Origin of the sequence: Streptomyces tanashiensis, assembly GCF_014648895.1 — a bacterium.
Taxonomy (GTDB): domain Bacteria; phylum Actinomycetota; class Actinomycetes; order Streptomycetales; family Streptomycetaceae; genus Streptomyces; species Streptomyces tanashiensis.
On sequence record NZ_BMRZ01000003.1, the window covers coordinates 1 to 915,330 of the forward strand.

The following is a 915,330-nucleotide window of genomic DNA, read 5'->3' on the forward strand; positions in this document are numbered from 1 at the left end:
CGCAGGTGCTTCTTCACCGTCATCGGGTAGTACGTGCCGCCCTTGACCGTCGCGTCGTTCGCGACGATCACGCACTCACGCCCCGACACCCGGCCGATGCCCGCGATCACACCCGCCGCCGGGGCCTGGTCGCCGTACATGCCGTTCGCCGCCAGCGGCGCCAGCTCCAGGAACGGCGAGCCCGGATCCAACAGCGTGTCCACCCGGTCGCGCGGCAGCAGCTTCCCCCGCGCGGTGTGCCGCGCCCGGGACTTCTCACCGCCACCGAGCGCGGCCGCCGCGAGCTTGGCGCGCAACGTCGCCGCCAGCTCGTGATGAGCCGCCTCATTGGCCTGCCAGGCCGGCGACGCGGGATCCGCCGCGCTCGTCAGCACAGGTGCCTGCTGCATCCCTCGAGCTCCCTTGCTCGGTTAATGAGCGTTAACGTATGACGCCCAGGTTAACGACCGCTAACCGGGTTGTCTAGAATCGAATCCATGACCACGACCCCGACGGCCTCGACACGGATGGACGCGCCGACCCGCCGCGAGCAGATCCTCAAAGAGGCCGCACGTCTCTTCGCCGAGCGCGGCTTCCACGGCGTGGGCGTGGACGAGATAGGGGCGGCGGTCGGCATCAGCGGCCCCGGCCTCTACCGCCACTTCCCGGGCAAGGACGCGATGCTCGCGGAGCTGCTCGTCGGCATCAGCGAGCGGCTCCTGTCCGGCGGACGCCTGCGCGTGGCCGAATCCGACGGGGACTCGCGCGTCCTCCTCGGCTCCCTCATCGACGGGCACATCGACTTCGCCCTCGACGACCGGCCGCTGATCACCCTCCACGACCGCGAGCTCGACCGCCTCAAGGACGAGGACCGCAAGCGGGTCCGCCAGCTCCAGCGGCAGTACGTCGAACTGTGGGTCGCGGCGGTGCGGGAGCTGTACCCCGACGCGGGGGAGTCCGAGTCCCGCACGGCCGTCCACGCCGTCTTCGGCCTCCTCAACTCGACCCCGCACCTGGCCGCGCTCGGCCGTCGGCCCATGGAGGACCTGCTGCGGAAGCTGGCGCACGGGGCGTTCGGGGCGCTGGGCGGGTAGTGGCGAGGGGTCCAGGGGCCGGAATGGGGTGCCCATCGCCTCCGGCGCTCGGACAGAATGAGCCCCATGCCGATACTCAGCCGCCCCGCCCTCGTCGAGCACCTCGTCCGCACCCGGATCGCGGGAGACGTCGCCACCCCGCGCGACAACAACCTCTCCCACTACCGCAAGCTCGCCAACGGCGACCGGCACTACTGGCTCGGGCTCGAACTCGGCGACCGCTGGACCGACGAGCAGGACGTGCTCGCCGTCATGGCCGAGCGGTGCGGCGTGATCGACGACCCGGCGCACCGGGCCGGCCAGGACACCATCGACCCCGAACTCACCGTCGACGGCCTCGACCGGATGGCCGCCCGGCTGCGCAAGGCCGCGGCCGGCAAGGAGCGGGTCCTCTTCGCGACCGGCCACCCCGGTGCGCTCATCGACGTCCACAGCCGGGTCGCCGCGGCGCTGCGCGCGCAGGGCTGCGACATCGTCCGGATCCCCGGCGGGCTCGTCGCCGACGAGGGGTACGTCGTGCAGTTCGCGGACGTCGCCGTCTTCGAGCGCGGCGCGAGCCTGTGGCACACCCACTCCCCGGAGCCGATGAACGCGATCCTCGACGCGCTCGGCGAGGACGGGCGGCCCGACCTGGTGATCGCGGACCACGGGTGGGCCGGGCGGGCGGGGCAGCGGGGCATCGACTCCGTGGGCTACGCGGACTGCAACGACCCCGCGCTCTTCATCGGCGAGGCCGAGGGGACGATGCAGGTCACGATCCCCCTGGACGACCACGTCCTGGACCCCCGCTTCTACGAGCCGATGACCGCCTACACCCTGGCGGCGGCGGGCCTGGCCTGATCAGGAGGGGTCCGGCGGCCCGGCCTCGCGCTGGGCCACGCCCGGGGTCGGGTCCAGGTACACCCGGCGGATCGCCGGGAAGCGTTCCCTGAGCTGTGACTCCGCGTCCTCGCACGCCCATTCCACCTGCTCGGCCGACGACACGTCCCGGAAGTCGATCTTCGCCGCGACGAGGATCTCCCCGGGTCCCTGGATCAGGGTGATCAGGTCGAGGACGTCGATGATGTGCGGGACGGAGAGGAGCTCCTCGCGGATGCCGCCCCGCATGCGGCGCGGGGCCGGCCGGCCGATGAGGAGTTCGGCGTTGGAGCGGCCCAGGACCCACGCGACGTACACGAGCAGGAGTCCGATGAGGATGGAGGCGACGCCGTCCCAGACATCGGAGCCGGTGATCTGGACGCCGAGCAGGCCGCCCGCCGCCAGCATGAGGCCGGCGAGGGCGGCGGAGTCCTCCATGACGACCGCCTTGACGGTGGTGTCGGCGGTGAGCCGCAGGTACCGGGCGAAGGGGGCCTTCATCCGTTCCGCCTCGGCCCTGACCTGCTTGATGCCCGTGCGCAGCGAGAAGCCCTCCAGGACGAAGGCGATGCCGAGGACGATGTAGGAGATCGTCGGGTCGCCGACCTCCTCGCCGTGGGTGAGGGTGTGGATGCCGTCGTAGACGGAGAAGACCGCGCCGCCGACGAAGGTGGCGACCGCGGCCAGCAACGCCCAGACGTAGCGTTCGCCCGCGTAGCCGACGGGATGGTCCTCGTCGGCCGGCTTCTCGCTCCGCTTGAGCGCGGTGAGGAGCATGGCCTCGGTGACGGTGTCGGCGACCGAGTGGGCGGCCTCCGAGAGCATCGCGCTGGAGCCGCTGACGATGCCCGCGACGACCTTGGCGGCGGCGATCCCGAGGTTCGCCACCGCCGCCACGATCACTGTGAAGGTGCTTTCGCCGTTTTCCGTCATGAATCGGACGGTATGTTCGGTCGTCAGCGGGGGACGCGAACGACACCCTCCTGGATGACGGAGATCGCCAGCCGCCCGTCCTGGGTGTAGATCCGGGCCTGGCCGAGGCCACGCCCGCCGGACGAGGTCGGCGACTCCTGGTCGTACAGGAGCCACTCGTCGGCCCGGAAGGGGCGGTGGAACCACATGGCGTGGTCCAGGGACGCCCCGACGACGTCGCCCACGGCCCAGCCGCCCCGGCCGTGGGCCAGGAGGATCGAGTCGAGGAGCGTCATGTCGGAGACGTAGGTCGCCAGGGCGATGTGGAGCAGCGGGTCGTCCGCAAGCTTGCCGTTGGTGCGGAACCAGACCTGGGAGCGGGGCTCGCGGGGCTGTCCGACCGAGCCCCAGGGCGGGACGTCGGCGTACCGGAGGTCGACCGCGGCGCGGGCCTCGACGAGCCGGTCCGCGACCTCGCGGGGGAGGTGGCGGGGGAGCATCTCGGCCGGGGTGTCGAGCGACTCCGGGTCCGGGGCGGGCGGCATGTCGACCTGGTGGTCGAGCCCCTCCTCGTACGCCTGGAAGGAGGCGGAGAGGTGGAAGATCGGCTGCCCGTGCTGGACGGCGACGACCCGGCGGGTGGTGAAGGAGCGGCCGTCGCGGATGCGGTCGACCGTGTAGACGATCGGCGCGCCCGGGTCGCCGGCGCGCAGGAAGTACGCGTGCAGGGAGTGCGCGAGCCGGTCCTCCGGTACGGTCCGCCCCGCCGCCACCAGCGCCTGGGCGGCCACCTGGCCGCCGAAGACGCGGGGGACGATCGAGGGGCGGGACTCGCCCCGGAAGATGTCCTGCTCGATCCGCTCCAGGTCGAGCAGATCGAGCAGGTCATCCAGCGCCGTGTGTGCGTCGGGCACTTACAGGCCCATCGACTTGGCGATGATCGACTTCATGATCTCGCTGGTGCCGCCGTAGATGCGGTTGACGCGGTTGTCGGCGTAGAGGCGGGCGATCGGGTACTCGTTCATGTAGCCGTAGCCGCCGTGCAGCTGGAGGCAGCGGTCGATGACGCGGTGGGCGACCTCGGTGCAGAAGAGCTTGGCGCTCGCGGCCTCGGCCGGGGAGAGCTCGCCCGCGTCCAGGGCCTCCAGGGCGCGGTCGGCGACGGCCTCGGCGGCGTCGACCTCGGCCTGGCAGGCGGCCAACTCGAACTTGGTGTTCTGGAAGGAGGCGACCGGCTTGCCGAAGACCGTGCGGTCCGTGACGTACTGCTGGGCGAAGCGGATGGCGGCCTTGGCCTGGGCGTAGGCGCCGAAGGCGATGCCCCAGCGCTCGGAGGCGAGGTTGTGGCCGAGGTAGTAGAAGCCCTTGCCCTCCTCGCCGAGCAGGTCCTCGACCGGCACCTTGACGTCGACGAAGGCCAGCTCGGCCGTGTCGGAGGTGCGCAGGCCGAGCTTGTCCAGCTTGCGGCCGATGGAGTAGCCCTCGGACTTGGTGTCGACGGCGAAGAGGGAGATGCCGAAGCGGCGGTCCTCGGCCGACGGGGCGGAGGTGCGGGCGCAGACGATCACGCGGTCGGCGTGGACGCCGCCGGTGATGAAGGTCTTGGCGCCGTTGAGGACGTAGTGGGTGCCGTCCTCGGAGAGCTTGGCGGTGGTCTTCATGCCCGCGACGTCGGAGCCGGTGCCCGGCTCGGTCATGGCGAGCGCCCACATCTCCTCGCCGGTGACGAACTTCGGCAGGTAGCGCTTCTTCTGCTCGTCGGTGGAGAGCATCTTGATGTACGGGAGGGCGAGCAGCACGTGCACGCCGGAGCCGCCGAACTGGACGCCCGCGCGCGAGGTCTCCTCGTACAGGACGGCCTCGAACTTGTGGGTGTCCAGGCCCGCGCCGCCGAACTCCTCGGGGACGTTGATGCCGAAGATGCCCAGCTCACCGAGCTTGTCGTAGAACTCGCGCGGCGCCTGGCCCGCGGCGAACCACTCGTCGTAGACGGGGACGACCTCGGCCTCGATGAAGGCGCGGATGGTCTCCCGGAACGCCTCGTGGTCCTCGTTGAATACGGTACGGCGCACGAGCCGCCTCCTTGTCGCTGCCGGTTGTCTAAGCGCTTGCTCAGTGTGTTCTGTTCGAAGTTACCCAGCGGTCACCCGCCCTGTCCAGACTCCGCGCCTGTGATCCAGAGCCCCTTCGCCGGGTCGTAGGCGTGGACCGGGCTCCCCTTCGCCCGCCCGCTCGTACGGAAGGCCTTCCCGTCCGGGGCCCCGATCCGCACCGCACCGCTCCGCCCCTCCGCGCTCCACTCCAGCTCCAGGAACCAGCGGCAGTCGCAGCCCGCCGTGCGGGCGGAGACCAGCAGCTCCTCGGGCTCGGCCGCGGTGACGGCGTAGGGGAACGAGACGGCCGGGATCGTCCGCCCCTCCTGACCCGAGGCGTCGTACCCGTCGACCGACCGCGCGAGCGGGCGCGGCGCGTCGAGGTCCACGGTGAACCGGCGCGGGGTGACGGCCCCGCCGCACCCCTCGTCCATCCGGTACGCCGCCCAGGGCAGCGGCTCCGCCCGCCCCACCACGCGCACGTGCAGCCCCTGGAGGACGACGGCGGATGCCCCCTTCCCCTGCACCGAGATCCGTACGAGCGTCTGCCCGCCGTCCACGGCGCCGAGCGCCCCGGCCCACCGGGCGGCGTCGGCGGGCACCGGGGGAGCGCCGACCCGCGCGGGGGGCCGGTCGGCGAGATAGGTGTGCCCGCAGCCGTTCTCCCAGAGGGAGGCGACGGTGTACGTGAACGGGGGCGCCGTCACCGGCTTCGCCTCGGGCGCCGCGCGGTGCCGCGGCTCCCCGCCGCGCCCGGGCAGCAGGACGGCCCCGAGCGCGAGCGCCACGACGGCGAGGACGGCGCCACCCACCAGCCAGGGCTTGCGGCGCGGCCGCGCGGGGGTGACCACGACGGGCTCGGGTCCGGGCGGTGCGGCGCCCTGGGCCAGTGGTTCGTCCGGGCCGGTGTCCTGGACCGGTGGTCCGTCGGGGCCGGTGTCCTGGGCCGGTGGTCCGGTCGGTGCGCCGTCCCGGGCCGGTGGTCTGCGGACGAGGTCCGCGCGCCGCCAGTGCTCCTCCAGCTCCCGCACCTCCTCCGCGTCGGCCCCGCACAGGCGGGCCAGGCGCCCGACGACGGCGAAGGACTCCGGGACGGCCGCGCCGGAGCCGTAGCGGTGCAGCGTGGAGGCGCTGACGCCGAGCCGCCGCCCCAGCGCCTCGTAACTGCGCCCGTCACGCGTCTTCAGCGCGCGCACCCGCGCCGCGAACTCCTCGACCTCGCCCATCGGACCGCCCCACGTCTCGTTCCACCCCTGTTGCGTTCTCCCACGTCAGAGGGGGTGGAATGGTTCCGGGACGGGTGGCGGGCGCGTCGTCGTTGCCCGGGGCGGGCGGGGGCCCGACGCTGGTGGAGCACTGACCGAACGACCCGACGGGGGATCCACCAGCATGAACAGGCTCCGCACCGCACTCGCCGCCACCGCCGCTGCCGCCCTGGGCCTCGCCGCCCTCGCCGCCGCCCCGGCGCAGGCCGCCGCCCAGCCCGCCTTCCTCTCCGCCGCGCAGATGCCCGCGTCGTCGACGCCGTGGACCGCCACCCAGGTCTTCACCGGCGTCCCGGAGAACGGCGGCGCCCTCTGCGCCCCGTACAAGATCCCGGCGCAGAACAGCCGCTACCGTGAGTTCACCACCGAGCTCGACACCAACGGCGTCCAGATCACCACCGTCGCCCGCACCGAGGCCGACGCGGTGAAGCTGGTCGACACCCTCCGCACGGCCCTCGCCGGCTGCGGCCCCCTCCTTGAGCGGCAGAACCCGGGCCTGCACGCCGTCAGCGCCTACCACGGCAAGCTCGCCGTGGAGGAGGGCGCCTGGGTCTACAGCCTGGACACCGCCGACCCGCAGATCGGCAACACCGACATCCACCTGTTCTCCGTCGGCCGCGACGGCCGCACCGTCACCTTCGTCCGCTGGGGCCAGATGGGCGACCTCAAGGACGCCCCGCTGGCCGCCTTCCGCACGACGGCGAAGACGGCGGTGAACAAGCTCTGGTGAGCCCGCCTCACCGCAGCGCGAACCACAGCTCCATCCGGACGTCCGGATCGTCCAGGTCCCGGTCGAGCAGCGCCGCGCAGCGGGCGATCCGCTGACGGACCGTGTTCCGGTGGATCTCCAGGGCCACCGCCGTCCGGTCCCAGCTGCCGTGCAGCGAGAGCCAGGCCCGGAGCGTCTCGACGAGGGGTTCGCCGAGCGGGGCCAGCACCTCCCGGGCGTACGCGGCGGCCTCGTCGCGGTCCACCAGCGCGGCGAAGCCGCTGGCGCGGTGCCGGACCAGAGCCGCCCGGGAGGCCTCCGCCCGGCGCAGCGCCCGCGCCGCCTGCGCCTCCCCGGCGGCGAGCTCCGAGGACGTCACGGGGGCGCTCGCCCCGAGCGTCCACCCCTCCTGCGCGGTGACGGCGGCGGAGGACGGCAGGAGGAGCCGTACGGTGCCTCCGTCGTGGGCCACCAGCGGCGTCCCGAGCTCCGCCGCCAGGCTCGTCGCCGCGAACGGGGTGCCGTCGCCGCCCCGCGCGTGCACCACCGTCCAGGGCTCCGGGCCCAGGGCGCCCGCGACCTCCGCCGGGGTCGCGCCGAGCAGCAGCCGCACCAGGGCCCCGTCCCGTACGGTCACGTCCGCGCCCCGGTGCGGGGCCGTCAGCAGGGAGAGCAGGACCACCGCCACGCCCGCGATCGTGTGGTCGCCCGGGCCGCGCCGCTCCGTCGCCACGCCGAGCGTCAGACCGTCCCCGCCGCCCAGCGCGTAGGCGGCGAGCCGCAGTCCGCCGCCGTCTCCGCTCGCCGAGGCCGGCCCGCCCGGGCGCGGTCCGAGCACCCCCGCGAGGTCCCGCAGCGCCCGCGCCGCCTCCGCCGGGACCTCCCGGCCGGCCGCCGCCGACTCGGTGCCGTCCGCCCCGAACAGCACCGCCCGCCCCCCGAGCCGTGAGGCGAGCGCGCCGAGGACCGCCGGGACGGGCGCCTGGCGGGCCGCGGCCGCCGCCAGGGACTGCTGGGCCTCGGTCACCCGGCGCAGCTCGTGCAGCCGGGCCTCCGCCATGAGCCGCCACAGCGCACGCGCCACCGCCGTGAAGGGGGTCCTCGGCGGCACCTCGACGAGCGGGAGCCCGTGCCGCGCGCACGCCTCGACGAGCGCGGCGGGGACTGTGTCGTACACGGGGGTCACCCCGAAGGCGAGCGCCGCGGCCCCCGCCTCCACGACCCGCTCGACGTAGTGCGCCGGATCGGTGAGCAGGACGCCCGCCGTCATCAGCAGCTCGCCGCCGAGCAGGTACGGATAGGGGTCGGCCATCTCCGAGGTGTGCACCCAGTGGAGCGGGACGTCCTCGGGCCCGGCGAGCAGCCGCAGGCCCAGGTCGGTGCGGGCGAGCAGCGCGGCGAGCGGCACCGGCGGCGCCGGAGGGGTGGAGCCGGCCTCCGGTGAGGGCGACGGGGTCATCGGCATGGGCCCTTCGTACATCCCCCGCCCGGACAGTGGAGGAAACGTACACTTCAACGCCGCTTTCCGGCCACCTACTGTCGTGACATCCCAGGGCCGCGGGTACGGGCGGATGTCCCCGCGATCAGCACCTGGGCACTCCCCCGCACGACACGCCACCGAGGTGAGAAGGAGGGCCCATGGCCGTCGACTACACAGTGATCGTCCTGTACCTGGCCGGCATGCTCGCGATGGGCTGGTGGGGCATGCGCCGCGCCAGGTCCAAGAGCGAGTTCCTGGTGGCCGGCCGCCGCCTCGGGCCCTGGATGTACTCCGGGACGATGGCCGCCATCGTCCTCGGCGGCGCCTCCACCATCGGCGGCGTGGGCCTCGGCTACAAGTACGGCCTCTCCGGCGCCTGGATGGTCTTCGCGATCGGCCTCGGCCTGCTCGCCCTGTCGGTCTTCTTCTCCGCCCGCATCGCCCGGCTGAAGGTCTACACCGTCTCCGAGATGCTCGACCTGCGCTACGGCGGCAGGGCCGGTGTCATCTCGGGCGTCGTGATGTGGGCGTACACGCTGATGCTCGCGGTCACCTCGACCATCGCGTACGCCACGATCTTCGACGTCCTCTTCGACCTGCCCCGGACCCTCGCGATCGTCCTCGGCGGCACCATCGTCGTCGCGTACTCGACGCTCGGCGGCATGTGGTCCATCACCATCACCGACATGGTGCAGTTCGTGGTGAAGACCATCGGCGTGCTGCTCCTGCTGCTGCCGATCGCCGTGATCAAGGCGGGCGGCTTCTCCGGGATGCGGGACGCGCTGCCCACCTCGTACTTCGAGCCGCTCGGCATCGGCGGCGAGACGATCTTCACGTACGTGCTGATCTACACCTTCGGCATGCTCATCGGCCAGGACATCTGGCAGCGGGTCTTCACCGCCCGCACCGACAAGGTCGCCAAGTGGGGCGGCACCGTCGCCGGCACCTACTGTCTGGCGTACGCGCTGGCCGGAGCCGTCATCGGCACCGCGGCCAAGGTCATGTACCCCACGCTGCCCAGCGCCGACGACGCCTTCGCCACCATCGTCAAGGACGAGCTGCCGATGGGCGTCCGGGGCCTCGTCCTCGCCGCCGCGCTCGCCGCCGTCATGTCCACCTCCTCCGGCGCCCTCATCGCCTGCGCCACCGTCGCCAACAACGACATCTGGTCACGACTGCGCGGCGCCGTCGCGAGGAAGGACGAGAACGACCACGACGAGGTCAAGGGCAACCGCCTCTTCATCCTCATCATGGGCGTCGCCGTCATCCTCATCGCCATCGCCCTCAACGACGTCGTCCAGGCCCTCACCGTCGCCTACAACCTGCTGGTCGGCGGGCTCCTCGTGCCCGTCCTCGGCGGCCTGCTCTGGCGCCGCGGCACCGTCCAGGGCGCGCTCGCCGCGGTCACCGTCGGCGGCCTGGCCGTCATTGGCCTGATGTGGACTTACGGAATCTTGGCAAATGAGCCTGTTTACTATGGTTTGTTGGCCTCGCTCGCCGCATATGTGATCGTTTCCCTGGCGACCCGCCCGACGGACGCCACCGTGCTCGCGAACTGGCGCGCCCGCCTCGCGGGCCAGGACCCGGCCGAAGGCCCCGCACCCGAGGGCGCCGAGGCCACCCCGGCGACCCTGACCGGCTGAACCACCGACACCCGGACGGAACCCGTCCGGAGAGAACCCGACCACCCAGGAGGACCCCGACCATGAGCAGCAGCGACCAGAACGCCTTCCGCGGCCCGATCGACTCGTCCCGCATCCCGCGGTACGCAGGTCCCGCGACGTTCGCCCGGCTGCCGCGCCTCGACGAGGTCGGCACCGCCGACGTCGCCGTGGTCGGCGTCCCCTTCGACACCGGTGTCTCCTACCGCCCCGGCGCCCGCTTCGGCGGCAACGCCATCCGCGAGGCCTCCCGCCTGCTCCGCCCCTACAACCCGGCGCAGGACGCCTCCCCGTTCGCCCTCGCCCAGGTCGCGGACGCCGGCGACATCGCCGCCAACCCCTTCAACATCAACGAGGCCGTCGAGACCATCGAGGCCGCCGCCGACGACCTCCTCGGCACCGGCGCCCGCATGATGACCCTCGGCGGCGACCACACGATCGCCCTGCCGCTGCTGCGCTCCGTCGCCAAGAAGCACGGCCCCGTCGCCCTGCTCCACTTCGACGCGCACCTCGACACCTGGGACACCTACTTCGGCGCCGAGTACACCCACGGCACGCCGTTCCGCCGCGCCGTCGAGGAAGGCATCCTCGACACCTCCGCCCTCTCCCACGTCGGCACCCGCGGCCCGCTCTACGGCAAGCAGGACCTCACCGACGACGAGAAGCTCGGCTTCGGCATCGTCACCTCCTCCGACGTCTACCGCCGCGGCGCCGACGAGGTCGCCGACCAGCTGCGCCAGCGCATCGGCGACCGCCCGCTGTACATCTCCATCGACATCGACTGCCTCGACCCGGCCCACGCCCCGGGCACCGGCACCCCCGAGGCCGGCGGCATGACCTCCCGCGAGCTCCTGGAGATCCTCCGCGGCCTCTCCTCCTGCAACCTGGTCTCCGCCGACGTCGTCGAGGTCGCCCCGGCGTACGACCACGCCGAGATCACCGCCGTCGCCGCGTCCCACACGGCGTACGAACTGACGACCATCATGTCCCGCCAGATCGCAGCGGCGCGCGACGCGAAGTAGCCTGCGCGGCGCGGGTCGGGCGGTGCCCGACCCGCGTCCGCCGGGTTGTGGGCATGCGTTCTGCGGGGCGGAACGGGTGGGCACAACCCGACCACCGGCCCGCACCCGACCACCGAGCCACGCCAAGGGACGACCATGACCCACGACCACGACCTGGTCCTGCGCCCCACCGCCGCCCAGACCGAGGCGGCCCTCAACCCGCCCGCCGGGCGCAACGGCGGCGACCTCGTCGTCGAGACCCTCACCGGCCTCGGCGCGACCACCGTCTTCGGCCTGCCCGGCCAGCACGCCCTCGGCATGTTCGACGCCCTGCGCCGCTCGACGCTGCAGTACGTCGGCCTCCGCGTCGAGAACAACGCCGGCTTCGCCGCCGACGCGTACGGCCGGATCACCGGCGAGGCCGCCCCGCTGCTGCTCTCCACCGGCCCCGGCGCCCTCATGTCGCTCGCCGCGCTCCAGGAGGCGGCCGCCGCCTCCGCCCCGGTCCTCGCGATCGGCAGCCAGATCCCGGCGGCCGGGCTCGGCGGCGGCCGGCACGGCTACCTCCACGAGCTCCGCGACCAGCAGGCCTCCTTCCGGGACGTCGTGAAGTCCGTCCACACGGTCCGTACGCAGTCCCAGATCCCCTCCGCGATCGCCGCGGCCTGGGAGTCGGCGCTCACCGCCCCGCACGGGCCCGTCTGGGTGGAGATCCCCCAGGACGTGCTCCTCGCCGAGACCACCCTGCCGGTGGTCACCGCCATGGACGCGACGCCCGAGGACGTCGTCCCGCGCCCCGAGCTCACGGCGGTCGCGGCGCACCTCCTGGCGAACGCCGAGCGGCCCGCGATCATCGCGGGCGGCGGGGTCGTCCGCTCCGACGCCTCCGGCAAGCTCCTCGCGCTCGCCGAGCGGATCGACGCCCCCGTCGTCACCACCTTCGGCGGCAAGGGCGCCTTCCCCTGGGAGCACCCGCTCTCGCTCCAGTCCTGGCTGGAGGACCGGCACACCACGGACTTCCTGGAGGACGCCGACGTCCTCCTCGTCGTCGGCTCGGGCCTCGGCGAGCTGTCCTCGAACTACCACACGTTCGCCCCGCGCGGCCGGGTGATCCAGATCGAGGCCGACGCGGGCAAGCTGGAGTCCAACCACCCGGCGCTCGGCATCCACGCGGACGCCCGCCTCGCGCTCCAGGCCCTCCTGGAGACCGTCGGGGAGCGGACGGACCCGGCCGCCCCCGAGCGGGTCTCGGCCGTCCTGGGCAAGGTGCGGGAGCGGATCGCCGCCCAGGACCTCGGTCTGGAGCAGCGGATCGTCGCGGCGGTGCGGGAGGCGCTCCCGGACCGGGCCCCCAGCTTCTGGGACATGACGATCCTGGCGTACTGGGCGTGGTCGGCCTTCGACGCGCGGCACCCGAACACGATGCACTCCGCCCAGGGCGCCGGCGGCCTCGGGTACGGCTTCCCCGCCGCCCTCGGCGCGGCCGCCGCCGACCCGTCCCAGCCGGTCCTCGCGGTCTCCGGCGACGGCGGCGCGATGTACTCGATCGCGGAGCTGGCGACGGCGAAGCAGTACGGCCTCGACGTGACCTGGCTGATCGTCGACGACGGCGGCTACGGGATCCTGCGGGAGTACATGACGGGCGCGTTCGGCGAGGCCACGGCCACCGAGCTCACCCGCCCGGACTTCGTCGCCCTGTCCGAGTCCTTCGGTGTCCCGGCCACCCTGACGACCCCGGAGACCCTGACGGCGGACCTGTCGAAGGCCCTCGCCACCCCGGGCCCGTCGGTGGTGGTCCTCCCGGCCCTCCTGAGGATGTTCGAGCCGACGCACCTGTGACGGGCGAGAGCCGTCCGCCCGGCCCGTGACCGGCCGCGGGCGACCCGCCCGGCCGTGGGGGCCGGGCGGGGCCGCCCGCTCAGTCGACCAGGCCCTCCCAGGCCTTCCGGTACTCGGCGAGCTGCGCCTCGTACCCCTGCCGGAAGTGCTGCTCCCGCGGGGTGATCTGGTTGCCGTCCATGGGCTGCGGGGGTATCAGCCGCGCCACGTCGGCGAAGGCCACCGCCGCCGCCGCGGCGACGGGCCCGCCTCGCTCCCGGGCGGCCAGGACGTCGAGGCCCGAGCTCTGCAGGAAGCCCCGGAAGACCGTCCGGGGCCTGCTGACCGTGTCCTTCAGCTCCCGGTCCGTCGCCGGAACCACCCGCCCGGCCGACGCCAACCCCCGCACCGCCCGTAACGCCGCGTACAACCGCCCCCACTGATACGGCTTCCCGTCCTCGACCTTCCCCACGGACCTCCCCTTCCCCTCCGTCCACGGCACCGCCCGTCCGGCGGCCCGGGGACTCCCTACCCGCTCCGGCGCGAATTGTTGCGGCGGGATGAAATCGCACGTCGGCCGTGTTGGGGCTTCCGGTAGAGCAGGATGGATGGGAGGCCCTCGTGGCGGTCGGGGAGAAACAGCAGGGCTGGGCGCGCAGGCTGGCCGGGTACGCGTGGCGGTACAGGACGAACACGCTGCTCGCGCTCGGGTCCTCGCTGGCCGGCATGGCCGTGCTCGCCCTCGTGCCGCTCGTCACCAAGGTGATCATCGACGACGTCATCGGCACGAAGACCCGGGACCTCGGTGTCTGGACCGGGCTGCTCATCGGCGCCGCCGTCCTCGTCTACGCCCTCACCTACGTCCGCCGCTACTACGGCGGCCGGCTCGCCCTCGACGTCCAGCACGACCTGCGCACCGACATGTACGACACCGTCACCCGGCTCGACGGGCGGCGGCAGGACGAGCTGTCCACCGGGCAGGTCGTCGGGCGGGCCACCAGCGACCTCCAGCTGATCCAGGGCCTGCTGTTCATGCTCCCGATGACCATCGGGAACGTCCTGCTGTTCCTCATCTCGCTGGCCGTCATGGCCTGGCTGTCGATCCCGCTCACCCTCGTCGCGCTCGCCGTCGCCCCCGCCCTCTGGTGGATCGCCAGGCGCAGCCGCACCCGGCTCCACCCGGCCACCTGGCACGCGCAGCAGCAGGCCGCCGTCGTCGCCGGCGTCGTCGACGGGGCCGTGTCCGGCGTCCGGGTCGTCAAGGGCTTCGGCCAGGAGGACCAGGAGACCGGCAAGATCCGCGAGGCCGGGCGGAAGCTCTTCGCCGGCCGGCTGCGGACGATCCGGCTGAACTCGAAGTACACCCCCGCCCTCCAGGCCGTGCCCACCCTCGGCCAGGTCGCGGTCCTCGCCCTCGGCGGCTGGCTCGCCTACCGGGGCCAGATCACCCTCGGCACCTTCGTCGCCTTCTCCGCCTACCTGGCCTCCCTCGTGGGCCCGGTCCGCATGCTCGCCATGGTCCTCACCGTCGGCCAGCAGGCCCGCGCCGGCGTCGAGCGCGTCTTCGACCTCGTCGACACCGAGCCGGTGATCAAGGACGGCACCAAGGAGCTGCCCGCCGACGCGCCCGCGACCGTCGAGTTCGACGACGTGTCCTTCGCCTACGAGGACGGGCGGCCGGTCCTCGACGGGTTCTCCCTGGAGATCCGGCCCGGCGAGACCGTCGCCGTCGTCGGTGCCTCCGGCTCCGGCAAGTCGACCGTCTCCCTCCTCCTGCCCCGCTTCTACGACGTCACCCACGGCGCCGTCCTCGTCGGCGGCCACGACGTCCGCGAGCTCACCCTCGACTCGCTGCGCGCCGCCGTCGGCCTCGTCCCCGAGGACTCCTTCCTCTTCTCCGACACGGTCGCCGCGAACATCGCGTACGGCGTCCCCGACGCCACCCGCGAGCAGATCGAGACCGCCGCCCGCGCCGCCCAGGCGGACCGTTTCATCGCCGAGCTCCCGGACGGGTACGACACCAAGGTCGGCGAGCACGGACTCACCCTCTCCGGCGGCCAGCGCCAGCGCGTCGCACTCGCCCGCGCGATCCTCACCGACCCCCGGCTGCTCCTCCTCGACGACGCCACCTCCGCCGTCGACGCCAAGGTCGAGCACGAGATCCACGAGGCCCTGAAGTCGGTGATGGCGGGCCGTACGACCCTGCTCATCGCCCACCGCCGCTCCACCCTCGGCCTCGCCGACCGCATCGCCGTCCTCGACGACGGCCGCCTCGCCGACATCGGCACCCACGCGGAGCTGGAGCGGCGCTCCCCGCTGTTCCGCCGCCTCCTCACCGACCCGGAGGAGCTCGGCGCGGTCTCTCCCGGCCACGTCACGCCGCCGGAGCTCCCCGAGGACCGCACGCTGCGGGCCGAGCTGGACGCCGAGTTCGACGCCGAGCGGGGCATCACCCCCACCCTGTGGGTACGGGACGAGACCACCGGCCGCGAGAGCCCCGCGCCCGGAGCCACCCCCGAGCTGCTCGCCGCCGTCGAGGCCCTGCCGCCGGCCACCGACACCCCCGAGATCGACGAGGCCCGGGCCGTGTCGCCCGAGGACGCGTACGGGCTGCGCCGGCTGCTGCGCGGCTTCGGCGCCCCGCTGCTCATCAGCCTCGGCCTGGTCGCCCTCGACGCGGGCGCCGGCCTGCTGCTTCCGGTCCTGATCCGGCACGGCATCGACGAGGGCGTGAACCGGCTCGCGATCGGCGCCGTCTGGGCGGCCTCCGCGCTCGCCCTGGTCACCGTCCTCGTGCAGTGGGTCGCGCAGACCGCCGAGACCCGGATGACCGGCCGCACCGGCGAACGGGTCCTCTACGCGCTGCGCCTGAAGATCTTCTCCCAGCTCCAGCGGCTCGGCCTGGACTACTACGAGCGCGAGCTCACCGGCCGGATCATGACCCGGATGACGACGGACGTGGACGCCCTGTCGACGTTCCTGCAGACGGGTCTGGTCACCGCCTTCGTCTCGGTCGTCACCTTCTTCGGGATCATGGTCGCGCTGCTGGTGCTCGACCTCCAGCTCGCCCTGGTCGTCTTCGCGACGCTGCCGGTCCTCGCCGTCGCCACGTACTACTTCCGCCGCTCCAGCGTGAAGGCGTACGAGCTGGCCCGGGAGCGGATCAGCGTCGTCAACGCCGACCTCCAGGAGTCGGTCGCCGGCCTCCGGATCGTGCAGGCCTTCCGCCGCGAGCGCTCGGGCGCGGCCCGGTTCGCGGAGCGCAGCGACTCGTACCGCGAGGCGCGCGTCCGGGGCCAGTGGCTGATCTCGGTCTACTTCCCCTTCGTGACCCTGCTGTCCTCGGCCGCCGCGGCGGCCGTCATGATCGTCGGCGCGAACCGCATCGAGGCCGGCACCCTCACCACGGGCGCGCTCGTCGCCTACCTCCTCTACATCGACCTCTTCTTCGCCCCCGTGCAGCAGCTCTCGCAGGTCTTCGACGGCTACCAGCAGGCCGCCGTCTCGCTGAAGCGGATGCAGGAGCTCCTCCAGGAGCCGACGTCGACGGCCGCCGCCGACGCGCCCCTGGACGTCCTCTCGCTGCGCGGCGAGATCGCCTTCGAGGACGTGTCCTTCGCGTACGGGGAGGAGGAAGAGGCCCTCACCGGGATCGATCTGCGGATCCCCGCCGGGCAGACCGTCGCCTTCGTCGGCGAGACCGGCGCCGGCAAGTCCACCCTGGTCAAGCTGGTCGCCCGGTTCTACGACCCGACGGGCGGCCGGGTCACCGCCGACGGCACCGACCTGCGGGACCTCGACCTCACCGCGTACCGCCACAGGCTCGGTGTCGTCCCCCAGGAGGCGTACCTCTTCGCCGGGACGGTCCGCGACGCCATCGCGTACGGCCGCCCGGAGGCGACCGACGCCGAGGTCGAGGCGGCGGCCCGCGCGGTCGGCGCGCACGACATGATCGCCACGCTGGACGGCGGCTACCTCCACGAGGTCTCCGAGCGCGGCCGGAACCTCTCCGCCGGGCAGCGCCAGCTGATCGCCCTGGCCCGCGCCGAGCTCGTCGACCCGGACGTGCTGCTGCTCGACGAGGCCACGGCCGCCCTCGACCTGGCCACCGAGGCCCAGGTCAACGCGGCCACCGACCGGCTCGCGGGCCGCCGCACGACGCTGGTCGTCGCCCACCGCCTGACGACGGCCGCCCGCGCGGACCGTGTGGTCGTCATGGACCACGGGCGGGTCGCGGAGGACGGCACCCACGACGAACTGCTCGCCCTGGGCGGCCGGTACGCGTCCCTGTGGAACACCTTCATCGGGGAGGCGGAGCCGGAGCGGGTGTGAGCGAGGTGAGTACGGGGGTCCGCCGGGGTGAGTATCCCGGCGGATCCCCGGACCTCGTCCGGCGGGATTGAATCGGGGCATGAGCCACGATCCCCGCACCCGCCCTGCCTCTCCCGTCCGCCCCGGCGCACCGGCCGCCGAGGCCGGGCTCCTGCGGCGACGATCCGCTGAGGCCATGCTCCTGCGGAGGCGGGGCATGATCTGGGCCGGGGTGTTTCTGCCCGCGGTCCCGCTCGCCGCCGTCGCTGCGCTCACCAGCGAGAACGCCGGCCGCTGCGTGGCCTACGGGAACGGCTGCGGCAGCGTCACGGGCCTGTTCGCCCTCGTGGCCCTCGGGATGGTTCTCGTGGCGCTCGTGACCGTGCAGAGCACCTCGCGCGCCGCCGTCCGCCGCGCCGCGTACCGGGTCCAGCTCGGCGCGGAGTTCGTCTTCCTGACGCTGGTCATGACGGCCTTCGGCTGACAGGGGCATGCGGAGGCAACCATTCCTGGGTGTGGTGCGTCGTACGGCCGTACGACGACTCGCCCGGGAGGGGAACGCATGATCACGGACACCGGCACGGTCCGGACCCTCGCCCGCGTACTCGTCCCCCTCCTCGCCGCCCTCGCGCTGCTCCTCCTCCCCGGGCCCGGCCCCGGCGGCGGGACCGCCGACGCCGCCGCCGTCTGCCACGGCCGGCCCACCCGGACGATCACCTTCGCCACCGGCGAGCTGCGCCTCTACCGGACCCGCCAGTACGTCTGCGCCGTCACCGTCGCCACCCGGCCGGGCCCCCGCCGCCCGATGGCCGTCTCGCTCCAGCCGCGCGGCGCCCGCCCCGTCGTCCGGTCGGGCCGCTTCGACCGGCAGGCGGGCCCCGTGACGGTCCACGCGCTCAACCGCTGCGTCCGGGCGGGCGGTTCGGTCGCGGGCCGGGGAACGACTACGGGCTGGATCCTGTGCTGATGTACAGGAAAGTCCAAGGGTAAGGACCAACTGGGTCTGGCGGTCCCCACGTTGTCCCCGCTAGGTTCGCGACACCGTTGTGAACCAAGGGGAGGGTGAATGCGCAAGTCGCTGAGATGGGCGCTGTCGCTTTCGGTGCTCATAGGCACCGTCGGGTCGACCGGTGTGGCCACCGCCGCGGACACGGAGACCGGCAGCGCGGCCGTCGTCGACTCGCAGAGCACGAGCACCGACATCAAGGACCGCATCCTGGCGATCCCCGGGATGAGCCTGATCGAGGAGAAGCCGTACGCCGGCTACCGCTACTTCGTCCTGGAGTACGTCCAGCCGATCGACCACCACCGCCCGTGGGCGGGTACGTTCAAGCAGCGGATCTCGATCCTCCACAAGGACACGAGCCGCCCCACCGTCTTCCGCACCAGCGGCTACGGGCTGAGCACCACGCCGAGCCGGACCGAGCCGACGCGGATCATCGACGGCAACCAGGTCTCCATGGAGTACCGCTTCTTCACGCCGTCCCGCCCGCAGCCCGCCGACTGGTCGAAGCTGAACATCTGGCAGGCGGCCAGCGACCAGCACCGGATCTACACGGCGCTGAAGGGGATCTACGGCCAGAAGTGGCTCTCCACCGGCGCCAGCAAGGGCGGCATGACCGCCACGTACTACGAGCGCTTCTACCCGCGCGACATGGACGGCGTCGTCGCGTACGTGGCCCCGAACGACGTGGTCAACAAGGAGGACTCGGCCTACGACCGGTTCTTCGAGACCGTCGGCACGAAGGACTGCCGCGACCGCCTGAACAACATGCAGCGCGAGGCCCTCGTCCGCCGCGAGCCGCTGGAGAAGAAGTACAAGGCCTGGGCCGAGTCCGAGGGCGCCACCTTCAACACGGTCGGCTCGCTCGACAAGGCGTACGAGGCCGTCGTCCTCGACTTCGTCTGGGGCTTCTGGCAGTACTACGGCCAGGACGTCTGCGACCAGATCCCGGACGCGGCGACCGCGAGCGACGACGCCGTCTACGAGACGATCGACGCCTACTCCGGCTGGTCCGCCTACACCGACCAGGGCCTGGAGTACTACACGCCGTACTACTACCAGGCGGCCACCGAGCTCGGCTCGCCCACCATCAAGCAGCCGCACCTCAACGGCCTGAGCCGCTACGGCTACCAGCCGGCCAGCAGCTTCGTGCCGCGTGAGATCCCGATGAGGTTCAAGCCGCAGGCGATGCGGGACGTCGACGACTGGGTCCGCAAGAACGCGAACCACATGCTCTTCGTCTACGGCGGCAACGACCCGTGGGGCTCCGAGAAGTTCCGCCTCGGCAAGGGCGCGCGCGACAGCTACGTGTACGTGGCGCCGGGCGCCAACCACGGCGCGAACGTCGCGGGTCTCGTCGACGCGGAGCGCGAGAACGCGACGGCGCGCATCCTGGCCTGGGCGGGTGTCCCCGCACCGGCGGCGCAGGCGGCACAGCCGCTGGCCCGCTTTGACGCGCGGCTCGACACGGTGCCGGACGAGGAAGCGACACGGGAACACGGCCTGAGGCCGTAACGCACCGCTGCGGGGCGCGCCCCAGCCCGTGTGGGCCCGGGGCCCGCCCCGTGGGGGCGGCGCCCACCCCCGTTGTGGGCCGGCGCCCCGCCCGTGTGGGCAATCGTCCCGCTGGGGCGGGACGGGTGGGCACACGGGACGGCGCCTCTAGCGGCGCCTCCGCGTTCCGCGCCTGGACCCGCACCACTCGTGCACTGCACCGGGGGTGCGGGTCGGGGCGCGGGAGCCTCGGGCGCCGGCAAGGGCGCCGTTCCGTTGTGCCCACCCGTTCCGCCCCAGCGGAACGATTGCCCACAACGGCGGGGCGCCGTCCGTGGCGGGTGGGCACCGCCCCGCGGAACGCCTGCCCACAACGGCGGCCACCGTCAGCGCGCGTACGACAAGCCGTACCCCACCGGATACAGGACCTTCGTCGGGTCGTCCGCGTTCTGGACCGGGACCGGGAGCCGGCCCCGCGGCCGGGCGCGGCCCGCCAGGACCCGGACCGCGGCCCGGAGTTCGACGTCGGTCCAGGAGTACGCGGCGAGGGCCGCCCGCTGGCCTCCGAGACGGGCGACGTCGTACGGGTTGCGGATCGCGACCGTCACGACGGGCACCCCGGTCGCGACGAGCCGCGCGACGAGGGTGCGCTGCGGGCTGGTCGCCGACACGTTGTACGTGCCGACGAGGACCACGTCCTTGCCGGCCGCCGCCGCCACCGCCTCCTCGATCTTCGCGGCCGTCGGGGTGATCCCGGTGGAGAGCGCGGTCGCGGTGAAGCCCAACTCCGTCAGGGCGGTCGCGAGCGTCGTGGTCGGCGGTCCCGTCGTGCCGGACGGCGACGCCGGGTCGGCGCCGACGACGAGGACCGAGCGGTGGGAGGCCGGGCTCAGCGGCAGGAAGCCGTCCTCGTTGAGCAGCAGGGTCGTGGTGGCCTCGGCGATCCGGTCCGCGTGGGCGAGGTGGGCGTCGGTGCCGACCACCCGGTCGACGCCCGCCCGGGTCGCGTACGCCTGCCGGAAGAGGCCCAGTTTCGCCTTGAGCCGCAGGATCCGCAGGATCGATTCGTCGAGCCGTGCCTCCGTCAGCTCGCCGTCCCTGACGGCCTTCAGGACCGCGTTCCAGGCCACGTCGAGCCTGGGCGGGTTGAGCAGCTGGTCCACTCCGGCCTTCAGGGCGAGGACCGGGACGCGCTCGTCCCCGTACTTGGTGCGCACGCCCTCCATGCCGAGGGAGTCCGTGACCACCACGCCGTCGTAGCCGAGCTGTTCGCGCAGGATGCCGGTGAGGATGGGGCGGGAGAGCGTCGCCGGGTCCTCGCTGGGGTCGAGCGCCGGGACCACGATGTGCGCGGTCATGATCGAGTCGATGCCGGCCGCGATCGCCGAACGGAACGGCGGCGCGTCGAGCTCCGCCCACTGCTCCCGGGTGTGGGTGATGGTCGGCAGGCCGTAGTGGCTGTCGACGGCGGTGTCGCCGTGGCCCGGGAAGTGCTTGGAGGTGGCGGCGACCCCGGCCCGCTGGTAGCCCTTCACCTGGGCGGCGACGAGCCCGGCGACGGCCTGGGGGTCGGAGCCGAAGGAGCGGACGCCGATGACCGGGTTGGCCGGGTTGACGTTGACGTCGGCGACCGGGGCGTAGTTCTGCCGGATGCCGACGGCGGCGAGCTCCTCGCCCGCGATCTGCGCGGCCTTGCGGGCGTCCGCGTGCGAGCCCCCGGCGCCGAGGGCCATCGCGCCGGGCAGCAGGGTGGCGGGCTTGCCGACCCGGCAGACGATGCCGTGCTCCTGGTCGGTGGAGATGAGCACGGGGACGGGGGTGGGCTGTGCGAGCGCGGCCCGCTGGATGCCGTTGGAGAGCGCGGCGATCTGCTGCGGGTCGCGGGTGTTGTGGGCCCAGGAGAAGTAGATGACCCCGCCGACGTGGTAGCGCTCGACGAGCTCGGCGGCCGTGCGGACGCCGATCTCCGCGAGGTTGGCGTCGATGTCGGCCTGGTCGGGGGCGGTGGCGGAGTGGCCGTAGACCCGCATGACGAAGAGCTGGCCGACCTTCTCCTCCAGCGACATCCGGTCGATGATCCGCTGGAGCTTCCGGTCGTCGTTCGCGTGGGCCACGGGGGCGGTGACGCCGGTGACGGCCGCCGCGGCGGCTGCGGCGGTCACCGTGAGGAGGGTGCGTCGGGAGGGGGCGGGGGCGCGGTGGTGCACTGATGCTCCTTCCGGCCGTGCAAGGTTGAAGGAAACTTCCAAGGAGTCACGGATAGCCCGAAAGTAACTGCCAGGTCAAGGACCCGCGCAGGAATCGCGTCCTCCCCACGGGAATCGCGGACGCGCGCGGGCCGATCACCCGGCGGAGGCGATCGAGGGCCAGGGCTCCTGGAGCGTACGGACCGTCTCCCGGATCGCCGGGCGCCGCGCCGCACCCGTCCGCCACATGGCGTGCAGCCGGCGCGTCGGCATCGGGTCGAGCCGCACCGGCACCACCTCCGGCGGCAGCGCCCCGCGCCCCAGGCGGGGGACCAGGGCGATGCCCAGACCGGCCGCCACCAGGGCCACCTGCGTGTGGTTCTCCTCCGCCTGATGGACGATCAGCGGCCCGTACCCCGTCGCCCGCAGCGTCCGCGTCAGCCAGGGCTGCTCCGCCGCCACCCGGCCTCCTCCGTCGCCCCGTTCTCGCTCCTCGTCCCCGTCTTCGGCATGTCCTCGGCGGCCCTGTTCCTGGGCGAACCGGTGACCCCGCTCCGCTGGTGCGCGGCGGCCCTGCTGGTCGGGGGAGTGGCGCTGACGTCGCTCGCGCCGGGCCGTGTCCCGGGCAGCGGGCCGGGACGGAATCCCGTGGCGCCCGCCGAGCCCGCGGTCGTATCGTTCCCCCGTCCCACCAGCCAGGAAAGGCGCGCATGACCTTCGAGCACATCACCGTCGACGCCCCCGAACCCGCTCCCGGCGCCGTCCTGTTGGCGGGCATCCCCGGCAGCGGCAAGTCCACGGTCGCGGCGGCCCTCGCGGCGCGCTTCACCCGCGCCGCGCACATCGAGGTCGACCACCTCCAGGAGCTCATCGTCCAGGGCTGCCACTGGCCGACCCCGGACGGCGACCCGGAGGCGGACCGCCAGATCCTGCTGCGCGCCAGGAACGGCTGCCTCCTTGCGGACAGCTTCGCCGCGGCGGGCTTCCTGCCGGTCCTCGACGACGTGGTCGTACGCCGCTCCCACCTGGACTTCTACCGCGCCCACGCGAAGGCGGTCCCGCTCCACGTGGTGATCCTCGCCCCGGGCCCGGACAAGGCCTGGGAACGCAACAACGCCCGCCACAAGAAGCTCACGACGAACTGGGCCTTCCTGGACGAGGCCATGCGCGCGGAGCTCTCGGGCGAGGGCGTCTGGATCGACAACGCGGACCAGACGGTCGAGGAGACGGTCGAAGCGGTCCTGACGGCGACGGGCCTGACGCCGGAGAAGTGACGCAGCCCTCGGAGCGCGGGAGGCCGCCGGTCTTTACGGTGATCTCCCGCCCGAGGGCCTCCGTACGCGGCCACCTCACCGCAGCGCCCCGCTACCCCCGCGGCCGCGCCGTCGACCCCCGGATGACCAGCTCCCCCGGGACCGTCTCCCGGCCGCCCGCCGGAGGCTCCTCCGCGCCCGTGGCCAGGCGGCCCGCGCGGGCGCCCGCCTCGTGCAGCGGGAGCCGGACCGTCGTGAGGGCCGGGACCGCGTCCACCGAGAACGGGAGGTCGTCGAAGCCCGCGACCGACACGTCGCCGGGGATGGACAGGCCCCGTTCCCGCAGGGCCGCGCAGACGCCGAGCGCCACCGTGTCGTTGGCCGCGACGACCGCCGTCAGGTGCGGGTCGCGGGCGAGGAGCTCGGCCGTCGCCGCGTGGCCGGAGGCCCGGTCGTAGGGGCCGTGGACCGTCGGCCCCTCGGCCACACCCGCCGCCGCGAGCGCCTCCCGGTGGCCCTCCAGGCGGTGCCGGGTGGTGGTGCGGTCGGCAGGGCCCGCCACGTAACCGATCCGCCGGTGGCCGAGGCCGAGCAGGTGCTCGGCGAGGAGCCGCGCGCCGGTCCGGTTGTCGAAGACGAGGGCCGCCGCGCTCGCGTCGCCCGAGACCGGCGGGCGCCCGCACAGCACGACCCGGGTCCCCGCCTCCGCCAGCTTCGTCAGCTTGCCGGCCGTCGCCGCGAGGTGCTCCGGGTCCTCCAGGGACCCGCCCATGAGGATCACGGCCGCGGCCCGCTGCCGCTGGAGCAGGGTGAGGTAGGTCAGCTCGCGCTCGGGGGAGCCGCCGGTGTTGCAGACGACGGCGAGCTTCTCGCCCCCGCCGCGCCCGGTGGCGCTCTCCCCGATCGCGCTCTGGGCCGCGCTCGCCATGATCCCGAAGAACGGGTCGGCGATGTCGTTGACGAGGACGCCGACCAGGTCGGAGGTGGCGGCGGCGAGGGAGCTCGCGGGGCCGTTGAGGACGTAGTCCAGCTCGTCCACGGCCCGCAGCACCCGTTCCCGGGTCGACTCGGCGACCGGGTAGTTGCCGTTCAGGACGCGGGAGACGGTGGCGGGGGAGACCCGTGCGCGGGCGGCCACGTCCGCCAGGGTGACGGTCATCGCGTGCGTACCTCCAGGGCCTTGTCGGCGGCGATGTCGGCAGGCTAGCGTCCCCCTCGATAGAAAGCGCTTTCTTCAGAGGGGCGCGGAGTACCGCGGAGAGGAACCTTTCGTGACACGCAGGACAGTCCGCATCGCCATGAACGGCGTCACCGGGCGCATGGGACACCGCCAGCACCTCGTCCGCTCGATCCTCGCCCTGCGCGAACAGGGCGGCCTCGACCTCGGCAACGGCGAGACCCTCTGGCCGGAGCCCGTCCTCGTCGGCCGCCGCGAGCACGCCCTGCGCGCCCTCGCCGAGCGCCACGGCCTCACCGAGTGGTCCACCGACCTCGACGCCGTCCTCGCCGACGACTCCGTCGACATCTACTTCGACGCCCAGGTCACCTCCGCCCGCGTCGAGGCGATCACCAAGGCCATAGCGGCGGGCAAGCACGTCTACACCGAGAAGCCCACCGCGGCGGACCTGGCCGGCGCCCTCGAACTCGCCCGCCTCGCCGGCGAGAAGGGCATCAAGCACGGCGTCGTCCAGGACAAGCTGTTCCTGCCGGGCCTGCTCAAGCTCAAGCGCCTCATCGACGGCGGCTTCTTCGGCGAGATCCTGTCCGTGCGCGGCGAGTTCGGCTACTGGGTCTTCGAGGGCGACTGGCAGGACGCCCAGCGCCCCAGCTGGAACTACCGCGCGGAGGACGGCGGCGGCATCGTCGTCGACATGTTCCCGCACTGGGAGTACGTGCTCCACGAGCTCTTCGGCCGGGTCACGAGCGTCTCCGCGCACGTCGCCACGCACGTCCCGCGGCGCTGGGACGAGCAGGGCAAGCCCTACGAGGCCACCGCCGACGACGCCGCGTACGGCATCTTCCAGCTGGAGGGCGGCGCCATCGCCCAGATCAACTCCTCCTGGACGGTCCGCGTCCACCGCGACGAGCTCGTCGAGTTCCAGGTCGACGGCACCCACGGCTCCGCCGTCGCCGGACTGCGCGGCTGCCGCGTCCAGCACCGCTCGGCCACCCCGAAGCCCGTCTGGAACCCCGACATCCCCGCCACCGAGTCCTTCCGCGACCAGTGGCAGGAGGTCCCCGACAACGCCGAGTTCGACAACGGCTTCAAGGCCCAGTGGGAGCTCTTCCTCCGGCACGTCGCGCTCGACGAGCCGTACCACTGGGACCTCCTCGCCGGCGCCCGCGGCGTCCAGCTCGCCGAGCTGGGCCTGCGCTCCGCCGCCGAGGGCCGCCGCCTGGAGGTCCCGGAGGTGACGCTGTGACGATCCGCCTCCCCGAACCGGGCGGCACGACACGGGAGTACCGGCCCCGCGCCGAACCGCTCGCGCTCTCCGCGTCCGGCCCGCTGACCTCCCGTACGGTCTTCTCCGCCGCGCACGTCGTCGCCGACCCGTACGCCGACACCACCCCCGACTCCCCGGCCGCCGTCGACTGGGACGCCACCCTCGCCTTCCGCCGCCACCTCTGGTCCCACGGCCTCGGGGTCGCCGAGGCCATGGACACCGCCCAGCGCGGGATGGGCCTCGACTGGGCCGGGGCGGCGGAGCTCATCCGCCGCAGCGCGGCGGAGGCCCACAGCGTCGGCGGCCGCATCGCCTGCGGCGTGGGCACCGACCAGCTCACCGGCCCGGCCGGCCTGCCGGAGATCCGCGCGGCCTACGAGGAACAGCTCGCGGCCGTCGAGGAGTCCGGCGCGCAGGCCGTCCTCATGGCCTCCCGGGCCCTCGCGGCCGCCGCGTCCGGCCCCGAGGACTACCTCGACCTGTACGGCCACCTGCTCCGTCAGGCGGGCGAGCCGGTGATCCTGCACTGGCTGGGCCCCATGTTCGACCCGGCGCTCCACGGCTACTGGGGCACGGCCGACCTCGACGCGGCCACCGAGACCTTCCTCGACGTGATCGCGGCCCACCCCGACAAGGTCGACGGCATCAAGGTCTCGCTCCTCGACGCCCGGCGCGAGGTCGAGCTGCGCCGCCGCCTCCCGGAGGGCGTCCGCTGCTACACCGGCGACGACTTCCACTACCCGGAGCTGATCGCGGGCGACGAGCAGGGCTTCAGCCACGCCCTGCTCGGCATCTTCGACCCGCTGGGCCCGCTGGCGGCGGAGGCGGTGAGGATCCTGGACACGGGTGATGCGGAGGCCTTCCGCAAGACGCTGGACCCCACCGTCGCCCTCTCCCGGCACCTCTTCGAGCCCCCCACCCGCTTCTACAAGACGGGCGTGGTGTTCCTCGCCTGGCTGGCCGGGCACCAGGACCACTTCACGATGGTCGGCGGCCTGCAGTCGGCCCGCTCCCTCCCGCACCTGGCCCGCGCCTACGAACTCGCCGACGGCCTCGGCCTGTTCCCGGACCCGGCCCGCGCGGAGTCACGCATGCGCGCCCTCCTCACCGTCCAGGGAGTCCCGCAGTGAACGGAGACCGCTTCAGCATCAACCAGATGACGGTGAAGCAGCTGGCCCTGCCCGAACTGGTGGCGGAGTGCGTCCGACTCGGCATCCAGGGCGTGGGCCTGTGGCGCGAACCGGTCAAGGAGTACGGGACGGCGGCCGCCGCCGATCTCGTACGGGACGCGGGCCTCACCGTCACCACCCTCTGCCGGGGCGGCTTCTTCACCTCGGACGGCTGGGAGGAGGAGAACCGGGCGGCGATCGACGAGGCGGTGACGCTCGGCACCGACACCCTCGTCCTGGTCTCCGGCGGCCTCACCCCGGCGTGTCCCGACCTGCCCGCCGCCCGGGCCCGCATCACGGAGGCGATCGGCGCCCTGGCCCCGTACGCGGGCGAACGCGGAATCCGTCTCGCGATCGAGCCCCTCCACCCCATGTACGCCTCCGACCGGTGCGCGGTCTCGACCCTGGACCAGGCCCTGGAGATCGCCGAGCGGTTCCCGGCATCCCAGGTCGGCGTCACGGTCGACACGTACCACCTGTGGTGGGACGACCGGGCCCCGGCGGCGGTGGAACGCGCGGGCGCCGCCGGCCGCGTCCACTCCTTCCAGCTCGCCGACTGGACGACCCCGCTCCCGGCCGGAGTCCTCAACGGCCGCGGCCAGTTGGGCACCGGCGCCATCGACCTCCGCGCCTGGGCCGACCTGGTGGACAAGGCCGGCTACACGGGCCCGGTCGAGGTGGAACTCTTCAACGACGACCTGTGGGCGAGGGACGGCGTGGAGGTCCTGGAGGAGACGCTGGAGGCGTTCCTGGCGGTCTGACGAATCCTGGACGGTGAGCAGTCACCCGTCCAGGCGCCGCACGTCCTGGTCCTGGGTCACCGGGCGTTCTCCACAGCGCGTGCCACGATGTCCGAGCCCTTCGCTACGGTCGGTGCATGTCCAACGAGGGTCGCGGTCCCGCAGTGCTCGAAGGGGTTCTGGAGCGGATCACCTATGCCAACGAGGAGAGCGGGTACACGGTCGCCCGGGTCGACACCGGGCGGGGCGCCGGTGACCTGCTCACGGTGGTCGGGGCGCTGCTCGGCGCGCAGCCGGGGGAGTCGCTGCGGATGGAGGGCCGCTGGGGCTCGCACCCGCAGTACGGCAAGCAGTTCAGTGTGGACAACTACACGACGATCCTGCCCGCCACGATCCAGGGCATCCGGCGCTATCTCGGGTCCGGGCTCGTCAAGGGCATCGGGCCCGTCTTCGCCGACCGCATCACGCAGCACTTCGGGCTCGACACCCTCGACATCCTCGAAGAGGCTCCCGCGCGGCTGATCGAGGTTCCGGGGCTCGGGCCGAAGCGCACGAAGAACATCACGGCGGCCTGGGAGGAGCAGAAGGCGATCAAGGAGGTGATGGTCTTCCTCCAGGGGGTGGGGGTCTCCACCTCCATCGCGGTGCGGATCTACAAGAAGTACGGGGACGCCTCCATCTCCGTCGTGCGGAACCAGCCCTACCGGCTGGCCGCCGACGTGTGGGGCATCGGCTTCCTCACCGCGGACAGGATCGCCCAGGCCGTCGGCATCCCGCACGACAGCCCCGACCGGGTGAAGGCCGGCCTGCAGTACGCGCTGTCGCAGTCCAGCGACCAGGGGCACTGCTTCCTCCCGGAGGAGCGGCTGATCGCGGACGGCGTGAAGCTGCTGCAGGTCGACACCGGGCTCGTCATCGAGTGCCTCGGCGCCCTCGCCGACGATCCCGAGGGCGTCGTACGGGAGGTCGTGCCCGGGCCCGAGGGGACGCCCGTCACCGCCGTGTACCTGATCCCCTTCCACCGGGCCGAGCTGTCCCTGGCCGGCCAGGTCCGGCGGCTCCTGCGGACCGAGGAGGACCGGATGCCGGCCTTCCGGGACGTGGCCTGGGACAAGGCGCTGGCCTGGCTCGCCGACCGGACGGGGGCCTCCCTCGCGCCCGAGCAGGAGGACGCCGTGCGGCTCGCTCTCACCCGCAAGGTCGCCGTGCTCACCGGCGGCCCCGGCTGCGGCAAGTCGTTCACGGTCCGCTCGATCGTGGAGCTGGCCCGCGCCAAGAAGGCCAAGGTCGTGCTCGCCGCGCCCACCGGGCGGGCCGCGAAGCGGCTCGCCGAGCTGACCGGCGCCGAGGCCTCCACCGTGCACCGGCTCCTGGAACTGAAGCCGGGCGGGGACGCGGCCTACGACCGGGACCGGCCGCTCGACGCCGATCTGATCGTCGTCGACGAGGCCTCCATGCTGGACCTGCTCCTGGCGAACAAGCTGGTCAAGGCGGTGGCACCGGGTGCCCATCTGCTGCTCGTGGGGGACGTCGACCAGCTGCCGTCGGTCGGCGCCGGTGAGGTCCTCGGCGACCTGCTGGCCCCCGGCAGCCCCGTACCGGCCGTCCGGCTGACCCGGATCTTCCGGCAGGCCAAGGAGTCCGGGGTGATCGTCAACGCGCACCGGATCAACGCCGGCACCCCGCCGCAGACGCAGGGCCTGCCGGACTTCTTCCTCTTCGCCGAGGAGGAGACGGAGGACGCCGCCCGGGTCGCCGTGGAGGTCGCGGCCCGGCGGATTCCGGCCAAGTTCGGCCTCGACCCGCGCCGGGACGTCCAGGTCCTCGCCCCGATGCACCGGGGTCCGGCGGGCGCGGGCTCGCTCAACGGTCTGCTGCAGCAGGCGATCACCCCGGCCCGCCCGGACCTTCCGGAGAAGCGGTTCGGCGGCCGGGTCTTCCGGGTCGGTGACAAGGTGACCCAGATTCGGAACAACTATGAGAAGGGGGCCAACGGCGTCTTCAACGGTACGGTCGGCGTCGTCACGGCGCTGGACACCGTCGAGCAGCGGCTGACCGTGCGGACGGACGAGGACGAGGAGGTGGCGTACGACTTCGACGAGCTGGACGAACTCGCCCACGCGTACGCGGTCACCATCCACCGCTCGCAGGGCAGCGAGTACCCGGCGGTGGTGATCCCGGTCACCATGAGCGCCTGGATGATGCTGCAGCGGAACCTGCTCTACACGGCCGTGACCCGGGCCAAGAAGCTGGTCGTCCTGGTCGGCTCCCGCCGGGCGATCGCCCAGGCGGTCCGCACGGTCTCGGCCGGCAGGCGCTTTACCGCACTCGCCCATCGCCTCACAGGGGAGGCCCTCGTGTGAAAGATCACGGAGGACTACCGGAACCGGGGCGAAGGGGGCAGGATATGAAGGTTGGCGGCACTGAGTGCCGCCGAATGGCCCAATGAGCGACCCCGAGTGCACTCTCCTGAGCCAAATGGGGGATGGTAGAGACAGTCAGGGCACCTCGAAGAAGAGGCACTACGTCGGTGAGGGATGACGTGAGCGACAACTCTGTAGTACTGCGGTACGCGGACGGTGAATACACCTACCCGGTGGTCGAGAGCACCGTCGGCGACAAGGGCTTCGACATCGGCAAACTCCGAGCCCAGACCGGTCTGGTCACCCTGGACAGCGGATATGGCAACACCGCCGCCTATAAATCCGCCATCACCTACCTCGATGGTGAGCAGGGCATTCTGCGGTACCGCGGCTACCCCATCGAGCAGCTGGCCGAGCGCTCCACCTTCCTTGAGGTGGCGTACCTGCTGATCAACGGTGAGCTGCCCAAGGTCGACGAGCTCTCGACCTTCAAGAACGAGATCACGCAGCACACGCTGGTCCACGAGGACGTCAAGAACTTCTTCCGCGGCTTCCCGCGGGACGCCCACCCGATGGCGATGCTGTCCTCGGTGGTCTCCGCGCTGTCCACCTTCTACCAGGACAGCCACAACCCGTTCGACGAGGAGCAGCGCCACCTCTCCACGATCCGGCTGCTCGCCAAGCTGCCGACGATCGCGGCGTACGCGTACAAGAAGTCGATCGGCCACCCGTTCGTCTACCCGCGCAACGACCTCGGGTACGTCGAGAACTTCCTGCGCATGACCTTCTCGGTCCCGGCGCAGGAGTACGACCTGGACCCGGTCGTCGTCTCCGCGCTCGACAAGCTGCTGATCCTGCACGCGGACCACGAGCAGAACTGCTCGACCTCCACCGTGCGTCTGGTCGGCTCCTCGCAGGCGAACATGTTCGCCTCGATCTCCGCCGGCATCTCGGCCCTGTGGGGCCCCCTGCACGGTGGCGCCAACCAGTCGGTCCTGGAGATGCTGGAGGGCATCCAGGCCAACGGCGGCGATGTCGACTCCTTCATCCGCAAGGTGAAGAACAAGGAGGACGGCGTCCGCCTGATGGGCTTCGGCCACCGGGTGTACAAGTCCTTCGACCCGCGCGCCAAGATCATCAAGGCGGCGGCGCACGATGTCCTCTCGGCCCTCGGCAAGTCCGACGAGCTGCTCGACATCGCGCTCAAGCTGGAGGAGCACGCGCTCTCCGACGAGTACTTCGTCTCGCGCAACCTCTACCCGAACGTGGACTTCTACACGGGTCTGATCTACCGCGCCATGGGCTTCCCGACCGAGATGTTCACGGTCCTCTTCGCCCTCGGCCGCCTCCCGGGCTGGATCGCCCAGTGGCACGAGATGATCAAGGAGCCGGGTTCCCGCATCGGCCGCCCGCGCCAGATCTACACGGGTGAGGTCCTCCGCGACTTCGTCCCGGTCGAGGCCCGCTGACGCCACCGGCCGCACGGTCACAAGCGAAAAGCGCCCCGCCCACCGATCCCCCCACGGGTCGGCGAGCGGGGCGCTTTCCATATCCCGGTGCGGATTCCCCCCACGGGATCCGGGCCGGGCGTCTGGTGCGCGGTCTGCCGGGGGCACGTACGGGAGGGCCGCTCAAAGCTCCCCGGTGCACGTGCCCCGGCCGCGCTTGCCTGGGACGTCCCCCAAGACATCCCATGAACGTCCCCCAAGACGTTCTTGGCATCGCCCACTTAGACTCGCGAACAGCCCAGATGGTTACCCCCCAATATCTGTGATCTAGATCTCTTTGTGAAGGTCCTGTGCGTCACACGTAAGTGAATTCACGTGAAGCGCCGCAGACGAAGGCTGTTGGATACGACGAAGACGGACGAAAAGGCCATGGCCAGGCCCGCGATCATCGGGTTGAGGAGTCCGGCCGCCGCGAGGGGGAGCGCGGCGAGGTTGTAGCCGAAGGCCCAGCCCAGGTTTCCCCGGATCGTCGCCAGGGTCCGCCGGGCCAGCCGGATGGCGTCCGCCGCGACCCGCAGGTCGCCCCGGACCAGGGTCAGGTCGCTCGCCTCGATGGCCGCGTCGGTGCCCGTGCCCATCGCGAGCCCGAGGTCGGCGCCGGCGAGCGCCGCGGCGTCGTTCACCCCGTCGCCCACCATCGCGACCGTGCGGCCCTCGGCCCGGAGCCGCCGGACCACCTCGGCCTTCTCCTCGGGCAGCACCTCCGCGATGACCTCGTCGATGCCCACCTCGGCCGCCACGGCCTCCGCCACGGCCCGGTGGTCCCCGGTGAGCAGCACCGGCCGCAGCCCGAGGGCGCGCAGCCGGGCGACCGCCTCGGCGCTGGTGTCCTTGACGGTGTCGGCGACGGTCAGGGTGCCCCGGGCCACCCCGTCCCAGGCGACGTGCACCGCGCCGGGTTCGGTCGTGGCGGGTGCCTCGACGCCCTCGGCCGCGAGCAGGGCGGCGCGCCCGACGAGGACGAGCCGGCCGTCGACGGAGCCGCGCACGCCGAGTCCGGGCACGTTCTCGAAGGTCTTCGGGGTGGGGAGCTCTCCGCAGCGTTCGGCGGCGCCCGCCGCGATCGCGCGGGCGACCGGGTGCTCGGAGGAGTGCTCCAGGGCGCCCGCGAGCCGCAGCAGCTCGGTCTCGTCGGCGGAGTCGGTGCCGTACCGCCCGCCGTGCACGTGTACGGCGGTCAGCCGCATGCGGCCGGTGGTGACGGTCCCCGTCTTGTCGAGGACGACCGTGTCGACGCGGCGGGTGGACTCCAGGACCTCGGGGCCCTTGATGAGGATGCCGAGCTGGGCGCCGCGGCCGGTGCCGACCATGAGGGCGGTCGGGGTCGCGAGGCCGAGGGCGCAGGGGCAGGCGATGATCAGGACGGCGACGGCGGCGGTGAAGGAGGCGGTGACGTCGTCCGTCACGAGGAGCCAGGTGACGAGGGTGCCGAGGGCGATGAGGAGCACCACGGGTACGAAGACGGCGGAGATCCGGTCGGCGAGCCGCTGGACCTCGGCCTTGCCGCTCTGGGCGTCCTCGACGAGCTTCGCGATCCGGGCGAGCTGGGTGTCGGAGCCGACGCGGGTGGCCTCGACGACGAGCCGGCCGGAGACGTTGACGCAGCCGCCGGTGACGGCGGAGCCGGGGGTGACGTCCAGGGGCAGCGACTCGCCGGTGAGCAGGGAGGCGTCGACGGCGGAGGCGCCCTCGGCGACGGTGCCGTCGGTGGCGATCTTCTCTCCGGGGCGGACGACGAAGAGGTCGCCGGTGCGCAGGTCGCCGACCGGGACGCGTACCTCTCCGCCTCCTCGGAGGACGGCGACGTCCTTGGCGCCGAGCTCCATCAGGGCCCGCAGCGCGGTGCCCGCCTTCCGCTTGGCGCGGGCCTCCAGGTAGCGGCCGAGGAGGATGAAGGTGACGACGCCCGCGGCGACCTCCAGGTAGATCGAGGAGGAGGCGTGGGCGCGGTCGGCGGTGAGGTCGAAGCCGTGGCGCATGCCGGGCATGCCGGCGTCGCCGAGGAAGAGGGCCCAGAGGGACCAGCCGTAGGCGGCGAGGGTGCCGACCGAGACGAGGGTGTCCATGGTGGCGGCGCCGTGCCGGAGGTTGGTCCAGGCGGCCCGGTGGAAGGGCAGCCCGCCCCAGACGACGACGGGGGAGGCGAGGGTGAGCGAGAGCCACTGCCAGTTGTCGAACTGGAGCGAGGGGGCCATGGCGAGCAGGATCACGGGTGCCGAGAGGAGCGCCGAGACCGTCAGCCGCTGCCGGAGGGAGGCGAGCTCGGGGTCCTCCGGTTCCTCCTCGTCCTCCACCACCGGCGGAAGGGGCTCCTCGGCGGTGTAGCCGGTCTTCACGACGGTGGCGATCAGTGCGTCGACGCCGACGTCCGGCGCGTGTTCGACGCGCGCCTTCTTCGTGGCGTAGTTGACGGTGGCGGTGACGCCGTCCATCCGGTTGAGCTTCTTCTCGATGCGGGCCGCGCAGGAGGCGCAGGTCATTCCGCCGATCGTCAGCTCGGTGACGGTGGTGCTGGACATGTGCGGTTCCAAACGGGAGCAGGGCCGTACCAGGTAACGGTACGGCCCTGCGACGTCTGTCCGGGAGGCGGTCAGACCAGCTCGTAGCCGGCCTCGTCCACGGCGGCGGCGACGGCCTCGCGGTCGAGGGGGGCGTCGGAGACGACGGTGACCTCGCCGGTCTTGGCGACGGCCGTGACCGAGGAGACGCCGGGGATCTCGGAGATCTCGCCGGAGACGGCGCCCTCGCAGTGGCCGCAGGTCATGCCCTTGACCTGGTAGACGGTGGTGAGTTCGGTCTTCGTCTCTGCGGACATGGCGCTCTCCTCCTGGGGGATTCAGGGTCCTACGATACCGAGCCTATACCCCTAGGGGGTATAAATTCCACTCGGGTCGGGCTCGCGGCGCGCGAGTGATCTCAGCCATGCCAGACCCGCCAGGGTCACCAGCGCGAGTCCGCCCACCGAGAAGAGGGTGAAGAGGTGCTCCTGCTGGGAGGTCGGCCGCGGCAGGTACCCCTGGGCGAAGAGCGTGCGGTCCAGGCCGGTGGTGGTGAGCCGGACCACCAGCCAGAGCGCGATGCCGTGCATCGAGTCCCACAGCGCGTGGAGCACGGCGACCCCGAGGTAGGTGCCGACGACCGGTCCGGCGAGGCGGAAGCGGCCGTCGGGGCGGCGGAAGGCGAGCAGTGCCGCGCCCGCGATCGCCGTCCACAGGCCGTGCCCGAAGGGGGCGAGCAGTCCGCGCAGGATCTCGGTCTCCAGGAGCGAGCGCAGATCGATGCCGTCCATGGTGACGGCGGCGTTGAAGGCGTACCCGGCGCTCTCGAAGGCGGCGAAGCCGAAGCCGACGGAGCCGCCGAGGACGAGTCCGGCGCGGTAGCCGCGCAGCCACGGGTGGCGGCGCACGACGAACATCAGGGCGGCGAGCTTCACCGCCTCCTCGATGAGGCCGACCCCCAGGAACATCCACAGGGAGGGGTGGAGCAGGTAGTACTCCATGACCGAGGCGCCGAGCACGCCGAGGACACCGCCGGTGACGAAGCAGCCGAGGATCACCGGGACCCCGAGGTCGCGGCCGTGCCGCTCGTACGCCCAGAGGACGAAGACCGCCGGGACGAGGAAGCTGCCCAGCAGGATGAGGGTGGGGAGCAGGGTGGTGTTCTCGGTGGCGTACGTGACGACGGCCGTCAGGGTCCAGAGCGCCAGGCCGCCCCCGAGGCAGCGCTTCCACAGCCCGGGGCGGGGCTGCGGCACGGGCGGGGCCGAGGGGGGTGGGGGCGTCTGCGTGGTGGGCGGGTATTCGTGCACGGCAAGACCTCCAAGTCCCTCCGTCGACAGGCCATCTGACGAAGGCGTAGGGCGGGAGCCTATGGTAAATACCCGATATGTCGCATTCGGGGAGCACGCTCATCCTGATCATGGCGATCGCCGTCCTGGCGCCGCTGCTCGCCTACGCGGTGGGGCGCAGGCTCCCCGTCCCCCTCGTCATCTTCGAGATCCTGCTCGGCATCCTCATCGGCCCCGACGTCCTGGACTGGGCCCGCCCCGACGCGCTGATCGACGGGCTCTCCCAGCTCGGCCTCGCCATGCTGATCTTCCTCGCCGGGTACGAGATCGAGTTCGGCAAGGTCCGCGGCGACACCCTCAGGCGCTCCGTGTGGGCCTGGCTGGCCGCCCTCGGCCTCGGCCTCGCCACCGGCGTCCTGCTCGGCGGCGGCTACACCAAGGGCGTCTTCATCGGCGTCGCCCTGACCAGCACCGCGCTCGGCACCGTCCTGCCGGTGCTGCGGGACGCCGGTGACCTCCACGGGCGGTTCGGCTCGGTCGTCATGGCCTTCGGCGCGGTCGGCGAGTTCGGCCCGATCATCGCGATGGCGCTGCTGCTCAGCGGGCGGGGCGCCGCCGAATCCACCGTCCTCCTCGCCGTGTTCGCCGCGCTCACGGCGGGGGCGGTCCTCTGGGCGATGCGGCCCCGCCCGCCGTGGTTCTCGAACGTCATCGCCAGGACCCTCCACACCAGCGGCCAGTTCGCGGTCCGCTTCGTCTTCCTGCTGCTCGCCCTGATGCTCGGGGCGTCGACGGCGCTCGGGCTCGACGTGCTGCTCGGCGCCTTCGCCGCCGGACTCATCACCCGGCTCGTGCTCACCGGGGCCGCGCCCGAGTCCGGGCCGCAGATCCTGGAGAAGGTCGAGGGGGTCGGCTTCGGCTTCCTCGTCCCGGTCTTCTTCGTCGTCACCGGCATCGAGTTCGACCTGGACTCGCTCCTCGACGGGGGCAGGACCCTGCTTCTGCTGCCGGTCTTCCTGCTGCTCTTCCTGGTCGTGCGCGGCGGGCCGATCTGGCTCCTCGCCCCGCGCGACCTCGGCCGCAGGGACCGGGGCGGCCTCGTCCTCTACGGCTCCACGGCGCTGCCGCTCGTCGTCGCGATCACCACGATCGGCGTGGACGACCGGGAGATGACGGCCGGCGAGGCGGCGGCGCTCGTCGGGGCCGGCATGCTCTCCGTCCTCGTCCTCCCGCTGCTCGCCCTGAAGCTCCGGGCGCGGGCGGGCGAGAAGGTGCTGCCCGCGGAGTCGGCCGGCGGGTCCGAGGCGTGGTGACCGGTCCGCCGGTCAGTGGGGGACGGTGACCAGCGGGGAGAGGTAGCGGAGGAGGACGGTCTTCAGCTCGGCGATCGTCGCCTCCCGCTCGGCGCCCTCGGGAGCGGCCAGGACGAGCCCCAGGCCGCCCTTGAAGATCGCGAAGGTCATGTCGGCGATCCGGGCGCGCTCCTCGGGGGACAGCTCGGGGGCGAAGTGCGCGATCACGTCCCGCACCGAGTTCAGCAGGTTGGCGTGGAGGGCGTCGTGCTCCTCGGCGATCCGGCCGGGCACCTCGGAGCCGTGCATCAGGGCGAGGAAGACGGGGTTCTCGCAGTTGAACGCGATCATCGGGTCGACGACGACGTCCAGCATCTCGGGCAGCGGCAGCGCGAGGTTCGCCGGGGTGAACGCCTGGCCGTGGGCCTCCCGCATCTCGGTCAGGAGGCGCTCGCCGAGCTCGATCGCGATGGCCTCCTTGTTCGGGAAGTACTGGTAGAGCGTGCCGGGCGAGACGCTCGCCTCCCGGGCGATCGCGTTGGTGCTGGTCGCCGTGTACCCGTACGCGCAGAAGACGTTCGCGGCGGCCTGGAGCAGCTGCGCGATGCGGCGCTCGCCGCGTGCCTGACGGCGGCGCGGCTTCGGTTCTTCGGACATGACGTGTCCCCAGCTCTCCTCACACGTTTGACAAACACGAGAGGTCGCTCGCATTCTTAGAAAACGCGAGTGATCACTCGTGTTTGCCAGTCTATGGCAATGGACGGCCCCTGCGACCTGCCGGGAAGCGCGTGCGGGGGCCACGGTGAAGGGGACACCGCGTCATGTCCGAAGTCAAGAAATCAGCTGCCGGCGGCGGGGGCGGCGGCGGATGGACGCGGTTCGTGACCGCCCGGCCGCGCCTCACCCTCCTCGTCGCCCTCGTGCTCACCGCCCTCGCGGTCCTCGCCGGCGGAGGCGTCGCCGACCGCATGGGCAGCGGCGGCTGGGAGGACCCGGCCGCCGAGTCCACGTACGCCACCGAGGCCCTGGAGCGGCAGTTCCCCGGCTCCCAGCCGAACGTGCTGCTCCTCGTCGACGCGGGAGCCGCCGGGGTCGACGCCCCGGCCGTCGCCGCCGAGGCCCGGCGGCTCGCCGAGCGGCTCGACGCCGAACCGGGCGTCGACGGCGTCGGCTCCTACTGGTCCACCGGTTCGCCCGCGCTCCGCTCCGAGGACGGCCGCCAGGCCGTGATCGCCGCCCGGATCGCCGGCGAGGAGAAGGACGCCGCCGCGGTCCTCGACCGGATCGCCCCCACGTACCGGGGCGACCACGGCCCCGTCGAGGTCTCCCTCGGCGGCGGGCTCGCCGTCCGGCACGAGATGCAGACGGTCATCCAGGAGGACCTGCTGCGGGCCGAGCTCATCGCCCTGCCCCTCACCCTCGTCCTGCTCGTCATGGTCTTCGGCAGCGCCGTCGCCGCCCTGCTGCCGCTCGGCGTCGGCATCGTCGCCATCCTCGGGACCAACGCCGTCCTGCGCGGCATCACCGAGTTCACCGACGTCTCCGTCTTCGCGCAGAACCTGACGACCGCCCTCGGGCTCGGACTCGCCATCGACTACGCCCTGTTCGTCGTCCGCCGCTACCGCGAGGAGCTCGCGGCCGGCGCCGACACGTACACCGCCGTCCGCACCACCCTGCGCACGGCAGGCCGGACGGTGCTCTTCTCCGCCCTGACCGTCGCCGTCTCGCTCGCCGCGATGCTGGTCTTCCCGCAGTACTTCCTGCGCTCCTTCGCGTACGCCGGGATCGCCGTCGTCCTGCTCGCCGCCACCGCCGCGCTCACCCTGCTCCCGGCCGCCCTCGTGCTGCTCGGCGACCGGGTCAACGCCCTCGACCTGCGGCGGCTCCTCCGGCGCGGCCGGGCGCCCCGGAAGGACACCTCCGGCGCCGGCTGGGGGCGGGCCGCCGCCCTGGTGATGCGCCGCGCGCCCGTCTTCGCGATCGTCACCACCGCCGGGCTCGTCCTCCTCGGACTGCCCTTCCTGGGAGTGAGGTTCGGCACCGCCGACGACCGCCAGCTCCCCGTCACCGCCTCCTCCCGGGTCGTCCAGGACCAGCTGCGGGACGGCTTCCCCGGCAACCCCGGCGGCGGGATCACCGTCCTCGCCGAAGGGACGGCCACCCCCGCGCAGTACGCCGACTTCCGCGAGCGGATCTCCGCCCTCGACGGAGTCGGCCGGGCCGAGGGGCCCGTCACCGCCGGCGGCGGCTCCGCCTACTTCACCGTGGTGCCCGAGGGCGAGACCGTCGGCGCCGGAGCCCAGCGGGTCGTCGGGGAGCTGCGCGCGGCCGAGGCCCCGTTCGCGACCTCCGTCACCGGACCGGCCGCCGTCCTCGTCGACTCCAAGGACGCCATCGCCGACCGCCTGCCCTGGGCGGCCGGGATCATCGTCCTCGTCACCCTGCTCCTCGTCTTCCTGCTCACCGGCAGCGTCGTCGTCCCGGTCCAGGCCGTCCTCCTCAACGCCCTCAGCCTCACGGCGATGTTCGGCGCCGTCGTCTGGGTCTTCCAGGAGGGACACCTCGCCGGACTCCTCGGCTTCACCTCCACCGGCGACATCGAGACCACCCTGCCCGTCCTCATGTTCTGCGTGGCCTTCGGGCTCTCCATGGACTACGGGGTGTTCCTGCTCTCCCGCATCAAGGAGGAGTACGACGCCACCGGCGACCACGAGCACTCCGTCCGCTTCGGACTGCGCCACACCGGCGGCCTGATCACCGCCGCCGCCGTGATCCTCGCCGTCGTCATGGTCGCCATCGGCACCTCCCGCGTCACCAACACCAAGATGCTCGGACTCGGCGTCGCCCTCGCCGTCCTCATGGACGCGATGGTGGTCCGCAGCCTCCTCGTCCCCTCCGTGATGAAGCTGACCGGGCGCCTCACCTGGTGGGCGCCGGGACCGCTGCGCCGCTTCCACGACCGCTTCGGAATCAGCGAGAACGACGCGTACAACCCTGCGGGTACCCCGGATGTCATAGAGGTGTCCGAGGAGTTGCGGGAGGCCGCCTCCTCACGTCAATGAGCTGAAAACATGGGGGAGTTCGTGGCGCGAATGCGTGCAGGCCTGGTTCTGGCGACGGCGCTTGTCGCCGGCATCGCACCGGTGGCGCTCGGGGGAGCGGCGGCCGCGGCCGCGCCGGCGGTGAACCGGGCGGAGGCGACGGTGGAGCCGGGCGCGGTCGTCCAGGTGGGGGGCCGGACGAAGGTGTGGGCCGGCGAGGAGGGCGCGGGAACCGTCCGTCTCCGCGCCACCCTGCCGGCGGGGGTGACCGGGCCGGTGACGGCGACGCTCGGGTTCGCCAAGCCCTTCTCGACGTGGCCCGGCGCCGGCACCACCCCGGATCGTGTCGCGGCGAGGATGGACACGACCGCGTCGGTGGACGGGGCCGCCCCGGTGCCCCTCTCGTGGTACATGAACGAGGACTACACGAACGAGCCGATGGCCGTCGACCTCCCCGCCGTCGAGGCCGAGGCCACCCTGGACTACGCCGTGACGTTCGACCTCTCCTCCCGGGACAGCTGGTTCGGCTCGTTCGACCTTTCGGTGACGCTGAAGGACGCCCAGGGGAAGGTCGTCTCCAAGGGCACCGCCGGCGTCGACACCGTCCTCGGCACCCCCGAGGCGGGCCTGCGCGGCGCCGTCCACGCCCGCGACAAGGACGGCGTCCTGTGGCGGTACGAGGCGACCGGATCGGCCGACGGCAAGCTGACGCCGCGCAAGCGCGTCGGCGGCGGCTGGGGCCAGTACACCGCGATCGTGCCGCTCGGCCCCGCCACCGCGGCAGGCCGTGGCGACCTGGTCGCCCGCGACAAGGACGGCGTCCTCTGGTACTACCAGGGCTCCGGCGATCCGGCCGCCCCCTTCAAGCCCCGCGTGCGCGTCGGCGGCGGCTGGAACGTCTACACGGCCATCGCCTCCAACGGCTACGGCCGCGGCCTCGTCGCCCGCGACAAGGACGGCGTCCTGTGGAACTACGTCCCCGGCGTCGAGAGCAGGTTCTGGCCGCGCGTGCGCGTCGGCGGCGGCTGGAACACCTACACGACGATCAGCGGATACGCCGACGGCCTGGTCGCCCGTGACAAGGCCGGCGTCCTGTGGAAGTACAACGACCGCCGCGTCGCGCCGTCGGCGAGCAAGCCGTTCGACGCGCGGGCGAAGGTCGGCGGCGGCTGGAACGTCTACAACACGCTCGCCGGCACGGAGGACCTCGGCCGCTGGAACGGCCTCGACCTCCTCGCCCGCACCACCGACGGCGAGGTCTACGCCTACCGGGGCAAGCCGTCCGGCTTCGGGCACGTCCCGACGACCCGCACCAAGGTCGGCTGGAACTGGGACATCTACAACGCCGTGATCTGAGTGACCTGACGAGAATCCGGGGGGATTCATGCACCAGCACACCACCCGAACGCTGCTGATCGCGGCGAGCGCCCTGCTCGCCACCCTGATCCCCCCGGCCGCCGGAGGGGCGACGGCACTCGCCGCCCCCCTCACGGCGCCCGCGTCCACCCCACCGCCGGGGCCGGCGTCCGCGCCGGCCCCGGGAACCGTCGTCCAGCGGGGCGGCACCCTCCGCATCCCCTCGGGCGAAGAGGGCCCCGTCACCGCCTACTTCGGGGCCACGCTGCCCGCGGGAACCACCGGCACCGTCAAGGCCCGGCTGCTGCTGTCCAACGTCGACTGGCCGCCCCCCGGCTCCGACGAGCACATGCCCTACGAGCTGTACGACACGACCTGGTCCTGCTCCGTGAACGGCGGCCCGTTCGTCGAATGCCCCTACGGGGGCGGAGGTTTCGTCCTTCCCGACGCCGAGGCCGCCCCCTTCCTCACCTACGCCGTCCGTGTCGACGCCGGCACCTACGCGGCGAGCAACCTGCGCCTCTTCGGCTCCTTCGACGTCACCGACGCGACGGGCCGCGGCATCGCCACGGGCGATGCCGGATTCCAGTTCGTCCCGGGCACCCCCGCCGCCCAGTACCGCACGGTGCTGCACGCCCGCGACCGCAGCGGCGTGCTCTGGCAGTACGAGGGCACGGGCAATCCGGCGGCGCCGCTCGAACCCCGGCAGCGGGTCGGCGGCGGCTGGGGCGGCTACACCGCGCTCACCCGGCTCGGCCCGCCCACCGCCGAGGGCAAGGGTGACCTCGTGGCCCGCGACCGGGACGGCGTCCTCTGGTACTACCGCGGCTCCGGCGACCTCTCCGCCCCCTTCTGGCCCCGCGTGCGGATCGGCGGCGGCTGGAACGCGTACACCTCCCTCACCGGCACCCCCACCGGACTCCTCGCCCGCGACCGGGACGGCGTCCTCTGGCACTACCCGCGCCCCGCCGACGCCCCCCTCTCCGCGCCCTTCGGCCCGCGCGCCCGGGTGGGCGGCGGCTGGAACACGTACACCTCCCTGACCGCCGTCGACCGGACCGTCCTCGCCAGGGACGCGAGCGGGGTGCTCTGGTCGTACCAGCCGAGCTACCCCTCCGACCCCTCCGTCCCGCTGCGGCCGCGCGTCCGCGTCGGCGGCGGCTGGAACGTCTACACGGCCCTCGCCGGCACCGGCGACCTGGGCCGCCGCACCCACCCGGACCTCCTGGCCCGCGACCGGGACGGCCGGCTCTGGACGTACGAGGCCGGCGTCACCGGCGTGCCCGGGGCGACCCGGACGGAGGCCGGCCGGGGCTGGAACATCTACGACACCCTCCTCTGACGGAAGCCTGGGGTAACGCCATGAGACACCCGCGCAGAGCCCTCGTCACGGCGGGCCTGGCCCTCGCCCTCACCTCCTCCGCCCTCGCCGGCGGGGCGGCCACGGCCGCCGCCGCGCCCGCGCCCGGCACGATCGTGCAGGAGGGCGGCGCACTGAGCGTCCCGGCCGGTGAGGAGGGGCCCGTCACCACTCGCCTCACCGTCACCCTGCCGCCCGGCGTCACCGGGCGGATCGCCGGACAGCGCCTCAGCTTCCGGGCCTGGTCCGCGGACCCGGCGTCCCGGCCCGGCCGGCGGATCACCTCGACGTGCGCGGTCGACGGCGGCGCCTTCGCGCCCTGCGCCTGGGACTCGCCCGACCCGGAGACGACCGACGGCGCCTGGCTGGTGTTCGACCTGCCGGCGGCCGACGTGGCGCCGGGCGCCACCACCGTCACGTACGACATCACCGTCGACGCCGGATCGGACCTCGGCGGTCTCGGCCCGCTCTCCACCGTCGTCGACCTGCGGGACGGGACCGGAGCGATCGTCGCCACGGGCGAACTGGCCTTCTCCTTCGAGCAGGGGACCCCGGAGGCCTGGCTCAGGACCTCGCTGCACGCCCGCGACCGCGACGGCGTCCTCTGGCAGTACGACGCCACCGGTCTCGGCGACGGCGCCCCGCTGAAGCCCCGCAAGCGGGTCGGCGGCGGCTGGAACGCGTACAGCGCCCTCACCAAGCTCGACCGGACGACCGCGGCCGGCGGCGGCGACCTCGTGGCCCGCGACCGGGACGGCGTGCTCTGGTACTACCGGGGCAGCGGACGCGAGAGCGCGCCCTTCGCGCCGCGCCGGCGGGTCGGCGGCGGCTGGAACGCGTACACGAGCCTCGTCGGACTGCCCGGCGGCGACCTGTTCGCCCGCGACCGGGACGGCGTCCTCTGGCGCTACCCCGGGACCGGCCTGGCCACGCAGCCGTTCGGGCGCCGGGTGCGGGTCGGCGGCGGCTGGAACGCGTACAAGAGCATCGTCGCCTTCGGGGACGGCCTGATCGCCCACACGCCGGACGGCCGGCAGTGGCGCTACGAGAAGGCCGACGACTGGGACCCGGCCGTGCCCTTCAAGCCCCGCCGCGCCGTCGGCGGCGGCTGGAACGCCTACACCGCGCTGGCCGGGATGGGCCAGATCGGCCGCACCGCCTACGAGGACAACCCGTCCCTCGCGGCCCGCGCGAAGGACGGCAGGCTCGTGGTCTACGGCGTCGTGCGGTTCGACGGGAAGAGCGAGCCGTACTACCCCCGGCCCGGCGGCTGGAGCTGGAACATCTACGACCTGCTCGTCTGAGCCCGGCACCACGACGGGCGGGACCGGACCCGGGACTCCCGGTCCGGTCCCGCCCGTCCTCGTGGGCGCGTCAGTCGCGGCGCGCCCGGTTGCCGGGGCGGCCGGCGACCCAGACGCGGATCGTGTCCGCGTACCAGTAGGGCTTGCCCGACTCCACGTGGTCGGGCGCCGGAAGAAGCCCGTGCTTCCGGTACGAGCGGACCGTGTCGGGCTGCACCTTGATGTGTGCGGCGATGTCCTTGTACGACCAGAGCCTGCTGTCCGTCATGCCCGGTACCTCCCTGGCGCGCCGCGCAGCGGCGGCGGGGGTGCCGTTCGGGGGCGCTGCGGGCGGGCGGTTGCGATCAAGCGATCAATCAGCCTGTGCCCGCTGCAACGCCGCTCCCGACAGGAGGGGAGCGGCTGTCGAACGCCTGTGACGCAAAGCCCGCGAAACAGAGACGAACGTGACGGCGGAGGGACCCGTGTGACGGAAGCGGCACACGCGCCCACCGGTGTGTCCGCGTGCGTCACCCCTGGTCAGGGCGGTATGTGCCGCTCACACACCGCACGAGCGGAGAAAGCCCCGGGTCCGCAGGGCGATCGGGTACGGGGCGTCCGGGTCGCACGGGTACATGTCCTGCTCGACGATCGCGAACAGGTCCACGTCCAGGGCCGACGCGGCGGCGAGCACCGGTTCGAGCGCGGGCACCCCGGACGGCGGCTCGCACATCACGCCCCGCGCCACGGCGGGACCGAACGGCACCCCCTCGGCCACCACGCCCGCCAGGACCTCCGGGTCGACCTGCTTGAGGTGGAGGTAGCCGATCCGCTCCCCGTACGTCTCGATCAGCTTGACGCTGTCCCCGCCGGCGTACGCGTAGTGCCCGGTGTCCAGGCAGAGCGCGACCGCCTCCGGATCCGTGGCGTCGAGGAAGCGCGTCACGCTCTCCTCGCCGTCGATGTGGGTGTCGGCATGCGGGTGGACCACGATCCGCAGCCCGTACCGCTCGCGCACCTCCCGGCCCAGACGCTCCGTCAGCCGGGTCAGGTCCCGCCACTGCCCCGCGGTGAGCTCGGGCTCCTCCAGCACCTCGCCCGTCCGGTCGTCCCGCCAGAACGACGGGATGACGACCAGATGGCCCGCGCCCACCGCCTGCGCGAGGGCGGCGTTCTCCGCGACGTGCGCCCAGGTCCGGTCCCAGACGCCGGGGCCGTGGTGCAGGCCGGTGAAGACCGTCGCCGCCGAGACCCGCAGGCCGCGCCGCGCGGTCTCCTCCGCGAGGACGGCCGGATCGGTGGGCAGATAGCCGTACGGGCCGAGCTCGATCCACGGGTAGCCGGCGCCCGACACCTCGTCGAGGAAACGCTGCCACGGCACCTGCCGGGGATCGTCGGGGAACCACACCCCCCACGAGTCGGGGGCGGAGCCGATACGGATGCGGGACGGTGGCGACGGCTGCGGCGACGGCTTCGTCATGACTGCCACCTTGGCCGCGGCCCGAGAGCACCGTCAAGCGGTCCGGTCGTCCGAATGTCCGGACATATCGTTGACACGCCTCCGGGCGGACGACTAGACCTGGGTGCGGAGCCGAGGGCGGCCGAGCCGAGAGGTGGCGCGTGGAGACGGAGCCGTACGACCTGATCGCCATGGGGCGCCTCGGCGTGGACCTGTACCCGCTGCAGACCGGTGTCGGACTCGACCGCGTCGAGACCTTCCGCAAGTTCCTCGGCGGCTCCGCGGCCAACGTGGCCGTCGCCGCGGCCCGCCTCGGCCGCCGCACCGCGCTGATCTCCCGCACCGGCGCCGACCCCTTCGGCGGCTACCTGCGCCGCGAGCTCAAGGGCTTCGACGTGGACGACCGCTGGGTGACCGAGGTCGCCGAGCACCCCACCCCCGTCACCTTCTGCGCGCTCTTCCCGCCCGACGACTTCCCGCTGTACTTCTACCGCCGCCCGTGCGCCCCCGACCTGGAGATCCGGTCGCACGAACTGGACCTCGACGCCATCCGCGCCGCCCGGGTCTTCTGGGCGACCGGCACCGGCCTGTGCGCCGAACCCAGCCGCACCGCGACCCTGGAGGCGCTGCGCGCCCGGTCCGGCCGGGGGACGACGGTCCTCGACCTGGACTGGCGGCCGATGTTCTGGGCGGACCCGGCGGCGGCCCGCCCCCACTACGACGAGGCGCTGCGGCACGCGACCGTCGCCGTCGGCAACCTCGACGAGTGCGAGGTCGCCACCGGGGAACGGGAGCCGGAGGCCGCCGCCCGCGCCCTCCTCGCGACCGGCGCGGTCCGCCTCGCCGTCGTCAAACAGGGCCCCGCGGGCGTCCTCGCGCTCGCCGCCGACGGGACCCGCGCCGAGGTGCCGCCGCTGCCGGTCGAGGTCGTCAACGGGCTGGGCGCGGGCGACGCGTTCGGCGGGGCACTCGTCCACGGCCTGCTCGCCGGCCGGGACCTCGGCACCGTCCTGCGCCACGCCAACGCCGCCGGGGCGATCGTCGCGGGCCGCCTCGCCTGCTCCTCCGCCATGCCGGACGGCGCGGAGATCGCCGAAGCCCTCGCAGCGGGCACGGGAACGATCCCGGAGAAGGGGTAGGGATCGGCTCATGAGCCCTGACCGACCCGCCTCCCTCCATCTGCCCGCCGGGACCGCCGCCCGCGGCCCGTACACGGTCGACATCGACCCCGGGCGGGCCGGATGGACGTACTCCGCGCTCCGGGTCCTCACCCTCGGACCGGGGGAGATCCACTCCTTCGAGAGCGGGGATTCCGAATGGGCCGTGCTTCCCCTCTCCGGTGCCTGTAGCGTGCGCGTCGACGGCGAGATCCTCGAACTCCTGGGCCGCACGAGCGTGTTCGAAGGGGTGACCGACTTCGCCTACGTGCCCCGCGACGCCCACGCCCAGATCGCCTCCGGCGCGGGAGGCCGCTTCGCTTTGGCAGGAGCGAAGTGCGAGCGACGACTCCCCGCCCGCTACGGCCCCGCGCCGGAGGTTCCCGTCGAGACCCGCGGCGGCGGCAACCGCACCCGCCTGGTGCGGAACTTCGCCTCGGCCGACGCCTTCGCCTGCGACCGGCTCATCGCCGTCGAGGTCGTCACCCCCGGCGGGAACTGGTCCTCCTACCCGCCGCACAAGCACGACGAGCACCGTCCGGGCACCGAGTCCGTCCTGGAGGAGATCTACTACTACGAGATCGCCGGCCCGGGCGCCCTCGGCTACCAGCGGATCTCGCCCTCCCGGCCCGGCGGTGCCGAGCTCCTCGCCGAGGTCCGCGACGGCGACGCGGTCCTCGTCCCCGACGGCTGGCACGGGCCCTCGATCGCCCAGCCGGGGCACGACCTCTACTACCTCAACGTCATGGCGGGTCCCGGACCCGAAAGGGAGTGGAAGATCTGCTTCCACCCGGACCACACGGAGGGATACGCATGAGGCTCACCGTCGCCCAGGCCCTCGTCCGCTTCCTCGCCGCCCAGTACACCGAGCGCGACGGCGAACGCCACCGGCTGATCGCCGCCACCTGGGGCATCTTCGGGCACGGAAACGTCGCCGGGATCGGCCAGGCGCTGGTCGAGGAGAAGCACATGCCCTTCCACCAGGGCCGCAACGAACAGGCCATGGTGCACGCCGCCGTCGGCTACGCCCGCCAGCGCAACCGGCTCTCCACGCACGCCGTCACCACCTCCATCGGCCCCGGCGCCACCAACCTCGTCACCGGCGCCGCCCTCGCCACCATCAACCACCTCCCGGTCCTGCTCCTGCCCGGCGACACCTTCGCGACCCGCCCCGCCGACCCCGTCCTCCAGCAGCTCCAGGTCCCCTACGCGGGCGACGTGTCCGTCAACGACTGCCTCCGCCCGGTGTCGCGGTACTTCGACCGGGTGACCCGGCCCGAGGCCCTGATCCCCGCCGCCCTCGCCGCCGCCCGCGTCCTCGCCGACCCCGCCGAGACCGGCGCCGTGACCCTTGCCCTGCCCCAGGACGTCCAGGCCGAGGCGTACGACTGGCCGGAGGAGTTCTTCGCCGAGCGGACCTGGCACGTCCGCCGCCCCCGCCCCGACGCCGCCGAACTCGACGCCGCCGTCCGGGCCGTGCGCGCCGCCGAGCGCCCGCTGATCATCGCGGGCGGCGGGGTGCGGCACAGCCGCGCCGAGGACGCGCTGCGCGAGCTGGCCGAACGCACCGGCCTGCCCGTCGCCACCACCCAGGCCGGCAAGGGCGTCCTCCCGTACGACCACCCCTGCGACGTCGGCGGCATCGGCCACACCGGCACCGCCACCGCCGACACCCTCGCCCGCACCAGCGACCTGATCATCGGCGTCGGCACCCGCCACACCGACTTCACCACCGCCTCGGGCACCCTCTACCGCCCCGACACGCCCGTCCTCAACCTCAACATCACCGGCTTCGACGCCCACAAGCAGGCCGCGCTGCCCCTCGTCGCCGACGCCCGCGAGGGCCTCACCGCCCTCACCGAGGCGCTCGGCGACCACCGGCGGACGACGGCCGACTGGTCCCGCTCGAAGGCCGACTGGCAGCGGCGGACCGACGCCGCGTACGCCGTCCCCGACGAGGACGCCCGCCCCACCCAGACCCAGGTCCTCGGCGTACTCGACACTCTGGTCGACACGCGCGACATTCTGATCAACGCCGCCGGCTCGCTCCCCGGCGACCTCCACAAGCTGTGGCGGACCCGCTCCTCCGACCAGTACCACGTCGAGTACGGCTACTCCTGCATGGGCTACGAGATCCCCGCCGCGATCGGCGTCCTCCTCGCCGCGCCCGGCCGGCCCGTCTGGGCGCTCGTCGGCGACGGTACATACCTGATGAATCCCACCGAGATCGTCACCGCCGTACAGGAACGCCTCCCCCTGAAGCTGGTCATCCTGCAGAACCACGGATACGCCTCCATCGGCGGTCTCTCCGAGGCGGTCGGCGCCGAGCGGTACGGCACCGACTACCGCCGGCGGGCCGACGACGGCAGCTTCACCGGACCGCCGCTCCCCGTGGACCTCGGCACCAACGCCGCCTCCCTCGGCATGCGGGTACTGCGCCCCCGCACCGTGCGTGACCTGCGAGAAGCCCTCGCGGACGCCCGGGCGGCCACGGATCCCACATGTGTCTACGTCGAGACCGAAACGGCAGACAGTGTGTCGGGCCCGCCTCCGGCCCAGGCGTGGTGGGATGTGCCCGTGGCCGAGACGTCGACCCGCCCGTCGGCGGTCAAGGCCCGCGAGGAGTACGACCGGCACGTCACCGCCCGACGCCGCCATCTCTGAAGGAGTAACTCGTCATGACGAAGACCGTCCACCACTGGATCGGTGGCAAGACCGTCGAGGGCACGTCGGGGAACTGGGGCCCGGTCACCGACCCGGCCACCGGCGCCGTCACCACGCAGGTCGCGCTCGCCTCCGTCGACGAGGTCGACGCCGCCGTCGCCGCCGCGAAGGACGCCTTCGCGACCTGGGGCACCTCCTCGCTCGCCCAGCGCACCACGATCCTCTTCAAGTTCCGCGCGCTGCTCGACGCCAACCGTGACGCGATCGCCGAGCTGATCGTCGCCGAGCACGGCAAGGTCCACTCGGACGCCCTCGGCGAGGTCGCCCGCGGCCTGGAGATCGTCGACCTGGCCTGCGGCATCACCACCCAGCTCAAGGGCGAGCTCTCCACCCAGGTGTCGAACCGCGTGGACGTGGCGTCGATCCGCCAGCCCGTCGGCGTCGTCGCCGGCATCACGCCCTTCAACTTCCCGGCCATGGTGCCGATGTGGATGTTCCCGATCGCCATCGCGACCGGCAACACCTTCATCCTCAAGCCGAGCGAGAAGGACCCGTCGCCGTCCCTGAAGATCGCCGAGCTGCTCGCCGAGGCGGGCCTCCCGGACGGCGTCTTCAACGTCCTGCACGGCGACAAGGCGGCCGTCGACCGCCTCCTGGAGCACCCGGACGTCTCCGCGATCTCCTTCGTCGGCTCGACCCCGATCGCCCGGTACATCCACACCACCGCCTCCGCCAACGGCAAGCGCGTCCAGGCGCTCGGCGGCGCGAAGAACCACATGCTGGTCCTCCCGGACGCCGACCTCGACGCCGCGGCCGACGCGGCCGTCTCGGCGGCCTACGGCTCCGCCGGCGAGCGCTGCATGGCGATCTCCGCGGTCGTGGCCGTCGGCTCCGTCGGCGACGAGCTCGTCCAGAAGATCCGCGAGCGCGCCGAGAAGATCAAGATCGGCCCCGGCACCGACCCCACCTCCGAGATGGGCCCGCTCATCACGGCCGTCCACCGCGACAAGGTCGCCTCCTACGTCCACGGCGCGGCCGCCGAGGGCTGCGAGGTCGTCCTCGACGGCACCGGCTACACCGTCGAGGGCCACGAGAACGGCCACTGGATCGGCCTGTCCCTCCTGGACCACGTGCCGACCTCGGCCAAGGCCTACCAGGACGAGATCTTCGGCCCGGTGCTCTGCGTGCTGCGCGCCGAGACGTACGAGGAGGGCCTCGCCCTCATCAACGCCTCGCCGTTCGGCAACGGCACCGCGATCTTCACCCGCGACGGCGGCGCCGCCCGCCGCTTCCAGCTGGAGGTCGAGGCCGGCATGGTCGGCGTGAACGTGCCGATCCCGGTGCCGGTGGGCTACCACTCCTTCGGTGGCTGGAAGGACTCGCTCTTCGGCGACCACCACATCTACGGCAACGACGGCGTGCACTTCTACACCCGCGGCAAGGTCGTCACGACCCGCTGGCCGGACCCGTCCGAGGCCCCCGCGGGCGTCGACCTGGGCTTCCCGCGCAACCACTGACCCACCTGATCCACGTCCGATGTCCCCGGGGCGCGCTCCCCGGGGACATCGGGCGTTCAGCCGCGGACCTCGTCGCCGGCGAGCGGCCAGCCGTGCATCGCGAACACGCCCTCGTCGACCGAGCCCGCCGAGCGGTAGGTGGCCAGGGCGGGGGCGTTGTCGGTGTCGACACCGACCCACGCGCCGTAGCAGCCGCGCTCCCGCGCCTCCGCGAGCAGCGCCTCCGTCAGCGCCCGCCCGATCCCGCGCCGCCGGTGGGACTCGTCCACCGACAGCTCGTACAGGCACATCTCCGCCCCCTTGTCGGGGTGCAGCATCTCGATCCCGGAGACGAAACCGGCCGGGACACCGTCCTCCGCGTACGCGATCAGCATGAGGTGGCCGGGGGACGCCAGGAAGCGGGCCGCCCAGTCCTCGCGGGGCGGGCCGTCGTACAGGTGCTCCGCCGCCAGCAGGTCCGCCACCGTCGTCGCCCGCCGGATCTCCACGCCGTCTCCCCGCTCCACCCGGTCTCCGTTCTCCACGCCGCCTCCCTCGTCTCCGCGTACCGCGCCCGCTGTACGCGGACCGTACTGCGTACGACCTGAGGAGGCCGCCGATTTCCGCCCGTGGGCAGCCGTGCCCCGCGGCGCCGCCGCTTAGGCTCGACGCCATGCGACTCCGACTTCCCCGGTGGGCCGCGGTCACCGCCGCGCTCGCCGTCCTCGCGGGTGCCGGCACGTGGACCGCCGTCGCCCAGGACGATCCACCGCCCGTGCACCGCGCGGACCGGATGCTCGACGTCGACGGGGTACGGCTCGACACCTCGTACTTCACCGGCGCCGGAGACGGCCGGCGCCCCGCCGTCCTCCTCGGCCACGGCTTCGGCGGCTCCAAGGACGACGTCCGCGCCCAGGCCGAGGACCTCGCCCGCGAGGGCTACGCCGTGCTCACCTGGTCCGCCCGCGGCTTCGGCGCCTCCACCGGCGAGATCGGCCTCAACGACCCCGACCACGAGGTCGCGGACGTGCGGAAGCTGATCGACTGGCTCGCGGCCCGCCCCGAGGTCCTCCTCGACAAGGCCGGCGACCCGCGCGTCGGCGTCACCGGCGCCTCCTACGGCGGCGCGATCTCCCTGCTCGCCGCCGGACACGACCCGCGGGTCGACGCGATCGCCCCCCAGATCACCTACTGGAACCTCGCCGACGCCCTCTTCCCCAACGGCGTCTTCAAGAAGCTCTGGGCCGGGATCTTCTTCTCCACGGGCGAGTCCTCCCCGGGCGACTCCTCCCCGGGCGGGCGTCCCGGCGGCGCCTCCGCCGGGGACGGCTGCGGCCGGTTCACCGCCGAGCTGTGCTCCCTCTACCAGCGCGTCGCCGTCGCGGGGAAGCCCGACGCGGCCGCCCGCGCCCTCCTCGAAGCCCGCAGCCCCTCCGCCGTCGGCGCCCGCGTCAAGGTGCCCGCGCTCCTCGTCCAGGGCCAGTCCGACTCGCTCTTCACCCTCGCCCAGTCCGACGCGATGGCCCGCACCCTCACGGCCAACGGCGCCCCCGTCGCGGTCGACTGGATCGCCGGCGGCCACGACGGCGGCGACCGCGAGACCGAGCGCGTCGAACGGCGCATCGCCACCTGGTTCGACCGCTGGCTGAAGCGCGACACCTCCGTCGACACCGGCCCCGCCTTCCGCGTCAGCCGCACCGGCGGCGTCGACTCCACCGACGGGCAGGCCACCCTGCGCGCCGCGACCGCCGACCGCTACCCGGGGCTCACCTCCGGCACCACGGACCTCGCCCTCGGCGGGTCCCCGCAGACCTTCACCAACCCGCCGGGCGCCGCACCGCCCGCCGTCTCCGCCGTCCCCGGCCTCGGCGGGGGGCTCTCCGGACTCTCCTCCCTCGGCGTCGGCCTCTCCCTCGACTTCCCCGGCCAGCACGCCCGGTTCGACGCGAAGCCGGGGACCGAGACCCTGCGGATCACCGGCACCCCGACCGTCCGCGTCAAGGTCGCCTCCACCGCCGCCGACGGGTCCGCCGTCCTCTTCGCCAAGGTCTACGACGTCGGGCCCGACGGACGGCAGCAGGTGCTGCCCGCGCAGCTCGTCACCCCCGTCCGCGTCGACGGAGCCAAGGCCGGGAGGAGCGTCACGCTGACCCTGCCCGCGATCGACCACGAGGTGGAGGCCGGGCACCGGCTGCGGCTCGTCGTCGCCGCCACCGACCTCGGCTACGCCTCCCCGGCCGTCCCCGCCCGCTACACCGTCGCCGTCGAGGGCCCGCTCACCGTGCCCACCGCCCCCGGCCTCTCCACCCAGGCCGCCGCCCTGCCCTGGTGGGTGTGGGGCCTGCCGCTCCTCGGCCTCGCCGGTGCCGCCGCGCTGCTGCTCACCGCCCGGCGCAGGACGGCCGCCCCCGCCCCCGACCCGGAACTCGCGGCCGTACCCCTCCAGATCACCGGCCTGTCGAAGAAGTACAAGGGCGGTGAGCGGTACAGCGTCCGGGACGTCTCCTTCCGCGTCGAGCAGGGCCAGGTCCTCGGCCTCCTGGGGCCGAACGGCGCGGGCAAGACCACCACCCTGCGCATGCTGATGGGCCTCATCACGCCCGACGAGGGCGAGATCCGGGTCTTCGGCCAGGCCATCAGGCCGGGCGCCCCGGTGCTCTCCCGGGTCGGCGCCTTCGTCGAGGGCGCCGGATTCCTGCCGCACCTGTCGGGCCGGGAGAACCTGGACCTGTACTGGAAGGCCACCGGCCGTCCCGCCGAGGACGCGCACGTCGACGAGGCCCTGCGGATCGCGAACCTGGGCAGCGCCCTCGAACGGGCCGTCCGCACCTACTCGCAGGGCATGCGGCAGCGCCTCGCCCTCGCCCAGGCCATGCTCGGCCTGCCCGACCTGCTGATCCTGGACGAGCCCACCAACGGACTCGACCCGCCGCAGATCCGCGAGATGCGCGAGGTGATGATCCGGTACGCGGCCGGCGGCCGGACCGTCATCGTCTCCAGCCACCTCCTCGCCGAGGTCGAGCAGTCCTGCACCCATCTGGTCGTCATGGACCGGGGGCAGCTCGTCCAGGCCGGGCCGGTCGCCGAGATCACCGGCTCCGGCGACACCCTGCTGGTGAGCCTGGCCGGGGAGATCGACGACGCACTCGTCGCGAAGATCGACGCCCTGTCCGGGATCGGCGCGGCGACCCGCGCCGACGGGGGGCTCCTGGTCCGCCTCGACGGCATCGACCCGACCGCCCTCATCGGCGAACTCGTCCGCCTGGACGTCCCCCTGACCGGCGTCGGCCCCCACCGGCGTCTGGAGGACGCGTTCCTGACCCTGATCGGAGGCGCCGCGTGACCGCCACGGCCACCCCGCCCACGAGTGCCCCCGGCTACCGTCCCGGACGCACCCTGCCCCTGCGCGTCGAGGCGCTCCGCCAGTGGAAGCGGCGACGCACCCTGGTCATGGGCGGCATCCTCGTCGCCCTGCCGTTCGTCCTGATCGCCGCCTTCGCGATCGGCGGCTCCGGCGACGGCGACCGCAACGGCCGCATCACCCTCATGGACACGGCGACGGCCTCCGGCGCCAACTTCGCGGCGACCTGCCTCTTCGTCTCGGCCGGCTTCCTCCTCGTCATCCCGGTGGCGCTGTTCTGCGGGGACACCGTCGCCTCCGAGGCGAGCTGGTCCTCCCTGCGGTACCTGCTCGCCGCGCCCGTCCCGCGCTCCCGGCTCCTCGCCTCCAAGCTCACGGTCGCCCTCGCCTACAGCGCGGCCGCGATGGTCCTCCTCCCGCTCATCGCCCTGGTCGCGGGCACGGTCGCCTACGGCTGGGGGCCGCTCCGGCTGCCGACGGGCGGCTCGGTGCCCGCCGGGGACGCCCTGCTCAGGATCGGGATCGCCGTCGTCTTCGTCTTCGCCTCCCAACTGGTCACCGCCGGCCTCGCCTTCTGGCTCTCCACCCGCACCGACGCCCCGCTCGGCGCGGTGGGCGGCGCCGTCGGCCTGACCATCGTCGGCAACGTCCTGGACGCCGTCACGGCGCTCGGCGACTGGCGCGACTTCCTGCCCGCGCACTGGCAGTTCGCCTGGATCGACGCGCTCCAGCCCCAGCTGGAGTGGGGCGGCATGGTGAAGGGCACGGCGATCTCCGTGACGTACGCCCTGGTCCTCTTCGCGCTGGCCTTCCGCGGCTTCGCCCGCAAGGACATCGTGTCGTAACGCCGGGCCGCGAGGCCGTCACAACCACCCCCTCCGAGCCGCTTCCGCACCCGCGCGGAAGCGGCTCGTCGTGCCCAGGGCCGCCATCAGCTCGCCCACCCGGCGGCTGTACGTCCGCGCGGACATGCCGAGCCGGGCGGCGGCCGTCTCGTCCGTGACCCCCGACAGGAGGGCGTCGAGCACCGGGCGCAGCTGAGGCGGCAGATCGCGGGGCGGTGGCGGGGGAGGCACCGCGTACGTCAGCTCCTCGGCCGCGGCCCAGCAGGCGTGATGCGTCCGGACCAGGGTCTGCACCACGACCGGGTCGCGGATCAGCAGCAGCCCGTTGTACAGCAGCTCCAGATCGAGCGGGACCGCGGCGACCGTCCGGTCGACGACGATCATCTTGAACGGGATGGCCTCCGCGAGGCGGGCCCGGCCGGGCATCCGGAGCCCCCCTTCGAGCCGGGGCAGCGCGTGCCGCGGGACGATCCGTCTGACCTCCTCGGCCCGTTCGCCCGCGGCCCGCATGCACGCTCCCGCCAGCTCCAGGAACGGCTCGGGGATCGCGCAGCCCGCGGACGCGACCGGGTCGTCGAAGGTCAGCAGCTCGTGCCGGGTGGAGGCGGCCAGCCCGGCGAGTGCCGCACTGATGCGCCGCGCACCCCGGACCGGCCGCCCGGCGGGCCGCTGTCCCTCGGTCGCGGCCCGGTTCATCGCCGAACGGGCGAGCATCACGGAGCCCGCGCTCTCTGCCACCGCTGACCACCCCCGCCCGATCGATGTCCACTCCATGTACGCATGTGACTGCACACGGTGACAACCCCTGTTGAGAAGGATGGCGAATCCATGCCACCCCGGTTCACCCCTGTCGCCGTTGCCGCATCGAGATCCATCCGCAACTCCTTCGACTGCTCCCCGCGGGCCTCTCGTTCGTCACATTCACAAGTGCCCTACGAAGAGGGGGAGATGAGATGGAACGAAACGACAGACCGACCGGGCGGCGGCGCGGGGCCCGGTTCCCGGCCGTGGTCGCGGCTCTGCTCGCGGCCGGCCTGGCCGTCGGCGGCTGCGGCGCGAGCGGCGACGGGAGCAATGCCGACAGGAGCGGCGTCCGGGCGCCCAAGGGGGGCGGCGCGGTCCCCGACGGCGCGCGCACCGGGACCGCCGCGCCCCAGGAGGGCGAGCAGCGCTCCCCGTCGCCGGCGCCCGACTACCTGTCCACCTTCGCCCTGGACGTCGACACCGCCTCGTACGGCTACGCCCGCCGCACCCTGGCCGAGGGGCGGCTGCCCGAACCCTCGACCGTGCGCCCCGAGGAGTTCGTCAACAGCTTCCGTCCCGACTATCCGCGCCCGGCGGACAACGGCTTCAGCGTGACCCTCGACGGGGCCCGCGCCGGGCGGGACGGCTGGTCGCTGGTCCGGGTCGGGCTCGCCACCCGGGGCGCGGACCGCACCGCCGAACGCCCGCCCGCCGCCCTCACCTTCGTCGTCGACGTCTCCGGCTCGATGGACGAGCCGGGCCGGCTCGACCTGGTCAAGGAGTCCCTGGGGCTGCTCGCCGACCAGCTCCGCGACGACGACTCGATCGCGCTCGTCACCTTCAGCGACGAGGCCGAGACCAGGCTGCCGATGACCCGTGTCGGGGACGCCCGCGGGCGGATCCGCGAGGTCGTCGACTCGCTCGCGACGAGCTCGTCCACCAATGTGGAGGCGGGCGTCCGCACCGGTTACGACGTCGCCGTCGAAGGCCACCGGAAGGGCGCCACGAACCGGGTGGTGCTGCTCTCCGACGCGCTCGCCAACACGGGCTCCACGGAGGCGGAGGCGATTCTCGCGCGCATCGACGAGGAGCGCAGGGAGTACGGGATCACGCTCTTCGGTGTCGGTGTCGGCAGCGAGTTCGGCGACGCGTTCATGGAGAAGCTCGCCGACAAGGGCGACGGGCAGACGACGTACGTCTCCAACTCGGCGCAGGCCCGGAAGGTCTTCGTCGACCAGTTGCCCGCCCATGTCGAGCTGCGTGCCCGTGACGCCAAGGCGCAGGTCGCCTTCGACCGGCGGACCGTCGAGAAGTTCCGCCTCATCGGGTACGAGAACCGGGAGGTCGCCGACGAGGACTTCCGGAACGACCGGGTGGACGGCGGCGAGATCGGGGCCGGTCACACCGTCACCGCGCTCTACGCGGTCAGGACCAGGGCCGGGGCGAGCGGACCGGTCGCGACGGCGACGGTCCGCTGGCTCGACCCGGCCACCCGGGCCCCGCACGAGCGCTCCGGCACGGTCGGGACGGCCGCGCTGACCGGCGACATCTGGGGCGACGGCCACGACAGCCTGCAGCTGACGGCGATCACGGCCTACTTCGCGGACGCCCTGCGCGGGGGCGGTCTGCCCGGCGCCCCGGAGCTGCCGTGGCTCGCGGACCGCGCCGGGGCGATCGCCGACCGGTCGGGTTCGGCGGTGGTCCGCGAGCTGGCCGACGCCGTCCGTCAGGCCTCCGGGCTGCTCGGTCCGGGGGAGGGCGGAAACCCCTCGGGCGAGGGCGAGTTGAGGTCGGGTGACCCGTACAGCTGACGGGTGGGGCGGGCGGCGGGCCACAATGGCCGCATGGCCACCCTGCTGCTCGCCCTCGCCGTCGGTTGCACCGGGCTCTACGCCGGTTTCATGCTGATCTTCCAGACCGGGATCATGCCCGCGCTGGCCCGTCTGACGGACCCCGAGTTCGTCACGGCGATGCGCCGGATCAACGAGTACGTGCCGAGGCCCGTGTTCCTCGCGGTCTTCCTCGGCGTGATCGCGTTCCCCGCGGCCGCCTTCTTCGTCCCCCAGGACGGGCGCACGGACACCCAGAAGTGGCTGGTCCTCGCGGGGCTCGTCTGCGCGGTCCTCAACCATGCGGTGACCATCGGCGGGAACATCCCGCTCAACACGGCCCTCGCGGCGCCCGAGACGGCGCCGGCGGGCGACCCGGCGGGCGACCCGTCGGTGGTCCGGTCCGCCTTCGAGAAGCGCTGGAACGGCTTCCATCGCGTGCGCACGGCCCTGATCGTTCTCGCGTTCGGGCTGCTCACCGCCGCCGCCGTGCTCCCGGAGGGGGCCTGAAACCCCCTGAAAGGCCCTGAAAGAACCGTACCCCCCGGCCGGTTTCTGGCGTGATCTCGCGCGTGTCACCCCTCCCCGCATCTGCAAGGACCCTGCGAAAGCGTACCTCCGAGTCCGGAAACCATCTTTCGGCATGCACAAGATCTACGCCAGTGACGAAATCCTGACGGCTAGAAACACGGACAAACGGGGTGAATCACCACGATAACCGAGGGTGTCATTCCGTACCCTCCGGTTTCTTATTGACATGCCTACGGGGGTCTTTTCTAATCATCGAGAGTCATCCCGCGCGCAGACACCGCACAGGCACTGAGGGGGCAAGGTGGACGTCCGGATTCTGGGGGGACTGTCGGTCCGTGAGAACGGGGTGTCGATCACCCCGACGGCGGCCGCACCCCGGCAACTGCTCGCCCTGCTCACGGCCAGCGCCGACCAGGTCGTCCCCGTGACGGTCCTGACCGAGGAGCTCTGGCCGTCCGGCGCACCGCGCGGCGCCCGCGCCGAACTGCAGGCCCACATAGCGGAGCTGCGGAACCTCATCGCGGCCGCCCTGCGGGGCGCCGCCCCGGCGGAGCCGCGGCCCGGCTGGTCGGACCGCCGCAGCGCCGACGCGATCCTCGTCTCCCAGCCCGGCGGCTACCGGCTCGACACCGGCGGCGGCGTCAACGACGTCTGGCAGTTCGAGCGCGCGGCCGGCGCGGGCTACCGCGCCATGGAGGCCGGCGATCTGTCCCGGGCCGCGCTCCGGCTCGGCGAGGCGCTCGCCCTGTGGCGCGGCGAACCCTACGCGGGCGTCGCCGCGGGACCCCGCCTCCGCCGGGAGATCGAGCGCCTCGAAACCTCCCGGCTCAGCGTCCTCGACCAGTGGGTGGAAGCCCAGTTGGGCCTCGGCCGGCACGCCGAACTCGTCTCCGAACTCACCGGACTCGTCGCCCGCTACCGCACCAACGAACCCCTCCACGCCCACCTCATGGTCGCCCTGCTGCGCTGCGGACAGCACGACGAGGCCCTCATCGTGTACGAGCGGCTGCGCGTGGCCCTCAAGAGCGAGAGCGGCATGGAACCCTCGGCGCGGCTCCGCCGGCTCCAGCGCTCGGTCCTCGCCGTCCGGGACTCGGCCGGCCGGCCCGCGTACGCCCCGCGCATCCCCGTGCAGTACAGCCCCGTCCCGTACGTCCCCGCCCAGTACGCCCCGGAGCGGTACGGTCCCGCGCGCCCCCGGCTCGTCCCGGCGGGCTCCGTCGGCTGACCGCCCGCCGGCTGACCGCCCGCCGGATCCGGCGGCCGACGGGCAGCCGTCGGACAGCCGTCGGGCCGTGGTCCGGCGACCACGCGGCGGCCGTCCGGCGGAGTGATCACCGCCACGGGGAATGAAGTGCGGCAACTCACCGTTGACCGACTCCCGAAGCCGAATTATTTTCGGCGAGCAGTACGGGTTTCCTCCCAGGTGCCCGATTTATCGCTCAACTACGGGGGCAGGGGCCATGACGATGGACGGCGCGGACGGAGCCGGTGGTGCCGACGCGCTGCTCACGGTCCTCGAACTACTCGCCCGGCAGGCCCCGCCCGCCCGCTTCGACAGCCTCGTCGACGAGGCCCGGCGCACCGGACTGACCGGCGAGGAACTCGACCGCCTGGAGCGGGCCGTGAGACTCGCCGGCGAGATCCACACCGGACGCGCCCGCGACGCCCGCCGCGAGGCCGGACTCACCACCCTCACCGACACCGCCCGCGACCTCACCCTCTCCTACGACCTCGACAGCCTGCTCCGCGTCATCACCCGCCGCGCCCGGCGGCTCCTCGGCGCCGACCTCGCGTACGTCACCCTGCGCGGCCCGCACGGCGCCTGCTACGTCCACACCACCGAAGGGTCCCGCGCCGCGACCGGCCCCGGCCCGCGCCTCACCCCCGGACTCCGGATCGCCGAGGGCTACGGACTCGGCGGCGCCGTCCAGCTCCACGGCGAACCCGTCTGGACCGCCGACTACCTCGCCGACGAACGCTTCGCCCCCTCAGGCTCCCTCGACGCCGGCGTCCACGCCCCGGCCTTCGACGAGTCCGCCGAGTCCGCCCTGCGCTCCGAGGGACTCCACGCGATCGTCGCCGCGCCGCTGCGCAGCGGGGACACCGTCATCGGCGCCCTCCACGGGGCGGACCGGCGCGTCCGCCACCACACCCCGGAGGAGATCGCGCTCCTCGCGGGGCTCGCCGACCTCGCCGCCCTCGCCGTCGAGAAGGCCGGCCTCCTCGACCGCACCCGGGCCGAGGTCTCCGAACTGGAGCGCGACAGCTCCCGGGTGCGCACCAGCCTCACCCGGATGCGGCACGTCAGCGAGGCCCACGGCCGCATCATGAACCTCGTCCTCGCCGGCGGCGACCTGCCCAACGTGGCCAAGGCGGCCGCCGACGCCCTCGACGCCACCGTGCTGATCCGCGACCCCGGCGGCCGTCCCCTCGCCGCCGCCGGAGACATACCCGGCCTCGACGAGGACGCCGTCGCCAAGGCCTCCCTCGACGCCCACGCCCGCCGCCGCCCGGTCCTCGCCGACGACGACACCTGGGTCGCACCGGTCATCGCCGGTTCCGAGGACCTCGGCGGGCTCGTCATCCGCGCCGCCGGCGGACTCACCGGCGAGGACGAACGCCTCCTCGAACTCGCCGCCCAGTCCGTCGCCTTCCTCCTCCTGATGCGCCGCTCCACGGCCGTCGCCGAAGGACCCGTCCGCGACGAACTCCTCGACGACCTCATCGCCGACCCGCCGCACGCACCGCAGCAGATCGCCCAGCGGGCCCGCCGCCTCGGCGTCGACCTGCGCAAACCCCACGTCCTCGTGCTCGCCCGCCCCGAGGGCGGCGAGCAGGGCCGGGCGGTCGTGTGGGCGTCCTCGTACGCGTACCGCCTCTCCGGCCTCAAGACCGTGCAGGGCGGCTGCATCGTGCTGCTGCTCCCCGGCATCGACGCCTCGGAGGCCGCCAAGGCCGTCGCCGCCGAACTGTCCCCGCTGCTCGGGCACCCCGTCTCCGTCGCCGCCGCCGGACCCGCCCAGAGCCCGGACGGCATCGGACGGATCCACCAGGAGGCCGGCCGCTGCCTGGACGCGATGAGCGCGCTCGGCGGCACCGGATCGGCCGCCTCCGTGCAGGACCTCGGCTTCCTCGGACTGCTGCTCTCCGACGACAACGACGTCGACGGCTTCGTCGAGGCGGCGATCGGACCCGTACTGGACTACGACGCCGAGCGGTTCACCGACCTCACCCACACCCTGGAGGCGTACTTCGCCTCGGGCGGCAGCCCCACGAACGCGGCCGAGGCGCTCCACGTCCACCCCAACACGGTCTCCCGCCGGCTGGAACGGATCGGCGAACTCCTCGGCCCCGAATGGCAGAAGCCCGGCCAGGTCCTGGAGGTCCAGCTGGCGCTGCGCCTCCAGCGCACCCGGGAGGTCCTGGCCCGCGGACGCGCGACGGCGGACCCGGCCCGGCAGCCGGGCCCGCCCGAGCGCAGTACGTGACCGACGGAACCCGCCGGCCGGCCGGGGATCAGCTCGCCGAGCGCCCCGCGCCGTAGCCCGTCCCGTACGCCGCGTCCCAGCCGCCGGCCATGACCGTCGCCGCGTGGGCCGCCGAGGCCAGCGTGATGTGACGGTGCCAGCCACGGAACGAACGGCCCACGAAGTCCCGCAGCCCCGCCCCCTCGCCGACCTCCGCGAAGTCCCGCTCCACCCGGCGGGCGAGCTTCGTGATCCGCACCAGCGAACCCACCGGAGAGCCCGTCAGATCGCTGATCCACACCCGGGCCGGGGCCCGGCGCGGGTCGTCCCACTCACCGAGCAGCACGAGCGGACGCATCCGCTCCCCGCCCGGCGAGGGCAGCGCCACCCGGACGGCCGTCGCCAGCGAGGTCCGCGAGGTCCGCGCCCCCGCCACCGTGTCCACCCAGCTCACCGGCCTGCGCAGTCCCTTGAGCGACTCCAGGATCTGCACGGCGGACAGCGGGCCGGCTCCGAAGCCCGGCAGCGAACGGTCGGCGATCGCCAGCCGGGAGCCCGGGTTGATCCGCGCCACCACCGGCACGCCCGCCCCGGCGAGCCGCGTCAGGGCAGCCCGCCCCGCACCGCCCCGGATGTCGAGCAGCACCGGCTTGCGGGTGACGTCGGACCAGCGGGCGGTGTCGAGCGCCGCCGCGACCGCGCACTCCTCCAGGGTCTCCTCACCGGCCTCCTGGGGGACCTCCGCGCGGTCACGCCGCGTGCGGTCGTTCACCCAGGGATCCGGCAGGAAGAGCCGCCAGTTGACGGGCACGCTCAGCTCGTCGCTCGCGAACCACACCCCGAACGCCTGCTGCCCGTGGAAGACCTGGCCGCGCTCCGGGTCGAAACGCCGGTCCACGCCCACCGAGTGCTCCCCGGCCTTCGGGATCGGCATCGGCCGCACCACCCACGCCTGCGGGCAGCTGTTCCGCTCCAGGTACCGGGCCAGCGCGGCCCGCATGGGCTGCCAGTCCCAGGTGGAGCTGGACACGAAGTGGTGCAGGCTCTGCTCGGCCGCCGGCCCGCCGATCTGGGCGGCGATGTTACGGATCGACTTGCGGCCCTGCGCCGTGAGCAGACCGTGCAGATACTGCTCGGCCTTCAGGCGCTGATCGCGGCGCGGGAAGCCGGAGAACAGCGCGGCACACAGCTCGGCGTAGACGTCCTCGCGCGAATCGGCCGCGCCGCCGGAGGACCTGACGACGCCCAGGGGCACGGCCGGGGACACGGCCCCGGTGGCGGTCCTGCGCTTGGTTGCGACGGATGTACTCACGACACTCCTGCCCGAAGGTTGCGCAGCTCCCTCCCGCTGCTCCACCACCCTCACCCGCCCCCGCCCACCGGGACGAGGTGTACCCGGCACCCGAATCGGCCGCCGGATGGTGGCCCGGCCACCTCCCGCCGTGTCTCCGCAGGTCAGAGCCGTCTCCGCCACCCCGTCACAGACCCCTGTCATGGCATCCCGGAATACCCCGGCCCCGCCCCGCCCATACCCCGAGGGGGGATCTGACAGACTCGCCGGCCGGGCTTTGACCCGTCGCACGGAGTGGCCGGACCATCGCAGAGCGAGGCTGCACGGGCCGGACCGCGGTTAATGCCCCAGGCCGGGGACCGCGCCTGTGCGCCTCGCCTTCACCCCGCCACGGGCGCCGCCCCGCGGTCTCCCGCGTGCCCCGCTCTCGTAACCTGGGCGCATGGGGCTGCGCAAGGAACTGCCGGTCGTCGCGGTGGTCGCCGTCGGCGGCTCCCTCGGCGCGGCCGCGCGCTACGGCGCCGGGCTCGCCTGGCCCACCCCCGACGGAGCCTTCCCCTGGACGGTGTTCACCGTCAACGCGAGCGGCTGCGCGGTGCTCGGCGTCCTCATGGTGCTCCTCACCGAGACCACGACCGCCCCGCACCCGCTGCTGCGGCCCTTCCTCGGCACCGGCTTCTGCGGCGGGTTCACCACCTTCTCCACGTACAGCCTCGACACCCAGCGGCTGTTGAGCGCGGGCGACACGGCGCGGGGCCTCCTCTACCTGGGCGGGACCCTGGTCACCGCCCTCGCCGCCGTGTGGGCGGGGGTCACCGCCGCCCGGCTGCTCGTGAGCGGCCGGGGGAGACACGCGTGAACTGGCTGCTCGTCGTGGCCGGGGCCGCCGTCGGCGCCCCCCTGCGCTATCTCACCGACCGCGCCGTGCAGGCCCGTCACCACCCGGTCTTCCCCTGGGGGACCTTCGTCGTCAACGTCGCGGGATCGTTCGTCCTCGGTCTCCTGACCGGCGTCTCCTCCGCGCAGGCGCACCTGCTGCTCGGCACGGGCCTGTGCGGGGCGCTGACGACGTACTCCACCTTCTCGTACGAGACGTTCCGGCTGTACGAGAACGGCGCGAAGGGCTACGCGGCCCTGAACGCGGCCGGAAGCCTGGCCGCCGGACTCGGAGCCGTCTGGCTGGGAGTGGAGGCGGCGGCCGGGCTCCGCTGACCTGCGGCTCAGGCGGTGATCCAGTCGCTGGTCGCGATCACCGGCTGGACGCCGTCACGGTGGATGGTGCCCTCGATCAGGCCGTACATCCGGTCCGCCGCGAAGTACACCTCGTTGTCGTTCTTCAGCCCGAACGGCTCCAGGTCCACCAGGAAGTGGTGCTTGTTCGGCAGGTTGAGCCGGACCTCGTTGACCGTGGAGACGTGGTCCAGGACCCGGTCCGCCATCGCGTGCAGGGTCTGCTGGAGGGAGTAGCTGTACGTCTCCGCGAACGCCTCCAGCATGTGGCGCCGCACCTTCGCGTACGAGGCGTCCCAGTCGTGCTCCGCGTTCGCCGCGGCCGGGGCCGAGTTCGCCCAGCGGGCGGTCACCTTGGTGGCCAGGATCCGGTCGTACGCCTCCTGGAGCGTCGTGTACCTGTCCTTGATGAAGCCGTGGAACTCGGAGTTGGTCGAGTTCATCACCGTCAGCTCCTTGAGGCCCGAGAGGACCTGGAGCCCGGTGTTCTCCGAGTAGGTGATCTGCGCGGTGCGGACCTCCTGCCCCTTGCGCGCGAAGGAGTGCTGCTCCTTGCGCGAGGGCACCGAGATCCGCTCCCAGGCGTACTCCTCGATCCGGATCTGCGCCTCGTGGATCACCGCCTGGGAGCCGACGAAGTGCTGCGCGAGGAGGATGCCGAAGGCCTCGGGGGAGTCGACGCCGTGCTCCTTGGCGAAGGCGTAGACCGTGTTCTTGGTGGTGTCGGTCGGCAGGCAGTTGCCGTTGTCGCCGGTCAGATGGACGTCGCGGTACTCACCGCGCAGCGCCACCGACACGTTCAGGTCGCGGATCTCGTGCCACGAGCCGTCGTTGCCCTTGCGGGTGACCGTGACGATGCGGTTCTCGGCCTTGCCGTACTGGTTCTGGGCCAGGACGTGCTTGCTCATGTGCTGCTCAGCTCCTGCGGGTACGTGGATACGGATATCCCGTACGCCCGGCGTCCAGCCCCCTCCGTCGTCCTGGAGGTGCGCTCCCCGCCGTCCGGCCCGTGAACGGCGGACCGCCCCGGGACTGACGAGCATCCCGGTCCGTAGGTTCGGCTCGAAGATATGTGCGTTCCCGGTGGCTGGCAATGGGGGAGGGCCGCGGGAGCCCGGACGTACGGGAACCGTCAAGACGGACATGGGCGGCGTTAGGGGCACGTCAACGGAGGCGGCGAGGTGGCCGAAAGGCGATTTCCTCGTCTCGTCCGAGAATCCGTTCTTCCTTCTTCCTGCATCCGGGAGCTCACGATGGCCGACGTGGCCTTCGTCGTCACCACGATCGCGGTCTTCGCGCTGGTGGCCTTCATCGCCAAGGGGGTGGCCAAGCTGTGAACGCCGAGAACATCGTCGGTCTGATCGTGGCCGTCGCCCTGCTGGGCTATCTCGTCCTCGCCCTCGTCAAGCCGGAGAGGTTCTGAGCACGTGAGTCCCGTTCTCGCTGGAGTCCTCCAGCTTCTGGCGCTGATCGTCGCTCTGGGTCTGTCGTACCGGCCGCTGGGTGACCACATGGCGAAGGTGTACTCCTCGGAGAAGCACCTGCGGCCGGAGAAGTGGATCTACCAGGCGATCGGTGCGAACCCGAGCGTGGAGATGCGCTGGCCGGCCTATCTGCGGGGGGTGCTGGCCTTCTCCGCGGTGAGTGTTCTCTTTCTCTACCTGTTGCAGCGCGTGCAGGGCTCGCTTCCCGGCTCGCTCGGGTTCGTGTCGATCGACCCGGACCAGGCCTTCAACACGGCCGCTTCCTTCGTGGCGAACACGAACTGGCAGTCGTACTACGGCGAGCAGGCGATGGGTCATGTCGTGCAGACCGGTGGTCTGGCGGTGCAGAACTTCGTGTCGGCGGCCGTCGGCATCGCGGTCGCGGTGGCTCTCGTCCGGGGCTTCGCCCGGTCGCGTACGGGTGAGCTGGGCAACTTCTGGGCCGACCTGGTCCGGGGCACGGTCCGCATCCTGCTCCCGATCTCGGTGATCGGTGCGCTGGTGCTGGTGGCGTGCGGTGCGATCCAGAACTTCTCCGGGATCCACGAGGTCGGCCAGTTCACCGGTGGCAGCCAGCAGTGGAACGGTGGTGCGGTGGCCTCGCAGGAGGTCATCAAGGAGCTGGGTACGAACGGCGGCGGTTACTTCAACGCCAATTCGTCCCACCCCTTCGAGAACCCCAACGGGCTCTCCAACCTCTTCGAGATCTACCTGATCCTGGTGATCCCGTTCGCGCTGACGCGGACGTTCGGCCGGATGGTCGGCTCGCTCAGGCAGGGTTACGCGATCCTGGGCACGATGGCCGCGATCTGGGTGGGGTTCACGGCGCTGATGATGTGGACCGAGTTCGCGCACAACGGCCCGGCGTTCGACCTGGCCGGCGGCGCGATGGAGGGCAAGGAGACCCGGTTCGGGATCGGCGGCTCCTCGCTCTTCGCCGTGGCCACGACGCTCACGTCGACGGGTGCGGTGAACTCCTTCCACTCCTCGTACACCGGTTTCGGCGGCGGGATCACGATGCTGGGCATGCAGCTCGGCGAGATCGCGCCCGGCGGTGTCGGCTCCGGCCTCTACGGCATGCTGATCATGGCGATCATCGCGGTGTTCATCGCCGGTCTGATGGTCGGCCGCACCCCGGAGTACCTGGGCAAGAAGATCGGCACCCGCGAGATCAAGTTCGCCGCCCTCTACATCCTCATCACCCCCGCGCTGGTGCTGTGCTTCACGGCGGCCTCGTTCGTCCTGGACACCCCGCAGCACTCGATGACCAACTCCGGCGCGCACGGTTTCTCCGAGATCCTCTACGCGTACACGTCGGGGGCGAACAACAACGGTTCGGCGTTCGCGGGTCTGAACGCGGACACGCAGTGGTTCAACACCACGATCGGTATCGCGATGCTGCTGGGCCGGTTCCTGCCGATGGTGTTCGTCCTCGCGCTGGCGGGTTCGCTGGCGGAGCAGACGCCGGTGCCGGAGACGGCGGGCACGCTGCGGACGGAGAAGCCGCTGTTCACGGGCCTGCTGGTCGGCACGATCCTGATCATCACCGGTCTCACCTACTTCCCGGCCCTCGCCCTGGGACCGCTCGCCGAAGGACTCGCAGCATGAGCACCCTCACTCCCACCAGGCCCCCGCAGTCCGGGGCGCCCACCGACCGGCCCGCCGAGACCGGACGCGTCGGCGGCGGGCTGTTCGACCCCAAGCAGCTGGTCAAGTCCTTCCCGGACGCGGTCAGGAAGCTCGACCCGCGCGTGATGATCAAGTCGCCGGTCATGTTCGTGGTGCTCGTCGGTTCGGTCGTCACCACGGTGCTGGCCGTGAAGAACCCGGGGGACTGGTTCGGCTGGGCGATCACCGCCTGGCTGTGGCTGACCACGATCTTCGCCAACCTCGCGGAGGCGGTCGCCGAAGGCCGCGGCAAGGCCCAGGCCGACACCCTTCGCAAGGCGAAGACCGACACGGTCGCCCGCCGGATCATCGGCACGAACGAGGAGCGGGTGCCCGGCACCGAGCTGCGCGTCGGTGACCTGGTGGTCTGCGAGGCCGGCGACATCATCCCGGGCGACGGTGACGTCGTCGAAGGCGTTGCGAGCGTCGACGAGTCCGCGATCACCGGCGAGTCCGCGCCCGTGATCCGGGAGTCCGGCGGCGACCGGTGCGCGGTCACGGGCGGCACGAAGGTGCTCTCGGACCGGGTCGTCATCAAGATCACGACGAAGCCGGGCGAGACGTTCATCGACCGGATGATCAACCTGGTCGAGGGCGCGGCCCGGCAGAAGACCCCGAACGAGATCGCCCTCAACATCCTCCTGGCGTCCCTCACCATCGTCTTCCTGCTCGCCGTGGTCACGCTGAAGCCGTTCGCGATCTACGCGGGCGCCGACAAGCAGACCTCGATGATCGTCCTGACGGCTCTCCTTGTCTGTCTGATCCCGACGACCATCGGTGCGCTGCTCTCCGCGATCGGCATCGCCGGCATGGACCGGCTGGTCCAGCGCAACGTCCTCGCGATGTCGGGCCGTGCGGTCGAGGCCGCCGGTGACGTCTCCACGCTGCTACTCGACAAGACGGGCACGATCACGCTCGGCAACCGCCAGGCCTCCGAGTTCGTCCCGGTCAAGGGCACGACGGCCGCCGAGGTCGCCGACGCGGCCCAGCTGTCCTCGCTCGCCGACGAGACCCCCGAGGGCCGCTCGATCGTGGTCCTCGCCAAGGAGAAGTACGGCCTTCGCGAGCGCCACCAGGGCGAGCTGGCGGGTGCCGAGTGGGTCGCCTTCACCGCCCAGACCCGTATGTCGGGTGTGGACGTGGACGGGCGCAAGGTCCGCAAGGGGGCGACCGGTTCGGTCGTGACCTGGGTGAAGGAGAACGGCGGGCATGTCGCCGAGGACGCGCAGGTACTCACCGACGCCATTTCCCAGGCTGGTGGCACGCCGCTCCTCGTGGCTGTTCAGGACGGCAAGGGTGCGCGTGTCCTGGGTGTCATCCACCTGAAGGACGTGGTGAAGGAGGGCATGCGGGAGCGGTTCGACGAGCTGCGCCGCATGGGCATCAAGACGGTCATGATCACGGGTGACAACCCCCTGACCGCGAAGGCCATCGCGGAGGAGGCCGGTGTCGACGACTTCCTCGCCGAGGCCACGCCCGAGGACAAGATGGCCCTCATCAAGCGCGAGCAGGCCGGCGGAAAGCTGGTCGCGATGACCGGCGACGGCACCAACGACGCCCCCGCGCTGGCGCAGGCCGATGTCGGTGTCGCGATGAACACGGGCACGTCGGCCGCGAAGGAGGCCGGCAACATGGTCGACCTCGACTCCAACCCGACCAAGCTCATCGAGATCGTCGAGATCGGCAAGCAACTCCTCATCACCCGAGGCGCGTTGACGACCTTCTCGATCGCCAACGACGTGGCGAAGTACTTCGCGATCATCCCCGCGATGTTCGCCGTCGCCTACCCCTCGCTGGACAAGCTCAACATCATGGGCCTGGCCTCGCCCGAGTCCGCGATCCTGTCCGCCGTCATCTTCAACGCCCTGATCATCGTCGCCCTCGTGCCGCTCGCCCTCAAGGGCGTGCGCTACCGGCCCTCCAGCGCCGACTCGATGCTGCGACGCAACCTCGGCCTCTACGGACTCGGCGGCCTGGTCGCCCCGTTCGTCGGCATCAAGATCATCGACCTGCTCCTCTCCCTCATCCCCGGAATCGGCTGACATGAACAACTCGGTAGGAAACACCGGCCGTGTGCTCTGGGCGGGCCTGCGCGCCCTCCTCGTCCTCACCGTGATCTGCGGCGTCCTCTACCCCCTCGCCGTCACCGGCATCGCCCAGGTGGCGTTCCCCGGCAAGGCGAACGGCTCCGAGATCAAGGACGGGAGCGGGAAGGTCGTCGGCTCCGAGCTCGTCGGCCAGACCTACCTGGCCGGCGACAAGCCGGACCGGAAGTGGTTCCAGCCCCGCCCCTCCAACGGCCTGGGCGCCAACAGCGTCAACACCCGGTACAAGCTGATCCTCTCCGGCGCCACCAACCGCTCCGGTGACAACGAGGACCTGATCGCCTGGGTCAAGGACGCCAAGGCGGCGGTGGTGAAGGACAACTCCGTGAAGGGCTACACGGTCGAGCCCTCCGACGTCCCCGCCGACGCCGTCACCTCCTCCGGCTCCGGCCTCGACCCGCACATCTCCCCGGAGTACGCGAAGATCCAGATCCACCGCGTCGCCGAGAGGAACCACCTCACCGTCGCCCAGGTCGACAAGCTCGTCGCCGACCACACCGACGACCGCATCCTCGGCTTCATCGGCGAACCCCGCGTCAACGTCCTCCGGCTCAACCTCGCGCTGCGGGCACTGACGGAGCGTCAGTAGGCCAGAACCCGGGACTCGACCGTCGGCAGCCCCTTGACCCACCAGTGGTCGTAGCGGCGGTAGACGTGCGGGTCCCGGGCCGCGAGGAGCCGTCCGAGCGACGCGGCCTCGGCCTCCAGGGCCTCCCAGGCGGCGGCGGGCAGCGGGTGGAAGGCCGAGGCCTCGATCCCGCCGTCGACCGGCCGCCAGACCCCGGCCACGTATCCGTCGACGAGGAGCGTCGGGAGCGTGTCCCCGTTCACGCGGATGACGTGCTTGCGGTACGCGGGAGGGATGATCCGGCTGCGGTCCGCGTAGGCGAGGAGGACGCTGTCCCACATCGCCATCAGCCGGGGCGGCGCCGGGACGTCCTCCTCGGGCCGAGGCGCCCCCGGTACGTCGTACAGCACCGTGCCGTCGTCCCCCTCCAGGCGGTCGAGACCGTCCTCCAGGGTCTTCACCGCCTCCCGGACCAGGCGGCGCGGGGCCGTCGTGAACTGCGCCATGTCCGGTACGGACGCGGGCCCGAAGCCCTCCAGGTAGCGCCGGAGCAGCGCGGCCAGACCGGCGGCGGACGCCTCCGGGTCGCCGAGCACCGGCCGTTCGCTCGCCGTGACGAAGGACTGCGCGGTCCCGAACGACCACGGCAGGCCCGTCGGCGCGTGCCACAGCGGCGCGTACTGCCGCACCATCCGCCAGACGACGGCCTCCACCGGCCCGCCCCGGCCCTTCTCGATGTGCTCGCGCAGCTCGGCCCCGGTCCGCGCGCTCCCGGCGTACGCGAGGAGGCCGGGCAGCAGCGCGTCGGCGTCGGCGGCCGTGAACCCCGCCGCCGTGAACCGCGGATCGTGCAGCCGCGAACCGCGCAGCGTCGGCTCCATGCCCTCCCGGAAGGCCCGGTAGTCCTCGGCGTGCACCAGGTGCAGCGTGAGCCGCATCAGCGTCGACCTGACCAACTCGTACCCGCTCACCGCCCCGTCGAGGTGCTCCGGGTCGAAGCCGGCGACCCGGTTCCACAGCGCCACGTAGGGCGAGCCGGGGTGCTGCGCCTGGAGGCCCACCACCCGTCGCACCGCGTCCGCGACACCGAGCGGCGCCCGCTCCAGGAGCAACTGGCGTTGGAGAGTGGACCGGTTGAGGGCGCGCGCGGTGAGGACCATGCCGCGATTCTGCCTCCCGTCCCGCGCGGACACGCACCGTAGGGTCGTGGCCATGGGGAATGCGCCGCCACACATATCGACCCGCCCGCCCGGCGAGGAGACCGGCCGTGTGCCGAGCCCGCGCCCGTCGGGGGAGCGGGACACGGCGGCGGTCTCCGGGGCGCCGGGCGCGAGGGACCGGCACCGGGGCATCGGCCTCACCGCCCTCTGCTTCCTCGTCTGCGCCGCACTCGGCCTGCAGTCCTGGACGGCCCTGCGGGCCACGGGCTTCGACCTCGGCATCTTCGACCAGGCCGTGCGGGCGTACGCGCACTTCGAACTGCCGAGGTCGCCGATCAAGAACGTCCACCACGAGTTCCCGCCCGGCTTCTCGCTCCTCGGCGACCACTTCACGCCCGCGCTCGCCCTCCTCGCACCGCTGTACTGGCTGTGGGACGACCCGAGGACGCTGATCCTCGCGCAGGCCGCGCTGTTCGCGGCGGGCGTGCCGGTGGTCCGCCGCATCGCCCGGCACGCCTTCGCGGACGCGGCTCCGCTCGTCGCGCGCCGGGCCGCCGACCTCGGCGGACTGGTGTACGCGCTCGGCTGGCCGCTCCTCAACTCCGCCTACAACGGCTTCCACGAGGCCGCGTTCGCGGTGCCGTTCACCCTCCTCATGCTGGAGCGGGGAATGGCCCACCGGTACGGCGCCACCGCCTTCTGGGCGGCCCTGCTGTGCACGGCCAAGGAGGACATGGGCCTCGTCGTCGGCGCGTACGGCCTCGTCCTCGCGGTCCGCGCCCACCGCGCCGGCCACCGGACGGGCCGCGCCACGGGCGCCGTACTCGCCCTCGCCGGGCCGCTGCTGTCCGCCCTCGTGATCACCTGGTTCCTGCCGGCGATGGGCGGACCCGAGGGCTACTACTGGTCGTACGGGAGCCTCGGCGCCGACCCGGCAGACGCCCTGGCCCACGTCCTCACCGCTCCCTGGGTACTGCTCCAGGCCGCCGTGACCCCCTTCGTCAAGGTCGCCATGGTGGCCTGGATCCTCGGCACCCTCGCGCTGCTCCCGCTCGGCTCCCCGACCTTCCTGCTCGCCGTCCCCCTCCTCGCGGAACGCGTCCTCTCCGACAACCCCAACCACTGGCCGGTGATCAACCACTACGACGCCTTCCTGTGGCCGATCCTGCTCACCGCGGCCCTGGAGACGCTGGCGAGGCTGCACGCGCGCCGTGGAATCCGCCCCTGGGCGGTCACCGCGGTCGCCCTCTCCTCCGCGGCGGCCGTCGTCCTCGGCCTCGGACTCCTCGTCCGCCCGGACTTCTGGCGGCCCTCCCCGGACAAGCGCCCCCTCGCCACGGCCGCCGCCCTCATCCCCGACGGCGCCACGGTGGAGGCCGACAACACCGTCGCGCCCCGCCTGACCGCCCGTACGGACGTGGTCATCGCCGACCGCACCCCACGCGGCGCCGACTGGGTCCTCCTCCGGGTGAACGACCGCACCTTCCCCTTCGCCTCCACCGAGGAACAGCGACAGCGCGTCGCACTCCTCCTCGCCCACGGCTACACGAAGGTCTGGCACCGGGACGGCACGGTCCTCCTCCACCGCACCACCCCCACCCCCGTCCCCGGCGCGCACCGCCCGGGCCCGGACAGCACCCCGGTCAGGGAGGCCGTCCCGGACGACGTGGGCGCGAACCTGCTGCTCCGGTGAGGCCCCTCGCCCCCCGTCCCGCGCGGTCCCCGGCGCCCGGCAGGCCTTGTCCGGTTCCCGACGCCGCCGGACCGCGCGTTCACCCAGGGCTCGCCCCGATGTCGCGGACGCGTCGCCCCGTGTTGCGCGAAGGACCGGACCATGAGGCCGCCCTCACCGGCGACTTTCCATGTCCTCCAGGGAGTTCAGATGAATCCGCGCCTCCTGCGCCGGCCCGCCCTCCTCGTCCTGCCGCTGTCCGCCGCGCTCGCGTGCTCGGTCGTCGTGGGCACGGCCGACGCCACCCCGGCGCACCACGGCGGCCCCGCCGCCCGGGTCGTCTCCACCTCGACCCTGCCCGACATCCCGCTGGCCGCCTTCAGCAACGCCCTGCTGCCGGGCAGCGTCGCCGACGACCGGGGCGTCGACCTCGGCGGCATCGGCAGCGACCTCTACCCGGCCGGGCGGCGCGGCGAGTACTGGACCGTCACCGACCGGGGCCCCAACGGCCAGATCGCCGTCGGCAAGGACAAGCGGCGCACCTTCCCCGTGCCCGGCTTCGACCCGGCCATCGTGAAGATCCGCGCCGTCGGCGGCCGGATCCAGGTCCTGAAGTCCCTCCCGCTCACGACCGCCTCCGGCGCCCCCGTGACCGGCCTGCCGAACCAGCCCGGCCGCGACGAGGCCCCTTACACCTACGACGCCTCCACCCCGCTCGCGTACGACCCGAACGGCCTGGACACCGAGGGCCTCGTCCGGGCCGAGGACGGCAGCTTCTGGCTCGTCGACGAGTACGGCCCCTCGCTCGTGCACGTCTCCGCCGAGGGCCGGGTCCTCGCCCGCCACGTGCCCCGGGGCCTCGGCCTGACCGGAACCGGCTACCCGGTCGTCGAGTCGCTGCCGTCGATCTTCCTCCAGCGCAAGACCAACCGCGGCTTCGAGGGCCTCGCGCTGCTGCCCGGCGGCGACCTCGTCCTCGGCCTGCAGAGCCCGCTGCTCAACCCCGACAAGGTCTCCGGGGAGAACTCCCGCACCACCCGGCTGCTGCGCTTCTCGCCCCGCGAGAACCGGGTCACCGCCGAGTACGCCTACCGCTTCGACGCCGTCGACGTCGTCGAGCCCGGCCAGACCAAGACCTCCGAGCTGAAGCTCTCCGCGCTCGTCGCCGTCGGCGGCGACCGCCTCCTCGTGCAGGAGCGCACCGACAAGGCCGCCCGCCTCTACGAGGTCCGCCTCCGCCGCGGCTCCGACATCCTCGGCACCACCTGGGACACCGCCGCCGGACCCACCCTGGAGCAGCTCGACGACGCGGCCGCCGCCGAGGTGCCGGTGCTCGGCAAGCGGCTCGTGATCGACCTCAACACGGTCGAGGGCGTCCCCGGGAAGATCGAGGGCGTCGCCCTCGAAGGCTCCTCGACGCTCGTCCTGCTCAACGACAACGACTTCGGGATGACGGACGGCCCCGAGGCCTTCGACGCGAACGGGCGGCTCGTCGACAGCGACGTGGACACCACCCTCGTCCGGGTCCGGCTCGGCCGCCCCGTCCGCTGAGCCCGCCGCCGCCGTGCGGGGCCGCGTCTCACGGGGTCTCGCACAGCGGATTGGCCATCGGTGCGTAACGGGCGTCGGCCCCGTCCACGTCGAGCCAGCGCAACAGCAGGTTCGTCTTCGCCGGCACGTGCGGCGAGCCGAGCAGCGCGGCGGTCTCCGCCGGGCCGCCGTGCTCCGCCGCGTACCCGGCGAACACCGCCCGCGCCCGGGGCCACAGTGCACCGGCGAGCTCCGGGTGGCGGTCGGTGAGGGCGCCGGCGATCTCGGAGAGGTTGTTCGTCACCAGGCAGTACACGAGCCGCTCCCAGCCGTGCGCCGCGTCGAGCACCGGAGCGGGCCCCCGTGACGCGTGCCGGTCCAGGAGCGCGCCGTGCCGCTCGGCGACGATCCGTACGCCCTCGTGGTCGCGGAAGATCACCCGCACCGGGAGGCCGGTGCCGTCCACGCCCACGAGGACGTTCTGCAGATGGCACTCCAGGACCAGGCCGTGCGCCCGCCAGGCGTGCAGCACCGGCGGCACCAGCAGGTCGAGGTAGCGCTGCCACCAGACGAGCGCACGCTCCGGGCCCAGCCCGTCGATCGGGTTGCCCGGGAAGCCCTCGCCGATGCCCGCCGCGAGCAGCGGCGTCACCCCGGGCGGCAGGTGCGGGCGCAGACCCTCGCGCGCGATCACCGCGAAGCCCTCGTAGGCGTGCTGCCCGCCGAGGTCGGCGGTGCGATAGCCCCGGTCGGCGAGGAAGGACGCCGTCGGCAGGGAGTCGAAGGCGGGCGCGAGCAGGTCGCCGATCGTCCGCAGCCACAGCAGGTCGCGCAGCTCCAGGCGGCGGTTCCCGTTGGTGATCCGCACGTCCAGGCTGAACTTGCAGAAGAGATCGGCCTCCGGCAGGTACACGGTCCGCACGGAGGAGGTCGCCACGGCCCGTCCCGCCCGCGGCGCCCCGGCGCCCAGCCGCAGCAGCCGCCCGTCGCGGAACGCGGGCAGCTCACCCAGCAGATCCAGCTCCCAGGGGTGGATGGGGAGGACCACGTAGCCGTCGGGGGGAGTGACGCCGAGCGGATCGAGCAGGGACAGGTCGCCGTCCTCCGCGACGACGTCGGCCCGGACACCGAGAAGCTCCAGCGGGAACCGGGCGTACGCCTCCGGCGCGTACGGCAGCCAGCTCTCCGGCGCGCCCGCCCCGCGCGCCTTGGGCGCCGGGTGGTACCGGTGCCCGGCGAGCAGCGCCTGCTCCGACCGCAGATACGCGTCCTCCGGCGGGCACGCGGAGGCCCGCGCGTCGTGCAGCGCCGCGACGACGTCCCTGCTGTCGGTCATCTCGCCGACGACCGTCCTGTTGGTGACGCCGGTGCGCCGGGCGAGCTCGTCGGCGGTCAGCGCCACGAGGGCGTCGAAGGTCAGCGGGAGCCAGCCGCCGTCGGTGCGGACGCAGGGTTCGGTGGGCCGCCGGCCCGCCCGTACCCGCAGCAGCCGGCCGGTCGCCGGGAGCCGGAGGACGGCGTGGTCCGCGTCCCAGGGGGCCTCGGGAGCGGCCACCTCCCGGATCAGGCAGTTGAGGAGGGCGGTCGCCGACAGGGCGTCGGCCCGGCCCTTGGCTTCACTCACGACAGCGCCTTCCACCCGTGCCCCGGCGGGTCGTCCACCGGTAGGGACATCCTGCGCAGGGTAGTGAGCCTTCATGCACTCCGCTCCGGATCACGATACGGGCGCACTCCCCGCGCCGCGCGCCCCCGAGACGGCCCCCGGCGCCGAGGCCTCGACCGCCCGCGAACTGGCGGACGCCGCCCCCCGGCTCCTCGCCGCCTACCACCGGGAACTGCCCCCGGCCCGGGCGGCGGTGCTCGGCCGGCTGTGGCGCGCGCTGCTCCACGAGCCGCTGCCGGGGATCGCCGCGCGCGACGCCCGCACCGGGCGGGTGAAACTCACCGACGGCCGGGTCCTGAGCGGGCCGCCCCGGCTCCCGTACGACCTGGTGGTCCCCGGCGAGGACACGACCGTACGCCTCGACGGCCGCGCCCACGACCGGCCCGCCGCCCTCCTCGCCGAACTCGGCCTGCCGGGCGCCGACGCCCTCCTCGCCGAACTCGACCACAGCGTCGCCTCCCTGGCCCTGTCCAGGGCCGGCGCGGCGCGCGCGGCGTCCGCGCCGGGTGCCGGCTCCCGGTCCGGCGGCGTCGACCCGCTCGCACACATCGAGCAGAGCGTCGTCGACGGGCACCCGTACCACCCCTGCTGCCGCAGCCGCCCCGGCCTCGCGGTGGCCGAGCAGCTCGCGTACGCCCCCGAGCACCGCCCCGTCGTCGGCCTCGACCTGGTGGCGGTCCCGGCCGACCGGTGCCGTGTCGCGGGGGAGTGGCCCGACCGGCTGCGGGACGGCGACCGGCTGCTGCTGCCCGTGCACCCCTGGCAGAGCGCGCACGTCCTGCCGGAGCTCGGCCACCGGCCGTACGTCACCGGGGCGATCCCCGCCCGGCCGCTGATGAGCGTACGGACCCTCGCCCCGCTCGCCGGCGGACCGCACCTGAAGACGGCGCTGACCACACGGATGACCAGCGCGATCCGCGACATCTCGGCGAGCGGCGTCGAGAACAGCGCACCGCTGTCGGCACTCCTCGGCCACGTCGTGGCCGACCTGGCCGACGCCCTGCGGATCACCCGCAACCTCGCCGGCGCCTCCGCGCTCGTACGCGGGGAGCCCAGCGCCGACCTCGCCGTCCTGCTCCGCGAGTCACCGGCCGCCGCCGCCCGCCTGCGGCCCGGCGAGACGATCCTGCCGGTGGCGGCGCTCGCCGCCCGCCCCGCCGGCGACGGACCGCCCCTGATCCGGACGCTCCTGGCCGCCGCCGGCGCCCCGGACGCGGGCGCCGAGTGGCTGGCCGCCTTCGCCGACCTCGCGGTCCCGCCGTTCCTCCGCCTCCTGAGCCGGGGCGTCGCGCCCGCCGCCCACGGGCAGAACCTCCTGGTCGTGCTCGACGCGCACGCCAGCCCCCGGCGCCTGGTCTACCGCGACCTCGCCGACGTCCGCCTGAGCCCGAGCCGCCTCGCCCGGCACGGATTCGACGCCGCTCCCGTCGGCGGGCGGGTGATCGACGACGACCCGGAGGTGCTCCGCACGATGCTCTTCGGGCACCTCTTCGGCACCACCTTCGGCACGCTGGTCTCCGCCCTCGCCGACCGCGACCGGACGGCCGGGACGCGCCTCTGGCGGGTCGTCGCCGCCGCTGCCGGCCGGGCCTGCGACGGCCTCCCCGCGAGCCGGGAGAACCGGGCCGACCGCGCGGCCCTCTTCGCCCCGGAGCTCCGGGTCAAGGCCCTCACCCTGATGCGCCTGCGGGGTGTGGACCGCGACGCGTGGATCCCTCTGCCGAACCCCCTGGCGGATCCACCTCAGAGGAAGTGCACGTCGTAGCGGTCCTGCTCGGCGAGGAGGTCGTCGAAGGACTCCAGGCCGTGCCGGATCCGGCCGAGCAGCCGGAAGGCCTGGAGCGCTCGCCGGGCGAGGGAGACGGAAGGGCCTACGGACGCGGGCGCGTGATCAGGACGCCGCCGCCGAGCCGTACCACCCCGTCGCGGGTCGTGGCGCTGATCGTGGCGGGACTGCCGAGTGAGTCCCCCATGTCGACCGCGATGCGGCCGATGCCCCGGCCGGCCAGGTGGGCGGCGAGGCAGGCCGTGCTGTTGGCGTTGGCGATGTCCTCGGGGACGCCGATCGAGGGGGCGAACATCCGGGCCGCGACCCGCCCCGACGGCGACGGCGCGGAGTACACGTAACACCCGAGGAGGCCGAGGCGGTCGCAGGCGGCACGGAGCCGCTCCATGTCCGGGGCGAGCGCGGCGAGATCGGACCGCGAGGCCACGGGGACCAGCAGACGCGGCCGCCCGACGGAGGCGACCCGGACACCTGGCCGGAGCGTGCCCGGGGCCAGTGCATCGGGCCGCCCGGGCGTGTCCGGCTGCCTGGGTGGGTTCGGTCCGGGCGCCTCCTGCCGTCCGAGCGTGTCAGGCTGCCCGAGCGGGTTCGGCCTCAGTGCCTCCGGCCGTCCGAGCGTGTACGGGGCGAGGCCCAGCGCGGGAAGGACGAGCTCGGACTCGCCCGCGGCCGGCTCGCGCAGCTCCACGGGCCCGTACGCGAAGCCGACCTCGGCGTACGACCCCTTCCGCTCGGCCCAGCCGGGGAAGGTGCGGCCCGCGACCCGGAGGAGCACCCGGTACGCGTCGGTGCCCGCCCGCGCGGCGAGGTATCCGAGCGCGGCGACCGTCCCGTGCCCGCAGGAGGGCAACTCCCCCTCGGAGGTGAAGAACCGGAGGGAGAAGACGGGAAGCCCGTCCTGCGCGGGGCACGGCGAGACGAAGACGGCGTGCGAGGCCCCCGCCTCCCCGGGCACCCGCCGCCGCACGTCCTCGCCGAACGGCCCGTCGTCGAGTACGGCCGTGGGACTGCCGCCGCGACCGTCCCGTACGCACGCGTGGACGAGGGTCGCGGACGGATCTCCGAAGAACACCACACGACGTCCGTACCCACTGAAGGCCATGTGCGTACCTGCCGCCGGCCGCCAGGGGTCAGCCGACGAAGGACTCGGGCCCGAAGCGCCCCCAGGCCACGAAACCGGCGAGCACGATGTACACGACGTCCACCGCCATGAACCTCAGTTCGTGTCGCCGGAGCCGGGTGATCACCGCACCGGTCATGACGAGCACCAGACCGAGGGCGGCCATCGGCACCAGGACGGGGGCGACACCGAGCACGGCGGGCAGGACCAGGCCCACCGCGGCCAGCGCCTCCAGGGCCCCGATGGCCTTCACGCTGCCCGCGCCGAAGTCCTCGACCCATGCCGAACTGGGCCCGAAGGAGGCCAGCTTCTCCTTCGACATGGCCAGCTTTCCGGCACCGCCGGCCAGGTAGGCGGCGGCGAGCAGGCCGGCGACGATCCACAGCGCGATGTTCATGAGGGCTCTCCCTTTTCCGGTGTGCCGGGGTGGCGACCGCAACGTTCTCGGCCGTCACCCCTCTGAGACAGAGCGGCCCGGCGGCCTGTGACGGCGGGGCGTGTGACCCGCGTCTCACCAGGGCGGGTGTGGGGGTCTCGGCTACCCTGCGGAGGCCCGACCGGGCGGTCCGGCGGGAGAGTTGGGGGGAGCGGTGCCGTGGGGGGATCGACGGAGGTGGCGCAGGCGGCGGCGTACCGGCCGCTGCTCTTCTCCCTCGCGTACGGGATGACCGGCTCGGTGGGCGACGCCGAGGACATCGTGCAGGACGCGTTCCTCGGCCTGACCCGGGCGTACCGGGCGGGGACGGAGATCGCCGCCCCGAAGGCGTACCTGGCCACGGCGGTGACGCGGCTCGGCATCAACCACCTGGGTTCGGCACGGGTGCGGCGCGAGACGTACGTGGGCGAGTGGCTGCCCGAGCCGGTGGTCGTGACCGCCGAGAGGCCGGGACCGGCCGAGCACGCGGAGCTGGCCGACTCGCTGTCCATGGCGTTCCTGGTGCTCCTGGAGGCCCTCTCGCCGATGGAGCGGGCGGTCTTCGTCCTGCGCGAGGTGTTCGGGTACGGCTACCCGGACGTCGCCGAGACCACCGGCAGGACGGAGGCGAACTGCCGTCAGCTCTTCGCCCGCGCCAGGAAGCGCATCGCCGCCGGAGGCCGGGCCGCCGGCGGTCCTCCGGCCCCGGAGCTGCGGGCGGAGGGCGACGCGCTCGCCCGCAGGTTCTTCGACGCCGCCTCGGGCGGCGACATGGACGCGCTGCTCGGGATGCTCGCGCCCGACGTGGTCTTCCACGGGGACGGCGGCGGCAAGGCCCGGGCCCTCGGGGAGCCGCAGACGGACCCCCGGCGCATCGTCCGGCTCCTCGTCGGCGGGCTCCGCAAGGTCGGGAACCTCGGTGTCTCCCTGCACCCGGCCCGGGTCAACGGCCGCCCCGGCGCCGTCCTGCGCGACGCCGGGGGCCGGGTGGCGAGCGTGCTCGAACTGGACATCGCCGACGGCGTGGTCCGGACGATCCGCTCCGTGTCCAACCCCGACAAGCTCACCCACCTCGGCCCGGTGTCGGACGTCGGACGCCGCTCTCAGAGGCTCCGGGCGGTGATGTCGCCGTAGGAGGTGGTGGCGCTGATGCTGAGTCCGGCGCCGGCACCCTCGGTGTTCCGGAGGGAGTTGCTGACCCGGCCGTAGGCGGTGCCGGCGTCGAGGGAGGCGGAGACGCCGCGGGCGGCTCCGACGTCGATCCGGCCGGCCTCGGTGCTGAGGACGACCGTGCCGCGCCTGGCCTCGTCGATCCGGAGGTCGCCCTTACGCGTCCTGATCTCGGCGTCGCCGCCGAGCCGGCCGACCGTGATGTCACCGGCCTGCAGGCTGACGCGGGCGCTGGCGGTCTCGTCGAGCTTGACGGTGGCCTGCGCGCTCTCGAACGTGACGTCTCCGAGCCGCCCGACACCGCGGAGCTCGGCGGCGGCCGCCTTTACGTCGACCGCGGACCCGGCGGGCAGCTGGACGGTCACCTCGACGGCCCCGGACTGACCGAAGTACTGGTTCCCGGCCGCGGGGGCCTCGATCCGCAGCACACCGTCCCCGAACGAAACCCCGGTCTGCGCGGCCGCCTTCACGTCACGGCTCTTGGAGGCGTCGGCGGGCAGGACCTCGACCGTGGCGTCGTCCCGATCGGCGGCGATGAACCGGATGCGCCCGGCGGGGATGTCGAGGACGGCGGAGACGGGGGCGGCGGTGGCGAACTTCTTCATGGTGCTTCTCCTTGGAGTCGTAGTTTCCGATGAAGGAAAAGCTACGTTGCATTCACAAGACTGGCAACGTCATCGTTGCGTGAGAGTTTAGTAATCGCAGGTCAGAGGCGAGATTTCATTGCAACGACCCTGAAGGTAACGCAATGTCCGGAGAGGTGCCCATTGCAATGAGTGAAGGTGAATGCGACGACCGGACGCGATCCGGCGGCGGAGGCCCTGCCCGGGCAGCAAAAAGACCCTCCCGAGGGAGGGTCTGTGGTCTTGCGCCCCCGGCAGGACTCGAACCTGCGGCCAAGTGCTTAGAAGGGGCTTGGTGGGTGGGGGAGTGGGGTGGCTCTGACCTGCGCGGATGCGGCCGGTAGCCGGGCGCCGCCGAAAACTTCGGGCGTTTTCGGGACGGCTGGACTGTCGGTGGCTCCGGATAGCGTGCGGCGCATGGGAGCGAAGACGGCGCTACTGGCGTACGCGGACAGAGATGTGGCCTCGGTGCTGAAGGCGGCCGGTGAGCCGACAGCCGAGGACACGGCGGTGCTGATCGCCCGAGTCTTCCCGGGCTGTCGTGCGGAGCCGACGGAGGGTGAGGTCCTGGGAGAGGCAACGTACCCGCCGGACGGCCTCACGTACGCGGCGAGCTTCACGGGCGTGGACATGGTCTGCGACCGGCGCTTGATGTTCGACCGCCCGTCGGAGTTGCCGGCGCACCTCCTGGAAGCGGCAGCAGGACGCCGCGTGATCCTGCACGCGATGCACAGCGTCTCGGACTGGCTCGCCTTCGCGGTGTGGGAAGACGGCCGTCTGGTCCGCTCGCTGAGCCTCTCCCCGGACGGCGGCATCGTGGAGAACATCGGCGACCCGTTCGCCTTCGAGACGCCCTACTGGGCGGGTGACCGTCCCGTGGAGTTCAACCCGAACTGGGATGAGGAGCCCTACGCGCTGCCCTTCCATCCCCTGGACCTGGGCAACGAAGCCCTGCGCGCCTTCTTCGGCTTCCTCCTGGAAGGCCGGCCCGCACCCGACGATGTCGACCCTGACGTGGTGCCACTGCTCGGTTTCCGCCTCTTCGCCGACAGCAATGAGCCGAGCAGCTGACACTGCCCAGACGATGCCATCCGCCTGAGATAGGTTGACGATTCACGTCTGCAAGGGGGTGCGACGGTGGCCGGTCTTGCTCCGGACGTCAAGTTCATCGCGGAGGGAATGATCCGCGGGTCCATGGGGCTTCTCGACACGATGCGGGGAGCGCGTGACACGGCTATCGCCGTCGGCCACGAACTGGCGCGGCAACACGGGATGGCAGGGGACGACGAAGCCGGGCGAGCCTTCGCCAAGGTGTACGTCTCGGCAGCCTCCGCGACGCTCGACAAGATGGGCTTCAGCTCGTACGTCCTTGGCGAGACGAGCAAGGGGCTGATGCGCAACGCCCGCGAGTTCATGGCCGAGGAAAGCCGACAAGTCTCTGCCTTCCTGGGCCGGCAGGCCGACCTCACCGCAGGGATGGGCGACCCCGGCGCCGACTGCACCGAGAACTACCTCGGGCTGGGCCAGGAGCTCCCCGAGGTGGTCGGGGAGACCGCCTGGTACGAGCAGTATGCCCCCAGCGGCGGCAGTGACCGCTTCCGTGGCTCGCCGGAGAAGATCCGGGACGTCGCCGGCTCCTGGCGTCATGCCGGGGTGCTCATGCAACGCTTCCTGGAGGACGCGCAGGCGTACGCCCTCACCGCGAGCAAGGCGCACTCCGGCGAGGCCGCCGACGCTTTCCAGACGTACGTCAAGCACAGTGTCGGTCTTACCTGCCCTCCGGCGAAGGCGGAGGAAGGCGAGCCGCTGGTGACGAATCTCGTCGCCGCCTGCACGCAGATAGCCAAGGCGTGCGACCGGTACGCCGAGCATGTGGAGGCCGCCAAGGGGAAGATCGCCGAGCGCAAGCTGAACCTCTTCGCGGTCGACATGCCCTGGGACCAGCCGATGTTCGGGGGCAACGGATACGACGGCGGACTGCTCGACGCCGTGCTCGGGGACTCCTGGATCCGGGACCTCGGATCCGTGGGCCACGCACTAGACTCGTCCGCCGCCCGCATCAAGCTTCCCGCGGCCGATCCGCCGGCGGCGCCCGCCATCCCCGGACTCCCGTTCCTGCCGCCCCTCATCCCCGCGCCGATTCCCGTACCCGTCCCGGTCGTCCTCGCGTCGTACACCGGGCAGGTCCCGGCGCTGGCTCCGATGATCAACCCAGTCGACCCGGGTATCTCCTTCGCCGACCCGATTCCGCCGGTCCCTGGGACGACCCGTCTGCTCACCGCGGCAGAGCAGCAGCAGTTCCGCGCGTGGACGAATACCCTCCGACCCGGCGGCCTGGCCGGCGGCGGTGGCCCGGCGGCCCCGGACAACGCCTACCAGCTCCGCGTGGCCGGCTACCCCGAGCGGGAAGTGCCGTTGCTCGGGAGCAAGCGCGGACTCATGGTGGACGGCATACGCCCCCTCGACGGCCATCTCGTCGAGGCGAAGCACGTACGGGACCCGGACTGCACGAAGAAGAGCTTCCGCACGCTCGACCGGGTCGAGGAGACCTTGGCGAAGCCCGTCAAGATCAACAACCAAGGGAAGATCTCATGGGACCCCGTCGTCGACTCCATGTACGCGGGTGACGAGAAGGAACTCGTCCGCTACAAGCAGGCCATGGCCAACCCCGCCAACAGCGAGATCAGGGGCCTGGAGATCGTGACGAACGGGCGGGACAACGCCGTCTACTGGCAGTCCATGATGGCGATGACGGGCACGCCAGGCTCGACGCGGTACGTCCCCTGAGAACAAGGAAGACCATGGCCACGGAACGAAACATCCGGACGAACTTCGCCTTCTATCCCCCCGAGGGGGACGGCGGAGCCTGGCACGCCACGCTGGACTCCCTGGAGCGGGCGCTGCGAGAGGCATTTCCCGACCCCACCATCGGGCACCGGCGGTCCGGCGTCCACGAGATGACCGTGCTGGACTTCGAGATCGAGCTGTCGCCGGACGTGTGGCTGGACGGCACCGCGGCCATCACCGAGCCCGACTACGCCTACATCACCCTCACCGATGCGACCGCGGACGAAGCCGGCACCTTCGCCGTCTGGCTGCGCGACTCCTTCGCTCCGGCGCCCAACCTCGTGCGCTTCGCCAGCAGCCTCGCCATGGCGAACGGCGAGGACACCCCCTCACCGCTGCCGACCGAAGGGGGCCGCGAAGACATCGGCGACCTGCTGCGCCGGCACCTCGACACATTCGACTACTGACGGGGCAGGACCTCGACTCCGGTGATCATCGAATCGAGGGCCTTGCTCGCCACATCTGCAATGCGACTCGCGAATGCTACGACTCCGAGCCACGGCCCGACTGGCAGAGGACTCCGACATCCCTGCCCTCATCCAGAGCATCGCTAATGGATCGTCCCCGGCATAGTGGCGACTCGACGCATTGATCCGCGGGCAGACGGACGACTGACCGACCCCAGACCTGCGGGCAACGCAGGCCGGGTCGGGCACGCTGGCGACCGGCTCCTGGGGGTGGGTTGTTGGGTACCAGTTCGTCAAGAAGCGCTTGAGGGCCTGACCGGTGTTCGTCTGCACGTCGCCGAGCCAGTCCACCGCGGGGAGCGGAGGCGCCGTGGCCGTTGGCCGGACCCAGTCGAGGACCTCGCGGCTCAGTGGTGGGTTGATCCGCAGGTGGCAGCGGAGGAGCACGTCCTCACTCGCTTCGCACCATGAGACCTGAATGGTGCCGAGGTACAGGCAGCTGCCATCAAGCCGGACGAAGAGGTGCACCGGCGGCTGTGGAGATGTGCCTGCCCCGGTGAAGGGCAAGGGCCCCATGAGCCGTGATGTGACTGTGGCCGGGGTCGGACCGACCAGCCGGAACTCCTGATCGCTCCAAACGCCACTGCTTGCCGTTGTGGCGCTGGGGTCCGCGATGATCACTGTCGACGAGGGGCCGACAAACGACCATTGCGCCGGGAACCGGGACTGCCTGGCTGTCTGGACCGGCAAGACTGAGAGCCGCATCCATATCGACCCGGGAGAAGAGGTCAGGGTTCATCGCCGAAGCGTATGCGTCGGAACGATCAGCCAGAGACGGCGTCGGACAACCGCGGCCTGGGATCCTTGCCTGACGAGGTCCCTCCCGGCGGTGAGCGCCTTGCCGCGTGCCTGATCAGGCTTATCCGGATGTGGGCCGACAGAGGTTCGCCCTGATGCTGTTCATCGAAGGGGGCGTTACTCGAACCTGGCGTCGTACAGTTCGGCGTCGTCGGGGATCCAGGGAAAGGTGATCGAGGGATACGCGGCCGATCTGTCCTGGAGGTCGAAGGCGAGGACGGCGTCGACGAACTCCCGGGGTGGCAGGTAGCTGTGATCGAGTACGTAGTGCCCGATCAGAGAGGGGGCTGCGTAGGCGGTCCCGGGAGCCCCAGGTACCCGTATCTCTCCTGTACCGGTGCTGGCGCGTCGATGCCCCGGCCGGGGTTCGTACCAGGGGTGGGCGTCGTCGAGCGGTTCGGGGCACAGGTCGCACTCGTGCACGCCGAGGGCCTGGTTCACGGCCTGCTCCTCCAGCACCGTCAACAGCTTGGACGCGAACTCCGCGGGCGCCGGCCCCGCGGTCCAGGGCCGTCCCGTCTCCAGCCAGCCGATGTTGAGCCGGCGGTAGGCATCGCGCACGGTGACGAACCGCACGCCGCTGCTGACCTCGGTGAACACGTCGCCGTCCTCGGTGATGGGGTAGGCGTAGGGGCTGAGATCGTCGTAGTGCATGACCGCATCCCACCAGGGGGAAAGACCTCTGGCTTGTCGATTATTCGGGCAGCAGCCGTTCCAGCATGAACTGTGTCTTGGGGTCGGGATCGACGATCAGGGACTGGACGCGATAGCGGCCCGGTGACAGTTCGACGCGGAGCGCCTCCGCCGGCTGCTGTGCATCCTGCAGGGAGTCGAGGATCCTCTCGGCCTCGTAGGCGGCGTCGGCCAGGACGTATCGTCCTCCGAGTTCGAGGGTGAGGACGTCCTTCCAACCGTCGGCGGATCCGGCGGTGTGGACGGCGGACAGCAGTCCCGTGTCGTCGTCGGCGTAGCACCAGCGCGCGAACGTGAGGGGCTCAGCGAGCCAGGTGACGGACAGGGGCTCGGCACCGAGCGTCAGGATGTCGCGGCCGGCCATCCGCAGGGCCGAGACATACTCGTCGATCACCTCCTCCGTCTCGGTCCCTTCCCATGTCGGAAGGATTTCCTCCGGGATGAGCGCGTAGCGGGCGAAGTCGGTGCTGTCGAGCCAGGTAGCCATGCGGCGGATCATCACACCCGCTTCTGACAAGCGTCGAGTGCGGCCGCGAGATCGGATCAGAGGGGCTCGGCCGTGGCCGGGCCCCTCTGCTGTGCCAGCTCGCCGGAGGTAGAGGGAGAAGAAGCTCAAGGCTGGATACGGCCCTGCGGCCAGTCAACGTAGACGACTGCCCAGAACCCCGACCTCGCGGAGGCGCCCTATACGGGCAGCACAACCATGAGCCCTCCCTCTTGGACCCGTTGGACTGGGGCACCCCCCGCCATCTGGCAGGCGACGAGGGCTACTCCACGTCGACGCCGTATCCACGTACGAGGATCTCCAGGCCGTGGTCGTAGCCCTGGCCGACGGCGCGGAAGCGCCACCGCGGGCCCCGGCGGTAGATCTCCGCGAGGAGCAGGGTGCGTTCGCTGGTGGCGGCGTCCAGAGTGGCCTGGGCCGTGGCCGGAGCATCGACGCCCGGGGCGAGGGTCATCTGGACTGCTCCGATGTCCCCGAAGGTGGCGGCGCCGTCGATGGCGGCGGCGATCGCGATCCTGTGGGCGGCGGGCGGCAGCGCCGCGAGGTCGACGGTGATGGTCTGCTCGGTCGGGCCGTCGCAGAGGAGACGGGTAGCTCCGTCGGGGCTTTCCGGTGCGCCGTAGAAGACGAAGTCCCCGTCGCTGGAGACCTGCTCGTCCTCGTCGAGGACGAAGGCGACGACGTCGACCTCGCAGTTCGTCTGCTGTGCCCAGGAGGCACCCACGTGCCACTGGCCGGCGGCGGGGAGCGTGGGGAGATCGATGACTCCGCCGCGCGGCAGAACGCCGGTCATCGCACCGTCCTGGGCGGGGACGTCGGTCGACTCGGAGGCGGGGGCTCCGAGCCATCCGTGCGCGTGGACCGGAAGCCCCAACGCGGTGACGCGGGTCATGCGGCGGTCGAGTTCGCCTCCGGGGAAGAGGACGACGTCTGTGACGCTCGCCGAGAGGTTGATCGCGGCGGCCCCGCCCAGCTCGACGACCCTGGCCCGCGCGGCGGACGCCTCCTCGTGGGTGCCGCCCAGAACCAGGACCCGCCGACGGCCGAACGGCTTGGCGGAATGCGTGGGCTCGGGTCGCCTGGGCGCCGGCACGTCCGCGACAACTGCGGTCGCAGCGGGGGACGGCGTCGGCGTAGTAGGCGGCGTGGCCGGGGCCGCCGCTTCCGGGGTCTTCTTCGGTGCCTGATTCTCGTGCGGTGTTCCGGGACGCACCTCTCCCAGCAGCTTGAGGAACGTGTGCTCGTCGATGACCGTGACGCCCTCGGCGATCGCGCGTCGTGCCTTCGCCGAGCCCGAAGCCGCGTCGTTGGTGACGAGAGCGCTGGTGTGCCGACTGACCGACGACATGATGTTCAGGCCAGCGGCGACAGACCGGGCCACCAGCTCGGCCCGGGAAGTCGCGGTCTCGCCCGTGACGGCGATCTTCATGCCCTGGACGAGCGGACCGCCGGGTGTCAGGCGGCCTGGGTTCCGGTAGGCGCACGGGGTCTTCGGCGGATTCGGCGCGAACTGCGGATCCTGCCGGGGAGGGCAGGGCACCAGCGGCAGCGGGACGTCCAGCCGTGCGGCTTCGGAGAGGGAAGAGCGGAAGATCCCCGCGAGGACGCGCGTGTCGTCCAGCGCGTCATGAGCGCTGGTCTGCGGTACGCCGTAGTGAGCGGCCAGCGACGCCAGGCTGAGGTCGACGGAGGGCGGCTCCACACGCCGGTTCAACGCCAGGGTGCACAGCCGCTGGGTGACCGGGAGATAGAGCCGGGCGCGGGCGAATTCATGGGCCAGAAAGTCGTAGTCGAACTGTGCGTTGTGAGCCACCATGACCCGGTCCTGCAGGAGCGCTCCGATCCGTCCGGCTACCTGCTCGAAGGTCGGGGCGCCGCTCAGCCGTTCCGCGGTCAGGCCGTGGATGTGCACGGGGCCGGGGTCGCAGCCCGGGTTCAGCAGGGTGGAGTACTCGCCGGTCTGGGTCCCGTCCGGCCCGAAAGTCAGCACCGCGATCGAGAGGATCCGGTCACGCCGGGCGATCAGGCCGGATGTCTCGACGTCGACCAGAGCCCAGTCGTACGCGTAGTCGGGCAGGTGTGACACGTCGAGCGCGGCGGCGAGAGACATGACGGTAAGGATGATCCGGGCGTGATCGTCGCTTCAACCCGAATGCCGATTTGTCCCCTCGACCCTGCCGAGAGAGCGTCCCAAGACTTCGGGCCGTTTTCGGGCCGAACGGCCGCCGAAGGTCGCTTCTGGCCGGTTCCAGCCGGACAGAACGAGCCATCCGAGGTCGTCTCCCTGACGCCTCCGCCACCGACTGAAAACCGCCCCTGATCAGCAAAAAGACCCTCCCGAAGGAGGGTCTTGGATCTTGCGCCCCCGGCAGGACTCGAACCTGCGGCCAAGTGCTTAGAAGGCACCTGGTGGGCGGGGGAGCGATAGGGTTTTGACCTGCGCGAATGCGGACCGTGATGGGCTGTCGCCCAAAACTTCCGGTGTTTTCGGGACGATCGTTCCCCCACCACTACGAATGTGCGTCGGTTACTTCAGCCGACGCACATTCGTGCTCAACGCTCGACGGTGGCGGCGTCCACCCACCGCGCGAGAACACTGATGGCCGCCAGCTGTTCCAGCGCCTCGTGCTCGGGCAGTTCCGGCAGGCCGTCCTCATGGCTGTTGGGGTTCCGGATGCCCGCGAAGCACCCCTCAGCGAACGCGGCCGCGCCTCGATGGACGCTCCGGAACGTGTCGCTGCCGTCGTCCGGCATCAGACGAAGCCGGGGCTGGCCGGGCTTGGGAGCGTCCTTGGAGAAGACGTTCAGGAAGAGGGCTGTCTCGCTCGCGTCCCGTCTATCCACCTTGTTCTGCGTCTCAGCGTTCACCTTGCGCGCAGCCGCAGTGACCGCCTGCCGGAAGTGGCCGCTCTGCCACAGGGCTCGGGCCCCGTCCCAGGCCCACGGGTGCATAGTTGCCGCACTGAGCTGCGGCGCGTCGTCCCCGAGCCGCTCGCGAATCTCCGCGTCCCGTTGAAGTGCGACATCGGCTCGCTGTGCGGCTTCCCGATGCTGGGACCAGCGGTTCAGCAGTTCGTTGTTCTCGGACGGGACGCTGGTGCGCCACGTGGGTAGGACCCGGTCCAGGATCTTCTCGACCACCTGCGCACTCGCGACGATCTCGTCGTCGGAACCACGGGTTTCCAGGTGGAAGCTGATCACGTTCGGGTTCGACGGTGCGTGCATCGTCGTCAGCGTCAGGAAGTTGGCGATCTCGGATCGCGCCCATTCGACATCGATGGCCATGGCGCCATCATCCGGCCGACCACTGACAACGGGGAGGCTTCGCTCAGGCAGTGGCGCTGTGGAGAACCCCCGTTGTCTCGGATCAGCCCCTTTCATCGCTCTCGGCTGTTTCGTGTGAGTAAGCTGGGGCAGCCAGGCCCGGACTTCCGGTAGCACCGGGGGAACCAGCCGAGCGCGCCTAGTCTTCGCCGTCCGGAGGCGCGTCAGCAGCGCGCCCACCAGCGGAACTCCACTTGCTTCCACGCACGTCCCTGTGCGCCCACCATTCGGAGTCCTCCGCATGTCTGCTCAGCCGACCCTGGCCGCGCTCCGCGGCTTCCACTGCGAGCACACCCCCAGCAAGAGCCGCATCCTCGCTCTCGTCCATCACCGAGAGGGCCCCGCCTCATTGCAGGCCGTCCTCACCTGCCGGCAGCCCGAGCTCGCGCAGCGGGCGGTGGGCATCCTCCAGCAGGCCATCGGTGCTTCTACCGAAGCTTGGAAGCCCGAGCCACTGGAGAAGCTCTGTGTCCAGCTGCCGGATGCTCCGGCTTCATCCCTCCGCAGTGCCGCACGGCACGCGCTCGCGGGTGTCTGGCCCATGCTTCCCGGCAGCTTCCTGAAGTGGGAGCAGATCGCCGATGGCGTCGACGAAGACGTGGACGAAGGCAGTGACGCCGACGCGGTTACCCGCGCCCTGCGCACCCCGAAGGACGCACGGCTCGTGGACCTGGCGGGCACGGTCGTCCGAGTAGCGACGCTCCGCGAGTTCCACGTACATGACCAGCAGGCCGTGCTGAAGGCAGCCAGGAGCGCGGGCTGGGAGCCCCTGCCGAGCGAGGCCCCTGAGGATGACGACCCACAGGATGTTGTCGGTGCCGTCATGTGGCTTGGGGAGTCCGACCGCGAGATCGAGGGCGCGGACACGGTCAAGGATGCCTCCCAGGGCCTGAAGTTGCGTACCGAGAACGGGCACGAGCTCGCCAACTGGAGCGAGGAACCGGTGGTCGTCGACTTCGGTGTGGGCTGGCGGCACAAGGCTGCTGTCCGCCGAGGTGAGCCGGCGGTGCGGTCTGCCGAGGAGAAGACCCCCGACTTCGCGGCGCTGTTCCCGATGGAGATGCCGCACTGTGACGATCCGGAATGCGAAAACGAGCAGTGCCAATGGCAGCTCACCCCCCGAACCGCCGACGTCCTCTACGCGGAGTTGTGCGTGCTCGCCGATCAGGCGTATGACGACAGCGAGGAACTCGGCGACAGGACCGTGGTGCCTGACGAGCACGACGGCACTTGGGGAGTGTTCGCCTGTCTCCCGAAACTGACCTTCGCGGCCGACCTCCAGTGGCGCCGCCGGTTCGCCCGAGCCGCTGACGACCTCGCCGGTGACCTCGAACGCGGGCAGTGGCCCGAGCCCACCTGCACGGCCGAGGAACTTGTCCTTCATCTCGCCATTCGTGACGCGGCCGACCGCGAGGTTGAAGGCGATGCTGCTGGTGACCACGGGAAGCTGCCCATCCACCGTGACGACTACGATTTCGGCATGTGCTCCGAAGTGTTCTTCCAGGACACCGACGTGCTGATGCTCTACAACGCTCGCTTCGACGGGATCGAGGACCCGGACGGCGAGACGAACCAGCACATGGGCATCGGCGATCTCCGTGCCGCAGCCTGGTTCGAACCGTTCCTGAACGTCCAAGCGCGAGTTCCCCACCGCGGGTTCCGCCGCTGACTTGCAGGCAGTACCGCAGACGAGCCTGACCGAGGTCGCTTAGGCGGTCAGGTTCTCGCGGCGGACCCAGAGGGAGTACGTGGTGCCCTCGGGTCCGCCTCAGTGGCTCCACCCGACGGACGTGCCACATCTGCTCGACGAACGCGCCGAGACTCTCGATCTTGCACCCGCAGTCCAGCACGACCTCGATGCCGATGCACGGGCTGCGAGGATTCCGCTTGTTGTCCGACTCGGTCCACCGGACCGGGTGCACATGCTCGGCCAGTCCTGTCCGCTGCACATCGTGCTTGATGTCGTGAGCCTTGGCGTATTCGTCCAGATCGTCGATCACGAGAAGGTGGCTGGACCACTCCCCGGGCCATACGGCCTACAACGTGGACTCGCCGGCCACCGCCCGCTCGTACGCCGCTCGGTCAGTGCCGTGGTGACGCTGCCGTCCTTCGGGGGAGGCAAGCGAGGCCATGCGCTGCATCGCCCGCACCTACACCGTCACCGACTGGTGGGAGACCGGTCACAAGGTGCTCAGACCGCAGGCCAGTTCATGCCCCGCCCGGATAGCATCCTGGTGGGGCACCTGCATTCGACAAAGGGGGACGGTGGACCTTTCCGGCAGACTCACCAAAGCCAAGGATCTACTGATAGCGGGAGAAGCCGAATCGGAGGTCCCCGATGTCATCGGGTACCAGGACGTTTGGCACCAGTGGGAACGGGGCTACCGTGAGACGCTGGAGCAGGCCATCGAGGACGGCGCGTGCGGCCCGGACAGCACCAGCATCATCGACTTCCCCAAGACGGATCTGACCGTGCGGCCGGTAGCCCGTTTCTCCACCCGAGACCGGCTTATCTACGATGCTCTTGTCTTCACCATCGCCGATCAGATCGACCGCCATCTTCATCCTGGCGTCTCCAGCTACCGATGGGACCGCTTCAAGGGCGAACCCAAGGGGTGGTGGCCCAACTGGCAGTCCTACCGGGCGAAGTCGCTGCGAACTATCCGATCCGACACTTCACTCAGGGTCGCCTACCTCGACATCGCGGCCTTCTACGAGCACATCGACGTGGCTATCCTCGGAGACGACCTAGAAGCGCTCGGTGGCGACGGTCGGGCCGCCGGTCACATCACCGATTTCCTCACCCGGTTTCAGACCATCAACCACGCTTGGGGCCTGCCTCAAGGACCGGACGCCTCTGGCATACTCGCCAATCTCTACCTCGCCCCTGTCGACTCTTACCTGGCCCAGAACAGCGCCCGGTTCCTGCGCTACTCCGACGACATCAAGGTCTTCCACCCCAACTGGAGCGAGCTGCGCGATCTCTTCCTCGGTGTGAATAGTCAACTGCGCTCTAGAAGGCTCGCTATTTCTTCCAGCAAGACCGTCATCCTCGACCCCCAGGACGCCCGGGAACGTGAAACCGACATCCGGCATGACTCCCTGGTTGGTGCCATTAGATACGGGCGTCCCCGCGCTCGGGAAAATATCGTGAACTACTTCGAGGAGATTGCTAAAGAGGGAAAATTCAATGGTAACCAGGTCCGCTTTATCCTTGGCCAGCTCCGCTGGCTTAGAGACGATCGCGCGGTCGGCTGGTGCCTGGACAATCTCACTCGTCTCCCGCACGCCATCACGCACGTGTTCAAGTATCTCAATGCGGCCAAGTCCAGATCCTCTGAGGTCGAAAGCGCCCTGGCCCAGTTTCTGCACTCCAACCACAGCGCCTCCCACCCTCTGATTGAGCAGCGTGTCCTGCGCTACTTCATCGCCATGGGCTTCAAGGACGAACGAGTGAAAGAAGCGGCGTGGGCTGTTCTCGGGGACCGTAACAGGGTCGACTACGCCCGCGAGTTTGCCGCCCGCTATGTCGGACAGCATGCATCTATTGCCGAGGGTCAGTTGCTGCGCCACCGCTTCGAGGGAGAAACCAGCGCTGCTGTCCGGCGTGCCGTACTCGTCGCATTGTACGAGGCTGGCTACCTCTCGGCCCGCTACCGCAACGAGATTATGGCCTCCGTTCCTGGCATGGAATGGATTTGCAACTTCCTTGCTACTGACCCTTACATACGACCGCCCCGGATTGGACCCTATGTCTACTTCTGACATGCAGTTCGAGAGCATCAAGACCGAGCTGAAGCGCATTCAGAGCAACTGCCTCTACACCGCTCAGGGCTACTTCGAGGCGGCCAAGAGTGCCGAGAAGTGGGGGCGGCTGATGGTGTTCATCCCTGCCTGTGTGACCGCCGTCTCCAGCTTCCTGGTCGCGGTCAAGGTCGGCCCCGGAGTGTTCTTCAGTGGGCTCGGCGCCGTTGCCGGAGCCATAGCGGCCACCGCGGCCTTCTTGGGCTCGCCGAAGAAGGCCGCTGATCACCTCGCGTCCGCTCGTGCTTACACCGCACTCAAGCACCGCGCAGACACCGAGATCGGCCTCATGACCGAAGCTTCCGACCTGGCGGTCCTCGAGGCCAGAGCCCGAGAGTTGAGCGCCGACTATGTACGCATCACCTCCACCGACACCCCGATGGCGAATAGGTTCTACGAGAAGGCGCGCCAGCGGATACAGCAGGGCTCGGCCGAGTAACAGCCGCCGAGCACACCGAAGGTCCCCGTTTGGGCGGTTGGCCCCCAACCGGCTCCCATGGGCACGGTGATGGTCCACAAAGCATCAACGGATCTGTCTCGTAATCGATCACAGACCCGGCCACCTTGATGTTCCGGCGATGACGGTAGCGCTTACGGGGCGTCGGTTCGACCGTTAGCCGACGACTGCGCCTTCCCGCTGCTCAGCCCGTCCGAACGGGAAGTGGGCTCGAAGCGTGCGTAACGGTATGTGGGCACCCGCGTCGTTGTGTCCAGGTCACGAGAAGGCGGCAGCGCAGAAGGTGTTCCGTACGCCAGTCAGAGGATCGCGGTCGCGGGTGAGGTAGAGCTTGTTGGTGAGGAGGACTGCCCAGCGCTGCCGTTTCGGGCTGATCCACATGCCGGTGCCGGTGAAGCCGTAGTGGACCCAGACGCCCTCGCGTAGCTCGGTGCCGGTGGCGGGGTGCCAGAAGAGGCCGCGGACGGGAGTGAGTTCGCCGGTGCGGACGCGGAGGGAGTCGGCGATCCAGGTCGGGCCGAGGGCCGCCTGTGTCGGGGTGAGCATGTGTTGGAGGAAGCGGCTGAGGTCGGCGAGGGTGGAGAAGGCGCCGGCGATGCCACATGTGCCGCCGAGGAGGCGGGCGGAGAAGTCGTGGGCGGTGCCCTTGAGGTGGGTGCCGGTTTCCTCGGCGAGTTCGGTGGGGGCGCAGCGGGCGATCATGTCCGCGGGCAGGGGACCGAAGCGGGTCTCGGTCATGCCGAGGGGGTCCCAGATCCGGCTTGCGGCCAGGTGGTCGAGGGGTTGGCCGGCGAGGTACTCGGCCAGGTAGCCGAGGATCAGGGCGGCTCGGTCGGTGTACTCGACGGCCTGGCTGGGTTCGCGGTGGAGGGCTTCGTGGAGGACGCCGTCGCGGATGTCCTGGGGGTCGGTGCCGTAGAGGTTCTTGAGGTTGGCGCGGAGAGGCAGGCCGGCCGTGTGGGTCAGGAGTTCGTGCGTGGTGACCTGGGCGAGCGGGTGGCCGGCGACCTTGGGCCAGAAGCTGCCGAGCGGGGTGTGGAGCTGGAGCTTGCCCTCTTCGACGAGGGCGCCGATGACGGACCACACGGCGACGATCTTGGTGAGGCTGGCGATGTCGAAGACGGTGTCCAGTCGCATGGGCTCGTCGTGGACGGCCGGGTCGAGGAGGCCGACGGCCCCGCTCGCCGTCGTACCGGAGGCGTTGCCGACGGCCCAGACCGCCCCCGGGTAGACCCGGTCGCGGACGCCGTCCTGGAGGAGCTGCTCAATGCGCGGGATGTCGAGCGTCATGGTGCTCCGATCGTAGTGAGACGGCCGGGCCTGGTGGGGGTGCGCCACGGGTGATTAGGCGAGCCGCTGGCCGAACTCGGCGAGGGCCGTGGCGGTGGCGCTCAGAGGGAAGCGGGCCGCGTTGATGGCGCCGGCTGCGCGGAGCGCCGGCAGGAGGCCGGGGCTGGTGCGGAGGCGGTCGAGTTCGCGGGCGACGGCATGCGGGTCGGCGAAGTCGGTGGCGAGACCGGTGCCTCCCAGTGCCTCGGTGAGACCGGGAACGGGTTGGTAGAGGACGGGGAGGCCGCATGCCTGGGCTTCGAGCGCGACGAGGCCCATGGCCTCCAGTGTCGTGGAGGGCATGACGAGGACATCGTGGTCGGCGAAGGTCCTCCAGAGCTGTGTCCGACGTAGCCAGCCGAGGTATCGCACATGTACTCCGCGCTGGTGGAGGCGGGGGCGGATGGCGTGGAACTCGGCTCGTGGTGCTGCGATGGACAGCTCGGCGGACTGGGTGAGAGGGAGGGCCGAGAGGAGGGTGCCGAAGCCTTTTTCGGGGGTGAGTCGTCCCGCGTACAGGATCCGCAGGTGACTGGAGGGCTGGTTCCGGCGCCGTGGGGGAGGGCTGGCGATGAGGTGGTCCGGGATCCCCCAGGGGATCTTCTCGATCTTGCGGCGTCGGGTGTCGGAGGCGAGGAGAAGCAGTCGGTCCGCCATCGCGCCGGTCGGCACCACGATCACGTCGGCGGCCCAGGCTGCCTCGCGCAGGGTGGCCAGCTGTTCGGGGTGCGTTTCGGCGAAGAGGAGATCGGTCCCGTGGACCAGGGCGATCCGAGGGAGCTTCGGGAAGGCTCTGAGTAGGGCCGGTGTGGCGCCGAAGGCCAGGTGCTGCAGATGCAGGACTCCGGCGTCGCCCGGATCCACCGCCTCGGCCAGGACTCGCTGGAGGGTGGCGACGTAGCGGCGGAAGGCGTACCCCGTCAGGCACTTTCCCGGCGCCTGCACCAGCTCCAGACCCGCCGGCATGGGCGGCCGCGGGCCCCTGCGCTCGGGCGCGAGCATGAAAGCGCGGGCGGGCAGGAGGGGAGCGCGGCCGGTGTACAGGTCGAGGAAGAGCTCGACGCTTCCGCCGGGGCTCGGGAACGGCAGGTCGAGGGCTGTGACGACGGTGGCGTTCACGCGGGGCCTCCCGGGTTCTCCTCGTAGAGGCGTGACGTTTCGATGCCCTGGCTGGCCCGGTACTTCAGGCCGTGGTTCTGGTAGCTGGCCGTGGCGCCGAGGGCTTGGAAGAAGACCAACTTGCCGAACGTCATGCGTGGGTAGACCCGGACTGGTCGGCTCGCCCGGATCTCCAGGGTCCAGCGGATGGCGTGGCCCTGGTGCCCGAGGGGAGCGGACACGTGGACCCAGATGCCGAGCGCGCCGATCGTCCGGTCGCCGTTGAGGAACTGCGCGTACGCTTCCGAGCCGGTCCGCTCGTACGTCGTCCCCAGGTAGAGGACCTCCGGCTGCAGCACGTACCCGGACTCGGGGATCGGCACCTCCTGGAAGTCGGTCGGCCGCGCCGCGTCCAGTGAGCCGTCGTGGAAGCGGAGGGTGTCGCCGAGACGCCAGTCGTAGGCGTTGGGGGAGATCCTCCGCGGCTCGTACGGTTCGATGGTGATCTCACCGGCGGCCCTGGCGGCGGCAATGGCGGGGCCGGTGATGATCACGAGGCCACCGCCCCGAGGGCGGCGAGGTCGCGCCAGTACGCGGAGGGCTGGGGGCCGGCGGACGACTGGTACTTGCCCGCGTAGAGCGCCACCGGACCGACCGAAACGAAGAACATGATCTGTCCGATCCGCATGCCCGGGTACACGCGCAGCGGCCGGATCGGGGAGAGCATGAGCGTCCACTGGCCGTGGAAGCCGATGTCGCCGATGGGAGCGGTGATCTCGACGAACAGGCCGAGGCGGCCGACCGAGGAGCGGCCGAAGAGCAGGGGCACGAAGGTGTCCGAGCCGACCTCCTCGATGGTGTGGCCGAGGTAGAGCTGGCCGGGCTGGAGCTCGAAGCCGTCCGGCCCGATCTCGATCGAGTCGGTGGCGTTCGGCTTGTGGGCGTCCAGGGCGTGGGCGGTGTAGGTGAGCAGGGTCCCGCCGAGCCGGACGTTGTAGCTGTTCGGGTTCACCTGCGTCGGCTCGAACGGGGAGATGCGGATGCGGCCGTCGGCCGCGGCCTGGGTGATCTCGGGGCCGGTGAGGATCATCGGGAGTCTCCATCGGTGAGCGTGCGCTGTACGGCCTGGCTGAGACGGATGCCGGCCTGCCGGGTGCGGCCCCCGAGGTACGCGTCGGCGAGATAGCCGGTGGTCAGTACGGTCGGCAGGCGGTCGGGCAGGGGGTGGGGCGTGGACACGACCGGGCCCGCTTGCGCGGTGAGGCGGGCGAAGAGGGCTGCTGGGTCTGTGAGGAAGCGCTCGGGTACGTGGGCGTGCACGAGCTGGTTGTCGAAGGGCTCGATGGCCAGGAGATCGCCCTGCGTAAGTACGGTCCCTAACTGGGGAGACCGAAGCGCTGTCTCGTTCAGCAGCACGGCTTCGGCCCCCAGACCGTTGTGGAGGCGGTCGGCGACGTCGGAGAGCAGGGCGCGACGGTCGAGCGGACCGTTCGCGTACGGGGGCCGGAGCAAACCGAGCGGTGCGCGCAGTTCCTCGTGGATGGCGTCGATGGCCTCCCGTATACGCCCGAGTTCGTGGGGGAGGGCGGCTGCCGGCGGGAAGGAGCCCACCTGGGCGGCCCAGCCCGCGCCCACGGGTTCAGCCAGCGCGTACCCGGTCGCGAGTTCACGCCCCTTGAGGACGAGCGTGTCCCCGACGGACACCGGCTTCGGACGCTCGCTGTGACAGTGCCCGGCGAAGACGACGTCCAGGAACGGACAGGCAGCGGCCAGCTTGAGGTCCTCGTCGAACCCGGAGTGGCTGAGCACCACCCAGGAGTCGGCCCGGTGGTGATGGGCCAGCATCAGCTTGCGCAATGCCTGGACCGGTTCGATGACACGGTGTCCGGCGCGCTGGTCGGCGGGGATGGCATTGAACGCCTGGGGACCGATGACGCCCGTGACGGCGACGCGGCGGGTGCCGACACGCACGAGGCGGGCAGGACGAAAGAGCGGATTGCCGGTCTCGGCGTCGACGGCGTTCGCGCACACCGTGATGGCGTGGAGGTCCGGTCGGAAGTAGTGGCCCCAGCCGTGGTTGCCCGGAGCTACGGTGTCGTAGAGACGGACCAGGACGTCCCGCTCGATCCGGCCCTGACCGAGCCGGTAGTAGCCCGTGCCCTCGAAGAAGTCCCCGCAGTCGACGACGAAGCTGTCGTGCCTCATGGCGTGCAGGTGCGCGAGCATCGGTACGGCGTCGTCGAAGGTCGAGTGGAAGTCGGTGGTGGCGATGATTCGCTGGAAGTGTCTGGCTGCGGTCATGGGGTGACCTCGCAGATGTCGGCGCCGAGCGCGAGGAGCTTGCCGGGCAGGTCGGCGTGCCCGCGGCGGATCTGGTCGACCCCGCCGAGCGTGGTGACGCCACGGGCGGTGAGCCCGGCGACCATCAGCGCCGAACCCGTGCGGATGTCGGTCGCCTCCACTCCGGCACCCGTCAGCCGCTGGGGTCCGGTGAACCGGCACTCGGTGGAGGACAGTTCGGTGATCTCCCCGCCCATGCGGACGAGCTGCGGGACGAGGTTGCTGTGGCGCCCGGGGTTGATCGGATCCGAGAACAGGTGCGTGCCGGGGAAGCCCAGGGCGAGGCCGAGGAGCGGCGGTTCGAAGTCGGCGTCGAGGCCGTTGGGGGCGAGGGTGGCCATGGCACGCAGGGGGCGGCCGGTCGGCTGGGTGTTCCGGCCGTGAACGACGAGTGCCTCGGCTTCATCGGCCGTGGGGATGCCCATCCGGTTCAGGGCGACAACCAATGGTGCGATGTCGGGTCCGTGGATGCCCTCGATCCGTGCCGTGCCACCGGTGGCGGCCACGGCACAGGCCAGGGTCCCGGCCTCGATCTTGTCTCCCGGCACCTTCCAGGCGGGTACGTCCTCCGAGGCGGAAGACGGCGGTACGAGGGTGAGGATGCGCTCGCCGGCACGGTACGCGTACCCCACGGTCGTCAGAGCGTCCAGAACGCAGAGGACCTCCGGGGAGAGGTTCGGCTGCCCGAGTCGAAGCGGTGTACCCGCGACCACGGCGCGCAGCACCGCGGCGATCGTCGCCCCGCGCGAGCGGAACGGCAGGACCAGCGACACCGTGCCACGGACCGCCTTGCCGACTTCGACCACGTACCCACGATCGTCCACGCGGACGCGGTCGCCGAAGGCTTCGTACACCTTGAAGTGCTGCTCCATCCCGCGGTCGCCGATCCGGCATCCGCCCGGCCAAGGAAGCCGGGCACGGCCGCACAGGGCGATCAGAGCGGGGACGAGGTAGTACGAGGCGCGGATGCTGGAAGCGGCCTCGCCCAGGCCGTCGGGCGTCGGGGTCGCCTCGCCGGGGAGGACGAGGACGGCGTGGCTGTCACCCACCGGGTGGGCGGTGTTCCAGCCCACCTGGTGCAGCAGGCCCAGCAGCGTCTGGACATCCGAGCTGGCGGGGACGTTGTCGAGACGTACGGGGCGAAGGAGGGCAGCCGCAGCGGCGACGAGCGGGAGCGCGGCGTTCTTCGAACCGTCGACTGTCACTGCACCGGCGAGGGGCGGGCCGGGCCGGATGGCGATCACCTGGGATGTGACGGCGGGGACGCGGGGGCTCACGTGTAACTCCTCTGTACGGGAAGGGATGTGGCGATCGCGGCCGCGACGGATGAGGGCTCGGCCATGTCGATCTCGGCCCAGCAGGACTTGCCGGAGGCCGTGGGCGTCGTACCGAAGCGGTCGGCGAGCACGCCGACCAGGAAGAGGCCGCGTCCGCCCTCGCTGTCGTCCTCCGGCAGCGTCGGGGCGGGCAACGCGGGGCCGCGGTCGCGGACCTCTACTCGAAGCACCGCGCCGGACAGACGGACATCCACAGGGATCGGGTGGTGCCCGGCGTACCGGATCGCGTTCGTCGCGAGCTCGCTGAACACCACTTCGGCCGTGTGGACGACGTCGGAATCCGGTGGGGTCTCCGCCCAGTTCTGGATGGTGTCCCGAACCCGTCGGCGTGCCGTGGTCACGGCAGCCGGCGTCGGCAGAACGGTGAAGGTGATCTGGTGCGCTTCCACGAGCGGCCTCCAGGGGTGGGGTCGACCACCCCAAGGAACCGTGGAGCGTGATGTGTTCGCGATGGCCTGTGCCCGTGGTGCATCGGCTATGCAGAAGCTGCATGACGGCCCCGTACGGCTCGCATACGCTCGCCCGCACGGGCATGCTCGACACGGACGGAAGGGCATGGATGGGCGACGTGAAGACCGAAGCCGAGAAGATCGGCGAGACGATCAAGCGCGCCCGCCAACTCAGCGGACGATCACAGAAGGACGTCGCTGCCGCCCTGGGCTACCACCAGTCCAAGCTCAGCCGCCTGGAAGGCGGACGGGGCACGGACGACATCCGCGTCTTACGCACCGTCGCCGCCGAACTCCGCATTCCGCCACACCTCCTCGGCCTGAGCTATGCCGACGTGTCCGCCGCACCACATCCCGACGATCCCGAGACAGAAGACATGCGCCGCCGCACCTTCCTGGCCGCGAGCATCGCCTCCCTCACGACCCCGGCCACGCCCGCCACCGCCGCCCATGACGACCTCGTCCGCTCACTCCTCCCCGGCCCCAGAGCCGCCACTGCCTCTTCGTGGAACGGAGAGATCCAGCCCCTGCGGGACAGGCTCACCACCGCCCGCCGCCTCTTCTGCACCTGCGACTACGCGGAGCTGGAGGCGATGCTGCCTGGTCTCATCACCGATCTGCGGCAGGCAGCCGGCGACCATCGCAACGCCGAGGAGACGGCCGGGCTTCTGGCCACCGCGTACCGGACCTCGACGAGTCTGCTGCTCAAGCAAGGCGACCAGGGCAACGCCTGGTTGGCGGTGGGACGCGCCATGGCGGAGGCCGAGCGCTCCGGCGATCCCGTCGTCCTCGCCTCCAGCGTCCGCCTTCACGCTCACGTTCTGACCCGTGAGAAGCACACCGCCCAGGCCGTCACCCTCGTCCGCCACACGGCAGGCCAGCTCGCCGGCTCCTACGATCGACACTCGTCCCGATACCTCGCCGCCGTCGGCCTGCTGCTCCTACGAGGAGCGACTGCGGCCAGCCGCGGCGGCGACCGTGCAGCAACCCGGGAGTTCCTCGACGAGGCACGGGAGGTCGCACGGTACGTCGCGCTCGACCAGCCCGACGCCTGGGCTAACTTCAGCCCGACCAACGTCGCGATCCACGCCGTCAGTGCCTCGGTGTCGTTCGGCGACGCAGGCATCGCTTTGAATGCCGCAGCGCCCCTCATGCGCCGGCACATCCCCGCCCCCGAACGCAGGGCAGCGCTCTGGGTCGAAGCCGCCCGCGCCTACAGCCAGCAGGGCCGCCTCGCCGAGGGCTATCAGGCCCTCCGCATCGCCGAGACCTGTGCCGCCCAGGACGTACGTCGCCCCGCCGTCCGCGACCTGGTCGCCGACATGGCCGCCCGAGACCGACGACGTACGCTGCCCGAGCTCCACCACTTCAGCCGCCGACTGGGAGTCCCCGCGTGACCGCACAGCCGTTCCTGTATGTCGTCGTCTGCGCCGCCGGCATCGCGGGCGACGCCCACAAGCTGATCACCGCGGCGCAGGAGCGGGGCTGGGGCGTCGGAGTCGTCGCGACACCGCAGGGACTCGGCTTCCTCGACACCGAGGCGATCGAGGCCCAGACCGGCTTTCCGATCCGCTCGGCCTGGCGCAGACCGGGCGACTCGCGTCCGCTCCCGCCCGCCGATGCCATCGCTGTCGCGCCGGCCACGTTCAACACCGTCAACAAGTGGGCCGCCGGCATCGCCGACACTCTCGCGCTGGGCATCCTGTGCGAGGCGTACGGGATGGGGATTCCGACGGCCGTGCTGCCGTACGTGAACGCTGCCATGGCTGCGCACCCGGCGTACGGCCGGAGCCTGGACCAGCTGCGGGAGATGGGCGTGCTGGTCGGGTCGTACGAGCCGCACCGGCCGAAGGCGGGCGGGGGAGCGGACCGTTTCCGGTGGGAGGAGGCGTTGGAGCTGCTGGAGGGCAAGGTCGACTGAACGCGATCCCGCCCCCCTTCTCACCAGTGTGGCGGGCGTGTTCCGATTCGGAACAGGTTCGCTGTTCCGAAACGGAACAGCGCGGGTGTTCCGAATCGGAACGCGAGAGCTGTTCCCTCGGGGAACACGGTGGGTGTTCCTTCAGGGAACGCGTTCGGCGTTCCCTGAAGGAACGGGCCCGCCTCCGTGTGCCACTACCGGGGGAGCGTGCTGCGTAACGAGGAGTAGCCGCCTTGTTCAGTGACTGAACAGGACGGCCGTTCAGTTACTGAACGCCACCGCCGTTCAGTAACTGAACAGCGGTCCGCCGGTGCTTCGAGTCGGAACAAGGAGTGCGTTCCGCGCTGGAACGAGGTCGCTGTTCCGACGCGGAACGGCATCCCTGAGAGCGAGCCGCGGCCCTGTTCACCCGGTGAGCATCGCGGATGTTCACTGGCTGTACGCCCCGGCCGTTCACTCAGTGAACGTGCGGATGCGCCGCTCGTGGCGGGGTCTGCGTCAACGGTTCCTTGGAAGGGAGTCTGACGGTGTCGCCCTTGGCGTGGGTGTGGCGGGACCAGGCTGAACTCTGCCTGCTGTCCTGTCGTGCGGAGGCTTCCCGACTGCCAGATCCGGAAGACGCCTCAGGCGCCAGGTGAGGACTTCGGCGAGGTTGGCGGCGGTGTCGAGTTCTCGGTGGCGGGCGGCTTGGGTGAGGAGCGCGGCGGGGTCGTGGCCGACTGCGGTGGCCTCGTTGAGGGTGGCGGCGAGGGCGGGCCAGGCGGGTTCGGCGAGGATCTGCTCGGCCAGGTCGGGCAGCGCTTGGCGCACCACGGCGGCCTGCCGCTCCAGGAGCGGCAGGGCGAGGCGCCGACCCCGGTGGTGGATCGCGGCCAGCGGCTCTGCGGCTGCGGCCTGGTAGGCGACACGGAGGTGCTCGGCTGCTTGTCGGGCGGCTTCGGCCTGCTGGGTGTGGTCGCGGGTGCGGTGCCAGTGCTGGGCGGCGATGACCGCCAGCAGGAGGGCGTCGAGGACGGTCGCGAGGAGGGCTCCGTCCTTGGGCGGGGGCACGCGCAGGACGGCCTTCACCGCCCGCCGTGTGGCCTGGGCCTGCTGATGGTGGGCGCGGATGCGGGAGCGGCCGGCGCGCTCGAACGCTGTGGCCGCCTGTACCAGCTGGGCCTGGAGGCCGACGGGTGCGACCAGGGGGAGCGCGTCGAGGGCTTCGGCGAGGACAGCGATGTGGGCCTGCCCGGCCTGGTCCTCGCCGTGGGCGAGGTGGTCGGGAGTCCGGTCGACGGCGATGGAGAGCCGTCGCCAGGCCGGGGTTTCGGGCTGGTCGGCAGGCAGTCCTTCCGTGGTCGCGAGGCGTTCGGCGATCTTGGGGTAGGAGAGGTCGGCGGCGAGGGTGGAGCCGGAAAACCAGACGGGCTCGCCCTGGGCGCTGGTGTCGCCGTCGAGGGCGACCTTGTAGCCGCGGACGTCCCCGGACGGGAAGTACTGGACGTCGATGAGGGCGCCGGCCCCCTCGACGAGCCGGAAGAACTCCTCGGTGGTCGTGGCCGCCGAGACGGCGGTGCGGACGATGGTGCGCAGGTGCTCGCGGGAGGTCCGGGCCTTTCCCGTGCGGCGGGCCTTCTCCTGCTCGGCGCGGGTGGGGCGTTTCGCGGCGGTGCGGTCTCCGCGTGGGACCTGGCGGAGCCCGTACTCCTTCTCGATGGCGACGAGTTCCTTGTCGGCGCGCAGGAAGTCGTTCCAGTTGCGGGGCGGGCGGAGGTCGCCTCGGACCTTGGTGGCGACGATGTGGATGTGATCGTCGGCGTGGCGGACGGCGACCCAGCGGCAGGCGTCGGGGTCGCCAGCCGGGGCGATGCCGGTGGCGTCGAGGACGCGACGGGCGATGGCAGCCCACTCGTCGTCGGTCAGGTGGCGGTCTTCGGGGGCGGCGCGGATCGAGCAGTGCCAGACGTGGTTCTTCGGTCCCTTGTGGCCGGCCTGCTTGACCCGCAGGTCGAGGACGTCGGCGAGCTGGGCGAGGGTGGCAGCGGGGTTGCGGCCGGGGTCGGGCACGAAGCCGTCCCACGCGGCGACGAGGTGGGGGTCGGTGTGTTCGTTGGCGCGGCCGGGCCCGTAGAGGTAGTTCAGGACGCCCCGGGTCTTGTGGCCGGGCTTGACGATGTTCGCGATCAATCAGGCCGCCCAACGATTTGTGGCGGCCACATGGGCGGCGGCGTCGACCGCCGTGACTGCATCCTGGACCAAGGTCAAGAGCCGTCCGGCCTCGGCAAGCACGGCGGCGTCCACCGGGTGTGCCTCGTCGCCGGAGTTGAGGCGTTTGGCGATCTGGTTCACGTTCCAGCCGATCCTGGAGACCTGCTTGCGCAGCGCTGCGTACTCGTCGATCAAGTCGTCGGCGGCGGTGCGCTGCTCGGGCAGGGCGAGGTCGCCGTTGAGATGGGCCATGACGATGGCGCCGACGAGATGCGCGCCGGCCAGACCGAGGCGACAGGCTTCGGCGAGGATCGCCTGCTTCTCGGCGACGCTGTAGCGGACGTCGACACGCTCCTTGCGCTGCACTTCCTGGCGGGCACGGCGGCGGGCGACTCGGCGCAGCGCGGCCTCGTCCGCCGCACGCACACTCCCTGTCCCCGGTGCGCCCTCGCGCCGGGGGCCTGCCTCCGCCACCCCTGGGGCGGGGGCTTCCGTGTTGGACCGGCCCTTGGACGGTCCAACGTCATACCTTGCTCCGCCCGGGGCTGGGGTGGTCACCTCCTGCTGCATGGAGGGAACTTCATGGTGCGGGTTGTGCATGTCTGGTCTCCGTGTTTTTCGTCGTTGTGCGGATGGTCGGTGAGGGCGTGCACGCGGTGAAGAAGCGCAGCTGAGTCGGAGATCTGCGGGCTCCGCCGTCGGCTGGGCAGGGCGCCGTGCTCGGTCCCCGTTCCTGAGCCCTTGGCCCCTGGTTCCCACCGCGGTCCCCGGTCCCAGGGGGACCGGTCCCCACGAGGCTTCGGTCCCTGGCGGTCGGTTCCGTATCGGGGACCGTCTCGTAGCGGGGACGGTCCCCGCCTTGTTCGGTCCCCGGACCGATGTCCCTGCCTCGGTGGCACCTCGCTCTGTTGGGGACCGAGCGGGGACCGAGCAGGACGGTCCCGGCGTGCGAAATCCCCAGGGCCGGCTCCGCATGCCGCAGGGGACGGACGCGGGGACCGGCCTCGCGGCGCCCTGAGCAGCGGTTTCGAGCCTGTGGTGGCGGACTGCGCCCCCGTTCCCTTGCGCCTCGTCGGTCCCCTGATGCAGGTCCGCACGGTCCCCGGTCCCGCTTCTGCCGCGGCCTCTGGTCGGAGCTCGGTCCCCACACGCGTCGGGGACCGGTCCTCCCGGTGGGGACCGGGCTTCGGTGGGGACCGGGACCGACGGGCCGTCAGGGAGACGGTCCCCGCTTCGACGGGTTCGGTCCCCGCGTACGGCTCCCGCTGGACCTGTCAGGATCCCCGCAGGCCGGGGACCGCGCGGTGTTCCGGTGCCCCGGGTACCGGGGAGGGAGGTCGTGTCATGTGGGGTCTCCCCGGGGCCGGCCGCGCCGTGGGGCGGATCGGGGTGCGGCGGGCGGGCGAGGGTGAGGAGGGTGAGCTGGGCGGCCCGGGAGGTCAGGCTGCGGGGTGGCGTCTGCGGTCGGGGCCGTCGAGGATGACGCGTTCGGTCATCTCGGCGAGGCGGGAGGCGACGCGGTCTCCGAGGGCGGTGCGTAGTTCGGCGGTGGGGAGGTTGGTGGTGATCAGGGTGGGGCGCAGGTGTTCGTACCGGTGGTTGATCAGCCGGTAGGTGAGCTCCTCGGTCCACTCGCTGTTCCTGGCCGCTCCGAGGTCGTCCAGGAGCAGCAGCGGGCACTTGGCCAGGGCCTGCAGCTCGCGTTCGCTGTCGAAGCCGGAGCGTGGGCGCAGGCGGGCGTACAGGTCGGCGGCGGTGACGGCCTCCCAGCGCAGGCGGACCCCGGCGGCGAGGAGAGCGCGGATGGCGCCGTACGCCTGGTGGGTCTTGCCGGTGCCGGTGGGGCCGGCGATCAGCAGGGATGAACCCTCTGAGATTCCTGGTGCGCCTGCCGGTCCGGGGCGGCCGGCGCGGGCGATCTCGTCCACCCAGGCTGTGACGTGGGGGTGGTCGGTCAGGGCGCGCCGGTAGCGGGCGGGGATGCGGGCGTCGGCACGTTCCAGTGCAGTGACGGGCTCCGCCGGCGGCTCGTGCGCGGTGGCGGCGGGGCCGATGCCCCGCTGGGTCAGGATGGCGCCGAGGCGGTCGGCTATCCGGCCGACCTGGTGCGGGTCCCGGGTGAGGGTGGCGGTCACAGGTCACCTCCGTAGGCGGCGGCGACGTCGGCGGGGTTGGTCCACGGCCGGTGGGCGGCGGCGGGCGCGGGGGTGGAGGCGTTCATGGCCTCGTGGACGAGGCTGGGCAGGGTGCTCGGGTGCAGGCCCTTGGCCCGGTGGCGTGCGAGACCCGCCCGTACGTGGGAGGCGTCGATGCCCTCGTCGAGGAGCCTGCGCACCTGCGCGCCGAGCTGGCCGAGCACGTCCCGAGGCGGGCGGTGGACGCACGCGGCGGCGTACTCGCCGATCAGGTCCTTCGCCGAGACCATCTGCGGCGCGGGGGCGCTCACGCCCCCCAACGGGGTAGTTCCTAGATCCCTGTTCCTAGGTCCTAGATCCGGACCGTGAGGGCTCACCGCAGGCTCCGTGAGCCCTCCCTGCGTCTGCGGTGACGGCTCACGGAATCCGCCCTGACCTGCGGAGTCGTCGTTCACGGATATCTCCGTGAGTCCTCCCTGCCGAGTCACGGAGGGCTCCGTGACCGCTCCGGGCACCTGCGGTGAGGGATCACGCGGAACGCCGAGATCGTGGTGCGGGCACGGGGGATTGCGCACTCCGCTGGGCCTGTTGATCTTCTGGTGCTTGGCGAAGGTGGCGATGTGCAGGTACCGCTTGCCGTCGCCTCCCTCGTAGCGGCAGATCAGCCCGGCCCCGTCGAGCTGGGTGAGGTCGTCCTCGACCTCGACCGGCCCGTGCTCGCGGCGCAGCGACCACAACTGCCCGGCGATGACGGCAGCCTGATCGCGGAGGCGGCCCTGGTCGTCGGCCTGGGTGAGCAGGCCGAAGAAGGTCCGCTCGGCGGACAGCGACACGGACGCGAGGGACTCCGACGCAAACGCCTCGGGCTTGATGGTGCGGATACGGGCGATGTCGATCGACCACCATTCGAAATCGGGGAAGGGGGGGCAGGGAATCCGGCGGCGCCGGGGTGCGTGGACAACACAGCCACACCCGGTGCGTGAAAGTCCAGACTTGGTTCTGGAATCGCCCACAAGTCGTCTCGCCCGTGGCCCGGTGACTGTAGATCCGAAATCCCGGTTGATGAAATCTCCGCCGGAAATCGCCGTGTGATCCGCATCGCTCACGGCAGACAGGAATGCCCTTCCGGAAGGGCCGGCGCGCAAGCTACAACACCACCCATGCCGCCACGCCCCCTCGAAATCGGATCCGCCGGACGAGCCGCCGCCCACGCCATCGAACGCACCCGCACCGCCCGCGGCTACTCCCAGCGCCAGCTCGCCGCCCGTGTCACCGCCCTCGGCCGGCCCATGACGTTCACCGCGCTCTCCCGCATCGAACGCACGGTCAGGCGCTGCGACATCGACGACCTCGTCGCCATCGCCACGGCCCTCGGGGTTGCCCCGCAGGCCCTTCTCGCCGGCCATCGCACGCACCCGGAGCCGGTCGGCGCGGGCGCAACATAGCCGACGATCGCCGGTTAGCCTAACCGGGAATTTTGCGGATGATTGTGGGTCCCGGAACGCCCGTCGTGCTGGTCCCGGCCAGAGCCATGTCCATTTCCCGAAAAGAGAAACCTTGCGCCGATCCCCGATATCCGTCACCCGTCGCTCCGAAGAAAAGCTCACCGTCGACGAGCTCTGCGAAGAGCTCCGGATTTCCCGGTCGACCTTCTACGACTGGCGCCAGAAGGGGCGCGCGCCCCGGTGCGTGAAACTCCCGAACGGCAGCCTGCGCGTCCGCCGCAGCGACCTGGAGAACTGGCTCAGCGACTGTGAGGCCGCTGCGTGACCAACCGGTCCTACAAGGTCCGCTTCTACAAGACGGAGGTCTACGAGGGGAAGCGCGGCACCACCTACACCGTTCGCTGGTCGGTCGACGGCCGGCGGCACGGCGAGACGTTCAAGAAGAGCGCGCTCGCCGAATCCTTCCGCGCCACCCTGCTCGTCGCCACCAACAACGGCGAGCCCTTCGACCGGGACACAGGCCGCCCGGCCTCTCACGCTGCCCCGTCCACCGAAATCACCTGGTACGACTTCGCCCTCCAGTACGTCGACATGAAGTGGTCCCGTATCTCGGCGAACAACCGCATCAGCACCGCCAAGGCCCTGACCAAGGCCACGCTCGCACTCCTCCGGGCCGAACCCGTCCAGTACGAGGGCGTCGACGTCCGCAAGGCGCTGCGCGAGTACGCCTTCAACAAGAACCGCCGGGACGAGGCCCCATCCGAGTACCGGGCGATCCTGGCGTGGATCCGCCGCAACTCGCTACCGATGAGCACCTGGGAGGACACCATGCATGTCGACGCCGTCCTCCACGCGCTCGACACCGTCCTCGACGGCACGCCGGCCGCTGCCAGCTCCGCCAAACGCTACCGCCGCATCCTCAACGTGGCCCTGCGCTACGCCGTCCGCCAGAACGTTCTCCGGGCCAACCCCATGCCCAAGGGAAAGGAGGAGAACGCCGCTCCGAAAACCTCCGGCGCCGTCGACAAGCGATCCCTCCTCAACCCCCACCAGGTGGCCGCCTTGCTCATCTGGATCGCCGCCCGCCCTCGCACCGGCCACCGGCTCACCGTGTTCTTCGCGACCCTGTACTACGCCGGCCTGCGCCCAGAGGAAGCGGTCGCCCTGCGAGTCGAGGACGCCATCCTCCCGGCGACCGGCTGGGGCGAGCTCCGCGTCCACACGGCAGAGCCTGAGGTCGGCAGCCACTGGACCGACGATGGCGAAGTCCACGAGACCCGCGACCTCAAGGGCCGGGCATCCGGCGACACCCGCACTGTCCCCGTACACCCCGACCTCGTCGCGAACCTTCGGGGCCTGATCGCCCGCGATCAGCTCAAGCCCGGCGACCTGCTCTTCCCTGGAGAGCAGGGTGGCCTCCTGTCGGGCTCGGTCTACCGGCGGATCTGGGCCAAGGCCCGCAAGGCCGTTCTGCCCGACCACGAGTTCAAGTCGCCTGTCGGGAAGCGCGTGTACGACCTCCGGCACACCTGCCTGACGACCTGGCTCAACAACGGCATCCCGCCCGCCCAGGTCGCCGAATGGGCCGGCAACAGCGTCCCCGTCCTGCTCTCCACCTACGCCCGCTGCATCTCCGGCCAGATCGCCGAGCTTCAGCAACGCATCGAAGGCCCTCAGACGCTGCCCGGCTTGGCACCTCCTGCGGGTCCGGTGCCCATCCGTAGTGCGCCTCCTCCAGCGAGGAGCGGTCGGGTTAGGTGAATCCGGCACGGTTGATGTCCGGGGTCGGTTTCTCGGAGGTCCGGTTCACCCTGAAGAAGGCATGCGGACCGGCATGACGCCGATTACGAGGTTCTCCATGGCCTCCGGCATGCGGCCGAAGCGGGCCGGCCAGTCGGAGACGACGTACAGGTCACCGCTCTCGTCCAGGCCAAGGAACGCGTGGCCGTGGTCGAGTTCGCCGACGGGGAAGAGGCGGTGGCCGATCTCCTCGCTCCACTCGGCGAAGCGGTCGGCCTCGCCCAGAGCGAGGAGCGGGTCCAGATCGAACGGCCCCCGAGCGCGCGTGATCCCGCCGCCGCGGTGCCCCACCGTCAGCTCGCCGAACTCGCGCAGGAAGCCCTCGGCCGCGGCATGAGAGCGGAAACCGTCCTGCTCCAGGCGCTCTTTCCAGGCCCGCGTATCGACAGCGCGTCCGGGGTGCCAGCCTGCATCCCGCAGGACCGTCTCCACCTCGGACGGCCACGCATACGGCTTCTCCACTCGCACGATGCCCTCGGAACCCACCAGGCGGGCCGCGAACGCGGCGGCCTCCGCGGGGTCGGATGTCGTCAGCCGGACGACGTCTCCCTGTTGTGTGCGGCCCACCACCGAGTACCCGTCGGGACGGGCGAACATCGCCGGGAGCGGGGCGTGTCCCCACTCCTCCCAGTCTTCCCCTGCTGACACGCCCAGCTGCTCCATCGACACCCAGGGGTGCATCGCTCCAAGGGTGGCTTCCCGGCGGGCGGCCTCGATCAGGCGCCCCAGGGACGGCGGAACCCGTTGATCGTCCGTGGCGTGAGGGCGGTACGTCTCCAGCAGCCGGGACCAGGCTGTCGTTGCCGCTCGACCGAGCGTCACGCGGGTGGAATCCATGAGCCGACCCTGGCGCCCCGCCGCTGGCTCCGTCAACGGAGAAGCGCCTGGGGCCACCGCCGTCCTCCATGCGACGATCACGACGTGAACGACCCCGAGTACCTCTCCGCCGCCGAGCGCGCATTCATGCTCAACGCCTTCGAGATCGACATCCTCCCGGGCGTGCGCGGCGATCTGGACGAGCCACTCGCTTCAGCTTCGCCGGGAGAGCTGGTTCCCATCCTCCTTCCCCTGATTGACAGGGGGTGGATTGATGTGTGCCGTGTCATCCCCTGGACGCCTCCGAGCGGGGGCGCCGGCTTCCAGCCCGGTCCGCCCCTCGTACGCGACGAACTACTGAACGTCCTGGCTGAGGTGAGCAGCTGGGAGTACCCGGAAAGCGACGACTGGATCGGCTGCGTGACGCTCACCCACACACCCGAGGGCCGTCTGATCTCCTGGTGAGCCGCTTCCCCTGTTCGGTGGTCCGGGAAGCATCCAGTTTGCCGTTGTCACCCTCACAGCGCTGGGGCCGGGATGGTCGGCTTCATGCTGGCCGGGCCGCCCAGCGTCATCGCGCTCGGCTGCGCGGCGATGGTCGGCGTGCACTAGGTGATCGCGTAGATGAGCGGTGGTGCCCACAGTCAGCGGGGTCACCTCGCGACCAGGCTCTTGCCCCGTAGTGCGTACAGGTGCACGGCGGGGCCCAACCCAGCGCGAGGCCGGGCGGCTGCCCGCAAGGTCCATATGCCGCAGACCTGGCCGGGATGCAGGTATGCCCGTGGTCAGATACCCGCCTGAACCACACCACGGACCAAGAGACGCCTGGTACGTGCCTGAACCGCTGAGCCACTGCGAGCGGCAGGTCCCGGTTCCTGTCAAGGAACCGGGACCTGGTAGCTGGTGACATCAGGTAGGGGCCGCGGCGGTCACATCTGGAGCCACAGGTCCAGGGTGTACCGCAGGATCTCCCGTGCGGCGCCGGACGAGGCTCCCTGCACGATCCACTCGCCCAGCTTCTTTGCCGCCAGCGCGATCCAGCGCCCCCGGGCCTGGGTCCGCCGGTCCTGCGCCTGCTTCGTGGTGATCTTCATCTTCTGCTCCCTCGTGTCGTCGTGGGTGACGACGACAAGGAGGCCGGAGCGCCATCGTGTTCAGCGAGGGGTCTGAACCACTGAACAGGACGTCAGGCCAGGCCATCACGGGTGAAGATAGTGTTCAGTGGGTGGACGGACTGAACGGGGAGACCCATGGGGGAGACGTCGGCGCGTGCCCGGCTGGCCGGGGAACTGCAGAAGCTGAAGGACGCCTCGGGTCTCTCGTACACCCAGATCACAACGCAGGGCGAGAGGCAGTCGCCGGTCGTAAAGCTGGGCCGAAGCAAGCTCAATGGCTGGCTCAAGGGCGACTACATTCCCGAGGACGACGGGCCGTTCCGGTACCTGATCCAGCTGCTCGAACCCCGGGCAAAGAAGAACGGCGTCTTGCCGAGGGGGATCAATTGGTGGCGTGACCGGCGCAAGGAGGCGGCCGCCGAACGGGACGCGTCCGCGGTACCGAAGGAGCCGACGGCCAGCCCCGGACAGCCCACCCCTGCTGTGGCGGCGCCGCATGTCGGTGACGTGGACAAGGCCGCGCGGCTGCTGCGCCTCTTTCCGCTCGATGGCTCATGGCTCCGTTGGCTCGAGAATGCCGAGACGATGTTCAAGGTCCCGCTGCCCGTGAGCGACGTGGTGTGCGACGCTCACCGCCCCCTGGAGACCGACCGGCCCGACTACGTCGACCCCGAACTGCGGGAAGCCCAGCGCGAACTCGTCGAAGCCCTCGGCGCCCTGTGCTTCGAGCTCAACGGAATGAACGACATCTCCGACGAAGGTCAGGATGTCCTGGAGATCAGCTATCCCGGTACCAGCGCCGAGCGGAACGAACTCAACCGGCAGGCATGCCGAGCGCGCGACGAGTTCATCCCCGCCTACACCAAGGTGATCAACCTTCTCAATGTCAAGGGACTGCTCCCTCCCGTGCCTGCCGGCGGCCCCTCGACATCGCCGTCGAGTTCCGTGCCACCCGCTGGGGCCCGGGGCGGGACGCCAACCTTGCCCCTCGCTCTCATCGTGGAGGGCCAGCCGCACGGCGCTCCGACCGACGGCGGGAGGAAGATTGCCGTCGCGCCCGTTGACAGTGCAGCTGTCCGCGCAGCGACTGTCGTCGAGGGTCATCGTGCCCAAAACGATGCCCTCGCCCAGCATGCCCCCGGCATGCCCCTCGATCAGCTCGACCCCTTCGGGCTGGAGGTCCACCGCGCGGTCAGTGCCGACAAGATTGTTCCGCCGGACCTTTCCCCGTTGCCGCTGTACGTGCCGCGCGCCCATGATCAGGAGCTGGCGGGCATCGTCCAGAGGGCGACCGACGGGATGAGCTCCTTGGTCACTCTGATCGGCGGGTCCTCCACCGGTAAGACCCGCGCCTGCTGGGAGGCAATCCAGGCACTGCCCGGCCACTGGAAGGTCTGGCATCCGCTCGCACCCAGCCGCCCCGAAGCGGCGCTCAACGGCCTGGAGTCCGTGGGTCCGAACACGGTGATCTGGCTCAACGAAGCCCAGCTCTACCTGCTGGATTGTGCGCCGAAGACCGCCGAGAACATCACCGCGAAACTGCGCGTCCTCCTCGCCGACCCGGCCCGGGGACCTGTCCTGGTGCTGGCGACCCTGTGGCCGGACAAGTGGCGCACCCTCACCCGCCGCCCGCCAGCCGGGAAGGAAGACGTCCAATCCCAGCAGCGTGAACTCCTGACAGGAATCGGCACCAAGCTCACTCTGCCGGATTCGTTCACCAGCGACGAGCTCATTACTCTTCGGCAACTCGCTGCACAGGACCCCCGCCTCGCCCAGGCTCGCGACCAAGCAGCGGGCGGAGCCATCACCCAGTACCTCGCCGGTACGCCCCAGCTGATCGACCGATACGACCACGCGTCAGCTGCCGCCCGGGCGGTCCTGGATGCCGCTGCGGATGCCCGGCGATACGGCCACGGCCCAGACCTTCCGCTGGCCCTGCTGAAGCATGCTGCGATGGACTATCTGACCGACAGAGAGTGGAACCGCCTCTCCAGCACCTGGATTACCGATGCCCTGGACGAGTGCAACGAGCCCTGCCACGGCGCCCTTGCACCACTGGAGGCCATCCGCCCCCGGCGTGCGCCGCGACCGGGCGCTCCGCACTACCAGCTGGCCGACTACATCCAGCAGCACACTGCCCGCACTCGCCGTGGCGCACTTCCACCGGACAGCTTCTGGGATGCCGCCGCCGAGCATGTCACCGCTGTCGACGACCTGATCCCCCTGGCCGAAGCCGCTCTCAACCGAGGATTCCTGCGCCAGGCTGCCACGCTCTACCGCCGGGCCGCGGAGGAAGGGCACAGTGCCGCGCTGTGTGAAGTGGCTGTGCTGCGGCGCCATGCCGGCGATGATGCGGGAGCCGACGAGCTGTACCGCCAAGCCGCCGACGCCGGGAACACCAGCGCCCTGTACCAACTGAGTGTCCTCCGGGAGCAGTCTGGGGACAGGGCTGGCGCCGAAGGGTACGCCCGCCAGGCTGCCACGCTCGGAAGCACGGCTGCCCTGGGCGTCCTAGCCCAGATGCGAGAGGACGCAGGCAGGGAGGAAGAGGCCGAACGCCTGGCCCGCGAGGCCGGCGATGCCCACGTACTCATGCAAGTCGCCGCGCGGCGCGGAAACACGGAGAGTGCTGAGCGCCTGTACTTGCTGGCAGCTGAGGCCGGGAACGCCACCGCGTGGTTGGAGCTGGCCGCGGTGCGCGTGCTGAATGGGAATGGTGAGGGCGTCGAGCTTCTGTACCAGCGGGCCGCTGACGCCGGCGATCCTCGGGGGCTGAGGATACTGGCGGTGGGGTTGGAGCGACGTGGCTACGGCGATATCGCCGAGAGTCTTGCCCGGCAGGCGGCGGTAGCGGGGGACCGCGGGGTGTGGGGGGCTCTGGCACAGGTACGGGAGAGACGTGGCGACGGGGACGGCGCTGAGCGTCTGTACGAGCTTGCTGTCGACGCCCGGGACATCGGGGCGATGCAGGCATTCGTTGGGCGGCGTCTGCGAGCTGGAGACCTTGTCGGCGCGGAAGTCATCGCTCGCAAGGCGCTGGAAGCCGGGGACCCTGGCCCGTGCCTCGAACTGGCGAAGCATTGGGCGATGCACGGGGACCGTGAGGGTAGCGACCGTCTGTATCGGTTGGTCGCTGAAGCCGGGCACGTTGTCGGACTCAGGATCATGTCGGAGCGGTGTGCCCGGGCCGGGGACAGCGAGGGCTCCGAGGGCTTTGCCCGAGAAGCCCTGGAAGCCGGAGATCCCGGCCCGTTCCGGGACCTCGCGAAGCAGCTCTGGTGTGCTGGCGACGGTGAGGGTGCCGAGCGTCTCGCCCGCGAAGCCGCATTCGCCGGGCACTCCATGGTTCTCGTCGAACTGGGGCAATGGCACGAGGAAGCCGGCAACCTGGAGCAGTCCAAGCGCTTCTACCAGGAGGCCGAAGCCGCCGGAGACGCCGACGTAATGCTGGCGCTGCAGCGATCAAGGGAAGCCGAAGGGGACCTGGCAGGCGCAGAGCGCGTCGTCCGGGCATCCATCGCATACGGACACCCCAGCGCGGTACAGGAGCTTGCACGACTGCGAGAACTCAACGGTCATCGTGAAGACGCTGTGGACTTGTTGCGCTTCGGCCTGAATACGGATGGCACTACCGCACAGCCTTGGTAACTGCCCACCGAGTGCCTCTGCGCGACGGAGTCACTGGTGCCTTCTCCCATCGACTTGCGCGACCCGTCCGCCGCCACGCTGCCAGCGATCGGCTCCTGGGGCAGCGCGTCCAGCCAGCGCTTCCACGGCGGCCCGCGACCGCTGGCCGGAGGCGGTGTGCGCGGCCGAGACGAGGCGCTCGTGCGGCCTGCTCATCGCCCCGCGCACTGGCCAGCCGGCGGCGTACACAAACCGCTGCCGCTGGCGACCGTCGACCTGCCATCATCAGGCAAGGCTTCAACCAGGCGAGGAACGATGGCCAACTTCCAATTCGGACCGAACGGCTACAACGTCAACATCCGGGCGCAGCCGTACGTCAACTTCTTCCCAGGTTGGGACGTGCATCGTCTCGCTCTGAGCTTCGAGGTGCACCCCCATGGCGACTACGCCGAGGATGCGCCTTTCCTCGTCTCCGGCACCCTCTGGACGCACGACATGCCCAACCCTGCGAGCTGGATCGGCGTCCTGCACGCAACGTCGGGGCCGATCGGGCTGAAGTCGTTCGGGACGATGCTCACGCTCGAGACGGTTGTGACGGATCAGCAGCTGCGCGGCCTGGAGAAGATGCGGGCGGGCGCCGACCTGACCCTGCGCGCCAATCTCACCCTGACCGCTCTGGCGGAGGTGAAGCGCTGGCCCGTCGCCTCCGACCAGGAGGTCATACGCATCCAGCACGCGACGTGGAGCGATGCGATCACTCAGCTCAACGCTGGGGCCTTCGTCGACGTCCTCATCCCGATCACCGAGGTGGAGGACCGTGCGACCGCGGCCCGACGGATCCGCGAGGCGAAGACCGCGATCCGAGACGGCCGGTACGAGCACGCCGTGACGCTTGCCCGCCAGGCCCTCGATGCCGTACGCGAGGCATGCGACACCGTGAACGTCAACGCACGGGCGACGTCGAAGAAGCCGGCGGACCGGGACCAGGAGGAGCGCTGGGCAGTGCTCACCCAGAGCGCCTACAGCCTCTTCAGCGGCGCCCCGCACGACGACACGGGCACCACCGAGCACTTCACCTGGACCCGCGCTGACGCCGTCGCGGCCGTCGCCACCGTCGCGGGCCTGCTCGCCAGGCTAGAAGACCTGCCGTAACCCCCCCCGAGGGACAGCAGTTTGCCCCGTCGGCTCCGTACCCGGTGTCGTGGTGACGTCGGCAACGGTTCCCGCTCCGAAGGGGGGGCAGGATGTGCAGCCGCAACATGGACTCGTTTCGTTCCCAGGCGCAGTCGGCTAACTCCCGGTCTGGCAACCAGCCGTTGGCATAGTCGGCGAGCTACGTGAACAGCTCCCACCGATCACGCCATTCGGTTACATGCTCGGGCTGTATAACGGTGTTCCTGGAATCGGGGTTTCGTGGGCGGGTGCCTCCTACCCGCTCAAGAAACTCCCGGTGGCGGGTCCGCACCTCAGCGCGCAGCTTGTCGCCGTCAGCGATGTAGAAGTCGCGACCATCGGTGACGTTGACCAAGACCACTCGGTCGCACGTGAGGGCAGTGAACTTGTCGATGTCCGCGATGATCCAAGCACCCTTGGCAGCCACCATCACCTGTGCAACATGTTCACCAACCTCAATGTAAGTCTGAGCTCCCCGTGGCTTCGCTGGGAGTCCGCGCAGCAACGCCTCGGCAACAGCAAGGTGACGTCCTGCCTGGTGCGTCTGCGAGTTGGTGGGCTTCGTTACTGACATGTCGGCATCATGCCGTATCGCTCGCCTCGCACAGAAGGTGCCTGGTGGAGTTCACGCGGCCTTTCCCTCATGGCAAACGACAGAACACGTCACTGACCTGACGTGCTGACATCGTCACTTGACGTCGACCTCGGTGGACGGCGGCGGATCGAGGTAAACGGTGGAGGAGCATGAGCCGCCGACGAAGTCGTGTACCCCTCGACCACTCGCAGGGCTGATCGAACTTACAAGGCAGTAATCAGCGCGACAGCGCAGGGGGATGCCTCGACATCCGCCACGCCCCCATCCACCCCGGCCGGTACGGCCATACAGCACCCCCAGCGTGCTCACCCTCACGACTCAGCCGAAACGGCTGGGTTCGCTGTCAAACGCCGCGATTGGATGACAAGGGCACAGTTCGCCGGGGGGCAGACGAGGAAGAGCGCGAAAGGACTGGTCACGACTCTTCCGCCATGTCAACGTGGACGACCGCCCAAGCCCTCGACTATGTGGAGGCGCCCCTGTACCCGCAACATTCCAGCGATTCCCATCTTCCCAACCCGCCGTACTGGGTCGCTCCTCGCCGCCTGGCGGGCGACGATGATGCCCTGGCTGACCAGGTCGGTGCGGCCCTCACCTCCGCGGGTTGGCGGATGTGGCCGACCGTCTGCGACACCCTTCTCTACGGGAGCCGCAACGAGCTCTGCGGCGCCGAGTGGACACGCGCCGCCTGTCCGTTCGAACTGAGCGACCTCCCGGTGGCCTGGCAGGTCTCCGCTCGGTCGCATCCTGCCAGTGCCCTGCCGGAGTGGAACGCGTACTTCACCGCCGGGGTCCCTAACGAGGCGCTGACTGACTTCCTCCTCGCCCTCGACGCCCGCCAGGACCCCGCCTCCTCCTTCGACGGACCCGAGACCGTCCTTGCGGCGGTCTGCGCCCAAGGCTGGGTTCGTGACATCGACCTCCCCACACCGCAGCCATCGCTCCCGGCTCGTCTGCCGGCATCTCGCTGTAGGCAGGCATGGGCCGAGCCCGGCGTCGGCGACCCGTACCTGTGGTGTGCCAGCTCCAGTGTCAGCGTGCCGCCGGATCTGGTCGCGATCTTCGCTTCCTCGCTTGCCTCGCCCCGTGCCCCGGTCCACGCTGCCCGCCGGAGTGGAGGGGCGGCTCACCGTCATCCGGTCAGGGGTTGATCGACACCGGAGAGCCCGCCGACGGGAGTGAGGCAGGGCATCGGGCGGTCCCAAAACTTCGGGAAGTTTTCGGGAAAACCAGCCGCCAGGGGCCGCCTCTGACCGGTTCCAGCCGGGCAGATCAAGCCATCCAAGCCTCTTGCCATGGCGCCCCCACCTCCGACCGAAAACCGCCCCTGACCAGCAAAAAGACCCCTCCCGGAGGAGGGGTCTCGCTGTGCGCCCCCGGCAGGACTCGAACCTGCGGCCAAGTGCTTAGAAGGCACCTGCTCTATCCACTGAGCTACGGGGGCCGGGTGGTGGCCGTGTGGCCAGGAGCCCCTGGTGGGTGGGGTGTGGCCTTGCCGGGACAAGGATAGGGCTCCGATCGCCTTGGCCCGGTTGCTTCACCTGCGTGGCACGATGTGGAGGTTCGGTGAAGCGAACCGATAATCGCAGGCAGGTGCGATTCGCGCAGCGCTTTTCACGCCGCTCGGGGCGGGTGTTGTGCACTCGTTATGCCCGACCTTCCGGTCACCACCCTTCTCTTCGGCGCGCAGGGTCGCAATAGGCTTCAAAAACACTCATAAATTGGGCATTCTTCGCATGTGGTGACCTTGGACGAACGGCCTCAGCTGATCGACGCACTCTCCGCCCTGCGCGACCGAGTCGCCGCCGTGCGTCTCCCGCTGCCTCTCCCCGACACACCCCGCGCCCGTCAGACCCGGGCCGAGTTGCTCGCCCAGCTCGACGACTACCTGGTGCCCCGTCTGAAGGATCCCGACGCCCCGCTCCTCGCCGTCGTCGGGGGATCCACCGGGGCCGGGAAGTCCACCCTCGTCAACTCCCTTGTCGGGCGCCGCGTCAGCGAGTCCGGAGTGCTCAGGCCCACGACCCGGACGCCCGTGCTGGTCTGCCACCCCGAGGACCACCACTGGTTCGCCGGGATGCGGGTCCTCCCGCAGCTCACCCGCGTCTGGCTGCCCCAGGCCGACGGGGACCACCCCGTCGACGAGCCGGCCCCCGAGGACAACGCGCTGCGCGTCGAGACGGCCGCCTCGCTGCCCCGGGGCCTCGCCCTGCTCGACGCGCCCGACATCGACTCCCTCGTCGTCGAGAACCGGCTCCTGGCCTCCGAGTTGATCTGCGCCGCCGACATCTGGGTGATGGTCACCACCGCCTCGCGGTACGCCGACGCCGTGCCCTGGCACCTGCTCCGTACCGCCAAGGAGTACGACGCCACCCTCGTCACCGTCCTCGACCGCGTCCCCCACCAGGTCATCGGCGAGGTCTCCCGGCAGTACGAGGCGCTGCTCGACAAGGCCGGCCTCGGCGACGTCCCCCGGTTCACCATCCCCGAGCTGCCCGAGTCCGCGGGCGGCGGCAGCGGGCTGCTGCCCGACAGCGCCGTCGCCGCCCTGCGCGACTGGCTCGCCCACAGCGCCCAGGACCCGGCCGCCCGCCAACAGGCCGCCGACCGCACCGCCTCCGGCGTCATCGACTCCCTCGACGCCCGGCTGCCCGAGCTGGCCGGCGCGGTCGCCGCCCAGTACGCCACCGCCGTCCGCCTCGGCGGCGTCGTCGAAGCCGCCTACGGGGAGCAGGGCAAGCGGGTCCGCAAGGAGCTCGGCCGCGGCGCCGTCCTCGCCGGGGACGCCCGCACGCGCTGGCGCGGCTACCCCCGCGACAGCACGGCCGACGAGCTCCTGGACGCCCTCGCCGAATCCCTCGCCGCCCTCCTCCACTGCGCGGTCTCCGCCGCCGAGGAGCGCGTCCGGGACACCTGGCGCCGCGAACCCGCCTCCGAGGCACTCGGCCCGCCGCGGACCGGCGCCGACCGCGAGGTCGCGGAGCGGATCGGCGTGGAGGTGCGCCGCTGGCGCCGCGTACTCGAAGAGCTGGCCGAGGAGGAGGTGCGCGACGTCGAACGCCCCTCCGGCCCGCGCGCGGCCCGCACCGCCGCACCCGAGCCCGACACCGTCGCCGCGCTCCTCGCCGCCTCCCTGCTCGGCGGCCGCCGCGCCCGCGCCGCCGGCGAACGCCTCGCCGAACTCCTGGGAGCCCACACCGCCCTGCGGCTGCGCGACAGGGGCGGCGAACTCGTCCTCTCATGCGTCGACCGGGTCCTGCACGCCGAGCGCGACCGCCGCCTCGCCCCCCTCGACGCGCTCGACGTGACCCCCGAGCCGCAGGCGGAGCTGATCGCCGCGCTCTCCGTACTGCAGAAGGAGAAGTGACGTGGTGGACGACGATCGGGAGCGCGGCCGCGAGCGCTGGGACGACGGGCTGATCGCACGGCGGGCGGGCGAGCGGGCCTCCGTCGCGGAGGAGGGGCCGCGCGAGCCGCAGGAGGAGGACGCCCCGCCGCTCGTCGGCGGCAGCTACGGCCGGCCCCTCCGCAGCCGCCTCGACGCCCTCCACGAGCTCGTCGGGCTCTCCCGCACCCGTGTCGAGAGCGAGGCCCTCGCCGAGGCCGGACGTGTCCTCGACGAGGCCGCCGCCCGCCAGCGGCTCTCCTCCCGGCACACCGTGGTCGCCCTCGCCGGAGCCACCGGCAGCGGGAAGTCCACGCTCTTCAACGCCCTTGCCGGCGTGCCCGTCTCCGAGACCGGCCTGCGCCGTCCCACCACCTCCGCGCCCATCGCGCTCAGCTGGTCCGAGGGCGCCGCCGGACTGCTCGACCGGCTCTCGGTGCCCAGCCGGCTGCGGCGCCGTCCCCTCGCGGGCGGCGCCGCCGACACCGAGCTCCAGGGGCTCGTCCTCGTCGACCTGCCCGACCACGACTCGGCCGTCACCGCCCACCGCGACCAGGTCGACCGGGTCCTCGGCCTCGTCGACGCCGTGATCTGGGTCGTCGACCCCGAGAAGTACGCGGACGCCGCCCTCCACGAGCGCTACCTGCGGCCCCTCGCCGGGCACGCCGAGGTCACCTTCGTCGTCCTCAACCAGATCGACCGGCTCGGCACCGAGGCCGCCGACCTCGTCCTCGACGACCTGCGCCGCCTCCTCGACGAGGACGGCGTGGCGCTCGGCGAGCACGGCGAGCCCGGCGCGACCGTCCTCGCCGTCTCCGCGCTGACCGGAGAGGGCATCCCCGAACTGCGCGAACTCATCGCCCGGTTCGTCCAGGAACGCACCGCTCCCGAACGCCGCCTCGCCGCCGACGTCGACGCCGCCGCGGCCCGGCTGCGCCAGGCGTACGTCGCCGACGGCCGGCCCGGACTCGACGAGCGCGCCCGGGACGCCTTCACGGACCGGCTCGCCGTCGCCGTCGGCGCCCAGGCCGCGGGCGAGGCCGCCGAACGGGTCTGGCGCCGGGGCGCCATCCGCGCCTGCGGCACCCCCTGGCTGCGGCTCTACCGCTGGTACGAGCGGCTGCGCGCGCACGGCTCCACCGACCCGCACCTCGCGACCCCCGTCGAGGACGAGCTGACGGCACGCCAGCGCGTCGAGCAGGCGGTGCGGATCGTCGCCGACGAGGCCTCGCGCGGGCTTCCGGCGCCCTGGGCGCAGGCGGTGCGCGAGGCGGCGGCGCGCGGGGCCGAGGGGCTTCCGGAGGCCCTGGACGAGCTGGCGGTCTCCCTGGGGGACCCGGCGGCCCGGCCGCCCCGGCCCGCCTGGTGGCCCGCGGCCGTCCTCGCCCAGGCGGTGATGACGCTCCTGCAGATCTTCGGCGCGCTCTGGCTGGTCGGCCAGATCGTCGGCGTCGTGCAGCCGGGCCTGCTGCCGCCGGTCCTCGTGATGCTCGGCGGGATCATCGGCGGCCCGCTCGTCGAATGGGCCTGCGAGGGCGCGGTGAAGGGCCCGGCCCGCCGGTACGGGCAGGAGGCCGAACGCAGCCTGCGGGAGGCGGCGGCCGCCTGCGGACGGGCCCGGGTCCTCGACCCTGTGGCGGCGGAGCTGATGCGCTACCGGGAGGTGCGCGAGCAGTACGCGACGGTGGTGGGCACGCGGCCGTCGGCGGCCCGGATCGTCGGCGGCGGACGCGCCGGGACGACGCGGCTGGGTGCGACGCGGACGGGGGTGCGGGGGAGGTAGGGAGCCGTCGGGAGACCCGCTTTCCCCCTTTCGGGTGAGGGAGTTGTCCCCGTCGGTGCGGATGTCCACAGGCCGGGGCGGGTTCCGTCCGACCGCCCCAGGATGGTTCCCACGAGGTGTCCACGCAGCGGGGCACCGGAAGACGCCGGGTGTCCACGCAGCGGGGCACCGGAAGACTGGGGGCGAACCATGAACGACACGACCGTGACGCTCGTCGGCAACGTGGCGACGGCGGTGGAGTACCGGGACACGGTGGCCGGCGGGGTGGCCCGCTTCCGGTTCGCGGTGACCGCGCGTCGCTGGGACCGGGAGCGGGGGCTCTGGTCCGACGGGAACACCAGCTTCTACACGGTCTCGGCCTGGCGCTCGCTCGGGGCCAACCTCGCGGCCTCGGTCTCCGTCGGGGAACCGCTCGTGGTGCACGGCCGGTTGAAGGTCCGTGAGGAGGAGCGCGACGGGCAGCGCAAGACCTTCGTGGACGTCGACGCGGTGGCCGTGGGGCACGATCTGAGCCGGGGGACGGCAGCCTTCCGGCGCGCGGCGCGGGCGGAGCCCCGGACCCAGCCTGACCAGGACCTTTGGGCGGTGGCGGCGGAGGGGGGAACGGCGGTCACCCCCCAACTGGTAACCGCCCCCTGACCATGTGTTGTGGGGATTTGTCGACCAACTGGCCTTGCGTGATAACGATTCCGAGTCGGAATGGTTATCTGACCGTATGGCAGGGCACCGGGGGGTTCCGCATCCCTAGGATTCCCGGGTACTCATGTGGCACGTGAGCCCATCGAGTCTGTGAGTCTGCTGGCGTGCGCTCCCCCCACGCGAATCGACCATGTTCGCGGAGCGACTCGCCCGGAGGGGAATCCAATGTTTTCAGTTCGTGGACGTGGCGTCGCCCGTGCGGCCGCCGCGATCCTGGTCTCCGGCCTGGTCGCCACCGGCGCGATAGCGACGGCCGGAACGGCGCTGGCCGACGACGGTGCCCCGGGCACCGGCGGTGTCACGGCGAAGCTCGGCCACCTCACCGAGGCCGACGGCGTCGTCATCAAGGAGAAGAACGGCGAGACCTGGCCGGTCAACGGCGGTCTCTTCACGATGCAGGTCGAGGGCGGGGGAACTCTCCAGACCTACTGCATCGACCTCCGTACCGGGGCGAAGCGCGACTTCACCTACAAGGAGGTCGGCTGGGACGAGTCCTCCCTGCACAACAACGAGGACGCGGGCAAGATCCTCTGGATCCTGGAGAACGCGTACCCGAAGAACTCCGCCGAGGCCCTCGGCGCGAAGCTCGGTGTCGACCTCTCCAAGAAGGAGGCCGCCGCCGGTACCCAGGCCGCGATCTGGACCCTCTCGGACGACGTGACGGCGACGCCGAAGAGCGCCGACGCCGAGAAGCTCACCGAGTACCTCCTCAAGGAGGCCGTGAAGCTCGAGGAGCCCAAGGCCTCCCTGAGCCTCTCCCCGGCCACCGTGGCGGGCAAGGCCGGTGACAAGCTCGGCCCGATCACCGTCACCACCAACGCCGAGAAGGCCAAGCTCCAGACCGCCGCGGGCGCGCCCGCCGGTGTCAAGATCGTCGACAAGGACGGCAAGCCCGTCACCGACGCCAAGAACGGCGACCAGGTCTTCTTCGACGTTCCGGCCGGCACCGCCGACGGCACCGCCGAGCTGACCGCCGAGGCCACCACCAAGGTCTCGCTCGGCCGCGCCTTCGTCTCCATCGACGGCCCGTCCCAGACCCTGATCCTGGCCGGCTCCAGCGACTCCACGGTCACGGCCGGCGCCTCCGCCTCCTGGGCGAAGAAGGGTGCCGTCCCGTCCGTCTCGGTCGCCAAGGACTGCGCCAAGGGCGGCCTCGAGGTCATCGCGTCCAACGCGGGTGACGAGGACTGGACCTTCGACCTGAAGGGCACCTCGTACACGGTCGCCGCCGGTGAGACGAAGACCATCGCGGTCCCGCTCGCCGAGGACGAGGCGTACAAGTTCACGATCACCGGCCCGAACGGCTTCGAGGAGACCTTCGAGGGCGTCCTGGACTGCAAGACGGCCACCCCCGGCCCGAAGCCGTCGGAGACCCCCTCCACCACCCCCTCGGCCACGCCTTCCACCCCGTCCACCACGGGTGGCGCCACCGGTGACACCACGGGCGGCACCACCGGCGCCACCACGACCGGTGGCGGCGACCTCGCCGAGACCGGCAGCTCCAACGCCACCCCGATGATCGCCGGCATCGCCGCCGCGCTCGTCGTGGTCGGTGGCGGCGCGGTGTTCTTCCTCCGCAAGAAGAAGACCGCCGGCCAGTGAGCCCAGGCCAGGTGCCGGGCCCACGCCCGGCACCGGGCCGAAGCCCGGCATCGTGGAGTGAGCCGCTGACCTCGCGGAGTGATCCGCGTCACGCGCGCCCCACCCCATGACCCCCGCACGACCCCGGACCGCATCCGCGCCCGGGGTCGTCGCACGTCCACGCCCCGAAACAGCCTGATTTCCGCCCCCGACCGCCCCCTCCGCACCCCCGCCCGGCGCCTTACCGGTTTCCGCCTGGGGGTGGCGGTCAGGCAAGATGGGGTGTATCTGCCCACTCACTCTTTGCCGGACGGTTTCTCTTGGCTGAGTACATCTACACGATGCGCAAGGCGCGCAAGGCGCACGGCGACAAGGTCATCCTGGATGACGTGACGCTGAGCTTCCTGCCGGGCGCGAAGATCGGTGTGGTCGGCCCGAACGGTGCCGGTAAGTCCACCGTTCTGAAGATCATGGCGGGCCTGGAGCAGCCGTCCAACGGTGACGCGTTCCTGTCGCCCGGGTTCTCCGTCGGCATCCTCATGCAGGAGCCGAAGCTCGACGAGACGAAGACCGTCCTGGAGAACGTCCAGATGGGCGCCGCCGAGATCATGGGGAAGCTGAAGCGCTTCAACGAGGTCGCGGAGCTCATGGCGACCGACTACTCGGACGCGCTCATGGACGAGATGGGCAAGCTCCAGGAGGACCTGGACCACGCCAACGCCTGGGACCTCGACACCCAGCTGGAGCAGGCCATGGACGCCCTGGGCTGCCCGCCCGGCGACTGGCCGGTCAACAACCTCTCCGGTGGCGAGAAGCGCCGTGTCGCGCTCTGCGCGCTCCTCCTGGAGGCCCCCGACCTGCTGCTCCTCGACGAGCCCACCAACCACCTCGACGCCGAGTCGGTGAACTGGCTGGAGCAGCACCTCGCGCAGTACAAGGGCACCGTCGTGGCCATCACCCACGACCGGTACTTCCTCGACAACGTCGCCGAGTGGATCCTGGAGCTCGACCGCGGTCGCGCCCACCCCTACGAGGGCAACTACTCCACCTACCTGACCAAGAAGTCCGAGCGGCTCAAGGTCGAGGGCCAGAAGGACGCCAAGCGCGCGAAGCGGCTCAAGGAAGAGCTGGAGTGGGTGCGGTCGAACGCCAAGGGGCGTCAGGCCAAGTCCAAGGCCCGTCTCGCCCGCTACGAGGAGATGGCGGCCGAGGCCGACAAGATGCGGAAGCTGGACTTCGAGGAGATCCAGATCCCGCCGGGCCCGCGTCTGGGCTCCATCGTCGTCGAGGTCGAGAACCTGTCGAAGGCCTTCGGCGACAAGGTCCTCATCGACGACCTGTCCTTCACGCTGCCCCGTAACGGCATCGTCGGCGTCATCGGCCCGAACGGCGCCGGCAAGACCACGCTCTTCAAGATGCTCCAGGGTCTGGAGACCCCGGACTCCGGCTCCGTCAAGGTCGGCGAGACCGTCAAGATCTCGTACGTCGACCAGAGCCGCGCCAACATCGACCCGAAGAAGACGCTGTGGGCCGTCGTCTCCGACGAGCTCGACTACATCAACGTCGGCCACGTCGAGATGCCCTCCCGCGCCTACGTCTCCGCGTTCGGCTTCAAGGGCCCGGACCAGCAGAAGCCGGCCGGCGTGCTCTCCGGCGGTGAGCGCAACCGTCTGAACCTCGCGCTCACCCTCAAGCAGGGCGGCAACCTGCTGCTCCTCGACGAGCCGACCAACGACCTCGACGTCGAGACCCTGTCCTCCCTGGAGAACGCGCTCCTGGAGTTCCCGGGCGCGGCCGTGGTCATCTCCCACGACCGCTGGTTCCTGGACCGAGTGGCCACCCACATCCTCGCGTACGAGGGTGAGTCGAAGTGGTTCTGGTTCGAGGGCAACTTCGAGTCGTACGAGAAGAACAAGATCGAGCGCCTCGGCCCGGACGCGGCCCGTCCGCACCGTGCCACGTACAAGAAGCTGACCCGAGGCTGAGGTCAGTGACCAGGCACATCTACAGCTGTCCCCTTCGCTGGTCGGACATGGACGCCTTCGGGCACGTCAACAACGTCGTCTTCCTGCGGTACCTGGAAGAGGCGCGGATCGACTTCATGTTCCGGCTGGCGCCGGGGGACGGTTCCCCCTCGTTCTCGGGCGGGTCCGTCGTGGCCCGGCACGAGATCGACTACAAGCGACCGCTGGTCCACCGGCACGAGCCGGTGACCATCGAGTCGTGGGTCACGAAGATAGGCGCGGCGTCGCTGACGATCGCGTACGAGGTCAAGGACGCCGACGTCGTGTACGTCCGGGCGTCCACGGTCGTCGTGCCCTTCGACCTGGAGGCGCAGCGCCCGCGGCGGATCACCGCCGAGGAGCGCGAGTTCCTCCAGGAGTACGTCGACGACGGGATGTCGTCGGCCGCATGACCGTGCTCGCTCCGCTGCACTTCGCCGACGCCAGGGAGGCGGCGGCCCTCGCCGCCTTCCTCACCCGGCTCGTCCACTACGACCGGGCCGCCGCCGTCCGCCTCCAGGCGGGCGGCGGGGCGCTGGCCGTCTTCGGCCGGCCGCCGTCGTTCGAGGTGCTCGCGATCCGCACGGCCCGCCTCGTCGACGCCGTGGACCTCGACGTCACCGTCTCCGCCGGTGAACTCCTCGACGGCATCGAGGAGTCGGCGGGCAAGGCGGTCGTCCCGGACTCCGTGACCGGCCCGCCGTGGGCCGGTGTGCTCCCGCCGCGCGGCGGCTGGCAGCCGGTCCCCGGCCTCCCCGACGTCGCCGGGATGCGGGGCGCCGTCGCCGCCGCCGTCGGCGAGTTCCGCGCACGGGACGAGGAGCTGCCGGAGGAGCGGCGCACCCGTACCGAGCGCGACGCCATCGGCCGCGAGATCTGGTCCCGGACCCTGGGCACCACCGGGCTGCCGCTGCGCGCCGTGCACGCCGCCCAGTCGCTGGGCTTCCTGCCGCCGGGGGAGGCGCCGGTGGCGCTGTTCGCCTCCGGGCCGTGGCTGCGGCTGCGTACCCCGTACGGCTCGATCGCGCTGCGCACCGTACCGATCGCGCTGGGCGTCGCTCCCCGATGACCGGAGCCGAGCCCGCCCCGAGCCCGACGTCCGAGGTCGACACCGGCGTCGACGTCGGCACCGACCTCGACCTCGACCTCGACCTCGACGTCGAGGTCGACGGGGGCCTCACCGGGGACGAGCTCAACACCCTCTTCCACGCCGCCTGGCCCGGGCACCGGGACACCGACTTCGGGCCGGTCCTCGCCCGGAGCCTGCTGCGGGTCACCGCCCGCCGGACCGGACGGCTCGTCGGATACGTGAACGTCGTCGGGGACGGCGGCGTCCACGCCTTCCTCCTCGACACCACCGTCCACCCCGAGGAGCGCCGCCGGGGCCTCGGCGTCACCCTCGTACGGGCCGCCGCCGAGGCCGCCCGCGAGCGCGGCGCGGACTGGCTGCACGTGGACTACGAGCCGCACCTCACCGCCTTCCACGAGCGGTGCGGTTTCCGCCCCACGGCGGCCGGGCTCATGGCGCTCGGCGACCTGGCGAAGGCCGACCCGGCGAAGGACGACCCGATGCAGGACCGCCCGGTGATGGGCGATCCGGACGGCTCTCGAGACGGCTGACGCGCCGCGCCCCCGCCGTGGCGGCGGACAGCGTGAGCACGGCGAGGAAGGCCGGGAGCCACGGAGAGGCGGACCCCTCCACCGCCGGGTCCACCCGCCGCCGCGGATCGTAGGCCACCCGCAGCGTCCCGCCGTCCGGGGCGAGCCTGCGGTCCTCCGCCAGCGACACCGGATAGCCGCCCGGGCAGCGCAGGGTGTGGTGGTGGAGCGTCGTGTCGAGGCCGCCGTCGACGACCGACTCGTGGTGCTCCGCGACGACCTTCACGACGACGCACTCGGCGACCTCCCCGCGCGCGGCCGCCTGGTCCGTGGCGGCCACCGTCAGCAGCAGCCCGCCGACCAGCGCGAGCGCGCCGAAGAAGCCCAGGTTCCCGGAGACCAGCAGGAAGTACGCGACTCCCGCGGCCAGGACGGCCGCCCCGCCCACCGAGACCGCGACCGTCGTGGACGGCGCGGACGCGCCCCCGAAGCACCAGGCGGACCACCCGGCCAGCGCGAGCGCGCAGGCCGCCGGCAGGAACACGGCCACCCGCGCCCGTCGTGCCTTCCTCGATGGCATGGACATCACCCCCGGAGGAGGGACGCCCGGCCCCCGGGGACGGTTTCCTCAGCCCTCCGCGTCGTCGGGCCAGACCCCGATGTGGTCCTGCTCCAGCTCCAGGGCCACCCGGTGCTCCATGCCGAGGGCCTGGGTGTACTCCGCCGGGAGCTGCAGCCGGCCCGCGCGGTCGAGCATCGCGTACTCCCGCGCCACCAGCGACTCCTGGCCCTGCTCGTCGACCTCCGTGCGGCGCAGCACCTCCGAGGAGGTCCGGCCGTCGCGGATGGCGACCGTGCGGCGGACCTCGGAGGCGACCGCCTGGTCGTGGGTGACGATCACGATCGTCGTGCCCAGTTCCTCGTTGGCGCGGCGGAAGGCCGCGAAGACCTGCTCGCCGGTGGCCGAGTCCAGCTCGCCCGTCGGCTCGTCGGCGAGGAGCACCGCCGGGTTGTTGGCCAGCGCGACCGCGATGGCCACGCGCTGCTGCTGCCCGCCGGAGAGCTGGTGCGGCCGCCGGTCCCGGATCTCCGAGATGCCCAGCATGGCGAGCAGCTCCTCCGCCCGCTGCGCCTTCTGCTTCGAGCGTCCCCGCAACTGCATCGGCAGCGCCACGTTCTGGGCGGCCGTCAGATACGGCAGGAGGTTCCGGGCGGTCTGCTGCCAGACGAAGCCGACGACCTCGCGGCGGTAGCGCAGCCGAGCCTTGCCGTCCATGCCGAGCAGGTCGCAGCCGGCGACCCGGGCCGCGCCGGCCGTCGGCACGTCCAGGCCCGCCAGGATGTTCATGAGCGTCGACTTGCCGGAGCCCGAGGCGCCGACCAGGGCCATCAACTCGCCCTCCTTCACCAGGAGATCGAGCCCCTGGAGCGCCTGCACCTCCACGCCGTCCGTGGTGAAGATGCGGACGAGCCGGTCGCAGGCGATGAGCGCGTCGTGGCCGTACGACGGCCGGTCGCGCCGCGCCGTGGCCCGCCGCTCCAGCTCCTCCAGGGTGGTGTCCGAAGCGGCCGTGGGAAGCGTGGTCCCGGTCTTCGTCATCGTGCGTCTCCTGCCCTGAGTTCCTTGATCGAGCCCCTGCGCCCCGCCCACCACGCCTGTCCGACCGCCGCGAACGCCGTCAGGACGACGACCGCGAGCGCGGGCAGCACCAGCGACCACGGGTCCGCCCGCAGCGGGGCGCTGTCCAGCGGGGCGAACCCCGGCGCCGTCGCGAGCGCCAGCCGGAACAGGTCGACGCCCGGGGCGAGCAGCGGCACCGTCGCCCAGCCGACCAGCATGCCGCCGAGCGCCGCGAGGACCGCCTGCGGCAGCGCCTCCAGGCTCAGCAGCCGCCGCGACTGCCTCCGGGTGAGCCCCATCGTCCGCAGCCGCGCGAGGAACACGGTCCGTTCCGGCGCGCTCTGCAGGAGCGAGAGCAGCACGGCCACCACGGCGAAGGCGGCGCCCGCGCCGATCGCGCCCAGGTAGATCCGCTCGGCACCGGACTGGAGCGGCGAGTCCACGTAGGTGGCCCGCTCCTCGCTCCGCAGTTTCACCGTGTGGGAGTCCGACTTCGCCGTCACGGCGGCGCGCAGCGCGGCCCCTTCCACCGGCCCCGTGACGAGCAGCGAGGTGTCCGCCCGGTGGGTGAGGTCGGCGCCGTTGACGAGGAGGAAGTCGGCGTCGTCCAGGGCCGGGGTGGCCGACCGGACCGCGACCACCTTCACCCGGAAGACACCGGCCGCCGAGACGATCTCCTGCGGGCCGCGGCCGAGCCGTTCGGCGATCGCCGGCGAGGCGATCGCCGGCAGCACCCGCTCGGTGTCCGCCACGGCGTCCTCGCCGCCCCGCCCCGTCGAGGCGAGCAGGCCGGCGGGGAAGGGGCCGAAGCCGGTCCGGTTCGCGAGCCGGGTGTACGAGGTGGGCTCGACCCCCACGATCGGCGCGCTCATCGGCTGGGCGGCGGACCCCTGGACGGACGGCAGGTCGACCCCGTACTCGATCTGCACCGGGGCCACGTCCCGTACGCCCGGCACCCCGCGCACGGACTCGGTGAGCCCGGCGGGCAGCGGGGTCCAGGCGACCTCGCCGCCGATCCGGGCGTCCGCGCCGGTCGCCAGGAGCGCCGCCCGGTCGCGGGCGTCGGCGACACCGGCGAGGACGGAGCCGCCGAAGGCCGCCGTGGTCAGCGCGAGCACGAGGGCGAGCAGCGGGAGGGTGCCCGACGACGAGGCGCGTCCGGCGCGGGCCAGGGCCAGCGGTCCGACGGCCCCGCGCAGCCGGCGGGCCGGGCGGGCCAGCCACCGCAGCGGCAGCGGGTAGATCCGTACGAGGACGGAGGCGGCGATCAGGCCGACGAGCACGGGCGCGGCGCTCACCAGGTGGTCCCCGGAGTCGCCGGTGCCGCGCAGCCGCAGCGAGGCGACCGCGCCCACGGCGAGGACGAGCAGGGTGAGTTCGACGACCGTGCGGCGCCGGGAGGGGCGCGCGGTGAGCAGGTCGTCGCGCCCTCCGTGCAGGCGGGGGCGCCGGTGCACGACGATCGCCCGCACGGGCAGGACGAGCGTCGCGATCAGCGCGACGGCCGCGGCGGCGAGGACGGAGGGGCCGAGGGGGATCCCGCCGGAGCCGCCGTCGGGCGGCCGGACGGTCACCAGGGCGAGGACGAGGGCGAGCGCGGCGGCCGGTACGGCGACGGCCGAGGTCTCGCCGAGCAGCCGCAGGCCGATGCCGGTGAGCGAGGCGCCCCGGGAGCGGATCAGCGCGAGTTCGCTGTCGCGGCGGGCGACGAAGAGGCCGCCGGTCATCGCGAGGACGACGGCCGCGACGGCGCCGATGCCGAAGACGGCGACGGCCACGACCGGGTCGATCGCCTCGCGCATCGAGCGGTACGAGTCGACGATCGCGTCGAGTTCGGTGGTGACGGAGCTGTTCGGCCCCACGGCCTTGCGCAGCGTGACCAGGTCGGGGCCGCCGGTCGCGGAGTCCAGCGCGGCGGCGAGCCGGTCGGTGTCCCGGCCGGTGAGGTGGTCGGCCGTCGGCATGAACCGGAAGAAGACCTCCGGCTCACCGGTGGTGGAGAGGACGGCGGGTCCCGAGGCGGGGGAGAGGAGCAGTGCCCCCTGCCAGTAGTACTTCACCTCGAAGTCGCTGACCGCCGCGGCGAGCGCGGGGGTGCGCAGCAGCGGCTCCACGGCCCAGTACGCGGTCTCCGGGCCGCGCGGCTCCACGATCCCGGTGATCTTCACGGCGACCGGCTCGGGGGTGGACCCGCCCGGCACGTGCACGACGGAGCCGGGCCTCAGGTGCAGGGACTCGGCGGTCTTCGCGGTGACCACGGCCTCCGGGGCGGTGGCGGTGCCCGCGGCGGCCCGGCCCGCGCGGAGGGTGGCGTGCTCGGGGAGACCGGACGGGGCGGAGAGCACGAACTCGGGCGAGACCCCGTCGGGGCGGGGCAGCCAGCGGTCGAGCCCCTCGACGCGCTTGACCGTGCGGACGCCGTGGACGGTCTGCCGGGGGTCGGTCCGGATCGGCTCGGGGAACAGGCCGCGCACCTCGTCGTGCTGTCCCTGGAGGACGCCGGGGGTCAGCTGTGCCTGCCGTTCGGCGAGGGCGAGACTCGCCGGGGGCGGCTGGGCGGTCAGTTCGAGGACGGTGTTGCGCGGCGCGGCGTTCCGGATGTCGTGCCGCAGGCCCTCGGTCTCGTACCGGTCGACGGCACGGGGCAGCGCGGCCGCGAGGTACGCGGTGACCAGGACCAGCAGGGCGAGGGCGGCGGCGGCCCAGGGCGCGGTCCGCAGCCGGGTCCGCACCCAGGGCGCCACCGCGCGGGCGGGCTTGTCGGACCGGGGCATGTCGGGGGCCTTCCTGCGTACGGCGTGCGGGGCGGTGCCGTCGTCGGGGTCGCTGTGCGGGGCGGTCGGCGCCATCAGTTGTCCCCCTGGTGGCGCAGGGTCACGGCCGGGTCGGCGCGGCGCAGGGCGATCCCGGCGACGATGGCGAGCGGCAGGGCGGCGACGCCGGCGAGCAGCAGGGCCACCTGGCCGAGGGGCAGTTCGACGAGGACCGGCGGGACGGGCCGGGCGGCCTGGCCGGTGAGGACCACGAGCGGGACGACGGCCCGGGCCAGGGCGGTGCCGAGCCCGATGCCGACGAGCAGGCCGATGCCGATGAGCAGCCCCTGTTCGGCGGCGACCAGCCGGGCGAGCTTGCGGCGCGGTGCGCCGAGCGCCCGCAGGACGCCGAACTCGGCGGCGCGTTCCCGCATCGCGCCGGCCGAGCCGACCGCGAAGCCGACGGCGGCGAGCGCGGCGGCGGCCGCCGCGACCGCCATCAGGGCGGCGTTGGGGCCCGCGCCGAGCGGGTCGCCGAGGAGTTCGGCGGCGACCTCGTCCCGTACGAGGATCTGCGCCGGGTCGGTGTTGGGGCGGGCGCGCAGGGCCGCGGCGACCTCGTCCGCGTGGCCGGGGGCGGTGGTCAGCCACCACTCGGTGGGCGCCGCGGTCGCGGTCCCGCCGGAGTCGGCCGTCAGGAACTGGTTGACGGAGACCAGGTCGAGGAGGAGCGCACCGCCGTCCTCGGGTGTGGCGGCGGAGCCGGAGAGGGAGGCGACCTGGGCGCCGGGTCCGGTGGTCGGCAGGTCCGCGACCACCCGGGCGACGGTGACGTCGATCTGCCGGCCGCCGATGCCGACCTCGATCAGGTCGCCGGGCTTGGCGCCGGTCGCCGTCATGAAGGTCTCGGTGGCCACGGCCGACAGCCGCTCGGGGGCCTTCGGGGCGGGGGCGCTCATGAGCAGGGTGAACTCGTCGGGCCCCAGGTAGTGCACGGTGTCCGGGCCGGTGAGGGGGTACGAGACGGAGTACGGGGCGGGGCTGCCGCCGGGTCCGGCGGTGCCGGCGCGGCCGAGGGCGGAGCCGCCGCCCGAGGCGACGCCGTCGTCGCTCTGCTCGAAGACGGAGGCCCAGGGGCTGAGGAGCTGCGCGGGGGAGTGCGTCCGCGTGGTGCCGTCGGCTCCGGCGGTGGCGAGACGCTCGATGTGGAGGACCTGCGTGTGGTCCGCGCCGGCGTAGATCGGGCCGGTGAGCTCCAGGCCGGTGAGGGTGAGCAGGCCGCTGGAGCCGCGGGAGGGGTCGCTGCCGGGCAGGGCGGTGAGTTCGCCGAGGTCGAGGCTGAGCCGGTGCGTGCGGCCGTCCGAGGGCAGCGGGCCCAGGGCCTGCCGGTACGGGATGCCGCTCGGGTCCTCCAGGACGGCCGTGGCCCGGGTCTCGGGTGTCGCTTCGGGCGAGGAGGTCCGCAGGTCGACGGCGAGGGTGCGGGTGCCGGCGGGCAGCGGGAGGCCGGGGCGGGAGACGGCCTCGGGGGTCAGCGGGGCGAGCAGGTCCGGGGCCGGGACGCCGGAGAGGTCGGGGCGGATCAGCAGTCCGCCGGCGTTGCGGGTGTCCACCGCCAGGACGGTGGCGTTCTTCCCGGACACGTCCAGGGAGGTGCGGTGCACGGGGGCGACCGCCTTGACGCCCGGCACGGCGGCCAGCCGCTCGGTCTGGGTCGGCTCGCCGGGGCCCGCGCCGAGGACGCGGATGTCCGTGCCGACGCGGAAGTCGGCCTGGTCGCGCTGCGAGCGCTCCCAGGAGCCGCTCTGCCCGATGGCCAGCATGCCCATCGCCACGGCGAGGACGAGGAGGAGGACGGGGCCCGCGCCGCGCAGCGGCCGGCGGCTGAACTGCCAGCCGGCGAGGGCGGCGGAGAGCCCGCGCCCGCGGGCCGCGCGCCGTTCGGCCAGCTTGGCGGCGGGCGGCAGCAGACGGAGCGTCAGGACGGTGCCGGCGAGCAGGGCGAGGGCGGGCGCGGCGACGAGGACCGGGTCGATGGAGCCCCCGCCGGCCTCGTCCGTGCCGAGGGTGCCGCCCGCGGTGGAGGGGCGCTGGAGCTGCCAGTACGCGACGGCCGCGATGGCGAGGAGGCCGAGGTCGGCCCCGGCCCGTACCGGAGCGGGCAGCGCCGCCGAGCGGGCCTTGCGCAGCGAGACGACGGAGCCGTCGCCGGCGGCGAGCGCGGGGGCCACGACGGCCGCCGCGCAGCACAGCGCGACGACGGCGGCGACCAGCCACACCTGGGGCGAGGGCGAGGTGTCGAGGTGCACGCCGAGCTCGGAGAGCGCGGACCGCTCGGCGAAGAGCCGGGTCAGCGGGCCGGACAGGAGCGGGGCGGCGAGCGCGGCGGGCAGCGCGAGCAGCAGGGCCTCGACGGCGGCGAGTCCGGTGATCCGGCGCCGGGAACCGCCGCGGGCCCGCAGCAGGGCCGTCTCGCCGGAGCGCTCGGTGCTGAGCAGGCGGGCGACGAGCAGCAGCGCGTACGCGGCGAGCAGCACCAGCTGCACAGCGACGATCAGGAGGGTGGAGCGGGAGACGAGCAGGGAGCGCTGGGTCTGCTCCAGGACGGTCGGGAGCGCGGTCGACGCGGAGATCGTCGTGCCGAAGGCCCTCGTGGATTCGGCCAGCTTCTTCGGGCCCTCGGTGGCGGTGGCGCGCAGGGCGTCCATCCGGTCCGTGGTGAAACCGGTGAAGTCGGCGGAGCCGAGCCAGGTGGTGTCGCCGGAGCTGAGTGCGCCGGAGGCGAGGACGGCCGGGTCGACGTGCAGCGGGCCGTACGTCGTGAAGGCGACGGTCCGGACGCCGCGGCCGCCCGCCGGGTCCAGCTGCCAGTACAGGTCGGCGGTGTCGACGGGCCGGTAGACGCCGGTGATCCGGGCCTTCACCTTCCGGTTCTCCAGCCGGTCGGTGAGGTCGAGCACGGTGCCGGGGCCGACCTTGAGCCGCCGGGCGGCCTCCTCGGGCAGGGCCGTCTCGACCACGCCGCCGACCCTGGCGGGGGAGGGCCAGGAGCCCTTGACGAGCGACAGCCGCGAGCGGTCGAGCGCGGCGAACTGTGTCAGGTCGGGGTCGCCCTTGCGGGCGGCGGGCGGCTGGAGGGCGCGGGGCAGGGCGTACGGTCCCGAGCGCTCCAGCCGTCGTACGGTCACCGGAAGCCCCTCGAAGGTCTTCCGCGTCCCGTCCTCGACGGCGGCGTCGGCACTGGCCCGCTTCTCGGCCGGCACCTGGCCGCTCACGAGGAGCGAGGCGGCGGCCGCGGACCGGCCGCGCAGTCCGGCCTGGAGCGCCGCGTCCCCGATCGCGCCGGAGAAGGCGGCGAGGGTCGCGAGCACCGAGGTCGTCAGGAGCACGGCCAGCAGTGCCGCGGCGAGCAGCAGCCGGTGTGCCCTGACGCGCAGAAATACGAACCCCGTCACCCATCCCCCTGGACCCGCTGAAGTTTCCTCGGATGCTTTCAGGGGCACGCGCCGCTGGAAACCGCTTCCATACGGACCTTGATGGGATCGTGACCGTTATTCGGCGTTCCGTGTCCGGAACGTTTCAGTCCGTGCGACCGGTCGAGGGATCGCTAGCCGGCGGTGTTCACCATCGACGCCGCCGCGTAGGTCAGGTAGCGCCACAGCTCGGCCTCGTGCTCCGGGGCGAGACCGAGCGAGTCGAGGGCGTCGCGCATATGGCGGAGCCAGGCGTCGTGGGCGGCCTGGTCCACGGTGAACGGGGCGTGGCGCATGCGGAGGCGGGGGTGGCCGCGGTGGTCGCTGTAGGTGCGGGGGCCGCCCCAGTACTGCATCAGGAAGAGGGCGAGGCGCTCCTCGGCCGGGCCGAGGTCCTCCTCGGGGTACATCGGGCGCAGCAGCGGGTCCGCCGCGACGCCCTCGTAGAAGCGGTGGACCAGGCGGCGGAACGTGTCCTCGCCGCCGACCTGCTCGTAGAAGGTCTGCTCCTGCGCTGTTTCCCCGGGAATCTCGTTCACCGTTCCATCGTCTCAGATGCCCGGCGGAGGACCGGAGGCCTAGGACCGCTCGGACGGGCGCTCGCCCGCGGCCCCGGAGGGCGGGAGAGTGGAGGCATGGGTGCGCTGCGGGACGAGTTCGCCGAGGCCGGCGCGCGGGAGCGGCGTGCGCTGGTGCGGGAGGTCGAGGCGGACGGCGTGCTGACCGATCCCGCCTGGCGGGCGGCCTTCGCCGAGGTGCCGCGCCACCTCTTCGTCCCGTACTACTACGTCTCGGCGCCCGGCGGCTACGAGCGGCTCTGGTCCGGCGACCCCGAGCCGGGGCGCCGGGACCGCTGGCTGCGCGGGGCGTACGAGGACACGGCGATCGCCACCCGGGTACGGGACGGGGACCTGGTCTCCTCCGCCAGCCAGCCCTCCCTGATGGCGCTGATGCTCGACGCCCTGGAGGTACGCGACGGGGACGACGTCCTGGAGATCGGCGCCGGGAGCGGTTACCACGCGGCCCTGCTCTGCCACCGTCTCGGCGAGGAGCACGTCACCACCGTCGACCTGGACGAGGAGATCGCCGAGTCCGCCCGCACCCACCTCGCGGCCTGCGGGTACCGGCCCGCGGTGCTCGCCGCCGACGGCGCCCGCGGCTGCCCGCGGCGCGCGCCGTACGACCGGATCGTGGCGACCTGCGCCATGCCCTCCGTCCCGTACGCCTGGCTCGCCCAGTGCCGGCCCGGAGCCCTGATCCTCGCCCCGCTCTCCACCGGGCTGATCCTGCTGAGGGTGCGCGACGCCGCGCACGCGGAGGGCCGGTTCCTCGCGACCTCCGCGTACTTCGTGGCGCTCCGGGGTGCCGCCGCCCAGCCCCCCGAGCAGGGGAATCCGGGGTACGGCCCCGCCGGGGACGAGCGCTTCCTCTTCCTGTGGGGACTCGTCGGAGGGGCCCTCGACCGACGCGAAGCGCTCTCGCTCTGGCTGCGCGAGCGGCGGCCGGAGCGGGAGCGCTTCGGGGTGACGGTCAGCGGCGACCGGCAGTGGGCCTGGCTGGACGACCCCGCAGGGCCCTACGCCTGGCCCCTGCCGGGGACCGCCTGACGGTCAGCCGAGCCGGATCGTGATCGTGGTCCAGGCGCCGACGTGCACCCGGTCGCCGTCCTGGAGCTGGACGGGGACGTAGGGCTGGATCGGCTCCTCGCCGCCGTTGACCGTGGTGCCGTTGGTGGAGTTCTGGTCCACCACCGCCCACGAGCCGTCCGGCTGCTGCACCAGCACGGCGTGCTGGTGCGAGACGCCCGGGTCCTCCGGCGGCACCGACAGGTCGATGTCGGGGGACTCGCCGGTGGAGTGCCGGCGGCGGCCGATGGAGACCTGGTTGCCCTGGAGCGGCAGGTGCTTGTCCGGCGAGTACGCGGGCAGGTTCAGGCCGGTGGCCTCCGGGCCGCTGCGCTGCATCATCGCCATGAAGTACTCGCGGTCGGGACCGATGACCGCGCTCCAGGTCAGGGGCTGCTGCTGCCTCGGCGGCTGGAACTGCTGAGGAGGCTGCTGCCCCTGGTGCTGCGGAGGTCCCTGGTGCGGCGGGGGCCCCTGGTGCGGGGGAGGTCCGTGATGCGGCGGGGGCTGCGGGACCTGGTGCTGCTGAGGCGGCGGCGGTCCCTGGTGCGGCGGTCCCTGCGGGGCCTGGTGCTGCGGCGGGGCCGGCGGCGCCGGCGGCGCCTGGTGCTGCGACGGCGGCGACAGGACCCAGTCGTCGTCCGCGCGCGGCTGCGACGGCGCGGGCGGGGCCGGAGCCTGGGCCGGGGCCTGGAGGTACGCGGGCGGCGCCGGCGGCTGCTGCGCCTGCGGGCGCTGCGGCGGGGCCTGGTGGTGCGTGGGCTCGGCGCCCAGCGGCTCGGCCGGGCGGTTCACCTGCGAGGGCCGCGAGCCCTGGTAGCCGAACGGGTCCGGCTGCTGCGGGGGCTGCTGCTGCGGCGGCGCGGGCGGCGGGGACTGGAAGCCCGGCGGCAGGTTCAGTCCGGGCGGAGGCCCGGGCTGCTGCGGCGGGACGTTGTGCGGGGCCAGCGGCGTGTACGAGGTCGCCGTGTTCGTGAGGAAGTTCCAGCGGCACTCCTCGCAGAACGGCGCCATGTGCTCGCGCGGCGTGCGGCACTGCGGGCACAGCTCCGCCTGGGCCGTCGCGTTCGGGTCGCCACCGGGGCCGAAGCCGCCGGGGGCCGCGGGGGCACCGGGAGCACCGGGGCCGAAGCCGCCCGGAGCACCCTGAGGAGCACCGGGACCGCCCGGGCCGCCGGGCGGCGGGCCCATCGGGGGCTGGCCCGGGCCGCCCGGGCCGGGGTATCCGTACGCGGGGGGCGGCGGCGGGGGAGGCGGCGGTACGGCACCCGTCGGCGCACCCGCCCCGGCCATGCGATGGCCGCAGACCTCGCACCAGTCGTCGGAGACCGACTGGTGTCCGTTCGGGCAGGTCGGCATGTCGGTGCTTCCCCCTCTCGTCGTCCGGCCCGGTGGCCGGGCTACCTCTTGACGCGAACGGTCTTGGTGGAGCGGGTCTCGAGTGTCATCTCGTCCGCTTCCGCGACCTTCGCCTTCAAACGCACAGTACCGGTCGCCGCGTCGACGACGTCGACCACCTTCGAAAGCAGTTTCGCCGTATCCGCGTTGCCGGAGGCCGCCGCGAGCTGCACGGCACGGCCCAGTTTGGCCGTCGCGCCGTCGCGATCGCCCGATTTGCGGGCATCGAGACCCTGCTGGATGACGTCCGCCAGCTCCGCCTGGCCCGTGTAGTGCGCGACCTGCGGGTTGATCGACGTCGACATCGCGAGGTCGTCCGTCCACACCGCCCGTACCAGTCCTTGAGACAGCGGGCGCGGATCGCCGCCCGCCGGGTCCGGGGCGATCAGGGAGACGCGGGCGGCGAGCATCTCCTGGCCGACCGCCGCCTGCGGCACCCGCACGCTCACGTGGTAGTCGCGGGACTCGTCGCCCCACGAGCCCGTCGGGTAGTCCCCGGCACGCGGCCCGGCCTCGGTGCGCCGCCCGGTGAGGTCCTCGACCGCCGGCGCCACCTGCTTCACGAACAGGATCTCGACCCCGACCGGGGTCCACAGGCGAAGGGCGACGTCCGCGACGCCCTTGCCCATCGCGTGCTCCATCATCGCCGTGAAGTCGGCGGCGAGCCCGGCAGGGTCGGCGACGATGTCGGCGGTGCCGAGGAGCGCCGAGGCGATCCCGGTGACCTCCTTGACCTCCCAGTCCGTGCCGACGCCGCGGGCGTCACAGGTGAACCGGCCCGCGCAGGCGTCGAGCGCGGCCCGCAGCTCCTCCGGCGACTCGTGCTCGTTGCGGCCGTCGGTGAGCAGGATGCCGTGCCGGATGGTGAGCTCGGCGGAGGAGAGCAGCCGGTCCGCGAGGCGCAGCCAGGTGCCGATCGCCGTGCCGCCGCCCGCGGAGAGCCGGCGCAGCGCCTCCTTGGCCTCGGCGCGGGTCCGGGCGTCGGCGACGGCGAGGCCGCCGTTCCCCGGGTAGACCTCCTTCGCCACGTGCGTCCCGGCGACGAGCGCGAAGTGGGTGCCGTCGCGCAGGGTGTCGACGGCGGCGGCGGTCGCCTCCCGCGCGCCGCGCATCTTGGTGGCGGGGTAGTCCATCGAGCCGGAGCAGTCGACCATGATCACGACTCCGGCCGCGCCCGCGTGGCCCGCGTGGCCGCCGCTCGTGCCGCCTCCGGTCGAGGTGACCGTGACGATCGCGCTGACGTCCCGGCCGCCCTCCGGCAGGAACTCGTTCTGGTAGACGTCCACCGAGAACCGGGGCGCGGTCGGCTTGGAGAAGTTCGCCATCTGTTTTCGGCTCCTCGTGCAACAACGGTGAAAGGGACGGGGATCGGCGACCGCTCTCAGGCGGATCCTGCCCCTTGCGGTGCGACGGTGAACGGGACGAGCGCGACCGTGATGTTGTCGTGGCCCCCGCCGTCCAGGGCGTGGCCGACGAGGACCTGGGCGCTGTGCAGGGGGCGGTCCGCGGCGTCGGCGGGGACGACCCGGGCCATGTCCTCGGCGCCCTCCGCGTAGTTCCACAGGCCGTCCGTGCAGACCACGACCACGCCGGAACGGTCCGGCTTGAACGCGGCCGTGTGCGGGTCCAGTTCGTACGAGTCGGCGCCGAGCCAGCCGGTGATGGCGTGGGCGCGCTCGTCCGCGTACGCCTCGGCCTCGTTCATCAGGCCCGCCGCGACCATCTGCGCGGCCCACGAGTCGTCCTCGGTGAGCCGGGCGGGCGGGGTGCTGCGGTCGTCCGGCACCCAGTAGGCGCGACTGTCGCCGACCCAGCCCACGACGAGCAGGCCGGCGGCGACGACGGAGCCGACGATCGTGCAGGCCGGGGCGTTGCGGTGGCGGTGCGGGTCGTGCTCCGCGCCGTCCTGACCGGGCTCCTCCGCGAGGGAGTTGACGGCCTCGGCGGCGGCCACGATCGCCTCGTGCATCGCCTGCTGCGGGTGCGTGCCCCGGGGGAGCGCGGCGAGCAGCGAGGCGCCGGCCGCCTCCGCGGCGGCGGCGGAGGCCTCGTCGGGGCGGGTCGCCGAGGAGACGCCGTCGCAGACGATCGCGAGGGTGGCGGGGGAGCCGTCGGGCAGGGTCGTCGACGAGACGGCGAAGGCGTCCTCGTTGCGGTGGTGGCGCAGTCCGCGGTCGCTGACGGCGGCGACGCCGGTGAGCTCCCGCTCCATGTGGTCGCGCTCGCGCGGCTGGGCGTGCCCGCAGTTCTCGCAGTACCCGTCGGTGTCCACCCGCCCGGCCCGGCAGGCCACACACAGCGCGGCGGCGGGAGCGGGGGCCGGGGCGGGGGCCGGAGCGGCAGGGGCCGGGGCGGCGGCCGGGGCCGGATCCGCCCGCACGGCGGCACGGGGGTCGGGCGCGGCCAGCTCGAAGTCCCCTTCAGGCGTGGGAGATCCGGGCGCGGGGGATCCGGGCGCGGGAGTCCCGCCGGGCGCTCCGCTCTCCGCCGGCGCCGGGCCGTCCGTGCGGACCTCCATCGTCGGCAGGTCGCGGCCGCCCGAGTCGGTGCCCGGGAGGTCACCCGGGTGCTGGGTCGCCGTCGAGAGCGAACCGGGGTCGCGCGGCGGGGCGGGCGGCCAGGCCACGGGGGTGCCGATCGCCACGGTCGGGCGGTCGGCACCGGCCTCGGCGGCCGGCACGGCCGACAGGTCGTAGCCGCACGCCCCGCAGTACCGGTCACCCGACTCCAGCGGCTCCGCGCAGCCCGGGCAGGCGGCGAGTCCGTGCGACGGCTTGGGCTTCTGGGACATCCTCACACCCACGTCCGGGGGCGGAAGCGGTTGGCCCGCTCCACCAGTTCGATCCTCTCCTCGCCCCGCTGGGCGAGCCGGGCCAGCACCCGGTACGAGCGTTCGAGGCCGAAGCGCAGTCCGCGCTCGTCCAGTTCACTTCCGAGCAGCAGCGCGCCGCCGCCCGGTGCCGCACCGGGACTCCCGGAGAGTACCCAGTCGAGGGCCGTCCCGAGGACCTCCGTCGACAGACGCTCCCGGCGCACCGCGTCCAGACCGAAGCCCTGGAGCGCGGAGACCTGCGCCGCGGCCGCCGTCAGATCGGCGCCGAGCGGCTCGTGCGCCGGGCGCCGCCGCAGCCGCGCCCGCACGGCGGCGACCCGCGCCGCCGTGTAGTGGATCGACGCCTCCGGTACGGATTCCAGGGCCTCGACGGCCCCGGTGCGGTCGCCCGCCGCGAGCCGCACCCGGGCGAGCCCGAAGGCCGCGCTGACGAAGCTCGGGTCGGTGGCCCACACCAGGCGGTAGTACTCGGCGGCGTTGTCCAGCTGGCCGAGGACCTCGGCGCAGATCCCCAGGGCCAGCTTCGGGGCCGGTTCGCCGGGGAAGGCGTCGTACACGGCGTCGAAGGCCAGCGCCGCGTGCTCGTGGTCGCCGGTCACCAGGGACGCGACGCCCCGGTACCAGACGACCCGCCAGTCGTCCGGGTCCCTCTCCTCCAGACCGGCGAGGGTCCGCGCGGCGGAGGGCAGGTCGCCCAGCTCCAGCTGGGCCCGCAGGGTGCGCAGCCGCAGTTCGGCGGAGGGCGCGGGCGCGCCCTGGAGCGCCCCGAGGAGCTCGCCCGGCGCGGCGGCCGCGAGCCCGGCGAGGAATCCGGCGTTGGGGTCGCCCGTGTCGACGCGCGGCACGGGCAGCGCGAGCGCGGTGGCGGACGCGTCGAGCGGCGCGAGCAGCCCGCCGAGCCCGGGGCCGGGGAGCGCGGTCGCCCCGGCGGGCGGCGCCTGGCCCGGTACCGAACCGGGCGGCAGCCCGCCCGCGGCGGCGGGCCGCCTGCGGCCCCGGCGGGCGCCGAGCAGCGACACGTCCTCCGTCAGTTCGGCGAACAGCGCGGTGTCCGTGACCCGCACCTCCGTGCCGAACAGCGTCGAGAGCGCCGGCCGCGGCCGTCCCGACTGGAGCGCCACCACCTCGCGCAGCACGCCCGTCAGCTGCTCCGCCATCTCCTGCGCGGAGGCGAACCTGCGGGCCGGGTCCGGGTCGGTGGCGCGGACCAGGAAGCGGTAGTACGACTCGTACGTCCGGAAGACCTCGATGTGCTCGGGGTCGGGCAGCGAGTCCACGAAGACGTTCGTGTAGCCCTGGAAGTCGAAGGTCATCACGGCGAGCGTGCGCGCCACCGTGTACAGGTCGCTCGCCACCGACGGGCCGACCTCGGCGACCTCCGGTGCCTGGTAGCCGACCGTGCCGTAGATCGCGGACTCGTCGTCGTCCATCCGCCGGACCGCGCCCATGTCGATGAGCTTCAGCTGGTCCTCGGACTGGATGGCGTTGTCGACCTTGAAGTCGCAGTACAGCAGGTTCCTGCTGTGCAGGTGCCCGAGCGCCTCCAGGGCCTCGATGCCGTACGCGCAGGCCTGCTCCACCGGCAGCGGATCGCGCCGGCCGTCGGGGGTGCGCCGGTCGTTGGCGATCTCCTTGAGCGACTTGCCGCCGACGTACTCCATGACGATGTAGCCGTCCAGGGAGCCGGTGCGCTGGTCGAGGTGCTCGACGAAGTTGTAGATGCGGACGATGTTGGAGTGCTCGATCTCGGCGAGGAAGCGGCGCTCGGAGATCGCCGCGGCCATGGCGTCCTGGTCGCCGGTGTCGAGCAGGCCCTTGAGGACCACCCACCGGTCGGAGACGGCCCGGTCGACGGCGAGGTAGATCCAGCCGAGCCCGCCGTGCGCGAGGCAGCCCGCGACCTCGTACTGGCCGTGGACGATGTCTCCGGCGCGCAGCTTCGGCACGAAGGAGTACGGGTGTCCGCACTTGGTGCAGAACCCCTCCGTGCGGCCCGGCCGGTCACCCCGCGAGCGGCCCACCGGGGCCCCGCAGTCCGAGCGGGAGCAGAAACGCTTCCGCTCGGGAACCTCGGCGTTCTCCATCACCGCGGCCCGCGGGTCGGGGCGCGGCACCTCGGGGATCGTCACCAGACCCGCGCCCAGCCGGTTCCGGGCGGACTGCCCGGTCGACGAGCCCGAGCTGCGCACCGACACCGAGCGGCCCGTGGTGGCGCCCGAGGCCCCGGAGAGCGAGCGCGAGAGCCGGCCGGAGACCGAACGGCGGGAGGTCGAGGAGCGGGACGAGGCACGCGAGGAGGCGCGCGAACTGCTTCGCGAGGAGCTGGAGTCCGGCCCCCCGACACCGCTCGTCCCCCTGCCGGGCACGGCCATCCCGGTCGGCGTCGACCCGATCAGGCCTCCGGGCGCGACCACCGGGGCGAGCCCGCACGTGTCGCAGTACAGCTCGCCGCCTCCCATGTCCTCGTACGAACCCTCGCACGAAGGACGCTGACAGCTCCCCACACCCGTCTCCCCGCTCACCACTGCCGTCCTCCCGCGTCTCTCGGGCCGGACAGGACGTCCGCCGCCGCCTGCTGATAGCGCAGTACGGCCTGTTCCGCGACCCGCAGATCGCAGGGCGCGCTCCACAGCATCCGGCGCGCCGCGTCGTACCGCTCGACGAGCAGCGGGTCCTCCGCCGCGCCGAGCCGCGCCACCTTCGCCTTGTACGCGTCGAGCCGGCCGCGCAGCTCGGCCCGGACCGCCAGCGGCGCGGTGACGGCGGTCAACGACTCACGGGCCCGGAGCAGTTCGTCCTCCGCCTCGCGCTCCAGGGACTCCAGGAGCGGGGAGAGCCGGTGCCACTGGGCGTGCCTGCGGTACTCGGCGGCGGCCGCGAGCCGCTCCTGCAGCACGATCGGCGGGCCGCTGACGGCCGGCACCTCGGAGGCGGCGATCTTCGCGAGGACCTCGCCGCGCGCCGACCGCGCCTCGGCGAGCGTCCGGTCCGCCCGCGAGAGCACGTCCCGCAGCCGCAGCAGCCGGTCCTCGGAGTCCTGCCGGACCGCGAGGACGGCCTCGATCTCGCGCCGGATCTCCTCCAGGGCCAGGGCGGCCCGGTCGTACCGCTCGGTGTCGGGACGGCCCCCGCCGGGCGCCGAACTCCCCGCCGCCGGGCGCCAGAAGGCCAGCGGGTCGGTCACCACCTGGGAGCGCAGCGCGGTCAGCTCGGCCGTGATCGCCTCCAGCTCGTCCCCCGCCGGGTGCTCCCCGGGCCGCACGCCGACCGAGTGCGCCAGCGAACGCGTCCGGCCCAGCTCGGCGGCGAGCAGGTCTATCCGGGCGGGCAGCGCCGACCAGACGGCGTCGGCGGTGACGACCAGGTCGAGCGAGGAGGCGTACAGCTCGTTCATCCGCCGGACCAGCCCCTCCAGGCTGAACCGCTCGGTGAGCAGGGCGCCCTCGGCTGCCCCGCCCGGGACGAGCACGGTGTCGCCGCGCAGTCGGTCGGTCAGCTCCACGAGCTCCTCCCGGCCGGGCCAGCGGCGCCGCGCGCGCAGCTCACGGGCTTCCCGCAGGGCGCCGGTGTAGACGTCGAAGCAGGTCCAGAGCAGGGTGATGGTCCGCTCGGCGGCCGCCCACCGGTCCCGGGTCGTGCCGGTCAGCTCGGCCCCTTCGAGCAGCCTGCGGCCCGCGTGGTCCTGGAGCGCGAGGAGCGAGTCCTCGACCGCCTTGTGCTCGGCGCCGAGCCGCGCCAGCGCACGGTCCACCTCGTCCCGGTCCATCACCGGCCCGGGGGGTCCCGTGACGCCCATCGGTCACCTCTTCCGCTTCGTGTACAGGGTTACTCCTTCGGGGCGCGTACCGGGCTACTTGTAGAGCGGGGCGGGCGGCCCCGCTATCCCCGGCAGGTCCTTCGCCAGCCAGTCCTTGTACGCCTTCTGCCAGGGGCCCTGCCGGTAGCCCACCAGGACCTGGTTGACCCGCCGCACCAGGTCGTCGTTGCCCAGCTTGGCCGCCACGCCGTAGTACTCCTCGGTGAACGGCCGGCCCTTGAGCTCGACCGCCGGGTCCTGCGCGGCCTGGCCGGCCGCGAGGGCGTTGTCGGTGACGACGGCGTCGACCTCGCCCATCTGGAGCCGGGCCAGGCAGTCCAGCTGGTTGGGGACGGTGAGCAGGTCCTTGTCGTCCTTGGTGCCGTCGGCCTCGTCCTTGAAGACGGCGCCGAAGGACTTCTCCTCCAGCGCGTCGTAGGCCGTGGAGCCCTCGGCGGTGCAGATCCGCTTGCCGCGCAGCGAGGAGTCGTAGCCGGTGATGCTCTTGTCGAGCTTGGGCGCCAGGACCTGCTGTCCGGCCTGGAAGTAGGCGGTGGAGAAGGCGACCTGCTCGATCCGCTTGCAGTTGATCGTCATGGTGCGCACGACGAGGTCGACCTTGCCGCTGTTCAGGGCGGCGATCCGCTGGTTGGTCGGTATCGTCCGGAAGATGATCGCCTCCGGGTCGCCGAGGATGTCCTTGGCGATGGCCCGGGCCAGGTCGATGTCGAAGCCCTCCAGGACGCCCTTCTCCGGGTTCCGGTAGCCCCAGCGGTAGCTGGACTGGTCGACGCCGACGATCAGCTTCCCGCGGTCCTTGACCGCCCGGATCGACGGGCCGTCCGCCGAGGAGGGCGTGAGGGAGGCCTCGGGGTGCTCGCAGGTGTCGGCCTTGACCTGGACGCCGGTGCCCACGCCGGGGCCGGCCGTCCGGGGCGCGGCCGCCGCGCCGCCGCCGTCCTGCACGAGGGGCAGCAGGGTGAGCGAGGCGGTGAGCCCGCAGGCCACGGCCATGGCGGCCACCCCGCCCCAGCCCCGCAGCCGCTTCGCCGTCCGCCGCACCAGCGGGTCAGTGCCGTTCGGCATCCCGCCCCCTCTCACCGGTACTCCGACAGTCTGCGGTTGATGCCGAGCACGGCGCCGGCCGCACCCAGGATCCCGAGGGCCGCGGCGCCCAGCGGCAGCGCGGTCAGCGCGTCCCTGGCGTCCCCGGCGGAGCGGGTGAACTCGGTCTGCTCGTGCGCGAGGGCCCGCTCCAGGGCCGCGTCGACCTCGTCGAAGGACCGGCCCGTCGACTCCCCGGCCCCCACGACCCGGCTGAGGGCGCCCTCGTAGTCGCCGGCCTCGTCCTTGGCGCGGGCGTCCTTGTGGCGCTCCCGCCACTCGGCCGCGCCCTCGGCGGAGTCCTCGACCGGGCCGCGCCCGGCGTCGTCGTCGGCGAGCTCGCGCGCCGTGGCGAGCGCCGTCGTCAGGGCGCTCATGCTCGCCGTGTAGTCCGCCTCGTACTTGTCGTTCTTGCCGTCCTCGGTGAGGACGGCGCCCCGGGCGACCAGGGTCAGGTTCTCGTTGGCGCGGGCGGTGAGCGAGCTGATCCGGGCCGTGTTGAGGACCTGGAGGGACTCCTGCCCGTGCGCCCGCGCGCTGTTCAGCTCGGCCCGCGTCACGGTGTGCGCGGCGAGGAGCCAGAGCAGGACGACCACGGTGGCGGCGGTGGCGGCGAGCAGCCCGTGGTTGAAGACCCGGTTGGTCCGGGCGTAGTTGCGGCGTTGGGCCCAGACGAGGACGCCGAGGGCGAGCAGTCCGAGCGCGAGCGACAGGAACGGCCAGGCACGGGCGGAGTCGTCGTCCCGGTGGAGCCGCTCGGTCTCCGCCGCGTACAGCCGCTCGGCGGCCGGCAGCAGCGCGCTGGACATCTGCTGGTTGGCGTACCGCAGATAGGCGCCGCCGAGCGGAAGGCCCTGCCGGTTGGCGGCGCGGGCGCGCTCGATCAGGCCCGTGTAGCGCGGGAGCTGTTCGTTGAGGGTGGCGATCTCGCGGGCCGACTCGGACGAACCGTCCGTGTTCGCCGCGGCCTTGACCAGGAGCCGGGAGGCGGTGGTGATGTCCCGGGTGTAGCGCGCGCGGGACTCCGCGGGCTCCAGGGTGCCCGCCAGGAAGCCGCTGGCGGCGGTGGTGTCGGCGTCGGCCAGCGAGCGGTAGATGGCGGCGGCGTCGGCGCTCAGGGGCTGGCTGCGGCTGACGACGTCGTCGGCTGCGGAGGCACGGCCGGTGACCTCCAGGGCGGTGACGGCCCCGAACGCGACGACGAGCAGCGCCAGTACGGCCCCGAGGATCTGGAGACGGCCGGGCTCGGTGGTCGCGGCCTCCCGCAGCCTCTCCCGTCCCACGGCCCAGGCGCCGCGTCCCGCGGGCGGGCCGGCGGCGGGCGCGGGCGACGGCTGCGCGGGCACGGTGCCCGGGCGCGCGAGCGCCGTCGCCGTGCCCCGCGCCGCCGAGGCGGCGGACGCGTTCGGCGGGTGTGTCACTTGACCTCCCCCTCGGTCGCTGACGTCGGCCGTCCGGCCGGGCCCGGTGAGGAACCGGTTCCGGTGGAGACCACCCGGCCAGCAGTATGGCCTCAGGGGGCCGTCCGCACACCGGGATTGACTGGATCTTGTGCTTATCGTGCCCCATGCCCCCCGTGCGTCAGCAGGCGAACCCCCTCATCTTGAATACGTCGCCCGGCCGGAATCGGTTCCGTATCGGCCATCGCTCGAACAGGTGAACATGCGTGCGGGGCGCCCCGTCATGACGACGAGACGCCCCGCGACGGCACGCTCAGACCACCCCGTAGTGCTCCCGCAGCCGGGTCTTGGCCTCCGGGCCGGCCCCGTCCGCGTCCAGGGCGAGCAGCCCCGCCCCGAGCACCGGCGGCGCGGTCACGAAGCCGACCACGGCCTTCGGCGCCCGCGCCGCGAGGAGTTCGAGGATCCGCTCCTCCAGCTGCGGGTGGCGCGCCGCGAGCACGCTGCCGCCCAGCATCACCGGCGCCTCCTCGTGATGGAGCCCGAGCCGGCGCAGCGCGACGTACGCCATGGCGACGACCTCCTCGGCGAGCCGGTGCACCAGCGACAGCGCCACCGGGTCCTCCCCGGCCGCCACCGCGAACAGCACCGGCGTCAGCTCGTGCCGCCGCTCCAGCGGGATCCGGCCCAGGTGCAGCGCCTCGATCAGCGCGTACATCGACTCCAGGCCGAAGTGCGCGGGCAGCGCGTCGGCGAGGGCCGTGGGCAGACCCCGCCCGTCCTCGGCGCGCGCCGCGCACCACAGGGCCTCGTCGGCGAGTCCGCCGCCCCCGCCCCAGTCCCCGGAGATCTTCCCGATCGCCGGGAAGCGGGCGGTCCGCCCGTCCGGCGTCATCCCGACGCAGTTGATCCCGGCCCCGCACACCACGGCCACGCCCCGCGGCTCGTCGAGCCCGGCCCGCAGTATGGCGAAGGTGTCGTTGTGCACCCGCACGGACCGGCTCAGGTTCCGTGCGTACAGGGCCTGTTCGAGGTCCGTCTCCTCCACGGGGAGGTCGGCGTTGGCGAGACAGGCCGTGACGTGGGCGAACGCCGGGCGGATGCCGGCGCCGCCGGCCTGCTCCCACGCCCGCCCGATGATCTCCGCGAGCCCGTCGACCGCCGTCTCCACCCCCACCACGGGAGGCTGGAACCCGCCGCCGCGCGCCGCCCCGAGGACGGCGCCGCCCCGGGAGAGCACCGCGACGTCGGTCTTGCTGTTCCCCGCGTCGATCGCGAGGAGTGTGCCGTTCAGGTTCACGCCCACGCGAGGTGCTCCCGGTTGTGCGCGAGCAGCCGGTCGGTGAGCCCGTCGGCGTACGCGTACTGCCCGACCAGCGGGTGCGCGAGCAGCGCCTTGAACACCCGGTCGCGGCCCCCGCGCAGCGCCGCCTCCAGGGCCAGGTCCTCATAGGCCGTGACGTTCGCGATCAGACCGGCGTACAGCGGGTCCACCGGCGCGACCGGCAGCGGCGTGGCGCCGTGGGCGCCGACCGCCGCCTGCGCCTCGATGACGGCGTCGTCCGGCAGGAACGGCAGCGTGCCGTTGTTGTACGTGTTCACCACCTGGTACGGCGAACCGCCTCCGCCCAGCAGCGAGGCCGCCAGGTCCACGGCCGCCTCCGAGTAGAAGGCGCCGCCCCGCTTCGCGAGCAGGGCGGGCTTCTCGTCGAGCGCCGGGTCCCCGTACATCTCCAGGAGCTCCCGCTCCATCGCCGCGACCTCGGCGGCCCGCGAGGGCTTCGTGCCGAGCTCCCGCACCACCTCGTCGTGCGCGTAGAAGTACCGCAGGTAGTACGAGGGGACGACGCCGAGCCGGTCGAGGACCGGGCGCGGCAGGCGGAGGTCGTCGGCGATCGCGTCACCGTGCTCGGCGAGCAGCCGGGGCAGTACGTTCTCGCCCTCGGGGCCCCCGATCCGCACCGACCGCTCCCAGGTCAGGTGGTTGAGCCCGACGTGGTCGAGGTGGACCTCGGACGGGGTCACACCGAGCAGCTTCGCGAACTTCCGCTGGAAGCCGATGGCCACGTTGCACAGGCCGACGGCCTTGTGCCCGGCCTGGAGCAGCGCGCGCGTGACGATGCCGACGGGGTTGGTGAAGTCGATGATCCAGGCGTCGGGGTTGGTGCGCCGGACCCGCTCGGCGATGTCCAGGACGACCGGGACCGTGCGCAGCGCCTTGGCGAGGCCGCCGGCGCCGGTGGTCTCCTGGCCGACGCAGCCGCACTCCAGCGGCCAGGTCTCGTCCTGCTCGCGGGCGGCCTGTCCGCCGACCCGCAGCTGGAGCAGGACGGCGTCGGCGCCCTCGACCCCGGCGTCGAGGTCGGTGGTGGTGACGATCTTCCCGTCGTGGTCCTGCTTGGCGAAGATCCGCCGGGCCAGGCCGCCGACGAGCTCCAGGCGCTCGGCGGCGGGGTCGACGAGGACGAGTTCGGTGATGGGCAGGGTGTCGCGCAGGCGCGCGAATCCGTCGATCAGTTCGGGGGTGTAGGTGGATCCGCCCCCCACGACAGTGAGCTTCATGGTGTGAGTCAGCCCTTCACTCCGGTCAGTGTGACTCCCTCGACGAACGCCTTCTGGGCGAAGAAGAAGACGAGGATCACAGGGGCCATGACCAGGACGGTCGCGGCCATGGTCAGATTCCAGTCGGTGTGGTGCGCGCCCTTGAACGACTCCAGGCCGTAGCTGAGCGTCCAGGCGCCCGGGGCCTCGGAGGCGTAGATCTGCGGCCCGAAGTAGTCGTTCCAGCAGTAGAAGAACTGGAAGAGGGCCACGGCGGCGACGCCCGGCTTCGCCATCGGGAGCACGACCCGTATCAGGGTGCGGAATTCGCCGCAGCCGTCGATCCGCGCGGCCTCGACGTACTCGTTCGGGATGGTCAGCAGGAACTGGCGCAGCAGGAAGATGGCGAAGGCGTCGCCGAAGGCCATCGGGATGATCAGCGGCCACAGCGTGCCGGAGAGGTCCATCTGCTGCGCCCAGAACAGGTACATCGGGATGATGACGACCTGCGGCGGCAGCATCATCATCGAGATGACGAGCAGCAGCGACAGATGCCGGCCGCGGAAGCGGAACTTGGCGAGCGCGTACGCCACGGGGATCGAGGACACCACGACGAGGGCCGTGCCGAGACCGGCGTACAGCAGGGAGTTCCTCCACCAGGTGAGGAAGCCCGGCGTCTCGAAGACCTTGACGTAGTTCTCCCAGTGCCAGGAGTTCGGCGTCAGGTCCCGGGTGAGCGCCTGCTGGTCGCTCATCAGGGAGGTGAGGAGGACGAAGACGAACGGGAGCACGAAGAACAGGGCGGCGGCGATGCCGAGCGAGTGCACGGCGATCCAGTGCAGCAGCGACCTGCGGCGGGCCCGCTTCTCGGCGGGGCTCACCGTGGTCGGGACGGGGGCGGTTGCGGTCGTCATGGTTCAGTCACCCGAGCCGATCAGGCCGCCGCGCCGGCGCATGAGCAGGGCGGTGAAGGCCATGGAGAGTGCGAAGAGCACGAGTGCCACCACGCAGGCGGCGCCGTAGTTGAACTGGTTGAACCCGAGGCTGTAGACGAGCTGCGGGAGGGTCAGCGTGGAGTTGTCCGGGTATCCGGGCTGGAACGGGGCGCCGGAGCCGCCCATCACCCCCGAGGCGACCTTCGCGGCCACGATCGGCTGGGTGTAGTACTGCATCGCGCCGATGATCCCGGTGACGACCGCGAAGAGCACGATCGGCGAGATGTTCGGCAGGGTGATGTAGCGGAACCGCTGCCACGGGGACGCGCCGTCCAGCTCGGCGGCCTCGTACTGCTCCTTCGGCACGTCGAGCAGGGCCGCCATGAAGATGACCATGAGGTCGCCGACGCCCCACACGGCGAGGACCGTGAGGGCCGGCTTGGCCCAGTCCGCGTCGTTGAACCAGGAGGGGGCGGGGATGCCGACCGCCTCCAGGAACGAGTTGACCGGTCCGGTGCCGGGGTTGAGCAGGAAGACGAAGGCGAGCGTGGCCGCCACGGGCGGCGCCAGGTACGGCAGGTAGAAGAGGGTGCGGAAGAATCCGGCACCCGTCTTGATCTTGGTGATGAGCATGCCGATCCCGAGGCCGAAGACGACCCGGCAGGTCACCATCACGACCGCCAACCAGAGGGTGTTCTGCATCGCGGGCCAGAACTTCGGCATGTCGGAGAAGACGTACGTCCAGTTCTCCAGCCCCCGCCAGGTCGGCGGGTTGAGGCCGTCGTACCGCATGAACGAGAAGTACAGCGTGGAGATCAGCGGATAGGCGAAGAAGACGCCGAATCCGATCAGCCAGGGCGACATGAACAGCGCGGTGCGCAGCGCGTTGCGCCGGCGCTTCGACCGCAGGGTGTTGCGCGCCTCCGCGGAGGCGGCGGCCGGGGCGGCCGCCTCCTTCGCGGGCAGGGTGTCGGTGCTCATGGGCGGTTCCCGGCCGTCACTTCGCCGCGGCGATGTCGCGGTCGATCTGGGCCGCGGTGTCCGCGAGGCCCTTCTTCAGGTCCGTGACCGTGCCGTTCTCGTACCGGTGGGCGAGGTCGGAGAGGGTCTCCTGGTAGGTGGTCCCGTTCACGGCACCGTCCATCGTGGTGGACGCGGGGTGCCGGGCGATGTCCAGGAAGACCTTGAACCGGTCGTCGAACTTCAGCTTCGGGGACTTCAGCGCCTCGAAGGTGGAGGGCACGTTCCCGATGGCGTTGGCGAACTGCACCACGGCGTCGGTGTCCGTGGTCATGTACTTGACCAGCTCCCAGGCCGCGTTCTGCTTCTTGCTCTGCGGCGCGATGCCCATGATCGTGCCGGAGAGGTAGCCCTTGCCGTACTCGGCCACCTCGTCGTCCGCGACGGGGAGCGGCGCGACGCCGACCTCGAAGCCGACCTTGGCGTCCTTGATGAAGTTCAGCCGCCACTCGCCGTCCAGCTGCATGGCGACCTGGCCGGTCTGGAAGGGGTGCTTGGCGCCCCACTCGTCACCGAAGGTGGTGCGGTACTTGTCGAGCTTCTTGAACCCGCCGAGGGAGTCCACCAGGGACTTCTGGTACGTCATCATCTCGGCGAACGCCGGGTCCTTCGCGACGGTCGACGTGCCGTCCGCGGCGAAGTAACCGCCGTGCTTCCACTGCGACATGTAGTGCTCGACGACGGTCTCGTAGCCGAGGTAGTTCGGCATGAAGCCGAGCTGCTCGTACGAGTCGCCCTTGGCCTTCGTCAGCCTCTTGGCGACCTCGGCGAACTGGGTCCAGGTCTTCGGCGGGGCCTCGGGGTCGAGGCCGGCCTTCCTGAACGCGTCCTTGTTGTAGTAGAGCCCGTACGCGTCGGAGAGCAGCGGAAGGGCGCAGCGCCTGCCCTCGAACTGGGTGTACTGCTGGAGGACCTTCGGGAAGGTCTTGTCGAGGTCCAGCTTCGACTTCTCGATGAACGGCTTGAGGTCGGCCAGCGCGCCCGAGGAGCAGAACTTGCCGACGTTGGAGGTGGTGAACGAGGAGACGACGTCCGGCCCGTTCGACCCTCCCGCGCGCAGCGCCTGCCCCAGCTTGGCGTCGTTGATGTCGCCGACGAGCTTCACCTTGATGTTCGGGTGGGCCTGCTCGAAGCGGGCGACGCTGTCCTCGATCGCCTTCACCTCGGCGGGCGCGGACCAGCCGTGCCAGAAGGTGATGGTGGTCTCGGCCTTGGGGTCGTCGGAGGCCGCGTTGTTCGCGGAGCCGGTACAGGCCGAGGCGAACAGGGCTATCGAGGCGGTGGCGGCGAGCGCGGCGGCGGCTCTGCGCGGACGTACGGGCATGACGGTGTCTCCCTGGAGGGGGGGTTCGGACGACGGCGAGGGGCGGGGACGGTCAGCGCGAGGTGTCGAACACCTCGTCGCGCGTGGTGGCGAGGGCGCTTTCGAGGGCCCCGCGCAGGACGGGGCTCCGGCGCACGGCCGAGAGGACGAGCCGTGGCCGGGACGGGGCGAGGTCGGCGAGTTCGGACTGCACGCGCGCGCGGAGGGGTTCGCCTCCGGTGACGAGGGCGTCTCCGGACAGCACGATCAGTTCGGGGTCGAGGACGGTCACGAGGGAGGCGAGTCCGGTGGCGAGGCGCTCGGCGTACCGGTCGAGCAGTTCCGCGTAGCGGGGGTCCTCGCCGTGCGCCTCCGCGGCGTGCGAGAGGAGCCGGGTCACCACCGGCACGTGCGGGTGGTCGGGGGTCTCGATCCCGGCGGCGCGGGCGATCCTGGGGACGGCCTGGATGCCCGCGAGCTCCTGGAAGCCGCCGGAGTTGGCCTTGGTGACCTGCCGTACGAGCGGGGTGCCGGGGACGGGCAGGAAGCCGAGCTCGCCGGCGCCTCCGGTGAAGCCGCGGTGCAGCCGCCCGCCGAGGACGAGGGCGGCGCCGAGGCCCCCCTCGTTCCACAGCAGGGCGAAGTCGTCGTGGCCCCGGGCGGCGCCCAGGCGCTGCTCGGCGACGGCGACGAGGTTGACGTCGTTCTCGTACTCGAACGGCATGGGCAGGACGGCGGCCAGCTCCTCCAGGAGGGTGGGGGAGTGCCAGCCGGGCAGATGGGAGGCGTACCGCAGGCGCCCGGTGGCGGGGTCGAAGGCGCCGGGGGTGCCGATGACCAGGCGCCGCACCTCCGCGCGGGTGATCCCGGCCGCCCGGACCGCTCCGTCGAGGGCCTCGGTGACCTGGCGGACCACGCCGGAGGCGGAGCGGCCGGGGGTGCGGAGCTCGAACTCGCCGACGATCTCGCCGGTGATGTCGGCGACGGCGGCGTGGATGCGGTGCGGGTCGACGTCGAGTCCCGCGGCGTACGCGGCCCGCGCGTCGACCGCGTACAGCTGGGCGTTGGGGCCGGGCCGGCCCTCGGTGGTGCCGGTGGCGACGACGAGCCCGGCCGCTTCGAGGCGGGCGAGCAGCTGGGAGGCGGTCGGCTTGGACAGGCCGGTGAGCTTGCCGATCCGGGTCCGCGAGAGCGGACCGTGCTCCAGGAGCAGGTCGAGGGCGGCGCGGTCGTTCATGGCCCGCAGGACGCGCGGTGTACCGGGGGTTCCCGGGGTCGTACCGGCCATGGGACTCGCACCTGCCCTCGTACGGTGAAGCACACTGTTAGGAAAGTTTCCTATTGGGTTGGGAGGAAGGTAAGGCGGCCGTCACCGGGGCGTCAATACCCGGGAACGCGACACACCCCCGAAGGCAACCAAAGCGTTACCCGCGGGGGTGCGGAGGGCGGGGAGCGGCTCCCCGGGGACCACCCGGAACTACTTGGAGAGGTCCGGCTTCGGCAGCGGGGTCGCCGCCGCGGACTGCGGCGAGGTCGCCGAGGCGAACACGGACGGGGCCGCCATGCCGGCCGTCGGATCCGCGGCCGACTCCTCGGCCTGCGCCGGAAGCCCGCCCACGATCCGGATCCCGGCCTCGTCGAGACCCCGCTTGATGCGCCAGCGCAGCTCGCGCTCCACGCCCAGCTTCTTGCCCGGCATCGTCTTCACCGAGACCCGGATCGTCATCGAGTCCAGCAGCACCTCGCTCAGACCGAGCACCTCCACCGGACCCCAGAGGCGCTCGTTCCAGGGCTCCTCCTTCGCCATGGCGTCGCCCGCCTCGGCGATCACGGCCCGCACCTTCTCCAGGTCCTCCGTCGGCCGGACGGTGACGTCCACACCGGCCGTCGCCCAGCCCTGGCTGAGGTTCCCTATCCGCTTGATCTCGCCGTTGCGCACGTACCAGATCTCGCCGTCCACCCCGCGCAGCTTGGTCACCCGCAGGCCCACCTCGACGACCTCGCCGGAGGCCACGCCCGCGTCGACCGAGTCGCCGACGCCGTACTGGTCCTCCAGGATCATGAAGACGCCGGACAGGAAGTCCGTCACCAGGTTCCGCGCGCCGAAACCGATCGCCACACCGGCGACACCGGCCGAGGCCAGCAGCGGCGCCAGATCGATCTTGAAGGCGCCGAGGATCATCAGCCCGGCCGTGCCCAGGATCAGGAAGGACGCCACCGAGCGGAGCACCGACCCGATCGCCTCCGAGCGCTGCCGCCGGCGCTCGGTGTTCACCAGGAGACCGCCGAGCGCCGTCCCCTCCACCGCCTGCGCCGAGCGGTTCATCCGCTCGATCAGCTTCGTCAGGGCCCGCCGGACGGCCATGCGGAGCAGCAGCGCGACGAGCAGGATCAGCAGGATGCGCAGCCCGGTGTTGAGCCAGGTGGACCAGTTCTCCTCCACCCAGCTCGCCGCGTTCGTGGCCTTCTCCGCGGCCTCGTCCAGGGTCACCGGCATCGGTTCGGGTTCGGTGGCAGCCGCAAGGGCGGACCAGGACACGGGGAGACCTCCAGGCATCGCGTACGCAGGCCATCCACACTAACGGGGCGTCGGACATGCTCCCGTAGCCCTGTTCGAGGGAGAGACGGACCTCACCTGGGCACATACCGGGGAGAGATGCCGATGTGGTCGAGAACACTCCGGGGCCGTCACCCCGATCCCGGTACGTGGTGGCGCCGCGACCAGGCATGAGGAGAGACTGAGAGCAGTTCGTCCCGGCGCGAGCCACGCGCCGCCGGCGTCATAGGAGGCATCCGTGCCGCATGTCCTGGTCCTCAACGCGTCGTACGAGCCGCTCGGCGTCGTACCGCTCCGCCGCGCACTCGTCCTCGTACTGGAGAACAAGGCTCTCTGCCTCGAGGAGTCCGGCGCCTTCCTGCACAGCGAGACCCAAGTCCTGCCCGCTCCCAGTGTGGTGCGACTGAAGCGCTTCGTGCGGGTCCCCTACCGGGGGCCCGTTCCCTTGACCCGCAGAGCGCTCTTCGCGCGCGACGGCGGGCGCTGCGCGTACTGCGGGGCCGTCGCGACCAGCGTCGACCACGTCATCCCGCGCAGCCGAGGCGGCACGCACGCCTGGGAGAACGTGGTGGCGGCCTGCCGCCGCTGCAACCACGTCAAGGCCGACCGGCACCTGCGCGAGCTGGGCTGGCGGCTGCGGCACCAACCCGCCCCGCCGACCGGCCTGGCCTGGCGGATCATCGGGACCGGACACCGGGACCCCCGCTGGCTGCCGTACCTCGAGCCGTACGGCGCCGAGGACGTCATGGCCCGGATCGACTCCGTCGCAGACACCCCCGTGAGGGCGCTGACGACGGGTTGAGCCGGGCCTTTCGCGTACGCGGGGACTCCGGCACGGAGCGGCTCGCCCCTCAGGGGGCGGGCCGCTCCTCGGGCACGCCCCCGGCCGCGCCCTCCGCCGCGCCCGCGTCCGTGCCCTCCGTGGTGTCCTCCGCCGCGCCCGCGCCCGCGGCCGGTGCCTCCGCGGCACCCCCCGCCGGTGCCTCCGGCTTCTTCGGCGGGTCCTGCGGGGCCACCGCGTAGGTCTCCACCGACCAGAGGGAGTAGCCGAAGCGGGTCGCCCGCGTCTCCCCCTGGACCCGCAGGAAGCGGGTGTCCGCCGCGTCCATCCGGACCGACTCCCGGCCGCCCCTGCCGTCCGCGACGGTCGCCGCCGTCCGCCAGACCCGCCCGTCGGCGGAGACCTGGACCCGGTAGCGGGAGGCGTACGCGTCCTGCCAGTGCAGCACCACCTGCCCTATCCGGGCCGGCTCGGGCAGCTCCAGCTGCCACCAGGCGCCGTCCTCCGCCGGCGAGGACCAGCGGGTCGCCGGGTCGCCGTCCACCGCCGAGGCCGCCGGGAAGTCCGGCGTCTCGTCGCCCGAGGAGGAGGCCGTCGCGGCCCGCGCCAGATCCGGGCCCGCCGTCCGCGGGAAGGCCCGCACCGTCAGGACCCGCTCCTCGCCCGCGAAGGACACCGGCACCCGGTACGACCCGGCCGGCACGCCCGCCGCCACCGACACCTCCAGCGGGACGCTCGTCCGCGCGCCGCGCTCCACCACGGCCTCCTCCGGCAGCCGGACCGCGATCCCCTTCGGGGCCTTCGCCGTCAGCGCCCCGCGCACCCGGCCCGCGCGCCGGCCCGTCAGCTCCACGTCCACCCGCTGCGCCGGGCCGCCGATCTCCGCGTCCGTCTCGGTCCGGGCGAGGGCGAGGCCGGCGCGCGGCCCGTCCGCGAACCACGGCACCAGCGAGCGCACCTCGGGCGCCGGCCCGTCGCCGCTCCACACGACCCGCAGCGCGTCCGCCCTCAGCCCCTTCAGCTCGGTCTGCGTCCACCCGGACGCCGACAGCGGGCCGAGCGTCCGCCAGCCCTCGCCGGGGACGTACGCCTCCACGCGCGCGTCCCCCCGCCCACCGGCCCCGCCCGGCTCCGTCATGACCGTCAGGGCCTCCACGGGCCGCGCCCGGTCGAGCCGCACGGTGTACGAGCCGGGGGCGCGGTCGGCCCGCGCGGCCGGGGTCCGGTCGGCGCCGGTCCAGGCCGCCGACTCCGCCACCGCGCGCGTGAGGAACGGATCGAGGACCCCCGAGCCGACCGTCACCCGGCTCGCCTCCAGAACCTTCCGCTGCCCCTCCAGGTCCAGTTGCGCCCGCCAGGCCGCCGCGCCGTCGCCGCGCGCCTGGGCGAGCAGCATGTCGACCGCCGTCTCGCCCGCCCGGCCGTACCGGGAGAGCTGCTCCAGCCAGGGGCCCGTCTCGTCGTCGAGGGTGCCGCCGGCCGGGGCCGTGAGCCGCTCGGGGGCCCGGCGCATCACGGTGAACGCGTTCCGCAGCTCGCGCGCCGCCGTCTCCCGCGCGGCCGTGCCGGCGCTCGTGCGGGACGCCCAGAACGCCGCGAGGAGCGGCTTCAGATAGGCCGATTCGCCCGCCGGGTCGAGGATCGAGGACGAGCCGTTCCCGGCGAGCGCGCGCAGCGCCTCGCGGGCGGTGGGCTCCGGGCCCGCGAGGTCGTCCACCGCGGCCAGCCAGGACTCGCGGGGCCGGTAGCCCCGCGGGTTCCAGGCGTAGTCGGCGGTGGTGAAGAGCGGGACGCGGGAGGCCGCGGGCTGTTCCATGGCGTGCGCGAGGAAGGCGGCGGAGCCGGCGGCGACGGCCGGCTCCCGGCCGGTCGCGGGGCCGAGGAACAGCCGGTCCTGCGCGTAGTCGTTGACCGGGTAGTTGTCCATGGTGACCAGCGGGTGGCCGCCCAGGGCCGCACGGGCCCCCGCCAGTTCGCCGCCGGTGATCGTGCGCGGGACGACGCCGACGCCCGTCCAGGCCACCCGCACGTCCGTGTCGAGCGCCTCGGCGAGCTTCGTGCGGTACGCGGTCCGGCCGTCCTGGTAGTACTCCGTCGGCATCACCGTCAGCGGCTCGCCGTCCGGGTGCCGCTCGGCGAGGTGCCGGGCGACGGCGTTCGCCACGCGCGCGTGGGCGCCGGCCGCGGCCTCGGGGCCCCGGCCGAAGGTGTCGGCGTCCTTGTCGCAGTGCCACTCGTCGTAGGAGGAGTCCTGGAACTGGAGCTGGAAGGAGCGCACCCCCAGCTCCCACATCGCGTCCAGCTTCCGCGTCAGCGCCGCCACGTCACCGGCCGAGGCCAGGCACATGGACTGGGCGGGCGCCACGGCCCAGCCGAGCGTGACGTGGTTGGCGCGGGCGCGCTCCGCGAGCGCGCGGAACTCGGCCTGCTGCGCGGCCGGGTAGGGCTCGCGCCACTGCGCCTGGCGGTACGGGTCGTCCCCGGGCGCGTACAGATAGCGGTTCTGCTTGGTGCGGCCGAGGAAGTCCAGCTGGGCGAGCCGCTGCTCCAGGGTCCAGGGACGGCCGTAGAAGCCCTCGGTGATGCCGCGCTCGGCCGTGCCGGGCCAGTCGCGGACGACGACGCCGGGGACCTCCCGGCCCGTGCCGAGGAGCTGACGCAGCGTCTGGACGGCGTGGAACAGGCCGTCCTCGCCGACCCCGTCCAGGACGACGGTGTCCCGCCCCCGGAGGCGGCCCGTCGCGAGCCGGTAGCCGCCGCGCGGCAGATCGAGGCGCTCGGGCACGCGCAGGGCCGCCAGCGCCTCCTCGGCACCGGAGACGGCACCGGAGCCGTCGCCGTCGCCGGCGGGCCCGGCGACCCGCAGGACCGGGCCCCGGCCCGGCAGGCCGGTGTGGACGGTCCGTACCCCGGCGGCCCGCAGCAGCTCGCGCAGGGCGGCGAGGGCGTACGGATCGGCGTCGGCGTCCGCGAGCAGCGTCACCTCGTCCCCGAGGCGCACGGAGGGCCCGGCGGCGGCCAGGGACTGCGGGCGGGGCCAGACGGCCGGCACGCGCGCGGTGGTGTCCGCCGGAGGAGCGGCGGGGGCCGTGGGTGCCGTCGGGCTCGCGGGAGCGGCCGGTGCCGTCGGGAGCGCGGGGGCCGTCGGGACGGCCTGCGCCGAGCCCGGCACCGCACCGCCCAGAAGGCCGCCGATGACGGCGGCGGCCACGGCCGTCGCGGTGCGCTTCCTGCGCCCGAGGTGCACGGGGGTCTCCCTTCGGCCGGGCCCGGCGGCTCTGCCGGTTGGTCACGAGTGGGTCACGAGCCCACCACCCGTCGCACTGGGGTGTCAATGTGCGTGGCCGATGTGTCGGCTTTGCCCGGCGAGCCGTCGGCGAGGTGACGTCACTTCGCCGCGTTCCGCCGGTAAAACGAGGTGCGGTGGGTAGGGCTGTCGTTGCCCCAGGTTCCACCAGTCGAGACGAATCGGGAGACCCCCGTGACCACGACCGCCCACCACCTCGGACGGATACGCATCCCCCAGCAGTCGGCGCCGGCCGGCGAACCGCTGACCAGCGAACCGCCCCTGCCCGACGCGTCACCCCTCACCAGCGAGCCGCCCCTGGCCGTGGCGGCCCCCCTGACCAGCGAACCCACCGCCCCCGGCAGCGCGGGCGGCCCGGAGTCCCCCGGAGTGTGAAGTGACCCTGGCCCGTCTCGCCGCCCGTCACGGCGTCGCCACCGCCCACAGCCCGTCCGAAGGCGTCACCGTGCCCGTGCCGGACGCCACCGTGGTGGCCGTCCTCGCCGCCCTGGGCGTCGACGCAGCCTCCCCGGAGGCGGTCGCCGCCGCCCTCGACGCGGCCGAACGGGCCGACCGGGAGCGTCTGCTGCCCCCGACCCTCGTCCTGCACCGGGAGGAGGACGGGGCCGGGGGGACCGTCCGGCCCCCGCTCGACCTGCCGCCCGGCACCCGCCTCCGGGTCACCACCGAGGACGGCGAGATCGTCGACGGCGGCGACTGGTCCGGACTGCCGCTCGGCGTCCACACGGTCGGGGCGGAGGCCCCCGACGGGCGCGCGGCGACCGGCACCCTGATCGTGAGCCCCGCGCGCGTGCCCGGCCCCGGGCGGCGCGCGTACGGGCTGCTCGTCCAGCTGTACTCCCTGCTCTCCACCCGCTCCTGGGGCATGGGCGACCTCGGCGACCTGCGGGAACTCGCCACCTGGGCGGGCCGCACCCACGGCGCCGGGTTCGTCCAGGTCAACCCGCTCCACGCGGGCGTGCCCGGGGCGCCCGGCGACCCCTCCCCGTACCGCCCGTCCTCGCGCCGCTTCCCGGACCCCGTCCATCTGCGGATCGAGGAGATCCCCGAGTACGCCCTGGTGGGCCCCGAGCGCCGCGAGGAGCTCGACCGGATCCTCGCCGAGGCCGCCGAACTGCGCGAGCGGGTCCTCGGCAAGGGCGCCCTGATCGACCGGGACGCGGTGTGGGAGGCCAAGCGGCGGGCCCTGGAGCTGGTGCTGGGCGCCGTGGAGCCCGGACCGGGCCGCCGCGCCGACTTCCACGACTTCCTCGCCGAGCGGGGCAGCGCCCTGGAGGACCACGCCACCTACCAGGCCCTCGCCGAGCGGCACGGCCACCACTGGCGGAGCTGGCCCGAGGAGCTGCGCACCCCGCGCGCGGCGGAGAGCGCCGTGCGCGCCGACCCCGCCCTGGCCGCCCGGGTCGACTTCCACTGCCGGCTCGCCTGGCTGACGGACCGGCAGCTCGCCGACGCCGCCGCGGCCGCCCGCGAGGCCGGCATGGAGGTCGGGATCGTCCACGACCTGGCCGTCGGCGTCCACCCCGAGGGCTCGGACGCCTGGGCCCAGCAGGAGGCCTTCGCGGCCGGCATGTCGGTCGGCGCCCCGCCCGACGCCTTCAACTCCCGGGGCCAGGACTGGGGGCTGCCGCCCTGGCGGCCCGACGCCCTCGCCGCCGCCGGCTACGCCCCGTACCGGGGACTCCTCCGCGAACTCCTCCGCCACGCGGGCGCGCTGCGCATCGACCACGTGATGGGCCTCTTCCGGCTGTGGTGGGTGCCGGAGGGCCGCGAACCCACCGAGGGCACCTACGTCCGGTACGACGCCGAGGCGATGCTCGCGGTCCTCGTCCTGGAGGCCCACCGCGCCGGCGCCCTCGTCATCGGCGAGGACCTGGGCACGGTCGAGCCGGGCGTACGGGAGGAGCTGGCCCGGCGCGGGGTGTTCGGGACCTCCGTCCTCTGGTTCGAGCGGGACTGGGCGGGCACCGGCCGTCCCCTGCCCGCGGGGGAGTGGCGCGCGGAGTGCGTCGCCACCGCCACCACCCACGACCTGCCCTCCACGGCCGCACGGCTCTCCGGCGAGCACGTCGGCCTGCGGCACCGGCTCGGGCTGCTCGCCGGCGACCTGGAGCGCGAGCGGGCGGCGGACGCGGCGGAGACCGCCGAGTGGCTGGGCCTGTTCGAGCGGACGGGGCTGCTCCCCGAGGGACCGGGGGACGAGGAGGCCGAGATCAGGGCCGTCCACCGGTTCCTGCTCGCCACCCCGGCCCGGATGGTGGGCGTGTGGCTGCCGGACGCGGTGGGGGACCGCAGACCGCAGAACCTGCCGGGCACCTGGGACGAGTACCCCAACTGGCGGCTGCCGCTCGCGGGTCCGGACGGCCAGCCGCTCACCCTGGAGCAGCTCGCCGCCTCGCCCCGGGCGCACTCCCTGCTGCGCGAGCTGAGAGCCCGGACGGAGGGCCGGGAACCGTCCGACAGGGCCGGGGACGCCCGTACGGCACCCCCGGGCGCGCGGCCCGTTTAGGTGTTCGCTACGTTTGCACCGTGGACAAGAAGAACGCTCTGCGCGCCGGCTCGATCGCGGCCGGTACGACGCTGATGATGCTGCTCATGTCGTCCCCCGCGCTCGCGCTCACCCGCGACGACGGTGACGACCCGGCCCCCAAGCTGAGTGTCGTCGAGACCCTCGGCCTGTTCGTGGTGACGCCGCTGGTGCTGTTCCTGGTGATCATCGGTCTGGTGATGGTGCTCGACAAGTCCAAGAAGGCGTAACCGCCTCATCTGCCTCTCCGTCGAGGGCGCCGCACGGTACGAGGTACCGCGCGGCGCCCTCGCATGCGTCGAGGACCCGTTCCGCCGCGGCTACACCGTCGTCGCGAGCAGCTTGCGCAGCAGCCCGGCCAGCTGGTGCGCCTCCTCCTCGGTGAGCGCGGACTCCACCGCGGCCCGCTGCTCGCCGAGACCGGCGCCGACGGCCTGGTCGACCAGTTCCTTGCCGCGCTCGCTGAGGGTGACCCGCAGCCCGCGCCGGTCGTTGGGGTCGGGGCTGCGGGTGAGCAGTCCGGCCTTCTCCAGCTTGTCCAGCCGGCCGGTCATGCCGCCGGTGGTGATCATCAGCGTGGCGGTCAGCTCGCGCGGCGAGAGCGTGTAGGGCGCTCCGGACCTGCGCAGCGTCGCCAGCACGTCGAACTCCCCGAGCGCCATGCCGTAGGGCGCGTACGCCTTGTCCACCTTGCCGCGCATGGCGTTGGCCAGCCGGTAGATGCGGCCGAACACGGCCATCGGCACCGTGTCCAGGTCGGGGCGGACGGCCGCCCACTGGTCGGCGATGGCGTCGACGGCGTCATGGGCGGGGCCGGGGTTCTTCGTCTCCATGACTCCAGTCTCCTCTTCCTCGTGACTCGATCGCAAGAAAGCCTCTTGCAAGTAAGTAGCTTAGTGGTAAGTTAATTACTGCCAAGCCGGTCCGGGGTCCGCAACCCCGGGTCGCCGGCCCGCCGAACCAGGGGGGAACCTGCCATGTCCCGCAAGGCCGCCGTCGTCGCACTGACCGCCCTCGCCCCGATCTCCTGGGGCTCCACCTACTTCGTCACCACCGAGTTCCTGCCGCCCGACCGGCCGCTCTTCACCGGACTCATGCGCGCCCTGCCCGCCGGCCTCCTGCTCCTCGCCCTCACCCGGAAGCTCCCGCAGGGCGCCTGGTGGTGGAAGTCCGCGGTCCTCGGAGCCCTCAACATCGGCGCCTTCTTCCCGCTGCTCTTCCTCGCCGCCTACCGGCTGCCCGGCGGAGTCGCCGCGGTCGTCGGCTCCGTCGGCCCGCTCTTCGTCGTCGGCCTCGCCGCCCTCTTCCTCGGCGAGAAGCCCACGACGAAGACCCTGCTCACCGCCGTCGCCGCCGCCTTCGGCGTCAGCCTCGTGGTCCTCAAGGCCGGAGCCGCGTTCGACCTGGTCGGCATCGTCGCCGGACTGCTCTCCTCGCTCTCGATGTCCGCCGGCATCGTCTTCACCAAGCGCTGGGGCCGCCCCGAGGGCGTCGGCGCCCTCGCGCTCACCGGCTGGCAGCTCACCGCGGGCGGACTGGTCATCCTGCCCATCGCCTTCCTGATCGAGGGCGCCCCGCCGGCCCTGACCGGCACCAACCTGGCCGGCTACGCCTACCTCGCCCTCGGCAACACGGCGATCTCGTACTTCCTCTGGTTCCGCGGCATCGAGCGGCTGAGCGCCTCCTCGGCCACCCTCCTCGGCCCGCTCTCGCCGATCACCGCGGCCGTCATCGGCTGGGCGGCGCTCGGCCAGGCCCTCGGCCCGGTGCAGGTGCTCGGCATGCTGATCGCCTTCGGCGCCACCCTGGCCGGCCAGCTGAGCCCCCGTGCCGCCAAGGCCCCCGAGGTGGCCGCCCCCGAGGCCGAATCGTTCAGTGGAACTGAAAAGAGCGGTCAGGAAGTTTCGATGGACCTGGAGGTTTCGGAGGTGCGACGGTAACGGGCATGAAGCTGACCACCGCCCGGAACCCGACCATCGCCACCGCAGCCACCGAGAGGCCGGCACCCGTCAGGGGCGCCGGCCTCGGCGTGCTCCTCGCGCTCCTCGCGACCGTCGTCTGGTCCGGCAGCTTCGTCGTCGCCCGCGCCCTCCACGACACCGTCCCCCCGGTCCAGGCCGCCTTCTGGCGCTGGATCGTCGCCCTCGTCGCCGTCGCCCCGCTCGCCGCCCGCGAGACCTGGAGGCAGCGGCACCTGATCCGCCGCCACCTCCGCTTCCTCACCCTCGCCTCGCTGCTCGGCATCACCGCCTACAACACCCTGGTCAACCAGGCCGGGACCGCCACCTCCGCCGGCAACATGGGCATGATCATGGCCGCCTCCCCGGTCCTCATGGCCCTCTTCGCCCGCCTCGGCGGCAACCGCCTCGACCAGCGCCGCACCACCGGGATGGTCATCGCCTGCACCGGCGTCCTGCTCCTGGTCAGCAAGGGCTCGCTCACCCCGGACCTCGCCGTCGGCGACCTCTGGGTCATGGCCGCCGCCGTCTGCTTCGCCTCCTACAGCGCCCTGCTCAAGCGCCGCCCCACCGAACTCGGCGGCCTCACCTTCCTCTTCACCACCTTCGCCCTCGGCGCCCTCATGCTCCTCCCGGCGTACGGGATCAGCCTCGCCGTCCAGGGCGGCTTCGAGCCCACCACCGGCACCGTCGGCCCCCTCGTGTACGTCGGCGTCCTCTCCTCCGCGCTCGCCTTCTTCGCCTGGAACAAGGCCGTCACCCTGATCGGCGCCGCCCGCGCCGGGATCGTCTACTACCTCCAGCCCGTCTGCGTCGCCCTCCTCTCGTACGCCCTCCTCGGCGAGCGGCTCGGCCTCCTCGGCGCCGCGAGCATGGTCCTCATCCTCGGCGGCGTGGCCCTGAGCTCCGCCAGGTAGCCGCGGCCGGTGCCATGAGGCCCGATAGGTTGCGCCCCATGACCGAGTGGGACATCAAGAAGCTCCAGATCCTCCGCACCCTCCGCGACCGCGGCACCGTCACCGCGACGGCGGAGGCGCTGCTCATGACCCCCTCGGCCGTCTCGCAGCAGCTCACCAACCTCGCCAAGCAGCTCGGTGTGCGGCTCCTGGAGGCCCAGGGGCGCCGGGTCCGCCTCACCGACGCCGCCCATCTGGTGCTCCGTCATGCCGAGGTGGTCTTCGCCCAGCTGGAGCGCGCCGACGCCGAACTCGACGGATACCTGCGCGGCGAGGCGGGCCAGGTGCGGGTGGCGGCCTTCTCGACGTCCGTGCCCGCCCTCCTCGTGCCCGCCGTGCGGCAGCTGCGGACCGCCCACCCCGGGCTGGACGTCCGGATCCGGGAGGCCGAGGCGGCGGAGGCGTACGAGCTGCTCACCGCCGGCGAGGTCGACCTCGCGCTCTCGCTCGCCGCCCACGCGCCCTCCGCGCGCGACCCCAAGTACAGCAGGGTGCCGCTGCTCGCCGACCCCCTCGACGTCGCCCTGCCCGCGGATCATCCGCTCGCCGACGCGCCCGGCCTGCGGCTCGCCGACCTCGCCGCCGAGCCCTGGATCTTCGGCGGCTCGGGACCCTGGTCCGAGATCACCACCGCCGCCTGCGAGGCCGCCGGCTTCGTGCCCGAGCAGGCCCACAGCGCCTCCGGCTGGACCGCGATCCTCGCCATGGTCGAGGCCGGGATGGGGATCGCGCTCGTGCCCCGGATGGCCTCCGCGGACCGCCGGGGCGGCAGCGGGGTCGTCATGCGGGTCCTCTCCGCCGACCAGCCGCGCCGGCACGTCGTCGCGGCGGTACGGAGCGGGGCCGAGGAGGGCCCGGCGGTGGCCCGGGTGCTCGCCGCGCTCCGGCAGGCGGCGGCGGCCCGCGAGACCGTCCAGCAGAACTGACCCGCGACGGCTCGGCGGAGACGGCCCCGCGACCGTTCAGCAGAACTGAAAGGCATCGTCGAAAACATTCGATGGACCGGCCGGGTCTCCGGGGCGCACAGTCGGGACATGACCTTCGAGACGAGCCAGGACCAGGACCCGCACGCCAACGACGCCGCCCCCTACACCGGCGGGGACCCCTACGCCGACTACCGCACCGGTGACTTCCCCTTCACCGAGCTCGTCGACCTCGCCGACCGCCGTCTCGGCGCCGGGGTCGTGGCCGCCAACGACGAGTTCTTCGCCGAGCGGGAGAACCTCCTCGTCCGCGAGCGCGCCGTCTTCGACCCGGAGCACTTCGGCCACAAGGGCAAGATCATGGACGGCTGGGAGACCCGCCGCCGCCGTGGCGCCGACGCCGAGAACGTCTTCCCCGCCCCCGAGGACCACGACTGGGCGATCGTCCGCCTCGGCGCCCCCGGCGTGATCCGCGGCATCATCGTCGACACCGCCCACTTCCGCGGCAACTACCCGCAGAAGGTGAGCATCCAGGCCACCGCCGTCGAGGGTTCGCCCAGCCCCGCCGAGCTTCTCGAGGCGAAGTGGGAGGAGCTCGTCCCGCCGACCCCCGTCCGCGGTCACGCCGCCAACGGCTTCACCATCGACGCCGAGCGCCGCTTCACCCACGTCCGGCTCTGCCAGCACCCCGACGGCGGCGTCGCCCGGCTCCGCGTCCACGGCGAGGTCGTGCCCGACCCCGAGTGGCTGGAGCTCCTCGGCACCCTCGACCTGATCGCCGTGCTCAACGGCGGCTCGTACGAGGACGCCTCGGACAAGTTCTACTCCTCGCCGACCCAGATCATCCTGCCCGGCACCTCCCGCAAGATGGACGACGGCTGGGAGAACCGCCGCCGCCGGGTCCGCGGCACCAACGACTGGGTCCGCTTCCGGCTCGTCGCCCAGGGCGCCGTCCGCGCCGTCGAGATCGACACCGCCTACCTCAAGGGCAACTCGGCCGGCTGGATCGCGCTCCAGGGCCGCAACGGTGACAACGGCGAGTGGTTCGAGATCATCCCGCGCACCCGCCTCCAGCCCGACACCCTGCACCGCTTCAAGCTGCCCGCGCAGGCCGTCGTCACCCACGTCCGGCTCGACGCCTTCCCCGACGGCGGCGTCGCCCGGATGCGGCTCCACGGCACGCTCACGGACCAGGGCGCGGCCGACCTGCGCGCCCGGTACGCCCGCCTGGGCGGCTAGGGCCCGACTTCCGCCCGGCGGCGCGGCCGCGCGCCGACGCCCGCCCGCCGGGCGGACTCCAAGCACGGCGAAGGGGCGCCTCCGTGGGGGAGGGCGCCCCTTCTCCGTCCGACCGGTGCTACTTCGCGGCCGCCGCGTCGGCCGCCTGCGCCTTCAGGGCACGCTCGACGCCCGCGCGGGACTCGGTCACCAGACGCCGCAGCGCCGGGACCGGGTTGTGCTCGGCGATCCACGCGTCCGTCGCGTCCAGCGTCTCCCGCGAGACCTGGTACGTCGGGTAGAGGCCGACCACGATCTGCTGGATCATCTCGTGGCTGCGGGTCTCCGAGACGCCCTTGATCGACGCGAAGTACTTCGCGGTGTACGGGGCGAGCAGCTCGCGCTGGTCGGCCTGGACGAAGCCGCCGATGACGGCCTCCTGCACGGCGTTCGCCAGCTTGTCGTCCTCGATGACCGAGGCCCAGGCCTCCGCCTTCGCCGCCTCCGTCGGACGGGCCGCGCGCGCGGTCGCCGCGTGCCGCTCGCCCGCCGCCGTACGGTCGCGCTCCAGCTCGGCGGCGATCTCCGCCTCCTCGAAGCGGCCGGTGGCCGCGAGACGCTGCACGAACGCCCAGCGCAGCTCGGTGTCGACGGCCAGGCCCTCGATGACCTCGGAGCCGTCGAGCAGGGCGCCGAGCACGTCGAGCTCCGCGTCCTCGCGCGCCGTCGCCGCGAAGGCCCGCGCCCACGCCAGCTGGTGGTCGCTGCCACCGGCCGCCGCACGCAGCTGCTCCTGGGCGAAGGTCCCCCAGCGGGCCAGGCCCGCCGCACGCCACTCCGGCGCCGCGTAGAGGTCGAGGGCCGCCTTCACCTGGCCCTGGAGCGACTGCACCACGCCGATGTCGGACTCCTTGGCGATGCCCGAGAGCACCAGGTCCAGGTAGTCGCGGGTGGCCAGCTCGCCGTCGCGGGTCATGTCCCAGGCCGAGGCCCAGCACAGCGCGCGCGGCAGGGACTCGGCGAAGTCGCCGAGGTGCGCGGTGACGTTCTTCAGGGACACCTCGTCGAGGCGGACCTTGGCGTACGACAGGTCGTCGTCGTTGAGGAGGACGACCGCCGGACGGGTCCTGCCGGCCAGCTGCGGCACGGGGGTCAGCTCGGCCGCCTCGATGTCCAGCTCCAGGCGGTCGGTGCGGACCAGCTTGCCGCTCCCGTCCAGGTCGTAGAAGCCGATCGCGATGCGGTGCGGGCGCAGCACGGCCTCGCCCTTGGCTCCGGCGGGCAGCGCCGGGGCCTCCTGGCGGACGGCGAAGGCGGTGATCGCGCCGTTCTCGTCGGTCTCGATCTCCGGGCGGAGGATGTTGATGCCGGCCGTCTCCAGCCACGCCTTCGACCAGGTCTTCAGGTCACGGCCGGAGGTCTCCTCCAGCGCGCCGAGGAGGTCGGACAGGCGGGTGTTCCCGAAGGCGTGCGCCTGGAAGTAGGCCTGGACGCCCTTGAAGAACTCGTCCTGGCCGACGTACGCCACGAGCTGCTTCAGGACCGAGGCGCCCTTGGCGTACGTGATGCCGTCGAAGTTGACGAGCACGTCCTCCAGGTCGTTGATCTCGGCCATGATCGGGTGCGTCGACGGCAGCTGGTCCTGGCGGTAGGCCCAGGTCTTCTCCGCGTTGGCGAAGGTGGTCCAGGCGTTCGGCCAGCGGGTGCCGGGCACCGAGGCCTGGCAGGCGACCGAGGTGTAGGTGGCGAACGACTCGTTCAGCCACAGGTCGTTCCACCACTCCATGGTGACGAGGTCGCCGAACCACATGTGGGCGAGCTCGTGGAGAATGGTCTCGGCACGCCGCTCGTACGCCGCGTCCGTCACCTTCGAGCGGAAGACGTACTGGTCGCGGATGGTGACCGCGCCCGCGTTCTCCATCGCGCCCGCGTTGAACTCCGGCACGAACAGCTGGTCGTACTTGGCGAAGGGGTAGTCGTACGAGAACTTCTCCTGGAACCAGTCGAAGCCCTGGCGGGTCACGTCGAAGATGTGGTCCGCGTCGAGGAACTCGGCCAGCGAGGGGCGGCAGTAGATGCCGAGCGGGACGACCTGGCCGTCCTTCTCGTACGTCGAGTGCACCGAGTGGTACGGGCCGACGATCAGGGCCGTGATGTACGTGGAGATGCGCGGGGTCGGCTCGAAGACCCACACGTCGTTCTCGGGCTTCGGCGTCGGCGAGTTCGAGATCACCGACCAGCCGCTCGGCGCCTTCACGGTGAACTGGAAGGTCGCCTTCAGGTCGGGCTGCTCGAACGAGGCGAAGACCCGCCGCGCGTCCGGCACCTCGAACTGGGTGTACAGATAGGCCTGGTCGTCGACCGGGTCGACGAAGCGGTGCAGACCCTCACCGGTGTTGGTGTACGCGCAGTCGGCGACGACCTTCAGCTCGTTGCGGCCCTCGGCCAGGTGGGCCAGCGTGATCCGCGAGTCGCGGAAGACGGCGGCGACGTCGAGCGCGTGGCCGTTGAGCACGACCTCGTGGACGGCGGGGGCGACGAGATCGATGAAGGTCTCGGCGCCGGCCTCGGCGGAATCGAAGCGGACGGTGGTGACGGACCGGTAGGTGCCGCCCTCCTGCGCACCGGTGAGGTCGAGGTCGACCTCGTACGCGTCCACGGTCAGCAGCGCCGCCCGCTGCTGAGCCTCTTCACGGGTCAGGTTTGTGCCAGGCACCCGGTCAACTCCTCGGTTTCGTGACGTTTGGGCCATCCTTCCACGGGCCGGCTCAGCGGCGCACCGAACATTTCCACGGCCCGTCACCGCTGATCCGCAGCAGCCCCGGCCCCGGCACCGGGGCGCTCACCCGGACCTCCCCGATCTCGTTGACCAGCAGGTCCTGCTCCTCGTCGTCGTAGAGCGGGTCCAGCGGCGGGGTGTGCTGGTGGACCGTGAAGTTGGACTCCCCGAGGTGCGCGAAGTCGAGCACCCCGGCCGGCCCCTCGTAGATCACCAGATCGTGCGCGAGGCCCTCGGCGTGGCTGTCGAAACGGCGCGCGTGGGACAGCGGCAGCACCCGCAGCGTCCAGGGCGTGTCGGCCTCCACCCGCAGGGTCAGCGGGCGGGCGCGCGGGACGAGGGCGACGGTACGCGCGCGTACGTCGTCCTCGTACGCCGTGAGGAGGTAGTCCTCGGCCCGCCCGTACGCGTCGCAGGACTCGATCGTGGTCGAGAGCGAGTGGTACGACTCGATCTCCAGGAGCACCCAGTGCCCCGCGGGCAGCGCCGGGTCGCAGTGCACGGTCTCCTTGCCGCGCCCCTGGTAGACGGCGGGCCGGAACTCCCCGCCGTACGGGTCGGACACCGGCACGGGCGGCGCGGCGGGCGCCGGGGGCGGGGGCGGCGGGACGTAGCCGGGGCCCGGGATCGGCGGCGGCGGGGACTCCACCACGATGCCGAAGTCCGTCGCGAGCCCGGCGAGCCCCGAGGCGTACCCCTGGCCGACCGCGCGGAAGCGCCAGCCGCCGTCCCGCCGGTAGAACTCCCCGAAGACGAAGGCGGTCTCCGTCGTCGCGTCCCCGATCGCGCAGTACGCCACCGGGTTCCCGGCCGCGTCCGTGACCCGCACGTCCAGCCCCGGCACCTGCCCGAAGGCGCCCCCGTCCGCGGAGGCGGCGATCACCAGTCGCCCCACATCCGGCTCCACGCGCGCGAGGTCCAGCCACAGCCAGTCCGCGGCCGGGCTGCCGGGCGCGCCCGGCGCCGACTTCCCCAGGTGCCGGACGGCCCCCGAAGGGTGCTCGGCGTGGTTGTAGAAGACCAGATCGGCGTCGTCCCGCACCCGCTCCCCGGCCCCGAGGAGCAGCGCGGAGACATCCACGTCGGGCACCCCGTGCCCGGTGCGCCAGCTGACCGCGACATGAAGGGCCTGCGGGGGCACCGGGACGTGGGCCCCCTTGGGTATCTGGGTCATGGGGGAACTCTGGCACGGGCGGGCACGCCGGAGGGGCGGCTCCCCGCAACGGGAAGCCGCCCCTCCGGAGGGTGCTTCGGGTCAGCCCTTGAGCTCGGCAGCGACGAGCTCCGCGATCTGCACGGCGTTCAGCGCCGCGCCCTTGCGCAGGTTGTCGTTGGAGAGGAAGAGCGCGAGGCCGTTCTCGACGGTCTCGTCCACGCGGATGCGGCCCACGTACGAGGCGTCCTTGCCGGCCGCCTGGAGCGGGGTCGGGATCTCGGAGAGCACGACGCCCTCGGCGTCCTTGAGCAGCTCGTAGGCGCGCTCGACGCTGATCGGACGCTCGAAGCGCACGTTCACCTGGAGGGAGTGGCCGGAGAAGACCGGGACGCGGACGCAGGTGCCGGAGACCTTGAGCTCCGGGATCTCCAGGATCTTGCGGGACTCGTTGCGGAGCTTCTGCTCCTCGTCGGTCTCGAAGGAGCCGTCGTCGACGATCGAACCGGCCAGCGGCACCACGTTGAAGGCGATCGGGCGCTTGTAGACGGCGGGCTCGGGGAACTCGACGGCCTCGCCGTCGAAGGCCAGCTGGTCGGCGGTCTCGGCCACGGCACACGCCTGCGTGCGCAGCTCGGCGACACCGGCCACGCCCGAGCCGGACACGGCCTGGTAGGTGGTGGCGATCAGCGCGGTGAGGCCGGCCTCCTGGTGGAGCGGCTTGAGGACCGGCATGGCGGCCATCGTGGTGCAGTTCGGGTTGGCGATGATGCCCTTGGGGCGGTCCTTGATCGCGTGCGGGTTGACCTCGGAGACCACCAGCGGGACCTCGGGGTCGCGGCGCCAGGCGGAGGAGTTGTCGATCACGACGGCGCCCTGCGAGGCGACCTTCTCGGCGAGGGCCTTGGAGGTGGCGCCGCCGGCGGAGAAGAGCACGATGTCGAGGCCGGTGTAGTCGGCGGTGGAGGCGTCCTCGACCGTGACGCCGTCCACGACGGTGCCGGCGGAACGGGCCGAGGCGAAGAGCCGCAGCTCGTCGACCGGGAAGTTCCGCTCGGCCAGGATCTTCCGCATGACTGTGCCGACCTGACCGGTGGCTCCGACGATTCCGACCTTCACGGGGACTCCTCCGTACGTATGTGCAGGGTGCTGCCGGTCCATGATGCGTATGTCCCGGGGCGCCTTGTCCAATCCATTGTCCACAGGTCGGGACGAGTGTCGGGATGCGTGCCGGGACGAGTGCCGGGACGCGAAAGGGGCGGGCGCCGGTTCCGGCACCCGCCCCTTCACGCACAGGGTGCTACGGGGTGACCGCGCCGATCAGGACGCTGCCGGTGCCCGCGACGGTGCCGCGCGCGTTGAGCAGCTGGACCTCGCCGAAGAACTGGCGTCCCTCGGGGGCCGCGCCGGCGACGACGACCTCGGCCGCCACCGGGGCGGAGGCGCCGTTCGCCAGGTCGACCGACTTCGAGGCGTCGACCTTCACGGTGCCGAGCGCGGACGAGTAGTACACGTCCTTGTAGTCGTACGTGGTGCCGCCCGCGGCCTGGACCGAGTAGCCGTCGACGACGACGGTGTACGTGCCGGCGGCCGGGTTCGCGAGGGAGACGGACTCCTCCGAGTCGCCGTCCGCGGACTGACCGACCTGCTTGCCGTTCAGGAGGACGGTGAGGTCGAGGTCGGCGGCCTTGTCGGAGGTGTTGCCGATGGCGATGTCGAGCCGCTCCACGCCCTCACCGATGGTGACGGTCCTGGTGTGCTGCTCGTGGTGCTGGATGGTCGGCGTCTCGCTCTTCTGCGAGCCGAGCGAGCCGCCCTTGAGGGTGCCCGTGATGCCCGCGAACCGGTTGGTGACCTGCCACTGGACGGCGGCCGGGGTGCCGATCTTCGCCTCCGGGACCGTCTGGACGGCCGGGTCGAAGTCGGCGCCGAGGGCGGTGACGTTCAGCCGGTAGGGGTTGTCCAGGTCCGGCGACGTACGGCGGGACTCGACCTCGATCTCCCAGACGCCCGGGGTCGGGTCCTGGTAGGACCGCAGGTCCGGGCGGCAGGTGTTCGCCGGGTTGTAGTGCGGGTAGCACTGCGTCGTGGCGCTGTCCTCGATGCCCACGCCGACCGGGTGGATCGAGATGAACCGGGTCTGGCTCTTCTCCTTCAGACCGCCGAGCGCGACCTCCAGCGTCTTGGCGCCCTCGGGCACGGTGACGAAGTAGGACTTGCTGCTGTTGCGCTGCACCGAGCCGGTGGCGGAGAAGCCGTAGCCCGGGCCGACCAGGTCGCTCGCGACGATCGAGGTGGCGAGGATCTGCTTGTCGACGCCCTCGGTGCGCTCGTCGTCGGCCTCCAGGATGACGCTGTGCGCACCGGCGGTGGCGGCGCGGGCCTGGAGCTTGACGGTGACCGGCTTGTTCAGCGGCAGGTCGATCTCGTCGTCGCCGAGGATGCGGAAGGTGCCGTCGTTGTACTTGAGGTCCAGCTCGTGCTCGATCGGCCGGTTCGGGCCGCTCGTGCGCGTGATGGTGACGTCGTAGACCCGCTTCTGGCCGACCTTGAGGCCGCCCTCGCGGTCGTACACACCGGTGCCGGTGTGCGGGGCCGGGAAGATCACGGTGTCGACCGGGGCCTCGACCTTGTAGTCGTGGGCGGTCGCGCCGTCCTTGATCGACTCCCAGGCCTCCTCGATGTCCATGAGGCCCGAGCCCTGCTCGTGCGCCGCGACACCGGGGATGCGCTTCGCGGTCGAGGTCAGCGCGGTCCGCAGGGTGAGCGGGGAGAGCGCGATGCCCTTCTGCTTCGCGGCCGAGATCAGCAGCGCGCTCGCGCCCGCCGCCTGCGGCGAGGACATCGAGGTGCCGTTGAGCATGCCGTAGCCGGCGGGCAGGGTGTAGCCCGACTCGGGGACGCCGGCGCCCGGCTGCCAGGTCGGGATGGTGTTCACGGCCGAGCCGGGGGCGGTGATGGTCGGGGTGAAGCCGCCGTCCTCACGCGGGCCGCGCGAGGAGAAGGGGAACATGGCGTACTTCTTCTCGACGGCCGAGCCGTAGTTGGCGGCCCAGGTCTCCTTGGAGACGGCCGCGCCGACCGAGATGACCTTGTCGGCCAGGCCGGGGTCGCCGATCGTGTTGATGCCGGGGCCCTCGTTGCCGGCCGAGATGACCAGCTGCACGCCGTACTGGTCGATCAGGCGGGTGTAGAGGCGCGAGCGGACGTTGTCGCCGTCGTTCTGCTGCGGCAGGCCGCCGATCGACATGTTGACGATGTCGACGCCGCGGTTGACGACGAGGTCCGTCATGCCCTCGGTGAGGGCGGTGTTGGTGCAGCCGCCGGACCAGGTGCACGCGCGCGAGGAGACGATCTTCGCGCCGGGCGCGGCGCCGCTCATCTTCCCGCCGAAGAGGCCGTTGGCGGCGGTGATGCCGGCGACGTGGGTGCCGTGCGAGGACTCGACGAGACCGATGTTGACGAAGTCGCGCTTCTGGCCGACCCAGGTCCCGCCCAGCGGGTCCATCGGGACGTCCTTGCGGATCTCCACGACGAACGGGGTGCGCTCGGCGACCTCGGTGGCCGGGTTGTCGGTACCGAAGTAGCCGACCTGGTTCCCGTCCTTGTACGGCTTCATCGGCGCGTTGTCCGTGAAGTCGTTGTTCTGGTCGGTGTCCACGCGGACGGTGCCGGCGGCCGGGTCGTACAGCATGCCGAAGACGTCGGTGGTGTCGCCGTCCCGGTTGATGTCGCCCTTCGGGTCGCCGCCCGCGGTGGCCGCCTCGGAGAAGCGGCTGAACTGGTACGAGCCCGCCGGGGCCGTCCAGCTCTGGGTGGCGGCGGTGAAGACGGGACCGGCGACCGGGGTGACCTGGGCGCGCCAGGTGGCGTCGCCCTCGGTCAGCGGGTCGGTGGCGGTGACCCAGTCGACGATCTTGCGCTCGCCGGTGGTGGTCTTCTGCAGGGCCGGGTGGCCGAGGTCGACACCGGAGTCCAGGATGCCGATGGTCACGCCGCGGCCGTCGGCCTTCGGGTGCTCCTTGACGAAGTCGACCGCGCCCGTCTCGTGCGAGGGGTTGTACGGGTTCTTCGCCGGGGTGTTCCTGCCCGGGGCCGGGTACGTCGTCGTGACGGTGGTGCCGGCGACGGCACCCGTCGCGGCGCCCGCGTCCGGCGTCGGGTCGTCCAGCGCGATCTCCGCCTGGAGGTCGACGGACTGGACGGAGGAGAGCTGGGTGGCGGCCTTGATGGCGGCCGCGGCCTTGGCGGTCGGCAGGGTGGCGCGGACGTAGCCGAGCGCGTCCTGCTGCTTGCCGACGGAGGCGCCGGCGACGGCGTCGAGCTGGGCCGTGACCTGCTCGGTGGCACCGGGGACGGTGGCGACGAGGACGGTGACGTTCTTCTCGCCGCTCGCCTCGGCCTCGGTGAGCCGCTGGGCGTCGATGGCGCCGAGCTTGTCGGCGGGGTTCGAGGACTTGACCGGGGGAGTGGTCGCCGGGGCTTCGGCGGCGAGCACGGGGGCGGCACCGGTCGCGACGAGCGCGGCGACGAGTCCGGCGGCGGCCGCGATGCGCGCCGCACGTCTGGGCCCGTGCGTCGAGCTTCCGGGTATGGAGCTCCGAGTTTCGGGGGTGGTCATCTACATCCCTGTTTGTGAAAGGAGGGTGTCCGGATACTGATGCCGGATGACCGCTCAGCCTTTCGCAAGAGACAGGGGTTTGTGGAGAGTTGCCCGGGGCCGGATTGCCGCCGCGGCGTAAACCCGCCAGCGCCGTGGATCCGCCTGGAGGGACGAATCCGCCTGGACGGGGGCGAGTTGCCCTGTGGTGGGCTCAGCTCTCCTTCGTGCGCGCGTAGTGGCGGGAGGCCTTGGCGCGGTTGCCGCAGATGGCCATCGAGCACCAGCGGCGGGTGCCGTTCCGCGAGGTGTCGAAGAAGTGCAGGATGCAGGCCTCGTGGGCGCAGGCCCGGATCCGGTCGGGCGCCGTGCGCAGCAGGTCGAGGTAGTCGCGGGCGGCGGTCCAGCCGGGACCCCAGGCGGGATCCGCGAACTCGGGCTCCTCGCCGGGCCCCTCGGTGGTGAGCGTGGCCCGGATGCGGCCGTGGCCGAGGACGGCGTCGACGCGCGCGGTGGCGGTGGGGTCGCCGGGCCGGTCGACGAGCGCGGCGAGCGCGTCCCGGGCGGCGAGGGTGTGCCGCAAGGTGGTCGCGTCGGCGGTGAACCGCTCCTCCAGGCCGTTGGCGGCGAGCCAGACGGTGAGCCCCTCGACGCCCGTCAGCAGGTCCTGGCGGACGCCTTCCTCGTTCCAGCGGGTGTTCAGCAGGTCCAGGGAGACGGGCTCGCCGGTGAGCGGCCGGGGGTCGATGGCGGTCATGGCGGACACCCTCCTCGGTGAACTAACCCCTCAAGAGTACGTGAGCGGTTGACTCTCACCTTACCTAACCTCTAAAGTCGAATTAAGAGGTTAGCCCGAGGAGGGCGGCCGCACCCGAGAGGGGAACCCTCATGACCGCGATCGGCACGCTCGCCACCCATCACGTCGGCCTCAACGTCACCGACCTGGCGCGCTCGCTGGCCTTCTACGGCGACGTCCTCGGCTTCGACGTCCTCGGCGAGGGCGAGGAGAAGGGCGGTCGCCACGCCTTCCTCGGCCAGGACGGCCGCGTGGTCCTCACCCTCTGGCAGCAGGCCGAGGGCAGCTACGACTCCGGTCGGCCCGGCCTCCACCACCTCGCCTTCGAGGCCGAGTCCATCGAGCACGTCCGCGCCGCCGAGGCCGCGCTCACCGCGCGCGGCACCTCCTTCGCGTACGAGGGCGTCGTCGCCCACCGCGAGGGCGCGGCCTCCGGCGGCATCTTCTTCCACGACCCGGACGGCACCCGCCTGGAGATCTCGGTCCCGACCGGCGCGGAGGGGGCCGAAGCCCCCAACGAAACGGCCCCGACCTGCGGCTTCTTCTAGTCGCGCGCGCACCCCCGCACCCCGGGTCCCTGACCCCGCACTCCCGGAGGCACCCGTGAACACCGCGTACCACTCCGGCTCCCGCGCCGTGCAGTCACGGCTCGGCGTCCGCGACCTCGCGGACCACGTCGGCCGCTCCATCACCCCCGGCATCCGGCCCATCGCCGCCGCCTTCCTCGAAGCCCAGCCGATGCTGATGCTCGGCGCGGCGGACGCCGAGGGCCGCGTCTGGGCCACCCTGCTCACCGGCGCACCCGGATTCGTCCGGGCCACCGGCCCCCGCACGGTCTCCGTGGCCGCTGCCCTCCCCGAGGGCACGCCCGACGGCGCCCAGGTCGGCACCCTCGCCCTCGACCCCCGCACCCGCCGCCGCATGCGCCTCAACGGCACCGCGACCACCAGCCGGCGCGGCTTCACGATCGAGGCCGAGCAGGTCTTCTCCAACTGCCCCAAGTACCTCCAGAAGCGGGAGTGGTACGGCTCCGAGTCCGGCCGCCACCCCTGGGCCGGAGCCGCGCGGCACGGCGAGGCGCTCACCCCCGACCAGACGCGCCGGATCCGCGCAGCCGACACCTTCTTCGTCGCCACCGCCGCCCCCGACGGCCTCGACACCAGCCACCGCGGCGGCAACCCCGGCTTCGTCCGGGTCGACACGCCCCGGGAGCTGAGCTGGCGCGACTACCCGGGCAACGCGATGTTCCTGACCCTGGGCAACCTGGAGTCGGACGGCCGCGCGGGACTGCTCTTCCTCGACTGGGAGACGGGGCTGACGCTCCAGCTCAGCGGCCTCGCGCACACCGAGTACGGCCCCGAGGGCCGGGTCACGCGGTTCCGCGTCGACCGCACGGTCGAGATCCCGGCCGGCAGCCCCCTGCGCTGGTCGCCGCCCGAGTACTCCCCGTCCAACCCGACCACGCCCTGACCCTGCCTCCACCCCTGAACGCCGACTCCCGAGGACCGCCCGTGACCACCGCCCCGGCCCCCGAAGCCACCGCACCCGCCGCCCCCGAAGCCGCCCGGGAATCAGCGCCCGTCCCCACCCGCCGCCGGCCCCCCGCCCGCCCCCGCCCCCGCACCGTCCTCGTCTCCACCGCCGGCGCCGTCACCGCGCTCCTCCTTCTGGTCGCCGTGGGCACCCTCCTCCACCAGCCGCTGCTCATCCCGCCGCTCGCCGCGAGCATGGCGCTCGTGGCCGGTGCCCCCGACCTGCCGCTCTCCCAGCCCCGTTCGGTCCTCGGCGGCCAGCTGCTCTCCGCGCTCACCGGCTTCGCGGTCCTCGCCGTGGCCGGGCCGGGCCTGTGGGGCGCCGCCGTCGCGGGCGGTCTCGCCCTCGGGGTGATGATGCTCGCCCGTACCCCGCACTCGCCCGCCGCGGCCACGGCCGTGATCGTCGCCCTCCAGGCCCCGCCCTTCTGGTCGTTTCTCGGCCTTCTCGCCCTCGCCTCGCTGATCCTGGTCGCGGTCGGGCTCGGAGCCGCCCGTGTCGCGGGGCGGACGTATCCCGCGTACTGGTTCTAACCTCGTTCCATGCAGCAGGAGTTGAGGGTGGCGGCCTACGCCGTGTGCGTCCGGGGCGGCGAAGTGCTCCTCGCCCGCTGGGTCGCGAAGGACGGCGTCAAGCGGTGGACCCTGCCGGGCGGCGGCATGGACCACGGCGAGGATCCCGTCCGGACCGTCGTCCGCGAGGTCGAGGAGGAGACCGGCTATCTGACCGAGCCCACCGCCCTCCTCGGCATCGACTCCATCCGACGCTCCCGGCTCCGCCGGCTCGGCGGGCCGGGTGACTGGCAGGGGTTGCGGATCATCTACGAGGCGCAGGTCACCGGGGGTGCCCTGCGCAACGAGACCGGCGGATCCACGGACCTCGCCGCCTGGCATCCGCTCGACTCCGTGCCTTCCCTGACCCGCGTCGAGCTCGTCGACATCGGCCTCGACCTGTGGCGCGAACGCCCCCCGGTCGGCCGCTCGCGGCTGACGGACCCGGCGAACGGCTGACCCCGCCCTCCCCGACGGCGCCCTCGTCGCTCAACGGCCGAAAAGGGCTCAACCGGCAAGATCCCTCTCAACCCGCTCCCCGAATCCCGCGGTCCCCTCCCCTGACCGAGCACGTCCGCACCTCAGGGGAGCCCCGCATGTCAGCCGCACGCACCGTCCGTACCGTCCTCGCCGCCACCCTCGTCGCGGGCCTCACGGCCACCGCCCTCGCCACCCCCGCCCTCGCGGCCTCCCCGGCGCCCGCGAAGCCGGACCACGCGGCCACCCAGCAGGCCCTGGAGGCCGCCGTCGCCGACGGCGTGCCCGGCGCCGTCGCCCAGGCCCGCGACGGACGCGACCGCTGGACCGGCACCGCCGGCGAGCGCGGGGGCGACGACCGCTACCGCGTCGGCTCCATCACCAAGACCTTCACCGCCACCGTCCTCCTCCAGCTCCAGGCCGAGGGCCGCATCGACCTCGACGACCCGGTCGAGAAGTGGCTCCCCGGCGTCGTCCGGGGCAACGGCCACGACGGCCGGAAGATCACGGTCCGCCAGCTCCTCAACCACACCAGCGGCATCTACAGCTACACCGAGGACCCCGCCTTCCAGGCCAAGGTCTTCGGCCCCGGCTTCCTGGAGCACCGCTACGACACCTGGACCCCGAAGCAGCTCGTCGCCGTCGCCATGGCCCACGAGCCCGACTTCACGCCCGGCGCCTCCTGGAACTACTCCAACACCAACTTCGTCCTCGCCGGCATGGTGATCGAGAAGGTCACCGGCCGCCCGTACGGCAAGGCCGTCGAGAACCGGATCATCAAGCCGCTCAAGCTCCGCGCCACCACCGTCCCCGGGACCCGCTCGGCCATGCCGGAGCCCAGCAGCCCGGCGTACTCCAAGCTCTCCCGGGACGTGAACGCCCCCGTCCACGACGTCTCCACGCTCAACCCGAGCATCGCGGGCGCGGCGGGCGAGATGATCTCCGACTCCCGCGATCTGCAGACCTTCTACCGGGCCCTGCTCCAGGGCCGGCTCCTCCCGAAGAGCGCCCTGAACGAGATGACCACCACGGTGCAGATCTCCCCCGAGTACCCGAACGTGGGCTACGGACTCGGGCTGATGAAGGACAAGCTGAGCTGCGGAGTGGAGGTCTGGGGCCACGGCGGCGGCATCCACGGCTCGTCCTCCCTCGCCCAGGTGACCCGCGACGGCGGGCACTCCCTCGCCGGCAACTTCAACGCCGACTGGGCGGGCGACAGCCAGAAGGTCATCGAGGCCGAGTTCTGCGGCACCGCCCCGAAGAAGTAGCCCTCACCGAGGCAGGACGACGACGTACGCGGCGGGCTGCCGGTCCGGCGCGGCCATCAGGGCCGTGCGGACCACGGCGGCCTGCTGGTCCATCGCCTCGCGCAGCTTGCGCGGGGTGAGGTGGACGACCGTGATGCCGAGCCGCTCCAGGTGCTCCCGCTTGCGGGTGTACTCGGTCCACAGCTCGTCGTCGTCCTGCCGGGGCGCCCGGGTGTCCAGCTCCACGGCGACCGCCTGGTCCGGCCAGTAGGCGTCCACCCCGCCCAGGTGCGGGCCGCCCGGCAGCCGCAGGTCCACGTTCCACAGCGGGTCCGGCAGCGCGAACTCCCGCACCATCTCGTAGAGCCGCTGCTCGGAGAGCGAGCGCCCCTCGGCGAGCAGCGAGTCCACCGCGTCCACCACATGCGGCCGGGAGAGCAGCCGGGCCCGGCTCAACTCCCGTACGACCACGCCCGGTTCGCAGTGGCCGCCACGCACGGCCTCGGTGAGCAGCCGGCGCACCGTCTCCGCGTCCGTGAGGCCCGACACCGCGTCGGCGACGGCGCGGGCGACCGGGGCGACGGGGATGCCCGTGAGCTCCACCGGTTCCGGTGACTCGGGGGCGCGCACCACCCGCACCCAGCCGGTCGAGCGGAGCCGCCGGGTGCGCGGCACCAGCACGTCGATCCGGTCCTGGGCGGTGAGCGGGGGCGCGGCGGAGAAGCGGTGCAGGGTGAGCGCCGCGAGCCCGGTGATCATCGCGTCCGGGCCCTGCTCGGGGAGCGTCCCGGTCCTGCGGGCGTAGAGGAGCGCGGCCTTCAGCCGGTCCTCGCTGGTGGGCGGTCCGGGCTGGAGCAGGAAGACGCCGGGCAGCAGCTGCTGCCAGCCGCCGGGCCGGCAGTGTGCGGCGACCTCGGCGGCGGGGATGCCCTGTGCCCTCAACTGGTCGGCGGACGCGAGGCGTTGCGTGCGACCCGTGCGGGAGGAGAGGGGGAGGGGGCGGGGGGTGATGGGGGTGTTGTGGTTCATGCCGGGGGTCTTCCGCTTCCGAAGGCTCCCCTAACCCCTGTTACACGCTCGTCGACATACAGGGACAACCTCGCCCTAAAGTACGCACGTTCGACTGCCGATGAGGGCGGCACCCGGAAGGGCGCCGCCCCCGTCGGCGTACCGGCTAGACCGCCGCGCGGCCGTCGCACGCCTGTGCGCGCAGCGCCCGCGCCAGGTCGTCCCGCGCCTCCAGGACGAGGCGGCGCAGCGCCGGCGCGGCCGACTCGTGCGCGGACAGCCAGGCGTCCGTCGAGGCCAGCGTCGCCTCGTCGTCCTGGAGCCCCGGGAACAGGCCCCGGACCACGTCGATGCCGATCTGGATCGACCGCTCGCCCCACAGCCGCTCGATCGCCGCGAAGTACTTCTCCGCGTACGGCGCGATCAGCTCGCGCTGCGAGGGCTGGACGAAGCCCGCGATGGTCGCCTCGACCAGCGCGTTCGACAGGGCGTCCGACTCGACGACCTGCGCCCAGGCCTGCGCCTTGACCGCCGCCGAGGGCCGCGAGGCCAGCAGACGCGTCTGGTGGCGCTTGCCCGTCGCCGTGTCGTCCCGGCCCAGCTCCTCGCCGATCCGGGCCTCGTCCGCACGGCCGTGCACGGCCAGCGGGGAGAGCAGAGCCCAGCGCAGCTCCTGGTCCACGTCGAGACCGTCGATCTTCGCCGAGCCGTCCAGCAGCCCCTCCAGGAGCTGGAAGTCGGCGTCGGAGGAGGCGGTCGCCGCGAAGAAGCGCGCCCAGGTCAGCTGGTGCTCGCTGCCCGGCTCGGCCACCCGCAGCTCGCGCAGCCCGCCCTCGGCGAGCAGACGCCCGCCCTCCTCGCGCCACGCGGGCGCCGCGTAGAGGGTGACGGCCGACTTCGTCCAGCCGTGCACCATCTGGAGGACGCCGATGTCGGTCTCGCGGCCCGCGAAGGCGAGCGCGACGGCGACGAAGTCCCGGGCGGGCATCAGCCCGTCGCGGGTCAGGTTCCACAGCGCCGACCAGCACAGGGCACGGGCCAGCGGGTCCGTGATGTCGCCGAGGTGCGCCCGCAGGGTCGCGAGCGAGCCCTCGTCGAAGCGGATCTTGCAGTAGGTGAGGTCGTCGTCGTTGACCAGCACCAGGTCGGGCTTCTCCGCGCCCGCGAGCTCGGTGACGACGGTCCGGGCGCCGGTGATGTCGGCCTCGGCCCGCGCGTACCGCACGAGCTCCCCGCCCGAGAGCCGGTAGAGGCCCACGGCCGCCCGGTGGGGGCGCAGCTCGTCGCCCTCCTGGAGGACGGCGAGCTCGGTGATCCGGCCCTCGGCGTCGTAGGTGACGGCCGGGGTCAGGCTGTTGACGCCGGAGGTCTGGAGCCAGGACTTGGCCCAGGACTTCATGTCGCGCCCGGAGGTCTCCTCCAGGATCGACAGGAGGTCCGCCAGGCGCGTGTTGCCGTAGGCGTGGCGCTTGAAGTAGCGGCGCGCGCCCTCCAGGAACGCGTCCCGTCCGGCGTACGCGACGAGCTGCTTGAGCACCGAGGCGCCCTTGGCGTACGTGATGCCGTCGAAGTTGAGCTTGGCGTCCTCCAGGTCACGGATGTCGGCCGTGATCGGGTGCGTGGACGGCAGCTGGTCGGCGCGGTACGCCCAGGACTTGCGGTTGTTGGCGAAGGTCACCCAGCTGTTGGTGAAGCGGGTGGCCTCGGCGTTCACGAAGGAGCCCATGAAGTCCGCGAAGGACTCCTTCAGCCACAGGTCGTCCCACCACACCATGGTGACCAGGTCGCCGAACCACATGTGCGCCATCTCGTGCAGGATGACGTTGGCCCGGGCCTCGTACGCGGCCTGGGTGACCTTGCCCCGGTAGATGTACTCCTCGCGGAAGGTCACCATGCCCGGGTTCTCCATCGCGCCGAGGTTGTACTCGGGGACGAAGGCCTGGTCGTACTTCCCGAAGGGGTACGGGTAGTCGAAGTTGTCGTGGAAGAAGTCGAAGCCCTGCTTGGTGATCAGGAAGACGTCGTCCGCGTCGAAGTGCTTCGCGAGCGACTTCCGGCACATCGCGCCGAGCGGGATCTCCAGGTCGCCGCGCGTGTAGCTGTCGGTCACGTAGTGGTACGGGCCGGCCACGACACAGGTGATGTACGTGGAGATCGGCGCCGTCTCCGCGAACCGCCACACGCCCTCGGCGTCCCGCTCGCCCACGCCGTTCGACCAGACCGTCCAGCCCTCCGGCGCGGTCACCGCGAAGCGGTACGGGGCCTTGAGGTCGGGCTGCTCGAAGTTGGCGTACACCCGGCGGGCGTCGGCCGGCTCGTACTGCGTGTAGAGGTAGACCTCGCCGTCCTCCGGGTCGACGAAGCGGTGCATGCCCTCGCCGGTCCGGCTGTAGGCGCACTGCGCGTCCACCACGAGGGTGTTCTCGTCGGCGAGGCCGTCCAGCGCGATCCGCGCGCCGTCGAAGACCACCGCCGGGTCGAGGGAGCGGCCGTTGAGCGTGACCGCGTTCACCGAGGGGGCGATCAGATCGACGAACGTGCCGGTGCCCTCGCCGGTGCGGCGGAACCGGATCGTCGTCTCCGAGCGGAAGGTGCGCACCGCCTCGTCCGAGTCGCCGACCGCCGACCGGAGGTCGAGGACGACCTCGTACCCGTCGACGGACAGCAGCGCGGCCCGCTCGTGGGCCTCGTCGCGGGACAGATTCTCACCGGGCACGGTCACTCCTTCGTGGCGCGTTCGAAACAGCACCGATCCTCCCATGTGCGGCTGTCACCCGGGACACGGGAATGCGTTCGGGCGTCCGCGGGTTCCCTCCTTTCGGCGCACCACCTTCTTTCTTCCGACGGCCGTACCGAGGAGTGACATGTCCGAGAGCAGGACCACCGCCGACTTCTACTTCGACCCGCTGTGCCCCTGGGCCTGGATGACCTCCCGCTGGATGCTGGAGGTGGAGCAGGTCCGCCCGGTCGACGTGCGCTGGAAGGTCATGAGCCTGGCCGTGCTCAACGAGAACCGTCTCGACGAGGTCCCCGCCGAGTACCGCGAGATGCTGGAGACCCAGGCCTGGGGCCCGGTCCGCGTGGTGATCGCCGCCCAGCAGCTGCACGGCGACGAGGTCGTCGGCAAGCTCTACACGGCGCTCGGCACCCGCTTCCACAACAACGGCGAGGGCCCGACCCGCGAGGCGATCGCCGGCGCCCTGAAGGACGTCGGCCTGCCCGAGGACCTGGCGGACTTCGCCGACAAGGACACGTACGACACCGAGCTGCGCGCCTCCCACACGGAGGGCATAGAGAAGGTCGGCCAGGACGTCGGCACCCCGGTCATCGCGGTGCCCGGCCCGACCGGCGAGGAGGTCGCCTTCTTCGGTCCCGTCGTCACCCCCACCCCGCGCGGCGACGCGGCGGCCCGGCTGTGGGACGGCACGCTGCTCGTGGCGTCGACGCCGGGCTTCTACGAGATCAAGCGCACGCGGACGGCGGCGCCCAGCTTCGAGTAGTCCGCACCCCGTCGGAACGGAAGAACCCCCGTGAGTCACGTCCTCACGGGGGTTCTTCTTTCATCCGCCTGCCCGGTGAAGGTTGAGAAGACGATCACGAGCAGGAGTCCGGGTTCAGAAGGAGATGAGCGGCACCGAGGCCTTGGCCGACTGGTAGCGCCTGTTCACGTCCTGCCAGTCGACGACCTGCCACATGGCCTCGATGAAGTCGACCTTCTGGTTCTTGTACTGCAGGTAGAAGGCGTGCTCCCAGGCGTCGAAGACCAGGATCGGGACCGAGCCCTGGCCGACGTTGCCCTGGTGGTCGTAGACCTGCTCGACGATGAGCCGGCCGCTGATCGGCTCGTACGCGAGGACGCCCCAGCCGGAGCCCTGGGTGGTCGCGGAGGCCTTGGTCAGCTGGGCCTTGAACTTGGCGAAGGAGCCGAAGGACTCGGTGATCGCGTCCGCGAGCTCACCGACGCCGTCGGCGGCCAGCGGCTCGCCGCCGCCCCCGTCCTTCGGGCTGTTCATGTTGTTCCAGTAGATGGAGTGGAGGATGTGGCCGGAGAGGTGGAACGCGAGGTTCTTCTCCAGGCCGTTGATCGCGCCCCACTGGTCCTTGTCGCGCGCCTCTTCCAGCTGCTCCAGGGTGTCGTTCGCGCCCTTGACGTATGCGGCGTGGTGCTTGTCGTGGTGCAGCTCGATGATCTGCGGATTGATCACCGGCTCCAGCGCCGCGTAGTCGTACGGCAGCTCCGGAAGTGTGTAGATCGCCATGTGCCCGAGCCCTTCGACGGCTTATTGCAACCTCTATGCAAGTGCAGGCTAACAGTAGGTGCGGGAGAAGTTGATCAGTCCTTCGTCCTAGGTCCCGCGCCCCGGCATGGCGAAACCCCCGGACCGAGCGGCGGTCCGGGGGTTTCGGCGGAAGCGGCGGGAGCTCAGGAAGTGCGGCCCGATGCCGCCTTCTGGCGTACGAAGCCGACGACGGCGAGCAGCAGGGTCAGGCCGCCCGTCCAGTACAGCTGCACGCGGGTGCCCTCCTCGCGCGCCATCAGGAAGAAGATCGCCGCCATGCCGGCCAGCGCGACCCAGGTCAGCACCGGGAAGGCCCACATCCGCACGACCAGCTTCTCCGGCGCCTCGCGCTCGGTGCGGCGGCGCAGCACCAGCTGGGAGGCGGCGATGAAGAACCAGACGACCAGGATGATCGCGCCGATGGTGTTGAGCAGCCAGATGAAGGCCTTGTCCGGCGACCAGTAGCTCAGCAGCACACAGCCGAAGCCGACGACGCAGGAGACGAGCACGGCCGGACGGGGCACCCCGCCGTACAGCTTGCCGAGCGCCTTCGGGCCCTGGCCGCGCGCGACCAGCGAGCCGGCCATGCGGGAGGCGCCGTAGATGTTGGCGTTCATCGCCGAGAGCAGGGCGACCAGGACGACCACGTTCATGATCTGGCCGGCCGCCGGGATGCCCAGGTGGTCGAGGGCGGCGACGTACGGGCCCTTCTCGACGACCGCCTTGTCGTCCCACGGGACGAGGGTGACGATGACGGCCATGGAGCCGATGTAGAAGAGCGCGATCCGCCACATCGCCGTACGGACGGCCTTCGCGACGCCCTGGACCGGGTGCTCGGACTCGGCCGCCGCGATGGTGACCGTCTCCAGGCCGCCGTACGCGAAGACGGAGGCCAGCAGGCCGACGATCAGGCCCTCGGAGCCGTGCGGGAAGAAGCCGCCGTCGCCGCTGAGGTTCGCGGTGCCGGGGGCGTCGGTGCCGGGCAGGACGCCGACGATCGCGAGGACGCCGATGCCGAGGAAGAGGACGATCGCGCCGACCTTGAGCGCGGCGAACCAGAACTCGAACTCGCCGAAGTTCTTCACGGCCGCCAGGTTGGTGACGCAGAAGACCACCATGAAGAGCGCGACCCACGCCCACTCGGGGCTGCCGGGGAACCAGCCGGTCATGATCTTCGCGGCGCCGATGCCCTCCAGGCCGACGGCGACGCAGAGCAGGAACCAGAAGGCCCAGCCCGAGGTGAAGCCCGCCCAGGAGCCGAAGGCCCGCTCGGCGTGGACGGAGAAGGAGCCGGAGGCCGGGTTCGCGGCCGACATCTCGCCGAGCATCCGCATCACGAGCATCACGAGGATGCCGGATATCGCGTAGGCGATCACGATCGAGGGCCCGGCGGCGGCGATGCCGGCGCCGGAGCCGACGAAGAGCCCGGCACCGATGACGCCACCGAGGGCGATCATCGAGAGATGGCGCTGCTTGAGGCCGTGCGAGAGGCCCTCGGCAGGTGCGGTCGCGCCGTCCTTGCGGTCGGCCGGCGCGGGCGCGGTGGTCCGAGACATGGGCGAGCCCTGTTCACTAGCTGAGACGGGGAGGGAGCCCACAGTCTGGGTGGGCGCACCGCTCAGAGGGAACCGGAGTCCGCTATACGGGCACGACCTTCACACAAGGTGAAGGTTCAGTTCCGTTTTGTTGACGGAGTGCGCAGCTCCCGCACCCACGCCACCAGCAGGACGACCCCCGTCGCCCCCGCCGACCACAGCACCTGCGGCCGCGCCCCGTCGTCGATCAGCATCAGGACGAGCACCGCGCCCATCGCGGCGAGCGCCACCCAGGTCAGCCACGGGAAGCCCCACATCCGCAGCGTCAGCGTCTCGGGCGCCTCCCGCTCGATCCGGCGCCGCAGCCGCAGCTGCGAGACCGCGATCAGCGCCCAGACGAAGAGGAGCACCGCACCGACCGCGTTCAGCATGTAGAGGAAGACGGAATCCGGCCATTTCAGATTGAGCAGGACGGAGACGAAGCCGAACGCCACCGAGGCGAGCACCGCCCGGCGCGGCACCCCGCCGCCCGTGATCCTCAGCAGCCCCTTCGGCGCCTCGCCGCGCTCCGCCAGCGAGAACACCATCCGGGACGAGCCGTACAGGTTCGCGTTGAGCGCCGACAGCAGCGCCACGAACACCACCACGTTCATGATCTGGCCCGCCCCCGGCACCCCGATCGCGTCCAGGACCGCCACGTACGGCGACTCGCCCGGCTTCATCGAGGTCCACGGCAGCAGCGTCACGATGACCAGCATCGAGCCCACGTAGAAGAGCAGGATCCGCCAGACCGCGCTGCGCACCGCCCGCGCCACGTTCCGCGCCGGGTCGTCGGACTCGGCCGCCGCGATCGTGACGACCTCAAGACCGCCGAAGGCGAAGACGACGGCGAGGACCCCGGAGATCACTCCCGACCAGCCGTTGGGCAGGAAACCGCCCTGCCCGGTGAGATTCGCGAGCCCCACCGGGTCCGTGTCGGGCAGCCACCCGACGATCGCGAGGACGCCGAGCACCAGGAAGAGGACGATCGCGCCGACCTTGAGCGCCGCGAACCAGAACTCGAACTCGCCGAAGTTCTTCACCGCCGCCAGGTTGGCCAGGGTGAACACGACCATGAAGATCAGCACCCAGCCCCACTGCGGCACCCCCGGCACCCAGCCGTGCGCGATCCGCGCCGCGCCCGTCGCCTCCACGGCGAGGACGACGACGAGCAGGAACCAGTACAGCCAGCCCACCGAGAAGCCGGCCCACCGGCCGAGCGCGCGCTCGGCGTGCACCGAGAAGGCCCCCGACGCGGGCATCGCCGCCGACATCTCGCCGAGCATCCGCATCACCAGCATCGCGAGCGCGCCGGCGATCAGGTACGAGACCACGATGCCGGGCCCGGCGACGGCGATGCCGGCGCCCGAGCCGACGAAGAGCCCGGCGCCGATCACCCCGCCGAGCCCCAGCATCGTCAGATGACGCTGCTTCAGACCGTGGGAGAGGGGCTCCGGTTCGGGGGTGAGGGGGTCGTGCATGTGGGGGCTCGTGCTCTCTGACGTTCATGGAGACGGTTTATGGAGACCCCACAGTCTCTCCAGCGAACGCCCCTTGGCGCAAAAGGGGCCTCTCTGCGGGAGTTCCCAGTGACAAGCGTCACGTGGCGCGAGGTGTGATCGGCGGGGTTTGTTCGATCTCCACGAAGCGCTCGACCGTCGCTTTGTCGGCGGCTGACGGTGATCGGGCGTTCACTCCTGGCATACGGTCGAGCTGTCCCTCCCACCCTCACCCCCGCGGAGTACCGATGAGCACCGCCACCGCCCCCGTCCGCTCCCTCCGGGCGGGCACCGTCCTCGCCGACCTCATCCCCGCGAGCCGCGCCCGCGACATCGCCCTGGTCGTCGGCGGAGCCGCCCTCACCGGCCTCGCCGCGCAGCTCTCGGTCCCGGTCCCCGGCTCCCCGGTCCCGGTCTCCGGCCAGACCTTCGCCGCCCTGCTCGTCGGCACCGCGCTCGGCGCCCGCCGCGGCTTCCTCGCCCTCGCCCTGTACGCGGTCGCGGGCATGGCGGGCGTCCCGTGGTTCGCGCAGGCCACCTCGGGCTACGGCATGCCGTCCTTCGGCTACATCCTCGGCATGCTCCTCGCCTCGACCGTCGTCGGCGCCCTCGCCCGCCGCGGCGCCGACCGCTCCGTGCTCCGCACCGCCGGCGCCATGGTCCTCGGCTCCGCGATCATCTACGCCGTCGGCGTTCCCTACCTGGCCCTCGCCACCGGCATGACCTTCGGCCAGGCCGTCGCCGCCGGCCTCACCCCGTTCCTCATCGGCGACGCCCTCAAGGCCGCGCTCGCCATGGGCGCCCTGCCGGCCGCGTGGAAGCTCGTCGGCCGCAAGGGCTGAGCCCGTACACGCACGAGAGGGCCCGCCGCTCCCCAGGGGAACGGCGGGCCCTCTCGCGTGCGCGGTCGCGTCAGACGCGCTCGGAGACCTCCGCGGGCCGGTCGGCCTTGCCGAAGCGCTGGCGGACCAGCGAGATCGCGATGACGAGCGCGGCCACGAGCAGGGACAGCACGACCTGGTCACGGTTGCTGCCGCCGTCGTAGACCATGTAGCCGAGGACGCCGACGATCATGGCGATGGTCGCCCACGTCAGGTACGGGAAGAGCCACATCCGGACGATCAGCTTCTCCGGGGACTCGCGCAGGATGATGCCGCGCATCCGCAGCTGGGTCACGCAGATGACCAGCCAGACGAAGAGCGCGACCGCGCCGGAGGAGTTCAGCAGGAAGGCGAAGACGGTGTCCGGCCACTTGTAGTTGAAGAAGACCGCGACGAAGCCGAAGACGACCGAGCCGAGGATCGCCGCCACCGGCACGCCCCGCTTGTTGACCTTGGCGAAGGCCTTCGGCGCGTCACCGCGCTGCCCGAGCGAGAAGGCCATGCGGGAGGCCGTGTAGAGACCCGAGTTCAGGCAGGACAGGACGGCCGTGAGGACGATCACGTTCATGATCTGGCCGGCGTGCGCGATGCCGATGGAGTCGAGGGCGGCGACGTACGAGCCCTTCTCGACGATCGACTTGTCGTTCCACGGCAGCAGCGTCAGGACGACGAAGATCGAGCCCAGGTAGAAGACGCCGATCCGCCAGATCACGCTGTTGGTGGCCTTGGTGACCGCCTTCTGCGGGTCCTCGGACTCGCCGGCGGCGAGCGTGACGATCTCGCTGCCCATGAACGAGAAGACGACCATCAGCACACCGGTGAGGACCGCGCCCGCGCCCATCGGGAAGAAGCCCCCGCTGTCGGTGAGGTGCGCGAATCCGGCGCCGGGGTTGTCCGAGCCGGGGAGCACGCCGAAGACGGCGAGCATGCCGATGACGACGAAGGCGCCGATGGCGACGACCTTGATGCCGGCGAACCAGAACTCGAACTCGCCGTACGAGGCGACGGAGCCCAGGTTGGTCGCGGTCAGCACCACCATCACGATGAGCGCCCAGCCCCACTGCGGCACGGCCGGGACCCAGCTCTCCAGGATCTTGGCGCCCGCGGTCGCCTCGACGGCGAGGACGACGACCCAGAAGAACCAGTACAGCCAGCCGATGCTGAAGCCGGCCCAGCGGCCCAGGGCCCGGTCCGCGTAGGCGGAGAAGGAGCCGGAGGACGGTCGGGCGGCGGCCATCTCACCGAGCATCCGCATCACGAAGACGACCATGGCGCCGACGAGTGCGTACGAGAGGAGGATCGCGGGGCCGGCCGCGGCGATGCCGGAGCCGGAGCCGACGAAGAGGCCGGCGCCGATGACGCCGCCGATCGCGATCATCGACAGGTGGCGGTTCTTGAGCCCGGCCTTGAGGCCGTCGGAGGGCTGCGCGGGACCGGTGGTGCCGGTCTCCTGGCCGTCCTTCGTCAGGGTCGGTTGCGTGTTCATCGACGCTTCCTTGTGTGTGGGGGCTGCTCGGGTCGCGAGCCCGAGCATTGAACACTGCGGACAGGGATGATCGGAAGACCTCATTCCGGATCGTTGTACGGGCGACCTCGCGAGAGTCGAAGGTCCGTACCAGGTCGGTGAAGGTCCCGACCCCGCTGCCTGCTACCCGGGCCCTGACGTGCCACACTCGGAATCATGCGCGTCTATATCGGTTCCGACCACGCCGGCTACGAACTAAAGAACCACCTCGTCGAGTGGCTCACGGCACACGGCCACGAGCCCGTCGACTGCGGTCCCCACATCTACGACGCCCTGGACGACTACCCGCCGTTCTGCCTGCGTGCCGCCGAGAAGACGGCCGCGGACCCGGACAGCCTGGGCATCGTCATCGGTGGCTCCGGCAACGGCGAGCAGATCGCCGCGAACAAGGTGAAGGGGGTGCGCGCCGCCCTCGCCTGGAGCGAGCAGACCGCCGCCCTCGGCCGCGAGCACAACAACGCCAACGTGATCTCCGTCGGCGGCCGGATGCACACCCAGGAAGAGGCGACCAAGTTCGTCGAGATCTTCCTGAACACCCCCTACTCGGGTGACGAGCGTCACACGCGCCGCATCGACATGCTGTCGAAGTACGAGACCACCGGCGAGCTCCCCCCGATCCCGGCGCACCACCCGCAGGAGCCGACCGCCTGATGCCCGAGGGGCACACCATCCACCGGCTGGCCGCCGACCACCGCGAGCGGTTCGGCGGCCGGCCCGTGCGCGTCTCCAGCCCCCAGGGCAAGTTCGCCGACTCGGCGGCCCTGCTCGACGGCACCGTCCTGGAGACCGCCGAGGCCCACGGCAAGCACCTCTTCCTCGCCTTCGAGGACAGGGAATGGATCCACATCCACCTGGGTCTCTTCGGCAAGGTGAACTTCGGCGACGCCCCGGCGCCGCCGCCCACGGACACCGTCCGGCTGCGGCTCACGAACCCCGAGGGGTACGTCGACCTGCGCGGCCCCACCACCTGCGCCCTGATCACGGACGCCGAGAAGCGCGCGATACACGACCGGCTCGGCCCGGACCCGCTCCGCGAGGACGACGACCCGGCGAGGGCCTGGCACCGGATCTCCCGGTCCCGTACGACCGTCGCCGCCCTCCTCATGGACCAGAAGGTCATCGCGGGCGTCGGCAACGTCTACCGCGCCGAGGTCCTCTTCCGGCACGGCATCGACCCCTACCGCGTCGGCAAGGACCTCACGGCGGGGGAGTGGACCGCGATCTGGGACGACCTGGCGGCCCTCATGCGCGAGGGCGTCCGCCTCAACCGCATCGACACGGTCCGCCCCGAACACACCCCCGAGGCCATGGGCCGCCCGCCCCGCGTGGACGACCACGGCGGCGAGGTCTACGTCTACCGCCGCGCGAACCAGCCGTGCCACATCTGCGGGGACGAGATCCGCACCGCGGACCTCGCCGCCCGCAACCTCTTCTGGTGCCCCGGCTGCCAGACGCGCTGACCGGCCGCGTCGTCAGAAACCGTGCGGCAGCCACGGCGCGACCGGCGACCCGAAGGCCACCGACGCCTCGACCAGCGCCCCGTCCCGAAGCTCCCGCACCCGCCCCGCCGAGGCCAGCGACACCAGCGAGGTCCCGCCCAGGTAGGCGGCACCCAGCTCCCGCACGGACAGCGCGAGGTCCGCGGGATCCGACGTCCGGACGCAGACCGCGCCCTTCGCGTCCCCCGTCAGCCGCCACCGTCCCTCGTTCCACGGACAGAACGCGTCCGCGACCTCGAACACCACGTCCACCGGCGCCTGGTACGTCCGCGCCTCCAGCGCCGCACCCACCTCCACGAGCCGCACGTGCAGCCCGTCCCGCAGCGTCGGCTCGCACCGCCGCACGTCACTCACCAGGTGCTGCCAGGCGTCGTCCACCGGCCGGCTGCGGAACCGTACCGTCGACGCCAGGTCCACCGAGCAGAGGTACCGCCACAGCGCCGCCTCGGCCAGCGGGTCGAGCCCCATCAACTGGTGCACGTTCACGGACCCTTCGGCCCCCGCGTATCCCCAGTCCGGCTTGATCGCGTAGTGCGCGAAGCCCACGACCTCCCCGTCCCGCTCCGCGAGCACGCACTGCCGCGGCGACGCGCCCTCCCGGTCGGCCGCCGGGTCCATCAGCGGCAGCCGCTCCCACTCCGGCCGCCGCGCGAGCATCCCGGGGCGCGCCGGCACCAGCCGCGCGTACACCGCCTCGCACACCGCCGAGGACTCCGTCAGGTCGGCCAGCCGCAGGGAGACCCCGTCCGTACCCTCCGGCACCGTCAGCCGCACCCGGTTCGTGTCGATCACCGCGTGCGCCGAGTACGCGCCGACGCCGTAGCCGAACCGCCCGTAGATCTCCGGCTCCGAGGCCGTCAGCACCGCCAGCGACTCGCCCGCCGCCCGCAGGTCGTCCAGCTGCCGGCGCATCATCGAGGTCAGGATCCCGCGCCGCCGGTGGGTCCCCGCCACGCTCACCATCGTCACCCCGCCCGCCGGGACCGACGCCCCGCCCGGCACCGTGAGCCGGAAGCTGAACGCCCCCGCCGTACCCACGCACAGATCACCGTCCCAGACACCCAGGGACCGGTCGAACTCGGTCAGATCGCGCCACAGCTGCCGCTCCTCCGGCGCCTCCGCCACCCCGCCGAAGGCGAGCTCCAACACCCCGTACCAGCGGTCCCACTCCGACGGGTCGAGAACCCGCAGTTCAGTCGTCATATGCCATCGATATCAGCGGCGCGCGCCCGAGGCGACCCGATTTCTCGCACATTGTCACCGGGGTACCCCTGCACGATGTCCGACGGGATGGATAGGGTCCAGGCCAATGGGACAGCGCGCCGGAGTGAACACGTACGCGGCCCGGACACGCAGGCGCGTGCGCCGGGCCCGCGTCGTGCTGCGCAGATCGGCCGTCGACTACTTCCGCGGCGACGGCGCCGACTGGCTCGCCTTCGCCGGACTCCTCCTGATGATTCCCGCCATCGCGTGCGGGACCCTCCTCAACCCCGTCTGGTGCTCGCCCGCCGCCCTCGTCCTGCCCATCGTGGCCGGCGGCCTGCTGCTGCGCCCCGCCAGCCTGCTCGCCCTGTACGCGGCCGCCGCCGGCGCCCTCATCGTCGAGTCCGTCGTCCTCGGCCCGTACACCCAGGGCCCCGCCAGGGTCACCCCCGGCACCGTCCTGGTCGTCGCCGCCTGCGGACTCTTCGGGCTCCTCATCGCCCAGTTCCGGGCCAGGGTCGGCGTGCCCTGGCGGCGCGGCGGCACCATGCTCTTCGACCTGCGCGAACGCATCCGCGTCCAGAGCGCCCTGCCCCGGCTCCCCAAGGGCTGGCACCGCGAGATGGCCCTGCGCCCGGCCGGCGGCCAGTCCTTCTCCGGCGACTTCGTCGTCGCCGCCCGCACCCACGGCGGGCGGACCCTGGAGGTCGTCCTCACCGACGTCTCCGGCAAGGGCATGGACGCGGCCTCCCGCTCCCTGCTGCTCTCCGGCGCCTTCGGCGGACTCCTCGGCTCGCTCCCGCCGCACGGCTTCCTGCCCGCGGCCAACGGCTACCTCCTCCGCCAGAACTGGGACGAGGGCTTCGCCACCTCGATCCACCTCGTCCTCGACCTGGAGTCCGGCGACTACGAGCTGTTCTCCGCCGGCCACCTGCCCGCCCTCCAGCTCCACGCCGGCAGCGGCCGCTGGGAGGAGAAGGACGCCGAAGGACCCCTCCTCGGCGTCTACGACGGGGCCGAGTTCCACCCGGTCAAGGGCTCGCTGCGCCCCGGCGACGTCCTCATGCTCTTCACCGACGGCCTGGTCGAGGCCGCCGACCGGGACATCGCCGAGGGCATCGACCGCCTGACCGGCGAGGCCGACCGCTGCGTCGCCGAGGGCTTCGAAGGCGTCGCCTGGCACCTGATCGAAGCCGTCGCCAAGGACGTCAACGACGACCGGGCCCTGCTGCTCCTGTCCCGCCCCGCCTGACCGGCCGCGCCCGCGCGCGACGTGATCTTGTCCACGACGATTCGTCACCCGGCAGCGAGGGCAGGGGGGTTGGTGGCACGATGGAGACAGCGGGGGGTGTTCCGAGACAGGGGCTCCCTGGTGGGCAAGGCGGGACCGACCGAGGGTGTGATCAGTTGTGGCCATTTCACTGTCTGTGGTGTTGCTGTTGGCAATCATCCTGGTGGTGCTGATCCGCGGGGGGAACCTCAAGGGCGGCCCGGCCGTGGTCGCCGTCCTCTTCGGCTTCTTCCTCGCCTCCACCGGCATGGCCGACGACATCCAGCGCTTCCTGGACTCGATAACGCAGACGGTCGCGTCCATCAAGTTCTGAACCGGCCATGGGCCCCCACCGACACCGGTAGAGGCCCATGGCGCTCGTGCGACGTGTCGGGGAGGACGCGTCAGAAGAAGGCGACACCGCTCCAGCCCGAGGCGTACAGGGTCACCGGGGTGCCCAGCGAGCCGTCCTCGGCGGCCGGGTGGAGCAGCAGGGCACCCGAGCGGTCCCTGCTGACGAGATCGCTGTGCCCGTCGCCGTCCAGATCACCGACGACGGCGACGGAGGGACGCAGCCGCGCGGTCCAGCCGGACGCGGCGACGGTCTTCGGTGTCCCCAGCACCCACGGCTCGGCCGTGCCGTACTCGACGGGGAAGTACTCCAGCGTCCCCCGCCGGGCGTCCCGCGCCCAGAAGAAGGGCATCCCGGACTCGGCGGGCCCGTCCGAGAAGTGGACGGACTTCGAGGCCCAGCCGCTCGCGGCGAGGACGGACGGCGCACCGACCACCCTCGGCTGTCCGTACGTGTTCAGATCGAAGAGCAGCAGCCGGTCGCCCTCCTTGGCGAGCAGCAGCTGGCTCTCGCGCCGGTCGAACGCGACGTCCGTGACGCGCGACCAGTCGTACCCGGTGATCTCCACGGGGGCACCGAAACCGCCCTCGCCGTCGCCCGGGTACACGGACAGCTTCCCGTCCCGGAGCGCGACGATGTCGTTGCGGACGTCGTTGCCCGGCCGGGGCCCGTCCCGGTGGGTGAGCCAGCTCGCCCTCCGCACCACCGCGTCCGACCAGTCTCGGCCGTCCGCGACCACGGGAGCGCCGAAACCGCCGCCCTCCTGCCCGGCGCGCAGCGTCAGTTTCCCGTCCGCGCCGACACCGAGGAGATCGACGCGGCCGTCGCTGGTGTAGTCGCCGAACGGCTCCGCGAAGGGGTACGCGACCTTGTAGTACTCGTACGCCGTCGGGGAGATGTTGCCCGCCCGGTCCACCGTCTGCGCGTAGAGCGTCGCCGGTCCGGTGCGCTCGGGCGAGACGAAGGTGGCGGTCGCGGTCCCGTCCGCCTCCACGGGCACCCACTGGCTGTCGCAGCCGTTCTCGGACACCCCGATCTCCCGCTCCGGGTTGAAGCAGAAGCCCTTCGCCTCGGTCCCCTGAGGCAGGCTGAATCGCACGGTGCGGACCACGCCGGAAGGCGCCCCCTGCGGGTACTGGTCGGCGTCCGTGAACGTCACCGTGGGGGTGGCGGGCGGTGTCTGGTCGGTCCGGAAACCACAGGGCGCGGTCCAGGCCGAGGCCCCCGCGGCCCCCTCGATCCGGGCCTGCCACCAGTAGGGCCCCTCTTCCGGGACCTGCTCGTGCAGCACCGAGAGCCGGGCCGTCGACCCGGGGACGGTGGTGACGAGCACGTCGACCGCGGGAGCCGCCTCCTCGCCCTGCTTCCACAGCTGGAAGTGTGTCTCCACGAGCGCCCCGTCGCCCTCGCCCGCCGCCTTCACGGACAGGCTCAGGTCGTTGTTCCCCACCCACGGCAGCTCGCCGGCCGTCGCGCACCCGCCCGGCCAGAGCGTCGGCTCGGCCGGTGTGTACGGGAAGTCCGCCGCCCGCGCGGTACCGCCGCCCAGCAGCCCGGCCGCACAGGCCAGCGCCAGCGCGGCCACCACGGCCGGCCGTCTCGTCTCCCTCATGACGTTCCCCTCCCTGATCCTTTGATCGTCGAGGGGAACGTAGCGATCCGTCCGGCCGCCGCGCGCGGCAATAAGAGGCAGTACGTCAGGCACGGCCGGAAACGCCTCAGGGCCGGGCCGGAGAATTTCTCTCCGGACCGGCCCTGAGGTGTGGAGCGGGTGACGGGAATCGAACCCGCGTAGCTAGTTTGGAAGACTAGTGCTCTACCATTGAGCTACACCCGCACAGCGCCGCGCCGCAGGTCACGAGGACCGCGGCACGAGGAGCATGTTAGCCGGTCGGGGGGCATTCGCGCACACCCCCGAAAACAGGGGGCGCCGGACAGTCTCCGTCCATGTACCCTACGTGTCGCACCGACGGGGTGTGGCGCAGCTTGGTAGCGCGTCCGCTTTGGGAGCGGAAGGCCGTGGGTTCAAATCCCGCCACCCCGACCATGACGATCACGCGCCGACCTCGCGCGTTCTTGATCACGTTGTGGGCGTCATCCCGCTTGCGGTTACTATGCAAGCTGCGTGCCCGTGTGTCTTTCTGACCGGGCCGACCCGCCGGAACCGCTGATCGCGGCGCCGGTGGATTCCAGGAATCAGCCACAAGGAGACCGAACCGTGAAGAGCGCCGTGGAGACCCTGAACCCGACCCGGGTTCGGCTCACTGTCGAGGTGCCCTTCGAGGAGCTCAAGGACAGCCTCGACGCGGCGTACAAGAAGATCAACCAGCAGGTCACGGTCAAGGGCTTCCGTAAGGGCAAGATCCCGGCTCGCGTGATCGACCAGCGGTTCGGCCGCGGCGCCGTGCTGGAGGAGGCCGTCAACGACGCGCTCCCGAAGTTCTACACCGAGGCCGTCAACGAGGCCGAGGTCAACCCGCTGGGCCAGCCCGAGGTCGACATCACCGAGCTGAAGGACGGCGAGCTGCTGGCCTTCACCGCCGAGGTCGACATCCGCCCGACGATCGAGATCCCGGACTACTCCGGCATCGAGGTCACCGTCGACGCGGTCGAGGTCACCGACGAGGACGTCGAGAAGTCCGTGGAGCAGCTCCGCGAGCGCTTCGCCTCGACCTCCCCGGTCGAGCGCGCCGCCCAGGACGGCGACGTCGTCACCATCGACCTCGAGGCCAAGGTCGACGGCGAGGTCCTGCCCGACGGTGTCGCCAGCGACGTCTCGTACACCATCGGTTCCGGCGAGCTGCTCGACGGCATCGACGAGGCCGTCAAGGGCCTGGAGGCCGGTGGCGAGGCCACCTTCACCTCGCAGCTGAAGGGCGGCTCCGCCGAGGGCAAGGACGCGGAGGTCACCGTCAAGGTCACCACCGTCGCCGCCCGTGAGCTCCCCGAGCTCGACGACGAGTTCGCGCAGCTGGCCTCGGAGTTCGACACCCTCGACGAGCTCAAGGCCGACAGCCGCAAGCGCCTCGAGAACATGAAGCAGTTCGACCAGGCCACCCAGGCCCAGGAGCGCGTCCTCGACGAGCTCCTCAAGCTGGTCGAGGTCCCGATGCCCGAGAAGCTTCTCGAGGACGAGATCAACACCCGCAAGCACAACCTGGAGCACCACCAGCTCGGCCAGATGGGCCTCGACCTCGCGAAGTACCTGGAGATCCAGGGCAAGACCGAGGAAGAGTTCCTGGCCGAGACCAAGGAGCAGGCCGAGAAGGGCATCAAGACGCAGTTCATCCTCGATGAGCTCGTCAACAAGGAGAAGCTCGACGTCTCCCGCGAGGAGCTCACCGAGCACCTGTTCCGCCGTGCCGCCTCCTCCGGCATGAGCCCCGACCAGTTCGCCCAGGCCGTGGCCCAGCAGGGCCAGGTGCCGATGCTCGTCGGCGAGGTCGCCCGCGGCAAGGCCCTCGCGGTCGTCGTCGAGGCCGCCAAGGTCGTCGACACCAACGGTGAGGTCGTCGACCTCTCCGACGACGAGGACGAGGTCGAGACCGCCGCCGAGGCCGTCGAGGCCGTCACCGGCGAGGCCGAGGTCTCCGAGGACAAGTAAGGGCCCCCGCCCCTGGCGGACCCTGCTCCACGGGCCCGTACGCACTGCTGTGCGTGCGGGCCCGTGGACGTATCCGGACCCGCTTACACACCCCCAACTACCTTGCGCTCCCAGCGAACAGTTCGGGAACCGGGATGGCGTTGTCCGACCTGCGCGTTAGGGTCCATGAATACGAGGGCACTGCCCTCTGAACAAGACGCTGAGACGGCCCGGGGCCGTCGGAGACGAGCAGGTGGATACGTGACGAATCTGAAGCCTTACGCCGCGGGTGAGCCGTCCATCGGTGGCGGCCTCGGCGACCATGTCTACAACCGGCTGCTCGGCGAGCGCATCATCTTCCTCGGCCAGCAGGTCGACGACGAGATCGCCAACAAGATCACCGCCCAGATGCTCCTCCTGGCCGCCGAGCCGGAGAAGGACATCTTCCTGTACATCAACAGCCCCGGCGGCTCGGTGACGGCCGGCATGGCGGTCTACGACACCATGCAGTTCATCCCGAACGACGTCGTCACCATCGGTATGGGCATGGCGGCCTCCATGGGCCAGTTCCTGCTCACCGCCGGCGCCCCCGGCAAGCGCTTCGCGCTGCCGAACACCGACATCCTGATGCACCAGGGATCCGCCGGCATCGGCGGCACCGCCTCCGACATCAAGATCCAGGCCGAGTACCTCCTGCGCACGAAGAAGCGCATGGCCGAGATCACCGCGCAGCACTCCGGCCAGACCGTCGAGGCGATCATCCGCGACGGCGACCGTGACCGCTGGTTCACCGCGGACGAGGCCAAGGAGTACGGCCTCATCGACGACATCATCACGCACGCCGCGGGTGTTCCGGGCGGCGGCGGCACGGGCGCCTGAGCGCCGGCAGCCCGCCGAAGAGCCCAAGACCTCCGCCGAACGCCACCAGGACGGTGAACACCCAGATGCAGAACAACCTCTCCCCGAGCGGCCTCTACACCGGCGCGCCGATGGACAACCGCTACGTCGTGCCGCGCTTCGTCGAGCGCACCTCGCAGGGCGTGCGCGAGTACGACCCGTACGCGAAGCTCTTCGAGGAGCGCGTGATCTTCCTCGGCGTGCAGATCGACGACGCCTCCGCCAACGACGTCATGGCGCAGCTGCTGTGCCTGGAGTCGATGGACCCGGACCGCGACATCTCGATCTACATCAACAGCCCGGGCGGCTCCTTCACCGCCCTCACGGCCATCTACGACACGATGCAGTTCGTGAAGCCGGACATCCAGACGGTCTGCATGGGCCAGGCGGCCTCCGCCGCGGCCGTGCTGCTCGCCGCCGGCACCCCCGGCAAGCGGATGGCCCTGCCGAACGCCCGCGTGCTGATCCACCAGCCCTCCGGCGGCACCGGCCGCGAGCAGCTCTCCGACCTGGAGATCGCGGCCAACGAGATCCTGCGGATGCGCAGCCAGCTCGAAGAGATGCTGGCCAAGCACTCCTCGACGCCGATCGAGAAGATCCGCGACGACATCGAGCGCGACAAGATCCTGACGGCCGAGGACGCCCTGGCGTACGGCCTGATCGACCAGATCGTCTCGACCCGCAAGAGCACGGCCGCCGCGGCAGCCTGACGCTCGACCTTCCCTCGGCACGGTTCGCGGAGGCCCGGACGGCCTGTGTGGCCGAATCGCGACCATGTGAACCGTGCCAAGGGGGGCCCGAACGGGGGGCCCGGCAAGGTACCGTCGAATATGAGGCACCAGGAGTCGCTGAACCAAGCACTCCCAGGCGAAGGGGAAGCACCTCGTGGCACGCATCGGTGATGGCGGCGACCTGCTCAAGTGCTCGTTCTGCGGAAAGAGCCAGAAGCAGGTGAAGAAGCTCATCGCGGGACCCGGTGTGTACATCTGCGACGAGTGCATCGACCTCTGCAACGAGATCATCGAGGAAGAACTCGCGGAGACGAGCGAGGTGCGGTGGGAGGAACTCCCCAAGCCCCGCGAGATCTACGAGTTCCTCGAGGGGTACGTCGTCGGGCAGGAGCCCGCGAAGAAGGCCCTCTCGGTCGCGGTGTACAACCACTACAAGCGCGTCCAGGCCGGCGAGAACGGCGGCGCGCAGGGCCGTGACGACGCCATCGAACTGGCGAAGTCCAACATTCTGCTGCTCGGCCCCACGGGCTCCGGGAAGACGCTGCTCGCGCAGACCCTGGCCCGCATGCTCAACGTCCCGTTCGCCATCGCCGACGCGACGGCGCTGACGGAGGCCGGCTATGTCGGCGAGGACGTCGAGAACATCCTGCTCAAGCTGATCCAGGCGGCCGACTACGACGTCAAGAAGGCCGAGACCGGGATCATCTACATCGACGAGATCGACAAGGTCGCCCGTAAGAGCGAAAACCCGTCGATCACGCGTGACGTGAGCGGTGAGGGCGTCCAGCAGGCCCTCCTGAAGATCCTGGAAGGCACGACGGCCTCGGTTCCCCCGCAGGGCGGCCGGAAGCACCCGCACCAGGAGTTCATCCAGATCGACACGACGAACGTGCTCTTCATCGTGGGCGGCGCCTTCGCCGGCCTGGAGAAGATCATCGAGTCGCGGGCGGGCGCCAAGGGCATCGGCTTCGGGGCGACCATCCGCTCCAAGCGCGAGATCGAGGCGAGCGACCAGTTCCAGGAGGTCATGCCGGAGGACCTGGTGAAGTTCGGGATGATCCCCGAGTTCATCGGCCGTCTCCCCGTCCTCACCTCCGTCCACAACCTCGACCGCGAGGCGCTCCTCCAGATCCTGGTCGAGCCGCGCAACGCGCTGGTGAAGCAGTACCAGCGCCTCTTCGAACTCGACGGCGTGGAGCTGGACTTCGACCGCCCGGCCCTGGAGGCCATCGCCGATCAGGCGATCCTCCGCGGCACCGGCGCGCGCGGCCTGCGCGCCATCATGGAGGAGGTCCTCCAGTCGGTCATGTACGAGGTCCCGTCCCGCAAGGACGTGGCCCGCGTGGTCATCACGGCCGACGTCGTCCGCAACAACGTCAACCCGACGCTGGTCCCGCGGATCGTGAAGAACGACGGCAGGCACGAGAAGTCCGCCTGAGCCGCCCGGACATGGAAGGGGCGCCCCGCCGACCGGCGGGGCGCCCCTTCTCCGTGCGCGGGCCGCGGATCAGGCCTTGACGCGGATCTCCTTGCGGAGCTTGGCGGTGATGGCGGCGGCGTCCTCGGCGGAGCCGCCCGCACCCGTGAGGGCGGAGGCCATGTCGAGGGGCACGACGAAGCCCACGGTGCTGTGGTCGGCCCAGACGCAGATCGTCATGGCGAACGCCGGCGTCGAAGAGGCGGGGTCGGCCTCGCTCTTGGCCTGCTGGCACTTGAGGACGGCGCCGTCGAGCTCGGCCGGCTCGTACGCCTTCGGCTCGCCGACCAGGGCGGGCTCGCCCTTCTTGCCCTTGTCCTTGTCGGCCTCGGTCTTGATGCTGGTGAAGACGGTGTCGACGACCTTCTCCGGGTCGTCGATCTCGCCGTAGAGACCGCTGAAGGAGAGAACCTTGCCCGCCAGCGGGTTGGCCTTGTTCTCCACCTGGTAGGAGGCGCTGACCTCCTTGGCGTTCTTGACGCCGTTCTTCTCGGCTTCCTTCAGCGTGTCCTTGTCGGACGAGTCGCCCTTGTCGGGGGACTTCTTGTACTCGCCGAGCACCGTCTCCGGCGTGATCAGCTTGTGGGGGCCGTCGTCCGCGACCGAGGCACCGCCGCCGCCGAGCACGAAGTACGCGCCCACGCCGATCGCCGCGACGACCGCGACCGCGCCGATGATCCAGCCGGCCTTGGACTTCTTCGGGGCCGGCGGGTGGGGCATGTACCCGCCGGGGCCCTGGGGGGCGCCGTACTGCGGCTGCTGGCCGTACGGGCCGGGCTGCTGGGGCTGCTGCGGGTAGCCGTAGGGCGGCTGCTGCGGCGGGACGCCCTGCGGGGCCTGCTGGGGGTACCCGTAACCCGGCTGCGGAGCCTGCGGCTGGCCGTACGGGCCCGGCTGCTGCGGCTGCTGGCCGTAAGGGCCCGGCTGGCCGTAAGGACCGGGCTGCTGGCCGCCGTACGGGCCCGGCTGGTTGTAGCTCATCGACAGGTTCCCCTCACAGGATGTTTATGCCTACCGAACATCCTGGCGGAACCGCGGGCCGGGAAGTGCGGCGGGGGCCACACCGTTACCGAACCAAAGCGTTTCAGGACAGCACCGGGACACCCCTAAACTGGCCCCGTGACCGAGAACACTCAGCAGCAGACAGCGCCCACCACCGAACTGCCGACCACGTACGCGCCGGCCGAGGTAGAGGGGCCGCTGTACGAGCGCTGGGTAGAGCGCGGGTACTTCGAGGCGGACGCGAAGAGCGAGAAGCCGGCGTACACCATCGTCATCCCGCCGCCGAACGTCACCGGCTCCCTCCACCTGGGCCACGCCTTCGAGCACACGCTGATCGACGCCCTCACCCGCCGCAAGCGCATGCAGGGCTTCGAGACGCTGTGGCAGCCGGGCATGGACCACGCCGGTATCGCCACCCAGAACGTCGTCGAGCGCGAGCTCGCCAAGGAGGGCAAGTCCCGCCACGACCTGGGCCGTGAGGCCTTCGTCGAGCGCGTCTGGGAGTGGAAGGCCGAGTCCGGCGGTCAGATCGCCGGCCAGATGCGGCGCCTCGGCGAGGGTCTGGCGTGGAGCCGGGACCGCTTCACCATGGACGAGGGCCTGTCCCGTGCCGTCCAGACCATCTTCAAGAAGCTCTACGACGACGAGCTGATCTACCGGGCCGAGCGCATCATCAACTGGTGCCCGCGCTGCCTCACCGCGATCTCCGACATCGAGGTGGACTACCAGGAGGACGACGGCGAGCTCGTCTCCATGACGTACGGAGAGGGCGAGGACACCATCGTCGTCGCCACGACCCGTGCGGAGACGATGCTCGGTGACACCGCCGTCGCCGTCCACCCCGACGACGAGCGCTACGCCCACCTGATCGGCAAGCAGATCAAGCTGCCGCTGACGGACCGTACGATCCCGGTCGTCGCCGACACGCACGTCGACCCGGAGTTCGGCACCGGCGCCGTCAAGGTGACCCCGGCGCACGACCCGAACGACTTCGCGATCGGCCAGCGCCACGACCTCGAGTCCATCGAGGTCCTCGACGAGCGCGGTGTGATCACCGTCCACGGCCCCTTCCAGGGCCTGGACCGCTTCGAGGCCCGCTCCGCGATCGTCGCCGCCCTGCGCGCCGAGGGCCGGATCGTCGCCGAGAAGCGCCCGTACGTCCACTCCGTCGGCCACTGCTCGCGCTGCAAGACGACGCTGGAGCCGCGTCTGTCCATGCAGTGGTGGGTCAAGGTCGAGACCCTCGCCAAGGCCGCCGGCGACGCCGTCCGTGACGGCCGGGTCAACATCCACCCGGCCGACATGTCGCAGCGCTACTTCGACTGGGTCGACAACCTCAACGACTGGTGCATCTCGCGTCAGCTGTGGTGGGGCCACCGCATCCCCGTCTGGCACGGTCCGAACGGCGAGCTGGTCTGCGTCGGCCCGGACGAGGAGCCGCCCACGGGTGAGGGCTGGACCCAGGACACCGACGTCCTCGACACGTGGTTCTCGTCCGGCCTGTGGCCGTTCTCCACGCTCGGCTGGCCGGAGCGGACGCCCGACCTGGAGAAGTTCTACCCGAACTCCGTCCTGGTCACCGGCTACGACCTGATGTTCTTCTGGGTCGCCCGCATGATGATGTTCGGCCTGTACGCGATGGACGGTCAGCCGCCGTTCCACACGATCGCCTTCCACGGCATGGTCCGCGACGAGTTCGGCAAGAAGATGTCGAAGTCGTTCGGGAACACGGTCAACCCGCTGGACTGGATGGACAAGTACGGCTCCGACGCCCTGCGGTTCACCCTGGCCAAGGGCGCCAACCCGGGCGTCGACGTCCCGATCGGCGAGGACTGGGTCCAGGCGTCCCGGAACTTCGCCAACAAGATCTGGAACGCGACCCGCTTCGCGATGATGAACGGCGCCACGATCGAGGGGCCGCTCCCGGACGCCTCCGAGATGTCGGCGACCGACCGCTGGATCCTGTCCCGCCTGAACAAGGTCGTCGGCGAGGTGGACGCCTACTACGACGACTACCAGTTCGCCAAGCTCGCCGATGCCCTCTACCACTTCGCGTGGGACGAGGTCTTCGCCTGGTACGTCGAGCTATCGAAGACCACGTTCTTCGCGGGCGGCGAGGGTGCCAAGGTCTCCGGCCGGGTTCTCGGCGAGGTCCTGGACGTCATGCTGCGGCTGCTGCACCCGATCGTCCCGTTCGTCACCGACACCCTGTGGACGACGCTCACCGGCGGCGAGTCCCTCGTGATCGCCGACTGGCCCAAGGACTCCGGTTTCCGCGACGACGCCGCGGAGAAGGAGATCGAGCTCGTCCAGCAGGTCGTCACCGAGGTCCGCCGCTTCCGCAAGGAGCAGGGGCTCCAGGACGCCCAGAAGGTGCCCGCCCGCCTCACGCTCGACGGCACGGTGCTCGTCGCGCACGAGGCCGCCATCCGCCAGATCCTGCGCCTCCAGCCGGAGGGTGAGGGCTTCGCGGCCACCGCCACCCTGCCGGTCGCCGGTGCCGCGGTCGCGCTGGACCTGTCCGGCACGATCGACGTCGCCGCCGAGCGCAAGCGCCTCGCGAAGGACCTCGCGGCGGCCGAGAAGGAGAAGGCCCAGGCCGAGGCCAAGCTCGGGAACGAGGCCTTCCTGGCCAAGGCCCCCGACAACGTCGTGGACAAGATCAAGGGCCGCCTCGCCAAGGCGGACGCGGACATCGCCCGCATCCAGGCCCAGCTGGCGACCCTGCCGCAGGCCTAGTACGGCACGAGGAGGGGCCCGGAACCGGTACACGGTTCCGGGCCCCTTCCCGTACGCCTCAGGTCTCCGTCGCGACCGGGCCGACGCCCGCCGTCTCGGCGTTCCGCCGGGTCCTCGCCCAGCCCGTCCGGCCGCGCAGCAGCCGGACGAAGCCGCGCGCCGAGACGAATGTCGCCCTGGGCCCAGCGGGTGCGCCGGGTCAGGAAGCGGCTGGTGTACGGCAGGGCCTCCTGGGTGACCCCGGTGTCGGCGACATGGGTGACCCCGTAGCCGGCGAGGCGCATGTGCAGGCCGAGCTCGTAGTCCTCCAGGAGGGCGTCCCGCTGCCACGGGCGGCGCTCGGCCGCCGCGATCCGGTCGAGCGCGGTGAGCCGGGGGAGAGGCCGGGGCCCTCGGGGAGCCGCAGGAGCGTGGTGAGGCGGCGGTCGACCCGGGCGACGCGCAGGTCGCGGTCGAGGAGGAGGGCCGCCTGGGGGAGGGCGTCGAGGACGGCGGCGGCGAAGGACAGCTGCTCCTGGGATGCTCCGTGCACGCCTCCGAGTCAAACAGCAATCGGGACGAAGTGCCCGATGTCACATCAGACGGGACTTCAGGTCTCCGGCGTCGGGACGAAAGACCCTGGATGATGGAGGGCATGCTCCGCCTCCCCACCGTCCCCGCGCTCCGCCGATGCGTGGACCGGTGGGCGGTCTCGCCCCGCGCCCTCGACGTCGTCGCCGCGCTCAGCGCGTTCGGCCTGATGGTCCTGGACGTGCCGGGGCTCGCCCGCGCCGACAACTCCCTCACCGGGGTCACCGCGACCCTGGTCCTGGCGGCCGGCGCGGCCACGCTCGTGCTGCGGCGCCGGCTGCCCTGGCTGCCGTACGCGGTGGCGCTCGGCCTGATGGGCTGGCTCCACGAGCTGACCATGATTCAGTTCGCGCTGTACTCGATCGGCCGCTACCGGGGGCGCCGCGCCGCGATCGCCGCGACCCTGCTGTACGTGGGTGTGGCGTACGGGCTCTTCCTGACGCCCGGTTGGCCCGCCCGGCACGGCGACACGCTCAGCGACTTCCTCAGCCTGGTCGTCCCGATCGGCGTCCTCGCGGCGGGCGTCGGCATCGCCGCGTACCGGCAGGACCTCGTCCGCGCCCTGGAGGCGCAGCGCCGCGAGGCCGCGGCCCGGCAGGCCGTGCAGGAGGAGCGGATCTCCGTCGGCCGGGACGTCCACGACCTGGTCGGCCGCGAGCTGACCGTCCTCGCCGTGCGGGCCGAGGTCCTCGCCGTCCGGGCCAGGGGCGAGGCCCACCAGAAGGACTTCGAGGAGCTCGCGGACACCGCCCGGCGCGCCCATCTCATGCTCAACGAGACGATCGTGCGCCGCGCCGACCGGGACGCCGCCACGCCCGGCCTCGAAGGGCTCACGGAGCTCGCGGGGGAGAGCGAACGGATGGGCAGCCCCGTCGAGCTGACGGTCGCCGAGGAGGCCAAGGCGCTGTCCCCGCTCCGGCAGGCCGCCGTCCACCGGGTCGTCCGGGAGTGCCTGACGAACGCCGCCAAGCACGCGCCCGGCCTTCCGGTGACGGTCGCGATCACGCTGGAGGGCCCCGATCTGCGGATCGAGGTGCGCAATCCGCTGCCGAAGAGCCCGCCGGACCCGGCGCCCGTCTCGACCGGCACCGGCCTGTTCTCGATGGAGGAGCGGGTCACCAGCATGGGCGGCACGCTGAAGGCCCGCCGCGAGGGCGGCACCTACCGGGTGACGGCCCTGCTCCCGACGGGCCTGGGGAACTGACGGGCCTGGGGAGCTGAGGGGCTAGCGGACCGTCTCCGCCTTGCCCAGCACCCGCTGGAGCCCGTCGAAGTCCTCCACGCACCGGCCCGAGCCGAGCGCCACGCAGTCCAGCGGCTCGTCCGCGACGAAGACCGGGATGCCCGTCGCCGAGGCCATCCGCAGGTCCAGGCCGGGCAGCAGCGCCCCGCCGCCGGTCAGGACGATGCCGTGCTCCATCACGTCGCCGGACAGCTCCGGCGGGCACTCCTCCAGCGTCACCCGCACGGCCGCGATGATCGCCTCCACCGGCTCGTCCAGCGCGTCCCGCACCTCCGGCACCGTCAGCTCCACCGTCCTCGGCAGCCCGCTGACCTTCTCCCGCCCCCGCACGGTGAACGTCTCCCGCTCCCGTTCCTCGGCGCCCGGCACCGGCCAGGCCGTGCCGATGGCGACCTTCACGTCCTCCGCCGTCCGCTCGCCGATGAGCAGCGAGTGCCGCTTGCGGACGTAGTCGGTGACGGCCGCGTCGAGACGGTCGCCGCCGACCCGCAGCGACTGGGACGTGACGATCCCGCCGAGCGAGATCACCGCCACCTCGGTCGTACCGCCGCCGATGTCGACGACCATCGAGCCGCGCGGGGAGGAGACGGGGAGCCCGGCGCCGATCGCCGCCGCCATCGGCTCCTCGATCAGGTGGACGGCCCGCGCGCCCGCCGAGAGGGAGGCGTGCACGATGGCCCGCCGCTCGACCTGGGTCACCCCGCTCGGCACGCACACGACCATCCGGGTGCGGGGCCGCCGCCTGCCCGGGACGGCCTTGCGGACGAAGTGCCGGATCATCTCCTCGGCCGCCTCGTAGTCGCTGATCACACCGTCCCTCAGGGGGCGGATCGCGGTGATCGAACCGGGCGTGCGGCCGATGGTCTCCTTCGCCTCCCTGCCGACCGCGAGCGCCTGCCGGGAGCCCTCCTGGACCGCCACCACGGACGGTTCGTTGAGCACGATGCCCTGGCCGCGGGCGTAGAGGAGCGTGTTGGCCGTGCCGAGGTCGATCCCTATGTCCATGATCGCCAAGTTTGCCGGGCCGGTCCGGCGGACGGTGGACCGAAGGTCCCGAAAGGGGTGGGTCCAATGTCCTGTCGGTACCGCTCCGTAGACTGGGCCCGTGAGCGAGCCGAGCGACCCGAGTGACCAGTTCGACGACATCGTCGACGCCGAGACAGACCGAGACCCCGACCTCGCGGTGATCGAGGCCGGCAGCCGTACCCTGCGCACGCAGGGCGGCCCGCCCCAGGGCGACCCCGTGCCCAGCCGCCCCGAGGACCCCGAGCTGGACAAGGCGCTGCGCGAGGTCGAGACCGAGCTGTCCACCCGCTGGGGCGAGACCAAGCTGGAGCCCTCCGTCACCCGGATCGCGGCCCTGATGGACGTCCTCGGCGAGCCGCAGCGCGCCTACCCCTCGATCCACATCACCGGCACCAACGGCAAGACGTCGACGGCCCGCATGATCGAGGCCCTGCTCGGCGCCTTCGAGCTGCGCACCGGGCGCTACACCTCGCCGCACGTGCAGACCATCACCGAGCGGATCAGCCTGGACGGCGCCCCGATCTCCGCCGAGCGGTTCATCGAGACGTACCAGGACGTCAAGCCGTACGTGGAGCTGGTCGACGCCCGCGAGGAGTACCGCCTCTCCTTCTTCGAGGTCCTCACCGGCATGGCGTACGCGGCCTTCGCGGACGCCCCGGTCGACGCGGCCGTCGTCGAGGTCGGCATGGGCGGCACCTGGGACGCGACGAACGTCATCGACGCCTCCGTCGCCGTCGTCACCCCCATCGACCTCGACCACACCGACCGGCTCGGCGGGACGACCGCCGAGATCGCGGCCGAGAAGTCCGGGATCATCAAGCAGGGCGCGACCGTCATCCTGGCCCAGCAGCCGGTGGACGCGGCCCAGGTCCTGCTGAAGAAGGCCGTCGAGGCGGACGCCACCGTCGCCCGCGAGGGCATGGAGTTCGGCATCGTCTCCCGCGAGGTCGCGGTCGGCGGGCAGCTCCTCACCCTGCGCGGCCTCGGCGGCGAGTACGACAACGTCTACCTGCCGCTGCACGGCGCCTACCAGGCGCACAACGCCGCGGTGGCGCTCGCGGCGGTCGAGGCCTTCTTCGGGATCGGCGCCGAGCACGCCAGGACCCTGGACATCGACACCGTCCGCCGGGCCTTCGCCCAGGTGGCCTCGCCGGGCCGCCTGGAGATCGTCCGCTCCTCGCCGACCGTCCTCCTGGACGCTGCGCACAACCCGCACGGCGCGCGGGCGACGGCGGAGGGCATCAGCGAGGCCTTCGGCTTCTCCCGGCTCATCGGTGTGGTCTCCACAAGCGGGGACAAGGACGCCAAGGGTCTCCTGGAGGCCTTCGAGCCGATCTTCGCGGAGGTCGTGATCACGGCGAACTCCAACCCGCGGGCCACCGACGTGGACGCGCTCGCCGCGATCGCCGTCGAGGTCTTCGGCGAGGACCGGGTCGTCGTGGAGCCGCGGCTGCCGGACGCCATCGAGGCGGCCATCACCCTCGCGGAGGAAGAGGCCGAGTACGGCGGCGCGGGTGTCCTCGTGACCGGTTCGATCTTCACGGTCGGCGACGCCCGGCTGCTGCTGCGGAGGGGCTGAATCCGATGCGTACGCTCTGTTCCTCGACGCTCATCGGCGAGTTCTTCGTGATCGGCTTCGCCGGTCTCGTCGCCATGAAGGACGACAGCCTCGCGACGTCCACCGTGTGGTGGGTCTGCGGCGTGGCCATGGTCTTCTCGGTGCTGCTGTGCGGCATGGTCACCCGCCCGGGCGGGGTGCAGCTCGGCTGGGCCCTGCAGGTCGGACTGATCCTCAGCGGCTTCTTCGTCCCCACCATGTTCTTCCTGGGCGCGGTCTTCGCCGCCCTGTGGTGGGCCTCGGTGCACTACGGGCGAAGGATCGACGAGGTGAAGGCCCGCTGGGCCGCGGCGCAGGCCTCGGCAGGGCCTGACGCTGCGTAATCGAGGGGCGTGCGGGCCCTGTAGCCTCGGAGGTCCCGCACACCGCTTTTCCGAAGGAGTTCCCCCGTGAGCCAGCGATCGCTCGTCCTGCTCAAGCCCGACGCCGTCCGCCGTGGTCTGATCGGCGAGATCATCGGCCGCATCGAGCGCAAGGCCGGCTGGGCCATCACGGCCCTGGAGCTGCGCGAGCTGGACCAGGACACGCTGGAGCAGCACTACGGCGAGCACAAGGGCAAGCCCTTCTACGAGCCGCTCATGGGCTTCATGCAGTCCGGCCCGGTCGTCGCCCTCGTCGTCGAGGGCGAGCGGGTCATCGAGGGCCTGCGGACGCTCGCCGGCCCGACCGACCCGATCGCCGCCGCGCCGGGCTCCATCCGTGGCGACTTCGGCACCATCGTCCGGGAGAACCTGATCCACGCCTCGGACTCGGAGGAGTCGGCGGCGCGCGAGCTGAAGATCTTCTTCCCGGGTCTCGTCTGACGCGACGTCAGCCAAACGCATCACCCTGTGGGGCGACCGAAGGAATTTCGGTCGCCCCCAGGCATATGAACGCCAATCCCGGGAACGGATCGCCGCGTCCTGCCGTCACCAGTACTGAGGTGGACCAACGCGCGCCATTCACGCGGGCGGCACTACGATGGAAAACTCCACGCCGCACCACTCTCAGCCATGGGAAATCAAGGGGAACACAATGTCGTTCATCGGCCGTGACATGGCTGTCGACCTCGGGACCGCCAACACGCTGGTGTACGTCAGGGGTCGAGGCATCGTTCTGAACGAGCCGTCAGTCGTCGCCATCAACACCAACACCGGGGGCATCCTCGCGGTCGGCGCCGAGGCGAAGAAGATGATCGGCCGGACCCCCGGCAACATCGTCGCCGTGCGCCCGCTCAAGGACGGTGTGATCGCCGACTTCGAGATCACCGAGCGGATGCTCCGCTACTTCATCCTCAAGATCCACAAGCGCCGCTACCTGGCCCGCCCCCGCGTCGTCGTCTGCGTGCCCTCCGGCATCACCGGAGTGGAGCGCCGCGCCGTGATCGAGGCGTCGACCCAGGCCGGCGCCCGCCAGGTGCACATCATCGAGGAGCCCATGGCGGCGGCCATCGGCTCGGGCCTCCCCGTCCACGAGGCCACCGGAAACATGGTCGTCGACATCGGCGGCGGCACCACCGAGGTCGCCGTCATCTCCCTCGGCGGAATCGTCACGGCACAGTCCATCCGGGTCGCCGGCGACGAGCTGGACAACGCGATCATCCAGCACATCAAGAAGGAGTACTCGCTCCTCCTCGGTGAGCGCACCGCCGAACAGATCAAGATCACCATCGGCTCCGCGTACGACCTCGACAAGGACGAGCACACCGAGATCCGCGGTCGCGACCTCGTCTCCGGTCTGCCCAAGACCGTCGTCATCTCCGCCGCCGAGGTCCGCAAGGCCATCGAGGAGCCGGTCAACGCGATCGTCGACGCCGTGAAGACCACCCTCGACAAGTGCCCGCCGGAGCTCTCCGGTGACGTCATGGACCGCGGCATCGTTCTCACGGGTGGCGGCGCCCTGCTCCGCGGCCTCGACGAGCGCCTCCGGCGCGAGACCGGCATGCCGATCCACATCGCCGAGGACCCGCTGGACTCGGTGGCGCTCGGCTCCGGCAAGTGCGTGGAGGAGTTCGAGGCCCTCCAGCAGGTCCTCGACGCTCAGCCGCGCCGCTAGCGACGACGTTTCAACCGAAAAGCCGAACAACCGAACCACGAGGAAAGGCACGGCCGCCGCACGTGAGGGACACACGAGAGAGCCGGCTGCTCCTGGTGCTGCTGATCGCCATCGCGTTCGCACTGATCACGGTGGACATCCGCGGCGGTCAGGAGTCACCCGTCGACGGTGCCCGACAGGCCGCAGCGGCGGTCTTCGGGCCGGTCGAGAACGGTGTGGCGGCCGCCGTCGATCCCGTCGGCAACGCCATAGGCGCGGTACGGGACTCCGGCGAGCGGCACACCCGGATCGCCGCCCTGGAGAAGGAGAACGCCGAGCTCAAGGCGGAGCTCGGCAGCGACGACCGCAACCGCAACCGGCTGCACGAGCTCGACACCATGCTCAAGACCGCCGGCGCCGGGCAGTACGGCATCAAGGGTGCCCAGGTCATCGCCATAGGAGCGGCCCAGGGCTTCTCCTGGACCGTCACCATCGACGTCGGCGCCCGCGACGGCATCAAGCGGGACATGACCGTGCTCAACGGCTCCGGCCTCGTCGGCCGCGTCACCACCGTCGGCCCCTCCACCTCCACGGTCCTCCTCGCCAACGACCCCGACTTCACCGTCGGCACCCGCATGGAGAAGAGCGACGAACTCGGCTTCGCCACCGGCCAGGGCGACAGCCCCCTCCTCGTCCAGCTCCTCAACGGCAAGGCCAAGGTCAAGCCCGGCGACCGGCTCGTCACCTTCGGCTCCCGCGCCGACAAGCCCTTCGTGCCCGGCGTCCCGGTCGGCGAGGTCGTCCGCGTCGACCCGGCGGGCGGCGGCCTGACCCGCAACATCTACGTCCGCCCGTACGTCGGCTTCACCAAGCTCGACATCGTCGGCGTCGTCGTCCAGGCCCCGCGCTCCGACCCCCGCGACATGGTCCTCCCGCAGAAGCCCAAGCCCGCGCCGACCGTCACCGTCACGGTCACACCACCGCCACCGGACGGACAGCAGGCGAACCAGCAGAACCAGGGCCAGAATCAGGACCAGGCGGCACAGGGCCGTGACCAGAACGACGGCCAGGACCAGCAGGCGCAGCAGGACCAGGGGGGCGTGACACCGTGAAGTTCAACCGCATCCTCCTCTCCGCCACCCTGATCGTGGTGGCCCTGGTCGTCCAGGTCTCCGTCCTCGCCCGCCTCCAGCTCCCCGGCGCCGTCCCCGACCTCGTCCTCCTCACCGTCGTCGGCCTCGCCCTCGTCTACGGACCCGTCGGCGGCTCCCTCATCGGCTTCACCGCCGGCCTGCTCGCCGACCTCGCCCCGCCCGCCGACCACGCCGCCGGCCGCTACGCCCTCGTGCTCTGCGTCATCGGCTACCTCGTCGGCCTCGCGAGGCCGGAGAACGGCCGGCTGACCTCCGCGACCGGCCCCATGGCCGTCGTCGTCGCCGCGGCCGTCGGCTCCACGCTCCTCTACGCGGGCGTCGGCGCCCTCGTCGGCGACACCGCCGCCCGCCATGTCGGCCTCGGCTTCCTGCTGTTCACCGCGGCCGTGTACGACCTGCTCCTCGCGCCCTTCACGGTGCCGCTCATCATGGCCCTGGCCCGCCGCGCGGAGAACGACCCGCTCGCCGACGCCGGCGGCGGCAACGGCGCCGACGTCGCCTCCGGCTGGCTCTCCTCCGGCACCGGCCTCAGGATCGGTGCCCAGCGCGGCGGACTGCGCGTGAAGGCCGCCCGGAGCCGCGCCTCACGCGCCGGACGCATCAAGGGAGTCAAGCGACTGTGACCGAGGGGGCACCGGCAGCATGAGCAACATCCCCGAGACAGGGCGGACCCCCCGGGTCCAGATCCGGCTCGTCGTCATCCAGATCCTCGTCTTCTCGCTGCTCCTCACCCTGGGGGGCCGGCTCTGGTACCTCCAGATCCGGAACGGCAAGGAGTACACGGACGAGGCCAAGAACAACCACGTCCAGCAGGTCGTCCAGCCCGCCGTCCGCGGCTCGCTCCTCGACGCCCGCGGCGTCCCGCTCGCCGACAACGAGACCCGGCTCGTGGTCTCCGCGTCCCGCACCGAGCTGATGAAGATGAAGGACCGGGGCAAGGCCGTCCTGACCCGGCTCGCCGACGTCCTCGACATGAAGCCCGACGACGTCATCAACAAGATCCGGCTCTGCGACTCCAAGACGCCCAAGCCCTGCTGGAACGGTTCGCCCTACCAGCCGATCCCCGTCACCGACGAGGCCACCACCCAGCAGGCCCTCCAGATCCGCGAGCGCGCCGAGGACTTCCCCGGCATCACCGCCGAGCCCACCGCCGTCCGCCGCTACCCGGCCCCCGGCAAGTCCCGCACCTCGCAGGTCCTCGGCTACCTCTCGCCCGTCACCGACGCCGAGATCGAGAAGGCCAAGGACACCGACTCGCCGTTCCTCCGCTCCGACCAGGTCGGCCGCTCCGGCCTGGAGCGCACGTACGACAAGGAACTGCGCGGCAAGGCCGGCGTCACCCGCTACGAGGTCGACAACCTCGGCCGCGTCATCGGCCAGGCCAAGAGCGACCCCGCCGTGCCCGGCTCCAACGTCGTCACCTCCATCGACGCCCGCGTGCAGGCGGTCGCCGAGTGGGAGCTGTACAACGCGATGCTGGAAGCCCGCAAGACGTACGACAAGAACACCAGCGAGAACTACAAGGCCGACGCGGGCGCCGTCGTCGTCATGGAGAACAAGACCGGCCGCATCGTCGCCATGGCCTCCCAGCCCGACTACGACCCCAACGCCTGGGTCGGCGGCATCTCCGCCAAGGACTACGCCGCCCTCACCGGCAAGGACTCCAACTTCCCGCTCCTCAACCGGGCCATCCAGGGCCAGGCCGCCCCCGGCTCCATCTTCAAGGTCATGTCGACCACCGCCGCCGTCAACGCCGGATACGAGTTCAACGGCCGCTACCCGTGCCCGTCCTCGTACTCCATCGGCGGCCAGGTCTTCAAGAACTTCGAGTCCCAGGGCCACGGTTCCATCACCCTCGGCCAGGCCCTCGAGGTCTCCTGCGACACCGTCTACTACGCCCTCGCCCACCAGCAGTGGCTCAACGACGGCGGCATGAAGCCGAAGAAGGACGCCAAGGACTGGTTCTACCGGACGGCCCACCAGTTCGGCCTCGGCGCCGAGACCGGCATCGACCTCCCCAACGAGGTCACCGGCCGCGTCCCCGACCGCAAGTGGAAGCAGGACTTCTGGGCGGCCAACAAGGACTACTGGTGCAAGATCGGCAAGCGCGGCGGCACCTACGTCCAGCAGCTCTCCTACGAGAACTGCCTCGAAGGCAATCTCATGCGCGCCGGTGACTCCGTCAACTACTCCATCGGCCAGGGCGACACCCTCGTCACCCCCATCCAGATGGCCACCATCTACGCGGCCATCGCCAACGGCGGCACCCTCTGGAACCCCACCGTCGGCAAGGCCGTCATCAGCCCCGACGGCAAGAAGGTCACCGAGATCAAGCCCAAGTCCCACGGCAGGCTCCCGATGACGGCGGAGACCCGCGGCTTGATAGAGGAAGCCCTCGCGGGAGTCGCCACCCGCGGCACCGCCGCCTGGCGATTCGGCGGCTGGCCGCAGGACAAGATCCCGATGCACGCCAAGACGGGCACCGCCGAGGTCTACGGCAAGCAGACGACCTCCTGGTTCGCCACGTACACCAACGAATACACGATCGTCATGACGATCTCCCAGGGTGGCACCGGCTCCGGCGCCTCGGGCCCCGCCGTGCGCAACATCTACGACGCGCTCTACGGACTCGACGACGCCGGCAACCAGGACCTCAAGCGGGCCCTGCTGCCGCAGCCGCAGAAGACCCTGCCGAAGATCGAGGCCGACGGCTCCATCGACGCGCCGAAGATCAAGCCGTACGACCCCGAGGCACAGAAGGTCGACCCGGACGCGCCCCCGAAGACGCCGGACGGCACCAAGAAGCCGGACGACGACGACCAGACGCTCGCGGGCCCGCCCGCGCACCGGGACTAGGAGGACCCATGACCGCACCCCACGGCTTCTCCGTCTCCCGGTACGCCCCCGAGCGGGGGACCCTCGCCAGACTGGCCGCCCGTGACTCGGTGCTGCGCCGGCTCGACTGGCCCATCCTGCTCTCGGCGCTCGCCCTCTCCGGCATCGGCTCCCTGCTCGTCTGGTCCGCCACCCGCGGCCGCACCGAGCTCAACAACGGCGACCCGTACTACTTCCTCTTCCGGCACGTGCTCAACACCGGCATCGGGCTCGCCCTGATGATCGGCACGATCTGGCTCGGCCACCGCACCCTGCGCGGCGCGGTGCCGATCCTCTACGGCCTCTCGATCGTGCTGATCCTCGCCGTCCTCACCCCGCTCGGCGCCACCATCAACGGCGCCCACGCGTGGATCGTCGTCGGCGGCGGCTTCTCCCTCCAGCCCAGCGAGTTCGTGAAGATCACGATCATCCTGGTCATGGCGATGCTCCTCGCCGCCAAGGTCGACGCCGGGGACCAGCTCCACCCCGACCACCGCACCGTCGCCAAGGCCCTGGCCCTGGCCGCGCTCCCCATGGGCATCGTCATGCTGATGCCCGACCTCGGCTCGGTCATGGTCATGGCCGTCATCGTGCTCGGCGTGCTGCTCGCCTCCGGCGCCTCCAACCGCTGGGTCCTCGGCCTCATCGGCGCCGGCGTCCTCGGCGCGGTCCTCGTCACCGCCCTCGGCATGCTCGACGAGTACCAGATCAACCGCTTCGCGGCCTTCGCCAACCCCGACCTCGACCCCGCCGGAGTCGGCTACAACACCAACCAGGCCCGCATCGCCATCGGCTCCGGCGGCCTCCTCGGCGCCGGCCTCTTCAAGGGCTCCCAGACGACCGGCCAGTTCGTGCCGGAACAGCAGACCGACTTCGTCTTCACGGTGGCGGGCGAGGAACTCGGCTTCGTCGGCGCCGGACTGATCCTCGTCCTCCTCGGCGTCATCCTCTGGCGCTCCTGCCGGATCGCCCGCGAGACCACCGAGCTCTACGGCACGATCGTCGCGGCCGGGATCATCGCCTGGTTCGCCTTCCAGTCCTTCGAGAACATCGGCATGACGCTCGGCATCATGCCCGTCGCCGGCCTGCCGCTGCCGTTCGTCTCGTACGGCGGGTCCTCGATGTTCGCCGTGTGGGTGGCGATCGGACTGCTCCAGTCGATCCGCGTACAGCGCCCGATGACGGCGTGACGGCGACTAGATTCGACCCATGGGAACGGCGGAGACGAAGCGCGAGATCGAGCGGAAGTACGAAGCCACCGGAGACACTCCCGTACCGGACCTCACCCGGGTCCCCGGAGTCGCGACCGTCGTGGACCAGGGCGTCATGGAACTCGACGCCGTCTACTACGACACGCCCGACCTGCGCCTGGCCGCGGACGGTGTGACCCTCCGCCGCCGCACCGGCGGGAGCGACGCCGGCTGGCACGTCAAGTTCCCCGTCGCCGCCGGCGTCCGCGACGAGATCAGGACCCCGCTCAGCGACACCCTGCCGGGTGAGCTGGCGGGGCTCCTCCGTTCCCGCGTCCGCGACGGAGAGGTCGTCCCCGCCGTCCGCCTCCGCTCCGCCCGCGACGTCCGCCACCTCCTCGACGCCGACGGCACCCTCCTCGCCGAACTCTCCGTCGACGCCGTCCACGCCGAACGGCTGCCCGGAGGGCCGGAGACCTCCTGGACCGAGATCGAGGTCGAACTCGCGGACGACATCGACCCGGACCTCCTCGACGCCGTCGAGAAGCGCCTCCGGAAGGCCGGCATCCGCCCCTCCGCGGCCCCCTCCAAACTGGCCAGGGCCCTCACCGAGACCGGCGTGGAACCCAGGCCCCCGGCCACCCCCGGGAAACCCGGCACCGCCGCGGCCGTCGTCCTCGCCTACGCACGGGAACAGGCCGACGCGATCGTCGCGCTCGACCCCGCCGTACGACGCGACCTGCCGGACGCCGTGCACCAGCTCCGCGTCGCCTGCCGCCGGCTCCGCAGCGCCTTCAGGACCTACCGCCGCGTCCTCGACCGGGACCTCACCGACCCGCTCGGCGACGAACTGAAGTGGCTCGCGGGCGAACTCGGCGTCGCCCGCGACCAGGAGGTCCTCGACGCACGGCTGCGCGCCCGCGTCGCGAACCTGCCCCCCGAGCTCACCCTCGGCCCCGTCACGACCCGGCTGCGGCACCGGGACGCCGCGCTCGCCAGGAACGCCCGCCACCAGGCCCTCGCCGCCCTCGACTCCGACCGGTACCTCGCCCTCCTCGACGCCCTCGAAGCACTCCTCGCCGACCCGCCGCTGCGCAAGGCCGCCCGCCGCGACGCGCGCGCGGTCCTCGCCCGCGCCGTGCGCAAGGACCACCACCGCCTCGGCGGCCGGATCGAACACGCCCTCACCCTCGACGCCGGCCACGAGCGCGACCTCGCCCTCCACGAGGCCCGCAAGGCCGCCAAACGCGCCCGCTACGCCGCCGACGCGGCCGGCCCCGCCCTCGGCAAGCCCGCCGAGCGCCTCGCGAAACGCCTCAAGGCCGTCCAGTCACTCCTCGGAGAACACCAGGACTCCGTCGTCGCCCGCGCCGCCCTCCGCGAATTCGGGATCATGGCCCAGGGGGTCGGCGAATCGGCCTTCACCTGGGGACTTCTGTACGGCCGCGAGGAGGCCGCGGCCGACGCGGCCGCGCGGGAACTGCCCCGGGTCTGGGCCCGGGCCTCGGCCCGAGGGCTTCGCGCGGATCCGACCCGCTGAGCACCGGGTACGCTTGAGAGTCGCCCCCTGCCAGCTCACGAAGGTTCGAGATGTCTGCTGCCGAGTCTGTCTTCCCGCAGCTCGAAGCTCTGCTCCCGCACGTGCAGAAGCCGATTCAGTACGTCGGTGGAGAGCTGAACTCCACGGTCAAGCCGTGGGAGTCCGCCGACGTCCGCTGGGCGCTGATGTACCCGGACGCGTACGAGGTCGGTCTGCCCAACCAGGGCGTCATGATCCTCTACGAGGTGCTGAACGAGCGCGAGGGCGTCCTCGCCGAGCGCACCTACAGCGTGTGGCCGGACCTCGAAGAGCTGATGCGCGAGCACCGCGTGCCGCAGTTCACCGTGGACAGCCACCGTCCCGTCGGCGCGTTCGACGTCTTCGGCCTGAGCTTCTCCACGGAGCTCGGCTACACCAACATGCTCACGGCCCTCGACCTCGCGGGCATCCCGCTGGAGGCCAAGGACCGGACGATCGACCACCCGATCGTGCTCGCCGGCGGCCACGCCGCCTTCAACCCCGAGCCGATCGCGGACTTCATCGACGCGGCGATCATCGGCGACGGCGAGCAGGCCGTCCTCGACATGACCGAGATCATCCGCGCCTGGAAGGCCGAGGGCCGGCCGGGCGGGCGCGAGGAGGTCCTCTTCCGCCTCGCGAAGACCGGCTCGGTCTACATCCCGGCGTTCTACGACGTGGAGTACCTGCCGGACGGCCGCATCGGCCGTGTCGTGCCGAACAAGTCCGGTGTGCCGTGGCGCGTCTCCAAGCACACCGTCATGGACCTCGACGAGTGGCCGTACCCCAAGCAGCCCCTCGTCCCGCTCGCGGAGACCGTCCACGAGCGCATGTCCGTCGAGATCTTCCGCGGCTGCACCCGCGGCTGCCGCTTCTGCCAGGCCGGCATGATCACGCGCCCCGTGCGGGAGCGAAGCATCACCGGCATCGGCGAGATGGTCGAGAAGGGCCTCAAGGCGACGGGCTTCGAGGAGGTCGGCCTCCTCTCCCTCTCCTCCGCCGACCACACCGAGATCGGTGAGATCGCGAAGGGCCTCGCGGACCGCTACACGGACGACAAGGTCGGCCTGTCCCTCCCCTCGACCCGCGTCGACGCGTTCAACGTCGACCTGGCGAACGAGCTCACGAGGAACGGCCGCCGCTCCGGCCTCACCTTCGCCCCCGAGGGCGGCTCCGAGCGCATGCGCAAGGTCATCAACAAGATGGTCTCGGAGGAGGACTTGATCCGGACCGTCTCCACCGCGTACGGCAACGGCTGGCGCCAGGTGAAGCTGTACTTCATGTGCGGCCTGCCGACGGAGACCGACGAGGACGTCCTCCAGATCGCCGACATGGCGATGAACGTGATCGCCGAGGGCCGCAAGGTCTCCGGCCAGAACGACATCCGCTGCACCGTCTCCATCGGTGGTTTCGTCCCCAAGCCGCACACCCCCTTCCAGTGGGCACCGCAGCTGTCGGCCGAGGAGACGGACGAGCGTCTGCGCAAGCTCCGGGACAAGATCCGCGGCGACAAGAAGTACGGCCGCTCGATCGGCTTCCGCTACCACGACGGCAAGCCCGGCATCGTCGAGGGCCTCCTCTCCCGCGGCGACCGCCGCCTCGGCGCGGTCATCCGCGCGGTGTACGAGGACGGCGGCCGCTTCGACGGCTGGCGCGAGCACTTCTCGTACGACCGCTGGATGGCCTGCGCCGAGAAGACGCTCCCCGAGGTCGGCGTGGACGTCGCCTGGTACACCACCCGCGAGCGCACCTACGAGGAGGTCCTGCCCTGGGACCACCTGGACTCCGGTCTCGACAAGGACTGGCTCTGGGAGGACTGGCAGGACGCCCTCGACGAGACCGAGGTCGAGGACTGCCGCTGGACCCCGTGCTTCGACTGCGGCGTCTGCCCGCAGATGGACACGCACATCCAGATCGGCCCCACCGGCAAGAAGCTGCTGCCGCTGACGGTCGTCAACCAGTAACGCTTGAGTGACGGCCCGGCGAAGGGGAAACCCTTTGCCGGGCCGTCGCGTCATTTCCGGCATGAACACGGAGAAGAGCAGGTCGCAGCCCCAGAACGAGCCCGGGGGCTGCCTCACGGGGGTGGCCCGTGCGATCGCCCTCGTGGTGGTCCTGCCCGTCCGGCTCGTGTGGGACGCCCTCGTCTTCTGCCTGCGGCAGCTGTGGCGCTGGGTCCTCGCCCCGATCGGCCGAGTCCTCGGGTGGCTCATCCACCACCTGATCGTGATCCCGCTGCGGTTCCTGTGGGAGTGGGTGCTCGTCCCCGTCGGCCGGGCCCTCTGGTGGGTGATCGACCTGCTGGTCGTCACACCGCTGAAGTGGCTCTGGCGAGCGGTGCTCCTCCCCGTACTCAAGGCGCTGTGGTGGGTCGTCGACCTGCTCGTCGTCACTCCGCTCGGCTGGCTGTGGCGGCATGTGCTCGCGCCCGTCGGGCGGGCGATCGGTGCCGTGCTCGCCTGGGCCTGGGACGTGGCCGGCCGCGTCTCGCGGGTCGTCGGCCGCGCGATCGGCTGGGTGTTGTGGAACGTGATCGGCCGACCCCTCGCCTGGACGTACCGGGTGATCCTCACTCCGGTCGGCCACTGGCTGCGCACCTGGGTGTGGCGACCGGTCGCCGCCGCCGCGCGGGCCGTCCGCACCGCCGCCCGGGAGGTGCGCGCCGCCCTCTTCGGCGGACCCCGCTGACCCGGCCCGGGGAACCGGAGGCGGCCCGGGCGCGTACTCTGGGTAGTACAACGAACGTCCCCGGCGCGGCGCCCGCCCCCGAGATCTCCCCGCGGAAGCGGGGGTGAACCGGGCGGGACCCCCAGGGCAACCCGTACATCTCGTGGACGGCGCGCACCCGCGCCGCCCCGCACCGAGGAGAAGAACCACTGGGCAAGCGACAGCCCGAAGGCCCGCCGCCCGCACCGGCGGTGCAGCGCATCCGACTGCGCTACACCAAGCGCGGCCGCCTCCGGTTCACCAGCCACCGTGACTTCCAGCGCGCCTTCGAGCGTGCGCTGCGCCGTGCCGAGGTGCCCATGGCGTACTCGGCGGGCTTCACCCCGCACCCCAAGGTGTCGTACGCCAACGCCGCCCCGACGGGCACGGGCTCCGAGGCCGAGTACCTGGAGATCGCGCTCACCGAGGCCCGCGACCCGGAGACCCTGCGGGCCCTGCTCGACGAGTCCCTCCCGGCCGGCCTCGACATCACCGACGCCGTCGAGGCCCGGACCTCGGGTCTCGCCGACCGGCTCACCGCCTCCGTGTGGGAGCTGCGCCTGGAGGGCGTCGAGGTCGAGGACGCCGAGAAGGCCGTCGAGGCGTTTCTCGCGGCCGAGACGGTGGAAGTACAGCGCAAGACCAAGAACGGAGTCCGTACCTTCGACGCCCGTTCCGCTGTCACCGAGCTGACGGCCACCCGTCCCCAGGGCGATCCCCAGGGTGATAGGCCGCTGGACAGCGCCTGTGCGATACTGCGGCTGGTTGTTCGGCACGTGACACCTGCCGTGCGACCCGACGACGTCCTGTCCGGTCTCCGAGCTGTGGCCGACCTGGCGCCGCCGGTCCCCGCTGCGGTGACCAGGCTGGCGCAGGGGCTCTTCGACGAGGAGTCCGGCACGGTGACCGACCCGCTCGCGCCCGACCGCGAGGCAGTCACGGCCGCTTCACCCACGGCCGCCGCGACCGCCCCGGCGACGGCGCCGGGTACCGGTACCGCGTAGGGAGCGGTCGTCGTAGCGCCGCCCTGGTACTCGGGAGCCACCTGGGTCGGGCAGCGCACTGACCAGGAGACTTTCGCCAGGCCGTCCGCACAGGGCGTACGGAACCGGCGAGCCAGACATACAGCTCCCGTGCGGCGCCCGCGCCCCGGACGGCGGCACCGCGCCACAGGCGCGACCGTGCCGCCGGACCGGAACCAGGCGCGGCGCCCGGGAGCGTGACGGGAGAACCGCCCGCATGCTCGAGTCCAACGAAGACACCAACGCCCCCGGTGACAAGCTGCCGCCGCGCCGTAGGCGCCGCGCCGCTTCCCGCCCCGCCGGTCCGCCGGTGACGGGCGCCACCGCCGAGACCCCGGCGGCCGCCGAGGCCCCCGCCGAGGCCGCCCCGGCCGAGACCGAGGCCCCCGCGCCGCGCACCCGCCGCCGCGCCACCCGCAAGGCCACCGCTCCCGCCGTGGAGGCCGCGGCCGAGCCGGTCGTCGAGCCGGTCGTGGAGACCGCCGCGGCCGAGGTCGCCGAGGAGGCCCCCGAGGCCGCCCCCGCCCGCCCGCGCCGCCGCGCCACCCGCAAGGCCACCTCGCCGGTGACCTCCCCGGCCGCCGTGGAGGAGACCGCGGAGACCGCGGAGCCCGTCGCCGCCGCCGAGGCCGCGGAGCCCGCCGTCGAGGCCGCTCCGCCGGCCCGTACCCGCCGCCGTGCCACCCGTAAGGCCACCGCTCCGGCCGGTGCGCCGGCCGCCGTCGAGGAGACCGCGGTCGCGGCCCCCGCCGCCGAGCCGGTCGCCGAGGCCGCCGAGCCGGTCGCCGCCGAGGCCGCGGAGCCCGCCGTCGAGGCCGCTCCGCCGGCCCGTACCCGCCGTCGTGCCACCCGCAAGGCCACCGCGCCCGCCGGAGCGCCCGCCGCCGAGGAGGCAGCCGAGCCGGCCGCCACCGGCGAGTCGCTGCCCCGCGCCGCCGTCGAGCAGATCGCCGCCGACGAGGCCGAGGTCGCCGCCGCCGAGACCGCCGCCACCCGTGGCCGCGGCCGCCGCCGCGTGACCTCGCCGCAGTTCACCTCCGAGCCGGCCCCGGCCCGCGAGCCGCGCCGTGCCGCGCGCCCCGCCGTCGCCGTCTTCCAGGCCCCGGTCTTCGCCGAGCCGATGTTCCAGACGCCGGAGACCGCCGCCGCGGCCGCCGCCGCCGTGGTCGAGGAGCCGGAGGAGGACGAGCTCGTCGAGACCGTCGAGACGGTCGAGGCCGAGGTCGTGGAGGCCGCCGAGCCCGAGGCCGCCGAGCGCGCCGAGACCGGCTCCCGCCGTCGCCGTCGCCGCCGCGGCGAGCCCGTCGCCGTCGAGCCCGTCCCGGCCACCGTCGCCGACGAGCCCGAGGTCGAGGCCGTCGCCGACGAGGTCGAGGAGACCGAGGAGGCCGAGGAGACGGACGAGTACGAGGACCGCCCGTCCCGCCGTCGCCGCCGCGGCGGCCGTCGCCGCCGTCGCGGCGAGCTCACCGAGGTCGAGGAGACCGAGGAGGGCGAGGAGCCGCACGCCGAGGACGAGACCGAGGAGTCCGAGGAGGGCGAGGAGGAGTCGGACGACGCCGAGGCCTACGCCGGCGGCTCCAGCAGCTCCCGTCGCCGTCGCCGTCGCCGCCGTCGCAGCGGGGACGCCTCCGCCGACGCCGAGGCGGGCGACGAGGACGGCGTCCGTACGGTCGTCAAGGTCCGCGAGCCCCGCCCGGCCCGCGAGAAGGCCGAGCCGTCCGACGAGGTCCAGTCCATCAAGGGCTCGACCCGTCTGGAGGCCAAGAAGCAGCGCCGCCGCGAGGGCCGCGAGCAGGGCCGCCGCCGCGTCCCGATCATCACCGAGGCCGAGTTCCTGGCCCGCCGCGAGGCCGTCGAGCGCGTCATGGTCGTCCGCCAGAGCGGCGAGCGCACCCAGATCGGCGTCCTGGAAGACAACGTGCTCGTCGAGCACTACGTCAACAAGGAGCAGGCCACCTCGTACGTCGGCAACGTCTACCTGGGCAAGGTCCAGAACGTCCTGCCGTCGATGGAGGCCGCCTTCGTCGACATCGGCAAGGGCCGCAACGCCGTCCTGTACGCCGGTGAGGTCAACTTCGAGGCGCTCGGCATGGGCCACGGCCCCCGCCGCATCGAGTCCGCCCTCAAGTCCGGCCAGTCGGTCCTCGTGCAGGTCACGAAGGACCCGATCGGCCACAAGGGCGCCCGTCTGACCAGCCAGGTCTCCCTGCCGGGCCGCTACCTCGTGTACGTCCCCGAGGGCTCGATGACCGGCATCAGCCGCAAGCTCCCGGACACCGAGCGCGCCCGCCTGAAGACCATCCTCAAGAAGATCGTCCCCGAGGACGCGGGCGTCATCGTGCGCACCGCCGCCGAGGGCGCGAGCGAGGACGAGCTGCGCCGCGACGTCGAGCGACTGCAGGCGCAGTGGGCCGACATCCAGAAGAAGGCCAACCAGATCTCGTCGTCCGCGCCGAGCCTTCTCTACGGCGAGCCGGACATGACCGTCCGGGTCGTCCGCGACATCTTCAACGAGGACTTCTCCAAGGTCATCGTCAGCGGCGACGACGCGTGGGAGACCATCCACGGGTACGTGAACCACGTGGCCCCGGACCTGACCGACCGCCTGTCCAAGTGGACGAGCGAGGTCGACGTCTTCGCGACGTACCGGATCGACGAGCAGCTCATGAAGGCGCTGGACCGCAAGGTCTGGCTGCCGAGCGGCGGCTCGCTGGTGATCGACAAGACCGAGGCGATGATCGTCGTCGACGTCAACACCGGCAAGTTCACCGGCCAGGGCGGCAACCTGGAGGAGACCGTCACCAGGAACAACCTGGAGGCGGCCGAGGAGATCGTGCGCCAGCTGCGGCTGCGCGACCTCGGCGGCATCGTCGTCATCGACTTCATCGACATGGTCCTGGAGTCCAACCGCGACCTGGTGCTGCGCCGCCTCCTGGAGTGCCTGGGCCGGGACCGGACCAAGCACCAGGTGGCCGAGGTCACCTCGCTCGGCCTGGTCCAGATGACCCGCAAGCGGGTCGGCCAGGGCCTCCTGGAGTCCTTCTCCGAGACCTGCGTCCACTGCAACGGCCGCGGCGTCATCGTGCACATGGAGCAGCCGGCCACCGCCGGTGGCGGTGGCGGCGGCAAGCGCTCGAAGAAGCGCGGCCGCGGCGGCGCCGAGCACGCCCACGAGCACGAGCACGCCGAGGCCGTGGAGACCGAGACCGCGGAGGTCGAGACCGAGGCCGAGGTCGCCGCGGAGCTCGCCGCCCCGATCGCCCTGCCGGAGCCGATCGCCCCGGACGAGGAGCTGTACGGCTCCGTCGCCGAGGCCGAGGCCGCCGCCACGCGCGGTCGTGGCCGTCGTCGTGCCACCCGTCGGGTGTCCGCCCCGGTCGTCTCGACGCCGGTCGCCCCGGCGCCGGTCGTGGAGACCGAGGCCGTCGTGTTCGAGCCGGCGCCCGTCGCCGAGCCCGAGCCGGCCGTGGAGCCCGCCGTCGAGCAGGTCGCCGAGCCGGTCGTCGAGGCCGTGGCCGAGACCGTGGTCGAGGAGACCCCCGCCCCGGCCCCGCGCGGCCGTCGTCGTGCCACCCGTCGGGTGACGTCTCCGGTCGTCTCGACCACGGACGCGGTCGCCGAGGTCGTCGCCGAGCCGGTCGTCGAGACCGCTCCGGAGCCCGTCGTGGCGCCGGAGCCGGTGGTCGAGGCCGTCGCCGAGCCGGTCGTCGAGCCCGTCGTCGAGGAGGCCCCCGTGGCCGCCCCGCCGCGTGCCCGTCGCCGCGTGGTCCGCAAGGCCACCGCTCCCGCCGGTTCGCCCTCGGGTGCCGAGGAGGCGGCCGTGGTCGTGGTGACCACGGCTCCCGCCGAGGCCGCCGATGAGGTGGCCGAGGCCCCGGTCGAGACCGAGGCGGAGGCCGCGCCGGCCAAGAAGACGGCCGCGCGCAAGACCGCCAAGAAGACCACGGCGAAGAAGGCCGCCACCAAGAAGACGGCGGCGACCAAGAAGACGGCCGCGAAGAAGACCACCGCCAAGAAGGCCCCGGCCAAGAAGGCGGCGGAGAAGACCGCGGCTCCGGCCCAGGACTGACCTGCCGGTGCGGGCCGCCCCCTCCGGACGGAGGAGGCGGCCCGCACCGCACGGGCGAATTTGACCCTCTGCGGCAGCCGCCCGTAACCTAGACCGTCGGCGTGTCTGTAGATGCGCTGCGCCTCTGAGCACCTCCCTCCCGCTCGCCGGGAGAGGCCGCTCGTCCGATTCCGGAACGCCGCGGGCCCCCGGGCCCGTGTGAGCGGCTGGCTTCAGAGGTTTCGATCCCGAGTGAGAGAGAGATCCGCGTGTACGCCATCGTGCGCAGCGGTGGTCGCCAGCACAAGGTTGCTGTCGGCGACATCGTTGAGGTTGACAAGATTTCCACTGCCAAGGTTGGCGACACGGTCGAGCTCTCGACCCTGCTCGTTGTCGACGGCGACGCCGTGACCAGCGACCCGTGGGTCCTGGCCGGTATCAAGGTCACGGCCGAGGTCGTGGACCACCACAAGGGCGCCAAGATCGACATCCTGCGCTACAAGAACAAGACCGGCTACCGCCGTCGCCAGGGTCACCGTCAGCAGTACACGGCGATCAAGGTCACCGGTATCCCCGCGGCTGCGAAGTAAGAGGGACTGAGACATGGCACACAAGAAGGGCGCATCGTCCACCCGGAACGGGCGCGACTCGAATGCCCAGCGGCTCGGCGTGAAGCGCTTCGGCGGTCAGGCCGTCAACGCGGGTGAGATCCTGGTCCGCCAGCGTGGCACCCACTTCCACCCGGGCTCGGGTGTCGGTCGCGGTGGCGACGACACGCTGTTCGCCCTGCAGGCCGGCGCGGTGCAGTTCGGCACCCACCGTGGCCGCAAGGTCGTGAACATCGTTCCGGTCGCCTGATCGGAACTCTTTGCGGAGGCGGACCTCACTTCCCGTACGGGAAGCGGGTCCGCCTTTCGCGTGTTACTAGATAGACATTCCGCACGTAATTCTCTGGAGGCACACCCATGACCACCTTCGTGGACCGCGTCGAGCTGCACGTCGCCGCGGGTAACGGAGGCCACGGCTGCGCCTCCGTCCATCGCGAGAAGTTCAAGCCGCTCGGCGGCCCCGACGGCGGAAACGGCGGCCGTGGCGGCGATGTGACCCTGGTCGTCGACCAGTCGGTCACCACCCTCCTCGAGTACCACCACTCGCCGCACCGCAAGGCGACCAACGGTCAGCCCGGCGCCGGCGACAACCGCTCCGGCAAGGACGGCCAGGACCTGGTCCTGACCGTGCCCGACGGCACCGTCGTCCTCGACAAGCGCGGCAACGTCCTCGCCGACCTGGTCGGCCAGGGCACCACCTTCGTCGCCGGCCAGGGCGGCCGCGGCGGCCTCGGCAACGCCGCGCTGGCCTCGGCCCGCCGCAAGGCCCCCGGCTTCGCGCTCCTCGGCGAGCCCGGTGAGTCGCGGGACATCGTCCTGGAGCTCAAGACCGTCGCCGACGTGGCCCTCGTGGGCTACCCGAGCGCCGGCAAGTCCTCGCTCATCTCCGTCCTGTCGGCCGCCAAGCCGAAGATCGCGGACTACCCGTTCACCACGCTCGTCCCGAACCTCGGCGTGGTCACGGCCGGCTCGACGGTCTACACGATCGCCGACGTGCCGGGCCTGATCCCGGGCGCGAGCCAGGGCCGCGGCCTCGGCCTGGAGTTCCTCCGCCACGTCGAGCGCTGCTCTGTGCTCGTCCACGTCCTCGACACGGCGACGCTGGAGTCCGAGCGCGACCCGGTCACCGACCTCGACGTGATCGAGGAGGAGCTCAAGCAGTACGGCGGCCTGGAGGACCGGCCGCGGATCGTCGTCCTCAACAAGATCGACATCCCGGACGGCCAGGACCTCGCGGACATGATCCGCCCGGACCTGGAGGAGCGCGGCTACCAGGTGTTCGAGGTCTCCGCCGTGGCCCGTACGGGTCTCAAGGAGCTCTCCTTCGCCCTCGCCGGCATCGTCGCCGAGGCGCGCGCGGCCAAGCCGAAGGAGGAGGCGACCCGTATCGTCATCCGCCCGAAGGCCGTCGACGACGCGGGCTTCACCGTCACGTACGACGAGCAGGAAGAGGTCTACCGGGTGCGCGGCGAGAAGCCGGAGCGCTGGGTCCGCCAGACCGACTTCAACAACGACGAGGCCGTGGGCTACCTGGCCGACCGCCTCAACCGCCTCGGCGTCGAGGACCAGCTGATGAAGGCCGGTGCCCGCGCGGGCGACGGCGTCGCGATCGGCGCCGAGGACAACGCGGTCGTCTTCGACTGGGAGCCCACCATGATGGCCGGCGCCGAGATGCTCGGCCGCCGCGGTGAGGACCACCGTCTGGAGGCCCCGCGCCCGGCGGCGCAGCGCCGCCGCGACCGGGAGGCGGAGCGCGACGACGCGCAGCGCGAGTTCGACGAGTTCGACCCGTTCTAGCGGGCGGAGCCGGGCCGGACGCGGTGCATCCGCCGCTTCGGCCCGGCTCTCCCACGGGACGCCGGCCGGCCCGCCGGCGGCGTCCACCGGCCGGGCACCCCACGGGGTGTCCGGCCGGTTCCGTTCCGGCTCCGGCCGCCCCGCGGCCGTTCGGGGGACACGTAGGATTCACGGGTGAGTGAGACCCCCCGGCCGCAGGCCGCCGCGCGTGTCAGTGTCGTCGTCATCGCGTACAACGACGCGGCACACGTCGGCGACGCCGTCCGTTCCGCGCTCGCCCAGGGCGAGGCGGTCGGTGAGGTCGTCGTCGTCGACGACGCCTCCGGGGACACCACGCCCGAGGTCCTCGCCGGATTCGCCGGCGAACCGCGCGTGCGCCCGCTGATCCGGCGGGAGAACAGCGGCGGCTGCGGCACCCCCCGCAACGACGGCATCGACGCCGCCGTCCACCCCTACGTCCTGTTCCTCGACAGCGACGACCTGCTGATGCCCGGCGCCGTCGACGGGCTGCTCGCCGTCGCCTCCGCGCAGGACGCCGACGTCGTCGCCGGAATCTGTGTGCGGCGCGAGCTCCCCGAGGGCCGCGAGACCGTCTGGGCGCCCTCGCTGTACGACGTGTCCCAGGGCGCCACCCTCCCCGGCACCGTCCTCGACGGCGTCGAGAAGCACCCGGAGTTCGTCCTCGACACCCTCTCCGTCAACAAGCTCTACCGCCGGGACTTCCTCGACCGGCACGCCATCCGCTTCCCCGACGGCGCCTTCCACTACGAGGACTTCGTCTTCAGCGCCCGGGTGCAGGCCGCCGCCCCGCGGCTCGCCGTCACCGACGTCCCCGTGTACGTGTGGCACGTGCGGCGGCAGGCCGCGACCCTGTCGATCTCGCTGCGCCGCGCCTCCCTGGCCAACTGGGAGCACCGGATCGCCGCGCACGCCGCGGTCGTCGACGTGTTCCGTACGGCGGGACGGCCGGCGCTCGCCCGCGCCGCGCAGACGAAGTTCCTCGACTACGACCTCCCCATGTACCTGCGCGAGCTGCCGCAGCGGACCGCCGCCTACCGGGCCGACTGGTGGACGGTCACCCGCGCCCACCTGGCGGACTTCGAGGCCGCCGCGGTCGCCGGGGCCCAGGCCCCGTCCCGCTGGCTGCACGCCGGACTCACCGCTCTCCCCGCCGTGCCCGAAGGACGGGAGCTCACCCGGTTCGTCGAGCTGGCCGCGCCCCGGCCCCGGCTCGTGCCGCCGTACCCGCGCGCCGAGGACGGCGCGCCGGTCCTGTCCGCCGCGCCCGCCGACGTACCCCTGGAGGGTCTCGCGGAGCTCACGCCCGGGGAGCTGCCCGTGGCCGTGGACGGGTCCGTGACCGTCGGCGCGTCCACCCGGCTGACCCTGACCGTCCACGATCTCTACGGGCGTGTCGCCGCACTGCGCCCCACCGCCGTCCGCGTCGCCTTCACGGAGCGGGTCTCGGCGGCCGAGCTGTCGGCCGACGCGCCGCTGCTGCCGACGGAGGAGGGCTGGACGGCCACCGTGTCGCTGCCCACCGCGAAGCTGGTCCGCGCGGGCCGGCTCGCCGCCTGGTCGCTCGGTGCCGAGCTGCGGTACGCGGACGGTTCGACCGGGAACGCCGAGGTCAGGGCCCCGCAGGGGTTCGTGGGCCGGCGCGGGATGGTCCTCGGCCGACTGGGCCGTGTGCTGCTCGTCCAGGTCGTGGCCTCGGCGCGCCGCGGGCTCGTCCTCCGCCTCGCGGGCGGTGCCGTCGGCGCACGTCAGGTGGTCTCGGGCCGCTTCAAGAGGCTGTTTGCGATGCGGTGAACATCACCGAAGGCCCGGGAGAGCAGGTATGGAACAATTCCTCCTGCCGGGTAGTCTTTCCGGTCGCCGGGTGGCGCTCGTCGGAACGAGGGGGGCGGCACCTTTCACCACTGAAGGCAGTAGCGCCATTGACCATGGCGCAGGCAGCGCCGCGCCTGGCTCGGAACGTGTGCCAGTTGCCGCCGCACGCACTTGTGAGAGGACTTGGATGCCGACTAGCGACGTCCCTGATGTGAGCGTCGTCATCATCGTCTACAACGATGAGGAACGGCTCCCGCGAGCGGTCCGGTCCGTGCTCGACCAGACCCTGAACAACCTCGAAGTGATCATCGCCGACGACTGTTCGACCGATGGCACCGAGCGTGTCGCGCGTTCTCTGGAGGCTTCCGACCCGCGCGTGCGCTACGTGCGGCTCGAACAGAACAGCGGCGGCTGCAGCGCGCCCCGGAACCGCGGCATCGCCGTCGCCCGGGCCCCGCACGTCATGTTCCTGGACAGCGACGACGAGCTGCCCCGTCACGCCTGCAAGAGCCTGCTCCTCGTCGCCGAGGAGACCGGCGTCGACTTCGTCACCGGTGAGGTGACCCGGCTCTTCGAGGCGTCGAACACCACCGGCCTCTGGTACCCGCACCTCTTCACCGAGAAGCGGGTCGTGAACGGCATCGCCGAGGCGCCCGAGTACTTCTTCGACCACCTGTCGACGAACAAGCTCTACCGGACCTCCTTCATCCGGGACCACGCCCTCACCTTCCCCGAGGGCATCCACTACGAGGACCAGCTGTTCTCCGCGCAGGCCTTCTCGCTCGCGGAGTCCTTCGCCGTCGTCCCGTGGTCGGTCTACACCTGGCGCCTCGCGCCGGAGAGCGTCTCCATCTCCTCCAGCCGCCACAAGATCCAGAACGTCGCGGACCGCATCGGCGTGGCCCGGCTCATCGACACCTGGTTCGAGGAGAACGGCCGCGGGGAGCTGCGTGCGGAGAAGGACTACAAGTTCCTCCGCCACGACTTCCGCCTGTACCTGGGCGACCTGCCGTTCCGTGACCTCGACTGGACCGCCGAGTTCGCCGACGTGGTGAACCCGTACCTGGACGAGATCTCCGACGAGACCTACGCCCGGCTCTCCCGCGAGGAGCGCGTCTGCATCCACCTGCTGCGCACCGGCCGCCTGGAGGAGCTCCAGGTCGCCGCCCGCCAGCTGGGCCGGCCGCAGCTCGCCCCGCGCTTCGCGACGGAGGAGGGCGAGGCCACCTACTGGGGTGCCGTCGCCCCCGCCGACGACAAGAGCCGCAGCGAGCTGGACATCAGCGAGTGGTACCTGCGCGAGCAGGTGCTCGCCACCGGCCGCATCCGGCACGAGCTGACCTCCGTGACGATGCTGGGCCCGGTCCTGCACCTGGAGATCCGCACGTACGACCCGGCCGGTCTGATCACCGAGGGCACCCGCGCCTCGGTGAAGCTGGCCGCCCACAAGACGCCGCTCACGGTGCCGCTGACCCTGAACCCGCAGGGCGACGGCCAGTACGTCTCCAAGGCCGAGCTGGACTTCCGCAAGGTGCCCGTCGGCAAGGTCGGCGTGGCGACCCGCCGCCACCCGGTGGTCGCCCTGGAGCGCGACGGCGGCCGTCGTACGGACATCCTGCTGGCCAAGCACGACCAGCCGGACTTCCGCGCCACCGTCACGTACCACAAGTTCGGCATCCACCACCTGCGCATCGGCGCGGAGCAGAAGGGCGCCGGCCGCCTCGAGGTGACCTGGAACCGTTCCGGTGTCCTCAAGTCCCTCGAACCGCTCGGCCCCATGGCCCGCAAGGCCAAGGGCAAGGTCGGCAAGGTCAGGAAGATCCTCGTCGGCAACGAGGGCAAGGCCACCGCGTACGACGCCGTGTCCAAGCTCCCGCGCCGCAAGCGCCACCTCGCGGTCTTCGAGGCGCTGGAGGGCCGCGGCTACGCGGACAGCCCGCGCTACATCTACGAGGAGCTCAAGCGCCGCAACCTCCCGATCGACGTGGTCTGGTCGTACTCCGGCGACCGCTCGTCCTTCCCGAAGGACGTCACCCTCGTCAAGCGCGGAAGCTTCGCGTACGGACGCGCGCTGGCCCGTGCCAGCTACTGGGTCGACTCGCACAACCTGCCGTACCTGTACCCGAAGCCGAAGGGCACCCGGTACCTCCAGACCTGGCACGGCCAGACCTTCAAGGCGATGGGCTTCGACGTGCCCTCGCTGCGCGGCGCGTCGGACATCGAGAAGGGGCGCTTCCGCGCCGCCGTCGGCCGCTGGGACGCCCTCGTCTGCCCCAGCGCCGAGTTCGAGCGGACCTTCGTCCCGGCCTTCGAGGTCTCGGCCGACCTGATCCGCTCCGGCTACCCGCGCAACGACGTGCTGGTGCGCTGGGCCGAGCCCGAGCAGCAGGCCAGGGCCGCCGCCGTCCGCGAGGCCCTGAACATCCCGGCCGACAAGAAGGTCCTGCTCTACGCCCCGACGTTCCGTGACGCGGCCCGCCGCACCGGGCAGTCGGTGCGCGTGGACCTGGAGGCCCTGGCCCCGCACCTGTCCGACCAGTGGATCATCGTCGTGCGGACCCACCCGTACGACCGCTTCAAGATCGCTCCGGAGCTGGGTCACTTCCTGCGCGACGGCTCCTCCTACGCCGACATCAACGACGTGATGCTGGCCTCGGACGCCGTCCTCACGGACTACTCGTCCCTGATGTTCGACTACGCCAACACCGGACGTCCGATACTGCTCTACACGGACGACTACGAGGCGTACAAGGGCGGCGACCGCGGCACGTACTACGACCTCGAAGAGATCGCGCCCGGCCCGATGGTGACGACCACCGAGGACCTCGCCGCCGCCGTGCGGGACCTGGAGGGCACCCAGGAGCGCCACGCCCAGCGGTACGCGCGCTTCCAGGAAATGTTCTGCTCGTACGAGACCGGCCACGCCAGCAAGATGGTGGTCGATGCTTTTTTCGAAGGCGGCACCGATGACTGAGGCCTCCCCTGTCCGCAACGTGTTCTTCGTCGGTATCGACGTCGACTCGATGGGTGGATCCCAGCGGGTGCTGCACACCCTCGCCCAGGGCATGGGGGAGCGCGGTCACCGTGTCGAGCTGATCGGCATCCGGCCGAGCCCCGAGCCGTTCCCGTACAACGCCACGCGCGCGTACGAGCACTCGACGCTCTACCCGGCCCCCTCCGAGCCCAAGCCGCCCGTGCGCACGGTCGGCGACCGGATCAGCCTGGCGCGGCGCGCCGACGCCCGTCGCTCCCGGGCCGACCGCGACAACGCGCGGGCGGAGTTCGAGCGGAAGCTGGCCGAGGTCAAGGACGGCTACATCGTCTTCGGCTCGCCGTGGGCCGTGGACTGGGTCATGCCGCTGAAGTGGCGTCACCTCAAGGGCATCGGCCAGTACCACGAGTCCTTCGCGCAGGCGAAGCGCAGCGCCAACCTGGGCCTGATCCGGCGTCACTACCCGGAGCTGGAGCAGACCCTGGTGCTCTCCGAGGGCGACGCGGTCGAGTTCGTCAACCAGCGCGTGCCGAACGTGCGCGTCATGCCGAACCCGCTGCCGTTCTTCCCGGACGAGCTCGCCCCGCTCGACACCCGCAAGATCGGCGCGGTCGGCCGGCTCGACCCGATCAAGCGGTACGACCGCATGATCGAGGCCTTCGCGCAGGCCCACCAGGGCCGCGACGGCTGGGAGCTGCACCTCTTCGGCGAGGGCCCGCTGGAGAGCGAGCTCCGGATGCGCGCCGAGGACCTCGGCGTCGCCGACCAGGTCGTCTTCCGCGGCACGGCGCAGGACATGGCCGCCGCCTACCGCGAGCTGTCCGTCGTCGCGATCAGCAGTGAGCGCGAGGGCCGTCCGATGGCGCTGGCCGAGGCCGCCGCCTGCGGCGTGCCGTGCGTCAGCTTCGACGTCTCCGGCGGAGTCCGGGAGCTCGTCGCGGACGGCGTCTCGGGCACCCTGGTGCCGCCGGCCGACGTGCCGGCGCTCGCCGCCGCGCTCGGTGAGCTGATGGACGACGACGCGATGCGCCGGCGGTACGGCAAGGCCGGCCGCGAGCACGTCGCGCACCTGGCGCTGCCGCACGTCCTCGACCAGTGGGAGGCGGCGTTCGAGGAGATCGAGCGCTAGACCCACGGCACGCCGGAGCCCCGCCCGACCACGTGTCCGGGCGGGGCTCCGGCGTGTCCGGGGCCACTTCCGCGGCCCCCGGGAGGCCCGGAGGCTGTGGCTACACTGTCGGAATGACCTGGCTCATCACCGGCGGCGCCGGTTACATCGGTTCCCACGTCGTCAAAGCAATGACCGAGGGCGGCGAGCACGTCGTCGTGGTCGACGACCTCAGCACCGGCAACCCGGCGCGCCTCCCCGAGGGCATCGTCCTGGAGCAGGGCACGGTCCTCGACCGCGCGTTCCTCGACCGCGTGCTGCGCGAGCACCAGGTGAAGGGCATCGTCCACCTGGCCGGCAAGAAGCAGGTCGGCGAGTCGGTCGAGAAGCCGCTGTTCTACTACCACGAGAACGTGACGGGCCTTCAGATCATCCTGGACGCGGCCGCCGCCGCGGGCGTGAAGAGCTTCCTCTTCTCCTCCTCCGCCTCCGTCTACGGCATGCCCGACGTGGACCTCGTCACCGAGGACACCGAGTGCCTGCCCCTCAGCCCGTACGGCGAGACCAAGCTCGTCGGCGAGTGGATGGCGCGCGCCGTCGGCCGGGCCCACGGCCTCTCCACGGCCTGCCTGCGGTACTTCAACGTGGCGGGCGCGGCCACCCCGGAGCTCGCCGACACCGGTGTCTTCAACCTGGTCCCGATGGTCTTCGAGCGCCTCGACGCCGGGGAGTCCCCGCGCATCTTCGGTGACGACTACCCGACGCCGGACGGCACCTGCATCCGCGACTACATCCACGTCGCCGACATCGCCGACGCGCACCTGGCCGCGGCCCGCGCGCTCGTCGCGGCGGGCGAGGCCGGCGAGACGGCCACGCTGACCCTGAACATCGGGCGCGGCGAGGGCGTGTCGGTGCGCGAGATGGTGGACCTCATCAACGAGGTCACCGGCCACACCGTCGAGCCCCTGGTCACCCCGCGCCGTCCCGGCGACCCGGCCCGCGTGGTCGCCTCGGCCGAGCGCATCGAGTCGGAGCTCGGCTGGAAGGCTCAGCACGACGTCCGCTCCATGATCACCTCCGCCTGGGAGGGCTGGGGCGCGAACCGCGCCGCCCGCGCGGCCGTCTGACCCGACTGTCCGGCGAGAGCGGGGTGCCCCGAGCAGGGGCGCCCCGCTCTCGCGTGTCCGGGTCCAGGGCCGCTTTCGTGTGTCCGGGGCGGGGCCGCCCGGGCTCTCAGGGCCGGTGGATGCGGTTCACGCCGTAGTACGTGGCCGTGCACTGCGCCGCCCAGTCCCGCTTGTACGAGGACGCGTAGAGGGGCTCGGTGAGGCCGCCGATGAGGAGCGGTTCGTACGCGACCTCGCGGGCGCCGGCCGCCACCTCCTGCCGGATCCGGGCGTTCTGCCGGTCCCAGGCGACGGAACGCACCACCGTGCTCGTGGTCAGCGCCTGCACCGGCTGCACCAGGGCCGCCACGCTGCCGACGGCGACCGCGCCGGCCGCCACGAGCACGGCGCCACGAGCGGCGGGGCGCGTCGCTGCCGACAGGCGCCGCCCCAGGAGAAGACCTCCCCACGCCCCGTACGCCCAGAGGGCGATCAGCAGCGGGAGCAGGAAGCTCGTCCAGGTGCGGCCGTAGGTCCAGCCGGTGTCCCCGTACCCGCTGCGCAGCCCGAAGACGACGGCCAGCGCGGCGAGGCCGATCAGCGGCAGGGGCAGGATCACCGCCACGCGGAAGAGCGCGCGCGGGGGGAGACCCGGGGCACCCCGTCGGGCGCCGCCCTCCTGCCGGGGGTCGGTGACGGCGAGCGCGAGGCCGAGCAGCACGCCGACGGCCAGGGTCCCCAGGTACGCCCACTGGCCGCCGACCGTCTGCCAGAGGCGCCACCAGTCGTGGAAGGTCTCCCCGATGCTCGCGGCCGACAGGGGCTCCGGCGGGTGCTGGGCCCGCCGCCAGCGTGCTCCGGGTGAGGTGTAGAGAAGGGTGAGGCCGGTGAGGAGCCCGAGGCAGGCCGCCGCGCACCAGGTGGACACGTACCGGTCCCGGGTCCAGCCGAACCGGGGGAGGCAGAGGACTCCCGCGGTGGCCGAGAACAGACCGGCCACCAGAGTGAACGGTTCGCTCAGCATGCCGAGCGCCACGCCGGCCAGGAGCGCCGACACCACCGCCGCCGCCCTGGCCCACCGCAGGCCGCTGCGGGCGGCGCGGACCGCGCCCAGCACGGTCCAGACGCCGATCACGCTCGGCAGGGTGTGGGAGATCGTCGCCGGCGCCCAGAGCAGCACCTGGTACGAGCGGGTGCCGGCGAAGAACAGCAGCGCGGCGATGAGCGCCGCCGCGGCCACGAGCAGCACCGTGGGCGGATCGGCGGGCGGATCGGTGGGACCGTCGCCCGCGCGCGCGGCCCGGCGCAGGGAGCGCAGGGCGGTGCGGGCGAGGAGGAACAGCCCCGCGCCCAGCGTGAGGATCAGGAACGCCGGCAGCAGCTTCGGCCCCCGCATGCCGTCGGAGTAGAGGAGGCCGGTGACGAAGGCGTTGGTGACGCGCCCGTTCTGGGTGCGGTAGAAGTCCGAGGTGATCCCCAGGACGCCCATGTCGCGGGCCTTCCAGAGGGCGCACCAGTCGTCCGAGGTGGGACGCACGTAGACCCCGAGGAAGGCGCCGACCGAGAGCAGGGCCCCGGCGCCCGCGGCGACGAGGAGCGCGATCCAGGACAGCACCCGCCGGAGTCCGTCCTGACGCCAGGCCGGGTCTCCCGTCCCCTCCGCCTTCTCCTCTTCCGCCCCTTCTCCGGTCCCTTCTCCCGTTCCTTCCCCTGTCGCCTCTCCTGATCCTTCGGCCGTCCCCTCGGCCGTCCCCTCGGCGGTCTCTTCGGCGGTCTCTTCGCCTGTCTCCTCGCCGGTGCCTCCGGCGTCGCCGCCGGCCTCCTCGCCCCGCCCGTCCTGCCCTCCCTTTCGCATGCGCGCATCACCGTGCTCCGAGATGGTCGTCCTGCTCAACGGTCATCGCTCCAGCTGGCCAGGGGCCCGTGGCCTGTCGCCCCAATGGGTGACAAACGAGTGAAAAAGCCACGTATACCAATATCTTGTCCACATGCTTTGCTTCATGGACGACATGCCGACCGGGGGCGGTCACTCGGGCGATGCCGGACGGTCACCGCCCCGCCGTACCGTGGCCGCGCTGCTCGAAGGAGAGTCCGGTGGCGGTCCTTCCAGTCCTTCAGGACGTCTTCTCGCCCATCCCTCTGGAGTGACCGTTCCATGACCAGGCTTTCCGTCGTCGTCCCCTGTTTCAACGAGGAAGACGTCATCGAGCGGTTCGACACGCGGATGCGACAGGTGCTCGACGCACTCCCGGTCGGATACGAGATCTGCTACGTCGACGACGGAAGCTCCGACGGAACGCTCGGCAAGCTGCGCGAGATCGCCGCCCGGCACCCGCAGCACACCCAGTACGCCTCCTTCAGCCGCAACTTCGGCAAGGAGGCCGCCATGCTCGCCGGCCTGCGCAAATCCACCGGCGACGCCGTCGTCATCATGGACGCCGACCTCCAGCACCCGCCCGAGCTGCTCGCGCGCATGCTCGACCTCTACCACCAGGGCCACGACCAGGTGATGGCGCGGCGCACCCGCGAGGGCGACAAGAAGGTCCGTACGGCGCTCAGCCGGGTGTACTACCGGGCCGTCAACCGCTGGGTCGACGTCGAACTCACCGACGGCGTCGGCGACTTCCGCCTGCTCTCCCGGCCCGCCGTCGACGCCCTGCTGTCGCTGCCCGAGTACAACCGCTTCTCCAAGGGCCTGTTCTCCTGGATCGGCTTCGACACCGTCACCTTCGACTACCAGAACGCCGCGCGCGAGGGCGGTGAGACGAAGTGGAAGTTCAGCTCCCTGCTCAACTACGGCATGGACGGGCTGATCTCCTTCAACAACCGCCCGCTGCGCATCGCCCTCTGGCTCGGCATGATGCTCACCGGCCTCGCCGCCCTCTACGCGGTCTGGGTGACCGTCGCCGCGATCACCCAGGGCGTCACCGCTCCCGGCTACGTCACGCTGGTCGCGATCATCGTGGGGCTCGGGGGAGTGCAGATGGTGATGCTGGGACTGATCGGCGAGTACATCGGCCGCATCTACTACGAGACCAAGCGCCGGCCGCACTTCCTCGTGAAGGAGACCCACCGCTCCTTCGGCCGCGCGGCCGCCGAGCGGGCCATCGCCGAACGCATCCGTGTCGCGACCGCCGAGCGGGAGCACTGATGGAGCCGGCGGGCACCGCGGACGACGCAGGCCGTGCGCGGGGCGCGCGGCGCGCGCGACTCGCGGAGATCTTCCGCTTCGCCCTGGTCGGCGGCGTCAACACCGGTACCTTCTTCGGCTGTTATCTGCTGCTGCACCCGTGGATGCCGTACTTCGCCGCGTACTCCCTCGCCTTCCTCCTCAGCATGATCGGCTCCTTCTTCCTCAACACCTACTTCACCTACCGCACCCGGCCGACGTGGAAGAAGTTCGCCCTCTTCCCGCTCACCAACGTCACCAACTACCTGGTGCAGAGCGTCGGTCTCTACGCGCTCGTCACCTGGGCCGGAATGGACGACAGAATCGCGCCACTCGTCGCGGCCGTCGTCGCCATTCCCTTCACCTACCTGATCTCCCAGCGGATCCTGGTGCCCCGCGGCACCGGCCGGCCCTCCGCCGCCTCCGGTCCAGGGAGCGAAACGGACGAGCGGCAGCCCTCCCGGCTCGCGTAGATTGCCTGGCAGCCGCGGCGGGGAGCGCGCGGCGCGTGGGACAGCCGAGTGAGGACGACGCAGGTGGCGACGCAGGTGACGGGACAGACGGACGTGGCAAGGCAGTACGTGACGGAGGCCCGCAGGATCGTCGTCAAGGTCGGATCCTCCTCGCTCACCACCGCCTCCGGAGGCCTCGACGCCGATCGCGTCGACGCCCTCGTCGACGTCCTCGCCAAGGTCCGCAGCGGCGGCGAGAAGGAGATCGTCCTCGTCTCCTCCGGTGCCATCGCCGCGGGACTCGCCCCGCTCGGCCTCACCCGCCGCCCCAAGGACCTCGCCCGCCAGCAGGCCGCCGCCAGCGTCGGCCAGGGCCTCCTCGTGGCCCGCTACACCGCCTCCTTCGCCCGCTACGGCGTCCGCGTCGGCCAGGTCCTCCTCACCACCGACGACACCAGCCGGCGCGCCCACTACCGCAACGCGTACCGGACCCTGGACCAGCTGCTCGCCATGGGCGCGCTGCCCGTCGTCAACGAGAACGACACCGTCGCCACGGACGAGATCCGCTTCGGCGACAACGACCGGCTCGCCGCCCTCGTCGCCCACCTCGTCCGCGCCGACCTGCTCGTGCTGCTCTCCGACGTCGACGGGCTGTACGACGGAGACCCCTCCAAGCCCGGCACGTCGAGGATCGCGCAGGTCACCGGCCCCTCGGACATCGCCCACGTGGAGATCGGCGCCGCCGGCAAGGCGGGAGTCGGCACCGGCGGCATGGTCACCAAGGTCGAGGCGGCCCGGATCGCCGCCGCCGCCGGCATCCCCGTGGTCCTCACCTCCGCGAGCCGGGCCGCCGACGCCCTCTCCGGCCGGGACACCGGCACGTACTTCCACAGCACCGGCCGCCGCTCCGCCGACCGGCTGCTCTGGCTCGCCCACGCCTCCACCCCGCAGGGCTCCCTCAGCCTCGACGACGGAGCCGTACAGGCCGTCGTCGAGGGCAAGAAGTCCCTGCTCGCGGCCGGTGTCGCGGCCGTCGAGGGCGATTTCGTCGCCGGCGACCCCGTCGAGCTCCGCGACGCCTCCGGCCGCGCCGTCGCCCGCGGCCTCGTCAACTTCGACGCCAAGGAGCTGCCCCGGATGCTCGGCCGCTCCACCCACGAGCTCGTCAAGGACCTCGGACCCGAGTACGAGCGCGAGGTCGTCCACCGCGACGACCTGGTCGTCATCCGCTGAGACGGCCGACGCCGAAACGGCTGAAAGTCTGGCCATCCGGAAGGGACGTTTACCAAAACCGCCCCATGTGCCGCCTCGGACTGGTCAACTTTGTCTCGGGGGTAAGACAAGGCGGGGTACAGCACCACACGCATCACACAGGAGGCCGCCGGTGAGACGAGCGCGCCCAGGGGCACCGCCCCGCGGGACTGCCGAACGCGCCCTGACCAGTGTCGAGGCCGGAGCCGACTTCGACGAGGCACGGGACAGGTCCACGGACAGGAAGACCGAGACCACCACCGAGACACGTGAGGAACGGCCGGTGTCCAAGCTCTGGCACATCACTCTCAGTGTGTCGGGCGCGGAGTCACCGCTGAAGGAGGTGCGACGCGGGCTCGAACAGCTGGCCCACGACCGCCCCTTCCTGCTGACCAGCCGCTATGCCAACGACCACGCCGAGATCCGGTACTGGGAGGAGGCCCGCGACCTGCACGACGCGGCGGCCGTCGCCCTCCGCCTGTGGGGCGAGCACCGGCAGACCGCCAAGCTGCCGCCCTGGGAGATCGTGGGACTCGAGGTCATCGACCGGGAGACCTACCACCAGCGGATCGCGGAGGGCTACGGCCCGCCACCCGCCGCCCCCGTCGGCGTCCACCCGTACTGACGGACGGGCCCCGGAACCGGGTACCCCTGGACGGGTCCCGGCGTCGGGTGCCGACGGACGGGCCGCGGCGTCGGGGCGAGTCTCGGATTGCGGGATACGTGAGGGATGTCCGCAGGGGTGCCAGTACCCTGCGGGCATGACCTCGCTCACGCCCCTCGACAACCTCTCCCCGGTCACCCGGGCCGCCTACCGGGCCCGTGGCGCCGCCGCCGAAATCGCGCCACTCCCGCGCGCGGCCAAGGACGACGCGCTCCTCGCGATCGCGGACGCCCTCGAAGTCCGCACCGCCGAGATCGTCGAAGCCAACGCCGTGGACATCGCCAAGGCCCGCGAAGCCGGGACCAGCGAGGCCATCATCGACCGTCTGACCCTCACCCCGGAGCGCGTCCGGGCCATCGCCGCCGACGTCCGTGACGTCGCCGCGCTGCCCGACCCCGTCGGCGAGGTCGTCCGCGGCTCGACCCTCCCCAACGGCATCGACCTGCGCCAGGTCCGCGTCCCCCTCGGGGTCGTCGGCATCATCTACGAGGCCCGCCCCAACGTCACCGTCGACGCCGCCGCCCTCTGCCTCAAGTCCGGCAACGCCGTCCTGCTCCGCGGCTCCTCCTCCGCGTACGCCTCCAACACCGCCCTGGTGACCGTCCTGCGCGATGCCGTCGGCGGCGCCGGACTGCCCGCCGACGCGATCCAGCTCGTCCCCGGCGAGTCCCGCGACTCGGTCCGCGAGCTGATGCGCGCCCGCGGCCTCGTCGACGTCCTCATCCCGCGCGGCGGCGCCTCGCTGATCAAGACGGTCGTCGAGGAGTCCACCGTCCCGGTCATCGAGACCGGCACCGGGAACTGCCACGTCTACGTCGACGCCCAGACCGACCTCGACATGGCCGTCGAGATCCTGATCAACTCCAAGGCCTCCCGGGTCAGCGTCTGCAACTCCGCCGAGACCCTCCTCGTCCACCAGGACGTCGCCGAGGCCTTCCTGCCCAAGGCCCTCGCCGCCCTCGCCGAGGCCGGCGTCACCGTCCACGCCGACGAGCGGGTCCTCGCCCTCGCCGAGGGCTCCAAGGCCACCGTCGTCCCGGCCACGCCCGAGGACTGGGAGACCGAGTACCTCTCGTACGACATCGCCGCCGCGGTCGTCGACTCCCTCGACAAGGCCGTCGAGCACATCCGGATGTGGTCCTCCGGTCACACCGAGGCGATCGTCACCACCTCGCAGGCCGCGGCCCGCCGCTTCACCCAGCTGGTCGACTCCACCACGGTCGCCGTGAACGCCTCCACCCGGTTCACGGACGGCGGCCAGTTCGGCTTCGGCGCCGAGATCGGCATCTCCACCCAGAAGCTGCACGCCCGGGGCCCCATGGGCCTTCCCGAGCTGACCTCGACCAAGTACATCGTCACCGGTGACGGTCACGTGAGGTAACACCTCCTTTTCGGTACGGGCGGGGAGGGTTCGCACTCTCCCTGCCCAAAAGCACCTTCCGGGTCTACTCTGAATCCGTGCCGGACGACGTGGGGGGCAGGCCGTTCCAGGACGGCGGGGACCCCGAGGAATCTGTCGACCGCGGAGGCGCCGACGAGGTCCACGCCGACGTGGTCTTCGACGAGGACTTCGTCAGGGCCGCCACCATCCACGAGCCCACCGCGGTCGAGCGGCTCCTCGCCGCCGCCCAGGCCCGTGCCGAGGCCGAGGCCGCCCGCGCCCGCGCCGGCGGCGGATCCGTCGAGGACGACCCCTACGAGGACGGCCTCGACCCCCTGGGCCTCACCTACGAGCCCGACGACATCGGCGACGACGCCAGCCCCTACGGCCGCCACGGCGGGGCCCTGCGCCCCTACCGGGGCCGGGCCCGCTGGCTCAGGCCCGTCGCCTGGGTCCTCGCCCTCGTCATGGGCGTCGGCATGGTCGCCCTGGCCTTCAGCGCCGTCTACCGGGGCGCCGCCGCCAACCACGAGGACCAGGTCCCGCCGCCGGCCACCACGGGCGTCGACACACCGAACCCGAACCCCGCCCCACCGGCCGCCCATGTCCCCGTCGCCGTCCCCGCGGCCGGGTCGGCGTCACCCCGATAGGCGCTCCGCGCCCGCCGGTACACCCTGACGGCGGAATTCTTCCGAAGTTGTCGTGTACCTGGGCGTTTACCAAAGCCTCCGCGGACCTACCCTGAAGGTATGGCAGGGCGTGGCGACCCGCCTGAGGGGACACCCGAGGGGTTCCCCGGCGGTGAGGACGAATACCGATCCGTCGTCTTCGACGAGGCGTTCATCCGGGCTGCCCACCTCCAGGAGTTCTCGGCCCAGGAGCGGATGGGCGAGTACGCCCAGGCCGTCCGCAGCCGCTCGTCCTGGGAGGGCCGGAGCGGATCCCGCCAGGCGGTCCTGCTCGTGCTGCTGATCCTCCTCGCCTTCGGAACCGCCATCTACCTGGGCGTACGCAACCCGTACCAGCCCCCCGTCGACGAGCGGGCCGAGCCCCTGCGGACCACCGTCGTCCCGCTCGCCCCCCAGGGCCCCGTCCCGGGCGGCACACCCACCCAGCTCTTCGCCCACAGCCCGGTCGCCGAGTACCGCACGGGGGCCGCCGGCATCAATCTGCCCATCGCCGGGCGCACCTCCCACTTCGCCGAGAGCCAGGTCGTCACCGGCCTCAGCATCGCCAAGGACTACCTGGTGGCCTCCTCCCTGGAGCCCGACGTCCTGTCCGGGGCGACCGTCCGGCCCGCGCGCCTGCTGCTCGACCCGGACCAGCTGGAACAGTTCGACCGGAGCGTCGAGTCCCCCTCCGACGACGGCCGGCACGCCCTCGCGGGCTGGCTGGTCCGCTTCGACCCCCGGCAGGTGGCCCTCGCGGAGCCCGCCGCCCGCGTGCAGGGCACCCTCCGCTTCGAGGAGACGAGCCCCGACACGCTGGACGTCACCGCGGACCACACGTACACCTACGCGCTCCGCCCGGCCGCCCAGGGCAGCGGTCCGGTCGCCGCGGCTTCGCTCTTCACGGTCCACCGCGTGGTGCACTTCCGCTTCGACCGGGAGGACCTGCGCATGCACCGCGCGGAGCTCCTGACCAGCACCGTCGAGGCCGGGCCGCAGGCGTGCGGCCCCGACACCACGGGCTCCCTGAAGCCGCTCCTGGCGGGAGCGCGGGCCTCCGACGCGGGCGGCGGCCCGGTGGTCACCGACCCGTACGCCACCGCCCGGCCCGCCGCCCCCGCGCTGTGCGGAGCGCTGGCGCCGAGCGCTCAGCCCTCGCTCTGACCGTCCCCGGTCCCGTCGTCGGTGCGCTTCCCGGCCCCGCCGCCGTCGCCCTTGCCGTCCCCGGCCGTGCCGCCGTCCGTCTTCTGGCCGCCCTGGCCGCCACCGAACCGGTTGCGCAGCCGCCCGCCCAGATCGCCCGCCAGGTCACCGGCGCCGCCGGCTATGTCCCCGACCAGCTTGATCAGCGGATCCTTGCTGGTCCGCACCGTCTCGGCGTAGTGCCCGGCCGACTCCCGGAAGGAGTCCGTGACGGACGTGTCCTTGTCCTCCGAGCGCTTCGGGTAGTGCCCGTCCATGATCCGCTGGAAGTCGCGGTGCTCCGACCACTTCTTCAGCTCCGCCGCCCGGACGGTGGTGAAGGGGTGCGAGCGCGGCAGCACGTTGAGGATCTTCAGGACGGAGTCCCGCAGGTCCCCGGCCTTCTCGTACTCGTCGGCCTGGGCGAGGAACGCGTCCACGTTCATCTCGTGGAGGTGGTTGCCGCCGGCGATCTTCATCAGGCCGCGCATCGAGGCCCGCACGTCCTGGCCGACGAGGAGACCGGCCCGGTCGGCGGAGAGCTCCGACTTGCGGAACCACTCGCGCAGCGCGGTCACGATGGCCGTGATCGCGACCGTCCCCAGCGGGATCCAGGCGATCTTGAGCGCCAGATTGGTGAGGAACAGCAGGACCGTTCGGTAGACGGCGTGCCCGGAGAGCGCGTGCCCGACCTCGTGGCCGACGACCGCCCTCATCTCCTCCTCGTCGAGGAGCTCCACCAGACCGGTGGTGACCACGATGATCGGCTCGTCCAGGCCGATGCACATGGCGTTGGGCTTCGGGTCCTGGGTGACGTACATCGGCGGGACCTTGTCCAGGTCCAGGATGTAACAGGCGTCCCGCAGCATGTGGTTGAGGTGGCTGAACTGCGCGTCGCTCACCCGGACGGAGTCCGAGAGGTAGAGGAGTCGCAGGCTGCGCTCCGGCAGCAGCGCGCTGAGCGCCTTGAAGGCCGTGTCGAAGCCGCTGAGCTTCCGCAGGGCCACGAGGGCCGAACGGTCGGCCGGATGCTCGTAGGCCCGCGAGGAGATGCCGGGGAACCGCTTCCGCTGCCTGCTCGGCACGTTCCCCTGGTCGTTCTCGGTCATGGATGCCCCCTGTTCGTACGAGTCGGTGCTCGTCCCCCTGACTGAACCCAGCGTAGGGGCTGGCGCTACCGTGTGCCGGGGCCTGTGGATAACTGGGGCACCGAGGACTACCGAAGGGCACGACCGACATGCCGGACACCGCCGACGCCGCAGCCGGACTGCTCGCGGCCGCCGCACAGCAGGGCCTGGGCGACACGCTCCGGATCGTGCTGCTCGCCTCGATCGTGGGCGGGGCCCTGCTCGCCTGGCTGCTGCTGCGCGGGTATCGCAGCGACGACACCGGCGGCGACGGCGACGCGGACCGCGACGCCAACGCCTGAGTCGGCGTGAGCGCGCCGCGACCGCCCGCATACGATGTGCGCGAAGTCTCCGCTCCCATCCCCGATCGATAGGTCTGCCGAAGATGAGTCTCCACAGCACCGCCGCCAACCTGGTCACCCTCGCCGAGGGGGCCGAGCACGGCGGCAACCACGACAGCCTCAGCCCCTACCTCACCGGCTTCGGCGCCTTCGGCGTCCTGCTTCTGCTGCTGTGGATCACCACCCGCTTCAACCGCGACCGCTGAACCGGAGACCGCTGATCCGGCGCCCGTCGCCGTGCCAGTAGGCTCTGCACGCATGGGAGAGCAGGAAATGCCTACTGGCGGGCGCGGGAAGCGCCGACTCGGCGTGATGGGTGGAACCTTCGACCCGATCCACCACGGACACCTGGTGGCGGCCAGCGAGGTCGCCGCCCTGTTCCACCTCGACGAGGTGGTGTTCGTGCCGACCGGGGAGCCGTGGCAGAAGAGCCACAGTGTCGTCTCCGCGGCCGAGGACCGTTATCTGATGACGGTCATCGCCACTGCGTCCAACCCGCAGTTCTCCGTGAGCCGCATCGACATCGACCGCGGCGGCGCGACGTACACCATCGACACCCTGCGGGACCTGGCGCGCCTCAACAGCGACTCGGACCTGTTCTTCATCACCGGGGCCGACGCGCTGTCGCAGATCCTCACCTGGCGCGACGCCGAGGAGCTGTTCTCGCTCGCCCACTTCATCGGCGTCACCCGGCCGGGCCACGACCTGACCGACGACGGACTGCCCAAGGGCGGGGTCTCGCTCGTCGAGATCCCCGCGCTCGCCATCTCCTCCACCGACTGCAGGGCGAGGGTCGCGCAGGGCGATCCCGTCTGGTACCTGGTCCCGGACGGCGTGGTGCGCTACATCGACAAGCGCCAGTTGTACCGCGGCGAGTGAGCTTCGGGGAGGGGCACCGGTGAACGATCAGCAGCACCCGTACGACCCGTACTATCCGCAGCCGCAGATCATCGGCTACGACGAGTACGGGCAGCCGGTGTACCAGCAGCCGCAGGCGCAGCAGCAGGCGCCGGCGCAGCACTACGACCCGTACGGCGGGCAGCAGCAGCCGCAGCAGGCGTACGGCTACGACCCGTACGCCCAGCAGCAGCCCGTCCAGGAACCGGTCCAGCCCGCGCCGTACGAGCCGTACGCGCAGCAGGGCTACGCCTACCCGTCCTACGACACCGGACAGCAGCAGTGGGCCGCCCAGGCCGAGCCCGCCCCCGCACCCGTCCAGGCGCCCGTCCAGGCCGCGCCGACGGCCCCCGCGGCGCCCGCCCCGGTCGCGGCGCCGGCCGGAGTCCCCGGCCAGCGCCCCGCGTCCGAGCGGTCCGCCGCGCCGCGGCAGGACGAGGACGACCGCGCGTACCGCACCGAACAGTTCTCGTTCATCGAGGAGCCCGACGAGGACTCCGAGGACGTCATCGACTGGCTCAAGTTCACCGAGAGCCGTTCGGAGCGGCGCGAGGAGGCCAGGCGGCGCGGCCGCAACCGCATCGTCGCGCTGGTCGTCGTCCTCGTGCTCGCCGTCGCCGGCGGCGTCGGCTACCTCTGGTCCGCCGGCCTGCTCCCCGGTTCGTCCGACCCGGAGGGGAAGAGCGGGAACACGGCGACCGGCCCGCAGCAGCGCGACACGATCGTCGTCCACCTCCACGACCTCAAGAACGGCAACACCTCCACCGCCCTGCTCGTGGACAACACGACCACCCGCCAGGGCACCACGGTCCTCCTCCCCAACTCCGTCGTCGTCGCCGACTCCGAAGGCGCCGGGACCACCCTCGGCAAGTCCGTCGAGGACGACGGCTCCAGCGGCACCCGGGAGGCGATCGGCAACCTCCTCGGGACGAAGATCACCGGCACCTGGCGGCTGGACACCCCGTACCTGGAGAACCTCGTCGAGTCCGTCAGCAGCATCGAGGTCGACACCGACACGGACGTCCCCGACACCAAGAAGGGCGCCGAGCCGCTGGTCGAGCAGGGCGAGAAGCAGACGCTGAACGGCCGCGCCGCCGTCGCCTACGCCACCTACCGGGCGCCCGGCGAGGCCGAGGCCAAGCAGCTCCAGCGCTTCGGACAGGTCATGTACGGGGTGCTGCGCAAGTTCTCCAGCGACCCCGAGGCGGCCACGGTCACCATCGAGACGCTCCAGCAGATCCTCGACCCCTCGCTCCCGGAGAAGGACCTCGCCGCCTCCCTGGCCAAGCTCGCCGAGCACGCCAAGATCGGCGACTACAAGACGGCCCTGCTCCCGGTGGGGCAGGACGGCGCGCTGACCGACGGCGCGAGCGACAGCGTGGTGAAGGACATCCTGGGCGGCAAGGTCACCGCCCCCGAGGCGGGCGAGGTGCCCCACGTCTCGGTCCGGGACGGTTCCGGCAAGAAGGCGGCCGAGGCCGCCCGGGTCGCCCTGATCAACGGCGGCTACGCCTTCGTGGGCGGCGCCGAAGCGCCGACCCGGGAGGAGTCGCAGGTCCTCTACGGCGACGACGCCCAGAAGGCGACGGCGGCCGAGGTGGCCAAGACGCTGGGGCTGCCCGCAGGCTCGGTCGAGAAGGGCAAGCCCTCGGGAACGATCGCGGTCACCGTGATCCTGGGCCGGGACTACAAGGTTCCGGGGGCCCGGTAAGGGGCGCCCCGGAAAACGCCGACAGGGCCGTCGGCGGTCCGTGAGACCCTGGAGGGGTACTGGACCGCCGACGAAAGCCTGCTTGTGACCGCTACGGACCGTTCCATCGAGCTCGTCAAGACCGCCGCCCAGGCGGCCGCCGACCGGCTCGCGCACGACATCATCGCGTACGACGTCAGCGACGTGCTGTCGATCACCGACGCCTTCCTGCTCGCCTCCGCGCCCAACGACCGCCAGGTCAAGTCGATCGTCGACGAGATCGAGGAGCGGCTGCAGAAGGAGCTCGGCGCCAAGCCGGTCCGCCGTGAGGGCGACCGCGACGCGCGCTGGATCCTGCTGGACTACGTCGACATCGTCGTCCACGTCCAGCACAGCGAGGAGCGGGTCTTCTACGCCCTGGAGCGGCTGTGGAAGGACTGCCCCGAGCTCGACCTGCCCGAGGACGCCCTGAAGACCCGCGGCAAGGCCGCCGAGCACGCCGCGCTGACCGGCGCCGACATCGAGGCCGGCTCCGGCCTTCCCGAGGGACCGGACGGTGAGCTGAGCTGAGCACCGGCAAGGGCGGCACGGGCCGCCGCATCGTCCTCTGGCGGCACGGCCAGACCTCCTGGAACCTGGAGCGACGCTTCCAGGGCTCGACCGACATCGAGCTGACGGAGACCGGCGTCGCCCAGGCGCGCCGGGCCGCACGGCTGCTCGCCGCGCTCAAGCCGGACGCCATCGTGGCCTCCGACCTCAAGCGGGCGGCGGCCACCGCCGCCGAGCTCGCCGTGCTCACCGGCCACGCCGTCTCCCACGACTCCGCCCTGCGCGAGACGTACGCGGGGGAGTGGCAGGGCCTGACCCACGACGAGATCGTCGCGCGGTACGGCGAGCAGTACGCCGCGTGGAAGCGCGGCGAGCCCGTGCGCCGGGGCGGCGGCGAGCTGGAGACCGAGGTGGCCGACCGAGCCGCCCCGGTGGTCCTGGAGCACGCCGAGAAGCTTCCCGAGGAGGGCACGCTCGTCGTGGTCAGCCACGGCGGCACCATCCGCACCACCATCGGCCGGCTCCTCGGGCTGGAGGCCCAGCACTGGGAGAGCCTGGGCGGGCTCTCCAACTGCTGCTGGTCGGTGCTCGGCGAGGGCGCCCGTGGCTGGCGCCTGATGGAGCACAACGCGGGCACGCTGCCCGAGCCGGTCCTCGGCGACGACGACTGAGCCCCACGACCGGCCTGCCGGACCAGGATTTCACTTTCCGGCAGGTCACAGGCTAAAGTTCTTCTTGTTCGCAGCGCGGAGCGCGAAGAACACGAGGGGCTATAGCTCAGTTGGTAGAGCGCCTGCATGGCATGCAGGAGGTCAGGAGTTCAATTCTCCTTAGCTCCACAGTCACCGGATCCCGTCCTCATCAGAGGGCGGGATTCGTCGTTCCGTCCCCCTTCGCCTCCGCCCGGCGCAGGATCTCGATCCCCTCCCGGCTCTCCTCGTCGGTCGGCGTGTACGTCACGATCCGGCACTCCGGCATCCCGTTGACCGAGAGGGAGACCGAGGTCAGCCTGACCTCGCCCGCCAGCTCGTGCCGGAAGACCTTCACCCGCGTCCCCGGGGGGACCACGTCGCCGCTGCGCCAGAGCCGGGCGAACTCCGGGCTGGCCTCGGCGAGACGCCGTACGAACTCCTCCCACTCGGGCTCGCCCACGTGGCGGCCGTACGCGCCCCGCAGCTGGGCCACCATCAGCGGCAGCTCCCGCTTCCGGTCGACCACCGGGCACTTGGGCCCCGGGACGCTGAAGAGCGCCCAGAGCACGTTGCGTATGCCGAACGGCCCGGTGTCCAGGCCCGTTCCGTCCTGCATCAGGAGCCGCTCGTACAGGACGTTGGTCGCGAGCACGTCGTACCGCGCGTTGTAGAGGACCGCCGGGAGCGGGTCCAGGGCGTCGAGGATCCCCTGGATCTCCGGGCTGACCTCCGGGACGTACGCCCCGGACCGGTCAGGGGCGTACGGCACCTCGGCGAGGTGGTAGAGGTGCTCGCGCTCCGGCCGGTCGAGCCGGAGGGTACGGGCCACCGCGTCGAGGACCTGCGCGGAGGCGTTGATCGGACGGCCCTGCTCCAGCCAGGTGTACCAGGTGACGCCGACACCGGAGAGCTGCGCGACCTCCTCGCGGCGCAGCCCCGGTGTGCGTCTGCGGAGTCCCGGGGGCATGCCGACGTCCTCCGGGGTCACCCTGGCGCGGCGGCTGCGCAGGAACGCGGCCAGTTCCGGTCGGCGCCTTCGCTGTGTCGGTAGTGCTGCCACGATCGTCACGCCCCCATGGTCGAGTCCCCGTGCCGCCGCTGCCAGGTGGTGTCAGTACCAGGATCGGCGGGCTCTCGTTACCCGTATCGGATCGGGGTCACGCTCCTCGCATGACCTCGACCACAACACGTCCCGTACTCAGTAAAGACGGTGCCACCGACAACCGCTCCGGCCTGCTGCTCGGAGTGGTCCTCGCCGCCCAGTTCATGGCACTCCTCGACGTCTTCATCGTCAACGTCGCGGCCCCCACCATCCGGACCGAACTCTCCGCGTCCGGAGGCGCGCTCCAGCTCGTCATCGCCGGATACACCATCGCCTACGCGGTGTTGCTGATCACCGGAGCCCGCCTCGGCGACCTGCTCGGTCACCGCCGGGCGTACCTCGGCGGCCTCGTCCTGTTCACCGCGGCCTCCCTCGCCTGCGGACTCGCCGCGGGAACCGGCCAGTTGATCGCCTTCCGGCTGGTGCAGGGAGCGGGCTCCGCCCTGATGATCCCTCAGGTGCTGAGCCTCATCCAGCGCAACTTCGCGGGGGAGCGCCGGGTCCGGGCCCTCAGCGCCTACTCCGCGGTCCTGGCCACCGGCGCGGCCGCCGGCCAGGTCGTCGGCGGTGTCCTGGTCAGCGCCGACCTCTTCGGCACCGGCTGGCGGCCGGTCTTCCTGGTCAACGTCCCCATCGGGATCGCGCTGCTCGTCCTCGGCGCCCGGGTGCTGCCCCGTGACGCCCACGCCGGACCCACGCGTGCGCGTGCCCTCGACCTGCCCGGTCTGCTCCTGCTCGCCGCCGCCGTGTCCCTGCTGACCGTGCCCCTGGTCCTCGGCCAGGAGCAGGACTGGCCGCTGTGGTCCTGGCTCTCCCTGGGCGGATCGCTGGTGCTCGCCGCCGTCTTCGGCGCGTACGAGTCACGGCTCGCCCGGCGGGGCGGCGCGCCGCTGATCGCCCCGCGCGTGCTGCGCATCCCGGGGATGGGCCGGGCCGTCCTCTGGATCTCGGTGTCGATGGGCGTCAACGCCGGCTTCCTGTTCACCCTCACCCTTCACCTGCAGGGCGGGCTCGGTCACAGCGCCCTGCGCGCCGGACTCACCTTCGGCCCCGCCGCCGTGGTCTTCGGCACCGTCGGCCTCACCTGGCGGCGCTGGCCGGCCCGGCTGCACCGCGCACTGGTCCCGGCCGGATTCCTGCTCGGGGGCGCGGCGCTCCTCGCCGTCGGGGGGCTGCTCGGGGACGGCGGCACCGGCGGGTGGGGGCTCTACCCGGCCCTGGGGGCGGTCGGTGCGGGCATCTCACTGGCCTTCAGCCCGGCCCTGACCGGGGCGCTGGCGACCGTACGGCCCGAGGACGCCGCCGACGCCAGCGGGCTGCTCGCCACCGTCACACAGCTCGGCCAGCTCGTCGGCGTCGCCGCGTTCGGCACCGTCTTCCTCGGCCGGTACGCGGGATCCGGAGCTCAGAACTCCGCCGACGCGCTGTGGGTGACCGTCCTGGCCCTGGCCGCCGCCTCCCTCGTGGGCGCCGTGGCGGGGCTGCCGCGACGATCACGCTGACCCCCTTGCGGGGCCATGGCAGAATCGGACGGCCGGAGGGGGACGAGGATCCGGACGGGAGGGTGACCCAAGTGCTCGGCGACAACGGCAGGGTGTCCTATGGGTGCACGGCCTGCGGCCACAGCTGGAGCTGATTCATGGGTGCACACAGGCGGAAGTGCGACTGGTGCGGCAGCGGCACGCCCATCGTGCGCGACATGGACCCCGTCAACCCGGGGTTCCAGTACTGGTGCGAGGAGTGCGCGCGGGCGCTGATCATAAAAGGCGACCCCATCGAGACCTACCGTGAGCTGGAGGGGGAGCCGATCTACGGCCGGCTCCTCGACGAGCACTGCACCCTCAAGCGGTTCTACTCCTTCGCCACGGCCTGACGTCCTTCGCCGCGGTCCGACGCCCGCAGGGTCAGCGCGTACCCGACGAACAGGGCCGTCGCCGTCAGCGGATAGATCGCCGACAGCAGCATCTGCCCCGCGTTCTGGTCGAGTTCGGGGCGGCCCGGGTCGTGCGGGACCCACCACAGCGCGAACGAGGCGAAGGCCAGCGCCACCGCCCCCGTCACCGGCCACACGCGCGTGGCGCGGTCCGCGAGCAGGATCAGCAGAGGCACGCACCAGACCCAGTGGTGGGACCAGGAGATCGGGCTGATCATCAGCGCCGTGAACGCGCAGACGACCACGGCCACCGCCTTGTCGCCGCGCACCGCCGCCCGTACCGCGAGGATCATCGCCGCGCCGCCGAGGACGGCCGCGGCCACCGCCCACCACATGCCCGGATCGTCCGTGTGCATCAGCCGGGCCAGGACCCCGCGGATCGACTGGTTGGCGGTCTCCTCCGCGAAACCGACCCGGCCTGTCTCGAACAGGGTCTCCGTCCAGAACCGCTTCGAGTCCGCGGGCAGGGCGACCGCCACGGCCAGCGTCGTCCCGAGGAACACCCCGGTCGCGGTCAGCGCCGTGCGCAGCCACTGGTTCATGCCGCGGTCCCGGCGCCACAGCAGCAGACCCGCCGCGAGCAGCAGGACCACGAAGAGCCCCGGTGTGAGTTTCACCGCGGTCGCCAGACCGATGCCCAGGCCGGCCCACCGGCTGCCCTCGCGCCGGGTGAGGTCCCAGAGCACCGCGACCGCTATGAGCAGGTTGATCTGGCCGTACCGCAGGGTCGTCCACACCGGCTCGCACCAGACCACCACGGCGGCGACCCACAGGGTCGTGCGCCACAGGTCCGTACGGGACAGTGAGGGGCGGACCAGCTGGAGCGACAGCTGCACCAGGGCGACGACCAGGAGCAGGTTCCCCGCCGTGGTGAGGGTCCGCATCAGCGGGACGCCCACCAGGGTCAGCGGGACGAACAGCAGGGCCGCGAAGGGCGGGTAGGTCATGCCGAGGTTCGCCGAGGTCGCGCGCATCGCGTACAGGTCGCCGCCCGCCCTGACCGTCTCGCCCTCGGCCCGGTAGACCATCACGTCGAGCATGTTCACGTGGGCGAGGCGTTGCGCCACCCAGAAGGCCGCGAACGAGAGCAGGCAGACCGCCGCGGCGGTGGCCAGGGGCCACGGCCGGGCGCGGGTTTTGGAGAGCACGGAGACGGACACAGTCGGCGACCCTACCCGGGGCTCCGGACGAGCCCGAGAAACCGATTTGGCGATCTGCCGGGCGGGCCGTTACTGTTCTGTCCGTCGCCGCGAGCGAGTAAAGAAGCCGGGACGACGACTCAAGGGGCTATAGCTCAGTTGGTAGAGCGCCTGCATGGCATGCAGGAGGTCAGGAGTTCAATTCTCCTTAGCTCCACAGAACGGAAGTGAGCCATCCGGACCGGATGGCTCGCGCCGCTTCTGCGGAAATCTGAACATTCCCGCGCGCGGGGCTATAGCTCAGTTGGTAGAGCGCCTGCATGGCATGCAGGAGGTCAGGAGTTCAATTCTCCTTAGCTCCACAGATGAGAAGGCGGGTCACCCGGATCGGGTGGCCCGCCTTCTTCGTTCCCCGGTCCTCCGCGCCCCCCTCGCAGCCCCTCCGCTCCGTGGAACGCCGGTGCGGCCCGCTCGGGCCCTGCGGTACCCTGGCGCCATGCGTGCCGTACGCCTCCTGCTTACCGAGCCGCGCTGACCAGTCCCGACGGATGACAGACATCCCGTCGGAGTCGGCGCGGCATCCCCTCCTGTGCGAGGGGATTTTTCATTTCGGGCAGTTCGTGGCAGTGGGCAGAGACGATCGATGGAGCATCAAGGACCATGACCGAGATCACGACGGCCGCCGAGACGGCGGCCCCTCATCGCTACACGGCAGCCATGGCCGCCGACATCGAGGCACGCTGGCAGGACTTCTGGGACGCCGAGGGAACCTACGAGGCGCCGAACCCCACCGGTGACCTGGCGGGCGATCCCGCGGTCGCGGCCCTGCCCAAGAAGTTCATCATGGACATGTTCCCGTACCCCTCGGGTGCGGGCCTGCACGTCGGCCACCCGCTGGGCTACATCGCCACGGACGTCTTCGCCCGCCACGCGCGCATGACCGGCCACAACGTGCTGCACACCCTGGGCTTCGACGCCTTCGGCCTGCCGGCCGAGCAGTACGCCGTGCAGACGGGCACGCACCCGCGCGTGTCCACCGAGGCCAACATGGAGAACATGAAGGTCCAGCTGCGCCGGCTGGGCCTGGGGCACGACAAGCGCCGGTCCTTCGCCACGATCGACCCGGACTACTACAAGTGGACCCAGTGGATCTTCCTGCAGATCTTCAACTCCTGGTACGACGGCGAGGCCGAGAAGGCCCGGCCGATCGCCGAGCTGATCGAGCAGTTCGAGAACGGCACGCGTGAGGTCCCCGGCACGCGCGCGTGGAGCGAGCTGAGCGCCGCCGAGCGCTCCGACGTCCTGGGCGAGTACCGCCTGGCGTACGCCTCCGACGCGCCCGTCAACTGGTGCCCCGGCCTGGGCACCGTCCTGGCCAACGAGGAAGTCACCGCCGACGGCCGCTCCGAGCGCGGAAACTTCCCCGTCTTCAAGGCCAAGCTGCGCCAGTGGAACATGCGGATCACCGCCTACGCGGACCGCCTGCTGGACGACCTGGACGCGCTGGACTGGCCCGAGGCCATCAAGCTGCAGCAGCGGAACTGGATCGGCCGCTCCGAGGGCGCCCGCGTCGACTTCCAGGTCGGCGACACCGGAGCCATCACCGTCTTCACCACCCGCCAGGACACCCTGTTCGGCGCCACCTACATGGTCCTGGCGCCCGAGCACGACCTGGTCGAGAAGATCGTCCCGGCCGCCTGGCCCGAGGGCACCCACGAGGTGTGGACCGGCGGGCACGCCACCCCCTCCGAGGCCGTCGACGCCTACCGCAAGCAGGCCGCCTCCAAGTCCGACGTCGAGCGCCAGGCCGAGGCCAAGGACAAGACCGGCGTCTTCACCGGCGCGTACGCGACCAACCCGGTCAGCGGTCAGCAGGTCCCGGTCTTCATCGCCGACTACGTCCTGATGGGCTACGGCACCGGCGCGATCATGGCCGTCCCGGCGCACGACAGCCGCGACTTCGCCTTCGCGCGCGCCTTCGAGCTGCCGATGCGCTGCGTCGTGGAGCCCAGCGACGACCGCGGCACCGACCCGTCCACCTGGGACGACGCCTTCTCCTCGTACGAGGCGAAGCTGGTGAACTCGGCCGGCGACGAGATCTCCCTGGACGGCCTGGGCGTCGTCGACGCCAAGGCGAAGATCACCGCCTGGCTGGCCGACCGCGGCATCGGCGAGGGCACCGTCAACTTCCGTCTGCGCGACTGGCTGTTCAGCCGCCAGCGGTACTGGGGCGAGCCCTTCCCGATCGTCTACGACGAGGACGGCGTCGCCCACTCGCTGCCCGAGTCGATGCTGCCCCTGGAGCTGCCGGAGGTCGAGGACTACTCGCCGCGCACCTTCGACCCCGACGACGCGGACACCCAGCCCGAGACCCCGCTGTCCCGCAACGAGGACTGGGTCAACGTCACCCTGGACCTGGGCGACGGCTCCGGCCCGCGCCGCTACCGGCGCGAGACCAACACCATGCCCAACTGGGCCGGCTCCTGCTGGTACGAGCTGCGCTACCTGGACCCGCACAACTCCGAGAAGCTGGTCGACCCCGCCGTCGAGCAGTACTGGATGGGCCCCCGCGAGGGCATGCCGACCGGCGGCGTCGACCTGTACGTCGGCGGCGCCGAGCACGCCGTGCTGCACCTGCTGTACGCGCGCTTCTGGTCCAAGATGCTGTTCGACCTGGGGCACATCTCCTCGGCCGAGCCGTTCCACAAGCTGTACAACCAGGGCATGATCCAGGCCTTCGTCTACCGGGACGCGCGCGGCATCGCCGTGCCGGCGGCCGAGGTCGAGGAGCGGGACGGCGGCTTCTGGTACCAGGGCGAGAAGGTCAGCCGCGTCCTGGGCAAGATGGGCAAGTCCCTGAAGAACGCCGTCACGCCGGACGAGATCTGCTCCGAGTACGGCGCCGACACCCTGCGCCTGTACGAGATGGCGATGGGCCCGCTGGACGTGTCCCGCCCCTGGGACACGCGCGCGGTGGTCGGCCAGTACCGGCTGCTGCAGCGGCTGTGGCGCAACATCGTCGACGAGGCGACCGGTGAGGTCACGGTCGTCGACACCGCGCCCGACGAGGACACGCTGCGCGCCCTGCACAAGGCGATCGACGGTGTCTCCCAGGACATGGCGGCGATGCGCTTCAACACCGCCATCGCCAAGATCACCGAGCTGAACAACCACCTGACCAAGTCCGGTGGCGCGATCTCCCGGTCGGTCGCCGAGCAGCTGGTGCTGCTGGTCGCCCCGCTGGCCCCGCACATCTCCGAGGAGCTGTGGCGCAAGCTGGGCCACACCGCGTCGGTCGTCCACCAGGACTTCCCGGTCGCCGACCCGGCCTACGTGGTCGACGAGACCGTGACCTGCGTCGTGCAGATCAAGGGCAAGGTCAAGGCCCGCCTGGAGGTCTCCCCGTCGATCACGGACGCGGAGCTGGAGACGCTGGCGCTGGCCGACCCGCACGTGGTCGCGGCGCTGGGCGACGCACAGATCCGCAAGGTGATCGTGCGCGCGCCGAAGCTGGTCAACATCGTCGCCGGCTGACGAGACGCCTCTCCGGCCGACGGAGCATAGGGGTTTCCCCTACGGGCAGGTTGGGGGTTCCGATGGAACCTCTGGCCTGCCCGTTCCGTTTACCGTGGAAGAACCACAGCCGTGGGGATTCGACGGACGCCGGAGGGGCGCACATGGAAGCCACGATTATCACGATCATGGCGCTGCTCTTCTTGTCCTTCGTGGCGCTCGGGGTGTTCGTCACCGTGAAGGTCGCGAAGGCAGCCAAGCGAGGGGTCGACCGCACCCTCGACCAGGCCCGTCGCACGGTGGAGGACACCACGCTGCGGGCCAAGAGCCTCGGCCAGACCGGGGCCGCCGGCGAGCTGGCCCGGCTGCGTCTCTCGCTGCGCACCTCGATGCGCGCCACGCAGGAGGCGCTGCAGGCGGGCGTCGGCGAGGACGCCTCGCTGAAGGAGTCGCTCGACCTGTTCCACCGGCTCAGCGCCCACGGGCTCGAACTGGACGCGGACCTGAAGCGCCTGGAGCGGGAGCCCGACCGGGCGTGGGTCGCCGGCCAGCTGCCCGACCTCGCCGCGCGGACCGAGCGGATCACGGGCTCGGCCGACGCGCTGCGCCGCGCCGCCCGGGACCGGGCACTGAAGTTCGCCGAGGACGACCTGTCGACGCTCAGCGAGCAGATCGACGTCGAGGCGGGTGCCCTGCGCCACTGGACGGGACCGGAGGCCACGCCGGGGACGGCACGGGCGGCCGGTACCGGAGCGGGGGCCGGGGCGCAGGACGCGGCGACGGCCGACGGATGGGGACAGCCCGCCGGGCCCGCGGGCCAGGCCGGTCCGCGAGCCGCCGGAGAGCAGCCCGCGATCACGGCGCCCGATCCCCGGCGGACCGCCTACCCCTGGGAGAAGTCGGCCCGCCCGGAGACCACCACCTGACGAACGGCCGTCGGCGAAGCCCCGGCGGGGTACGGAGGCGGCCTTCGGCGGCCCCGGCGGGGTATGGAATCGGCGTTCGGTGGAGTCCTGACGGGTGCGGACGCGACCCCGGCGGGTGTCCGGTGGGGGGCCGGGCTGCCGCGCTCCGGCGTCGGCGGGTAACCTCCCGCTCATGTCCCGGCATGTCGCGATCGTCACCGATTCCACGGCCTATCTGCCACGCCAGACGAGGGAGCGGCACGCGATCACCACGGTCCCGCTGACCGTCGTCATCGGCGACCGCGCCCTTGAGGAGGGCAACGAGATCTCGGCGAAGGCCCTTGCCGAGGCCTTGCAGAAGCGCCGTTCCGTCACGACCTCGCGGCCGAGCCCCGAGGTCTTCGCCGAGGCCTACCGCCAGGCCGCCGAGGCGGGAGCGCAAGGCGTCGTCTCGCTCCATCTCTCCGCCGAGGTCTCCGGGACCTACGACGCCGCCGTGCTCGCGGCCAAGGACGCCCCCCTGCCCGTACGGGTCGTGGACACCCGCATGGTCGGCATGGCGCTGGGCTTCTGCGCCCTCGCGGCGGCGGAGGTCGCGGAGGCCGGCGGTTCCCTCGACGAGGCGGTCGCGGCGGCCGAGAAGCGAGCCTCGGAAACCTCCGCCTACTTCTACGTCGACACCCTGGACTATCTGCGCAGGGGCGGGCGCATCGGGGCCGCGCAGGCACTGCTCGGCTCAGCCCTCGCGGTGAAGCCGCTCCTCGAGCTGGACGGCGGGCGGATCGAACTGCGGGAGAAGGTGCGGACGGCCTCCAAGGCCATCGCGCGCCTGGAGGAGATCGCCGTGGAGCGGGCCGGCTCCGGCTCCGTCGACATCGCCGTGCACCACCTCTCCGCACCGGAGCGAGCCGCCGCGCTCGCGGACCGGCTCCGAGAGCGTGTACCGGGGATCGAAGAACTCCAGGTCAGCGAGGTGGGCGCGGTCATCGGCGCGCATACGGGCCCGGGTCTACTCGCGGTCGTCGTCTCGCCGCGCTGAGGCCGGCCCGGCCCTCGGTCCGGGTCTCGGCCGGGGTCTGGGGTTCTCTCGGCTGTCCCTCACAAGGGTGAGGGCGTTTTCCACAGCGGAGCGTCTGTCCACGGAAGGCGGTTGAGCTCCGCACGGGCTGCCCGTGATCTCTACCGTCACGGACATGACTCTTCGTACACGTATCGCATCGACTGCCCCCAGGACCTCGGGCCGGGCGGGTGCTCCGACGAGCGGGCCCGGACGGGCTCGCGGCTCGGACGGGCGCACTCGTCCCGGAGGGCGGGGCTCGCCCGCCGGGCGGGCCCGGGGGCGTGCCCGGGTCGGCCGGGTTCCCCTCGTGCCGGGGGGTGCCGTGCGGCGCCGGGGGGACGCCTTGTTCCCGGCGGCGACGCCGCCGGTGCCGCTCGTCGGAGCACCTGCCGCGCCGGAGGTCCGGGAGGAGCCGGAGGCGCCGGAGCGCGGCTCCCCGCCGGGCGTACGGGAGCGGCTGACCGCGGTCCTCCGTGACCGGACCCCGGTGTGGGTGCAGGCCAGGTGCGGGCTCGAGCCGAGGGCGCTGGCCGCACTGACGGTGGTCCTGCTCGTGGCCGCGGGCCTCGCCGGCGCGTACTTCTGGACCGGGCGGCCGGAGTCGGTGCGCGCTCCCGAACTCGTCCGCGCCGCCGCGCCCATGGCGGCCGTGCCCGCGCAGAGTTCCGGTTCTGGAGCGGCCACGGGGGAGGCCGCGGGGTCGGGAGCAGGGAAGGCGCCGGGGGCCGGGGCTTCCGGAGCGCGGGTCGTCGTCGACATCGGGGGCAAGGTGCGCAGGCCCGGGGTGCTGACCCTGCCGGCCGGCTCGCGTGTGGCGGATGCTCTCCGGGCGGCCGGTGGGGCGGAGCCCGGAGCCGATCTCACCGGGGTCAACCGGGCCCGGGTCCTCTTCGACGGCGAGCAGGTCCTGGTCGGTCTGCCCGGGACGCCGGCGGGCGGTTCCGGCCCGGGCGGTGGTGCCGGGGGCGGTGCACCGGGGGTGCCGCTCAGCCTCAACACGGCGACGGTGGAGCAGCTCGACGGCCTCCCGGGTGTGGGGCCGGTGCTCGCCCAGCACATCGTCGACCACCGTACGGAGCACGGCGGCTTCCGGGCGGTCGGGGAACTGCGGGAGGTCGACGGCATCGGTGAGCGACGGTTCGCCGATCTCGAGCCGCTGGTCCGGCCGTGAAGCACGACGAGGGGCGAGGTGAGCGCCGAGACGAGAGCCGAGGGAAGCGCCGAGCCGAGGGGAGCGTCGAGGGGTACGGCGGTGGTGGGCCGGCGTGGCGGGAGGGGCCGGTCGATCTTCGGCTCGTCCCCCTCGCGGCGGCGGCCTGGGCGGCGGCTGCCTGGGCCGTGGGCGCCACCGGGTGGTGGACGGTGGCCGGTGTCGCTGTCTGCCTGCTGGGGGCCATGGGCCTGCTGCTGCGGGGCCCGGCCCGGCGGCGCGGTGGTTCGCGTGACGGCCCTGGAGTCGCCGTGCAGGGGGCCACGCCCGGGCGGCGGTTACGGGCGACCGCCTGGGCCGGGGTGCTGCTCTGCGCGGCGGCCGGGGCCACGTCGGCGGGGCTGCACGCCGCCGACCTTCGGAGAGGGCCCGTGCCCGAACTGGCGCGGGAGTACGCGCGGGCGTGGCTGGAGGTGGCGGTGACCTCCGATCCACGGCTCACCCGGCCCAAGGTCAGGGGCAACGCGATGGCGCCGGTCTCGATCGTTCTGGACGGCGAGGTGACCCGGGTCGAGCGGTCGGACGGCTCGGTCCACCGGACCCGGGCGCCGGTTCTGCTGATCGTTCCGGCGGGGGAGGGGAAGGCCGAGTGGCTGCGGCTCCTGCCCACCACCCGGCTGCGGGTCGGTGCCCGGCTCGCGCCGCCGCTGCGGCCCGGCGAGCCCTTCGCGGCGGTGCTGAAGGTCGACGGGGCCGGGCCACCGCGGATCGTCGGCCGGCCGAGCGTGCTGCAACGGACGGCGGGGGACCTGCGCGCCGGTCTGCGGACGGCGACCGAGAGGCTCGATCCGGACGCGCGGGCTCTGCTGCCGGGACTGGTCGTCGGGGACACCTCCCGGATCGGTCCCGAGCTGCGGGACGCGTTCGAGGCGACCGACCTCACTCATCTGCTGGCGGTGTCGGGAAGCAACCTCACGATCGTGCTGCTTCTGCTCATCGGGCGGCCCGGACGGGCGCACCAGGTGGAGCGGGGTGGGCTCGCGCCACGGATCGGGATGTCGCTGCGGGTCACGGCGCTGGCCGGGGGAGGGCTGACGCTCGCCTTCGTGATCGTCTGCCGGCCCGATCCGAGCGTGCTGCGGGCTGCGGCCTGTGGGCTGGTCGCCCTGCTCGCGATCGGGACCGGGCGCCGGAGATCGCTGATCCCCGCGCTGGCGGCCGTCGTCCTCGTCCTGGTGCTCTACGACCCCTGGCTCGCGCGGAGTTACGGCTTCCTGCTCTCGGTCCTGGCGACCGGGGCGCTGCTGACGATCGCGCCGCGGTGGAGCGAGGGGCTGCGGCGGCGCCGGGTGCCCGGCCGGTTGGCGGAGGCGCTGGGCGCGGCCCTGGCGGCGCAGGGGGTGTGCGCGCCGGTCGTGGTGGTGTTCGCCGCCCGGGTGAGTCTGGTCGCCGTCCCGGCGAACCTCTTGGCCGAGCTCGCGGTGGCGCCGGCGACGGTGTGCGGGTTCGGCACGCTCGCCCTGGCGGCGGTCTGGATGCCGGCAGCGGAGGGCCTCGCGTGGGTGGCGGGATGGCCGGCCGGGTGGCTCGCGTGGGTGGCCCGTACGGGCGCCGCACTGCCGGGTGCCGAGCTGGCCTGGCCCGGCGGGTGGTGGGGCGGTCTCGCTCTGGCGCTCCTCACGGCCTTGGTGGTCCTCGGGGCGCGCAGACTGCCGTACCGGGGAGTGGTCGGGGCGATCGTCGCCGGGCTGCTGCTGATCGCGGTGGTGCGGCCGGCGCCGCTGGCCCGGTGGGTCACGGGGTGGCCGCCGCCGGGCTGGGTGTTCGCGATGTGCCAGGTGGGGCAGGGGGACGCGACGGTGCTGGCGGCGGGCGGGGACTCCGCCGTCGTGGTGGACGCGGGCCCCGACCCCGTACCGGTGGACCGCTGTCTGCGCGAACTCGGGGTGAGGCGCGTGCCGTTGCTGGTGCTGACCCACTTCCACGCCGATCATGTGGCGGGACTTCCCGGCGTGTTGCGGGGGAGGGCGGTGGGGGCGATCCAGACCACGGGGCTCGAAGAGCCGCCCGCCCAGGCGGCGTTCGTGCGGCGGACGGCGGCGGCCGCGGGGGTGCCGCTGATCCGGGCGGGGCCGGGTGAGCGGCGCCGGATCGGGGCACTGGAGTGGCGGGTGCTCTGGCCGTGGTCCGGTGCCGGGGAGGCTGCGGTCTCCGAGGCGTCCTCCGACGGGCCCAACGACGCCAGTGTCACGTTGCTCGTCCGGACCGCCGGCGGACTGAGCCTGCTGCTCCTCGGGGACCTGGAGCCGCCGGCCCAGCGGGCGCTGGCGAGGGTTCATACGGATCTGGGGCCGGTGGACGTGCTCAAGGTCGCCCATCACGGTTCCGCGCACCAGGACCCGGGCCTGATGCGGGTGGTGCGGCCGAGGCTCGCGCTGGTGTCGGCGGGGCGCGACAACCCGTACGGGCATCCCTCGCCCCGGACGCTGGAGACGCTGCGGGCGGGAGGCGCGAGGGTGCTGCGGACCGATCGGGACGGGGCCGTCGCGGTGGTGGGGGCGGGGCGCGGGCTCCTGGCCGTACCGGGAGGGGGGTGAGGGCTTCAGGGGTGCTTGTAAAGAAACCCTTGTAAAGAAGTCCTTGTAAAGGAGTCTTTCTAAAGATACCTTTTCATCATGCCGGAGATCAGCGAACCGCAGTCCGGGGATCAGCAGCCCCGCAGCATCCGACTCACCGACCCGCGGGCCCTGCGGGCCTATGCCCATCCGCTGCGGATGTCCCTGGTGGGGCTGCTGCGGAGCAGCGGGCCCTTCACCGCCACCCGGGCCGCCGAGCTGACCGGCGAGTCCGTGGCCAGCTGCTCCTACCACCTGCGGATACTCGCCAAGTACGGCCTGGTGGAGGAGGCGCCCGGCGGGCGCGGGCGGGAGAAGCCCTGGCGGGCCACGGCCCGGTACACGGAGTGGCCGGAGTACAGCGAGGACGCGTCGATCGCCGAGGCGGCCGACGCGCTGAGCGCCGCCGTCGCCGAGCGCTACTTCGAGCGGGTCACCAAGGCCATGGAGAACCGGCACCGGCTGCCGAGGGAGTGGCGGGAGGCCGAGCAGTTCGGCGACTCCCTGCTCCACCTCACCCCCGAGGAGCTGGCCGGCCTCGGAGAGCGGATCGACGAGCTGCTCCGCCCCTACGAGGAGCGGGCCTCCGACCCGTCCCTCAGGCCCGAGGGCGCACGGCCCGTCAGCATCCTGCGGATCGCCTACCTGGACCAGGACATCCCCGACAGCGAAGAGGAGTGACCCGGATGGCCCTTCTGGAACGAGTACCGGCTCTGCTGCGCGAGCGGACCTTCCGCCGCTACTGGACCGGGCAGACCATCTCTCTCGCCGGGGACCAGATCTCGCTCATCGCGATCCCGCTCGCGGCCGTTCTGGTGCTCGGCGCCGACGCCACGGCGATGGGCCTGCTCAAGACCGCCGAACTCCTGCCCGCCCTCCTGCTCAACCTGCCGCTCGGTGCCTGGGCCGACCGGCAGGCCAGCCGCAGGCGCGCCATGATCGCGGCCGACATCGGGAGGGCGGCGCTGGTGCTGACCCTTCCCGTCGCCTACGCGCTGGACGCGCTGACGCTCGCCCAGCTGTACGCGGTGGCCTTCGGGATCGGTGCGCTCACGGTGCTCTTCGAGGTCTGCAACGTCACGCTGTTCGTGGCACTGGTCCCCACCGAGCGGTACGTCCAGGCGAACGCGCTGGTCAACGGCAGCCGTTCGATGGCGTGGCTCGCGGGACCCGGTGTCGGGGGTCTGCTGGTGCAGTTCCTCACCGCGCCCTTCGCGCTCGTCGCGGACGCCGTCACCTACCTCGTGTCGGCCGGTTACCTGGCCCGGATCAAGCCGGTGGAACCCGCGCCGGCACCCGTGGTCAAGGGGCACTTCACGGAGGGGCTGCGCTGGGTGGTCCGGGAGCGGTCGATGCGCGCGCTCTTCGCCGCGTCCGGGACGGTCCAGTTCTTCAACCTCATGTTCCACACGCTCTTCGTGCTCTACGCGACCACCGAACTCGGCATCGGCGCGGGCCTGCTCGGTCTCGTGCTGGCGGCCGGAGCCGTGGGCGGTCTCCTCGGGGCGGCGTGGAGCGGGGCGGTCGTCCGGCGGATCGGGATCGGCGGTTCGCTGGTCGCCGGATTCCTCGGCTTCACGCTGCCGCTGATACTCGTACCCCTGGCCGACGGGCCGCTGCCGCTGCTGGTGGGTGTGCTCTTCGTCGCGGAGTTCCTCTCCTGCGTCGGGGTGATGATCGTGGACATCGCCGCGGGATCGTTCCAGATGGCGGCGATACCCGACGCGGTGCGGGCGAGGGTGATGGGCGCGTACCGCACGCTCAACCACGGGTTCCGTCCGCTCGGGGCGCTGGCCGGTGGTCTGCTCGGCACCGCCATCGGGCTGCGCCCCACGCTGTGGATCGCCACCGTCGGAGCCGCCCTCGCCGTGCTCTGGCTGCTGCCCTCGCCGCTGCCGAGGATGCGGGAACTGCCCTTGAAGGAAGGGGAGTCGGTGCCCGTCGGATAGAAAAGTGGGGAGAGATGTGGATCAGTGGGAAGGCAGACTGCCGCCATGACCACACACGAACCTGCCACCATCGACGCCTACCTGCGCCGCATCGGCGCGGAGAGGCCCGGGCGCGCGGACGCCGCCGCGCTGCGCGAGCTGCATCTGCGCCACCTGCGCACGGTGCCCTTCGAGAACCTCTCCATCCATCTCGGTGAGCCCGTCGTCCTGGACGAGAAGGCGCTCCTCGACAAGGTGGTCGGCGCCCGCAGGGGAGGGTTCTGCTACGAGGTCAACACGGCCTTCGCCGTGCTGCTGCGGGAGCTCGGGTACCGGGTCGAGCTGCTCCAGGGGCGGGTCATCGGACCGGACGGCAAGCCGGGCATCCCGTACGACCACATGGCGCTGCTCGTGGAGACGGCGGACGGGGAGCGGTGGCTGGCCGACGTAGGTTTCGGCGACCACAGTCACCACCCGCTGGTCTTCGAGGCGCGCGACGACCAGCAGGACCCGGGCGGGGTCTTCCGGATCGTGGAGACCGCGGACGGCGATCTGGACGTGCTGCGGGACGGGAAGCCGCAGTACCGGCTGGAGCTGAGGCCTCGGGAGCTCGTCGATTTCACGGCGGGTGCCTGGTACCACCAGACCTCGCCCGAATCGCACTTCCCGCGGTCGCTCATCTGCTCCCGGCTCACCGAGGAGGGCCGGATCACGCTCAGTGCCCCGAAGCTGATCACGCGCGTCGGCGGGGAGCGCGAGGAGCGGATTCTCGACGGTGAGGACGAGGTGAGGGACGCGTACCGGGAGCTGTTCGGCATCGAGCTCGACGTGCTGCCGGTCGTGCGAAGCGGAAACCCCAATTCGGACCCTCGGTAACACTTGCCGCGACTCGCCCCGTTTGCCTCGAACGCCCCAACGGTGATCGAATGCGACTTCGTTGCACAATGAACGAGTCGCACGGGGGTGCGTGAAGAATGTTCGATCGTCTCTTCGGGAAGCGAGCGCCGGGAGCCGGGCGCGGCGGTCCGCTCGCCGGGCTCGCCGTCCCGTCCTCGGCGGGCGTGCTCAGTTGCCGGGTGCTCGACCCCGTGCACGAACCCGTCCGGCAGGCCGAGTTCGTCGTCAGCGACGCGGTGGGCCGCAAGGTCCTGGGAGGCGAGACCGATCCGTACGGCACGGTCCTCGCGACCGTGCCGGCGGGGGAGTACCGGGTCGCCGTCACCTCCGAGGGCTACACGCCGTACCACGGCAGCGCCGTCGTCGCCGAGGGCGAGCACCGGGGCCTCGGAGACGTCCTGCTGCAGGTCGCGCCCCAGCCCGAGCTCCCGGAGCCCGGCGACTGGGAGATCGACCCCCTGCACTCGCAGATCGGCTTCACGGCGCGCCACATCGGCCTCGCCCGGATCCACGGGCGGTTCAACAGCTTCGCGGGCGCGGTGCGGATCGCCGAGCGCATGGAGCACTCCGCGATGCACGTCGTCATCGACGCGGCCTCCATCGACACCGGGGTGCAGATGCGCGACGACCATCTGCGCTCCGGCGACTTCCTCGATGTCGGCGCCTACCCGACGCTGGAGTTCTTCAGCGAGCGCTTCGTCCACCGCGGCGGCAGCCGCTGGGCCGTCACCGGGGCGCTCACCCTCCACGGGGTGAGCCGCACCGTGACCCTCGACACCCAGTACCTGGGCCTCGGGAACGGCCTGGAGGGCGAGACCCGGGGCGCCTGCCGGGCCACCACCGAGCTGCACCGGGAGGACTTCACCCTCACCTGGCAGACGCTGCTCGCGCGGGGGATCGCGGCTGTGGGGTCCAGCATCAGCATCGATCTCGACATCCAGATCGTTCCCAAAGCGGGCGGGCGGTCCTGAGGCCGGTTCCCGAGGACCTTCCGTCCTCGGCTGGTTCCCAGCCGCATCCTGAGGCCTAGGGGGCTTCCAGCCAGCCTTCGTACTCGGCGGCCAGCGCGTCCAGTTCCTTCGGGTCGAGGCGGGCGTCGGGGTCCTCGACGACCACCAGCCACTGCGCGTCCTCGGCGTCGTCCTCGCCCGCCAGGGCATCCCGCACCAGCTGCGGTTCCTCGGCCAGGCCGAAACGGTCGGGGAGCTCTCCGGCGACCTCCTCGGCGGCGTCGCGGTCGGGGAGTACCAGTACGTGTCGTTCGCTCACCCCGCCATTCTCGTCCCCTGCCCGGGCGTCGGTGTCAGTGGCCCGTGGGATGCTGGATCGCGATGGCCACCAGAAAGACTTCCCCCGACGACCTCCTCGGTCCCGTGACGCTCGCCGTGGGGCAGGAGGACCTGCTCCTCGACCGAGCCGTCCAGGAGGTGGTGGCGGCCGCCCGGGCCGCCGACGCCGACACGGACGTACGCGACCTGACCCCCGACCAGCTCCAGCCCGGGGCGCTGGCGGAGCTCACCAGCCCCTCGCTCTTCGCCGAGCGCAAGGTGCTGGTCGTGCGGAACGCGCAGGACCTCTCCGCCGACACGATCAAGGACGTCAAGGCGTACCTCGACGACCCGATCGAGGACATCTCGCTCGTCCTGCTCCACGCCGGCGGCGCCAAGGGCAAGGGGCTGCTCGACGCGGCGCGCAAGGCGGGGGCCCGGGAGGTCGCCTGCCCGAAGACGACGAAGCCGGCGGAGCGGCTGACGTTCGTGCGGCAGGAGTTCCGGACGCTGGGGCGGTCGGCCACGCCCGAGGCCTGCCAGGCGCTCGTGGACTCCATCGGCAGCGATCTGCGGGAGCTCGCGTCCGCGGTCTCCCAGCTCACGTCCGACGTGGACGGGACGATCGACGAGGCCGTCGTCGGGCGGTACTACACGGGCCGCGCCGAGGCCTCATCCTTCAACGTCGCCGACCGCGCCGTCGAGGGGCGGGCCGCCGAGGCCCTGGAGGCCCTGCGCTGGTCGCTCTCGACCGGGGTCGCGCCCGTGCTCATCACCAGCGCGCTGGCCCAGGGCGTACGGGCGATCGGCAAGCTGTCCTCGGCTCGGGGCGGCCGGCCGGCCGACCTCGCGCGGGAGCTGGGCATGCCGCCCTGGAAGATCGACCGCGTGCGCCAGCAGATGCGGGGCTGGACCCCGGACGGGGTGTCCCTGGCCCTGCGGGCGATCGCCGAGGCGGACGCGGGGGTGAAGGGCGGGGGCGACGACCCGGAGTACGCCCTGGAGAAGGCGGTGGTCGCGGTGGCGCGGGCGGCGAGGATGCGGCGGGCGTAGTCGGCGGGGCCGGTCGGGCGTGGGCCTGGCCGGAGGGCCTGGTCGGAGGGCCGTGCGGGTTGCCGTGCGGCGCGGGTGGGTCGTGGCTGGTGGTTCGAGCGGTGGATCCCCCACCCCACCCCTTCCCGAAACCCTGCCGGGGGCTGGTGGGGGCTGAGGCGTGCTCCTCCCCGGGGGCGGGCTCCACCCCCGGACCCCCACAGCGACCCGGCGGCTTCGTACCGGGCCGTTTCCTGGCGGAGGCCGGCACCCCCGGGCCCCTGCAGCGGCCCGGCCGTTTCGTGCCGGTCGTTCGGGGTGGGCCGTTTCCTGACGGAGGTCAGCACCCCCGAGCCTCCACAGCGACCCGGCGACTTCGTGCCGGTGGTTCGGGGCGGGCCGTTCCCTGGCAGAGGCGGGCGCTTCCGCGCCCCTGCGGCGGTCCGGCAGCTTCGCGCCGGGGTCGGCACCCCGCAGCATGGCGGCAGCTCCGCGTCGGTCCACCCGGGCGGGCTGTGGGTGGGGGTCGCAATATGCCCCCGCAGCGCGGCGGCAGCCTCCCGCCCGCCCGGGCTGTGCGTGGGGGCGTACTTTGCCCCCGTAGTCGGGCGCTTCCGTCGCCCTCGCTCGGCCGCGGTCGGGGTCGTACTTTGCCCCCGCAGTCGGGCGGCAGCCTCGTGGCGGGGTGTTCGGGGAGGTCTTGGCTTCGTCGCCGTCGGCCCGTGGCAGTTGCGCGACGGTCGGTTCGGGGGGCCGGGGCCTCGGGCTTCGTCGCGTGGATGCGGCGAAGGCCCCGCTGCCCCCTGGGGAAGGGGGTGGCGGGGCCTTCGGCGTTGGAGATGGTGGGCTCACGCCCGCGTGGCGAACGCGTCCGTGCGTGAGTCCGGGTGGCCGGGCGGGAGCGGGAGAGAGGGCCCGCTGGGTCCCGTACGGCCGATCACATCAGAGCTCAGCCCTGGAGGGAGGCAACCTTGGTGGCCAGCGCCGACTTCTTGTTGGCGGCGGCGTTCTTGTGGATGACACCCTTCGAGACAGCCTTGTCGAGCTGACGCGAGGCGGCGCGAGTGGCAACGGTGGCCTTCTCGAGGTCGCCGGCGGCGACAGCCTCACGGGCCTTGCGGATCGCGGTCTTGAGCGAGGACTTGACGGCCTTGTTGCGCAGGCGCGCCTTCTCGTTCGTCTTGTTCCGCTTGATCTGGGACTTGATGTTCGCCACGAAAAGAGCCTTTACAGGTTCGATGTTCCTTCTGGATGCGCCCGCAGCTGAGAGGGCATGCGAGACACAGCTGTCCACAGTATCAGCCACCCTCGGGCCCGCCCAAACCGGGCGCAGGGCGGCGGGCATGGGACCATGGTGTCTACGTATCCGTTCTGAACATCGCCCGAGACGAGATCCCTGCGTGCCCGCGACTCCTACCAACGTGCCCGAGCCGAGCCGTACCGACCCGGCTCTGATCCGCAACTTCTGCATCATCGCGCACATCGACCACGGCAAGTCCACGCTTGCCGACCGGATGCTTCAGCTCACCGGTGTGGTCGACCAGCGGCAGATGCGTGCTCAGTACCTCGACCGGATGGACATCGAGCGGGAGCGCGGCATCACGATCAAGTCCCAGGCGGTCCGGCTGCCGTGGGCGCCGACCGAGGGGCCGGCTCAGGGCAGTACGCACATCCTGAACATGATCGACACTCCGGGGCACGTCGACTTCACCTATGAGGTCTCGCGGTCCCTCGCGGCGTGCGAGGGCACGATCCTGCTCGTCGACGCGGCCCAGGGCATCGAGGCGCAGACCCTCGCGAACCTGTACCTGGCGATGGAGAACGACCTCACGATCGTTCCCGTCCTCAACAAGATCGACCTGCCGGCCGCCCAGCCGGAGAAGTTCTCCGAGGAGCTCGCCAACCTCATCGGCTGCCAGCCGGAGGACGTCCTCAAGGTCTCCGCGAAGACCGGCATGGGTGTCGAGGCGCTGCTCGACCGCGTCGTGCGGGACGTCCCGGCCCCGGTCGGTGTCGCCGACGCCCCGGCCCGCGCGATGATCTTCGACTCCGTGTACGACTCGTACCGGGGCGTCGTGACGTACGTCCGTGTCGTCGACGGGCAGCTCAACAAGCGTGAGCGCATCCGGATGATGTCGACCGGCGCCACCCACGAGCTGCTGGAGATCGGCGTCTCGTCCCCCGAGATGACCTCCTCGGACGGTCTCGGCGTCGGCGAGGTCGGCTACATCATCACCGGTGTGAAGGACGTCCGGCAGTCCAAGGTCGGTGACACGATCACCTCCCTGCACCAGGGCGCCACCGAGCCGCTCGGCGGCTACAAGGACCCGAAGCCGATGGTCTTCTCGGGCCTCTACCCGCTGGACGGCTCGGAGTACCCGGACCTCCGCGAGGCCCTCGACAAGCTGCAGCTCAACGACGCCGCGCTGGTCTACGAGCCGGAGACCTCGGCCGCGCTCGGCTTCGGCTTCCGCGTCGGTTTCCTCGGTCTGCTCCACCTCGACGTGATCCGTGAGCGGCTGGAGCGCGAGTTCGGGCTCGACCTGATCGCCACCGCGCCGAACGTGGTCTACCGCGTGGTCATGGAGGACGGCAGCGAGCACACCGTCACCAACCCGAGCGAGTTCCCCGAGGGCAAGATCAGCGACGTGTACGAGCCCGTCGTGCGCGCCACGATCCTCGCCCCGAGCGAGTTCATCGGCGCGATCATGGAGCTCTGCCAGACCCGTCGCGGCACGCTGATCGGCATGGACTACCTCTCCGAGGACCGGGTCGAGATCCGCTACACCCTGCCCCTGGCCGAGATCGTCTTCGACTTCTTCGACCAGCTGAAGTCCAAGACCCGCGGTTACGCCTCCCTCGACTACGAGCCCACCGGCGAGCAGGCCTCCAGCCTGGTCAAGGTCGACATCCTGCTGCACGGCGACAAGGTGGACGCCTTCTCCGCCGTCACCCACAAGGACGCCGCGTACGCCTACGGTGTCCGGCTCGTCGCCAAGCTGCGCGAGCTCATCCCGCGGCAGGCCTTCGAGGTGCCGATCCAGGCCGCCATCGGCTCCCGGGTCATCGCCCGTGAGACCATCCGCGCCATCCGGAAGGACGTCCTCGCCAAGTGCTACGGCGGTGACATCTCCCGTAAGCGGAAGCTGCTGGAGAAGCAGAAGGAAGGCAAGAAGCGCATGAAGATGGTCGGCTCGGTGGAGGTGCCCCAGGAGGCCTTCATCGCCGTGCTGTCGAGCGACGAGTCCGCCGGCAAGAAGAAGTAGCACGACGGGCGGGAATAGCTGCCCTGTGCAACCAACGGGTCCACGTGCCGGGTGCGCGTGGGCCCGTTCGTTATGAAGCGAGGCCCTGCAAGGCCTTACGCGCCGGTCCTCGGCGCCTTACTCTGATCCCGGCTCGAAGGTTACTCGCCAGTTAGTTACGAACCACCAGAAGGCACCGCCGCCGCCCGGAGGACGTCGTGAGCGACACACAGACCCAGATCGAGAACCGCCCGCCCTCCGTGGCGTCGCTCTTCCTTGAGCGTGTCGGGCGGACCCCGGATGCGGAGGCCTACCGCTACCCGGTACCCGCCGCCTCCGGCACCGGACCGGACGACTGGAAGTCGCTCAGTTGGGGGCAGGCCGCCGAGCGGGTCTACGCGATCGCCGCCGGCCTCGTCGACCTGGGCGTGGCCTCCGAGGAGCGGGTCGCCCTCGCCTCCTCCACCCGGGTCGAGTGGATCCTCGCCGACCTCGGCGTGATGTGCGCCGGCGCCGCGACCACCACGATCTACCCGCAGACCAACGCCGAGGAGTCGGCGTTCATCCTCTCCGACTCCGAGTCGAAGGTCCTCATCGCCGAGGACGCGGCCCAGCTGGCCAAGGCCGTCGAGCGCCGTGCCGATCTGCCCCACCTCCGTCACGTGGTCGTCGTCGACGCCACCGGCGTGGAGAGCGACGGCGAGTTCGTCCTCTCCCTCGCCGAGCTGGAGGCGCGCGGCAAGGCGTACCTGGAGGAGCACCCCGAGGCGGTGAAGGAGCGGGTCGCCGCGATCACCTCCACGCAGCTCGCCACCCTCATCTACACCTCGGGCACCACCGGCCGCCCCAAGGGCGTCCGCCTCCCGCACGACAACTGGTCGTACATGGCCAAGGCCATCGCCGCGACCGGCCTCGTCACCCAGGAGGACGTCCAGTACCTCTGGCTGCCGCTCGCGCACGTCTTCGGCAAGGTCCTCACCTCGGGCCAGATCGAGGTCGGCCACGTCACCGCCGTCGACGGCCGCGTCGACAAGATCATCGAGAACCTGCCGGTGGTCCAGCCCACCTACATGGCGGCCGTGCCCCGCATCTTCGAGAAGGTCTACAACGGGGTCGCCGCCAAGGCCCGCGCCGGCGGCGGCGCCAAGTACAAGATCTTCCAGTGGGCGGCCGGCATCGCCCGCGAGTACGCCAAGGCCACCCAGGACAACTTCCGCCGCACCGGCACGGCCTCCGCGCCCTTCGGCCTCTCGGCGAAGCACAAGGTCGCCGACGCCCTCGTCTACGGCAAGATCCGCGAGGCCTTCGGCGGCAACCTGCGCGCCTGCATCTCCGGCTCGGCCGCCCTCGCCCCCGAGATCGGCTACTTCTTCGCCGGAGCCGGCATCCACATCCTGGAGGGGTACGGCCTCACGGAGTCCTCCGCCGCCTCCTTCGTCAACCCGGGCGAGGCCTACCGCACCGGCACCGTCGGCAAGCCGCTCCCCGGCACCGAGGTCCGGATCGCCGACGACGGCGAGATCCTGCTGCGCGGCCCCGGCATCATGGAGGGCTACCACGGCCTGCCGGAGAAGACCTCCGAGGTCCTGGAGTCCGACGGCTGGTTCCACACCGGCGACATCGGCGAGCTGTCCGCCGACGGCTACCTCCGGATCACCGACCGGAAGAAGGACCTGATCAAGACGTCCGGCGGCAAGTACATCGCGCCGGCCGAGGTCGAGGGCCAGTTCAAGGCCGTCTGCCCGTTCGTCTCGAACATCCTCGTCCACGGCGCCGACCGGAACTTCTGCACCGCGCTCATCGCCCTCGACGAGCCCTCCCTCCTCGGCTGGGCCGCCGAGCACGAGCTGGGCGGCAAGTCGTACGCCGAGGTCGTCGCCGACCCGCGGACCCAGAAGCTGATCCAGGGCTACGTCGACCGCCTCAACGAGGGCCTCCAGCGCTGGCAGACGATCAAGAAGTTCCGCCTGCTGCCGCGCGACCTCGACATCGAGCACGGCGAGCTCACCCCGTCCCTGAAGCTGAAGCGGCCGGTCGTCGAGCGGGAGTACAAGGACCTCATCGAGGAGATGTACGCGGGCTCGCGCGAGTCCTGATCAGGGGCGCGGAACCTTCCCTCGGGCAGTACGGGACCGCAGTACGGGACAATGGGGCTCATGCCTTCCGTACTGCCCGATGGTGAGACCGTTCCCGACGACGGGGCGCTGCCCCCGCGCGCCCTCGAAGGGGCCGGGGAGCGGCCGCTCGGGTTCTACCTGCACGTGCCGTACTGCGCGACGCGCTGCGGCTACTGCGACTTCAACACGTACACCGCGAGTGAGCTGCGCGGTACGGGCGGTGTGCTCGCCTCCCGCGACAACTACGCCGAGCAGGTCGTCGAGGAGATCCGGCTCGCCCGGAAGGTCCTCGGGGACGACCCGCGGCCCGTGCGGACCGTCTTCGTCGGCGGCGGCACGCCGACCCTGCTCGCCGCCGGCGACCTCGTGCGGATGCTGGGGGCGATCCGGGACGAGTTCGGGCTCGCCGACGACGCCGAGGTGACGACGGAGGCCAACCCGGACTCCGTCGGCCCGGCCTACCTCGCCGAGCTGCGGGAGGGCGGCTTCAACCGGATCTCCTTCGGGATGCAGAGCGCCAGGCAGCACGTCCTGAAGATCCTCGACCGGACCCATACCCCCGGGCGCCCCGAGGCGTGCGTCGGCGAGGCGCGGGCCGCCGGGTTCGAGCACGTCAACCTCGACCTCATCTACGGCACGCCCGGCGAGTCCGACGACGACTGGCGGGCCTCGCTGGAGGCGGCGATCGGCGCCGGGCCGGACCATGTGAGCGCCTATGCCCTGATCGTCGAGGAGGGGACGCAGCTGGCGCGGCGCATCCGGCGCGGCGAGGTCCCCATGACCGACGACGACGTGCACGCCGACCGCTACCTGATCGCGGACTCCGTCCTCGCCGAGGCGGGGTTCGACTGGTACGAGGTGTCCAACTGGGCCACCACCGAGGCCGGGCGCTGCCTCCACAACGAGCTGTACTGGCGCGGTGCGGACTGGTGGGGCGCGGGCCCCGGGGCGCACTCGCACGTGGGCGGCGTCCGGTGGTGGAACGTGAAGCATCCCGGCGCGTACGCCGCCGCGCTCGCCGCGGGGAAGTCGCCGGGGGCCGGGCGGGAGATCCTCGCGGAGGAGGACCGCCGGGTCGAGCGGATCCTCCTGGAGCTGCGGCTCCGCGAGGGCGTCGAGCTGTCGATCCTCAAGCCCGCGGGGCTCGCCGCCTCGCGCAGGGCGCTGGGGGACGGGCTGCTGGACCCCTCGTCGTACGAGGCGGGGCGTGCGGTCCTGACCCTGCGGGGCCGGCTGCTCGCGGACGCCGTGGTGCGGGACCTGGTCGACTGAGGCGATCCCCTCCGGACGCCTCGCGACGGCGCGGTACTCCGGTCCTCCGTGTCGCGCGTACAACCCCGGGGCACCCTCGCCGGTCATGAAGGTGTCACCACGGGGCGAGGGGCCGTTCCTCGCGCCGACATGATCTGTTCCGGGGGGAACCACTTGAAGAACGTGCGTACGGCCGTCGTGCTGGCGACGGTGCTGGTCGCCGGCATCGTGCCGGCGGCCCTGGGGGAGACGGCGGCCTTCGCCTCCACCTCCGCTCCGGCCCTCCTGCCGGCCGAGGTGGGAAACGTCGCCTCCAACGGGCCGATCACCGTCACCACCGGATCGGGCCGGCCGACGACGCTGCGCCTGAAGGCGGCCGTGCCCGGCGGTGTGACGGGGCCCCTCACCGCACGCATCAGGCTCGTTCTCCCCGACTGGCCGGACGCGTCCTGGAGCGAGGCGCGGACGGCCGTCCTGATGACGTCCACGTGCGCGGTCGACGGCGGGGAAGCCGCCCCGTGTACCTGGCGCGCGGCGCCCGATCCCGCCGAGCCGAGGGTGCGTTTCGTGGCGCTCGACCTGCCCACGGTCGAGGCCGCCCCGGAGATCGGCTACGCCGTCACGATCGGGCTCCCCGCCGACCTCGGCTGGATGCTGGGGTCCCACGGGGCGCGCGTGCAGCTGCGCGACCCGAGCGACACGACGGTCTCCGAGGGCGAGCTCCAGGTCGTCGTGGACCGCGCCCCGGAGACGCGCCCGCTGGGCGCGGTGCACGCGCGGGACAGGAGCGGGGTTCTGTGGCGCTACGAGGCCACGGGCCGGACGGACATGGTGCTCAAGGCCCGCGAGAGGGTGGGCGGCGGGTGGAACGCGTACTCGTCGGTCGTGCCGCTCGACGGCACCCGGGCGCTGGGCACCGGCGACCTGGTGGCCCGGGACAAGGCGGGCGTCCTCTGGTACTACAAGGGGACGGGCGACCCCGACGCCCCCTTCGCGCCGCGCGTCCGGGTGGGCGGCGGCTGGAACACGTACACCGCGCTCGCCGGTCACGCGGACGGCGACCTGGTCGCCCGTGACAGGGACGGCGTCCTGTGGAACTACACGCGGACGGGTCTCGACTCCCCGCTGTTCAAGCCCAGGGTCAGGGTCGGCGGCGGCTGGAACGCCTACGACAGGCTCACCACGATGGGGAGGGGCGTCCTGGCCCGCGGCAAGGACGGCGTCCTCTGGAAGTACGACTCCGTGACCAGCCCCACCAACCCCACCGGCCCCAACAGCTCTCCGGCCCGCCCCTTCGCCGCGCCCACGAGGGTCGGCGGCGGCTGGAAGGTCTACACGGCCGTGGCGGGCACCGAGGACATCGTCGGACTGTACGACGAACCGGACGTCGTGGCCCGCGACGCGTCCGGACAGCTCTGGGCCTACGAGAACAGGTACAAGAGCGGAACCGTCGTACCGGGCGGGACGCCCGTCCCCGTCGGGTACGGCTGGAACATCTACGACATGATCTTCTGACCCCCGGGGCGCCGAGAATCCCGGGGGACCGCTCGTGACGGCGCTACGGCGCCGTCACGAAGTCGATCAGTTCCTCCACACGGCCCAGCAGCTCCGGCTCGAGGTCCTTGTAGGAGTGCACGCGCCTGAGGATCGCCTGCCAGACCGCGCCGGTGTTGTCCGAGGGCCAGCCGAGGGCGCGGCAGACGCCCGTCTTCCAGTCCTGGCCCCGGGGGACCGTCGGCCAGGCCGCGATGCCCAGGGCGGACGGCTTCACCGCCTCCCAGACGTCGATGTACGGGTGGCCGACGACGAGCACGTCCGGCGAGGTCACCTGGGCGGCGATCCCCGACTCCTTCGAGCCCGGCACCAGGTGGTCCACCAGGACCCCGAGCCGGGCGTCCGGGCCGGGGCCGAACTCCGCGACGATCGACGGCAGGTCGTCGACGCCCTCCAGGTACTCCACGACCACGCCCTCGATGCGCAGGTCGTCGCCCCAGACCCGTTCCACGAGCTCCGCGTCGTGGCGGCCTTCGACGTAGATCCGGCCCGCCCGCGCCACGCGCGCGCGTGCGCCCGGCACGGCGACCGAACCGGAGGCCGTACGGGTGGGGCGCGACGGTCCCGACACCGGGCGGACCAGGGTCACGACCCTGCCCTCCAGGAGGAAGCCGCGCGGTTCCAGCGGGAAGACCCGGTGCTTGCCGAAGCGGTCCTCCAGCGTCACGGTGCCCGCCTCGCAGCGGATCACCGCCCCGCAGAAGCCCGTCGTGACCTCCTCGACCACGAGGTCGGGGTCGGCCGGGACCTCCGGGACGGGCGCCGACTTCTTCCAAGGGGGCGTCAGATCGGGGTTGTAGCTGCGCATTCGGGCGACGCTACGACACCTCGAAGCGGCGTGCCAGTTCACCGCGCTGTGCCCGCACGAACGTGGCGTCCACCACGGCGCCGTGCCCCGGAACGTACGCCGCCTCCTCGCCGCCCAGGGCGAGCAGCCGGTCCAGGGCGTCCGGCCAGCGGGACGGGATCGCGTCCGGGCCCGCCTGGGGCTCGCCCGACTCCTCCACCAGGTCGCCGCAGAAGACGACCTCGCGCGCGCCCGGGACACAGAGCGCCAGGTCGTGGCCCGAGTGGCCGGGGCCCACGTTCGCCAGGAGGACCTGGCGGTCGCCCAGGTCGAGCGTCCACTCGCCCGAGACCACGTGCCGCGGCGCCACCAGGACGTCCGCCGCGGCCTCCGCCGCCTCCGCGTCCAGACCCTGCGCGACCGCGTCCGCGCGCAGCTCCTCCCGGGCCCGGGCCCCGCCCAGGAGGTCGTCCGAGCCCACCGCGCCGAAGACCTCCGCCCCGGCGAAGACCGCCGTGCCGAGGACATGGTCGAAGTGGGGGTGGCTGAGTGCGATGTGTGTCACCTTTCGGCCGCCCGAGAGCGCCGCGATCTGCGTCCGCAGCTCGGCTCCCTCGGAGAGCGAGGACCCCGTGTCGTACAGCAGAACGGCCCGCGAGCCCAGTACCAGACCGACCGTGGCGTCCCAGACGGGCAGCCGTCGCCGGCCCACCCCGTCCGCGAGCCGCTCCCATCCGTACGCTTCCCAATCCACGTCCATGGGGCGACGCTAACCGGTGCGGGCGCCGCCTCCTTGCCAGGAGCGATGCCCGCCGCCGTACACTGGCCGGGGGATCGCTGGCACTCGGACAGGGCGAGTGCCAAAAGCGGAGCAACCGGAACGACGACGACAGCTGGAGGTGCGCCACGATGCTCAGCGAACGCAGACTCGAGGTCCTGCGCGCCATCGTCCAGGATTACGTCGGGACGGAGGAGCCCGTCGGCTCCAAGGCGCTCACGGAGCGCCACAAGCTCGGTGTGTCGCCCGCCACCGTGCGCAACGACATGGCCGTGCTGGAGGAGGAGGGCTACATCGCCCAGCCTCACACCAGCGCCGGGCGGATCCCCACGGACAAGGGCTACCGGCTCTTCGTCGACCGGCTCGCGGGCGTCAAGCCGCTGTCGACGCCCGAGCGGCGGGCCATCCACAACTTCCTCGACGGGGCCGTCGACCTCGACGATGTCGTCGGCCGCACGGTACGGCTGCTCGCCCAGCTGACCCGCCAGGTCGCCGTCGTCCAGTACCCCTCGCTGACCCGTTCGACCGTCCGGCACGTGGAGCTGCTCTCGCTGGCCCCCGCCCGCCTGATGCTCGTCCTCATCACCGACACCGGCCGGGTCGAGCAGCGCGTCGTCGACTGCGCCGCGCCCTTCGGCGAGACCTCGCTCGCCGACCTCCGCGCCCGGCTCAACAGCCGGGTCGTCGGCCGTCGGTTCGCCGACGTGCCGCAGCTGGTGCAGGACCTCCCCGAGTCCTTCGAGGAGGTCGAGGACCGCGCCACGGTCTCGACCGTGCTCGCGACCCTCCTCGAAACGCTCGTCGAGGAGCACGAGGAGCGGCTGATGATCGGCGGCACCGCCAATCTCACCCGCTTCGGACACGACTTCCCCCTGATGATCAGGCCCGTCCTGGAAGCCCTCGAGGAGCAGGTCGTGCTCCTCAAGCTGCTCGGCGAGGCCAAGGAATCGGGCATGACCGTACGCATCGGGCACGAGAACGCCCACGAGGGGCTGAGCTCCACGTCCGTCGTCTCGGTCGGCTACGGTTCGGGCGGCGAGGCAGTCGCCAAACTCGGCGTGGTCGGACCGACCCGCATGGACTACCCCGGAACGATGGGAGCGGTACGCGCAGTGGCACGTTACGTCGGACAGATCCTGGCGGAGTCGTAAGTGGCCACGGACTACTACGCCGTACTCGGCGTGCGCCGCGACGCGTCCCAGGACGAGATCAAGAAGGCGTTCCGGAGGCTCGCCCGCGAGCTGCACCCGGACGTCAATCCCGATCCGAAGACGCAGGAACGCTTCAAGGAGATCAACGCCGCCTACGAGGTCCTCTCGGACCCGCAGAAGAAGCAGGTCTACGACCTCGGCGGCGACCCGCTCTCGGCCTCCGGCGGCGCCGGTGCCGGCGGTGGCTTCGGGGCCGGTGGCTTCGGCAACTTCTCAGACATCATGGACGCCTTCTTCGGCACGGCCTCGCAGCGCGGCCCGCGCTCGCGCACCCGCCGCGGCCAGGACGCCATGATCCGCCTGGAGATCGACCTCAACGAGGCGGCCTTCGGCACGACCAAGGACATCCAGGTCGACACGGCGGTCGTCTGCACCACCTGTTCGGGTGAGGGTGCCGCGCCCGGCACCTCCGCCCAGACCTGTGACATGTGCCGCGGCCGCGGCGAGGTCTCCCAGGTCACCCGGTCCTTCCTGGGCCAGGTCATGACCTCCCGCCCCTGCCCGCAGTGCCAGGGCTTCGGCACCGTCGTCCCGACCCCGTGCCCCGAGTGCGCGGGCGACGGCCGGGTCCGGTCCCGTCGCACCCTCACGGTCAAGATCCCGGCCGGCGTCGACAACGGCACCCGCATCCAGCTCGCGGGCGAGGGCGAGGTCGGCCCCGGCGGCGGCCCCGCCGGCGACCTGTACGTCGAGATCCACGAGACCCCGCACGAGGTCTTCCAGCGGCGCGGGGACGACCTGCACTGCACGGTCACCATCCCGATGACGGCGGGCGCGCTCGGCACCAAGGTGCCGCTGCAGACCCTCGACGGCGTCGAGGAGATCGACATCCGCCCGGGCACGCAGTCCGGCCAGTCGATCCCGCTGCACGGCCGCGGTGTCACGCATCTGCGGGGCAACGGCCGGGGCGACCTGATCGTGCACGTCGAGGTGACGACCCCGAGCAAGCTCGACGCGGAGCAGGAGCGGCTCCTGCGCGAACTGGCCAAGCTGCGCGGCGAGGAACGGCCGACCGGCCAGTTCCAGCCGGGGCAGCAGGGCCTGTTCTCGCGGCTGAAGGACGCGTTCAACGGTCGGTAGGCGCTCGGCCGGGGGTTGGCCCCGGGTCAGCACAGTCCGTACGTACGGGCAGGGGCGGCACTCCGGTGCCGCCCCTTTCCCGTGCCTCGGCCCGCTCATGACACGATGCCCATATGTCCACCACCGCACTGAACGATCTCTCTCGGTTTCCGATCGTGCAGGCCCCCATGGCGGGTGGCGCCTCCTGTCCCGAGCTCGTCGGAGCCGTCTGCGAGGCCGGGGCGCTCGGCTTCCTCGCCGGCGGGTACAAGACGGCCGGAGGCCTGTACCAGGAGATCAAGCGGGTGCGCGGGCTCACCGCGCGCCCCTTCGGTGTCAACCTCTTCCTGCCGCAGGACGGCCGGCCCGCCGACCCCGCCGCCGTCGAGGTCTACCGCCATCAGCTCGCGGGCGAGGCCACCTGGTACGAGACCCCGCTCGGCGAGGCGGACGACTGCCGTGACGACGCCTACGACGCCAAGCTGGCGATCCTCCTGGAGGACCCGGTCCCCGTCGTCTCCTTCACCTTCGGCTGCCCCGCCCGTGAGACCTTCCACGCCTTCGACCGCGTCGGCACGTACACGCTCGTCACCGTCACCTCCGCCGAGGAGGCCCTCGCCGCGCAGCGGGCCGGAGCCGACGCCGTCTGCGTCCAGGGCGTCGAGGCCGGCGGCCACCAGGGCACGTACCGCGACGACCCGGCCGACGAAGGCGCCCCCGGCACCGGGCTCCTCACCCTCGTCACCCAGGTCCGCGAGGCCGTCGCGCTGCCGATCGTCGCCGCCGGGGGGATCATGCGCGGCGCGCAGATCGCCGCCGTCCTCGCCGCCGGTGCCGACGCCGCCCAGCTCGGCACCGCCTTCCTCTGCTGCCCCGAGTCGGGCGCCCACCCGCTGCACAAGCGGGCCCTGACGGACCCGCTGTTCACCCGGACCGCCCTCACCCGGGCCTTCTCCGGGCGCCCGGCGCGCGGCCTCGTCAACCGCTTCATGCGCGAGCACGGGCCGTACGCCCCCGCCGCCTACCCCGAGATCCACCACCTCACCGCCCCGCTCCGCAAGGCCGCCGCCACCGCCGGAGACGCCCAGGGCATGGCCCTGTGGGCCGGCCAGGGCCACCGCCTCGCCCGCGAACTCCCCGCCGGGCAGCTGGTCGAGGTGCTGGCCGCCGAACTCGACACCGCCCTCTCCGACCTTTCCGGGCACGCCCACAGGAGCACCTCATGACCGCACCCGTCTTCGTCGTCGACACCGTCCCCGGTGCCGGGAGCTTCCTCCTGGACGGGCCCGAGGGGCGGCACGCCGTCTCCGTGAAGCGGCTGCGGGCCGGGGAGGACCTCGTGCTCGCCGACGGGCGCGGCCGCTGGGCCGAGTGCGTGGTGGTCTCGGCCGAGGGCAAGGACGAGCTCACCGTGCGGGTCGACGAGGTCCACGAGGACCCCGAGGAGGAGCCGCGCATCACGGTCGTCCAGGCACTGCCCAAGGGCGACCGGGGCGAACTCGCCGTCGAGACCATGACGGAGACCGGCGTGGACGCGATCGTGCCCTGGGCCGCCTCCCGCTGCATCACCCAGTGGAAGGGCGACCGGGGCCTCAAGGCGCTCGCCAAGTGGCGGTCCACCGCGCGCGAGGCCGGCAAGCAGTCGCGCCGCACCCGCTTCCCCGAGGTCGCCGACCTCATGACGACGAAGCAGGTCGCCGCCCTCCTCGCGGGCGCCGACTTCGCGGCCGTACTGCACGAGGACCGCGAGCACCCCAGCGGCGCCCTCGCCACCGCCGAACTCCCGCCCAAGGGCTCGATCGTGCTCGTCGTCGGCCCCGAGGGCGGGGTGTCCCCGGACGAACTCGCCGCCTTCGAGGCCGCGGGCGCGCGGCCGTACCGCCTCGGCCGCAGCGTCCTGCGCACGTCGACGGCCGGTACGGCGGCCACGGCCCTGGTCCTGGGGCGCACGGGCCGCTGGAGCTAGTCCGGCCGATCCACCGTGCCGCCGCGGAACCCGGTGGACGGGGATGCGGGCGGCTTTTCTAGGCTGGCCCGCATGGCCGACGAGTCTCCCCTCATCCGCAGTCTGCGCGCCGCCGTGGCCGCCGCCCCCGGCGACGTGCCCCTGCGCCTCCACTTCGCCGAGCTCCTCCTCGCGGAGGGGCGCAACGACGAGGCCGTCGCGGAGGCGGCCGTCGCGCTCCAGCACGCGCCGGGTGACGCGGACGCCCGCGCGCTGATGGTCCGGGCGATGGGGATGCCCCCGGCGTCCGGACCCGCACCGGCGCCCGCACCCGCGCCCGAGGTGCCTGCCGCACCGGCACCCGAGGTGCCAGCCGCACCCGCGCCCGCGCCCGAACCCGAGGTGCCGGCCGCGCCCGCGGCGCCCGTCGCTCCCGCGTCCCTCTCCTTCGACTGGGACGCCGCCGAGCAGCAGGTCCAGGACCTCGTCGGGCCCCGGTTCCTGGACGACCCGCAGGCCGACGGCGGCGAGGGGACCGCCGGGGACGCCGCCGCCTGGGACGTCGACGCCCCCGGCGCCGTACGCCTCGCCGACGTCGGCGGCATGGAGGAGGTCAAGGAGCGCCTGGAGGCCGCCTTCCTCGCCCCCATGCGCAACCCCGAACTGCGCAGGCTGTACGGCAAGTCGCTCCGCGGCGGCCTGCTCCTCTACGGCCCGCCGGGATGCGGCAAGACCTTCATCGCGCGGGCCGTCGCGGGCGAGCTCGGCGCCAACTTCCTCACCGTCTCGCTCTCCGACGTCCTCGACATGTGGATCGGGGCCTCCGAGAAGAACATCCACGACATCTTCGAGACCGCCCGCCGCCAGGCACCCTGCGTCGTCTTCCTCGACGAGCTGGACGCCCTCGGCGCCAAGCGCTCGCGCACCCACCACAGCGGCCTGCGCAACGTCGTCAACCAGCTCCTCACCGAGCTCGACGGCATCGCGAGCGGAGCCGGCAACGAGGGCGTCTTCGTGCTCGCCGCGACCAACGTGCCCTGGGACGTGGACATCGCGCTGCGCCGCCCGGGCCGCCTCGACCGCACCCTGCTCGTGCTGCCCCCGGACGCCGCCGCCCGGGAGTCGATCCTCCGCTACCACCTGCGGGAACGCCCCATCGAGGCCGTCGACCTCGGCAAGCTCGTCAAGGCCACCGAGGACTTCTCCGGCGCGGACCTCGCCCACGTCTGCGAGACGGCCGCCGAGGCCGCGCTGCTCGACTCCGCCCGCACCGGCTCCGTACGCCTGATCACCACCAAGGACCTGCTCGGCGCCGCCCGGCAGATCAAGCCGTCCACCGAGCCGTGGTTCGCCGCCGCCCGGAACGTCGCCATGTTCGCCAACGAGGGCGGTCTCTACGACGACCTCCTGGCCCACCTCAAGCGGAAGCGCAAGCTGTGACCGCCTCCACCGCCCTCGCCCGCGCCGAGGCGCTCTACGAGACCGGGCGGTACGCGCAGGCCGGCGAGCTCGTGGCCCGGCACCTGGCGAGCGAACCGGAGGACGCCGAGGCGCTCGTCCTGCTCGCCCGCTGCCACCACCGGGCCGGCGACCGGGCCGCCGCCATGACCGCCGTCGACCAGGCGCTGCGGGCCGAACCCGAACTGCTCGGCGGCTGGCTGATGCGCGTCCACATCCTCCTCGCCGACCGGCGGTTCCAGGAGGCCGAGGCGACCGCCCGGCACGCCGTCGAACTCGCCCCGCAGTACTGGGGCACCCACTACGCGCTCGGCACCGCCCTCGCCGAGCACGCCGAACACACGGGCACGCACGCGCGTACCGTCGAGGCGTACGAGGCGGCACGGGTCGCCGTCGGCCTCGCCCCCGAGGAGGACGCCGCCCACTTCCTGGTCGGCCTCACCGCCCAGCGGCGCGGCGACCACGCCACCGCGCAGCGGGCGTACGAGACGACCCTGCGCCTCAACCCGCAGAGCAGCGAGGCCCACAACAACCTCTCGCTGCTCCGGCTGCGCCGCCGCTGGTTCCGGCGCGGAGCCTGGACCCAGGCAGCCGAGGGCTTCGTCGCCTCCGCCGCGCTCGACCTCCAGGACCGCAAGGCCCGCTACAACCTGGAGGCCATGGCCTGGAACACCGCCGCCGGGGCCCGCTGGGTCGCCCTCCTCGGCTTCATCGCCTCCGCCGTCGCCGTCGCCGCCATCCCCGGCCGCGCGACCTGGGCCGACGCGGCCGTCCCGCTCCTGGTCGGCGGGGCCGTGATCCTCGGCGTCTGGGCCGGCTGGGCGGTGTGGATGGCCCGCCGGGTGCCGCCCCGGCTGCGCCGGCCCCTGCTCCTCGTCGCGCGCAACTGCCGGCCCGTGCTGTTCATGGCCGGGGCCGTCGGGCTCCTCGGGCTCCAGTCGCTCGTCTCGCTCGCCCTGTGGTCCCTCGACTCGGGTGTGGTGAGCGGATTCGGCACGGTCCTGTTCTGGGGCGTGATCATCACGTACTGGGTGAGCCGCTCGGCGCTCAACCGCCGACAGCCGAAGGACTGAGGCTTCCCGTCGGCTGTCGGAGGCGGCGGATAGCATGGCCGGGTAGTGATCGTCAGTAGTCGGCATCAGACCGAGGAGGTCCGGGACATGGCCGGAGAGCCGCAGAGCGACTGCCTGTTCTGCAAGATCGTGGCAGGGGAGGTGCCGGCGACGATCGTGCGCGAGACGGAGACCACCGTCGCGTTCCGCGACATCAACCCGCAGGCGCCCACGCACGTCCTCGTGATCCCGCGCGTCCACTACCCCGACGCGGCCTCGCTGGCCGCCGCCGCGCCGACCGTCGCCGCCGACATACTGCGCGAGGCGGGCGAGGTCGCCGAGCAGGAGAAGATCGACGGCAGCGGCTTCCGGGTCGTCTTCAACACCGGCGCCGGTGCCGGCCAGACCGTCTTCCACGCCCACGCGCACGTCCTCGGCGGCCGCGGTCTCAACTGGCCCCCCGGATAGCCCGTGTCCGTACGCGAACTGGTCGTCCTCGGGACCGCGAGCCAGGTCCCGACCCGGCACCGCAACCACAACGGCTACGTGCTGCTCTGGGACGGCCGGGGCATCCTCTTCGACCCCGGCGAGGGCACCCAGCGGCAGATGCTGCGCGCCGGGGTCGCCGCCCACGACCTCGACCGGATCTGCGTCACGCACTTCCACGGCGACCACTCGCTCGGCCTGGCCGGGGTGATCCAGCGGATCAACCTCGACCAGGTCCCGCACCCGGTCACCGCCCACTACCCGGCGAGCGGGCAGCACTTCTTCGAGCGGCTGCGGTACGCCACGGCCTACCGCGAGACCGTGCAGCTGACCGAGGCGCCGGTGGACGCCGACGGGCCGCTCGCCGTCACCGAGGACTTCACCCTCGACGCCCGCCGGCTCTCCCATCCCGTCGAGTCCTACGGCTACCGGATCACCGAGCCCGACGGGCGCCGCATCCTGCCCGAGAAGCTCGCCGAGCACGGCATCAAGGGCCCCGACGTCGGCCGGATCCAGCGCGACGGCAGCCTGAACGGCGTCACCCTCGACGACGTCAGCGAGGTCCGGCGCGGGCAGCGCTTCGCCTTCGTCATGGACACCCGGCTCTGCGACGGGGTGCACGCCCTCGCCGACGGCGCCGACTTGCTCGTCATCGAGTCGACCTTCCTCGACGAGGACGCCCGGCTCGCCACCGATCACGGCCATCTGACGGCCGGACAGGCCGCCGCCGTCGCACGCGACGCGGGCGTGCGGCATCTCGTCCTGACCCACTTCTCGCAGCGCTACTCCGACCCCGCCGCGTTCGAACGGCAGGCGCGGGCGGCCGGATTCGACGGCGAGCTGAGCATCGCCCAGGACCTCATGAGGGTCCCCGTACCGAAACGAACGTGACCATGCCTGTACCCAAGGCCGAACTGCACCTCCACATCGAAGGCACCCTCGAACCCGAGCTGGCCTTCGCGCTCGCCGCGCGCAACGGCGTCACCCTGCCGTACGCGGACACCGCCGCCCTCCGCGAGGCGTACCGCTTCAGCGACCTCCAGTCCTTCCTGGACCTGTACTACGGCCTCATGGCGGTCCTGCGCACCGCCGAGGACTTCACCGAACTCGCCGACGCCTACCTGGAGCGGGCCGCCGCGCAGGGCGTCCGGCACGCCGAGATCTTCTTCGACCCGCAGGCGCACACCGCCCGCGGCGTCCCGATCGGCACCGTGATCGAGGGCCTCGGCGCCTCCCTCGACCGCGCCGAGGAGCGGTACGGGATCTCCACCCGGCTCATCCTGTGCTTCCTGCGCGACGAGTCGGCCGAGTCGGCCCTCGCGACCCTGGAGGCCGCGAAGCCGTACCTCCACCGGATCACCGGAGTCGGCCTCGACTCGGCGGAGGTCGGCCACCCGCCGGCCAAGTTCCGCGAGGTGTACGAGGAGGCCGCCCGGCTCGGCCTCCGCCGCGTCGCCCACGCGGGCGAGGAGGGTCCCGCGGCCTATGTGCGGGAGGCCCTGGACGTCCTCGGCGTGGAGCGGATCGACCACGGTCTGCGCTGCATGGAGGACCCGTCGCTCGTCGAGCGGCTGGTGCGCGAGCGGGTGCCGCTCACGCTCTGCCCCCTGTCGAACGTCCGGCTCCGCGTCATCGACACCCTCGCCGACCATCCGCTCCGCGCGATGATGACGGCGGGGCTGATGGTGACCGTCAACTCCGACGACCCCGCGTACTTCGGGGGGTACGTCGGGGACAACTTCGACGGGGTGCGGGACGCGCTGGGCCTGGAGCCGGAGCAGCTCCGTGAGCTGGCGCGGAACTCGTTCGAGGCGTCGTTCCTGGAGGACGACGAGGCGCGTCGGGAGCGGTACCTCTCCGAGGTGGAGGCGTACGAGTTCGGCGGGGCGTAGCCGGTACGGGGCGGGGCGGGCGCCGGTGGGGTGCGGGGGTGCCTGCGGCGGGCTCTTTCCCCACCCCGCCCCTTCCCGAACCGGGGCTCCGCCCCGGACCCCGGTCCTCAAACGCCGGACGGGCTGATTCTCAGCCCCTCACCCCCGGTCGCTCGGCCTCGCCAGGCCGAACGCCGAGCGCGCCGGCCGGCGGGCGGACGACCGGACACGGATCGTCGTCACCGTGAGGCCCGCCGCGGAGGCGTTCGCGTGGCGGGCGACCGCCGTCATCGGGGCCGCCACCAGCAGGAGCAGGGCGCAGAGGACCAGGCCCATGCCCGGGTAGCCCGCGTGGTCGGAGAGCAGGGAGCCGGTCACCGGGCCGCAGGCGACGCCCAGGGAGGAGGCCGAGCCGACCGTCACGGCCCAGCGGCCGCGCGGGTCGAGGGAGGCGGCCAGGCCCAGGAGGTAGGACAGGACGACCGGGTAGACGGCGTTCCACAGGATCTCGCCGGTCGCGAAGGTGGCGAGGTCCCGGGCGGTCGAGCTCAGCAGGACGCAGCCCGCGATCGCCGCCGTGCCCACGCCGATCGGGACCGCCCGGCCCAGGCGCGAGCCGAGCGCGCCCGCCGCCGTGACGCCGGCGAGTCCCGCGCCGAGCGCCGCCGCGAAGACCGCGCCGACGGTGACCTCGGAGAGACCGGCCTGGGTGAGGCCGATGCGGCCGCTCACGCCCCAGAGGGCGTTCTGCGCGAGGGACCAGCACAGGATGCCCCCGGCGAGCACGGCACCGGCCCGCAGGTGGGGGAGGGGGCCGGAGGCCGTCGTGGCCTCGCGCGTGGCGCGCGGGGTGGCCGGGATGCGCGTCGTGACCGGCCACACCAGGAGCGCCGCGCAGGCGATCGCGAGGAGCGGGGGAGCGTGGCCGCCGCCCAGGTGCGGGAGGGTCAGGTAGAGGGCGCCCGCCGTCGCCGAGACGGACAGCAGGCCGAGCGTGGAGGCCCGGTGGGGGTCGCGCCGGCCGGCGATCCCGGCCACGGCCACCGCCGTCGCCGTGCCCGAGCCGAGGCCGCCGAGGACCGCGCCCGCGACGACCAGGGGCACGAGGCCGGTCGCGGCGGCGGAGCCGTAGCCGACGGCCATCGCGAGCAGGCCCGCGCGGGCGGCCCGGCGCGGGCCGATCCGCTCCCCGCGCGCGGCGAGGGTGAAGCCGGCCGTGGAGGAGCCGAGGAGCAGGACGGAGCCGATCAGGCCCGCCTGGGACGGGGCGAGGCCGAGTCCGGCGGAGAGGCGGCCGACGACGGTCGGCAGGAGGTACGGGGCGAGGTAGCCGGCCGTGAAGAGGGCGACGAGGGCGACGAGGGCCCCCGCGCCGCGGGTCCGCGAGGACATGGGCGTTCCCTGGAACGGAAGGGGAGGGGTGGAGCGCCCGGTGGTGTGCGCGGGGCACGGGGTCGCCGGATCATGTGTATCAAGCAGGTGAGCGGCGGGAGAAGGTGGTTTCCGCCGGTTCGGCGTGTGATCCGGGTCACCAGGGGTTTGGCGGGCGGGTTCGGGGGTAGGAGGCCGCTCTTCCTGTGCGTCCCACCCGTCACCCCACCCCCATCGGGCACACTGAACTGATCCGCACCACGACCGGGGAGCCTGCCGTGAGCACAGCAAGGGGAGACCAGCCGCAACACGACGCCGGGGTCGACCCGTTGGTGTGCCTGCGCGAGCCCACCGATCCCGACTGCGACGTCTTCCTGACGGGCACCGTCTTCCTCGACATCATCTTCACCGGCCTCGACAGCGCCCCCGTCCGCGGCACCGAGTCCTGGGCCCGGGGCATGGGGTCGAGCCCGGGCGGCGTCGCCAACATGGCCACCGCCCTCGCCCGCCTCGGGCTCCGCACCTCGCTCGCCGCCGCGTTCGGCGACGACCACTACGGCGAGTACTGCTGGGACGCCCTGGAGCAGGGTGAGGGGATCGATCTCTCGCTCTCCCGGACCGTCCCCGGCTGGCACTCCCCGGTCACCGTCTCCATGGCCTACGAGGGCGAGCGCACGATGGTCTCCCACGGCCACGAGGCCCCGCCGCTCGACGGCGCCCTGCCCGCCTACCCGCCGCACGCGCGCGCGGCCGTCGCCTCCCTCGTGCCCGGCCGCTCCGAGGAGTGGGTCGCCCAGGCCGCCCGCGGCGGCGCCAAGGTCTTCGCCGACGTCGGCTGGGACGACACCGGCCACTGGGACCTGGCCGGTCTCACCGACCTCCAGCACTGCGAGGCCTTCCTGCCCAACGCGGCCGAGGCGATGCGCTACACCCGCACCGACTGCCCGCGGGCCGCCGCCCGCGCCCTCGCCGACAAGGTCCGCTACGCGGTCGTCACCCTCGGCTCCGAGGGCGCCTACGCCGTCGACGGCGCCACCGGCGAGACCGCCGAGGTCCCCGCGATCCAGGTCTCCGCCCTCGACCCGACCGGCGCCGGCGACGTCTTCGTCGCGGGTTTCGTCACCGGCACCCTCGCCGACTGGCCGCTCGCCGACCGGCTCGCCTTCGCCGGTCTGACCGCCGCGCTGTCCGTGCAGGAGTTCGGCGGGTCGCTGTCCGCCCCCACGTGGGGCGAGATCGCCGCCTGGTGGCAGCACGTCCAGGGCCACGCCCGTCAGGACCCCGAGGCGCTGCGCGGCCGCTACGCCTTCCTGGAGCGGCTCCTGCCCGCCCCGGCGCGCCCCTGGCCGCTGCGCAGGGCGGTGCCGACGATCGGGTTCCGGGCGGCCGCCTCGTAAACCGCTACGGGCTTGCCGGTGCCGAGTCGTAGGCTTGGTAGCCGAGAGGTTGTCGAGCAGCGAGAACCCTGCAACGGGAGGTATGTGCAGGCCACAGTGCCGGCCCATGACTCAGACACCCACAGCCCACAACGGAGCGCCCCACGACGGGGCGCCTGGACAGGCCCGCGCCCAGTTCACCGTCCCCGCGAAGCACCCCATGGTGACCCTCCTGGGCTCCGGTGACGCACTGCTCCGCGTGATCGAGCGGTCGTTCCCGCAGGCCGACATCCATGTGCGGGGCAACCAGGTCAGCGCGGTCGGCGACGCGGCGGAAGTCGCCCTGATCCAGCGCCTGTTCGACGAGATGATGCTGGTGCTCCGCACCGGTCAGCCGATGACGGAGGACGCAGTGGAACGCTCGATCGCCATGCTCAGGGCGAGCGAGAACGGATCGGCGGAGGGCGGCGAGGAGACTCCCGCCGAGGTGCTCACGCAGAACATCCTCTCCAGCCGGGGACGCACGATCCGTCCCAAGACGCTCAACCAGAAGCGGTACGTCGACGCGATCGACAAGCACACGATCGTCTTCGGCATCGGCCCCGCCGGCACCGGCAAGACCTATCTCGCCATGGCGAAGGCGGTCCAGGCCCTGCAGTCCAAGCAGGTCAACCGGATCATCCTGACCCGGCCCGCCGTCGAGGCGGGCGAGCGGCTCGGCTTCCTGCCCGGCACGCTCTACGAGAAGATCGACCCGTACCTGCGGCCGCTCTACGACGCGCTGCACGACATGCTCGACCCCGACTCGATCCCCAAGCTCATGGCGAGCGGGACGATCGAGGTCGCGCCCCTGGCGTACATGCGCGGACGGACGCTGAACGACGCGTTCATCATCCTCGACGAGGCGCAGAACACGAACCCCGAGCAGATGAAGATGTTCCTCACCCGCCTCGGCTTCGACTCGAAGATCGTCATCACCGGTGACGTCACCCAGGTCGACCTGCCGAACGGGACGAAGAGCGGTCTGCGGCAGGTCCGCGACATCCTCGACGGCGTCCAGGACGTCCACTTCTCGACGCTCACGTCGCAGGATGTCGTCCGGCACAAGCTCGTCGGCCGTATCGTCGACGCGTACGAGCAGTACGACAGCCGCAACGGCCGCAACGGGCTGTGACGATTTAACGAGAGAAGTACACAAGCACCATGTCGATCGACGTCAACAACGAGTCCGGTACCGAGGTCGACGAGCAGGCGATCCTCGACATCGCCCGCTACGCGCTCGCGCGCATGCGCATCCACCCGCTCTCCGAGCTCTCGGTGATCGTCGTGGACGCGGAGGCCATGGAGCAGCTCCACATCCAGTGGATGGACCTGCCCGGACCGACGGACGTCATGTCCTTCCCGATGGACGAGCTGCGCCCGCCGTCGAAGGACGACGAGGAGCCCCCGCAGGGGCTCCTCGGCGACATCGTGCTCTGCCCCGAGGTCGCCACCCAGCAGGGCAAGGACGCGCCGACGCAGCACTCCATGGACGAGGAGCTCCAGCTCCTCACCGTCCACGGGGTGCTGCACCTGCTCGGGTACGACCACGAGGAGCCCGACGAGAAGGCCGAGATGTTCGGCCTCCAGGCGGCGATCGTCGACGGCTGGCGCGAGGAGAAGGGCCTCACCGGCCCGTCCCCGGCGCCGACCGTCTCCTGACCCGATGGACGTTTCGCTGATCCTCGGCGCCGTCGCGCTGGTCGTCGTGGCCTGGCTCGCCGCCTGCGCCGAGGCCGGCCTCGCCCGCGTCTCCAGCTTCCGCGCCGCCGAGGCCGTCCGGTCCGGGCGGCGCGGCGCGGACAAGCTGGCCCAGGTCGCCGCCGACCCGACCCGCTATCTCAACGTGGCGCTGCTCGTCCGCGTCGCCTGCGAGATGGCGGCCGGCGTCCTCGTCACGTACGCCTGCCTGGAGGCCTTCCCGGAGACCTGGGAGGCGCTGCTCGTCGCCATCGTCGTCATGGTCCTCGTCTCGTACGTGGCCGTCGGCGTCTCGCCGCGCACCATCGGCCGCCAGCACCCGCTGAACACGGCGACCGCCGCCGCGTACGTGCTGCTGCCGCTCGCCCGGATCATGGGCCCCATCCCGCAGCTGCTGATCCTCATCGGCAACGCCCTGACCCCGGGCAAGGGCTTCCGCAAGGGCCCCTTCGCCTCCGAGGCCGAGCTGCGGGCCATGGTCGACCTCGCCGAGCAGGAGTCGCTGATCGAGGACGAGGAGCGCCGCATGGTGCACTCGGTCTTCGAGCTGGGCGACACCCTCGTCCGCGAGGTGATGGTGCCCCGGACCGATCTGATCTGCATCGAGCGGTACAAGACGATCCGTCAGGCCCTCACCCTCGCGCTGCGCTCCGGCTTCTCCCGGATCCCGGTCACCGGGGAGAACGAGGACGACATCGTCGGCATCGTCTACCTGAAGGACCTGGTCCGCAGGACCCACATCAACCGGGACTCCGAGTCCGACCTGGTGTCCACCGCGATGCGGCCCGCCGCCTTCGTGCCCGACACCAAGAACGCCGGTGACCTGCTGCGCGAGATGCAGCAGGAGCGCAACCACGTCGCCGTCGTCATCGACGAGTACGGCGGCACGGCCGGCATCGTCACCATCGAGGACATCCTGGAGGAGATCGTCGGCGAGATCACCGACGAGTACGACCGGGAGCTGCCGCCCGTCGAGGAGCTCGGCGACGACCGCTACCGGGTCACCGCCCGCCTCGACATCGGCGACCTCGGCGAGCTGTACGGCTTCGGCCCCGACGAGTTCGACGACGAGGACGTGGAGACCGTCGGCGGTCTGCTCGCCAAGGCGCTCGGCCGGGTCCCGATCTCGGGCGCCAAGGCGGTCGTGGAGCTGCCGGACGGGCGGTCGCTGCGACTGACGGCCGAGGCTCCCGCCGGCCGCCGGAACAAGATCGTCACCGTGCTCGTGGAACCGCTGGAACCGGAGGGGAAGCCGGAATGACGCCCGACGAGCTGCGCGCCTTCTGCCTGGACTTCAACGACGCGACGGAGGAGTTCCCGTTCAGTCCGGACGTCTCCGTCTTCAAGGTCGCCGGGAAGATGTTCGCGCTCTCGTGGCTCGACGCCGAGCCGCTGCGGGTCAATCTCAAGTGCGATCCGGACGAGGCGGTACGGCTCCGCGAGGAGCACCCGGCGATCGCCCCCGGCTACCACATGAACAAGCGGCACTGGAACACCGTGACCGTCGCGGAGCTCCCGGACCGGATGGTCCGGGAGCTCGTCGAGGACTCGTACGACCTCGTCGTCGCCGGTCTTCCGAAGGCGGTACGGCTCCGCCTCGACCGCCCCTGAGTCAGGACCGGCGCCGCAGGCCGAGGGCGACCAGGACGGCCGCACCGACCACGATCGCCGCGTCGAGGGCGATCACCGTGCGGACCCCGGCGAACAGGTCGGAGCCGGTGGTGGCGAGCACGCCGAGCAGCGGGATGCCGACGGTCAGACCGACCTGCTGGGTGGTGGTGACCAGACCGGTCGCGAGCCCCTGCTCCTCGTCGCGCACGCCGGAGGTGACGGTCACGCCGTACGAGATGATCGCGCCGAGGTGCAGCATCGACGCCAGGGAGACCGCCACGGTCGCCAGGACCGCGCCCGACTCCCGGCCGATGCCGAGCAGCGCGGCGGTGAGCAGGCCCTGACCGGCGAGCGAGACCACCAGCGTGCGGTGGGCTCCGAACCGGCCGATGACCTTCGGCGTGATCATGCCGGCGAGGACCGAGAAGGCGCCCTGGACGCCGAAGACGATGCCGGAGGCGAGGGCCGAGAGGCCGAGGGTCTCCTGCAGGTACAGGGTCAGGGCGAAGACGATCGTCGACATCATCGAGAAGGTGACCAGACCGCCCACGTTGCCGAAGGCGACGGTCCGGCGGCGCAGCACCGGCAGCGAGACCAGCGGGGCCGGGTGCCGGGACTCGATCACGCCGAACGCCACGAGCAGCAGCACGCCGGCGGCGAGGGTGACGGGGACGTCGACGCCGCCGAAGCCGCGCTCGGCCGCCGTCGTCAGGGCGTAGATCAGGGAGAGCAGACCGCCGGTGACGGTCAGCGCACCGGGCACGTCGAGGCGGGGCCGCTCGGGTGTGCGGGACTCGGGCAGCAGGCCCGGGGCGAGCGGCAGGACGATCACGGTGAAGACGGCGAGCAGGCCCATCGTGGAGCGCCAGCCGAGGGTGTCGGTCATGACCCCGCCGAGCACCATGCCGATGGTGAAGCCGAGGGACATCAGGGTGCCGGAGATGCCCAGCGCCCTCGCCCGCAGCGGGCCCTCGGGGAAGACGGTGGTGAGCAGCGCCATGCCGGTGGGCACGATCGCCGCCGCGCCGAGGCCCTGGAGGGCGCGGCCGACGAGGAAGACGCCCGGACTCCAGGCGAAGGTGGCGAGCAGGGAGGCCGCGCCGAAGAGCACGAGGCCGGAGAGGAAGAGCTTCTTGCGGCCGAAGAGGTCGCCGATCCGGCCGAAGAGGAGCAGGAAGCCGCCGGAGGGGAGGGCGAAGGCGGTGACGGCCCACTGGAGGGCGGACGGGTCGAAGCGGAGGTCGGCGCCGAGGACGGGCAGGGCGACGTTCAGGACGGAGAAGTCGAGCGCCACCATGAACTGGGCGGCGCACAGCACGAAGAGGACGAGCCGGTCGCGGCCGGTGAGGGCCGGGGGAGCGGCCGGTGCCGTGGCGTCGGCGGTGGGGGCGGAGGCGGTGGGGGAGTCGGGCGGGGAGGTCGTCGTTGCCATGTCCCCACCTTCGAGGGAAGGGAACAACGCTGGGGAGCGGGAACTTATCCTGTTGGTCGCACCACCAGGCACCACCAGGCACCACCATGCGTCCAGGGGGAGGAAGCACACGTGGCCACCGCTCTCGAGAGCACCAGCGCGAAGCAGCACCGACTCGGCGAACTGCGCGAGTTCCTGATGAGCCGTCGGGCCCGGGTCAGCCCGGCCGAGGCGGGACTCCCGGACGGCGGTGCGCGCCGGCGCACCCCGGGCCTGCGCCGTGAGGAGGTCGCGGTCCTCGCGGGCGTCGGGGTCTCCTGGTACCAGTGGCTGGAGCAGGGCCGGGACATCACCGTCTCCCCGCACGTCCTCGACTCGGTCGCGCGCGTGCTGCGGCTGAGCCCGGTCGAGCGCCGCCATCTGTACGTCCTGGCGGCGCTGAACCCGCCGGCCCCGGAGACGGCGCCCGAGGACCGGGACATGTGCGACGGCCTGCGGCGGCTCATCGACGCGTGGATGCCGTTCCCGGCGCACATCATGGACCAGTACTGGAACGCCGTCATGTACAACGACGCGGCCGCGGTCGTGCTCGGGATGCGGCCGGGCATCACCCAGAACTGCCTGATCGACTTCTTCACGGACCCGCTGTACCGCGGGCGGCTGACCCACTGGGAGGAGATCGCGCCGAGGGTCGTCGCGCAGTTCCGTTCGGCCTGCTCGGAGTGCCCGGACGACGAGGGCTTCCGGGCGGTCGTCGAGGAGGCGAAGGGGCTGAGCCCGGAGTTCACGGAGCTGTGGGAGCGGCGGGACATCCTGCCGGGCGGTCAGAACCGCAAGGAGGTGGAGCACCCGCTGGTCGGCACGCTGGTCGTGGAGGCGACCCAGCTCAGGGTCCCGGCCCGTCCGGACCTGGTCATCGTGCTGCACACGCCGCTGCCGGAGGCGGACACGGCCGAGAAGCTGGAGTGGCTGGTGTCGCCGGAGGGGCGCCGCGGGGCGATGTACCCGGTCGCGGGCTGATCATCCTCACGGATCTATGCTCGCCCCATGACACTCAGCAGCGAGCACGGCGACCTCGGCGCCGAGGACCTCAAGATCATCACCCTTGCGCGGAGCGCCCGCGCCCGTAACGGCGTGCCCGAGGGCGCGGCCGTACGCGACGAGACGGGCCGCACCTACGTGGCCGGCACCGTGGAGCTGGAGTCGCTCAAGCTGAGCGCGCTGCGGACCGCGGTCGCGATGGCCGTGGCCAGCGGGGCCCAGTCCCTGGAGGCGGCGGCCGTGGTGTCGAACGCCGAGGCCGCCTCGGACGAGGACCGCGCGGCGGTACGGGACCTCGGCGGGCCCGAGACCCCGGTGCTGCTGGCCGGCCCGGACGGGCAGCTGCGGGTGGCCGTCACCGCGGGCTGAGGACGGACCTCACCGCGGGGTGAGCGAACGGATCAGGACAGCGAGGGCCCGGCGGCGCGCCGGGCCCTCGCGCCTTGTGTCCTTGTGAAGGATCACCGCACCTTCTCTTGCCTTCCCCGGCGGTCTGCGCGTCAATGACAGCGGTTCGTCCGACGGACCGTCAGATCTCCACCATTCACGCAGTGTCCGCACCCCTGCGTTCGGTATCGGAAGGGGTTCGAACTCGCCATGAGAAGCAGAAGCACCTTAGGGACCGTCGCGGTACTCACCGGGGCGCTCGCCGCCGCCGGACTCGCCTTCGCCCCGACGGCCGGCGCGGTCTCGCCGGGCTCGGCCACGGCGACGTACGACTGCGGCAGCTGGGGCGGTGGCAGCGCCACCCTCACGGCCACGCAGAGCGGCACCGCCGCGACCATCACCATCAGCTCCTCCGTCACCACGCCGATCGCGGTCGGCACCGACACGATCAGCTCGACCCTGACGCTGGCCAAGGGCGGCGGCGGCACGCGGGTCTTCACCGGGAAGAAGAACCCGGCCCGCTCCGCCGGGCAGTCCGTCATCATGGGCCCGCTCAGCGGGACCGTGGCCTCGGGCGACAGCCTCAACTCGTACTTCGCGGGGGTCGCCCTCAAGATGGTGATCTTCGGGGTCACGGTGAACTGTGACGCGGTGACCTCGCAGTCGCCGGGTCCGTTCGTCTTCAGCTGAGTCCGTACCACCCGGACCGGTGTCGCCATGGGCGGCACCGGTCTCTGTCGTGACCTGCGGATATGTCGCCCATGGCGCGATCTTGACATGATCTGATGGGTCATCAGACGGTGGAACTCGATTCCATTGACTTCTCTCCGCCCGCAGCCGTCAATGGCGCCCACTCATCCCTCAGGAGGGGGCACTCACATGGCACTCACCCGATCCCGGGCGGCGGCCCGAAGACGGCGCTGGACCGCCGCCCTCGGCGTCACCGCCCTCGCGGTCGCCGGCGGCGGCGCGCTGGCCGCCCCGGCCGGTGCGGCGACGACCTCCCAGTCGGTGGAATTCCAGACCCGCTGCGTCCCGCCGCCGATCGCCGGCATCCCGCCCATCACGGGCACCACCACCGCCGAGATCACGGTCGACAAGGCCAGTCCCAAGGTCGGCGAGACCGTGACCGTGACCTACACGATCACCAAGCCCGCCGCGTCCAACCCGGTCGACCTCGCGCTCCCGGCCGACATCATGACGCCCAGCGGCAAGGTGGTCCTCGGCGGCGCCCAGACCGGCACGGTCACCGTCACCGGTCCCAAGAAGAACCCGCCGGTCCCCGGCAAGGGCTCCTTCCCGGCCTTCTCCATGACGGGCACGTTCACCGCCACGGAGGCCGGGTCGATCACCCTCTCGCCCGGCGACTACAACATCCACACCAGCTACCTCATGGAGCTGGACACCCCCTGTACGGTGCTCAACCCGCCCGCCCCGGTCTCCGAGACGGTCGTCGCGAGCCCCGCCACCAACCCCAACACGCGCGCGCTCCAGCTCGACAGCGCCTCCGGGGACCCCGGTGTCCGGGTGACCGTCACCGGCTCCAGGTTCACCCCGCTCACCGAGGTCACCGTCGTCGGCCGCGCCGGGGCGGCGGAGACCGCCGACCGGATGACCGTCACGACCGACAGCGAGGGCGGCTTCGCCGCACGCCTGAAGGTCAACGACGTGGCGACCACCGGGATCGTGGCGTACGAGGGCACGGCCTGGGACCCGGAGAAGGGCGCAGGACCCGCCGCGTACAAGGTGATCGTCCCGGCCCCGCCGAACAGCCAGACGATCACCGCGGCCGTCACGCCGGGTGAGCTGTCCATGACCCAGGCCGGGGACGCCGTCCAGCTGTCCGCCGTCGACTTCGGCGCGGGCGGCGCGGCCACCGGCGCGCTCCAGACGGTGACCGTCAAGGACTTCCGCGGCGGACCCGCCGGCTGGTCGCTGACCGGCAAGGTCACCGACTTCACCGGCCCCGGCGGCGCCATCGGCGCCGGGAACCTCTCGTGGACCCCCGCCTGCACCGCCAAGGCCGGCAGCCCCAGCGCCTGCGCCGCCGGCTCGGCGGGACCGGTCGGCAGCGGCGGCGCGACCCTCGCCTCCACCCCGAACGGCACCCTCACGGGCGGCGAGTTCACCGTCGACGCGCAGCTCTCCCTCGACGTCCCGGCGTTCACCGCGCCCGGCTCGTACGCGGGCGTGCTCACGCTGACCCTGTCCTGACCGTCTCGCGGGCCGGGCGCGCACCCGGCCGGCCCGCCCCGATCCGCACCCCGGGGGTCCGCACCCGTGCGCACGAAGCCGTACGTCCTCCTCCTGAGCATCCTCCTCGTGCTGCTCGGCCTCGCGCCGGGCGCCCAGGCCGCCGAGAACGGCGAGTGGGCCGTCTACCCGGCCGCCTCCCGGCTCGGCGGCCGCCCGTACTTCTATCTCTCCGCCGACCCGGGCACCACGCTCACCGACCGCGTCACCGTCACCAACAAGACGGCAGCCCCGCTCACCTTCCGGCTGTACGGCGCCGACGCCTACAACACCGACCGGGACGGCGGCTTCGCCGTCCGCACCCAGAAGGAGAAGCAGACCGGCGCCGGCGCCTGGATCAAGCCCGAACGCACCCGGATCACCGTCCCCGCCCGCTCCGCCGTCACCGTCCCGTACACCCTGACCGTCCCCGCCGACGCCGACCCCGGCGACCACCCCGGGGCCCTCGTCGCCCTCGACGAGCGGATCGCCCCCGGCGGGAAGGGAGCCGTCGCCGTCGGCGTCCAGCGCGCGGTCGGCGCCCGCGTCTACCTCCGGGTCAACGGGCCGACCGTCCCCGCCCTCGCCGTCGAGGACGTCACCCTCGACCAGGACCGGCCGCTGGTCCCCGGCACCGGCACGAGCAGCGCCCTGGTCTCGTACACCCTGAACAACCGGGGCAACGTCACGCTCAACCCCAAGGTCGTGCTGAAGGCCCAGGGCCTCTTCGGCCGCACCCTCCTCGACCGCGACCTGGCCAAGGTCCCGTCCGAGCTGCTGCCCCGCCAGAAGATCCGGCTCACCGAGCGCTGGACCGGCTCCCCGCAGCTCGACTGGGGCGACATCACCCTCACCGCGACCGCGAAGGACGTGAAGGAGACCGGCACGGTGTCCTTCCTGGCCCTGCCCTGGCTCGCCGCCGCGGTCCTCGTCGTGGGCGGTGCGGCCGGGCTCTACGGCCTGCGGATACGCCGCCGCCGGGCACTGAGTGCGTGAGGCGGGCGCTCATCGGGGACAATGGCCCCCATGAGCGCTCGCAACCAAGAAACCGAAGCCGTCCACCGGGCCGGCTTCGCCTGCTTCGTCGGCCGCCCCAACGCGGGCAAGTCCACCCTCACGAACGCTCTGGTCGGCCAGAAGGTGGCCATCACCTCGAACCGGCCGCAGACCACCCGGCACACCGTCCGCGGCATCGTGCACCGCCCGGACGCGCAGCTGATCCTGGTCGACACCCCCGGCCTCCACAAGCCGCGGACGCTCCTCGGCGAGCGGCTCAACGACGTCGTGCGCACCACCTGGGCCGAGGTCGACGTCATCGGCTTCTGCCTGCCGGCCGACCAGAAGCTCGGCCCCGGCGACCGGTTCATCGCCAAGGAGCTCGCCGGGATCAAGAAGACCCCGAAGGTCGCGATCATCACCAAGACCGACCTGGTCGACTCCAAGACGCTCGCCGAGCAGCTCATCGCGATCGACCAGCTCGGCAAGGAGCTGGGCTTCGAGTGGGCGCAGATCGTCCCGGTCTCGGCCGTCGGCAACAAGCAGGTCCAGCTCGTCGCCGACCTGCTCATCCCGCTCCTGCCGGAGTCCCCGCCGCTCTACCCGGAGGGCGACCTCACGGACGAGCCGGAGCAGGTCATGGTCGCGGAGCTGATCCGCGAGGCCGCGCTCGAAGGCGTACGGGACGAGCTGCCGCACTCGATCGCGGTGGTCGTCGAGGAGATGATCCCGCGCGAGAACCGCCCGGCGGACCGGCCGCTGCTCGACATCCACGCGAACGTGTACATCGAGCGCCCCAGCCAGAAGGGCATCATCATCGGCCCCAAGGGCAGCCGCCTCAAGGAGGTCGGCATGAAGTCCCGCAAGCACATCGAGGCGCTCCTCGGCACCCCGGTCTTCCTCGACCTCCACGTGAAGGTCGCGAAGGACTGGCAGCGCGACCCGAAGCAGCTCCGGAAGCTGGGCTTCTAGGGCGACCCGCCACCGTCCGGCCGGAGGCCGGCGCAGCCGTGCGACGCCCGCGGGGCCCCCTGGGCCCTGCGGTGCGAGGACGGCAGTGAGGAGGGGTCCCGAAGCAGCTCCGGAAGCTGGGCTTCTAGCCCGGTTTCCGGGCGATCTTCCGGGCGGCGTCCGGGGGCGCGTGTCAGCATGGCGCCGTGACAGAGATCGTCAAGGGGGGAAACCTGCCGGTCCCCGGGCAGGTGTGGCGGATCGCGGTCGTCCGGCGGGCCGCCGGCGACGGGGTGCCCGAGGTCGACGCCTCGGCGCTGCTGCTCGACGCCGACGGCCGGGTCAGGGGCGACGGCGACCTGGTCTTCTACAACCAGCCCGCGCACGCGTCCGGCGCGGTGCGCCTGCTCGGGCAGGTGCGGGACGAGGAGCAGCGGGTCGCCGACTGGCTGGAGATCGACACCGCGCGCGTGGAGCCCGGTGTCCGGCGCATCGTGATCACCGCCTCCAGCGAGGACGGGACCTTCGGGCAGGTGCCGGACCTTCTCATCCGGACGATCAGCGCCGGCACCGGCGAGCAGCTGGCGCTGTACGAGGTCGACGACGCGAGCACCGAGACGGCGTTCGTCCTCGGCGAGTTCTACCGGCGCGACGGGGCGTGGAAGTTCCGTGCCGTGGGCCAGGGGTACGACTCCGGCCTCGTCGGCCTCGCCGAGGACTTCGGCATCGAGGGCAGGGACCCGGACCCCGCCCCCGCCGACGAGCCCGCCTCCGAGGGCGGGGCCACACCCTCCGACGCCCTGCCCGAGGCCATCCCCGAGGAGCTCCTGGCCAAGGTCCGGGCGGCCGAGGCCGCCGTCCCCGCACAGCCCCGGGTCCCCGCTCAGAGGCCCGCCCGCGTCGGCCCGCGATCGGACATCGAGCTCTTCGGAGGGGACTTCCCGGAGTTCGTCCGCAGCGGCAAGGGCAGGACGACCCTCACCGTCGACGTGCCGATCCCGGCCGGATACGTCGTGGTCGACTCCACCAGGGCGGGCGAGGGCTACTTCTGCGTGGAGAGCCTCGACGAGAAGGGCGACGGGGACGCTCTGCTCGCGAACACGACCCTGGAGGACTACGAGGGCCGCGGGCTGCTGCGGTACGACGGCCGGAGCCCGCTGCGCCTGCGCGTGAGTGCCGGCGGCAGCGCGTGGACGCTCGCCGTCCGGCCGGTGAGCACCGTGGAGGAACTCGGCCGCCGCGCCCGGGGGAGGGGCGGCGACGTGCTGCTGTACACGGGTCCGGCCGGCCACCTCTCCTCCCGGCTCCGCACGGGATTCGACCACGCGTACTTCCTCGTCCAGGGCTACGGGCCGGACGGCGGCGATCACCTGCTGGCCAATGTGGCGAGCAGGCTCCCCCGGGACGGCCGGCCGCTGCCCGAGGGGCCCGTGCTCGTGCAGGTCGAGAGTGCCGACGGCGACTGGTCCCTGGAGGTCCGCCCGCCCCGCCAGAGCCGGTTCTGGCGCCGCGCCTCCCGCTAGGCCCTACGCGCCTTCCTTGAGGACCCTCGTGACGAGGGTCCTCTGGGCGTCCGTGAGGTGCGGGTCGCGGCAGCGGACCGTGGTGCCGTCGACGGTGATCTCGTACGAGAAGCCGTCCGGCACGCCCCGGGAGTCACCTCCGCTCTCCGCGAGGACGGTGGAGGACAGGGACTCCCACTCGGGTCCCGAGACCTCCACCTCCGCCGACCGCTCGATGCCCGCGAAACCGCCCGTGCGCCGCACTCGAATCCGCATGGGCCCTGTCTACCAGCCGGCTCAGGACGTGGATACGCCGACGCCCGACCAGGCGCGCACCACGGCCTCGGCCGTCTCGTCGCCGTAGAGCTCCCGCGCCACCGACACCGTCTCCCGCGCGAACTCGCCGAACCGCGCGTCCTCCGAGAGCCTGCCGCCGGTCATCGTGGCGTACCAGATCCGGCCGGGCCGCTCCCAGGCGTTGCCGCCGAGCCCGGTGGCCAGCAGGTAGAAGGCGTGGTTGGGGATGCCCGAGTTGATGTGCACCCCGCCGTTGTCGGAGCCGGTGCGGACGTAGTCGTCCATGTGGGCGGGCTGCGGGTCCTTGCCGAGGACGTCGTCGTCGTACGCGGTGCCGGGGGCCTTCATGGACCGCAGAGCCGTCCCCTCGTCGACGGCGGGGCCGAGCAGCCCGGCCCCGATGAGCCAGTCGGCCTGCTCCGCGCTCTGCCCCAGGGCGTGCTGCTTCACGAGCGAGCCGAAGACGTCCGACACGTGCTCGTTGAGCGCCCCCGACTGGCCGTAGTAGGCGAGGTTCGCCGAGTACTGGGTGAAGCCGTGGGCCAGCTCGTGGCCGATGACGTCGACCGGGAGCGTGAAGTCGAGGAAGAGCTCGCCGTCGCCGTCGCCGAACACCATCTGCTCGCCGTTCCAGAAGGCGTTGTCGTACTTCTCGTCGTAGTGGACGGTGGCGCGGAGCGGCAGCCCGGCGCCGTCGATCGAGTCGTGGCCGAAGGCGTTCAGGAAGAGGTCGTAGGTGGCGCCGAGGCCGGCGTAGGCGCGGTTGGCCGTGTCGTCGGTGGTCGCCGGCTCGCCCTCGCCGCGCACCTGGTGGCCGGGCAGCTGGGTGCCGTTCTTGGCGTCGTGGATCGTGCGCCGGGGCTTTCCGGCGCCGTCCTCCGCCGGGGCGGGCGCGGGCCGCTCGGTCCGGGTGGTGCGCTGGGTCAGGTCCACCGCGAGGGTGCGGCGGGCGGCCTCGGCGACGGCCGGGTCGGCGGACTCGGCCAGACGCTCCAGGAGGTGGGGCGGGACGATCGAGCAGAAGACAGGCGTGTGGGAGGTCATGTCAGCAATGTGGCACTGCGTACCGCCGGTGTCACGGGTTGCGACGATGATTGGCGAAATGGAGTGATGGGTCACCTTTCGGGCTTGACGCCGCCGCCGTCCCGCATACTGAAACGCGGCGTCCGGCTTTCACGGACCTGGGCTAAGGTGACGCACATCATGCGTTTCGGGCTGCTTCTCCTTAGCTGCCGCGGCGAGGGCCTGTAGTCGTAGGCCGACCCCCTCCCCGCGGGACCTGGTGTTGCGTTCGACAGTCGGCCGTCCTTCTTGCTGGACCCGAGGAGCCCCACGCAATGTCCCAGTCGCCTTTCGTCAGCCGGCCGACGCCCATCACCAACGCGACCCACACGCAGCAGCCGTCCGGGATGCCGATCCACAAGTACGGCCGGTACGAGGCCGTGGTCATCCCCGACCGGACCTGGCCCGAGAAGCGCATCACGAAGGCGCCCCGCTGGCTGTCCACCGACCTGCGTGACGGCAACCAGGCCCTGATCGACCCGATGTCCCCGGCCCGCAAGCGCGAGATGTTCGACCTGCTCGTACGCATGGGCTACAAGGAGATCGAGGTCGGCTTCCCGTCCTCCGGCGAGACCGACTTCGCGTTCGTGCGCTCCATCATCGAAGAGGGCGCGATCCCGGACGACGTCACCATCTCCGTCCTGACCCAGGCCCGCGAGGACCTGATCGAGCGGACCGTGGAGTCCCTGATCGGCGCCAAGCGCGCCACGGTCCACCTGTACAACGCCACCGCGCCCACCTTCCGCCGGGTCGTCTTCCGCGGCTCGAAGGAGCAGATCAAGCAGATCGCCGTGGACGGCACCCGTCTGGTGATGGAGTACGCGGAGAAGCTGCTGGGCCCGGAGACCACCTTCGGCTACCAGTACAGCCCCGAGATCTTCACCGACACCGAGCTGGACTTCGCCCTGGAGGTCTGCGAGGCGGTCTGTGACGTCTGGCAGCCCGGCCCGGGCCGCGAGATCATCCTCAACCTGCCCGCCACCGTGGAGCGTTCGACGCCGTCCACGCACGCGGACCGGTTCGAGTGGATGTCCCGGAACCTGACCCGCCGCGAGCACATCTGCGTCTCCGTCCACCCGCACAACGACCGCGGCACGGCCGTGGCCGCGGCCGAGCTGGCGATCATGGCCGGCGCCGACCGCATCGAGGGCTGCCTGTTCGGGCAGGGCGAGCGGACCGGCAACGTCGACCTGGTGACGCTGGGCATGAACCTGTTCTCGCAGGGCGTCGACCCGCAGATCGACTTCTCCCAGATCGACGAGATCCGCCGCACCTCCGAGTACTGCAACCAGATGGAGGTCCACCCGCGCCACCCCTACGCGGGCGACCTGGTCTACACCGCCTTCTCCGGCTCCCACCAGGACGCCATCAAGAAGGGCTTCGACGCCATGGAGGCCGACGCGGCCGCCCAGGGCAAGACCGTCGACGACATCGAGTGGGCGGTGCCGTACCTGCCGATCGACCCGAAGGACGTCGGCCGCTCCTACGAGGCCGTCATCCGGGTCAACTCGCAGTCCGGCAAGGGCGGCATCGCGTACGTCCTGAAGAACGACCACAAGCTGGACCTGCCCCGCCGGATGCAGATCGAGTTCTCGAAGATCATCCAGCAGAAGACGGACACCGAGGGCGGCGAGGTCACGCCGGCCGCGATCTGGGCCGTCTTCCAGGACGAGTACCTGCCCAACCCCGACAACGCCTGGGGCCGCATCCAGCTGCGCTCCGGCCAGTCGACCTCCGACACGGACGGCACCGACACGCTGACCGTCGAGGCGGTCGTGGACGGCGTCGACACCGTCCTGACGGGCTCCGGCAACGGTCCGATCTCCGCGTTCTTCGCCGCGCTGCAGTCCATCGGCGTCGACGCCCGACTGCTGGACTACCAGGAGCACACGATGAGCGAGGGCGCCTCCGCGCAGGCCGCCTCGTACATCGAGTGCGCCATCGACGGCAAGGTCCTGTGGGGCATCGGCATCGACGCCAACACGACCCGCGCCTCCCTGAAGGCGGTCATCTCGGCGGTCAACCGCTCCGCCCGCTGACCCCGTCACCCCCCTGTCCGCTGCCCCGCACCCTTCCTCCCGGAGGGTGCGGGGCAGCGGCGCGTGTGAGCCGCGTCACGCTTATGGAGGGCTTCAGATTCGCTTAAGGAAGATCATTCAGGAATGTCGGAATCAGCGTCATATCGGGTGAGTTGACGGCACATCGGGGAATGGCGGAAGGTCGGCTCGTCCACTCGGACAGACCCCCCACGCGCCCTCCCCGTACCTCCCTGACCTGGAGTTTCGCATGCGCACGACCGCTGCCGTGGCCGCCGTTCTCGCGGTGACCGGTGCCGCCCTCACCTGGGCCCCCGCCGCCTCCGCCGCCACCACGGAGTGCGCCTCGCAGCCGCTCGGCACGGCCGGCCTCTACGCCGAGTTCGTCGAGAAGGACTCCGTGCGCCACTCGGACTCCGAGGGCGCGGTCGCGGTCGGCGGCGACGCCTGGTTCGGCGACGCGAAGACCGGCCAGGGGTTCTCCGTCGGCTACCAGCTGACCCCCGCCGACCTCGCGAAGCTGCCCGGCGGTCACAGCCTCGTCGTCGCCGGCACGCTCCACGCCAACCAGGTCGTGATCACCAAGGGCACCGGCGTGTACGGCGAGCTCGACGACCGTTCCCGGAAGGGCAGCGGCTTCGGCGTCGACGGCCCGAGCACGAAGGGCGCCTCGCCGGTCGACTTCGGCAAGGAGTTCACGAGCCTGCGGGCGCTGTCCACCGGCTGGGCCGCCACCGAGCCCAACGGCAAGGTCTCCACCTCCGGCGACGGCATCTTCCTCACCGGCACCGACAAGACGCTCAACGTCTTCGCCGTGAACGCCGCCGACCTGGAGAAGTTCCGCGCGATCACCCTGGACGTCCCGGTCGGCTCCTCGACCCTCGTGAACGTGCTCGGCGCCTCGTACGACATGAGCACCTCGGCCACCTACGGCGTCTACTACAAGAACCTCGCCGGCGGCGCCCCCGTCATCGACGACTACGCCGTGCCCGGCGACGAGTACCGGCAGATCCGCTCCAAGCTGCTGTGGAACTTCCCGCAGGCCACGAGCGTGAAGAAGAACTACACCTCCTGGCCCGGCACGATCTTCGCCCCGAACGCCAAGGTCGAGATGGGCGGCAAGAACGTGGGCCCCGGCCACGTCAACGGCTCCGTGATCGCCGAGGAGCTCGTCACCGTCCCCGGCGCCGAGACCCACCAGATGAACTTCACCGGCTGCCTCCCGAAGGAGAAGACGCCGGGACCGGTCGTCACCCCCGAGCCGCCGAAGCCGACCGACACCCCCGTCCCCACCCCGCCGGCCACCCCGGAGCCCACCCCGAGCGAGGGCGGCTCGACCCCGGGCGCCTCCGAGACCCCCTCGGCCTCCGCGTCCCCGTCCGCGCCGTCCACCCCGGGCGGCCCGGGCGAGGCCACGACCGCGCCGGGCACGCCGCCGACCCCGGCCCCGTCCGCCACCCCGGAGGGTGATCTCGCGACGACCGGTTCGGCCATCGGCCCCGGCGTCATCGGTGCCGCAGCGGCCGCCGTCGCCGTCGGCGGAGGCTTCCTGGCCTTCGCAAAGCGCCGCCGCCGCGCTTCCTGAGGCATGACGTGTCTCGGCCAAGTCCACGGCGAAGTCCTGACGGGGTGCTGACGCCACATCAAGGATGTGGCTAACATCACGCCAACGCCGGCAGTGCAGCCGGGCCGTTGAGGAGGTGCGTGTGCGGTCTGCCCGGAATTCACGTGGTGGGAAAGTGGGCGTCTGCGGGATCCGCACCTCCTGGAACACCGTCGGAGACGGCGAGTTCTTCTGCGAGGAGTGCGGCGGCGACCGGAACTACCGGCGGCGCACCGGCCGCCGCAGGTTCGCCGTCCTGGGCGTCCCCGTCCTGCCCCGGGGCTGTACCGGCCCCGTCGTCGAGTGCGCGGCCTGTCACACGCACTTCGGTACGGAGGTGCTCGACCACCCGACGACCAGCCGCTTCTCGGCGATGCTGAGGGACGCCGTGCACACCGTCGCCCTCGCCGTCCTCGCGGCCGGCGGCACCGACTCCCGCGACGTCCTGGACCGGGCCGTCACCGCGGTCCGGTCCGCCGGCTTCGCCGAGTGCACGGCCGTCCAGCTCGTCGACCTCGTCGAGGCCCTGGAGGCCGACACCGGGCGCTTCATGCCCGAGGTGAACCCCGAGGGCACGCTCCTCTCGATCGAGCTCCACGAGGCCCTGGAGCCCCTCAGCCCGCACCTGGCGCCCTCCGGGCGGGAGTCGATCCTGCTCCAGGCCGCCCGGATCGCGCTCGCGGACGGCGCCTACACCCCGGCCGAGACGGAGGTCCTCGGGACCGTCGGGAACGCGCTCGCGCTCGCCCCCGAGGACACCGTCCGCCTCCTCGCCTCGGCCCGCACCGTCCCGTAGCGTTCTAGGGGACGATGTTCTGGTTCAGCCGGAACACGTTGTCGGGGTCGTACCGGCGCTTCACCGCGCGCAGCCGGTCGTAGTTCTGGCGGTAGTTCACCCGCACCCGGTCCTGGTCGTCGGTGTCCATGAAGTTCACGTACCCGCCCGCCTCGGTGTGCGGCCGCAGCGCCCTGTCGTAGGCGCGGGTCCAGGCGATGTTGTGCTCCGAGTCCGCCGGGTCGGTCCAGGTGCCGCCGAAGGAGTGCGAGAAGACGGCGTCCCGGTAGGCGAACGCGGTCTCCTCCGGCCCCACCTCGTGGCACGCCCCGTCGATCGGGAAGATCGCCGTGTCCGACTCCATCGACGGCATCGTCGCCCCGAACTCCATGTGCGCCGCGATCGCACCGTCCGACAGGCCCCGGCTGAAGTTGCCCTTCCAGTAGTGGAGGAGCCCGGGCGGCAGCTGCTCGTCGAAGAGGGTGTTGATCACCGGGTACGGCATCCGGTCCATGAACCGGCCGACCACCGGGCCGAGACCGTCCAGACGGGCGAGGACCTTCTCGTCCTCCTCCGCCGGGCCGCTGAAGCAGGTGAACGCGGCACAGACCGGGCGCCCGTGCCAGCGCTCCGGCAGGAACGGCTCCTCCGGGCCGAGCGCCACGACGAGGATCACGTTCAGCTCGACCGGTGAGGCGGCGTTCATCTCCTGCCAGGCGCGGGCCACGTCGCCGTCGAGCGGATAGCAGGTGATCCCGCCGAAGATCACGTCGACGGGGTGCAGCCGGTACGCGAGCGACGTGACCACCCCGAAGTTCCCGCCGCCGCCGCGCAGCGCCCAGAACAGGTCCGGGTTCCGCTCCGCGTCGCAGGAGACGAGCGAGCCCTCGGCGGTCACCACGTCCGCCCCGATCAGGTTGTCGCAGCTCAGGCCGCAGCGGCGGGCCAGGTGCCCCATGCCGCCGCCGAGCGTCAGCCCGCCGATGCCGGTCGTGGAGACCGCCCCGCCGGTGGTGGCGAGCCCGAAGGCATGGGTGGCGTGGTTGAAGTCGCCCCAGGTGGCACCGCCCTCGGCCCGCGCCGTACGGGCCTCCGGGTCGACCCGGACGCCGCGCATCCGGGACAGGTCGACGACCAGACCGTCGTCGACGGTGCCGAAGCCGGCGACCGAGTGGGCGCCGCCGCGCACGGCCAGCGGGAGCGCGTGCTCCCGGGCGTACAGCACCGCCGCCCTCACGTCACCGGCGTCCACGGCATGGACGACGACGGCCGGGCGGCGGTCGTGCAGGGCGTTGTAGACCCGGCGGGAGACGTCGTACGACGGGTCGCCGCGGGTCACGACGGTGCCGCGCACGGCACCGCGGAGCGTGTCCAGGGGGTGGGTCGTGGTGGTCATGCCTCCGGTGTAGCCGCGCGGCCCCCGCGCCCGCATCGCCCGAACCGCCCATGGTCCTACAAGGGCCCTGTATGGGCCGTTCAGACCAGGTCGTGCGCGAACGCGTAGGCCGTGGCGGCGGCGCGGGAACCCACGCCCAGCTTCGCGAAGATGTTGTTCAGATGCCGGGCCACCGTGTGCTCGCTGATCACCAGGGCATGCGCGATGTCCCTGTTCGTGCCGCCCGAGGCGACGAGCCGCAGCACCTCCGCCTCCCGGGCGGTCAGCCCGCCCGGCAGCCGCCGGCGCGCCCCGCCGGTCAGCAGGGCCGCCGCCCGCCGGGCGTCCGGCACGGCCCCGAGCCGCTCGAACACGGCGTGCGCCGCGCCCAGCTCCAGCCGGGCCGCCTCCTCGTCGCCCACCGCACGGTCGGCCGCCGCGAGCAGCATCCGCACCTGCGCCGCCTCGTACGGCACCCGCAGCTCCAGCCAGCCGCCGAGCGCCCGGCGCAGCAGCCGCAGGGCGGACTCCGGCCGGGCCTCCGCCAGGGCCACCGCGCCCCGCGCCGTGTCGGCCATGGCCCGGAGCAGCGGTACGTCCCCGGCGAGCACCTCCAGCTCCGCCGCCGCGCCCGCCGCCCCGGGCACGTCACGGACGGCGAGGGCCACCTCGGTGCGGGCGGCGAGCAGCCGGGCCCGGCCGAGGACGTCGTGGCGGTGGTCGGTCCGGCAGGCGAGCGCCAGGTCGACGCCCGCCACCGCCGCGTCGGCCCGGCCCTGCGCGAGGCGCAGCAGCGCGAGGCCCGGCTGCGGGATCCGGCCCAGTTCGTGGGCGTGCGCGTACGAGGCGGCGGCCTCCTCCAGACGGCCCTGGCGCCGCTGGACGTCCCCGGCGGCGTAGTACGCGGCGGCCGCCGACTCCAGGCAGTCCACCGGCACCTCCCGGCACGCCTGCCGGGCCTCGGCCTCCGCGAGCGCCCACGCCCCGAGGAGGTCGAGCACCTCGACCCGGTGCGCCCGGCACACCCCCCGGAAGGGGTTCTCGCCGGTCGGGACGGTCATGGGGAGGGAGGCGGGGGCCCCGGCGACGGCCGCGCCCTCGTCCGTCGCCGTACCGCCGGCGGGAGCGGCCGCGTCCGCCGGGCGGCCCGTCCACGGGGGCGCGCACCACTCCATGGCCGCGTTCGTCCACTCCACCGCGCGGCCGAAGTCCGCCGTCTCCATGCACTGGGTGAGGGCCAGGCAGTACAGCCAGCCCGTGAACATGCCGCTCAGTTCGCCGGCCGTGACCGCGCACATCGCGTCGTCGAGGAGGGCCAGGGCCTCGGCGCGCCGGCCGCGGGCGAGGAGGACCGAGGCCTCGGCCTGGCGGCTCAGGGCCAGGAGGTCCGGGCTGCCGGAGCGCAGGGCGAGCCGGGTCATACGGCGGGTGGCTGCCAGGGCGGCGGCGTGGTCGCCCCGGGCCGCCGCCTCCTCCGCGTCGGTCCACGCGAGGAAGCACTGCTCGGGGCAGGGCGGCTGGTCGTCCAGATGGTGATGGGCCCGGTGCAGCCAGCCGGACGCCGCCGCGGGCCGCCCGAGGCCCTCGTACTCGTACGACAGCCACCAGGAGGCGAGCCCCGCGCCGCGGTGGTCGCCGCCCGCCACGTACGCCGCGTGCGCCCGCAGCCGGGCCGCGACCGACTCGTCCACGTGCCCCGACCACCAGGCCGCGTCGGCCAGGATCGTCAGGTCGTCGGCGGTCAGCGCGCGCGAGGGGTGCGCGTCGTGGGCGCGCAGCAGTCCGTACGCCTCGGCCCAGGACTCCCGGGCCGCCGCGGTCCTCGCCTGCGCGATCCGGTCGATCGTGGGTGCGGACATGGCCCTCACCTCTTCCGGGTCCTTCCAGCGTAGGACCGGGAGGAGGCGAGGGCCTCGGGACTACTCGATCGCGCCGCTCGCGCGCAGCATGTCCTCGCGCTCGACGATCTTCACGCGCTCGCGGCCCTGCGGCTCGCCGAGCGCCTTCTCGGCGGCGTCCAGGGCGTACCAGCCCTCCCACGTCGTGTACGTGATGCCCTTGCCCTCCAGGAAGGACACGACCGCGTCCGCCTCCGGGGTGTCCGGCGTGAGCAGGCGCCCGTTCGCGAAGTCGTCCAGGAGGTTCGCCACGGTCTCGTTGGCGTCGCCCTTGGTGTGGCCGATGAGGCCGACGGGACCGCGCCGGATCCAGCCGGTGCAGTAGGTGGAGGCCATGTGCTCGCCGGTCTCCTCCATCACGCGGCCGCCCTCGTCCGGGACGGTGCCGGAGACGGCGTCCCACGGCAGCTTGGGCAGCTCGTCGGAGAGATAGCCGACGGCGCGGTACACGGACTGGACGTCCCAGTCGGTGGTGGCGCCGGTGCCCTTCACGTTGCCCGTGCCGTCGAGCTCGGTGCGCTCGGTGCGCAGGCCGACGACCCGGCCGTCCTCGCCGAGGATCTCGACGGGGGACTCGAAGAAGTGCAGGAAGAGCTTGTGCGGGCGGTCGCCGACGTCGCGGATCGCCCAGTTCTCCAGGGTCTTGGCGACCATGTCGGTCTGCTTGTTCTTGCGGCGCTCGGCGATCGAGCCCTCGTCGTAGTCGATGTCCTCGGGGTTGACGATGACCTCGATGTTCGGCGAGTGGTCGAGCTCGCGCAGCTCCATGGGGCTGAACTTCGCCTGCGCCGGGCCGCGGCGGCCGAAGACGTGGATCTCCACGGCCTTGTTGGCCTTGAGCCCGTCGTAGACGTTCGCCGGGATCTCGGTCGGGAGCAGCTCGTCCGCCGTCTTGGCGAGGATGCGCGCGATGTCGAGGGCGACGTTGCCGACGCCGAGGACGGCGACCTTCTCGGCCTCCAGCGGCCAGGTGCGCGGCACGTCCGGGTGGCCGTCGTACCAGGACGCGAAGTCGGCGGCGCCGTACGCGCCGTCCAGCTCCACGCCGGGGATCCGCAGCTCGCGGTCGGCCATGGCGCCGGTCGAGAAGATCACCGCGTCGTAGAAGGCGCGCAGGTCGTCGAGGTGCACGTCGGTGCCGTAGTCGACGTTGCCGAAGAGGCGGACCTGCGGCTTGTCGAGCACCTGGTGGAGGGCGTTGATGATGCCCTTGATGCGCGGGTGGTCGGGGGCGACGCCGTAGCGGATGAGGCCGAAGGGCGCGGGCATCCGCTCGAAGAGGTCGATCGACACACCCGGCTCGGCGGCGGCCTCGGACTTCAGCAGCGCATCGGCGGCGTAGATTCCGGCGGGGCCGGCGCCGACGATCGCGACCCGGAGGGGGCGGGGCATGACTGGATTCCCTTCGCAAGCGACGTGGCGGCGAAGCCGCCGACACTTAGGTCACCCTAAATAACACCTCGCGCGGAGCGGTACCCGCCCCCGGTCTATGGCCTCATAAGACGGACTTATGACTTCCATAAGTCTTGCTAGGTGGCCTAGGCGGGCTCGGAGAAGTTCATCGATCCGTCGACCGCCCCGACGGTCATCGCGACCAGGCCGACGAAGCCCCCGGCCCCGCAGAGCGCCAGGAACAACCCGAGCGAGAGCTCCCCGCGCCGCAGCAGCGCCGGCCTCGGCAGGACGACGTCCCCCGCGTCCCGCGAGTCGTAGCAGACCTTGACGGCGATGCCGCCCGCCCAGGTGAACACGTGGCGGATGCGGCCCGCCGGGTCCGTGTAGAGGTACATCCCCGGCCGCTCCGGCACCTCGGCGGCGAACGTCGTGATGCCGTGCCGGGTCAGGCGCCACTCGCGGTACCAGTTGAACAGCGCGTTCGCGCCGACGGCGAGCGCCGCCGTCGAGATGAGGCCCATGGGTACGAAGACCACGATGGCGACCGCCTCCCCGGCGCGGGCGGCGATCACGCACAGGACGACGAGCAGCGCGAGGGCCCCGGCCGACATCCACAGGATGCGCCGCAGCTTCACCGACCGGCGGCTCCTGGGGAGGGCGCGCGTCTCGACGAGCGCGGTCCCGTCGGCCGACGTGTCCCGTCCGGGCGTCCCGGGCAGGGCGGCGTTCACCGCCTCCGCGAACATGCTCGCCGCCGCCGCGCTCGCCCCGTCGATCCGGTGCACGTACCGCGTGCTGCCCGCCGGAGCCGTCAGCTCGACCGTGAGCGACCGCCCCTCGGCCCGGATCCGCTCGACCGCCGCCAGCGGGATGCGGGCCTCCTCGTGCGGACGGCTCAGGAGCAGCGCGTCGCCGTCGAGCCGGAGCGAGGCCTTCCTGGAGCCCTGGACGACGGGCGTGGAGGGGATGATCGACATGGCGGAGATCGTAAGGGGCGATCACGCAGTGTTGAACCCCTCGGTCGCTTCCGTATGCGCCGGTGGTAGGCGGTGGGCTCGGCCCCCTCCGGTGTCGTCGGAGGGAGCGGTCGTCATCCGCTGATGTCTGCGACGAACGCGGACCAGGCGGCGGCGGTCACGATGAGGACGGGCCCGTCGACGACCTTGCTGTCCCGGACGGGGACGATGCCGGCGAAGTCGTGCGAGACCTCGACGCAGTTGCCCCCGTCGCCGTTGCTGTAGGAGCTCTTGAACCAGTGGGCGTTGTTCAGGTCGTACTCGCGCATCGTCTGTAGTCCTCCGCCGCCGATTCGATCCGGGCCAGGGACGCCTCCGGCGACAAGCCGACGACCCTGAGCAGATCGTAGGCGCGCTGTGCCTGCTTCACCATCGCCGGATCATCGAGGAGGGTCCCCGAAAACGCGGTCTCGGTATAGGCCGTTGGCGGCTGGTCGTCGAACTCCATCAGCCGGAGCGAGCCCTCCATGACGGAGTGCGCACCGACCGTCCTGGGGATGATGGTCACCAGGACCAACCGCTCGCGGATCAGCTTCGCGACGTGGTCCAGTGCTGCCGCCATCGCCGGCGGGCCGCCCACTGGGGTGAGGACCACGTTCTCGTGGAGGACGACCCAATACTCGGGCCTTGTCGTACCTCGGAGGATCGCCGCCCTGGCGATCCGCGAGGTGACCTTCTCCTCGATGAACTCCTCCGTGGCGAACGGGTGCGCCGCAACCGTCACCGCCCGCGCGTACTCCGCCGTCTGCATCAACCCCGGCACCACCGTGGGTGCGAACTCGCAGATCTTCGTCGCCACCGACTCCAGCTCCGCCACCTCGCTGAAATAAGAGGCGTACGGCGACTTGTTGATGAGTCTGCGCCACGTACGTTCGAAAATACCGCCGGTTTGTAGGACTTCGTCGATTCGTACCGCCACATCCAGCTGCGGCTTTCGAATTCCCTGCTCGAACAGGCCGATGTACGCCCCGGATACGAACACGCGTCTGCCCAGTTCGCCCTGCGAGAGCCTCGCCGCCTCCCGGCGTTCCTTCAGCAGGTCGCCGAAGAACTCCCACGCGTCCTGCTGCCTGCTCTTGGCCATGGATTAACTCCCCAACCCTACCCCGCAGTTGTAGAGCCTGCGCATCTGCCGATTCTACGGATCTGCCCCCACCCTGGAGAGGCGAAGCGGGAAATGGATTCAGAAAGGCATACGTTGGTGAAGGAAGACATCATGAAGACGACCACGGGGGCACTCGGAACCGCACAAGAGGCAGTGGCGGAATTGCGCGAGGCCCTCGCGAGGGCGGGAATCACGCTCCCCTCGCTCGGGCTCGACGTCGTCACGCTCGCCGCGGAGCCCCCGAGGCCGCTCGTGGAATTGGGATGCTGCACGGTGGAAACGGCCCGGCTCCTCGCCGCCGCCGTACTGCCGAGGGAGGAGAGTCGTTCATGACGCTGCCCATCGGGTCGTACGTCGTCGAGATCCGCACGGGGCGGGTCGGGAGGGTGATGGGGCATGAGGGGCCCTACGTCCAGGTCCGTCCGCTCGGGGGCGGGCGGGAGTGGGACGTGGAGCCGGACGGCGTGCGGGAGGCGACGTCGGCGGAGCGGCTGAGCGCGGCCACGGCGCTCGTGAACGCGCGGAGCCGGGGCGAGGTGCCCTGAGAGCCCGGCCCCCGCAGGCCCCGGCGCCCGGGAGGGCGGCGTGACGTCCGGCTCGTGAGGTCCGGCCCGGAGCGCCGCCGCCGTACGCGAGAATGGGCCCATGAGTCTGTTCCGCGACGACGGCATCGTGCTGCGCACCCAGAAGCTGGGTGAAGCGGACCGCATCATCACGATCCTCACGCGCGGTCACGGCCGCGTACGCGCTGTCGCGCGGGGCGTACGCCGGACGAAGTCGAAGTTCGGGGCGCGCCTCGAACCCTTCTCGCACGTGGACGTGCAGTTCTTCGCCCGGGGGAGTGAGCTGGTCGGACGCGGGCTGCCGCTCTGCACGCAGAGCGAGACGATCGCCGCGTACGGCGGCGGGATCGTCACCGACTACGCCCGGTACACCGCCGGGACGGCCATGCTGGAGACGGCGGAGCGGTTCACCGACCACGAGGGGGAGCCCGCCGTCCAGCAGTATCTGCTGCTGGTGGGCGGCCTGCGGACGCTCGCCAGGGGTGAGCACGCACCGCACCTCATCCTGGACGCCTTCCTCCTTCGCTCCCTCGCCGTGAACGGCTACGCGCCCAGCTTCGAGGACTGCGCGAAATGCGGCCTTCCCGGCCCGAACCGGTTCTTTTCGGTCGCAGCGGGCGGGGTCATATGCGGCGACTGCCGGGTGCCCGGAAGCGTCGTACCCTCAGCGGAGGCCATCGGCCTGCTCAGCGCGCTGCTCACCGGCGACTGGGCGACGGCGGACGCGTGCGAGCCGCGTCACGTCAGGGAGGGCAGTGGGCTCGTGTCCGCCTATCTGCACTGGCACCTGGAGCGCGGCCTGCGCTCCCTGCGGTATGTAGAGAAAAGCTAGGAGAGACCACTCATGGCCATCGCACGACTCCTCGGGCGCCAGCGTCGGGAGTACAGGACCCCCGAGCCGCACCCGTCCGGTGCCCGCCCGCCGAAGCTCCAGGCCGAGCTCGTGCCGGAGCACGTCGCGATCGTCATGGACGGCAACGGCCGCTGGGCCAAGGAGCGCGGGCTTCCGCGCACCGAGGGGCACAAGGTCGGCGCCGAGCAGGTGCTCGACGTGCTCCAGGGCGCGATCGAGATGGGCGTGGGGGCGATCTCGCTGTACGCCTTCTCCACCGAGAACTGGAAGCGCTCGCCCGAGGAGGTGCGCTTCCTGATGAACTTCAACCGCGACTTCATCCGCAAGACGCGCGACACGCTCGACGAGCTCGGCATCCGGGTGCGCTGGGTGGGCCGGATGCCCAAGCTGTGGAAGTCGGTGGCCAAGGAGCTCCAGGTCGCGCAGGAGCAGACCAAGGACAACACGAAGCTCACGCTGTACTTCTGCATGAACTACGGCGGCCGCGCGGAGCTCACGGACGCGGCGCAGGCGCTCGCCGAGGACGTGAAGGCGGGTCGGCTCGACCCGGCGAAGATCACCGAGAAGACCATCCAGAAGTACCTCTACTACCCGGACATGCCGGACGTGGACCTGTTCCTGCGGCCCAGCGGCGAGCAGCGCACCTCCAACTACCTGATCTGGCAGAGCGCGTACGCCGAGATGGTCTTCCAGGACGTGCTGTGGCCCGACTTCGACCGCCGTGACCTGTGGCGGGCGTGCATCGAGTACGCCCAGCGCGACCGCCGCTTCGGCGGTGTCGACCCGGCCGACCTCGCCGTCCTCGACAAGGCCTGAGCCGGCGGTGGGGGAGGGGGAGAAGCCCGTGCGGGTGGAGCCGGAGCGGGTGGAGCTCGTCTACGCGCCCGACTTCGGTGAGGTGAAGGAAGCCGTACGGGTCCGGCTGCGGGCCACCGTCTGGTGGCGGCTGCTGCGCTGGACGGCCTGGGGCGGCGGGGTGCTCGCCTTCCTCGTCGCGGGTCTGGCCCTGCTGCCGCCCTCGCCGGAACCGGGCACGACCGCCCTGATGACGGTGCTCGGCCTCGTCGCCGTGGGCTGCGCGGAGTCGCTGCCCTGGGCGACGGCCCAGAGCCTCTTCCGGCTGATCAGGACCCAGGGCGAGGCCCACGCGGTCGTGGACGGGGACGGTGGGCGGTGGACCTCCCGGGACAGCGAGACCACGATCCGCTGGCCGCTGCTGCCCCGCTACGTGGAGACGCCCCGGCTCTTCGTGCTGCTCACGGCGAAGCAGTCCGGCACCGGCTTCGCGTACCTGCCCAAGCGGGGGCTCGCCGGTCCGGCCGACGAGGACCGGCTGCGGACGCTCCTGGACCGGAACATCACCCGGGCCTGAGAGCCCGGAACGACGAAGGGCCCGCACCGGATCTCTCCGGTGCGGGCCCTTCGTATGTCAGGTCACTTCTCGGCGCACTCCGCGCACGTGCCGAAGATCTCGACGGTGTGCGCCACGTTCACGAAGCCGTGCTCCGACGCGATGGTCTCGGCCCACTGCTCCACCATCGGGCCCTCCACCTCCACGGCCTTGCCGCAGACGCGGCAGACCAGGTGGTGGTGGTGGTCGCCGGTCGAGCAGCGGCGGTAGACCGTCTCGCCGTCGCTGGTGCGCAGCGCGTCCACCTCGCCCGCGTCCGCGAGGGACTGGAGCGTGCGGTAGACGGTGGTGAGGCCGACGGAGTCGCCGCGGTGCTTGAGCATGTCGTGCAGCTCCTGGGCGCTGCGGAACTCGTCCACCTCGCTCAGTGCCGCCGACACGGCGGCCCGCTGCTTGGTCGAGCGGCCGCGTACGGGGGGTCCTGCCGTCGCCACGGGGGCCTCCTTGGATGCTTGTCTGCCCCCGCCATTCTGCCAGTCCCCCGTGCCCCCGGGATCAGTCGCGGATCAGACCTTCACGTCGTCCGTCGGCCGCCGGGTGGCCGGAACCTGTGCGTCGCAGTCCCGGGTGGCCGCTTCGGCCGCCCGCGCCCGCCGCTTGGCGAGCGGGGTGGCGAGCAGGGTCAGCACGATGAAGATCCCGATCGCGTACAGCACGATCGTCGCGCCGGGCGGCACGTCCTGGTAGTACGAGGTGACCGTGCCGGCCAGGGTGACGGTGATGCCGGTCGCCACCGCGAGGACGAAGGTCGCGCGGAAGGACTTCGACAGCTGCTGGGCCGCCGCCACGGGCACCACCATCAGCGCGCTGACGAGCAGCAGGCCGACGACCCGCATGGCGACCGTGACGGTCACCGCGGCGGTGACCGCGATCAGCAGGTTCAGGGCGCGCACCGGCAGGCCGGTGACCCGGGCGAACTCCTCGTCCTGGCTGACGGCGAAGAGCTGCTTGCGCAGGCCGACCGTGACGAGGACCACGAAGGCGGCGAGGACGCTGATCGCCGTGACGTCCTCGGTGGAGACCGTGGACAGCGAGCCGAAGAGGTACGAGCTGAGGTTGGCGTTGGAGCCGGTCGGCGAGAGGTTGATCAGCAGGACGCCGCCCGCCATGCCGCCGTAGAAGAGCAGCGCGAGCGCGAGGTCGCCGCGGGTCTTCCCGTACGCGCGGATCAGCTCCATGGCGACCGAGCCGGCGACGGCGACGAGGGTCGCCATCCAGACCGGGCTGGAGTTCAGCAGGAAGCCGAGGCCGACGCCGGTCATGGCGACGTGGCCGATGCCGTCGCCCATCAGGGCCTGGCGGCGCTGGACGAGGTAGATGCCGACGGCGGGCGCGGTGATGCCGACGAGGACGGCGGCGAGGAGCGCCCGCTGCATGAAGGCAGGTTCGAGGAAGTCCATGGTCAGGTCAGCAGTCCCGTGCGGAGCGGCTCGCCGGCCGCGTGCGGATGTACGTGGTCGTGGCCCGGCAGCGCGTGCTGGCCGAGGGCCTCGGGCGGCGGGCCGTCGTGGACGACGCAGCCGTCGCGCAGGACGACCGCGCGGTCGATGAGGGGCTCCAGGGGGCCCAGCTCGTGCAGGACGAGGAGGACGGAGGTGCCGTCGGCGACCTGCTCGCGCAGGGTCGAGGCGAGGATCTCCTGGCTCGCGAGGTCCACGCCGGCCATCGGCTCGTCCATGATCAGGAGTTCGGGCCGGGAGGCGAGCGCGCGGGCGATCAGGACCCGCTGGTGCTGGCCGCCGGAGAGCGCGGAGACGGAGTCCCTGGCGCGGTCGGTAAGACCGACGAGCTCGATGGCGCGCTCGACGGCGGCCCGGTCCTCCCGGGTCGTCCAGCCGAACCTGCGGCGGGAGAGCCGGCCGGAGGAGACGACCTCGCGGATGGTGGCGGGGACGCCGGCGGCGGCGGTGGTGCGCTGCGGCACGTAGCCGACGCGGGCCCAGTCGCGGAACCGCTTCCGCTCGGTGCCGAACAGCTCGATCGTGCCGCCGGTCAGCGGGACCTGGCCGATGATCGCGCGGACGGCGGTGGACTTGCCGGAGCCGTTGGCGCCGAGCAGGGCGACGACCTCGCCGCGGTTCACGGTGAGGTCGACGCCCCGGAGGACGGGGCGGGCGCCGAGGGCCGCCGTGGCTCCGCGGACGGAAATGACGGGCTCGTCGCTCACGAGTGCCTCCTGCTGTGCTGTGGTCACTTGGCGCCGAGGGCCTTCTTCAGCGCGGCGAGGTTGGACTGCATGACCTCGATGTAGTCATCGCCCTTGGACTTGTCCGTGATTCCCTCCAGCGGGTCGAGCACGTCGGTCTTCAGACCGGTGTCGCCGGCGAGGGTCTTCGCGGTCTTGTCGCTCGCGAGGGTCTCGAAGAAGACGGTGGAGACCTTGTCCTTCTTCGCGATGTCCTGAAGTTCCTTGATGCGGGCGGGGCTCGGCTCGGACTCGGGGTCGATGCCGGTGATGCCCTCCTGCTCCAGGCCGTACCGCTCGGCGAGGTAGCCGAAGGCGGAGTGGGTGGTGATGAACGTCTTCGTCGCGGTGTTCCTCAGGCCCGTCTCGAACTCGGTGTTCAGGTCGCCGAGCTTCTTCACCAGCGCTTCGGTGTTCTTCCTGTAGTCGGCGGCGTGGTCCGGGTCCGCCTTCTCCAGGGCGCTGCCGACGCCCTGGGCGACCTCGGCGTACTTCACGGGGTCGAGCCAGATGTGCGGGTCGGCGCCGGCCTCGGACCCGTGGTCGTGCCCGGCCTCCTCGCCCGCGTGGTCGTGACCGACCTCGGCGCCGTGCTCCTCCAGCTTCGTGAGGGTGGAGGCGTCGACGGTGTTCTTGACGCCGGCCTGGGCGATGGCGTCGTCGACGGCGGGCTGGATGCCCTTGAGGTAGAGGACGACGTCGGCCTCGCCGAGCTCGCCGATCTGCTTCGGCTTGAGCTCCAGGTCGTGGGGTTCGACGCCGGGCTTGGTGAGCGTGTCGACCGCGACGTGGCCGCCGCCTATCTGCTCGGCCAGGTACTGCATGGGGTAGAACGACGCCACGACGTCCAGCTTGCCGTCGCTTCCCTTGTCCGCCGCGTCGGAGGTTCCGGAGCAGGCGGAGAGGGAGACGATGCCGAGCGCGACGGCTCCGGCGAGGGCGGTGCTGGGTATCAGGCGACGTACGTTCATGACACTCATTTTCAACAAAACTGGAAACGGTTGTCAATTGCCTTCCGTGTGGTCCCTCCCACGCGGGCCCCTCGGGCGCCCTCGCGGGCCCCGGTCGCAGAACCGATTTGATACGGGGGGTGCGGGCGCCGGTAACCTGAGGCATTCGCACTTCGTCGTCGTAATGAAGAGAGCACCGTGGCCGCCGACAAGATCGACACCATCGTCAGCCTGAGCAAGCGCCGTGGCTTCGTTTTCCCCTGCAGTGAGATCTACGGCGGTCAGCGCGCCGCCTGGGACTACGGGCACCTGGGCGTCGAGCTCAAGGAGAACATCAAGCGCCAGTGGTGGCGTTACATGGTCACCGCGCGCGAGGACGTCGTCGGTATCGACTCGTCGGTCATCCTGGCCACCGAGGTCTGGGAGGCCTCCGGCCACGTCGCCACCTTCACGGACCCGCTGACCGAGTGCACCTCCTGCCACAAGCGCTTCCGCGCCGACCACCTGGAGGAGGCGTACGAGGAGAAGCACGGCCGTCTCCCCGAGAGCCTCACCGACCTCAACTGCCCCAACTGCGGCAACAAGGGCACCTTCACCGAGCCCAAGCAGTTCTCCGGCCTGCTCTCCACGCACCTCGGCCCCACCCAGGACACCGGCTCCGTCGCGTACCTGCGTCCCGAGACCGCCCAGGGCATCTTCACCAACTTCGCCCAGGTGCAGACCACCTCGCGCAAGAAGCCCCCGTTCGGCATCGCGCAGATGGGCAAGTCCTTCCGGAACGAGATCACTCCGGGCAACTTCATCTTCCGCACGCGCGAGTTCGAGCAGATGGAGATGGAGTTCTTCGTCAAGCCGGGCGAGGACGAGCAGTGGCAGGAGTACTGGATGGAGCAGCGCTGGAACTGGTACACCAACCTGGGTCTCCGTGAGGAGAACATGCGCTGGTTCGAGCACCCGCAGGAGAAGCTCTCCCACTACTCGAAGCGCACCGCCGACATCGAGTACCGCTTCTCCTTCGGCGGCAGCGAGTGGGGCGAGCTCGAGGGCGTCGCCAACCGCACGGACTACGACCTGACGGCCCACTCCAAGGCCTCCGGCGCCAGCCTCACCTTCCTGGACCAGGAGTCCAACGAGCGCTACACGCCGTACGTCATCGAGCCCGCGGCCGGTGTCGGCCGCGCGATGCTGGCCTTCCTGCTCGACGCGTACATCGAGGACGAGGCCCCGAACGCCAAGGGCGTCATGGAGAAGCGCACGGTGCTGCGCCTCGACCACCGCCTCGCCCCGGTCAAGGTCGCGGTCCTCCCGCTCTCCCGCAACGCGCAGCTCTCCCCGAAGGCCAAGGGCCTCGCGGCGGACCTGCGCCAGAACTGGAACATCGAGTTCGACGACGCCGGCGCCATCGGCCGCCGCTACCGCCGTCAGGACGAGATCGGCACGCCGTACTGCGTCACCGTCGACTTCGACACCCTCGAGGACAACGCGGTGACCGTGCGCGAGCGCGACACCATGAAGCAGGAGCGCGTCTCCCTCGACCAGATCCAGGGCTACCTGGCCAGCCGCCTGATCGGCTGCTGAACCCTCTGATCGCGGACACGCGGAAGCCCCCGGTTCCTCCGAAGGAGCCGGGGGCTTCCGCGTGCCGTCAGGCGGTCGCCGCGCCGGCCGCCGCCTCCGCCTCGGCCGCGCGGCGGGCGCCCTCCGCCGCGCGGCGCTTGCCGAACCAGGCCGTCCACACGCCCAGGGCGCCGAGGACGCCGTAGATCATGACCGGGCTGAGCGTGACCATGGTCTTCGTCGGCAGCGCGTACGACAGGGCGATCCGGACCAGCGCCTCGGCCACGTACGCCACGCCCCACACCAGCGTCATCGTGCGCATGGTGGAACGGAAGCCCTCGAACTGCCACATGCCGTTCCACCAGGCCGTGCTCGCCGGGGTGCCGTCGGTCGCGAACTTGCGGCCGAAGTAGAACATCAGCGGGCGCGGGGCGAGCAGCGTCCCCAGGCAGAGCAGGCCGAACAGGCCCGTCACCGACGAGTCCTTGATCAGGAGCGCGCGGGCGGTGTGCGCGCCGACGAGCGAGACCACGGCCGTGATCACCAGGAAGACCAGGGTGACCATCGCGAACTCGTCGATCTTGCGGCGCCAGGCCGCCATGATCGCGGTGTCGAGAACCGGCCACGCGCTGCTCAGGAGCAGCGCGGAGAACTCGGACCAGCCGTGGTCCTCCGTCAGCGTGTTGTACGTGAGGATCGGCGCGACGACGTTGAGGCCGATCGTGAGGACCCAGCCGATCGCGGAGGAACCGCCTGAGCGGGCCGGCTTGGCGGGTGTGGACATGGTTCCCCCTGGGAGTGCTGACGGTCGCGGTGCGGGAGAACGCTAGTCATGCACCGGACAGGGAAGGGGAAACTCCAAGCCAAATGATCTTCAAAAGGGATGCGCGGGACGCGTTTCTCAGGCCTTGAGTGCCCGCTGCACCAGGGAGACGACCGCGGTGAACGCGTCCTCGGCGTCCGGGGCCGACCAGTCGGCGGCGTGCGCCGGGTTGTGGAAGCGGTCCGTGGCGTCGAAGACCGCGCGTGCGGTCGCCTTCACGTCCCGCTCCGGCGCCGCGAACAGGCCCTCGCGGTGACCGTCCTCCAGGATGCGGGCGATCTGCTCGACGAGGTGCTCCTCGTGCCGGTCGACCACCGCGCTGTTCTCGCCGATCAGCACCTGGAAGGTGGCCATCAGCTCCGGGTCGCCGCCCGCCTTCTTCCGCTTCAGGGCGAAGAGGGCCGTGAGCCAGCCGGTCAGCCGCTCGTCCGCCGGACCCTCCGCCTCGACGTACGGCACGAGGGCGACGATCGTCCGCTCCAGCCAGCGCTCGGTGACGGCCTCGCGCAGCGCCGCCTTCGTGCGGAAGTGGCGGTAGACGCTGCCGTGGCTGACGCCGAGGACCCGGGCCACGTCGACGACGGTCGCCTTCGCCGGACCGTAGCGCCGCAGCACCTCCTCGGTGGCTTCGAGGATGCGCTCTGCGGTCAGGGTCTCGGTGGCGGCCATGAAGAGGACAGTACCTGTCAGTGCTCGCTGTCCAGGTGGGCCATCTGCGCCGCCGGGTAGCGCTCGCCGGCCGCCGCCCCGGCCGGGACGGCCTCCTCGATCGCGGCCAGGTCGGCGGCGTCGAGCGTGACGTCCAGGGAGCCGAGCGCCTCCGCGAGCCGGTCCCGGCGCCGGGCGCCGACGAGGGGCACGATGTCGGCGCCGTGCCGGGGGCCCTGGGCGAGGACCCAGGCGATCGCCGTCTGGGCGACCGTGACGCCCTTGGACTCGGCGACCGCGCGCAGCCGGTCCACCAGGTCCAGGTTCCGGCCGAGCTTCTCGCCCTGGAAGCGCGGGGACATCCCGCGGAAGTCGCCGGGGCCGAGCTGCCGGTCCCGGGTGAAGTGGCCGCTGATCAGGCCCCGGGACAGCACCCCGTACGCCGTGACGCCGATGCCCAGCTCACGGGCGGTGGGCAGGATCTTCTCCTCGATGGACCGGGAGATCAGGCTGTACTCGATCTGGAGGTCGGCGATCGGGGCCACGGCCGCCGCCCGGCGCAGGGTGTCCGCACCGACCTCGGAGAGGCCGATGTGCCGCACGTGCCCCGCCTCGACCAGCTCGGCGATGGCGCCGACGGTCTCCTCGATCGGTACGTCCGGGTCGACGCGGGCGATCCGGTAGATGTCGATGTGGTCGGTGCCGAGGCGCTGGAGCGAGTACGCCGCGAAGTTCTTCACGGCGGCCGGGCGGCCGTCGTATCCGGTGAAGCCGCCCTCGACCGTGCGCAGGGCGCCGAACTTCACGCTGGTCAGCGCCTGCTCGCGGGCGGCGGCGGGCGCGGTGCGCAGCGCCTCGCTGATGAGCAGCTCGTTGTGGCCCATCCCGTAGAAGTCGCCCGTGTCGAGCAGGGTGACGCCGGCGTCGAGGGCGGCGTGGATCGTCGCGATCGACTCGGCGCGGTCGCTCTCGCCGTACAGCGCGGACATGCCCATGCAGCCGAGGCCGAGTGCGGAGACGACGGGGCCGGTGGTGCCGAGGTGACGGGTGGGGACGGGGTTCTTGGCTGTGGTGGTCATGGAACAACCATGACATGTGCGATGACAGATTTCAATATCTGTCACTCCATCTCCGTGTCCGGTCCTACTTCACCGTGCGGGGGAGACGCAGGCTCAGCAGCAGCGTCAGCACCACCACACCCAGCTGGACCAGCAGCGTCGTCCGCAGCGCCGAGCCCATGTCGGCCGGCGAGGAGGCCAGCGAGAGGAAGAGCGAACCCAGCGTCGCGACGCCCAGCGTCAGCGCCGACTGCTGCGTGGTCACCATGACCCCGCTGCCCACGCCCGCCCGCTCCGACGGGACCTCGGAGAGCACCACCCGGAACAGCACCGGCAGCTGGAGCCCCTGGCCGAGACCCGCCACCGCCATGCCCGGCACGAGGTCCCAGACGGACAGCCCCTGCCAGTCGTGCCCCACCGACCAGGCGAGGGCGGCGATGCCCAGCCCCTGGAGCAGCGCCCCCACCGGCACGACCCGGGTGCCCCAGCGCCCCACCAGCCGCGGCCCCGCGAGCGAGGCGCCGAAGAAGGCGAGCGCCATCGGCACCAGCGCCAGGCCCGAGGCCACCGCGCCCATCGCCAGGCCCTGCTGGAGCGCCACCGCGATCACGAACATGAAGCCGCTGAAGCCCAGCGAGAGCGGCAGCACCACCACGAGACCGCGCCGCAGCGGGACCAGGGCCAGCAGGCTCGGCGGGACCAGCGGGGTGGCGCCCCGGCGGTCCGCCCGCCGCTCCACCCACCAGAAGGCCCCGGCCGCGAACGGGAACACCGCGAGCGACACCCAGGTCCACAGCGGCCAGCCCGCCGCCCGGCCCTCCGTCAGCGGGGCCAGCAGGGTCAGCAGCGCGAGCGCGAGGAGCAGCGTGCCCGGCACGTCCACCGGCGCCGGCCGGTCCGAGCGGGTCTCCGGCACGGTACGGAGGGCGAGGAACAGCCCCGCCACCGCCACCGGCACGTTCACCAGGAAGACCGCACGCCAGCCGGAGCCCGCGATGTCGGCGGTGACGAGCACCCCGCCCAGGATCTGGCCGCCCGCCATCGCGAGACCGGCGGTCGCCCCGTACAGGCTCAGCGCCTTCGCCCGGCGCGGTCCCTGGGTCGAGGAGTGGATGGTCGCGAGGACCTGGGGCAGCATCAGCGCCGCCGCCGCGCCCTGCGCCACCCGGGCCGCGACGAGGGTCCAGGCGTCCGGGGCGAGGCCGCAGGCGAGCGAGGTCAGCCCGAAGGCGGCCATGCCGGCGAGGAAGAGCCGGCGGCGGCCGAAGAGGTCGCCGAGCCGCCCGCCGAGGACGAGCAGCACCGAGTACGACAGGCCGTACCCGGCGACGACCAGCTCCAGGAGCGCCGGGCCGGCGGCCAGGTCGTGGTCGATGGAGGGCAGGGCGACGTTGACGATGAAGAAGTCGATGAGGGGGAGCGCGGCGCCGAGGAGGACGGTGAACAGGCCGAGGGCGCCGAGCGCCGGGGCTTGGTGCTCCGCCGGGTCGGCCGTACGGACGGAAGGGGAGGTCGTAGTCACGGGACCGAGCCTCCGCCTCCGCTCAGCCTGGTACCAGAGTCTCCTTATCCTGGTACAAGCACTACCTGGAAACCGGCTGACCACCCCGGCACCCTGGAGGCATGACCGTCATGGCGATGAGCGCACCCGAGGCGCGGACCGAACAGGACGTACGACGGCACGAGCTCGCCGCCTTCCTGCGCAGCCGCCGCGAGCGCATCACCCCCGAGCAGGTCGGTCTGCCCCGGGGCCGGCGCCGCCGCACCCCCGGCCTGCGCCGGGAGGAGGTCGCGCACCTCTCCGCCGTCGGCGTCACCTGGTACACCTGGCTCGAACAGGCCCGCGACATCCAGGTCTCCCCACAGGTCCTGGACGCCCTCGCCGGAGCCCTGCTGCTCGACCCCACCGAACGCAGCCACCTCTTCGCCCTCGCCGGAGCCGCCGACCCGCACCCCGAGGCGACCTGCCCCGCCGTCACGCCCACCCTGCGCCGCCTGCTCGACCAGCTGGAGCCCGTGCCCGCCGCGATCCAGAACAGCCGCTACGACTTCCTCGCCCACAACCGCACCTTCGGGCAGCTCTTCTGCGACCTGGACGCACTGCCCCGCGAGGACCGCAACTCCCTCTGGCTCGCCTTCACGAACGAGGACTTCCGGGCCTCGGTCACCGACCTGCCCGAGGTCACGCGCGTGCTCGCCGGGAAGCTCCGGGCCGCCATGGCCGAGCACCTGGCCGAACCCGCCTGGAAGGAGCTCGTACGGCGCCTCGAAGAGGCCTCGCCCGAGTTCCGGGAGATCTGGGCACGGCGCGAGGTGGTCGCCCCCGGCGGCCGCGTGAAGGTCATCCGCAACGCCCGTGTCGGGCTGCTCAGCTTCGAGCACACCAACCTCTGGCTCGGCCCGAACGCCGGGACCCACCTCGTCACGTACGTCCCCGTCGACGACGCCACCCAGGCGGGCGTCGCCCGCCTCCTCGACCTGGTGGTCCGGGAGCGCGAGGCTCAGGCCGAGGGAGCCTTGGCCGTGGCCTGAGCCCCGCCCTCCCTGGCGCCCTCCAGGTCCTCCTCCGGCGCCAGGCACCGCGCCGTCCGCTCCGCCGTGCGCCGCGCCCACGCCCCGCTCGTCAGCGCCCCGACCACCAGGACCGCGAGCCCGCAGCCCGTGATGATCCAGTAGCCCGGACGGGCCGCCGCCACGAACGCGTCCGCGTCCGGCACGGCCCCGACGCCCGCCGCCAGGACCGTGCCGATCACCGCGACGCCCAGCGTCTGACCGACCTGGCGGCTCGTGGAGGCCACCGCCGCGGCCACCCCGGCCTGGGCGCGGGGCATCCCGGAGACGGCGGTGTTGGTGATCGGGGCGTTCACCAGGCCGAAGCCGATGCCGAAGACCACGTACCCGGTGAGCAGCAGGGCGTCGTTCGTCTCGGCCGAGAAGGCCGCGAAGAGCAGCGGCCCCGCCGCCATCGCCGTCCCCGCGAGCAGCAGGGAGAGGCGAGGCCCGCGCGCCGCCGTGAGCCGGCCCGACAGCGGGGCGAAGACGAAGGTCATGCCGGCCATCGGCAGCATCCAGAGCCCGGCGGACAGCGGCGAGAGCCCGCGCACGTCCTGGAGGTACAGGGTGTTCAGGAAGAGGAAGCCGCCGAGCGAGGCGAAGGCGCAGACCGCGATGACGGTGGCCCCGCTGAACGGCGCGCTGCGGAAGAACCTCAGGTCGATGAGGGGCTCGCGGCGCCTGGGCTCGTAGAGGAGGAGACCGACGAGCGCGAGGGCCGCGATCCCGGCGAAGAGCGGGTCGGTCTCGATGATCGAATACGTGAGCGAGGCGAGGAGCGCCGTCACCAGGAGCTGCCCGACCGGGTCCGGGCGCCGGGGCCGGGGCGCGCGGGACTCGGGGACGTACCGCAGGGTCAGGAGCAGGGCGACGAGGGCGACCGGCAGATTCACCCAGAAGATCGCCCGCCAGCCGACCGTCTGGACCAGCACACCGCCGACCAGCGGCCCGGCGGCCATGGAGACGCCGACGACCCCGCCCCAGACCCCGATGGCACGCGCGCGTGCGGCCGGTTCCGTGAAGGTGTTGGTGATGATCGACATCGCGACCGGGTTCAGCATCGAGCCGCCCACGGCCTGGACCGCCCGGAAGGCGATCAGGGCCTCCAGGTTCGGCGCGAGGGAGCAGAGCAGCGAGCCCAGCGCGAAGACGGCCAGGCCGGTGACGAAGACCTTGCGGCGGCCGATCCGGTCGGCCGTGGAGCCCGCGAGCATCAGCAGGGAGGCGAGGACCAGGGTGTAGGCGTCGATCGTCCACTGCATGCCGGCGACGGTGGCGCCGAGATCCTCGCGCATGGCGGGCAGGGCGACGTTCAGCGCGGTGTTGTCCAGGCTGACGATGAGCAGGCTCATGCAGCAGATCGCGAGGACGACGAGACGGCGGCTGCGTGTGAGCTCTGGCATGTGCGGATCGTATGGCTGTCTAAGAAACTCCGCAGTGCGGGACAATGGCCGAATGACCGCGTTCACCCCCCTCGCCATCGGGCCGCACATCGTGCAGCCGCCGGTGGTGCTCGCCCCGATGGCCGGCATCACCAACGCCCCCTTCCGTACCCTCTGCCGTGAGTTCAGCGGCGGCAAGGGGCTGTTCGTGAGCGAGATGATCACGACGCGCGCCCTGGTCGAGCGCAACGAGAAGACGATGCAGCTCATCCGCTTCGACGAGACGGAGAAGCCGCGCTCGATCCAGCTGTACGGCGTGGATCCCGTGACGGTCGGCAAGGCCGTGCGGATGATCGTCGACGAGGACCTCGCCGACCACATCGACCTGAACTTCGGCTGCCCGGTCCCGAAGGTGACCCGGAAGGGCGGCGGCTCGGCCCTGCCCTACAAGCGGCCGCTGTTGCGGGCGATCCTCAACGAGGCCGTGGGCAACGCGGGCGACCTGCCCGTCACGATGAAGATGCGCAAGGGCATCGACGACGACCACATCACCTACCTCGACGCGGGCCGGATCGCGGTCGAGGAGGGCGTGACCGCGATCGCCCTGCACGGGCGGACGGCGGCGCAGCACTACGGCGGCACGGCCGACTGGGACGCCATCGCGCGGCTCAAGGAGCACGTGCCGGAGATCCCGGTGCTCGGCAACGGCGACATCTGGTCGGCCGACGACGCGCTGCGGATGATGCGGGAGACGGGCTGCGACGGCGTCGTCGTGGGCCGCGGCTGCCTGGGCCGCCCGTGGCTCTTCGGGGACCTGGTGGCGGGCTTCGAGGGCACCGGTGAGTACGCCCAGCCGGGTCTGCGCGTGGTCGCGGACGCGATGGTGCGGCACGCGCGGCTGCTCGGCGAGTGGCTGGGCGACGAGGCACGCGGTGTCATCGACTTCCGCAAGCATGTGGCCTGGTACCTGAAGGGCTTCGCGGTCGGCTCCGAGATGCGCAAGAAGCTGGCCATCACCTCTTCCCTGGACGAGTTGCGCGCTCAGTTGAGCGAGCTCGACCTGGACCAGCCGTGGCCGGTGGGTGCGGACGGCCCTCGGGGCCGTACGTCCGGAAACAACCGAGTTGTCCTGCCGGACGGCTGGTTGAAGGACCCCTACGACTGCTCCGGCGTGAGCGAGGACGCCGAGCTGGACACGTCCGGCGGCTGAGATCCGGCCCTTCTGGGGGAGTGATCCTCGCCACCCTTGAGGGGGGTGGTGCTCAGATGAGCAGGTTACGGGTAGCTGCACAGCCTGAAGGGGTGGCACTGAGTGCCACCCCTTTTGTGTTCAAGGCTTGAACGCAAGTGCTCGATTGGGCGCTCATCTGAGCGACTAACCGCTGGATTGGGTCAACTGGCCTTCGGGGCGTGAAACCGGAATCTTCGGCTCGGTAACTTTCGAAGTGCTGGCGGACGGGTGGTTAAGACCGTGTGACCGGTAGGCGTACCTCCCCAGAAGCCTTCGATCTGGGTATGTTCCTCGCCGTCAGGGCAGCCAACCGAGTCATCGAGGAGTCGGGACCCGTGTCGGAAATCAATGATCAGAAGTTCGTCTACGACTTCACCGAGGGCAACAGGGACCTGAAGGACCTGCTCGGTGGCAAGGGCGCCAACCTCGCCGAGATGACCAACCTCGGCCTGCCGGTGCCTCCGGGCTTCACGATCACCACCGAGGCGTGCAAGGTCTACCTCGAGAGCGGTTCGGAGCCGGTGGAGCTCCGCGACGAGGTGAGCGCGCACCTCGACGCCCTTGAGCAGCAGATGGGCAAGAAGCTCGGCCAGGCCGACAACCCGCTTCTCGTCTCGGTCCGCTCGGGCGCCAAGTTCTCCATGCCGGGCATGATGGACACCGTCCTCAACATCGGCCTCTCCGACGAGTCGGTGGCCGGCCTCGCCCGCCAGGCCGACAACGAGCGCTTCGCGTGGGACTCGTACCGCCGGCTCATCCAGATGTTCGGCAAGACCGTCCTCGGCGTCGACGGCGAGCTCTTCGAGGAGGCCCTCGACGAGGCCAAGGCCTCGAAGAAGGTCGCCAGCGACACCGACCTGGACGCCGCCGACCTCAAGAAGGTCGTCAAGCACTTCAAGAAGATCGTGAAGGCCGAGACCGGCCGCGACTTCCCGCAGGACCCGCGCGAGCAGATGGACCTCGCCATCGAGGCCGTCTTCAACTCCTGGAACACGGACCGCGCCAAGCTGTACCGCCGCCAGGAGCGCATCCCGGGCGACCTCGGCACCGCCGTCAACGTCTGCTCGATGGTCTTCGGCAACCTCGGCCCCGACTCCGGCACCGGCGTCGCCTTCACCCGCGACCCCGCCTCCGGCCACGCCGGCGTCTACGGCGACTACCTGCAGAACGCGCAGGGCGAGGACGTCGTCGCCGGTATCCGCAACACCGTGCCGCTGGCCGACCTCGAGTCGATCGACAAGAAGTCGTACGACCAGCTCATGCACATCATGAACACGCTGGAGACCCACTACAAGGATCTCTGCGACATCGAGTTCACCATCGAGCGCGGCCAGCTCTGGATGCTCCAGACCCGCGTCGGCAAGCGCACCGCCGGTGCCGCCTTCCGCATCGCCACGCAGCTCGTGGACCAGGGCCTGATCGACGAGGCCGAGGCGCTCCAGCGCGTCACCGGCGCCCAGCTCGCCCAGCTGATGTTCCCCAAGTTCGACGAGAACGCCAAGGTCGACCAGATCGGGCGCGGCATCGCCGCCTCCCCGGGCGCCGCCGTCGGCAAGGCCGTCTTCGACTCGTACACGGCCGTCAAGTGGTCCCGCTCCGGCGAGAAGGTCATCCTGATCCGCCGTGAGACCAACCCGGACGACCTGGACGGCATGATCGCCGCCGAGGGCATCCTCACCTCCCGCGGCGGCAAGACCTCGCACGCCGCCGTCGTCGCCCGCGGCATGGGCAAGACCTGTGTCTGCGGCGCCGAGGAGCTGGAGGTCGACACCAAGCGCCGCCGGATGACCACGGCCGACGGCCAGGTCGTCGAGGAGGGCGACGTCGTCTCCATCGACGGCTCCACCGGCAAGGTCTACCTCGGTGAGGTACCCGTCGTACCGTCCCCGGTCGTCGAGTACTTCGAGGGCCGCATGCACGCCGGCGCCGACGACGCCGACGAGCTCGTCGCCGCCGTCCACCGGATCATGGCCTACGCCGACCGCGTCCGCCGCCTCCGCGTCCGCGCCAACGCCGACAACGCCGAGGACGCGCTGCGCGCCCGCCGCTTCGGCGCCCAGGGCATCGGCCTGTGCCGCACCGAGCACATGTTCCTCGGCGAGCGCCGCCAGTACGTCGAGCGCCTCATCCTGGCCGACACGGACGCCGAGCGCGAGGAGTCGCTGAAGGCGCTGCTCCCGCTGCAGAAGCAGGACTTCATCGAGCTCTTCGAGGCCATGGACGGCCTGCCCGTCACGGTCCGCCTGCTCGACCCGCCGCTGCACGAGTTCCTGCCCGACATCACCGAGCTGTCGGTGCGCGTCGCCCTCGCCGAGTCCCGCAAGGAGCCGCACGAGAACGACCTGCGCCTCCTCCAGGCCGTGCACCGGCTGCACGAGCAGAACCCGATGCTGGGTCTGCGCGGTGTCCGTCTCGGCCTGGTCATCCCCGGCCTGTTCACCATGCAGGTCCGGGCGATCGCCGAGGCCGCGGCCCACCGCATCGACGCCAAGGGCGACCCGCGCGTCGAGATCATGATCCCGCTCGTCGGCACCGTCCAGGAGCTGGAGATCGTCCGCGAGGAGGCCGAGCAGGTCATCGCCGAGGTCCAGGCGCAGACCGGCGTCGAGCTGAAGCTCGCGCTCGGCACCATGATCGAGCTGCCGCGCGCCGCCGTGACCGCCGGCCAGATCGCCGAGGCCGCGGAGTTCTTCTCCTTCGGCACCAACGACCTGACCCAGACGGTGTGGGGCTTCTCCCGCGACGACGTGGAGGCCTCGTTCTTCACCGCGTACCTGGAGAAGGGCATCTTCGGCGTCAGCCCCTTCGAGACCATCGACAAGGACGGTGTCGGCGCGCTCGTGCGCAGCGCCGTCCAGGCCGGCCGGGCCACCCGCCCCGACATCAAGCTCGGTGTCTGCGGTGAGCACGGCGGTGACCCGGAGTCGGTGCACTTCTTCCACGAGGTGGGTCTCGACTACGTCTCCTGCTCGCCCTTCCGGATCCCGGTGGCGCGCCTGGAGGCGGGCCGCGCCGCGGCCGAGGCGAAGGGCAGCGACAGCCGCTGAGTCCTGCTGAACCGGGGGTCAGGAGCGGCGGTCGGGCCCTCCTGAACCCCGGTTCAGCAGTGGGGGCCGGATCCTCCTGAACCCCCGTTCAGCAGCGAATACAGCCACCGGGGCCGCCGCCGGTCACCCCACCACCCTCACCGACGGGCGGCGGCTCCGGATTCACAAAAGAGACGGGACGGACACCTTTGTGCGGAGGTGTCCGTCCCGTCGCATATTCTCCGGGTGCTTGCCTTGCACGTGTGAGTTCATGTTCAATTACGGCCGATTGAATTATTGGCTATTGAACTTTTACGTTTCCGTGTCGCAAAGAACGGGGCGGGCGCGACCCCCGGATCCCCACCCGGAGGCCGCGCCCTTTACCGATGCCGGGCAGGTGAGCCGCAACCTCGCCGACCGCCGCCGGACGGGCAAAGCCCCCCACGGTCTTCACCACGTCACCTCGGTCCTGAAGGTTTCCTGCCCGACCCGTACAGCTTTTCGGTTCCGCCCCGATTGCCGCGATGCCTTTCAACTGTGGCTGAAACACCCTGGTAACGTGCAGTGATGCTGTGCATACTCGTCGTCGGGGGTGGTTGCGAGTGCACAGGTGGGGACCTTCATGCTGCGGATTCATTTCACCGGAAACGACTTGGCGGGGGTGCGGACGGCCGCCCGGCCGGACGTTCTGTGGGAAACGATTCTGAGCTTTCACCGTTTAAGGGACCGGCGCGGCCCCGTCGTCTACGGAGAATGGCGCGCGGACGCCCGGATGCGGCTCGGCGGTGAGACCCGTCTCCTCGCCGCGCTCGTTCCCAGCCGCGGCTATTTTCCCGACTTCCTGACGCCCGCGGAGGGCGTCCACGGGCTCGACGAAGGACTCCAGGCCATCCGTGCCACCGAGCACGGACGGCTGCGCGGAGAACTCTCGCTGCTCGCCGCCGACCGCTCCGGCGGCCGGACGGTGCCGCACTCGCTGCGTGCCCTCGCCGACGGCGGCGCGGAGCCCTTCGACCGGCTCACGGGGGCGCTGCGGAGCTACCACAGGGCCGCCGTCGAGCCGTACTGGCCGCACATCCGGGCCCGCGTCGAGGCCGACCGGGCCCGCCGCGGCCGGGCCCTCCTGGACGGCGGAGCCGAGGAGCTGCTCGCCTCGCTGCCGCCGATGCTGCGCTGGCGCGCGCCCGTCCTGGAGGCGGACTACCCGGTCGACCGGGACGTCCATCTCGACGGGCGGGGGCTGCTGCTCCAGCCCTCGTTCTTCTGCCGGGGGACCCCGGTGGTGCTGCGCGATCCCGCGCTGCCGCCGGTCCTCGTCTACCCCGTCACGCACGGCGAGACGCCGACCGTCCGCGCGCCGGGCGGCTCCTCGCTGGCCAAGCTGGTCGGCCAGACCCGCTCGGCCGTCCTGCACGCCATCGGGGACGGCGGGACGACCAGCGAGCTGGCCCGCAGGGCCGGGGTGTCGCTGGCCTCGGCCAGCCAGCACGCGGGCGTGCTGCGCGAGGCCGGGCTCATCGCGACCCTCCGCCACGGCAACGCGGTCCTGCACACCCTGACGCCGTTGGGCGCCGCCCTGCTCGGCGGCGCCCAACGGACGGTGGACCTGCGGTGCTACACGGGGAACTACGCGCGGAACGGGCCGGTCACCTCGTAGGTGATGCCGCCCGAGGAGCTGCCGCTCGTGCCGCGCTGGCTGGAGAAGTACAGGCGCGTGCCGTCGGGGGAGAAGGCCGGTCCGGTGATCTCGGAGCCGGACTGGCCGGTGATCCGCAGGAACGGCGCGACGATGTCGTCCGGCGTGATGACGCAGATCTCCATGTTGCCGCCGTCCTCGGCGACGAACAGGTCGCCGGAGGACGTGCCGGTGATGTTGTCGACGCCGGTCAGCGGGGCGCCGCCGCCGGAGACCAGCGAGTCGTCGTAGGCCAGCTCGTACGTGCCGGCGGCGAGGTCGACCTGCCAGACCCGGTTGTCGCCCTTGGTGGTGAACCAGACGGTGTCGTTCGCGTAGTAGCAGCCCTCGCCGCCGTTGAAGCGCTTGGCGCCGGAGACCTGGTTGCGGGTGGTGGTGGGCGAGCCGTCCGGGTCCGGCACGTTCTGCCAGGTGAAGGTGCCGGAGGTGGCGGTGCCGGCCTTGAAGACCTGGAGGGTGCCGGAGGAGAGGTTGCCCCAGGTGGTGGGGAGGAAGCGGTAGAAGCAGCCGTCCGTCTCGTCCTCGGTCAGGTAGATCGCCTGGCGCACCGGGTCGGCGGCGGCGGCCTCGTGCTTGAACCTGCCCATCGCGTCCCGGCGGGTGGCGGTGCCGCCCCACGGGTTCGTCTCGTAGACGTAGCCGAGGGACACCTCCTCGCAGGACAGCCAGGTGTTCCACGGGGTCTTGCCGCCGGCGCAGTTCTGGCGGGTGCCGGAGAGGATGCGGTACGCGTCGGTGACGGTGCCCGAGGAGTTGAACTTCACCGCGCTCGCGCCGCCGCTCGGGTTGATCTCCGAGTTCGAGACATAGATCCAGCCGGTGCCGTCGGCGAAGCAGGCGCCGCCGTCGGGGGCGTTGTGCCAGGCGTACGAGGTGCCGGTCACGGTCTGCCCGGACCGGGCGATCACCCGGCTGGTGAACCCGGCCGGCAGCTGGATGCCGTTCGCGTCCGCCGCGCCGAGCGCCCCGTAGGGGCCGGCGCCGGGCTGGGCGGGGGCGGCGACGGCCGCGCTCTGCCACAGGCTGCCGCCGAAGGCGGCGGCCGAGGTGCCGATGACCGCTCCACGCAGGAAACTGCGTCGCTCCACGTCTCACTCCTGAGAAGGGTGGTGAACCGCCCCGCCACACCGGTCGGCGACGGGGTCGCGCGCTTCCGGAACCTAGGAGTACGGAGTTGACTGTGCGTCAACGAGCGGTTACGGGGAAACGGCGAGCGCCGGGCCCTTCGGCACGGGCCGGGTGTCGGTGGCGCGGGGCCGGGCGCTTCGGCGCGGGCCCGGGCGCTTCGGCACGGGGGCGAGGCCTTCGGCGCGGGGCCGTGGGCTTCCGGATGAGGCGGGGACCTTCGGCACTGGGGGAGCGGGGCGCGGGAGGGCAGACTGGGGGCATGCGTGCCACCCGGGACATCGGCGACCGTCACGACCTCGACGTGTTGCTGCGGCGCTTCTACGGTGCCGCCTTCGGCGACCCCCTGATCGGGCCCTTCTTCACCGAGATCGCCGGGACCGACCTGGAGGTCCACCTGCCGCGCATCGCCGACTTCTGGGAGCGCGCCCTCTTCCGCACCGCCGCGTACGGGCGGGACGCCTTCGCCCCGCACGCCGCCCTCCACGACGCCCGGCCGCTCACCGCCGCCCACTTCGGGCGCTGGGTGCAGCTCTGGCACGCGAGCGTCGACGGGCTCCACCAGGGGCCCCGGGCCGAGCGGGCCAAGGAGCAGGGGGAGCGGATCGCGCTCGCCCTGCTGCGCCGGCTCGCCGGGCCCGGGGCGGCCACCGGAGGCACGGGCGGCGGGTTCGTCCCGCTGGCGGCCCTCGAACTGCGTTCCGTGGCCTGAGCCAAAAGAATCCTCGGGAGAGCGATGAGTTCCGAGGGGCGGGCCCGTCTTACCTCTCGACAGCACCGCACGAGAGAGACGAGAGCGCCATGGCCCCGCAGATGATCTTCGTGAACCTGCCCGTCAAGGACGTCGACGCCGCGAAGGCCTTCTTCGAGAAGCTCGGCTTCTCGTCGAACCCGCACTTCAGCGACGAGACCACCGCCTGTGTGGTCATCAGCGACACGATCTTCGCGATGCTCCTCGAAGAGCCCAAGTTCAAGTCCTTCATGGCGCCCGGCAAGGAGATCTCCGACGCGACCAAGTCCACGGAGGTCCTGGTCACGCTCAGCGCCGAGAGCCGGGAGGAGTGCGACCGGCTCGCCGACGCCGCCCTCGCCGCCGGTGGCACCGCGGCGAAGGAGCCGCTGGAGATGGGCACCTCCATGTACGGCCGCTCCTTCGCCGACCTGGACGGCCACCACTGGGAGGTCTTCTGGATGAACCCGGCGGCCGTCCAGGGCTGAGACCCGCGCGATCAGGCCGAGACGCCGCCGTCGATCACCAGGTCCGTGCCGACGGCGGAGGCCGCGTCGTCCGACGCGAGGTACAGCACCGCCGCCGCCACCTCGGCCGCCGAGGAGATCCGGCCCAGCGGCGACTCCTGCTTCATCCGGATCTCCCGCTCGGCCTCCGTCTCGCCGGGCCGCAGCGACATCGTGGACTCCGCGGCGCCGGGGCTGACCGCGTTGATCCGGACCCCGTCGGCGATGTGGTCCAGGGCCGCGGCCCGGGTCATCGCCGAGACCGCCGCCTTGGAGACCTGGTAGCCGAAGACCCCGGGGATCCGGACGTGCGGGCCCAGGTTGGACGCGATGTTCACGATGGCCCCGCCGCCGTTCGCCCGCATGTGGGCGACCTCGGCCTGGAGGGCGTGCAGCACCCCCGTGACGTTGATGTCGAGCAGCGTCCGCCAGTCCTCCAGGGGGAAGTCGGCGGCGCTGTGGCCGCCGCCCCGGAAGACCCCCGCGTTGTTCACGGCGACGTCCAGGCCGCCGAAGAGCTCGACCGCGCGCCGGACCAGCTCCCGGGTGGACTCGGCGCTCGACACGTCGGCGGTGACCGCGGCCGCGGTGCCCCCGGCGGCCTCGATCAGCCCGACCGTCCCGTCGAGCGACTCCGCCGTACGGCCGGCGACGACGACCCTCGCGCCCTCGGCGGCGAAGGCGAGCGCGATGGCGCGGCCGAGACCGGAGCCGGCGCCGGTGACGAGGACGGTGCGGTCGGTGAAGCGTGCGGACATGAGTGACTCCCCTGTGGTCGTTCTCAGTGGATACGGGTGGTGAGGGCGGTCGCGGACGCGAGCGCGGTGAACAGGACGGCCGCGGCGGCCAGCGACACCGCGTCGCCGCCGAGGGTGAGCAGGGCGGCGAAGAGCACGGTCGGCCCGAGCTCCATCGCCGTGTTCAGGACGCCGCCCGCGAGGCCCGCGTGGTGCGCCGGGACGCCGTCGGTGGCGAGGACGGCCGCGCCCGCGAAGGACAGGGCGCCGCCGGCCGGCAGCAGGACCAGGCCGGGCAGCAGCCCGTACGCGTACGGGACGGAGGTGTCGAAGCCGGTCGCGGCCAGCAGCCCGAGCCCGGCGGCGGCCGTGCCCAGCCCGGCGGCCGTCACCCGCCCGGGGCCGTACCGTCCGATCAGCGGGCCCGCGAGCCGGCCCGAGCCGAGCAGGGCGACCGCGAACGGCACGAAGGCGGCGGAGGTGAGCAGCGCGGACCAGCCGCGCTGCTGCTGGAGCGCGAGGGAGAGCAGGACGAAGACCGTGGCCGTGCCGGCCGCCGTGAGCCCGATCGCCGCGAGGCCCAGGGCGCGGCGGCCGTCGCGCAGGAAACCCGGGGGCAGCAGCGGGTCGGCGGTCCGCCGCTCGACGGCCCCGAAGGCGGCGAGCAGGACGAGGCCGGCGAGCAGCGGCACGAGGACCGGGGCGGAGGCCCAGGGGTGGGCGTCGGTGAGGACGAGTCCGTAACTGGCGAGCGTGATCCCGGCGGTGGCGAGCAGCGCCCCGGGCAGATCGAGTGCGCGGTCCCGCCCCGGTGGCGTCGCGGGCAGAAGCCTCGGCGCCAGGAGAAGGGCGGTCGCCGTGACGGCGATCGGGACCGCGAAGGTGCCGCGCCAGGACGTGGCCGCCGCGACGACCCCGGAGAGCAGGTTCCCGGCGGTCGCGCCGAGCACGGAGAGCCCGCCCCAGGTGGCCATCGCCCTGCCGTACGCGGCGGGTTCGGGGTACAGCGTCCGGAGCAGCGCCATCGCGGCCGGGGCGACGAGTGCCGCGCCGGCGCCCTGCCCGAACCGGGCGGCGAGCAGCGTCCCGTACCCGGGGGCGAGCGGCGCGAGGGCGGAGGCGGCGCCGAAGACCAGGAGGCCGGCGGTGAGGACCCGGCGTCCGCCGGAGCGGTCGGCGAGCCGGCCGCCGAGCAGGAGCAGCCCGGCGAAGGTCAGCCCGTAGGCGGCGCTCAGCAGGATCAGTTCGGCGCGGTCGAGCCGGAACTCGGCGCCGATCCGGGGGAGGGGGACGGCGAGGGAGGCGAGCGTGAAGATCAGCGTCATCTGGACGCCCCCGAGCAGGAGGAAGCCGTGGCGGGCGGGCCGGACGCGGGCGGACCGGGGGCGCGCGGGCCCGGGGAGACCGGGCCCGGGGAGACCGGTGGCCCCGCGTCGCTCCCGCAGTCTCGTCGTCGACATCCCATCCCCCTGAACTTGACCGTACGTTCCAAAATGAGCGCCGAAGAAAGGGCGCCCCCCGTGGGCGCCCGTTCCTCAGTCCAGCAGTCCCAGTGCCTGCTCCGCCGCGTCCGTGACCCGGCCCGGCTCGCTCGACACCTTGCCGACCACCCGGATCCCCTGCAGCAGCACGAGCAGCATCCGGGCGAGCGCCCGCGGGTCCCGGCCGGCCGGGAGCTCGCCCCCGGCGCGGGCCCGGGCGAGGGCCCCGTGCAGGAGGGTCTCGATCTGCTCCCAGCTCAGCTCGACCCGGCGGGCCACCACCGTGTCGTGCGGCCCCAGCTCCGCCGCCGAGTTGGTGACGAAGCAGCCGTTCAGGCGCTCCCCGTCCGCCGCCGCCTCGGCGGCGAAGCGGCGGACGAGGGCCCGCACGGCCGGCAGGGCCGGGCCCGGCGCGGACAGCTCCTCGACGATCCGCGGGTCGCGGGTCTCCAGGTAGCGGTCCATCGCCTTCAGGTACAGCTCGTGCTTGTTGCCGAAGGTCGCGTAGATGCTGGCGCGGCCGATGCCGAGGTGCTCCACGAGGTCCGACATCGTCGTCGCCTCGTAGCCGCGCGCCCAGAACAGTTCGAGGGCTGCCTGGAGCGCGGCCTCCGGATCGAATTCCTTGGTCCTGGCCACGAGAAGACCGTACGACTATCTGGAACGATCGGTCAAGTTACTTGGTGCGGACGGGATACACCGTCACCGCGACCTCGTCGTCGTCCAGGCACCGGCCCGTCTCCAGGTCGAAGCGCTGCTTCAGGAGCGGCGAGGCCACGAACGGCCGCCCGTCCGCCGAGCCGACGAGCCCCCGGGACAGCACCTGCGCCCCCGTGAACGGATCGCGGTTGTCGATCGCGTACGTCCGGCCCGACCGGTCCCGGAATACCGCCGCCTGCCGGCCGTCCGGCAGCAGCGCCGCCACACCCCGGCCCGGGGTCAGCCGGGCCTCCTCGCAGACCGCCATCCAGGAATCGGGAGACAAGGACAGTTCGAGCGTCGTCATCGGGAGGTGGCCCCTTCCAGGTTTCCGATCGTGAGGATCGTGAGGTCCGGCTTGATCTGGTCGCGCTCCGGCACGAACCGCACCGACGGGTCCGGCGCCCCCGGCGCGTTCACGAAGGAGACGAAGCGCCGCAGCCGCTCCGGGTCGTCCAGGGTCTCGGCCCACTCGTCCCGGTAGTCGGCCACATGCGCGGCCATCAGCGCCTCCAGCTCGCCGCAGAGCCCGAGCGAGTCGTGCACCACCACGTCCTTGAGGTGGTCGAGCCCGCCCTCCAGGCGCTCCAGCCAGGTCGACGTCCGCTCCAGGCGGTCCGCCGTCCGGATGTAGAACATCAGGAACCGGTCGATGAGCCGCACCAGTTCGGCGTCCGAGAGGTCCTGCGCGAGGAGGTCCGCGTGGCGCGGGGTCGCGCCGCCGTTCCCGCCGACGTACAGGTTCCAGCCGTTCGCCGTCGCGATGATCCCGAAGTCCTTCGACTGCGCCTCCGCGCACTCGCGGGCGCAGCCCGAGACCGCCGACTTCAGCTTGTGCGGGGCGCGCAGCCCCCGGTAGCGCAGCTCCAGCTGGATCGCCATCTTCACCGAGTCCTGGACGCCGTAGCGGCACCACGTCTGCCCGACGCAGGACTTCACCGTGCGCAGCGCCTTGCCGTACGCGTGCCCCGACTCGAAGCCCGCGTCGACGAGACGCGTCCAGATCGAGGGCAGCTGGTCCACCCGGGCGCCGAAGAGGTCGATCCGCTGACCGCCGGTGATCTTCGTGTAGAGCCCGAAGTCCCGGGCCACCTCGCCGATCACGATCAGCTTGTCCGGAGTGATCTCGCCGCCGGGGATGCGCGGCACGACCGAGTAGGAGCCGTTGCGCTGCATGTTGGCGAGGAAGTGGTCGTTGGTGTCCTGGAGGGAGGCCTGCTCGCCGTCGAGGATGTAGCCGTTGTTGAGGGAGGCGAGGATCGAGCCGACGGTCGGCTTGCAGACCTCGCAGCCCTCCCCGCCCTTCGCCGTGTCCCGGCCGTGCGAGTCGAGCAGCGCCGCGAAGGAGGTCAGCCGCAGGGTGCGGGCGATCTCGTACAGCTCGCTCCGGGTGTACGAGAAGCAGCCGCAGAGCCCCTTGTCGGTGGCGGCCGGCAGCAGCTTCTCGATCGTCTTCACGCAACTGCCGCAGCCCGTACCGGCCTTGGTGCACTTCTTCACCTCGGGCAGCGAGGAGCACTGGCCGATCGCGTGCTTCGTGACGTTGTGGCAGGAGCAGATCACCGCGTCGTCCGGCAGGGCCGAGGGGCCGAGCGCGACCGGGGCGCCCGCGCCCGCCGGAAGCACCAGCTGCTCGGGGGAGACCGGCGGCACGGTGCCGGTGAGCGGGCGGAGCAGCCCGTACTGCTCGGCGTCGCCGACCAGGACGCCGCCGAGCAGCACCCCGTCCCCGGAGATCACCAGCTTCTTGTAGACGCCCGAACGGGAGTCGGAGTACACGACGTCGAGGCAGCCCTCGGCCGTCCCGTGCGCGTCGCCGAACGAGGCCACGTCCACGCCGAGCAGCTTCAGCTTGGTCGACATGTCGGCGCCGGTGAAGCCGTTCCCGGCCTCCTCCTCGGCGATCGTCGCCGCCACCGTCTGCGCCATCTCGTAGCCCGGCGCCACCAGGCCGTACACCCGGCCGTCCGAGGCCAGCGCGCACTCGCCGATCGCGAAGACCGCGGGGTCCGACGTACGGCACAGCTCGTCGACCGCGATGCCGCCGCGCTCGCCGACCGTGAGGCCGCAGTCGCGGGCCAGCTGGTCCCGGGGGCGTACACCCGCCGAGAACACGACCATGTCCGTGGCCAGTTCGGAACCGTCCGACAGCCTCATGCCCGTCACGGCGCCGTCCGCCGTGACGACCTCCTGCGTGCCCGTCCCGGTGTGGACGGTCAGACCCATCCGCTCGATCGTCCGCAGCAGGGCCGCGCCGCCGCCCTCGTCGACCTGCACCGGCATCAGGCGCGGCGCGAACTCCACCACGTGCGTGTCGAGCCCGAGGCCCTTGAGCGCGCCCGCCGCCTCAAGACCGAGCAGACCGCCGCCGACGACCGCGCCGGTCGTCGCCGTCTTCGCGTACTCCTCGATCGCGAGCAGGTCCTCGATCGTGCGGTAGACGAAACAGCCGCGGGCGTCCTTGCCGGGGACGGGAGGCACGAAGGGGTACGAGCCGGTGGCGAGCACGAGCGTGTCGTACGCCACGACCCGCCCGGAGCGGGCGGTGACCGTCCGGGCCTCCCGGTCCACGGACTCGGCCGGGTCGCCCACGTACAGCTCGATGCCGTGCTTCTCCATGAAGCCGGCCTCGACCATCGACAGGTCGTCCGGGGTCTTCCCCGAGAAGTACGAGGTCAGCTGCACGCGGTCGTAGGCCGGGCGCGGCTCCTCGCAGAGGACCACGATCCTGGCACGCTCGGTGACGCCACGGTCGGCGAGCGCCTCCAGGAACCGCTGGCCGACCATTCCGTGGCCGACCAGGACGATGGTGGGGGTGGTCATGAGGAGCCTCCGTCGTGGGTGAGCAGGTGCAGCAGGGGGGCCTCGTCGGGCAGGGCTTCGTCGCCCTCCCAGGCCCGGGCGAGCGCGCCGACCGCGGCCAGGTCGCCGAGGAGGACGCCCCCGACGAGCCGGTCACCGCGGACGACGACCTTGCGGTAGGCGCTGCGCGTGGAGTCGGTGAGCTGGACGACGTCGTCGCCGGGCTCGGCCGTGACCTGCCCGAAGGCGGCCAGGTCGAGGGGGCGGGGGCCGCCGAGCGTGAGCCGGGTGAGGGCGCGGGTCCCCTTGTAGCGGGGAGCGGAGTCCGTTGTGGGCGCGTCTGCGCCGTGTGGGCAATCGTCCCGCTGGGCGGGACGGGTGGGCACACGGGACGGCGCCCTTGCCGGCGCGCTCGGCTCCTGTGCCTGCCCGCACCCCGAGGGCGACGCGCTTGCGGTGCGGGTCCAGGCGCGGGGGGCGGAGGCACCCGCAAGGGTGCCGTCCGTTGTGCCCACCCGTTCCGCCCCGGCGGAACGATTGCCCACAACGGACGCCGCCAGAACGTCCGCCAGGACGTCCGCCAGGACGTCCGCCTGGTCCAGGGCCGGGCCCGCCAGGCCGTACACGCGGCCCGCGTGCTCCGCGCAGTCGCCGATCGCGTGGATCGCCGGGTCCGACGTCCGCAGCTCGTCGTCGACCACGATCCCCGTCGCGACGGACAGGCCCGCCTCCCGGGCCAGGGCCACCCGGGGACGGACCCCGCACGCCAGGACCACGACCTGCGCGTCGAGGACGAAGCCGTCGGCGAGTTCGACCGCCGTGACCGCCCCGTCCCGCTGCCGCAGGCCGCTCACCCGGCACTCGGTGTGCACCTCGACCCCGAGGGCCTCGACGTGCTCCCGGAGCAGGGCCGAGGCGTGCTCGTCGAGCTGCCGCTCCATCAGGCGCTCGCCCTGCTGGGTGAGGACCACGTCCGCGCCCCGCTCGGCGAGGGCCCGCGCGGCCGAGACTCCGAGGAGGCCGCCGCCGATGACCACGGCCCGCACCCCGGGCCGTACGAGGGCGCGCAGCTCCAGGCAGTCGTCGAGGGTGCGGAAGGGGTGGACGCCGGCCGGGAGCGCCGCCCCGCGCAGTCCGCGCAGCGGCGGGAGGACCGGGTTGGAGCCGGTGGCCAGGACCAGCCGGTCGTAGCCGACGAGCGAGCCGTCCGCGCACTCGACCGTCCGCGCCGCCCGGTCGATCCGCACCGCCCGCGTCCCGAGCCGTACCGGCTCCAGGGTCCCGGGCAGGGCGATCACCTCGGGGGCGTACCGTCCGGCGAGGACGTCGGCGAGCAGCACCCTGTTGTAGGGGGCGTGCGGTTCCTCGCCGAGGAGGGTGACGGGCAGGCGCTGGGCGAGCCGGGCGCCCGCCGTTCCGCCCCCGACCACCACGATCCGTGTACTCATACCGGAAGGGTGCGGGGCCGGTGTTTCCCGTCGGCATCCCGACTGTTTCCCGTACGGAACGCTGATCTCCGTCCGGGGCGCGGAGCGCTGTGAGGCCCGGCCGGATTAACGCGCGGTCAGTCTCGCCTCAAGCCCGCCTTAAGGATTCCGGGTACGGGCCGGAGCGGCCCTTTCCCGTATACGGGCCGCCCTAGGGTGCCGGACGTGACCACCGAGGCCAGCCACCCCCTCTACTCCCCTCTGCCCGTCGAGCTGTCCGAGCGACCCCCGGCCCAGCTCCCGCCCGCGCCCGCCCTGCGGCTCGCCCCCGAACGGCTGCGGAACGCGACGGCCGCCGGCGGCGGGGCCGTCGCCCTCCTGTGGGGCGTCCAGGCCCGGCCCTCCGCCCGCCTCGACGCGTTCTTCGCGACCGGCGCCCACCTCACCGGCCTCCTCGCCGGGTACGGCGTCCTCGTCCTGCTGCTGCTCATGGCCCGCGTCCCGGCCGTCGAGCACGGCGTCGGCGCCGACCGGCTCGCCCGCTGGCACGCCCTCGGCGGGCGGTACGTCCTCGGCCTGATCGGCGCCCACGCCCTCCTCGCCCTCTGCGGCTACGCGGTGCACACCCGTACCGACCTCGTCACCGCCACCGGGGACCTCCTCGCGTACGGGGCGATCGCCGCGGCCACCGTCGGCACCGGCCTCTTCGTCGCCGTCGGCGTCACCTCCGCCCGGGCCGTCCGCCGCCGGATCCGGCACGAGACCTGGCGGGCGGTCCACCTCGGCGCCCTCCTCGCCGCCGCGCTCGGCTTCGTCCACCAGCTCGCCGGGCCCGACCTCGCCGGCGGTCTCCTCACCCGCTGGCTCTGGTCGATGGCCCACGGCACCGTCGCCGTCGTCCTCGTCTGGTACCGGATCGTGGTCCCCGTCCGTGCCGCCCTCCGCCACGACCTGCGGGTCGCCGAGGTCCGCGACGAGGGCCCCGGGGTCGTCTCCGTCCTCGTCCGGGGCAGGGGAGTGGCGCTGCTGCGCGCGGAGCCCGGCCAGTTCTTCCGCTGGCGTTTCCTCCGGCGCGGGCTCTGGGCGACCGCCCTGCCCTTCTCGCTCTCCGCGCCCGTCCGCGACGACACCCTGCGGATCACCGTGAAGGCGATCGGCGACCACACCCGCCGCATCCGCCGCCTCCGCCCCGGCACCCGCGTCCTGGCCTCCGGCCCCTTCGGCGCGTTCACCGCGCACCGCCGCACCCGCCGCAAGGTCCTGCTGCTCGCCGGCGGGGTCGGCATCACCCCGCTGCGCGCCCTCTTCGAGACCCTGCCCGGCGGGCCCGGCGACGTGACCCTCCTCTACCGGGCCTCGGACGCGACCGGTCTCGTCCTGCGCGCCGAGCTGGAGACCATCGCCCGCGAGCGGCAGGCCGCCCTGCACTTCCTGCTCGGCCCCTCGGACGGTGCCTTCGACCCGCTCGCGCCCCGCGCGCTGCGGGACCTCGTGCCCGAACTCGCCGCCCACGACGTGTACCTGTGCGGACCGCCCGCGATGGCCCGCGCCGCGACCGCCTCCCTGATCAGGGCCGGGGTGCCGGCCTCCCGCATCCACAGTGAGGACTTCGACCATGCCTAGACACAGCGCCCCCCGCGCCTCGGTGGAGTTCGCCCGGAAGCGCCTCGCCGCCGCGCTCCTCGGCACCGGGGCACTCGCCGCGAGCCTGCTCACGGCCGTCGTCACCCCGGCGGCCCCGCCCGCCCCCGACCGGGAACCGCGCGCCGCAAGCTCAGAACTGGCTCAACGATCAGGAGATTGATGGACGGGGCAACGATCGCGTCCCTAGGCTCACGGGCATGCCCGACATCTCGCTGACCACCCTTGTCCTGCTCTGCCTCGCCGCGCTGGTGGCGGGCTGGATCGACGCCGTGGTGGGCGGTGGCGGGCTGCTCCAGCTGCCCGCGCTCCTGCTCGGGCTGCCGCACGTGCCGGCCGCGCACATCCTCGGTACGAACAAGGCCGTCTCCATCGTGGGCACCACCGGGGCCGCGATCACCTACGTCCGCAAGGCGCCCGTGCAGGTGTGGACGGCGGTACGGATCGGGCTCGCGGCCCTCGCGGGCTCCATGGGCGGCGCCTTCTTCGCGGCCGGGATCAGCAGTGACGTCCTGCGCCCGGTGATCATGGTGGTGCTGCTCGCGGTCGCGGCCTTCGTGATGCTGCGGCCCTCCTTCGGCGCGAAGGCCGAGGGGGAGGAGCGGGCGCCGCTGACCCGGGCACGGATCGTGACCGCGATCGTGGTCGTCGGCGGCGGGATCGGCTTCTACGACGGACTGTTCGGGCCGGGCACGGGCACCTTCCTGGTCCTCGCGCTGACCGCCGTGCTCCACCTGGACCTGGTGACGGCCTCCGCCACCGCGAAGATCGTCAACGTCTGCACCAACGCGGGGGCGCTCGTCATGTTCGCCTACCAGGGCACGGTGTACTGGCAGCTCGCGGCGGTCATGGCCGCCTTCAACCTGGTCGGCGGGACGGTCGGGGCCCGGATGGCACTGAGCAAGGGCGCCGAGTTCGTCCGCGGGGTGCTGCTCGTGGTGGTGCTCTCGCTGGTCGCGAAGCTGGCCTTCGACCAGTGGGCGTGATGCTCCAGGGGTGTCTCAGCGGACCCCGATGAGGTGGCCGAAGGCGACCACGTTCCCCTGGTAGCCGTTCTTCTTCGAGAAGCCGCCGCCGCAGGTGATCACCCGGATCTCGGCCCGGCCGGCCTCGTCGTACACCTTGCGGCTCGGGAAGTCCTTGTTGTCGTAGACCTCGATCGCGTCGACCGTGAAGACGGCGGTCCGCCCGTCCGCGCGGTCCACCTCGATCCGGTGGCCCTTCTTGAGGGCGCCGAGCGTGTAGAAGACGGCGGGCCCGTCGGCGTTGTCGACGTGGCCGGCGACGATCGCGGTGCCCTTGGCGCCGGGCGTGGTGCCGTCCCCGTACCAGCCGGCCATGTTCCGGTTCCCGGCCGGCGGCACGTCGAGCGCGCCGTCCGCCGCGAGGCCGAGCCGCATCATCGGGGCGTCCACGTCGGTCTCGGGGATCCTCAGCCGGACCGGCGGCGAGGGCGGCAGCGGGTCGGCGGCGGCGTCGGTGTGCACGCTCGGCCCGGCGGCGAAGGCCTGCGCGGCCGACGGCACGGGCGGGGTGACGTTCTCCGAGCCGTTGTGGACGAGCCAGAGTCCGACGCAGGCCGCCGCGGCTATGCCCCAGCCCTTGCTCCTGTTGCTCACCTGGGTTCCCTCGGTCGCTTCGTGGGGGTGTGGCCCTGCCCCCGCCGGGCCGTGTCCGGGCGCGGCGGGGGCAGGACAGGCGGTGGTCTCAGTGGCCCTGGGCGCCGCTCGCCCGGCGCCGCAGGAGCCAGACCCCGCCGACGGCAGCCGCGGCCAGCACCGCCGCGCCTGCCGTGACCTGGGCGGTGTCGGGGCCGATGCTGCCTCCGACACCGGTCTGGACGTGGCCGCTCGGACTCCGGTGCTTGACCGTCAGGTCGCCCCGGGCCGTCTTGCCGTTGTCACAGGCCACGCTGATCCAGTAGGAACCGGCCTTGACGTGCTCCGGCACCCTGAACTGTCCGACCACGACCTCCTTGTGCGTGCTCGGACTCAGTGGGAACTCGCCCGCGCCGAGCGAGTTCGCGTCCCCGACGCCGTGCCCGTGCTTGCCGCAGGCGAGCGTGTTCACGGTGACGGTCTCGCCCGGGGAGGCGGACGAGGGAAAGATCTCCAGCGACTCGTGGCCCTGGTTGCTCTGGTTGCTCTGGTTGTTCCACTCGTTGTCCGCGTACGCCGCGGGGGCGGCGAACGCCCCGATCGCGGCGACCGCCAGCGCGGTACCGGTGAACAGGCGGGCAGTGGTGCGCATGGGGGTCCTCCGGGGCGCGCGAGCGGTCATGCCGGCTGGTCCTCCCGGGAGGGACATCCCGGAGCCGGACCTTCTGAGACCGAGATAAGAGCCGCGCCGCGCGCCCCGCCTGCTGATGGGGCATCAGGATTGCTCCGTCCGATACGGCGCGTCGCCTGGATCTCTGGCGTTTCCGCAGGTCAGAGCGGCCTGTGGGCCGTCAGTCGACAGCCCGTGCCGAATGGGTGAGCCCGGCGGCGGTCCCGCCCCGGAGGCCCGGCCGGCTCACGACGCGTACAGGGTCTCGCCCTCCACCGCCCCGTACGCCGCGAACACCCGCTCCATCAGCGCCTCGTCCACCGCGAACGTCACCTCGTCGATCGCCGTCACGGGCGCGATCGTCCGGGAGTTGGTGACGAACGCGGCCCGGAAGCCCGGGAGGTCGGCCAGGGTGACCGGGCGCCGGACCGACTCCAGGCGCGGCTCCAGGAGGGCCATGGTGATGCCGGTGAGGCAGGGGGCCGAGGGCCAGACCACCGAAGCGCCGTCCCAGAAGGCGATGTTGGTGACCGCTCCCTCGGCGATCTCGCCGTACGGGGAGGTCAGCAGGGCGTCGTCGAAGCCCGCCCGGCGGGCCGCCTCTCCGTGGTAGGTCTGGCCGAAGCCGCCCAGGTGCTTGATGTGCGGCGCGGGCCGCCAGTAGTCGACGGTCGTCAGGCGCTGCGGGGCGCCGGGGGCGTCGGGGGCGGGGTCGGCGACGGTCACCACGGTGCGGATGCCCGGGTACACGTACACCCGGACCGAGGCGTCCCGCCGTCCGGCGTTCGCGAGGGCCCCGGTGACGAGCTCGCGCACCAGCCTGCCGTCCAGCTCCCGGTCGAAGAGCTCGCGGGTCGAGCGGTCGAGGCGGTCGAGGTGCAGGGCGAGGCCCTTCACGCGCCCGTCCCGTACCTGCATCGCCGTGAAGTGGCCGAAACCGGTCAGGAGGGCGGCGAGGAGCGCCGGTTCGGCCGCCGGGGTCCCGTCGATCTCGATGTGCGGGGGAGGTGTCGTCATGCCCTCACCGTACGGCGCCAGGAAGACACTTGACCTCAAGCAAACTTGAGGTACCACGATCATCGGCATGCTGTTCCGACTGCTCGCTCCCCGCCTCCGGCCGTACCGGTCCCTCCTCGTCCTCCTCGTCGCCCTGCAGCTCGTCCAGACCCTCGCCTCCCTCGCCCTGCCCACCCTCAACGCCGGCGTCATCGACCACGGCGTCCTGCGCGGGGACACCGGCCGCGTCCTCAGCGGCGGCGCCGTGATGATCGCCGTCACCCTCCTCCAGGCCGCCGCGGCCGCCGCCGCCACCTACGCCGGCGCCAAGGCCGCCATGGGCGTCGCCCGCGACCTGCGCTCCGAGGTCTTCCGCCGCGTCCAGGACTTCTCCGCCCGGGAGCGGGGCCGGTTCGGCGCCGCCTCCCTCATCACCCGGACCACCAACGACGTCCAGCAGATCCAGACGTTCACCGTCCTCGTCCTCACCATGCTGGTCGCCGCCCCGCTGCTCTGCGCCGGCGGACTCGTCATGGCCCTGCGCCAGGACGTGCCGCTCGCCCTCGTCCTGCTCCTCTTCGTGCCCGTGATGACCGGCGCCGTCGGCACCGTCGTCCTGCGCATGCGGCCCCTCTTCCGCGGCATGCAGGAGCGCGTCGACCGGGCGAGCCGCGTGCTGCGCGAACAGATCACCGGCGTCCGGGTCGTCCGCGCCTTCGTCCGTGACCGTCACGAGCGGGAACGGTTCGCCGCCGCCAACGGCGAACTCCTCACCGTCGGCCTCAGGGCCGGCCGGCTCCAGGCCCTCATGTTCCCCACGGTCCTGATCGTCTGGCAGCTGACGACCGTCGCCCTCGTGTACGTCGGCGCCCACCGCATCGACTCCGGAGCCCTCCAGCCGGGCGGCCTCGTCGCCTTCCTCGGCTACCTCCTCCAGACCTCCATGTCCGTGATGATGGTCCTCTTCCTCCTCATGCACATGCCGCGTGCCGAAGCCGGTGCCGAACGCGTCCGCGAGGTCCTCGACACCCGCCCGTCCGTCACCCCGCCCACCCACCCCGTCCGGGCCCTCCCCGGCACCGGCCGCCTCGACCTCGACGGCGTCGGCTTCCGCTACCCGGGCGCGGAGGAGTCCGTCCTCCACGACATCGGGCTCGTCGCCCGCCCCGGCGAGACCACCGCCGTCATCGGCGCCACCGGCAGCGGCAAGTCGACCCTCCTCGGCCTCGTGCCCCGGCTCTTCGACGCCACCGACGGAGAGGTCCGCGTCGACGGCGTCGACGTGCGGACGGTCGATCCGGAACTGATGGCGCGGACCGTCGGACTCGTCCCCCAGAAGCCGTACCTCTTCTCCGGGACGGTCGCGACCAACCTCCGGTACGGGCGGCCCGACGCCACCGACGAGGAGCTCTGGCACGCCCTGGAGGTCGCCCAGGCCGCCGGCTTCGTCCGCGAGCTCGACGCCGGCCTCGACGCCCCCGTCTCCCAGGGCGGCGCCAACTTCTCCGGCGGCCAGCGCCAGCGCCTCGCCATCGCCCGGGTGCTCGTCGCCCGCCCCCGCGTCTACCTCTTCGACGACTCCTTCTCCGCCCTCGACCCCCGGACCGACGCCCGGCTCCGCACCGCGCTGCGCGAGGAGACCGCCGACGCGACCGTCGTCATCGTCGCCCAGCGCGTCTCCACCATCCGACAGGCCGACCGGATCGTCGTCCTCGACCACGGCCGCACCGTCGGCACCGGAACCCACACGTCCCTCATGCGGGACAACCCCACCTACCGGGAGATCGTCCTCTCCCAGCTCACCGAGGAGGAAGCCGCATGAGCACGGCGACCGCGACCCGCGCCACCACCACCCCCACCGGCGGGAACGCCACCGCACCCGCCCGCACCGGCCCCCCGCCCCAGCGCGGCCCCGGCCTCGCCACGCCCTCCCTCGAACGCTCCCTCTCCTTCCGCTCCTCCGGCCTCCGCCTGCTGCGCACCCTCGCCCCCGACCGGGCCCGGCTGCTCGCCGTCCTCGCCGCGGGCGCCGCCGCCGTCTCCCTCTCCGTCCTCGGTCCCCTCCTCCTCGGCCGCGCCACCGACCTCGTGATCACGGGCGCCACCGGCCCCGCCGGCGTCGACTTCGCGGCCGTCGGCCGGATCCTCGCCCTCTCCGTCCTCGTCGTCACCGGCTCCTCCGCGCTCACCTGGGTCCAGCTGCGGATCGCCACCACCGTCGTCCAGCGCGCCGGGCACCGGCTCCGCGAGCGGGCCCAGCACAAACTGGCGAAACTGCCCCTCACCCACCTCGACGGGAAGCCGCGCGGCGAGGTCCTCTCCCGCACCACGAACGACATCGACAACATCACCCAGACCCTCCAGCAGGCCTTCAGCCAGATGACGCGCGCCCTGCTCACCCTGGTCGGCGTCCTCGTGATGATGTTCTGGATCTCCCCGGTGCTCGCCCTCGTCGCCCTCGCCACCGTGCCCGTCTCGGTCGCCGTCGCCGCCTTCGTCGGCAAGCGCGCCCAGCCGCAGTTCGTGAAGCAGTGGGCCGTCACCGGCCGCCTCGGCAGCCACGTCGAGGAGATGATCACCGGCCACACCGAGGTCGTCGCCTTCGGCCGCCGCGCCGAGGCCGTGCGCCGCTTCGACGAGCTCGGCGAGGAGCTCTACCGGGCGAGCTTCCGCGCCCAGTTCGTCTCCGGCTTCATCCAGCCCGCCCTGACCCTCGTCGGCAACCTGAACTACGTGGTCATCGCCGTGGTCGGCGGACTGCGGGTGGCGAGCGGCACGCTGTCCGTCGGCGACGTGCAGGCCTTCATCCAGTACTCGTACGACTTCAACGGCCCCATCAACCAGGTCGCCGCCATGGCCAACCTCCTCCAGTCCGGAGTGGCCTCCGCCGAGCGGGTCTTCGACCTCCTCGACGCCGAGGAGGAGTCCCCGGAACCGGCCTCGCCCCGCAGGCCCGCCGAACTCCGCGGCCGGGTCTCCTTCGAGAAGGTCGCCTTCCGCTACGAGGACGGCAGGCCGCTCATCGAGGACCTGTCGCTCACCGTCGAACCCGGCCGGACCGTCGCCATCGTCGGCCCCACCGGCGCCGGCAAGACGACCCTGGTCAACCTGCTCCTGCGCTTCCACGAGCTCACCGGCGGCCGGATCACCCTCGACGGCGTCGACACGGCCGCCATGACCCGCGAGGAGCTGCGCTCCGCCACCGGCATGGTCCTCCAGGACACCTGGCTCTTCGGCGGCACCATCGCCGACAACATCGCCTACGGGGTGCCCGGCGAGGTCTCCCGCGAGCGGATCGTCGCCGCCGCCCGGGCCGCCCACGCCGACCGCTTCGTCCGCACCCTGCCCGCCGGGTACGACACCGTCCTCGACGAGGACGGCGGCGGCCTCAGCGCCGGCGAGAAGCAGCTGATCACCCTCGCCCGCGCCTTCCTCTCCGACCCGGTGATCCTCGTCCTCGACGAGGCCACCAGCTCCGTCGACACCCGCACCGAACTCCTCGTCCAGCAGGCCATGACCTCCCTGCGCGCGGGCCGCACCAGCTTCGTCGTCGCCCACCGGCTCTCCACGATCCGGGACGCCGACACCATCCTGGTGATGGAGAGCGGCTCGATCGCCGAGCAGGGCAGCCACGAGGAACTGCTCGCCGCCGGGGGCGCCTACGCCCGGCTGCACGCGGCCCAGTTCGCCCGTACGGTGGAGGCGTGATCGTCACCGTCCGCACCACCACCGACGCCCGCGCCAAGGCCGACGCCCTGGCGCGCGGCGCCGTCGAGGCCCGGCTCGTCGCCTGCGCGCAGATCTCGGGGCCCGTCACCTCCGTCTACCACTGGCGGGGCGCGATCGAGACCACCGAGGAGTGGGAGGTGGTCTTCAAGACCACCGAGGCCCGCTACCAGGCCCTGGAGGCGCACCTCCTCGCCGCCCACGACTACGAGACGCCCGAGATCCTCGCCACCCGGGTGACCCGGGTGGCCGAGAAGTACGCCCGCTGGGTCGAGCGGGAGACCGAGGCGGCCGGGGAGATCGAGAGCCCGGTGGACGACCGGCGGCCGTTCTTCGTGTACGGGACGCTGCGCCCGGGCGCGTACAACCACGACCGTTTCCTCGCCGGCCGGATCGGCACGGAGGCGGACGCCGTGCTGCACGGGGCGGTCCTGCACGACGGGCCCGGCTATCCGTACGTCGTCCCGGCGGACGGGGGCCGGGTGGTCGGCACCCTGCTCACGCCCTCGCCCGGTGACTACGGCGACCTCTTCGGCCTGCTGGACCGGCTGGAGCTGCCCGTCGGGTACGAGCGGGTGGCGATGGACGTCGTCCGGGTGCGGGACGGGGCGCGGGTGTCCGCCTGGGTGTTCCTGGCGGCTCCGGACGCGCCCCTGGGCCCGGTCATCGAGAGCGGCGACTGGTTCAGCCGGCCGTAGCGTCCCCGGCGGCGAGCGGTTCCAGACGCACCGCGCACACCTTGAACTCGGGCATCCGCGAGACCGGGTCGAGCGCCGGGTTCACCAGGGTGTTCGCCCGGCCCTCGCCCGCCCAGTGGAAGGGCATGAAGACCGTGTCCGGCCGGATCGACGCGGTGATCCGGGCCGGGGCGACGGCCCGCCCGCGCCGCGAGACCACCGCGAGCCTCTCGCCGTCGGCGACGCCGAGCCGCTCGGCGAGCCGGGGGTGGAGCTCCACGAACGGGCCGGGCGCCGCCGCGTTCAGCTCGTCGACCCGCCGGGTCTGCGCCCCCGACTGGTACTGGGACACGACGCGGCCGGTGGTCAGGACGACCGGGTAGTCGGCGTCCGTCTCCTCGGCCGCCGCCCGGTGCACCACCGGCACGAACCGGGCCCGCCCGTCGGCCGTCGCGAACCGGTCCAGGAAGAGGCGCGGGGTGCCCGCGTGCCCGGGCTCCGGGCAGGGCCAGAAGACGCCCCGCTCCTCCTCGATCCGCCGGTAGCTGATGCCCGCGTAGTCGGCGGGTCCGCCCGCCGAGGCGCGGCGCAGCTCCTCGAAGACCTCCTCCGGGTCCGCCGGGAAGCCCTTCTCCCAGCCGAGCAGCCCGGCGAGCGCGTGCAGCACCTCCAGGTCGCTGCGCACGCCCGCCGGAGGGGTGAGGGCGCGGCGTCGCAGCAGCACCCGGCCCTCCAGGTTGGTCATGGTGCCGGTCTCCTCCGCCCACTGCGTCACGGGCAGGACGACATCGGCGAGTTCGGCGGTCTCGGAGAGCACGACATCGGCGACGGCGAGGAAGTCGAGCGACCGCAGCCGCCCCTCGACGTGCGCGGCGCGCGGTGCGGAGACCACCGGGTTGGAGCCCATGAGGAGCAGCGCCCGCACCTCGCCGCCGAGTGCGTCGAGGAGTTCGTACGCGCTCCGCCCGGGCCCCGGCAGCGACTCCGGTGCGACGCCCCAGACCTCGGCGACGTGCGCGCGGGCGGCCGGGTCGTCGAGCTTGCGGTAGCCGGGCAGCTGGTCGGCCTTCTGGCCGTGCTCGCGGCCGCCCTGGCCGTTGCCCTGGCCGGTGAGGCAGCCGTAGCCGCTCAGCGGCCGGCCGGCCCTGCCGGTGGCGAGGCAGAGGTTGATCCAGGCGCCGACGGTGTCGGTGCCCTTGGACTGCTGCTCGGGGCCGCGCGCGGTGAGCACCATGCCGGCGTCGGCGTCGCAGAACAGGGCGACGGCCTCCCGCAGCAGCGGCACGGGGACGCCGGTGATCCGCTCGACCTGTTCGGGCCAGTGGGACATGGCGCCGGCGCGGGCCGCCGCCCAGCCGTCGGTGCGCTCCTCGACGAACGCCTCGTCCACCCGCCCCTCGGCCACCACGAGGTGGAGCATGCCGAGGGCGAGCGCGAGGTCGGTGCCGGGGCGGGGCGCGAGGTGCAGATCGGCCTGCTCGGCGGTGCGGGTGCGGCGCGGGTCGACGACGATCAGCTTTCCGCCGTTCTCCTTCAGCTCGGTGAGGTAGCGCAGGGCGGGCGGCATGGTCTCGGCGAGGTTGGAGCCGACGAGGATCACGCAGCCGGTCCTGGGGATGTCCTCCAGGGGGAAGGGGAGGCCGCGGTCGAGGCCGAAGGCCCGCTGGTGCGCGGCGGCGGCCGAGGACATGCAGAAGCGGCCGTTGTAGTCGATCTGCGAGGTGGCGAGGACGAGCCGGGCGAACTTGCCCAGCGTGTACGCCTTCTCGTTGGTGAGGCCGCCGCCGCCGAAGACCCCCACGGCATCGGGACCGTGGTCGGCGCGGGTCCGGCGCAGCCCGTCGGCGACGGCGGCGAGTGCCTCCTCCCAGGACGCGGGCTCCAGGGCCCCCGTGTCAGGGCGTCGGACCAGGGGCTCGGTGAGCCTGACCCGGGAGGAGAGTACGGAGGGGGCGGTGCGGCCCTTGCCGCACAGGGCGCCCCGGTTGACGGGGAAGTCGGTCCGCTCGACCACCTCGGCGGGCAGCTCCGGGGTGCCGGTGGGGCGGAGCGACATGCCGCACTGCAGGGCGCAGTAGGGGCAGTGGGTGGGGACGGTGGCGGCGTCGGACATGCGGCCAGCATGCGTCCGGCGTGTTACGCGGGGCGGCGCCGCGTATTACGGGCGCGGTGCCATGCCCTCCGCCGGCCGGGCCGCGGCGGGTGAGGCGAGCGCCTCGGCGACGCCCTTCTCCTCCGGGCCCAGGAAGTGCGGGTCGGGGCGGAGTCCGGCGTCGAGGGCGGCCTTGCCCGCGGCGAAGAGCTCCCGGGTGGTGCCGTAGTACCAGGTGCGGTCGTGGGGCTCGGGGACCCCGACCCCGTAGGCGTCGACACCGGCGCGGTCGCACAGCGCGACGGCCCGCTTGATGTGGAAGTCCTGGGTGACGAGGACGGCCCGGTCGACGCCGAAGACCTTCCGGGCGCGGACGCAGGAGTCCCAGGTGTCGAAGCCCGCGTAGTCGCTGACGATCCGGCCGTCCGGCACTCCGCGCGCGGTGAGGTACGCGCGCATGGCGCTCGGTTCGTCGTAGGCGGTCCGGCTGTTGTCGCCGGTGACGAGGAGGACCCGGACCTTGCCCGTGCGGTACAGCTCGGCGGCGGTGTCGAGGCGGTGCGCGAGGTAGGGGGTGGGACGCCCCTTCCAGAGGCCGGCGCCGAAGACGACGGCGACGTCCCGGGCGGGCACGTCGGCGGTGGTACGGAGCTTCCCGGCGGCCGCGGTGTGCATCCAGGTGGCCGGGGCGAGGGCGAGGACGGCGCCCAGCATCACGGCCTGGACGGTGCGTCGGCGTGCCCGGGTGGTGCGGGGGAGCCGAGCCGGCATGCGGGAACCTCCGTGGGGCGTGGAGCGGTGTCGTGCTGTCACCCCGTCCGACGCGCGTCGGCGGGATTCGGTTCGCCGGACGCCCCGCGTGTTCCGTACAACACACCGGCGAGGCCCATCCCGAGCAGCATGCCGAGCAGCTGCGCGGCGGCGAAGGCGGGCACGGACGCGGGGGCGATGCCGGTGAAGGAGTCGGAGAACGAGCGGCCGAGGGTGGCCGCCGGGTTGGCGAAGGAGCCGGAGGAGGTGAACCAGATGGCCGCGCCGATGTATCCGGCGACCGCGACGGGGGCGAGCCCGGGGCGGCCGATGTGGCGCAGGCCCTGGACGACGAGGACGAGCCCGGCGGTGGCGACGGCCTCGCCGAGGAGGAGGTGGAGCGCCGAGCGCGGCTCGGTGGCCCAGGCGCCGGGCGCCCGCCCGAACATGGCCTCGGCGAGCAGGGCGCCGGTGACGGCCCCGGCCAGCTGGGCGGCGATGTAGGCCAGGACGTCGCGCCCCTTGCTGTCGTGCCGCCGGGACCACCACTCGGAGAGCGTCACGACGGGGTTGAAGTGGGCGCCGGAGAGCGGGCCGATGAGGGCGATGAGCAGGCCGAGGCCGAGGGCGGAGGCGGCGGCGTTGGCGAGCAGCCGGACACCGGTGTCCTGGCTGAGGGAGTCGGCGCGGATGCCGGAGCCGACGACGACGGCGACGAGGGCGGCGGTGCCGATGAACTCGGCTGCGGCGCGCCGGGGGAGCGCGGGCGGGGACATTCTCATGGTGGAAAAGATATTCCGTGATTCGGAATGAAAAAAGGGGGGAGGGGAGAGGTGCGACCCCCCTACGATCGACGTCATGATCATCGATGACGTCCTCGGGGACGCGGTCCGCAACAACGTCGAGTGGGTCCAGGCCATGTGCCGCTCCCACGGGCTCACCGGAACCTTCGGCCCCCGCGCCTGGACCAGCGCCGCCCGTACCCCGCTCTACTACCCGGACGCGGTCACCCTGACCGCGGACGCGGAGGTGGCGGACATCCTGGCCGGCATCGACCGCACCACCCCCGGCGCCTCCGTCAAGGACAGCTTCGCCCGGCTCGACCTGGCCGCCGAGGGCTTCCGCCTCCTCTTCGAGGCCCAGTGGATCCACCGCCCCGTCGGACTCCCCGCCCCCGCCGCCACCGGCGACTGGCGCCCGGTCCGCACCGCGGAGGAGCTCGCCGCCTGGGCCCTCGCCTGGAGCGGGGACGACGCCGACGACGCGGAGCTCTTCGGGCCCGAGCTCCTCGCCGACCCGGCGACGACGATCGTCGCGGGGTACGCGGCCGACGGCCGGATCCTCGGCGGGGCCGTCCTCAGCGCGAGCGACCGGGTCACCGGCCTCTCCAACCTCTTCGCCACCGGGGACACCGACCCGTCCGTCACCTGGGCCGGCGCGCTCGCCGCCGCGCCCGCGGACCGCCCGCTCGTCGGCTACGAGCCCGCCCACCGCATGCCGGCGGCACGCGACGCCGGCTTCGAGGAACTGGGCCCCCTCCGCGTCTGGCTGAGCGCCTGACCCACGCACCCGCCGTCGTGCGCCCGCGCCCGCCCCGGCGGGCGCGGCCCACAACGGAGGTCCGCGTGGTGTGAGGGCGTGGCAAAGACACGTCACCCGGCCGAAACGGCCAGGCAACGCGCCCCCGCCAGGATCGCTCCATGACGGACCAGGACAGCACGTTCGACAGCGCCGCCGAGCTGCTCGGAAGGATCACCGAGCAGCTCGGGAGCCGACTCGGCCAGGTGCGCCCCTACGGCCACGCCCCCCGTCGCCCGCCACGCAAGCACGACGAGGAGGCACACCCGCCGATGACCGCCCCCACCCTCGTCGCCGTGGGTCACGGCAGCCGCGACCCCCGCGCCCGGGCCACCCTCGCCCGCCTCCTCGACCGCGTCCGCGAGCTGCGCCCCGGACTCGACGTCCGCCTCGCCCACATCGAACTGAACGCCCCGCTGCTCGACGAGACCCTCGCGGACCTGGCCGCCGACGGCCGCGACGCCGTCCTCGTCCCGCTCCTCCTCGCCCCCGGCCACCACGTCACCCACGACCTGCCCGCGGCGGTGGCCGCCGCACCCGCACACGCCCGCGTCGCCGACCCCCTCGGCGCCCACCCCCTCCTCGTCGAGGCCCTCGCCGACCGCCTCGCCGAGGCCGGCTGGACCCCCGGCGAGGGGGACGGCGTCGTCCTCGCCTCCGCCGGCTCCCGCGACCCCCGGTCCGGCGCCGAGACCCGCCGGATCGCCGCCCTCCTCGGCGAGCGCCTCGGCGGGGTCCCCGTCGTCCCCGCGTACGCCTCCGCCGCCGCGCCCACCGTCCCCGACGCCCTCCGCGCGCTCGCCGCCCGGGGCCGCCACCGGGTCGCCGTCGCCTCCTGCTTCACCGCCCCCGGCCTCTTCGCGACGCGCGCCGCCGCCCACGCCCCCTGGATCGCCTCCGCCCCCCTCGGCGACCACCCGGCCCTCGCCCGGCTGGTCCTGCACCGCTACGACCGCTCCCGCACGGCCCGTACCACCACTCCCGCGCGGGAACTCGCCGCCATCTGAGCGCTTCTGTCGGTCCCTCCGGTTACCTTCGAGGCATGGAAGGCATCACGGACACCTCAGGACAGGACACCCTCACCGACACCCCCGGGTACGACTCCGCCGCGACCGAGCGCTGGGCCGCGGAGCCCGACAAACGCCCCGGGCGCACCGCCTTCCAGCGCGACCGCGCCCGCGTGCTGCACTCCTCCGCGCTCCGCAGGCTCGCCGGCAAGACCCAGGTCGTCACCCCCGGCACCCGGAGCCACGCCTGGGACGCCAGCCCCCGCACCCGGCTCACCCACTCCCTGGAGTGCGCCCAGGTCGGCCGTGAGCTCGGCGCCGCCCTCGGCTGCGACCCCGACCTCGTCGAGGCCGCCTGCCTCTCCCACGACATGGGCCACCCGCCCTTCGGGCACAACGGCGAACAGGCGCTCAACGACGTCGCCAAGGACTGCGGCGGCTTCGAGGGGAACGCCCAGTCGCTCCGGCTCCTCACCCGCATCGAGCCCAAGCGCTTCGTCAAGGACGCCGACGGGGACCTCGTCAGCGTCGGGCTCAACCTCACCCGCGCCGCCCTCGACGCCGCCACCAAGTACCCGTGGGCGCGCGGCGGTCACCCCGAGGACCCCGGCTCGCCCAAGTTCGGCGTCTACGAGGACGACCTGCCCGTCTTCGAGTGGATCCGGCAGGGCGCCCCCGCCCACCGCAAGTGCTTCGAGGCCCAGGTCATGGACTGGTCCGACGACGTGGCCTACTCGGTCCACGACTTCGAGGACGGGCTGCACGCCGGGCACATCGACCCCAACATGCTGTACGCCGAGCCCGAGCGCGCCGACGTGTTCGCCGTGGCCCTCGGCCGCTACGTACCGGAGGACACCGACCCGCAGGAGCTCGCCGAGGCCCTCGACCGGCTCGTCGACCAGGAGTGGTGGCCGCACGGGTACGACGGCTCGGCCGTCGCCCAGGCCCGCCTCAAGGACGCCACCAGCCAGCTCATCGGCCGCTTCTGCCTCGCCGCCGAGGGCGCCACCCGGGAGGCGTACGGGTCCGGTCGTCTCACCCGTTACGCCGCCGAGCTCGTCGTCCCCCGCGCCACCCGCAACGAGTGCGCGGTCCTCAAGGCCGTCGCCGACCGGTACGTGATGCAGCGCGCCGAGCAGGAGGCGCTCCGCGCCGACCAGCGCATCGTCGTCGCCGAGCTCGCCGAGGCCCTCGTCGCCCGCGCCCCCGACGGCCTCGAACCGCAGTTCCGGGCCGCGTTCGACACGGCCCCCGACGACCGGGCCCGCAAGCGCGTCATCGTCGACCAGATCGCCAACCTCACCGACGCCTCCGCCCGCGCCCTGCACGCCCGGCTGCGCGTCCGCCCCGTGTAGGGCCTCTTCCGTCACCTCCCCCGGTACGGGACCCTCGCAGGCACGGCCCGGGGAGGTACGACGGGACGAACGCCCGGGGGCGTAGGTTGGAACCGGTCGCAACGAGGAGGAAACGACGTGGTCGACGCAGATCAGACCTTTGTCATCGTCGGCGGGGGCCTGGCAGGGGCCAAAGCGGCGGAGACCCTGCGCGCCGAGGGGTTCAACGGCCGAGTGATCCTCATCGGCGACGAACGCGACCACCCGTACGAGCGCCCACCGCTCTCCAAGGGCTACCTCACCGGCGCCAAGGAGCGCGACAGCGTCTTCGTCCACGAGGCCGCCTGGTACGCGGCGAACGACGTCGAGCTCCACCTCGGCCAGTCCGTCACCGCCGTCGACCGCGACGCCCGCACCGTCCGCCTCGGCGACGGCACCGTCATCCGCTTCGACAAGCTGCTCCTCGCGACCGGAGCCGAGCCGCGCCGTCTCGACGTCCCCGGCACCGAGCTCGCCGGCGTCCACCACCTGCGCCGGCTCGCCCACGCCGACCGGCTCCGCCAGGTCCTCGCCGGCCTCGGCCGGGACAACGGCCACCTGGTGATCGCCGGCGGCGGCTGGATCGGCCTGGAGGTCGCCGCCGCCGCCCGCGGCTACGGCGCCGAGGTCACCGTCGTCGAGGCCGACCCCACCCCGCTGTACCGGGTCCTCGGCCCCGAGCTCGGCCAGCTCTTCGCCGACCTGCACACCGACCACGGCGTCCGCTTCCACTTCGGGGCCCGGCTCACCGAGATCGTCGGCCAGGACGGCATGGTCCTCGCCGTCCGCACCGACGACGGCGAGGAGCACCCGGCGCACGCCGTCCTCGCCGCGATCGGCGCCGCCCCCCGCACCGCCCTCGCGGAGAACTCCGGGCTCGCCCTCGTCGACCGGGCCGACGGCGGCGGCATCGCGGTCGACGAGTCCCTGCGCACCTCCGACCCCGACATCTACGCCGCCGGCGACGTGGCCGCCGCCCACCACCCGCTGCTGCACACCCGGCTCCGCGTCGAGCACTGGGCCAACGCCCTCCACGGCGGCCCGGCCGCCGCCCGCGCCATGCTCGGCCGGCACGTCTCGTACGACCGGGTGCCGTACTTCTTCACCGACCAGTACGACCTGGGCATGGAGTACTCGGGCTGGGCGCCGCCCGGCTCGTACGACCAGGTCGTGGTCCGCGGCGACACCGGCAAGCGCGAGTTCATCGCCTTCTGGCTCAAGGAGGGCAGGGTGCTCGCCGGCATGAACGTGAATGTGTGGGACGTCACAGACCCCATCCAGGAGCTCATCCGCGCCCGTACGGCCGTGGACCCGGAGGCCCTCGCGGACGCCTCCGTCCCCCTGGAGACCCTGATCTGAAGGGGGCGCGTCACCCGACCCCCACATCTCGGGGGGCGACCCCCGGACCCCCGTACACTTCATGCGTGGCAGGCAGGATCAACGATGACGACGTGAAGGCGGTACGGGACGCGGTCCCGATCGACGCCGTCGTGTCCGAGTACCTCCAGCTGCGCAACGCGGGCGGCGGAAACCTCAAGGGTCTCTGCCCCTTCCACGACGAGAAGTCGCCCTCCTTCCAGGTCAGCCCCAGCAAGGGACTCTTCCACTGCTTCGGCTGCCAGGAGGGCGGCGACACCATCGCCTTCGTGATGAAGATCGACCACCTCTCCTTCTCGGAGACGGTCGAGCGCCTCGCCGCGAAGGCCGGCATCACCCTCCGGTACGAGGAGGGCGGCTACAACCCCGGCCACCAGCGCGGGGAACGCATCCGCCTGATCGAGGCCCACAAGATCGCCGCCGAGTACTACGCCGGGCAACTCGGCTCCGCCGAGGCCGAGATCGGCCGGAAGTTCCTCGCCGAGCGCGGCTTCGACCAGGCCGCCGCCGAGCACTTCGGCGTCGGCTACTCCCCGGCCGGCTGGGACCACCTCACCCGCTTCCTGCGCGGCAAGGGCTTCTCCGACAAGGAACTGATCCTCTCCGGCCTCTCCCAGGACGGCCGCCGCGGCCCCATCGACCGCTTCCGGGGCCGCCTCATGTGGCCGATCAAGGACGTCGGCGGCGAGATCGTCGGCTTCGGCGCGCGCAAGCTCCGCGACGACGACAACGGCCCCAAGTACCTCAACACGCCCGAGACGCCGATCTACAAGAAGTCCCAGGTGCTCTACGGCGTCGACCTGGCCAAGAAGGACATCGCCAAGGTCAGCCGGGCCGTCGTCGTCGAGGGCTACACCGACGTCATGGCCTGCCACCTCGCCGGCGTCACCACCGCCATCGCCACCTGCGGCACCGCCTTCGGCGGCGACCACATCAAGATCCTCCGCCGGCTCCTCATGGACAACGGCTCGGCCCGCGTCATCTTCACCTTCGACGGCGACGCCGCCGGCCAGAAGGCCGCCCTGCGCGCCTTCGAGGACGACCAGAAGTTCGCCGCCGAGACGTACATCGCCATCGCCCCCGACGGCATGGACCCCTGCGAACTCCGCCTCGCCAAGGGCGACGAGGCCGTCGCCGAACTCGTCCAGCCCCGCACCCCGCTCTTCGAGTTCGCCCTCCGCCAGATCGTGACCCGCTACGACCTGGAGACCCCGGCGGGGCGCGCCGCCGCCCTCGACGAGGCCGCGCCGATCGTCGCCAAGATCAAGAACATCGCCTCCCAGCACGAGGTCGCCGTCCAGCTCGCCGGCATGCTCGGCATCCTCGACACCCAGTTCGTCGTCCGGCGGGTCGCCCAGATCGCCCGCTGGCAGCGGCAGGGCGGCGAGCGGGGCCCCGGCCGGCAGCAGACCCCGCGGACGTACGACACCCCGGCCCCCGTCGCCGCGCCCCCGGGCCCCGCGCTCAACCTGCGCAGCCCCGCCCACCGCACCGAGCGGGAGCTCCTCAAGCTCGCCCTCCAGCGGCCCGAACTGGTCTCCCCGGCCTTCGACGCCTACGGGGCCGACGAGTTCACCGCCCCGCCCTACGCGGCCGTCCGCCAGTGCGTCCAGGACGCGGGCGGCGCCACCGGCGCCCCCTCCGACTACCTCGAAGCCGTCCGAGAGGCCGCCCCCAACGACTCGGTCCGCGCCCTCGTCACCGAACTCGCCGTCGAGACGATCTTCGCCAAGACCGTCGACGAGGCCTACGCCGGCGACCAGCTCGTCACCGTCCGTCTCCGCGCCGTCGACCGCCGCATCCGCGACGTCCAGGGCACCCTGGCCCGCCTCGGCGCGAACGGCGACCCCGAGCAGCTCTCCGCCGTGCAGAACGAGCTCTGGGTGCTCACCCAGTACGGCCAGTCCCTGCGGAACAACGGCGCCGCCGCACTCTGACCGTCGGTCACGGTCCGGACTCAAAAAGTCACCGCACGCCCCTCGTGGCGGCGATGTGTCGTACCCCACACTGGATGACGGTGTCGTTCCGCCCCTCCTGGAGGTCGCCCGCCGTGCAGACCGAGACCGAGACCCGGACCGTGTCGCAGGAGCCGTCCCCCGACGAACCGTCCCCCGGCGAACGGGACGAGCTGCCGGAGATCCCCGTCCAGCGCCGCCGCACCGGCGACCCCGGCGGCAGCGGACCCTCCTCGGACCTGTTCCGCCAGTACCTGCGCGAGATCGGCCGCATCCCGCTGCTCACCGCCGAGGAGGAGGTCGAACTCGCCCGCCGCGTCGAGGCCGGGCTCTTCGCCGAGGAGAAGCTCGCGAGCGCCCCCGACCTGGAGACCCGGCTGGCGGCCGACCTGGACCGGCTCGTCGTCCTCGGCCGGATCGCCAAGCGCCGGCTCATCGAGGCCAACCTCCGCCTCGTCGTCTCCGTCGCCAAGCGGTACGTGGGCCGCGGCCTCACCATGCTCGACCTCGTCCAGGAGGGGAACCTCGGCCTCATACGGGCCGTCGAGAAGTTCGACTACGCACGCGGCTACAAGTTCTCCACGTACGCCACCTGGTGGATCCGCCAGGCCATGTCCCGGGCCCTCGCCGACCAGGCCCGGACCATCCGCGTCCCCGTGCACGTCGTCGAACTCATCAACCGGGTCATCCGCGTCCAGCGCCGCATGCTCCAGGAGCGCGGCTACGAACCCACCGCCGAAGAGGTCGCCGCCCAGCTGGACGTGGCCCCCGAGCGGGTCGGCGAGGTCCTCCGCCTGGCCCAGGAGCCCGTCTCCCTGCACGCGCCCGTCGGAGAGGAGGAGGACGTCGCCCTCGGCGACCTCATCGAGGACGGCGACGCCGCCTCACCCGTCGAGTCGGCCGCCTTCCTGCTGCTCCGCCGCCACCTGGAGGACGTCCTCTCCACCCTCGGCGAACGCGAACGGAAGGTCGTCCAGCTCCGCTACGGCCTCGACGACGGCAGGCCCCGCACCCTGGAGGAGATAGGGCGCATCTTCGGCGTGACCCGCGAACGCATCCGCCAGATCGAGTCCAAGACCCTCAACAAGCTCCGCGACCACGCCTACGCCGACCAGCTGCGCGGCTATCTCGACTAGCCGATCTCCTTGACCGTGAGCGTCCACGGGCCGTCCGCCCTGAAGAGCAGCAGCAGGGGACCCGGCGGGAGCGGGACGGTGTGCAGCAGCGGATCGGTGTCGCTGATGACCAGAGTGGGCCGGGTCGTGAGGGCCGTCTGTCCGGCGACCTCGTGGCACCACATGCCGACGTAGCCGCCACCGTCCTCGTTGCCCTCGAAGCGCACCTGGAGATCGGCCGCGCCGCCGGTGTACAGCAAGGCCTCGGCACCGTACCCCCGCAGCGTCCCTTCGAGCCGGCGGGCGGCGGCGACGGGCTTCACCCGCAGGGCCCACCGGTTGTACGCCCGGACGCGCAGCCGCAGGGCCCGGCGCTCGGGGGCCGGTGTGACCGAACTGCCGGTGAAGTCGGGGAGGGTGGTGCTGAACAGGTACTCCCCGTCCTTGTTGCGCCTGTCGAGGGGGAAGACGGCGAAGTAGCCCCGTCCCTCGTGCGCGGTCTCGACGAGGACGGGACCGGGCGGGACGCGGTCGTCCACCGTGACCACCTGGTCGCCGTCGCCCGAGACCGTGAACGGCTCGAATACCGGGCCGAACTCCCAGCCCCCGACGAGTTCGTACGGCCGGTCGGCCGGCGGGAACGGCCCCGCGGCGACCGGTGCGGCGACCGGCGTGACGACCGGTTCCGCGGGAGCGGGCGCGCCCTCCGCGGGCCGCGCCTGTCCCGGCATCTTCGTGACCCCCGTCAGCGGCACGGGACCGGCGACGGCCGGCTCCTCCTCCGCCACCTCGACCCCGTACGCCGTCACGAGCCCGGCGAGCCCGGAGCCGTAGCCCTGCCCGATCCCGGCGAACTTCCAGCCGCCCGACTCCCGGAAGAACTCCGCGAAGGCGACGGCCGTCGCGTCCGGCGTGCCCGCCACCGTGTACGAGGCGACGGCCGTCCCGTCCGGGGCGACCGCCGTCAGCGCGCCGCCGTCCGCCGAACCGGCGATCACGATCCGCTCGACCGCCGCCTCCACCTCGTTCAACGCGAGTACCAGCGACTCCGGTTCGTGCCGTACCGCCCCGGACGGATGGGCGGGCTGCCCGTCGAAGACCATGTCCGCGTCCCCCCGGACCCGGCCGTCCGTGCCGAGCAGCAGCGCCGCCACGTCCACGCCCTCGGCGCCCACGCGCAGGGTGACCGAAGGCACCCAGGAATTCTTCGCCATGTGACCCATGCCGCACATCATGCGGCATGGGTCACGGGCGAGTTCAGTCGACCTCGGCGACCGCCTGCGCGAACTGCGCCGCGTACAGCCGGGCATAGGTCCCGCCGGACGACAACAGCTCCTCGTGCGTGCCCTGTTCGACGATCGAACCGCTCTCCATCACCAGGATCACGTCCGCGTCCCGGATCGTGGAGAGCCGGTGCGCGATGACGAAGCTCGTCCGGCCGTGGGCCAGACGCGCCATCGCCTTCTGGATCAGGACCTCGGTGCGGGTGTCGACCGAGCTGGTCGCCTCGTCCAGGACGAGGATCACCGGGTCGGACAGGAACGCCCGCGCGATGGTGATCAGCTGCTTCTCGCCCGCGCTGACCCCCGCCCCGTCGTCCTCGATCACCGTGTCGTACCCCTCGGGCAGGGTCCGGATGAACCGGTCGGCGTGGGCGGCGCGCGCCGCCTCCTCGACCTCGGCGCGGGTCACCGCGCGCGTGGCGCCGTACGCGATGTTGTCCGCGATGGTGCCGCCGAAGAGCCAGGTGTCCTGGAGGACCATGCCGATGCCCTTGCGCAGCTCCTCGCGGGACATCTTCGTGACGTCCACCCCGTCCAGGGTGATCCGGCCGTCCGTCACCTCGTAGAACCGCATCAGCAGGTTCACCAGGGTCGTCTTGCCGGCGCCGGTGGGGCCGACGATCGCGACCGTCTGCCCCGGGTCCACCGTGAGCGTCAGGTCCTCGATGAGCGGCTTGTCCTCCTCGTAGCGGAAGGAGACGCCCTCCAGCGCCACCTTGCCCTTGAGGCCGAGAGGCTTCTCGCCCGTCGGGCTGTCCGGCTCCTGCTCCTCGGCGTCGAGCAGCTCGAAGATCCGCTCCGCCGAGGCGACACCGGACTGCACCAGGTTCGCCATCGACGCGACCTGCGTCAGGGGCATCGAGAACTGGCGCGAGTACTGGATGAAGGCCTGCACGTCACCGATGGACAGGCTGCCGGTCGCCACCCGCAGACCGCCGACCACGGCCACCAGGACGTAGTTGATGTTCGAGACGAAGAACATCACCGGCTGCATCACGCCGCTGTTGAACTGCGCCTTGAACCCGGCCTCGTACAGGGCCTCGTTCTGCTCGCGGAAGTCCTTCGCGGACTCCTCCTGCCGGCCGAAGACCTTCACCAGGGCGTGCCCGGAGTACATCTCCTCCACGTGCGCGTTGAGCGCGCCCGTGGACTTCCACTGCTGCACGAAGTGCGGCTGCGAGCGCTTGCCGATCTTCGCCGCGACGACGACCGAGACCGGCACCGTCACCAGGGCCACCAGGGCGAGCAGCGGCGAGATCCAGAACATCATCCCGAGCACGCCGACGATCGTGAGCAGCGAGTTGACCAGCTGGCCCATCGACTGCTGGAGCGTCTGCGAGATGTTGTCGATGTCGTTGGTCGCCCGGGACAGCACCTCGCCGCGCTTCGCCTTGTCGAAGTACGAGAGGGGGAGCCGCGCCAGCTTCGTCTGGACGTCCTCCCGCATCCGGTAGACCGTCCGGTTGATCACCTTGATCGACATGCGGGTGGAGATCAGCATCAGCAGACCCGCCGCCACGTAGATCGCGAGGACCCAGAGGAGGACCTCGCCGACCGCGCCGAAGTCGATGCCCTGGCCGGGGGTGAAGTCGACCCCGGACAGCATGTCGGCCATGCCGCCCTCGCCGTCGGCGCGCAGCTTCTCCAGGGCCTGCGCCTTCGTGGCGCCCTCGGGCATGTTCCGCCCGACGACGCCGGCGAAGATCAGGTCCGTCGCCTTGCCGAGGATCTTCGGGCCGACCACGGAGGCGGCCACCGACAGCACGCCGGCGACGAGCATCGCCCAGAGCGTGCCGCGCTCCGGCGCCAGCTGCCGGAGCAGTCGCTTGCCCGAGCCCTTGAAGTCCATCGACCGCTGGTCGGGGCCGCCACCGGCCATCATGCGTCCGCCAGGACCGGCCATCAGGCTGCCTCCGCCTCGGTCAGCTGGGAGAGCACGATCTCCCGGTACGTCTCGTTGTCCGCCATCAGCTCCCGGTGCCGTCCGGTGCCCACGACCCGGCCCTCGTCGAGGACCACGATCCGGTCGGCCTCCCGGATGGTCGACACGCGCTGGGCGACGATCACCACGGTCGAGTCGGCCGTCTCCTCGGCCAGCGCGGCCCGCAGCAGGGCGTCCGTCTCGTAGTCGAGCGCGGAGAAGGAGTCGTCGAAGAGGTAGATCTCCGGACGCTGCACGAGCGTCCGCGCGATGGCGAGACGCTGCCGCTGCCCGCCGGACACGTTGGTGCCGCCCTGCGCGATCGGGGCGTTCAGACCGCCCTCCAGCCCGGACACGAAGTCCTTGGCCTGGGCGACCTCCAGGGCGTGCCAGAGCTCCTCGTCGGTCGCGTCGGGCTTTCCGTACCGCAGGTTCGTCGCCACCGTCCCCGAGAACAGGTACGGCTTCTGCGGGACGAGCCCCACGGTCCTCGCCATCAGCTCCGGGTCGAGCCTCCGCACGTCCACGCCGTCGACGAGCACCTCGCCGCCGGTGGCGTCGAAGAGCCGGGGCACCAGCCCGAGCAGCGTCGACTTGCCGCTGCCCGTCGAGCCGATGATCGCGGTGGTCTCACCGGGCCGGGCGACCAGCTCCACCTCCTTGAGGACGGACTCCTCCGCGCCCGGGTACCGGAAGTCCGCGCTCCTGACCTCCAGATGCCCGCGCCGCAGCAGCTTCGTCACCGGCTCGGCCGGCGGCACGACGCTCGTCTCCGTCCCGAGGACCTCCTCGATGCGCTCCGCGCAGACCTCGGCGCGCGGCACCATCATGAACATGAAGGTGGCCATCATCACGGCCATCACGATCTGCATCAGATACGCGAGGAAGGCGGTCAGCGCGCCGATCTCCATGCCCCCGCTGTCGATGCGGTGCGCACCGAACCACACCACGGCCACGCTGGAGACGTTCACGACGGTCATCACCGTCGGGAACATCAGCGCCATCAGCCGCCCGGTCGCCATCGACACGTCGGTCAGCTCGCCGTTGGCCCCGCGGAAGCGCTCCTCCTCGTACCCGTCCTTCACGAAGGCGCGGATGACCCGGTTGCCGGTGATCTGCTCGCGCAGCACCCGGTTCACCGTGTCGAGCCGCTCCTGCATGGTCCGGAACAGCGGCCGCATCCTCCGCACGATCAGCGAGACGGCGACGCCGAGGACCGGCACCACCGCGAGCAGCACGCCCGACAGGGGGACGTCCTGGCCGAGCGCCATCACGATGCCGCCGACGCACATGATGGGCGCGGACACCATCAGGGTGAACGCCATCAGGACCAGCATCTGGACCTGCTGGACGTCGTTGGTCGTACGGGTGATCAGCGAGGGCGCGCCGAACTGGCCGAGCTCCCGGGCGGAGAAGGACTGCACCCGGTCGAAGACCGCGCCGCGGATGTCGCGGCCGAGGGCCGAGGCGGTCCGCGCGCCGTAGTAGACGGCGCCGATGTTGCAGACGACCTGGACGACGGAGACGCCGACCATCAGGGCGCCGGAGCGCAGGATGTAGCCGGTGTCCCCGTTGACGACACCGTTGTCGATGATGTCGGCGTTCAGGGTGGGCAGGTAGAGGCTCGCGCAGGTCTGCAGGAACTGCAGGAGGACGAGCAGTGCGATGGGTTCTCTATAGGGCCGCAGGTGGGTTCGGAGAAGTCTTATGAGCACGGCTCCTACTATCGCCCGCGCCCCGGGAGCGTTACGACTCGGTTTCGGGGTGCGGACGGAGCCCTGGGCAAGACTTTACGAACCGAAAGCGCCCGGGTGGATCTGCTCCCGCGTCGCCACGTACTGCTGCCGCACCGCCTGCCCGGCGGACAGGTCCTCGCCGGGCTCCAGGATCTGCGCGACCGCGCCCTGCCAGGCCGGGGGAGCGGACGGGGACAGCGTGCCCCGCGCGACCCCGAGCGCCCAGGCGGCCTGCCGGGCCGCGCCGAGCGCCGCGTAGTCCGCCGGCTGCGGGACGACGACCTGGGCGCCGAAGAGCGCCGGTGCCAGGGCCTGCACGGCCGGCAGGGCGGCCGCCGCGCCGAGCAGGAAGACCCGCCGGACCTCGACGCCCCGCCCGCGCAGCACGTCCATGGCGTCGGTGAGGGCGCAGAGCATCCCCTCGAACGCCGCCCGCGCCAGGTGCTCGGGCTTCATCGACTCGCGCCGCAGCCCGCTGAGCGTGCCCGCGGTGTGCGGCAGGTTCGGGGTCCGCTCGCCCTCCAGGTAGGGCAGCAGGACGAGCCCGGAGGCGCCCGGAGTCGACTTCAGGGCCAGCGCGGAGAGCTCGTCGAGGGACTCCAGGCCCAGCATCTCGGCGGTGCCGCGCAGCGCCCGCACCGCGTTCGACGTGGAGACGACGGGCAGGTGCATCCCGGTGGCGTCGGCGAAGGAGGTGATCATGCCGCTGGGGTCGGCGAGGGCCTCGTGGTGCACGGCCATCACGGAGCCGGAGGCGCCGAGCGAGACCACGGCGTCGCCGGGGCCGAGGCCGAGGCCGAGCGCGGCGGCCATCGTCTCGCCGGTGCCGGCGGAGACGAGGAGGCCCTCAGGGGTGATGCCGGCGGCGTCGGAGGGCCCGAGGACCTCGGGCAGCACGGCCTGGTGGCCGAGGGCCAGGTCCACGAGGTCGGGGCGGTACATGCCGGTGCGGGCCGACCAGTAGCCGGTGCCGGAGGCGGCGCCGCGGTCGGTGGTGCGCCGGGCGGGGCGGCCGAGGAGCTGCCAGACGAGCCAGTCGTGGGGCTGGAGGATCATCGCGATCCGCTGGGCGTGCTCGGGCTCCGTACGGGCCAGCCAGCGCAGTTTCGCGACCGCCTGTCCGGCGCCGGGCACGCTGCCGACGGCCTCGGCCCAGGCCTGCCGTCCGCCCAGCGACTCGACGAGGTCGGCGGCGGCCACCTGCGCCCGCTTGTCGTTGCGGACGAGCGCGGGCCGCACCAGGCCGCCCTGCGCGTCGAGCGGCACGAGCCCGTGCTGCTGCGCGGAGACGCCGATGGCCTCCACGCCTTCCAGGAGCCCGCCGGTGGCGGCCTCCCCGAGCGAGAGCAGCCAGGTCTGCGGATCGACGTCGACGGCCTTGGGTTCGCCGGGATGAGCGGCGTACCCCTGCCGCAGTACGGCACCCGTGTCCGTGTCACAGACGACGATGCGTGTGAACTCCGCAGAGCTGTCCAGTCCGGCGACTATCCCCATGACACAGATTCTGCCGCACGCGGGGGCCTCAGGTGTTGCTGGTGCCCCAGTCCTCGTCGTCGACCTTGCCGTTCACCCGGCCGCGCCGGCGCAGCGCGTCGACCCGGTCGGTCACGGAGGACGGCAGCCGGTCACCCACCTTGTCCCCGACCAGGTGCGCGGCCTTGCCCGCGGCCTGGCGCCCGGTCTGGGCGGCGGACTCCGCGGCGTTCCGCACGGCGGGGTTCCGCGCGAAGTCCTTCGCGGACTTCTTCATCTGCTCGTAGCGTTCGCGCCCGGCCCGTGTGCCGATCACGTAACCGAGGGCGAGTCCCACGACGAACGTCAGCTTGTACCGCACGGCTGCGATCCTTCCCTGGAGGCCCTGGGGATACCGATTGGCGGAGCACCCCCCTGCTTGCGCTAATGTATGTCTCGCAGCGAGCGAGCGCCCTCCCGGTTCAGCCGGACTGGGTACGATCGGTGCAACGCAGCAATCCCCTGTAGCTCAATTGGCAGAGCAGCCGGCTGTTAACCGGCAGGTTACTGGTTCGAGTCCAGTCGGGGGAGCGCGATCCCCTGTAGCTCAATTGGCAGAGCATTCGGCTGTTAACCGGAGGGTTGCTGGTTCGAGTCCAGCCGGGGGAGCGAGACGGAAGAGGACCCTTCGGGGTCCTTTTTCGCGTCTCCGGGAACCATGTGGAGCGCGGTGCGGTCTTCATGGTCGAGCAGAGCCGATCATCCGGAGCAGGAGATCGTATGAGCGGCTATGCTGCGGCAGACGGCGCGCACACATGTACGCGCCTCACCGTTCGGGGCGGTAGCTCAGCCGGTTAGAGCAGCGGACTCATAATCCGTCGGCCGTGGGTTCGAGTCCCACCCGCCCCACCACTGCCCGTGGCCGCAGGAAGGTTTCCTCCGCGACCACGGGCTTCTTGCTTCCACGGTGCACCCGGGGTGACGCGCCTCACGACAGCGACACGCCCGCAGTCACCCGGACGCCTCAGTCGGAGCGGAAGGCGACGCGCACCGCGTTGTTCGCCGGCACGACGAGCACGTTGCCGCCCTTCTCCGCCCAGTCGTCGGGGATGAGGAACATCCGGCCGTTCGCCTCCGCGAGGAGACGCAGGCCCTCGTACCGGTACCGGAACCGCTGCGGGGGTCCGGCGACGGGCAGGACCGTCTCGCGTACCTGCCGGGGCGGGAAGTAGAGGCGTTCCGCCGTGTCGACGGTCACGGCCGGGCGCAGCCACAGATGGCGCGCCAGGTAGCGGGCCTCGTCGGTGCCGTGCCGCTTGGCGTACGCGTGGACCGCCCAGAAGGAGCACAGCACGACCAGCGCGGCGACGAGCGCGAGCGCCAGCCGCTCGCGCGCCACCGGGTAGGAGGTGCCGGTCAGCTTGAAGGACAGGGCCCTGCCGTACACGACCAGGACCAGTCCGCAGCCCAGCAGCAGCGGGGTGTCCATCGCCCCGGCGCGCCACACGCCGAGCCCGCCGAGCATGCCGAGGGTGAACATGACCAGGCCGCAGACCGAGAGCGCGTACGGCGCGAGGCGGCCGCCCGGTGGCAGGTGTGTGCTCCTGTCCCCGAGCGTGCGTGCCGCGTAGTAGACCAGGACGCCGGCCAGCGCGACGGTGAGCGCCGTGCCGGCGGGTACGTAGAGGGCGGCCGCGCTGCGCATCGCGTAGTCCCGGGGGGAGAAGCCGAGGGTCGCCGCGTCGATGCCGAAGTACGCGTACTGGGCGTCGGTGAAGGCGAAGCCGAAGTACAGCAGCAGGGCGCCGATGAAGGTGGTCGGCGCGACCAGCGTGGTGAGCGTGACGACCCAGTTGCCCCAGGGGCTCCTTCCGCTCCCGTCGTCGTCGGGTTCGCCTTCGGCCATGCGGCCCCCTTCGCTCGGGCGGCTCGGCCGGGTCAGCGGGACCGTCCGGGACCGGCCGAGCTGCCGCCGGCGGTGTCGCCGGCCGTGTCTCCGGTGGTCCCTTCGGAGGTCTCTCCGGTGGTTCCTTCGGTGGTGTCGCCCGTGGTGTCTCCGGTGGTTCCCTCGGTGGTGTCGCCCGTGGTGTCCCCGGTGGTTCCTTCGGAGGTCTCTCCTGTGGTTCCTTCGGTGGTGTCGCCAGTCGTTCCTTCGGTGGTGTCCCCGGTCGTCTCACCGGGCGGCGGCACGATGTCCGCGGAGATCGGTTCGCTGACCTCGTCCGAGACTCCGCCCTCGTTCCGGAGGATCGCGCAGACCTGGCGGGTCGCCTTCGTGTTCCCGCCCTCCTGCGAGAACGTGAACTCCGGTGCGTCCTCGCCCCCGGGGGACAGGTTCACGGTCCGGCTCGGCGGGATGGCCGGCCGGTTCTCCTCGCCCGGTGTGCAGTCCAGGACCCAGAGCGTGCCCACATAGGGATCGGACGACGGGTTCGTGACCGTCTTCTTGTAGCTCTGCGGCCAGTGGCCCGAGAAGCCGTCGGAGAGCCGGCCCGCGCGGCTGAAGCTCCCGTCGTCCTGCTCCTGCTTCCGTCGCTCCTGCTCGTCCTCGTCCTGATCGGGCTGCCCCGTTGTCCCGGCGGTCGCGGTGGCGTCCGTGGAGACGTCCGAGTCGGGGGTCGGGTTCCCGTCGCCCCCGGAGGAGCAGCCGGCCAGCGGGGCGGCCGCGGCGCAGAGGAGGGCGAGAGCGAGGAGCGCGCCCCTGGACCTGCTCCGGTGACGAGCAGTCGTGCGGCCGCGCATGGAGCCTCCCGAACCGATTCCGTCAGGGCGGAGTGCCTCCGCTCCTTGGATCGGAAGCCTAAAACGGCGTCATATGGGCTGAAACCGCCGTTCGGGTCACTCTCCGTCACGGTCGTGCCCGCCCGCCCCGGCACCGGCGTGCGGTGCCGGGGCGGGCGTCGGTGTCAGTACGTCAGGATGCCCGGGTCCGACTGGCTCGCCGCACCCGTCTCCACGTGGCCGGCGAGGCGGCGGAGGTAGTCCGTGCCCGCGGAGGACGTGACGGTGACGTCGTACCAGTGGTGGGCGGCGGAGGCGTCGACGGTGTGGGTGACCGTGGCGCCCTTCGCGACCGAGAGGGTCGTCGCGGAGCCGCCGTAGGCGTTGGTGACGGTCACCGTCGCGGTCGTGCCGGCGTTGGTGAACGTGAGGTCGAGGCGGCCCGTGCCGGCGTTGTGACGGGCGGTGACCTCCGGGACCGCCGTCTTGCCGGGGGAGCGGAAGCGGCGGAGGAAGCCGTTGGGGCCGTGGACCGTGAGGTCGGTGACGCCCTTGGAGTACTTGGTGTTCCAGGTGTCCGCGATCGACTTGTTCGCCTCCGCCGTGTACGTCCAGGGGACGTCGGTGCGGTTGGCCGAGGTCACGTAGAACTGGGCGCCGGCCGCCGGGCCGCCGCTGAACGTGAGGCGGTAGGTGCCCGCCGTCACGTCCGCCGCTCCGTCCACGTACGGGGCGTACTTCAGGGGGCGGGTGGGCTTGGCGCCCGGCTCCTGGCGGGGCATCGTCCCGACGGCCGGGGCGGTGGCCAGGAAGTCGGGGTGGCGGTTCTTGTCCGGCGGGTAGTAGCCGGCCGTCGGCGGGAGCGGGGCGGGCTGGGTGTTGGTGCGCGTGAAGTCGAACGCCGAGGTCAGGTCGCCGCAGACCGCGCGGCGCCAGGGGGAGATCTGCGGCTCGCGGACGCCGAAGCGGCTCTCCATGAAGCGGATGACCGAGGTGTGGTCGAAGGTCTCCGAACAGGTGTAACCACCGGTGGACCAGGGGGAGACGACGAGCATCGGGACGCGCGGGCCGAGACCGTAGGGGCCGGCCGCGTAGCCGACCTTGCCGGGGAACCAGTCCAGGGTGGTCGCGGTCGTGGACTTGCCCCAGGAGGCGTCGCCCGGGGCGAACGGCGGGACCACGTGGTCGAAGAAGCCGTCGTTCTCGTCGTACGTGATGAAGAGGGCGGTACGGGCCCACACGTCCGGGTTCGAGGTCAGCGCGTCCAGGACCTGCGCGATGTACCAGGCGCCGTAGTTGGAGGGCCAGTTGGCGTGCTCCGAGAAGGCCTCCGGGGCGGCGATCCAGGAGATCTGCGGCAGCCGGCCGCCCTGCACGTCGGCGCGGAGGATGTCGAAGAAGCCCTCGCCCGCCTTGGCGTTCGTGCCTGTGCGGGCCTTGTCGTAGAGGGGGTTGCCGGGCTGGGCGTTGCGGTAGTTGTTGAAGTAGAGCAGCGAGTTGTCGCCGTAGTTGCCGCGGAAGGCGTCGTTGATCCAGCCCCACGAGCCGGCGGCGTTCAGGCCGTCGCCGATGTCCTGGTAGATCTTCCAGGAGACGCCCGCCGCCTCCAGGCGCTCGGGGTAGGTGGTCCAGCCGTAGCCGGCCTCGGCGTTGTTGAGGACGGGGCCGCCGCCCGTGCCGTCGTTGCCGACGTGACCGGTCCACATGTAGTAGCGGTTGGGGTCCGTGGCGCCGATGAACGAGCAGTGGTACGCGTCGCAGATGGTGAAGGCGTCGGCGAGCGCGTAGTGGAACGGGATGTCCTCACGGGTGAGGTGCGCCATGGTGGCCTTGGTCTTGGCCGGGATCCAGTTGTTGTACTTGGCCTTGTTGAAGGCGCTCTGGCCGCCCTGCCAGTCGTGGTTCAGGCCCTGGAGGTACTCCATGCCCAGCTTGTCGCTGGTCGGCCGGAAGGGGAGCGTGACGTTCCCGGAGTTGTCCTCCTGGTTCCAGACGGACTTCCCGCTGGGCAGGGTCACGGGGCGCGGGTCGCCGAAGCCCCGTACGCCCTTCATCGCCCCGAAATAGTGGTCGAAGGAACGATTCTCCTGCATCAGGACGACGATGTGCTCGATGTCCTGGATCGTGCCGGTGGAGCCCTGCGCCGGTATCGCGGCGGCGCGGGCGATGCTCTCCGAGAGCATCGTGAACGCGGCGGCGCCGCCGGTCAGCTGGAGGAACCGGCGGCGGTTGAGGTCGGCCATGGGGGAGTTGCCCTCCGGGAGTGAGTACGTGCGGTGGGGGTACGGGTGCGGCGACCGGGCGGGCCGGCCGACGGGCGCCCCACAGGAGAGCGCCCGCGAACCACGGCCCGGCGGCCGTCCCATGACTGCCCGTCGTACGGCAGACGAATCCCCCGTGCCCGAACGTGAAAACTCACAACCGAACGCCCCCGGTGGGTCGATGACCACCAGGGGCGTGCGGGAACCAACAGAAAGCCACGCGCCGAACGGCTCGGCGAGCCGCGGCCGACTACTCGACGACGAGCTCGACCTCGATGTTTCCGCGGGTGGCCTTCGAGTAGGGGCAGAAGGCGTGCGTCTTCTCCAGGAGGGCGAGGCCCGCCTCGCCCTGGAGGTGGTCGGGGAACTCGGCGCGCATCACGACCGCGAGTCCGAAGCCGCCGTCCGCGGCGTCCTTGCCGATGGAGACCTCGGCGGTGACGGAGGCCTCGGAGATGTCGATCTTCTCCTGGCGCGCGACCACGCCCATGGCGCTGGCGAAGCAGGCCGCGTAGCCGGCGGCGAAGAGCTGCTCCGGGTTGGTGCCCTGGCCGTTGCCGCCGAGCGCCTGGGGGTGGGCGAGGGGGAGGTCGATGTGGCCGTCGGAGCTGACGGCGCGGCCCTCGCGGCCGTTGGCGGTGGCGACGGCGGTGTAGATCGCGTCCATGGGGTCTTCCGTTCCTCGGAGGGTCCGTGTCGTGCTGCCCTCATATTGTTAGTGCGCGATTGAGTTGTGCACAACTTAATCGCGTGTGATGCGCGTCTCCCGTACCCTGGACCCCATGGACGAGGACTTCCTCCGGCTCGACAACCAGATCTGCTTCTCCCTGCACGCCGCCACGCGCGCCTTCAACGGCGTCTACCGGGGCGCGCTCAAGGAGCTGGGCCTGACCTACCCCCAGTACCTCGTCATGCTCGTGCTCTGGGAGCACGGCGAGCTGCCCGTGAAGGGGATCGGCGAGCGGCTGCGGCTCGACTCCGGCACGCTGTCGCCGCTCCTCAAGCGGCTGGAGGCGGCGGGATACGTCGAGCGGCGCCGCAGCGCCGAGGACGAGCGGTCCGTCACCGTCCGCCTCACCGCCGACGGGACCGCCCTGCGGGAGAAGGCCCTCGGCGTGCCCCGCCGGATCGCCGCCGCGACCGGCCTCGACCTGGCGGAGCTGGGGGAGCTGCGGGAGCGGCTCCACGTCCTGGCCGCCCGGCTCGACGGCGTCGACCCGGACGACGTGGCGGCCGCCTGCGGCTGACCGCCGCGGCGGCCCCCGCCTCACGGAGCGGTGATCACCAGCGCCGCGTTGTGCCCGCCGAAGCCCACCGAGGTGGAGACGGCGAGCCGGAGCCGGGCCCCGCGGGCCGTCGTGGGGACGTCCAGGTCGATGCCCTCGCCCGGCTCCGCGAAGTTCGCGGTCGGCGGCACGGTGCCCTCCGCCAGGGACAGCACCGTGAGCGCCGCCTCCACCGCCCCCGCCGCACCGAGCAGGTGCCCCGTCACCCCCTTCGTCGACGTCACCGGCGGGCGGTGCGGGAACAGCGCCGCGAGCGCCGCCGCCTCCACGGCGTCCCCACGCGGCGTCCCCGTCCCGTGCGCGTTGACCAGGCCGACCTCGCCCGGCGCCGCGCCCGCCTCGGCGAGCGCGCCCCGGACGGCCGCCGTCAGACCCGAGCCGTCGGGCCGGGGCGCCACCACGTGGTGCGCGTCCGAGGTCGCCCCGTAGCCGCTGATCAGCGCCCGGGCCCCGGCCCCGCGCGCGGCGGCGTCCGCCGGGCGCTCCAGGACCAGGAACCCGGCGCCCTCCGCCATCACGAAGCCCTCCCGGTCCCGGTCGAACGGCCGCAGCCCGCCCGCCGGGTCGTCGAACCGGTGGGACAGCGCGCGCAGCCGGTCGAAGCCCGCGATGTAGAACGGGCTCAGTGAGGCCTCGGCCCCGCCCGCCAGGACGACGTCGCAGCGGCCCAGGGCCAGCAGGTCGAGCGCGACGCCGATCGCCGTCGCGCCCGCCGCGCACGCCGTGGTCACCGCCGCCGACGGGCCCCGGATCCCGAACCCGACGGCCAGCTGCCCCGCGACCCCGTTCGGCAGCGCGCCCGGCACCGCGAACGGGGACATGTCGCCGGGGCCGTCCGTCCGCAGCACCTCGTGCTGCGCCTCGAAGGTGAGGACACCGCCCGCCCCGATGCCGACGACCACGCCGACCCGCGCCCCGTCCCAGCCGACGGGGTCCAGGCCCGCGTCGGCGAGCGCCTCCCGCGCCGCGACGAGGCCGAGAAGCGCGGCGCGGTCGGGCCGCCGCGCCGTCACGGCCCTGCCCAGGTCCCCGGGGAGCTCCGGCGCCCGGCAGGCGAGATACCGCAGGCCGTGCCGCTCCTCCAGGGCCGCGGTGGGCTTCCCGGCGCGGACGGTCTCCCAGGTCGTCGCGGCGTCCGCGCCGGCCGGGGTGAAGAGACCGACACCGGTGACCGCGGCGCCCGGCCCACGGCCGATGCCGAGGCCCTGTGCCCCCGGCCCACGGCCGAGGCCCGGGCCCGTCGCGCCCGGCCCGTCGGGCATCAGGCCACCCCCGCGTACCGGGAGACGAGCCCCTCGATCGCGGCGACGGTGGTCGCCGCGTACAGCTCCTCCTCCGGCACCGGGACGCCCCGCTCCTTGCGCAGGACGAGCGCCAGCTCGGTGAGCAGGAGGGAGTCGAGCCCGGCCTCCTCGCGGGTGGAGTCGGGGGTGATGTCCGCCGGGTCGAGTCCGAGCGAGACGAGCAGGGTCTTCAGTTCGTCGAAGGTCATGGCATTCCTTGTGAGGGGAGACGGGACGCGCGCGCGTGGTTCAGGCCGAGCAGCACGCACACGTCGGTCAGGACGGGCACGTGGTAGGCGAGCGGCCGGGGCCCGGCCTGGTCGGGGCGGGAGACGAAGCCGCCGTCCGGCCGCTGCCGCTCCAGGAGGTGGCGTACCGCCCGCCCGGTCGCACCCCGGGCGGACGGCACGGTCGGCGTCCGGGCCACGGCGATCAGCGCGTACGCGGTGCTGATCGGGTCGCTCGGATCGGACGGCACGTGCCCCCAGCCGCCGTCCGCGTTCTGGGTGTCGACCAGCCGGGCCACGGCCCGCGCCCGGGCCCGCGCCACCTCGGTCGCGGCCGGACCGCCGGGTGCCACGGCCAGGAAGGAGTCGTGGGCGAGGACCGTACGGAACAGGGCGTTGCTCTCGTTGAGGCTCCAGCTGCGCTCGAACGGTCCGGCGGCCTCCTGCCGGGCCACGACGAACCGGACGGCGGCCTCGACCGCCGACCGGTGCGCGGGCTCGGGGGCCAGCGCGTTCACGGCCGCCGCCGTTATCGCCACCTCGGAGGCGGTGCCGCGCTCGAAGGTCGGGAAGCCGCCGTCCGCACCCTGCCGGGCCAGCAGGTACCGCTCGCCGGCCGCCACCTCGGCCCCGAAGCGCCCCGGGTCCGTCGCCCGCAGGAACTCCACGCAGTACGCGGTGTCGTCCACGTCGCTCTGCGCGACGCCCCGGTCGAACCCCCAGCCGCCGTCGGCGTTCCGGTGCTCCGCGAGGGCCGTCGCGAGGGCCCGCAGGGTGTGCGCGGGGGCTCCCGCGCCCGTCAGGGCGAGCCCGCCGGTCGCCGTCGCGAACACGTCCATGCCCGTGATGAACGGCAGCCCGCCGTCCTCGCGCAGCCGCCCGCGCAGCTCCGACGCCCGCGCCCGCACGGCCGTCGCGTACCGGGGCCGCAGCCGCAGCGCGAGCAGCGCGAGGGTCCTGGCGAGGTGGTTGCCGTACGGGGGCGGGCCGGGGAGCGAGCAGGGTTCGAGCGCCCGCCAGTCGTCCTCCGTGACGAGCCGCGGCGCACCGGTCCCGAAGGCGTACAGGACCTTCAGGGCGGCCATCTCCGTGATCAGCCAGCGCTGTTGGCCGCGTGCCTCGAAGAGGGACTCGGGGGAGGGGAGTTCGGGGAAGGAGTGGGCGCCGAGCTCCGCCAGGATCGTCTGGAACATCAGCCGCTTGCGCCCGGCGGTGAAGTGGTCGAAGCCGCCGAGCAGCCGGGCGAGCGCGCCCCGCCCGTCCACGTACTCGCCGAGGGCCGCGCGGGCGGCGGCCTCCTGCACGGGGTCGGGGGCGCCCTCGTCCACGGCGGTCTTCAGACGGCGGGTGAGCCGCTCCTGGGCGTCCGGGTCCACGCCCGTCACGGTGAGCAGCCGCAGGGCCAGGGCGGATTCCAGGATCCGGCTGTCGCACGGGGCCCGCAGCAGCCCGTCGGGACCGGCGGCCTCCAGCAGGCGGCCGGCGAGCCGGGCCCGGGCGTGGTCGAGCGGCCCGCTTCCCGGGAGGGGTTCCGGCCGGGGGCCGGGGGCGGCGAGGGAGACGCCGGGTAAGGGCAGCGCGCGGTACGTCATGGGGAGGTGTCCTTCGGCGGTGTCGTACGGAAGGTGGGGCGAGGGGAGGCGGTCAGCGGGGGAAGAGGCGCCGCACGGCCTCCGCGCCGGCCGGGACCAGCGGGGTGTAGCCGCCGGTCAGGACGGCGAGCGGCGCGACGAAACCGCACCAGGCGATCTCCTGCGGATCGGGCCGGGGCGCACGGTCAGCCACCCAGCGGTGGACCGTGAGGAAGCAGGCGCCGTGCGGGTCGTCGACGCGGATCCGGTACGCCTCGGTGAGGCCGGGCGCCCGCTCCCAGCCCAGCTCCTCGCGGAGCTCCCGGAGCGCGGCCGCGCGGTAGTCCTCGCCGCTGCGGACCGCCCCGCCGACCAGGACGTCGTAGTGACCGGGGTAGGCGGGTGCCGAGGCGGTCCGCCGGTAGAGGAGGACCCGGCCGGTGCTGTCGGTGCAGACGGTCGCCGCGTACCGGCGGAGCAGTCCGGCGGGAGGCCCGGCGGTCCGTCCGCCCTGGGTCACCACCCGGTCCCGGGGGTCGACGTAGTCGACCCGCTCGGAGCCGTACCCCTCGGGGGCGCGGCCGTCGGACGGGCGGGCGTCGGGGGCGGGCGAATTCACGTCCGCTCGCGGACGCGCGCGTGCAGCGGGCCGGCCGGGCGCAGGTTGATGCCGAAGACGGCCTCGCCCGCCGGCCCGGTCGCCTCCACCGTGAACCGGGCCAGGAGCGCGCCGAGCAGCACCTCCATCTCCCGCATCGCGAACCGGGTGCCGAGACAGGCGCGCGGACCGATGCCGAAGGGGAGGTACGCGCCGGGCGGCAGCGGCGAACGGGCCGGGAAGCGGCCCGGGTCGAAGGTCTCGGGCTCGGGCCAGACCTCCGGGTCGCGGTGGGTGAGGTACGGGCAGACGAGGAGGTCCGTGCCGGCGGGGATCGCCCAGCCGGCCAGTGTCTCGTCCGCCGGGCTGTGCCGGGGCAGCAGCCAGCCCGTCGGGTAGAGCCGCAGCGTCTCGGAGAGCACCGCCTCGACGGCCCGCGGGTCCCCCGCGGCCCGCTCCATGATCTCGGGATGCTCGTCGAGCAGGACGAACGCCCAGGTCAGGGTGCGGGCGCTGCTCTCGTATCCGGCGACGAGCAGGGTGACGAGCTCGTCGCGGATCAGCCGGTCCGTGTACGCGGGATCCGTCCCGGCCGCGTCGAGCAGCCGGTCCAGGACGCTCGCCCCGGCGCCGTCCGCCCGGTGGCGCACCCGGGCGTCGGCGAGGGCCCGGAGCATCCGCTCGTCGAGCGCGCCGATCGCCGCCTCGACCTCCGGCGGCAGCGCGGTCGCGCCGCCGACGTCGGCGGGCAGCGCCGCGACGATGTCCTGCACCGCCGCCAGGTCGACGTACGTCTCCTGGTCCAGGGGCCGGTCGGTGAGCGAGCGCCAGATCGTGTCGACGGTGAAGAACTGCACGTCCTCGGCGATGTCCGTCGGCTCGCCCCGGCGGGCCCGCTCCGCCCAGCGGTCGACGACGCACGCCGCCGCCCCCTCGATGTGATGCTCCCAGCGCTGGATGCCCCGGCCCGTGAACATCGCCTGGAGGAGCTTCCGTTGGGACCGCCAGGCCTCGCCCGTGGCGGTCAGCATGCCGTCGCCGAGGAGCGGTCTCGCCCGGTGCGACCGCTTCACGTACCGGTCGCCGCCGAGGCCGAGCACCTGGTGCACGTGCCGGGGCTCCGTGACCAGGACCGCCGCCCGGCCGCCCCGGCGGAATCCGGTCAGCCGGCCCGGGGTGTGCGCCTGGCGGAGGAGGTCGACGAGGGGTGCTCCGGAGGCGGTCCACGCCGCCACGGCCTCGTCGCCGAGGAAGGCCGGGGGCATGCCGTCCGTCACGCATTGCGATCGCATGATGACGTATCGTAGCGCTCCGTGCGATCTTCAGATCCGATGCGATCTTCCACGGGGGTACCGCTCGCGGTGCTCGACCGGCTCTCCCTCGACGTGGCGGCGCTGCACGCGACGGACTCCGCCCTGCACCTCGGCGGCCTGGTCGTCCTCGAAGGAGAACCACCCTCGCGGGTGAGGGTGTTGGAGCACCTGAGGCGCCGCGTCGGCCTGCTCCCGGAGCTCGCCCACCGGCTGTCCGGCGGCCCCGGGCGCCCGTGCTGGGAGCCCGACCCCGGCTTCGATCCCGACCGTCACCTGTACGAGTCGGCCGGCGGCGCCGACCCGTCGGCCGTCGCCGCCGCACTCCTCCGTCAACCCCTGCCGCGCGACCGGCCGTTGTGGGGGATCTGGCTCGTCCGCCGGGCGGGCGGCGGACGGTGGGCGCTCTGCTACCGGGCCCACCACGCCTTCCAGGACGGCGCCGCCGCCGTCGCGACCCTGGAGCGCCTCCTCGGCCCCGAGGAGACGCCGCGCGCCAGGGCCCTCACCTTCCGGCCGCCCCGGCCCGTGGACTGGGCCGCCGTCCTCCCCGAGTTCCGGCCCGCGCGCCGCGTCACCTGGTGGCCGGCCCTCGACGCCCCGCCCGCCCAGGCCTACACCGCCGCGTTCGCCGACGTCGACATGGCCCGGCTGCACGCGCTGGGGCGCCGCACCGGGGCCACCGCCCCGCAGCTCTGCCTCGCCCTGACGACCGAGGTGCTGCGCGCCCTGCACCCCGACGGCTGGGGCCCGGACGGCCCCGGCCACGGCCTGGCGCTGCGCGCCAACCTCGGGATCAGCGTCCGGGACCCCGACGACCCCCGCCCCCACCTCGGCAACCGGGTCGCCGTCGCCGGGGTCGACCTCCCCTGCGGCGAGCCCGACCCGGACGAGCGGCTCGACCGCCTCGGACGCGCCCTCGACCACACCCGCCTCGCCCGCCTCGCCGACGCCCACCGGGTCGTCCTGCGGAAACTCCCGTACCGGATCGGCCGGTTGACGCTCTCCCGCAGCGTCGACGCCCGCTACACCCCGCTCGGTGTCGCCGACCTCCGGGTCCGGCGGCCGCTCGGCTTCGCCGGAACCCCCGCGACCGGGGTGTACGCCCTGCCGGTCATGGTGCCGGGCCAGCCGCTCTTCGTCGCCTGGGTCACGCACCGCCGCCGCCTCCACGTCACCTTCCTCGCCGACCGCTCCCTCACCGGCGCCGAACGGCTCCCCGAAGCCTGGGAGTCGGCGCTCGCCGCGCACGAACGGCGGGCGGAGGAAGGTGCGTTCACGCGAACGGCGAGCGGGGCGGAGCCCTCGTGAACGGCCCGGAACAGGAGACCCCGCCCGCGCCCCGGCACGGACGGGCCCCCGGGGCCTGGCCGCTGCTCGGACACCTGCCGTACCTGGCGACCCGGCCGCTGTCCTTCCTGGACTCGCTGCCCGGCCACGGAGACGTGGTCCGCGTCCGGATGGGGCCCCGGACCGCCCACGTCGTCAGCCACCCGGCGCTCGTCCGCCGCGTCCTCACCGACCGCCGCTCCTTCGACCGGAGCGGAGTCCTGTACGAGAAGGTCCGCGCCCTCCTCGGCAACGGCCTCGCCACCTGCCCGAACGCCGAGCACCGCGACCAGCGGCGGACCCTCCAGCCCGCCTTCCACCACTCCCTCATGGACCGGTACGCCGCCGTCATGACGGCCGAGACCCAGGCCCTGACCGCACGCTGGCGACCGGGAGCGGTCGTCGACGTCACCGAGGAGGCCTTCCGGCTCACGACCGCCGTCGCCGTCCGCACCCTGTTCTCCGCGGGCATCACCGCGCAGGCCGCCGAAGAACTGCGCGAAGCCCTCGAAGTCCTCCTGCGCGGCGTCTACACCCGGGTCGTGGCGCCGGTCGTCGACCGGGTGCCGTCCCCGGCCCGCCGCCGCTACCGCCGGGCCCTCGCCCGCTGGCGCACCGGCGTCGCCGCCATCGTCGCCGCGTACCGGGCGGCCGGGGTCGATCACGGCGACGCCCTCTCCCTGCTCCTCGCCGTACGGGACGAGCACGGCCGCGCGCTCTCGGACGCCGAACTCGGCGACCAGGTCGCCACCCTGGTCCTGGCCGGCGCCGAGACCACCTCCTCGGTCCTCGCCTGGGCCCTGCGCCTCCTGGCCGACCACCCCGAGGCCGCCGGCCGGCTGCACCGGGAGCTCGACGCGGTCCTGGCCGGAGGGCCCGTCACCGCGGCCGACCTGCCCCGCCTGCCGTACACCGCCGACGTGGTGCGCGAGGTGCTCCGCCTCTATCCGCCGGCCTGGGCGATCACCCGGACCACCACCCGCGAGACGGAGCTGGCCGGGCTGCCCCTGGCGCCCGGCTCCACCGTCATCTGCTGCCTGTACCTGCTCCACCGGCGCCGCGAACTCTTCCCGGACGCGGCGCGCTTCGACCCGGACCGGTGGGCGGCGGGGGAGGCACCGAGGGACGCCTGGCTCCCCTTCGGGCTCGGCGCCACCAAGTGCGTCGGTGACGTGTTCGGCACGGTCGAGGCCGGACTCGCGCTCGCCGCCATCGCCTCGCGCTGGCACCTGACCCCGGTCTCCCCGCGCCCGCCCCGCCCGGTCCCGCGCATCGTGCTCTCCCCGGGGCCGCAGCCGATGCGGCTCGCGGGCCGCGTGCCCGGGGTCGGCGCGGCCGGAGTAGCGCCGCACAGGGCGGGGGACCGTGGCGCGTTCACCGAATTGTAAGGAGCATCAACCGAGATCGCTCCTATACTCGCTCCATGTCCGACATCACCATCCGGCGTGCCACCGCCGACGACTCCAAGCGGCTCACCCGGCTCGTCCGGACCTCCGGGGCCTACCGGGGCGACTACGCCACCATGGTCGAGGGATACCAGGTCGGCGGTCCGTACATCGAGCACCACCCCGTCTACGTCGCCGTCGACGAGGCCGACGGCGGCCGGGTGCTCGGCTTCTACGCGCTCCTCGTCGACGAGGCCGAACTCGACCTCGCGTTCGTCTCCGACGCGGCCCAGGGACTCGGCATAGGCCGCCTCCTCATGGAGCACATGACCGAGCGGGCCAGGGCCGCCGGCCTCGACTCCGTGCGCGTCGTCGCCCATCCCCCCGCCGAGGAGTTCTACCTGCGGACCGGCGCCGTCCGCACCGGCACCGTGCCGGCCGCCGGGCGCATCCACTGGGAGCGTCCCGAGCTGCGGTACGACCTCGCGTGACCGCCACCCAGGAACAGGACCGCCGCAAGGTCTTCGCCGACCTCACCCCGCTGCGCACCTCCGCGCACTACCGCCGCCTCTGGTTCGGGAACACCGTCTCCTGGGTCGGGCAGGGCATGACGGCGCTCGCCGTCTCCCTCCAGGTGTACGACATCACCCGCTCGCCCTTCTCCGTCGGGCTCGTCGGGCTCTTCGCCCTCGTCCCGCTCGTCGTCTTCGGCCTGTACGGCGGCGCCATCGCCGACACCGTCGACCGCCGCAAGCTCGGCCTCGCCAGCGCGAGCGGCTCCGCCGTGCTCTCCGTCGCCCTCGCCGCCGCCGCGTTCGCCGGCTTCCACCAGGTCTGGTTCCTGTACGGGATCGTCGCCCTCCAGGCCGTGTGCGCCGCCCTCAACTCGCCCGCCCGGTCGTCGATGATCCCCCGGCTCCTGCCGCCCGAGCAGCTGCGCGCCGCCAACGCGCTCAACTCGATGGTCACCACCTTCGGCACCCTCGTCGGACCCAGCCTCGGCGGCCTGATCGTCGGCTTCGCCGGCTACCAGACCGCGTACCTCGTGGACGCCGTCGCCTTCACCGCGAGCCTGTACGCGATGTGGCGGCTGCCGTCCATGCTCCCGGAGCGGACGGGCGGCAAGAGGGCCTCGGTCCTCGACGGACTGAGATTCCTCGCCACCCGCCCCAACCTGCGGATGACGTTCTTCTCCGACTTCTGCGCGATGATCCTCGCCCACCCCCGCGCCCTGTTCCCCGCCATCGCCGTCCTCTGGTACGGCGGCGACGCCAAGACCGCCGGACTCCTCGTCGCCGCGCCCGCGTTCGGCGCGCTCCTCGGCGGGGTGCTGTCCGGCTGGCAGGGCCGCATCCGCCACCACGGGCAGGCGATCCTGCTCTCCGTCGCCGCCTGGGGCACCGCCATCGCCGTCTTCGGGCTGACCCGCAACCTCTGGCTCGGACTGCTCATGCTCGCCGTCGCGGGCTACTCCGACACCGTCTCGATGATCTTCCGGAACACGATGATGCAGGTCGCCGCCCCGGACGAGATGCGCGGCCGGCTCCAGGGCGTCTTCATCGTGGTCGTCGCGGGCGGGCCCCGCCTCGGCGACTTCCTCGCGGGCTCCGTCGCCGACCTCACCTCGCCGGCCGTCGCCGTCACCGGCGGCGGGATCGCCTGCGTCCTGGCGATCGGAATCCTCGCCCTGTACGGGCGCGGATTCCGCCGCTATGACGCCCTCGACCCGACTCCGTGACCATTCACCCCGAACGGACCGTCCCGTCCTGGCGGTTGGCCGCCACGGCACATAACCGCCAGGAGTGACAGGGGTCAACACCCGCCCCAGGGGCCAAGACTCCTCGCGGCACCCGGAACACCCCCGACCCCGGGTCCGCGAGGAGTTCGAACGATGACGTCGAGGACCACACCCTTCGACAGAGGGAGGGCCGCGCTGCTCGCCGCGGGCGTCTCCCTCGTGATGCTCTCGGCCGGGCAGACCCCCGCCGCCGCGAACACCGCACCGACCGTGCCGGACACCTTCAAGGCGTCCGCGACGAGCAGCACCGTCACCCTCGTCACCGGTGACCGCGTCACCCTCACCGACCTCGGAGACGGGAACAGGACCGTCACCGTCGACCGGGCGAAGGGCGCCACCGGCGCGATACGCAGCCAGACCGTGAACGGCCGCGTCACCGTCGTCCCCGACGAGGCCCGCCCCTACCTGGCCTCCGGCGCGCTCGACCCCCGCCTCTTCGACGTCACCGGCCTCGTCGAGCAGGGCATCACCGGCGAACTCCCGCTGATCGTCACCTACGGCGCCAGGGGCGCCCGGACCGCCGCCGCCCCGCGCGGCGCCGAGACCGTCCGCGCCCTGCCCAGCATCGGCGGCGCCGCCGTCACCGCCACCGACCCCGCCGCCTTCTGGCAGGGCTTCACCGCCCGCGGCACCGCCCGCGCCGCCGCCCCCGGCAAGGTCTGGCTCGACGGCCGCGTCGAGGCCGCCATGGCCGAGTCCAACGCCCAGATCGGCACCCCGAAGGCCTGGGAGGCCGGACTCACCGGCAAGGGCGTCAAGGTCGCCGTCCTCGACACCGGCGCCGACCTCGGCCACCCCGACCTCGCGGGCCGGATCGCCGAGACCAGGTCCTTCATCGAGGGCCAGGAGGTCGCCGACCGCGGCGGCCACGGCACCCACGTCACCTCCACCGTCGGCGGCTCCGGCGCCGCGAGCGACGGCAAGGAGAAGGGCGTCGCCCCCGGCGCCACCCTCGCCGTCGGCAAGGTCCTCAGCGACCAGGGCTCCGGCACCGAGTCGCAGATCATCGCGGGCATGGAGTGGGCCGCCAAGGACATCGACGCGAAGATCGTCTCGATGAGCCTCGGCTCCCGCGAACCCAGCGACGGCACCGACCCGATGGCCCAGGCCGTCAACACCCTCTCCGCCGAGACCGGCGCCCTCTTCGTCATCGCCGCCGGAAACTCCGGCTACCCCGGCTCCATCGGCTCGCCCGGCGCCGCCGACTCCGCGCTCACCGTCGGCGCCGTCGACTCCGCGGACCGCGCCGCCTACTTCACCAGCCAGGGACCCCGCTACGGCGACCAGGCCCTCAAGCCCGACGTGTCGGCGCCCGGCGTGGACATCCTCGCCGCCCGCTCCCAACTCGTCGCGGGCAGCGGCCCCTACACCACCATGAGCGGTACGTCGATGGCGACCCCGCACGTCGCCGGCGTCGCCGCGCTGCTCGCCGAGAAGCACCCCGACTGGACCGGCGCCCAGCTCAAGAACGCGCTGATGTCCTCGTCGAAGACCCTCGACGCCACCTCGTACGAGCTCGGCGCCGGCCGGGTCGACGTCGCCGCCGCGATCGCCGCGAACGTCACCGCCACCGGCTCTGCCGACCTCGGCTTCACCTCCTGGCCCTACGAGGAGAGCAAGCCGGTCACCAGGACGGTCACCTACACCAACTCCTCCGACGCGCCGGTCGAGCTGAACCTCGCCGTCGAGGGCATGCCCGCCGGGGTCGCCACCCTCGCCGACACCGCCCTCACCGTCCCCGCCCACGGCTCCGCGTCCACCACCGTCACCGGCGACGGCACCAAGGCCCCCGTCGGCCAGTCCTCCGGCCGGATCACCGCCACCGCCGCCGGCGCGGCCGTCGCGCACACCGCCCTCGGTCTCGTGAAGGAGGAGGAGCGCTACACCCTCACCGTCCACGTCAAGGACCGCGACGGCGCCCCGACCCCCGCCTACCTCGGCGTGCAGAAGCTCGTCGAGGGCGAGGACCCCTTCCCGGCCACCGTCGGCGAGTCCGGCACCCTCGAACTCCGCCTCAAGCCCGGCACGTACACCGTCGACACCTTCCTCGACGTCCGCGGTTCGCACGGCAAGGACTCCCTCGGCCTCGGCTTCCTCACCGAGCCGGAGATCGTCCTCGACCGCGACCGCGAGATCACCCTCGACGGGCGGCAGCTGCGCGAGATCCGCGCCGAGGTCGAGAAGCGCACCGAGACCCGCCAGCTCCTCATGGAGTTCGACCGCAAGGCGAACGGCGCCTCCTACGGCGGCGCCGTCCAGGTCCCCCCGGCCTACGACTCGATCTTCGCCGCGCCGACCCGGAAGCCCGCCACCGGCACCTTCGAGTACCGGACCGTCTGGCGCCTCGGCAAGCCGATGCTGGAGGCCGCCGTCGACGGCGTCCGCCTCTCCGACGCCACCCCGCAGGCCGGCACCACCCTCCTCGAAGGCCGTCACCGCCTCGGCCTCGTCGACGCGGGCACCGGCACCCCCGCCGAGTACACGGGCAAGGACGTCACCGGCAAGGCCGTGCTCGTCCGGCTCACCGAGGGCGCCGACCCGAAGCAGCTCGCCCAGACCGCCCAGGACGCGGGCGCCGAGGCCCTCTTCGTCACCGACGACCAGCCCGGCCGGCTGATGAAGTGGTTCGGCACCGCCGCCTACGAGGACCGCCCGCTCGCCGTCGCCACCGTCAACACCGCCGACGCGCAGCGGCTCGCCGCCGGCGCCGCCCGCGGCAAGCGCGTCGACCTGACCGGCACCCGCTTCACCCCGTACACCTACGACCTCTCCGAGGGCCACCCCGGCGCCATCGGCAAGGACCTCGTCTTCCGGCCCGACGAGGACGAACTCGCCACGATCCACTCCACCTTCCGCATGCCGACCAAGCGCAAGGAGCTCGGCGGCGAGTTCCGGTACTCGATCACCGACACCTTCCGCATCGGCTTCGGCTTCAAGGAGTGGATCGCCTTCCCGGCCGAGCGCACCGAGTACGTCTCCACCGGCACCGGACAGCGCTGGCACGAGTCCGTCGACCTCGGCGAATCCCTGGAGCAGCGCGGCGGACAGTCCGTCTACCGGGGCGGCAGCCGCACGGAGCTCGACTGGTTCGGCCCCGTCTGGCACCCCTGGCTGGGCACCGGCCTCGGCTGGGGCCAGCAGCGCACCGGCAACGACCTCCGCTTCAACACCCCCGGTTGGGGCGACTCCGGCACCGACCACACCGGCTTCGGCAACGTGTGGAGCGACGACAGCATGACCCAGTACACCGAGGTGTACGTGAACGGCGTCCGCGTCGACCGCAAGATGAGCTCCGGCGCCTACGCCTGGGACGCCCCGGCGGAGGAGGCCACGTACAAGGTCGTCACCGACACCGCGCTCGACGCGGACCGCTGGCGGCTCGGCACCAAGGGCCACAGCGAGTGGACGTTCCGCTCGGCCGAGACGCCCTCCGACCGGATCACCTACCTGCCGATGCTCAACCTCGGCCTCGACGTGGACACCGACCTCAACGGCGACGTCCGCGCCGGCGGCCGGATGCCCGTCGGGATCTCCGCCGAGTACGTGAAGGGCGCCACCGGCACCGGCACCATCGGCACCGGCACCCTGGAGGTCTCCTACGACGAGGGCAGGACCTGGACGAAGGTCGCGCTCAAGAAGTCGTGGCGCGGCGTCTCCTGGACCGGTGAGCTGCGGATCCCGTCCGGCGCGGGCTCCGTCTCGCTGCGGGCCGGGGCGAGCGACGACCGGGGCGGCTCCGTCACCCAGGAGCTGATCCGCGCGGTCGGCGTGAAGTAGTCCGTGTGCGAGGCCGGGCCCCTCCGCTTCGGGGCCCGGCCTTCGCCGTCCGCTCAACCGGCCTTCGCCGTCCGCTCAACCGGCCGTCGGCAGCGCCTTCTTCAGGACCTTCCCCATGTCGTTGCGGGGGAGCGCGTCGAGATAGCGCACCACCCGGGGACGCTTGTGCGGCGCGAGCAGCCCCGCCACATGGTCGGCCAGGTCCGCCTCCGCCGGCGGCTTCTCCCCGTCCTGCGGCACCACCCAGGCCACGATCCGCTCGCCCAGGTCCGGGTCGGGCTCGCCCGTGACGGCCGCCTCCAGGACCCCGGGATGGTCGAGGAGCGCGTTCTCGATCTCGCCCGCCCCGATCTTGTAACCACCGCTCTTGATGAGGTCGGTCGCCTTCCGGCCCACCAGACGCACCGCGCCGTCCGCCTCGCGGACCGCCATGTCACCGGTGCGGAACCAGCCCCCGTCGAACGCCGCCGCCGTCGCCTCCGGCCGGCCCAGATACCCGGAGAAGAGGTTCGGGCCGCGCACCTGCACCTCGCCGACCGTCTCCCCGTCCAGCTCCTCCAGCACCGAACCGTCCTCCTCCACCAGCCGCAGCTCCACGCCCGTCAGCGGAGGCCCGACGGTCCCGGGGCGCGGGGCCGCCCCCGGCACGACGCTCGTGTTCATCAAGGTCTCGGTCATCCCGTACCGCTCCACGACCGTCCGGCCCGTCGCCGCCGCGATCCGCTCGTGGTCGTGCACCGGCAGCGCCGCGGAGCCGGAGACGAGGAGCCGGGCACCGGTCAGGGCCGCCGTCAGGGCCGGGTCGCCGTCGAGGGCGTCCGCGAGCCGGTGGTACATGGTCGGCACGCCGAACAGCATGGTGCCGCCGTCGCTCAGCTCCCGGGCCACGCCGTCCACCGAGAACCCGCCCAGGTGCCGGACCTCGCCGCCGCGCCGCAGCGGACCCAGGATCCCGAGGACGAGGCCATGGACGTGGAACAGCGGCAGCGCGTGCACCAGGACGTCGTCCGCCGTCCACGACCAGGCCCCGGCCAGCGCGTCGAGGGACGCGGCGACCGCCCGGTGCGAGAGAAGGACGCCCTTCGGGGGGCCGGTGGTGCCGGACGTGTAGACGATCAGGGCCGGGGACTCGGGGTCGACCGGGGCCGTCGGAGGCGTCGCTCCCGGCCCGGTGAGCTCCACGTCGATCCGGGGGAGCGCCGCGAGGCCGGCCGGCAGCTCGTCCCCCGGCCCCGCCAGCACCACATCGGGCGTGCTGTCGCCGAGGATGTGCGCCAACTCCCGCTCACCGGTGCGGGGATTGAGCGGCACGGCGGGCACCCCGGCGAGCAGGGCGGCCACGACGGCGACGGCGGTACGGGCGGTCGGCGTGGCCCAGACGGCCACGCGCCCCATGCCGCCGACGCGGACGGCGAGGGCGGAGGCGGCCCGGGCCAGCTCGGCGTAGCTCAGGACGTCCGAACCGAAGCGGAGGGCGGGGCGGTCGGAGGGCGTCGCCGCGAGGGCGGGAAAGAGAGTCACGCTGTGCATTCTGCCCGCGCCGGCCGCCCCCGTTGTGGGCAATCGTTCCGCCCTGCGGGACGATTGCCCACACGGTGGTGGGCGGAGCCAACGGCGGGGCGCGTCAGGGGCGGGAGGACGTCAGGTCCGTCGGGGCCGGGGACGGGGTCTCCTCGGTCGGGCGGATCCCCCGCATCCGCCCGTACGCGTACACACATCCCGCCAGCGCCAGATCCGACAGCAGCATGAAGCCGATCGAGTACGAGCCCTTCGCGCTGTAGATCGCGCCCATCACCAGCGGCGGCAGGAACCCGCCGAGGCCGCCCATCGCGCCGACGATGCCGGTCACACTGCCGACCTTGGCCTGCGGGGTGACCTGGGAGACCAGGGCGAAGACGGAGCCGCTCGCCGTGCCGAGCCCGGCGGCCATGATGAGCAAGGCCGTCGTGCCGCCCGGGTACAGCGGCGGGTCGAAGGCCTGGACGATCGCGAGCAGCGCGACCACCCCGAGCGCGACGGCCGTGACGAGCGCCGGGTGGATCCGGTCGGAGAGCCAGCCGCCGATGGGCCGGAAGACGACCGTGACCAGAGCGAACCCGGCCGCCTTGGTCCCCGCGTCCGTCGGGTCGAGCTCGTACCAGGTCTTCAGGTACGTCGGCAGGTAGACGCCGAACGCGACGATGCCGCCGAACCCGATCGCGTACAGCGCCGACAGCTCCCACGTCACCCGCAGTCGGGCCGCCGAGCGGAGGCGGGTCCCGAGGGAGGCGGTGGGCACGGGCCGGTCCGGGCGGTCCGTGATGAGGAACGCGGCGAGCACCGCGTACACGGCGAGCGCGATCGCGACCACGATGAACGGCAGGTTCTCGCCGTGCTTGGCGATCCGGGGCGTGAAGTAGCCGGAGAGCGCCACCCCGCCCATGCCCATGCCGAACACCCCGAGCGCCAGACCGCGCTTGGCGGGCGGGAACCAGGAGTTGACCAGCGGGATGCCGATGGCGAACGTCGTGCCGCCGAGGCCGAGGAGGAAGCCGACGGCCAGCATCAGGCCGTAACTGTCCTTGACGACGATCAGGAGGAGGACCGGGACGATCGTCAGCGCCGAGACGAGCGGGAACATCAGCTTCGCCCCGTACCGGTCGGTCAGCGCCCCGGCCGGGATGCGGCCGAGCGAGCCGACCAGGACGGGCACCGCCACGAGCAGCGACTGCTCGAAGGAACTGAGTTCGAGCCGGTCGCCGTACCAGCTCGCGATCGGCGCGATCAGATCCCACGCCCAGAAGGTGAGCGTGAAGCCGATGGTGGCCATCACCAGGTTGCGGTAGGCCGCAGCTGTCGGGGGCTTGGTCTCGGTGGTCACGCCACCAGTCAAGATCCGGGGGAGTGCCGCGGCGCGCCGGGTTGGGCCGTACGGGTCAGGGCCAGGTCACCACGGTCGGCGGCGTGCCGTCGTCCTCGACGCGGAGCCGGGCGCCGCCGTCCCCGGCCGAGACCTCGACCGTGATCGCGCCGACCCCTGTCCGCCGGTGCGCCGCCGCGAGCGCCCCGCGCAGTACGGCGAGGAGCTTGTCCGCCGTCGCCTCGTCGACGAGGGTGTCGACCGCGCCCGAGAAGTGCACGGACGGCTGGAAGCCGAGGAGGGCAGCGGCCCCGCCGGTCTCGCGCAGGACCCGTCCCCGGAAGGAGGTGGGCGCGTCCGCCGGCGGCTGCTGGAGGGCGAAGATGGTCGTCCGGACCTCCTGGATCGTCGAGTCCAGTTCGTCCACGGCCCGGCCGAGCAGCGCCGACTCGTCGGAGGAGCCGGCCGCCCGCCGCCGGGTGGACTCCAGCATCATCTCCGTGGCGAACAGCCGCTGCACCACCAGGTCGTGCAGGTCGCGGGCGATCCGGTCGCGGTCCTCGAAGACCGCGAGCCGCTCCCGGTCGTGCCGCGCGTCCGCGAGGACCAGCGCGAGCGCCGCCTGCGAGGCGAACTGCGAGGCGAGCAGCTTGTCCACGGCCGAGTAGGGCGGGCCGCCGCGCCGCCGGGGCAGGGCGAGGGTGCCGATGAGCTTCCCGCCGCTCTGCAGCGGCAGCATCATCGACGGACCGAAGCGGGACCGTACGTGGGTGGTCATCCGGGGGTCGGTCGCCGAGTCCTCGACGAAGACCGGTTCCCCGCCCAGGAGCTGGACCAGGACCGGGGAACCGGGTGCGATCGCCGTGCCGACCAGGTCGCCGGGGTCGTCCGTGGTGGAGGCGGCGACGATCTCCATCCCGCCCTCCTCGGTGGGCTGGAGGACCACACCGGCCGAGGCGTCGGCGAGGATGCGGGCCTGCTCGGCGACGGTCGTCAGGGCGTTCTCGGCGGTGGCGCCGGTGAGCAGGGCCGTGGTCACGGCGGCCGCGCCCTCGATCCAGCGCTCCCGCTGCCGGCTGGTCTCGTACAGACGGGCGTTGCCGATGGCGATCCCGGCCTGGGAGGCGAGGACCCGGAGCAGGGCGAGGTCCTCCTCGGTGAAGCCGCCCGCGCGCTTCCCGGTGAGGTACAGATTGCCGAAGACCTGGGTGTGGACCCGGATCGGGACGCCGAGGAAGTCGCGCATCTCCGGGTGGCCCTCGGGGACGCCCGAGGAGCGCGGGTCGGCCGTCAGGTCGTCGAGCCGCAGCGGCCGCGGGTCCTGGAGCAGGGCGCCGATGAGCCCGGTGCGGCCGTCGGGGAGGCGGCCGATCCGCTGCCTCTCGGCGTCGGTCATGCCGGAGGTGAAGAGGTCGGTGAGGCGGTGGCGCTCGGGGTCGACGACCCCGAGCGCCCCGTAGCGGGCTCCGGTCAGCTCGGTGGCGGAGTCCACGATGTGCTGGAGGGTGGTGCGGAGTTCGAGGTCCGTGCCGACGCTGAGGACCGCTTCGAGCAGCATGGGCAGTCGGGGTGTCTCCGTGCCGTCGTCGGTGTCCGCGGCCCCGGCGCCCTTGTCCATGATCGTCATGGTCTCATTGTCGTACGAATCATCCGGTTTCGTGTGGTTCAGTCCTCGTCGGTGAGCGGGTCCTTCTCCGCCAGCGGGTCGAGGACCATCGGCTGGACCTTGCCCTCCAGCATCGCGCCGAGACCCAGGACCGCGCACACGTCCGGCCGTTCCGCGATGTGCACCGGCATGCCGGTCGCCTCGCGCAGCATCTGGTCGAGGCCCGGCAGCAGGGCGCTGCCGCCCACCATCATGATCCCGCGGTCCGCGAGGTCGGCCACCAGGTCCGGTGGGCAGTCCCGCAGCACCTTCCCGATGCCGTCGAGGACCGCCGTCAGCGGGGTGTGGATCGCGTCGCGTACGGCGGCGGTGTCGACGGTCACCGAACGGGCCAGGCCCGTGGCGACGTCCCGGCCGTGGATCTCCGTCCAGGCGGGCCCGTGCGTCGTCAGGCCGTTGCCGCTGAGGGCCAGTTGCAGCGGGCGCACCGACTGGCTCGGCAGCATCAGCTCGTGGTGGTGGCGCAGGTGCTGGATGACGGCGTGGTCGATGGCGTTGCCGCCGACCGGCATCCGCTCCGCCGTGACGATCGCGCCGAGCGAGAGGACCGCGACCTGCGTGGTCGCCGCCCCGCACACCAGGATCATGGTCGCGGTGGGCTGCTCGACGGGAAGCCCGCAGCCCACGGCCGCCGCGATCAGGGTGTCGACCAGCTCGACCCGGCGCGCCCCGAGACCGACGAGGGTCTCCACGGCGGCGCGCTGCGCCAGCGGATCGCTGTCGTGCGGGGTGCAGGCGGCCGCGCGCAGCCGGGGCTTGCGGCGCAGCTGCCGGCGCAGCTTCTCGCCGAGGAGGTGACGGAGCATCCGCTGCGCCATGTCGATGTCGACGACCGTGCCGCCCGAGACCGGGCGTACGACCCGGATGTAGTCGGGGGTGCGGCCGGTCATCTTCTCGGCGAGGGCGCCGACGGCGATCAGCGCTCCGGTACGGGTGTTGACGGCGGCGACGCTCGGCTCGTCGACGACGAGTCCGGCGCCCTTGACGAAGACGCGGGTGCGGGCGGCACCCAGGTCGACGGCGACATGGCAACGACGCAGCTGTTCAAGGCTGACGGTCACGGCGGATCCTCCGGAGTGCGGTGCTGGCACGGGCGAGGCGGGTCGCGATTCGCGGTCCTGTTCGCATCGTCCGACCGTCCGGGGCGCGGCGCGCGCTGGGCTGAGCCGCCCGGGGCCCCGGTGCGGGCCGTGCCGGAGGCGGTACTCCGGGTGAGGAGCGTCCGGAGGCCATCCCTCCCGAAGCGGGAGAATCACGGCGCACCGCCGACGACCTGCGGTTTCCACACAGGATCCTCACTTCTGTGCCTACCTGACGCAGCACCGGGCCGCATAGCCTGCGGGCCCCATGGACTACTGCCACGCGTGCCGGCGGCATCTCAACGGGGCCCTCGCCTGTGCCGGGTGCGGGACTCCCGTCGAGGCGCTGCGGTACGAAACCCCCCACATACCGGTCCACACCCCGGACCACGGTCACGGCGAGCCCGACCGGCCCGCCCTCTACGACGAGCGGTTCGCGGCGTACGGCGCGCAGGACCGGTTCGCGGCCCACGACGAGCGCCCGGCGGTCCACGCCGTCCACGACGAGCGGTTCGCGGCCCACGACGCGCAGGACCGTTTCGCGGCCCACGACGCGTCGGACCGGCCCGCGCCCGAGCACGTCTACGAGCTGGACGTCCTCGAACCGCCGCGCCCGGCCCCCGGCGGCCGCCGTGCCGCCCGCGCCGCCGCGCAGGACCGCGCCGCCCCGCGGCGGGGGCGGAGGTCGCGCTCGCGCCGGGGCCGTAACGTCCTGGTGGGAACGGTGGGCCTGGTCCTCGCGGCCGGGACCCTGAGCCTGGCGCAGCTCGCCCTGGAGGAGCCGCCGCGGGACGGCGCGGCCACCGCGGTCGAGGAGCTGGAGGTCACCGAGACCCCGCTGTCGCCGGAACCCGTCGAGACCTCCGGAGCGCCGGAGGGGTCGAGCGAGGCCCCGGTGACGGACGCGCCGAGCACCGTCTCCGCGCGCCCCCGCCAGGTGAGCGCGGGCTCGTCCGAGGGCTCCGGCACGGGGTCCGGCTCGGGCAGGGGTACGGGATCGGGCCCGGGCTCCGGTACGCGTCCGGGCGCGGGCACGGGATCCGGTACGGGGACCGGCACCGGCCAGGGGGGCGGCGGCGACGCGACCGCCGAGCCGACGGCCACCGGCCCCGCCGCCCCGTCCGCCACGCCCACCGGGACCGCGTCGCCGGGCGAACCGACACCGGGCGGTTCGGGGACGCCCGGCGGACCCGCACCGTCGACCACCGGCCCCACACCGACCCAGACCCCGACCCCCACCCCGACACCGACGTGCACCCGCTTCCTCTGGTGGTGCGTGTAGGGGCGGTGGGCGACCGGTGGTGCGGGCAGCGGCGGCGGGCGGCGCCGTCAGGCCACGTCCGCGCCCAGCATCCGCTTCAGCAGGTCCCTCAGCAGGGTGCGCTCGGTCTCGGTCAGTTCGCCGAGGGGTTCGCGGGCGAAGTCCAGGGACTCGCGCAGGCGGCGGGCGGTGTCGCGGCCCTCGTCCGTGGGGACGGCCAGCTTGACCCGCCGGTCGTCCGGGTCGGGCCGGCGCTCGACCAGGCCGCGGGCCTCCAGGCGGTCGACGATGCCGGTGATGTTGGAGGGCTCGCACTTCAGCTTCTGGGCGATGCGGCGCATCGGCAGCGGATCGAGCGAGAGCAGGCCGAGGACGCGGGCCTGGGCGCCGGTCAGCGCGTGCTGCGCGGCCGCCTGCTCGTACTCCTCGTAGTAGCGCGCGACGACCGTGCCGATCAGCTCGACGACTTCGAGGGTCAGGGGGTCCGTGCGTGAGGTGGCCATGGGGAGCAGTCTACCCAGATACTTGACAACATGAAATATCCAGGCGCATGGTTGTTTGAGGTAGTGAACCTTTTGTGATCTGAAGCTTTTCTGGAGGCCGTGCTCATGTCCGTTCTTCCCGCGTCCAGCCGTGAGTGGCACCTCGTCGCCCGTCCGCACGGCTGGCCCGTGCCCGCGGACTTCGCCCTGCGCGAGACCCCGGTCACCGAGCCCGCCGAGGGCCGCATCCTCGTGCGCAACCTGCACTTCTCCGTCGACCCGTACATGCGCGGCCGGATGAACGACGTGAAGTCCTACATCCCGCCCTTCACGCTCGACCACCCCATGGACGGCGGCGCCGTCGGCGAGGTCGTCGCCTCCGACGCCGAGGGCTTCGCCGTCGGCGACCACGTCCTGCACGGCCTCGGCTGGCGCGAGTACGCCGACGTCCCGGCCCAGCACGCCACCAAGGTCGACCCGGCGCTCGCGCCCCTCTCCGCCTACCTCGGCGTGCTCGGCATGACCGGCCTCACCGCCTACGCCGGCCTCTTCGAGGTCGCCTCCTTCAAGGAGGGTGACGCCGTCTTCGTCTCCGGCGCGGCCGGCGCCGTCGGCAGCCAGGTCGGCCAGATGGCGCGGCTCAAGGGCGCCTCCCGGGTCATCGGCTCCGCCGGCTCCGACGAGAAGGTCAAGTTCCTCGTCGAGGAGCTCGGCTTCGACGCGGCCTTCAACTACAGGAACGGCCCGGTCAAGGACCAGCTCCGCGAGGCCGCCCCGGACGGCATCGACGTCTACTTCGACAACGTCGGCGGGGACCACCTCGAAGCCGCGATCTCCTCGCTCAACGTGCACGGCCGCGCCACCATCTGCGGCATGATCGCCCAGTACAACGACACCGAGCCGGTCCCCGGCCCGCGCAACATGGCGATGATCATCGGCAAGCGGCTGCGGCTCCAGGGCGTCCTCGTCGGCGACCACTACGGCCTGCAGAACCAGTTCGTCCAGGAGGTCGGCGGCTGGCTCGCGTCCGGCGAGCTGAAGCACCGCGAGACCTTCGTCGAGGGCATCGAGAACGGCGTGGACGCCTTCCTCGGCCTGCTGCGCGGCGACAACACCGGAAAGATGATCGTCTCGACGACCCGCTAGTCTTCCCTCAGCCGTCGCGATCGTGGGCGCGAGTCGCGGCGAACCGCAGAAGGAAGTACCCAGCATGTCCATTCAGCAGTCGGACGTCCTCTACACCGCCGTCGCCACCGCCGAGAACGGCCGTGACGGGCGCGTCGCCACCGACGACGGTCAGCTCGACGTCGTCGTGAACCCGCCCAAGGCCATGGGCGGCTCCGGCGCCGGCACCAACCCCGAGCAGCTCTTCGCCGCCGGCTACAGCGCCTGCTTCCAGGGCGCGCTCGGTGTCGTCGCCCGCAACGAGAACGCCGACATCTCCGGCTCGACGGTCACCGCCGAGGTGGGCATCGGCAAGAACGACGACGGCTTCGGCATCATCGTCAAGATCTCGGCGACCATCCCGAACGTGGACGCCGAGACCGCCAAGGGCCTGATCGAGAAGGCGCACCAGGTCTGCCCGTACTCCAAGGCGACCCGCGGCAACATCACGGTCGAGCTCGCCGTCTGATCCCGGACGCGCACGAGGGCCGCACCCCCCACCGGGGTGCGGCCCTCGCTGCGTACGGGACGGCTGCGGCATCATGTCCGTGTCCTGCGGGCGAGGGGGAGCCGAGTGGTGTCGTACAACGGGCCGGAGCGGGCCGGTCACGAGCTGATCGGCGGGCGGTACCGCCTCGGCGAGCGGCTCGGCCAGGGCGGCATGGGCGTCGTCCGGCGGGCCACCGACGAGCTGCTCGGGCGCCCGGTCGCCGTCAAGACGCTGGCGCTGGACTCCGGCGCCGATCCGGCGGGCGCCCTGCGCGAGGCCCGGGTCGTCGCCCAGGTCCGCCACCCGCACGTGATCGTCGTCCACGACGTCGTCGAGCACGAGGGACGGCCCGCCCTGGTGATGGAGCTCGTCGACGGCGGCTCGCTCGCCGACCGGCTCGCCGCCGGCGGGGTGCTGTCCCCGCGCGAGGCCGCCCGGCTCGGGCTCGACCTCCTCGACGCCCTGTCCGCCGCCCACGCCCACGGGGTGCTGCACCGGGACGTGAAGCCCGCCAACGTCCTCCTGGAGCAGGGCACCGGCCGGGCCGTCCTCACCGACTTCGGCATCGCGAGCCTCCCCGGCGCCACGACGCTCAGCGGCACCGGGGTCTTCATCGGCACCCCCGAGTACACCGCCCCGGAGCGGATGCGGGGCGAGAACGGCGGCCCGGCCTCCGACCTGTGGTCGCTGGGCGCGCTCCTGTGCGCGGCGGCGACGGGCACCTCCCCGTTCCGAAGGGACTCGATCGGCGCCGTCCTGCACGCGGTCGTCTACGAGGAGATCCGCCCCTCCGACCGGCTCGGGCCCCTCGTCCCCGTCGTCCGGGGCCTCCTCGAACGCGACCCGGACCGACGCCTCGGCGCGCCCGAGGCCCGCCGGCTGCTCGCCGCCTGCGCGGCGGGGGAGGAGACGGCGGAAGGACCCGCGCCGATGCCGGCCCTCCACCCTCCGACCGAACACGACGCCCATCCGCCCGTCACCCCGCGACAGCCCACCCCGCCGCAGGTACGGGACCCGGGAGCCGCCACCCCACGGCAGGCGACGCTGCCGGAGGTACGGGACGCCGGAGCCGCCACCCCCGTCGCCCCCGCCGTCGTCGACGGCCCCGGCGCCGGGCCCGCCGGCGCCCGCCCCGCCACCGCCGCCCGCCGGGGCGCGCTCGCGCTGCCGTTCGTGGCCGCGGCCGTCGCCGCCTCCGTCGCCGCCGTCACGGTGGCGGTGCTGCTCGCGGGCCGCGACGGGTCACCGGCGGGTCCGGGGGCGTCCCCGACCGGCGCGCGGGGCTCCTCCGCCGCACCCGCCCCCGTACCCGCCGGATACACGGCCGTCGAGGACGAGCGCGGCTTCACCCTGGCCGTGCCCACGGGCGCGCGCCGCTCGACCGACGGCGAGCGGGTCTTCTACACGACGGGCGACGGGGCCGTCTGGGTCGGGATCAGGATCCGGGCGATCCCGGCCGGCGGGGCGATCGGGGTGATGCGTGCCGCCGACGCGGCCGGCCCGAGGACCAACCGGGGCTACCGCGACGCCGTGGTCGAGGAGACGACGCACAAGGGGCTGCCCGCCGCGCGCTGGGAGTTCACCTGGAACGGCTTCACCAGCGCCGAGGGCCCCCGGCACACCGTCGACCTCTGCTGGGAGCAGGCCGGGACCCTCTACGACCTGTGGGCCTCGGCGCCGGTGGACCGCGCCGCCGAGGCCCGCGGCCACTTCGACGAGGCCCTGGAGTCCTTCCGTACGACCGGCGGTTAGGGTGACCTCCATGCGTGATCTCGGGGTGGGTTTCAAGTACTTGCTGCAGGGCCAGAAGTGGGTCGGCCGGCACGGACGCTGGTTCGGCTTCGGGCTGCTGCCCGGGCTCGTGACGCTCGTCCTCTACGCCGGAGCGCTCGTCGGTCTCGGCTACGGCGCCGACGACCTGGCCGCGTGGGCGACGCCGTTCGCCGACGACTGGGCCTCGCCCTGGCTCGCCATATTCCGCGGCACCCTGACGGCGCTCGTCTTCGCCCTCGGGCTCTTCCTCGCCGTGATCACCTTCACCGCCGTGACCCTCCTCGTCGGCCAGCCCTTCTACGAGTCGCTCTCCGAGGAGGTCGACCGCAGCGAGGGCGGCGAGGTCCCCGAGTCGGGTCTGCCGCTCTGGCGCGAGCTGTGGATCTCGGCCCGCGACAGCCTGCGGGTCCTGCTGCGCGTCGCGCTCTACGGCGTCCTGCTCTTCGCGTGCGGGTTCATCCCCGTCGTCGGCCAGACCGTCGTCCCCGCCATCGGCTTCTGCGTCTCCGGCTTCTTCCTCACCGAGGAGCTGACGGCCGTCGCGCTGCAGCGCCGGGGCGTCGAGCTCAAGGAGCGGCTGCGGCTGCTCCGCGGGCGCCGGCTGGCCGTCCTGGGCTTCGGCGTTCCGCTGACGCTCGCCTTCCTGGTGCCCTTCGTGGCCGTCCTCCTCATGCCGGGAGCCGTCGCCGGGGCGACCCTGATGGCCCGCGACCTGCGCGGCGAGACCGCCGGCGGCGACGCGGACGAGGACTCCGAAGAGAACGATCAAGCAGGCGGCAACCTTCCTTCCTCCGGTGGCGACCAGGGAGTGCACCACTTCCCCCACTGAAGAAGGAACCCATGACGTCACACCAGCGCAGGACCGGCCGCCGCCGCGCGGTCGTCGGCGGTCTCAGCGCCCTCGGCATCACCGGCGCGGCCGTCCTCACCACCGGCCTGCTCGCCCCGGCGGGCGCGGCGGGCGCCGTCCCGGCCTGGCCGGCGGCGAGGGGCAGCAAGCCGGTCGCCACGACCATCGAGGTCTCCGGCACCTACGACGGGAAGCTCCAGCGCTTCCACGGCACCGGCGAGCTGGGCTCGGACGGCCAGGACGAGAGCCAGAAGCCGGTGTTCGTCCTCAAGGACGGCGCCGTCCTCAAGAACGTGATCATCGGCACCCCGGCCGCCGACGGCGTCCACTGCCTCGGCAGCTGCACCCTCCAGAACGTCTGGTGGGAGAACGTCGGCGAGGACGCCGCCACCTTCAAGGGCACCTCGGCGTCGGCGGTGTACGCGGTGTACGGCGGCGGCGCGAGGAGCGCCTCCGACAAGGTCTTCCAGTTCAACGGCGCGGGCAAGCTCGTCGTGACCAGGTTCCAGGTCTCCGACTTCGGCAAGCTCGTGCGCTCCTGCGGCAACTGCAAGAAGCAGTACAGGCGCACGATCCTGATCAACGACGTCGACGTCACCGCGCCCGGCAAGTCCGTCGTCGGCGTCAACGCCAACTACGGCGACACCGCGACCCTGCGGAACGTCCGGATCCACGGCGACGCCAGGAAGAAGCTCAAGCCGTGCACCCGCTTCACCGGCAACGACACCGGCAAGGAGCCCAGGGAGATCGGCACCGGCCCGGACGGCACCACCTGCCGCTACGCCGCCGGGGACCTCTCGTACGACTAGTCGCACGCACCCGGTCCCCGGCGCCTGCTCAGGCGTCGAGGACCGGGTGCAGTTCCGGCCGCGCGTCCCACCACGCCCGGTGGAAGGCGTTGTTGTCGACGTTCGCCAGATAGGCGCGGGCCGCCGCCCCGTACAGCAGCTCCGCCTGCGGGGCGGTGACCGCCGCCCGGTTCCAGGCGAGCCGGATCCGCCCCGTCACCGGGTCGCCCTCCAGGGGGCGCAGCACCGTGCCCTCCGCCGCCGGGGCCGTCGGCTGGCTCATCGAGATCGCCCGGCCCGCCGCGATCAGGTCGTAGTGCATCTTGCGGTCGGCGACCCGGTGCCGCAGCGAGGGCGTGAACCCGGCCTTCTCGCAGGCCGTGACCAGCGCCTCGGGCCCGCCGTCGTCGTCCTCCACCAGCGTCATCCAGGACTCGCCCGCGAGCTCGGCGAGCGCGACGCGCTCCCGGCCCGCCAGCGGGTGCGCCGCCGACATCCGCACGCAGAACGGCTCCTTGGGGACGAGGGTGCGGGCCGTCGTCCCCTCGGGCAGTGGCACCTCGTGGTCGTTGACCTCCCCGTACAGCACGGCGTCGTACCGGCCCGCACCGAGCTGCCGGGTCAGCGTGGTCGCCGAGTGCTCCACGGTGACGGCGATCTCCTGGCCCGCCATGACCTGCTCCAGCTCCCCGAGGAGCCGGTCGACGAGGACGAGCAGGATGCAGCCGAGCCGCAGCGGGGTGTGCGGGGCGACGGCCCGCGCCCCGGCGGCCAGCGCGTCCATCTCGCCGAGCACGAGCCGCGCCTTGGAGAGCACGAACTCGCCCAGCGGGGTGGGCTCCACACCGTGCCGGCCACGGAGGAAGAGCTCCCCGCCCGCGACCCGCTCGATCCGCCGCAGCTGCGCCGACAGGGCCGGCTGCGAGACCCCGAGCCGCCCGGCGGCCCGCCCCAGACTGCCCGCTTCCGCTATCCGGCAGACGGCCTCAAGATGCCTCAACTCCAGCTGCATTTCAGCAGCGTACGCAGCGGCGCACGGGCGCACCATAACCCGCGTCTTATGCCGGATGAGATGTCCCGAACTGGCCATGTCCACGCCCATACTCGGCGCGACGATCCGTCTCCCCCACCACGATCCACACCCCGATCGGAGCAGACGTTGCACCCCACCAGACTCACGGCGACCGTGGCCGCCCTGGCGCTCTCGGCGAGCCTCGCGACCGCCCTCGCCGGCCCCGCCTCCGCGGCCCCGCAGTCGCAGCCCGTACCGCCCGGGCACGGCAGGTCCCTCGCCCTCGCCGCGGCGGACAAGGCCGCGGCGAGCGGTCTCGACGAGCTGCGGCACGGCGCCGACGAGGACCTCGTCCGGACGTCCGTCACCCCCTGGGCGAACGGCCTGTACTACGCCTCGTACGAGCGCACCTACCGCGGCCTCCCCGTCGTCGGCGGCGACGCGGTCGTCGTCTCCGACAGCTCCGGCAAGGTCCGTGAGGTCACCGGCGCCCCGGCCCCCGCCATCAGGCTCTCCACGAAGGCGAAGGTGACGGCCGAGGCGGCCCTCGCCACCGCCCGGAAGCAGCTGGCCTCGGTCGAGAGCGCGAGCGCCCCGGAGCTGACCGTGCTCCTCAAGGGCGGCAAGGCCGTCCTCACCTGGCACACCCTGGTCATCGGCCGGACCGCGAAGGACGCGCCGAGCTCGCTCGACACCTACGTCGACGCGCGCACCGGCTCCGTCGCCCGCGCCACCGACAAGATCCTGCACGCCGACGGCCGCGGCTACCACAACGGCAACGTCACCATCGACACCGCCGCGAGCTCGATGACCGACACCAGCCGCGGCGGCTTCAAGTGCGGCGGGCAGAACGGCAGCGCGTACACGGGCTCCTCGCCCTGGGGCAACAACGGCGCCAACGACCTGGTGACCGCCTGCGTCGACATCATGTACGCGGCGCAGAAGGAACACTCCATGCTCAAGGAGTGGTTCGGCTACAACGGCCAGAACGGGCAGGGCGGCATGGTCCCGGCCCGCGCCGGACTGAGCGAGGTCAACGCGTACTACGACGGTACGAAGACGACCTACGGGCGGGCCCAGACCGGTTCCAACCAGCTCACCGGCATCGACGTCGTGGCGCACGAGTACGGCCACGAGATCTTCGACCGGACTCCGGGCAGCTCGGGCTCGTCCAACGAGAACGGCGGCATGAACGAGTCGACCGGCGACATCTTCGGCGCGCTCACCGAGCACTACGCCAACAACCCGAACGACACCCCGGACTACACGGTCGGCGAGAAGGTCAACTTCTTCGGCGACGGCAAGCCGATCCGGAACATGTACAACCCCTCGCTCGTCGGCAACGACCCCAACTGCTACCCGCAGCTGACCTCGGGCACCGAGGTGCACGCGGCGGCCGGCCCGCAGAACCACTGGTTCTACCTGCTGGCCGAGGGCTCCAACCCGGGCGGCGGCAAGCCCAACAGCCCCATATGTTCCGGCGGTCCGTCCTCCGTGACCGGCATCGGCATCCAGAAGGCCGGCAAGATCTTCATGGGCGCCCTGCTCATGAAGACCTCCTCCTGGAACCACCTCGCCGCCCGCAGGGCGACCCTGACCACCGCCAAGAACACCTACGGCAGCGCCGAGTGCAACGCCGTGAAGGCGGCCTGGAACGCGATTGGCGTGCCGGCCCAGTCCGGTGAGACCGACTGCGGCGGCACCACCACCCCGGACTTCTCCCTCGCCCTCAACCCGTCCTCGGGCTCGGTCCAGGCGGGTGCCTCCGTCACCTCCACGGTGAACACCTCCACCACCGGCGGCAGCGCGCAGACCGTGCAGCTCTCCGCGAGCGGCGCCCCGAGCGGGGTCACCGTCTCCTTCAGCCCCGCCTCGGTGACCTCCGGCTCCTCGTCCACGATGACCGTCCAGGTCGCCGCGGGCACCGCCAACGGCACGTACCCGATCAACGTCACCGGTACGGGCTCCGCCACCCACACGGTCACCTACCAGCTGTCGGTCGGCACCACGACCCCGCCGACCGGCTGCGACAACGCCGAGTACACGTACCAGGGCAGCCTGACCTCCGGCCAGGCCGCGGCCCAGCCCGACGGCTCGTACTACTACTCGGCGACCTCCGGCACCCACGTGGGCTGCCTGCGCGGCCCGGCCGGCACCGACTTCGACCTGTACCTGCAGAAGTGGAACGGGTCGGCCTGGGTGGACGTGGCCGTCGGCGGCACGGCGACGGCCGACGAGGACACCAGCTACTACGGCACCGCGGGCTACTACCGGTACCTGGTCCACGCGTACAGCGGCTCCGGCGCGTACACGCTGGGCCTGAGCGCCCCGTAAGGGGATGAGCGCCCCGTAACGGGGGCGGGGCGCCGTCGCGGACCGGGGGTTCCGTGACGGCCTCCCCGGGAGCCGGACGGTCGTATGTCCCACGACCGTCCGGCTCCGCCGTCTCTCAGCCCACCTCGGCGAGGACGAACCCGGCCTCCTCGGTGCCCGCGTCCGCGATCCGCTCGCCGTCCGGGCCCCAGGCGCCGGCCCGGCCGACGCCGACCCCGTCCTCGTTGGCCCCCAGGACATTGCCGAGGACCACGTACAGACCGAAGTCGCGGGCCCGCACCGGATACACCTTCTCGAAGGAGTCGTTGTCGGCGCCCAGCACCGAACTCGCCAGGTACACCGAGCAGTCGTCGGCCACCGCCCGTTCGGCCAGCTCCGGGAAGCGGTTGTCGTAGCAGGTGGCCAGGGCGAACCGGACCCCGTCGAGCGCGAACCGCCCGTCGGCGGCGCCCGGCGTGAAGACCTCCGCCTCGACGCCGTACAGGTGCCGCTTGTCGTAGCGGGCGAGGAGCGAGCCGTCCGGGCCGATCACCAGCGTGGTGACCCCGGCGCCCGAACCGGCCGTCCGCACGGGTCCGTTGACCACCGCCGCGGCGCCGGCGTCCCGGCAGGCCTCCCGTACGGGATCGAGGCGGGGGTCGTCCTCGGCGAGGACCAGGCCGGGGGTGTCCCGGATCAGGGAGGGCTCGTACCCGGTGAGCGAGAGCTCGGAGAGGACCACGACCCGGGCCCCCTCCGCCCCGGCCGCCCGGACCAGGCCGGCGATCGTACGGACGTTGGCGTCGATGTCCCCGGCGACCGGGGCGAACTGGGTGGCTGCGACGAACATGACCGCCATCATCCCGCGCCCCTCTGTAAGGGTCAAGACCGGCCAGAGGGTATTAGTTCCTCCGCTGTCTCGCGGAGCAGGCCGAGGAAGGCGGTCGCCGCGACCGTCGGGGTCGTCGGAGTGGCCGCGCAGATCCGGCGGTACGGGACGTCGTCCGGGTGGATCGTGACGAGCGCGACGTCCCGGCGCACCGAGGCCGCCGCCAGCGCGGGCACGAGCGTGACACCGAGCCCCGCGGCGACCGCCCCCAGCTTGGCGATCCAGTCGTGCGCCAGCAGCCCCGTGCGCGGCCGGAACCCGGCCGCGACCGCCGGACGGAACAGGGTGTCCTCCAGACGCTCGTTGCCGACGATCCACTCCTCGTCGGCGAGCTCGGCGAGCCGCACCGCCCGCCGCCGCGCGTACGGATGCCCCTGCTCCAGGGCCACCAGCATCGGCTCGTCCAGCAGGCGATGCAGCGCCACACCGGGCGGCGGGGCGGCGGCGGGCGCCGGACTCACCACCGCGAGGTCCTCCTCCCCGGCGACGACGAGCCCGAGGTGCTTGACCGACGGACCCTCCACGCGCGTGACCACGACCCCCGGGTGCCGCTCCCGGAAGGCGGCCTGCGCGCGCGGCACGAGGGAGGCGGTCGCGCTGGAGAAGGCCCCGAGCCGCAGCAGCCCGCCGTCGAGCGTGCGCAGGGAGGCCAGTTCGGCGCGGGCCGCGGCCAGCCGGTCCCGCACCGCCTCGGCGTGCGGAAGCAGCACCCGGCCCGCCTCGGTGAGCCGCACCCCGCGCGGCAGCCGCTCGAACAGCTCCGCGCCCATCTCCTCCTCCAGCGCCTGGACCTGACGGGACACCGCGGACTGCGTGTAGCCGAGGGCGTGGGCGGCGGCGGTGAGGGAGCCCGTGCGGGCGACCGCGAGGAAGGCCTCGTACAGGCCATGCGAGACAGGCATGGCAGCCATGCTAGACATTCGCTTGTCGCATGCGTCGGCCGGTCCTAGCGTCGACGGCATGGACACCACACCCCAGAAGATCGCGTTCCTCGGCCTCGGATCCATGGGCCTGCCGATGGCCCGCCGCCTGCTCGACGCCGGACATCTGCTGACCCTCTGGAACCGCACGGCCTCCAAGGCCGACGCCCTCGTCGCCGACGGCGCCGTCCGCGCCGCGACCCCCGCCGAGGCCGTCCGGGACGCCGACGTCGTCGTCACCATGCTCGCCGACCCGGCCGCCGCCCTCGCCGTCGCGGACGAGATGGTCCCCGCGCTGCGCCCCGGCACCCAGTGGATCGACACCTCGACGGTCGGCCCGGACACCGTCGCCGCCCTCGCCGCCCGGCTCCCCGCCGGGGTCACCCTGATCGACGCGCCCGTCATGGGCAGCGTCGACCGGGCGGCCACCGGCGAGCTGATGATCCTCGCGGGCGGCGACACCGCGCCCGTCGCCGCCGTCCTCGACCGGCTCGGGACGGTGACGCCCTGCGGCGGCCCGGGCGCGGGCGCCGCCCTCAAGCTCGTCCTCATCAACGCCGCCATCGGCGGGGTCGCCCTCGTCGCCGAGGCCCTCACGCTCGCCGGCGCGCTCGGCCTGCCCCGCGAGCTCGCGCTGCGCACCCTCGGCGCGGGCCCCCTCGCCGGCGCCGTCGGCCGGGCCACCGCCACCGGCTCGTACTTCCCGGTCGCCCTCGCCGCGAAGGACGTCGCCCTGGCCACGTCGTCGGCGAAGCTCCCCGTCCTGGAGGCGGTCCACGGCCTCCTGACCGCGGACCCGGCCCTCCTGGCCGAGGACCTGGCGGTGGTCGCCCGCTAGGGACCGTCCGGCGGGATCATGCGCCTAGAATCCGGCGCAGCGGCGCCGCGCGCGGTGCCGCAGGGTGCGGGGCCGTGGCAGAGCGGTCCATCGCGGAGCTGGGCGGAGGAGGTCCCCGAAGCCCGGGGAGAGTGGGCGGTCGCCGGACCTGGCGGCCGTACCGCGCGGGTTCGAATCCCGTCGGCCCCGCACCCGGCCCGGCTCCCTGATCCGGCCTGATCCTGCCTGTTCCGGCCTGTTTTGGCCTGATCCGGCTTGTTCCGGCCTGTTCCGGCCTGTTCCGGTCTGATCCGAATGGCAGGCCCTAAGGGGCGTCCCCCCGCAGCAGCCGCAGGAAGTCGCGGAACGCGCCCGGCATGTCCACCGCCGACGGGTCCAGGAGCCACTGGTACTGGAGGCCGTCCATCACCGCCGTGAGCAGCGGCGCCGCCCGCTCCGGGGTGAGGCCGCCCGGCAGCCGCTCGCCGAACTCCAGCCGCAGGACGTCCGCCATGTTGGCCCGCACCTGCGCGTACCTCTCGGTGAAGAACTCCCGCGCCGGGTGCCCGTCGGTGACGCTCTCGCCGAGCAGCGCGGAGAACGTCTGTACGATCCCCGGCCGCATCGCGTTGTACTCGACGAGGGACTCCAGGAGGTCCAGCCGCCAGCCCTCGCGGTCCCGGCCCCCGCTGGTGTCCCAGCGGTCCCGCTCCTCCAGGACGGCGACGAGCAGCGCCTCCTTCGTCGGGAAGTAGTGCAGCAGCCCCTGCTGGGTCAGCCCGACGCGCTCGGCGACGGAGCCGAGGGTGGCGCCCCGGTAGCCGCGCTCGGCGATCACTTCGAGGGCGGCGCGCAGGATGTCCGCGCGCCGCTCCTCGCTCCTGGCCCGCACCATCGCCGTGGCCCCCTTTCGCAGGTTCGTCCGACAGGACCGTACCCCCTCGCCGTGGCGTTGAAGTAACAGAATGATTACGTAACCTACCGATCTACAGGTAGGTGGGTGCACGATGGGCGGCATCGGGGTCATCGGTACGTCAACGAGGAGGTACGGCCATGGCGGAGACCAGCGCGGAGACCGTGAGGAACACGGTCGTCGAGACGGCGCTCGGCAAGCTCGACCTGGACGCCAAGACCCGGCTGCTCGCGGGCCAGGACATGTGGTCCCTGCCCGCCCTGCCGGAGATCGGCCTGAAGTCCCTGGTCATGTCCGACGGCCCCATCGGCGTCCGCGGCGTCCGCTGGACCGCCGACGACCCGTCCGTCGCGCTCCCGTCCCCGACCGCCCTCGCCGCCGCCTGGGACCCCGCGCTCGCCCGCCGCGCCGGCCGGCTCCTCGCCCAGGAGGCCCGCCGCAAGGGCGTCCACGTCCTCCTCGCGCCCACGGTCAACCTGCACCGCACCCCGCTCGGCGGCCGCCACTTCGAGGCCTACAGCGAGGACCCGTACCTCACCGGCGCCATCGGCACCGGCTACGTCCAGGGCGTCCAGGACGGCGGCGTCGGCACCACCGTCAAGCACTACGTCGCCAACGACGCCGAGACCGACCGCTTCACCGTCGACAACCGGATCGCCCCGCGCCCGCTCCGCGAGCTCTACCTCGCCCCCTTCGAGGCCATCGTCGAGAACGCCCACCCCTGGGGCATCATGACCGCCTACAACCAGGTCAACGGCGTGACGATGACCGAGCACCACCACCTCGTGAACGAGGTCCTGCGCGGCGAGTGGGGCTTCGACGGAATCAACGTCTCCGACTGGATGGCCGCCCGGTCCACCACCGGCGACATCGCGGGCGGCCTCGACGTCGCCATGCCCGGCCCCGGCACCGTCTACGGCGCCGCCCTCGCCGCCGCCGTCCGCGCCGGCGAGGTCGAGGAGTCCGCCGTCGACACGGCCGTACGCAACGTCCTGCGGCTCGCCGCCCGCGTCGGCGCCCTCGAAGGCGCCCCGCCGGTTGTCACCGAGCACCCCGCCACCATCGACGGCGACGCCCTCGCCCGCGAGATCGCCCGCCGCGGCTTCGTCCTCGTGCGGAACGAGAACGGCGCCCTGCCCCTGAAGCCCGGCACCGTCGCCCTCTCCGGCGCGGCCGCCCGCGACGCCCGCGTCCTCGGCGGCGGCTCCGCCCAGGTCTTCCCCGACCACGTCGTCTCCCCGCTCGACGGCCTCACCGCCGCCCTGCCCGAGGGCGCTCTGACGTACACCGTCGGCGCCGACCCCAGCGAGGAACTCGCCCCCGCCGACCAGGGCTTCACCCTCCGGGCCCGCTGCCGCGACGCCGAGGGCCGCCTCCTCGGCGAGGGCTCCCTGCCCAACGGCCAGGTCCAGTGGATCGGCGACGACCTCCCCGAGGGCGTCACCCACCAGACCCTCGCCTCCATCGAGGTCTTCGGCACCTTCACCCCGCGCGAGTCCGGCGAGCACGCCTTCGGCACCCGCGGCCTCGGCGCCTTCACCCTCGCCGTCGCCGGCGAGACCCTCTTCGACGGCGCACAGGTCATGGGCCCCGAGACCGACCCCTTCGAGGCCTTCTTCGGCTCCCCGGTCGAGCGCGCCAAGGTCGTGCTCACCGCGGGCGAGACCGTCGAGGTCTCCCTGCTCCACACCCTCGACAAGGAGTTCGCGGCCCCGCTGCCGGCCGTCATGTTCTCCTTCGTCCACCTCGGTCCCCGCCGTGACCCCGACGAACTGATCGCCGAGGCAGTCGAGGCCGCCCGCGCCGCCGACACCGCCGTCGTGGTCGTCGCCACCACCGAGCGCGTCGAGTCCGAGGGCTTCGACCGCAAGGACCTCGCCCTCCCCGGCCGCCAGGACGACCTCGTCCGGGCCGTGGCCGCCGCCAACCCGAACACCGTCGTCGTCGTCAACGCCGGCTCCCCGGTCGAGCTGCCCTGGCGCGAGGACGTGGCCGCGATCCTGCTCAGCTGGTTCCCCGGCCAGGAGGGCGGCGCCGCCCTCGCCGACGTCCTCACCGGCGCCGAGGAGCCCGGCGGCCGCCTCCCCAGCACCTGGCCCGTCGCCCTCGCCGACGTCCCCGTCACCGAAGTCACCCCGACCGACGGCGAACTGCACTACACCGAGGGCGTCTTCATCGGCTACCGCGCCTGGGACAAGGCCGGCGCCGTCCCCGCGTACCCCTTCGGCCACGGCCTCGGCTACACCCGCTGGTCGTACGACTCCCTGGTCGCGGCCCCGGACCGGGCCACCGTCCGGATCACCAACACCGGCGACCGGCCGGGCCGCGAGACCGTCCAGATCTACCTGGCCCCGGTCGCGACCGTGTCGACCGGCGCGCCGAGCGCGACCGTCGAGCGCCCCGCCCGCTGGCTGGCCGGCTTCGCGAGCGTCGAGGCCGCGCCCGGTGAGACCGTCGAGACCGAGATCGCGCTGCCCCGCCGCGCCTTCGAGATCTGGGACGAGGAGAAGAACGGCTGGACCCTCGTCACCGGCGCCTACGAGGTCGTCGCCGCCCACTCCCTCACGGACGCCCGCCTGACCGCCACCCTGGAGATCTGACCTCCCGGGATCCCCGTGAACCGGCCCCGGGGCGGCACCTGACAACCGCCCCGGGGTCCCTCACTCCTTCGTGATCCGCCGGTACGCGAGCTCCGCGAGCCGCGCCTGCCCGTCCTTGCTCGGATGGAACCAGTCCCAGGGGCTCAACTGCCCGCCGTCGAAGCGGAACCCGAAGACCGCCCCGCCGTCGTACCGGCAGCGCGCGTCCTTCGCGCAGACCTCCTCCAGGACCTCGTTGTACGCCACCACCCGGTCCCGCACCGCCGCCCGCCGCCGCTCGGCCGCCGGACCCAGGTCCTCCGCGTCCGCCAGCATCGCGCCGCAGATCCCCAACTTCCACACCTGGAGCCCCATCGGGCTCACCCGCCCCGTCGACCACAGGTGCTTCAGGTCCGGCACGCTCGCCACGTACACCTGCGCCTTCGGCGCGCCCGCCCGCAGCCGGGCGAGGGCCGTCTCGAAGGAGGCCCGGAAGTCGGCGACCGGGGTCATGAGGTCCGGAGTGGCCCGGCAGGCGTCGTTCGCCCCCATCATCACCGTCACGAGCTCGGGCTTCTCGGCGGCCGCCCCGGCCATCTGCTCCGGGAGCTCCGCCATCCGCGCCCCCGTCCGGGCCAGGTTCCAACTGCGGGTGGCCACCTTCTCCGGGCCGAGCAGCCGCAGTGCCAGACTGTTGACGGCGGTGTCCGTCCCGGTCGCCCACGACACCTCGGGGCAGTCCGTGAGGACGGAGCACGCGTCGAAGGCGCGGGTCACGGAGTCACCGACGGCCGCGACGGAGGCGGGGGAGACGTCCCACGGGGGCGTGGGGCTCGGGGTCGGGCGCACGGTCGGCCGGGCGCTCGGAGCCGCCGCCTCCGGATCCCCCGCCGTGCAGCCGGAGAGCACACCGCCGCACAGCAGCGCGGCCGTCGCGGCGGCGACAGCGGTACGGAATCGGCGTCGGCCGCGCATCCCCGGCCCCTCCTTCGGCGTCCTGGCGGGTGAAAGCTTCGTGTTCACCCGCCCCCGGACCGACCGTACGTCACACCGATGACGGTGCGGCACGGTAGCTTTTCCCCCGTCGAACCAGAGGCGCCATCGCCGACCGGCTCCGGTAAATTACATCACGTCACATGCTGTCCCCTTTTTGAGGGTTTGCGATGTTCTGCTCCTGATGCTGTTTACTGAGGCCGCTGGGCAAGGCGAACCTCGTCCCACACTGGAGGTCCCGGTGACGACACGTGGAGTCCTGTACGTACACTCCGCACCGCGCGCGCTGTGCCCGCACGTCGAATGGGCGGTCGCGGGCGTCCTCGGTGCGAGGGTCCAGCTCGACTGGATCCGCCAGCCGGCGTCCCCCGGCACCTGGAGAGCCGAGTTCTCCTGGCAGGGCCAGACCGGCACCGCCTCCAAGCTCGCCTCCGCGCTCCGCGGCTGGCAGATGCTCCGCTTCGAGGTCACCGCGGAACCCTGCCCGACCGCCGAGGGCGAGCGCTACAGCGCCACCCCCGACCTGGGCATCTTCCATGCCGTCACCGGCATGCACGGGGACATCCTGATCCCCGAGGACCGGCTGCGGGCCGCCCTCGCGCGCTCCGCGCAGGGCGAGACCCAGCTGGAGGCGGAGATCGCCAAGCTGCTCGGAAAGCCCTGGGACGACGAGCTGGAACCCTTCCGGTACGCCGGTGAGGGCGCCCCCGTCCGCTGGCTGCACCAGGTCGTCTGACGCCCTCCACCGGCAGGTTGTAGATTCCGCCCGGGCGCGCAGGGGGCGCGCCGGGTGGGAGAGAAGTGACGCGTGACGGTACAGCGGGCGCCGCGTTCGGCGCGGCGGCGGTCTTTATGGGGGCAGGCGTCGTCGCCGGATCCTGGCCGACGGGCTGGGCGGCCCTCCTGTGCGCCCTCGTCTGCGGGGCGCTGGGCGCGACGCTCCTCGCGGTGCGGCGGCGCGGTACGGCCTCCGGGGCCACGGAGGAGGTACGGGACGCGGCGCCGGGCCTCGCCAGGAAGGACGTGAGACCGGACGGGAAGGCCGCGCGGCCCGGCCGGTCCTCGCTCGTGGCCGCCGCCGTGGTCTGGGTGCTCGCCCTCCTCGCGGGCGGCGTCTGGGCGCTCACGGCCGGGGACGACGACACGGACGACACCGAGGCGGCGGGCAAGGGGCCCGCGAGACCCTCCGCCACCGCGTCCGCCTCCCTGGACGCCCGTCCCGCCGTGGCATGGACCGTCCCGCCCGTGGGCCAGGTCGGCGACGAGTCCGTCGGCTACTGGGGACTCGGCACCACCGTCGTCCAGGGCCGGATCGACGGACTGTTCGCGTACGACGCCGCCGACGGCCGCGTCCGGTGGAGCGTGCCCGCGCCGACCCGCGAAGCCCTGTGCGCGATGACCCAGGACACCGAGGAGGGCGTCGGGCTCATGGCGTACGGACGCCACGACAAGCCCTGCGCGACCCTGCTCGCCGTCCGCGTCTCCGACGGCAAGGTCCTGTGGAAGCGGAGCATCGGCGGCGACGGCCTCACCGACAACGGGCGGCCCCTCGCCGTCGGCGGCACCACCGCGGTCGGCGCCGAGGACGGAGCCGTACGGGCCAGGTCCACCGAGACCGGGGAACAGCGCTGGCAGCGCAAGCTCGGCAAGGACTGCGCGACCCTCGCCGTGGACGCCGACGCCGGCCGCACCCTCCTCGTCGAGCAGTGCGGCAAAGGGGCGAAGCTCCTCGCCCTGGACACCCGTACCGGCGCCCAGCGGTGGGCCCGCGACCTGCCCGTCGAGTCGAAGGCCACGACGGCGGTGGTCTCCGTCTCCCCGGTCGTCCTCGCGGTCGACGAGGCGGACGCCCGGGGCACCCACGCCTTCCTGGGCTTCGACGACAAGGGCGCCCCGACCGTGACCGTGCCGCTCTCCGGACCGGACGGGACGCTCTCGGCCCCCGACGGCGTCGGCGACGGCGACGCCCACGTGCCCGTCGTCCACGACGGCCTCCTGGTCACGCTCGCCGAACGGGAGTCGCTGGTGCCCGACAACGTCGTCGCGTACTCCCTCCAGGACGGCCGGAAGACGTGGTCGTACCACGCGGAGTCCCAGACGATGGCGCTGGCGGCGGAGCCGGACGGCGCCCGCGTGGCCGTCCTGGAGAACCAAGGCAACGGCAGGATCACCCTGCTCGACCGCACGACGGGCAAGCCCGGCACCCGCATCGAACCGGACACGGGCAAGCCCGTGGGGATCTCCATCTACCCCGAACTCGTCCCCGTCACGGGCGGCCACGTCGTCCTCAACCAGATCCTCATGCACGCGGAACCGGCGGCCTTCGCCCTCCGCTGACCCCACGAGAAAGGCCCACCCCCGAACAGGGGGTGGGCCTCACGCACCTGAACGGCGAGGCCCGCCCCCGTGCTGGGAGCGGGCCTCACCGTTCAGGCGCGAATCAGACCGTACGGAACGCCAGCACCACGTTGTGGCCGCCGAAGCCGAACGAGTTGTTGATCGCGGCGATCGTGCCCTGCGGGAGCTCGCGGGGCTCGTTGCGGACGATGTCCGCCTCGACCTCCGGGTCCAGGTCGTCGACGTTGATCGTCGGCGGGGCCAGGCGGTTGTGGAGCGCCAGGACCGTCGCGACGGTCTCGATGCCGCCCGCGCCGCCCAGGAGGTGACCGGTCATCGACTTCGTCGCGGAGATCGCGACGTGGTCCAGGTCGTCGCCCAGGACCTTCCGCAGCGCCTTGATCTCGGCGACGTCGCCCTGCGGCGTCGACGTGGCGTGCGCGTTGAGGTGGACGACCTCGGACGGCTTGAGGTCCGTCGAGTCCAGCAGGTTCTGCATCGCGGCGGCGATGCCCCGGCCGGTCGGCTCGGGCTGCGCGATGTGGTGGCTGTCGGCCGACAGGCCCTGGCCCAGCACCTCGCAGTAGATGCGGGCGCCGCGCGCCTTCGCGTGCTCCTCGGACTCCAGGATCACGACACCGGCGCCCTCGCCGAGCACGAAGCCGTCGCGGCCGGTGTCGTAGGGACGCGAGGCCTTCGTCGGCTCGTCGTTGTTCTTGGACATCGCCATCATGTTGGCGAAGGCGGCGATCGGCAGCGGGTGGATCGCGGCCTCGGTACCGCCGGCGACGACCACGTCGGCACGGCCGGTACGGATCATCTCGACGGCGTAGCCGATCGCCTCGGCACCCGACGCGCACGCGGAGACGGGGGTGTGGACGCCCGCCCGGGCGTTCACCTCCAGGCCCACGTTCGCGGAGGGGCTGTTCGGCATGAGCATGGGAACGGTGTGCGGGGAGACGCGGCGTACGCCCTTCTCCTTCAGCACGTCGTACTGGTCGAGCAGCGTGGTGACACCGCCGATGCCGGAGGCGATGACGGAACCGAGCCGCTCGGGCACGATCTTCTCGTCCTCGCCGGCCGGGCCGGTGTAGCCCGCGTCGGCCCAGGCCTCACGGGCCGCGATCAGCGCGAACTGCGCCGAGCGGTCCAGCTTGCGGGCCAGCGGGCGGGGCAGCACGTCGCCGGGGTCGACCGCGGCGAGCGCCGCGATCTTGACGGGCAGTTCGGCGAAGCGCTCGCCCTCAAGGGGCTTGACGCCGGAGCGTCCCGCGATCAGACCTTCCCAGGTCGATGCGGAGTCGCCACCCAGCGGTGTGGTTGCGCCGAGACCGGTGACGACCACGGTGCGATTGGTCGAGCTCACAGGAATTCTTTCTCCACGTGTGTGATGGTCGAAGTACGGCGCCACCGCCGGGTGGCGAACCGAGTCAGCGGGGACCGAATCAGTCCTGGTGCTTCAGGATGTAGTCGGCGGCGTCGCCCACGGTCTTGAGGTTCTTGACGTCCTCGTCGGGGATCTTGACGTCGAAGCGCTCTTCGGCGGCGACGACGACCTCGACCATGGACAGCGAGTCGACGTCCAGGTCGTCGGTGAAGGACTTGTCCAGCTGGACGTCCTCGACCGGGATGCCGGCGATCTCGTTGACGATCTCGGCGAGGCCCTTGAGGATCTCTTCCTGGGTGTCAGCCATAGTGGTGCTCCTTCTTGCGGTTACTTCGGTAAAGGGGCTTCCGGAAGATCCGGTGTGCCTAGGGGAGGGTAACGACCGTCGCGGCGTAGACGAGACCCGCCCCGAAGCCGATGACGAGCGCGGTGTCGCCGCTCTTCGCCTTCCCGGTCGCCAGGAGCCGCTCCATCGCGAGCGGGATCGAGGCGGCCGAGGTGTTGCCGGTGGTCTCCACGTCGCGGGCGACCGTGACGTGCTCCGGCAGCTTCAGAGTCTTCACCATCGAGTCGATGATCCGCATGTTCGCCTGGTGCGGGATGAAGACGTCCAGGTCGTCCGCCGAGATGCCGGCGGCGTCCAGCGCCTGCTGGGCGACCTTCGCCATCTCGAAGACGGCCCAGCGGAAGACCGCCTGGCCCTCCTGCGTGATGGCGGGGAACTTGATCTCGCCCTGCTCGTTGAGGGGCAGCTGCGAGACGTCGCCGACGTGGAACTCGTTCCACGGAACGGTCTGCTTGATCGTCTCCGACTTGTCGCCCTCGGAACCCCAGACGGTGGGGCCGATGTGCGGCTCGTCGGAGGGGCCGACGACCACGGCACCGGCGCCGTCGCCGAACAGGAAGGCCGTCGCGCGGTCCTCCAGGTCCGTCAGGTCGCTGAGCCGCTCCACGCCGATGACCAGGACGTACTCCGCCGAACCCTCGACGATCATGCCCTTGGCGAGCGTCAGTCCGTAGCCGAAGCCCGCGCAGCCGGCGGAGATGTCGAACGCGGCCGGCTTGCCGGCGCCGATCTTGTCGGCGATCTCGGTGGCGACGGCCGGAGTCTGCTTGAAGTGCGAGACCGTGGAGACGATCACGGCACCGATCTGCTCGGGGCTGATCCCGGCGTCGGCGATGGCCTTGCCCGAGGCCTCCACCGACATGGCGGCGACCGTCTCCTCCGGAGAGGCCCAGTGCCGGGTGGCGATGCCGGAGCGCGAGCGGATCCACTCGTCGGACGAGTCGATCTTCTCGAGGATCACCTCGTTCGGCACGACCCGGGTGGGGCGGTAGCCGCCGACACCGAGGATCCGCGCGTACGGGGCGCCCTTGCTGGGCTTGATCTTCGACATGTTCTCGACTCTCCTTGTCAGACGGCCGCGTGCTCGGCGATGAGCGTACGGGCCGCGTCGAGGTCGTCGGGAGTCTTGAGGGCGACCGTGGCCACGCCCGGCAGGGCCCGCTTGGCGATGCCGGTCAGGGTGCCGCCGGGGCACACCTCGATCAGCGCGGTCGCGCCGAGCTCCTGGAAGGTCTCCATGCACAGGTCCCAGCGGACCGGGTTCGCGACCTGGCCGACGAGCCGGGCCACGACCTCAGCGCCGTCGGTGACGACCTGCCCGTCCTTGTTGGACACGTAGCGGGTGGTCGGGGCGGCCGGGGACAGCGCCTTCGCCGCCTCCTCCAGCTTCGCCACGGCCGGGGCCATGTGGTGCGTGTGGAAGGCGCCGGCGACCTTGAGCGCGACGACCCGGCGGACACCCTCGGGCTTGTCCGCCTCCAGGGCGGCCAGCTGCTCCAGGGTGCCGGCGGCCACGATCTGGCCGGCGCCGTTCACGTTGGCCGCGGTCAGGCCGAGCTTCTCCAGATGCGGGACGGTCACCTCGGGGTCGCCGCCGAGCAGCGCCGACATGCCCGTCGCGGTGATCGCGGCGGCCTCGGCCATCGCGAGTCCACGGGTACGGACGAGGCGCAGCGCGGCCTCGTCGTCCAGGACGCCCGCGAACGCGGCGGCGGTGAACTCGCCGACGCTGTGACCGGCGACGACGCCGGGGGCCACGTCGCCGAGCGCGGCCGCGGAGAGCAGACCGGCGGCGACGAGGAGGGGCTGCGCCACGGCGGTGTCACGGATCTCGTCCGCGTCCGCCTTCGTGCCGTAGTGGGCGAGGTCGAGCCCGATGGCGTCCGACCAGGCCGCGATGCGGTCGGCGGCGCCGGGGAGTTCGAGCCAGGGGGTCAGGAAGCCGGGCGTCTGGGCGCCTTGGCCGGGAGCGACGAGTACGAGCACCCTCACACTCTCTCTTGGGGACGGCTTCGAGCGCCCGTGGGGACAGGGACGAAGAACCGTCGGGGGAATTGTTGGTGTTCGACAAAAGTCTAGGACTGCGGATCTCCGTCGGCCAAGCGTCCGAGAATGAGGGCGATCCGCAGCGTGAACGCGGAGCGCACATCGGAGGGTGACCAGCCGGTGACGTCGGTCACACGTCGAAGCCGGTAGCGCACGGTGTTCGGGTGGACGAAGAGCATCCGGGCCGCGCCTTCCAGGCTGCTCGCCTGCTCCAGGTAGACACTGAGAGTTTCGAGCAGCGCCGAGCCCGCCTCCTCCAGCGGTCTGTAGATCTCCTCCACCAGCTGCTCGCGCGCCGAAGGGTCGGAGGCGATGGCGCGCTCCGGGAGGAGATCGTCCGCCAGGACCGGGCGGGGCGCGTCCTGCCAGGCGGAGCAGGCCTTGAGGCCGGCGGCGGCGGCCTGCGCGGACCGGGTCGCGGCGAGCAGATCGGGTACGACGGGACCGGCCACGACCGGACCCGGCGCGTACGGCCCGATCAGCGCCTTCGCGACGGCGAGGGGGTTGTCGTTGCCGCCCGCGATGACGACGAGCCGGTCGCCGAGGACACCGGTGAGGACCTGGAGCTTGGCGTGCCGGGCGGCCCGGCGGATCGCCTCCACCGTCAGCTCGCTGTCGCCGTCGGGGGCGGTGCCGAGGACCACGCACACGTGGTCGGGCGAGTTCCAGCCGAGCGCGGCGGCCCTCGACACGGCACCCTCGTCGGCCTCGCCGGAGAGCACCGCGTTCACCACGAGCGACTCCAGGCGCGCGTCCCAGGCGCCCCGGGCCTCGGCGGCCTGCGCGTACACCTGGGCGGTGGCGAAGGCGATCTCCCGGGCGTAGACGAGGAGCGCCTCGCGGAGCACGGACTCGTCGCCGGGGGCGGCGACCTCCTCGATCGCCGACTCCATGACCTCGATGGTCGTCCGGACCATCTCGACGGTCTGGCGCAGCGTGATCGCGCGTGTCAGCTCGCGGGGCGCCGTGCCGAAGACGTCCGTCGAGATCGCCTGCGGGGTCTCGGGGTGCCGGAACCACTCGGTGAACGCCGCGATGCCGGCCTGGGCGACCAGACCGATCCACGAACGGTTCTCGGGCGGCATCGCGCGGTACCACGGCAGCGTCTCGTCCATGCGGGCGATGGCGCCGGCGGCGAGCCGCCCGGACGACTGTTCGAGGCGCTTCAAGGTCGCGGCGTGCGGATGGGAGGCGTTCACGGGTTCAGGCACGGGGACAAGACTGCCTTATCGGGACGCCGGCGTGCGGGGTCGGGGGCGTTTCCGCGGGCTACGGTACGTCCGTGATACGCATCCAGCGCGCCGGCGAACGCTACCCCGGGGGCGACCCGGCGGCCGGGATCGAGACCCGGCACGCCCTGTCCTTCGGGCCGTACTACGACCCCGACAACCTCCGCTTCGGCGCGCTCCTCGCCTGCAACGAGGAGCGGCTCGCCCCGGGCGCGGGCTTCGACGAGCACCCCCACTCGCACACCGAGATCGTGACGTGGGTGGTGGAGGGCGAACTCACCCACGCCGACACCGCCGGGCACACCTCGGTGGTCCGCCCCGGCGACCTCCAGCACCTGAGCGCGGCGGGCGGAGTCCGCCACGTCGAACGCAACGACGGCCCGGAGCCCCTGGTCTTCGTCCAGATGTGGCTGGCCCCGCTGACCCCGGGCGGGGAGGTGTCGTACGAGGTCGTACGCGACCTGAACACCGGGTACGACCTCCCGGCGGCGGGGGCGGTCCTGCGCGTGGAGCGCCTGGAGGCGGGCACGTCCACGGAACTGCCGACGGCGGACTTCACGTACGTGCACGTCGTGCGGGGCGGGGTGTCACTGGGCGGGGGGGAACTGGGCCCGGGCGACGCGGCGAGACTCACCGGCGAGAAGGGCCTGTCCCTGCACGCGACCATGGACGCGGAGGCCCTGGTGTGGGAGATGCGGGCCCCCTAGCCCCCGCTGCCGTGTGGGCAATCGTCCCGGCGGAACGCATGCCCACAACGGGGCCCACACGGAAGCCGCGTCAGCGCAGCGCGCTCTTCGCCTTCCACTGGTCCCAGCTCAGGTTCCACGCCCCGTAGCCGTTCCCCTCCGCCACGATCCCCTTCGTCTCCCGCCCCTTGATCTCGAAGGGGTCGCCCACGTTCACCGACGCGTAGAACGACGCCGCGTTCTCGTCGCTCATCCCGATGCACCCGGAGCTCTTGTTCGCCTTGCCGAAGTACGCCGCGTTCCACGGGGCCGCGTGCGCGTACATGCCCGACCAGGTCAGGCGCATCGAGTAGTCGACGTCCTTGTTGTAGGCGTCCCCGAGGCCGACCGTCTCCGAGTTCATGTTGATGGTGCCCTCCTTCGCCATCAGCACGGCCGTCCCCCGCCAGGACCGCTTGTCGCCGCCCGGGGTGCCGCCGGAGACGGGGATCGTGCGGACCGCCCGCCCGTCCCGCTCCACGGTCAGCCGGTGGCTGTCGAGGTCGACCTTCACGATCTGCGCCGCGCCGATGGTGAAGCCGGTGCGGTAGTCCCGTACGAACCAGCCGCCGCCCGAGTCCGTGCCGTCGAGGTCCGCTTCGAGGGTGACCTTCGTGCCCGGCTTCCAGTAGTCCCGGGGGCGCCAGTCCGCCCTGTCCCGGCCCGAGTAGTCCTTGACCCAGCCCCAGGAGCCCTCGGTGCCGTTCGAGGTGGTCACCTTGAGCTGCTTCTCCACGTCCGCCTTCTTCGTCACCGGCAGGTCGAAGACGATGGAGAGGGGGTGGGCGATGCCGACCGTGGTGTTCTTGCCGGGGGCCAGCGTCACCTTGTTGACCTTGTCGGCCTCCGGGGTGGAGAAGGACGACCGGCTCGTCGACTCCTTGCCGTCGGCGGTACGGGACGTCACCTCGACCGTGTAGGAGGTGCCGGGCGCCGCCTTGCGCTCCGAGGCCCAGCTCGTACCGCCCGTCCCCGTACGGCCCTTGAGGATCCCGCCCTCGCCGTCGACGACCTTCACCTCGGCGAGCGTCCCGCCGGTGGCGGTCACGGACACCGGCTTGCCGGCCGCCCGGTCCACGACGGTCACCTTCACCGGGGACGCGTCCTTCGCCGCCCCGGACCCCCCGGACGAGCCCCCGTCCGCCGCCTGGGCCGTGCAGGCGGTGAGGGAGGCGACGAGCGCCACGGCGGCCAGGACGGGACGGGACATGCGTATCGGCGGCGCTGTGCGTATCGGCAGCACGGAAGACCTCCGCGGTGTGAGGAAAAGGTGGGATGTCCTGGACTGTAGGACGCTCCTCCGCCCCCGTGGGGCGCCGTGAGCCTCTGTGACGAGGGCTGCGGCACAACCGTCACCGTCCCGTCACAATCACCGCGCGCACCCGTCGAATTCGGCTGTGAGCCTGCTGTGCGCCCCACCACCGAGGGGCGGAACAAGGAGGCTCCCGTTGTGTCAGCGCTGCTCGTGACGGCCGCACCCACCGACCGCCGCGCCCCCGCAGGACCGGTCAGGCTCGGGCCCGTGACCCCCGAGGCGTACCGCGCCTTCCTCGACTCCCGCTCCGGCGCGGAAGGGCCCAGCTTCCTCCAACTCCCCTCCTGGGCACAGGTGAAGGACGGGTGGAGCCACCAACTCGTCGGGTGGGGGCGGGAAGGGGCGGAGCTCTCGGGCGTCGCGCTCGTCCTCCTCCGGCCCTTCCCCGGCACCCGGAAGTACTTCGCCTACCTGCCCGAGGGGCCCGTCGCCGACTGGGCGGACCCCGACCTCGACGGCTGGCTCGGCCCGCTCCTCGGCCATCTGCGCTCCCTGGGCGCCTTCGCCGTCCGCATGGGACCCGGGCCCGCCTACCGCCGCTGGAACGCCGCCACCGTCAAGGCCGGCACCGGCCCCGGCCGCCGGCTCTCCGACGTCCTCGCCGACGAGGTCGACCCGCTGGGGACCGCCGTCGCCGAACGGCTGCGGGCCCGCGGCTGGCGCAAGTGCGGCGGCGACTCCGAGGACGGGGCCGACGCGCAGCCCCGGCACGTCTTCCAGGTCCCGCTCACCGGTCGCAGCACCGACGACCTGTGGACCGGCCTCAACCAGGAGTGGCGGCGCAACGTCCGCAAGGCACGGAAGTCCGGCGTCGAGGTCGTCGTCGGCTCGGCCGCCGACCTGCCCGAGTTCTACCGGCTCCTGCGCATCACCGAGGAACGCGACGGCTTCCGCCTCGGCCGCTCGCTCGCCTACTACGAGCGCCAGTACGCCGTCCTCAACGCCGAGCAGCCGGGCCGCATGAGGCTCTACCTCGCCCGCCACGAGGGCGAGATACTCGCCGCGCACACCATGCTCACCGTGGGCGGCCGCGTCTGGTACCAGACCGGTGCGTCCGCCGACCACCGCCGCGAGGTCCGGCCCTCCAACGCCCTGCAGTGGCGCATGCTGCTCGACGCCCACGCCCTCGGCGCCGCCGTCTACGACCTGCGCGGGGTACCCTCCACCCTCGATCCGGACGACCGCGCCCACGGGCTGCTTCGCTGGAAGCTCGGTACGGGCGGACAGGTCGTCGAGACGCTGGGGGAGTGGGAGATTCCGATGCAGGGCACGACCAACGGGGCGCTCTACCGCGCCTTCCAGGCCTATCTGGCCCGCCGATGACGGCCACGCTCACCGCGGCGCCGCAGCGGCGGAAGACCTCCGCACTGCGCAGCGGCGCCCTCATGGCCGCGGGCTCGCTCGTCTCCCGCGCCACCGGCTTCGTACGGGCGTCGGTCGTCGCCGCCGCTCTCGGCGCGGGCCTCGTCGCCGACGGGTACGCGGTCGGCAACTCCGTCCCGACCATCGTCTACATGCTCCTGCTCGGCGGCGCCCTCAACGCCGTCTTCGTCCCCGAACTGGTCAAGGCGGCCAAGGAGCACGAGGACGGCGGCGTCGCCTACACCGACCGGCTCCTCACCCTGTGCGCGCTCGCCCTGACCGCGCTCACCGCCGTCGCGGTCCTCGCCGCGCCGCTGATCGTCGACACGTACACCGACTACGTGGGCGGACAGCGGGACATGACCATCGCCTTCGCGCGCGCGTGCCTGCCGCAGATCTTCTTCCTCGGGCTCTTCACCCTGCTCGGGCAGGTCCTCAACGCCCGGGGCCGGTTCGGCGCCATGATGTGGACCCCCGTCCTCAACAACGTGGTCGCCGTCGCCGTCTTCGGCCTCTTCCTCGTCGTCGGCGACGGCGGGGAGCTCACCCCGGGGGAGACCGCCCTCCTCGGCTGGGGCACCACCGCCGGGATCGCCGTCCAGGCCCTCGCCCTGCTGCCCTCGCTGCGCGCCGCCGGCTTCCGCTGGCGGCCCCGCTTCGACTGGCGCGGCAGCGGCCTCGCCGCCCCGCTGCGCTCGGCCGGCTGGCTGGTCCTCCTCGTGCTCACGAACCAGGGCGCGTACTGGGTGACGACGTGGCTGGCCACCTCGGCGGGCACGTCGGTCAGCGGCGGGGGCCTCGCCGCGTACAACAACGCCTACCTCCTGTGGACCGTCCCGCACGGCATCATCACCGTCTCCCTCGTCACCGCGCTGCTGCCCCGGATGAGCGGCGCCGCCGCCGACGGCGACCTCGCGGGGGTCCGGCGGGACGTCTCCTACGCCCTGCGGACCAGCGCCGCGGCCGTCGTCCCCGCCGCGTGCGCGCTCCTCGCGCTCGCCGTCCCCCTCATGACGGTCGTCTTCCGGTACGGGGCGACCACCGGCGACGACATCCGCGCCATGTCCTGGACCCTGATGGCCTTCGCGCCCGGCCTGGTCGCCCTCTCCGGCCAGTACGTGTGCACCCGCGCCTTCTACGCCCTGCGCGACACCCGCACCCCGTTCTTCCTGAACCTGGTCATCGCCGCCCTGAACGCCGGGCTCTCCCTGGCCGCCTTCCACGTCCTCCCGACCCGCTGGGCCGTCACGGGCATGGCGGCGGCGTACTCGCTGGCGCTGTGGGCGGGCTGGGCGGTCACGGCGTACGCCCTGCGCCGACGGCTCGGCGGCGCGTCCGGCGGGGCCGCCCCCGCGCTGACCCGGCTGCTCGTCGCGGCGGTGCCGGCCGCCGGGTTCGGGCTGTTCGTCGCGGACGGCACGGCGGTGGCGGGGCCCGTGGTGGCGGGGCTCGCGGGAGCCGCGACGGTCCTGGCCGCCTTCGCGCTCCTGTCCCGCCCCCTCCGCCTCGCGGAACTCCAGACCCTCCTCGCCTCCGGCGCGTCCCGTCTGCGCACCGCCACCCGCCGCAGCTGACCCGGCTCCGCCGGAACGACGGCCCACGACGGCACCACCATCCGGGCCCCCGCCAGGGAGGCCCGTCGACCTTGGGATACTCCACACATGCCCCGCGTGCTCCTGATAGAAGACGACCCCTCCGTCCGCGAGGGCGTCGAGCTGGGCCTCCGCCGCCGCGGGCACGAGGTGCGCACCGCCCCCACCGGCGAGGCGGGGCTCGCGGCGCTCGGGGAGTTCCGGCCCGACCTGCTGCTCCTGGACCTGATGCTGCCCGGCATGAACGGCGTCCAGGTCTGCCGCCGGGTCCGGGAGAGCAGCCAGCTGCCGATCATCATGCTCACCGCACGGGGTGACGACTTCGACGTCGTCGTCGGCCTGGAGGCCGGGGCCGACGACTACATCGTCAAGCCCGCCCGTACGGAGGTCATCGAGGCCCGGATACGGGCGGTGCTGCGGCGCATCGAGGAGCCCGGCTCCGGCCGGTCCGCCGTCGAGTTCCACGGGGAGCTCGCCATCGACCGGGCCGGACTGACGGTCGCGAAGTCGGGCGAGCGGGTCGCCCTCGCCCCCTCCGAGCTGAAGCTGCTGCTGCACCTCACGGCCGCCCCCGAGCAGGTCTTCAGCCGGCAGCAGCTGCTCGAACACGTCTGGGAGCACAGCTACCACGGGGACGCCCGGCTGGTGGACGCCTGTGTCCGCCGGCTGCGGAACAAGATCGAGGACACCCCGGGCGAACCCCGGTACATCCAGACCCTGCGGGGCTTCGGCTACCGCTTCGGTCCGCTGTGAAGGCCTGCGTGAGCCCGGAGCCGGGCACGGAGCCGGGCACGGAACCGGCCGGCGCGGACGCGTCCGGGCCGGCACCGCGAAGACGCCGCCGCGCCCGCGGCCCCCGCCTGCACCCCTTCGGCCTGCGCACCCGTCTCGTCCTCGCCTTCCTCCTCGTCGCGGCCGTCGGCTGCGGCACCACCGCCGCCCTCACCTACCGCGCCGCTCGCAACGCGATCCTGGAGCAGACCCAGGACACCGCCGTCTCCGCCTTCCGCGACCAGGTGGACCCGCTCGTCATCAGCCTGCCCGTCGACACGCGCCAACTGCGGGATTCGCTCCTCGTCATCGCCCGCCAGGGCAAACCCCGCCCCTGGCGCGTCTACGCCGAGTACGGCACCGTCCGTGTCTCCTCGACCGACCGCCCCACCTCCTCCGTCATCACCCCCGAGCTGCGGGCCCGCGCCCAGGCCCGGCCGGCCACCCCGCACGGCAGCTTCCAGCGGGTCGTGAAGAACGGCAAGCCGTACCTGACCATGGCGGTCCCCGCCGTCTTCCGGACGCACGCGACCAAGGGGACGGCGCAGCCCACCGGCCTCGTCTTCTACGCCGTCATGGAGCTCGACGAGGAGGACGCGAACATCGAGGCCATGGTCAGCGCCGCCCGCGACGGCGCCCTCCCGGCCCTCGCCGTGGCCCTGATCCCCGCGCTCATCGCCTCGCGCGGCGTGCTCCGCCCCGTACGGGAACTGCGGCGCGCCGCGCACAGCATGGGCCGGGGCCGCCTCGACACCCGCATCCACGCGAAGGGCAGCGACGAACTCGCCGACCTCGCCCGCACGTTCAACGAGTCCGCCGCCGAGCTGGAACGTTCCGTCGCGGAGCTCCGCGACGCCGAGGCCCGTGCCCGCCGCTTCGCCTCCGACGTCTCGCACGAGCTGCGCACCCCGCTCGCCGGCATGCTCGCGGTCACCGAGGTCCTCGACGAGGACGCCGGGAGCCTCGACAGCGACACCGCCCGCGCCGTCCGGCTGATCAGCGCCGAGACCGGGAAGCTCGCCGTGCTCGTCGAGGACCTGATGGAGATCTCCCGCTTCGACGCGCGCGCCGCCGAGCTCCACCCCGACGAGGTCGACGCCGCCGACTGCGTCCGCAAGACCCTTCAGCACCGGCACTGGACCGATCCGGCGCAGGTCGTGCCGTACCTTGAGGAGGGGATCAGGGCCCGGCTCGACCCGCGCCGTTTCGACGTGGTCGTGGCCAACCTCGTCGGCAACGCGCTGCGGCACGGGGCGGCGCCGGTGACGGTCAGGCTGTACGCGGAGGGGGACGAGCTGGTGACGGAGGTCGCGGACCGGGGACCGGGCATCCACCCGGACGTCCTGCCGCACGTCTTCGACCGCTTCTACAAGGCGGACCAGGCCAGGACCCGTTCGGCGGGCAGCGGCCTCGGCCTGGCGATCACCCTGGAGAACGTCCGGCTGCACGGCGGCACCGTCCGCGCCGCCAACCACCCGTCGGGCGGGGCGGTCTTCACCGTACGGATGCCGCTGTGAGGCGCCGGAAGGCCGCTGCGGTCAGGCGCCTTACGGTCGCCGCGGTCAGGCACCGGAAGGGCGCCGCCGCGAGGCGCCGTACGGTCGCCGCGGCTCTGCTCGGCATGGTCTCGCTCGCCGCCTGCGGCATACAGAAGAGCGATGTCGTCGAGGCGGGCGGCGCCGCGACCGTCGCCGTCTACCCGGCCCCCGAGTTCCGCATGGTGCTCTACTTCCTCGGGCCCGACGGCAGGCCGGTCCCGGTGGTGCGCGACATCGGGCAGCCGGTCCCCGACACGACGTCCCCCTGGGACGAGACCGGGACGGACCCGAAGCACCGTGAGTCCCAGGGGCTGGGCTCCGGGCAGGTGAACCAGGAGCGCGGCACCCGGGTCGTCACGGACAAGGTGCTCGCCGCACTCGTCGCGGGACCGGCCGGCGCCGACAAGGCGGCCGGCCTGACCACGGGCCTTCCGGGCTGGAAGAAGCCGCCGATCGCCGAGGCCGTCGAGGAGGCCGGCCCGACCCCGCAGGGCCGCCGGATCGTCCGGCTCCGGTCGCCGTACCCCGTCATGGAGCTGTCGGACGCGGCCGTCCAGCAGCTGGTGTGCACGACCGCGTACGCGGAGGACGGCGGGGGCATGGTGGAAGTGACCCTCACGAGCGTCGACGGGACGCTCCCGGCGACCCGCTGCGAGAGCTGAGCCCCGCCCTCCGAGGCCGCCCCCGGCGCAGGAACGCGCCCCGGCGTCAGCGCGCGCGCAGGTCCGCGAGCACCGCGTCCGTGAACGGCGGCCAGGCCTCGACCGCCCACGGCCCGAAGGGCCGGTCGGTGAGGGCCACGCACGCGGCCCCTGTGCTGTTCCCGCCCGCCCACCCGGCGTCCGGGTCGATCCACAGGAACGTGCCGGCCTGCCCGAAGTGCCCGAAGGTGCGCGGCGAGGAGCTCGCGCCGGTCCAGTGCGGGGACTTGCCGTCGCGGATCTCGAAGCCGAGCCCCCAGTCGTTCGGCCTCTGGTGCCCGTAGCCGGGCAGGATCCCGGTCAGACCGGGGTACGTGACGGTCATCGCGTCCAGGACGGTCCGCGCGTCGAGCAGCCGCGGCGCCTGCACCTCGGCGGCGAACCGCACGAGGTCGTCCACGGTCGACACGCCGTCCTTGGCGGGCGAGCCCTCCAGCGTCGTCGAGGTCATGCCGAGGGGCTCCAGGACCGCCTGGTGCAGGTACTCGGCGAAGGGGATGTCGGTGGCCTTCGCGACGTGGTCGCCGAGGGCCTCGAAGCCGGTGTTGGAGTAGATCCGGCGGGTGCCCGGCGCGGCCATGACCCGGTTCTCGTCGAAGGCCAGCCCCGAGGTGTGGGCGAGGAGATGGCGGACGGTCGCGCCCTCGGGCCCGGCGGGCTCGTCGAGGTCGATCGCCCCCTCCTCGTACGCGACGAGGACGGCGTACGCCGCGAGCGGCTTGGTGACCGAGGCGAGCGCGAAACGCCGCCCGGTGGGGCCGTGGGACCCGGCCAGGGTGCCGTCCGCGCGGACCACGGCGGCGGCCGCGGTGGGGACGGGCCAGTTCTCGATCGACGCCAGGCTCGGCACGCTGCTCTGCATGGGGCCGAGCCTACTTGCTTCGAGTGCACTCCAACGTTTTAGCGTGGGGTCATGAGCGTGATCGAGAGCGTCGAGAGCACGACCCCACCCGCCGGGAAGGACCGCTACACGATCAGCGAGGTGGCCGCCCTGACGGGGCTCACCGCGCACACCCTGCGCTGGTACGAGCGGATCGGCCTCATGCCGCACGTCGACCGTTCGCACACCGGGCAGCGCCGCTTCTCCGAGCGGGACCTGGGCTGGCTGGCCTTCGTCGGCAAGCTGCGGCTGACGGGGATGCCGGTCGCCGACATGGTCAGGTACGCCGAGCTGGTGCGGGAGGGCGACCACACCCGGGACGCGCGGCGGGAGCTCCTGGAGGCCACCCGGCGGGACGTCCTCACCCGGATCACCGAGCTCCAGGACACGCTCGCCGTGCTCGACATCAAGATCAGTCATTACGGGACCGCATGCGGAGGAACACCTTCATGACCAGCGTGAGCAGGATCGACACCGTACGTCTCGGCGGCCAGGACGGACCGGAGGTCGGCGTCCAGGGCTTCGGCGCCATGGGCATCAGCGAGTTCTACGGCGACACCGACGAGGCCGCCGCCCGCGACACCCTCGACGCCGCCCTGGAGGCCGGCGTCACCCTCATCGACACGGCCGACATCTACGGCAGCGGCGCCAACGAGGAGTTCCTCGCCCCGTTCCTCGCCGCCCACCGCGACGAGGTCACCCTCGCCACCAAGTTCGCCATAGAACGCCGCGCCGACGACCCGACCTACCGGGCCGTCCGCAACGACCCGGCGTACATCAAGAAGGCCGCCGAGGACAGCCTGCGCCGCCTCGGCGTCGAGACCATCGACCTCTACTACATGCACCGCCGCGACCCGGAGGTCCCCTTCGCCGAGTCCGTCGGCGCCATGGCCGAGCTCGTCCAGGAGGGCAAGGTCCGCTTCCTGGGCCTGAGCGAGGTCACCGGGCCCGAGCTGCGCGAGGCCCACGCGGTGCACCCGATCACCGCCCTCCAGTCGGAGTGGTCGCTCTTCTCCCGGGACGTGGAACGCAGCGCCGTCGGCGCCGCCGCCGAGCTCGGGGTGACCTTCGTGCCGTACTCGCCGCTCGGCCGGGGCTTCCTGACCGGCTCGTTCGCGGACGCCGCCAAGGACCTGTCGGGCGGCGACTTCCGCCAGTACCAGCCCCGCTTCACCGGCGAGAACGCCGAGCGGAACGCCGCCCTCCTCGACCCGGTCCGCAAGATCGCCGCCACCCACGGCGCGACCCCGGCCCAGATAGCCCTCGCCTGGGTGCAGCAGCGCGCCGCCGTGCACGGCCTCACGGTCGTCCCCATCCCCGGCACCCGCAAGCGCTCCCGCCTCCTGGAGAACGCGGCCGCCACCCGGATCACCCTCACCGCCGCCGAACTCGCCGCACTGGAGCCGATCGCCGGCCTGGTGGCGGGCGACCGCTACCCGGACATGAGCCACACCTCGGCGGCCCGGGAGGTCTGAGCCCCACCGCCGGTCGACGCGAGACCCGCTCAGGCGAGACGCGCTCAGGCGAGACCCGCTCAGGCGAGACCCGCTCACGCGAGCCCCAGGGCGAAGACCGCGAAGCCCGCCGCGAGGAGACCCGCCAGGGTGCGGCGGGCCGGACCGGTCTTCGCCCACGGGGACTCGAAGACGCGCGCGTACCGGCCGATCAGGACCAGGAGGCCCGCGAAGACCGGCATCCAGGCCAGGCGGGCCAGGATCCAGCCGACCGAGTCCGGCGCGCCGACCAGGCCCGCGACCTCCCCGGCGTACGAGGCGGGGATCGCGGCGGTGAGCATCGCCGTCTGGTGCCAGCACAGGATCGTCATCGCGGACAGGTTGACGACGACGACCGGCGCCCACAGCGCGGGCCGCTTCAGGAACCGGCCGAGCCGGTCCCGCAGCAGGATCGCCGCGCCGCTCTGCGCGGCGGCGAGGGCGAGGACGAGCAGCGACGGCGGGTGCGAGTTGGTGCGGGCCTCGCCGGGGACGCCGACCATCGACGCCGGGTAGCCGAAGGCGAGGAGCAGGGCGGCGAAGAGCGCGGCGCCGCCCAGCAGCAGCGCCCACGCGTGGCGCCGGGTGACCCGGCCCTCGCCCCACGAGACGCCGAGCTGATAGGCGAAGAGCCAGCCGGGCAGGATGTTCAGGAGGCTCAGCCAGGACGGCACGGCATCGGCGTACGGCCCGTACCGCAGGAAGTCGACGACGGCGACCGAGCCGAGCAGCGGTGCCGCGGCCCAGACCCCGAGGCGGCGGGCCGCCCGCACGCACAGCGGGGTCAGCGCGGTGACCACCGTGTACACCCCGACGAACCAGAGCGGCTGGATCACCAGCGTCGACGCCGTCCGCAGCGTGTCCACGGGCACCCCGAGACCGAAGTGCAGCACCGGCAGCAGCGCCGCCCACACGGCGGTGACCCCGAGCACCGGGCGCCCGAGCCGGGCGAGCCGGCCGCCCAGCCACGCGCGCGTGGAGCCCTTGCGCCGCCGGTACGACAGGACCGACGCGTAGCCGCCGACCAGGAAGAAGATCCCCAGCATCTGCAGGACCCAGCTGACGGGCGCGAGACCCGCGAAGGTGCCCAGCGGGCTCGCGTTGTGGATCGCGCCGTCGGAGGAGAGCGTGAAGCCGCCGAGCAGCCAGTGCCCGGTCGGCACGGCGAGCAGCGCGAGGGCGCGGAGCCCGTCGATCGCCCGGTCGCGGTGGGCGGGGGTGGAGGACTCGATCTTCGCGACGAGCGTCTTCATCGGACGTCCCCCTCGGCGATCGCGGCGAACGCGCGGAGGGAGGCGGTGCCGGGCGCGAAGTAGCCGCCGTGCCCGGCGGCGTCCCCGGCCGGGATCCGGCGCGCCCCGAAGGCCGGGTCGGTGGGATCGGCCCCGTGCCCGAGGCCCGCGAACTCCACGTTCGGGACCCGGTCGATCCAGTCGGTGGGATCCTTCGCCGCCCAGACCCGGGCGGAGGTCCCGAGCTCGGAGACGTTCTCGGCGCGCATCCCGGGGGAGCCGAAGACCACCAGGTCCTTGGCCTTCAGCCGGTGCGCGGCGAGACCGCAGACCACCGAGCCGTAGCTGTGGCAGAACACGGACGGCTCGGCCGCGCCGACCGCCGCGAGCCCGTCCGTGAACCGGGTGAGACGGTCCGCCCCGGCCTCGGCGAGGCGGCCGGTGGCCGCGTCCAGACCGACGCCCACGGGCGTCGTGTACCCGGCCCAGGCCACGACCGCGGTACGGCCGCCGGTCGCCCGGCGCAGCTCGGTCGCCATGTCCGCGAGCGGCCGCACACGGTCCGCGTCGACGTCGGAGCCCGGAACGATCACGGCCACGTGCTCGGCCCGCGCCAGGTCCCCGTAGACCAGGGCCACCTGCCCCCGGCCGCGCGGATCGTGGGCGAGGACCCGCGCCCCGTCGAACTCCCCGTGCGTGGAGCGGGCGTTGGCCTCGTACCGCAGCTCCAGGGGCGCCCCGTCGAGGTTCCCGACGACCGTCGGGTGCCTGCGGGCCAGCTCCCGCTGCCGTACGGGACTCAGCCCGGCGAAGAAGCGCGCGACCTCGGCCGGGTCCATCCGCTCCGGGTCCGGCAGCCCCGCGGCCCGCCACGCCGCCGTCCCGGCCGGGGCCCCGGTCACGGCCTCCTGGCTGTTCCCGGACGCCCAGCCGGCGGTCCCGGCGATCACACCGGCCACCACCGCTGCGGTGATCAGGGTCCTCGAAATGCGGCGCATCGGCCCGCCCTCCCTCGCTCTCGTCGTCGGCGAGAGGAAGGTAGGAAGACGACGGGTGACGGCACGTCACACCCGGGAGCCAACTCACCCTTGATACCGGGGTAGGGGGTGGAGGAGCAGCCAACCGGAGGAGAGGGGTGGGGTTTTCCCCCGGGTGCTAGCGCGACTCCCCGGGCGTGACCAGGCCCGACTCGTACGCGAAGACCACCGCCTGCGCCCGGTCGCGCAGGTCCAGCTTGGCGAGGACCCGGCCGATGTGGGTCTTCACCGTCTGCTCGGCCAGTACCAGGGTGTCGGCGATCTCCTGGTTGGACAGGCCCCGGGCGATCAGCTCCAGGACCTCCGTCTCGCGCGGGGTGAGCCCGTTCAGACGCAGCGCCGTGGTGTCCCGGCGGGGCGCCGGACGCGAGGCCGCGAAGTCGGCGATGAGCCGGCGGGTCACGGACGGCGCGAGCAGCGCCTCGCCCGCCGCCACCACGCGTACCGCGGCGATGAGATCGGCCGGCGGCGCGTCCTTGAGGAGGAAGCCGGACGCCCCCGCGCGCAGCGCCTCGTACACGTAGTCGTCGACGTCGAAGGTGGTCAGCATCAGCACCTTCGGCCGGTGCGTGACCCCGGCCGGCGGGTGCAGGATCTCCCGGGCGGCCGCGAGCCCGTCCAGCTCCGGCATCCGCACGTCCATCAGGACCACGTCCGGGTGCGCCGAGCGCGCCACCTCCACGCCCTGCCGACCGTCCGGCGCCTCGCCGACCACGTCGATGTCGGGCTGCGCGGCGAGCAGCGCGGCGAAACCGGCCCGCACCATGGCCTGGTCGTCGACGATGATCACGCGGATGGTCACTCGGTGTCCTTCGTACGCAGGGGAAGCCGGGCCGCGACCCGGAAGCCGCCGTCCGGCAGCGGCCCGGTGTCCAGCGAGCCGCCGGTCAACCGTACGCGTTCCCGCATGCCGACGAGCCCGTGCCCGGTGCCGGGGACACCCCGCTCGACGGCGGAACCCTCCTCCAGGGACGGCCCGTTGACGACGAGGACCGTCAGCCACCCCTCGTCGGCCCGGACCGACACCCGCGTCGACGCCCCCGGCGCGTGCCGCACGACGTTGGCCAGGGCCTCCTGCACGATCCGGTACGCGGACAGGTCCACCGCCTGCGGCACCTCCCCGAGATCGGCGGCCAGCCGCAGCTCGGCCGGCACCCCCGCCCGTACGGTCGCCTCGACGAGCTGCTGGACCCGGTCGAGGCCCGGCTGCGGGGCCCGCTCGCCCTCGCTGCCGTCACTGCGCAGCACGGAGAGCAGCCGGCGCATCTCGGCCAGCGACTCACGGGCGCTCGCCGCGATCGACGTGAACTCCTCCCGGGCCGCCTCCGGGAGCTCGGGGATGCGGTACGGCGCCGAGTCCGCCTGCACGGTGATCACGGACATGTGGTGGGCGACGACGTCGTGCAGCTCCCGCGCGATCCTGGCCCGCTCCTCCAGGAGGGTGCGGCGGGCCCGTTCGGCCTCGTTGATGGTCTCCTGCTCGGCGAGCCGCCGCTGCGCGTCGCCCCGGGCGCGCAGCGCCGAGGTGAGGAGCAGCAGCACACCGCTCAGGACGAGCAGCAGGAGGTGGAGGCTGGTGAGCCCGGCGGGCCGGAAGGCCTCCAGGACGAAACCGGCCACGCCGGTGGCCAGCCACACCCCGAACAGTGCCCGGCGTGACTCGCGCAGTCCGAGCGCGACCATCAGCGCGCAGTAGCCGATGACGACCGGCGGGGTCCACGGCCACATCTCCGCGCGGGGCCCGTCCGAGCCGAGCAGCACGAGCGCGCCGAGCACGTCGGCGGCGAAGACGATCCACCAGGCCTGGAGGGGGCGGGTGACGGCGAGCAGCAGTGGCGCGGCCTGGGCCGTGCCGAGGGCGCCGGCGAGGGCGCCGTTGACGCCGTAGTCGTTGATGAGGAGCAGGACCGTGGAGGGCAGGAGCGAGGCGGTGAACGCGAGGGCGACGGCGTACGGCAGCAGCCGCACCCACCGGCCCGAGGCGTCGGCGAGGAGCGGGGCCCCCGGCGTGGTCGGGGTGGTGAGCGCGGCCCCCAGCCCCTGGAACATCTCGCGGGACCGGCCCCAGAGACGACGGGCAGCGGGCAGGGAGGCGGCGGGCGGCTCGGGCCGCGATGCGGTAACCATGACCCACCCAGCGTAGGAGGCCCCCCTGAAGCCAGGCGTCATACCGGGGACCGGGCTGTGACCTGCTACTGGGGTATGACGCCGTTGTGGGCATGCGTTCCGCCGGGGCGGAACGGGTGGGCACAACGGAACGGCGCCCGTACCGGCGCCAGAGGCCCCCGCGCCCGAACCCGCACCAGCGGTGACGGCACACGGAGGGTACGGGCCCAGGCTCAGGGCCGCCCGGGCTCAGGGCCCGCCCACCCTCACAGCTCCGCCAGGAGCTCCGCCTTCTTCGCCGAGAACTCCGCATCCGTCACCAGCCCCGCCTGATGCAGCTCGCCCAGATGCCGAATCCTTTCAGCCACCGCCCCGGGATCCCGCCGTTCCCCGGCAGACGCCGCGACGGGCACGGGCACGGGCGCGCGGTCCTTGCCCCGGATCGCGGCGAGGACCGCGGCCGCGAAGGTCAGGGACTCGTACACGGGCCCGTAGCGGCCGAAGACGACGCACGCCGGGTCCTGGTCGGGCAGGCCGGCCCGGGGCACGCCGTCCCGCGGCACGAGCCGCAGGTAGCCGTCGACGCCGTCCGGCGAGCGCCATTCGACCCCGCAGAGGTCCCGTACCGGGAAGACCTGGTCGCCGGCCTTCCACTTCTCCGAGGACGCCCCCGTCCAGGACCAGCGGAACGCGACCTCGGAGGTCCCGTCGAAGCTGGCCTTCCCGTCGTACGCCTTGAAGGACTGCGGCCCCGACGGCGGCTCCACCAGGAACCGGTCGGCGGGCGGGACGCCCCCGAGGGCCCCGTCGGGAACGAGCCCGTCGTACGCGTCGAGTCCGTCGATCCCGTCGAGTCCGTCGATCCCGTCGTACCCGGCGGCCCCCGCGGCCCCCGGCTGCGACGAGAGGAGCGCCCGCAGCTCGTCCCGGTAGCGCTCGGCGAGCGGTTCGCGTTCCGCCGGGAGCACCAGGCGGTACGGATCGCTGCCCTCCTTGAGCTGCCCCGCGGCCGCCTCCATCAGCGGATCGGCGCCCGGTCTCGGCACGGCGTGCAGCACGACGGTGCCCCGCTTGCCGGGCGTGAGCGTCACCGACGCCAACGCCTCGTGCGGTACTCGTCTCTCGCGCAGCGCGTGGAAGAGCTTCGGCGTGCGGATCCCCCGATCGAAGCGGATGACGAGGGCGTCGCTCTCGAGCTCCCAGGTGGCATGAATTCCGGCCAGCACATCACCCATACGCCTCATCGTAAGCGGCGTGTGCCCTTGCGTCGCCCCTGCGAAAGGTCCCGAAATTGCGTGATCTACGCGCGTCAGAGCCCTTCCGTGCCGGATATTCCGTCGTGGCAAGCGCTGTCGGCACGTGCGCAGACGAGACTCGGGTAGGCCCCGACGCCTATCGCGGCGAAGTTGCCGAGGCTCTCCGTCCCCGGCTCGAAATAGCCGCTGTGGCCGAGCGCCCCGCGCGCGGAGAGCAGCCGGGCGCCGAACTCCGGCGCGACCGGGTCCGCGCCGTGCCCGACCCCGCCCACCTCCAGGTGCGGCACGTCCGCGATCCAGTCGTCGGCGTCCCGCATGGCCCACACGCGCGCGTGGCCGCCGAGTTCGGCCGCCCGCTCGACCCGCATCCCCGGGCTTCCGGCCACGGCCACGTCGGTCACCCGGGCGGGCAGCCGGGGCGCGGCGACCCCGCAGAGCACGGAGCCGTAGCTGTGGCAGAAGAGCGCCACGCGCGCGTCCCCGGGCAGTGACTCGGTGAGACCCACCAGGCGTACGGCGCCGTCCTCGGCCAGCCGGCCGATCACCGCGTCGACGCCGATCCCGACGGGCGCGGTGTAGTCGGCCCAGGCGATCACTGCCACGCGGGCGCGTGGGGAGGCACTCCGCTCGGCCGCGTAGAGGGCCTCGGCCATGCCGGCGGGGGCGCCGTACCGGCCGTGGGTCTTCTGGAAGGTGAGCAGGTTGGTGTCGACGCCGGGCACGATCACCGAGACGTGCCGGGCGCGCTCCAGGTCTCCGAGGACCTCGGCGGCCCGCCCCGTACCGGTCGGGTCGAAGGCGAGGACCTGGCGGCCCGGACGCATCAGCGAGGCGAAGCGGTCGACCCGGCGGCGGGCCTCGTGGCGGCCCTCGGGGGAGAGCCTGGTGTCGTCGACCCGGCTCCGCTCGGCGGCGTACGCGCGCGCGAGGGTGATCCGGTTGGCGTGGTAGCGCAGGGAGACCGGGACGCCGTTGAGGTTGCCGACGACGAGCGGGTGCCGGGCGGCGAGCCGGGCGCTGCCCGCCGGGCCGAGCCGGGCGAAGAAGGCGGCGACGGTACGGGCCGGGGCGGCCGGGTCGGGCAGCGGCCGGTGGTCGACCCGGTCGCGCGCCCAGGCGGCGAGCGCGGCTTCGCGGGACGGCCACGGCACGGGCCGGTGCCGGATCGTGGTCCACCCGGTCGTCGCGAGGAGCACGAACACGACGGCCAGCGCGAGGAGCGCGCGCGTGGCGACGAGGGCGGGCGAGGCATCGGCGGAGGTCACGGGCGGCCACCCTACGGGGCCGAGATGACGAGGTTCACCGGGCGGGTGCCCGGACCCCTTCCGGACGGGCCCTCGCGAGGTGCCACGGCCTACGGCGCGGTGCGCTCTCCGGCCGGGTTCCGCCAGTGCGGGGCGAGCGCCGGTCCGAGGTGGTCCAGGTACTCCTCGGTGAGCGCGCGGATGGCTTCCAGGCTCTGGTCCGTGCCCCGGCCCCACATCTGGCCGGTGACCCGCATCACCCCGCTGAACGCCGCCACCGCGATCCGGGGGCGGGGGTCCTCGTCGACGTCGAGGCCCTCGCGCGCGGCGATGATCCCGGCGATGGTCTCCTCCATCTCGGTCGAGCGGCGCAGATGGACGGCGAGCAGCGCGGGCGTCGACTCGATCATCCGGTACGTGCGCAGGTGCAGCTCGACGGGGACGACCTCGGCGATCGCCTCGCCGATGGTGTCCCAGGCGCACAGGACGGCGTTGCGCATCGCGTCGAGGGGGGCCTCGTGCGGGGGCCGCTGTCCGAGGGCGTCCACGAAGCGCTCCTCCACCATCTGCTGGACGGCGAAGGCGACCTCCTCCTTGGAGGAGAAGTACCGGAAGAAGGTGCGCTGGGAGACCTCCACGGCGTCGACGATCTCGTCGACGGTGGTCCGCTCGTACCCCTGGGTGGTGAAGAGCTCCAGCGCCACCCGGGTCAGTGCGTCGCGCGTGCGCTGCTTCTTCCGCTCGCGCAGTCCGGGCACGGTCACGTCGAGGTCCTCTTTCCAGGCATTTCGTCCTGCTCAGCGTACCTGTGAGCTACGTGACAGTTACCGACGCGTGAATCGCTTTGTCAATTGTCAGTGACTGTCATTAGCCTCGTTCGCATGACTAGTCAGACCACCGTGGAAAAGGCCCCGCAGGGTCAGGGGGGCGTCCGGGAACCCGTTCCGGTCCCGGCGAAGGGACTGCGCGGCCACCCCTGGCTGACCCTGTTCGGCGTGGCCGTGGGCGTGATGATGGTCGCCCTCGACGGCACGATCGTCGCCATCGCCAACCCCGCCATCAAGACCGACCTCGGCGCCAGCCTCGCCCAGGTCCAGTGGATCACCAACGGCTACCTGCTCGCGCTCGCCGTCGCCCTGATCACCGCCGGCAAGCTCGGCGACCGCTTCGGCCACCGGCAGACCTTCCTCATCGGCATCGCCGGCTTCGCCGCCGCCTCCGGTGCGATCGGCCTCTCCGACTCCATCGGGGCCGTGATCGCCTTCCGCGTCCTGCAGGGCCTGTTCGGCGCCCTGCTGATGCCGGCCGCGCTCGGCCTGCTGCGCGCCACCTTCCCCGCCGAGAAGCTGAACATGGCGATCGGCATCTGGGGCATGGTCATCGGCGCGTCCACGGCGGGCGGCCCGATCGTCGGCGGCCTGCTCGTCGAGCACGTCAGCTGGCAGTCCGTCTTCTTCATCAACGTGCCGGTGGGCGTCGTCGCGCTCGTCCTCGGCCTGGTCATCCTGAAGGACCACCGCGCGGAGAACGCGCCGCGTTCCTTCGACGTCCTGGGCATCCTGCTGCTCTCCGGCGCCATGGCCTCCCTCGTCTGGAGCCTCATCAAGGCCGGCGAGTCCTGGGGCTGGTCCAGCGGCAAGACCTGGGGCTGCCTGATCGGCGCGCTGTTCCTGTTCGCGGTCTTCGCCTTCTGGGAGACCAAGGTCAAGGAGCCGCTGATCCCGCTGGCCATGTTCCGCTCCGTGCCGCTCTCGGCCGGCGTGGTGCTGATGGTCCTGATGGCCTTCGCCTTCATGGGCGGCCTCTTCTTCGTGACCTTCTACCTCCAGGGCGTGAAGGGTCTCAGCCCGGTCGACAGCGGTCTGCACCTGCTGCCACTGACCGCGATGATGATCGTCTCCTCGCCGCTCGCCGGCGCGCTCATCACCAAGTTCGGGCCGCGCGTGCCGCTCGTCGGCGGCATGGTCTGCACCGCCGTCGCGATGTTCGGCATGATCACCCTCACCGCCGGCACCGGCACCCTCGCCATGTCGCTCTGGTTCGCCCTGCTCGGTCTGGGCCTCGCCCCGGTCATGGTCGGCGCGACCGAGGTCATCGTCGGCAACGCGCCGCTCGAACTCTCCGGCGTCGCCGGCGGTCTCCAGCAGGCCGCCATGCAGGTCGGCGGCGCGCTCGGTACGGCGGTGCTCGGTGCCGTCATGTCCTCCAAGGTCGCCGACTCCTTCGCGGACAACTGGAAGGAGGCCGGCATCCCGGCCCCGGTCAACCCGCAGCTGGAGCAGGCCGCCGAGTTCGGCATGGCCCCGCCGGAGCTGGCCCAGGCGCCGGGGATGACCCCCGGTCTCCTGCAGCAGATCACCGGGGTCATCCACGACACCTTCCTCGACGGCATGGGCCTGGCCTTCACCGTCGCCGGTGCCGTCGCGGTCGTCGCGGCCCTCGTCGCCACGCTCACCAAGCGGGGCGAGAACGCGGAGGCGGGCGGCATGGGCGGTCACATCTGACGCCCGTTCCTCGGGGTTCCCGTAGGGGGCCGTCACCCGTTCGCGTGAACGGGGGCGGCCCCTCTTCCGTCGGCGGGGGACCTGCGTCATTCTCGTGATTACAGAGAGTGACGAAACGGGGGTTCATCAGCATGTATACGAAGACCGCTCTGACACTCGCGGCCGTTCTGACCGTGTTCCTGGCGGCCCATGGGGCAGAGGGCGCGCAGGGCACCCAGGGAGCGCAAGGAGCGCAAGGAGCGCAAGGGTCGCAGGGCGCACGGGGCACGCAGGGAGCGATGGCCGCCCACGCCGCCCAGGCCTCCGACGCCGCCCACGCCCCCCAGGCCACCCGCGCCGCCCACGCCGCTCACGCCGTCCGGGCCGCTCCGGTCACGGCGGCCGCGCCGTCCGGGACCGCGCTCGGGGCCTGCGGGCCGGGCCGGCTCTGCCTCTGGCCCAAGCCCGACTTCAAGGGCAGGCCGTGGACGCACGAGCTGGCCACGACCGACATCGACAGCTGCGTCCCCCTGCCGGAAGGCACCTCGGCCCAGTCCCTCGCCAACCGCACGGGGCGGCCCGTCACCACGTACCAGTCGGCCGAGTGCGGGGAGACCGGGGAGTTCGAGACGTATCCGGGGCGGGGGACCTGGGTGCCGCAGACGGCCTACGAGGTCAGAGCGTTCAAGCTCTGGGAGCGGTAGGCGAGGGGACGTCCCGCGGCTCGCTCGGCCCCGGCGGGGCCGACAGCCGGGCCACCTCGGCGCGCAGCTCCCGGACCTCCAGGGTGAGCGCCTCCAGGAGCTCGGTCTGCCGGCGCTCCACCGCGTCGTCGCGGTCGAAGCGCGAGATGAACCAGGCCGCGATGTTGGCCGTGACGACACCGAGCAGGGCGATGCCCGAGAGCATCAGGCCCACCGCGAGGACCCGCCCGAGACCCGTCGTCGGGGCGTGGTCGCCGTAGCCGACCGTGGTCATCGTGGTGAACGACCACCAGACGGCGTCCCCGAGCGTCTTGATGTTGCCGTTCGGGGCGTCCCGCTCCACATGGAGCACGGCCAGCGAGCCGAACATCATCAGCCCGACCACCGCGCCCGCCACATAGGTGGTGAGCGTTATCTGCGGGGCCATCCGGGCCCGCCGGCCCACGAGGAGGAGCGTGGAGACGACCCGCAGCAGCCGCAGCGGCTGCACCATCGGCAGTATCACCGCGAGCAGGTCCAGCGGATGGCCGCGCACGAAGTGCCAGCGGTTCGGGGCGAGCCCGAGACGGACGAGATAGTCGAGCGCGAAGGCAGCCCAGACGGCCCACTCGACGTGGGTGCACAGCCGGTGCACCCACGGCTCGGCGCCGGGAGCCACGATCGGCACTGCGTAGGCGATGCCGAACGCGACCGCGAGCACCAGGAGCGGTGTCTGGGTGCGCTCCTCCCAGCGAAGTTTCATGACGGGCATGAGCCGCATCGTAAGGAATGGCGAAGGGCGGCGGGACCGCGTCCCACCGCCCTCACCAGCCCGAACGAGCCACCGCGGCACGGCCGTCAGGCGTCGCCGCCCGCGGCGCCGGGGTCGGCGGCCGCCACGTCGAGCAGCTGGTAGCGGTCCACGGCCTGCTTCAGGGCCGAGCGATCCACCTTGCCGTCGCGGGCGAGCTCGGTCAGCACCGAGAGCACGATCGACTGCGCGTCGATGTGGAAGTACCGGCGGGCCGCACCGCGCGTGTCCGCGAAGCCGAAGCCGTCCGCGCCCAGCGAGGTGTACGGGCCGGGCACCCAGCGGGAGATCTGGTCCGGCACCGACCGCATCCAGTCCGAGACCGCGACGAACGGGCCCTGCGCGCCCTGGAGCTTGCGCGTCACGTACGGGACGCGCTGCTCCTCGTCCGGGTGAAGGAGGTTGTGCTCCTCGACGGCCACGGCCTCGCGGCGCAGCTCGGTCCAGGAGGTCGCGGACCAGACGTCGGCCCGGACGTTCCACTCCTCGGCGAGGATCCGCTGCGCCTCGATCGCCCACGGCACGGCGACGCCCGAGGCCATGATCTGCGCCGGGATCGTGCCCGCCTCGGCGGCCTTGAAGCGGTGGATGCCCTGGAGGATGCCGTCCACGTCCACGTTCTCGGGCTCGGCCGGATGCTGGATCGGCTCGTTGTAGACGGTCAGGTAGTAGAAGACGTCCTCGGCCTGGGGACCGTACATCCGGCGCAGACCGTCCTTGACGATGTGCGCGATCTCGAAGCCGAACGCCGGGTCGTAGGCGATGCAGGCCGGGTTGGTCGAGGCGAGGAGGTGCGAGTGGCCGTCCGCGTGCTGGAGGCCCTCACCGGTCAGCGTGGTCCGGCCGGCGGTGGCGCCGAGCACGAAGCCGCGGGCCAGCTGGTCGGCCATCTGCCAGAACTGGTCGCCGGTCCGCTGGAAACCGAACATCGAGTAGAAGACGTACACCGGGATCAGCGGCTCGCCGTGCGTGGCGTACGCCGAACCGGCGGCGATCAGCGAGGCCGTGCAGCCGGCCTCGGAGATGCCGTCGTGGAGCATCTGGCCGGTCGGCGACTCCTTGTAGGCGAGGAGGAGTTCGCGGTCCACCGCCTCGTACTGCTGGCCCAGCGGGTTGTAGATCTTGGCGCTCGGGAAGAACGCGTCCATGCCGAAGGTGCGGTATTCGTCGGGGGCGATCAGCACGAAGCGCTTGCCGATCTCCTTGTCCCGCATGAGGTCCTTCAGGATGCGGACGAAGGCCATCGTGGTGGCGATCGACTGCTGCCCGGAGCCCTTCCTGGCCGCCGCGTAGGTCTTGTCGTCGGGGAGGACCAGCGGCTTCGCCCGCACGACCCGGGTCGGGACGTACCCGCCCAGCGCCTTGCGGCGGTCGTGCATGTACTGGATCTCCTCGGAGTCCCGGCCCGGGTGGTAGTACGGCGGCAGGCCCTCCTCCAGCTGCCGGTCGGTCACCGGGATGTGCAGCCGGTCGCGGAAGCGCTTGAGGTCGTCGACCGTCAGCTTCTTCATCTGGTGGGTCGCGTTGCGGCCCTCGAAGTTCGGGCCGAGCGTCCAGCCCTTGACGGTCTGCGCGAGGATCACGGTCGGCTGGCCGGCGTGGGCCTTCGCCGCCGCGTAGGCCGCGTAGATCTTCTTGTGGTCGTGACCGCCGCGGCCCAGGTGCAGGACCTGCTGGTCCGACATGCCCTCGACCATGGCGCGCAGCCGGTGGTCGTCGCCGAAGAAGTGGTCCCGGATGTAGCCGCCGGTCTCGGTGGCGTACGTCTGGAACTGGCCGTCCGGGGTGGTGTTCAGCTTGTTGACCAGGATGCCGTCGCGGTCCTGTGCCAGCAGCGGGTCCCAGGAGCGGTCCCAGATCAGCTTGATGACGTTCCAGCCGTTGCCCCGGAAGATCGACTCCAGCTCCTGGATGATCTTGCCGTTGCCGCGGACCGGGCCGTCGAGCCGCTGGAGGTTGCAGTTGACGACGAAGGTGAGGTTGTCCAGGCCCTCGCGGGCGGCGATGGAGAGCTGGCCGAGCGACTCGACCTCGTCCATCTCGCCGTCGCCGAGGAACGCCCAGACGTGCGACCTGGAGGTGTCGGCGATGCCGCGCGCCTCCATGTACCGGTTCATCCGCGCCTGGTAGATCGCGCCGAGCGGGCCGAGGCCCATCGACACGGTCGGGAACTCCCAGAAGTCCGGCATCAGCCGCGGGTGCGGGTACGACGAAAGACCGTTCGGGAACTTCGACTTCTCCTGGCGGAACGCGTCGAGCTGCGTCGCGTTCAGCCGGTCGAGGAGGTACGCGCGGGCGTAGATGCCGGGGGAGGCGTGGCCCTGGAAGAAGATCTGGTCGCCGCCGTCGCCCTCGTCCTTGCCGCGGAAGAAGTGGTTGAAGCCGACGTCGTACAGGGAGGCGGAGGAGGCGAAGGTCGCGATGTGACCGCCGACGCCGATGCCGGGGCGCTGGGCGCGCGAGACCATCACGGCCGCGTTCCACCGGGTGGCGTTGAGGACCTTGCGCTCGATCTCCTCGTTGCCGGGGAAGAAGGGTTCGTCCCTGGTGGCGATGGTGTTGACGTAGTCCGTGCTGCGCATCTCGGGCACGGCCACGCGCTTCTCGCGGGCCCGCTCGATCAGGCGGAGCATGAGGTAGCGGGCCCGCTCACGGCCCCGCTCGTCCACGGCCGCGTCGAGGGAGTCGAGCCATTCCTGGGTCTCTTCCGGGTCGAAATCCGGGACCTGGCTGGGAAGGCCGCCAATGATGATCGGGTTGCGATCGGATCCGGGAGCCACGCTCTTCCTTCGCTGTTCGGTGGTGCCCACGGGGCCACGGGCTGGTCGGGATGTCCATCGTGTACCCCGCCGGCGCCGGACGTCACATTTACCGAGGGGTAACCCCCGGGGGGTCCCCCGCCGTGCCCTCCAGAAGTCAGGGTGCGGTCAAATCGCAACCTTACGCCCAACCCGCGCATGCGTTTCGTCCGGGCGTTCGGCAGACTGAAACCGCAGAAGTCAGCAAACCGGGACGAACCATGTGTGCCTGATCACGGAGGAGGGACCGACAGTGCCGGAAGTTGCGGCGAGACGGCCCCAAACGTCACCGTTTCGGCGGTCTCGACGGCCGGGTACTTGCGCGATCCGCCCCGGCACGTGTGGACTACGGCCAGCGCCGCGCGCATACGCGCGGCCCACAGCATTTTCCGAATGAGCAGGAGGCAAGCCGTGAGCGCGACCGCGGACCACGCGGAGGAGCGGACCAACCCGGCAGCGAGGCTGGGGTTCGAGCCCGGACAGGTGGTCCAGGAGATCGGCTACGACGATGACGTCGACCAGGATCTCCGTGAAGGCATCGAGTCCGTCATCGGAACCGACCTCGTGGACGAGGACTACGACGATGTCGCCGACGTCGTCGTGCTGTGGTTCCGGGACGAGGACGGCGATCTCACCGACGCACTGGTGGACGCCATCGGTCTTCTGGAAGACGGCGGCAACATCTGGCTGCTGACCCCGAAGACCGGCCGTGACGGCTACATCGAGCCGTCCGACATCCAGGATGCCGCGCAGACAGCTGGTCTCTCCCAGACCAAGAGCATCAGCATCGCCAAGGACTGGACGGGCACCCGCCTGGCCGCTCCCAAGCGCTGATCACCACGCTGCGAGAACCCCCCGCCGGTCCACCGGCGGGGGCTTTCGTGCGCAGGCCGTAGGGTGGGGTCCACCCGGGTTCACCGAAACGGCGCAAGGCCCGGGCCCCGTCGAAAGGGACGCGTAGGCGATGGCGATCGAGGTCGGCACCAAGGCCCCGGAATTCGAGCTCAAGGACAACCACGGCCGGACCGTGCGGCTGTCCGACTTCCGCGGCGAGAAGAACGTGGTGCTGCTCTTCTACCCCTTCGCGTTCACCGGCGTCTGCACCGGCGAACTGCGCGAGCTCCGCGACAACCTTCCGTCGTTCGTCAACGACGACACCCAGCTCCTCGCCGTCTCCAACGACTCCATCCACACCCTCCGCGTCTTCGGCGACCAGGAGGACCTGGAATTCCCTCTGCTCTCCGACTTCTGGAAGCACGGCGAGGCCTCCCGGGCCTATGGCGTCTTCGACGAGGAGAAGGGCTGCGCGGTCCGCGGCACCTTCGTCATCGACAAGGAGGGCGTCGTGCGCTGGACCGTCGTGAACGCCCTGTCGGACGCCCGTGACCTGGGCGATTACCTCAAGGCCCTCGAAGCCCTCTGAGCGCCGCGGGGCCGACACCCACGGATTCACCGGGCGAATCGACTGTTTCGACCGGGAACCCGTCACTAGGATCCAGACGTTGATCCGATGCCAACGCACGACTGGGGGCGCTGCCCCTGGAAACCTATGGAGGGACTCGTGGGAGTCAGCCTCAGCAAGGGCGGCAACGTCTCGCTGACCAAGGAGGCCCCTGGCCTCACCGCCGTGACCGTCGGTCTGGGCTGGGACGTCCGCACCACCACCGGTACGGACTTCGACCTCGACGCCAGCGCGATCCTGGTGAGCGAGGAGGGCAAGGTCCGCAACGACCAGGACTTCGTCTTCTTCAACAACCTGAAGAGCGCCGACGGCTCGGTCGAGCACACCGGTGACAACCTCACCGGTGAGGGCGAGGGCGACGACGAGCAGGTCAAGGTCAGCCTGGCCACCGTGCCGGCCGACGTGGCCAAGATCGTCTTCCCGGTCTCGATCTACGACGCCGAGAACCGCCAGCAGTCCTTCGGTCAGGTGCGCAACGCGTTCATCCGCGTCGTGAACCAGGCCGGCGGCGCCGAGATCGCCCGGTACGACCTCTCCGAGGACGCCTCGACCGAGACCGCCATGGTCTTCGGCGAGCTGTACCGCCACGGTGCCGAGTGGAAGTTCCGCGCCGTCGGCCAGGGGTACGCCTCGGGCCTGCGCGGCATCGCGCAGGACTTCGGCGTCAACGTCTGAGCCGAACCGTTCGAACCGTCCGGCGCCGCACATCCCGTGCGGCGCCGGACGTGCCTCATCACCACCGGGGAGGAACCGAATCATGGGCGTCACGCTCGCCAAGGGAGGCAATGTCTCCCTCTCCAAGGCCGCACCCAACCTCACCCAGGTCCTCGTGGGGCTCGGCTGGGACGCGCGCTCCACCACCGGAGCCCCCTTCGACCTCGACGCCAGCGCTCTGCTGTGCCAGGCCGGCCGGGTGCTCGGCGACGAGTACTTCGTCTTCTACAACCAGCTGCGCAGCCCCGAGGGCTCCGTCGAACACACCGGTGACAACCTCACCGGCGAGGGTGACGGGGACGACGAGTCCCTCATCGTGGACCTCACCAAGGTGCCGGCCCACTGCGACAAGATCGTCTTCCCGGTGTCGATCCATGACGCCGACAACCGCGGTCAGAGCTTCGGCCAGGTCAGCAACGCGTTCATCCGCGTCGTGAACCAGACGGACGGCCAGGAACTCGCCCGGTACGACCTCTCGGAGGACGCCTCCACGGAGACCGCGATGATCTTCGGCGAGCTCTACCGGTACAACGGCGAATGGAAGTTCCGGGCGGTGGGACAGGGGTACGCGTCCGGGCTCCGGGGCATCGCTCTAGACTTCGGGGTCAACGTTTCGTAAAGCCATGTAATTTCACGATGGGGTAGACAGTGGTTCTGAAAACCTTCGGCTGGTCGTTCGCGATCACTGCGCTCGGTCTGGTCGCGGCGGTGCTCTACGGAGGGTGGGAGGCGTTCGGGATCGTCGCGATCCTCTGCGTCCTCGAGATCTCCCTGTCATTCGACAACGCGGTGGTCAACGCCGGAATCCTGCAGAAGATGAATGCCTTCTGGCAGAAGATCTTCCTCACGATCGGCGTGCTCATCGCCGTCTTCGGCATGCGCCTCGTCTTCCCCGTCGTGATCGTCGCCGTCAGCGCGAAGATCGGCCCCATCGAGGCCGTCGATCTCGCGCTCAACGACGCGGACAGGTATCAGGAGCTGGTGACCGACGCGCACCCGTCGATCGCCGCCTTCGGTGGCATGTTCCTTCTGATGATCTTCCTCGACTTCATCTTCGAGGAGCGTGACATCCAGTGGCTGCGCTGGATCGAGCGCCCGCTGGCCAAGCTCGGCAAGGTCGACATGCTGTCGGTCTGCATCGCCCTCGTCGTCCTGCTCGTCAGCGCGATGACCTTCGCGACCCACGCCCACCAGCACGGCGGCATGCACGTCGACAAGGCGCAGACCGTCCTGATCTCCGGCATCGCCGGCCTCATCACGTACCTCGTCGTCGGCGGTCTCTCCGGCTACTTCGAGAACAAGCTGGAGGAAGAGGAGGAGCGCGAGCACGAGGCCGAGGAAGAGGCCAAGCGCAGCGGCAAGAAGGTCTCCGTGGTCCAGCTCGCGGGCAAGGCCGCCTTCTTCATGTTCCTCTACCTGGAGGTCCTCGACGCCTCCTTCTCCTTCGACGGTGTCATCGGCGCCTTCGCCGTCACCAACGACATCGTCCTGATGGCGCTCGGCCTCGGCGTCGGCGCCATGTACGTCCGTTCGCTGACGGTCTACCTGGTCCGCCAGGGCACCCTCGACGACTACGTCTACCTGGAGCACGGCGCCCACTACGCCATCGGCGCCCTCGCCGTACTCCTCCTCGTCACCATCCAGTACGAGATCCCCGAGGTCATCACCGGCTCCATCGGCGTCATCCTGATCGCCTGGTCCTTCTGGTCCTCCGTCCGCCGCAACAAGCGGATCGCGGCGGCCGAGGGCGGATCCGGCTCGGACGACAAGACCGAGGTGCCGTCCGGGGTGTGACACCCCCGGCAGCGAGGAATGCTTCCCTGCGGGGCGGCCGGTGCATCCGGCCGCCCCGCAGGCATGTGCGCGGTGATGACGACCAGTGGGGGTGAAGGCGACATGGCCTTCTGGGACAACCTGTTTCCGGGGAGGGCGGTGCAGTTCGACTCGGGCAGCGCCGCGTCGAACGCGATCGATCTGACGAAACGGCGCCCGACCGTCTCGCTCACCCAGCAGGGCGCCGCCACCGGCAACCTCCGGGTGAACCTCTCCTGGAGGATGCGGACCTCCGACATCGAGGGCCGCTCCCGCCAGAGCGGCCGGCTGCTGCGCAACCCCGCCCAGCTCTTCAAGCCCGAGGTCGTCCAGGCCCACACCCAGGGCATGGTCAACGTCGACCTCGACCTGGGCTGCCTGTACGAGCTCACGGACGGCAGCAAGGGCGTCGTACAGCCGCTCGGAAGCTTCTTCGGCGACCTCAACGCCGCCCCGTACGTGAAGCTGAGCGGCGACGACCGCTTCGGAGGCTCCTCGGGAGAGACGATCTTCGTCAACCTGGACCACCGGGACGAGATCAAGCGTCTCCTGTTCTTCGCGTACATCTACGACCAGACGCCCGCCTTCGACCGCACGCACGCCAAGGTCACGCTCTACCCGAGCAACGGGCCCCGGATCGAGATCGAGCTCGACGAGCGCGCCCCGCAGGCCCGCTCCTGCGCCGTCTTCTCCATGGAGAACGTCAAGGGCGAGCTGACCGTCCGCCGCGAGGTGCGCTTCGTGTACGGCTTCCAGGCCGAACTGGACCGGCTGTACGGCTGGGGGCTCCAGTGGGGGCGCGGCTACAAGACCAAGGCGTGAGGTCCTGACCTCACGCCTGACCTCACGCCTCTTCTCACGAACGGACGAACTGGGGACCCATCGGCGGCATGCGGAACTCCGGTGCCGGGTTCTGCTCGGGGGCGGTCACCGGCTGCGGGTAGCCGTACGCGGGTGCCGGGTCGTTCACCGGCTGCTGCGGGTAGCCGTAGGCGGGCGCCCGGTCCGGCATGGGCGGCACGGCCGGCCGCGGCGGCACGGGGGTGTGGACCACGGTCAGATCGAGGTCGGGGTCGTGCGCGCCACCGGCCGTGGAGCCCGTGGCGGGGGAGCCGGCCGCCGCCGGGGCCTCCGGGAAGCCGGAGGCCCCGCCGAGGGGCTCCCGGGCGTCCTGGACGGCGTCCTGGGCCGTCTCCTGCGCGGCGTCCTCGTCGACCGAGATGCCGAAGTCCGTGGCGAGGCCCACGAGCCCCGTCGGATAGCCCTGACCCACCGCGCGGAACTTCCAGGCGTCCCCGCGCCGGTACAGCTCGCCGCAGATGACCGCCGTCTCCTCGCCGGTCTCCGCCGTCACGTCGAACAGCGCCAGCGGCTCGCGATCGGGCCCGGCCACGGCGTCGTACAGCAGGATCCGCAGGTCGGACACGGACCGGAAGGTGCCGCCGTCGGAGGAGGCCGCGATCACCACCCGGTCGACCGAGACGTCGAGCCCGGCCAGATCGGCCTCCACCGTGTCCGTCAGGCCCTCGGCGACCCGCTTCTTCGGCAGCCGCCGCACCAGCCCCGAGGGATGGCGCGGCTGGTTGTAGAAGACGAAGTCCTCGTCGGACCGCACGCGCCCGGAGGACCCGAGCAGCAGAGCCGAGGCATCCACGTCGGGGACCCCGGGGCCCGGGGTCCAGCGGAGCACGGCCCGTACGGCCGCGGTGTCGAGAGGGACGTTGGAGCCCTTCAGCATCGCGTGCGTCATGACCGCAATCCTGCCCTCCCGTCCGACCCGCGGACAACGCGGGGGCACCACCGATACCGCGCCGAGGCGACGGATGCTGACGAGTTACCTGAATTTCATGCAGGGAGGGAACTACGGACACCCGCACCTACGTACTATTACCGGCCACATGTCATCAGGGCCCGGAGAGGCAGACGGGGGACTTACATGCGTCATTTCGGGCACATCCCGTCCGCGGTGCGGACCGGGCTGTTCCACCGCGAGCCGGTCGAGTTCACGCCCGACTCGCCCGCCCGCACGCTCGCCGTGGCCCTGGGCGCCACGCTCTACAGCCCGGCCACCAGGCCCCGGCTGGCCGACGCTGTGCGCAAACAGGCCGGGCGCGGAGTGGTCTCCATGGTGCTCTGCCTGGAGGATTCCATCAGCGACGCCGAGGTCGAGGCGGGCGAGGCCAACCTCGTCCGGCACTTCGCCGACCTCGCCGCGGACCCCGCCGCCAGGACGCGGCCCTCCGAAGAACCCGCCGGGACCGTGACGGACGCCGACACCGCCACGGACCTGCCCCTGCTCTTCATCCGGGTCCGCGAACCGCGCCAGATCACCGACCTCGTCGACCGCCTCGGCGCGTCGGCCCGGCTGCTGTCCGGATTCGTACTGCCCAAATTCACCGAGACCCGCGGCCGTGCCTTCCTCGAAGCCCTCGTCGAGGCCGAGCGGACGAGCGGCAGGCGCCTCTTCGCCATGCCCGTCCTGGAGTCCCCCGAGCTCCTCCACCTGGAGACCCGGGCCGAGACCCTCGCCGGGATCGCCTCGATCACCGACAAGTACCGCGACCGCGTCCTCGCCCTCCGCCTCGGCGTCACCGACTTCTGCTCCGCCTACGGCCTGCGCCGCTCGCCCGACATGACGGCCTACGACATCAAGATCGTCGCGAACGTCATCGCCGACGTCGTCAACGTCCTCGGCCGCTCCGACGGCACCGGCTTCACCGTCACCGGCCCCGTCTGGGAGTACTTCCGCCCCGGCGAGCGCATGTTCAAGCCGCAGCTGCGGCGCAGCCCCTTCCTCGAAGGCCGCGCCGAGGACCTGCGCACCGCCCTCATCGAGCACGACCTCGACGGCCTGCTGCGCGAGATCGAACTCGACCGGGCCAACGGCCTGCTCGGCAAGACCTGCATCCATCCCACCCACGTGGTGCCGGTGCACGCCCTCTCCGTGGTCAGCCACGAGGAGTGGAGCGACGCCCAGGACATCCTGCGGCCCGACCGGGACGGCGGCGGCGTCCTCCGCTCCGCCTACACGAACAAGATGAACGAGGTGAAGCCGCATCGCGCGTGGGCCGAGCGCACCCTCCTGCGCGCCGAGGTCTTCGGCGTCGCCAAGGAGGACGTCGGCTTCGTGGATCTGCTCACCGCCGGCCTGGCCGGCTGACGAAGGGACGTCGACGACGTGGTGTGGACCGGAACGTGGGTCGCGGAGCGACTGGGCGTCGAACTGATCGGCGACGAGGAGCTGCCGGCCCTGTTGGGCCTCGCACTGCGTCGCAACCCCAAGCGCGCGCACCTGCTGGTCTCCAGCGTGCTCGGCAAGCACGTGCCGCAGCGCCCCTCCGTCGTGTACGGCTCCGGCCTCCGCCTCGGCCGGCGCGTCCGTGAGCTCCTCGGCGACGAGGAGGCCGCCCGCTCCGTGGTCCTCGGTTACGCGGAGACCGCCACCGCCCTCGGGCACGCCGTCGCCGACGGCCTCGGCCTCGCCCCGTACCTCCACTCCACCCGCCGCCCGGTGGCCGGCGTCGCCCGCGCGGGCGGCTTCGAGGAGTCCCACTCCCACGCCACCTCGCACCTCCTGCTGCCCGAGGACCCGAAGCTCCTCGGGGGCGACGGGCCGCTGGTCCTGGTCGACGACGAGTTCTCCACCGGCAACACCGTCCTCAACACCATCCGCGCCCTGCACGAGCGCTACCCGCGCGAGCGGTACGTCGTCGTGGCCCTCGTCGACATGCGCTCCGCCGCCGACCTCGGCCGCCTGGACGCCTTCGCGACCGAGATCGGCGCCCGCGTCGACCTGATCGCCGGCGCCGCCGGCACGGTCCGCCTCCCGGACGGGGTCCTGGAGAAGGGCCAGGCGCTGGTGGCGGAGCACGAGGGACCCGGCCCCGTACGGGATGCGGCCCCCGCCCCCGTACCCTCCCCGCGGGCGCCGAAGGAGGCACCCGTACGGGTGGAGCTCGGCTGGCCGGCGGAGCTCCCCGACGGCGGACGGCACGGCTTCACGACCGGCCACCGGGAGCGCCTGGAGGCGGCCCTGCCCGCGATGGCGGCGGCGATCGCCGGGGCGCTGCCCACCCGGGTCACCCCGGAAGGGTTCGACACCGTGGAGCGGCCCGCAGGGGAACCCGTACAGCCGCGGCCCGAAGCGCAGCCCGTTTCGCCGCCGCCCGCAGGCCACCGGCCCCGCGTGCTCGTCCTCGGCTTCGAGGAGCTGATGTACGCGCCGCTCCGCCTCGGCACCGCCCTGGAGGACGCCGGCCACGACGTCCGCTACTCCACGACCACCCGCTCACCCGTCCTCGCCGTCGACGACCCCGGCTACGCGATACGCACCCGGCTCGTCTTCCCCGCCCACGACGACCCCGCCGACGGACCCGGCGAGCGCTACGCCTACAACGTCGCGGGCGCCGGCTTCGACGCCGTCGTCCTCGTCGTCGACTCCGCCGCCGACACCCCGGCCCTGCACGCCCCGGACGGCCTGCTCGCCCAGCTCGCCGCGCACATCCCGCGCGTCGTGCTCGCGGTGGTCCCGTCCTACGCACCCACGGTCCGCGTCACCGAAGTCACCGAAGCTCCCGAAAGGAGCTCCATGCTGCCCGAGCCCCTCCGCGGCCCCGCCTTCTCCTCGTACGCACCCGAAGAGGTCGGCTGGCTGCTCCAGGACCTCTCGGACGTCGAACTCGAGGCCCCCACCGAGGAACGCGAGGAGGCCATCCAGAGCGGCGGCGCCCACTACGCCGAGTCGCTCCCCGTCGAGTACCAGCCCAGCGAGCGCTACCAGGAGCTCTTCCACGCCGCCCTGGAGAGCTCCGCCGCCCGCATCGCCCGCGCCGTCGGCACGGTCACCGAGACCGTCCTCGCCGAGCGGTCCGCGCGACCCGTCCTGGTCTCCCTGGCCCGGGCCGGCACCCCCGTCGGCGTCCTCATGCGCCGCTGGGCGAAGGCCCGCCACGGCCTGGACCTCCCGCACTACGCCGTCTCCATCGTGCGCGGCCGCGGCATCGACGCCAACGCGCTGCGCTGGCTCGCCGCCCACCACGACCCTGCCGACGTCGTGTTCGTCGACGGCTGGACCGGCAAGGGGGCCATCACCCGCGAACTCGCCGAAGCCATCAAGGAGTTCGAAGGCTTCGACCCGGAGATCGCGGTCCTCGCCGACCCCGGCTCCTGCGTCCGCACCTACGGCACCCGCGAGGACTTCCTCATCCCCTCCGCCTGCCTCAACTCCACGGTCTCCGGCCTGATATCGCGTACGGTCCTCCGCTCCGACCTCGTCGGACCGGACGACTTCCACGGCGCCAAGTTCTACCGCGAGCTCGCCGAGGCCGACGTCTCCGAGGCCTTCCTCGACGCCGTCGCGGCCCGCTTCGACGAGGTCGCCGCGACCGTCGACACGGACGTCAAGGAGCTCCTGGCCACCGACCGCACCCCCACCTGGGAGGGCTGGGCGGCCGTCGAGCGCATCAGTGAGGAGTACGGCATCCACGACGTCAACCTGGTCAAGCCGGGCGTCGGCGAGACCACCCGCGTGCTGCTGCGCCGCGTCCCCTGGAAGATCCTCGCCAAGCGGGGCGCCGACGCCGACCTCGCGCACGTCCGGCTGCTCGCCGAGCAGCGCGGAGTGCCGGTCGAGGAGGTCGACGAACTCCCGTACAGCTGCGTGGGTCTGATCCACCCTCAGTACACGAGGGGTGCGACAGGCGCCGACGGGAAGGCGGTGGTGTCCCAGTGAGTACGACCGCAGCCACGCCCACGGGTACGGGTACGAAGACGCTGGTCGCGAGCGACCTCGACCGCACCCTCATCTACTCGACCGCCGCCCTCGCCCTCGGCATGCCGGACGCCCAGGCCCCCCGGCTGCTCTGCGTCGAGGTCCACGAGTCGAAGCCGCTCTCCTACATGACCGAGGACGCGGCCGACCTCCTCGCGCGGCTGACCGCCGAGACCGTCTTCGTGCCCACCACCACGCGGACGCGCAAGCAGTACCAGCGCATCCAGCTCCCGGGCACCGCACCGGCGTACGCGATCTGCGCCAACGGCGGCCACATCCTCGTCGACGGCGTCTCCGACCGCGACTGGCACGAATCCGTCGTCCGCAGGCTCGCCGACGAATGCGCGCCGCTCTCCGAGATCCGCGCCTACCTCACCGCGACCACGGACCTGTCCTGGGTGCGCAAGCACCGGGTGGCCGAGGACCTCTTCGCCTACCTCGTCGTCGAGCGGGAACGCCTCCCCGAGGACTGGCTGGACCGCTTCGGCACCTGGGCCGGCGACCGCGGCTGGACCGTCTCGCTCCAGGGCCGCAAGGTGTACGCGGTGCCCAAGCCGCTCACCAAGAGCGCGGCCGTCCGCGAGGTCGCCCGCCGCACCGGCGCCACCCTCACCCTGGCCGCCGGGGACTCGCTCCTCGACGCCGACCTGCTGCTCGCCGCGGACCGGGCCTGGCGCCCGGGCCACGGCGAACTCGCCGACAGCGACTGGACCGCACCCCACCTCGACGTCCTCGCGGAGCGCGGGGTGGCGGCGGGGGAGGAGATCCTCCGCCGGTTCAGGGCCGCGGCAGCGGCCTAGGCTCAGCCGCGGCAGCCCCCACCGGCTGACCGGGGATCAGCCGCAGCAGCCCCCGCCACAGCAGCCGCCACCGCCGCCACCGCCCTGAGCGGGGGCGGCGGTGGCGCTTCCGCCCACGGCCACGGCCGAGAGCAGCTTCACGGTGTCGTCGTGCCCGGCGGGGCAGGAGGCGGGGGCGGAGGACTCGGCCATGGGACGGCTGAGCTCGAAGGTGTCGCCGCAGGTGCGGCAGCGGTATTCGTAACGAGGCATGGGAACAGGCTAGCGGCGGCACGAGCACGACATCAGTGGCCGACGCCGGATCCCCGCTCCTCCCGGATCAGGCCGACGACGCGCGCGGCGGCGGCGCGGACGGCCTCCAGCTCGGTCAGGAAGTGCCAGTAGTCGGGGTGGCGGCCCTCAAGACCGTCCACCGCACGGTCGAGACGGCCGACGGCGTCGTCGAGAGGCCGGGCGTGCCGAGGGTCGGGCGTGTTGCGCCCCGCCATCGCGAGCCGCTGGGCGTCCCGTACCGCGAACCGCGTCCGGTCGATCTCCGCCTTCGGGTCCTTCGCGACGGCGTCCAGGCGGCGCAGCCGCTCCCCGGCGGCCGACACGGCCTCGTCGGTCGAGTCGAGCAGCGCGCGGACCGTGGAGAGCAGCGAGGTCGCGTCGGGCCAGCGCTGCTCGGCCCGCGCCTTCCCGGCCTCGGCGAGCCGCTCCTCGGCCTGCCGGAGGGTCACGACGGCCTGCTCCGGCACGTGCTGGAGGTCCTGCCAGCAGGCGGCCGAGTACCGCCGCCGCAGCTCGGAGAGGACGGGCTCGACGCCCCCCGCGCGGGTGGTGAGCGCCTCGGTGCGGGTACGCAGCGACACCAGCCGCTTGTCGATCTCGGCGGCCCGCTCGGGCAGCCGCTCGGCCTCCGCCCGTACCGCCTCGGCGTCCCGCAGCACCCGGTCGGCGCGCTGCAGCGTCTCGGCGACGCCGTGCCGGCCGGCACCCTCGTTGAGGCGGGTCAGCTCGGGCCCGAGCGAGGCGAGCCGCGCGGCCAGGTCGTCGGCGCGCAGCCCACCCTCGCGTACGACGTCCAGGGCACCGCTCGCGCCCCGCAGGGCCTGCCGGGCGCGCTCGACGGCGGGAGCGAGCTGCGCGAGCTGGGTCTCGGCGCGCCCGAGGAGCGGGGCGAGCCCCTCCTCGAAGCGGTCCAACTCGCCCTTGACTCGGTCGAGCTCCTCCTTGGCACGGTTGAGATCGGCGCGGGCGCGCGACGCACTGCCGGCATCCAACTCGTCCCGATCGAGATCATGCGCATCGACCGCACCGATGTAGAGATGACTGACCTCGTCGATCCGCCGCCCGAGCGCCTCGAACCCTTCGACGGCGCGGCGCGCCTCGGGGGAGCTGTCGACGGCGGTGATCGTCTCGATGGAGATGCGGAGCCCGCGCTGAGCGGTGTCGAGCTCGTAGAAGGCGGCAGCGGCGGCGTCCTTGGCGGCCTGGGCCTCGGCCCGCTGGCCCTCCCCGCGCCCGCCGAACCAGCGGCGCGTCCCGCCGCCCGCGAAGGCCTGCGGCAACAGCGCACCCACCAGCAACGGCAGCGCGACGGCCAACCGGAACGCAGAGGAAATCCCGGGCGCCGATGTGCCCCTCACGTCACTCGCCGCCACGTACTCTCCCCGTGCTGTGTCCGCCGTGCCCGGTCCGGTTCATTCTCCCACCCGGTAAGGACGAACACACGGCCCGGTCAGTTCAGCGTACGGACGGTGACGTCCCCGTTGTCGCTGCGCAGGCTCACGGAGTGCGGGCTCCCTTCCCGGCGGGGCACGTCGAGCCGGACGTCCCCGTTGTCACTGGAGCCGGCCACCGCGTACTCGCCCTCGGGCACCTCCACGGTGACGTCGCCGTTGTCGGTGACGACGTCGACCTTGCGGGGGACGGCGCCGAGGGTGATGTCCACGTCCCCGTTGTCGGACCGGACGGTGACCTCGGGCGAGGTGACGGAGTCCTCGACCCCGACATCCCCGTTCCCGCTCCCGAGGTCGAGCGCTCCACTGACCTTCCGCACCCGCACGTCCCCGTTGTCGGACCGCACCTTCAGGGGCGTGGTGAACCCCTCGGCGGTCACGCGCCCGTTGTCGTCCTCGACGGTGACGGCCACCCCGCGGGGCACCTGGATGCGGTGCACGGCCCCACAGCTGGCCGCGACCGCGTCGCACTCCACCCGCAACGTCAGCCGCCCGTCCACCAGCTTCCAGCTGGCCTCGGGCCCCGACCCCATGAACACCCACCCGTCGACCTGCCGCTCCACCCGCACGTCGTCGACGTCGGCGGGCGTGATCACCAGATCGGAGTTGTCCGAGTCGACGGTGAGCGCGTCCCCGCCGAACGCGAACGTCCGCCGTTCCACCGGCGCCCCCTCGGCATCGGCGACCCCACACCCGACGAGCCCGAGCACGGCGACACCGGAAGCGAGCAGCACACGGAACGGGCGAGCTACGGCCATGACGATCATTCCCCCAGAGCGACGCGATGATCCCCCGACGCTAAGCCCCGACCACCCCGGGTCACGATCCGGCGACCCACCGTCCCGGGGGTGGGGCTACCCCCCCCGGGAGGTATCCGTTTGCGGCACCCACCCCAGGGCCATGTAGGCTGTTGCCTCTTCCACGGGTGCGTAGCTCAGGGGTAGAGCGCTGCTCTTACAAAGCAGATGTCGGCGGTTCGAAACCGTCCGCGCCCACCAGTGCAAAGGCCCCCAGCCGATCATGGCTGGGGGCCTTTGACATCCACATCTGACATCAACGTCCATGGTCACTGGGCTCTGGGGCCTGTCCGGCCGATCATGGTGAGCGTCAGGGCTGCGATGCCATCGAAGGGGGATCGGTGGAGGACGTTTTCGACACGACCGGGAGACCGCCGAAGGGATGGATGCACGCCATCTTCCACGGCGGCCCGTACGGGGAGGACGTGGGTCGCTGCATCCCCGGTCCTCCGGCTCCGGCAACCCTCGCGGTGCCGCTGGCGGATGGCGGTGTCCACACGTACCGCCTGTGGACGGTGGGCTCGTGGTCCGATCCGGACGACCCCATAGCGGTCTACAACCCTGACGGACCCCCCGTACCGCCGTCTCTCCTGACCGACCAGGAGAAGGAGTGGCTTCGGGAGGGGCAGCAGAAGAAGGGGCTCGGGCCGCTGAAGCTTGTCGCGCTGGCCCCCGACGGACGGCTGGCTTGTGACCCCGACGCCTCCACCATCGAGGCGATGCTTGCCGGGCTGCGACACAGGGAGCACATGCTTCTCCAGCGGCTGACCGACCACGATGAGGGCGACTGGTACCTCCAAGTCCTGTTCGACGAGGACGACACCTACGAGGTGGTTCACCAAGCGGGCACGGCCGCTGAGCGCGAGGGGACGCGGTCAGCTTCCCTGGCCGCAGTCCGTGATGCCGTCCTCCGCTGGGCGGCCGATCAGCCGAGCTGGCGAACTGTGCTCGAAGGACCTACGACCGGGGACGAATCCTGAGCGGCCGGCCTGAGCGGACGACGCGGCCCCGGAGCAGGATGCCCCGGGGCCTCCATCGGTTGTGGACGAGCCCGGCTGCCTTCGCGAGCGCGAGGAAGACATTAAGACCACCAACGAAGCCGGTGATCCTCCGGCAACCACCGCTAGTGCTGGCGCTTTCAATCCGATCAGTAGGGCTACGGCGCCAAAGTCGACCTCACCCTGGGCGAGCATGGTGTGGATGTGACTGCTCTGGCGGCGAGGCGGGGCATCAACCGCGCCGAGATCATGGACGCCTGGCGCGACCGGTGACCAGCGTTTCCTGAGCTTCCGCCGGTGTCTGTGTACGAGGGACAAGCCCCCTGTCTCCGGCGCCTTGTCTGTGCAGCGGCATCATGGGTTCCATGACTTCCGGAACCGGCTCAGCGCCGATGGAGAGTACTCACATCACGGCTGCCGTTGAGGGCACGGCACTCCGCTTCACTTGGGATGTCGATGCCCGGATCGAGGTGCGGAACCTCGGGAGCGAGGTCGTCATCGAGGCGAATGCCGCAGGTCTCAGGACGCTTGCCGGGCATCTTCTGGTGCTGGCAGGCGAAGGAGTTCCGGATGGAGCACATCTGCACCTTGAAGACAGCAACGGGCTGGAAGACGGGTCCGTCGGTCTGGTCCTGGAGCGCAGTGATGAGGAGTGACCGGCTCCTCGTTAGTCGTTGCCGGAGTTGACATCTAAAACTGACATCAACGGCGGCGGTCGTACACGGCTTGCCGTGGCAGGGGTGACCAGCAGTCCGCTCCTGGTCGACGGTCTCGGCGTGACGTCCGCGCAGCCGGTGATGTCGGGGACGGAACGGCGGCTCAGGTCCTGGCACGGCACTGGCGGCTTTCTTGGGTTGCCTTGCTGTTCAGGGGCTATCCGTGGCCAGAAGCCAGCTCATGTCATTCTCGGACGCGCAGGATGCCGGGGCGGTCTGACATCCATGTTGGCGACGCGCCCCTGCCGCCCTGTGTGGGATCGTCTACGCGATTCCCATCAACCGTTAGTGGGGATGCATGCGAGGGGGAGCATCATGGAGTCGGTCGGGTATCTCATGGGCGCCCTTGTCTGGGGCGTCTTGATTGCTGCGCTGCTGGTGGCTGTGGTCGGGGCGCTTTTGGTTGGTCGGTGGCGACGCAGGGCGATCGCAGCCTTGGAGCGTGCGGAGTTGGAGGCGGATCCGCAGCCCTCTGCGGGATCCCCCATCAGCCGGCAGCAGAGTTGAATGTCACGTCCTTGGGTTCGGTTGTGATCGTTCCCGTCCACCAGCCTGGTTCTCCGCTTGCCTCCCAGGAGATCGTCAGCGGTCGGCCGGCCAGCTCCTCGGCCTTGCCGTGTGCGGCTGTCCGGGCCTCGTCGGGTTCGCTGTCGGCGCTGGGGTTGTCGAGGTAGCCGTCGACGATGGCGCCGGAGAAGTACATGGCGTAGCGCCACACCTCAGGCGTGCGGTACAGAACGAACATCTGCGGTGTCCCGAACCCGTCCCGCCAGTGCTTTCGTCTGCGCTTCATGGCCGCACGGTAGCCGTGGTTTCCACGAGTCGCCCTTGTGTTTCGGCGTGGGTATCGTCCGAACCCGTCGATCAGCCGGGCGCAGGGTCTTCAGTGGCCCAAGGCTGCCTTCGCCGCCACGATGAGGACCACGAAGAGGAGGTTCACCAGGCCCTCGATGAGGGCTTGGGTGCGGGGTGCGCCGGCGTTCAAAGCTCCGAACATGGCCCAGGAGAACTGTTGCGCGCCCGCCACCGCCAGGGCGAGCCACTCCGCGCCGGCGGCGTCCAGGCCCAGGAGGGGGCTCACCGCCAGGGCCACCGCCGGCAGCGCGGCCGCCTCGATGATGGACAGCTCGTGGCGTGCTGCCCTTCGGACGTCTCCCCTGTCGAGGGTCCGGCCGACCAGTCGTTGCCCGGCGAGGTTCGCATAGACGTGGGCGGCCCAGAAGACCACGCCCGTCACCAGAACCATCACGATGAGCTTGAGGCGCGGGAAGTCACCGACCGTGCCGGCCGTCGCGATCACCGAGGCCGCGAGGAGCGACCCGTAGACGGCTCCGGCGTGGTCTGTCTGCGATGCCGACCGGGTGTGGTCGGATCTGCGAGGCCATCGGAAGAGGCGGTGCACCCGCCCAACCTAGCGATCGAGGACCTCCCGCGGCCGTATCCCACGCGGAACGGCGCGGACGCGGGTGCTCAGGAAGGCATGGAGGAGACCTGCCATGCGACCATGCCGGTCGCTCCCTTCGTCGGGTCGATGTCGATCGGCAGGCGCTCCGGGGCGTTCTCGACGCGCCGGTTCGTGGGGACCCCGTCGCACGGGACGGATTCCGGTGCCTTGCCCGCGATGGCGACGTTCACCGTCCCCGTGCCGACGCACGCCACGGAGAGCTTGTACGTCTTTCCCTTCGTGAGGGAGGGGCGGCTGTGTACGCCTTCCTGGGCCCGCTCAAGGCCCGATTCCACGAATTCAGGGTCGTCGACCGAAATCCCTACGAGGGCCGCCTTGGCGCGCTCGCCCTGGCTTTCCTCGGTTTTCGCCGAGGAGGCCTCTCCCGCTGCCGAGCTCTTCTTGCCCGAGGGTGACGGAGGGGCCGATTGCGTGGCTCCGCCGCTGCAGCCGGCGGTCAGGAGAGTGGCGAGGGAAAGGACCGCCGCCGCGGTCAGTGGCTTGCGCAGTGCCGTCATGAGTTCGTCCCCCAGTAGTGACGTCCGGCCTCCGAGGAGGATGGGTCTGCGGTTCTCCTTCTCGGAGCCCCCCGTGGCGACCGTAGCTTTGCGCGCAGCGGGCGGGGAAGGGGAGAGTGTTCTTCTGAGCAAGAATTGAGGAAGATCGATTTCAGTCATCCGCTATGTCTACTGGCCGGAATCCGGTTCGTTTCCGGGGAGGCTTGTGGGCGGGTTACCGGGTCTCGGGACCCGTGTGATCGGATGAGGGGATGAGCACCCTGTACTTGTTCGCGAGCGCCGCCGAGCCCGTTTTTGATGTTGCCCGTGTCATCGAGGAGGCGCAGGCCGATGGGTGGGACGTCTGCCTCGGGCTCACGCCCACGGCCGCACGCTGGCTCGCCGGGTCGCTCGACGGGCTTGCCGTGCTCACCGGGCATCCCGTGCGGTGGGACTACAGGCTGCCGGGCGAGCCGGACGTGTGGCCGGCGGCCTCGGCGGTCCTTGTCGCGCCGGCCACCTTCAACACGGTCAACCGGTGGGCGCTCGGGATCGCCGACACGTTCGTCGTCGGTGTGGCCGCGGAGGGCATCGGCAAGGGGATCCCGATGGTGACGGTGCCGTGCGTGAACGCCGCCTACGCCCGGCACCCGCAGTTCGAGCGGTCCGTGGAGACGCTGCGCGGTGCCGGGGTCTCGGTGCTCTACGGCGAGGGCGGATTCGTACCGCACGAGCCGGGACAGGGAGACGCGGCTCTCTTCCCCTGGCGGCTCGCCCTCGATGCCGTGCGTGAGCGGGTCGCGGTCGGCTGAGGGGAGGGGGCCGCACGGGCCGTCGCACAGGATTTCGGGCGATCGGGGCCTCAGGTGTCGTAGCCTGTGATCAGGTGGTGTCGTGGAAGCAATCATCGCCAGCGCCATGGCTGTTGTCGGGACCCTGCTCGGGTCGGGGATCACGCTCGCGTTCCAGCGGCGTACGGCCGACAGGGGGCATGAGTTCACGCGGGGGGAGAAGCTGCGGCAGGAGAGGCTGGACGCCTACACCGTCTATGCAGGCGCCCTGGTGAACTACCGTCGCTGCCTCATCCATCTGTGGTTCTGCGTCCATGAGTCGCCACCGCCCGAGCCGCCGGACGGCGTGCGGGTGCGTGCGTACGATCTGCGGTCCGCCGCTCAGGAAGCTCTCTTCCGGCTGCAGATGCTGACCGACGACGACGGGCTGAGCCGGAGCGGGGAGGTTCTTCTGGACGACGTGACGATGTTGCAGAAGGCGGGCAGTCGGGCCGAACTGGAGAGTCTTCGTGTGCGGACGCGGGACGACATCAGTGCTCTCGTCCGGGAGGCCAAGCGGCATCTCCGAGGCGGTTGACGGCGTGAGTTGACGTGGACTCGTCGTTGGCGGTGTACTCCCGGCATGGCTGAGCTGGGGGACGCGCCCGAACCAGGGGCGCAGGGCGGCGAGATGACGCCGCAGCGGTACATCGAGACCAGGCTCGCGCAGTACCAGGACTGGTACGACGGCAAGGCGACCCGGATGAAGGCGATGCATCTGCGGATGCGGACCGTCTCCGTCGTCGGCGGGGCGCTGGTTCCGGTGTTCGTGAACCTGGACCTGGGGTTCGCGCGGGTCACCGCCACCGTGCTGAGCGTGGTGGTCGTCGCCGCCGTGTCGCTGGAGAGCGTGTACCGGTATCGGGAGCAGTGGAAGAACTACCGCTCCACCGAGCAGCTGCTCGGGCACGAGCGGGTCTACTTCGAGGCCAGGGTCGGGCCGTACCGCGACCTGGGCAAGCGTGAGGCGTTCTCCGTCCTCGTCGCCCGCGTCGAGAAGGCCATCGCGAACGAGAACTCCGCGACCCTCAACGTCATGACCCTCGGCGGGCAGGTCACCAATGACCTGCAGCCGCACGGGGGCGGGGTTCCCGGCGCCCGGCAGGAGGCGGAAGCCTCCTGAGACCGCCTGCGGGCCCCGGGTCGCGGGGCCCACAGACCGTCAGACGACCTGCGGGGTCAGCACCACTTGTAGTCGACCCGGGTCGAGTTGTACGAGCACGTGTCGACGGTCGTGCCGTTCGACTTGCGCAGCTTCGCCGTGTCCCTGTCGTTGTTCCAGACGTACGCGGCACGGTTCTGGTACACGTTCGCGGCGGTGTTCGTGCCGCGGCCCGTGCGGACCGTCACGATCTTGCCCTTGCCGAGCGTGTAGTTGCCGAAGGTGTACTTGTGGTTGGCCGCGTCCGTCAGCGTCCAGCCCCGCAGGTTGACCGCCGCGCCGGTCGTGTTGCGTATCTGGACGTACTCGGCGTTCAGGCTGCCGTTGGAACGGTTGTCCGTGCCCGGGCTGTCGTAGTAGATCTTGTACAGGTGGACCGAGCCGGCGGCCTGCGCCTGCGAAGGCAGCAGCAGGATGCCGGAGGCGGCGGCCGCGGTGACGGCCGCGAGCGTGCGTACGCGAAGCATGAATGTCCCTCAGTTCTCTGCCGGGCACCCGCCGATGGGGCCCGGCGAGCACACAGGATACGCACCAGTTCTTCACCTGTCCCCCACAAGTTCCGGCCAGTGGCCGCCGTCCCGGCCTAGACTCGGCGCATGGGCAGCGCATCGCTGCGGATCACCGTCCTCGGATCCGCCACCCCCTTCCCCCGGCCGGGCAACGCCTGCTCCGGCTACCTCGTCGAGGGCGGCGGCGTCCGCCTCTGGGTGGACGCCGGCACCGGCACCCTCGCCGAGCTCCAGCGGTACGTGCCGCTCGGCGACGTCGACGCCGTGTGGATCTCCCATCTGCACGCCGACCACAGCGCCGACCTGCTCACCGCCTACTACGGGCTGCTGTACGCGGGGCTCGACCTCCGGCTCCCCGTGCCCCTCTTCGGCCCGCCCGGCATCGCCGACCGGCTCGCCGCCTTCCTCACCAACGGACCCGACCGCAGCCCCGTCGAGAAGGCCTTCGGCGTGGAGGAGCTGCACGACGGGCATCTCGCTCGCGTCGGCGGGCTCACCCTCCGGTCCCGCGCCGTCGAGCACGGAGGGCTCCCCGCCTTCGCCCTGCGCGTGGAGGACGAGGAAGGTGCCTCGCTCGTGTACTCCGGAGACTGCGAGCCCTGCCCTCCGCTCGTCGAACTCGCCCTGGAGTGCGATCTGTTCGTCTGTGAGGCCGACGGCCCCGTGCCCGGCCACCATTCGGCGGCCCAGGCCGGACGGAGCGCCGCCGAGACCCGCGCCGGCCGCCTCGTCGTGACCCACGTCGGGCCCGGGACCAGCCCGGCCGACGCCGTCGCCCAGGCCGCCGCCGAGTTCCCCGGCGACGTCGTCCACGCCGACCCCGGGCTGCGGTTCGAGGCCGTCACGCGTCGAAGTCGTACTCCAGGACGTACGACGACGAGTCCAGCGTCATCTCGTTGAGCTCCACCGCCATCCCGGGCCCCGTGAAGGCCGTCCGCCCGATGAGCACCACCGGCGTCCCGAGCTCCAGGGAGAGCCGGTCCGACTCGTCCGCCGTCGGCATTCGGCAGCGGATCTCCTCCCGGAAACGCACCGGCCGGTGCCCCAGCTCCGTGAGCCGTGCGTAGGTGCCGCCGGGGCCCGTGTCCGGCTCGGTGATCGGCGTGCCCCGTACGAGCTCGGCGGAGAGGTACGACACGGAGAGCAGCACCGGCTTGGCGTCGAGGACGAAGCGGCGGCTCCGGACGCAGACGGGCGCCCCCGGCGCCAGGTTCAGCGCGCCCGCGACCCGGTCGCCGGCCTCCGTCTCGCCCACCTCGATCTGGTCCACGACCAGCTCCCGGTCCTCGACGTCCGCCGACCAGACCGAGCGGCCGCTGCCCCACCGGTCCCCGGAGAGGCGCGGGATGCCGCGCCGGCGCAGCGGGCGGAACACCCGGACGAAGACCCCGGCGCCCTTGCGCGCCTCGGTGAGCCCTTCCGTACGCAGCACGGAGAGGGCCTGGCGGGCGGTCATGCGGGCCACGTCGTAGGTCGTCATGAGGTCGTTCTCGCCGGGGAGCCGATCGCCCGGCGCGAAGGCGCCCGACTGGATCGCGGTTCTCAACTCATCAGCGATGCGCTGGTACTTGGGCCGACGAGCGCTGTCCTGGTCAGTCACGGGTGGACCACTCCCTTCATCTGCGGGACACCCTACGGCGCACTCCTCGGCCCGGGAGCACAGCTGTACGCCGTCCCGCCCGGTCGATCCATCCATCGGGGGACATCTCTAGAGATACGTTGACAGCGCGGGGTCGCCACGCTTCCCTGAGTGTCCCCAGATTCAGGATTCGGGACGGAGGGGATGCGTGCAGCCACTGCCCGAGGTCGGTGACCTCGTCCGCGACACCGCCACGGGGCGGGTCGGTTTCTATGTGGAGAGCGTCTCCGGGCGCTTTCTGATCCGCGCCGTCCACGGCGGCGGCGAGTGGGAGGCCGAGCCCCTCGACGTCCAGCCCGCCACGCCCCTGCACGAGCTGCGCGCCCGCACCGCCGAGATCAACGCACGGAGCAGACGCGGTCTGGGTGGGTGAGGCGGGTCGCGCTGACGGGGCGGGCTTCCGGGCCGGGCTCGCGTCGTACGTCCGGGTCGGGCTCGCGTCGTGCTTCCGGACCTCCGGACGGTGGCCGCGTTGCGCTTCGGAGCCGGGCTCGCGTCGTGCTTCCGGGCCACGGCTGCCTCGCGCCTCCGTACCAGGTCCGCGTCGTGCTTCGGGCGGTTGTCAGTGGGGCGCGCCACACTGGAGGCATGTGCCGCAGCATCAAGACGCTCCGCCCGCCCGCGCTGCCCGAGGAGGCGACCGAGGAGGACATCCGCGCCGCCGCCCTGCAGTTCGTCCGCAAGGTCTCCGGCTTCCGTGCGCCCGCCGCCCACAACCGCGAGGTCTTCGAGCGGGCCGTGGACGAGATCGCCGACGCGACCGCGAGACTCCTCGACGGCCTGGAGGTGCGCGGCGCGCACCCCGCCGCCGTCAGGACGCGGGCGCGGGAGCCGCAGCCGGACGCCGTATGAGGTACGCGGCGAGGCCGCCCGCGAGGAAGAGCGCGAGGGTCGACACCCCCGCGCTGAACCAGGTCGCGCCCAGCCACTGACCGCCCAGCCAGCCGAGCCCGACGCTGTACGAGGCCCAGGTCACGCCCGCCAGTGCCGACCACGGCAGGAACTCCTCGGCCCGCCGCTTCGCCGCGCCCGCGCCCAGGGAGACGACCGAGCGGCCGGCCGGGGCGAAGCGCGCGAGCACCACGAGCAGGCCGCCGCCCCGTGCGAGCGCGGTGCCGAGACGTTCCTGCGCCAGCGAGAGGCGGCGTGACCGCGCTATCGCCTTGTCGAGCCTGGCCCCGCCGCGCAGGGCCAGGCGGTACGCCAGGAAGTCGCCGAGCACCGAGGCGGTGGCCGCGCAGAGGAGCAGGGGGAGGAGCGACGGCACGCCGGTGGAGGCCCCGGTGGCCGTGGCCGCCGCCGTGGCGGCGGTGATCACCAGGAAGCCGCTCGGCAGCACGGGCAGGAAGACGTCGAGCAGGATCGACGTCGCCACCACCGGATAGATCCATGGGCCGGCGGTGAGCGACCGCAGCGAGCCCAGGCTGTCGAGCAGATTCACAGGGCCAGAGCCTACGCGGGGGCGGGGGACCCACCGCCGGTGGGTGCCGGGAGACGGCCGCCGCGCGCCCGGGGGACGGACCTGGACCCCGTCGGGGAGTCGGTCCGAGGGCGGGGCGCCACCGCCACGGAGAAGGATGGGAGTGGGTCCGAGGGCCGGGGCCTCACCCGTCCGAGGGCCGGGCCCGCCCGCTCCGAGGGCCGGGGCCAGCCCCTCCGAGGGCCGGGCCCCCACCCCCTCCGAGGGCCGGGCCCCCACCCCCTCCGAGGGCCGGGCCTCCGCCCCCTCCGCGGGCTCGGCTCGCCCCCTCACGGAGAAGGGCCGGAAACCGTGCTGCGGTTTCCGGCCCCTTCCGGTATTCGGCTCGTGCGTCAGGCCGCGACCGGCGTGCCCCGCTCCTCGCGGGCCTTCGCGTCCGTGGCCTCTCCGGCGCCGAAGAGCCGGTCGAGGGCCAGCGCGCCCGGGCCCGTGAACACGAGCAGCGCGAAGGCCCAGCAGAACATGGCCGCGCTCTCGCCGCCGTTCTGGAGCGGGAAGAGCGATTCCGGCTGGTGGACCTTGAAGTACGCGTACGCCATCGAGCCCGAGGCGAGGAAGGCGGCGCTCCGGGTGCCGAGCCCGGCCAGGACCAGGACGCCTGCGCCGAGCTGGATGACGGCGGCGTACCAGCCCGGCCAGGTGCCGGCCGGTATCGCGCTGCCGCCGAGGAGGCCGAAGAGCGAGGCGGCGCCGTGGCAGGCGAAGAGCAGGCCGACCACGATGCGGAAGAGGCCGAGAGCGTAGGGCTGGGCCTGGTTCAGGCGGGCGGTGAGGCTTGCGGGGGTGGTGTTCTGCGCGGTCATGGGGGTGGGACTCCTTCGGCCTGGCCCCGTCCGTGGGGAACGGGGCGTGGGGGACGGAAACCGATGAGGCCGTAAGGTTAGGCACCCCTCACTAGTACTTGCAAGTTCAACATTCGGTCATCGGGGAGTCTGTGTCGAGGCTCACTCCCCGACGACCGTCGCTGACGCGGGCTCAGTGGGCGGGCGGTCAGCAGCCGTTGAGGACGGACTGGAGGGCGCTCTTCTCGGCGGAGTCGACGCTGAGGTTCCAGTAGTACTTCACGTGCACCCAGGCCCGGACGTACGTGCAGCGGTAGGCGGTCCGGGAGGGCAGCCACTTCGCCGGGTCCAGGTCGCCCTTGGCCTGGTTCACGTTGTCTGTGACGGCTATGAGCTGCGGCCGGGTGAGGTCGTTCGCGAAGGACTGGCGCTGGGCGGTGGTCCAGGAGTTCGCGCCCGAGCGCCAGGCCTCGGCGAGCGGGACCATGTGGTCGATGTCGAGGTCGGACGCGACGGTCCAGGTGGCGCCGTCGTACTCGGAGTACCAGCTGCCGCTGGTCGCGGCACAGCTGGAGTCGGTGACGACGTTCACGCCGTCGCGCTTGAGGACGGTCTCACGCGTGTTGCAGGTGCCGGACTGGGTGATCCAGTGCGGGAAGAGGTCCCGGCTGTAACCCGAGGTGGAACCCTCCGCCTTGACCGTGAGGGCGGCCAGGTAGGTGCGGGCGGTCGCGGCGCTGACCGGGGTCGGCATGGCGGCCTGCGCGGCCGGGGCCGCGGCGAGGAGGCCGGTGACGGTGAGGGCGGCGGAGGTGGCGAGCACGGCGAGTCGACGCGCGTAGATCATGCCGACGGGCATGTGAACTCCCTTGAGGTGGGGGGACCTTGGCTGCTGCCGTCCCCGCGGGGTGCCGGGCGGTGGGCCCGGTCATCGTGGCGGCGCAAGGTTTCCGTGGAGGGTGCGCCAGGTAACAGAGTGGCGACATGAACACGTCACATCAAGGGGTGTGACGGTCCTGATGGAGTGCCAGATTCCGCCCGGCGTTCAGGGGTTCACGGCTACGTCGGCCCCGAAGGGGGTGCGGGAATCGCCTCGCGCGCCCCCGGTGGCACCTCGCGCGCCCCCGGTGACACCTCGCGCGCGCCCGAAAGCGCCCGAAAGTGCCCAGAAGCGCCCGGAAACGCCTCGCGCGCGGCCGGAAGTCCGGCCGCGCGCGAGGGGAAGAGGGGGAGGGGGTGGTTACGTGAGGACGGTCAGCGTGATCGAGCCGTCCGCCGCCGGCTCCACCCGCAGCCGGGTGAGGTCGGCGATGTGCACGTCCGGCGCGAAGGCCGCCGCGCGCGGGCCCACGCCCACGACGCGCATGCCGGCCGCGCGGCCCGCCTGGATGCCGGCCTCGGAGTCCTCGAAGACCACGCAGTCCGCCGGGTCGAAGCCCAGCGTCGCCGCGCCCTTGAGGAAGCCCTCGGGGTCCGGCTTGCTGGCGCCGACGCTCTCGGCGGTGACCCGGAGCTCCGGCATCCGGAGGGCCGCCGCGCCCATCCGGGCCTGGGCCAGGGCCTCGTCCGCGGAGGTCACCAGGGCGTGCGGGAGGTTCTCGATGGCGGCCATGAAGGCGGGGGCGCCGGGCACGGGCACGACCCCGTCGAGGTCGGCGGTCTCCTCGGCCAGCATCACCCGGTTGTCGGCGTGGTTCTCCGCCATCGGGCGGTCCGGGAGGAGGACGGCCATCGTGGCGAACCCCTGGCGGCCGTGGACGACCTTGAGCACCTCGTCCGCGTCGAGACCCTGGCGGTCCGCCCAGCGGCGCCAGCAGCGCTCGACGACGGCGTCCGAGTTGACGAGGGTGCCGTCCATGTCGAGGAGGAGGGCGCGGGCGGTGAGCGTTGCCGGGGTGGTGGCAGGCATCAGGTCTCCAGAGGGGGTGGCGCGGAGAACGAAGCGGTCCCGCCCACCGGTCAGGGAGTGCGGGCGGGGCCACTTTGTTCTTCTACGATACAAAACCGGAGGCCGTCTTGGCCAACCGGTCCTCCGTCCGCCCCCTACAGCCAGGTGCTCCGCTCCAGGACCTCGCGCGTGTGGGGGCCGTAGACCCCCTTCGGGTCACCCTCGATGTACATCCACGACTGGTAGCTCTTCACCGCGCGCCAGACCTCCTGGTCGTACTCGCCGTCCACGTCGCCGTGGTACGCCCCCGCCAGGGTCAGCCGCGCCTGGAGCTCGATCACCTCATCGCCCGACGAGCCGATGGTCAGCGTGGCCGACGCCTCCTCGGTCTCCTGGGGCGGCAGCGAGGACGGCGTGGTGGTCGTCGTCGGCGACGCGGACGTCGGGGTCGCGGAGGGGGTGGCGGCCGGAGGGGCGGCCGAACTCGCCGACGCGCTCGGGCTCGCGGTGGTGCCGCTCGGGGAGGGGGTCGCGGACGGCGACGCGGACGTCCGGTGCGGGGTCGGGGAGGACGTGGTCGGCTCCGGGGTCTCGGAGGAGGGGGACGGCGCCTCCGACACGGCGATGTTCAGGGACGCGCTCGTGGTCACCTCGGGCACGGCCGCCCGGTCGTCGGTGTCGTCCGCGCCGCCGAGGACGGACGCGGCCAGGGCCGCGGTGCCCGCCACCGCGACGGCGGCCACCGCCGCGATCACCACGCCGCGCCTGCGGCCCCGCGCCCGCGCCCGCTCCTGGCCGGGCGCGGACGCCACGTCGCCGATGCCGCGCAGCAGCAGCGGCATCGTCTCGGAGGCGTCGCCCGCCGCGCCGGGGTGGCCGTGCCCGGGGTACGGCTCCGAGCCCGCGACACCCCCGTACGCCTCAGGGTCCGGGCCGGCCGGGCGCCCCTGCGCGCCCGGTCCGCCCGCGTACGCCTCCGGACGGATCGCCGCCAGCTGGGTGGTCGGCGGGTCCTCGGGCGCGTACGCCGACGGGTCCTGCGGCGCGTGCTCCGGCGTGTACGGCGACGGGTTCTGCTGTCCATGCTCGGGCGTGTACGGCGACGGGTCCTGCGGCCCGTGCTCCGGCGTGTACGGCGACGGGTTCTGCTGTCCGTGCTCCGGCGCGTACGCCGGCAGGTACGCGGTCGGGTGCTCGTCCGGCCCAGCGGCGCCGACTCCGGTCGCACCGGTGCCGGCCGCGCCGACGCCGGCACCGCCGACGCCCGCCGTGCCGACGCAGGCCGTGCCCGCGCCGCCCGTGCCGAAGCCGTTCGGGCCCCCCGGCCCCTCCGGCTCCGCGGGCGCGTCCAGGGTCACGTACGGCCTGATCCGCAGCGGGTCGAAGTCCTCCGCCGCGGCCATCTCCGCCGCCTTCTCCGCTGCCCTGGCGCAGGCGCAGCCAGGTCTGTGTACACCACATTCAGGACAGACGTGTCCGGTCATGATGGGTCCCCTCCCCGATACAACTGCGAGCGATTATGCAGCCCGCCCCTGTCCGACGGGCGAACGGCTGTGCCCCTCCGCAGGCCGTAATAGGACATTCCGGCCAGGATGGGAGAGGCCACCGCGACACGGAGACGGAGACGGAGACCCCATGGCCCAGGACGCACGCCCGTCCCACCTCGGCGACGCCCCCGTGCCCGGGGAGGGGCAGAGCCGCCGCACCGTCCTCGTCGCGATCGGCGCACTGCTGCTCGGCATGCTGCTCGCCGCCCTCGACCAGAACATCGTCTCCACGGCCCTGCCGACCATCGTCAGCGAGCTCGGCGGAATGGAGCACCTCTCCTGGGTGGTCACCGCCTACATGCTGGCCGCCACGGCCGGCACCCCCCTCTGGGGCAAGCTGGGCGACCAATATGGGCGCAAGAAGCTGATCCAGGGCGCCATCGTCCTCTTCCTCATCGGCTCCGCCCTCTGCGGCATCGCCCAGAACATGCCGCAGCTCATCGCCTTCCGCGCGGTCCAGGGTCTCGGCGGCGGCGGCCTCATGGTGCTGTCGATGGCGATCGTCGGCGACCTCGTCCCACCCCGGGAGCGCGGCAGGTACCAGGGCCTCTTCGGCGCCGTCTTCGGCGGCACCAGCGTCCTCGGCCCGCTCCTCGGCGGGCTCTTCACCGAACACCTCTCCTGGCGCTGGGTGTTCTACATCAACCTGCCGATCGGGATCGTCGCCCTCTTCGTGATCGCGGCCGTGCTGCACATCCCGGCGCGCTCCACCCGGCACACCATCGACTACCTCGGCACCTTCCTCATCGCCTCGGTCGCCACCTGCCTGGTCCTGGTGGCCTCCCTCGGCGGCACCACCTGGGCGTGGGGCTCGGCGCAGATCATCGGCCTCGCCGTCCTCGGAGCCGTACTCCTCGTGTGGTTCGTGCACGTCGAACGGCGGGCCGCCGAACCCGTCCTGCCGCTCAAGCTCTTCCGGATCCGGACCTTCAGCCTCGTCGCCGTCATCAGCTTCGTCGTCGGCTTCGCCTTGTTCGGCGCGATGACCTTCCTGCCGACCTTCCTCCAGATCGTCCAGGGCGTCACCCCGACCATGTCCGGCGTCCACATGCTGCCGATGGTCCTCGGCGTGCTGCTCACCTCGACCGTCTCCGGCCAGATCGTCTCCCGCACCGGCCGCTGGAAGGTCTTCCCGATCGTCGGCACGGCCCTCACCGGGCTCGGCCTGCTCCTCCTCCACAACCTGTCGGAGACCAGCTCGACCTGGTCCATGAGCGTCTGCTTCTTCGTGTTCGGCGCCGGGCTCGGCATGGTCATCCAGGTCCTCGTCGTGGTCGTGCAGAACGCCGTCGCCCACGAGGACCTCGGCGTCGCCACCTCCGGAGTCACCTTCTTCCGCTCCATCGGAGCCTCCTTCGGCGTCGCCGTCTTCGGCACGATCTTCACCAGCCGGCTCACGGACGAACTCGACGACGTGTTCGCGAGCGCGGCGAGCGCGGGAACGGAGCTCCCGCCGGGCATCGACGCCGGCCGGTTCGCCGCCGATCCCCGCGCCCTCGCCGAGCTGCCGCCCGAGCTGCGACCGTCCGTCCTGCAGGCGTACGCCACGTCCATCACGGACGTCTTCCTGTACGCGGCGCCCGTCGTCCTCGTCGCCTTCGTCATCGCCTGGTGCCTGAAGGAGGACAAGCTGCGGGCCTCGGTCACCGCGCCCGGCCCCGGCAGGCCCCTCGCCTCCGACCCGGTCGAGCGCTCCTCGCACGACGAGTGCGCCCGCGCCCTGTCGGTCCTCGGCTCCAGGGAGGGCCGCAGGGCGATCTACGTGAAGATCACCGCCCTCTCCGGGCTCGACCTGCTGCCCGCGGCGAGCTGGCTGCTGCTGCGCGTCCGCCGCCACGGGACCGTCGAACCCTCCTGGCTGGCCGAGACCACCCCCGTACCGCTGGGGGTGATCACGGAGGCGTCCCTGCAGGTGGAGGAGCGGGGGCTGGTGACACGGGAGGGGGTGCAGCTGACCCTCACCGAGGACGGGGTACGGGCCGCGACGGTCCTGGCCAAGGCCCGGGAGGACTCGCTCGCCGAACTCCTCGGCGACTGGTGGGGACCCGAACGGCCCACCGACCTCGTACAGCTGGTGGAGGAGCTGACGGCCGAGCTGCGCGGCTCGGACGGGGAGCGGCCCCGCCCGCCCGAACCTCCCGGCGACCTCCAGACGTAGACCGGCCGCTCAGAGTTCCTTGCCGTACCAGATGTCCATGTACGGACCGGTGCAGTACGCGGGGATCTCCGCGTACCCGTGCCGTGTGTAGAGGGCCCGCGCCTCGACCAGGTCGAGGCGCGTGTTGAGGACCATCCGGCGCGCGCCGAGGCCCCGCGCCTCCTCCTCCAGCCTCCGCATCAGGCCGCCGGATCCGCCCGCCCCACGGAAGGCGTGCCGGATGAAGACGCGCGTCAGCTCGGCGCGTTCGCCGTCCAGCATCAGCACGCCGCCGCAGCCGACGGGCTTCCCGTCCAGTCGTGCCACCAGGAACTGCCCGGTCGGCGGCGTCAGTCGCTCGACCCCGTCGTTCGTCAGGCCATCGTCGAGCTCCGCCTCGGTCGCGGGCCGCTTCCAGTAACGGCCGGCCACGTCGGCGTAGTAGTCGCGCCGCAGGGCGGCCGCGTCCGCGGTGTCGACGCGCTCAGGGGAGAAAGTCCAGGTCATGCGGGCCATTCTGCGGCCCGCACGACCACGCTCGCCGCCGAATTACTTGGGCGACGCCTGCTGGACGACCTCGAACGACCAGAGGGTGGAGCCGGAGGCGGCCGGCTTGGGCCGCTCGCCGCCCTCGCCACCGCCCTGGTGGGCGGCCTTCATGGAACCGTTCATCCAGTTCTGGAAGTCCTCCTCGCTGCGCCAGCGCGTGTACACCAGGTACTGGTCGGTGCCCTCCACCGGGCGCAGCAGCTCGAACCACTCGAATCCGTCGGACCCCTCGACGGCCCCGGCCCGGGAGGCGAAACGCCGCTCCAGCACCTCACGCTGCTCGGCCGGCACGGTCAGGACGTTGATCTTCACGATGCTCATGGAGGGCAGGATATGACCCACCGCTCCGGCGCCCCCGTTTGACGATCCCCGTCGGCAGGCGTAGTCCGGAATCAGGGGGACTCGGGGTGAGAGGAGTCCCATCATGCTCGGCGAGCAGGTCGGCACGCTTTCAGGAGAGATGACGGGGATACGGGTGCTGTCCACGGACGGCGGCCACGCCGTCACGGAGGCCTCGTTCCAGGGGACGGGCACGCTGCTCGGTACGGCGATCAAGGACATGGGGACGTACGAGTCGGTCCTGCAGCCGGACGGCACGCTCTTCGGTGAGGGCCAGGGGATCAGCATGACCGAGGCCGGGGAGACGGTCACCTGGCACGGCTCCGGTGTGGGACGGTTCAACGAGTCCGGCGGGGTGAACTGGCGGGGCGCCGTTTTCTACGAGACCGCCGCCGCCACGTTCGCCCGCCTCAATGGGATCGCCGTCGTGTTCGAGTTCGACACCGAGGAGAGCGGGAAGGTGTCGGCGTCGCTGTTCGAGTGGAAGTAGTCCCTACTCGGTTCCGTCGACCACGCGGGCCAGCAGCAGCCCGTCGTAGCCCTTCGTGCCGACCGTCTGGACGGCCGTCGCGTCCAGGCGCGGTTCGCGGGCGACCAGGTCGAACATCTCGCGGGTGCCGGTGATCGCCGGGTCGTCGGGGTGCGCGGTGGCGACCCTGCCGTTCCGCACCACGTTGTCGACGATGATCAGCGTGCCCGGACGGGAGAGCTTCAGGGCCCACTCCACGTACCGCGGGTTGTTGACCTTGTCCGCGTCGATGAAGACGAGGTCGAAGGGGCCGGCGCCCTCCGCCTCCAGCCGCGGCAGGGTGTCCAGGGCCGCGCCCGTCCGGACCTCGACGATCTTGTCGAGGCCGGCGCGGGCGATGTTGGCGCGGGCGACGTCCGCGTGGGCCGGGTCGTACTCCAGGGTGATCAGGCGGCCGTCGGCGGGCAGCGCGCGGGCCAGCCAGATCGTGCTGTAGCCGCCGAGGGTGCCGATCTCCAGGACGGTCCGCGCGCCCTGCGTCCGGGCCAGCAGGTGGAGCAGCTTGCCCTGGTTGGGGGCGACGGCGATCTCCGGCAGGCCCGCCGCCGTCGAGTCGGCGAGCGCGGCCGTCAGGATCTCGTCGGCGGGGGCGATCGTGTCGGTGAAGTACTGGTCCACGTCGGTCCACTGAGGGTTCGTCATACGGTCGAACGTACACCTGCGTCCGCGGTCCGGCGGCGTCTCGCCACCCCTGCGGCGAGCAGTGCCGCGAGCAGCAGGCCGCCGCCGACCGTCAGGAGCCAGACGGGGATGCCGCCGCCGACGGTGAGCAGCCGGTCGGTGTACTCGACCTGGCGGTACGGGGTGTCGGCGACGGTCCGCAGGTGGTGGTCGTCGTCGATGCGTTCGGGGTGGGGGAAGTGCTGTTCCAGGACCGTCAGACGGACCGGACGGTCGCCGGTGAGGCCCGCGACGGCGCCCTCGGGGCGCTCGATCCGGCCGGCGAAGGTGACCTCGGGGCGGTCGCCGCCGATGGGGGAGCGGGGTTCCATCCGGTGGTCGGCGAGGACGTACAGGCCGAGGGTCTGCGGAGTCCGCGCGAGGCGGGAGAGCCGCATGGGATAGACGAGTTCGGGGGAGGAGAAGGTGATCCGCAGCGGGGTCAGCTCGCCGTAGAGGGTCGCGCCCCGCTCCTGCGGGGCCAGGCGGACGGCGACGTACTCCCACTTCCGCTCGACGTACGGCTGGAGCGCGCCGGTGAGCCGCTCGGGCAGCTCGAAGCCGTTGGTGCGCAGCCAGTCGCCGAGGGCCTCGGGGTCGGTGGCGGTGAGCCGGGCCACGTCGAAGGGGCCGAGCCGCTCGCGCCCCACGACGCCGACTCCGGAGCCCGCGCCGGGCGGGGCGGCGCCGGCTCCGTCGCCGTAGGTGCTGTCGAAGGGCCAGTCGCCCTCGCGCGGCCAGAAGTAGTGGCGGTCGCGCTGCTCGGGTTCGGTGAGCCGGTCGAGCGCGTCGAAGAGCGCCGGGTCGCCGAGGGCGACGTCGGCGCGGCCCGGCACCGGCATGATCCAGGCCGCCCGACGGGCGTTCCCGTGCACGTGGAAGCGCATGACGACGGTCTCGGTGCGCCCGTCCCAGCGGACGGCCGACTCCTCCCGGTCGACGCCGATGCGCTCGGCCTTGTCCGGGATCATGGCGCCGCAGCCGCAGGCGTAGGCCGGTGCGACGAGCGAGCCGAGCTGGAGCGCGAGCAGCGCGACGACGATGGTCAGGATGTGTCTCTGTGTCCCCCGCATGCGGGGTCAGACGTGGTCGGTCGCCTTCCGGTTCCGTGCGTACGGCTCAGGCGGAGGTCCTGACCCGGAGCTCCTTCACGCCGTTGAGCCAGGCCGCCCGCAGCCGGCGCGGTTCGCCGGCGAGGGTGAGGTCGGGCAGGGCGTCGGCGATCGCGTTGAAGATGAGTTCGATCTCCTTGATCGCGAGGGACTTGCCGAGGCAGAAGTGGGGTCCGCCGCCGCCGAAGCCGAGGTGGGGGTTGGGATCGCGGGTGATGTCGAAGCGTTCGGGGTCGGTGAAGACCTCGGGGTCGTTGTTGGCGGAGGAGTAGAAGAGGCCGATCCGGTCGCCCTTGCGGATCTTCTGCCCGCCGAGCTCGGTGTCCTGGGTGGCGGTCCGCTGGAAGGAGACGACGGGGGTCGCCCAGCGCACGATCTCCTCGGCGGCGGTCGCGGGCCGCTCCCGCTTGAAGAGGTCCCACTGGTCGGGGTGGGTGAGGAAGGCGTGCATGCCGTGGCTGATGGCGTTGCGGGTGGTCTCGTTCCCGGCGACGGCGAGCAGCAGGACGAAGAAGCCGAACTCGTCGGAGGAGAGGTTGCCCTGGCCCTCGGCGGCGACGAGCTGGCTGACGATGTCGGCGGCGGGGCACTCCTTGCGGGCGGCGGCCATGTTCATCGAGTAGCCGATGAGTTCCATGGCGGCCTCGGCGCCGATCTCCTCGGTGATGGCGTACTCGGGATCGTCGTACGCGACCATCTTGTTCGACCAGTCGAAGATCCGGGAGCGGTCCTCCTGGGGGACGCCGATGAGTTCGGCGATGGCCTGGAGGGGCAGTTCGACGGCGACGCGGGTGACGAAGTCGAAGGTGCCGTCGGCGTCGGTGCCGCGCTTCGCCTCCTCGACGATGGCGTGCGCGCGGTCGCGCAGGGCGGTCTCCAGGTTCCGGATCGCGCGGGGGGTGAAGCCGCGCTGGACGATCTGGCGGACCCGGGTGTGCTCGGGCGGGTCCATGTTGAGCATGATCAGCTTCTGGACCTCGATCTGGTCCCGGGTGATGTGCTCGTTGAAGCGGATGACGGCGGTGTTCTCGTACGAGGAGAACAGCTCGGGGTGGGTGGAGACGTACTTGACGTCGGCGTGGCGGGTGACCGCCCAGTACCCGCCGTCCTCGAAGCCGGTGACGCCGGCCGGCTGGGGGCACCACCACACGGGCGCGGTCTGCCGCAGCCGGGCGAACTCCGGGAAGGGGACGCGGTCGCGGAGCAGGTCGGGGTCGGTGGCGTCGAACCCTTCGGGGAGCCCCTCGGGGAGTCCCTGGGGGAGGTGCCCCTCGGGGAGCTGTCCTCCGGGGAGATGCGGGCAGGCCATCGGCAACACTCTCCATATCTGATGGACCATCAGAAGTTGCCGGGAAAGTTAGTAACGAGTTCTACAAGTAGCAAGGGGCGGAGCGGGAACTGTTGCGTCCCGGACCCTTGCGTACCGGCGGTAGCAGTCATAAGACTGCACTCAGAACTAGAACGCGTACTAGTTCCCCCGTGACGCCGACCGACCGGGGTGCCGGGACACCCCGTCCGGTCGAGGAGAGGACGAGCTCATGGCCGCGGAACCCGTCATCGTCGAAGCCGTACGCACCCCCATCGGCAAGCGCGGAGGCGCGCTCGCCAACCTCCACCCCGCCTACCTCCTGGGCGAGACCTACCGCGAACTCCTCGGCCGCACCGGCATCCACGCCGACTGCGTCGAACAGATCGTCGGCGGTACGGTCACCCACGCCGGCGAGCAGTCCATGAACCCGGCGCGCACCGCCTGGCTCACCATGGGACTGCCCTACGAGACGGCCGCCACCACCGTCGACTGTCAGTGCGGCTCCTCGCAGCAGGCCAGCCACATGGTCGCCAACATGGTCGCGGCCGGCGTCATCGACATCGGGATCTCCTGCGGCGTCGAGGCCATGTCCCGCGTCCCGCTCGGCTCCGGATCCAAGCACGGCCCGGGCAAGCCGTTCCCCGACGAGTGGAACGTCGACCTGCCCAACCAGTTCGAGGCCGCCGAGCGCATCGCCCGCCGCCGCGGCCTCACCCGCGAACGCGTCGACTCCCTCGGCCTGCTCTCCCAGGAACGGGCCGCGATCGCCTGGTCCGAGGAGCGCTTCAAGCGCGAGACCTTCGCCGTCCAGGTCCCCACCACGGAGGCCGAACAGGCCGCCGGGCAGGGCATGTGGCGGCTCGTCGACCGCGACGAGGGCCTGCGCGACACCACCATGGAGGGCCTGGGCCGCCTCAAGCCCGTGATGCCCACCGCGATCCACACCGCCGGGAACTCCTCCCAGATCTCCGACGGAGCCTCCGCCATCATGTGGGCCTCCAAGCGCATGGCCCGCGCCCTCAAGCTCCGCCCGCGCGCCCGGATCGTCGCCCAGGCCCTCGTCGGCGCCGACCCGCACTTCCACCTCGACGGGCCGATCGACGCGACGCGGGCGGTGCTGGGGAAGGCCGGGATGTCGCTCAAGGACATCGACCTCGTCGAGATCAACGAGGCCTTCGCCTCGGTCGTCCTGAGCTGGGCGCAGGAATTCGACCGGGACCTGGACGGGCTCGTGAAGGTCAACGTCAACGGCGGCGCCATCGCCCTGGGCCACCCCGTCGGCGCCACCGGCGCCCGGCTCATCGCCACCGCCCTGCACGAACTGGAGCGCACCGACAAGGAGTTCGCGCTCATCACCATGTGCGCGGGCGGGGCGCTCGCCACCGGGACGATCATCCAGCGGCTCTGACGGCTCCTTCGGTCAGGGCGGAGAGGTACGCGGCGGCCGAGGGCTCCTGAGCCAGGGCCGCCGCCTGGCCGGCCCAGAGGTTCACGTACTCGGGCCGGCCCTGCTCCGCCGCGGCCCGGCGCACCGGCCCCATCAGCACGTTCTGCACGGGATACGGCGGTACGCGCTCCTCGTGGGCCGCCATGTCCCGGACGAAGCCGTTCGGGATGCCCCGCGCCGTCCGCCCCGAGAAGAGCCGGGTCAGGACGGTCGTCCGGGCCTCGGGGGTGCCGAGGACGCGCCGGTGCGCCTCGCTCGCCCCCGACTCGCGCGTGGCCAGGAATCCCGTGCCGACCTGGACGGCGTCCGCGCCGAGCGCCAGCGCGGCGGCGACCCCGCGCCCGTCGGCGATCCCGCCCGCCGCGACCACCGGGACCGTCACCGCGTCCGCCACCTGCGGCACCAGCGAGAAGGTGCCGACCAGGGACTCCCGCACGGGCCGCAGGAAGGCGCCCCGGTGGCCGCCCGCGTCGCTGCCGGAGGCGACGACCGCGTCCACCCCGGCCGCCTCCAGGGCCACCGCCTCCTCCACCGTCGTCGCCGTGCCGACCACGACGATCCCGCGCCGCCGGGCCTCCGCGACCAGACGGCGCGGCGGCAGGCCCATGACCAGGCTGATCACCGGCGGCGCGGCCGCGATCAGGGCGTCGAGCTGCGCGTCGAAGTCGGGCCACGCCCGGATGTCCCCGGCGCTCGGCGGGCGCACCCCCAGCTCCTCGTAGTAGGGGCGCAGCCGCTCGATGTGCTCGGCGAGCGCGGCCTCGGGGAGGCCGGTCCGCTCGCCCTCCTGCGGCACCCACAGGTTCACGGCGAACGGCCGGCCGGTCGCGGCGCGGAGCCGGGCCACGAGGGCGGTGATCTCCTCGGGGGTGTGGATGTGCGCCCCGTACGAGCCGAGGCCGCCGCCCTCGGAGACGGCGGCGGCCAGCTCGACGGAGGAGAGACCCCCGCCGAAGGGGCCCTGGACGACGGGGAGCGGGATCCCGACGAGGCCGCCGAAGCGGCCGGGCGGGAGGGCGGGCGAGGGGTGCGCGGATGTGGGGTGCGCGGGCAGGGGGTGCGCGGGCACGGGGTGCGGTGACATGGGCGGCCTCCGGCGTCGCGGCGGGGCCGTCCGGTGGGGCCCGCCGATGCCGGGAACACTAGACGAGACTAGACGACCGGTCTACTAAAACGGTGGATGCGGAGAGCCGGCAGTCCTGCGGAAACGCCGTGCGACTCGCGGAAACGCCGCAGGCCCCGCGGAAAACGTCGCAGGCCCCGCGGAAAACGCCGCAGGCCCCGCCCCTCCGTGAGGAGGGCGGGGCCTTGCGGATGCGCGATGCGGCAGTGGTGCTTCTTAGTACCAGCCGTTGGCCTGCCAGAACGCCCAGGCGGCGTTCGGGGAGCCGTAGCGCTCGTTCATGTAGTTGAGGCCCCACTTGATCTGGGTGGCCGGGTTGGTCTTCCAGTCGGAACCGGCCGAGGCCATCTTCGACGCCGGCAGGGCCTGGACCAGGCCGTAGGCGCCGCTGGAGGAGTTGGTCGCGGTGTGGTTCCAGTGCGACTCGTGCTCGACGATCTTGCTGAAGGACGCGTACTGCGAGGCAGGGACGATCTGACGAGCGAGATCCTGCGGGCTGGAGGCCGAGGCCGAGCCCGTCGTGCCCAGCACCGCACCCGACGCACCCAGCAGCACGGCTGCGGAAGCGGCGATCTTCTTGTTGCGGGCAGAGACACGAGTGGTGAGCGAGCGGATCAAGGTTTTGACCTAACGTCGGGAACAAGGGCCGCGCCAGGCGTTTTCGGCAAGCCGGAACCAGAGCCCGGGAGACCCGGAAACTGGGGGAACCGGCCGACCGTGGCGCTGCGATGAGCACCGGCTGCCTGGCGACGTCCACCAGACAAGCAGGGCTCGAACGCCGATGCAACGACCCCCTGTACGAGGAAGGTTCGGACCCGGGGGGCCTTGGAGGGGGAGCCGCTGTGCGGCGTTTCCGCAGGTCATGCGGGAGTGTGGGGTGATTTGGCCTGGTCTGCCGGTCTACTACTCCGCCTCGTACGTGACGTAGGTCCTATGAGGCGCCTCACCCCGGGAGGGCCCTTCCGGGGCCTCGAATGTGACCTGGGCCTCGAAGTTCGCCCGCCGCGTGGCCCGCCGGAGCGCCCTCAGGAGCGCGCCGCCGACGGTCACGGTCAGGACGACGGTGAGGGCGGCGCGGCCGAGGTCCCAGCCGAGGGAGGTGGCGAGCACATAGGCGAGGAAACGGACCAGGTTCTCGTGGACCGGCGCACCCGGCTCGAAGGAGATCCCGCTGCTCAGGCCCTGGAGCAGGACCCAGCCCTGCAGATTCATGACCGTGCCGTACGCGAACGCCGCCACGAATCCGTACGCGGACAGCATCAGCAGCTCGGCCCGCCCCCGCAGCCGGTCGGGGCCCGGCAGCAGCCCCGCGCCCATCGTGAACCAGCCCATCGACAGCATCTGGAACGGCATCCACGGGCCCACACCGCCCGTGAGCAGCGCCGACGCGAACATCGTCACCGAGCCCAGGACGAAGCCGAAGCCCGGCCCCAGGACCCGGCCGCTCAGCACCATCAGGAAGAACATCGGCTCCAGACCGGCCGTCCCCGCCCCCAGCGGGCGCAGCGCCGCGCCCACCGCGGCCAGCACGCCCAGCATCGCCACCGCCTTCGCGTCCATCCCGCAGTCCGCGATCGTCGCCACCACCACCGCCACCAGGAGCGGCAGCAGCGCGGCGAACAACCACGGCGCGTCCCCGGCGTGCGAGGTGACGGCGGAGCCGGCGTCCGCGAAGAGGGGCCAGCAGAAGGCGAGGAGCCCGACGAGGGAGACGAGGACCAGCGCCGCGACCGAGCGGGGGCCCAGGCGGACCGGGCGGGCCGCCCTCACAGGGCCGCCTCCACCTGTTCGACCGTGAGCCACGGCTGCGGGGCCAGGATCTTCGCCACCTGCGGCGAGAACGCGGGCGAGGACACCACGACCTCGGCCGTCGGGCCGTCCGCGACGACCTCGCCGTCCGCGATGATCACGACCCGGTGCGCCAGCTCCGCCGCCAGCTCCACATCGTGCGTGGCCAGCACGATCGCGTGACCGTCCGCCGCGAGCGTCCGCAGATGCGCGACCAGCCGCGACTTCGCCGCGTAGTCCAGGCCGCGGGTCGGCTCGTCGAGCAGCAGCAGCGGGGGGCGGCCGGTCAGTACGACGGCCAGCGCGAGCGCCAGCCGCTGGCCCTCCGACAGGTCACGGGGGTGCGTGTCGTCCGCCACCCCCGGCAGCAGCTCCTCCACCAGCGCCCGGCAGGTCCCGGGCGTCGCGCCCGCGTCCGCGTCGGCCGCCGCGCACTCGGCGGCGACGGTGTCCGCGTACAGCAGGTCCCGCGGCTCCTGCGGCACCAGGCCGACCTGGCGGATCAGCTCGCGGGGCGCGGTGCTGTGCGGGGCGAGACCGGCGATCCGGACGGTGCCGGCCGTCGGTTCGATCATGCCCACGAGGGTGGAGAGCAGGGTGGACTTCCCGGCGCCGTTCCGCCCCATGAGCGCGACGGTCTCGCCGGGGGCGACCTGGAGGTCGACGCGGCGGAGGGCTTCTACGCGGCCGCGACGGACACCGAGGGCGGTGACGTTCGCGAGGGGGGTGGTGGGGGTGGTGGGTGCGGTGGGTCGGGTGCGGCGGCGTAGGAAGAGGGAGAGTCCCCTGTCCCGCCCCTTCCCGAAACCGGGTGCTCCGCCCCCGGACCCCCGCGCCTCGAACGCCGGCGGGGCTGGATTCGGGAACCGGCCCTCCAGGTGCGCCTTCAGCTCACCCGCCCGCCGCCGTGCGTCCCGCACCGTCAGGGGCAGCGGGTCCCAGCCCGCCAGCCGGCCCAGGGCCACCACCGGGGGATGCACCGGTGAGACGGACATGATCTCGGCCGGGGGGCCCATCACCGCGTCCGGCAGGAGGAGGACCTGGTCCGCGTACTGCACCACCCGCTCCAGGCGGTGCTCCGCCAGGAGGACCGTCGTGCCCAGGTCGTGGACCAGGCGCTGGAGCACCGCGAGGACGTCCTCCGCCGCCGACGGGTCGAGCGCCGAGGTCGGCTCGTCCAGGACGAGGACCTTGGGGTGCGGGGTCAGGACGGAGCCGATCGCGACGCGCTGGCGCTGGCCGCCGGAGAGCGTGGCGATCGGGCGGTCGCGGAGTTCGGCGAGGCCCAGGAGGTCGAGGGTCTCCTCGACGCGGCGCCGCATGACGCCGGGCGCGAGCCCCAGGGACTCCATGCCGTACGCGAGCTCGTCCTCGACCGTGTCGGTGACGAAGTGCGCGGACGGGTCCTGGCCCACCGTGCCCACCAGGTCCGCGAGCTCGCGCGGCGGATGCGTGCGGGTGTCGCGGCCGTCGACCGTCACCCGGCCGGTCAGCGTGCCGCCCGTGAAGTGCGGGACGAGGCCCGAGACCGCGCCGAGGAGGGTCGATTTGCCGACACCCGAGGGGCCCACGAGGAGCACCAGCTCGCCCTCGGGGACCGTGAGGTTCACGTTCCGCAGGGTCGGCTCGGCGTCCTCCTCGTACCTCACGGAGACGTTCTCGAAGCGGATCACACCATCTCCTTGGGTTTCGGCGCCACGAACGCCGGGACGAGGCCCACCAGGACCGACAGTGCCGGCCACAGCGGCAGCTCCGGCGCCTCCAGCGGGACGACCCCGGGGTGCAGGGCCTCCGGGGCGTAGGCGTTCGCCCAGATCATCAGGACCGCGACCGCCACCCCGGAGCCCGCGACCAGGCAGGCCCGCGCACCCCAGTGGTCGGGCCGGTAGCGCGTACGGACGGTCCGGCGCCCGCCGAGCCGGAGCCCGGCCATCGCGGCCAGCAGCCCGGCGCCGAGCAGCGGAAGCCCGTACCCCGCGCCTTCCGCCGCCAGCAGCCCGTACGAGCCGGCGGCCACGCCGAGGAGCCCGCCCAGGGTCAGGACGTTCGTGGTGCGCCGTACCGATGCCGGGACCCGGGCCGTCCGCCCGTAGCCCCGCGCGTCCATCGAGGCCGCCACCGCGATCGACCGCTCCAGCGCTCCCTCCAGGACCGGCAGGCCGATCTGGAGCACCGCCCGCACCCCTCCGGTGGGCCGGCCCCGCAGCCTGCGGGCGGTCCGCAGCCGGACCACGTCGGCGACCATGTTCGGCGCGAAGGTCATCGCCACGACGACGGCGACCCCCACCTCGTACAGCGCCCCCGGCAGCGACTTCAGCAGCCGCGCCGGGTTGGCGAGGGCGTTCGCGGCGCCCACGCAGATCAGCAGGGTCGCCAGCTTGGCGCCGTCGTACAGCGCGAACACCAGCTGCTCGGCCGTCACCCGGCCCCCGATCCGTACCCCCTGCGCCCAGTCGGGCAGCGGCACCTCGGGGAGGGTGAACAGCTCGTGCTCACCGGGGATGGGGGAGCCGAGGAGAAGGGAGAAGACGACCCGCAGCGCGACGACGAACAGGCCCAGCTTCACGAAAGCGCCGTACGAGCGGGCCCAGGGCGCGTCCGTACGCCGGGCCGCCACCACGTAGCCCGCCACCCCGACGAGCAGTCCGAGCAGCAGCGGGTTGGTCGTGCGGGAGGCGGCGACGGCCAGGCCGAGCGCCCACAGCCACCACGCGCCCGCGTGGAGGGCGTTGGCCCGGCTCGCCTCGGGGGCCGCGAACAGGCCACGGGCCGAGGACGCGAACATGCCACGGCGTCGCGAGGACGTGACCGTGCCGCCGGCCGAGGCCGAGGCCACGTCGGGGGTCGGGGTCGTGCCGCCGGCCGAGGCTGTGCCTCCGGCCGTGGCTGTGCCTCCAGTCGAGGCCGAGGCTGAGGCTGAGGACATGGCCGTTCCTCCGGCCTTGGTCGTGCTCTCGGCCGTGGCCGTTCCTTCGGCCTTGGTCGTGCTCTCGGCCGTGGCCGTTCCTCCGGCCTTGGTCGTGCTCCCGGTTGCGGCCGTTCCTCCGGCCGAGGCCGAGGCCGAGGACATGGCCGTGGCCCCGGTTGCGGCCGCCGTGCCCCCGGCCGGGGCCGTGCTCCCGGTTGCGGCCGTGCCTCGGCCCCCCGTGGCCGTGCCTCCGGTCGAGGTCGTTCCTCGGTCCGAGGCCGGGTGTTCGCTGCGGGCCGTGCTCATCGGCGCCGGCGGGCCTTCCAGATCGCCGCCCCGCCGAGGGCCAGCACGGCCGCCCCGCCGGCCAGCACGCCGACGGACGGGCCGCCGCCGTCGGATTCCCGCGCCGCCGTCGGCGCCGGAGTCTTCTTCCCTCCGGCGTCTCCCGCGTTCCCGCCCGCCTCGACCGGTTCGCCGCAGCCCCGCGCCGGGTAGCCCGCGATCCCGCACAGCATGGCCGCGCTGTCGTACCGCAGCGGCTTCGCGACCGCGGCCAGCGCCTCCGCGCCCGTCGCGTCCTCGCGGACCTCCGCGCAGCCGACCTTGATCAGCTTCTCCGGAGGGGTCTCCCCGGTCGGCGCGTCCACGGGGCCGCCGAAGTCGACGACGACCGCGATGCGCTTGGTGCCGTCCTTCTTCTCCACGCCCCCGCAGATCCCCCGGAAGTCGGGGGCGACGGAGGGCTGGGAGGTGTCACCGGTGCCGTTGCTGATCGCGAAGCGGAAGCCGAGGGCGTCGCCGTCGGCGGGCCGGGCGGTCGCCGGGCCCTGCGTGGCGTACGCCCAGGGCTTCCCGCCGTCGCTCTCCCAGAACGACCAGTAGCGGTAGGCGGCCGCCTGCGCCGGGGCCGCCGCGACGCCGGTCAGGGTGAGCAGCACCCCGGCCGTCACCCCCGCGGCCCGCATCCGTCCGATCACTTCTTGCGGCCGCTCACGAGGAAGCCGATGCCGACGCCGACGACCGTGCCGATGCCGATGATCCACCAGATGTCGAAACCGGAGTCCTCGTCGTCGCTGGTGGAGGAGGCGGAGGTGTCCGGGGCCTTGGGCGCCGGGCCGGTGGCGTTGAGCTGCTCGACCAGGTCCGCCGTGCCGAACTCGCGCGGATCGGTCTCCGTCGCCCGGGCCGCGAGGATCAGCTGCGCGTAGGCGGCCGGACCGCCCTCCTTCGCCCAGGCGGCGGAGTTCTTCTCCAGCCACGTCAGGGCCGGCTCGGCCTGCTTCGTGGCGCCGGAGGCGGCGAGTGCGACGACGGCGTCGGCGGTGTTGCCGACGTCGGGCTGCTCGGTGGTGTCGGTGGCGCCCGGCATCGGCGGGAGCATGAGGTGGCCGGTCTTCGCGAGGGCCTTCGCCAGGTAGGAGGCGCCGTTCAGCGCGGCCCGCTCGACGGTCGGCTTCGACAGGTCGGCGCAGGCCGGCGGCTGGTCGGGGGAGGCCTTGGTGGCGACGACGCTCTTGCCGAGCCCGGCGAGGGTGGCCGCCGCGGTGGCGTCGGCGTTCGCGAGGAGCTTGCCGGTCTTGTCCGGCTGGTACGCGAAGGCCCCGGCGCCGTCCTTGTCCGAGCAGGGCAGCGCGAAGGTGAGGAGCGCGTCGTACGGGGTACGGCCCTCGGCGGAGGTGAACGAACCGGGCCGCACGCCGATCGCGGCGAGCGCGCCGACGACGACCGAGGTGGAGTTGGCGTCGCTCGCGCCGCCGGCGCTGTAGCCCCAGCCGCCGTCCTTGTTCTGCACGGTCCGCAGCCAGCCGGAGCCGGCCTTGACGGCCTTGTCGATCGTCTCGGGGGCGGCGGCCTGGCGGCGCACGGAGCGGAGCGCCTGGACGGCGACGGCGGTGGCGTTCGTGTCCCGCATCGTCTTCGCGTCGCAGGGCTTCGACACGTCCGCGCGGTACGAGGCGAACGAACCGTCGGCGCACTGCTGGCCCAGGAGCCAGTCCACGGACTGGTCGGCCGGCTGGTAGCCGGTGCTGCGCTGGGCGAGGAAGGCGAGCGACTGGCGCCAGACACCGTCGTACGTCGGGTCCTTCGTGCCGTACAGGCCTGCCGGGAGGGTGCCGGTCGAGGGGGTCGGGGACGGCGCGGCGGCGGCCGGAACGGCGGCTGCGGTGCCGAGCACGACTGCGGCGGCGGCGAGCGCGGCTGCGCCGCGGCGGACGGTGTTCATGGGGCCCTCTCCTGCGGCCGGGCACCGGCACGCCTCAGGGGCACCAGGCTCCGGCTCCGTATTCCTCGACGGTGCCGGCGGTCATGTCCCGCGCGGGGCATTCCGACTCACCGCTCCCAGGGGTGCGGTTCACGGTTGCGGGTCAGTGCCGGATTCGCACCGGCTTCCCCCCGTACGGGCATGATGACGACCCGCTCACTCTACCGGCCCGTACGCCCGTGGCCCCGGGGGTGCGAGGCGCCTCACACCGGGGTGGGAACAGGTCTGGAGACAGGGTCCCGGGGAACTGATCACTGTGCCATGCTGACGCCGCCACGACAGCATGACGACGGCGTCTTCACGGGGGTGCGGAATGCGGCCGTTGACCGAGAGCGACCCGCGGGGGGTCGGTCCCTACCGGCTCCTCTACCGGCTGGGCGAGGGCGGCATGGGCCGCGTCTACCTGGGCCGGTCGCGGGGCGGCCGGACGGTCGCGCTCAAGGTGGTGCACGGTGCGCTCGCCGGCGATCCGGGGTTCCGGACGCGCTTCGCCCGCGAGGTGCGGGCGGCCCAGTCGTTACGCGGCGCCGGCACGGTCCCGGTCCTCGACGCCGACCCGGACGCGGAGGTGCCCTGGCTGGCCACCGCGTACGTCCCCGGTCCCGCGCTGTCCGAGGCGGTCCTGGCGCACGGACCCCTCCCCGAACCGGCCCTCTGGCGGCTGCTCTCCGGCCTCGCCCACGCCCTCGACGGTGTGCACCGGGCGGGGCTCGTGCACCGGGACGTCAAACCGTCCAACGTGCTGCTCTCGCCGTCCGGCCCCCTGCTCATCGACTTCGGCATCGCCCGCTCCGCCGACGAGACGGCCCTGACGGGGACGGGCCTGGTCGTCGGCTCGCCCGGTTTCATGTCGCCGGAGCAGGCGGAGGGCCGGACGGTCGGTCCCGCGGCCGACCTCTTCTCGCTCGGCGCGGTGCTGGCGTTCGCGGCGACCGGGCGCGGGCCCTTCGGTGGCGGTTCGGTGGCGGAGCTGCTGTACCGGCTCGTCCACCACGAGCCCGACCTCGCCGGGGTCGAGGGGCCGTTCGCGGAGCTCGTAAGGCGCTGTCTGGCCAAGCGGCCGGACGACCGCCCGCCGGTGGCCGAGCTCGCCGCGACGGCCGACGCGCACCGGGAGGAGTCGGGGAGCTGGCTGCCGGCTCCCGTGGTCGCGGCCATCGCGCAGAAGGCGGAGGAGCTGCTCAACGCGGAGGCGGAGATCGAGCCGGAGCCGCAGCCGGACCCGCGGTCCCGGCCGGTCGCGGCGGAGAGCGCCGCCGAGTCGGGGCCGGGCGCCGTGACCGTCGCCCTGCCGCCCACCGCGCCGCCCCGGACGGCCGTCCTGCCCGCGCAGGAGCCCGGGGAGCGGCCCGCCGGGAAGCCCGCCCCGCGACCCTCCGTACCGACGCCCGCCCGGCCCTCCGCCGCGCCCCGCAGCCGCGCCGCCGTCCGGGGTCCGGAGGCCGAGTCGCGGGCCCGCGCCCGCTCGACGGGGGTGCCGACCGCGCGGGAGCGCGCCGTACGGGCGCTGACCACGGGTCTGGGGAGGCCCCTGTTCGGGTTGTTCTACCTGGTGCCGATGGTGGCCTTCCTCGTGGGCGGGATCGACCTCCTGAGCCGGGCGGAGGCGTACCCCTCGCTCTCCGACCAGGCGCAAGGCCCCTACCAGTGGGCGATGAACGACTGGTGGCGCGTCCCCGCCACGCTGCTCCTGATCGCCGCGATGGTGGGGCTGCACGGCTACCGGGGACGGCTGGCCACGGTCCGGGCCGGCAGGGTCCGGCTCTGGTCGGCGGGGATCGCCTTCTACTGGATCGCCCTGATCGCCGTGCTGACCCTGCACCTCCTCTGGTACCTGTTCGTCCACAACGGCTATGACTATGCCGAGCACGGCGGGCAGCACTGGCTGTGGTGGGTGGCGATCCCGGTGCTGGTGCTCGGCGGCGGTGTCTCCCCGCTGGTCCTGGTCATGTCCCTCATCCGCCTGTTCAAGGCGTGAGGCGGGGCCTCACACCGCGATGTACGTGACGGGGTCCGTGCCCGCCACGGGCTCCGCGCGGCCGAGCTTCACCAGCCGGCGGAGGTGGGCCTCGGCCTCGCTGACGGCGATGTTCCGGGAGCCGTAGGGGATCTGGTCCCAGGGGCGGTTCCACTCCATGCGCTCGGCGAGCTGCCACGGTGTGAGCGGGACGGCGAGGAGACCGAGGAGGCCGGTGAGGCGCTCCTCGTGGTGGTCGAGGAGTTCGCGGACCCGGCCGGCGGCGTCGGTGAAGGCGTACTGGTGGGCGGGGAGGACCTCGGCGACGCCGAGGCGGCCGATGCGTTCGAGGGAGTCGAGGTAGTCGCCGAGGGGGTCGGCGGCGGTGGCGTCGTCGGGGTCCTCGTACAGACCGATGTGCGGGGAGATCCCGGGCAGCAGGTGGTCGCCGGAGAAGAGCCGGCCGTGGCCGGGCAGCCGGGAGGGGTGCTCCTCCTCCAGGTGGAGGCAGACGTGCCCGGGGGTGTGGCCGGGCGTCCAGATCGCGCGCAGGCGTCGTCCGGCCAGGTCGAGGAGCTCGCCGGGGACGATCTCGCGGTCGGGGAGGGCCGAGCGGAGGCCGGGCAGGGTCCGCATCCGGCCGGAGGCGCGGGCGGCGCGCAGCGGGGCGATGTGGTCCTCGGGGGCGCCGACGGTGGCCAGTTTGCGGGCGAGGTAGTCGAACCAGGTGCCGGGTTCGGCCTCGCGGGTGCGGCGGACGACGGCCGTGTCGGCGGCGTGCATGGCGATCCAGGCCCCGGACTCCTCGCGGACCCGGCCGGAGAGTCCGTGGTGGTCGGGGTGGTGGTGGGTGATGACGACTCCGTGGATCTCCTGGACGGAGAGGCCCAACGCGGCGAGTCCGGCGGTGAGTTCGTCCCAGGAGGCCGGGTCGTCCCAGCCGGTGTCGACGAGGACCGGGCCGCGGTCGGTGTCGAGGACGTGGACCAGGGTGTGGCCCAGCGGATTGTCCGGGATCGGCACCCGCAGGGACCAGACGCCACCGCCGTGCTCGGTCACCTGGGTCATGAGCGTCCTCGTCTCTGTGTACCGGTACGGCCATTGCCCACCATAACTAGAACTGACTACTCGTCAGAAGAGCTTGAGGTGTCGAGCCTTCCACCCGCCTGTGACCTGCGTCCCAGCCGTGGTGGTTGGCCGTTGTCGGTCGACCCCGGCTCCCGTCGCACGGCCCACAGGCGGCCCGAGCGATGGTCCCCTTGGGTGTTGCCGCATACGCGTCCGAGGTCGACGGTGGCCCGGTCGCGTCAGCTCGCGCCTCTCCGGTGCCGCAGGCTGGATCCGCTCGCATGTGGCGAGCGACTGGCCTGTTGGGGGAGTGGACGCCCAGGCAGCAGCGGAAGACGAAGAAGCGCTGACTCTCGGAGCTCCCGAGTCCCGGTGCCAGGATCAGTGCAGATTGAGCCCCGGATGAAGAGTCCGGCGCTCAACGTGTCGGCTGTGGCGGACCAGCTCGTCCCGCTTCATCTCGCACGGCGAGAACCAGTCGTGGCGTTGGATGCGCGGGCCATTGTGGGGGCCGGATGCGCCCGTGCTCCTGGCCGGGAGGGATGGTGAGGAGCACGAGCGGAGGCGGGCAAGGGGAGAGCGGCCGTTCGGCTCACGGCAGCCTCTCCGCGCGAATGGAACGGGTGGATTTTTTCACGGAAACGGAACGTGCAAGAGATAGCCGCTAACTGTGTAGTAGCCGACCGTGTCTATCTCGAAGGGATTCGATGAAATCCTGGCAGGGGTGGACCCTGACTTCTGAAGTTGGCATGCACTCGCGTAGGCGGCTGGCCATTCAGACCGCCCGATAGTGCAGGTCCAATCGTACCAACCTGCAGCCAAATAGATATCCCTGCTGGCTTGGCTACCGTTTACGGGAGTGCTTTGCTGCTCCAGTTGGACCCACCATGAGTAGGTACCCGCAGCAAGGTAGATGCTCCGCTGTACGCTGGCTGTATTTCCAGGAGTGTGCTCCAGCCAGAGTGTACGCGACAGCGTGGCCGGCTGACTTGCTGCGTCTGCTGGCAGGGCTCCCGGTAGGAGAGTCATAGTGAAGGCTGCGGCCAGAGCCGATATCGACCGAGAAAGGTGCGTTCTCAAGTTATTGCGCCTCACTTCTCTTTGGTATTCAGTAATGAAATCTCGCCATTCTATGCGGGGCGGGGGACCAGCACGCCACCAAAGGTGTATGAAGCGCCGGAGGATCCAGCCGGCGGTCGCCACCACGTACTAGCGAGGTAAGCGGGTCCGAATTGATCCAGGCTGCAATTTTCGTAGTAGGCCAGCAGGCCGTCCCCGAGTCGCTTGGTGAGGACGGTGCAAGTCCAGTCGTACCAGCCCGCAGCCAAGTAGATCGTTCGATGGTTTTCGGGTGTGACCCGGATGCCTGTCGCGCTTTCGTAGACCCTGTCGTACCACTCGTAATTCCCGGCGGCCAAGTAGATGCGTCGAGTCACCGATGCAGGTTCCGGTGCCGGAGAGCCATCCAGGTTTCTGAGCCAAATATCTCGAGTAAGGTACGCGGGTTCTGCTGCGGCAGCGGCCGCGCTCGCCCCGCTCCTCGTACCGGCACCTTCAGCGGTGGCCGAGGCGGTGGGCAGCACGAAGAGCGTCAGAGTGGCAGCGGCCATGGCCGCGAGTGCTTGTCCCTTCAACATGGGCTCACCGTAAGCGACTTGATGCTGCGGCGTGCGAAGTTGATCCATCGCGGGGTCATCCGCCTCCGCCGTGCCCTGGTGACCTCAGGTTCAGCGGGCACGCGCATTCCCCGGGGGGCTTCTGCGATAGCGCGCTGCGCTGCGGCCGCGCTTCGGCGTTCGACGGCAGCGGGCCCCTCAGTCGCTGCGAGCCGCTCGAAGTCCTCTGCACGAGCGAAGCGTCGAGTGGCCCGCACGGCACCCTTTTCCTCGGCCGCCTCGGTGCCGCCACCACCGACCCTGCCGTCCTCGCCTCCCCTCAGTGGACCGCCGCGTGGCGCCGCGCCCGGACGATCGGCTACCACCCCGGCGACGCCGGCGTCACCGTCGTCGACCTCGACAACCCCCGCCGCCGTCGCTCGGGCCCAGGCCACCCCGCCGCCGACCGTAACCGTGGCCACCACGCGCGGGCAGCAATGGATCTACCGGGGCGCCATGCGCTCCGTGAACGCCGTCCGTGTCGGTGTCGACATCAAGTCCACGATGTCCTACGCCCGGTGGCTCCCCGGCACCGGAACCCTGGCGGACCTGCCGGACACCGTCCGCGCGCTCGCCGAGAAGAAGCCGTCCGCCGCCCGACCGGTGCCAGCGCCATGGCCCTGCCCGCGCCGGCCGGGGGTGGGGAGTGCCGTTACCGCTCGCCCACCTACCTGGAGCGTGGCATCGCCATGGCGGAGCAGCGCATCACCGAAGCCGCCAGTGGGGTCCGCGCCACGGTGTACCGGGACCGGCCCCCAGGGCGCGGGCAAGTCCACCGGCGCCCGGATGCTGCTGCGGGTCATCGAGGGCATGAGTAGGGACCTGCGGCGCACGGGCCGCCGATGGCCGCCGCCGAGCAGTGGCTCGACCCGTGGTTCGAGCGCTGGGAGCCCGCCACGTCCGCCGGCTGAGGGCTACGGGCCGTCAGAAGTCATGCTTCATCGGCCGGATATGGTCGAGGCGCTCTTGCGGACCGATCCTACGCTGGAGGCATGGCCACCGATCCCTTGTTGAGACAAGGCCCCGACTCGACGGATCTGGTCCTGCGTGCCGGCCCGACCGGGCCGGTGTGGAACGCGCTGATCTCGGTGGGGCCGGCGCTGTTCACTCCGCTCGCCTTGGGCGGGCCGACCCTGGTCGTCGCCCTCTGGATGGCGCTGGCCGGGGCGCGGGCGTCGACCGTGTTCGTGGTGGTGGGGGCGATCGCCGGGCTGGAGTACCTGGGCGCTGGCCTTTTCCCGGGCCCGGGACATCCTGCGGGTGGAGTTCGCGCCGGGCAAAGTGCCCGCGTCCCTGCGATTGGTCCGGGCCGCCGGGCCGGACGTCTGGCTGCCCGTCGAGACCCTGCGCGAGGTGCGGCTGACGCACAAGGTGGTGGAGCCGTACCAGGGGGACTACAAGCCGGCCGAATCCACGCTCGCGCTGGAACTCGTCCTACGGGACGCCCGGGAGCGGATCGCGCTCCCGTTCGCCGGCGACCCGCAGCGGCTCGCCGACGCGTTGAAGGCTCTGCTCGGCCCGGCCGGGGTCGTGGTGGTGCTGCGCACCGAGCGCAGCACGCGCGATCGGCCGCAGCCCAACTCCCGCTGGACCTCCGGTGGTTCGGCCTCGGCCGGCTCGGGTGGCGGCTGACCCCGGGCTGCCCGTGGCGCTCCCCGGCCGGGAGCGCCCGTCGATGCAACCGGCGGCGGGTGGTGCGGGGCAGATGGCCCACAGGCGGCCCAGGCGGCCCAGGCGGCATGACGACGGCCCCCACCAGTGGAAAAGCTGCTGGTGGGGGCCGGTTTGGCCTCACGTCTGGCCAAGTGTAACTAGAACTGGTATCAGTTCTGAAGCATCGTCAGAAAGTGGCGGTGTCAGGAACTCAGGGAAATCCATCTCCTCGGGAGGCAGCGGTCATGACCGAGCTTGTGGAGCACGGAAAGCTGTTCATCGGCGGGGAGTTGACCGAACCGCTCGGCGACGGGGTCATCGAGGTGATCTCCCCGCACACCGAGCAGGTCATCGGCCGTGTCCCGCACGCCTCCCCGGCCGATGTCGACCGGGCCGTGGCCGCCGCGCGCCGGGCCTTCGACGAAGGGCCCTGGCCCCGGATGACGGTCGAGGAGCGGATCGCCGTCGTCACCCGCGTCAAGGACGCGATCGCCGTGCGGTACGAGGAGATCGCGCGCTCCATCAGCGCGCAGAACGGCTCCCCGTACTCCTGGTCCGTCCTCGCCCAGGCGCTCGGCGCGATGATGGTCTGGGACGCGGCGATCACCGTCGCCCGGGACTTCCCGTACGAGGAGCGGCGCGGCGGTGTCCTCGGACCGCTGCTCGTGCGGCGCGAGCCCGTCGGTGTCGTCGCGGCCGTCGTCCCGTGGAACGTTCCGCAGTTCACCGCCGCCGCCAAGCTGGGGCCCGCCCTGCTCGCCGGCTGCACGGTGATCCTCAAGCCCTCGCCGGAGTCGCCCCTCGACTCGTACATCCTCGGCGAGATCGCGGCGGAGGCGGGCCTCCCGGAGGGGGTCCTGTCGATCCTGCCCGCCGACCGCGAGGTCAGCGAGTACCTCGTCGGCCACCCCGATGTCGACAAGGTCTCCTTCACCGGCTCGGTCGCCGCGGGCAAGCGGGTCATGGAGGTCGCCTCCCGCAACCTCACCCGCGTCACCCTCGAACTGGGCGGCAAGTCGGCCGCCGTGATCCTGCCGGACGCGGACCTGGACACCGCGGTGGCCGGGATCGTCCCCGCCGCCTGGATGAACAACGGGCAGGCGTGCGTGGCCCAGACCCGGATCCTCGCGCCCCGCGCGCGGTACGAGGAGATCGCCGAGGCCTTCGCGGCGGCGGCCGGCGCGCTCGTCGTCGGAGACCCCCTCGACCCGGCCACCCAGGTCGGCCCGCTCGTCGCCCGGCGGCAGCAGCAGCGCTCCCTCGACTACATCGGGATCGGCCAGGCGGAGGGCGCGAAGCTGCTCACCGGCGGCGGCCGTCCGGACGGCCTCGACCGGGGCTGGTACGTCGAGCCGACCCTCTTCGGCGACGTCGACAACTCCATGCGGATCGCCCGCGAGGAGATCTTCGGACCGGTCATCTGTCTCCTGCCGTACGGGGACGAGGCCGAGGCGCGGCGGATCGCGAACGACTCCGACTTCGGGCTCAGCGGCAGCGTCTGGACCGGGGACGTGGAGCACGGCATCGACTTCGCCCGGGGCGTGCGCACCGGCACCTTCAACGTCAACACCTTCAGCCTCGACATGCTCGGCCCCTTCGGCGGCTACAAGAACTCGGGCCTGGGGCGGGAGTTCGGCCCCGAGGGCTTCGGCGAGTACCTGGAGCACAAGATGATCCACCTCCCCGGCGGCTACGAGGGCGGGGTGTGATGGGGGACCGCTGGCACGTCGAGGTCGACCGGAGCGTCTGCATCGGCTCCGGCATGTGCGTCAACCACGCCCCGGGCGGCTTCCGCCTCGACACGGCCCGCCAGTCCCACCCGGTGGAGCCGGAGGCGGACGCGGGCGAACGCCTCCTGGCGGCGGCGGAGGGCTGCCCGGTGGAGGCGATCCTGATCACCCTGGCGGACGGCGGGGAGCCGGTCTTCCCGCCGGAGGAGTAGCCGGACCGGCGGGCCCCCGCAGCCGGTCCGGCGGACTTCCGTAGCGGGTCCGGCGGGCTCCCGCAGCCGGTCCGGCGGGCCCCGGTGGCCGGCCCGGCGGGCCCCGCCACCGGCCGCCCCCGCCGTCGGAACCGCCGTGACCTGCGCGTACCGCGTGTGTGAGACTCCCTCGGCACACGTACGTACGCGCAGGGAGCGGGGCAGGCATGCGGGGTCGGGGCAGATGGTGGACGGCGGTCGCGGGAGCGACGGCGGCGGTGCTCCTCGGGGCGGGGTGCGGGGCCGGTACGGGCTCCGGGGAAGGGGCCTCCGCCCCGTCCTTCGGCCGCGAGACGGCGCACACCGAGATCGTCGCCGCGGTCGAGAAGGCGGGGCTGCCGAAGTCCGACCTTCCGGGGATCGGCGGGCCGACCCCCACGGGCTCCACGCCGCGTCCCACGCCGTCCACGGAGCGCGAGCGGCTGGAGGAGCGTGCCCTCGCCTGCACCGCCGCGTGGCAGTACGCCGGCCCGCCCGTCGACGGATCGCGGGGCGACCTCGAGAAGGCGGTCACCGCCCTCGTCGGCAAGGGCTGGGTCCAGGGCGAGCGCCAGGTGGAGAAGCTCGACGAGCACGGCGGCACGATGCTCCAGATCACGCTCAGGAAGCGGGGCTGGGTGATGTACGCCCGGCACACCGGCGTGCAGCAGTCGCTGACCATGGAGATGATCTCCCTGCACGCGACGGAGACCGCGTGCATGAACCGGTTCACCGAGCAGGAGCGGAAGGCCCTGTTCGGGGACGCCGAACAGGGCTGACGAAAGGCGTCGTTGCACCCATCGCCCGTTCCCACGTGCAAAACTGTGCCCTGAAAAACGGGGGCAAGAGGCCGTCGTGCATGCGTATTCGGGAGTGTTGTGCGCAAGGCGAAGTGGGTGGCCGCGGCTGCCGGTGTGGTGCTGTTGGTCGCGGGCTGCGGCAGCGAGGGCGGATCGGACAAGGGCGGTTCGGCGTCCGGTGGTTCGTCCTCGGCCGGGTCGTCCGCGACGGGCGGTTCGGGCGGTTCGGGTGGCGAGCGGCTGGACGGGGCCGCGGTCACCAAGGAGTTGACGGACGCGGCGACGGGGGCCGGCTTCACGCAGGACGCCTCGGGCGAGCAGATCCCGGCCGAGGCCAAGGACTGCATGGTCAGCTGGACGGCCGACGCCGAGAAGGCGGCCGACCCGGCGAAGTCCTACACGGACACGGTCGCGACCCTCACCAAGGGCGGCTGGACCGAGGAGCGGAGCTCCGGGGCGGGCGGCTCGGTGATCAAGTCGCTGAAGAAGAGCAGCTGGCAGCTCCAGGCCAGCAACCACTCGGCGGGCCCGCTGAAGCTGGTCATGTTCGTGGCCGTCGACGGCGGCCCGGAGTGCGCCGCCGTCATCGCGGAGAACAACGCCAAGGGCAAGACCTCCTGACCCCGCGCCGTCCGCGCCCCCGGCAGGCAGGCCGCCGGGGGCGCGGACGGCTGCCGTAGGAGGGCGGGTTCCGGGGTCGGCGCCGCCGTCAGCGCGCCGGTTCCGGCGCCGGCGCCGGTGCCGTCAGGTCGATCAGCCGGCAGACCGTCTCGATGTCGATCTTCACCTGTGCGATCGAGGCGCGGCCGGAGAGCCATGTGATCAGCGCCGAGTGCCAGGTGTGCTCGATCACCCGGACCGCCGAGAGCTGGCTCGGGGTCGGGTGCTCCGTCCCCATCGCGTCCAGGATGATCGCGGTCGTCAGCCGGGAGACCGTGTCGACCTCGGGGCTCACGCTGCGGTCCGCGAAGGTCAGCGCCCGCACCATCGCGTCGGCCAGCTGCGGTTCCCGCTGGAGCGCCCGGAAGGCGCGCATCAGCGTCTCGGCGACCCGCTCCGCCGGGTCCGCGCCCGCGGGCGGCCGCTTCCGCAGCGTGGTGTGCATGTGCTGCAGCTGGTCCTGCATGGTCGCCACGAGGAGGTGGATCTTGGAGGGGAAGTACCGGTACAGCGTGCCGAGGGCGACCCCCGCCGCCTCGGCGACCTCCCGCATCTGCACGGCGTCGAAGCCGCCCCTGGCCGCGAGCTGGGCGCTGGCGTTCAGGATGCGGCGGCGGCGTGCCTCCTGGCGCTCCGTGAGCGGCGGCGACGCGGGTCTGTGGTCCGCTCTGTTCTCTGCGGTCATGAGGTCCCGTTCCGTGCGGTGGGGAGCGACAGTATGGCGGCGCGGCCGCCGTGGCGCGAATCACCTGTTCCGGCTCTCACCACGGAGCTACCTGCCGGTAGATTCTGTGCTCCTTGAAGGATCAAGAAGACAAGCAAGAAGATCCAGAACGATCAAGTCTGTAACTTGTTCTAGATTAGCGCGAGCGGTTACGCTCCGGCGAAACGCACGCTCGAAGGGGGTCGCGCATGACCGCTGAGGCCATAGAGGCAAGCCCCCGACAGGGCGTCACCGCGGCCGGTGACCGTCCGTTGCGGATCGCTCTCCTCACGTACAAGGGAAACCCGTTCTGCGGCGGCCAGGGCGTCTACGTCCGCCACCTCTCTCGGGAGCTCGCCCGCCTCGGCCACACCGTCGAGGTCATCGGCTCCCAGCCGTACCCCGTCCTCGACGAGGGCGAGGACCTCGCGGGGCTCACCCTCACCGAGATCGCCAGCCTCGACCTCTACCGCTCGCCGGACCCCTTCCGGACCCCGAAGCGCGAGGAGTACCGGGACTGGATCGACGCCCTCGAGGTCGCCACCATGTGGACCGGGGGCTTCCCCGAGCCGCTCACCTTCTCCCTGCGGGCCCGGCGCATGCTCGCCGCCCGCCGCGGAGACTTCGACGTCGTCCACGACAACCAGACCCTCGGGTACGGACTCCTCGGCGGCCCGCGCGCGATCGGCGCGCCGCTCGTCACCACGATCCACCACCCCATCACCGTCGACCGGCAGCTCGAACTCGACGCCGCCGCCGACTGGAAGCGCCGCGCCTCCGTCCGCCGCTGGTACGCCTTCACCGGCATGCAGAAGAAGGTCGCCCGCCGGCTGCCGTCCGTCCTCACCGTCTCCGGCACCTCGCGCCAGGAGATCGTCGACCACCTCGGCGTCCGCGAGGACCGCATCAAGGTCGTCCACATCGGCGCCGACACCGACCTCTGGTCCCCGGACCCGTCCGTCGCCGAGATCCCCGGCCGGATCGTCACCACGTCCAGCGCCGACGTCCCCCTCAAGGGGCTCATCCACCTGATCGAGGCGCTCGCCAAGCTCCGCACCGAGAACCCCGACGCCCACCTCGTCGTCGTCGGCAGGCGCGCCGAGGACGGCCCGGTCGCCGCCGCGATCGAGCGGTACGGGCTCGACGGCGCCGTCGAATTCGTCAAGGGCATCAGCGACGCCGAGCTCGTCGACCTCGTGCGCTCCGCCCAGGTCTCGTGCGTGCCCTCGCTGTACGAGGGGTTCTCGCTGCCCGCCGCCGAGGCCATGGCCACGGGGACGGCGCTCGTCGCGACGACCGGCGGGGCGATCCCCGAGGTCGCCGGACCCGACGGCGAGACCTGCCTCGCGGTGCCGCCGGCGGACGCGGGGGCGCTGGCCGCCGCGCTGGGACGGGTCCTCGGCGATCCCGGGCTGCGCGCACGGCTCGGTGCGGCCGGCCGCGAGCGGGTCCTGGCCAACTTCACCTGGGCCAGGGCCGCCCAGGGGACGGCGGAGCTCTACCGCGAGGCGGTTGCCCGGCAGGGTGCCGGAGTCCGACGGTGACACCTCAGCTTGTTCGCCGGGTGCAGCCCGGTGGTCGGGTTGTGCCCACCCTCCCCCGAGCTCTCGGCTCCGCTCGACCAGGGGGGACCCCCATCGCCCTGCGGAACGCCTGCCCACAACCCGGCGGCCGCCCACGACTCATCTCCCACCGCGAAAGGCAGACCTCGTGCTGACCGTCGACTTCACTCGCTTCCCGCTCGCCCCCGGCGACCGTGTGCTCGACCTGGGCTGCGGTGCGGGCCGGCACGCCTTCGAGTGCTACCGGCGCGGTGCCCAGGTCGTGGCCCTCGACCAGAACGGCGAGGAGATCCGCGAGGTCGCCAAGTGGTTCGCGGCCATGAAGGAGGCCGGCGAGGCCCCCGCCGGCGCGACCGCCACCGCGATGGAGGGCGACGCGCTCAACCTGCCCTTCCCCGACGAGTCCTTCGACGTCGTCATCATCTCCGAGGTCATGGAGCACATCCCCGACGACAAGGGCGTGCTCGCCGAGATGGTGCGCGTCCTCAAGCCCGGCGGCCGCATCGCCATCACCGTCCCGCGCTACGGCCCGGAGAAGATCTGCTGGACGCTCTCCGACGCGTACCACGAGGTCGAGGGCGGTCACATCCGCATCTACAAGGCCGACGAGCTGCTCGCCAAGATCCGGCAGGCCGGCCTCAAGCCGTACGGCACCCACCACGCGCACGCGCTGCACTCGCCGTACTGGTGGCTGAAGTGCGCCTTCGGCGTCGACAACGACAAGGCGCTGCCGGTCCGCGCGTACCACAAGCTCCTGGTCTGGGACATCATGAAGAAGCCCGCCCTGACCCGGGTCGCCGAGCAGCTGCTCAACCCGGTCGTCGGCAAGAGCTTCGTGGCGTACGCGACCAAGCCCCACCTCCCGAAGGCCGACGCCCAGTGACGTCTCCCGAGCGGATCGCGGAGCACCTCGTCCTGCCCGGCGTGCTCACCGCCGAGCAGGCCGCCGAGACGGTCGCCGGGATACTCGCCGTGCAGCGCGAGGACGGCGCCATACCCTGGTTCCGCGGCCACCACCTGGACCCGTGGGACCACACCGAGGCCGCCATGGCCCTGGACGCGGCCGGCGAGCACGCCGCCGCCGCCCGCGCCTACGCGTGGCTCGCCCGCCACCAGAACAGCGACGGTTCCTGGTACGCGGCCTACCACGACGGCGACCCGGAGCAGATCACCGACCGGAGCCGCGAGTCCAACTTCGTCGCCTACATCGCGGTCGGCGTCTGGCACCACTACCTCTCCACCGGCGACGACGCCTTCCTCGACCGGATGTGGCCCGTCGTCTACGCGGCCGTCGAGTTCGTCCTCGGGCTCCAGCAGCCCGGCGGACAGATCGGCTGGAAGCGCGAGCCCGACGGCACGCCCGTGGACGACGCTCTGCTGACCGGCAGCTCGTCGATCCACCAGGCGCTGCGCTGCGCCCTGGCCATCGCCGAGGCGCGCGAGGAGGCCCAGCCCGACTGGGAGCTGGCCGCCGGGGCCCTCGGGCACGCGATCCGCCGCCACCCCGAGCGCTTCCTCGACAAGTCCCGCTACTCGATGGACTGGTACTACCCGGTCCTCGGCGGCGCGGTCACGGGGGCCGACGCGAAGGCCCGGATCGAGGCCGACTGGGACCGCTTCGTCGTCCCCGGTCTCGGCGTGCGCTGCGTGGTCCCCAACCCGTGGGTCACCGGCGGCGAGAGCTGCGAACTCGCCCTCGCCCTGTGGGCGATGGGGGAGTCCGACCGGGCCCTCACGATCCTCCAGGACATCCAGCACCTGCGTGCCGGGAACGGCATGTACTGGACGGGGTACGTCTTCGAGGGCGAGACGGAGGCCGACAAGGCGGTCTGGCCCGAGGAGCAGACGGCCTGGACCGCGGGTTCGCTCCTCCTCGCGGTCGCGGCCCTGGGCGGCGAGGAGGCGACGGTCGCCGTCTTCGCCGGCGACCGCCTCCCGGCGGGCCTCGAACCCGACTGCTGCGGCGGCTAGGCCTTCGGTACGGGAACGTCGCGCGTCGCCTCGTCCTGGCGGCGCAGCAGGGCCTTCCAGTCGCGGTCGACGTCCGGATGGCCGTCCAGCCAGCGCTGCTGGACGGCGGCGAGGCGTGCGTACGCGGTGGGCAGGTAGCCGGTGGACTCCTTGCAGCGCAGGTCCGCCGTGAGCGACGCGTCGGCGTGGCGGGCGGCCTCGGTCCGCAGCGCGCCGAGGAGCCGTGCCGGATCGGTCTTCCCCGCGAACCCGGCCTCGTCCATGCATGCCCGCCAGCGGCCGTTCAGGGCCCGGAACTCCGGGTCCTTCTCCAGGTCCGCCCGGGCCTGCTCCTGGGCCTCGAAGAGCATGATCCGCACCTGGAGCCACCGCATCCGGCCGTCGCCCAGGACCTTGGTCTCGCCCTCGGCGAGGCAGCCGTCGCCCGGCCGGGACACCTTCATCCCGCGCGTTCCCTTGGCGGTCACCCGCTTCTTCTGGTCGCCGAAGAGGGCCAGGCCGTACGCCTTGCCGGTCTCGGCGCTGCCGGGCGCGGGCGGCTTCTCCGCGGGCGGCGGGGTCTCGGCCGGCGGTGCGGCGGACTCCTGCCCGAAGGGCTGCGGCCGCTGGTCGCCGCCCGTGCCGGGGAGGGGCGGGGCGGGCGGCTCGTACCGGAAGCCGTGCCGTGCCATACAGGCGACGGCGTACCGGCGCTGCGCCTCGGTGCTGCGGTAGTCGACCTCGGTCCAGCGGAACAGCCGCTCGGTCACCTGCGGCAGTGCGTGCGACGCGGTGGCGGCGGCCGGGACCGGCGGGGTGGTGTCGGGCGGGGCGGCGAGGGTCCAGCCGCCGACGACGGCCGCCGCCCCCGCGAGGACGGCGACGGCGGTGAGGGCGCTGCGGCGGGGGCCGGTCATGTCGGTGGGCTGCCTTTCTGCGGAGCGGTCGGGCGTGTGGGCCCGGCGTGCCGGGCCCACGACGGGGCGGATCAGTAGCAGTGGACGCTGGTCGTGCCCCGCAGCAGCAGGGAGCTGGCCACGTTCTGCTGGTCGACGGGCATGTCGGTGAAGTTGTCGATGGAGCTTCCCGGGTTGACGCAGAAGGCCAGGCCGCCGCCGTAGTTGATGTCGCGGTAGTAGTGGCTCTCGTAGCCGCCGGTGCTGGAGTTGCTGGCGGCCGAGACCTTGTCGTTCACGGTGTCGCCGAACCCGTAGCCCCAGTCGCCGCGCACCGCGTGGTGGTCGAAGACGTCGTCGGTGAAGTTCGGGTCGCTGTTGAAGTAGTGGTGCGAGGCTCCGGAGTAGGTGTAGAGGCTGAAGGCGCAGTGGTAGCCCGACGGGCAGCCGTAGCCCGCCGACGCCGTGCCCGCCGTCGCGACCCCGGCGCCGAAGAGCAGCGTGGTGGACGCGACGACGGCGGCGATCCTTCTGCGCAGGCCCGTGTTCTTGCTCATGGTGTGAGGCGACCCTTCCTGGTCCCGAACGCACCCCGGACCGTTTCCGGGTGCGCCCCCCACCCTCGGGTCCCCGCGGCCCGCCTGGCCAGGCCTCCCGCCGTCCCGGGACGCCCAGGGACGGGCGGGGGACGCCCGTACCCGTACGGCGCCGCCCCGGTGGCGGGCGCATCCGGTGCGGGTCAGGCTGGCTCCACCGTGATCAGGGAGGTTCCGTCTTGCCCAGAAGTGTTTCGCGCGGAGTCGTGGCGCTGCTGCTGTCCTGCACCCTGCTCCTGACCACCGCCGCCTGCAACGACGACGACAACGCGGGTGCGAGCGGTGCCGCGACCCCGACGGCCTCCAGCAGCTTCGAGCAGCAGAAGCTCGCGAAGACGCGGTTCGTGGCCAACGCCGGTCTGGCCGCGGGTGCCACGTACCAGTGGATCGTGAAGCCGTACCGCGAGGGCAAGTTCAAGAAGGGCGCGGACGGCCGGACCTTCGCCCTGGTGAAGGCGGGCCTCGCGGGCGCGTTCACGTACAACCGGCTCAAGGCGGCGGTGAACAACGCCAAGGGCGACCCGTTGCTGTCGAAGGCCGTCGCGCCCCTCACCGCCGGGATCGAGTCGCTCAAGGAACTGGGGACGAAGCTCCGCAAGGGCGAGGTGGGCGACGCGGACGTCGGCGCCTTCGAGAGCGTCATCAACAGCGTCAAGGAGGCCGGGAAGAGCGCCGGCGCCGAGGTCGTGGAGAAGGTCCCCAGCACCTCGCAACTGGGCGGTTAGGGCTAGGAGTTGAGCTCAGCCAGAAGGCGGAGCGTGGCGGGGTCCGGTGCGGTGACCAACAGGTCCGTCACCGGGCCCCGCCGCCATCGGTCCAGGCGCTCGGCGATCCGCTCCCGCGGACCGACGAGCGAGATCTCGTCCGCGAAGGCGTCCGGCACGGCGAGCACGGCCTCCTCGCGGCGGCCCGCCGCGAACAGCTCCTGGATGCGGTGGGCCTCCTTCTCGTACCCCATGCGCCCCATCAGGTCGGCGTGGAAGTTGCGGGCGGCGTGCCCCATGCCGCCGATGTAGAAGCCGAGCATCGCCTTGACCGGCAGCAGTCCGGCCGTCACGTCCTCGCAGAGCTGCGCCCGGACCATGGGGGCGACGAGGAAGCCCTGGGGGAGCGCGTCCGGCAGGGCGTAGACCTGCGCCCAGCGGTCGGGTGTCCAGTAGAGGGGGAGCCAGCCGTCGGCGATGGCGAGGGTCTGCGTGATGTTCTTGGGGCCCTCGGCGCCGAGCAGGACGGGCACGTCGGCGCGCAGCGGGTGCGTGATCGGCTTGAGGGCCTTGCCGAGGCCGGTGCCGTCCGGGCCGGTGTACGGGTGGGAGTGGTGGCGTCCGTCGAGCCGTACGGGGGCCTCGCGGCGCAGGACCTGGCGGACCACGTCCACGTACTCCCGGGTCGCGGTCAGCGGGGAGCGGGGGAAGGGCCGCCCGTACCAGCCCTCGACGACCTGGGGCCCGGACAGGCCGAGCCCGAGCAGTACGCGCCCGCCGGAGAGGTGGTCGAGCGTGAGCGCGTGCATCGCGGTGGTGGTCGGCGCGCGGGCGGCCATCTGCGCGACGGCGGTGCCCAGCCTGATGCGGCTGGTGTGGGCGGCGATCCAGGTCAGCGCGGTGAAGGCGTCGGAGCCCCAGGCCTCGGCGGTCCACACGGAGTCGTAGCCGAGCCGCTCGGCCTCGCGGGCGAGGTCGAGGTGGGCGGGGGAGGGGCCGCGGCCCCAGTAGCCGAGGGCGAGCCCGAGTCGCATGGCCCACATCCTTTCTGACGCTCCGTCAGGTCCGATGGGGGACTGTACGGCAACGGCCCCCCGCCCGGAAGGGATTCCGGGCGGGGGGCCGTGCGTGAGCGGGGGATCAGCCGCGCTGGATGCCCGTGGTGTCCTGGAGGACGCCGCGGCGGCCGTCCTGCGTCTGGGCCACCAGGGCCGCACCGCGCTGCTCGACCGCCAGGTACCAGGTACCCGGGGCCAGTTCGGCGATCGGCGCCTGCGAGCCGTCCTCCGCGTACAGCGGACGGGCGACCGGGACCGCGAACCAGAACGGCGCGAAGTCCCCGGCCGGCTGCGGCGCGGGCGCGGCGGCCTGCGGCTCGGGCTGCTGCGGGGCCTGCGGCTGCGGAGCGGCGGCCTGCGCGCCGAACGGCTGGCCGGCACCCTGCGACGGGTCCTGCGGGCCGCCGTACTGCGGGTGCTGCGCGCCCGGGTAGCCGTAGCCGCCGGGGACGCCCGGCTGACCCGGCTGGCCGGGCTGCATGCCGTACGGCTGCGGGGTCTGCGGCTTGGGCGCACCGACGAGCGGGGCCTTGAGCGCGGGAACCAGCGGGCCCGCGACGGCGGCACCGGCCAGGACCAGGGCGGCGATGAGGCCGAGGACCAGGCCGGCTCCGGCGTTCTCCGCCTCGAAGATCCACATGAGCAGGGTCCAGGCGGCCGCGACGGTGAACGCGGTGCCGACCTGGCCGAGCTCCAGGCCGGCCACCTTGCGCGGCTCCGGCAGGGCGCGGGAGGCGACGACGAGGGCGGCGCCGGCGAGGCCGACGAAGTAGGAACCCCAGCCGAGGTAAGAGAGCTCCCACGAGTTCGTGGTGGGGATCTTGGCGCAGATCTCGGGGGCGGCGTCGCAGCCGGAGATGTCGAGGAACGAGGCGATGAACAGCACCACCGCTGCACCGATCAGCACGCCATCGCCTCGGTTGAGGGAGCGGATATTCACGTAAGAGTCCTTCGTCGGTTCGTCGGTCGTCGCGTCGGGTGGCGCTCAGGTCGTGGCGCTCGGTTCATGGCACGGGGGTGAGACCCCATCGTACGGAGCGAATCTATCGCCCGCGGGTTCTACCCCTGGAGGTAGGTGGCGATGCCGTCCGCCAGCCCCTGGGCAGCCTTCTGCCGCCACGTCGACGACGTGAGCAGCTGTGCGTCCTTCGGATCACGCATATTGCCGCATTCGACGAAGACCTTGGGCACGGTCGAGAGATTGAGGCCGCCGAGATCGTCCCGTACGTCCAACCCCGTACCGGAACCGATGTAGTTGGAGGGCGAGGTTCCGGTGGCGTGCGCGAACCGGTCCGCGATCCGCTCGCCGAGCGCGCGGGAGGGGGCGACGATTCCCACGGTGTCGGCGGAGCCCGCCCCCACCTTCGCGGGGAGGATCACATGGAAGCCGCGGTTGCCGACGGCCGAGCCGTCCGCGTGGACGGAGACGACGGCGTCGGCACGGGCGGCGTTGCCGATCCGGGCCCGCTCGTCGATGCAGGGGCCCCAGGGGCGGTCGCCGTCGTGGGTGAGGACCACCTTGACGCCGCGTGCGGTGAGCAGGTCCCGCAGCCGGTGGGAGACGTCGAGAGTGAAGGAGGCCTCGGTGTAGCCCGCGTTCGTGGAGGTGCCCGTGGTGTCACACTCCTTGCGGGTCGTCCCGATATTGACCTTCTTGTTGATTTCGGTGGAATGGCGGAAATTGCCGGAGTTGTGGCCGGGATCGATGACGACGGTCCGCCCGGCGAGCGAGCGGCTTCCCTGCGCCGGAACCGGCGAGCGGGTGGACCGGGGCGCGGAGGGGGAGGCGAACGGCGGCCGGGACTGCGTCCCGCTCTCGCCCTGGGTCGCCCGGGACGCCCCGGCCTTTCCGCTCGGCGGTGAGGCCTGGGAGGTCGCGCACCCGGCGAGCACGGCGCAGCAGCCCGTGGCGGCGAGGGCGAGGGCGAGGGTACGGCGGGCGGTGTTCCGGTGGTCGTACGGCACCCCGCGACTTTAGGCCCTGCGCGGGGCGAAACGCCGTAGGGGTACGTCGCAGGTTGGTCACCGGCTTCGTGAAGCGGTGGACGCGTGTGGGCGAACCGTGAAGGGTAGGTGAGAAGGGCGACGGTGGGGTGTCACCGCGCATGGACCCACGAGGGGAACCGTGGTGGGGGAAGAACCGAACGACGCACGTCCCGAGCCGACCGACAGACCTCCGGGCGGCGGCGCATTAGATCCGCGGAACCCGGCGGCCTCCGGGACCCCTTCCGGGGCTCCCGAGCCGCCCTGGGCCGCGCCGACTCCGCCGAGCCCGGCTCCGGCGAGCCAGCCGAGTCCGCCGAGTCCGGCTCCCGCGGGCCAGCCGGGCCAGCCGAGCCAGCCGAGTCCGGCTCCGGCGGGCCAGCCGAGCCCGCCCACGCTCGCCTTCGGTGCGCCGACCGGCGCGGGGGCCGATGCCACCCCGCCCGCGGCCACGTCCGCCCCGCCGCCCGGCGCCGCGCCCGGGCCCGCGACCGGCCCCGCGACCGCGCCCGGCTGGGCGGGGGCCGGGACCGCGCCGCCGCCGCCCGGGGCACCGCCCGGCTTCGGTCCGCCGCCGGGGTACGGACCCCCCGGCGGCTACGGACCGCCGCCCGGCCACGGTCCTCAGCCGCCCGCGCAGCCCCCCGGCGACGCGAACCCGGCGCAGGCCGCCATGATCGGCCTGCTCAACCTCTCCTGCCTGGGCCTCGGCTACGTCCTCCTGCGGAACTGGATCGGCGCCGCGCTCTGCTGGCTCGCCACCGCCGCCCTGCTCGTGGCCGCCCTCCCCGCCGACGTCGACGGCGTGCCCTTCGGCCTCCTCGTCGGCTACGGCGTCTTCCTGCTCGCCGTCGCCGCCGACGGCGCCCGCCGCGGACTGCGCGCCACGCTCCGGATCGGCGCCTCCTTCCGGCGCCTGGCGCTGCCGCTCGCGCTCGTGCTGCTCGCCGTGCCCGCGGGCGGTTCGCTCGCGTACGGCGCCGCCCGCGACGAGGCGAAGGAGCAGGCACTCCTCGAACAGCTCGCGGCGGCGGACGCGCTCGTGAAGTCCGCCGACGGGCTCGCCTTCGACAAGGCCGAGCCGATCTACCGCCAGGCGCTCTCCGGCTACGAGGACCTCGGCACCCGGTACGCCGGCTCGCGGGCCGGGAAGCTCGTCCCCGACCGCCTCGACGCGTACTACAAGGCGGTCTCCGCCCCGTACGAGAAGAAGCAGTACTGCGCGGCCGTCCCGCCGCTCAAGCACCTGCGGGGGCTCCCGGCCACTGTCGACAAGGAGCTGCTCGGCTCCCGGCCCGCCAAGACCGACGAGCCGCTGGCGGAGTCGCTCTACGAGTGCGGCACGGCGGCGCTCGGCGTGCAGACGGCGGACCCGACGGCGAGCGAGAGCCTCAACGAGCTGCTCGGCACCTTCCCGAAGTCGGCCCAGGCGACCCGCGTCGAACCGGCCGTCCGCGCGGCGATCAAGACCCGCACGACCGCCCTCACCGGTGGCGCCGCGCCCTGCGACACCACCGTCGAGCTGCGCGCGCTGCGCTCCTCCCTCAGCAACATGACCGACCCGTCCCTCCAGGGCGCGACGAAGGAGGCGGCGGACGCCGTCCAGAAGGGCGACTTCGCCTGCGGAACCTCCCAGTTCAGGAACAAGGAGTTCAGCGCCGCGGCCACGACCATGACGGACTACGCCAAGGCGTACCCGAACAGCCCGCAGGCCGCCCACGCCCGCTCGATCGCCATCGCCGCCGAGATCGCCGACGAGGAGCCCGCGGCCGGCAAGAGCCTGCCCCCGGCCGACGTCCCCGGCGGCGCCCGGATGGTCATGGTGGTGAGCAACGACGGTCCCGGTGAGGTCGAGCTGCTCTACACGGGCCCGATGACCGGCAAGGTCACCCTCAAGGCGTGCGGGACCTGCAAGAAGTACCAGACCCCGCTGCTCGTGAACTCGCCGAAGATCAAGGCCTGTTCCGGTCCGTCCTCGAAGTACCCGAAGGTGACCCTGCTGCTGCCCGCCGGCGACTACCACTTCCTCCAGAAGCGGGCGGCCACCGGCACCTCGACGGCGGGGGACACCAAGTCGAGCAAGACGAAGATCGAACCGGGCTACAGCTACACCAACTGCCTGTACGTGACCTCGCTGTACTGACCTTCACCGCGTGGACGTGATGTCCATCCCGACGGCCGTCACCTTTCGAGGGGGGGCCGTCGGGTCACGGGAACGGTCGCGGAGGTCGCCGGGGCCGTCAGCGGCGGCGCAGCACCCGCAGCGAGTCGGTGACCGAGATCTCCTCGAAGTCGCCCGACTCCAGCGCGCGCAGGTAGATCCGGTACGGCGCCTGGCCGCCGTCCGCCGGATCCGGGAAGACGTCGTGGATGACGAGCAGGCCCCCGGGGGCGACCTTGGGGGCCCAGCCCTCGTAGTCGTTCGTGGCGTGCTCGTCGGTGTGCCCGCCGTCGACGAACACGAGGCCGAGCTGCCCGCCCCACACCTTCGCGACCTGCGGCGACCGCCCGACCACCGCGATCACGTGCTCTTCGAGCCCCGCCTTGCGCAGGGTCCGGCGGAAGGTCGGCAGGGTGTCCATGAGCCCCACCTCGGGGTCGACCACACTCGCGTCGTGGTACTCCCAGCCCGGCTGCTGCTCCTCGCTGCCCCGGTGGTGGTCCACGGTCACCGCGATGGTCCCCGCCTGCCGGGCCACGTCGGCCAGCAGGATCGTCGAGCGCCCGCAGTACGTCCCGACCTCCAGGAGCGGCAGCCCGAGCTTCGCGGCCTCGGCGGCCGCCGCGTACAGCGCGAGCCCCTCCCCGACGGGCATGAAGCCCTTGGCGGCCTCGAAGGCGGCGAGGATCTCGGCTGAGGGCTCGGACATGGTCACTCCTACTGGCGGGTACAGGCTACGGGCGCCCATCGTGCCCTACGCGTCGCACGCGAACCACACCGTCTTCCCGTCGGCCCTCTCCTCGACCCCCCACCGGTCCGTCACCGCCTCCACCAGCGAGAGTCCCCGGCCGCTCTCGTCCAGCGGATCGGCCGCCTTCGCGACGAGGCCGCCGGGGACGGCGTCCGCGACCTCGACCCGGAGCCCGTCCGGCTCCCGCAGCATGAGCACGGAGCACCGCCGGCCGGGGACGTGCCGGACGACGTTGGCGACGAGCTCGGTGAGCGCGAGGGTCGCCGGGTCGGCGAGGTGGCCGAGCCCCCAGCGCGTGAGGAACACGCGCAGGATGCGGCGCATGTGACCGGCGGAGTGCTCACCGACGGTGAACCCCATGCGGTAGCTGTCGGCAAGTTCCGCAGGGTAGAGGTCTGTTGCCTGATTCATGCCACCAGCCTGAGCGGGTTTCGTTACGCTCGGCTACGGACTGAACGCAACGCCTCACCGCGTGAGCTTGGGGGTGACCTCGCCGTGGTCAACATCCGCAACCTGGATCCGAGCGCCTCGCCGCTGGACTACTACGGCTCGGAACTCCGCCGCCTGAGGGAGGAGGCGGGCCTCAACCAGCCGCAGCTGGGCCGGATCCTGTACTGCACGGGCTCACTGATCGGCCAGATCGAGACGGCGAAGAAGGTCCCGACGCGGGAGTTCTCCGAACGGCTGGACGCGGCGCTGATGACGAGCGGGTCGTTCTCACGGCTGGTGGGGCTGGTGCTGAGGAGCCAGTTGCCGACGTGGTTCCAGGCGTACGCGGAGTTGGAGGGGCGGGCGGCGTACCTCTCGACCTTCCAGGCCCAGCTGGTCTACGGCCTGCTCCAGACGGAGGCCTATGCGCGCGCCGTCCTGGGCGTCGAGAACCCGGACCGGCTCGACGACATGGTGGTGGCGCGGATGGACCGCCAACGCATTCTGGGGCGCGAGCATCCGCCGGTCCTGTGTGTTGTGCTCGACGAGGGGGTGCTGCACCGGCAGATCGGCGGTGACGAGGTCATGCGAAACCAACTGGCTCACTTGTTGGGATTCCGCGACCACCCGTGGGTGCAGGTGCAGATGCTTCCGTTCACGGCTGGTCAGCACCCAGGGCTGCTGGGTTCGTTCACCCTTCTGCGCTTCGATGAAGACCCCGACATCCTCTACAGCGAGAGCTACGACTCGGGTCATATGACCGCGCATTCTCAAGTGATCAGGGAGCGGTCCGTCAGTTACGCTCGGCTGCAAGCCTCAGCCCTCTCCCGCGAGGACTCGGCGGCACTGATCGAACGGGTGATGAGGGAGCGGTATGGACACCAGCCAGAACCTGCGGTGGCGTAAGTCGTCCTACAGCGGCCCCAACGGCGGCGAGTGCATCGAGTGTGCCCCCCTCGGCTCAACCGCCTGGCGGAAGTCGTCCTACAGCGGCGACACCGGCGGTGACTGCATCGAAATCGCCGACCTCGCCGCCCACGTCGCCGTCCGGGACTCCAAGAACCCCGAAGGCCCCGCCTTCCTCGCCACCCCCGCCGCCTTCACGGCCTTCGTGGGCGCCGCAGTCGAGGGTCTCATCGGCGGCTGACCGTGGTGACCCTCATCGGGCTGATGATCCTCACCGTCGCCCTGCCGGTGTGGGCGGGGATCACCTACGTGGGGCTCGTCCGGGCCCGGCGGGAGAACTCCCCACTGCCCCCGCCGCCCCGTCCTCGCCGTACACCCGCGAAGAAGGCCGCCTGGGTCGCCGTGCTGGCCTTCGTCGCGGGCGGGGCGCTGCACGTGTACGGGCTCTCGTACATGCCGTTCCTTCAGCCCGAGGACGCGTGCTGGTTCAACGCGGGGCACATGGCGGAGCCCGACTCCAGCAGTGCGCTGCCCGTGAGCCTGGTGTGCGCGGGGGAGGAGATCGTCCCGTGGTGGGTCAACCCCGGTCTGCTCGCCTTCGCGCTCATCGCCGTCACCGCGACCGTCACGAGCGTCGTGCTCGCCCTGCGGCATCGCGCCGGTCGTCACCGGACCGAGGCGCAACGAACGAGGAGCGTATGAAGCACATCGAGTCGCCCGGCGCGGAGGTCCGCGTGGACCCGCTCGCGGACGGCGGGGCGTACGTGGACCGGAGGACGGACGGGAAGCCGACGACCGCTGCCGTCGAACTCTTCGCGAGGGGGATCGACCCTGCGGATCCGCCTCCGGTCGTGCGCCACCACCGGGACGTTCACCCGTTCATGCAGGAGGCCCTGCCGGGAATCCTCGCCTCGGCCGGATTCCAGGTCGAGAAGGGGGATCCGCGCCTCGGAATCGCGGTCCGCCTGAAGGGTCTCCGGCCGTGACCGCCTCGGACGGCCTCGTCGCGGCACTGCGGCAGGCTGCGGAGCAGCGCGGCTGTGACATCGGTCTTTCGCCCTGGGCCACCGAGGCCGTCGGCATCGAGACGACGAGGGGCTACCTGTCGGTCCACACCACGACCGGGGAGGGCTTGTTCCGGCTCCGCGTCCACATCCCTGACTTCGGCTGGGACATCGGCACGACGGGCGACCTCGGAACGCTCGTGGAGGCGATCGCCGCATGGCGTGAGGGGGTGTCGGCCGACGTGTTGGAGGCGAGGTTCGGCTTCCTGCACCTCGACGAGTTCACCGGGGCGCTCGAAGCCGGAGAACCCACCGCCTCGCAGTGGGCGGGCCTCCTGTCGTCCGAGTACCACCGGGGGCAGCGGGACCTCCTGCGCCGCCTCCACGCGGACGAGGTGCTGCGGAACACGTTCCCGACGATGACGCACCGCGCCGTCCGGCTGCGGGTGGACCCGATGTACTCGATGAGCCGTCAGGTCCTGGTGCACGAGCCGGACGAGGGGCGCTATGAGGTCGTACGGGTCGGGGTGCCCGGGGCGGAGTGGACCGGGGTGCCGGGCGAGGACCTGAACGCCTACCTGCGGGCCGCACTGTACGACGGCCCCTAGGGGCCGCACTGTACGACGGCCCTCAGGGCCGCGCGCGTCAGCGCCTCAGGAGCCCGAGCCCGAACCCGCGTCCGCTCCGTCCAGGACCGCCCGGAGCTTGCGTACGCCCGTCTTCCACTCCTCGCCGTCCGACTCCTCCCAGAGTTCCAGGAGTTCGGACGGCTCGGTGAGGACCCGGTCCAGGGCCTCGACCGCCGCCGGCCGCAGTTCCGCGGGGAGCTCGGGCAGGGGCTTCTTCGGGCCGTACGAGGTGGTGACCGGCTCGCCGCCCGGGCACTGCGCCGCGACCAGGGCGGCCGAGGCGATCGCCTCCACGGCCAGGTCCGAGTCGAGGTACTCCTCGCCCGTCGTGGTCACCTCGCGGAAGGCCGCGAGCAGCACCTCGGCCCGCTTCTCCTCGGGGGCCTCGTCCACCCGGTACGAGAAGTCGGCGGCGGTGTCGTTGTCGAAGGGGCCGATGTCCCAGGTGCCCATGGCGTGCTCGCTCTCCGGAGTCGTTCGAGGAGTGGTTCAGGTCTCCGGTGATCGTGGCAGGCGCCACTGACAATCAGTCGTCGTCGACGCCGAGGTCGATCCGCATGGCCACCTTCATCGCCACCACGTACGGCCAGACGTCCTCGTGGAGTTCCCGTCCCATGGCCGACAGCTCGTCCGCGTACCCGGAGGGGTCGGCCGCGTACTTCCTGAGCTTTCCGTAGGCGTCGTTCAGGTGGTCCTTCGCGTCACCGGACGCGCGCGCCACCGCGTTCGGGACGATCATCTGGGCTTCCGCGTAGGTGTCGCGGTAGGCCGCTCGGCGTTCCTCCAGGTGCTCCAGGGACGCGGCGGCGTCCTCGCCGCGCCGCAGCGCGTGGATGTGGTTGGTCATCGCGGTCACGTACTGGCGCGCGGCGGTGTTCAGCGTGATGTAGCAGGCCCGCCGGCGCTCCAGGCTCTCGCTCTCCCGATGCCGTTCCAGCTCCGCCCTGCGCAGCTCCTCGGCGTGGCCGCGTTCCTCGCGACGCTGCTCGGCGGCGGCCTGGAGCTCCATGCGCTTGGTGCGGTCCGCGCGGTTCTGTGTCAGCAGCGCGGCCCCCAGCGTCCCGGCCACGCCCACCACGGCGATCAGCAATGCCGTCCAACTCGCGCCCATGTCGCCCCCCTGTGTGCGGCTGAGTCTCCTCGACGATGCTGTCACAGGGGCGGTGTCGGCGACGGTGTCAGGGGCGGGGGCCTTCGAGGTTCTCGATCATGCGCTCCAGGACGCGGACGGCGGTCCCGTACTCCTCGGGTGTGATGCCCTCGACGGACCGGGTGCGGAACGCGGCCACGTGCGTGGCGACCTCGGTCAGGCGCCGCCCGCCGTCCGGGGTGAGGGCGAGCCGGCCGGGGGCCGGGCGGGACACCCAGCCGTCGGCGAGGACGGTGTCCACGGCGGCGGTCAGGGTGGGGACGTCGGCGTTGGCCGCGAGGACCGACAGGACCTCGGCGTCGGTGGTCCCTCCGTCCCCCTTGGCGAGGTTCAGGACCTGCCAGGCGACGCGGGTGAGGCCGAACTCCCCGAGCGTGCCGTCCATGACGCGGGTGAGGGCTTCGTCGGTGCGGTTGAGCAGAAAGCCGATGGGCTTGGACTTGGGCCTGGGCGTGGGCTCCATGAGGACTCCCCGGGTGTGAGCGATGCGGTCAGTGGTGGGGCGGTGCGGGCTCAGGCGCCAGTATCGACGCCCAGTCCTGGCTCCGGGCCCAGTCGTCGAAACCGTGCCAGCCGACCTCGGGGAACTCGCGGCGCAGACCGGCGACGTCGACGTCGAGACCGGTCGTGGTGAAGTACGAGAACATCGCGGCCAGGTCCGTGGACCGGCTGCGGACGTAGGCGAGCGGGACCTCCTCGTAGGAGACGGGGCGGCCCATGGCGGCGGCGAGGATCCCGGTCATCTCCGCGGGGGTGCGCTCGTCGGAGGCGATGTCGATGCGCCGGCCCGTGAAGTCCGCACGGCGTCCGAGGGCGAGCGCGGCGAACGCGCCGATGTCCCGCGAGGAGATGAGGGTGAGCGGGCGGCCGGCCGGCATCGGCCAGGCGAAGGTTCCCCCGCGGAGTCCGTCGGCGGTCCAGCCGCCGGTGTAGTTGTCCATGAACGCGGCGGGGCCGATCACCGTCCAGGGCGTGCCGGAGGCGCGGAGGTGGTCCTCGATCACGCGCTTGCTCTCGTAGTGCGGGACGCCGGTGTCGCGGTCGGCGTGGGCGACGGAGGTGAGGACGACGTGCCCGAGGCGGGCGGCCGCCGCCGCGTCGACGAGCGTCCTGCCCTGCCGGATCTCGACGTCGACGCCGCCCTCGAAGGCGGTGACGGCGAAGAGGGAGTCACCCGCGAGGGCGGCGTCGAGCGAGGAGCGGTCGTCGAAGTCCGCGCACCGCACCTCGGCGCCGAGAGCGCGCAGGGTGTCGGCGGCGGGCGAGTCGGGGCGGCGGGTGAGGGCCCGCACCCGGTGGCCCGCGGCGAGCAGGCTGCGGGCGGTGGCTCCGCCCTGGGCGCCGGTGGCTCCGGTGACGGCGACGGTGAGCATGGTTCCCCCTGAGGTGGTGACTGTGCGGTGCAATCTCTGCGTGACGCAAACGACTCTACAGGGGATTTCCCTGCGCCGCGCAGGTTTTCCCCAATCATGTTTCTGACCTTCCGTCAGAATGGAACGTGTTCTAGTCTGCGGCGCATGGGCATCGCCATCACGCACGAACAGCGGGAGCTCGCCCGATCCGTCCGGGGCTGGCTCACCCGCGCCGTCCCACCCGAGGAAGTCCGCAAGCACCTGGACGTCCCCGACACCGCCACCGGCCGCCCCGCCCACTGGGACGCCGCCGCCGAGCAGGGACTCCTCGGGCTGCACCTCCCCGAGGAGCACGGCGGCGGGGGCGGCGACCTCGTGGACCTCGCCGTCGTCGTGGAGGAGGCGGCCCGGGCCCTGCTGCCCGGGCCCTACCTGCCCTCCGTACTCGCCGCCGAACTCCTCCACCGGTGCGGGCGGCACGAGTCGGCCGGCGCGCTGGCGCGCGGGGAACGGATCGGGGCCGTCGCCCTCGGCGGCACCGGCACCCTCACCGCCGTCCGCACCGCGAGCGGATACCTCCTCGACGGCACCGCGCCCCCGGTCCTCGGCGGCGCCCAGGCCGATCTGGTGCTCCTCCGGGCCGCCACCGCCGACGGCTCCGTCTGGCTCGCCGCCGACACCGGGAACCTCGCCGTCCGGCCCCACGAGAGCGCCGACCCGACCCGGCCCACCGCCGAGATCACCGCCCGCGCCGCGCACGTCCCCGCGGACCGCGAGCTCACCCTCGACGCCCACCCCGACGGGACACCGGGCGCCGTCACCGCCCTCGTCCGGGACACCGCCGCCGTCCTCCTCGCCGCCGACGCCTGCGGCACGGCCGCCCGCGCCGTCGAGACCGCCGCCGAACACGCCCGCACCCGCGAGCAGTTCGGCCGCCCCATCGGACAGTTCCAGGGCGTCAAACACCTCTGCGCCGACATGCTCGTCCGGCTCGAACAGGCCCGCGCCCTCACCTGGGACGCCGCCCGCGCCGGCCGCGACGAGGCCCGCTCCCTCACCGCCGCGCTCGCCGCCGCCACCGCCCTGGACACCGCGTACACCTGCGCCAAGGACTGCATCCAGATCCTCGGCGGCACGGGCTTCACCTGGGAGCACGACGCCCACCTGCTGCTCCGCCGCGCCCTCGTCGCCCGCCAGCTCCTCGGCACCGGCGACCACCACCGGCTCGCCGCCGTCCGCCACGCCGCCGCCGGCGTACGCCGAGGCCTCCGCCTCGACCTCCCGCCCGAGGCCGACGCGTACCGCCGCGCGGCCCGCGAGGCCGTCGCCCCCGCCGCAGGGCTCGACCCGGCCGCCGCCCGGCGCGCCCTCGCCCCCACCGGCTACGCGGCCCCGCACCTCCCGGAGCCGTACGGGCTCGGCGCGGGCCCCCTCCAGCAGCTCGCCGTCCAGCGGGAGCTGGACGAGGCCGGGATCACCGTCGCCGGACTCGGCATCGCCACCTGGGTCGTCCCCTCGCTCCTCGCCCACGGCACCCCGGAGCAGCAGGCCGAACACCTCGGCCCGACCCTCCGCGGCGAACGCCTCTGGTGCCAGCTCTTCTCCGAGCCCGAAGCAGGCTCCGACCTCGCCTCCCTGCGCACCCGCGCCGAACGCACCGAGGACGGGCGCTGGCGCGTCAACGGGCAGAAGGTGTGGACCAGCGCCGCCCAGTGGGCCCACCACGGCATCCTGCTCGCCCGCACCGACCCCACCGCCCCCAAGCACCAGGGGCTCACCTACTTCCTCGTCGACATGCGGAACACCCCCGGGATCGACATCCGGCCGCTCAAGGAGATCACCGGGGACTCGCTCTTCAACGAGGTCTGGTTCGACGACGCCCTCCTCCCCGCCGACGCCGTCGTCGGCGAGGTGAACGACGGCTGGCGGGTCGCCCGCAACACCCTCGGCAACGAACGCGTCCACATGGCCGACCAGGTCGCCTTCGACACCGGCCTCGAAGCCGTCATCGCGCAGGCGGACCGGGTCGACAGCTCCGTACGCGTACGGATCGGAGCGCTGCTCGCCGAGGCGCACGCGCTCGCGTGCATCGGCCTGCGCACCACCCTGCTCCAGGTGTCCGGTCTCGAACCCGGCGCGGGTGCCAGCGTCCGCAAACTCGTCCAGACCCTCCACCAGCAGAGACTCGCCGAACTCACCCTCGAACTCCGCGGCGCCGAGGGCGCCGTGCGCGAGGGACCCGGTGAGCGGGCCGTCCACGGCCTGCTCATGTCCCGCTGCCTCACCATCGCGGGCGGCACCACGCAAGTACAGCTCAACGTGGTCGCCGAGCGTCTGCTCGGCCTCCCCAAGGACTGAGGGGGAACTCAGAATGGGCAAGGCGTACGTCGTCGGCGTCGGGATGACGAAGTTCGAGAAGCCGGAGACCCGGGACTGGCAGTACTGGGACATGGCCCGGGAGGCGGGCACCGCCGCCCTCGCCGACGCGGGCGTCCCCTACGCGCGCGTGGAACAGGCCGCCGTCGGCTACTGCTTCCAGGCCTCCACCGCGGGCCAGCGCGCCGCGTACGAGCTCGGGCTCACCGGCATCCCCGTCTACAACCTCAACAACAACTGCGCGACCGGCTCCACCGCCCTCATGACCGCCCGCCAGTTCGTCGAGGGCGGCATCGCCGACTGCGTCCTCGCCCTCGGCTTCGAGAAGATGGCGCGGGGCGCGCTCGGCGGCGGCTCCGGCGCCGGAGACTTCAAGACCTCGCCCGTCGCCCGGCACTACGGCATCATGGCCGCCGCCCACGGCTTCGAGATGTCCCCGCCCACCGCCCAGATCTTCGGCAACGCGGCCCGGGAGCACATGGAGCGGTACGGGACGACCGAGGTGCAGCTCGCGGCCGTCGGCGCCAAGAACCACCAGCACTCGGCGAACAACCCGAACGCCCAGTTCCAGGACGTCTACACGGTCGACGAGATCCTCGCCGCGAAGACCGTCCACCGGCCGCTCACCAAACTCCAGTGCTCGCCCACCTCCGACGGCGCGGCCGCCGCCGTCGTCGTCTCCGAACGCTTCGTCGACGAACACGGGCTGCGGGGGAGGGCGGTGGAGATCGCCGGCCAGGCGATGACCACCGACACCGAGGAGTCCTTCGCCTCCGGCTCCTGCATCGACGCCGTCGGCCGCCCGATGTCCCGGGCCGCGGCCCGCCTCGCGTACGAGCGCTCCGGCCTCGGCATCGAGGACGTGGACGTCGTCGAACTCCACGACTGCTTCTCCATCAACGAGCTGCTCACCTACGAGGCGCTCGGCATGTGCGAGGAGGGCGCCTCCGGCAAACTCGTCGAGTCCGGCGCCACCACGTACGGCGGGCGCTGGGTCGTGAACCCCTCCGGCGGCCTCATCTCCAAGGGCCACCCGCTCGGCGCGACCGGTCTCGCCCAGGCGGCCGAACTGGTCTGGCAGCTACGGGGCGAGGCGGGAGCCCGCCAGGTGGCGGGGGCGCGGGTCGGCCTGGCCCACAACATCGGCCTGGGCGGCGCGGCGGTGGTGACGCTGCTGCGGAAGGCGTAGAACCGGACCGTCGGGGGCGGGGAACGCCGGGGGCGCGAAAGACGTAGGACCATATCCCCATGTACGGGTCGGACCCGGTCTGCGACCATCACACTCATGCCGCAGACCGACTCCGCCACCACGACCGCGTCCTCCACCCCCCGACGTTCCCCCCGCGCCTGGACGGTCGTCCTGACCGCCTGCGCGGGCCAGTTCCTCGTCGTCCTCGACGTCTCCGTCGTGAACGTGGCGCTGCCGTCTATGCGGACCGACCTCGGGCTCTCGGCGGCCGGCCTGCAGTGGGTGATCAGCGCGTACGCGATCGCCTTCGCCGGGTTCATGCTGCTCGGCGGGCGGGCCGCCGACCTCTACGGGCGGAAGACGATGTTCCTCCTGGGGCTCGGGCTCTTCACCGCCGCCTCGGTCGCCGGCGGCCTCGCCCAGGAGGGCTGGCAGCTCGTCGCGGGACGCGCCGCGCAGGGCCTCGGCGCGGCCGCCCTCTCCCCGGCCACCCTGACCCTGGTCACCGGCGCCGTCGCGGCCGGGCCGGCCAGGACCCGGGCCATCGCCACCTGGACGGCGGTGGGCGCGGCCGGCGGCGCCGCGGGCGGATTCGTCGGCGGGCTCCTCGTCGACCTGCTCTCCTGGCGCTGGGTCCTCCTCGTGAACGTCCCGATCGGGGTCCTCGTCCTGGCGGGCGCGGTGCTCTGGCTCCGCGAGAGCCGCGCCGCCGCCGGCCGCCGCCTCGACCTGCCGGGCGCCGTCCTCGTCACCGCGGGCCTCGCCACCCTCGCGTACGGCATCGTCCAGACGGAGGAGGCCGGCTGGACCGATCCGGCGACCCTCCTGACGCTCCTCGGAGGCCTGGCGCTCCTCGCGGTCTTCGTGACCGTCGAGGCCCGTACGGCGGCCCCGCTGATGCCGCTGAAGCTCTTCCGCACGCGGGCGGTGTCGGCCGCCAACGTGGGGATCCTGCTGTGTGGTTCGAGCTCCTTCGGCATGTGGTTCTTCATGACGACGTACGCGCAGAGCGTCCTCGGCTACACCCCGCTCCAGGCCGGCCTCGCGCTCGTCCCCAGCTCCCTCAGCGTCATCGTGGGCTCGAAGCTGGCCCCGCGCCTGATGCCGGCCGTCGGCGCGCGGAACCTCGCGGTGACCGGTGCGCTCATCGGGGCCGCGGGCTTCGCCTGGCAGTCCACGATGACCGCCGACGGCAGCTTCCTGACGACGATCCTGGGCCCGGGGATCCTGATGATGGCCGGCATCGGCCTGGCCACCACGCCGCTGGCCACCCTCGCCACCTCCAGCGCGGCCCCCGGCGACGCGGGCCTCGTCTCCGGCCTCGTCAACACCTCCCGCACCATGGGCGGCGCCCTCGGCCTGGCGACCCTGACCACCCTCGCGACCGCCGTCACGGGCCCCACCGCGACCCCCGCCGCCCTCACCTCCGGCTACGCGGCCGCCTTCCGCGTCTCGACGGCCATCCTGGTGGGCGCGGCTGTGCTGATGCTGGTGTGGCTGCCGAAGGCCATGGCGACGCGCGACCGACAGCGGTGATCTCACTCACACGCAGAGTCGACAAATGCCTTTGTACGCATGGTGCTAGAAGTGGAACGAGGTCATCCGGTACGAGAGTCCGAGTTCTGGGCATCTGGGGTTTCTCGGTGGCATATGCCCGAGGGGTTGACGCGGTGTGACCGCCGTGGCGCACGGGCTCGCCGAACCCGCGCTCGTCACGTTCCGTGATCGCGACCATTTCGCCGGCATCCATCCCGCCTCGTGGTTCGGTATCGAATGTCACGATCTGTGCACCATTTCTGTCAAGTCCGCCGGGAGCAAACGGTCTTGACGACGCGAAGCGACATGCCGTTGGGTGACGCACCTGCTGTGTTCTTTGCGTAACTAGGGGTGGGGATGTTGAAGAAGCAGTGGGCGCGTCAGCGTGCCCGCAGCTCGACGATCGCCTTGTCGGCAATCGTCATGGCGCTGGGTCTCCCGGCGCCCGCGGTCCAGGCGACCGCACCGTCGGTCGCGACGACGACCGACCAGAACGACAGGCTCGACGAAGGTCACCGCGCACTCGCGGAGGCCAAGAAGTCGGGTGAGCGCGTAGAGGTCCAGGGCGAGCGCTCCGAGCGGACCACGGTGTTCGCCAATCCGGACGGCTACACGTTCACGCTGGAGCAGTCCTCCGTCCCCGTCCGGGTCACCAAGCCCGGCGGAGGCTGGCAGAAGCCGGACGCCACGCTCGTCCGCCGCTCCGACGGCTCGATCGGGCCCAAGGCCGCCTCGGCGGTCATGACCTTCTCGCGCGGCGGTTCCGCGGATCCGCTCGTCTCGATCGAGGAGCAGGGGCGTTCCCTGGAGCTCGACTGGCAGGGCACCCTGCCGGCGCCGTCCATCGACGGCAGCAGCGCCCTCTACCGCGAGGTGCTCCCGGGCGTCGACCTGAAGGTCACCGCCACCGTCGAGAGCTTCCAGCACGTGCTGGTCGTCAAGACGCCGAAGGCGGCGGCCAACCCGAAGCTGAAGCAGCTCACCTTCGGACTCAAGGCCAAGGGCCTGGACGTCCGCAAGGGCGCGGCGGGCAACCTCAGCGCAGTGGACGAAACCGGCAAGACGGTTTTCCGCGCCCCGCCGGCGCAGATGTGGAACTCGGCAGGTTCGTCCGCCGCTGTCCCGGCCGCCAAGCAGAAGCAGGCGCCGGCCGCGGACGGACAGCCCTCGGGCTCGGACGCTTCCCGCATCGAGCGCGCCCCGTCCGGCAAGGGCCTCGCCCCCGGCCAGGGCGACAAGGTCTCCCGCATGCAGGTCAAGCTCGACAAGGGCTCGCTGTCGGTCGTCCCGGACGCGGCCATGCTCGCCACGAGCGACGCCTCCGCCTTCCCCCTCTTCATCGACCCGACGGTCACATGGGGCGAGTCGGAGCGCACGCTGCTGCGCAGCGACGGCTACGAGTCGTACGCCTGGGGCAACGGTGACGACAACCGCGGCCAGGGCGTCGGCGAGTGCGGCAGCTGGAACGGCTACTACTGCGGCCCCGGCTACGTGCAGCGCCTGTACTTCGAGTTCGCCCCCGACCAGCTCAAGGGCAAGCGCGTCCTCGACGCGACCTTCGCCGTGACCGAGCCGTGGGCCTTCCAGTGCGACCCGCGCACGGTCGACCTGGTCCGTACCGACAACATCTCCTCCGCCACGACCTGGGCCAGCCGGCCCAAGGAACTGGACTGGATGGTCGACCGGTCCGTGTCCGCCGGCCGCGGTTCGCTCTGCGACCCGGACTCCCCGGACGCGCCGATCGAGTTCAACGACAACCCGGAAGAGACCAACGAGAACCTCCTTCCGACCGTCGCCTCCTTCGCGGCGGGCAACTTCTCGCGGCTCACGCTCGAACTGCGCGCCCACGACGAGGGCGACACGTCGGCGTGGAAGCGGTTCAGGAACGACGCCGTCCTCCGCGTCAACTACGTCGCCTACCCGGCGAAGCCGACCGGCGTCGGCATCGTGGGTGGATCCGGCACCGTGTGCAGCACCAACTCGGCGGACCCGACGATCGTCTCGGACCCGACCCCGACGCTGAACTCGACGCCGCAGACCGCGGCGGGCGGTGAGGCGGGAGCCAAGCTCAAGGCCTGGTTCCGCATCGAGACGCAGGCCGCGAACGGCACCTGGTCCGGCTCCGGCATCGCCAGCCCGGCCGGCACCGGCTTCGTCGGCGACAACGTCAAGGTGACGCACTCCTGGGGGACCAACCTCGCCGAGGGTCCGCTGCACCGCTACGTCTCCCTGACGCAGGTGTACTACGACAACGGCACGCACGCGTCCTCCTCGAGCTACACCTCCTACTGCTACTTCAAGGTCGACCCGACCGCGCCCAAGGCGCCCAAGGTCACCTTCGACGGTCCCTACGTCGAGTGCCTGCCCAACGACTGCCCGGCCGCCGGTGCTCCCGGCATGGCCGGTGGCTTCACCTTCGGCCCCGCCGCCGGAGACACCAACAAGCAGTACGAGTACCGGCTGGCCCCCACCTCCACCACGTGGACCACACTCGCCGCCGGCGTCCTGAAGGCGACCGTCAAGCCCTCGGCAGCCGGCACGTACACCCTGGAGGTCCGCGCGAAGGACACCCTCGGACGCGCGGGTGCCCCCAAGGCCGTCCTGTTCAAGGTCGGCAACGGTGAAGAGGCCGTCGGTCGCTGGAGCTTCAACGAGGCCACCGGCGCGGCTGTCGACAGCGCCCCGATCGGCGGTGCCTCCGACGCGACGCTGACCGGCCCCGTGAACCGGGACGACCGCGGCCGCCGCGGGTTCATCACGCACGACGCGAACGGCGAGCCGCTCGCGACGCCGGTGACGGACAAGGGACTCAACCTCGCCGGCACCACCGGCTACGCCTCCACCGACGGCCCCGTCGTCGGCACCGGTTCGTCCTACACCGTCTCCACCTGGGTACGACTGGACGACGGCAGCCGCAACAACACGGCCCTGGGCCAGGACGGCACCATGGCAGGCGGCTGGTACAGCGCCTTCTACCTCGGCTACCGGGCGGACTCCAAGAAGTGGGAGCTGCGCACCTCGCCGAAGGACGCGACGGACGGCGACATCAGCAACCAGATCGTCCAGTCCAAGCGCCCCGCGGTCGTCGGCGCCTGGACCCACCTGGCCGCCGTGTACGACAACAACGCCAAGGCGATCAAGCTCTACGTCAACGGCGAGCTCCAGGGCACCCGCACGGTCGTCCAGTCGTGGACGTCCACCGGCAAGTTCCAGATCGGCCGCGTCTGGTGGCGTGGCGCGTACTACGACTACTGGAAGGGCTCGATCGACGAGGTCGCCGCCTGGCAGCGCGCCCTGATCGACTCCGAGGTGGCCGAGGAGGCGCGGCTGACGATGCCCGGCGGCATGACCGGAGTGGAGCTCGTCGGCAGCTGGTCCGCCTCCAACACCTCCGGCACCACCGTCTCCGACCCGGACTCGGGCTACGGGCGCGTGATGACGCTGGCGGGCGGCGCGGCCCTCGTGGGCGAGGAGATCGTCCTCGACGGCGTGGACGACGCGGCGACCGTCACCGGTCCCGTCATCGACGACACGGGCTCGTTCACGGTGTCGACGCAGGTCGCGCTGGACCGCGCCAAGGTCCTCGCGAAGGGCGTCGGCTACACGGGACAGGTCGTCGGCCAGCGCACGGCTGACGGCTCCTCCTGGGGCCTGTGGTTCAAGACCACCGGCACCAAGACCGTCCTCAACGAGGAGACCCTCGAAGAGGAGACCGTTCCGGTCGGCTACTGGTTCTTCGGCCGGCTCAACACCGACGGCACCTTCTCCGCGGTGCAGTCGGACGCGGAAGCGGTCCTCGGCGCCACCGTCCGCCTCACAGGCATCTTCGACGCCCAGAGCGGTGAGATCGCCCTCCGGGTCGGCACCTCGCAGAACGGCGACTGGGAGAAGTACACCGCCCAGGCCGGCACGGGCGAGCTGGCCGTCGGCAAGGGCATGACCGGTGGGCTGTGGAAGCACTTCCTGCCCGCCAGCGTCACCGACGTACGGATCTGGGCCGGTGCCATGAACAACGAGAACCAGATCGAGGCTCAGGTCGGCTCCTGACCGGAACCGGCCTCGTCGGGCCGGGCGGCACCGCTGGCGCGGTGGTGCCCGGCCCGACCTCTGTCACGGGCGCACCGCGCCCCGTTCACACTTCGTCAAAGGGTGGGGAAGAGTATCTGTGGTAATCGGCGTGGATAGTTCGGAATCACGGCAGGGCAGAGCCCGCCGCAGGCGCCGCCGTGCGCTCGTGGTGCTGCCGCTCACCGTGGCGCTCTCGATACCGATCGGTCTCACACCGGTCGTGGCCGCCGACGGCGGGAAGGGCGGTCTCGGTCGCCCCGACCTGCCCCAGCAGCGGGTCAGCAAGGTCGCTCCCGTCGCCGGTCTCGGAGCCAGGAAGGCCCGCGAACAGGTCGCCAAGGACCTGCGGGACAACACCGCCCAGGCGCTGCGCGCCCGTGGCGAGCAGCAGCGCGGAGGCGTCTGGCCGAAGTCCGGCGCGGCCGACCTGACGCTCTCCGGCACCGCGGTCAACGCCTCCCCGGGAGGCCTCCCCGTCAGCCTCGTCCCCGCCGGCGGCAAGGCCGGGGTCCAGGCGGGCACGGATGCCACGGTCACGGTCCTCGACCAGTCGGCGGCGGACAGGCTCGGCATCGCCGGCGTCGTCCTCACCGCGGAGACCGCCAAGGCCGGCAAGGCCCGTATCGGCGTCGACTACGGTGCCTTCGCCTCCGCCATCGGCGGCGGCTGGTCCGGCCGCCTGCACCTCGTCCAGCTTCCGGCGTGCGCCCTGACCACGCCCCAGAAGGCGGAGTGCCGGACCCAGACCCCGCTCGCCTCGCACAACGACGCGGCCGGACAGGTCGTCTCGGCGGAGATCCCTCTCGCCGCCACACCCACCGGCCCCGCGACCCAGCTCGCGACGGCTTCCACGGCCGGCGCCACGGTGATGGCGCTGACCGCCTCCGGCGGCCAGTCGGGGAAGGGCACGGGCGACTACAGCGCGACGCCGCTGGCATCCTCGTCCTCGTGGGCGGCGGGCAACAACTCCGGTTCTTTCGGATGGACCTACGGGTTCGCCCTGCCGGCGGCGGCGGCGGGCCCCGCGCCGTCCTTCACCCTCTCCTACGACTCGGGGAGCATCGACGGTCGCACCGCCACGACCAACAACCAGCCCACCTCGGTGGGTGAGGGGTTCTCCCTGACCGAGTCGTACGTCGAGCGGTCGTACGGCAGCTGTGACGACGACGGCCAGGCGGACGTCTTCGACCGCTGCTGGCTGTACGACAACGCGCGTCTCGTGCTCAACGGCAAGTCCTCCCGCCTGGTGAAGACCGCCACGGCCGGGGTCTGGAAGCTGGAGAACGACGACGCCTCGAAGGTGACCCGCCTCACCGGCGCCACCAACGGCGACGACGACGGCGAGTACTGGACGGTCGTCACCGGCGACGGTACGAAGTACGTCTTCGGCCAGGACAAGCTCGACGGGGCCACCACCCAGCGCACCAACTCGACCTGGACCGTGCCCGTCTTCGGCGACGACAGCGGTGAGCCCGGCTACAGCGCCGGCACCAGCTTCGCCGGCCGTTCCGTGCCCCAGGCCTGGCGCTGGAACCTCGACTACGTCGAGGACACCCAGGGCAACGCCGCGACCTACTGGTACGCCAAGGACGCGAACTACTACAAGAAGAACAAGGGCACCAAGGCGGATGCCGAGTACATCCGCAGCGGACGACTGACGGAGGTCAAGTACGGCCTGCGCAAGGGTGCCCTCTTCACCGACGACGCGGATGCCAAGGTGGCCTTCGGCTACGCCGAGCGCTGCACGGCGGCGGACTGCACGTCGCTGACGAAGGCGACGGCCGACAACTGGCCGGACGTGCCCTTCGACGCGATCTGCGCCAAGGACTCCACCGAGTGCCTCTCCGACTCTCCGGCGTTCTTCACGCGGAAGCGGCTCACGAGCATCAGCACCTCCTCCTGGAACGCGGCCACCAGCGTGTACGACCCCGTCGACACGTGGGAGTTCGGCCAGCAGTTCCTCGACGGCGGCGACATCGGTGACACCTCCGACCAGGTCCTGGCGCTGCAGAGCATCAAGCGGACGGCCAAGGCCGGCACCGCCATCGAGATGAACCCGGTGTCGTTCACGTACCAGATGCGACCGAACCGCGTGGACGGCACGGACGACATCCTCCCGCTGACCCGCCCCCGGATCTCCACGATCACCTCGGAGACCGGCGCGATCACCACGGTCGCCCTGTCGGCCCCGGAATGCGTCCGCAGCCAGGTGCTCACCGCACCGCAGGACTCCAACACCCGTAGCTGCTACCCGCAGTACTGGAACATCAACGGCGCTCAGAACGCGTCCGTCGACTGGTTCCACAAGTACCGCGTCCTCAGCGTGCTCACCTCCGACCCGGCCGGTCAGAACGACGCCGTCGAGAACGAGTACGTCTACAGCGGCGCCGCCTGGCACTACAACGACGACCCCTTCACCAAGAAGGCCGAGCGGACCTGGTCCGACTGGCGCGGCTACCGCGAGGTCACCGTCTACAAGGGGTCGCGCAACGTCACCCCACGCTCCAAGACGGTCTCCCTCTACATGCAGGGCATGCACGGGGACAAGAACAAGGACAACACCACCAAGTCCGTGTCGGTCGCCCCGCTGAACCAGCCGGCCATCGGCGTCGCCGCCGTCCAGGACAGCGACGTCCACTCGGGGACGCTGCGCGAGCAGGTCACCTACGACGGCGCGACGGCGATCTCGGCCACGGTCACCGACCCCTGGTCGCAGGAGACCGCCCGACAGACGGACGTGCCGGACTCGGGCGATCACGTGGCCCGCTTCTCCCGGACGAAGAAGACCACGAACTACACCCATCTGACCGCCGCGGGAACGTGGCGCTCGGGCGCCGTCGAAACCATCGACTTCGACGACAAGGGCCGTACCGTCAAGAGCCTCGACTCCGGGGACCTCGGCAAGACCGGCGACGAGACCTGCACGCAGACCTGGTACGCCGACAACGACACCGCAGGCCTGAACAGCCTCGTCTCCCGTGTGCGCACGGTGGCCCTGGGCTGCTCGTTCACGGAGGCCGACCTGAAGCTGGAGGCCGCCGACGGCACCCGCGGCAACGTCCTCTCGGACACGGCGACCGCCTACGACGACCTGGCGTGGTCGACCACGATGAAGCCGACGAAGGGCCTCGCGACCTGGACCAGCCGCGCGAAGGCGTACGGCACCGGTGGAGCGGTCACCTGGGACACCGGCACCACGAGGGCCTACGACACGCTCGGCCGGCCCACCAAGGTCACCGACGCCGCGGGCAACGCGACGACCACGGCGTACACGCCCGTCGACGCGGGCCCGCTGACCAAGACGGTCAGCACCAACGCCAAGGCCCACCAGACCGTCACGTTCCTCGACCCGCGCCGCATGGTGCCGCTGCGCACCTACGACGCGAACCTGAAGAAGACGGAGTTCGCCTACGACGCGCTGGGCCGTCTGACCGACGTCTGGCTGCCCAACCGTGCGCGCGGCACCCAGAGCCCCAACAGCAGGTTCGCCTACAACCTCAGCAACACCAAGCAGTCCTGGGTCTCCACGTCGACCCTGAAGGCCGACGGCGAGTCGTACAGGACCAGCTACGCGATCTACGACTCGCAGCTGCGTCCGCTGCAGACGCAGATGCCGACCCCGCAGGGCGGCCGGATCCTGACGGACACCCGCTACGACACGCGCGGCCTGGCGTACGAGACGTACTCGGACATCTTCGACACGACCAGCACCCCGAACAGCACCTACACGCGGGCCGAGTACGGAGAGGCACCCAAGCAGGGCCTCGCGGTGTTCGACGGCGCCGAGCGGGTCGTCTCCAGCAGCCTGCTCGTCTTCGGCGTGAACAAGTCGGCGGTCACCACCAGCTACACCGGTGACTCGGTGGCGACCACGGCGCTCGCCGGTGGATCGGCGACCCGTACGATCACCGATGCCCGCGGCCGGACCACCGAGACCCGCGCCTACGCCGGGTCCAGCCCCGCCGACACCGAGTACGGGGCCACGCTCGGCTCCTCGTACACCTCGACGAAGTTCCAGTACGCCCTGGACGGCAAGCAGACCCGGGTCACCGGCCCGGACGGCGCCTCGTGGACGTACTCGTACGACCTGTTCGGCCGCCAGAAGAAGGCGGGCGACCCGGACAAGGGCGACACCCTCACGGATTACGACGCCGTCGACCGGCCGGTGAAGACCACGGCGGGCGGAAAGTCCGTCGTCACCGCCTACGACTCGATCAACCGTCCCACGGCCACCTGGTCCGGTACGGCGACACCCGCCAACCTGCTCACGAAGCGCACGTACGACGCACCGGCCAAGGGCCTCCCGGCCACCTCGACCCGCTATGTCGGTGGCGAGACCGGGGCGGCCTACACCAAGGCCTTCACCGAGTACGACGCGCTGAGCCGCCCGACGGCCACGGAGCTGACGCTCCCGGCCACGGACCCCATCACGGCGTCGGTCCCCGGAGGCAAGCTCTCGTACACCACGGCGTACCGCATCGACGGGACGACGGACAGCGTGTCCGAGCCCGCCCTGGGCGGGCTCGCGGCCGAGACGATCAAGTTCGGCTACGGCGACCTCGGTCAGGTCACCTCGGTCAAGGGGCTCACCGGCTACCTGCAGAACGCCGACTACTCCGCGACCGCCCAGCTCCAGCAGCTCACCCTCGGCATGGGCGGCACCGGTGACCGGAACGTCTACGTCACCAACACCTACGAGCCCGGCACCGGTCGTCTGACCAACAGCAACGTCACGGACCAGACGCACCCGTACATGCTGCAGGACCTCAACTACACCTTCGACCAGGCCGGCAACGTCACCTCGATCACCGACCCCACCGTCCTCGGCGGCACCACCAGCGCCGAGACCCAGTGCTTCGCCTATGACGGCCACCGCCGCCTCGTCGAAGCCTGGACCCCCGCGTCCCAGAAGTGCGCCGACACCCGGGACGCGAACAAGCTGTCCGGCCCGGCGCCGTACTGGACGTCGTACACGTACAACCAGGGGGGCCAGCGGGAGACCGAGACCCAGCACGCCGCCGCGGGCAACACCACGACGACGTACTGCTACACCCCCGCCGCGCAGCCGCACGCCCTGCGCTTCACCACGACCCGCACCGAGTGCGGCACGGCCGACCCGGCCCAGGACAGGGTCTACGGCTACGACGGCACCGGAAACACCACCAAGCGCCCGGGCGCCACGGGCCGGCAGGACCTCGTGTGGTCCGAGGAGGGGCAGCTCGGCACGCTCACCGAGAGCGGCAGGAAGACCGGCTACCTCTACGACGCAGACGGCGAGCTGCTGGTCCGCACCACGGACGGCGGCGAGCAGGTCCTCTACGCGGGTGCCACCGAGCTGCACGTCCGTACCGACAAGTCGGCGTGGGCTCAGCGCACCTACGGCACCGAGGACATGACGGTCGCCGTCCGCACGAACGAGAGCGGGCAGAACAAGCTGTTCTTCCTCGCCGGCGATCACCATGAGACCCAGAGCCTCAGCGTCTCCGCCGACGCGTCGCAGACGGTGACCAAGCGCCGTCTCGCCCCCTTCGGAGGGACCCGCGGCGGCTCGGTCGGCACGTGGCCGACCGACAAGGGATTCCTGGGCATGACCAGTGACGCCACCACCGGGCTCACCCACGTCGGTGCGCGGGAGTACGACCCGGTCATCGGGCAGTTCATCAGCGTCGACCCGCTCCTGGAGCCGTACAGGCCGCAGACGCTCAACGGCTACAGCTACAGCATCAACAACCCCGTGACCTTCTCCGACCCCACGGGCGAGGCGTACGAGGAGTGCCGCAGCGGTCAGTACACCTGCACCTTCGGAAGCAAGGGCGAGCTCAAGAACGTCGACTACGGGAAGAACTACGAGAAGGTGACGGCCGCGGTCGGCGGCACGCTCGCCCCCGGGTACGTCAAGGAGAAGCAGCGGGTCCAGCAGGCCTGCGCCAAGGACCCCGACTGCAAGGACGCGGGCTACGGCGGCGGGCGGAGCATGGCCGACATCGAGGCGGAGCGGGCGGCGGCCGCCGCCGCTGCCGCCGCGGCGGAGAAGCGCCAGAAGGCCGGCGTCCTCCGGAACCTGGTCAGCGGAAACTTCAACGACGCCTGGGACAACTTCGTCGAAGAGCAGTGGACGAACAAGTACGCCAGCCTGGACTGGTGGAAGCACAGCGGCGTGGACAAACTCGTCACCTTGGCCGCGGTGGCCGGTACCGCCGCGTGCATCGCCTCGGTCGCCTGCGGTGCGGGCCTGTTCGTGGTCGGCGCGGGCGCGCTGTTCGTCGCCGGCCTGGGCGCCCACATGGCCGTCGCCTCCGAGGAGGACCGGAAGAAGGGGGCCACGCAGTACCTGCTCCCCACAGCGAAGGCGGAAGCGAAGGGAATCATCCTGGGAGCCACCTTCGGGCGAGGAATGCTGGGGGCCCTGTGGAAGGGGCCGAAGCCGGTGAACATGTATCCGCAGCGCCTCGGGAGCAGGCGGGGCTATGACCCGCTCTTCGCGGGCCTCGGACGCCTTCAGTTCAAGGAGTACAGGGGCCGTCTCGGTTCCTTCTTCAAGGACCTGATGCTCTAGGAAAGCGAACTGACGGGCCCCGGGTCGGACGACCCGGGGCCCGTCTCCTTCAGCCGTCAGGTATACGCTCATCGCTCCTTCGACCCGGTGGAAGCTACACATGATCGAATTCGGATTTTTCGCCGTCCTCGCCCTCTTCGTGGGCTGGCTGGTGCGTCGGCGACAGCGCCGATCCGCTTCCGGAGCGGACGGAAGACCGGCCGAGGTCTCCTGCATGTACAGAGAAGCCGGACAGGGCGGCCGATGGAGGGCCGGCCGGCTCGTTCTCGCCGAGGACGGGCTTGTGTGGAAGCCCTTCCGTGGCAGGTCCCCCGTGCGCCTTCCCGACGATCTCCGCGTCGTGGAGGCCCGCCGGGTCACTCCGCGCGAGGCGGTGTCGCTCAGCCCGCGGGCCGAGATCCTCGTGTGCGAGTCGGCGCAGCGCGAGATTCTGCTGGGAATTCTTCCCGAACATCACGACCTGGTGGCGAGCAGACTCGCCGGCTGAGTGGAAATCCCGAACGCGGCGGGCGCTTCAGATCCACTCGCCCCAGCCGAATGTGGCGATGAAGGCGCGCCGGGCCGCGTCCTTTCCGCGCCCGCCGCGCAGCAGGACCACGATCAGGGCGATGAGGAACCATCCCGCGACGATTCCGGCGACGGCCGAACCCCATCCCGGTCCCAGGAAGACGAAGACCACGGTGAGCGCGATCGCGGTCGCCCCGGCGCCGATCACAGCGGATCTCACATCGACCTCGAGGGCGTGCCGCAGCGCCTGGCGGTGCGAGTTCCGATGCGCCTCGCCGCTTTCCGCAGGCGAATTCCCCGTGTCCTCGTCCATGATGTCCGCCTCGGTCGTGCCGGTCCTTCACGGCCAGACTACGTTCCCCTACAGCCACCCCTGCCGCCGGGCCGCCCGTACCGCTTCCATCCTGTTGCGCGTGCCCGTCTTGCCGATCGCCGACGAGAGGTAGTTGCGGACCGTGGACTCCGAGAGGTGCAGGGACGCGGCGATGTCCGCGATCGTCGCGCCGTCCACCGAGGCCGCCAGCGCGTCCCGTTCGCGGCCCGTCAGGGGGTTCGGGCCCGCGCTCAGGGCCGCCGCCGCGAGGGCCGGGTCGATGACCGTCTCGCCGCGCAGGGCCCGTCGGACCGCCTCGGCCAGTTCCTCCACGGGGCCGTCCTTCACGAGGAAGCCCGCCGCGCCCGCCTCCATCGCGCGGCGCAGGTAGCCGGGGCGGCCGAAGGTGGTGAGGATGAGGACCCGGCAGTCCGGGGCCTCGGTCCGCAGGTCCGCCGCCGCGTCGAGGCCCGAGCGGCCGGGAAGTTCGATGTCGAGGAGGGCCACGTCGGGGCGGGCGAGCAGGGCCGCGTCGACGATCTCGTCCCCGCGTCCCACCTGGGCGACGACCTCGATGTCCGGCTCCATGCCGAGCAGCAGCGCCAGGGCGCCGCGCATCATGCCCTGGTCCTCGGCCAGCAGGACTCTGATCATTCCGTCGGTTCCCCCTCGTGCTCGCCCGGGGTCTCCACGGGGAGTTCCGCGGTGACCCGGAACCCGCCCCGCGGAGCCGGTCCCGAGTCAAGAGTGCCGCCTGCCGCGGCGACACGCTCGCGCAGTCCGCGCAGTCCGCTCCCCGGGGTGCCGTTCACCGGGCCCCGGCCGTCGTCCGTGACGGTGAGGCGGACCCGGTCGGCCGAGCCGGAGAGGTCGATCTCGCAGCGGGACGCGCCGCTGTGGCGTACCGCGTTCGTCGCCGACTCCCGCACCACCCAGCTCAGCAGGGCCTCCGTCTGGGGTTCCAGGAGCGGGCCCGAGCGGCGGACCACCGGTTCGATGCCGGCCGAGGACAGCGCGTCGCGCGCCCGGTCCAGCTCGGTGGCGAGGCTGCCCTCGCGGTATCCGGTCACCGCCTCCCGGATCTCGGTGAGCGCCTGACGGCCGACCGACTCGATGTCCGCGACCTGCGCGAGGGCGGCGTCCAGGTCGTGCGGGGCGAGCCGGCGGACGACCTCCGACTTCACGACGATCACCGACAGGGTGTGGCCGAGCAGGTCGTGCAGGTCGCGGGAGAACCGCAGGCGCTCCTTCTCGACGGCCGCCCTCGCCAGCTCCTCCCGGGTCGCCCGCAGCTGCCGGATCGTCTCGTCGAGCGCGAGGATCGCCGCCGTCACCATGATCGAGATGAACGTGCCGTACACGATCCCGATGGAGTTCCAGCCGTCCCTCCAGAAGGTCACCGCCCCGACCGCGAGGACCAGCGGGAACGCGATCACGGGAAGGAGCCGGCCGCGCCGCACCACCGCGCCGACCCCGAGGCCCATGAGCGGGAAGAGGAGCAGCCATTCCCGGCCGTACCCGACGGCGAGACCGAAGGTGAGGGCCCCGAGGGCGATGAGGAGCCCCCAGGTCAGGGGGGTCTCCCGGCTGCGCGGGTCGAAGGCGCGGAACACGATCGCGATGTAGACCGAGTTGAAGGCGAGCAGGCCGAGGCCGCCGATCCAGGGGTTGGGCGCCTCGCCGCCGAGGAGGTGGGAGAGGGCGCCCACGCCCATCAGGAGCCAGGGGAGAAGGCTCAGCCCGCTCGGCCCCCGGTCGTGGCGCCGCCCCGCCGCACTGCACAGCTGCCGGATCCTCATGTCCCACTCCCTACGCCGTCTTCGCCGAACGACGGTACGAGACCGTCGCGTACGCGCCGAAGAGCGCCGCCCAGACGGCGACGACCGCGAGCGCCGCCGCGGCCGGGGCGTGTCCGTCGGCGATCGAGACGCCGAGCTCGGCGAAGCGGTTGGTCGGGGTGTACGCGGAGAGGGAGCGGAGCCAGCCGGGGAAGAGGCTCACCGGGAACCACAGGCCGCCGAGGACGGCGAGGCCCAGGTTGCAGGCGATGTTCACGACCCCGGTCGTCTGGGCGGTGAGCCGGTAGCCGTTGCCGATGCCGAGGAGGGTGAAGGGGAGCGAGCCGAGCCAGAGGGTGAGGGAGACCGCGGCCCACTGCCAGGCCGCCAGGTGGACGCCGTTGACGAGGCCGCCGGCGAGGAGGACGCCGACGATGGCCGGGAGGACGACCACCGAGCCGGTGAGGGCGCGGCCGGTGACGACCTGCCGCGGGGTCATCGGGGTGATCCGCAGCTGCCGCAGCCAGCCGGAGGACTTGTCCTCGGCGACACCGGGGCCGACCGACAGCGCGGCGCCGAGCGCCCCGTACGCCGCCATGCCGACCATGGAGGCGGTCCTCCACGCCTCCTCGTTCTGGCCGCCGAGGTTGGTGAAGAGGAGGTACATCATCACGGGGACGGCGACGGTGCCGATGGCGAAGCCGGTGTCGCGCAGGGTGCGGCGGACTTCGAGGCGTACGTACTCGGTGATCATCGGGTCGTCTCCAGGGGGCGGGTGTGCGCGCCCGGGGCGCGCGCGGTGAGGGCGAGGAAGGCGTCGTTGAGGGAGACGGGGGCGACTTCGAGGCCCCGGATCGCGTCCCGCTCGGCGAGCGCGCGGACGGTCGCGTCGGAGTCGTCGGTGTGGAGCCGGGCGCGGTCGCCGCGGATCTCGAGGGACGTCACTCCGGGGAGCAGGTCGAGGCCCTCGCTGGGGCCGCCGGCCAGGTCGAAGGCGACGAGGCTGCCGCCGGCCGCGCGCTTGAGCTCCTCGCCGGTGCCGTCGGCGAGGACGCGGCCGGAGTCGATGACGACGATCCGGTCGGCGTGGGCGTCGGCCTCCTCCAGGTAGTGGGTGGAGAAGAGCACGGTGTTGCCACGCCGGGCGTAGCCGCGCATCGAGTCCCAGAAGGCCTCGCGGGCCTCGACGTCGAGGGCGGCGGTGGGCTCGTCGAGGACGATGAGTTCGGGGTTGCCGGCGAGGGCCACGGCGAAGCGGACGCGCTGGACCTGCCCGCCGGAGAGGCGGTCGACCCGGCGGCCGGCGAGTTCGGTGAGGCCGGCGAGGGCGAGGGCCTCGGCGACCGGCAGGGGCTCCGGGTAGGTGCGGGCGACGAAGGTGACGAGTTCGCGGACGGTGACCCGGGGGACCGGGCGGCCGTCCTGGAGCATCGCGCCGGTCCGGCCGGCCGCGACGGCGCGGGCCGGGGTGTCGCCGAAGAGCCGCACCTCGCCGCCGTCGGGCTCGTCGAGGCCGAGGAGCAGGCCGATGGTGGTGGACTTGCCGGCGCCGTTGCGGCCGAGGAGGGCGACGGTCTCGCCGCGCCGGATGGTGAGGTCGATGCCGTCCACGGCGCGGACCGGTCCGAAGTGCCGGGTGACTCCGGTGAAGGCGACCGCTGTCTCGTTCTTCATGGGTACGACGCTACGAATCGGGGGCCGGGCCCGGCAGGCGTGGATGTACGGACCTGGCCGTGACAAATGTCCCGGGTGCGGTTTCTGACGTACCGTCAGTTGGCTGTGTCCGGGAGGGTTCACAACTTCCTCCGCCTCGGCTATACATGGGGTCCACCGACCTAGAACGCGTTCTAGAACGGCCGCGTACGGGACGGTCCCCGCACGGCCTCGGTGCGGCCGACGGTGCGGACGGCCGCGCCGAGGTCTTCACCGCCACGAGGAGCAGCAGCCCGATGCCCATCGACCCCGCAAAGGCCGTCGCCGCCGAACCCCGCAGCGCCGAGATCTCCTGGGACCACAAGGACGTCCAGCTCTACCACCTGGGCCTCGGAGCGGGCACCCCCGCGACCGATCCCGACGAGCTCCGCTACACCCTGGAGTCCCGGCTCCACGTCCTGCCCAGCTTCGCCACCGTCGCCGGCGCCGGCATGGGGGTCGTCGGAGGGCTCTCCGCCCCCGGCATCGACATCGACCTCGCCGCCGTCCTGCACGGCGGCCAGTCGATCACCCTCCACCGCCCCCTGCCCACCGGCGGCCGGGCCGTCTCCACCTCCCGCGTCGCCGCCGTGTACGACAAGGGCAAGGCCGCCGTCCTCGTCCTGCGCTCCGAGGCCGCCGACGAGGACGGGCCGCTGTGGACCAGCGACGCCTCGATCTTCGTACGGGGGGAGGGCGGCTGGGGCGGCGACCGCGGACCCTCCGAGCGCCTCGCGCTCCCGGACCGCGCGCCCGACGCCACCGTCGAACGGCCGATCCGCGAGGAGCAGGCCCTGCTCTACCGGCTCTCCGGCGACTGGAACCCGCTCCACGCCGACCCCGAGTTCGCCAAGCTCGCCGGCTTCGACCGGCCGATCCTGCACGGGCTCTGCTCGTACGGCATGACCCTCAAGGCGGTGGTGGACACGGTGCTCGGCGGGGACGTCGCCCGGGTCCGCTCGTACCGCACGCGCTTCGCCGGGATCGTCTTCCCGGGCGAGACCCTGCGCATCCGGATGTGGGCCGGGGACGGCCGCGTCCAGGTGGCGGTGACGGCCGTGGAGCGCGACGACGCCCCGGTCCTCGCCGACACCCTCGTCGAACACTCCTGATCGCCTGATTGGAGCCGCACCATGCGCGCAGCCGTACTGCACGAGATCGGCCAGGACAAACTCGAAGTCCTCGACGACGTCGAGGCGGTGGGCTTCGGCCCGGGCAAGGTGCGGATCCGGGTGAGGGCCACCGGACTGTGCCACTCCGACGTCTCCGCGATGAGCGGCGTCCTCCCGCAGCCCGCCCCCTTCATCCCCGGCCACGAGGGCGCCGGCGAGATCCTCGACGTCGGCGACGGCGTCACCGGCCTCGATCAGGGCCAGCGGGTCCTGCTCTGCTGGCTGCCCGCCTGCGGCAGCTGTCCGTCCTGCAGGCGCGGCCAGACCCAGCTGTGCCTGGCGGGCTTCATGAACGCCGGCACGCCCAACTTCAAGCGCCCCGGCGGCGACGTCTTCGGCTTCGCGGGCACCGGCACCTTCACCGAGGAGGTCGTCGTCGACGCGGGCTGCGCCGTCCCGATCCCCGACGACGTGCCCTTCGACATCGCCGCCCTCATCGGCTGCGGCGTCACCACCGGTCTCGGCGCCGCCATCAACACGGCCAGGGTGGAGGCCGGTTCGTCGGTCGCCGTCATCGGCTGCGGCGGCGTCGGCATCTCCGCGATCCAGGGCGCCAAGCTCCAGGGCGCCGCCCAGATCGTCGCCGTCGACCCCGTCGAGTCCCGGCGCGAGGCCGCGCTCAGGTTCGGCGCCACCGAGGCGGTCGCCCCGGAGGCGCTCGCCGACGCCAAGCAGCGGATCACCGCCGGCGAGGGCTTCGACTACGTCTTCGAGGTCGTCGGAAAGTCCGCCACCGCGCGGACGGCGTACGAGACGACCCGGCGCGGCGGCACCCTCTGCGTCGTCGGCGCGGGCGCGATGGACGACAACCTCCAGCTCAACATGTTCGAGCTGTTCTTCGACGAGAAGCGGATCCTGCCCTCCATGTACGGCGGCGGGGACGTGCTCCGCTCCTACGAGCGGGCCATCGCGCTCTGGCGGGCCGGCCGCATCGACCTGGAGTCGCTCATCACCCACCGGGTGCCGCTGGCGGGGATCAACGAGGCCCTGGAGCAGATGCGGACCGGCGCGGCCCTCCGTACCTGCATCGAGATCTGAGAGGACTTCTGCGAGATGTCACTCCCCCTTGAGGGCCTGAGCGCGATCGTCACCGGCGCCGGGCGCGGTCTCGGCCGCGCCGAGGCCCTGGAACTGGCGCGGCTCGGCGCCGCCGTCGTCGTCAACGACTACGGGCAGCCCGGCCGCGACGGCTCGGGCGCGGCCTCCGCCGCACCCGCCGAGGAGGTCGCGGCGGAGATCCGCGCGGCGGGCGGCCGGGCGGTCGCGCACCTCGGCGACGTCTCCGACTTCGAGACGGCGCGGGCCCTGGTCGACCTGGCGGTGGCCGAGTTCGGGAAGCTGGACGTCCTGGTCAACAACGCGGGCATCCTGCGCGACCGGATGGTCTTCTCGATGAGCGAGGACGAGTGGGACTCGGTCGTACGGGTCCACCTCAAGGGCCACTTCAACACCACCCACTTCGCGGCGGTGCACTGGCGGGGCCGCTCCAAGGCGGGTGAGACCGGCGTCTACGGCCGCATCGTCAACACCTCGTCCGAGGCCTTCCTCGCGGGCTCGGCCGGTCAGCCCAACTACGCGGCGGCCAAGGGCGGCATCGTGGGCCTGACCACCTCGTCGGCGCTGGCGCTCGCCCGGTACGGCGTGACGGCCAACGCGATCTGCCCGCGGGCCAGGACCCGGATGACCGAGGACGTCTTCGCGGGCTTCGGGGAGCCGGCGGAGGGCGAGCTCGACCCGCTGTCCCCTGAACACGTGGCGCCGCTCGTCGGCTATCTGGCGTCCCCGGCGGCGGCCGGGGTCAACGGACAGCTGCTCGTCGTGCACGGCGGGATGGTGGCGGTCGTGGACCGGCCGAAGGTCTCGGCCAAGTTCGACACGGCCAAGGAGGCGTTCACGTACGAGGAGCTGGACTCCCTCCTGACCCCGCACTACGCGTCCCGCCCGGCGGGCGAGACCTTCGCGGCGACGGAGGTGCTGGGTCTGAAGAAGGGCTGAGCCACGGGGGTGGTGGGGAAGGAGCAGGGCCCCGGGGGAGACCCCGGGGCCCTGCTCGTCTCTTCTCCTACTGCGCGTGGGCGTCGGCCTCGCGGCGGTGCCGGCCGTGCGGCGAGGACGTGGAGTCCTCCGCCGGCGACGCCTGGCCGCGGTGCTTCCCGGAGCCGTTCGACTCCGTACCGTCCGTGCTTGCTTCCGACATGCTGGAACTCACCCCGTACGTCTTGCTCTTGCTGTGCGGCCGTGAGTCTAACCAGCGGCGGGTCCACGGTCCGTCAGGGGAGCCTGCTGCAGGGGCACCGGACGGCACACCCGGGGCTCCTCGACGACCACCACGGGCTCGGGCTCCGGCGGGATCTCCAGTCCGGCGAGCCCGCACGGCACCTCGTCCGTCGCGTACGGCAGCCGCAGCACGCCCTCGGCCGTCCACAGGCCCGCCCCGGCCAGCCAGCCCTGCGGGGCGGCCAGCTGGGCCATCCGGCGGGACGAGGGCCGCCAGGCGCCCACCCAGCTGCCGCCCGCCGCGTCGATCCGCAGCGCCACCGCGCAGCCCTCCGGCATCAGCACCTGCCCCGGCTGGACCGCGAACGGCGTCACCGCCGCGTCGTCGAGCCGCAGGCACTCGGGGAACCGCACCGGCAGCAGGCTCCCGAGGACGCCCCAGCCGAGCCGGTCGTGGCCCGGGGACGGCGCGTCGGAGCGGATCAGGAGCAGCCCGCTGTCCGGGTCCGCGAGCAGCAGCCGGTCGTCGCTCCCCTCGGTGATCTGGAGCAGCGGCGTCACCTCCCCGCCCCGCTCCAGGTCGACGGCGACGGCCTTCACCGGCCCGTCGCCGAGCCGCCGGTCGAGCGCGAGCATCCGGCCCGTGCGGTCGAGCCACACCCCGCCCGTGCAGCGGCCCCTGACCTCCGCGACCCGCTCCGGGCCGAAGGCCCCGCCCGCCACCAGCCACAGGGTGGTCGTGTCGGGGCCGACGCACATCGCGTACGCGCAGATGCCGTCCGGCGAGGGCGGGAGCAGCACGAGGTGCTCGGAGCCGGGTGCCTCCACCGCGCCGAGCCGGAGCTCGCCGGTGGCCGGGCCGGTGGGGTAGAGCAGCGAGAACGTGTTCCGCCGCCCGTCCACGCGGCGGGCGACGAGGACCCTGCCGTCCGCGAGGGGCAGCAGCTGGGTGCCGGCCTCCTCCGGCTGGCCGAGAGGGAGCGGGACGGCGTACGGCTCCGGGCCGTCGAGGGTCCACCTCTCCACGTACAGGGCGTCGCCGGCGCCCGCGAGCCTGGCCGCGTACGCGCCGTCGGCCGTGATCGTGAACCCCGCCGGCCAGGCCGCACCGGGGTCGCGGTCGCCGTCCTCGGCCGGGGTCTCGATGGCACACGCTGTCATCGACTCGTCACCTCCGGCCACGAAGCTAGTTTTCGCACTTCCAGCCGAACAACACGAGCAGGGTCACTTCACACATAAGGGTGGCCCTGCGGCGGTTCGGCTGAGGGGGAGGGGGCGGTTGTGCTGGAGTGGCCCGTGGTGAGTAAGGTAAGGCGAACCTAAGCGGAGCCTGTGGCTCCGGTCGGTCGCACACGTTTCCGCGCAAGTCCCCGCCAGGACGACCCGTACAGGAGCCTTCTCATGTCCCTCCGCCGCCGCGGCACCGCCGCCGTCGTCGCCCTCGCCGCCGCGCTCTCGCTCGCGGCCTGCGGAGGCGGCGACGGGTCCTCCGACCCCGCGAAGAAGGAGGATTCCGCCAAGAAGAAGGACGTCGCCACCGGCGGCAAGGACTTCGGCGACGCCGCCGCCAAGACCGCGGCCATGGGCACCGACGCCAAGCCGGGCCAGTTCCCGCGCACCCTCACCCACGCCCTCGGCACGACCGAGCTCAAGGCCGCCCCCAAGCGGGTCGTCGTGCTCGACGTCGGCGAGCTCGACAACGTCGTCTCCCTCGGCATCCAGCCCGTCGGCTACGCCCCCTCCGAGGGCGACGACGGCATCCCCGGCTACCTCGAGAAGGACGCCGGCACCCCGAAGTCCGTCGGCACCATCAACAACCTCAACCTGGAGGCCATCGCCAACCTCCAGCCCGACCTCATCCTCGGCAGCCAGCTGCGCGCCGCCGACAAGTACGACGAGCTGTCGAAGATCGCGCCGACCGTGTTCTCCATCCGCCCGGGCTTCACCTGGAAGGAGAACTACCTCCTCAACGCCGCCGCGCTCGACAGGACCGACGAGGCGAAGGCGAAGCTCGCCGCCTACGAGACCAAGGCGAAGCAGCTCGGCACGGACATCGGCCCGGACAAGCCGACCGTCTCCATGGTCCGCTACCTCCCCGGCAAGATCCGCCTCTACGCCAAGGCCTCCTTCATCGGCACCATCCTGGAGGACACCGGCCTGCCCCGGCCGAAGAACCAGCAGGTCGACGAGCTGGCCGCCGAGATCAGCCCCGAGAAGATCGACGAGGCCGACGCCGACTGGATCTTCACCGGCGTCTACGGCGACGCCAAGGCCACCAAGAAGGACACCGCCCAGGCCAACCCGCTCTGGAAGAACCTCTCCGCGGTCAAGGCCGGCCGGGCCAAGGACGTCCCGGACGAGACCTGGTACCTCGGCCTCGGCGTCACGGCCGCGAACAGCGTCCTCGACGACCTGCGCGCCGACCTCGTGAAGAAGTAGCCCGGGCTCCCGGAGTCATCCACAGGCCCGGACGGCGGGGCGCGGGGGACAGGTAGCCTTTCCCTCGTGCCCCGTCTGTCTGAAGTCATCGCCGAGCTCGACGCCCTCTGGCCACCAGAGCGAGCAGAGTCCTGGGACGCCGTCGGCACCGTCTGCGGCGACCCCGACGCCGAGGTGAACCGCGTCCTCTTCGCCGTCGACCCCGTCCAGGAGATCGCCGACGAGGCCGTCGCCCTCGGCGCCGACCTGATCGTCACCCACCACCCGCTCTACCTGCGCGGGACGACGACGGTCGCGGCCGGCCACTTCAAGGGCCGCGTCGTGCACACGCTCATCAAGCACGACATCGCCCTCCACGTCGCCCACACCAACGCCGACACCGCCGACCCCGGCGTCTCCGACGCCCTCGCCGGCGCGCTCGACCTCCGGGTCACCGGCCCCCTCGTCCCCGAGAGCAACCTCGGCCGGATCTGCGAGCTGGACCACCCCGAGACCCTCGCCGAGTTCGCCGCCCGCGCCGCCAAGCGGCTGCCCGCCACCGCGCAGGGCATCCGCGTCGCCGGCGACCCCGGCATGATCCTGCGCCGCGTCGCCGTCAGCGGCGGCTCCGGCGACGGCCTCTTCGACGCCGTACGGGCCGCGGGCGTCGACGCCTTCCTCACCGCCGACCTGCGCCACCACCCGGTCTCCGAGGCCACCCAGCAGTCCCCGCTGGCTCTGGTCGACGCCGCGCACTGGGCCACCGAATGGCCCTGGTGCGAGCAGGCCGCCGCCCAGCTCGACGAGATTTCCGACCGCCACGGCTGGGACCTCCGCGTCCACGTCTCGAAGACGGTCACCGACCCCTGGTCCTCCCACCACACCTCCCCTGGAGCCCCCAACTGAACGCCGCGCCCGCCGACCAGATCCGCCTCCTCGACGTCCAGGCCCTGGACGTCCGCCTCCAGCAGCTCGCCCACAAGCGCCGCTCGCTGCCCGAGCACGCCGAGATCGAGGCGCTGACCAAGGACCTCACCCAGCTGCGCGACCTGCTCGTCGCCGCGCAGACCGAGGAGAGCGACTGCGGCCGCGAGCAGACCAAGGCCGAGCAGGACGTCGACCAGGTCCGCCAGCGCGCCGCGCGCGACCAGCAGCGGCTCGACTCCGGCGCCGTCTCCTCCCCGAAGGACCTGGAGAACCTCCAGCGCGAGATCGTCTCCCTCGCCAAGCGCCAGGGTGACCTGGAGGAGATCGTCCTGGAGGTCATGGAGCGCCGCGAGTCCGTCCAGGAGCGCCTCGCCGAGCTGACCGAGCGCGTCTCCGCCGTCCAGGCCAAGACCGACGACGCCACCGCCCGGCGTGACGCCGCCCAGTCCGAGCTGGACGTCGAGGCCGCCTCCGTCACCAAGGAGCGCGAGCTCGTCGCGGGCTCCGTCCCGGCCGACCTGATCAAGCTGTACGAGAAGCTGCGCGAGCAGCAGGGCGGCGTCGGCGCGGCCCGGCTGTACCAGCGCAAGTGCGAGGGCTGCCACATCGAGCTCAACATCACCGAGCTCAACGAGGTGCGCGCCGCCGCCAAGGACACGGTCGTCCGGTGCGAGAACTGCCGCCGGATCCTCGTCCGCACCGCGGAGTCCGGCCTGTAATGCGCGAGGTCGTGGTCGAGGCGGACGGCGGCTCCCGGGGCAACCCGGGGCCCGCCGGCTACGGCGCGGTCGTCCTCGACCCGGCGACGGGGGAGACCCTGGCGGAGGCCGCCGAGTACATCGGGGTGGCCACGAACAACGTCGCCGAGTACAAGGGCCTGGTGGCGGGCCTGAAGGCGGCCCGGGAGCTGTTCCCGGACGCCACCGTCCACGTCCGCATGGACTCCAAGCTGGTCGTCGAGCAGATGTCCGGCCGCTGGAAGATCAAGCACCCCGACATGAAGCCGCTCGCGGCCGAGGCCGGGCGGGTCTTCCCCGCGGGCCGGGTCCGCTACGAGTGGATCCCGCGCGAGCGGAACAAGCACGCGGACCGGCTCGCGAACGAGGCGATGGACGCGGGCAAGCGGGGCCGCCAGTGGGAGCCCTCCGCCTCCACGGCCGGCCTGGACGCCTCCGCCGCGCGCAACGCCGCGGCCCCGCCCCCGTCGGGCCCTCCCGGCGACGCGACGGCGGGCGCGGCGAGAGCCCGAGCGGCGCTCGCCGGGTCCTCGGGTGGCGGCGGTACGGCCACGGCCGGCGGGACGGCGACATCCGGCGGTACGGCCACGGGCGCGGCGACGGGACCGACCGCCGGGACCCGGGCCGGGGCACCGGCCGGTTCCGCGACGGGCCCGGGCGCCTGGCCGGGCGCCGTGTCGCGCCCGGCGACCCCCGACGCAGGTCCTGACGCGGGCTCTGACGACGGCCTGTTCGCCGCCGAGGAGGCCGTCACGGCCTCGGTGGCGTCCGGCGACTTCGAGGCCGAGGCGGGCGCTCTGGCCCCGGTGGGCCACGCGGCGCGCGCCCACGCGCCGGCCACCGACGGCCCGGCGGCACGCGCCGCGGCTCCGGGCGTCGGCGCGGACGCCACCGAGGGCGCCGCGCCCGCGCCGGGCGGTACCACCGCCTTGGCTCCGGCCGCCGGCCACGCGACCGCCCCGGCTTCGGCCGCCGGCCACGCGACTGCCCCGGCTCCGGCCGCAGGCCGTGCCACCGCCCCGGTTTCGGCCGCCGACCGCGCGACCGCCCCGGCTCCGGCCGCAGGCCGTGCCACCGCCCCGGTTTCGGCCGCCGACCGCGCGACCGCCCCGGCCGCTCGGCCGCAGGTGCCCGCCGCCCCCCGCCAGGGGTGGGCCGGGCCCGACATGGGTGCGCCGGCGACGTTCGTGCTGCTGCGGCACGGGGAGACCGCGCTCACGCCCGAGAAGCGGTTCTCCGGCAGCGGGGGGAGCGACCCCGAGCTGTCGGCGGCCGGACTGCGGCAGGCCGAGGCCGTCGCCGAGGCCCTCGCCGCGCGGGGCACGATCCAGGAGATCGTCAGCTCGCCGCTCACCCGCTGCCGCCAGACCGCCGGTGCCGTCGCCGCCCGGCTCGGCCTCGACGTACGGATCGAGCAGGGGCTGCGGGAGACCGACTTCGGCGCCTGGGAGGGCCTGACCTTCGGCGAGGTGCGCGAGCGCCACCCGGAGGACCTCGACGCCTGGCTGGCCTCGCCGAAGGCCGCGCCGACCGGCGGAGGCGAGAGCTTCGCGACCGTCGCCCGGCGCGTCGCCGCGACCCGGGACCGGCTGACCGCCGCGTACGCGGGCCGCACGGTCCTCCTCGTCACCCACGTCACGCCGATCAAGACCCTGGTCCGGCTCGCGCTCGGCGCCCCGCCGGAGTCGCTGTTCCGGATGGAGCTGTCGGCCGCCTCGATCTCGGCCGTGGCCTACTACGCCGACGGCAACGCGTCCGTGCGGCTCCTCAACGACACCTCGCACCTGCGGGGCTGAGACGGGCGGAGGGTGGTGCGGGGGTCCGCCCCCGTACCACCATCTCCCGCATGACGTGGTCCTTCACCGACAGCGCCGCCGCCTTCCGGGCCGCCGCCGCAGAGCATCTCGCCGCCGATCCCGCCCGTAACACCGCCGTGCTCACGCTCATGGACACGGCCGGGCGGCTCGGCTGGTGGGAAGAGGCGGACGGCCGGGTCACCGGCGTCCTCGCGGTGGCGCCGCCCGGCGTGCCCGCCTTCGGGGCGATGACGGAGGAGGCGGCCCGCGCGCTCGTCCTCCCCGGGGGCGAGCGGGCGACGGAGGTGCGCGGCGAGACGGCCGCCGTCGAGGCGTACGCGGAGGCCACCGGCCGGCCCTGGGCGCCCACCGTCCGCATGCGGCTCTTCCGGCTCGGCGAGCTGACCCCGCCGGACCCGGCCCCGGCCGGCCGGGGCCGGGCCGCCACCGAGGCGGACGTCCCGCTCGTCGCCGCCTGGACGACGGAGTTCGCGGTGGCCATCGGGGACGAGCCCGCCGAGGACTACACCGGCTTCGTCACCGAGCGGACCTCCGAGGGACGGCTGTGGCTCTGGGAGGGGCCCGACGGCCGCCCGGTGTCGATGGCCGCCGTCTCCCGCACGATCGAGGGTCAGGCCCGCGTCCATCTCGTCTACACCCCGCCCGCCGAGCGCGGCCGGGGGTACGCGGCCGGTGTCACCGAGGCCGTCAGCCGGGCCGCGCTCGACGGCGGCGTGGCGCAGGTCCTGCTCTTCACGGACCTGTCCAACCCCACGAGCAACGCCCTCTACCAGCGCCTCGGCTACCGGCCCGTCACCGACCACCTCGGCGTGACGTTCACCGGCTGACCGGCGCCCCCAGCGCCGCAGCGCCGCGTGCGAGGGACTCCACCCGGGACCACTCGCGGGCCGCGAGGGCCTCGGGCGGCAGCATCCACGTACCGCCGACGCAGCCCACGTTCGGCAGGGCGAGGTAGGCGGGGGCGGAGGCGAGGGAGATGCCGCCCGTGGGACAGAAGCGGGCCCGGGGGAGCGGGCCCGCGAGGGACTTCAGATACGGGACGCCGCCCGCGGCCTCGGCCGGGAAGAACTTCATGTCCTCCACCCCCTGTTCGAGGAGGGTCACCACCTCCGAGGTCGTCGAGACCCCCGGCAGGAACGGCACGCCCGAGTCCCGCATCGCGCCGAGCAGGCGCCGGGTCCACCCCGGGCTGACCAGGAAGCGCGCCCCGGCGCGCACCGCGTCCGCGACCCCGGCCGGCGAGACGACGGTGCCCGCGCCGACGACCGCCTCCGGCACCTCGGCCGCGATCGCGCGGACGGCGTCGAGCGCGGCCGGGGTGCGCAGGGTGACCTCGATCAGCGGCAGTCCGCCGGCCACCAGGGCCCGCGCCAGGGGCACGGCGTCGGCGGCGTCCTCGACCACGACGACGGGGACCACCCGGGCTGCGGCACGGGTTGCGGCACGGGCTTCCGGGGCAAGGTCGAACACGCTCGTCATGGGCGTCATCCTGCCCAGGGCGAGCGTCACCCGCAACGAGCGTTGCGGAGGGTGCAACAGGAGCTAGTGGATCTCGTCCACGAGCACGTCCAGGGCCCCCGCCTTCCCGCCCTCCTCCACCACGTACCCCAGATCCCGCAGCGCCTCCGCGAGCGCCGCCGGCGAACCCGGCTCCGCACCCGACTCCAGGAGGCTCCGCACGATCCGGCCCTTCGTCGCCTTGTTGAAGTGGCTGACGACCTTCCGGGTCGGCGCGTGCAACACCCGCACCGTCGCCGTCCTCGCCGCGAGCTCCCCCTTCGGCTTCCACGCCGACGCGTACGCCGCCGAGCGCAGGTCCAGGACGAGCCCGTCCCCGGCCGCCTCCGGCAGCACGTCCGCCATCGCGGTCCGCCAGTGCCCGCCCAGCGCGCCGAGGCCCGGCAGCTTCACCCCCATCGAGCAGCGGTACGACGGGATGCGGTCCGTCACCCTCACCGCGCCCCACAGCCCCGAGAACACGAGCAGCGAGCTCCCCGCCCGCTTCCGGGCCGCCGCGTCCAGCGTCGCCAGACCCAGCGCGTCGTACAGCACGCCCGTGTAGATCTCCCCGGCCGGACGCGCGCCCGCCGTCCGCAGCTCCGTGTTCTTCGCGACCTCGCCACGCAGCCCCTCGCTCAGGCCGAGCACCTCGCGCGCCTTCTCCTCGTCGGCCGCGCACAGCTCGACCAGCTCGTCCAGGACCGCCGCCCGCGCCTCCGCGAGCCCCGGCAGGGACAGCGACTCCGGCTTCAGCGGCGCCCCGCGCCCCGAGGAGGCCTTGCCTTCGGAGGGCGGCAACAGCACGAGCACGGTGGTTCTCCTTCGTCCGTACGGGGATGGGGGTGCGGCCCCGGTCGTCCAGCCTACGAGGTGCCGCACACCGCCCCAGCTCATACGCTCGGTCCATGCCCCGCCGCCACATCCACGTGACCGGCGCAGCCGAGGCTCCGCTGCGGGCCGCCCTGCGCGCACTCCGTACCGAGCTCGCGATCCCCGAGGACTTCCCGCCCGCCGTCCTCGCCGAGGCCGAGGCAGCGGCGAAGGCGCCCCGGCTCCCCTCGTACGACGCCACCGACCTGCCGTTCTTCACGATCGACCCGCCCGCCTCCACCGACCTCGACCAGGCCATGCACCTCGCCCGCCGGGCCGACGGCGGCTACCGCGTCCACTACGCCATCGCCGACGTCGCCGCCTTCGTCACCCCCGGCGGCGCGCTCGACGCCGAGGCCCACCGGCGCGTCCTCACCCTCTACTTCCCCGACGGCAGGGTCCCCCTCCACCCCGCCGTCCTCTCCGAGGGCGCCGCCAGCCTCCTCCCCGGCGAACCCCGACCCGCCCTGCTCTGGCGCATCGACCTCGACGCCGAAGGGCGCCGCGTCGCCACCGACGTCCGCCGTGCCCTCGTCCGCAGCCGCGCCCGGCTCGACTACGCGGGCGTGCAGCGCGAGATCGACGACGGGACGGCCGAGGAACCGCTCGCCCTCCTCCGGGACATCGGCCGGCTCCGCGAGGCCCTCGAAACCGAACGCGGCGGGATCTCCCTCAACGTCCCCGAGCAGGAGATCGTCGAGACCGACCACACCTACTCCCTCGCCTACCGGGCCCCGCTCCCCGCCGACGCCTGGAACGCCCAGATCTCCCTGCTCACGGGCATGGCCGCCGCCGACCTCATGACCGCCGCCGGCACCGGCATCCTGCGCACCCTCCCCACCGCCCCCGACGGCGCCGTCGCCCGGCTGCGCCGCTCCGCCCACGCCCTCGGCGTCGACTGGCCGCACCACGTCTCGTACGCCGACGTCGTCCGCTCCGCCGACCCCACGAACCCCCGCCACGCCGCGTTCCTCCAGGAGTGCACCACGCTGCTGCGCGGCGCCGGCTACACCGTCTTCACCGACGGCCACGTCCCCACCCCCGCCGTCCACGCCGCCGTCGCCGACGAGTACACCCACTGCACCGCGCCGCTGCGCCGCCTCGTCGACCGGTACGCGGGCGAGCTGTGCGTGGCGGCCGTCGCCGGGGACGAGCCGCCCGAGTGGGTGCGGGCCGCCCTGCCCGCCCTCCCCGACGAGATGGCCACCGGCGCCCGCCGCGCCAACACCGTCGAACGCGAGAGCGTCGACATCGTCGAGGCCGCGCTTCTGAGGGAACGGGTCGGCGAGATCTTCGACGCGTACGTCATCGACGTGAAGGACCACGAACCGTCCGTCGGCACCGTCCACCTGGAGGACCCGGCGGTCGTCGCCCGGATCGAGGGCGGGGCGGCGAAGCTGCCGCTGGGGGAGTGGCTGCGGGTCAGGCTGTCGGAAGCGGACCCTGGGTCGGCGAAGGTGCTGTTCGCGCCCGCGTGATGTCCCGTACGAGCGTGCGCGGGTCGTCGGCGTGGACCCGGATCAGCCGCACGGGACGGGGCGCGCCGAGCAGCCGGGGCGCGTCGACCGGCTCCGTCAGCTCGATCGTGACGGAGGTCTGGGAGCCGACGGCGAGGTTCAGCTCGCCGTCCCTCTTCTCGTGCGAGAAGAGGGACTCGCGCCGGACGTGCGCGATCCGGCCGAGCGGGACGCGCACGTCCACGTGGGCCGCCTGCCGCAGCCGCAGGACGTCACCGGTGAGCGTGTGCGGGCGGGTCACGGAGGCGGCGTGCAGCCCCAGGACGAAGAGCACGGTGTAGACGTCCAGGACGAGGACGGCCCCGTGGACGAGGGGCCACTCGGCGAGCAGGTACGACATGCCGACCGTCTCGACCACGCACACGAACGCGAAGCCGTACATCAGCGCCGCCTGGTCCCGGGCGTGCGGGAACACGCCGTCCGCGCCCGCCACCCCGTCCGGCCGCCGCGCGACCCACCGCCCGAGGCTCACCATGAGCCGCACCTCGTGCCCCAGGAGCCGCAGGACCGGCTCGGGCACCAGCTCGGCCAGGGCCTCCCGCGCGGACAGCCCGCGGCGCCGCATCCGGAAGAACACGAGTGCCTCGGCGGAGAGGAGCCCCAGCACGAGCAGCTCCCCGGCGAGGAGCACGGCCCCGGGGATCCGCACCCCGGCGAGCAGGCAGACGAAGAGCACGAGCTCGGCGGGGAGCGCGGCGTACGCGCCCCCGCGCAGAACCCGCAGCACGCGACCCCGCGACGCACCACCGCCGCGGGGCGCACCCGAGGCGGTGCCCGCAGCCGTTACCGCCCCCGCGCCCGCCACCCGCTTCGTGTGCCTCATCGGTCCGCCTCCCCTCGTTCCGTGCCGTCCTCGGCCGCCGTGCCGTCCTCGGCCGCCGTGCCGTCCTCGGCCCTTCGTGTCGCCACCAGGTCCACCGCCCGCCGTACCGCCGTCGACTGGGCCGGTGCGAGGTCCGCGAAGAACGTGTCGGCGAGGCCGCCCGCGCCCTCCGGGGGCAGCTCCACGGCGATGCCGTCCGGCAGGACGGCGGCCAGGGCGCGGGCCGCCTCCTCCACCCGGGGGTCGTCCGGCGCCGCGTCGGCGAGGGCGTCGAGGAGCCCGTACAGCTCCCGCGCGCTGCCCGCCACGTCGCGCATCAGCTCCATCAGCCGGGCCCGCTCGTCCTCGGGGGCCACGGCGTCGAGCAGGGCCAGGATCTCCCGGTCCTTCGCCGCCATCGGGGACTCGGGCAGCTCGCCCAGACCGGCGAGCAGTGCCGCAAGCTCCGGGGAGACGGGGCCCTCGGCGGGCAGGCGCCCGGCCCGGGCCTCGGCGAGGAGCGGGGCGAGGCGCTCCCGGCGCTCCCGGATCACCGCCTCCTGCCGGGCCAGGTCGGCCTCCAGCTCCTCCAGGACCTCCACGAGCCCCCGTCCCTCGTCGTCCGCGAGCACGTCGCGTACCTCGTCGAGGCCGAGTCCCAGCTCGGTCAGCCGCCGGATCCGGGCGAGCAGGACGGCGTCCCGGACCCCGTACTCCCGGTACCCGTTGGCCCGCCGCGCGGGCTCGGGGAGCAGCCCCGACTGGTGGTAGTGCCGCACGGCCCGGGGGGTGACCCCGACGAGCGCGGCGATCTCGCCGATACGCATGCGCCCAGTAGAAACCCTGACGCTGCGGCAAGGTCAAGCGCTCGCACCGAGGCGGGCCGCCTTCCTCCGGATCGGCAGGTAGCATGGTCGGCACGGCAGACGAGCCGGGCGGACGGCCGCGTGGAGATCCTCGGATCTTCCCGAGGAACGTCCGGGCTCCACAGAGCAGGGTGGTGGCTAACGGCCACCCGGGGTGACCCGCGGGACAGTGCCACAGAAAACAGACCGCCGGGGACCTCGGTCCTCGGTAAGGGTGAAACGGTGGTGTAAGAGACCACCAGCGCCTGAGGTGACTCAGGCGGCTAGGTAAACCCCACTCGGAGCAAGGTCAAGAGGGGACACTCCGGTGTCCCTGCGCGGATGATCGAGGGCTGCTCGCCCGAGTCCGCGGGTAGACCGCAGGAGGCCGGCGGCAACGCCGGTCCTAGATGGATGGCCGTCGCCCCGACGACCGCGAGGTCCCGGGGCACAGAACCCGGCGTACAGCCCGACTCGTCTGCCCCTTCCCCCGCCCCTCGGCGACCCGCTTCCCCCGGCCCCGGGCCGCCCGGTCCCACGTGGCGCTTTCCGGCGAGTGCCGCTCCGGACGCCCGCTACCATCGACGTCTGTTCCCACACGGACGAGGGGGTCCCGCGGTGCGCGTTCGCATCGAAAGTGATGGCGACAAGCTGGCTCTGACGGAGCTTCAGGGCTGGCTGGCCCGTGATCCGAAGGCGCGGCAGCTGTCCGTCGTCCCCGTCTCCACGCCGGGCCCCACCATGGGCGCGATGGACGCCCTGGACATCGTTCTGGGTACGGCCGGCGACATCGCGAACTTCGCGGTCGGCTACGCCGGCTGGCGGCTCGCGCGGGCGCGCGGCGGCAACAGGGGGGCGCGCACGCTGGTCTTCGGCGGCGCGACCGTCGACATCGGCCATCTCGATCCGCAGCAGCTGGCGGAACTGCTGCGCGGTCTGGAGGCCGGAAACACAGAGGCCGGAAACACAGAGGCCGGAAACACGAATGACGACGCCTCCGCGTCATGACCGACCGGTCGGCCCGGTCGTCCCGGGCGGTCTTCTTCGGTGTTCACGACTACCAGGAGCTTCCCGCGCTCGCAGGAGTCGCCAAGAACATCCCCGCACTGCTTGAGCAGCTGACCGACCCGAAGTTGGAGGCGCTCCGGAGGGAGGACTGCCACCACCTCGCCGCCGGCAGCGCACGGAACGACTTCCTCGCGGCCGTGTCCAACGCCGCGGACGAGGCCACCGACCTGCTTCTGGTCTACTACGCCGGACACGGCCAGTACTCCAGGAACGGGGAACTGCTCCTCGCCACGAAGGAGTCCAGCTACGGGCGGGACTTCTACTCGGTCGAGTACGACGGCCTCAAGACGCTGATCGCGGGATCCCGGGCACGGCACAAGGTCGTCATCATCGACTGCTGCCACAGCGGGCTCGCCGTGGGGATGGGCGCCGGAGACCCGGCGGAGGAGGACGACCCGTTCACCATCCAGGGGGCCTGCGTCCTCACCTCGGCCGCGGCGACCGAGGAGTCGCTGTGCCTTCCGGCCGGCAGCGTGTTCACGCTCGCCCTGGTGGACGTGCTCAAGCAGGGCATCACCGGCCCCCTGGACGGCGACGGACGCAGGGGGGAGGAGCAGAGCCACCTCCGGACCGGCGACATCCTGCGGGCCCTCAGGAAGGCGCTGGCGGGCAAGGTGGAGGGCGGAAAGCAGGTACCGGAGCCCCGTATCGCCTGCCAGGGCGAGGGCTCCCGGATCCCGCTCGCCCGCAACCGGGCCTACACCGGCGAGAAGCCGGCTGCCGAGGCCGGCGCCGCCGACCGGCCGCCGGCGCCCGGCCCCGTACCCCCCGGGTCGGTGATCCCGCAGGAGAACTTCGTCGACGGGCTCGGCGGATTCGAGCGGAACCTCACTCCCGAATGCCTGCCCTACGTGTCCCCCGGGCAGGACCACGACACCGAGCGGTCCCAGCTGTTCCGCCGCCTGCGCGCGTCCGAGGACCGCGGCGTGCTGCTGATCGGCGCGGCCGGCACCGGCAAGACCCGTACGGTCCTCGAAGTGGGACGGATGGCCCTCGACGAGGGCTGGCGGGTGCTGCATCTGCGCCCCGGCGGGAAGGAGTCCGTCACCAGCGAGATCATCCACAAGGTCCTGGCCGAGGACTCCCCGGCCCTGGTGGTGATGGACTACCTCAACCACTACTTCAGGAAGAACAACGACGACCCCCCGCTCGACCTGACCACCCTGCGGCACCATCTCCTGCCGGAGGCACGCCGCAAGGGGATCAAGGTCGCCTTCCTCGCCACGGCGCGCCCCGGGTGGCTGCGCAAGACGAACGAGATCCACCTCTACGAGCTCTTCGACGAGTTCGACCTCCGGCAGGACGAGGAGTTCCAGCGGCTCGTGGCGGAGCAGGCCCTGACGAGGCTGGCGCCCACCGCCATCGACCGGTTCGGCATGGACCGGATGTGGGAGATCTGCGGGCACCGGCCCATCATCGCGCTGCTGGTCGCCCGCGAGGTGGAGCGCCGGGTCGCCGCCGGCGGTCTGCGGGACCTCGCCGGACTGCGGGCGAGCGGCGAGCTGTCCACCTGGCTCAGGAACCGGCTGGAGGAGGACGACCTCGCCGTCGTCCGCAGCGAGAAGGCCCGCGGCGGGGCGACCGTCTTCCACCAGGCCTCCGCGTCCGAACTGCTCGTGGCCGCCGCGGCCGCCGCGGCCTCCTGCCCGCAGGAGTACGCCCAGGTGGTCGCGGCCGCCAAGGCGGCGCTGCCCGACGCCTCCGAGGACACGCCGGATGCGGAGGTCGTGGTCGAGACCCTGCTCGACCTGGGCTGGCTGCAGCGCGAAGGGCCGGCCGACATGGTGGCCACGGCCCACGACATCGTCTGCGACCAGCTCGTCGAGTCCGTGATCCTCCCGCCCGGTTCCCGGACCCCCGACCGGCGCAGGCTCCTGTCGCTGCTGGGCGCTTCGCTCACCAGCCCCCGGACGCTCGGGCGGTACGCCACGAACCTCGCCCGGCTGATGAACGACCTGGCGCCCCAGCCCCTGGAGTCCTTGGCGAAGCTGCTCGACCTCTGGTTCGCCGACAACGCCCCGACCATCGGCGACGTCATGCGGCGCGACGCCGACGCGGGCGGCTACGCCCTCGGGGCGCTCGTCTACGGGCCGCCCTGGTCGCAGGCCGCCGTACGGAACTGGCAGGAGATCGCCGGTCCCTGGCTGGAGGAGTACGGCGACCAGACCGACGCCCGCCACCTCCTCCACAGCGGTCTGTCGAATCTGCCCGTCGACAACGCGGCCGTGCTCGTCCCGGCGGCGCTGCGCTGGCTCGACGCGTACGGCTGGCGGCAGGACGCCAGCTACGTCCTGGGTCCGCTGCTCAACAGGACGGAACTCCCGGCCGAACTGAGACCGTCCCTGGAGAACGCGGTCGGCTGGATCAATCTCCACGGCCAGTCCCCGGGAGCCCACTTCGTCCTGAGCGCCCTCGTGGCCCGTGACGACCTCACCGTCCAGCAGGTGAGGAAGGCCGTCCCGGCCGCCCTGCGATGGTGCGAGCACTCGATGGCCGCACGGCAGACCGGAACGGTCCTCCATCCCCTCCTCGGCCGGGAGGACCTGACCGAGGACGAGGTGGGCCGCGCCATCGCGGCCGCCTACGCCTGGGTGGGCCGCCACATCACCCTCGAAGGCTCGCTGAAGGTCCTGCGCGCGCTGCTGAACTACCCCGACCTGCCGCGAGAGGAGGTCCGCTACGCCGCCACGCTGGCGCTCGAATGGCTGGAGCACCACTGGGACGCCCGGCGCGCCAACTGGGTCCTGTACCCCGTGCTCGGCATGCGGGGAGCGGGCAGGCCGCAGATCCAGCAGGCGGTCACCCACGCGGTCGGGTGGCTGGCGTCCCACGCCACGGAGAGGGACGCCGACTTCCTGATGGGCCGGCTGCTGGAGCGCCAGGACATCACCGCTGAAGAACGGCGGCTCGTGGTCGGTTCCGCGGGGCGGTGGCTCGCCGAGCACGGCATGGAGAAGGACGCCGACTTCCTGATGAAGAAGGCGCTCGTGCGCGAGGACCTCACTCCCGAGGAACGGGAGCTCGTGCTCGGATTCGGGGCCCGGTGGCTGGACGCCCACGCGGCCGAGGCGGACGCCAGCTTCATCATGGCCCCCATGCTGGCCCGGCGCGATCTCACCGAGGAGCAGGCCCGCCTCGCCATCGGCCAGGCCACGTCCTGGCTGGAGCTCCACGGACACGGGAAGAACGCGGGGTACGTCCTCCAGCACCTGCTCGAACGCGAGGACGTCCCGGTCGACGAGGTGCACCGGGCCGCCGGCTTCGCCAACGCATGGCTGGCGCGGCACAAGGAGACCGCCAACGCCAGCTATGTCCTGCCCGCCCTGCTGGTCCGGACCGACCTCACCGACGAGCAGGCGGAACAGGCCGCCGCAGCGGCGCTGTCCTGGCTGCGCGTGCACGGCCTCGTCGAGACGGCGGACCGGGTCCTGCGGCCGTTCCTCCTCCGTGCCGGTCTCCCGTCCGGCCGGGTGCGGTCCCTCGTCGGCCGCGCGAACCAGTGGTTGGAGCAGTACCGGACGAAGCGGAACGCGGGCTATCTGCTCGGTGCGCTGCTCGCCCGCGACGACCTGACGGCGGACGAGGCCGCGACCGGCGTGCGGGAGGGCCTGCTGTGGCTGGAGCGGAGCTGCCCGGGGCTCGGGACCCACGTCCTCCTGCCGGAGCTGCTCGGGCGGGCCGAACTGTCGCCCGAACAGCGTGTGCGGGCCGTCGCGTTCTCCGAGGTCTTCGAGCAGCGGAACACGGGCACCCGGGTGGAGGCCCAGCGGATCCGGAGGGCGCTCGTGGACCCCGCGGCGCGTACCGACGAGGAGAAGCTGCGGGAGCTCGCCTCGGGAGTGCGGTGGCTGGAGGAGAACGCGAGGGAGGTGGAGGCGCGCTCGGTGCTCACCACCGTGCTGGAGCATCCCCTGCTGTGGCAGGCCGACCCGGCGGAGGACCTCCCCGGGACGGCCGTCGCCTCGGCCCTGGTCTGGCTGGAGGAGCACGGGTCGGACGCCACCGCCACGCACCTGATACAGACGCTGCTGCGGTCGCCCGAGGTGACGGTCGCACACCTGGGCGGCGTGGTGGCGTACACCCTGCGGTGGCTGGTCGGGCACGGGGAGCAGCCCCGCGCCCGGCACGTGCTGGAGCTGCTCCTCGCCCACGCCGGTCTGGACGAGGAGCAGCGCGACGCCGGCGCCCTGCTGGCGCTCGGCTGGCTGCGGCGCTGGGGAACGGCGGGCGAGGCGCGCTTCGTCATGGAACGGCTCCTGGCGTGCGCCGGCCTCGTGGAGGCGCGGGTGCGGGACGCCGTCGCGTTCACGCGCGCGTGGCTGACCCGTCATCGGGCGATGAAGGAGGCGGGCTTCGTCCTCAAGTCCCTGCTGAACCGGGACGATCTGACGGACGAGGACTGGGAGTGGGTCCTTCCGCAGGCGATGGGCTGGCTGCGGGACCACGGGACCAGCCGTGCGGCCCGGCATCTCGTGACCGGGCTCGCCGAGCACGACCGGATCGGGGTCGCCGACCTCGACGAGCTCCTGGACACGGGTATCGCCTGGCTGGAGAGCCACAGCCATTCGCCGCAGCTGCACCGCACGCTGCGGTCCCTGTTCCGGGCGGCGAACCTGACCGAGGCCCAGACCGGGAGGCTGGCCGACTGCGGGCTGCGGTGGATGTCCCGGCAGGAGACGGCGAAGACCTGGCGCATGCTCGGCGTCCTCGCCGAGCGCTCCGACCTGCCGGCCGACCAGGCCGCGACGGTCGAGTCGCTGGTGGTCACCCGCGCGTCGGCGGACCCCACCGCGATCGACGGCAGCTTCGTGCTGGAGCCCCGTCTGACGCGTACGGACCTCACGCTGGCGCAGCGCACGAAGGCGATCGCCTGGTCGTTCGCGTGGCTGGAGCGGCACATGCCGGAATGGCGGTCCCGCTTCCTCCTCAAGTCGTTGGCGGCGCGGGGGGAGCTCTCGGCGGCCGAGACGCGCCGGGTCGTGGACTGGTCGCTCGACTGGCTGGAGCACCACACCGACGGCACCGTCGAGATGTTCGTCTTCCAGCGCGCCGAGGCGGTCCTCGTCCCGCTCCTCGCGCAGGACCTCGACGAGACGCAGCGCCGGCGGCTGGAGGCCCTGCTGCCGCAGTGGGAGGCGGCGGGCGGGACGCCGCCGGGTGAGGTGCCCCCGGCGGTTCCGCCGGCGCCGGCGATTCCCGCGTCGCGGACCTCGGAGGAGACGGTGCGTCCCTCGGGGGTCGGTTCCGGCGCGGGCGGTTCGGCGGGCGCCGAGGGGTGAGGGCCCCGTCGCGCCCCGGGACGCGGGGCGCGACGGGGTGTCCGGTGCCGGTGTCAGGGGCGCCGGACCTCGAAGTGGAAGCAGCCGTACTCGACGGCGCGGACGTGCACGAGGGCGACCGCCGGGTCGGCGAAGGCCTCGGCGAGGGCCTGGTCGAAGCCCTCGGCGGGCGTCTCGGGTAGCTCCAGGAGGCGGCCGCCGACGATGCGGCCGGCCGAGTCGTAGCGGCGGAGGGTGCGGAGGGCCCCGGCGCGGGAGAAGGGGTACGTCTCCGAGGGCGCGGGGCCGCCGCAGTCGTCGGCGTGGATGAAGACCGGGCCCTGCTCGTCGTAGGCGCCGGGTTCGGCGCCGGTCTCGGCGGCCCAGCGGCGGAGCGGCGCGTACGAGACGAGGGCGATCCGCTCGCCGGGGGCCGAGAGGCGCAGGCAGCAGCGGAGGGGATCGCCGCCGTCGGTGGCGGTGTGGGGCACGCAGGCGCGGCCGGCGTCGTCGGTGACGCGCAGCCGGGCGAGCGCGGTGGCGGGGACGGCGAGGGCGTCGTAGGCGGTGGTGCGGGTGGTGTGGGTGGTCATGTCGCCAGGGTGCGGGGGCGGCCCTCGTGGTGCTGGCGCTATTCGGACGCGGTCCTGGGCGGGTTCCGGGGCGGGGTCCCGGCGCCCGTGCCGTGTCGGTGTCGCCGGGCGGGTGTCGGTGGGCTTCGGTACGGTCGCCTCGCGAACCGCTACGAACGGAGCTGTGGGATGAGCCGACGTTTCCAGGTCACCTTCGACGCGCACGATCCGCGGGCGCTGTCCTCCTTCTGGCGCGACGCGCTGGGGTACGTCCATCCGGGGCCGCCCGGGGTGGAGTTGCCCGAGGGCGCCGACCCGCTGGCCGCCTGGGACGAGTTCCTCGCGCGGATCGGCGTACCGGAGGACCAGCGCAACACGCGGTCGGCCATCGAGGATCCGGAGGGGGAGGGGCCCCCGGGTGTTCTTCCAGCAGGTGCCGGAGGACAAGGTGGCCAAGAACCGCGTCCATCTCGACGTCCGCGCCGCTCCGGGGCTTCAGGGGGAGGAGCGGATGGCCGCGCTGGAGGCAGCGTGCGACCGGCTGGTCGGGCTGGGGGCGAAGCGGGTGCGCCGCTTCGAGCCCGCCCCGCCCATGAGCGGCGGCCACATCGTGATGACCGACCCGAACGCGTCTAACTAGCGGTTCTAGGGTATCGGCCGGTCAACGGCACGCGGAAGCCCCGCCCGCACGCCACGGGGGCAGCGCACGAACGGGGCCGGGCCGAACCGCTGAACTGTCTTACTCGCCGTCGCTCAGCGGGCCGGGGTCGGGTCAGCGCGGGTCACTCGCGCATGGTCGGTGTACTCGCGCCGGAAGAGGTCATGGCCGGGGTTCAGGCCGGTATGTCTCAGCGCCCAGTCTTGGGCGGTCTCGGGATCAGCCTGCGGGCCGGATGACTCGCCGCATCCGATGGACGTGCAGAACAGTTCCGCCGTTATGCCGCTCTCGGGTGCGTGCTGGATCGTGTGGGGCACGTAGCGGTAGACAGCGCGGGTGCTCATCCGAACGCCTCAGCGGGCAACGTGGGGCCCTCGTCTTCTCCGTCGTCCTGGACGTCTTCGGTGCCGCTGACTCCCAGACGGTCACCCCGGCTCTCAGCGACCCTCAAGGCGTCCCCCAGGCACTCCGTCAACTGCCGTGCCAGATAACGCATTTCGGGTTCCGTGGCGCGGGGGTTGGAGAGGAGTTCGTGAGCGTGGAGAAGCACCTTCTCCCCGATGCTGAGTTGCGCAGCTTCCATGTCATCCGCGAGACGGCTGAGTACGCCCCCGGCGTCGTCACTTTGAAGCAAGCATTCCTTGCCATCCTTCGTCTTCCACGGCAATACGCGAACCACGTTCCGCGTGCCGCCTGCCCGCTCGCCCACGTCTTCCCCTCCGCCCTCTTCGTGTTTGCACTCAAGGTAGAGGAGAGTTTCAAGTGACCCCAGAATAATTCCTGTTGTCGCCTAAAGATCATGTAAGAGTGACTGCACACATGCGGCTAGAAACTCGCGGGCGCCGTCGCCGTAGATCGCGAAACCCGCATACATTTCGAAGATTTCCCGGTACTGGGCTATGTCACGACCGTCTTGAAAAACGATTCTTCCTGTGAAGGTCTCGACGGTTGCTAGACGATCGTCATAGATGGTGAATGTATTCAACGGGCCGCGCGGAATGTTTGTGCCGTTCGGAACTACGCCAATCCGGATGTTGGGCAGCCGGGAAAGTGACGTGAGTCGATCAATCTGAACTGCCATCGCTGTCGTGGGAACGATGGCCCATCTGATGGCCTGTTCGGTGAGGAGGAAGGTGAATCGCTTTGATGTGTCATACAAGACGGCCTGACGTTCCAGTTTTCGCGCAACGGTCTTGGTCTTGTCCCCGGGGGAATGCGTGAGACTAGCTCTTACGTACTCAGGTGTAGCAAGAAGGCCAGTGAGCATGGACGGCAGGAAGTAGCGCATCTCCGTCGACTCGGATTCCAACGCTGCCAGCTCAGCTTGCCGCTTCTCCAAGCCCCGCCGCCAGGAGGAACGCTTGTCCTGCCACTCGGTGTTAGCCATCCTGGCTAGCGCCATCACTTCGCTGACAAGTTCCGGAGGGGCGTCCACGGCCCGCAATATGCGTTCGACGTCTACGAGTGAAGGCGTGGTCTTGCCCGTCTCGATCTTGCTGATTTTCGACTGACTCATGGCGCAACGCTTAGCGAGCCGATCCCCAGTGAGACCGGCTCGCTTTCGCAAGTCGCGCAGAGTTTCAGCTAGGTCAGCCTTCGACCGGCCCAACTGTTCTGGCTCAAGTGTCACCCGTGCTCTTTCATGTACTCAGCGAACGGGATTGCTGCGGCAAGAGCCGTGTGCTTCCATGCCCGAAACTGTTCCACGTCACCTTCGTGAATTTCACGACCGATCTGCGTTCCGTCCGGCCGAAAGTTCAGATGAACAACGGTGGACTCGTCGAACATCCACCAATCTTGCCCGGTAACAGGAAGGCCGTAGTCGTCGTGTGTGACATCCAGGATTCGAATGTCTTCACCCGCTGCAATGTTCCCAGGGATTCCCCATGCGAATTGGTACCGCTGGTAGTCCGTTAGAGGCTGCCGCACAACGCGTACGCGCCCGATCTTCTTACCTGCTTCGCGATACTCCCTGACGCGCGTGTGCCACTTCGCATTGTGGTCAGCGGGCTTGTCCTCGCCCCGCAGAAAGAGAGCCACATTCTGAGCCTCGCGCGGCATGGTGTAGGTCGGTTGAGCTTCAAAGCGCCATGCATCGTATTGGAAGGCATCGAACACCTTCCGCCACTCACCATCCGAGAGCACGCACAGCCTCCCTGAGAATGTGCTCAGGAATCTCCACGAGACCTTCGCCGTCTGGCACTGTGAAGCCCTCGTATGCGTCTCCCTGAACCACGAACGTGCCGTGCCCCGTGGCGTACACGTTGGGGCAGTCGTCGTCGTCACAGTTCGGTCCGTTGACCGTTCCCGTAAGGCGGGTAAGGCGCTCTCTGCCTGCCATCGTGGCCCCCTTCCGGCCGGGCGCTTCCCGACCCTCGGGAACGACGCTAGGCAGATCACGGAGAGGTGTCTATGACAGAACACGACTATTCGTGTCTTGGAATAAACGATCTTCGATCTGTGCCATACCAACGACGAAGCCCCCGACGACCACCCAGCGCGGGCAGCCATCGGGGGCAGGGATCAGAAGTGCTCCGGGCAGTCGCAGACCACGCCCAGCGCTGCCGGGTCGGGGTCGGTACCGGCTTCGGCGCGGAACAGTCCCGTGAAGAGCGGCCACAAGGGGTACGCACCGATCTTGCGGGGCTCTTCATCGGCCAACAGGCAGGCCAGTTCTTGGAGTTCGTCACTCAGGGGCGGTAGATCGCCGGCCCAGCGGCGTTGGCGGTCGGCCAGACACTCGCCCAGGTGTTCATACACGGCGTGACTCCTCAACTGCCCTTCGGGCGGCGTCTCTCATGACTGTCAGCGGGTCCGCGTCGCTCGTGTCGGTGGCGCGCTCGTGGGCGGACAGGGCGGCGTCGAGTTGGGCCAGGAAGCGAAGCGCCGGATGGGCAACCGGTGCCCCGGCGCTGCCAGGCACAAGAACCCCGTCAGCGGCTATCTGGGCCACCAGGGCACCCCAGACGGCCCGAAGCTCCTCGTACCGTTCCCCGTCGCTCTCGGGGGTCGTGGCGGGCTTCGTCGCGGCCGTGCTGTCGGTGGACTTGCGGGCGCGTGCCGCTGCCTTCCTGTGAGCGTCGCTGCAATACCGGGTGCGCCGGTCAGCGTCGGCGGGCAGTTCCGCGCCGCAAGGAGCGTGAGCACATCGTCTCTTCAATCGGTTTCCCTTCGGATTTGGCGGACACTCTGGAATTTCTGTGTCCGGGACGGACGTAAAAGGCGAGCTGGGGACGGGATCGCTGAGCGGCATTGCCGTGAACTTTCGGTCCACATACGCCTACCGGCAGCACCAGAAACCCGAGAGGGCAAGCGATCAACCGTCAATGACGCGAACGACAGTGCCGACATTCAATGCGCCAGGCATCCGACCGTTCATCGCGCCGAGCGTCAGCCGATATCCGGTGCTTCAGCACGTACGAACAGCGCGGGCAGGAAGGGCAGCACGCTGGAACCCACGGCCTGTCATCCCCGCTGAGCAATGCCCGACCGTCGGGGCGCATCCATGCCGGGCGCATCCATGAAGGCCAGTCGCTCAACTCCTCAGCCGTACCCGGGATCTCACGCACCCTGAATCCGATCAGCGTGCGCCCGTCGTTGAGTTTGTGGGCAGTTCCCCTCTTCCGGGCCCACCCCTTCCCGGAGAGGTACCCCCCTATGTCATCGGGGCACTGAATGCACATACCCGCCCCCAGGGGCACGCCGTCAATGCGCACCCCTGAGAGCAGTTCAACGAACATGAGAGTCAGGCCAGTTCGGCAAGCTCAGCGGAGAGAAGCCACTCAGCCTCACTCTTCGGAACGTCGTACGTCTCTCCATTCTGGAGAACGTGCGACGGGATGCCATCAGTGGTCGGGCCGTAGCTCATGTAGCCGGTCATGCGAAGGGTCACGGTCGGCTCATCGGTGTTGAAGAAGGACATGGTGGAGAACTCCCTTTAGGCGGTAACGGTGATCTTGCAGACGGCAGCGGCATTCGGAACAGCGATAGCGGCACGGGCTATAGCGCGCACGGCCGTACCGTCCTTCAGGAATCCAAACTGGTCCGATACCTGAAAGCCCGCATCCTTGCGCCACACGGCAAAGATCTGGTCCGCCTCATAGGCGAGAACATCCGTGCCCGGCATGAACGAAGAGATCCACACCGGCACACCCAGGATCGCGCGCTGAATGCCAGCGGTAGGCGAACCAGCCGACTCACTCAGAAGAGGCTTCAGTGAACCGGACGTTTCCCGAAGCGCCATAAGTGCCGCCCATGTGGTCGGGTGCATCACAACGGCAGTAGCCTTCGAGTTGACCGCTTCGAGCTTTCCGAATGCGGCGACGAAGGCGTCAAGGTCCTTGAATCCGCCCGTCACCGCGTGCGTCTGGATTCCCGGAGTGTTCGCGATTCCCACGAACCCCTTGTTGGCTCCCGTGCCAATCAGCGCTTCACGGTCGAAACCCAGCGAGACCGACCGCATAAGCGACTTGGCCACAGGGTCCATGAATGCCGAACCACCGTCCTCCACAAGCTCATTGGCGAGCATGTCAGCGGCGGCAATCTTCTTCGGTTTCACCTTCAGTGGCTCAGCGCCGAAACCACCGGTCGGCAGGTCGTCAAGCTCACCGACGAAACCCGCCGCGAAGTCCGAACGGATCACGGGGAACGAGTAGGTCTCAGCGTTCGTCTGCACCCGGTTCACGCCGGACGCCATGACGACGGACTGAGGGGCGAGAAGGTCAACGAACTTCTTCGCCATGTCTTCCGGGCTGAATGCCTTGCCGGTGCCCGGCGTGGTGATCCCACGGGAAATCTCGACCGAGCGCGCCAGAAGCTCACCAGGGATAACCCGCGCGCCTACCGGCTGCCCGATCGGGAGGCCGCGCGTGGTGCCCATCTGTTGTAGCGGGGAGTTCACCCGCATGGCCATTTCCTCAGCGGCGGATGCGGAAATGTGCCTCTTGGCGGTCGCATCGTGCTCCGCGATCTGGTCCAGAAAACTGGACTCCTCCTTACGCTCAGCGGCGGAAAGCGCCCGGTTCCCGATCTTCTCGGCAAACGCGCGGAGCTTGTCGGAAGCGGTCTGCCGCTTCTCCATAGCGATCCGCGCTATCTCGGCATGACTCAACTGACACCCCTTGTGTATTGGCAGCAAAAGACACGAGCCCAGAAAGTGAAGGGCCGTGCCGGCTGCGGGTTAGCGGGGGATTTGGAAACGTCCCCTCACCTGTATTAGTAAATGTCTACGCGGCATCACTCGAAGCGCGGTTCCTCGCTGCCCAATCGCGCTTACGCTGCCGGTTCCGCTCCGCCCGACATACGTCGGAGCACATGAGCGGCCAACGGCGCTTCTGCCCCTCCGGGCGCTTCTGCTCATAGGTCTTGCCGCACACTTCGCATTCGCCGGTGAACACCTTCACGCCGTCCACCACTCGAATAGTGCCGCCCTTCGTCTTCCACGAAACGGGCCGGGCCTCACGGCGACGAATGATGAGCCGGGACCGGAGCACGTCCTTACGAAGCGCGGGCGGAAACTCCCACAGAGGCCGGAACGGGTCGACTATCAGCCGGTAGCCGCCACGGGCGAAGCCAGCGCGTACGTCCACGGGGCCGTTCTCCCCGGACATGACGCGGGCGGTGTCCCATTCCATCCATGCCCGCCGAACCTGCGGGTCTATGTGCTCCGTCAGCTCGTCGGGGGTGTCAAGGAGGGCGTCAATCTCGTTCTCAGTCACGCCAGTTGGGTTGTAGTACACGCGGGAATCTCCAGTCTGAGGGCATAGAAGAGCCCCGGTTCGGTGAAGCCGGGGCAGGTACTGAACAAGTAGGTGACCCGTGGGGCAGTGCCTCACGTGAGTCGGTGATCAAACGGCCTTGCGCTTGCGGTGCTCAGCCGTCTTGCATCGGTTGGAACAGAAACGGCGGGGACGACCACGGCCCGACCACCCGGCAGGCTTGCCGCAATGGACGCAAACGGCTTCCTTGCGTTCCTCAGCGGCGATCCACTCCGCCTCTTCCAAATCGTCCTGTGCTTCCTGGCAATGACGCTCCGCCTCGCCCTGGTAGTCACAGAACTTCTTGCGCGGGGTGGTTGCCTCGAAAGGCTCACCGCACAGCGGGCACGTCTTCCACACACGCGGTGTGCGCGGTTTCCTGCTGACTCGGAATCCGGCCTGTCGGCAAGCGGCGGAGCAGTAGCGCTCTTGCCGTCCGGTCAGCAGCTCCCCACAGTGCTGGCATTCGTCAGTGCGGTTGTTGCTGTCGTAGTAGCCCATGCGGGCAGACCTCCTTGTGACGTTATTCGGTGAGATGAAACGGATGGCGTAGTAACGGCTCTAGCTTTTTCTTGTGAGTTCTTAGGAGGTAGACGAATTACTGTTATGCGTCACAGAAATAAGTAACAAACCAACTAAGATCGCTCGCTCTCCCGCTGGCGGGCGGCCCGGTAGGCGGCACGGTCCCGGCAGCGCTTCGAGCAATACCGGGCGGGACGCCCCACCCCGCTATAGGCCACTGTGCGCCCGCATTCCGGCCCCGCGCACGGTTCACCCGCACGCAGCCTTTCAGCGGCCCTGAGAGCGTCCGCTGTGAGCTTGTGCAGTCTCAGCGTCCGCTCATCGCTGCCGTGCACGCTTTCCCACGCGACCGCTTCGGCTTCCCGGAGCATGTCCAGAAGCGCGGCGAATCTCGGCGTATCCATGAGGTCCCTTCGTTGTAATCCGGCGTAAGTCGCGAACAGAAACGGCGAATCACGGCGTAACCGGTAAGGTGGCCGGTCGAGTTCTGCCGCAATTCGCCGGACTTGAAAATGTCTAGCGGGTTGATTGCCCGCCCCTGCCTGTCTTGGAGTGCAAGGGTTTCCTGTTGCCGCGAAGCCCCGCCCCTCCGCTGCGGGAGGAACGGGGCCTACGGGGCGCTGAGGGGCTTACGCGGCCAGTTCCTGGGCTTCCTGGCGTACGGCAAGCAGAGTGTCTATCGCGTCGTCCAGGGGGCCGTTCACGGTGAAGTGGACACGGGATTCGTCCAGTCGTCGCCAGCCGCCCCGCGTCCCCCTCGTCACCGTGAGCCGGGCCCCCGCCTCGATCAGCATGGCGCGCCGGTCGGCCGTCTCTGAGGCGTGCCACTCGTCGGCGTAGACGCGGCCGGTCCTGATGACCTCATGGCGGGGCTCCACCTTCGGTGTCGCCTCCAGCTCTGCAAGGCGTGCGTCCAGAGCGTCAGCGCGCTTCTGCCACGCCTGCCGGGCAGCGTTCGACTTGTGCCGCCCCTCCTGGCGCTGGTGCTCCTCGAACTCCACCAGCGTCGCGGCGATCTCCGGGCCGGGGTCGTAGCCGGGAACCGTCCGGGTCTCCGTGATCGCCAGCGAACCCGTCAGCCGCAGGAACTCACGCTCCACGTACTCGTCCACCCAGTCCGCCCGCACATAGGCCGGAGCTGCGCAAGTCTCCCCGCGCGCATGGGCGTTGCACTTGTAGGTGGGGCGCTGATTCGCCTTGCTGGTTTGCTTGTTGAGGTACATGCGCCCGCCGCAACCGTCGCAGTGGATCACCCGCAACAAGAGCGCGTCCGTGTCCTTGCGTTCGCGGTTGTCCACCGACCGCTCATCGAACAGCGCGCCGATCGCGTCGTACTCGGCGCGGGTGAGAACCGGCGTGTTCGTCGCCATGACCGGACGGCCCTCACTGTCCCGGACGGGTTTGTTCTGGTGCAGCTTCCACCCGATCAGCGCGGCGGACGTCAGGACCCGCTTCACGATGCTGGGGCCCCACTTGAACCGCTCCCGCTTGACGTGCTCGCCCTTGCTGCCACCCGTCTTCCCGCCGGTCGTGCGGCCCTTCCTGAGCGCCCAGTGGTCACGCGGGGAAGGGATGCCCTCCTCGTTCAGCTCAGCGGCAACCACACTCGCCGTCTTGCCCGCGCTCAGGTCCTTGATCATCCGCTCAATGACCGCGACCGCCTCAGCGTCCGGAACCAGCGTCCAGCCGCCCCCGTCCAGCGGCGCGGGCTCGTAGCCGTAGTGCGGACGCGAACCGCGCCACCGCAGCGGCATCACACGCATAGCCGCTTGAGCGCCCGTGACACGCTCCGCGATCGACTGGGCTTCCATCTGAGCGGCGAACGCCAGAAGGGTTGCGATCAGCTCACCGACGACGTTGGACATGTCGAGTTCGAGCCGTGCACCGCCGGGCCCCTCCGCGAACACCAGCCGCTTGCCGTGCTTGCGCGCCCACCCGACCAACGCCGACATGTCCGCCATGGACCGGACGGCACGGTCAAGACGCCACCAGATGACCATGTCGAAGTCTTCGGGCCGCTCGAACCAGGGGCCCAGCTCCGGGCGCTCGAACGGGGTCGTCTTGGACGCCGACACGTCCAGGTCTTCCGCCTCCCCGACGATGACCGCGCCCAGACTCGCGGCGGCCCTCTCATTCGCCTCACGCTGCCGGGCGGGTGAGGTGGTCTCGTCGGTGGCGACGCTCAGACGGATAGCGGACACGGCACGGGGCTGATCAGCGTTGGGGTTCACGCCCCGTACCTGGCGAGTGGATTGCCTACCCGGCGTGACCTGCGATGCTTCGTTCATGCACTCGCTAGAGCGCAAGGGTTTCCTGTGTCCGCCGACAAGCGTGGATGCTGCCACTTCCGGGCCCTCCCAGAACCGCGTATCTCACGCGTCCGGAGACCCGGAGGGCAACGAGTTCTGCCTGGACTGACCGGCACCACCCTCGGTGCGGCCGGTGAACACGCAGGTCATACCCTGTGTGGCGCCGAGATGTCGTCAGGGAGGGGCAGGGTCGCGTGGGTGTGTCGCCGGGTAGGGGGCCGGGACGGGAGCGGTGGTGGCGAAGGCCCGAGTTCGCCGTTCTCTGTCTGGTCCTTCTGCCGCCCCTGGGCATCTTCCTCGCCTGGCGTAGCCGTTGGTCGCCGGGGCGGAAGGTGCTCGCGACCGTGCTGTCCGGTGTCTGGTTCGTGGCCGTGGGCACCAGTGATCCGCCGGCGGACAGGCCCTCGGTGGCCGACGCGGCGCCGCGGGCCAGGACGTTCCCCTCGTTCACGCCGTACACCCCGCCCACTCCCACGCCGACGCCGACGGTGCGGCGGGTGGTGGCCGACTACGTCGGTCAGAACCTGGAGACCGCGTCGCGGGCCGCGTACGAGGCCGGGTTCCGGGCGCGCTCGCACGACGCCACCGAGGACGACCGGATGCAGCTCGTCGACGGCAACTGGAAGGTCTGCTTCCAGGAGCCGGCCGCCGGGGAGGCCGCCACGGCCGGTGAAGGGCGGCGGATCGGGATCGAGTTCGCCGTCGTCGAGAAGAGCAGCCCCTGTCCGGCGCGGGACGGCGCGGCCGTCGTCTTCCCCAAGGTGCCGGACGTCGTCGGCAAGACCTTCGAGGCAGGCTCCGAGGTGCTCCGGAAGGCGGGCCTCACCCGGATCCGCGGCGCGAGCGTGTACACGGACGTCGACCTGGCGGCCCGTCACGACGACTGGCGGATCTGCTTCCAGGACCCGGAGGCGGGCGAGGACATCGAGCGGCCGGAGCACATGTCCGTACGGCTCTCCCTCGCGCGGCCCGGTCTCTCCTGCCCGGGGGAGGACCACGCCCGGCTGAACCCGGACCCGGACCCGGACCGGCACGGCAGCGGAAGCGGAAGCGGAGGCAGCGGAGGCGGCTCCGGTTCCGGCGGTTCCGGCGGTGGCGGGCTCGCCTACTACAAGAACTGCGACGCCGTCCGTGCCGCCGGAAAGGCCCCCATCTACGCCGGTCAGCCCGGCTACCGCTCGGGTCTCGACCGCGACGGCGACGGCAAGGCCTGCGACTGGTCCTGAGCGTTCCGGACCGCTGTCGGGGGGACCTCACGGCCGGGGTGTACGGGGAGCGGGGCCCCGCGGGTGTACGGGTGGTGCATGACCCTTCCCGTGAACAAGCTCAGCGACCCGGCCGTGCGCGCCTTCGTCACCGCCCTCAACGCCCATGACGAGCCCGGCCTCTTCGAGGTCCTCACGCCCGGCGCGACCATGTCCGACGACGGCTCCGAACGTGATGTGCGGCAGTGGCTCGACCGCGAGGTGTTCGCCTCGCGCGGGCACATGGACGTGGAGAGCGAGGCGGACGGCGGGCGCGCTCTCCTCGCCCGCTACCGCAACGACACCTGGGGCGAGATGCGTACCAAGTGGGCCTTCACCGTCGACGGCGGGAAGGTCTCGCGGTTCGAGACCGGGCAGGCCTGAGCCTTCGGCCGGGGGTGTCCCTCACCCCCGGCCGATGTACGGCATAGCCGTCGCCATGACGGTCGCGAACTGGACGTTCGCCTCCAGGGGCAGCGCCGCCATGTGGACCACCGTCGCCGCCACGTCCGCCGCGTCCATGACGGGCTCCGCCGCCAGTTCGCCGTTGGCCTGGAGGATGCCGGTCTGCATGCGGGCCGTCATCTCGGTCGCGGCGTTGCCGATGTCGAGCTGTCCGCAGGCGATCCGGTAGGGGCGTCCGTCGAGGGACAGGGACTTCGTGAGGCCCGTCATCGCGTGCTTGGTCGCGGTGTACGCGATCGAGTGCGGGCGCGGTACGTGCGCGGAGATCGAGCCGTTGTTGATGATCCGGCCGCCCTGCGGTTCCTGCTCCTTCATGGCCCGGAAGGCCGCCTGGGCGCAGAGGAAGGCGCCCGTCAGGTTCACGTCGACGACCGTGCGCCAGGTGGCCGGGTCCAGGTCCTCGACGGGGACGCCGCCGCCCGCGAACGTACCGGCGTTGTTGAAGAGCAGGTCGACCCGGCCCCAGCGGTCCCGTACCGAGGCGAAGAGGGCCGTCACCTCCTCCTCCGACGTGACGTCCGTCGGGACGCACAGGAAGTCGCCGGCCGGGAGGGCCGCGGCCGTCTCCTCCAGGGCCTCGGCCCTGCGGCCCGCCAGAGCCACCGACCAGCCGGCCGCCGCGAGGGCCAGCGCCACGCTCCGGCCGATGCCCGAACCGGCTCCCGTCACCACTGCGATGCTCATGGGCGCGCAGCGTACGCGAGACGCGTGCCCCATGAACTCATCCGTCCGACACGTGGATGTTCTGTACCCGACAACGTGACGTCGTCCCGTCCCCCTCGAATGGCGGAAGCGCACCATCCGTCTGGGGAGGGGAACATGAACCACGTCCAGGACCACTCCGAAGAACTCCGCGCCGCAGCACGCCACTTCGGGCGCCGGCGGTTCCTGACCGTCACCGGCGCCGCCGCCGCGCTCGCCTTCGCCACCCAGCTGCCCGCGGCCGGTGCTGCGGCCGCCGCCGAGCTCGACGTCCGGCGTGTCACCGAGGACCCGTTCACGCTGGGCGTGGCCTCCGGCGACCCGCTCCCCGGCTCCGTACTCCTCTGGACCCGGCTCGCGCCCCGCCCCTTCGAGCCCGGCGGCGGACTGCCCCCGCGTCGCGTCGGAGTCCGCTGGGAGCTAGCCCACGACGAGCGCTTCACCCGGATCGCCCGGCGCGGTCTGGCCACCGCCCACCCGGAGTTCCGCCACGCCCTGCACGTCGAGGTCGAGCACCTCGACCCGGGCCGCGTGTACTTCTACCGCTTCCGCGTCGGCGAGTGGACCAGCCCGGTCGGCCGGACCCGCACCGCCCCGGCCCTCGGCGCCGACCCCGCCGGTCTGAAGCTCGCCGCCGTGTCCTGCCAGGCCTACCACGACGGCTACTTCACGGCCTACGGCCACCTCGCGCGGGAGGACGTCGACGTCGTCTTCCACCTCGGCGACTACCTGTACGAGTACGCCGTCGACGCCGCCGGCGGCGCCCGCGCCTACACCGACCGCACCCTCCCGGCCGCCTTCAACCGCGAGACGGTCACCCTGGAGGACTACCGGCTGCGCTACGGCCTCTACAAGTCGGACCCCGACCTGCGCGCCGCGCACGCCGCCCACCCCTTCGTCGTCACCTGGGACGACCACGAGACCGAGAACAACTACGCGGGCGACATCCCCGAGAACGACGTCCCGCCGGAGGAGTTCCTGCTCCGCCGCGCCGTCGCCTACCGCGCCTACTGGGAGCACCAGCCGCTGCGCCGCCCCCAGCTGCCCGAGGGCCCCGACATGAAGATGTACCGGCGGCTGCGCTTCGGGCGGCTCGCCCAGTTCGACATCCTCGACACCCGTCAGTACCGCTCCGACCAGGCGTACGGGGACGGCTGGCACGCCCCCGGCCCCGAGACCGAGGACCCGGCGCGCACCCTGACCGGCGCCACGCAGGAGCGCTGGCTGCTGGGCGGCTGGCGCGCCTCCCGGGCCCGCTGGAACGTCCTGCCGCAGCAGGTCGTGTTCTCCGAGCGCCGTGACCGCCCCAGCGCCGACTACACGGTCTCCATGGACGCCTGGGACGGCTACGCGGCCTCGCGGCGGCGGATCCTCGCGGGCGCCGAGTCCGCCGGCATCGAGAACCTGATGGTGCTCACCGGCGACGTGCACGTCGGCATCGGCCTCGACATCAAGGCCGACTTCCGCGACCCGGCCTCCCGGACCGTCGGCACCGAGATCGTCACCACCTCGATCGCCAGCGGCAGGAACGGCGCCGACCGCCCGTCCAACTACGACCGGATCACCCAGGCCAACCCGCACGTGAAGTTCTACAGCGGGCGGCGCGGCTACGTGACGGTGGCGCTCGGCACGGAGAGCGCCCGCGCCGACTTCCGGACCGTCCCGTACATCACCACCCCGGGCGCGCCCGTCACCACCGCCGGCTCCTTCGTCACGGAGGCGGGAGACCCGGGTCTCAAGCCCGCGTGACGGCCCGCTCCGACGGATAGCGGACGCCGATGCGGTCCCTGACCGCGTCGAGCGTCCGCATCACCGCGAGCGAGCCGTCCAGCGGCACGAGCGGGGACTCCGTCCCGCCCGCCCGCAGGACGCGCATCACCTCGGCGGCCTCGTGCCGGAAGGAGTGCGGGTCGTCCGACGACGTGAACTCCTCCGGCTCGTGGCCGGCGCGGCGCAGGGTGAACCGCTCGGGGAAGAAGAAGCCGCGCGGGACGTCGATCCGGCCCTCCGTCCCCGTCACCGAGGCCGTCAGCGGCGTGTCCGCCTCCAGTGAGCAGGACAGCAGCGCCGAGGCGCCCGAGTCCCAGCCCAGCAGCATCCCCGTGTTCAGGTCGACGCCCTCCGGCGAGAGCAGCGCGTGCGCGTGGACCGCGGACGGCTCGCCGAGCAGCAGCTGCGCGAACGACACCGGGTACACCCCCAGGTCGAGCAGCGCCCCGCCGCCGACCGCCGGGTCCCGCAGCCGGTGCCCGGCGTCGAAGGGGCCCGCGAGCCCGAAGTCCGCCTGGACCGTGCGGACCTCGCCGATCGCCCCGTCGCGCACGAGCTCCGCGATCCGCCGGATCAGCGGGTTGCAGTACATCCACATGGCCTCCATGAGGAAGAGGCGGCGGTCCCGCGCGAGGGCGACCAGTTCCTCCGCCTCGCGGGCGTTCAGTGTGAGAGCCTTCTCGCAGAGCACCGCCTTGCCCGCCTCCAGGGCGAGGCCGGCCGCCGTGCGGTGCGCGTGATGCGGAGTCGCCACGTACACCACGTCGACGTCCTCGTCGGCGAAGAGCCCGGCCCACTCCCCGTACGCCCGCGGTATCCCGAACCGGTCCGCGAAGGCCTTCGCCGACGCCTCCGTGCGGGACGCCACCGCGACGACCTCGGCGCCGTCGAGCGTCAGCAGGTCCGTGGTGAACCGCTCCGCGATGCCGCCCGTCGCCAGGATGCCCCAGCGCACCGTGTCACTCATGTCCCCACCCGTCCCAGAGAGGTCTCGACCATGCCGGTCGAGCTGAGAGCATAGGCAAGGTTTCAACGAAATGGAGCAGTCGATGCCGGAGAGCGGCCAGAGAACAACACAGGGACACATAACCGAACCCGCCCCGGTCGTCACCGCCGCCCGGCGGACGGGGCTCCTCGTCACCCTCGTCCTGGGCGGCCTCACCGCCCTCCCCCCGCTCTCCATGGACATGTACCTCCCGGCGCTGCCGGAGGTCACCGGCGCGCTGCGGGCCCCCGCCGCCACCGTCCAGCTCACCCTCACCGCCTGCCTCGCCGGCATGGCCCTCGGCCAGCTCGTCGTCGGCCCCATGAGCGACAAGTGGGGACGCCGGCGCCCGCTGCTCATCGGCATGGCCGTGTACGTCCTCGCCACCGCCGTCTGCGCGCTGGCGCCCACCGCCGAACTCCTCATCGGCTTCCGGCTGCTCCAGGGCCTCGCCGGCGCCGCCGGCATCGTCATCGCCCGCGCCGTCGTCCGCGACCTGTACGACGGCGTCGAGATGGCCCGCTTCTTCTCCACCCTGATGCTGATCTCCGGCGTCGCCCCGATCATCGCGCCCCTCATCGGCGGCCAGATCCTGCGCCTCACCGACTGGCGGGGCGTCTTCCACGTCCTCACCGTGATCGGCGTCCTCCTCACCCTCGTGGTGTGGCGCTTCCTCCACGAGACGCTGCCGCCCGAGCGGCGGCACGAGGGCGGGGTCGGGCAGGCCCTGCGCACCATGCGGGGGCTCCTCGCCGACCGGGTCTTCACCGGCTACATGCTGACCGGCGGGCTCGCCTTCGCCGCCCTCTTCGCGTACATCTCGGCCTCGCCGTTCGTGATCCAGGATCTGTACGGAGCCTCCCCGCAGACCTTCAGCCTGCTCTTCGGCCTCAACTCGGTCGGGCTCGTCGCCGTCGGCCAGATCAACGGCAAGCTCCTCGTCGGCCGCGTCAGCCTCGACAAGGCGCTCGGCTTCGGCCTCGGCACCATCCTGCTCGCCTCGGTCGCGCTCACCCTCATGACCACCGGCGTCTTCGGTGAGACCGGGCTCGCCCCCATCGCCGCCGGACTCTTCGTCCTGATGTCCGCGATGGGCCTGGCCATGCCCAACACCAACGCCCAGGCCCTGATGCGCACCCCGCACGCCGCCGGATCCGCCTCCGCCCTCCTCGGCACCTCCTCCTTCCTCATCGGCGCCGTCGCCTCCCCGCTCGTCGGCATCGCGGGCGAGCACACCGCCGTCCCCATGGCGGTCGTCCAGCTCGGCTGCGCCGTCCTCGCCCTCGCCTGTTTCCTGGGCCTCTGCCGCCCCTGGCGCACTGAAGCCCAGGCCGAGGCCGCCTAGACTGTCTCGGTGAACGCCGTCTCCTCCGCCTCCGCCGACTCCCTGCGCGCGGCCCTCGCCGCGGTCCTCGACGGGCTGCCGCCCAACCGGGCCGCGCAGGCCGTCGAGCGGCTGATCGCCAACTACCGGGGCACCACCCCGACGGACGCCCCCGTGCTGCGCGACCGCTCCGACGTCGCCGCGTACGCCGCGTACCGGATGCCGGCGACCTTCGAGGCGGTGCGCGGCGCCCTCGACGCCCTCAGGGCGGCCGCGCCCGACTGGGAGCCCCGCACCCACACCGACGTCGGCGGCGGTACGGGCGCGGCGAGCTGGGCCGTCGCCGAGGCCTGGGAGGAGGCGCCGCCGCGCACCACCGTGCTCGACTGGGCCGAGCCCGCCCTCGCGCTCGGCCGCGAGCTGGCGGCCGGGGTCTTCGACGCCGAGTGGCGGCGCGAGCGGATCGGCGCCGCGCTGAGCCTGCCCGAAGCCGACCTGGTCACCGTCTCGTACGTCCTCAAGGAGCTGACCGAGGCCGACCGGACGGCGCTCGTCGCCGAGGCGGCCCGCGCCGCGCAGGCCGTCGTCATCGTCGAGCCCGGCACCCCCGACGGCTACGAGCGGATCATCGCCGCCCGCACCCGGCTGATCGACGCCGGCTTCACCGTCGCCGCGCCCTGCCCGCACAGCGGGGCCTGCCCGATCGTGCCCGGCACGGACTGGTGCCACTTCTCCGCCCGGGTGAGCCGCTCCTCGCTGCACCGGAAGGTGAAGGGCGGCTCGCTGCCGTACGAGGACGAGAAGTTCGCGTACGTGGCGGCCGTCCGGTTCCCGGTGACCCCGGCGCCCTCCCGCGTCATCCGCAGGCCGCAGATCCGCAAGGGCCAGGTCCTCCTGGAACTCTGCGGTCCCGAGGGCCTCGGCCGCGACACGGTCACCAAGCGGCACGGGCCCCTGTACAAGCAGGCCCGTGACGCGGAGTGGGGCGACTCCTGGCCGCCGGAGGAGGAGCTCGGGGACCGCTAGGGCCTGTCCGGCGGATCAGGGTCGGACAGGCCCTAGGGCCGCAGCTCCTGGGTGCAGCACTTCACGCTGCCGCCGCCCTTGAGGAGTTCGCCCAGGTCCATGCCGACCGGTTCGAAGCCGCGGGCGCGGAGCGGGTCGAACAGGCCCACGGCCGCCTGCGGCAGCAGGACGTGCCGGCCGTCGCTGACCGCGTTGAGGCCGAGCGCCGCCGCGTCCTCGCCGGTCGCGATCAGCGCGTCCGGGAAGAGCCGGGCGAGCACCGCGCGGCTGCCGGGGGAGAAGGCGTCCGGGTAGTACATGACCTCGTCCCGGGCGTCGTCCAGGACGCACAGCGCCGTGTCCAGGTGGTAGTAGCGCGGGTCCACCAGCTCCAGGCCGATCACCGGGCGGCCGAAGAACTCCTGCGCCTCGTCGTGCGAGAGCGGGCTGGAGCGGAAGCCGCGGCCGGCGAGGATCCAGGAGGCGGTGACGGCGAAGTCGCCCTCGCCCTCGTTCACGTGCTCCGGGACCCGCACGGCGTCGTCCGCCCAACCGTTCCTGCGGAACCAGGACACGTGCGCCGCGGCCTCGGCCGCGCGCTCCGGGTGGGCGAACTTCGCGCCGAGGACCCGGCCCTCGACGACCGTCGCGCCGTTCGCCGCGAAGACCATGTCCGGCAGCGCAGGGTCGGGCGTCAGGAGCTCCACGGTGTGGCCGAGCGAGCGGTAGCGGTCGCGCAGGTCCTCCCACTGGGCGAGGGCGAGCGGCAGGTCGACCGGTTTCGTGGGGTCCATCCAGGGGTTGATGGAGTACGTCACCGTGAAGTGCGTGGGTGGGCACATCAGGTAACGGCGGGGCGAGGACGTGCGCGGAGTGGAGCGCAATGAAGCCTCCTCACGGAGAGCGGTCGGTGATCGGTGGACCCCATGGTCCGCTCTCGGCGGCCTTCGCGCTGTGGACCGTTCGGGTGGTTCGGGCCCGTGCGAGTGGCGAGACGTCTCGTCTCGCCCGCTGCTAGATTGATGTCATGTCCGAGACCAGGCCCACCAAGGCCGCCCCCGACGCCTCCCGCCGCAGCGAGCGCTCCCGCCGCGCCATCTTCGACGCCGCCCTCGCCCTCGTCTCCGAGACCGGCTACGCGAAGACCACCATCGAGGGCATCGCCGCCCGCGCCGGCGTCGGCAAGCAGACCATCTACCGCTGGTGGCCCTCCAAGGCGGCCGTCCTCCTCGACGCCTTCCTCGACCTCGCCGCCCGCGCCAACGAAGCGCTGGGCGGCGACGCCGACAGTGAGATCCCCGACACCGGAGACCTCGCCGCCGACCTGAAGTACGTCCTGCGCGCCACCGTCGACGAGATGACCGACCCCGCCTTCGACGGCCCCACCCGCGCCCTCGCCGCCGAGGGGATCGTCGACCCCGAGCTCGGCGCCCGCTTCACCGAGGCCCTGCTCGAACCCCAGCTCCAGTACTACGTCCGCCGCATCGAGGCCGCACAGGCCAAGGGCGACATCGACCCGGGCGTCGACCCCCGCGTCGCCGTCGAACTCCTCGTCGGACCGCTCCACCACCGCTGGATCCACCGCACCCTGCCCCTCACCCACGCCTACGCCGACACCCTCGTCGACCTGGCGCTGCGCGGCCTCGCCCCCCGCTCCTGACCGCTCGGAGCCCCCCGGTTCCGCACTCCGGTCACCCGGGGCGCAGGATGGTGGGACCATGGGCAGAGCCGAACGGGCGAGCATGAGGTGTGAGGGGATAGATGGGCGACGGCATCGGCCGCTACCGCGGCACGGAGAGCAAACTCGCACAGTGGCTGCGCAGGCGCCCCAAACGCACCGCGGCCGACGACGGGAACGACCGCGAGAAGCTGCTCCTGGCCGTCGCCGCCGCCGGGCTGCCCCTGGCCCCCGCCGCGTACCCCGTCGGCTACAGCTGTTCCTGTGAGCGGATCGGCTGTCCCACCCCCGCCCGGCACCCCGTCTCCTTCGCCTGGCAGACGCAGTCGACCACCGACCGCGCCCAGATCGAGCGCTGGGCCCGCAACGAGCCCGAGGCGAACTTCGTCACCGCCACCGGCATGGTCCACGACGTCCTCGACGTCCCGCTGGCCGCCGGCCGCGCCGCCCTGGAGCGCCTCCTCGCCGAGGGCGTCGAGGTCGGACCCGTCGCCGAGTCCGCCGACGTCGACACGGTCGGCGGGCGGATGCTCTTCTTCACCGCCACCCGCGGCACCCCCGAGGACGAGGACGAGTGGTGGCCGTGTGAGCTGGACTGCCACCCGGAGACCATGGACGAGCACCCGGGGCTGCGCTGGCACTGCCGCGGCAGCTACGTCCTCGTCCCGCCGGCCCGGCTCCCCGGGGACGAGGCCGCCCATCCGGTCGTCGCCTGGGTCCGCGGCCCCGAGCACCCGCTGCCCGACCCGCTGAACCTCCTGGAGACCCTCCAGGACGCCTGCGCCCGCCACGCGGCCGAGCGCGAGGCGGACGGGGACGGGGAGCACACGGCCCACGAGATCGCCTGGCCGCTCACACGCTGAGCCCGGCTCGCCGCTCACGCGCTGAGCCCACCTGGTTCACGCGCTGAGCCTGCCCGGCCGGTCACGCGCTGGGCCTGCCTGGCCGGCGGTCACACGCTGAGCCCGGGCCCGCCGGTCACGCGCTGAGCCCGGCCGGACGCCGACGTGCCGCGCCCGGGGCCGCCGGGCGGAGGGCTACGAGCCCTCCGCGCCCACCACGCCCTGGAGCCGGCCCGCGACCGTGACGCCGCCGCGGTCCGTGCCCGCCGGCTTCACCAGGACCGCCTGGCTGGTCACCCACTCCCGGGTGACCGTGTTCTTGATCTCGCCGGTCAGCAGCGCCTTGGTGTCCTCGCCGACCTTCGGCCGGTAGCCCTTCGCCGCCGTCTGCCGCTCGAAGTACCGGGTCGCGAAGAAGACGAGCGCGCCGCCGTCCCGGGTCCGCAGCCCGAGCGGCGCGAAGTCCCCCTGGTCCGTGACCCGGTCGATGTACTGGGTGGCCATGCCCGGCCGCTTGGCGGCCTTCTGCCGCTGCGCCCGCCACTCCGTGGTGTGGGTGCCCGGCGTGAACGGCCCCGGCTGCCCGTCCTTGAGGAACGCGACGTAGTTCGCGCCCAGGTCCCCGGGCGCGACCGCGAGCGCGTCGCTGTCCGCGGCGACCGGCACCGCGTACCCCTCCTCCTCGGCGAACTCGGGCACATCGCCCCGGGGGAGGATCGCGAGGTAGGCGACCTCCCACAGCTGCTCGGGCCCGTTGCGCACGAAGGCCAGGAGCCAGCGCTCCTCGCCCGAGCCGCGGTTGGACGCGGTGTCCGCGACGAACCAGCGCGGCCAGCCCGCCTTCCGGGGCAGCACGAACCGCGCGTCCGTGAGGGTGAGGGGCTTGTGGTCCGGATTGCCGCCCGGCGTGTTGATCGACCGCGCGCGCAGGCCCGCCTGGTTGATCTCCCCGAGCGGGCCGGTGACCCGGCCCGCGTCCAGGGCCGGGTCATAGGCCTTGTCGGCCCGGTTGTACGCCGTCGTGAAGTCGGAGAGGGCCTGCGCCGCCTCGGCCTTCGTCGCCGGCGGCAGCAGCGCCAGCTCGCCGTGCACGGTCACACAGCCGCTCGCCGTCAGCGACAGGACGGTCGCCGCCGCCGTCGCCGCGAGGAACCTCGCCGGTCGGCGGTCCACCAGGAACGACAGCCGCTCAAGCGGTCGTCTCGGCGCTCGCCTCAGCCTCAGCCTTCTCATCGGTCGCCTTCTGCTTCTTCACCCGCACGGACGGACCCGACCCTATCGGGGCCAGGAACAGCGCGAGCGTCGGGACCAGATACAGCGCCCACACCGTGACCTGAAGGACCGTCGGATCCGGCTGGAAGTTGAAGACGCCCTTGAGGAGCGTGCCGTACCAGCTGTCCGGCGGGATCGTCGCGGAGATGTCGAAGGCCTTGTCCGCGAGGCCGCCGAGGAAGCGGGCCTCCTGCAGGTCGTGCACGCCGTACGCGAGCACGCCCGCCGCCACCACGACCAGCATGCCGCCGGTCCAGGTGAAGAACTTCGCCAGGTTGATCTTCAGCGCGCCCCGGTAGAACAGCCAGCCGAGGAACACGGCCGTGAGCAGGCCGAGGAGGACCCCGACCAGCGGCGCGTACGTGCCGTCCGAGGAGGCCCGCACCGACGCCCACACGAACAGCGCCGTCTCCAGGCCCTCGCGGCCCACCGCCAGGAAGGCGGTGGCGACCAGCGCGCCCGTGCCCATCTGCAGCGCCGCGTCCAGCTTCCCGTGCAGCTCCGCCTTCAGGTGCCGCGCCGTGCGCCGCATCCAGAAGACCATCCAGGTCACCAGGACCACGGCGACGATCGACAGCGAACCGCCGAGCAGCTCCTGCGCCTCGAAGGTCAGCTCCTGGGAGCCGAACTCCAGGCCCGCGCCGAACGCCAGGGCCACGCCGACGGCCACGCCGATGCCGATCCAGATCGGCTTCAGCGCGTCCCGGCGCCCGGTCTTCACCAGGTACGCGATGAGGATGCAGACGACCAGGCTGGCTTCGAGGCCCTCGCGCAGGCCGATCAGATAGTTACCGAACACGTCGGTTCCCCTCCTCGATCACGAGAACAGCGCCCGGCCCCACCAGTCGTCCTTGTCCCGGACGCCCGGCGGGATCGCGAACAGCGCCGAACCCACGTGCTGGATGTATTCGTTGAGGGCGTCGGACCCCAGCGAGGTCTGCACCGGGATGAAGCCGGTACGGACGTCCTTCTGGTACGCCAGGAAGAACAGGCCCGCCTCCAGACGGCCGAGGCCGTCCGTGCCGTCCGTGAACGAGTAGCCGCGGCGCAGCAGTGTCGCCCCGTGGTTGCTGTCCGGGTGGGCGAGCCGGACGTGCGAGTCCGGCTTCATCGCCTTCAGGAACGGCGCGTCGTGCTCCTTGGCCTTGCCGACCGGAGCGCCCTCGCGCTTGTCGCGGCCGAAGATGTCCTCCTGCTCGGCGAGCGGAGTGCGGTCCCAGGTCTCGACGTTCATGCGGATGCGGCGGGCGACGAGGTACGAGCCGCCGTCCATCCAGGCCGCGCCGCCCTCGGCGTCCCTGCCCGAGACCCACACGTGCTTCGCGAGCCGCTCGGTCTCGGTGCCCGCGATGTTGCGGGTGCCGTCCTTGAAGCCGAAGAGGTTGCGCGGGGTCTGGGCGTCCGGGGTCGTCGAGGACGTCTTGCCGAAGCCCAGCTGGGACCAGCGCACCGCGACCTTGCCGAAGCCGATCCGCGCGAGGTTGCGGATGGCGTGCACGGCGACCTGCGGGTCGTCGGCGCAGGCCTGCACGCAGATGTCGCCGCCGCTGCGGGCCGGGTCCAGGTTGTCGCCCGGGAACTTGGGAAGGTCCACCAGGGCCCCGGGCCGCTTGTCCTTCAGCCCGAAGCGCCCGTCGAAGAGCGAGGGGCCGAAGCCGATGGTGAGGGTGAGGCGGGAGGGCTTGAGGCCGAGGGCCTCGCCCGTGTCGTCCGGCGGGGCCTCCGGCAGGCCGCCGTAGGCGCCCTCGCCGACCTCGGCGCCGGCCGTCATCCGCTCGGCGGCCCGCGTCCAGTCCTTGAGGAGCTGGATCAGCTCCGCGCGGTCCTTCGTCTTCACGTCGAAGGAGGCGAAGTGCAGCCGGTCCTGCACGGCGGTGGCGATGCCCGCCTGGTGCGCGCCGTGGAAGGGCACGGCCCCGCCGCTGTCGGCGACCGGGACGGCGGTGTCGCCGTCACGGGTCAGCGCGACGGCGCCGCCGGCCGCGGCGGCACCGAGCGCGAGCCCGGCACCGCCCCAGCCGATGACCGTACGGCGGGAGGGGGCGGCCGTCTCGGCGGCCGCGGTCTGCTCCTGGGTGTCCTCGGACATGTCCGTGTTCCCGTCCCTGATGACTTCGGCGACTACTTGACGACGGCGGCGGCGAGCTTGGAGAGGGGCTCGGCCAGCGCGTTGACGCCGTCGGACAGCTCCTTGCGCTCGGGCTTGCCGACCTTCTCGTACGAGGTGAAGACGTAGCCGCTCTTGTCCGTGCGGTACTTGTCGAGCAGCGTGTTCAGGGCGGCGAACTGCTTGTCGAGGTCGGCGACGAGCTTGGCGTCGTTCTTCGCGGCGACCGGCTTGAGCAGCTCGAAGGACTTCTGCGCGCCCTCGACGTTCGCCTTGAAGTCGACGAGGTCGGTGTGGGAGTAGCGCTCCTCCTCGCCGGTGACCTTGCCGCTGGCGACCTCGTCCAGGAGCTCCTTGGCGCCGTTGGCCATGGAGGTCGGGGTGATCTCGGCCTTGCCGACCCGCTTCACCCAGTCGGCGAGGTCCTTGTCGAGGAGGTCGGCGAGCTGCTTCTCGCGGTCGCCGATCTTCTTGTCCTGCCAGAGGGCCTTCTCCAGGCGGTGCCAGCCGGTCCAGTCCTTCGCCGGGTCCTGACCGTCCTCCAGGCCGTCCTCGCGGACGTCGACCTTGGGGTCGATGTCGCCGAAGGACTCGGCGACCGGCTCGGTGCGCTCCCAGCCGATGCGGGACTCGGCGTAGGCCTTCTTCGCGGCCTCGATGTCACCGGCGCGGACGGCGTCGGTGAAGACCTTCACCTTGGGGAGGGTGGCGTCGGCCTGCGCCTGGACGTACTGGCGGTAGGAGGCGACGGCCGCGTCCATCTCGGGCGAACGCTTCGCGCTCGCGGCGCCCTTGCCGGTGACCTTGACCTGCTGACGGATGCCGTCGCCCTTCATGCCGGGCTTGCAGGCGATGGCGTAGTCGCCGGCCTTGATCTCGGCGGTGAGCGTGGCCTTGGTGCCGGGGCCGATGTTCTCGCGCTCGGTGACGATCCGGTCGTCCGGGTAGAGGACGTAGACCTCGGTGACCTTGGAGCCGCGGTTCTCGACGGCCAGCTTCACGTGCCCGGCCGGGAACTCCTTCTTCGACACCTCGCAGGAGTCGTCCTTGGCGACGACGGTGATCGCGCCGTCCTCCGCCTTCCCGTCGCTTTTCTCGGCGCAGCCCGTGACGGCGGTCAGAGCGGCCGCGGTCGCGGCGGCGGTGACGACGGAGAGGCGGACGGCTCGCATGAGGGCTCCAGGAACGGGGGACGGGCTGAGGCGGACCTAACTTAACCGAGGCTTACCTCAGCGATACCCACCCGTCCAGTGATTCAGCTCTCAGGCCGGGCGTACCGGACACAGCCGGGTCACAGGGTCTCCATGGAGTCCTCATGAATTGGTCAAGAGCGGGTCAAGGGAGGTGTTTTGTGCCGGTTTCGATTACTGGTCGGTACGTGTTGGTACTCGTCGATCCGCGCCGGTCCGCCGTCGGACACGCCCTGCATCGGCGCGCCCGCGCAGCCGGGCGAGGCGCCGGCGAGGACGGAGAGGAGGAGCGGCGCGGCGAGGAGACGGGCCGTCAGCGCGGTGTCCTGCCCGCAGTCAGGGCCGCACCCCGGAAGCGGCGGTGCGGCCCTGCCGCCTTCTCCCGGGTGATTCAATTCCGCCATGAACACGACGGCCACTGACATCGACGTCCTCCGGGTCTTCTGTGCGGGCGACGGCCGGCACGGCAACCGCCTCGGAGTCGTGCGGGACGCCCGCACCCACCCCGACGAGTCCTCCCGGCAGGCGCTCGCCAAGGAACTCGGCTTCAGCGAGACGGTGTTCGTGGACGACCCGGAGCGCGGGATCGTCGACATCTACACGCCCGGCCTGCGGCTGCCGTTCGCCGGACACCCGCTCGTCGGCGCGGCCTGGCTGCTCGACCTGGAGGTCGTCCACCCGCCGGCCGGTGAGGTGTGGGTGCGCGGCGACGGGGAGTTCACCTGGATCGAGGCGCGCGCCGAGTGGGCCCCGCCCCGCACCCTGCGCCGGTACGGCTCCGTCGCCGAGGTGGAGGCCCTGGAGGTGCCCGAGCCGGGGGAGTGGATCTACGCCTGGGCCTGGGAGGAGGAGGCCGCGGGCCGGATCAGGGCGCGGGCCTTCCCGGGCCGGGGCGACGGGATCGACGAGGACGAGGCGACCGGTGCGGCGGCGCTGCTGCTCACGGCGGAGCTGGGACGGGCTCTGAACATCACGCAGGGCCGGGGTTCGCAGCTGCTCACTGCCCCCGGCCCTGACGGCATCGTGGAACTCGGCGGACGCGTCCGCCTGGAAGGAACGATGACGCGCTGACCGGTCGCACGCTGACCGGTCGCACGCCGACCGGTCACGCGCTGAGGGGGTACTCCCCGCCCAGCTCCCGGAAGACCGCGCTGTTGAAGTCGAAGGCCCGCTTGCACTCGTCGACGATCCGCTGCTTCTCCAGGTCGTCGGCGTTCACGCCGTCGAGCAGCTCCCGGTACGCCCGCTTGAACGCGGCCGGGTTGGAGATCTCGTCGAAGACGTAGAAGCGGACGCCGTCACCCTTGCGGTCGAAGCCCCAGGTCCGCTCCGCCTTGTCGCGGATGATCTGGCCGCCCGAGAGGTCGCCGAGGTAGCGCGTGTAGTGGTGGGCCACATAGCCGGCCGGCCAGTCGCGGGCGCACTCGGCGACCCGCTCGGCGTAGGCGACGGTGGCGGGCAGCGGGGAGACCCCGGCACGCCAGTCCGCGCCGCGCAGATGGGCGAGGTCCTGCTCCAGGGCGGCCGTGCGGAACAGCTCGGGCTGTATGAAGGGTCCGGCGACCGGGTCCTCGCGCAGCGCCTCCGCGCCCTCCTCCAGGGCCCGGTACACGAACCAGAGCTGCTCCGTGTAGCGCGCGTACGCGTCGACCGCCAGACGTCCGCCCAGCAGGTCGCCCATGAAGGACGAGGTCTCCGCCTCCGTGTGCTGCTCGTGCGAGGCCGTACGGATGAGCGTCGAGAAGGGCGTGTCCAAGGCGTGCCTCCGAGACCGATGGGACGGGAACCAGTGACGATCCTGCCAACTTAGGCATACCTAAGTCAACTGGTTCCCGACGTCCTGTCGGTAAAAAGCTACCCACTCGGCGGGTCAGGGCAACGTAAGGATTTCGGCCCCGTTCTCGGTCACCACGAGCGTGTGCTCGAACTGCGCCGTCCGCTTCCGGTCCTTGGTCACCACGGTCCAGCCGTCGTCCCACATGTCGTAGTCGTGGGTGCCGAGCGTCAGCATCGGCTCGATCGTGAACGTCATGCCGGTCTTGATCTCGGTGGTGTGGTGGGGCGAGTCGTAGTGCGGGACGATCAGGCCGGAGTGGAACGACGAGTTGATGCCGTGCCCGGTGAAGTCGCGCACGACCCCGTAGCCGAAGCGCTTGGCGTACGACTCGATGACCCGCCCGATGATGTTGATCTGGCGGCCCGGCTTCACCGCCTTGATGGCCCGGTTGAGGGACTCCCGGGTGCGCTCGACGAGCAGTCGCGACTCCTCGTCGACGTCGCCGCAGAGGTAGGTGGCGTTGTTGTCGCCGTGGACGCCGTTGATGAACGCGGTGACGTCCAGGTTCACGATGTCGCCGTCCCGCAGGACGGTGGAGTCCGGGATGCCGTGGCAGATGACCTCGTTGATCGAGGCGCACAGCGACTTCGGGAAGCCGCGGTAGCCCAGCGTGGACGGGTAGGCGCCGTGGTCGCACATGTACTCGTGCGCGACCCGGTCGAGCTCGTCGGTGGTGACACCCGGAGCGATGTGCTTGGCGGCCTCCTCCATCGCCTGCGCGGCGATGCGGCCGGCGATCCGCATCCGTTCGATGGTGTCGGAATCCTGCACCTCGGGCCCCGTGTACGGGGTCGGGGCGGGCTTCCCGACGTACTCGGGGCGGCGGATGGAGCCCGGAACGGAGCGGTGGGGGGAGAGCTCCCCCGGTACGAGAAGCGACTGGCCAGACATGCCAGCGAGTCTAACGACCGGGTCTGGGGCAGCATGGTCTCGGAGGAAGGAGCCGACGACGATGGCCCTGTTCAAGAAGCGCACGGTGGGCAAACCGGGCGAGTGGTACTACTGCCTGGAGCACAAGAAGGTCGAGGAGGGCCCCGAGTGCCCGGCGAAGAACCGCTTCGGCCCGTACACCAGCCGTGAGGAGGCCTCCCACGCCATGGAGACCGCCCGCGACCGGAACCTGGAGTGGGAGACCGACCCCCGCTGGCACGACGCCGCCGGGAAGGACAAGACGCCGGACGAATGACCGCGCGGAGGCCGCCGGGACCGCTCAGACGGTCCCGGCCGCCTCACGCCGGGCGGCCTCCTCCAGGGCGGCCTCCTGCTGGGCCTTGCGGCGCAGCGAGTCCTCGTCCGTGGCGGAGTCGTACGTGAGGAGCTTCGGCAGCGCCAGACAGAGCAGCCCCGCCGAGGCGACGCACGCCACGCCGCCCGTCCAGACGGCCGCGCGCGTGCCGGTCCAGCCGGCCATCGCGCCCGCCCGGACCTGGCCCAGCTGCGGGCCCACGCTGTACGAGAGCACCTCGATGCCGGCGAGCCGGCCGCGCAGCTCCTCCGGGATCGTCTGGTTCCAGATCGTGGAGCGGCCGAGACCGCTCAGCATGTCGCCGGCGCCCGCGAAGGCCAGGCACAGCAGCACCAGCCAGACGTTCCCGAACCAGCCGGCCGCCGCGATCGCCAGACCCCAGCCGGCCGCGCCCCCGGCCACCAGGAGTCCGTGCCGGCGCACCTTCGACGTCCAGCCGCTGGTCAGGCCCAGGACGAGCGAGCCGACCGAGCCCGCCGCGTACATCAGACCGAGCGACCAGTCCGCGTCCAGCTCGTCCGCGAGGAACGGGAAGATCGTGTTCGGGAAGGCGAAGAACATCGCCGCCAGGTCGATCACGTACGTGCCGAGCAGCACCGGCCGCGACCAGGCGTACCGCGCCCCCTCCGCGATGCCCCGCAGCGAGGGCTTCTCCGCGTCGTGCGCGGGCGGCGCGGGGGAGAGACGGCGGCACATCAGGACCGAGACCGCGAAGCACGCGATCGTCACGCCGTACGCGGGCGCGTGACCCGCGTACGCCACCACGAGGCCCGCGACGGCCGGACCCGCGATCGAGCCGATCTGCCAGCGCAGCGAGTTCAGCGCGGCGGCGGCCGTCTGCTGGTCGTGCGGCACGATCCGGGCGAGCAGCGAGTCGAGCGCCGGACGCTGGAGCCCCGCGAGCGCCGACACCCCCGCCGCGACCACGTACAGCGGCCAGAGCATCGGGTCCGGGAGCAGCGCGTTGAGCAGCAGGAGCAGGGCGAGCAGCCCGAGCCCCGCCTCCGTCCGCAGGATCACCTTCCGCCGGTCCACCGCGTCCGCGAGCGCACCGCCGTACAGGCCGAACACCACGAGCGGCACCAGCTCGACCGCACCCATCGCGCCGACCGCCAGGGGCGAGTCCGTCAGCTCCTTGATCTGCAGGGGCAGGGCGATCATCGCCATCGCGCTGCCGAAGTACGTGACGAGACCCTGCACCCACAGCAGCCGGAAGTCGCCGGACGAACGCCAGGGCGCGAGATCGGGCAGCAGGCCCGAGAGCCTGGCGAGGAGGGAGGAAGGAGGGGAGGACACGAGGGGTCATGCTCCGTCCGACGGATGCAGGGAGCAACCGAATTACCGGTCCCGTGCACGGTGCGGGGCCGGGGCGGAGCCGTCGCTCCCGTACGGGTGGAACCTCCCCGATCGGCCGCGCGCGGGCCCCGGCTCGGGCAGGATGCGGGCCCATGGATGCCGTACGGGTCGCGTTGCTGCGGGAAGTGCTCGCCGGGACGGAGTGGCCGGGGGCGGCCCGCCGGTTCGCGGGTGCGCTCCGCTCCTCGGTCGTGCCGCACCGGGGCGGACTGCTCCTCGTGGGCACCGAGGAGTACGAGCCCTGGCACCTGGCGGCACACCTGGTCGACGAGTCCGCCTGGTCGGGGCTCCCCGAGCTGGCGCCCACGCTGGTGCGGCACCGGGTGCGGCCGGACGCCCCGGCGCACCTGGCGGTCGGCCTCGGCCGCCTGGAGACCGCCGGGCGCGGCGCGACCCTGCTCATGGTGACGCCCGAGCGGCCCGGCGCGGGGCTGCTCCAGCGGGTGCACGACGCCCGGCGCGCCGGGGCGACGGTGCTCTCGCTCGACGGCGGCGACGAGGAGGTGCGGGGCCTCGCGCACGAGACGCTCACCGTGGCGGAGGGCGCCGAGGTCGACCTGGACACGGTGCAGCACCTGGTGAGCGCGGCGGCCGGGGAGAACAGCCTGCCGGCGCCGCGCGGGAGCCGCCGCCTCCGGGACCGGCTCTCCGGTCTCGCGGACCGGCTGACGGCCCCGCCCCCGGCCCGCTGGTAGCACACGGACGCCCCCGGCACCCCGACCGGTCGGTAATGTCGGGGCCATGACTACGACTGAGAGCAAGCCCGCCCCCAAGGACCCGTGGGACCTCCCCGACGTCTCCGGTCTCGTCGTCGGCGTCCTCGGCGGCACCGGCGACCAGGGCCGCGGCCTCGCCTACCGGCTCGCCAAGGCCGGCCAGAAGGTGATCATCGGCTCCCGCGCCGCCGACCGCGCGCAGGGCGTCGCCGAGGAGATCGGCCACGGCGTCGAGGGCGCCGACAACGCCGAGACCGCCCGCCGCAGCGACGTCGTGATCGTCGCCGTGCCGTGGGACGGCCACGCCAAGACCCTGGAGTCCCTGCGCGAGGAGCTCCGAGGCAAGCTCGTCGTGGACTGCGTCAACCCGCTCGGCTTCGACAAGAAGGGCGCCTACGCCCTCAAGCCCGAGGAGGGCTCCGCCGCCGAGCAGGCCGCCGCGCTCCTCCCGGACTCCCGGGTCGCCGCCGCCTTCCACCACCTCTCCGCGGTCCTCCTCAAGGACACCTCCATCGAGGAGATCGACACGGACGTCATGGTCCTCGGCGAGGAGCGCGCCGACGTCGAGATCGTCCAGGCCCTCGCCGGCCGCATCGCCGGCATGCGCGGCGTCTTCGCCGGGCGGCTGCGCAACGCCCACCAGGTCGAGTCGCTCGTCGCCAACCTGATCTCCGTGAACCGCCGCTACAAGGCCCACGCCGGGCTCCGCGTCACCGACATCTGAGCCGGTCCCGTCGCGGACCGGGGCATGGGGGACACTGGACGGGCACGAAACGCCGTATCCGGACAGGAGCCGACCCCCATGCCCCGCCTCGCCCTCTACGCCCTCGTGGTCTGCGCCCTGGCCGTCGCCGCGGCCGTCGTCTCCTTCGTCGAGGGCAGCTTCCTCGGCGTCGTGTGGGTCCTCCTCGCGGGCCTCTCCTCCAACATGGCCTGGTACTACATCCGCCGCGCGAAGGTCCGGGCCCAGGGCTAGGCCGGGCTAGACCTGGCAGAACTCCGGGGTCTCCTGCCAGAACCGGAACAGCTGCGAGCCGCAGTACCGGCTCAGCTCCGGCACCCCGAGGGAGCGCATCAGCGCGTCGATCGTGTCGAAGAAGGCGTCGTTGACCGCCGGCACGAACAGCAGCGCGATCACGATGAAGAAGCCGTACGGCGCGTACGGCTCGATCTGCCGCTTCACCTTGTACGACAGCCAGGGCTCCACCACGCCGTAGCCGTCGAGCCCCGGCACCGGCAGGAGGTTCAGGAGCGCGGCCGTCACCTGGAGGAACGCCAGGAACGCCAGCGCGAACTGGAACACGAGCGGCACGCCGTCGAGCGCGCCCAGCCAGAACGGCGCCGTGCACACCAGCGCGAACAGCACGTTCGTCAGGGGGCCCGCCGCCGAGATCAGGCTGTGCTTCCAGCGGCCCTTGATCCGGCCCTGCTCGATGAAGACCGCGCCGCCGGGCAGACCGATCCCGCCCATGATCACGAACAGCACCGGCAGGACGATGCTCAGCACCGCGTGCGTGTACGCCAGCGGGTTGAGCGTCAGATAGCCCTTGGCGCCCACCGTGATGTCCCCGCCGTGCAGCGCCGTCCGCGCGTGCGCGTACTCGTGCAGACAGAGCGACACGACCCACGCCGAGGTCACGAAGAGGAAGACCGCGAGACCGGGCGAGGCGGCGAAGTCCGTCCACACCGCCCAGCCGGTCACGGCCATGACGGCGAGGATCGCCAGGAAGACGGGACTGATCCGCCGTTCGTGGCGCCGGGTGGTGGCCGTGGTCATCGCGGGGGCTCCCAGGGGACGGTGGGCATTGCTGTGTGCGGGAAACGTACCGGGCCCCGAGCGGAGTTCCACCCCGGCCGTTGTGGGCGTCCCCGCGCCGTGTGGGCAATCGTCCCGCTGGGGCGGGACGGGTGGGCACACGGGACGGCGCCCTTCGCGGCGGCTCCGCGTTCCGCGCTCTGACCCGCACCACCGGTTCCGTGCAGGGGGTGCGGGTCCAGGCGCTGAAGCCTCTGGCGCCGGCGAGGGCGCCGTCCGTTGTGCCCACCCGTTCCGCCCTGCGGAACGATTGCCCACAACGGCGGGGGCGCCGCCCAGCGTGGGTGCCGGGCGCGGGCTCGCGGAGAATGGGGGGCGTGCGCTACTCCGTTCTCGGTCCGACCCTCGCCCGCACCCCCGACGGCACCGACGTGCCCGTCGGCGGCCCCCGGGTCCGTGCGCTGCTCACCGTCCTCGCCCTGCGGGCCGGCCGGACCGTTCCCGTACCCCACCTCGTCGACGAGGTGTGGCACGGCGACGAGCCGCCCGCCGACGCCCCCGCCGCGCTCCAGGCCCTCGTCGCCCGGCTCCGCAGGGCCCTCGGCCGGGACCGGGTGGTCTCCGCCGAGGGCGGCTACCGTCTCGACGCCCGGCCCGAGGACGTGGACGCCCGCCGCTTCGAGCGCCTCGCCGTCGAGGGCGTGGCCGCGCTCGGCGCCGGCGACCCCGCGCACGCGGCCGCGCTCCTCGACGAGGCCCTCGGGCTCTGGCGCGGGCCCGCCCTCGCCGACCTGCCGGACCGGGACGCGGAGGCCGCCCGCTGGGAGGCCCGCCGGCTCGACGCCCGCCGCGCCCGGCTCGACGCGGCCCTCGCCCTGGGCGACGCGCCCGCCGCCCTCCCGGAGCTCACCGCCCTCTGTGCCGCCCACCCGCTGGACGAGCCGCTCCAGACCCTCCGGATCCGCGCCCTGCGGGACACCGGCCGGGCGGCCGAGGCGCTCGCCGCGTACGAGTCGGTCCGGCGCGCCCTCGCCACCCGTCTCGGCACGGACCCGTCACCCGCCCTGCGCGCCCTCCACGCGGAGCTCCTCGCCCCGGAGCCCGTACTCGCCCCCGTACAGACCCCCGTCCGCACCCCCGTCCGCGGCAACATGCGCGCGCGGCTCACCAGCTTCGTCGGGCGCGACGAGGACATCGCGCTCGTCCGGGACGACCTGCGCGGCGCCCGGCTCGTGACGCTGCTCGGGCCCGGCGGGGCCGGGAAGACCCGGCTGTCGCAGGAGGCGGCCGAGCGGGGCGGTGCGGACTGGCCGGACGGCGTGTGGGTGGCGGAACTCGCCCCCGTACAGGACCCGGAGGCCGTGCCCGAGGCGGTCCTCGCGGCCGTCGGCGCCCGCGAGACGGTGCTGCGCGGCGCCGGGGCCGAGGAGCTGCGCGGCGGGGGCGACCCGCTCGCCCGGCTCGTCGAGCACTGCGCCGGGCGGCGGATGCTGCTCCTCCTCGACAACTGCGAGCACCTCGTCGGCGCGGCCGCCGCACTCGCCGAGACCCTGCTCGCCCGCTGCCCGGAGCTCCGGGTGCTCGCGACGAGCCGGGAGCCGCTCGGCGTCCCCGGGGAGGCGATCCGGCCCGTCGGCCCGCTGCCGACCGGGACGGCGCTGCGGCTGCTCGGCGAGCGCGGCGCGGCGGTCCGCCCGGGCTTCCGCGTCGAGGACGACCCGGTCGCCGCGGGCGAGGTCGTGCGGCGCCTCGACGGTCTGCCCCTGGCGATCGAACTGGCGGCGGCCCGGCTGCGGATGCTGACCCTGCGCCAGATCGCGGACCGGCTCGACGACCGCTTCCGGCTGCTCACGTCGGGCGCGCGGACCGTACTGCCCCGGCAGCAGACCCTGCGGGCGGTCGTCGACTGGTCGTGGGACCTGCTCGACGCGAGCGAGCGGACCGTGCTGCGTGGCCTGTCGGTGTTCACGGGCGGCTGCGACCTGGACGCGGCGGAGGCGGTGTGCGCCGGGCCGGGCGGCCTCGACGTCCTGGACGTGCTCGGGGCACTGGTCGACAAGTCCCTCGTCGTCGCCGCCCCGGACGGCTCCGGCATGCGCTACCGGCTCCTGGAGACGGTGGCCGAGTACGCGGCGGAGCGTCTCGACGAGGCCGGGGAGCGGGCCGCGGCCGAGCGGCGCCACCTCACGTACTACCGCGAACTCGCCCGCCGCACCGACCCCGGCCTGCGCCGCCACGGCCAGGTCGCCGCGATGGCCCGCTTCACGGCCGAGTACGGCAACATGCGCACCGCCCTGCGCCGGGCCGTCGACGCCCGCGACGAGGACGAGGCGCTCGTCCTCGTCCACTCCCTGCTCTGGTACTGGCAGATGCGCGACCTGCGCACCGACGCCCTGAACCTGTCCCAGGCCGCCGCGGCGCTGGGCCCCGACCCGTTCACACCGCCCGCGGCGCCCGTCGTCCCCCTCCTCGAACCGTGCACCGCCGCGCCGCCGCCGCTCTCCGAGGAGCAGCGCTGGGAGGCGCGGCGCGGGGTGCGGCTCGTGGAGCTCCTCAACATGGACCACGAGACCGGGCGCTGGACCAGCCCCGAGGGCACCCACCGGCTCCGCGAGATCACCGCCGTCTACCGGCCCGGCCTGCCGCAGACCTGCCGGCTCCCCGGTTCCTTCGCCGTCTTCGCGGTCCTCCTCATCGGCGAGGCGGGCCGGCTCGGCGAGCTCCTCGACGCGACCGTCGCCGCCTGCCGCCGCCACGGCTACGACTGGGAGCTGGCCAACGTCCTCCAGCTGCGCGGCAACATGTTCGCCAACCGGGCCGACCTGGCCGAGCGGGCCATCGCCGACGCCGACGAGGGCCTGGAGATCTTCGTACGCCTCGGGGACGCCTGGGGCGCGGCCGAGGCCCTCTCCTCCCGGGCCGAAGCCCGCGAGCGGCTCCTCGAGTACGAGGCGGCGGCCGAGGACTTCGCCGCCGCCATCGGCTACGCGGAGCAGGTCGGCGCCCAGTCGCAGACGGCCCTGCTGCGCGCCCGGTACGCCGACATCCTGATCGAGATCGGGCGCGAGGAGGAGGGCGAGGCGATCCTGCGGGAGATCGTGGACGGCGGCTACGGCCGGGGCCACGAACCGATGCTCGGCGCCCGGCTGTTCCTCGCCCTGGCACTCGGCCGCACGGGCCGGTACGCCGAGGCGCGGGAGCATCTGTACGAGCTCCTCAAGGACTTCGGCTCCGAGACGCTCTCCATCTTCGAGGGCTTCACGCTCGGCGCCCTCGCCTGGCTGGACGTCGTCGAGGGCCACTACGCGCCCGCGCTGGACAACGCGGCGGAGGCGTACCGCCGTTCCCTCGGGCCGCTGTCGATGATGGTGGCCCCGCAGATGCCCTCGGTCCACGTGGTCGTCGCGGCCTGGGCGCTCGCCGGCCGGGGCGGCCCGGTGGCGCGGGTCGGGGCGGTGCTGCTCGGGGCCCGCGAGGGCTTCGTCCCCGAGGGGCACCTGCCGCCGTCGCTGGAGCGGGAGAACCTGGCGCGGGCGACGGAGCTGTGCCGTGCCGCGCTCGGCGAAGAGGAGTTCGCGGCGGCATACGCGGAGGGCGACGGCCTCTCCATGGAAGAGGCCGCCGCCCTGCTCGGTCGCGCCGCCGACGCGATCAGTGAGCGCGCCGAGTCATGATCCCCCGGTCGGGACTCAGGTCTTCTTGCGGAACTTGGCGACCGCGAGCGGTGCCGTCACGACGGTGATCAGTGCCGCCCAGCCGAGGGTCATCCACACCGAGTGGGCGACCGGGCCGCCGTTGATCAGGTTGCGGGCGGCGTCGGCGAGGTTGGACAGCGGGTTGTAGTCGGTGAAGGTCTCCAGCCAGCCGGGCATCGAGGTCGGCGGGGCGAAGATCGAGGAGCCGAACTGGAGGGGCATCAGGACCAGCATCGCCATGCCCTGGACGGCCTGGGCCGTCTTCATGGTGAGGCCGAGCAGGATGAAGATCCACATGAGGGACGCCCCGAAGACCATCGACAGGCCGATGGCCGCGAAGAGGTGGAGGACCGAGGTGTGGATCGTCAGGCCGAGCAGGAAGCCCATGCCGAGCAGGATCGCGGTGGCGATCAGCATCCGGCCCACCTCGACGAAGATCTTCGCGATGAGGACGGAGGACCGGGCGATCGGCATCGTCCGGAACCGGTCCATGACCCCCTTCTTGAAGTCGTCGTTGATGCCGACTCCGACGGCCATCGCGATGTTCATGCCCATCATGGCCATCAGGCCGGGCGTCACGTAGTTCACGTACGCGTCGTTGTTGCCCTTGCCGGCGATGGCGCCGCCGAAGACGTACACGAACAGCAGGATGAAGATGATCGGCATCAGGACGGCGTCGAACATCGACTCCGGGTCCTGCTTGATCTGGAGGGCGTTGCGCCGGGCCAGGGCGCCGATGTGGCGGAGGTTGGCCCGCAGGCCGATCCGGCCCTCGGCGGCGGGAGCGGGGCGCGCCGCGGCCGGACCCCGGGTGTCGGCGGGGGACTTGGTGACAGTGGTCGTGCTCACGCGGCGACCTCCTCGGTGATCGCGTCGGATACGGCGGTCTTCTGGCCGGTGATCGCGAGGAACACCTCGTCCAGGCTGGGCAGATGGGTGCCGATGTGGGCGATGCCGAAGCCGCGGGCGCCGAGCAGGGCCACGACGGCCGTCAGCTGCTCGTCGGCGAGGATCGGCACGTACAGCGCGCCCTCGTCGGGCACGACGGTCGAACCGGCGACCCCGTCGAGGCCCGTCTCGCGGAGCGCGGCGGCCATGGCGGGCAGCTGGCCCGGGTCCACGGGGCGGACCTTCAGGGTCCGGCCGCCGACCTTGGCCTTGAGCTCGTCGACCCCGCCCTTGGCGATGACCTTGCCCCGGTCGATGACGGTCAGCTCGCTGGCGAGCTGCTCCGCCTCCTCCATGTACTGGGTGGTGAGCAGGACGGTCACGCCCTCCGAGACCATCCGCTGCACCTCGTCCCACACCTCGTTGCGGGTGCGGGGGTCGAGGCCGGTCGTCGGCTCGTCCAGGTAGAGGACGGCGGGCTGTCCGATCATCGAGGCGGCGAGGTCGAGGCGGCGCCGCATGCCGCCGGAGTAGTTCATCGCCGGGCGCTTGGCGGCGTCGGTGAGGGAGAAGCGCTCCAGCATCTCGTCGGCGCGGCGGCGGGCGTCGGCGCGGGAGAGGTCGAGCAGCCGCCCGATCATGTAGAGGTTCTCCCAGCCGGACAGCTTCTCGTCGACCGAGGCGTACTGGCCGGTGAGGCCGATGGTGCGGCGCAGCTGGCGGGGGTGCCTCACCACGTCGTACCCGGCGACGGTGGCGGTCCCGGCGTCCGGGACGAGGAGGGTGGACAGGCAGCGGACGAGGGTGGTCTTGCCGGCGCCGTTGGGCCCGAGGACCCCGAGGACCGTGCCCTCCCGGACGTCCAGGTCGACCCCGTCGAGGGCCTTCGTCTCGCCGAAGTGCTTCACGAGGCCCCGGACCTCGACGGCGTTGGTGTGTGATCGCGTCATGTCCACCATGGAACAGGGCGCCACCGACAATCCCCCGACAGACGACCGACAGCCCGCCGATGGGGGATGTCGGCGGGCTGTCGGAGGTGCCGCAGTGGTCCTGAGGTCCCGGCGGACCCGGGTCCCGGCGGGCCCCGGGTCCTGTCGGACCTAGTGGAAGGTGTGCTCCTCGGCGGGGAACGCCCCGCCGCTGACGTCCTCGGCGAAGGCGCGGGCGGCGTCGCCGAGCGTCTCGCGGAGGTTGGCGTACTGCTTGGTGAAGCGCGGCACCTTGCCGCCGGTCAGGCCGGCCATGTCGGTCCAGACGAGGACCTGCGCGTCGGTGCCGGCGCCGGCGCCGATCCCGATGGTCGGGATGTGCAGCGAACGGGTGACCTCGGCGGCCAGTTCGGCCGGTACGAGCTCCAGGACGACGGCGAAGGCGCCCGCGTCCTGCGCCGCCTTGGCGTCGCTGAGCAGCCGGTGGGCGGCCTCGTCGGAGCGGCCCTGCACGCGGTAGCCCATGGTGTTGACGGACTGCGGGGTGAGTCCGAGGTGGGACATGACGGGGATGCCGGCCTGGACGAGCAGCTCGGTCTGCGGCAGCGAGCGCTCACCGCCCTCCAGCTTGACCGCGTTCACGCCGGCGTCCTTGACGAGCCGGGTGGCGTTGCGCAGGGCCTGGACGGGCCCTTCCTGGTACGAGCCGAACGGCAGGTCGCCGACGACGAGGGCGCGCCTGGTGCCCCGGACGACGGCGGCGGAGAGCAGGGTCATCTCGTCCATCGTGACGGGCACGGTGGTGTCGTAGCCGAGGTGACAGTTGCCCATCGAGTCGCCGACGAGGATCACCGGGATGCCGGCCTCGTCGAAGACGGAGGCGGTCATCGCGTCGTAGGCGGTGAGCATGGGCCACTTCTCGCCGCGGACCTTGGCGGCGGCGATGTCGTGGACGGTGATGCGGCGCGTGCCCTTCCCCCCGTACAGCGCCTTGCTGCTGTCGGCGGGCGGTTTCTGGGCAGCCTGAAGCGTCATGGTGAACGGCTCCTCTTGTCATCTCGAGGCGCCCTGTGGCGTCCCCGGACCACGTCCATGGTGGCACTTCGCCGGGCGGCCGGGGAAGTGGGCCGGAGTGGCGCTGTTCACACCGCCGCAACGTAAAGCCTCCGTCAGTTTTTTCGATACGAGACGGTCTCGTATCGAAATAGCCCTAGGGTGGTGCTCATGTCACAGCCGTCCACCGCACCCGCCCCGCCCGCCGGGCCCCGCGTCCCCGAGGCCGTCCACCGGCGTCGCTGGGCCGTCCTCGGCGTCCTCATGCTCAGCCTGCTGATCGTCGTCCTCGACAACTCGATCCTGAACGTCGCGGTCAGGACGATCGCCGCCCCCGCGCCCACCGGCATCGGCGCCACCCAGAGCGAGCTGGAGTGGTCGATCAACTCCTACACGCTCGTCTTCGCCGGACTCCTCTTCACCTCCGGCCTGCTCGGCGACCGCCTCGGCCGCAAGAAGGTGCTGCTCTTCGGCATCACCGTCTTCGGCATCGGCTCCGCCCTCGCCGCCCTCTCCGGCTCCCCGGGCGAGCTCATCGCCTACCGGGCCGTCATGGGCCTCGGCGCCGCGTTCGTGATGCCCGCGACGCTCGCCGTCCTCATGAACGTCTTCGAGCGCGACGAGCAGCCCAAGGCCATCGGCATCTGGGCCGGCAGCGTCGGCCTCGCCATCGCGATCGGCCCCATCACCGGCGGCATCCTCCTGGAGCACTTCTGGTGGGGATCGATCTTCCTCGTCAACGTGCCCGTGGTGCTCCTCGCCCTCGCCCTGATGCTGTGGCTCGTGCCCGACTCCCGCGACCCGAACCCCGGCCGCGTCGACATACCCGGCGTGCTGCTCTCCGTCGTCGGACTCGTCCTCCTCGTGTACGGCATCATCCGCGGCGGCGAACTGGCGGACTTCACCGACGTGACCGTCCTCGCCCCGGTCCTCGGCGGCCTCGCGGTCCTCGTCGGCTTCGTCCTCCACGAGCGGCGCAGCGACCACCCGGCCATCGACATGTCGTACTTCAGGAAGCCCGCGTTCTCGGCGGCCGTCGCCGCGATCGCGCTCGTCTTCTTCGCCCTCATGGGCGTCACCTTCTTCTCCGCCTTCTACCTGCAGAGCGTGCGCGGCTACAGCGCGCTGGAGTCCGGGCTGCTCATCCTGCCGCTCGCCGTCGCGCAGATGGTCTTCGCGCCCCGCGCCCGGCTCGTCGTCGACCGCTTCGGCGCCCGCGCCGTCTGCACCGGCGGCATGCTGCTGGTCGCCCTCGGTCTCGCGGCCTTCGCCCTCTTCGACGCCACGACCCCGGTCTGGGTCCTGGAGGTCGTCTTCTTCCTCCAGGGCGCGGGCATGGCGCACATCATGCCGCCGGTCACGGTCGCGATCATGCAGGCGCTGCCCCGCGAGAAGGCGGGCTCCGGCTCGGCGATCAACAACACCTTCCGGCAGGTCGGCGGCGCGCTGGGCGTGGCCGTCCTCGGCTCGGTGCTCTCCTCCACGTACCGGGGCGAGATCGAGGGGCACCTGGGCCAGGTCCCGGCCGCGCTGCGCGCCACGGCGGGCGAGTCCGTCGAGGCCACGCTCGCGGTCGCCGAGAAGCTCGGCCCGGCGGGCAAGGGCCTGGTGGCCCCCGCGTACAGCGCCTTCCTGGACGCCATGCACGTCACGGCGATCGCCTCGGCGGCGATCGCGCTGGCGGGGGCGGCGGTGGTGGCGGCGTTCCTTCCGGGGCGGGTGGCGGCGGGGGCCGCCGGTCCGGATGCCGGTGCGCCGGCGGACGCGGCCCCGAGCCGGCCCCACACCTCGACCCCGACCCGCTGACGGACCCGCGCCCCTCCGCGTGGGCCGCCCCGGCCCGTGTGGGCAATCGTCCCGCTGGGGCGGGACGGGTGGGCACACGGGACGGCGCCCCCAGCGGCGCCTCCGCGTTCCGTGCCTGGACCCGCACCACCAGTGCACTGCACCAGGGGTGCGGGTCCAGGCGCGGGAGCCTCGGGCGCCGGCAGGGGCGCCGTCCGTTGTGCCCACCCTCCCCCAAGCTCTCGGCTTCGCTCGAGCAGGGGGGACCCCCATCGCCCTGGGGGAACGATTGCCCACAACGGCGGGGCGCGGTGCCGTACGCGAGAATCGGGGGGACGACCAGGCAGTACCCGAACCAGAGACGGAGCGCGCACGTGTCCCTCCCCGAACCCCACGCCGACGCACCCGCGCCGGAGGCGTCCCGGCGGGGCCGGCCGCGGTCCGAGGCGGTCGAGCAGGCGATCTTCGACGCCGTCGGCGGCCTCCTGGAGGAGGGCGTCCCGCTCACCGAGCTGTCCATCGAGCGGATCGCCCGCACCGCCGGGGTCGGAAAAGCCACGATCTACCGCCGCTGGCCCGGCAAGGAGGAGCTCTTCGTCGAGCTGCTCCGCTCCGTGGAGCCCCAGGACCCGGTGCTCACCGGCACCTCGGTCCGGGACGACCTCGTCATGCTCCTGGAGATGCTGCGGCAGCGCGGCCTCGCCAAGCGGTCGTCCGCCCTGCTCCACAACGTGTTCTCGCAGATGCAGGCCTATCCCAAGCTGTGGGAGGCCTACCAGAACACCGTCATCGAACCGCGCCGCCGCCTCGGCCTCGACACGGTGCGGCGCGGCATGGAGCTGGGGGAGATCCGCGACGACCTCGACGCCGAGTTCGTCTCCGACCTCTTCACCGGCCCCCTGCTCCTCCGTACCGTCATCCGGCCCGGCGCCACCCTGGAGCCCGGCCTCGCCGAACAGGTCGTCGACGCCGTCATGGAGGGCGTGCGCCCCCGCTCCTGACCGGACCGCAGGGCACCGTCCCCGGCCGAACCCGCCCGGCACCACCCCGACCCGTACGAATGTGCGCGTTCTGTCACAGCCTTCCCACCCGCGCCACCTGCAGGAACCCGCCACGCGCCGGTGTCGTCCCTGGGGGAGTACGACGGACCCGTCATCGCCTAGTGTCGACGTCGGGTCACGGAGCGGGACAGCACGGCGGCAAGGCAGTGAGGACAGTGCGATGGCACGGGTGGACATGACGGAGACCGACCACGGCGACGCGGGGAGCGGGCGCCCCCGGTCCCGGTTCCGGACCGCGCTCGACGCGCTCCGCCACGACCGCGGGATCTGGCGCCGGGGCATCCTGCTCGCCGTGACCGCCGTGGCGCTCACGCTGCTCATGGTGTTCCACTCCGACATCCCCAACCGGATCGGCAACCTGGGCAGCCTCACCGAGACCTTCCTTCCCTGGCTCGGCCTCTTCGTGCCGCTCCTCCTCGTCCTCGCCCTCGTGCGCCGCTCCGCCACCGCGCTGATCGCGCTGCTGCTGCCGGCCGTGGTGTGGCTCAACCTCTTCGGCGGTCTCGTCGCCGACAAGTCGGCCCCGGGCGGCGACCTGACCGTCGCCACCCACAACGTGAACGCCGACAACCCCGACCCCGAGGGCACGGCCCGTCTGCTCGCGGCCTCCGGCGCCGACGTGCTCGCCCTGGAGGAGCTGAAGGGCGACATGGTCCCGGTCTACGAGAAGGGCCTCGCCGAGACCTTCCCGTACCACTCCGTCCAGGGCACGGTCGGCCTCTGGAGCAAGCTGCCGCTGCGCGCCGCGCAGCCCGTCGACATCCACATGGGCTGGACCCGCGCCATGCGCGCCTCCGTCGTGACCCCGAAGGGCGAGGTGGCCGTGTACGTCGCCCACCTGCCCTCCGTCCGGGTCAAGCTGAACGCCGGCTTCACCGCCAACCAGCGCGACAGCAGCGCCAACGCGCTCGGCGAGGCCATCGCCGGCGACCGGCACGAGCGGATCGTCCTCCTCGGCGACCTCAACGGCACCATGAACGACCGCGCGCTCAACGCCGTCACCTCGCAGCTGCGCTCCACCCAGGGCGCGGCGGGCGACGGCTTCGGCTTCAGCTGGCCGGCCTCGTTCCCGATGGCCCGCATCGACCAGATCATGGTCAAGGGCGTGGAGCCGATGTCGTCCTGGGCGCTGCCGGAGACGAAGAGCGACCACCTGCCGATCGCCGCCCGCGTGAAGCTCTGAAACCTCTTCTTCACCCTCCGGAAGAAAACACCTGAGACGCTTTGTTCCGTCGAAGAACTAACTTCCGGAAAGGCTCTCCCCATGCCCCTGGCGCTGCTCGCGCTCGCCGTCTCCGCCTTCGGCATCGGCACCACCGAATTCGTGATGATGGGCCTGCTCCCGCAGGTCGCCGACGACCTCGGCACCTCCGTCCCCACCGCCGGACACCTCGTCTCGGCGTACGCGATCGGGGTCGTCGTCGGCGCCCCGCTGCTCACGGCCCTCGGCTCCCGCGTCCCGCGCAAGCGGATGCTGCTCCTGCTCATGGCGCTCTTCACGGTCGGCAACCTCGCCTCCGCGCTCGCCCCCGGCTTCGGCTGGCTCGTCGCGGGCCGGGTCCTCGCCGGGCTCCCGCACGGCGCGTTCTTCGGCCTCGGCGCGGTCGTCGCCGCCCGGCTCGTGCGCGAGGACCGGCAGGCGCGGGCGGTCGCCACGATGTTCCTCGGCCTCACCGTCGCGAACATCCTCGGCGTACCGGCCGCGACCCTGCTCGGCCAGCACCTCGGCTGGCGGGCCACCTTCCTCGTGGTCTCCGCGATCGGCCTGCTCGCCATGGCCGCGCTCGCCCGCCTCGTCCCGTACGTGCCCGTGGACGAGCGGCAGGGCCTCGGACGCGAGGTGCGCGCCCTCGGCAGGCCCCAGGTGCTGCTCGGCCTGCTCACGGCCGTCTTCGGCTTCGCGGGCGTCTTCGCGGTCTACTCGTACCTCGCCTCGATGACGACCGAGGTGATGGGCTTCGGCGACTCCACCGTCACGATCGTCCTGGCCCTCTTCGGCCTCGGCATGACCGGCGGTGCGCTCGCCGCGGGACCGCTGACCGACCGGGCGCTCCGCCCCACGCTGTACGGCTCGCTCGCGGCCCTCGTCCTCGCCCTGGTCGCCTTCCGCTTCACCGTCCACGTGCCCTGGCTGGCGCTCGTCACGGTCGTCGTGCTCGGCGCGGTCGGCTTCATGACGACCACCCCGCTCCAGATGCTGGTCATGAACAAGGCCAAGGACGCCCCGACGCTCGCCTCCGCCTCCAACCACTCCGCCTTCAACCTCGCCAACGCGGGCGGCGCCTGGGCCGGCGGGGCCGCCGTCGCCGCCGGCTGGGGCTGGACCTCCCCGACCCTCGTCGGCGCGGGCCTCACGGTCGCCGGCCTGGTGATCGCGGCGGTGGCGGGCCTGCTCGACCGGGGCACGGGCGAGGGGGCCTCCCGCGTCGTCGCGGGAAGCCCCCTCACGGCGGAGGAACCGGAGGTCAGCCGGACGTCGACTCCCGCCAGCGGTTCGTGATCGGCAGCCGCCGGTCCTTGCCGAAGCCCTTCGCCGAGATCTTGGTGCCCGGCGGGTACTGGCGCCGCTTGTACTCCGCCGTGTCCACCATCCGCAGCGTCCGCGTCACCAGCTCCTCGTCGAACCCGGCCGCCACGATGGCGTCCCGGCCCCGGTCCCGGTCCACGTACAGCGCGAGGACCGCGTCCAGCACGTCGTAGTCCGGCAGCGAGTCCGTGTCGACCTGGCCGGGGCGCAGCTCGGCGCTGGGCGGCTTGGTGATCGAGCTCTCCGGGATCGGCGGGGTCTGGCCGCGCTCCTCGGCCGCCCGGTTCCGCCAGCGGGCGAGCCGGAAGACGTCCGACTTGTAGACGTCCTTGATGGGCCCGAACGCGCCGACGGAGTCGCCGTACAGCGTCGAGTAGCCCACCGCCAGCTCCGACTTGTTGCCGGGCGCGAGGACGAGGTGCCCCTCCTGGTTGGAGAGCGCCATCAGCGTCGTGCCGCGCAGCCGCGACTGGAGGTTCTCCTCGGCGAGACCGGTGAGCCCGAGCGCGCCCATGTACGCGTCGAACATCGGCTCGATCGACACGGTGCGGAAGTGCAGCCCCGTCCGGCGGGCCAGCTCGGACGCGTCGCCGCGCGAGTGGTCGGAGGAGTACTTCGAGGGCATCGACACGCCGTACACGTGGTCCGCGCCGAGCGCGTCGCAGGCGATCGACGCGACGAGCGCCGAGTCGATGCCGCCGGACAGGCCGATCAGGACCGAGCGGAAACCGTTCTTCGCGACGTACGCCCGCAGCCCGATCACCAGCGCCGAGTACACCTCCTCGTCGTCGTCGAGCCGGTGCGCGTAACCGCCCGTCAGCTCCGGCTCGTACGCGGGCAGCGGCTCCTCCGACAGCACCACCCGGTCGATCCGCAGCCCGTCGTCGACCAGGCCCTCGGGCGCGTCCGCCTCGGCCGCCGGCAGCTCCAGATCCAGGATCACGCTGCCCTCCACGAACTGCGGGGCGCGCGCGATCACTTCGCCGGCCGCGTCCACGACGATCGAGTCGCCGTCGAAGACCAGCTCGTCCTGACCGCCCGTCATCGCCAGGTACGCGGTGACGCACCCGGCCTCCTGCGCCCGCTTGCGGACCAGTTCGAGCCGGGTGTCGTCCTTGTTCCGCTCGTACGGCGAGGCGTTGACCGACAGCAGCAGCCCCGCACGGGCACTGCGCGCCGCGGGAACCCGGCCGCCGTCCTGCCAGAGGTCCTCGCAGATCGCCAGGGCCACGTCGACGCCGTGGACGCGGACCACCGGCAGGGTGTCGCCCTGCACGAAGTAGCGGTACTCGTCGAAGACGCCGTAGTTCGGCAGGTGGTGCTTGGCGAAGCGCAGCACCACCTCGCCGCGGTACAGCACGGCAGCCGCGTTCTCCGGGGACCCGGCGGGGCGGCCGAGCCTCGGCACGGCCCGCTCGGAGCGGTCGAGGTAGCCGACGACGACCGGCAGCTCCCCGAACCCCTCGTCCGCGAGACGCCGGGCGAGCCCGCGCAGGGCCGTCCGGGACGCCTCCACGAAGGAGGAGCGCAGCGCGAGGTCCTCGACGGGATATCCGGTCAGCGCCATCTCGGGGAACGCGACGAGATGCGCGCCCTGCCCGGCGGCGTGCCGGGTCCAGTGCACGATCGCCTCGGCGTTCCCGGCGATGTCTCCGACGGTCGAGTCGATCTGATTCAGGGCGAGGCGTAGTTGAGGCACCCGCCCAGTGTAATCGTCAGACCGACGCTATGTCCTGGGATCCGCCGCGCCATGTCGCACGGCGAGGGAGACGCCCCCCGTGCCGCCGGCCTGCGAGGCGGCCCCGCCCGCCGATCACGGCCCCATGGCGACCACTGACGGACCGGCAGAGCCGGCACGGCCGTGGAGGGTTGCGGCGGACGCGGGTGCCCGCCGGGAACCTTCGGCCGCGCCCTGACGTTCGAGCCGGTATGTCCAGGAGTGTCACGCGTACGGCCGCCGTCCTGCTGGCCCTCGGCGCGCTCGCGTACACCGCCTGGGTCCTCGAAGTCCTCGTCCGGACCGGGCTCGACCCCGTCCGGACGTACGTCTCCGAACTGGCCGCCGCCGACCAGCCCCTCGGCGGCCTCTTCCGCGCCACGGACCTCACGGCCGGCCTCCTGGTCCTCGCGGGCGCCCTGACGGTCCTCGCGGGCACCCGGGACCGCCGCCCCCCGCTCCTCACCGGCTGGATCGCCCTCGCCGTCTTCGGAGCCGCCACCGCCGTCGACTCGCGGCTGCCGCTGAGCTGCGCGCCGACCGCCGACCCCGAGTGCGCGGCCCGCGAGACCGCCGGCCTCGTCCCCGCCACCCATACGGCCCACGCCGTCAGCTCCAGCCTCGCGACGGCCGGCGCGCTCGTCGCCCTCGTCGCCCTGACCGCGGCCGCCCGCCGGTACGGACAGTGGCCGCCCCTGGCCCGTACCGGCCCGGTCCTCGTCGTCCTGGAGCTCGCCGCCACCGCATGGACCCTCGCCGCCGTCGCCGCCTTCGAGGCCGGGAAGGGCATCTGGTCCCTCGGCGCGGGCCAGCGGCTCCAGGTCCTCCTGGTGGCCGTGTGGCTCGCCGTCCTGGCCCTCTCCCTCCTCCGGGAGGAACGGTGACGGCCTTCGTACGGATCGGGGGAGTGGCCCACCACGTGACCGTCGACGGCACCGGTCCCGTCTGCGTCCTGAGCGCCGGCCTCGGCCTGAGCTGGTTCGACTGGGACCCGGTCGTCCCGTACCTCGCCCCGCACCGCACGGTCGTCCGCTTCGACCGCCCCGGCCACGGCCTGTCCGCCCCGGCCGCCGGGCCGCCGACGGCGGCGGGCGAGGCCGGCCGGATCGCGGCCGTCCTCGACGCGCTCGGACACCGCGAGCCCGTCACCGTCGTCGGGCACTCGATCGCCGGGTTCCACGCGGAGGCCTTCGCCCGGCTCCACCCCGGCCGGACCGCCGCCCTCGTCCTCGTCGACTCCTCCGTGGAGGAGCACCCCCGCCCGCCCCGCACGACCGCCGGGACCACGGGGGCCCGGGCCCTCGCCGCCGTCCTGTGCGCCGCGGGGATCCCCGCCGCCCTCGGCCCCGCGTTCCGCAGGCTCGCCGTCCGCCGGGACCCGGCGCCCGCCGGCCTGGTCCGCCGCGTCTACGGCACCTCGCGCGTCCTGCGCGGCACCCTCCTGGAGAACGCCCGGTACGGAGCCGTCGCCGCCGAACTCCTCGCCCTGCGCGAGCGGCACCCCCTCCCGCCGGACCTCCCCGTCACCGTCCTCGCCGCCCCCGACGGCTCCGCCCGCTGGGAACGGCGCCAGCGGGCGCTGGCCCGGCGGCTCGGCGCCCGCTACGAGACGGCCGCGGCCTCGGGGCACCTGGTCATGCTCGACCGCCCGGACGCGGTGGCCCGGGCGGTCCTGGAAGCGGGGGCAGGTCCCGCGTGACGGTCAGCCGGCGGCGTAGACGCTCGCGCAGAACGCCTTGATCTGCTCGTCCGACAGGTGCTGGGCCAGATCTGCCTCGCTGATCATGCCCACCAGCTTCTTGCCCTCGATGACGGGGAGCCGCCGGATCTGGTGGCTCTGCATCTCCTCGAGGACGGCGCCCACGTCCGCGCCCGACTCGACCCAGCGCGGAGTGCCCTTCGCCATCTCCCCGCAGGTGACCTTCGCCGGGTCGTGGCCCATGGCCACACAGCCGACCACGATGTCGCGGTCCGTGAGGATGCCGCAGAGCCGTTCGTTCTCGTCGGCGATGGGCAGCGCGCCCACGTTCAGGTTGCGCATCAGCTGAGCGGCGCGGTCGAGCGTCTCGTGTGCCGGGATCCACTGGGCCCCGGGATGCATGATGTCCTTCGCCGTGGTCATGGGGTGCGTACCTTTCGTCGAACGTCGTCGTACGAACTCCCCGAGCCCACCCATTGTCGGCGGACGGCTCGGCCCCCGCGACCGCAGCGGGTCACGGGGGCCGTGGGCCTCGTCCGGCGGGGTCAGGCCCCGCGCTTCCGCAGCATGTCCGCCATCAGCGCCATCTCGGACGTCTGCGCGTCGACCATGCCCTGCGCGAGGTTCCGCTCGATGTCCACGCCGCACTTCTGGACACAGCCCTCGGCCATGTGGACCCCGCCCCTGTGGTGCTCGGTCATGAGCTTCAGGTAGAGGACCTCGGCCTTCCGGCCACTGGCCCTGCGCAGCTCGTCCAGCTGCGCGTCGGTCGCCATGCCCGGCATCAGGGCCCCGTCCAGCGCGTCCGCGTCGGCCGAGACGCCCATGCCCATCCAGGTCATCGGCTCGACACCGGACTCGTTCTTCGGCAGCCCCCACAGGTCGAGCCAGCCGAGCATCATGCCCCGCTGGTTGGCCTGCGTGTTGGCGATGTCGTACGCGAGCCGCCGGACCTCCTCGTCCTTCGTCCGGTCCCGGACGATGAACGACATCTCGACGGCCTGCTGGTGGTGGACCGACATGTCCCGGGCGAAGCCGGCGTCCGCGGACGAGGAGACCGGGGTGGCCGGGGCCTCGTCACGGTCGGCGGAGGCGACGGTGACCGCGCCCCCGGCGAACAGCAGCGCGAGGGCGACGGCGGTGACCGCCGCCCCCTGCGTACGGTTGAGCCTCACTGGCCCATCCCCGTACCGCCCTGACCGTCCGCGCCGATCCCGCCCGTGCAGGCCGCGCCCGGCTCCGGGGTCTGCGGGCCCTGCACGTACTTCGTGAAGAAGGCGTCGACGCGCGGGTCGTCCGCGCCGTCAACGGTCACCTGCTTGCCCCAGGCGGACAGCATGATCGCCCCGGTCTGGTCGTCCACCGGGCTCATCAGCGAGTACTTGGTCTTGCCGACCTTGTCGGCCAGCTTCTTCACATCGGCCTGCGAGGCCTTCTTGTTGTACGTCACCCAGACGGCCCCGTGCTCCAGCGAGTGCACGGCGTTCACGTCGGCGATCTTCTTGTCGTAGACCACGCCGTCGCAGTTCATCCAGACCGGGTTGTGGTCACCGCCGACCGGCGGCTTCATGTCGTACTTCACGGCCGTCTCGACGTGGTTGCGGCCGAGCTTCTTCGCGTCCCAGGACTTCTCGGCCGCGATGGGGGCCTTGGCGGCGGCGTCCTTCTTGTCCTGCTCGTCGGACTTCTTCATCAGCACGAAGGTGCCGAAGCCGACGAGGCCCAGCACGACGACGGACGAGACGCCGATGGTGATCAGGCGGTTGCGGCGCTCACGGGCCTGCTCGGCGCGGCGCATCTCCTCTATTCGGGCGCGGCGGTCGGCGGTGGCGGAGCGGTTGGCGGCCATGGTGATGTCGTCCTTCTTCAGGAGTGGGGTGGAGTTCGGGGGTGGACGTGCGGGGGCGGGGCCCGCCTCGGGGGCGGGGCGCCCGTCGCCGTCACGTCCGGAGAACTTGAAGGACGTGCAGGTCCGGCGCGCGCGGCCGGGCGTCCGAGCGGCGCGCCGGCCCGTCACCGGAGGGCGGGGCGAGGCGCGGCGCCCCGCCCGCCGCGTGGAGCGGGGGGTCGAGCGGGGGCGCGCTGAGCACCGCGGGGGAGAGCGAGGGGAAGAGGGAACAGCCGCCGCGGTCGTACGGGCAGACGTACTCGCCGGTGACGGCCGCGGCCTCGGCGGTGACGCCGGCCGTCCCGCCGGCGACGCCCGTGGCCCGCGGACCCTCCTCGTGATGGGCCCGTTCCCCGTCCGGCCCCGTCCCCAGACAGAGGAAGAGCGCGGCGAGGAGCGTCGCCACGGCACTCGCCAGTGCCATGGGACGCGCGTGTCGGGACAGGCGTACGAGCCGTGGGGCCCCCATGGGCGCAGATCGTAGTGGGCGAAAGGCCCCTGTGGGCCGAACGGGGTACCACTCGGTACCGGCGAACGGGCGTCGGACGGGCGGACAGAGCCCCTCCCGGCACCCGGATCCGGCCGTTTCCCCGTTACCTGAGTCACACCCGAGCAGGCAGTATGGGTGTGCAACGTGCGCGAAACCATGTGGTGGGATGCTCAGGTGCCCCCCGATGTACCGGAGGCGGTGGGAGCAGGCGGCCTGACCAGCGAGGATGGGTGTGGAAATGGACAAGCAGCAGGAATTTGTGCTCCGTACGCTCGAGGAGCGCGACATCCGCTTCGTACGTCTGTGGTTCACCGACGTGCTCGGCTTCCTGAAGTCGGTGGCGGTGGCGCCCGCCGAGCTCGAGCAGGCCTTCGACGAGGGCATCGGCTTCGACGGCTCCGCGATCGAGGGCTTCGCCCGCGTATACGAATCGGACATGATCGCCAAGCCGGACCCGGGCACCTTCCAGATCCTGCCGTGGCGCGCCGAGGCCCCGGGCACGGCCCGGATGTTCTGCGACATCCTCATGCCGGACGGCTCGCCGTCCTTCGCGGACCCGCGCTACGTCCTCAAGCGGGCCCTGGCCAAGACCTCCGACCTCGGCTTCACCTTCTACACCCACCCCGAGATCGAGTTCTTCCTCCTGAAGGACAAGCCGCTCGACGGCACCCGGCCCACCCCGGCCGACAACTCGGGCTACTTCGACCACACCCCGCAGAACGTCGGCATGGACTTCCGCCGCCAGGCCATCACCATGCTCGAATCGATGGGCATCTCGGTGGAGTTCTCCCACCACGAGGGCGCGCCCGGCCAGCAGGAGATCGACCTCCGCTACGCCGACGCCCTGTCCACGGCGGACAACATCATGACCTTCCGCCTGGTCATGAAGCAGGTGGCCCTGGAGCAGGGCGTCCAGGCGACGTTCATGCCCAAGCCGTTCTCGGACTACCCGGGCTCCGGCATGCACACCCACCTGTCCCTCTTCGAGGGCGACCGGAACGCCTTCTACGAGTCGGGCGCCGAGTACCAGCTGTCGAAGGTGGGCCGCTCCTTCATCGCCGGCCTCCTGCGGCACGCGGGCGAGACCTCCGCCGTCACCAACCAGTGGGTCAACTCCTACAAGCGCATCTGGGGCGGCTCCTCCCGCACGGCCGGCTCGGGCGGCGAGGCCCCCTCGTACATCTGCTGGGGCCACAACAACCGCTCCGCCCTCATCCGCGTCCCCATGTACAAGCCGGGCAAGACGGGCTCGTCCCGCGTCGAGGTCCGCTCCATCGACTCCGGCGCCAACCCGTACCTGACGTACGCGGTCCTCCTCGCCGCGGGCCTCAAGGGCATCGAGGAGGGGTACGAACTCCCGGCCGGCGCCGACGACGACGTCTGGGCCCTCTCCGACTCGGAGCGCCGCGCGATGGGCATCGAGCCGCTCCCGCAGAACCTGGGCGAGGCGATCGCCCTGATGGAGAAGAGCGAACTGGTCGCGGAGACGCTCGGCGAGCACGTCTTCGACTTCTTCCTCCGCAACAAGAAGCAGGAGTGGGAGGAGTACCGCTCCGAGGTCACCGCCTTCGAGCTCCGCAAGAACCTGCCGGTGCTGTAAGGGACGTGGACGCTCCCCGACGCGCCCGGCGCCCCGGCGGCACGGAACTCGCGCCCACGCGCGCCAACCGGGTGGCCAACACGGTGCCCGGTCTCGCGCCCGGTCTCGGCCTTCTGGTGTACGCGGCGGAGGCCGGGACCCCCGGGGAGCGGGCGGCGGCGGTGGCCGCCGTCCTGGTGTGCGGGGTCCTCGCCGTGCGGGGGTATCGCGCGGGGGTCCGGTGCGAGGCCGAGCGGCTCGTGGTGCGCGGCTACGTGTGGACGCGGGTGATACCGCGGGCGGCCGTCACCGGCGTCACGGGTCTTCCTGCCGTCCGCTGGACCTCGGCCGGGGGGCGGCGGCGGTGGACGCCGGTCACCGCCTTCGCGACGGTCTCGGGGGAGACCGGCGGGGCGCGGTCGCGCAAGCGGCACAACGCGGCGAGGCTGCGGCGCTGGGCGGCCCGGGGCTAAACCCGTTGCCCCTGGTGAGGGAGGCACCCCAGACTGCCCCGGTGAAGATCGATTCCGTCGCCACCGCGCGGCTCGTGTTGCATCCGTTGAGCAGGGAAGAGGCCGAGCGCATCGTCGCCCGGGAATCCGGGCCGGAGGACCTCTGGGGGGAGGGATACCCCGGGGACGGGGACGTCCGGGCGAACACCGGGTTCCTGCGGGGGCTCGCCGAGCGGGGGGACCCGGGGGCGTTCCGGCTCTACGAGATACGGCTCGACGGGGTCGCCGTCGGCGGCATCGGGTTCCACGGGCCGCCGGACGAGATCGGCGTCGCGACCGTCGGCTACGGCCTCGTGCCCGCGGTCCGGGGCAAGGGGTACGCCTCCGAGGCGCTGCGGGCGCTGCTGGAGACGGCCCGGGTGGCCGGCGCCGCCGGGGTGAAGGGCGACGCGGACCTGGACAACCCGGCCTCGCACCGGGTGATGGAGGCCGCCGGGATGCGGTGCGTCGCGGAGGACGACCAGCTCCGCCACTTCTACCTGGGTTTCTAGCGTCCGTACGGCTCGGGTCGCGTTCTCCCTGGGTTTCCAGCGTCCGTACGGCTCGGGCTTCTCCCCGGGTCTCTCGCGCCCGTACGGCTCCGGCCGCGCTAGCGTCGGGCCTCATGCAGGAATCCGAGCCCCGTGTCTGGTACGCCGCCTACGGCTCCAACACGCACGTCGAGCGCCTGCGGTACTACCTCGACGGCGGCCGTCCGCCCGGGGGCGCCCGGGAGTTCCCCGGGTGCCGGGACCCGCGCCCGCCCGAGCGGTCCGTGCCGGTCGTGCTGCCCGGACGGGTGTACTTCGCGGCCGAGTCGACCGTGTGGGGCGGCGGCCTCGCCTTCTACGACCCGGCCGCGGACGGCACCGCGTGGGGCGTCGCGCACCTGCTGACGGCCGGGCAGTTCTCGGACATCGCCGCCCAGGAGATGTACCGCGCGCCGGGCTCCGACCTCGATCTGACCGAGGTCCTCGCCACCGGGCGCCGCGTGCTCGGGGACGGCCGGTACGAGACCCTCGTCCGCCCCGGGTTCCTCGACGGGCTCCCGGTGGTGACGTTCACCGCCCCCTGGCCGATGCCCGGCGACGACGGACTGCGGGCGCCCTCCGCCGCCTACCTGCGGCACCTGGCGGCCGGTCTCGGCCGGACGGGGGCCTGGCCGCACGCCGACGTCGCCGCCTACCTCGCGGCCTGCCCCGGCGCCGCCGGGCACTGGACGGCCCGGGCCGTGGCCCGGCTCAGCGCTCCGACAGCTCCGACGGGGCCTCCTGCACCACCCAGCCGTTGCCGTCCGGGTCCTCGAAGGTCATGAACGAGTTCCAGGTGTCGCCCTTGCCGTCCTCCCAGCCCGTCGCCCCGACGTGCATCACCGGTGACACCCCGACGCCCCGGCCGGCGAGCTCCGCCCGCGCCGCCTCGATGTCCGTGACGCAGAGCTGGAGGCCGTGCAGGCTGCCCGGGCTCATCTCCTTGGTACCGGGCATCGGCGGCATGCCGCTCAGCATCGCGATCGAGCATCGCGAGCCGGGCGGCGTCGCCTGGATGATGCGCATGCCGGGCGCCACCTCGTCGTCCAGGTCGATGGTGAAGCCGCACTTCGTGCCGTAGAACTCCTTCGCCCGGTCCATGTCGGTGACGGGGACGGGGACGACTTCCAGCGTCAGGTTCATGGGGACCACGGTCCCGTACGAGCCCGCCTCATGCACCCGGAACCGCCGGGTCCGGGGTCAGGGCCCCGCGGGAGTCCAGTGCAGCCGGCCGTCCAGGCCGATCGCCGCCACCCCGTCCGTACCGGCGTCCGGCGCGCCGGAGAACAGGAACTTCTCCAGCGTCCACACCGGGCGCGCCCCGGCCCGGCCGTGCGGTGCCGTCGCCAGGAAGCCGGTGCGGGACCGGACCGCGAGCAGGCCGTCGCCGCCGCTCACCGGGCCGAAGCCCGCGACGCCGGTGCCGGACAGCTCCGTGACCGGGGAGACCGGGCCCGTACCGGAGAAGTCGGCGCTCCGCAGGTCGCCGGAGGCCGGCTTGCGGAACCAGAGCCGTACGCCGTCGCCGTCCGGCGCCGCGCCCGCGCTCAGCGCGAGGGTCGTCGGCGGCAGCCCGGTCGGCGCGGGACCGGTCAGCGGTCCGCCGGGGTTCGGCTCGGCCCAGGCGAGGACGGTGTCCGGGGTGCTGGCGAAGACGTACCCGCGTCCGTCCGCGTCCGTCGCCGCCACCGGGTCGCCGTAGACGTCCGTGCCGCCCAGGGACCGCCACGGGCCCCAGGTGCCGTCGGTCCGCTGCTCGCGGGCCGTCAGCCGGTGGCGGCTGTCGCGGAGGACCACCGTGACCCGGCCGTCGGCGGCCACGGTGACGGCGGGCGCGCTGATGTCCGAGGTCCCGTCGGCGTCGTTCCGCTCGGGGGTGCCGAGCGGGAGCCAGGGGCCGAAGGCGCCGCCCGGGACGGACTGGACGGTGGTGACGACCTCGCGGCGGTAGGCGGCCGCGTCGCCGCCGAGCGTCGTCCGGGTGCCGAAGACGGCGATGCGGCCGTCGGGCAGGGTCACCGAGGTGACGCCGCTGTCGAGGCCGCCGCCGGGCAGCAGCTCCGGGCCCCGCCAGGCCACGGCGTCGGCCGGCTTCCGCCAGGCCGCGAGGTGTCCGTCGAGGACGGAGAAGGCGTGCAGTCCGCCGTCCGGGCCGCGCTGGACCCAGGAGGTCGAGGTGCCGCGGGCGTACCGGACCGTCTGCGTCCAGCCCCGCCCGGCGGGCCGTGCGGCCACCTTCAGGTCGCCGCAGCCCGCGCCGGTCCCGCAGTCCTGGACACCGTCCAGCCAGGCGTACGTCTTCAGGGTCTTCAGCTTCGCGTCGGCCGTCGCGGGGTCGAGGGTGTGCGGCAGGACGCTGGTCGGGTAGCCGAGGTAGTTCTGCACGCCGACGTGCGGGTGGCCGGGCAGCTCCGCGTACCGGGCGAGCGCGGCCTGTGCGAACCGGGCCCCGAACAGGTGGTCCTGGTGGTCCCGGAACTTCCCGGTCTCCGGGTACGTGCCGGGGCTCGGGTCCTGCATGCGGACGAAGGTCGGCCGGAAGCGCTCCAGGAGCCCGGTCACCGTGGCGACGACCTGCTCCTTCGTGTAGGTGAAGTCGGCGGCGACCGGGGTGCCCGCGGAGCGCTGCGACTCCAGCGCGGTGATCCGGCCGTTCCAGAGTCCGTTGAGGCTGTGCGGCCGGTCGCCGTTGGTGGCGCCGGCCTCCCGTATCTGCAGCCAGACCAGCTTGATCTGCGGCCGGGCGCGCAGGGTGTCCAGCTCGGCCCACCCGCCGCCGGCCGTCGGTATCGCCTCCCGGTCCCAGGGACTGGTCCTGCTGCCCGTCGCCATCTCGGCGTACGCCGCGCGTATGCCGTTCTGCCGGGCCTCGGCGTAGCCCGCCTTGTCGGGCGCGGCCGCGGCGGCGTCGTGGGGGCGCGCGTTGACGCCGTCGGACTCCCCGGCGGTGAGGTAGACGGCGGTGAGGGGGCTCCGGGAGCGCAGGGACTGGGAGACGTCCGGGTTCATGAAGAACAGGTCGTCGTCGGGGTGGGCCACGATCTGCACCACGGAGACCGGGGCGCGGGTGTCCTTCCCGGGCTTCCCGTGCGCCTCGGCCGGCAGGGCCTTCGCCGGCGCGTGCGTCGCCGGGGCCTTCGCCGGGGACCCCGTGCCCTCCGCCGCGTGCGCCGACGGCGTGCGCGGCGTCCCGGTCACCGAGAGGAGGCCGACGAAGGCGCCGCCCACCAGGGCGGCCGTCACCACCGTCGCGGCGGTCCTGCGGCGGGTCGGGGGGGCGGGGCGGCGGAGGACGGGCATGTGCGGTGGCGTGCTTTCCCATGAGGTCGGACGGGCGGGACCGTCCCGCGGGAGGCAAGACGAACTTTCAAGGAATACGGTTCATCGGGCCCGAAAAGCGACCAATGTGCGGGACATCACGTGTGATCCGCTGCGATCCGCAGGCCTGAGCGCCCGCGCCTCGCGCTGCGGATAGGCTCGATCTCCCGGGTTCGTCCCTGGGCTTGGACCTGCTCGGAGGGAGCGGCGGAATGACGGTGCCGGGACGCAGGAGCAGCACGTTCTCACGTCTGCTGCGGCACGGGTTCACCGATCCCTCGGAGGCCGAGAGACTCCTCGACGTGCCCGAGCTGTCGGCGCTGCGCGGCGACTCCGTCCTCCTCGACTCCCTCGGCGCCACCGCCGACCCCGACCTCGCCCTGCGCGGCCTGGTCCGTCTCGTGGAGGCGCAGCCCGAGACCGAGCGGCAGACCCTCACCACCACGCTGCTCTCCGCCAAGCCGTTCCGGGACCGGCTGCTCGGGGTGCTCGGCGCGTCCGAGGCGCTCGCCGACCACCTGGCCCGGCACCCCCGCGACTGGGAGTCCCTCGTCACGTACGAGGCGGTCGACCTGCACCCCGGGGTCGCCGAGTTCGAGCACGGCCTCGCCGAGGCCGTCGACCCGGTGTCGCTGCGGGTCGCCTACCGCCGCTGCCTCCTCGCCATAGCGGCCCGTGACGTGTGCGGCACCGCCGACCTCGCCCAGACCGCCGCCGAGCTCGCCGACCTGGCGACGGCGACCCTGCGCGCCGCGCTCGCCATCGCCCGTACGGCCGCGCCCGCCGACGCCGCGATGTGCAGGCTCGCGGTGATCGCGATGGGCAAGTGCGGGGGCCACGAGCTGAACTACGTCTCCGACGTGGACGTGATCTTCGTGGGGGAGCCCGCGGACGGCGCCGACGAGGGCAAGGCCATCCAGGCCGCGACCCGCCTCGCCTCCCACCTGATGCGGATCTGCTCGGAGACCACCGTCGAGGGCACCATCTGGCCGGTCGACGCCAATCTGCGCCCCGAGGGCCGCAACGGCCCCCTCGTCCGCACGCTCTCCTCCCATCTCGCCTACTACCAGCGGTGGGCGAAGACCTGGGAGTTCCAGGCGCTGCTCAAGGCGCGCGCGGTGGCCGGCGACCCCGAGCTGGGCGGCCAGTACATCGACGCCGTCTCCCCGCTCGTCTGGCAGGCCGCCGAGCGCGAGAACTTCGTCCCCGACGTGCAGAAGATGCGCCGCCGCGTCGTCGACAACATCCCGGTCGCCCAGGTCGAGCGCGAGCTCAAGCTCGGCCCCGGCGGCCTCAGGGACGTCGAGTTCGCCGTCCAGCTCCTCCAGCTGGTGCACGGCCGCAGCGACGCCACGCTGCACAGCGGGACCACCCTCGACGCGCTCGCCGCCCTCGCGGCCGGCGGCTACGTCGGCCGCGCCGACGCCTCCCAGCTCGACGAGGCCTACCGCTTCCTGCGGGCGATGGAGCACCGCATCCAGCTGTACCGGCTGCGCCGCACCCACCTCGTCCCCGAGGACGAGGCCGACCTGCGCCGCCTCGGCCGCTCCCTCGGGCTGCGCACCGATCCGGTCGCCGAGCTCAACAAGGAGTGGAAGCGGCACGCGGCCGTCGTCCGGCGGCTGCACGAGAAGCTCTTCTACCGGCCGCTGCTCGACGCGGTCGCCCAGCTCGCCCCCGGCGAGATCCGGCTCAGCCCGAAGGCGGCCGGGCAGCGGCTCGAAGCCCTCGGGTACGCCGACCCCGCCGCCGCCCTGCGCCACCTGGAGGCCCTGGCCTCCGGGGTGACCCGGAAGGCCGCCATCCAGCGGACGCTGCTCCCGGTGCTGCTCGGCTGGTTCGCCGACTCGGCCGACCCGGACGCCGGACTCCTCGGCTTCCGCAAGGTCTCCGACGCCCTCGGCAAGACCCCCTGGTACCTGCGGCTGCTCCGCGACGAGGGCGCCGCCGCGGAGAACCTCGCCCGGGTCCTCTCCGCCGGGCGCCTCGCCCCCGACCTGCTGCTCCGCGCCCCCGAGGCGGTCGCGATCCTCGGCGACCCGGAGGGTCTGAAGCCGCGCGGCCGGGACCATCTGGAGCAGGAGGTCCTGGCGGCGGTGGGCCGCGCGGACGACGCCGAGCAGGCGGTCGCGGCGGCCCGCGGGGTCCGCCGCAGGGAGCTGTTCCGTACCGCCGCGGCCGATCTCATCGGCTCGTACGGCACCGAGGACAGCCCCCGTGAGCCCGACCCGGGCGCGCTCGTCGACCGGGTGGGGGAGGCCGTCACCGACCTCAACTCGGCCACGATCGCCGGCGCCCTGCGGGCCGCCGTGCGCGCCGAGTGGGGCGAGGAGCTGCCGACCCGGTTCGCGGTCATCGGCATGGGCCGCTTCGGCGGCCACGAGCTGGGGTACGGCTCCGACGCCGACGTGCTGTTCGTGCACGAGCCGCGCGAGGGCGTCGACGAGCAGGAGGCGGCCCGGGCCGCGAACCGGGTGGTCGCCGAGATGCGGCGGCTGCTCCAGCTCCCCACCGCCGACCCGCCGTTGCTGATCGACGCGGATCTGCGCCCGGAGGGCAAGAGCGGCCCGCTGGTGCGCACCCTGAAGTCGTACGAGGCCTACTACCGCCGCTGGTCGCTCGTCTGGGAGAGCCAGGCGCTGCTGCGCGCCGAACCCCTCGCGGGGGACCGGGAGCTGGGCGACCGGTTCATCGAGCTCGTCGACCCGCTGCGCTATCCGGTCGAGGGGCTCGGGGAGGACGCGGTCCGCGAGATCCGCCGGCTCAAGGCCCGGATGGAGTCCGAGCGGCTGCCGCGCGGCGCCGACCCGACCCTCCACGCCAAGCTCGGGCGCGGCGGCCTCAGCGACGTCGAGTGGACCGTCCAGCTGCTCCAGATGCGGCACGGCTGGGCCGAGCCTGGCCTGCGGACGACCCGTACCCGCGAGGCCCTGGCCGCCGCCCACGCGGCGGGGCTGATCCCGACGGAGGAGGCGCAGACCCTCGACGAGGCCTGGGTCCTCGCCACCCGGGTGCGCAACGCGGTGATGCTGGTCCGCGGCCGCCCCGGCGACACCTTCCCCTCGGACCCGCGCGAACTCGCCGCGGTCGGGCGGTACCTGGGCTACGAGTCCGGCCACGTCGGCGAGATGGTCGACGACTACCGCCGGATCACCCGCCGCGCCCGCGCGGTGGTGGAGGAGCTCTTCTACGGGGCGTAGGGGCGCTCAGCCGAGCCCTTGGTGCACCCGGAGCAACAGGCCCTGGAGCCGGGCCCGTTCCTCCGGGTCCAGCGGTGCGAGCAGCTCGTCCTGGACGGCCCGGGCCTCGGCGTCGAGCTCCGCGAGGAGGTCCCGGCCGGCGGGTGCGAGGGAGACGGAGACCCGCCGCCGGTCCTCGGGGTCGCGCGCCCGCTCGACGTACCCGCCGGTGGCCAGCTGGTCGACCACCTTGGCCATGTCGCTCGGGTCGACGCCGAGCCGGACGACCAGGTCGCGCTGGGCGTGCGGCCCGAAGTCGGAGAGGGCGGCGAGGACCGCCATGTCCCAGAGCCGCAGGCCGCGTTGGGCCAGGCGGTCCGCCAGCCTGCCCCGGGCCGCCTTGCCGATCCGGGAGAGCAGATAGGTGCTGAGGTCGAGCAGGGCGGGCGGGGTGGAGTGCGCGGAGGACATGACAGAAGTCTAAGGTCCGCTCCTATAGTGGGTGCGCACCTACTATTCTTCGAGGAGCCCGCCGTGGACGTCCCGTACCCCCGACTGCTCGTCAGCCGCTTCGCCGACAGCTTCCGGTTCTACGCGGCGGTCCTGCCGCCGCTGAGCGGCGCCGTCCTCGACAAGGGCGCGCCGGACGGGCCGTACGCCGGCTGGGAGGTGGACGGCCGGGCCGCCCTGGTGCTCTTCGACCGCGCCGCGATGGCCTCCGTCCTCGGCACCGGGACCCTCCCGGACCGGCCGGCGCCGGCCCAGGACACCGCGATGCTCGTGCTGCGGGTCGCCGACGTGGACGAGGCCCTCGCCCTCTGCCTGGAGTCCGGCGGCGCTCCCGTGCTCGGCGCGGCCGACCGCCCGGAGTGGGGACCCGGCCTGCGGACCGCCCATCTCCGCGACCCCGAGGGGCATCTGATCGAGCTGCAGTCCTACAGCTGATCCGTGTCGAGCAGTGTCCGGACATGGTCCAGATAGCCGGTGAGGGCCAGTTCGAAGGCCTGGTCGGAGCGGCCCTCCGGGGCCGCGCCCAGGGCGCGGGCCAGTCGGGGCGTGGCCGTCTCGTCGGCGAGCTCCCACATCGCCTCGGGGGCGGCCATGTCGAGCGCCGAGCCGAGGACGATGTTCTCCAGGGCGATGATCACCGGCATGACGTCCGGCAGCGCGAAGCCCGCGTCGAGCAGGCGGCCGACCGCGTGCTCGTACTGGGCGAGGACCTTGGGCGCGCGCACCGGTGAGGTGGTGAGGAGCGGGATCGTGCGCGGGTGGGCGGCGAAGGCGGCCCGGTAGGAGCGGGCCCAGGCGGCCATGGCGGCGTCCCAGGGCTCCCGTTCGAGGGTCGCGCCGTCGATGGCGGCGGCCACCCGCTCGCGCAGCAGCTCGACGATGCCGTCCCGGCCGTCCACGTGGTGGTAGACGGAGGCCGTCTGCACCCCGAGGCGCTTCGCGATCTGCGGGACGCTGAACTCGCCCTGCTCGTCGACGATCTCGAGCGCCGTGGTGGTGATCCGCTCCCGGTCGAGGAGGGGTCTGCGCGGCCGGCCCATGATCGTCACTCCCTGTTCAGATGCTCGTCAGGTCTTCCCGAACGGTCGAGGCCGAGGCTACATTGCGCAAACCGAAAGCCTTTAGGTTTCCTGTCGCGGAAAGGCTTCCCCCGCCATGTCCTCACCCACCCCCGACGAGCCCCCAGGACTGAGAACCGGCACCCTCACCACCGCCGACATCTCCTTCTTCGTCGTCTCCGCCGCCGCCCCGCTCACCGTCATGGCCGGAGTCGCCCCCGTCGCCATCCTGCTCGGCGGCATCGGCGCCCCCGTCGGCTACCTCCTCGCCGGCCTCACCCTCACCGTCTTCGCCGTCGGCTTCACCACCATGAGCCGCCACGTCCGCAGCGCCGGCGCCTTCTACGCGTACATCACCCGCGGCCTCGGCAGGCCGGTCGGCATCGCCGCCGCCCTCGTGGCCATGCTCGGCTACAACGGCATGGAGATCGGCGTCTACGGACTCCTCGGCTCCGCCACCTCCGACACCGCCGCCGCCCTCGGCCACGACGTCCCCTGGCTGCCCGTCTCCCTCGCCGGCCTCCTGCTCATCTGGTACGGCGGCTACCGCTCCATCGACTTCGGCGCCAAGGTCCTCGGCGTCCTCCTCGTCGCCGAGACCGGCATCCTCGTCCTCCTCGCCGGCGGCGTCCTCCTCGACGGCGGGGCACACGGCCTCTCGCTCGGCGGCCTCGCCCCCGCCCACGTCCTCACCGGCGGCACCGCCGCCGTCCTGGCCTTCGCCTTCGCCGCCTTCACCGGCTTCGAGTCCACCGTGATCTACCGGCGCGAGGCGAAGGACCCCGACCGCACCATCCCCCGCGCCACCTACATCGCGGTCGCCTTCCTCGGCCTCTTCTACGCCTTCGTCGTCTGGACCGTGATCCAGGCCTTCGGCGAGGACAAGGTCGTCCAGGCCGCCGCCGACGACCCCGGCGGCCTCTTCTTCGCCGCCATCACCACCTACGTCGGAGCGTGGGCCGCCGACCTGATGCACCTGCTCATCATCACCAGCGTCCTCGCCTCCCTCCTCGCCTTCCACAACGCCATCAACCGCTACACCCTCTCCCTCTCCGAGGAGGGCGTGCTGCCGAAGGCCCTCGGACGGATCCACCCCCGCCACCGCTCCCCGTACGTGGCCGGAGCCGCGCAGACCGTGCTCGGCGCCCTCGTGGTCCTCGCCTTCGCGCTCGCCGGCGCCGACCCGTACCAGCAGCTCCTGCTCTGGGTGAACACGCCCGGGATGATCGGCCTGATGATCCTCCAGCTGCTCGCCGCGCTCGCCGTCCCCTGCTTCTTCCGGCGGATCGACCACCGCGAGGGCGTGCTCCGCACCGTCGTCGCCCCCGTCGCCGCGTTCCTCCTGCTGGCCGGGGCGATCGGCCTGGTCACCGCCCACGTCGACCTCTTCACCGGGGCCTCGACCACGGTCAACACCGTGCTCGTCTCCCTCGCCCCCGCCGTCTTCCTCCTCGGGCTCCTCCTCGCGTACCGGCTCCGCCGCACCCGCCCCGAGACCTACGCCCGCTTCGCCGCCGAACCCGCCACCGAAGGAGCCGACCCCTCGTGTCCGCACCCGACCTCGTCCTCGTCAACGCCCGCGTCCGCGACCCCGAGCTCACCGGCGCCACCGCCGTCGCCGTCCATGGCGGACTGATCACCGCCGTCGGCACCGACGCCGAGGCCCGCACCTGGGCCGGTCCCGGCACCGAGACCGTCGACCTCGCCGGCGGAACCCTCACCCCCGGCCTCACCGACGCCCACAGCCACCCCGTCTGGGGCCTGGAGATGTTCACCGGCACCGACCTGTCCGGCGTCACCGACCTCGAAGGACTGCGCGCCGCGCTCCGCGCCGCCGCACGCCGCGACGGCTGGATCATCGGCTTCGGCCTCGACCACAACGTCTTCGGCGGCCGGCCCGTCCACCGCGACCTGATCGAGGATGTCCTCGACGGCACCCCCGCCCTCCTGCGGCTCTACGACGGCCACTCCGCCCTCGCCAGCCGCGCCGCCCTGAAGGCCGCCGGCATCGAAGGCCCCCGCGCCTTCGCCCAGCTCTCCGAGATCGTCTGCGAGGCCGGCGGCCGCCCCACCGGACACCTCGTCGAGCACGCCGCCATGGACCTGATGACCCCGGTCCTGCCCGCGCAGCCGTACGCCGAGCGCCGCGACCGGATCGTCGAGCTGCTGGGCGCGATGGCCGCCACCGGCCTCACCGCCGCCCACGTCATGGACCTCGGCGGGCACGACGTCCCCGGCCTGCTCGCCGGCATCGAGGAGGACGGCGACCTGCCGGTCCGCCTCCGCCTCGCCCCCTGGTGCATGCCCGGCGCCACGGCAGAGGAGCTCGACGCCTTCGTACGGCTCCAGGAGCGGGCCGGACGCCTGTGGGCGATCGGCGGCGTGAAGTTCTTCATGGACGGCACCGTCGAGGGCGGCACCGCCTGGCTGGAACACGCCGACTGCCACGGTCAGGGCACCGACGCCTTCTGGCCCGACCCGGCCGCCTACTCCGCCGCCGTGCGCCACCTCCACCGGGCCGGTGTCGGCACCGCCACCCACGCCATCGGCGACGCCGCCGTCCGGCACGTCCTCGACACCGTGGAAGGCCTCGGCCCGGGCGGTCCCCGCCACCGGATCGAGCACATCGAGACCGTCCCCGACGACCAGCTCGGACGGTTCGCCGCACTCGGAGTCGTCGCCTCGATGCAGCCCCCGCACACCGCGTACACCCGCGCCGACCACACCGACGAGTGGTCCAAGCGGCTCGGCGAGGAGCGGGCCGCCCGCGCCTGGCGCTGCCGCGACCTGCGGGACGCCGGGGCGCACCTCGCGCTCGGCTCCGACTGGCCCATCGCGCACTACGACGCCCGCCAGGTCCTCGCCACCGCCCGCGCCCCGCGCGGCGCCGCCGCGGCCCGGCACGGGCTCACCGGCCTGATGGCCCTGGAGGGGATGACCACGCACGCGGCGGTCGCCGCGGGGGAGGAGTCGGTCGCGGGCCGGATCGCCCCGGGCTTCCGGGCCGACCTCGCCGCCTTCGCCGTGGATCCGGTCGAGGCCCCGGCGGACGAGACCGCCGAGGCCCCGGTCCTGCTGACGGTCGCCGGCGGCCGGATCACGCACAGGCGCTGACCGGCGGCGGGATCACCTGCCGGAGCCGACCTGCTCCTCGGCCTCTTCCTCCGCGCCGGACTTCGCGCGGTCCGTCCTCCTCGCCGGGGACGGACCGCCCCGCCCGACGACGCCCACCGGCTCCACCAGCTTCGGCAGCCGGTGCGGGCGGGAGCCGTACCAGAAGTACGAGACGGCGAATCCGAAGGCCAGGCAGATCATGCCGCCGACCGCGTCCAGCCAGAAGTGGTTGGCGGTGGCCACGATGACGACGAGGGTCGCCGCCGGGTAGAGCAGGCCGAGGATCTTCGCCCAGGGCGCCCGGGCGAGGAGGAAGATCGTCAGGCCGCACCAGAGCGACCAGCCGATGTGCATGGACGGCATCGCCGCGTACTGGTTCGACACGTGCTTGAGGTTGCCCGAGGCCATCGAGCCCCAGGTGTGGTGGACGAGCACCGTGTCGACGAAGTCCTGGCCGTTCATGAGCCGGGGCGGCGCGAGCGGGTACAGGTAGTAACCGACCAGGGCCACACCGGTGGTCGCGAACAGAACCGTACGGAACGCCGCGTAACGGCCCGGATGCCATCGGTACAGCCACACCAGCACACCGATGGTCACGACGAAGTGGAGCGTGGCGTAGTAGTAGTTCATCGAGACGATCAGCCATGTCACCGAGTTCACGGCATGGTTGACGGCGTGCTCGAAGGCGAGACCGAGGGACTCCTCGGTCCGCCAGATCCAGTCGGCGTTCCTGAGCGCCTCGGCCTTCTGCTCCGGCACCGCGTTGCGGATCAGGGAGTACGTCCAGTAACTCACCGCGATCAGCAGGATCTCGAACCAGATCGTGGGGCGCCGTGGCGCGCGCGCACGCAGGCGCGCGAACCTGCCCTCGTCGGCCACGATGGGTGACGACGGGGTCGTCCGGCTGTCCAAGCTCTTCACGGTCGTTTCACCCATAGCGAGAGAGTCTGCCAGATCCCGTCCCCCCGACCGATCATCCCTCGGTCGGGTTCCGGGTGCACCCGGTCCACCTCAGGAAGGAGTCCGCGCGGGCGCCGGGGCGGATGCGGTCGAGCCGCGAACCACCAGCTCAGGCATGAAGACGAACTCGGAGTGCGGGGCCGGGGTGCCCCCGACCTCCTCCAGGAGCGCGCGGACCGCGGCCTGCCCCATCGCCTGCACCGGCTGCCGGATGGTGGTCAGCGGCGGATCGGTGAAGGCTATGAGCGGAGAGTCGTCGAAACCGACGACCGAGACGTCCCGGGGGACGTCCAGGCCCTGCTGCCGGGCCGCCCGGATCGCGCCGAGCGCCATCATGTCGCTCGCGCAGACGACCGCCGTGCAGCCGCGGGAGATCAGCGCTCCCGCCGCGGCCTGGCCGCCCTCCAGGGTGTACAGCGAGTGCTGGATCAGCTCCTCGGACTCCTCGGGGCCGAGGCCGAGCCGCTCCTGCATGCCCTGCTGGAAGCCCTCTATCTTGCGCAGCACCGGCACGAAGCGCTTCGGCCCGACGGCGAGACCGATCCGGGTGTGCCCGAGCGCCGCCAGGTGCGTCACGGCCAGCCGCATCGCCGCCCGGTCGTCGGGGGAGACGAAGGGGGCCTGGACCTTGGGGGAGAAGCCGTTGAGGAGGACGTACGGGACGCCCTTGCCGCGCAGCTGGTCGTAGCGCGTCATGTCGGCGGTGGTGTCGGCGTGCAGGCCGGAGACGAAGATGATGCCGGCGACGCCCCGCTCCACCAGCATGTCGGTGAGCTCGTCCTCGGTGGACCCGCCGGGGGTCTGGGTGGCGAGGACCGGCGTGTACCCCTGCCGGGTCAGGGCCTGCCCGATGACCTGGGCGAGGGCGGGGAAGATCGGGTTGTCCAGCTCGGGGGTGATGAGGCCGACGAGCCCCGCGCTGCGCTGGCGCAGACGTACGGGCCGCTCGTAGCCGAGCACGTCGAGCGCGGCGAGGACGGACTCGCGGGTGGCGGCGGCCACGCCCGCCTTGCCGTTGAGCACGCGGCTGACTGTGGCCTCACTGACCCCCGCCTGGGCTGCGATGTCGGAGAGCCGCGCGGTCATGAGGATGGACTGTACCGGTCACGGGGCGTATTGCCCACCGCTACCCCGCGGTCCCCTCCGATGCCGTCCTGATGCAAGGCCTTGCAGTCCTTGCGGCCTCCTTGCGGGGGCATTCGGGCGCGAAAGGGGGCCGACCGCCCCTGTCAAGCGATCCTTCGGCAACCTTCGGGACACGCGGATGTAACGATCGCCGGTCCTTGCAGAAAGTTCTCGCAAGGTCTTTCGGCGCGTTTTCATCCCTGTTACGTTCCTGGCAACCCGGAGCGCCGCGAGGGAGCGGTCGCATGAGGAAGGTTCCAGCCCCTCGTCTCCCCGGGATCATTGAAGGAGTTCACATGCGGCGTGGCATAGCGGCCACCGCGCTGGTCGCGGCCCTGGGCGTGACCCTGGCGGCGTGCGGCGGAAGCGACAGCGGTTCCAACGGCGGCTCGAAGGGCTCGGGTGAGCTCTCCGGCACCGTGACCTGGTGGGACACCTCCACGGTCGGCTCCGAGGACAAGGTCTTCAAGAAGGTCGCCGAGGACTTCAAGAAGCAGCACCCCAAGGTCACCGTCAAGTACGTGAACGTGCCGTTCGGCGAGGCGCAGAACAAGTTCAAGAACGCCGCGCAGTCCGGCTCCGGCGCGCCCGACGTCATCCGCTCCGAGGTCGCCTGGACCCCCGAGTTCGCCGACCTCGGCTACCTCGCCCCGCTGGACGGCACCGCCGCCCTCAAGAACCAGGACGACTTCCTGGAGCAGGCCGCGGCCTCCACGAAGTACAACGGCAAGACCTACGCCGTCCCGCAGGTCATCGACTCCATGGGCATCTTCTACAACAAGAAGATCTTCAAGGACGCCGGCGTCGAGGTCCCCAAGACCATCGACGAGCTCAAGTCCGTCTCCGCCAAGATCAAGCAGAAGACCGGCAAGACCGGCCTCTACCTGCGCGGCGACGACGCCTACTGGTTCCTCTCCTTCCTCTACGGCGAGGGCGGCGACCTGGTCGACGCCGAGAACAAGAAGATCACCGTCGACGGCCCGGCCGGCGTGAAGGCCTTCAAGGTCGTCAAGGACCTGGTCGACTCGGGCGCCGCCAAGACCGACGCGACCGACGGCTGGAACAACATGCAGACCGCCTTCAAGGAAGGCAAGGTCGCCATGATGATCAACGGCCCGTGGGCCGTCGCCGACACCTACGCCGGCAAGGAGTTCGCCGACAAGGCCAACCTGGGCATCGCCCCGGTCCCGGCCGGCTCGGGCGGCCAGGGCGCCCCGCAGGGCGGCCACAACCTCGCCGTCTACGCGGGCTCCAAGAACCTCGACGCCTCCTACGCCTTCGCCGAGTACATGACCTCGGCCGAGACCCAGGCGAAGATCTCGAAGGAGCTCAGCCTGCTCCCGACCCGCGAGTCGGTCTACATCAAGTCGGACGTCGCGACCAACGAGATGATCACCTTCTTCAAGCCGGTCGTCGACAAGGCCGTCGAGCGCCCCTGGATCCCGGAGACCGGCAGCCTCTTCGCGCCGCTCGTCACCGAGTACACCAAGGTCCTGACCGGCCAGACCACCCCGGAGACGGGAGCCAAGACGGTCGGCGACGGCTACCGCAAGCTCCTGAAGGACTGGAAGTAACAGGAAGGCAGGCCGGCTGATGGCTGTGGACACCCCCAGCCAGTCGGTGGCGAAGGCCGCGGGCGACGACGTCGCCCGCGGCCGGAGCCGCGGAACTGGCAGTCACCGGGGCGCGCCGAAGCGCTCCCTCTCCACCCACTGGTACGCCTGGGCCATGGTCGCCCCGGTGACCGTGGTGATCGCCGTGATCATCGGCTACCCGCTGGTCCGCGGCATCTACCTGTCGCTGACCGACGCCAACGAGCGGAACGTCGCGCGGTCGATCGGTGTCAACCAGATCCCGGCCACCTACGAGTTCGTCGGTCTGGACAACTACACCGACGCGATCACCGGGGGCCAGTTCCTCGGGACGCTCGGCTGGACGATCGTCTGGACCGTGTCCTGCGTGGCGCTGACCTTCGCCCTCGGCCTCGGCCTCGCCAACATCCTGAACAGGAAGATCGCCGGCCGCTCCGCCTACCGGCTGATGCTGATCCTGCCCTGGGCCGTGCCCGGCTTCGTCTCCGTCTTCGCCTGGCGCTTCCTCTACAACCAGGACAACGGCCTGCTCAACAAGGTCCTCGCGGGCGGCGGCATCGACGCCGTCCCGTGGCTCAACGACCCCACCTGGGCCAAGATCTCGGTCATCGCGACCAACGTCTGGCTCGGCGTGCCGTTCATGATGGTCGCCCTCCTCGGCGGACTCCAGTCCATCCCCGGCGAGCTGTACGAGGCCGCCGAGATGGACGGCGCGAACGCCTGGCAGCGCTTCCGGCACATCACCATGCCCGGACTGCGCTCGGTGTCGACGACGGTGGTCCTGCTCTCCACCATCTGGACGTTCAACATGTTCCCGGTGATCTTCCTGCTCACCCGGGGCGGGCCCGGCGAGGCCACCCAGATCCTCGTCACCCAGGCCTACAAGTTCTCCTTCGAGGTCAGCCCGCGCGACTTCGCCCAGTCCTCGACGTGGGGCGTGCTCATCCTGGTCCTCCTGATGGTCTTCGCCGCGTTCTACCAGCGCGTCCTCCGCAAGCAGGGAGAAGTCTGGTGACCACCACGACCCCCACCCCCCAGGTCATGAACACCCCGGTCCGCGGGCGCCGTTCGCCCCTCGCCTCGGTCGCGCTGCACGTCACCCTGATCACGGCCTCCGTGATCGCCGTCTTCCCGGTGCTGTGGGTCCTGCTGACCTCGCTGAAGCCGGCGAAGTTCGCGACCACCACGGACTTCTTCAAAGAGACGACGTTCGAGAACTACACGAACCTGCTGAACGACACCCCGTTCCTCACCTGGTTCGGCAACTCGCTGCTCGTCGCGGGCCTCACCACCGTCGTCGGCGTCTTCATCTCCGCCACCACGGGCTACGCCGTCAGCCGCTTCCGGTTCCCGGGCAAGCGCGGCCTGATGTGGACCCTGCTCATCACGCAGATGTTCCCGGTCGCCGTCCTGATCGTGCCGATCTACAACATCATGGCGTCGATGGGCCTGCTCAACCAGCCGGCCGGCCTGGTCATCACGTACCTGACCATCGCCGTCCCGTTCTGCGCGTGGATGATGAAGGGCTTCTTCGACACCATCCCGCGCGAGATCGACGAGTCCGGCTACGTCGACGGCCTCACCCCGTTCGGCACGTTCTGGCGGCTCATCCTGCCGCTCGCGAAGCCGGGCATCGCGGTCACCGCCTTCTACTCCTTCATCACCGCCTGGGGCGAGGTCGCCTACGCCTCCGCCTTCATGGTCGGCGACGAGAACCTCACGCTCGCCGGCGGACTCCAGAAGTTCGTCAACCAGTACGGCGCCCAGTGGGGCCCGATGGCCGCGGCCTCCGTGCTCATCGCCGTCCCCGCCGCCCTGGTGTTCCTCTTCGCCCAGCGGCACCTGGTCACCGGCATGTCGGCCGGCGCCGTCAAGGGCTGAACCGAACCCCTCCCCATGTCCTTACGACCCAAGGAAGACATGACCCAGCACCTCGCCACCCCCGCCGCCGCCCCGACCACCGGCACGCACACGGGCTGGTGGAGAGACGCGGTGATCTACCAGGCCTACCCTCGCTCCTTCGCCGACGGAAACGGCGACGGCATGGGTGACCTGGAGGGCGTCCGCAGCCGGCTGCCGTACCTCAAGGAGCTCGGCGTCGACGCCGTCTGGCTCTCCCCGTTCTACGCGTCGCCGCAGGCCGACGCCGGCTACGACGTCGCCGACTACCGGGCCATCGACCCCATGTTCGGCTCGCTCCTCGACGCCGACGCGGTGATCCGCGAGGCCCACGAACTGGGCCTGCGCGTCATCGTCGACCTGGTGCCCAACCACTCCTCCGACCAGCACGAGTGGTTCCAGCGCGCCCTGCGCGAGGGCCCCGGCTCCGTGCTGCGCGAGCGCTACCACTTCCGCCCCGGAAAGGGCGCGAACGGTGAACTCCCGCCCAACGACTGGGAGTCCATCTTCGGCGGCCCCGCCTGGACCCGTACGGAGAACCCGGACGGCACCCCCGGCGAGTGGTACCTGCACCTCTTCGCCCCGGAGCAGCCCGACTTCAACTGGGAGCACCCGGCCGTCCGCGACGAGTTCCGCTCCATCCTGCGCTTCTGGCTCGACATGGGCGTCGACGGCTTCCGCGTCGACGTCGCCCACGGCCTGGTCAAGGCCGCCGGCCTGCCCGACATCGGCGCCCACGACCAGCTGAAGCTGCTCGGCAACGACGTCATGCCCTTCTTCGACCAGGACGGCGTCCACGAGATCTACCGCTCCTGGCGGAAGGTCCTCGCCGAGTACGACGGCGAGCGCGTCCTCGTCGCCGAGGCCTGGACCCCGACCGTCGACCGCACCGCGAACTACGTGCGCCCCGACGAGATGCACCAGGCCTTCAACTTCCAGTACCTGGGCACCCACTGGGACGCCGCCGAGCTCCGCACGGTGATCGACGCCTCCCTCGACGCTATGCGCCCGGTCGGCGCCCCCACCACCTGGGTGCTCTCCAACCACGACGTCACCCGGCACGCCACCCGCTTCGCCAACCCGGCGGGCCTCGGCACCCAGCTCCGCGAGGCCGGCGACCGCGAGCTCGGCCTGCGCCGCGCCCGCGCCGCGACCCTGCTCATGCTGGCCCTGCCCGGCTCCGCGTACGTCTACCAGGGCGAGGAGCTCGGCCTGCCGGACGTCACCGACCTGCCCGACGAGGTCCGCCAGGACCCGTCGTTCTGGCGGGCCAGCGGCCAGGACGGCTTCCGCGACGGCTGCCGCGTGCCGATCCCGTGGACCGTCGAGGGCTCCTCGTACGGCTTCGGCGACGGCGGCTCCTGGCTGCCGCAGCCCGCGACCTGGGGCGCCCTGAGCGTCGAGGCGCAGGCCGGCGACCCCGGCTCCACCCTGGAGCTGTACCGCAGCGCGCTCGCCGTGCGCCGCGAGCGCCCCGAACTCGGTGCGGGCGAGGCCGTCGAGTGGCTGGAGGCACCCGAGGGTGTGCTCTCCTTCCGCCGCGACGGCTTCGTCTGCACCGCCAACACCACCGGCCGGGCCATCACCGTCCCGCTGCCCGGCCGGTATCTCCTGTCCAACGAGGAGATCAAGATCGTCGACGACGAGGCCGAAGTGCCCGCCGACACCACCGTCTGGTGGGCGGTGTGACGATCCCCCTGCCGCGGGGCGCCGGGAACGGCGCCCCGCGGCTCGCGGACATCGCGGCCCAGTCCGGGGTCAGCGAGGCCACCGTCAGCCGTGTCCTCAACGGCAAGGCGGGGGTGGCCGGAGCGACCCGGCACAAGGTGCTCGCGGCGCTCGACGTGCTCGGCTACGAGCGTCCCGTACGGCTCAAACGCCGCAGCGCGGGCCTCGTCGGGCTCGTCGTGCCCGAGCTGACCAACCCGATCTTCCCCGCCTTCGCGCAGGTCGTCGAGCAGGTCCTCGCCGGGCACGGCTACACCCCGGTGCTCTGCACCCAGATGCCCGGCGGCGCCACCGAGGACGAGCTCGTCGAGCAGCTCGTGGAGCGCGGGGTGGCCGGCATCGTCTTCCTCTCCGGGCTGCACGCGGACGCCACCGCCGACCCCGCCCGCTACGCCCGGCTCGCCGCCCGGGGCGTCCCGTACGTCCTGATCAACGGCTACAACGAGCACATCGACGCCAACTTCGTCTCCCCGGACGACCGGGCCGCGGCCCGGATGGCCGTCCGGCACCTGGTCGAGCTGGGCCACGAGCGGATCGGCCTCGCCATCGGCCCCACCCGGTACGTGCCCTCGCGCCGCAAGGCCGAGGGCTTCACCGCCGAGCTGTACGAGCTCCTCGGCGTCGAACGGACCGAGGCCGAACGGTTCATCAGGCCCACGCTCTTCGGCGTCGAGGGCGGGCACGCGGCCGCCGACATCCTGCTCCGCGAGGGGTGCACGGGCATCGTCTGCGGCTCCGACCTGATGGCGCTCGGCGTGATCCGCGCGGTCCGCGCCCGCGGCCTCGACGTGCCCGGCGACGTCTCCGTCGTCGGCTTCGACGACTCGCCGCTCATCGCCTTCACCAGCCCGCCGCTCTCCACCGTGCGCCAGCCCGTGCAGGCCATGGCGACGGCGGCCGTCGGCGCGCTCCTGGAGGAGATCGAGGGGAACCCGGTGCAGCGCACGGAGTTCGTCTTCCAGCCCGAGCTGGTGGTGCGCGGTTCCACGGCGCAGCCGCCCGGCCGGCTTCCGCAAGTCCTTTCGTAACAAGTTGCGTCGGGGTGTCCGGAGGGTTGACCGGGCGCCGGGGCACTCGTACGGTCACGGCTGAAAACAGTTGCTGAACCTTTCGGCAACTTCTTGCGACAGTGAAGTCAGCAGGAGGAAGCATGGCCAGAAAGACCGTGGCAGCTGCACTCGCCCTCGTGGCGGGAGCCGCTGTGGCCGTCACGGGCAACGCCCCGGCGCAGGCCGCCCCGCCCGGCGAGAAGGACGTCACCGCGGTGATGTTCGAATGGAACTTCGCCTCGGTCGCCCGGGAGTGCACCGACCGCCTCGGCCCCGCCGGATACGGATACGTCCAGGTCTCCCCGCCCCAGGAGCACCTCCAGGGCGGCCAGTGGTGGACCTCCTACCAGCCGGTCAGCTACAAGATCGCCGGACGTCTCGGCGACCGCACCGCCTTCAAGAACATGATCGACACCTGCCACGCGGCGGGCGTCAAGGTCGTCGCCGACTCCGTCATCAACCACATGGCGAACGGGTCGGGCACGGGAACGGGCGGGACCCCGTTCTCCAAGTACGACTACCCCGGCCTCTACTCGGGCGCCGACATGGACGACTGCCGGGCCGCCATCTCCAACTACCAGGACCGGGCGAACGTCCAGAACTGCGAACTGGTCCAGCTCCCCGACCTCGACACCGGCGAGGACTACGTCCGCGGGAAGATAGCCGGGTACCTCAACGACCTGGCCTCCCTCGGCGTCGACGGCTTCCGGATCGACGCCGCCAAGCACATGCCGGCCGCCGACCTCGCGAACATCAAGTCCCGGCTGACGAACCCGGGCGTCTTCTGGAAGCAGGAGGCCATCCACGGCGCCGGCGAGGCCGTCTCCCCGAGCGAGTACCTCGGCAACGGCGACGTCCAGGAGTTCCGCTACGCCCGCGACCTCAAGCGCGTCCTGCAGAACGAGAAGCTCGCCTACCTCAAGAACTTCGGCGAGGCCTGGGGCTACATGCCCTCCGGCCAGTCCGGCGTCTTCGTCGACAACCACGACACCGAGCGCGGTGGCGACACCCTCAACTACAAGGACGGCGCGAACTACACCCTCGCCTCCGTCTTCATGCTCGCCTGGCCCTACGGCTCCCCGGACGTCCACTCCGGCTACGAGTGGACCGACAAGGACGCGGGCCCGCCCAACGGCGGCCAGGTGAACGCCTGTTACACCGATGGCTGGAAGTGCCAGCACGCCTGGCGCGAGATCTCCTCCATGGTGGCCTTCCGCAACACCGCCCGCGGCCAGGCCGTCACGAACTGGTGGGACAACGGCGGCAACGCGATCGCGTTCGGCCGCGGCTCCAAGGCCTACGTGGCCATCAACCACGAGTCCTCGGCCCTGACCCGCACCTTCCAGACCTCCCTGCCCGCCGGCGGCTACTGCGACGTGCAGAGCAACACCGCCGTCACGGTGAACTCCTCCGGTCAGTTCACGGCCACCCTCGCCGCGAACACCGCGCTCGCCCTCCACACCGGGGCCATGAACTGCGGCACCCAGCCGGTCACCGCCGGCGCCTCCTTCCAGGTGAACGCCACCACGGTCACCGGCCAGAACATCTACGTCACCGGCAACCGCGCCGAGCTCGGCAACTGGGCCCCCGCCTCCGCCCTCAAGCTCGACCCGGCCTCGTACCCCGTCTGGAAGCTGACGGTGTCCCTGCCCGCCGGAACGGCCTTCGAGTACAAGTACCTCCGCAAGGACGCCGCCGGGAACGTCACCTGGGAGTCCGGCGCCAACCGCACCGCGACCGTCCCCGCCTCGGGCCAGGTCGTCCTGAACGACACCTTCCGCAACTGAGCCTCCCCCCACGCAAGGGCCGCCCCGCCGGGGCGGCCCTCTCTTCCCGTACCTCCAGGGAGCACCCCCCGTGATACGCAAGAGAACGGCGGTCGCGCTGGCCGCCGCCCTGTGCGCCGCCCTCGTGCCCGCCGTCCCCGCGACGGCCGCACCCCGGCCGCCCGCGCCGCCCTCCGACAAGGCGCTCGCCGCGCAGCCCGCCCGCCAGGACCTCACCCGCGAGCAGTTCTACTTCGTCCTCCCGGACCGCTTCGCCAACGGCGACACCTCCAACGACCGCGGCGGCCTCACCGGCAGCCGTACGGAGACCGGCTTCGACCCGTCCGACAAGGGCTTCTACCAGGGCGGCGACCTCAAGGGCCTCACCCGGCGCCTCGACTACATCAAGGGCCTCGGCACCACCGCCATCTGGATGGCGCCGATCTTCAAGAACCGGCCCGTCCAGGGCACCGGCAAGGACGCCTCCGCCGGCTACCACGGCTACTGGATCACCGACTTCACCCAGGTCGACCCGCACTTCGGGACCAACGAGGACCTGGAGAAGCTGATCGCCGCCGCCCACGCCAAGGGCATGAAGGTCTTCTTCGACGTCATCACCAACCACACCGCCGACACCGTCGACTACGCCGAGAAGAAGTACGGCTACCGCCCCAAGGGCGCCTACCCGTACCTCGACGCCTCCGGCCGCCCCTTCGACGACCGGGCCGCGATCGGGAAGGTGGACGCGGACTCCTTCCCGTACACGCCGACGACGACCGGCGGCAAGGTCCCGTCCTGGCTGAACGACCCGACGATGTACCACAACCGGGGCGACTCCACCTGGGCCGGCGAGTCCGCCGAGTACGGCGACTTCGTCGGCCTCGACGACCTGTGGACCGAGCGCCCCGAGGTCGTCGAGGGCATGAAGAAGATCTACGAGAAGTGGGTCCGCGACTTCGACATCGACGGGTTCCGCATCGACACCGTCAAGCACGTCGACCTGGACTTCTGGACGCAGTGGGCCACCGCCCTCGACGCGTACGCGAAGAAGCGGGGCCGCGAGGACTTCTTCATGTTCGGCGAGGTCTACTCCGCCGACACCGCCGTCACCTCCCCCTACGTCACCCGGGGCCGGCTCGACGCCACCCTCGACTTCCCCTTCCAGGACGCGGCCCGCGCCTTCGCCTCCCAGGGCGCCGGAGCCGACCGCCTCGCCAAGGTCTTCGCCGAGGACTACCGGTACACCACCGACAAGGCCAACGCCTACGAGCAGGTGACCTTCCTCGGCAACCACGACATGGGCCGCATCGGCACCTTCCTCCGGCAGGACAACCCGAACGCCTCCGACGAGGAACTCGTCCGCCGCGACCGCCTCGCCAACGAGCTGATGTTCCTCTCCCGGGGCAACCCGGTGATCTACTACGGCGACGAGCAGGGCTTCACCGGCCCCGGCGGCGACAAGGACGCCCGCCAGACCCTCTTCGCCTCGAAGACCGCCGACTACCTCGACGACGACCAGCTCGGCACCGACCGCACCCACGCCACCGACGCGTACGACACCACCCACCCGCTGTACCGCTCGATCGCCGCCCTGTCGAAGCTCACACGGGAGCACCCGGCACTCCGCGACGGCGTCCAGCGGGAACGGTACGCCGAGGGCTCCGTCTACGCCTTCACCCGCACCGACCCGAAGCAGCGCACCGAGTACCTGGTCGCCGTCAACGGCGCCACCACGCCGCAGACCGTCACCGTCCCCGTCGACTCCGCCGACTTCCGTGCCCTGTACGGGGGTCAGGGCGCCGTCGCGGCGCAGGACGGCAAGGTCACCGTCACCGTCCCGGCCCTCTCCTCCCTGGTCCTGAAGGCCGGCACCCCGCTCCCCGCCCCGGCGACGAAGCCCGCCGTGTCGCTGAAGGCCCCGGCCGCCGGCTCCACCGGCACCGTCGAGCTCTCCGCCGACGTCACCGGCGGCGGCCTCAACCGCGTCGTCTTCGCCGCCCAGGCCGGCGACGGCCCCTGGCAGACCCTCGGCACCGCCGACCACGCCCCCTACAAGGTCACCCAGCACGTCACCGCCCCCGCCGGCACCGCCCTGCGCTACAAGGCCGTCGTCGTCGACGCCGCGGGCCGCACCGCGAGCGCCCTCGCCGCCACCACGGCCGGCGCACCCCCGGCACCCGAGAAGCCCGTCGCCGTCGAGCGGACCTACGCCGTCGTCCACTACCAGCGCGAGGACGGGAACTACGACGGCTGGAAGCTGAAGTCCGCCGGCCAGGAAGCCGCCTTCACCGGACGCGACGCCCACGGCGCCTTCGCCTGGGTCAAGGTCCCCGAAGGCGCCTCCACCCTCCCGTACACCGTCGAGAAGGACGGCACGGCCGACGGCCCGCAGCGCAGCATCAACCTCGGCCGGACCGGCGAGGTCTGGATCACGCAGGGCTCCGACGGCCAGTCCGACGCCGACCCGGCCCCCGCCACCCCCGACAAGACCAAGGCCGTCATCCACTACCAGCGGGCCGACGGGAACTACGACGGCTGGGGCCTCCACACCTGGACCGGCGCCGCCCAGCCCACCGACTGGTCCCGGCCCCTCATGCCGGTCCGCGTCGACGCGTACGGCGCCGTCTACGAGGTCCCGCTCACCGAGGGCGCGAGCTCCCTCTCGTACATCCTCCACAAGGGCGACGAGAAGGACCTGCCCACCGACCAGTCCCTCGACCTCGGCACCTACGGCCACGAGGTCTGGCTCCTCTCCGGACAGCCGAAGTACCTCCTCCCGACCGTCGGCGGCGCCCCGAACCTCGACCTCGGCAAGGCCGAGGCCCAGTGGATCGACCGGAACACCGTCGTCTGGAAGGTGAAGACCACCGACGCCACCAGCCAGCAGCTGGTGTACGCGAAGGACGGCGGGATCACCGTCACCGACGGCTCCCTGAACACCGAGGGCCGGTGGCTCCGCCTCACCCCCTCCGCGCTCACCGACGCACAGAAGGCGAAGTACCCCCACCTCAAGGACTACCCGGCCTTCACCGTCGACCCGCGCGACACCGACCGGGCACGGGACTCCCTGCGCGGCCAGCTCATCGCCACCCAGCGCGCCGCCAACGGCGCCCTGCTCGCCGCCACCGGCGTCCAGACCGCCGGAGTCCTCGACGACCTGTACGCCCCGAAGGCCACCCGGGCCGACCTCGGACCGACCTTCCGCGACGGCCGCACCACCCTCTCCGTCTGGGCCCCCACCGCCCAGTCCGTCGCCCTCGAACTCGACGGGAAGACCGTGCCCATGCGGCGCGACGACACGAGCGGCGTCTGGTCGGTCACCGGCCCCCGGACCTGGACCGGCAAGCCCTACCGGTACGTCGTGAAGGTCTGGGCCCCCAGCGTCGGGAAGATCGTCGAGAACCGGGTCACCGACCCCTACTCCACCGCCCTCACCACCGACTCCGCCCGCAGCCTCGCCGTCGACCTCCGCGACCCGAAGCTCGCCCCCGCCGGCTGGAAGAACCTCAGGAAGCCCGCCGCGGTGCCCCTGCGGGACGCCCAGATCCAGGAACTCCACATCCGGGACTTCTCCGTCGCCGACCCCACGGCGAAGGACGGCCACCGGGGCACCTACCTCGCCTTCACCGACAAGGACAGCAAGGGCTCGCAGCACCTGAAGGCGCTCGCCGCCTCCGGCACCTCCTACGTCCACCTGCTCCCGGCCTTCGACATCGGCACCGTCCCGGAGAAGAAGTCCGCGCAGACCACCCCCGCCTGCGACCTGAAGGTCTACGCCCCCGACTCCGAGGAGCAGCAGGCCTGCGTCACCGCCGCCGCGGCGAAGGACGCCTACAACTGGGGCTACGACCCCCTCCACTACACCGTCCCCGAGGGCTCCTACGCCACCGACCCCGAAGGCACCCGCCGCACGGTCGAGTTCCGGCAGATGGTCCAGGCCCTCAACGGCGACGGACTGCGCACCGTCATGGACGTCGTCTACAACCACACCGTCGCCGCCGGCCAGTCCGAGAAGTCCGTCCTCGACCGGATCGTGCCCGGCTACTACCAGCGCCTCCAGGCCGACGGCTCCGTCGCCACCTCCACCTGCTGCGCCAACACCGCGCCCGAGAACGCCATGATGGGCAAGCTCGTCGTCGACTCGGTCGTCACCTGGGCCAAGGAGTACAAGGTCGACGGCTTCCGCTTCGACCTCATGGGCCACCACCCCAAGGCCAACATCCTCGCCGTGCGGAAGGCCCTGGACGGGCTGACCGTCGCGAAGGACGGCGTCGACGGCAAGGCGATCGTCCTCTACGGAGAGGGCTGGAACTTCGGCGAGATCGCCGACGACGCCCGCTTCGTCCAGGCCACCCAGAAGAACATGGCCGGCACCGGGATCGCGACCTTCTCCGACCGGGCCCGCGACGCCGTGCGCGGCGGCGGCCCCTTCGACGAGGACCCCGGCGTCCAGGGCTTCGCCTCCGGCCTCTACACCGACCCCAACACCTCCTCCGCCAACGGCACCCCCGAACAGCAGAAGGCCCGCCTCCTGCACTACCAGGACCTCATCAAGGTCGGCCTCAGCGGCAACCTCGCCTCGTACTCCTTCACCGACACCTCGGGGCGCACGGTCAAGGGCTCCGAGGTCGACTACAACGGCGCCCCCGCCGGGTACGCCGCCGCCCCCGGCGACGCGCTCGCCTACGCCGACGCCCACGACAACGAGTCCCTGTACGACGCGCTCGCCTTCAAGCTCCCGGCGGACACGTCCCCGGCCGACCGGGCCCGCATGCAGGTCCTCGCCATGGCGACGGCCACCCTCTCGCAGGGCCCGGCGCTCTCCCAGGCGGGCTCGGACCTGCTGCGCTCCAAGTCCCTCGACCGCAACTCCTTCGACAGCGGCGACTGGTTCAACGCGATCCACTGGGACTGCGGCGACGGCAACGGCTTCGGCCGCGGCCTCCCGCCGGCCGCCGACAACAAGGCCAAGTGGTCCCACGGCAGGCCGCTGCTCGTGAACCCGGCCCTGACCGTCGGCTGCGCGGAGATCGACGGCGCCTCCGCCGCCTACCGGGACCTGCAGAGGATCCGCACCACCGAGCCGGTGTTCTCCCTGGCCACGGCGGACCGGGTCCAGGAGAACCTGTCCTTCCCGCTCTCCGGCCGCGACGAGACCCCCGGTGTGATCACCATGCGCCTCGGCGACCTGGTGGTCGTCCTCAACGCGACCCCGGCCGGCACCTCGCAGAAGGTCGCCGACCTCGCCGGGAAGGGCTACGCCCTCCACCCGGTCCAGGCGGCGGGAGACGACACCGTCGTGAAGTCCGCGTCCTACGACGCGGCCTCGGGCACCTTCACGGTCCCGGCCCGGACGGTCGCCGTCTTCAAGGCCGGGTGAGCGGCCGCTCCATCAGGGTGACCCCGTACCGGGTCCCGTCGGCGGCGAGCTTCCCCGGCTCCTCGCCGACGACCCGGTAGCCCGCGGCTTCGTAGTACGTACGGAGCCGCGGGTTGCTCGACACGCAGTCGAGCCGTGCGACCGCCCGCCCACGGGCCGCGATCCGTCCCTCGGCGTGCGCGAGCAGCGCCCGCCCCGTACCGGCGGGCGCGGCCTCCCGGTCGGCCATCAGCCGGTGGACGTACCCGGCGACCGGCGGCTGCGGCCCCCAGGCCTGCTCGTCCTCCCACCACAGCTCGTACGCGCCGACCGCCCGCCCCTCGTGGGACGCGAGCCACACCTCGCCCCCGGCGATCCGCTCCCGGAAGTGCTCGGCGCTCTTCCCGCCCGGCTTCCACTGGTCGATCCCGCTGCGCACCATCCAGCGCGCGGCCCCGTCGAACAACTCCACCAGAAGGTCGAGATCGCGTTCGTCCGCCTGCCGGAAGGTCACTTGTGTCGTCATGGCGATCACCGTAAGGGTGTGGCCAGACATCCGTTTCCCCAGGAGTGACCCCCATGCCGCAGATCACCGTCGACTACTCCGCGCCGCTCGACCGGCGCGGCTTCGCGCGAGCCCTGCACCCGCTCGTCGTGGAGACGGTCGACACGACGCTCGACGCGTGCAAGACCCGGTTCCGCGAGGTCGAGGAGCTGGTCGTCGGCGACGGAGCCGCCGACGACGTCGTCGTGCACGTCGAGATCGCCCTGCTGTCCGGCCGTACCGACGAGGTCAAGGCCCGGCTCGCGGACGCCGTCCTCGACCTGCTGCCCGCCCACCTCAAGGCCACCGAGGGCGTCAGGCTCTCCGTCGAGATCCGCGACCTCGAGGCGTCCTACCGCAAGCGCTGATCGGGCAGGACCGGCGACGCCTGCGGGACGAGCGCGGCGAGGCGGGCCACCAGGTCCCCGAAGGGGCCGTCGGCCGGCTCGTCGGCGAGGATGCCGACCAGGATCCCGGCCATGTCCGCGTCGTACGCGGCGCTCACCGCGGCCAGCGCCGCGAAGTCGTGCACGAGCTGGAGCTCCAGCTCCGCGCGCGGGACCCGGCGGCCGTCCAGCCACAGCAGCGCCGTCGACTCGGCGAGCGACACCCAGGAACGGACGACCAGTTCGAGCCGGGCGGAGGGCGTCTCGACCCGCAGGTGGGCCAGGATCTGCTCGTACGCGGCCTGCCGGACCTCGTCGATCATCGCGTTCGTCGTGGACGAGCCCACCGCGGGACCGCCGCGCATCAGCGCCGCGAAGCCGGGCCCGTGCTCGTCCACGAAGTCGAAGAACCGGCCCATCACCCGCAGCAGGCGCGCCCCGAGCGGCCCCCGTGCCGGCTCCACGAACCGGGCCGCCAGCTCGTCCGCCGCACGCCGCAGCGCCGCCTCGTAGAGGCTCTGCTTGCCGGGGAAGTAGTGGTAGACCAGCGGCCGCGAGATGCCCGCGGCCGCGGCGATCTCGTCGATGGACACCTCATCGGGAGAGCGGTGGCTGAAGAGTTCGAGGGCCACCCCGATCAGCTGCTGCTTGCGCTCCTCGACGCCCATCCTGCGGCGTACACCGGTCGTCATACGAACAGCCTAACCGCGTCCGTTACGCTCCTGCCCCATGAGCGCTTCCGACCAGGACACCCCGACGGCCGAGGCTCCGGAGGCCGAAGAGCCCCGGGAGGCCGAAGAGGCCCAGGAAACCCCCGACTCCCCTGAACCCGAAGGCGAAGAGGAGTCCGCGGAGTCCGAGACGCCCGTCGGCGGGCTCACCCCGAAGCAGGCGCGGCGACTTCGCGTCGCCGCCGCGTCCGTGCTCCTGGTCGCCCTGGCCGTGGTGCTCGTCATCCGGCTCGCGAGCCGCACGTCCGTCCTGGTCGTCGGCGTGTACGGACTCGCCATGATCCTCTGCGGGATCGTGATCGAACTCTCCCGCAACGGCCGCACACGGCTCGGCACCTGGCTCCTGGTCGGAGGCCTCCTCACCGCCCTGGCCCTCGACTGGCTGGTCCTGCCCTAGGGGGTGTCCGGCCTGATCGGCAAGACACCCCCTAGCCCTACAGGTCGAGGACGAGCCGCTTCCCGGAACAGCGCGAGACGCAGATCAGCATCGAGTCGGCCCGCTCGTCGTCGGTGAGCAGCTCGTCGCGGTGGTCGACCTCGCCCTCCAGGACCCGCTGTCGGCAGGTCCCGCAGAAGCCCTGCCGGCAGGAGTACGTGATCCCCGGCAGCTCCTCGCGGACCGCCGACAGGAGCGACTGGTCGGCCGCCACCGTCAAGGTGCGTCCGGAGCGGCGCAGTTCGACCTCGAAGGCGGTGCCGCCGACCGTCGCGGCAGCCGTGAAGCGCTCCAGACGCGGCGCCCGGCCCTCCGGCATCGCCGCGCCCACCGCGTCCATCAGGCCGTCGGGCCCGCAGCAGTACACGGCCGTGTCGGCGGGCAGCCGGCCGAGGAACTCCAGCTCGGGGAAGCCGGATTCGTCCTCGGCGACGACGGTCACCCGGTCGTCACCCCCGAGCCGCGTGATCTCCTCCAGATACGGCATGGTGGCCCGGCTCCGCCCGCAGTACACGAGCCGCCAGTCCGCCCCGGCCGCCTCGGCGGCGCGCAGCATCGGCAGGACCGGCGTGATGCCGATGCCGCCGGCGACGAAGACGTACGCGGGGGAGTCGACCAGCGGGAAGCGGTTGCGGGGCCCGCGGATCTCGATCTCCACGCCCTCGTGGAGCTGCTCGTGCACCTCGCGCGAGCCGCCCCGGCCGTCCTCGATCAGCCGGGTGGCGACGGTGTACGCGTCCCCGTCGTCCGGATCCCCGCAGAGCGAGTACTGCCGGACGAGCCCGGAGGGCAGGACGAGGTCGACATGGGCGCCCGGCTGCCAGGCGGGCAGTCCGGCACCCTCCAGGCGGAGTTCGACGACGCCCTCGGCGGGCGTGGCGCGCCCGGCGACCAGGACCTTGCGGGGGACGGTGCTGCCCCGCCCGTACCCGGAGACGGGCGTGTCGAGGGCCGGCATGGGCCAGAGCGGTGCCGTGGACATGCGGCTGCGGACGGCGCGGCGCACGAGCAGCGCGGCTCCGGCGACGAGGGCGACGGTGGTGAACCGGGGCATCAGCGGCCTCCGTTGGCGCCGGGGGAGGAGGCGAGGTAGGCCATGGCCTGCGCGGTGTCGCCCTCCTGGGAGGGGTGGTAGGCGCGGCTGAGGTAGCGGGGTATGGAGCGCAGCATGGCCGGGGTGGAGGGCAGGACGCCCTGCCGGCCCTTGCGGACGAAGTCCGCGAAGGAGGCCTTCGGGTCGAGCAGGCTGGGGTCGTTCTCCATGAAGAAGCGGATGCCCCGCTGCCAGAGGAAGACGAGCGCGGAGAAGGCGAGCGCCCAGGTGCGGGCGCGGCGCCGGTAGCCGCCGTCGAGGTGCATGAAGAGCTCGAAGGCGACCGCGCGGTGCTCGACCTCCTCCGCCCCGTGCCAGCGCAGCAGGTCCAGCATGGTCGGGTCGGCGCCGACCCGGTCGAGCGCGTCGGCGTTGAGGACCCAGTCGCCGAGGAAGGCGGTGTAGTGCTCGATGGCGGCGATCAGCGCGACCCGCTCCATGAGCCACCAGCGGCGCGGCCGGCCCGGCGGCAGGGTCCGGTCCCCGAGGAGCTTCTCGAAGAACCAGTCGACCTGCGCGGTGTACGGCGTGGGGTCGAGCCCCAGCTTCCGCAGGTGGGGGAGGACGTCGTCGTGGGCCTGGGAGTGGATGGCCTCCTGCCCGATGAAGCCGATGACGTCCTCGCGCAGCCGGTCGTCGGTGATGTACGGCAGCGCCTGCTTGTACACATGGACGAACCAGCGCTCGCCGGCCGGCAGCAGCAGATGCAGCACGTTGATGGTGTGCGTGGTGAAGGGGTCGCCCGGTACCCAGTGGAGCGGCGTCTCTTCCCAGTCGAAGGAGACCTTGCGGGCCTTGAGCTCGACGTGCTCCGACGCCACCGGTGCAGGCTGCGTATTAGACATGACGTCAATGTACTGAGGGGTAAGGCGGTGGCAACAGGCCCGTGCGGCCTCTTTTTCCCGGATCAGCGGAGGGCGTTCATCCGCGTCCCGTCCCGCAAGGTGCCCGCCAGGTCGGCGCGGGCGCCCGCCTTCGCCCGCAGCGTCAGGAGCGGGCCGTCCGAGCGGCCCTTCACGCCGCCCGAGGTCTCCAGGGACGTGAAGTCCGGGCTGCCCGCCGCCAGGACGAACCAGTCGCCGCCCGGCGCCTGCCACAGGACGCCCGCCAGGACCCGGGGGTTCCGCACCCCGCAGGCCGCCGAGCCCTCGGAGCGGGCCGCGAGCGCGGCCGGGACCTCGGGCGACGGGACCAGGAACTGGGCGAGGACCCTGCTGCCCGTGCCTCGCCAGGTCTCCGCGCGCGTGCACACCCAGGTGGCCTGCCCGGCGCCGCCCGGCAGCGGCTGCCGGGCGAACCGCCAGGCGTTCACCGACCGCACCCCGTGCGCCCACACCGCCGTCAGCCGGCAGGCCGTCCGCGCCCACGCCTCCCGCGCCTCGGGCCGCGTCGCGTCCTCGGGCGCGGCGGGCGGCCCCCACAGGAGCCGCGCGGGTGCCAACTCGCCGAGATCGGTGAGGAGCCGCACCCCTTCGCGGTCCCGGACCTGGAGCGTGTTCCAGCGGGCGCAGCCGCCGGACTGCGCGGGGCTCGGCACCGGATCGGTCACCCCGTCCCCGTCCCGTACGAGCCGCCGCGGCTCCTTCGCGGGCGCGAGGAGGTCCCGTACGGCCGTCTCCCGCACCCAGGGGGCCGTCAGGTAGCGGACGTTGCCCGCCGCGCGGGACACGACGAGCGCCGCCGCACCGACCGTGTCCGCCGCGTCCGTCCGCGCGAAGTCCAGCGCGGCGCCCGCCGTCCCCTCGACGGGCTCCGCGTACCGCACGGCCCGCAGCCCGTCGTGGAAGAGCACCACCCGCATCGCGTCGACCCGGCCGGCGAACAGCAGCTGCGGCGGGCCCATCGGCGGCCCGACGGGCGTCCCCGGCGTCGCGGAGGACCGTACGGAGCCGCCGGGCCGGGCCCACACGGCGAGCGCCCGCCGCAGCAGCGCGCTGTCCCCGGTCAGGCCGCCGCGCGCGGGCCACACCGAGAAGTCCTGCCGCGTCGCCCCCGGCCAGACCGCGGGATCCACGCGCTTGAGCGCGCCGGGCTCCAGGGCCGCCTCGGCGGCGGGGTTACGGGCGTACGAGGGCGCGGCAGCACCGTTTCTGCCCCAGCCGTCCCCGGGGAGCCCGAGGAGCGTCCCGCACACCACGAGCGCCACGACGGCGACGAACGCGGCCCGGGCGTGCTGCCGCCGCCGCATCAGATCGGTCGGCCGCGCCTGCAGGGCACACGGGTCGAACTCGTCCGACTCCAGCAGAGCGGCACCACTGAGCCGCCGCGGGGGCGTGGAGCCCGCCGTGGAGCCCGCAGTGGAGCCTCCTGCGGAGCCCGCCGTGGAGCCCCCTGCGGAGTCCGCCGTGGAGCCCTCCGCGGCCCCCGGGGTGCGAGCGGGGCCTCCGGGGCCGCCCGGGCCCGTGGCGCTCCCGGGGCCGCCCGGCCCAACTCCCGGCCCAACTCCCGGCCCGCCGCCGCGGCGGCCGCCGGTCCTGGCGGGGCCGCCCTGTTCGCCGACCCGGTCGGAGCGGCCGGCCCGGGCGCCGGGGCCGGGGGTGCCGTCGGGTGCGTCCGGGGCTCCGCCCGGGGCTCCGTCCGGCTCCCCGGCCCTCCCCGGTCCGGCCTGCCCGGCGGGGTCGTCCGTCGCGTCCAGCGCGTCCGCCTCCGCCAGCGCCGCCGCCGGGTCCTCGACGCCCGCCGCCGCCAGCACCCGGAGGACCTCCGGGTCGCCCTGGCGCTCCAGGCCGCGGAGCACGTACGCCGCGCGGCCGGGACCGGAGAGCCGGGACAGCCGCTGGTCCAGGGCGAGTTCGTCGGCGCCGCCCACCCGGGGGAAGAGCCGCAGCCCCCACACGTGCGGCAGCAGCGGCGGGAACTGCGCCCGGCGCGGCAGCGCGAGGCGCCGGAGCGGCAGCCCGGCGATCAGCGCCTGCCGCAGCACCTCGCCGCGCACGTACGCGTAGCCCGGATCCACCGCGTCCTCGGCCCGACGGGGCCCGGGGACCCCCGGGCCCGGCACCCGGCGGCGCGGCAGCGACCGCTGGACGAGGGCGTGGGCGGTCAGCACCCGGCGGTTGCGGCCGAGCGCCGGCGGCAGGACGAGATAGGCGATGCGGACGAGCCGCGGATACCGCTCGACGAGCGCGGCCTCGGCCTGCTCGACGTCGACCGGGCCCACGGGCGAGGGAACGAGATCCTGGGTGCTCACGTTCAGCAGAACGAGCGATTCTTCCGATGGTCACCCCGGCCCCGTCGGGGGCGTCAGGCCGCCGAGACCGTCAGCCGCTCGCGGATCAGCTCCGTCACCTCGTCCGGGACGCCGAGCCCCTCCCGTACGTACTTCTCCATCGACCCGTGCCGGACCGCCACCTCGTCGAGCGCCGCGTCCAGGTACTCCGGCAGGACCCCGATCAGTTCGAGCGCGAGGTCGGGGTCGCCGCCCTGGGCCGTGAACCCCTCGATCATCGGTGCGAACGCCACCCGCACCGCCGGGTTGACCGCCAGGTACTCGGCCCGCACCGTCTCCTCGTCCGCGCCGAGCAGCGACAGGACGACCGTCGCCGCCCAGCCCGTACGGTCCTTGCCCGCCGAGCAGTGGAAGAGCAGCGGCCCGGCGCCCGGCGTGCCGAGCTCGCCGAGCAGGGCGCGGTAGGAGGCGCGGGCGGAGTCGCCGGAGACGAAGGTCCGGTAGGTCCGGGCGAAGGCCGCCCGCACCCGGCCCCCGCCGAGGTGCTCCTCGGCGAGCGCCGGGTCGGTGAGCAGGGCCTTCAGGCGCGCGGCGGGCGGCAGTCCGCTGCCGGCCAGGTAGTCGGCGAGGACGTCCGCGACGAGCAGCCGGGCGCCGGGCGGCAGCCGGTCCGGCCGGTCGCCGCGCTCGGTCTCCGTCCGGAAGTCGACGACCGTACGGATGCCCAGGCCGGCGACGGCGGGCTCGGCCGGGTCGAGCCGGTCGAGCTGCGCGGAGCGGAGGACGAGACCGGACCGGACCGACCGCCCGTCACCGAGCGGCAGTCCGCCGAGATCGCGGAGGTTGGCGACGGAGGCGGCGGGGATGGCGGACATGGCGTCGACTCCTCCGGTTTCGTGCGTGTTCCTGTCGACCGTAGTGGATCGTCCCGGTCCGGGCAGGTCCGCGTACTCCCGGACGCCCCCGGCGGGAACTCCCCGCCGCGCCCCCGCCGCCTCACCCCTTCGCCAGCGCCGCCAGCACCTCCGCCTCCCGCTCCGGGGTGAGTCCGGCGCCCTGCCGGTCCGGGCGCTGGGGTGCGGTGCCGCCGAGGGACTCCAGCCACGCCCAGGTGTCCGCGACCGTCTCCTCCACCGGACGGCAGCGCAGCCCGGCCGCGACCGCCCGGGAGACGTCGGCGGTGTGCATCGCGTCGTACATCTCGCCCGGCGGCAGCCACACCGGCAGCTCCGTCCAGGGCGCCGCCCCGGCCGCGAGGAGCGCCTCCGGCTCCTCCCAGCGCAGTGCGGCACCGGCCCCGGTCGTGCTCACGCAGGCGTCGAGCAGCTCGCCCATGGTGGTGTGCCCCGGCGGCGAGACGAGGTTGTACGGCCCCGAGAGCCCGGCCGCCACCGCGTCCAGCGTCCACACGGCGAGGTCGCGGACGTCGATGTACTGGACCGGCATCGTGTGCGGCCCGGGGGCCAGGACGGAGCCGCCGCGCGCGATGCGCCCCAGCCACCAGGGGAGCCGGCCCACGTTCTCGTACGGGCCGATGATCAGGCCCGCGCGGACGAGCAGCGTCCGGTCGGCGCCGAACGCGTCGGTGACGGCGAGCTCGCCGCCCCGCTTGGCCTCCGCGTAGGGCACCTCCCCGTCGTCCGGGGAGCCCTCCACCAGCGGGCCGTCCTCCGCGAGCCCGGCCGCGGGCGGCCAGGCGTACACGGAGCGGCTCGACACGTAGGCGAACCGCCCGACCCGGTCCGCGAGCAGCCGGGCCGCGTCCCGCACCGCCGAGGGAGCGGCCGACCAGGTGTCCACGACGGCGTCCCAGGAACCGGTGGCGAGGGCGGCGAGACCGTCGGGGGCGGTGCGGTCCCCGATCAGCGACGTGACCCCCGCCGGAGCGGCATGGCGGCCCCGGTGGAAGACCGTCACCTCCCAGCCCCGTTCGAGCGCGGCCTCGACGATCGCGCGGCCGACGAACTCCGTACCTCCGAGCATCAGCAGTTTCATGATCCAGAGCCTGCCCGGCGGGGGCGGCCCGGGCCAGGGGATTCCGCTCCCGGAGGATTCCGCCAGGGGAGGAACGGCCCCGGGGAGGCGCGGGAGGAAGGGATACCGGAGGGGGTCTGTCCGGCCATCTGGCCGGGATGACACCATGAGCGCGATGACGCATGCCCGGTCGCCCCTGCGCGCCCTGCGAGCCGCACTCTTCGCGGTCGTGTGCGTCACTTTGGCCGCCGTGGGGCATTCGTCCATGTCTGTGCACCAGCTTCCCGCGACGACGCTGTCCGGCGCCTTCGCCGCGACGACGGCCGTCGCCTGGGCCGCGGCCGGACGACGCCGGGGCGCGCCCACGATCGCGGGGGCCCTGCTGGTCCTCCAGGGCGCACTCCACCTGCTCTTCTCGACGGCGGGTCACGCGGCGACGCGTCCCCCGCGGGGGACGGGCCACACCATGGCGGGCACGCACACGATGCCCGGCATGCCCGGGACGGCGGACACCCTGCCGGCCATGGACGCCATGCCCGCGATGGACGGCATGGGCGCGATGGACGGCATGGACGCCATGCCCGCGATGGATGCCATGGACGGCATGGACGCCATGGTCATGGCCACCGCCGACCCCATGGGCTCCGGCGCCGGCATGCTCGCCGTCCACGTCCTCGCCGCGCTCCTCTGCGGCCTCTGGCTGGCCCACGGCGAGGCCGCGTTCTTCACCCTCGCCCGCGCCGCCCTCGCGTACGCCTTCACCCCGCTGCGCCTGCTCCGCGCCCTCGGCCCCGTCCCCGAGACCCCGCGCCGCCCGGTCCGCCGGGCGCGGCGGAACGCCCGCCGCCCGCACACCGTCGTCCTCGCGCACACCCTCTCCCGGCGCGGCCCGCCCCGGCTGTCCGTACCCCGCGCCACGGCCCTCGGAGCACACGTCTGACCCGGGGGTCGCTTCCCCCTGTCGACACACCGACTCCAAGGACAGCCCAGCATGACCATCGACGACCTCGCGCGCCCGGAAACCCCCGAAGCGCCACCGTCACCGACCCCCGCCCGGCCCGGCACGTGGAGCGCCCTGCGCCCCCTCGTCCTGCGCCTCCACTTCTACGCGGGCGTCCTCGTCGCCCCGTTCCTCCTCGTGGCCGCCGTCAGCGGCCTGCTCTACGCGCTCTCCTTCCAGGCGGAGAAGATCGTCTACGCGCACGAGCTGGAGGTCCCCGTCGGCGACACGACCCTGCCGCTCTCCCAGCAGACGGACATCGCCCGCAAGGCCAACCCGGACGGCACCGTCACCGCCGTCTGGCCCGGCGCCGAACCCGGCGCGACCACCCGGGTCCTGATGGCCGACCCCGACGTCCCCGAGGGCACCTCGCTCGCCGTCTTCGTCGACCCGTACACCGGTGACGTCCGCGGACAGCTGCCCAGTTTCGGCAGCTCCGGCGCCCTCCCGCTGCGCACCTGGATCGACGGTCTCCACGCCGATCTGCACCTCGGCGAGCTCGGGCGCAACTACAGCGAACTCGCCGCCAGCTGGCTGTGGGTGATCGCCCTCGGCGGCGTGCTGCTCTGGGTCGGCCGGCGCCGGAAGAACCGACGCGCCCTCGTCCTGCCCGAGCGGGGCCCGAAGTCCCGCCGCCGCACCCTCTCCTGGCACGGCTCGGTCGGCCTGTGGGCGGCGCTCGGCCTGGTCCTGCTCTCCGCGACCGGCCTGACCTGGTCGCGGTACGCGGGCGAGAACATCGGCACCGTCCAGGACGGTCTCGGCGGCGCGACCCCCACCCTGTCGGCGGGCGCGGCCCCCGGGTCAGAGCACGAGGGCCACGGCGGAGGCCACCACGGTTCCACCACCGCGCAGGGCCCGGACATGGGCCTCGACAAGGCGGTCGCCGCGGCCCGCGCGGCGGGCATCGACAGCCCGCGGATCTCGGTCGTGCTCCCCGCCGAGGGCAAGGGGTACGTGGTCAAGGAGACCGACACGCAGTTCCCGGTCCAGCTGGACTCGGTGGCGCTGAACCCGGCCGACGGCACGGTCCTCGACCGGCTCGCCTTCGCCGACTACCCGCTGCTCGCGAAGCTCACCCGGACAGGCATCGACGCGCACACCGGCGTCTTCCTGGGCCTGTTCAACCAGCTGGCGCTCGCGGCCCTCGCGCTCGCCCTGATCCTGCTGATCCTCTGGGGCTACCGCATGTGGTGGCTGCGCCGGCCGGGCCGCCCGGTGGCCCGCGGGACCTGGCGGAGGATCCCGGTGACGCTGCTGCTGCCGCTCGCGGCGGCGACGGCGCTCGTCGGCTGGTTCGTCCCGCTGCTGGGCCTCAGCCTGCTGCTGTTCCTCGCCGTCGACCTCACCCTCGCCCTGGCGGCGAAGGTGAGGTCGAGGTCCGGCCGAACGGTCTGATCAGGGGGTGTACTTGTAGCCGACCCGCCGCACGGTCTGGATCGTGTGGCGGTGCTCGGCGCCCAGCTTGCGGCGCAGCCGGGCCACGTGGACGTCGACCGTCCGGCCGTCGCCCACGTGCCCGTACCCCCACACCGTGGTGACCAACTGGTCGCGCGTGTGCACCCGGTGAGGGTGTGCCACCAGGTGGGCGAGCAGCTCGAACTCGAGGTACGTCAGGTCCAGCGCCTGCCCGTCGACGAGCGCGATCCGCTGGACGCCGTCGATGGTCACCGGCCCCTGCTCCTCCGCCGCGACGGGCGCCGCCGGGGCGGGGACGGGGGCCGCGGGCAGGTGCGGCTGCTGGTCGGCCGGGACGAGGACGAGGTACCCGACCATCGGCGGGCGCCCCGGCAGCGTCGGCAGCGCGTGCTGCGGCGCGGGCAGCAGGGTGGCGCCGGGCGGCAGGAAGTCCGCCACCTGGGAGAAGTCGACGACCTCGTTCGGATCGACGGCACGCAGTCGGTGCCGGCCGGGACGGACGGCCGTGAGGGAAGCGGTCTGGGTGTGGGCCATGGCAGGTCAGCTCTTTCGCGCGGGAACGGACGGAGAGGTCTCGTACGTCGTGCGCGTGCGGCCGAAGGCCGGGATCGGACCGTACCGATCGGGGCGTTAGAGGGCCGACGCGTTCCTCACGCGTCGACAGCACCGGTCGAAGTCGTGGTGCTGACGGGAAGGCCAGAACGGCTCGAGGTCGTGGCGACCCTTCGCGGTGTCGTTCTGCATGATGGCCATATCCCTATTGAACCAGAAGGGAATGCCCCCGACGACCCTCCGGGGCCCAGAACCCGTGTCGTTCATCCCACATGACGAGAGGGGCGCCCACCGTGTGAAACGGTGGGCGCCCCTCAGGCGTTGGTGCGGGAAGCGGTGCGGATCAGACCTGGCCTGCCTTCTCCAGGGCCTCGCAGCAGGTGTCCACGATGAGACGGGTCACCACGTACGGGTCCACGTTCGCGTTCGGGCGACGGTCCTCGATGTAGCCCTTCTGGTCCTGCTCGACCTGCCACGGGATGCGGACCGAGGCGCCGCGGTCCGAGACGCCGTAGGAGTACTCGTCCCACGGGGCGGTCTCGTGCAGACCCGTCAGGCGCTCGTCGATGCCGGCGCCGTAGTTCTTGACGTGGTCGAGCGGCTTCGAGCCCTCGCCCAGCGACTCGCACGCGGTGATGATCGCGTCGTAGCCCTCGCGCATCGCCTTGGTGGAGAAGTTGGTGTGCGCGCCCGCGCCGTTCCAGTCGCCCTTCACCGGCTTCGGGTCCAGCGTCGCGGAGACGTTGAAGTCCTCGGCCGTGCGGTACAGCAGCCAGCGGGCGATCCACAGCTGGTCCGAGACCTCGAGCGGCGCCAGCGGGCCGACCTGGAACTCCCACTGGCCCGGCATGACCTCGGCGTTGATGCCGGAGATGCCGAGACCGGCCTTGAGGCAGTTCTCCAGGTGCGCCTCGACGACCGGGCGGCCGAAGATCTCGTCCGCACCGACACCGCAGTAGTAGCCACCCTGAGCGGCCGGGAAGCCGTTGACCGGGAATCCGAGCGGACGGGTGCCCTCGAAGAAGGTGTACTCCTGCTCGATGCCGAAGATCGACTCCTGGGCGGCGTACTTCGTGGCGACCTCGGCCAGCGCGGCACGCGTGTTGGACTCGTGCGGCGTCATGTCCGTGTTGAGGACCTCGCACAGCACCAGGACGTCGTTGCCGCCGCGGATCGGGTCCGGGCAGACGAAGACCGGCTTGAGGACGCGGTCCGAGGCGTGGCCCTTGGCCTGGTTCGTGCTGGAGCCGTCGAAGCCCCAGATCGGCAGCGCGTCGAGGGCGAGGCCCTCACCGGCGATGATCTTCGTCTTGGAGCGAAGCTTCGCGGTCGGCTCGGTGCCGTCGATCCAGATGTACTCAGCCTTGAAGGTCACGGGTCTCATCCTTTGGCGTGCTGCTGCGGGGTTCCGCTGCGGCTCGCGGCACTGCGAGAAGCTGCGGTCTCTGCGCTGACTGCGCGGTTTGTGTTCGACCGCAGCTTCGCAACACGGGATTTCCCGTCGGTTGCCCGTTTGTGAACCCCGTGTTACTCAGCCTTCCTGATTTTCACGCGGGTCGGATCGGCCGGGGTCCCCCGTCCGCCCCTCCGCGACCCGGGCGTCGTATACGGGGTTCAGGTGTCCGGCGCTCGTCGTGGATCACCCGCGTCGGTCGCTGTCGGTGCCGCCCGGCAGACTGGGGGCATGGCGAAGCACCCGGGCGTGAAGCCCCGTATCGGACTCCTCGGCACCGGCCCCTGGGCCGGCCGCACGCACGCGCCCGCCCTCGCGGGCCATCCGGGCGTCGAGTTCAGCGGGGTGTGGGGCAGACGCCCCGAGGCGGCCGCCGCGCTCGCCGCCGCGTCCGGCACCCGCGCGTACGAGGACGTGGACGCCCTCTTCGCCGCCAGCGACGCCGTCGCCCTGGCCCTCCCGCCGGACGTCCAGGCCCCCCTCGCGGTCCGGGCGGCGGCCGCGGGCTGCCACGTCCTGCTCGACAAGCCCGTCGCCACGACCGTGGAGCTCGCCCGCGAGGTGACCGAGGCCGTCGAGGCGGCCGGGGTCGCCTCGGTGGTGTTCTGCACCCTGCGGTTCGCCGAGCCGACGGCCCGCTGGATCGACGAGCGCGCGGCTGCCGGCGGCTGGTTCCTGGGCGAGGCCCACTGGCTGGGCTCGCTCTACGGCCCCGGCTCCACCAGCGCGTACGCGGCCTCGCCCTGGCGGCGGGAGAAGGGCGGCCTGTGGGACGTCGGCCCGCACGTCCTCTCCGTCTACCTGCCGGTCCTCGGCGACGTCACCGGCATCACCGCCGTGCCGGGCCCGGACGACACCCATCACCTGGTGCTGCGCCACGCGTCGGGGGCGAGCAGCACGGCCACGCTCACCCTGAGCGCGCCCCCGGAGGCGGCGGAGGCGGCCCTCACCCTGTACGGCACCGGGGGCCGGGCCGAGATGCCCCGCTGGGACGGCGCGGTGGGCGCCTTCGCCGCCGCGGTGGACGCCCTGGTCACCGCGGCCCGCACCGGCGAACCGCACGCCTGCGACGCCCGCTTCGGCCTCCGCATCACGGAGATCCTGACGGAGGCGGAGCGCCGCGCGGCCCGCGTCTGACGGCGGCGCGGGCGAGGACCGGGTCAGGACGAGGAAGCCGAGCGGCGCGCCCCGAGGCCCTCGGTGAGGGCCTCGCACAGGGCGTCCAGGGCGGCACCGTACAGCCGTTCCGGCGGGGTGGCGTAGCCGACGACCAGGCCGTCCGGGTGGGCGGGGCCCCGGGCGTCGGGGTGGCGGTAGGAGGCCAGGCCCTCCGTGGCGACCCCGTGCCGGGCGGCCGCGGCGAGCGCCGCCGCCTCCGTGCCGGGGGGCAGCTCCAGGACGGCGTGCAGACCGGCGGCGATCCCCGTGACCCGCACCCCCGGCACCCGCGCGGCGAGCACGGCGGCCAGCCGGTCGCGCCGCTCCCGGTGACGGCGGCGCATGCTCCGGACATGCCGGTCGTAGGCGCCGGAGCCGAGGAACGCGGCGAGGGTGAGCTGGTCCGTGGCCGAGGCGTACGGCTCGCGTTCGCCCTTCGCGGCGACGACGGCGTCGACGAGCGCCGCCGGCAGGCACATCCAGCCGAGCCTCAGCGCGGGGGAGAGGCTCTTGCTGACGGAGCCGAGGAGGACGGCCCGTTCGGGGTCGAGGCCCTGGAGGGCGCCCACGGGCCGCCGGTCGTAGCGGAGCTCACCGTCGTAGTCGTCCTCCACCACGAGCCCGCCGGAGCGCCGCGCCCACTCCAGGGCGCCGGCCCGGCGTTCGGGGTGCAGCGGCCCGCCGGTGGGGAACTGGTGGGCGGGCGTGAGGAGCACGGCCCCGGCCCCGGGCGGGATCTCGCCGGTCCGGGCCCCGTCCTCGTCGACCGCCACCGGCACCGTACCGACCCCGGCGCCGGCGAGGAGGCCCCGGTGGAAGGGGAGGCCGTACGCCTCGACCGCCCAGGGGCGCTCCGTGCCCAGGACCCCGGCGAGCAGCCGGAGGGCGTGCGCGGCGCCCGAGCAGACCACGATCCGCTCGGGCGTGGTCCGGACGCCCCGCACGCGCGCGAGGTACTCGACCAGCGCCCGGCGCAGTTCGATCCGGCCGTGCGGGTCGCGGGTCCCGAAGGCCTCGTGCGGGGCGTCGGTCAGGGCCCGCCGGGCCGCCGCGAGCCAGGGGCCGCGCGGGAAGGCGCCGGGGTCGGGCCTGCCCTGGACGAGGTCGTACGGGAGCGGCGGCGGCGCGGCCGGGCGCACGGGTCCCGGGGCGGGCGCGGCGACGCGGTCGGCGACCCGGGTGCCGGAACCCTGGCGGGAGGTCAGCCATCCCTCGGCGACCAGTTCGGCGTACGCGTCGGCGACCGTGTTGCGCGCGATCCCCAGGTCCGCGGCGAGCGACCGGTAGGGCGGCAGCAGCGTCCCGGGAGCGAGCCGCCCCTCGCGCACGGCCTCGCGCAGGGCCGTGATGAGCGCGGCCCGCCGGCTGCCGCCGCCGGTGCCGAGGTCCAGATGCAGGTCGTTCCCGAGCACGATGTCCTGGCTCCGCGTCAGCGGGACAGCGCGTCCCGTACGGCCTCCTCGGTCCGGCCGACGACGGCCGTGCCGTCCTCCGCCGTGATGATGGGCCGCTGGATCAGCTTGGGGTGCGCGGAGAGGGCCTCGATCCACCGCTCCCGGTTCGCCTCGTCCCGGGGCCAGTCCTTCACGCCGAGCTCCTTGGCGACGGCCTCCTGGGTCCGGGTGATGTCCCAGGGTTCGAGCCCGAGCCGCTCGAGGACCGCCCGGATCTCCTCGGGCTTCGGCACGTCCTCCAGATAGCGCCGCACGGTGTAGTCGGCGCCTTCCGCGTCGAGCAGGGTGAGGGCGCTGCGGCACTTGGAACAGGCGGGATTGATCCAGATCTCCATGGCCCCCACGGTACCCCCCACGGTCCCCTCCACCACCCCCCAAACCCCATCTGGCCAGGGGCGATTGTCAGTGGGGGTCTCTAAAATAGGGGGTGAAGGTGAGGGTCCCGGGGAGGGCCCGCATCCCACCGTTCGCCAGGAGGTAGCCCATGGCTCTCGCCGTGATCCGGACGCCGTCCCTCGAACCCTGGAAGCCGCTCCAGAGGAAGCCGCTCCCCGCGGGCCGCCCCCGCGAGTGGTACGTGTCGCACAACCGCCGTCTGAAGGCCATGCGCCTCGCGATCGCCCTCCTCGACGCGGGCGTCTACGTCCCGTCGAAGGCCACGAACGCGACGATACGCACGACGGCCGAGACCATCGGCATCCACCCGCCCTCGGACACCACCTGCCGCATGGTCCGGGCCCTGATCCGCTACGGCCGCTGACACCGGAGGGGCGCTGCCCGGCCCGGGCCGGGCCGGGCAGCGCCGTCGTCGGATCCCGCCCGCTACCAGGCCACCGGGAGCCGCTCGGGGAGCCGCTTCATGAAGTTGGTGCGCCACACCAGCTGTTCGACCGGCACCGCGAGCCGCAGCCCCGGCAGCCGGTCGAGGAGCGTCTCCAGGGCGATCTCGGCGTGCCGCTTGCCGAGGGCCGTGGCCGGGCAGTAGTGCCGCCCGCCGCCGAAGGAGAGGTGGTCGGCGGCGTTCTCCCGGTCCGGCCGGAAGGCCAGCGGGTCCGGGAAGCGCTGCGGATCGTGGTTCGCGGCCTCCACGAGCACCAGGACGAGGTCACCGGCCCGCACGTCGACCTCGCCGAGCCGTACGTCCTCCAGGGCGAGCCGCGGCAGCCCGTCGCCGATCGAAAGGTTCACCCGCAGCAGTTCGTCCATGGCCCCGGCGACCCCGTGCTCGCCGGCGGTCAGCGCCTCCCGCACGTCCGGCCGGGTCAGCACCGACACCAGCGCCATCGTCAGGAATCCGGCGGTGGAGATCACCCCCGCTCCGAACAGCGTCACGCCCACCGTCGCCAGCATCTCGTCCGTCAGATGCGCGTAGTCGGGATCCTCGCGCAGCGCCGCGAGCTCCGCCATCAGACCGCCCGTCGCCGGGTCGTCGAGGCGCTCGGTCATGTAGGCGATGTCCCGGTCCCAGTGGAGCCGGGCCGCCTCGATCTCGCGCGGGGCGTTCATGAAGGCCACGTCCAGACTGCGCAGCAGCCGCGGCCCGTCCTCCTCGGGGATGCCCAGCATCCGGCAGTGCAGCCCCGCCGAGTACGGATCGGCGTAGGCGCCCCGCAGCTCGCCGGGCGCCCCCTCGGCGACCAGCGCGTCCACCAGGGCCCCGGCCCGCGCCCGCAGCCACTCCTCCAGGCCGGGCGCCTTCGGGTTGATCGCCTTCATGACGGCCTTGCGCAGCCCGGCCCCGGTGATGTTGCCCATGTTGTTCACCACGTGCGGCGGGATCGTCAGCGCGTACTGCCGCGGCGCTCCCGGCGCCGAGGTGTCCTTCAGGCTGAACCTCGGCTCCTCCAGGACCTGTCTGCACAGCTCGTACGAGGAGACCAGCCAGGCCTCGGCCCCGGCGATCGTGCGGACCTTCCGGACGGGTTCGGCGCGCAGCGCGTCGATCTCGGCGGGCAGCCGGGTGCCGTCCCAGTCGAAGGGGAAGGCCGGCGGTTCGTTCGTCATGACCACGGTCATCGCGCATCTCCTTCGACAGGCGTGAGGATGCCGTGCCCCTGGTTGCGGGAGGCACGCAGCCCGGTGCCCCGGGCGTAGAGCAGATCGGCGAGGGGCAGGGCCTGGTGGTAGCAGTTGAGCGAGGACGGCACCCCGAGGATCGCGGGGGTGTCCAGGAACAGCGGCACCTCGGCGCTGATGTACGCCCGGCACACGTCCTTCTGGAGCGCGCTCGCCTCCTGCCCCGGCGTCAGCTTCCCTGCCAGGAAGATCCCGGTGAGCGCGTCACAGGTCTCGCGTACCACCGGATCCCCGTCGACGGCCGCCACGACCTGACGGTGCAGTTCCCGGTACGCGGGCAGGGCCTGGAACTCCGACATCCCGCGGGCCCGTACCCGTACCCCCGTGGGATCGGCCTCCGCCGCGGCCGCCCCGACCTTCGCGCGCACCCCCCGCAGGTTCTTGACGGCCTTCCGCCGCGCCTCGTCGGCCCCGTACCCCAGCGCCTCGTACATGTCGGCGACATGCAGATCGGTGTAGACGAGATCGACCTGTTCGAAGTGGTCCATGCCCCAGCGCGTCAGCTCGCGCAGCCGCTGGGCGGTGAAATAACTGTTCCCCGGGGAGACTCCGATGACCACGTGCGCGCCCTCGTCGGCGATGACGCGGCAGTGATCGGTGTACGGCTGGAGTCGGAGTGTCTCCGCAGGGGCGAAAGCCGCCTGAGTCACGTAGGCAGTCCTCATCGCGCCAGCTAGTCCCAGCGGAGCCCAGTGCTCCGGGTGTGGCGGCAGCGACGACGACACGCTATCGACCGGTCGCGGAGCGTGAACCCCCTACTCGTAGGTACGCGGGATAGTTCGTCAGCTGTTCGCACGACTGTGATCTCGGCCGAAAGCGGCGAGGCCCGCCGCCCCCTCGAAGGGGACGACGGGCCTCGGAAGAACCTCGCTCGCGCGGTACGGCCTAGAGGTCGAAGTAGAGCTCGAACTCGTGCGGGTGCGGGCGGAGCTGGATCGGGGCGATCTCGTTGGTGCGCTTGTAGTCGATCCAGGTCTCGATCAGGTCGGACGTGAAGACGCCGCCGGCCTGCAGGTACTCGTTGTCGTCCTCGAGGGCGTGGAGGACGGCCTCCAGGTTGGTCGGGACCTGCTGGACGTTCGCGTGCTCCTCGGGAGCGAGCTCGTACAGGTCCTTGTCGATCGGCTCCGCCGGCTCGATCTTGTTCTTGATGCCGTCGAGGCCCGCGAGGAGCAGCGCCGAGAAGGCGAGGTACGGGTTCGAGGACGGGTCCGGCGCGCGGAACTCGACGCGCTTGGCCTTCGGGTTCGATCCCGTGATCGGGATGCGCATGGCGGCGGAGCGGTTGCGCTGCGAGTACACCATGTTGACCGGGGCCTCGAAGCCCGGGACCAGGCGGTGGTACGAGTTCACCGTCGGGTTGGTGAAGGCCAGCAGCGACGGGGCGTGCTTGAGGATGCCGCCGATGTAGTAGCGGGCGGTGTCCGAGAGGCCCGCGTAGCCCGTCTCGTCGTAGAACAGCGGGTCGCCGTTCGCCCACAGAGACTGGTGGACGTGCATGCCCGAGCCGTTGTCGCCGAAGATCGGCTTCGGCATGAAGGTCGCGGTCTTGCCGTTGCGCCAGGCGACGTTCTTCACGATGTACTTGAAGAGCATCAGGTCGTCGGCCGCGGCGAGCAGCGTGTTGAACTTGTAGTTGATCTCGGCCTGGCCGGCGGTGCCGACCTCGTGGTGCTGGCGCTCGACCTGCAGGCCGACGTTCTCCAGCTCCAGGGAGATCTCCGAGCGCAGGTCGGCGAAGTGGTCGACCGGCGGGGCCGGGAAGTAGCCGCCCTTGTAGCGGACCTTGTAGCCGCGGTTGTTCTCCTCCGCACCGGTGTTCCAGGCGCCGGCCTCGGAGTCGATGTGGTAGAAGCCCTGGTTCGCCGAGGTCTCGAAGCGCACCGAGTCGAAGACGTAGAACTCGGCCTCGGGGCCGAAGTAGGCGGTGTCGGCGATGCCGGTGGAGGCGAGGTACGCCTCGGCCTTCTTCGCGATGTTCCGCGGGTCACGGCTGTACTGCTCGCCCGTGATCGGGTCGTGGATGAAGAAGTTGATGTTCAGCGTCTTGTCGCGGCGGAAGGGGTCCACGCGGGCCGTCGACAGGTCGGCGCGGAGCGCCATGTCGGACTCGTGGATGGCCTGGAAACCGCGGATCGACGAGCCGTCGAAGGCGAGCTCCTCCGCCGGGTCGAAGGCCGTCGCCGGGATCGTGAAGTGCTGCATCACACCCGGAAGGTCGCAGAACCGGACGTCGACCATCTTGACGTCGTTGTCCTTGATGAACTTCTGGACCTCGTCGGCGTTCTGGAACCCGTTGTTCTGGGACATCCAACTCCTCCTACTCCCGGCCCGGGGAGGGGCGGGCTTGCAGCGGTCGTGCGGCCAGTGCGGTGGCACACGCTGGACCCGACCATAGGCAGACGGGATTTCTCAAGCATGACCCATTTGTTTCGTCGAAGTTAACCGGGCTGGGTGCCATCCGGCCGCGCCGGAGCCCTACGTGTACCCGGCCCGAAGTGATCAAAAACGGGCGCAGTACCGTGGTCGGGTGGACAACAGGCAAGCACTCGGATCTTGGCTCTCCGGCCCCCGCGCGGCGGCCGAGGACGCTGGCGTCGACTTCGGCTACCGCGGTCAGCAGCTCGGGCTGCCCGAGGAGGGCCCCGGCTCGATCGCCCGCCCCGGACGCCGCCTCGGCGCCCTCGCCGTCGACTGGGCCCTCTGCATCCTGATCGCATACGGCTTGATCACCGACGGCTACAACCAGGCGACGGGCAACTGGGCCCTGGTCATCCTGCTCGTCCTGAGCGTCCTGACGGTCGGCACGGTCGGCTCGACGCCCGGGAAGCGGCTCTTCGGCCTGCGCGTCGTCTCCGCGAACGGCGGGCGCCTCGGCCTGTTCCGCGTGGCGCTCCGCTCCCTGCTCGTCTGCCTGGCGATCCCGGCCCTCATCTGGGACCGCGACGGCCGCGGCCTCCACGACCGCCTCTCCGGAGCCGTCCAGGTGCGCATCTGAGAGCCTCGGACACGAGAAAGGCCCCGGACCGTGAGGTCCGGGGCCTTTCTCGTCAGGTGGGGTGTCAGCGCGTCTTTCCGCCGCGCGGCATCCGCATGCCCTTCGGCATCGGACCCTTCGGCAGCGGCATGTTGCTCATCAGGTCGCCCATCGCCCGCAGCCGGTCGTTGGCCGCGGTGACCTGCGGGCCGGTGAGCACGCGGGGCATCTTGAGCATGGTCGTGCGGATCTTCTTGAGCGGCACCTGGCCCTCGCCGTCGCCGACGATGAGGTCGTGCACCGGCACGTCCACCACGACGCGGTTCATCCGCTTCTTCTCGGCCGCGAGCAGGGTCTTGACCCGGTTCGGGTTGCCCTCGGCCACCAGCACGATGCCGGCCCGGCCGACCGCGCGGTGCACGACGTCCTGGCTGCGGTTCATCGCGACCGCGGGGGTCGTCGTCCAGCCGCGCCCGACGTTCTGCAGCACCGCCGCGGCCGCGCCCGGCTGGCCCTCCATCTGCCCGAAGGCAGCGCGCTCGGCACGCCGTCCGAAGACGATGGCCGCCGCCAGGAGACCCAGGACGAAGCCCAGGATGCCCAGATAGACCGGATGACCGATGAGGAAGCCGATCCCGAGGAGGACACCGAGTACGACGATGCCCACGCCCGCGACGACCAGACCGACCTTCGGGTCCGCCTTCCGGGTCATCTGGTACGTGAGGGCGATCTGCTTCAGTCGCCCGGGGTTCGCAGCGTCAGCGCTGCCCGTGTTTGCCTTCCTCGCCATGTCCTGAAGTTTACGTGGCCCGGGAAGCCCGACCCGACGCGACCTCCATCACGTGCTGGGCCTCCACCCGGTCCTTGGCGCGGCGGCGGTCCTCCAGGACGGAGTTCCAGGCGTTGCGGCGGGCGGTGCGCTGGCCGGCGCCCAGGAGCAGGGCCTCCACGGCCTTCAGGGCGTCGGTGACGGACGGGATCGCGGTGACGCGGACGTGCGTCGATGCGGCCGGCATGTCGGGGTCCTCCCTCGATTGCGGGTGAGACGAGGTGGGGGTGTGAGCGGGTGGTGGCGGTGAGTGAAACCAGGCTCACAGATCGGTGTTACCAGGGCGTGACCCGGTGGTCAAACACTGATGAAACGTTGATGCGGCCATGTGGACGACCGGGCGGACGGCGACGCGGCCCGTACGGCCCCGCTGAGCTGCGGGGGCGTACGGGCCGCGCCGGATCCGGCCACTACTGGCCAGTAACTATTTGTGCGCCGATTCACACGGCTCCGAGGAGGCTCAGACGGCCTGCGTCGCGTTGTCGACCGCGCCGCGCTTCTCGATCGCCTGCTGGTACAGCCGGCCCGCGCGGTACGAGGAACGGACCAGCGGGCCCGACATCACACCGGAGAAGCCGATCTCGTCGGCCTCCTCCTTCAGCTCCACGAACTCCTGCGGCTTCACCCAGCGCTCCACGGGGTGGTGCCGGACCGAGGGGCGCAGGTACTGCGTGATCGTGATGAGCTCGCAGCCCGCGTCGTGCAGCTGCTGGAGCGCCTCGCTGATCTCCTCGCGGGTCTCGCCCATGCCGAGGATCAGGTTCGACTTCGTGACCAGACCGTAGTCACGGGCCTGGGTGATGACGTCCAGGGAGCGCTCGTAGCGGAAGCCCGGACGGATCCGCTTGAAGATCCGCGGGACGGTCTCGACGTTGTGCGCGAAGACCTCGGGGCGGGAGTCGAAGACCTCCTTGAGGAGCTCCGGCACCGCGTTGAAGTCGGGGGCGAGCAGCTCGACCTTGGTGCGGCCGTCGGCGCGCTCCGCCGTCTGCTGGTGGATCTGGCGCACGGTCTCCGCGTACAGCCAGGCGCCGCCGTCCTCCAGGTCGTCGCGCGCGACGCCGGTGATGGTGGCGTAGTTCAGGTCCATCGTGACGACCGACTCGCCCACGCGGCGGGGCTCGTCACGGTCCAGCGCCTCGGGCTTGCCCGTGTCGATCTGGCAGAAGTCGCAGCGCCGGGTGCACTGGTCACCGCCGATGAGGAAGGTCGCCTCGCGGTCCTCCCAGCACTCGAAGATGTTGGGACAGCCCGCCTCCTGGCAGACCGTGTGCAGGCCCTCGCTCTTCACGAGGCCCTGCATCTTCGTGTACTCCGGCCCCATCTTCGCGCGGGTCTTGATCCACTCGGGCTTGCGCTCGATGGGGGTCTGGGCGTTCCGGACCTCCAGGCGCAGCATCTTGCGTCCGTCGGGTGCGACTGCGGACACATCGGCTCCTGTAGCTTCGATTCTTCGGCGCACACCAGGGTACGCCCGTTGCTTCCATGCCTTGTTTCTCCGTCTGGCCAACCCGTGGCCAGAGCCCGGCATTCCTCAGGCCGAGGCGGGCTCCTCCGCGCGCTCGCCCTTGCCCGCGCTCGCGCGCTCGACCTCTCGCGGCTTCAGATCGGCGTTCTCCAGGACGTCCCGCAGGTGCTTCTCCACGACCGGGAGCACCTCCTCGATCGTGAGGTCCCGGCCCAGCTCGTTGGCGAGCGAGGTCACACCCGCGTCGCGGATGCCGCACGGGATGATCCGGTCGAACCAGGCGTTGTCCGGGTTCACGTTGAACGAGAAGCCGTGCATCGTGACGCCCTTGGCGACCCGGATGCCGATGGCGGCGAGCTTCCGGTCCTCGCGGCGCTGGCCGGCGTTGGACGGGGCGTACTCGGGGCCGTTCAGACGCGGGTCGAACTCCTCGTCCGTCAGCCGCGGGTCGAAGTCGAGGGAGAGCCCGCCGATCGCCGGGCGCTGCTCGACCGGGTCGCCGAGCACCCAGACCCCGCTGCGGCCCTCGACCCGCGTGGTCGCCACGCCGAACTCGGCGGCGGTGAGGATCAGGGCCTCCTCCAGGCGGCGCACGTGCGCGACGACGTCCACCGGGCGGGGCAGCTTCATGATCGGGTAACCGACCAGCTGGCCGGGGCCGTGCCAGGTGATCTTGCCGCCGCGGTCGACGTCCACCACCGGCGTTCCGTCCAGCGGCCGCTCGTTCTCCTGCGTGCGCCGGCCGGCCGTGTAGACCGGCGGATGCTCCAGCAGCAGACAGGTGTCGTCGATCTCGTCGGCGAACCGCGCGGCGTGCACGTCGCGCTGCTTGTCCCACGCCACCTGGTAGTCGACGGCTTCCTCGCCGAACCCAAGGCGGACGAATCGCAGCTCACTCACGGCCATGCCTCCTCCTGGGTGCCGGGAGCCGGGGACCGGGGATCATCCCGGGCCGGCTCGGCACCATGCGTCATTCGCGCCCATGCCACTGTACGGCGGCGCGGGGGACGCCCCTCCGGCAGGTGGACGGGGGCGCCTACGTCAGCGACGCCGTCAATCCTCACACGATCGGATGAATGTGGGGCGAAGGTGGCGGTACGGGCCGTGAGGACCGCTAAATTCACGCCGTTCCATGAGGGTCCGACGGGGCTGCCGTCCGGACCCGGAAGGCAGGAGACCGCACAGCTGATGACGGAACGACCACCGCAGCGCATCCCGAACCGGCAGCTCGCCGCGCTCATCGCCGAAGCCGGGTTCTCCAACGCGGGGCTCGCCAGACGGGTCGACCAGCTCGGTCTGGAACACGGGCTCGACCTGCGGTACGACAAGACCTCCGTGACCCGCTGGCTCCGCGGTCAGCAGCCGCGCGGCACCACCCCCGCCCTCATCGCCGAGGTCTTCACCCGCCGCCTCGGCCGCCGGCTCTCCGCCCAGGACCTCGGCCTCGACGCCTGCGCGCCCGTCTACGCGGGCCTGGAGTTCGCCGCCACCCCCGAGGAGGCCGTCGACATCGTCAGCGGCCTGTGGCGCAAGGACTCCGGCAGCCACGCCGAACTCCGCAAGATCGCCTTCACCCCGGCCGGCCTCGTCGTCCCCAGCCGCGACTGGCTCATCGGCCGCGCCGACGACCGGGTCGCCCGCGGCGAGCCGGCCCCCGCCGCGCCCCGGACCGCCGCGGCACCCCCGCACGACCCCCGGGTCCCGTCCCAGGGCCGCTTCTCCGTGCCCCGCCAGCGCGGTACGGACCGAGGCCCCGGCCAGCGCGTCTCCAGCGGCGACATCGCCGCCCTCCGCTCCGTCGGCGAACTCTTCCGCACCCTCGACCACGCCTACGGCGGCGGCCACGCCCGCCAGGCCCTCGTCCGCTACCTGGAGCACGAGGCCGAGCCCATGCTGCGCGGCACGTACGGGGAGAGCACCGGCCGCCGCCTGTTCGCCGCCGCCGCAGACCTCACCCGGCTCGCCGGCTGGACCTCGTACGACATCGCCGCCCACGGCCTCGCCCAGCGCTACTTCGTCCAGGCGCTGCGCCTCGCCCAGGCGGCCGGGGACCGGGCCTACGGCTCGTACGTCCTCCTCACCATGAGCTGCCAGGCCGTCTACCTCGGCCACGGACGCGAGGCCGTGCAGCTCGCCCGGGTCGCGCAGCAGGGCGTCGGCCCCGCCGCGCCGCCCGTCGTCCAGGCGATGCTGCACGCCGTCGAGGCGCGGGGCCACGCGGTCCTCGGCGAGGCCCGGGCGTGCAGCGCCGCCCTGGTCCGCGCGGAACGGGCCCTGGAGGCGGCCCGGCCCGGCGACGAGGTGCCCTACTGGGCCCGCCACTTCGACGAGGCCCAGCTCGCCGACGAGCTCGGGCACTGCCACCGGGACCTCCAGCAGTACCGGCCGGCCGCGCAGCACGCCGAGCGCGCGCTCCAGCTCCGGGCGCCCGGCTTCGCCCGCAGCCGGCTCTTCTGCCGCGTCGTCCTCGCCACCTCCCGGCTGGCCCTGGGCGAACTGGACCAGGCGTGCGCGCTGGGCGCGGAGGCGGCGCAGCAGGCCTCGGAGATGCGGTCCGCGCGGGCGGTCGAGTACGTGCGGGACTTCGAGCGCCGCCTGGAGCCGTACCGCGACGCGGCGGCGGCCCGCACGTACCGCGACCGAGTAGCCGCCATCGGCTGACACCGCCGCCTGCGCCGAGAGGCCCCGCGCCTGGGTGGGCGGTGCCCCGGCCCACCCCCGTGTGGACACGCGCCTGCGCGGGGGGTGCCCGCCGTTGTGGGCAATCGTCCCGCTGGGCGGGACGGGTGGGCACACGGGACGGCGCCCTCAGCGGCGCCTCCGCGTTCCGCGCCTGGACCCGCACCACCCGCGACGGTGCACGGGGTGCGGGTCAGGGCGCGGGAGCCTCTGGCGCCGGCAAGGGCGCCGTTCCGTTGTGCCCACCCGTTCCGCCCCGGCGGAACGATTGCCCACAACGGCGGGCGCCGTCCGTGGCGGGTGGGCACCGCCCCGGCGGAACGCATGCCCACAACGGCGGGCGCCGTCCGTGGCGGGTGGGCACCGCCCCGGCGGAACGCATGCCCACAACGGGCGGACCTCAGGCCGCCGCGCCCGGTTCCGACAAGGGCGGGTGGACGCCCAGGTCCGTCAGGAGGGCGGAGGTCGCGCGGTGGGCCGACGCCAGCGCGCCCGACACCGTGCTCGCCCCCCGGTGGTCGCCGCACACGTACAGCCCGGCCAGGAGCCGGACCGAGCGGTGCGCGTCGTGCGGCGGCGGCATCGCCGGGACCGCCTCCCGGGTGTGGTGGAGGGCCAGCAGCTCCCAGTCGTCCGTGGACGTGCCGTACAGGGTGGCCAGGTGCTTGCGGACCCGGCGTTCCGTGTCGTCCGGGGGCGTGCCGAGGACCGTCGAGGTGATGAGGGCCCGGCCGGCCGGGGCCCGGGACGGGTCGACCGCGCTCATCACGGCCGTGTGGGCCACCGGCCCGCCGGGGTCGGACTCCAGGAGCAGCGTCGGGTCCGAGGTGGGCGCCACGGGGGCCGTGTGGTGCAGGACCGTGACCGGGTGGAAGGCGGGGAGCCGCAGGCCGGGCAGCAGCTCCGCCGCCGTGCGCGCGCCCGTGGCCAGGAGCAGCGAGCGGCAGCCGATGACGCCGTGCTCGGCCGTCGTGACCCGGGAGACCGACACGTCCGTGGCCCGGACGCCGGTGCGGACGGTGCCCGGCGGCAGCGTGGCGGCGAGCCGCTCGGGGAGCGCCGCCGCACCGCCCTCGGGGACGGTCGCCCCGCCCCGGGCGAAGGCGCGCAGCGCCAGGTCCGCCTGGCGGCTCGACATGCCGAGGTCCGGGTCGGCGAGGAGCGCGGCGAGGAGCGGCCGCAGCACGCCCTGGACGGTCCGGGCGGGAAGCCGGGCGGTCAGGGCCTCCCGGGCGGTCCGCTCGGGCCGGGCGAGCAGTCGTCCGGTCGGGGTCGCGGCGAGCCGGACGAGGGAGGCGCCGAGCCGCGCCTGGTCGAGCGAGGCGGCCGGATTCCGGGGGGCGCTCGCGAGGGCGCGCGCCACGCTGAACGCTCCCCCCACGCCCCGGTGGACCCCGCCGCCCCGGTGGCCGCCGGCCGCGCGGCGCGCGTGCGGGGCGCCCCATCGCGCGTACCGGCCGTCGCTGTGCACGAGCACCCCGGGGCCGAACGGGCGCAGCGCGAGCCCGGACAGCCCCGGCGTGGTCCGGAGTTCCTCGGGCGGGAGGGTGAGCAGCGGGCCCACCCGGTCGAGCAGGAAGCCGTCGACGCGGTCGGTGGCCAGCCGGCCGCCGACCTGCGGCTCGGCCTCCAGGACGGCGACGGCGAGCCCGGCGCCGGTCAGCCGGCGGGCGGCCGCGAGCCCCGCGATCCCGGCTCCTACGATGACGACGTCGACGGTTTCCACGACGTCCCTGTGCTGTGCGCTGGTTGCGGTACTGAGCACGTGCCCCTCCCCAGGTCGGCGCCGCCGGTGGGAGGCCTTATGCCCCCAACGGGCCCCCGGAATGCCCGAGTTCGCGTTCGTATCGAACGGCGGGCATCGAACGGTGGGCATCGAGCCTAGGCAGCGCTCCCAGGGAAGTCGGCCCGCGCGCGGCGGGGTTCACGCAGCACGGGGGAGCGCAGGAGCGCGCACGCACGGGGGAGGGGGTCAGTGCAGCGCCGCCCGGATCGAGTCGTCGATCGTCGGGAAGGCGAAATCGAAGCCGGTCTCCAACAGGCGCCCCGGCAGCACCCGCTGACTGCCCAGCACGTCCTGGGCGAAGTCGCCGAGGACGACCTTCAGGGCGGGCGCGGGGACGGTGAAGAGGGTCGGGCGGCGCAGCACCCGGCCCATCGCCGCGGTCACCTCGCGGTTGGTGACGGGCTCGGGGGCCGTCAGGTTCACCGGACCCGAGAGGGACGGGGTGTCGACGAGGTGGCGCAGGGCGGCCACCTCGTCGTGGAGGGAGATGTGCGACCAGTACTGGCGCCCGTCGCCCATCCGTCCGCCGAGTCCGGCGCGGAAGACGGGGAAGAGCCGTCCCCAGGCGCCGCCGTGGCGGGCCACCACCAGGCCCGTGCGGGCGTAGGTGACCCGGATGCCGGCCTCCTCGGCGGGGGCGGCCGCGGCCTCCCACTCCACGCAGACCGAGGGCAGGAAGCCGGTGCCGGCGGGGGCGCTCTCGTCCACCGCGCGCGTGCCGGTGTCCCCGTAGAAACCGAGGGCCGTGCCGCAGACCAGGGCCTCCGGCGGGTCGGCGAGCGAGGCGAGGGCCTGGGCGATCGCCGTCGTGCCGAGGACCCGGCTGTCCCGGATCTCCTTCTTGTACGCCTCGTTCCAGCGGCGTTCGCCGACGCCGGCGCCCGCCAGGTGCACGACGGCGTCGACGCCGACGAGCCCGGCGGCGTCCACGTACAGCCGCTTCGGGTCCCATTCGACCTCGTCGGCGGTCCGGGCCGGGCGGCGGACGAGGCGGAGGACGTCGTGACCGTCGGCGCGCAGGGAGTGGACCAGGGCCGAGCCGATGAGCCCGGAGGCGCCGGTGACGGCGACACGCTTGCGGAGGGCGGAACGCTGCATGGTCACCATCCTGCCCTCCCGGGCCTGGGCCTGTCTCCCGGGTCGGGCCGGGCTCGTGGGTCCTGTCACGCGCGAGACAGGCCCCGCGTGACACAGTGGCCGTCATGATCGTGCCGGAGACGCTGATACGTACCGCCGTGCAGGACGACGACGCCGCGCTCGCGGAGCTCGACCGGACCACCTGGTCGACGCTCCACGCGGTGCAGCCCCTCCCGGAGCCGGGCGAGCCCTTCTTCGACGCGCGCCATCTGCCCGGGGACTACCTGGTGGCGGTGCGCGGCGGGGCGGTCGTCGGCTTCGTCCGGGTGGCGCCGCCGACCCCGCTCGCCGCCACCGCCCACGTCCGTCAGATCCAGGGCCTCGCCGTCGCCGGGTCCGCCCGGGGCGAGGGGGTGGCCCGGGCGCTGCTGCGGGCCGCCATGGACCGGGCCCGGGAGCAGGGTGCCGTAAGGATCACCCTGCGGGTCCTCGGTCACAACGCGCCGGCCCGCGCCCTCTACGCCTCCGAGGGCTTCGCGGTCGAGGGCGTGCTGCCGGGGGAGCTGTTCCTCGACGGGGCGTACGTGGACGACGTCCTCATGGGCCGGTCACTGCTCGGCTGAGGCGGTGTCCCGCAACAGCCGCATGCCGCCCATCAGTTCGCGCAGGCAGCGGACCGCGAGGGCGGCCGGCGCGCCCTCTCCGCGCTCCGGTGCCTCCGTCTCCGCCCAGCTCTCCAGGGCGATCCGGATGGCGTCGGTGGCCGCCGCCGCCGCGAGCCGTACCTCCAGCGGATCGGCGTCCGGTCCGGCGAGCCCGGCGACGACCTCGCGCAGCCGCTCCTCGGAGTCCTGGTTGACCCGGTACCAGACGGCCCGGAGGGCGGGGTCCTCGGCGGCGGCCCGCAGCAGTCCGCGGGTCCAGCGCAGGCCCTCCGCCTCCGCCTCGGTGTCCGGGGTGAGGGACGAGGCGATCGAGCGCTCCAGGGCCTCGGGCAGGCCCGCGCCCGGTGCGGTCGCGGCGAGGACCGCCCGCCAGCGGTCGGCGCCGCCCGCGAGGAGCGGGGCGACGGCGTCCTGCTTGGAGCGGAAGTAGCGGTAGAAGGTGCGCAGGGCGACGCCGGCCCGCTGGGCGATGTCCTCGGCCGTGGTGCCGTCGGGGCCGCGCTCGGTGAAGAGCTCGGCGGCGGCGCGGGCGATGTCCAGCTGGGTGGCGGCCTTGCGGCGTTCCGTCAGCGAGGGGGTGGGCGGCGTGGCGCCCTCGGGCTTGGTGCTCACCCGACGAAGCGTACGCCTGCGACTGCCGTGCGTGCATGACGTGCAGGTGTGGCAAAACGTGCCACTCAGGCGTACGGTGGCAGCAATCCCCGGAAAGCTTGACATCGAGAGGTTGTCGACATGAACCAGCTGACCCGTTACGAAGGACGCCGCGCCCTCATCACCGGCGGCGGCTCCGGCATCGGCCAGGCCACCGTCCTGCGCATGCTCGCCGAGGGCGGCCGGGTCGTCGCCGCCGACATCAGCGAGGACGGCCTCAAGGACACCGTCGCCAAGGCCGGCGACGCCGCCGACCGCCTCACCACCGTCGTCCTGAACGTCGCCGACGAGGCCTCCGTACGGACCGGCGTCGCCGCCGCCGTCGAGGCGCTCGGCGGCCTGGACGTCCTGGTCAACGCGGCCGGCATCCTGCGCTCCTCGCACACCCACGAGACGAGCCTGGACTCCTTCGAGCAGGTGATCCGGATCAACCTCACCGGCACCTTCCTCGTGATCCGCGAGGCGATCCCCGCCCTCCTGGAGGGCAACGGCTCCGCCGTCGTGAACTTCTCCTCCACCTCCGCGATGTTCGCCCACCCGTACATGTCCGCCTACGCGGCCAGCAAGGGCGGCATCCAGTCCATGACCCACGCGCTCGCCGCCGAGTACGCCAAGCAGGGCATCCGCTTCACCGCCGTCCAGCCCGGCTCCATCTCCTCCGGCATGACCGACGGCACCGGCGCCAGCCGCCAGAGCGTCGGCCCCGGCCTCCCCGAGGACGCCGACCTCTCCCTCTTCATGAAGCTCGCCCCCGCCCTCGGCCAGGGCTTCGCCGGCCCCGAGACCGTCGCCGGCGTCGTCGCGATGCTCGCCTCCGAGGACGGGAAGTTCATCACCGGCACCGAGGTCCGCATCGACGGCGGAACCCACTTCTGATGACCGCCGCCGAGGTCTTCCACGGCCGCACCGCCGTCATCACCGGCGCCTCCTCCGGCATCGGCGCCGGCCTCGCCCGGCACGCCGCCGGGCTCGGCATGAAGCTGGTCCTCGCCGACATCGCCGCCGACCGCCTCGCCGCCTTCGCCGAGGAGCTGCGCGCCGCCGGCGCCGAGGTGGAGACGGTGGTGACCGACGTCGCCGACCCCGCCTCCGTCGAGGCCCTCGCCGACACCGCGTACACCCGCTTCGGCGTCGTCGACCTGCTCGTCAACAACGCCGGGATCATGGCCATGGGCTACTCCTGGGAGATCCCCGCCGAGCGCTGGGACGCCATGCTCCGGATCAACATCGGCGGGTACGTCAACGGCATCCGGGCCTTCGTCCCGCGCATGCTGGAGCGCGGCGAGAAGGCCTGGGTGGTCAACGTCTCGTCGATCGGCGGCATGCTGCCGAGCCCGCTGATGGCCCCTTACAGCGTCACCAAGTTCGGCACGCTCGCCCTCACCGAGTCGCTGCACTACGAGATGCAGATGAAGGGCGCCCCGATCCAGGTGTCCGTCGTGACGCCCGGCTCGGTCAAGAGCGAGATCTTCAAGGCCGCCAGGCCCGGAGAGACCGCCCCGCCGGAGATCGCCGCCTTCAACGACCAGCTGCAGGCGATGGCCGACGAGCACGGGCTCACCCCCGAGGAGCACGCCGTGGGGGTCTTCGAGATGGTCGCCGAGGGCAGGTACTGGGCGATCCCCCAGCCCGAACAGCTCTTCCCGGCACTCCAGCCGCGCACCGACATGATCCTCGCGCGCGAGAACCCCCGGCTCCGGCTGGGCTGAACCACCACCCGGGGGTGCGGAGCCCTCCCTCCGCACCCCCCGGGCCTCACACCGTCCCGAAGCGCTCCCACAGCCGGGGGAAACGGGCCGCGAGCACGTCGTCGTCCTCCAGGTCGAAGGGGGCGCCCAGCGGCTCCCCGCCCGGCATCGGAATGCCAAGGTCGGGGGTCTCGGCACCGGTCAGCGCCTCGTACGCCTCGTCCGCCGCGAAGCCGATCTCCTCACCGTCCCCGTCGATCTCCACGTCGAAGTCGCCGAGCAGCTCCGCCAGCGCGTCCGGATCGTGCACGCCCCCCTCGTACACCTCCCGGCCCTGGCCGATGAGCCAGCAGCGGAACGAGTCGAAGGTCTCCTCGCCCGCCCCGTCGAAGAGCAGGGCCGCGGCACCCCACAGATCCCAGAGGTACGCGCGGTTGAAGCGGGCCTCGAAATGGCGCGCGTAGTCCAGCACCGAGTCGGGGTCCAGCCGGGTCAGCCGCTCCACGAGCAGATCGGCCTGCTCCTCGGGGTCGCCCTCGGCTTCCTCGCGGGTGGCGTCGATCAGCTCCCAGAACTCGGTCTCGTCCATCACGGGACCAGCATCACGGCTCGGGGAGTCCGACGCACCCGGAAAGCCCGAAATGAATCCGGACAGAAGGTGTCGTACTTTTCTGCCAGTCTGCTGTTCATGACGACAGCAACCACCCCCCTGCGCGGACGCATCTGCCTGGTCGCCGGGGCCACCCGGGGCGCCGGACGGGCCATCGCCGTCCAGCTCGGTGCCGCCGGCGCCACCGTGTACGTCACCGGCCGCACCACCCGCGAGAGGCTCAGCGAGGTCGGCCGCGCCACCGAGAACATCGAGGAGACCGCCGAACTGGTGACGGCCGCCGGCGGCGAGGGGATCGCCGTCCCCACCGATCACCTGGAGCCCGACCAGGTCCGGGCCCTCGTCGAGCGGATCGACCGCGAGCAGGGCCGGCTCGACGTCCTCGTCAACGACGTGTGGGGCGGCGAACACCTGGTCACCTTCGGGAAGAAGACCTGGGAGAACGACCTCGACGGCGGCCTGAGGATGCTGGAACTCGGCGTGAAGACCCACGCCATCACCTCGCACCTCGCGGTCCCGCTGCTGATCCGCAACCCCGGGGGGCTCGTCGTCGAGGTCACCGACGGCACCGCCGCGTACAACAGCACCCACTTCCGCGAGAACCTCTACTACGACCTCACCAAGAACGCCCCCATCCGGATGGCCTTCGGCCTCGCGAAGGAACTGGAGGAGTTCGGCGGCACGGCCGTCGTCGTCACCCCCGGCTGGCTCAGGTCGGAGCAGATGCTCGCCGCCTTCGGCGTCACCGAGGAGAACTGGCGCGACGCCACCGAGAGGATCCCCGACTTCGGCGTCTCGGAGTCGCCGGTCTACGTCGGCCGGGCCGTCGCCGCCCTCGCCGCCGACCCCGACCGGCACCGCTGGACCGGCCGGTCGCTCTCCAGCGCCCAGCTCGCGGGCGAGTACGGATTCACCGACGCCGACGGCTCCCGGCCGGACGCCTGGGGCTTCATCGTCGCGAGTGAGACCGGGAAGCCGGACGTGGCCGACTACCGGTAGGAGCCCACCGAGGGCGGCGGATTCCTACCGGTAGAGCTCCGCCATGCCCCGGGCCGCCTCCGCGCACCTCTCCCGGAGCGCGTCCGGGGCCAGCACCTCCGCCTCCGGGCCGAGGCCGAGCAGCTGGCCGAAGGCGACCTCCTCGCTCTCCACCCGCAGCACGATCCGCACCCGGCCGCCCTCGGCCGTCCCCGCCGCCAGCGCCTCCTCGGCCGCCGCGCGGTCCGTGACGTACGGCAGCCGGCGGGCGCCCGCCTCGGAGAGCCGGACCACCACCTCCGCACGCAGCAGGGAGCGGGCGAACTCCGCCGACCGCTCCTCCCAGAAGGCGGGCAGGTCGAAGTCCGGGTCCCGGTCGAACCGCTCGCCGTCCACGGCCACCGCCGCGAACCGGTCCACCCGGTACGTACGGAAGGAGGAACCCGAGCGGGCGCACACGTACCAGACGCCCGCCTTCAGGACGAGGCCGTACGGCTCCAGCTCCCGCTCCACCTCCTCGCCGTCCCCGCGCCGGTACCGGGCCGACACCCACCGGTCCTCCCACACCGCCTCCGCCAGCGGCGCGAGGAGTTCCGGCGTCTCCGGCTCCTGGTACCAGCCGGGCGCGTCCAGATGGAAGCGCCGGGCCGCCGACTCGTGCGCGTCCCGCAGCGAGGGCAGCAGCGCCGCCGACACCTTGAGCCGGGCCGCCGAGGCCGCGTCCTCGAGACCCATGTCCCGCAGCGCGCCCGGCAGCCCCGACAGGAACAGCGCCTCCGCCTCGCCGCGCGCCAGCCCAGTCAGCCGCGTGCGGTACCCGCCGACGAGCCGGTAGCCGCCGGTCCTGCCCCGGTCCGCGTAGACCGGCACCCCCGCCTCCGACAGGGCGAGCGCGTCCCGCGTGACGGTCCGCTCCGACACCTCCAGCTCGGCGGCGAGCTGGGCGGCGGTCATGGACGGCCGGTTCTGGAGGAGCAGGACCATTTTGATGAGGCGGGCGGCACGCATGCCCACCAGACTGCCGTACGCACACGCCGAAGGGCCGCCTCCGCATGTGCGTGCGGAAGCGGCCCCTCGGACGGACAGGAGGCCTTACAGGCCGTAGCGCTCGCGCGCCTCCTTCACGGCCGTCGCCTGGACCTCGCCGCGGCGGGCCAGCTGGGCCAGGGCCGCGACGACGATCGACTGGGCGTCGACGCCGAAGTGGCGGCGGGCCGCGTCGCGGGTGTCCGAGAGGCCGAAGCCGTCGGCGCCCAGCGAGGTGTAGTCCTGCTCGACCCACTGCGCGATCTGGTCCGGGACCTGGCGCATGTAGTCGGAGACCGCGAGGACCGGGGAGTCGATGCCCTCCAGGGCCTTGCGGAGGTACGGCACCTGCTCCTCGCCGCGCAGGAGGGCCGCGTCGGCCTCCAGGGCGTCGCGGCGCAGCTCCGTCCAGGAGGTCGCGGACCACACGTCGGCGGCCACGCCCCACTCGGCGGCGAGCAGCTTCTGCGCCTCCAGGGCCCAGTGGATGGCCGTGCCGGAGGAGAGCAGCTGGATCCGCGAGGCGTTCGCGGGCAGGTTGAGGCCCGCGGACTCCGCCGTGTTGAAGCGGTAGAGGCCCTTGACGATGCCCTCGTCGATCCCGGACGGCTTGGCCGGCTGCGGCATCGGCTCGTTGTAGACCGTCAGGTAGTAGAAGACGTTCTGGTCCTCGCCCTCGGCGGCCTCGCCGTACATCCGGCGCAGACCCTCCTTGACGATGACCGCGACCTCGTAGGCGAACGCCGGGTCGTACGTCAGGGCCGCCGGGTTGGTGGCCGCGATCACCGGCGAGTGGCCGTCGGCGTGCTGGAGGCCCTCACCGGTCAGGGTCGTACGGCCGGCCGTCGCGCCGACGAGGAAGCCGCGGCCGAGCTGGTCGCCGAGCTGCCACATCTGGTCGGCGGTCCGCTGCCAGCCGAACATCGAGTAGAAGATGTAGAAGGGGATCATCGCCTCGCCGTGCGTGGAGTACGCGGTGGAAGCGGCGATGAAGTCGGCCATCGAACCGGCCTCGGTGATGCCCTCGTTCAGGATCTGGCCGTTGACGGCCTCCTTGTAGTACATCAGCTGGTCGCGGTCGACCGGCTCGTACGTCTGGCCCTTCGGCGAGTAGATGCCGAGCGACGGGAACAGCGACTCCATACCGAAGGTACGGGCCTCGTCCGGGACGATCGGGACCCAGCGCTTGCCGGTCTCCTTGTCGCGGATCAGGTCCTTGATCAGTCGCACGAACGCCATCGTCGTCGCCATCGACTGAGAGCCGGAGCCCTTGTCGAACGCGGTGAAGGCCTTGTCGGCCGGGGCCGGCAGCGGGGCGAGCGGGTGCGTGCGGCGGGCCGGGGCCGGGCCGCCGAGCGCCGCGCGGCGCTCCTGGAGGTAGCGGACCTCGGGGGAGTCGGCGCCGGGGTGGCCGTAGGGCACCTGGCCGTCGACGAACTGCGCGTCCGAGATGGGCAGCTCAAGAAGGTCACGCATGTTCTTGAACTCGTCCGTCGTCAGCTTCTTCATCTGGTGGTTCGCGTTCTTCGACGCGAAGCCCTCACCCAGGGTGAAGCCCTTGACGGTCTGCGCCAGGATGACCGTCGGCGCGCCCTTGAACTCCAGGGCGGCCTTGTACGCGGCGTACACCTTGCGCGGCTCGTGGCCACCGCGGGAGAGGTGGAAGCACTCGAGGATCTTGTCGTCGCTGAGCAGCTGCGCCATCGCGACGAGCGCCGGGTCCTTGCCGAAGAAGTCCTGGCGGATGTAGGCGGCGTCGCGGGTCTGGTACGTCTGGACCTGCGCGTCCGGCACCTCGCGGAGGCGGCGGACGAGGGCGCCGGTCGTGTCGAGCGCGAACAGCTCGTCCCAGGCGTTGCCCCACAGCGACTTCACGACGTTCCAGCCGGCGCCGCGGAACTGGGCCTCCAGCTCCTGCACGATCTTGAAGTTGGCGCGGACCGGGCCGTCGAGGCGCTGCAGGTTGCAGTTGATGACGAAGGTCAGGTTGTCCAGACCCTCACGGGCCGCCAGGGCGAGGGCCGCGGTCGACTCGGGCTCGTCCATCTCGCCGTCACCGAGGAACGCCCACACGTGCGAGGCGGAGACGTCCTTGATGGAGCGGTTGGTCAGATAGCGGTTGAAGCGCGCCTGGTAGATCGCGGAGAGCGGGCCCAGACCCATGGAGACGGTGGGGAACTCCCACAGCCAGGGGAGGCGGCGCGGGTGCGGGTAGGAGGGCAGGCCGTTGCCGCCGGACTCCTGCCGGAAGTTGTCGAGGTGGCCCTCGTCGAGGCGGCCGTCCAGGAAGGCGCGGGCGTAGATGCCGGGGGCGGCGTGACCCTGGATGTAGAGCTGGTCGCCGGAACCGTCGGCTTCCTTGCCCTGGAAGAAGTGGTTGAAGCCCGTCTCGTAGAGCCAGGCCGCGGAGGCGAAGGTGGCGATGTGGCCGCCGACGCCGTGCTTGGAGCCGCGGGTGACCATCGCGGCCGCGTTCCAGCGGTTCCACGCGGTGATCTTCCGCTCCATCTCCTCGTCGCCGCCGAACTCGGTGACCGAGGGCTCGGCGGAGGTGGGGATGGTGTTGACGTAGTCCGTCTCCAGGAGCTTGGGCAGGGCCAGGCCCGCGCCCTCGGCGTGCTGGAGCGTGCGGCGCATCAGGTAGGCGGCCCGGTGGGGGCCGGCGGCCTTGGTGACGGCGTCCAGGGAGGCCGCCCACTCGGCGGTCTCCTCGGTGTCACGGTCCGGGAGCTGGTCGAGCTCGCTCGGAATCTTGCCTACGGGATCGGTCATGATCGCCGCCTTCCGGACAGGTGGGGGTGGAGAAGGGGTGCCTTGTCTGGCAGGACAGGGCGAAGGGCCGGGTAGCGGCCCGCCGAAGACTGTAAACCGGCGATCGATGATCGATCAAAGGGTTGAAGGGGAAAACCTCTTCAGATCGAGAAAGTCGGCACAGGGTGCCAAGGGAAAGGGCACCCGGTGCCTCGTTTTCTGGCCTGTTTTCGCAGGTCGGACCCGCTGTCTGAGGGTCCGTGCGCACGAATGAGCGGGCCCGTCGACACGACGGACCCGCTCACCGTGCGTACGGCTCTGGCTCAGGCTCGCGGCGCGCAGCCCAGAACGTGCGCCTTCACGAGGGCACCGATGTTCGGGTCGCCCCGCCGGAAGGCCTCCACCAGCTCCTGGTGCTCCTCCGCGTACGACTTCTGGACCGTGCCCAGCCAGCGGATCGACAGGGCCGTGAAGACCTCGATCCCCAGCGTCTCCCAGGTGTGCAGCAGGACGCCGTTCCCGGCCGCCTTCACCAGCTCCCGGTGGAAGGCCACCGTGTGCCGCACCTGCGCCGTCCCGTCCGAGGTCGCGTCCGCCTCGTACAGGGCCGCCACGTGCGGCTCCAGGGCCGAGCAGTCCGCCGCGAGCCGCCCGGCCGCCAGCTCGGCCGCGATCTGCTCCAGACCGGCGCGTACGGGGTAGCTCTCCTCCAGGTCGGCCGCCGTGAGATTGCGGACCCGGACGCCCTTGTTGGGCGCCGACTCGATCAGCCGCAGCGACTCCAGCTCGCGCAGCGCCTCACGGACGGGGGTCTGGGAGACCTCCAGCTCGGTCGCGATCCGGCGCTCCACGATGCGCTCGCCCGGCTTCCAGCGGCCGCTGACGATCCCCTCCACGATGTGCTCGCGGATCTGCTCGCGCAGCGAGTGGACGACGGGGACGGTCATGAAGCGGCTCCTCGGGGAGTGTTGACCCTTAGACAATACGGCGGCGCCCCCGTCCGGAAACACTTCCGGACGGGGGCGCCGCTGGTGAGGCTCGTTACGTTGCCTTTCGGCGACCGTGCCTTACAGACCGAGGTCGACCTCGAACTCGCCGGCCTCCAGGATCGCCTTGACGGCGGTCAGGTAGCGGGCGGCGTCGGCGCCGTCCACCAGGCGGTGGTCGTAGGACAGCGTCAGGTAGGTCATGTCACGGACGCCGATGACGGTGCCCTCGGCGGTCTCGATGACGGCCGGACGCTTGACCGTGGCACCGATGCCCAGGATGGCGACCTGGTTCGGCGGCACGATGATCGTGTCGAACAGCGCACCGCGCGAACCGGTGTTGCTGATGGTGAAGGTCGCACCGGACAGCTCGTCCGGCGTGATCTTGCTGGCGCGGACCTTGCCGGCCAGCTCGGCCGTGGCCTTGGAGATGCCGGCGATGTTCAGGTCGCCCGCACCCTTGATGACCGGGGTCATCAGACCCTTCTCGGAGTCCACGGCGATGCCGATGTTCTCCGAGTCGAAGTACGTGATGGTGCCCTCGTCCTCGTTGATCCGGGCGTTGATGACCGGGTGGGCCTTCAGCGCCTGGGCCGCCGCCTTCACGAAGAACGGCATCGGGGAGAGCTTGACGCCCTCACGGGCGGCGAAGGCGTCCTTGGCGCGGGCGCGCAGCTTCATCAGCTTGGTGATGTCGACCTCGACGACCGAGGACAGCTGGGCCTGGCCGTGCAGGGCCTTCATCATGTTGTCGCCGATGACCTTGCGCATGCGGGTCATCTTGACCGTCTGGCCACGCAGCGGGGAGACCTCCAGGGCGGGGGCCTTCGGCGCGGCGGCCGCCGGGGCGGCGACGGGAGCGGCAGCGGCGGCCTTCTTGGCCTCGGCGGCCGCGAGGACGTCCTGCTTGCGGATGCGGCCGCCGACGCCGGAGCCCTTGACGGCCGCCAGGTCGACACCGTTCTCGGTGGCGAGCTTGCGGACCAGCGGGGTCACGTACGCGCCGTCCTCCGAGGCCGCGGCCGGGGCGGCCGCGGGGGTCGCCGGGACCGGGGTGACCACGGCCGGGGCGATGGACGGGGCGGCGGCGACCGGAGCCGGAGCGGCGACGGGAGCGGCCGGGGCGGCCGGCGCGGGGGCCGGGGCCGGGGCGGCCGGGGCCACCGGGGCCGGGGCGGCGGCGACGGGGGCCGGGGCGGCGGCGACGGGGGCCGGGGCGGCCGGAGCCGGAGCGGCGGCCGGGGCGGCACCCGCGACGCCGATGACGGCCAGCTTGGCGCCGACCTCGGCGGTCTCGTCCTCGGCGACGACGATCTCCAGGAGAACGCCGGAGGCGGGGGCGGGGATCTCGGTGTCGACCTTGTCCGTGGAGACCTCGAGCAGCGGCTCGTCGGCCTCGACGGTCTCGCCGACCGACTTCAGCCAGCGGGTGACGGTGCCCTCGGTGACGGACTCGCCGAGCGCCGGCAGGACGACGTCGGTGCCCTGAGCGGCACCGGCGGGGGCGGCGGCCGGAGCCTCGGCCACGGGGGCCGGGGCGGCGGGGGCCTCGGCGACCGGAGCCGGAGCGGCGACCGGAGCCGGAGCGGCCTCGGCGGCCGGGGCCGGGGCGGCCGCGGGGGCGCCGGTGCCGTCGTCGATGATGGCCAGCTCGGCGCCGACCTCGACCGTCTCGTCCTCGGCGACCTTGATGGAGGCCAGGATGCCCGAGGCGGGGGCGGGGATCTCGGTGTCGACCTTGTCGGTCGAGACCTCGAGCAGCGGCTCGTCGGCCTCGACACGCTCACCCTCGGCCTTGAGCCAGCGGGTGACGGTGCCCTCGGTGACGCTCTCGCCGAGCGCCGGCAGGGTTACGGAAACCGACATGGTTTCAGTTGCTCCTAACGAATTGCGGAAAGTGGTCGTCGCGCCCTGTGATGACGTGAGCGTCAGTCGTGGGAGTGCAGAGGCTTGCCGGCCAGGGCCAGGTGGGCCTCGCCGAGCGCCTCGTTCTGCGTCGGGTGGGCGTGGATGAGCTGCGCGACCTCGGCCGGCAGCGCCTCCCAGTTGTAGATCAGCTGTGCTTCGCCGACCTGCTCGCCCATGCGGTCACCGACCATGTGGACGCCGACCACGGCACCGTCCTTGACCTGGACGAGCTTGATCTCGCCCGCGGTCTTGAGGATCTTGCTCTTGCCGTTGCCCGCGAGGTTGTACTTCAGGGCGACGACCTTGTCCGCGCCGTAGATCTCCTTGGCCTTGGCCTCGGTGATGCCGACGGAGGCGACCTCGGGGTGGCAGTACGTCACCCGGGGCACACCGTCGTAGTCGATCGGGACGGTCTTCAGACCGGCCAGGCGCTCCGCGACGAGGATGCCCTCGGCGAAGCCGACGTGCGCGAGCTGGAGCGTCGGGACGAGGTCGCCCACGGCCGAGATCGTCGGCACGTTGGTGCGCATGTACTCGTCGACGAGGACGTAGCCGCGGTCCATGGCGACGCCCTGCTCCTCGTAACCGAGACCGGCGGAGACCGGGCCGCGGCCGATGGCGACCAGGAGGACCTCGGCCTCGAAGGTCTTGCCGTCGGCGAGCGTGACCTTGACGCCGCTGTCGGTGTACTCGGCGGACTGGAAGAAGGTGCCGAGGTTGAACTTGATGCCGCGCTTGCGGAACGCGCGCTCAAGAAGCTTCGAGCTGTTCTCGTCCTCGACCGGGACCAGGTGCTTCAGGCCCTCGATGACCGTGACGTCGGTGCCGAAGGACTTCCACGCCGAGGCGAACTCGACGCCGATGACGCCGCCGCCCAGGATGATCGCGGACTCGGGGACCCGGTCCAGCGTCAGAGCGTGGTCCGAGGAGATGATGCGGTTGCCGTCGATCTCCAGGCCGGGCAGGGACTTCGGCACGGAACCGGTGGCCAGGAGGATGTGACGACCCTCGACGCGACGGCCGTCCACGTCGACGGAGGTCGGGGAGGACAGGTGGCCGGTGCCCTCGATGTACGTCACCTTGCGGGAGGCGACCAGACCCTGCAGGCCCTTGTACAGGCCCGAGATCACGTCGTCCTTGTACTTGTGCACGGCCTTGATGTCGATGCCCTCGAAGGAGGCCTTGACACCGAACTGCTCCGCCTCGCGCGCCTGGTCGGCGACCTCGCCGGCGTGGAGCAGGGCCTTCGTCGGGATGCAGCCGTTGTGCAGGCAGGTGCCGCCGAGCTTGTTCTTCTCGATCAGTGCGACGTCCAGGCCCAGCTGCGCTCCGCGCAGCGCCGCGGCGTAACCGCCGCTACCGCCGCCGAGGATCACTAGGTCGAAAACGGTGCTGGCGTCGTTCGCCACGTCACGTCCTCCATGCATGTGCGCTCGTCGCCGGTCGTCGACGACCTGGCGGCGGCTGGTGTCCGGCCGCTTTATTTCGGCCCTGTGGTGGGGGCCCTGTCCTGCCGAGAACCCATCTTCGCACTTGTTGACGGGCGACGGGACGCGGGGCCGTGGTCTGAGACGGCCGATCGTCCGTACGGCGGGGTCACGAGCGCGTACGAACCTACGGATTTCGTCGCGAGCGAACAGCCGCGGGCCGACGGGGGAAGGCCCCGGGAGCCGAGGCTCCCGGGGCCTTCCGTCACAGCAGAGGTGCTCAGAGCTCGCCGGCCGCCGTGCGCTCGGCCAGCTTCACCAGGGTGCGGACCGAGGAGCCGGTGCCGCCCTTCGGGGTGTAGCCGTACGGGGCGCCCTCGTGGAAGGCCGGGCCCGCGATGTCCAGGTGGGCCCAGGTGATGCCCTCGCCCACGAACTCCTGCAGGAAGAGACCGGCGACCAGGCCGCCGCCCATCCGCTCGCCCATGTTGGCGATGTCGGCGGTGGGGGAGTCCATGCCCTTGCGCAGGTCCGCCGGGAGCGGCATCGGCCAGGACTGCTCGCCGACCTCGTCCGCGATCTCGTGGATCGCGGTCCGGTAGTCGTCGTCGTTGGCCATGATGCCGAAGGTGCGGTTGCCCAGCGCCAGGACCATGGCGCCGGTCAGGGTCGCCACGTCGACGATCGCGTCCGGGTGCTCCTCGGAGGCCTTGGTCAGCGCGTCGGCGAGGACGAGCCGGCCCTCGGCGTCGGTGTTCAGCACCTCGACGGTCTTGCCGCTGTACATGCGCAGGACGTCACCCGGGCGGGTGGCGGAGCCGGACGGCATGTTCTCCGCGAGGGCGAGCCAGCCGGTGACGTTGACCTCGAGGCCGAGGCGGGCCGCGGCGACGACGGAGGAGAACACGGCGGCGGCGCCGCTCATGTCGCACTTCATCGTCTCGTTGTGACCGGCCGGCTTCAGGGAGATGCCGCCCGAGTCGTAGGTGATGCCCTTGCCGACCAGGGCGAGGGTCTTCTCCGCCTTCGGGTGGGTGTAGGCGATCCGGACCAGGCGCGGCGGGTTCACGGAGCCGACGCCGACACCGAGGATGCCGCCGAAGCCGCCCTTGGTGAGCGCCTTCTCGTCGAGGACCTGGACCTTGAGGCCGTGCTCCTTGCCGGCGGCCTGGGCGGCGGCGGCGAACGCGGCCGGGGTCAGGTCGTTCGGCGGCTGGTTGATCAGGTCGCGGGCGCGGTTGATCTCCTCGGCGACGGCCTGGGCGCGCTCGGCGGCGGCCTTGTAGGCCTTGTCGCGCGGCTTGGCACCGAGCAGGGCCACCTCGGCGAGGGGCTTCTTCGCGTCGGCGTTCTCCTGGTACGCGGTGTAGGCGTACGCGCCGAGCAGGGCGCCCTCGGCGACGGCGGCGGCGTCCTCGGCGGCGAGGATCGGCAGCGCGAACGCGGCCTTCTTCGTGCCGGTCAGGGTGCGGGCGGCGGTGCCGGCGGCGCGGCGCAGGGTCTCGGCGTCGAAGGACTCGCCGTCCTCGGGGGCGGCGCCCAGGCCGACGGCCAGGACGACGGGGGCCTTGAGACCGGCGGGGGAGGGCAGCTTCGTCGCCTCACCTTCGGCACCCGAGGCGCCCAGGGTCTCCAGGACGGCGGCGAGCCGGCCGTCGAAGGCCTTGTCGACGGCCTCGGCGCCCGGGGCGACGACCAGCGCCTTCCCGGACTTCGCGAGCCCGACGACGAGGGCGTCGGCGCGCAGCGTCGCCGCGCCGGCAGTGCTGAGAGTGAGAGCAGTCACGGTGGTGAAATCTCGCTTCCATTGAGTTCTGTGGCGGTCGAGGGATGGGCCGACCGTGCCCGCCGCATCGTATTTCGGCCCGGAGAGCGCCGAGAACGAGCCTACGCTCGCTCGCCCGGTTCGCTCACGGCGGCGGTGATTCACTCATCCGTGGTGTCTCTTTCATGTTTACCGTTCAGGCTCGGACGGCTCCTCCACACTCGCCTCAGTCGCGCAAGGACGACGCTCTCGTCTTTGCATCATCTGCATCATCTCCACAGATCCCCCGCCCCACGCCGGGCACGGAGGGATCTGCCGAGGGGGGACACCACCTGATGGACTCCGGCCGAATCCGTACGCCCAGAACCGCGCCCCGCACCACCGCCGGCGCCCGCATCGCACCCCGCACGGGCAGGATCGCGGCGCTCGCCGCCGCCGCGCTGCTCGCCACCGTCGTCCCGTCCGCGCAGGCGGTCGCCGCGACGGCGCCCCGCGTCGACCTCACCGTCCTCGTCGTCGACGACGGCGGCAGCGCGGTCGGGGCGATCACCGCCGAACTGAAGGGCTCCGGCGTCCCGTACCGCAGGATCGACCTCGGCGACCCGAACCGGCCGGTCCTCGACGCGGCCTTCCTCAGCGACACCGTCGACGGGCGGCCGCGCGCCAAGTACCAGGGCGTCGTCCTGCCCCACGAGACCGCCTTCGGCCCCGACTCCGCCGAGGCCACCGCCCTCAAGGCGTACGAGCGGACCTTCGGGATCCCGCAGGTCGACGCCTACACCTGGTCCCACCCCGGCGTCGGCCTCGACTACACCGACCAGGGCGGCTGGTCCGGCGTCCTCGACGGCCGCCAGGCCGGCGTCACCCCCGCAGGGCAGGCGGGCCCCTTCCGCTACCTCGCCGGGGCGCTCACCTTCGAGGACAACGACCCCTCGATCGCCGAGAGTTACGGCTACGCGGGCCGCCCCCGCGCCGGCTACACCAGCTACCTCGACGTCCCCGTCGACGGCGGCGGCCGGGCCAGCCTCGTCGGCGAGTACGCCGCCGACGGCCGCCGCGAACTCGTCGTCACCTTCGCCTACAACCAGTACCAGCGGCAGTTCCGGGCCCTCGCCCGCGGCATCGTCGACTGGCTCACCCAGGGCGTCCACCTCGGCCAGAGCCGCAACTACCTCTCCGTCCACGTCGACGACGTCTTCGCCCCCGACGCCCGCTGGGACTCCGCGCTCGACTGCACCCCCGGCGACTTCGACTGCGTCGGCGACGACGGCGAGGGGGCGAACCCCATCCGCATGACGGCGGCCGACGCCCAGTACGCCGCCGCCTGGCAGAAGTCCTCCGGCTTCACGCTCGACATGGTCTACAACGGCGGCCAGGGCGAGCAGTGGAAGACCGAGCACGGCGGCACCGACCCGCTCACCGACCGGCTCGTCGCCGACCGCGCCCAGTACCGGTGGATCAACCACACCTACACCCACCCCTTCCTCGGCTGCGTCCAGGACAACAGCGTCGTCCCCTGGAAGTGCGCCTCGGACACCGCGGGCAAGATCCTGTGGGTCAGCCGCTCCGAGCTCTCCGGCCAGATCCGGAACAACCACAACTGGGCCGTCGGCAAGGGCATCTCCGTCGACCGCTCCGAACTCGTCACCGGCGAGCACTCCGGTCTGAGGACCCTGCCCCAGCAGCCCGCCGACAACCCCAACCTCGCCGGCGCCCTCGCCGACAACGGCGTGAAGTGGACCGCGAGCGACAACTCCCGCGAGCCCCAGCAGCGGGCCGTCGGGACCGGCGCCGCGAAGACCGTGCCCCGCCACCCGATGAACGTCTACTACAACGTGGGCACCGCCGCCGAGATGGCCGACGAGTACAACTGGATCTACACCTCCCGCGCCGACGGCGGCAGCGGCATCTGCGAGTCCAACCCCGCCTCCACCTGCCTGCCCGCCCCGCTCCCCACGGCCACCGGCTACGCCGACCACATCGTGCCGCAGGAAGCCCGCACCGCCCTCTCCCACGTCCTGGGCAACGACCCCCGGCCGCACTACGTGCACCAGTCCAACCTCGCCGAGGAGCGGCTCCTCTACCCCGTCCTCGACCGCGTGCTCGCCGACTACCGGGCCCTGTTCGCGGCCAACGCGCCCCTGGTGAACCCCGCCCAGAAGGACGTCGGCACCGAACTGGGCCGCCGCGCCGCCTGGGACCAGGCCGTCGCCGCCGGAAAGGTCACCGCCTACCGCATCGGCACCACGGTCACCGTCAAGGCGCCCTCCGGCGTCACCGTGCCCGTCACCGCGCCCGAGGGCACCCGCAAGAACCTCCTGCTCGGCACCACCGCCTTCGGGGCGTCCTACGCGGGCTCCCGCTCCGCCTGGACCACGCCCGAACTGCTCCAGACCGCCGTCACACTCACGCTCCCGACCGCCTGACCAGCACGTCCTGGGGGGAACCGCTCATGCCGAGCAGTGGCCGTCACGTCACCATGCTCACCGAAGGCACCTACCCGCATGTCCACGGCGGCGTCAGCACCTGGTGCGACCAGCTCGTCCGTGGCATGCCGGAGGTCGACTTCGAGATCCTCGCCCTCACCGGCAGCGGCCGCGAACCCGTCACCTGGGAGCTGCCGCCCAACGTCACCCGGCACACCGCCTACCCCCTGTGGGGGCCTCCGCAGGGTCCGGCCGTGCGCCGGCCCCTGCGGGGGCGCGAGCGCCGACGCTTCCTCGACGCGTACGAACGCGTCCTGCTCGCCCTCCTCGACCCCGAGGCGGGCTGCGACTTCGGCACCGGACTCTACGAACTCGCCGAACTCGCCCGGCAGGGACGGCTGACCGCCGCACTCCGCTCCGAACAGGCCCTGCGCTCGCTGATGTGGATCTGGACCATGCCGCACCTGCCGACACTCGCGGCCCGGCCCACCGTCCACGACGCGCTCACCGCCACCGACCTGCTCGAACACGCCCTGCGTCCGCTCGCCGCCCGGATATCCGCCGGCGGCGTGGCGCACGCCGTCTCCAGCGGCCTCGCCACACTGCCGGCGCTCACCGCGCAGCACTTCGAAGGGGTGCCCTTCCTGCTCACCGAACACGGCATCTACCTCCGCGAGCGCTACCTCGGCTACCGCACCGAAGCACAACGCTGGCCCGTCAAGGCCCTCATGCTCGGCTTCTACCGCGAGCTCAACACCCTCGGCTACCGCAAGGCCGACCTCATCACCCCCTGCAACCAGTACAACCGGCGCTGGGAGGAGCGCGGCGGAGCCCCCGCCGACCGCATCCGCACCGTCTACAACGGCGTCGACCCCGCCCTCTTCCCCGAGGCGGGCCCCGAACCCGAGACCCCCACCCTCAGCTGGTGCGGCCGCGTCGACCCCATCAAGGACCTGGAGACGCTGATCCGGGCGTACGCGATCTGCCGGGCCGAACTGCCCGAGCTCCGGCTGCGGTTGTTCGGCCCGGTCCCCGCCGGGAACGAGGACTACCTCACCCGGCTGGAGAAGCTCGCCGCCGAACTCGGCGTCGCCGACGGGGTGTCCTTCGAGGGCCGCATCTCCGACGTGCCCGCCGCCTACGCGGCCGGCAGCGTCGTCATGCTCTCCTCCATCAGCGAAGGCTTCCCCTTCTCCCTCATCGAGGCCATGTCCTGCGGACGCGCCACCGTCTCCACGGACGTCGGAGGCGTACGGGAGGCCGTCGGCGACACCGGGATCGTCGTCCCGCCCCGCGAACCGGCCGTCATGGCCGCCGCCGTCTCCGGACTCCTCCGCGACGGCGTCCGCCGCGCCGAACTCGGCCGCCGGGCCCGGCAGCGGGTCATCGACGAGTTCACCCTGCACCGCTCGGTGGACGGCTTCCGGCAGATCTACCGCGAACTGGCGGGCGCCCGCCCGGCCCTCCCGGCCCCGGTCGTCACCCCCGCGCCGCTCCGCCTGCGCATCCCCGCCCCGCGCCGCACCTCCCCGGCCCTCGTCACCGGAGGCACCCCGGCATGAGCGGCTCCCTCTGGCTGAAACCCCCGAGGACGCAGACCCCGCTCCCCGCGATCCCGCGCCCGCGCGGGGAGGGCGGGGGAATCGGGGAAAGCGATACGGGACACGCCACGGCACCCGGCGCCCCCACCACCCGGCGAACCCCGCCGGCCCCGGCCGGGCGCCCGGCCCCGCCCGGCTCCGCCGGGCCTGAGGCTCCAGCCGGGTCTCCGGGCTCCGCCGGGTCGGCGGGTCCGGTCGGGGCACCGGGCTTCGCCGGGTCGGCGGGTCCGGTCGGGTCTCCGGGCTCCGCCGGGTCGGCGGGTCCGGTCGGGGCACCGGGCTCCGCCGGGTCGCCGGCCCCCGCCGGGCAGGCCGGGCGCCCGGTCGAGCACACCCCGCCCCCCGACCAGGACGGCCTCGCCGCCGATCCGCTCGTCGCACTCGCCCAGCGGCTCGACGGGTTCGTCGCCGCCGCCGTGCACCCGGACGAGATCGCCGCGATCCTCGAGTCCGACGGCATGACCGACGAGCACATCCGGCTCACCTACGGCCGCGCCGACTCCTTCTCCCTCGCCGAGGACCTCTACGCGCGCGTGGAGCGGCGCCACCCCGAACCCGCGGCACCACCCGCCGGCGCCTGGTACGGCGAGCTCGCGGGCTGTCTGCTGCGCGGGCTCGTCTTCGCGCTCCCCGGCCTCGCGTACGTCCTCGCCGCACCCCTGCTCGCCGCGGGGCACGGCCGGCTCGGGCTCCCCGCCGGGACCGTCCCGCTGCTCGCCGGAGCCGTCACCGGCTGGGTGTGGAACCAGGCCCTCGCCCACCGCGCGTACACCTGGCTCGGCCTCGGCGACCGGCCCGCCGCCGCCCGCGCCCTGCTCACCGGCGCCCCGGCCGGCGCCCTCGCCGGGGCGGCCGTCGCCCTCGCGGCCGCCGGATCCGGCGAGATCCCGGCCGCCGTCTTCGCCGCCGGACAGTCGCTCTACCTCGCCGCCGCGACCGTGCTCCTGGTCCTCGGCCGCGAACGGGCCCTGCTCTGCGCCCTGCTGCCGCTCGCCGGAGCGGTCCCCGCCTTCCGCTGGGACCTGCCGGACGCGCTGCGCGCCGCACTGCTCCTCGTCTCCCTCGCCGCGTCCGTCGCCTTCGCCGCACTCGTCCTGCGCCCGGGCGCCCGCCGGGGCGCGGCGGGCCGCGGCGGACCCCCGCGCGCCGCCTCCCTCCCGTACGGCCTCTTCGGCCTCGGCAGCGGACTGCTCGTCCTGCACGCGGGCGTGAGCGACACGCTGGTCAGCGGGGCGGGGGCGGTCATCGCGCTCACCCTCTCCATGGGGCCCGCCGAATGGCTGCTCCACCGCTTCCGCGACGGGAGCCTGACCCGGCTGCGAACCCTCACCACCGCCCGCGAGTTCCGCCGGGCGGTCACCGGCACCCTCGTGCTCTGCCTCGGCGGCTACCTCACCGTGCTCCTCGCCCTCACCCTCGTGGCGACCCTGGCCTGGCCGGGGGCGCCGTGGCCGACCCTCCCGCGCCTGCTCACCCTGCTCCTGATCGGGACGGTGCTCTGGCTCGGACTGCTGCTGCAGGCCTTCGGCGCGGTGACCAGCGCCGCCACCGTCTGCCTGCTCGCGGCGGCGGCCCAGACCGTGGAACCGGCGGCGGGCCCGGTGGCCGCCGGGGGAGCGGCGGCGGTCCTCGCCGCCCTGACCTGCGCCCTACTGGTACGACCGACCGCCCACCGCGGTTAGAAGGTGTCATGACCGATCCTTCCCTCCTGGTGCCGTACTACGAGCACCCGGCCGAACGCCCCGAGGCCTGGGCGGCCCTCGTCGACGCGGCGCCCTCGCTGTACGGCGTCGTCCTCAACCCGGCGAGCGGCGCCGGGGCGGCGCCCGACCCGTCGTTCGCCGAGGCCGCCGGGCGGCTGCGGGCGGCCGGGGTGCGGGTCCTCGGCTACGTGGACACCGCCTACGGGCGCCGCCCGCACGCCGAGGTCGTCGCCGAACTGGTCCGCCACCGCGACTGGTACGGCGCCGACGGCGCCTTCCTGGACCAGGTGGCGACCGCGCCCGCCGCCCTCGCCCACTACCGCCGGATCGCCGTCGCCGCGCGGGCCGCCGGGGCCGCGACCCTCGTCTTCAACCACGGCGCCCACCCGGACCCCGGCTACGAGGCACAGGCCGACCTCCTCGTCACCTTCGAGGGCCCCTGGGACACCTACCGGACCCTCGACCTGCCGGTCGCCGTCCACTACTGCCACCTCGTCTACGCCGCCCCCGTCGGCGTCCGCCCGGCCACCCCGGTGCACTGCGCCGTCCCCGGCACGGGCGCGCACCCCTGGGGCACCCTTCCGCACCTCCTGGAGCCCGCCCGATGAGACGATCCCTGCCACCGCTCGTGGGACTGCTCCTGCTCGCCACGGCCTGTACGGCGGCCCCCGAGCCGGATCCGAAACGCACCGAGGACCGCTGGCGCCCGGCGCCCGGCCTCGGCTGGCAGTGGCAGCTCAGCGGCCGGCTCGACCCGACCGTCGACGTCCCCGTGTACGACATCGACGGCTTCGACCACCCGGCGTCGACCGTCGCCGACCTCCACCGCCGCGGCCGCAAGGTCATCTGCTACCTGTCGACCGGCGCCTGGGAGGACTTCCGCCCCGACGCCGACCGCTTCCCCAAGGCCCTCCTCGGCAAGGGCAACGGCTGGGAGGGCGAGCGCTGGCTCGACATCCGCCGCACCGACCTCCTCGGACCGCTCATGGCGAAGCGCCTCGACATGTGCCGGGACAAGGGCTTCGACGCCGTCGAACCCGACAACATGGACGGCTACAAGAACCGCACCGGCTTCCCCCTCACAGCCGCCGACCAGCTCCGCTACAACCGCCTCATCGCGGGCATGGCCCACGAGCGGGGCCTCGCGGTCGGCCTCAAGAACGACCTGGACCAGATCCCGAAGCTGCTCCCGGACTTCGACTTCGCGGTCAACGAGCAGTGCGCGGAGTACGACGAGTGCGGCCGCCTCGCCCCGTTCGTGGCGGCGGGCAAGGCCGTCTTCCACGTCGAGTACGAGCTGACGACGGAGCAGTTCTGCCCCCAGGCCCGGAAGCTGGGCCTCAGCTCCCTGCGGAAGCGGCACGAGCTGGACGCGTGGCGGAAGGCCTGTTAGCCCAGGGTCAGCGCGACCAGCGCCACCGTCGCCGCCGTCTCCTCCACCGCGCCGAACACGTCGCCCGTCACCCCGCCGAAGCGCCGTACGCACCGGCGGAGCAGCAGGGCCGCCGCACCGAGGGCCGCGCCGGCCGCCAGGACGTTGCGGACGGCGTCGTACGGGGTGAGGAGGAGGCCCGTCGCTGCGCAGAGGACCAGGACCAGGGCGGTCGTGAAGGTCGCGGACCGGGTCGGGACGGTCTCCGCGACGATCGCGCCGAGGCCCTCGGGGCGGGCCGCCGGGACCCCCTGGCGGGACGCGTGGGTGAGGGCGAGGCGCGCGAGGGTGGCGGCGAGGACGGCGGCGGCGGTGCCGTGCGCCCAGCCCTCCCCGTACAGCCGGTACAGCGCGGCGACCTGGGCGAGCAGGACGAGGACGAGGGCGATGACGCCGAAGGGGCCGATGTCCGACTGCTTCATGATGCGCAGCGCGTCCTCGGCCGGCTTGGCGCTGCCGAGGCCGTCGGCGGTGTCCGCGAGGCCGTCGAGGTGCAGGCCCCGGGTGAGCACGGCGGGGACGGCGGTGGTGACGACGGCCGCGAGCAGCGGGCCCGAGCCGAGCGCCAGGAACGTGCCGCCGGCCGCGGCGGAGCAGAGTCCGACGACCAGACCGGCGACGGGGGCGCAGAGCATGCCGGCGCGCGCCGCGTCCCGGTCCCAGCGGGTGATGCGGGCGGGGAACACGGTGAGGGTCCCGAAGGCGAAACGCAGGCCGTCCATCCGGGCAGGGTAATCGCCGCCCCCGGACGGTAGATTGCGCATACCGCTCATATCGGAACGGGGTGGCATGGGTCACTGGTTCTCCCGCAACATCGTCGAGCCGGGCAAGCTTCCGATGCTGCTCGCTCTGACCTCCTTCGTCCTGACATTCCTGGTCACGCGCACGGTCACCCGGCTCATCCGGGCGGGGAAGGGCCCCTTCCGGAACGTCTCCTCGGGGGGCGTCCACATCCATCACGTCGTGCCCGGCGTCGTCCTCACGGTCCTCGGCGGCTTCGGCGCGGTGGGCAGCGGACGGCACGGCATCGGCGCGGCGGCCTTCGCCGTCGTCTTCGGGATCGGCGCGGGGCTCGTCCTGGACGAGTTCGCGCTCATCCTCCATCTCGACGACGTCTACTGGTCCGAGGACGGCCGCAAGAGCGTCGAGGTGGTCGTGCTCACCACGGCCCTCGTCGGGCTCACGCTCAGCGGTTTCTCGCCGCTCGGCGTCAACGACATGACCGCCGAGGAACAGCAGGACCGGGTCACCTTCCTCCTGACCCTCGCGCTGAACTTCCTCCTCATCCTGATCACCCTGGTGAAGGGGAAGTTCCGGATGGCCGTGTTCGGGGCCTTCGTCCCGTTCGTGGCGATCGTCGGCGCCGTCCGCCTGGCCCGCCCCGGCTCCTGGTGGTCCAAGCACTTCTACCGGCGCCGCCACCGGGCCAGGGCCCGCTCACGGCTCCGTACGTACCGCCACGACCGGCGCTGGACCAAGGTGCGGCGCCGTTTTCAGGACCTGATCGGCGGCTTCCAGGAGCGGGTCCCCGGGCGCGGCTCGACACCGCCGTCCTGACGGCGTCCCCGCCGGGCCTGGACCGCCATCAGGACGAGGACGGCGGCGATCGCCGCCAGGTGCTCCTTGCCCGCCAGGTTCGCCTTGATCATCACCTCGACGATCATCGCCACGACCACGAGCCCGCCGGTCCAGTAGGCCCGGTAGCGCCAGCAGACGTACACGGCGAGCCCGACCACCGCCGCCGACGGGCCGGTGTCGACGACCTGCGCGTCGGAGGCGGGCAGCCCGAACGGGCTGTCCGGGCCGAGCGCGATGCCCACGCGCGCGTAGAGCGTGCCGGCCAGGGTGGCCAGGTACGCGATGCCGAGCGTCCGCCACCGCCCGACGCAGATCTCGGCGATCCCGAACACCAGCAGGACCTGCGCGAGGGCGCCCCACACGGGCAGGTCGAGCGCGGGGACGAACAGCGAGAGCGGGGTCCGGAGCAGCGCGAGCCACAGCGGGTCCTCGGCCCGTACGGAACCGATGTCCTGGACCGGCTGATAGCCCCAGTCCTGGTTCTGCACGACCTGGAAGAGCGCGGTGAGGCTGACGGCGGCCAGCGTCATCGGCGCCGCCCTCCACCCCCTGGTGACGAGCGCCGTCCGTACGGTGGTGAACAGCGGCCCCCACTCACGGCGGGCGAAATTCCTGACGGCGCTTCTCAACGGCTGCTCTCCAGGTGCTTGCGGTGCAGCCACTTCGGCAGTCCCGGGGCCTCCAGGAAGCCCTCGGCCCGACCTGCGGCGAGGCCGATGCGCAGCAGGTCCGCACTCTTCTCGAAGAGCATGAATCGGGGCTCCCAGATCGGTCGGTACTTGGCGTTGGCGCGGTACAGCGACTCGATCTGCCACCAGCGGGAGAAGAAGCTGAGCAGCGAACGCCACATGCGCAGCACGGGTCCCGCCCCGAGCTTCGAGCCACGTTCGAAGACGGAGCGGAACATCGCGAAGTTGAGCGAGACCTGAGTGATCCCGATCTCCTTGGCGCGCTGCAGGAGTTCGATGACCATGAACTCCATCAGGCCGTTCTCGGAGTCCCGGTCGCGGCGCATCAGATCCAGCGACAGCCCCTTCGGCCCCCAGGGCACGAAGGACAGCACGGCCCGCAGCGCGCCCTGCTCGTCGGTGCACTCCAGCATCACGCATCGGCCGTCCCGGGGGTCGCCGAGCCGGCCCAGAGCCATCGAGAATCCGCGCTCGGTGGCCCCGTCCCGCCAGTCGTCCGCCTTGCGCAGCAGCTCGGCCATCTCGTCGGCGGGGATGTCCTCGTGGCGCCGGATCCGGACCTCGTACCCGGCCCGCTTCACCCGGTTGAAGGCCTGCCGGACCGTCCGCATGGCCCGGCCGTCCAGGGTGAACTCGTCGGTCTCCACGATCGCCTCGTCGCCCAGCTCCAGGGCGTCCAGACCGTGCCGGGCGTAGATGACCCCGGCCTCCTCGCTCGCGCCCATCACCGCCGGGATCCAGCCGTGCTCGCGCGCCTCGGCCAGCCAGGGCTCGATGGCGCCCGGCCAGGCCTCGGGGTCGCCGATCGGATCGCCGGAGGCGAGCGAGACCCCGCCGACCACCCGGTAGGCGATGGCCGCCTTCTCGCTCGGCGACCACACGACGCTCTTCTCGCGGCGCAGCGCGAAGTAGCCCAGTGAATCGCGCTCGCCCTGCTTGTCGAGCAGGACCCGCAGCCGCTCCTCGTCCTCCTCGGTCAGCGGGTCGACGGCCCGCCGGGAGCGGAAGGCGGCGAAGAGGACCGCGAACAGCAGCAGCGTGGAGAGGACGTTGATGGTGACGTCGACCCAGCCGGGGGTGCTGATCCCGGCGAACCGCGAGTCGTCCGAGGCCAGGGTGATCAGCCGCATCACGCCGTACCGCCAGCGCTCCAGGAAGGTGGAGGGGGTGGTGGACGTGTTGGTGACCGTGACCAGGACGGCCGCGAGCAGCGAGGTGACGAGCAGTCCGCCGACCGCGACGATCGCGGCGAGCCACGGGTTGGAGCGGTCGCCCTTCGCGTAGAACTCCTTGCGGCCGAGCAGCAGCGCGAGGACGAACGAGGCGGTCAGGGCCAGCGAGACCCAGTTCTGGGCGTGCTGCCGGATCTCCGGGAAGAACATCACCAGCGCGAAGAGGAGCAGGAAGAGCCCGCCGAGCACCATGTTGAGGATCCACGCGGCCCGCTTGCGCCGCCGCATGGTGATCGCCAGGAAGAGGGTGAAGACCCCCGAGGCGAAGCCCGCCGTGAGCAGGTACGGGGTGAAGTAGTTGTCCTCGTTGTGGCGGCGCAGGTCCTGTCCGAAGGAGACCCAGACGGCACTCAGGAAGTTGATGAACGTGACGACACGCAGGTACCAGACGGCGAACGCGGCGCTGCGCCGTGAACGGGCGGTCGTGCCCCGGGGTGCTGCTTCGGCAGACAAGCGGACTTCTCCCATGAAAAGCGATCATATGGGGCGGTGCTTGCCGTACGGAGACGCCGGAGGCGGCCACGCGCGCGTCGCGCGTGACCGCTCCGGAGTCGGTCGTTCCCTGCCCCTCGCGCTCAGGCCTCCGCAGCGCCGTCGGCGTCCGGAGCGGTCGGATCCGGACGTTCGGGCAGCTCCGCGGCGAACGCCGCCGCGGCCTGGACGAGAGGAAGTGCGAGCAATGCCCCGGTTCCCTCACCCACATGGACGCCGTGGTCCAGCAGCGGGTTGAGCGCCATCCGGTCCAGTGCCTTCGCCTGCGCCGGCTCCCCGCTCACCTGACCCGCGAGCCACCAGTCCGGCGCCCGGAACGCCGCCCGCTGCGCCACGAGGGCACAGGCCGCGCCCACCACACCGTCCAGGATCACCGGCATCCGCCGCACCGAGGCCTGGAGCAGGAACCCGGTCATCGCCGCCAGGTCCGCCCCGCCGACCGCCGCGAGCAGCTCCAGCTGGTCGCCGAGCACCGGCCGGGCCCGCCGCAGCGCGTCCCGGATCGCCGCGCACTTGCGCATCCACGCCAGATCGTCGATCCCGGCACCACCCCGGCCGGTCACCACCGAGGCGTCCGTCCCGCACAGCGCCGCGATCAGCGTGGACGCCGGGGTCGTCCCGCCGACGCTCAGGTCCCCGAGCACCACCAGATCGGTGCCCGAGTCCGCCTCCTCGTCGGCGATCGCGATGCCCAGACGGACCGCCGCCTCGGTCTCCTCGACCGTCAGCGCGTCCGCCACGTCGATCCGGCCGCTGCCGCGCCGCACCCGGTGGCGCACCACCTCGGCCGGCAGCAGCTCGGGTTCGCAGTCCAGACCGGCGTCCACGACCCGCACCGGCACGTCCATCGAGCGGGCCAGCACGGCCACCGGGCTCACCCCGTCGAGCACCGCGCGCACCAGCTCGTGCGCCGTGCCCGCCGCGCGGCCCGACACATCGAGCGAGGCCACCCCGTGATCGCCCGCGAACAGCACGACCTTCGGCTGCTCGATCGCCCGCACCTTGACCGAGGCCTGGGCAGCGGACAGCCACTCGCCCAGCTCGTCCAGCCGGCCGAGCGCCCCCGGCGGCACGGTCAGCCGCTCCCGGCGCTCCTCGGCGTCACGCCGTATCCCGCCGTCGGGGCGCTCGATCAGATCGGAGAAGTCGTCCAGGTTCACGGGTTCCGCCTTGTGGAGATCAGCGAGGTCCATCGGTGTTCGCACCCTACCCGCGCAGCACCAGAGCCTGACCGGCGACCACGAGGAGGACCTCCTCGCACTCGTCGGCGAACGCCGCGTTCAGCCGGCCCAGCTCGTCCCGGAAGCGCCGCCCCGCCGCCGTGGCCGGCACCACCCCCGAGCCGACCTCGTTCGTCACCGCCACGACCGTGCGCCCGGTCGCCCGCACCGCCGCCACCAGCTCCGCCGTCCGCTCCCGCAGCGCCGCCTGCCCGCCGTCCGCCCACGTCGCGTCGTCCCAGGCACCCACCCGGTCCATGGCGTCCGTCAGCCACAGCGACAGACAGTCGATGAGCAGCGCCGGCCCCTCCTCCGCGAGCAGCGGTACGAGCTCGCACGTCTCGGCCGTACGCCACGAACCCGGCCTCCGCTCCCGGTGCAGCCCCACCCGCTCGGCCCACTCCGGGTCACCCTCCCTGGTCCCGCCCGTCGCCACGTACAGCACCTCCGGGAAGGTCTCCAGACGCCGCTCGGCCTCCACCGACTTCCCCGACCGGGCCCCGCCGGTCACCAGCGTCCGCCGGGGCACGTCCGGCACCTCGTGGTAGTCGCCGATGTACAGCGTCGTCCCGTCCGGCACCGCCCGCGCACCCGCCGCCGCGAGCCGCCGGTCCAGCTCGGCACCCGTCGGCACGTCGTGGTCCAGGTGCACCGCGATCACCTCGGTGGCCGGACCCACGGCCCCCGTCGCCCGCAGCCGGGCCAGCCCGTCCGGCCGCCCCGTGACATCGGCGACGACCATGTCGTACGGCGCCAGGTGATCGTCCGCGATCCCGGCCGGCGCGCCCCCCGGCGGCAGATAGAGCAGCCGCTCGCCCTCGGCCGAGGTCACCTCGTACCCGGTCCCGGGGGAGTCCATCGGCACCGCCCGCACCCGGTGCCCGCTGATCAGCGTCAACTCCCGTCCGTCCGGCACCCGCCCGGCGGTGGGAAGCCCGGCGGGCACCTCGACGGCGGGCCCGTCGTGCGGGTGCGTCAACAGCACCTGCCGCACACCCACCAGCGAATGCCCCGACCGGGCCGCCGCCAGGGCGGCCCCCGGGGTCAGATCGAGCAGCAGCGCCCCGTCCACGAGCAGCGCGGTCGCGGCCCGCGCCCGGGTCCCGCGGGAGAGCGCGCACACGGCGCAGGGGCAGTCGGGCCGGGGAAGTCCGAGGGGCGCGCCGGTGCCGAGCAGAGTCAGTTCCACCCTCAGATCCTCCCGCGCCACCGCGAGGCGTGCGCGCCCGGCTACGCTGCGGGCAGGAAACCGATCATCCGGTGAGCGCCAGGAGGCTTGCATGGCATGGACGTGGCGGTTCGAGAGGTCCGACGGCACGGAGGTCGAGCCGGTGGTGACCCCCGAGGAGTTCACCACCCAGGGGGACGCGGAGAGCTGGATCGGCGAACACTGGCGTGACCTCCTGGGCGGAGGGGCGGCCCAGGTGACCCTGTCGGAGGACGGCAACAAGATCTACGGCCCGATGCCGCTGGACGCGGAGGGCTAGAGCGCCCGGCCCGTTGTGGGCGGCGCCCCGCCGTTGTGGGCAATCGTTCCGCTGGGGCGGAACGGGTGGGCACAACGGACGGCGCCCCTGCCGGCGCCCGAGGCTCCCGCGCCCTGACCCGCACCCCTGGTGCAGTGCACTGGTGGTGCGGGTACAGGCGCGGAACGCGGAGGCGCGGCCAAGCGCGCCGTCCCGTGTGCCCACCCGTCCCGCCCTGCGGGACGATTGCCCACACGGGCGGGCCCCGGCCCACACGGGAGGGCGGGCACGTGGGCTAGATCTCGCCCAGCGTGACCGTCGTCGACTTCGTCGCACCGCCCCGGACATACCCCACCGTCACCTCGTCCCCCGGCCTCATCGACGCCAGCGCCTCCGAGAGCGAGGTGATCGTCGTGATGTCGGTGCCGCCGAGGCGTGTGATCACGTCGCCCGGCTTCAGGCCCGCCTTCCCGGCCGCCCCGTCCGCCGGGGCCTCGACCACCGCGACGCCCGCCGGCTCGTAGGCGTCGTTCAGGACCGTACGGCCGGTGATGCCGAGGGCCGCCCGGCCCGAGTCCGTCACCTTGCCGTTCCTGATGATCTGGTCCGCGACCGTCCGCACCATCGACGCGGGGATGGCGAAGCCGATGCCGGCCGCCGAGCCGCCGCCCAGCTCGGGGTCGGTCGCGGCGAGCGTCGGGATGCCGATGACCTCGCTGTCGAGGTTCACCAGGGCGCCCCCGCTGTTGCCGGGGTTGATCGCGGCCGACGTCTGGACCATGTTCGCGATGGTCGCGCCCGTGCCGCCGCCGGTCTGCCCCTCGCTGACCGTCCGGCCGGTCGCCGAGACGATGCCCTGGGTGACGCTGCCGGACAGGCCCAGGGGTGAGCCCATCGCGAGCACGATGTGCCCCATGTCGACGGTGGCGGAGTCGCCGAACCTCGCCGCCTTCAGTCCCTGCGGCACGCTGTCCAGCTTGAGCACCGCGAGGTCCTGCTCGGGGTACGAGGAGACGAGCCGGGCCGTCACGGGCTGTCCGCCGGTGGCGGCCGTGACCTTGAAGGACTTCTCCTGGCCGACCACGTGCGCGTTGGTGACGACGTGCCCCTTGCCGTCGTAGACGACTCCGGAGCCGAGGCTGTTCGCGGCCTCGATCTGCACGACCGAGGGAAGGACGTTCTTGATGACGGCCCGGTAGTCGTCCTCGAGGTCGTTGGCGGCGAGCGGCGCCGCGGCCTGGGTGGAGCGCTCAGGGCCGGACGCGTCCCCGCCGGCGGAACAGCCGCCGGTCACCGCGATCAGCGCGACCGCGCAGGCCCCGGCGGCCGACGGAAGGAGCATGCGGCGGGCACGGGATACGTCCATGTCCGGAGTATCCGATTCCGTGCCGTCCCCGGCCCGGCGAGCGCACCCGATCAGGGGTGCGCGACCGCCGGCCGCGCTCCCGTCAGCCCCGTACCCCGCAGAGGTGCAGCAGCGCCGCGATCCGGCGGTACGGCTCCGTGCGTCCGGCCCGGTCCTCGGCGGCGAGCAGCCGCTCCAGCTCCTCGGCCGCGGGCAGGCCCGCGTCGGCGGGCACGTCGTCCGTGAAGACCCGCACCCCGTACCAGGCGTGCAGCGGCGCCGCGATCCCCGCGAGCGTCGACGTGAGCGCGTCGAGCCGGTCGGCCCGCACCTTCACGCCGTTGTCGTCCGTGTAGACGTCGGAGTCGAAGGCGGCGAGCGCCCCCGACCAGTCCCCGGCGAGCCCCGGCCGCATGGACAGGGCCTCCGCGTTCCGTACCACCAGGGACAGCAGGCCGCCGGGGGCCAGCATCCGGGCCAGGCCCGCGAGCAGCGCGTCGGGCTCGTCCGCGTACATGAGCACGCCGTGACAGAGGACCACGTCGAAACTGCCGGGCAGGAAGTGCACCCCGGTCTCGCGCCCGTCGCCCTCGATCATCCGGACCCGCTCGCGGATCCCGGCGGGCTCCGTCGCCAGCGACTCACGGGCCGCCTTGAGGAGGTCCGGGTCGGCCTCCAGACCGGTCACGGTGTGCCCGGCCCGCGCGAGGCGCAGGGCCTGGGTGCCCTGTCCCATGCCCGCGTCGAGGATCCGCAGCCGCTGCCCCACCGGGTAGCGGCTGGTTATCTGCTCGTCGAGCTGACGGGCGACGATCTCCTGCCGGATGGTGTCGCGGAGCCCGCCGGGACCGGCGGGCCAGTGCGCGACGACGGGCAGCACCGGGCCGCCCGACTCCGACGTGGCCCCGCCGAAGGCGCGCCCGTCGAACTCCGAGCTGTCGGCGCTCAGGGCCGCTCTCCGCGCTTGACCTGCGGCTTCGGGAGACGCAGCCGGCGCATCTGGAGCGTGCGCATCAGGCCGTAGGCGATGGCGCCGCGCTTCGGCTCGTTCGGGAAGCGCTCGTTCAGCTGCTTCCGCAGGCGGATCCAGATGCCGATCGAGTCGATGACGATCAGGATGATCACGCCGAGCCAGAGCAGCAGCGAGATGTTCTGCAGACCCCGGTTGGCGTTGCCGAACAGCGACAGCACGAGGATCACCACGGCCATCGGCAGGAAGAACTCGGCGATCGCGAACCGCGAGTCGACGAAGTCGCGCACGAAGCGGCGGACCGGACCCTTGTCGCGGGCGGGCAGGTAGCGCTCGTCGCCGTTGGCCAGCGCCTCGCGCTGGCGGGCCAGGTCCGAGCGGCGTGCCTCGCGCTGGCGCTTGGCGGCCTCCTTGCGGTCGGTCGGCACCGACGCGGCGCGCCGGCGCTGGGTCTGCGCCTCGCTCCGCTTCGGAGTCGGGCGGCCCTTGGGGGCCTCGGGGTCGCGGGGCTGCTTGGTGGAGAGGTCCGCCGTCACCTTGTCGGTGGGGGCCTTCTCGTCCTTCGAACGGCTACGGAACACAAAACCCAAGGGTACGGGGTGGTGGGCATGAACCCCATGCCGGGCGGGAACGATCCGCTAACGGACTGCGTCTTCGGGCGTACGTACGGAGGACGGGCAGGGTCTCCCCGAGATCCATCTACTCCCTGCGCGGGAGGGAACACCGCGCGCAGTCGTCCTTGGGGAGGAGCGCATCCCGCTCCGAACAGTGCGGTAATGGAGACAGGGCCCGTACTGTGGATCCTGTTGAAGAGCTGGAGCCGAGTCCGTCAGAAGGGGGCGCGCGAAGCCCATGAGCGGTGTCATGAAGCGTATGGGGATGATCTTCCGCGCGAAGGCGAACAAGGCCCTTGACCGGGCCGAGGATCCGCGCGAGACGCTCGATTACTCCTACCAGAAGCAGCTGGAGCTGCTGCAGAAGGTGCGCCGGGGTGTCGCCGACGTCGCCACCTCCCGCAAGCGGCTCGAACTCCAGCTGAACCAGCTGCAGGGCCAGTCCGCCAAGCTGGAGGACCAGGGCCGCAAGGCGCTGGCGCTCGGCCGCGAGGACCTGGCGCGCGAGGCGCTGTCCCGGCGGGCCGCGCTCCAGCAGCAGGTCAGCGACCTGGAGGTGCAGCACCAGACGCTGCAGGGCGAGGAGGAGAAGCTCACCCTCGCCGCCCAGCGTCTCCAGGCCAAGGTGGACGCCTTCCGCACCAAGAAGGAGACCATCAAGGCCACGTACACGGCGGCCCAGGCGCAGACCCGCATCGCCGAGTCCTTCTCCGGCATCTCGGAGGAGATGAGCGACGTCGGTCTGGCGATCCAGCGGGCCGAGGACAAGACCGCCCAGCTCCAGGCGCGCGCGGGCGCGATCGACGAGCTGCTCGCCTCGGGCGCCCTGGACGACCAGTCCGGGCTCGCGAAGGACGACATCCAGGCGGAGCTGGACCGGCTCTCCGGCGGCACGGACGTCGAGCTGGAGCTCCAGCGGATGAAGGCGGAGCTGGCCGGGGGCCCCTCGGCGCAGCAGCAGGCCATCGAGGGCGGTGGCGCGGCCGCGCCGCAGGACCGCACCCAGCAGCAGTCCCACCCGCGCTTCGAGAAGTAGCCGGAAGAGTCGCAGCGGCGACAGACAGGACGCGTCATGATCGTTCGGATCATGGGGGAGGGCCAGTGGAAGCTGGCCGACAGCCACATCGTCGAGCTGAACAGGCTGGACGACGAGCTGCTCGAAGAGATGGAGTCGGGGGACGAGGAAGGGTTCCGGCGGACGCTCGGCGCCCTCCTCGACGCCGTCCGGCAGCTCGGCGAGCCGCTGCCCGACGAGGCCCTGGAGCCCTCGGAGCTGATCCTCCCGGCTCCGGACGCGGGCCTCGACGAGGTCCGGGAGATGCTCTCGGACGACGGCCTCATCCCGGGCTGACGCACCGCACCGAGGATCCCGCCGCCCCCAGGGGCGACGGGATCCTCCGCGTCGCGCCGCCGCCACGCGCCCGTGCGGGCAATCGTCCCGCCCCTTGCGGAACGCCTGCCCACAACGCCCGCCCACAACGGCGGGACGCCTGCCCACAACGCCCGCCCACAACGGCGGGACGCCTGCCCACAACGCCCGCCCACAACGGCGGGACGCGGGCCCACGACGCCCCCGCACCGCCCCGTACCGTTGTCTCCCGTGACCCCCACCGGCCCCGCCACCGGCACCCTCTACGCCCGCCTGCGCGACTGGTTCCGCGCGCACCCGCTCGCCTTCGACGCGACGATCGCCGCCGGCGCGCTCGTCAGCATGGTCGCCGGGTCCTTCACCGATCCGCACGGCAGCCCGGACGGGCCGACCTTCGGCGACCACAGCCCCGACGTGTGGAGCGTGCTGATCATGATCGCGGGGGCCGCCGCACTCGTGATGCGCCGCCGCAGACCCTTCGCGGTGCTCGCCTTCACCGTCACGATCAGCCTCTTCGAACTGGTCAACGACAACCGGCCCGCCCCGATCGCGATGGCCGCCGTCGTCGCGCTCTACACCGTCGCCTCGCGGACCGACCGGCCCACCACCTGGCGGGTCGGCCTCGTCACGATGGCGGTGCTCACCGCCGCGGCCATGATCTTCGGGCCGACCCACTGGTACGCGCAGGAGAACCTCGGCGTCTTCGCCTGGACCGGGATGGCGGCGGCCGCCGGGGACGCCGTCCGCAGCCGCCGGGCCTTCGTCGACGCCATCCGGGAGCGGGCCGAGCGGGCCGAGCGGACCCGCGAGGAGGAGGCCGGGCGGCGGGTCGCCGAGGAGCGGCTGCGGATCGCCCGCGACCTGCACGACGTCGTCGCCCACCACATCGCCCTGGTGAACGTCCAGGCGGGCGTCGCCGCCCACGTCATGGACAAGCGCCCCGACCAGGCCAAGGAGGCCCTCGCGCACGTCCGCGAGGCCAGCCGCTCCGCCCTGGACGAGCTGCGCGCCACCGTCGGCCTGCTGCGCCAGTCCGGCGACCCGGAGGCCCCCACCGAGCCCGCGCCGGGCCTCGGCGTCCTCGACGGGCTGCTCGACAGCTTCCGCAAGGCCGGCCTGCCGGTGGCCCTGGCCCGCGCCGACGAGGGCCTGACGCTCCCCGCGACCGTGGACCTCGCCGCGTACCGGATCGTGCAGGAGGCCCTGACCAATGTGCGCAAGCACGCCGGACCGGACGCGAAGGCCGAGGTGAGCGTCGTCCGGGTGGGTCGTACGGTCGAGATCACCGTCCTCGACAACGGCACACCCCGGACCGTCCCGCCGCAGGCCGTCGAGCAGCCCCCGGTCGGCGGTCACGGGCTGCTCGGGATGCGCGAGCGGGTGGGCGCGCTCGGCGGCACCCTCACCGCCGCCCCCCGCTACGGCGGCGGCTTCCGCGTCCAGGCGATACTGCCGGTGACCCCCCGCACGGGGAGGGACGGGGAGAACACATGACGATCCGGGTACTGCTCGCCGACGACCAGGCCCTGCTCCGCAGCGCCTTCAAGGTCCTCGTGGACTCCGAGCCCGACATGGAGGTCGTCGGGGAGGCGCCCGACGGCGCCGAGGCGGTCGCCCTCGCCCGCTCCACGCGGCCGGACGTCGTCCTGATGGACATCCGCATGCCGGGCACCGACGGGCTCGCCGCCACCCGGATGATCACCGCCGATCCCGAGCTCGCCGACGTGCGGATCGTCATGCTGACCACCTTCGAGGTCGACGAGTACGTCGTGCAGTCGCTGCGCGCCGGCGCCTCCGGCTTCCTCGGCAAGGGGGCCGAGCCGGAGGAGCTCCTCGGCGCGATCCGGATCGCGCACGCCGGGGAGGCGCTGCTCTCCCCGGCCGCCACCAAGGGGCTGATCGCCACCTTCCTCGCCCAGGGCTCCGGGCCGGACACGGCGGGCGCGGCCGGCGGCGCGCGCACCGAGCGGCTCGCCGCGCTCACCGCCCGGGAGCGCGAGGTGCTCGTCCTCGTCGCGGGCGGACTGTCCAACGACGAGATCGCCGAGCGGCTCGACGTCAGCCCGCTCACCGTGAAGACACACGTCAACCGGACCATGGCCAAGCTCGGCGCCCGGGACCGGGCCCAGCTGGTGGTCACGGCGTACGAGTCCGGCCTCGTACGCCCTCGGGTGGAGTGAGCGCGTACTCCAGACGCGGTATGCGCGGCATAAGGAAGTGGACCCGGGGGCCGAGGACTTCCGGCCGGGGATGGCAGATCGTATAGGCGGGGGGCACCTCCGGCGGATCCAGCGGGTCCGGGCCGGGGTCTTGGCTGCTCCCGCCTGTCGACGAGTACGCCACAGAAGAGAGACCCCATGTCCTGGCTGTCCAGATTCAGCCTCGCGCAAAGGGCCCTGATCGGGCTGATGTCCATCGTCGCGATCGTGTTCGGGGCGATCGCGATCCCGCAGCTGAAGCAGCAGTTGTTCCCCTCGATCGAGCTGCCCATGGTCTCGGTCCTCGCCCCGTACCAGGGCGCCTCTCCGGATGTGGTCGAGAAGCAGGTCGTCGAGCCCCTCGAGGACAACCTGAAGGCCGTCGACGGCCTCAAGTCGGTCACCTCCACCGCCTCCGAGGGCATGGCCGTCGTCATGGCCTCCTTCGACTACGGCGACGAGTCGACGAAGCAGCTCGTCGCCGACGTCCAGCAGGCGGTGAACCGCGCCCGCGCCCAGCTGCCCGACACCGTCGACCCGCAGGTGATCGCCGGCTCGACGGACGACATGCCGACCGTCGTCCTCGCCGCCGCCTCGGACAAGGACCCGCAGGCCCTCGCCGACCAGCTGGAGCGGACCGTCGTGCCCGCCCTCCAGGACATCGAGGGCGTCGGCCAGGTCTCCGTCAGCGGCGTCCAGGACCTCCAGGTCTCCGTCACCCCGGACGAGCGGAAGCTCGCCGCGGCCGGTCTGAACACCATGAAGCTCGCCGAGGCCCTCCGCTCCGGCGGCGCCACGATGCCGGCCGGTTCCTTCTCGGAGGCCGGCAAGTCCCGCACGATCCAGGTCGGCGGCGGCTACACCTCGCTGCAGCAGATCGAGGACCTCCGCATCCCGGCGGCCGCCCCCGGCCGGGGCAAGGCGGTCCGCCTCGGCGACGTCGCCACCGTGAAGCAGGAGGAGTCGGCGCGCACCTCCCTCACGCGGACGAACGGCAAGCCCAGCCTCGCCGTCATGGCCACCATGGACAAGGACGGCAGCGCCGTCGCCATCTCCGACGCCGTCGAGGAGAAGCTGCCCCAGCTGCGCCGCGACCTCGGCGCCGGCGCCGAGCTGACCGTGGTCTCCGACCAGGGCCCGGCCGTCGCCAAGGCCGTCTCGGGCCTGACCACGGAGGGCGCCCTCGGCCTCGTCATGGCCGTCCTGGTGATCCTGGTCTTCCTCGCGTCGATCCGCTCGACCCTGGTGACCGCGGTCTCCATCCCGCTCTCGGTCGTCCTCGCCCTCATCGTGCTGTGGACCCGCGACCTCTCGCTCAACATGCTGACGCTCGGCGCGCTCACCATCGCCATCGGCCGGGTCGTCGACGACTCGATCGTGGTCCTGGAGAACATCAAGCGTCACCTGGGCTACGGCGAGGAGCGGCAGACCGCGATCCTCACCGCGGTCCGCGAGGTGGCGGGCGCCGTCACCTCCTCGACGCTCACCACCGTCGCGGTCTTCCTGCCGATCGGTCTGACCGGCGGCATGATCGGCGAGCTGTTCGGCTCGTTCTCGCTGACGGTCACGGCGGCCCTGCTCGCCTCGCTGCTGGTCTCCCTGACCGTGGTGCCGGTGCTCTCGTACTGGTTCCTGCGGGCCCCCAAGGGCACCTCGGAGGACCTGGCGGAGGCCCGCAGGCTGGCCGAGGAGAAGGAGGAGAAGAGCCGCCTCCAGCGCCTGTACGTGCCGGTCCTGCGGTTCGCGACCCGCCGCCGGTTCATGAGCCTGGCCATCGCGCTCGTCGTCCTGGTCGTCACCTTCGGCATGGCGCCGCTCCTGAAGACGAACTTCTTCGACCAGGGCGAGCAGGAGGTGCTCAGCATCCAGCAGGAGCTGGCGCCCGGCACGAGCCTGAGCGCCTCGGACGAGGCCGCGAAGAAGATCGAGAAGGTCCTCGCGGAGACCGAGGGCGTCAAGGACTACCAGGTCACCGTCGGCTCCTCCGGCTTCATGGCCGCCTTCGGCGGCGCCACCGGCTCCAACCAGGCCTCCTACAAGGTGAGCCTGGAGGACTCCGCCGCGTACGAGAAGACCCGTGACGCCATCGAGAAGGGCCTCGGCGCCCTCGACGGGGTCGGCGACACCACCATCGCCGCCGGCGACGGCTTCGGCTCCCAGGACCTGAGCGTGGTCGTCAAGGCCGCCGACCCGGAGGTCCTCAAGAAGGCCTCCGAGCAGGTCCGGTCGGCGATCGCCGGGCTCAAGGACGTCACCGACGTCCAGAGCGACCTCGCGCAGTCCGTCCCGCGGATCTCCGTGAAGGCGAACGCCCGGGCGGCCGACGCCGGCTTCGACACCGCCTCGCTCGGCGCGATCGTCGCCCAGGCCGTCCGGGGCACCCCGGCCGCCAAGGCGACCCTCGACGACAGCGAGCGGGACGTCCTCATCACCTCGGCCCACCCGGCCACCACCCTGGCCGCGCTCAAGGCGCTGCCGCTCGGCCCGGTGAAGCTGGGCGACATCGCGACCGTCGAGCTCGTGCCCGGCCCGGTCTCGATGACGCGGATCGACGGCGCGCGCGCCGCGACGATCACGGCCAAGCCGGTCGGCGACAACACCGGCGCCGTGAGCGCCTCGCTGCAGTCGAAGATCAGCGCGCTCGACCTGCCGGCGGGCGCCACCGCGACCATCGGCGGTGTCTCCGAGGACCAGAACGAGGCCTTCCTCAACCTGTTCCTGGCGATGCTCGCGGCCGTCGCGATCGTCTTCATGCTCCTGGTGGCGACCTTCAGGTCGCTGGTCCAGCCGCTGATCCTGCTGGTCTCGATCCCGTTCGCGGCGACCGGCGCGATCGGTCTGCTGGTGGTCACCGGCACGGCGATGGGCGTCCCGGCGATGATCGGCATGCTGATGCTCATCGGCATCGTCGTCACCAACGCGATCGTCCTGATCGACCTGATCAACCAGTACCGGGCACAGGGCCTGGGCGTCGTCGAAGCGGTGATCGAGGGCGGCCGGCACCGGCTGCGCCCGATCCTGATGACCGCCCTGGCGACGATCTTCGCCCTGCTGCCGATGGCCCTCGGCATCACCGGCGAGGGCGGCTTCATCGCCCAGCCGCTGGCCGTGGTGGTGATCGGCGGTCTGATCACCTCGACGATGCTGACCCTCCTCCTCGTCCCGACGCTCTACGCGATGGTGGAGCTCCGCAAGGAGCGCCGCGCGAAGAAGAAGGCGGCGAAGAAGGGCGGCGCGGGGATCCCGGAGCAGCCGACGGACGCGAACACGGACACGGACGCGGACCTGCTGGACGCCCTGGACGCCTAGACGCCGTGTGTACCCCGAAGGGCGCCCCGCATCGCGCGGGGCGCCCTTCGGGCATGTACGGGAGAACCGTTACGGCAGGGCCAGCATCCGCTCCAGGGCGAGCTTGGCGAAGCTCTCCGTCTCCTTGTCGACCTGGATCTGGTTGACGAGGTTGCCCTCGGCCAGGGACTCCAGGGTCCATACCAGGTGCGGGAGGTCGATGCGGTTCATGGTCGAGCAGAAGCAGACCGTCTTGTCGAGGAAGACGATCTCCTTGTCCTGGTCGGCGAATCGGTTCGCCAGGCGCCGGACGAGGTTCAGCTCCGTGCCGATCGCCCACTTGGAACCGGCCGGGGCCGCCTCCAGGGTGTTGATGATGTACTCGGTCGAGCCCACGTAGTCCGCGGCGGCGACGACCTCGTGGCGGCACTCGGGGTGGACGAGCACGTTCACGCCCGGGATGCGCTCGCGGACGTCGTTCACCGAGTCCAGCGAGAAGCGGCCGTGCACCGAGCAGTGGCCCCGCCAGAGGATCATCTTGGCGGCGCGCAGCTCCTCGACGGTGAGACCGCCGTTCGGCTTGTGCGGGTTGTAGAGCACGCAGTCGTCCAGGGACATGCCCATGTCGCGGACGGCGGTGTTGCGGCCCAGGTGCTGGTCCGGCAGGAAGAGCACCTTCTCGCCCTGCTCGAAGGCCCAGTTCAGGGCCCGCTCGGCGTTGGACGAGGTGCAGATCGTGCCCCCGTGCTTGCCGGTGAAGGCCTTGATGTCGGCCGAGGAGTTCATGTACGAGACGGGCACGACCTGCTCGGCGACGCCGGCCTCGGTCAGCACGTCCCAGCACTCGGCGACCTGCTCGGCGGTGGCCATGTCGGCCATCGAGCAGCCGGCCGCGAGGTCGGGCAGGACGACCTTCTGGTCGTCACCGGTGAGGATGTCGGCCGACTCGGCCATGAAGTGCACACCGCAGAAGACGATGTACTCGGCCTCCGGCTTGGCGGCGGCGTCGCGCGCGAGCTTGAACGAGTCACCCATCACGTCGGCGAACTGGATGACCTCGTCGCGCTGGTAGTGGTGGCCGAGCACGAAGACCTTGTCCCCGAGCTTCTCCTTCGCGGCGCGGGCGCGCTCCACGAGGTCCGGGTCGGAGGGCGACGGCAGATCGCCGGGACACTCCACGCCGCGCTCGCTCTTCGGGTCGGCTTCGCGACCGAGCAGGAGCAGGGCGAGCGGCGTCGGCTGCACATCCAGGGGCTGGGCGGTGGTCACGTCACGCACCCTTTCTTCGGGGTCTTCGGGGAACGCTTTTCGTCGAAATGACGCTATCTATCATAACCGGTTCACGTCAGGATGACGATGGCCATAGTGTCGATGTGACGAATTCGCCGTCCGTGTTCCTGGACAGGGTGTGCGAGCATGAAAGAGGGAAGACCCCACTCGGCCCGGAATGAATCCGGGGCACCGTCGGTTGCAACCGTCGGCAAGCAGTCTCCGTACACACCGGGAGAGAAGCAGATGTCCGTATCGGACGAGAAGACCACTGTCAGCGACGGCATCCTCCTGTCCGACGCCGCCGCGGCCAAGGTCAAGGCCCTCCTCGACCAGGAAGGCCGCGAGGACCTGGCCCTGCGCGTCGCCGTTCAGCCCGGCGGCTGCTCCGGCCTGCGTTACCAGCTGTTCTTCGACGAGCGCTCGCTCGACGGCGACGTCGTGAAGGACTTCGACGGCGTCAAGGTCGTCACCGACCGCATGAGCGCCCCGTACCTCGGCGGCGCGTCGATCGACTTCGTCGACACCATCGAGAAGCAGGGCTTCACCATCGACAACCCGAACGCCACGGGCTCCTGCGCCTGCGGCGACTCGTTCAGCTAAGCCTGTACGTCCGTGAGGGCGGCGGTCCCGGGAATGCCCGGGGCCGCCGCCCTCACGCGTGTCCGGGGCCGCTCAGCGGCGCGGCACGGCCTGCCCGCTCGCCGCGTCCACCACGGCCCGGTCGCCCAGCGGGCTCTGCAGCGCCACCGTCAGCGTGATCTCCTTGGCGATCGCGATGCACGCCCGCCCCGGGTCGGACTTCTCGTCGATCCGCACGGTCACCTTCTCCGGCGTCTCCACGGCCTTGGCGGTGTACGTGCTGCACACCCCGCCCCAGAAGGTGACCGTCAGCTTCCGGCCGTCCTCCGCCGTCCGGTACGACTCGATCTGCCGGGCCGGCGCCGTGCCCTCGTCCGGCGGCGAGGGCTTCTCCGACGGTGCCAGGTGCTCCGGGGCGACCGCCGTCTGCGTCACCGTGTACGGCGCCGTGTCCACCGGGTCCGCCGTGAACAGCCACGCCGGCACGAGCAGCCGCTCGCCCGCCACGTCCTGCGCGGCCAGGCCGAACACCGCGGCCGTCACCGGGACCTCCGTCGGCGGCGCGAGCTCCGCGATCGACTGGCAGGGCGCCGTCGGGTCGTCCTTGCCGTTCCCGTCGACACCGGCCGGGTCGTCCTTGCCGTTCCCGTCGACACCGGCCGGGTCGTCCTTGCCGTTCCCGTCGACACCGGCCGGGTCGTCCTTGCCGTTCCCGTCGACCCCCGCCGGCGGGTCGGTCGCGCAGCCGCCGATGCCGATCGGGCCCGTGCCCTTCGACTCCTCGTTCAGCTCCGCGAGCGCCTTCTCGGCGCCGACCACCGGGTACGTGTCGCCCTTCACCGGCTCCTTGAGCGTCCCGCTCCCGGAGACCGCCCGGCCGTCCGGGCCGATGCGCAGCCCCGTCGACCAGCCGTGGGTCGGCAGCCCGCCCACCACCGGATCGGCGTTGACCACCCGCACCGAGCCGTCCATCACCTGGGTCGCGGTCACCTTCGCGTCGTCCTGGCCGATCGCCTTCAGGACGGGGACGGCCGCCGCCTTCGCCGCCGCCTCGCTCACCGGCGAACCGCCGCGCGAGGGCTTCGCCTCTCCCGGCGGCGGGCACGCCTTGCCCTTGAGGCAGCTGTCGCCGACCGGGCCGCCGTCGTACCAGGAGTACGTCCAGCTGCCCGGGGCCGCCTTCGCCACGTCCAGGCGCGGCCCCTGGCCGTCCTTCTCGGGCCGGATCGTCCAGACGTCCCCGACCAGGACGGGCCTGCCCTCGATCCCGAGCGCTTCGGCCAGCCCGGTCACCTCCGCCGAGGTGACCAGGCCCTCGGGCCGGTGGACCGCGGCCGAGGAGGGCCCTGGGGGGAGTGGGCCCTTGGGTGTGTAGACCGTCCCGTTCGGGCCGCCGCCCGGGTCCGGCTCACCGGGTGCGATCCCGGGACCGCCGCTGTCGCCCCCCAGGCGCAGCGGCGGGGGCGGCGCGGCCGCGTCGGCGGCCTTGCTGTCGGCCCCGGACGCCGTCGCCTCGCCGCCCGCCGTCGCCGCGACGGCGAGGTAGACGCCGCCGCCCCCGGCGAGCAGCACACCCGCCGCCACCGAGGCGGCGAGGATGTTCCGTCGCCTCCGCACGTTCTCCGTACCGCTCACCGCAACGCTCCCTCGTCTCGACCGGACGCCGATGGGACGGAGCGGACGGGCGGACGGTTCCCGTCCGTCAGCCGCCGTACTCGGTGGTGGCGTCGATCAGCCGGGCCGAGGCCGCCGGAACGACCACCCCGTGGATCGACGTGGGGGAGACCGGAACGGGGTCCGGACCGGCCGGGGTCACCCAGTGGGGGGCCATCCGGGCGCCGTCCCCGCGCAGCTGGGCGAGGCTCAACTCGGACTCGTGTCGCTCGCGAGGAGCGGGGTAGGTGGTCATGGGCGCACCGTATGCACCCCACCGCTCCGGGGAAAAGACCTACTCTGGGGTAGTTTCCACTGTTCGGCAGGGCGCGCCCCACCCGGTAGCGTGAACTGTCATTACCGCCTTCCCGCAGGAGCACCCCGCCGTGCGTATCGCAGTCACCGGCTCCATCGCCACCGACCACCTCATGACCTTCCCCGGCCGGTTCGCCGACCAGCTCGTGGCCGACCAGCTCCACACGGTGTCCCTCTCCTTCCTCGTCGACAACCTGGACGTCCGCCGGGGCGGTGTCGGCCCGAACATCTGCTTCGGCATGGGCCAGCTCGGCGGCAGCCCGATCCTGGTCGGCGCGGCCGGCTACGACTTCGACGAGTACCGGGCCTGGCTCGACCGGCACGGCGTCGACACCGCCTCCGTGCGCATCTCCGAGGTCCTGCACACGGCCCGCTTCGTCTGCACCACCGACAAGGACCACAACCAGATCGGCTCCTTCTACACCGGCGCGATGAGCGAGGCCCGGCTGATCGAGCTCAAGGCCGTCGCCGACCGCGTGGGCGGCCTCGACCTGGTCCTCATCGGCGCCGACGACCCCGAGGCGATGCTCCGCCACACGGAGGAGTGCCGGACCCGGTCGATCCCCTTCGCCGCCGACTTCTCGCAGCAGATCGCGCGCATGGACGGCGACGAGATCCGCACCCTCCTCGACGGCGCCACCTACCTCTTCTCGAACGAGTACGAGAAGGGCCTCATCGAGAACAAGACCGGCTGGACCGAGGGCGAGATCCTCTCCCGCGTCGGCCACCGCGTCACCACGCTCGGCTCGCGCGGCGTGCGCATCGAGCGCGTCGGCGAGACCCCCATCGAGGTCGGCTGCCCCGAGGAGACCGCCAAGGTCGACCCCACCGGCGTCGGCGACGCCTTCCGCGCGGGCTTCCTCACGGGCCTGTCCTGGGGCGTCGGGCTCGAGCGCGCGGCGCAGGTCGGCTGCATGCTGGCGACGCTGGTCATCGAGACGCTGGGCACGCAGGAGTACACGCTGCGGCGGGCGAACTTCATGGAGCGCTTCACGAAGGCGTACGGCGAGGAAGCCGCCACCGAGGTCCAGTCCCACCTCCTCTGACCCCCCCGTTGTGGGCAGGCGTTCCGCGGGGCGGAACGGGTGGGCACAACGGAACGGCGTCCTTGCCGGCGCCAGAGGCTCCCGCGCCTGAACCCGCACCCCGTGCACCGTCACGTGGGGTGCGGGTCCAGGCGCGGAACGCGGAGGCGCCGCGAAGGGCGCCGTCCCGTGTGCCCACCCTCCCCCAAGCTCTCCGCTTCGCTCGAGCAGGGGGGACCCCCATCGCCCCGGCGGGACGATTGCCCACACGGGCGCGGGGCGTGGCCCACAACGGGCGGCGGGCTACGACGCGCGGCGTACCACGTACGCCGTGCCGCCCCCCGGCGACGGCGACGCGCCCACGTACTCCTGGCCCCGCATCTCGCACCACGCCGGGATGTCCAGCCGTGCCGCCTCGTCGTCCGAGAGCACCGTCACCGTCCCGCCCACCGGCACGTCGCCGATCACCTTGGCCAGCTCGATCACCGGGATCGGGCAGCGCTTGCCCAGGGAGTCCACGACGAGCGAGCCCGTGGGCGCCGCGGCGGACGGTGCGGCTCCGGGGGCGCCGAGCCGCTCCCGTACCCCCGCCACCACACCCGGCAGGACGGCGAGGAAGCGGTCGACGTCCTCCGCCGCGGTCCCGGCCGGCAGGGACACCCGGACGTTCCCCTCGCTCAGCACGCCCATCGAGCGCAGTACATGGCTGGGCGTCAGCGTCGAACTCGTGCATGACGAACCGGACGAAACGGAGAAACCCTCCCGGTCCAGTTCCGACAGCAGCGTCTCTCCGTCCACGTACAGACAGGAGAAGGTGACGAGGTGGGGGAGCCGGCGCACCGGGTCGCCCACCACCTCCACGTCCGGCACCAGCTCCGGCACCCGCGCCCGGATCCGGTCCACCAGGGCCCGCAGCCGGGCCCCCTCGGCCGCCGCCTCCGCCCGGACCGCCCGCAGCGAGGCCGCCGCCGCCACGATCGCCGGCAGGTTCTCGAAGCCGGGCGCCCGCCCCGACTCCCGCTCGTCGGAAGGGCCTTGAGGGGCGAAGCGCACACCCTTCCGTACGGCGAGCAGCCCGACCCCCGCCGGGCCGCCCCACTTGTGCGCGCTCGCGGTGAGCAGCGACCAGCCGCCGTCCACCGGCCCCCAGCCCAGCGACTGGGCCGCGTCCACGAGCAGCGGCACGCCCGCCGCCCGGCACGCCTCGGCGACCTCGGCCACCGGCTGCTCGGTCCCCACCTCGTGGTTGGCCGACTGGAGGCAGGCCAGGGCCGCGCCCTCGCCCAGCGCCTCCGCGAAGGCCTCCGCCTCCACCGCTCCCGACCGGCCGACCGGCACCTCGGTCACCGTGCCGCCCGCCGCCGCGTGCGTCTCGCCCGCGTGGAGGACGGAGGAGTGCTCGACCGCGGAGACCACGAGCCGGTTGCCGACGCGCCGGCGCCCCGCGAGCGCTCCGGAGATCCCGGCGTGAACCGCGCGCGTCCCCGAAGGAGTGAACACGAGCTCGTCCGGGCGGCACCCCACGGCCTCCGCGGCGGCCTCCCGGGCCGCGTCGAGCAGCAGCCGGGCCCGCCGGCCCTCCCGGTACAGCCGGGCCGGGTCGGCCCAGCCCTCGTCCAGGGAGGCCAGCAGCGCCTGGCGGGCGACGGGGTGCAGCGGAGCGGCGGACGCGGCGTCGAAGTACGGCATCCACCCACCGTAGAGCGCGGAGATCCACCAGCGGCGGCCCGGGCGTCCCCGGGCCGGGTGAGCCCTCGTCAGAAGCGCGGCCCGGCACGTCGTCAGACGGCCGAACGGACGCCTCGGACCCCCCTCCGGAACCCAGGAGTCCACCCCTTCGGGGACTCGGACGGCGCGTTGGGCACCCTCCCCGCGCGACCTCAAATAGCGTCCAGTAGGGTTTGGTCCGCATAAACATCCAAACCCCTGCCCGCGGCCGGGGCGGCGACCGACCAGCGAGACGGACGGCCGTGGCCGACCACTGCGGGCCGAGACTCTCGGGAAGGCGCTACGTGAGTCCCAACGGCTCCGACCGCTCGTCGCGGCGCCCGATGCGGCGGAAGCTGCCGCAGGTGCTGACTGCGGGCCTGATCCTGGCGACAGCCACGGGCTGCTCGTACAACTGGGAAGACTTCCCCCGCCTTGGCATGCCCACCCCCGTCACGGAAGAGGGTCCCACGATCCTCTCCCTGTGGCAGGGCTCCTGGGCCGCCGCGCTCATCACCGGAATCCTGGTGTGGGGCCTGATCATCTGGTCCGTCATCTTCCACCGGCGGAGCAGGACCAAGGTCGAGGTACCTCCGCAGACCCGTTACAACATGCCCATCGAGGCGCTGTACACGGTCACTCCGCTCATCATCGTCTCGGTGCTCTTCTACTTCACCGCGCGCGACGAGACGAAGCTCCTCGAGCTCACCCCGAAGCCGCCCCACACGATCAACGTGGTCGGCTACCAGTGGAGCTGGGGCTTCAACTACGTCGAGAACGTGCCCGGTGTGAAGGGTGACGCCAAGACGGACAAGAACCTCGCCGCGCTCCCGGACAAGTACCTCAAGGACTTCCCGGAGAACGCGGGCGGTGTCTACGACGCCGGTGTCCCCGGTGACCGGAACCCGCAGACCGGTAACCCGGGTCCGACCCTGTGGCTGCCGAAGGGTGAGAAGGTCCGGTTCGTCCTGACCTCCCGTGACGTCATCCACTCCTTCTGGGTGGTCCCGTTCCTGTTCAAGCAGGACGTCATCCCGGGTCACACCAACGTCTTCGAGGTGACCCCGAACCAGGAGGGCACCTTCCTCGGCAAGTGCGCCGAGCTGTGCGGTGTCGACCACTCCCGGATGCTCTTCAACGTGAAGGTGGTCTCTCCGGAGCGCTACCAGCAGCACCTGAAGGAGCTGGCCGAGAAGGGGCAGACCGGCTACATCCCGTCCGGCATCGAGCAGACGGACCCGGCTAGGAATGCGGAGAAGCACCAACTGTGAGCATCCCCAACGAAACCCAGGGTGCCGCCGCAGCTGAGGACTCGTACGAGAACGAGCTGCCCGTACGGCGCAAGCAGCCCGGCAACGTGGTCATCAAGTGGCTCACCACCACGGACCACAAGACCATCGGTACGATGTACCTGGTCACGTCGTTCGTCTTCTTCTGCATCGGCGGACTCATGGCGCTCTTCATGCGCGCCGAGCTGGCCCGTCCGGGTACGCAGATCATGTCGAACGAGCAGTTCAACCAGGCGTTCACGATGCACGGCACGATCATGCTGCTGATGTTCGCGACGCCGCTGTTCGCCGGATTCGCGAACTGGATCATGCCGCTGCAGATCGGCGCGCCCGACGTGGCGTTCCCGCGGCTGAACATGTTCGCCTACTGGCTGTACCTCTTCGGCTCGATCATCGCGGTGGCCGGCTTCCTCACCCCGCAGGGTGCGGCCGACTTCGGCTGGTTCGCCTACTCCCCGCTGTCGGACGCCGTCCGCTCGCCGGGTGTCGGCGCCGACATGTGGATCATGGGTCTGGCCTTCTCCGGCTTCGGCACGATCCTCGGTTCGGTCAACTTCATCACCACGATCATCTGCATGCGCGCTCCGGGCATGACGATGTTCCGCATGCCGATCTTCACCTGGAACGTGCTGCTGACCGGTGTCCTGGTCCTGCTCGCCTTCCCGGTCCTGGCGGCCGCGCTGTTCGCCCTGGAGGCGGACCGCAAGTTCGGTGCCCATGTCTTCGACGCGGCCAACGGCGGCGCCTTGCTGTGGCAACACCTCTTCTGGTTCTTCGGACACCCAGAGGTGTACATCATCGCCCTGCCGTTCTTCGGCATCGTCTCCGAGGTCATCCCGGTCTTCAGCCGCAAGCCGATGTTCGGCTACATCGGTCTGGTGGCCGCGACCATCGCGATCGCCGGTCTGTCCGTGACCGTGTGGGCCCACCACATGTACGTCACCGGCGGTGTGCTCCTCCCGTTCTTCTCCTTCATGACGTTCCTCATCGCCGTACCGACCGGCGTGAAGTTCTTCAACTGGATCGGAACGATGTGGAAGGGCTCGTTGTCCTTCGAGACTCCGATGCTCTGGACGATCGGCTTCCTGGTCACCTTCACCTTCGGTGGTCTGACGGGCGTCATCCTGGCCTCGCCGCCGATGGACTTCCACGTCTCCGACTCGTACTTCGTCGTCGCGCACTTCCACTACGTCGTCTTCGGCACCGTGGTCTTCGCGATGTTCGCCGGGTTCCACTTCTGGTGGCCGAAGTTCACGGGCAAGATGCTGGACGAGCGGCTCGGCAAGATGACGTTCTGGACGCTGTTCATCGGCTTCCACGGCACCTTCCTGGTGCAGCACTGGCTCGGTGCCGAGGGCATGCCGCGTCGTTACGCGGACTACCTGAACGCCGACGGCTTCACCGCGCTGAACACCATCTCGACGATCTCCTCGTTCCTGCTCGGTCTGTCGATCCTGCCGTTCCTCTACAACGTCTGGAAGACCGCCAAGTACGGCAAGAAGATCGAGGTCGACGACCCGTGGGGCTACGGCCGCTCGCTCGAGTGGGCGACCTCCTGCCCGCCGCCGCGGCACAACTTCCTCACCCTGCCGCGGATCCGTTCGGAATCCCCGGCGTTCGACCTGCACCACCCTGAGATCGCGGCTGTCGACCAGCTCGAGAACAAGCCGCACGAGGCCGCGGCCCTCACGGGCAGCAAGGAGGCCGGCAAGTGAAGATCCAGGGCAAGATGTTCATCTGGCTGAGCGTCTTCATCCTTGCCATGGCGATCCTCTACGGCGTCTGGTCCAAGGAGCCGGTCGGTACGACGGCGCTCTTCCTGGCCTTCGGCCTGGCCATCATGATCGGCTACTACCTGGCCTTCACGGCCAAGCGTGTCGACGCGATGGCGCAGGACGACAAGGAGGCCGACGTCGCGGACGAGGCCGGCGAGGTGGGCTTCTTCGCCCCCCACAGCTGGCAGCCGCTCTCGCTGGCCGTCGGTGGTGCGCTCGCCTTCCTCGCCGTCGCGATGGGCTGGTGGATCCTGTACTTCTCCGCCCCGCTGATCCTCGTCGGCCTGTTCGGCTGGGTCTTCGAGTTCTACCGCGGCGAGAACCAGAACCAGTAGCGGTACCCCGCTCCGCACCGGAGCACACCGAGGGGCCCGGACACTTCGTCACCGAAGTGTCCGGGCCCCTCTTTTGCAGCACTCGGCGCGCCGGTCGCGAGGATCGTCCTTAGCGTGAAGTCATGAACGACACGCCGCGCATTCGGACTGTTCTGAGCTGCACTCTTCTGGCCGTCACCGTCACCGCGGGCGCCTCCGCGTGCGCGGGCTCCGACGGCCACCCGCTGTCGGAGAAGGCCTACGACGCGGCCGACCAGCTCGCGGTCAGCGCCCCCGCCGACGGCGCCAAGGCGGACCCCGACAAGCCCCTGGAGATCACGGCCAAGGACGACGACGCCCGCATCACCGACGTCACCGCCACCGACTCCTCCGGGCACCATCTGGCCGGCGAACTCACCGCGGACGGGCAGCGCTGGCGCTCCACGGCCGCCCTGGCGGCCGGCGCCCGCTACACCGTCCGGGTGGCCACCGAGGACGACGACGGCGCCCCAGGCGCCCGTACGTTCACTTTCGAGACGGCTCCGGCCAAACGGGCCCTGACCGTGACCTTCGGGCCGGAGGCGGGCACGTACGGCGTCGGACAGCCCATCACGGCGGAACTCAGCCTCGCTGTCAAGGACCGGTCGGCGCGCGCCGTCGTCGAACGTGCCCTCAAGGTCCGCTCCACACCCGCGGTCGAGGGGGCCTGGTACTGGGTGGACGACAAGAAGCTGCACTTCCGCCCGAAGGAGTACTGGCCGGCCGGGGCGCTCGTCACGGTCACCGGCAACCTGGACGGCCTCAAGGTCGGCGACAAGCTCTACGGCGGCGCCTCCAAGCCGCTGAAGCTCACCATCGGCGACCGGATCGAGGCCGTCGCGGACGCCGGGTCGCACTACATGACGGTGAAGCGCAACGGAGAAGTGATCAACACCATTCCGGTGACCACCGGCAAGCCCGGCTTCTCCACCCGCAACGGCATCAAGGTGGTGCTCGGGAAGGAGTACTACGTCCGGATGCGGGGCACCAGCATCGGCATCGCGGAGGGCAGTTCCGACTCGTACGACCTGCCCGTGTACTACGCCACGCGGGTGACCTGGAGCGGTGAGTACGTCCACGCCGCGCCGTGGTCCGTCGGCTCGCAGGGCGTCGAGAACGTCAGCCACGGCTGTGTCGGAATGTCGACGGGGAACGCGGCCTGGTTCTTCGAGACCGTCCGCCCCGGAGACCTCGTCAGTGTCGTCAACAGCTACGGCGACACGATGGACACCTTCGGCAACGGCTTCGGCGACTGGAACCTGCCCTGGGACAAGTGGCGCGAGGGCAGCGCCCTGGTGGAGGCCGCCGGAAACCCGGTGGCCCCCACCGAGAAGGCCCGTCTGAGGCCCTCGATCTGACTACCGTACGCGCCCCGACCCGCTCACGCGTCGATCGACAGGCGCGAGCGCAGCAGGGACGCCAGGGACGCCGCGAACTCGACCGGTTCCACCGGAAGGGTGACCGCGGCGTCCGCACGGCTCCAGGTGGCCAGCCAGGCGTCCTGCGGGCGCCCGATCAGCAGCAGCACCGGCGGGCAGCGGAAGACCTCGTCCTTGATCTGCCGGCAGACCCCCATGCCTCCGGCGGGCACCGCCTCGCCGTCGAGCACGCACACGTCGATCCCGCCCTCGTCCAGGCGCTTCAGCACCGCGGGCAGCGTCGCGCACTCCACGAACTCGACCGGGGGAACGTCGGTCGCGGGCCTGCGTCCGGCCGCGAGCCGCACCTGCGCGCGGGTGTTCGCGTCGTCGCTGTAGACCAGGACCGTGGCACTCGACTGCATCGTTCCTCCGTGGGGAAGTCCGTGGGAAGGTCGTCGATCGATGCGCCGGATGCTACTCCGGTCCACACCCCGTCAACACCCGTTCAGCACCTGTTCGAACGGTGCCGCGGGGCCCCGGCACTGGGCCGTTCGGGCTGGACACGCCCCCCTGACACTCCGAACGGCACCCCCCGGAGTGAGGGCGGGATAAGCGACCGACATAATGTCGGTCGTGGCGACAGTAACGACAGTAGAAACAGGGCACGCGCACCCGTCGGTCAATCGACCGAACCTCACCAGCGTCGGAACCATCATTTGGTTGAGCTCCGAGCTGATGTTCTTCGCGGCCCTCTTCGCGATGTACTTCACCCTGCGATCGGTGACGGGTCCCGAGTTCTGGGCGGAACAGGCCTCGGCCTTGAACTTCCCGTTCTCGGCGACCAACACCACGATCCTGGTGCTCTCCTCCCTCACCTGCCAGCTCGGCGTCTTCGCCGCGGAGCGGGGCGATGTGAAGAAGCTCCGGACGTGGTTCATCATCACGTTCGTGATGGGTTCGATCTTCATCGGCGGCCAGGTCTTCGAGTACACCGAGCTGGTCAAGCACGAGGGCCTCTCGCTCTCGTCGGACCCGTACGGCTCCGTGTTCTACCTGACCACCGGCTTCCACGGCCTGCACGTGACGGGCGGTCTCATCGCCTTCCTGCTGGTCCTCGGCCGGACGTACGCCGCCAAGAGGTTCACCCACGAGCAGGCAACCGCCGCCATCGTCGTGTCCTACTACTGGCACTTCGTCGATGTCGTCTGGATCGGCCTCTTCGCCACGATCTACATGATCAAGTAATCGGCGCCGCCTCCACGGCGGACCGAGACATCCAGCAAGCATCGACGCAGAAGATCCTGACACCGGGGTAATCCGTGAAAAAGCTCTCCGCACGACGACGCCATCCGCTGGCGGCGGTCGTCGTCCTACTTCTCGCGCTGGCGGCCACTGGGGGGCTGTACGCCGCGTTCGCGCCCGCGGGCACGGCGAAGGCCGATGAAACCGCCCAGTCCCTCGCCATCGAGGAGGGCAAGAAGCTCTACTCCGTCGGCTGCGCCAGCTGCCACGGAACCGGCGGTCAGGGCACCACTGACGGCCCGTCCCTCGTCGGCGTAGGTTCGGCCGCGGTCGACTTCCAGGTCGGCACGGGCCGCATGCCGGCCCAGCAGCCGGGCGCCCAGGTCCCGAAGAAGAAGGTCATCTACTCGCAGGCTGAGATCGATCAGCTCGCGGCGTACGTCGCCTCTCTCGGTGCCGGCCCGATCACGCCGACCGAGGGCCAGTACAGCCCTGAGGGTGCGGACATCGCCAAGGGTGGCGAGCTGTTCCGTACCAACTGTGCCCAGTGCCACAACTTCACCGGTGAGGGTGGCGCGCTGACCTACGGCAAGTACGCCCCGAGCCTCGAAGGCGTGAGCCCGAAGCACCTCTACGAGGCCATGCAGACCGGCCCGCAGAACATGCCCTCCTTCCCCGACACGACCATGCCGGAGAAGGAGAAGAAGGACATCATCGCGTACGTCCAGGCCGTCAACAGCGACAAGGCCGACAACCCGGGCGGTCTCAAGCTCGGTGGCCTCGGCCCCGTCAGCGAGGGCCTGTTCGCCTGGGTCTTCGGTCTGGGTGCGCTGATCGCAGTTGCCATCTGGGTCGCGGCCCACACCGCTAAGGCCAAGAAGTCATGAGTAGCCAAGAGATTCCAGAAGAGAACCTGCCGGCAGGGCAGGACACCGCGCACGGCGCGGTGAAGGTCGCCGACGACCCGTTCGCCGACCCGGGCCTCCCGCCCCACAAGCCCCGCATCCAGGACATCGACGAGCGGGCCGCCCGTCGGTCCGAGCGCGCGGTCGCCTTCATGTTCACGCTGTCGATGCTGGCCACCGTCGGCTTCATCGCCTCGTACGTGATCTTCCCGGTCGACAAGATCGTGTACATCTGGCCGCTCGGCCGGGTGTCCGCGCTCAACTTCGCCCTGGGTCTGACCCTCGGTGCCGCCCTCTTCTTCATCGGCGCGGGCGCGGTCCACTGGGCCCGCACCCTGATGTCCGACGTCGAGGTCGCCGACGAGCGTCACCCGATGGCGGCGTCGCCCGAGGTCAAGGCGAAGGTCATGGCGGACTTCGCGGCCGGTGCCGCGGAGTCGGGCATGGGCCGCCGCAAGCTCATCCGCAACACGATGTTCGGCGCGCTGTCGCTCGTACCGCTCTCCGGCATCGTCCTGCTGCGTGACATGGGTCCGCTGCCCGAGAAGAAGCTCCGGGTCACTCTGTGGACCAAGGGGCTCCAGCTCATCAACATGAACACGAACGAGCCGCTGCGTCCCGAGGACGTCGCGGTCGGCTCGCTGACCTTCGCGATGCCCGAGGGCCTCTCGGAGCACGACGAGCACTTCCAGACCGAGATCGCCAAGGCCGCCCTGATGATCGTCCGGATCCAGCCGGAGGACATCAAGGACAAGCGCGAGCTCGAGTGGTCGCACCAGGGCATCGTCGCGTTCTCGAAGATCTGCACCCACGTGGGCTGCCCGATCTCCCTGTACGAGCAGCAGACGCATCACGTGCTCTGCCCGTGCCACCAGTCCACCTTCGACCTCTCCGACGGCGCCCGCGTCATCTTCGGCCCGGCCGGTCACGCCCTCCCGCAGCTGCGGATCGGCGTGAACGAGAAGGGCTTCCTGGAGGCGCTCGGCGACTTCGACGAGCCCGTCGGTCCTGCCTTCTGGGAGCGCGGATGAGCACCGTGACGGAATCAAAGAAAGCACCCGCCGGTGAGCGGGTCGCGGACTGGGCCGACGGCCGCCTGGGGATCTACACGCTGGCCAAGGCCAACATGCGGAAGATCTTCCCGGACCACTGGTCCTTCATGCTGGGCGAGGTCTGCCTCTACAGCTTCCTCATCATCATCCTGACGGGCGTCTATCTGACGATGTTCTTCCACCCGTCGATGAACGAGGTGGAGTACGTCGGACCGTACGTCCCGCTCCAGGGACAGCTCATGTCCGAGGCGTTCAACTCGACCATGCACATCTCGTTCGAGGTGCGCGGTGGTCTGCTGATCCGGCAGATCCACCACTGGGCGGCGCTGATCTTCCTCGCCGGCATGTTCGTGCACATGATGCGCGTGTTCTTCACCGGCGCGTTCCGCAAGCCGCGTGAGATCAACTGGCTGTTCGGCTTCCTGCTGTTCTTCCTGGGCATGTTCACCGGCTTCACCGGTTACTCGCTCCCGGACGACCTGCTCTCCGGCACCGGTGTCCGCTTCATGCAGGGCGCGATCCTGTCCGTGCCGGTCGTCGGCACGTACCTCTCGATGTTCCTGTTCGGCGGCGAGTTCCCCGGCGGCGACTTCGTCGCCCGGTTCTACTCGGCGCACGTGCTGCTGCTGCCCGGCATCATGCTGGGTCTCGTGGTCGCCCACCTCATCCTGGTGTTCGTCCACAAGCACACGCAGTTCGCCGGCCCCGGCCGGACGAACAACAACGTCGTCGGCATGCCGCTGCTGCCCGTGTACATGGCGAAGGCCGGAGGCTTCTTCTTCCTGGTCTTCGGTGTCATCGCGGTCATCGCGGCGATCGCCTCGATCAACCCGATCTGGGCCATCGGCCCGTACCGCCCGGACCAGGTGTCCACCGGCGCCCAGCCCGACTGGTACATGGGCTTCGCCGAGGGTCTGATCCGTGTCATGCCGGGCTGGGAGATCAACCTGTGGGGCCACACGCTGGTCCTCGGCGTGATGATCCCGCTGGCGATCTTCCCGGCGGTCCTCGCGGCCATCGCGGTCTACCCGTTCATCGAGTCCTGGATCACCGGCGACAAGCGCGAGCACCACATCGCGCAGCGCCCGCGCAACGCTCCGACGCGCACCGCCTTCGGTGTCGCCTGGATCACCGCGTACATGATCATGCTCGTGGGTGGTGGAAACGACCTCTGGGCGACCCACTTCCACCTGTCGCTCAACTCGATCACCTGGTTCGTCCGGATCTTCTTCTTCCTCGGACCGGTCATCGCGTTCGTCGCCACCAAGCGGATCTGCCTCGGCCTCCAGCGCCGCGACAAGGACAAGGTGCTGCACGGCCGCGAGTCCGGCATCATCAAGCGCCTGCCGCACGGTGAGTTCGTCGAGGTCCACGAGCCGCTCAGCCAGGGCGAGCTCCACCGCCTCACGGCGCACGAGCAGTACGACGCCGCGGAGCTTCCGCCGGCCGTCGACGAGAACGGCGTCGAGCGCAAGATCGGCCGCATGGAGAAGCTCCGGGTCAAGCTCAACAAGGGCTACTACGGCGGCGACAGCCAGATCGCCAAGCCCACGGTCGAGGAGTACAAGGAGATCCAGAGCGGCCACGGCCACCACTGATCACCTGACCTTGTAGGTCGCCACGGCGAGAGCCCCGTCCATTCGATGGACGGGGCTCTTTGCCGTCCCCGGAGGTCGATAGGGTGGGACCGTATCCGTCACGTGATCACCAGGAGCTGCCATGAGCGCTGCGACCCCCGCTGGAGGACCTACCACGGCGGGCCGCTCCTGGCCCGTCCTGCTGAACGGGCTGCTCGACGGCAGGGACCTCTCCGCCGACGACACGGCCTGGGCGATGGACCTGATCATGAGCGGCGAGGCGACCGACGCCCAGATCGCCGGGTTCATGGTGGCGCTGCGCGCCAAGGGCGAGACCGTGCAGGAGATCACCGGCCTCGTGCGCACCATGTACGCGCACGCCAACGTGATCGAGGTGCCGGGACCCGCCGTCGACATCGTCGGCACCGGCGGCGACGGCGCCAAGACGGTCAACATCTCCACGATGGCCTCGATCGTGGTCGCCGGCACGGGCACGAAGGTCGTCAAGCACGGCAACCGCGCCGCCTCCTCCGCCTCCGGCTCCTCCGACGTCCTGGAGAAGCTCGGCATCAACCTGAACCTCACCCCGAGCCGGGTCGCCGAGGTCGCCGAGGAAGCCGGCATCACCATCTGCTTCGCGGTGAAGTTCCACCCCTCGCTGCGGCACGTCGCCGCGGCCCGCGGCCAGCTGGGCATCCGGACGACGTTCAACGTCCTCGGCCCGCTGACCAACCCGGCCAAGGTACGGGCCCAGGCCGTCGGGGTCGCCGACCCGCGCATGGCCCCGGTCGTCGCCGGGGTCTTCGCCGAGCGCGGCAACTCCGCCCTCGTCTTCCGCGGCGACGACGGTCTCGACGAGCTGACCACCACCTCCACCTCCCGGGTCTGGGTGGTCAAGGACGGCGGAGTCACCGAGGAGCGCTTCGACCCGCGCGACGTCGGCATCGAGCTCGTCCCCCTGGAGGCCCTGCGCGGCGCCGACGCCTCGTACAACGCCGACGTGGCCCGCCGGCTGCTCGCGGGGGAGACCGGTCCGGTACGGGACGCGGTGCTGCTCAACGCGGCGGCGGCGCTCACCGCCCTGGAGCCCGGCACGGGCACCCTGGCGGAGCAGCTGAGCACCGGCATCGCGAGGGCGGCCGAGTCGATCGACTCCGGTGCGGCCCGGCGCTCCCTGGAGCGGTGGATCGCCGCCAGCAACGCCTGAGCGCGTGTGAACGGCGCATGTCGGCCCCGTCCCGGATGCCGGGACGGGGTTGCGGCGTCGTGATCGTCTGGCATAGGTTCTGAAACAGGTCATGAGTGACAGCTGCAAGGCCCCGGCCGGCTGTCCGGCAACCCTCCGTCCGTGGCGGGGTGCCCCGGGTGAAGACCAGGTCGTACGGCAGAAGCCTGCGGCAAGCGCGGACCCCTGCGCACCACCCTGGGGTCCTTGGTCCTCTAGGGAGCGTTGTCTCGTGAGCAAGCGAATGCGTTAGGGCCCTCTCGGCCCCTTCTCTCCACCCCCACCCGTACGCGGCACCCTTCTTCGCGCTGCCCTGCGGGCCCTTTCACGCCTTTTCGCGCCCCTTTTATGCCGGGAGACACCGTCATGTCCGCACGCCCGAACACCGCCACCGTCGAGTCCGCCGCCGTCGAGTCCGCCGACCCCTGCTGCGCCGCCCCGCTGCCGGTCCTCGGCCGGGACGTGACCGTCCCGCTCGTCACCGGCGGCGAGGTGACCTACGCGGCGCTCGACTACGCGGCCAGCGCGCCGGCCCTCCAGCGGGTCTGGGACGACGTCGCCGCCTACGCCCCGTACTACGGCAGCGTCCACCGCGGGGCCGGCTACCTCTCCCAGCTCTCCACCGACCTCTTCGAGAACAGCCGCGTCACCGTCGCCGAGTTCCTCGACTGCCGCCCCGACGACCAGGTCGTCTTCACCCGCTCCACCACCGACTCGCTCAACCTGCTCGCCGCCACGATCCCGGCCGGCTGCGAGGTCTTCGTCTTCGAGACCGAGCACCACGCCTCGCTGCTGCCGTGGAGGGACGCCCGCGTCACCTACCTCAACGCGCCGCGCACCCCGGAGCAGGCCGTCGAGACCCTGGAGCGGGCGCTCGCCGACCGTGACCCGTACGGTCCGGCCCTGGTCTGCGTCACCGGCGCCTCCAACGTCACCGGCGAGCTGTGGCCGGTGAAGGAGCTCGCCGCCGCCGCGCACGCGCACGGCGCCCGGATCGTGCTCGACGCCGCCCAGCTCGCCCCCCACCACCCGGTCTCCGTGCGCGAGCTGGACGTGGACTGGGTCGCCTTCTCCGGGCACAAGCTGTACGCGCCCTTCGGCTCCGGCGTCCTCGCCGGCCGCGCCGACTGGCTGCAGGATTCCGAGCCCTACCTCGCGGGCGGTGGAGCGTCCCGCAAGGTGGCCCGTCGGGCCGACGGTGGTGTGGACGTGGAGTGGCACACCACCGCGGCCCGGCATGAAGCCGGTTCGCCGAACGTCATCGGCGTCTACTCGATCGCCTCCGCCTGCAAGGCGCTCACCGAGGCCGGCTTCGACTCCCTCGTCGCCCGTGAGCGGCACCTGATCGCCACGGTCCGCGAGGGCCTGGCCGAGGTGCCCGAGGTGCGCGTGCTCTCGCTCTTCGGCGACGACGCGCCCCGCGTGGGCGTCATCTCCTTCGTCGTGGACGGCTGGAACAGCTCCCACTTCGCCGCCGCGCTCTCCGCCGAGTACGGCATCGGCGTCCGCGACGGCCTCTTCTGCGCCCACCCGCTGGTCCGCACCCTGCTCGGCAGCGACCCGCAGGACCCGGGCGAGTGCGGCGCCCCCGAGGCGGCCCCGGGGGAGCGGTCGCTCAACGCCATCCGGGTGAGCTTCGGCGCCGGCACTCCGGACGAGCACGTGGAGCGGTTCGTCCGCGCCGTGAAGGAGCTCGTCCGGGACGGCGCGCAGTGGAAGTACCGCACCGAGGACGGCCGCTGCGTCCCCGACCGCGGCTGATCAGTCACTCGTACGGGTGAAGGGGGCCTCCCCGTCGGGAGGCCCCCTCCAGTCATGCCGCGTGCGCGGTGCTCAGGACTCCAGACCGATGGCGAAGGCCGCCTCCAGGTCGTGCTGGGAGTACGTCCGGAAGGCGACGTGGGTGTCCGTGGCCTCGACGCCCGGGATCTTGCTGATACGGCCGGGGATCACGTCCGCCAGGTCGTCGTGGCGCGGGACCCGGACCATGGCGATCAGGTCGTACGTACCGGTGACCGAGAAGACCTCGCTGACGCTGTCGAGCGCGGCGATCGCCTCGGCGATCTCGGGGATGCGGTCCACGCTGGTCTTGATGAGCACGATCGCGGTGATCACGGCTGGCTTTCTCCCTCGGTCGCCGCGGCTGGGGCTTTCACTCTATCCCCACCGCGGAAGCGCCCCCAGGCGTAGAGGAAGCCGACCGAGAAGCCCACGACATGGGCCAGATAGGCGACACCGGGTCCGGCGCCCGCCGCCCGCGCGGCCAGCCACTGGAGCGTGAACCAGAAGATCAGCACGATCCAGGCGGGGAAGCGCAGCGGCAGGAAGAACAGGAAGGGGAAGAGGCTGGTGACCCGGGAGCGGGGGAAGAGGAAGAGGAAGGCCCCGAGCACCGCGGAGATCGCCCCGGAGGCCCCGACCAGGGTCTGCTCGCTGTCCGCGTGCGCCACCGCGTAGCCGAGCAGGGCGACGTAGCCGGTGCCCAGGTAGAAGAGGCAGAACTCGACCGGGCCCATGCGCTCCTCGGCCATCGCTCCGAAGACGTACAGGAAGAGCATGTTTCCCAGCAGGTGGAGCCAGCTGCCGTGGACGAACAGCGCGGTCAGTGGGGTGAGCAGGGCGCGTGCGTCGCCGTTCATCAGCTCGGCCGGCACCACGCCCCAGCGGCGGAAGTAGGCGCCCTGGGCGGCCAGGAGCTCGTCGCCCGTGCCGTACCCGGGGTTGAGCCCGGAGACCGGGCTGATCACGAAGAGCAGACAGCAGGCGGCGATCAGCCCGTACGTCACCGTGGGTCCGCCGCGGGTGCCCCGCCAGGCACCGAGGACCGCTCCTCGCCAGTCGATCATGGACAGATCATGGCGTACCGGGGCCGAAGTGGACAGAGTGCCTCGCCGTGCCCCGCCCTCCCCGTGAGGCCGTAGGGTTACGGCACCACCGACCGCAGTTCGACGGCGCACCGCGGCTCCCGCACCTGGTACCACGCAACAGGAAGAAGGACGGCACCGATGACGACGGTTCCCCTGCCGACCGACGAGACCCGCTGGCGCTGCACGCTCTGCGGCAATCTGACCCGCTTCGACGTGACCCGTTCCTCCAAGGTCGTGGAGTACGTCCATCTGGACCTCGCGGGAGACCCGACGGTCGAGGAGCGGCAGGTGGTCAGTGAGACCATCGAGTCGGTCCGCTGCCGCTGGTGCAACGCGGTGGACCAGATCGAACTGGTGGACAGGCCGGGCGCCGCTTCCTGAGGGACGGCGCGGACGACATAGGGGTGACGGATCGTGGAGCAGCCCGCGCACGGTGGTGAGCCGGCCGGCGCGGCAGGTGACGCTGCCGAGACGCTCGACCACCCACTGCCGGAAGGTGTGAGGCGGCGGGTCGTCGCGCTGGTCGCGGACGCCTTCGGCGGGCTCACCGTCGCGGAGCTGCCCGCGCCCCTGCGGCAGTACGCCCGCTTCACCGCGAGCCGGCGGGCCAAGTTCGCCGGCAACGCGATGGCCGCAGCCCTGGAGAGCGACCCGCTCTTCCGGCAGCGGATCGGCGAACGGTTCAAGCAGGGCCAGCCCGAGCTGGCCGGAGCCGTGGAGACCGGCACCCCGCCCGCGGCCGCCGACCCCGTCGACGTGGCGGCGGCCGCCTATGTGCTGCGCCCGCCCGGCTGGGTCAAGCTGGTCGCCGCCGCCGGCGAGGAGGCCCAGCGGGCCGACGCCGAGCGGGCCGACGAGGCCGGGCGGCGCGAGCTGGAGCGGCTGCGCGAGGAGCTCGCCGCCGCCCAGGACCGCTCCCGGGGCGAGACCGAGCAGCTCCGGCGCGACCTGGACACCGCCCGCAAGGAAGCGGAATCGCTTCACCGCAAGCTGCGCAGCGCCCAGAGCGACGTCAAGCGCGGCGAGGCCGCGCTGCGCAAGGTCCACGGCGAGATCGAGGCCGCGCGGGCGGAGTCGGCGGCCCAGGTGTCGGCCGCCGAGAGCGAGTCGCGGCGGCTGAGGGCCCGGCTCGGCGAGGTCGAGGCGGCTCTGGAGGCCAGTCGCAGGACCGCCCGTGAGGGCCGCTCGGTGGAGGACATGCGGCTCCGGCTGCTGCTCGACACGGTCCTCGACGCGGCTCAGGGGCTGCGGCGCGAACTCGCGCTGCCGCCCGTCTCGGTGCACCCGGCGGACACCGTGGACGCGGTGGAGCCGGGGCGGATGTCCCCGAAGGACATCGCGGCGCGGGCGCTCTCCGAGACGGACCCGGCGCTGCTCGACCAGCTGCTCGCGCTGCCGCAGGCGCATCTGGTCGTCGACGGCTACAACGTCACCAAGACCGGCTATCCCACGATGCCGCTGGAGAAGCAGCGGCTGCGGCTGCTCGGCGGGCTCTCGGCCCTGGCGGCCCGCTCGGGCGCCGAGGTCACCTGTGTCTTCGACGGGGCGGAGCTGGCGGCCCCGGTGCTGCTCGCGCCGCCGCGCGGGGTGCGGGTGCTGTTCTCCAAGCCCGGTGTCACGGCGGACGAGTTGATCCGGCAGCTGGTCCGGGCGGAGCCGCCGGGGCGGCCGGTCGTGGTGGTCTCCACCGACCGTGAGGTGGCCGACGGCGTCGCGAAGGCGGGGGCGCGTCCGGTGGCGTCCGCCTTGTTGCTGAAGCGGCTTTCGCGCCTCTCGTGAAGCATGGCAAGTCCTGGGCGTTATGCCCGAATTCTGGATGGCGCACCGTCAAGTGGCCATCACTGGCCGTGCGATGAATGTAAATAAAGTGGTGCGTGAGCAAGATTTTTGCCAGCGGGATTTGAACTGATCACAACTTGGTCACTAGGGTCGGGCTTCGAACCTTCGCGCGGTTGATCACCCATCCGGGGTGGCGGCGGAGGAACCGCCTGCCCGTGACCGGTTGGGCGGCTCTGAGGAAGAAGGAGCTCGCCTTCGTGGCGTCCCACCGTCGTCCCAAGCAGCCGAGCCGTACCCGTGTGACCGTGTTCACCGCGGCAGCGGCCGCCGCAGTCGCCCTCTCCGCCCAGTCCGGAGCCCAGGCCGCCCCCGCGAAGCCCAAGATCGACGAGGTCAAGTCGAAGGTCGACGAGCTCAACCACGAGGCCGAAGAGGCCACGGAGCAGTACAACCTCGCCGACGAGCGCCGCGGCAAGCTGCAGAAGGAGATCGGTCAGCTCCAGGACAAGGTGGCCCGCGGCCAGGAGGAGCTCAACACCCTCCGGGACCAGATCGGTTCGGTCGCCAGCGCCCAGTACCGCTCCGGCGGCATCGACCCGGCGCTCCAGCTCTTCCTCTCCGCCGACCCGGACACCTACCTCGACAAGGCGTCCGCGATCGACCAGCTCAGCGCCCAGCAGGCCGACGTGCTCACCTCGATCCAGGCCAAGCAGCGCACGCTCGCGCAGGAGCGGGCCGAGGCCACCTCGAAGCTGGCCGACCTCGAGGACGTCCGCAAGACCCTCGGTGAGAAGAAGAAGAAGTTCCAGGGCAAGCTCGCCGAGGCCCGCAAGCTCCTCAACACCCTCACCACCGAAGAGCGCGCCAGGATGCAGGAGAAGGAGCAGCGCGCCAGCCGCGCCGCCGGCGAGCGCGTGAACCTGGGCAACGAGGTCCCGGCCTCGCAGCGCGGCGCCGCCGCCCTCGCCGCCGCCGGCACCCAGGTCGGCAAGCCGTACGCCTCCGGCATGGAGGGCCCCAACTCGTACGACTGCTCGGGTCTGACCATGTGGGCCTACGGCCAGGCGGGCGTCGACCTCACCCGCACCACCTACACCCAGCAGAACGACGGCGTGAAGATCGGCCGCAGCCAGCTCAAGCCGGGCGACCTGGTCTTCTTCAACGGCCTCCAGCACGTGGGTCTGTACGCGGGCAACAACACGGTCCTCCACGCCCCGTACCCGGGCGCCTACGTCCGCTACGAGTCCATGAACACCCTGGGCTCGTTCCAGTTCGGCGTCCGCATCTGACGCACGCCGACCCGCTCCGCCATGCCGCCCGAACGGGTGGTTCGCGGTGACGCGCACTGACCTGACGCCCCGCCGGTGACCTGTGTTCTCCGGCGGGGCGTCACTTTGTGTGCCCGGCGCCTTCGTTGGACGAGGACTGATCAGCGGCTACTGTCTGCCGCGCCAGTCTGCGTCGAGCCGAACGGAGCGCGATTCGTGGCGTCCCACCGCCGACCCGCCCGGGTCACCGTCCTCACCGCCGCCGCCGCGGCCACCGCGGCGGCGTCCCTCGGGGCCGTCCCCGCGAGCGCCGACCCCGGGGCCACGCCCGCGGCCACCCGCGCCACGGTCGACCGTCTCTTCGAGGAGGCCGAGAAGGCCACCGAGGGCTACAACCGGGCGGACGAGAAGGCGGACGCGCTGCGCCGGACGGTCTCCCAGGCGCAGGACAGCCTCGCCCGCGGCCAGGAGCGCATCAACCGGATGCGGGGCGTGCTCGGTTCGGTCGCCGGGGCCCAGTACCGCTCCGGCGGCATCGACCCCGCCCTCGCCCTGCTGCTCTCCTCCGACCCGGACAGCTACCTGGACCGGGCCACCGCCCTGGACCGGGTCACCGCCCGCCAGGGCGCCGCGCTCGGCGAGCTCCTGCGCGAGCAGCGCGGCCTGAACCAGAAGCGGAGCGAGGCCCGCAAGGCCCTCGCCGAACTGGAGCGCAGCCGGGCCGAGGTCGCCCGCCACAAGCGCACCGTCGAGCGGAAGCTGGCCGAGGCCCGCCGGGTGCTCGCCTCCCTCACCGTGGAGGAGCGCGCCGACTACGACCGCGCCTCCCGCACCGGTGAGCGGGCCGGAGGGCCGGCCGGGGGGCCGGCCGAGGAGCTGCCGCCGCTCGCCGATCTCGGCCCCTCGCGGGCCGCCGCCGCGGTGATCGCCGCCCGCAGCGCGATCGGCAGGCCGTACGTGTGGGGGGCGACCGGCCCCTCGGCCTTCGACTGCTCGGGCCTGATGGTCTGGTCGTACCGGCAGGCCGGCATCAGCCTCCCGCGCACCTCCTCTGCGCAGCGCCACGCCGGCCGGCAGGTGCCGCTCTCGCAGGCGCAGCCGGGCGACCTCGTCACCTACCGCGGCGACGCCAGCCACGTGGCGATCTACGCGGGGAACGGCCAGGTCATCCATGCCCCCTACCCGGGCGCCCGGGTCCGCTACGACCCGGTGAACATGATGTCCCACGTCACCGTGACCCGCGTCTGACGCCTCCCCTCTCCGCCGCTCGCCCCCGGGGCGCCCGAGCCGGGCTCACAGGTCCGCCGCGCCCCTCCGTCGCCCCGTACGATCGGGGGCGTGGCGGCCCGGCGGAGTGGAGCGGTGCGCGGCGCGGCGGCGGGTCTGCTGGCCGCGCTCCTCGCGCTCGGCGGATGCGCGGCCCCCGACCCGGCCGGTCCGGCCTCCCAGGAGATCCAGAGCGTGCTCGACGCGCACGCGCGGGCGCTGCTCGACCGGGACGAGGCCGGCTACCTCGCGGCCCTCGACCCCGCGCTCGCACCGGCCGCGCGCACCGAGTTCGACCGGCTCGCGAAGATCCCCCTGGGCGGCTGGAGCTACCGGGTCACCGACGTCGACCGGACCGGCGAGGGCCGGGTCACCGCCAGGGCCGAGCTCGGCTACCGGATCAAGGGCTACGACTCCGGGCCCGCCACCACCGAGCGGGTCCTCGACCTCGCCGAGCGGGACGGCCGCTGGTACGTGACCGGGGACCGCGCCGCCGAGGGCGCCCCGCAGCAGCTGTGGCAGCAGGGCGAGGTCACGGCCGTGACCGGCACGCGCAGCCTCGTCCTCGGCGTCGGACAGAGCCGGGAGCGGCTGCGGGAGATCGCGGCGGCCGCGGACCGGGCGGTGCCCGCGGTCGGGGACGCCTGGCACGGGAACTGGGCGGGCCGGGTCGTGGTCCTCGTGCCCGCTTCCATCGACGCCATGGGCCGGCTCCTCGGCGGTCCTGCCGACTCCTACCGGGGCATCGCGGCCGTCACGACCGGCCGGGCCGGCGGCGGCCCGACGGCGCCCGCGGACCGGGTGATCGTGAACCCGGACGCGTACGCGGTGCTCGGCGCCTTCGGCCGGCAGATGGTCCTCACCCACGAGACCACCCATGTCGCGACCCGCGTCCGGACCACGCCGGCCACCCCGGTCTGGCTCTCCGAGGGCTTCGCCGACTGGGTCGCCTACCGGGGGACCGACCGCACCGCCGCCCAGGCCGCCCCCGAGCTGCGCCGCGCGGTCCGGGCGGGCGACCTCCCGGCGCGGCTCCCCGACGACGAGGCCTTCGCCTTCGGCGGCGACGCGGAGGCCCTGGCCCGGGCCTACGAGGGCGGCTGGCTGGCCTGCGAGCTGATCGCGGACCGCTGGGGCGAGGAGAAGCTGACGGCGTTCTACCGGGCGGTGGGCGCGCACCCGGCCCGGGGCGGCGCGCTGGAGAAGGCGCTCGCGGAGGTCCTGGAGACGACGCCGGAGCGGTTCACCGCCGACTGGCGCGCGTATCTGGGGGAGCGGCTCGGCTAGCTCTCGGGCCGGTTCTCGAGCCGGGCCAGCGCCTCCGCCAGCCAGGCCTTCTCCTCGGTGCCCGTCGCGCGGGCGATCCGCAGCATGCCCTGGCGGAAGAGGTCGGGCTCCCGCTCGACGGTGACCGGGGTCCCGCCCTCGTAGAAGAAGCTGGCCGGGGCGGAGAGGAACTCCTGGCGGCGGCGGAGGACCGCCGCCTGGTCCGCGGGGTCGGGGAGGTGCCGAAGGAAGGCGAGCAGGGTGAAGAAGCGCTGGCCGTCGGTGATCTCGGCGTCCTTGGGGGTGCGCAGCCGGGCCAGGAGCTCCTGACGGCCCTCGGGGGTGAGGGAGAGGGTGCGGCGCGGGGCCGCGCTCGCGCCCGGCTCCGTACGGCTGTCGACCAGGCCGTTCTTCACCAGGCGGGTGATGGCCGGGTAGAGGGCGCCGTCGCTGACCGGGCGGACGTGACCGCTGAGGCCCTGGATGCGTTCCTTCAGCTCGTAGCCGTGCAGCGGCTTCTCGTACAGGAAGCCCAGGATCGACAGTTCCAGCACCGGGCACCGCTCCTTCGCGCTTGTCGGGGGACCGCGCGCCATGCTACCTCTTTTCGAGGTGCCTCTATTCGAGGTACATCGGAAAGAGGGGGTTCCTTCGCATGTCCTCGCACCGCCGCACGCTCGTCCGGCTCGCCCGGCCCGTCTACTTCGAGCTCCTCGCCGGAGTCGCCGCCGGCATCATCAACATGGTCTGGGTCGCCCGGCTCGGCGGGGACGCCGTCGCCGCCGTCGCCGTCGCCTCCAACGTCGAGAACCTCCTGCTCGGCGTCGTCCTCATGGCCGGCTCCGGCACCACCGTCCTCGTCGCCCGCGCCAGAGGCGCCGACGACCCCGGCGCCGTCCGCGCCGCCGTCCGGGGCGGCACCGCCCTCTGCGCCCTGCTCGTGCCGCCCGTCGCCCTCGGCGGACTCCTGCTGCGCGAGCCGCTCGCCACCCTCCTGCTCGGCGGCTCCGGCCACCCCGCCCACGCCCTGGCCACCGCCTACTTCGCCGTCTCGCTCCCCGGCACGGCCGTCTTCTTCGCCACGAACGTCCTCGACGGGATCCTCAAGGGCGCCGGAGACACCCGCACCCCCATGCGGCTCGCCTTCCTCGCCAACGGACTGATCCTCGTCCTCGACCCGCTGCTCATCCACGCGTACGGGGTCCCGGGCGCCGCCCTCGCCACCGTCGCCGGCCGGAGCGTCGCCCTCGCCGCGGGCCTGATCGCCCTCCGCCGCGACCCGCTCCTCAAGGCCGCGCGGGCGGCCCGGGCGGCCCTGCCCACGGCCGCCGCGCTGCGCCGCACCGCCGCCACCGGACTGCCCATGGCCGTCGACTTCGCGGTCCGGATGGCCGGAGCCCTCGCACTCGTCTCCGTCGTCGCCCGGCTCGGCGTCACCGAGATCGCCGCCTACGGCATCGCCACCAAGGCCATGTACGTGGCCACCATGGCCTTCTACGCCGTCCGGCAGGCCGCCGCCATCCACAGCGCCCACCTCCTCGGCGGCGGCCGGGACGAGCGCCGGGCCGTCGGCCGGCAGGCCCTCCTCCTCGGCGGCGCCCTCGGCGCGAGCGCCGCGGGACTGCTGCTCCTCGGCGCCGGACCCGTCATGCGCGCCTTCGGCGCCGAGCCGGCGGTGGCGGAGGCGGGAGCGCTCTTCCTGCGCTGCCTCGGCCCCTACCTGCTGCTCATGGCCGGGTACATCGCGCTCGCCGGGGTCTTCGAGGGCACCGGGGCGAGCCCGTACCTCGCCCGGATCACCGTCGCGGGCGTCCTCGTCCAGCTGCCGCTCGCGTACGCCCTCTCAGGAGCCGGCCTCCCCGGGATCTGCCTGGCCATGGCCCTCGCCATGGGGGCCCAGTGCGCGGCCCTCGGCCTGCTGCACCGCCGTACGGTCCCGGCGGTCTCCGCGGAGGCTCAGAACGAGCCGGACAGGGCCTTCTCGCGCTCCGGCTGAGCCGACTGCGCCGGGATCCTCCCGGCCTCGGCGAGCCGCGGCTCCGTCACCGTGTGACGCCACAGGATCCGGCAGGCGATGAGCGTGGCGGCGATCAGCAGGCCGTTCCGCGTGAACAGCACCGCGATGCCCAGCGGATCGCTCCGCGTCACGTGCGAGAACCACACCGGGAACTCGAACTGCGTCACCGCCGTCGCCCAGAGCACCAGGTGGGCGGGCTTCCGCATCCGGCTCGACCGGAAGGCGAGGCACACCGCCGCCAGACCGACCAGCCACAGCATGTACTGCGGGGAGAGCACCCGGCTCGTCGTCGTGAACAGCAGCACCGCCACGAAGGCCGCGTCCGCCACCGTCGACGAGGCGAAGCGCCGCGCCCGGATCCGCCACACGAGCAGCCAGCCGAAGGCGGCGACCGTCAGCACCAGCGCGGCCGTCGACACCGTGGACACATACGGGCCGAGGAACTCGATCGAGCCGTAGTTCATCCGCGCCTCGCCCTCCCAGCCGAAGTGCCGGACGACGTGGAAGACCATCGAGCCCAGCGACTCGACCTCCGTGCCCCGGTCCCGCTGGAAACCGAGGAAGGCCAGCGCCCCCGGCATCCACACCACGCAGAACGCCAGCACCGCGGCCGCCGCGCCCACCGCCGTCGACCAGGAGCGGAGGGTCGCCCGCCCCTTCGGGCTGCCCGCGAGCAGCAGCACCGGCCACACCTTCAGGACCGCGCCGAAACCGGCCAGCGCGCCGAGCACCCGCGGGCTGCGGCCCGCGGCGAGCAGGGCCGCCACCGCGACGGCGGTGACCATCACGTCGTACCGGGCGTACGCCGTCGGGCCGAGGAGGGGCACGCCCGCGAGCCAGAACCACGCGCCCCGCAGCGAGCGGCCCGCGCGGCGGCCCGTGTGGACGAGCAGCCCGAAGACGAGCGCGTCGCAGAGGAACGCGAGGACGAAGAACGCGGACGCGTAACCGAGGAACGGCAGCAGACCGGGCGCGAGGATCGCGAACGCGGCGGCCGGCGGGTACTGCCAGGTGACGTCGTCCAGCGGGTACGTGCCGGTCCGCAGGACCTCGTACCAGCCCTGGTAGATGTTCGAGACGTCGAAGGTGATGTCCGGTCCGGGGATCACCACGATCTTGAACACGCAGAGCAGCAGCAGGACCCGGGTGAGACCCCAGAGAGCGAGCGGAAGTCGCAGACCCGTGCGTGACCCGTTCTCCACGGCACCCGTCGTCACTGTCGCGTCCTTGTCCTGTCGGCCCGCGGTGGCGGGGCGGTCGTGTTGCCGGGCGGTGGATGCGATCGCGTACTGTCGGCCACGATGCACAAGACCCTGATCGTAACCAACGACTTCCCGCCGCGTCCCGGCGGAATCCAGGCCTTCCTGCACAACATGGCACTCCGCCTGGACCCCGACCGGATCGTGGTCTACGCCTCCACGTGGAAGCGCAGCCGTGAAGGGATCGAGGCGACGGCCGCGTTCGACGCCGAACAGCCTTTCACGGTCGTACGGGATCGCACCACCATGCTGCTGCCGACTCCTCGGGTCACCGCCCGCGCCACCGCGCTCCTGCGCGAGCACGGCTGCGAGTCCGTGTGGTTCGGCGCGGCAGCGCCGCTCGGCCTGATGGCCCCCGCACTGCGCCGGGCCGGCGCGAAGCGGCTCGTCGCCACCACCCACGGGCACGAGGCGGGCTGGTCCCAGCTCCCCGCCGCCCGGCAGCTCCTGCGCCGCATCGGCGAGGGCACGGACACGATCACCTACCTCGGCGAGTACACCCGCTCCCGGATCGCGACGGCCCTCACCCCGGCCGCCGCCGGCCGCATGGTCCAGCTCCCGCCCGGCGTCGACGAGAAGACCTTCCACCCCGGCTCCGGCGGCGACGAGGTCCGCGCCCGCCTCGGGCTCAGCGACCGCCCCGTCGTCGTCTGCGTCTCCCGGCTCGTCCCGCGCAAGGGACAGGACACCCTGATCCGGGCCATGCCCCGGATCCTCCGCCAGGTCCCGGACGCCGTCCTCCTGATCGTCGGCGGCGGCCCGTACGAGAAGGACCTGCGCCGCCTCGCCGCCGAGACCGGCGTGGCCGGATCCGTGCGCTTCACCGGCGCCGTCCCCTGGGCCGAGCTCCCCGCCCACTACGGGGCCGGTGACGTCTTCGCCATGCCCTGCCGCACCCGGCGCGGCGGCCTCGACGTCGAGGGCCTCGGCATCGTCTACCTGGAGGCCTCCGCCACCGGCCTGCCCGTCGTCGCGGGCGACTCCGGCGGCGCCCCCGACGCCGTCCTCGACGGCGAGACCGGCTGGGTCGTCCGCGGCGAGTCCGCCGAGGACACCGCCGACCGCGTCACCACCCTCCTCCTCGACCCCGAGCTGCGCGCCCGCATGGGCGAGCGCGGCCGGGCCTGGGTCGAGGAGAAGTGGCGCTGGGACCTGCTCGCGGAGCGGCTGCGCGAGCTGCTCTGATCACGGCACACGAAGGGGCCCGAGGCGAGTGGATCGCCTCGGGCCCCTTCGTGTGCCGCTGCCGGCTCAGACCGTGTAGATCGCCTCGATCTCGTCGGCGAAGTCCTTCGCCACCACGTTCCGCTTCAGCTTCAGGGACGGGGTGATGTGGCCCGCCTCCTCGGTGAACTGCGCCGGGAGGATACGGAACTTGCGGACCGACTCCGCCTTGGAGACCGCCGCGTTGCCGTCGTCGATGGCCCGCTGGACCTCCGCGATCAGCTCCGCGTCGTCGCGGAGGGTGGCCGCCGTCGCCCCCTCGGGCTTGCCGTGCTCGCTCGCCCAGCGGCCGAGGAACTCCTCGTCGATCGTGACCAGCGCGCCCACGAACGGACGCCCGTCGCCGACCACCATGCACTCCGCGACCAGCGCGTGTGCCCGGATCCGGTCCTCGATGACCGCGGGGGCGACGTTCTTGCCGCCCGCCGTCACCAGGATCTCCTTCTTGCGGCCCGTGATCGCGAGGTAGCCGTCCTCGTCGAGCGTGCCGATGTCACCCGTGTGGAACCAGCCGTCGCGCAGCGCCTCGGCCGTCGCCGCCTCGTTGTTCCAGTACCGCGAGAAGATGTGCTCGCCGTGCAGCAGCACCTCGCCGTCGTCGGCGATCCGCACCACCGAGCCCGGCAGCGGCTGACCGACCGTGCCGATCTTCTGCCGGTCCCAGGGGTTGAAGGCGGTCGCCGCGCACGACTCCGTCAGGCCGTACCCCTCCAGGACCGTGAAGCCGATGCCCCGGAAGAAGTGGCCGAGCCGCTCGCCCAGCGGAGCACCGCCCGAGATCGCGTACTCGCCACGACCGCCGAGCACCGCCCGCAGCTTGCTGAAGACCAGCTTGTCGAAGAGCTTGTGCTTCAGCTTCAGGCCGAGGGACGGGCCCTGCGGGGTGCCGATCGCCCGGCTGTACGCGATGGCCGTGTGCGCGGCCTTGTCGAAGATCTTGCCCTTGCCGTCGGCCTGAGCCTTCGCCCGCGCCGAGTTGTAGACCTTCTCGAAGACGCGCGGCACGCCGAGGATCAGCGTCGGCCGGAACGAGGCCAGCTCGTCGGTGAGGTTCTTGATGTCCGGCACGCAGCCGAGGCGGATCGGCGCCATCACGGACGCGACCTCGACGAGCCGCCCGAAGACGTGCGCGGCCGGCAGGAACAGCAGCACCGAGCACTCGCCCGTGCGGAAGAGGGGCTTCAGCCGCTCCACGATGTTGCCGCACTCGGCGAAGAAGGCCCGGTGGGACAGGACGCAGCCCTTGGGGCGGCCGGTCGTGCCCGAGGTGTAGACGATCGTCGCCGGGTCGTCCGCGTTCGCCGCCGACATGCGCTCGTCGAGCAGCTCGTCGGAGACGTCCGCGCCCTCGGCGGTGAGCCGGGCGACGGCGTCGGTGTCGATCCGCCACACGCTCGCGAGCTCCGGCAGGTTCGCCCGGACGGAGGCCACCGACTCCTCGTGCGCCGCGCTCTCGACCACGACGGCCTTCGCGCCCGAGTCGCCGAGGATCCACTGGATCTGCTCCGGCGAGCTCGTCTCGTACACCGGCACGGTCACCGCGCCCGCGCTCCAGATCGCGAAGTCGAGGAGCACCCACTCGTAACGCGTACGGGAGAGCAGCGCGACCCGGTCGCCCGGCTCCACGCCGGAGGCGATCAGGCCCTTCGCGGCACCGCGGACCTCGGCGAGGAACTGCGTGGCGGTGACGTCGGTCCAGACACCGTCGATCTTGCGCCCCATCACGGCGACGTCTGGGTGCTGGGAGGCGTTGCGGCGGATGAGATCCGTCAGGTTGCCGTCCGTGGGGACCTCGTACAGGGCCGGAAGGCTGAACTCGCGCAAGACTGCTGCTCCTCATCGGGCGCCGGCGCCACGGCTCTGTGTGATGCACCGGTGAAGTCCATGATCGGGCAGGTGCTCAGTGGGGGTGAGCACGACTGGACTGCCCGGACGTTACCCACCAGTACATGGTTCCCGATAGGGGGTCCCGGCCAGATGTTCCGTGCGTCACACATGCGTGACGGTGCTCTGCGCACAGTAATCCACGGGTTTCACGACTCCCAAGTAACCGCAGGTGACACCCCCTAAGGTGGGCTCATGCGAGTCCATGTGGTCAGTGACGTGCACGGCAACGCCGGCGACCTCGCCAAGGCCGGAGAGGGCGCCGACGCCCTCATATGCCTGGGTGACCTGGTCCTCTTCCTCGACTACGCCGACCACAGCCGGGGAATCTTCCCCGACCTCTTCGGCGCCGAGAACGCCACCCGGCTCGTCGAGCTGCGCACCGCCCGCCGCTTCGACGAGGCCCGTGACCTGGGCCGCCGCCTCTGGGCCGGCCTCGACGTCGACCGCGACACCGCCATCGAGGCCGCCGTCCGCCGCCAGTACGCCGAACTCTTCGCCGCCTTCCCCACCCCCACCTACGCCACCTACGGGAACGTCGACATCCCCCGGCTCTGGCCCGAGTACGCCGCCTCCGGCACCACCGTCCTCGACGGGCAGCGGATCGAGCTCGGCGGCCTCACCTTCGGCTTCGTCGGCGGCGGCCTCCGCACCCCCATGCGCACCCCGTACGAGATCTCCGACGAGGAGTACGCGGCGAAGGTCGAGGCCCTCGGCGACGTCGACGTCCTCTGCTCCCACATCCCGCCGGACGTGCCGGAGCTGACCTACGACACCGTGGCCCGCCGCTTCGAGCGCGGCAGCCGGGCCCTGCTCGACGCCATCCACCGCGTCCGGCCCCGCTACGCCCTCTTCGGCCACGTCCACCAGCCGCTCGCCCGGCGGATGCGGATCGCCTCCACCGAGTGCGTGAACGTCGGCCACTTCGCCTCGGCCGGCAGGCCCTACGCCCTGGAGTGGTGACAGGCACGGAGTCACGGCGCGATAGCCTTCCGTCGGCACGTCTGTGCCCCTTGACTTCCGCCGGACCGCACAGTGGAGGAGCCACCGCGATGGCCGAACACACCAGCTCGAGCATCACCATCGAGGCGGCACCGGCCGACGTCATGGGTGTGATCGCCGACTTCGCCCGCTACCCCGAGTGGACCGGCGAGGTGAAGGAGGCCGAGGTCCTGGAGGCCGACGACGCCGGCCGCGCGGAGAAGGTCCGGCTGCTCCTCGACGCGGGCGCCATCAAGGACGACCACACCCTCGCGTACACCTGGACCGGGGACAACGAGGTCAGCTGGACCCTGGTCAAGTCCCAGATGCTCCGCTCCCTCGACGGCTCCTACCTGCTGAAGCCGCTCGGCGGCGACCGCACCGAGGTGACGTACCAGCTCACCGTCGACGTCAAGATCCCCATGCTCGGCATGATCAAGCGCAAGGCCGAGAAGGTCATCATCGACCGAGCCCTGGCGGGCCTGAAGCAGCGCGTGGAGTCGGGCGCGTAACGCTGCGCCCCGCCCGTTGTGGGCATGCGTTCCTCCCCCAGACTTCGTCCGGGAGGTGCCCCCAGGGCGGAACGGGTGGGCACAACGGAACGGCGCCCTTGCCGGCGCCAGAGGCTCATGCGCCTGGACCCGCGCCCCTGGTGCAGTGCACTGGTGGTGCGGGTTCAGGCGCGGAACGCGGAGGCGCCGCTGAAGGGCGCCGTCCCGTGCGCCCACCCGTCCCTCCCCCAAGGACTTCGTCCAGGGGGGACCCCCATGCGGGACGATTGCCCACACGGCGGTGGGCGCGGGCCCACAACGAGGGGCCCGGTAACGTTCGGGCGCATGCGGATCATCCTTGTCACCGGCCCCGGCGGCGCCGGACGCACCACCCTCGCCGCCGCCACCGCCCTCGCCGAGGCGCGGGCCGGCCGCCGGGTCCTGCTCGTCTCCGAGGACGCGGCGCCCTCGGGCGGCGACGAGAAGCTGCGCGTCCTGCGCCCGCAGCCCGGTCCCGACTTCCGGCGGGAGTTCCTCGCCCTCCAGGCCCGCTCCGCCGCCGCCCTCGACCTCCTCGGCGCCGCCCCCTTCGAGGACGCCGAGCTCACCGAGCTCCCCGGCAGCCGCCCGTTCGCCCTGCTGAGGGCGGTGCGCGACGCCGCCGAGGGCGACCACGACCTCGCCGTCGTCGATCTGCCCCCGCTCCCCGAGGCCCTCGCCCTCCTCGCGCTCCCCGCGCAGCTCCGCCGCTATCTGCGCCGCCTCCTGCCGCCGGAGCGCCAGGCCGCCCGCGCCCTGCGCCCGATGCTCGCCCAGCTCGCCGGCGTCCCCATGCCCGCGCAGTGGCTGTACGAGACCACCTCCCGCTGGGAGGCCGAGCTCGCCGCCGTCCAGGCCGTGGTCGAGGCCCCCGCCACCACCGTCCGTCTCGTCGTCGAACCCGGCCCCGACGCCGCCCGCGCCCTGCGCACCGCCCGGCTGGGCCTCGCCGTCCAGCGCCTCGCGCTCGACGCCGTGGTCGCCAACCGGATCCTCCCCGCCACCTCGGAGGACCCCTGGCTCGCCGGACTCGCCGCCGAACAGCACCGGCATCTCGCGGAGCTCCGTACCGCCACCGGCGGGCTGTACGAGCTCCCGCACCTCGGCCGTGCCCCGCGCGGAGCCGAGGACCTCGTCCTCCTCGCGCCCGCCCGGCCCGAAACGGCCCCGGCCCCCAGGGCGGAGTGGGCCGTCGAGGACCGGCGCGAGGAGGACGGGGTCCTCGTCTGGCACATCCCCCTGCCGGGGGCCGTCAAGGAGGAGCTCTCCCTCGTCCGCCGGGGCGACGAACTGCTCCTGACCGTCGGCGCGTTCCGCCGGGCCGTCCCGCTGCCGGGCGCCCTGCGCCGCTGCACCGTCACCGGCGCCGGACTCGTCGAGGGGGACCTCCGGGTGCGCTTCACCCCCGACCCCGGGCTCTGGCCCCGTACCCCCTGAAGCGGCGTGTACCGTCGAAGTACGCAGCCATTGAGGAGTACGCCATGAGCGATTCGGACGCCTGGGCCAAGGCCTGTGCCGAGGACCTGGAGGCGGAGAAGGCCCGCCGCCGGGCGCAGCGCGCGACCGAGCCCGGCTCGCCCGCGGAGGAGTTCCGCAAGCTCTTCGAGGCCGTGGCCGACAAGGTCTCCGGCGGCCTCGGGAACCCGCTCCTCGGCGGCCAGGCCGCGCAGACCGTGCAGCAGCTCGTCAACCAGGCGAAGGCCGTCGTCGAACCCGTCATCGAGCGCAACCCGCAGGTCTTCGACCACCTCGCGGCCGCCGGCAGCGAGCTGCTCGCCGCGTACCGCTCCGCCGTCGAGGGCCACGAGAGCCGCTGGACCCGCGGCGGCGCCGTCCCCGACGCGGACGACCCGCGCCGGGACGCGGACGCGTCGCACACGGACGACCACAAGGACGACCGCAAGGACGACGAAGGGCCGGGAACCGGCCAGCACATCGACCTCGACTGATCGGTGGGACACCCCCGCTCGGGTACGGTGGGCCTTAGCGGGGCTCGACCGAAAACTGAGGGACACATGGGACTCACCATCGGCGTCGACATCGGCGGCACGAAGATCGCGGCCGGCGTGGTCGACGAGGAGGGCAACATCCTCGACACCCACACCGTGCCCACCCCGCCGACCCCCGAGGGCATCGTCGACGCCATCTGCGCCGCGGTCTCCGAGGCCGGCAAGGGGTACCAGATCGAGGCCGTCGGCATCGGAGCCGCGGGCTACGTCGACGACAAGCGCGCCACCGTCCTCTTCGCGCCGAACATCGACTGGCGGCACGAGCCGCTCAAGGACAAGGTCGAGCAGCGGGTCGGCCTGCCCGTCGTCGTCGAGAACGACGCCAACGCGGCGGCCTGGGGCGAGTACCGCTTCGGCGCCGGCCAGGGGCACGAGGACGTCATCTGCATCACCCTCGGCACCGGCCTGGGCGGCGGCATCATCATCGGCAACAAGCTGCGCCGCGGACGCTTCGGCGTGGCCGCCGAGTTCGGCCACATCCGGGTCGTCCCGGACGGCCTGCTGTGCGGCTGCGGCAGCCAGGGCTGCTGGGAGCAGTACGCCTCCGGGCGCGCGCTCGTCCGGTACGCCAAGCAGCGCGCCAACGCCACCCCGGAGCGCGCGGAGATCCTCCTCGGCCTCGGCGACGGCACCCCGGAGGGCATCGAGGGCAAGCACGTCAGCCAGGCCGCCCGCGCGGGCGACCCGGTGGCCATCGACTCCTTCCGCGAGCTGGCCCGTTGGGCGGGCGCCGGTCTCGCCGACCTGGCCTCGCTCTTCGACCCCTCGGCGTTCATCGTCGGCGGCGGAGTCTCGGACGAGGGCGACCTCGTCCTCGACCCGATCCGCAAGTCCTTCCGGCGCTGGCTGATCGGCGGCCAGTGGCGCCCGCACGCGCAGGTCCTCGCGGCCCAGCTCGGGAACAAGGCCGGCCTGGTCGGCGCCGCGGACCTCGCCCGCCAGGGCTGAGACCTCACGGCATACGACGACCGCCCGCCGCGTCCTCTCGGACACGGCGGGCGGTCGTCGTATGTTGGCCGTCATGGCGATCAGTGAGCTGCCCAACTCCCGCACCGAGAGCGACGGTTCGGCCGTCCTCCGGGTCCTGAGCTACAACGTCCGCTCGATGCGCGACGACGAGGACGCCCTCGCCCGGGTGATCCGCGCCTGCGCCCCGGACCTCGTCTTCGTCCAGGAGGCCCCGCGCTTCTTCCGCTGGCGCAAACACGCCGCCCGGCTCGCGGCCAAGAGCGAACTCGTCGTCCTGAGCGGCGGCGCGACCGCGGCCGGACCGCTGCTGCTCTGCTCCCTGCGGGCCACCGTGGAGCGGACCGAGGACGTCCTGCTGCCGCTCACCCCGGGTCTGCACCGGCGCGGCCTCGCGACCGCCGTCGTCCGCTTCGCCGGGGCCCGGGTCGGTCTGGTCAGCTGCCATCTGAGCCTGAAGAAGGACGAGCGGTACGCCCAGGCCGGGATGGTCCTCGACCGGGTCGCCGCGCTCGGCACCCCGCACGCCCTCGTCGCAGGCGACCTGAACGAACGGCCCGGAGGGCCCGCCTTCACCCGTCTCACGGAGGAGCTCCAGGACGGCTGGGCGGTCAGCCCCTGGGGCGGCGAACACACCTCGACCCCCGCGGACCCGCACCAGCGCATCGACGCGATCCTGGCGACCCCGGGCGTCGAGTTCCTCGGCTGCGGAGTCCCCGCGGACCTCGACCCGAAGGACCTCCGAGCCGCCACCGACCATCTCCCGGTCCTGGCGGCGGTCCGGATCCCGGCGGGGTCCTGACGGCCCGCACGGCCCGCGACCGGACCCGGTGCGCCTGTCGGCGGACGGAGTCCGGCGCAGCCGTGCGAAACCCGGGAGGCGCTCCGGTGCCGAGCGGCGCGAGGGGGGCGCCGGGAGGCTAGACGACCGCCCCGCGCCCCGGGTCGTCGAAGCCGTCGTCATCGTCGTCGTCGTGCTTCATGCGGGCCACCAGGGTCGCGAAGCCGCCCAGGAAGCCGCCGACGCAGAGCGTCGTCAGCCACCAGGTCATGTCCCACTGGAGCAGGACGGCGACCAGCATCAGGACCGGGCCGCCGACGACCGCGAGCCAGGCGAACTTGGTGGTCGCGTCCGCCTCGGGCAGCGGGGGCGGCTCCGGCGGGACGAAGTGGCCCTCGTCGGCGCCGCCCGGCCCGTCGTCCGGCTCGGCCGGCGAGTAGTCCCGGGGGCCACCGGTCCGCACCCCGGGCGCGAACACGATCGAGCTGCCGAGCGCGGGCCGCTCGGGACCCGGCTCCGGGTCCCCGTCGGCCTCGTCCGGCTCGGCACCCTCGGCGGCCTCCGGCGCGGTCTCCGGCGCGGTCTCCGCGGGCTTCGGCCGCGGTTTCCAGGCCGTGCCCTTGACGGGCCGGATCTCCGGGGCGTCACCGTCCTCGTCCTGTTCCTCGGGCTCCGGCAGCGACAGGTTCTCGACGGGCCGGAACGGCTTCGCCCCCGGAGGGTCCGCGGGCTCCTCGCCGTACCCGGCGACGATCGCGGCCCAGGCCGCCTCCTCGTCGATGGGCTGCGGCTCCCGCCCGTCGCCGTCCTGCTGCTCAGCCACCGCTCCTGCTCCCCTTCCCGTCGACCAGATCCGGGGCCAGACGTTCGACGAAGGCCAGGCTCTCGTCGAAGATCCGCTCCGCGTCATGGTCCAACGTCGCCACGTGGTAGCTCTGTTCCAGCAGGATCTCCTGGACGTCCGTCGAGGAGATGCGGGAGAGGATCCGGGCCGAGTCGACGGGCGGCACGACGTGGTCCTGGGGGCTGTGGAGCAGTACCACCGGCTGGGTGACCTGGGGGAGCTCCGCGTCGACCGCCCGGAAGAACTGGCGCAGCGAGTGCGCGGCGTGCAGCGGCACCCGGTCGTAGCCGACCTCGGCCACGCCCTCCTTGGCGATGTCGCTGGCGATGCCCTTCGTGGAGGGGACCAGGTGCCGGGCGACGGGCAGCGCGTACGCGGCGAGGCCGTGCACCTTGTTGCCCGGGTTGACGAGGACGATGCCCCGCACCGCGTCACCGTGCTGGGCGGCCAGCCGCAGCGTGAGGGCCCCGCCCATGGAGAGGCCGAAGACGAAGACGGTCCGGCACCGCTCCAGGAGCTCGCGCAGGGCGCGGTCCACCTCCGCGTACCAGTCGTGCCAGGTGGTGAGCTGCATGTCCTGCCACCGCGTGCCGTGGCCGGGCAGCAGCGGCACCGAGACCGACAGACCGCACTCGGCCAGGTACTCGGCCCACGGGCGCATCGACTGCGGGGAACCGGTGAATCCGTGACAGAGAAGGACGCCGACCTCTCCGCCGTCATGGCGGTACGGCTCGGCTCCGGGAAGGACCGGCACCGGGGTCTCCTGTTCGGTTGCGACTCCGGCGTCTTCGGGTGCGCCGGAGCGACGGAAAATGGGGAAGGACCTTCACGGTACGCGACCGGACCGACACCGACCAGGGCCGTAGCGGGGGCCGTGCGTCGGTACGGGATAAAGTCGTGGCGACGGCACACGGAAGGCATGGCGAGTTGATCTACGGCGCAATGAAGTTCTCCCTCGGAGGGTCCCTGAAGCTTGCCTTCCGGCCCTGGGTGGAGGGTCTGGAGAACATCCCCGCCGAGGGACCCGCGATCCTCGCGAGCAACCACCTGTCCTTCTCGGACTCCTTCTTCCTGCCCGCCGTCCTGGACCGCAAGGTCACCTTCATCGCCAAGGCCGAGTACTTCACCACCCCCGGTGTGAAGGGCAAGCTCACCGCCGCCTTCTTCAAGGGCGTCGGCCAGCTCCCGGTGGACCGTTCGGGTGCCCGCGGCGCGGGCGAGGCGGCCATCAAGGCGGGCATCGAGGTCATCGAGGGAGGCGGGCTCTTCGGGATCTACCCCGAGGGCACCCGTTCGCCCGACGGCCGCCTCTACCGGGGCAAGCCCGGCGGTCTGGCGCGCGTGGCCCTGGCCACCGGCGCGCCCGTGATCCCGGTCGCCATGATCGACACCGAGAAGATCCAGCCGCCCGGCAAGGTCGTCCCCAAGCTGATGCGCCCGGGGATCCGGATCGGCAAGCCGCTGGACTTCACCCGCTACCAGGGCATGGAGGGGGACCGCTTCATCCTCCGCTCGGTGACCGACGAGGTCATGTACGAGATCATGAAGCTGTCCGGCCAGGAGTACGTCGACATCTACGCGACCGCCGCCAAGCGGCAGATCGCGGATGCGGAGAAGGCCGCCAAGGAGGCCGTCAAGGCCGAGATCGCCGCTCGGGAAGAGTCTGGCGCGTAGGTCCCCGCGAGGGGTTTCCGGGGGGTGGGGGAGATGGCCAAGCGCGAGCGTGTCGTGCGCATGTCGGTCGAGCAGCCGCTGTGGCGGGCGCTGACCGGCTACCGCGTCCTGACCATGGTGTACGCGGTCCTGCTGTTCGCGTTCGGCCGGGAGGACTACGAGCGGCCCTGGATCGCCGTCGTCTATCTGGCGGTGCTGTGCTGCTGGACCCTCGCCACCCTCCCCAAGGTGGCGAACGCGGCCGGCTGCACCAAGCGCTTCCTCGGCGCCGACATCACCGTCGCCCTCGTCGGCATCCTCCTCACCCCGCTCGCCGACGCCCAGGCCCAGTCGGTCGACGGCCCCACCCTGCCCTCGATATGGACCGCGGGCTCCGTCCTCGCGTTCGCCATCAAGGGCGGCTGGCGCTGGGCCGGCGTCGCCTCCTCGCTGGTCGCCGTCGCCAACATCGTCGAGCGCGGGCACCCCAGCCGGGACACCCTCCACAACGTGCTCCTCGTCTGGGTCGCCTCCATCGCCATCGGCTACGTCGTCGAGGTCGCCCGCGCCTCCGAGCGGACCCTCGCCCGCGCCCTGGAGATCGAGGCCGCGACCCGGGAGCGGGAGCGGCTCGCCCGGGACATCCACGACAGCGTCCTCCAGGTCCTCGCGATGGTGCAGCGGCGCGGCGCGGCGCTCGGCGGCGAGGCCGCCGAGATCGGCCGGATGGCGGGGGAGCAGGAGGTGGCCCTGCGCACCCTCGTCGCGGGCGGGCTCACCCGGCCCAGCCTGGTCTCCGAGGACGAGTCCGAGGGCGCCTTCGTCCGGGTCGTCGAGGTGGACGACGAAGCCGACGAGGACACCCCCGTCGACCTCCGTCTCCTGCTCGCCCCGCGCGCCGGGGCCCGGGTCACCCTCTCCGAGCCGGGCGCCCCGGTCCTGCTGCCGCCGCCCGCCGCCCGTGAGCTGGCCACCGCCGTCGGCGCAGCCCTGGACAACGTCCGGGTGCACGCCGGGGAGGACGCGCACGCGTGGGTCCTGATCGAGGACTGGCCGGACGAGGTGATCGTCACCGTCCGGGACGACGGCCCCGGCATCCCGGAGGGCCGCCTCGCGGAGGCCTGGGGAGAGGGCCGGATGGGCGTCGCCCTGTCCATCCGGGGGAGACTGCGGGATCTGGGCGGCTCGGCCGAGCTGGTCTCGGTCCCGGGTCAGGGCACGGAAGTCGAGTTGAAGGTTCCACGGGGGAAGGCAGGGGAGAAGTGAGCGAGCAGCGGATCAAGGTGATGGTCGTCGACGACCATCCGATGTGGCGGGACGCGGTCGCCCGTGACCTCGACGAGGCGGGCTTCGACGTGGTCGCCACCGCCGGCGACGGCGAGCAGGCCGTGCGCCGCGCCGTCGCGGCCGGGCCGGACGTCCTCGTCCTGGACCTGAACCTGCCGGTCAAGCCGGGCGTCCAGGTCTGCAAGGAGCTCGTCGGCGGCCGCCCCGAGCTGCGGGTCCTCGTCCTCTCGGCGAGCGGCGAGCACGCCGACGTCCTGGAGGCGGTCAAGTCGGGCGCGACCGGCTACCTCCTCAAGTCGGCCAGTACGGACGAGCTGATCGACGCGGTGCGCCGGACGGCCGTAGGCGACCCCGTCTTCACGCCGGGCCTGGCCGGCCTGGTCCTCGGCGAGTACCGCCGGCTGGCCTCCGAGCCCGCCCCGGCGGCCGGCGCCGACGAGCCGAAGGCCCCGCAGCTGACCGAGCGCGAGACCGAGGTCCTGCGGCTCGTCGCCAAGGGGCTCAGCTACAAGCAGATCGCCGAGCGCCTGGTCATCTCGCACCGCACGGTCCAGAACCACGTCCAGAACACCCTGGGCAAGCTCCAGCTGCACAACCGGGTGGAGCTCGTCCGCTACGCCATCGAGCGCGGCCTCGACGACGCCTGAGGCGGCCGGGCGCCACGAGGGGCCGTATATTCCGGCATGTACGGCCCATCGTGACGTTGAGGGGAAACACGTGGAAATCCTGGCATTCGGCGTGCAGGCGGACGAGAAGCCCCTCATCGAGAAGGCCTTCGCGGGGCACCACGACGTCCGCTGCCTGCGCGTCAACCTCGACGAGGACACCGCCCCCATCGCCGCCGGGTACGAGATCGTCTCCAGCAGCGTCAACGCCGACCTCGACCACCGGGTCCTGCAGACCCTCGCCGCCGGCGGGACGCAGATGATCGCCCAGCGCTCCACGGGCTTCAACAACATCGACCTCGACGTCGCCGAGCGCCTCGGCATCACCGTCGCCCGCGTCTCGTACTACTCGCCGTACTCCGTCGCCGAGTTCGCCTGGACCCTGGCCATGGCCGTCAACCGCCGGATCGTCCGCGCCTCCATCCGGACCCGCGACTTCGACTTCCGGCTCGACGGACTGATGGGCCGTGACCTGCGGGGCCGTACGGTCGGCGTCCTCGGCACCGGCAAGATCGGCGAGGCCTTCACCCGGATCGCCCACGGCTTCGGCATGAACCTCCTCGGCTGGGACGTCGCCGAGAACCCCGCCTGCCTGGACCTGGGCATGACCTACGTCGAGAAGGAGCGGCTCTTCGCCGAGGCCGACCTCATCAGCCTCCACGTGCCGCTGCTCCCCGCCACCCAGCACCTCATCGACGCCGCCGCCCTCAAGGCCATGAAGGACGACGCCATCCTGGTGAACTCCAGCCGCGGCGGGCTCATCGACACCGAGGCCCTCGTCGCCGAACTCCGGGCCGGCCGCTTCGCCGGGGTCGGCCTGGACGTCTACGAGGCGGAGGCCGGACTCTTCTTCCTCGACAAGTCCCTGGAGGTCGTCGAGGACGACACCCTGGCCCGCCTGATCACCTTCCCGAACGTGCTGGTCACCTCCCACCAGGCGTACTACACGACCGACGCGGTCGGCCAGATCATCGACACCACCGTCCAGAACGTCCTCGACTACACCGCCGGGCGGCGCGGCGAGAACGTCCTGGTGCCGAGGACCGCCTAGGAGCCCCTAGACCAGCACCCCCGCGAGCAGGGAGGCGGTGAGCGCGGCCCCGTCCATCGTGAGCACCGACTCCGGGTGGAACTGCACCCCGGCGAAGCCCGGTCCGCGCAGGGCGTGGACCTCGCCGGTCTCCGCGTCCCGGCTCACCTCGATGCGGTGCAGCGCCAGCTCCGTCGCCGTCCGGTCGTCGCAGCGGGCGGTGAAGCTGTTGTAGAAGCCGACCGTCTGCCGCTGCCCGAAGAGGTCGATCCGCAGCTGCGCCCCCTGGAACGGGGTCCGCTTGCGGACGATGTCCAGGCCCAGTTCGGCCGCGATGAGCTCGTGCCCGAGGCAGACACCCAGGAGGCCGTGGCGGTGGTCCCGTACGAGCTCCGCCGTCAGCCCGCGCAGGAAGCGCATCTTCGGGTCGGCGGCGTCCGAGGGGTTCCCCGGGCCGGGCCCCAGGACGACCGGCCCCTCGTGCGCGAGCGCCAGCTCCCGCAGCCCCGGCTCGTCGTACCGCAGCACCGACACCTCCAGGCCCGAGGAGCGCAGGACGTGCGCCAGCATCGCCGTGAAGGTGTCCTCGGCGTCGACCACGAGCGCGTGCCCCGACAGCTCCGCCGACCGCACCTGCATCTTCAGCCAGAACGGCGCGAGGTCCGCACGGCGGGCGTCGAGCGCGGCCCGCACCCGGGGGTCGTCGGCGAGCCGCGCCGGCACCGCGCCCTCGTCGCGCGGCCGCCCCTCCCGTACGCCCAGGGCGGCCAGCACCCCCGCCGCCTTCGCGTGGGTCTCGGCGACCTCGCCCGCCGGGTCCGAGTGCCGCACCAGCGTCGCCCCGACCGGCACCCGGAGCCGTCCGTCGGACGCGATGTCGGCGGTACGGATCAGGATGGGCGAGTCCAGCGTCTGCGCCCCGCTCCCGTCCGTCCCGAGCAGCGCCAGCGCCCCCGCGTAGTAGCCGCGCCCGCCGGTCTCGTGACGCTCGATCACCCGGCAGGCGTTCTGCACCGGCGACCCTGTCACGGTCGCCGCGAACATCGTCTCCCGCAGCACCTCCCGCACGTCCAGCGAGGACCGGCCGCGCAACTCGTACTCCGTGTGCGCGAGATGGGCCATCTCCTTGAGCCGCGGTCCGACCACCACCCCGCCCATGTCGCCCACCGTGCACATCATCTTCAGCTCCTCGTCCACCACCATGGAGAGCTCCTCGGTCTCCTTGCGGTCGGCGAGGAAGGCGAGCAGGTCCTCGGCGGTCGGGGCGACCCCGGCCGGGTAGCGGTACGTGCCGCTGATCGGGTTCATCACGACCGTCCCTCCCGACATCCGGACGTGCACCTCGGGGCTCGCCCCGACGAGCGTCCGGTCCCCGGTGTGCACGACGAACGTCCAGTACGCGCCCCGCTCGCCCGCGAGAAGCCGCCGGAACAGGGCGAGCGCGTCGGCGCGCCCGAAGCCCGGGATCTCGCCGGTGTAGGTGCGCCGGATCACGAAGTTGGCGCCCTCGCCGGAGCCGATCTCCTCGTCGATGACCCGCCGCACGGTCTCCGCGTACGCCTCGTCGGAGACGTCGAACCCACCGCCCTCCACCCGTACCTCATGGGCGGGCAGCGCGGCGAGGGCCTCGTCGAGCGGCAGCTCGTACGCCTCGTCGGCGACGAGCACCGAGAGCGGGGTGCCGTCGTCCCGCACGTCGAAGCCGCGCTCACGGATCTGCCGGAACGGCACGAGGGCGAGCGTCGGCAGGGGGCCCACGGGCAGCTCCGCGAGGCGCTCGGCCTCGTGGACCCGGCCGATCAGCACCTCGACGGTGTCGTGGTCACGGCCGGGGGTGCGCCGGCGCAGCAGGGCGAACGGCGGGCAGGAGTCGTCGAGGAGACGGGAGAGGTCCATGGGCGTGTCGTTCCTTCCGGGTGGAGTACGGAGAGGAGGAACGGCCCCGGGTACGAGAAAAGGCCGCCCCTCGGGCGGCCTTCGCGAGTCAGTCGGTGTACGCGCGATCAGTGGGCCGCCGGATGAGCGGTCCACCACCAGTTCTGGATCTGCGACGCGTACAACATGTGAGCACTGTAACGCAGCCGGGCACGGGAACGGGGCCCGGTCCGCACCGTGGACGGTGCGAGCCGGGCCCCGGGGCCGGTCGATCCCTCGATCAGAAGATCAGGTTGTACGTCTGCCAGCCCGGGCCGACCTGCACGCGCGCGGCGTACGGGGCGGTGGCGCTGCCCGTGCCCTTGTACAGCCACAGCGCGCCGGCGCCGTCACGGGCGACGAAGTCGACCCTGCCGTCACCGGTGAGGTCGCTCGGGCCGGTGATGCTGTTGTAGATCTGCCAGCCGGTACCCACCTTGACGCGGGCGGCGTACGGGGCGGTGGCGCTGCCGGTGCCCTTGTACAGCCACAGCGCGCCGGTGGCGTCGCGGCCGATCAGGTCCGGCTTGCCGTCCGAGGTCAGGTCGCCGGTGCTGACGATGTCGTTGTAGATCTGCCAGCCGGTGCCGATCTTCACCCGGGGGGCGAACGGCGTGGCCGGGGTGCCGGTGCCCTTGTACAGCCACAGGGCACCCGACTTCTCGCGGGCGATCACGTCCGGCCGGGAGTCCCCGGTGAGGTCGCGGACGCCGATGATCCGGTCGTAGATCTGCCAGCCGCCGCCGGTCTTCAGACGCGGCTTGAACGGCGCGGACGGGTTGCCGCTGCCCTGGTAGTACCAGAGGGCACCGGAGGCGTCCCGGGCGACGGCGTCACCGGTGCCGTCGGCGCGGAGGGCCGTCAGCGGGGTGATGGCGTTGTAGATCCCCCAGCCGCCCCCGACCCGGTACCGCGCCAGGAACGGCTCGGTGGAGCTGCCGCTGCCCTGGTACTGCCAGAGGACACCGGAGGCGTCGCGGGTGAGGAGGTTGTAGCGGTTGGTCGAGGCGACGGCGGGCTTGGTGTCGACCTCCTTGACGTCGCTCGCCTTCACCCACGCCATGCGGTGGTTGTAGCGGATCGGGATGAAGATGTTGGTCGTGCCGACGACCCGGGTGCCGTCGGTGTTGTACGCGCTGTAGTAGTAGTCGCCCGGCACGGCGTCGCCGGCCTTCGTGTACAGCTGCCCGGCCGGGAGGCTGTACTTCGTCAGCGACGCGCTGTTGCTGGCCTGGACCGGGACGCCGGTGCCCGTGTAGGCGGCGTCCTCGGGGTAGGCGCGGCCGTAGACCGGGATCGAGTCGGCGCCGTCCTTGGCGGTGATCGCCTTCTTCACGCCCACGGGGGCCGTGTACTGGCCGCCGGGGTTGTAGAACCAGGCCTTCTTGCCGCCGTACCAGATGGCGGTCCAGTCGGTCCGGACGTCGGCGACGACATGGGTGCTGCCGGCCGTGACCTTGTTCGTCCAGTTGGCGCCCTCCTGCCAGTTCGCCGAGACGTACGGGTCGGTCAGCGCCTTGCTCTGGTCGGCCACCGGCTCCGAGTACAGGTAGCCGAAGTTGACCGGCAGCGCCACGGTGGTCTTGGTGACGTACTGGTCGCCGACCTTCTCCGTGTACTTCATCTGCTGCTGGTTGGCCGAGGTGAACGGCGGGACGATCCGGACGAGCTGCCCGGCCTGCAGGAGGCCGCCCGCGCCGCCGGCACCGGTGGGGGCGCCCACCAGCGTCATGAAGTGGTTCCAGTCCCAGAACGGGCCCGGGTCCCAGTGGTCCTGGATCTTGCTGTCCAGGATGCTCGGCACGTCGTCGTGGCCGATGATGTGCTCGCGGTCCAGCGGGAGGGAGAACTTCGCGGCCAGGTACTTCACGAGGGCGGCGGAGGACTCGTACTCCGGCTCGGTGTACCAGCCGGCGTCACCCTTGATGGCGTAGCCCTCGTGCTCGATGCCGATCGAGTGCATGTTGAGGGTCTTGTTGCCGGCGTGGTACGCCTCGTTCTTGGTCTCCACCATCTGCGTCACGCGGCCGTCGGCGCGGACGATGTAGTGGGCGCTCGCGTAGCTCAGGGGGTTCTGGAAGACCGCCACCGCGCCGTCGTGCGAACCCTCGATGTCGTGGATGACGATCTGGCGGACGTCGAAGCCGTTCGCGGGACGGCTCGCGATGTTGTAGTTGCCGTCGTTCTGCGAGTAGGCGGCCGGGATGAACGTGCAGACGGGAGCCGTCGGGCCGGTCGGGCACTCGACCGCGGGGTCCTCGTTCGTCGCCGCGAGGCTCGCCGCCAGCGGGACGTTCGAGGGCTTGACCGGTTCCACCGACGGGTCCGCCGGCAGGACGACCTGCTCGCCGTCCGCGGTGACCTCCTGCTCACCCGTCCTGATGGACTCGAAGACGCGCTTGGCGAAGAGGTCGGCGCTCTTCCGGTCCGGGGACTGGCTGTAGCGCGCGACGGCCGGGTACCAGACGCCCGGGTCGTCGGAGAGCTCCGCACCGGCCTGCTTCTGGTACTCGGCGAGCAGGGCGGCGCCGGCCCGGATCGAGGCCTCGCTGTCCTTCTGGACCGCGTCGGTCGAGCCGTCGATCAGGTCGGCGGCCTTGTCCAGGGTGTGCAGCGTGGGGCTGGAGGTGTCGACCTTCTTCTCGGGGAGAGAGGCCAGCGCCTTCTTCTTGTCGAACTTCTTCTCGATGCGGGGGTCGCCGCTCCGGTTCATCAGATCGAGCAGCTGCTCGTCCGTGTCCTGCTCGACGTCCTCCGGGTCGACCTTGGTCAGCCCCATGACGTTGTACGCGCCCGTGGTGCTCGGCTGCCCGTCGTGCGACTCCCACCGCGTCTGGCGGTACGACACCGCCATCAGCACACTCTGCGGTACATCGAACTCGCGCGCCGCGTTTGCGAACTGGGTCTGGAGGGAAGGGTCACCACCAGGCTTGCCGTCGCCGGCCGCGCCCAGGAGGCCCGGTGAGGCGACCGCGAGGGTGCCGATGGTGGCGGTGGCGGCGACAGCAGCCGCCGCTCCGTACAAGAGTCGTTTCTTCTTGCGGTCCCTGCGGTGCCTCTGGGTCACGCCCACCCCTGTGAATTCGGCTTTGCTCTTGTTAAACGGGCCAGAGGGTAACACCACTCGATGGAGTGAAGATCCCCCGGGGACATTTCGGGCACGTGTCTCAGCCACTGGGCAGAGGGACAGGACTGGACGAAGAACCCCGTAATGTTGTGCGTGTGACCGTGAACGCTGATTCCCACGCCGTCGCCAAGGCGACCTGGCGAGACCTGCCCGCGGCGCAGCAGCCCGAGTACCCCGATGCCGAGGCTCTGCGCGATGTGATCGCGGACCTCGAGTCGTATCCTCCGCTCGTCTTCGCCGGCGAGTGCGACCAGCTGCGCGCCCGGATGGGAGCCGTCGCCCGTGGCGAGGCGTTCCTGCTCCAGGGCGGCGACTGCGCCGAGGCCTTCGACGCCGTGTCCGCCGACCACATCAGGGCCAAGCTCAAGACGCTGCTCCAGATGAGTGCCGTCCTCACCTACGCGGCCTCGGTGCCCGTCGTGAAGGTCGGCCGTATCGCCGGCCAGTACTCGAAGCCCCGCTCCAAGGGGACCGAGACCCGCGACGGCGTGACCCTGCCGACCTACCGCGGCGACTCCGTCAACGGCTTCGACTTCAACGAGAAGGCCCGCATCCCGGACCCCGAGCGGCTGAAGCGGATGTACAACGCCTCCGCCTCCACGCTCAACCTGGTCCGCGCCTTCACCACCGGTGGCTACGCCGACCTGCGCCAGGTGCACGCCTGGAACCAGGACTTCGTGAAGTCGTCCCCCTCGGGCCAGCGCTACGAGGCGCTCGCCCGCGAGATCGACAACGCCCTGAACTTCATGAAGGCCTGCGGCACCGACCCGGCCGAGTTCAAGGCCGTCGAGTTCTACGCCTCCCACGAGGCGCTGCTGCTCGACTACGAGGGCGCCCTGACCCGTACGGACTCGCGCACCGGCAAGCTGTACGACACCTCCGGCCACATGGTCTGGATCGGTGAGCGGACCCGCCAGCTCGACCACGCCCACATCGAGTTCGCCTCGCAGATCGCGAACCCGATCGGCATCAAGCTGGGCCCGACCACCTCGGTGGACGAGGCGCTCACCTACATCGACCGTCTCGACCCGGACCGCGAGCCGGGCCGGCTGACCTTCATCGTCCGCATGGGCGCCGACAAGGTCCGCGACAAGCTCCCCGAGCTGGTCGAGAAGGTCACCGCCTCCGGTGCGGTCGTCGCCTGGGTCACCGACCCGATGCACGGCAACACCTTCGAGGCCGCCTCCGGGCACAAGACCCGCCGCTTCGACGACGTGCTCGACGAGGTCAAGGGCTTCTTCGAGGTCCACAAGTCCCTCGGCACCCACCCGGGCGGCATCCACGTCGAGCTCACCGGTGACGACGTCACCGAGTGCGTGGGCGGCGGCGACGAGATCTTCGTCGACGACCTGCACCAGCGCTACGAGACGGCCTGCGACCCGCGGCTCAACCGCAGCCAGTCGCTCGACCTGGCGTTCCTGGTGGCGGAGATGTACCGCGATCAGTAAGTAGGTTCCTACGGAGATGGGGCACGGATCGCTGTGATCCGTGCCCCATCGTCGTATCCGGGGCTTTTGGGGCTCCGGGGCGCCGGGTAAGGTTAGGTTAGCCTTATGGATCCCGGCGGGAGGTGAAACCGCGTGTACGTCTGCTCATGCTTCGGTGTCACGGAGAAGCAGGTCAAGGAGCACGCGGACGCGGGTGCCTGCACGCCCCGCCAGATAGCCTCCGCCTGCAAGGCCGGCACGGACTGCGGTTCCTGCGTCCGTCGCATTCAGGCCATTCTCGGGCGCGGCAACTGCCCGCGACGCGAGCTCCTGGACCAGGGCATGCCCGCCCTGACGACGGAGACGGTCGCGGAGCTCGGGGAAGCGGCCTAGAGCCCTGGGGCCTGTCTTAGCTGGGCTGCTCGATGAGCGTCGAGATGTACAGCGCCTCGCCCAGGGACTCGATCAGCTCCAGCTGCGTGTCCAGGTAGTCGATGTGGTGCTCCTCGTCGGCCAGGATCTCCTCGAAGAGGTTGGCGGACGTGATGTCCCCCTTGGCGCGCATGACCTCGATCCCGCGCTTGAGCCGGTCGATCGCCTCCACCTCGACCTGGCGGTCCGCCTGGAACATCTCGGTGAGCGTCTGGCCGACCCGCACATGGAAGAGCCGCTGGTAGTTGGGCAGGCCGTCGAGCATCAGGATGCGCTCGGTCAGCTTGTCCGCGTGCTTCATCTCGTCGATGGACTCTTCGCGGGTGTACTTGGCGAGCTTCGTCCACCCCTTGTTGTCCTGGATGCGGTAATGCAGCCAGTACTGGTTGATGGCCGTCAGCTCGCCGGTCAGCTGCTCGTTGAGGAACTCGAGGACCTCGGGGTCGCCCTGCATCGCAGAGGCTCCTTCCACGCTACGTGTCTACGCCGTCACTGGGCGGGATGGCCGCATCCTCGCACCCCGAATGGGGGGCGTCCAGTAAGTGCAGGCTTAGTCGGAGTTGCCCGAATCGGCTCTCCCGGATGGTCGCCTGGTCATGACCACCCCTCGCCGTCTGTCACCATGGATGACATGGGTCAGCCGGAGAGCGGAGTACACCGGGAAGCGGGTCAGCCGGATCGTTCGCCGGACCTTCCGCCGGATCTGCCGCCGGGGCAGCGGCTGCAGCGCGGCTGGCCGGTCACCCACTACGGGCCCGTCCCCAAGTTCAAGCCGGACCGCTGGGAGTTCCGGGTCTTCGGCGCGACGGCCGACGGTGACAAGCGGTGCTGGAACCACGAGGAGTTCTCGGCCCTTCCGTTCTCCACGGTCCTGGCCGATCTGCACTGCGTCACGAAATTCAGCATGCTCGGGGCCGAATGGGGTGGTGTCCCCGCCCGCACGGTCCTGGAGCTCGCTCCGCCCGCGCCCCATGTGACCCATGTGATGGTCTGGGCCGAGTACGGCTACAGCGCCAACATGCGGCTCGCCGACTTCGCCTCGGACCGTACGATCTTCGCCACCCACAAGGACGGGGAGCTGCTCACCGCCGAGCACGGTTTCCCGCTGCGGCTCGTCGTCCCGCATCTGTACGCCTGGAAGGGGCCCAAGTGGGTCCGGGGCGTGGAGTACATGGCGGCCGACCGCCGGGGCTTCTGGGAGGAGCGCGGCTACCACAACCTCGGTGACCCGTGGACGGAGCAGCGCTACTCGTACCAGGAGGAACCGGGAGACGGCCCGGAGCTGTAGCCGCTCCGGACCGTGGACCCCGTGTGGCGGCTCAGTGGTGGTACTGGTGGACCACCGCGTGGCCCTTGCCCCGGCCGATCATCCACTTGTTGACCGGCGTGGTGATCACGAACGCGGCGGCCAGGGCGATGGCGAGCACGATCCAGAAGAGCGGCTCGTCCAGGTGCGCGTCCATGGCGCCGGGCCAGAGGGCGATGACGCCGTTGTCGATGAGCTCCATGACGGCGATGGAGAGGGTGTCGGCGGCGAGGGCGACCTTGAAGGCCGTCCTGAAGTCGACGCCGGCGGACAGGATGCCGCGCAGGGTGAGCGCGTAGCCGAAGAAGAAGGCCAGGATGATCGCGAGGATCATCGTCGACAGGTTGCCCCAGCCGAGCGCGGTGCCGATGATCATGCCGAGGATCTCGCCGATGGCGCAGCCGGTGAGGCAGTGCAGCGTGGCCTTGGCGGCCATGGACCAGGAGACCGTCCCCGGGGCGTGGTGGTGGCCCGCGTGAGCGCTGTGGTCGGTGTGGGCGCCGTGGTCCGCGTGACTGCCGTGCTCCGCGTGGCCCTCGTGTCCTGCGTGACCCTCGTGACCTGTGTGGTCGTGGTGTGCGTGCGCTTCGTGCTGCATGGGGTGCCCCCAAACTCGGGTAGCGGTTCCTGCCGTCAACAAGAACCGTATACCCCCCTGGGGTATTCCTCAACAGGAAATGATCACCCTCGGCGCTCGCGGAGCTTCTTCAGCAGCTCGACGTCGGCGACGTGGCCCTCCTTGCCGCCCGGGGTCTCGATGATCAGCGGCACGTTCTCGGTGGCGGGGTGCCGCAGGAGGTTCCGGAACGCCTCCTCGCCGATGTGACCCGCGCCGATGTTCGCGTGCCGGTCCTTGTGGGCGCCCACGACGTCCTTCGAGTCATTGGCGTGGATCAGCTTCAGCCGGCCCTCGCCGACCGTCTCCACCAGCAGGTCCAGCGTCTGCGCCGCCCCGTGCGGGCCCGCCAGGTCGTGGCCCGCCGCGAAGATGTGGCAGGTGTCGAGGCAGACGCCCAGCTTGGGATGGCGGTCGAGCGCGTCGAAGTACGGGCCGAAGTCCCAGGTCCGGGAGCAGAGCGAGAAGCCCTGGCCGGCCGTCGACTCCAGGAGCAGGTACGGATCGTCCTCGTGCGTCAGCTCGTCCAGGAGCGGCAGCATCCGCTCCCGGACCTGCGCGAGGGCCACCTCGCGCGGGCGGCCGCCGGTCGCCGAGCCGGTGTGCACCACCACGCCCTTCGCGCCGATCTCCCGGCCCCGGCGCAGCGAGTGCCGCAGCGACTCCACCGACTTCTCCACCGTGGCCTCGGTGTGGGAGCCGAAGTTGATCAGATACGGGGCGTGCACCCACGCCGAGATCGACTCGGCCTCGCACTCGGCCCGGAACCGCTCGTCCTGGGCCGGGTTGCCGGCCGGGGTCGCCCAGCCGCGCGGGTTGGCGACGAAGACCTGCACGGTCTCGGCACCGAGCTCGCGGGCGTAACCGAGGCCGACCGTGGCGAGGCCACCGGCCACGGGGACATGACCGCCGACGGGGTTGCGCATGAGCTCTAGAGTCCCTTGATCGTGATGGTGATGGTGGAGCCCTCGGGTGCGGTCTCGCCGCCCTTCACGGACTGGCTCGCGACCGTGTCGCCGAGGTAGGGGAAGGACTTCTTGACCTCCACCTCGAAGCCCGCGTCCTCCAGGGCCGCGCGCGCGTCCGCCGTCGACTCCCCGGACACGTCGGGCACCTCGACCAGCTTCGGTCCCTTGGAGACGGTGAGCGTGATGACGTCGCCCTCGGCGGCCCGGCTGCCCCCGGCGAGGGACTGGGCCGCGACGGTGCCGGCCTCCTCCAGGGAGTTGATCCGCTCAGGGGCGACCTTGACGGTGAGCCCCTCCTCCTGGAGGAGGGCCGTGGCGTCGGCGACGGTCTCGCCGCTGACGTCGGGCACGTCGATCGGCGAGCCCTTGCTGACCACCAGGGCGACGGCCGAGTCGGGGCTGCGCTCGGTTCCGGGCTCGGGGTCGGAGCCGATCACGGAGCCCTGCGCGACGGAGTCGCTGAACTCGCGGGTGATCACCCCGGGGGAGAGGCCCTCCTCCTCCAGGGCGCGCCTGGCCTCCGCGAGCGGCTTGTTCCTGAGGTTGGGCACCTTCACGATCTCCGGGCCCCGGGAGAGGGTCAGGACGACCGTGCCGTTGCCTCGGAGGCGCTCGCCGGGGGCGGGGTCGACGGCCATGACCGTGCCGCGCTCGTACACGTCGCTGAAGGCGCGCTTCGTGGTGCCGACGTCGAGCCCGGCGTCGGTGATTCGTTTCGTCGCGTCGGCCTCGGTCTGGCCGAGGACGGCGGGGACGCGGGTGAACTGGCCGGAGTTGATGTACCAGACGCCGGCGCCCAGGCCGAGGGCGAGGAGGACGGCGACGACGATCAGGAGGGGGCCGCGCGGGGGCCGCCTGCGGGCGGCCGCGGGGGGTGCCTCCGGGGCGGGCAGCCGGTTGGTGTGCTCGGTCGCCGCCGGTACGGGGCGGGCGATCACGCTCGTCCGGTCCTCGGCGGTGTTCCGGGCCTCGGACCGCGCCAGCGGGGGCACCGCGTCCAGCTGCTCGTCGCCGAGCCCGGCGCGGGCCTCCCGGAGCAGGGCGAGGAGGGCGACGGCGTCGTGCGGGCGGACCTCGGGGTTGCGGGCCGTGGCCGCCGCGACCAGGTCGTCCAGCTCGGGGGCGAGCCCGGGGACGGCGGCGGAGGGGGCGGGCACGTCGGTGTTCAGGTGCTGGTAGAGGACCTGGGCGGGGGTGTCGCCGGAGTGCGGCTTGCCGCCCGTCAGCATCTCGTAGAGGACGACACCGCAGGCGTACACGTCGGCGCGGGTGTCGGCGGTGCCGTGCTCGATCTGCTCCGGCGCGAGGTACGAGACCGTGCCGAGGACCGAGCCGGTGGTGGCCGTCGCCGAGCCCACGGCCCGCACGAGACCGAAGTCGGCGACCTTCACCCGGCCGTCGTCCCCTATCAGGACGTTCTCCGGCTTCATGTCCCGGTGCACGAACCCGGCCCGGTGCGCGGCGCCGAGCGCGGCGAGCACCGGCTCCAGGATGTCCAGCGCGGCACGGGGCGAGAGGGCGCCGCGCTCGCGCAGGACGTCGCGGAGGGTGCAGCCGGCGACGTACTCCATCGCCAGATAGACGTACGCACCCTCGGCACCCTGGTCGAAGACGCCGACGACGTTCGGGTGCGCGAGCCGCGCGACGGACTTCGCCTCGCGGATGAACCGCTCGACGAAGGCGGCGTCGGTGGCGAGGGCGGGGTGCATCACCTTGAGCGCGAGGACGCGGTCGAGGCGGGTGTCCACGGCCCGGTAGACCGTGGCCATCCCGCCGACGGCGATGCGCGCGTCGACGCGGTAGCGGCCGTCGAGCAGCCGCCCGACGAGGGGGTCCTGAAGGGTCGTGTCCACGGCCACGAGTCTACGAGGGCGGGGCGGGGGGCTTGCGCGGGCGGCGACGACTGCAGCGCACCTGTGACGCGCCTCGCGCTTGGCGCGTGCCCGCGCCCGTTGTGGGCAGTCGTTCCGCAGGGCGGAACGGGTGGGCACAACGGACGGCGCCCCTTGCCGGGCCCAGGCTCCCGCGCCTGGACCCGCACCCTTGGTGCAGTGCGCCGGCGGTGCGGGTCCAGGCACAGGGGAGCGAGGCGCCGCTGAGGGCGCCGTCCCGTGCGCCCACCCGTCCCGCCCAGCGGGACGATTGCCCACAACGGGCGCGGGGCGCGGGCCCGCAAACGGGCGGGGTCAGAAGGCCGGGCGTTCGGGGTCCAGGTGGGCGTGGCCCGTCGTCGGGGACGAGGCCTCGGCGAAGTGGCGCCGAGGAATCCGCCCCGCCCGGTGCGCCAGCCGCCCCGCCTCGACCGCGTGCCGCATCGCCGAGGCCATCAGTACCGGCTCCTGCGCGCGGGTCACCGCCGACGCCAGCATCACCGCGGCGCACCCGAGCTCCATCGCGAGGGCCGCGTCCGAGGCCGTTCCCGCGCCGGCGTCGAGGATCACGGGGACCCCGGCCCGTTCCGTGATCAGCTGGAAGTTGTGCGGGTTGCGGATGCCGAGCCCGGAGCCGATGGGGGAGCCGAGGGGCATGATCGCCGCGCAGCCCACGTCCTCCAGCTTCCGGGCGAGGACGGGGTCGTCGTTGGTGTAGGGGAGGACGGTGAAACCGTCGTCGACCAGGGTCTCGGCCGCGGCCAGGAGCTCCTCGCCGTCCGGCAGGAGGGTCCGCTCGTCGGCGACGACCTCCAGCTTGACCCAGTCGGTGCCGAGCGCCTCCCGGGCCAGGCGGGCGGTGAGGACGGCCTCGCCCGCCGTGTAGCACCCCGCCGTGTTCGGCAGGACCTGGATGGAGAGGCGTTCCAGGACGGAGAGGACCGAGCCCTGGACGGTCGGGTCCAGGCGCCGCATGGCGACCGTCGTCAGCTCCGTACCGCTGGCGACGAGGGAGCGTTCCAGGACGTCGAGGCTGGGGGCGCCGCCGGTGCCCATGATGAGGCGGGAGGAGAACTCCGTACCGCCGAGGGTGAACACGTCGTCGGACATCCCGCTCAGCCTCCCTGCACCGCGGTGAGGACCTCCACCCGGTCGCCCTCGCCGAGCAGCGTCGTGGACCACTCGCCGCGGGGCACGACCGTCTCGTTGAGCGCCGCCGCGACCCCGGAGCGGGCCGAGGTCAGGGTCGCCACGAGGGCGTCGAGGGAGAGGGGGCCGGAGAGCTCGCGCGCCTCTCCGTTCACGGACACGTTCATGCGGGCTGCTCCTGACGTACAGGGGAGAAACGGCGGGGGGTGAAGGGGCGCGCCTCGTCGGGGAGGGTGCCCGTGGTGAGCGCCTCCGCCATGACGTCGCCGGTGACGGGGGTGAGCAGCACCCCGTTGCGGTAGTGGCCGGTGGCCAGGTGCAGGCCGGGCAGGGCGGTGGGGCCGAGCAGCGGCGCGTTGTCGGGGGAGCCGGGGCGGAGGCCCGCCAGGGTCTCGGTGAGCGGCAGCTCGGTGATCCCGGGGACGAGCTCGTGGGCGTCGCGCAGCAGCTCGTACACCCCGCCCGCCGTCACCGTCGTGTCCCAGCCCAGCTCCTCGCTGGTGGCGCCGACGACGAGCTCGCCGTTCTCGCGGGGCACCAGGTAGACGTGGCTGCCGCGGACGACGGCCCGGACGGTGCGGGAGAGGAAGGGGGCGTACGGGGCGGGGACCCGCAGCCGGAGGACCTGGCCCTTCACGGGGCGGACCCGGGGCAGCACCTCCTCCGGCACGCCCGCGAGCCGTCCGCTGAGGCTGCCCGCGGCGAGCACGACCTGGTCGGCCGTCAGCTCCTCGCCGTCGGCGAGGACGATCCCGTGCGCCCGGTCGCGCACGACCGTCAGGCGCTCCGCGAGGACGCGGTGGAAGACGACCCCGGCCCGTTCGCAGGCGCGCAGCAGCGCGGCGGCCAGCCGGCGGGGGTCGACCTGGTGGTCGCCGTCGACCCGCAGCCCGCCGCGGACGCCGGGGGCCAGCATCGGTTCGAGGCGGCGGCAGTCGCGCCCGCTGAGCCACTCCGAGACGAGCCCGCAGCGGGTCTGCAGGGCGTGCAGTTCCCGCAGATGGGCCCGGTCGTCGGCGTCGAGGGCGACGGCGAGGGTGCCGCAGGCGCGGTAGCCGACGTCGTGCCCGGCGGCCTCCTCGAGCTCGGCGACGAACGCGGGATAGCGCGCGGCGGAGGCGAGGTTGAGCCCGAGGAGGGTCTCCTCGCCGTAGTGGAGTTCGGTGACGGCGGCGAGCATGCCGGCCGCGACCCGTGCGGCCCCGCCGCCCGGGTCCGGGTCGACGACGGCGGTGCGCAGTCCGCGCTGCGCGGCCCGCCAGGCCGTGACCAGGCCGATGATGCCGCCCCCGACCACGAGGACATCGGAAGAACGCATGGGCGTCCAGCCCCTCCCTTCGCCGGCATGACCCGGATCAGGTTCGTACGGTCGGAGGCCGTCCCAGCCTCCCTCTCAGCCCGGTGCGTCCGGGCTCCCGCGAGTGCTTTACGCCCGCCAGACTAGCCCGCGTCGATACCCGGCCACAGACCCCTCCCTTCCTGACGGTCCGTCAGATGCGTAAGGTGGGCGGGTGAGCGAGCAGAAGCAGGCCCAGCAGCACGTCGTGATCGTCGGCGCCGGAATGGCGGGCGTCCAGACCGCCGTCGCCCTGCGCGAGCAGGGCTTCGCCGGCCCCGTGACCCTCATCGGGGCCGAGCCCCACCAGCCCTACGACCGGCCACCGCTCTCCAAGGCGATCCTCCTCGGCAAGGCGGAGGACTCCGCCTTCGAGGTCGACTTCGAGGAGCTCCGCATCGAGCTGCGCCTCGGCCTGGACGTCACCGGTCTGCGCGCAGCCGACCACGAGATCGACACCGAGGCCGGGCCCGTCGCGTACGACACCCTGGTCCTCGCCACCGGAGCCCACCCCGTCACCCTGCCCGGCGCCGAGGGCGTCCCCGGGGTCCATCTGCTGCGCACCCTCGACGACGCCGTGCGCCTCGGGCCCGTCCTGGAGCGCCGCCACTCCGTCGTGGTCGTCGGCGCCGGCTGGATCGGCGCCGAGTTCGCCACCGCCGCGCGCGAGGCCGGCTGCGCCGTCACCGTCGTCGAGGCCGCCGACCGCCCCCTCGCCGGAGCCCTGCCCGCCGAGGTCGCCGCCCCCATGGCCGAGTGGTACGGGGCGAACGGCGCCGAACTCCTCACCCACGCGCGCGTGCACACCGTCGAGCCCGGCCGGGTCGTCCTCGCCGACGGCCGCGAACTGGCCGCCGACGCGGTCGTCGTCGGCATCGGCGCCCGCCCCGCCACGGGCTGGCTCGGCGGCTCCGGCATCGCCCTCGACCCGAGCGGCGCCGTCACCGCCGACGACCGGCTGCGCACCTCCCTGCCCGACGTGTACGCCGTCGGCGACTGCGCCTCCTTCCCCTCCGCCCGCTACGGCGAGCGTCTCCTCGTCCACCACTGGGACAACGCGCTCCAGGGCCCCCGCGCGGTCGCCGCGGCGATCACCGGCGCCGGCGACGCGCCGTACGACCCGGTGCCGTACTTCTGGTCCGAGCAGTTCGGCCGCTTCGTCCAGTACGCGGGACACCACGCGGACGCCGACGAGCTGCTGTGGCGCGGCGACCCGGCCGACGAGACCTGGTCCGTGCTCTGGCTGCGCGCCGGGGTGCCGGTGGCGCTCCTCGCGGTCGGCCGCCCCCGCGACCTGGCCCAGGGCCGCAAGCTCATCGAGGCCGCCGTCCCCGTCGACCCGGCGCGCGCCGCGGACCCGTCCGTCCCCCTGAAGGCGGCAGTCCGGTAGGGCCCGACTACCGGCTGTCAGTCCGGGATGGCAGGCTTGTCCTGTGACCGAGATTGACGTAAAGATCGATGCGCTCGTCCCCGCCTGGCTCTACGTGCCCGACATCGCGGAGATGCTGGACGTGGACGTGGTGCGCGTGCGGCAGCTGATCAAGGAAGGCCAGCTCATCGCCGTGCGCCGCGGCGAGAACAACGCCCTGCAGATCCCCGCCGCCTTCATCCAGGGCGACAAGATCGTCAAGGGTCTCGTCGGGCTGCTGACCGTCCTGCGGGACGACGGCTTCACCAACGAGGAGATGCTGGAGTGGCTCTTCACTCCGGACGAGAGCCTGCCGGGCACGCCCGCCCAGGCGCTCAACGAGAACCGCGGCACGGAGGTGAAGCGCCGCGCCCAGGCGCTCGCGATCTGACGCCCGCACGCTGACGCACGGACGCACCGAAGACACCACCCGCGGGTGTCGCGGCGCCCCGCCCTCCACGGGCCGGGCGCCGCGGCACCGGCGCACGAACGGGGGGAACCCACCCATGCCCACGCCTCGTGAGCGGCTCACCGACGCCCGGCTCTACCTGTGCACCGACGCCCGGAAGCGCCAGGGCGACCTGCCGGCCTTCCTCGACGCCGTGCTCTCCTCCGGCGTGGACATCGTGCAGCTCCGCGACAAGGGCATGGAGGCCGGCGAGGAGCTGGAGCACCTCGCCGTCTTCGCCGAGGCCGCCCGCCGGCACGGCAGGCTCCTCGCGGTGAACGACCGGGCCGACGTCGCCCACGCGATCGGCTCCGACGTCCTCCACCTCGGCCAGGGCGACCTGCCCGTGCCCGCCGCCCGCGCGATCCTCGGCGACGAGGTGCTGATCGGCCGTTCCTGCCACGCCGAGACCGAGGTGGCCGCGGCCGCCGCCGAACCGGGCGTGGACTACTTCTGCACCGGTCCCTGCTGGCCCACTCCCACCAAGCCCGGACGGTACGCACCAGGGCTCGGCCTCGTGCGGTACGCGGCGGGCCTGGCCCAGGACCGGCCCTGGTTCGCCATCGGCGGCATCGACGAGACCAACCTCGACGAGGTCCTGGACGCGGGCGCCCGCCGGATCGTCGTCGTCCGGGCCATCACCGAGGCCGACGATCCGGTTGCCGCGACGGCCGCCCTCGCCAAGCGCGTCCGCGAGCGCGCCGAAGCCTGAGAGGCGTGGGCGAGGGGCGTCCGGCACCGCCGGGGGCCCGGCGCGGCGGGGTGCCCGGCGGGCGCCCGAGAGTGTCCGAAAAATTGTCCACTACTCGGACGGCGCCTACGCGGCTCCGCGCGCCGCGTCTAACCTGCCCGTATGGCCCTTGGTACCGCTTCCGTCCGATCGGACCGTGCGCGCACGGTCCGCGAGATCCTCGCTGCCGGTGACACGTCCTACTCCTTCGAGTTCTACGCGCCCCGGACCGAGAAGGGCGAGCAGGTCCTGTGGAACGCCATGCGGAGAGTCGAGGCGGTGGGCCCCAGCTTCGTCTCCGTGACCTACGGCGCCGGCGGCTCCACCCGCGGCGGCACCGTCAAGGCCACCCAGAAGATCGCCTCCGACACCACCCTCACCCCCGTCGCCCACCTCACGGCCGTCGACCACTCGGTCGCCGAACTGCGGAACATTCTCGGCCAATACGCCGACGCGGGCATCCGCAACATGCTGGCCGTCCGCGGTGACCCGCCGGGCGACCCGCTGGGGGAGTGGGTCGAGCACCCGGAGGGCGTGAAGTACGCCGCCGACCTCGTCCGGCTGATCAAGGAGTCGGGAGACTTCTGTGTCGGCGTCGCCGCCTTCCCGGAGATGCACCCCCGCTCGACCGACTGGGACACGGACATCCGGCACTTCGTGGACAAGTGCCGCGCGGGCGCCGACTACGCGATCACCCAGATGTTCTTCGACCCGGAGAACTACCTGCGGCTCCGCGACAGCGTGGCGAAGGCGGGCTGCGAGACCCCGATCATCCCCGAGGTCATGCCCGTCGTGAACGTGAAGACCCTCGACCGGCTGCCCCAGCTGAGCAACGCCGCCTTCCCCGCGGATGTGAAAGAGCGCATCCTCGCCGTCAAGGACGATCCCGCCGCTGTACGCTCCATCGGTATCGAGTTCGCGACGGAGTTCTGCGCGCGTCTGCTCTCCGAGGGTGTCCCCGGACTGCACTTCATCACGCTCAACAGCTCCACCGCGACGCTCGAGATCTACGAGAATCTCGGACTGCACCAGCAGTCGTGACCGGTCGTACCCGCCCCGACCCGCGGCGGTGACCGTGGAGAGGGGCGGCGGGGCATGGGGTGGACGGTCCTCTACATCGCGTTCGGCGTGGTCGCGCTGTGGCTGCTGGGGGAGGTGCTCCTCCAGTACAAGGCGCGGCTGCGCTGGCGCCTGCTCGCCTTCGGCGGCTTCCTCCTGGTGGTCCTGGGCGTCCTGCTGCCCTCGGTCCTCGTGATCGTCGCCGGAGCGGTCGCCTTCGCCGTCGGCCAGACCTATGTGACGCTCTCCTTCCGCCGCGGCTTCTCCACCGGCTGGGCGATCGGCGGCAGCCCCGGCGCCAGCCGCCGCCGCAAGGCCGCCCCGCAGGCCGAGGCCGGACCCACCCTGGAGGTCACCGAGCTCTCGTACGACACGGTGGACGGCGCGTACGGCACGGAGGACGGGCCCGGTCACGACGGGCACCCGGAGACGGCCGCCGAGACGACCGCGGTCTACGAGCCGGAGCCGATGCCCGACGACACCGGCCAGTACGGGATCTACGACACCACCGGCCAGCACACCGACGCCGGGTACGGGACGGGGTACGACCCCTACGCGTCCGCGTACCAGCAGCCCGGGTACGAGCAGAGCTCCTACGAGCAGCCCGCCTACCAGCAGCAGCCGGCCTACGACTACGGCGCCGCCGCCGGGCAGCAGCAGTACGCCGCGTACTCCGACCCGTACATCGGCCCCGGCACCGACGGCCAGCAGTACGGCTCCTACTACGGCGACCCTTACGCCCCCTCGTACGCCTACGACACCCCGCCCGGCGGCGTCTGGGTCCCGCAGCAGCGCGACACCGAGCCGGCCCCGCAGCAGCCGCAGGCCCCGTACGGCTACGAGCAGCAGCCGCACCCCGACGACCAGCAGCAGTACCGCTACTAGGGCCGGTACCTCCGCGGCTCCTACTGGGAGCCGCGGAAGTCCGCGCCCTCCACGATGAGTCCGGCGACCAGCGCGCCCGACATGCCCGCGTGGGCGAGCCCGCCGCCCGGGTGCGACCAGCCGCCCGCGAAGTACAGGCCCGGCAGCGGGGAGCGGTTGGCGGCCGGCAGGAGCAGACCGCGCGCCCCGGCGAGCGCCGGCCCCGGCACCTCGGCGGCGCCCGTCTCCCGCAGGACGTCCTCCGGGGTGCGGACCTGCCGCCACAGCAGCCGCTCCGCGAGCCCCGGGACCGCCCGGCCGGCCGCCTCGGCCATCCGGTCGGCGAAGGGCTCCCAGTCCTGCCCGGGGGAGGTGCGCACGGTCGCCGTGACCGTCACCGACTCGTGGTCCCCGTCCGGGCGCAGCGCCGGGTCGTCCGGCCGCAGCACGGTCACGGTCGGCCGCCCGCCCTCCGCGTGCACGACCGTCCGGTGGACCGCGTCCGCCTCCCGGGGGCCGCGCAGGGCCAGACAGACCGTCACCCGGCCGGTCCCGGTCACCTGGTGGTGCGGCCAGTCGTCGCCGTGCTCCCACTCGACGACGTGGTCGCGGTAGAGCGAGGGCACCGGGGCCCCGGACACCACGTGGTCGGCCTCGACGGTCTCGCCGCCGGCCAGCCGGACGCCGGCCGCCCGGCCGTCCTTCTCCAGGACGTCCTCGACCGGCGTGTCGAACACGAACTCCACCCGCCGCTTCCGGCACCGCTCGTACACCGCGTCGGCGAGCGCCCGCAGGCCCCCGCCCACGTACCAGCTGCCGAAGGTCTGCTCCATGTACGGCAGGACGGCGGCCGAGGCCGGGGCGGTCGCCGGGTCGAAGCCGTACGACCACGCGTACGCGTCGAGGAGGGCCGCGAGCCGGGGGTCGCGCAGCTCCCGCGTCCCGACCTGGGCGAGCGTCGTCGTCGGGCGGCGCAGCAGGCCCGCCTTCAGGGCCGGGTACGGCTCGCGGGCCAGCGGCGCCGGGTCGGCCGGCTGCGGCTCCTCCAGGAGCGGGCGCCGGGTCCGGTCCCAGGCCTCGCGGGCCCTCGTCAGGAAGTCGCCCCAGCGTTCGCCGGCCCCCGCGCCGAGTGCCGCGTCCAGGGCGGCGACCGTGCCGGCCCGGGAGGCGTTCGGCAGGTCGACGCGGGTGCCGTCGGCGAAGACGTGACGGGCCGCCGGGTCGACCTGCGTCAGCGAGACGCACTCCTCGAGCGGCTCCTTGCCGGTCTTCACGAACAGGTCCCGGTAGACGGCGGGCAGGTGCAGCAGCCCCGGACCGGTGTCGAAGGCGAAGCCGTCGCGCGCGAAGCGTCCGACCGCGCCGCCGTACGTCGACGTCTTCTCGTACACCGTCACCGTGTGTCCGGCGACCGCCAGCCGGGCCGCCGCCGCCATGGCGCCGAGTCCCGCGCCGATCACCACAATCCGTGCCATGCGGGCGAGCCTATCCGGCGCCCCCGGCACGGGCCGAAGCCCGGGGCGGGGGGTCAGAAGTGGTCGGATCCGTCGTCCGGAGGGGCCTGCGCCCGTGGACGCGTCCCCAGGGCCGCGAGCCGTTTCTCCTCCCGGCGCTGGGACCAGCGCCGCCAGCCGCGGCGGATCTGCTTGGCCAGGAAGACCAGTATCGCCAGACCCGCCACGAGCAGGACGGCCGCGATGGTCGCCGCCGCCACCGGATGGAAGACCGCGAAGGTGACGATCGCCGCCACTCCGAGATCCTCCGCCAGGCTCAGTCCGATGTTCGAGAACGGCTCCGGCGAGGTGTTGACCGCCATCCTCGTCCCGGCCTTGACGAAGTGACTGAGCAAGGCCGTCGAACCGCCGACCGCGGCCGCCGCCAGCTCCGGCAGCGAACCGTTCTGCCCGGCGAGCAGGGCGCCGACCACGGCCCCCGCGATCGGCCGGATCACCGTGTGGACGGAGTCCCATATCGAGTCGACGTACGGAATCTTGTCCGCCACCGCCTCGCACAGGAACAGCACGCCCGCCGCGACGAGGACATCGGTGCGCTGCAGCGACTCGGGCACCTCGTCGGTCAGCCCGGTCGCGCCGAAGACGCCGAACAGCAGGACCACCGCGTACGCGTTGATCCCGCTCGCCCAGCCGCTGGTGAACACCAGGGGGAGTACGGACACGCCCGCGATCGTAACCAGGACTGAGTATCCGTACCTAGGGGTCGAGATGAGTAGGTGCGCGGATGGGGCGGGACGCGCCCGGAGGAGAGAGTGGAGCCCACGGAAGGGGCGCGGCTCCGGTACCGCCGGCACGGGGCTGCGGAACGGGGCCGCGCACCTGCCGGCACGGGGGTGCGAGGAAAGACGCCGGTGCGGCGAGGCTCGGGGGGATCGAGCCTCGCCGCACCGGCGTCTCGCGTGTCCGTGTCCGTGTCAGCGGCCGCCGACGCGGCCGTGCAGCAGGCGGGAGAGCGCCGCGTGCACGTCGTCGAGCGAGCGCTCGCTCTGGAAGGCCTGCCAGTCGAGGGCCGCGACGAGCACCATCCCGACCAGCGCCGCCGCCGTCAGCTGGACGTCGATCTCCTCGCTCAGCTCACCGGCCGCGACCGCCTCGCGCAGCACCCCCTCGACCACCGCGACGGCCTCCTGGCGCACCACCAGGAGCGTGGAGTTCCAGGCCCGGTTGGTGCGCCAGAGCTCGGCGACGTACAGCTGGGTGAAGGCCGGGTAGCGGTCGATGAAGACGAGGCCCGCCCGGATCATCGCGTCCAGCGCGTCGACCCGGCTCCCGCCGCGCTCGGCGGTCTCCTCGGCCGCCGAGCGCAGGGAGGCGGTGAGCAGCGACACCCCGTGGCGCAGCAGCTCCTCGAAGAGCTCGGTCTTGCTCTTGAAGTTGTAGTAGACCGTGCCCTTGGCCACGCCGGCCCGCTCGGCGATCTCGTCCACCGTCGTCGCGGAGAAGCCCTGCTCCGCGATGAGGGTGACGGCCGCCTCGTAGAGCTTCGTGCGTGTGGCCTGGCGTCGGGTGCTGCTGCTGTCCATGGCGTCGATTCTCACAGGTTCAGAGCGACAGTTCGGGGTGGAGCCGGTCGAGCGTCCACACCTGCTTCTTGCGCGCCGAGACGGCGGTCAGGGCCAGGGCGCCGACGGTGAAGGCCGCGAGGACCGCGCAGGCCTGCCAGACCGGTCCGGTCCCGCCGCCCGTGATCAGCCGGCGCAGCGCCTCGACCACGTAGCTCATCGGCAGGTAGGGGTGCACGGCGTTGAAGAAGGCCGGGCTGGTCTGGACGGGATACGTGCCGCCCGCCGAGGTCAGCTGGAGCATCAGGAACGCGAGCACCAGGATCCGGCCCGCCGCGCCGAAGCGGGCGTTCAGCCACTGGATGATCGCGGCGAAGCAGCAGGTGACCAGGGCGAGGAAGCCGACCGTGCCGGCGGCCCGGGCCATCTGGAGGCCGAGGCCCCAGTGCAGGACCGACATCAGGGCCCCGACCTGGAGGATGCCGATCGCCGCCACCGGCAGCCAGCCCGCCAGCGCGATCCGCCAGGCGGAACCGCCCGCGGCGAGGGCGCGGCGGTTGAGCGGCTGGATGATCATGTACGCGACCATCGCGCCGACCCAGAGGGAGAGCGGGATGAAGTACGGGGCGAATCCGGTGCCGTAGTTCGGCGCCTTGTGCAGGGACTGGGAGGCCAGCTTCACCGGGTCGGCCATGACCTCCGTACGCCGGTCGCGGTCCCCCTCGTCGTAGTCGGGGATCTGGTCGACCCCGTCCTTGAGGCCGGTGGCGAGGGTGCCGGAGCCGTCGGCCAGCTTGAACAGGCCGCCGTCCAGGTCGCCCGCGCCCTTCTTGAGCTTGCCGACACCGGTGTCGAGGCTGACCGAACCGGCCTTCGCCTCGGTGATGCCGGTGTGCAGCCGGTCCGCGCCCGCCGCGACCTTCTTGGCGCCCGCGTTGAGCTCGTTGATCTTCCGGATGGCGCCCTCGACGTCCTCGTCGAGGTGCGGGGCGCGGGCGGCCAGCTCGTCGGCCTGCTTCACGAGCTTGGCCAGGCGGGCGTCCAGGGTCTTCAGGTCGTCGGTCTGGCCCTTGGTGAGCTCGTGCACGTCGTCGGCGATCGTGGCCACGTCGCCGGCGGTCACCGACGCCTTCTTGAGCTTCTCGCAGATCTTCGGGTCGAGCGGCGGGACGGTGGCGGGGGCCTCCACGCAGACCTCGCGGTGGATCCGGCCGAGGTCCTCGTCGGCCTTGTGGGCGGCGCTGCGGACCAGCGGCGCGCGCTTCACCAGGTCGTCCAGGTTGTGGCGGGCGGCCGTGGCCGAGTCGGAGACGAGCCGGGCGGTGTCGCGGATGGACTTGCCGTTGTTCGCCAGGTACGGCCGGACCTTGTCCGCGGTGCCGTTCACCTTGTCGGCCAGGGCCTGCGTGCCGTTCGCGACCTTGCGGGAGCCGCCCTCCAGGTCCTTGGCGCCTTTGTCGAGCTTCTTCAGGCCGGCGGCCAGGTCGCCGCTGCCCGCCTTGGCGTCCGTGAGGCCCTCCGACAGGCTCTTGGAGCCCTTCTTCGCCTTGTCCACGCCCTGCTTGAGGTCGGCCGCGCCCTTGGCGGCCTTCGCGGTGGCGTCGTGGATGTCGGAGAAGGAGATGAAGATCTTGTCGAGGAAGGTGCGCGAGGACTTCGTGGAGGCCGCGGTGCGCACCTCGGAGAAGACCGTGCGGGAGATCTGGCCGACGATGTAGTTGTTGGCGTCGTTCGTCCGCACCTGGAGCGCGCCGGTCTCGGGGGAGTCGCCGGAGCTGGAGGCGATGCGGGTGCTGAAGTCGCCGGGCATGGTCAGGGACAGGTAGTACGTCCCGTCCTCCACGCCCGCGCGTGCCTCGGCGTCGCTCACCCGGTGCCACTCGAAGGTCTCGCTCTCCAGGAGCCCCTCGGTGATGTCGGCGCCGGCGTTGATCTTCTTGCCGCCGGTGGTGGCACCCCGGTCCTCGTTGACGAGGGCGACGGGGATCTTGTCGAGCCTGCTGTACGGATCCCAGAACGAGTACAGGTACAGGGCGCCGTACAGCAGGGGCAGCAGCAGGATCGCGACGAGCGCGGCGCGCGGCAGCTTTCCCCTGCCGAAGCGCTTCAGCTCAAGCGCGGCCAGTTTCGGCGAGCGCATCGGCCGCCCCCTCCTCGGTCGTGGCGTCGGTGGTGTCCCCGGTCGCCGTCTCCCCGACGGCGGGCCGGTCGGCGGCGGTGCCGCCGGGTGCGGTGTCCTCGGCGGCCGCTTCCCGGGCGCCGGTGTCCTCGGCGGCCGTTTCCCCGGCGCCGGGGTCTGCGGCGGGGCTCCCGCCGGAGAGCGTCGTGATGCGCAGGGCGTCCTCGGGGGCCTCGCTGCAGACGGCGAGGACCGTCGTCCCGGACGCGGCCAGCGAGCGCAGCAGCGCCCAGGCCTCGGCGCGGTCGGCGTCCGAGAGCTTCATGTCCGTGTCGTCCAGGGCGAGCAGCCGCGGGCGGCCGATCAGGGCGAGGGCGATCGAGAGCCGCAGCGCCTCCAGGCGCTCCAGGTCCCGTACGGAGGTCCGCTCGCCCTTCGGCAGGGCGTCGAGGTCCAGACCCGCGGCCCGTACGGCCTCGTCGATCCGGGTCCTGGCCGTCGCGGCCCGCTCGGCGGGGCGCCGCAGCAGCGCCCGTACGGAACCGTCGTAGCGGCGCTGGAGCAGGGCCCGCTCGCGCAGGTGCTCGGCGACGGTGAAGGCGGGGTCGAGCTCACTGACGCCCGGGACCTGGCCGAGCGCGCTGATCCGGCGCACGGCGGCCATCCTGCGGGGCAGGGGGAGGCCGCCGACCTCGGCGTGCCCCTCCTTGGTCCGCATCCGGCCGGTGAGCGCCAGCAGCAGACAGGTGCGCCCGGAGCCCGAAGGGCCCTCGATCGCCACCAGCGTGCCGGGCTCGGCGCGGAAGGAGACCTCCCGGAAGGCCCAGCCGCGCGGTCCCTTCAGTCCGAAGCCGTCCGCGACGACGGCGGCGCCGTGCGGCTGCTCCTCGGTTTCCGTGCCCACGGACTCACCCCCCATTCCCCTTTTTGAACTGACCAGTCAGTGCAAAAGTTACCCCCGGGTTGGGTTTCAGGCAAAACCCCAGGTCAGCGCGATTGTCAGTGGGGCGCGGCAGGATGAACACAGACGGCCACAGAGCCGTCACGCGACGACAGGAGGCTCGTCATGGCCGGCCCTTCCGCAGCAGCCACGCCCCGCCGCCGTCCCACCCCCGGGGAGGCGGGACCCGTGTCCGACGTCCACCCCGTCCCGCGCCGCTCCGCGGCCCCGCCCGCCGCCCTCGAACTCCTCGCCAAGTCCCGCGCCGGACTCGCCGAGGCCGCGCTCCTCGACCGTCCCCACGAGCGGTACGCCACCGCGCACCGCGCCGCCCTGCGCGCCGCGGCCGCCGTCCTCGCCGCCCGCGGCAGGCCCGAGACCGGCCCCCGCCGCCGGCAGCGGATACGGAGCGCCTGGGAGCTCCTCGCCGAGCTGGCGCCCGAGCTGACCGAGTGGAGCGCCCTCTTCGCCGCCGGCGCCCCGCGCAGAGCCCGCGCCGAGGCGGGGATCAGCGGCGCGGCCACCCGCCGCGAGGCCGACGACCTGCTCAGGGACGCCGCGCACTTCCTGCGCCTGGTCGAGCGGCTGCTCGCGCTCCAGCCGGTGCGGCCCCGCCGGCCCGGGGACGACGAGCCCCCGGCCGACGAGTCCGGAGGATGATCCGAAAGGCGGGGGCGAGGCCATAGGGTGGGGAGCGTCCGTACCCGTCACCGAGGAGTCAACAGCCGTGCCGGACCCTTCCGCTGTCTTCGGCCGCGAGGCGTCGTCGCGTCCCTCGCGCGCCTCCCTGCGTACCGCCGTCGTCTGGGACGTCCTCAAAGACGCCCTGGACCGCCGGGTCGAGGCCACCGGGAAGGACAGCCTCGACGTCCTCGACACGGGCGGCGGCTCCGGGAACTTCGCGGTGCCGGTGGCCCGCCTCGGCCACCGGGTCACCGTCGTCGACCCCAGCCCCAACGCGCTCTTCGCGCTGGAGCGCCGGGCCGCCGAGGCCGGTGTCGCCGACCTCGTCACCGGCGTCCAGGGAGACATCCGCGGCCTCTTCGACGTGGTCGGCCGCGAGGAGTACGACACCGTCCTCTGCCACGGCGTCCTGGAGTACGTCGACGACCCCGCCGAAGGCGTGCGGAACGCGGCCGCCGCGCTCCGCCCCGCCGGCAGCCTCAGCCTGCTCGCCGCCGGGGTCGGCGGCGCCGTCCTGGCCCGCGCCCTCGCCGGCCACTTCACCGAGGCCCGCCACGCGCTCGACGACCCCGCGGGCCGCTGGGGCGCCGGCGACCCCGTGCCCCGCCGCTTCACCGCCGAGCAGCTCACCGAGCTCGCCGACGGCGCCGGACTCCAGGTCGGCTCCGTCCACGGCGTCCGGGTCTTCGCCGACCTGGTCCCCGGCGTCCTCGTCGACACCGAGCCCGGGGCCGCCGAGGCCCTGCTGAAGCTGGAGGCGGCCGCGGCCGAGCTGTCCTCCTTCCACGCCATCGCCACGCAGCTGCACGTTCTCGGCGAGAAGCGGGCCTGATCAGGAGGGTCACCCGTTCGGCGGTGCGGGCCACGGTGCGCCATGGAGTACGCCACAGCCCGCCCCATGACGGGCTCCGCCCCGTATGATCGGGGGACACCATCCGGCATGACGGACAAGGGGCTGGGGAATCAACGCCTCAGCAACCGATCCGCATGGCGGCCCGGATTGGCTATTCGGCATTGAGGGCGGGTTTCACGGGGGCGATTCCCTGCCTATCCTGAAAGGGCCGCAAACCGGTCGCCCCCGCGACCGACGACTAGGAGGACTCCGTGCCGCTCTCGGAGCACGAGCAGCGAATGCTCGAGCAGATGGAGCGAGCGCTGTACGCCGAAGATCCCAAGTTCGCGACAGCGCTCGAGGGAAGCGGACTGCGTACGTACACCCGGCGACGGGTTTACCAGGCAGTCGCCGGCTTCCTGGTGGGTATCGCGCTCCTCATGGCCGGAATGGTCGCACAGCAGATCTGGATCAGCGTGGTGGGTTTCCTCGTCATGCTGGGCTGCGCGGTCCTGGCGGTCACCGGATGGCGCAAGGCGCCGAAGCCGGGTGAGCAGCAGGCCAGGGGCGGGATGGCGGCAGGTGGCCGTCAGACCCGGCAGCGACGCTCCATGATGAACCGGATCGAAGAGCGGTGGCAGCGCCGCCGTGACGAGCAGCAGGGCGGCGGCCACTGACGGCCCCGGAGCGGTAGCCCCGCGCCCCCGAAACCGACCGAGCCCCGCAGAGCCCGCGCCACCGGCGCGCCCTCTGCGGGGCTCGTTCGCGTCACCCGTGAGGACCCGAGCCTGAGTGGGCGGTGCCCCCGGCCCCTGTGTGGGCAATCGTCCCGCTGGGGCGGGACGGGTGGGCACACGGGACGGCGCCTCTAGCGGCGCCTCCGCGTTCCGAGTCTGGACCCGCACCACCAGTGCCGGTGCACACGGGTGCGGGTCCAGGCTCGGGAGCCTCTGGCGCCGGCAAGCGCGCCGTCCGTTGTGCCCACCCGTTCCGCCCTGGGGGCACCTCCCGGACGAAGTCTGGGGGAGGAACGATTGCCCACAACGGGCCGGGCGCTCAGCTCGCTTCGCGAGGGGTCCGGCGGAGGCGGGTCGCCAGGGCGGCCCGACGCTCCGACCAGCGCCCCGTCGTCGACGCCCAGCGGGACGAGGCCGCCCAGCGGACGCGTACGGCCGAGCGGGGAGCCAGGAGCGCACGGAGCCGCGTGCGGCGGTCGGCACCCGCGTGGAACCCCGCGCGGACCCGCCCCGCCTCCTCGGCCAGGCCCGGAACAGGCCGCGGCCGGGGCGCGTACAGGACCTCCTCGACGGCTCCCGCCACCCTGTGCACCGCCTCGGCGGACTCGCCGCGCAGCTCACCCAGCCGGACGATCCGCTCCGCCGACTTCCTCGGCGTCAGGGAGTCGTCCGGCTCGACCCCGTGGTCCCAGGCCGTGTCGTTGATCTCCTGCCAGACCGCGAGCGTCCGCGCCGCCGTCTCCTCCGGGCCGCGGGCGCCGGCCGGGCCGAGCCGTCCGGCCCGTACCCGGGTCCGCCAGAGCAGGGGGAGGAAGGGGAGGGCGAGGAGGAGCAGGGCCGCCAGGGTCAGCAGGAGCACCGTCGTCACGTCCGGGCCCGAGCCGTCCGAGGACGCTCCGGCCACCGCCGCGTCGGGGCCGCAGTCGCCGAGCCTCCGCATCTGCGGGGTGCAGCTCTCCGAGGCGGTCGGCGCGGCGGACGGCTGCGCCGAGGCGCTCTGCTGCGGCTGCGCCGGTCCGGTGGCCGAGCCCGAGGGCGTGGTCTCCCGGGTGTACGAGGGGGTGGAGCCCCGCGAGGGGGTCGGCTCGAACCGCGTCCACCCGGCGCCCTCGAAGTACACCTCGGGCCAGGCGTGTGCGTCCCGGATGCCGACGGAGACCGATCCGTCGGTCTGGGTCGTGCCCGGCATGAAGCCCACGGCCACCCGGGCCGGGATGCCGAGCGAGCGGGCCATCGCCGCCATGGAGAAGGAGAAGTGGACGCAGAAGCCCTCCTTGTCCTTCAGGAACCGGGAGATCGCCTGCACCCCGGTGCCGGATACGACGTCGACGTCGTAGCGGAAGCCGCCGTCCCGGGCGAACCAGTCCTGGAGCTTCACCGCCCGCTCGTAGTCGTTGCGCGCGCCCTTGGTGACCCTCAGGGCCGTCGCCTTCACGTCCTCCGGCAGCGTCGTCGGCACCTTGGTGTACTCGCGGCGCAGCTTCTCCGGGGCGGGCCCGGCGCCGGCCAGCTGCCCGGCCGTGGGCTGCACGTCCAGGCTGGAGACCTGGTAGCGGGCGCCCTTGGTGGTCTGCTTGTCGTCGCCGACGAGCATCCGGCCGGCGGGCTCGTACCGCCAGCGTCCGTCGATGTCGACCCGGCCGGCCGGGTACGGCATGGGGAGCCACTTCTGCTCGTACGCCTCGGAGGCGACGAAGTTGCTGGTCACCTCGGTGATCCGGACGCTCTGGGAGAGGCCGTCCGGCCAGGGCAGCTGCTTGGGCACGTCCTCGATCGGGCGGACCGAGGACTTCCAGGAGGTGCCGTCGAACTGGTCGAGCGCGACGAGCCGCAGGTACAGGTTGCCGGTGTCGCGGGCGTTCGTCCGGTAGCGCAGGACCTCCCGGTCCTCCGGCTGGCGCAGATTGTTCTGGAGCGAGACCAGCGGGTTCACGGCGGAGATCGTCCCGCCCTTGCCGGCGCCCGCGCCCGTCTCGCCGTTGCCGCCGAAGAGGCCGCCGGAGAAGCCGGGCAGCGCGAGCGGCACCACCAGCGCGAGTCCCATGGCGGCGATGCCGATCCGGCGGCCGGTGCGGGCCGGGGCGAAGGCGGGGCCGCCGCCGGCGACGGTGGAGCCGGGCCGGCCGGAGCGCTGGGCGCCGCCGAAGACCCGTCCCCACTGGGAGAGCCGGTCACGGCCCTCGGCGAGGAGCAGCAGCAGATAGCCGGAGGCCGCGAGGAGGAACCAGAGCCAGCCCGCGCCGCCGCCGGAGAGACCGGCGGCCACCGAGTACAGGGCGAGCAGCGGCAGGCCGGCCGGGGCGGCCTTGCGGAAGGTGACCGCGAGGGCGTCCACCAGGAGCCCGATCGCGACGACGCCGCCGACCAGCATGAGCCGGATGCCCTCGGTGTCGGGCGCGGGGATCGCGTACCGGCCGACGTCCTCGGCGCCCGCCTGGAACAGCTCGACGGCGTGCGTGACCGCCTGCGGACCCGGGACGAGCCAGAGGAAGGCCTGCTCGCGGGCGAAGCACAGGGTCAGCGCGAGGAGCGCCGTGAGGGCTTGCGCGAGCAGGGTCAGCGGCCGGGCCAGCGGCACCCGCCGGGTCAGCGCGCCCACCCCGCTCACCAGGGCGAGGACGAAGGCCGCCGTGAAGATCCAGGTCGCCGGCTTCACCAGGGGGAGCAGTGCCCCGGCCGCCATCAGGGTGGCGCCCCAGGAAGCGAGCGTCAGCCGTGTGCGGCCGCTCATGACCATCCTCCGTAGGTGTCGGCCGCGGCGGTCTCCGGACGGAGGCCGGCCGCCTGCTGCCACAGGTCGGCGAGTCGGGCCCCGGGCGGTACGGCCAGCGCCGTCCAGCCCGCCTCCCGCAGTTGCCGCACCCGGTCCTCGACCGCTCCGGCGACCGCGCCGCCGGTGAGCCAGGTGCCGGAGTCCAGGACGAAGGCGACGGCCGCCCCGGACCGTCCGCGCATCCGGGCGGTGAGGGCCGCCTGCTCCTCGTCGAGGTCGCCGAGGAAGGCGATGAGCAGCCCGTCGCCGCCGCCGCGCAGCACGTCGGAGGCGCGGGAGAGCCCGGCTCCCTCGGAGTGGTCGACGACCGCGAGCGTGTCCATCATCAGACCGGCCGCCTCGGCCGAGTCCTGCGCCGAGCCGGCGAAGCCCTCGGCCCCCTCGCCGGGGATCGCGCTGCCGGTGTCGGTGAGCAGCCGGACCGCGTAGCCGCGCTCCAGCATGTGGACGAGCGCGGAGGCGGTGCCGGAGACCGCCCATTCGAAGGCGGAGTCGGGGCCCGCGCCCTGGAAGGCGATCCGGCGGGTGTCGAGGAGGACGGTGCAGCGGGCCCGCTGGGGCAGCTCCTCGCGGCGGACCATCAGCTCGCCGTAGCGGGCGGTGGAGCGCCAGTGGACCCGGCGCAGGTCGTCGCCGTGGCGGTAGGTGCGCGGGATGACGTCGTCGTCGCCGGCGAGCGCGAGGGAGCGCGACTGCCCGTCCCCGTACCCCGAGGCCTCGCCGAAGAGCTTCACCGGCGGGAGGGCCTCGGTCCGGGGCACGACGGTGAGGGTGTCGTACGCGCTGAAGGAGCGGGTCAGCTCGCACATCCCGAAGGGGTCGTTGAGCCGCAGCTGGAGCGGGCCCAGCGGGAAGCGGCCGCGCAGGTCGGAGCGGACCCGGTAGGACACCTCGCGCCGCCCGCCCGCCTCGACCCGGTCGAGGACGAAGCGGGGGCGGGGTCCCAGCATGTACGGCACGTGGTCCTGGAGCATCAGGAGGCCGGTGGGGAGCTTGGAGACGTTCTCCATCCGCAGCTGGACCCGTGCCTCGGTGCTGGTCTCCACCCGCTGGGGGGTGAGCCGGCGGGAGGCGGCGACCCGGTAGCGGGTGCGGTGCAGCACGAGCACGCAGATCAGCGGGAGGGCGGCGAGCAGCAGCCCGACGCGCAGCAGATCGGCCTGGCCGAGGACGTACGCGCAGGCGGCGGCGGCCACCCCGGCGGCGAGGAAGGAGCGGCCGCGGGTGGTGAGACCGCCGAGGGCGGCGCGCAGTCCGCCCCGGTCGTCCTCGTCGCCCCGCTGGCCGTCCGGCACGGCGGCGCCACTCATCACAGCCGCCGGGCGCCGGGCTGCTGCTGGCCGTAGAGCGGTCCGGCGGGCGGGGCCGCGGCCGGGACGGGGGTGCGCTGCAGGATGTCCTGGACGACCTGCTCGGCGGTGCGGCGGTTCAGCTGCGCCTGCGCCGTCGGCAGCAGCCGGTGGGCGAGGACGGGCGCGGCGAGGGCCTGGAGGTCGTCGGGCAGGACGTACTCGCGGCCGCTGAGCGCCGCGGAGGCCTTGGCGGCCCGCAGCAGGTGGAGCGTGGCCCGGGGGGAGGCGCCGAGCCGCAGGTCGGGGTGGGTGCGGGTGGCGGCGACGATGTCGACCGCGTACCGGCGCACGGCATCGGCGACGTGCACCCCGCGCACCGCGTCGATCAGCTTGAGGATGTCGTGGGCGTGGGCGACCGGCTGAAGGTCGTCCAGCGGGGAGACCGAGCCGTGCACGTCGAGCATCTGGAGCTCGGCCTCGGCGCTCGGGTAGCCGATGGAGACGCGGGCCATGAACCGGTCGCGCTGGGCCTCGGGCAGCGGGTAGGTGCCCTCCATCTCGACCGGGTTCTGGGTGGCGACGACCATGAACGGGCTGGGCAGCTCGTACGTCTGGCCGTCGACCGTGACCTGGCGCTCCTCCATGGACTCCAGGAGCGCGGACTGGGTCTTCGGCGAGGCGCGGTTGATCTCGTCGCCGATCACGATCTGGGCGAAGATCGCGCCCGGCTTGAACTCGAAGTCCCGGCGCTGCTGGTCGAAGATCGACACGCCGGTGACGTCCGAGGGCAGCAGGTCGGGGGTGAACTGGATCCGGCGCACCGAGCAGTCGATGGACCGGGCCAGTGTCTTGGCCAGCATGGTCTTGCCGACGCCGGGGACATCCTCGATGAGGAGGTGCCCCTCGGCGAGCAGCACGGTCAGCGAAAGCCGTACGACCTCGGGCTTGCCCTCGATCACACTCTCCACCGATCTGCGGACGCGCTCCACAGTGGTGGTCAGATCAGCGAGGCTCGCTCGATCGTCATAGGTCGTCACCCCGGCCCTCCTCGGCCTTTCGGAACTGTCGTCCGGGCATTCTTGTTGCCGTGGCGGGGCCGTGTCACTTGCATGCGGACAAGTGCGGGGGAAATGCCTGGGTTTGACGGGTTACGCCGGGTCGATCTCGCGCAGCAGACCCGTCGTGACGTCGAAGACGAAGCCCCGGACGTCGTCGGAGTGCAGCAGGAAGGGGGAGGTCCGCACCCGCTGCATCGACTGCCGGACGTCCTGGTCGACGTCGCGGAAGGCCTCGACCGCCCAGGCCGGGCGCTGGCCGACCTCGTCCTCCAGCTCGTGCCGGAAGTCCTCGGTCAGGGACTCGAGGCCGCAGTTCGTGTGGTGCACGAGCATCACGCTGCGGGTGCCGAGGGCACGCTGGCTGATGGTGAGCGACCGGATCACGTCGTCGGTGACCACGCCGCCCGCGTTGCGGATGGTGTGGCAGTCGCCGAGTTCGAGGCCGAGGGCCGCGTGTAGGTCCAGGCGGGCGTCCATGCAGGCGACGACGGCGACGCGCAGCACGGGCCGCGCGTCCATCCCCGGGTCGGCGAAATCGGCGGCATAGCGTGCGTTGGCCTCGACGAGACGGTCGGTGACCGTGGCGCCGGTGCGTATGGCGTCGGCAGAGGGGTGCGCGGAGGTCGACATGGTTCCGACGGTAATGGTCACGTCCCCTTCCGGCCCGCTGTGAGGAGGGACAAAGAACATCAATGAGTCTTGTTGTGAGCTAAACCACAGATGACGCTCTCCGGGTCACGCGGCACGCCAGTCGGTTGATTGACCGGCGGGTCCCGTGGACTAAAGTGACGCGGAGTTCACGGAGACAACGAGCGATTTCCCGCGGTTTCTCCCCCGTGTGTGCGGCGGTACCTCCGGCTCGGCCTCATCCCGCGGTACGTGCCTCCGCGCCGGATCTGAGAGGGCGCATTGAGCAACGACCGACACGTCCCGGTGATGCTCCAGCGGTGCCTGGACATGTTGGCCCCCGCACTGCAGCGCCCCGGCGCGGTCGTCGTCGACTGCACCCTGGGCCTCGGCGGCCACAGCGAGGCCCTGCTCGAGCGGTTCCCCGAGGCGCGGCTCGTCGCCCTCGACCGGGACAAGGAGGCCCTCCGGCTCTCCGGCGAGCGGCTCGCCCCGTTCGGGGAGCGGGCCACCCTCGTCCACGCCGTGTACGACGAGCTGCCCGAGGTCCTCGACCGGCTCGGCATCCCCGAGGTGGACGGCGTCCTCTTCGACCTGGGCGTCTCCTCCATGCAGCTGGACGAGGCCGACCGCGGCTTCGCCTACGCCCAGGACGCCCCGCTCGACATGCGCATGGACCAGACGACCGGCATCAGCGCGGCCGAGGTCCTCAACACCTACCCCCCGGGCGAGCTGGTCCGGATCCTGCGCGCGTACGGCGAGGAGAAGCAGGCCAAGCGGATCGTCTCCGCGATCGTGCGCGAGCGCGACAAGGAGCCCTTCACCAACAGCGCCCGGCTCGTCGAGCTCATCCGCGACGCCCTGCCGCAGGCCGCCAAGCGCACCGGCGGCAACCCGGCCAAGCGCACCTTCCAGGCCCTGCGCATCGAGGTCAACCGCGAGCTCGACAGCGTCGAGAAGGCCATCCCGGCGGCCGTGAAGGCCCTCGCCGTCGGCGGCCGGGTCGTCGTCCTCTCGTACCAGTCCCTGGAGGACCGGATCGTCAAGGGCGTCTTCGCGGCCGGCGCGGCGACCACCGCCCCGCCCGGTCTTCCCGTCGTCCCCGAGAAGTACCAGCCCCGGCTGAAGCTGCTCACCCGGGGCGCCGAGCTGCCCACGGAGGAGGAGGTCGCCGAGAACCGGCGCGCCGCCCCCGCCCGGCTCCGCGGTGTCGAGCGCATCCGGAAAGACGTCCGGTGAGCACGGCGAAGGGGCCCCTCAAAGGGCGGGCCGCGCGGCTCGGACGGCTCATGCCGTCGGGGCCCAGCTCGGCCGCCCGCACCCCCTTCGTCCTGCTCGTCTTCGTGCTGCTCGGCGGCGGGCTGATCACGCTGCTCCTGCTGAACTCGGCCCTCAACCAGGGGTCCTTCCAGCTGAACGAGCTCAAGGACAGGACCACCGAGCTCACCGACGAGGAGCAGGCCCTCCAGCGGGACGTCGACGACTACGCGGCCCCCGACGCCCTGGAGCGGCGGGCCCGTGAGCTGGGCATGGTCCCGGGCGGCAGCCCCGCATTCCTCGGCCCGGACGGCAAGGTGCTCGGCGAACCCTCGGTCGCGGTGGCGCCGCCCCCGCCCCCGAAGCCCAGGCCGAAGCCCACCCCGAAGCCACCGCCGCCGTCCGCCACCACACCCGCCACCCGCACCAGCGTGCTCGACAGTCCGGCCGGCCGGGGCGGAGCACCGGCGAACACCGGCACGAGTCCCACCAGCACCTTCCCCACCGGCGGGGGGCCCACCGGTCCGGGCCTCGCCGGCATCGACCAGGAACGGACAGCGCCGGGACCAGACGTCCTGGACTTCACACAGACCTCCGGCAGGTGACCGAGCAGTGCCCCCCAAGGAGCCCCCGCGCCGCAGCGTCCCCGGACCCGCCCGGCCCGCACGCCCCCGGCCCGCCTCCGCCGGAGCCCGCACGCCCGGTGCCCGCACGGCCCGCCCCGCCCCGCGCCCGGCCGCGAGGCGGACCGCGCCCCGGCCCCCTGCCCGGCAGCCCCGCACCATCCGGCTCGGCAGCCCCCGGCCCCGGCTGCGCCTGATCTCCCTCGGCCTGACCCTGGTCATGCTGGTCTTCGTGGTCCGGCTGCTCCAGGTCCAGGCCGTCGATGCCGGCGCGTACGCCGCCAAGGCCGACAAGTACCGCTTCCAGGAGTACACGCTCTCCGCCGAGCGGGGCGAGATCACCGACCGCAACGGCATCGCGCTCGCCGCCAGCGTCGACGCGTACGACATCACCGCCGACCCCAAGCTCTTCACCCGCGAGGAGTCGAAGATCGCCGACGCCCCCGAGCAGGCGGCCGCGCTCCTCGCCCCGATCCTCGGCAAGGAGCCCGCCGAGCTCGCGAAGAAGCTCCGCACCCCCAAGTCCCGCTACACCCTGCTCGCCCGCAAGCAGACCCCGCAGGTCTGGAACCAGATCAGGGACCTCAAGAAGGTCTACGGGCAGAAGGCGCAGGCCGTCGGCGGCAACGGGACCAACCTCCTCGGCGGCATCCTCAGCGAGCCCAGCACCAAGCGCGTGTACCCGAACGGCGAGCTCGCCGCCGGGATACTGGGATACGTCAACGCCGAGGGCCGCGGTGCCGGCGGCGTGGAGTCCATGCTCGACGCGGAGCTGGCCGGCAAGGACGGCAAGATCCGTTTCACCCAGTCCGGCGGCCGCCAGGTGCCCACCGCGGGCTCCCAGGGCACCCCCGCCGTCCCCGGCTCCGACATCGAGCTGACCATCGACCGGGACATCCAGTGGGCCGCCCAGCAGGCCATCACCGAGCAGGTGAAGAAGTCCAAGGCCGACCGCGGCTACGTCGTCGTGCAGAACACGAGGACCGGCGAGGTCCTCGCCATGGCCAACGCCCCCGGCTTCGACCCCAACGACCTCTCCGCCGCCAACGCCGCCGCCATGGGCAACGCCGCCCTCCAGGACGCCTACGAGCCCGGCTCCACCAGCAAGGTCATGTCCATGGCCGCCGTCCTGGAGGAGGGCAAGGCGGCCCCCGACACCCACGTCACCGTCCCGAACCGGCTCCACCGCGGCGACCGGCTCTTCCAGGACGACATCGACCACATCACCTGGTACCTGACCCTCAACGGCGTCCTCGCCAAGTCCAGCAACATCGGCACGATCCTCGCCACCGGGCAGCTCGGCGCCACCCAGGCCGAGGCCAACCGGGTCCTCCACTCCTACCTGCGCAAGTTCGGCATCGGCAGCCCGACCGGCCTGAACTTCCCGGGGGAGACGCCCGGCATCCTCGCCAAGCCCCAGGACTGGTCCACCTCGCAGCAGTACACGATCCCCTTCGGCCAGGGCCTCTCCGTCAGCGCCATGCAGGCCGCCTCCGTGTACTCGACCATCGCCAACGGAGGCGTACGGATCGAGCCGACCCTCGTGCGCGGCACCAAGGGGCCCGACGGGCGCTTCGCCGCGACCCCCGCGCCCCAGGAGTCCCGGGTGATCAGCGAGAAGACCGCCAAGACCCTCGCGCGGATGCTGGAGTCCGTCGTCAAGGACCGGGAGGGCACCGGCAACAAGGCCGCCATCCCCGGCTACCGGGTCGCCGGCAAGACCGGCACCGCCAACCGCGTCGACCCCGAGCTCGGCCGGTACAAGGGCTACACCGCCTCCTTCGCCGGCTTCGCCCCCGCCGACGACCCGCAGATCACCGTCTACTGCGCCATCCAGAACCCCACCAAGGGCAGCTACTTCGGCGGCCAGATCTGCGGACCCATCTACAAGAAGGTCATGGAGTTCGCGCTCAAGACCCTCCACGTCGCCCCCACCGGGAGCGACCCCGCCCGACTGCCGGTCACCTTCGAACCCACCCCGTGACACTCCGGGAGCACCAGTGACAACGATCACCCCCCATTCCGGGAACCGGAAATCGAACTCCGGCGAGGCCCCGGGCTCTTTTGGCCCCGCACAGGGTGCGCCCGGTACGCTCACCGCCGTGCCACACGCTGATCAGTACCGAAACGCCCCACCCCGGCCGGAACAGGCCCGCCCGACACCCCTGGGCGACCTGGCCGCGCAGCTCGGAGCCGACGCCCCCGGGACCGCCGAGATCTCGGGCATCACGCACGACTCGCGGGCCGTGCGCCCCGGTGACCTGTACGCGGCCCTGCCCGGCGCCCGCACCCACGGCGCCGACTTCGTCGCCCAGGCCGCCGGACTCGGCGCCGCCGCGATCCTCACCGACCCGGCGGGCGCCGAGCGCGCCGCCGCGACCGGCCTCCCGGTCCTCGTCGTGGAGAACCCGCGCGGCCGGATGGGCGAACTCGCCGCCGCGATCTACGGGCGCCCCGGCGAGGACCTCCTCCAGATCGGCATCACCGGCACCTCCGGCAAGACCACGACGGCGTACCTCGTGGAGGGGGGCCTGCGCGGCTCCGGGCGCCGGACCGGCCTCGTCGGCACCGTGGAGATGCGGATCGGCGACGAGCGGATCAAGTCCGAGCGGACCACCCCCGAGGCCACCGACCTCCAGGCGCTCTTCGCCGTCATGCGCGAGCGGGGCGTCGAGGCCGTCGCCATGGAGGTCTCCAGCCACGCCCTCGTGCTCGGCCGGGTCGACGGCTGCGTCTTCGACGTCGCCGTCTTCAACAACCTCAGCCCGGAGCACATGGAGTTCCACTCCGACATGGAGGACTACTTCCGGGCCAAGGCCGGGCTCTTCACGCCCGAGCGCAGCCGCCTGGGCGTGGTGAACCTCGACGACGCGTACGGCCGCAGGCTCGCCGCGGAGGCGACCGTCCCGGTCGTCACCTTCTCCGCCGAAGGCCGCGCCGAGGCCGACTGGCGCGCCGAGGACCTCGTCCTCGGCTCCCACGACTCGACGTTCACCGCCGTCGGCCCCGAGGGCGAGCGGATCCCCGCCACCGCCCCGCTGCCCGGCCCGTTCAACGTCGCGAACACCCTCGCCGCGATCGCCACCCTCGCCGCCGCCGGCCTGGACCCGAAGGCCGCCGCCGAGGGCGTCGCCGCCGTCCCCGGCGTCCCGGGCCGCCTGGAGCGGGTCGACGCCGGCCAGCCGTACCTCGCGGTCGTCGACTACGCGCACAAGACGGACGCCGTCGAATCGGTCCTGCGCTCCCTGCGCGAGGTCACGGAGGGCCGGCTGCACGTCGTCATCGGCTGCGGCGGCGACCGGGACACCACCAAGCGCGGCCCGATGGGCGCCGCCGCCGCGCGGCTCGCCGACACCGCCGTGCTGACCTCCGACAACCCCCGCTCCGAGGACCCCCTGGTGATCCTCAGCGCGATGCTCGCCGGCGCCGCCGCGGTGCCGGCGGGGGAGCGGGGCGACGTCCTGGTCGAACCCGACCGGGCCGCCGCGATCGCCGCCGCCGTCTCCCGCGCGCGGCCCGGCGACACCGTCCTGGTCGCCGGCAAGGGCCACGAGCAGGGCCAGGAGATCGCCGGGGTCGTACGCCCCTTCGACGACCGTGAGGTCCTGCGCGCGGCGATCCTCGAACAGAACGCCCCGACCGCCCCGGCGGACGCAGGCGCCGAAGCCAGCCACGAGAACAGTCAGGGATGAAGCAGTGATCGCCCTCTCCCTCGCCGAGATCGCCGAAATCGTCGGCGGGCAGGCGCACGACATACCGGATCCGGCCGCCCGGGTCACCGGGCCCGTCGTCATCGACTCCCGCGAGGTGCGGGCCGGCAGCCTCTTCGCGGCCTTCGCCGGTGAGCACGTCGACGGCCACGACTACGCGGAGCGCGCCGTCGCGGCGGGAGCGGTGGCCGTGCTCGCCGCCCGCCCCGTCGGCGTCCCCGCCCTCGTCGTGGACGACGTCCAGAGCGCGCTGGGGGCCCTCGCCCGCGCGGTCGTGGAACGGCTCGGCACCGACGTCGTCGCCCTCACCGGATCGGCCGGCAAGACCTCCACCAAGGACCTGATCGCCCAGGTCCTCGACAAGCACGCGCCCACCGTGTGGACGCCCGGCTCGCTCAACAACGAGATCGGCCTGCCGCTCACGGCGCTCCGCGCGAGCGACGAGACCCGGCACCTGGTCCTGGAGATGGGCGCCCGCGGCATCGGGCACATCCGCTACCTCACCGGCCTCACCCCGCCCCGTATCGGCCTCGTCCTCAACGTGGGCACCGCCCACATCGGCGAGTTCGGCGGCCGGGAGCAGATCGCCCAGGCGAAGGGCGAGCTCGTCGAGGCCCTGCCGTCCGCCGAGGAGGGCGGAATCGCGGTCCTCAACGCCGACGACCCGCTCGTCCGCGCGATGGCGAGCCGCACCAAGGCCCGCGTGACCCTGTTCGGCGAAGCGGACGAAGCGGCCGTACGGGCCGAGAACGTCCACCTCACAGAGAACGGACAGCCTTCTTTCCGTCTTCACACACCCACCGGGTGCAGTGACGTGACCTTGCGCCTGTACGGTGAGCACCACGTGTCGAACGCGCTCGCAGCGGCCGCCGTCGCGCACGAGCTGGGCATGCCTGTCGAAGAGATCGCCACCGCGCTCTCCGAGGCGGGCACCCTGTCGCGCTGGCGCATGGAGGTCACCGAGCGTCCGGACGGCGTGACGATCGTCAACGACGCCTACAACGCGAACCCCGAGTCCATGCGAGCCGCCCTGCGCGCGCTCGCGGCCATGGGCAGGGCCGCACAGGCCCGAGGGGCTCGTACGTGGGCGGTGCTCGGCAAGATGGCCGAGCTCGGTGACGCATCGCTCGTCGAGCACGACGCGGTCGGACGGCTCGCCGTCCGGCTCAACGTCAGCAAGCTCGTGGCGGTCGGGGACAGGGAAGCGTCCTGGCTGCAACTGGGCGCATATAACGAGGGTTCGTGGGGTGAGGAGTCGGTGCACGTGTCCGACGCGCAGGCGGCTGTCGACCTGTTGCGCAGTGAGCTGCGCCCGGGGGATGTCGTCCTTGTGAAGGCTTCCAGGTCGGTCGGTCTCGAAAAGGTCGCGCTGGCGCTCCTCGACACCGAGGGCGAGGTCACCGGCCGATGAGGCAGATCCTCTTCGCGGGGGCCATCGGGCTCTTCCTGACCCTGATCGGCACGCCGCTGCTGATCAAGCTCCTTGCCCGCAAGGGGTACGGGCAGTTCATCCGGGACGACGGCCCGCGCGGTCACGCCGGGAAGAAGGGCACGCCCACCATGGGCGGCATCTCCTTCATCCTGGCCACGCTCATCGCGTACGCGCTGGCCAAGGTCATCACCGGTGAGGACCCGACGTACTCGGGCGTCCTGGTGCTGTTCCTCATGGCCGGCATGGGCCTGGTGGGCTTCCTCGACGACTACATCAAGATCGTCAAGCAGCGCTCGCTCGGCCTGCGGGCCAAGGCGAAGATGGCCGGCCAGCTGATCGTCGGCATCGCCTTCGCCGTGCTCTCGCTGCAGTTCGCGGACCTGCGGGGGCTCACCCCCGCCTCCACGAAGCTCTCCTTCATCACGGACTTCGGCTGGGCGATCGGCCCGGTGCTCTTCGTGGTCTGGGCGCTCTTCATGATCCTGGCCATGTCCAACGGCGTGAACCTGACGGACGGTCTGGACGGTCTGGCCACCGGCGCCTCGGTGATGGTCTTCGGCGCCTACACCTTCATCGGGCTCTGGCAGTTCCAGGAGTCCTGTGCCAACGCGGTGACGCTGACCAACCCCAACGCCTGTTTCGAGGTCCGCGATCCGCTCGACCTCGCGGTCGTCGCCTCCGCGCTGATGGGCGCCTGTTTCGGCTTCCTCTGGTGGAACACCTCGCCCGCCAAGATCTTCATGGGTGACACCGGCTCGCTCGCCCTCGGCGGCGCCCTCGCCGGTCTCGCCATCTGCTCCCGTACGGAGCTCCTGCTGGCCCTGCTCGGCGGCCTGTTCGTGCTGATCACGATGTCCGTGGTCATCCAGGTCGGCTCGTTCAAGATGACCGGCAAGCGCGTCTTCCGGATGGCCCCCCTCCAGCACCACTTCGAACTCAAGGGGTGGTCCGAGGTCCTGGTCGTCGTCCGGTTCTGGATCATCCAGGGCATGTGCGTGATCGTGGGCCTGGGCCTCTTCTACGCGGGATGGGCATCGGAAAAGTGACAGAACAGCTCGACTGGAACGGCAAGAAGGTCACCGTCGCGGGACTCGGGGTCTCCGGCATCCCGGCCGCCCGCGCCCTGCACGCCCGCGGCGCGCTCGTGACCGTCGTCAACGACGGCGACGACGAGCGTTCCCGGGCGCAGGCCGCCGAGCTGGAGGCGGAGGGCATCACCGTCCGCCTCGGCGACGGGGCGACGCTGCCGACCGGCACCGAGCTGATCGTCACCACCCCCGGCTGGCGGCCCGACAAGCCCCTCTTCGCGGCCGCCGCCGAGGCGGGCGTGGAGGTCTGGGGCGACGTCGAGCTGGCCTGGCGGCTGCGCGGGCCCGGGGCGGCCCCGTGGCTCGCGGTCACCGGCACCAACGGCAAGACCACGACCGTGCGGATGCTCGCCTCGATCCTGGAGGCGGCCGGTCTGCGGACCGCCGCCGTCGGGAACATCGGCGTCTCGCTCCTCGACGCCGTCCTCGGCGAGGAGGAGTACGACGTGCTCGCCGTCGAGCTCTCCAGCTACCAGCTGCACTGGGCGCCGTCCGTCCGCGCCCACTCGGCCGCCGTGCTCAACCTGGCGCCCGACCACCTCGACTGGCACGGCTCCATGGAGGCGTACGCCGCCGACAAGGGCCGCATCTACGAGGGCAACCAGGTCGCCTGCGTCTACAACGTGGCCGACAAGGTGACCGAGGACCTGGTGCGCGAGGCCGACGTCGAGGAGGGCTGCCGCGCCATCGGCTTCACCCTCGGCACCCCCGGCCCCTCCCAGCTCGGCGTCGTCGAGGGCATCCTCGTCGACCGGGCCTTCGTCGAGAACCGGCAGAAGAACGCCCAGGAGCTGGCCGAGGTCGCCGACGTCCAGCCCCCGGCCCCGCACAACATCGCCAACGCCCTCGCCGCCGCCGCCCTCGCGCGGGCCTTCGGCGTCGAGGCGAAGGCCGTACGGGACGGCCTCAAGGCCTTCCGGCCCGACCCGCACCGCATCGAACTGGTCGAGGAGGTCCAGGGGGTCACGTACGTCGACGACTCCAAGGCCACCAACACCCACGCCGCGGAAGCCTCGTTGGCCGCCTACGACCCGATCGTCTGGATCGCCGGCGGCCTCGCCAAGGGCGCGACCTTCGACGAGCTCGTCCAGCGGTCGGCGAAGCACCTGCGCGGAGCCGTCCTGATCGGCGCCGACCGCGCCCTGATCCGCGAAGCCCTGGCGCGACACGCCCCGGAGGTCCCGGTGGTGGACCTCGACCGGACCGACACTGGGGCGATGTCCGAGGCGGTCCGCGAGGCGGCCCGGCTCGCCCGCCCGGGGGACACGGTCCTGCTCGCCCCGGCCTGCGCCTCGATGGACATGTTCACCAACTACAACAAGCGGGGCGAGGCCTTCGCGGACGCCGTCCGCGCCCTCGCCGCCACCGGGGACGCCTGACCCGACCAGCGGGAGGGTCCGGCCGGACCGGGCACGACTGGAGGGGACAGCGACCATGCCGAGCAAGATCGCCGGGACGCGCCGGCCTTCCGCCGTACGCGGCGGAGGGCGGGCCTCCGCGACCCCGCGGCGTGGGCGCGGCGGAGGCGTACGGGGGCTGTACGAGCGGGTCCGCAAGGCCTGGGACCGGCCCCTCACGGCGTACTACGTGATCATCGGCGCGGGCCTGCTCATCACCACGCTCGGCCTGGTGATGGTCTACTCCGCCTCGATGATCACGGCGCTCCGCTACGACCTGGTGCCCTCCTACTTCTTCCGGAAGCAGTTCTTCGCCGCGCTCCTGGGCACCGGACTGCTCCTGGTCGCCTCACGGATGCCGGTCAAGCTGCACCGGGCGCTCGCCTACCCGATCCTGGCCGGCGCGGTCTTCCTGATGGTCCTCGTGCAGATCCCCGGGATAGGGCACGCGGTCAACGGCAACCAGAACTGGATCTCGCTCGGCGGCCCCTTCCAGCTCCAGCCCAGCGAGTTCGGCAAGCTGGGGCTGATCCTGTGGGGGGCCGATCTGCTCGCCCGCAAGCAGGACATGCGGCTTCTGACCCAGTGGAAGCACATGCTGGTGCCGCTGGTCCCCGGAGCGTTCATGCTCCTCGGACTGATCATGCTCGGCGGCGACATGGGCACCTCGATCATCCTCGCGGCCATCCTCTTCGGCCTGCTCTGGACGGCCGGAGCGCCCACCCGGCTCTTCGTCGGCGTGCTCGCGGTGGCCGGTGCGATCGGTGTGCTGCTCATCAAGACGAGTTCGAACCGGATGAAGCGCTTCGACTGCATCGGCGCGACCGATCCCGGTGGCGAGGGAGCCCCCTGCCTGCAGGCCGCGCACGGAATCTATGCTCTGGCCTCGGGCGGATGGTTCGGTTCCGGACTCGGTGCGAGCGTCGAGAAATGGGGCCAACTGCCTGAAGCGCACACCGACTTCATCTTCGCGGTCACCGGTGAGGAACTGGGTCTCGCGGGGACGCTGTCGGTACTCGCCCTGTTCGCGGCTCTAGGCTATGCGGGTATCCGCGTGGCCGGAGGCACGGAGGACCCCTTCGTGAGGTTCGCCGCGGGAGGTGTGACCACCTGGATCACGGCTCAGGCCGTGATCAACATCGGTGCGGTGCTCGGCCTGCTGCCGATCGCCGGTGTCCCGCTCCCGCTGTTCTCCTACGGAGGGTCGGCCCTGCTGCCGACCATGTTCGCCGTCGGGCTCCTCATCGCCTTCGCGCGACAGGAACCCGCCGCGAAAGCGGCCCTGGCCATGCGCCGCCCCGGCTGGGGCAAGCGGGTCGGGAAGAGATGGAAGTCGATGCGACGGCGCGTCAAGAAGCGCCCGTCCGGAGAGCGGTGAATTTCGGTGCATGTCGTACTCGCCGGTGGGGGGACCGCCGGCCACATCGAGCCCGCGCTCGCCCTCGCGGACGCCCTGCGCAGGCAGGACCCCAGCGTGGGGATCACGGCGCTCGGCACGGAGAAGGGTCTGGAGACCCGGCTCGTGCCCGAGCGGGGCTACGAGTTGGCGCTCATCCCCGCCGTACCGCTGCCCCGCAAGCCCACCCCCGAGCTGATCACCGTCCCCGGGCGGCTGCGCGGCACGATCAAGGCGGCCGAGCAGGTCCTGGAGCGCACCAAGGCGGACTGCGTGGTCGGCTTCGGCGGCTACGTGGCCCTGCCGGGCTATCTGGCGGCCAAGCGCCTCGGGGTGCCCATCGTGGTCCACGAGGCCAACGCCCGGCCCGGCCTGGCCAACAAGATCGGTTCGCGGTACGCGGCCGGGGTCGCCGTCGCCACCCCGGACAGCAAGCTCCGCAACGCCCGTTACATCGGCATCCCGCTGCGGCACACCATCGCGACCCTCGACCGGGCGCGCGTACGGCCCGAGGCGCGCGCCGCCTTCGGCCTGGACCCGAACCTGCCCACGCTGCTCGTCTCCGGCGGCTCGCAGGGCGCCCGGCGGCTCAACGAGGTGATCCAGCAGATCGCCCCGGTGCTCCAGCGCTCCGGCATCCAGATCCTGCACGCGGTCGGCCCGAAGAACGAGATGCCGCGGGTCGACAACATGCCCGGTATGCCGCCGTACGTGCCGGTACCGTACGTGGACCGGATGGATCTCGCGTACGCCGCGGCCGACATGATGCTCTGCCGCGCGGGCGCGATGACCGTCGCCGAGCTCTCCGCCGTCGGGCTGCCCGCCGCGTACGTCCCGCTGCCCATCGGCAACGGCGAACAGCGGCTCAACGCCCAGCCGGTGGTCAAGGCCGGCGGTGGACTCCTCGTCGACGACGCGGAGCTGACGCCGCAGTGGGTGCAGGGCAACGTCCTGCCCGTACTGGCCGATCCGCACCGGTTGTACGAGATGTCCCGTGCCGCCGCCGAGTTCGGCCGCCGGGACGCCGACGACCTGCTCGTCGGCATGGTGTACGAGGCCATCGCCGCCCGCCGGCAGGCGTAGCGGGGGACTAGGGAGACGCCAGGTGGCAGCCGGACCGACGACCGCGGAGAAGAGCGGTGCCAGAAAGCCGAAGGGGTCGTCGGAGCGGTCGTCCGGCACCGGCACCCGGAACCCCCGGTTCCGGGTGCCCGCCCCCCGGCTCCTCCTCGTGGTGCTCGGCCTCGTCGCGCTCGTCGCCGGCGGGGTCTGGGCGCTCTACGGATCGACCTGGTTCCGTGTGGAACGTGTGAAGACTTCCGGCACCCGGGTCCTGACACCGGCCGAGGTCGAGGCGGTCGCGGCCGTCCCGATGGGCGCCCCGCTCGTCACCGTCGACACCGACGCGATCGAGGCCCGGCTCCGGCGGGGGCTCCCGCGGATCGAGTCGATCGACGTCGTGCGGTCATGGCCGCACGGAATCGGGCTGAAAGTGACGGAACGGAAGCCCGTTCTCCTTGTCGAAAAGGGTGGAAAATTCACTGAAGTGGACTCGACGGGACTGCGGTTCGCCACCGTCGACACCGCGCCCCGCGGCGTCCCCCTGCTCGCCCTCGACAGCGCCTCCTCACCGAGCCTCCGCCGCTTCGACGCGGACCGGCTGCTCCAGGAGGCGGTGCGCGTCCGGGGTGAACTCCCGGCGGAAATCGCCCGGGACACTCGTGTCGTGCGCGTCACCTCGTACGACTCCGTCACTCTGGAGCTGACCAGGGGCCGAACGGTCTTCTGGGGCAGTGGTGAGCACGGCCCGGTCAAGGCCCGGGTGCTGACCGCCCTCATGAAGGCCACTCCCAAAGCGGGGCACTTCGACGTAAGTGCCCCCACGGCCCCCGCCTCGTCCGGAAGTTGACGGGCATCTCCGCTGGCCAGCACCCTGGTTGGCCAGCGCTACGGGTGATCACATAGGGTGAAAAGAAAAACGGGAGGTTCGGCGTGTTCGTTGAACGTGCGCCACTTGTCGACTTAGTGTCCTGTTCGGAAGAGTCCAGCGAACAGAGACACTGGTAACCCTAAACTTCAACGTTAGGGTTTGGGTCGGCGTTTCGGACCGTCCCAATCGGCATCCGTCGGAGCGGCGCGACCAACCGCGCAGCGACGACACGTAACTCGAGGCGAGAGGCCTTCGACGTGGCAGCACCGCAGAACTACCTCGCAGTCATCAAGGTCATCGGTGTCGGCGGCGGTGGTGTCAATGCCATCAACCGAATGATCGAGGTCGGTCTCAAGGGCGTCGAGTTCATCGCGATCAACACCGACGCGCAAGCGCTGTTGATGAGCGACGCCGACGTCAAGCTCGACGTCGGCCGTGAACTCACCCGCGGCCTCGGGGCCGGGGCCAACCCGGCCGTCGGTCGCAAGGCGGCAGAGGACCACCGTGAGGAGATCGAGGAGGTCCTCAAGGGGGCCGACATGGTCTTCGTCACCGCCGGCGAAGGCGGCGGCACCGGCACCGGCGGCGCGCCCGTCGTCGCCAACATCGCGCGCTCGCTCGGCGCCCTGACGATCGGTGTGGTCACCCGGCCGTTCACCTTCGAGGGCCGCCGTCGCGCCAACCAGGCGGAGGACGGCATCGCCGAGCTCCGCGAAGAGGTCGACACCCTCATCGTCATCCCGAACGACCGGCTGCTGTCGATCTCGGACCGCCAGGTCTCCGTGCTCGACGCCTTCAAGTCGGCCGACCAGGTCCTCCTGAGCGGTGTCCAGGGCATCACCGACCTCATCACCACCCCGGGTCTGATCAACCTCGACTTCGCCGACGTCAAGTCGGTCATGTCCGAGGCCGGTTCGGCGCTCATGGGCATCGGCTCCGCCCGCGGCGACGACCGCGCGGTGGCGGCGGCCGAGATGGCGATCTCCTCGCCGCTCCTGGAGGCCTCCATCGACGGCGCCCGCGGCGTGCTGCTCTCCATCTCCGGCGGCAGCGACCTCGGTCTCTTCGAGATCAACGAGGCCGCGCAGCTGGTCAGCGAGGCGGCCCACCCCGAGGCCAACATCATCTTCGGCGCCGTCATCGACGACGCCCTCGGCGACGAGGTCCGGGTCACCGTCATCGCGGCCGGCTTCGACGGCGGTCAGCCGCCGGCCCGCCGGGACAACATCATCGGCTCGGTCTCGGCCAAGCGCGAGGAGCCGGCCCCGGCGCCCCGCGTCACCGAGACGTCCCGCCCGCTGGGCGGCCTCGGCACGGTCGCCCCGCGCGAGGAGCCGGTGTCGATCCCGGTCGAGCCCGCCCCGGTCGTCAACGAGACCCCGCTGACGCCCGCCCCGCCGGTCGTCCCCCCGGCCCGTCCGTACGCGGACAGCCAGGCCGAGGAGCTGGACGTCCCGGACTTCCTGAAGTGATAGGACAGCGCTTCGACGCGAACGGCGCCCACTTCGCCTTCACCGACCGGTGGGGCGGGGTGAGCGCCGTTCCGTACGAGGAGCTCAACCTCGGCGGAGCGGTCGGGGACGACCCCGGGGCCGTCCTCGCCAACCGGGCGGCGGCCGCCGGGGCCCTCGGGCTCGACCCGGCACGGGTGGTCTGGATGAACCAGGTCCACGGCGCCGGGGTCGCCGAGGTCGACGGCCCGTGGGGGGACGGGGAGATCCCGTCCGTCGACGCGATCGTCACCGCCCGGCCCGGACTCGGCCTCGCCGTCCTCACCGCGGACTGCGTCCCCGTCCTCCTCGCCGACCCGGTCGCCGGCGTCGCGGCCGCCGCCCACGCCGGGCGGCCCGGCATGGTCGCCGGAGTCGTCCCCGCCGCCGTCGAGGCGATGGCGAAGCTCGGCGCCGACCCCGCCCGGATCGTCGCCCGCACCGGACCCGCCGTCTGCGGCCGGTGCTACGAGGTGCCGGAGACGATGCGCGCCGAGGTCGCGGCCGTCGAACCGGCCGCGTACGCGGAGACCTCCTGGGGCACCCCCGCCGTCGACGTCGCCGCCGGAGTGCGCGCCCAGTTGGAGCGGCTCGGGGTCCGGGACATCGAGGACGCCGGGGTCTGCACCCTGGAATCGCGCGACCACTACTCGTACCGCCGGGATCGCACCACGGGGCGACTCGCGGGATATGTCTGGTTGGACTGAGAAGAGACATGACGGACCGCAAGTCGGAACTCGCCGCGAACCTGGCCCAGGTGGAGGAGCGCATCGCCGCCGCGTGCGCCGCCGCCGGGCGCGCGCGGGAGGAGGTGACCCTGATCGTGGTCACCAAGACCTACCCCGCGAGCGACGTCAGACTCCTGCACGAGCTCGGGGTGCGGCACGTCGCCGAGAACCGGGACCAGGACGCCGCCCCGAAGGCGGCGGCCTGTGCCGACCTCGATCTGACCTGGCACTTCGTGGGCCAGTTGCAGACCAACAAGGTCAGATCTGTGGTGGGTTATGCCGATGTGGTGCAGTCTGTCGACCGCTTGAAGCTCGTTTCCGCTCTCTCCGCGGCCGCGGAGAAGGAGGGCCGCGAGCTCGGCTGTCTCCTCCAGGTCGCGCTCGACGCCGAGTCCGGCGAGCGGGGCGACCGAGGCGGCGTCGCACCGGACGGGGTCGAGGAGTTGGCCGCGGCCGTGGCCGCCGCCCCCGGACTGCGGCTCGACGGACTGATGACCGTCGCCCCGCTCGCGGGGGAGTACGCCGGCCGGCAACGCGCCGCCTTCGACCGGCTGATGGATTTGTCGACTGTCCTGCGCGCGACCCGTCCTGCTGCGAACATGGTGTCAGCAGGGATGAGTGCGGACCTCGAGGAGGCCGTCGCAGCCGGGGCGACACACGTACGCGTCGGTACGGCGGTACTCGGTGTCCGCCCGAAGCTCGGGTAACGTCGCGAAGCAAGTCGGACCACAGCAGAAAATATGGTCATTCCGCAGAACGGCGGGGTGGCCCGTGGATCGCCGGCACTTGGTGACAAGGCCGATCCACCACAGAGCGGAGGACTCAGAGCATGGCCGGCGCGATGCGCAAGATGGCGGTCTACCTCGGCCTCGTGGAGGACGATGGGTACGACGGCCGGGGCTTCGACCCCGACGACGACTTCGAACCCGAGCTGGAGCCGGAGCCCGAGCGCGACCGGCGCCACACCCCCCCGCGTCAGGTGGAGCGCGAGGAGCCCGTGCGAGTGGTGCAGCCCCCGGCCCCCCGGGAGCCGATCGCCCATTCTGTCCCGGTACTCGCCGAAAGCGGACGTCCGGCCCGAATTGCCCCCGTGGCATCCATCACACCCGAACGTCCGAGCCTGGAGAAGAACGCACCGGTGATCATGCCCAAGGTCGTGTCCGAGCGGGAGCCGTACCGCATCACCACGCTGCACCCGCGGACCTACAACGAGGCCCGTACCATCGGGGAACACTTCCGTGAGGGCACCCCGGTGATCATGAACCTCACGGAGATGGACGACACGGACGCGAAGCGACTTGTCGACTTTGCCGCCGGACTCGTCTTCGGGCTCCATGGCAGCATTGAGCGCGTGACGCAGAAGGTGTTCCTGTTGTCGCCTGCTAACGTCGATGTCACGGCGGAGGACAAGGCCCGGATCGCAGAGGGCGGATTCTTCAACCAGAGCTGAGAACACGAGAACCGGACGGACCGGCCGCGAAGCGGCCGGACAAGCGAGAGCACGAAAGCCAGGGGAGAGGGAAACGCGGGATGGGCGTCGCACTACAGGTGGTCTACATCGTGCTGATGTGCTTCCTCGTCCTCCTGATCGTCCGGCTTGTCATGGACTACGTCTTCCAGTTCGCCCGTTCATGGCAACCCGGTAAGGCGATGGTGGTCGTCCTTGAGGCCACCTACACTGTCACCGATCCACCGCTCAAGCTTCTGCGGCGACTCATCCCGCCGCTGCGTCTCGGGGGCGTGGCACTCGACCTGTCCTTCTTCGTTCTGATGATCATCGTCTACATCCTGATCTCCATCGTGAGCAGCTTCGCGAGGTGATGGTGGAGGGACAAGTGGACGATACGGTCTTGCCGACTGCCGACGACTACGTAGAGGTGAAGAAGAGATGCCGCTGACCCCCGAGGACGTGCGGAACAAGCAGTTCACGACCGTCCGCCTTCGAGAAGGCTATGACGAGGACGAGGTCGATGCCTTCCTCGATGAGGTCGAAGCCGAACTGACCCGCCTGCTCCGCGAGAACGAGGACCTGCGCGCCAAGCTGGCCGCCGCGACGCGTGCCGCCGCGCAGAACCAGCAGCAGGGCATGCGCAAGCCCCCGGAGCCGCAGGATCGTCCCGTCGGTCCCGGCGCGCCCGTGCCCGCCGCCATATCCGGTCCGCCGGCACAGCAGCAGCCGCAGATGGGCCCGCCGCAGCTGCCGTCCGGTGCCCCCGCGCTTCCCCCCGGCCCCATGCAGGGCGGCCCCATGCAGGGCGGGCCCATGGGCCCCGGCCCGATGCAGGGTGGTCCCATGCAAGGCGGTCCGATGGGTCCCGGCCCGATGCAGGGCGGCCCCATGGGTCACCCGCAGCAGCAGATGCAGCCGCCGATGCAGCAGCAGCAGCCGCAGCAGGGTCCCGGTGGCGACAGCGCCGCGCGTGTCCTCTCGCTCGCCCAGCAGACCGCCGACCAGGCGATCGCCGAGGCGCGCTCCGAGGCCAACAAGATCGTCGGCGAGGCGCGTTCCCGCGCCGAGGGCCTGGAGCGGGACGCCCGCGCCAAGGCGGACGCTCTTGAGCGGGACGCGCAGGAGAAGCACCGCGTCGCGATGGGCTCCCTGGAGTCCGCCCGCGCCACGCTGGAGCGCAAGGTCGAGGACCTGCGCGGCTTCGAGCGCGAGTACCGCACGCGTCTGAAGTCCTACCTGGAGTCGCAGCTGCGTCAGCTGGAGACCCAGGCGGACGACTCGCTGGCTCCGCCGCGCACCCCGGCCACGGCCTCCCTGCCGCCGGCCCCGTCGATGGCCTCGGCGGGCGCGAGCGCGCCGTCCTACGGCGGCAACGGCGCGATGGGTGGTGCCCCGTCCATGGGCGGTGCCCCGTCCTACGGCGGCCAGCAGCAGATGTCCCCGGCGATGACCCAGCCGATGGCTCCGGTCCGGCCGCAGGCGCCCCAGCCGATGCAGCAGGCGCCGGCGCCGATGCGGGGCTTCCTGATCGACGAGGACGACAACTGACGCGGCGGGTTCACGCGTGCTGAGCGCGTAGCCGTCGGCAGTCTTGAAGGGCCGGTTCCCCTGGAGGAACCGGCCCTTCGGCGTACCCGCCGTTGTGGGCTGCGCCCCTTGCCCGTGTGGGCAATTGTCCCGCTGGGCGGGACGGGTGGGCACACGGGACGGCGCCCTTCAGCGGCGCCTCCGCGTTCCGCGCCTGGACCCGCACCACCAGTGCACTGCACGAGGGGTGCGGGTCCAGGCTCGGGAGCCTCTGGCGCCGGCAGGGGCGCCGTTCCGTTGTGCCCACCCGTTCCGCCCCGGCGGAACGCATGCCCACAACGGGCGGGGTGCAGCCCCGCGGGGTGCAGCCCGTAACGCGAAGGGCCCGGCACCAGGGTTGGTGCCGGGCCCTTCGGGGAGGGTTACGCCTTGCGGAGGCGGAAGGTGAGGGTCAGGCCCTCGTCCTCGAAGGCCGCACCGAACGTGTCGTCGGCCGCCCCCTCCGCGTAGTCCGTGGACAGGACCTCGTCCGCGATCAGGTCCGCGTGGGCCGTCAGGGCCTCCGTCGTCTCCGGGGACGTGGAGGTCCAGCGCAGCGCGATGCGGTCCGCCACGTCGAGGCCGCTGTTCTTGCGGGCCTCCTGGATCAGGCGGATCGCGTCACGGGCCAGGCCCGCGCGACGGAGCTCCGGGGTGATCTCCAGGTCCAGGGCCACGGTCGCGCCCGCGTCGGAGGCGACCGACCAGCCCTCCCGGGGGGTCTCCGTGATGATGATCTCCTCCGGGGTGACGGTGATGTCCTCACCGTTCACCGGGAGCGTCGCCTCGCCGGAGCGGAGGGCCAGGGAGAGCGCCGCCGCGTCGGCCGCGGCCACCGCCTTGGCCACGTCCTGGACGCCCTTGCCGAAACGCTTGCCGAGCGCGCGGAAGTTCGCCTTGGCCGTCGTGTCGACGAGCGAACCGCCGACCTCCGACAGGGAGGCGAGCGACGAGACGTTCAGCTCCTCCGTGATCTGGGCCTGGAGCTCCGGCGACAGGGCCGCGAAGCCCGTCGCAGCGACCAGGGCGCGGGACAGCGGCTGGCGGGTCTTGACGCCCGACTCGGCGCGCGTCGCCCGGCCCAGCTCCACCAGCCGGCGGACCAGGAGCATCTGCTCGGAGAGGGTCTTGTCGATCAGGTCGGAGTCCGCCTCCGGCCAGGTGGCGAGGTGGACCGACTCCGGGGAGTCCGGGCTCACCGGCACCACCAGGTCCTGCCAGACCCGCTCGGTGATGAACGGGGTCAGCGGGGCCATCAGGCGGGTGACCGTCTCGATGACGTCGTGGAGGGTGCGCAGCGCCGCCTTGTCGCCCTGCCAGAAGCGGCGGCGCGAGCGGCGCACGTACCAGTTGGAGAGGTCGTCGACGAAGGACGAGATCAGCTTGCCGGTGCGCTGGGTGTCGTACGACTCCATCGCCTCGGTCGTCTCGGCGACCAGCGTGTTCAGCTCGGACAGCAGCCAGCGGTCGAGGACCGAGCGGTCGGCCGGCGCCGGGTCGGCCGCGCTCGGCGCCCAGCCGGAGGTGCGGGCGTACAGCGCCTGGAAGGCGACCGTGTTCCAGTACGTCAGGAGCGTCTTGCGGACGACCTCCTGGATCGTGCCGTGGCCCACCCGGCGGGCCGCCCACGGCGAGCCGCCGGCCGCCATGAACCAGCGGACCGCGTCGGCGCCGTGCTGGTCCATCAGCGGGATCGGCTGGAGGATGTTGCCCAGGTGCTTGGACATCTTCCGGCCGTCCTCGGCGAGGATGTGGCCCAGGCAGACGACGTTCTCGTAGGACGACTTGTCGAAGACGAGGGTGCCGACCGCCATCAGCGTGTAGAACCAGCCGCGGGTCTGGTCGATGGCCTCGCTGATGAACTGCGCGGGGTAGCGGGACTCGAAGAGTTCCTTGTTCTGGTACGGGTAGCCGTACTGCGCGAACGGCATCGAGCCCGAGTCGTACCAGGCGTCGATGACCTCCGGCACGCGGGTGGCGGTCTTCGAGCAGCTCGGGCACGGGAAGGTGACCGCGTCGATGTACGGGCGGTGCGGGTCGAGCTCGGACTGGTCCGTGCCCGTCAGCTCGGTGAGCTCGGCGCGCGAGCCCACGCAGGTGAGGTGGTCGTCCTCGCAGCGCCAGATCGGCAGCGGGGTGCCCCAGTAGCGGTTGCGGGAGAGCGCCCAGTCGACGTTGTTCGTCAGCCAGTCGCCGAAGCGGCCGTGCTTGACCGACTCCGGGAACCAGTTGGTCCTCTCGTTCTCCTGGAGCATGCGGTCCTTGACCGCGGTCGTACGGATGTACCAGGACGGCTGCGCGTAGTAGAGCAGGGCCGTGTGGCAGCGCCAGCAGTGCGGGTAGCTGTGCTCGTACGCGATGTGCCGGAAGAGCAGGCCGCGCGCGTCCAGGTCGGCGGTGAGCGCCTCGTCGGCCTTCTTGAAGAAGACGCCGCCGACCAGCGGGACGTCCTCCTCGAAGGTGCCGTCGGGGCGGACCGGGTTCACGACCGGCAGGCCGTACGCCTTGCAGACCTTGAGGTCGTCCTCACCGAAGGCGGGGGACTGGTGGACCAGACCCGTGCCGTCCTCGGTCGTGACGTACTCGGCGTTGACGACGTAGTGCGCCTCGGCCGGGCTGTGCTCATCGCTTCCCTCGCGGGCGCTCGGGAAGTCGACGAGCTCGAAGGGGCGCTGGTAGGTCCAGCGCTCCATCTCCGCGCCCGTGAAGGACTCGCCCGTGGTGACCCAGCCCTCGCCGAGCGCCTTCTCGACCAGCGGCTGGGCGACGACGACCCGCTCGTCGCCGTCCGTGGCGACCACGTAGGTCACCTCGGGGTGCGCGGCGACGGCCGTGTTGGACACGAGGGTCCAGGGCGTCGTCGTCCAGACCAGGAGCGCCGCCTTGCCCGCGAGCGGGCCGGACGTGAGCGGGAAGCGCACGTACACGGAGGGGTCGACGACCGTCTCGTAGCCCTGCGCCAGCTCGTGGTCGGAGAGGCCGGTGCCGCAGCGGGGGCACCAGGGGGCGACGCGGTGGTCCTGGACCAGGAGGTCCTTGTCGAAGATCTGCTTGAGGGACCACCAGACCGACTCGATGTACGAGGGGTCCATGGTCCGGTACGCGTCGTCGAGGTCGACCCAGTAGCCCATGCGGGTCGTGAGCTCGGCGAACGCGTCGGTGTGCCGGGTCACGGACTCGCGGCACTTGTCGTTGAACTCGGCGATGCCGTAGGCCTCGATGTCCTTCTTGCCGGAGAAGCCGAGCTCCTTCTCGACGGCGAGCTCGACCGGCAGGCCGTGGCAGTCCCAGCCGGCCTTGCGGGCCACGTGGTAGCCGCGCATGGTCCGGAAGCGGGGGAACACGTCCTTGAAGACGCGGGCCTCGATGTGGTGGGCGCCGGGCATGCCGTTGGCGGTGGGCGGGCCCTCGTAGAACACCCACTCGGGGCGGCCCTCGGACTGCTCCAGGGTCTTCGCGAAGACCTTGCTCTCGCGCCAGAAATCGAGCACGTCGTGCTCCAGCGCGGGCAGGTCGACCTGGGCGGGCACCTGGCGGTACTGCGACATCGATCTTCCTCCGGCGGACGGTTCTCTTCCGTCGGAGGGACGAGAGCACTGCTCCCGCGGTACCACCCTCCTTGGCCCCGGACGTGATCGCCCTGAGCCCCCTCATTGGGGTCGCGACGCCGGTTCTAGTCACCGCCCTGCCGGGCGGCTTTCTTCCGACGGCTCCGGGGTGATGCTTCACATCGGGCTCGCCCCCGGGCTCTCACCGTCCCCGGGTCGCTCATGGCTGCTTGCGACGCTACTCGTCCCCATCCAAGCCTTTCGCTCCGCCCAGTGTACGGGGCCCGGAGGGAGGCGGCAGACCGGTTTTTCCGTGACCCGAATGGCCATACGGCCCGTGCCGGACTTCGCGTGCGGCCATGTGGGGGAGGGGAGGGACGGATAAGCGGGCGGGGAGCTGGGCACAACGGAGGCAGGCCCGCCCCGAGGGGAGCGGGGGCGGGTGGGAACGGCGGCGTGCCCCGTTGCCGCGGGCCTTGGGCCGATTTATCGTCCCAGCACGATTCGCGAGCAAGATCACAAAATGTGAAGGGGCCGCGACATGGTGGCGAAGAAGACCGCCGCGAAGAAGACCTCGGCCGCCGGTTCCGCCGGCGCGCCCGAGGTCGCCAAGGACGTGTCCGGCAAGAAGTCGGCGGTCGACGGGAAACCGGTCGCGGTCGCCGGGAAGACGGTCGCGAAGAAGACGACGGCCAGGAAGTCGGTCGCGAAGAAGGCGTCCGCCGGGAAGGCCGCGGCCCGGAAGGCGGCCGTCGAGGACGCGGTCCCCGCGGACGCCGTCGCGGAGGAGGCCGGTGCGGCCTCCGCCCCGAAGACGCCGGCCGGGAAGGCCGTGGCGAAGAAGGCGGCCGCCAGGAGGGCGCCCGCCGCGAAGAAGCAGACAGGAGCCAGGACGGTGGCAGCGAAGAAGACCGCGGGTGGCGTCACGACCGTCGAGGACGAGGCGGCGGTGCCACCGGCGCGCGCCGGTGAGCTCGCGGTGCGGCCCGGCGAGGACCCGTGGACGCCGGAGGAGGTCGCCGAGGCCCGCAACGGTCTCCAGGCGGAGGTGCTGCGGCTGCGCAGCGAGCTCGTCCACTCCCAGGAGGAGCTGACCGGGCTGATGCGGGACTCCGGCGACGGCGCCGGGGACGACCAGGCCGACACCGGGACCAAGAACATCACGCGCGAGCACGAGCTGGCCCTGGCCGCGAACGCCCGGGAGATGCTGGAGCAGTCCGAGCACGCCCTGGAACGGCTCGACGCGGGCACGTACGGCCTCTGCGAGGTGTGCGGCAAGCCGATCGGCAAGGCTCGGATGCAGGCCTTCCCGCGGGCCACGCTCTGCGTCGAGGACAAACAGCGACAGGAGCGGCGCGGCTGACGATCTCGGCTGCCGGTCTCGTACGCCTGTGCCGTACCCTCGGTGCACGGTCAGGCATCGAGGTCGAGGGACTCACTCACGTGGCAGAGGCGGAGCGCATCATCGGTACGCCGGATTCAGCAGGGGCCGACGAGACGGCCGCCCCCGACGGTACGGCCGCTCCCGAGGAGCGGCCCAGGGGCAGGCGCAGGATCGTCGCCCTCTTCGTCGTGGCCGTGCTCGCCTACCTGCTCGACCTCGGCAGCAAGATGCTGGTGGTCGCCAAGCTGGAGGGCCACGAGCCGATCGAGCTGATCGGTGACCTGCTGCGGCTCGACGCCATCCGGAACCCGGGTGCCGCCTTCGGCATGGGCGAGGCCTTCACGATCATCTTCACCTGCATCGCGGCCGCCGTGATCGTCGTGATCATCCGGCTGGCGCGGAAGCTCTACAGCCTGCCCTGGGCGATCGCGCTGGGTCTGCTCCTCGGTGGCGCGCTCGGCAACCTCACGGACCGGATCTTCCGGTCGCCGGGCGTCTTCGAGGGCGCGGTCGTGGACTTCATCGCCCCCGCCCACTTCGCCGTCTTCAACCTCGCCGACTCGGCGATCGTCTGCGGCGGCATCCTGATCGTCCTGCTGTCGTTCCGGGGCCTGGACCCGGACGGCACCGTCCACAAGGACTGAGCCCGAAACCGTGCGGAAGACGAGTTGTCTTCCGCACAAGGCATACTCGACGGGTGAGTACGAGTCCCGAGATCCGCACGCTGCCCGTTCCCGATGGCCTGGAGGGCGAGCGCGTCGACGCCGCCATCGCCCGAATGTTCGGGTTCTCCCGTACGAAGGCGGCCGAGCTGGCCGCCGCAGGGAAGGTCCAGGTCGACGGCTCCGTCGTCGGCAAGTCCGAGCGGGTCAGCGGCGGCGCGTGGCTCGAGGTCGAGATGCCCGGCGCGGCCGCGCCCGTGCAGATCGTCGCGGAGCCCGTCGAGGGCATGGAGATCGTCCACGACGACGACGACATCGTCGTGATCATGAAGCCGATCGGCGTCGCCGCGCACCCCAGCCCCGGCTGGACCGGCACCACGGTCATCGGCGGCCTCGCCGCCGCCGGGTACCGCATCTCCACCTCCGGCGCCGCCGAGCGCCAGGGCATCGTGCACCGCCTCGACGTCGGCACCTCCGGTCTGATGGTGGTCGCGAAGTCGGAGTACGCGTACACCTCGCTCAAGCGCCAGTTCAAGGAGCGCACGGTCGACAAGCGCTACCACGCGCTGGTCCAGGGCCACCCGGACCCGATGAGCGGCACCATCGACGCGCCGATCGGCCGGCACCCGAACCACGACTACAAGTGGGCGGTCACCGCCGACGGCAAGGCCTCCGTCACGCACTACGACCTCATCGAGGCGTACCGGTCGGCCTCGCTGCTCGACATCAAGCTGGAGACGGGCCGCACCCACCAGATCCGGGTGCACATGTCCGCGCACCGCCACCCCTGCGTCGGCGACCTCACCTACGGCGCCGACCCGACGCTCGCCAAGCGCCTCGGCCTGACCCGGCAGTGGCTGCACGCCGTCCGCCTCGGCTTCGAGCACCCGGGCGACGGCTCCTGGGTCGAGTTCGCCAGCACCTACCCCGAGGACCTGCAGAAGGCCCTCGACCGGATCGCGGCGGAGAGCCGGTGACCGCCTCGTACGCCGTCCGTGAGGCGGTCGTCACCGAGGACCGCGAGGCGTGCTTCGCGGTCCGCCGCGAGGTCTTCGTCGTGGAGCAGGGCGTCCCGCAGGAGCTGGAGTACGACACGTACGACGCGACCGCCGTGCATGTGCTCGCGGTCCGCGCGGACGGGGTGGCGCTGGGCACCGGGCGCCTGCTGCACGGGGCGGACGCGGCCGGCAGGACCGGAGGCGACGCTTCGGTGGGCTCGCTCGGCCGGCTCGCGGTCACCCAGGCCGCGCGCGGCCTCGGGGTCGGCGCGGCGCTCGTGCGGGGCATCGAGGACGTGGCGCGGGAGCGCGGTCTGAGCGCCGTCGACCTGCACGCGCAGACCCACGCGCTGGGCTTCTACGAGCGGCTCGGGTACGTGGCGTACGGCCCCGAGTTCCCGGACGCGGGGATGCCGCACCGGGCCATGCGGCGCACACTCTAAAGCCGCCAGCGGGGGCGATTGACTCCAAAACGGACGTACGTGACAGGGTGGGGCCGTGGATCAATTGGCCCTGCTCTTCCTGCTGCTCCTCGGCGCCCTGCTCACCGTCCCCCTGGGTGACCGGCTCGGACTGCCCGCGCCCGTCCTGATGACCCTCGTCGGGATCGCGCTGGCCTTCCTGCCCTTCGTACCGAACGTCGACATCCCGCCGGAGTTCATCCTCCCGCTGGTGCTGCCGCCGCTGCTGTACGCCTCCGTGCAGCGGACCTCCTGGAGGCAGTTCGCGGCCAACAGGCGGCCCATCTTCCTGCTCGCGGTCGCCCTGGTCTTCGTCACCACGGCCGCCGTCGGCGCGGTCGCGCACTCGCTCGTGCCGGGCCTTCCACTGGCCGCCGCCCTGGCGCTGGGCGCCCTCGTCGCCCCGCCGGACCCGGTCGCCGCCACCGCCGTCGCGGGCTCGCTCGGGCTGCCCCGCCGGCTCGTGTCGATCCTGGAGGGCGAGGGGCTCTTCAACGACGTCACCGCGATCGTGCTCTACCACGTGGCGATCGCCGCCGTCGTCAGCGGCTCCTTCTCCTGGCCCCAGGCGCTCGGCGAGTTCGTGCTGTCCGCCGTCGTCGCCGTCGTCGTGGGTCTCGCGCTCGGCTGGCTCTGCAACAAGCTCATCGGACTCCTCGGCGACGCCACCCTGCAGACCGGCCTCACCCTCCTCGTCCCCTTCGTGAGCTACGTCCTGGCCGAGGAGCTGCACGGCTCCGGCGTCCTCGCCGTCCTGATCACCGCGCTCTTCCTGGCCGAGCACGCGGCCGACGCCGACGACGTCATGGGCCGGCTCGCCGGGCAGACCTTCTGGCAGATCGTCGACACCCTCGTCACCGGCATCGCCTTCGGCCTCATCGGCCTGGAGCTCGTGCACGTCTTCGGGGTCGCCGAGGGCCGCGGGTGGGAGATGCTCGGCTGGGGCGCCGCCGTGGTCGGCGTGGTCGTCGGCGTCCGCCTCCTCTGGCTGCTCCCCGCCACCTGGCTGGCGAAGAGGCTGCACACGCTCCGGGACGTCGACGAGGAGATCCCGATGAGCTGGCGGGAGACCGTCGTCATGTGGTGGGCCGGGATGCGCGGGGTGGCCTCGGTCGCGCTGGCGCTCGCCATCCCGCTGCGCACCCACGACGGCGAGCCCTTCCCCGGCCGCGACGAGATCGTCTTCATCGCCTTCTGTGTGATCATCGCCACCCTCGTCTTCCAGGGCCTCACCCTGCCCTGGCTGGTCAAGCGGCTCGGGGTGAAGGCCGACACGGACGCCGAGCGCGCCCTGGAGCGGGAGCTCGCGATCCGTGCCGCGAAGGCGGCCAGGCGCAGGCTCAAGGAGATCGAGGAGGTCGAGGACCTGCCCGAGGAGGTCCAGGAGCGGCTGCTGCGCGGGGCGTACGACATCGGGGCGCGGATCAGCCCCGACATGGTGGACGACGAGCGGCGGGCCGCCTTCGTGGAGCGGACGAAGCGGTTCAAGGCGGTGCAGCGGATCCAGCGGGAGCTGATGTCGGCCGCCCGGCACGAGGTGCTCGCGGCCCGCAACGAGCCCGGCGCCGACCCCGAGGTGGTGGACCGGGTGCTGCGCCACCTGGACGTCCGCAGCATGCGCTGACGGCCGGGCCGCCGGCGGCGGGTGGCAGGATGGGACGCATGGACATCATGCTCTTCCACTCGGCCTACGGGCTGACCCCTTCCGTCGAGGCGGCCGCCGAGCGGCTCCGGGCCGCCGGGCACCAGGTCTGGACCCCGGACCTCTACGACGGCCGGACGGTCGGGACGGTCGAGGAGGGCGTGGCGCTCCGGGACGAGATCGGCAAGGACGAGCTGCTGAAGCAGGCGGTCCTGGCCGCCGCCCCCTACTCCGAGCGGGGCCTGGTCTACATGGGCCTCTCCCTCGGGGCCTCGATCGCGCAGACCCTGGCGCTCGGGGACGAGAAGGCGCGCGGGCTGCTCCTGTTCCACGGCACCTCGGACCTGGCGGAGTCCGCCTCGGTGGACGAGCTGCCGGTCCAGCTGCACGTGGCCGAGCCGGACCCCTTCGAGACGGACGACTGGCTGTCCTCCTGGTACCTCCAGATGCGCAAGGCCGGGGCGGACGTGGAGATCTACCGCTACCGGGGCGCGGGGCACGTGTACACGGACCCGGAGCTGCCCGACTGGGACGAGGAGGCGGCGGAGCGGACCTGGTCGGTGGCGCTCTCCTTCCTCGACAGCCTGTAGGACGGTACGGAAGAGGGGTGTGGCCCCCGGGGAGTTCCCCGGGGGCCACACCTGTGTGCTTCAGGCACTCCGTCAGGCGCGGTACGCGGTCCAGGAGTCGTTCATGCGGGTCACCTGGCCGGAGGTGAACTGGTACATGCAGGAGTCGTACGTGTAGTCCATGAAGTTGTGGATCGGGTCCACACCGGCCTTCGAGGTGCAGGAGTCACGGCCGGTCGGGCACTCGTACGCGGGGGTCTTCTCGGCCGGGGTGTCGGAGACGTAGTCGCCGTTGCCCGTGCAGCCGCCCTGGAAGGTGTGGTACAGGCCCATCCAGTGGCCGACCTCGTGGGTGGCGGTGTCGCCCTCGTTGTAGTTGGCCGCGGAGCCGCCGGGGACCGAGGCGTCGAGGATGACGACGCCGTCCATCTTCGGGCTGGCCTTGTACGAGGACGGGAAGGTCGCCCAGCCGAGCAGGCCGCCGCCGAGCTTGGCGGTGTAGACGTTCAGCGCGTTGGCGCCGCCCTTGCGCAGGGTGTTCTTCATGTCCTTCTCGGCCTGGGTGCCGTCGGACAGGTTGTACCAGGTGGCGTTGTCCGTGTAGTCGGTCCCGGCCAGGGTGAACTGGAAGTTGGTGTTCGCGTTGCCGGTGCCCTGGCCGCCGTAGGCCGCGTTCAGGACCGCCATCTGGTTGTTGATGGCGGTGCTGGACAGCTTGCCCGTGGTGCCGCTGTGGACGACGTGGAAGTAGACCGGGATGTTCACCACGGCGGCGGCGCCGGCGGAGGCGCTGAGCCGGCCGGAGGAGCGGGCCGCGGAGAGCTTCTTCTTCAGGTCGTCGTCCATGGCCTTGGCCTTGGACGCGGTGACCTCGTTGGGCTCGGCGTCGTGGTCCGCGGCGCCGCGCGCCTTGCGGGCGCCGGAGAGCGCCGTCGTGCCGTCCGCGCACTCCTCGGCGGAGGCCAGAGCGGCTCCGGCCGGGGCGGCGACGGGGGCGGAGAGCGGGGCGATGGCCAGGGTTCCGGCCAGAACGGCGGTGCCCATCAGACGACGTGTCATACGCGGCGATATGCGGACAAGAGCACGCACGGGTGACTCCTTGCGGGGGGTTGTGGAGAGGGACTTCCTCGCCACCGCCCGGAGATTACGCGTCCATGTCAGAGGTCGTTGAGGATTGATCAAGCCCAATCATTCGTGCGGCAATTCGGGGCATCGGGAAGAAAAACTTGCGTCGCTTCCAGGGTTTGAGACGTGGACGTAACGAACGAGGTGACGGAGGCGGGTGGTGTGTCCGGATTCGATCGCCGAAACCCACCACCCGCCGTAGCGATGTGATCTCCCGTTAACAGAAGAGATCATGGCTGAAAATCGCCGTCAGGACGGCGGTTACAGCACCGGCTGGTACACCCGCTCGACACGCTGCGTTCCGCTCAGCGTCCGGTACGAGCGTGCCCAGGCCGTCGTCGCGGCCGGGTCCGCCTTGTCGGAGACCGTGTAGTAGTCCATCTGCGAGCGCGCGGCGGTCACGTCGAGCACGCCGTAGCCGTGGTGGTCCATGTCCACCCACTTCACATGGCGGTTGGCGGCCTTCACGGCGCCCGCGGCCACCACCGAGAGCGTCCCGGGCGCCACGTGCAGGAGGTCGTCCAGGTTGTCCGAGGTCACCGAGGTGACCACGAACTCGGTCGCCGCCGAGGCCGAGAGCGGATACGTCGCGGCCTTCACCGGCACGTCGTTGGCCCAGGCCATGTGGATGTCACCGGTCAGGAAGACCGTGTTCCGGATCGCCCGCGCGGTCAGGTGCGCGAGCAGCTCCTTGCGGTCGTCCGTGTAGCCGTCCCACTGGTCGACGTTGACCGCGAGCCCCTCCTTCGGCAGGCCCATCAACTCGGCGAGCGGCTCCAGGAGGTGGGCGGGCAGGGCGCCGAAGGCGACCGGCGAGATCATCACCGAGGTGCCGACCAGCTGCCAGGTCGCGTCCGAACCGGCCAGCCCGGCCTTGAGCCAGTCCAGCTGCGCGCGGCCGGTGATGCTCCGCTCCGGGTCGTCGACCGTGCCGCTGCCCGCCTTCGCCGGCGCGGACCGGAACGAACGCAGGTCGAGCAGATGCAGATCGGCCAGCCTGCCGAAGCGCAGGCGCCGGAAGACCGTGCCCTCCGTGGAGGCGCGGACCGGCATCCACTCGAAGTAGGCCTGCTTCGCGGCGGCCACCCGGGCCGCCCACTCGCCCTCGGCGCCGGGGGTGTGGTTCTCGGCCCCGCCCGACCAGGCGTCGTTGGCGAACTCGTGGTCGTCCCAGATGGCGATCACCGGGTGCGCCGCGTGCAGCGCCTGGAGGTCGGCGTCCGTCTTGTACTTCCCGTGCCGGGTGCGGTAGTCGGCGAGCGAGACGATCTCGTGGCGCGGCTCGTGCTGCCGGACGACGTACTTCGCCTCGGGGTAGGCGCCGGTGGCGTACTCGTAGAGGTAGTCGCCGAGATGGAGGACGGCGTCCAGGTCGGCGCGGGCCGCGAGATGGCGGTAGGCCGAGAAGTGGCCCGACTCCCAGTTGGCGCAGGAGACGACACCGAAGCGGACGCCGGGCGCGGCGGTGTCGGCGGCCGGCGCCGTGCGGGTGCGCGCGGAGGGGGAGACGGCGGTGCCCGCGGTGAAGCGGAACCAGTAGGCGGTGGACGGGCGCAGGCCCCGGACGTCGGCCTTCACCGTGTGGTCGGAGGCGGCGCTCGCCGTGGTGGTGCCGGAGGCGACGACCCGGGCGAAGGAGCGGTCCTCGGCGAGCTCCCAGCCGACCTGGACGTCGGGGCCGAGGCCCGATCCGGGAACGGCCTCGGGGGTGGGGGTGACGCGCGTCCAGAGCAGGACGCCGTCGGGCAGCGGGTCGCCGGAGGCGACGCCGTGGACGAAGGAGGGTGCCCCGGTGTCCGCGAGGGCCGGTGAGGCCGCGCCCAGGAGGGCGGGCGCGACGGCGGCGGTGGCGGCGGCGGCCTTGACGACCGAGCGCCGGGTGGGGGCAGGAGATATGAAACGACTGGTCACGGGCAGTCAGATTACTGACGAGTACGCCCGAGGGGCAGTCCCGTGCCGGAAGTTCGCCGACTCGTCGCCCCGCGGACGCCTCGGCCGGGATTCCCGTCCCTGAACGTCTGGTGCCGGACGCCTCGGTTCCGGAAAAAGCCTGGGTCCCGGAAGCACCCCCTCGGTTCCGGAGAACGCCTCGGCCCCGGACCGGGTGGTCCGGGGCCGAGGCGTTCTGCGGTGGGGCGTCAGCCCTTGAGGGCGGCGGTGATCGCCGTGTCGAACTCGGCCACCGTCATGGGCGGGTTGTCCGTGCCCGCGACCGTGACGGGCTTGCCGTCCATCTTCAGCGTCGGGGTGCCCTGCACCCCGCTGGCGTCGAAGGCCTTCGACATCTTCATCGCCCACGCGTCGAAGGTGCCGTCCTCGACGTTCTTCTTGAACGCGGCGTTGCCCTTGAGGGCCGGGACCGAGTCCGCCACCTCCAGGAGGTAGGAGTCCTTGGCGAACTTGTCGTCCTTCTCCTCCGGGTGGAACTTCGTGGAGTAGAGGGCGGCCTTGTACTTCAGGAAGGCCTCGGGGCTCACGTTCAGCGCGGCGCCCAGCGCCGAGAGGGCGTTCTTCGAGCCCTCGCCCGGGATGCCGTTGTCGATGAAGGTGGCACCGACGTACTTGATCTTGTACTTGCCGGCCTCGACGTCCTTCTCGACGGTGGAGCCCACGCTCTGCTCGAAGGTCGCGCAGACCGGGCAGCGCGAGTCCTCGTACAGCTCCAGGGTCTTCTTCGCCGAGTCCTTGCCGATGACGACGGTCGTGCCGTTCGCACCCGTCGTGTTCTTCGGCGCCGTCACGCTCTTCGCGTCGGCCACCGACTCCCAGTGGGAGGGCTTGTTCGACTGGACGACCGCGAAGCCGATGCCGCCGGCGGCGGCCAGGACGGCCACGGCCGAGACGCCGACGACGAGCTGCCGGCGCGCCCGGTCCTTCTTCGCCTGGCGCTCGCGCTCCTCGCGCAGGCGCTCGCGGGCGGCGGCCTTGTTGGCGTGGCTGTTGCGTGCACTCATGATCGTGATCTCCGTGAAAGGTGGGGAAGGGCAGGGGGACGCGCGGGACCCGCTCAGACGAGAGCGAGCACCGGACGCGGCGGCCCCCGCCGCCCGACGGAGTGCACGAGGAGCCGGGCACGGGAGGTCCGGGGCCGCCCTGCGGACCGGCCGGCCCGCAGCGGCGACGCACCCGCGCCACGGAAGAAGGCCGCCACGAGCAGCAGCGGCCGGAAGGCGAAGGCCTCCACCGCGCGGAGCAGCCGGGCCAGGGCCCGCTCCCCGCCGCGCAGCCAGCACGCCGCCGAGAGCCCCACGCCCACATGGGCCAGGAGCAGCAGCCACGGCAGCGCCGGGTCGGGGGAGTCGAGCAGGGCGGCGGCGCTTCCGCTCTCCGGGGTCACCACCCCGGGCAGCGGCGTGCCCACCGCGCCACCGCAGAAGACGTCCACGCCCACCGCGCGCAGCGAACCGGCGACCGGGCCGCCGGCGGCGCCGTAACAGACCGCCTGACCGCTGGTGAAGAGGGTGTCGGCGGCCAGCTCCAGCGGGACGAGCAGCCCGGCGATCGGGCCGAGGCCGCGCTCGCGGCCGGCCAGCGCGTACGCCACGGCGAAGACGGCGACCGCGACCGGGACGACCGTCCCCAGCGGCAGCGGCACGCGGGAGAGCAGCACGTGGGAGGCCACGGACAGCGTCACGACCAGTGCCGTGAAGAACGCCGCCCGCAGCGCCCTCAGCTGCGTCCCTGCCATGTCCATCGTCGTGGAGTGTCCCATGTCGGCCCGTAAGACGTCCCTAAAGGAAGTCTGTGGAGGACCGCTTCAGCCCCTACAGTCCCGGGATCCGGCCGTTGCGGAAGAGGTCCACGAAGATCTGGTGGTCCGCCCGCGCCCGCGCGCCGTACGCGTGCGCGAAGTCGACCAGGAGCTCGGCGAAGCCCTCCTCGTCGGCCGCGATCGCCGCGTCGATGGCCCGCTCCGTCGAGAACGGGACCAGGGAGTGGCCGCTGGAGTCGTCCGCCGCCGCGTGCATCGTGGCCGTCGCCCGGCCCAGGTCGGCGACGGTGGCCGCGATGTCCTCCAGGTCGTCGATGTCCGACCAGTCGAGGTCCACCGCGTACGGCGAGACCTCGGCGACCAGCTGGCCCGCCCCGTCCAGCTCCGTCCAGCCCAGCCACGGGTCGGCGTGCGCCTGGAGCGCCCGCTGCGAGATCACGGTGCGGTGGCCCTCGTGCTGGAAGTAGCCCCGCACCGCCGCGTCCGTGACGTGCCGCGAGACCGCGGGGGTCTGCGCCTGCTTCAGGTAGATCACGACGTCGTTCTCCAGGGCGTCGCTGTTGCCCTCCAGGAGGATGTTGTACGAGGGGAGGCCGGCCGAGCCGATGCCGACCCCGCGCCGCCCGACGACGTCCTTCACCCGGTACGAGTCGGGGCGGGCGAGCGAGGACTCCGGCAGGGTCTCCAGGTAGCCGTCGAAGGCCGCGAGGACCTTGTACCGGGTGGCCGCGTCCAGCTCGATCGCGCCGCCGCCCGCCGAGAAGCGGCGCTCGAAGTCACGGATCTCGGTCATCGAGTCGAGCAGCCCGAAGCGGGTCAGCGCCCGAGCCTCGCGCAGGGCGCCGAGCAGCGCCCCGTCGGCGGTCTCCAGGGTGAAGGCGGGGACCTCGTCGCCCTTGGCGCCGGTCGCGAGCGCGTGGATCCGCTCCCGGTAGGCGGCCGCGTAGATCCGGACCAGGTGGGTGATCTGCTCGTCGCTGAGCGCCTTGGCGTAGCCGATCAGGGCGAGCGAGGCCGCGAGGCGCTTCAGGTCCCAGGTGAAGGGGCCGACGTAGGCCTCGTCGAAGTCGTTGACGTTGAAGACGAGCCGGCCGTTGGCGTCCATGTAGGTGCCGAAGTTCTCGGCGTGGAGATCGCCGTGGATCCAGACCCGGCCGGTCTGCTCGTCCAGGTACGGGCCGCCGTGGGTCTCCCGCTCCAGGTCCGCGTAGAACAGGCACGCGGTGCCCCGGTAGAAGGCGAAGGCGGATCCGGCCATCTTCCGGAACTTCACGCGGAAGGCCGCGGGGTCGGCGGCGAGGAGCTCGCCGAAGGCGGTGTCGAAGACGGCGAGGATGTGCTCACCGCGCTCGGCTGCGGTGGGCTGCGGGACCGACATCGAGGGTGCCTCCTGGTGCGGGGTGCTGCAAGAATGTTCACGACAATACGGACAGGTGTTCCGTGTCTCTCAACGCGCGACCTTAGCCCCGAGTGCCCGCCGACTGTCAGTCCGGAGACGTAGACTTCCACGCTGTCCCCCCAGACTGTCCGCAGCCTGTCGCTCAGCGTTTTCCGGAGGCCTCCCGCCGTGACCAAGCCGCCCTTCACGCACCTCCACGTCCACACCCAGTACTCGCTGCTGGACGGTGCCGCGCGGCTGAAGGACATGTTCAACGCGTGCAACGAGATGGGCATGACCCATATCGCCATGTCCGACCACGGCAACCTGCACGGGGCGTACGACTTCTTCCACTCGGCGAAGAAGGCGGGGGTCACGCCGATCATCGGCATCGAGGCGTACGTCGCCCCGGAGTCCCGGCGCAACAAGCGGAAGATCCAGTGGGGCCAGCCGCACCAGAAGCGGGACGACGTCTCCGGTTCCGGCGGTTACACCCACAAGACGATCTGGGCGGCGAACTCCACCGGACTCCACAACCTCTTCAAGCTCTCCTCCGACGCGTACGCCGAGGGCTGGCTCCAGAAGTGGCCCCGGATGGACAAGGAGACCATCTCCCAGTGGTCCGAGGGCCTGATCGCCTCCACCGGCTGCCCCTCCGGCGAGCTGCAGACCCGCCTCCGCCTCGGCCAGTTCGACGAGGCCCTGAAGGCCGCCTCCGAGTACCAGGACATCTTCGGCAAGGACCGGTACTTCCTGGAGCTGATGGACCACGGCATCGAGATCGAGCACCGGGTCCGCGACGGGCTCCTGGAGATCGGCAAGAAGCTCGGCATCCCGCCGCTGGTCACGAACGACTCGCACTACACGTACGCGCACGAGTCGACCGCGCACGACGCCCTGCTCTGCATCCAGACCGGCAAGAACCTCTCCGACCCGGACCGCTTCCGCTTCGACGGCACCGGCTACTACCTCAAGTCCACGGACGAGATGTACGCCATCGACTCCTCGGACGCCTGGCAGGAGGGCTGCCGCAACACCCTCCTGGTCGCCGAGCAGATCGACACCACCGGCATGTTCGAGGCCCGGGACCTCATGCCGAAGTTCGACATCCCGGAGGGCTACACCGACACGACCTGGTTCCGCGAGGAGACCATGCGGGGCATGCACCGCCGCTTCCCCGGGGGCATCCCCGAGGACCGCATGAAGCAGGTCGAGTACGAGATGGACACGATCATCTCGATGGGCTTCCCCGGCTACTTCCTCGTCGTCGCCGACTTCATCATGTGGGCGAAGAAGCAGGGCATCGCCGTGGGCCCCGGCCGAGGCTCCGCGGCCGGTTCGATCGTCGCGTACGCCATGGGCATCACCGACCTCGACCCGATCCCGCACGGACTGATCTTCGAGCGCTTCCTCAACCCCGAGCGCGTCTCGATGCCCGATGTCGACATCGACTTCGACGAGCGTCGGCGCGTCGAGGTGATCCGGTACGTGACGGAGAAGTACGGCTCCGACAAGGTCGCCATGATCGGCACGTACGGCAAGATCAAGGCGAAGAACGCCATCAAGGACTCCGCGCGCGTCCTCGGCTACCCCTACGCCATGGGCGACCGGCTCACCAAGGCCATGCCCGCCGACGTCCTCGGCAAGGGCATCGACCTCAACGGCATCACCGACCCCTCGCACCCCCGCTACAGCGAGGCCGCCGAGATCCGGGCGATGTACGAGAACGAGCCGGACGTCAAGAAGGTCATCGACACCGCCCGGGGCGTCGAGGGCCTGGTCCGCCAGATGGGCGTGCACGCGGCCGGCGTGATCATGTCCAGCGAGCCCATCGTCGAGCACGCCCCGATCTGGGTGCGGCACACCGACGGCGTCACCATCACGCAGTGGGACTACCCCCAGTGCGAGTCGCTCGGCCTGATCAAGATGGACTTCCTGGGCCTCAGGAACCTCACGATCATGGACGACGCCGTCAAGATGGTGAAGGCCAACAAGGGCGTCGACCTCGACCTGCTGGCCCTGCCGCTGGACGACCCGAAGACCTTCGAACTGCTCCAGCGCGGTGACACCCTCGGCGTCTTCCAGTTCGACGGCGGACCCATGCGTTCGCTGCTGCGGCTGATGAAGCCCGACAACTTCGAAGACATCTCCGCCGTGTCCGCCCTGTACCGGCCGGGCCCGATGGGCATGAACTCGCACACGAACTACGCCCTGCGCAAGAACAAGCAGCAGGAGATCACCCCGATCCACCCCGAGCTGGAGAAGCCGCTCGAAGAGGTGCTCGCGGTCACCTACGGCCTCATCGTGTACCAGGAGCAGGTGCAGAAGGCCGCCCAGATCATCGCCGGCTACTCGCTCGGCGAGGCCGACATCCTCCGCCGCGTGATGGGCAAGAAGAAGCCCGACGAGCTGGCGAAGAACTTCACGATCTTCCAGGAGGGCGCGCGCAAGAACAACTACAGCGACGAGGCCATCCAGGCGCTCTGGGACGTGCTGGTCCCCTTCGCCGGCTATGCCTTCAACAAGGCGCACTCCGCCGCGTACGGCCTGGTCTCCTACTGGACCGCCTACCTCAAGGCGAACTACCCCGCCGAGTACATGGCCGGGCTGCTCACCTCGGTCAAGGACGACAAGGACAAGTCCGCCGTCTACCTCAACGAGTGCCGACGGATGGGCATCAAGGTCCTCCCGCCGAACGTGAACGAGTCCGAGTCGAACTTCGCCGCCCAGGGCGACGACGTGATCCTCTTCGGCCTCTCCGCCGTCCGGAACGTCGGCACCAACGTGGTCGAGTCGATCATCAAATCGCGCAAGGCCAAGGGGAAGTACGCGTCCTTCCCCGACTTCCTCGACAAGGTCGAGGCCGTCGTCTGCAACAAGCGGACCATCGAGTCGTTGATCAAGGCCGGCGCCTTCGACGAGATGGGCCACACCCGCAAGGGCATGGTCGCCCACCACGAACCCATGATCGACAACGTGGTGGCGGTCAAGCGCAAGGAGGCCGAGGGGCAGTTCGACCTCTTCGGCGGGATGGGTGACGAGGCGAGCGACGAGCCCGGCTTCGGCCTGGACGTCGAGTTCTCCGACGTCGAGTGGGAGAAGTCGTACCTGCTCGCCCAGGAGCGCGAGATGCTCGGCCTCTACGTCTCCGACCACCCGCTCTTCGGCATCGAGCACGTCCTCTCCGACAAGACGGACGCGGCGATCTCCCAGCTGACCGGCGGCGAGCACGGGGACGGCGCGGTCGTCACCATCGGCGGCATCATCTCCGGCCTCCAGCGCAAGATGACCAAGCAGGGCAACGCCTGGGCGATCGCCACCGTCGAGGACCTGGCCGGCTCCATCGAGTGCATGTTCTTCCCGGCCACCTACCAGCTGGTCTCCACCCAGCTCGTCGAGGACACGGTCGTCTTCGTCAAGGGACGGCTCGACAAGCGCGAGGACGTGCCCCGCCTCGTCGCCATGGAGCTGATGGTCCCCGACCTGTCGAACGCCGGGACCAACGCGCCGGTCGTCCTCACCATCCCGACGGTGAAGGTGACCCCGCCGATGGTCAGCCGGCTCGGCGAGATCCTCAAGCACCACAAGGGCAACACCGAGGTGCGGATCAAGCTCCAGGGCCCCCGGACCACCACCGTGCTCCGGCTCGACCGGCACCGGGTGACCGCCGACCCGGCGCTCTTCGGCGACCTGAAGGTGCTGCTCGGCCCGTCCTGCCTGGCCGGCTGACCCGACTCCGGACCGCACCGGAGCCTTCGAACACGCGCAAGGGGCGCGCCCGTCGTCACGGGCGCGCCCCTTTGCCGTCAGGCGCGTCAGTTGTGGCCGAAGCGCTTCTGGCGACCCTTGCGGGCCATGTCACCCGGAGTGACCTGGCTCGCGCGCTGCTCGGCCTGCGATTCCATCGCGGACTGCTGCGCCTGCTGCTGGCCGCGCTCGGCCTGCGACGGCTGCTTCTGACTGCGGTTCTGGTTGCGGTTCTTGGCCATGGGGATGCCTCCTCAAAGGGACCTAGGGGCCAGGGCCGCTGTCAGACTCACACACGGGGTGAACCGCCGCATTTTGGATCATTACGCGCTGTAGTGGGCGAGTGGGCGTGATACTCGCCACGCCGATGATCCAGTTCCGGACGTCAACCACCTGGCCGTCGGGCAGACTCGAAGGAACCCGAAGCACCCTTTCGAATCCGAGGCTCCCGAAAGAGGGTGGAACACGTGGACCGCTGCGTCGTCCTGGTGGACGCCGGCTACCTGCTGGGCGCCGCCGCCAGTCTCCTCGCCGGGGAACCGGCCCGCTCCAGGATCACCGTCGACCACGCCGGGCTGATCCAGCAGCTGCGGCAGCGCGCCGAGGCCGAGACCGCGCTGCCCCTCCTGCGGATCTACTGGTTCGACGGCGCTCCCGACCGGGTGCCCCAGCCCGAGCACCGCAGACTGCGTGTCATGCCCCGGGTCACCGTCCGGCTCGGCGCCCTGACCAGGAGCGACGGGCGCTGGGCGCAGAAGGGCGTCGACGCGGCCATGCACACCGAGCTGACCGAGCTCGCCCGGAACAGGGCCTGCTCCGACATCGTGCTCGTCACCGGCGACGGCGACCTGCTGCCCGGCCTCATGTCGGCCAAGGAGCACGGCGTCGCCGTCCACCTCTGGGCCGTCCAGGCCGCCGACGGCGACTACAACCAGTCCGAGGACCTGGTCGCCGAGGCCGACGAACGGCGGGTCCTCGACCGGGCCTGGATCACCCGCGCCGTCCGCGCCAAGGACCTCACCGGCATCTGCGCGCCGCCGCCCGCCCCACGCCCGGAGATCGCCGCCATCCTCTCCGCGCCGCTGCCCGAGGCGGCCCTCGCCGCCTCCGCCGAACGGGCCGCCGAGGCGGCCGCCGCGGCCGTACGGAACGGGGGAGCGGCCCCCGGCGAGGCGAACGGCGACGGCGGCCACGACCACGTCCACACCGACGGCGTCCGCACCAACGGTCACGTCCACACCAACGGTCACGTCCGCGACGACGAGCACGTCCACGGCGCGGGCGTCCCCGCCCCGGCGGCCGGCAAGGGCGTCCCCACCCCCAAGGACCTGGCGGGCCTGCGCGGACCCGGCGCCCCGGCCACCCCGGTCCCGCAGGGCGCGAGCGCGCTCCGCTGGTCCTCCGACCGGGGCTGGGTCGAGCGCCCCGCCCCCTCCCTCGGGGAGCCGGCCGAGACCGCCACCCTGCCCACCCTCGCCACGCTCACCAGCGCGGAGCAGCGCTGGGCGGACCGCGAGGAGGACATCACCACCGTCGGCGGCGACCCGTTCGAGGTCGGACAGGTGTTCGCCCGCCGTTGGATGGAGCGGCTCCCCGAGCCGAGCCACGTCCAGAAGCTCTCCACCCTCTACCCGCGGATCCCGCACCGCATCGACGGCGAACTGCTCCGCTACGCCGCCCGTTTCGGACTTCTCGCCCACAAGGACGACCAGATCGACGAGCACGACCGCTACGCGATCCGGGCCGGCTTCTGGCGCGAGATCGACGTCCGGGCCGCCGCCGAACACGCCCCCGCGCCCGGAGCCGGCCCGGCGACCCCGTAGGCTCTTCCCCCGTGAGTACGGTGTGCGTGGTGCGGGATCTGGTCAAGACGTACCCCGCCACGCGCGGCAGGCGCGGCGCGCCCGCGACCCCCGAGGTGCGTGCCACCGACGGGATCAGCCTCGACGTGCGCGGCGGCGAGATCTTCGGCCTGCTCGGACCCAACGGCGCCGGCAAGTCCACCCTCGTGCGCCAGCTCACCGGGCTCATGCGCCCCGACTCCGGCACCGTCCGGCTCCTCGGCCACGACCTCGTGCGCCACCCCGAACGGGCGGCCCGGCTCCTCGCCTACCTCGGCCAGGAGTCCACCGCCCTCGACGAGCTGACCGTCTCCCTCGCCGCCGAGACCACCGGACGGCTGCGCGGCCTCGGCGCCCACGACGCCCGCGCCGAGCGCGACGCGGTCCTGGAGGAGCTCGGGCTCGGCGAGATCGCCGGCCGCCCCCTCAAGAAGCTCTCCGGCGGACAGCGGCGGCTCGCCTGCTTCGCCACCGCGCTCGTCGGCCCACGGCCCGTCCTCGTCCTCGACGAACCCACCACCGGCATGGACCCCGTCGCCCGCCGCGCCGTCTGGGCCGCCGTCGACCGGCGCCGCGCCGAGCACGGCACCACCGTGCTCCTCGTCACCCACAACGTCATCGAGGCCGAGACCGTCCTCGACCGGGTCGCCGTCCTCGACCACGGCCGGGTCATCGCCTGCGACACCCCCGCCGGACTCAAGGAGCGGGTCGCCGGCGAGGTCCGCGTCGAGCTGGTCTGGCGCGACGCGCCGCCGCTCCAGCTGCCCGAGGTCGCCGCCCTGCGCGGGCTCGCCCAGGAGACCGGACGCCGCTGGCACCTCCGGCTCGCCCCCGACGCCGCCCGCGCGGCCGTCGCCGCCGTCACCGGAGGGGCCGCGTTCGCCGCGCTCGACGACTTCACCCTGGCCACGCCCAGTCTGGAGGACGTGTACCTCGCCCTGGGCGGCGCGACCGAGGGACTGGTGAAGGCGTGACCCGACCCGCACCGCACCCACCTCACGTACGGCACACTTCTCACGTACCGCACGTCACCCTCAGGAGCTGCACGCAGTGAGCACCCTGCCCGCCGAGGCCCTGCCCACCGGCACGCTCCCGGCCCGGTCCCACGGCGACGAGGACGGCGCCGCGCCCCTCGCCCCGCGCGCCCGGCTGCTGCCGTCCCTGGCCGCCGTCTACCGCGCGCAGCTCTCCCGCGCCCGCGTCGCCCGCATCCCGCTGCTCTTCGTCGCCACCTTCCAGTCGATCGGGATCATGGTCCTGATGCGCGGGGTCGTCGACGGCGGCTCCGAGGCGCGCGCGGTCGTGGCCGGCTCCACCGTCCTCGTCGTCGCCTTCGTCGCGCTCAACCTGCTCGCCCAGTACTTCGGGCAGCTGCGGGCCGGCGGCGGCCTCGACCACTACGCCACCCTGCCCGTGCCGCCCGCCGCCGTCGTCCTCGGCGCCGCCGGGGCGTACGCCTCCTTCACGGTGCCCGGGACCGCCGTCACCGCCGTCGCCGGCTCCGTCCTCTTCGGGCTGCCCCTCGGCAACCTGTGGATCCTCGCCGCCGTCGTCCCGCTCTCCGGGGCGGCGCTCGCCGGGCTCGGCGCGGCCCTCGGTCTCCTCGCCCCCCGCCAGGAGCTGGCCACCCTCCTGGGCCAGCTCGGCATGTCGGCGGCCCTGCTCCTCGGGGTCCTCCCCGCCGAGCGGCTGCCGGGACCGATCGGCTGGGCGCGGGACCTGCTGCCGTCCACGTACGGCGTGGAGGCCCTGGCCCGCACCTTCGAGCCGCACCCCGACTGGGCGGCCGTCGCCGTCGACCTCGCCGTGTGCGCGGCGGTCGGCGTCGTCTCGCTCGCCCTCGCCACCTGGGCCTACCGGCGGGCCGCCGTCCGCTGAGGCGGGCCACAGGGACACCTGGCACGATGGCGGGGTGACCGCACCTCTGACTCCGCCTCACCAGCCGCCGCACGATCCCGACTGGCCCCCGCCGCCCCCGCCGCCGCTCGGCCCGGCCGGTGACCCGATCACGGCGGCCGAGGTCGTGCAGGGCGTCGTGGTGACCCTCCTCTCGGCGGTCGCGGGGGCGCTGTTCGGAGTGCTGTGGCTGAACCTGGCCCCGCGGGTCCTGCTCATCTCGGACGGCAAGGGCGTCTATCTGCGGAACTCCGAGGGGGAGCAGGCGATCGGCGCCGACGGCACGTTCGTGCTCCTCGCGCTGGCCTTCGGAGCGGTCGCCGCGCTCGTCGTCTTCCTGCTGCGCCGCAAGGGCGGCGTCCCGCTCGTGCTCGGCCTGGCGCTCGGCGGCGGCCTGGGCTCGCTGCTCGCCTGGGGGATCGGGACGCACTTCGGCCCCACCGCCGACGTGGTCGCCCACGCGAAGGCGGTCGGCCCCAACGTCACCTTCGAGGCGCCCCTCGAACTGAACCTGGGCGCGGCCGCGATGCTGGCCTGGCCGCTCGCCGCGATGATCGTCCACCTGGCGCTGACGGCCGTCCTCGGCCCCCGCGACCCGGAACCGGAGCCCTGGGACCAGCCGAAGCCGTACACGCAGGGTCCCGGCTCGCACTGACGCCCCCGGCCCCCCACAGGGCCGCGCCGTGCGTCAGGCGCGGCCGATCGGGGCCACGACCGCGGAGGTGAGGGCGGCCAGGTCCGCGGGGGAGAGCTCCACCTCCAGGCCCCGGCGGCCCGCCGAGATGCAGACGGTCGCGTGGTCCGAGGCGGAGGAGTCGAGGACGGTACGGAGGCGCTTGCGCTGGCCCAGCGGGGAGATGCCGCCGCGGACGTACCCCGTCGTGCGCTCCGCCGCCGCCGGGTCGGCCATCGCGGCCCGCTTCCCGCCGACCGCCGAGGCCAGGGCCTTCAGGTCCAGCTGGCCCGCCACCGGGACCACCGCGACCGTCAGCTCGCCGTCGACGTCCGCGACCAGCGTCTTGAAGACCCGGTCGGGGGAGACGCCGAGGGCCTCCGCCGCCTCCTCGCCGTACGAGGGGGAGGCCGGGTCGTGCTCGTACGCGTGCAGCGTGAAGGGGGTGCCGGCCGCCGTCAGGGCCACCGTCGCCGGAGTGCCTCCGCTGTTCTTCTTCTGCTTCTTCGCCACGCGCTCTTCCTCGGCTCGGTCCGTCCGGCGGGGGCCGGGTCAGTTCGGGTACGTCGGGGCCTGCGTCAGGTCGACCACCGGCAGCGACGGCAGATGCCGGAGCACCGCGGTCTCCGCGCGCAGCAGCGTCAGCTCCTCGCGCAGCCGCGTCGCCGTGTCCGGCGCCTGGAGCAGCCGCTGCTTCGACGGGGTGTCGAGCACCGCGGCCGCAGCGACCAGGTACGAGACCACGGAGGGCTCGTCCGGCAGCTCACTCGTCGTCAGTGAACGCTCCCGGGCCCCCGCGAGGCGCTTCTGGTAGTTCCGGAAGGCCCGCAGCACGCCCTCGGCGAGCGTGCCCGCCTCCTCGCCCTGCTCCTCGGGGATCTCCTCGACCTCGGCCGTCAGGAACGGCCCGCTCGCGTCGACCGACAGCAGTTTCACCCGGGTCGTGCCGGTGGCCATCACCTCGAAGCTGCCGTCGGCGCGCTCCCGGATCGACGCCGCGTCGGCGACGCAGCCGACCCGGTGGAAGGACTGGATGGGATCGGAGCCGAAGCCCGCCGCCGGGCCCTTCTCCGGCAGCGCCGTCTGGTCCGGCATGCCCGGAGCCGTCGGCGCGACCTCGCGGCCGTCCCGGATGGCGACGACGGCGAAGCGGCGCGGCTCCGCGTCGTCGATCGCGAGCAGCTCGCGCATCATGGCGCGATAACGCTCCTCGAAGACGTTCAGCGGCAGCACGAGGCCCGGGAACAGCACCGCGTTGAGCGGGAAGAGTGGCAGGCGAGCGGTGGTCACAGCCGCCAAGCCTAATGGCCGCCGGGCCCGCCCCGTCCGGTCCGTCCACGACCGGTTCCCCGGAGCGGTGTCCGGCGGGCCAGTTCGCCCCGCGCCCGGTCCCGCGCGGCCAGGAAGCGGAGGAGGGGATCCTCCGGTACGGCACCCCGCGCGGCACCCCACGGGAACGAGGTCGCGTACGGGCCGATCCGCCCGAACTCCGCCCACGCCTCCTCCCAGCGCGCCCGCTCCACCAGCACGTGCGCGAGCAGATTGCGGACCTCCGCGGGCCAGGGGTCGCCCGCCGGGAAGTCCGCCGACAGGGCGAGCGCGCGGACCACCGCCCGGTCGACCCGGCCGGCCGGCACGGACCCGTCCGGCCCCGGCGGCACCCGGAGCCCGTCGTAGGCCGCGCGGACCGGCAGCGCCCCGACGAGCGAGCCCGGGGCGGCGTCGTCGGCGGCCTGCTCGGCGAAGTCGAAGGCGGCGCGGTGCGAGCCGTACCACTGCGCGGAGAGGTACTTCAGCGCGGCGACATGGCAGCCGTAGTGGTGCGGGGAGCGGCGCACGGCCTGCTCCCACAGCGACTCGAAGACCGCGTGCCCGGCGTGCGCCCCGCGCGCGTGGTCCAGGGCGAGTCGCCACGGCACCGGGTCGTGCGGCGCCGCCCCGGCGATCTCCTGGACCAGCGGGGCGAGCTCGCGCAGCCGCTCGGCCCGGGCCGGCGACTCCCAGGCCCTGCGGACGGCGAGCTGCGCCGTGACGAGGAGGACGTCGGGATCGCCGGGCGCGGCGGCGCGCCACGCGCCGAGCCAGTCGCCCCTGCTGTACGCGAAGGTGGCGAGCCGGGTGACGTACCGGTCGCGGTCCTCCCACTCGCCGGCGTCCCGGGTGGTGGCCAGCAGCTTCGCCGCGGGCTCCGGGTCGCCGAGGGCGGCGGCGACCAGGGCGGGGGCGAGCCGCTCGTCCGGGGCGTCGAGGAGCACGTCGTCGTCCGGCACGCGCCCCGCGGCGAGCCGGGGGGCGTGCCGGGCCGAGCGGACGGTGCCGACCAGGGCGCGGAACAAGGACATGGTGCTGTGCATTCTCCCCCGGCCGTGCCCGCCGCGGCAGCCGCGTCACCGGGTCACGACAGCACCCTCACCCCGCCGCGACACCACCCTCACCGCCTCCTCCCCGCGGCGGTCGCCTCCTCCGCTCCGCGGCGGCGTCCTCACCCCCTCCGCAGCAGCCGGGTCGCGCCCGCCGCCACCGTCGTCGCGAGGATCCAGCCGAGGAGGATCAGCGCCGCGGCCGCCCACTGCCACAGGCCCTCCAGACGCCAGTAGCCGTCCTGGCCGAGGTTGATCACGGGCAGCAGGAGGTCGAGCGCGTACAGCGTGCCGTTCCACTCGGGCGACTCCTCCGCCTTCAGCGGTATCGGGCGGTAGTGGGAGAAGGCCACCGTGCCGGCCGCCCACAGCACGGCCATCCACAGCGCCGCCCGGCCCGGCCGGTAGCCGTACGCCACGGTCCAGTCCTGGAGGTATCCCCACAGCTTCCCCGCGATCGGCAGGGTCTCGCGTCTGCGCCGCTGCTTGGCGAGCAGCACCTCGCGGGCGTCCGCGTCCTCGCCGCTGTTCCGCAGGACCGTCGCGAGCCGCTCGTACGGCTCGGGGGCGTACTCCGGGGTCGCCGCCGCCACCCATTGGAGGCGCCGGGCCAGCGGGAAGTGTCCGTACGGCACGAGGTTCTCGTAGGCGAAGCCGCCCATGGCGAGCCCGCCGGGCCCCGGCCAGCTGGTGGACAGGTCGATCAGCGTGACGACCTTGGCGCCGTTGAGCACCACCCGCCCCTCCTCCGGGCGCTCGCCGTTGAACCGCAGCTCCGGGGTCACGATCCGGCGCAGCGACACCTCGTCCCGGCGGGCGCCGTTCAGCAGGAAGCGGGCGGAGTGCAGGTCCACCGCGTCACCGAACCGGCCGTCGTCGAGCCGCACCCCGCCGTGGCACTCCACCGGCTTGCGCCGGGTGCCCTGGGCGGGCGTCACCCCGTACGGCGGAGTGGCCGTGGTGTTTCCCGTCCGGCCGTTGCTCCCCGTCCCCTCGTACACCCAGGCCGCGTTCAGATAGAGCGAGCGCTCCACCGTCAGCTGAGGAGCGTTCAGCGCGCGACGGCCCTGCGCCCCGCGCAGCACGCTGCCGCGCAGGCTGAGCGAGACACCGACCTTCGCCCCGCGCAGGCTCAGCTCCCCGTGGGCCTCGATCAGCTCGGCCTGGAGGTCCTGGGCGACCACCATCCCGTCCGCCGTGATCGCCCGCCCCCGCCGGTCCGGCCACACCTGGATCTGGTTGATCAGCAGGTCCGTGCCGATCTGGGCGTCCGTCAGCCGGATGCCGTGGCGCACCCGGCAGCGCGGAAGATGCAGGTCCCCCTCCGTGTGCAGCCGGGCCGCCTCCAGGCGCGGCAGCGCGCACTCGACCATCCGCAGGGTGCCGAAGCGGGCCTCGGGCAGCACCACCTCGCCGTCGAACCGGCAGCCGTGCAGCTCCACGTACGGCCCTATCGTCCCGCCCGCCAGATTCAGCACGCCGGTGATCCTGACCCCGCGCAGCTTCAGCGCGGCCACCCGCCCGGACCGGGCCGGCGGCCCGTCGAGCAGCAGCAGCGCCACCACGTCGGCGCGGACGCTCCGCTCCTCCCCCCACTCCCGTACCCCGAAGGGGTCGTCCCGCTCCGCGATCCCCTCCGTCAGATCGCAGGTCCTGCCGATCCGGAACGCCCGCCACACGGCCCGCTCCGGGCCCGTGAGACCGTCCGGCATCCCGTCCTCGTGCGGCTCGGTCACTGCCGCCCCCTCGCTTTCCCCGATGCGCTCCCACCACTCCGCTTCCCGGGAGTCGTGGATTCGTACAGTCGTTCTTCCCGCACTGTGACGGGCTGAACGCTAACGGTCAGGAGTGGCGAGGAGACGCCACCGTGGCGTGTATCAGCCAGTGATACGGGCGTCCGGCGCTGTGAGCCGTCTGAGAGAATTGACCCGTGATCTCTCGAATCGATCTGCGCGGCGAGGCCCTCCCCGAGGGTTCCGCTCTGCGCGACCTGCTGCCCCGTGCCGAGTTCGACGTGGAAGCCGCCCTGGAGAAGGTGCGGCCGATCTGCGAGGACGTCAGGCATCATGGCGCGGCCGCGGTGATCGACTACGGGGAGAAATTCGACGGGGTCCGCCTCCAGCGCCTGCGCGTCCCCGCCGAGGCGATCAGCCGCGCCCTCGACGAGCTCGACCCGGCCGTCCGCGCCGCGCTCGAGGAGTCCATCCGGCGCGCCCGGCTCGTCCACCGCGAGCAGCGCCGCACCACCCACACCACCCAGGTCGTCCCCGGCGGCACGGTCACCGAGAAGTGGATCCCCGTCGAGCGCGTCGGCCTGTACGTGCCGGGCGGCCGCTCCGTCTACCCGTCCTCCGTCGTGATGAACGTCGTCCCGGCGCAGGAGGCCGGCGTCGAGGGCGTCGCCGTCTCCTCCCCGCCGCAGAAGGAGTTCGGCGGCCTTCCGCACCCGACGATCCTCGCCGCCTGCGCCCTCCTCGGCGTCGACGAGGTGTACGCCGCCGGCGGAGCCCAGGCCATCGCCATGTTCGCGTACGGCACCGAGGGAACCGCCGACGAGCCCGGCTGCGCCCCCGTCAACCTGGTCACCGGCCCCGGCAACATCTACGTCGCCGCGGCCAAGCGCCTCCTCAAGGGCCGCATCGGCATCGACGCCGAGGCCGGCCCGACGGAGATCGCGATCCTCGCGGACTCCACCGCCGACCCCGTGCACGTCGCCGCCGACCTCATCAGCCAGGCCGAGCACGACCCGATGGCCGCCTCCGTCCTCGTCACCGATTCGGACGAGCTGGCCGCCGCCACCGAGGCCGAGCTGAAGACCCAGGTCGCCGCCTCCAAGCACATCGACGACCGGATCGTCCCGGCCCTCGCCGGCCGCCAGTCCGCGATCGTCCTCGTCCGCGACCTCGCCGACGGCCTCAAGGTCGTCGACGCGTACGGCGCCGAGCACCTGGAGATCCAGACCGCCGACGCCGCCGCCGTCGCCGACCGCGTCCGCAACGCGGGCGCGATCTTCGTCGGCCCCTGGGCGCCCGTCTCCCTCGGCGACTACTGCGCCGGCTCCAACCACGTCCTGCCCACCGGCGGCTGCGCCTGCCACTCCTCGGGCCTCTCCGTGCAGTCCTTCCTGCGCGGCGTGCACATCGTCGACTACACGCGCGACGCCCTCGCCGAGGTCGCCCACCACGTCGTCACCCTCGCCGAGGCCGAGGACCTCCCGGCCCACGGCGCGGCGATCAAGGCCAGGTTCGGATGGAAGGTCCCGCAGCAGTGACCGGTATCGACGACCTGCCCGTCCGGGACGAGCTGCGCGGCAAGTCCCCCTACGGCGCGCCCCAGCTCGACGTCCCCGTCCAGCTGAACACCAACGAGAACCCCTACCCGCTGCCCGAGCCCCTGGTGGCCCGGATCGCGGAGCGGGTCGCCGAGGCCGCCCGCGGCCTCAACCGCTACCCCGACCGCGACGCGATCGAGCTCCGCACCGAGCTCGCCGCCTACCTCACCCGGACCGGCGGGCACCGCGTCGGCGTCGAGAACGTCTGGGCGGCCAACGGCTCCAACGAGGTGCTCCAGCAGCTCCTCCAGACCTTCGGCGGCCCCGGCCGTACCGCGATCGGCTTCGAGCCCTCGTACTCGATGCACGCCCTGATCGCCCGCGGCACCGGCACCGGCTGGATCTCCGGTCCGCGCAACGAGGACTTCACCATCGACGTGGAGGCGGCCGTCCAGGCCATCGCGGAGAACGCGCCGGACGTCGTCTTCATCACCTCGCCCAACAACCCCACCGGCACCGCCGTCGGGGCCGACACCGTCCTCGCCCTGTACGAGGCGGCCCAGGCGGCCAGGCCCTCGATGGTCGTCGTGGACGAGGCGTACGTGGAGTTCAGCCACCGCGACTCGCTGCTGCCGCTCCTGGAGGGCCGCCCGCACCTGGTGGTCTCCCGGACGATGTCCAAGGCCTTCGGCGCCGCCGGGCTCCGCCTCGGCTACCTCGCCGCCCACCCGGCCGTGGTCGACGCCGTGCAGCTGGTCCGCCTGCCGTACCACCTCTCGGCCGTCACCCAGGCCACCGCCCTCGCCGCCCTGGAGCACACCGACACCCTCCTCGGGTACGTCGAGCAGCTCAAGGCCGAGCGCGACCGGCTCGTCACCGAGCTGCGCGCCCTCGGCTGCGAGGTCACCGAGTCCGACGCCAACTTCGTGCAGTTCGGGAAGTTCCCCGACACGCACGCGGCCTGGCAGGCGATCCTCGACCGGGGCGTCCTGGTCCGGGACAACGGCGTACCGGGATGGCTGCGGGTCACCGCCGGCACCCCCGAAGAGAACGACGCGTTCCTCGACGCGGTCCGTGAACTGATGAAGGAGCAGGAACGATGAGCCGCGTAGGCCGCGTTGAGCGCACCACCAAGGAGACCTCCGTCGTCGTCGAGATCGACCTCGACGGCACCGGAAAGGTCGACGTGTCGACCGGGGTCGGCTTCTACGACCACATGCTCGACCAGCTCGGCCGGCACGGGCTCTTCGACCTGACGGTCAAGACCGACGGCGATCTGCACATCGACTCGCACCACACCATCGAGGACACCGCCCTCGCCCTCGGTGCCGCCTTCAAGCAGGCCCTCGGCGACAAGGTCGGCATCTACCGCTTCGGCAACTGCACCGTCCCGCTGGACGAGTCGCTCGCCCAGGTCACCGTCGACCTCTCCGGCCGCCCCTACCTCGTGCACACCGAGCCCGAGAACATGGCGCCGATGATCGGCTCGTACGACACGACGATGACCCGGCACATCCTGGAGTCCTTCGTCGCCCAGGCCCAGATCGCGCTGCACGTCCACGTGCCCTACGGCCGCAACGCGCACCACATCGTGGAGTGCCAGTTCAAGGCACTCGCCCGCGCCCTCCGCTACGCCTCCGAGCGCGACCCGCGCGCCGCCGGAATCCTCCCCTCCACGAAGGGCGCGCTCTAGTCGTGAACGGCCTCTCCACCATCCTGATCCTCGTCGGGCTCTTCCTGCTCGGCGGCATCTACTCCTTCGTCAAGCAGAAGATGCCCAAGGGCCTCATCGTGCTCCTCTCCATCGGCGCCGCGATGTGTCTCTCCGCCGGTGTGCTGCGTCTGGACGTGTGGTCATGAGCACCGCTTCTCCGAAGAAGGTCGTCGTCTTCGACTACGGCTTCGGCAACGTGCGCTCCGCCGAGCGCGCGCTCGCCCGGGTCGGCGCCGACGTCGAGATCACCCGCGACTACGACACCGCCATGAACGCCGACGGGCTCCTCGTCCCCGGCGTCGGCGCCTTCTCCGCCTGCATGCAGGGCCTCAAGGAGGCCCGCGGCGACTGGATCATCGGCCGCCGGCTCTCCGGCGGCCGCCCGGTCATGGGCATCTGCGTCGGAATGCAGATCCTCTTCGCCCAGGGCATCGAGCACGGCGTGGAGACCGAGGGCCTCGACGAGTGGCCCGGCACGGTCGAGCCGCTGAACGCGCCCGTCGTCCCCCACATGGGCTGGAACACGGTCGACGCGCCCGCCGACACGCAGCTCTTCGCGGGGCTCGACGCCGACACCCGGTACTACTTCGTGCACTCCTACGCGGTGCGCGAGTGGACCCTGGAGGTCGGCAACAAGAACATGCGCGCCCCCAAGGTCAGCTGGGCCACCCACGGCGAGCCCTTCGTCGCCGCCGTCGAGAACGGCGCCCTGTGGGCCACCCAGTTCCACCCCGAGAAGTCCGGCGACGCCGGAGCCCAGCTCCTCACCAACTGGATCGGAACCCTGTGAGCACTCTCGAACTCCTCCCCGCCGTCGACGTCCGCGACGGCCAGGCCGTCCGGCTCGTCCACGGCGAGTCCGGCAGCGAGACCTCCTACGGCTCCCCGCTGGAGGCCGCCCTCGCCTGGCAGCGCGCCGGCGCCGAGTGGCTCCACCTGGTCGACCTGGACGCCGCCTTCGGCACCGGCGACAACCGCGACCTGGTCCGCCAGGTCACCGAGGCCATGGACATCAAGGTGGAGCTCTCCGGCGGCATCCGCGACGACGCCTCGCTCGCCGCCGCCCTCGCCACCGGCTGCACCCGCGTCAACCTGGGCACCGCCGCCCTGGAGACCCCCGAGTGGGTCGCCAAGGTCATCGCCGAGTTCGGCGACAAGATCGCCGTCGGCCTCGACGTGCGCGGCACGACCCTGCGCGGCCGCGGCTGGACCCGCGACGGCGGCGACCTGTACGAGACGCTCGCCCGCCTCGACTCCGAGGGCTGCTCCCGCTACGTCGTCACCGACATCGCCAAGGACGGCACCCTCCAGGGCCCCAACCTGGAGCTCCTGAAGAACGTCTGCGCGGCCACCGACAAGCCCGTCGTCGCCTCCGGCGGCGTGTCCTCCCTGGACGACCTGCGGGCCCTGTCCGGCCTGGTCCCGCTGGGCGTCGAGGGCGCGATCGTCGGCAAGGCGCTGTACGCCGAGGCCTTCACCCTCGAAGAGGCGCTCGCGGCGGTGGCCTCGTGACCTCCGAAGTCCGCAAGGTCGTCACCGGCGCTCCCTGGGAGGAGCAGTTCGGCTACTCCCGCGCGGTGGAGCTGCCGAACGGTCTGGTCCTGGTCTCCGGCTGCACGTCGGTGGTCGGCGGGCAGATCGCCGGGGGAGGCCCCCACGAGCAGACGGTCAACTCCTTCAACGTGGCCTTCGACGCGCTGAAGCAGCTGGGCCTGGGCCCGGAGCACGTCGTCCGCACCCGGATGTACATCACGCACGCCCGGGACGTGGACGAGGTCGGCCGCGCCCACAAGGAGCTGTTCGACGCCGTCCGCCCCGCCGCGTCGATGATCATCGTCTCCGGTTTCGTCGACCCGAGCCTGGTCGTCGAGGTCGAGGTCGAGGCGTACCGGGGTGAGGGCGCATGAGTCTCGCCGTACGGGTGATCCCCTGTCTGGACGTGGACAACGGCCGGGTCGTGAAGGGCGTCAACTTCCAGAACCTGCGGGACGCGGGCGACCCCGTCGAGATGGCCAAGCTGTACGACGCCGAGGGCGCCGACGAGCTGACCTTCCTCGACATCACCGCCTCCTCCGGCAACCGGGAGACCACCTACGACGTGGTGCGCCGCACCGCCGAGCAGGTCTTCATCCCGCTCACGGTCGGCGGCGGCGTCCGCTCGGCCGAGGACGTCGACAAGCTGCTGCGGGCCGGCGCCGACAAGGTGGGCGTCAACACCGCCGCCATCACGCGCCCCGAGCTGATCCAGGAGATCGCGGAGCGCTTCGGCCGCCAGGTGCTCGTCCTGTCCGTGGACGCGCGCCGTACGGCCTCGGGCTCCTTCGAGGTGACGACGCACGGCGGCCGCAAGGGCACCGGCATCGACGCTGTCGAGTGGGCGCACCGGGCCGCCGAGCTGGGCGCGGGGGAGATCCTGCTCAACTCGATGGACGCCGACGGCACCAAGGACGGCTACGACACCGAGATGATCGCCGCCGTGCGCAAGCACGTGACGGTCCCGGTGATCGCCTCCGGCGGCGCCGGGAAGCTCGCCGACTTCCCGCCGGCCGTGGCGGCGGGGGCGGACGCGGTGCTCGCGGCCTCCGTCTTCCACTTCGGCGACCTGCGGATCTCGCAGGTCAAGGACGCGCTGCGGGAGGCGGGCCATCCGGTCCGCTGAGGCGGCGTCAGGCCGTTGACGGGAAGGGCCCCTTCGGGGGCCCTTCTCCTTTCCCCGATGCGCAGGATTATTTGTGCAAATTTCGTTGCGCAAGATTTCTTTCGTATCTATGGTCGTGGACATGACGTCGCAGGAGAACCGCCGCATCGACGACCTCGGCACCCTGAAGGCCATCGCGCACCCCCTGCGCATGCGTCTCTACCGGGCCCTGTTCGTGGCCCGCACCGCCACCGCCTCCCAGCTCGCCGAGCAGGTCGACGAGGCCGTCTCGCTCGTCAGCTACCACCTGCGCAAGCTCGCCGAGCACGGCCTCATCGAGGCCGCCGAGGCGCAGTCCGCCGACGGCCGCGAGCGCTGGTGGCAGCCCAGCTCGTACGGGCTGAGCATCCGCGACGAGGACGTCCGCGGAAACCCGGAGATGGCCGCCGCGAGCGACGCCGTCGGCCGGACCATCAACGAACAGCGCAGCGCACTCCACCGCCGCTTCATGGACGAACGCCTCACCTGGTCCGACGAGTGGCGCTCGGCCGCGATCAGCTCGGAGTGGCTGCCGCGCCTGACCGCCCCCGAGCTCGCCGCCCTCGGCCAGGAGCTCGACGCGCTCCTCGAGAAGTACGACCGGCGGGCCCGCGCCGCCGAAGCGGCCGGAGACACCGAGGGCCGCGAGAACGTCGCCGTCCACCTCCACGGCTTCCCCTACCGAGGCTGAGCGACGATGACCACGATCACCGGCAGCGCGGCGGCCCCCGCCCACCGCGACCCCCAGGTCCTGCGCTGGCTCGGCGCCTACACCGCCTCCACGCTCGGCGACAGCGTCTACTACCTCGCCCTCTCCTGGACCGCCGTCAGCAGCGGCACCCCCGCCCAGGCCGGGCTCGTCATGGCCGTCTCCGCCGTGCCCCGCGCCCTGCTGATGCTCGGCGGCGGAGTCGTCGCCGACCGCCTCGGCCCGCGCCGGGTCGTCATCGCCTCCGACACCGTCCGCTGCCTGGTCGTCCTCGGCCTCGCCGCGACCCTGCTCCTCGCCTCACCCGGCCTGTGGGCGCTCGCCGCCGTCGCCCTCGTCTTCGGCGTCGTCGACGCCGTCTTCCTGCCCGCTGTCGGCGCCCTGCCGCCTCGCGTCGCCGCACGCGACCAGCTCGCCCGCGTCCAGGGCATGCGTGGCCTCTCCTACCGTCTCGGCGCCGTCCTCGGCGCCCCGCTGGGCGGCCTCGCCATCGCCCTCGGCGGCTCCGCCACCGCCTTCGGCATCGCAGGGATCCTCTTCGCGTTCTCCCTGCCCCTGCTCGCCGCGCTCAGGCTCCGCCCCCTGCCCCGGGAGGACGAGGCGCGCGACGGCACGGCCCTGCGCGACCTCGCCGACGGCCTGCGCTACCTCCGCGGCCACCGCGTGCTCGGCCCGCTGATGATCGTCGTGCTCCTCAGCGACCTCGGCTTCGTCGGCCCGCTCAACGTCGGCCTCGCGGTCCTCTCCGAACAGCGCGGCTGGGGCGCCTCCGGCATCGGCTGGGTCCTCGCCGGGTTCGGCGTCGGCGCCGGCGGCGCCTCCCTGCTGCTGACCGTCAAGGGCCACGTGCCCAGGACCGGCGTCGTCATGGGCTGGACCATGGTGGTCGGGGCCGTGTCGATCGGCGCCCTCGCCTTCATTCCCCAGCTGCCCTTCGCCGTCCTCGCCGCCCTCTCCATCGGGCTGCTCGCCGGACTCTCCGGAGCCCTCTGCAACGCCCTCGTGCAGACCGAGTGCGACCCCGCCTACCTCGGCCGGGTGAGCGCCGTCTCCAGCCTGGGCAGCCTCGGCATCGCCCCGCTGAGCTTCCCGGTCACCGGCGCCGCCATCGGCGCCTGGGGCCCCGGCCCGGTCTTCGTCGTCAGCGCGGCGGTCTGCGCCCTGTCCGGCGTGTACGCCCTCGCGGTCAGCGCGGTCCGCCGCGCGGAACTCCCGAAGGGCTAGGGGGTGTCCTGCCGATCAGGGCAGGACACCCCCTAGATCCCCAGCTGCTTCGTCTCCCGCAGCCGCTCGATCGCGTCGGGCTCGCCCTCCAAGGCAACCTTCGCCGAGTCCTGGCGGCCGTACAGGTACATCACCAGCTCACCCGGCTCCCCGGAGGCCGTCACCACCGGGGTGCCGCGGTGGGCGACCGCCGTCTGGCCGTTCGGACGGCGGAGCACCAGGCCCACGGGGGCCTTGCGGCCGAGCAGCCGGGCCGCCTTCTCCAGACGGGACCAGAGGGCGTCGGCGAAGACCGGGTCCAGCTCGCGCGCCGACCAGTCGGGCTGGGCCCGCCGGACGTCCTCCGCATGCACGTAGAACTCGACGACGTTCGCCCCCTCGTCCACCTGCTTGATGGTGAACGGCGAGAACTTCGGCGGACCCGAACGGATGAGCTGGATCAGCTCCTCGTACGGCTTCTCGGCGAACTCCGCCGTCACCCGGTCCATCCGCTCCTTCAGCGCCGGTACGACCGCACCCGCCGCCGCGTCGGGGCGCCGCTCCCGCACCACCACGTGGGCCGCGAGGTCCCGGGTCCGCCAGCCCTCGCAGAGCGTCGGCGCGTCCGGGCCCGCCGCCTCCAACAGATCGGCGAGCAGAAGCCGTTCACGTTTCGCATGGGTCGACATGCCCGCCAGCGTACGACCGTGGGCTCCGGTCCGCCCAGTGGACGCCCCGCCGGACACCGCCCCGGATCGCGGCACAATGGCGCCATGACCAGCACGCCCCGGACCCCCAGCGACCTCGACCCGGCCATCGCCGCCCGCCTCAAGCGCAGCGCCGACGGCCTCGTCCCCGCCATCGCCCAGCAGTACGACACCGGCGAGGTGCTGATGCTCGGCTGGATGGACGACGAGGCCCTCCACCGCACCCTCACCACCGGCCGCTGCACCTACTGGTCGCGCAGCCGCAACGAGTACTGGGTCAAGGGCGACACCTCCGGGCACGTGCAGCACGTCAGGTCGGTCGCCCTCGACTGCGACGCCGACACCCTCCTCGTCAAGGTCGACCAGGTCGGAGCCGCCTGCCACACCGGCGCCCGCACCTGCTTCGACGCCGACGTGCTCCCCGTCTCCCAGTAAGGTCCGGTGCCATGGATCTCGAGACCTTCCGCAAGCTGGCGGCCGACCGCCGCGTCATCCCCGTCAGCCGCAGGCTCCTCGCGGACGGCGACACCCCGGTCGGGCTCTACCGCAAGCTCGCCGCCGAACGCCCCGGCACCTTCCTCCTCGAATCCGCGGAGAACGGCCGCAGCTGGTCCCGCTACTCCTTCATCGGAGTCCGCAGCGACGCGACCCTGACGGTCGAGGACGGGCAGGCCCACTGGCTGGGCACCCCGCCCGTCGGCGTCCCCGTCGACGGCGACCCGCTCGCCGCCCTGCGCGCCACCGTCGAGACGCTCCACACCCCGCGCGACCTCGCGTCCGGCATGCCCCCGTTCACCGGCGGCATGGTCGGCTACCTCGGCTACGACATCGTCCGCCGCCTGGAGAAGATCGGCGAGCACGGCCGCGACGACCTGAAGCTCCCCGAGCTCACCATGCTCCTCACCAGCGACCTCGCGGTCCTCGACCACTGGGACGGCTCGGTCCTGCTGATCGCCAACGCGATCAACCACAACGACCTCGAAACCGGCATCGACGAGGCGTACGCGCACGCCGTCGCCCGCCTCGACGCCATGGAGGCCGACCTGGCCCGCCCGGTCGAGAGCGCCCCGGCCGCCCTGCCGCCGTCCGAGCTCCCCGCGTTCTCCGCCCTCTGGGGCGGCGCGGCCTACCAGGACGCCGTCGAGGACATCAAGGAACGCATCCGCGCCGGCGAGGCCTTCCAGGTCGTGCCCTCGCAGCGCTTCGAGACCCCCCTCACCGCCTCCGCGCTCGACGTGTACCGGGTCCTGCGGGCCACCAACCCGTCCCCGTACATGTACCTCTTCCGCTTCGAGAACGGCTTCGACGTCGTCGGCTCCTCGCCCGAGGCCCTCGTCAAGGTCGAGGACGGACGGGCGATGCTCCACCCCATCGCCGGCACCCGGCACCGCGGCGCCACCCCGCAGGAGGACCACGACCTCGCCGAGGAGCTGCTCGCCGACCCCAAGGAGCGCGCCGAGCACCTCATGCTCGTCGACCTCGGCCGCAACGACCTCGGCCGGGTCTGCACGCCCGGCTCCGTCGAGGTCGTCGACTTCATGTCGGTCGAGCGCTACTCGCACGTCATGCACATCGTCTCCACCGTCACCGGCGAGGTCGCCGAGGGCCGCACCGCCTTCGACGTCCTCACCGCCTGCTTCCCCGCCGGGACGCTCTCCGGCGCGCCCAAGCCCCGCGCCATGCAGATCATCGAGGAGCTCGAACCCTCCCGGCGCGGCCTCTACGGCGGATGTGTCGGTTATCTCGATTTCGCCGGCGACGCGGACACCGCCATCGCCATCCGCACCGCGCTGCTCCGCGACGGAACGGCGTACGTGCAGGCCGGAGCGGGTGTCGTCGCCGACTCCGACCCGGTCGGCGAGGACAACGAGTGCCGCAACAAGGCCGCGGCCGTGCTCCGCGCCGTCCACACCGCCAACCGGATGAACGGAGGCTGAGCACGTAGGGGATAGTGGGGTACGTGAGTGCCGTACCCGTACCCCAGCCCCGGGCCGCCCGCGCGGCCGTCCCCACCGGCGGCCGCCGCAGCCTGGCCGCGGCCCTCCTCCTCGGCGCCCTCGGCGCCACCGTCGTCCTGCTCTCCGCCGGTCAGATCTGGGCGGAGGGCACCGCGTCCGTCGGAGGCGGCAGCGTCCCCGTCGAGGCCGACGGCGGCACCGTCACCGGCGTGCCGACCGCCCTCGCGATCGTCGGCCTCGCCGCGCTCTTCGCCGTCTTCGCCGTCCGCCGCACCGGCCGCACGCTCGTCGCCGCGCTCCTCGCGCTCAGCGGCGCGGGCGCCGCGCTCGCCGCGGTCCTCGGCGCCTCCGACAGCGCCGCGCTCGACGCCGAGGCCGCCCGGATCAGCGGCGACACCGCCGCAGCCGTCGCCGGCCTCACCCACACCGCCTGGCCGTACGTGACCGCCGCGGGCGCCGTCCTCATCCTGCTCGCCGGCCTCTTCGCCCTCCGCTTCGGCAAGAACTGGCCGGCGATGGGCGGACGCTACGAGCGCTCCGGCACCCCCCGCGCCGGCCGCAAGGCACCCGCGGCCGATCCGGACCGGCCCGAGGACCTGTGGAAGGCCCTGGACCGCGGCGAGGACCCGACCCAGGGAGCCTGAGCGGGGGAGCCGACCGCGACGCGTGATCGCCCCGGCCCCCCCGATTCATCCTCGCGCGCCCGCGTACGGGACAATGAGCGCCGAGTGTCCGCGCACGCGAGACCTCACCATCGAGCAACTGCAACGAGGAGCAACTCATGGCGGGCAGCGCCCACGGACACACCCCGGCCGCCTGGACCGGTGTCATCATCTCCTTCATCGGCTTCTGCATCGCCGGCGTCTTCATGGTGGCCGCCAACGTGCCCGGTTTCTGGGCCGGCGTGGGCGTCATCGTCCTCGGCGGCATCGTCGGCGGCGCGATGAAGGCGGCCGGCCTCGGCATGCCGAAGGAGTCGGCGGCCGTCGCCGCCGCCCGCGAGGCCGCCACCGCGACCGCCCGGGCCCACGCCTGACGCGACACGACGCATCCGAGGGCGCAGTCCGGCCGTGCCGGGCTGCGCCCTCGCGCGTCAGGGGCGAGAATCACCGGGTGGACGCGCAGCCGACGGCCGGAGCCGTGACCGATTCCCCCACCCAGCCGGGTGAACCTGCACGACCGAATGCCGCGGCACCCGAAGAGGGGCTGCCGGCGCGGGGGGACACCGAGGCCCCTCCGTGCGCCCCGCCGGGCCCCGGTGACGCCTCCGCCGCGGACGGCTCGCCGGGCGCCGGTCCCGTGCCGCCCCCGGGGCCGGGCGGGCCCGTACCCCCGGGTCACGCCCCCTGGTCGGGTCCGTACGTGCCGGCGTCGGCGCCGCCGGCACGGTCGCCCGTGCGGCGGCTGGCCGCGCCCGTCGCCACCCTCGCCGGGGTCGTCGCCGCCTTCGCCTACGTCGGAGCCGTCGACCCCAACGAACCCGGGCACTACCCCGTCTGCCCGCTCCTCCGCTTCACCGGCGTCTACTGCCCCGGCTGCGGCGGACTCCGCAGCGCCTACGCCTTCGTCCACGGCGACCTCCCGGCCGCCCTCGGCGCCAACGCCCTCGCCGTCGTCGGCTACGGAGTCTTCGCCGTCGTCATGACCGTCTGGCTGATTCGCGCCGTCCGCGGAGTGCCCATGCGGCTCGCGGTCTCCCCGGTCCTGTGGTGGGGGATCGGGGCCGTCCTCGCCCTCTTCACCCTGGTCCGGAACCTTCCCTTCGGCTCCGCGCTGGCCCCCTGAGAGCCCCTCGCGGGCCCGTGGGGACCCCGTCGGGAGTCCCAGCAGATGGGACACCACTCCGGCCGATGCGAGTCCGGGGCCGTCCTGCGGATAGGATCGAAGTGGCTGAACCTGGTTCATCATCACCGTCACCGTCCCGGAAGGGGGCCCCTCGCGTGAGTGTGCTCGACGAGATCATCGAAGGCGTGCGCGCCGACCTCGCAGAGCGGCAGGCGCGGGTCACCCTCGACGAGCTCAAGGAGCGCGCCGCCAAGGCTCCGCAGGCCAAGGACGGCGTCGCCGCACTGCGCGGGGACGGCGTCAAGGTCATCTGCGAGGTCAAGCGCTCCAGCCCGTCCAAGGGCGCGCTCGCCGCGATCGCCGACCCGGCCGGTCTCGCCGCGGACTACGAGGCGGGCGGCGCCGCCGTCATCTCCGTCCTCACCGAGCAGCGCCGCTTCGGCGGCTCGCTCGCCGACCTGGAGGCCGTCCGCGCCCGGGTCGACATCCCGGTGCTGCGCAAGGACTTCATCGTCACCGCGTACCAGCTCTGGGAGGCACGGGCGTACGGAGCGGATCTCGCGCTCCTCATCGTCGCCGCCCTGGAGCAGGAGGCCCTCGTCTCCCTCATCGAGCGCGCCGAGTCCATCGGGCTCACCCCGCTCGTCGAGGTCCACGACGAGGAGGAGGTCGAGCGGGCCGTCGACGCGGGCGCCCGCATCATCGGCGTCAACGCGCGCAACCTCAAGACCCTCAAGGTCGACCGCTCCACCTTCGAGCGCGTCGCCCCCGAGATCCCCGCGCACATCGTCAAGGTCGCCGAGTCCGGCGTCCGCGGCCCGCACGACCTCATCGCCTACGCCAACGCGGGCGCCGACGCGGTCCTGGTCGGCGAGTCCCTCGTCACCGGCCGCGACCCCAAGGCCGCCGTCGCCGACCTCGTCGCCGCCGGCGCCCACCCGGCCCTGCGTCACGGCCGGAGCTGACCGCGCCATGACCCCCCGCCACGACACGCCGACACCCCCGGGCAGCGCCCGGGGGCCGGTCGGCGTGGCGTCGGCGACCACCGTGGGACGCCGCCGCCTGCTCCGTACGGCCGCGTCCGTCCCCGCCCACGCGCCCCTGGCCAGGGGCTGCCGCCCGCGCGGCTGCCGCGCGCCCGCCCGCCGTGTCCACGGCCGCCGGGTCCGCTACGTCATCGGCTCCGAGCCGGGCCAGGTCAACGGCATGCGATGGCGCCCGCGCCTCGCGCGCACCTTCACGTAGAGCAGCGCCGTTGGGCCCACGCCCCGCCGTTGTGGGCATTCGTTCCGCAGGGCGGAACGGGTGGGCACAACGGACGGCGCCCTTGCCGGGCCTAGGCTCCCGCGCCCGAACCCGCACCACCCGTGCGGGTCCGCGTGGGCGCCGGGCACACCGGGCAGAGGCGCCGCCAAGGGCGCCGTCCCGTGTGCCCACCCGTTCCGCCCCGCGGAACGATTGCCCACACGGGCCGGGGCGAGGCGTTGCCGCATACGTGACGGGTCGCGCGCATACCGTGACCACCAACCCCACGTACCCGGGGCACACCCGCCCCGCGAGGAGCATCCGCATGTCCAGCGAGTTCTTCATTCCCGACCCGGACGGTCAGGTCCCCACCCCCGAGGGCTACTTCGGTGCCTTCGGCGGCAAGTTCATCCCGGAGGCCCTCGTCGCCGCCGTCGACGAGGTCGCCGTCGAGTACGAGAAGGCCAAGGCCGACCCCGAGTTCGCCCGCGAGCTCAACGACCTGATGGTCAACTACACCGGCCGGCCGAGCGCCCTCACCGAGGTGCCGCGGTTCGCCGAGCACGCCGGCGGCGCCCGGATCTTCCTCAAGCGCGAGGACCTCAACCACACCGGCTCGCACAAGATCAACAACGTGCTCGGGCAGGCCCTCCTGACCAAGCGCATGGGCAAGACGCGGGTCATCGCCGAGACCGGCGCCGGCCAGCACGGCGTGGCCACGGCCACCGCCTGCGCCCTCTTCGGCCTCGACTGCACCATCTACATGGGCGAGGTCGACACCCAGCGCCAGGCCCTGAACGTGGCCCGGATGCGGATGCTCGGTGCCGAGGTCGTGGCCGTGAAGTCCGGCAGCCGCACGCTCAAGGACGCCATCAACGAGGCCTTCCGCGACTGGGTCGCCAACGTGGACCGGACGCACTACCTGTTCGGCACCGTCGCGGGACCGCACCCCTTCCCCGCCATGGTCCGCGACTTCCACCGGGTCATCGGCGTCGAGGCCCGCCGCCAGATCCTGGAGCGCGCCGGGCGCCTGCCCGACGCGGCCATCGCCTGCGTCGGCGGCGGCTCCAACGCCATCGGCCTCTTCCACGCCTTCGTCCCGGACGCGGACGTCCGCCTGATCGGCTGCGAGCCGGCGGGCCACGGCGTCGAGACCGGCGAGCACGCGGCCACCCTCACCGCCGGCGAGCCCGGCATCCTCCACGGGTCCCGCTCCTACGTCCTCCAGGACGAGGAGGGCCAGATCACGGAGCCGTACTCGATCTCGGCGGGCCTCGACTACCCGGGCATCGGCCCGGAGCACGCGTACCTGAAGGACAGCGGGCGCGGCGAGTACCGGGCCGTCACCGACGACGCCGCCATGCAGGCGCTGCGGCTGCTCTCCCGTACGGAGGGCATCATCCCGGCCATCGAGTCGGCGCACGCCCTCGCCGGGGCCCTGGAGGTCGGCAAGGAGCTCGGCAAGGACGCCCTGCTCCTCGTGAACCTCTCCGGGCGCGGCGACAAGGACATGGACACGGCCGCCCGCTACTTCGGGCTGTACGACGGGGAGGGCTCCAAGTGACGACCGGGAACATCCAGCTGCTCAGCGACACCCTCGCCAAGGCCAGGGCCGAGAACCGGGCGGCGCTCATCGCGTACCTGCCGGCCGGCTTCCCGACCGTCGACGGCGGCATCGCCGCGATCAAGGCCGTCTTCGACGGCGGCGCCGACGTCGTCGAGGTCGGGCTCCCGCACAGCGACCCGGTCCTCGACGGGCCGGTCATCCAGACCGCCGACGACATCGCCCTGCGCGGCGGAGTGAAGATCGCCGACGTGATGCGGACGGTCCGCGAGGCCCACGAGGCCACCGGCAAGCCGGTCCTCGTCATGACGTACTGGAACCCGATCGACCGGTACGGCATCGAGCGCTTCACCGAGGAGCTCGCCGCGGCCGGCGGCGCGGGCTGCATCCTGCCCGACCTGCCGGTCCAGGAGTCCGCCGTCTGGCGCGAGCACGCCGACAAGCACGGTCTCGCGACCGTCTTCGTCGTCGCGCCCAGCAGCAAGGACGAGCGCCTCGCCACCATCACGGCCGCCGGCTCGGGCTTCGTCTACGCCGCCTCGCTCATGGGTGTCACCGGCACCCGCGAGTCGGTCGGCGAGTCGGCCGCGGACCTGGTCCGCCGCACCCGAGCCACCTCGGAGCTGCCGGTGTGCGTCGGTCTCGGCGTCTCCAACTCCACGCAGGCGCGTGAGGTCGCGGCCTTCGCCGACGGCGTCATCGTGGGCTCCGCCTTCGTGAAGCGGATCCTCGACGCCGACGGCGACGAGGCGGCCGGGCTCACCGCCGTAAGGGAACTGGCGGCCGAACTCGCCGAGGGCGTCCGCCGCGTTTCGTAGCCCATCCGGGTGGATCTGGGACCGGGGAGGCGCGGATGTGCCTCCCCGGTTCGTTGCCTGGGGCGTGAGCGAGAAGAACAGTGGTGACGGTAGCCGGAGCGCGCGGGAGCGCCTCCAGCAGCAGCGCGAGCGCGACAAGGCCCGCGAGAAGCAGCGACGCGTCCTGATCGTGTCGGCGGCGGTGGTCGGTGTCCTCGGCCTGGCCGCGGTCGTCGGTGTGATCGCCGCGAGCGGCGACAAGGACGGTGGATCCGACAAGGCGGGACCGGTGGTCGCGCCGAGCGGAGCGACCGACGAGGACGCCAAGCCCGCCATCCCCACGGGCAAGGCGGACGCTCCGTCGACGCTCACGATCTGGGAGGACTTCCGCTGCCCGGCGTGCGCCCAGTTCGAGAACGTCATGCGGGACTCGATCCACGAGCTGGAGGCCTCCGGCGCCCTCAAGGCCGATTACCACCTCGCCACCCTCATCGACGGGAACATGGGCGGCAGCGGCTCGCTGCGCGCGGCGAACGCCGCCGCGTGCGCCCAGGACGCGGGGAAGTTCACCGCGTACCACGACGTGCTCTACATCAACCAGCCGCAGGAGACGGACGACGCCTTCGGCGACAACGCCAAGCTGATCGAGCTCGCGGCGAAGGTGCCGGGGCTCGACACGCCGGCCTTCCGCAGCTGTGTGAACGACGGCACGCACGACAGCTGGGTGAAGAAGTCGCACGAGGCCTTCCAGAACGGCGGCTTCCGCGGCACCCCCTCCGTCCTCCTCAACGGAGAATCGATCTTCCCGACCAAGGGGAACGAGCAGATCTCCCCGGAGAACCTGAAGAAGTGGGTCGCCGAGGCCAACAAGGGCAAGAAGGCGGGCACCGCCTCCCCGTCGGCGGGATAACCGGGGACGGCCGACGGGTCGGCCGGCGGATTGGTTACCCAGAAGTTGCCGGGTGGGCTGCCGTCCCGCCCGCCCGGCAGGGTAGCGTCGGTCCTGCCATGGACCTTGCCTACATTCCCAGCCCGTCGACCGGCGTGATCCACCTCGGACCGATCCCGCTGCGCGGCTATGCCTTCTGCATCATCATCGGTGTCTTCGTTGCCGTCTGGCTCGGCAACAAGCGCTGGATCGCCCGGGGCGGCACCGCCGGCACCGTGGCCGACATCGCCGTCTGGGCGGTGCCCTTCGGCCTCGTCGGCGGACGTCTCTACCACGTGATCACCGACTACCAGCTGTACTTCAGCGAGGGTGAGAACTGGGTCGACGCCTTCAAGATCTGGGAGGGCGGCCTCGGTATCTGGGGTGCCATCGCGCTCGGCGCGGTGGGCGCCTGGATCGGCTGCCGCCGCCGGGGCATCCCGCTCCCGGCGTACGCCGACGTCATCGCCCCCGGAATCGCCTTCGCCCAGGCCATCGGCCGCTGGGGCAACTGGTTCAACCAGGAGCTCTACGGCAAGCCGACCGACCTGCCCTGGGCGCTGAAGATCAGCGAGGGCGTGAACCGCGAGGCCGGGCTCTACCACCCGACCTTCCTCTACGAGTCGCTCTGGTGCGTCGCCGTCGGCTTCCTCGTCATCTGGGCCGACCGCCGCTTCAAGCTCGGCCACGGCCGTGCCTTCGCCCTCTACGTCGCCGCGTACTGCGCGGGCCGTGTCTGGACCGAGTACCTGCGCGTCGACGAGGCGCACCACGTGCTCGGCCTGCGGCTGAACGTGTGGACGGCGATCATCGTCGGCCTGCTGGCCGTGGTCTACATGGTGGTCTCGGCGCGGGTGCGCCCGGGCCGCGAGGAGACCGTGGAACCCAAGAAGGCCGAGAAGACCGAGAAGACCGAGAAGGCCGACGGCGCCGTGGACGGTGCCGGGGAGGACGAGGCGGCGGACGCGGAGCCGAAGGACACCGCTCCGGACACGGACTCCGAGGAGCCGGAGGAGTCCGGCCTCTCCGATGCGGAGAAGCCGGAGAAGCCGGAGAAGTCGACGAACGGTGCGGGATCGGCCGCCAAGAGCTGATCGTCCACAGCCGGAGGGCCGTCGGGACCGAGAGGTCCCGGCGGCCCTTTCCCGTGGGGTCACCCCGCGCGGGCCGCGAGCGCGAGGACCCGGTGGGCGCCCTCCACCACCGCCGCGTCCACGAAGCGGCCGTCCGGGAGCGCGAGGGCGCCCTGCTCGGTCGCGGCGGCCTCGACGACCTCCCGGGCAGCGTCGATCTCCTCGGGGGTGGGGAGGTAGGCGCGCTCGATGACCGGGAGCTGACGGGGGTGGATCGCGGCCCGGCCGAGGAAGCCCATGGCCCGGCCCCGCGCGCAGCCGGCGGCCAGCGCCTCCAGGTCGCCGACGTCCGGGTGGACGGACTGGGCCGGCGGTGGGAGGGCCGCCGCGCGGGCCGCGACCACCACGCGCCCACGCGCCCAGTCGAGGGCGCTGTCCTCCCGTACCCCCAGGTCGGCGCGGAGGTCCGCCTCGCCGAGGGCGATGCCCCGGACGGCGGGATGGGCGGTGGCGATGGCGTGGGCGTGCTCCACGGCGAGGGCGTTCTCCAGGAGCGGGTAGAGGGGGAGGCCCGGGGCGAGCTCGGCGATCCGGTGGATGTCAGTGGCGTGTGTCACCTTGGGTACACGGAGACCGCAGAGGCCGCGGAGGGGGGCCAGGGTGGGGATGTCGCGCGAGGTGTGGACGCGGACGTGGACCGGTACGGGATGGGCGTCCGCGAGGAGATCCGCCGTGGCGTCGAGGGCGTACGCCTTGCGGTGCGGGGCGACCGCGTCCTCCAGATCGACGATCACGACATCGGCGCCCGAGGACAGCGCCTTGCGGACGACGTCGGGGCGGTCGCCGGGTGCGTACAGCCAGGTGAGAGGGGTGCGCGGGGGCGCCGTGCCCCGCAGGGCGGGCGTGCCGGTCGCTTCGTTCGCCCCCGTGCGTCCGTTCGGTTCCGTGCGTCCGCTCGCGCCCGGCCGGTCGTTCTCCGCGGGGCCGCTGAGGGGGCTCATACCGCTCCCTGTTCCCGGAGGGCGTCGATCTCGGCGGGGGTGAGGCCGAGTTCGGAGAGGACGGCGGTGGTGTCGGCGCCGTGCGGCCGGCCGGGCCAGCGGATGGCGCCGGGGGTCTCGGAGAGGCGGAAGAGGACGTTCTGCATCTTGATCGGGCCGAGCTCGGGATCCTCCACCTCGGTCACGGTGCGGAGCGCCTGGTACTGGGGATCGGCGACGACGTCCCGGATGTCGTAGACGGGGGCGATGGCCGCCTCCGCCTTCTCGAAGGCCGCCATCGCCTCGTCGCGGGTGTGGCGGGCGATCCACGAGCCGACGGCCTCGTCCAGGACGTCCGCGTGCTCGGCCCGGCCCGTGCCGTCGGCGAACCACGGCTCGTCGATCAGCTCCGGGCGGCCGACGAGCCGCAGCACCCGCTCGGCGATCGACTGGGCGGAGGTGGAGACGGCGACCCAGGAGCCGTCGGCGGTCCGGTAGGTGTTGCGCGGGGCGTTGTTGCGGGAGCGGTTGCCGGTCCGGGGCTGGACGTAACCGAGCTGGTCGTACCAGAGGGGGTGGGGGCCGATGACGGAGAGCATCGGTTCGATGATCGCCATGTCGACGACCTGGCCGCGGCCGGTCGCCGTCCTGGCGGTGAGCGCGGTCATCACCGCGTACGCCGTGGCGAGGGCGGCGATCGAGTCGGCGAGGCCGAAGGGCGGCAGCGTCGGCGGGCCGTCCGGTTCGCCGGTGATGGCGGCGAAACCGCTCATCGCCTCGGCGAGCGTGCCGAAGCCGGGGCGGTGGGCGTACGGCCCGAACTGGCCGAAGCCGGTGACGCGGGCGAGGACCAGACGCGGGTTGACGGTGGAGAGCTCCTCCCAGCCCAGACCCCAGCGTTCCAGGGTGCCGGGGCGGAAGTTCTCCACGATCACGTCGGCGTCGGCGGCGAGTGCGAGCAGGGTGTCGCGGCCGCCGGGGGACGACAGATCGAGGGTGATCGTCCGCTTGTTCCGGCCGAGGACCTTCCACCACAGGCCGATCCCGTCCTTGGCGGGGCCGTGGCCGCGGGAGGGGTCCGGTTTGCGGGGGTGCTCGACCTTGACGACGTCGGCGCCGAAGTCGCCCAGCATCATGGCCGCGAGCGGGCCGGCGAACAGGGTCGCGAGATCCAGGACGCGCAGCCCCTGCAGGGGAGGCCGGGCCTGGCCGGGGCTCTCGGGGCTCTCGGGGCTCTCGGGACTCTCGGACGGGATGGCCGGGGCGTGGATGGTCATACGGCGTCGGCCTCCAGGATGTGGGGGGAGAGGAAGGCGGCCTCGATCTCGACGCGGTACGGCATCGAGGTCGACGCGCCCTCCCGCTGGACGGAGAGCGCGGCGGCCGTCTGTGCCCAGGCCAGGGCCTCGGGGGCGGGGCGGCCCTCGCCCAGAGCGACCGCGAGGGCGCCGACGAAGGTGTCGCCGGCGCCCGTGGTGTCCACGGCCCGGACCCGGGGGGCGGGCACGGCGACCGGTTCGGCGCCGCGCACCGCGTACAGGCTGCCGGCGGCGCCCAGCGTGACGACCACCTCGGGGACGTCCCGCAGCAGGGCCTGCGCGGCCGCGCGCGGGTCGGTGAGGCCGGTGAGGGCGGCGGCCTCGTGCTCGTTGGGCACCAACAGGTCGGTGGCGGCGAGCAGTTCCGGCGGCAGCGGCTGCGCGGGGGCGGGGGTGAGGACGGTGCGGACGCCGAGCCGGCGGGCGGTGACGGCGCCCTCGACGACGACGGAGAGGGGGAGTTCGAGCTGGAGGAGCAGGGCGTCGGCGGTCGCGATGAGGGCCTCGTCGCCATGGGTGAGGGAGGTGACGGTGCCGTTGGCGCCGGGGACGACGACGATCGCGTTGCCGCCCTCGTCGTCGACGACGACATGGGCGGTGCCGGAGGAGCCCTCGGCGGTGCGCAGGAGATCGGTGTCCACCGCGCAGTGCTCCAGGGTGGAGCGGAGCCGGGCCCCGAAGTCGTCCGCGCCGACCGCGCCGATCATCGCCACCTCGGCGCCCGCGCGGGCGGCGGCGACGGCCTGGTTCGCGCCCTTGCCGCCGGGGATCGTACGGAAGGAGCGACCGGTGACCGTCTCGCCGAGGGCGGGGGCCCGCGGCACGTAGGTGACGAGATCCATGTTCGTGCTGCCGAGCACGACGATGCTGGTCATGGGCGTACTGCCTCCGTGTGTGTCAGTTCGGCCAGGGTGTCGAAGCCGATGCCGTCGAAGGACGCCACCGAGGTCGACAGGCGGTTCTTGAGGGGGGAGGTCCAGCGTTCGGGGAGCCGGTCCGGGTGTCCGGCGAGCAGCCCTGCGACCGAACCGGCGGTGGCGCCGTTGGAGTCGGTGTCCCAGCCGCCCGACACGGCCGCGCAGACGGAGCGGGAGAAGTCGCCGTCGGCGTGGGTGAGGGCGGCGGCGAGCAGCGCGGCGTTCGGGACGGCATGCACCCAGTGGTACCCGCCGAGTTCGGCGTGCAGGCGGTCGACGACGGCGTCGAAGTCGGGGGTGGAGCCGGCCGCCGTGATGCCCAGCCGGACGGCCGCCGCCAGGCGCGAGCGCGGGGGGATCACGCCGAGGCCGGCGGCGAGCGCCTGGTGGACGTCGGCGGCGCCGGTCGCGGCGGCGGCGAGGGTGCCGGCGACGAACATCGCGCCGTAGACGCCGTTGGCGGTGTGCGTGAGCACCGCGTCCCGGTACGCCTGCGCGGCGGCGGCCACCGGGTCGCCGGGGTGGGTCCAGCCGTGGACGTCGGCGCGGATCTGGGCGCCGATCCACTCGCGGAAGGGGTTGCGGCGGAGGGCGGTGAGCGGGGGTTCCACACCGTCCAGGAGGTTGCGGTAGGCGACGCGCTCGGCCGTGAAGGTGCGGCCGGCGGGGAGTTCGTCGAGCCAGAGGCGGGCGACGTCGGCGGTGGTGAAGTCGCGTCCGTACCGCTGGAGGAGGAGCAGGTTGAGGAGGGGGTAGTTGAGGTCGTCGTCCTCGGGCATGCCGTCGATGTTCTCGGCGAGGGAGGTGGCGGCGGAGCGGCGGTTCCAGGGGTGGGCGGCGAGCAGTTCCGGCGGGACGCCGCGGGCGGTGAACCAGGTGGTGAGGGGCCAGTTGCCGGCGGCGCGGGCGAGGGCGCGGAGGGCGGGGAGGGGGAGCTTCTCGACGGGCTTGCCGAGCAGGCATCCCACGGCCCGGCCCAGCCAGGCGGCGTGGAGGCGGTCCCGGAGGGCGGTGCCGTTCGGCGTTGTGGGCAGGCGTTCCTCCGGGGCGGAAAGGGTGGGCGCAACCTCCACGACGGCACCGCCCGTCCGGTGCCGGGCCAGGCGCGGAGGCCTGGGCGCGGCTGGGGGCGCCGTCCCGTGTGCCCACCCGTCCCGCCCCAGCGGGACGCTTGCCCACACGGCGATGGGCGCGGCCGTCGTCAGCTCCTGGATCGAGGAGAGGGTCGTGGGTTCCTGTGCGGCCAGGGGGGACGGGAGGGACGTCAGGGTGTCCAGGAGCTCTTCCGCGAGCCGGCGGAGGTCCGGGCGGGGGGTCCCGGAGGCGCCGGCCGCGTCGGGGGCCGGGGGCCCGCCCGCCTCCGTCCAGCGGGCCGCCAGGGTCTCGGCGTCGCGGCCGTCCTCGGCCGCCTGACGGAGTTCGTGGCCCACCAGGTCCTCCGGTTGGACCCAGGTCAGGCGGAGGGTCATCGCTCCGCGCTCGTCAGCGTCGCGAAGGCCGATTCATGGGCACGGCGGAGTGCGGTGTCCCGGGCGAAGATCTCGCGGGCCACGTCCGTCAGCGTGCGCGCGGGGGCGTGGAGGTCCAGGCGGCTCGCCTCCGCCACCTGCTTCGCCCACTCGGCGGGGACGGCGGACTCGCCGTGCAGCGCGCCCACGATCGCGCCCGCCATCGTGGCGATCGAGTCGCAGTCGCGGCCGTAGTTGACCGCGCCCAGGACCGTACGCCGGAAGTCGCCCCCGCCGACGAGCAGCATGCCGAGGGCGATCGGCAGTTCCTCGATCGCGTGGAGGCGGGAGGGGCGGCGGGCGCCGAGGGAGGGGGCGCGGTAGTCGGGGCCGACCGTGTCGAAGGGGGCGACCGCCCTGCGCAGGGGGATCAGGGCGGTCTCGAAGTCCGTGTGGTCGGCGGCGACTTCGGCGACCGCGCTGATCGCCGCGTGCGTTCCGTCCTTCGCCAGGGACAGCGCCGCGGCGACCACCGAGGCCGGGGTCGCGCCCGGCGCGCAGGCCGCCGCGACCGCCGCCGCGAAGACCCCCGCGGCCTCCCTGCCGTAGGAGGACTGGTGTGCGCCGGTCAGGTCGATCGCCTCGGCGTAGGCGGCCGCCGGGTGCGCGGCGTTGACCAGGCCGACCGGCGCCATGTACATCGCCGCCCCGCAGTTGACGATGTTGCCGCTGCCGGCCTCGCGCGGGTCCGCGTGGCCGTAGTGGAGCCGGGTCACGATCCACTTCTCGGCGAGGAAGATCCGCTGGAGGGGGAGCGCCTCCGCCTCCAGCTCCGGGATCCAGACGGGGGAGCCCATGAGTTCGGGGACGAGGTGGTCCGCGACCGCGTACGCGTCGAGGTGGCCGCGGACCTTCTCGTACACGCGGATCAGGGCGTGGGTCATCAAGGTGTCGTCGGTGACGTGCCCGTCGCCCTTGTGGTACGGCGCGATGGGCCGGGCGGTGCGCCAGTCGCCGCCGTTCCAGGGGCCGACGATCCCGGTGACCCGGCCGCCGTGGCGTTCCATGATCTGCTCGGGGGTGTAGCCCTCGACGGGGCCGCCGAGCGCGTCGCCGACGGCGGCCCCGAGGAGGCTGCCGGTGATCCGGTCATCCAGTGTGGGTGTCATGTCGGAATTGTCCACCTGGGGCGGCCGGTTCCGTGGCTCCGAGCAGCCCGGCGAGTTCCACCAGATCCGTGCCCGCGAGCCGGGGCAGCGCGCAGCCCGCGAGCGTCCTGCACGCCTCGCGCCAGCTCGCCGGCACCGAACGGCCGCCGCCCAGCGCGCCGGTGAGCGCCCCGGCGAGCGCCGGGGCCGAGTCGGCGACCCGGGAGAGACAGGCGGCGGCCGGCACCGCGGCCGTCATCTCGCCCCGGGCGGCGGTGGCGAGAGCCAGGGCGACGGGGACGGTCTCGGCGGCGGCGATGCCGTAGCTGTAGACGTGGTCCACGATCTGGTGCTCCAGGAGCGGGACGAGCTCGAAGGCCGAGCCGGCGGCCCGGGCCAGCTTCACGGCGTGCCGGGCGTTGCGGCCGATCTCGGTGACGGGCGGGAGTTCGGCGAGCGCCGCCTCGACGGCCTCGTCGACGGTCGCCCCGCCGAGGGCCGCCGCGAGGGCCGCCGCCGTCGCACGGGCGCCGTGGACGCCGTCGCCGTCCTGCGTGTACCGGGCGTCGAACTCGGCGAGTTCGGCGGCCGCGCGGGGGTCGCCGGGGTGGACGACGGCGAGGACGGCGGCGCGCACGCAGGCCGCGTCGTCGAAGAAGTGCGGGTTGTCGTGGCCCGTGGCGGGAGGCCGCAGACCGGTGGCGAGATTGCCGAGGCCCGCACGGACCGAGATCCGGGCCCGGAGGGGGAGCACGGCCGACTCGACCTCGGGGGCGCGGTCCGCGGCGGCGGCGACCTGGCCGGCGAGGGAGTTCCAGGCGAGGTCGACGGCGGCGCGGAGCCGGCGGTCCGGGGGGAGCGCGGCGAAGACCGGGCCGGAGGCGGCGAGGATCGCCTCGGCGGTGAAGACGGCCCACTCGGCGTCGTCGGAGGGGCCGAGGCGGAGGGGCTCGGGGGGCTGGTTGAGGGCGATGGGGACGGGGAGGGTGGTCGTCGCGTTCTGCTCGGCGAAGGTGTCGAGTTCACGGGTGAGGCGGCGGGTCCATTCGGGCATGCGGGCGGCGCGGTGCCGGGCGGCGGGCCAGCCTGCGGCGTCGCCTGCGGCGAGCCCGAGGAGGAGGCCCTCGACCGCGTCGCGGCCGGCTCTGCGGGGGGCGTCGGGGTGCGGGGCCTCCCGGGGGCCGCCCCATGAACCGGTTCCCCGGACCGGGGCGGGGCCGTGCGGGCCGTGCGGGTCGTGCGGGGTCAGGTCCAGCAGGTTCGCGTCCTGCACCGGGGTGTGGTCCTGCGGGGCCGGGCCCAGCGGCTCCGTGCCCGGCATCGTGGCGAGCTCCTGCGGGTCACCGAGCAGGGGGCCGGTACCCGGCACCGTGGGCCGTGCCCACCCTCCCCCGAGCTCTCGGCTCCGCTCGACCAGGGGGGACCCCCCTCGCCCTGCGGGACGATTGCCCACAGCGGTGGCGGCGGCCACGGTGTCCGGGCTCGGGGTCTCGCCCACAGTCGTCACGTCCGCGCTCATGCCGCCTCCTCCGGGGTCAGCAGGTCCGCTACGTCCAGGACGTGGTAGCCGCGCATCGAGGGGAGGCAGCTGCCCGTCACCGGGGCGATCGCCGAGGCCCAGTCGCCGGGGATCGCGCGCACGCCGCCCGCCGCGCCCGCGAGGGCGCCCGCCACCGCCGCCGTCGTGTCGGCGTCGCGGCCCATGTTGACCGCGGTCAGGACGGCCGTACGGAAGTCGCCCCGGGCCGCCGCGAAGGCGCCGAACGCCAGCCCGACCGCCTCCGGGGCCAGGTCCGTCCAGGGGTAGCCGCCGATGACGACCGCCGAGCGGACCTGGCGTTCGCGGGTGAGCGGGTCCGGCTGGACGCGCTGGGCCGCGACGACCGCGCGGCGCAGCGAGCGGGCCGTCCAGGAGTCCATGGGGACGACCGAGAGGGCTGCCGCGATGACCGAGGTGACGGTCGCTCCCGCCATCGCCGCCGCGACGCCCGCCGCCACCGCCTGGCCGCCGTAGATGCCCTCGCCGTCGTGGCTGACGCTGCCGTCGATCGCGACGAGCCGGGCGGCCTCCGCCGGGCGTCCGGCCGCGAAGACCCCGAAGGGTGCCGCGCGCATGGCGAGACCGTCGCTCCAGGCGTGGCGGTGCTGGGCGGAGATGGGCGCGGCGAGGCCTCGCCGGAGGTTCTCCAGGGTGCCCCGCTCCGAGAAGCCCGCGCCGCGGAAGGGGCCTTCGTCGAGGTCGGCGATCCAGTGGTGCCAGGCCCGTTCGACGTGGTGGACGGTGAGGGCGGAGCCGTGCCGGGCGAGGAGCAGCGCCGAGAAGATGGCGTACTCCGTGTCGTCGGTGCCCGCCGGGCTGTCCGTGACGAAGCCTTCGATGCGGCCCCAGCGGCGGCGGATCTCGGAGGGCCGCATGTTCTCGGCGGGCGCGCCGAGCGCGTCGCCGACGGCGAGGCCGAGGAGCGCCCCTCTCGCCCGTTCACGCGTGTCGCAGGCCGTGCTGTTCACCATCTCGCGCCCCTTCCTCGGTGGGGGCGCCGACTGCGGCGCCCCCGATGCTGGATCTGTGCCACCGCGGGCCGCGAACTCGCCGAAGAAACGTCTCTGTCACCCGGCTGACACCTCGCCAGATAGGGGTGACCTCAGTGAGGCGGGCCTTAGTAAGTACGGCCTGCCTTGCTGGCGCGACCCTTACATCGGGCGTATTTTCGAGGGAGTTGGGGGCGGCGGGTGCATCCCTGCCCGCCGGAACGAGGGGAGAGTCATGTCCATCATCGAAGCTCAGGCGCCACTGCACGAGGCCCACCGCGACAACCACACGCACCGTGACGTGAACGGCGGTTGGCTGCGCCCGGCGGTGTTCGGCGCGATGGACGGACTGGTCTCCAACCTCGCCCTGATGACCGGTGTCGCCGGCGGCGCGGTCTCCTCGCAGACCGTCGTCATCACCGGACTCGCGGGCCTGGCGGCCGGCGCCTTCTCCATGGCGGCCGGCGAGTACACCTCCGTCGCCTCGCAGCGCGAGCTCGTCCAGGCGGAACTGGACGTCGAGCGCCGCCAGTTGCGCAAGCACCCCATCGACGAGATGGAGGAGCTCGCCGCGCTCTACGTCTCCCGCGGTGTCGAGCCCGCGCTCGCCCGCGAGGTCGCGATGCAGCTGTCGAAGGACCCCGAGCAGGCCCTGGAGATCCACGCCCGCGAGGAGCTCGGCATCGACCCGGACGACCTGCCGTCGCCGACGGTCGCCGCCGTCTCGTCCTTCGGATCCTTCGCCCTCGGCGCGCTCCTCCCCGTCCTGCCGTACCTGCTCGGGGCGACCGCGCTCTGGCCCGCCGTGCTGCTCGCGCTCCTCGGGCTCTTCGCCTGTGGCGCCCTGGTGGCCCGGGTGACCGCCCGCGGCTGGCTCTTCAGCGGCATGCGCCAGCTCGTCCTCGGTGGTGCCGCCGCGGCCGTCACGTACGGGCTCGGCATGCTCCTCGGGGCCGCGCTGTAGCCCCGTGAGGCCGGTGCGGATTCCGTACCCCCGCAGAAGACCGAGAGGCCCCCGAAAGGGGCCTCTCGGTCTTTTCGTGGCACCTTTCCGGGACGAAACGCCCGGAACGGCTGTGACGTATATCCCTGGTCCGATCCGCCGCGGCGATGAGACACTATGCACGACGCCACATATGTAGCCGGTTACTCGGCGGTTTCGAACCCGTGACCAACGGGAAAGAGGCCTGAGCGTCACCGGGCAACGAAGCCCACTCCCAGTGGCGGGTCGCCGGAGGCCCGAAGATCCTCCGGACCTCGATCCGTCCCTCGCGGGGCAGTCCCTGTCGCCGCACTCCACAGATGAACCAGACACCACCGCTCCGTATCGGCGGTGTCCGCATGCTGGAATGAGCTATCCACTTCGCGAGAAGCCAGCCATCATGTAACCTGCACGAAATTTCGCGGAGGGCCAACGTCGTCCCTCGGCAGTCGCTCCCCCAGACGTTGTCTGGGAGGTGCCCCCAGCCACGACGACGACGGGAGAGCCGATGCGTTCCGACGCCTGGTCGCCCATGGACGGTCGCCCCGCTCCGCAGGGGATGTACGACCCCCGTAACGAACACGACGCCTGTGGTGTCGGGTTCGTGGCCACCCTCACCGGTGTAGCCAGCCACGCGCTGGTCGAGCAGGCGCTGACCGTACTGCGCAACCTCGAGCACCGCGGCGCCACCGGCTCCGAGCCCGACTCCGGCGACGGCGCCGGCATCCTGCTCCAGGTCCCGGACGCCTTCCTCCGCGAGGTCGCGGGATTCGAGCTCCCCGAAGCCGGCGCGTACGCCGTCGGCATCGCCTTCCTCCCCGAGGACGGCACCGACGAGACCGCCGCGACGATCGAGACGATCGCCGCCGAAGAGGGCCTCACCGTCCTCGGCTGGCGCGAGGTCCCCGTCGCCCCCGAGCTGCTCGGCGCCTCCGCCCGCGCCACCATGCCGGCCTTCCGCCAGCTGTTCGTGAAGGACGCCGACGGCGCGGCCACCGGCATCGCGCTCGACCGCAAGGCCTTCGTCCTGCGCAAGCGCGCCGAGCGCGAGGCCGCGACGTACTTCCCGTCGCTCTCCGCGCGCACCATCGTCTACAAGGGCATGCTGACCACCGGCCAGCTGGAGCCCTTCTTCCCGGACCTGTCGGACCGCCGCTGCGCCACCGCCGTGGCCCTGGTCCACTCCCGGTTCTCCACCAACACCTTCCCGAGCTGGCCGCTGGCCCACCCGTACCGCTTCGTCGCCCACAACGGTGAGATCAACACCGTCAAGGGCAACCGGAACTGGATGACCGCCCGCGAGGCGCAGCTCGACTCCGGTGTCTTCGGCGAGGGCTCGCTGGAGCGGATCTTCCCGATCTGCACCCCGGACGCCTCCGACTCGGCCTCCTTCGACGAGGTCCTGGAGCTCCTCCACCTCGGCGGCCGCTCCCTGCCGCACGCGGTCCTGATGATGGTCCCGGAGGCGTGGGAGAACCACGAGACCATGGACCCGGCCCGCCGCGCCTTCTACCAGTACCACTCCACGATGATGGAGCCCTGGGACGGCCCGGCCTGCGTCACCTTCACCGACGGCGTCCAGGTCGGCGCGGTCCTCGACCGCAACGGTCTGCGCCCCGGCCGCTACTGGGTCACCGACGAGGGCCTCGTCGTCCTCTCCTCCGAGGTCGGCGTCCTCGACATCGACCCCGCCAAGGTCGTCCGCAAGGGCCGCCTCCAGCCCGGCAAGATGTTCCTCGTCGACACCGCCGAGCACCGCATCGTCGAGGACGACGAGATCAAGGCCGCCCTCGCCGCCGAGCACCCCTACGAGGAGTGGCTGGAGACCGGTGAGATCGAGCTCTCCGACCTCCCCGAGCGCGAGCACATCGTGCACACCCACGCCTCGGTCACCCGCCGCCAGCAGACCTTCGGCTACACCGAGGAAGAGCTCCGCGTCATCCTCGCGCCGATGGCCCGCACCGCCGGCGAGCCGCTCGGCTCCATGGGCACGGACTCGCCGATCGCGGCCCTGTCCGCCCGCCCCCGGCTGCTCTTCGACTACTTCACGCAGCTGTTCGCGCAGGTCACGAACCCGCCGCTGGACGCCATCCGTGAAGAGCTCGTCACGAGCCTCCGCTCCTCGCTCGGTCCCCAGGGCAACCTGCTCGAACCGACCTCCGTGTCGTGTCGCAGCGTCACCCTGCCCTTCCCGGTGATCGACAACGACGAGCTGGCCAAGCTCATCCACATCAACGCCGACGGCGACATGCCCGGCATGAAGGCCGCGACGCTCTCCGGCCTCTACCGGGTCTCCGGCGGCGGCGACGCCCTCGCCGCCCGCATCGAGGCCATCTGCGCCGAGGCCGACACCGCCATCGAGGGCGGCGCCCGCCTCATCGTGCTCTCCGACCGGCACTCCGACGCCGAGCACGCGCCGATCCCCTCGCTGCTGCTCACCGCGGCCGTCCACCACCACCTCATCCGCACCAAGCAGCGCACCAAGGTGGGTCTGCTGGTCGAGGCCGGTGACGTCCGCGAGGTCCACCACGTCGCCCTGCTCATCGGCTACGGCGCCGCGGCGGTCAACCCGTACCTCGCGATGGAGTCCGTCGAGGACCTGGTCCGCGCCGGCACCTTCATCGAGGGCCTGGAGCCCGAGCAGGCCATCCGGAACCTGATCTACGCCCTCGGCAAGGGCGTCCTCAAGGTCATGTCCAAGATGGGCATCTCCACCGTCGCCTCCTACCGCGGCGCCCAGGTCTTCGAGGCCGTCGGCCTCGACGAGACCTTCGTCGCCACGTACTTCAACGGCACGGCCACCAAGATCGGCGGCGCCGGCCTCGACGTCGTCGCCAAGGAGGTCGCCGCCCGCCACGCCAAGGCGTACCCCGTCTCCGGCGTCCCCTCGGCGCACCGCGCCCTGGAGATCGGCGGCGAGTACCAGTGGCGCCGCGAGGGCGAGCCGCACCTGTTCGACCCGGAGACCGTCTTCCGCCTCCAGCACGCCACGCGCACCAAGCGGTACGACATCTTCAAGAAGTACACGGAGCGGGTGAACGAGCAGTCCGAGCGCCTCATGACGCTTCGCGGCCTCTTCGGCTTCTCCTCGGACCGCCCGTCGATCTCCGTCGACGAGGTCGAGCCGGTCTCCGAGATCGTCAAGCGCTTCTCCACCGGCGCCATGTCGTACGGCTCCATCTCCCGCGAGGCGCACGAGACGCTCGCCGTCGCCATGAACCAGCTGGGCGCCAAGTCCAACACCGGTGAGGGCGGCGAGGACCCGGAGCGCCTGTACGACCCGGCGCGCCGCTCCGCGATCAAGCAGGTCGCCTCCGGCCGCTTCGGCGTCACCAGCGAGTACCTGGTCAACGCGGACGACATCCAGATCAAGATGGCCCAGGGCGCCAAGCCCGGCGAGGGCGGCCAGCTGCCCGGCCACAAGGTCTACCCGTGGGTCGCCAAGACGCGTCACTCGACGCCCGGCGTCGGCCTCATCTCGCCGCCGCCGCACCACGACATCTACTCCATCGAGGACCTGGCTCAGCTGATCCACGACCTCAAGAACGCCAACCCGGTCGCCCGCATCCACGTGAAGCTGGTCTCCGAGGTCGGCGTCGGCACGGTCGCCGCCGGTGTCTCCAAGGCCCACGCGGACGTCGTCCTCATCTCCGGCCACGACGGCGGTACGGGCGCCTCCCCGCTGACCTCCCTGAAGCACGCGGGCGGCCCCTGGGAGCTCGGCCTCGCCGAGACCCAGCAGACCCTGCTGCTCAACGGCCTGCGCGACCGGATCGTCGTCCAGACCGACGGCCAGCTCAAGACCGGCCGTGACGTGGTCATCGCCGCGCTGCTCGGCGCCGAGGAGTTCGGTTTCGCGACCGCGCCGCTCGTCGTCTCCGGCTGCGTCATGATGCGCGTCTGCCACCTGGACACCTGCCCGGTCGGCATCGCCACCCAGAACCCGGTCCTGCGCGACCGCTTCTCCGGCAAGGCCGAGTTCGTCGTCAACTTCTTCGAGTTCATCGCCGAGGAGGTCCGCGAGCTCCTCGCCGAGCTGGGCTTCCGCACCCTCGAAGAGGCCGTCGGCCACGCCGAGCTGCTCGACACCAGCCGCGCGGTCACGCACTGGAAGGCGCAGGGTCTCGACCTGGAGCCGCTCTTCTACGTGCCGGAACTGCCGGAGGGCGCGGTCCGCCACGCCCAGATCGAGCAGGACCACGGCCTGGAGAAGGCCCTCGACAACGAGCTGATCCAGCTCGCCGCCGAGGCCCTGAACGCCGCCTCCGCCGAGGAGGCCCAGCCGGTCCGCGCCCAGGTCGCGATCCGCAACATCAACCGCACGGTCGGCACCATGCTCGGCCACCAGGTGACGAAGCGGTTCGGTGGCGCCGGCCTCCCGGCCGACACCATCGACATCACCTTCACCGGCTCCGCCGGCCAGTCCTTCGGCGCCTTCCTGCCGGCCGGTGTGACCCTCCGCCTGGAGGGCGACGCCAACGACTACGTCGGCAAGGGCCTCTCCGGCGGCCGTGTGATCGTCCGCCCGGACCGGGGCGCCGACCACCTGGCCGAGTACTCGACCATCGCGGGCAACACCATCGGCTACGGCGCCACCGGCGGCGAGCTGTTCCTCCGCGGCCGCACCGGCGAGCGCTTCTGCGTCCGCAACTCCGGCGCCCTGGTCGTCTCGGAGGGCGTGGGCGACCACGGCTGCGAGTACATGACCGGTGGCACGGCGGTCGTCCTCGGCGAGACCGGCCGCAACTTCGCGGCCGGCATGTCGGGCGGTGTCGCCTACGTCGTCGACCTCGACCGGGACAACGTCAACTCCGGGAACCTGGAGGCGATCGAGGCCCTGTCGGAGACCGACAGGACGTGGCTGCACGACGTCGTGCGCCGCCACTTCGAGGAGACCGGCTCGACGGTCGCCGAGAAGCTCCTCGCCGACTGGGACGCCGCGGCGGCCCGGTTCAGCAAGATCATCCCCACCACGTACAAGGCAGTGCTCGCCGCCAAGGACGCCGCTGAGCTCGCCGGTCTCTCCGAGACCGAGACCACCGAGAAGATGATGGAGGCTGCGTCCCATGGCTGACCCCAAGGGCTTCCTGACCACCGGGCGTGAAGTCGCCCAGACCCGGCCGGTGGGCGAGCGCGTCAGGGACTGGAACGAGGTCTACGTCCCCGGCTCCCTGCTCCCGATCATCAGCAAGCAGGCCGGCCGCTGCATGGACTGCGGCATCCCGTTCTGCCACAACGGCTGCCCCCTCGGGAACCTCATCCCCGAGTGGAACGACTACGCCTACCGCGAGGACTGGTCGGCGGCGCAGGAGCGCCTGCACGCCACCAACAACTTCCCGGAGTTCACCGGCCGCCTCTGCCCGGCGCCGTGCGAGTCCGCGTGCGTGCTCGGCATCAACCAGCCGGCCGTCACCATCAAGAACGTCGAAGTCTCCATCATCGACAAGGCGTGGGACGCGAACGACGTCAAGCCGCAGGTGCCCGAGCGCCTGTCCGGCAAGACCGCCGCCGTCATCGGCTCGGGCCCGGCGGGTCTCGCCGCCGCCCAGCAGCTGACCCGGGCCGGCCACACCGTGGTCGTGTACGAGCGCGCCGACCGCATCGGCGGCCTGCTGCGCTACGGCATCCCCGAGTTCAAGATGGAGAAGCGGCACATCAACCGCCGCATCGAGCAGATGCGCGCGGAGGGCACCAAGTTCCGCACCGGCATCGAGATCGGCCGCGACCTGACGTCGACGGACCTGCGCAAGCGGTTCGACGCCGTGGTCATCGCCGCCGGTGCCACCACCGCCCGCGACCTGCCCGTCCCGGGCCGGGAGCTGAACGGCATCCACCAGGCGATGGAGTACCTGCCGCTCGCCAACAAGGTCGTCGAGGGCGACTTCGTGGCCCCGCCGATCACCGCCGAGGGCAAGCACGTCGTCGTCATCGGCGGCGGCGACACCGGCGCGGACTGTGTCGGTACGGCGCACCGCCAGGGCGCGGCCTCGGTCACGCAGCTGGAGATCATGCCGAAGCCGGGCGAGGACCGGAACGCCGGCCAGCCCTGGCCGACCTTCCCCATGCTCTACAAGGTCACCTCGGCGCACGAGGAGGGCGGCGAGCGGGTCTACTCCGTCTCCACCACCCACTTCGAGGGCGACGAGGACGGCAACGTCCAGTTCCTCCACCTCGTCGAGGTCGAGTTCGTCGACGGCAAGCTGACCCAGAAGCCGGGCACGGAGCGGAAGATCCCCGCCCAGCTGGTCACGCTCGCGATGGGCTTCACCGGCACGGACGTGGAGAACGGCCTGGTCGCCCAGTTCGGTCTGAACCTGGACGAGCGGGGTAACATCGCCCGTGACGCGGACTTCGCCACCAACGTCGACGGCGTGTTCGTCGCCGGTGACGCCGGCCGCGGCCAGTCGCTCATCGTCTGGGCCATCGCCGAGGGCCGCTCGGCCGCCCGCGGCGTGGACCGCTTCCTGACCGGCGCCAGCTCCCTGCCGGCCCCGATCCGCCCGACGGACCGTTCGCTGATGGTCTGACCGGCCCCGAGAACGTCCCGTACAACGACGTGCGGAACTGAGCGCAGCGCCCCCCGAATGTCCCCGACCGGACGACTGGGCGGGCGCTGCGGCGCGTCGTCAGCCGTTCCCGGGCCAGATCCAGGTGACCAGCGACGCCGCCGACACCGCGAGGACCCCGACGAGCCCCATCCAGCGGGCCCAGCCGGTCATCCGCCGCACCGTGCCGGCGCGCCTCCTCTCGTACCGCAGCAGGTACTCCGCCCCCGACGGCAGCTTCCGCCCCGGCCGCTCGTGCACCGCCGACACCATCAGCCAGGACGCCAGCAGAAGCAGCAGGAACGCCCCCGCGAGCAGCCCGATCACCCACCACCGGGGCCCGGTGGTCATCCTGCTCAGGTTCTCCTGCCCCTTGAGCACGAAGACGACGGTGAGCAGACCGGTGAGCGTGGCGAGGAAGTTCCGGTACCCCTCGGCCTGCTGGAGCGCCGCCCTGAGCTGCTCGGGCGGGGTGGCCATGGCGAGGACCCGCTCGTCGGCGTCCCGCAGCTCCTCGGGCGTGAACTCGCTCACCGCGACAGACCCCGGGGCGGCGCGAGCCAGAACGAGGCGCCGCAGCCCCTCTCGACCCCGGCCGGCCGGTCCACGTGCCGGGTCGCGCACGCGCAGCGCGCGTACTTCGGCTCGCCGTTGTCGAACGCCCGCTTGTCCGGGCCCTTGCTGCCGTACTGGATGTCCTCCCACGTCCGGGAGGTCACGCACCGGCACTCCGGGCACTCGCCCGTGGCCTCCACCCGCCCGGCCCCCCGGGACTGCCAGAGGAAGGTCGTGACGGGGGAGGTCAGGGGGCGGTCGTGGACGCGGTAGGGGACGGCGGAACTCATGGTCGGGGGCCTCCGTGGGCTCGGGGAAGGTCGAGGTCGAACGCGGAGTTCACCGGACGCGCCTCGTCCGGGTCCGTGGGGGAGGACCGCCGGCCGGCCCCTCGGTCGTGTCCGGCGCGGCCGTCGTCGCGCTCACCCGTTCTCCCGACTCCCTTGTGCGGCGCACCAGGACGTCCATGATTCCAGAACGTCCGTACGGTTCGGGGGTCGTCGGGGAGGCCGGTCAGGCGGTGGCCACCGGTTCGCGGAAGCGGGGGATGACCTCCGTGCCCCACTGCCGGATCGTCTCCAGGCAGACCTCCTGCGGGACCGTGCCCATCTGGATCAGGCACATCACCTCGTCGACGCCGATCTCCCGGAGCCGTTCCACGTAGGCGATCGCCGTCGCCGCGTCCCCGTAGGCGTGGTCGGTGTTGTACGTGCCGGTGTCGACCGGGCGGGCCGGGACGTTCGCCTCGTGGAGGCGGGCGATCAGTTTCTCGCGCTCCCGGCCGAGTGCTCCCGCGTGGTCCTCGTCCTCCGCGTACCCGGTGGGGGCGGGGGCGCCGCCGTACCAGTGGGCGATCGACTCGGCGAAGAAGCGCTGGCCCCGGGTGCCGAGGCGGAGGGCGCGGGCCGGGTCGTCCAGGACGATCGTCGGGCAGAGGGCGGAGAAGTGGTCGTTGACCTCGGTGGAGACGAAGCGCGATCCGTCCCGGGAGGCGCGGGCCTCGTCGTACACCGTGCGCATGGCACGGACGTCGTCGGCGCCCGCGAAGCCCATCACCAGGGCGCCGATGCCGAGTTCGGCGGCCTGCCGGAGGGAGTCGTGCTGCGAGCAGGCCATGAAGAGCGGGGGATGGGGCGTCTGCACGGGGCGGGGCAGGACCGCGCCGGGGCCGATGTCGAGGGTGCCGTGCCACTCGAACTCCGGCTCCCGCCAGGCGGCGGCGACGATCCGCAGGGCCTCCTCGGTCTGCGGGCGGGTGTCCTCCGGGCGCACCCCGAACATCCGGGTCTCCTGGCGGGTCGCGCCCCGGCCCGCGCCCAGGTCGACCCGGCCGCCGGAGAGCACGTCGAGCATGGCGGCGCGTTCGGCGACCCGCACCGGGTGCTGGTAGCCGAAGGGCATGGTGACCACGCCGTGGCCGACGCGGATGGTCCGGGTGCGGGCGGCGACCCAGGTCAGGAAGATCTCGGACGCGCTCATGTGGGCGTACTGGGTGAGGGAGTGGTGCTCGACCGCCCAGATCCGATCGAAGCCCATCTCCTCGGCGAGGACGGCCTGTTCGACGCAGTCGTGGATGACCTGGCGCTCGCGGTCGGGGGTCGGGTCGACGAGCTGTGCTTCGAAGATCATGGAGAACTTCACGGGACGCTCCTCCCGGGGTGGGCCTCTCTCTATGCCTAATCGAAATACTTCTAGCAGGCATAAAGAGAGGAGGGAAGGGCCGTAGACTGCCGCCGTGGTGGACCGAGAGAGCGTGCCAGGGCTTCCCGCGACCGGCTGGGCGGTGCTCGGACTGCTGTCCCACGGGCGGGAGTTGTCCGGCTACGACGTCAAGAAGTGGTCCGACCGGTCCCTCGGCCTCTTCTACTGGAGTCCCTCCTTCAGCCAGATCTACAGCGAGCTGAAGCGCCTGGAGACCAGCGGCTACGCCACCTCGCGGCTCGTCGCCCCCGAGGCCGGCACGCGTGACAAGCGCGTCTACCGGATCACCGACGAGGGCCTCGCCGCCGTCCGCGCCTGGGCCCGTACGGCCCCGCTCGACCCGCCCGTCCTCAAGCACGGGCCGATGCTCCGGCTCTGGCTCGGACACCTCGTCGAACCCGAGCGGATGCGGGAGATCCTGGCCGCCCACCGGGAGTACGCCGAGACGATGCGGCGGCGCGCCGAGGCGGACGCGGCGGACGCGGGGGCGGACGAGGCCTGGGCGTACCCGCGGCTCACCCTCGTCTGGGCCGAGCGGTACTACACGGCCGAACGCGACCTGGCCGACGCCATGCTCGCGGACATCGAGGAGTTGCAGGGGGAACGTCCATGGCACTGAGCCTGCGGAAGGTCGAGGAGACCGCGCCCGCCCTGGTGGGTCTCTACACGTCCGCCGGGGACTCGCTCCAGCGGCACGGCATGAGCGGGCAGCGGGTCGCCGTCTACCTGGTCGTCGACTACTCGGGCTCCATGAAGCCCTACTACGCCGACGGGACCGTGCAGGCCCTCGCCGACCGGGTCCTCGGACTCTCCGCGCACCTCGACGACGACGGGCGGGTGCCGGTCGTCTTCTTCTCCACCGGCATCGACGCCGAGACCGACATCCGGCTCGACGACCACGTCGGCAGGATCGACCGGATCGTCGCCGGGCTCGGCCACATGGGGAAGACGAGCTACCACCTCGCCATGGACGCCGTCATCGACCACTACCTGGACAGCGGCTCCACCGCGCCCGCGCTCGTCGTCTTCCAGACCGACGGAGGGCCGATCAACAAGCTCGCCGCCGAGCGGTACGTCTGCAAGGCGGCCCGGCTGCCGATCTTCTGGCAGTTCATCGGCTTCGGCGACCCCGGCAGCCGGCAGTTCGAGTTCCTGCGCCGGCTCGACGAGCTGGACGTGCCCGCGAAGCGGCCCCTCGACAACGCCGGCTTCTTCCACGCGGGCCAGGACCCGAGCCGGGTCCCCGACGCGGAGCTGTACGACAGGCTCGTCTCCGAGTTCCCCGCGTGGCTCGCCGCGGCCCGGGCCCAGGGCGTCGTCCGGTCATGAACCCGAGGACGCTCCCACCTCCCGGTCCAGGCGGGCGAACTGCTCCTCGGTGAGCGCGACGTCGAGCGCCCCCAGGTTCTCCACGAGGTGGGCCGCCGAGGACGTGCCCGGGATCGGGAGGATGTGCGGGGCCCGGTGCAGCAGCCAGGCCAGCGCCGCCTGGGACGGGGTCGCGCCGACCTCACGGGCCACCCGGGCGACCGGCCCGTCCGGGTCCGCGTGCCCGCCCATGGCGACCGGGAAGAAGGGGACGAAGGCGATCCCGCGCCCCGCCGTGTGGTCGACGACGGCCTCGTGGTCGCGGGTCGCCAGGTTGTAGAGGTTCTGCACGGCCGCGATCGGGGCCACCGCCTCGGCCTCCTCCAGCTGGGCGACCGTCACCTCAGAGAGCCCGATGTGCCGGACCTTGCCCTCCTCCTGGAGCCGCTTCAGCGCGCCGACCTGCTCGGCGACCGGGAACCGCTCGTCGAGACGGTGCAGGTACAGGAGGTCGATCCGCTCCGTGCGCAGCCGGCGCAGGCTCAGCTCGGCCTGCTGGCGCAGATAGGCGGGGTGGCCGAGCGGCACCCACTCGGTGGGGGAGGGCCGGACCACGCCGGCCTTGGTGGCCACCGCGACCCCGTCCCCGTACGGGTGCAGCGCCTCGGCGAGCAGCTCCTCGCCGGCCCCCAGGGCGTACGCGTCGGCCGTGTCGAACAGGGTGACGCCCGCCTCGGCGGCCGTCCGGAGCAGGCCCACCGCCGCCGCCCGGTCGGCCGGGGCCGTCCAGATGCGGGCCTCCGGGCCGGTCGGGTCGCCGGGTCCGTCGGCGAGTCGCATCGTGCCGTAGCCGACACGCCGGACCGGGAGGTCGCCGCCGAGCTCGAATATCGTCGTGTCGGAGGAGTTCGCGTTGTTCGTCATGCCCGGAAACGTAGGAGCTCACATGAATGTGAGGTTCAAGCGAGGACGGGCAGATGTGAGGGGGGTCACATGAAGATCGGTGGGCTGGCGCGCGAGACCGGGGTGAGCGTCCGGCTGCTCCGCTACTACGAGGAGCAGGGCCTCCTCGACTCGGAGCGCACCTCGGGCGGTCAGCGGGTCTACGCCCCCGACGCCCCCGCCGTCGTACGCCGCATCCGGGCCCTCCTCGGCGCCGGACTGCCGACCCGGGTCATCGCCGAGGTCCTCGACTGCGTCTGCGGCAGCGAGGCGGAGATCGAGCCCTGCCTCAGCCCGATGCTCGTCGCCCGGCTCGACGCCATCGACGAGCAGATCCACGGCCTCCAGGACACCCGCTCCTCGCTCGCCGCGCTCGTGGCGGCGACCGAGGGAAGGCGACTCGCCACCGCCGACTGAGCGGTGGGAATCCGGTGGATCCCGGTCGCGGTCGGGGGCGATCATGGCGCCATGACCTCTCTCGTGCGACACGTGACCATCGACTGCGCCGACGCCTACGCCCTGGCGACCTTCTGGGCGAAGGTCCTCGACTCCAAGGTCTCCGACGACGACCGGCCCGGTGACGAGGAGGCGCTCGTCGAATCGGCCGGCGCGGGCCTCCTCTTCATCCAGGTCCCCGAGGCGAAGGCGGTGAAGAACCGCGTCCACCTCGACCTCCAGCCGCAGGACCGCACCCGCGACGAGGAGGTCGAGCGGCTGCTCGGCCTCGGCGCCACGCTGCTCGACGACCGCCGGAACCCGGACGGCACCGGCTGGGCGACCCTGGCGGACCCCGAGGGCAACGAGTTCTGCGTGGAGCGCAGCAAGGCGGAGCGCGCGGCGACCTCCTGACCGCGCCGGTGCGCAGACATCCGGAGTAATCCGGACAGTGGCTGTCGGGTATCCGGTGTTTCCTGGAGTCATGGGAGACACCGGAACCACCTGGTCGGCCTTCGAGGCCGCCGAACCCGAGTTCGCCGCGACCGTACGGGAGCGCTTCGGGCAGTACACCCACCACGCCCTCGCCACCCTGCGGAAGGACGGCTCGCCCCGCCTCAGCGGCATCGAGGCCGACTTCCGCGACGGGGAGCTCTGGCTCGGCATGATGCCGAGCTCCCGCAAGGCGCTCGACCTGCGCCGCGACCCCCGGTTCGCCCTGCTCGCCAACCCGGGCGCCGGCACCGACATGGGCGGCGGGGACGTCCGGATCTCCGGGCGGGCGGTCGAGATCACCGACCCGGAGGCCCTGGACCGGTACGCGGCCGAGGCGGGCGAGCCGCAGCCCTTCCACCTCTTCCGGGTGGAGCCGTCCGAGGTCGTGCGGACCTGGGTGGACGGCGAGGAGATCGTCTTCCGCAGCTGGGCGCCGGGACGCCCGACACGGACGATCCGGCGCGGCAACGACGACAGCCCGCCCCGCGAGGACACCTGACCCCTGACCGGCCCCGCGCGGGTGGGACCAGAATGGGCACGTGCCGAACACTGCAAGCAAGAAGAAGACCCAGATGGGCGGGGGGCCCGAGCGGCGCCGTGAACTCCTGGACACGGCGGCCGAGGTCTTCGCCGCCCAGGGGTACAACGCCACCACCGTCCGCAAGATCGCGGACGCCGCCGGGATGCTCGCCGGCAGCCTCTACTACCACTTCGACTCCAAGGAGTCGATGCTCGACGAGATCCTCTCCACCTTCCTGAACGAGCTGTGGGACGGGTACGACGCCGTCCTCGACGCCGAGCTCGGCCCCCGCGAGACCATCGAGGCGCTCGTCACGGAGTCCTTCCGGGAGATCGACCGGCACCGCGCCGCCGTCGCCATCTACCAGAAGGAGTCCCAGCACCTCGTCGACCTGCCCCGCTTCGGCTACCTCACCGAATCGCAGCGCAGGTTCGAGAAGGCCTGGCTGGGCACCCTGGAGCGCGGCGTCGCGGCCGGGGTCTTCCGCGCCGATCTCGACGTCCGGCTCACCTACCGCTTCGTGCGCGACACCGTCTGGGTCGCCGCGTCCTGGTACCGGCCGGGCGGACAGCACAGCCCGGAGGAGATCGCCCGCCAGTACCTGTCGATGGTCCTGGACGGGATCGCCGTCCGCGATCCCGGGGCGACCGGGACGTCCGGGGCGTCCGGGGAGCGGGGGGTCGGGGCGGGAAGGTCCTGAGGCGCACTATTGTTCCGGTAGAGACATCCGGGATCCGTATCGCGTTTTCCGGGAGACAGCCGGGGCCCGTATCGCGTGTTCCGGGAGAGACAGCCGGGGCCCGTATCTCGTGTTCCGGGTAGAAACAGCCGGGGCCCGCATCGCGCAGGTGCGGGCCCCGGCTGTGCCGCGCACCGGCCAGGAAGGCACGAATGACCCGCTCCGAACGTTCCCAGAGGCGAGGCCCCCGCACCGCCCAGGCGAAGTCCACGTCCCAGCCGAAGGGCCCCCGCGGCGGCCGTCGTCCCGCCGCGCCCCCGCCGCCGCAGGAGTTCACTCCGCCGGAGACGGTGACGCCCGCGCTGCCGGCCGTGGCCTCCTTCGAGGACCTGGACATGCCGGCCGCGCTGCTGCGGACGCTCACCGAGCAGGGCGTCACCGAGCCCTTCCCGATCCAGGCCGCGACCCTGCCGAACTCGATCGCCGGGCGCGACGTCCTCGGCCGGGGGCGCACCGGCTCCGGCAAGACGCTCGCCTTCGGGCTCGCGCTCCTCGCCCGCACCGCCGGCCGCCGCGCCGAGCCGACCGCGCCCCTCGCGCTGGTTCTGGTACCGACCCGCGAGCTCGCCCAGCAGGTCACCGACGCGCTCACGCCGTACGCCTCCGCGCTGCGGCTGCGGATCACCACGGTCGTCGGCGGCATGTCGATCTCCCGGCAGTCCTCGTCCCTGCGGCGCGGCGCCGAGGTCCTCATCGCCACGCCCGGCCGGCTCCACGACCTCATCGAGCGGGGCGACTGCCGTCTCGACCAGGTCGCCGTCACGGTCCTCGACGAGGCCGACCAGATGGCCGACATGGGCTTCCTGCCGCAGGTCACGAAGCTGCTCAAGCAGGTCGAGCCGGGCGGTCAGCGGCTGCTGTTCTCCGCGACCCTCGACCGGAACATCGACCGCCTGGTCAAGATGTTCCTCGACGACCCGGTGGTGCACTCCGTCGACCCCTCGGCCGGCGCGGTGACCACGATGGAGCACCACCTCCTGTACGTGGCCGACGAGACCGACAAGAAGGCCGTCACGCTGCGGATCGCGGCCCGCGACGGCCGGACGATCCTCTTCATGGACACCAAGCGGTCCGTGGACCGGATGGTCAAGCGGCTCCTCGCCAACGGCGTCCGGGCGTCCGGACTGCACGGCGGCCGCTCGCAGCCGCAGCGCAACCGGACCCTGGACCAGTTCAAGACCGGCCAGGTCACCGCGCTCGTCGCGACGAACGTGGCGGCCCGCGGCATCCACGTCGACGACCTCGACATGGTCGTGAACGTCGACCCGCCGATGGACCACAAGGACTACCTGCACCGGGGCGGCCGCACGGCCCGCGCCGGCGAGTCGGGCAGCGTCTTCACCCTGGTCCTGCCGGAGCAGAAGCGGGACATGGGCCGGCTGATGTCGAACGCGGGCATCAGCCCCCGTACGGCGCAGATCAAGTCCAGCGACGAGGAGCTCGCCGAGCTCACCGGCGCCCGGGAGCCCTCGGGCGTCCCCGTCGTCATCGAGACGCCGCAGCCGACCCCGCCGCGCAAGGCGGCGGGCGCCGCCGGCTCCGGCGCGGGCGGTGGCCGTCGCCGCCGCCGTCCGGCCGGTTCCGGAGCCGGAAACGGTGGTACGGGCACGGCCGCACCGGCCTCGGGCCGCACCTCCGGCACGTCCGGCGGCCGCGGTTCCGCCCCGTCCACCGGCCGGGGTTCCGGCGCGGCGACGGGCACGGGCCGGGGTTCCGGCGGCGCGTCCGGCTCCGGGCGTGCCGCGGCCGGTTCGGGGCGCGGCTCCGGCGCGGGCCGTGGTTCCGGCTCCGGCGCGGGCGCCGGGCGTGGTGCGGCGGCCGGCGCCGGCCGGGGCGGGCGTCAGGCCCCGGGCACCAGCCGTTCGCGGAGCGCCGCGAGCTCGCGCAGCTCCAGGCCGAGGCCGACCGACACGTAACGGAAGAGGCTCCCGTACGAGGTGCGGACCTGGTCGAGGGCGGCGTCCAGGTACTCGGCCCGCACCTCCTGGAGCGGCACGATCAGCTCCGGGTTCTGCATGAGCCCGCCCTGCTTCAGGCCCTCCCGCACCCGCGCGTCGTAGGCGGCGCGGAAGGTGTTGGAGGCCAGGTAGTCGGCGCGGGCGGAGGACTCGGGCACCCCGAGCAGGGTGAGCAGGAGCCAGCTCGTCCAGCCGGTGCGGTCCTTGCCGGAGGTGCAGTGCAGGAGCAGCGGCCCCCGGCGGGGATCGGCCAGGTCCCGCAGGGTGGCCGCGAGGGCGGCCCGGTTGGCGGCGTCGGTGACGAAGGTCCGGTAGACCCCGCGCATGAAGGCGGCGGCGCGCCCGCCGCCGAGCATCTCCTCCTGCCGCACCGGGTCGCGGGAGCCGATCGCGGCCATCAGCTGCCCGAACAGGCCGTTGTCGGTGACGGGCCGCGCGACGGGGACCGGCCCGGCGGGCAGCCGGTCGGCGCCGTCGTACTGGACCTCCAGCGGGATCCGCAGGTCGACCACGGTGCCGAGGCCGAGTCCGGCGAGGGTGGTGAGGTCGGCGTCGGTGAGCTTGGCGAGGTGGTCGCTCCGGTAGGCGAGACCGTGCCGGACCCGCGCGCCGTCGTAGGTGGTGTAGCCGCCGAGATCGCGGACGTTGACCGCGCCCTGGAGCGGGATGTGCCGGATGGCGGTCGTCGAGCGGGGGCGGGCGGCGAGGGCGGGCGGCGCGGCGCCGAGGAGCAGCGCGGCACCGGTGGTGGTGAGCAGCGCGCGTCGGGACAGGGGCATGGCTGGACTCCCTTACGGACTGACGGACGTACGGCCGGTGGCCGTACGGCTGACGGACTCGGGTGGGACAGCCGTGGGCGGACGGGCCCGCGGAGCGAGCGGGACGGCGGGTCGCCCTGGAACGCGGTTCCATCAAACGTTAGTTAGGTGACCTGCCGGCAAGGAAAGTAGCAGCCGGAAGGGTCGAGCGGGAGGGGTGTGCGGCACCCGGTGCCGCACACCGGCGGCGCGGCTACTCCGCGAGGCGCTTGGTGGCGGCGCGCTGGCGTGCGGTCGCGCCCGTCAGGAAGCGGGTGACCGTCGCCAGCTCCTCGGTCGTGAACTCCTCGTAGAGCTCGTGCACCTCGCGCGCCCAGTCGTCGAAGAGCGGGGCGAGCTCGGCCAGCTTCTCGGGGCGGGGCTCGACGAGCACCCGGCGCTTGTCCGTCGGGTGCTTCACCCTGCGCACGAAGCCCTTGCGTTCGAGGCGGTCGACGAGCCCGGTGACGGAGGCGGGGGCCAGGCCCGAGTGCTCGGCCAGCTCCTTGGCGGTGAGGGGGCCGTGCCGTTCGAGCAGGTCGAGCGTCTTGGTCTCGGTGGCGCCGAGGTCCTGCTGGGCCGCGATCGCCGAGTGGAAGGCGACGGAGGCGGCGCTGGAGTCCCGGCCGGCGGCGGTGAGGGCGGCGACGACCGCGTCTCGTTCCTGGTCCTGCTCGCTCATGGCGGCAGCCTAGCAAAATTCATTTCGTTCGACCGAACGAAACACTTGTGATCAAGGGTCGGTGCGTGGCACTTTTATTTCGTTCGCTCGAACGAAATAAATGGAGGGCCGATGTCCACGACCACCACGACCGCCGCCGGCGACACGTTCACCGTCCATCCGCGCCGCTGGGCCGCCGCCGTCGTCATGATGGTCGCCGCCCTGATGGACCTCGTGGACGTCACCATCGTCAACGTCGCCCTGCCCTCCCTCGGGCACGGGCTCGGCGCCTCCGAGAGCGCCCTCCAGTGGACCGTCTCCGCCTACCTCCTGGGCTTCGCCGCGACCCTCGTCGTCGCGGGGCGCCTCGGCGACCGGTACGGCCGCAAGGCGCTCTTCCTCGGCGGCACCGCCGGCTTCGGCCTCGCCGGCCTCGCCTGCGGGCTCGCCCAGAGCCCCGGCCAGCTGATCGCGGCCCGCGCTGTCCAGGGCGTCGCCGCCGCCGTGCTCATGCCGCAGGTGCTCGGCTCCTTCCAGAGCCTCTTCCGGGGCAGGGACCGCGGCAAGGTCTTCGGGATGTACGGGGCGGTGGCCGGCTTCGCCTCCGCGGTCGGGCTGCTGCTCGGCGGGGTCCTCACCGACGCGGACCTCTTCGGGCTCGGCTGGCGCAGCGTCTTCCTCGTCAACGTGCCCGTCTCCCTCCTCACCCTCGTCGCCGCCGTCGTCCTCGTGCCCGGCACCCGGGAGCCTGCCGCCGTCCGGCCCCCGCTGCTCGGCAGCCTCGTCCTCGCCGCCGGCCTCGTCGCCGTCGTCCTGCCGCTCGTCCAGGGCCGCGGCTGGGGCTGGCCGCTCTGGGGCTGGGGCCTCCTCGCGGCCGGCGCCCTGGCGGTGGCCGGGGTCGCCGCGCGCGGCTCGGTGCTGCCCCGGCGCGTCCTCACCGTCCCGGCCTTCTCGTACGGCCTGGCCGTGCAACTGCTCTTCGCCCTCGGCATGCAGGGCTTCTTCCTGGTCCTCGCGATCTGGCTGCAGGGCGGCCAGGGCTACACCCCGACGCAGGCGGGCGTCCTGATGGCCGCCTTCTCGGCGGGCGGCTTCCTCACGGCCCCGGCCGCCGAACCGCTCGCGGTCAAGCTCGGCCGGTACGTCCCGACCGCGGGCGCCCTCCTCATGGCGGGCGGCTACGGCTGGGTCTGGTACGCGATGGACGCCGCGGCCCCCGTCCACACCGGGGCCTGGCCCCTGGTCCCGGGCCTCGCCGTCGCGGGCGCCGGTCTCGGCCTCCTCGTCGTCCCTCTCGTCGGCATCGTCCTCTCGGCCGCCCCGGCCGAACTCGCGGGCGGAGCCTCCGGCGTCTTCTCCACCGCCCAGCAGTTCGGCGGCGCCCTCGGCGCCGCGGCCATCGGCACCGCCTACTTCGCGGACCTCTCCCTCGACGCCGCGATGCCCTGGGTCCTGGCGGCCTACGCCGGCGCCGCGCTGCTCAGCCTGCGGCTCCCGGCCGGCGGGAGGTGACGCTCCCTCACGGACGGCGCGCGCCGGGACCCGCAAGGGGCCCGGCGCGCTCGTCCACGGGATCCGCACGTTCGGGAGGATGCGGTTAACGTCCGGGGAATTGAAGGGGATCGGGGTTCCCGACGGGGATCTACGCGCGTCATCATCACTGCCATGCGAATCCCCCCTCGATTCACCCTCGCCGGCGGTGTCGCCACCGCCCTCCTCCTCGGCGCCCCGGCCACCGCCGCCCCGGCCCCCGCGCCCGTCGCCGCCGTGTCCGCCGCGACCGTGACCCCGGCCGCGGCGCTCGCCTCGGTCGGGGACATCTGCTACTCCGACCTCCCCGCCCAGGCGTACGACACCCTGCGGCTGATCGACGCGGGCGGCCCCTTCCCGTACCGCCAGGACGGGGTCGTCTTCCAGAACCGGGAGGGCGTCCTCCCCGCCCACTCGGCCGGCTACTACCACGAGTACACGGTGAAGACTCCGGGCGTCTCCACCCGCGGCGCCCGCCGGATCGTCACCGGGAGCGCGGCGGAGGAGGACTACTACACCTCCGACCACTACGCCACGTTCGACCTCGTCGACTACGCCTGCTGACCGTCCGACGACCGCCCGACGACCCCTCGCCCGTCAGCCCCGGCGCGGGGTCGTCCACTCCAGGCGCGTCCTGACCCGCGGGTCGTGGACGTGCTCCAGGGCGGCGAGCGCCGTCTCGCGCGCCGCGCCGTCCGCCTCCCCGTCCGCGAGGATCGACGCCAGCGCGTCGACGGCGCGCGGGTCCTGACGGATCGCGAGCCCGCGCGCCGCCTCCGCCGCCGTCTCCGGGTCGGTGTCGCCGAGCCGCTCCGCGAGCCCCTCCCGTACGAGCGGGGTGTCGTCGGGCAGCTCGGCGAGCGCCAGCGTCGCCCAGTCCCGCACCCGGGCGTCGCCGTCCCGGCTCAGCGCGAGGAGCACGCCGAGCGCCTCGACGTGCCCGGCCGGCACGATCCCGGCGAGGGCCGCCGCGACGGCCCGGCGCACCACCGCATCGGGATGCCCGGCCGCCGCGAGCAGTTCGGGCACGGCCGCCGCGTCTCCGCACTCCCCGAGCGCGAGCACCGCCGACAGCAGCGGTTCCCGCGCCGGGGGCACGGCCTCCGCCGCCAGCCGCCGCAGCACCGGGACCGCGCCCGGACCGAAACCGGGCAGCTCGCCGAGCACCCGCGCGCCGAGGGCCCGGCGCAGTGGATCGCGGTAGGCGCACCACCCGGCCGCCGCCACGAAGGTCTCCTCGTCGGCCCGGCCCGACAGTTCGGCCACCGCCGTCGTCCAGTCGTCGAGCTCGGGGTCCCCGCAGCGCAGCGCCCGCGCCGCGAGCTCCTCGTGCGGGGTGTGCAGGCCGAGCGCCGCCTCCAGGAGCGTGGAGATCGCCGCGTGACCGGTCCCCCGGTCGTCGCCGCGCCCCGGTGCGCCGTTCTCCCGGAGCAGCTCGACGCACACGGTGATCCCGCCGTCCTCGCGGACCCGCCGGACGACCGCCTCGTACGTCTCCCCGCCCTCGTTCCCGGCGACGAGCCCCCGCCGCAGCTCGGCGGCGATGTCGGCGCCGATCCACCGCCGCGCCTCCCGCAGCGCCGCCTCCCGGGACTGCGCCCCGTGGTCGAGGAGCGCCCGCACACAGCCGGTGGAGCCGCGCCGGGCGGCGGCGACGAGCGGGAGCAGCCCGTCGGGTCCGGGCCGGTCCGGGTCGGCGCCGTGCTCCAGGAGGACCCGGGCCGTGTCGGCGTGGCCGAGGCGGAGGGCCCAGGCGAGGGCGGTGAAGCCGAACTCCTCCTCCTGGTCGGCCGCCGCGCCCGCCGCGAGCAGAGCCCGCACCACGTCGGTGTGCCCGCCGCAGGCCGCCCCGCACAGCGGCAGGTCGCCGCCCTCCTCGCCGCTGTGCCGGGCCGGGTCGGCCCCGGCGGCGAGCAGCACCCGCACGATGCCGGGCTCGTCGCCGACGGCCGCCCGGTACAGGGCGGTCTCCCCGTCCTCCCGGCCCTCGGGGTCCGCCCCGTCCCGCAGGAGCCGTACGGCCCCGTCCTCGTCCCCGGCCCGGATCGCGTCGAACAACGTGCTCATGCACCGACCCTGACGTGCCGTCGGCGGATGGCGCAAATCGATTCGTGCGCCGATGCCTCAGGAGGCGCACTCCAGGACCGAGCCGCACACCCCGCACCGCGCCCGCAGCGTCCGTCCCGTCGGCACCCGCAGGCGCTGGAGACAGACCGGGCAGAGGAAGGAGACGCGGGTCGCCGGGGCCCCGCCCTCGAAGGCGTACGGGGCGTCCTCGCCGGCCCGGCCCCTGCGCCGCTCCCAGCCGTACCGGCGGCGCTCGGCCCAGCCCGCCGCGGCGAGCGGCGGCGCGGCCCGTTCCCGCGCGGCCTCCGCCCGACCCCGTACCCACGCCTCGTACGCCACCGCGCTGGTGAACCACGGCGAGGGGTCCTCGCCGAAGACCTGGGCCCGCTTGGCGAGCACGTAGCCGAACTCCTCCGGGGTCAGATAGCCGAGCTTCTGGCTCTCGACGCCGTCCCGCCGGTAGGCGTCGAGCAGCAGCCAGCCGGCGCCCAGATAGGCCGTGGTCACGTCGGTGAGGATCTCGTTCTCCGCGGTGCCCGGGAAGCCGAGACCGAGCCGGTGCAGCAGGACGTGGGTGATCTCGTGGGCGAGCGCCGCGCCGATGTCCCTGCGGCGGGTCCGGAAGCGGTCGTTGAGCTCCACGAAGTACTCGGGTCCCGCCGTGAGCTCGACGGCCGCCGCGTACTCCATGGGGCGGAAGCTCACCACGATGCGCGCCTCGGGCAACTGCAGATGGCGGACGAGGGCGCGGGCCACCCGCTGGGTGCCGAGGTGGAGGTCCTCGTCGTCGCCGAGGGCCACGTCGTCGGCGGTCACGCCGGCCGGGTAGCGGTGCACCCCGTCGGGGGAGAGGCGGCGGTAGAGCGCGGTGAGCGAGGCCCGGACCGCGGTGCGGTGCGGAAAGCCGTGGATGACACGGTCGGCCTCATGTCGGTTCGGCATGCCGGATCCCCCCTCCCGTCCACTGTACGGTCCCTCCACCGGATCTGGCCGAAAAGGCTTTCTTGTGGCGGCAGTTGAGCGCTGTCCATAATCCGGACATGCCTTGACGAGCGCATGTCATCAAGGTGGGTCCCCGCCCGCCCGGCATCGCCCGTCGAGACCGACCCCCCACGAGAGAAGGAAGACACGTGAAGCAGAACCGCATGGTCCGTGCCCTCCAGAAGCTGGCAGCCGCCGGCGCCGTCGTCCTGGCGGCCGTCAGCCTCCAGCCCACCACCACCGCCTCCGCCGCCCCGGCCCCCGTCGTCGGAGGCACCCGCGCCGCCCAGGGCGAGTTCCCCTGGATGGTCAGGCTCTCCATGGGCTGTGGCGGCTCCCTGATCACCCCTCAGGTCGTCCTCACCGCCGCCCACTGTGTGAGCGGCTCCGGCAACAACACCAGCATCACCGCCACCGCCGGAGTCGTGGACCTCCAGTCGAGCAGCGCCATCAAGGTCAAGTCGACCAAGGTCCTCCAGGCCCCCGGCTACAACGGCCAGGGCAAGGACTGGGCGCTGATCAAGCTCGCCAGCCCGATCACCTCGCTGCCCAACCTGAAGATCGCCGAGACCACCGCGTACAACAGCGGCACCTTCACGGTGGCCGGCTGGGGCGCCGCCCGTGAGGGCGGCGGGCAGCAGCGCTACCTGCTCAAGGCGAACGTCCCGTTCGTCTCGGACGCCTCCTGCCAGGCCTCCTACGGCAGCGACCTCGTCCCGGCCGAGGAGATCTGCGCCGGTTACAGCCAGGGCGGGGTCGACACCTGCCAGGGCGACTCCGGCGGCCCGATGTTCCGCAAGGACAACGCCGGAGCCTGGGTCCAGGTCGGCATCGTGAGCTGGGGCGAGGGCTGCGCCCGGGCCGGCTACCCCGGCGTCTACACGGAGGTCTCGACCTTCGCCGCCGCGATCAAGTCCGCCGCCGCCACGCTGTAGCGGACCGGTGGACGGGTGCCCCGGAGCGGCCTCGGCTCCGGGGCACCCCCACGCGTTCGACCCGGTTGCTCATTCCGCCGCTCAGAGGACGGCCAGCTCCACCGAGGACGGCCCCCCGCCCTCCAGCTCCAGGACCCATCAGAGGACGGCCAGCTCCACCGAGGACGGCCCCCCGCCCTCCAGCTCCAGGACCCACACCTCGTTCGCGCCCTCCCGCAGCACCGGGCCCGGCACGAACAGCGCGTCCTGCGGGCCGGCCGCCCAGTAGCGGCCCAGGCAGAAGCCGTTCACCCACACGAAGCCCCGGGTCGAGCCCGGCAGCCGCAGCCACGCGTCACCCGCGCCGGCCACCTCGACCGAGCCCCGGTACAGGCCGGGGCACGGGTCCTCCGGCACCTCGCCGAACGCCACCTCGCCCACGGCCGCCGGCTCGAAGGCGTCCAGCCGCAGCCCCCGCGCCCGCACCCCGTGCAGATACTGCCGCTCGTGCCGTACGCCGCCCGTGATCCCCTTCGGCTCCGCGAGCCGCGGCCCGTAGTTGACCCGGCCCAGCGACTCCACCCACAGGTCCACGAGCGCGGGACCCGCCACCGGCCCGGGAAGGACGGCGTCCTCCCCGTCCGAGGTGTCCAGCACCCCCGCCGGCAGCCCGTCGACGTACACCACCGCCCGGTCCCGCAGCCCCGTCACCCCCAGCGGGTACGGCTGCCGGGGACCCGGCACCGCCACCCGGTAGCGGACCAGGCCCCGGTCCACCCCCAGCTCCTCGAAGGTCGGCGGCACCGGCGTCACCGTCTCCTCGCCGCCGAGGACCTCCAGGACCCCGTCCAGCGGCGCCCAGCCGTCGAGCGCGCCCGAGACCGGCGCCCCGAGCCGGGCCGGCGGCTCCGGAACCTCCGGCAGCGGTCCCTCCGCCCACTCCGCGAGCACCTCGCGGAAGGCCCGGAACTTCTCCGTCGGCCGCCCCGCCTCGTCCACCGGCGCGTCGTAGTCGTACGAGGTCACCGTCGCCCGCAGCGGACCGTCGTGCAGCTCGCCGTCCCGGTTCGCGCCCGCCCAGCCCGCGAAGTTCGTCCCGCCGTGCGCCATGTACACATTGACCGAGGCCCCGCACTCCAGGATCTCCCGCAGCGCCGCCGCCGCGTCCGCCGCGCCCCGCACCGCGTGCTCCCGGCCCCAGTGGTCGAACCAGCCGCACCAGAACTCCATGCACATCAGCGGCCCCGACGACCGGTGCCGCCGCAGCGTCGCGAAGCCCTCCCGCGCGCCCGAGCCGAAGTTCGCCGTCGCGAGCACCCCCGGCACCGAACCGCCCGTCAGCATGTGGTCCTCGGGCCCGTCCGAGGTGAACAGCGGCACGCTCACCCCACAGCCCCGCAGCAGCTCCGCCACCCACTCCAGGTAGGCCAGGTCGCTCCCGTAACTGCCGTACTCGTTCTCCACCTGCACCAGGACCACCGGCCCGCCCCGGTCGATCTGCCGCTCCACCACCTGCGGGAGCAGCCGCCGGAACCAGGCCTCCACCGGCGCCAGGAACTCCGGGTCGAGGCTCCGCACCCGCCGCCCCAGGGGACCGGTCAGCCAGTGCGGCAGCCCGCCGTTCTCCCACTCGGCGCAGATGTACGGACCCGGGCGCACGATCGCCCACATCCCGGCCCGCTCCACCGCGTCCAGGAACCTGCCGAGCGCCCCGGCGTCCGCGTACCGGCCGGGCTCCGGCTCGTGCAGGTTCCACGGGACGTACGTCTCGACACAGTTGAGGCCCATCGCCCGCAGCATCCCGAGCCGGTGCTCCCAGTGCCCCTCGTGCACCCGGAAGTAGTGCAGCGCCCCCGAGAGCAACCGCACCGGCCGCCCGTCGAGCAGAAAGTCCTCGTCACCCACAGCGAACGTGCTCATGGCCTCACCCTCGCCCTCTGGCGGCGGCGCGGTCCATGGACAAAGATCGTCGCAGTTTGGACGTTACGGAAGGCCCCGCGGCATGTACCACACCTGGATGCGTTACTTCACGCCCAGCCCCGTCCACCACCGCCTCGGCCTCGTCTGCCTCGGTGTCGGACTCCAGCACGGCACCCTGCCCACCGTCGGCCCGCGCACCCTCGACCACCACGTCGCCGTCGTCGTCTCCGCGGGCAGCGGCTGGTACCGGGGCGCCGACGGGCGGCGCACCACCGTCACCGCCCCCGCCCTCCTCTGGCTCACCCCCGGCACCCCCCACCACTACGGCGCCGACCCCGGCACCGGCTGGGACGAGGCCTTCGTCGACTTCAGCGGCCCCGCCACCGCCACCTACACCGAGCTCGGCTACATCGAGCCCGACCGCCCCGTCGTCCCCCTCTCCGACGCCGCCCCCGCCCGCGCCGCCATCAGCCGGATCGCCCGCGCGGCCCGCCCCGGCAACCCCCTCCTGGAGGTCGAGACCGGCGCCGCCGTCCACGAACTGCTCGTCGCCCTGCGGCGGGCCCGCGCCGACACCAACGCCGACGGCGACCCCGTCCTCGCGGCCCTCGCCCGCGACGCCTTCCAGCCCCTCTCCGTCGCCGAGCACGCCGCCCGGCACGGCATGACCGCCGCCGAGCTGCGCAGCGCCGTCCGCCGCGCCGCCGGATGCAGCCCCAAGGACTACCTGCTCACCGTCCGCCTCGGCCGCGCCAAGGAACTCCTCGCCGCCACCGAGCTGCCCGTCGCCGCCGTCGCCCGCCGCGTCGGCTACGACGACCCGGCCTACTTCTCCCGGCTCTTCACCCGCCGGGTCGGCACCGCACCCATCCGTTTCCGCGAACAGCAGGGGAGGTCCGTGCACGGCGGCTGGAGCAACGTCGTTCCGGATCCCGAACACCCGCCCACGATCCTCCCGAGATCCGTCTAAGCTCGCAGATCATGAGCGACACCAGCGAGATCGACCCGACCGTCACCGCCGAACTGACCCGGCTGCGCGAAAGCATCGACAACATCGACGCCGCGGTCGTGCACATGCTCGCCGAGCGCTTCAAGTGCACCCAGCAGGTCGGCGTCCTCAAGGCCGAGCACCAGCTCCCGCCCGCCGACCCCGCCCGCGAGGCCCGCCAGATCGCCCGGCTGCGGGAACTCGCCGAGAGCGCGAAACTGGACCCGGCCTTCGCGGAGAAGCTCCTCAACTTCATCATCGCCGAGGTCATCCGGCACCACGAGACGATTGCGGACGGAGCACGCTGATGGGCCGCGTCACGGTCTTCACCCTCGGAGGCACCATCTCCGCCCGGGGCGGTGACGCAGCCCGTATGACCGGCCAGGAGGTCCTCGCCGGGCTCGGCGCCCCCGAGGACGTCGTCCTGCGGGACTTCCGCCGCGTCCCCAGCTCCACCCTCTCCTTCGAGGACCTGGCGGCCCTCGCGGAGGAGGTGCGCAAGGCCGTCGCCGACGGCTCCGGCGTGGTCGTCGTCCAGGGCACCGACACCCTGGAGGAGACCGCCTTCCTCCTCGACCTGCTCTGCACCACCGAGCAGCCGATCGCCGTCACCGGCGCCATGCGCCGCCCCGACCTGCCCGGCGCCGACGGCCCCGCCAACCTCGCCGCCGCGCTCGCCGTCGCCGCCGACCCGGCCTGCCGGAACCTGGGCGTCCTCGTCGTCCTCGCCGACGAGATCCACGCCGCCCGCCTCGCCCGCAAGACCCACACCACCTCCATCGCCACCTTCGCCTCACCCGGCGCGGGGCCCCTCGGCGCCGTCGTCGAGGGCGAACCCCGGATCCTGCTCCGGCCCGCCGCTCCCACCGCGCTCTGCCCGCTGAAGCTCGACCCGTCCGTACGCGTCGCCCTGGTGACCCTCTCCCTCGGCGACCGCGGGGAACTCCTCGACGCCGTCGACGACCGCTTCCAGGGCCTCGTCGTCGCCGCCTTCGGCGCCGGCCACGCACCCGCGCCGCTCGTCGAACCCCTCGCCGAAATCGCCCGGCGCATTCCCGTCGTCCTCGCCTCCCGCACGGGCGGCGGCGCGACCCTCACGGACACGTACCGCAGCCCCGGCTCCGAGTACGACCTGCTGCACCACGGACTCATCCCGGCCGGCCCGCTCGACCCCGCCAAGGCCCGGATCCTGCTCCACACCCTGATCTCCAGCGGCGCCGCCGGCCCCACCGGCTACGACCGCCCGCGCATCACCGCCGCCTTCGCCCACCTGAACGGCTCGGGCCTGGCGTAGCGGCCGAACGGCTCCGGTCCGACGCCGGCGGCCGAACGGCCTCGGCCCGGCGTGGCGACCGACGGCCTCCGGTCCGGCGTGGCGACCGACCAGTCTCGGCCCGGCGTCAAGGGCATGCAAGGGCGCACGGCGTCTTCGCGCACCCCCGTACCGCTGCCGGGGCCCATCAGGCAGCATGGCATCCATGTCCGTACTGACGCGCGACGAAGCGCAGACCCGTGCCCAGCTCCTCGACGTCCACCACTACCGCGTGGACCTCGACCTCACCACCGGCGACGAGACCTTCCAGTCGCGGAGCGTCATCCGCTTCACGGCCCGCGCCGCGGGGGACACCTTCGTCGAGCTCAAGCCCGAGACGCTCCACTCCGCCCTGCTCGACGACGAGCCCCTCGACATCACCGCCCTCGACGGCAACCGGCTCCCGCTCCGCCTCACCGAGGGCGAGCACACCCTGCGCATCAGCACCACCATGCGGTACTCCCGCACCGGTGAGGGCATGCACCGCTTCACGGACCCCACCGACGACGAGTCGTACGTCTACACCCAGCTGTTCATGGAGGACGTCCAGCGCGTCTTCGCCGCCTTCGACCAGCCCGACCTGAAGGCCGTCTTCGAGCTGAGCGTCACCGCCCCCGAGGGCTGGACCGTCCTCTCCAACGGCATCACCGAGCAGCAGCCCGACGGCCGCTGGCAGGCCGCCCCCACCCCGCTGCTCTCCACCTACTTCGTCTGCGTCGCCGCCGGCCCCTGGCACACCATCCGCACCGAGCACGCCGGCCTGCCCTTCGGCATCCACTGCCGACGGTCCCTCGCCGCCCACCTCGACGCCGACGCCGACGAGATCCTCGCCGTCACCAAGGCCTGCTACGACCGCTACCACGAGAAGTTCGACGAGCCCTACCCCTTCGACTCGTACGACCAGGCGTTCGTCCCCGAGTTCAACGCCGGCGCCATGGAGAACCCCGGACTCGTCACCTTCCGCGACGAGTTCGTCTTCCGCTCCGCCGTCACCGTCACCGAGCGCCAGACCCGCGCCATGGTCATCGCCCACGAGATGGCCCACATGTGGTTCGGCGACCTCGTCACCCTGCGCTGGTGGGACGACATCTGGCTGAACGAGTCCTTCGCCGAGTACATGGGCTACCAGACCGTCAACGAGGCCTGCTCCGACCTCTTCCCCGACACCTGGATCGACTTCGGCGTCACCCGCAAGGCCTGGGGGTACGAGGCCGACCAGCGCCCCTCCACCCACCCCGTCGCCCCCGACCCGGAGGCCGTCCCCGACACCGCCTCCGCCCTCCTCAACTTCGACGGCATCTCCTACGCCAAGGGCGCCTCCGCCCTGCGCCAGCTCGTCGCCTGGCTCGGCGAGAAGGACTTCCTCGCCGGCATCAACATCCACTTCAAGCGCCACAAGTTCGGCAACGCCACCCTCGCCGACTTCATCGACAACCTGGCGGCCGCCACCGACCGCGACGTCCACGCCTGGGCCGAGCAGTGGCTGCGCACCACCGGCGTCGACACCCTCACCCCCCGCCTCGACGGCGAGGGCAGCCAGTGGCGGCTCCACGTCGACCGCGACGGCAGCCGCCCGCACCGCATCCAGGCCGGAATCTACGACCGGCGGCCCGACGGCGAACTCGCCCTGCGCGAGCACCGCGAGCTCGACGTCCCCCAGGAGGCGCCCGCCGAGCTGACCGGCCCGCGCCCCGACCTGGTCGTCCTCAACGACGGCGACCTCACCTACACCAAGCTCCGCTTCGACGAGGTCTCCGAGGAGTCCGCCCTGCGCGGCCTCTCCCGCATCCCCGACGCCCTCACCCGGGCCGTCGTCTGGAACGCGATGCGCGACATGGTCCGCGACGGCGACCTCGCCCCGGCCGACTACCTGGACTTCGCCCTCGCGCACCTGCCCGAGGAGACCGAACTCGCCCTGGTCCAGGGCGTCCTCGGCTTCGCCCGCACCCAGATCGCCGACCGGTACGTGACCGAGGACGAGCGCCCCGCGGCCCTCGCCACCATCGGCGAGATCGCCCGCGCCCTGCTGCGCCGCACCGAGGACGGCGAGGCGCCCGGACTGCGCCTCACCGCCGTCCGCGCCTGCATCGACAGCGCCACCACCCCCGACAAGATCGCCTCCTGGCTCGACGAGGGCACCGTCCACGGCGGCCCGGAGCTCGACCCCGAACTGCGCTGGCGGATCCTCGCCCGCCTCGCCGTCCTCGGCGCCACCGACGAGACCGTGATCGCCGCCGAACGGGAGCGGGACCCGAGCGCCACGGGCCAGGAGGGCGCGGCCCGCTGCCGGGCCTCCCTCCCGACCCCGGAGGCCAAGGCCGCCGCCTGGTCGTCCCTCTTCGACTCCGACGACCTCTCCAACTACCTCTTCACCGCCACCGCCCAGGGCTTCTGGCAGCCCGAACAGGCCGAGCTCGTAAGGGAGTACGTGCCGCGCTTCTACGAGGCGGCCGTCGCGCTCGGCGACCGCCGGGGGCCCGCGATGGCCGAGGCGGCGGGGCGCTACGCCTTCCCCGCGTACGCGATCGACGCGGAGTCGCTGGCGCTGGGGCGGTCCCACCTGGCGGACGACGCCATGATCCCGGCGCTCCACCGCAAGCTCGTCGACCAACTGGACGACCTGAAGCGAGCCCTGAGGATCCGCACGGCCTGACGCCCTGCCGTTGTGGGCAATCGTTCCGCTGGGGCGATGGGGGTCCCCCCTGCTCGAGCGAAGCCGAGAGCTTGGGGGAGGGTGGGCACAACGGAACGGCGCCTTTGCCGGCGCCAGAGGCTCCCGAGCCTGAACCCGCACCACGGGTGCAGTGCACAGGTGGTGCGGGCAGGGGCGCGGAACGCGGAGGCGCCCGCGAAGGGCGCCGTCCCGTGTGCCCACCCGTCCCGCCCTGCGGGACGCCTGCCCACACGGGGGCGCGCCAGGGGCCCGCACAGGCCGGGGCGCGGGCCGCACGGGGGCGCGTCAGGGGCCCGCACAGGCCGGGGCGCGGGCCGCACGGGGGCGCGTCAGGGGCCCGCACGGGCAGGGGCGCGGGCCGCGCGGGGGCGCGTCAGGGGCCCGCACGGGCAGGGGCGCGGGCCGCGCGGGGGCGCGTCAGGGGCCCGCACAGGCCGGGGCGCGGGCCGCGCGGGGGCGCGCCAGGAGCCCGCACAGGCCGGGGCGCGGGCCGCGCGGGGGCGCGTCAGGGGCCCACACGGGCAGGGGCGCGGGCCCGCACGGGCCGGGGCCGGGTACCTCGTTCGGGTCATGACAGGGGACTCTCCGGACAGCGCCCCGCAGGGCCCGGCACCCTGTCGTCCATGCGTGCCGCACCCCCACCCCTCGCCGCCGACCCCACCGCCCTGAGCCGCCTCCTGGGCACGGCCCTCGACGCGCTCCGTGAAGGAGCGCAGGCCAGGGGCGGCCCCCTCCCGGCGGGGGGTCCGGAGGTCGTGGCCCGCAGGATGGCCGCCCTCGGAGCCGTACTCCCCGACACCGGCACCGGCCCCGACGAGTCCCTCCGCACCCTTGTCCGGGCCCTCGCGGAGGGCGCCGCGGACCCCGCCCACCCCCTCTGCGCCGCCCATCTCCACACCCCGCCCCTCGCGCTCGCCGTCGCCGCCGACCTGGCGGCCTCCGCGCTGAACCCGTCCATGGACTCCTGGGACCAGGCGCCCGCGGCCTCCGTCCTGGAGGCCGAGGTCACGGCGGCCCTCGCCGCCGAGGTCTTCCCCGACGCGGAGAACCCCGACGCGCTCGTCACCACCGGCGGCACCGAGTCCAACCAGCTGGCGCTGCTCCTCGCCCGGGAGCGGCACGGCGCGGGGCTGCGGACCGTCGTCGGGGCCAACGCCCACCACTCCTTCCGCCGCGCCGCCTGGCTCCTCGGTCTGCCCGAGCCGGTCACCGTGCCGACCCCGGACGGCACGCTGCACCCGGCGGCTCTCACCGAGGCCCTGGCACGCACGGAAGGGCCCGTCCTCGTCGCCGCCACCGCCGGCACCACCGACGAGGGCCTCGTCGACCCGCTCCCCGCGCTCGCGGACGTCTGCGCGGCCCGTGGCGCGGAGCTGCACGTGGACGCCGCGTACGGCGGTCCCGTCCTCTTCAGCCGTACCCACCGCGCGCTTCTCGACGGCCTCGACCGGGCCCGTACCGTCACCGTCGACCTGCACAAACTCGGCTGGCAGCCGGCCGCCGCGGGGCTCCTCGCCGTACGCGACGCCGCCGACCTCGCCGTCCTCGGCCACACCGCCGACTACCTCAACGCCGACGACGACACCGAGGCCGGGTTCCCCGGCCTCCTCGGCCGCTCCCTGCGCACCACCCGCCGCCCCGACGTCCTCAAGACCGCCGTCACCCTCCGGGCCCTCGGCCGCACCGGCCTCGGCGCGCTCGTCGACACGTGCATGGGTCTCGCCCAGGACCTCGCCGACCTGGTCGAGAAGGCCCCCGGCCTCGAACTGCGCGCCCGGCCCACCCTGACCACCGTCCTCTTCCGGCCGGCCGGCGCCGCCGACGAGACCGTCGCGGCGATCCGCCGCACCCTCCTGGCCGAGGGCCGCGCCGTCCTCGGCCGCGCCGGGGCCGACGGCCGCCTCTGGCTCAAGGCCACCCTGCTCAACCCCCACGCCACCCCCGGCGACCTGAACCGGATCCTCACCCTCGTGACCCTCGTGGAAGGCAGCACGCACCGATGACCGGCACCACCCCCCAGCAGGACCTCGATCAGCCCCACGACCTGGTGGGTGTCGGCATCGGCCCCTTCAACCTCTCGCTCGCCGCGCTCGCCCAGGGCGTCCCCGGGGGCCTCGCCGCCACCTTCTACGAGCAGCGGCCGGCCTTCCACTGGCACCCCGGGCTCCTCCTCGACGGCGCCACCCTCCAGGTCCCCTTCCTGGCCGACCTGGTGACCCTCGCCGATCCCGCCAGTCCCTGGACCTTCCTCAACTACCTGAAGAACCGCGAGCGCCTCTTCCCCTTCTACTTCGCGGAGAAGTTCCACATCCAGCGCGCCGAGTACGACGCCTACTGCCGCTGGGTCAGCGAGCGGCTCCCCGGACTCCACTTCGGCCACCAGGTCGACTCCGTCCGCTGGAACCCCGAGCGGCGCCTGTTCGAGGTCGACTTCACGCAGCTCGACCCGGACGGCGAGGTCGAGGCCCTGGGCCGCGCCTACACCCGGAACGTCGTCCTGGGCGTCGGCACCGAGCCGTACGTCCCCGAGCCGCTCCGGCCGCTCGCCGACGCCCCCGGTGTCCCGGTGATCCACTCCGCCGACTACCTGACCCACCGCGAGACGCTGCTGCGCGCCGGGCACGTCACCGTCATCGGCTCCGGCCAGTCCGGCGCCGAGGTCTTCCTCGACCTGCTGCGGGCCCGCCCCGCGGGAGCCGAGCGGATCCACTGGCTGGCCCGGACCGAGGCCTTCGCCCCCATGGAGTACTCCAAGCTCGGCCTGGAGCACTTCACCCCCGACTACACCCGCTACTTCCACGCCCTGCCAGAGGCGGTACGGGGCGAGCTCGTGCCCCGGCAGTGGCAGCTGCACAAGGGCATCGACGCGGACACCATCGCCGCCATCCACGACGAGCTCTACCGCCGCACCCTGGACGGCGGCTGGCCCGACGCCGTCCTCACCCCCGGCGTCCGGGTCCGCACCGCGGGGAGGGTCGCCACCACCCAGGTCGAACTGCACCTGGAGCACGTCCAGCAGTCCACCCGCTCCCGGCTCACCACGGACGCCGTCGTCCTCGCGACCGGCTACCGGGAGCGCCCGGTGGACCGGATGCTCGCCGGACTCGACCCGTACCTGCGCCACGACGCCGCCGGGCGCGCCCGGGTGGACGAGCGGTACCGCCTGGTCCTCGACCCCTCGGTCACCGGCTCCGTGTACGTCCAGAACGCCGAGCGGCACACGCACGGCGTCGGCGCCCCCGACCTGGGCCTCGCGGCCTGGCGCAGCGCGACCATCCTCAACTCGGTCACCGGCAAGGAGCCGTACCCGCTGCCGCGCCGCACCGCCTTCACCAGCTTCGGTCTGGAGACGCGAGAGGCGCCGGGCATCCCGGCCCAGGGCCGGAAGCTGACGCCTCTCGTGCAGCACTGACCGACTAGAAGACCGGCACGCCGTCCCGGGTCAGCTTCCAGTCCACCGACGCGAAGGTGCCCGGGTCGACCGTCCCCTTGGCCTTCACCCACTGGATGATGGTGTTGCGGATCTCGTCCGAGTTGGCCCACAGCTGCTGGGCGCCCGCGACGTGCGGGAACGCGCCGCCGCCGCTCGCCCGGTAGTTGTTCACCGCGAGGACGAACTTCGCCGCCGGGTCGAGCGGCTTGCCCTCGAAGGACAGGCCGGTGATCCGCTGACCGACCGGCTTCGCGATGTCGATGTCGTACGTCAGACCGGACACGGCGTCGTAGTTGTAGTCCGGCGTGGCGTCCGCGTTCGTGAGCTTCGCGGTGTCGACGGGCGCGCCCGCCGGGGTCTGGACGTAGTACTTCGCCGAGTACTCCAGGTAGTCCTTCAGCTGGGCGCCCGTCAGCAGGCGGGCCTCCAGGGTGTTCTCGAAGGGGTAGAGGCCGGCGGCGTCCTTGATGCTGATCTCGCCGGCCGGGATCCGGGCGGTGCGGGAGAAGCAGGAGGCCTGCGAGAGCACCGGCAGGCCGGCGTACGCGCCGCCCGCGAGGGCCGCCTTCACCGTCTCGGCCTGGACGACGTTGATCAGGTCGATGATCGGCTCGTCCTTCCACGGCGCGTCGGCCGTGGTCATGGCGGCCGTGGAGGTGCCGATGACCTGGTTGACGTACGCGACGACCTTCTTGTGCTCGTCCGAGAGCAGCCCGGTGATCTCCGGGTCCTCGGCGACCGTGTTGGAGTTGAGGACCTGGGCGCCGACCTTCTCGACGACCCAGCGGCCCTTCTCCCACACCAGGTCGAAGTCGAAGAGGGTGAGGCGCTGACCCCACTTCAGGGGCTCGGACAGGACGACGTCCTTGCCGGTCTCCTTGTTCTTCACCCGGTACTCGGGGATCTCGGTGTGCGCGTGGCCGACGAGGATCGCGTCGATGCCCGGCACCTGCTCGGCGACGAGCCCGGCCGCGTTCTCGATGTACGGGAGCTGGTCACCGTACGAGGAGGTGCCGCTGGAGCCGGAGTGCGCCGAGACGACCACGACGTCGGCGCCCATGGAGCGGAGCTTCGGCACCCACTTCGCGGCCTGCTCCTCGAGGCCGGGGAAGACCATCTTGCCGGTGACGTTCGCCTTGTCCCAGATGGCGATGCCCGGGTTGGTCAGGCCGAGGACCGCGACCTTGACGTCCCTGCCGTGCGGGGTGCACAGCCGGTGCATGCTGTACGGGGCGAAGGCCGGGCGCAGGGTCTTGGCGTCGAGCGCGTTGGCGCCGAGCAGCGGGAAGTCGCACTGCTCCTCGAACTTCCGCAGCACCGGGATGCCGTAGTTGAACTCGTGGTTGCCGAGCGCGGCGGCGTCGTAGCCGATGGCGTTCATGGCCTGGGCCATGGGGTGGACGGGGCCGCGGCGGGCGGTGATCGGGTCGACCTTGGCGTAGTAGTAGGACAGCTGGGTGCCCTGGATGGTGTCGCCGGCGTCGATGAGCAGGGTGTTGCGGCGGCCCTTCGCCGCGCGGACCTGGTCGACGAGCGTGGAGATCTTGGCGAGGCCGACGTCGTTGTGGGCCTTGTCGTCGAACTCCTTGTCCGTGAAGTAGTCCCAGTTGAAGACGTTGCCGTGCAGGTCGGTGGTGCCCATCACGGTGAACGAGTACCGCTTGGCCGGCCGGGGGCGGGCTTCGTGGGCCTCGGCGGGGGCGGCGACCCCCGCGGTGAGAGCGACTCCGGCTCCGACGGCGGCAGAGCTCTCCAAGAAGGCCCGGCGGTTCAGCGGCATGTGTTTCTCCCCTATGTTTCGGCGCCGGCCATGGCGCACAACGCGCGTAGATTCTGGCTCAGAAGCAACCGTCGCAACAGACCTGTCGGGTTACGGAGTGGGAAAGTGTTCGGTATGACACACCCACACCCCACCCCCGACGCGCCCCAGGTGACAGTCCGTGGAGAAGGCCGTCTGGAGGTCGAGCCGGAGCTCGCCCGGATCTGGCTGACGGTCTCCGCGCGGGGCACGGACCGCGCGGAGACGCTCGCCGACCTCACCCGCCGCAACGCCCGGGTGCTCGACCTGGTCAAGGCGCTTGGCGACGCGGTCGAGAAGCTGGAGACGGGCGGGTTCTCGATCTCCCCGGAGCTGGCCCGGAAGGGGCGCGGCGAGCGCGTGCACGCCTATACGGGCCGGGTGCGGGTGACGGCCGAGCTGACCGACTTCACCGCGCTCGGCGAACTGGTGACCCGGCTCGCCGACCTGGAGATGACGAGCGTCGACGGCCCGTGGTGGGAGCTGCGGCCGGCCTCCCCGGCGTACGCGGAGGCGGGCCGGCTCGCGGTCGAGGAGGCGGTGCAGCGGGCGCGGGCCTACGCGGAGGCGCTCGGCACCTCGCTCTCCTCACTCCTCGAACTGTCGGACGCGGGTCTGGCCCAGCCCCCGATGCCGAGGCGCGCCGGGTTCGGCGCGGCGGCGGTGGCCTACTCGGCGGAGGCGGCCGTCGAGGCGCCTCCGCTGGACCTCGAACCGCAGCGGCAGACGGTGACGGCCGAGGTCGTGGCCCGGTTCACGATGAGGCCGCCCGCACTCTGAGACGGGCGCCCGGGTGGCGCGAAAATCGCTCATCGGAGCACCCCGGCGCACAGATTCAAGACTTGTCAACAACCTTTCATGGAAAGGTTGTTGAGTAGTCATGCCGAGCCAATTTCCTACTGGTGGGTAAGGCCTAGGCTCGACTCATGCGCCGAGCGAAAATCGTTTGTACCCTTGGGCCCGCCACAGAAACATACGACCAGATCAAGGCGTTGATCGAGGCCGGAATGGACGTGGCCCGCTTCAACCTCAGCCACGGCAGCTATGCCGACCATGAGAAGCGCTACCAGCACGTGCGCGAGGCCGCCGACGAGACGGGCCGCAGCGTCGGTGTCCTCGCCGACCTTCAAGGCCCGAAGATCCGCCTCGGCCGCTTCCGTGAAGGTCCCGTACTCCTTGAACGCGGCGACGAGTTCACCATCACCGTCGAGCCGGTGGAGGGCGACCGCCACTGCTGCGGCACGACCTACTCCGGCCTCGCGGAGGACGTGACCGCCGGTGAGCGCATCCTCGTCGACGACGGCCGCGTCACCCTGGAGGTCGCCTCCGTCGACGGCCCCCGCGTGCACACCCGGGTGATCGAGGGCGGCATGGTCTCCGACCACAAGGGCCTCAACCTGCCCGGGGTCGCCGTCTCCGTCCCCGCCCTCTCCGAGAAGGACATCGAGGACCTGCGCTGGGCGCTGCGCATCGGCGCCGACGTCATCGCCCTCTCCTTCGTCCGCAGTGCCCGGGACATCGACGACGTGCACCGGATCATGGACGAGGAGGGCCGCCGGCTCCCCGTCATCGCCAAGATCGAGAAGCCGCAGGCCGTCGAGAACATCGACGAGATCGTGGCTGCCTTCGACGGCATCATGGTCGCCCGCGGCGACCTGGGCGTCGAGATGCCCCTGGAGCAGGTGCCGATCGTCCAGAAGCGCGCCGTGAAGCTGGCCAAGCGCAACGCGAAGCCGGTCATCGTCGCCACCCAGATGCTCGACTCGATGATCGACAACTCCCGCCCCACGCGCGCCGAGGCGAGCGACGTGGCGAACGCGGTCATCGACGGCACGGACGCCGTGATGCTCTCCGGTGAGACCAGCGTCGGCCGCTACCCGATCGAGACGGTCCGCACCATGAGCCGGATCGTCGAGGCCGCCGAGGAGGACGTCCTCGCCAAGGGCCTGCCGCCCCTCACCGAGCGGAACAAGCCCCGTACGCAGGGCGGAGCGGTGGCCCGCGCGGCCGCGGAGATGGGCGACTTCCTGGGCGCCAAGTTCCTCGTGGCCTTCACCCAGTCCGGCGACACCGTCAAGCGGCTCTCCCGCTACCGCTCGCCGATCCCGCTGCTCGCCTTCACCCCGGACCCGGCGACCCGCTCCCAGCTCAACCTCACCTGGGGCGTCGAGACCTTCCTCGGTCCGCACGTGGACTCCACGGACGCGATGGTGGCCCAGGTCGACGAGGAGCTGCTGCGGATCGGCCGCTGCCGGCCGGGCGACATCGTGGTCATCACGGCGGGCTCCCCGCCGGGTGTCGCGGGCTCCACGAACCTGGTCCGGGTCCACCACATCGGTGAGTCCCTGACGTAGGGGGGAGGGGCGGCGGGGACGGTCGAGGACCTTGATCGGCCCATTCGTCTCAAACCTTGGAATCAAAGGTAAAGTGCCCCGGGTGGGATTCGAACCCACGCTGTATGGTGTTTGAGACCACTGCCTCTTCCGCTGGGCTACCGGGGCATCCTTCGAAACGAAGGTCGGTGATCACCCGCCGTGTCCCTACCTTACAGGAGGTAGGTAGGCTCATGGGGAGCTGTATCCGCCTCGGAACGAGGCCATCGAACGAGGAGCCCGCGTGACCGCCCCCGAGTCGCCCCAGCCCGCCGACGACGCCGAGTCGTCGCACGTCCCGCCGCTGACGACCCGCGTCGTCATCGCCGAGGACGAGGCCCTCATCCGCCTCGACCTCAAAGAGATGCTGGAAGAAGAGGGCTACACGGTCGTCGGCGAGGCAGGGGACGGCGCCAAGGCCGTCGAGCTCGCCCGTGAGCACCGCCCCGACCTCGTCATCCTCGACGTGAAGATGCCCGTCCTCGACGGCATCTCGGCCGCCGAGAAGATCGCCGGCGAGTCCATCGCCCCGGTCCTCATGCTGACCGCCTTCTCGCAGCGCGAGCTCGTCGAGCGGGCCCGGGACGCCGGTGCCATGGCGTACCTGGTGAAGCCGTTCAGCAAGAGCGACGTGGTGCCGGCCATCGAGATGGCCGTCTCCCGCTTCGCCGAACTCCGCGCCCTGGAGAAGGAGGTCGCCGACCTCTCCCAGCGCCTGGAGACCCGCAAGCTCGTCGACCGCGCCAAGTCGATCCTGCAGACCCAGTACGGGCTGACGGAGCCGGCCGCGTTCCGCTGGATCCAGAAGACCTCGATGGACCGCCGCATGTCGATGCAGCAGGTCGCCGAGGCCGTCATCGAGGACGCCGAGGAGAAGAAGGCGGCCAAGGGGCAGTAGCCGCCCCTCGCCCGGCCCCCTCCGCCCGGCCCCCTCCGCCCGGCCCCCTCGGCACGGACACGAGAAGGCCCGCCCCACGACACTGTGGGGCGGGCCTTCGGTTCGTGGTGCTCAGTCCTCGCCGAGGTACGCCTTGCGGACGGACTCGTCGTGGAGCAGGTTCTGCCCCGTGCCCGAGAGCACGATCTTGCCGATCTCCATGACGTGACCGTGGTCCGCCAGGGCGAGCGCGGCCTGGGCGTTCTGCTCGACGAGCAGGATCGTGGTGCCCTGGGCCTTCAGCTCGGCGATCGTCGCCATGATCTTCTGCATCATGATCGGCGAGAGACCCATCGAGGGCTCGTCGAGCATGAGCAGCTTCGGCTGGGACATCAGCGCCCGGCCCATCGCGAGCATCTGCTGCTCACCGCCGGAGAGCGTGCCCGCCGCCTGCTTGCGACGCTCGCCCAGGATCGGGAAGAGGTCGTAGGAGCGCTGGACGTCCTTGGCGATGCCGGAGGTGTCCTTCCGGAGGAAGGCGCCGAGGAGGAGGTTCTCCTCGATCGTCATCCGCGGGAAGATGTGCCGGCCCTCGGGGGAGTGGGCCAGACCCAGCGAGACGATCTTGTGCGCGGGGATCTTGCGGAGGGACTTGCCCTCGAACTTGATCTGGCCGCCGACCGGCTTGAGGAGCCCGGAGAGGGTCCGCAGGGTGGTGGTCTTCCCGGCGCCGTTGGTGCCGATGAGGGTGACGACCTCACCGGCGTCGACGGAGAAGGAGATGCCCTTGACGGCCTCGATCTTTCCGTAGGCGACGCGCAGGTCCTCGACTTCGAGCAGTGCGGTCATGCGTCGTTCTCCTTGCCCGAAGCAGGGTCGTGCTTGGTGTCCTCCGACGGGGTGTCCTCCGAGGGCGCCTCGTCGGTCTCCTCGGCGGCGTCCTCCGAGGACTCGTCGGCGTCGGAAGCCTCGTCCGAGGGGGCCTCGTCGGCCGGAGCCTCGTCGGCCGGAGCTTCGGCCTCGGCGGCCGGTGCCTCGTCCTCGTCGGCCGGTGCGTCATCCGAGGGAGCCTCGTCGGCCGGGGCCTCGTCGGTCCCGTCGGCCTCGGGGGTCTCCGGGGCCTCCTCGGCGGCCGGAGCCGGCGCGGGGGCCGCCTCCGACTCGACCGGCTCCCCCAGGTACGCGGCGATGACCCGCTCGTCGCCCTGGACGGTGGCGCTGTCGCCCTCGATCAGCTTCTGCCCCTGGACGAGCACGGCGACCCGGTCGCAGAGGTTGAAGATGAACCGCATGTCGTGCTCGATGACGAGCACGGCGACGCCCATGTCCCGGATCTTGAAGATGAGTTCCTCCGCCGCCCGCGTCTCCTGCGGGTTCATGCCGGCGGTGGGCTCGTCGAGCAGGATCAGACCGGGGTCGCTCGCGAGGGCGCGGGCGATCTCCAGCTTGCGCTGCTCTCCGTACGGGAGGTTCTTGGCGAGGTGCTGCGCCTTGTCCTGGAGGCCGATGAACTCCAGGAGCTCCATGGCCCGCTGCTCGGCCTCGGCCTCGGTCTTCTTGAAGCCGGGCAGGCGGAGCAGGGCGGCCCAGAGGCCCTGCTTCATCCGGGTGTGACGTCCGACGAGGACGTTCTCCAGGACGGTCATGTTGTGGAAGAGCCGGATGTTCTGGAAGGTCCGGGCGATGCCCGCGTTGGTGACCTTGTAGGACGTCGGCGGCAGGACCTGGCCCTTGTACCGGACCTCACCCTCGGTGGGGACGTAGAGGCCGGTGAGGCAGTTGAAGAAGGTGGTCTTGCCGGCACCGTTGGGGCCGATGAGGCCCACGATCTCGCCGCTGTTGACGGTGAGGTTCACATCGCGCACGGCGGTGAGGCCGCCGAAGCGCATGGTGACCCCGCGCGCGTCGAGGACGGTCTCGCCGACTGCCGGCGCGCTGGTGGCGTCGGCGGACTGGGTGGTGGTCGTCATGGTTCAGGCACCTGCCTTGGCGAGCGTGGCGGGCGTCTCGTCCTTCTCGTGGAACTCCAGCTGGTTGCGCCGGTTGGCGATCATGCCCTCCGGGCGGAAGCGCATGAGCAGGATCAGCGCGACGCCGAAGGCGAGGAGCTGGTACTCGCCCATGAACTGGAGCTTGTTCGGGATGAGGAAGAGCAGCGAGGCACCGACCAGCGGACCGCTCATCGTGCCCATGCCGCCGAGGACGACGGCCGCGAGCAGGAAGGCGGAGTTGGGCGGGATGGGGCCGGCGAAGAGGTACTGCTCCGGGGTCACCGTGTAGGTGACGTGGGCCTGCACGGTGCCGGCGAGGCCGGCGAGCGAGGCGCCGAGCGCGAAGGCGATGAGCTTGACCCGGAAGCCGTTGATGCCCATGGCCAGAGCCGCGGTCTCGTCCTCGCGGATGGCGACCCAGGCGCGGCCGATGCGGGAGTTGCCGCTGCGCCGGAAGACCAGCACGACGACCGCCATGATCAGCAGCATCAGGAAGAAGTAGTTGGCGAAGCGGCCGATCGTGAACCCGGCGATCACGTGCTCGGCGCCGAAGTCGAAGCCGAGGATGTTCAGGTTCGGGATGGACGCGATGCCGTTGGAGCCGTTGGTGATGTCCGGACCGGAGGTGCCGTCGGTGTTCATGACGGCGATACGGAAGATCTCACCGAAACCGAGCGTCACGATGGCGAGGTAGTCGCCGCGCAGCCGCAGGGTCGGGGCGCCGATGAGGACACCGAAGACCAGGGAGGCTCCGGCGCCGACCAGGATGGCGGCCCAGAAGGGGAGGTGCACGCCGAACGGCGAGGTCGGGGCGCCCGAGACGAGGGCGGCCGCGTAGGCGCCGACGCCGAGGAAGGCGACGTAACCGAGGTCGAGGAGACCGGCGAGGCCGACGACGATGTTCAGGCCCAGGGCGACCGTGGCGAAGATCAGGATGTAGACGCCGAGCGTCGCGTACTGGTCGTCGGTCTGGGTGAAGGGGAAGAGCGCCGCAGCCGTGAACGCCCCCGCGATGGAGAGGTTCTGGTGCTTCTTGGTGAGCTGCGCGGCCTGCTGCATGAGGCCCGACTTGTTGACCGCGGCGAAGCCGAGGCCCGCAGTGATCAGGAAGCCGAGGAACAGCTCGTCGTACTCCGTGCCGATGCCGTAGGTGAAGACACCGAGCGCCACGGCGAGGATGCCCGTGATGATCAGGATCTCGACGGAGGAGTGCATCGAGGGCAGCCGGCGCACGGGAGCGGTCGCGAAGGCGGCCTTGAACGAGTCCCAGCCGTTGCCCGCGCGGTGCTTGAACTGGTCCCAGCCGGTGTCCTCCGGGTCCACGGGCAGCACCTTGGGCCGCTCGAAGGGGAGGGCGAGCGCGCCGAGGAGGGCGAGCAGGCTGGCGAGCGCGACGATCGCGCCGCCCGGCTCCAGGTTGACCGGACCGCCGAGCGTGACGCTGATGGCGCCGACGGTGAACCAGGCGATGGCGAAGTTGGCGAGGGCGGCCAGCTTGAGAGCCGCGTCGCCGCCGGCCGGGGTCAGCCAGCGGGTGCCCTTGACGCCGTAGGAGGAGAGGGCGAAGAGGGTGGTGAGCAGGCCGGTGACCAGGACCTGCATCTGAAGGCCGCCGGGGGAGCCGTAGAACGTGAGGTCGCCCGGGAAGCGGGGGGTCCAGGTCCAGGCGGTGAAGCAGCTGGCGACGCTGAGGATGCCGCCGCCCAGGGTGAGGGCGCGGGCGATGCCGACCGGCACGAAGCCGATGAGTCCGGTCGCCACGGCCGGCTCGGGCGCCGCGGGCGCCGTCGAGTTCTCGGAGATGGTGGTCATGGTGTCACGCCCTGTCCGCGACGCGCTCGCCGAGCAGGCCTTGTGGCCGGGCGAGGAGTACGACGATGAGGAGTACGAAGGCCCAGACGTCGGCCCAGGACTGGCCGCCGAGCTGATCCATACCGGGGATGTGGCTGACGTACGCCGTCGCCATGGTCTCGGCGATACCGAGGACGACTCCGCCGATCATGGCTCCGTAGATGTTGCCGATTCCGCCGAGGACGGCGGCCGTGAAGGCCTTGAGTCCGAGGAGGAAGCCCATCTTGTAGTCGACGACGCCGTACTTGAGGCCGTAGGCGACGGCGCCGACCGCGGCCATCGCGGCACCGAGGGCGAACGCGATCACGATGATCCGGTCGGTGTTGACGCCCATGAGCTTCGCGGTGTCCGGGTCCTGCGCCGTGGCCTGCATGCCGCGCCCGGTGCGGGTGCGCATGACGAAGAAGGCGAGGAAGGCCATGCAGACGGGGGCGGCGACCAGGAGGAAGACGTCGCCGGTCTGGATGGTGACCGGGCCGAGCTCGATCGGGCCGCCGGGGATCTGCGGGAAGGTCCGGGCGGACTTCGCCTCCGGGTAGAAGGCCCAGACGGCCTGCTGGAGGGCGAGTGAGAGACCGATGGCGGTGATGAGGGGGGCGAGGCGTGGGCCTCCGCGGAGCGGACGGTACGCGAGCCGTTCCGCTCCGACGGCTATCGTCGTCGCGACGAGTACGGCACCGATGATCATGAGGGGCAGAGCGACCCACATGGTGGTGCCACCGGGAAGGATGAGCCAGACCGTGAGGGCCCCGAAGCCGCCGGTCATGAAGATCTCGCCATGGGCGAAGTTGATGAGCTGGACGATGCCGTAGACCATCGTGTAGCCGACGGCGACGAGCCCGTACATGGATCCCAGTAGCAGGCCGTTGACCAGCTGCTGCGGCAGTTCGTTCACCGCATTGTCCTCCGAGACTTTCGACGGATGTGACACCGCGCGGGGGGCCTGGTGTGGCGCCCCCGCGCGGTGAAGGTGGTGCTGAGAGGTGGGGCTGCTGAGGTCAGCCGCCGAAGGTGCCGGACTTGACCGGCTTGAACGCGCCGCCCTCGACCTTGTAGACCGTGAGCTGCTTGTTGGTGGTGTCACCGAACTCGTCGAAGGCGACCGAACCGGTCACGCCCTCGAAGGAGACGCCCTGCATGGCCTCGACGACCTTGGCGCGCTCGGGGACCTTGCCGCCGTTGCCCTCGGTGGCCTTCTTGACGGCCTCGATGATCGCCCAGGTCGAGTCGTAGGCGTAGCCGCCGTAGGCCTCGTAGGCCTCCTTGTAGTTCTCGGCCTTGTAGTTGGCCAGGAACTCCTTGGCGGAGGGGAGGCTCTCGATCGGCGCGCCGACCGAGGTGGCGATGTCGCCGTCGGCCGCGGCCGGGCTGGCGAGCTTCACGTACTCGGGGCTGAAGATCGCGTCGCCACCGACGACGGTGACCTTCGCGCCGGCCGCCTTGATCTGCTTGGCCAGCGGGCCGCCGGCCGGGTACTCGCCACCGTAGTAGACGACGTCGGCGCCGGAGCTCTTCACCTGGGTGGCGACGGCGCTGAAGTCCTTGGTGTCCGGGTTGATGTGCTGCGTGCCGACGACCTTGCCGCCGAGCTTCTCGAACTCGCCCTTGAAGGTGCCCGCGAGGCCGGCGCCGTAGGTCTTCTTGTCGTCGATGATGAAGGCCTTGGTCTTCTTGGCCTCCTTGAAGACGTACTGGGCGGCGAACGGGCCCTGGATGGCGTCCGTGGTGGCCGTGCGGAAGTACGACTTGTAGCCGCGCTTCTTCTCGCCGGTGCTCCAGTTGATGCCCTGGCTCAGCGACGGGTTGGTGTTGGCCGGGGAGACCTGCACCAGCTTCGCGTCGTCGAAGACCTTCTGCATGGACTCGGCGACACCGGAGTTCAGCGGGCCGACGACGCCGAGGACGGACTTGTCGGCGACGAACTTCGTCGCGTTCTGCTGGCCCGAGGAGGGCTGCGCCTGGTCGTCCAGGGACTCCAGCTTGAAGGTCACGCCCTTGACGTAGGACTTCTTGTTGGCCGTCTTGACCGCGAGGTCGGCCGAGTTCTTGATGCCGAGGCCGAGGGCGGACAGCTCACCCGTGAGCGGGGCGTCGAGACCGATGGTCACGGTGACGTTGCCGCCGTCGCCGTTCTCGGCGCCGCCCTTGTCGTCACGCGAACCACAGGCGGTGAGCGTGAGCGCTCCCGCGGTGACCGCGGTGGTGAGTATGAGCAACGAACGGTTTCGCACGAAGGGTCCTTTCCCTGGCGCGGCCCCCTCGGGATGAGGCGGTGCCGTGAAGCAGAGGAACGAGGGGTGCCGTTTTGGAACGCCGGGCCGTACTGGGTTGGTACAGGGCCGTGCAGTAGGACGCGCCCGGCGGCGCGGTGACTGGCGGTGACTCTAAGCGCAGGTGGGGAGGGTCGGGGAGCGGCGAGGACAGGATGTGACTGTCTTGTTATGCCGACGGGGAAAGAGTGTGCGCGTCGACTGGGAAAACCGGGGCATAGCGGCCTGTAATGCAGTGTTCACATACTGAGAACGCGCAGTTCCGCTAAGGGGCTTGAGGGAATCTTGGTCCTGTCGCATGCTCCGGCCGACTCTCCGGATATCGGACAGTGGCAGAAACCTGAGCGGACGGAACGACTCTGCCGCCCCGCGTGTTTTCACATCGTGCGAAGATCACGGAGAGTGATGGCGGACGGGGTGGGGGCGGTGCGGGAGAACGCCGAAGGGGCGGCACCCGTAGGTGCCGCCCCTTCGTGGTTCGTCGGTCGCGCGTCAGGCGCCCGCGGCCGCCCCCGCCTCCGGCAGGTTCCCCGCGTCCTTCGCGGTGACCTCGCGCAGCAGGCAGGTCAGCCGCGCCGAGCACACCCGCTTGCCCTGCTCGTCGCTGATCACGATCTCGTACGTGGCGGTGGTCCGCCCGCGGTGGACCGGGGTCGCCACGCCGGTCACCAGGCCGCTGCGGACCCCGCGGTGGTGGGTGCAGTTGAGGTCGACGCCGACGGCGATCTTCGAGACCCCGCCGTGCAGCATCGAGCCGACCGAACCCAGCGTCTCGGCGAGCACCGCGGAGGCGCCCCCGTGCAGCAGCCCGTACGGCTGGGTGTTGCCCTCCACCGGCATGGTGCCGACGACCCGCTCGGCCGAGGCCTCCAGGATCTGGACGCCCATCCGGTTCCCCAGGTGTCCGGCCGAGAAGAGCGCCGGGAGGTCGACGCCCAGCGCCGCGTACTCGTCGATGACCTCCTGCGGGAACTTCACATGCTGCTGCTCACCCATGGGCCCGGCTCCGTTCGTCTTCGTACGGCTGCTTGTCGCGTCGCGACCGCCTGAGCAAACGCTTAGGCGGACTGTGATTGTTCCAGACGCACGATCACGGACTTGCTGGCGGGGGTGTTGCTGATGTCCGCCGTCGACTCCAGCGGGACCAGGACGTTCGTCTCCGGGTAGTAGGCCGCCGCGCACCCCCGTGACGTCGGGTAGTGCACCACCCGGAAGCCGGGCGCCCGCCGCTCGGTGCCGTCCGTCCACTCGCTCACCAGATCCGTGTACGCCCCGTCCGCGAGGCCGAACGCCGCCGCGTCCTCGGGGTGCACGAGCACGACCCTGCGGCCGCCCCTGATCCCCCGGTAGCGGTCGTCCAGACCGTAGATCGTGGTGTTGTACTGGTCGTGCGAGCGCAGCGTCTGCAGCAGCAGCCGGCCCTCGGGCACCCTCGGATACTCGACGGGAGCGGCCGTGAAGTTGGCCTTGCCGGTCTTCGTGGGGAAGCGGCGCTCGTCGCGCGGGGCGTGCGGCAGCGCGAAGCCGCCCGGGCTCGCCGCGAGACGGGCGTTGAAGTCCTCGAAACCGGGCACCACGCGCGCGATGCGGTCCCGGATCGTGGCGTAGTCCGCCTCGAACTCCTCCCAGGGCGTGGCCGATCCGTCGCCGAGGACGGCCCGGGCCATCCGCGCCACGATCGCCGGCTCCGACAGCAGGTGCGGGCTCGCCGGCGGCAGGTTGCCCCGGGAGGCGTGCACCAGGCTCATCGAGTCCTCGACCGTCACGAACTGCCGGCCGGCGCGCTGCGTGTCCTTGTCGGTGCGGCCGAGCGTCGGCAGGATCAGCGCGCGCGTGCCCGTCACCGCGTGCGAGCGGTTCAGCTTCGTCGAGACGTGCACGGTCAGGCGCGCGTTCCGCATGGCCGCCTCCGTCACCTCCGTGTCGGGCGTCGCCCCCACGAAGTTGCCGCCCATCGCGAAGAACACCTTCGCCTCGCCGTCGCGCAGCGCCTGGATCGAGCGCACCACGTCGAAGCCGTGGTGCCGCGGCGAGACGATCCCGAACTCCTTGTCCAGGGCGTCCAGGAAGGCGGGCGCGGGGCGCTCGAAGATGCCCATCGTGCGGTCGCCCTGCACGTTCGAATGGCCGCGCACCGGGCACACGCCCGCGCCCGGCCGGCCGATGTTCCCCCGCAGGAGAAGGAAGTTGACGACCTCGCGGATGGTCGGCACGGAGTGCTTGTGCTGGGTGAGGCCCATCGCCCAGCAGACGATCGTCCGCTCCGAGGCGAGCACCATCTCCAGGGCCCGCTCGATCTCGGAGCGGCTCAGCCCGGTCGCGGCGAGCGTCTCGTCCCAGTCGGCCGCCTTCGCCGCAGCGGCGAACTCCTCGTACCCGTGGGTGTGTTCGCGTACGAACTCCTCGTCGACCGCCCCGGCCGTCTCCAGGACCAGCTTGTTGAGCAGGCGGAAGAGGGCCTGGTCGCCGCCGATCCGGATCTGCAGGAAGAGGTCGGTGAGCGCCGCGCCCTTGAGCATGCCCTGCGGGGTCTGCGGGTTCTTGAAGCGCTCCAGACCCGCCTCCGGCAGCGGGTTCACCGAGATGATCCGGGCGCCCGAGGCCTTCGCCTTCTCCAGGGCCGAGAGCATGCGCGGATGGTTCGTCCCGGGGTTCTGCCCGGCCACGATGATCAGGTCGGCCCGGTGCAGGTCCTCCAGGGAGACGCTGCCCTTGCCGATCCCTATCGTCTCGGTGAGCGCCGAGCCCGAGGACTCGTGGCACATGTTGGAGCAGTCCGGCAGGTTGTTCGTGCCGAACTCGCGGGCGAAGAGCTGGAGCAGGAACGCCGCCTCGTTGCTCGTCCGCCCCGAGGTGTAGAAGAGCGCCTCGTCGGGGGAGGCCAGGGCCCGCAGCTCCTCCGCGATGATCGCGAACGCCCGCTCCCAGCTCACCGGCTCGTACCGCTCGCCGCCCTCCGGGAGGAGCATCGGCTGCGTGATCCGGCCCTGCTGCCCCAGCCAGTAGCCGCTGCGGGTCGCCAGGTCCGCCACCGGGTGCGCGGCGAAGAACTCCGGGGTCACCCGGCGCAGCGTCGCCTCCTCGGCGACCGCCTTCGCGCCGTTCTCGCAGAACTCCGCCACATGCCGCTTGTCGCCCTCCGGCCAGGCGCAGCCGGGACAGTCGAAGCCGTCCTTCTGATTGACCTTGAGCAGGGTCCGCGCGGTGCGCCGCAGGCCCATCTGCTCCTGCGCGATCCGCAGCGTGTGCCCGATGGCGGGCAGGCCGGCGGCGGCGTGCTGCGGCTCCGTGACCTGCGGTGCGTCCTGGACCGGGTCACCGGCGGGCGGCTTGCTGACCATCGCGCTCTCCCTTGAGCGGTAATACCTGTGGCGTACGTCTCCGATCCTGTCACGCGGCACCGACAGCCCGGCACCCCGACCGGTGTGGACGGGATTGTCAGTGGGCCGTGGCAGGATCGTCCCGTGGCCGAGACAGCATCGAAGAACCCCGCAGACACCCGCCCCCGCCTGCTCCTCATGGACGGGCACTCGCTCGCGTACCGGGCGTTCTTCGCGCTGCCCGCGGAGAACTTCACCACCGCGACCGGGCAGCCGACGAACGCGATCTACGGGTTCGCCTCGATGCTGGCGAACACGCTCCGCGACGAGGCCCCCACCCACTTCGCGGTCGCGTTCGACGTGTCCCGCAAGACCTGGCGGTCCGAGGAGTTCCCGGAGTACAAGGCGAACCGCTCGAAGACCCCCGACGAGTTCAAGGGGCAGGTCGAGCTGATCGGCGAGGTCCTCGACGCGATGCGCGTGCCGCGCTTCGCCGTCGACGGCTTCGAGGCCGACGACATCATCGCCACCCTCACCACCCAGGCCGAGGCCGAGGGCTTCGACGTCCTGATCTTCACCGGCGACCGGGACTCCTTCCAGCTGGTCTCCGACCGGACCACCGTGATCTACCCGATCAAGGGCGTCTCCGAGGTGACCCACTACACCCCGGAGAAGGTCCAGGAGAAGTACGGCCTGAGCCCCTCGCAGTACCCCGACTTCGCCGCCCTGCGCGGCGACCCGTCCGACAACCTGCCGAGCATCCCCGGCGTCGGCGAGAAGACCGCCGCCAAGTGGATCAACCAGTTCGGCTCCTTCGCCGAGCTCGTCGAGCGCGCGGACGAGGTCAAGGGCAAGGCCGGCCAGAACCTCCGCGACCACCTGGAGTCGGTGAAGCTCAACCGCCGCCTGACCGAGATGGTCCGGGACGTCGAGCTGCCGAAGACCGTCGCCGACCTCGCCCGCGAGCCGTACGACCGCACGGCCCTGGCCCTCGTCCTCGACACCCTGGAGATCCGCAACCCCTCGCTGCGCGAGCGGCTCCTCGCCGTCGACCCGGGCGCCGCCGAGGAGGCCGCGCCCGCCCCCGCCGCGGGCGTCGAGCTCGACTTCACCGTCCTCGGCGCCGGTGAGCTCGCCCCCTGGCTCGCCGAGCACGGCACCGAGCCCCTCGGCATCGCCACCGTCGACAGCTGGGCCCTCGGCACCGGGAACGTCGCCGAGGTCGCCCTCGCCGCCGCCGGAGGAGCCGCCGCCTGGTTCGACCCCAGCACCCTCGACGAGGCCGACGAGCGGGCCTGGGCCGAGTGGATCTCCGATCCCGCGCGGCCGAAGGTCATGCACAACGCCAAGGGCGCCATGCGGGTCTTCCCCGAGCACGGCTGGACCATCTCGGGCGTCACCATGGACACCGCCCTCGCCGCCTACCTGGTCAAGCCCGGCCGGCGCTCCTTCGCCCTCGACGCCCTCACCGTCGAGTACCTCCACCGCGAGCTCGCCCCGGCGGCCGCCGCCGACGGACAGCTCGCCTTCGGCGCCGACGACACGGCGGAGGCCGAGGCCCTCATGAGCCAGGCGCGGGCCGTCCTCGACCTCGGCGGGGCCTTCGAGGAGCGGCTCGGCGAGGTCGGCGCCCGCGCGCTCCTCCACGAGGTCGAGCTCCCCACCTCCGCCCTCCTCGCCCGCCTGGAGCGGCACGGCATCGCCGCCGACCGCGACCACCTGGAGGCCATGGAGCAGCAGTTCGCCGGCGCCGTGCAGCAGGCCGTGAAGGAGGCCCACGCCTCCGTCGGCCACGAGTTCAACCTCGGCTCGCCCAAGCAGCTCCAGGAGGTCTTCTTCGGCGAGCTCAACCTGCCGAAGACCAAGAAGACCAAGACCGGGTACACGACGGACGCCGACGCGCTCGCCTGGCTGGCCGGCCAGACCGAGCACGAACTGCCGGTGATCATGCTCCGCCACCGCGAGCAGGCCCGACTGCGCTCCACCGTCGAGGGCCTGATCAAGACCGTCGCCGCCGACGGCCGCATCCACACCACCTTCAGCCAGACGGTGGCCGCGACCGGCCGCCTCTCCTCGACCGACCCCAACCTGCAGAACGTGCCGGTGCGGACGGACGAGGGCCGGGCCATCCGGCACGGCTTCGTCGTCGGCGAGGGCTTCGAGGCCCTGATGACCGCCGACTACAGCCAGATCGAGCTGCGCGTCATGGCCCACCTCTCCGAGGACGAGGGCCTGATCGAGGCCTTCACCTCCGGCGAGGACCTGCACACCACCGTCGCCTCCCAGGTCTTCGGCGTCGAGCGGTCCGCCGTCGACGCGGAGATGCGCCGCAAGATCAAGGCCATGTCGTACGGCCTGGCCTACGGCCTGTCGGCGTTCGGCCTCTCGCAGCAGCTGAACATCGACCCGGGCGAGGCGCGCGGTCTGATGGACACCTACTTCGAGCGCTTCGGCGGGGTGCGGGACTACCTGCGCCGCGTCGTCGACGAGGCCCGCGCCACCGGATACACCGAGACGATGCTGGGCCGCCGTCGCTACCTCCCCGACCTCAACAGCGACAACCGGCAGCGCCGCGAGGCCGCCGAGCGCATGGCACTCAACGCCCCCATCCAGGGGACGGCCGCCGACATCGTCAAGGTCGCCATGCTGAACGTCGACCGGGCGCTCACCGAGGCGGGTCTCGCCTCCCGGATGCTCCTCCAGGTCCACGACGAAATCGTGCTCGAACTCGCCCCCGGCGAGCGCGAGCGGGTCGAGGCCCTGGTCCGTGAGCAGATGTCGGCCGCCGCCGACCTCCGCGCCCCCCTGGACGTCTCGGTGGGCGTCGGACCGAACTGGGACTCGGCGGCCCACTGACCCGGGCCCATGCGGCCGGACCCGCACCCGGAGCAGCGCTCCGCGGTGCGGGTCCCGCACGGGCCCCGGCGGTTGTGCGCCAGGTGGACCAGTCGAGGGGCGCCCCCGCGGCCACGCTCCCGAAACTGGGGGACATGGTCACGCGTCGCCGCTCCCACCTCCCCACCTGCGCCCTCCTCGGCGCCCTGCTCGGCGCGTCGGTCACCGCCTGGCCCTGGCCCGCAGAGGCGCACCGGGCGCCCGCACTCTGCACCTCGTCACGCGAGCCGACGCTCGCCGCCCGGCTGTCCCGGGACATCACGAAGGCGCTCAAGGGACGTGAGAGCACGGTCTCCCTCGCGGTCCACGACCCCGGGCGCGGACTGCGCTGCCGACTGGCCGACACCGACGCGTACGACTCCGCCAGCATCGCCAAGGTCCTGATCATGCAGGCCGTCCTCGGGCGCGCGGAGGAGCTCGGCCGTGCGCCGACCCGGCTGGAGGCGCGACGCCTCAAGGCGATGATCACCCGCTCCGACAACACCGCCGCCAGCGAGCTGTGGAAGGGGCTGTCCCGCGCCCGCCTGAAGAGGGTGCTGCGGGAGGCCGGGGCACGGGACACCGTCCTCGGCCACGACAGCTACTGGGGCCTCACCCGCACCACCGCACGCGACCAACTCGCCCTCCTCGCCGCGATCTCCCGCCGCACGGAGGCCCTGTCCCTGATGGGACAGGTCGTCCGCCAACAGGCCTGGGGCGTCTCCGCGGGCGCACCCCGCACGGTCAAGGTCCACCTCAAGAACGGCTGGCTGCCCCGCAAGACCCACGCCTGGCGCGTCCACAGCGTCGGCATCGTCCGCCCGGCGGCGACCACGACGGGCGCGGGGGCGAGCGCGAGCATGGGCGCGGGCGCGGGTCCGGGGGCGAGCACGGGGCCGGGCGTGAGCACCGGCACCGGCCCGGGTCCGAGTGCCGGCACAAGTTCGGGTGCGAGTAGCGGCCCCGGCCCTGGCACCGGAACCGGCCTTGGCCCCGGCACCGGCTCTGGCCCCGGCCCGAGCGCCGGTACAAGCACGGGTGCGAGTAGCGGCCCCGGCCCTGGCGCCGGCACTGGCCCCGGCGCCGGCATCCGCACCGACACCGGCGCGGACACCGGTACCGACACCGGCGCGGACACCGGTACGGGCGGTCCCTCCGTCGACTACCGGATCGTCCTCCTGAGCCACGACAACCCCACCCTGAGGTACGGCGTCCGCACCCTGGAGAGCATCTCCCTCGTCGTGCACCGCGGACTCTCCGGAGGCGCCGCGGCCCGCGAGTTCACCCCGCCGGAGAAGATCGGCGAGACTCCTGACGGGAGTGCTCCGGCCGAGGCGCCGGGTCGGATTCCGAGAGGCCCCGATGATCCGGGAGCCCCTGGTGGAGACCCGGGGCCGGGGTCGTCCGGGCCCGCGGTGATCCGAGGAGCCGCGCCCCCGTCCCGTACAGCACGAGCCCGACGGCGAGCCCCGCGCCGGCGCCGAAGCAGGCCGTCGGAATGACGTCGAGGGGCGTCTCGATCCGGTCCCAGCCCCAGTACGCGGCCCAGCGCAGCACCCGGTGCGCGATCCCCGCGAGGACGCAGCCGCCGAGCAGCCCGGCGGCGAGGAGCCGTCCGCGCCGGCCCGGGACCGGAACCCGGGACGGCAGCTCCACCCCCGGCGCGGAGGAACGCAGCGCCCGCGCCGTGCACCAGCCGAGCAGCCCGAGGGCCAGCGCCGAACCCCCGTACTGCGCGTAGAGATAGACCGGGAACCCGGCCACGATCTCGCCGAGGAAGGGGATCGCGCGGGTGCCCCAGCGGTCGAGGTGGGTGAACGAGTCCCACACCACGTGGGTCGTGGCGCCGAGGATCGCCGACAGGCAGAACCATCCGGCGAGCACGGCCGGGTGCCTCTCCCGCCAGGGCCGCCCCCGGACGAGTCCGTACACCCGGCCGCGCCACCGGGCGGGCAGCAGCGCGACGAGCGGCTCGCGCACGGTCAGCCACAGGACCACGAGCGCGGCGGTGACGAGGACGTCGGCCGTGACGATCCCGACGGGGGAGTGGGTGACGTCCCCGAGGACCATCGCCCCGGGGAACGCGGTCGCGGCGAAGTAGGTCATGTCGGGCGAGAAGGACCCGGCGACGAGCGCGGACGCGACGAGCGGTCCGCGCGCGGTCCCGTCCCGGCGCAGCACGGGCAGCACGGCGGCGGCATGGCTCAGCGTGAACGGCAACGGGAGTTCCCCCAGGGTTCCGGAGTGCGTGGTCGGCAGGAGTGCGTGGGCGGCCGGAGTGCAAGAGGGCCGGGACGCTCCGGTCGGTTCCCGGACCTACCTGGTCGGCAGGCGGCCAAGAGGTGACGAAACCGTGAAACACGGTCAGGGGCCGCTACTCGCCGGTCCGGAGTTGGCATAGGGTCGCCAGAGGTTTCACGCGGGGAGCGTGGGGCCGCGTCGATCGGGAGGGGACGACGGACATGGCAGCGCACATCGGCCACCGGCTGCGCAAGGGGGCCACCAGCGGTGTGGTGATGGCCGCGGCGGTCGCCGCGCTCGCCGCCTCGCAGGCGCCCGAGATGATCCCGCCGGCCGCGGACAACACCGGCGGGGACCACGCCATCGGCGCCGGTGACACGACGCCGCCGTCCGGGGACGGCTCCGCGACCGGCGACGACCCGTACTACACGGACCTGCCGCCGCTGATCTCGCCGAACAAGCCCGGGGCGAGCACCGAACTGCCGATCATCACCGGCCCGGCCGAGGCCGGTATACCCGCGTCCGTCTACTCCGCCTACAAGCGGGCCGAGCTGTCGATACGTTCGACCGACCCCGGCTGCAACCTGCCGTGGCAGCTGCTCGCCGGCATCGGCAAGGTCGAGTCCGGCCAGGCACGCGGCGGAAGGGTCGACGCCAACGGCACGGCATCGCCGCCGATCCTCGGCCCCGCCCTCAACGGCAACGGCTTCGCCAACATCACCGACACCGACGACGGCGCCTTCGACGGCGACAAGATCCACGACCGGGCCGTCGGCCCGATGCAGTTCATCCCGTCCACCTGGGCGACCTGGGGTCAGGACGCCAACAGTGACGGCAAGAAGGACCCGAACAACATCTACGACGCGGCGCAGGCCGCCGGTCTCTACCTCTGCGCCAACGACCGCAACCTCGCCCTCAAGGCAGACCTCGACCAGGCGATCCTCAGCTACAACCGCTCCAGGGAGTACCTGAACACGGTCCTGTCCTGGGTCGCCTACTACGAGCGCGGCACGCACCAGATCCCGGACGGCACGGGCGTGCTGCCGGTCGACCGGAGCGACAACGGCGACCGGGGCAACCGGCCCCGCCCCGGCACGCAGCCCCCGACCGTCCCCACGACGCCGACTCCGACGCCGGGCACGCAGAAGCCGAAGCCCTCGGAGACCCGCCCCGGACCGGTCAAGCCGCCCACGGTTCCCACCAAGCCCCCGGTCACCCCGCCGGTGACGCCGCCCACCGCACCGCCGGCCGTCAGGGTCGCCCGGCTCGCGATCGTGGCCAACGAGAAGCTGACCGCGACCACCGGCAGCGCCTTCACGGGAGCCCCCCGGGTCGCGGCGCTCGACGCCTCGGGCAAGCCCGTCGCCGGTGTGAGCATCCGCTTCGAGATCACCGGGACCACCGACACCCGCTTCGCCGGCGGCGGCACCACCGCCACCGTCACCACGAGTTCGACCGGCCTCGCCGCCTCGCCCGCCCTCCGGGCCGGTGAGAAGACGGGATCCTTCACCGTGCGGGCCACCGTCGTGGGCCGGACCCTGGGCGCGGCCGACTTCTCGGCGACCGTCACCGAGCGCCGGGCGGACACCCTCACCCGGGTCGCCGGCGACCCCCTGTCGGCCACGACCGGCACCTCCTTCGCCCAGCAGCTGCAGGTGAAGGCCACCGAGAAGGGCGCCCTCGCCCCCGGCGTGCTCGTCACCGCGGTGATCGTCACCTCGAAGACGGACCCCAAGGAGGCCACCGAGGGCCCGTCCTTCAAGGGCGCCGACGGGAAGTCGGTCCGTACCGTCACCCTCAGGACCGGTACGAACGGACTGCTCACCTTCGAGCCGGGCGACCTCCTCGCGGGCGACACGGCGGGCACCTTCTTCATCCAGCTCACCGCACCGGGCGGCGGCACCACCTTCGTCGACCTCACGGTCACCGCGCCCGCGACGCCGGATCCGGAGCCGACCCCCGAGCCGACGCCCTCCGGCAGCGGCTCGCCCGAGGCCACCCCCTCGCCCAGCTCCTCCCCCTCGGCCTGACGGCCCGCGCCTCCGCGCCGCGTTCCCCGCGCCGTCCCTCCGTCCGCACCGGACGGGGGGACGGCGTTTCGCGTCTCCCGGGTGCAACGTGTTCTCATCTCGCGGCCACATTGCTACGGTGCCCCCGCCCTGACGACCTATCAGATCGCACCCCGGGAGGCCGACCATGCGCGCCCTCGTCGCCGCCGCCATCGGACTCGCCCCAGTCCTCCTCTTCGTCCTGCTCCTCACCGTGGTCGATCTGCCGCCCGACGGGCCCACCTCGCCCAAGCCCCTGCTGACCGCCGATCCCGCCGCCCGGAAGTAAGGGGACGACCGTGCGCCGCCGAGCCAGCCTCGTCCTCCTCGCCCTCGCCGTCTTCTGCGCCGCGATGGCCCCGACCCTGCGCTGGTACGCCTTCCCCCGCCTGGCGAAGATCCCGGCGAACCAGTACCAGGACACCGTCCTGGAGGCGCGGCCCGCGACCCTCCTCAACTACTCCACGCTCCGGGCCGAGAAGGTCGACAAGATCACGATCATCCAGACCCTCAAGGGCAACGTGGAGGAGTCGCGGCGCATCGAACGCGACGCCGGGCGCGACGTCGTCGTCTGGGACGCCCTCGCCTATGTCACCGGACCCGACGGCAAGATGGTCTCCAAGGTCCCGGAGCGCTACATCTTCGACGCCCACACCCAGGACCCCGTCCACGCCACCGGCGAATCGGTCGACGGCGACCCGGTCCGGCGCGAGGGCATCGAGTTCAAGTTCCCCTTCCTCACCGAGAAGCGCGACTACCAGTACTTCGACGCCCAGACCCGCACCTCCGCCCCCATCCACTACAAGGGCACCCGCACCTTCCGCGGCATGGAGGTCTACTACTTCGAGCAGACCATCCCCTGGACCAAGGTCCCCATGCCCAAGGCCATGCCGGTCAAGGGCATCACTCCCAAGATCCTCGCCGACTCGGGCCTCACCCGCTGGTACACGACCAAGCGCATGTTCTGGGTGGAGCCGGTCACCGGAGCCCCCGTCAACGGCGAGGAGATCCACAAGGAGGAGCTCCGCAACGCCAAGGCGCTGATGGGGCAGGACACCCTCACCGTCTTCGCGGGCCACGTGAAGATGCGCGAGGACTACCTGCGGAGCGTCGGCGAGATGGTCTCCTCCAACCGCCTCATGGTCCTCATGCTCGTCTCCTACATCCCGTGGAGCCTCACCGTCCTGGCCCTGGCCCTCCTCGCCCTCGCCCTCTGGCTGGAGGCCCGCTCGCGCCGCCCCGAGCCGGAGCCGCCCGCCGCCCCCGCCCCGGCCCCGGTCAGCGCTCCCCTCTGAGCCGGGCGCTGGTGTGCCGGGTCGGCACCGCCGCCGACGGGTCCTCGGGCCACGGGTGCTTCGGATACCGCCCCCGCAGCTCCGCCCGCACCGCGCGGTAACCGTCCCGCCAGAACGACGCCAGGTCGGCCGTGACCGCCGCGGGCCGGCCGGCGGGGGAGAGGAGATGGACGAGCACCGGGACCCCCGCCACCCGGGGCGTCTCGGCCAGACCGAACATCTCCTGGAGCTTCACCGCGAGCACCGGCCGCTCACCCCCGTACTCGACCCGTATCCGCGAACCGCTCGGAACCTCGATCCGCTCCGGCGCCAGCTCGTCCAGCCGCACCGCCTCGCCCGAGGCCCACGGCAGCAGCCGCCGCAGCGCCTCCCCCGCGTCGATCCGCCCCAGGTCCGCCCGGCGCACGGCCCGGGACAGCTCCGGCTCCAGCCACTCCCCGGCCCGGTCGACCAGCGCCCCGTCCGACACGTCCGGCCAGGGCGCCCCCATCTCCCGGTGGAGGAAGGCGAGCCGCTCGCGCAGCTCCCCGGCCTCCCGGCGCCACCGCAGCAGCCCGAGCCCCTCGCGCCGCAGACCGTCGAGCAACGCCTCCCGCACGAGAGCGGGCTCGGCCCCGGCCCCCAGGGGGCGGACCGTGAGCTCCACCGCGCCCAGCCGGTCCACGGACCGCGCGACCACGTCGCCGTCCTCCCAGCGGACCTCCTCGCCGGTGCTCCGCAGATGCCCGGCCGCCCGGTACGCCGTGGCCTCGTCCACCACGGCGGCGAGCCGCACCCGTGCCGTGGCGTCCCGCGCGGTGCGGTCCGCCACCGCCACGGCGAGCCACGGGCTGGAACGCAGCCGGGAGCCCTGAGCGAGGCGCGCCCCGCTCCCCGACACCATCAGATAGCCGCCCTGCTCCCGGGCCCTGGCCACCCGCTCCGGGAACGCCAGCGCCGTCACCAGACCGGCCACGGCGTCGTCGCCCTCCTTCCCCGAGGCAGCGGTGCCCCCGCCCAGGGCCTCGCCCGCCGACCGCTCCAGGCGCCGCACCTCCGCCCGCCACCGCGCCCCGTACCCGTCGGAGCCCTGACGGGCCGACCGCCAGGCCGCCACCAGGTCGTCGCCGTACTCGCGCGGCGGCTCCTCGCCGATCAGCGCCACCACCTCCGCCGCCCGCCGGGCGCCGACCTCGGGCGCACCGTCCAGGAGCGCCCGCCCCAGCCGGGGGTGCAGCCCGAGCCGGGACATCCGCACCCCCCGGTCCGTGGCCCGGCCGTCCGCGTCGACGGCCCCGATCGACCCGAGCACCGCGCGGGCCGCCGCCATCGCCCCGGCCGGCGGCGCGTCCAGCAGCGCGAGCCCCTCCGCCGTCGGGTCGCCCCAGCAGGCGGCCCGCAGGGCGAAGTCCGCCAGATCGGCGATCCTGATCTCGGGCGAGGGGAACCGTGCCCGGGTGCCGTCCTCCGCCTCGGCCCAGCAGCGGTAGACCGTGCCGAACTCCTCACGCCCCGAGCGTCCCGCCCGCTGGGTCGCCGCCGCGGTCGACACCGGCACGGTCGCGAGGGACCCGAGTCCACGGGCGTGGTCCGTCCGGGGCTCCCGCGCCAGCCCCGAGTCCACGACGATCCGCACGCCCGGAACCGTCAGGCTCGACTCCGCCACCGACGTCGAGAGCACCACCCGCCGCCGCCCGTCCGGCCCGGCACCCCGCAGCACCGCGTCCTGCACGGCGGCGGGAGCCCGCCCGTGCAGCTGGAGCACCTCCGCGTCGACCCCGTCGAGCAGCCCCGCCGTCCGCGCGATCTCCCCCGTACCCGGCAGGAAGCACAGGACGTCGCCCTCGTGCCGCTCCAGCGCCAGCCGGACCGTCGACGCCACATGGCGCAGCAGCGCCGGATCCACCCAGGTGCCGTGCGCGGGCCTGATCCCGGCCGGCGGCGCGGCGAACCGCACCGCGTACCCGTGCCCCTCGCCCTCGCTCCACACGATCGGCGCGGGCCCCCCGCCGTCCAGGACCGTGAGCAGCCGCGCCCAGGCCTCGGCGTCGCTCGTCGCCGAGGCGGCGACCAGCCTCAGCTCGGGCCGGAGCGCCGCCCGGACGTCCACCAGGAAGGCCATGGCCGTGTCGGCGTCGAGATGCCGCTCGTGGCACTCGTCGAGCAGCACCACGTCCACACCCGCCAGCTCCGGATCGCGCTGGAGCCGCTGGAGCAGGATGCCCGTGGTCACCACCTCGACGCGGGTCGCCGGGCCGGTCCGCCGCTCGCCGCGCACCGAGAAGCCGACCACGCCGCCGACCTCCTCGCCGAGCAGCCAGGCCATCCGCCGGGCCGCCGCCCGCACCGCCATCCGCCGCGGCTCGGCCACGAGCACCCGGCGCGCCGGTCCGTCCCCTATGAGCCCCGCGAGCGCCAGCGGCACCAGCGTCGTCTTGCCGGTGCCGGGCGGGGCGGACAGCACCGCCGTGCCGCGCTCCGCGAGCGCGGCGAGCAGCTCGGGGACGGCATGGCGGACGGGGAGACGGTCGAGAGCGTCGTTTCGGATCACGCACTCAGTCTCGTACGTGCCACGAGAAGGGAGGGCCCCGTTGTCCACAGGGCCCTCCATTAGTAGGACGAATGAGTCGGACGAATGAGTCGGACGTGAGTAAGGAGAAGGACGGGCGAGGGGGCTATCCGTCCCGCTCGCAGACGAAGATCGCCGTGCCGGGGATCAGGTTCCCCCGCAGCGGGGACCAGCCACCCCACTCCTGGCTGTTCCAGGCCGGCCACTCCGGCTCGACCAGGTCCACCAGCCGGAAGCCGCCGGCCACCACGTCCCGCACCCGGTCGCCGAGGGTCCGGTGGTGCTCCACGTACACGGCCCGTCCCTGCTCGTCCTGCTCGACGTACGGCGTGCGGTCGAAGTACGAGGCGGCGACCGAGAGGCCCTCCGGCCCCGGCTCGTCGGGGAACGCCCAGCGGATCGGGTGCGTCACCGAGAACACCCAGCGCCCGCCCGGCCGCAGCACCCGGCGCACCTCGCGGAAGACCCGCACCGGGTCCGCGACGAAGGGCACCGCGCCGTAGGCCGAGCACGCCAGGTCGAAGGAGCCGTCCCGGAAGGGCAGCGCACCCGCGTCCGCCTCCACCAGCGGCACCTCCCCGCCGATCCGCAGCGCGTGCTGGAGCTGCCGGTGCGAGAGGTCGAGGGCCACCGGCCGCGCCCCCCGCGCCGCCAGCCACCGCGAGCACTGCGCCGCGCCCGCGCCGATCTCCAGGACGTCGAGGCCCTTCAGTGAGGCGGCCGGCCCGAGGAGCCCCGCCTCGGCCTCGTCGAGCCCCTCGGGGCCCCAGACGAAACGGTCGTCGCCCAGGAAGGAGCCGTGCTCGCTCTGGTACTCGTCGGCGTTCCGGTCCCACCAGCCGCGGCTCGCCCGGCTGCTCTCCGCGTCCCCGGCGTCACGCCGGGTCGCCTCGGCCTCTTCGGCCTCCCCGTCGACCGGGTCTTCGTGTCCGTACTCTTGGTTCATCTCGCCCGCCGATGTAGTTTGCGCTCAGTGCCGCCGTGCGGCGGCCCCCGCCGTGGTGGCGCAAGGGCCATGAGTCGCGCCGGAATTGAGCGGATCTGCCCCGGGTGCGCGCTTCGCGCATTGACCCTGTCCGGCCGCCCCCGTATGCTAAAGGTTGCGCTGCGGGCCTGCGCGCCTCAGACGGAGCAGGCCGCGCTCGTACCTGTTGTATGTCCCCTCGGTTTTCGGGGCTCCCTGCCGTTCGCGGAAGGGTGCTTCATTGGCTGTCCGGCTTCTTGGTGCGATACGGGCTCTCGGCGTAGCAGTACCTACGACTTTCTGTCCGTAACCGGAGCCCTTTCCCACATGACGAGCAGCACCGAGACCACCGCCACCAGCACCACCCCGCAGGTTGCGGTCAACGACATCGGTAACGAGGAAGCCTTCCTCGCCGCGATCGACGAGACGATCAAGTACTTCAACGACGGCGACATCGTCGACGGCGTCATCGTGAAGGTCGACCGGGACGAGGTCCTGCTCGACATCGGTTACAAGACCGAAGGTGTCATCCCGAGCCGCGAGCTCTCGATCAAGCACGACGTCGACCCGAACGAGGTCGTCAAGGTCGGCGACGAGATCGAGGCCCTGGTTCTCCAGAAGGAGGACAAGGAAGGCCGCCTGATCCTCTCGAAGAAGCGTGCCCAGTACGAGCGCGCCTGGGGCACCATCGAGAAGATCAAGGAAGAGGACGGCATCGTCACCGGTACCGTCATCGAGGTCGTCAAGGGTGGTCTCATCCTCGACATCGGCCTCCGTGGCTTCCTGCCGGCCTCCCTCGTCGAGATGCGTCGCGTCCGCGACCTCCAGCCCTACGTGGGCAAGGAGCTCGAGGCGAAGATCATCGAGCTGGACAAGAACCGCAACAACGTGGTCCTGTCCCGCCGCGCCTGGCTCGAGCAGACCCAGTCCGAGGTTCGCCAGACCTTCCTCACGACCCTGCAGAAGGGTCAGGTCCGCTCCGGCGTCGTCTCCTCGATCGTCAACTTCGGTGCCTTCGTGGACCTGGGTGGCGTCGACGGCCTCGTGCACGTCTCCGAGCTGTCCTGGAAGCACATCGACCACCCGTCCGAGGTTGTCGAGGTCGGCCAGGAGGTCACCGTCGAGGTTCTCGACGTCGACATGGACCGCGAGCGTGTCTCCCTGTCGCTGAAGGCGACGCAGGAGGACCCGTGGCAGCAGTTCGCCCGTACGCACCAGATCGGTCAGGTCGTCCCGGGTAAGGTCACCAAGCTGGTTCCGTTCGGTGCGTTCGTCCGCGTGGACGAGGGCATCGAGGGTCTGGTCCACATCTCCGAGCTGGCCGAGCGCCACGTGGAGATCCCGGAGCAGGTCGTCCAGGTCAACGACGAGATCTTCGTCAAGGTCATCGACATCGACCTCGAGCGTCGTCGCATCAGCCTCTCGCTGAAGCAGGCCAACGAGTCCTTCGGTGCCGACCCGGCCTCGGTCGAGTTCGACCCGACCCTGTACGGCATGGCCGCGTCCTACGACGACCAGGGCAACTACATCTACCCCGAGGGCTTCGACCCCGAGACCAACGACTGGCTCGAGGGCTTCGAGACCCAGCGCGAGGCCTGGGAGACCCAGTACGCCGAGGCGCAGGCTCGCTTCGAGCAGCACCAGGCTCAGGTCATCAAGTCCCGCGAGGCCGACGAGGCCGCCGCTGCCGAGGGCGCTGCCGCCCCGGCCGCCGGCAACGCCGGTGCGGGCATCTCGGGTGGTTCGTACTCCTCGGAGTCGGACGACAACTCCGGCGCCCTGGCGTCGGACGAGGCGCTCGCCGCCCTCCGCGAGAAGCTCGCCGGCGGCCAGAGCTGAACAGGCTCTCCGCTGAGCGCTAGCCGCTAGCGAATCGAGGCCCGTTCCCCTTCGGGGGAGCGGGCCTCGGTCATGTCCGGGACCGTCGCCCCGGCCGGGTTCAGGGCGTGACGGCGACGTTCGTCAGACCGTTCCCGCCGGTCACCGTGTTCGAGGCGTACACGGTGGTCGTGCAGCCGCCGCTCTGGTTGGTGACGTTGATCGCGAGCCGCTGAGCCCCGGTCGAGCCCCTCAGATCCGAGCGGTTGCCCCGGAAGACCGTCCCGCAGCCCCAGCCGCTCTGTTGGGTGTGGGTCTCGAAGCCGTTGTTCGTCGTGTTCACGCCGGTGTTGTCCGCCACGAGGACGCCGTTGCCCTTCACGTCGACCCAGGAGTCGTCGTAGTTGGCGCCGGTCAGCCCGCGCCCGTCGAAGGTGTTGCCGACGATCCTCGCCCCGGTCGTGCCCTCCTTGATGTCCACGCTCTCGCCGCCGACGTCCGGCCCGATGGCGTTGTTCAGGATCTGCGCGCCGTCGCTCCGGTCGGAGAGGTTGCCGGCGGTGCCGACGTACACCCCCTCGCCCATGCCCCGGCCGTCGTTCCCGGTGTCGTAGATCCGCGAGTTCCTGAGGACGCCGTTCCTGCTGGAGTTGCGGAAGTGCACGCCCTCCATGTCCAGGCCGTGCACGGTCACCCCGTCGATCACCACGCCGTTCGCGGTGTCCGCCATGATCCCCTTCTGGCCGCCGGTCACGGTGATCCCCTCGACCGTCCAGTACGAGGCGCCGTTGAGGTGCAGCCCGTAGCCGCCGCCAGCGGTGAGCACCGCGCGCGAGGAGCCGGTCAGGGTGATCCGGGCCGAGGCGGTGCCCGGGGTGGTGGCCTTGAAGTTGCCGGTGTACGTGCCGTCCGCGAGGTGGATCGTGTCGCCGGGTCTGGCGTTGGTGAGCGCCGTCTTGAGCTGGGCGGCGGTGGAGACCTCGACGGTGGCCGCGGAGGCCGGTGTGGTGACGAGGGGGACGGCGAGGAGCGCCGGGAGCAGGGGGAGGAGCAGCGTTCGGGTGCGCATGGGGATGCCTTCCGGACGGCGGACAGGGCGGGAGTGTTCCGGTATGTGCACAGTGGTCGAAATACTGAACGCGATGCCTGTCCCGAGACGGTAGGGAGGGCCTGTGGTCATGTCAAGGTCTGGACCAGTGGCCGCAGTTCACCCGCTGCTCCGCCCGAAGATCGCGCGACCCGCGGGAATGGTCGTGCCGCGCGAGGCGTTCCCAGAGAGAACACGAGGAGGAGCGGTAATCGTGCTTGATCCCCAGGATTTGTACGAATGGGACCCGAAGGGTGTGGCCGTCGTCGACCTGGCCCTGGCGCAGGAGTCGGCGGGGCTGGTCATGCTCTACCACTTCGACGGCTACATCGACGCGGGCGAGACCGGCGAGCAGATCGTCGACCGGCTGCTCGACACCCTCCCGCACCAGCTGGTGGCCCGCTTCGACCACGACCGGCTCGTGGACTACCGCGCCCGCCGCCCGCTGCTGACCTTCCGGCGCGACCGCTGGTCCGCGTACGAGACGCCGTCCATCGAGGTCCGCCTCGTGCAGGACGCCACCGGCGCGCCCTTCCTCGTCCTCTCCGGCCCCGAGCCGGACGTGGAGTGGGAGCGGTTCGCCGTCGCCGTCCGGCAGATCGTCGAGCGCCTCGGCGTGCGCCTCTCCGTCAACTTCCACGGCATCCCCATGGGCGTGCCGCACACCCGCCCGGTCGGCCTCACCCCGCACGGCAGCCGCACCGACCTCATGCCGGGCCACCGCAGCCCCTTCGACGAGGCCCAGGTGCCCGGCAGCGCCGAGTCCCTCATCGAGTACCGGCTCAGCGAAGCCGGCCACGACACCCTCGGCGTCGCCGCCCACGTCCCGCACTACGTGGCCCGGTCCCCGTACCCGGACGCGGCCCTGACCGCCCTGGAGGCCGTCACCGCCGCCACGGGCCTCGTCCTCCCGGGCGTCGCCCACTCCCTGCGGACCGAGGCCCGACGCACCCAGACCGAGATCGACCGCCAGATCGGCGAGGGCGACGAGGAGCTGGTGGCGCTGGTGCAGGGGCTTGAGCACCAGTACGACGCGGCGGCCGGCGCCGAGACGCGCGGCAGCCTGGTCGCCGAGCCGGTCGACCTGCCGTCGGCCGACGAGCTGGGCCGCGAGTTCGAGCGCTTCCTCGCGGAGCGGGAGGGCGACGCCTAGCCCCGCCGGGGCAGGCCCTAAGCTGCCGCTCATGCTGAAGGTGGGCCTGACCGGCGGGATCGGCGCCGGCAAGAGCGAAGTGTCACGGCTGCTCGTCTCGTACGGAGCCGTGCTGATCGACGCGGACCGGATCGCGCGCGAGGTCGTGGAGCCCGGGACCCCGGGGCTCGCCGCCGTCGTGGCGGCCTTCGGGGACGGCGTCCTCACCGCGGACGGGACGCTGGACCGGCCCAAGCTCGGCTCGATCGTGTTCGCCGACGCCGACCGGCTGGCCACCCTCAACGCCATCGTGCACCCGCTGGTCGGCGCCCGGTCGGCGGAGCTGGAGAGCCACGCGGGCGCCGGAGACGTCGTCGTCCACGACGTACCCCTGCTCGCCGAGAACGGGCTCGCGCCGCTGTACGACCTGGTCGTGGTCGTCGACGCGTCCCCGGAGACCCAGCTCGACCGGCTGGTACGGCTCCGGGGGATGGCCGCGTCCGAGGCCGAGGCCCGGATGGCGGCCCAGGCCACGCGCGCGAAGCGGCTGGCCGTCGCCGACCTGGTGATCGACAACGACGGACCGCTCGACGCGCTCGAGCCCCAGGTCCGCAAGGTCTGGGAGGAACTGGAGCGCCGCGCCCGGGCTGCCGGCGGGGACGCCCAGGCCTGACTTTCGGACCGTGCCGGGCTCGCGGGGCCTGGCGCCGCGCCGTGGCGGAATGCCGCCCGCAGGTCCGGTGTTCAACCACCGGATCGAGGGGAAGGATGCCATCGTGGCCGACAGCAACCCGGAAACGCACGTCATCGACTTCCGCGCCGCCGAGCATCTCCTGGCCGCGCGGGACCCTCGTGGGGCCGTGAAGCTGCTGGACTCGGTGATCGCCGCCCATCCCGAGAACACGGCCGCGCGCCTGCTGCGGGCCCGGGCCTTCTTCGCCGCCGCGCAGCTCCGTCCCGCGCAGCTGGAGTTCGAGCTGGTCCTGGAGCGCGAGCCGGACAACGCCTTCGCCCACTTCGCGCTGGGCCGCACCTTCGAGCGCTCCGGGCAGACCGCCCAGGCCATGCGGCACTTCCGGCTGGCCGCCGCCCTCGACCCGAAGCCGGAGTACCTCCGGGCGGCGGGGTTCGACACCCGGAACTGAGCGGGGCCGGCGCAGGGGCGTTCAGCGTCGCGTACCGCCGTGATCGGGTTCGTACGGCGGGATGCTCCGGCCCGGCTGCCAGTGCGGGCCCTGGTGGATGTGGTGGAGCACCACGGTCAGGTCGACGACGACCACCAGGAACAGCACGCCGCAGGCCGCCGCCCAGCCGGGGCGTCCCACCAGGGAGAACACGGTCGTGCCGAAGGCGGCCCAGAGCAGCCCCCACATGCTCAGCCAGAACCGCAGGCGCAGAGCACTGCGCGCGTTCGCCGGCTCGTTCCCGGTCCGCATGACGGTCGCATCTCCCCTCGGGGCCCCCGAGGTCACTTCCAGCATGGACCCCGGGCGGGGGAAACGGAACGGCTGCCGGGAGGCCCGGGCGGCCGCTCAGTGCACGACGCTGTAACTGCGCCAGGGCAGGGTGTCCGGGGCGATCCAGTTCGCGGAGTTGGTGGGAACGTAGATGGGGTTCGGACCGTCACAGTTGCGGGTCCGGTACATGATGATGTCGTCCAGGGAATTGTTCTGGACCTTGGTCACGCCCGAGGGGGCCAGGCGGTGGCAGCCGTTCACGGAGGGGCTGGTCACGCTCACCAGGAGCTCACGCTCCGTCTCGTACTTGATCGTGCCCACGCTGGTGCGGCCGAGGCCCGAGCAGCCGGCGACGGCGAGAGTGAGCAGCACGGCCCCGGTGGCGGTCGTGAGACGCCGGCGAACGGACATGGCGGATCCTCT

Annotated in this window: 801 protein-coding genes, 11 tRNA genes, 1 other RNA gene, 5 pseudogenes and 3 riboswitches; of the genes and pseudogenes, 460 read left to right on the forward strand and 358 right to left on the reverse strand. The window is 72.4% G+C overall.

Features of this window, described 5'->3' with window-relative positions; all coding sequences use genetic code 11:
• Positions 1–389, reverse strand: a 389-nt coding sequence (locus IE237_RS10690) for a carboxyl transferase domain-containing protein (protein ID WP_308433058.1), incomplete at its 3' end; no start/stop codon positions are given.
• A gap of 87 nt (positions 390–476) precedes the next feature.
• Between IE237_RS10690 and IE237_RS10695 the strand changes: the two genes are divergently transcribed.
• Positions 477–1,073 (forward strand): SACE_7040 family transcriptional regulator, encoded by a 597-nt coding sequence (locus tag IE237_RS10695; RefSeq protein WP_189801670.1) that lies wholly within the window; start codon positions 477–479, stop codon positions 1,071–1,073.
• Between the two features lie 66 nt (positions 1,074–1,139).
• Positions 1,140–1,913 carry a phosphatase gene (locus tag IE237_RS10700; protein ID WP_189801671.1) on the forward strand — a complete coding sequence of 258 codons (774 nt, stop codon included), beginning with the start codon at positions 1,140–1,142 and terminating at the stop codon, positions 1,911–1,913.
• Here the strand turns inward: IE237_RS10700 and IE237_RS10705 are convergent, their stop codons facing one another.
• The 4 genes from IE237_RS10705 to IE237_RS10720 form a co-directional block, all read right to left on the reverse strand.
• Positions 1,914–2,864: a cation diffusion facilitator family transporter gene (locus tag IE237_RS10705; RefSeq protein WP_189801672.1), complete on the reverse strand. Its 951-nt coding sequence runs from the start codon at positions 2,862–2,864 to the stop codon at positions 1,914–1,916.
• Between the two features lie 23 nt (positions 2,865–2,887).
• Positions 2,888–3,757, reverse strand: a complete 870-nt coding sequence (locus tag IE237_RS10710) for an acyl-CoA thioesterase (RefSeq protein WP_189801673.1) — start codon at positions 3,755–3,757, stop codon at positions 2,888–2,890.
• Complete coding sequence (locus tag IE237_RS10715; protein ID WP_189801674.1) at positions 3,758–4,915, reverse strand: acyl-CoA dehydrogenase family protein; 1,158 nt, start codon at positions 4,913–4,915, stop codon at positions 3,758–3,760.
• 71 nt (positions 4,916–4,986) lie between these two features.
• Positions 4,987–6,162 carry a helix-turn-helix domain-containing protein gene (locus IE237_RS10720; RefSeq protein ID WP_189801675.1) on the reverse strand — a complete coding sequence of 392 codons (1,176 nt, stop codon included), beginning with the start codon at positions 6,160–6,162 and terminating at the stop codon, positions 4,987–4,989.
• Between the two features lie 163 nt (positions 6,163–6,325).
• Here IE237_RS10720 and IE237_RS10725 point away from each other — a divergent pair, with 163 nt between their 5' ends.
• Positions 6,326–6,931, forward strand: coding sequence for a hypothetical protein (locus IE237_RS10725; protein ID WP_189801676.1), 606 nt, complete (start codon positions 6,326–6,328; stop codon positions 6,929–6,931).
• A gap of 7 nt (positions 6,932–6,938) precedes the next feature.
• Here IE237_RS10725 and IE237_RS10730 read toward each other — a convergent pair whose 3' ends face one another.
• Positions 6,939–8,375 carry a PucR family transcriptional regulator gene (locus IE237_RS10730; protein WP_370468169.1) on the reverse strand — a complete coding sequence of 479 codons (1,437 nt, stop codon included), beginning with the start codon at positions 8,373–8,375 and terminating at the stop codon, positions 6,939–6,941.
• A gap of 173 nt (positions 8,376–8,548) precedes the next feature.
• Between IE237_RS10730 and IE237_RS10735 the strand changes: the two genes are divergently transcribed.
• The 3 genes from IE237_RS10735 (at position 8,549) to IE237_RS10745 (ending at position 12,891) form a co-directional block, all read left to right on the forward strand.
• A complete protein-coding gene (locus tag IE237_RS10735; RefSeq protein WP_189801678.1) occupies positions 8,549–10,033 on the forward strand; it encodes a sodium:solute symporter family protein in 1,485 nt (494 codons plus the stop codon).
• 62 nt (positions 10,034–10,095) lie between these two features.
• On the forward strand, positions 10,096–11,073 hold the full coding sequence (gene speB / locus IE237_RS10740; protein ID WP_041129339.1) for an agmatinase: 978 nt from the start codon (positions 10,096–10,098) through the stop codon (positions 11,071–11,073).
• A gap of 135 nt (positions 11,074–11,208) precedes the next feature.
• A complete protein-coding gene (locus tag IE237_RS10745; RefSeq protein ID WP_189801679.1) occupies positions 11,209–12,891 on the forward strand; it encodes a thiamine pyrophosphate-binding protein in 1,683 nt (560 codons plus the stop codon).
• Positions 12,892–12,970: 79 nt separating this feature from the next.
• Here the strand turns inward: IE237_RS10745 and IE237_RS41310 are convergent, their stop codons facing one another.
• Positions 12,971–13,342, reverse strand: a complete 372-nt coding sequence (locus IE237_RS41310) for a hypothetical protein (RefSeq protein ID WP_189801680.1) — start codon at positions 13,340–13,342, stop codon at positions 12,971–12,973.
• 149 nt (positions 13,343–13,491) lie between these two features.
• On the opposite strand from IE237_RS41310, the gene IE237_RS10755 reads away from it, so the two are divergent.
• The 4 genes from IE237_RS10755 to IE237_RS10770 all read left to right on the forward strand — a co-directional run bounded on the left by IE237_RS10755 (position 13,492) and on the right by IE237_RS10770 (position 19,699).
• Entirely contained in the window at positions 13,492–17,202 is a 3,711-nt protein-coding gene (locus IE237_RS10755) for an ABC transporter ATP-binding protein (RefSeq protein ID WP_189801681.1), read from the forward strand.
• 79 nt (positions 17,203–17,281) lie between these two features.
• Positions 17,282–17,665, forward strand: coding sequence for a hypothetical protein (locus IE237_RS10760; protein ID WP_189801682.1), 384 nt, complete (start codon positions 17,282–17,284; stop codon positions 17,663–17,665).
• 78 nt (positions 17,666–17,743) lie between these two features.
• Entirely contained in the window at positions 17,744–18,148 is a 405-nt protein-coding gene (locus tag IE237_RS10765) for a hypothetical protein (RefSeq protein WP_189801683.1), read from the forward strand.
• Positions 18,149–18,247: 99 nt separating this feature from the next.
• Positions 18,248–19,699, forward strand: coding sequence for an alpha/beta hydrolase family protein (locus IE237_RS10770; protein ID WP_189801684.1), 1,452 nt, complete (start codon positions 18,248–18,250; stop codon positions 19,697–19,699).
• Positions 19,700–20,064: 365 nt separating this feature from the next.
• Here IE237_RS10770 and IE237_RS10775 read toward each other — a convergent pair whose 3' ends face one another.
• Positions 20,065–21,885 (reverse strand): glycoside hydrolase family 3 protein, encoded by a 1,821-nt coding sequence (locus tag IE237_RS10775; protein ID WP_189801685.1) that lies wholly within the window; start codon positions 21,883–21,885, stop codon positions 20,065–20,067.
• 135 nt (positions 21,886–22,020) lie between these two features.
• A pseudogene (locus IE237_RS10780) lies at positions 22,021–22,413 on the reverse strand (LysR substrate-binding domain-containing protein); the annotation flags it as partial.
• On the opposite strand from IE237_RS10780, the pseudogene IE237_RS40665 reads away from it, so the two are divergent.
• A pseudogene (locus IE237_RS40665) lies at positions 22,312–22,578 on the forward strand (EamA family transporter); the annotation flags it as partial. The pseudogenes IE237_RS10780 and IE237_RS40665 sit on opposite strands and share 102 nt — an antisense overlap.
• Positions 22,575–23,138: a P-loop nucleotide/nucleoside kinase family protein gene (locus IE237_RS10790; protein WP_189801686.1), complete on the forward strand. Its 564-nt coding sequence runs from the start codon at positions 22,575–22,577 to the stop codon at positions 23,136–23,138. The pseudogene IE237_RS40665 and the gene IE237_RS10790, both read left to right, overlap by 4 nt.
• 91 nt (positions 23,139–23,229) lie before the next feature.
• Here IE237_RS10790 and IE237_RS10795 read toward each other — a convergent pair whose 3' ends face one another.
• Positions 23,230–24,276: a LacI family DNA-binding transcriptional regulator gene (locus IE237_RS10795; RefSeq protein WP_189801687.1), complete on the reverse strand. Its 1,047-nt coding sequence runs from the start codon at positions 24,274–24,276 to the stop codon at positions 23,230–23,232.
• A 112-nt stretch (positions 24,277–24,388) separates the two neighbouring features.
• Between IE237_RS10795 and IE237_RS10800 the strand changes: the two genes are divergently transcribed.
• From IE237_RS10800 to IE237_RS10820, 5 genes are all read left to right on the forward strand, one after another.
• A complete protein-coding gene (locus IE237_RS10800; RefSeq protein WP_189801688.1) occupies positions 24,389–25,540 on the forward strand; it encodes a Gfo/Idh/MocA family protein in 1,152 nt (383 codons plus the stop codon).
• Entirely contained in the window at positions 25,537–26,691 is a 1,155-nt protein-coding gene (locus IE237_RS10805; RefSeq protein WP_189801689.1) for a dihydrodipicolinate synthase family protein, read from the forward strand. Before IE237_RS10800 ends, IE237_RS10805 begins: the two co-directional genes overlap by 4 nt.
• The gene (locus IE237_RS10810; RefSeq protein WP_229842568.1) at positions 26,688–27,491 is read left to right on the forward strand and encodes a sugar phosphate isomerase/epimerase family protein; all 804 of its coding nucleotides are present in this window, start codon (positions 26,688–26,690) and stop codon (positions 27,489–27,491) included. The genes IE237_RS10805 and IE237_RS10810 overlap by 4 nt, the downstream gene beginning before the upstream one ends.
• Positions 27,492–27,607: 116 nt before the next feature.
• Complete coding sequence (recD2, locus tag IE237_RS10815) at positions 27,608–29,833, forward strand: SF1B family DNA helicase RecD2 (protein ID WP_189801690.1); 2,226 nt, start codon at positions 27,608–27,610, stop codon at positions 29,831–29,833.
• 179 nt (positions 29,834–30,012) lie between these two features.
• Positions 30,013–31,302, forward strand: coding sequence for a citrate synthase (locus tag IE237_RS10820; RefSeq protein WP_189801691.1), 1,290 nt, complete (start codon positions 30,013–30,015; stop codon positions 31,300–31,302).
• A gap of 350 nt (positions 31,303–31,652) precedes the next feature.
• Here IE237_RS10820 and IE237_RS10825 read toward each other — a convergent pair whose 3' ends face one another.
• The 3 genes from IE237_RS10825 to IE237_RS10835 all read right to left on the reverse strand — a co-directional run bounded on the left by IE237_RS10825 (position 31,653) and on the right by IE237_RS10835 (position 35,149).
• Positions 31,653–33,860 (reverse strand): heavy metal translocating P-type ATPase, encoded by a 2,208-nt coding sequence (locus IE237_RS10825; RefSeq protein WP_189801692.1) that lies wholly within the window; start codon positions 33,858–33,860, stop codon positions 31,653–31,655.
• 71 nt (positions 33,861–33,931) lie between these two features.
• Positions 33,932–34,156: a heavy-metal-associated domain-containing protein gene (locus IE237_RS10830; protein ID WP_189801693.1), complete on the reverse strand. Its 225-nt coding sequence runs from the start codon at positions 34,154–34,156 to the stop codon at positions 33,932–33,934.
• A 51-nt stretch (positions 34,157–34,207) separates the two neighbouring features.
• Positions 34,208–35,149, reverse strand: coding sequence for a PrsW family intramembrane metalloprotease (locus IE237_RS10835; RefSeq protein WP_189801694.1), 942 nt, complete (start codon positions 35,147–35,149; stop codon positions 34,208–34,210).
• A gap of 77 nt (positions 35,150–35,226) precedes the next feature.
• Here IE237_RS10835 and IE237_RS10840 point away from each other — a divergent pair, with 77 nt between their 5' ends.
• The gene (locus IE237_RS10840) at positions 35,227–36,441 is read left to right on the forward strand and encodes a cation:proton antiporter (RefSeq protein ID WP_189801695.1); all 1,215 of its coding nucleotides are present in this window, start codon (positions 35,227–35,229) and stop codon (positions 36,439–36,441) included.
• Positions 36,442–36,453: 12 nt separating this feature from the next.
• Here the strand turns inward: IE237_RS10840 and IE237_RS10845 are convergent, their stop codons facing one another.
• Positions 36,454–37,077, reverse strand: coding sequence for a TetR/AcrR family transcriptional regulator (locus tag IE237_RS10845; protein WP_229842570.1), 624 nt, complete (start codon positions 37,075–37,077; stop codon positions 36,454–36,456).
• Positions 37,078–37,241: 164 nt separating this feature from the next.
• Between IE237_RS10845 and IE237_RS10850 the strand changes: the two genes are divergently transcribed.
• The 4 genes from IE237_RS10850 to IE237_RS10865 are packed head-to-tail and all read left to right on the forward strand — an operon-like array spanning position 37,242 to position 43,481.
• A complete protein-coding gene (locus IE237_RS10850) occupies positions 37,242–39,482 on the forward strand; it encodes an MMPL family transporter (RefSeq protein ID WP_189801697.1) in 2,241 nt (746 codons plus the stop codon).
• A gap of 30 nt (positions 39,483–39,512) precedes the next feature.
• Complete coding sequence (locus IE237_RS10855) at positions 39,513–40,817, forward strand: tachylectin-related carbohydrate-binding protein (RefSeq protein ID WP_189801698.1); 1,305 nt, start codon at positions 39,513–39,515, stop codon at positions 40,815–40,817.
• A gap of 28 nt (positions 40,818–40,845) precedes the next feature.
• On the forward strand, positions 40,846–42,159 hold the full coding sequence (locus IE237_RS10860) for a tachylectin-related carbohydrate-binding protein (protein WP_189801699.1): 1,314 nt from the start codon (positions 40,846–40,848) through the stop codon (positions 42,157–42,159).
• A gap of 20 nt (positions 42,160–42,179) precedes the next feature.
• The gene (locus IE237_RS10865; protein ID WP_189801700.1) at positions 42,180–43,481 is read left to right on the forward strand and encodes a tachylectin-related carbohydrate-binding protein; all 1,302 of its coding nucleotides are present in this window, start codon (positions 42,180–42,182) and stop codon (positions 43,479–43,481) included.
• 70 nt (positions 43,482–43,551) lie between these two features.
• Here IE237_RS10865 and IE237_RS10870 read toward each other — a convergent pair whose 3' ends face one another.
• Entirely contained in the window at positions 43,552–43,749 is a 198-nt protein-coding gene (locus IE237_RS10870) for a helix-turn-helix transcriptional regulator (RefSeq protein ID WP_189801701.1), read from the reverse strand.
• Between the two features lie 270 nt (positions 43,750–44,019).
• Positions 44,020–44,940, reverse strand: a complete 921-nt coding sequence (locus tag IE237_RS10875) for a sugar phosphate isomerase/epimerase family protein (protein WP_189801702.1) — start codon at positions 44,938–44,940, stop codon at positions 44,020–44,022.
• 170 nt (positions 44,941–45,110) lie between these two features.
• Here IE237_RS10875 and iolC point away from each other — a divergent pair, with 170 nt between their 5' ends.
• Genes iolC through mmsA form a run of 4 tightly spaced genes read left to right on the forward strand, consistent with a single transcriptional unit; the run spans position 45,111 to position 50,257 of the window.
• Positions 45,111–46,058: a 5-dehydro-2-deoxygluconokinase gene (gene iolC / locus IE237_RS10880; RefSeq protein ID WP_189802529.1), complete on the forward strand. Its 948-nt coding sequence runs from the start codon at positions 45,111–45,113 to the stop codon at positions 46,056–46,058.
• Positions 46,059–46,068: 10 nt separating this feature from the next.
• The gene (gene iolB / locus IE237_RS10885; RefSeq protein ID WP_189801703.1) at positions 46,069–46,893 is read left to right on the forward strand and encodes a 5-deoxy-glucuronate isomerase; all 825 of its coding nucleotides are present in this window, start codon (positions 46,069–46,071) and stop codon (positions 46,891–46,893) included.
• Complete coding sequence (iolD, locus tag IE237_RS10890) at positions 46,890–48,740, forward strand: 3D-(3,5/4)-trihydroxycyclohexane-1,2-dione acylhydrolase (decyclizing) (RefSeq protein WP_189801704.1); 1,851 nt, start codon at positions 46,890–46,892, stop codon at positions 48,738–48,740. Before iolB ends, iolD begins: the two co-directional genes overlap by 4 nt.
• A 14-nt stretch (positions 48,741–48,754) precedes the next feature.
• Entirely contained in the window at positions 48,755–50,257 is a 1,503-nt protein-coding gene (gene mmsA / locus IE237_RS10895; protein ID WP_189801705.1) for a CoA-acylating methylmalonate-semialdehyde dehydrogenase, read from the forward strand.
• Between the two features lie 56 nt (positions 50,258–50,313).
• On the opposite strand, the gene IE237_RS10900 is transcribed toward mmsA, so the two are convergent.
• Positions 50,314–50,745 carry a GNAT family N-acetyltransferase gene (locus IE237_RS10900; RefSeq protein WP_189802530.1) on the reverse strand — a complete coding sequence of 144 codons (432 nt, stop codon included), beginning with the start codon at positions 50,743–50,745 and terminating at the stop codon, positions 50,314–50,316.
• Between the two features lie 164 nt (positions 50,746–50,909).
• On the opposite strand from IE237_RS10900, the gene IE237_RS10905 reads away from it, so the two are divergent.
• Both IE237_RS10905 and IE237_RS10910 read left to right on the forward strand, forming a co-directional pair.
• Entirely contained in the window at positions 50,910–53,579 is a 2,670-nt protein-coding gene (locus IE237_RS10905) for a CocE/NonD family hydrolase (protein WP_189801706.1), read from the forward strand.
• On the forward strand, positions 53,576–54,442 hold the full coding sequence (locus IE237_RS10910; RefSeq protein ID WP_189801707.1) for an ABC transporter permease: 867 nt from the start codon (positions 53,576–53,578) through the stop codon (positions 54,440–54,442). The genes IE237_RS10905 and IE237_RS10910 overlap by 4 nt, the downstream gene beginning before the upstream one ends.
• Before the next feature lie 18 nt (positions 54,443–54,460).
• On the opposite strand, the gene IE237_RS10915 is transcribed toward IE237_RS10910, so the two are convergent.
• A complete protein-coding gene (locus IE237_RS10915) occupies positions 54,461–55,180 on the reverse strand; it encodes a helix-turn-helix domain-containing protein (protein ID WP_189801708.1) in 720 nt (239 codons plus the stop codon).
• A 215-nt stretch (positions 55,181–55,395) separates the two neighbouring features.
• Here IE237_RS10915 and IE237_RS10920 point away from each other — a divergent pair, with 215 nt between their 5' ends.
• From IE237_RS10920 to IE237_RS10935, 4 genes are all read left to right on the forward strand, one after another.
• Positions 55,396–56,997, forward strand: coding sequence for a vWA domain-containing protein (locus IE237_RS10920; protein WP_189801709.1), 1,602 nt, complete (start codon positions 55,396–55,398; stop codon positions 56,995–56,997).
• 33 nt (positions 56,998–57,030) lie between these two features.
• Positions 57,031–57,525 carry an anthrone oxygenase family protein gene (locus IE237_RS10925; RefSeq protein ID WP_189801710.1) on the forward strand — a complete coding sequence of 165 codons (495 nt, stop codon included), beginning with the start codon at positions 57,031–57,033 and terminating at the stop codon, positions 57,523–57,525.
• Between the two features lie 322 nt (positions 57,526–57,847).
• Positions 57,848–58,774 carry an AfsR/SARP family transcriptional regulator gene (locus tag IE237_RS10930; RefSeq protein WP_189801711.1) on the forward strand — a complete coding sequence of 309 codons (927 nt, stop codon included), beginning with the start codon at positions 57,848–57,850 and terminating at the stop codon, positions 58,772–58,774.
• A 235-nt stretch (positions 58,775–59,009) separates the two neighbouring features.
• On the forward strand, positions 59,010–61,037 hold the full coding sequence (locus IE237_RS10935; RefSeq protein ID WP_189801712.1) for a helix-turn-helix domain-containing protein: 2,028 nt from the start codon (positions 59,010–59,012) through the stop codon (positions 61,035–61,037).
• Positions 61,038–61,065: 28 nt separating this feature from the next.
• Here IE237_RS10935 and IE237_RS10940 read toward each other — a convergent pair whose 3' ends face one another.
• Positions 61,066–62,283 carry an IS701 family transposase gene (locus IE237_RS10940; RefSeq protein ID WP_435855755.1) on the reverse strand — a complete coding sequence of 406 codons (1,218 nt, stop codon included), beginning with the start codon at positions 62,281–62,283 and terminating at the stop codon, positions 61,066–61,068.
• A gap of 466 nt (positions 62,284–62,749) precedes the next feature.
• On the opposite strand from IE237_RS10940, the gene crcB (IE237_RS10945) reads away from it, so the two are divergent.
• Both crcB (IE237_RS10945) and crcB (IE237_RS10950) read left to right on the forward strand, forming a co-directional pair.
• Positions 62,750–63,166 (forward strand): fluoride efflux transporter CrcB, encoded by a 417-nt coding sequence (crcB, locus tag IE237_RS10945; protein WP_189801714.1) that lies wholly within the window; start codon positions 62,750–62,752, stop codon positions 63,164–63,166.
• The gene (gene crcB / locus IE237_RS10950; protein ID WP_189801715.1) at positions 63,163–63,519 is read left to right on the forward strand and encodes a fluoride efflux transporter CrcB; all 357 of its coding nucleotides are present in this window, start codon (positions 63,163–63,165) and stop codon (positions 63,517–63,519) included. The genes crcB (IE237_RS10945) and crcB (IE237_RS10950) overlap by 4 nt, the downstream gene beginning before the upstream one ends.
• A gap of 8 nt (positions 63,520–63,527) precedes the next feature.
• Here crcB (IE237_RS10950) and pucL read toward each other — a convergent pair whose 3' ends face one another.
• A complete protein-coding gene (pucL, locus tag IE237_RS10955; protein WP_189801716.1) occupies positions 63,528–64,445 on the reverse strand; it encodes a factor-independent urate hydroxylase in 918 nt (305 codons plus the stop codon).
• Between the two features lie 273 nt (positions 64,446–64,718).
• Between pucL and IE237_RS10960 the strand changes: the two genes are divergently transcribed.
• From IE237_RS10960 to IE237_RS10980, 5 genes are read left to right on the forward strand one after another with little or no spacing between them, the layout of a single operon-like run.
• A complete protein-coding gene (locus IE237_RS10960; RefSeq protein WP_189801717.1) occupies positions 64,719–64,874 on the forward strand; it encodes a hypothetical protein in 156 nt (51 codons plus the stop codon).
• Positions 64,871–64,960 carry a K(+)-transporting ATPase subunit F gene (gene kdpF, locus IE237_RS10965; RefSeq protein WP_063785316.1) on the forward strand — a complete coding sequence of 30 codons (90 nt, stop codon included), beginning with the start codon at positions 64,871–64,873 and terminating at the stop codon, positions 64,958–64,960. Before IE237_RS10960 ends, kdpF begins: the two co-directional genes overlap by 4 nt.
• Positions 64,961–64,964: 4 nt before the next feature.
• Positions 64,965–66,629: a potassium-transporting ATPase subunit KdpA gene (gene kdpA / locus IE237_RS10970; RefSeq protein ID WP_189801718.1), complete on the forward strand. Its 1,665-nt coding sequence runs from the start codon at positions 64,965–64,967 to the stop codon at positions 66,627–66,629.
• Positions 66,626–68,731, forward strand: a complete 2,106-nt coding sequence (gene kdpB / locus IE237_RS10975; RefSeq protein WP_189801719.1) for a potassium-transporting ATPase subunit KdpB — start codon at positions 66,626–66,628, stop codon at positions 68,729–68,731. Before kdpA ends, kdpB begins: the two co-directional genes overlap by 4 nt.
• Position 68,732: 1 nt before the next feature.
• The gene (locus IE237_RS10980; protein WP_189801720.1) at positions 68,733–69,383 is read left to right on the forward strand and encodes a potassium-transporting ATPase subunit C; all 651 of its coding nucleotides are present in this window, start codon (positions 68,733–68,735) and stop codon (positions 69,381–69,383) included.
• On the opposite strand, the gene IE237_RS10985 is transcribed toward IE237_RS10980, so the two are convergent.
• Positions 69,377–70,522 carry a winged helix DNA-binding domain-containing protein gene (locus IE237_RS10985; protein WP_189801721.1) on the reverse strand — a complete coding sequence of 382 codons (1,146 nt, stop codon included), beginning with the start codon at positions 70,520–70,522 and terminating at the stop codon, positions 69,377–69,379. The genes IE237_RS10980 and IE237_RS10985 overlap by 7 nt on opposite strands.
• A gap of 109 nt (positions 70,523–70,631) precedes the next feature.
• Between IE237_RS10985 and IE237_RS10990 the strand changes: the two genes are divergently transcribed.
• Positions 70,632–72,215, forward strand: coding sequence for a DUF2079 domain-containing protein (locus IE237_RS10990; protein ID WP_229842579.1), 1,584 nt, complete (start codon positions 70,632–70,634; stop codon positions 72,213–72,215).
• 189 nt (positions 72,216–72,404) lie between these two features.
• A complete protein-coding gene (locus tag IE237_RS10995) occupies positions 72,405–73,745 on the forward strand; it encodes an esterase-like activity of phytase family protein (protein ID WP_189801723.1) in 1,341 nt (446 codons plus the stop codon).
• Positions 73,746–73,773: 28 nt separating this feature from the next.
• Here the strand turns inward: IE237_RS10995 and IE237_RS11000 are convergent, their stop codons facing one another.
• Complete coding sequence (locus tag IE237_RS11000) at positions 73,774–75,348, reverse strand: IucA/IucC family protein (RefSeq protein WP_229842587.1); 1,575 nt, start codon at positions 75,346–75,348, stop codon at positions 73,774–73,776.
• 73 nt (positions 75,349–75,421) lie between these two features.
• Between IE237_RS11000 and IE237_RS11005 the strand changes: the two genes are divergently transcribed.
• A complete protein-coding gene (locus IE237_RS11005; protein ID WP_189801725.1) occupies positions 75,422–77,152 on the forward strand; it encodes an IucA/IucC family protein in 1,731 nt (576 codons plus the stop codon).
• Positions 77,153–77,258: 106 nt separating this feature from the next.
• Here the strand turns inward: IE237_RS11005 and IE237_RS11010 are convergent, their stop codons facing one another.
• Positions 77,259–78,248: a PhzF family phenazine biosynthesis protein gene (locus IE237_RS11010; protein ID WP_229842589.1), complete on the reverse strand. Its 990-nt coding sequence runs from the start codon at positions 78,246–78,248 to the stop codon at positions 77,259–77,261.
• Between the two features lie 55 nt (positions 78,249–78,303).
• On the reverse strand, positions 78,304–78,690 hold the full coding sequence (locus IE237_RS11015) for a DoxX family protein (RefSeq protein WP_189801727.1): 387 nt from the start codon (positions 78,688–78,690) through the stop codon (positions 78,304–78,306).
• A 198-nt stretch (positions 78,691–78,888) separates the two neighbouring features.
• Here IE237_RS11015 and sigJ point away from each other — a divergent pair, with 198 nt between their 5' ends.
• On the forward strand, positions 78,889–79,842 hold the full coding sequence (gene sigJ, locus IE237_RS11020; RefSeq protein ID WP_189801728.1) for an RNA polymerase sigma factor SigJ: 954 nt from the start codon (positions 78,889–78,891) through the stop codon (positions 79,840–79,842).
• On the opposite strand, the gene IE237_RS11025 is transcribed toward sigJ, so the two are convergent.
• The gene (locus IE237_RS11025; RefSeq protein ID WP_189801729.1) at positions 79,812–80,483 is read right to left on the reverse strand and encodes a DUF4097 family beta strand repeat-containing protein; all 672 of its coding nucleotides are present in this window, start codon (positions 80,481–80,483) and stop codon (positions 79,812–79,814) included. The two genes, sigJ and IE237_RS11025, sit on opposite strands and share 31 nt — an antisense overlap.
• A 435-nt stretch (positions 80,484–80,918) precedes the next feature.
• Between IE237_RS11025 and IE237_RS11030 the strand changes: the two genes are divergently transcribed.
• From IE237_RS11030 to IE237_RS11040, 3 genes are all read left to right on the forward strand, one after another.
• Positions 80,919–81,572, forward strand: a complete 654-nt coding sequence (locus IE237_RS11030; protein ID WP_189801730.1) for a DUF6928 family protein — start codon at positions 80,919–80,921, stop codon at positions 81,570–81,572.
• 66 nt (positions 81,573–81,638) lie between these two features.
• Positions 81,639–83,288 (forward strand): restriction endonuclease fold toxin-2 domain-containing protein, encoded by a 1,650-nt coding sequence (locus tag IE237_RS11035; protein WP_189801731.1) that lies wholly within the window; start codon positions 81,639–81,641, stop codon positions 83,286–83,288.
• 14 nt (positions 83,289–83,302) lie between these two features.
• The gene (locus IE237_RS11040; RefSeq protein WP_189801732.1) at positions 83,303–83,755 is read left to right on the forward strand and encodes a hypothetical protein; all 453 of its coding nucleotides are present in this window, start codon (positions 83,303–83,305) and stop codon (positions 83,753–83,755) included.
• Positions 83,756–84,730: 975 nt separating this feature from the next.
• Here IE237_RS11040 and IE237_RS11045 read toward each other — a convergent pair.
• The 4 genes from IE237_RS11045 to IE237_RS11060 form a co-directional block, all read right to left on the reverse strand.
• A complete protein-coding gene (locus tag IE237_RS11045) occupies positions 84,731–85,267 on the reverse strand; it encodes a DUF7919 family protein (RefSeq protein ID WP_189801733.1) in 537 nt (178 codons plus the stop codon).
• Positions 85,268–85,307: 40 nt separating this feature from the next.
• Complete coding sequence (locus IE237_RS11050) at positions 85,308–85,793, reverse strand: Imm21 family immunity protein (protein WP_189801734.1); 486 nt, start codon at positions 85,791–85,793, stop codon at positions 85,308–85,310.
• Between the two features lie 280 nt (positions 85,794–86,073).
• Positions 86,074–87,921, reverse strand: coding sequence for a TerD family protein (locus IE237_RS11055; protein WP_189801735.1), 1,848 nt, complete (start codon positions 87,919–87,921; stop codon positions 86,074–86,076).
• A 443-nt stretch (positions 87,922–88,364) separates the two neighbouring features.
• Positions 88,365–89,096 (reverse strand): TIGR02391 family protein, encoded by a 732-nt coding sequence (locus IE237_RS11060; RefSeq protein ID WP_189801736.1) that lies wholly within the window; start codon positions 89,094–89,096, stop codon positions 88,365–88,367.
• 280 nt (positions 89,097–89,376) lie between these two features.
• Here IE237_RS11060 and IE237_RS11065 point away from each other — a divergent pair, with 280 nt between their 5' ends.
• From IE237_RS11065 to IE237_RS11075, 3 genes are all read left to right on the forward strand, one after another.
• Positions 89,377–90,804 carry a hypothetical protein gene (locus IE237_RS11065; protein WP_189801737.1) on the forward strand — a complete coding sequence of 476 codons (1,428 nt, stop codon included), beginning with the start codon at positions 89,377–89,379 and terminating at the stop codon, positions 90,802–90,804.
• Positions 90,805–91,265: 461 nt separating this feature from the next.
• Positions 91,266–92,900: an RNA-directed DNA polymerase gene (locus tag IE237_RS11070; protein WP_189801738.1), complete on the forward strand. Its 1,635-nt coding sequence runs from the start codon at positions 91,266–91,268 to the stop codon at positions 92,898–92,900.
• A gap of 1 nt (position 92,901) precedes the next feature.
• A complete protein-coding gene (locus IE237_RS11075) occupies positions 92,902–93,378 on the forward strand; it encodes an SLATT domain-containing protein (protein WP_189801739.1) in 477 nt (158 codons plus the stop codon).
• A gap of 276 nt (positions 93,379–93,654) precedes the next feature.
• Here the strand turns inward: IE237_RS11075 and IE237_RS11080 are convergent, their stop codons facing one another.
• Genes IE237_RS11080 through IE237_RS11110 form a run of 7 tightly spaced genes read right to left on the reverse strand, consistent with a single transcriptional unit; the run spans position 93,655 to position 99,889 of the window.
• Positions 93,655–94,686 (reverse strand): serine hydrolase domain-containing protein, encoded by a 1,032-nt coding sequence (locus tag IE237_RS11080; RefSeq protein ID WP_189801740.1) that lies wholly within the window; start codon positions 94,684–94,686, stop codon positions 93,655–93,657.
• 54 nt (positions 94,687–94,740) lie between these two features.
• Positions 94,741–95,844: a glycosyltransferase family 4 protein gene (locus IE237_RS11085; RefSeq protein WP_189801741.1), complete on the reverse strand. Its 1,104-nt coding sequence runs from the start codon at positions 95,842–95,844 to the stop codon at positions 94,741–94,743.
• Positions 95,841–96,377 carry a dCTP deaminase gene (locus tag IE237_RS11090; RefSeq protein WP_189801742.1) on the reverse strand — a complete coding sequence of 179 codons (537 nt, stop codon included), beginning with the start codon at positions 96,375–96,377 and terminating at the stop codon, positions 95,841–95,843. The genes IE237_RS11085 and IE237_RS11090 overlap by 4 nt, the downstream gene beginning before the upstream one ends.
• On the reverse strand, positions 96,374–96,913 hold the full coding sequence (gene dcd, locus IE237_RS11095) for a dCTP deaminase (RefSeq protein WP_189801743.1): 540 nt from the start codon (positions 96,911–96,913) through the stop codon (positions 96,374–96,376). The genes IE237_RS11090 and dcd overlap by 4 nt, the downstream gene beginning before the upstream one ends.
• Complete coding sequence (locus tag IE237_RS11100) at positions 96,910–98,124, reverse strand: bifunctional UDP-sugar hydrolase/5'-nucleotidase (protein ID WP_189801744.1); 1,215 nt, start codon at positions 98,122–98,124, stop codon at positions 96,910–96,912. Before IE237_RS11100 ends, dcd begins: the two co-directional genes overlap by 4 nt.
• Positions 98,121–99,440, reverse strand: coding sequence for a carboxyvinyltransferase (locus tag IE237_RS11105; RefSeq protein WP_189801745.1), 1,320 nt, complete (start codon positions 99,438–99,440; stop codon positions 98,121–98,123). Before IE237_RS11105 ends, IE237_RS11100 begins: the two co-directional genes overlap by 4 nt.
• The gene (locus tag IE237_RS11110; RefSeq protein ID WP_189801746.1) at positions 99,437–99,889 is read right to left on the reverse strand and encodes an ATP-binding protein; all 453 of its coding nucleotides are present in this window, start codon (positions 99,887–99,889) and stop codon (positions 99,437–99,439) included. The genes IE237_RS11105 and IE237_RS11110 overlap by 4 nt, the downstream gene beginning before the upstream one ends.
• 170 nt (positions 99,890–100,059) lie before the next feature.
• Between IE237_RS11110 and IE237_RS11115 the strand changes: the two genes are divergently transcribed.
• Together IE237_RS11115 and IE237_RS11120 are read left to right on the forward strand one after the other, a co-directional pair.
• Positions 100,060–101,346, forward strand: a complete 1,287-nt coding sequence (locus tag IE237_RS11115; protein ID WP_189802531.1) for a helix-turn-helix domain-containing protein — start codon at positions 100,060–100,062, stop codon at positions 101,344–101,346.
• Positions 101,343–101,870 carry a flavoprotein gene (locus tag IE237_RS11120; RefSeq protein WP_189801747.1) on the forward strand — a complete coding sequence of 176 codons (528 nt, stop codon included), beginning with the start codon at positions 101,343–101,345 and terminating at the stop codon, positions 101,868–101,870. Before IE237_RS11115 ends, IE237_RS11120 begins: the two co-directional genes overlap by 4 nt.
• Positions 101,871–102,368: 498 nt before the next feature.
• Here the strand turns inward: IE237_RS11120 and IE237_RS11125 are convergent, their stop codons facing one another.
• The 4 genes from IE237_RS11125 to IE237_RS11140 all read right to left on the reverse strand — a co-directional run bounded on the left by IE237_RS11125 (position 102,369) and on the right by IE237_RS11140 (position 107,085).
• Positions 102,369–104,039, reverse strand: a complete 1,671-nt coding sequence (locus IE237_RS11125) for a relaxase/mobilization nuclease domain-containing protein (protein WP_229842591.1) — start codon at positions 104,037–104,039, stop codon at positions 102,369–102,371.
• Entirely contained in the window at positions 104,040–104,486 is a 447-nt protein-coding gene (gene mobC, locus IE237_RS11130) for a plasmid mobilization relaxosome protein MobC (RefSeq protein ID WP_308433059.1), read from the reverse strand.
• Positions 104,487–105,499: 1,013 nt separating this feature from the next.
• Positions 105,500–106,195, reverse strand: coding sequence for an ATP-binding protein (locus IE237_RS11135; RefSeq protein WP_189801749.1), 696 nt, complete (start codon positions 106,193–106,195; stop codon positions 105,500–105,502).
• The gene (locus IE237_RS11140; RefSeq protein ID WP_189802533.1) at positions 106,192–107,085 is read right to left on the reverse strand and encodes a hypothetical protein; all 894 of its coding nucleotides are present in this window, start codon (positions 107,083–107,085) and stop codon (positions 106,192–106,194) included. The genes IE237_RS11135 and IE237_RS11140 overlap by 4 nt, the downstream gene beginning before the upstream one ends.
• Before the next feature lie 270 nt (positions 107,086–107,355).
• Between IE237_RS11140 and IE237_RS11145 the strand changes: the two genes are divergently transcribed.
• The 3 genes from IE237_RS11145 to IE237_RS11155 all read left to right on the forward strand — a co-directional run bounded on the left by IE237_RS11145 (position 107,356) and on the right by IE237_RS11155 (position 109,401).
• Positions 107,356–107,640, forward strand: a complete 285-nt coding sequence (locus IE237_RS11145; protein ID WP_189801750.1) for a helix-turn-helix domain-containing protein — start codon at positions 107,356–107,358, stop codon at positions 107,638–107,640.
• 112 nt (positions 107,641–107,752) lie between these two features.
• On the forward strand, positions 107,753–107,965 hold the full coding sequence (locus tag IE237_RS11150) for a helix-turn-helix transcriptional regulator (RefSeq protein WP_370468170.1): 213 nt from the start codon (positions 107,753–107,755) through the stop codon (positions 107,963–107,965).
• Positions 107,962–109,401, forward strand: coding sequence for a tyrosine-type recombinase/integrase (locus tag IE237_RS11155; RefSeq protein WP_189801751.1), 1,440 nt, complete (start codon positions 107,962–107,964; stop codon positions 109,399–109,401). Before IE237_RS11150 ends, IE237_RS11155 begins: the two co-directional genes overlap by 4 nt.
• Positions 109,402–109,446: 45 nt before the next feature.
• On the opposite strand, the gene IE237_RS11160 is transcribed toward IE237_RS11155, so the two are convergent.
• A complete protein-coding gene (locus tag IE237_RS11160; RefSeq protein ID WP_189801752.1) occupies positions 109,447–110,088 on the reverse strand; it encodes an SUKH-3 domain-containing protein in 642 nt (213 codons plus the stop codon).
• A gap of 273 nt (positions 110,089–110,361) precedes the next feature.
• On the opposite strand from IE237_RS11160, the gene IE237_RS11165 reads away from it, so the two are divergent.
• On the forward strand, positions 110,362–110,721 hold the full coding sequence (locus tag IE237_RS11165; RefSeq protein ID WP_189801753.1) for a hypothetical protein: 360 nt from the start codon (positions 110,362–110,364) through the stop codon (positions 110,719–110,721).
• Between the two features lie 464 nt (positions 110,722–111,185).
• Here IE237_RS11165 and IE237_RS11170 read toward each other — a convergent pair whose 3' ends face one another.
• Complete coding sequence (locus IE237_RS11170) at positions 111,186–111,350, reverse strand: hypothetical protein (RefSeq protein ID WP_189801754.1); 165 nt, start codon at positions 111,348–111,350, stop codon at positions 111,186–111,188.
• Positions 111,351–111,506: 156 nt separating this feature from the next.
• On the opposite strand from IE237_RS11170, the gene IE237_RS11175 reads away from it, so the two are divergent.
• Together IE237_RS11175 and IE237_RS11180 are read left to right on the forward strand one after the other, a co-directional pair.
• Positions 111,507–115,019 (forward strand): SEL1-like repeat protein, encoded by a 3,513-nt coding sequence (locus IE237_RS11175; protein ID WP_189801755.1) that lies wholly within the window; start codon positions 111,507–111,509, stop codon positions 115,017–115,019.
• A gap of 36 nt (positions 115,020–115,055) precedes the next feature.
• Complete coding sequence (locus IE237_RS11180; protein WP_189801756.1) at positions 115,056–116,150, forward strand: hypothetical protein; 1,095 nt, start codon at positions 115,056–115,058, stop codon at positions 116,148–116,150.
• 181 nt (positions 116,151–116,331) lie between these two features.
• Here IE237_RS11180 and IE237_RS11185 read toward each other — a convergent pair whose 3' ends face one another.
• Positions 116,332–116,745 (reverse strand): hypothetical protein, encoded by a 414-nt coding sequence (locus tag IE237_RS11185; protein WP_189801757.1) that lies wholly within the window; start codon positions 116,743–116,745, stop codon positions 116,332–116,334.
• A 452-nt stretch (positions 116,746–117,197) separates the two neighbouring features.
• Between IE237_RS11185 and IE237_RS11190 the strand changes: the two genes are divergently transcribed.
• Positions 117,198–117,917: an SPDY domain-containing protein gene (locus IE237_RS11190; RefSeq protein ID WP_308433060.1), complete on the forward strand. Its 720-nt coding sequence runs from the start codon at positions 117,198–117,200 to the stop codon at positions 117,915–117,917.
• Positions 117,918–118,137: 220 nt separating this feature from the next.
• Here IE237_RS11190 and IE237_RS11195 read toward each other — a convergent pair.
• Positions 118,138–118,210: transfer RNA gene (locus tag IE237_RS11195), tRNA-Arg, on the reverse strand.
• A gap of 303 nt (positions 118,211–118,513) precedes the next feature.
• Here IE237_RS11195 and IE237_RS11200 point away from each other — a divergent pair.
• The 8 genes from IE237_RS11200 to IE237_RS41495 all read left to right on the forward strand — a co-directional run bounded on the left by IE237_RS11200 (position 118,514) and on the right by IE237_RS41495 (position 127,837).
• Positions 118,514–120,133, forward strand: a complete 1,620-nt coding sequence (locus IE237_RS11200) for a dynamin family protein (protein ID WP_189801758.1) — start codon at positions 118,514–118,516, stop codon at positions 120,131–120,133.
• Between the two features lies 1 nt (position 120,134).
• Positions 120,135–121,934: a YfjP family GTPase gene (locus tag IE237_RS11205; RefSeq protein WP_189801759.1), complete on the forward strand. Its 1,800-nt coding sequence runs from the start codon at positions 120,135–120,137 to the stop codon at positions 121,932–121,934.
• A 189-nt stretch (positions 121,935–122,123) separates the two neighbouring features.
• Positions 122,124–122,573, forward strand: a complete 450-nt coding sequence (locus IE237_RS11210; RefSeq protein ID WP_189801760.1) for a single-stranded DNA-binding protein — start codon at positions 122,124–122,126, stop codon at positions 122,571–122,573.
• A gap of 225 nt (positions 122,574–122,798) precedes the next feature.
• On the forward strand, positions 122,799–124,235 hold the full coding sequence (locus IE237_RS11215) for an LAETG motif-containing sortase-dependent surface protein (RefSeq protein WP_189801761.1): 1,437 nt from the start codon (positions 122,799–122,801) through the stop codon (positions 124,233–124,235).
• A 299-nt stretch (positions 124,236–124,534) separates the two neighbouring features.
• A complete protein-coding gene (ettA, locus tag IE237_RS11220; RefSeq protein WP_189801762.1) occupies positions 124,535–126,199 on the forward strand; it encodes an energy-dependent translational throttle protein EttA in 1,665 nt (554 codons plus the stop codon).
• 5 nt (positions 126,200–126,204) lie between these two features.
• Complete coding sequence (locus tag IE237_RS11225; RefSeq protein WP_189801763.1) at positions 126,205–126,630, forward strand: acyl-CoA thioesterase; 426 nt, start codon at positions 126,205–126,207, stop codon at positions 126,628–126,630.
• Positions 126,627–127,286: a DUF8010 domain-containing protein gene (locus tag IE237_RS11230; RefSeq protein WP_189801764.1), complete on the forward strand. Its 660-nt coding sequence runs from the start codon at positions 126,627–126,629 to the stop codon at positions 127,284–127,286. The genes IE237_RS11225 and IE237_RS11230 overlap by 4 nt, the downstream gene beginning before the upstream one ends.
• A complete protein-coding gene (locus tag IE237_RS41495; RefSeq protein WP_189801765.1) occupies positions 127,283–127,837 on the forward strand; it encodes a GNAT family N-acetyltransferase in 555 nt (184 codons plus the stop codon). The genes IE237_RS11230 and IE237_RS41495 overlap by 4 nt, the downstream gene beginning before the upstream one ends.
• Here the strand turns inward: IE237_RS41495 and IE237_RS11240 are convergent.
• The 5 genes from IE237_RS11240 to IE237_RS11260 all read right to left on the reverse strand — a co-directional run bounded on the left by IE237_RS11240 (position 127,737) and on the right by IE237_RS11260 (position 136,202).
• Complete coding sequence (locus IE237_RS11240) at positions 127,737–128,396, reverse strand: hypothetical protein (protein ID WP_189801766.1); 660 nt, start codon at positions 128,394–128,396, stop codon at positions 127,737–127,739. The genes IE237_RS41495 and IE237_RS11240 overlap by 101 nt on opposite strands.
• A 48-nt stretch (positions 128,397–128,444) precedes the next feature.
• On the reverse strand, positions 128,445–129,416 hold the full coding sequence (locus IE237_RS11245) for an ABC transporter ATP-binding protein (protein ID WP_189801767.1): 972 nt from the start codon (positions 129,414–129,416) through the stop codon (positions 128,445–128,447).
• Positions 129,413–132,286: an FtsX-like permease family protein gene (locus tag IE237_RS11250; RefSeq protein WP_440862284.1), complete on the reverse strand. Its 2,874-nt coding sequence runs from the start codon at positions 132,284–132,286 to the stop codon at positions 129,413–129,415. Before IE237_RS11250 ends, IE237_RS11245 begins: the two co-directional genes overlap by 4 nt.
• Complete coding sequence (locus tag IE237_RS11255; protein WP_189801768.1) at positions 132,286–135,645, reverse strand: FtsX-like permease family protein; 3,360 nt, start codon at positions 135,643–135,645, stop codon at positions 132,286–132,288. Before IE237_RS11255 ends, IE237_RS11250 begins: the two co-directional genes overlap by 1 nt.
• A gap of 152 nt (positions 135,646–135,797) precedes the next feature.
• Entirely contained in the window at positions 135,798–136,202 is a 405-nt protein-coding gene (locus IE237_RS11260) for a globin (RefSeq protein WP_189801769.1), read from the reverse strand.
• Between the two features lie 96 nt (positions 136,203–136,298).
• On the opposite strand from IE237_RS11260, the gene IE237_RS11265 reads away from it, so the two are divergent.
• A complete protein-coding gene (locus IE237_RS11265) occupies positions 136,299–137,270 on the forward strand; it encodes a methyltransferase domain-containing protein (protein WP_189801770.1) in 972 nt (323 codons plus the stop codon).
• 3 nt (positions 137,271–137,273) lie between these two features.
• Here the strand turns inward: IE237_RS11265 and IE237_RS11270 are convergent, their stop codons facing one another.
• The 14 genes from IE237_RS11270 to IE237_RS11335 all read right to left on the reverse strand — a co-directional run bounded on the left by IE237_RS11270 (position 137,274) and on the right by IE237_RS11335 (position 156,157).
• Positions 137,274–138,647 (reverse strand): FHA domain-containing protein, encoded by a 1,374-nt coding sequence (locus IE237_RS11270; RefSeq protein WP_189801771.1) that lies wholly within the window; start codon positions 138,645–138,647, stop codon positions 137,274–137,276.
• Positions 138,648–138,688: 41 nt separating this feature from the next.
• A complete protein-coding gene (locus tag IE237_RS11275; RefSeq protein WP_189801772.1) occupies positions 138,689–140,011 on the reverse strand; it encodes a vWA domain-containing protein in 1,323 nt (440 codons plus the stop codon).
• A gap of 56 nt (positions 140,012–140,067) precedes the next feature.
• Positions 140,068–141,477 (reverse strand): PP2C family protein-serine/threonine phosphatase, encoded by a 1,410-nt coding sequence (locus IE237_RS11280; protein ID WP_189801773.1) that lies wholly within the window; start codon positions 141,475–141,477, stop codon positions 140,068–140,070.
• A 2-nt stretch (positions 141,478–141,479) separates the two neighbouring features.
• Positions 141,480–143,978, reverse strand: a complete 2,499-nt coding sequence (locus IE237_RS11285; protein WP_189801774.1) for a serine/threonine-protein kinase — start codon at positions 143,976–143,978, stop codon at positions 141,480–141,482.
• Positions 143,979–144,037: 59 nt separating this feature from the next.
• Positions 144,038–145,315 (reverse strand): coiled-coil domain-containing protein, encoded by a 1,278-nt coding sequence (locus IE237_RS11290; protein ID WP_189801775.1) that lies wholly within the window; start codon positions 145,313–145,315, stop codon positions 144,038–144,040.
• Positions 145,316–145,369: 54 nt separating this feature from the next.
• Complete coding sequence (locus IE237_RS11295) at positions 145,370–146,401, reverse strand: glutamate ABC transporter substrate-binding protein (RefSeq protein WP_189801776.1); 1,032 nt, start codon at positions 146,399–146,401, stop codon at positions 145,370–145,372.
• 11 nt (positions 146,402–146,412) lie between these two features.
• Entirely contained in the window at positions 146,413–147,840 is a 1,428-nt protein-coding gene (locus IE237_RS11300) for a GlnX family signal transduction membrane protein (protein WP_189801777.1), read from the reverse strand.
• A gap of 292 nt (positions 147,841–148,132) precedes the next feature.
• Entirely contained in the window at positions 148,133–149,119 is a 987-nt protein-coding gene (locus tag IE237_RS11305; protein WP_189802536.1) for an N-acetylglucosamine kinase, read from the reverse strand.
• Complete coding sequence (locus tag IE237_RS11310) at positions 149,116–150,381, reverse strand: 6-phospho-beta-glucosidase (RefSeq protein ID WP_189801778.1); 1,266 nt, start codon at positions 150,379–150,381, stop codon at positions 149,116–149,118. Before IE237_RS11310 ends, IE237_RS11305 begins: the two co-directional genes overlap by 4 nt.
• 8 nt (positions 150,382–150,389) lie before the next feature.
• Positions 150,390–151,274 (reverse strand): carbohydrate ABC transporter permease, encoded by an 885-nt coding sequence (locus tag IE237_RS11315; RefSeq protein WP_189801779.1) that lies wholly within the window; start codon positions 151,272–151,274, stop codon positions 150,390–150,392.
• A 3-nt stretch (positions 151,275–151,277) separates the two neighbouring features.
• Complete coding sequence (locus IE237_RS11320) at positions 151,278–152,159, reverse strand: carbohydrate ABC transporter permease (protein ID WP_229842690.1); 882 nt, start codon at positions 152,157–152,159, stop codon at positions 151,278–151,280.
• A gap of 133 nt (positions 152,160–152,292) precedes the next feature.
• Positions 152,293–153,639, reverse strand: coding sequence for an ABC transporter substrate-binding protein (locus tag IE237_RS11325; protein WP_189801781.1), 1,347 nt, complete (start codon positions 153,637–153,639; stop codon positions 152,293–152,295).
• 52 nt (positions 153,640–153,691) lie between these two features.
• On the reverse strand, positions 153,692–154,906 hold the full coding sequence (locus tag IE237_RS11330) for an ROK family transcriptional regulator (RefSeq protein WP_189801782.1): 1,215 nt from the start codon (positions 154,904–154,906) through the stop codon (positions 153,692–153,694).
• A 189-nt stretch (positions 154,907–155,095) separates the two neighbouring features.
• Positions 155,096–156,157: a mechanosensitive ion channel family protein gene (locus tag IE237_RS11335; RefSeq protein ID WP_370468171.1), complete on the reverse strand. Its 1,062-nt coding sequence runs from the start codon at positions 156,155–156,157 to the stop codon at positions 155,096–155,098.
• Between the two features lie 256 nt (positions 156,158–156,413).
• Between IE237_RS11335 and IE237_RS11340 the strand changes: the two genes are divergently transcribed.
• Complete coding sequence (locus IE237_RS11340; RefSeq protein WP_041129262.1) at positions 156,414–156,977, forward strand: HNH endonuclease; 564 nt, start codon at positions 156,414–156,416, stop codon at positions 156,975–156,977.
• A gap of 49 nt (positions 156,978–157,026) precedes the next feature.
• On the opposite strand, the gene IE237_RS11345 is transcribed toward IE237_RS11340, so the two are convergent.
• On the reverse strand, positions 157,027–160,203 hold the full coding sequence (locus tag IE237_RS11345) for a glycoside hydrolase family 84 protein (protein WP_189801783.1): 3,177 nt from the start codon (positions 160,201–160,203) through the stop codon (positions 157,027–157,029).
• Between the two features lie 234 nt (positions 160,204–160,437).
• Here IE237_RS11345 and IE237_RS11350 point away from each other — a divergent pair, with 234 nt between their 5' ends.
• From IE237_RS11350 to IE237_RS11360, 3 genes are read left to right on the forward strand one after another with little or no spacing between them, the layout of a single operon-like run.
• Entirely contained in the window at positions 160,438–160,638 is a 201-nt protein-coding gene (locus IE237_RS11350; protein WP_189801784.1) for a hypothetical protein, read from the forward strand.
• A gap of 1 nt (position 160,639) precedes the next feature.
• Complete coding sequence (malQ, locus tag IE237_RS11355) at positions 160,640–162,772, forward strand: 4-alpha-glucanotransferase (RefSeq protein ID WP_189801785.1); 2,133 nt, start codon at positions 160,640–160,642, stop codon at positions 162,770–162,772.
• 20 nt (positions 162,773–162,792) lie between these two features.
• Entirely contained in the window at positions 162,793–163,020 is a 228-nt protein-coding gene (locus IE237_RS11360) for a hypothetical protein (RefSeq protein ID WP_189801786.1), read from the forward strand.
• 90 nt (positions 163,021–163,110) lie between these two features.
• Here the strand turns inward: IE237_RS11360 and IE237_RS11365 are convergent, their stop codons facing one another.
• Entirely contained in the window at positions 163,111–163,623 is a 513-nt protein-coding gene (locus IE237_RS11365) for a MarR family winged helix-turn-helix transcriptional regulator (RefSeq protein ID WP_189801787.1), read from the reverse strand.
• Positions 163,624–163,767: 144 nt separating this feature from the next.
• Between IE237_RS11365 and IE237_RS11370 the strand changes: the two genes are divergently transcribed.
• From IE237_RS11370 to alc, 4 genes are all read left to right on the forward strand, one after another.
• Positions 163,768–164,730 (forward strand): EamA family transporter, encoded by a 963-nt coding sequence (locus IE237_RS11370; RefSeq protein ID WP_189801788.1) that lies wholly within the window; start codon positions 163,768–163,770, stop codon positions 164,728–164,730.
• Between the two features lie 5 nt (positions 164,731–164,735).
• Positions 164,736–165,665 carry a DMT family transporter gene (locus IE237_RS11375; RefSeq protein ID WP_189801789.1) on the forward strand — a complete coding sequence of 310 codons (930 nt, stop codon included), beginning with the start codon at positions 164,736–164,738 and terminating at the stop codon, positions 165,663–165,665.
• A 38-nt stretch (positions 165,666–165,703) separates the two neighbouring features.
• Positions 165,704–166,630, forward strand: a complete 927-nt coding sequence (locus tag IE237_RS11380) for a LysR family transcriptional regulator (protein WP_189801790.1) — start codon at positions 165,704–165,706, stop codon at positions 166,628–166,630.
• A 108-nt stretch (positions 166,631–166,738) separates the two neighbouring features.
• Positions 166,739–167,866 carry an allantoicase gene (gene alc, locus IE237_RS11385; RefSeq protein ID WP_189801791.1) on the forward strand — a complete coding sequence of 376 codons (1,128 nt, stop codon included), beginning with the start codon at positions 166,739–166,741 and terminating at the stop codon, positions 167,864–167,866.
• A gap of 118 nt (positions 167,867–167,984) precedes the next feature.
• Here alc and pepN (IE237_RS11390) read toward each other — a convergent pair whose 3' ends face one another.
• The 5 genes from pepN (IE237_RS11390) to IE237_RS11410 form a co-directional block, all read right to left on the reverse strand.
• Positions 167,985–170,561 carry an aminopeptidase N gene (gene pepN, locus IE237_RS11390; RefSeq protein ID WP_189801792.1) on the reverse strand — a complete coding sequence of 859 codons (2,577 nt, stop codon included), beginning with the start codon at positions 170,559–170,561 and terminating at the stop codon, positions 167,985–167,987.
• 52 nt (positions 170,562–170,613) lie between these two features.
• Entirely contained in the window at positions 170,614–171,798 is a 1,185-nt protein-coding gene (locus tag IE237_RS11395; RefSeq protein WP_189801793.1) for a TerD family protein, read from the reverse strand.
• A gap of 81 nt (positions 171,799–171,879) precedes the next feature.
• A complete protein-coding gene (locus IE237_RS11400) occupies positions 171,880–172,896 on the reverse strand; it encodes an aspartate-semialdehyde dehydrogenase (protein ID WP_189801794.1) in 1,017 nt (338 codons plus the stop codon).
• A gap of 181 nt (positions 172,897–173,077) precedes the next feature.
• On the reverse strand, positions 173,078–176,398 hold the full coding sequence (locus tag IE237_RS11405) for a S8 family serine peptidase (protein ID WP_189801795.1): 3,321 nt from the start codon (positions 176,396–176,398) through the stop codon (positions 173,078–173,080).
• A 193-nt stretch (positions 176,399–176,591) separates the two neighbouring features.
• Positions 176,592–177,134 carry a CGNR zinc finger domain-containing protein gene (locus IE237_RS11410; RefSeq protein WP_189801796.1) on the reverse strand — a complete coding sequence of 181 codons (543 nt, stop codon included), beginning with the start codon at positions 177,132–177,134 and terminating at the stop codon, positions 176,592–176,594.
• 131 nt (positions 177,135–177,265) lie between these two features.
• Between IE237_RS11410 and IE237_RS11415 the strand changes: the two genes are divergently transcribed.
• From IE237_RS11415 to IE237_RS11435, 5 genes are all read left to right on the forward strand, one after another.
• The gene (locus IE237_RS11415; RefSeq protein ID WP_189801797.1) at positions 177,266–177,721 is read left to right on the forward strand and encodes a VOC family protein; all 456 of its coding nucleotides are present in this window, start codon (positions 177,266–177,268) and stop codon (positions 177,719–177,721) included.
• A gap of 55 nt (positions 177,722–177,776) precedes the next feature.
• A complete protein-coding gene (locus IE237_RS11420; RefSeq protein WP_189801798.1) occupies positions 177,777–178,643 on the forward strand; it encodes a pyridoxamine 5'-phosphate oxidase family protein in 867 nt (288 codons plus the stop codon).
• Positions 178,644–178,684: 41 nt separating this feature from the next.
• Positions 178,685–179,239: an HPP family protein gene (locus IE237_RS11425; protein ID WP_189801799.1), complete on the forward strand. Its 555-nt coding sequence runs from the start codon at positions 178,685–178,687 to the stop codon at positions 179,237–179,239.
• A gap of 9 nt (positions 179,240–179,248) precedes the next feature.
• Positions 179,249–179,716: an NUDIX hydrolase gene (locus IE237_RS11430; RefSeq protein WP_189801800.1), complete on the forward strand. Its 468-nt coding sequence runs from the start codon at positions 179,249–179,251 to the stop codon at positions 179,714–179,716.
• A gap of 137 nt (positions 179,717–179,853) precedes the next feature.
• Positions 179,854–181,002, forward strand: a complete 1,149-nt coding sequence (locus tag IE237_RS11435) for a serine hydrolase domain-containing protein (protein ID WP_189801801.1) — start codon at positions 179,854–179,856, stop codon at positions 181,000–181,002.
• A gap of 3 nt (positions 181,003–181,005) precedes the next feature.
• Here the strand turns inward: IE237_RS11435 and IE237_RS11440 are convergent, their stop codons facing one another.
• Together IE237_RS11440 and pepN (IE237_RS11445) are read right to left on the reverse strand one after the other, a co-directional pair.
• Complete coding sequence (locus IE237_RS11440; RefSeq protein WP_189801802.1) at positions 181,006–182,010, reverse strand: hypothetical protein; 1,005 nt, start codon at positions 182,008–182,010, stop codon at positions 181,006–181,008.
• Between the two features lie 145 nt (positions 182,011–182,155).
• The gene (gene pepN, locus IE237_RS11445; protein ID WP_189801803.1) at positions 182,156–184,705 is read right to left on the reverse strand and encodes an aminopeptidase N; all 2,550 of its coding nucleotides are present in this window, start codon (positions 184,703–184,705) and stop codon (positions 182,156–182,158) included.
• Between the two features lie 148 nt (positions 184,706–184,853).
• On the opposite strand from pepN (IE237_RS11445), the gene IE237_RS11450 reads away from it, so the two are divergent.
• On the forward strand, positions 184,854–185,489 hold the full coding sequence (locus IE237_RS11450; RefSeq protein WP_189801804.1) for a mycothiol-dependent nitroreductase Rv2466c family protein: 636 nt from the start codon (positions 184,854–184,856) through the stop codon (positions 185,487–185,489).
• Positions 185,490–185,603: 114 nt separating this feature from the next.
• Here IE237_RS11450 and IE237_RS11455 read toward each other — a convergent pair whose 3' ends face one another.
• The 3 genes from IE237_RS11455 to IE237_RS11465 all read right to left on the reverse strand — a co-directional run bounded on the left by IE237_RS11455 (position 185,604) and on the right by IE237_RS11465 (position 189,324).
• On the reverse strand, positions 185,604–186,248 hold the full coding sequence (locus IE237_RS11455) for a superoxide dismutase (protein ID WP_189801805.1): 645 nt from the start codon (positions 186,246–186,248) through the stop codon (positions 185,604–185,606).
• 164 nt (positions 186,249–186,412) lie between these two features.
• Complete coding sequence (locus IE237_RS11460; protein WP_189801806.1) at positions 186,413–187,825, reverse strand: amino acid permease; 1,413 nt, start codon at positions 187,823–187,825, stop codon at positions 186,413–186,415.
• Between the two features lie 116 nt (positions 187,826–187,941).
• Positions 187,942–189,324: an amino acid permease gene (locus IE237_RS11465; protein ID WP_189801807.1), complete on the reverse strand. Its 1,383-nt coding sequence runs from the start codon at positions 189,322–189,324 to the stop codon at positions 187,942–187,944.
• A 266-nt stretch (positions 189,325–189,590) separates the two neighbouring features.
• On the opposite strand from IE237_RS11465, the gene IE237_RS11470 reads away from it, so the two are divergent.
• Positions 189,591–190,184, forward strand: coding sequence for a biotin transporter BioY (locus IE237_RS11470; RefSeq protein WP_189801808.1), 594 nt, complete (start codon positions 189,591–189,593; stop codon positions 190,182–190,184).
• Positions 190,185–190,254: 70 nt separating this feature from the next.
• Here IE237_RS11470 and IE237_RS11475 read toward each other — a convergent pair whose 3' ends face one another.
• Complete coding sequence (locus tag IE237_RS11475) at positions 190,255–191,709, reverse strand: amino acid permease (RefSeq protein ID WP_189801809.1); 1,455 nt, start codon at positions 191,707–191,709, stop codon at positions 190,255–190,257.
• 195 nt (positions 191,710–191,904) lie between these two features.
• Here IE237_RS11475 and IE237_RS11480 point away from each other — a divergent pair, with 195 nt between their 5' ends.
• Positions 191,905–192,399, forward strand: a complete 495-nt coding sequence (locus IE237_RS11480) for a ribose-5-phosphate isomerase (RefSeq protein WP_189801810.1) — start codon at positions 191,905–191,907, stop codon at positions 192,397–192,399.
• A complete protein-coding gene (locus tag IE237_RS11485) occupies positions 192,399–193,208 on the forward strand; it encodes an Fpg/Nei family DNA glycosylase (protein ID WP_189801811.1) in 810 nt (269 codons plus the stop codon). The genes IE237_RS11480 and IE237_RS11485 overlap by 1 nt, the downstream gene beginning before the upstream one ends.
• 12 nt (positions 193,209–193,220) lie before the next feature.
• On the opposite strand, the gene IE237_RS11490 is transcribed toward IE237_RS11485, so the two are convergent.
• Positions 193,221–194,450, reverse strand: coding sequence for a GNAT family N-acetyltransferase (locus IE237_RS11490; RefSeq protein ID WP_189801812.1), 1,230 nt, complete (start codon positions 194,448–194,450; stop codon positions 193,221–193,223).
• A 106-nt stretch (positions 194,451–194,556) separates the two neighbouring features.
• Here IE237_RS11490 and IE237_RS11495 point away from each other — a divergent pair, with 106 nt between their 5' ends.
• Both IE237_RS11495 and IE237_RS11500 read left to right on the forward strand, forming a co-directional pair.
• Positions 194,557–195,702: a PP2C family protein-serine/threonine phosphatase gene (locus IE237_RS11495; protein WP_189801813.1), complete on the forward strand. Its 1,146-nt coding sequence runs from the start codon at positions 194,557–194,559 to the stop codon at positions 195,700–195,702.
• Between the two features lie 157 nt (positions 195,703–195,859).
• Positions 195,860–196,054: a hypothetical protein gene (locus IE237_RS11500; RefSeq protein ID WP_015033610.1), complete on the forward strand. Its 195-nt coding sequence runs from the start codon at positions 195,860–195,862 to the stop codon at positions 196,052–196,054.
• 70 nt (positions 196,055–196,124) lie between these two features.
• Here IE237_RS11500 and IE237_RS11505 read toward each other — a convergent pair whose 3' ends face one another.
• Entirely contained in the window at positions 196,125–197,684 is a 1,560-nt protein-coding gene (locus IE237_RS11505) for a hypothetical protein (protein WP_189801814.1), read from the reverse strand.
• 151 nt (positions 197,685–197,835) lie between these two features.
• Positions 197,836–197,909, reverse strand: a tRNA-Gly gene (locus tag IE237_RS11510).
• Between the two features lie 133 nt (positions 197,910–198,042).
• On the opposite strand from IE237_RS11510, the gene IE237_RS11515 reads away from it, so the two are divergent.
• From IE237_RS11515 to clpX, 5 genes are all read left to right on the forward strand, one after another.
• Positions 198,043–198,119, forward strand: a tRNA-Pro gene (locus tag IE237_RS11515).
• A gap of 171 nt (positions 198,120–198,290) precedes the next feature.
• Positions 198,291–199,676, forward strand: coding sequence for a trigger factor (tig, locus tag IE237_RS11520; RefSeq protein ID WP_189801815.1), 1,386 nt, complete (start codon positions 198,291–198,293; stop codon positions 199,674–199,676).
• Between the two features lie 240 nt (positions 199,677–199,916).
• The gene (locus IE237_RS11525) at positions 199,917–200,534 is read left to right on the forward strand and encodes an ATP-dependent Clp protease proteolytic subunit (RefSeq protein WP_189801816.1); all 618 of its coding nucleotides are present in this window, start codon (positions 199,917–199,919) and stop codon (positions 200,532–200,534) included.
• Between the two features lie 65 nt (positions 200,535–200,599).
• Entirely contained in the window at positions 200,600–201,262 is a 663-nt protein-coding gene (locus tag IE237_RS11530) for an ATP-dependent Clp protease proteolytic subunit (protein WP_189801817.1), read from the forward strand.
• A gap of 175 nt (positions 201,263–201,437) precedes the next feature.
• Positions 201,438–202,721 carry an ATP-dependent Clp protease ATP-binding subunit ClpX gene (gene clpX, locus IE237_RS11535; protein WP_015033605.1) on the forward strand — a complete coding sequence of 428 codons (1,284 nt, stop codon included), beginning with the start codon at positions 201,438–201,440 and terminating at the stop codon, positions 202,719–202,721.
• Positions 202,722–202,790: 69 nt separating this feature from the next.
• Here clpX and IE237_RS11540 read toward each other — a convergent pair whose 3' ends face one another.
• Positions 202,791–203,741 carry a hypothetical protein gene (locus IE237_RS11540; RefSeq protein WP_189801818.1) on the reverse strand — a complete coding sequence of 317 codons (951 nt, stop codon included), beginning with the start codon at positions 203,739–203,741 and terminating at the stop codon, positions 202,791–202,793.
• Between the two features lie 138 nt (positions 203,742–203,879).
• Here IE237_RS11540 and IE237_RS11545 point away from each other — a divergent pair, with 138 nt between their 5' ends.
• Entirely contained in the window at positions 203,880–206,501 is a 2,622-nt protein-coding gene (locus IE237_RS11545; protein ID WP_189801819.1) for a valine--tRNA ligase, read from the forward strand.
• Here IE237_RS11545 and IE237_RS40675 read toward each other — a convergent pair.
• Positions 206,498–207,046 carry a glycosyltransferase family 2 protein gene (locus IE237_RS40675; RefSeq protein WP_229842592.1) on the reverse strand — a complete coding sequence of 183 codons (549 nt, stop codon included), beginning with the start codon at positions 207,044–207,046 and terminating at the stop codon, positions 206,498–206,500. The genes IE237_RS11545 and IE237_RS40675 overlap by 4 nt on opposite strands.
• Before the next feature lie 89 nt (positions 207,047–207,135).
• Between IE237_RS40675 and IE237_RS11555 the strand changes: the two genes are divergently transcribed.
• Positions 207,136–208,275, forward strand: coding sequence for a sensor histidine kinase (locus IE237_RS11555; protein ID WP_229842593.1), 1,140 nt, complete (start codon positions 207,136–207,138; stop codon positions 208,273–208,275).
• A 21-nt stretch (positions 208,276–208,296) separates the two neighbouring features.
• Here IE237_RS11555 and IE237_RS11560 read toward each other — a convergent pair whose 3' ends face one another.
• Entirely contained in the window at positions 208,297–209,319 is a 1,023-nt protein-coding gene (locus IE237_RS11560) for a rod shape-determining protein (protein WP_189801821.1), read from the reverse strand.
• Between the two features lie 100 nt (positions 209,320–209,419).
• On the opposite strand from IE237_RS11560, the gene folC reads away from it, so the two are divergent.
• The 20 genes from folC (at position 209,420) to galE (ending at position 236,991) form a co-directional block, all read left to right on the forward strand.
• Positions 209,420–210,919 (forward strand): bifunctional tetrahydrofolate synthase/dihydrofolate synthase, encoded by a 1,500-nt coding sequence (folC, locus tag IE237_RS11565; protein ID WP_189801822.1) that lies wholly within the window; start codon positions 209,420–209,422, stop codon positions 210,917–210,919.
• Between the two features lie 5 nt (positions 210,920–210,924).
• Entirely contained in the window at positions 210,925–211,281 is a 357-nt protein-coding gene (locus IE237_RS11570; RefSeq protein WP_189801823.1) for a DUF4233 domain-containing protein, read from the forward strand.
• Positions 211,282–211,347: 66 nt separating this feature from the next.
• A complete protein-coding gene (gene ndk / locus IE237_RS11575) occupies positions 211,348–211,761 on the forward strand; it encodes a nucleoside-diphosphate kinase (RefSeq protein WP_093876112.1) in 414 nt (137 codons plus the stop codon).
• A gap of 211 nt (positions 211,762–211,972) precedes the next feature.
• Positions 211,973–212,992, forward strand: a complete 1,020-nt coding sequence (locus IE237_RS11580; RefSeq protein WP_017239313.1) for a rod shape-determining protein — start codon at positions 211,973–211,975, stop codon at positions 212,990–212,992.
• A 62-nt stretch (positions 212,993–213,054) separates the two neighbouring features.
• The gene (gene mreC / locus IE237_RS11585) at positions 213,055–214,083 is read left to right on the forward strand and encodes a rod shape-determining protein MreC (protein WP_189801824.1); all 1,029 of its coding nucleotides are present in this window, start codon (positions 213,055–213,057) and stop codon (positions 214,081–214,083) included.
• Entirely contained in the window at positions 214,080–214,748 is a 669-nt protein-coding gene (gene mreD / locus IE237_RS11590; RefSeq protein WP_189801825.1) for a rod shape-determining protein MreD, read from the forward strand. Before mreC ends, mreD begins: the two co-directional genes overlap by 4 nt.
• 19 nt (positions 214,749–214,767) lie before the next feature.
• Positions 214,768–216,981, forward strand: a complete 2,214-nt coding sequence (gene mrdA, locus IE237_RS11595; RefSeq protein ID WP_189801826.1) for a penicillin-binding protein 2 — start codon at positions 214,768–214,770, stop codon at positions 216,979–216,981.
• Positions 216,982–216,989: 8 nt separating this feature from the next.
• The gene (rodA, locus tag IE237_RS11600) at positions 216,990–218,189 is read left to right on the forward strand and encodes a rod shape-determining protein RodA (protein ID WP_189801827.1); all 1,200 of its coding nucleotides are present in this window, start codon (positions 216,990–216,992) and stop codon (positions 218,187–218,189) included.
• Between the two features lie 19 nt (positions 218,190–218,208).
• Positions 218,209–219,729 carry a CYTH and CHAD domain-containing protein gene (locus tag IE237_RS11605; RefSeq protein ID WP_189801828.1) on the forward strand — a complete coding sequence of 507 codons (1,521 nt, stop codon included), beginning with the start codon at positions 218,209–218,211 and terminating at the stop codon, positions 219,727–219,729.
• 50 nt (positions 219,730–219,779) lie between these two features.
• Positions 219,780–221,711, forward strand: a complete 1,932-nt coding sequence (locus IE237_RS11610; RefSeq protein ID WP_189801829.1) for a TIGR03960 family B12-binding radical SAM protein — start codon at positions 219,780–219,782, stop codon at positions 221,709–221,711.
• A 61-nt stretch (positions 221,712–221,772) separates the two neighbouring features.
• The gene (locus tag IE237_RS11615) at positions 221,773–222,435 is read left to right on the forward strand and encodes a hypothetical protein (protein WP_189801830.1); all 663 of its coding nucleotides are present in this window, start codon (positions 221,773–221,775) and stop codon (positions 222,433–222,435) included.
• Between the two features lie 230 nt (positions 222,436–222,665).
• Positions 222,666–223,457 (forward strand): TIGR03936 family radical SAM-associated protein, encoded by a 792-nt coding sequence (locus IE237_RS11620; RefSeq protein ID WP_189801831.1) that lies wholly within the window; start codon positions 222,666–222,668, stop codon positions 223,455–223,457.
• A 235-nt stretch (positions 223,458–223,692) separates the two neighbouring features.
• The gene (locus tag IE237_RS11625; protein ID WP_189801832.1) at positions 223,693–227,547 is read left to right on the forward strand and encodes an Rne/Rng family ribonuclease; all 3,855 of its coding nucleotides are present in this window, start codon (positions 223,693–223,695) and stop codon (positions 227,545–227,547) included.
• 248 nt (positions 227,548–227,795) lie between these two features.
• Positions 227,796–228,116, forward strand: a complete 321-nt coding sequence (gene rplU / locus IE237_RS11630; RefSeq protein ID WP_015033583.1) for a 50S ribosomal protein L21 — start codon at positions 227,796–227,798, stop codon at positions 228,114–228,116.
• A gap of 13 nt (positions 228,117–228,129) precedes the next feature.
• Complete coding sequence (gene rpmA / locus IE237_RS11635) at positions 228,130–228,384, forward strand: 50S ribosomal protein L27 (protein ID WP_015033582.1); 255 nt, start codon at positions 228,130–228,132, stop codon at positions 228,382–228,384.
• A 107-nt stretch (positions 228,385–228,491) separates the two neighbouring features.
• The gene (gene obgE / locus IE237_RS11640; protein ID WP_189801833.1) at positions 228,492–229,931 is read left to right on the forward strand and encodes a GTPase ObgE; all 1,440 of its coding nucleotides are present in this window, start codon (positions 228,492–228,494) and stop codon (positions 229,929–229,931) included.
• 174 nt (positions 229,932–230,105) lie between these two features.
• Positions 230,106–231,743 carry a glycosyltransferase gene (locus IE237_RS11645; RefSeq protein WP_189801834.1) on the forward strand — a complete coding sequence of 546 codons (1,638 nt, stop codon included), beginning with the start codon at positions 230,106–230,108 and terminating at the stop codon, positions 231,741–231,743.
• Between the two features lie 208 nt (positions 231,744–231,951).
• Positions 231,952–234,738, forward strand: a complete 2,787-nt coding sequence (locus tag IE237_RS11650; RefSeq protein ID WP_189801835.1) for a bifunctional glycosyltransferase/CDP-glycerol:glycerophosphate glycerophosphotransferase — start codon at positions 231,952–231,954, stop codon at positions 234,736–234,738.
• Entirely contained in the window at positions 234,731–235,885 is a 1,155-nt protein-coding gene (locus IE237_RS11655; RefSeq protein WP_189801836.1) for a glycosyltransferase, read from the forward strand. The genes IE237_RS11650 and IE237_RS11655 overlap by 8 nt, the downstream gene beginning before the upstream one ends.
• A 113-nt stretch (positions 235,886–235,998) precedes the next feature.
• Positions 235,999–236,991 carry a UDP-glucose 4-epimerase GalE gene (galE, locus tag IE237_RS11660; RefSeq protein ID WP_189801837.1) on the forward strand — a complete coding sequence of 331 codons (993 nt, stop codon included), beginning with the start codon at positions 235,999–236,001 and terminating at the stop codon, positions 236,989–236,991.
• 106 nt (positions 236,992–237,097) lie between these two features.
• On the opposite strand, the gene IE237_RS11665 is transcribed toward galE, so the two are convergent.
• On the reverse strand, positions 237,098–238,825 hold the full coding sequence (locus tag IE237_RS11665) for a DUF6056 family protein (protein WP_189801838.1): 1,728 nt from the start codon (positions 238,823–238,825) through the stop codon (positions 237,098–237,100).
• A 300-nt stretch (positions 238,826–239,125) separates the two neighbouring features.
• On the opposite strand from IE237_RS11665, the gene IE237_RS11670 reads away from it, so the two are divergent.
• The 7 genes from IE237_RS11670 to IE237_RS11700 all read left to right on the forward strand — a co-directional run bounded on the left by IE237_RS11670 (position 239,126) and on the right by IE237_RS11700 (position 245,719).
• Entirely contained in the window at positions 239,126–240,121 is a 996-nt protein-coding gene (locus IE237_RS11670; RefSeq protein WP_189801839.1) for a glycosyltransferase family 2 protein, read from the forward strand.
• The gene (locus IE237_RS11675; protein ID WP_189801840.1) at positions 240,121–240,612 is read left to right on the forward strand and encodes a GtrA family protein; all 492 of its coding nucleotides are present in this window, start codon (positions 240,121–240,123) and stop codon (positions 240,610–240,612) included. Before IE237_RS11670 ends, IE237_RS11675 begins: the two co-directional genes overlap by 1 nt.
• Positions 240,613–240,720: 108 nt before the next feature.
• Complete coding sequence (gene proB / locus IE237_RS11680; protein ID WP_189802538.1) at positions 240,721–241,824, forward strand: glutamate 5-kinase; 1,104 nt, start codon at positions 240,721–240,723, stop codon at positions 241,822–241,824.
• 151 nt (positions 241,825–241,975) lie between these two features.
• Positions 241,976–242,467, forward strand: a complete 492-nt coding sequence (locus IE237_RS11685; protein WP_189801841.1) for a DUF8830 family protein — start codon at positions 241,976–241,978, stop codon at positions 242,465–242,467.
• A 136-nt stretch (positions 242,468–242,603) separates the two neighbouring features.
• Positions 242,604–243,887, forward strand: coding sequence for a glutamate-5-semialdehyde dehydrogenase (locus IE237_RS11690; RefSeq protein ID WP_189801842.1), 1,284 nt, complete (start codon positions 242,604–242,606; stop codon positions 243,885–243,887).
• A 77-nt stretch (positions 243,888–243,964) separates the two neighbouring features.
• A complete protein-coding gene (locus IE237_RS11695) occupies positions 243,965–244,537 on the forward strand; it encodes an SCO2584 family spore wall biosynthesis protein (protein ID WP_189801843.1) in 573 nt (190 codons plus the stop codon).
• 99 nt (positions 244,538–244,636) lie between these two features.
• Positions 244,637–245,719 (forward strand): SCO2583 family membrane protein, encoded by a 1,083-nt coding sequence (locus IE237_RS11700; RefSeq protein ID WP_189801844.1) that lies wholly within the window; start codon positions 244,637–244,639, stop codon positions 245,717–245,719.
• Here the strand turns inward: IE237_RS11700 and IE237_RS11705 are convergent.
• Positions 245,704–246,846: a M48 family metallopeptidase gene (locus IE237_RS11705; RefSeq protein WP_189801845.1), complete on the reverse strand. Its 1,143-nt coding sequence runs from the start codon at positions 246,844–246,846 to the stop codon at positions 245,704–245,706. The genes IE237_RS11700 and IE237_RS11705 overlap by 16 nt on opposite strands.
• A 128-nt stretch (positions 246,847–246,974) precedes the next feature.
• Between IE237_RS11705 and IE237_RS11710 the strand changes: the two genes are divergently transcribed.
• The 7 genes from IE237_RS11710 (at position 246,975) to IE237_RS11740 (ending at position 251,180) form a co-directional block, all read left to right on the forward strand.
• Positions 246,975–247,166, forward strand: a complete 192-nt coding sequence (locus IE237_RS11710) for a hypothetical protein (protein ID WP_189801846.1) — start codon at positions 246,975–246,977, stop codon at positions 247,164–247,166.
• Positions 247,167–247,249: 83 nt separating this feature from the next.
• On the forward strand, positions 247,250–247,411 hold the full coding sequence (locus IE237_RS11715; protein ID WP_189801847.1) for a hypothetical protein: 162 nt from the start codon (positions 247,250–247,252) through the stop codon (positions 247,409–247,411).
• A 52-nt stretch (positions 247,412–247,463) separates the two neighbouring features.
• Positions 247,464–248,084, forward strand: a complete 621-nt coding sequence (gene nadD / locus IE237_RS11720; RefSeq protein ID WP_189801848.1) for a nicotinate-nucleotide adenylyltransferase — start codon at positions 247,464–247,466, stop codon at positions 248,082–248,084.
• A gap of 19 nt (positions 248,085–248,103) precedes the next feature.
• Complete coding sequence (locus IE237_RS11725) at positions 248,104–249,813, forward strand: LCP family protein (protein ID WP_189801849.1); 1,710 nt, start codon at positions 248,104–248,106, stop codon at positions 249,811–249,813.
• 84 nt (positions 249,814–249,897) lie between these two features.
• Positions 249,898–250,362 carry a ribosome silencing factor gene (gene rsfS / locus IE237_RS11730; RefSeq protein ID WP_041129201.1) on the forward strand — a complete coding sequence of 155 codons (465 nt, stop codon included), beginning with the start codon at positions 249,898–249,900 and terminating at the stop codon, positions 250,360–250,362.
• Entirely contained in the window at positions 250,359–251,012 is a 654-nt protein-coding gene (locus IE237_RS11735; protein WP_189802539.1) for a histidine phosphatase family protein, read from the forward strand. Before rsfS ends, IE237_RS11735 begins: the two co-directional genes overlap by 4 nt.
• A 95-nt stretch (positions 251,013–251,107) precedes the next feature.
• Positions 251,108–251,180 (forward strand) — tRNA-Ala (locus tag IE237_RS11740).
• Between the two features lie 22 nt (positions 251,181–251,202).
• Here IE237_RS11740 and IE237_RS11745 read toward each other — a convergent pair.
• Complete coding sequence (locus IE237_RS11745) at positions 251,203–252,102, reverse strand: helix-turn-helix transcriptional regulator (protein WP_189801850.1); 900 nt, start codon at positions 252,100–252,102, stop codon at positions 251,203–251,205.
• A 101-nt stretch (positions 252,103–252,203) separates the two neighbouring features.
• Between IE237_RS11745 and IE237_RS11750 the strand changes: the two genes are divergently transcribed.
• Positions 252,204–253,637 (forward strand): MFS transporter, encoded by a 1,434-nt coding sequence (locus IE237_RS11750; RefSeq protein WP_189801851.1) that lies wholly within the window; start codon positions 252,204–252,206, stop codon positions 253,635–253,637.
• 137 nt (positions 253,638–253,774) lie between these two features.
• Positions 253,775–254,008 (forward strand): hypothetical protein, encoded by a 234-nt coding sequence (locus IE237_RS11755; protein ID WP_015033559.1) that lies wholly within the window; start codon positions 253,775–253,777, stop codon positions 254,006–254,008.
• Here the strand turns inward: IE237_RS11755 and IE237_RS11760 are convergent.
• Complete coding sequence (locus tag IE237_RS11760; RefSeq protein WP_189801852.1) at positions 253,987–255,228, reverse strand: glycosyltransferase 87 family protein; 1,242 nt, start codon at positions 255,226–255,228, stop codon at positions 253,987–253,989. The two genes, IE237_RS11755 and IE237_RS11760, sit on opposite strands and share 22 nt — an antisense overlap.
• A 123-nt stretch (positions 255,229–255,351) precedes the next feature.
• On the opposite strand from IE237_RS11760, the gene IE237_RS11765 reads away from it, so the two are divergent.
• The 11 genes from IE237_RS11765 (at position 255,352) to IE237_RS11815 (ending at position 268,246) form a co-directional block, all read left to right on the forward strand.
• Positions 255,352–255,424, forward strand: a tRNA-Ala gene (locus IE237_RS11765).
• A gap of 72 nt (positions 255,425–255,496) precedes the next feature.
• A tRNA-Ala gene (locus IE237_RS11770) sits at positions 255,497–255,569 on the forward strand.
• Positions 255,570–255,867: 298 nt separating this feature from the next.
• Complete coding sequence (gene leuS / locus IE237_RS11775) at positions 255,868–258,741, forward strand: leucine--tRNA ligase (RefSeq protein ID WP_189801853.1); 2,874 nt, start codon at positions 255,868–255,870, stop codon at positions 258,739–258,741.
• Positions 258,742–258,884: 143 nt separating this feature from the next.
• Complete coding sequence (locus IE237_RS11780; RefSeq protein ID WP_189801854.1) at positions 258,885–259,646, forward strand: hypothetical protein; 762 nt, start codon at positions 258,885–258,887, stop codon at positions 259,644–259,646.
• A gap of 172 nt (positions 259,647–259,818) precedes the next feature.
• On the forward strand, positions 259,819–260,664 hold the full coding sequence (locus IE237_RS11785) for a DegV family protein (RefSeq protein WP_189801855.1): 846 nt from the start codon (positions 259,819–259,821) through the stop codon (positions 260,662–260,664).
• A 154-nt stretch (positions 260,665–260,818) separates the two neighbouring features.
• A complete protein-coding gene (locus IE237_RS11790; RefSeq protein ID WP_189801856.1) occupies positions 260,819–261,856 on the forward strand; it encodes a ComEA family DNA-binding protein in 1,038 nt (345 codons plus the stop codon).
• Positions 261,853–264,432 carry a ComEC/Rec2 family competence protein gene (locus IE237_RS11795; protein ID WP_189801857.1) on the forward strand — a complete coding sequence of 860 codons (2,580 nt, stop codon included), beginning with the start codon at positions 261,853–261,855 and terminating at the stop codon, positions 264,430–264,432. Before IE237_RS11790 ends, IE237_RS11795 begins: the two co-directional genes overlap by 4 nt.
• Before the next feature lie 78 nt (positions 264,433–264,510).
• Positions 264,511–265,131: a winged helix-turn-helix domain-containing protein gene (locus tag IE237_RS11800; protein ID WP_189801858.1), complete on the forward strand. Its 621-nt coding sequence runs from the start codon at positions 264,511–264,513 to the stop codon at positions 265,129–265,131.
• 5 nt (positions 265,132–265,136) lie between these two features.
• The gene (locus IE237_RS11805; protein ID WP_229842594.1) at positions 265,137–266,399 is read left to right on the forward strand and encodes an MFS transporter; all 1,263 of its coding nucleotides are present in this window, start codon (positions 265,137–265,139) and stop codon (positions 266,397–266,399) included.
• 45 nt (positions 266,400–266,444) lie between these two features.
• Positions 266,445–267,254, forward strand: a complete 810-nt coding sequence (locus IE237_RS11810; protein ID WP_189801860.1) for an arylamine N-acetyltransferase family protein — start codon at positions 266,445–266,447, stop codon at positions 267,252–267,254.
• Between the two features lie 98 nt (positions 267,255–267,352).
• Positions 267,353–268,246, forward strand: coding sequence for a YceI family protein (locus IE237_RS11815; RefSeq protein ID WP_189801861.1), 894 nt, complete (start codon positions 267,353–267,355; stop codon positions 268,244–268,246).
• A 55-nt stretch (positions 268,247–268,301) separates the two neighbouring features.
• Here IE237_RS11815 and IE237_RS11820 read toward each other — a convergent pair whose 3' ends face one another.
• A complete protein-coding gene (locus IE237_RS11820; protein WP_189801862.1) occupies positions 268,302–268,544 on the reverse strand; it encodes a hypothetical protein in 243 nt (80 codons plus the stop codon).
• Between the two features lie 62 nt (positions 268,545–268,606).
• Between IE237_RS11820 and holA the strand changes: the two genes are divergently transcribed.
• Entirely contained in the window at positions 268,607–269,596 is a 990-nt protein-coding gene (gene holA, locus IE237_RS11825; RefSeq protein ID WP_189801863.1) for a DNA polymerase III subunit delta, read from the forward strand.
• A 928-nt stretch (positions 269,597–270,524) separates the two neighbouring features.
• Here the strand turns inward: holA and rpsT are convergent.
• On the reverse strand, positions 270,525–270,791 hold the full coding sequence (gene rpsT / locus IE237_RS11830) for a 30S ribosomal protein S20 (RefSeq protein WP_188270270.1): 267 nt from the start codon (positions 270,789–270,791) through the stop codon (positions 270,525–270,527).
• A gap of 184 nt (positions 270,792–270,975) precedes the next feature.
• Here rpsT and lepA point away from each other — a divergent pair, with 184 nt between their 5' ends.
• The 4 genes from lepA (at position 270,976) to IE237_RS11850 (ending at position 277,703) form a co-directional block, all read left to right on the forward strand.
• Positions 270,976–272,841, forward strand: a complete 1,866-nt coding sequence (gene lepA, locus IE237_RS11835; RefSeq protein WP_189801864.1) for a translation elongation factor 4 — start codon at positions 270,976–270,978, stop codon at positions 272,839–272,841.
• Between the two features lie 197 nt (positions 272,842–273,038).
• Positions 273,039–274,916, forward strand: coding sequence for an AMP-dependent synthetase/ligase (locus IE237_RS11840; RefSeq protein ID WP_189801865.1), 1,878 nt, complete (start codon positions 273,039–273,041; stop codon positions 274,914–274,916).
• Between the two features lie 60 nt (positions 274,917–274,976).
• Positions 274,977–276,209 (forward strand): radical SAM family heme chaperone HemW, encoded by a 1,233-nt coding sequence (hemW, locus tag IE237_RS11845; protein ID WP_370468172.1) that lies wholly within the window; start codon positions 274,977–274,979, stop codon positions 276,207–276,209.
• A 153-nt stretch (positions 276,210–276,362) separates the two neighbouring features.
• Positions 276,363–277,703 (forward strand): hypothetical protein, encoded by a 1,341-nt coding sequence (locus tag IE237_RS11850; RefSeq protein ID WP_189801867.1) that lies wholly within the window; start codon positions 276,363–276,365, stop codon positions 277,701–277,703.
• Positions 277,704–277,746: 43 nt separating this feature from the next.
• On the opposite strand, the gene IE237_RS11855 is transcribed toward IE237_RS11850, so the two are convergent.
• Both IE237_RS11855 and IE237_RS11860 read right to left on the reverse strand, forming a co-directional pair.
• Positions 277,747–278,550: a DUF3097 domain-containing protein gene (locus IE237_RS11855; RefSeq protein ID WP_189801868.1), complete on the reverse strand. Its 804-nt coding sequence runs from the start codon at positions 278,548–278,550 to the stop codon at positions 277,747–277,749.
• 10 nt (positions 278,551–278,560) lie between these two features.
• A complete protein-coding gene (locus IE237_RS11860; protein WP_189801869.1) occupies positions 278,561–279,289 on the reverse strand; it encodes an MBL fold metallo-hydrolase in 729 nt (242 codons plus the stop codon).
• A gap of 149 nt (positions 279,290–279,438) precedes the next feature.
• On the opposite strand from IE237_RS11860, the gene hrcA reads away from it, so the two are divergent.
• The 9 genes from hrcA to IE237_RS11905 all read left to right on the forward strand — a co-directional run bounded on the left by hrcA (position 279,439) and on the right by IE237_RS11905 (position 288,410).
• Positions 279,439–280,458 carry a heat-inducible transcriptional repressor HrcA gene (hrcA, locus tag IE237_RS11865; protein ID WP_189801870.1) on the forward strand — a complete coding sequence of 340 codons (1,020 nt, stop codon included), beginning with the start codon at positions 279,439–279,441 and terminating at the stop codon, positions 280,456–280,458.
• Positions 280,459–281,598 carry a molecular chaperone DnaJ gene (gene dnaJ / locus IE237_RS11870; RefSeq protein ID WP_189801871.1) on the forward strand — a complete coding sequence of 380 codons (1,140 nt, stop codon included), beginning with the start codon at positions 280,459–280,461 and terminating at the stop codon, positions 281,596–281,598.
• A 113-nt stretch (positions 281,599–281,711) separates the two neighbouring features.
• Positions 281,712–282,803 (forward strand): nitronate monooxygenase, encoded by a 1,092-nt coding sequence (locus IE237_RS11875; RefSeq protein ID WP_189801872.1) that lies wholly within the window; start codon positions 281,712–281,714, stop codon positions 282,801–282,803.
• Positions 282,800–283,543, forward strand: a complete 744-nt coding sequence (locus IE237_RS11880; protein ID WP_189801873.1) for a 16S rRNA (uracil(1498)-N(3))-methyltransferase — start codon at positions 282,800–282,802, stop codon at positions 283,541–283,543. Before IE237_RS11875 ends, IE237_RS11880 begins: the two co-directional genes overlap by 4 nt.
• 72 nt (positions 283,544–283,615) lie before the next feature.
• A complete protein-coding gene (locus tag IE237_RS11885) occupies positions 283,616–284,962 on the forward strand; it encodes an ATP-binding protein (RefSeq protein ID WP_189801874.1) in 1,347 nt (448 codons plus the stop codon).
• Positions 284,959–286,053 (forward strand): tetratricopeptide repeat protein, encoded by a 1,095-nt coding sequence (locus IE237_RS11890; protein ID WP_189801875.1) that lies wholly within the window; start codon positions 284,959–284,961, stop codon positions 286,051–286,053. The genes IE237_RS11885 and IE237_RS11890 overlap by 4 nt, the downstream gene beginning before the upstream one ends.
• Positions 286,054–286,140: 87 nt before the next feature.
• A complete protein-coding gene (locus IE237_RS11895; RefSeq protein ID WP_189801876.1) occupies positions 286,141–286,500 on the forward strand; it encodes a histidine triad nucleotide-binding protein in 360 nt (119 codons plus the stop codon).
• Between the two features lie 3 nt (positions 286,501–286,503).
• The gene (locus IE237_RS11900) at positions 286,504–287,409 is read left to right on the forward strand and encodes a ribonuclease Z (protein WP_189801877.1); all 906 of its coding nucleotides are present in this window, start codon (positions 286,504–286,506) and stop codon (positions 287,407–287,409) included.
• Between the two features lie 2 nt (positions 287,410–287,411).
• Positions 287,412–288,410, forward strand: a complete 999-nt coding sequence (locus IE237_RS11905; RefSeq protein ID WP_189802540.1) for an adenosine deaminase — start codon at positions 287,412–287,414, stop codon at positions 288,408–288,410.
• Positions 288,411–288,548: 138 nt separating this feature from the next.
• On the opposite strand, the gene IE237_RS11910 is transcribed toward IE237_RS11905, so the two are convergent.
• The gene (locus tag IE237_RS11910) at positions 288,549–289,781 is read right to left on the reverse strand and encodes an MFS transporter (protein ID WP_189801878.1); all 1,233 of its coding nucleotides are present in this window, start codon (positions 289,779–289,781) and stop codon (positions 288,549–288,551) included.
• Between the two features lie 257 nt (positions 289,782–290,038).
• Between IE237_RS11910 and IE237_RS11915 the strand changes: the two genes are divergently transcribed.
• The 5 genes from IE237_RS11915 to IE237_RS11935 all read left to right on the forward strand — a co-directional run bounded on the left by IE237_RS11915 (position 290,039) and on the right by IE237_RS11935 (position 294,487).
• Positions 290,039–291,157, forward strand: a complete 1,119-nt coding sequence (locus IE237_RS11915; protein ID WP_189801879.1) for a carbohydrate kinase family protein — start codon at positions 290,039–290,041, stop codon at positions 291,155–291,157.
• Between the two features lie 106 nt (positions 291,158–291,263).
• Complete coding sequence (locus IE237_RS11920) at positions 291,264–292,310, forward strand: PhoH family protein (RefSeq protein ID WP_189801880.1); 1,047 nt, start codon at positions 291,264–291,266, stop codon at positions 292,308–292,310.
• 29 nt (positions 292,311–292,339) lie between these two features.
• Positions 292,340–292,837 (forward strand): rRNA maturation RNase YbeY, encoded by a 498-nt coding sequence (gene ybeY, locus IE237_RS11925; RefSeq protein WP_189801881.1) that lies wholly within the window; start codon positions 292,340–292,342, stop codon positions 292,835–292,837.
• Positions 292,838–292,841: 4 nt separating this feature from the next.
• Positions 292,842–294,137, forward strand: a complete 1,296-nt coding sequence (locus IE237_RS11930; RefSeq protein WP_189801882.1) for a hemolysin family protein — start codon at positions 292,842–292,844, stop codon at positions 294,135–294,137.
• Positions 294,134–294,487: an MmcQ/YjbR family DNA-binding protein gene (locus IE237_RS11935; RefSeq protein WP_189801883.1), complete on the forward strand. Its 354-nt coding sequence runs from the start codon at positions 294,134–294,136 to the stop codon at positions 294,485–294,487. Before IE237_RS11930 ends, IE237_RS11935 begins: the two co-directional genes overlap by 4 nt.
• A gap of 1 nt (position 294,488) precedes the next feature.
• Here the strand turns inward: IE237_RS11935 and IE237_RS11940 are convergent, their stop codons facing one another.
• The gene (locus IE237_RS11940) at positions 294,489–295,919 is read right to left on the reverse strand and encodes an MFS transporter (protein ID WP_189801884.1); all 1,431 of its coding nucleotides are present in this window, start codon (positions 295,917–295,919) and stop codon (positions 294,489–294,491) included.
• Between the two features lie 177 nt (positions 295,920–296,096).
• Between IE237_RS11940 and IE237_RS11945 the strand changes: the two genes are divergently transcribed.
• The 7 genes from IE237_RS11945 to IE237_RS40680 all read left to right on the forward strand — a co-directional run bounded on the left by IE237_RS11945 (position 296,097) and on the right by IE237_RS40680 (position 303,028).
• Positions 296,097–296,918: a helix-turn-helix transcriptional regulator gene (locus IE237_RS11945; RefSeq protein ID WP_370468181.1), complete on the forward strand. Its 822-nt coding sequence runs from the start codon at positions 296,097–296,099 to the stop codon at positions 296,916–296,918.
• Positions 296,919–296,945: 27 nt separating this feature from the next.
• Positions 296,946–297,308 carry a cytidine deaminase-like protein gene (locus IE237_RS11950; RefSeq protein ID WP_189801886.1) on the forward strand — a complete coding sequence of 121 codons (363 nt, stop codon included), beginning with the start codon at positions 296,946–296,948 and terminating at the stop codon, positions 297,306–297,308.
• A 228-nt stretch (positions 297,309–297,536) separates the two neighbouring features.
• A complete protein-coding gene (locus IE237_RS11955; protein ID WP_189801887.1) occupies positions 297,537–298,016 on the forward strand; it encodes a hypothetical protein in 480 nt (159 codons plus the stop codon).
• Positions 298,017–298,205: 189 nt separating this feature from the next.
• Positions 298,206–299,540: a beta-xylosidase gene (locus IE237_RS11960; protein WP_189801888.1), complete on the forward strand. Its 1,335-nt coding sequence runs from the start codon at positions 298,206–298,208 to the stop codon at positions 299,538–299,540.
• 66 nt (positions 299,541–299,606) lie between these two features.
• Positions 299,607–300,554: a WxL protein peptidoglycan domain-containing protein gene (locus tag IE237_RS11965; RefSeq protein WP_189801889.1), complete on the forward strand. Its 948-nt coding sequence runs from the start codon at positions 299,607–299,609 to the stop codon at positions 300,552–300,554.
• A 21-nt stretch (positions 300,555–300,575) separates the two neighbouring features.
• Complete coding sequence (gene era / locus IE237_RS11970; protein ID WP_370468173.1) at positions 300,576–301,526, forward strand: GTPase Era; 951 nt, start codon at positions 300,576–300,578, stop codon at positions 301,524–301,526.
• Positions 301,527–301,711: 185 nt separating this feature from the next.
• Positions 301,712–303,028: a TerD family protein gene (locus tag IE237_RS40680; RefSeq protein ID WP_229842595.1), complete on the forward strand. Its 1,317-nt coding sequence runs from the start codon at positions 301,712–301,714 to the stop codon at positions 303,026–303,028.
• Positions 303,029–303,031: 3 nt separating this feature from the next.
• Here the strand turns inward: IE237_RS40680 and IE237_RS11980 are convergent, their stop codons facing one another.
• Both IE237_RS11980 and IE237_RS11985 read right to left on the reverse strand, forming a co-directional pair.
• Positions 303,032–303,283 (reverse strand): protealysin inhibitor emfourin, encoded by a 252-nt coding sequence (locus IE237_RS11980; protein WP_189801890.1) that lies wholly within the window; start codon positions 303,281–303,283, stop codon positions 303,032–303,034.
• 21 nt (positions 303,284–303,304) lie between these two features.
• Positions 303,305–304,348, reverse strand: coding sequence for a M4 family metallopeptidase (locus IE237_RS11985; RefSeq protein ID WP_189801891.1), 1,044 nt, complete (start codon positions 304,346–304,348; stop codon positions 303,305–303,307).
• 293 nt (positions 304,349–304,641) lie between these two features.
• On the opposite strand from IE237_RS11985, the gene leuA reads away from it, so the two are divergent.
• The 3 genes from leuA (at position 304,642) to IE237_RS12000 (ending at position 308,801) form a co-directional block, all read left to right on the forward strand.
• Positions 304,642–306,405 carry a 2-isopropylmalate synthase gene (gene leuA / locus IE237_RS11990; RefSeq protein ID WP_189801892.1) on the forward strand — a complete coding sequence of 588 codons (1,764 nt, stop codon included), beginning with the start codon at positions 304,642–304,644 and terminating at the stop codon, positions 306,403–306,405.
• A 247-nt stretch (positions 306,406–306,652) separates the two neighbouring features.
• Entirely contained in the window at positions 306,653–307,987 is a 1,335-nt protein-coding gene (locus IE237_RS11995) for a choice-of-anchor A family protein (protein WP_189801893.1), read from the forward strand.
• A gap of 121 nt (positions 307,988–308,108) precedes the next feature.
• Positions 308,109–308,801: a TerB family tellurite resistance protein gene (locus IE237_RS12000; RefSeq protein WP_189801894.1), complete on the forward strand. Its 693-nt coding sequence runs from the start codon at positions 308,109–308,111 to the stop codon at positions 308,799–308,801.
• 4 nt (positions 308,802–308,805) lie between these two features.
• On the opposite strand, the gene IE237_RS12005 is transcribed toward IE237_RS12000, so the two are convergent.
• From IE237_RS12005 to IE237_RS12030, 6 genes are all read right to left on the reverse strand, one after another.
• A complete protein-coding gene (locus IE237_RS12005) occupies positions 308,806–310,176 on the reverse strand; it encodes an FAD-binding oxidoreductase (RefSeq protein WP_189801895.1) in 1,371 nt (456 codons plus the stop codon).
• Positions 310,177–310,256: 80 nt separating this feature from the next.
• Positions 310,257–312,014 carry a LuxR family transcriptional regulator gene (locus IE237_RS12010; protein WP_189801896.1) on the reverse strand — a complete coding sequence of 586 codons (1,758 nt, stop codon included), beginning with the start codon at positions 312,012–312,014 and terminating at the stop codon, positions 310,257–310,259.
• A gap of 60 nt (positions 312,015–312,074) precedes the next feature.
• Positions 312,075–313,445 carry an FAD-dependent oxidoreductase gene (locus tag IE237_RS12015; protein ID WP_189801897.1) on the reverse strand — a complete coding sequence of 457 codons (1,371 nt, stop codon included), beginning with the start codon at positions 313,443–313,445 and terminating at the stop codon, positions 312,075–312,077.
• A 146-nt stretch (positions 313,446–313,591) separates the two neighbouring features.
• Positions 313,592–314,425, reverse strand: a complete 834-nt coding sequence (locus IE237_RS12020) for a hypothetical protein (RefSeq protein WP_189801898.1) — start codon at positions 314,423–314,425, stop codon at positions 313,592–313,594.
• Between the two features lie 113 nt (positions 314,426–314,538).
• Complete coding sequence (locus tag IE237_RS12025; protein ID WP_189801899.1) at positions 314,539–314,733, reverse strand: DUF397 domain-containing protein; 195 nt, start codon at positions 314,731–314,733, stop codon at positions 314,539–314,541.
• On the reverse strand, positions 314,715–315,548 hold the full coding sequence (locus IE237_RS12030; protein WP_189801900.1) for a helix-turn-helix domain-containing protein: 834 nt from the start codon (positions 315,546–315,548) through the stop codon (positions 314,715–314,717). The genes IE237_RS12025 and IE237_RS12030 overlap by 19 nt, the downstream gene beginning before the upstream one ends.
• A gap of 132 nt (positions 315,549–315,680) precedes the next feature.
• Between IE237_RS12030 and IE237_RS12035 the strand changes: the two genes are divergently transcribed.
• The 5 genes from IE237_RS12035 (at position 315,681) to IE237_RS12055 (ending at position 318,357) form a co-directional block, all read left to right on the forward strand.
• On the forward strand, positions 315,681–315,902 hold the full coding sequence (locus IE237_RS12035) for a hypothetical protein (RefSeq protein ID WP_189801901.1): 222 nt from the start codon (positions 315,681–315,683) through the stop codon (positions 315,900–315,902).
• Positions 315,899–316,114 (forward strand): hypothetical protein, encoded by a 216-nt coding sequence (locus IE237_RS12040; RefSeq protein WP_189801902.1) that lies wholly within the window; start codon positions 315,899–315,901, stop codon positions 316,112–316,114. The genes IE237_RS12035 and IE237_RS12040 overlap by 4 nt, the downstream gene beginning before the upstream one ends.
• A gap of 100 nt (positions 316,115–316,214) precedes the next feature.
• Positions 316,215–316,964: a DNA repair protein RecO gene (gene recO, locus IE237_RS12045; protein ID WP_123452137.1), complete on the forward strand. Its 750-nt coding sequence runs from the start codon at positions 316,215–316,217 to the stop codon at positions 316,962–316,964.
• Positions 316,965–316,976: 12 nt separating this feature from the next.
• Complete coding sequence (locus tag IE237_RS12050; protein WP_189801903.1) at positions 316,977–317,801, forward strand: isoprenyl transferase; 825 nt, start codon at positions 316,977–316,979, stop codon at positions 317,799–317,801.
• Positions 317,802–317,829: 28 nt separating this feature from the next.
• Positions 317,830–318,357: a YcxB family protein gene (locus IE237_RS12055; RefSeq protein WP_189801904.1), complete on the forward strand. Its 528-nt coding sequence runs from the start codon at positions 317,830–317,832 to the stop codon at positions 318,355–318,357.
• Positions 318,358–318,419: 62 nt separating this feature from the next.
• Here the strand turns inward: IE237_RS12055 and IE237_RS12060 are convergent, their stop codons facing one another.
• From IE237_RS12060 to IE237_RS12075, 4 genes are all read right to left on the reverse strand, one after another.
• Entirely contained in the window at positions 318,420–318,830 is a 411-nt protein-coding gene (locus IE237_RS12060; protein ID WP_189801905.1) for a Fur family transcriptional regulator, read from the reverse strand.
• Between the two features lie 72 nt (positions 318,831–318,902).
• Positions 318,903–319,796, reverse strand: coding sequence for a metal ABC transporter permease (locus tag IE237_RS12065; RefSeq protein ID WP_189801906.1), 894 nt, complete (start codon positions 319,794–319,796; stop codon positions 318,903–318,905).
• Positions 319,797–319,798: 2 nt separating this feature from the next.
• The gene (locus IE237_RS12070; RefSeq protein ID WP_229842597.1) at positions 319,799–320,563 is read right to left on the reverse strand and encodes a metal ABC transporter ATP-binding protein; all 765 of its coding nucleotides are present in this window, start codon (positions 320,561–320,563) and stop codon (positions 319,799–319,801) included.
• A 23-nt stretch (positions 320,564–320,586) separates the two neighbouring features.
• On the reverse strand, positions 320,587–321,552 hold the full coding sequence (locus IE237_RS12075; protein WP_189801908.1) for a metal ABC transporter substrate-binding protein: 966 nt from the start codon (positions 321,550–321,552) through the stop codon (positions 320,587–320,589).
• A gap of 177 nt (positions 321,553–321,729) precedes the next feature.
• On the opposite strand from IE237_RS12075, the gene IE237_RS12080 reads away from it, so the two are divergent.
• Positions 321,730–323,109, forward strand: a complete 1,380-nt coding sequence (locus tag IE237_RS12080) for a glycine--tRNA ligase (RefSeq protein ID WP_189801909.1) — start codon at positions 321,730–321,732, stop codon at positions 323,107–323,109.
• Between the two features lie 67 nt (positions 323,110–323,176).
• Here IE237_RS12080 and IE237_RS12085 read toward each other — a convergent pair whose 3' ends face one another.
• The 4 genes from IE237_RS12085 to IE237_RS12100 form a co-directional block, all read right to left on the reverse strand.
• Positions 323,177–323,872, reverse strand: coding sequence for a VC0807 family protein (locus IE237_RS12085; RefSeq protein ID WP_189801910.1), 696 nt, complete (start codon positions 323,870–323,872; stop codon positions 323,177–323,179).
• A gap of 117 nt (positions 323,873–323,989) precedes the next feature.
• Positions 323,990–324,580, reverse strand: coding sequence for a TetR/AcrR family transcriptional regulator (locus IE237_RS12090; RefSeq protein ID WP_189801911.1), 591 nt, complete (start codon positions 324,578–324,580; stop codon positions 323,990–323,992).
• A gap of 17 nt (positions 324,581–324,597) precedes the next feature.
• Positions 324,598–325,638: an aldo/keto reductase gene (locus IE237_RS12095; RefSeq protein WP_189801912.1), complete on the reverse strand. Its 1,041-nt coding sequence runs from the start codon at positions 325,636–325,638 to the stop codon at positions 324,598–324,600.
• 64 nt (positions 325,639–325,702) lie between these two features.
• Positions 325,703–327,139 carry an MFS transporter gene (locus IE237_RS12100; protein ID WP_229842599.1) on the reverse strand — a complete coding sequence of 479 codons (1,437 nt, stop codon included), beginning with the start codon at positions 327,137–327,139 and terminating at the stop codon, positions 325,703–325,705.
• A gap of 101 nt (positions 327,140–327,240) precedes the next feature.
• On the opposite strand from IE237_RS12100, the gene IE237_RS12105 reads away from it, so the two are divergent.
• Positions 327,241–328,149: an MmyB family transcriptional regulator gene (locus IE237_RS12105; RefSeq protein ID WP_189801913.1), complete on the forward strand. Its 909-nt coding sequence runs from the start codon at positions 327,241–327,243 to the stop codon at positions 328,147–328,149.
• Here IE237_RS12105 and IE237_RS12110 read toward each other — a convergent pair.
• Entirely contained in the window at positions 328,119–329,573 is a 1,455-nt protein-coding gene (locus IE237_RS12110) for an MFS transporter (RefSeq protein WP_189801914.1), read from the reverse strand. The two genes, IE237_RS12105 and IE237_RS12110, sit on opposite strands and share 31 nt — an antisense overlap.
• Before the next feature lie 52 nt (positions 329,574–329,625).
• Here IE237_RS12110 and dusB point away from each other — a divergent pair, with 52 nt between their 5' ends.
• The 3 genes from dusB to IE237_RS12125 all read left to right on the forward strand — a co-directional run bounded on the left by dusB (position 329,626) and on the right by IE237_RS12125 (position 335,466).
• Positions 329,626–330,762, forward strand: coding sequence for a tRNA dihydrouridine synthase DusB (gene dusB / locus IE237_RS12115; RefSeq protein ID WP_141297967.1), 1,137 nt, complete (start codon positions 329,626–329,628; stop codon positions 330,760–330,762).
• A gap of 356 nt (positions 330,763–331,118) precedes the next feature.
• The gene (gene ppdK, locus IE237_RS12120; RefSeq protein ID WP_189801915.1) at positions 331,119–333,830 is read left to right on the forward strand and encodes a pyruvate, phosphate dikinase; all 2,712 of its coding nucleotides are present in this window, start codon (positions 331,119–331,121) and stop codon (positions 333,828–333,830) included.
• Between the two features lie 601 nt (positions 333,831–334,431).
• Positions 334,432–335,466: an ArsR/SmtB family transcription factor gene (locus IE237_RS12125; protein WP_189801916.1), complete on the forward strand. Its 1,035-nt coding sequence runs from the start codon at positions 334,432–334,434 to the stop codon at positions 335,464–335,466.
• Here IE237_RS12125 and IE237_RS12130 read toward each other — a convergent pair.
• A complete protein-coding gene (locus IE237_RS12130) occupies positions 335,436–336,593 on the reverse strand; it encodes an alkaline phosphatase PhoX (protein WP_189801917.1) in 1,158 nt (385 codons plus the stop codon). The genes IE237_RS12125 and IE237_RS12130 overlap by 31 nt on opposite strands.
• A 299-nt stretch (positions 336,594–336,892) precedes the next feature.
• Between IE237_RS12130 and IE237_RS12135 the strand changes: the two genes are divergently transcribed.
• Together IE237_RS12135 and IE237_RS12140 are read left to right on the forward strand one after the other, a co-directional pair.
• Entirely contained in the window at positions 336,893–337,342 is a 450-nt protein-coding gene (locus IE237_RS12135; RefSeq protein ID WP_189801918.1) for a group III truncated hemoglobin, read from the forward strand.
• An 89-nt stretch (positions 337,343–337,431) separates the two neighbouring features.
• On the forward strand, positions 337,432–337,848 hold the full coding sequence (locus tag IE237_RS12140; RefSeq protein WP_189801919.1) for a VOC family protein: 417 nt from the start codon (positions 337,432–337,434) through the stop codon (positions 337,846–337,848).
• Positions 337,849–337,859: 11 nt separating this feature from the next.
• Here IE237_RS12140 and IE237_RS12145 read toward each other — a convergent pair whose 3' ends face one another.
• From IE237_RS12145 to IE237_RS12170, 6 genes are all read right to left on the reverse strand, one after another.
• On the reverse strand, positions 337,860–338,624 hold the full coding sequence (locus tag IE237_RS12145; RefSeq protein WP_189801920.1) for an SDR family NAD(P)-dependent oxidoreductase: 765 nt from the start codon (positions 338,622–338,624) through the stop codon (positions 337,860–337,862).
• A gap of 23 nt (positions 338,625–338,647) precedes the next feature.
• The gene (locus IE237_RS12150) at positions 338,648–339,928 is read right to left on the reverse strand and encodes an MFS transporter (RefSeq protein WP_370468182.1); all 1,281 of its coding nucleotides are present in this window, start codon (positions 339,926–339,928) and stop codon (positions 338,648–338,650) included.
• Positions 339,929–340,138: 210 nt separating this feature from the next.
• Positions 340,139–340,723, reverse strand: coding sequence for a TetR/AcrR family transcriptional regulator (locus IE237_RS12155; RefSeq protein ID WP_189801922.1), 585 nt, complete (start codon positions 340,721–340,723; stop codon positions 340,139–340,141).
• A gap of 37 nt (positions 340,724–340,760) precedes the next feature.
• Positions 340,761–341,090 carry a nitrite reductase small subunit NirD gene (nirD, locus tag IE237_RS12160; RefSeq protein WP_189801923.1) on the reverse strand — a complete coding sequence of 110 codons (330 nt, stop codon included), beginning with the start codon at positions 341,088–341,090 and terminating at the stop codon, positions 340,761–340,763.
• Positions 341,087–343,606, reverse strand: coding sequence for a nitrite reductase large subunit NirB (gene nirB, locus IE237_RS12165; protein ID WP_189801924.1), 2,520 nt, complete (start codon positions 343,604–343,606; stop codon positions 341,087–341,089). Before nirB ends, nirD begins: the two co-directional genes overlap by 4 nt.
• Positions 343,603–345,033 (reverse strand): NAD(P)/FAD-dependent oxidoreductase, encoded by a 1,431-nt coding sequence (locus IE237_RS12170; protein ID WP_189801925.1) that lies wholly within the window; start codon positions 345,031–345,033, stop codon positions 343,603–343,605. Before IE237_RS12170 ends, nirB begins: the two co-directional genes overlap by 4 nt.
• Positions 345,034–345,327: 294 nt before the next feature.
• Between IE237_RS12170 and IE237_RS12175 the strand changes: the two genes are divergently transcribed.
• From IE237_RS12175 to IE237_RS12185, 3 genes are read left to right on the forward strand one after another with little or no spacing between them, the layout of a single operon-like run.
• Positions 345,328–346,635, forward strand: coding sequence for a ferredoxin reductase family protein (locus IE237_RS12175; RefSeq protein WP_189802542.1), 1,308 nt, complete (start codon positions 345,328–345,330; stop codon positions 346,633–346,635).
• Positions 346,628–346,816, forward strand: coding sequence for a hypothetical protein (locus tag IE237_RS12180; protein ID WP_189801926.1), 189 nt, complete (start codon positions 346,628–346,630; stop codon positions 346,814–346,816). Before IE237_RS12175 ends, IE237_RS12180 begins: the two co-directional genes overlap by 8 nt.
• 37 nt (positions 346,817–346,853) lie before the next feature.
• Positions 346,854–347,639: a sulfite exporter TauE/SafE family protein gene (locus IE237_RS12185; RefSeq protein ID WP_189801927.1), complete on the forward strand. Its 786-nt coding sequence runs from the start codon at positions 346,854–346,856 to the stop codon at positions 347,637–347,639.
• A 15-nt stretch (positions 347,640–347,654) separates the two neighbouring features.
• Here the strand turns inward: IE237_RS12185 and IE237_RS12190 are convergent, their stop codons facing one another.
• From IE237_RS12190 to IE237_RS12200, 3 genes are all read right to left on the reverse strand, one after another.
• The gene (locus IE237_RS12190) at positions 347,655–348,272 is read right to left on the reverse strand and encodes a class F sortase (protein ID WP_189801928.1); all 618 of its coding nucleotides are present in this window, start codon (positions 348,270–348,272) and stop codon (positions 347,655–347,657) included.
• 88 nt (positions 348,273–348,360) lie between these two features.
• Positions 348,361–348,903, reverse strand: a complete 543-nt coding sequence (locus IE237_RS12195) for a GVDTG sorting domain-containing protein (protein ID WP_189801929.1) — start codon at positions 348,901–348,903, stop codon at positions 348,361–348,363.
• A 264-nt stretch (positions 348,904–349,167) separates the two neighbouring features.
• Positions 349,168–349,938: an aminotransferase class IV gene (locus tag IE237_RS12200; RefSeq protein ID WP_189801930.1), complete on the reverse strand. Its 771-nt coding sequence runs from the start codon at positions 349,936–349,938 to the stop codon at positions 349,168–349,170.
• A 67-nt stretch (positions 349,939–350,005) separates the two neighbouring features.
• On the opposite strand from IE237_RS12200, the gene IE237_RS12205 reads away from it, so the two are divergent.
• Genes IE237_RS12205 through cutA form a run of 3 tightly spaced genes read left to right on the forward strand, consistent with a single transcriptional unit; the run spans position 350,006 to position 354,341 of the window.
• A complete protein-coding gene (locus IE237_RS12205; protein ID WP_189801931.1) occupies positions 350,006–351,739 on the forward strand; it encodes an ABC transporter ATP-binding protein in 1,734 nt (577 codons plus the stop codon).
• Entirely contained in the window at positions 351,736–353,625 is a 1,890-nt protein-coding gene (locus IE237_RS12210; RefSeq protein ID WP_189801932.1) for an ABC transporter ATP-binding protein, read from the forward strand. Before IE237_RS12205 ends, IE237_RS12210 begins: the two co-directional genes overlap by 4 nt.
• A complete protein-coding gene (cutA, locus tag IE237_RS41500) occupies positions 353,622–354,341 on the forward strand; it encodes a divalent cation tolerance protein CutA (RefSeq protein ID WP_189801933.1) in 720 nt (239 codons plus the stop codon). Before IE237_RS12210 ends, cutA begins: the two co-directional genes overlap by 4 nt.
• Here cutA and IE237_RS12220 read toward each other — a convergent pair.
• Genes IE237_RS12220 through IE237_RS12230 form a run of 3 tightly spaced genes read right to left on the reverse strand, consistent with a single transcriptional unit; the run spans position 354,328 to position 357,944 of the window.
• Entirely contained in the window at positions 354,328–356,433 is a 2,106-nt protein-coding gene (locus tag IE237_RS12220; protein WP_189801934.1) for a molybdopterin oxidoreductase family protein, read from the reverse strand. The genes cutA and IE237_RS12220 overlap by 14 nt on opposite strands.
• A gap of 45 nt (positions 356,434–356,478) precedes the next feature.
• Entirely contained in the window at positions 356,479–357,183 is a 705-nt protein-coding gene (locus IE237_RS12225) for a SanA/YdcF family protein (RefSeq protein WP_189801935.1), read from the reverse strand.
• Positions 357,184–357,221: 38 nt separating this feature from the next.
• Positions 357,222–357,944 (reverse strand): aquaporin, encoded by a 723-nt coding sequence (locus tag IE237_RS12230; protein WP_189801936.1) that lies wholly within the window; start codon positions 357,942–357,944, stop codon positions 357,222–357,224.
• Positions 357,945–358,020: 76 nt separating this feature from the next.
• Between IE237_RS12230 and IE237_RS12235 the strand changes: the two genes are divergently transcribed.
• The 6 genes from IE237_RS12235 (at position 358,021) to IE237_RS12260 (ending at position 365,588) form a co-directional block, all read left to right on the forward strand.
• Positions 358,021–358,722, forward strand: a complete 702-nt coding sequence (locus IE237_RS12235) for a hypothetical protein (protein WP_189801937.1) — start codon at positions 358,021–358,023, stop codon at positions 358,720–358,722.
• A gap of 140 nt (positions 358,723–358,862) precedes the next feature.
• Positions 358,863–359,747 (forward strand): sirohydrochlorin chelatase, encoded by an 885-nt coding sequence (locus tag IE237_RS12240; protein WP_189801938.1) that lies wholly within the window; start codon positions 358,863–358,865, stop codon positions 359,745–359,747.
• Positions 359,748–359,782: 35 nt separating this feature from the next.
• Positions 359,783–361,102, forward strand: a complete 1,320-nt coding sequence (locus IE237_RS12245; RefSeq protein WP_189801939.1) for a deoxyguanosinetriphosphate triphosphohydrolase — start codon at positions 359,783–359,785, stop codon at positions 361,100–361,102.
• A 117-nt stretch (positions 361,103–361,219) separates the two neighbouring features.
• Positions 361,220–362,479, forward strand: coding sequence for an NAD(P)/FAD-dependent oxidoreductase (locus IE237_RS12250; protein ID WP_189801940.1), 1,260 nt, complete (start codon positions 361,220–361,222; stop codon positions 362,477–362,479).
• 65 nt (positions 362,480–362,544) lie between these two features.
• On the forward strand, positions 362,545–364,434 hold the full coding sequence (gene dnaG / locus IE237_RS12255; RefSeq protein ID WP_189801941.1) for a DNA primase: 1,890 nt from the start codon (positions 362,545–362,547) through the stop codon (positions 364,432–364,434).
• 113 nt (positions 364,435–364,547) lie between these two features.
• On the forward strand, positions 364,548–365,588 hold the full coding sequence (locus tag IE237_RS12260; protein ID WP_229842603.1) for an RNA polymerase sigma factor: 1,041 nt from the start codon (positions 364,548–364,550) through the stop codon (positions 365,586–365,588).
• Here IE237_RS12260 and IE237_RS12265 read toward each other — a convergent pair.
• The 5 genes from IE237_RS12265 to IE237_RS12285 all read right to left on the reverse strand — a co-directional run bounded on the left by IE237_RS12265 (position 365,585) and on the right by IE237_RS12285 (position 372,341).
• Positions 365,585–366,763 (reverse strand): TerD family protein, encoded by a 1,179-nt coding sequence (locus IE237_RS12265; protein WP_229842605.1) that lies wholly within the window; start codon positions 366,761–366,763, stop codon positions 365,585–365,587. The genes IE237_RS12260 and IE237_RS12265 overlap by 4 nt on opposite strands.
• Positions 366,764–366,824: 61 nt before the next feature.
• Positions 366,825–368,753, reverse strand: coding sequence for an ABC transporter ATP-binding protein (locus IE237_RS12270; RefSeq protein ID WP_189801943.1), 1,929 nt, complete (start codon positions 368,751–368,753; stop codon positions 366,825–366,827).
• The gene (locus IE237_RS12275; RefSeq protein WP_189801944.1) at positions 368,753–370,486 is read right to left on the reverse strand and encodes an ABC transporter ATP-binding protein; all 1,734 of its coding nucleotides are present in this window, start codon (positions 370,484–370,486) and stop codon (positions 368,753–368,755) included. The genes IE237_RS12270 and IE237_RS12275 overlap by 1 nt, the downstream gene beginning before the upstream one ends.
• A gap of 75 nt (positions 370,487–370,561) precedes the next feature.
• Positions 370,562–372,001, reverse strand: coding sequence for an FGGY family carbohydrate kinase (locus IE237_RS12280; protein ID WP_189801945.1), 1,440 nt, complete (start codon positions 371,999–372,001; stop codon positions 370,562–370,564).
• 28 nt (positions 372,002–372,029) lie between these two features.
• Positions 372,030–372,341, reverse strand: coding sequence for a YtxH domain-containing protein (locus IE237_RS12285; RefSeq protein WP_189801946.1), 312 nt, complete (start codon positions 372,339–372,341; stop codon positions 372,030–372,032).
• A 136-nt stretch (positions 372,342–372,477) separates the two neighbouring features.
• On the opposite strand from IE237_RS12285, the gene IE237_RS12290 reads away from it, so the two are divergent.
• The 3 genes from IE237_RS12290 (at position 372,478) to IE237_RS12300 (ending at position 372,871) form a co-directional block, all read left to right on the forward strand.
• Positions 372,478–372,550, forward strand: a tRNA-Asn gene (locus tag IE237_RS12290).
• A 5-nt stretch (positions 372,551–372,555) separates the two neighbouring features.
• A tRNA-Asn gene (locus tag IE237_RS12295) sits at positions 372,556–372,628 on the forward strand.
• A gap of 166 nt (positions 372,629–372,794) precedes the next feature.
• Positions 372,795–372,871: transfer RNA gene (locus IE237_RS12300), tRNA-Ile, on the forward strand.
• Between the two features lie 112 nt (positions 372,872–372,983).
• Here IE237_RS12300 and IE237_RS12305 read toward each other — a convergent pair.
• From IE237_RS12305 to IE237_RS12320, 4 genes are all read right to left on the reverse strand, one after another.
• Positions 372,984–373,865 (reverse strand): hypothetical protein, encoded by an 882-nt coding sequence (locus IE237_RS12305; RefSeq protein ID WP_189801947.1) that lies wholly within the window; start codon positions 373,863–373,865, stop codon positions 372,984–372,986.
• 32 nt (positions 373,866–373,897) lie between these two features.
• On the reverse strand, positions 373,898–374,701 hold the full coding sequence (locus IE237_RS12310) for a hypothetical protein (RefSeq protein ID WP_189801948.1): 804 nt from the start codon (positions 374,699–374,701) through the stop codon (positions 373,898–373,900).
• Positions 374,702–374,865: 164 nt separating this feature from the next.
• Positions 374,866–376,923 (reverse strand): phosphocholine-specific phospholipase C, encoded by a 2,058-nt coding sequence (locus tag IE237_RS12315; protein ID WP_189801949.1) that lies wholly within the window; start codon positions 376,921–376,923, stop codon positions 374,866–374,868.
• Between the two features lie 268 nt (positions 376,924–377,191).
• On the reverse strand, positions 377,192–377,608 hold the full coding sequence (locus tag IE237_RS12320) for an organic hydroperoxide resistance protein (RefSeq protein WP_189801950.1): 417 nt from the start codon (positions 377,606–377,608) through the stop codon (positions 377,192–377,194).
• A 115-nt stretch (positions 377,609–377,723) separates the two neighbouring features.
• On the opposite strand from IE237_RS12320, the gene IE237_RS12325 reads away from it, so the two are divergent.
• Entirely contained in the window at positions 377,724–378,188 is a 465-nt protein-coding gene (locus IE237_RS12325) for a MarR family winged helix-turn-helix transcriptional regulator (protein ID WP_308433066.1), read from the forward strand.
• Positions 378,189–378,208: 20 nt separating this feature from the next.
• Here the strand turns inward: IE237_RS12325 and IE237_RS12330 are convergent, their stop codons facing one another.
• Genes IE237_RS12330 through IE237_RS12350 form a run of 5 tightly spaced genes read right to left on the reverse strand, consistent with a single transcriptional unit; the run spans position 378,209 to position 383,198 of the window.
• A complete protein-coding gene (locus IE237_RS12330) occupies positions 378,209–379,489 on the reverse strand; it encodes a beta-ketoacyl-[acyl-carrier-protein] synthase family protein (protein ID WP_189801952.1) in 1,281 nt (426 codons plus the stop codon).
• A complete protein-coding gene (locus IE237_RS12335) occupies positions 379,489–379,719 on the reverse strand; it encodes an acyl carrier protein (RefSeq protein WP_189801953.1) in 231 nt (76 codons plus the stop codon). Before IE237_RS12335 ends, IE237_RS12330 begins: the two co-directional genes overlap by 1 nt.
• Positions 379,716–381,329, reverse strand: coding sequence for a drimenyl diphosphate synthase (locus IE237_RS12340; RefSeq protein ID WP_189801954.1), 1,614 nt, complete (start codon positions 381,327–381,329; stop codon positions 379,716–379,718). Before IE237_RS12340 ends, IE237_RS12335 begins: the two co-directional genes overlap by 4 nt.
• Before the next feature lie 52 nt (positions 381,330–381,381).
• Positions 381,382–381,927, reverse strand: a complete 546-nt coding sequence (locus IE237_RS12345; RefSeq protein ID WP_189801955.1) for an NUDIX domain-containing protein — start codon at positions 381,925–381,927, stop codon at positions 381,382–381,384.
• Positions 381,924–383,198: a cytochrome P450 gene (locus IE237_RS12350; protein WP_229842607.1), complete on the reverse strand. Its 1,275-nt coding sequence runs from the start codon at positions 383,196–383,198 to the stop codon at positions 381,924–381,926. The genes IE237_RS12345 and IE237_RS12350 overlap by 4 nt, the downstream gene beginning before the upstream one ends.
• A gap of 39 nt (positions 383,199–383,237) precedes the next feature.
• Here IE237_RS12350 and IE237_RS12355 point away from each other — a divergent pair, with 39 nt between their 5' ends.
• From IE237_RS12355 to IE237_RS12375, 5 genes are all read left to right on the forward strand, one after another.
• Positions 383,238–384,527 (forward strand): wax ester/triacylglycerol synthase domain-containing protein, encoded by a 1,290-nt coding sequence (locus tag IE237_RS12355; protein ID WP_189801956.1) that lies wholly within the window; start codon positions 383,238–383,240, stop codon positions 384,525–384,527.
• Positions 384,524–385,933: a cytochrome P450 gene (locus tag IE237_RS12360; RefSeq protein ID WP_189801957.1), complete on the forward strand. Its 1,410-nt coding sequence runs from the start codon at positions 384,524–384,526 to the stop codon at positions 385,931–385,933. The genes IE237_RS12355 and IE237_RS12360 overlap by 4 nt, the downstream gene beginning before the upstream one ends.
• 35 nt (positions 385,934–385,968) lie before the next feature.
• Entirely contained in the window at positions 385,969–386,421 is a 453-nt protein-coding gene (locus IE237_RS12365; protein ID WP_189801958.1) for a GNAT family N-acetyltransferase, read from the forward strand.
• On the forward strand, positions 386,418–387,668 hold the full coding sequence (locus IE237_RS12370; RefSeq protein ID WP_189801959.1) for an MFS transporter: 1,251 nt from the start codon (positions 386,418–386,420) through the stop codon (positions 387,666–387,668). Before IE237_RS12365 ends, IE237_RS12370 begins: the two co-directional genes overlap by 4 nt.
• Before the next feature lie 153 nt (positions 387,669–387,821).
• Positions 387,822–391,505, forward strand: coding sequence for a S8 family serine peptidase (locus tag IE237_RS12375; protein WP_189801960.1), 3,684 nt, complete (start codon positions 387,822–387,824; stop codon positions 391,503–391,505).
• Positions 391,506–391,580: 75 nt separating this feature from the next.
• Here IE237_RS12375 and IE237_RS12380 read toward each other — a convergent pair whose 3' ends face one another.
• The 4 genes from IE237_RS12380 to IE237_RS12395 all read right to left on the reverse strand — a co-directional run bounded on the left by IE237_RS12380 (position 391,581) and on the right by IE237_RS12395 (position 397,071).
• Positions 391,581–393,035, reverse strand: coding sequence for an acyl-CoA synthetase (locus tag IE237_RS12380; protein WP_189801961.1), 1,455 nt, complete (start codon positions 393,033–393,035; stop codon positions 391,581–391,583).
• 94 nt (positions 393,036–393,129) lie between these two features.
• Positions 393,130–394,314, reverse strand: coding sequence for a nitrate/nitrite transporter (locus IE237_RS12385; protein ID WP_229842692.1), 1,185 nt, complete (start codon positions 394,312–394,314; stop codon positions 393,130–393,132).
• Between the two features lie 106 nt (positions 394,315–394,420).
• The gene (locus IE237_RS12390) at positions 394,421–395,971 is read right to left on the reverse strand and encodes a GAF domain-containing sensor histidine kinase (protein ID WP_189801963.1); all 1,551 of its coding nucleotides are present in this window, start codon (positions 395,969–395,971) and stop codon (positions 394,421–394,423) included.
• 38 nt (positions 395,972–396,009) lie between these two features.
• On the reverse strand, positions 396,010–397,071 hold the full coding sequence (locus IE237_RS12395) for a rod shape-determining protein (protein WP_189801964.1): 1,062 nt from the start codon (positions 397,069–397,071) through the stop codon (positions 396,010–396,012).
• A gap of 286 nt (positions 397,072–397,357) precedes the next feature.
• Between IE237_RS12395 and IE237_RS12400 the strand changes: the two genes are divergently transcribed.
• Positions 397,358–398,371 carry an SCO2400 family protein gene (locus IE237_RS12400; RefSeq protein WP_189802598.1) on the forward strand — a complete coding sequence of 338 codons (1,014 nt, stop codon included), beginning with the start codon at positions 397,358–397,360 and terminating at the stop codon, positions 398,369–398,371.
• Between the two features lie 47 nt (positions 398,372–398,418).
• Here the strand turns inward: IE237_RS12400 and IE237_RS12405 are convergent, their stop codons facing one another.
• Positions 398,419–398,853: a MarR family winged helix-turn-helix transcriptional regulator gene (locus IE237_RS12405; RefSeq protein ID WP_189801965.1), complete on the reverse strand. Its 435-nt coding sequence runs from the start codon at positions 398,851–398,853 to the stop codon at positions 398,419–398,421.
• Between the two features lie 105 nt (positions 398,854–398,958).
• On the opposite strand from IE237_RS12405, the gene IE237_RS12410 reads away from it, so the two are divergent.
• From IE237_RS12410 to IE237_RS12430, 5 genes are all read left to right on the forward strand, one after another.
• Positions 398,959–399,978 carry an NADP-dependent oxidoreductase gene (locus IE237_RS12410; RefSeq protein WP_189801966.1) on the forward strand — a complete coding sequence of 340 codons (1,020 nt, stop codon included), beginning with the start codon at positions 398,959–398,961 and terminating at the stop codon, positions 399,976–399,978.
• 64 nt (positions 399,979–400,042) lie between these two features.
• Positions 400,043–400,465 (forward strand): organic hydroperoxide resistance protein, encoded by a 423-nt coding sequence (locus tag IE237_RS12415; protein WP_189801967.1) that lies wholly within the window; start codon positions 400,043–400,045, stop codon positions 400,463–400,465.
• A 108-nt stretch (positions 400,466–400,573) separates the two neighbouring features.
• Positions 400,574–402,238 carry a serine/threonine-protein kinase gene (locus IE237_RS12420; RefSeq protein ID WP_268253693.1) on the forward strand — a complete coding sequence of 555 codons (1,665 nt, stop codon included), beginning with the start codon at positions 400,574–400,576 and terminating at the stop codon, positions 402,236–402,238.
• A 10-nt stretch (positions 402,239–402,248) separates the two neighbouring features.
• Positions 402,249–403,088 (forward strand): EI24 domain-containing protein, encoded by an 840-nt coding sequence (locus tag IE237_RS12425; protein WP_189801968.1) that lies wholly within the window; start codon positions 402,249–402,251, stop codon positions 403,086–403,088.
• Between the two features lie 11 nt (positions 403,089–403,099).
• Positions 403,100–403,918, forward strand: coding sequence for a pectate lyase (locus IE237_RS12430; RefSeq protein ID WP_189801969.1), 819 nt, complete (start codon positions 403,100–403,102; stop codon positions 403,916–403,918).
• 28 nt (positions 403,919–403,946) lie between these two features.
• Here IE237_RS12430 and IE237_RS12435 read toward each other — a convergent pair whose 3' ends face one another.
• Positions 403,947–404,909: a LysR family transcriptional regulator gene (locus IE237_RS12435; protein ID WP_189801970.1), complete on the reverse strand. Its 963-nt coding sequence runs from the start codon at positions 404,907–404,909 to the stop codon at positions 403,947–403,949.
• 147 nt (positions 404,910–405,056) lie between these two features.
• Between IE237_RS12435 and IE237_RS12440 the strand changes: the two genes are divergently transcribed.
• Positions 405,057–407,243: a M4 family metallopeptidase gene (locus IE237_RS12440; protein ID WP_229842611.1), complete on the forward strand. Its 2,187-nt coding sequence runs from the start codon at positions 405,057–405,059 to the stop codon at positions 407,241–407,243.
• A gap of 115 nt (positions 407,244–407,358) precedes the next feature.
• Here the strand turns inward: IE237_RS12440 and IE237_RS12445 are convergent, their stop codons facing one another.
• Together IE237_RS12445 and IE237_RS12450 are read right to left on the reverse strand one after the other, a co-directional pair.
• Positions 407,359–408,072 (reverse strand): carbon-nitrogen hydrolase family protein, encoded by a 714-nt coding sequence (locus IE237_RS12445; RefSeq protein ID WP_189801971.1) that lies wholly within the window; start codon positions 408,070–408,072, stop codon positions 407,359–407,361.
• A gap of 32 nt (positions 408,073–408,104) precedes the next feature.
• Positions 408,105–409,022: a LysR family transcriptional regulator gene (locus IE237_RS12450; RefSeq protein WP_189801972.1), complete on the reverse strand. Its 918-nt coding sequence runs from the start codon at positions 409,020–409,022 to the stop codon at positions 408,105–408,107.
• 49 nt (positions 409,023–409,071) lie between these two features.
• Here IE237_RS12450 and IE237_RS12455 point away from each other — a divergent pair, with 49 nt between their 5' ends.
• Positions 409,072–409,869, forward strand: coding sequence for an NAD(P)-dependent oxidoreductase (locus IE237_RS12455; protein ID WP_189801973.1), 798 nt, complete (start codon positions 409,072–409,074; stop codon positions 409,867–409,869).
• Between the two features lie 304 nt (positions 409,870–410,173).
• Here IE237_RS12455 and IE237_RS12460 read toward each other — a convergent pair whose 3' ends face one another.
• Positions 410,174–410,743, reverse strand: a complete 570-nt coding sequence (locus IE237_RS12460) for a TetR/AcrR family transcriptional regulator (protein ID WP_189801974.1) — start codon at positions 410,741–410,743, stop codon at positions 410,174–410,176.
• Positions 410,744–410,901: 158 nt separating this feature from the next.
• Between IE237_RS12460 and IE237_RS12465 the strand changes: the two genes are divergently transcribed.
• The gene (locus IE237_RS12465; RefSeq protein WP_189801975.1) at positions 410,902–413,361 is read left to right on the forward strand and encodes a beta-glucosidase H; all 2,460 of its coding nucleotides are present in this window, start codon (positions 410,902–410,904) and stop codon (positions 413,359–413,361) included.
• A 60-nt stretch (positions 413,362–413,421) separates the two neighbouring features.
• Here the strand turns inward: IE237_RS12465 and IE237_RS12470 are convergent, their stop codons facing one another.
• Positions 413,422–414,315 carry an SGNH/GDSL hydrolase family protein gene (locus IE237_RS12470; RefSeq protein WP_189801976.1) on the reverse strand — a complete coding sequence of 298 codons (894 nt, stop codon included), beginning with the start codon at positions 414,313–414,315 and terminating at the stop codon, positions 413,422–413,424.
• Between the two features lie 259 nt (positions 414,316–414,574).
• Here IE237_RS12470 and IE237_RS12475 point away from each other — a divergent pair, with 259 nt between their 5' ends.
• A complete protein-coding gene (locus IE237_RS12475) occupies positions 414,575–415,069 on the forward strand; it encodes a DUF3145 domain-containing protein (RefSeq protein WP_041129084.1) in 495 nt (164 codons plus the stop codon).
• 65 nt (positions 415,070–415,134) lie between these two features.
• Positions 415,135–416,670: an outer membrane protein assembly factor BamB family protein gene (locus tag IE237_RS12480; protein ID WP_189801977.1), complete on the forward strand. Its 1,536-nt coding sequence runs from the start codon at positions 415,135–415,137 to the stop codon at positions 416,668–416,670.
• A 103-nt stretch (positions 416,671–416,773) separates the two neighbouring features.
• Here the strand turns inward: IE237_RS12480 and fabF are convergent, their stop codons facing one another.
• The 5 genes from fabF to fasR form a co-directional block, all read right to left on the reverse strand.
• Positions 416,774–418,036 carry a beta-ketoacyl-ACP synthase II gene (gene fabF, locus IE237_RS12485; protein ID WP_189801978.1) on the reverse strand — a complete coding sequence of 421 codons (1,263 nt, stop codon included), beginning with the start codon at positions 418,034–418,036 and terminating at the stop codon, positions 416,774–416,776.
• 79 nt (positions 418,037–418,115) lie between these two features.
• Positions 418,116–418,364, reverse strand: coding sequence for an acyl carrier protein (locus IE237_RS12490; protein WP_189801979.1), 249 nt, complete (start codon positions 418,362–418,364; stop codon positions 418,116–418,118).
• Positions 418,365–418,422: 58 nt separating this feature from the next.
• Positions 418,423–419,454, reverse strand: coding sequence for a ketoacyl-ACP synthase III (locus tag IE237_RS12495; RefSeq protein ID WP_189801980.1), 1,032 nt, complete (start codon positions 419,452–419,454; stop codon positions 418,423–418,425).
• 17 nt (positions 419,455–419,471) lie between these two features.
• On the reverse strand, positions 419,472–420,389 hold the full coding sequence (locus IE237_RS12500) for an ACP S-malonyltransferase (RefSeq protein WP_189801981.1): 918 nt from the start codon (positions 420,387–420,389) through the stop codon (positions 419,472–419,474).
• An 89-nt stretch (positions 420,390–420,478) separates the two neighbouring features.
• Positions 420,479–421,660 (reverse strand): fatty acid biosynthesis transcriptional regulator FasR, encoded by a 1,182-nt coding sequence (gene fasR / locus IE237_RS12505; RefSeq protein WP_189801982.1) that lies wholly within the window; start codon positions 421,658–421,660, stop codon positions 420,479–420,481.
• Positions 421,661–421,731: 71 nt separating this feature from the next.
• Between fasR and IE237_RS12510 the strand changes: the two genes are divergently transcribed.
• The gene (locus IE237_RS12510; protein ID WP_189801983.1) at positions 421,732–422,385 is read left to right on the forward strand and encodes a pirin family protein; all 654 of its coding nucleotides are present in this window, start codon (positions 421,732–421,734) and stop codon (positions 422,383–422,385) included.
• A gap of 70 nt (positions 422,386–422,455) precedes the next feature.
• Here the strand turns inward: IE237_RS12510 and IE237_RS12515 are convergent, their stop codons facing one another.
• Positions 422,456–423,613 carry a L,D-transpeptidase family protein gene (locus IE237_RS12515; RefSeq protein ID WP_189802546.1) on the reverse strand — a complete coding sequence of 386 codons (1,158 nt, stop codon included), beginning with the start codon at positions 423,611–423,613 and terminating at the stop codon, positions 422,456–422,458.
• Between the two features lie 240 nt (positions 423,614–423,853).
• Here IE237_RS12515 and IE237_RS12520 point away from each other — a divergent pair, with 240 nt between their 5' ends.
• From IE237_RS12520 to IE237_RS12540, 5 genes are all read left to right on the forward strand, one after another.
• A complete protein-coding gene (locus tag IE237_RS12520; protein WP_189801984.1) occupies positions 423,854–425,041 on the forward strand; it encodes a lipid II:glycine glycyltransferase FemX in 1,188 nt (395 codons plus the stop codon).
• Positions 425,038–426,654, forward strand: a complete 1,617-nt coding sequence (gene murJ, locus IE237_RS12525; RefSeq protein WP_189801985.1) for a murein biosynthesis integral membrane protein MurJ — start codon at positions 425,038–425,040, stop codon at positions 426,652–426,654. Before IE237_RS12520 ends, murJ begins: the two co-directional genes overlap by 4 nt.
• 87 nt (positions 426,655–426,741) lie before the next feature.
• Positions 426,742–427,425: a response regulator gene (locus IE237_RS12530; protein ID WP_189801986.1), complete on the forward strand. Its 684-nt coding sequence runs from the start codon at positions 426,742–426,744 to the stop codon at positions 427,423–427,425.
• An 8-nt stretch (positions 427,426–427,433) separates the two neighbouring features.
• Complete coding sequence (locus IE237_RS12535; RefSeq protein ID WP_229842614.1) at positions 427,434–428,960, forward strand: sensor histidine kinase; 1,527 nt, start codon at positions 427,434–427,436, stop codon at positions 428,958–428,960.
• A complete protein-coding gene (locus IE237_RS12540) occupies positions 428,957–429,643 on the forward strand; it encodes a hypothetical protein (RefSeq protein ID WP_189801988.1) in 687 nt (228 codons plus the stop codon). The genes IE237_RS12535 and IE237_RS12540 overlap by 4 nt, the downstream gene beginning before the upstream one ends.
• 46 nt (positions 429,644–429,689) lie before the next feature.
• Here IE237_RS12540 and IE237_RS12545 read toward each other — a convergent pair whose 3' ends face one another.
• On the reverse strand, positions 429,690–430,544 hold the full coding sequence (locus IE237_RS12545) for a serine hydrolase domain-containing protein (RefSeq protein WP_229842615.1): 855 nt from the start codon (positions 430,542–430,544) through the stop codon (positions 429,690–429,692).
• A 51-nt stretch (positions 430,545–430,595) separates the two neighbouring features.
• Here IE237_RS12545 and IE237_RS12550 point away from each other — a divergent pair, with 51 nt between their 5' ends.
• Entirely contained in the window at positions 430,596–431,015 is a 420-nt protein-coding gene (locus IE237_RS12550) for a MerR family transcriptional regulator (protein ID WP_189801989.1), read from the forward strand.
• Positions 431,012–432,037 carry an aldo/keto reductase gene (locus IE237_RS12555; RefSeq protein ID WP_189801990.1) on the forward strand — a complete coding sequence of 342 codons (1,026 nt, stop codon included), beginning with the start codon at positions 431,012–431,014 and terminating at the stop codon, positions 432,035–432,037. Before IE237_RS12550 ends, IE237_RS12555 begins: the two co-directional genes overlap by 4 nt.
• Positions 432,038–432,111: 74 nt before the next feature.
• Here IE237_RS12555 and IE237_RS12560 read toward each other — a convergent pair whose 3' ends face one another.
• The 7 genes from IE237_RS12560 to IE237_RS12590 form a co-directional block, all read right to left on the reverse strand.
• Positions 432,112–433,308, reverse strand: coding sequence for an acyltransferase family protein (locus IE237_RS12560; RefSeq protein ID WP_189801991.1), 1,197 nt, complete (start codon positions 433,306–433,308; stop codon positions 432,112–432,114).
• Positions 433,305–434,285: an alpha/beta hydrolase gene (locus tag IE237_RS12565; protein WP_189801992.1), complete on the reverse strand. Its 981-nt coding sequence runs from the start codon at positions 434,283–434,285 to the stop codon at positions 433,305–433,307. The genes IE237_RS12560 and IE237_RS12565 overlap by 4 nt, the downstream gene beginning before the upstream one ends.
• Before the next feature lie 157 nt (positions 434,286–434,442).
• A complete protein-coding gene (locus IE237_RS12570) occupies positions 434,443–435,126 on the reverse strand; it encodes a response regulator (protein ID WP_189801993.1) in 684 nt (227 codons plus the stop codon).
• A complete protein-coding gene (locus IE237_RS12575) occupies positions 435,123–436,451 on the reverse strand; it encodes a sensor histidine kinase (RefSeq protein ID WP_189801994.1) in 1,329 nt (442 codons plus the stop codon). Before IE237_RS12575 ends, IE237_RS12570 begins: the two co-directional genes overlap by 4 nt.
• 245 nt (positions 436,452–436,696) lie before the next feature.
• Positions 436,697–437,665, reverse strand: coding sequence for a DUF4429 domain-containing protein (locus tag IE237_RS12580; protein ID WP_189801995.1), 969 nt, complete (start codon positions 437,663–437,665; stop codon positions 436,697–436,699).
• A 74-nt stretch (positions 437,666–437,739) separates the two neighbouring features.
• Positions 437,740–438,951 (reverse strand): alpha/beta hydrolase, encoded by a 1,212-nt coding sequence (locus tag IE237_RS12585; RefSeq protein WP_189801996.1) that lies wholly within the window; start codon positions 438,949–438,951, stop codon positions 437,740–437,742.
• Positions 438,952–439,040: 89 nt separating this feature from the next.
• On the reverse strand, positions 439,041–439,694 hold the full coding sequence (locus tag IE237_RS12590; protein ID WP_189801997.1) for a TetR family transcriptional regulator: 654 nt from the start codon (positions 439,692–439,694) through the stop codon (positions 439,041–439,043).
• 117 nt (positions 439,695–439,811) lie between these two features.
• Between IE237_RS12590 and IE237_RS12595 the strand changes: the two genes are divergently transcribed.
• Positions 439,812–441,434 (forward strand): MFS transporter, encoded by a 1,623-nt coding sequence (locus IE237_RS12595; protein WP_189801998.1) that lies wholly within the window; start codon positions 439,812–439,814, stop codon positions 441,432–441,434.
• Positions 441,435–441,712: 278 nt separating this feature from the next.
• Positions 441,713–442,117, forward strand: coding sequence for a peptidase inhibitor family I36 protein (locus IE237_RS12600; RefSeq protein WP_189801999.1), 405 nt, complete (start codon positions 441,713–441,715; stop codon positions 442,115–442,117).
• Here the strand turns inward: IE237_RS12600 and IE237_RS12605 are convergent.
• The gene (locus tag IE237_RS12605) at positions 442,098–442,859 is read right to left on the reverse strand and encodes a potassium channel family protein (RefSeq protein ID WP_229842694.1); all 762 of its coding nucleotides are present in this window, start codon (positions 442,857–442,859) and stop codon (positions 442,098–442,100) included. The two genes, IE237_RS12600 and IE237_RS12605, sit on opposite strands and share 20 nt — an antisense overlap.
• A gap of 95 nt (positions 442,860–442,954) precedes the next feature.
• Positions 442,955–445,687 (reverse strand): pyruvate dehydrogenase (acetyl-transferring), homodimeric type, encoded by a 2,733-nt coding sequence (gene aceE / locus IE237_RS12610; RefSeq protein ID WP_189802001.1) that lies wholly within the window; start codon positions 445,685–445,687, stop codon positions 442,955–442,957.
• A gap of 429 nt (positions 445,688–446,116) precedes the next feature.
• On the opposite strand from aceE (IE237_RS12610), the gene IE237_RS12615 reads away from it, so the two are divergent.
• The 6 genes from IE237_RS12615 (at position 446,117) to IE237_RS12640 (ending at position 450,515) form a co-directional block, all read left to right on the forward strand.
• On the forward strand, positions 446,117–446,539 hold the full coding sequence (locus IE237_RS12615) for a DUF3052 domain-containing protein (protein ID WP_189802002.1): 423 nt from the start codon (positions 446,117–446,119) through the stop codon (positions 446,537–446,539).
• Between the two features lie 130 nt (positions 446,540–446,669).
• Positions 446,670–447,128: a peroxiredoxin gene (locus IE237_RS12620; protein ID WP_189802003.1), complete on the forward strand. Its 459-nt coding sequence runs from the start codon at positions 446,670–446,672 to the stop codon at positions 447,126–447,128.
• A gap of 138 nt (positions 447,129–447,266) precedes the next feature.
• On the forward strand, positions 447,267–447,842 hold the full coding sequence (locus tag IE237_RS12625) for a TerD family protein (protein ID WP_026058190.1): 576 nt from the start codon (positions 447,267–447,269) through the stop codon (positions 447,840–447,842).
• Positions 447,843–447,924: 82 nt separating this feature from the next.
• On the forward strand, positions 447,925–448,500 hold the full coding sequence (locus IE237_RS12630) for a TerD family protein (protein ID WP_125663907.1): 576 nt from the start codon (positions 447,925–447,927) through the stop codon (positions 448,498–448,500).
• A 29-nt stretch (positions 448,501–448,529) separates the two neighbouring features.
• The gene (locus IE237_RS12635) at positions 448,530–449,675 is read left to right on the forward strand and encodes a DUF475 domain-containing protein (protein WP_189802004.1); all 1,146 of its coding nucleotides are present in this window, start codon (positions 448,530–448,532) and stop codon (positions 449,673–449,675) included.
• Positions 449,676–449,777: 102 nt separating this feature from the next.
• A complete protein-coding gene (locus IE237_RS12640; RefSeq protein ID WP_189802549.1) occupies positions 449,778–450,515 on the forward strand; it encodes a TerD family protein in 738 nt (245 codons plus the stop codon).
• A 34-nt stretch (positions 450,516–450,549) separates the two neighbouring features.
• Here the strand turns inward: IE237_RS12640 and IE237_RS12645 are convergent, their stop codons facing one another.
• Positions 450,550–451,452, reverse strand: a complete 903-nt coding sequence (locus IE237_RS12645; RefSeq protein WP_189802548.1) for a TerD family protein — start codon at positions 451,450–451,452, stop codon at positions 450,550–450,552.
• Positions 451,453–451,629: 177 nt separating this feature from the next.
• Here IE237_RS12645 and IE237_RS12650 point away from each other — a divergent pair, with 177 nt between their 5' ends.
• The 3 genes from IE237_RS12650 to IE237_RS12660 are packed head-to-tail and all read left to right on the forward strand — an operon-like array spanning position 451,630 to position 456,263.
• The gene (locus tag IE237_RS12650) at positions 451,630–452,853 is read left to right on the forward strand and encodes an HpcH/HpaI aldolase/citrate lyase family protein (protein WP_189802005.1); all 1,224 of its coding nucleotides are present in this window, start codon (positions 451,630–451,632) and stop codon (positions 452,851–452,853) included.
• A gap of 18 nt (positions 452,854–452,871) precedes the next feature.
• The gene (locus tag IE237_RS12655; RefSeq protein WP_189802006.1) at positions 452,872–455,424 is read left to right on the forward strand and encodes a phosphoribosyltransferase; all 2,553 of its coding nucleotides are present in this window, start codon (positions 452,872–452,874) and stop codon (positions 455,422–455,424) included.
• Entirely contained in the window at positions 455,421–456,263 is an 843-nt protein-coding gene (locus IE237_RS12660) for an HAD family hydrolase (RefSeq protein ID WP_229842617.1), read from the forward strand. The genes IE237_RS12655 and IE237_RS12660 overlap by 4 nt, the downstream gene beginning before the upstream one ends.
• 36 nt (positions 456,264–456,299) lie before the next feature.
• Here the strand turns inward: IE237_RS12660 and IE237_RS12665 are convergent, their stop codons facing one another.
• The 3 genes from IE237_RS12665 to IE237_RS12675 form a co-directional block, all read right to left on the reverse strand.
• Entirely contained in the window at positions 456,300–456,515 is a 216-nt protein-coding gene (locus tag IE237_RS12665; protein WP_189802007.1) for an FmdB family zinc ribbon protein, read from the reverse strand.
• A gap of 32 nt (positions 456,516–456,547) precedes the next feature.
• The gene (locus tag IE237_RS12670; RefSeq protein ID WP_308433067.1) at positions 456,548–457,852 is read right to left on the reverse strand and encodes a coiled-coil domain-containing protein; all 1,305 of its coding nucleotides are present in this window, start codon (positions 457,850–457,852) and stop codon (positions 456,548–456,550) included.
• A 134-nt stretch (positions 457,853–457,986) separates the two neighbouring features.
• A complete protein-coding gene (locus IE237_RS12675; RefSeq protein ID WP_229842618.1) occupies positions 457,987–458,745 on the reverse strand; it encodes a DUF4097 family beta strand repeat-containing protein in 759 nt (252 codons plus the stop codon).
• Positions 458,746–458,910: 165 nt separating this feature from the next.
• Between IE237_RS12675 and IE237_RS12680 the strand changes: the two genes are divergently transcribed.
• The 3 genes from IE237_RS12680 (at position 458,911) to IE237_RS12690 (ending at position 460,438) form a co-directional block, all read left to right on the forward strand.
• Positions 458,911–458,985: transfer RNA gene (locus IE237_RS12680), tRNA-Val, on the forward strand.
• A 140-nt stretch (positions 458,986–459,125) separates the two neighbouring features.
• A complete protein-coding gene (locus IE237_RS12685) occupies positions 459,126–459,764 on the forward strand; it encodes a hypothetical protein (protein WP_189802009.1) in 639 nt (212 codons plus the stop codon).
• 383 nt (positions 459,765–460,147) lie between these two features.
• Positions 460,148–460,438 carry an Imm32 family immunity protein gene (locus IE237_RS12690; RefSeq protein WP_189802010.1) on the forward strand — a complete coding sequence of 97 codons (291 nt, stop codon included), beginning with the start codon at positions 460,148–460,150 and terminating at the stop codon, positions 460,436–460,438.
• A 547-nt stretch (positions 460,439–460,985) separates the two neighbouring features.
• Here the strand turns inward: IE237_RS12690 and IE237_RS12695 are convergent.
• The 3 genes from IE237_RS12695 to IE237_RS12705 all read right to left on the reverse strand — a co-directional run bounded on the left by IE237_RS12695 (position 460,986) and on the right by IE237_RS12705 (position 462,460).
• A complete protein-coding gene (locus tag IE237_RS12695) occupies positions 460,986–461,291 on the reverse strand; it encodes a hypothetical protein (protein WP_189802011.1) in 306 nt (101 codons plus the stop codon).
• Positions 461,292–461,381: 90 nt separating this feature from the next.
• Positions 461,382–461,900 carry a hypothetical protein gene (locus IE237_RS12700; RefSeq protein WP_189802012.1) on the reverse strand — a complete coding sequence of 173 codons (519 nt, stop codon included), beginning with the start codon at positions 461,898–461,900 and terminating at the stop codon, positions 461,382–461,384.
• A gap of 68 nt (positions 461,901–461,968) precedes the next feature.
• Positions 461,969–462,460 (reverse strand): DUF6023 family protein, encoded by a 492-nt coding sequence (locus tag IE237_RS12705; RefSeq protein WP_189802013.1) that lies wholly within the window; start codon positions 462,458–462,460, stop codon positions 461,969–461,971.
• A gap of 251 nt (positions 462,461–462,711) precedes the next feature.
• Here IE237_RS12705 and IE237_RS12710 point away from each other — a divergent pair, with 251 nt between their 5' ends.
• From IE237_RS12710 to IE237_RS12720, 3 genes are all read left to right on the forward strand, one after another.
• Positions 462,712–463,251: a flavoprotein gene (locus IE237_RS12710; RefSeq protein ID WP_189802014.1), complete on the forward strand. Its 540-nt coding sequence runs from the start codon at positions 462,712–462,714 to the stop codon at positions 463,249–463,251.
• Positions 463,252–463,333: 82 nt separating this feature from the next.
• A complete protein-coding gene (gene kilB / locus IE237_RS12715) occupies positions 463,334–463,807 on the forward strand; it encodes a plasmid transfer protein KilB (protein ID WP_189802015.1) in 474 nt (157 codons plus the stop codon).
• A gap of 45 nt (positions 463,808–463,852) precedes the next feature.
• Entirely contained in the window at positions 463,853–464,392 is a 540-nt protein-coding gene (locus tag IE237_RS12720; protein WP_229842620.1) for a DUF4231 domain-containing protein, read from the forward strand.
• A gap of 56 nt (positions 464,393–464,448) precedes the next feature.
• On the opposite strand, the gene IE237_RS12725 is transcribed toward IE237_RS12720, so the two are convergent.
• Positions 464,449–464,898 (reverse strand): lamin tail domain-containing protein, encoded by a 450-nt coding sequence (locus IE237_RS12725; RefSeq protein ID WP_189802016.1) that lies wholly within the window; start codon positions 464,896–464,898, stop codon positions 464,449–464,451.
• A 129-nt stretch (positions 464,899–465,027) separates the two neighbouring features.
• On the opposite strand from IE237_RS12725, the gene IE237_RS12730 reads away from it, so the two are divergent.
• Complete coding sequence (locus IE237_RS12730) at positions 465,028–465,840, forward strand: MBL fold metallo-hydrolase (protein ID WP_189802017.1); 813 nt, start codon at positions 465,028–465,030, stop codon at positions 465,838–465,840.
• On the opposite strand, the gene IE237_RS12735 is transcribed toward IE237_RS12730, so the two are convergent.
• Complete coding sequence (locus IE237_RS12735) at positions 465,782–466,540, reverse strand: GntR family transcriptional regulator (RefSeq protein WP_189802018.1); 759 nt, start codon at positions 466,538–466,540, stop codon at positions 465,782–465,784. The genes IE237_RS12730 and IE237_RS12735 overlap by 59 nt on opposite strands.
• Positions 466,541–466,727: 187 nt before the next feature.
• Here IE237_RS12735 and IE237_RS12740 point away from each other — a divergent pair, with 187 nt between their 5' ends.
• Both IE237_RS12740 and IE237_RS12745 read left to right on the forward strand, forming a co-directional pair.
• Positions 466,728–466,952 (forward strand): hypothetical protein, encoded by a 225-nt coding sequence (locus IE237_RS12740; protein ID WP_189802019.1) that lies wholly within the window; start codon positions 466,728–466,730, stop codon positions 466,950–466,952.
• 215 nt (positions 466,953–467,167) lie between these two features.
• The gene (locus IE237_RS12745; protein ID WP_189802020.1) at positions 467,168–467,431 is read left to right on the forward strand and encodes a DUF2277 domain-containing protein; all 264 of its coding nucleotides are present in this window, start codon (positions 467,168–467,170) and stop codon (positions 467,429–467,431) included.
• On the opposite strand, the gene IE237_RS12750 is transcribed toward IE237_RS12745, so the two are convergent.
• The 5 genes from IE237_RS12750 to IE237_RS12770 form a co-directional block, all read right to left on the reverse strand.
• Positions 467,391–468,020, reverse strand: a complete 630-nt coding sequence (locus tag IE237_RS12750) for a DedA family protein (RefSeq protein ID WP_370468174.1) — start codon at positions 468,018–468,020, stop codon at positions 467,391–467,393. The genes IE237_RS12745 and IE237_RS12750 overlap by 41 nt on opposite strands.
• Before the next feature lie 371 nt (positions 468,021–468,391).
• Positions 468,392–468,862 carry a DoxX family protein gene (locus IE237_RS12755; RefSeq protein WP_189802021.1) on the reverse strand — a complete coding sequence of 157 codons (471 nt, stop codon included), beginning with the start codon at positions 468,860–468,862 and terminating at the stop codon, positions 468,392–468,394.
• A gap of 187 nt (positions 468,863–469,049) precedes the next feature.
• Complete coding sequence (locus tag IE237_RS12760; protein WP_189802022.1) at positions 469,050–469,700, reverse strand: HNH endonuclease family protein; 651 nt, start codon at positions 469,698–469,700, stop codon at positions 469,050–469,052.
• A 381-nt stretch (positions 469,701–470,081) separates the two neighbouring features.
• Positions 470,082–470,750 (reverse strand): HAD-IA family hydrolase, encoded by a 669-nt coding sequence (locus IE237_RS12765; protein WP_189802023.1) that lies wholly within the window; start codon positions 470,748–470,750, stop codon positions 470,082–470,084.
• Between the two features lie 134 nt (positions 470,751–470,884).
• Entirely contained in the window at positions 470,885–472,132 is a 1,248-nt protein-coding gene (locus IE237_RS12770; protein WP_229842622.1) for a peptidoglycan-binding domain-containing protein, read from the reverse strand.
• 232 nt (positions 472,133–472,364) lie between these two features.
• Here IE237_RS12770 and IE237_RS12775 point away from each other — a divergent pair, with 232 nt between their 5' ends.
• Positions 472,365–474,434 (forward strand): MDR family MFS transporter, encoded by a 2,070-nt coding sequence (locus IE237_RS12775; RefSeq protein WP_189802025.1) that lies wholly within the window; start codon positions 472,365–472,367, stop codon positions 474,432–474,434.
• A gap of 9 nt (positions 474,435–474,443) precedes the next feature.
• On the opposite strand, the gene IE237_RS12780 is transcribed toward IE237_RS12775, so the two are convergent.
• Complete coding sequence (locus tag IE237_RS12780) at positions 474,444–474,929, reverse strand: GNAT family N-acetyltransferase (protein WP_189802026.1); 486 nt, start codon at positions 474,927–474,929, stop codon at positions 474,444–474,446.
• A gap of 33 nt (positions 474,930–474,962) precedes the next feature.
• Positions 474,963–475,283: an antibiotic biosynthesis monooxygenase family protein gene (locus tag IE237_RS12785; RefSeq protein ID WP_189802027.1), complete on the reverse strand. Its 321-nt coding sequence runs from the start codon at positions 475,281–475,283 to the stop codon at positions 474,963–474,965.
• Between the two features lie 103 nt (positions 475,284–475,386).
• On the opposite strand from IE237_RS12785, the gene IE237_RS12790 reads away from it, so the two are divergent.
• Complete coding sequence (locus tag IE237_RS12790) at positions 475,387–475,791, forward strand: hypothetical protein (protein WP_189802028.1); 405 nt, start codon at positions 475,387–475,389, stop codon at positions 475,789–475,791.
• Positions 475,792–475,794: 3 nt separating this feature from the next.
• Here the strand turns inward: IE237_RS12790 and IE237_RS12795 are convergent, their stop codons facing one another.
• Genes IE237_RS12795 through IE237_RS12805 form a run of 3 tightly spaced genes read right to left on the reverse strand, consistent with a single transcriptional unit; the run spans position 475,795 to position 478,911 of the window.
• Positions 475,795–476,472 (reverse strand): O-methyltransferase, encoded by a 678-nt coding sequence (locus IE237_RS12795; protein WP_189802029.1) that lies wholly within the window; start codon positions 476,470–476,472, stop codon positions 475,795–475,797.
• Positions 476,469–477,563: a DUF2330 domain-containing protein gene (locus IE237_RS12800; RefSeq protein ID WP_189802030.1), complete on the reverse strand. Its 1,095-nt coding sequence runs from the start codon at positions 477,561–477,563 to the stop codon at positions 476,469–476,471. The genes IE237_RS12795 and IE237_RS12800 overlap by 4 nt, the downstream gene beginning before the upstream one ends.
• 46 nt (positions 477,564–477,609) lie before the next feature.
• Positions 477,610–478,911 (reverse strand): cytochrome P450, encoded by a 1,302-nt coding sequence (locus tag IE237_RS12805; protein ID WP_229842625.1) that lies wholly within the window; start codon positions 478,909–478,911, stop codon positions 477,610–477,612.
• 229 nt (positions 478,912–479,140) lie between these two features.
• Here IE237_RS12805 and IE237_RS12810 point away from each other — a divergent pair, with 229 nt between their 5' ends.
• Positions 479,141–480,319, forward strand: a complete 1,179-nt coding sequence (locus tag IE237_RS12810) for a steroid 3-ketoacyl-CoA thiolase (protein WP_189802031.1) — start codon at positions 479,141–479,143, stop codon at positions 480,317–480,319.
• Here IE237_RS12810 and IE237_RS12815 read toward each other — a convergent pair.
• The 7 genes from IE237_RS12815 to IE237_RS12845 all read right to left on the reverse strand — a co-directional run bounded on the left by IE237_RS12815 (position 480,303) and on the right by IE237_RS12845 (position 488,404).
• Complete coding sequence (locus IE237_RS12815) at positions 480,303–481,442, reverse strand: NAD(P)H-dependent flavin oxidoreductase (protein WP_229842628.1); 1,140 nt, start codon at positions 481,440–481,442, stop codon at positions 480,303–480,305. The genes IE237_RS12810 and IE237_RS12815 overlap by 17 nt on opposite strands.
• 255 nt (positions 481,443–481,697) lie before the next feature.
• The gene (locus IE237_RS12820; protein WP_189802032.1) at positions 481,698–482,099 is read right to left on the reverse strand and encodes an aggregation-promoting factor C-terminal-like domain-containing protein; all 402 of its coding nucleotides are present in this window, start codon (positions 482,097–482,099) and stop codon (positions 481,698–481,700) included.
• 285 nt (positions 482,100–482,384) lie between these two features.
• Positions 482,385–483,251 carry an ECF transporter S component gene (locus tag IE237_RS12825; RefSeq protein ID WP_189802033.1) on the reverse strand — a complete coding sequence of 289 codons (867 nt, stop codon included), beginning with the start codon at positions 483,249–483,251 and terminating at the stop codon, positions 482,385–482,387.
• Positions 483,248–484,942 carry an ABC transporter ATP-binding protein gene (locus tag IE237_RS12830; protein ID WP_189802034.1) on the reverse strand — a complete coding sequence of 565 codons (1,695 nt, stop codon included), beginning with the start codon at positions 484,940–484,942 and terminating at the stop codon, positions 483,248–483,250. The genes IE237_RS12825 and IE237_RS12830 overlap by 4 nt, the downstream gene beginning before the upstream one ends.
• Positions 484,939–486,054: an energy-coupling factor transporter transmembrane component T gene (locus IE237_RS12835; protein WP_189802556.1), complete on the reverse strand. Its 1,116-nt coding sequence runs from the start codon at positions 486,052–486,054 to the stop codon at positions 484,939–484,941. Before IE237_RS12835 ends, IE237_RS12830 begins: the two co-directional genes overlap by 4 nt.
• A gap of 425 nt (positions 486,055–486,479) precedes the next feature.
• The gene (locus IE237_RS12840; RefSeq protein WP_189802035.1) at positions 486,480–487,145 is read right to left on the reverse strand and encodes an SCO2322 family protein; all 666 of its coding nucleotides are present in this window, start codon (positions 487,143–487,145) and stop codon (positions 486,480–486,482) included.
• 8 nt (positions 487,146–487,153) lie between these two features.
• Positions 487,154–488,404, reverse strand: coding sequence for an SCO2321 family membrane protein (locus IE237_RS12845; protein ID WP_189802036.1), 1,251 nt, complete (start codon positions 488,402–488,404; stop codon positions 487,154–487,156).
• Between the two features lie 95 nt (positions 488,405–488,499).
• Positions 488,500–488,574: riboswitch (cobalamin riboswitch) on the reverse strand.
• A 182-nt stretch (positions 488,575–488,756) separates the two neighbouring features.
• Here IE237_RS12845 and IE237_RS40695 point away from each other — a divergent pair.
• Positions 488,757–490,421: a serine/threonine-protein kinase gene (locus IE237_RS40695; protein WP_229842632.1), complete on the forward strand. Its 1,665-nt coding sequence runs from the start codon at positions 488,757–488,759 to the stop codon at positions 490,419–490,421.
• Positions 490,422–490,430: 9 nt separating this feature from the next.
• Here IE237_RS40695 and IE237_RS12855 read toward each other — a convergent pair whose 3' ends face one another.
• The gene (locus IE237_RS12855; protein WP_189802037.1) at positions 490,431–491,468 is read right to left on the reverse strand and encodes a Strvi_7410 family MBL fold metallo-hydrolase; all 1,038 of its coding nucleotides are present in this window, start codon (positions 491,466–491,468) and stop codon (positions 490,431–490,433) included.
• Between the two features lie 1,900 nt (positions 491,469–493,368).
• Here IE237_RS12855 and IE237_RS40700 point away from each other — a divergent pair.
• The 7 genes and pseudogenes from IE237_RS40700 to IE237_RS12880 all read left to right on the forward strand — a co-directional run.
• Positions 493,369–493,869: pseudogene (locus tag IE237_RS40700) on the forward strand (bifunctional DNA primase/polymerase); the annotation flags it as partial.
• A complete protein-coding gene (locus IE237_RS41835; protein WP_502267027.1) occupies positions 493,844–494,137 on the forward strand; it encodes an AICE element replication initiation protein in 294 nt (97 codons plus the stop codon). The pseudogene IE237_RS40700 and the gene IE237_RS41835, both read left to right, overlap by 26 nt.
• A 246-nt stretch (positions 494,138–494,383) precedes the next feature.
• Positions 494,384–494,755, forward strand: a complete 372-nt coding sequence (locus IE237_RS40705) for a hypothetical protein (RefSeq protein ID WP_229842634.1) — start codon at positions 494,384–494,386, stop codon at positions 494,753–494,755.
• Positions 494,756–495,021: 266 nt separating this feature from the next.
• Positions 495,022–496,485, forward strand: coding sequence for an aldehyde dehydrogenase (locus tag IE237_RS12865; RefSeq protein WP_189802038.1), 1,464 nt, complete (start codon positions 495,022–495,024; stop codon positions 496,483–496,485).
• A complete protein-coding gene (locus tag IE237_RS12870) occupies positions 496,485–496,718 on the forward strand; it encodes a ferredoxin (protein ID WP_189802039.1) in 234 nt (77 codons plus the stop codon). Before IE237_RS12865 ends, IE237_RS12870 begins: the two co-directional genes overlap by 1 nt.
• 206 nt (positions 496,719–496,924) lie before the next feature.
• Positions 496,925–497,515, forward strand: a complete 591-nt coding sequence (locus tag IE237_RS12875) for a hypothetical protein (protein ID WP_189802040.1) — start codon at positions 496,925–496,927, stop codon at positions 497,513–497,515.
• A gap of 117 nt (positions 497,516–497,632) precedes the next feature.
• Complete coding sequence (locus IE237_RS12880) at positions 497,633–498,157, forward strand: hypothetical protein (RefSeq protein WP_229842635.1); 525 nt, start codon at positions 497,633–497,635, stop codon at positions 498,155–498,157.
• Positions 498,158–498,245: 88 nt separating this feature from the next.
• Here the strand turns inward: IE237_RS12880 and IE237_RS12885 are convergent, their stop codons facing one another.
• The gene (locus tag IE237_RS12885) at positions 498,246–498,881 is read right to left on the reverse strand and encodes a TetR family transcriptional regulator (RefSeq protein WP_189802042.1); all 636 of its coding nucleotides are present in this window, start codon (positions 498,879–498,881) and stop codon (positions 498,246–498,248) included.
• A gap of 227 nt (positions 498,882–499,108) precedes the next feature.
• Between IE237_RS12885 and IE237_RS12890 the strand changes: the two genes are divergently transcribed.
• From IE237_RS12890 to IE237_RS12900, 3 genes are all read left to right on the forward strand, one after another.
• Entirely contained in the window at positions 499,109–500,443 is a 1,335-nt protein-coding gene (locus IE237_RS12890) for a glycosyltransferase family 4 protein (RefSeq protein WP_189802043.1), read from the forward strand.
• A 166-nt stretch (positions 500,444–500,609) separates the two neighbouring features.
• On the forward strand, positions 500,610–501,344 hold the full coding sequence (locus IE237_RS12895; RefSeq protein ID WP_189802044.1) for a class I SAM-dependent methyltransferase: 735 nt from the start codon (positions 500,610–500,612) through the stop codon (positions 501,342–501,344).
• A complete protein-coding gene (locus IE237_RS12900) occupies positions 501,341–502,432 on the forward strand; it encodes a prenyltransferase (RefSeq protein ID WP_189802045.1) in 1,092 nt (363 codons plus the stop codon). Before IE237_RS12895 ends, IE237_RS12900 begins: the two co-directional genes overlap by 4 nt.
• On the opposite strand, the gene IE237_RS12905 is transcribed toward IE237_RS12900, so the two are convergent.
• The gene (locus tag IE237_RS12905; RefSeq protein ID WP_189802046.1) at positions 502,429–503,328 is read right to left on the reverse strand and encodes a hypothetical protein; all 900 of its coding nucleotides are present in this window, start codon (positions 503,326–503,328) and stop codon (positions 502,429–502,431) included. The two genes, IE237_RS12900 and IE237_RS12905, sit on opposite strands and share 4 nt — an antisense overlap.
• 71 nt (positions 503,329–503,399) lie before the next feature.
• Positions 503,400–503,864 carry a peptidase inhibitor family I36 protein gene (locus IE237_RS12910; protein WP_189802047.1) on the reverse strand — a complete coding sequence of 155 codons (465 nt, stop codon included), beginning with the start codon at positions 503,862–503,864 and terminating at the stop codon, positions 503,400–503,402.
• Positions 503,865–504,082: 218 nt separating this feature from the next.
• Here IE237_RS12910 and IE237_RS12915 point away from each other — a divergent pair, with 218 nt between their 5' ends.
• The gene (locus IE237_RS12915) at positions 504,083–504,628 is read left to right on the forward strand and encodes a hypothetical protein (RefSeq protein WP_189802048.1); all 546 of its coding nucleotides are present in this window, start codon (positions 504,083–504,085) and stop codon (positions 504,626–504,628) included.
• Positions 504,629–504,630: 2 nt separating this feature from the next.
• On the opposite strand, the gene IE237_RS12920 is transcribed toward IE237_RS12915, so the two are convergent.
• From IE237_RS12920 to IE237_RS12930, 3 genes are all read right to left on the reverse strand, one after another.
• Entirely contained in the window at positions 504,631–505,641 is a 1,011-nt protein-coding gene (locus tag IE237_RS12920; RefSeq protein ID WP_189802049.1) for an LLM class F420-dependent oxidoreductase, read from the reverse strand.
• Between the two features lie 106 nt (positions 505,642–505,747).
• Entirely contained in the window at positions 505,748–506,605 is an 858-nt protein-coding gene (locus tag IE237_RS12925) for a DUF5336 domain-containing protein (RefSeq protein ID WP_189802050.1), read from the reverse strand.
• Positions 506,606–506,724: 119 nt separating this feature from the next.
• On the reverse strand, positions 506,725–507,630 hold the full coding sequence (locus tag IE237_RS12930) for an N-acetylmuramoyl-L-alanine amidase (protein WP_189802051.1): 906 nt from the start codon (positions 507,628–507,630) through the stop codon (positions 506,725–506,727).
• Between the two features lie 691 nt (positions 507,631–508,321).
• On the opposite strand from IE237_RS12930, the gene IE237_RS12935 reads away from it, so the two are divergent.
• Complete coding sequence (locus IE237_RS12935; RefSeq protein ID WP_189802052.1) at positions 508,322–509,791, forward strand: hypothetical protein; 1,470 nt, start codon at positions 508,322–508,324, stop codon at positions 509,789–509,791.
• A 97-nt stretch (positions 509,792–509,888) separates the two neighbouring features.
• Here the strand turns inward: IE237_RS12935 and IE237_RS12940 are convergent, their stop codons facing one another.
• Both IE237_RS12940 and IE237_RS12945 read right to left on the reverse strand, forming a co-directional pair.
• Positions 509,889–510,518, reverse strand: coding sequence for a class I SAM-dependent methyltransferase (locus IE237_RS12940; protein WP_189802053.1), 630 nt, complete (start codon positions 510,516–510,518; stop codon positions 509,889–509,891).
• Positions 510,519–510,563: 45 nt separating this feature from the next.
• Positions 510,564–510,971, reverse strand: a complete 408-nt coding sequence (locus IE237_RS12945) for an ATP-binding protein (protein ID WP_229842637.1) — start codon at positions 510,969–510,971, stop codon at positions 510,564–510,566.
• A gap of 84 nt (positions 510,972–511,055) precedes the next feature.
• Here IE237_RS12945 and IE237_RS12950 point away from each other — a divergent pair, with 84 nt between their 5' ends.
• Genes IE237_RS12950 through IE237_RS12970 form a run of 5 tightly spaced genes read left to right on the forward strand, consistent with a single transcriptional unit; the run spans position 511,056 to position 513,507 of the window.
• Positions 511,056–511,895 carry a helix-turn-helix domain-containing protein gene (locus IE237_RS12950; RefSeq protein WP_189802054.1) on the forward strand — a complete coding sequence of 280 codons (840 nt, stop codon included), beginning with the start codon at positions 511,056–511,058 and terminating at the stop codon, positions 511,893–511,895.
• Positions 511,864–512,136, forward strand: coding sequence for a DUF397 domain-containing protein (locus tag IE237_RS12955; RefSeq protein ID WP_189802055.1), 273 nt, complete (start codon positions 511,864–511,866; stop codon positions 512,134–512,136). The genes IE237_RS12950 and IE237_RS12955 overlap by 32 nt, the downstream gene beginning before the upstream one ends.
• A gap of 2 nt (positions 512,137–512,138) precedes the next feature.
• On the forward strand, positions 512,139–512,597 hold the full coding sequence (locus IE237_RS12960) for a hypothetical protein (protein ID WP_189802056.1): 459 nt from the start codon (positions 512,139–512,141) through the stop codon (positions 512,595–512,597).
• A complete protein-coding gene (locus IE237_RS12965; RefSeq protein ID WP_189802057.1) occupies positions 512,594–512,881 on the forward strand; it encodes a hypothetical protein in 288 nt (95 codons plus the stop codon). The genes IE237_RS12960 and IE237_RS12965 overlap by 4 nt, the downstream gene beginning before the upstream one ends.
• Positions 512,878–513,507, forward strand: a complete 630-nt coding sequence (locus IE237_RS12970) for a hypothetical protein (protein ID WP_229842638.1) — start codon at positions 512,878–512,880, stop codon at positions 513,505–513,507. Before IE237_RS12965 ends, IE237_RS12970 begins: the two co-directional genes overlap by 4 nt.
• Positions 513,508–513,552: 45 nt before the next feature.
• Here the strand turns inward: IE237_RS12970 and IE237_RS12975 are convergent, their stop codons facing one another.
• From IE237_RS12975 to IE237_RS12990, 4 genes are all read right to left on the reverse strand, one after another.
• Positions 513,553–513,981 carry a DUF4259 domain-containing protein gene (locus tag IE237_RS12975; RefSeq protein WP_189802058.1) on the reverse strand — a complete coding sequence of 143 codons (429 nt, stop codon included), beginning with the start codon at positions 513,979–513,981 and terminating at the stop codon, positions 513,553–513,555.
• A 73-nt stretch (positions 513,982–514,054) separates the two neighbouring features.
• Entirely contained in the window at positions 514,055–514,639 is a 585-nt protein-coding gene (locus IE237_RS12980; protein WP_189802059.1) for a hypothetical protein, read from the reverse strand.
• A gap of 67 nt (positions 514,640–514,706) precedes the next feature.
• Positions 514,707–515,141 (reverse strand): MarR family winged helix-turn-helix transcriptional regulator, encoded by a 435-nt coding sequence (locus IE237_RS12985; RefSeq protein ID WP_189802060.1) that lies wholly within the window; start codon positions 515,139–515,141, stop codon positions 514,707–514,709.
• A 28-nt stretch (positions 515,142–515,169) separates the two neighbouring features.
• A complete protein-coding gene (locus tag IE237_RS12990; RefSeq protein ID WP_189802061.1) occupies positions 515,170–516,051 on the reverse strand; it encodes an NmrA/HSCARG family protein in 882 nt (293 codons plus the stop codon).
• A gap of 144 nt (positions 516,052–516,195) precedes the next feature.
• Between IE237_RS12990 and IE237_RS12995 the strand changes: the two genes are divergently transcribed.
• The 7 genes from IE237_RS12995 (at position 516,196) to IE237_RS13025 (ending at position 532,242) form a co-directional block, all read left to right on the forward strand.
• Entirely contained in the window at positions 516,196–518,388 is a 2,193-nt protein-coding gene (locus IE237_RS12995) for an acyl-CoA dehydrogenase family protein (RefSeq protein WP_189802062.1), read from the forward strand.
• Positions 518,389–518,401: 13 nt separating this feature from the next.
• Complete coding sequence (locus IE237_RS13000; RefSeq protein ID WP_189802063.1) at positions 518,402–519,595, forward strand: lipid-transfer protein; 1,194 nt, start codon at positions 518,402–518,404, stop codon at positions 519,593–519,595.
• A gap of 96 nt (positions 519,596–519,691) precedes the next feature.
• Positions 519,692–521,131, forward strand: a complete 1,440-nt coding sequence (locus IE237_RS13005; RefSeq protein ID WP_189802064.1) for an MFS transporter — start codon at positions 519,692–519,694, stop codon at positions 521,129–521,131.
• 136 nt (positions 521,132–521,267) lie between these two features.
• Positions 521,268–521,423, forward strand: a complete 156-nt coding sequence (locus tag IE237_RS13010) for a hypothetical protein (RefSeq protein WP_189802065.1) — start codon at positions 521,268–521,270, stop codon at positions 521,421–521,423.
• Positions 521,424–521,488: 65 nt separating this feature from the next.
• On the forward strand, positions 521,489–525,178 hold the full coding sequence (locus IE237_RS13015) for a LamG-like jellyroll fold domain-containing protein (RefSeq protein WP_229842639.1): 3,690 nt from the start codon (positions 521,489–521,491) through the stop codon (positions 525,176–525,178).
• Between the two features lie 130 nt (positions 525,179–525,308).
• Complete coding sequence (locus IE237_RS13020) at positions 525,309–531,755, forward strand: RHS repeat domain-containing protein (protein WP_440862286.1); 6,447 nt, start codon at positions 525,309–525,311, stop codon at positions 531,753–531,755.
• A gap of 214 nt (positions 531,756–531,969) precedes the next feature.
• The gene (locus IE237_RS13025) at positions 531,970–532,242 is read left to right on the forward strand and encodes a hypothetical protein (protein ID WP_308433071.1); all 273 of its coding nucleotides are present in this window, start codon (positions 531,970–531,972) and stop codon (positions 532,240–532,242) included.
• A 27-nt stretch (positions 532,243–532,269) separates the two neighbouring features.
• On the opposite strand, the gene IE237_RS13030 is transcribed toward IE237_RS13025, so the two are convergent.
• Genes IE237_RS13030 through IE237_RS13050 form a run of 5 tightly spaced genes read right to left on the reverse strand, consistent with a single transcriptional unit; the run spans position 532,270 to position 536,027 of the window.
• The gene (locus IE237_RS13030; RefSeq protein ID WP_229842640.1) at positions 532,270–532,575 is read right to left on the reverse strand and encodes a hypothetical protein; all 306 of its coding nucleotides are present in this window, start codon (positions 532,573–532,575) and stop codon (positions 532,270–532,272) included.
• 48 nt (positions 532,576–532,623) lie between these two features.
• Complete coding sequence (locus tag IE237_RS13035) at positions 532,624–533,229, reverse strand: response regulator transcription factor (RefSeq protein ID WP_189802067.1); 606 nt, start codon at positions 533,227–533,229, stop codon at positions 532,624–532,626.
• Complete coding sequence (locus tag IE237_RS13040; RefSeq protein ID WP_189802068.1) at positions 533,226–534,374, reverse strand: sensor histidine kinase; 1,149 nt, start codon at positions 534,372–534,374, stop codon at positions 533,226–533,228. The genes IE237_RS13035 and IE237_RS13040 overlap by 4 nt, the downstream gene beginning before the upstream one ends.
• A gap of 10 nt (positions 534,375–534,384) precedes the next feature.
• Positions 534,385–535,107 carry an ABC transporter permease gene (locus tag IE237_RS13045; protein WP_370468175.1) on the reverse strand — a complete coding sequence of 241 codons (723 nt, stop codon included), beginning with the start codon at positions 535,105–535,107 and terminating at the stop codon, positions 534,385–534,387.
• A complete protein-coding gene (locus IE237_RS13050) occupies positions 535,104–536,027 on the reverse strand; it encodes an ABC transporter ATP-binding protein (RefSeq protein ID WP_189802069.1) in 924 nt (307 codons plus the stop codon). Before IE237_RS13050 ends, IE237_RS13045 begins: the two co-directional genes overlap by 4 nt.
• A gap of 275 nt (positions 536,028–536,302) precedes the next feature.
• On the opposite strand from IE237_RS13050, the gene chsH3 reads away from it, so the two are divergent.
• Genes chsH3 through IE237_RS13065 form a run of 3 tightly spaced genes read left to right on the forward strand, consistent with a single transcriptional unit; the run spans position 536,303 to position 539,212 of the window.
• Positions 536,303–537,157, forward strand: a complete 855-nt coding sequence (gene chsH3 / locus IE237_RS13055; RefSeq protein ID WP_189802070.1) for an enoyl-CoA hydratase ChsH3 — start codon at positions 536,303–536,305, stop codon at positions 537,155–537,157.
• Positions 537,158–537,178: 21 nt separating this feature from the next.
• The gene (locus tag IE237_RS13060; protein WP_189802071.1) at positions 537,179–538,255 is read left to right on the forward strand and encodes a Zn-dependent alcohol dehydrogenase; all 1,077 of its coding nucleotides are present in this window, start codon (positions 537,179–537,181) and stop codon (positions 538,253–538,255) included.
• 15 nt (positions 538,256–538,270) lie between these two features.
• A complete protein-coding gene (locus IE237_RS13065; RefSeq protein WP_189802072.1) occupies positions 538,271–539,212 on the forward strand; it encodes a 3-oxoacyl-ACP reductase in 942 nt (313 codons plus the stop codon).
• 67 nt (positions 539,213–539,279) lie between these two features.
• Here IE237_RS13065 and IE237_RS41315 read toward each other — a convergent pair whose 3' ends face one another.
• Together IE237_RS41315 and IE237_RS13070 are read right to left on the reverse strand one after the other, a co-directional pair.
• Entirely contained in the window at positions 539,280–539,414 is a 135-nt protein-coding gene (locus IE237_RS41315) for a hypothetical protein (RefSeq protein ID WP_268253694.1), read from the reverse strand.
• A gap of 47 nt (positions 539,415–539,461) precedes the next feature.
• Complete coding sequence (locus IE237_RS13070) at positions 539,462–540,595, reverse strand: hypothetical protein (protein ID WP_189802073.1); 1,134 nt, start codon at positions 540,593–540,595, stop codon at positions 539,462–539,464.
• A 240-nt stretch (positions 540,596–540,835) separates the two neighbouring features.
• Between IE237_RS13070 and IE237_RS13075 the strand changes: the two genes are divergently transcribed.
• The 5 genes from IE237_RS13075 to IE237_RS13095 all read left to right on the forward strand — a co-directional run bounded on the left by IE237_RS13075 (position 540,836) and on the right by IE237_RS13095 (position 546,160).
• Positions 540,836–541,873 carry an ABC transporter substrate-binding protein gene (locus IE237_RS13075; protein ID WP_189802074.1) on the forward strand — a complete coding sequence of 346 codons (1,038 nt, stop codon included), beginning with the start codon at positions 540,836–540,838 and terminating at the stop codon, positions 541,871–541,873.
• 66 nt (positions 541,874–541,939) lie between these two features.
• Entirely contained in the window at positions 541,940–542,758 is an 819-nt protein-coding gene (locus IE237_RS13080) for a Nif3-like dinuclear metal center hexameric protein (RefSeq protein ID WP_189802075.1), read from the forward strand.
• Positions 542,755–543,498 carry a zinc ribbon domain-containing protein gene (locus IE237_RS13085; protein WP_189802563.1) on the forward strand — a complete coding sequence of 248 codons (744 nt, stop codon included), beginning with the start codon at positions 542,755–542,757 and terminating at the stop codon, positions 543,496–543,498. The genes IE237_RS13080 and IE237_RS13085 overlap by 4 nt, the downstream gene beginning before the upstream one ends.
• The gene (locus IE237_RS13090) at positions 543,498–545,312 is read left to right on the forward strand and encodes a bifunctional RNase H/acid phosphatase (protein WP_189802076.1); all 1,815 of its coding nucleotides are present in this window, start codon (positions 543,498–543,500) and stop codon (positions 545,310–545,312) included. Before IE237_RS13085 ends, IE237_RS13090 begins: the two co-directional genes overlap by 1 nt.
• A 50-nt stretch (positions 545,313–545,362) precedes the next feature.
• Positions 545,363–546,160, forward strand: a complete 798-nt coding sequence (locus IE237_RS13095; RefSeq protein ID WP_189802077.1) for a GNAT family N-acetyltransferase — start codon at positions 545,363–545,365, stop codon at positions 546,158–546,160.
• Here the strand turns inward: IE237_RS13095 and eda are convergent.
• A complete protein-coding gene (eda, locus tag IE237_RS13100; protein ID WP_189802078.1) occupies positions 546,150–546,812 on the reverse strand; it encodes a bifunctional 4-hydroxy-2-oxoglutarate aldolase/2-dehydro-3-deoxy-phosphogluconate aldolase in 663 nt (220 codons plus the stop codon). The two genes, IE237_RS13095 and eda, sit on opposite strands and share 11 nt — an antisense overlap.
• A gap of 63 nt (positions 546,813–546,875) precedes the next feature.
• Entirely contained in the window at positions 546,876–547,643 is a 768-nt protein-coding gene (gene yaaA / locus IE237_RS13105; RefSeq protein WP_189802079.1) for a peroxide stress protein YaaA, read from the reverse strand.
• Between the two features lie 95 nt (positions 547,644–547,738).
• On the opposite strand from yaaA, the gene IE237_RS13110 reads away from it, so the two are divergent.
• Complete coding sequence (locus IE237_RS13110; RefSeq protein WP_189802080.1) at positions 547,739–549,181, forward strand: RNB domain-containing ribonuclease; 1,443 nt, start codon at positions 547,739–547,741, stop codon at positions 549,179–549,181.
• On the opposite strand, the gene IE237_RS13115 is transcribed toward IE237_RS13110, so the two are convergent.
• Complete coding sequence (locus IE237_RS13115) at positions 549,126–550,043, reverse strand: hypothetical protein (RefSeq protein ID WP_229842641.1); 918 nt, start codon at positions 550,041–550,043, stop codon at positions 549,126–549,128. The two genes, IE237_RS13110 and IE237_RS13115, sit on opposite strands and share 56 nt — an antisense overlap.
• Positions 550,040–550,849: a MerR family transcriptional regulator gene (locus tag IE237_RS13120; RefSeq protein ID WP_189802081.1), complete on the reverse strand. Its 810-nt coding sequence runs from the start codon at positions 550,847–550,849 to the stop codon at positions 550,040–550,042. Before IE237_RS13120 ends, IE237_RS13115 begins: the two co-directional genes overlap by 4 nt.
• A gap of 100 nt (positions 550,850–550,949) precedes the next feature.
• On the opposite strand from IE237_RS13120, the gene rnpB reads away from it, so the two are divergent.
• The 3 genes from rnpB to IE237_RS13135 all read left to right on the forward strand — a co-directional run bounded on the left by rnpB (position 550,950) and on the right by IE237_RS13135 (position 557,214).
• Positions 550,950–551,348: RNase P RNA component class A (rnpB, locus tag IE237_RS13125), an RNA gene on the forward strand.
• Between the two features lie 137 nt (positions 551,349–551,485).
• Positions 551,486–551,875 carry an effector-associated constant component EACC1 gene (locus IE237_RS13130; RefSeq protein ID WP_189802082.1) on the forward strand — a complete coding sequence of 130 codons (390 nt, stop codon included), beginning with the start codon at positions 551,486–551,488 and terminating at the stop codon, positions 551,873–551,875.
• Entirely contained in the window at positions 551,872–557,214 is a 5,343-nt protein-coding gene (locus tag IE237_RS13135; protein WP_189802083.1) for a caspase, EACC1-associated type, read from the forward strand. The genes IE237_RS13130 and IE237_RS13135 overlap by 4 nt, the downstream gene beginning before the upstream one ends.
• Before the next feature lie 53 nt (positions 557,215–557,267).
• Here the strand turns inward: IE237_RS13135 and IE237_RS13140 are convergent, their stop codons facing one another.
• A complete protein-coding gene (locus IE237_RS13140; RefSeq protein ID WP_189802084.1) occupies positions 557,268–557,786 on the reverse strand; it encodes a DUF1203 domain-containing protein in 519 nt (172 codons plus the stop codon).
• A 168-nt stretch (positions 557,787–557,954) separates the two neighbouring features.
• Here IE237_RS13140 and IE237_RS13145 point away from each other — a divergent pair.
• Positions 557,955–558,405, forward strand: a pseudogene (locus tag IE237_RS13145) (VOC family protein).
• 113 nt (positions 558,406–558,518) lie between these two features.
• Here the strand turns inward: IE237_RS13145 and IE237_RS13150 are convergent.
• A complete protein-coding gene (locus IE237_RS13150; RefSeq protein WP_188288118.1) occupies positions 558,519–558,767 on the reverse strand; it encodes a DUF7848 domain-containing protein in 249 nt (82 codons plus the stop codon).
• Between the two features lie 194 nt (positions 558,768–558,961).
• Here IE237_RS13150 and IE237_RS13155 point away from each other — a divergent pair, with 194 nt between their 5' ends.
• Positions 558,962–559,189, forward strand: coding sequence for a hypothetical protein (locus tag IE237_RS13155; RefSeq protein WP_189802085.1), 228 nt, complete (start codon positions 558,962–558,964; stop codon positions 559,187–559,189).
• Between the two features lie 24 nt (positions 559,190–559,213).
• Here IE237_RS13155 and IE237_RS13160 read toward each other — a convergent pair whose 3' ends face one another.
• The 9 genes from IE237_RS13160 to IE237_RS13200 form a co-directional block, all read right to left on the reverse strand.
• Complete coding sequence (locus IE237_RS13160) at positions 559,214–560,053, reverse strand: helix-turn-helix domain-containing protein (protein ID WP_189802086.1); 840 nt, start codon at positions 560,051–560,053, stop codon at positions 559,214–559,216.
• Positions 560,050–560,568 (reverse strand): DUF6879 family protein, encoded by a 519-nt coding sequence (locus IE237_RS13165; protein WP_188288115.1) that lies wholly within the window; start codon positions 560,566–560,568, stop codon positions 560,050–560,052. The genes IE237_RS13160 and IE237_RS13165 overlap by 4 nt, the downstream gene beginning before the upstream one ends.
• On the reverse strand, positions 560,552–560,764 hold the full coding sequence (locus tag IE237_RS13170) for a hypothetical protein (RefSeq protein ID WP_188288114.1): 213 nt from the start codon (positions 560,762–560,764) through the stop codon (positions 560,552–560,554). Before IE237_RS13170 ends, IE237_RS13165 begins: the two co-directional genes overlap by 17 nt.
• 182 nt (positions 560,765–560,946) lie before the next feature.
• Positions 560,947–561,183 (reverse strand): hypothetical protein, encoded by a 237-nt coding sequence (locus IE237_RS13175; RefSeq protein WP_189802087.1) that lies wholly within the window; start codon positions 561,181–561,183, stop codon positions 560,947–560,949.
• Between the two features lie 985 nt (positions 561,184–562,168).
• Positions 562,169–562,345: a hypothetical protein gene (locus IE237_RS13180; RefSeq protein WP_188288112.1), complete on the reverse strand. Its 177-nt coding sequence runs from the start codon at positions 562,343–562,345 to the stop codon at positions 562,169–562,171.
• A gap of 15 nt (positions 562,346–562,360) precedes the next feature.
• Positions 562,361–563,533, reverse strand: a complete 1,173-nt coding sequence (locus IE237_RS13185) for a phage major capsid protein (protein ID WP_188288111.1) — start codon at positions 563,531–563,533, stop codon at positions 562,361–562,363.
• Positions 563,534–563,648: 115 nt separating this feature from the next.
• Positions 563,649–564,140 carry a hypothetical protein gene (locus IE237_RS13190; RefSeq protein ID WP_188288110.1) on the reverse strand — a complete coding sequence of 164 codons (492 nt, stop codon included), beginning with the start codon at positions 564,138–564,140 and terminating at the stop codon, positions 563,649–563,651.
• Positions 564,141–564,269: 129 nt separating this feature from the next.
• Positions 564,270–564,680 carry a hypothetical protein gene (locus tag IE237_RS13195; protein WP_188288109.1) on the reverse strand — a complete coding sequence of 137 codons (411 nt, stop codon included), beginning with the start codon at positions 564,678–564,680 and terminating at the stop codon, positions 564,270–564,272.
• A gap of 650 nt (positions 564,681–565,330) precedes the next feature.
• Complete coding sequence (locus tag IE237_RS13200; RefSeq protein ID WP_229842642.1) at positions 565,331–566,932, reverse strand: recombinase family protein; 1,602 nt, start codon at positions 566,930–566,932, stop codon at positions 565,331–565,333.
• A 422-nt stretch (positions 566,933–567,354) separates the two neighbouring features.
• On the opposite strand from IE237_RS13200, the gene IE237_RS40710 reads away from it, so the two are divergent.
• Positions 567,355–568,236, forward strand: coding sequence for an excalibur calcium-binding domain-containing protein (locus IE237_RS40710; RefSeq protein ID WP_229842643.1), 882 nt, complete (start codon positions 567,355–567,357; stop codon positions 568,234–568,236).
• Positions 568,237–568,314: 78 nt separating this feature from the next.
• Positions 568,315–568,638 (forward strand): nuclear transport factor 2-like protein, encoded by a 324-nt coding sequence (locus tag IE237_RS13210; protein WP_189802089.1) that lies wholly within the window; start codon positions 568,315–568,317, stop codon positions 568,636–568,638.
• Between the two features lie 21 nt (positions 568,639–568,659).
• Here IE237_RS13210 and IE237_RS13215 read toward each other — a convergent pair whose 3' ends face one another.
• Positions 568,660–569,436 (reverse strand): SDR family oxidoreductase, encoded by a 777-nt coding sequence (locus IE237_RS13215; RefSeq protein ID WP_189802090.1) that lies wholly within the window; start codon positions 569,434–569,436, stop codon positions 568,660–568,662.
• Positions 569,437–569,538: 102 nt separating this feature from the next.
• Between IE237_RS13215 and IE237_RS13220 the strand changes: the two genes are divergently transcribed.
• The gene (locus IE237_RS13220; RefSeq protein WP_189802091.1) at positions 569,539–571,170 is read left to right on the forward strand and encodes an alkaline phosphatase D family protein; all 1,632 of its coding nucleotides are present in this window, start codon (positions 569,539–569,541) and stop codon (positions 571,168–571,170) included.
• Here IE237_RS13220 and IE237_RS13225 read toward each other — a convergent pair.
• Positions 571,157–572,158 carry a Gfo/Idh/MocA family protein gene (locus tag IE237_RS13225; protein ID WP_189802092.1) on the reverse strand — a complete coding sequence of 334 codons (1,002 nt, stop codon included), beginning with the start codon at positions 572,156–572,158 and terminating at the stop codon, positions 571,157–571,159. The two genes, IE237_RS13220 and IE237_RS13225, sit on opposite strands and share 14 nt — an antisense overlap.
• Before the next feature lie 82 nt (positions 572,159–572,240).
• On the opposite strand from IE237_RS13225, the gene IE237_RS13230 reads away from it, so the two are divergent.
• Both IE237_RS13230 and IE237_RS13235 read left to right on the forward strand, forming a co-directional pair.
• A complete protein-coding gene (locus IE237_RS13230; RefSeq protein ID WP_189802566.1) occupies positions 572,241–573,521 on the forward strand; it encodes a Bcr/CflA family multidrug efflux MFS transporter in 1,281 nt (426 codons plus the stop codon).
• Positions 573,522–573,530: 9 nt separating this feature from the next.
• The gene (locus tag IE237_RS13235; RefSeq protein WP_189802093.1) at positions 573,531–574,526 is read left to right on the forward strand and encodes a small ribosomal subunit Rsm22 family protein; all 996 of its coding nucleotides are present in this window, start codon (positions 573,531–573,533) and stop codon (positions 574,524–574,526) included.
• Between the two features lie 32 nt (positions 574,527–574,558).
• Here IE237_RS13235 and ddaH read toward each other — a convergent pair whose 3' ends face one another.
• Complete coding sequence (gene ddaH / locus IE237_RS13240) at positions 574,559–575,389, reverse strand: dimethylargininase (RefSeq protein WP_368858565.1); 831 nt, start codon at positions 575,387–575,389, stop codon at positions 574,559–574,561.
• Between the two features lie 143 nt (positions 575,390–575,532).
• On the opposite strand from ddaH, the gene IE237_RS13245 reads away from it, so the two are divergent.
• Both IE237_RS13245 and IE237_RS13250 read left to right on the forward strand, forming a co-directional pair.
• The gene (locus tag IE237_RS13245; RefSeq protein ID WP_189802094.1) at positions 575,533–576,165 is read left to right on the forward strand and encodes a TetR/AcrR family transcriptional regulator; all 633 of its coding nucleotides are present in this window, start codon (positions 575,533–575,535) and stop codon (positions 576,163–576,165) included.
• A 101-nt stretch (positions 576,166–576,266) separates the two neighbouring features.
• Positions 576,267–577,046: a bifunctional DNA primase/polymerase gene (locus tag IE237_RS13250; RefSeq protein ID WP_189802095.1), complete on the forward strand. Its 780-nt coding sequence runs from the start codon at positions 576,267–576,269 to the stop codon at positions 577,044–577,046.
• Positions 577,047–577,220: 174 nt separating this feature from the next.
• On the opposite strand, the gene IE237_RS13255 is transcribed toward IE237_RS13250, so the two are convergent.
• Genes IE237_RS13255 through efeO form a run of 4 tightly spaced genes read right to left on the reverse strand, consistent with a single transcriptional unit; the run spans position 577,221 to position 581,576 of the window.
• Positions 577,221–578,258 carry an SCO2278 family lipoprotein gene (locus tag IE237_RS13255; RefSeq protein ID WP_189802096.1) on the reverse strand — a complete coding sequence of 346 codons (1,038 nt, stop codon included), beginning with the start codon at positions 578,256–578,258 and terminating at the stop codon, positions 577,221–577,223.
• Entirely contained in the window at positions 578,215–579,096 is an 882-nt protein-coding gene (gene efeU / locus IE237_RS13260; RefSeq protein WP_189802097.1) for an iron uptake transporter permease EfeU, read from the reverse strand. Before efeU ends, IE237_RS13255 begins: the two co-directional genes overlap by 44 nt.
• Positions 579,097–579,114: 18 nt before the next feature.
• Positions 579,115–580,386, reverse strand: coding sequence for an iron uptake transporter deferrochelatase/peroxidase subunit (gene efeB, locus IE237_RS13265; RefSeq protein ID WP_189802098.1), 1,272 nt, complete (start codon positions 580,384–580,386; stop codon positions 579,115–579,117).
• A 32-nt stretch (positions 580,387–580,418) separates the two neighbouring features.
• Complete coding sequence (gene efeO, locus IE237_RS13270) at positions 580,419–581,576, reverse strand: iron uptake system protein EfeO (protein ID WP_189802099.1); 1,158 nt, start codon at positions 581,574–581,576, stop codon at positions 580,419–580,421.
• Positions 581,577–581,996: 420 nt separating this feature from the next.
• Between efeO and IE237_RS13275 the strand changes: the two genes are divergently transcribed.
• The gene (locus IE237_RS13275) at positions 581,997–582,665 is read left to right on the forward strand and encodes a PhzF family phenazine biosynthesis protein (RefSeq protein ID WP_189802100.1); all 669 of its coding nucleotides are present in this window, start codon (positions 581,997–581,999) and stop codon (positions 582,663–582,665) included.
• Between the two features lie 34 nt (positions 582,666–582,699).
• On the opposite strand, the gene IE237_RS13280 is transcribed toward IE237_RS13275, so the two are convergent.
• Both IE237_RS13280 and map read right to left on the reverse strand, forming a co-directional pair.
• Complete coding sequence (locus tag IE237_RS13280; RefSeq protein WP_189802101.1) at positions 582,700–583,350, reverse strand: biliverdin-producing heme oxygenase; 651 nt, start codon at positions 583,348–583,350, stop codon at positions 582,700–582,702.
• Positions 583,351–583,464: 114 nt separating this feature from the next.
• Positions 583,465–584,322 (reverse strand): type I methionyl aminopeptidase, encoded by an 858-nt coding sequence (gene map, locus IE237_RS13285; protein ID WP_189802102.1) that lies wholly within the window; start codon positions 584,320–584,322, stop codon positions 583,465–583,467.
• A gap of 61 nt (positions 584,323–584,383) precedes the next feature.
• Between map and IE237_RS13290 the strand changes: the two genes are divergently transcribed.
• The gene (locus tag IE237_RS13290) at positions 584,384–584,617 is read left to right on the forward strand and encodes a hypothetical protein (protein WP_189802103.1); all 234 of its coding nucleotides are present in this window, start codon (positions 584,384–584,386) and stop codon (positions 584,615–584,617) included.
• A 24-nt stretch (positions 584,618–584,641) separates the two neighbouring features.
• On the opposite strand, the gene IE237_RS13295 is transcribed toward IE237_RS13290, so the two are convergent.
• Positions 584,642–585,973 (reverse strand): MFS transporter, encoded by a 1,332-nt coding sequence (locus IE237_RS13295; protein WP_189802104.1) that lies wholly within the window; start codon positions 585,971–585,973, stop codon positions 584,642–584,644.
• Between the two features lie 152 nt (positions 585,974–586,125).
• On the opposite strand from IE237_RS13295, the gene IE237_RS13300 reads away from it, so the two are divergent.
• From IE237_RS13300 to IE237_RS13310, 3 genes are read left to right on the forward strand one after another with little or no spacing between them, the layout of a single operon-like run.
• The gene (locus tag IE237_RS13300) at positions 586,126–586,728 is read left to right on the forward strand and encodes a hypothetical protein (protein WP_189802105.1); all 603 of its coding nucleotides are present in this window, start codon (positions 586,126–586,128) and stop codon (positions 586,726–586,728) included.
• Between the two features lie 46 nt (positions 586,729–586,774).
• The gene (gene npdG / locus IE237_RS13305) at positions 586,775–587,473 is read left to right on the forward strand and encodes an NADPH-dependent F420 reductase (protein ID WP_189802106.1); all 699 of its coding nucleotides are present in this window, start codon (positions 586,775–586,777) and stop codon (positions 587,471–587,473) included.
• 24 nt (positions 587,474–587,497) lie between these two features.
• On the forward strand, positions 587,498–587,725 hold the full coding sequence (locus IE237_RS13310; protein ID WP_189802107.1) for a hypothetical protein: 228 nt from the start codon (positions 587,498–587,500) through the stop codon (positions 587,723–587,725).
• Between the two features lie 6 nt (positions 587,726–587,731).
• On the opposite strand, the gene IE237_RS13315 is transcribed toward IE237_RS13310, so the two are convergent.
• On the reverse strand, positions 587,732–588,526 hold the full coding sequence (locus IE237_RS13315) for a site-2 protease family protein (RefSeq protein WP_189802108.1): 795 nt from the start codon (positions 588,524–588,526) through the stop codon (positions 587,732–587,734).
• A gap of 356 nt (positions 588,527–588,882) precedes the next feature.
• Here IE237_RS13315 and IE237_RS13320 point away from each other — a divergent pair, with 356 nt between their 5' ends.
• Entirely contained in the window at positions 588,883–592,179 is a 3,297-nt protein-coding gene (locus IE237_RS13320) for an AfsR/SARP family transcriptional regulator (RefSeq protein WP_189802109.1), read from the forward strand.
• Positions 592,180–592,194: 15 nt separating this feature from the next.
• Here the strand turns inward: IE237_RS13320 and IE237_RS13325 are convergent, their stop codons facing one another.
• From IE237_RS13325 to panB, 3 genes are all read right to left on the reverse strand, one after another.
• Positions 592,195–593,049, reverse strand: a complete 855-nt coding sequence (locus IE237_RS13325) for an ABC transporter permease (RefSeq protein WP_189802110.1) — start codon at positions 593,047–593,049, stop codon at positions 592,195–592,197.
• Complete coding sequence (locus IE237_RS13330) at positions 593,046–594,047, reverse strand: ATP-binding cassette domain-containing protein (protein ID WP_189802111.1); 1,002 nt, start codon at positions 594,045–594,047, stop codon at positions 593,046–593,048. Before IE237_RS13330 ends, IE237_RS13325 begins: the two co-directional genes overlap by 4 nt.
• A gap of 141 nt (positions 594,048–594,188) precedes the next feature.
• Positions 594,189–595,052 carry a 3-methyl-2-oxobutanoate hydroxymethyltransferase gene (gene panB / locus IE237_RS13335; protein ID WP_189802112.1) on the reverse strand — a complete coding sequence of 288 codons (864 nt, stop codon included), beginning with the start codon at positions 595,050–595,052 and terminating at the stop codon, positions 594,189–594,191.
• A 189-nt stretch (positions 595,053–595,241) separates the two neighbouring features.
• On the opposite strand from panB, the gene IE237_RS13340 reads away from it, so the two are divergent.
• The 4 genes from IE237_RS13340 (at position 595,242) to IE237_RS13355 (ending at position 600,416) form a co-directional block, all read left to right on the forward strand.
• Positions 595,242–596,876 carry an MFS transporter gene (locus IE237_RS13340; protein WP_189802113.1) on the forward strand — a complete coding sequence of 545 codons (1,635 nt, stop codon included), beginning with the start codon at positions 595,242–595,244 and terminating at the stop codon, positions 596,874–596,876.
• Between the two features lie 353 nt (positions 596,877–597,229).
• Positions 597,230–597,856 (forward strand): TetR/AcrR family transcriptional regulator, encoded by a 627-nt coding sequence (locus IE237_RS13345; protein ID WP_189802114.1) that lies wholly within the window; start codon positions 597,230–597,232, stop codon positions 597,854–597,856.
• A 220-nt stretch (positions 597,857–598,076) separates the two neighbouring features.
• Entirely contained in the window at positions 598,077–599,099 is a 1,023-nt protein-coding gene (locus tag IE237_RS13350) for an endonuclease/exonuclease/phosphatase family protein (protein ID WP_189802115.1), read from the forward strand.
• An 81-nt stretch (positions 599,100–599,180) separates the two neighbouring features.
• On the forward strand, positions 599,181–600,416 hold the full coding sequence (locus IE237_RS13355) for an MFS transporter (RefSeq protein ID WP_189802116.1): 1,236 nt from the start codon (positions 599,181–599,183) through the stop codon (positions 600,414–600,416).
• On the opposite strand, the gene IE237_RS13360 is transcribed toward IE237_RS13355, so the two are convergent.
• The gene (locus IE237_RS13360) at positions 600,382–602,142 is read right to left on the reverse strand and encodes an NAD+ synthase (RefSeq protein WP_189802117.1); all 1,761 of its coding nucleotides are present in this window, start codon (positions 602,140–602,142) and stop codon (positions 600,382–600,384) included. The two genes, IE237_RS13355 and IE237_RS13360, sit on opposite strands and share 35 nt — an antisense overlap.
• 230 nt (positions 602,143–602,372) lie before the next feature.
• Between IE237_RS13360 and IE237_RS13365 the strand changes: the two genes are divergently transcribed.
• Together IE237_RS13365 and IE237_RS13370 are read left to right on the forward strand one after the other, a co-directional pair.
• The gene (locus tag IE237_RS13365; protein WP_229842645.1) at positions 602,373–603,044 is read left to right on the forward strand and encodes a DUF998 domain-containing protein; all 672 of its coding nucleotides are present in this window, start codon (positions 602,373–602,375) and stop codon (positions 603,042–603,044) included.
• Positions 603,041–603,859 carry an alpha/beta fold hydrolase gene (locus IE237_RS13370; RefSeq protein ID WP_229842646.1) on the forward strand — a complete coding sequence of 273 codons (819 nt, stop codon included), beginning with the start codon at positions 603,041–603,043 and terminating at the stop codon, positions 603,857–603,859. Before IE237_RS13365 ends, IE237_RS13370 begins: the two co-directional genes overlap by 4 nt.
• A gap of 3 nt (positions 603,860–603,862) precedes the next feature.
• Here the strand turns inward: IE237_RS13370 and IE237_RS13375 are convergent, their stop codons facing one another.
• The 4 genes from IE237_RS13375 to IE237_RS13390 form a co-directional block, all read right to left on the reverse strand.
• The gene (locus tag IE237_RS13375; RefSeq protein WP_189802119.1) at positions 603,863–604,282 is read right to left on the reverse strand and encodes a CBS domain-containing protein; all 420 of its coding nucleotides are present in this window, start codon (positions 604,280–604,282) and stop codon (positions 603,863–603,865) included.
• A 122-nt stretch (positions 604,283–604,404) separates the two neighbouring features.
• Positions 604,405–605,034 carry a DUF305 domain-containing protein gene (locus IE237_RS13380; RefSeq protein ID WP_189802120.1) on the reverse strand — a complete coding sequence of 210 codons (630 nt, stop codon included), beginning with the start codon at positions 605,032–605,034 and terminating at the stop codon, positions 604,405–604,407.
• Positions 605,031–605,708: a thioredoxin-like domain-containing protein gene (locus IE237_RS13385; protein WP_189802121.1), complete on the reverse strand. Its 678-nt coding sequence runs from the start codon at positions 605,706–605,708 to the stop codon at positions 605,031–605,033. The genes IE237_RS13380 and IE237_RS13385 overlap by 4 nt, the downstream gene beginning before the upstream one ends.
• A 91-nt stretch (positions 605,709–605,799) precedes the next feature.
• A complete protein-coding gene (locus tag IE237_RS13390) occupies positions 605,800–606,171 on the reverse strand; it encodes a hypothetical protein (RefSeq protein ID WP_229842647.1) in 372 nt (123 codons plus the stop codon).
• A 304-nt stretch (positions 606,172–606,475) separates the two neighbouring features.
• On the opposite strand from IE237_RS13390, the gene glnA2 reads away from it, so the two are divergent.
• The 4 genes from glnA2 to IE237_RS13410 all read left to right on the forward strand — a co-directional run bounded on the left by glnA2 (position 606,476) and on the right by IE237_RS13410 (position 609,622).
• Positions 606,476–607,837: a gamma-glutamylpolyamine synthetase GlnA2 gene (gene glnA2 / locus IE237_RS13395; RefSeq protein WP_033209691.1), complete on the forward strand. Its 1,362-nt coding sequence runs from the start codon at positions 606,476–606,478 to the stop codon at positions 607,835–607,837.
• 5 nt (positions 607,838–607,842) lie between these two features.
• The gene (locus tag IE237_RS13400) at positions 607,843–608,289 is read left to right on the forward strand and encodes a hypothetical protein (protein WP_189802123.1); all 447 of its coding nucleotides are present in this window, start codon (positions 607,843–607,845) and stop codon (positions 608,287–608,289) included.
• Between the two features lie 41 nt (positions 608,290–608,330).
• Positions 608,331–608,819 (forward strand): GNAT family N-acetyltransferase, encoded by a 489-nt coding sequence (locus tag IE237_RS13405; protein ID WP_189802124.1) that lies wholly within the window; start codon positions 608,331–608,333, stop codon positions 608,817–608,819.
• 113 nt (positions 608,820–608,932) lie between these two features.
• Entirely contained in the window at positions 608,933–609,622 is a 690-nt protein-coding gene (locus IE237_RS13410) for a histone deacetylase (RefSeq protein ID WP_229842649.1), read from the forward strand.
• On the opposite strand, the gene IE237_RS13415 is transcribed toward IE237_RS13410, so the two are convergent.
• Entirely contained in the window at positions 609,549–609,980 is a 432-nt protein-coding gene (locus IE237_RS13415) for a VOC family protein (protein WP_189802125.1), read from the reverse strand. The genes IE237_RS13410 and IE237_RS13415 overlap by 74 nt on opposite strands.
• Positions 609,981–610,037: 57 nt before the next feature.
• Positions 610,038–612,137, reverse strand: coding sequence for a PIG-L family deacetylase (locus tag IE237_RS13420; protein WP_189802126.1), 2,100 nt, complete (start codon positions 612,135–612,137; stop codon positions 610,038–610,040).
• A 230-nt stretch (positions 612,138–612,367) separates the two neighbouring features.
• Here IE237_RS13420 and IE237_RS13425 point away from each other — a divergent pair, with 230 nt between their 5' ends.
• Positions 612,368–615,355: a bifunctional [glutamine synthetase] adenylyltransferase/[glutamine synthetase]-adenylyl-L-tyrosine phosphorylase gene (locus tag IE237_RS13425; RefSeq protein WP_189802127.1), complete on the forward strand. Its 2,988-nt coding sequence runs from the start codon at positions 612,368–612,370 to the stop codon at positions 615,353–615,355.
• Between the two features lie 6 nt (positions 615,356–615,361).
• Here the strand turns inward: IE237_RS13425 and IE237_RS13430 are convergent, their stop codons facing one another.
• The gene (locus IE237_RS13430; RefSeq protein WP_189802128.1) at positions 615,362–615,805 is read right to left on the reverse strand and encodes a MarR family winged helix-turn-helix transcriptional regulator; all 444 of its coding nucleotides are present in this window, start codon (positions 615,803–615,805) and stop codon (positions 615,362–615,364) included.
• Positions 615,806–615,868: 63 nt separating this feature from the next.
• On the opposite strand from IE237_RS13430, the gene IE237_RS13435 reads away from it, so the two are divergent.
• The gene (locus IE237_RS13435) at positions 615,869–616,279 is read left to right on the forward strand and encodes a VOC family protein (protein WP_189802129.1); all 411 of its coding nucleotides are present in this window, start codon (positions 615,869–615,871) and stop codon (positions 616,277–616,279) included.
• On the opposite strand, the gene IE237_RS13440 is transcribed toward IE237_RS13435, so the two are convergent.
• Complete coding sequence (locus IE237_RS13440) at positions 616,270–616,884, reverse strand: TetR/AcrR family transcriptional regulator (RefSeq protein ID WP_189802130.1); 615 nt, start codon at positions 616,882–616,884, stop codon at positions 616,270–616,272. The genes IE237_RS13435 and IE237_RS13440 overlap by 10 nt on opposite strands.
• Positions 616,885–616,999: 115 nt before the next feature.
• On the opposite strand from IE237_RS13440, the gene IE237_RS13445 reads away from it, so the two are divergent.
• Together IE237_RS13445 and IE237_RS13450 are read left to right on the forward strand one after the other, a co-directional pair.
• Entirely contained in the window at positions 617,000–618,538 is a 1,539-nt protein-coding gene (locus IE237_RS13445) for an APC family permease (protein WP_189802131.1), read from the forward strand.
• On the forward strand, positions 618,448–620,016 hold the full coding sequence (locus tag IE237_RS13450) for an amidohydrolase (RefSeq protein ID WP_189802132.1): 1,569 nt from the start codon (positions 618,448–618,450) through the stop codon (positions 620,014–620,016). Before IE237_RS13445 ends, IE237_RS13450 begins: the two co-directional genes overlap by 91 nt.
• Positions 620,017–620,028: 12 nt before the next feature.
• Here the strand turns inward: IE237_RS13450 and IE237_RS13455 are convergent, their stop codons facing one another.
• Positions 620,029–620,952 carry a phosphatase PAP2 family protein gene (locus IE237_RS13455; protein WP_189802133.1) on the reverse strand — a complete coding sequence of 308 codons (924 nt, stop codon included), beginning with the start codon at positions 620,950–620,952 and terminating at the stop codon, positions 620,029–620,031.
• Between the two features lie 75 nt (positions 620,953–621,027).
• Positions 621,028–622,062: a LacI family DNA-binding transcriptional regulator gene (locus IE237_RS13460; protein ID WP_189802134.1), complete on the reverse strand. Its 1,035-nt coding sequence runs from the start codon at positions 622,060–622,062 to the stop codon at positions 621,028–621,030.
• Positions 622,063–622,397: 335 nt separating this feature from the next.
• On the opposite strand from IE237_RS13460, the gene IE237_RS13465 reads away from it, so the two are divergent.
• From IE237_RS13465 to pulA, 7 genes are all read left to right on the forward strand, one after another.
• The gene (locus IE237_RS13465; protein WP_189802135.1) at positions 622,398–623,675 is read left to right on the forward strand and encodes an extracellular solute-binding protein; all 1,278 of its coding nucleotides are present in this window, start codon (positions 622,398–622,400) and stop codon (positions 623,673–623,675) included.
• Positions 623,676–623,694: 19 nt separating this feature from the next.
• Positions 623,695–624,708, forward strand: coding sequence for a carbohydrate ABC transporter permease (locus IE237_RS13470; RefSeq protein ID WP_189802136.1), 1,014 nt, complete (start codon positions 623,695–623,697; stop codon positions 624,706–624,708).
• A gap of 26 nt (positions 624,709–624,734) precedes the next feature.
• Positions 624,735–625,574 (forward strand): sugar ABC transporter permease, encoded by an 840-nt coding sequence (locus IE237_RS13475; protein WP_189802568.1) that lies wholly within the window; start codon positions 624,735–624,737, stop codon positions 625,572–625,574.
• Positions 625,575–625,613: 39 nt separating this feature from the next.
• The gene (locus IE237_RS13480; protein ID WP_189802137.1) at positions 625,614–627,281 is read left to right on the forward strand and encodes a glycoside hydrolase family 13 protein; all 1,668 of its coding nucleotides are present in this window, start codon (positions 625,614–625,616) and stop codon (positions 627,279–627,281) included.
• Entirely contained in the window at positions 627,269–628,348 is a 1,080-nt protein-coding gene (locus tag IE237_RS13485) for a LacI family DNA-binding transcriptional regulator (RefSeq protein WP_189802138.1), read from the forward strand. The genes IE237_RS13480 and IE237_RS13485 overlap by 13 nt, the downstream gene beginning before the upstream one ends.
• 122 nt (positions 628,349–628,470) lie before the next feature.
• Positions 628,471–630,156, forward strand: a complete 1,686-nt coding sequence (locus tag IE237_RS13490; RefSeq protein WP_189802139.1) for a carbohydrate-binding module family 20 domain-containing protein — start codon at positions 628,471–628,473, stop codon at positions 630,154–630,156.
• Positions 630,157–630,226: 70 nt separating this feature from the next.
• Positions 630,227–635,515 (forward strand): pullulanase-type alpha-1,6-glucosidase, encoded by a 5,289-nt coding sequence (gene pulA, locus IE237_RS13495; RefSeq protein WP_189802140.1) that lies wholly within the window; start codon positions 630,227–630,229, stop codon positions 635,513–635,515.
• On the opposite strand, the gene IE237_RS13500 is transcribed toward pulA, so the two are convergent.
• Entirely contained in the window at positions 635,502–636,020 is a 519-nt protein-coding gene (locus IE237_RS13500) for a GNAT family N-acetyltransferase (RefSeq protein WP_189802141.1), read from the reverse strand. The two genes, pulA and IE237_RS13500, sit on opposite strands and share 14 nt — an antisense overlap.
• A 53-nt stretch (positions 636,021–636,073) precedes the next feature.
• Between IE237_RS13500 and IE237_RS13505 the strand changes: the two genes are divergently transcribed.
• On the forward strand, positions 636,074–636,406 hold the full coding sequence (locus IE237_RS13505; protein ID WP_189802142.1) for a 5-carboxymethyl-2-hydroxymuconate Delta-isomerase: 333 nt from the start codon (positions 636,074–636,076) through the stop codon (positions 636,404–636,406).
• Here IE237_RS13505 and IE237_RS13510 read toward each other — a convergent pair.
• A complete protein-coding gene (locus IE237_RS13510) occupies positions 636,391–637,116 on the reverse strand; it encodes a TetR/AcrR family transcriptional regulator (RefSeq protein ID WP_189802143.1) in 726 nt (241 codons plus the stop codon). The genes IE237_RS13505 and IE237_RS13510 overlap by 16 nt on opposite strands.
• A gap of 37 nt (positions 637,117–637,153) precedes the next feature.
• Here IE237_RS13510 and IE237_RS13515 point away from each other — a divergent pair, with 37 nt between their 5' ends.
• Positions 637,154–637,552, forward strand: a complete 399-nt coding sequence (locus IE237_RS13515; RefSeq protein ID WP_189802144.1) for a hypothetical protein — start codon at positions 637,154–637,156, stop codon at positions 637,550–637,552.
• A gap of 37 nt (positions 637,553–637,589) precedes the next feature.
• Here the strand turns inward: IE237_RS13515 and IE237_RS13520 are convergent, their stop codons facing one another.
• From IE237_RS13520 to IE237_RS13540, 5 genes are all read right to left on the reverse strand, one after another.
• Positions 637,590–638,645, reverse strand: a complete 1,056-nt coding sequence (locus tag IE237_RS13520) for a PDR/VanB family oxidoreductase (RefSeq protein WP_189802145.1) — start codon at positions 638,643–638,645, stop codon at positions 637,590–637,592.
• Positions 638,645–639,529 (reverse strand): metal-dependent hydrolase, encoded by an 885-nt coding sequence (locus IE237_RS13525; RefSeq protein WP_189802146.1) that lies wholly within the window; start codon positions 639,527–639,529, stop codon positions 638,645–638,647. The genes IE237_RS13520 and IE237_RS13525 overlap by 1 nt, the downstream gene beginning before the upstream one ends.
• A 62-nt stretch (positions 639,530–639,591) precedes the next feature.
• Entirely contained in the window at positions 639,592–641,874 is a 2,283-nt protein-coding gene (locus IE237_RS13530) for a hypothetical protein (RefSeq protein WP_189802147.1), read from the reverse strand.
• 53 nt (positions 641,875–641,927) lie between these two features.
• Positions 641,928–642,728, reverse strand: a complete 801-nt coding sequence (locus tag IE237_RS13535) for a tyrosine-protein phosphatase (protein ID WP_189802148.1) — start codon at positions 642,726–642,728, stop codon at positions 641,928–641,930.
• Positions 642,729–642,849: 121 nt separating this feature from the next.
• Positions 642,850–643,848, reverse strand: coding sequence for an NAD-dependent epimerase/dehydratase family protein (locus tag IE237_RS13540; protein WP_189802149.1), 999 nt, complete (start codon positions 643,846–643,848; stop codon positions 642,850–642,852).
• Between the two features lie 244 nt (positions 643,849–644,092).
• Between IE237_RS13540 and IE237_RS13545 the strand changes: the two genes are divergently transcribed.
• Both IE237_RS13545 and IE237_RS13550 read left to right on the forward strand, forming a co-directional pair.
• Positions 644,093–644,767, forward strand: a complete 675-nt coding sequence (locus IE237_RS13545) for a hypothetical protein (protein WP_229842651.1) — start codon at positions 644,093–644,095, stop codon at positions 644,765–644,767.
• 51 nt (positions 644,768–644,818) lie between these two features.
• Positions 644,819–646,225: a PepSY-associated TM helix domain-containing protein gene (locus IE237_RS13550; RefSeq protein WP_189802151.1), complete on the forward strand. Its 1,407-nt coding sequence runs from the start codon at positions 644,819–644,821 to the stop codon at positions 646,223–646,225.
• On the opposite strand, the gene IE237_RS13555 is transcribed toward IE237_RS13550, so the two are convergent.
• On the reverse strand, positions 646,226–646,780 hold the full coding sequence (locus IE237_RS13555; protein ID WP_189802152.1) for a winged helix-turn-helix domain-containing protein: 555 nt from the start codon (positions 646,778–646,780) through the stop codon (positions 646,226–646,228). It lies immediately after the preceding gene.
• 361 nt (positions 646,781–647,141) lie between these two features.
• Positions 647,142–648,173 (reverse strand): glutamine synthetase, encoded by a 1,032-nt coding sequence (glnII, locus tag IE237_RS13560; RefSeq protein WP_189802153.1) that lies wholly within the window; start codon positions 648,171–648,173, stop codon positions 647,142–647,144.
• A 309-nt stretch (positions 648,174–648,482) separates the two neighbouring features.
• Here glnII and IE237_RS13565 point away from each other — a divergent pair, with 309 nt between their 5' ends.
• Positions 648,483–649,388, forward strand: coding sequence for a Gfo/Idh/MocA family protein (locus IE237_RS13565; RefSeq protein WP_189802154.1), 906 nt, complete (start codon positions 648,483–648,485; stop codon positions 649,386–649,388).
• A gap of 23 nt (positions 649,389–649,411) precedes the next feature.
• Here the strand turns inward: IE237_RS13565 and pdxR are convergent, their stop codons facing one another.
• Both pdxR and IE237_RS13575 read right to left on the reverse strand, forming a co-directional pair.
• Positions 649,412–650,821, reverse strand: a complete 1,410-nt coding sequence (pdxR, locus tag IE237_RS13570) for a MocR-like pyridoxine biosynthesis transcription factor PdxR (RefSeq protein ID WP_189802155.1) — start codon at positions 650,819–650,821, stop codon at positions 649,412–649,414.
• 17 nt (positions 650,822–650,838) lie between these two features.
• On the reverse strand, positions 650,839–651,198 hold the full coding sequence (locus tag IE237_RS13575) for an arsenate reductase family protein (protein WP_189802156.1): 360 nt from the start codon (positions 651,196–651,198) through the stop codon (positions 650,839–650,841).
• 149 nt (positions 651,199–651,347) lie between these two features.
• Between IE237_RS13575 and IE237_RS13580 the strand changes: the two genes are divergently transcribed.
• On the forward strand, positions 651,348–651,623 hold the full coding sequence (locus IE237_RS13580; protein ID WP_189802157.1) for a hypothetical protein: 276 nt from the start codon (positions 651,348–651,350) through the stop codon (positions 651,621–651,623).
• A 62-nt stretch (positions 651,624–651,685) separates the two neighbouring features.
• Here the strand turns inward: IE237_RS13580 and IE237_RS13585 are convergent, their stop codons facing one another.
• From IE237_RS13585 to glnA, 3 genes are all read right to left on the reverse strand, one after another.
• Positions 651,686–652,879 (reverse strand): cytochrome P450, encoded by a 1,194-nt coding sequence (locus tag IE237_RS13585; protein ID WP_308433072.1) that lies wholly within the window; start codon positions 652,877–652,879, stop codon positions 651,686–651,688.
• Positions 652,876–653,589, reverse strand: coding sequence for a cyclodityrosine synthase (locus IE237_RS13590; RefSeq protein ID WP_189802158.1), 714 nt, complete (start codon positions 653,587–653,589; stop codon positions 652,876–652,878). The genes IE237_RS13585 and IE237_RS13590 overlap by 4 nt, the downstream gene beginning before the upstream one ends.
• Before the next feature lie 235 nt (positions 653,590–653,824).
• Positions 653,825–655,249, reverse strand: a complete 1,425-nt coding sequence (glnA, locus tag IE237_RS13595) for a type I glutamate--ammonia ligase (RefSeq protein ID WP_189802159.1) — start codon at positions 655,247–655,249, stop codon at positions 653,825–653,827.
• A gap of 220 nt (positions 655,250–655,469) precedes the next feature.
• On the opposite strand from glnA, the gene IE237_RS13600 reads away from it, so the two are divergent.
• Positions 655,470–655,937, forward strand: a complete 468-nt coding sequence (locus IE237_RS13600) for an RDD family protein (protein WP_189802160.1) — start codon at positions 655,470–655,472, stop codon at positions 655,935–655,937.
• A 64-nt stretch (positions 655,938–656,001) separates the two neighbouring features.
• Here the strand turns inward: IE237_RS13600 and IE237_RS13605 are convergent, their stop codons facing one another.
• From IE237_RS13605 to lipB, 4 genes are all read right to left on the reverse strand, one after another.
• Complete coding sequence (locus tag IE237_RS13605; protein ID WP_189802161.1) at positions 656,002–656,706, reverse strand: DUF4191 domain-containing protein; 705 nt, start codon at positions 656,704–656,706, stop codon at positions 656,002–656,004.
• A 10-nt stretch (positions 656,707–656,716) separates the two neighbouring features.
• A complete protein-coding gene (locus IE237_RS13610) occupies positions 656,717–656,932 on the reverse strand; it encodes an SCO2195 family GlnR-regulated protein (RefSeq protein ID WP_041128875.1) in 216 nt (71 codons plus the stop codon).
• 273 nt (positions 656,933–657,205) lie between these two features.
• On the reverse strand, positions 657,206–658,174 hold the full coding sequence (lipA, locus tag IE237_RS13615; RefSeq protein ID WP_189802162.1) for a lipoyl synthase: 969 nt from the start codon (positions 658,172–658,174) through the stop codon (positions 657,206–657,208).
• A 105-nt stretch (positions 658,175–658,279) separates the two neighbouring features.
• Positions 658,280–659,113: a lipoyl(octanoyl) transferase LipB gene (gene lipB, locus IE237_RS13620; RefSeq protein ID WP_189802163.1), complete on the reverse strand. Its 834-nt coding sequence runs from the start codon at positions 659,111–659,113 to the stop codon at positions 658,280–658,282.
• Between the two features lie 288 nt (positions 659,114–659,401).
• Between lipB and IE237_RS13625 the strand changes: the two genes are divergently transcribed.
• Positions 659,402–660,874 carry an NsdA family TPR-like regulatory protein gene (locus IE237_RS13625; RefSeq protein WP_189802164.1) on the forward strand — a complete coding sequence of 491 codons (1,473 nt, stop codon included), beginning with the start codon at positions 659,402–659,404 and terminating at the stop codon, positions 660,872–660,874.
• Positions 660,875–661,292: 418 nt separating this feature from the next.
• On the opposite strand, the gene IE237_RS13630 is transcribed toward IE237_RS13625, so the two are convergent.
• Positions 661,293–662,657, reverse strand: a complete 1,365-nt coding sequence (locus IE237_RS13630; protein ID WP_229842653.1) for an FAD-dependent oxidoreductase — start codon at positions 662,655–662,657, stop codon at positions 661,293–661,295.
• A gap of 207 nt (positions 662,658–662,864) precedes the next feature.
• Complete coding sequence (locus IE237_RS13635; protein WP_189802166.1) at positions 662,865–663,785, reverse strand: TIGR01777 family oxidoreductase; 921 nt, start codon at positions 663,783–663,785, stop codon at positions 662,865–662,867.
• Between the two features lie 95 nt (positions 663,786–663,880).
• On the opposite strand from IE237_RS13635, the gene IE237_RS13640 reads away from it, so the two are divergent.
• Positions 663,881–664,378, forward strand: a complete 498-nt coding sequence (locus IE237_RS13640; protein ID WP_189802167.1) for a GNAT family N-acetyltransferase — start codon at positions 663,881–663,883, stop codon at positions 664,376–664,378.
• Here the strand turns inward: IE237_RS13640 and IE237_RS13645 are convergent.
• The gene (locus IE237_RS13645; protein ID WP_229842656.1) at positions 664,364–665,032 is read right to left on the reverse strand and encodes a TetR/AcrR family transcriptional regulator; all 669 of its coding nucleotides are present in this window, start codon (positions 665,030–665,032) and stop codon (positions 664,364–664,366) included. The genes IE237_RS13640 and IE237_RS13645 overlap by 15 nt on opposite strands.
• 120 nt (positions 665,033–665,152) lie before the next feature.
• Between IE237_RS13645 and IE237_RS13650 the strand changes: the two genes are divergently transcribed.
• Positions 665,153–665,947, forward strand: coding sequence for an SDR family NAD(P)-dependent oxidoreductase (locus IE237_RS13650; protein WP_229842657.1), 795 nt, complete (start codon positions 665,153–665,155; stop codon positions 665,945–665,947).
• Positions 665,947–666,780 carry an SDR family NAD(P)-dependent oxidoreductase gene (locus IE237_RS13655; RefSeq protein WP_189802169.1) on the forward strand — a complete coding sequence of 278 codons (834 nt, stop codon included), beginning with the start codon at positions 665,947–665,949 and terminating at the stop codon, positions 666,778–666,780. The genes IE237_RS13650 and IE237_RS13655 overlap by 1 nt, the downstream gene beginning before the upstream one ends.
• 46 nt (positions 666,781–666,826) lie before the next feature.
• On the opposite strand, the gene IE237_RS13660 is transcribed toward IE237_RS13655, so the two are convergent.
• Entirely contained in the window at positions 666,827–667,348 is a 522-nt protein-coding gene (locus IE237_RS13660) for a DUF4240 domain-containing protein (RefSeq protein WP_189802571.1), read from the reverse strand.
• Between the two features lie 99 nt (positions 667,349–667,447).
• Between IE237_RS13660 and IE237_RS13665 the strand changes: the two genes are divergently transcribed.
• The gene (locus tag IE237_RS13665; RefSeq protein ID WP_189802170.1) at positions 667,448–668,368 is read left to right on the forward strand and encodes an SDR family oxidoreductase; all 921 of its coding nucleotides are present in this window, start codon (positions 667,448–667,450) and stop codon (positions 668,366–668,368) included.
• Positions 668,369–668,392: 24 nt separating this feature from the next.
• Here the strand turns inward: IE237_RS13665 and IE237_RS13670 are convergent, their stop codons facing one another.
• The 6 genes from IE237_RS13670 to IE237_RS13695 form a co-directional block, all read right to left on the reverse strand.
• Entirely contained in the window at positions 668,393–669,355 is a 963-nt protein-coding gene (locus tag IE237_RS13670; protein ID WP_189802171.1) for a helix-turn-helix transcriptional regulator, read from the reverse strand.
• A gap of 84 nt (positions 669,356–669,439) precedes the next feature.
• Positions 669,440–672,145, reverse strand: a complete 2,706-nt coding sequence (aceE, locus tag IE237_RS13675; protein ID WP_189802172.1) for a pyruvate dehydrogenase (acetyl-transferring), homodimeric type — start codon at positions 672,143–672,145, stop codon at positions 669,440–669,442.
• Between the two features lie 302 nt (positions 672,146–672,447).
• Positions 672,448–673,071: a GntR family transcriptional regulator gene (locus tag IE237_RS13680; protein WP_189802173.1), complete on the reverse strand. Its 624-nt coding sequence runs from the start codon at positions 673,069–673,071 to the stop codon at positions 672,448–672,450.
• 120 nt (positions 673,072–673,191) lie between these two features.
• Entirely contained in the window at positions 673,192–674,976 is a 1,785-nt protein-coding gene (gene sucB / locus IE237_RS13685) for a 2-oxoglutarate dehydrogenase, E2 component, dihydrolipoamide succinyltransferase (RefSeq protein ID WP_189802174.1), read from the reverse strand.
• A gap of 62 nt (positions 674,977–675,038) precedes the next feature.
• Positions 675,039–676,427 (reverse strand): dihydrolipoyl dehydrogenase, encoded by a 1,389-nt coding sequence (gene lpdA / locus IE237_RS13690; RefSeq protein ID WP_189802175.1) that lies wholly within the window; start codon positions 676,425–676,427, stop codon positions 675,039–675,041.
• 298 nt (positions 676,428–676,725) lie between these two features.
• Positions 676,726–678,231: a leucyl aminopeptidase gene (locus IE237_RS13695; RefSeq protein WP_189802176.1), complete on the reverse strand. Its 1,506-nt coding sequence runs from the start codon at positions 678,229–678,231 to the stop codon at positions 676,726–676,728.
• Positions 678,232–678,545: 314 nt separating this feature from the next.
• Here IE237_RS13695 and IE237_RS13700 point away from each other — a divergent pair, with 314 nt between their 5' ends.
• Genes IE237_RS13700 through IE237_RS13720 form a run of 5 tightly spaced genes read left to right on the forward strand, consistent with a single transcriptional unit; the run spans position 678,546 to position 685,333 of the window.
• Positions 678,546–680,636: a hypothetical protein gene (locus tag IE237_RS13700; RefSeq protein ID WP_189802177.1), complete on the forward strand. Its 2,091-nt coding sequence runs from the start codon at positions 678,546–678,548 to the stop codon at positions 680,634–680,636.
• A gap of 26 nt (positions 680,637–680,662) precedes the next feature.
• Positions 680,663–682,198, forward strand: coding sequence for a GT4 family glycosyltransferase PelF (pelF, locus tag IE237_RS13705; protein WP_189802178.1), 1,536 nt, complete (start codon positions 680,663–680,665; stop codon positions 682,196–682,198).
• The gene (locus IE237_RS13710; protein ID WP_189802179.1) at positions 682,195–683,919 is read left to right on the forward strand and encodes a collagen-like protein; all 1,725 of its coding nucleotides are present in this window, start codon (positions 682,195–682,197) and stop codon (positions 683,917–683,919) included. The genes pelF and IE237_RS13710 overlap by 4 nt, the downstream gene beginning before the upstream one ends.
• 8 nt (positions 683,920–683,927) lie before the next feature.
• On the forward strand, positions 683,928–684,548 hold the full coding sequence (locus tag IE237_RS13715) for a spherulation-specific family 4 protein (protein ID WP_189802180.1): 621 nt from the start codon (positions 683,928–683,930) through the stop codon (positions 684,546–684,548).
• A complete protein-coding gene (locus IE237_RS13720) occupies positions 684,545–685,333 on the forward strand; it encodes an endo alpha-1,4 polygalactosaminidase (protein ID WP_189802181.1) in 789 nt (262 codons plus the stop codon). The genes IE237_RS13715 and IE237_RS13720 overlap by 4 nt, the downstream gene beginning before the upstream one ends.
• Here IE237_RS13720 and cobS read toward each other — a convergent pair.
• Complete coding sequence (cobS, locus tag IE237_RS13725; RefSeq protein WP_189802182.1) at positions 685,330–686,136, reverse strand: adenosylcobinamide-GDP ribazoletransferase; 807 nt, start codon at positions 686,134–686,136, stop codon at positions 685,330–685,332. The genes IE237_RS13720 and cobS overlap by 4 nt on opposite strands.
• A gap of 25 nt (positions 686,137–686,161) precedes the next feature.
• Here cobS and IE237_RS13730 point away from each other — a divergent pair, with 25 nt between their 5' ends.
• Positions 686,162–686,929, forward strand: coding sequence for a hypothetical protein (locus tag IE237_RS13730; RefSeq protein WP_189802183.1), 768 nt, complete (start codon positions 686,162–686,164; stop codon positions 686,927–686,929).
• Here the strand turns inward: IE237_RS13730 and IE237_RS13735 are convergent.
• From IE237_RS13735 to IE237_RS13750, 4 genes are all read right to left on the reverse strand, one after another.
• Positions 686,866–687,480 carry a hypothetical protein gene (locus IE237_RS13735; protein ID WP_308433075.1) on the reverse strand — a complete coding sequence of 205 codons (615 nt, stop codon included), beginning with the start codon at positions 687,478–687,480 and terminating at the stop codon, positions 686,866–686,868. The genes IE237_RS13730 and IE237_RS13735 overlap by 64 nt on opposite strands.
• A 95-nt stretch (positions 687,481–687,575) precedes the next feature.
• The gene (locus IE237_RS13740; RefSeq protein ID WP_189802185.1) at positions 687,576–689,339 is read right to left on the reverse strand and encodes a phosphatidylglycerol lysyltransferase domain-containing protein; all 1,764 of its coding nucleotides are present in this window, start codon (positions 689,337–689,339) and stop codon (positions 687,576–687,578) included.
• Between the two features lie 107 nt (positions 689,340–689,446).
• Positions 689,447–690,523: a nicotinate-nucleotide--dimethylbenzimidazole phosphoribosyltransferase gene (cobT, locus tag IE237_RS13745; RefSeq protein ID WP_189802572.1), complete on the reverse strand. Its 1,077-nt coding sequence runs from the start codon at positions 690,521–690,523 to the stop codon at positions 689,447–689,449.
• A gap of 46 nt (positions 690,524–690,569) precedes the next feature.
• Positions 690,570–691,772, reverse strand: coding sequence for a bifunctional adenosylcobinamide kinase/adenosylcobinamide-phosphate guanylyltransferase (locus tag IE237_RS13750; protein ID WP_189802186.1), 1,203 nt, complete (start codon positions 691,770–691,772; stop codon positions 690,570–690,572).
• A gap of 91 nt (positions 691,773–691,863) precedes the next feature.
• Here IE237_RS13750 and IE237_RS13755 point away from each other — a divergent pair, with 91 nt between their 5' ends.
• On the forward strand, positions 691,864–692,070 hold the full coding sequence (locus IE237_RS13755; protein ID WP_189802187.1) for a hypothetical protein: 207 nt from the start codon (positions 691,864–691,866) through the stop codon (positions 692,068–692,070).
• A gap of 274 nt (positions 692,071–692,344) precedes the next feature.
• On the opposite strand, the gene IE237_RS13760 is transcribed toward IE237_RS13755, so the two are convergent.
• From IE237_RS13760 to IE237_RS13770, 3 genes are all read right to left on the reverse strand, one after another.
• On the reverse strand, positions 692,345–693,415 hold the full coding sequence (locus tag IE237_RS13760) for a S1C family serine protease (RefSeq protein ID WP_189802188.1): 1,071 nt from the start codon (positions 693,413–693,415) through the stop codon (positions 692,345–692,347).
• An 82-nt stretch (positions 693,416–693,497) separates the two neighbouring features.
• On the reverse strand, positions 693,498–694,274 hold the full coding sequence (locus IE237_RS13765) for a class I SAM-dependent methyltransferase (protein WP_229842661.1): 777 nt from the start codon (positions 694,272–694,274) through the stop codon (positions 693,498–693,500).
• 65 nt (positions 694,275–694,339) lie between these two features.
• Entirely contained in the window at positions 694,340–694,945 is a 606-nt protein-coding gene (locus IE237_RS13770; RefSeq protein ID WP_189802189.1) for a DUF3043 domain-containing protein, read from the reverse strand.
• Positions 694,946–695,216: 271 nt separating this feature from the next.
• On the opposite strand from IE237_RS13770, the gene IE237_RS13775 reads away from it, so the two are divergent.
• From IE237_RS13775 to IE237_RS13795, 5 genes are all read left to right on the forward strand, one after another.
• The gene (locus IE237_RS13775) at positions 695,217–696,014 is read left to right on the forward strand and encodes a PspA/IM30 family protein (protein WP_189802190.1); all 798 of its coding nucleotides are present in this window, start codon (positions 695,217–695,219) and stop codon (positions 696,012–696,014) included.
• A 36-nt stretch (positions 696,015–696,050) separates the two neighbouring features.
• Positions 696,051–696,329: a PspA-associated protein PspAA gene (gene pspAA, locus IE237_RS13780; RefSeq protein WP_189802191.1), complete on the forward strand. Its 279-nt coding sequence runs from the start codon at positions 696,051–696,053 to the stop codon at positions 696,327–696,329.
• A gap of 249 nt (positions 696,330–696,578) precedes the next feature.
• Positions 696,579–697,841 (forward strand): sensor histidine kinase, encoded by a 1,263-nt coding sequence (locus tag IE237_RS13785; protein WP_189802192.1) that lies wholly within the window; start codon positions 696,579–696,581, stop codon positions 697,839–697,841.
• Positions 697,838–698,527: a response regulator gene (locus IE237_RS13790; RefSeq protein ID WP_189802193.1), complete on the forward strand. Its 690-nt coding sequence runs from the start codon at positions 697,838–697,840 to the stop codon at positions 698,525–698,527. Before IE237_RS13785 ends, IE237_RS13790 begins: the two co-directional genes overlap by 4 nt.
• Before the next feature lie 177 nt (positions 698,528–698,704).
• Positions 698,705–701,854 (forward strand): efflux RND transporter permease subunit, encoded by a 3,150-nt coding sequence (locus IE237_RS13795; protein ID WP_189802194.1) that lies wholly within the window; start codon positions 698,705–698,707, stop codon positions 701,852–701,854.
• 69 nt (positions 701,855–701,923) lie between these two features.
• Here the strand turns inward: IE237_RS13795 and nadA are convergent, their stop codons facing one another.
• Entirely contained in the window at positions 701,924–703,102 is a 1,179-nt protein-coding gene (gene nadA, locus IE237_RS13800; protein WP_189802195.1) for a quinolinate synthase NadA, read from the reverse strand.
• A 246-nt stretch (positions 703,103–703,348) separates the two neighbouring features.
• Between nadA and IE237_RS13805 the strand changes: the two genes are divergently transcribed.
• Complete coding sequence (locus IE237_RS13805) at positions 703,349–703,705, forward strand: HesB/IscA family protein (protein ID WP_015033024.1); 357 nt, start codon at positions 703,349–703,351, stop codon at positions 703,703–703,705.
• 72 nt (positions 703,706–703,777) lie between these two features.
• Here IE237_RS13805 and IE237_RS13810 read toward each other — a convergent pair whose 3' ends face one another.
• Together IE237_RS13810 and IE237_RS13815 are read right to left on the reverse strand one after the other, a co-directional pair.
• Positions 703,778–705,319, reverse strand: a complete 1,542-nt coding sequence (locus IE237_RS13810) for a hypothetical protein (RefSeq protein WP_189802196.1) — start codon at positions 705,317–705,319, stop codon at positions 703,778–703,780.
• Between the two features lie 67 nt (positions 705,320–705,386).
• Positions 705,387–705,593, reverse strand: coding sequence for a hypothetical protein (locus IE237_RS13815; protein ID WP_189802197.1), 207 nt, complete (start codon positions 705,591–705,593; stop codon positions 705,387–705,389).
• Positions 705,594–705,723: 130 nt separating this feature from the next.
• Between IE237_RS13815 and IE237_RS13820 the strand changes: the two genes are divergently transcribed.
• Positions 705,724–706,698, forward strand: a complete 975-nt coding sequence (locus IE237_RS13820; protein WP_189802198.1) for a carbohydrate kinase family protein — start codon at positions 705,724–705,726, stop codon at positions 706,696–706,698.
• Between the two features lie 282 nt (positions 706,699–706,980).
• Here the strand turns inward: IE237_RS13820 and IE237_RS13825 are convergent, their stop codons facing one another.
• On the reverse strand, positions 706,981–708,366 hold the full coding sequence (locus IE237_RS13825; protein WP_189802199.1) for a cysteine desulfurase/sulfurtransferase TusA family protein: 1,386 nt from the start codon (positions 708,364–708,366) through the stop codon (positions 706,981–706,983).
• Between the two features lie 323 nt (positions 708,367–708,689).
• On the opposite strand from IE237_RS13825, the gene ctaC reads away from it, so the two are divergent.
• The 4 genes from ctaC to IE237_RS13845 all read left to right on the forward strand — a co-directional run bounded on the left by ctaC (position 708,690) and on the right by IE237_RS13845 (position 713,159).
• The gene (gene ctaC / locus IE237_RS13830; protein WP_189802200.1) at positions 708,690–709,655 is read left to right on the forward strand and encodes an aa3-type cytochrome oxidase subunit II; all 966 of its coding nucleotides are present in this window, start codon (positions 708,690–708,692) and stop codon (positions 709,653–709,655) included.
• Positions 709,652–711,388 (forward strand): aa3-type cytochrome oxidase subunit I, encoded by a 1,737-nt coding sequence (ctaD, locus tag IE237_RS13835; RefSeq protein ID WP_189802201.1) that lies wholly within the window; start codon positions 709,652–709,654, stop codon positions 711,386–711,388. Before ctaC ends, ctaD begins: the two co-directional genes overlap by 4 nt.
• The gene (locus IE237_RS13840) at positions 711,385–711,783 is read left to right on the forward strand and encodes a cytochrome c oxidase subunit 4 (protein WP_189802202.1); all 399 of its coding nucleotides are present in this window, start codon (positions 711,385–711,387) and stop codon (positions 711,781–711,783) included. Before ctaD ends, IE237_RS13840 begins: the two co-directional genes overlap by 4 nt.
• A 122-nt stretch (positions 711,784–711,905) precedes the next feature.
• Positions 711,906–713,159, forward strand: coding sequence for a L,D-transpeptidase (locus IE237_RS13845; protein ID WP_189802203.1), 1,254 nt, complete (start codon positions 711,906–711,908; stop codon positions 713,157–713,159).
• A 23-nt stretch (positions 713,160–713,182) separates the two neighbouring features.
• Here the strand turns inward: IE237_RS13845 and IE237_RS13850 are convergent, their stop codons facing one another.
• Positions 713,183–713,584, reverse strand: coding sequence for a DNA-binding transcriptional response regulator (locus tag IE237_RS13850; protein WP_189802204.1), 402 nt, complete (start codon positions 713,582–713,584; stop codon positions 713,183–713,185).
• A gap of 202 nt (positions 713,585–713,786) precedes the next feature.
• Between IE237_RS13850 and ctaE the strand changes: the two genes are divergently transcribed.
• The 6 genes from ctaE (at position 713,787) to IE237_RS13880 (ending at position 720,924) form a co-directional block, all read left to right on the forward strand.
• Entirely contained in the window at positions 713,787–714,407 is a 621-nt protein-coding gene (ctaE, locus tag IE237_RS13855; protein ID WP_189802205.1) for an aa3-type cytochrome oxidase subunit III, read from the forward strand.
• 74 nt (positions 714,408–714,481) lie between these two features.
• On the forward strand, positions 714,482–715,291 hold the full coding sequence (gene qcrC / locus IE237_RS13860; RefSeq protein ID WP_189802206.1) for a cytochrome bc1 complex diheme cytochrome c subunit: 810 nt from the start codon (positions 714,482–714,484) through the stop codon (positions 715,289–715,291).
• Positions 715,288–716,340 carry a cytochrome bc1 complex Rieske iron-sulfur subunit gene (gene qcrA, locus IE237_RS13865; protein WP_189802207.1) on the forward strand — a complete coding sequence of 351 codons (1,053 nt, stop codon included), beginning with the start codon at positions 715,288–715,290 and terminating at the stop codon, positions 716,338–716,340. The genes qcrC and qcrA overlap by 4 nt, the downstream gene beginning before the upstream one ends.
• On the forward strand, positions 716,337–717,959 hold the full coding sequence (gene qcrB / locus IE237_RS13870) for a cytochrome bc1 complex cytochrome b subunit (RefSeq protein WP_189802208.1): 1,623 nt from the start codon (positions 716,337–716,339) through the stop codon (positions 717,957–717,959). Before qcrA ends, qcrB begins: the two co-directional genes overlap by 4 nt.
• Positions 717,960–718,080: 121 nt before the next feature.
• Complete coding sequence (trpD, locus tag IE237_RS13875; RefSeq protein WP_189802209.1) at positions 718,081–719,145, forward strand: anthranilate phosphoribosyltransferase; 1,065 nt, start codon at positions 718,081–718,083, stop codon at positions 719,143–719,145.
• An 87-nt stretch (positions 719,146–719,232) separates the two neighbouring features.
• A riboswitch (SAM riboswitch) is annotated at positions 719,233–719,348 on the forward strand.
• A 181-nt stretch (positions 719,349–719,529) separates the two neighbouring features.
• On the forward strand, positions 719,530–720,924 hold the full coding sequence (locus tag IE237_RS13880; protein ID WP_189802210.1) for an aminotransferase class V-fold PLP-dependent enzyme: 1,395 nt from the start codon (positions 719,530–719,532) through the stop codon (positions 720,922–720,924).
• 72 nt (positions 720,925–720,996) lie between these two features.
• Here IE237_RS13880 and IE237_RS13885 read toward each other — a convergent pair whose 3' ends face one another.
• Positions 720,997–721,278, reverse strand: coding sequence for an Lrp/AsnC family transcriptional regulator (locus IE237_RS13885; protein ID WP_189802211.1), 282 nt, complete (start codon positions 721,276–721,278; stop codon positions 720,997–720,999).
• On the reverse strand, positions 721,275–722,009 hold the full coding sequence (locus IE237_RS13890) for a rhomboid family intramembrane serine protease (RefSeq protein ID WP_189802212.1): 735 nt from the start codon (positions 722,007–722,009) through the stop codon (positions 721,275–721,277). The genes IE237_RS13885 and IE237_RS13890 overlap by 4 nt, the downstream gene beginning before the upstream one ends.
• 159 nt (positions 722,010–722,168) lie before the next feature.
• On the opposite strand from IE237_RS13890, the gene IE237_RS13895 reads away from it, so the two are divergent.
• The 5 genes from IE237_RS13895 to IE237_RS13915 all read left to right on the forward strand — a co-directional run bounded on the left by IE237_RS13895 (position 722,169) and on the right by IE237_RS13915 (position 727,630).
• Positions 722,169–722,411, forward strand: coding sequence for a hypothetical protein (locus IE237_RS13895; protein ID WP_055644001.1), 243 nt, complete (start codon positions 722,169–722,171; stop codon positions 722,409–722,411).
• A gap of 33 nt (positions 722,412–722,444) precedes the next feature.
• Entirely contained in the window at positions 722,445–723,809 is a 1,365-nt protein-coding gene (locus IE237_RS13900) for an NYN domain-containing protein (RefSeq protein WP_189802213.1), read from the forward strand.
• A gap of 257 nt (positions 723,810–724,066) precedes the next feature.
• Positions 724,067–725,098 carry a C40 family peptidase gene (locus tag IE237_RS13905; RefSeq protein WP_189802574.1) on the forward strand — a complete coding sequence of 344 codons (1,032 nt, stop codon included), beginning with the start codon at positions 724,067–724,069 and terminating at the stop codon, positions 725,096–725,098.
• A gap of 195 nt (positions 725,099–725,293) precedes the next feature.
• On the forward strand, positions 725,294–726,325 hold the full coding sequence (locus IE237_RS13910; protein WP_189802214.1) for a C40 family peptidase: 1,032 nt from the start codon (positions 725,294–725,296) through the stop codon (positions 726,323–726,325).
• Positions 726,326–726,415: 90 nt separating this feature from the next.
• The gene (locus IE237_RS13915; protein WP_189802215.1) at positions 726,416–727,630 is read left to right on the forward strand and encodes a hypothetical protein; all 1,215 of its coding nucleotides are present in this window, start codon (positions 726,416–726,418) and stop codon (positions 727,628–727,630) included.
• Here IE237_RS13915 and IE237_RS13920 read toward each other — a convergent pair.
• Positions 727,627–728,163 (reverse strand): PadR family transcriptional regulator, encoded by a 537-nt coding sequence (locus IE237_RS13920; protein WP_189802216.1) that lies wholly within the window; start codon positions 728,161–728,163, stop codon positions 727,627–727,629. The genes IE237_RS13915 and IE237_RS13920 overlap by 4 nt on opposite strands.
• A gap of 101 nt (positions 728,164–728,264) precedes the next feature.
• On the opposite strand from IE237_RS13920, the gene IE237_RS13925 reads away from it, so the two are divergent.
• Positions 728,265–729,605 (forward strand): MATE family efflux transporter, encoded by a 1,341-nt coding sequence (locus IE237_RS13925; protein WP_189802217.1) that lies wholly within the window; start codon positions 728,265–728,267, stop codon positions 729,603–729,605.
• Here IE237_RS13925 and IE237_RS13930 read toward each other — a convergent pair.
• A complete protein-coding gene (locus IE237_RS13930; protein ID WP_229842662.1) occupies positions 729,566–730,843 on the reverse strand; it encodes a glycosyltransferase 87 family protein in 1,278 nt (425 codons plus the stop codon). The two genes, IE237_RS13925 and IE237_RS13930, sit on opposite strands and share 40 nt — an antisense overlap.
• A gap of 84 nt (positions 730,844–730,927) precedes the next feature.
• On the opposite strand from IE237_RS13930, the gene IE237_RS13935 reads away from it, so the two are divergent.
• Entirely contained in the window at positions 730,928–732,070 is a 1,143-nt protein-coding gene (locus IE237_RS13935; protein WP_189802218.1) for a glycosyltransferase family 4 protein, read from the forward strand.
• Between the two features lie 66 nt (positions 732,071–732,136).
• On the opposite strand, the gene IE237_RS13940 is transcribed toward IE237_RS13935, so the two are convergent.
• Positions 732,137–733,933 (reverse strand): AMP-dependent synthetase/ligase, encoded by a 1,797-nt coding sequence (locus IE237_RS13940; RefSeq protein WP_189802219.1) that lies wholly within the window; start codon positions 733,931–733,933, stop codon positions 732,137–732,139.
• A 255-nt stretch (positions 733,934–734,188) separates the two neighbouring features.
• Here IE237_RS13940 and IE237_RS13945 point away from each other — a divergent pair, with 255 nt between their 5' ends.
• The 6 genes from IE237_RS13945 (at position 734,189) to IE237_RS13970 (ending at position 739,281) form a co-directional block, all read left to right on the forward strand.
• Positions 734,189–734,956: a metallophosphoesterase family protein gene (locus IE237_RS13945; protein WP_189802220.1), complete on the forward strand. Its 768-nt coding sequence runs from the start codon at positions 734,189–734,191 to the stop codon at positions 734,954–734,956.
• Positions 734,957–735,045: 89 nt separating this feature from the next.
• On the forward strand, positions 735,046–735,486 hold the full coding sequence (locus tag IE237_RS13950; RefSeq protein ID WP_189802221.1) for an SRPBCC family protein: 441 nt from the start codon (positions 735,046–735,048) through the stop codon (positions 735,484–735,486).
• 324 nt (positions 735,487–735,810) lie between these two features.
• A complete protein-coding gene (locus tag IE237_RS13955; protein ID WP_189802222.1) occupies positions 735,811–736,941 on the forward strand; it encodes an ArsA family ATPase in 1,131 nt (376 codons plus the stop codon).
• Between the two features lie 44 nt (positions 736,942–736,985).
• Entirely contained in the window at positions 736,986–737,453 is a 468-nt protein-coding gene (locus tag IE237_RS13960; RefSeq protein WP_189802223.1) for a DUF5304 domain-containing protein, read from the forward strand.
• A 66-nt stretch (positions 737,454–737,519) separates the two neighbouring features.
• A complete protein-coding gene (locus tag IE237_RS13965) occupies positions 737,520–738,461 on the forward strand; it encodes an ROK family glucokinase (RefSeq protein ID WP_189802224.1) in 942 nt (313 codons plus the stop codon).
• A 73-nt stretch (positions 738,462–738,534) separates the two neighbouring features.
• Complete coding sequence (locus IE237_RS13970) at positions 738,535–739,281, forward strand: endonuclease/exonuclease/phosphatase family protein (RefSeq protein WP_189802225.1); 747 nt, start codon at positions 738,535–738,537, stop codon at positions 739,279–739,281.
• Positions 739,282–739,399: 118 nt separating this feature from the next.
• Here the strand turns inward: IE237_RS13970 and IE237_RS13975 are convergent, their stop codons facing one another.
• Positions 739,400–740,083 (reverse strand): hypothetical protein, encoded by a 684-nt coding sequence (locus IE237_RS13975; protein WP_189802226.1) that lies wholly within the window; start codon positions 740,081–740,083, stop codon positions 739,400–739,402.
• On the reverse strand, positions 740,076–740,858 hold the full coding sequence (locus IE237_RS13980) for an alpha/beta hydrolase (RefSeq protein WP_189802227.1): 783 nt from the start codon (positions 740,856–740,858) through the stop codon (positions 740,076–740,078). The genes IE237_RS13975 and IE237_RS13980 overlap by 8 nt, the downstream gene beginning before the upstream one ends.
• A gap of 188 nt (positions 740,859–741,046) precedes the next feature.
• Between IE237_RS13980 and IE237_RS13985 the strand changes: the two genes are divergently transcribed.
• From IE237_RS13985 to IE237_RS14000, 4 genes are all read left to right on the forward strand, one after another.
• Positions 741,047–741,778 (forward strand): lysophospholipid acyltransferase family protein, encoded by a 732-nt coding sequence (locus tag IE237_RS13985; protein ID WP_370468176.1) that lies wholly within the window; start codon positions 741,047–741,049, stop codon positions 741,776–741,778.
• A gap of 33 nt (positions 741,779–741,811) precedes the next feature.
• Positions 741,812–743,023, forward strand: coding sequence for a MacS family sensor histidine kinase (gene macS / locus IE237_RS13990; RefSeq protein ID WP_189802229.1), 1,212 nt, complete (start codon positions 741,812–741,814; stop codon positions 743,021–743,023).
• A complete protein-coding gene (locus IE237_RS13995) occupies positions 743,020–743,691 on the forward strand; it encodes a response regulator (RefSeq protein WP_229842663.1) in 672 nt (223 codons plus the stop codon). Before macS ends, IE237_RS13995 begins: the two co-directional genes overlap by 4 nt.
• 70 nt (positions 743,692–743,761) lie before the next feature.
• Complete coding sequence (locus IE237_RS14000) at positions 743,762–744,760, forward strand: 2-hydroxyacid dehydrogenase (protein ID WP_189802230.1); 999 nt, start codon at positions 743,762–743,764, stop codon at positions 744,758–744,760.
• Positions 744,761–744,766: 6 nt separating this feature from the next.
• On the opposite strand, the gene IE237_RS14005 is transcribed toward IE237_RS14000, so the two are convergent.
• From IE237_RS14005 to IE237_RS14015, 3 genes are all read right to left on the reverse strand, one after another.
• Positions 744,767–746,635: an anthranilate synthase family protein gene (locus tag IE237_RS14005; RefSeq protein ID WP_189802231.1), complete on the reverse strand. Its 1,869-nt coding sequence runs from the start codon at positions 746,633–746,635 to the stop codon at positions 744,767–744,769.
• A 107-nt stretch (positions 746,636–746,742) separates the two neighbouring features.
• On the reverse strand, positions 746,743–746,802 hold the full coding sequence (locus tag IE237_RS41610; protein ID WP_361695931.1) for a trp operon leader peptide: 60 nt from the start codon (positions 746,800–746,802) through the stop codon (positions 746,743–746,745).
• 92 nt (positions 746,803–746,894) lie between these two features.
• Positions 746,895–749,720 carry an N-acetylmuramoyl-L-alanine amidase gene (locus IE237_RS14015; protein ID WP_189802233.1) on the reverse strand — a complete coding sequence of 942 codons (2,826 nt, stop codon included), beginning with the start codon at positions 749,718–749,720 and terminating at the stop codon, positions 746,895–746,897.
• Positions 749,721–749,875: 155 nt separating this feature from the next.
• Between IE237_RS14015 and IE237_RS14020 the strand changes: the two genes are divergently transcribed.
• Positions 749,876–751,228: a class II 3-deoxy-7-phosphoheptulonate synthase gene (locus IE237_RS14020; RefSeq protein WP_370468177.1), complete on the forward strand. Its 1,353-nt coding sequence runs from the start codon at positions 749,876–749,878 to the stop codon at positions 751,226–751,228.
• 132 nt (positions 751,229–751,360) lie between these two features.
• The gene (locus tag IE237_RS14025; RefSeq protein WP_189802234.1) at positions 751,361–751,600 is read left to right on the forward strand and encodes a (2Fe-2S)-binding protein; all 240 of its coding nucleotides are present in this window, start codon (positions 751,361–751,363) and stop codon (positions 751,598–751,600) included.
• A 16-nt stretch (positions 751,601–751,616) separates the two neighbouring features.
• Here IE237_RS14025 and bfr read toward each other — a convergent pair whose 3' ends face one another.
• Positions 751,617–752,093 (reverse strand): bacterioferritin, encoded by a 477-nt coding sequence (gene bfr, locus IE237_RS14030; RefSeq protein WP_030314454.1) that lies wholly within the window; start codon positions 752,091–752,093, stop codon positions 751,617–751,619.
• 177 nt (positions 752,094–752,270) lie between these two features.
• Between bfr and IE237_RS14035 the strand changes: the two genes are divergently transcribed.
• Positions 752,271–752,927, forward strand: coding sequence for a sulfite oxidase-like oxidoreductase (locus tag IE237_RS14035; RefSeq protein ID WP_189802235.1), 657 nt, complete (start codon positions 752,271–752,273; stop codon positions 752,925–752,927).
• A 31-nt stretch (positions 752,928–752,958) separates the two neighbouring features.
• Here the strand turns inward: IE237_RS14035 and IE237_RS14040 are convergent, their stop codons facing one another.
• The 6 genes from IE237_RS14040 to thiO form a co-directional block, all read right to left on the reverse strand.
• Positions 752,959–753,543, reverse strand: a complete 585-nt coding sequence (locus IE237_RS14040; RefSeq protein WP_189802236.1) for a DUF4396 domain-containing protein — start codon at positions 753,541–753,543, stop codon at positions 752,959–752,961.
• Positions 753,544–753,626: 83 nt separating this feature from the next.
• Positions 753,627–754,487, reverse strand: a complete 861-nt coding sequence (locus IE237_RS14045) for a deoxyribonuclease IV (RefSeq protein ID WP_189802237.1) — start codon at positions 754,485–754,487, stop codon at positions 753,627–753,629.
• A 5-nt stretch (positions 754,488–754,492) separates the two neighbouring features.
• A complete protein-coding gene (gene pknB / locus IE237_RS14050; protein ID WP_189802238.1) occupies positions 754,493–756,382 on the reverse strand; it encodes a Stk1 family PASTA domain-containing Ser/Thr kinase in 1,890 nt (629 codons plus the stop codon).
• 333 nt (positions 756,383–756,715) lie between these two features.
• Positions 756,716–757,510 (reverse strand): thiazole synthase, encoded by a 795-nt coding sequence (locus IE237_RS14055; RefSeq protein WP_189802239.1) that lies wholly within the window; start codon positions 757,508–757,510, stop codon positions 756,716–756,718.
• A 5-nt stretch (positions 757,511–757,515) separates the two neighbouring features.
• The gene (thiS, locus tag IE237_RS14060; RefSeq protein WP_189802240.1) at positions 757,516–757,716 is read right to left on the reverse strand and encodes a sulfur carrier protein ThiS; all 201 of its coding nucleotides are present in this window, start codon (positions 757,714–757,716) and stop codon (positions 757,516–757,518) included.
• Positions 757,713–758,867 (reverse strand): glycine oxidase ThiO, encoded by a 1,155-nt coding sequence (thiO, locus tag IE237_RS14065; protein ID WP_189802241.1) that lies wholly within the window; start codon positions 758,865–758,867, stop codon positions 757,713–757,715. The genes thiS and thiO overlap by 4 nt, the downstream gene beginning before the upstream one ends.
• Positions 758,865–758,978, reverse strand: a riboswitch (TPP riboswitch). (Overlaps the previous gene by 3 nt.)
• Positions 758,979–759,111: 133 nt before the next feature.
• Between thiO and IE237_RS14070 the strand changes: the two genes are divergently transcribed.
• The 5 genes from IE237_RS14070 to IE237_RS14090 all read left to right on the forward strand — a co-directional run bounded on the left by IE237_RS14070 (position 759,112) and on the right by IE237_RS14090 (position 763,415).
• On the forward strand, positions 759,112–760,275 hold the full coding sequence (locus IE237_RS14070) for an NAD(P)/FAD-dependent oxidoreductase (protein ID WP_370468184.1): 1,164 nt from the start codon (positions 759,112–759,114) through the stop codon (positions 760,273–760,275).
• Between the two features lie 43 nt (positions 760,276–760,318).
• Positions 760,319–760,684 carry an Rv2175c family DNA-binding protein gene (locus tag IE237_RS14075; RefSeq protein ID WP_189802243.1) on the forward strand — a complete coding sequence of 122 codons (366 nt, stop codon included), beginning with the start codon at positions 760,319–760,321 and terminating at the stop codon, positions 760,682–760,684.
• A 115-nt stretch (positions 760,685–760,799) separates the two neighbouring features.
• Positions 760,800–761,453: a thiamine phosphate synthase gene (gene thiE / locus IE237_RS14080; RefSeq protein WP_189802244.1), complete on the forward strand. Its 654-nt coding sequence runs from the start codon at positions 760,800–760,802 to the stop codon at positions 761,451–761,453.
• Between the two features lie 141 nt (positions 761,454–761,594).
• Positions 761,595–762,512 carry a methylenetetrahydrofolate reductase [NAD(P)H] gene (gene metF, locus IE237_RS14085; RefSeq protein WP_189802245.1) on the forward strand — a complete coding sequence of 306 codons (918 nt, stop codon included), beginning with the start codon at positions 761,595–761,597 and terminating at the stop codon, positions 762,510–762,512.
• A gap of 54 nt (positions 762,513–762,566) precedes the next feature.
• On the forward strand, positions 762,567–763,415 hold the full coding sequence (locus tag IE237_RS14090; RefSeq protein ID WP_189802246.1) for a chromosomal replication initiator protein DnaA: 849 nt from the start codon (positions 762,567–762,569) through the stop codon (positions 763,413–763,415).
• Between the two features lie 20 nt (positions 763,416–763,435).
• Here IE237_RS14090 and IE237_RS14095 read toward each other — a convergent pair whose 3' ends face one another.
• The 5 genes from IE237_RS14095 to IE237_RS14115 form a co-directional block, all read right to left on the reverse strand.
• Positions 763,436–764,869: a phytoene desaturase family protein gene (locus IE237_RS14095; protein ID WP_189802247.1), complete on the reverse strand. Its 1,434-nt coding sequence runs from the start codon at positions 764,867–764,869 to the stop codon at positions 763,436–763,438.
• Positions 764,870–764,922: 53 nt separating this feature from the next.
• Positions 764,923–765,570 carry a DUF4126 domain-containing protein gene (locus IE237_RS14100; RefSeq protein WP_189802248.1) on the reverse strand — a complete coding sequence of 216 codons (648 nt, stop codon included), beginning with the start codon at positions 765,568–765,570 and terminating at the stop codon, positions 764,923–764,925.
• A gap of 252 nt (positions 765,571–765,822) precedes the next feature.
• Complete coding sequence (locus IE237_RS14105; protein WP_189802249.1) at positions 765,823–766,431, reverse strand: TetR/AcrR family transcriptional regulator; 609 nt, start codon at positions 766,429–766,431, stop codon at positions 765,823–765,825.
• A gap of 19 nt (positions 766,432–766,450) precedes the next feature.
• Positions 766,451–768,550, reverse strand: coding sequence for a YhgE/Pip family protein (locus tag IE237_RS14110; RefSeq protein WP_189802250.1), 2,100 nt, complete (start codon positions 768,548–768,550; stop codon positions 766,451–766,453).
• The gene (locus IE237_RS14115) at positions 768,522–769,433 is read right to left on the reverse strand and encodes an ATP-binding cassette domain-containing protein (RefSeq protein WP_229842664.1); all 912 of its coding nucleotides are present in this window, start codon (positions 769,431–769,433) and stop codon (positions 768,522–768,524) included. Before IE237_RS14115 ends, IE237_RS14110 begins: the two co-directional genes overlap by 29 nt.
• A 162-nt stretch (positions 769,434–769,595) precedes the next feature.
• On the opposite strand from IE237_RS14115, the gene IE237_RS14120 reads away from it, so the two are divergent.
• The 3 genes from IE237_RS14120 to IE237_RS14130 all read left to right on the forward strand — a co-directional run bounded on the left by IE237_RS14120 (position 769,596) and on the right by IE237_RS14130 (position 771,662).
• Positions 769,596–770,129: an SAV_6107 family HEPN domain-containing protein gene (locus IE237_RS14120; protein WP_189802252.1), complete on the forward strand. Its 534-nt coding sequence runs from the start codon at positions 769,596–769,598 to the stop codon at positions 770,127–770,129.
• 67 nt (positions 770,130–770,196) lie between these two features.
• Positions 770,197–770,985: a class I SAM-dependent methyltransferase gene (locus tag IE237_RS14125; RefSeq protein ID WP_189802253.1), complete on the forward strand. Its 789-nt coding sequence runs from the start codon at positions 770,197–770,199 to the stop codon at positions 770,983–770,985.
• Positions 770,986–771,257: 272 nt separating this feature from the next.
• Positions 771,258–771,662 carry an SCO2097 family morphological protein gene (locus IE237_RS14130; RefSeq protein ID WP_189802254.1) on the forward strand — a complete coding sequence of 135 codons (405 nt, stop codon included), beginning with the start codon at positions 771,258–771,260 and terminating at the stop codon, positions 771,660–771,662.
• 379 nt (positions 771,663–772,041) lie between these two features.
• Here IE237_RS14130 and IE237_RS14135 read toward each other — a convergent pair whose 3' ends face one another.
• From IE237_RS14135 to IE237_RS14150, 4 genes are all read right to left on the reverse strand, one after another.
• Positions 772,042–774,453 (reverse strand): transglutaminase TgpA family protein, encoded by a 2,412-nt coding sequence (locus IE237_RS14135; protein WP_189802255.1) that lies wholly within the window; start codon positions 774,451–774,453, stop codon positions 772,042–772,044.
• Positions 774,450–775,805, reverse strand: coding sequence for a DUF58 domain-containing protein (locus tag IE237_RS14140; RefSeq protein WP_189802256.1), 1,356 nt, complete (start codon positions 775,803–775,805; stop codon positions 774,450–774,452). The genes IE237_RS14135 and IE237_RS14140 overlap by 4 nt, the downstream gene beginning before the upstream one ends.
• Positions 775,805–776,824, reverse strand: coding sequence for an AAA family ATPase (locus tag IE237_RS14145; RefSeq protein ID WP_189802257.1), 1,020 nt, complete (start codon positions 776,822–776,824; stop codon positions 775,805–775,807). The genes IE237_RS14140 and IE237_RS14145 overlap by 1 nt, the downstream gene beginning before the upstream one ends.
• A gap of 111 nt (positions 776,825–776,935) precedes the next feature.
• Positions 776,936–777,475: a beta-class carbonic anhydrase gene (locus tag IE237_RS14150; RefSeq protein ID WP_189802258.1), complete on the reverse strand. Its 540-nt coding sequence runs from the start codon at positions 777,473–777,475 to the stop codon at positions 776,936–776,938.
• A 279-nt stretch (positions 777,476–777,754) separates the two neighbouring features.
• Between IE237_RS14150 and rsmH the strand changes: the two genes are divergently transcribed.
• The 16 genes from rsmH to IE237_RS14230 all read left to right on the forward strand — a co-directional run bounded on the left by rsmH (position 777,755) and on the right by IE237_RS14230 (position 795,521).
• Complete coding sequence (rsmH, locus tag IE237_RS14155; protein WP_189802259.1) at positions 777,755–778,711, forward strand: 16S rRNA (cytosine(1402)-N(4))-methyltransferase RsmH; 957 nt, start codon at positions 777,755–777,757, stop codon at positions 778,709–778,711.
• A complete protein-coding gene (gene ftsL, locus IE237_RS14160) occupies positions 778,708–779,334 on the forward strand; it encodes a cell division protein FtsL (protein ID WP_189802260.1) in 627 nt (208 codons plus the stop codon). Before rsmH ends, ftsL begins: the two co-directional genes overlap by 4 nt.
• Positions 779,335–779,341: 7 nt before the next feature.
• The gene (locus IE237_RS14165) at positions 779,342–781,336 is read left to right on the forward strand and encodes a peptidoglycan D,D-transpeptidase FtsI family protein (protein WP_189802261.1); all 1,995 of its coding nucleotides are present in this window, start codon (positions 779,342–779,344) and stop codon (positions 781,334–781,336) included.
• Positions 781,337–781,352: 16 nt separating this feature from the next.
• Positions 781,353–783,044 carry a UDP-N-acetylmuramoyl-L-alanyl-D-glutamate--2,6-diaminopimelate ligase gene (locus tag IE237_RS14170; protein WP_189802262.1) on the forward strand — a complete coding sequence of 564 codons (1,692 nt, stop codon included), beginning with the start codon at positions 781,353–781,355 and terminating at the stop codon, positions 783,042–783,044.
• A gap of 4 nt (positions 783,045–783,048) precedes the next feature.
• The gene (locus IE237_RS14175; RefSeq protein WP_189802263.1) at positions 783,049–784,473 is read left to right on the forward strand and encodes a UDP-N-acetylmuramoyl-tripeptide--D-alanyl-D-alanine ligase; all 1,425 of its coding nucleotides are present in this window, start codon (positions 783,049–783,051) and stop codon (positions 784,471–784,473) included.
• Positions 784,470–785,540 carry a phospho-N-acetylmuramoyl-pentapeptide-transferase gene (mraY, locus tag IE237_RS14180; RefSeq protein WP_189802264.1) on the forward strand — a complete coding sequence of 357 codons (1,071 nt, stop codon included), beginning with the start codon at positions 784,470–784,472 and terminating at the stop codon, positions 785,538–785,540. Before IE237_RS14175 ends, mraY begins: the two co-directional genes overlap by 4 nt.
• A complete protein-coding gene (murD, locus tag IE237_RS14185) occupies positions 785,522–786,961 on the forward strand; it encodes a UDP-N-acetylmuramoyl-L-alanine--D-glutamate ligase (protein ID WP_189802265.1) in 1,440 nt (479 codons plus the stop codon). Before mraY ends, murD begins: the two co-directional genes overlap by 19 nt.
• Positions 786,962–787,016: 55 nt before the next feature.
• Positions 787,017–788,357 carry a putative lipid II flippase FtsW gene (ftsW, locus tag IE237_RS14190; RefSeq protein ID WP_189802266.1) on the forward strand — a complete coding sequence of 447 codons (1,341 nt, stop codon included), beginning with the start codon at positions 787,017–787,019 and terminating at the stop codon, positions 788,355–788,357.
• A 6-nt stretch (positions 788,358–788,363) separates the two neighbouring features.
• The gene (murG, locus tag IE237_RS14195) at positions 788,364–789,458 is read left to right on the forward strand and encodes an undecaprenyldiphospho-muramoylpentapeptide beta-N-acetylglucosaminyltransferase (RefSeq protein WP_030693457.1); all 1,095 of its coding nucleotides are present in this window, start codon (positions 788,364–788,366) and stop codon (positions 789,456–789,458) included.
• Between the two features lie 22 nt (positions 789,459–789,480).
• A complete protein-coding gene (locus tag IE237_RS14200; RefSeq protein ID WP_189802267.1) occupies positions 789,481–790,284 on the forward strand; it encodes a cell division protein FtsQ/DivIB in 804 nt (267 codons plus the stop codon).
• A gap of 278 nt (positions 790,285–790,562) precedes the next feature.
• Complete coding sequence (gene ftsZ, locus IE237_RS14205) at positions 790,563–791,777, forward strand: cell division protein FtsZ (RefSeq protein WP_189802268.1); 1,215 nt, start codon at positions 790,563–790,565, stop codon at positions 791,775–791,777.
• Positions 791,774–792,502: a peptidoglycan editing factor PgeF gene (gene pgeF, locus IE237_RS14210; RefSeq protein WP_189802269.1), complete on the forward strand. Its 729-nt coding sequence runs from the start codon at positions 791,774–791,776 to the stop codon at positions 792,500–792,502. The genes ftsZ and pgeF overlap by 4 nt, the downstream gene beginning before the upstream one ends.
• An 8-nt stretch (positions 792,503–792,510) precedes the next feature.
• Positions 792,511–793,230, forward strand: coding sequence for a YggS family pyridoxal phosphate-dependent enzyme (locus IE237_RS14215; RefSeq protein WP_189802270.1), 720 nt, complete (start codon positions 792,511–792,513; stop codon positions 793,228–793,230).
• A gap of 122 nt (positions 793,231–793,352) precedes the next feature.
• Positions 793,353–793,973: a cell division protein SepF gene (locus IE237_RS14220; protein ID WP_030693462.1), complete on the forward strand. Its 621-nt coding sequence runs from the start codon at positions 793,353–793,355 to the stop codon at positions 793,971–793,973.
• A gap of 80 nt (positions 793,974–794,053) precedes the next feature.
• Positions 794,054–794,344, forward strand: a complete 291-nt coding sequence (locus tag IE237_RS14225; protein ID WP_017238790.1) for a YggT family protein — start codon at positions 794,054–794,056, stop codon at positions 794,342–794,344.
• Between the two features lie 67 nt (positions 794,345–794,411).
• Positions 794,412–795,521: a DivIVA domain-containing protein gene (locus IE237_RS14230; RefSeq protein ID WP_189802271.1), complete on the forward strand. Its 1,110-nt coding sequence runs from the start codon at positions 794,412–794,414 to the stop codon at positions 795,519–795,521.
• A 401-nt stretch (positions 795,522–795,922) separates the two neighbouring features.
• Here the strand turns inward: IE237_RS14230 and ileS are convergent, their stop codons facing one another.
• Complete coding sequence (ileS, locus tag IE237_RS14235; protein WP_189802272.1) at positions 795,923–799,087, reverse strand: isoleucine--tRNA ligase; 3,165 nt, start codon at positions 799,085–799,087, stop codon at positions 795,923–795,925.
• Positions 799,088–799,628: 541 nt separating this feature from the next.
• On the opposite strand from ileS, the gene IE237_RS14240 reads away from it, so the two are divergent.
• From IE237_RS14240 to IE237_RS14265, 6 genes are all read left to right on the forward strand, one after another.
• Positions 799,629–800,450, forward strand: coding sequence for a TraR/DksA C4-type zinc finger protein (locus tag IE237_RS14240; protein ID WP_189802273.1), 822 nt, complete (start codon positions 799,629–799,631; stop codon positions 800,448–800,450).
• An 80-nt stretch (positions 800,451–800,530) separates the two neighbouring features.
• Complete coding sequence (lspA, locus tag IE237_RS14245; RefSeq protein WP_189802274.1) at positions 800,531–801,115, forward strand: signal peptidase II; 585 nt, start codon at positions 800,531–800,533, stop codon at positions 801,113–801,115.
• A gap of 53 nt (positions 801,116–801,168) precedes the next feature.
• Complete coding sequence (locus tag IE237_RS14250) at positions 801,169–802,110, forward strand: RluA family pseudouridine synthase (RefSeq protein WP_189802275.1); 942 nt, start codon at positions 801,169–801,171, stop codon at positions 802,108–802,110.
• Positions 802,107–802,574 carry a GNAT family N-acetyltransferase gene (locus IE237_RS14255; RefSeq protein ID WP_189802276.1) on the forward strand — a complete coding sequence of 156 codons (468 nt, stop codon included), beginning with the start codon at positions 802,107–802,109 and terminating at the stop codon, positions 802,572–802,574. Before IE237_RS14250 ends, IE237_RS14255 begins: the two co-directional genes overlap by 4 nt.
• Positions 802,575–802,629: 55 nt before the next feature.
• A complete protein-coding gene (locus IE237_RS14260) occupies positions 802,630–804,216 on the forward strand; it encodes a Na+/H+ antiporter (RefSeq protein ID WP_189802277.1) in 1,587 nt (528 codons plus the stop codon).
• Between the two features lie 38 nt (positions 804,217–804,254).
• Positions 804,255–804,824: a dienelactone hydrolase family protein gene (locus IE237_RS14265; RefSeq protein ID WP_189802278.1), complete on the forward strand. Its 570-nt coding sequence runs from the start codon at positions 804,255–804,257 to the stop codon at positions 804,822–804,824.
• Between the two features lie 72 nt (positions 804,825–804,896).
• Here IE237_RS14265 and IE237_RS14270 read toward each other — a convergent pair whose 3' ends face one another.
• From IE237_RS14270 to IE237_RS14290, 5 genes are all read right to left on the reverse strand, one after another.
• Positions 804,897–805,862: a zinc metalloprotease gene (locus IE237_RS14270; protein ID WP_229842667.1), complete on the reverse strand. Its 966-nt coding sequence runs from the start codon at positions 805,860–805,862 to the stop codon at positions 804,897–804,899.
• A 327-nt stretch (positions 805,863–806,189) separates the two neighbouring features.
• On the reverse strand, positions 806,190–807,839 hold the full coding sequence (locus IE237_RS14275) for an alkaline phosphatase D family protein (RefSeq protein ID WP_189802279.1): 1,650 nt from the start codon (positions 807,837–807,839) through the stop codon (positions 806,190–806,192).
• A gap of 227 nt (positions 807,840–808,066) precedes the next feature.
• Positions 808,067–808,882 (reverse strand): DsbA family protein, encoded by an 816-nt coding sequence (locus IE237_RS14280; RefSeq protein ID WP_189802280.1) that lies wholly within the window; start codon positions 808,880–808,882, stop codon positions 808,067–808,069.
• Positions 808,883–808,935: 53 nt separating this feature from the next.
• Entirely contained in the window at positions 808,936–809,622 is a 687-nt protein-coding gene (locus IE237_RS14285; RefSeq protein WP_189802281.1) for a hypothetical protein, read from the reverse strand.
• Positions 809,623–809,692: 70 nt separating this feature from the next.
• Positions 809,693–811,018, reverse strand: a complete 1,326-nt coding sequence (locus tag IE237_RS14290) for a DUF2252 domain-containing protein (protein WP_189802282.1) — start codon at positions 811,016–811,018, stop codon at positions 809,693–809,695.
• A gap of 189 nt (positions 811,019–811,207) precedes the next feature.
• Here IE237_RS14290 and dnaE point away from each other — a divergent pair, with 189 nt between their 5' ends.
• Positions 811,208–814,747 (forward strand): DNA polymerase III subunit alpha, encoded by a 3,540-nt coding sequence (gene dnaE, locus IE237_RS14295; RefSeq protein ID WP_189802283.1) that lies wholly within the window; start codon positions 811,208–811,210, stop codon positions 814,745–814,747.
• 86 nt (positions 814,748–814,833) lie between these two features.
• Here the strand turns inward: dnaE and IE237_RS14300 are convergent, their stop codons facing one another.
• Positions 814,834–815,007, reverse strand: coding sequence for a hypothetical protein (locus tag IE237_RS14300; RefSeq protein ID WP_189802284.1), 174 nt, complete (start codon positions 815,005–815,007; stop codon positions 814,834–814,836).
• Positions 815,008–815,223: 216 nt separating this feature from the next.
• On the opposite strand from IE237_RS14300, the gene IE237_RS14305 reads away from it, so the two are divergent.
• From IE237_RS14305 to IE237_RS14320, 4 genes are all read left to right on the forward strand, one after another.
• Complete coding sequence (locus tag IE237_RS14305) at positions 815,224–816,588, forward strand: NYN domain-containing protein (protein WP_189802285.1); 1,365 nt, start codon at positions 815,224–815,226, stop codon at positions 816,586–816,588.
• Positions 816,589–816,608: 20 nt separating this feature from the next.
• On the forward strand, positions 816,609–817,580 hold the full coding sequence (locus IE237_RS14310; protein WP_189802579.1) for an ABC transporter ATP-binding protein: 972 nt from the start codon (positions 816,609–816,611) through the stop codon (positions 817,578–817,580).
• 76 nt (positions 817,581–817,656) lie between these two features.
• Entirely contained in the window at positions 817,657–818,484 is an 828-nt protein-coding gene (locus IE237_RS14315; RefSeq protein WP_370468178.1) for an ABC transporter permease, read from the forward strand.
• Positions 818,485–818,518: 34 nt separating this feature from the next.
• Entirely contained in the window at positions 818,519–819,157 is a 639-nt protein-coding gene (locus tag IE237_RS14320; protein ID WP_189802286.1) for a DUF2567 domain-containing protein, read from the forward strand.
• Positions 819,158–819,190: 33 nt separating this feature from the next.
• Here IE237_RS14320 and ybaK read toward each other — a convergent pair whose 3' ends face one another.
• From ybaK to IE237_RS14340, 4 genes are all read right to left on the reverse strand, one after another.
• Positions 819,191–819,688, reverse strand: coding sequence for a Cys-tRNA(Pro) deacylase (gene ybaK / locus IE237_RS14325; RefSeq protein WP_116161498.1), 498 nt, complete (start codon positions 819,686–819,688; stop codon positions 819,191–819,193).
• A 39-nt stretch (positions 819,689–819,727) separates the two neighbouring features.
• Complete coding sequence (locus IE237_RS14330) at positions 819,728–820,465, reverse strand: LON peptidase substrate-binding domain-containing protein (protein WP_189802287.1); 738 nt, start codon at positions 820,463–820,465, stop codon at positions 819,728–819,730.
• Between the two features lie 11 nt (positions 820,466–820,476).
• Positions 820,477–821,529: a hypothetical protein gene (locus tag IE237_RS14335; RefSeq protein WP_189802288.1), complete on the reverse strand. Its 1,053-nt coding sequence runs from the start codon at positions 821,527–821,529 to the stop codon at positions 820,477–820,479.
• Positions 821,530–821,657: 128 nt separating this feature from the next.
• Complete coding sequence (locus tag IE237_RS14340) at positions 821,658–823,271, reverse strand: oxidoreductase (protein ID WP_189802289.1); 1,614 nt, start codon at positions 823,269–823,271, stop codon at positions 821,658–821,660.
• 194 nt (positions 823,272–823,465) lie between these two features.
• Here IE237_RS14340 and hisD point away from each other — a divergent pair, with 194 nt between their 5' ends.
• The 10 genes from hisD (at position 823,466) to IE237_RS14390 (ending at position 831,130) form a co-directional block, all read left to right on the forward strand.
• A complete protein-coding gene (gene hisD / locus IE237_RS14345; protein ID WP_189802290.1) occupies positions 823,466–824,806 on the forward strand; it encodes a histidinol dehydrogenase in 1,341 nt (446 codons plus the stop codon).
• Positions 824,803–825,909: a histidinol-phosphate transaminase gene (locus IE237_RS14350; RefSeq protein ID WP_189802291.1), complete on the forward strand. Its 1,107-nt coding sequence runs from the start codon at positions 824,803–824,805 to the stop codon at positions 825,907–825,909. The genes hisD and IE237_RS14350 overlap by 4 nt, the downstream gene beginning before the upstream one ends.
• Positions 825,906–826,499 (forward strand): imidazoleglycerol-phosphate dehydratase HisB, encoded by a 594-nt coding sequence (hisB, locus tag IE237_RS14355; protein ID WP_030492957.1) that lies wholly within the window; start codon positions 825,906–825,908, stop codon positions 826,497–826,499. Before IE237_RS14350 ends, hisB begins: the two co-directional genes overlap by 4 nt.
• A 2-nt stretch (positions 826,500–826,501) precedes the next feature.
• Entirely contained in the window at positions 826,502–826,666 is a 165-nt protein-coding gene (locus IE237_RS14360; RefSeq protein WP_189802292.1) for a CG2302 family histidine operon protein, read from the forward strand.
• A complete protein-coding gene (gene hisH / locus IE237_RS14365) occupies positions 826,663–827,310 on the forward strand; it encodes an imidazole glycerol phosphate synthase subunit HisH (RefSeq protein WP_189802293.1) in 648 nt (215 codons plus the stop codon). The genes IE237_RS14360 and hisH overlap by 4 nt, the downstream gene beginning before the upstream one ends.
• Complete coding sequence (gene priA / locus IE237_RS14370; RefSeq protein WP_189802294.1) at positions 827,307–828,032, forward strand: bifunctional 1-(5-phosphoribosyl)-5-((5-phosphoribosylamino)methylideneamino)imidazole-4-carboxamide isomerase/phosphoribosylanthranilate isomerase PriA; 726 nt, start codon at positions 827,307–827,309, stop codon at positions 828,030–828,032. The genes hisH and priA overlap by 4 nt, the downstream gene beginning before the upstream one ends.
• A complete protein-coding gene (locus IE237_RS14375) occupies positions 828,029–828,427 on the forward strand; it encodes a RidA family protein (protein ID WP_189802295.1) in 399 nt (132 codons plus the stop codon). Before priA ends, IE237_RS14375 begins: the two co-directional genes overlap by 4 nt.
• Positions 828,424–829,179 carry an imidazole glycerol phosphate synthase subunit HisF gene (gene hisF / locus IE237_RS14380; RefSeq protein ID WP_189802296.1) on the forward strand — a complete coding sequence of 252 codons (756 nt, stop codon included), beginning with the start codon at positions 828,424–828,426 and terminating at the stop codon, positions 829,177–829,179. Before IE237_RS14375 ends, hisF begins: the two co-directional genes overlap by 4 nt.
• A 121-nt stretch (positions 829,180–829,300) precedes the next feature.
• Positions 829,301–829,888, forward strand: a complete 588-nt coding sequence (locus tag IE237_RS14385) for an ArsR/SmtB family transcription factor (protein WP_189802297.1) — start codon at positions 829,301–829,303, stop codon at positions 829,886–829,888.
• Positions 829,889–829,894: 6 nt separating this feature from the next.
• Entirely contained in the window at positions 829,895–831,130 is a 1,236-nt protein-coding gene (locus IE237_RS14390) for an MFS transporter (protein WP_189802298.1), read from the forward strand.
• 32 nt (positions 831,131–831,162) lie between these two features.
• Here IE237_RS14390 and IE237_RS14395 read toward each other — a convergent pair whose 3' ends face one another.
• Positions 831,163–831,798 carry a TIGR03085 family metal-binding protein gene (locus tag IE237_RS14395; protein WP_189802299.1) on the reverse strand — a complete coding sequence of 212 codons (636 nt, stop codon included), beginning with the start codon at positions 831,796–831,798 and terminating at the stop codon, positions 831,163–831,165.
• An 84-nt stretch (positions 831,799–831,882) separates the two neighbouring features.
• On the opposite strand from IE237_RS14395, the gene hisI reads away from it, so the two are divergent.
• The 11 genes from hisI (at position 831,883) to lgt (ending at position 841,187) form a co-directional block, all read left to right on the forward strand.
• Positions 831,883–832,251, forward strand: coding sequence for a phosphoribosyl-AMP cyclohydrolase (gene hisI, locus IE237_RS14400; RefSeq protein WP_189802300.1), 369 nt, complete (start codon positions 831,883–831,885; stop codon positions 832,249–832,251).
• An 11-nt stretch (positions 832,252–832,262) separates the two neighbouring features.
• Positions 832,263–833,753, forward strand: coding sequence for an anthranilate synthase component I (locus tag IE237_RS14405; RefSeq protein ID WP_189802301.1), 1,491 nt, complete (start codon positions 832,263–832,265; stop codon positions 833,751–833,753).
• A gap of 14 nt (positions 833,754–833,767) precedes the next feature.
• Positions 833,768–834,418, forward strand: coding sequence for a TIGR02234 family membrane protein (locus IE237_RS14410; RefSeq protein ID WP_189802302.1), 651 nt, complete (start codon positions 833,768–833,770; stop codon positions 834,416–834,418).
• A gap of 137 nt (positions 834,419–834,555) precedes the next feature.
• On the forward strand, positions 834,556–834,810 hold the full coding sequence (locus IE237_RS14415; RefSeq protein ID WP_189802303.1) for an HGxxPAAW family protein: 255 nt from the start codon (positions 834,556–834,558) through the stop codon (positions 834,808–834,810).
• A gap of 326 nt (positions 834,811–835,136) precedes the next feature.
• A complete protein-coding gene (locus tag IE237_RS14420; RefSeq protein ID WP_229842669.1) occupies positions 835,137–835,559 on the forward strand; it encodes a DUF2752 domain-containing protein in 423 nt (140 codons plus the stop codon).
• A gap of 155 nt (positions 835,560–835,714) precedes the next feature.
• Positions 835,715–836,524, forward strand: a complete 810-nt coding sequence (gene trpC / locus IE237_RS14425) for an indole-3-glycerol phosphate synthase TrpC (RefSeq protein WP_123451331.1) — start codon at positions 835,715–835,717, stop codon at positions 836,522–836,524.
• 82 nt (positions 836,525–836,606) lie between these two features.
• Positions 836,607–836,804, forward strand: coding sequence for a tryptophan biosynthesis modulator TrpM (gene trpM / locus IE237_RS14430; protein WP_189802581.1), 198 nt, complete (start codon positions 836,607–836,609; stop codon positions 836,802–836,804).
• A gap of 325 nt (positions 836,805–837,129) precedes the next feature.
• A complete protein-coding gene (gene trpB / locus IE237_RS14435) occupies positions 837,130–838,368 on the forward strand; it encodes a tryptophan synthase subunit beta (RefSeq protein ID WP_189802305.1) in 1,239 nt (412 codons plus the stop codon).
• Positions 838,365–839,186: a tryptophan synthase subunit alpha gene (trpA, locus tag IE237_RS14440; RefSeq protein ID WP_189802306.1), complete on the forward strand. Its 822-nt coding sequence runs from the start codon at positions 838,365–838,367 to the stop codon at positions 839,184–839,186. Before trpB ends, trpA begins: the two co-directional genes overlap by 4 nt.
• 64 nt (positions 839,187–839,250) lie before the next feature.
• Positions 839,251–840,075 carry a DsbA family protein gene (locus IE237_RS14445; protein WP_189802307.1) on the forward strand — a complete coding sequence of 275 codons (825 nt, stop codon included), beginning with the start codon at positions 839,251–839,253 and terminating at the stop codon, positions 840,073–840,075.
• A 98-nt stretch (positions 840,076–840,173) separates the two neighbouring features.
• Positions 840,174–841,187: a prolipoprotein diacylglyceryl transferase gene (gene lgt / locus IE237_RS14450; protein WP_189802308.1), complete on the forward strand. Its 1,014-nt coding sequence runs from the start codon at positions 840,174–840,176 to the stop codon at positions 841,185–841,187.
• Between the two features lie 59 nt (positions 841,188–841,246).
• Here lgt and IE237_RS14455 read toward each other — a convergent pair whose 3' ends face one another.
• From IE237_RS14455 to IE237_RS14485, 7 genes are all read right to left on the reverse strand, one after another.
• Positions 841,247–842,167 carry an HpcH/HpaI aldolase/citrate lyase family protein gene (locus IE237_RS14455; RefSeq protein WP_189802309.1) on the reverse strand — a complete coding sequence of 307 codons (921 nt, stop codon included), beginning with the start codon at positions 842,165–842,167 and terminating at the stop codon, positions 841,247–841,249.
• Positions 842,164–843,423, reverse strand: a complete 1,260-nt coding sequence (locus IE237_RS14460; RefSeq protein ID WP_229842674.1) for a CaiB/BaiF CoA transferase family protein — start codon at positions 843,421–843,423, stop codon at positions 842,164–842,166. The genes IE237_RS14455 and IE237_RS14460 overlap by 4 nt, the downstream gene beginning before the upstream one ends.
• Positions 843,420–844,340 carry a ribokinase gene (gene rbsK / locus IE237_RS14465; protein WP_189802310.1) on the reverse strand — a complete coding sequence of 307 codons (921 nt, stop codon included), beginning with the start codon at positions 844,338–844,340 and terminating at the stop codon, positions 843,420–843,422. The genes IE237_RS14460 and rbsK overlap by 4 nt, the downstream gene beginning before the upstream one ends.
• On the reverse strand, positions 844,337–845,851 hold the full coding sequence (locus tag IE237_RS14470; RefSeq protein ID WP_189802311.1) for an ADP-ribosylglycohydrolase family protein: 1,515 nt from the start codon (positions 845,849–845,851) through the stop codon (positions 844,337–844,339). Before IE237_RS14470 ends, rbsK begins: the two co-directional genes overlap by 4 nt.
• Positions 845,848–846,999 (reverse strand): ADP-ribosylglycohydrolase family protein, encoded by a 1,152-nt coding sequence (locus IE237_RS14475; protein WP_189802312.1) that lies wholly within the window; start codon positions 846,997–846,999, stop codon positions 845,848–845,850. The genes IE237_RS14470 and IE237_RS14475 overlap by 4 nt, the downstream gene beginning before the upstream one ends.
• Positions 846,980–848,299 carry an ADP-ribosylglycohydrolase family protein gene (locus IE237_RS14480; protein WP_189802583.1) on the reverse strand — a complete coding sequence of 440 codons (1,320 nt, stop codon included), beginning with the start codon at positions 848,297–848,299 and terminating at the stop codon, positions 846,980–846,982. Before IE237_RS14480 ends, IE237_RS14475 begins: the two co-directional genes overlap by 20 nt.
• 194 nt (positions 848,300–848,493) lie before the next feature.
• Positions 848,494–849,489 (reverse strand): ADP-ribosylglycohydrolase family protein, encoded by a 996-nt coding sequence (locus tag IE237_RS14485; protein ID WP_189802313.1) that lies wholly within the window; start codon positions 849,487–849,489, stop codon positions 848,494–848,496.
• A 253-nt stretch (positions 849,490–849,742) separates the two neighbouring features.
• Here IE237_RS14485 and IE237_RS14490 point away from each other — a divergent pair, with 253 nt between their 5' ends.
• The 3 genes from IE237_RS14490 (at position 849,743) to IE237_RS14500 (ending at position 857,016) form a co-directional block, all read left to right on the forward strand.
• On the forward strand, positions 849,743–850,471 hold the full coding sequence (locus tag IE237_RS14490; RefSeq protein WP_189802314.1) for a VIT1/CCC1 transporter family protein: 729 nt from the start codon (positions 849,743–849,745) through the stop codon (positions 850,469–850,471).
• 526 nt (positions 850,472–850,997) lie between these two features.
• The gene (gene gltB / locus IE237_RS14495) at positions 850,998–855,563 is read left to right on the forward strand and encodes a glutamate synthase large subunit (protein ID WP_189802315.1); all 4,566 of its coding nucleotides are present in this window, start codon (positions 850,998–851,000) and stop codon (positions 855,561–855,563) included.
• Complete coding sequence (locus IE237_RS14500; RefSeq protein WP_189802316.1) at positions 855,556–857,016, forward strand: glutamate synthase subunit beta; 1,461 nt, start codon at positions 855,556–855,558, stop codon at positions 857,014–857,016. The genes gltB and IE237_RS14500 overlap by 8 nt, the downstream gene beginning before the upstream one ends.
• Positions 857,017–857,115: 99 nt before the next feature.
• Here IE237_RS14500 and IE237_RS14505 read toward each other — a convergent pair whose 3' ends face one another.
• From IE237_RS14505 to IE237_RS14515, 3 genes are all read right to left on the reverse strand, one after another.
• Positions 857,116–857,568: a hypothetical protein gene (locus IE237_RS14505; RefSeq protein ID WP_229842675.1), complete on the reverse strand. Its 453-nt coding sequence runs from the start codon at positions 857,566–857,568 to the stop codon at positions 857,116–857,118.
• Entirely contained in the window at positions 857,565–857,879 is a 315-nt protein-coding gene (locus tag IE237_RS14510; protein ID WP_189802317.1) for a hypothetical protein, read from the reverse strand. The genes IE237_RS14505 and IE237_RS14510 overlap by 4 nt, the downstream gene beginning before the upstream one ends.
• Before the next feature lie 223 nt (positions 857,880–858,102).
• Positions 858,103–859,230 carry an LLM class flavin-dependent oxidoreductase gene (locus IE237_RS14515; protein ID WP_189802318.1) on the reverse strand — a complete coding sequence of 376 codons (1,128 nt, stop codon included), beginning with the start codon at positions 859,228–859,230 and terminating at the stop codon, positions 858,103–858,105.
• A 94-nt stretch (positions 859,231–859,324) separates the two neighbouring features.
• On the opposite strand from IE237_RS14515, the gene IE237_RS14520 reads away from it, so the two are divergent.
• Positions 859,325–859,909 carry a PadR family transcriptional regulator gene (locus IE237_RS14520; RefSeq protein WP_189802319.1) on the forward strand — a complete coding sequence of 195 codons (585 nt, stop codon included), beginning with the start codon at positions 859,325–859,327 and terminating at the stop codon, positions 859,907–859,909.
• Entirely contained in the window at positions 859,900–860,619 is a 720-nt protein-coding gene (locus IE237_RS14525; RefSeq protein WP_189802320.1) for a vWA domain-containing protein, read from the forward strand. The genes IE237_RS14520 and IE237_RS14525 overlap by 10 nt, the downstream gene beginning before the upstream one ends.
• On the opposite strand, the gene IE237_RS14530 is transcribed toward IE237_RS14525, so the two are convergent.
• Positions 860,614–861,522 (reverse strand): aldo/keto reductase, encoded by a 909-nt coding sequence (locus IE237_RS14530; protein ID WP_189802321.1) that lies wholly within the window; start codon positions 861,520–861,522, stop codon positions 860,614–860,616. The genes IE237_RS14525 and IE237_RS14530 overlap by 6 nt on opposite strands.
• Before the next feature lie 69 nt (positions 861,523–861,591).
• Between IE237_RS14530 and IE237_RS14535 the strand changes: the two genes are divergently transcribed.
• The 5 genes from IE237_RS14535 to IE237_RS14555 all read left to right on the forward strand — a co-directional run bounded on the left by IE237_RS14535 (position 861,592) and on the right by IE237_RS14555 (position 865,645).
• Positions 861,592–861,957, forward strand: coding sequence for a MerR family transcriptional regulator (locus IE237_RS14535; protein WP_189802322.1), 366 nt, complete (start codon positions 861,592–861,594; stop codon positions 861,955–861,957).
• Positions 861,958–862,008: 51 nt separating this feature from the next.
• A complete protein-coding gene (locus tag IE237_RS14540) occupies positions 862,009–862,389 on the forward strand; it encodes a VOC family protein (RefSeq protein WP_189802323.1) in 381 nt (126 codons plus the stop codon).
• 70 nt (positions 862,390–862,459) lie between these two features.
• A complete protein-coding gene (locus IE237_RS14545) occupies positions 862,460–862,969 on the forward strand; it encodes a pyridoxamine 5'-phosphate oxidase family protein (RefSeq protein WP_189802324.1) in 510 nt (169 codons plus the stop codon).
• A 73-nt stretch (positions 862,970–863,042) separates the two neighbouring features.
• Positions 863,043–863,690 (forward strand): TetR/AcrR family transcriptional regulator, encoded by a 648-nt coding sequence (locus IE237_RS14550; RefSeq protein ID WP_229842696.1) that lies wholly within the window; start codon positions 863,043–863,045, stop codon positions 863,688–863,690.
• Between the two features lie 191 nt (positions 863,691–863,881).
• A complete protein-coding gene (locus tag IE237_RS14555) occupies positions 863,882–865,645 on the forward strand; it encodes a DEAD/DEAH box helicase (RefSeq protein WP_189802325.1) in 1,764 nt (587 codons plus the stop codon).
• Here the strand turns inward: IE237_RS14555 and IE237_RS14560 are convergent.
• Positions 865,570–866,466 carry a tyrosine-protein phosphatase gene (locus IE237_RS14560; protein ID WP_189802326.1) on the reverse strand — a complete coding sequence of 299 codons (897 nt, stop codon included), beginning with the start codon at positions 866,464–866,466 and terminating at the stop codon, positions 865,570–865,572. The genes IE237_RS14555 and IE237_RS14560 overlap by 76 nt on opposite strands.
• A gap of 232 nt (positions 866,467–866,698) precedes the next feature.
• Positions 866,699–867,166, reverse strand: a complete 468-nt coding sequence (locus tag IE237_RS14565) for a MarR family winged helix-turn-helix transcriptional regulator (protein WP_189802327.1) — start codon at positions 867,164–867,166, stop codon at positions 866,699–866,701.
• Between the two features lie 111 nt (positions 867,167–867,277).
• On the opposite strand from IE237_RS14565, the gene IE237_RS14570 reads away from it, so the two are divergent.
• Positions 867,278–868,657 carry an MFS transporter gene (locus IE237_RS14570; RefSeq protein WP_189802328.1) on the forward strand — a complete coding sequence of 460 codons (1,380 nt, stop codon included), beginning with the start codon at positions 867,278–867,280 and terminating at the stop codon, positions 868,655–868,657.
• Positions 868,658–868,810: 153 nt separating this feature from the next.
• The gene (locus IE237_RS14575; protein ID WP_189802329.1) at positions 868,811–869,239 is read left to right on the forward strand and encodes a guanyl-specific ribonuclease; all 429 of its coding nucleotides are present in this window, start codon (positions 868,811–868,813) and stop codon (positions 869,237–869,239) included.
• A gap of 33 nt (positions 869,240–869,272) precedes the next feature.
• Here the strand turns inward: IE237_RS14575 and IE237_RS14580 are convergent, their stop codons facing one another.
• Complete coding sequence (locus tag IE237_RS14580; RefSeq protein ID WP_229842677.1) at positions 869,273–870,742, reverse strand: ankyrin repeat domain-containing protein; 1,470 nt, start codon at positions 870,740–870,742, stop codon at positions 869,273–869,275.
• 57 nt (positions 870,743–870,799) lie between these two features.
• A complete protein-coding gene (locus IE237_RS14585; RefSeq protein ID WP_189802331.1) occupies positions 870,800–871,684 on the reverse strand; it encodes a hypothetical protein in 885 nt (294 codons plus the stop codon).
• 203 nt (positions 871,685–871,887) lie between these two features.
• Here IE237_RS14585 and IE237_RS14590 point away from each other — a divergent pair, with 203 nt between their 5' ends.
• Positions 871,888–872,658, forward strand: coding sequence for a S1 family peptidase (locus IE237_RS14590; protein WP_189802585.1), 771 nt, complete (start codon positions 871,888–871,890; stop codon positions 872,656–872,658).
• A 138-nt stretch (positions 872,659–872,796) separates the two neighbouring features.
• On the opposite strand, the gene IE237_RS14595 is transcribed toward IE237_RS14590, so the two are convergent.
• Positions 872,797–874,557: a glycoside hydrolase family 35 protein gene (locus IE237_RS14595; RefSeq protein WP_189802332.1), complete on the reverse strand. Its 1,761-nt coding sequence runs from the start codon at positions 874,555–874,557 to the stop codon at positions 872,797–872,799.
• Positions 874,558–874,639: 82 nt separating this feature from the next.
• Between IE237_RS14595 and IE237_RS14600 the strand changes: the two genes are divergently transcribed.
• The 6 genes from IE237_RS14600 to IE237_RS14625 all read left to right on the forward strand — a co-directional run bounded on the left by IE237_RS14600 (position 874,640) and on the right by IE237_RS14625 (position 882,943).
• Positions 874,640–875,527: a helix-turn-helix transcriptional regulator gene (locus IE237_RS14600; protein WP_189802333.1), complete on the forward strand. Its 888-nt coding sequence runs from the start codon at positions 874,640–874,642 to the stop codon at positions 875,525–875,527.
• Between the two features lie 11 nt (positions 875,528–875,538).
• Positions 875,539–875,853 carry a chorismate mutase gene (locus IE237_RS14605; protein WP_017238715.1) on the forward strand — a complete coding sequence of 105 codons (315 nt, stop codon included), beginning with the start codon at positions 875,539–875,541 and terminating at the stop codon, positions 875,851–875,853.
• On the forward strand, positions 875,853–876,839 hold the full coding sequence (locus IE237_RS14610) for an asparaginase (RefSeq protein ID WP_189802334.1): 987 nt from the start codon (positions 875,853–875,855) through the stop codon (positions 876,837–876,839). Before IE237_RS14605 ends, IE237_RS14610 begins: the two co-directional genes overlap by 1 nt.
• 184 nt (positions 876,840–877,023) lie before the next feature.
• The gene (pepN, locus tag IE237_RS14615; RefSeq protein WP_189802335.1) at positions 877,024–879,510 is read left to right on the forward strand and encodes an aminopeptidase N; all 2,487 of its coding nucleotides are present in this window, start codon (positions 877,024–877,026) and stop codon (positions 879,508–879,510) included.
• Between the two features lie 644 nt (positions 879,511–880,154).
• Positions 880,155–881,534 carry a pyridoxal phosphate-dependent decarboxylase family protein gene (locus IE237_RS14620; protein ID WP_189802336.1) on the forward strand — a complete coding sequence of 460 codons (1,380 nt, stop codon included), beginning with the start codon at positions 880,155–880,157 and terminating at the stop codon, positions 881,532–881,534.
• Complete coding sequence (locus IE237_RS14625; RefSeq protein WP_189802337.1) at positions 881,531–882,943, forward strand: lysine N(6)-hydroxylase/L-ornithine N(5)-oxygenase family protein; 1,413 nt, start codon at positions 881,531–881,533, stop codon at positions 882,941–882,943. Before IE237_RS14620 ends, IE237_RS14625 begins: the two co-directional genes overlap by 4 nt.
• A gap of 4 nt (positions 882,944–882,947) precedes the next feature.
• Here the strand turns inward: IE237_RS14625 and IE237_RS14630 are convergent, their stop codons facing one another.
• Entirely contained in the window at positions 882,948–884,744 is a 1,797-nt protein-coding gene (locus tag IE237_RS14630; protein WP_189802338.1) for a bifunctional metallophosphatase/5'-nucleotidase, read from the reverse strand.
• Positions 884,745–884,858: 114 nt separating this feature from the next.
• Between IE237_RS14630 and IE237_RS14635 the strand changes: the two genes are divergently transcribed.
• Positions 884,859–885,542 carry an SIMPL domain-containing protein gene (locus IE237_RS14635; RefSeq protein ID WP_189802339.1) on the forward strand — a complete coding sequence of 228 codons (684 nt, stop codon included), beginning with the start codon at positions 884,859–884,861 and terminating at the stop codon, positions 885,540–885,542.
• A 146-nt stretch (positions 885,543–885,688) separates the two neighbouring features.
• Positions 885,689–887,116 (forward strand): pyruvate kinase, encoded by a 1,428-nt coding sequence (pyk, locus tag IE237_RS14640; RefSeq protein ID WP_189802340.1) that lies wholly within the window; start codon positions 885,689–885,691, stop codon positions 887,114–887,116.
• 74 nt (positions 887,117–887,190) lie between these two features.
• Here pyk and IE237_RS14645 read toward each other — a convergent pair.
• Positions 887,191–887,263 (reverse strand) — tRNA-Leu (locus tag IE237_RS14645).
• Between the two features lie 115 nt (positions 887,264–887,378).
• Here IE237_RS14645 and IE237_RS14650 point away from each other — a divergent pair.
• Positions 887,379–888,032 carry an ANTAR domain-containing response regulator gene (locus IE237_RS14650; protein WP_189802341.1) on the forward strand — a complete coding sequence of 218 codons (654 nt, stop codon included), beginning with the start codon at positions 887,379–887,381 and terminating at the stop codon, positions 888,030–888,032.
• 111 nt (positions 888,033–888,143) lie between these two features.
• Here IE237_RS14650 and IE237_RS14655 read toward each other — a convergent pair whose 3' ends face one another.
• The 7 genes from IE237_RS14655 to IE237_RS14685 all read right to left on the reverse strand — a co-directional run bounded on the left by IE237_RS14655 (position 888,144) and on the right by IE237_RS14685 (position 897,464).
• Complete coding sequence (locus tag IE237_RS14655; protein WP_189802342.1) at positions 888,144–888,860, reverse strand: ABC transporter ATP-binding protein; 717 nt, start codon at positions 888,858–888,860, stop codon at positions 888,144–888,146.
• Positions 888,857–889,981: an ABC transporter ATP-binding protein gene (locus IE237_RS14660; protein WP_189802343.1), complete on the reverse strand. Its 1,125-nt coding sequence runs from the start codon at positions 889,979–889,981 to the stop codon at positions 888,857–888,859. The genes IE237_RS14655 and IE237_RS14660 overlap by 4 nt, the downstream gene beginning before the upstream one ends.
• Before the next feature lie 3 nt (positions 889,982–889,984).
• Positions 889,985–891,814, reverse strand: a complete 1,830-nt coding sequence (locus IE237_RS14665) for a branched-chain amino acid ABC transporter permease (RefSeq protein WP_189802344.1) — start codon at positions 891,812–891,814, stop codon at positions 889,985–889,987.
• Positions 891,815–891,818: 4 nt separating this feature from the next.
• On the reverse strand, positions 891,819–892,748 hold the full coding sequence (locus tag IE237_RS14670) for a branched-chain amino acid ABC transporter permease (RefSeq protein ID WP_189802345.1): 930 nt from the start codon (positions 892,746–892,748) through the stop codon (positions 891,819–891,821).
• A 103-nt stretch (positions 892,749–892,851) separates the two neighbouring features.
• Positions 892,852–894,084 (reverse strand): branched-chain amino acid ABC transporter substrate-binding protein, encoded by a 1,233-nt coding sequence (locus IE237_RS14675; protein ID WP_189802346.1) that lies wholly within the window; start codon positions 894,082–894,084, stop codon positions 892,852–892,854.
• Positions 894,085–894,615: 531 nt separating this feature from the next.
• Complete coding sequence (locus IE237_RS14680) at positions 894,616–895,119, reverse strand: hotdog fold thioesterase (RefSeq protein ID WP_189802347.1); 504 nt, start codon at positions 895,117–895,119, stop codon at positions 894,616–894,618.
• Positions 895,120–895,181: 62 nt separating this feature from the next.
• Entirely contained in the window at positions 895,182–897,464 is a 2,283-nt protein-coding gene (locus IE237_RS14685; RefSeq protein ID WP_189802348.1) for an FdhF/YdeP family oxidoreductase, read from the reverse strand.
• Between the two features lie 123 nt (positions 897,465–897,587).
• On the opposite strand from IE237_RS14685, the gene polA reads away from it, so the two are divergent.
• Together polA and IE237_RS40715 are read left to right on the forward strand one after the other, a co-directional pair.
• A complete protein-coding gene (gene polA / locus IE237_RS14690) occupies positions 897,588–900,299 on the forward strand; it encodes a DNA polymerase I (protein ID WP_189802349.1) in 2,712 nt (903 codons plus the stop codon).
• Between the two features lie 500 nt (positions 900,300–900,799).
• A pseudogene (locus tag IE237_RS40715) lies at positions 900,800–901,132 on the forward strand (serine hydrolase); the annotation flags it as partial.
• 466 nt (positions 901,133–901,598) lie between these two features.
• Here IE237_RS40715 and IE237_RS14695 read toward each other — a convergent pair.
• Positions 901,599–902,537 (reverse strand): DUF4184 family protein, encoded by a 939-nt coding sequence (locus tag IE237_RS14695; RefSeq protein WP_189802350.1) that lies wholly within the window; start codon positions 902,535–902,537, stop codon positions 901,599–901,601.
• Positions 902,538–902,779: 242 nt separating this feature from the next.
• On the opposite strand from IE237_RS14695, the gene IE237_RS14700 reads away from it, so the two are divergent.
• The 3 genes from IE237_RS14700 (at position 902,780) to pgfA (ending at position 905,901) form a co-directional block, all read left to right on the forward strand.
• The gene (locus tag IE237_RS14700; protein ID WP_189802351.1) at positions 902,780–904,588 is read left to right on the forward strand and encodes a lytic transglycosylase domain-containing protein; all 1,809 of its coding nucleotides are present in this window, start codon (positions 902,780–902,782) and stop codon (positions 904,586–904,588) included.
• A 166-nt stretch (positions 904,589–904,754) separates the two neighbouring features.
• Positions 904,755–904,895, forward strand: coding sequence for an SPW_0924 family protein (locus IE237_RS14705; RefSeq protein ID WP_189802352.1), 141 nt, complete (start codon positions 904,755–904,757; stop codon positions 904,893–904,895).
• 10 nt (positions 904,896–904,905) lie between these two features.
• Positions 904,906–905,901: a cell envelope lipid trafficking protein PgfA gene (gene pgfA, locus IE237_RS14710; protein WP_189802353.1), complete on the forward strand. Its 996-nt coding sequence runs from the start codon at positions 904,906–904,908 to the stop codon at positions 905,899–905,901.
• On the opposite strand, the gene hrpB is transcribed toward pgfA, so the two are convergent.
• Both hrpB and IE237_RS14720 read right to left on the reverse strand, forming a co-directional pair.
• The gene (gene hrpB / locus IE237_RS14715) at positions 905,885–908,431 is read right to left on the reverse strand and encodes an ATP-dependent helicase HrpB (RefSeq protein ID WP_189802354.1); all 2,547 of its coding nucleotides are present in this window, start codon (positions 908,429–908,431) and stop codon (positions 905,885–905,887) included. The genes pgfA and hrpB overlap by 17 nt on opposite strands.
• A 124-nt stretch (positions 908,432–908,555) precedes the next feature.
• On the reverse strand, positions 908,556–909,395 hold the full coding sequence (locus tag IE237_RS14720; protein WP_189802355.1) for a class I SAM-dependent methyltransferase: 840 nt from the start codon (positions 909,393–909,395) through the stop codon (positions 908,556–908,558).
• A 345-nt stretch (positions 909,396–909,740) separates the two neighbouring features.
• Here IE237_RS14720 and rpsA point away from each other — a divergent pair, with 345 nt between their 5' ends.
• A complete protein-coding gene (gene rpsA, locus IE237_RS14725; protein ID WP_015032828.1) occupies positions 909,741–911,252 on the forward strand; it encodes a 30S ribosomal protein S1 in 1,512 nt (503 codons plus the stop codon).
• Between the two features lie 100 nt (positions 911,253–911,352).
• On the opposite strand, the gene IE237_RS14730 is transcribed toward rpsA, so the two are convergent.
• Positions 911,353–912,300: a right-handed parallel beta-helix repeat-containing protein gene (locus IE237_RS14730; RefSeq protein ID WP_189802356.1), complete on the reverse strand. Its 948-nt coding sequence runs from the start codon at positions 912,298–912,300 to the stop codon at positions 911,353–911,355.
• A gap of 232 nt (positions 912,301–912,532) precedes the next feature.
• Between IE237_RS14730 and IE237_RS14735 the strand changes: the two genes are divergently transcribed.
• From IE237_RS14735 to IE237_RS14745, 3 genes are all read left to right on the forward strand, one after another.
• Positions 912,533–913,471: a PAC2 family protein gene (locus IE237_RS14735; RefSeq protein WP_189802357.1), complete on the forward strand. Its 939-nt coding sequence runs from the start codon at positions 912,533–912,535 to the stop codon at positions 913,469–913,471.
• 31 nt (positions 913,472–913,502) lie between these two features.
• On the forward strand, positions 913,503–914,123 hold the full coding sequence (gene coaE, locus IE237_RS14740) for a dephospho-CoA kinase (RefSeq protein ID WP_189802358.1): 621 nt from the start codon (positions 913,503–913,505) through the stop codon (positions 914,121–914,123).
• A gap of 103 nt (positions 914,124–914,226) precedes the next feature.
• A complete protein-coding gene (locus IE237_RS14745; protein ID WP_189802359.1) occupies positions 914,227–914,595 on the forward strand; it encodes a tetratricopeptide repeat protein in 369 nt (122 codons plus the stop codon).
• Between the two features lie 21 nt (positions 914,596–914,616).
• Here the strand turns inward: IE237_RS14745 and IE237_RS14750 are convergent, their stop codons facing one another.
• Both IE237_RS14750 and IE237_RS14755 read right to left on the reverse strand, forming a co-directional pair.
• Complete coding sequence (locus IE237_RS14750) at positions 914,617–914,886, reverse strand: DUF6343 family protein (RefSeq protein ID WP_189802360.1); 270 nt, start codon at positions 914,884–914,886, stop codon at positions 914,617–914,619.
• Positions 914,887–914,982: 96 nt separating this feature from the next.
• Positions 914,983–915,318, reverse strand: coding sequence for a hypothetical protein (locus IE237_RS14755; protein ID WP_189802361.1), 336 nt, complete (start codon positions 915,316–915,318; stop codon positions 914,983–914,985).
• Positions 915,319–915,330: the final 12 nt, after the last annotated feature.

What these genes read in the sequence shown, in the direction of transcription:
- IE237_RS10695 (WP_189801670.1), top strand. Translation starts at nt 477, where the DNA reads ATGACCACGACCCCGACGGCCTCGACACGGATGGACGCGCCGACCCGC.
- IE237_RS10700 (WP_189801671.1), top strand. Translation starts at nt 1,140, where the DNA reads ATGCCGATACTCAGCCGCCCCGCCCTCGTCGAGCACCTCGTCCGCACC.
- IE237_RS10705 (WP_189801672.1), bottom strand. Translation starts at nt 2,864, where the DNA reads ATGACGGAAAACGGCGAAAGCACCTTCACAGTGATCGTGGCGGCGGTG.
- IE237_RS10720 (WP_189801675.1), bottom strand. Translation starts at nt 6,162, where the DNA reads ATGGGCGAGGTCGAGGAGTTCGCGGCGCGGGTGCGCGCGCTGAAGACG.
- IE237_RS10725 (WP_189801676.1), top strand. Translation starts at nt 6,326, where the DNA reads ATGAACAGGCTCCGCACCGCACTCGCCGCCACCGCCGCTGCCGCCCTG.
- IE237_RS10730 (WP_370468169.1), bottom strand. Translation starts at nt 8,375, where the DNA reads ATGCCGATGACCCCGTCGCCCTCACCGGAGGCCGGCTCCACCCCTCCG.
- IE237_RS10735 (WP_189801678.1), top strand. Translation starts at nt 8,549, where the DNA reads ATGGCCGTCGACTACACAGTGATCGTCCTGTACCTGGCCGGCATGCTC.
- speB (WP_041129339.1), top strand. Translation starts at nt 10,096, where the DNA reads ATGAGCAGCAGCGACCAGAACGCCTTCCGCGGCCCGATCGACTCGTCC.
- IE237_RS10745 (WP_189801679.1), top strand. Translation starts at nt 11,209, where the DNA reads ATGACCCACGACCACGACCTGGTCCTGCGCCCCACCGCCGCCCAGACC.
- IE237_RS10760 (WP_189801682.1), top strand. Translation starts at nt 17,282, where the DNA reads ATGAGCCACGATCCCCGCACCCGCCCTGCCTCTCCCGTCCGCCCCGGC.
- IE237_RS10765 (WP_189801683.1), top strand. Translation starts at nt 17,744, where the DNA reads ATGATCACGGACACCGGCACGGTCCGGACCCTCGCCCGCGTACTCGTC.
- IE237_RS10770 (WP_189801684.1), top strand. Translation starts at nt 18,248, where the DNA reads ATGCGCAAGTCGCTGAGATGGGCGCTGTCGCTTTCGGTGCTCATAGGC.
- IE237_RS10790 (WP_189801686.1), top strand. Translation starts at nt 22,575, where the DNA reads ATGACCTTCGAGCACATCACCGTCGACGCCCCCGAACCCGCTCCCGGC.
- IE237_RS10795 (WP_189801687.1), bottom strand. Translation starts at nt 24,276, where the DNA reads ATGACCGTCACCCTGGCGGACGTGGCCGCCCGCGCACGGGTCTCCCCC.
- recD2 (WP_189801690.1), top strand. Translation starts at nt 27,608, where the DNA reads ATGTCCAACGAGGGTCGCGGTCCCGCAGTGCTCGAAGGGGTTCTGGAG.
- IE237_RS10825 (WP_189801692.1), bottom strand. Translation starts at nt 33,860, where the DNA reads ATGTCCAGCACCACCGTCACCGAGCTGACGATCGGCGGAATGACCTGC.
- IE237_RS10830 (WP_189801693.1), bottom strand. Translation starts at nt 34,156, where the DNA reads ATGTCCGCAGAGACGAAGACCGAACTCACCACCGTCTACCAGGTCAAG.
- IE237_RS10840 (WP_189801695.1), top strand. Translation starts at nt 35,227, where the DNA reads ATGTCGCATTCGGGGAGCACGCTCATCCTGATCATGGCGATCGCCGTC.
- IE237_RS10845 (WP_229842570.1), bottom strand. Translation starts at nt 37,077, where the DNA reads ATGTCCGAAGAACCGAAGCCGCGCCGCCGTCAGGCACGCGGCGAGCGC.
- IE237_RS10850 (WP_189801697.1), top strand. Translation starts at nt 37,242, where the DNA reads ATGTCCGAAGTCAAGAAATCAGCTGCCGGCGGCGGGGGCGGCGGCGGA.
- IE237_RS10855 (WP_189801698.1), top strand. Translation starts at nt 39,513, where the DNA reads ATGCGTGCAGGCCTGGTTCTGGCGACGGCGCTTGTCGCCGGCATCGCA.
- IE237_RS10860 (WP_189801699.1), top strand. Translation starts at nt 40,846, where the DNA reads ATGCACCAGCACACCACCCGAACGCTGCTGATCGCGGCGAGCGCCCTG.
- IE237_RS10865 (WP_189801700.1), top strand. Translation starts at nt 42,180, where the DNA reads ATGAGACACCCGCGCAGAGCCCTCGTCACGGCGGGCCTGGCCCTCGCC.
- IE237_RS10870 (WP_189801701.1), bottom strand. Translation starts at nt 43,749, where the DNA reads ATGACGGACAGCAGGCTCTGGTCGTACAAGGACATCGCCGCACACATC.
- IE237_RS10875 (WP_189801702.1), bottom strand. Translation starts at nt 44,940, where the DNA reads ATGACGAAGCCGTCGCCGCAGCCGTCGCCACCGTCCCGCATCCGTATC.
- iolC (WP_189802529.1), top strand. Translation starts at nt 45,111, where the DNA reads ATGGGGCGCCTCGGCGTGGACCTGTACCCGCTGCAGACCGGTGTCGGA.
- iolB (WP_189801703.1), top strand. Translation starts at nt 46,069, where the DNA reads ATGAGCCCTGACCGACCCGCCTCCCTCCATCTGCCCGCCGGGACCGCC.
- iolD (WP_189801704.1), top strand. Translation starts at nt 46,890, where the DNA reads ATGAGGCTCACCGTCGCCCAGGCCCTCGTCCGCTTCCTCGCCGCCCAG.
- mmsA (WP_189801705.1), top strand. Translation starts at nt 48,755, where the DNA reads ATGACGAAGACCGTCCACCACTGGATCGGTGGCAAGACCGTCGAGGGC.
- IE237_RS10905 (WP_189801706.1), top strand. Translation starts at nt 50,910, where the DNA reads ATGCGACTCCGACTTCCCCGGTGGGCCGCGGTCACCGCCGCGCTCGCC.
- IE237_RS10920 (WP_189801709.1), top strand. Translation starts at nt 55,396, where the DNA reads ATGGAACGAAACGACAGACCGACCGGGCGGCGGCGCGGGGCCCGGTTC.
- IE237_RS10925 (WP_189801710.1), top strand. Translation starts at nt 57,031, where the DNA reads ATGGCCACCCTGCTGCTCGCCCTCGCCGTCGGTTGCACCGGGCTCTAC.
- IE237_RS10935 (WP_189801712.1), top strand. Translation starts at nt 59,010, where the DNA reads ATGACGATGGACGGCGCGGACGGAGCCGGTGGTGCCGACGCGCTGCTC.
- crcB (WP_189801714.1), top strand. Translation starts at nt 62,750, where the DNA reads ATGGGGCTGCGCAAGGAACTGCCGGTCGTCGCGGTGGTCGCCGTCGGC.
- pucL (WP_189801716.1), bottom strand. Translation starts at nt 64,445, where the DNA reads ATGAGCAAGCACGTCCTGGCCCAGAACCAGTACGGCAAGGCCGAGAAC.
- kdpB (WP_189801719.1), top strand. Translation starts at nt 66,626, where the DNA reads ATGAGCACCCTCACTCCCACCAGGCCCCCGCAGTCCGGGGCGCCCACC.
- IE237_RS10980 (WP_189801720.1), top strand. Translation starts at nt 68,733, where the DNA reads ATGAACAACTCGGTAGGAAACACCGGCCGTGTGCTCTGGGCGGGCCTG.
- IE237_RS10985 (WP_189801721.1), bottom strand. Translation starts at nt 70,522, where the DNA reads ATGGTCCTCACCGCGCGCGCCCTCAACCGGTCCACTCTCCAACGCCAG.
- IE237_RS10995 (WP_189801723.1), top strand. Translation starts at nt 72,405, where the DNA reads ATGAATCCGCGCCTCCTGCGCCGGCCCGCCCTCCTCGTCCTGCCGCTG.
- IE237_RS11005 (WP_189801725.1), top strand. Translation starts at nt 75,422, where the DNA reads ATGCACTCCGCTCCGGATCACGATACGGGCGCACTCCCCGCGCCGCGC.
- IE237_RS11015 (WP_189801727.1), bottom strand. Translation starts at nt 78,690, where the DNA reads ATGAACATCGCGCTGTGGATCGTCGCCGGCCTGCTCGCCGCCGCCTAC.
- IE237_RS11025 (WP_189801729.1), bottom strand. Translation starts at nt 80,483, where the DNA reads ATGAAGAAGTTCGCCACCGCCGCCCCCGTCTCCGCCGTCCTCGACATC.
- IE237_RS11030 (WP_189801730.1), top strand. Translation starts at nt 80,919, where the DNA reads ATGGGAGCGAAGACGGCGCTACTGGCGTACGCGGACAGAGATGTGGCC.
- IE237_RS11040 (WP_189801732.1), top strand. Translation starts at nt 83,303, where the DNA reads ATGGCCACGGAACGAAACATCCGGACGAACTTCGCCTTCTATCCCCCC.
- IE237_RS11045 (WP_189801733.1), bottom strand. Translation starts at nt 85,267, where the DNA reads ATGCACTACGACGATCTCAGCCCCTACGCCTACCCCATCACCGAGGAC.
- IE237_RS11050 (WP_189801734.1), bottom strand. Translation starts at nt 85,793, where the DNA reads ATGGCTACCTGGCTCGACAGCACCGACTTCGCCCGCTACGCGCTCATC.
- IE237_RS11055 (WP_189801735.1), bottom strand. Translation starts at nt 87,921, where the DNA reads ATGTCTCTCGCCGCCGCGCTCGACGTGTCACACCTGCCCGACTACGCG.
- IE237_RS11060 (WP_189801736.1), bottom strand. Translation starts at nt 89,096, where the DNA reads ATGGCCATCGATGTCGAATGGGCGCGATCCGAGATCGCCAACTTCCTG.
- IE237_RS11065 (WP_189801737.1), top strand. Translation starts at nt 89,377, where the DNA reads ATGTCTGCTCAGCCGACCCTGGCCGCGCTCCGCGGCTTCCACTGCGAG.
- IE237_RS11070 (WP_189801738.1), top strand. Translation starts at nt 91,266, where the DNA reads ATGCGCTGCATCGCCCGCACCTACACCGTCACCGACTGGTGGGAGACC.
- IE237_RS11075 (WP_189801739.1), top strand. Translation starts at nt 92,902, where the DNA reads ATGCAGTTCGAGAGCATCAAGACCGAGCTGAAGCGCATTCAGAGCAAC.
- IE237_RS11080 (WP_189801740.1), bottom strand. Translation starts at nt 94,686, where the DNA reads ATGACGCTCGACATCCCGCGCATTGAGCAGCTCCTCCAGGACGGCGTC.
- dcd (WP_189801743.1), bottom strand. Translation starts at nt 96,913, where the DNA reads ATGATCCTCACCGGCCCCGAGATCACCCAGGCCGCGGCCGACGGCCGC.
- IE237_RS11100 (WP_189801744.1), bottom strand. Translation starts at nt 98,124, where the DNA reads ATGACCGCAGCCAGACACTTCCAGCGAATCATCGCCACCACCGACTTC.
- IE237_RS11115 (WP_189802531.1), top strand. Translation starts at nt 100,060, where the DNA reads ATGGGCGACGTGAAGACCGAAGCCGAGAAGATCGGCGAGACGATCAAG.
- IE237_RS11145 (WP_189801750.1), top strand. Translation starts at nt 107,356, where the DNA reads ATGCCGCCACGCCCCCTCGAAATCGGATCCGCCGGACGAGCCGCCGCC.
- IE237_RS11170 (WP_189801754.1), bottom strand. Translation starts at nt 111,350, where the DNA reads ATGAAGATCACCACGAAGCAGGCGCAGGACCGGCGGACCCAGGCCCGG.
- IE237_RS11175 (WP_189801755.1), top strand. Translation starts at nt 111,507, where the DNA reads ATGGGGGAGACGTCGGCGCGTGCCCGGCTGGCCGGGGAACTGCAGAAG.
- IE237_RS11185 (WP_189801757.1), bottom strand. Translation starts at nt 116,745, where the DNA reads ATGTCAGTAACGAAGCCCACCAACTCGCAGACGCACCAGGCAGGACGT.
- IE237_RS11190 (WP_308433060.1), top strand. Translation starts at nt 117,198, where the DNA reads ATGTCAACGTGGACGACCGCCCAAGCCCTCGACTATGTGGAGGCGCCC.
- IE237_RS11210 (WP_189801760.1), top strand. Translation starts at nt 122,124, where the DNA reads ATGAACGACACGACCGTGACGCTCGTCGGCAACGTGGCGACGGCGGTG.
- IE237_RS11215 (WP_189801761.1), top strand. Translation starts at nt 122,799, where the DNA reads ATGTTTTCAGTTCGTGGACGTGGCGTCGCCCGTGCGGCCGCCGCGATC.
- IE237_RS11230 (WP_189801764.1), top strand. Translation starts at nt 126,627, where the DNA reads ATGACCGTGCTCGCTCCGCTGCACTTCGCCGACGCCAGGGAGGCGGCG.
- IE237_RS41495 (WP_189801765.1), top strand. Translation starts at nt 127,283, where the DNA reads ATGACCGGAGCCGAGCCCGCCCCGAGCCCGACGTCCGAGGTCGACACC.
- IE237_RS11240 (WP_189801766.1), bottom strand. Translation starts at nt 128,396, where the DNA reads ATGCCATCGAGGAAGGCACGACGGGCGCGGGTGGCCGTGTTCCTGCCG.
- IE237_RS11245 (WP_189801767.1), bottom strand. Translation starts at nt 129,416, where the DNA reads ATGACGAAGACCGGGACCACGCTTCCCACGGCCGCTTCGGACACCACC.
- IE237_RS11250 (WP_440862284.1), bottom strand. Translation starts at nt 132,286, where the DNA reads ATGGCGCCGACCGCCCCGCACAGCGACCCCGACGACGGCACCGCCCCG.
- IE237_RS11265 (WP_189801770.1), top strand. Translation starts at nt 136,299, where the DNA reads ATGGGTGCGCTGCGGGACGAGTTCGCCGAGGCCGGCGCGCGGGAGCGG.
- IE237_RS11270 (WP_189801771.1), bottom strand. Translation starts at nt 138,647, where the DNA reads ATGCCGACCTGCCCGAACGGACACCAGTCGGTCTCCGACGACTGGTGC.
- IE237_RS11275 (WP_189801772.1), bottom strand. Translation starts at nt 140,011, where the DNA reads ATGGCGAACTTCTCCAAGCCGACCGCGCCCCGGTTCTCGGTGGACGTC.
- IE237_RS11280 (WP_189801773.1), bottom strand. Translation starts at nt 141,477, where the DNA reads ATGTCCCAGAAGCCCAAGCCGTCGCACGGACTCGCCGCCTGCCCGGGC.
- IE237_RS11285 (WP_189801774.1), bottom strand. Translation starts at nt 143,978, where the DNA reads ATGGGAGGCGGCGAGCTGTACTGCGACACGTGCGGGCTCGCCCCGGTG.
- IE237_RS11290 (WP_189801775.1), bottom strand. Translation starts at nt 145,315, where the DNA reads ATGGGCGTCACGGGACCCCCCGGGCCGGTGATGGACCGGGACGAGGTG.
- IE237_RS11295 (WP_189801776.1), bottom strand. Translation starts at nt 146,401, where the DNA reads ATGCCGAACGGCACTGACCCGCTGGTGCGGCGGACGGCGAAGCGGCTG.
- IE237_RS11310 (WP_189801778.1), bottom strand. Translation starts at nt 150,381, where the DNA reads ATGAAGCTCACTGTCGTGGGGGGCGGATCCACCTACACCCCCGAACTG.
- IE237_RS11315 (WP_189801779.1), bottom strand. Translation starts at nt 151,274, where the DNA reads ATGACGACCGCAACCGCCCCCGTCCCGACCACGGTGAGCCCCGCCGAG.
- IE237_RS11320 (WP_229842690.1), bottom strand. Translation starts at nt 152,159, where the DNA reads ATGTCGCCCTGGCTGATCGGATTCGGCGTCTTCTTCGCCTATCCGCTG.
- IE237_RS11325 (WP_189801781.1), bottom strand. Translation starts at nt 153,639, where the DNA reads ATGCCCGTACGTCCGCGCAGAGCCGCCGCCGCGCTCGCCGCCACCGCC.
- IE237_RS11330 (WP_189801782.1), bottom strand. Translation starts at nt 154,906, where the DNA reads ATGGCCGGTACGACCCCGGGAACCCCCGGTACACCGCGCGTCCTGCGG.
- IE237_RS11365 (WP_189801787.1), bottom strand. Translation starts at nt 163,623, where the DNA reads ATGGAGACGAAGAACCCCGGCCCCGCCCATGACGCCGTCGACGCCATC.
- IE237_RS11370 (WP_189801788.1), top strand. Translation starts at nt 163,768, where the DNA reads ATGTCCCGCAAGGCCGCCGTCGTCGCACTGACCGCCCTCGCCCCGATC.
- IE237_RS11375 (WP_189801789.1), top strand. Translation starts at nt 164,736, where the DNA reads ATGAAGCTGACCACCGCCCGGAACCCGACCATCGCCACCGCAGCCACC.
- IE237_RS11380 (WP_189801790.1), top strand. Translation starts at nt 165,704, where the DNA reads ATGACCGAGTGGGACATCAAGAAGCTCCAGATCCTCCGCACCCTCCGC.
- alc (WP_189801791.1), top strand. Translation starts at nt 166,739, where the DNA reads ATGACCTTCGAGACGAGCCAGGACCAGGACCCGCACGCCAACGACGCC.
- IE237_RS11395 (WP_189801793.1), bottom strand. Translation starts at nt 171,798, where the DNA reads ATGACCCAGATACCCAAGGGGGCCCACGTCCCGGTGCCCCCGCAGGCC.
- IE237_RS11405 (WP_189801795.1), bottom strand. Translation starts at nt 176,398, where the DNA reads ATGACCACCCCCGAAACTCGGAGCTCCATACCCGGAAGCTCGACGCAC.
- IE237_RS11410 (WP_189801796.1), bottom strand. Translation starts at nt 177,134, where the DNA reads ATGACCGCCATCGACCCCCGGCCGCTCACCGGCGAGCCCGTCTCCCTG.
- IE237_RS11415 (WP_189801797.1), top strand. Translation starts at nt 177,266, where the DNA reads ATGACCGCGATCGGCACGCTCGCCACCCATCACGTCGGCCTCAACGTC.
- IE237_RS11430 (WP_189801800.1), top strand. Translation starts at nt 179,249, where the DNA reads ATGCAGCAGGAGTTGAGGGTGGCGGCCTACGCCGTGTGCGTCCGGGGC.
- IE237_RS11435 (WP_189801801.1), top strand. Translation starts at nt 179,854, where the DNA reads ATGTCAGCCGCACGCACCGTCCGTACCGTCCTCGCCGCCACCCTCGTC.
- IE237_RS11440 (WP_189801802.1), bottom strand. Translation starts at nt 182,010, where the DNA reads ATGAACCACAACACCCCCATCACCCCCCGCCCCCTCCCCCTCTCCTCC.
- IE237_RS11450 (WP_189801804.1), top strand. Translation starts at nt 184,854, where the DNA reads ATGTCCGAGAGCAGGACCACCGCCGACTTCTACTTCGACCCGCTGTGC.
- IE237_RS11455 (WP_189801805.1), bottom strand. Translation starts at nt 186,248, where the DNA reads ATGGCGATCTACACACTTCCGGAGCTGCCGTACGACTACGCGGCGCTG.
- IE237_RS11460 (WP_189801806.1), bottom strand. Translation starts at nt 187,825, where the DNA reads ATGTCTCGGACCACCGCGCCCGCGCCGGCCGACCGCAAGGACGGCGCG.
- IE237_RS11465 (WP_189801807.1), bottom strand. Translation starts at nt 189,324, where the DNA reads ATGCACGACCCCCTCACCCCCGAACCGGAGCCCCTCTCCCACGGTCTG.
- IE237_RS11470 (WP_189801808.1), top strand. Translation starts at nt 189,591, where the DNA reads ATGAGCACCGCCACCGCCCCCGTCCGCTCCCTCCGGGCGGGCACCGTC.
- IE237_RS11475 (WP_189801809.1), bottom strand. Translation starts at nt 191,709, where the DNA reads ATGAACACGCAACCGACCCTGACGAAGGACGGCCAGGAGACCGGCACC.
- IE237_RS11480 (WP_189801810.1), top strand. Translation starts at nt 191,905, where the DNA reads ATGCGCGTCTATATCGGTTCCGACCACGCCGGCTACGAACTAAAGAAC.
- IE237_RS11485 (WP_189801811.1), top strand. Translation starts at nt 192,399, where the DNA reads ATGCCCGAGGGGCACACCATCCACCGGCTGGCCGCCGACCACCGCGAG.
- IE237_RS11490 (WP_189801812.1), bottom strand. Translation starts at nt 194,450, where the DNA reads ATGACGACTGAACTGCGGGTTCTCGACCCGTCGGAGTGGGACCGCTGG.
- IE237_RS11495 (WP_189801813.1), top strand. Translation starts at nt 194,557, where the DNA reads ATGGGACAGCGCGCCGGAGTGAACACGTACGCGGCCCGGACACGCAGG.
- IE237_RS11505 (WP_189801814.1), bottom strand. Translation starts at nt 197,684, where the DNA reads ATGAGGGAGACGAGACGGCCGGCCGTGGTGGCCGCGCTGGCGCTGGCC.
- IE237_RS11530 (WP_189801817.1), top strand. Translation starts at nt 200,600, where the DNA reads ATGCAGAACAACCTCTCCCCGAGCGGCCTCTACACCGGCGCGCCGATG.
- IE237_RS11540 (WP_189801818.1), bottom strand. Translation starts at nt 203,741, where the DNA reads ATGAGCTACAACCAGCCGGGCCCGTACGGCGGCCAGCAGCCCGGTCCT.
- IE237_RS11555 (WP_229842593.1), top strand. Translation starts at nt 207,136, where the DNA reads ATGCTCCGCCTCCCCACCGTCCCCGCGCTCCGCCGATGCGTGGACCGG.
- IE237_RS11560 (WP_189801821.1), bottom strand. Translation starts at nt 209,319, where the DNA reads ATGGACATAGGGATCGACCTCGGCACGGCCAACACGCTCCTCTACGCC.
- IE237_RS11570 (WP_189801823.1), top strand. Translation starts at nt 210,925, where the DNA reads ATGCGTACGCTCTGTTCCTCGACGCTCATCGGCGAGTTCTTCGTGATC.
- IE237_RS11580 (WP_017239313.1), top strand. Translation starts at nt 211,973, where the DNA reads ATGTCGTTCATCGGCCGTGACATGGCTGTCGACCTCGGGACCGCCAAC.
- mrdA (WP_189801826.1), top strand. Translation starts at nt 214,768, where the DNA reads ATGAGCAACATCCCCGAGACAGGGCGGACCCCCCGGGTCCAGATCCGG.
- rodA (WP_189801827.1), top strand. Translation starts at nt 216,990, where the DNA reads ATGACCGCACCCCACGGCTTCTCCGTCTCCCGGTACGCCCCCGAGCGG.
- IE237_RS11605 (WP_189801828.1), top strand. Translation starts at nt 218,209, where the DNA reads ATGGGAACGGCGGAGACGAAGCGCGAGATCGAGCGGAAGTACGAAGCC.
- IE237_RS11610 (WP_189801829.1), top strand. Translation starts at nt 219,780, where the DNA reads ATGTCTGCTGCCGAGTCTGTCTTCCCGCAGCTCGAAGCTCTGCTCCCG.
- IE237_RS11615 (WP_189801830.1), top strand. Translation starts at nt 221,773, where the DNA reads ATGAACACGGAGAAGAGCAGGTCGCAGCCCCAGAACGAGCCCGGGGGC.
- IE237_RS11625 (WP_189801832.1), top strand. Translation starts at nt 223,693, where the DNA reads ATGCTCGAGTCCAACGAAGACACCAACGCCCCCGGTGACAAGCTGCCG.
- rpmA (WP_015033582.1), top strand. Translation starts at nt 228,130, where the DNA reads ATGGCACACAAGAAGGGCGCATCGTCCACCCGGAACGGGCGCGACTCG.
- obgE (WP_189801833.1), top strand. Translation starts at nt 228,492, where the DNA reads ATGACCACCTTCGTGGACCGCGTCGAGCTGCACGTCGCCGCGGGTAAC.
- IE237_RS11650 (WP_189801835.1), top strand. Translation starts at nt 231,952, where the DNA reads ATGCCGACTAGCGACGTCCCTGATGTGAGCGTCGTCATCATCGTCTAC.
- IE237_RS11655 (WP_189801836.1), top strand. Translation starts at nt 234,731, where the DNA reads ATGACTGAGGCCTCCCCTGTCCGCAACGTGTTCTTCGTCGGTATCGAC.
- galE (WP_189801837.1), top strand. Translation starts at nt 235,999, where the DNA reads ATGACCTGGCTCATCACCGGCGGCGCCGGTTACATCGGTTCCCACGTC.
- IE237_RS11665 (WP_189801838.1), bottom strand. Translation starts at nt 238,825, where the DNA reads ATGCGAAAGGGAGGGCAGGACGGGCGGGGCGAGGAGGCCGGCGGCGAC.
- IE237_RS11670 (WP_189801839.1), top strand. Translation starts at nt 239,126, where the DNA reads ATGACCAGGCTTTCCGTCGTCGTCCCCTGTTTCAACGAGGAAGACGTC.
- IE237_RS11675 (WP_189801840.1), top strand. Translation starts at nt 240,121, where the DNA reads ATGGAGCCGGCGGGCACCGCGGACGACGCAGGCCGTGCGCGGGGCGCG.
- IE237_RS11690 (WP_189801842.1), top strand. Translation starts at nt 242,604, where the DNA reads ATGACCTCGCTCACGCCCCTCGACAACCTCTCCCCGGTCACCCGGGCC.
- IE237_RS11700 (WP_189801844.1), top strand. Translation starts at nt 244,637, where the DNA reads ATGGCAGGGCGTGGCGACCCGCCTGAGGGGACACCCGAGGGGTTCCCC.
- IE237_RS11705 (WP_189801845.1), bottom strand. Translation starts at nt 246,846, where the DNA reads ATGACCGAGAACGACCAGGGGAACGTGCCGAGCAGGCAGCGGAAGCGG.
- IE237_RS11710 (WP_189801846.1), top strand. Translation starts at nt 246,975, where the DNA reads ATGCCGGACACCGCCGACGCCGCAGCCGGACTGCTCGCGGCCGCCGCA.
- IE237_RS11715 (WP_189801847.1), top strand. Translation starts at nt 247,250, where the DNA reads ATGAGTCTCCACAGCACCGCCGCCAACCTGGTCACCCTCGCCGAGGGG.
- nadD (WP_189801848.1), top strand. Translation starts at nt 247,464, where the DNA reads ATGGGAGAGCAGGAAATGCCTACTGGCGGGCGCGGGAAGCGCCGACTC.
- IE237_RS11750 (WP_189801851.1), top strand. Translation starts at nt 252,204, where the DNA reads ATGACCTCGACCACAACACGTCCCGTACTCAGTAAAGACGGTGCCACC.
- IE237_RS11755 (WP_015033559.1), top strand. Translation starts at nt 253,775, where the DNA reads ATGGGTGCACACAGGCGGAAGTGCGACTGGTGCGGCAGCGGCACGCCC.
- leuS (WP_189801853.1), top strand. Translation starts at nt 255,868, where the DNA reads ATGACCGAGATCACGACGGCCGCCGAGACGGCGGCCCCTCATCGCTAC.
- IE237_RS11780 (WP_189801854.1), top strand. Translation starts at nt 258,885, where the DNA reads ATGGAAGCCACGATTATCACGATCATGGCGCTGCTCTTCTTGTCCTTC.
- IE237_RS11785 (WP_189801855.1), top strand. Translation starts at nt 259,819, where the DNA reads ATGTCCCGGCATGTCGCGATCGTCACCGATTCCACGGCCTATCTGCCA.
- IE237_RS11790 (WP_189801856.1), top strand. Translation starts at nt 260,819, where the DNA reads ATGACTCTTCGTACACGTATCGCATCGACTGCCCCCAGGACCTCGGGC.
- IE237_RS11800 (WP_189801858.1), top strand. Translation starts at nt 264,511, where the DNA reads ATGCCGGAGATCAGCGAACCGCAGTCCGGGGATCAGCAGCCCCGCAGC.
- IE237_RS11805 (WP_229842594.1), top strand. Translation starts at nt 265,137, where the DNA reads ATGGCCCTTCTGGAACGAGTACCGGCTCTGCTGCGCGAGCGGACCTTC.
- IE237_RS11810 (WP_189801860.1), top strand. Translation starts at nt 266,445, where the DNA reads ATGACCACACACGAACCTGCCACCATCGACGCCTACCTGCGCCGCATC.
- IE237_RS11815 (WP_189801861.1), top strand. Translation starts at nt 267,353, where the DNA reads ATGTTCGATCGTCTCTTCGGGAAGCGAGCGCCGGGAGCCGGGCGCGGC.
- holA (WP_189801863.1), top strand. Translation starts at nt 268,607, where the DNA reads ATGGCCACCAGAAAGACTTCCCCCGACGACCTCCTCGGTCCCGTGACG.
- hemW (WP_370468172.1), top strand. Translation starts at nt 274,977, where the DNA reads ATGCCTTCCGTACTGCCCGATGGTGAGACCGTTCCCGACGACGGGGCG.
- IE237_RS11855 (WP_189801868.1), bottom strand. Translation starts at nt 278,550, where the DNA reads ATGCGCAGCTACAACCCCGATCTGACGCCCCCTTGGAAGAAGTCGGCG.
- IE237_RS11860 (WP_189801869.1), bottom strand. Translation starts at nt 279,289, where the DNA reads ATGGACGTGGATTGGGAAGCGTACGGATGGGAGCGGCTCGCGGACGGG.
- hrcA (WP_189801870.1), top strand. Translation starts at nt 279,439, where the DNA reads ATGCTCAGCGAACGCAGACTCGAGGTCCTGCGCGCCATCGTCCAGGAT.
- IE237_RS11875 (WP_189801872.1), top strand. Translation starts at nt 281,712, where the DNA reads ATGTCCACCACCGCACTGAACGATCTCTCTCGGTTTCCGATCGTGCAG.
- IE237_RS11880 (WP_189801873.1), top strand. Translation starts at nt 282,800, where the DNA reads ATGACCGCACCCGTCTTCGTCGTCGACACCGTCCCCGGTGCCGGGAGC.
- IE237_RS11885 (WP_189801874.1), top strand. Translation starts at nt 283,616, where the DNA reads ATGGCCGACGAGTCTCCCCTCATCCGCAGTCTGCGCGCCGCCGTGGCC.
- IE237_RS11895 (WP_189801876.1), top strand. Translation starts at nt 286,141, where the DNA reads ATGGCCGGAGAGCCGCAGAGCGACTGCCTGTTCTGCAAGATCGTGGCA.
- IE237_RS11905 (WP_189802540.1), top strand. Translation starts at nt 287,412, where the DNA reads ATGCCTGTACCCAAGGCCGAACTGCACCTCCACATCGAAGGCACCCTC.
- IE237_RS11910 (WP_189801878.1), bottom strand. Translation starts at nt 289,781, where the DNA reads ATGTCCTCGCGGACCCGCGGCGCGGGGGCCCTCGTCGCCCTCGTCGCC.
- IE237_RS11920 (WP_189801880.1), top strand. Translation starts at nt 291,264, where the DNA reads ATGACTCAGACACCCACAGCCCACAACGGAGCGCCCCACGACGGGGCG.
- ybeY (WP_189801881.1), top strand. Translation starts at nt 292,340, where the DNA reads ATGTCGATCGACGTCAACAACGAGTCCGGTACCGAGGTCGACGAGCAG.
- IE237_RS11930 (WP_189801882.1), top strand. Translation starts at nt 292,842, where the DNA reads ATGGACGTTTCGCTGATCCTCGGCGCCGTCGCGCTGGTCGTCGTGGCC.
- IE237_RS11935 (WP_189801883.1), top strand. Translation starts at nt 294,134, where the DNA reads ATGACGCCCGACGAGCTGCGCGCCTTCTGCCTGGACTTCAACGACGCG.
- IE237_RS11940 (WP_189801884.1), bottom strand. Translation starts at nt 295,919, where the DNA reads ATGGCAACGACGACCTCCCCGCCCGACTCCCCCACCGCCTCCGCCCCC.
- IE237_RS11945 (WP_370468181.1), top strand. Translation starts at nt 296,097, where the DNA reads ATGAGCCGTCGGGCCCGGGTCAGCCCGGCCGAGGCGGGACTCCCGGAC.
- IE237_RS11950 (WP_189801886.1), top strand. Translation starts at nt 296,946, where the DNA reads ATGACACTCAGCAGCGAGCACGGCGACCTCGGCGCCGAGGACCTCAAG.
- IE237_RS11955 (WP_189801887.1), top strand. Translation starts at nt 297,537, where the DNA reads ATGAGAAGCAGAAGCACCTTAGGGACCGTCGCGGTACTCACCGGGGCG.
- IE237_RS11960 (WP_189801888.1), top strand. Translation starts at nt 298,206, where the DNA reads ATGGCACTCACCCGATCCCGGGCGGCGGCCCGAAGACGGCGCTGGACC.
- era (WP_370468173.1), top strand. Translation starts at nt 300,576, where the DNA reads ATGGCCCCCATGAGCGCTCGCAACCAAGAAACCGAAGCCGTCCACCGG.
- IE237_RS11980 (WP_189801890.1), bottom strand. Translation starts at nt 303,283, where the DNA reads ATGCGGATTCGAGTGCGGCGCACGGGCGGTTTCGCGGGCATCGAGCGG.
- IE237_RS11985 (WP_189801891.1), bottom strand. Translation starts at nt 304,348, where the DNA reads ATGACCTCCCACACGCCTGTCTTCTGCTCGATCGTCCCGCCCCACCTC.
- leuA (WP_189801892.1), top strand. Translation starts at nt 304,642, where the DNA reads ATGTCCCAGTCGCCTTTCGTCAGCCGGCCGACGCCCATCACCAACGCG.
- IE237_RS11995 (WP_189801893.1), top strand. Translation starts at nt 306,653, where the DNA reads ATGCGCACGACCGCTGCCGTGGCCGCCGTTCTCGCGGTGACCGGTGCC.
- IE237_RS12005 (WP_189801895.1), bottom strand. Translation starts at nt 310,176, where the DNA reads ATGACCACCACGACCCACCCCCTGGACACGCTCCGCGGTGCCGTGCGC.
- IE237_RS12010 (WP_189801896.1), bottom strand. Translation starts at nt 312,014, where the DNA reads ATGTCCGCACCCACGATCGACCGGATCGCGCAGGCGAGGACCGCGGCG.
- IE237_RS12015 (WP_189801897.1), bottom strand. Translation starts at nt 313,445, where the DNA reads ATGCCCCGCCCCCTCCGGGTCGCGATCGTCGGCGCCGGCCCCGCCGGA.
- IE237_RS12020 (WP_189801898.1), bottom strand. Translation starts at nt 314,425, where the DNA reads ATGTCGATCATCCCCTCCACGCCCGTCGTCCAGGGCTCCAGGAAGGCC.
- IE237_RS12025 (WP_189801899.1), bottom strand. Translation starts at nt 314,733, where the DNA reads ATGCGCGAGTACGACCTGAACAACGCCCACTGGTTCAAGAGCTCCTAC.
- IE237_RS12030 (WP_189801900.1), bottom strand. Translation starts at nt 315,548, where the DNA reads ATGGCCAAGAGCAGGCAGCAGGACGCGTGGGAGTTCTTCGGCGACCTG.
- IE237_RS12035 (WP_189801901.1), top strand. Translation starts at nt 315,681, where the DNA reads ATGAAGACGACCACGGGGGCACTCGGAACCGCACAAGAGGCAGTGGCG.
- IE237_RS12040 (WP_189801902.1), top strand. Translation starts at nt 315,899, where the DNA reads ATGACGCTGCCCATCGGGTCGTACGTCGTCGAGATCCGCACGGGGCGG.
- recO (WP_123452137.1), top strand. Translation starts at nt 316,215, where the DNA reads ATGAGTCTGTTCCGCGACGACGGCATCGTGCTGCGCACCCAGAAGCTG.
- IE237_RS12050 (WP_189801903.1), top strand. Translation starts at nt 316,977, where the DNA reads ATGGCCATCGCACGACTCCTCGGGCGCCAGCGTCGGGAGTACAGGACC.
- IE237_RS12065 (WP_189801906.1), bottom strand. Translation starts at nt 319,796, where the DNA reads ATGGACTTCCTCGAACCTGCCTTCATGCAGCGGGCGCTCCTCGCCGCC.
- IE237_RS12075 (WP_189801908.1), bottom strand. Translation starts at nt 321,552, where the DNA reads ATGAACGTACGTCGCCTGATACCCAGCACCGCCCTCGCCGGAGCCGTC.
- IE237_RS12085 (WP_189801910.1), bottom strand. Translation starts at nt 323,872, where the DNA reads ATGTCCACACCCGCCAAGCCGGCCCGCTCAGGCGGTTCCTCCGCGATC.
- IE237_RS12090 (WP_189801911.1), bottom strand. Translation starts at nt 324,580, where the DNA reads ATGGCCGCCACCGAGACCCTGACCGCAGAGCGCATCCTCGAAGCCACC.
- IE237_RS12095 (WP_189801912.1), bottom strand. Translation starts at nt 325,638, where the DNA reads ATGACCACCACAGCCAAGAACCCCGTCCCCACCCGTCACCTCGGCACC.
- IE237_RS12105 (WP_189801913.1), top strand. Translation starts at nt 327,241, where the DNA reads ATGACCGTCATGGCGATGAGCGCACCCGAGGCGCGGACCGAACAGGAC.
- IE237_RS12110 (WP_189801914.1), bottom strand. Translation starts at nt 329,573, where the DNA reads ATGCCAGAGCTCACACGCAGCCGCCGTCTCGTCGTCCTCGCGATCTGC.
- dusB (WP_141297967.1), top strand. Translation starts at nt 329,626, where the DNA reads ATGACCGCGTTCACCCCCCTCGCCATCGGGCCGCACATCGTGCAGCCG.
- IE237_RS12125 (WP_189801916.1), top strand. Translation starts at nt 334,432, where the DNA reads ATGCTGCGGATTCATTTCACCGGAAACGACTTGGCGGGGGTGCGGACG.
- IE237_RS12135 (WP_189801918.1), top strand. Translation starts at nt 336,893, where the DNA reads ATGCGTGCCACCCGGGACATCGGCGACCGTCACGACCTCGACGTGTTG.
- IE237_RS12140 (WP_189801919.1), top strand. Translation starts at nt 337,432, where the DNA reads ATGGCCCCGCAGATGATCTTCGTGAACCTGCCCGTCAAGGACGTCGAC.
- IE237_RS12145 (WP_189801920.1), bottom strand. Translation starts at nt 338,624, where the DNA reads ATGTCCGCACGCTTCACCGACCGCACCGTCCTCGTCACCGGCGCCGGC.
- IE237_RS12150 (WP_370468182.1), bottom strand. Translation starts at nt 339,928, where the DNA reads ATGACGCTGATCTTCACGCTCGCCTCCCTCGCCGTCCCCCTCCCCCGG.
- nirD (WP_189801923.1), bottom strand. Translation starts at nt 341,090, where the DNA reads ATGACGACGCTCGAACTGTCCTTGTCTCCCGATTCCTGGATGGCGGTC.
- nirB (WP_189801924.1), bottom strand. Translation starts at nt 343,606, where the DNA reads ATGACCACCCCCACCATCGTCCTGGTCGGCCACGGAATGGTCGGCCAG.
- IE237_RS12170 (WP_189801925.1), bottom strand. Translation starts at nt 345,033, where the DNA reads ATGAGTACACGGATCGTGGTGGTCGGGGGCGGAACGGCGGGCGCCCGG.
- IE237_RS12180 (WP_189801926.1), top strand. Translation starts at nt 346,628, where the DNA reads ATGCCTAGACACAGCGCCCCCCGCGCCTCGGTGGAGTTCGCCCGGAAG.
- IE237_RS12185 (WP_189801927.1), top strand. Translation starts at nt 346,854, where the DNA reads ATGCCCGACATCTCGCTGACCACCCTTGTCCTGCTCTGCCTCGCCGCG.
- IE237_RS12195 (WP_189801929.1), bottom strand. Translation starts at nt 348,903, where the DNA reads ATGCGCACCACTGCCCGCCTGTTCACCGGTACCGCGCTGGCGGTCGCC.
- IE237_RS12200 (WP_189801930.1), bottom strand. Translation starts at nt 349,938, where the DNA reads ATGACGACACCTCCCCCGCACATCGAGATCGACGGGACCCCGGCGGCC.
- IE237_RS12205 (WP_189801931.1), top strand. Translation starts at nt 350,006, where the DNA reads ATGCTGTTCCGACTGCTCGCTCCCCGCCTCCGGCCGTACCGGTCCCTC.
- IE237_RS12210 (WP_189801932.1), top strand. Translation starts at nt 351,736, where the DNA reads ATGAGCACGGCGACCGCGACCCGCGCCACCACCACCCCCACCGGCGGG.
- IE237_RS12220 (WP_189801934.1), bottom strand. Translation starts at nt 356,433, where the DNA reads ATGTCCGACGCCGCCACCGTCCCCACCCACTGCCCCTACTGCGCCCTG.
- IE237_RS12225 (WP_189801935.1), bottom strand. Translation starts at nt 357,183, where the DNA reads ATGCCGGCTCGGCTCCCCCGCACCACCCGGGCACGCCGACGCACCGTC.
- IE237_RS12230 (WP_189801936.1), bottom strand. Translation starts at nt 357,944, where the DNA reads ATGAGAATGTCCCCGCCCGCGCTCCCCCGGCGCGCCGCAGCCGAGTTC.
- IE237_RS12235 (WP_189801937.1), top strand. Translation starts at nt 358,021, where the DNA reads ATGATCATCGATGACGTCCTCGGGGACGCGGTCCGCAACAACGTCGAG.
- IE237_RS12240 (WP_189801938.1), top strand. Translation starts at nt 358,863, where the DNA reads ATGACGGACCAGGACAGCACGTTCGACAGCGCCGCCGAGCTGCTCGGA.
- IE237_RS12245 (WP_189801939.1), top strand. Translation starts at nt 359,783, where the DNA reads ATGGAAGGCATCACGGACACCTCAGGACAGGACACCCTCACCGACACC.
- IE237_RS12270 (WP_189801943.1), bottom strand. Translation starts at nt 368,753, where the DNA reads ATGGCCGGTCCTGGCGGACGCATGATGGCCGGTGGCGGCCCCGACCAG.
- IE237_RS12280 (WP_189801945.1), bottom strand. Translation starts at nt 372,001, where the DNA reads ATGGGGATAGTCGCCGGACTGGACAGCTCTGCGGAGTTCACACGCATC.
- IE237_RS12305 (WP_189801947.1), bottom strand. Translation starts at nt 373,865, where the DNA reads ATGGCCGAAGGCGAACCCGACGACGACGGGAGCGGAAGGAGCCCCTGG.
- IE237_RS12310 (WP_189801948.1), bottom strand. Translation starts at nt 374,701, where the DNA reads ATGCGCGGCCGCACGACTGCTCGTCACCGGAGCAGGTCCAGGGGCGCG.
- IE237_RS12315 (WP_189801949.1), bottom strand. Translation starts at nt 376,923, where the DNA reads ATGGCCGACCTCAACCGCCGCCGGTTCCTCCAGCTGACCGGCGGCGCC.
- IE237_RS12320 (WP_189801950.1), bottom strand. Translation starts at nt 377,608, where the DNA reads ATGGACGCGATCTACACCGCCGTCGCCACCGCCAACGGCCGCGAGGGC.
- IE237_RS12325 (WP_308433066.1), top strand. Translation starts at nt 377,724, where the DNA reads ATGGACGAGGACTTCCTCCGGCTCGACAACCAGATCTGCTTCTCCCTG.
- IE237_RS12330 (WP_189801952.1), bottom strand. Translation starts at nt 379,489, where the DNA reads ATGCCCGACGGGCCGGGCGCGACGGGCCCGGGCCTCGGCCGTGGGCCG.
- IE237_RS12335 (WP_189801953.1), bottom strand. Translation starts at nt 379,719, where the DNA reads ATGACCTTCGACGAACTGAAGACCCTGCTCGTCTCGCTCGGACTCGAC.
- IE237_RS12340 (WP_189801954.1), bottom strand. Translation starts at nt 381,329, where the DNA reads ATGACGTACCGCGCGCTGCCCTTACCCGGCGTCTCCCTCGCCGCCCCC.
- IE237_RS12350 (WP_229842607.1), bottom strand. Translation starts at nt 383,198, where the DNA reads ATGCGATCGCAATGCGTGACGGACGGCATGCCCCCGGCCTTCCTCGGC.
- IE237_RS12355 (WP_189801956.1), top strand. Translation starts at nt 383,238, where the DNA reads ATGCGATCTTCCACGGGGGTACCGCTCGCGGTGCTCGACCGGCTCTCC.
- IE237_RS12365 (WP_189801958.1), top strand. Translation starts at nt 385,969, where the DNA reads ATGTCCGACATCACCATCCGGCGTGCCACCGCCGACGACTCCAAGCGG.
- IE237_RS12375 (WP_189801960.1), top strand. Translation starts at nt 387,822, where the DNA reads ATGACGTCGAGGACCACACCCTTCGACAGAGGGAGGGCCGCGCTGCTC.
- IE237_RS12380 (WP_189801961.1), bottom strand. Translation starts at nt 393,035, where the DNA reads ATGCACAGCGTGACTCTCTTTCCCGCCCTCGCGGCGACGCCCTCCGAC.
- IE237_RS12385 (WP_229842692.1), bottom strand. Translation starts at nt 394,314, where the DNA reads ATGGCCACCATCGGCTTCACGCTCACCTTCTGGGCGTGGGATCTGATC.
- IE237_RS12390 (WP_189801963.1), bottom strand. Translation starts at nt 395,971, where the DNA reads ATGACGATCATGGACAAGGGCGCCGGGGCCGCGGACACCGACGACGGC.
- IE237_RS12400 (WP_189802598.1), top strand. Translation starts at nt 397,358, where the DNA reads ATGGACTACTGCCACGCGTGCCGGCGGCATCTCAACGGGGCCCTCGCC.
- IE237_RS12405 (WP_189801965.1), bottom strand. Translation starts at nt 398,853, where the DNA reads ATGGCCACCTCACGCACGGACCCCCTGACCCTCGAAGTCGTCGAGCTG.
- IE237_RS12410 (WP_189801966.1), top strand. Translation starts at nt 398,959, where the DNA reads ATGTCCGTTCTTCCCGCGTCCAGCCGTGAGTGGCACCTCGTCGCCCGT.
- IE237_RS12415 (WP_189801967.1), top strand. Translation starts at nt 400,043, where the DNA reads ATGTCCATTCAGCAGTCGGACGTCCTCTACACCGCCGTCGCCACCGCC.
- IE237_RS12425 (WP_189801968.1), top strand. Translation starts at nt 402,249, where the DNA reads ATGCGTGATCTCGGGGTGGGTTTCAAGTACTTGCTGCAGGGCCAGAAG.
- IE237_RS12430 (WP_189801969.1), top strand. Translation starts at nt 403,100, where the DNA reads ATGACGTCACACCAGCGCAGGACCGGCCGCCGCCGCGCGGTCGTCGGC.
- IE237_RS12435 (WP_189801970.1), bottom strand. Translation starts at nt 404,909, where the DNA reads ATGCAGCTGGAGTTGAGGCATCTTGAGGCCGTCTGCCGGATAGCGGAA.
- IE237_RS12445 (WP_189801971.1), bottom strand. Translation starts at nt 408,072, where the DNA reads ATGTTCGTCGCAGCCACCCAGTTCGCCCCGGTCGCCGGGGACATCGAC.
- IE237_RS12450 (WP_189801972.1), bottom strand. Translation starts at nt 409,022, where the DNA reads ATGGCTGCCATGCCTGTCTCGCATGGCCTGTACGAGGCCTTCCTCGCG.
- IE237_RS12455 (WP_189801973.1), top strand. Translation starts at nt 409,072, where the DNA reads ATGGACACCACACCCCAGAAGATCGCGTTCCTCGGCCTCGGATCCATG.
- IE237_RS12460 (WP_189801974.1), bottom strand. Translation starts at nt 410,743, where the DNA reads ATGGTGCGGGCCAGGAGCGAGGAGCGGCGCGCGGACATCCTGCGCGCC.
- IE237_RS12465 (WP_189801975.1), top strand. Translation starts at nt 410,902, where the DNA reads ATGGCGGAGACCAGCGCGGAGACCGTGAGGAACACGGTCGTCGAGACG.
- IE237_RS12470 (WP_189801976.1), bottom strand. Translation starts at nt 414,315, where the DNA reads ATGCGCGGCCGACGCCGATTCCGTACCGCTGTCGCCGCCGCGACGGCC.
- IE237_RS12490 (WP_189801979.1), bottom strand. Translation starts at nt 418,364, where the DNA reads ATGGCTGACACCCAGGAAGAGATCCTCAAGGGCCTCGCCGAGATCGTC.
- IE237_RS12495 (WP_189801980.1), bottom strand. Translation starts at nt 419,454, where the DNA reads ATGTCGAAGATCAAGCCCAGCAAGGGCGCCCCGTACGCGCGGATCCTC.
- IE237_RS12515 (WP_189802546.1), bottom strand. Translation starts at nt 423,613, where the DNA reads ATGTCCCGTCCCGTCCTGGCCGCCGTGGCGCTCGTCGCCTCCCTCACC.
- murJ (WP_189801985.1), top strand. Translation starts at nt 425,038, where the DNA reads ATGACGGCCACGCTCACCGCGGCGCCGCAGCGGCGGAAGACCTCCGCA.
- IE237_RS12530 (WP_189801986.1), top strand. Translation starts at nt 426,742, where the DNA reads ATGCCCCGCGTGCTCCTGATAGAAGACGACCCCTCCGTCCGCGAGGGC.
- IE237_RS12545 (WP_229842615.1), bottom strand. Translation starts at nt 430,544, where the DNA reads ATGCAGAGCAGCGTGCCGAGCCTGGCGTCGATCGAGAACTGGCCCGTC.
- IE237_RS12550 (WP_189801989.1), top strand. Translation starts at nt 430,596, where the DNA reads ATGAGCGTGATCGAGAGCGTCGAGAGCACGACCCCACCCGCCGGGAAG.
- IE237_RS12555 (WP_189801990.1), top strand. Translation starts at nt 431,012, where the DNA reads ATGACCAGCGTGAGCAGGATCGACACCGTACGTCTCGGCGGCCAGGAC.
- IE237_RS12560 (WP_189801991.1), bottom strand. Translation starts at nt 433,308, where the DNA reads ATGAAGACGCTCGTCGCGAAGATCGAGTCCTCCACCCCCGCCCACCGC.
- IE237_RS12565 (WP_189801992.1), bottom strand. Translation starts at nt 434,285, where the DNA reads ATGCGCCGCATTTCGAGGACCCTGATCACCGCAGCGGTGGTGGCCGGT.
- IE237_RS12575 (WP_189801994.1), bottom strand. Translation starts at nt 436,451, where the DNA reads ATGGTTACCGCATCGCGGCCCGAGCCGCCCGCCGCCTCCCTGCCCGCT.
- IE237_RS12580 (WP_189801995.1), bottom strand. Translation starts at nt 437,665, where the DNA reads ATGGGTGATGTGCTGGCCGGAATTCATGCCACCTGGGAGCTCGAGAGC.
- IE237_RS12595 (WP_189801998.1), top strand. Translation starts at nt 439,812, where the DNA reads ATGACTAGTCAGACCACCGTGGAAAAGGCCCCGCAGGGTCAGGGGGGC.
- IE237_RS12600 (WP_189801999.1), top strand. Translation starts at nt 441,713, where the DNA reads ATGGCCGCCCACGCCGCCCAGGCCTCCGACGCCGCCCACGCCCCCCAG.
- IE237_RS12605 (WP_229842694.1), bottom strand. Translation starts at nt 442,859, where the DNA reads ATGAAACTTCGCTGGGAGGAGCGCACCCAGACACCGCTCCTGGTGCTC.
- IE237_RS12620 (WP_189802003.1), top strand. Translation starts at nt 446,670, where the DNA reads ATGGCGATCGAGGTCGGCACCAAGGCCCCGGAATTCGAGCTCAAGGAC.
- IE237_RS12630 (WP_125663907.1), top strand. Translation starts at nt 447,925, where the DNA reads ATGGGCGTCACGCTCGCCAAGGGAGGCAATGTCTCCCTCTCCAAGGCC.
- IE237_RS12640 (WP_189802549.1), top strand. Translation starts at nt 449,778, where the DNA reads ATGGCCTTCTGGGACAACCTGTTTCCGGGGAGGGCGGTGCAGTTCGAC.
- IE237_RS12650 (WP_189802005.1), top strand. Translation starts at nt 451,630, where the DNA reads ATGCGTCATTTCGGGCACATCCCGTCCGCGGTGCGGACCGGGCTGTTC.
- IE237_RS12665 (WP_189802007.1), bottom strand. Translation starts at nt 456,515, where the DNA reads ATGCCTCGTTACGAATACCGCTGCCGCACCTGCGGCGACACCTTCGAG.
- IE237_RS12675 (WP_229842618.1), bottom strand. Translation starts at nt 458,745, where the DNA reads ATGGCCGTAGCTCGCCCGTTCCGTGTGCTGCTCGCTTCCGGTGTCGCC.
- IE237_RS12690 (WP_189802010.1), top strand. Translation starts at nt 460,148, where the DNA reads ATGACTTCCGGAACCGGCTCAGCGCCGATGGAGAGTACTCACATCACG.
- IE237_RS12695 (WP_189802011.1), bottom strand. Translation starts at nt 461,291, where the DNA reads ATGAAGCGCAGACGAAAGCACTGGCGGGACGGGTTCGGGACACCGCAG.
- IE237_RS12705 (WP_189802013.1), bottom strand. Translation starts at nt 462,460, where the DNA reads ATGACGGCACTGCGCAAGCCACTGACCGCGGCGGCGGTCCTTTCCCTC.
- IE237_RS12710 (WP_189802014.1), top strand. Translation starts at nt 462,712, where the DNA reads ATGAGCACCCTGTACTTGTTCGCGAGCGCCGCCGAGCCCGTTTTTGAT.
- IE237_RS12720 (WP_229842620.1), top strand. Translation starts at nt 463,853, where the DNA reads ATGGCTGAGCTGGGGGACGCGCCCGAACCAGGGGCGCAGGGCGGCGAG.
- IE237_RS12725 (WP_189802016.1), bottom strand. Translation starts at nt 464,898, where the DNA reads ATGCTTCGCGTACGCACGCTCGCGGCCGTCACCGCGGCCGCCGCCTCC.
- IE237_RS12730 (WP_189802017.1), top strand. Translation starts at nt 465,028, where the DNA reads ATGGGCAGCGCATCGCTGCGGATCACCGTCCTCGGATCCGCCACCCCC.
- IE237_RS12745 (WP_189802020.1), top strand. Translation starts at nt 467,168, where the DNA reads ATGTGCCGCAGCATCAAGACGCTCCGCCCGCCCGCGCTGCCCGAGGAG.
- IE237_RS12755 (WP_189802021.1), bottom strand. Translation starts at nt 468,862, where the DNA reads ATGACCGCGCAGAACACCACCCCCGCAAGCCTCACCGCCCGCCTGAAC.
- IE237_RS12760 (WP_189802022.1), bottom strand. Translation starts at nt 469,700, where the DNA reads ATGCCCGTCGGCATGATCTACGCGCGTCGACTCGCCGTGCTCGCCACC.
- IE237_RS12765 (WP_189802023.1), bottom strand. Translation starts at nt 470,750, where the DNA reads ATGCCTGCCACCACCCCGGCAACGCTCACCGCCCGCGCCCTCCTCCTC.
- IE237_RS12770 (WP_229842622.1), bottom strand. Translation starts at nt 472,132, where the DNA reads ATGGCCGCGGCGGAGGACTTCGACCCGCTGCGGATCAGGCCGTACGTG.
- IE237_RS12775 (WP_189802025.1), top strand. Translation starts at nt 472,365, where the DNA reads ATGGCCCAGGACGCACGCCCGTCCCACCTCGGCGACGCCCCCGTGCCC.
- IE237_RS12780 (WP_189802026.1), bottom strand. Translation starts at nt 474,929, where the DNA reads ATGGCCCGCATGACCTGGACTTTCTCCCCTGAGCGCGTCGACACCGCG.
- IE237_RS12785 (WP_189802027.1), bottom strand. Translation starts at nt 475,283, where the DNA reads ATGAGCATCGTGAAGATCAACGTCCTGACCGTGCCGGCCGAGCAGCGT.
- IE237_RS12790 (WP_189802028.1), top strand. Translation starts at nt 475,387, where the DNA reads ATGCTCGGCGAGCAGGTCGGCACGCTTTCAGGAGAGATGACGGGGATA.
- IE237_RS12795 (WP_189802029.1), bottom strand. Translation starts at nt 476,472, where the DNA reads ATGACGAACCCTCAGTGGACCGACGTGGACCAGTACTTCACCGACACG.
- IE237_RS12800 (WP_189802030.1), bottom strand. Translation starts at nt 477,563, where the DNA reads ATGCGGGGGACACAGAGACACATCCTGACCATCGTCGTCGCGCTGCTC.
- IE237_RS12805 (WP_229842625.1), bottom strand. Translation starts at nt 478,911, where the DNA reads ATGGCCTGCCCGCATCTCCCCGGAGGACAGCTCCCCGAGGGGCACCTC.
- IE237_RS12810 (WP_189802031.1), top strand. Translation starts at nt 479,141, where the DNA reads ATGGCCGCGGAACCCGTCATCGTCGAAGCCGTACGCACCCCCATCGGC.
- IE237_RS12815 (WP_229842628.1), bottom strand. Translation starts at nt 481,442, where the DNA reads ATGTCACCGCACCCCGTGCCCGCGCACCCCCTGCCCGCGCACCCCACA.
- IE237_RS12835 (WP_189802556.1), bottom strand. Translation starts at nt 486,054, where the DNA reads ATGTTCGCGTCCTCGGCCCGTGGCCTGTTCGCGGCCCCCGAGGCGAGC.
- IE237_RS12840 (WP_189802035.1), bottom strand. Translation starts at nt 487,145, where the DNA reads ATGCGGGCCGCGGGGGTGACGGCCGGGGTGCTGCTCACCCTGACCGGC.
- IE237_RS12845 (WP_189802036.1), bottom strand. Translation starts at nt 488,404, where the DNA reads ATGAACACCGTCCGCCGCGGCGCAGCCGCGCTCGCCGCCGCCGCAGTC.
- IE237_RS40695 (WP_229842632.1), top strand. Translation starts at nt 488,757, where the DNA reads ATGCGGCCGTTGACCGAGAGCGACCCGCGGGGGGTCGGTCCCTACCGG.
- IE237_RS12855 (WP_189802037.1), bottom strand. Translation starts at nt 491,468, where the DNA reads ATGACCCAGGTGACCGAGCACGGCGGTGGCGTCTGGTCCCTGCGGGTG.
- IE237_RS12865 (WP_189802038.1), top strand. Translation starts at nt 495,022, where the DNA reads ATGACCGAGCTTGTGGAGCACGGAAAGCTGTTCATCGGCGGGGAGTTG.
- IE237_RS12870 (WP_189802039.1), top strand. Translation starts at nt 496,485, where the DNA reads ATGGGGGACCGCTGGCACGTCGAGGTCGACCGGAGCGTCTGCATCGGC.
- IE237_RS12875 (WP_189802040.1), top strand. Translation starts at nt 496,925, where the DNA reads ATGCGGGGTCGGGGCAGATGGTGGACGGCGGTCGCGGGAGCGACGGCG.
- IE237_RS12885 (WP_189802042.1), bottom strand. Translation starts at nt 498,881, where the DNA reads ATGACCGCAGAGAACAGAGCGGACCACAGACCCGCGTCGCCGCCGCTC.
- IE237_RS12890 (WP_189802043.1), top strand. Translation starts at nt 499,109, where the DNA reads ATGACCGCTGAGGCCATAGAGGCAAGCCCCCGACAGGGCGTCACCGCG.
- IE237_RS12905 (WP_189802046.1), bottom strand. Translation starts at nt 503,328, where the DNA reads ATGACCGGCCCCCGCCGCAGCGCCCTCACCGCCGTCGCCGTCCTCGCG.
- IE237_RS12910 (WP_189802047.1), bottom strand. Translation starts at nt 503,864, where the DNA reads ATGAGCAAGAACACGGGCCTGCGCAGAAGGATCGCCGCCGTCGTCGCG.
- IE237_RS12920 (WP_189802049.1), bottom strand. Translation starts at nt 505,641, where the DNA reads ATGCGACTCGGGCTCGCCCTCGGCTACTGGGGCCGCGGCCCCTCCCCC.
- IE237_RS12935 (WP_189802052.1), top strand. Translation starts at nt 508,322, where the DNA reads ATGATCGGCCTGCTCAACCTCTCCTGCCTGGGCCTCGGCTACGTCCTC.
- IE237_RS12940 (WP_189802053.1), bottom strand. Translation starts at nt 510,518, where the DNA reads ATGTCCGAGCCCTCAGCCGAGATCCTCGCCGCCTTCGAGGCCGCCAAG.
- IE237_RS12945 (WP_229842637.1), bottom strand. Translation starts at nt 510,971, where the DNA reads ATGAATCAGGCAACAGACCTCTACCCTGCGGAACTTGCCGACAGCTAC.
- IE237_RS12955 (WP_189802055.1), top strand. Translation starts at nt 511,864, where the DNA reads ATGGACACCAGCCAGAACCTGCGGTGGCGTAAGTCGTCCTACAGCGGC.
- IE237_RS12965 (WP_189802057.1), top strand. Translation starts at nt 512,594, where the DNA reads ATGAAGCACATCGAGTCGCCCGGCGCGGAGGTCCGCGTGGACCCGCTC.
- IE237_RS12975 (WP_189802058.1), bottom strand. Translation starts at nt 513,981, where the DNA reads ATGGGCACCTGGGACATCGGCCCCTTCGACAACGACACCGCCGCCGAC.
- IE237_RS12980 (WP_189802059.1), bottom strand. Translation starts at nt 514,639, where the DNA reads ATGGGCGCGAGTTGGACGGCATTGCTGATCGCCGTGGTGGGCGTGGCC.
- IE237_RS12985 (WP_189802060.1), bottom strand. Translation starts at nt 515,141, where the DNA reads ATGGAGCCCACGCCCAGGCCCAAGTCCAAGCCCATCGGCTTTCTGCTC.
- IE237_RS12990 (WP_189802061.1), bottom strand. Translation starts at nt 516,051, where the DNA reads ATGCTCACCGTCGCCGTCACCGGAGCCACCGGCGCCCAGGGCGGAGCC.
- IE237_RS12995 (WP_189802062.1), top strand. Translation starts at nt 516,196, where the DNA reads ATGGGCATCGCCATCACGCACGAACAGCGGGAGCTCGCCCGATCCGTC.
- IE237_RS13000 (WP_189802063.1), top strand. Translation starts at nt 518,402, where the DNA reads ATGGGCAAGGCGTACGTCGTCGGCGTCGGGATGACGAAGTTCGAGAAG.
- IE237_RS13005 (WP_189802064.1), top strand. Translation starts at nt 519,692, where the DNA reads ATGCCGCAGACCGACTCCGCCACCACGACCGCGTCCTCCACCCCCCGA.
- IE237_RS13015 (WP_229842639.1), top strand. Translation starts at nt 521,489, where the DNA reads ATGTTGAAGAAGCAGTGGGCGCGTCAGCGTGCCCGCAGCTCGACGATC.
- IE237_RS13025 (WP_308433071.1), top strand. Translation starts at nt 531,970, where the DNA reads ATGTACAGAGAAGCCGGACAGGGCGGCCGATGGAGGGCCGGCCGGCTC.
- IE237_RS13030 (WP_229842640.1), bottom strand. Translation starts at nt 532,575, where the DNA reads ATGGACGAGGACACGGGGAATTCGCCTGCGGAAAGCGGCGAGGCGCAT.
- IE237_RS13035 (WP_189802067.1), bottom strand. Translation starts at nt 533,229, where the DNA reads ATGATCAGAGTCCTGCTGGCCGAGGACCAGGGCATGATGCGCGGCGCC.
- IE237_RS13040 (WP_189802068.1), bottom strand. Translation starts at nt 534,374, where the DNA reads ATGAGGATCCGGCAGCTGTGCAGTGCGGCGGGGCGGCGCCACGACCGG.
- IE237_RS13045 (WP_370468175.1), bottom strand. Translation starts at nt 535,107, where the DNA reads ATGATCACCGAGTACGTACGCCTCGAAGTCCGCCGCACCCTGCGCGAC.
- IE237_RS13050 (WP_189802069.1), bottom strand. Translation starts at nt 536,027, where the DNA reads ATGAAGAACGAGACAGCGGTCGCCTTCACCGGAGTCACCCGGCACTTC.
- chsH3 (WP_189802070.1), top strand. Translation starts at nt 536,303, where the DNA reads ATGCCCATCGACCCCGCAAAGGCCGTCGCCGCCGAACCCCGCAGCGCC.
- IE237_RS13060 (WP_189802071.1), top strand. Translation starts at nt 537,179, where the DNA reads ATGCGCGCAGCCGTACTGCACGAGATCGGCCAGGACAAACTCGAAGTC.
- IE237_RS13065 (WP_189802072.1), top strand. Translation starts at nt 538,271, where the DNA reads ATGTCACTCCCCCTTGAGGGCCTGAGCGCGATCGTCACCGGCGCCGGG.
- IE237_RS41315 (WP_268253694.1), bottom strand. Translation starts at nt 539,414, where the DNA reads ATGTCGGAAGCAAGCACGGACGGTACGGAGTCGAACGGCTCCGGGAAG.
- IE237_RS13070 (WP_189802073.1), bottom strand. Translation starts at nt 540,595, where the DNA reads ATGACAGCGTGTGCCATCGAGACCCCGGCCGAGGACGGCGACCGCGAC.
- IE237_RS13075 (WP_189802074.1), top strand. Translation starts at nt 540,836, where the DNA reads ATGTCCCTCCGCCGCCGCGGCACCGCCGCCGTCGTCGCCCTCGCCGCC.
- IE237_RS13090 (WP_189802076.1), top strand. Translation starts at nt 543,498, where the DNA reads ATGCGCGAGGTCGTGGTCGAGGCGGACGGCGGCTCCCGGGGCAACCCG.
- IE237_RS13095 (WP_189802077.1), top strand. Translation starts at nt 545,363, where the DNA reads ATGACGTGGTCCTTCACCGACAGCGCCGCCGCCTTCCGGGCCGCCGCC.
- eda (WP_189802078.1), bottom strand. Translation starts at nt 546,812, where the DNA reads ATGACGAGCGTGTTCGACCTTGCCCCGGAAGCCCGTGCCGCAACCCGT.
- IE237_RS13110 (WP_189802080.1), top strand. Translation starts at nt 547,739, where the DNA reads ATGCCCCGCCGCCACATCCACGTGACCGGCGCAGCCGAGGCTCCGCTG.
- IE237_RS13115 (WP_229842641.1), bottom strand. Translation starts at nt 550,043, where the DNA reads ATGAGGCACACGAAGCGGGTGGCGGGCGCGGGGGCGGTAACGGCTGCG.
- IE237_RS13120 (WP_189802081.1), bottom strand. Translation starts at nt 550,849, where the DNA reads ATGCGTATCGGCGAGATCGCCGCGCTCGTCGGGGTCACCCCCCGGGCC.
- IE237_RS13135 (WP_189802083.1), top strand. Translation starts at nt 551,872, where the DNA reads ATGACCGACCGGTCGGCCCGGTCGTCCCGGGCGGTCTTCTTCGGTGTT.
- IE237_RS13140 (WP_189802084.1), bottom strand. Translation starts at nt 557,786, where the DNA reads ATGACCACCCACACCACCCGCACCACCGCCTACGACGCCCTCGCCGTC.
- IE237_RS13150 (WP_188288118.1), bottom strand. Translation starts at nt 558,767, where the DNA reads ATGAGCACCCGCGCTGTCTACCGCTACGTGCCCCACACGATCCAGCAC.
- IE237_RS13170 (WP_188288114.1), bottom strand. Translation starts at nt 560,764, where the DNA reads ATGGCAGGCAGAGAGCGCCTTACCCGCCTTACGGGAACGGTCAACGGA.
- IE237_RS13180 (WP_188288112.1), bottom strand. Translation starts at nt 562,345, where the DNA reads ATGTCCTTCTTCAACACCGATGAGCCGACCGTGACCCTTCGCATGACC.
- IE237_RS13195 (WP_188288109.1), bottom strand. Translation starts at nt 564,680, where the DNA reads ATGGGCTACTACGACAGCAACAACCGCACTGACGAATGCCAGCACTGT.
- IE237_RS13210 (WP_189802089.1), top strand. Translation starts at nt 568,315, where the DNA reads ATGACCCTTCCCGTGAACAAGCTCAGCGACCCGGCCGTGCGCGCCTTC.
- IE237_RS13215 (WP_189802090.1), bottom strand. Translation starts at nt 569,436, where the DNA reads ATGGGGCACGCGTCTCGCGTACGCTGCGCGCCCATGAGCATCGCAGTG.
- IE237_RS13220 (WP_189802091.1), top strand. Translation starts at nt 569,539, where the DNA reads ATGAACCACGTCCAGGACCACTCCGAAGAACTCCGCGCCGCAGCACGC.
- IE237_RS13225 (WP_189802092.1), bottom strand. Translation starts at nt 572,158, where the DNA reads ATGAGTGACACGGTGCGCTGGGGCATCCTGGCGACGGGCGGCATCGCG.
- IE237_RS13230 (WP_189802566.1), top strand. Translation starts at nt 572,241, where the DNA reads ATGCCGGAGAGCGGCCAGAGAACAACACAGGGACACATAACCGAACCC.
- IE237_RS13245 (WP_189802094.1), top strand. Translation starts at nt 575,533, where the DNA reads ATGTCCGAGACCAGGCCCACCAAGGCCGCCCCCGACGCCTCCCGCCGC.
- IE237_RS13250 (WP_189802095.1), top strand. Translation starts at nt 576,267, where the DNA reads ATGGGCGACGGCATCGGCCGCTACCGCGGCACGGAGAGCAAACTCGCA.
- IE237_RS13255 (WP_189802096.1), bottom strand. Translation starts at nt 578,258, where the DNA reads ATGAGAAGGCTGAGGCTGAGGCGAGCGCCGAGACGACCGCTTGAGCGG.
- efeB (WP_189802098.1), bottom strand. Translation starts at nt 580,386, where the DNA reads ATGTCCGAGGACACCCAGGAGCAGACCGCGGCCGCCGAGACGGCCGCC.
- efeO (WP_189802099.1), bottom strand. Translation starts at nt 581,576, where the DNA reads ATGCGAGCCGTCCGCCTCTCCGTCGTCACCGCCGCCGCGACCGCGGCC.
- IE237_RS13275 (WP_189802100.1), top strand. Translation starts at nt 581,997, where the DNA reads ATGAACACGACGGCCACTGACATCGACGTCCTCCGGGTCTTCTGTGCG.
- map (WP_189802102.1), bottom strand. Translation starts at nt 584,322, where the DNA reads ATGTCTGGCCAGTCGCTTCTCGTACCGGGGGAGCTCTCCCCCCACCGC.
- IE237_RS13290 (WP_189802103.1), top strand. Translation starts at nt 584,384, where the DNA reads ATGGCCCTGTTCAAGAAGCGCACGGTGGGCAAACCGGGCGAGTGGTAC.
- IE237_RS13300 (WP_189802105.1), top strand. Translation starts at nt 586,126, where the DNA reads ATGGATGCCGTACGGGTCGCGTTGCTGCGGGAAGTGCTCGCCGGGACG.
- npdG (WP_189802106.1), top strand. Translation starts at nt 586,775, where the DNA reads ATGACTACGACTGAGAGCAAGCCCGCCCCCAAGGACCCGTGGGACCTC.
- IE237_RS13310 (WP_189802107.1), top strand. Translation starts at nt 587,498, where the DNA reads ATGGGGGACACTGGACGGGCACGAAACGCCGTATCCGGACAGGAGCCG.
- IE237_RS13315 (WP_189802108.1), bottom strand. Translation starts at nt 588,526, where the DNA reads ATGACCACGGCCACCACCCGGCGCCACGAACGGCGGATCAGTCCCGTC.
- IE237_RS13330 (WP_189802111.1), bottom strand. Translation starts at nt 594,047, where the DNA reads ATGGTGGACATGACGCGATCACACACCAACGCCGTCGAGGTCCGGGGC.
- panB (WP_189802112.1), bottom strand. Translation starts at nt 595,052, where the DNA reads ATGACGCTTCAGGCTGCCCAGAAACCGCCCGCCGACAGCAGCAAGGCG.
- IE237_RS13340 (WP_189802113.1), top strand. Translation starts at nt 595,242, where the DNA reads ATGTCACAGCCGTCCACCGCACCCGCCCCGCCCGCCGGGCCCCGCGTC.
- IE237_RS13350 (WP_189802115.1), top strand. Translation starts at nt 598,077, where the DNA reads ATGGCACGGGTGGACATGACGGAGACCGACCACGGCGACGCGGGGAGC.
- IE237_RS13355 (WP_189802116.1), top strand. Translation starts at nt 599,181, where the DNA reads ATGCCCCTGGCGCTGCTCGCGCTCGCCGTCTCCGCCTTCGGCATCGGC.
- IE237_RS13365 (WP_229842645.1), top strand. Translation starts at nt 602,373, where the DNA reads ATGTCCAGGAGTGTCACGCGTACGGCCGCCGTCCTGCTGGCCCTCGGC.
- IE237_RS13375 (WP_189802119.1), bottom strand. Translation starts at nt 604,282, where the DNA reads ATGACCACGGCGAAGGACATCATGCATCCCGGGGCCCAGTGGATCCCG.
- IE237_RS13385 (WP_189802121.1), bottom strand. Translation starts at nt 605,708, where the DNA reads ATGGCCGCCAACCGCTCCGCCACCGCCGACCGCCGCGCCCGAATAGAG.
- IE237_RS13390 (WP_229842647.1), bottom strand. Translation starts at nt 606,171, where the DNA reads ATGGCACTGGCGAGTGCCGTGGCGACGCTCCTCGCCGCGCTCTTCCTC.
- glnA2 (WP_033209691.1), top strand. Translation starts at nt 606,476, where the DNA reads ATGGACAAGCAGCAGGAATTTGTGCTCCGTACGCTCGAGGAGCGCGAC.
- IE237_RS13410 (WP_229842649.1), top strand. Translation starts at nt 608,933, where the DNA reads ATGCAGGAATCCGAGCCCCGTGTCTGGTACGCCGCCTACGGCTCCAAC.
- IE237_RS13415 (WP_189802125.1), bottom strand. Translation starts at nt 609,980, where the DNA reads ATGAACCTGACGCTGGAAGTCGTCCCCGTCCCCGTCACCGACATGGAC.
- IE237_RS13420 (WP_189802126.1), bottom strand. Translation starts at nt 612,137, where the DNA reads ATGCCCGTCCTCCGCCGCCCCGCCCCCCCGACCCGCCGCAGGACCGCC.
- IE237_RS13425 (WP_189802127.1), top strand. Translation starts at nt 612,368, where the DNA reads ATGACGGTGCCGGGACGCAGGAGCAGCACGTTCTCACGTCTGCTGCGG.
- IE237_RS13430 (WP_189802128.1), bottom strand. Translation starts at nt 615,805, where the DNA reads ATGTCCTCCGCGCACTCCACCCCGCCCGCCCTGCTCGACCTCAGCACC.
- IE237_RS13440 (WP_189802130.1), bottom strand. Translation starts at nt 616,884, where the DNA reads ATGGGCCGGCCGCGCAGACCCCTCCTCGACCGGGAGCGGATCACCACC.
- IE237_RS13445 (WP_189802131.1), top strand. Translation starts at nt 617,000, where the DNA reads ATGTCCTCACCCACCCCCGACGAGCCCCCAGGACTGAGAACCGGCACC.
- IE237_RS13455 (WP_189802133.1), bottom strand. Translation starts at nt 620,952, where the DNA reads ATGGGTGAAACGACCGTGAAGAGCTTGGACAGCCGGACGACCCCGTCG.
- IE237_RS13460 (WP_189802134.1), bottom strand. Translation starts at nt 622,062, where the DNA reads ATGACCGCGCGGCTCTCCGACATCGCAGCCCAGGCGGGGGTCAGTGAG.
- IE237_RS13465 (WP_189802135.1), top strand. Translation starts at nt 622,398, where the DNA reads ATGCGGCGTGGCATAGCGGCCACCGCGCTGGTCGCGGCCCTGGGCGTG.
- IE237_RS13470 (WP_189802136.1), top strand. Translation starts at nt 623,695, where the DNA reads ATGGCTGTGGACACCCCCAGCCAGTCGGTGGCGAAGGCCGCGGGCGAC.
- IE237_RS13475 (WP_189802568.1), top strand. Translation starts at nt 624,735, where the DNA reads ATGAACACCCCGGTCCGCGGGCGCCGTTCGCCCCTCGCCTCGGTCGCG.
- IE237_RS13480 (WP_189802137.1), top strand. Translation starts at nt 625,614, where the DNA reads ATGACCCAGCACCTCGCCACCCCCGCCGCCGCCCCGACCACCGGCACG.
- IE237_RS13490 (WP_189802139.1), top strand. Translation starts at nt 628,471, where the DNA reads ATGGCCAGAAAGACCGTGGCAGCTGCACTCGCCCTCGTGGCGGGAGCC.
- IE237_RS13500 (WP_189802141.1), bottom strand. Translation starts at nt 636,020, where the DNA reads ATGACGACACAAGTGACCTTCCGGCAGGCGGACGAACGCGATCTCGAC.
- IE237_RS13505 (WP_189802142.1), top strand. Translation starts at nt 636,074, where the DNA reads ATGCCGCAGATCACCGTCGACTACTCCGCGCCGCTCGACCGGCGCGGC.
- IE237_RS13510 (WP_189802143.1), bottom strand. Translation starts at nt 637,116, where the DNA reads ATGACGACCGGTGTACGCCGCAGGATGGGCGTCGAGGAGCGCAAGCAG.
- IE237_RS13515 (WP_189802144.1), top strand. Translation starts at nt 637,154, where the DNA reads ATGAGCGCTTCCGACCAGGACACCCCGACGGCCGAGGCTCCGGAGGCC.
- IE237_RS13520 (WP_189802145.1), bottom strand. Translation starts at nt 638,645, where the DNA reads ATGCCCCGGTTCACCACCGTCGCCCTCGTCGCCGGAGCCGCGCTGCTC.
- IE237_RS13525 (WP_189802146.1), bottom strand. Translation starts at nt 639,529, where the DNA reads ATGTCTAATACGCAGCCTGCACCGGTGGCGTCGGAGCACGTCGAGCTC.
- IE237_RS13535 (WP_189802148.1), bottom strand. Translation starts at nt 642,728, where the DNA reads ATGTCCGCCATCCCCGCCGCCTCCGTCGCCAACCTCCGCGATCTCGGC.
- IE237_RS13540 (WP_189802149.1), bottom strand. Translation starts at nt 643,848, where the DNA reads ATGAAACTGCTGATGCTCGGAGGTACGGAGTTCGTCGGCCGCGCGATC.
- IE237_RS13545 (WP_229842651.1), top strand. Translation starts at nt 644,093, where the DNA reads ATGTCTGTGCACCAGCTTCCCGCGACGACGCTGTCCGGCGCCTTCGCC.
- IE237_RS13550 (WP_189802151.1), top strand. Translation starts at nt 644,819, where the DNA reads ATGACCATCGACGACCTCGCGCGCCCGGAAACCCCCGAAGCGCCACCG.
- IE237_RS13555 (WP_189802152.1), bottom strand. Translation starts at nt 646,780, where the DNA reads ATGGCCCACACCCAGACCGCTTCCCTCACGGCCGTCCGTCCCGGCCGG.
- IE237_RS13565 (WP_189802154.1), top strand. Translation starts at nt 648,483, where the DNA reads ATGGCGAAGCACCCGGGCGTGAAGCCCCGTATCGGACTCCTCGGCACC.
- IE237_RS13575 (WP_189802156.1), bottom strand. Translation starts at nt 651,198, where the DNA reads ATGGAGATCTGGATCAATCCCGCCTGTTCCAAGTGCCGCAGCGCCCTC.
- IE237_RS13580 (WP_189802157.1), top strand. Translation starts at nt 651,348, where the DNA reads ATGGCTCTCGCCGTGATCCGGACGCCGTCCCTCGAACCCTGGAAGCCG.
- IE237_RS13585 (WP_308433072.1), bottom strand. Translation starts at nt 652,879, where the DNA reads ATGACCGTGGTCATGACGAACGAACCGCCGGCCTTCCCCTTCGACTGG.
- glnA (WP_189802159.1), bottom strand. Translation starts at nt 655,249, where the DNA reads ATGTCCCAGAACAACGGGTTCCAGAACGCCGACGAGGTCCAGAAGTTC.
- IE237_RS13605 (WP_189802161.1), bottom strand. Translation starts at nt 656,706, where the DNA reads ATGGCGAGGAAGGCAAACACGGGCAGCGCTGACGCTGCGAACCCCGGG.
- IE237_RS13610 (WP_041128875.1), bottom strand. Translation starts at nt 656,932, where the DNA reads ATGCCGGCCGCATCGACGCACGTCCGCGTCACCGCGATCCCGTCCGTC.
- IE237_RS13625 (WP_189802164.1), top strand. Translation starts at nt 659,402, where the DNA reads ATGACGGAACGACCACCGCAGCGCATCCCGAACCGGCAGCTCGCCGCG.
- IE237_RS13635 (WP_189802166.1), bottom strand. Translation starts at nt 663,785, where the DNA reads ATGGTGACCATGCAGCGTTCCGCCCTCCGCAAGCGTGTCGCCGTCACC.
- IE237_RS13640 (WP_189802167.1), top strand. Translation starts at nt 663,881, where the DNA reads ATGATCGTGCCGGAGACGCTGATACGTACCGCCGTGCAGGACGACGAC.
- IE237_RS13650 (WP_229842657.1), top strand. Translation starts at nt 665,153, where the DNA reads ATGAACCAGCTGACCCGTTACGAAGGACGCCGCGCCCTCATCACCGGC.
- IE237_RS13655 (WP_189802169.1), top strand. Translation starts at nt 665,947, where the DNA reads ATGACCGCCGCCGAGGTCTTCCACGGCCGCACCGCCGTCATCACCGGC.
- IE237_RS13660 (WP_189802571.1), bottom strand. Translation starts at nt 667,348, where the DNA reads ATGGACGAGACCGAGTTCTGGGAGCTGATCGACGCCACCCGCGAGGAA.
- IE237_RS13665 (WP_189802170.1), top strand. Translation starts at nt 667,448, where the DNA reads ATGACGACAGCAACCACCCCCCTGCGCGGACGCATCTGCCTGGTCGCC.
- IE237_RS13670 (WP_189802171.1), bottom strand. Translation starts at nt 669,355, where the DNA reads ATGCGTGCCGCCCGCCTCATCAAAATGGTCCTGCTCCTCCAGAACCGG.
- aceE (WP_189802172.1), bottom strand. Translation starts at nt 672,145, where the DNA reads ATGACCGATCCCGTAGGCAAGATTCCGAGCGAGCTCGACCAGCTCCCG.
- IE237_RS13680 (WP_189802173.1), bottom strand. Translation starts at nt 673,071, where the DNA reads ATGACCGTCCCCGTCGTCCACTCGCTGCGCGAGCAGATCCGCGAGCAC.
- sucB (WP_189802174.1), bottom strand. Translation starts at nt 674,976, where the DNA reads ATGTCGGTTTCCGTAACCCTGCCGGCGCTCGGCGAGAGCGTCACCGAG.
- IE237_RS13700 (WP_189802177.1), top strand. Translation starts at nt 678,546, where the DNA reads ATGGACTCCGGCCGAATCCGTACGCCCAGAACCGCGCCCCGCACCACC.
- pelF (WP_189802178.1), top strand. Translation starts at nt 680,663, where the DNA reads ATGCCGAGCAGTGGCCGTCACGTCACCATGCTCACCGAAGGCACCTAC.
- IE237_RS13710 (WP_189802179.1), top strand. Translation starts at nt 682,195, where the DNA reads ATGAGCGGCTCCCTCTGGCTGAAACCCCCGAGGACGCAGACCCCGCTC.
- IE237_RS13715 (WP_189802180.1), top strand. Translation starts at nt 683,928, where the DNA reads ATGACCGATCCTTCCCTCCTGGTGCCGTACTACGAGCACCCGGCCGAA.
- IE237_RS13720 (WP_189802181.1), top strand. Translation starts at nt 684,545, where the DNA reads ATGAGACGATCCCTGCCACCGCTCGTGGGACTGCTCCTGCTCGCCACG.
- cobS (WP_189802182.1), bottom strand. Translation starts at nt 686,136, where the DNA reads ATGCGCAATCTACCGTCCGGGGGCGGCGATTACCCTGCCCGGATGGAC.
- IE237_RS13730 (WP_189802183.1), top strand. Translation starts at nt 686,162, where the DNA reads ATGGGTCACTGGTTCTCCCGCAACATCGTCGAGCCGGGCAAGCTTCCG.
- IE237_RS13735 (WP_308433075.1), bottom strand. Translation starts at nt 687,480, where the DNA reads ATGACGCTGGCCGCCGTCAGCCTCACCGCGCTCTTCCAGGTCGTGCAG.
- IE237_RS13740 (WP_189802185.1), bottom strand. Translation starts at nt 689,339, where the DNA reads ATGGGAGAAGTCCGCTTGTCTGCCGAAGCAGCACCCCGGGGCACGACC.
- IE237_RS13755 (WP_189802187.1), top strand. Translation starts at nt 691,864, where the DNA reads ATGGCATGGACGTGGCGGTTCGAGAGGTCCGACGGCACGGAGGTCGAG.
- IE237_RS13760 (WP_189802188.1), bottom strand. Translation starts at nt 693,415, where the DNA reads ATGGACGTATCCCGTGCCCGCCGCATGCTCCTTCCGTCGGCCGCCGGG.
- IE237_RS13775 (WP_189802190.1), top strand. Translation starts at nt 695,217, where the DNA reads ATGAGCGGTGTCATGAAGCGTATGGGGATGATCTTCCGCGCGAAGGCG.
- pspAA (WP_189802191.1), top strand. Translation starts at nt 696,051, where the DNA reads ATGATCGTTCGGATCATGGGGGAGGGCCAGTGGAAGCTGGCCGACAGC.
- IE237_RS13790 (WP_189802193.1), top strand. Translation starts at nt 697,838, where the DNA reads ATGACGATCCGGGTACTGCTCGCCGACGACCAGGCCCTGCTCCGCAGC.
- IE237_RS13795 (WP_189802194.1), top strand. Translation starts at nt 698,705, where the DNA reads ATGTCCTGGCTGTCCAGATTCAGCCTCGCGCAAAGGGCCCTGATCGGG.
- IE237_RS13805 (WP_015033024.1), top strand. Translation starts at nt 703,349, where the DNA reads ATGTCCGTATCGGACGAGAAGACCACTGTCAGCGACGGCATCCTCCTG.
- IE237_RS13815 (WP_189802197.1), bottom strand. Translation starts at nt 705,593, where the DNA reads ATGACCACCTACCCCGCTCCTCGCGAGCGACACGAGTCCGAGTTGAGC.
- IE237_RS13825 (WP_189802199.1), bottom strand. Translation starts at nt 708,366, where the DNA reads ATGCCGTACTTCGACGCCGCGTCCGCCGCTCCGCTGCACCCCGTCGCC.
- IE237_RS13845 (WP_189802203.1), top strand. Translation starts at nt 711,906, where the DNA reads ATGAACGACACGCCGCGCATTCGGACTGTTCTGAGCTGCACTCTTCTG.
- IE237_RS13850 (WP_189802204.1), bottom strand. Translation starts at nt 713,584, where the DNA reads ATGCAGTCGAGTGCCACGGTCCTGGTCTACAGCGACGACGCGAACACC.
- ctaE (WP_189802205.1), top strand. Translation starts at nt 713,787, where the DNA reads ATGTCGGTCGTGGCGACAGTAACGACAGTAGAAACAGGGCACGCGCAC.
- qcrA (WP_189802207.1), top strand. Translation starts at nt 715,288, where the DNA reads ATGAGTAGCCAAGAGATTCCAGAAGAGAACCTGCCGGCAGGGCAGGAC.
- qcrB (WP_189802208.1), top strand. Translation starts at nt 716,337, where the DNA reads ATGAGCACCGTGACGGAATCAAAGAAAGCACCCGCCGGTGAGCGGGTC.
- trpD (WP_189802209.1), top strand. Translation starts at nt 718,081, where the DNA reads ATGAGCGCTGCGACCCCCGCTGGAGGACCTACCACGGCGGGCCGCTCC.
- IE237_RS13880 (WP_189802210.1), top strand. Translation starts at nt 719,530, where the DNA reads ATGTCCGCACGCCCGAACACCGCCACCGTCGAGTCCGCCGCCGTCGAG.
- IE237_RS13890 (WP_189802212.1), bottom strand. Translation starts at nt 722,009, where the DNA reads ATGATCGACTGGCGAGGAGCGGTCCTCGGTGCCTGGCGGGGCACCCGC.
- IE237_RS13895 (WP_055644001.1), top strand. Translation starts at nt 722,169, where the DNA reads ATGACGACGGTTCCCCTGCCGACCGACGAGACCCGCTGGCGCTGCACG.
- IE237_RS13925 (WP_189802217.1), top strand. Translation starts at nt 728,265, where the DNA reads ATGTCCTCGCACCGCCGCACGCTCGTCCGGCTCGCCCGGCCCGTCTAC.
- IE237_RS13935 (WP_189802218.1), top strand. Translation starts at nt 730,928, where the DNA reads ATGCACAAGACCCTGATCGTAACCAACGACTTCCCGCCGCGTCCCGGC.
- IE237_RS13945 (WP_189802220.1), top strand. Translation starts at nt 734,189, where the DNA reads ATGCGAGTCCATGTGGTCAGTGACGTGCACGGCAACGCCGGCGACCTC.
- IE237_RS13950 (WP_189802221.1), top strand. Translation starts at nt 735,046, where the DNA reads ATGGCCGAACACACCAGCTCGAGCATCACCATCGAGGCGGCACCGGCC.
- IE237_RS13955 (WP_189802222.1), top strand. Translation starts at nt 735,811, where the DNA reads ATGCGGATCATCCTTGTCACCGGCCCCGGCGGCGCCGGACGCACCACC.
- IE237_RS13960 (WP_189802223.1), top strand. Translation starts at nt 736,986, where the DNA reads ATGAGCGATTCGGACGCCTGGGCCAAGGCCTGTGCCGAGGACCTGGAG.
- IE237_RS13965 (WP_189802224.1), top strand. Translation starts at nt 737,520, where the DNA reads ATGGGACTCACCATCGGCGTCGACATCGGCGGCACGAAGATCGCGGCC.
- IE237_RS13970 (WP_189802225.1), top strand. Translation starts at nt 738,535, where the DNA reads ATGGCGATCAGTGAGCTGCCCAACTCCCGCACCGAGAGCGACGGTTCG.
- IE237_RS13985 (WP_370468176.1), top strand. Translation starts at nt 741,047, where the DNA reads ATGAAGTTCTCCCTCGGAGGGTCCCTGAAGCTTGCCTTCCGGCCCTGG.
- macS (WP_189802229.1), top strand. Translation starts at nt 741,812, where the DNA reads ATGGCCAAGCGCGAGCGTGTCGTGCGCATGTCGGTCGAGCAGCCGCTG.
- IE237_RS14005 (WP_189802231.1), bottom strand. Translation starts at nt 746,635, where the DNA reads ATGGACCTCTCCCGTCTCCTCGACGACTCCTGCCCGCCGTTCGCCCTG.
- bfr (WP_030314454.1), bottom strand. Translation starts at nt 752,093, where the DNA reads ATGCAGGGCGACCCCGAGGTCCTCGAGTTCCTCAACGAGCAGCTGACC.
- IE237_RS14035 (WP_189802235.1), top strand. Translation starts at nt 752,271, where the DNA reads ATGGGTCAGCCGGAGAGCGGAGTACACCGGGAAGCGGGTCAGCCGGAT.
- IE237_RS14040 (WP_189802236.1), bottom strand. Translation starts at nt 753,543, where the DNA reads ATGCAGCACGAAGCGCACGCACACCACGACCACACAGGTCACGAGGGT.
- IE237_RS14045 (WP_189802237.1), bottom strand. Translation starts at nt 754,487, where the DNA reads ATGCGCAACCCCGTCGGCGGTCATGTCCCCGTGGCCGGTGGCCTCGCC.
- IE237_RS14055 (WP_189802239.1), bottom strand. Translation starts at nt 757,510, where the DNA reads ATGTCCGACGACGTGTTCACCCTCGGCGGTACGGAGTTCTCCTCCCGC.
- thiS (WP_189802240.1), bottom strand. Translation starts at nt 757,716, where the DNA reads ATGAACGTGTCCGTGAACGGAGAGGCGCGCGAGCTCTCCGGCCCCCTC.
- thiO (WP_189802241.1), bottom strand. Translation starts at nt 758,867, where the DNA reads ATGCGTTCTTCCGATGTCCTCGTGGTCGGGGGCGGCATCATCGGCCTG.
- IE237_RS14070 (WP_370468184.1), top strand. Translation starts at nt 759,112, where the DNA reads ATGGCGGGCGTCCAGACCGCCGTCGCCCTGCGCGAGCAGGGCTTCGCC.
- thiE (WP_189802244.1), top strand. Translation starts at nt 760,800, where the DNA reads ATGCCCACGCCTCGTGAGCGGCTCACCGACGCCCGGCTCTACCTGTGC.
- metF (WP_189802245.1), top strand. Translation starts at nt 761,595, where the DNA reads ATGGCCCTTGGTACCGCTTCCGTCCGATCGGACCGTGCGCGCACGGTC.
- IE237_RS14090 (WP_189802246.1), top strand. Translation starts at nt 762,567, where the DNA reads ATGGGGTGGACGGTCCTCTACATCGCGTTCGGCGTGGTCGCGCTGTGG.
- IE237_RS14095 (WP_189802247.1), bottom strand. Translation starts at nt 764,869, where the DNA reads ATGGCACGGATTGTGGTGATCGGCGCGGGACTCGGCGCCATGGCGGCG.
- IE237_RS14105 (WP_189802249.1), bottom strand. Translation starts at nt 766,431, where the DNA reads ATGGACAGCAGCAGCACCCGACGCCAGGCCACACGCACGAAGCTCTAC.
- IE237_RS14110 (WP_189802250.1), bottom strand. Translation starts at nt 768,550, where the DNA reads ATGCGCTCGCCGAAACTGGCCGCGCTTGAGCTGAAGCGCTTCGGCAGG.
- IE237_RS14120 (WP_189802252.1), top strand. Translation starts at nt 769,596, where the DNA reads ATGGCCGGCCCTTCCGCAGCAGCCACGCCCCGCCGCCGTCCCACCCCC.
- IE237_RS14135 (WP_189802255.1), bottom strand. Translation starts at nt 774,453, where the DNA reads ATGAGCGGCCGCACACGGCTGACGCTCGCTTCCTGGGGCGCCACCCTG.
- IE237_RS14140 (WP_189802256.1), bottom strand. Translation starts at nt 775,805, where the DNA reads ATGAGTGGCGCCGCCGTGCCGGACGGCCAGCGGGGCGACGAGGACGAC.
- IE237_RS14150 (WP_189802258.1), bottom strand. Translation starts at nt 777,475, where the DNA reads ATGTCGACCTCCGCGCACCCCTCTGCCGACGCCATACGCACCGGCGCC.
- mraY (WP_189802264.1), top strand. Translation starts at nt 784,470, where the DNA reads ATGAGGCAGATCCTCTTCGCGGGGGCCATCGGGCTCTTCCTGACCCTG.
- murD (WP_189802265.1), top strand. Translation starts at nt 785,522, where the DNA reads ATGGGCATCGGAAAAGTGACAGAACAGCTCGACTGGAACGGCAAGAAG.
- ftsW (WP_189802266.1), top strand. Translation starts at nt 787,017, where the DNA reads ATGCCGAGCAAGATCGCCGGGACGCGCCGGCCTTCCGCCGTACGCGGC.
- IE237_RS14215 (WP_189802270.1), top strand. Translation starts at nt 792,511, where the DNA reads ATGACGGACCGCAAGTCGGAACTCGCCGCGAACCTGGCCCAGGTGGAG.
- IE237_RS14220 (WP_030693462.1), top strand. Translation starts at nt 793,353, where the DNA reads ATGGCCGGCGCGATGCGCAAGATGGCGGTCTACCTCGGCCTCGTGGAG.
- IE237_RS14225 (WP_017238790.1), top strand. Translation starts at nt 794,054, where the DNA reads ATGGGCGTCGCACTACAGGTGGTCTACATCGTGCTGATGTGCTTCCTC.
- IE237_RS14230 (WP_189802271.1), top strand. Translation starts at nt 794,412, where the DNA reads ATGCCGCTGACCCCCGAGGACGTGCGGAACAAGCAGTTCACGACCGTC.
- ileS (WP_189802272.1), bottom strand. Translation starts at nt 799,087, where the DNA reads ATGTCGCAGTACCGCCAGGTGCCCGCCCAGGTCGACCTGCCCGCGCTG.
- IE237_RS14240 (WP_189802273.1), top strand. Translation starts at nt 799,629, where the DNA reads ATGGTGGCGAAGAAGACCGCCGCGAAGAAGACCTCGGCCGCCGGTTCC.
- IE237_RS14265 (WP_189802278.1), top strand. Translation starts at nt 804,255, where the DNA reads ATGGACATCATGCTCTTCCACTCGGCCTACGGGCTGACCCCTTCCGTC.
- IE237_RS14270 (WP_229842667.1), bottom strand. Translation starts at nt 805,862, where the DNA reads ATGACACGTCGTCTGATGGGCACCGCCGTTCTGGCCGGAACCCTGGCC.
- IE237_RS14280 (WP_189802280.1), bottom strand. Translation starts at nt 808,882, where the DNA reads ATGAGTGCACGCAACAGCCACGCCAACAAGGCCGCCGCCCGCGAGCGC.
- IE237_RS14285 (WP_189802281.1), bottom strand. Translation starts at nt 809,622, where the DNA reads ATGGACATGGCAGGGACGCAGCTGAGGGCGCTGCGGGCGGCGTTCTTC.
- IE237_RS14290 (WP_189802282.1), bottom strand. Translation starts at nt 811,018, where the DNA reads ATGTCGGTCCCGCAGCCCACCGCAGCCGAGCGCGGTGAGCACATCCTC.
- IE237_RS14300 (WP_189802284.1), bottom strand. Translation starts at nt 815,007, where the DNA reads ATGGCCAAGAACCGCAACCAGAACCGCAGTCAGAAGCAGCCGTCGCAG.
- IE237_RS14335 (WP_189802288.1), bottom strand. Translation starts at nt 821,529, where the DNA reads ATGCACAGCACCATGTCCTTGTTCCGCGCCCTGGTCGGCACCGTCCGC.
- hisB (WP_030492957.1), top strand. Translation starts at nt 825,906, where the DNA reads ATGAGCCGCGTAGGCCGCGTTGAGCGCACCACCAAGGAGACCTCCGTC.
- hisH (WP_189802293.1), top strand. Translation starts at nt 826,663, where the DNA reads ATGAGCACCGCTTCTCCGAAGAAGGTCGTCGTCTTCGACTACGGCTTC.
- hisF (WP_189802296.1), top strand. Translation starts at nt 828,424, where the DNA reads ATGAGTCTCGCCGTACGGGTGATCCCCTGTCTGGACGTGGACAACGGC.
- IE237_RS14385 (WP_189802297.1), top strand. Translation starts at nt 829,301, where the DNA reads ATGACGTCGCAGGAGAACCGCCGCATCGACGACCTCGGCACCCTGAAG.
- IE237_RS14390 (WP_189802298.1), top strand. Translation starts at nt 829,895, where the DNA reads ATGACCACGATCACCGGCAGCGCGGCGGCCCCCGCCCACCGCGACCCC.
- IE237_RS14395 (WP_189802299.1), bottom strand. Translation starts at nt 831,798, where the DNA reads ATGTCGACCCATGCGAAACGTGAACGGCTTCTGCTCGCCGATCTGTTG.
- hisI (WP_189802300.1), top strand. Translation starts at nt 831,883, where the DNA reads ATGACCAGCACGCCCCGGACCCCCAGCGACCTCGACCCGGCCATCGCC.
- IE237_RS14405 (WP_189802301.1), top strand. Translation starts at nt 832,263, where the DNA reads ATGGATCTCGAGACCTTCCGCAAGCTGGCGGCCGACCGCCGCGTCATC.
- IE237_RS14415 (WP_189802303.1), top strand. Translation starts at nt 834,556, where the DNA reads ATGGCGGGCAGCGCCCACGGACACACCCCGGCCGCCTGGACCGGTGTC.
- trpB (WP_189802305.1), top strand. Translation starts at nt 837,130, where the DNA reads ATGTCCAGCGAGTTCTTCATTCCCGACCCGGACGGTCAGGTCCCCACC.
- lgt (WP_189802308.1), top strand. Translation starts at nt 840,174, where the DNA reads ATGGACCTTGCCTACATTCCCAGCCCGTCGACCGGCGTGATCCACCTC.
- IE237_RS14455 (WP_189802309.1), bottom strand. Translation starts at nt 842,167, where the DNA reads ATGAGCCCCCTCAGCGGCCCCGCGGAGAACGACCGGCCGGGCGCGAGC.
- IE237_RS14460 (WP_229842674.1), bottom strand. Translation starts at nt 843,423, where the DNA reads ATGACCATCCACGCCCCGGCCATCCCGTCCGAGAGTCCCGAGAGCCCC.
- rbsK (WP_189802310.1), bottom strand. Translation starts at nt 844,340, where the DNA reads ATGACCAGCATCGTCGTGCTCGGCAGCACGAACATGGATCTCGTCACC.
- IE237_RS14470 (WP_189802311.1), bottom strand. Translation starts at nt 845,851, where the DNA reads ATGACCCTCCGCCTGACCTGGGTCCAACCGGAGGACCTGGTGGGCCAC.
- IE237_RS14475 (WP_189802312.1), bottom strand. Translation starts at nt 846,999, where the DNA reads ATGACACCCACACTGGATGACCGGATCACCGGCAGCCTCCTCGGGGCC.
- IE237_RS14480 (WP_189802583.1), bottom strand. Translation starts at nt 848,299, where the DNA reads ATGCCGGGCACGGAGCCGCTGGGCCCGGCCCCGCAGGACCACACCCCG.
- IE237_RS14485 (WP_189802313.1), bottom strand. Translation starts at nt 849,489, where the DNA reads ATGGTGAACAGCACGGCCTGCGACACGCGTGAACGGGCGAGAGGGGCG.
- IE237_RS14490 (WP_189802314.1), top strand. Translation starts at nt 849,743, where the DNA reads ATGTCCATCATCGAAGCTCAGGCGCCACTGCACGAGGCCCACCGCGAC.
- gltB (WP_189802315.1), top strand. Translation starts at nt 850,998, where the DNA reads ATGCGTTCCGACGCCTGGTCGCCCATGGACGGTCGCCCCGCTCCGCAG.
- IE237_RS14500 (WP_189802316.1), top strand. Translation starts at nt 855,556, where the DNA reads ATGGCTGACCCCAAGGGCTTCCTGACCACCGGGCGTGAAGTCGCCCAG.
- IE237_RS14510 (WP_189802317.1), bottom strand. Translation starts at nt 857,879, where the DNA reads ATGAGTTCCGCCGTCCCCTACCGCGTCCACGACCGCCCCCTGACCTCC.
- IE237_RS14525 (WP_189802320.1), top strand. Translation starts at nt 859,900, where the DNA reads ATGGCACTGAGCCTGCGGAAGGTCGAGGAGACCGCGCCCGCCCTGGTG.
- IE237_RS14530 (WP_189802321.1), bottom strand. Translation starts at nt 861,522, where the DNA reads ATGACGAACAACGCGAACTCCTCCGACACGACGATATTCGAGCTCGGC.
- IE237_RS14535 (WP_189802322.1), top strand. Translation starts at nt 861,592, where the DNA reads ATGAAGATCGGTGGGCTGGCGCGCGAGACCGGGGTGAGCGTCCGGCTG.
- IE237_RS14540 (WP_189802323.1), top strand. Translation starts at nt 862,009, where the DNA reads ATGACCTCTCTCGTGCGACACGTGACCATCGACTGCGCCGACGCCTAC.
- IE237_RS14545 (WP_189802324.1), top strand. Translation starts at nt 862,460, where the DNA reads ATGGGAGACACCGGAACCACCTGGTCGGCCTTCGAGGCCGCCGAACCC.
- IE237_RS14550 (WP_229842696.1), top strand. Translation starts at nt 863,043, where the DNA reads ATGGGCGGGGGGCCCGAGCGGCGCCGTGAACTCCTGGACACGGCGGCC.
- IE237_RS14555 (WP_189802325.1), top strand. Translation starts at nt 863,882, where the DNA reads ATGACCCGCTCCGAACGTTCCCAGAGGCGAGGCCCCCGCACCGCCCAG.
- IE237_RS14560 (WP_189802326.1), bottom strand. Translation starts at nt 866,466, where the DNA reads ATGCCCCTGTCCCGACGCGCGCTGCTCACCACCACCGGTGCCGCGCTG.
- IE237_RS14565 (WP_189802327.1), bottom strand. Translation starts at nt 867,166, where the DNA reads ATGAGCGAGCAGGACCAGGAACGAGACGCGGTCGTCGCCGCCCTCACC.
- IE237_RS14570 (WP_189802328.1), top strand. Translation starts at nt 867,278, where the DNA reads ATGTCCACGACCACCACGACCGCCGCCGGCGACACGTTCACCGTCCAT.
- IE237_RS14575 (WP_189802329.1), top strand. Translation starts at nt 868,811, where the DNA reads ATGCGAATCCCCCCTCGATTCACCCTCGCCGGCGGTGTCGCCACCGCC.
- IE237_RS14580 (WP_229842677.1), bottom strand. Translation starts at nt 870,742, where the DNA reads ATGAGCACGTTGTTCGACGCGATCCGGGCCGGGGACGAGGACGGGGCC.
- IE237_RS14585 (WP_189802331.1), bottom strand. Translation starts at nt 871,684, where the DNA reads ATGCCGAACCGACATGAGGCCGACCGTGTCATCCACGGCTTTCCGCAC.
- IE237_RS14590 (WP_189802585.1), top strand. Translation starts at nt 871,888, where the DNA reads ATGGTCCGTGCCCTCCAGAAGCTGGCAGCCGCCGGCGCCGTCGTCCTG.
- IE237_RS14595 (WP_189802332.1), bottom strand. Translation starts at nt 874,557, where the DNA reads ATGAGCACGTTCGCTGTGGGTGACGAGGACTTTCTGCTCGACGGGCGG.
- IE237_RS14600 (WP_189802333.1), top strand. Translation starts at nt 874,640, where the DNA reads ATGTACCACACCTGGATGCGTTACTTCACGCCCAGCCCCGTCCACCAC.
- IE237_RS14605 (WP_017238715.1), top strand. Translation starts at nt 875,539, where the DNA reads ATGAGCGACACCAGCGAGATCGACCCGACCGTCACCGCCGAACTGACC.
- IE237_RS14610 (WP_189802334.1), top strand. Translation starts at nt 875,853, where the DNA reads ATGGGCCGCGTCACGGTCTTCACCCTCGGAGGCACCATCTCCGCCCGG.
- pepN (WP_189802335.1), top strand. Translation starts at nt 877,024, where the DNA reads ATGTCCGTACTGACGCGCGACGAAGCGCAGACCCGTGCCCAGCTCCTC.
- IE237_RS14620 (WP_189802336.1), top strand. Translation starts at nt 880,155, where the DNA reads ATGCGTGCCGCACCCCCACCCCTCGCCGCCGACCCCACCGCCCTGAGC.
- IE237_RS14625 (WP_189802337.1), top strand. Translation starts at nt 881,531, where the DNA reads ATGACCGGCACCACCCCCCAGCAGGACCTCGATCAGCCCCACGACCTG.
- IE237_RS14630 (WP_189802338.1), bottom strand. Translation starts at nt 884,744, where the DNA reads ATGCCGCTGAACCGCCGGGCCTTCTTGGAGAGCTCTGCCGCCGTCGGA.
- IE237_RS14635 (WP_189802339.1), top strand. Translation starts at nt 884,859, where the DNA reads ATGACACACCCACACCCCACCCCCGACGCGCCCCAGGTGACAGTCCGT.
- pyk (WP_189802340.1), top strand. Translation starts at nt 885,689, where the DNA reads ATGCGCCGAGCGAAAATCGTTTGTACCCTTGGGCCCGCCACAGAAACA.
- IE237_RS14655 (WP_189802342.1), bottom strand. Translation starts at nt 888,860, where the DNA reads ATGACCGCACTGCTCGAAGTCGAGGACCTGCGCGTCGCCTACGGAAAG.
- IE237_RS14660 (WP_189802343.1), bottom strand. Translation starts at nt 889,981, where the DNA reads ATGACGACCACCACCCAGTCCGCCGACGCCACCAGCGCGCCGGCAGTC.
- IE237_RS14665 (WP_189802344.1), bottom strand. Translation starts at nt 891,814, where the DNA reads ATGACCACCATCTCCGAGAACTCGACGGCGCCCGCGGCGCCCGAGCCG.
- IE237_RS14680 (WP_189802347.1), bottom strand. Translation starts at nt 895,119, where the DNA reads ATGGGTGAGCAGCAGCATGTGAAGTTCCCGCAGGAGGTCATCGACGAG.
- IE237_RS14685 (WP_189802348.1), bottom strand. Translation starts at nt 897,464, where the DNA reads ATGGTCAGCAAGCCGCCCGCCGGTGACCCGGTCCAGGACGCACCGCAG.
- IE237_RS14700 (WP_189802351.1), top strand. Translation starts at nt 902,780, where the DNA reads ATGGCAGCGCACATCGGCCACCGGCTGCGCAAGGGGGCCACCAGCGGT.
- IE237_RS14705 (WP_189802352.1), top strand. Translation starts at nt 904,755, where the DNA reads ATGCGCGCCCTCGTCGCCGCCGCCATCGGACTCGCCCCAGTCCTCCTC.
- IE237_RS14720 (WP_189802355.1), bottom strand. Translation starts at nt 909,395, where the DNA reads ATGAACCAAGAGTACGGACACGAAGACCCGGTCGACGGGGAGGCCGAA.
- rpsA (WP_015032828.1), top strand. Translation starts at nt 909,741, where the DNA reads ATGACGAGCAGCACCGAGACCACCGCCACCAGCACCACCCCGCAGGTT.
- IE237_RS14730 (WP_189802356.1), bottom strand. Translation starts at nt 912,300, where the DNA reads ATGCGCACCCGAACGCTGCTCCTCCCCCTGCTCCCGGCGCTCCTCGCC.
- coaE (WP_189802358.1), top strand. Translation starts at nt 913,503, where the DNA reads ATGCTGAAGGTGGGCCTGACCGGCGGGATCGGCGCCGGCAAGAGCGAA.
- IE237_RS14750 (WP_189802360.1), bottom strand. Translation starts at nt 914,886, where the DNA reads ATGCGGACCGGGAACGAGCCGGCGAACGCGCGCAGTGCTCTGCGCCTG.
- IE237_RS14755 (WP_189802361.1), bottom strand. Translation starts at nt 915,318, where the DNA reads ATGTCCGTTCGCCGGCGTCTCACGACCGCCACCGGGGCCGTGCTGCTC.